Here is a 922746-nt window from a genome sequence, read left to right on the forward strand (position 1 = left end):
TCATCATTCCCAACAGCATCTTCAACTCTAGTAATATAAGAATTATAGGTATGTGTCCAACCTCTACCTAAAGGCTGTATTGGAAAATAACTTTGTGGTAGTTCTACGAGCTGTGTACTATAATAATGTGAGAAATTTAAGTTTAATTTTCTATCAGGAATAACAAAACTATTTTTTGCATAATGACTAAAAACCCCTTGTTCTAAACCTCGTAAAAAACCCAATGTTTCTGGTTGGTAATTATTTGGAGTAAAATAATTATCTTCATCTTGTAAAACAGAATTAGAAACAGGATTATAACTAGTATTTTGGATTCTTGAAATGATAGTTATTAATTCGGTAGATGTTATGCCATAATAACTATTAAAATTACTACCAAAAAGTCCATCTAATAAATCCAAATCTTCAGCTTCATTAATATAGCCATAATATTGATGATTTGAATCTACATCGTTATATGAAACCGAACCTGTGTAATCTGGCTGAATATCCCAAGCTTCCATTAGAGCAACTAAAGCTTCACCACGTCCAACAATACCATTAGTTAATAAGTATCCACCAGATGATAAATGCCCTAAAACAGTTATGCCATCTCCATAGTCTAGATAACTAACAAGACTAATCTTTTTTTGTAAAGTCAAAGATGCATCCACATCTAAAAATGCAGTTGGATAATTTGCCATGGGCTGGTAATTATCAGGGTTGTTGCCATCATATACTACTTCATATATAACACCTGCAAGGGCACCTCGTGTAACACAATTATTAGTGCATTGCGCAATAGAAAATATTGAAAATAAGCATAGGCATATTACTAAAAATATCTTTTTCATTATATAAATCTGATTAATAGCTTACAATAAATATAGTAAAAAAAGCTAAATAACTTTTAACTAACTAAAAGCATTCATTTTAAAAACACCATTTCTTTTTTACAATTAATTAACCAAAATCAAAAACTTAGTAATTATTCTTGAATCCAAAGAGACTATGTAGATAAACGAATTTCTCACTCATCGACCCTCATCTCTCTTATCAATTCATATTTGGATTATACTCTGTTCCTAAATCAACAACAGTTCCAAAAATCGAGTAATTATTCTACTTTGCAATTCTTATTCAAACAAACTCTTTCATAAGTAACCGATTCCTGATGCTTACTTTTTGATATGGTCTTCTTCAAGTGACGTCTATAATAAACATGGTCATTATTTTCCAAAAATTCTACTTCTGAAATCTTATGACTTTGAATCATCTGCTTCAAGTTTTCTTTTTCAATAAAACTATGATCACTCAAATAATCAGACATGGTTAATAATAAGTTCATCTCCCGCTCTATCGTTTCTTTTGCAAGCGAATATCCCTTTTTCATAGTTTCCTGAATTTCTAATTCCACAGCTTTAACATCATGAATGGCAAGGGCATCAGTTGCATCCAAATTATAATAAATTGGCAAAGCCCCAAGTCCTTCTGTTTTATACATTCTACTTAAAAATTTGGTAGCCGATTGAATATCACTACTGCTTCCTGTGGTTATATTTTCTTCTCCAAACACCAATTCTTCAGCAACAAATCCACCTAAATACATGGCAACGCGCTTCACAATCTCCTGCTTTGCAACATATTTCCAAGGAAACTTACTATATACAAATCCGTTGGCATCTGTTTCGGTGGTAACGGAGTATACATGATCAGGGATGACCTTTAGAAGCAAAGCTGAAATAAGCACATGTCCACTTTCATGAACAGCCGTAATAGCTTGCATATCATCTTTACTAGAAACTCGAATATCTTCAAGTGGCGTTTCTATATGTACGGCTTTTTCATGAACCTCGTCATTTTTATAACTATAAAAACAAATGAGCTGCTTGTCTGCAACAACAAAACGTAATCGATTCGCTTGTAGATTATGTATCAAGATCTCGGAAAAGTATACAGGTAAATTGGTTTTTATTAAATAATTAATAGTTGTTAATAAAGGTCTCACGCCTTGGGTGGGAAAAACACCTTCTTTATAAATTAGTTGTCTAACCGAGCCTTCAAATTCAAGTTCTAAATCCAAATCTTCAAGCGTTTGTTTCTTTACTTTCTCCAATTCATGTTGAATAATATTTTGATACGCTTTTTTGTTTAAAGCTGGATAGATTATATGAATGTTCCCCAGACGTGCAATTTGTTCATTTCTAAAGCGAGCCGTAAGTGCACGTTTTATTTGTGAAAGCGTAATTTTTAATGAGGACTCATAAAAAGTATCCGCATCAATATCCGCACTTAAATTAGCACTCATGTCATATGCCTCATCCAAATTACCAATAATAAAAATGAGGGCTTTTGAGAAGTTTTTAACTTGTGGCCTACTTGCTATACGTATAACATCTATCAAAAAGTCAACAGATTCTTCACCATTCAGAGTAAATAAATAAGCTTTAAGCTCACTTTCAAGAGTAAAATTATAATGTGCTCCAGCATATTCCATAATCTTGTCATAATAACAGGTATCTATAAAGTGTTTCTCTGCTTTGTTGCTGGGCACAGAAAACGCATCGTCTTCATTAAATTCAGCGTAATATTGCGTCCAACCCTTAACCACCAATCCGTTTTTAACAGTCACACCATTTTCAATAAAATATTTAAGTTTTTTTACATAATCACTCAACCTACTTAACCCATGATACCAATTAAAATAATCTATTTTACCCGAATCAATAAGCTCCCAGACTTTTCGATTGGCATCACTATCTACTTCTGTCCGCATAGGTCCTTTTAAAGTGCGACAATGCTGAAACTCATCTAACACAATTATTATGGGCTCGTTTTCATCTTTTTCACACACGTCATTAATATTATCTCTAAAAGAATTATTTCCGTTTTTATCGCCTAAATCAAATTTAAAAAGTCGGTCTTGGTAAGACAATAACTCGGCTAAACGTGTTATCAATGATGTCTTACCAACACCTGTCATACCCCAAAGATTAACAACTAATGGTCTGTTTTGATACGCATTTAGCACATACCAGGATCGTGTATTATTTATTAATTCATCAATTGCTTTATCAATACCAAAAAACTCGGATTTTAAAGTGGTTCTGGCAATTTCAAGCTGGGCCTGTTTGCTTAAAAATGATTCTTTCAATGCCAATAATTTCATGCTCATAACTATGGGTTTTTAAGATTAAAACACAAAACAACAAAAGCACATCGCCAAACCATGTCGAACTAAAAAAATAACGCTATATTTATAACATCGTCATGTTTTGACGGTTCCAATTAATAAATTCGCACAATATGTCTAAATACCATATCTCAAGACGCTTACAATTCGTAATTCAATTTATAAATGATGAAAAATACGCTTCCAAAGAACGGATTTTAGAGTTTTTAACTAACAAGGATTTTACGGTATCACCACGAACGTTGGAGCGTGATTTTGAGAAAATAAAATCTGATTTCGGAATCGAATTGACTTATGATAAACAGCATAACGGATATTATATTGATAAAGAGAAAAGTGTGAAAGTAGAATCGTTTTTTAAATTTTTAGAATTGGTTACACTTACCGAAGTGTTCTCGGACGGCTTAAAAGGTAGTCAGAAGATATTAGATTATGTCTCCTTTGACGATTCCAGCAATTTGAAAGGCATAGAGAATTTAGAAACGATATTGTTGGCCATTAAACAAGAGTGCGATTTAGAGTTTACGCATTATAATTTTCATCGGAATAGTTATAAAGTCAAGGTTATAACTCCAATAATACTGAAAGAGTACATTAACAGATGGTACGTGATTGGTGTTCCAGAAGGAGCAAAAGAAATTAGAACCTTTGGTATTGAACGCATTTCAAATATCAAATTAGGTAAAACCTCTAAATTAGATAAAGCGCCATTTTTAAAACAAACCAAACGTTTTGATAATATTGTTGGTTTAAATTATAGTCAAGACAAACCAGAACAAATTGTTTTAAAAATAACCGATAGACATAAAAAGTATTTAGAAAGTTTGCCTTTGCATCATTCTCAAACAATCACAGCATGCAACGAAAATGGGTACTGGCACGCAAATTATTACCTCATTCCAAATTATGAATTTACCATCGAAATATTAAAAATGAGTATTGAATCGGAAGTCTTGGCTCCTGAATCATTCAGAAATGTAATTAAACAGCACTTGAAAGAAATAAGTAATAAATACAAAAACTAATGAGTAAACCAAAGCCAAGACACCTAACCAAGTCCCGTTTTAAGTTGGCACTCGATTGCCCAACCAAATTGTTTTACACAAGAAAAGAAGCTTATGAAAACCAAAGTGAAACGGATTCGTTTTTACAAGGTTTAGCACAAGGCGGATTCCAAGTTGAAGAATTGGCACGCATGTATTACCCTGACGGCTTAGCTATTTTAGGAGACGATTGGAATTATGATCTACTCGCCCATAAAACAGCAACCTTATTAGTACAAGAAAACGTAACCATATTTGAAGCTGCCTTTTTACATAATGGCTTATTTATAAGGGTCGATATTTTAGAAAAGAAAGGTAACAACATCAACCTAATTGAGGTTAAAGCCAAATCTATACGAAGTGCGAATCATCAATCCTTTTTTAATGGAAATGGTTCGTTGGGTGGCGGATGGACTACATTCCTATATGACATAGCCTTTCAAAAATTTGTCATGCAAAAATGCTATCCAAATTGGCATATAACATCATTTTTGAAATTAGTAGATAAAGATGCCACAACTACTGTCAACGGCTTGAATCAATTTTTTAAGGTTGAAACGTCATCAGAAAATCGGACTGGAATTATTAAAAAAGAAGGTATTTCCGTTGCTGATTTAGGCGAATCCATTCTGACCAATATTTCGGTCAATGAAGAAGTTAATTACATTCTAACCAAAAATCCTGTCGACGAGACAAAGTCCTTTTCAGAATTAGTTAATTATTATTTAGAAAACTACATAAACGATACCAAAATAAAAACGGCTATTGGCCTACATTGTAAAGGTTGCGAGTATTACTCAGAGGATATTACCTCCGAAACTAAAAGTGGTTTTCACGAATGTTGGCAAGAACAACTACAACTTACCCACGAAGCTATAAATCAACCGAAAAGCTATGATGTCTGGTTTAATCCAGCAAAAAAAGCATTGGATGATGGTCGCTATTTCATGAATCAACTCACGGAAAACGATTTCAATATCAAACCAGAAGCTGGGAAGCTGAGCCGAAGTGAGCGCCAGTGGCTGCAAATAGAAAAGGAAATAAATCAAGACACAAAACCTTACATTGACTTGGAAAATTTAAGAGATAAATTAGCAAGTTGGAAATACCCGCTTAATTTTATCGACTTTGAAACAACTGCTGTCGCCATTCCATTTTTAAAAAATTTACGTCCTTATGAGCAATTAGCATTTCAGTTTTCACACCATATTGTTTATGAAGATGGACGTGTAGAGCATCACCATGAATATCTAAACACAGAAATTGGTGTATTTCCTAATTTCGATTTTATCAGAGCTTTAAAAGAATCCCTCTCGGTGAATAACGGCAGTATTTTCCGTTATCACAATCATGAAAACACCATCGTGAATGTTATTTATAATCAGCTTCAAAATTCTAATGAAGAAGATAAAAAGGAACTTATGGACTTCATTCAATCTATAAGCCATAGCACAAATAGCAGTTCGGCAAATTGGACTGGAGATAGAGATATGATTGATTTACAACGAACGGTCGTTAATTATTACTATGATCCTATAACAGGAGGTTCCAATTCTATAAAAGCCATTTTACCAGCAGTGTTGCATTCAAGCACTTTTCTTCAGGATAAATATAAAAAGCCTATTGGTAAATTGAACCTTACAAGCAAGAATTTCAATAATTCACATGTGTTCTTACATATGGAAAACGGCAATGTAGTCAGCCCATATAAAAACTTACCACCTATTTTTGAAGGATTTGATTATGATACGTTGGAAGAAGCCGCAGAACACGCTTCTCAAAGTGTCCCTGAAATAGCAGATGGTGGCGCAGCGCTGTTTGCCTATGGCAAGTTGCAATTCCCAGAGATGCCAACGGAAGAACGAGATGCTATTAATCAAGGATTATTACGATACTGCGAATTGGACACTTTGGCTATGGTTATGATTTATGAATATTTTAAAAACAGTACAAACCAATGAACATTTTATACATACACGGATTAAACGGGAGTTTAAGCCCCGAAAAAAGAGAGATATTAGAAGAATACGGAGAAGTCCATTCACCATTCATAGATTATGAAGTGATCCCAGATTCTATAACCAAGTTAAGCGCTTCTTATCATAATAGAAAAATAGATGTCATAATAGGCAGCAGCATGGGTGGATTTGCTGGCTATTATGTGTCTAATGTATGTCAATGTCCTGCCCTACTTTTTAATCCTGCTTTAGCAGAACGATCGGTTTATCAAAATGTACCAAATATCCAATATAAAAAAAGTCCCTTTAAACAAATTGTTATAGGAACACAGGACAACGTGGTGAACCCGAAAAGAACACTTAATTTCTTGGCAAATACTTTAGATAAGCATCCAAACTACCAAGTAAACGTGTATAATGATTTAGCACATAGGATTCCTGTTAATATTTTTGAAAAGGAAGTAAAATTATTTTTTAAGCAATTGTGTGATTAGTTGACTTAATCTATCAATATTTTGTTGGTTTTTTATTTTAAGTCTTGGAACTGTTTATTATAAAATAGCATACTATGATTTCACATAATCAACTTTTAGAGCATTCATAATACCTTTAACAAAAGCCACTACCTCGATATCCATTTCAGGTAACGTTTTATATTCTGAAACCGAAAAATGCCGAATACTTCTTATCCATTCACTATCTGCAATACTTGGGGTCATAATTTGTGAATAACCAATTTGATTAATTTTTGCATTAATAGATGAAGCAGCCTCTTCTCCTCCTTTATTAGTATTCCAAAAATGAATATTTACTGAACCATTACTTTCGAATATAACATCTAATTTAAATTTATTCTCAAACTCCAAAAAATCTTCATATAACATGTGGTTATCTTTGTACCTATATGTTTTAGTAAAAGGCTCATAAACATCACCAATTTCGTTAACAAATGTGTCTGTCCGGTATTTTGGAATAGCATCACTTAAAGCTTTTAATTTATTCACACGGTCTATTTGTTCTCCAGAATTTAAAACCTTGTAAACCTCTGGCATTATTTTTTCTTCCATACTGTCATAAGCTAAATACGTTAATAATTTTTTATATTGATTTAAAAATGAATTTGTATCGTTCCTCTTACACAACCCAACACAAGGAGTTATCCAATCTTCTACTAAATTGGCATCTCTATTGGAAAATGCCTGAATATTACAAATTGGAATAGTTTTAGGAATGCCCGCCACTGGAGCAAATTTCAGATTATTTAAAGTTAGGTATACAATACCTACAACATCCAACCCCCTGCTTATACACCAATTGTAATATCGTAACAATTGATCTACTTGATCAGGCGCATTGTTAATTTTGTTTTCAACTATAATAGCCTTTTTACTATTCCAGTCTATAATACTAACATCTAATTTGGCAAGCTCTTTTTCAACTTTAGCATTTTTAAAATCACCTAAATCCGCATGAAACGAATTAGGAAGTGTATTTAAAAATCTTAAAAAAGCATCTAAAAACACACGACCTTCGCCATGTGGTCCTTCAGGATTAAGTAGATGATGTAATATATCACTATGAAAATTTTCAAGCTGTGTTCCTAATTTAGAAACAGTGAAAACATTAAATTCATATTGCACCTTATCTGCTACAACTAATTCCTGCTCATTCAATAGCTCAATTAGCTGCTTATTATTTAGAAGTTTAATTAATTCTTGTTCCATAATTTTATTTTTATAAAAGTAAATGACATGATCCCCAAACCATGACGTTCATTATTTATTCAACAATACTTCAAGATATTTAAATATAAAAATGACTCATTATTATTATTTTTTCAACATTCCCTTATGTATGGTTCTCTCTTTTGATGAGAAGACATCATTTTGGCCTTCTTCCCAATTACCATCTTTATAAATAACCTTAAAGTATTCCATCATTCCTTTTCTAATATCAACACAATCTCTTTCTAAAGGATAATATTCAAAATCAAAAGGGTTAGTATTCGCACTAAGAAAAGCTAAAATATTCGTCAATGTCACACCCTCTCCTAAATCTTCTACAGGCATTATAATTGAACCCATATTACCAGAATCATAATTTCTAATAAACCTGGTCAACATCCAAACAAACTCACTTTCAGCAAGAACTTCTTTATTTGAACAAGTACAAAAGTTAAAATTATTTTCTGGCTTACACATAAGGGGTGTTTTTACAATTCATTATTCCATAATGGTAATTTTCCATTCTTTAGTAACAGAATCAAAAGCAACTTCTTTTCTATTGGACGAGGAAAATCAGAATTAAATTGACCATGAGTTATATACCACATGACTATGATTTTTTTAAAACCATCTTCTTTCATTTTTTTTGACCATGAATTTCGTCTAGCCTCACCAAATTGTTTGCCTTTTACTATTCTTCCTCCTAATCCGTCCTTACGGTGAATAATTTCACCTTGACTTCCTTCTCTTCCAGAAATCCCAATATAAATAAGGTTGTCCAATCTAGCTGAATCAGCAAATATGAGATAGATCCCGCTACCTTGTCTAGGAGCATTACAACAACTAGAAAGGTTATCGACTACATTGTACTCAAATTCACCCTGTTCTTTATATTTATCTAAATATTTAAACATCTATTTACCAATCCCTCTTACCTCACTATCATAAAACTCTTTAAACATCATGGCTTTAAAAAGCGTATTGGCTTTATCGTCGGTCATTTTATTATAAAAATCTAACTTGGTATTTATAAAGTTTAAAAATTCGCCATCTACTACTTCATCAAACTTATCTTTTATGTTATTTTTAGAATTTTGTTTGTTGAAAAAAGCCATTAACTCTTCATTTTCATAAAGATTTTTCTTCACTCTATTAAAATCTACCTTATCTTCTTCTGTAAGCTCTAAACCAAAAGTATCATTGAGAACTTTAATAATTTTAGTTAAAAAATCTAATTCATCTTCTGGATTTCCACCAGCACCTCCTGGTCTCATACCTTCATCTTCACCATCTCCAGATTCTAATTCTAAATTGGTAGTAAATTTGTGTTGAATTTTATAGCTATCCAACTCAATATCGTTTACGACATCTAAAGGTAAGTTGTTTTGTATGTAAGGTAGTTTCTTTAATAAGGCTGTTAGAAACACATATTTTTTCTCAAGCTCAACATCTGTAAATGTGATGATCTGACTTAAAAAACGATAGATTTTAGTAAAAGATTTCACAGCGTTTTTAAAGGCTAACTTATCTTCCTCTTCCAGCTCATTGTCAAATCTATTTGAAATAGTATTTAATATGGGTTGAAGTTTTTCAAAATCATCCTTTTTAGAGAAAAATATGTCTGCAAAGGATTCTACTTCGGAGTCATAATACACTTTATGTTCTTCTATGACATTTAAAACATCATACAAACTATTAGGATCTGTTTCATTTTCTTCTTCCATATAGTTTTTACCATAGAAGTGCTGAAAATCTGCTCGTACTAGTTCAGGATCGTTAACAAAATCTAAAACCATGGTAGAGTCCTTACCTCTTCTATTTCTGTTTAATCGAGAAAGAGTTTGGACTGTATTAGCGCCTCCCAATTTTTTATCTACAAACATGGTATGTAATAAGGGTTCATCAAAACCAGTCTGAAATTTATTTGCTACAATTAGCATTCTATTTTCTGGCAACTTTAAGGCTTCTGGAATACTTATTTTTCCTCCTAGATTATTCATGCTGGTTTCTGTATAATCTGCGCCAGTATCTTCATCACTTACAGTCCCAGAGAACGCAACTAATGCTTTATAAGGCAATCCCATTTCAAACATAATCTCATCAAACTTGCGTTTAAATCGAACTGCATGTAAACGCGATTTGGTAACCAACATGGCTCTAGCCTGTCCTTGAATTTCATTTTGAGTCTGACTTGCAAAATGTTCAATTATAATACGTGCTTTCTTTTCAATGGCATGATCTTGTAAATCAACAAAGTTTCCTAAAACGCGAACTGTTTTTTTCTTTTCGTATTCTTTATCATCAATTTCAGTGCGCTTTACCAGTTTGTAATAGCGCTTAAATGACATATAATTTTTAAGCACATCTTTAATGAAACCTTCTTTTATGGCTTCCTCCATGGTATACTCATCAAAAGCAGTTGTTTGACCATTAATTTTAGTGCCAAACAACTCCAATGTTTTTGGCTTGGGAGTCGCTGTAAAAGCAAATTGAGATATATTAGGTTGCTGTCCTTTTTTAGATATTTCTTCAGCAATTATCTCATCTACAGTCTTTATATCTTTTTCTTCTTCAGCCGCTTCTTCCAAACTTAAAGCTTTACGCATATGCCTTGAAGCTTCACCAGATTGCGAACTGTGAGCTTCATCTATTAGAATGGCATAAGTTCTGTCTGGAAAGTTGGTTACCACATCTGAAATAATAGGAAACTTTTGAATGGTAGTAATAATAATACGTTTCTTATCTTCAATAGCCTTTTTTAAATCTTGTGCAGTCGTTTTTTCATCAAGATAAGCAACAACTCCTGGCGTATTATCTAACTGACGAATATTGTCTTGTATTTGTTTATTCAACACACGTCTGTCTGTTACTATTATAATCGAATCGTATAAGGCTTTGGTGTCGGTATAATTTTGATAAAAATTCGCCAACCTATAGGCCAACCATGTAATGGTATTCGACTTACCAGATCCTGCCGAATGTTGCACCAAATAGTTTTTCCCAGTCCCATCAATTTTTAAAGCTTCTAAAATACGCTTAACGGCACGTCTTTGATGAAAACGAGGAAACAATAATTTGGTAGATTTTTTATCGACCAGTTTTTTAGTTTTCGGGTCGTATGTTTTTTCTTTGTCGGTTTGAACACTAATAAAGTTTTGCACTAAATCTAATAACGAATCTTTTCGTAATACGTCTTCCCACAGATAAGCTACTGCAAAACCATTTGGATTTGTATTTACCAATCCTGTGTTAAATGGCAAAAAGTAAGTTGATTTTCCTTTAAGTTCGGTTGCCATAAACACTTTTTCAGTACCAACAGCAAAATGCACCAAGCAACGTTTAAACTCTAAAAACGGTTCGCCTTTAGGGTCACGATCTTGCATATATTGTTTAATTGCATTGTGATGACGTTGATTTGTTAGAGTGTTTTTTAACTCTGCTGTAACCACAGGAATCCCATTGATAAACAAAACAATGTCAATCTCATTGGCATTACGGTTGGAATATTTTAATTGACGAATAATGGCTAAACGATTTTTAGCATAAGCTTTCTCATGCTCTGGTGTTTTGTTATGTGCAGGCTTAAAATAGGCTAAATCTAATTTCTGCCCTCTATCCTTTATGCCGTTTCGAAGCACATCAAGGGTTTTGTTTTTGCTAATATTTTTAGAGACATTTTCTACAATTTTAGCATCTACTTGAGCTCCATATTGTTTTTCTAAAGCCTTATATTGTTTAAGTTGGGTGTCTTTTACAAAAGCAATAATTTCACTGGGTATAACACAAAGGTCTCTATCATACAAATTAGGAGAAACAGAATGATACTCCTTAACGTTTTGCGTTAGATAGTTTTCAATATGTTCTTCAAAATGGATTTCTTTTGTACCTGATGCCATGATTTATTCTGTTAATTTATTTGATGTTGCGTTACTCTCAATCTCCTTTGAAAGCTCCTTCTTATTTTTAACCCCTAATTCTTTTAATTTATTGGCTTGAAGAACCAAATTATCATTACCGGTACTTAACTGTTTATAAGCATCTTTATATGAGGATTGTGCAATACCAATATGCTTCCCTACTTTTTCTAAATTTTCAACAAACCCTACAAACTTATCGTATAATTTAGCACCTCTTTCTGCGATAGCAATAGCATTTTGATTTTGATATTCCCGTTTCCATAAATCTACAATTAGCTTCAATGAGATAATTAAATTTGTAGGATTCATTAATAAAATACGTTTATCATAAGCATAATTCCAAAGGTTTGGGTCGCCTTGCATAGCAGCTATATATGCAGGTTCACTAGGTATAAACATCATTACAAAATCTAATGCTTTATCATAATCATCGTAACCTTTTGTGCTTAAAGCAATAATATGGGCTTTAATTGCTGACACATGCGAACCTAGTTCCTTTTGTTGTTCATTAACGTCCGAAGTGGCTAAAAGCCTTGTAAAAGCATTTAAAGGCGTTTTAGAATCTATAATTACGTTTCTGTTATCTGGATATTTAATAACAGCATCGGGCCGCATTTTTTTACCTTCTGAATCGGATCGTAACGCCTTGCCGTTTTCATCTTTTAATTCATGCTCCATAAAGTATTCTTCATCTTTACGTAAACCCGATTTCTCTAAAATACTTTCTAAAATCATTTCGCCCCACTTTCCTTGAGTTTTTGCCTCACCTTTTAAAGCATTGGTAAGGTTGATAGCGTCCTGACTGATTTTATCACTTTTCTCTGCTAATTCTTTAACTTTTTCACCCAATGAAAATCGTTGTTGTGACTCTTTTACATAAACGTCTTCAACCTTTTCTTTAAATTCTTTAATGTTTTTACCTAGAGGCTCTAATAGGTCTTTTAACTTTTCCTTATTTGTTTCAGAAAAGGATTCAGTATTAGACTTTAAAATCTCACTTGCAATATTCTTAAATTCGGTATTGAATTTTTTACCTAAAGCTTCAATTTCGTCTTTTTGTGTTGTTAGCTTATCGTCTAAAGCTTTATTGTTAGCTGTAGCAGTAGCTAATTTTTCATTAGAAGCATTGAATTTAATTTTCAAATCATCTAACTCTGCTTTCAAACTATCTGCATTATGTTTAGCAGCTGTAAAATTTGCTGTTTTTGTAGCCAGTTCTTTTTGCAAGGTATCAAGGTTTTCTGTCTTTGATTGAATGTTTTGTTTTTGTTCAGTAATAAATTCATCCCTTTCCTGAAGAGTTTGCTTTGATTGCTGTAACTCACTATTGGCAGTAGATTTAAATGCAATAAACTCTTTATCTAAATCTGCGTAAGCACTTTGGTTTGAAGTTTTTATTTCTTCAACTAAAGAATTGGTTTTTGATTTTGAAATAAACCAACCAATAATAAACCCTACTATAATACCAATAACGATATAAACAATAATTTCAACCATAATTTTAGATTATAAAATCTTTAATTTTCTAACTTTTCTACTAACTCACTTAGCTCTTTTGCCTTACTTTCAATTTCTAGAAAAAGCTCCATTTTTTCATGGAGTTCTTTTTTTGTCTCTTTTAGTTTTTCAATCTCTAAATCTAATTCTGTTTTTTCATTTAACTGAGCAGCAGCATATAGTTTATTTAATTCCTCTTTTGAAATAGTATTAAACTTATTTAAATAATCTGCAATATTTTGTAGCTGCGTGATAATAATAGACACTAAAACAACATCTTTATAAATAATTTGAAAGGTGTTATCCTCAAGGTCACTATATAGTTTAGACCATATTACAAGAATATTAAAATTAGTCAAAATATATCTTTGAGATGTATAGTTGCATTCATAGAAAACAGATATTGATTCAGGCTTTTCATGCCCTGATTTAAGCTCAAATTTTTCGTTTTTAGCAATATATGCTTTAGCCATGGTATTTTTTTTAATTAATCTTTTTTTGTTGCCAATCTCTTACATCTATTTTACCTGTTACCGCTTCGCTAATGATGGATTGACGATAGGCTTTTAGTTTTTTTATACTTTTTTCGGTTTCAACTAAGACTTTATCCATAATCTTAGTGTTAAGACTAATGTAGTCTGCAATTTCCTTTTGCTCTTCAAATGACGGAAAAGGGAATGTCATATTGTTAAACTCTTTTGCCTGTAAACGCCATCTTCCTAGTTGAGAAACGCCTTGACCATGGGAATAAAATATTTTTTCTTTGTAGCACAACTGACTTATATATAGGAAATATTGTGGGTTACACTTTTCTTCAATCAATTCAAAAACTCTATAATCTGGACTTGTTACTCCTGTCTGTTTTGAGATGTCAATATAACCAGTTAATAAATCCATATGATTCATAACAAAATCACCTTCATTAACTATTTGATATTTTGAATAATCCATTGAGAATTGTCCTTTGTAATTGGAAATATCTTTAACTTTTAAACCTCTCTGTGTAACAGAGAGAATATCATAACCAAGCTCTCCAGCAATTCTTTTTTGAATTTTAAATATAAATTTTAATCGTTTTGCTGCCCAATGCTTAGGAATTTCACCCAACCATTCAATGCCAGAATCTTTCATTTTGGCATTTGGGTTTAAGCCTTTGGTAACAGCTTCATTAATAATGGCTTGGCGTTGTGCTTGTAGTTTTTGTATAAGTAACTCCTTTTTTTCTATTAATGCATCAATAATGGCGGTTTTGTGGTCTAGGTAGTTGGCTATTTGGGTTTGTTCTTTCAGAGTAGGTAAAATAAAGACGCAGGACTTTACATCTTCTTTGTTCAACTTTGGTTGAGCAGAAGATGTTGCTTTGTCTAATAATTGTGAATGCAAATAAAATGAAGTCAAGGATATGTAGGCAAACCTTTTATCCAAAACATCCTTAAATTTCAGTAAAAACATATTTGGACCTAAAGACGCTTTTCCTTCTATACCTTCATAAATCCAAGCTAGACCAGCATAAGCTCCAACATTTGCCAAAAGAATCTCACCTCCAAAAAGTTCTGATTTTTTTAAATAATTATGTGAAGCTTCATTTAAATATATTCCTTTATTTTTAAAATCTGCTCTTAAATCAGTCAACCTCACTAATCTTGAAACCCCTTCCTCTAAATAGTTTACATTTTTAGCTAAATCGCCAAAAGAGCCATTTGCTGTAAAGTCAGTTAGAACATCTATTAAATATCTAAAATTTACAACTTTCCAATCTTTGGGTACTTTATTAACGCCTAAAATATCACTTTCTTTATATGCATCGTATGTCTTCATTAAGCTAACAAATCATTTAAAAGGGTTGTAATATCTTTTTCAAGGTCAACTATTTCTGCTTTAATTTCAGAAGCTGGTTGTAAACCTTTGTACTCGTAAAAGTATTTGGTAAAGTTAATTTCGTAACCAATACGAGTTTTATCGTAATCTATCCACGCTTCTGGCACGTGAGGCAACACTTCGTTAGAGAAATATGTTTCTATATCGTCTGTTAATGGTACGTTTTCTTTATCGCGTTTTTTAGAGTCTGGTTTTGGGTTACCTTTTACCATTTTTATTTTGCCTTTAGCATCATATTCTGGTTGTTCTATGGTGAGTTGATAATAGCCAAAGTCGTCATTATTAAATATTTTGCAATGTTCGCTTTCTTTAAAATTAATGTAAATGTTTAATAAGGCTTCAATATGCGCTTCGGTAAGCTCATTACGTTTATTCCCTAAACTCTTTTTGTTCGAGCGTGCGAAAATATGCTCTTTTTGCTCTTTCCCTTTATTATTTACACCGTTTACTACGGTTGCATTCCCATTAATTAGCTGTACTTTTCCTTTACGGTTTTCGGCTTTTTTATTGGTTAAAAACCAGATATAGGTGTTAATGCCTGTGTTGTAAAACAAATCTTTGGGTAAGGCTACAATACACTCTAACCAATCGTTTTCTATAATCCATTTACGTATGTCGCTTTCGCCACTTCCAGCATCTCCAGTAAATAATGGGGAACCGTTGGTTACAACACCAATTCGGGAACCGTTGGTTTTGTCCATTTTAGAAATCATATGTTGTAAGAACAACAATTGTCCATCGCTGGTACGTGGTGTTCCTGCATAAAAACGACCAGCTGGATTTAATGCTTCGTTTTCTATAAAGTTTTTGTCTTTTTTCCAAGTGACTCCGTAAGGAGGATTGGCCATCATATAATGGAATTGCTTACCTTGAAATTGATCGTCTGTAAACGAGTTACCATGTTTTACATCGCGTGGGTTTTCGCCAGAAATCAACGCTTCAGATTTTGCAATGGCACAAGACTGCTCATTTAATTCTTGACCATAAGTAAGCATGGTTGGCTTGTTTTTGGAATCTTTGCAGATTTCGTCTAAAACATAGTTTTTACCTAAATTAACCATACCTCCCGTTCCGCACGCGGGATCGAAAATAGTACGAATAATACCTGGTTTACAAAGTTCGTCTTTTTCTGGTGTGAAGATGATTGCATTCATTAAGGCAATCACATCACGTGGTGTAAAATGTTCTCCTGCGGTTTCGTTAGATTGCTCGTTAGAGATACGTATTAACTCTTCAAACACATAACCCATAGAGTGGTTATCTATAGTATCTTGATGCAGGTCTATTTTGCAGATGGCATCAATCATTTCATACAACAAACGGTTTTTTACGAGTCTCGCTATAATTTTATCGAACTGAAAGCTTTCTAGAATATCACGTACTTCTGGGTTGAAACCGTTTAAATAATTATTGAAGTTGATTTCTATATATTGTGGCTCGTCTTTTAACGAATGAAGTGTGTGCTTTGAGGTGTTGTAATAGGTTAGTCCATCTGAAGCCTTTTTAAGGATTGGATCCAGTTTGTCTTCACTTACTTTATCTCTAAAATCATTATAGCTTTTACGGACTTTCTCGTTTACGTTTTCAAGCATACAGTCTAGCCTACGTATTACTACAAAAGGAAGTAATACATCTCCAATTTCATTTTTCTTAAACGCATCACGCAAGACATCGTCTGTGATTTGCCATATGAATCCTACGTCTACTTTGTTGTTTATGTTACTCATTTATTGTTTCGTTCTTTGTTATTAATCTTCGTCATCATCTTCAATGTCTTTTAAAATTTCAATTTTTTCAGCTACCAACCAGTCACTATCAGGTCTTGCAACTAATCTTGCATTATTATACGCCCAATTTAAAGGGAGAATAGTATGTCCTATATAATTGCCAGATTTAGTTTTCTCTACTACCAAAGCCACATCAACAATTTCATCATCAATCAAAGACAATGGTAATAATAGAGACATCTTATCCATAGTAGGATAATACATTGGAATCGCAGTCTTAAAATTCCACTCTATTCTTTTAATTGCTAAACTAATAGAATCCTTCAATCTATTTGTTAAATTTCTATATGTTTTTGAATCCTTTTCTATTGCATTCGATAATTCTTGATAGTAATTGTACCTATCTTCAATTGTTAATAAATCAGGGTTTTTTAATTCGAAATTTTTAGGTGAATTTTCGGAGAGAAACCTCAAAGGCAATCGACCAGCATTATCTAATATTATATGTCTCATATCTAATTCTGGTTCTCCTGATCTTGTATCGTATAGCATATCTGAAACATCAGAAAAATAATGCGCTCGTTTTGGCATTTCTTTAAAATTTCTTACTAACTCTTTTCCTGCATAACCTTCGCCAGGAATACAAAACTCAACTAATTTATATGGCTGTGTTCCATTTTCGTTTTTCTCGAAAAGAGCATATATAGACTCATAACGATCATCTACTAATCCAGTATTGAAAACCGCATACTTATTATTATACAAAATCTTTTCCTTTTCTTGGCTCAATTTATAAAAAGTGTAGTGCAAATAACTAGAAAGAATCGGGTATGGGAAATCAGGATTTACATCTTTATAATGCCATCTCTCTTTAAGAGCGAAATTTTTTAATTTCTCAAAAGTGGATTGATAATGCTTTAAATAAGCCCAATTGGTTAATGCATTTTTCGGAGATGCATTAATAATTTTTGTTTTAGCACTTTGACTTGGTCGGTGTCTTAATTTTACAAAATATACAGGAAGCTGATGTGTTTCATCTTTCCTAACCTCTAACAAATCTGAATAAGAAGCAATAAAAGTAGTTAGTTTAGGGAATCCAAGATCCTTATAATTTATACGATTCTTACTTAATTCAAGGCCTAAATTCGCAAGATTTACCCATCCTTTATCATCTTGATTGTTTTTTACTAATTCTGTTAAAGTTTGTGTTACTATACTTTTATCCATGACTATATTTTTTTATTTGATACAAAACTAAATATCAACCATGCAGTACATCTGCATGGCTAATTAAAGTTTGATAAAATAGGAGATTTAACGTCACCTTGGTTAAAAATAACTGAAGTTTCATTTTTTGTGTTTGATTGTATTAATTTAAAAACATTTAAAGCATTATTTAAGTGTTGATGTTTTCTAATTTGACCTACATAATTATTTATGTCTTTAAAAACCCAATTTCTATCTCCGTTTGTTTCGTTTTTAATTTTGCCATTAGAAAACGACACAAAGCCTTTATGACTGTAGATATAATGATAATTCGTAAGAATTAATCTTTCGTGAAATGTTTTAGTATCAGTTTGGGTTACAATAGAAATTTCTATTCCATTCTTTCTTATTATTTTTTTACTCATCTTATTAATAATTTCTTTAGCCTTTTCTTTGTTAAGTCCTCCCGCTTTGTTCTGTAAAACTATTAACAGATGAAAAGGTATCTCTAATGTTTTTGGAATTAAATTCTCCAGAATAGGATAAATATTATCATTGTTTTCGTCTTTGTATTTATTGAGGTCATTCCACATGAAATTATCAATTATTATAGCAGAATTAATTGGTTTTACAGGTTTATATTTGAACAATTCACTCCAACATTTTAAAGATTCGGCCTTATTATCAATTGTATAACCAAAATGATGATTTTGATCTGTCATGAAGGAACCTCCTAATTTAAAAGCTAAAATGCCAAATTTTTCTCTAATATTTTCAACGATATTTTCCTCTAAATCAAGTATTAATACATCATTTAGAAAGTTTTCAAATTCATTATTAGACAACTTCTTATATTTGTCTTTATCACCAATTAGCCCTGCGTTTTCTCTTTTAAAAAGAGCATTTAGAATAGGGTTCTCTTTAATCTTTTCGGTGATTTCCTGCGGATCTAGATCTAATATAACATCACAAAATTTATCAATTATATTATATACTGTTTGATGTTCTTCTTTAAAAACAAAAATCTCTTCTAAGCAATCTTCAGAACAAAATAAATTATGGGCCCGCACTTTTATCGTTTTAAATTAGCTTTATAAATATCTACCGCTAAATCATCCGCAACATTAAAAAACCCAGATCCGAAAGATTTATCAAATTTTCCATTTTTGAGATAATTCATAGCATAAGGATCTCCTTCTTTTAAAAAATAATAAAGACCAAAAGGATTTGACTGTTTATCGGATTTATCAATTTTCACGTGGAGAAATAGGGACTGACGTAGGATATATTCAGAATGTGTTTCGAGTATAAAACGAATACCAAATGCCTTATTTGCTTCAAAAAACAAATCTGCAAGTTTAGCCTGCAAAGCGGGATGAAGATTTGCTTCTGGCTCTTCGATTAAAATTATATTTATTGATTTTAAAAATACATTATTTTTTGAATTCTTAATAACTAATGTTTTTTGAATCTCTAATGCAATTTTCAATAAAATCGTGAAGATTTGTCCAGCACCAAAACCCTTATCAGCCAGATTAATTTTTTTTCCTGATGATATAATCTCTATTTGAGAAGCAATCCCCTCAATTGACTTAATCTTAAAATCTTCACCAATATCAAACTCCTGCATCCATTTCTTTAAAAATTTGCCCGCTTTTGATGTTTTGGAAATTGGCTTAAGGGAGTGTTCATTTATCAATTCATTAATTGCCGAAGTTGAATCATTATTAATGTATAGGTGATTTTGAGCATGCCTTTGAGGCCCCAAATGATCCACAGAGAATCTTAAAATTTGAGTTATAAGATCCCCAAACTCGAAGGCCTTTTTCGTTTCGGTACTATTATCTATTTTTCCAAATTTATTTTGATTTTCCGATAAGTAATTAGGAATAATATCTCTAAGAATAATATCTATACTGAATAGGTCTTGATCAAAATTATCAAGTGAAAATTCTGGCATTAAAACTATTTTATTCTTCTTTTCAGATTCTTCAAACGGTTTTTGTTTTTGTTTTAATATTGATAATTTCTTCTTATCATTATCGATATTTATGTTGGTCTCCAGAATACGTCTTGTTAAGTTTTTATATTCATGAGATCGGAAAACTGCACTATCTAAATTGTTTTTATAAAGTTTATTTAACCTATATTGACTAAAACTAACCCTTCTTTCTTTCAGGAACTCTAAATATAGTTTTAATGCCGCTGAATAGAACCCAGACAATCCATAAGAGGGCGCTTTTTCGTCATAATACTTTCCACCTACTTTTTTTTGTTCTATTAAAACATCATTATAGAGCTCTACAATTTCATCAACAACAAAGTTTTTAAAAATATTGCTTTCGGTTTTATTTGATAATAATTCTATTGCTCGAATATATGGTTTCACTTTGCCACTTCCTTTTTTAGCATTTTCTGCTAACCATGTTTCAAAAGAGTCCTTTAAATTATTATTAGAAAGCTTCACCTGTTTATGTTTAATATTCTTTTCTAGATGATTTTTTCGCGAAATCAATTCCTCTAATTGAACTGAATTGATTTGTATGTTATTTTCAACATTTAAAATCAACCTGTTTAGATCAGTTAATTCATCTTCATTCTCGGTTTTAGAAATATCATTTAAGAAATCAATATCAAGACGTACAACATATTCATTCCCACCAGTATTCTCTATGCATAATTTACTACAATCCTTTTCTCGTACAACCTCCAGAAGCTTCAACCTTCCTTTAATAACATTACCATCTTCAAAACCATATGGCTGAAATCTCAAAGAAACAATGTGTCCCATATTGGAATAGCTAAAATTTAAATTCCAATTTGATCCGCTTTGCATAAATTCATTTACTGCATTTTTATAAGAATGAATTTTATGTTTTTTGGAATTTGGGCCATTAAAGTCCAATTGAAAATGATTAGGCGATTTAACATAATCTTCTAAAAGCAACATGGCTTTAAAAATGGTCGATTTTCCAGAATTATTAGTTCCAGTAAAGAAAGTAATAGGTGCTAAATCTAAATCCCAAGTATCTTGAATCTTTCTGAAATTAGATATTTTTATGTTTTCCATAATGCAAATATATATTTACAACCATGCAGTTAATCTGCATCATTATAAATGTCTTTCATTTTAATAATTTTTTCTCTTATTTCTTCTCTTAATTCTACGGGTGAAATGACCTCAATATCTTCTCCAAATGACAAAATTACTTGATACAATTCTGGATTTGGAATAACTTCAATTAGTAAAACAAGTCCAGAATCATCAGACCTATCAATTTTTTGAGTACCATGTAAAGGTTTTGTCAAAACATAAGGAATCCGTTTTTCAGAAAACTTCAGTTTTATTATTTGCAAACTTGCGTTTTCGGGTTTCGTTACACCAATAATATCATCAAAATAATCTACCCAATTTATAGAAGATTCTACGATTTCTTTTGAGGTTTCCCGTAAAGCTTGTATTCGGTCAAGCGGATAATTTGAAAGCGCCTGGTATTTTTCGTTAAATCCAAATAAAAACCATCTGTTATTATATTGTTTTAAATGATAAGGACTTAACTCTATAACTTCAAGCTCTTTATTATAGGGTTGATATTCAATTTCTATAATCTTTTTTTTAATTATCATATTAAATAATACGCCAACAAGGTCTCTACCTTTTAGATCCTGATTGTCTTGATAACTAATAATCCCATCATCGCCATTAGATACCAAATCGAATGCTAACTCCATTCTTGGAATAAGTTCTTCCAACCAATTAAATTCTTCTCTATGTTTATATCTGGAAAGTATTGCAAGGGTGGTTTCAAGTTGCTCTGAATCATCTTGATTTAAGGGATGCATCGCTAAAGAAAAATTCTTGTCTCTATATCTGAAAATTCTCTTTTTAGCAAGCTTAATTGTTTCATCAAGTTCAATATTATATCCTGCATCCGATTTCATATGTGCAATATCATATTGCAATTGCCTCAACTGAATACCTTCAGTGCCTAATTCATATAAAATAGTATTTACTTCTTCAAGTAAATCTTCATAGGTATAGTCTCTATTAAAATTACTGAAACACTTGTCAAGAATAGTATATCTAATTTGGGCATGTTTGTTTGTTGCCATATAAAAAATGATTTTTAGCTTGGGTGATTCAATAATAAGGAGATTTAAAAATATGAAACTTTAGGAGATAAAAAAAACACATTTGTATTAAAACTTCACCATGCATAAAGAATGCATACAATGCTTATAGTATTGCCTAGAAATTATCAGAGATATGCAAGAAATAAAAGATTTTAAAAAAAGTAAAACCATAGATACCACTACAGAAATTTGGATGGCTATAATGAGTATGGATCCATATTTACTTAATCAACTACTGGATGATGAAATTGATTATGAAGATATTGGAAAACAGAAATTTATAGAAAAGCTAAACGATAGATTTCAAAATCATCGAACTTTAGGAGATTCTGAATTGCTGTTAGACTTAGATCATTGTAGAAGTTGTAATTGCGATCAACCTATTTGCAAATTTATTGGAAATATTTCTGGTAAACATTTCGGCCTATACTTTGATATTCAGAAAGGAAAAATTATGGATATTTACCATTGTAATTGGTATGGTAATATTGATTTTTCTAATCCATTTTAGAAGTTTATATTTATCAACGCAAATAGAGTGCACTAAAAGTGTTTTTATTTGCACAGTTCTTTGAAACAACCGAAATTAAAATATTGATTTGCCTATTCTTCGGGATAGGTGGTCTGCTGTATTCGGCAGATAGTTGTAGTTCACTACAACAAAATGTTTAATGTGTAATTTGTAGAAATCTATGAAAACACAATAAAACTACTCTTTAGAGCTTTAATTTTATATTATTTTATTATAATTATTAAATTTTATAAGCTGTCATTTAAGTATACATAAAGAAAGAATATAAAATTTCGGTTGATTTTCAAAGCTTAATTATTTATGAAAACAAACCATAACCAAAAAAAAGAAATTATCAAACTATTCCATAAAATGGATAGTAAATCTGATTTCTTAAACCTACTAAACTATTCTAAATCTCTAATTTATGGAAATAAAACATTTCCATTTACCGAAAAACAACTCAATTTCTATATCAATATTGAAAGAGTAAAAAACTCTAAAGAAACTCATACTTATAAAACGTTTGAAATAAAAAAGAAATCTGGAAAATTAAGAACCATACATGCCCCTATTAAAGGTCTTAAAGAGTTTCAGAAATGTCTAAATATCATACTTAGTATTATCTATCAACCACACAAATCTGCTTATGGGTTTGTAAATGGGAAATCTATTGTAGATAATGCTCAAAAACATGTTGGTAAAAATTATGTTTATAATATTGATTTAAAAGACTTCTTTCCAAGTGTGGATGCCAAAAGAGTTTGGGGAAGATTGAAAGCCAAACCATTTAACCTTGGAACAACTCAAAATAGAATACAAATAGCTAATATGATCAAAGCAATTTGTTGTACACCTATGAAAGTCGAAAGATTTATAGAAAATGAATGGACTACTATAACAATTCCTGTTTTGCCTCAAGGAGCTGCAACATCCCCTATTCTAACAAATGCTATTTGCGAACGATTGGACATTCAATTGACTGGTTTGTCTAAACGTTTTAGATTAGACTATTCTAGATACGCAGATGATATTACTTTCAGTAGCATGCATAATACTTATAATAATGAAAAAGGTGAGCAAGAACTTATTTACCAAAAAGAAAGCTCATTTGACACCGAATTAAGAAGGATAATTAGCTCTCAAAATTTTCATATCAATGAAAAGAAAGTACGTTTACAGAAAAAAGGCTATAAACAAGAAGTTACTGGCTTATTAGTAAATGAGAAAGTAAACACCCCCAATCATTATATAAAAGAAATAAGACAGTGGATTTATTTTTTGGAATCCAAGGATTTTGAAAAAGCCTATGAATTGTTTTTAAAAAAATATGTAAAAAACAAAGGCGAATTGAATATTGCAAAACCTAACATGTTCATGGTTATAGAGGGTAAGTTACTTTATTTAAAAATGGTTAAAGGGGAAAACAACGCGACATATCTTAAACTCAGATCTCGTTTTGATAAATTAGTTGAAGCTAAAACCCCATCAAAAACTAATTACTTAGCAGTTAATATAGAAAGTGATTTGGTGTTTGAAGAGAAAGTGAGTTCTTATGGGAACACCAAAGACTTCGACACCATTATAGAAACCATCTTTAAGGAAGGATTAGAAAAAGCTATGAACTTATATACATCTAAATAATGAGTGAGAATAAAAAGGAATCTTTAGAAAAATTATTATTGTTTATCTCTGACATTTGTAAAGATGATGAGAATGCCTGGTTTGCCAAAGATTTATCTTTAATGGTCAACAAAGTTAATGCCAGCAATAAAAATATTGATAGTATTTATGAATATTGTATTAAAGAAATTATTAAAGATCAAGCATTAAATTTTTATAAGGATTTTAAACTTATAGAAATAAAACCAAAACTAATAGACGACTTTATTAGAATGGAGCAATTTAAAAGAGAAGATAACTTTGAAGACTTTTGTTTAGCTATGTTTCAACAAATTGAAAATATTGTTATTCATTTATTTTCGAAGTTTGATTTGAACTCCAAGGTTTTTAATGATGCTGCTTTAAGTTTAATTTCTCGATATAATCCTAATGAGAAAAAAATAGTCAGGGATAAAAACGGAATCACAATTGGAAATTTTATTTTTCAAAAATATAAGGAATTAAGACCGATAGACGTAAGAAGGGAAACCTGGTATTATAGCAATAAGTTTAGAGCTGTTCTTTATTACAATTATTTTAATGAAACAATAGAATATAAAACTAAAGTTTTCGATGATATATACGGAATAGGAAATGAGTTATATCAAATGAGGAATTTAAATCATCGTGGATCTAACCTTTCCAGTTATCAAGAGAAAATGTATAATGAAATAGTTCCAAATCATAATAAATATTATTTTAAATTTTTAGGTTTTTTGGAGGATTTTGTATCGGAAATAAATAAAAATTTACACTAAATCTTATCTATGCAGATATAATGCACACAACCTATCTTTATTTGTACTGTTAATAATTAAAACAATACATTATGAAAAATGCTATTACTATTTTAGACCACTTACAATTCGATTGCCCTACTTCAGAACAAAAAACTGCACTCAACACTATGGCAGATTTTGTTAAAGAAACCAATACAGATGATTTTTATATACTTTGTGGAGCCGCTGGCACTGGAAAAACATCTATTACAACAGCATTAATTGGCTATTTAAACACTCATTCTATAGCTTATAATATTGCTGCACCAACTGGAAGGGCTGCAAGAATTTTAGGAAGAAAATCTAAAACTGTAAATAGCACAATACATTCCATGATTTATAATGTGACTGCTGATGCAAATACTGGAGAGGTTGTATTTAGTTTAAGAAATAATGATGTTAAGGATTATAATGTTTTTATAATAGATGAAGCCTCCATGATTGCTTCTAAAGCTCCAAATGATCCAAGTAATATGTTTAAATCGAAAAACTCACTTTTAACCGATCTTATTCGATTTGTAAAATTAGGTAACGAAAAAAATAAAATTATTTTTCTAGGAGACAATAATCAGCTTCCTCCTGTCAATGAAAAGGAATCTCTTGCTCTTTCAAAAGACTATTTAACGTCCAATTTCCGTTTAAAGGGAAATGCTCAATTATTAACCGAAGTGAAACGTCAAGAAGATGGTAGTTATGTTCTAAAAAACGCAACAAAAATAAGAGAATGCATAGAGAACAATCAATTATCTGTGAGCTTAGAGAATATTAAAAAGCAATCGTTGGAAGATGCTACTCGAAGTTATGTTTTAGATTATTTAGCAAATGGTGAAGACGCAATAATTTCCATAGGAGCTACTCACAAAATGAATGCACTCTTCAATAATAAAGTTAGGTCTAAAATTTACGGAAAGAATGCTAATGTAATAGAATCAGATGACTTACTGCTTATCACTCAAACGTGGAAAAGAAATGGCTTCCAACTTTACAGTGGAGATCACGTTAAAGTTAAAGAAATTAACATGAACAACATTGAGTTTGTTGCAGGATTAAGATTCGTTCCTGTAAAATTAATTTCTAAAAACCTCGAAGGAAAAGAAGAAATTGTTGATGCCTATATTCTTCTTGACTCTATTACAAATCCACAAGGTATAACATTGAAGCAGGAGAACAATTTACGACATGAAAGATTTAAAAAAAATAAGGTATATAGAGAAAGTTTAAAACCTTGGGATGATAGGTATGTAGGCGCAATTAGGGTTGCCTACGGACATTCAATAACCTGCAATAAGGCTCAAGGAGGAGAATGGTCAAATGTTCTGGTAAATTCATTTTTCATGCCTTCTTTAAAATTCCAATACACCGCTATCACCAGAGCAAAAGAAAATGTAGTTTTCTATTAATTAGGTTTACTCATCCTAAATAAAAACTTCAAATTCTGTATCTCTTGCTTTAAAGCATCAACATCACCTTTCGTCGCAGGCAATAATTGAGGCGCAAACAGTTTCTTACCAACATAGACTGTAGCGTCCGCCGCAGCTGAACCAAAAGCCGCATTTGATATAGAACTACCATTGATTTCAGGTTTAGCGCTTATATTTTCAATTTTAGTTTCTAATGCTTTAAAAGCATCTAATAACTCATTGGAAACTGGCAATTCATTTTCAGGCACAGCGAGTGCTATTTCTTCTTTTTTATAGTGACCTGTAACATATTTATAGTCATTCCGTTTATAGCTTGCTTTTGTTTTACAGCTTAATGTGCAATAAACATGATTGCTTCTTCTTGATTAAAAGGACTCATAACAATGTTTGCAATTTTTAATCTTTTTCATGGTATTTTGCTTTTTTGGGTTGATTTTTTGCTCGATTTGGGGTGTAATCCGTTAAATAAGGTTTTATTTAACCTTTTATCATTCTCTTAAACTTTGACCTGTGAATGTGACAATGTTAAACATTTCGTATAATCTATCGTAAATACGACGCCCATATCGTTCGCCTAAAGCACTTACATTTTCTTCAACACTGTAAAAGGTATTCACGAAATTTGTGGTGATAAAAGTTTTTTGGTTGTTGTCATATCTATCCGAAAGTATGTCTCCAACAATATTAAATAATCCATAATTACTGGCATCTTTTTCTGAACCAATGTCATCAATAAAAATTCACTTTCTATTTATGTCTTTAAAAAAATAATCTTTATCAATAGGCGTTGCACACTTTTCAAATTCACAAATAAGAGTACTTGTTTTTTCAGAAAACAATCTGGCTTTTGATAAAGTAGAACTTGGGTCGATATAAATTAATTTTTCAGCAATTTCACAAACAGCAAAAAGTTCAGGATAATCGGATTTTAAGAACGAGAAAAGGGAACTCATATAGTAATCATAATTATTAAAAAATAAAGATAGCGTAAAATAGAACAATTATTAAAAACAAGCTTACGGATAGCCATAATTAGTGGTAATTATTTATAGGTATTAAAAACACCCATACCTCATACCTCTGCAAAATCCGCGAAATCTGCGGGAAAACCACGCCCAACTTATCAAATACAACTCCACAACTTAACAACTTTGTGCCTTCGCGTCCCTGTCTGCCTTTAGGCAGATCCGCGAGAAAAACCAAAAACTTCAATAACTTACAAATCTCGTCTTAATTCTTAATTCTAAAAGCGCAGCGGTCTTAGTTCTTAATTGCCAAAACCCCAATCCCAACACCATTTTCCGCATTTAGCAAATACATCAACCCATCCACCTCCTGGTAGTACCGAACGCCAATAACAGCCAACTCCACTCCCAATCCTGTTGGCAAACTAGCAGGCGTTAAACTCAAACTGGTACGCGTATCATCTTTAGCCAACACCAATGGAGCCGCCAAATGCAAGGCATAATCCAAAGTCTCAAAATTAAAATCCAAAACTCCAAACTGCAAGGCAATATGTGTGGCACCACTTATGAACGGTACATGTTGGATATTAAATTGAGAAATGCTTAAGGTATAAGTTGGCCAATCCATGTCATAACTAAAAGGAAGTACCAACTGTGGTTTACAATCTGGCGTATAGGTGAAATCTACCAACAACCGTTTTCCAGCATCAGTTTGAAGCCCTTTATAAACACAACGCTCTCCACGCACACTATCAGCATCCAGTTTCTTTAAATTGGTAAACAAGGTCATCAATCTGCTATGAAAAAACGTAAACCCATGGTTGTTGTAAAACGGTCGCAGAGATTGCCTAAACACCTTATTTACCACAGAACAAGAGCCAAACTCATTCGCATTTTCCCGCACACGTTCCATACTTTTTTTAGTTCTAATAACTGCTCCATTAAAACCACCACCAGCAGCACGCGCCACAGGCTTCCCATTCAAATAATAAAAATTAATTCCACCAATCGTCCCAACCAATGGAATAATACCTTTTTGCTTTGCCATACTCCGAAATTTTAAAATTAATAACCCAGTTCCAATCACTACAATCAGAATCAATCCAAACACTTGTAAATAATTCATAATCAAATGTATATAACTCAAATATGCAAAATTAAAATTTATGGTTATAGCGTGGTTATACCATACTTATAAAAACATTAAAATGAGGTTAAAGCGTGTTATATAAATAGCTTCATAATAAAACAAGAGAGCAACACACATGATAGGTAGAGCCAAAACCTATATCAAAATTATATTAGACTTAAAACAAAAAGCACAAACCTTTAATAATAAGAAACCCCAAACGTCAGTCCGGGGTTGCTATAAATAGGAGTTTTATTGCGAAGTCCTAATGCGGCAACTTATCTTTTAGCAGGCCATAAACGTAGGTTCCTAAAATAGCGGAAACAATAACTACCAAAATAGGCCAATAACCTGCACCTACCAAAACATACATAGGTCCTGGACAAGCACCAGCTAATGCCCAACCCAATCCAAAAAGTGTTCCTCCAATTAGGTAACGCTTATAGCCACTTTCTTTTGCTTCAAACTGAAGCGTTTTACCGTAAAACGATTTAATTTTAAAGCGTTTTATAACAAACGTCATTAACAAACCTAGACTTAATGCCACACCTATAATGCCATACATGTGAAAAGACTGGAATTGAAACATTTCAAAAATACGAAACCATGACGCCGCTTCCGATTTAAACATGGTAATGCCAAAAATGACTCCTATTACTAAATATATACCTGTTCTCATCATTTAAAAAATTAAAGGGAATAATACATGAACCATTATCAAGCCTCCTAAAAAGAAACCAACAACCGCAATTAATGAAGGTAATTGTAAATTACTCAAACCAGAAATAGCATGACCAGAAGTACAACCTCCAGCATAACGCGCTCCAAATCCGACTAAAAAACCACCCATAATTAAAACTAACAATCCTTGTACATCGGTAAAAACATCATTTCCAAACAATTCAGTTGGCATATAGCTTGTTCCAGCACTATCAAACCCCAAAACATTTAAGTCGGCAACGGTTTGACTACTGATAGCCACGGCGTCGTTAGGTGACAAATACTCCGAAGCAATAAAGCCACCAATGACAGCTCCAATAACCACAACTAAATTCCAACGTTGGGATTTCCAATCGAAATCGAAAAAATCTGTACGCTTTCCAGCACCTACCATACTACAAATTGTACGCAGGTTAGAGGACATTCCGAAGCGTTTATCTACCATAATGAGCAGAAACATTACTAATGCAATCATAAAGCCAGAGAAATACCAAGGCCAAGGTTCAAGGAAAAATGCCATGTTTTGTGTTTATTTTTTGCAAATAAACAGATAAATATTCAGGAAATTAAATCCTTTGTAACATTCGTTACAGACTTTGGTAGTTCACAAAGCTAACTTTGTAGTCATTTGCATTTTCTTCAGTAACTTTGCTAAACAATAAACGGCTATGTGGAATTATATTAACGCTTTTAAGGATGCCATTCTAGGAACTTTAAATTGGACTTGGAATTCTATTATTTTCGAAGTGCCTTGGTACACTAATTATTTTTGGGGATTAATTGTTATTTCGCTATTAGTTTGGGGATTAGAAATTTTATTTCCATGGCGAAAAAACCAGGCTATTTTTAGAAAAGATTTCTGGCTAGACGCGTTTTATATGTTTTTCAATTTCTTTATTTTCGCTATTATTATTAGTGGTGTTTATCGTTTTTTAGAAGTCGCTTTTGCAGATTTAGGCATTTCCATGACTAGTTTAGCATTAATAGACATCAGTATTTGGCCAATGTGGGCACAGTTACTTGTTTTCTTTATTGTTCTAGATTTCGTACAGTGGTTTACACATGTTTTATTGCATCGTTTTGAAGTCCTTTGGCGCTTTCACCAAGTACACCACAGCGTTAAAGAAATGGGGTTTGCTGCACATTTGCGCTACCATTGGATGGAGAATATTTTATACAAGCCATTAAAAGTTTTTGGTGTAATGATTTTGGGTGGCTTTGAGCCTGAACAAGCTTACATAGTGCATTTTATTGCTATTTCTATTGGTCATTTTAATCATTCAAATATTAAAATTACCTATGGTCCGTTAAAGTATATTTTGAATAATCCAGTAATGCATTTATACCACCATGCTTATAATTTACCCGAAGGCAAACAATTTGGTATGAATTACGGAATTAGCTTAAGTGTTTGGGATTATATGTTTAAAACAAATTATATTCCTGAAGATAGTGGTAACGTTGAATTAGGTTATGAAGGTGATGACACCATGCCAAACACGTTTATAGGACAGATGAAATATGGTTTCTCTAAAAAGGAAAAACAAGTTTAATTACTTTTTTAGAAACTTAATAAACAATTCGCTATCCTCGCGACTTGCCACCGAGTTATAACTAGTCTCAAATATATCTAATTCAAAATAGGGTTTAAAATAGTTAATATATTCTGCTTTGGAACCTCCAAATGGCGGTCTTTCTGTAAACAAAGGCTTATCAAATAATAAACCGACTAACTTTCCATTCGGGTTTAACAAACTGTGCATTTTTTTAGCGTACGCTTCGCGAAGGTTTGGATTTAATGCACAAAAAAAGGTTTGTTCAATAATTATATCGAAAGTTTCCTTCATATCAAAAACATTGGTGTGCCGTAAGTTTGCACTTGGAAAACTAGGCACACGGTTTTTAAAATTATCTAATGCTGTTTTTGATAAATCGGCTATACATACATTTTTAAACCCATTTAGAAACAAGTATTCAGCTTCATAGGAATTTCCTGCTCCTGGAATGAGAATTTTAAGCGATGAATCTTTTAACTGATCGAAATATGTTTTAATTGGCAAGGACACCTCGCCTAAATCCCAACCTGTATCTTGGTTCTGATAGCGCCAATCCCAAAACGATTCAGATAAATCCATGAATTACAAATGTGATTGAATTAAAGATACTAAATCACGTTTAGAAGCTAATCCAGATTGTCGCCATAATTGTTTTCCGTTTTTATAGAGAATAAGCGTTGGTACGCCACGAACTTTAAATTGGGCTGCCAATTGCTGGTTTTTATCCACGTCTATTTTTAAAATGGTGACATCTTCACCAAGGCTATCTTTTACGTCTTTTAAAATTGGACTCATAGTTTTACATGGCCCACACCATTCGGCAAAAAAATCGACTAAAACAGGTTTGTCTTTATTTATTATTTCTGAAAATTTACTCATAACTACATCTTATTTATCGAACGAAATACTCCAAATTCCACGTACTTCATTTTCAATATACCCTATGGCTTCATCTTTTGGGTATAAAGATTTAATACTTTTATATACTTCTGATTCTACCGCTTTTCCATGACATTGCAAACACATAGTGTTTGTAACAATTGGATAATAAAAATGAACGGTATCGCCTGTTTCTTCAATAATAGCTTTAGGCTCTAAATTGGCTGCAACGTCCTTTTTAAATTTAGTAATATATGTAAGTTCTGAACTATTAGCTTGATTATTTGTATTTCTAGGCTTATCTGATACACGCTTAATGTTAGCATTATGCATTACTGCCATACTATCCGTTAAAGGGTATGCTTTAATATTACAAAATTCTACAGCTGCTAAAGTTCCTTTCTTTTGAATGGTTCCCATAAGGTTTTTACCTAATTCAGCTTTCGTACTCATAGCATATTTTAAACCAAGCTCCTCATAAGACATAGTTGAATCTGCTCCAGAAGCCTGTTCCTTATTCCGGTTTTTATTACCATAACCTTTTTGCATACCACGTCCATTTTTCATGCCATGACCTTTGCCTCCTTGTTCATTAAAATGATCTTCAAACCATTCAGGTTTTTCAATATCATAATCGTAAATATATTCAGCTATTTGTTTTACCGTTTTTTCAGGGTATTGTGCTTTTGGCATAACTCCAAAACGTTTAACAGCACCTACCATTCGGGAGTTAACTTCATTTGGGTTTGCAACATAGTGCTGGATATCTTCAATAAACTCTGCTTTACTAATACCATCCGTTAAATAATGCCTCTTAATTGCTATCATAGGAGGTGCAATACGATCGTCATGGCTAGCCGTTGGGCTATGACACACATAGCAATTGACTTCCATAAGTTTTTTACCAGGATGTTCCTGTTCATTCTCCAAGGCTAAAGCATTTGTATACCCTAATTCCTTTTTATTGTCATTCTTGCAACTTGAAACAAGCGTAAGAACAGAAACTACCAATAATAGTTTACGTATCATGATTCGCCATTTTTCCGGTTGCACAACTTATAAATGACTTGGCTTTAGTTACTACTGAATTAGCCGCATCAAACTCTGGATAGCCTAAAGATTTCAGTTTTTGTTTGGCAGCCACCAAATCTGCTTCAGATGCATAATCAAAGCTCACTTCGTTAGATTCTACTGATACTGACACATGTTCAACACCTGCAACATCTGCTAATTTAGTTGATACCGTATGGGCACATCCACCACATTTTAAATTTTGAATTTCGAGTGTTGTTTTCATTTTATTTCCAGTTTAAATAACCACCTTTTAAATCATAAATTTCCGTGAATCCCATTACAGATAATTTGCTCGCCGCTTTTCTACTTCGCGCACCACTTCTGCAATATATATAAAGTGGTTTTTCTTTATTTAATTTTTCAAATTGACTTTCAAAACTAGCTGCAAAAAAATCTATATTCTTCGCATTTTTAATGTGACCAGAATTATATTCGTTTGGGGTTCGAACATCAACTAACTGAACTTTTCCCTTTTCTATTTGTGTTTTGTATTCATCAACAGGTAACATTTTGAGTGCGGCGTTTTGAGCTGTACCGAACAGCATAGATATAAATGACATAAAGATTATAATTTGTTTCATATGTATTCTTAATTCGTTTATAAAATTACAAGGAATATTTAACCCTATACGTAACATTTGTTACTAAAAAAGAGTGGCTAGGACCACTCTTTTAAATATACGGAATTTTTAATAAATTACTTTAACGTAGTTGGACAAACAAAATCTGTTACTAGAATCCCTGCTTCTTTAATTGCAGCAAAACCACCTGCAATTTCTACTAAATTATGAATACCTCGACTCTTTAAAATAGAAGCGGCAATAACACTGCGGTAACCACCAGCGCAATGTACGTAAAATGTATCGTTTTTTGGAAATTCGCTTAAATGATCATTCAAAAAATCTAATGGTGTTAAATGCGCTTCGTTAATGTGAGCCGATGTAAACTCGCCTTCTTTTCTAACATCAAAAACAGGAATAGTATCTTTCTCTAAAATGTCTTTAAATTCGGTTGCAGGAATGGATTTAATAGTATCTGTTTCTTTTCCTGAATTTTTCCAAGCTTCAAAGCCTCCTTTTAAATAGCCCACTGTATAATCAAAACCAACACGAGATAAACGTGTAATAGTTTCTTCTTCTCTGCCTTGTGGCGCAACTAATAGAATTGGTTGTTTTACATCAGCAATTAAGGCTCCTACCCAAGGGGCAAACCCACCATCAATTCCAATAAAAATAGAACGTGGAATATGACCTTTTACATAATCATCTTGATGACGCACATCCAAAATAACAGCTTCAGTTTCATTGGCTGCCGCTTCAAACGCATCTGGCGATAAAGCTTGCGTACCCCGTTTTAAAACCACATCAATATCTTCATATCCGTCTTTATTCATCTGAACATTTAAAGGGAAATATTGTGGTGGTGGCTGTAAACCATCTGTTACTTCTTGTATAAACTCTTCTTTAGTCATATCCGCGCGCAATGCATAATTCGTCTTCTTTTGGTCGCCAATACTACCTACGGTTTCTTTGCTTAAATTTTTTCCACATGCCGATCCTGCACCATGAGCTGGATAAACAATAACATCGTCAGCTAAAGTCATTATTTTGGTGCGTAAGCTTTCAAATAAAATACCTGCTAACTCTTCCTGCGTCATGCTTGCCGCTTTTTGTGCTAAATCTGGTCGACCTACATCACCTAAAAACAGGGTGTCTCCACTAAAAATAGCATAATCTTTTCCGTTCTTATCTTTTAGCAAATAGGTGGTACTTTCCATGGTATGCCCTGGTGTATGCAAAGCTGTAATGGTAATATCGCCTAATGGAAACACTTGGCCATCGGTGGCAATAACAGAATCAAATCCTGTTGATGCGGTTGGGCCAAAAACAATTTTAGCACCACTTTCTTTAGCTAGTGTTACGTGACCACTTACAAAATCAGCATGAAAATGAGTTTCAAAAATATATTTGATTTTAGCGTTATCCTTTTTAGCACGCTCTAAATACGGTTTCACTTCGCGAAGTGGATCAATGATAGCCACTTCACCTTGGCTTTCTATATAGTAAGCACCTTGCGCTAAACATCCTGTATATATCTGTTCAATTTTCATATTTCTAACTTTTTAATATGTTGCAAATTTACGAATAACTGTTGAAATAGGCAGTAACTAAAGTTACATTACGCCTTTACAAAAAATTCCATGTAGAAGATAAAAATAGCCATGGCAAAGACAAAATAACCAAAGCCTTTTTTAAGTTTTTTACCATCAATAAAGCTACCTAAATAACTTCCTATAAAAATACCAATCAATGAAATAGCTGTAAATGATAATAGAAATTTCCAATCAATTGTCATGGTTAAAGCATCACCTAGAAAAAATCCAGACAAGGCATTCATGGCTATAATAATTAAAGAAGTTGCTACGGCCACTTTTATGTCCACATTAGCCAAAAGTACTAGCGCCGGAATAATCAAAAAACCGCCGCCTGCTCCAATCATACCCGTAATAGCACCTATAAGAAGCCCTTCAATAATAATTAAAGGATAGTTGTAAGACACTTGCGTGTTTTCAGGTTTTAATTTCACATCTCTTAACATGGACAAAGCGGCAGGAATCATTAAAATAGAAAACATTCCGAACATAACCATTCGTCTCGTAAACTCGAAATTGCCTATTGTAAACATAACTTCGGGAAGTGCCGGAATAACAAAATGCCTAACTATTGAAATCCCAATAATTGCTGGAATACCAAAAACAAAAGCTGTTCGCCAATCAACTAAACCTTTTTTATGCTGTTTTAAACCACCAACTAAAGCGCTAACACCTACTACAAATAAAGAATATGCTGTAGCCACTTTTTCATTAACTAAAAATAAATAGGCCAAAGCTGGAACTGCCAAAATGGATCCACCACCACCAATTAGTCCTAATACAACACCAATTAGCAAAGCACTTATATAGCCAAAAATTTCTAATACTTCCATGGAATGGGTTTCAATTTACTAACGCAAATATATCCTTTTATTTAAACCGAGTTTGTAACCCAGGCTACATAGCTTGCTATTCTTTGTTTAGGATTATATAATTTCGGTTTAGCTGAACCTTCCCCATATTTTCTAGTTTTTTAAGTAATCGGGAAACAACCACACGGGAGGTATTCAATTCATAAGCTATGTCCTGATGCGTGCTATATATAGTATAATCTTCTGAAACACGCGCTTTTTCGTTGAGATATTTTAGCAATCGTGCATCCATTTTCAAAAAAGCTATACTATCAATAGTATCTAACATTTCATTTAATCGGCTATGATAACTTTCAAAAACAAAATTTCTCCAACTTTTATATTTAGAGGACCATTCTTCCATTTTCTCGATTGGAATCATAATCAATCTCGCATCTGTTTCTGCAATGGCACGAATTTCACTTTTGGTACGTCCTAAACAACAGGTTAAAGTCATAGCACAAGTATCTCCTTTTTCTAAAAAATAAAGTAATAACTCATCACCATCATTATCTTGCCTTAAAATTTTTATAGCTCCTGTGATTAGTAAAGGCATGGATTTAACATACGATCCTATTTCAATAAGTACGTCATCTTGTTTAACTTCCTTTAAAAAACCAACCTGATTTATTTCATCAAGCAAGTCTTTTTCAAAAAAATGACCATAATTATTAGTTAACTCTTCTAACATAAAATGAAATTTTTCAAGTCGCAATATAGCCTTTTTTAATGTGTTTAATAATCTAGAATAAGCCGTTGTTTTATGTAATCTTTAATATATTTCTTCGACATAAAACCGTACATTTCAATTTTACGTAACTATTTATATACTCAACACATTATGCAGAAAACATATTACGACCCAGCAGACCTTAAAAAATTCGGTAAAATTTCCGAATGGAACGAAGAATTAGGTGCTAAATTTTTTGATTACTATGGAAAAGTTTTTGAGGAAGGCGCACTTTCTGAACGTGAAAAATCACTCATTGCGCTGGCTGTAGCACATACCGTTCAATGTCCGTATTGTATTGACGCATATACTGGAGACGGCTTGCAACGCGGCATAACTAAAGAAGAAATGATGGAAGCTTTGCATGTAGCTGCTGCCATAAGAGGTGGTGCATCTTTAGTGCATGGCGTGCAAATGATGAACAAAGTAAATAAATTAGATATGTGAGCAGAGAACCAATTTTGAATTTCAAAATTGTGTGAAGCGCTCATCCCGATACACATCGGGATCTTTTTTAAATTAATAAGAATACCTTAAACCTTAACATGATTAAATCCTTAAAGCAACAAGAAAACGCCCTGGCAGACAGCAAACGCCAATTGGAAATACTCGCCAATGGTATTTTTAAAACTGGTGAATTACCAACTTTCAAAAATAAAATAGCTGAAAGCAACCAGTTTCCTTTACAAGCTAAAAAACTAGAAATCCTTCAAATTAATGTGGGCTATATGTGCAACCAAGTTTGTACGCATTGCCACGTGGATGCTGGTCCAGACAGAAAGGAAATCATGACCAAGGAAACCATGCTGCAATGTCTAGAAGTTATAAAAAACACGGGAGCACACACTTTGGATTTAACAGGAGGCGCCCCTGAAATGAACCCAAATTTCCGTTGGTTTGTTGAGGAAGCTGCTAAAGCTGGGGTAACTGATTTTATAGTGCGATCCAATTTAACCATTATCCGAGCCAACAAAAAGTATTATGATTTACCAGAGTTTTTTAAAAAGCATAATGTACATGTAGTAAGCTCTATGCCACATTGGACAAAAGGTAAAACGGACAAACAACGTGGGGATGGTGTTTTTGCAAAATCTATAAAAGCGTTACAAGAATTAAATGCGGTTGGTTACGGCATGCCAGACAGCAATTTACGTTTAGATTTAGTCTATAATCCGTCTGGAGCTTTTTTACCAGGCAACCAAGCAGCTATGGAAAAAGATTTTAAAAAGGCGCTTTTAGAAGATTTTGATATTCAGTTTCATAATTTATTTGCCATTACCAATTTACCTATTGCGCGATTTTTAGATTATTTAATTGCCTCCGAAAATTACGAGGATTATATGTATAGTTTAGTGGAAGCTTATAATCCCTCGGCTGTTAAAAATGTAATGTGTACCAATACACTTTCCATTAGTTGGGATGGCTATTTATATGATTGTGATTTTAACCAAATGTTAAATCTACCGGTTAATAGTTCGGTTAAACATATTTCAGAATATAATGAGGATTTACTAGAAGGTAGAAACATTATGATATCTCAACACTGTTACGGATGCACAGCAGGTGCAGGCAGTAGCTGCCAAGGTAGCGTCGTGGATTAGAATTGATAATAGCCCATTATGATAAAAAAAGTCACTTATTTATTATTGTTTTTTTTAACCGTTCAAACCAGTTTGGCTCAAGATTCTTTGTCCCAGTTGTTAAAGCGGTATAACACGAAAAACATTCCTTATATTTCAGTTCAAGAGTTGGCCATGCCAAAAACCAATTACAAAATTTTAGATGCACGTGAACTCAATGAATACCAAGTAAGTCATTTAAATAACGCCATATTTGTTGGATATAAAGATTTTAAAATTGAAACTGTTTTAAACGAAATTCCGAATAAAAAAGACACGATAGTTGTTTATTGCTCTTTAGGAATTCGCTCTGAAGCAATTTCTAAAAAACTTAAAGACGAAGGCTATATTTCTGTTTACAATTTATACGGTGGAATTTTTGAATGGAAAAATAACGATTTCCCAGTTTATAATCAGCAAAACAAAAAAACAGATAGCATCCATGCCTTTTCAAAAATGTGGGGAAAATGGCTAATGAAGGGTAAAAAGGCATACAATTAGTATATAGCATCAATGGGAATTTTATCAAAAAATAACACTAATAGCGACCAAGATCAAGTGGCTAATTTCTATTTTCCAACGTCCAAAAGTGCGCTTATTATTTTTACAAGAAATCCAGAATTAGGAAAATGTAAAACCCGATTAGCCAAAATTATTGGTAATGAAGCGGCTTTGGAAATTTACAAACATCTATTAAAGCATACTGCAGAAACGGCAAAAAATGTATCGGTAGATCGCTATGTTTTTTATTCTGAAGCCATTCAAAAAGAGGACCTTTGGAATCCCGAATTTTTTAAAAAGAAGCTTCAGGAAGGTTTTGATTTAGGAGAGCGAATGGAGAATGCCTTTTCGGAATTGTTTCAACTAGGCTATGAAAAAGTTCTGATAATTGGCAGCGATTTATTAGATTTAAACGCCGAGATTATTTCAGAAGGATTTCAAAAATTAAACGAAAATGATTATGTTTTGGGTCCTGCTAAAGATGGCGGTTATTACCTTTTCGGCATGAAACAATTGCATCCTAAAGTATTCAAAAACAAAGCTTGGGGAACGGAAAGTATTCGTAAAGACACCTTAGATGATTTACAGAATGAAGACATTCACTTATTAGAAATATTAAATGATATTGATACCTTTGAGGATATTGAAGGCATTGAATCATTAAAAAAATACTATTAAACTTATGATAAAATATATAACAGAAACCACCGAATATTTACAAAGTAAAGGGTTTGAAAGCCCTGAAATTGGCATTATTCTCGGAACAGGATTGGGCAAATTATTGGACGATATTGATATTATAGCTGAAGTTAGCTATAATCACATCCCAAATTTCCCAACGGCTACGGTTGAGTTTCATAAAGGCAAACTTATTTACGGAACACTTTCAGGAAAAAAGGTGGTGGTTATGCAAGGCCGTTTTCATATTTACGAAGGCTACTCACTGCAGGATGTTACCTATCCCGTTCGTGTTATGAAACAATTAGGCATAGAAACCTTATTAGTTTCTAATGCCTCTGGCGCCATTAATTTAGACTTTAAAAAAGGCGAACTAATGTTAATAGATGATCATATTAATCTCCAAGGTAGTTCACCATTGGCCTTTAGAGGTGTGGAATTATTAGGCGAACGTTTTACCGATATGAGCGCACCTTATGATGCAGATATTAATGCCAAATTTGAAGCTATTGCTAAAGACCAAGGCATTAAACTTCACAAAGGCGTTTATGCTAGCGTTGTTGGACCGCAATTGGAAACACGTGCAGAATATAGGATGCTTAAAATTATTGGGGCTGATGCTGTTGGAATGAGTACCGTTCCAGAAATTATTGTAGCCAATCATTTGAATTTAAAGGTGGCTGCCGTGTCAGTTTTAACGGATGAGTGCGACCCAAGTAATCTAAAACCTGTTGATATTTCAGAAATTATAGAAATGGCAGGAAAAGCAGAACCACAAATGATTACCCTTTTTAAAGAACTGATTAAAAGTTTATAATAGCAATTAACACCCGAATACTGAAACTATGAGCAATTATCTTAACACCACACACGATGTATACAAAGAAGCAGCATTAACACCAGATGTTGGTTTATGTTGCACCACGAATCCTATTTGGGAATTACCAGGGTTAAGAATCCCGAAAATCATGCAGGAAATGAACTATGGTTGTGGGTCAACTGTTCACGCACGCGATTTAACCAACAACCCTAAAATGCTCTATGTTGGTGTTGGTGGCGGCATGGAATTATTGCAGTTTTCATATTTCAACCGCGAAAAAAATGGTGTTATTGGTATTGATGTGGTAGATGAAATGTTAGAAGCGTCTCGTAAAAATTTTAAAGAAGCAGAAGCTCAAAACCCATGGTTTAAAAGTGAATTTGTAGATCTTAAAAAAGGTGATGCGTTGAATCTTCCAGTTCCTGATAACAGTATTGATGTAGCTGCACAAAATTGCTTATTCAACATTTTTAAAACAGACGATTTAAAAAAAGCCATTGCTGAAATGTATCGCGTACTCAAACCACATGGTAAATTAGTCATGAGCGATCCTACTTGCGAGCAACCCATGAATGACACCTTGCGTAACGATGACAGATTGCGCGCCCTTTGTTTAAGCGGTAGTTTGCCCATTGCAGAATATGTAAAAATGTTGACAGATGCTGGTTTTGGAACCATTGAAATTCGCGCCAGAAAACCGTATCGTATTTTGGACCCGAACCATTATCCTACTGAAGAATTGATTTATATAGAATCTATTGAAGTAGCTGCCATAAAAGATCCCATGCCTGCAGATGGCCCGTGTATTTTTACAGGAAAAGCCGCTATTTATTATGGCGACCAAGATTTTTTTGATGATAACGCAGGACATGTTCTCGTGCAAAACCAACCATTAGCTATTTGTGATAAAACGGCTGGCGACTTGGCCAAATTGAATCGGAATGATATTTACATCAGTGAATCCACGTTTCATTATGATGGTGGTGGTTGTTGTTAAAAAATGTAGAAAAACTACGCTATGAAAAATCCGCTATATCTTATTTTATTGCTGTTTGGCTTCAGTCTTTCGGCATTTGGACAAACCATAAACCATTCCGCTTTTACTGAATTCTTACAAAAACATGTTTCTAATAAAGGTGAAGTTGATTATAAAACTATAAAAGCAAATGATTCAGAATTAAACACCTACCTCAACCAATTTATAACCGTTTCACCTAAAGAAAGTTGGACAAAAAACGAAACATTAGCCTATTGGATTAACGCGTATAATGCATTTACCATAAAACTGATTATTGATAATTATCCAATTGAGAGTATTAAAGACATTAAAAATCCTTGGGATCAAGAGTTCATTCCTATCAACGGCAAATTGCTTTCTTTAAATTATATTGAACATGATGTGCTTCGTAACATGAATGAACCACGCATTCATTTTGCTATTGTTTGCGCTTCGGCTTCTTGTCCGCAATTATTAAATGAAGCCTATATACCAGAAAAATTAGATAAACAATTAACAACAGTTACAAAACAGTTTTTGGCAGATTCATCAAAAAATAGAATTCAAAAAAACAGTCTGGAATTATCAAAAATTTTTAAATGGTTTTCGAAAGATTTTAAGGAAAACGGCAGTCTTATCAATTTTTTAAACATCTATTCAGATGTAAAAATTGCATCCGATGCTAAAATAAAGTATTTAGATTATAGTTGGAAGCTAAATGATTAATTCCATTTCCATAATTATTCCCATGCTTAATGAAGCCGAAAGTATAGCGTCGGTTTTGGAACATCTTCTAGAAAATTCAACTTCTAAAAATATAGCGGAAATCATCGTTGTAGATGGCGGAAGTGTGGATGGCTCACAAAACATCGTTAATAAATTTGTGCCTTCGAACAAAATTCAACTTCTAAACGCACATAAAGGCAGAGCTAAACAAATGAATTTTGGCGCCAACCACGCCACAGGAACTATTCTCTATTTCCTCCATGCGGATTCTTTTCCGCCTAAAAATTTTGACAACCTCATAATCCAAGAAGTAACCAAAAGGAATTTAGCAGGTTGCTTCCGTTTACAGTTTGATAACAATCATTGGTGGTTACAAGTAGCGGGTTGGCTCACCCAATTTTCTTGGCGTGCTAGTCGTGGCGGAGATCAAAGTCAGTTTATTACCAAACAATTATTCACCGAAATTGGTGGTTTTGATGAAAATTTCACCATTTATGAAGACAATATTTTAATAAATGAGCTTTATGCTAGAAAGCAATTTGTGGTCATTCAAGACAAAATAAAAACGTCTGCTCGGCTTTATGATAAGCATGGTGTCTGGACATTACAATATCATTTTTGGACTATATATATTAAAAAATGGTTTGGTGCTTCCGCAGATGAATTATATACATATTACCAAAAGTATATTTCCTAAAAATCTGGTTTAAAAATGGTTAATCTGTTAAAATAAAGATAAATCTTACTTAATAAAGTGATAAAGAAACGTGTTGCTTCAATTGAAAAATATACTTTTCAACTCTAAACCAATTATCATGAAACCAACCAAACTTATCTTGGCACTGTGCTGTCTAACCGTATTTTCAGCAAAAGCCCAACGCACTATTGCTGCCGTTATAATCGACTCTACTAAACAAGAACCCATTCCATTTGCAACAATATTAATAGACGACAAAACAGGTGTTATTAGCAATGATAAAGGCGAATTCAACATTACCATTAACAGAAAAATTTCTGAAAGGGATTCTCTTTATATAAGCTGCTTAGGTTACGAGCAAAAACAATTTGCTATTCAAAAATTTACAGATAGTATTATTTCATTAAATACCAAAAATATTGATTTAAGTGAAGTGTTTATCACCAATAAAAACTATACACTGGATGAAATTTTAGACAAAGTTAAAGAAGGATTAAAAACCAATTACGATTTTGGTTACGCAAAGCGCAAACTGTTCTACAGAGAATCATACTACACGAATATGCTGAAAACGGATGTGAAAATTGAAGAATCTACTATTCCCGAATTCAATCAAGCATTTGTAGATAGTATTATTAAATCCGTTCCAAAAAACACGGATCAGCACACGGAAGTTTTAGCCGAAATATATGGCGAAATTAAACCGTCCACACCACAGAAATTAGATATTTTAAAAGCTTCTCGTCTATACGATAAAGAAAGCGAAATAACCTTTGAAAATTATGAAAAACGCTTCAATGAAATTATCAGAAAACATGTGAAACGCGATTCGTATTTCAAAATTAAATCGGGTTGGTTTGGCACGAAAGAAGAAATAGACTCCTCGTTTTTTGAAGATAAAAAAGAAGACCAACAAACAGCAGAATTTATAGAAAAGAAAAAAGAACTAGAAGCCAAGCGTAAAGCCAACTTTTTAAACTGGCGAAAAGGCTCAATCCAAAGTATTGAAAACGCCAACTTCCTAGATGAAGATTCGGGTTTGAATTTTATTGAAAAATCCCGACGTTATGAATTTGAAATGCAGGATTTTGCGTATCTGAATAACGAATTTGTTTACACCATAACTTTTAAGCCCAAACGGAGCGAGGATTTTGAGGGAACGCTTTACATTAACACACAAGATTTTGCTATTGTGCGTGTAGATTATAAAAATGTAAAGCCTCTGCGTAAATTTGGGTTATTAGGTATTTCATTAAATGAGTATTTAAAGGAAGGCACTATCATTTTCCAAAAAAATGCCAATGAAAAATACACTTTAAAATATGCTGATCAAACCGATGGTCAACAAGTAGGTATTAAAAGGCCTTTAAAAATTATTGAGAAAAACAAAAACGTAAAAGGCAGACGCAAGCAAAATGAATTAGCTGCTGATTTACATTTTATAGTTCGAAATGTTGAGAAAAAAGAATTGATTGTTTTTGAATCGACACCTATTTCAGAAACAGAGTTCAACAATTTCACAGAAGTGCCAGAGGTAACACCAACCTATCTTCCGGCTTATGATCCGGAATTTTGGAAAGGATACAATATTATTGAACCTAACCAAGCCATAAAAGATTTTAAAATTATAGAAAAAACACACTAAATATCAGTGGGTTTTCATTAGTAAACACATGAATCGGGATGCGGCACGATCCTATTCCCGATTTATTGTCTTTTATAGTAGTCTCTAATAACAGCTTCAACGGGTTTATTTTGAGGTGTAAATTGATTATCTGTTTCACCGCCACTTTCTTCATGATTATGAAACCATTTCCAAACAAAACCACCTGCAAACCAAGGTTCTTTCCAGAATACATCAAATAAAGCTTGGGTTGTATTGGTTTGTCCCTCAAAATTTAACGCCGTTATTTTATAATCGCTAACCCAAGGTTCTTTTCCGGTATAATCTGTACTTCGGTAGCCAAATTCGGTAAATAGTATGGGTTTGTCAAAGGTTTCAGAAATTGCCTTCATTTCTATTGTATGCGCTTGCCAACCTGCAATAGCATCATCTACATTGGGTGTTTTTTTATCACTAATTGGAAAATAGGCATCCACGCCAATATAATCCAAATCGCTCCATAATGGTGTGCGTTTGTATTCATCCCAATTAGCAGCGTATGTTAGTTTCCCATCATAAACAGCACGAATATTCATAATTAATTCTTGCCAATATTCAGGTCTGTGCGCTACAAACTGTTCCAATTCGGTACCAATACAAAATATAGCAACCTGTTTTTCTTGAGCTAGTTTAGCAAAATCCAAAATAAAGCGCGAGTAGGTTTGTTCCAATTCTAACCAAGCAGCTTCATTAGGCATTTTAATATGCCCTGTAAATTCACCATGCCAAACCCAAATTTGTGGTTTTATCATGATTTCAATATTTGCTTTCTGTAAAACATCAATATATTGTGAAACGCCAGCTTTAGTTTCACCAAACCATTGTCTATCTGTATTATAAATTATTTCAGGATGTTCCAAGCTTTTAATAAACCCAAACGGCATAATAGCCGTATAGTTGGCATTTACATTTAAAACGGGTAGGATATTTTTATTAGAAATACTATCACGAGATGCCACAAAGCTAACACCATTTATTTTGACATCTTTCTTCGTAGTCATACTACATGAAGAGAGTATAAAAACTAAAAACCACGTTAAATACCTTGTCATAACTACTTAATTATGATTAAATTTAAACAAATTGCACAAAGAACCTTAAGTTTCAGTAAAAACCTTCGACAAACCCAACAAGAAATCAATATATGGAACACGTTGTAATAATTGGAAACGGTATTTCTGGCGTAACAGCAGCTAGACATATTCGGAAATTATCAGATAAAAAAATTACAATAGTATCAGCAGAAACCGACCACTTTTTCTCACGTACAGCCTTGATGTATATTTACATGGGACACATGACATATGAGCACACCAAACCTTATGAAGATTGGTTTTGGGAAAAGAATCGTATTGAACTCAAATCGGGATTTGTCAATCAAATTGACACCTCAAGTAAAACACTTCATTTTGAAAAAGGAGACTTATTAAAGTATGACCAACTGATACTAGCTACCGGGAGCAAGCCTAATAAATTTGGTTGGCCTGGACAGGATTTGAACGGCGTCCAAGGCTTGTATAGCAAACAAGATTTAGACAATTTAGAAGTGTACGCACCAGATAATAAAAGTTGCAAGCGAGCCGTAATTGTTGGTGGTGGATTAATTGGGATTGAATTAGCTGAAATGCTTCATTCACGACATATTCCTGTAACATTTTTAGTACGCGAAACCAGTTTTTGGAACGGCGTTTTACCAGAAGGTGAATCTGAAATGGTTAATCGTGAAATAACTAGAAACGGTATCGATTTAAGATTAGCTTCTAACCTTAAAGAAATAATTTCAGATGAAAACGGAAACGTAAAATCAGTCATTTTAGAAGAAACAGAGGAAGAAATTCCTTGTAATGTTGTGGGGTTAACGGCTGGCGTTTCACCCAATATTAATTTTATAAAAGATTCTGGAATAGCCATTAATCGTGGTGTTTTAGTAAATCGGTTTTTAGAAACCAATATTCCTGATATTTATGCTATAGGCGATTGTGCGGAGCAACATGAAGCTATTGGAAACCGCAGACCCATTGAAGCCGTTTGGTACACAGGACGTATGATGGGTGAAGTTGTTGCCCAGACTATTTGTAATAATCGCTTGGAATATAAACCTGGTCATTGGTTTAATTCGGCTAAATTTTTTGATATTGAATATCAAACGTATGGTTGGGTTCATGGTAAAAAGGAGCAACCAGACCATGAAGTGCATTTTCATTGGAAACATCCCGACGACACCAAATGTATTACCATAGCATTTCATAAAGAATCACGGCAATTTCTAGGAATAAACAATTTTGGAATTCGCATGCGCCATGAGTTTTTCGATCGGGTTTTATCTGAAAATCGGTCTATAGAATATGTTTTAGCACATCTAGCTGATGCTAATTTTGATCCGGAGTTTTATAAACTTCATGAAAAAACAATTATCCAAAAATTTAATAACGACCATAATACAACCATCCAATTAAAGAAGAAGAGTTGGAAACGTATTTTTCAAACCTCCTAAATACATCAAATGAAACAAATACAATATATAGGGCTTGGTTTATTTTTAACTGGACTTGCCATCTTTATTTCCTTAATATTTTTAGGGAAATATGAACTTTCACAAGATGTCTTTGACGAGGTTGTTACGAATAAAGGAATAAAAAGCGAACTATTTATAAATGATATGAATACTAATGTGGTTGGGAACGAGTTTTCTAATCCTTTTTCATTTTCTTCAAAAGTAACAACGGCTTTAGAAAGCGCAAATACCACTCACAAAGAAAACAGTGAATGGGATAAAGTTATATGGACTAAACCACATAGCTTTTCTTATGAGCTTGCCAAATCTTCAGGAAATGGCATAATAAAAGACAATAAAATGCTATTTTGGATCCTCACCTTTGGTTTGGGTATTCTTGGTGCCTTACTCTTTATTATTCCTCAAGTTGTAACACTTGGTCGTCCTGGCATTAAAAATAATGGTATTTACCACCATGCTTCAACTAGTAGAGGTTGGATTGGTTGGTTTGTATTTATTTTTCTAGTCAGTTTTTATGTTCTACTATATTTCTATCCAGACTTCATCGTTAATTGGACGTACATAGTTGACCCCTTTAGCATGGCGTTAAGTGGTAATTTAGCGAGTCAATGGTTTCTTTACGGGTTTCTGTATTCTACGGTTATGACGGTTATGGCTGTCCGCATGTATATTAAATACCGTCATAATAAATATCAAATACTACGAACTACTTCGGTGCTTTTTTTTCAGATTGTATTTGCATTTTTGATTCCAGAAATTTTGGTTCGTTTTGAAAAGCCTTGGTATGATTTTAAAAATGCCTTCCCTCTCGATTACGATTTCTTTTTCAGTTGGAATTTAAATCAACTAATAGAAAGTGGTGGTTTTGGCCTATTTATCCTAGTTTGGGGTATTGTTTTAACCGTTGTTGTTGTTCCCGTTATGGTTTACTTTTTCGGTAAACGCTGGTACTGCTCGTGGGTATGCGGATGCGGTGGTTTAGCAGAGACTTTAGGCGATCCGTATCGTCAATTATCTGATAAATCACTAAAAGCATGGCAAGTAGAACGCTGGCTAGTGCATGGTGTTTTAGTATTTGCACTTGTTATGACGGGGTTTACACTCTATTCCTATTTTTCAGGAGCGGATGCTGTTTTAGGAATAAAAACACAAACCATACAAGATATTTACGGCTTTTTAATTGGCGCTATTTTCGCCGGAGTTATAGGAACAGGGTTCTACCCTATTTTTGGAAATCGTGTTTGGTGTAGATTTGGCTGTCCATTAGCTGCGTACTTAGGATTTGTTCAACGTTTTAAATCCCGATTTAGAATTACAACCAATGGTGGACAATGTATTTCCTGTGGTAATTGCTCCACCTATTGTGAACAAGGTATTGATGTTAGAGCTTATGCCCAAAAAGGTGAAAATATAATACGATCTAGCTGTGTTGGTTGTGGTATTTGCGCTGCCGTTTGCCCAAGGGGCGTTTTAAAATTGGAGAATGGTCCAGAAAACGGACGTATTAATCCAACTGAAATTCTTTTAGGAAATGATGTTGATTTAATGGATTTACTGAATCAGAAATAAATATAAAACTATCGTACTTTTGTCCCCTGAAACAAAACAGCAAATGCCCCATATAAAAGTCATTATTCCTGCTTATAATGAAGCTGATTCCATTCCGCTAGTCATTGGAGATATTCCAGCATTAGTAAACGAAATTATTGTGGTGAGCAATAACTCAACGGATGCTACGATAGAAAATGCTAGAAACGCTGGAGCAACGGTGTTAAGCGAAAGCAGAAAAGGCTACGGTTATGCCTGTTTAAAAGGTATGGCTTATGTTGCTGAACAAAATGAAAAACCCGATATTATTGTATTCCTTGATGGCGACTATAGTGATTACCCGGAAGAACTCACTAAAATAATTCAACCTATACTTGATAACAAAGTCGACTTTGTAATTGGAGCTCGTGTGAAAACGCTACGTGAGAAAGGGTCTATGACCATACCTCAAATTTTTGGAAATTGGCTAGCCACCACCTTAATGCGTTTTATGTTTAAGTCGAAATTCACGGATTTAGGGCCATTTCGCGCTATTAAATACAAGCAATTATTGGCTTTAAACATGCAAGATAAAACCTATGGTTGGACAGTAGAAATGCAACTAAAAGTATTAAAACAAAAAATTTCTTATACAGAAATCCCTGTAAATTACAGAAACAGAATTGGCGTTTCTAAAGTATCTGGAACAGTTAAAGGTGCTGTTTTTGCAGGCTTTAAAATTTTGGGGTGGATTTTTAAATACGGTTTTAAAAAATGATTATTGAAGGCATCATCATAACTATTTACACGTTGGCATTGCTTCTTATATTCATGTATGCTTTGGCGCAACTAAATCTATTGTTCAATTATTTATCAGCAAAAAAGAAGATTGATAATACACCTAAATTCAATTTTAAAAATCCTTCAGAAATCCCTCTAATAACAATTCAATTACCACTTTACAATGAATTGTATGTAGTAGAGCGCTTGTTGGAAAATATTTCGAAAATAGATTATCCGCAAGATAAATTAGAAATTCAAGTGTTAGATGATTCTACGGATAAATCGATTCAAATAATTCATACAAAAATTAGTGAATTACAGCAAACAGGTCTGGATATTAAATACATTCATAGAACGGACAGAACCGGTTTTAAAGCTGGCGCATTAAAAGCTGGATTAGAAACTGCCAAGGGAGAATTTATTGCCATTTTTGATGCCGACTTTTTACCGAAATCCGATTGGCTCTTGCAAACCATTCCGCATTTTAAGGATAATAACATTGGTGTTGTTCAAACCCGTTGGGGACATATAAATCGGGATTATTCTATTCTTACTAAAATTCAAGCTTTTGCTTTAGATACGCATTTCACTTTAGAACAAACGGGACGAAACACGAAAAACCATTTTATAAATTTTAATGGAACGGCCGGTGTTTGGCGTAAAACATGCATTCTTGATGCTGGCAATTGGGAAGGCGATACCCTAACCGAAGATTTGGATTTAAGCTATCGTGCGCAATTAAAAGGCTGGAAACTTAAGTATTTAGAAGATGTTGTAACACCTGCTGAACTCCCTATTATAATTAGTGCAGCACGATCACAACAATTTAGGTGGAATAAAGGTGGGGCCGAAAATTTTCAGAAAATGTTCTTTAAAATAGTAAAGAACAATGGCATATCTGCTAAAACCAAAATGCATGGTATTTTGCATTTATTAAATAGTACCATGTTTTTAAACATTTTAATTGTTGCCATATTAAGCGTTCCTATGCTTTATCTTAAACATGAAAATGATACGCTTAAAATGTACTTTTATGCCACTAGCTTTTTTGTGGTAAGCTCAATAATTTTCTTCATTTGTTATTGGTTTATGTATAAACGCATACATGGTTCTGGATTTAAAAATTTTGTTGGATTTATTGGTATGTTTTTTAGTTTCTTCGCAATTGCTATGGGGTTTTCTTTACATAATACCATAGCTGTAATAGAAGGGCATTTCAGAAAGCGAAGTGATTTTATTCGTACTCCAAAATTCAATATCAATACCGATAAGAGTTCTTGGAAAGATAATATTTATCTTAAAAAGAGAATTTCAACAAACGTTATTTTTGAAGGTCTACTTACACTCTACTTTGCCTTCGGCATGTACAGTGCATTTATTGTGGGAAATCACAAAGGCGATTTTGGATTATTCCCATTTCATCTTATGCTATTTTTAGGTTTCGGTTATGTGTTTTTGAAGTCTTTAAGAAATTAATCACGTTGGCTAGGCAATAGTATTAAACTTACGTTAAACCGCTTCAATTCCTTGTAATTACTAGCTTTTCGGGTTATATTAAAGTATGGAAAATATTTTAGTAGCAGGTGCTCATGGTACCACAGGAAAAAAAATAGTTAATCTTTTAAGTGAATCTCAATATTTTAACCCGATTGCAATGGTTAGGAAAGAAGAGCAGATTCCTTTTTTTAAATCGAAAAATGTTGACACCATTCTAGCCGATTTAGAACAGGACGTTACGCCTGCGTTTAAAACACCAATTGATAAAGTTATATTTGCCGCTGGTTCTGGTGGAAAAAATGTCGTTGCAGTAGATCAAGAAGGTGCTAAAAAGCTTATTGATGCTTCTAAACAGAATAACATTAGAAAATTTGTGATGTTAAGTTCCATGGGTGCGGATAATCCCGAATCTGTTTCAGAATTAAAAGATTATTTAAAAGCGAAACAGAATGCAGACAACCATTTAATTAAAAGTGGTTTGAATTATAGTATTGTTAGACCAGGTGCCTTAACAGATGGAGAATTGAGCAATAAAATAGAATTAGAATCGAAACTGAACAAGCAGGGAGAAATAAGCCGAAATGATGTGGCGCAAACTTTAGTAAGAACATTAAATGACGACGTTGCAAATAAGGCTACATTTGAAATTATTAAAGGCAACACACTCATTGCCGATGCCTTGAATAAAGTTTCAAAAATGTAACATTAATCCTTTTAAAAATTGACATCAAAAAGCAATCACCACAGTGGTTGTTTTTTTATTTATAAAAGATCTGAAGCTGTATATTTAACCCATGCAAATTTCCAACTTTTTACAGGTCTATAAATTTCAATTGCTTCTGGCTCTATCCAGTTTGCTTTTTTATTGGGCTTTTGCCTATGATTTAACGCGAACAGACACTACAAAACTACTCATGCTATATGCAGCATTATTTGCGGTTTTTTATAAACTTATTCAGCTTACTAAACATAATATCCAATACCTAACTTGGATAGCCTTTGGATTTAGAGCCGTTTTTATTTTAGCCATACCGAATTTATCACAGGATTTTTACCGATTTATTTGGGATGGACGCATGATTTTAGAAGGTTTTAATCCGTATTTATATACACCGGAATCGTTTATTTCTATGAGCATATTTCCCGTAGCTCAAGCGCAGGAACTTTATAATGGCATGGGTTTATTGAACGCCAGCCACTTTACCAATTATCCGCCTCTCAATCAACTGTGTTTTGTTATAGCAGGTTTATTAAGTGGTAAAAACATTTTGGGTTCGGTTGTTGTTTTACGACTGATTATTATTGCTGCTGATTTTGGAATTCTCTACTTCGGGAGAAAATTATTAATTCGATTTAAGCTTCCAGAACATGTAATATTCTGGTATATTTTAAATCCATTTATTATTATTGAATTGACAGGAAATCTTCATTTTGAAGGTGTCATGTTATTCTTCTTAATTTGGAGTTTGTATTTGTTAGAAAAAAGTAAATGGCAATGGGCAGCTGTCGTTTTTGCCTGTTCTGTTTCGGTTAAATTAATACCATTGTTATTCCTGCCATTATTTTTTAGATGGTTTAGAAAGGATGTTTTAATGGCTTCTGAAACAACGGAATCATATAAAGTTGACATACTAAAACTACTATCATTTTATGGCATTGTTGGGTTAACAACGGCCTGTTTGTTTTTACCGTTTTATTCAACCGAGTTCCTGACTAATTACACGCATACCATTGCTTTATGGTTTCAGAATTTTGAGTTTAACGCCAGTGTTTATTACATTTTAAGGGCAATTGGATATTGGATTTCCGGTTATAATCAGATAGCTATTATTGGAAAACTAACGGCTCTTTTTATATTTTTATTTATTATTGGCATGGCTATTTATAAAAAACCAAAGAAAACAACACAACTTATAGCAGCGATGCTTATCGCTTTAAGCATGTATTACTTTACGGCTACAACGGTTCATCCTTGGTATGTAGCTACATTAGTTTTGCTTGCCGTATTTACAGATTACAAGTTTCCTATAGTCTGGAGTTTTATGATTATTTTCAGCTATTTAGCCTATTCCAATTCCAGCAATTCTGAAAACATCTGGATCATAGCATTTGAATATGTAGTGGTTTTTAGTGTATTTTTGCACGACATTTTTAAATCAAAACCGCTTGACACTGAATTTTCCAAAACTTTTTAGACGATTTCTTCGCATAATTGCCGTATTGTTTGGCTTGTACATTTTGTCTTTGATTTTTGTTTATTTCAAGCAGGAACGTTTCTTTTTTAATCCGAAGCATTTAGAAAAAAATTACACCTTTACCTTTAAAGAATCTTTTGAAGAACTGAATATTCCTGTTACAGAAACCGTTTCGTTAAACGCACTATTGTTTAAAACTGAACAAACAAAAAAAGGTGTTATTATCTATTTTCACGGCAATGCGGGTGCTATTCATGATTGGGGAAAACGCGCACCTTTATACCTAAATAATGGGTATGATGTTTTATTTTTTGATTATCGTGGTTATGGCAAAAGTGATGGTGAATACTCAGAAGCAAAGGAATTATTTAATGATGGCCAAGCCATTTATAACTATGTGAAAAAAGATTATTCAGAAAATCAAATTGTTCTTTTGGGTTATTCTTTGGGTTCTGGTATTGCCGCTTATGTGGCTTCAAAAAACAATCCAAAACAACTTATATTAAACGCTCCCTATTATTCGTGGAAAACGCTTATTTCCAAAGAAATTGCGCCTCCAATCCCCACCTTTTTAATAAAATATGACATTCCAACATATCAGTTTATTGACGCGGTAAAAGCTCCGATTACCATATTTTATGGCACGCGAGATTTTCTGATTCATCCGGAAACGAACGCTAAAAAATTACAAAAAATCAATCCAGGAAACATTACATTATTTCCAATTACGGATGGTGGTCATAATGGTTTGCACATTACCAAGCAGTATTATGATGAATTAAAACAAGTGCTTTAATTTATTTTTTTAGTATTTGAGATTTATCACTCAATCCTTTCACTGAAATTTCTGGACTACCAAAAATATGAAGAATACTTTTTCCTCTTGCGTAAATACTTAAATGTTTACTTACATACAAATACACTTCAGACGAATTTGAGATATTAAGTTCGGCTTCTGTAACTTTTAAATCTTTACCCTTTAAATCTGCAGATCCTGAAGCCATAAGATTAAGGTTTTCTACATTTCCTTCAAGCTTGGCATAAGCGCTTTTATTAATTGTTAGTTCCATATTATCTATGGAAATGATGCCCTCTAGCCGAGCCTTATCATTGAGTATCGCCTTCGCATTAGTACTTTTAATTTGAAGCTCTCCTCTTGATGAATCATCCATTTGAACAAAAAAATCAGTGGTATTTATATCTAGGTCAAAAGTCGCATTTTCCATACAGTTTAAGGTGAAGTCTAATAACTCAAATTTATTTTGACCTTCTACTTGTGCATTCTGATTTATATGAATACGCTCCAAATCTTGAAACGTGACGTATATTTCCATTTTTTTGCTTGACACTATTTTATGAGTCGTATAAATTTTTAAAACACCATCTATAACATCTAATTTAATGATATCTACTAGGTTTGAGTCTGTTTTAACATGATAACCATTAGAGCTGGTTTGCATGATAAAAACTTCCAGATCATCGGTTACTTCAATTTGCGAAAACGGGTCTAGATTTTTATATATGTCTACAACATTTTTATCCCCTTTTATTTTTTGTTTTTTTTGGGCACTTGTTGTCATGGCTACCATACAGGCAACCATTAATATTAGTATTCTCATTTTATTTTTTAGTATAATTTAGGGTTAAGGAAAACGATTGGGTAATTTATGAAACGCAACGCCATTTGCTGAATAACACACTTTTATTTAAAAAAAGCAATTGGATTAACCAATTGCTTTTTATTTTAAATGCTATTTATAGTTCTGAATTTTAAAGTATTAATTAACGAAATTATAGTGGTTTTAAATTTTCTACTCTATAAATCACTAAATCGTCATCATAAGGGTCAGGCGCTTCAACAAAAACTATTTTAAATTCTTGATCAATATAATTCTCATCATTCTTTAAATCGAATTGTTTTAATACACGTGGATGAACTTCTTCAAAAGCTAGCTCTTCTCCGTTATCAAACCAGAAGATAAAATAACCATTCTCATAAGATTTAAAAACTGCAGTTCTCATTTTATAACAAATTAATCAATATCGTCTTCAACGTCTTCATCTGCTATTTCAATCTCTGGATCTTGAACTGCTTCAGGATCTGCACCATCAAATTCTTCATAATCATCTTCATCATAGTTTTCCATAGTTACAGCTAGTTTGGTACTAACTTTTACTAAATACTTGGTATCACTAGTTGTTACTTCAACAGCTTCTATGATTTCGTTTTTTGCATTTCTGAAGGAAACAATTTGATCTTCATCATAACCATCAGGATATTTTTCAACGAGCAAAGCTAAAATTTCTGGTGTAAGCTTTTTAAAGTCTACAATTACGCGTTTTAAATTATCATTTCTATTTTTCATTACTTGGGCAAATATTTATACTTTTAAAAAAAATAAAGTTACTATTTATTGTGATTAATTCTGACAACATCATAAAAATCTTTTCGTCTGTCTTTCAAATTTTTAACAGCTCCATGCGAATGAAGTTCGCGTAGCAGGCTCAAATCAACGTCAGCTACAAGAATCATTTCGGTATTTGGTGTTGCTTCAGCCTTGATTCCGTTACTTGGAAATGAAAAATCGCAAGGTGTAAACACAGCCGATTGCGCATACTGAATATCCATATTATTCACGTTCGGTAAATTACCGACACTCCCTGAAATTGCAACATAACATTCGTTTTCAATAGCTCTTGCTTGCGAACATAACCGTACGCGAGAGTACCCATTTTGTGTATCCGTTAAAAACGGCACGAATAAAATATCCATACCTTCGTCTGCCAATAAACGTGATAATTCTGGAAATTCCGAATCATAGCATATTAAAATACCAATTTTTCCTGAATCTGTTTCAAAAGTCTGCAATTTATTTCCACGCTGCATTCCCCAGACTTTAGCTTCATCTGGTGTTACATGAATTTTCTCGTATCGTTCTGCACTTCCATCACGACGACATAAATATCCGACATTATATAATTTATCATCTACCAATTCGGGCATACTACCAGAAATAATATTGATATTATACGAAATAGATAATTGTTTCAACTTATTTACAATAACCTCTGTGTACTTTGCCAATTCCCTAATAGCATCTGGCTCATGCATATGGTTAAACTTCGCCATTAGTGGTGCGTTAAAAAACTCTGGGAAAACCGCAAAGTCTGAACGATACGCAGACACACTATCTACAAAGTACTCCACTTGTTGCATCAGTTCGTCTAAACCCGTATAGGTCCGCATTTGCCATTGAATAAGGCCTAAACGCACAATAGTTTTAACGGTACTGGCTTTTTTATTCGGTTTGGTATAGTAAATATTATCCCATTCCATTAAAACAGCATATTCATTGGAGGCTGTATCACCTTCCAAATACCCTTTTAAAATACGAACGGGATGAAAATCATTAGAAATTTGAAAATTTAAAACCGGGTCATGAATTTCCTTACGTTTTACTTTTTCAAAATATTCTTTAGGAGTTAAATCCTTATGGTGCTGGTAATTTGGCATACGACCACCAAAAACAATTCCTTTTAAATTCAAGTTTTCGCACACTTCTTTACGGTAATCATAAAGTCGTCTGCCTAAACGCAATCCACGGTATTTTGGTTTTATAAACACGTCTATTCCGTATAAAACATCACCCTTTTTATCATGATTTTTAAAAGATTCTCCCGCTATAATATCTTCGTAGGTATGCTCATCATCAATAGAATCATAATCCACAATAATGGATAAGGCGCAACCAGCAATGTCTCCATCAATTTTTATTACGACTTGACCTTCCGGAAATTTTCTAGTTAAATCTTCTATGTGATGTTTTTTCCAATACGAATTTAAAACGCCTCCATAAGCCTCCAAGGTTGCCGATTTTAATTCCTCATAATCGTCAACTGTAAGGTACTTTAATTCAATATTTTCAATTTTCTGCGTTTTCATATTTACATCCCAAGCAGGTAAGCAAAAACTAATGGTGCAACAATAGTTGCATCACTTTCAATTATAAATTTCGGTGTATTAATATCTAATTTCCCCCAAGTAATTTTCTCGTTAGGAACAGCTCCTGAATACGATCCGTAACTAGTTGTAGAATCACTAATCTGACAGAAATAACTCCAAAATGGTGTTTCTGGACGTTCCATATCTTGATACAACATTGGTACCACACAGATTGGGAAATCACCCGCAATACCACCTCCAATTTGGAAGAAACCGATACCGTTTTCAGAGTTATCGGTATACCAATCCGCTAAAAAAGTCATGTATTCAATACCAGATTTCATAGTGCTGGCTTTCAATTCACCTTTTAATACGTAGCTTGCAAAAATATTACCCATAGTACTATCTTCCCATCCTGGGCAGATTATAGGCAGGTTTTTTTCGGCTGCTGCATACATCCAAGAATCTTTGATATCAATTTCATAATGCTCTTCTAAAACACCTGAAAGTAATAATTTGTACATATATTCATGCGGTAAATAACGCTCACCTTTGGCTTCTGCATCTTTCCAAATTTTTACAATATGCTTTTGGATTCTTCTAAATGCTTCCTCTTCAGGAATACAGGTATCCGTAACACGGTTTAGACCTTTTTCTAACAAATCCCATTCATCTTGAGGTGTTAAATCTCGGTAATTAGGCACACGTTTGTAATGAGAGTGCGCTACTAAATTCATAATATCTTCCTCCAAGTTTGCACCTGTACAAGAAATAATTTGAACTTTATCTTGACGAATCATTTCGGCAAATATTTTACCTAATTCAGCCGTACTCATAGCTCCAGCTAATGACACCAACATTTTAGCGCCATTATTTAGTTGATCCTCATACCCTTTTGCGGCATCTACTAAAGCAGCTGCGTTAAAATGTAAGTAGTACTTTTCTATAAATTTTGATATTTCTCCTTTAGTTGTCATCGTCTTCATTAAATTTAGAAAATTTAGTTGTATTTTCTTTTGATTCATTAAAATTGTTATCGAAACTGTCGCCAGCAGCATCATCTAGAAACTTGTAAGTCAGCATCTTGTAATAGAGTTTCGCAGCTAAAAAATCGGAAGAACGCTCGTTTTCATTTGGGCATAATTCCACAATATCAAAACCTACCACATTTTTTTCCGCAAAAACTTGACGTAAAAATTCAAGTGTTTCATACCATAGTAAACCGCCTGGCTCTGGTGTTCCTGTGCTTGGCATGATAGACGGATCAAAAGCGTCTAAATCTATTGTAATAAATACATTTTCCGTCATCTGATCGATTGCTGAATCCATCCAAGTATCATCCACAGCCATATCATGAGCAAAATATGTTTTGTCAAAATCCATTACGGTAGTTTCAATAACATCCATACTTCGGATACCAACTTGAATTAAATTTGCTGTTTGACTTGCTTCATAAAGCGCACACGCGTGATTGCATTTACTGCCATGGTATTCTTTACGTAAATCGGCATGTGCATCTAATTGCAGTACGGTAAGGTTATCAAAGCACTCATTAAATGCTCTAATAGTACCAATAGAAATTGAATGCTCACCACCAAAAGCAGTAACAAATTTGTTGCGTTTAATATACTTTTTTGTTGCTTCATGAACCGCATCAACCATTTTTTCTGGTGATGAATTTTCAGTAATAGGCTTCGCTAAATATACACCTTGTTTGTATACCTCTGTTCCTGTTTCAATATCATAAAGCTCCATGTTTTCTGACGCATTTAAAAATGCTTCTGGACCTTTATCCGCACCTTTTTGCCATGTACTTGTACCATCATAAGGTACAGATATTAATACGATTTTTGAGCTATCTAATTTGGAATATTGCTCCTCTATTCCTGCATACGTTTTATTGTCCATTGTAACCTAAAATTTTAAGTAAGTCTTCACTTTTTTGTTGTTCCGCAAATAATTTTGTGGTGATGTTTCCATCAGCATCTTTATTAATTAATACATGTTTTGGTGATGGTATTAAGCAATGCTGCAATCCACCAAATCCACCAATGGTTTCCTGATAAGCTCCTGTATTGAAAAAGCCAATATACAACGGTTTATCCTTATTATATTTTGGTAAATAAATAGCATTCATGTGTTGTTCACTGTTATAGTAATCATCACTATCGCAGGTTAAACCTCCCAATAGCACACGTTCATAACTCTCGTACCAACGGTTAATTGGCAACATAATAAACCGCTTATTAATTGCCCAAGTATCTGGTAAGGTCGTGATAAATGATGAATTAATCATATTCCATTTTTCACGATCATTTTGTTGTTTTTGATAAAGGACTTCATAAATAGCACCGCCACTTTCGCCAACTGTAAAACTTCCAAACTCTGTAAAAATATTTGGAACGGCTACATCTTCATTCTCGCATGCTAAATTTATTTGATTGATAATTTCATCAATCATATACTCGTAGTCAAATTCAAATGCTAATGAATTTTTTATTGGAAATCCACCACCAATATTCAAACTATCTAAGGTTGGACAAATCTTTTTTAAGCTGGTGTAAACCTTTAAACACTTTGCCAACTCATTCCAGTAATAGGCGTTATCGCGAATTCCTGTATTAATAAAAAAGTGTAACATTTTAAGTTTAACTTTCTTATTATCTTGAATTTGGTTTTTATAAAATGGCACGATGTTTTTATATCCAATCCCTAAACGAGACGTATAAAACTCGAATTTTGGTTCTTCTTCAGAAGCAATACGAATACCAATATTGTATTTTCCTTTTATTTCTTCGGAAAGCAAATCTATTTCTTCATAGTTATCAATAATTGGAATACAGTTTTTCTGTCCACTATTGATTAGTCTAGCAATATTAGTTACATATTGCGAACGTTTAAAACCATTACAGATTACATAGGTTTTATCTGTAATTTTACCTTCCACTTTTAAATTTTCAACAATGTCTATGTCGAAAGCAGATGATGTTTCAATATGAATGTCGTTTGTTAACGCTTCATCTAAGACGTGTTTAAAGTGGGAACTTTTTGTACAATAGCAATAATTATACTTGCCTTTATATTTATTATTTTTTATGGCTTTTGCAAACCAACCTTTTGCGCGCTGAATATTATTTGATATTTGCGGTAAATAGGTGAATTTTAAGGGAGTTCCATAATCTTCAACCAGTTGCATTAGGTCTACATCATGGAATTCTAGTGTTTTATCTTCCAGTTTAAATTCTTCTTGTGGAAAATCAAAGGTTTGATTGATTAGATCAATATATTTTGTATTCATTAATTTGATGTTTAAAATTTAAAGGTACGAACTGATATTATTTTCAACGATAATATAACATTAAATTATAAAATAATCAAACTTGAATTTGAGGATGAGTCGTAGGAATAAAGCCAAATAAATGTTGGCTTGAAGCAATATAAGAAACGGAAGTTAGCTCTAAAATTCGGTTACTTAATCTGTAAGCGGCTTTTGAAAATGACTTCCTGAAAGTCAAAAGCCCGAAAATAAAAACAGTTTTCAATTTGTTCAGCTAAATGCTCTGCAAATGAAATATATTTTTTTGAATTTCAGGCTTTTTTTGTTTATTTTTTTTAATGCGCCAACCTACTGTTTTACAACATTTTAAGCGTGTTAATCTCTTGAATTGTAAGATGTTTCCAATGACCTCTAGGAATATCTTTCTTGGTAAGATGCGCAATAGCCACACAATCAATCTTAATGATATCGTAATTTAGGTGTTCAAAAATAGTTCGGATAATTGTGTTTCCTGTATTTTTAATTTTTAAACCAATCAGATTCTTGCTCTGACCTTCAATATAACTAATCTCTTCTACAGGTGTTAACTTGCCATCAATTTTTATACCTTCTTGAATACTTTTTAAATCTTCGAATTTCAGATTCTTATCTAATTCCACCTGGAATAAACGCGGTACACCATGTTTAGAATTCGTGAATTTTTTCACAATCTCCTCATCATTGGTAAACAATAATAAACCCGTGGAATTTCTTCCTAAGCGTCCAATAGGCTTTATACGAGAATCCGTAGCATTTGCCACTAAATCCATAACTGTTCTACCCTTTCCTTCACTGGTTGTGGTAGCAAAGCCTTTCGGTTTGTTTAATAAAACATAAGCTTTCTTTTCTGGATTAATTCGCCTGCCATCATAACGAACATCATCTTCCAATTTCACTTTATAACCCATTTCAATAACAGGTTTTCCATTAACGGTTACCAATCCAATAGCAATATGCTCATCGGCTTCACGACGGGAACAAATTCCTGAATTAGCAATGTATTTATTTAATCGGATTTCTCCTGAATCCTTCTTTTTGTTAGGTGTTGCCTTTGGCTTTATTGGCGCGTTTCCTCGTGCAAAACTTTTACTTTTTTCGTTGTTAGAACCACGTCCCGAAACTTTATCTTTTCCGTCTTGCTGTCCTCTTCCTGCGGATTTTCCTTTTCCGCTACTTCCTTGCTGTCTGCTCATGATTACTAAATTTTAGGCAAAGGTAATACAATAGTTGACATTTTAATGAATTAACCTACAGATTCAATTGGCTAAACATTGAATATATAGTCTCTTAAAATATTCTAGATAGGACCAAATCCACATTAATTAGAAGAATACTAAATACACCAGCAACAATAATAAACTTCAAAATATTATGAAGTATGAGATAGTGTGTTTTTGTTTTAGAAAGCCAAAGCAACAAAAGAAACACCACGAGCAACAAAATACAGGTATAGAAAAACAGGTACATATGGCCAATTTCAAATTTATACAGGACCAAATAGCTAGGAATAAGGGTTAGTAATGTTAATACTGTTAGCATAATTTTAGATGCTTTTTCGCCGTAAACAACGGGAATTGTATGGTAATTTTGAACCAAATCTCCTTTTATGTTTTCTAAATCTTTTGTCAATTCGCGCATAGAGATAATTAAAAACAAAAATGTAGCGTGTACAAAAATGACCGTTTCAAAATTCCGATAATAAATGAAAATGGCAAAAAATGGTGTAATAGTTAAAATGGCAGATGTTAGATTGCCAATAAAAGGTAATTTTTTAAGTTTATGCGAATACAACCAGATTCCAAAAATATAAAGCGAAAAGAAAATGACCGCTCTAAAGGACACATAGCTGGCCATGATGACGGCAATAAAATTTAATAAAAAGTAAAAGGAAAGCTTGGTATTTTGGCTTACTAATCTGTCAAGTTGAGACTTAATAGGTCTGTTTATTAAATCTTTTTCAGAATCGTAAAAACTATTGATAATATACCCACCGGCAATAGTTGCTGACGATGCTAGCACGAGCATAAATAAATATAAGTCGAAAACAACTTCACGAAGCGGTAAATCATGAGCTAAGATATAAACAGCGGTTAAATATTGCGCAATAATTATAATGAGAATATTATACCCACGAATAACCGAAAACAGACTAAAAAATTTTAGTAAAATGTGTTTTTGTCTGCGAGAAAACATGTTTGAAAAATTTAGAAGTTGTAAACGACTTCTAATTTATAATCCGAAAGTGATTTTTTGGCTTGATCAATATCTTCAGTAAAACCTAAAATATAACCGCCTCCACCGGAGCCACAAAGTTTTAAGTAATACTCATTGGTTTCAATGCCTTTTTGCCACAGCTCATGAAATTGCAATGGAATCATTGGTTTAAAATGATTCAATACCACTTTTGATAATTGCTTGGTGTTTTTGAAAAGTGATTTTACATCTCCCTTCAAAAAATCGTCTACGCAAGCATCGGTATGTTTTATGAATTGATTTTTAAGCATATTACGGAAACCTTCCTGCTTCATATTCTCCATAAAAATACGTACCATGGGAGCCGTTTCGCCAACCACACCACTATCTAATAAAAAAACGGCACCTTTACCATCAGCCGTTTGCGACGGAATTCCAGTAGCTTCAATATTATCCTTAGAGTTGATAAGGATAGGAATACTTAAATAACTATTTAACGGATCGAGACCCGAAGACTTACCATGGAAAAACGATTCCATTTCAGAAAAAATAGTTTTTAATTGAATGAGTTTTTCACGTGTTAAATTTTCTAAAACCGTGATTTTATTTTGTGCATACTGATCATAAAGTGCAGCTACTAAAGCACCACTGCTACCAACCCCATACCCTTGCGGAATGGACGAATCAAAATACATGCCTGCTTCCACATCTGCTTTTAAAGTTGCTATATCAAAAGTGACTAATTCTGGATTAATTTGCTCTAAATAATCAGCAAAACGTTTTAAACTTAAATTAGATTTAATAGAGGATTCTGTGGGGTTTTCGGCCACCTTTAAAGCACCATTATAAAAATTATATGGTATAGATAAACCTTTGGAATCTTTAATGATTCCATACTCTCCGAAGAGCAATATTTTTGAGTAAAAAAGGGGTCCTTTCATAAATTAGTATTCAGTTATCAGCATTCAGTATACAGAAACCGTATAACAAAGATACGTAATAAAATTATATTTGAGTAGCTCCAAAACCAATTTGGTCTGAAATAAAATGCTGGTTTTGGCAATATGTAACAAGCTCGTTCTTAATAAATTCTAGAATTGGAACAGCATCGCGTTTAGGGTATAACACATGTACATTAGCACCTGCATCTAATGTAAAACTAATTGGTAAACCCGTTTTTTCACGGAAATCCCAGATGGCATTTATTACTTTTAAGGTATTAGGCTTCATTAAAATAAAGTACGGCATACTTGTCATCATCATTGCATGAAGCGTTAATGCCTCACTCTCAACCAAACCAATGAATGCGTCCAAATCGCCTGATTCCAAAATGATTTTCATTTTTTCTAGATTATCATGTGCTTGCTGAAAGCGATTTTGCGCATACGGATGATCATACATTAAATTGTGGCCAACCGTACTACTTACCTGCTTTTCGCCTTTGTCAACGAGTAAAATAGTGTCTTGATACTCTTTAAATATATCGTGAACTGGATACGGGTATTTTGTTCCAAATAAATTGCTACTTCCTTCCACGACGTTCGTTTCTCCCCAAACAATTACATCGCCTTCAATACTTCGGCAAGCGGAACCTGATCCTAAACGTGCCAAAAACGATGCTTTTTGGTTAAAGTATTTTTCATCATAAGAACTCTCAACTACGTTCAAGGTGACATCTTTTTCAATAATTTGTTTTTCAACACTCATTAAACACAAGGCCAAAGCACTCATACCAGATGCAGACGAAGCAATTCCCGAACTGTGTGGAAAAGTGTTTTTGGTTTCAATAATAAAATGATAATCTTTTAAAAATGGCAAATACTGCTCCACGCGTTCAAAAAAGGTTTGAATTTTTGGCTTAAAATCTTCTTTTTTGTTACCCTCTAAAAATACATCAAATGAAAAAGTATCATTGGTATCTTTCGCTTTAAATGAAAGCGTGGTAATAGTTTTGCAATTACTTAATGTAAAACTGATAGAAGGGTTTTCAGGAATTTGATTTTTACGTTTTCCCCAATATTTAATTAAAGCAATATTACTAGGTGATTCCCAAGCAACTTGACCGTTTGGACGTGTTTCTGAAAAATTTTCCGGAATGAAATGTTGTTCTGTCATCGACTCATTTTATGCTGACAAAGATAATAACTTTAGCATTGTGTTATAGTTTCTAGCGGTTGCAAATGTATTTAATTTTCGTTCGATGAAACTTACATTGAATTTCGCCTGCCCAAAACCGGCTTCACAATAAAAATACATACAGTCGTTTATAATGTGGTATGCTTCACCTTCATAGACTGTTTTGGAAGCTTCGCGCACTAAATCAGCATCTGGTGTTTTATGAAGCATGATAAAATAACTGGCTTTCTTTTTTTCTTCGAAAAAGGGACTCGAATTAAAAATACGTTCTAAATCATGACGTGTTTTAACTAAAACTGAAACCTGAAAACCGAAATGTTTTAAAATAACCGCCGTAATATCCGATTCTATTTCTGCTATATCGTTGGCTGCCGATTCTAAAATAACATTCCCACTTTGAATATAGGTTTTCACGTTTTTAAACCCAGATTTAGTTAATAAATCCCGTAAATCAGCCATCGGGATTTTTTTATGTCCACCAACGTTAATCCCTTTTAAAAGCAAGACAAAAGTTGTCATTTAATAGTCTTGTTTTAGATTTAAAAATCTATAAACTAAAATACCATCTGGTTTTTGCACAAAATGAATGGAATAATTGAATTTCTGTAAAGACACCACACGAACGTGCTTATAACGAATTTGAAAAGCATAGGGAAATTCCAATATTAAATCCATTTGTCTATTTACATCTGACCAAAACTCATTTTCGTAACCATTGAATTCCATAAAACATTTTGCTTTATGAAATTCTAGCCTGGCTTCTTCAGTAAACTCAACAGTTTTAACGTCCATATTCTTTCTTTATCTCTTCCCAAGAATAGGTTTTAAGTGTTCCTTTTTCGTGACGTTCAATCATATCATCCATCATTTTTTTATATTCTTCTGATGGTTCGCTATAACGTAAAGCCGTATCTTCTATCATATATTCCAGATAATTTTTCAAGGAACGCTTTTCAAGTTTTGCCTGCTTTTCAAGAATAGCAATGGCTTTATCGTCTAGTTCAATTAATTTTTTTGTCTTTCCCATGATATATAGATTCTATATACTAAATATATAAAAAATATATCGAATCTATATAGATTTCGCTACAATAAAAGCGCCAGTCCAGGCATTCTGGAAATTAAAACCACCAGTGACCGCATCAATATTAAGAACTTCCCCTGCAAAATAGAGGTTTTTATGAAGGCGACTTTCAAAAGTTTTGAAGTTAATTTCTTTTAAATTAATCCCTCCAGCTGTTACAAATTCATCTTTAAAAGTACTTTTTCCTGTAACCTGAAAAATAGCGCTGGTCAATTGATTACTCAAATCTTCCAATTGTTGCTTGTTTAAATCTGCCCAACGATCAGCTTCCGAAATTCCTGCAGCCAAAACCAATTTTCGCCATAAGCGTTTTGGTAAATCCAATTGTGCGGCTTTATAAACGGTTTTTTTAGCAAACTGTTGTTTGAGTTCTTTTAAATGATTCAAACAATCATCAAAAGATTGCTGGATAAAATTAATCTCAATTTTAAAATTATAATTGCGTTTCGCTAATTCCAAAGCACCAAAGGCAGATAATTTTAAGATAGCTGGCGCACTCATTCCAACATGGGTAATTAGCAAAGGCCCTTCGGAATATAAATCGGTATTCAAAACAGAAACACCAACGTTTAGCGCTACAACGCCAGGAATATCCCGGATTCGTTCATCTTGAATATCAAAGGTAAATAAAGATGGAACGGGCTGCACAACAGTATGTCCTAATCCTTCCACTAACTTCCAAAACTTGACAGAACTACCTGTTGCTATAAGTAGTTTATCAGCTTGATAGGTTTCATCTTTTGTTGAAACGATGAAACCTTCAGAATTATTTTGAACGGCAATTGCCGTAACATTCTGACTATACTGCACGTTAATTTTTAGTTTCTGGACTTCATTTAGGAAACAATCAATAATAGTTTGAGATGAGTTTGAAACGGGAAACATGCGACCATCGTCTTCAATTTTCAATTCCACGCCTCGTTTCTCAAACCAGGCAATCGTATCACCTGTCATGAATTGGTGGAAGGGTCCTAATAATTCTTTTTCACCTCGTGGGTAGTTCTGTGTTAATTCTGCCGGAATAAATTCGGCATGGGTAACATTGCAACGGCCTCCTCCAGAAATTTTCACCTTTTGTAAACCTTCTTTAGCTTTCTCCAAAATGGTGATAGATAGTTCTGGGTTCAATTCCGCCATATTAATGGCTGCAAAAAACCCCGCAGCTCCACCTCCAATAATAAGTACATCTTGTTGTTTCATATTTTATCTGGCACATCTGAAATAATACCATTAACACCATAATCTTTCATACGTAGAATAGTATCGGCATCATTTACCGTCCAGGTGTTAACTTCAAAACCTCTATTTTGAGCCAGCTTCACATTATTTTTTGTTAATAAAGCATAATTAGGATGAATAATTTTAGCCTCTATGGTTTCAGCAAATTCTATTGCTTCGGTAACACTGGCTTTTGTTAAAACGGCTAGTGGTATATTTTTATTGGTTTGAAATACGGCTTCTAATTCAGCATGCTGAAAACTAGACACAATAAAATCAGCATATTTCCAACCATAATTCCGAACATAATTATCAACCATTTCACAGGTTTTAATGGCTGTGTTTTTTCCTTTTAATTCAATATTTAAAATGCATTTTTTATCAATTAAATTTAATACATCTTCTAAAGTCGGAACTTGAAATCCACCGTTGACTGTTAGGTTTTTTAAGGCTTCTAGAGTTTGTTTGCCAACTTCACCAGTTCCATTTGTCATTCTATCTAATGTGAAATCATGAAAAACAACTAATTCACCAGAAACGCACAGATGCACATCTATTTCAATGCCATCCACATTAAAACCCAGTGCTTTTTCAATGGATTCTATAGTGTTTTCCGCTAGATAACCTTTAGCGCCTCGATGACCAAAAACACGGGTTGAAGCATTCTGCATATTCAAAATTTTTAGTGTCAGTTTATGTTTGTAAATTTATGGTAAAATAAACAGGATTTGAAAATTAAAACCACGCTTACACTATTTGCATCCATATTTATAGCTTGCCAAAACGGAAATCCGAAAGTCATTGCTAATTTACCTAGCAGTTTACCAGAGATTTCTGCCATTGAAAAAACGACGAATTCCGATTTGTTTTGGGTAATCCAAGATGCTGGAAATAACAACCATATATATGGATTAGATGAAAAAGGCAGCATTAAAGCGGATATTATTGTTGAAAATGCAAATAATCGAGATTGGGAAGATTTGACTTCCGATAAAAAAGGCAACCTTTATATTGGCGATTTTGGAAACAATAATAAAGACAAAACCACTTTTTCCATTTTAAAAATAACGAATCCACCAGCTAATATAAAAAGTACCAAAGCAGAATTTATTCGGTTTAGTTTGCCAAAGGATGTAAAACCCAAAGATTTTGAAGCTTTTTTTCTACACAACGATTATTTTTATGTGTTTAGTAAAGAATCGAAAAAATTTAGAACCTTAAAAATCCCCAATCGTATTGGGAATCATGAAGCCGAACTGATTTCTGAATTTAATTTGAAAGGCAAAAACAATAAAATTACCTCTGCCGCTATGAGCCAAGATAGCAAACGTATGTATTTACTAAATCATGATAAAGTATGGGAGATTTCAGATTTTGAAAATGACCATTTTTTTGAAGGAAAAGTAATAAACATCCCGTTTGATCATAGCACTAAAAAAGAAGGCATTTTTGAAATTAATAACACACTTTATATTACCGATGAGTTCAAGAAAAATGAGGGTGGAAACCTATATGAATTATCTTTAGATTAAGATTTCTTAATTGGACGCATTAAACCTTCTTGTGCAACAGAGGCTACTAAAACGCCATCAAGTGTAAAGATATTTCCTTTAGCAAAACCTCTAGCGTTTCCTGTGCTTGGTGTTTCTAGCGAAAATAATAACCAATCATTCAAATTAAATTCACGGAAAAACCACATGGAATGATCTAAACTGGCGGTTAATAAGTTTCCCCAATGCGCTTTACTGGCATGTGGCTGTAGTGCCACAGACAAAATATTATAATCTGAAATATACGTCAGAATTTGTTGCTTAATTGCTAATTCCATATCGCCTACATCTCCTTTTAACTTAAACCATACATCGGCAAATGGCGGCAAATCTTTTCTATCTAAAGGGTTCGGGAGATAGGTTGGTTTGAACTCAACAGGACGCGGGATTTCTAAAAACGCTTTGGTTTTAGAGGGCAACATGCTCCCATATTCATTTAAAATATCGGTCCAACTCATCAGTTCTTCCGGTTGCTTCATATCCGGTTTCATTTCTATTTGATGCGAATATCCTTCTTCTGTTTTATGAAATGAAGCGGATAAAATAAAAATAGTTTGATTATTCTGACTAGCCGTTACACGACGTACTGAAAAACTGCCTCCATCACGCATAATACTCACATCATAATGAATAGGGTAATCTAAATGGCCAGCTTCTAAAAAATAGGCATGTAGAGAGTGTAAAACACGATTATTATGAATAGTTCTATAAGCAGCATTCAGTGCTTGAGCCAAAACTTGGCCTCCAAAAACATTGGGGCTTCCTACGGACTCGCTTACGCCTTCAAACTGATTTTCTTCAAGGTGTTTTAATTCAAGGATTTCTAATAAGCTATCTACAGAATTCATAATTGTATTTTTTTACAAGGTATTATTTATAGGCGCTTTTATAAAAATAAAGCCAAACAAATTTTATAAAACTATTAAAAATTTAATCCCAATGCGAAAGCAAACCGTAAGCCATCATCACTGTTAAACAAGGACACATTTCCTGTAAATACTTCAGCGGCCATTATTAATAAACCACCACCATAGGAGTTATGCCATTTTTTTGAAGGATCATCTTTAAGCCAAACACGACCATAATCCACACCAGAATAAACACCTAGGTTAATTGGTAAAATTCCTGTTTTTATTTTGCTAAACATATACCGCAAATCGGTTAATTGGTAGTAAGAGTTTTTTCCTGTAAATCGCTGATTTCTATAACCACGAAGTCCATCACTAGCACCAATTGAAGCCGCTTGATAAAATTCATAATTATCTCCCAATGTTATATGACCTTTTAATTTAGTTGCTAAAACCAGCTTTCCTGTTGGTTCTAATTTATAATTAAAACTAATGTCTGGAATAATATAACCCATGCTAGTAGATTCATCCAAATTAGTACGAAAACCCAATTTTAAATTCGTTTCAAAACCAATAGATGGATACGCCTTATTATTCCTGTTTTCGAAATGGTAGGACGTAAAAGCACCAATAAAGGAATTACTGTTTTCTATTAAACTTGATAAATAATAATCGTTAATGAATCTCCCCTTAGTTTCCTCCACTTCTATGGTTTCATAGGCCAATCCTAATTTAAAAACACCATCCAAATAGCCTTTATAAATTAAGGAAGGTGCAAAACGCAAGGTTCGTAATTTTACACGATTATAATCTTTATTAAAAATAGCATCGTTCTCAGCATTTGGATTTATGGTTTCATTACCATAGCCAAAGAAATTAACACTGTAATTTGGACTTGTAAAAATAACATCAACTCCTAAATTGAAATCATTAATTATGTTTGCAAATTCACCGCTATATGATAAATCAAAACCATTAGTTGCGAAATAATAAGCTGCTGATAATTTATGTTGCGAGGTAAACGGATTTCGATTAAAGCCGTAAACTGTATAGGTGTCTTTAACGCCTAGTTTAACACCATCATCTGGGTTGTAACCAATAATTGGAATAACCTGATTGGCGTTATATTTTAATTTCAGATAGTTATAGGTGTTGATATCATAGTTATTGGTCAAATGCTTCTTGCCTTTGGTTGTTTTGAAGGTGTTCTCTTTCGACTTATAATCATAAAAATGCGTTTTCTTGCCATTTTCAATATTATATATATCATTGTTTTGCCCACCAACTAATCGCAATTTAATAAGCTTATTTCCCTCGCCATGAACGTGTAGTACGTCGTCATCATCTAATGCGTAAATCCATATCTCTTTTGTTTCGTCCTTACTATAAGTACGCTTATGGAATATATCAGCTTTTTCACCTTTCTTTATACGATATGCCGTAACAGCCGTTTTGCCATTTGGTAGACGCTCAACATCAAAATAATCATCTTTATCGGTTCCTTTTATAATTGCAAATTTATTGACATGTGCATAATAGGTGTCTGAAATTTCTTGTAGATTACCACGTCTAGCGCGTAATTTGCTTTTAATATCCTCAATGGTTTCCCCTTGTAATTCTTGAGGTATATTTTTGAAAGCTTCTTCAATAACGGCATCCGTTAATTGGGATGTTATTATATTTACCTGCTCATCCCAAACTGATTTATCGGATTGACTGATTAATGACACATCCAATGGGTATGGTTCCAAATTAAACCATTTTGGACTGCGTAAATTGTCTTCATACCCTTGTAATAACCTTGCAGTAGGAATAATTCTAGATCCAATGCCCAGTAAAAAGCCATCATTCATATTGGAAAAAGCTTGATCGCGATCTCGTGGCACTGGTACATATACTGTTTTGCCATTCTTTTGGGTTGTTGCCCAACGCCATTGGTCATGATGTCTATCCCAATCGCCAATGAGCATATCGAAAATACGCGCACGCACGTATGCAGGTTCATCGATAACAATATCTTCATCTGAACGAATTTCTGCTAGCATATCATCCGTACCTATAAGTTCATTAGAAAATGCAAAACTTTTCTGATAGCCATGATCATCACCTGCATGTTCTTCAATCATATATATTTCATCACCAAATGTATCATTATAAGGCTCAATTGCTTTTTGATGTGGCACATAATACAAAACAGGATTAGTATGCATAACCCCAATAGCATCAGACAAAGTAGCGGTTACAAATGGGGCATAGGGATGAGATCCTGTAAAAACGTGAAGTATTAATTCTTCAGCTACCGTATTATCAAATTGCCCCTCAACATATTGATCCTTAAATGCGAATGCTTGTATATAATTTAACGCGTTTTTACGTAAACCACGCATCACAAATTCGCGTCCTGTTGAATCTGCGAGTCTCAAGGAATTTGACTGTGTTCCACCACCTTTCCTAACCGGTTTTAAGCCACCATAAAGCGTATCTAACAGGACCGTTTTTACTTGAATAGCCGTACTAAAATCCTGCGAGTAGCGTTCTCCCCAAAGAAATTTATAAAAATTACTTTTCTCTGTTTCCTCATCAGTGTAAATAGATGCTTGAATGGTTTGAGGTATGTTTGCTGCATAATTGCGTGGTTCTTGTTTTTGAACTGGATACACATCTTTAGAAAACAAAACGGTTTCTGTTTTAGCTTCTATAAACCGAACTTGACTTGAGCCGTCTTTAAACACATCCAAACGGGCATATCCTGGTTCGCTGGACGAAAACAAACCGCTACCAACATTTCTGGTAGCCGTAGATTTAGAACCGGACCCACTAATTATTTGTGTTAAATTATCCTGGACTAAATACTGTAAATTATGATCATGACCAGCCACAAAAATAACATGGTCATTTTCCTGTGCTAATGTTATAATGCGCTTTCTAAATTCGTTATAACGCTTATTCTGGATATCTTCAGGACTTACACCTGTAGTTTTTCTCAAAATATTTTTTAGGGTTCCTAAAATTGGAAAGGGCTTCATGTGGTCCATAAAACTATATTGTCCGCCATGTGGTCCATTTGTAAAAACAGGGTGATGCATAGCAACAATGGTCGTTTTACCTCGCGCTTTTTTTATGCGGCTTTCAAACTCATCTAAAAAAGCTTCACGAGTTTTTATATCGCATTTATCATTTATGGTAGGATGTTTATCCCAATTAGCCATATACCATTTGGCATCCACATAAATTAATTCAATATTATCGGTTATTGTTTCGTTTTCAATGGGACAACCATTTTCAGGTTGGAATGAGTTTTTTCCTAAAGCATCATCAATATAATCCTCTTGACGTTCCAAACCTTTTAAACCATCTGAATACCAATCGTGATTTCCTGGTAAAAAAACCGTTTTGCCTTTAAAGTTTTTTACGGCATCTATTTGTACATCCAATTGGTGTTTAGCAAATGCATAACCATCAGCTGATTTTTCTGGTAAACCACTTGGGTAAATATTATCACCTAAAAAAAAGGCAGAACTGTTAGCGTTTGCTTTGTTCAATGCAGACTCAAAGGCTTTTAACGCTACTGTTTTGGTACCCATTGGTGAATTTCCGGCATCACCTATTAAATAAAACGTATGTTCAATAGGGTTTTCAGATTCCGCAATGGGAACATAAGGTTCCCGATATTGGGTTTTAAACGTTGCACAACCGTACAAAGTCAATAAAAAAAGACAGCAAAAACCTATTTTGTAAAATGTATTCATAGAACCTCTAATATCTATATTTAAAAAACACGTTAAATTATTTCAGCCTTATTTTTCCCAAAGACTATCCGTAAAGTAATGTTTACAATCTAAAAAATGTTGTTTTGATTTAAATCCAGAAATTGTCGCTAATTTTTCAATTTCCGAAAGACTATATTTTTTGGATAATTCGGTCCAAATCAATTCATTTTGATTGAATTGGATCGTTTTATTAAGCTTTTTAAACAAAACTGTCTGTTCTTTTAAACTAACAATATAACTTTTTACACGACCTGTTTCTGGATTATAATAACAATAAAAATCGAAATCATCAATTTTAAAGTCCGCCTCTAATTCCCGATTCATCCTAATTAATAAGTTTAAATTGAAGCGTTTCGTGATACCCTCTTTATCATCATAAGCATTCTTAATGGTGATTGGATTTTTCTTTAAATCCATACCAATTAAAAGCTTATCACCCGAATTCATAACGTTGTTAAACAGCTTTAATAAATCTATAGCATCGTCCTTTAAGTAATTTCCAATATTACTTCCTAAAAACAGTAATAAATTGGGCGTGTTTCCCTGAAATTTTTCATTTAAAATTTCAAAATAATCACCTACTTGCGGCTGTATTGATAATTCCGGCAAACGTTCATGCAGTTTTTCTGAAAGTATATCAATTGCTTCTTGTGAAATATCAATGGGAACATAGTTAAATTCGATGTGCTCATTAACCAAATATTCTAATAGCTTGAAGGTTTTAAAACCATCACCAGCACCTAGTTCTATAATGTTAAACGGTTTGTTAAACGCTACAGCATCAACAATTTGTTTGGCTTGGAGTGATAAAATTTCAAATTCAGAGTCGGTTAAATAGTAATCAGGCATATTCATTATTTCCTGAAAAATGCGACTACCATTCGTGTCATAAAAATATTTAGAAGACAGGTGTTTTTCTTTGGCCGTTAAACCTGCCACCACATCTTTTGCAAACGTTTCATTCATATTATTTTACAAGTCTAATTCCCGAAAATTGCCACCTCATGTCTGGATGGAAAAAATTCCGATACGTGTTTCTACTATGGTTTTTTACGGTTGCTACGGAAGCACCACGAAGTACCATTTGATTAATCATAAATTTACCATTATACTCACCTAAAGCACCTGGCGCTTTACTAAAGTTTGGATACGGTAAATACGCACTATTGGTCCATTCCCATAATTGCCCGAAATCAATTTTTTGGGATGCTACCTCCCATTCAAATTCTGTTGGTAAGCGCATTTGTTTCCATTCGGCAAAGGCAAATGCTTCATAAAAACTAATATGGGTCACGGGTTTATTTTTATCTACAGGCACAAATCCATTTAAAGTATAATGAAACCAAACATCATCTACTTTATGCCAATATAATGGAGCTGTAATGTTATTTTCTTGAATAAAATCCCACCCTTCGGCATGCCATAAATTAAAATCCTGATATCCGCCGGCTTGTATAAACGCTAAAAACTCGCCATTACTGACCAATTGATTACTAATTTCAAAATCTTGGAGAAACACTTGGTGATTCCCTAGCTCATTATCATAACAGAACCCTTTGCCTTTGTGACCAATATTGTATAGTCCTTCGGAAATTTTAATGAATGCTGAATTTGAAGAAAGCGACTTTAATTCAATTTTATTTTTAATAGTTGGAAACGTGGGCTGATTTCCTAAAATATAGGTAATATCATAATAAAACAACTCTTGATGTTGCTGTTCATGGTTAATACCTAATTCAACAATATCTAATGCTTCTTGTGATGGATTATCATTTAGGAAAGCCAACATTTTCAAATCAACATAATCCCGATATTTATATACATCTTTTACTGAAGGACGCGTCATTAATCCACGGTTAGGACGTAAAACGCGTTTTCCTGCGTTGTTGTAATAACTGTTGAATAGGTATGCGAAATCTTCATCAAAAACCTGATAATTTTCAACAAATTTGCACAAAACAAACTGCTCAAAAAACCATGTTGAATGCGCTAAATGCCATTTTGGTGGTGACACAAAAACATCAGGTTGTACTGAATAGTCTTCAGTTTTTAGCGGTTTACAAATTTCTAAAAATCGACTACGTGTATATTGGAATTGCTCTTTTAAAGTCATCTTAAATAAGTTCAGTTTCTATAATTACTTCACTTTGCAAAGTTTTATGCACAGGACATTTTGAGGCAATTTCTTTTAATCGGTTCTTTTGATCTTCATCCAAATTACCTACAAATTTCAAACGTTTTTGCAAGTGATCTATGCGTTTTGGTTTTTCAATATCTAGCATCAAATCATCGCTATGTTTTTTTGAATAGGTAATATAAGCATAAACCTCTTGCAAATCCCATTTCTTTCGTTCGGCATATAATTTTAACGTCATCACTGTACAAGCCGCCAATCCCGCACTTAAATAATCATATGGTGACGGTCCAAAATCATCTCCTCCTACAGATTCTGGTTCGTCCGCAATAAAACTGTGTCTTTTGGTTTGAATTGACGTTGTAAAATGGTCTTCCTCTAAATTTAAATGGGCAACTAATTGTTCTCCACCTGCATCTAACATGGTGTTTTCTTGAGGCTCAAAATAACGTTGCACCCAATGACCAATCATATTTCCTACATAAACGCTATCCCGCGAATTAGATAGCAAATGATCGGCGCCATCCAAACTAACAAAGCTTTTAGGATGGTGCGCATTATGATATAGTTTTTCGGCATTCTCTATTCCTACTGTTTTATCAAAAGGCGCATGCATGATAAGTATAGCTTTGCGTAATTTTTTTGTGATTTCTGGAAGATTGGTTTTACTAAAATCGTCCACAAACTCTTGGTTAATTTTAAATGGTCGTCCGCCAATATTTACCTCAACATCTCCTTTATCTTTAACCTCGTCCAACCCATGTGAAAACAATCTAGTAACATGACCCACGATTGCTGGTGCGCCAATGGTTGCAACGGCTTTAATGTTGTCCAATTTTGAGGCAGCTGTAATAACGGCGGCACCACCCAATGAATGTCCAACCAATAAACTAGGTGCTTTATAATTTTCTTCTAAAAAGGTATTTACAGCCAACAAATCCGAAACATTAGCTGAAAAATGACTTTCAGCAAATTCGCCTTCACTTCTTCCTAATCCTGTAAAATCAAAACGCACCACGCCAAAACCATGATTGGTTAACGCCCGACTGATGTTTTTAACAGCGCTTAAGGTACTTGAGCAGGTAAAACAATGTGCAAAAACAGCGTAATTATTAGGTTTCTGATTAGCAGGCAACTCTAAATATGCTTGTAGTTTATGGCCTTTTTCATTCTGAATATTGAGTTTCGTGCTTTTCATCTGCTTATAAATGTTTTAATTTTTCCTGATCCGTATAGGTAGAAAATTGTTGCAAAAGCAACTTTAGTTTAGGGTTAATAAACGTTTCACAAAATGGTTTTTCAGGATTTTTTCGATAATAATTTTGAATGGCTTCTCGCGACGCTTTAAAATCTGAAAAAGGTAAAACCTGTGTTACCAATTTTTGGTCGAAATCCTGCTGAAAACTTTCAATGAGCATGGCTACTTCTAAATGTTGAGCCTCTGAAAACGTATATACAGCCGAACGATATTTGTTTCGCATGCTGTGATTTACCGTACTTTTGTGCGTTAACAAATGTATATTAATTAGTGTTTCTAAATTAACGCAATTGGAATTAAAATGGACTATAACGGCTTCTGAAAACGACTCATATTCGCCTATGGAAGCCACATACCCTTGCTCCACTTTTCCCACACCTTTTAAAGATTGAAAAACAGCTTCTGTGCACCAATGACAGCCACCTCCTAAAGCAATTTTAGAAATAGAACTCATGCATTAGTCTTTTACAACTTCCACACCTTTCCAAAAAGCCACGTGATTTTTAATGCCTTTGGCTAATGATGAAACTTCAGGATAAAACCAAGCTGCATCTACATTCTGCTTTCCATCAACTTCCAAGGTATAATAGGAGGCTTCGCCTTTCCAAGGACAGTTAGTATGGGTATTACTAGATTTAAAAAAATCTTTCTTAATGCTGTCGTGCGGGAAATAATGGTTGTTTTCAATTACAACAGTATTATCACTTTCGGCTAATATTTGATTGTTCCAAATGGCTTTCATAATTAATTTATTATCTGTTTATAGTGCTTTTTATATAAAACTATCACTGAATCGCTCAAAATGACAGGTATAACCATCTGGTTTACGAACCAAATAGTCTTGATGTTCCGGTTCTGCCGCCCAAAATTTTGAATACGGCTCTAATGTGGTTGCTACTTTACCTTCCCACTTATTAGAATCGTTTACAATTTTAATAATTTCTTCAGCTTGGACTTTTTCATCTTCATTTTGAAAAAATATAGCCGAACGGTAGCTAGACCCAATATCATTACCTTGTCTATCAACCGTTGTTGGATTGTGTATCCGGAAGAAATAGTCTAAAATATGTTTAAAGGAGGTTTCATTCTCATCGTAGGTAATTTCAATACCTTCCGCATGACCTGGATGATTTTTATAAGTTGGATTATCATTTTCACCTCCAATGTAACCCACTTCTGTGTCTTTAATTCCCTTTTGGGTGCGAAATAAATCTTCCATTCCCCAGAAACAACCACCTGCTATATATGCTTTTTTATAATTGCTCATTGTATTGTATTATTAAATTAATCTATAAGTATTTAAAAAATTAACCACCTTAATTTCTGGCATTTCACAAGGCTTTAGGTGCTCTTTTGTATTCGTAATATAATAATTTAAGCTGACAAAATCGTTACCATTTAAGGCTTCAGCATAAATTTTAAAACTCTTCCCATTGTTAAAATCGGAACGTATTACTCCGTATTTAACATTATTGAAAAACACTTCAGAATAACCAATGGGTAAATTTTGTATGCGCTTTAAAAGCATAAATATCCTTTCTTTTAGATTAAGAGCTACAAGACAACATGGAACATCCCGCTTTATGTCTAGCCCAATCTGGTCGTTTTGCAAACCATTTTTCATTTTGTGGCTGTTCAGCATACGGTTGCTTGAGTAACTCAAACATCTCATTAATTAAACTATAATCACCTTTATCTGCTGCATCAATGGCCAATTGCGACATGTAGTTTCTCAACACATATTTTGGATTTACCGTATTCATCTGTTCCTTTCGTTCCGATTCAGATTTCAATTCTTTATGCAGTCTTGCAGCATAATGTGTGAACCATAAATTCCATTTTTGTCTGATGGCATCTGAAATAACTGTCGGATTATAAAATGAGTTGGCTACTACTTTTAAGCCGTCTAATGGGTTTTCTTTATTAAAATCACCTAAACTTCGAAAGAAAATAGTCATATCGGTTTGGGATAGTTGTAAATTATCTTCCAGTTCTTGAATGAGTTGGGCATCCAAATCAACTTCTACTACTAAACCTAATTTGTTCCGCATCATTTGTAGCGATTGCGTTTCAAAATCAATTTTGTATTGATTAAGTATCGCTTCTAAAGCTTCAGCATCTTCTATTAATGGAAAAAGAGCATTAGCTAATTGGTATAAATTCCACAGCCCAATATTTGGCTGATTGCCATATCTATAGCGTTTATGTTGACTATCTGTTGTGTTTGGCGTCCATCCAAAATTGAAATCCTCCAACCAACCGAAAGGTCCATAATCTATTGTTAAACCCAAAATGGACATGTTATCCGTATTCATAACACCATGTACAAAACCGACACGTTGCCAATGAATAATCATTTGTAAGGTTCGTTGTGAAACTTCAGAAAAAAACTGAATGTAGGTGTCTTTTGATGGTTTCCCTAAATGTGAAAAATGATGATTGATGGTATAATCTACCAAGGTTTTCAATGTTTCTACATCTTGTCTTGCTGCTAAAATTTCATAACTACCAAAACGTAAAAAGCTTGGAGAAACTCTTGAAACAATCGCACCTTTTTCATAAGCTGCATTGCCATCATACATCATATCTCGCAACACGGCATCTCCCGATAAGGCTAAAGTAAGCGCTCTGGTAGTTGGCACACCTAAATGATGCATGGCTTCGCTACACAAATATTCCCGAATAGATGAACGCAAAACAGCCAAACCATCAGCCGTTCTGGAATACGGTGTTTCTCCAGCACCTTTTAATTGTACTACCCAACTTTTGTTATTATGTTGGACTTCAAATAAATTAATAGCGCGACCATCACCCAACTGTCCTGCCCAATTTCCAAACTGATGGCCACCATAACACATAGCATACGGCTTGGTGTTTTCTAATACGGTATTACCTGTAAAAACCTTTAAAAATGAATCTGATTGACTATCGGCTTCCGGTAAACCTAAATTATCTAACATCTCTGGAGATACATGAAGCATTTTCGGATTTGCGGTTTGTTTCGGTTTTACGTACGAAAAACATGCTTTAGTAACCTGCCTTCTCGTGTTTTCTATAATAGGATCTGCGGGTAGTTCTTTATTGAAGCTATCGTTAATATTGACTTTTATTTGTTTAGCCATTTTAATAAGTCCTTGTCTTTTGGGTTTCGCAATCGTTTTTCATCAATTAAAATTGTGGGGAAATTCAAATTTCCATTTGGGTATAAGTTACGTAATTCTTGTGCAAAGTTGTCATTCATTAGCACATCATGAAACGTAAATTTAAGATTTCGGGACTCAAAAAAATTCTGATAATAAATTGTTTTATGGCAGTTTTCACTACCAAATAAAGTGATGGTTTTCACTGTTTTTCCTTTCTCTATTTTATGTATTTGTTTCTAAAACCAACGATTCTGAGTTTACACAATAACGCAAGCCGCTTGGTTCTGGTCCATCCGGAAATACGTGACCTAAATGCGCATCGCAGGTATTGCACATGACCTCAACACGCACCATGCCGAAGGTAGAATCCTTTTCATATTTAATAGCATTTTCCTCTATAGGCTGGGTAAAACTTGGCCACCCAGAACTAGAATCAAATTTAATTGTTGAATCAAACAAAGGTGTGTTACAGCAAACACAATTGTATTTTCCAGCCTCATACACACTACAAAGCGCTCCGGTTCCAGCCATTTCTGTTCCTTTTTTACGGGTAATTCTGAATTGCTCGTCGGTTAAAATCTCACGCCATTCAGCTTCTGTTTTTTCAACACGACGGTCTGGTGTTGGATTTCCATTCACACTAAAACTGATAACCTCTTTCCACGTTAACATAAGCTTGTACTTTCTTTAATTGATAAAATAGTTCATTTTTGTTTAATCCGTGTAAAATAAAAACTCCGACAAAACATCGAAGTAAAACATATAAACAAGAAATTTATTTGTCGCAGTATTATCTTATTCCTTACAAAATACAATTAGCCTTAAATTATAGTAATTTTTTAGTAATTTGTACGTCTAAAGTATCTTGAATTAAACTTATGACAAATATTGTAGAAAAAGCTGAAGCCTATGTTTTTGATTTATTTAAAGATGAATTAGATTCTTCTTTCTTATATCATAATTTAAAACACACAAAGCGGGTTTTGAAAAGTCTTCGAGAAATTATAGCACATACTGATATTTCTGAAAAAGATGCTGAAATGCTCCAATTATCTGCCATTTTTCATGATACAGGCTATACCAAAACCATTGATGATCATGAACAAGAAAGCGTTAAAATTGCCCAAGCATTTTTATCTGAAAATCATGTAGATCCAGAAACAATCGGTGCCATAAGCAACTGCATTTTAGCAACACAATTTGAGTGTGTACCAAAAACTCTTCACGAAAAAATTATGCGTGATGCCGATTCCTCTCATTTTGGGAAAGATTATTTTAATGAAACAAGTGAATTTCTTCGTAAAGAATTAGAAATTCAAGGTATAGTCAATTTTTCGGCTAGCGAATGGCTAGATGAAAACATTAAAATGCTTTCTGAAAAACATGAATTCCTAACGGATTACGCCATTAAAAACTGGCAAGAACAGAAAGACAAAAACCTTTCGGACCTGATTAGTGCAAAAAATAAGTTTAATAAGAAATTAAAAAAAGAAAAACTAAAAGCGAAATACAAAGCGCAATATAAAAACGAAAGTCCCGAGCGTGGTATCCAAACATTTTATCGTGTTGCTTTACGGAACCACATAAAATTAAGCGATATTGCAGATACAAAAGCCAATATTTTACTATCGGTAAATGCCATTATTTTATCCTTAATTATTTCTAACTTATTTTCAAAATTAGACAATCCATCTAATGCTTATTTAATAATTCCCACTATGGTATTCGTGGTGTTTAGCGTCACCTCTATTATCCTATCAGTTATTGCTACTAGGCCAAATGTTACACGTGGCGAATTCACCAAAGAGGATGTTGCCGAGAAACGGGTTAATTTAACCTTTTTTGGAAACTTTCATAAAATGAAATTAGAAGAATTTGAATGGGCTATAGATGAGTTATTAAAGGACAAGAATTACATATACAGCTCTTTAACTAAAGATCTTTACTACCTTGGGAAGGTTCTAGATAGAAAGTATCGTATTTTAAGAATTACTTATTCTATCTTTATGATTGGTATTATAATTTCTGTTTTAGCATTTGCTATTTCATTTAAAATGCAAAATTTTAATTTTCTATAACATCCATTAAGTCATTGTAAGTATAGTAGTTTGTACTATCCGTTTTATTGTTACGATATAAAATGCTAACGCGAATAGCCTTCAAACCTGTTACACCTTGTAAGTCCTGTAATTCTAAAACCTCCAAATCTGTATCGAGCATATTTTTAGATTGAAAAAAGCGAACATACTGTAAGTATTCCTCCTCATCGTCCTGCTGCGAATACACAATACTTAACTTCCCTTTTTCGGTAACCCGTTCTTCGGTACCTTTTATAAAAGCTTTATCCACACGTTTTTTAACAACTTCGTAACGTGCATTATAAGTACCATCTACATCAAACTGTTTTTCGTCCATGCGGAAACGGATAGACAACGGTTGATTAAAAACCAAAATCATTGAAGCCATATCCAATTTTAAAGGATATAAGTCTTGATTGCTATAAAACGCGTTTTCCATATCACACATAACTTGAATTTGCCAAAGTCTTAAATTATAGAGATAAATAAGACTAAAACTATCTTCTCGTGTAATGGATTCACCGATATACATATTGTGTTCTACTCCATCTGTTTTATAGCGTTCAAAAAAATGAGGGTATATTTTTTGCGCCTCCACTTGTCTGTCATCTATAATTGTGGACATGTTTTTATTAATTAAACTAATGGTTTCATCATAGTTTTTTCTGTGCGTGTACAACACTTTTAGGTCCTTATCAATTTGCTCAAAATAATTATCAACTTCTGGCACTAAATTGGCGTTTGTTTTCCTTATAAGATTTAGCATTGATGAAACTTCATTTTTTAAAAACAATGAAATAACATGTTCACTATCCACTTTAAAAGCTTTTTTAACTTGCGTTAGAAAGGCGTTGATTTGAAAAGCCACCTGATCATAAACTGGCATATTTAAATCTGTATTCGCTTTATCTATAATGGCTTTTGCTAATTCTAACTGATCAGTCAAGTCTTTTTGTGTTGCCAAATTTCTGGCTTCAGATGACCCTTTAACATCAATTTGCCCAAATAATGGATAAACGTTTTCAAACGCAATTTCTCTAAAGGGAATGTTTTTATTTTGAAGTATATTTTCTTTAATAAATGCTTGCGCTGCTTGTTTAAAACGCCAATGAACGCTTTTATGAATAGATGTACATTCCTGTTGAATAACGGCTTCTATTAAATTTTCCTGATCCGTTTTACTACGCTCCACCGTTGCAACAATGTATGGCATAACATCTTCCAACTTATTTGCATTAATGCTGTTTAAAGCCTTTGGCTGATTAGAAACTAATTCTAAAATCCCCATCAAGCCGTCTTTATTTGCAATAGGCGCAAAAATGGCACTTTTAAATCCTTGTTCATATAACATTTTTATATGAGGAACTTTTCCTTGCGTTAAATGAAAGGTCTTTTCAACATTAGATACAGCAACATGCTTGTTCTCTTCCAGTAATTTTTTATAAGACGATTTGCACAACATATCTGCACAATTACCCATAGGATTATCATTCAATAGAAAACTGTGCATACCTTCACCGTATACACGCTCAAAGATGCCTTCATCTTTATTGTAAACCGAAAATCCGACCTTGATATCTGTAATTTTTAAGAACGATTGAAATATAGATTGAAGATCTTTAATAAAATTTTTATCCTGTCGTTTGTTTTCTGCTATTAGATTTGATTTGATTTCGGAAATGGCAAAATCATCAGTAACATCAAATATATTAGAGATTACAAATCCTTTTAGCGTATATCCATTTTCAGGAAATAGTTTTTTCCAAAGTGTAATATCATCAAAATTATCCAAAAGTGAATCAATATCCTCTTGTGTAATGTTTGGTGCGTTACTCGATTTTATGACTTCCGTAAAGTCCGCATTATAAAGAATTTTATAAAAACGAATAATGCCATTTTTATCCGGTATTTCATAATGAAATGGCCTCCTAAAATTAAAATCGTAACCGTAATAGGTATTCAAAATAATAGTACATGCCATGATGTATTTATCATCATCCGGCATGTTTTTAATTTCAAGTTTAAAATCCTTACCTGCAGCAGCTATAATACTTTTAAAGCGCTCTGAAAGATTAAAAATAGCATCGTTAAACGGTGCCGTCGCTGCTTTAATTTCGTTTTTTGTGAGTAAGGGATTAAAAGTGTCTTGAAGAATTTCAGCAATTTGTGTTTCTCGTTTTTTAATTAGAGACATATCCGAAAAACCAGCTTTCAATTCCGGGTACATTTCCGCAATTTTAAGAACAGATTTGGCTTTTTCCGCCATCCATACATTTTCACCCTGAGCCAATAGTTCATATTGATCAAAGAGCTTATGAAAACTGATAAGCAATTTTATAGGTGAACTAGTGTTGTTATTGAGTGCCATGCCAAAATATTTATTCAAAAATACAAATATTCTTCTTGGTCGAAAAATAGATCTAACACTAACAGGAGTTTTGTAAAAATTAAAATAAACGATGAAATTAGCATGTTTAACGATTTATCCATCAATTAATCATGGTTTACACTCAAAATCAATACCTTGAAATACTTTTTCGCAATAATTAAATCGAATTTAAAACAATGCTAATCACAAGATTATACAGCCCTTTTTTGTTCACCATGTTTTGCCTAAGCTTTTTACAGTTTAATTATGGGTTTTCACAAACTTGGACTGAAAAAAACGAAAGTGAAAATTATGTAGCGCGGCATGAATTTGGTTTTGTTCAAGCTGGCGATAAATTTGTCATGTTTGGTGGACGAGAATCATCACAAAGACTGGATGTTTATGATTATACCACGAATACATGGGAACAAGGTGGCATAGCTCCAGAATCATTTAACCACTTTCAAGCCATCAGTTTCGAAGGGCTTATTTGGGTAATTGGCGCCTTTAAAACAAATGTTCCAAATCCTGAAGAAAGTGCTGATTATATTTACATGTATAATCCTGCCACAGAACAATGGATTCAAGGTATGGAAATCCCTGAATCACGTAAGCGCGGAGCGGCAGGATTGGCCGTTTACAACAATAAATTTTATGTTGTAGGTGGTAATAATAATGGACATAGCGGTGGTTATGTTTCGTATTTTGATGAATTTAATCCTACCACAGGCGTTTGGACTCCATTAACTAATGCACCACATGAGCGCGATCATTTTCAAGCTGCAGTTTTTGCCAATAAACTCTATGCCATTGGGGGCCGATTAACTGGTGGTCCAGGTGGATTATTTGAACCACAAGTGCCCGAAGTAGATGTGTATGATTTTAGCACAGCGGAATGGACAACATTAAATAGCAGTCACAATTTACCCAATCCCCGAGCAGGTTTAGGTGTTATAATTTACAATAATGAAATATATACCCTTGGTGGCGAAACTACATTTAACAGACCCAATAATGGTCAGGTTTCCATAGTTGAATCCTTTAATCCAACAACAAATACATGGACAACACGAAGTAGTTTAAACTACCCTAGACATGGGTTTCAACCTATTGTTTCCGGTAATACTTTATATGTTGCAGGCGGTTCATCAGGAGGTGTAATTATCCGAAATATGGAATATTTGGGCCCTGATGACGCTTCAGGGACGGCAAATGTTAATAGCACATTTGCAGCAGATGAAACAACCAAAACATTTGAATATGGTCTAGACTATGGCTCGGTAATTATTGATATGGAATTAAGTAATACAGGCGGAACAACAGGCACCTATATTGATACTATTTCCATTACAGGAACAGATTATATATTGGCTAGCACGTATACCAATCAGCTACTTGGTGCTAACGCTAGTATTAATATTCAGGCAGTTCTAACCAATACCACGCAAAACATAAGAAATGGTACGGTCACGGTAACCTATAATAACAATAGCACGTTAACTATTGAACTTGAAGGTACTTTAAACCCAACTTTATCCATGAACACATTAAACGAAACAAATGAAAATCTAGTAGTCCACCCGTCACCTACAAAAAATACGTTTTCAATTAATCATGCAGTTACAGAATTGAAGTTATATGATGTTTCGGGGAAACTTATCAAAGAATTTTCTGGAGTATTTGAAGCCAAACAAAACTTCAGTGTTTCGGAATTGTCAGCTGGAGTGTATATTGTAAAAGCACGTAATAGTTCTCAGGCACAATTCACGGGTAAATTGATTAAAAAGTAACCTTTTTTATGAATGATATTTTCCGCTATTAAATAATTACAGTTTCAACTTAAAAAGAATCAATTTTTATTTTTTGTAATTATTTTAGTCTTGTTTTAATTTATTTAAATACATTTGTCTCGAAATTAAAAACAACAATGAGAAATTTTTCTATTATTCCTTCAATTCGTATTGCAAATGTGATTATCACATCTGCAGAGGGAACGCTATAGAATATATATAACATATTTAGAAAGCCTCCCGATAAATCAGGAGGCTTTTTTTTTTGGTGTAAAATGACAACACAAACAAACATTATTATTATCAGCATTATTATTCGCTTCACAGGGTGAGTCAGGCTGGTAGTATCCAATTTTAAGCCTTTCTCATACACTTGAGAAAGGCTTTTTTATTTTTATTAAATCAACATATGAAAACAGTTACTAACATTATTATTATCAGCATTATTATTATTTACTCTATCGAGTGAGTCAGGCTGGTATTGCACCATTTCAAGCCTTTCTCATTTATTTGGGAAAGGCTTTTTTTATTCAATTAAAGTCAAACTTAAAACAAACCAATATGTATTACAACAACGACACGCTAATCTACTTAAACGGGAAATTTGTTAAAGCCAATGAAGCTTCCACAGATTTGTACAGTCAAACACTTCACTACGGATACGGTGTTTTTGAAGGGGTTCGCGCTTATGCAACCGAAGATGGAACACGTGTTTTTAAATCTCAAGAACATTACGAACGCTTGAAAAAATCGGCAGAGCTTATTCAAATTCCATTTCATTATGATGTTCAAGAATTAGTAGACGCAACTTACATGCTGTTAAAGAAAAATTATTTATCTGATGCCTATGTTCGTCCTTTGGTTTTCTGCGATCCCAACATGTCATTGACAGGCCCAAACAATGTTTCCATCATGATTTGCGCTTGGGAATGGGGCGCTTATTTAGGCGACAAACAATTGCGTTTAACGGTTTCCTCTTTTTGCCGACCTCATCCCCGTTCAATCAAAATTGAAGCAAAAGTGTGCGGACATTATGTGAATTCGATTCTTGCTACAAATGAAGCCAAAGATAAAGGCTATGACGAAGCCTTGCTTTTGGATAGCGATGGTTTCTTGGCAGAAGGTCCGGGCGCTAATTTATTCTTCGAAAAAGATGGCGCTTTATTCACGCCGCAATTGGGAAATATTCTTCCCGGAATTACGCGCGCAACAGTGTTAGAATTAGCCGAAGAACACGGAATCGAAGTTAAACAAGGACTTTTTGAACCTAAAGAATTATTCGCAGCAGATAGCGCTTTTTATTGTGGAACAGCCGCTGAAGTCATTGGAATTGCATCGGTTGATGAAACTGTATTTCCAAAAGCATGGAAAGATTCATTGGGGAAGAAATTACAAGATACTTATTCGAAAAAGGTGAGAGAAAATTCAACAACAGCAACAACATTAAGCACAACGTTATCATGAAAGCTTTAAAAACATACAGTAAAACCATCACGCAAAACGAATCTCAACCTGCCGCACAAGCTATGCTTTACGGAATTGGGTTAACGGAAGAAGACATGCAGAAGGCGCAAGTCGGGATTGTGAGCACGGGTTACGAAGGAAATACCTGCAATATGCATTTAAACGACTTGGCGAAAGAAGTTAAAACAGGTGTTCAAAACGAAGATCTTGTGGGATTAATTTTCAACACAATTGGCGTAAGTGATGGGATTTCCAACGGAACAGATGGCATGCGATTTTCATTGGTTTCCCGTGATGTCATTGCTGATTCAATCGAAACGGTGGTGAGCGCACAATGGTACGACGCCGTTTTAGCCGTGGTAGGTTGCGATAAAAATATGCCTGGCTCTATCATAGCGATGGGCAGATTAAATCGTCCGGCCATCATGATTTACGGTGGAAGCATTCATTCAGGAAAATGGAAAGGAAAACCTTTGAACATCGTTTCGGCTTTTGAAGCCTTGGGAAAGAAATTTAACAACACGATAAGTCCAGAGGATTTCAAAGGCGTCATCAAAAATGCCTGTCCAGGCGCTGGTGCTTGTGGCGGAATGTACACTGCCAACACGATGGCCTCGGCAATTGAAGCTTTGGGAATGAGTATGCCTTACAGTTCTTCGAATCCTGCTTTGAGTACTGAGAAAAATCAAGAATGTTTAGCTGCCGGAAAAGCTATTCGTGTTTTGCTCGAAAATGACATCAAACCCAAAGATATCATGACCAAAAAGGCATTTGAAAACGCAATTACCATGGTCACTGTTTTGGGTGGTTCTACCAATGCTGTCTTGCATTTAATCGCGATGGCACATTCCGTAGATCTCGAATTAATGTTAGAAGATTTCCAAAAAATCAGCGATAAAGTTCCTGTTTTGGCAGATTTAAAACCAAGTGGAAAATACTTAATGGAAGATTTACATACTGTTGGTGGAGTTCCTGCAGTGATGAAATATTTACTCGCCAACAACTTGCTTCATGGAGATTGTTTAACCGTGACAGGAAAAACTGTCGAAGAAAACATGGCCGAAATTCCAGATTTAACCGCAGGACAAAATGTGTTTCTTCAATTGGAATCTCCTTTAAAATCTACTGGACATTTACAAATCCTTTTTGGGAATTTGGCACCCAAAGGGAGTGTTGCTAAAATCAGAGGAAACGAAGGAGAATATTTTGAAGGTTCAGCAAAAGTTTACAACGATGAATACGCAGCAATTGACGGCATAAAAAGCGGTGAAGTAAAATCGGGAGATGTGGTGGTGATTCGCTACTGTGGTCCAAAAGGAGGACCTGGTATGCCGGAAATGTTAAAACCAACTTCGACAATTATGGGTGCCGGACTGGGGAAAAACGTGGCGTTAATTACCGACGGCAGATTCTCTGGTGGAACACACGGATTTGTGGTGGGACATATCACACCCGAAGCTTATGACGGTGGGACACTTGCATTAGTTGAAAATGGCGACAAAATCATCATTGACACAAAAAATAATACCATTCAGTTAAACGTAAACCATCAAGAACTAGCCAAACGAAATTCGGAATGGAACCCACCAAAACTCAAAGCCACAAAAGGTGTCTTATATAAATATGCAAAATGTGTGTCGTGCGCCTCAACAGGTTGCGTAACTGACAAATAATTCTAAAAAAAACAGAAATGAACTCAATAAAAATGACAGGAGCTAAAGCTGTAGTCGAGTCTTTAGTAACCGAACAAGTTGATACAATATTCGGGTATCCCGGAGGAGCCATTATGCCCATATATGATGCCTTGTATGACTATGAAGAATCCGTAAATCATATTTTAGTCCGTCACGAGCAAGGCGCCATTCATGCCGCGCAAGGTTATGCTAGAACATCAGGGAAAACAGGTGTGGTATTCGCAACTTCTGGACCAGGCGCAACCAATTTAATTACTGGCTTAGCAGATGCTATGATTGATTCCACGCCCTTGGTATGTATCACAGGCCAAGTATCATCCCATCTTTTGGGCACGGATGCTTTTCAGGAAACGGATGTGGTGGGAATCTCCATGCCCGTAACCAAGTGGAACTGTCAAGTTACCAAAGCAGACTATATTTCTGCCGCTGTTGCAAAAGCATTTTACATTGCACAATCTGGCCGCCCAGGCCCTGTGCTGATTGATATTACCAAGGATGCGCAATTTGGCCAAACCAATTTCAAATATGAGACATGTACGAATATCCGAAGTTATTATCCTAGGCCAAAGTTGCGCAAATCGGTTGCAGAAGCCGCAGCGAAATTAATTAATGCCGCAAAAAAACCTTACTTACTAATTGGACAGGGGATTATGCTATCTCATGCAGAGCAGGCATTAGTGGAGTTTGTTGAAAAGTCAGGAATTCCGGTAGCATCAACCCTTTTAGGGTTAGGCGCATTTCCCAATAATCACCCACTTTATGCCGGATATTTAGGCATGCACGGTGATTATGCCGCAAACATAAAAACAAATGAGTGCGATGTCCTTATCGCCATCGGTATGCGCTTCGACGATAGAGTTACTGGCGATGTTTCTAGGTATGCCAGACAGGCAAAAGTTATTCATGTAGACATTGATGCTTCGGAATTAAATAAAATTATAAAAGCAGATGTTCCAATTCATGCGGATGCCAAAGAAGCCTTAAAAGTATTAACAGCATTGGTTCATAAAAAAGTCCACAGCTCTTGGTTTCAGGAATTTAAAGATGCTAAACAAGTTGAAATAGATACATTGCAAGAAAGTGCCAGCGAATTACATTCCGAAGAATTGAAAATGGATGAGGTCATCAAAATGCTTTCAGAAATCACCAACGGAGAAGCAGTTGTCGTTACCGATGTGGGTCAACACCAAATGATGACAGCGCGCTATTATAAATACAACAAAACAAAAAGCAACATTACATCTGGAGGTTTGGGAACCATGGGATTTGCATTACCGGCTGCTATTGGAGCAAAATTTGGTGCGCCGGATAAACCGGTAATAGCCATTATTGGAGATGGAGGCTTTCAAATGACGCTACAAGAATTGGGGACCATTTTGCAAAGTGATGTAGATATAAAAATCATCATTTTAAATAACCGATTTCTTGGGATGGTACGTCAATGGCAACAGTTATTTTTTGAGAAACGCTATTCATTTACAAATATGATCAGCCCTGATTTTATAGCCCTTTCTAAAGCGTATAGTATTGAAGCCTCCAAAATTGAAGCTAGAAAAGACCTAAAAGAAAATCTATTAAAAATGCTAAATCACAACGGATCTTACTTGTTAGAAGTCATGGTCGCTAAAGAGGAAAATGTATTTCCAATGATGACAACCGGAGCCTCTGTATCAGAAGTTCGTTTAAACTAAAATAAATGAAAAAAACATATACAGTATCCGTCTTTACAGAAAACAGCATCGGGATGATGAATCGGGTAACAATTATTTTCACGCGTCGCCACCTCAATATCGATAGTATTACAGCTTCCGAATCGGAAGTAAAGGGAGTGTTTCGATATACCATTGTTTTAAGAACAACAAAAGAGCAAGTAGAAAAAGTTATCGGACAGCTTGAAAAACTAATAGATGTTTTTAAAGCATTCGCACATGAAGATTCTGAAGTCGTACATCAAGAAATCGCATTGTATAAAATAAAAACAGGCATTTTAACTAATGGTGATGTGGAAAAAGTAATTCGGGAACATCATGCAAGAATACTTACGGTAGACCCAAAATTTATGGTCATAGAAAAAACAGGACATGTAAAAGAAACGCAATTGCTGTTCGAAAACTTACAACCTTATGGTGTACTTGAATTTGCACGTTCTGGACGTGTAGCAGTAACAAAACCCATGAAAGAATTTAGCACCTATTTAAAAGAGTTAGAAGAATTAAATCACAAATTATAAACAATAAATAAAAAGAATTATGGCAACAATAAATTTTGGAGGCGTACAAGAAAACGTTGTAAAACGTAACGAATTTCCACTTAAAAAAGCACAAGACGTATTAAAAGGTGAAACCGTAGCCGTTATCGGTTATGGTGTTCAAGGTCCAGGGCAAGCACTCAACTTAAAAGATAATGGTATCAACGTGATTGTTGGACAACGAAAAGGAACAACGAGCTGGAAAAAGGCACGAGCTGATGGTTGGGAAGAAGGCAAAACACTTTTCGAATTAGATGAGGCCTGCAAAAAAGCAACTATCGTCATGAATTTACTTTCAGATGCCGGGCAAATACAAGCTTGGGAAGGCATGAAAAAACATTTAACCAAAGGAAAAGCACTCTATTTTTCCCATGGATTTGGCGTGACATTTCATAAAAAAACAGGCATTGTTCCGCCTTCGCATATCGATGTTGTTTTGGTGGCTCCAAAAGGTTCAGGTACATCACTTAGAAGTTTATTTTTAAGTGGGCAAGGATTGAATTCCAGCTATGCCGTGTTCCAAGACGCTACTGGAAACGCCCAAGAACGCGCCTTGGCATTAGGTATTGCCATTGGTTCAGGATATTTGTTTGAAACCACTTTTCAAAAAGAAGTTTATAGCGATCTCACAGGAGAACGCGGTGTTTTAATGGGTGCTATTGCAGGCATTTTTGAAGCACAGTTTAATGTACTTCGCCAACGTGGGCATTCACCAAGTGAGGCCTTTAATGAAACTGTAGAAGAATTTACGCAAAGTTTAATGCCGCTTATTGCCGAAAATGGTATGGATTGGATGTTTGCCAATTGTTCAACAACTGCACAACGCGGCGCATTAGATTGGAAGGGTAAATTTCGCGAAGCTACTGAACCTGTGTTGAATGAATTGTATGACAATGTCGTTTCTGGCAAAGAAGCTGAAATAGTGATTGAAGCCAATAGCAAACCGGATTACCGTATAAAATTAGAAGAAGAATTAACTGCGATGAAAAACAGCGAACTGTGGCAAACAGGATTAGAAGTACGTAAATTAAGACCCACTAAGTAATGGAGTTATTAGATAAAGTATATCAAGCCAAAGAGCGCATAAAAGGTATTGCTATGCATACGCCACTAATGAAAAACGAAAACTTGAGCGAAGAATTTTCTGCCCAAATTTATTTAAAACGCGAGGATTTACAGCCTGTGCGCTCTTACAAATTAAGAGGTGCTTACAATAAAATAATGTCACTTTCAAACCAAGATAAAGCCAAAGTTATTGTTTGCGCTAGTGCCGGAAACCATGCGCAAGGCGTTGCTTATGCTTGTTATAAATTAAACATTCAAGCAACCATATTTATGCCTGTCACAACCCCTCTTCAAAAAACAAAACAGGTTAAACTCTTTGGTAAGAATAAGGTTGAAGTGGTTTTATTAGGTGATACATTTGACGCAGCATTTGAGGAAGCTAACCGTTTTTGTCAAGAAATTGACGCTATTTTTATTCATCCTTTTAATGATGAACAAGTAATGGCAGGCCAAGGAACAACCGCTTTAGAAATTTTGGAAGACCACCACACACCTATTGACTATTTGTTTGTACCAATAGGCGGTGGCGGTTTAGCAGCAGGAGTCAGTTCGGTTTTTAAAAAATTAAGTCCACACACAAAAATTATTGGGGTGGAGCCAGCTGGTGCACCATCCATGTCAATTTCCATCAAAAAAGGTGTAAATACAACATTAAAAAAGATTGACAAATTTGTAGATGGCGCTTCTGTAAAACGTGTAGGAGATAAAACATTTGAAATCTGTAAAGATAATTTGGAAGATATTATCCTTGTCCCAGAAGGGAAGATATGTACAACTATTTTACGTTTGTATAACGAAGAAGCAATTGTGGCCGAGCCAGCAGGCGCATTAACTATTGCTGCTCTCGACTTTTATAAGGAAAAAATAAAAGGAAAACATGTAGTATGCGTTCTTAGTGGCGGCAATAATGACATTTCCCGAACTGAAGAAATAAAAGAGCGATCCTTACTATATGAAGGCTTGAAGCATTATTTTCTTGTCCAGTTTCCACAAAGACCAGGTGCATTAAAAGAATTTGTTAATGATATTTTAGGCCCAAATGATGACATTACCTATTTTCAATTTTCAAAAAAGACGAATCGAGAAAGTGGTCCGGCAGTGGTTGGAATTGAATTAAAAAACCAAGGAGATTTTCAAAAAATAGAAGACCAATTAAAGCACAGAAAATTTAATTATCAATACTTAAATGACAATGCAGATTTGTTTACTGCCTTAATTTCATAACAACCACACAAGCTATTTTGTGGAAGTAAAATGAAAAAGTCCAACCCGAGAATGAATGCCAATTTCATTCCTGTTAATAATGGTTAAAGCTATTTGTAAAGTAGCTTAAAAATTGTAACTTGAATAACTTGACAAAACCTTATAAAAACCAAAAAAATGGAGGATAAAAAACCAAAACTCACAAGGCAGACTGGAGCACCAGTTGGAGATAATCAAAACGTGCAAACCGCAGGGCCAAGAGGCCCCATGTTGATGCAAGATGCATGGTTTCTTGAAAAAATGGCAAACTTTGATCGCGAAGTCATTCCTGAAAGAAGAATGCACGCCAAAGGTTCAGGTGCGTTTGGAACTTTTACAGTCACTCATGACATTTCCAAATATACCAAAGCAAAAATTTTTAGTGAAGTTGGTAAAAAGACGGATATGTTTAGCAGATTTTCTACTGTTGCAGGAGAAAGAGGTGCGGCCGATGCCGAAAGAGATATTAGAGGGTTTGCTTTAAAGTTTTATACCGAAGAAGGTATTTGGGACTTGGTAGGAAACAATACACCAGTATTTTTCTTTCGCGACCCAATGAAATTTCCAGATTTAAATCGTGCTGTAAAACGCGATCCTAAAACCAATTTAAGAAGTGCCAATAATAATTGGGATTTTTGGACATTATTACCAGAGGCTTTACATCAAGTTACTATAGTAATGAGTGATCGTGGTATTCCAACAGGTTACAGACACATGCACGGTTTTGGTAGTCACACATACAGCCTGATCAACAAAGATAATGTTAGGCATTGGGTGAAGTTTCACTTTGTAACGCAACAAGGTATTGAAAATCTATCTAATGAAGAAGCTGCTAAAGTTGTTGGTATGGATAGAGAATCATCGCAAGTTGATTTGTTTGATGCTATAGAAAGAAAGGATTTCCCAAAATGGAAAATGTTTATCCAAGTAATGACAGAAGCCGAAGCCAAAACATACCGTTTCCACCCTTTCGATTTAACCAAAGTATGGTCCAAAAAAGACTTCCCATTGATTCCTGTGGGAGAATTTGAATTAAATAGAAATCCAGAAAATTATTTTCAAGATGTAGAGCAAGCCGCTTTCAACCCGACTAATATTGTTCCAGGTATTGGATTCTCTCCAGACAAAATGCTTCAAGGAAGACTATTCTCTTATGGCGATGCGCAACGTTATAGATTAGGCGTTAATCATTATCAAATTCCAGTAAATAAACCAACGTGTCCTTACCATTCAAACCATAGAGACGGAACCATGCGAGTAGATGGAAACCATGGAGGCACTTTACACTATAACCCTAACAGTTACGGTGAATGGCAAGAACAACCAGAATTTAAAGAACCACCTTTAGAGTTAAATGGTGACGCTTATGCACACAATTTTAGAGACGATGATGAAGATTATTATACACAACCTGGTAATTTATTTCGCATTATTAAAGCGGATGGAAAAGACGGTTTACTCTTTAAAAATACTGCAGCTGAAGTAGGTGGCGCCGAGAAATTTATTCAAATTCGCCATATTAGAAACTGTTTTAAGGCAGATCCGGAATACGGAGAAGGTGTAGCTAAAGCATTAGGTTTATCTATGGATGAGGTGAATAATTTTGATATGACACCTTATAATAAATGGGCTCCCAAACCAGATAACAATCCAATATCTAAATGTCCAAGATAATAGTTTGTAAAAATTTTAATTGAATTCATGTTAGAAGAAAATAAAAAAATGAAACTTGCTGAAGCGCTTTTATTAAGAGCTGATTTAATGAAGAAAATAGAGCAGCTTCAAAATAGAATTAGACCTGTTTTAATCGTTTCCGATGATAAGCTTCCCCAGGAAGATCCTATTAAATTATTGGCGCAATTACGAAAAGCCATAAACGACTTGGAAGCGATAATAATTCGGATTAATAAAACTAATAATGATACGGTTGTGGAAGGTGAAGGCATTTTAATGGAAGCACTAGCCAAACGTGATTCTTTAAAAATGCTTTCTGAAAAGTTAAGAAATATTAGAAATGCGGCACAAATAAATAATAGCGGCGACTCTAATCTTAAAGCAACTATTGATATTAAAAAACTACAAGTTGAAATGGATCAAACAGGACGATCTTTTAGAGAAATTGACAGTAAAATTCAAGAAATTAATTGGCTTACAGAATTAAAAAATTAAAATTTAGCCTTCGGGCGGAATGATCGGAGCGAGTGCCAGCCCTTTTTTGTGGTAGGTTTTCGGGGCAAATTGAAAACTTTACCACCCAGAGCTGCTTGGGTTGTGGCAAACATGTACAAGTTAGGACCCATTACTGCTTACAAATTACAAGCGTATTGATTAAAATTTACTACCAGGTACTGACCGATCATTCTTTTTTATTTGAAGCTATAGATTAACAAATTAAGATGAAATAAATTTAATATTCATAAAAAGCAACGTGTTAAAAAGCCCTAACTTATAGTGCAAACATATTAAATTAGTAAACTCTTATAATAAGATTTTCATGACTAAAAATTTATTCTATTCGGTATTTGGAGCACTTTTTTTAATAAGTACACCATTATATGCCCAGAGTTTTATAGAAGACATTTTAAAAGAACCTATCCGAAAAGCAATTACTGGAAGTGCAGACATACGCATTCAAGAAATGACTAGTAATAATACGGAATTAGATATGGAAATCGCCAAAGGAAAAAGACTACCGTCACTTTCATTTTTGGGTGGCTATGGCTTTTTGTACTCACAATTAAGCCTACAATTTCCCACTCAATATTTACCCATAAGCGGAACACCCTTTTTGGAAGACCCATTAGCCTCTAGTTTTCAAACGCATGTTTTAATGGGAGGTTTATCTACCCGACAAATAATTTTTGCAGGAAATCAAATTAACAGCGGCATTAAAGCATTAGAGAAAAAACAAAAAGCCGAACGGTTTTTAGCCGAAGCTGGAAAGGAAGAAATTGCTAAAGAAGTCATCCAAACCTTTGATCAATTAATGCTATTAAATGCTGTGGATAAACTCATTGAAGATTCTGAAAAACGATTGGATACAGAGCATAAAAAAGTTCTAAAAGCCATTGTTAACGGCTTGGCAATTCCTTATGATCGTGATAAAATAAAATTAGCCGTTTTAGAGCTAGAAGAAAAAAAGCTGGAAGCTATAGGCAATAGAAATGTTTTGCTTGCCAAACTAGCATATCTCACCCGAATACCGGCAAATGAACTAAAAACTATTACTTACAACTTACAGGCTTTCTTAATAGATACAGATGCGTTAGATGTCGATAATCGCGCAGAATTAAAAGCTTTGGAAGCGGGAAAAAAGGCTAAAGAATTTGCTTATAACAAAGAAAAAGGCACTTATTTCCCCACCATATTTGCTTTTGGAAACCTAACATATTTGAATGCTTTTGACACGCGCACAAAACTTAAAGACGTTCCACTTGCAGGTAATGTAACTTTAGACACGGAAAATATAACTCTAGAACCAGCCGCAGCAGTTGGCGTTGGAATGAAATGGGATTTATTTAAAGGCGGAGAAAATAGTAAAAGTGCACAGAAGGCTGAAATTGAAGTTGAAATCATTGACACCAAATTAAAAGATACACGAGAGAAATTTGAATTGCTGTTGTTTAAAAATAAATCTGACTTTAAAACAGCCGAACAAAAAGTTATAGTGGCAAAACAGCGTGTACAAATAGCTGAAAACAACTTACAATTGGCAACCAAGCAATACAATGCCGGTCTTGTGGATTTAACGGAGCGTTTGGCCTCCGAAAATGATTTTTATAAAGTAAACTTGAATTATTACAACCAAATTCTAAATCAGCGACACGCAACATTAGAACTCTTAATAGCGACAGGTGAGTTATTAGGCAAAATTTATAACGGTTATGAAAATTAAAAATGTTTTACTCCTACTTGTTATAGTAGTTTCATTTTCTTGTTCAGATAAGAAAATAGACCCAGCTTTTATGGGGAAAATTGAAAGGGAACAAATTTCTGTAGTTACTAAAATACCAGGAACCGTGGAGTCACTATTGGTATCAAAGGGTGATTTCGTTAAAAAAGGAGACACTCTGGCTATTTTAGATATTCCAGAAGTAGATGCCAAAAAGCAGCAAGCGGAAGGTGTTTTAAAATCTGCAGAAGCGCAATACCAAATGACCATTAAGGGCGCAACTGATGGGCAACTAAAACAATTACAGAACAAAGTTAACGGATTAAAAGAGCAATTTGAATTTGCCAATAAATCCAAAGACAGACTTAATAAAATGTTGCAAGATAGTCTAATACCGCAACAACAGTTTGATGAAGTTTACGCGAAATATCAAGGTGCCAAAAATCAATATGACGCTGCAAAAACAGAATTGGAAGAAGCAAAAAATGGTGCTCGGACCGAACAACAAAGTATGGCTTTGGGTCAGCAGCTACAAGCCTCGGGAGCTATTTTAGAAGTTGGTGCCGCTGAACGCGAAAAGTATGTAATAGCCCCTCAAGATATGTCCATTGAAACCATCAATTTAAAGATTGGCGAGCTTGCTTTACCAGGGTATCCAATTATAAGTGGCTATATTAATCAATCCGTTTATTTTCGTTTTACCATTGCAGAAAGCAAATTAGGCGAAATTAAACGGGGAGAAAACGTTAAAATTGAAGTTCTTTATAAGGATTCCGAAATTATTAATGGCCAGGTAACTCTCGTTAAAGCTTTAAGTTCTTATGCCAATATAGCAACAGCTTATCCCGACTTTGACATGCAACAAACCTTATTTGAGGTAGAAGTAAAACCTACAAATCCAGAAAAGGTTAAAGATTTGATTACAAAAGCTTCGGTTTCTTTAAAGTTTAATAAATAATATGGTTTGAAGAAATTTACACACTTAATTAAACGAGAATTCAGGCTTTTTTTTAGCAACAACGTATTGCGACTGCTATTTATTGGAGCTCCTATTTTGTATGGAATACTAATTGGTGCGGTTTACCAAAAAGGTAAAATAACCGATTTACCAATAATTGTCGTCGATCAGGATCAAAGTCTCATGAGTGTGAAATTTATTGATATGCTTGAGGAAACGGAAAGCATTCAGGTTGTTAGCGTTTTTCCCGACCTTACTAATGTAAAAAATAAGGCAATAGATGAAGACGCTTCAGTAATAGTAAATATTCCCAGAGGATTTACCTCTGGAATTCAACAAAATAAGTTACCCGAAATCACCATTTTTGTCGATGCTTCCAACACCTTGACTTCTAACACTGCATTGATGGCGGTAAATGGTGTAGCAATGACCATAAAAGCAGGGATCCAAATCGAATCTCAAATGAAAAAGGGTGTTCCAGAATATGTGGCAACACAAAATTACGAACCCTTTAAAACAACCATTATTAAGCAAAGCATACGCAGTGGAAATTATTTATACTTTATGTTACCCGGGGTGCTTTTAACAGTTTTCCAGCAAATTTTACTATTGGGTTTAGCACTTACTTTTGCATCAGAATATGAAAATAGAACTTTTGAAGAATTAGTCAGGAAAATGCCAAACCCTCTAGGCATGTTAGCTGTAAAGATTATTCCTTACATGATTATGTCTGTTGGTATACTCCTGCTATACTGGGGTTTTTCTAAATATTATAATATGGTAATAGGTGGCGCTTTTTGGGCCTTTTCTTTGAGCACCTTTGTTTTTATTCTCGCCGTATGTGGCATAGGTGTATTGGTGAGTATTGTTTTACCTAATCAATTAAAAGCTACTGAAGTTTTAATGGTAGTAGCTACGCCAAGTTTTATACTTAGCGGATTTACTTGGCCTTTAAGTCAGATGCCAAATTGGGTCCAATTTATAGCCGAATTAATTCCTTTGACGCATTATTTAAAAACCTTTCGCATACTTTATCTTAACCACGCTAGTGTTTCACATATTTATGCGCCAGTTATAGCCATGAGTATTATTGCCGTAATTTGTTTATCGTTGTCAGCAATCATTTTGCATTATAAAATTAAAAAGGTAAAAAATCACTCGATTGAAGAGATTAATTAACACGAAAATTGTTCCGATATTAGGTTTAAGTAGACAATACCACTAATTGGTATCATAGAGTCCTTGCCATATAATTCATTCTATTTAATTAAGAACACGCTCCTTTTCTAAACAGAAAAATAAAGATTTGACCTTTCAGCTTGCCACCTGTTAAATGTTCTGTAAAGCCACCCATTTATCCTTCCTAATTTGGCATCTTATAGCAATAGAAAACATCCAATTATGAAAAAATATAAAATTGCTGTAATTGTAGGAAGTCTGCGTAAGGAATCCTATAATTTAAAAACAGCCAAAGCACTTATGGAGCTAGCTCCAGAATCCTTAACCACAGAGCTACTAGACATATCCGGTCTTCCTATGTTTAATGAAGATTTAGAAGGAAATCCACCTGAAGCCTGGGTAGCGTTACGCAAAAAAATTCAAAACGCAGATGGCCTTTTATTTTTAACACCTGAATATAACCGTTCGGTTCCTGGTGTTTTAAAAAATGCTATTGATGTAGGCTCCAGACCCTACGGAGAAAATTCTTGGAATGGCAAACCGGCCGCAATTGTAAGTGTTTCTATTGGGGCTATAAGTGGTTTTGGGGCAAACCACCATTTAAGACAATCTCTAACCTTTATTAACGTCCCTACCATGGCGCAACCTGAAGCATATATTGGAGGTGCTGCCGATTTATTTGATGACAATGGAAAACTAATTAATAATTCTACCAAAGATTTCCTTAAAAGCTTTATAGAGTCATTCGAAAAATGGGTTCATACTATCGCTTCCGAGTAATTCGAAATAGCCATTTACTGTTGAAATTTTACTAATAATTAAAACCACATAAAATGAAGAAAATTATCACATTAGTTGCTTTGGTCTTTTTTTCGGTAAGCACCTTCGCACAAACGCAATGGACTGTAGATCCATATCATTCCTCATTAAATTTCAACATTTCGCATTCTGGAATTAGTATCGTGAATGGGAAATTTTTAGATTATACCGGAAGCTTAACTACAAAAGGAGATGCGCTTAATGATGCAATTTTCGATTTTACGGTTAAAATTGAAAGTATTAATACCCATGTAGAAGATAGGGATAACCATTTAAAAAGTGCTGACTTTTTTGAAGTTGAAAAATATCCTGAAATGACTTTTAAAAGCACGAAAATTTCAGCTACCGAAAAAAGTAATCAATATATTTTAAAAGGAGAACTAACTATTAAAGGTGTGACGAAAGACGTCGTTTTTGATGTTCATTATGGCGGTAAAGTGAAAAACAACCAAGGTGAAAAATTAGGAATGAAAGCTGAAACAACGATAAATAGATTTGACTATAATATTGATTATGACCCTACCGCTACAGGCGTTGGGAAGGAGGTTAATATTGTGATTCACCTTCAATTTGCAAAACAGTAGCTGTAATTTGTTTTCAGGTAAACTTCGACGTAATTAACCTAGGTATTTTAAAATTGAAAAATAATAAACCATGAAAAATTCAGCAAAAACAGTAGTAGAAAATATGTTTAAAGCCTTTAGTAGTGGTGATGCCGATAAATTTGTTGCCACAGTATCAGAAGATACGGTATGGGTTTATCATGGCACACAAATTATTCCGGCAGGAACTTTTAAACATAAAGAAGGTGTCAGAACATTTTTCACCAATATTATGGAACGTACTGAAATTATCAACTTTGAACCTCAACAATATATCGTTGAAAATAATATGGTTGTGGTAATAGGAAGGGAACATCAAAAAGTAAAACGGTCTGGAAGGGAGCTGAAACAAAAATGGGTTCAGATTTATACGGTTGAAAACGATTTAATAACTAGAATGGAAGAGTTTGCAACCTCCGAGGAGGTAACGTAACACAAAAGTCTTTCAACATTAGGAGATAGGCTAAAAACCATAACCAGAAAAGCTATCCGTATTGCCTATTCTGACCTATGTAAAATCTAATAGTTAATTTATTTTGAACCATGCACGGACTTTCGATATGCAATTCCCCATTTGGCTAGTTCATTAATTAAAGGCGAAAGTGTTGCACCATGTTCAGTAATAGCATATGCAACCGTTATAGGTTTTGTATCCATAACGGTGCGGCTTATTAAGTGGTTTAGTTCTAAATCTTGAAGTTCTTTGGAAAGCATTTTACTACCAATGCCATTTATTTCACGCTGCAAATCCATAAATCCCATTTTGTTGCCTTCGATAAGTGTGCCTAAAATATGGAATTTCCATTTTCCAGATAAAATGCTCATCGTGTCGCTAATAGCTTGCATCCTAATTTGGCAAATAGGCGTGTTATTTATTATTGATTTTTTATTCATAGTTAAAACGTTAATTTAAATATAAAATAGCCTTGAGGTAGTTTCCTTGAGGAAACCACTTTCTAAAAGGAATTAAGTATCAAATATACACTTATTTTCCTTATATTTGAAGTAATCGGCTAATAAATAGGAATTTAGACTATATTTTAACTGAAGTTAATTATTAAAAATAATAATCATGACGAACGAAACATCAAAAAATAATCCGCTTTTATGCGATATCGAAACTGGAATGTGTGAAACAACAGATGGTAAATTAAACACTTCAACTAAAAGTAATCAGCAATCCACAGAGAAATCTGTAAAATTAATGTATTACACAGATCCAATTTGTTCGTCCTGTTGGGGAATTGAACCACAATTACGTAAACTGAAACTAGAATACGGCAATGCTGTGGAGATTGATTATAGAATGGGAGGTTTACTACCAGACTGGAATTACAATAGTGGTGGAATAAGTGGTCCTTCAGACGTTGCCAGTCATTGGGACGAAGTAAGTGTTCATTATGATATGCCTATAGATGGAGACCTTTGGTTGGAAGACCCAATGGATTCATCTTACCCATCCTCTATTGCGTTTAAGGCAGCCCAACTTCAAGATAAGGAGAAGGCCGTTTTATACATGCGGGAAATGAGAGAATTGATGTTTTTGAAAAAGAAAAATATGGCTAAATGGGAAAACTTGGCTATGGCAGCTGAAAATGTAGGTTTGGACGTGGCTCAATTAAAAACGGATTTTGATGGCCAAGCCAAAACGCTGTTTGAAGCTGATTTAAAATTAGGAAGAAAACTAGGTGTTCGAGGGTTTCCAACCATATTTTTTGTTGATGAAGCTGGCAACCAAGAAACCGTGTATGGCACCAGACCCTATGCTTTTTATGAAATGGCTATTTTAAAATTAAATCCGAATGCTACTAAAAGTGAATACAGTAAAAATTGGGAATCTCTCTTCTCAATTTACCCTTCAATCACGGCAAAAGAGTATTCTGAACTTTCAGGGACACCGCGAACCGAAAGTGAAGCTGTTTTAAATCAACTTTCTAAAACAGGTAATTTAGAGAAATTTTCAACTAAAAATGGATCTATTTGGACCCTCGTTAAATAAATTGATAAACCACTAAATTATGAAAACAAACGAATATTCAAACGGAGAGATAACCATTTTATGGAAACCTGAAAAATGTATACATGCAGGAATATGTAAAAAAACTCTACCCGAGTTTTACAACCCTTAACACAGACCTAAAATAAAACTTTACAACGATTTAATAACAAGTAATAACCCGAAACAACAAATTTTAGATTTCCTGGAAAGTAGCAATCAAGCTGGCTCAAAATTGGCTGATTGGGATATTGAAACCTTGAAGGTTGATGAGAAATAAGTTTTAGTGTGAAGCACCTAAAACAAGCTAGAATCAAGCGATTTATGACGATAAGGTCATAGATTAACAATAAGAACAAATTATTAACATTTAAAATAACGACTATGAAGACGATGAAAGCAGCGCGCTGGCATGCAGCAAAAGATATTAGAGTAGAAGAAACTTCAATTCCAACACCAAAAGATAATCAAGTAAAAATAGCCGTGAAATTCACAGGAATCTGTGGATCGGATTTACATGAATATTTAGATGGGCCTCAATTAATTCCTGTAGATAAACCATATGCACTTAACGGCCATCAGGGAACTACAACCCTTGACACGAATTTTCTGGAGTTGTTGAAGAGGTTGGCAAAAACGTAAAAAACATTAAAAAAGGAGATCGCGTAACAGTCGAACCAATTTTTAGAAACCCTGAAAGTCCGTTTATTACAACTGGTGAATACAACCTTTCCGAACCGCTTGGATTTGTGGGGTTGACGTCCAATGGTGGTTTTGCTAAATACGTAGTGGCAGAAGACTATATGGTTCATAAAATGCCAGACGCCATGACTTTTGAGCAAGGTGCTATTGTTGAGCCAGCAGCCGTTGCTGCGTATGCTATACAACGAAGTGGCATGATAATGGGTGACACGGTATTGATTGCAGGCGCAGGTCCTATTGGTTTATTAACGGTTCAAGTTGCCGTGGCTACAGGTGCATCTCAAATATTTGTTTCAGACCTTTCAGAGAACAAGCTAAAAAAAGCTAAAGAAGTTGGTGCGACTCATACTTTTGACGCAAGAGATCAAGATATTCCTCAAAAAATTAGAAAAATGACTGGGAACGGTGTGGATATTTTTATTGATGCCGCTGGAGCTCAAGCCTCATTTGATACCGGTGTAGATAGTCTTCGCAACGGAGGAACTGCAGTTTTAGTTGCGCTTTTTGGTAAAAAGGTGACGCATGACGCCCTGAATCAAACATTAAGAGAATTAACGATTATTGGAACAGCTGCCTATCGTAATATTTTCCCACAAGTAATTGCTTTAATTAGTAGCGGTAAATTGCCAGTAGAAAAGTTGGTTACGAGCGTCATCTCATAAGACGAGATTGTGGAAAAAGGATTTGAGGCCTTAACTAACGACCCTTCAGAAGTAAAAATTTTGGTTGATATCAGCCGCTAATTAATTAAACTATAAATCTAAAAACAATAATTATGACGAAATTAAATCCAATTGGTTTGGACATGGAAAAGTCCAAAAAAACTAGCAGAGAAATTGAATGAACTCTTGGCTGATTATTCCATATTTTATCAAAATGTTAGAGGGTACCATTGGAATATAAAAGGAGATAAATTTTTCGAGTTACACGATAAATTTCAAGAACTTTATGAAGATTTATTTATAAAAATTGATGAAGTAGCTGAACGAATTCGCACCCTTGGTCACACACCAAACCATAAATTCTCAATCTATCAGAAAGAAGCCAAAATCAAAGAAAGTTCTGAAGTGGCGGACGGAATTCAAGATATGAAAGACACGCTTGAATCATTCAAAATTATTATCACACTGCAACGTGAACTTCTGTTACTATCGGCAGATGCTGAAGATGAAGGAACAAATGCACTTATGAGCGATTACATTAGTGAGCAGGAAAAATTAGTTTGGATGTATTCTGCATATTTAAAATAGTTCTATTAAATATGTGAGAGCATAGGTGGCTTCAGAGTAAGGTGATAATTTTCGTAAAATTTTAACCGATGTACTGGAAAATTATAAGAAAGAGTAGCCAACATAGGGAAGTTTATGTAATTTGAAACCTGAAATTAATTTTAGAACTAAATTCTTCATTTAATGAATAACCTTTATTCAAATCGTTGGTTTATTGCAATTATGGGAACGCTTCTTCAGCTCGTGCTGGGAACCGTTTATGCATGGAGTTTTTTTCAAAAGCCAATTATTTCCGAGTATGGATGGAGCAACGTTCAAACGATGTGGATCTTTAGTTTAGCTATTCTATTTCTAGGTTTGTCCGCTGCAGTTGGAGGGCTAATACTTCCAAAATACGGACCTAAAAAGTTGGCTTCTCTTGGAGCTTTTCTATATGGTTTAGGCTATTTAATGAGTGCTTACGCTATGCATATTAGTAGTTTATCTCTTTTTTACATAGGCTTTGGAGTGATTGGCGGTATTGGTTTGGGATTGGGTTATGTTACGCCCGTGGCAACCGTATCAAAATGGTTCCCGGACAAAAAAGGATTTATCACGGGCATGGTAGTTATGGGTTTTGGTTTGGGTGCACTTGCCATGTCAAAACTAATTGCACCGCTGTTAATTAACATGACCAATGATAATATGGTACACGTGTTTTTCTACATTGCCATAGTAATAATGGTCATTGGAATTCCCGCGGGATTAAGCATGAAAAATCCACCATCGGGATTTGTGCCAAAAAACTATACGCCACCCGTAAAAAGCACAATTAGTCAAAATCACGAAAATAATTTAACAGTTACAAGAAGCTTGTTATCAACAAAATTTTTAGGCATGTGGCTTATTTTCTTTCTTAATATTTCGGCAGGAATAATGTTTATTAGCTTGCAGTCTCCCATGATTCAGGATTTATTTAGAATTCAAGATGCTTCAATAAGTACAGAGTCTCTTGCTGTGGCAGGTGCAACACTAATAGCTATTAGTTCATTATTTAATGGCATTGGGCGCTTCTTTTGGGGCGGAATATCAGATAAAATTGGAAGAATTCAAGTATTCCGATTAATTTTGAGTACCCAAATATTGGTTTTTACATTCATGATATTCACGGTTAATCCATGGGTTTTTGGGGCGTTGGTTTGTTATGTCTTGCTTTGTTATGGTGGCGGTTTTGGTGCTATGCCATCTTACGTATTGGATGTTTTTCATGCGAAGCTTATGCCTGTTATTTATGGTGTTATTTTAACCGCATGGGCACTAGGAGGAATTGTGGGACCTCAAGTTGCTGCATTTATTCGCGATTATTATACACATACACCAGAGCTAATTGGCCCACGAACGTACATGGCTGGTACTGTTTTATTGAGTATTGGTTTATTGGTAAGTCTAACACTTTCTAATAAATCTATAACCGAAGTGAGCGTGTGATTATTGTAGGTAGAGAATACATGGTTGTTTTTTTAATTGGACCTAGATCCCATTAAAAAAAACATTCAAAGTAAAAAAATATTAAAAAGATCAAAATCTAAAGCAAGAAGAGACTGTACATCTAGAGCTTCCGCTTAAAATAAAAAAGGATAAACTTTAAAAAGATTTATATTATGTCAAATATCAAATTGATAATAGAAGAAAGAGCTGCCAACATAGGAAAGTTTATGGTAGGTCGTTTGTTACCATTTAGACAAAAACGAATGGTTGGCCCCTTTATTTACATAGATCACATGGGGCCTGTAAAGCTTAATGAACGTGAAAATTTTGATGTGCTGCCACATCCACATATTGGACTTTCCACCCTTACTTTTTTATTTGAAGGAAGCATTATGCATCGTGATGCTCTAGGCAATGAAGTAGAAATTAAACCTGGTGCTGTAAATTGGATGACTGCAGGAAAGGGCATTGTACATTCCGAACGCACACCAGAGTATTTACGCGATTCTCCATTATTTATGCACGGTTTACAAATTTGGGTGGCACTGCCAAAACATTTGGAGCAAATGGAGCCAGCATTCTCTCATATTGAAGAAGCTGAAATTCCGAGTTGGTCTGAAGGAGATTTGCAGTTTAAACTAGTGGCAGGTGAAGCTTTTGGGAAAAAATCACCAGTTCCCGTTTTTAGCAAACTGTTTATGCTTGAAATAAAAAGTACATCAAAACAGGTTGTAAATATTGGCAACGACCTTTTTGGCGAAGCAGGTATGTATATTCTGGAGGGCGCTATTGAAAGTGAAGGCAACGTTTATCAACCTAAACAATTATTGGTGGCAAAGGACAGTACACTTTGTGAGTTCACGATTCAGGAAAATACCACTATTTATATTTTTGGTGGTGAGCCTTTTCCCGAAGAGCGCTTTATTGATTGGAACTTTGTTTCTTCAGATAAAGAATTGATAAAAAAAGCAAAAGAAAAATGGAAAACCCAATCTTTCGCTAAAATTAAGAGGGACGAAACTGAATTTATTCCGTACCCAACATTTAATAGAAAATAGGGAGGCTTCCAAAAATCGTTTTAGTTTTAGGCGTGAGATTTATCATAAAATATCAAATTAAAAACGGTATCTTATAGAAAACCAACGCTATCCTCGGAATGTAATTAGTTACTGAAAATATAGCTGGTAGTATTAACATAATATCAATGTAAAATGAAAAAAAAATTCTTTAATGCAAAAATTTATCGCAACGATTCTGTAACCTAAATGATTGTAGAAAACGGGAAAATTACGCATCTCGGAACTAATTTACCAAAATGCGATGAAGAAATTGATCTCAACGGCAAGCTTGTTTTACCTCCTTATGTAGACCCACATTTGCATTTGGATTATGTATATACATTATCAGAACTAGGACAGGAAGGCGCGGGTTCCGGTACATTATTTGAAGTTATTGAGTTATGGCCCCAATTCAAAAAAACACTGACGGTAGAAAGTGTAAAAAGATTGGCTATGAAGGGAATTAAAGACGAAGTTCCCCAAGGCGTACAGCATATTAGAACTCATATAGATGTTACCGATCCTAACTTTACGGCATTAAAAGCCATGTTGGAAATGAAAGAAGACCTGAAAGACACGGTTGATATTCAAATTGTAGCGTTCCACAAGAAGGCATGTATATGTACAATGGTGGACTTGAGTTAGTAGAAGAAGCGTTGAAAATGGGCGCTGATGTTGTTGGCGGCATTCCACATTACGAGCCTGTTAGAGAATTTGGAGAAAAATCGGTTCATGATATTGTAAAGCTTACTATAAAATATGATAAGATGATTGATGTGCATTGTGATGAAACCGATGATCCACATTCACGATTTGTTGAGTTATTAAATGGGCTTGTTTATATGGAAGATTATGGTACTAGAACAACGGCGAGCCATACCTGCTCATTTGGTTCGCCAGACGATTCGTATGCATTTAGAATGCTAGATATTTTCCAAAAGACAAAGATGAACTTTATTGCTTGTCCAACGGAGAATGCCTATTTACAAGGCCGTCAAGACACCTACCCTAAACGTCGTGGCTTAACGCGAGTGAAAGAGTTTATTGAATACGGAATTAATGTGGCTTTTGCACAAGATTCAATCAATGATCCGTGGTACCCAATGGGGAATGGAAATATGATGAATATTTTGGACAATGGAATTCACTTGGCTCAAATTATGTCTTCGGAAGATGTAAAAACTAATTTCGATTTAATTACCTATAACGGAGCTCGTTGTTTAAATATTCAAGACAGTTATGGTTTAAAGGTTGGTAAAGCAGCAAACTTTATCGTTTTAAATGAAAGTACAGTTTATGAAGCTATGCGTAAACGAGTAGATGTATTAGCTTCTGTTCGCAATGGCAACTTCTTATTCCGTAGAAAAGAAATGGCTTATGATGTTCCTTTAAGCTTATAATAAGCTTCTAAAATGTTTAGTCCATGGATTCAGATAAAAAAGGACTGTTACCAACACGATAACAGTCCTTTTTATTTCAATCCAATTTATTTTAATATCATTTCTCGATATGTTAGCACACTTGGAAAAGTGATTTTAACTATTCTCCTTTCTTACATGTTATTAGATAAAAGGGATAAATATCATCCACTTCTATTATTTCCAATAATCCTACTTTACCAAATTCCTCTCGAATAGTCTCTTCGTCGTAAAAGAACATTTTTAAACCACCATATATTTCAAATCTGTCTTTAGAAATGTAAGTTCCACAACCATAAATTTGGGCATCTTTTGCAACCGTTGCAAAAACCATAAAACCACCTGCCGTAAGTTGGTTCATGCAGTCTTGGATTAACTTTCTTCTTTCGTTTTTGTTCAAAAAGTGAATTAGAGCATACGCATGTATTCCATCATACAAATTTTCATCAAATGGCATTTCTGTTACAGAGCCGTGATGTATCGTTAAATTATTTCCAAAATGCTTTTGAGCTAAATCAATCGCCGTTTTAGAAATTTCAATTCCTGTTACAGTTATTCCATGCTCGTGAAATATTTGAGCATTTCGTCCATAACCTATTCCAAGTATGAGTACGTTTTTAATCTGCTGTTCAAGAAAGAAACTGTTTGTTAATACCGTAGATTTTGAGGGTTCAAAATCCCACAATTCCTGTTTATCTTTAAATATTTGTTTCCAAAATTCTGTCATTATTTATAAGTTAAATCCCTTATTTCCCTGTCATATTGGTGGGTAACCCAATAAATTTAAAAAGCTCCTACAGGCAATGACTCTTCGTTTTAATGTTTAGGATGCGTATTTAATTTTTTTACTATTGCTGACGAAGCGTTGTCTGCATACATTCCATATGCACTTACCACAATTCCTTTCAGGTTTTTATTAGCTGAAGAAATGGCATAAACTATCATTTCATCTCCTGGATCGCTATCGCCTTCAAACCTATAAAATTGGTCTATTTCAAAATCTTCTGGTGATAATTCCGTTGCAGTAAAATGACATATTAAACATTCCTTTTCTGTCAAAATTGAAAAATCAATGGTATAACCCATCTTTTTTAGATCTGCCATTGCTTCTGTTACGGTATCATAATTTTTTCGTTTCATAATTGTGATTTACTATTTTTAAATATTATCTCTAAATTATTTACAAAAATCAACCTAAAGTCTTTTTAGATAAAAAGGAAATAATTAAACCTGGAACAGACAAAGCAATTGCAAAATAAACCAAGCTCATTGGAGAATATACACCAAGCAACAATCCAGCAACAGAGGATGCAATCATAATGGATAAATTAAAAACAGAAGACTGAACTGATGTAGCAACATCTTTGGCTGTTTCTACTTGCCGGCTTACGGCTGCTTGTAACAAAGTTACTAATGGGCCAAATGAAAGTCCCCACAAAAAGAAAGCTAAATGCCCCATACCCTTAGTGCCACCAAACATTAGAAAAACACCCATAGAAAAGATTAGCAAGGCAAACATGGCTATGGTTAATAGCCTTAAATATTTATCGGTATATTTTATAGCCAACAACACAGAAATCAGAGATCCTATTCCAAAAAACAATAAGGCACTTTCAACACCGCCTGCCAACTGAATTTCATCAACAAGGCTTGTAATGTATACATAAACACCATAGTGTGCGATTACGCCAAATAGTGTAAGCAATAAAACAATTAAAATTGCTGGTATTTTTAACAGTGCAAATGGTGAGGAACCTTTAGTAAGTTTCTCACCTGGTATAGAAGGTAATGCAAAAAAACTAATTAAAGCAATAACAATAATAAACCCTCCAAGCCCAATGAACTCTGTACGCCAGCCATAATCATTACCAATAGTGGTCATGATTGGCATTCCGATACTAATTCCCAAAGTGGTTCCTGCCATAATTACTGCTATTGCTCTCCAGTGATACTTTTCATCTACGAGTCGCATGCCGTAATCGGCAATCATTGGCCACATAACACCTGCACAAATACCTCCAATAACACAAAGAAGTATAATAACGGTATAATTATATACAAGTCCTGAAATAATATTAGAAATAGCGAATCCACCGAGTAATATTAGCAACAAATATTTTCTATTGAATTGCATGGTTAATGAAATAAGAGGGATTGCAAAAATAGCCGAAGCTATCGCATAGTAACCCACCAAATTTCCTGTTTGCACTTCGCTGATATTTAAATCAGCCATCATTAAAGGAAGTACTCCAGAAGGCATTAACTCGGATAGTATTCCGACAAAGGTTACGGAAGACATCTAAATCATAATCAGCCATGGAAAAGCACGTTTGGTTATTTCAGTGACATTTTGTTTATTCATAGCTATTATTTTGGATTAAAATGACGCTTAACAATTATCCTAAAGGTAATCATTATTCAGTTGAATAGCTATAAATCCGTACATAAAAAACATAGTACAAAATAATAAAACACATGTTTAAATTTATCCATATGGTGTAGTTAAGTGCTAATTGTGCTAGTCCTTTTGCGAATAAAAGGAAGACTTTAAAGCTAAAAATGGTTATAGAAATGTATGGTGATAAACTATAGTTTTAAAAAAAAATGTTACATGTAAAAATTGTTCTTCGTTCAGCTGTAATTTAATTATTTCAATTTTTTCTTCAGCATACATAAAACACCTAGTTCCTCTCGAGATAGATTTTTATTTTCCTTAATTAATCGGTTAACTTCATTTTGAAAATAATTAATAGTTTTTCCATGTGTATATTCATCAATTACGCGTGGATCAATATATGAGCTTCTGGCCACGGATGGTGTATTTCCTAAATGCTCACTGACACGCACTACGGCATCACGAATGTTTTTATCCAACATTTGTTGGTCCTCCTCTTCTAAAGCTCCAATTTCATCCAAAGCCATAGCGGCAATTACGGTTCCCGACCAAGTTCTAAAATCTTTAGCCGAAAACGCTTCGCCCATAACTTCTTTTATATAGTCGTTTAAATGTTCGCTTTTTACGTCTTGCTTCGCCCCATTTTCATCAATAAATTTGAAAATTTCATAACCGGGCAAATCATCTATTTCTTGTACTATTTTTGCAAGCTTCTCATCCACGATATTTCGTTCTTGCTTTTTCCCAGATTTACCTACGTAACTAAAAATCAATTCGTCGCCTTCAATATTCAAATGTTTACTACGCATGGTTGTTAAACCATAGGTTTCATTTTCTTGAGTATAGTAATCACTACCCGGCCTAAAGTAAGCTGCTTCTAGCAAACGAACCATGCATGCTAATACCTTTTCTCTGGTTAAGGAGCGTTTTCGGAGGTGCTGACCTGTAACACGGCGCATGTGTTCCAATTGGTCTGCAAATTTGAGAATACGATCAAATTTCTCTTGATTTCGTTTTTCTACAAATTTTTGATTATAGATATATTGCTTTCTATCCTTATCGTCTCGACCTGTAACTAAAATTTTAGCATGCTTTTTCGTGTTTATTTCCACATCAGTCCAAGCCGGTGGGATAACTAAAGATTTAAACCAGTCTTTCAGTTTTTTATCCTTAACGGTGGTATTGGATCCATCTACATATCGAAATCCCTTTCCATGTTTTTTTCTAAAGTACATAAGCCTATTTTGATTAACGAATTTAGAAAAAAATTAAACACTATTTCATTTTATTATTAACTCAAAAAAAATAAAAACGTAATACATCTAATTATTTTATAGATATATGTTTAAAAATCAGGTTTAGGTTATAGTTATACTAATTTGCTATCTATTGGATTGATTATAAATAGTTTGCATATTTAAATAGTTGAAGATTTATTTAAAATATTTACATAAAAAAAGCTTCAGTTTTCACTGAAGCTTCTCGAGTCGCTGTGCGGGCGGGGAGACTCGAACTCCCACACCTTGCGGCACTAGATCCTAAGTCTAGCGTGTCTACCAATTCCACCACGCCCGCATTAATAAGATTGCAAAAATCCACAATCGGGATGCAAATATAAACAATAGTTTGAATAATCAAACGCATCTTATCATAAAAAGTTAAGACTGTTTTGTACTTTTGAAGAAACACAATCAATCTATTTCTATGCATTCAGAAATAGCAAAACATACAATTATGAAAAACATACAAAGTTACGTTGCTGAACATAAACAGCGATTTCTAAATGAACTCATTGAATTATTAAAAATACCGTCGGTTAGTGCCGATTCTGCCTTCAAAAATGATGTACTTCGCACAGCCGATGCTGTCAAGTTTAGTTTAGAAAAAGCAGGCTGTGATCATGTTGAAATATGTGAAACTGCAGGTTATCCAATTGTATATGGGGAAAAAATAATTGATGAAAATTTACCAACCATTTTGGTTTATGGACATTATGATGTGCAACCGGCTGATCCAATTGAATTATGGACGTCTCCTCCTTTTGAACCCGTTATTAAAAAAACAGACATTCATCCGGAAGGCGCCATTTTTGCTCGTGGTGCTTGTGATGATAAAGGCCAAATGTACATGCATGTAAAAGCCATGGAATTCATGACATCAACAAATCAATTACCTTGTAATGTAAAATTCATGATAGAAGGTGAAGAAGAAGTTGGTTCGGTTAACCTTTCAACCTTTGTAAAAAACAATCACGAAAAATTAAAGAATGACGTGATTCTTATTTCAGATACAGGCATGATTGCGAAAGATGTGCCAAGTATTACAACAGGCTTACGCGGATTAAGCTATGTTGAAGTGGAAGTAACCGGTCCGAATCGTGATTTACATTCTGGATTATATGGTGGTGCTGTTGCAAACCCTATCAACGTTTTAACCAAAATGATAGCTGCTTTACACGATGAAAACAACCATATTACCATTCCCGGTTTTTATGATAAAGTTGAAGAGTTATCAAAAGAAGAACGTGCGGAAATGGCCAAAGCGCCTTTTTCACTCGATGCTTATAAAAAATCACTAAACATTGACGCTGTTTATGGCGAGGCTGGATTTACAACAAACGAACGCAATTCCATTCGCCCAACATTAGACGTGAATGGTATTTGGGGTGGATATATTGGTGAAGGCGCTAAAACGGTTATTGCCAGTAAAGCATTTGCAAAAATTTCTATGCGTTTGGTGCCACATCAAGAATGGGAAGAAATTACGGAACTTTTCAAAAAACACTTTGAAAGTATTGCGCCTGAAGGTGTCAAAGTTTTAGTAAAACCACATCATGGCGGACAAGGTTACGTAACACCTATTGATAGTTTAGGCTATCAAGCGGCAAGTAAAGCGTATGAAGAATCGTTTGGAAAAAAACCAATACCTCAACGTTCTGGTGGAAGTATTCCTATTGTGTCCTTGTTTGAGCAAGAGCTTCAAAGCAAAACTATTTTAATGGGCTTTGGTTTGGATAGTGATGCTATCCACTCGCCAAACGAGCATTTTGGTGTATGGAATTATATAAAAGGTATTGAAACCATTCCGTTGTTTTATAAATATTTTACGGAGCTTTCTAAATAAATACCACATAGAAATCTAATCGTCAAATCGCTTGATTTTTCGTGTTAGTAAGAAGAAAAAAGTATCGAGATTTAACACTTTGTTGAATTTTTCGATACTTTTTTTGTTTCAAATTAAACAATTAAATTCTACGAATTGCACTTTCAAAAATTAAAAAAAACACCTCTACACTTGTAGAATACAAATTATTGTTCTATGTTTGTAGAACACAATCTAAACTTGTAGAACATGCAGTTATCAAAATCGGAAGAAGAGTTAATGAATCACCTTTGGAAAATGGAAAAAGGCTTTATGAAAGATTTGCTAGATGCTTATCCTGATCCTAAACCTGCGCCAACCACTGTTGCCACGCTTTTAAAACGCATGACGGATAAAAGGTTTATTGCTTATAATACCATTGGGAAATCTCGAGAATATTTCCCGCTAGTTAAAAAGAAGGCCTATTTCTCCAAGCATGTTAACGGATTGATTAAAGATTTTTTTAATGACAGCGCGTCACAATTTGCATCGTTTTTCACCAAAGAAACCAACTTGTCTAAAACGGAGTTGGAAGATTTAAAAAAACTGATAGATCAGCAAATTAAAAACAAACCGTAGTCGTCAAGATTACAAAAGGTTGACACCGAGAATTTAGTAAGATTCAACACGATCTTTTTAAAAATAAATATAAACAAATTACATAATTATGGACATCTACATTCTAAAATTTAGTGCTTGTTTAGCTGTTTTTATGTTGTTCTATAAATTAGTATTGGAGCGTGAAAGCATTCACCAATTTAAACGCTTCTATTTGTTGGCAGCACTTGTGGCTTCCATTGCTATACCATTTATCACGTTTACGACATTTGTTGAAGCTGAACCCATTTTAAATACAGTCGTATTTTCAAATTCAGAGTCTGATGCTGTAACAACGGAAATCGCATCAACGTTTTCAGATTATCTACCAACTATACTCTGGTCGGTTTTTTTTTTAGGGGCTATCATATTTGCAGGTCGTTTTACCATTAATCTATTTCACCTAATTAGGCGCATCAAGAAAAATCCGAAATACAAAAAAGGAAATTTAGTACATGTTTTAATGACGGATTTAGTGTATCCACACACCTTTTTACAGTATATATTTTTAAATAAATCAAAATATGAATCGAATAAAATCCCGCACGAAGTTCTGCTTCACGAGGAAACGCATGCCAAGCAAAAACACGCTTTAGATATTTTATTTATTGAGCTTATGCAAATAATATTTTGGTTTAATCCGCTTCTTTATTTTATTAAAAAAGACATTAAATTAAACCACGAGTTTTTAGCTGATCAGGCTGTTCTTAAAACGGGAACGGACACCAAAACCTATCAGCATATCTTATTGGCATTTTCAGCTTCCAAGACTATGGAAGACGCACAGACTCATCATCTGGCGAATGCTATTAATTATTCATTAATCAAAAAACGATTTACAGTTATGAAATCACACACATCAAACACCGTAAAATGGGTAAAAGGACTCATCATCCTGCCCGTATTGGCTGTATTAATTTACAGTTTCAGTAGCACCAAAGAAGTTTTTAGACCATCAAAGCCTGGAATTATTAAAACTACCGAAGCCATAGAAAGCAAGAAAGATCAAACTAAATTACTTCTAAAAATATATGATGTTATTTGCGAAGATTGCAGGTTTAGTTTTGATAAAGCTCTCGTAAAAAACCTAAAAATAGAAACCAATACAACCGAAACTATTTCATCCTTTAAGTTTAAAGTTCCGGGAAAACCGACCGTTAATGTTGTAGGAAACGCATTGAGCGAAGAAGCCCTAACTAATTTAAATTCTGCCAAAATTGGCGATTATATTACAATATACGATATAAAAGCTTCTAAAAACAGTATTAAAACGCCTATTCTAATTGAGTTGGTAGACAATCTAATTCCACCTCCTCCTCCACCAGTTCCAGCAAACGCAACACCTGAACAAAAAACGAAATACAAAAATGTTAGCAACGAATATTATAAAAAGTATAAAGTAGAAAACGGAAAAGTGAGTGAACGTTTACAGCTACCACCACCACCACCACCACCACCACCACCACCCGTTCCAGCAAACGCCACACCAGAACAGAAAGCGAAATATGAAACACTTAGCAACGAATATTACAGCAAATACAAAGTGACAAATGGCAAGGTAGAACACAAATTACCACCACCACCTCCACCATCTATTCCTGCAAATGCGACGCCAGAACAAAAAAAAGAATATAAAAAAGCACAGCATGATTACAACCGGAATCATAAAGTGAAGAAAGTGCAAAAAAGTAAAATGCCACCACCTCCACCGCCTGCTCCAAAAACCATGGCTGTTGGCAAAAAAATAGATCAAGACTATTATGATTCACTAAGCACATTTAACCCAGATAAAAATGCAAAAACAGGCTTTATAACTATAAATAATAAAACGCATTTTTACACCACAAATGAAGATGAAACTAAATACTATAATCGTTTAGGTTATGAGGTTGATATTAACGGAAAAACTTTATCAACGACTCAAACCAATGGCGCGGATGTTATAGCTGGGCAGAAAATTAGTAAGGTTTACCAAAATAATCAGGTGGTAAGTGAGTTCAATATGGATTGGGTTTCGGAAACTAACGACCGTCAAGAGATTCCACAACCGCCCGCACCTCCTTCTGTGGCCCAATCCGCACATGAACTTGTAAAAAGTTTAAAGGAAAATGATATTAAATATTATTACAATGACAAACTGGTTTCCTACAATGAAATATTAGAAATCACTAAAAAAGAACCAAATATAAATATTTCAACAAAAATTACCGATGGTAAAGGAACAGCACATTTTAGCACTGTAAAATAAAACACAATATAATTTAATACAATTCACCTCACTGGTTTCTGACCACGTGAGGTTTTTTTATAAATAAACAGAACAAAACTGTAACAAAAACCACCATCTAACGTTCTAATAGTCAATCAACCTGTCTAACTTAAGGACAAGTCAAAACATCAATCAATCATGTTAAAACAATTTTTCATCCTCTGTTCTGGGTCTGACCAAGACATTTTAAACACCTGTTCCAATGGTGAGCAAAACAAATATGCCGGTATTGGCGCCACCGTTTTCTTTACAGCTGTTATGGCATTTATAGCAGCTAGTTATGCGCTTTACACCGTATTTGACAACTATTTTATAGCTATGGGTTTCGGTGTTATTTGGGGTTTACTCATTTTTAATTTAGACCGTTTTATTGTTTCTACTATTAAGAAACGTGATCATAAAATAAACGAACTACTTCAAGCCACACCACGACTCCTTTTGGCCGTCATTATTGCTATTGTTATTTCGAAACCATTAGAACTTAAAATTTTTGAAAAGGAGATCAATCAGGTGCTTTTAACTGAAAAGAACCAAATGACTCTTGAAAATCAGGAAGAGATTTCAAAACAATTCTTACCAAACATCCGCAATTTAGAAACAGATATTTCAGCTCTTAAAAACCAAATTACGGTAAAAGAAACCGAAGTTAATGCCTTGTACGACACGTATATTCAAGAAGCGGAAGGAAGGGCTGGCACCAAACTATTAGGCAAAGGACCCGTTTACCAAGAAAAACGCGATAAACATGATATGGGTTTAGCCGAACTTCAAGATTTGAAAGTAAGCAATCAGGCTAAAATAGAAGTGCTTGAAAAGCAGATAGTAGATTTACGAAACAATCAACAAACGCAAGTACAAAATACACAACCCATTATTGATGGTTTTGATGGATTGATGGCACGCGTAAATGCGCTTCAGAAATTGCCTTGGCTCCCATCATTCTTTATTTTTCTATTGTTTTTGGCTATTGAAACATCACCAATTATTGCCAAATTATTATCGCTTAAAGGGCCTTATGATTACAAATTAGAAGATGCGGAGAGCACCGTAAAAACTTGGGCTACGCAAAAAATGAATGCGCGCAACGAGATTTTGAAAACAGATATGGCTTTAAATAATAAAATTTATAAAGATATTTCAGAAGAAGACGAACTTTACAATTATAAGCGTAAAAAAGCACGGGAACTTATGCAGTTGCAAGCGGATGCATTTTTTCAGCATCAGAAAAAGGCGCTTTAAATTTTTGTTTGTACTTTTAATGAACTAACACCAAACCTTATGAAATCTATTTATCTCATTTTAAGCCTCCTATTTTCAGTTGGCACATTTGCACAATCTGAAACATCTAAAACCTATCTTGAAGATATGCAAGCCATTCGTGAGGTTTTAAGAACACAACAGGACGCTTGGAATAAATTTGATTTAGAAGGGTTTATGCAAGGTTATTGGAAAAGCGATTCGTTAAAATTTTATGGAAGCAATGGTGTTACCAAAGGATGGCATAAAACGTTAAGCAATTATAAAAAAGGCTATCCTAGTAAAGAATATACGGGTGAATTACAATTTACATTTAATTCTATTTCGCCAATTGAAAACCATTCCTATTATGTTATGGGTGAATACCATTTAAAACGCGCGGTTGGTAATGCCCAAGGTGAATTTCTTATTATCTTAAAGAAAATAAACGGTGAATGGAAAATAATAGCAGATATGTCTAGCTAATTAGGCCGCATCATTGGTTTTAAAATGATCGTACAAATCTTTACATCCAAAACCTATAATAGATAATTGCTTCTTTTTTAATAGGGATTCGTTGTGCAATTTTGCCAGTGCCATAACACCAAATTTATCTATGCTATCTAACTCTTCGATACTAATGGTTACGGATTGCAACTTTTCGAATACGTTTTCAAATTCCTCTTGAAACATACCAACAGACTTTTTATCAAGGATACCTTTTACGTTAAAAAAGTTGTTATAGTTTGAAATTACTAAACTCATGACATATGATTTTTAAATATTAAACAATACATAAAGTGCTACTAATCATATGAGGGATACCGTAAATATAACATCTTTAACCAATTACTCGTATAGTTTTCGATATACGGCAGAACTTTCAGACTAATGCTATTAAATTGCAGAAATTACGGACAAACAACTGCTTTTTAAGAGGTTACAATAATTACCATTAGTTTAAACGTTACTTTTTGCATATTCACGATATTTTTGAACCGTTTGGCATTTGACGTTCAGGCTGCAATAAGACCACATCTTTATCTTCTCCTAATCCTCCTAAAATTAAGCATTCACTCATGATGTTGGCTATTTGTTTTGCTGGAAAATTTACAATAGCCACCACCTGCCTTCCTATAAGTTCATCAATTTCATATAGGTTTGTTATTTGAGCTGACGTTTTCAACTTGCCCAACGCACCAAAATCTACTATCAATTTATATGCGGGATTTTTAGCTTCCTTAAAAATTTCTGCGGATAGAATTGTTCCAATCCGCATGTCAACTTTTAAAAAATCTTCCCAATTTAAATTTTTAGTTATCATAAATTCTGACGTTTTAAGAATATATTTAGTTCGTTAAGCTAATTTAAGAATTATCTCTAATTTGTAATTGTTATTTTTATTAGGATAGATTGGTATTATATTATCTACAAAAAATAATTTATTAAACTTACGAATAGTATTTGCTTAATTTTACTTTTCAGATGATTTAAATACACCATGAAAGTACTTCCATTTAAAATTCCAAAACCAGAACAAGATACTCTAATTTATCAAGAGGATTTTGAAACGAGCTTTTATGATAAACTGCATCAACATGAAGAAATACAATTCAGTATTATTTTGGAAGGCGAAGGCACGCTGATTGTTGGTGACACGGTTAATTTCTATTCTAAAAACGACATTCTTATTTTAGATAGTAATATGCCACATGTATTTAAAAGTGATGTAAAAGCTTCCGAACACTCACGAATGTTATCATTGTTTTTTACGAAGGAGTCGTTTGGTTCTGATTTTTTTGACTTGGAAGAATTGCTGGAGTTACAGAAATTTTTTAAGCGTTCCAAACATGGATTTAAAGTAACATCTCATAAAAAGGTTTTAAAAAAATTATTCTTAAAGCTTGAATCATCTAGTAAATTAGAACGTTTTATAGTTTTACTACAATTAATGAAGATAGCGTCACAAGCTAACTACGAGAGTTTATCATCCTTTATATATGATAAAAAATATTCCGATAATGAAGGAAAACGCATGCGTGATGTTTTGGCATTTACTATGAATCAATATACAACCAACATTACGCTTGATGCTGTTGCAGAAGTATCTAACATGACGAAAAACGCCTTTTGCAAATATTTTAAAAAACGCACCAACAAAACCTATTTTCAATTTTTAAATGAATTGCGTATTGAAAACGCGTGTAAGCTTATGCAAACACAAACGGATAGTTCCATTTCTGAAATTGCCTATCAATCTGGTTTTAATAATATTTCGAATTTTAATCGGCAATTTAAAATGATAAAGGGAAAATCACCCAACAACTATCGGAAAAATCCGAATTCATAGGTTTCGAAAAAGAGAGAAAATGCCTTAATTACATATTATGTTTTCTTGACATATTTGGTAATAATCACTATGTGCTGACCATCAACTTTACCCTCAATAAATTCGGCATTTTCATGATCTAAACGAATGTTTCTTACAGCTGTACCTTGTTTAGCAACCATACTAGAACCCTTCACTTTTAAATCTTTTATCAATACAACGGAATCGCCATTATCCAGAATTACACCATTTACATCACGATGAATGATTTTATTGGCTTCATCTTCATGTTCGCCTGTAGCGCGAGCTAATGCTAATGCCTCATCATCCAAATACATCATATCCAATAAATCTTTTGGCCAACCTTCACTTCGTAAACGTTGGAGCATACGCCATGCCATAATTTGAACCGCAACATGCTCACTCCACATACTATCATTTAAACAACGCCAATGATTGGGGTCCATGTCTGTGTTTTCTTCAATTTGATCCAAACAGGTTTTACAAACCAAAACATCATTGGCCACGTTTTCATTTAAAGATGGCGGAATGGTATATTGTTTTAAGTCGTTAGTGGATGTACATAATTCGCAAGTATTATTACTGCGTTCCTGAATCATTTGTAATACGCTCATGGTGGTTTTTATTGAAGTTTAACACAGGTCTTTTTCAGACTGCAAACATACTGCTTTTTACTGAAGTGTTTCGCGGATTTTTTTGGATAAGGATTTTACAATTAAATCATAGGAATCGTCTATCAACTGCTTTACAAGCGGGATTGCTAATTCACCTTTATACAAACTAATGGTATTCCAATGTTTTTTACTCATGTGATAACCAGGTTCTACACTTTCATAGTTTGCGCGTAATTCCAAAGCATATTCGGGATCGCATTTAAGGTTAATTGTGGCTTCATTTTGCTCCCAGTTTTTTAAAGAGGTTAGTAGGAACATTTTATTACCTACTTTAAAGACTAGAACATCTTCATCAAACGGAAAATGCTCCGTAACCCCTTTTTTGGTTATACAATAATCACGAAGTTGTTCAATATTCACAAGCTAATTTTTAAGTTCTTTGGTTTCTTTTGGGTCTTCAATATCGGGTAATTCTATAGCTGAATAATCTATTTTCCAACCAATTGTCATGACTAAATTTTCAATAAGCGAAATAGCTTCAACCGCTTCCCGTTGTGCCAATTTATACAAACCACTTTCAGGAACTTTATCTAAAATATGCTTTTTAGCTTCAGCTTGGAGTCCAGTTAAATCCGATGCTTGAAACCTATTAAACATACCTTCTTTTTTATCGTAGTAGTCCAAATTGGTTTCAATACTCAATATTTCTGGTTTGGGAAAGTGTTTTAAAATAATGGTTTTTGAGGCTGTATTGGCTTCTAGTTTGACTTTGGAAAAATCGAAACCTACATGTGCTTTAGCATTGATAACTACTAAGGCTTTTTTTCTGCCACTAACGAGACTTAAAAAACGTTCTTTAACATTTTCATAATGGTATATTTCGGCAAAATCCCCTTCAACAGAAATGAATTTACAAACCATTTTTATTTTATCTAGAAGAATAACAGATTGGGTATTTGTCTGCTGCTTGACCTGCTGACTTCTAAAATAAAAGACGGCAATAAGTGCTATGATGATACCAACTATTAAACCAAAAAGTATATCCATAATTATGTACGCATTAGTTGTCCGGTTCTAATTTACTCAATTTCGAACAAAATTGGTTTGCTTGGTGTGGCATCATTTTCAAAAGGTGCAATTTGAAGATTTAAAAAATACGTGCCATCTGCAACGGTATTTGGCACAAAAATCAATTCGGTAATCGTTGCATCCATCCGTTTTCTTCCGGCTGTATTCCAAAAGGCATGATGTGCCAGCAGTTCGCCATCATCTTTTTCTTTATCCACACTTGGTAAATCAATCAGCAAATGTTTCACGCCTTTTTCGCGTAAATATATAGCTGCTTCTTCTAATAAAAATGGCGGATTGGTATTAGAGTATTGATGATTTAATTTTTCAATTGTATTTGGAATAGTCCTTAAAATAACGGCATCACGCTTTTTATTTCCCAAAGCAAATTGGATTTGTTTTTTGGAAATAAAAAAATCTGTTTTCCGTTTTTCTGGAGCAACCGTTATCACTTCTGCTAAAAAGAAAAACTGCTTTAAATTCTGATTTACAGAATGTGTTTTTTTTGTTAAGTGCCCAACACATTCCGTGTGTGTGCCGTGCGCATGCGGATTAAAACTAATATTATTGAAATTAATATCGGCACCTTCTGCAACACTAGCTATCCAAGCGCCATCTTGAACCGGTTCAATTTTAGGTGGATCTTGATACCAGGCGTTCACATTATTTGCCGAAGCACGCAAAGGAATAGAGATGTCTAACGGTTTGGATAAGTCTATTTTATACTTTTTAGAATTGGTTTCTATAGTTGCAATCATGTGTGTAATTTTTCAAAATTCAATGTGGTGATAATAAACGTAAAAGTCGGCATAAATGCAACTCTAGAGACTTTAATTTAGTAGAAATAAATCGGACGCAATCCCATCACTTAAAAACAATCCTTTTTTAGTTACACGCAAGGTATTATCTTTAATATACAGCAACTGATTGCGGATATGTTTTTCAGATTCTTTAAGTAGTAATTCTTTAAAACGCAATCCAAAATCCTGTTCTATTTTTTCTAATGAAACGCCCCAAATAGTTCGTAAACCTGTCATGATATACTCGTTGTATTGATCGGTTTTGGATAGTTTTTCAATTTCTATTGGTAAATTTTTTTCTGTTAATGCATTAATGTATTTTGAATTATTTCTAACATTCCAACCACGTTCCTTTCCATTAAACGAATGTGCTGAAGGTCCAATTCCTAGATACGGTTTCCCTTGCCAATAGGCCGAATTGTTTCGGCTAAAATAATTAGGCTTTCCAAAATTAGAAAGTTCATAATGCACAAAGCCATGTTGGGTGAGCGTATCAACCAAAATATGAAATTGCTGTTCTGCCAAGGCATCATCTACATTATCAATAATTCCTTTTTTTATAAAACTAGCCAAAGCTGTTTTTGGTTCAACCGTTAGGGCGTAACTAGAAATATGTGGAATATTAAAAGCTAAAGTAGTTTCAATATTTTCTTGCCATTGTTCGGTTGTAGAACCTGGAATTCCGTAAATTAAATCGACAGAAATATTATCGAAATATTGAGTTGCCTCTTCCATAGCAATTTTAGCTTCTGCGGAATTGTGCGCGCGATTCATCAGTTTTAAATCGCTTTCAAAAAAAGATTGAATGCCTATGGATAATCGGTTTATGCCAATCCTTTTATAATCTTGAAAAACCGTTGTTGATGCATCTTTTGCAGCCATTAAATCATCTGGATTGGCTTCCAACGTGATTTCAGGATTATCAGAAACTTCATAATTTTCATAAACGGCATCAATGAGCACTTTCAATTCATCTTTATTTAAAAGACTTGGTGTACCACCTCCAAAATAAATGGTTTCAACTTGGATATTTTTGAATTCGTCCTTTCGCAACTGAAGTTCAGTTACTAAAGCCTGAAGCAATTCATCTTTCTTTTTAAGCGAGGTAGAAAAATGAAAGTCACAATAATGACACGCTTGTTTGCAAAACGGGATGTGGATGTAAATTCCGGCCATGTTTAGTTTTCAGTATTCAGTGCACAGTTGTTTGTGCTAAATTGAAATGTTTTCATAATATAATTAACCTTGAAATGTCTAAAAAATAATTTTTTACAGAAAGAATTGAATATTGAAACTGCAAACTAAACACGCATCATTTCTTCTTAACCCGATCTCCATTTTGTTTGACAAAACTATCCCAACCAGAATAACTTTTTCCAATTTCTATGCGACCTTCATTATAAAAATGACAAACAGCTGCTGCCAAACCATCCATAGAATCTAAATTTTTAGGTAGCGTTTTTAATCCTAATAAACTCTGAAGCATTTTGGCTACTTGTTCTTTACTAGCACTTCCATTCCCCGTAATAGCCATTTTTATTTTTTTTGGGGCATACTCCGTAATTGGAATCTCTCTACTTAAGCCAGCTGCCATAGCTACACCTTGCGCACGGCCTAGCTTTAACATACTCTGCACATTCTTCCCGAAGAAAGGTGCTTCAATAGCAATTTCGTCGGGATGATGCGTATCAATTAGCTCGATGGTGCGCTCAAAAATAAGTTTTAGTTTTAGGTAATGGTCGCTGTATTTTTTTAAATCTAATTCATTTAACTGCATAAAAGTCATGGTTTTTCCCACCACTTTTATTAGCCCAAAACCCATGATGGTTGTGCCTGGATCAATGCCTAATATAATTTTTTCTTTCCCCATTAATCACAATAATAGCAACCACTTAATGACACGGAAACACCTACTGTTGCTGTAAATAGGTTGCCGTTGAAGGAGCCAAATCCATCAGAAACTGGTGAAAATTCCGAGCTAAATCCGTAAATATATGACGTATCTAGAAACACAGAAAGCGTTCGCGAAACAGTATAATGAAACTCCAAACCAGCCATGACATTTAAAAATGAGGTGTTGTTTTCAGAATAACCACTCAAGGGTTTTACCATAGAAAACCCAGGACCTGCATGCGCTACAACACCTAATTGTGCTGGCAAGAAATTAGCTATTGGCGTTAAATCGTAAACAAACTGAACATTGATTCTAGAATAATTAATTTTAAAATACGGCGAACCTGAATCATAATCCAAACGATTAAATCCGTAATCCAACTTTACACCATATTGCGGTTTAAACATGCGTTGAACGCCTAATTGAATGGTAGGAAAATTAATTGTCTTTCCCTCAAAACCCGAAACAAAACCTCCGGAGTTTGGACTGTTTAGTCCCACAGAAAATTGCGCTTTCCATCGGCTCGCTTCACTTTGTGCAAAACTGCTTGCAGTCATAAAAAATAAAACCGTTGCCAAACCTGCCAACTTAATTTGTTTAAAAACTATGTACATAAAAATTTAAAGTTTTAATTTGTATTATTACCTAGATAACGAACCATAGCAAAATATGTTTGGAAGTATTCCACACAAAACTAAACAATTCTTTTTTGTACTTATTAAATTGAGCATAGTTGTTGGTGCTTTTTATTTTATTTACAACAAATTGACTGCTAATCCCGATTTAAATTTTCAAGATTTTGTCAACTTTTTATCAGAAAACAATCAGTTTACCATTAAAACAATTAGTTTTTTAATCATTTTAAGCTTTTTTAATTGGTTTTTTGAGATTCTGAAATGGCAGGTGCTTGTGTCGTCATTCAAAAAAATAGCATTTTATAAAGCCATGGAAGAAAGTTTAAGCTCCTTAACAGCATCGTTGCTAACTCCCAACCGGATTGGCGAATATGGTGTTAAAGCCCTATATTACAATTCATCGGAACGCAAACAAATTGTAGCATTAAATTTACTCGGCAATAGTTTACAAATGCTGGTAACCGTTTTGCTAGGAAGCATCGGTTTATACGTATTTTTAAATCAATACGAAACGGCCATTGACTATTATAAAATTGCACGTTTTGGAGCAATCATTCTCGTTATTGTGGCAGTTGGCTTTATAGCGCTTTCAAAAAGTAAAGTCTTATTTAAAGGGTTTTCGCTTCAAAAAATTGCGACATACTTCAAACAATTACCTTATAATATTTATAGCTTCGGATTTTTATTAGCCGTCATTCGCTATGCCATTTTTTCTTTTCAATTTTACTACATATTAACATTATTTGGTGTGTCCGCATCCTATTTAAATGCACTAACCGTCATTACCAGTATGTATTTTTTAGGGTCTGTAATCCCTACCATTTTTATTTTTGACGTAATTATAAAAGGAAGCGTAGCCGTTTATTTATTTACAATTGCTGGTGTAAACGCTTTTACTATTTTAAGCACTGTAACGATTATGTGGATTTTAAATGTGGTGATTCCTAGTCTTTTTGGTAGTATATTTGTTTTAAAATTTAAACTTCCTAAACCCTAACTATGGTATTTATTATTGCCATATCAATCACATTGGCATACCTATTTTTAATAGGTGTGTTGGTTTATGGGTTTGTAAAGGTTCCTAAATTTAAATTGGATGATGCACCTCCAAAAACAGCATTTTCCATTATCGTTCCTTTTAGAAATGAAGAAAATAATTTACCGCAACTTTTAAAATCGATTAAAGATTTAGACTATCCTGCAGATTTGTATGAGATTATTTTAATTGATGATAGCTCGGAAGATCATTCTGTTAGAATCATTAAAACCTTTATTGAAAACGGCTTAAAGCATGTAACGATTTTAAAGAATAAAGTGAAAAGCACATCACCTAAAAAAGATGCTATTTCCAAAGCAATAAAAAACGCCAAATATGATTGGGTTATTACCACGGATGCGGATTGCCGGGTTCCAAAACTTTGGTTAAAAAGCTTTGATGGTATTATTCAAAAAAACAATTTGCGCTTAATTGCCGCGCCTGTAAATTACTATGATATTGCGTCGTTTTTAGACCGTTTTCAAACATTGGATTTGTTAAGTTTAATGGGCACGACCATTGGCGGGTTTGGAATTAAAGAACCTTTTCTAGCCAATGGTGCCAATTTAGCCTACCAAAAAGCGCTATTTTCCGAGTTATCCGGTTTTGAAGGCGCTACAGAAATAGCCAGTGGTGATGACGTTTTTTTACTACAAAAAGCAGTTAAATATAATTCGGATGATGTTTTTTATTTAAAATCCATTGATGCCACAGTAGAAACAAAACCGCAAAGAAACTGGAACCAATTAGTGTCCCAACGATTAAGATGGGCTGCCAAATCCACCAGCTATAAAAGCTTTTTTGCTATTCTAACTGGTATTATTGTTTTGCTCATGAATTTGCTCATTATTATTTTAATTCCGATAATTTCTTTTGGCATTTTAAGTTTGAATGATTTTATATACATCGTACTTATCAAGTTCTGTGTCGATTTTCTACTTATCTTTAAAACCAGCCGCTTTTTAAATCAAGAGTCTGTTTTGCCATCCTTTTTGGTATCCAGTCTCTTTTATCCATTTTTCACCATGTATATTATTTCCATATCATTTTATAAAGGTTATACGTGGAAAGGCCGAACCTTCAAGAAATAAAAAAGATAATATCCCAGTTATCATTTAATTTTTTTAGCTTTACAAGTAACCAAATTTGTAATAAAACATGAAAAAGCATTTCCTTTTATTGGGGTTTTTAGCGCTTGGCTTTTTAGGTTTCTCTCAACAATCCTACACCATTAATAATGAAACATTAGAATTGGAGACAGCTGTTGAAGGCAATCTAGATTTACTTTGGACTATTGATGATGGCACTTACCGCTATTTTGTGAAAGAAAAAAATGGCAACATTCAAGAATTAGTAAATACCAAAAATGCCAATACTCGAAAATATCAAGAGGAATACAAATCGGTTTTAAATGCGCTTACAGAAGGTTATGGCGTTCCAACAGACCAGGTGAATTTAACCCTTTATAGCTTGGAAGATTTTTTCAACACCTATAATGCCACAACCGATTTAAGCTATAATTTTGAGCCTCGTGCTAAACTTCAAACACGTTTAGGTCTTTTTGGAGGGATTACCAATCAGCCATTAGTAGAAAATCCAAACAATGCTAGTGTGCCGTTTTTTGGATTGGAATTCGAATTTTTTGAAGCTACCAAGTTACCAAGACATGCACTCTTTTTTCATTTCAGACATGCTTTGGAAGCTGATGACTTTGAATACACCTCTACACAAATTGCCATTGGATATCGCTATCGCGTAATTAATAAAGATCGATTTAATGTGTATGGAAATTTAAAACTGGTAACTTATGATTTTGGAAACGCGACATACACGTCCAGTCTCCCTGGAGTTGGCGATTATGATGAATCGTTTTCCAATATTGATGTGCCTTTTATTCTTGGCCTTGGCGCCGATTTTCGGGTTACGGAAAATGGATATATCACCTTTGCATATCATGATATTTATGCGCTTTTTAGTGATAATAGCGATAACTTCCCTATTGATTTTGCCTTGGGCTTTAAGATGAATTTATAGTGCGTTTAAACCAAACATCCAATCCGGCTTTCTCCAACTATTTTTGGGATGATGATTATACATCTTCTAAAAAAATGACGGTTTCTGGCATCCTTATTAAATCCTTTTTCTGTATTACTATTGTTGCTGGAATCACCGTGTCTATTTGGTATTACTACAGCAACGGAAACAACATAAAATGGTTTACCACAGGCGGCATGATTGCTGCTATTATTATCAGTTTAATAATTTCTTATAGGCAACATTGGGCTAAATTTTTAGTACCACTTTATGCGATTGCCAAAGGCTTTTTCCTAGGAGGTATTACCAGTTATGCACAAGCGCAATTCCCTAATTTACCGTTCCAAGCAATTGGTGTAACTATTATCACGTTTTTCGTTGTGTTAATACTCTATCAAACACGCATTATTGTGGTCACTAAAAAACTGCGAAGTGTTATTATTACCGCTTGTTCTGCCATTTTTGTAACCTATCTTATTTCATGGATATTGAGTTTCTTTGGAATAAAAAGTTTCCTTTGGGGAACATCATGGCTTGCTATTGGGTTTAACGCAGTAGCTGCCGTTTTTGCATCATTAGCGTTGCTATTGGATTTCGATTATATAGAACGCCATAAAAATAAAGCGCCAAAAGAAAAAGAATGGCTAGCAACTTGGGGATTATTGGTGACGTTAATTTGGCTGTATGCAGAAATATTACGACTCATGCGAAAACTCGCAATTCGATTTTAGTGCTGTTTAATTCGGAATTTAAACAGTGACAATCAATCACTTTTATTTTTTTGAATTTGAAAGATAAAATACCGTTTCGCCTGCCTTCCTGCCTAGACACAGAACCAAACCTATCATTGTTTATAAAAATTAAAATTTGAACATTTAAAGACTCTTACCAAATTTCAAACCTAATTAACTTGAATAATCACAGGCAAGGTAAACGCCGTTTTAACTTGCTGACTGCGTCTGATTGCTGGATATATTTTTGGTAATGAATCTACACTTTTATGCAGTAATTCTTTAATATTTGGTATTTCCTGAAGCGTAATTGAATCGGCTTTAATGGTAATAAGTGATAGCATTCCATCTTTCGAAATTTCAAAATTCATGTAAACCGTATCATTAATATCTTGCTTAACAATAAGCGTGTCCTGTTGTAGTTTTTGAGTGATAATTTCGGTTAAGGTATTTTGGAAGCAATTTTTCTTGTCTTCTTGGGTGCCGTTTTCATCACAACTCTCAAACATGGGATATTCGTCCACCTCATTCCAATTAAAAGTTAACAGTTCATTTTCCAAAATAACGTCTGACGATGTTTTTTTAGCATCGAAATAATTACAGGAAGTAACCACCAAACACAATAGAATAAAATATAGCTGTTTCATAGGCTGTTATGAGCCCGAAAAATACAATATTTTTAGATTTTATACCATATCTTATTTGGAATGATATTAATCGGTTTTCATAAATTTTTCTTGTTTCAATTCACTTAATCTACTTTTTGCTTTAAATAAAAATGGATTTTCAGGATATTTTGCCATGAAATCTTCATATAACTTAATTTTGGTATCGACATCTTTATAATAATCATCCTTGGTATAAACCAGATAAAAAGCGGCATATATATTGTTCGGGTTTTCTTTTAATGCACGCTTAAAAGATTGAATGGCTGCCTGATGATTTTTCCGGTGATTTTGAATGGTTCCTAATGTCATGAACTCCTTATCCATTGGCACATCTACCAATTCTATAGCTTTACTGATATAGAATTCCGCCTGTTCATAATTGCTCATCCGTGTAAATAATTGACCTAGAATGAACAGGTTTTCAGAATTTCTAGGCTCTTTAGCAACCGCTAATTTTTGCTGTTGGATGGCCTTTTCAACTTCTGAAAATTGAGAGTAACAATAGCTTAATTTTTCATGAACAAATTGGGAGTCTTCACCTAAACTTAATAGTTTTTCAAACCATATTGAAGCCGTTTTGTAGTCTTTTTTCCAATAGAAATTTTGGGCTTTTAGACTCATGAGTTCTGCGTTATTGGCGTATGATTTTAAACCGATACCTGTATAGTAATCTACGGAATCGAACTCACGTTTTTGCAAGTGTCGTTTTGCTAATTTAAAGATGGCTTTTTGGTGACCATTATCTAAAAGAAAACTTGTTTTAAATTCGTTATGTGCTGATGAATCTCTTAATTGTTCGTAAACCAAACCCAACTCATAATGGTAATTTGGATTGAGGGAATCTGTTGCAATTAGTTGTTTAAAAGTAGCTGCGGCCGTTTGATAATTTTTAGTTTTAGAAAGTAATTTGGCATAATCATATTTTACCAAGGCATCGTTTGGAAAAGCGTTAATACTGCTTTCTAAATGCTGTAAAGCTTTATCGTAATTCCCGATTGCTTGATAGGATTTGGCCAACTTATAAGCTACTTCATCTAACGTGTTATAAGATTTATAAGCTTTAATAGCTTCAGAATAATTACCATGAATGTACAAACTATCTGCAATGTTTAAAACCGAAGTTTGAGCTTCGGTTTTAAAACATACTAGAATACTAATTAGCGCAAAAAATCTAATCATTTATTTTAAACTTTATAGGTAGGTAGTACGGAACCGTTACTTTTTTACCTTGATGCTCACCTGGAATTAAATCTGGCAACATATTTAAAACACGTTTGACTTCCACTTCTAATTCTGGATGAGGCGCTCTGGCTTTAATGTTTACAATTTCACCCAACTCATTAATTTTAAAAAAGGCTCTAATTTGAACAACACCAGTTAAATTTAAGCTTTTGGCTAATTCCGTATTAAAATTTTTGGCAACAAACGTATTCAGCTTTTTACTCATGCATAGCTTGTTTTCTTCATTAGAAACCCCACGTTCACACCCTTCAAAAATAGGAACTTGGTCTATAACAGTAAAAGGAACTTCGGAACTATCTTTATAGGACGTTATTTCTGTCACCTCAATAATATCAGTATTTGGGTTAGCACCATCATTTTGAAAGGATTTAACCATAAGAACACGTAAGGCTTCCTTTTCAGATTCTGATAAATCCCCTTTCGCTTCAATAGAATTTTTCAGCATGTCTATTTGGTCTTGAATGGATAACTCTTGTTCCACTACCTCAACAACTTTTGGTTGGGTGGCTTCTTCAGAACATGATGAATATACCAACATTCCTAAAACCATAGGAATTAATAAAGCGTACTTGATTAATTGTACTTGTTTTGATTTTGTTTTTTGTAACATAATAATTCGTTTTTTGATTAATGATTGTTTGAAAAATGGATTGATGAATGATACCTGATTCGTATCGAAAATTTGCGCTAATAGGTTTTCATAATATTGTTTTTTGTTGTGTTTCACGGCTTGTGAATCCGCAATAAATTCATGTAAATCTGCCATGCGATTTTGGTACATGTACACAAAAGGATTGAACCAAAACACAATGCGTAGCATCTCAAAAAAAAGCAAATCCCAAGTGTGTTTTTGTTTAACGTGAACCAACTCATGCTTTACTATTTGCTGACGATCGGTATCTTTAATGTTTTCACCTAAAAACACATAATTAAAAAACGAAAATGCTAACGTACTCTTCAACATGCGCACAAAACAAATAGCGCCTTCCCGTTGCTTCGGGTTTTGATAAATAAGTTTTACAATTTTAAACAAGCGCATACTGAAAAATGAAACGGCTAGCGCACTTCCAATTACTAAAACCAATGAGAAATACCATAAAAAAGAGTGCGACGTATTACTACCACTAATGACAACTTCTTCTAAAAAAATAGTATTGGTGGTTTGAGATAATATGTGCGGTAAACTAACCACAAAATCGTTTGGAACAGCTTCTTTAAAACCAGCCACTTTTACAAATGGCAACAAAATGGAGAGAACAGCTGTAAGCAATAAATAGGCTCGATTCCAATTAAAAAATGTTTCTTTCTTTAAAAACACATCATAAATGAGCAAGAAAAATAACTGAAACGCAATGACTTGAATGATGTAATGTATCATGATTTTTCGTCTTTATGAATCTCCTTTAAAACAGATTCTAATTCCTGTAAACTGATATCATTTTTTTTCATAAAAAAGGACACCATACTTTTAAAAGAGCCTTGAAAATAATTATCTACTAAAGAGTTTATGCTTTGATTACTATAATCCTGCTTTTTCACTAAAGGGTAATATACATGCCCTTTTCCCTGCTTTTCATAATCTACAAAACCTTTACTTTCCAAAATGCGCACAATGGTTGAAACTGTATTATATGCTGGTTTTGGCATAGGCAATTCGGCAATAATTTGTTTTACTGCGGCTTTTTCTAGTTCCCACAATACGTGCATTATTTCTTCTTCGGCTTTGGTTAATTGCTTTTTTTGGATCATGATTTTTATTGTAAAATATTATTTATTAAACCGCTTATAAATTTTGAATCTAAACATGTACTGAAATTCAAGTTATGGTACAAATTTCACACATTTATAATGGTAAAACTCACTTGAACCGGCAAGCGTATTCAACTCGCATAATTGGTTTAACTAATCTTTTAGTTTTACAAATATAACTAAATATTTAGTTTAAACTAATTTTATAGTTAATAAGTTGTAACATTCTTTACCTATCTTCGTCTAACAAGAAAAATATATGGACATATTATTAGTTGTATTAGGCTTTATTTTTATGCTGGTAGGCATAGCAGGAAGTTTTTTACCCATTTTGCCGGGACCGCCATTAAGTTGGATTGGCTTACTCCTCCTTTATTTAACCAAGGCCATCCCAAATGATTGGTGGTTTTTAGGAGTTACATTAGCCGTAGCATTAATTGTTTTTGCCTTAGATTATATTATTCCTGCCATGGGAACCAAGCGTTTTGGTGGTAGTAAAAAGGGAGTTATTGGTACTACTTTAGGGCTTGTTGTTGCTATTTTTTTTCCTGTTTTTGGGCCATTTGGCATTATTATTTGGCCTTTTCTAGGCGCATTTATAGGCGAAATGATTAATAAAGCAGATTCCAAAATAGCCGTAAAAGCCGCATTTGGTTCCTTTTTAGGATTTTTAGCAGGAACCTTTATCAAATTTATTATAGCTATAGTTTATTTAGGCTTCTTTCTGTGGACGGTATGGGATTATAAAGCTATAATCTTTTCATTTTAAAATGAAGAAACCTCATGGCTTCCAATTTAAAAAATGAAAAACCACGAGGTTAGTGTAAATGCTATTAATTCAACAAATTTATTTTATGAGGGATTAATTTGTCGTTGATATTCAAATGTAACTATAACAAATAACTTCTTGTTGCGGGAAAACCACAACCCCTTTACGGGAAAACCGTAATTGTTAGCTATAGCAAGGGCTGTAATATGAAAAATAAATGAAAAAATGTGCTTTTTTAACACAACCCGGAACTAAACACTAAATAAAACCTGCGTTTTTAGCCACAGATAATAAGTTTTCATCACTACCATCAGTGACATCAAAAATAATTTTCAGGTTTTTTTTACGCTTTTCTATCGCACTTAAGGATATATCAAAATGATCTTTTAAGCTTTTTGTTCGAGTGCCTTGCGAGAGTAAATACAGTATTTTTCTGTCTATATCATCCAATTTAATATCGTTTGTAATTGTTTTTCGGATGGTGGTACTAACTGTAGAACTGTAAAAGGGAGGTTTATAAAGTACTTTCTGAAATGCACTGGCTAGCTCTCGTGAAGTTAAATCGCTTTTTATTAAAAAGCCTTCGGGATCAATATCCTTTATAATATTATGTATTCGGTAAGGTTCATTAAACATGGTAAGCATAATGATTTTGCTGTTCGGCATCATACGTCTAGCATATTTTGCTAAATCCTCACCAGATGTAAACTCGCCATCTTTAGATGGTGGCAAACTTATATCCATAAATAAAATATGATAAGGCATTTCCTTATCTATTGCTTGCTGCATAAAATTGACAGATTCGTCGCAGTTATTAGCAATATCAATTTTTAGCGTTTGATTTTCTTTCTTAGTCGCAAGTAATGTGTTTTGATAGCCTTCAATAATAATTGGGTGATCGTCTGTCATTAAAATACGAATAGTCTCTTCCATTTTAGTTATAAGTTTAGGTTAGATTGGGATTTTAATTGTAATTGTTGTGCCATTATCTTTTTCCGAAACAATATCCAATTCACCATTAAATTCTGAAACGCGTGAATTCATATTTTTTAAACCAATACCTTTCTTCGCTTTTTGCGAATCAAAGCCAGACCCATCATCAGCAATTTGCAACCAAATTACATTTTTTTTCATATTAAAACTAATATCTACACGATTGGCATTGGCATGTTTAAAGATATTTTGAAGCGACTCCTGTAACATTCGATAAATATGAATTTTGGTTTTATTGGAAATATCTTCCCAAGAAATGTCCGTATCACTAAATAGTGAATAGGATAATTTATGTGCTTTGGTCTGTGCCGCTATTAGGGTTTCAATAATATCAGGATAACCAGATTTGGATATAAAATCGGTATTTAATTCATGTGAAACGTCACGGATATCTTGTTCAATTGTTTTTAATTCTTGGATATAGTTTTCCCGCGTTTGAATAGCCTCCTCTGTAGAAATCATATTCAAACTATCTAGGCTTAATCGGGTTCCAAAAAGGCGTCCTAGAATACCATCATGTAAATCTTGAGAGATACGCTTTTTCTCATTGGTTCGTGCTTCATCCACTTTATCCTGTTGTGAAAGCATGAGGTTATAAATTTCCTCATTGGCTTCCTGTTGCTGCTGCACAAGCCTTAACTCCTTGTTTTTAGCGCGTTGGGTAACAATTATATATACTAACACAAATGTAATTAATAAACCCGCAGACAATATCATGAGCCATAAGCGTTCTCGAGAAATTTGTTGATTTTCAAGTTCTACTTGCTCGGTTTCAAATTCTATGCGCGCAAATTTATTACGAATAGCCCGTTCTTTGTTTACTAAACTATCATTTAGATGAATGTATTCATTTAAATAGTTTACAGCTTGTTCCGGGCTTTCAATTTTTGATTTGAGCAATAAGGCATTTAAAGTAACATCGTTTATTAATGATTCTTTTCCTCGAGTATAGGCAATATTTGCATAATTTAAAGCGGTGTCCAAAATGCCTTCATCTAAATAAAATTCAGAAATATTTAAAGCTACCGACATACGACTTAACTCGCTATTCAGACTATCACTAATGCGGTACGCTTCATGCAACATCCTTTTAATCTCTGAAGAATTAGAAGCAGCATTTTTATGTTTTAAGAGTGCATAATCCCCCAAAATAAGCGCATAATTTGCAGGCTCTTGCTGTAAGACATTTTCATTTTCAAACAACTCTTCATAAATAGCCAAACTTTTATCAAACTGATTGAGCTCTTTATATATAAGGGCTATATTACTTTTAGAGTATAATGTATAGAGAAAATTATCTTTAATTTTATCACTAAAGGATAAAGCTTTGTTGTGGTATTCAATGGCTTTATCAAATTGCTTTAGTTCATCAGAGGCAATGGCAACTAGATTATATAAGCCCCATAAATTCCCTAAAACATACTCATTTTTAGGCATAGTTTGATATAAACGAATAGCTTTAAAGGCATTGCTTTCACACCCTACATAATCGCGCTCTTCAAACTGAATATTTGCCATAGAAGTTACAGCGCTAGCTTGATCTTTAACCATATTCAGTGCATCAAAATATTTAGAGGCATTGTAGTAATAGGTATACGAACTATCTGTTTGAAATTTTTCTGAATGGTACCAACCAAACACATTATTAATATAGGCTAAGGCCAATGTATCTTTAACTTTATTGGCAAGCTTGAGGTTTTCATGGTTTATGTGGTATAGCGAATCCAACTCAAACTGACGCAAATATAAAGTGGCTAATTGGCGTTTAGATTTTAAAATGGTTGTATCTCGACCTACTTTCTCTGAAAATACTATGGCTTTTTTTATAAAGCTAACACGCTGATCCAAGTCATAAGCATCATTATTGGATAATACGCGATAGTGGTTAACACTGTCTAAAAGTTTATTTTCAGAAACTTGTTGCGCATATAAAAATGAGCAAAAAAAGATGGCAAAAAAGAAAGGTGTTTTTTTTAAAAACATAATAGCGCTTCAAGTCTACTCAAATTTATAATTTTTTCTGACACCAATAGCCTCGTAACCCATATAAGTCTGTAATGAATATGGAAAACAAAGAAAACCCTCTATTTTAGAGGGTTTTATCAATATAATGTAGTTTTTTTTATCCGTTGCTTGGAAGTTCCTTTCCTTTTTTCACATGCCTTTTCGTTTGAAAAGCGTAGGTGAAATCTTCTTTTTGAGAAACTTGCTCCTCATTGGTTGGATTGGTTGTTTCTTTTTGAATTGTTAGACCTGTAAGTGTCATACAAAAAATAGCTGCTACTAAAGTAATTTTAAGGGTTTTCATGTTAGGGTATTTAGGGTTAAATTATTTACTATTAAATTTTAGTTAGTTTAAAAATCACTGTCGAGGGATGATGGATTAATAACCTTAAATTATGTTGCAACATAAAAATGCTACAAACTATAAAATGTAAACATGAGGGAAAAGACACATCGTGTCTCAAAAATGGAATAATTAACCTTAATAAGCTGAAAAAATCGATTTAGGGACTTATTTAAGGACTGTAAAAGTAATACAATATATTAAAAATAAAGTAAAAATACGATTAAACGTAATATTTTATCGACTAAAACCACATTTAGAGTCTTTTTCTTACAATAAATTGTTAATAAATATGGTAAAACTTCTTCAATTTGTAAGAAAAAACGTTTGCAATTCTTTATTTTATTATAAACTAAATTGTAACTAACTTGTAGCGTCAAATTAGCATATGAAATCACTTTACAATAGGTTTATTAGTTTTATAAACACCATTCAAGGTAAAATTGCCTTTTACCCAACGTTATTTAGCATATTTGGTTTTAGCTTCGCTATGCTGATGCTCTTTTTAGAAAAGGAAGGTATTTCAGCTTATATAATCGAGCACATACCGCAATTAGTTATAAATAATGCGGATACCGCTAAAACACTTTTAAGTTTTTTAACAGGCGGCATTATATCTATAATGGTTTTTAGTTTTTCCATGGTAATGGTTTTATTGAACCAAGCTTCTAGTAATTTCTCACCACGTGTTTTACCCGGCTTAATATCCAATAGAAACCACCAATATGTATTAGGCATTTATTTAGCCACCATTTTATACAACACCTTCACTTTGGTTGGCATTAATCCTTTGGAAAATGACAAATATCAATTACCAGGATTTTCCGTGCTTATTGGTATTATTCTAACGGTAGTGTGTTTAGGTAGTTTTCTATATTTTATACATTCGATATCTCAATCTATTCAGGTTAATAATATTTTAGATGGCATTTACAAAAAAGCTAAATCCCGATTAGAATACCTATTAGAAAAAGAGTCTGAAACAGCACCGTCATTTCCTGACGCATCGGAATGGATCTCTTATTTTAGTTCCGAAACGGGTTATTTTCAAAATATTGCTATTCCAAATTTGGAAGATATTTGCAAAGAAGAATCTATTCAATTAAAAATCTTGCCAATCCAAGGCGTTTTTGTTTTGAAAGGCGTTCCAATTATACAAGTAAGTAAAGATATAGATGACGCATTAGTAAAAGACATATTATCAAATTTCAATTTTGCGAAAGGTGAATTTGTAGAAGATAATTATGCACTGGCTTTTAAGCAAATTACAGAAATTGGCATGAAAGCAATGTCTCCAGGCATTAACGATCCAGGGACAGCCATTAGCACCATTGATTATCTAACAGAATTATTTGCTTTACGTCTTAAAAAAAATGACAAGACCATCATTACATCTGATAACGAATCACTTATAGACGTAACAACCACTAATTTTAAAGAGTTAATATATCAAGTTATGGTGTCTTACCGCACCTATTGCAAGCATGATATGACGTGTATTCAGAAGCTATTTATCATGTTTAAATATTTATTACTACAAGAAGCACATTTGCCAAAATATCACGATGCGCTTTTAGCAGAGGCAAAATTATTATATGAAGATACGCAGGAAAGTATCACTAATACTGAAGATTTGAAACGGATTGAGAAATTGTATACAGGGTTGCCCAAGGTCAAGTAATCCAAATATTATAAATCCACAAACCACCCAAAAACAAAAAGCATCCCAATTTTCTGTAAAGAAAAAAGGAACGCTTTTTCATCAAAATAACTAACCAAAAACCAAATTGGGTAGTTCACTAATTTATTTCAAGCTATTAATCGAAATAAAATGAATTATATATAAAAAATTTATACCATAGTTTTTTTTTAGAATTATCTCAAAAAAGTTTAGTTCACAATTAAATTATAGGATGTAATTAGTAGCTGTTCACTCCCAGAAGATATTTTCTGAACAAATATTTCAATATAATCGTCTTTAACAACATCTACAGTACCAATTACAGTTACCGATTGTCGTGAATTTGTCTGTATCACATCTACAATAGCTTCCGTTCCCGTTACTCTAGAACCATTTTTATATATTGAAAATGCTAATCTAGTTCCTGAAGTTGCTGTCAGAGATGCAGTTCCAAAAATGTTCAAAGGCCTTCTTGTCTCTCCCTTATACGTAATTCGATTGCCACCCGCACCTTCAGCGGTTCTGAAAAGTCTTATAGATTTCGTGTTTACAGGTAATTTAAAAGGGGTTGTGTTAGTAACATTAACTACATTGGAAGGATTTGCTTCATCATAATATAAATTTCCCGTCGCCACATCATCATTTTCACGAGGAATACCAGGTGCACTCACCGTCCAAGCATTAGAGAAATTATATCCAAGATAGGTTTGTGCAGGAGCATACCCTTTAACATATCCTGAAGGTGCGCTTGTTGTACCTGTAAAAACAGTAGCTTGCAAAACACCTGTTCCTACTGCAAGCCCTGTAGTACTGACATCCAAAGCCACAGCTGAACCACTTACCGTGCTGAAACCACTTACTTTTTCTATTAAACCAAAGGTTCCTGTAAATTTTTCAAACGTTCCGGAATTACTTCCAAACCAAGCTTGATTATTTAGCAATAAATTACCGATGTTAGAATAGGTAATTCCATTTGCGTTATTTAAAAATTGAACAATATTACCAAAGAATAGACCTAACCCATCAATACTTCCAACATTTGTCATGCCATCTATTATGCTATTTTGAACTAAAAGTGAAGAAGCAGTTGCTATTCCTGGACCTGTTATTTCAAAAGCTTTAGAACCTTTAATTGTAACATTTCTAATACTACCTCCTGTACTCCCTTTAAATACAGTCCCTCCAGCATATGACAAGACATCCTCACTAGCATCTATACCAGCAACGTAGGCATTTTGTAAATCAATAGAAGCCGCTAATAATATTGTTCCATTTATTTCATAGAAGGTATTACTGGCTAATTTGTAAGAAGAACCACCTCCTGCGGCAAGTTCAGCACTTAAATCTGCTACAGTTTTAATTAACTTGTAATTATTCCGTTTTACGGAAGCATCATTAGCTAATTTTACCCAGGTAGTAGTAGCTGTATTATAGAAATAAAATGCTTTTTCGTCTGTATCAAACACCAATAAGCTTTCAGCTGGTGTTGCAATTGCATCGCGCTCTAATGTCGTCATGCGTGGCGCTAACAATCCTTTAGAAGTAGATTGAACATCTAGCATAGCCGAATCATCGGGCATGAGCGTTCCGATTCCTACCTGGGAAAAACCAGTGGTTGTTAATAAAAAGAGAGCCATTAGGCCAAATGCGTTTAAAAGTAGTTTTTTAGTTTTCATAATTAGTATTTTAAGATTTTAGTAGATTTTTGGGCATTATTTGTTTTGAGTACAACCATGTAAACACCAGTACTTTCATTAAAAGGAATTAGTACTTTATTCTGGTTGGTAAGATTTTTGGTAACAGATAAAATATGCTGTCCAAGTATGTTATAAATTTCGACACCTGTAATTTCTATATTGTTCGGGTTTGACACCACTATTTGATTTTGACCATTGTAAAAAACAAGCGTTTTATCTAATTCAACCTCTGGCGTACTCAAGGTTTCTGCTGGCTGAAATACAATGGAAAATCTATCTGAATAAAAACCAGCAGGCAAATTAATTTCAAAATCGGCTTCCGTTAAATTATAGGTTGTGTCTAACACATTATCTTTTAAATAAATGGTTTCTTCAAAGTTTTCAACATCATCTAACATCAAGTGATGAGATCCCGTTTCAGAAATAACCAATCCTATTGGAAATTCCAGGAATTCTGAAAAACCATCAACACCCTGAATAGCATATCGTTTGGTTTCATCCTCTTCAATAATAAAAAACATATCATCATCTCTAGACATCATTTGAATAGCATCATAACCAGGATTATAATTTAAATCAGCTGACGAATCTGGCATAAACCCTAATAAAAGTTGGCGATGAAAACCTTCAGGATCTTCATAACCAATGCGAATATATTTATCATTAACATTTAGTCTTGCCTCTTCCAACTTAAAAAATCGTTGAGAATTATTAAAAATAATATCACCACTTCCAATAGATTTTATAAAAAATCCTTTACCAACAGGCACGTATTGTGATGGTATACCTACTGTTCCAGATGTACCAATTCCTGAAATTAACGGTGATGGTATAGAAGGTATAGATCCACCTGTTTTATTTCGTATTGAATAACCTCCCAAATAATCAGATAATATATGAGATGTTGAGCCACCATCTACCCAAAAGTAAAGCGCCTCTAAAACACCATCATTATCCGTAATAAATTTTGTGGCATCTAAAGCGGAAGGATATGGGTTTCCTAATAGAATTTCTTGACCTACTGTAATAGGAAAGGTATAATCTCCATTATTGGGTGCACCGTAAAACACATAGTTTTGTTCTGGACCTGAAGCATTTGCTCCTTTCATGGTATAGCCTTCACCTGGATTGAGTATACTTCCACTATTTAATCGAATCCATTCTGAATAAGCACCGCTTTCACGTGCATACTTATACAACCAACGGCTACTTATGCTTAATGCGGTTGTTACGTTTCCAGATCCATCAACACTGGACGGCAAACCTTCTCTGTCAGTAGTAAAACCAATTTGCGTTGGATTAAACGGATTTAAACTTGAATCCGTACCATCAAACTTGCCACCCATAAAAGAAAAAGTACCACCATTATTTACTGGTGAAGACCAATAATCATATTGAAAAGGCGACACAGTTCCTTGTTGATCTAAGATAAGTTTCCCAGAATTAATTGTATTAGCATCTACTCCGGAGTGCTCTTGAACAAGTTGTGCCTCACCTGTTAGTCTTAAGTCGCCACTTTTTAAATTCAAGGCATTGGTTACTTGCAATAAGAAGTCGTCTGCAACGGTAACCCCCTTTAATCCTTCGGGTGTGATGTCAATTTCCAGATTATAAAAATGGGCATTCGCTGCGCTTCCGGATAAATTTAAAAAATTGTTGGATGCGCTTTTAAAATAGGTTGTTCCAGCTGTGGCACTGGTTGCTCCATGATTAATGAAGCTATTATTCAAATACAAATTACCATTGGAAACATGATTTCCAGCAACCGTATTGGTGTATTCCTCTTCAAAATACACATTGCTATTCGTGCTTATTTTAAGCACTCCTGTATTTACTATTTGTGCATTTGCAAAAAAGCAAGCACAAAGTAAAACACAGAACATAATTGTAGGTTTTAAGTTCATTGTTTATAGTTTAGATTTGGGTTAGATAAAATACTAAATTATTTTTTTAAAAGGTTCATTTGGTTCTATATTTTCTGATTTATTTAATACGTTTTTTAGTTTATTGACCGTCAGCGGCTTGGTAATATAACCCGCACAATAAGGTTCATTTCGCGCTTTATTAATGTCCATAGAACACATGGAAGATGACACCATATATACTTTTATTGCTCGTGTATTGATAAAGTTTAAAAGTTTAAACTCATTAAAAAAATTAAACCCATTCATTTCCGGCATATTTATATCTAACAAAATGACATCTGGAATAGCTACAGATTTAATATTGGTATTTAATTCCAACAGCTTAAAAAAACTAATTGCTGAAATAGCATTATTAAAAACCCGCGTTTTTATATTTGGGTTGTATTTTTCAATAATTCTTTGATTAACAAATAGATCTATCTTGTTATCATCGATCAACATTACATTTTCAATCATTGTTTTTGCTCCCTTCTTTTAAATTTGGTAATTGCACCCTAAATGTGGTGCCTTTATTTATTATACTTTTAACCTCTACACTGCCATTAAAATCTTCTACAATACGCTTAACAATGTAAAGCCCTAGGCCTGTTCCTTCAGAATTATCACTATTTGCTTTAAAATAAAGATCAAATACTTTATCAATATCATCTTCACGAATTCCTATACCATTGTCAGAAACTAAAATACTTATATCATCATCACTACTTATAATATTTATATGTGTGGTAGGCGTCAGTTTATTCGTTTTAGATTTGGCAAAACAAATGGTATTGTGGATTAGGTTTTGAAGTATAGAATCTATTAATTCCTGATTGAAATAAAAGTCAGTTTCCTGCTGAATATCCACATGAAAAGTGATATTATCAAAATTCTTTATACCTTTTAAGGCCACAAGTGCAGTATTAATTTTCTTTTCAAAATCTATAATTGTATTGTCTCTGCGTTTTTCTGAAATAATAGACGCAAAAGCCAAATCGTCCAACAAAAAGCGTCCTTTTTCTAACGTTTCGTCCAACATATCAATTAACAATCTGGTTCTGCTGTTAAGCTTTTCCTCCTTTAAGAGGTGAAGTAATCCTTCCGCGGATGTTAATGGCGCTTTTAAGTCGTGCGCAGAACGGTATAAAAACAGCTCCAAATCTTTGGTTGTTTGTTTTAATTTCTCCTCTAATTTTTTGCGTTTAGAAATATCAAGCATGATTGCACAATAAAATTTATCCTTGCCATTTTGCCAATTACTCATAGCAAACTCCACCGGAAACTCGTCACCATTTTTTCGTAAACCCAGCATTTCTATATTATCACCATAGGAATCATTATCCAGTTTATCTTTTGCTTTAAGCAATTCCTTAACACCTGTGTCCACCTGTTTTTTAGAAATTAATACGGTTAATGGTTTACCTATAATTTCAGAGCTAGTATATCCAAATGCCAATTCAGCGCCTTTATTCCATTCTATAATATTTCCTACTCCATTGGCTACAACTAAAATACCCACATTTATGGATTGAAATATGTTGCTGTACTTGGTTTCAATAGCTTTTAGTTGAATGGATGCTTTATTGTTATTTTTATGTTTTTTGGTTTTTATAGTGGCATACATTATTTCATCCTCCAAATTAAAAATAGGTTTTAACTTCGAAATAAAAAAAGTTTGTCTGCCTTTTAATGACAAACCCATGGACTGGTATTTACATACCTTGCCTTGATTAAACACCTTATTTACTTGTTTCTTTACATAATTATGATTGGCAGGGTTTACAAAATCATAAATATTTGAACCAATAATACTGTCGTACGCATTATGCATAACACTTTTAGATGTATTTATAATCTTTCCAAACTTATCTATATATAAAACATCTTGGGTGAAATTTTCAATAAGCTTTTGTTCATTACAATGAACAGGGTTTTTATTTATACCCTTGCAATAGTAATTGCTAACATCACTGCTTATAGTTACGTATTTTATTATCGCACCGCTTTCATTCTTTATAGGTTCAATAGTAGTATCTAGCCAAAAAACCATATTATTTTCTCTTTTATGAGATAAAACGCCTCGCCATATTTCACCAGCCAAAAAGGCTTCAGATTGCATTGGTAATTTTAATAAGTGGTTTATTTGACCAACAGCTGTTTCTTTAGAAACATTCATCACTTTAGAAAAATTGTCATTACAATACACCAACTTCCCACAAGCATCCGAAACAGAAATTATTAGATGGCTATCTAGAGACTCCAACAAAGCCTCTACCTGAATGATGGAATTTAAGTTTGTTATTGCTTTATACATCAAACTTATTTTTAGATTCCATACAAAACGCTAACGCTGATTCCGTTTCACCAAAAATTTGAACATGTGCATCTTGAGCAAATAGCCTTTTATAAGACCCAATAAGCAGTTTACTATGCAATGTGTCCACTACAAAAGCTTGTGTGATAATATGCCTTTTTAAAATGGGACTTTCGGCAAAAAACTTGGCTGCTTTAGGAGAAAAATTACCAATGAAATTACGAATATCAATAAGTAAAGGCATTGCTTTACCATCCGTTAATTTTTGGATTTTCATTAAATAGGCTTCTGATGCTTCAATGGTCAGATAACAATCTGATTGTTTAAACGTACAGAACAAAATTTCGTTTTCAATCCAAAATTTAACTTTCTCGGAATGATTTAGTTTTGACGTACTCATAGGTTTGCATTATTTAGGGCATTATGCAAATTATGTATGCCAATATGCATGCCAAACAAATAATAGCCTTGCAATAAACCGCTAAACAACTGGAAGTGAGATGGTAGAAAAATACGAGACAAAAAGGACTCTATTTGAAGGCCACGGCTAACCGAGATAAATGTTCGATAAACGGGAGTTCCACGGTATATCGTGATTTATTACAATTTTTTAATCCCTAACTTTTTCATTCTATCTCGTAACGTACTTGGCTTCATTTTAAGTAATTCAGCTGCGCCTTCGGCACCTTCAATTTTCCCATTTGTTGCTTTTAATATTTTCTTTATGTGAATTCTTTGAACATCATCGAGAGACAGACTTGTAGAAGAAATTAAGGCCTCCTTTTCGGACGACTTGAAATCGGGTATAATTAGTTTCTCATTATTAGATAAAATTATAGCTCTTTCCACCAAATTTTCCAACTCCCTAATATTTCCAGGCCAGGAATACGATTGCATATTACGTTTGGTTTCTTCAGATATAAATTTGACACTTTTATTATAAAGTTTACTATACTTATTTACAAAATGCTCCAATAGTATTGGAATATCCTCAATGCGTTCACGTAAAGGCGGAATAGTAATTGGAAACACGTTTATCCTGAAGTATAAATCTTCACGAAAATTTTTATCTTTTACCTCCTGCTTTAAATCTCTATTCGTAGCGGTAATAATCCTAATATCTACCTTTTCTGTTTTAGTACTTCCTATTTGTTCTACCTCCGACTCCTGAATAGCTCGTAGTAATTTTGGTTGCATATCCATAGGCAATTCGCCTATTTCATCTAAAAACAAAGTACCACCATCTGCTAATTGAAACTTCCCCAGTTTATCATTAATAGCACCTGTAAACGATCCTTTTTTATGACCAAACAACTCACTCTCAATAAGTTCTTTAGGAATAGCCGCACAATTAACTTTAATCAAGGGCTTGTTTTTTCTATCACTAATATTATGGATTGCTCTTGCCAACAGCTCCTTACCAGTTCCTGATTCCCCTAAAAGCAATACGGTTGCTTTAGTGGTTGCCACACGTTCAACATCCGTTAGCACTTTGCTAAACGAATTACTGCCATATACCATTTCTTCATAATTGAAAACTAAATCAATTTCCTCCCGCAAATAGATGTTTTCCTGCTCTAGTTTTTTTTGTAGGTTTTTTAACTCTAAATTTAATCCCACTAGTTTTTGATTGGACTTAATGAGTTCTATTTCAGCTGTATTTCTTTTATCACATTCAACTGCTAATGAAATAATATTGGCTATTGACGTTGCAAATTCCTCGTCTTCAATAGTCCATTCTTCTTTTGAACCAATTTGCTCAAAACATAAAACACCATAATACGCTTGGTGGCCTTGAATCAGCACATCTAAAGTAGCAGTAATATTTAATGGCTTTAAGTATCTTTCCGCAAACTCTTCTGTTTGTTCACTATGAATAGCATCATCAACCCGCAGCGTCTTATGTTTAAACAAATATTGGAAGTATTTTGGATAGTCATGCGCTTTGAATTCTGCTTGCTTAAAGTAATCGTGTTCCTTTAGGTTATAAGCACTTTGGCAAGCAATGATGTTATTTTCATCTTCAAACTGCCAAATACTAACGCGCTCAATACGCATGGTTTTAGCAGTTAGCCTAGTTATTTCCTTAAAAACATAGCTTAAATCACCACCAACTAATCCTGCTAATTTTAAAATAACGTCCTTTTTTTGTACAGATTTTTGGGACATGGCCTCTAATTCCTTTTGATAACGTAACCGATCTGTAATATCCGTTATAATTTGTAAAAGGAACACTTCATTATGTATATAAATTTTTTTAAAGGTGATGGTTGCATATTTAGGTGTTCCAGAACTCACGTTCAATTTTATTTCATCAATGGTTATGCAATCGTCTTTATTAGCTTGTATCTTTTTTATAAAACTTGAATCAAATATATCATGAATTTTAAGCTTGCTTGGCGTTTTATTTAAAACATCTGCTTTTTTAAATCCTGTATAATTCTCCCAAGCCACATTAACATCTACGAACTGAAATGTTTTCAAGCTAAAAAGTGATTTTGCTATAGGGCTATTATTAAAAAACCAATTAAAGCAGATATCATTTGCCGTAAATTCTCCAAAACTAACAGGCATTGAATTGGGTTCGAAAACACCAAAAAAATATGCTTTTTCAGTTTCTGGATTCTTTAAACGCACAAAATTACACATAACGTTTTTCCGATTACCTTCAGACATAAGGAGATTAACAACCCCATTCCAATGCGCTTCCTTTTTAATACTATCCCAAAAACCCATTCTAACGTCATCGCTAAACAATGAAGGCTGTAGTAAATTTATATTTTTGAATAGAAGTTCGTTTTCTTGGTAGCCCAAAAATTTACATAAGGGTTGACTTACTTGCAGAAATTCACCTTCCCTATTTAAAAAGCATAGCAATGTCTTGTCATGAAATAATTGGGCGAGTTCATTCTGACTTAATCTACTGGAGTTTTTTTTCATGTAGGCATCCATACTATTTTAACAGTACATTTGTGATATTATTAAAATATTTTGCTATTACTTGAGAATACCTTTATGAAATTACAAAATTTAATAGAGTTTATAAAATATAAAGCAAAAGAATTCTTTAAAAATTCTGTAGACACTTGCTATTGAAGATGATATAAATGTTTGTATAAAAATTAAGCATATTAAAATTACAAACCACCCTAAAACAAAAAAGCATCCCAATCTTCTGTAAAGAAAAAAGGAAAGCTTTCCATCGGTATTCCCAACAACACTGGGAACATCCTACATTTACCTCAACATTACTGCCGAGATAAAACAACACAACTAAATTTTTAACTACCTAGGCAGTTTTATTGCAAAAAAAAGCTTCAATTTCTTGAAGCTTTTGCAATATTAGCGGTCTGGACGGGACTCGAACCCGCGACCTTCGCCGTGACAGGGCGACATTCTAACCAACTGAACTACCAGACCGTTGCTTTATTGCATGCTTAACGGTTTTTTACTTGCGTAATAACCTCTCAAGCGGGTGCAAATATAAACAGCTTTTTCAATATGTCAAATGTTTTTTCAATAAATTTTAAAGTTTTTTTATTTATAAAAACTTTTGCCGCGCTATCATATAGGTTGTCAATATGTTATTGAAATCTTTATTAATGTCCGCTTCCACATATGCAATACGATATTGCTGACATTTTAAGCGAATATCCTTAAAATAGTCTTTAATAGCCGTTTCATAGTTCTCTTTAATACGATCCGCGTATAAATTAACATGATCGCCCGTTTCTACATCTATAAAACGCTTGGGCGCATTGTCAAAATCAAATTGCAGTTCCTTTTCCTTATCAAACACATGAAACAGGACTACTTCATGCTTATTGTGTTTTAAATGCCGTAAAGCGTCAAATAATTGCGCATCATCGGTTTCTGTTTGGAACATATCTGTAAAAAAGAAAATCAATGAACGTCTATGAATCTTTTCTGCTATTTGATGCAAATAGGTAAAGGTTTCCGTTTTTCTACTCTCAGGCTTCTTTACCACCATGGCATTGAGTTGGTGCAACAACATTTGATGATGGCGCTCACTTCCTTTTTCAGGTGCGTAAAAATCGTAATTATCACTATAAATGCTCAAGCCAACGGCATCGCGTTGCTTTTTTAAGATATGCATTAAACTAGCCGAAGCCAATGCCGAAAACGCTATTTTATTCAAGGCGTCTATACCGTATTCCTTCAACTCTGGATAATGCATAGAGCTACTATTATCCACAATTAAATGACAGCGTAAATTAGTTTCATCGTCATAGCGCTTGGTAAAAAGCTTGTCCGTTTTAGCAAACAACTTCCAATCAATATGACGCGTACTTTCACCTTGATTATATATTTTATGCTCGGCAAATTCTGCCGAAAATCCATGAAACGGACTTTTATGCATACCGGCAACAAATCCTTCTACCACCTGTTTGGCCAGTAATTCTAGGTTTTTAAAACCGCCTGCTTTATTTAATTCGTTTTGTAAATCCATAAACCCAATTGTCGCTTTAACGACAGCTTCCCAAAAGGAAGATTTAAAAAATCATTTAGAATTTGGGTTATACACCCAAAAATTATCTGGAAACGCCCAAACTACGTTAGCCCTAAACTAAAAAAGGTTTGCCATAACAGCAAACCTTTTCTATTTTATCTTTTAGTCTCGAATCTAGCCTTTATTCTCTAGCTTCTACATACGTCTATAAAAGCGCGTCAATAGCCTCCGTGTAAGCACTTTTTTGTGCAACACCAACCTGACGACCTACTACTTCACCGTTTTGAAAAACCAATACCGTAGGAATGTTACGCACACCGTATTTGGCAGCAAATTCCTGATTGGCGTCAACATCTACCTTACCAACAACGGCTTTACCTTCGTATTCCTTGCCAATTTCGTCAATGATTGGTCCAACCATACGACATGGTCCACACCAAGCTGCCCAAAAATCAACCATTACAGGTTTGTCACTCTTTAATACTGTTTCCTCAAACGTTGCATCTGTAATTTCTAATGCCATAATATTTAAATTTAATATGTTATACTTCAATTTTAACCGCCTGTAAACAGACATCTATGCAATATTAGTCAAAAATTCTGCCAAAGCTTACAACCTGACAATTTGTTTTGTTTATGGCTACATTACTTCCAGTTATACTAACTATTTGGGTGTCCCCCTTTTCCGTTGTCACTACAAAGCGTCAGGCTTTCGTACGTCGCTTCCCGATGAAAAAATCGGGAGAGCTCCAGCAAGTACTCTATCCTTTACACGGAAACCGAACCTTGAAAGTACATGGTTCATGGTTCAAAAAATCTAACATTTAGCTATAAAAACAATTCCTTGGCGAAATAATTTACAAGATTGAGACATCTGTTAAATTTTGAACTCAATCTGTTTTCTTTCTTCTTGATTCTTTTTCTTTACACTATTCTCGTCTCTTTTTCTTTACTCTTTATTCTTTTCGAAATCCTCAATAATTTAAAGCAAGTCTTTTAAAGCTCTTCGACTGCGTGCCGTGTGACACATTAATTCAACTTATAAAACACATCATTACGCTCCAATTCTAATAACAACTCTTGCGAAATTTGCACCTTTTGTTTTCTACTCGGCATGTTTAATTTTATCTGCTCTTCATTGTCGTAAACAATAAAATTTAAGGCATGATCACCAACATGACTGCGTAATAAATTCTGTAATTGACTTATTTTCGACTCTTCTAAATCGGTTATATTTAATTGGATGGAAAGTTTCTTGGCATAGGTGTCCATCACATCGTGCAACAACTGAAAACTATTAAATTGAATCCGTGGCTCTCCACGTACGCCTGTATCTTTTTTAATCCAACCTTCCCGAATAAAAATCTTAACATGTACAAAAGAGTTCTTCAGCAAAAAGTGCCTGAACTTTAAATATTCTTCGCCAAAAATTCGGAATTCAAAACTATTGGTATAATCATCAACGGTAAACATAGCCCAACCTTTTCCTTGCTTACTCACCCGATGTTGCACATCGGTTACCACACAACCAAAAGTCAATTCGCGATTTACATAAGGTTCTATATTTTCTAATAAGGCTAATTCCGCATTACAGAATGTTTTCATTTCAATTTTAAAATCATCCAACGGATGGCCCGAAATATAAATACCAACTACCTCTTTTTCTTGGGCTAATTTTTCCATGGTTCCCCATTCCTCACAAGGTGGCACTTCTGGTTCTGCTATTTGCACATCGCTAGCTTCGCCAAACAGACTTACTTGTGCAGAGTTTTCATTTTCTTGATGTTTGGCGCCATATTTAATCGCTTTTTCTAAAAAGGTAATACCATCACCATCATCATGGAAATATTGCGCACGATGCGTGTCTGTAAACCCATCAAAACCTCCGGCAAGTGCTAAATTTTCAAAAGCCCGTTTATTGGCTGCTCGTAAATCTATACGTTTGGCAAAATCGAAAATTGATTTAAACGGACCATCTTTTTTACGGTTTTCTACAATGGTCATTACGGCTCCATGACCCACACCTTTTATGGCTCCCATACCAAAACGAACGGCATAATCTTGGTTTACGGAAAATTTATAATAGCTCTCATTAATATCAGGCCCTAAAACAGCCAGTTTCATGCGCTTGCATTCTTCCATAAAAAACGATACTTGCTTAATATCATTCATGTTATTGGATAATACAGCTGCCATATATTCAGCTGGATAATGCGCCTTTAAATAAGCGGTTTGATAAGCAATCCATGCGTAACATGTGGAATGCGACTTGTTAAAGGCATAACTTGCAAAGGCTTCCCAATCCTTCCAAATTTTCTCTAATTTTTTAGCATCGTGCCCATTAGCTTCGGCTTGGGCAATAAATTTCGGTTTCATTTTATCCAAAACCGCAATTTGCTTTTTACCCATGGCCTTACGCAAAACATCGGCTTCACCCTTGGTAAAATTTGCTAGTTTTTGTGACAATAACATTACCTGCTCTTGGTAAACTGTAATTCCATAGGTTTCTTTTAAGTACTCCTCCATAGCTGGTAAATCGTACTCAATATCTTCTTTACCATGTTTACGTTTTGTAAAACTTGGTATGTATTCCATAGGACCTGGTCTGTACAAGGCATTCATGGCAATTAAATCCTCAAAAACTGTCGGTTTTAATTCCTTTAAATGTTTTTGCATGCCAGGCGATTCATATTGGAAAACACCTACCGTTTCGCCACGTTGAAATAACTCATACGTTTTTTCATCATCCAAAGGAAACGTATCTGGATCCAAATCAATATCATGTTTGGCTTTAACAATTTTAACGGTATCCTTAATTAAAGTTAGCGTTTTTAAACCCAAGAAATCCATTTTTAATAATCCAGCGTCTTCAACAACCGAGTTATCAAATTGGGTGACATATAAATCGGAATCTTTAGCCGTGGACACGGGAACGAATTTGGTAATATCATCTGGTGTAATAATAACACCACAGGCATGAATTCCGGTATTTCTTACCGAACCTTCTAATATTCGCGCAAGATTAACGGTTTCAGCCTGTAAGTCCGAACCTTCAGAAATATTTAAAAGCTCGTTCACTTTTTCTAAATCTTCGGCACGGAATTTACTGCTTAATTCCTTTTCACTCATGCCAAAAATCTTACTCAACTTGGACATGGTAGGAATTAATTTTGAAATCCTATCGGCATCAAATAGTGGCAAATCCAATACACGTGCAGTATCACGAATAGAGGATTTGGCTGCCATGGTGCCGTAGGTAATAATTTGCGCTACCTGACTGCTACCATACTTATCAATAACATAATCCATAACACGACTTCTACCTTCATCATCAAAATCAATATCGATATCCGGCATACTTACACGATCTGGATTTAAGAAACGCTCAAAAAGTAAGTCGTACTTCAACGGATCAATATTGGTAATCCATAAACAATAGGCAACCACCGAACCTGCTGCCGATCCACGACCTGGCCCAACGGAGACATCCATATTTCTAGCTTCGCGAATAAAATCTTCCACAATTAAGAAATACCCTGGATACCCCGTGTTTTGAATAACGCTTAATTCGAAATCCAAACGCTCCGTTACTTCTTCCGAAAGCGCTTCCCCATAGCGTTTTTTAGCACCTTGATATGTTAAATGACGTAAAAATGCATTTTCTCCACGCTTGCCGTTATCTGTTAAATCGGCAGCATCTTTAAACTCCTCTGGAATATCAAAAGCAGGTAATAATACATCACGTGCTAATTCAAAAGCTTCCACTTTATCAACGACTTCCTGAATATTACTGATGGCCTCGGGAACATCTTTAAAGAGTTCCTTCATAGCTTCGGACGACTTAAAATAATACTCCTGATTAGGCATTCCGTAACGGTAACCACGTCCGCGGCCTATTGGCGTAGCTTGCTTTTCTCCATCTTTTACACAGAGTAGAATATCGTGTGCATTAGCATCTTCTTTTTTGGCGTAATAGGTATTATTGGAAGCGACGAGTTTGATATCATGTTTTCTGGAAAATTCAATCAGAACAGGGTTCACACGATTTTCATCCTCCTGATTATGACGCATAATTTCAATATATAAATCGTCTCCAAATTCTTGTTTCCACCACAAAAGTGCTTCTTCGGCTTGGTTTTCACCGATATTTAAAACTTTACTTGGCACTTCACCATATAAGTTTCCGGTAAGGACAATTAAATCTTCTTTGTATTGTTGAATGAGCTTTTTATCAATTCGGGGTAAATAGTAAAAACCATCAACAAAAGCATGAGATGATAACTTGGCTAAATTATGATAGCCTTTTTTATTTTTGGCAAGTAATACAATTTGATAACCGTTATCTTTTCTAGATTTATCGGTATGATTTTCACACACAAAAAATTCGCAACCTAAAATGGGTTTTATTTCTTGGAAATTTGCGGGTTCACCTAGCGCTTCAGCTTCTTTATTTTTTGCTTGGATGTTTTTGTTGTGATTGCTAACCGCTTTTACAAAATGAAAAGCTCCCATCATGTTTGCATGATCCGTTAGCGCAACCGCTGGCATATTATGCTCCGCTGCAGCCGCTACTAATTTTGGGATACTAATGGTTGATTGTAAAATTGAAAACTGCGAATGATTATGCAAATGCACAAAATCAACAGCTTTTAACTCCGAAATATTTTCTTTTATTTCTTGAGCCGATAAACCATCATCTTGGGTTTTTAAAATCTGCTCTCGAATCTTGGCACTGGCTTGTTTTAAATTGATGTGTTTTAAACCAATCAGTTTAATTTCTTGCGGATTCGCTTTGGAAAATTTTTCAAAATAATCCGGTTGAACATCTAACTGCTCCTTGGTGTATTCTTCACGTCTAATTAATTCTAAAAAACAGCGGGTAGTTGCTTCCACATCGGCTGTGGCATTGTGCGCTTCCGCAAATGGTTTATTAAATAAATATTGATGTAACTCTGTTAATGTTGGTAATTTAAATTTTCCGTAACGTCCTCCTGGCAACTGACACAAACTTGCTGTATGTTCCGTGCAGGTATCTAGAACTGGCAATTCCTGAAGGTTGTTTTCTAGATTCCCCCGAACAAATTCGGCTCCCATAATATTAAGATCGAATTTTACGTTCTGTCCAACTACAAATTTTGTTTTGTTTAAGGCGGCATTAAACTTCTCTAGAACAGCCTGCAAAGGTAATCCTTGTTCTTGCGCTAATTCGGTTGAAATTCCGTGAATTTTTTCAGCATCATAAGGAATATTGAAACCATCTGGTTTTATTAAATAATCCTGATGATCAATACAGTTTCCCATATCGTCATGTAACTGCCAAGCAATTTGAATACATCTTGGCCAATTATCGGTATCGGAAATTGGTGCATCCCAACGTTTTGGTAAACCTGTTGTTTCTGTATCAAAAATTAAGTACATCTATTCTTTGTTGTTAAATTGCCTGCCTGCCGTGTGGAAGGTTTATGGTTTGTAGATAAGCTGAACTAAAACCAGTTCAAAACACCTAAAAAAATTATGACTTTGTTGGAAAAAATGAGACCATAAAATTACGTAGAATTAATGCTTTTTTAAAATGAAGTTATAAACAATTTTGTGTTGAAATTTATAACCTGTAGATATTATAAAAACGAAGTGCACTTACGGTTAATTGGAAATATTTCGCCTATTTGAACTCCAAAACACATCAATATTCATTAAATACTGACTTCAACCTAAACAAAAAGCGCAACCGTTTCCAATTGCGCTTTCCGAATCAATTACAATTTACATTTAATTAATAATTAAGTTGTAGTTGATTACTTATAATTATGATTTCGATTAGGATACTAATTCTTCATGAACTTTTTCCGTGTTTATGGCACTTTGAATCGCATTTTTATGCTTGATTAACAAGGAGTCTATGCTTGGTGGCAAGGTTCGGTCTTTCAGAATCTCTTTATATTCTTCTAAACTTGCTTTTTCACCACGAATAGCCTCTTCTAAAATGGCTTCCGCATCATTGGTTGTAAACGTTGATTTCAAGGACATCCAATTTCTGTGCATGGTACCTTTAAAACTTCCTGAATCTTCTGGAATTTCTCCATATTGAAGGATTTCCGTTCGAAGTTCTTTAGCAAATTGGCTACGCTCGGTAGCTCTACGCTTGAAAAACATTTTTATCTCGGGGTTATCCACGTTGTTCATGGCGTTAATGTACCCCTTTTCGGCATCATAATTTTTTACTAATAATTCGTTTAATTTGTTTGAAATTTCTTCTGTGAACTTCATCATAATATCGCTTTCATTTAAATTTCAATAGGTTTTTTAAAGATGCGTATTGTTTCACATCTATTTTAATATAAGGAATATAAGGGCTGAAGTCAAGTATATAGCCAAAAACCTTTAAAACATTGGCTCTTTTTAACAAAAAACGCGACTAAATAGCCGCGTTTGTTAATTTTTTTATGAGAATCACCTTACATATCATCTAAATAGTCTGGAATAGTATCGCCATCTGTGTCATCATTGGTTACATCGCCATCACCGTTGGCGTCTTCATTTATGGTAAGAATCCCGTCTCCGTCATCATCGTTATCTAAATAATTTGGAATAGTATCACCATCCGTATCATCATCTCTTACATCGCCATTTCCATTAACATCCTCAAGAATGGTGTTTAAAGAATCACCATCGTCATCATTATCTAGGAAATTTGGAATCATATCACCATCGGTATCATCATCTCGCAAATCGCCATTATCATTAACATCTTCATTCATGGTTAACAGGGAGTCGCCATCGTCATCATCATCCAAATAATTAGGAAGCGCATCACCATCTGTATTATCATTTGTTAGATCTCCATCACCATTTTCATCCTCATTTACAGACAGAATACCATCACCATCGTCATCATTACAAATTAAGGTATCTATTTCTGCTTGTATTAAACCGTCCGCATCTATACAGGCATTTTGCTGATTGATTAAGGCTTGCTTATAGGCATTACAATTTGCTGAATAATCATCTGAAGTGGTTGGTGTATTTACATATAATTCTTTAGCAATTGCAGATTGTGCAATCTCATCATCACAAGACATGATACTAGTGCCAGATCCTATTGGAAGCGGCAAATCGAAAAATACCCCTTCACTAAAATTTACCGTTTTTAAGCCAGAACTGGAATAGGCATTAAAATAAAACTCACCTGACACGGTATTATTTGCTGCATCATAACGTGAAATAGTAATTAACCCATCGGGAGGATACACACTAAAATCTGGATCCGGCTCATTATTTGTAGAATAGGCAACATCTTCTAAATCTATGAACTCGGCATGGCTTGAATTACCAACGCCAAGCTGATAATTTCCAATAGCCAAGTCTGCAACATTTAGGGTAATGGATTCAAAATTATCACCACCAGTAATAACGAGTTTTCCGGCATTATTAAAGCTAGCGTTGTAAAACAAGGCCTTCCAACGCTCACCATCTTTTTTACCTTGTAACGCCGGTGTATTAAATTCAATTTCATCACCACAGCTAAAAACCGTTATAAATGCTAGGGCTAAAACAAATAATTTTTTCATGATTTTATGTTTATTGTACTAAAATGAGAACTCAAAAATAGAATAAAAATTATAAGAAATAGAATTTTACATAACTATTTAAATTTCAAAAAAATATAGTATATTTGCACCCTTATTAATAATCGAGGTCGCGAACCTCACTAATTAATTTTTATGTCAGTTAAAATTAGATTACAAAGACACGGTAAAAAAGGAAAACCTTATTACTGGATCGTAGCAGCAGATGCACGAGCAAAAAGAGATGGTAAATACCTAGAGAAATTAGGTTTTTATAATCCAAACACCAACCCAGCAACTATTGAATTAAACATTGATGGTGCCGTTACATGGTTACAGAATGGTGCACAACCAACTGAAACTGCTAAAGGTATTTTATCTTACAAAGGTGCTATGTTGAAAAATCACCTTGCAGGTGGTGTTAGAAAAGGCGCTTTAACAGAAGAGCAAGCTGAAGCTAAATTTACGGCTTGGTTAGAAGAAAAAGCTAGTAAGGTAGAAGCTAAATCGCAAGGTTTAACTGCTGCTCAAGCTGAAGCAAAAGCAAAAGCATTAGAGGCTGAAAAAGCAACTAATGAAGCGCGTATTGCTGCCAACACACCAGTAGTAGAACAGGTTGCTGAAGAAGCAACTGAAGATGCGCCTGTTGCTGAAGCAGATGCTTCAAAAGAAGAAGAATAAAAAACAAAATTTTTTATACTTTTGAACCCAGACTTTATAAGTCTGGGTTTTTTATTACATCCATTTTATTAGAGTTTTGTGAGACTACCTCCCGACAACCATCGGAATCCAAGGGCAACACCATAAATATGAAAAAAGAAGATTGTTTTTATTTAGGAAAAATAGTATCGAAATATAGTTTTAAAGGTGAACTACTTATAAAATTAGATACGGATGAACCTGATTTATATGAAAATCTAGACGCGATGTTTGTGGATTTACGTAATAATTTGGTGCCCTTTTTTATTGAATCTTCCCAACTCCATAAATCTGATTTACTGCGCGTGCGTTTTGAGGATGTGGACTCAGAAGCCGATGCCGACTCCCTCATAAAATGCGATATTTATTTACCATTAGATCTATTACCAAAATTAGAAGGCGATAAATTTTACTACCATGAAATCATTGGATTTCAAGTAAGAGATGTAAATTTTGGAACCGTTGGAATTGTAACATCTGTAAATGACACAACTGCACAAGCACTTTTTGAAATTGATAAAGATGGTACTGAAATTTTAATTCCTATGAATGATGCTTTTATTGTAAAGGTAGATAAAGCTAATAAAGAAATTATATTAGATACGCCAGAAGGTTTAATTGATTTGTATTTAGATTAAATATCCAATCGTTCTAAATTAAAGCTAAAAATACAACCACCATCTTTTGGCGATGTTACTTTTATATTGCCACCTAAACCCTCAACAAGCTTCTTTACAGTAGCCAAACCAATCCCGGTACCTTTATTTTTGTATTTATCCACACCATAAACTGAAAATAAATCGAAAACAGCTATTTCCTCGCCTAATGGAATACCAGGTCCGTTATCTTTAACCTCAAACATATAATCCGTGTCATTTTTTGAAAAAGAAACATCTATCCGTGTCTGCTGCTTATCATTATACTTAACAGCATTGGAAATTAAATTTATTAATATTTGTGATAAAGCAGATTTATTTACAGTAATATCCCCAATATTTTTCGTGTAATTAAATACAATCTCTTCAGTATCTATTTGACAAAGGTTTTTTATATGCTTCATAAACGCCTCAAAATTTAATTGTTCTGAACCACTCCTTCCTAATTCAGAATAACTATAAAACATTAATAAACCATCAATATAATCTCTTAATGAGCTTGAAGAATCCTTTAGCAACTGCAAATACTCAAGAGATTCCGGAGAGGCGTACTTTTCAAAATCGGACTCCACCAAATCGATTAAAGAGGTCATATTTGCCAAGGGCGACTTTAAATCATGACTAACAACATTAGCAAATTTCTTAAGGTTTTCATTCCGTAACAGCAACTCTTCCTTCAGTTTTTCTAATTTTAAATTCACTAACTGCTGTTCAAACAAACGCATGACCTGACTAGCCAAAACCTTTAAGGTCATTATTTGTTTTTCATTTAGTGTTTTAGGCTCTGTATCAAAAACACAAAGGGTTCCTAATCTATAACCTTCTTGATTGACTAAAGGAACACCCGCATAAAAAACGGCATTTTGATTTATAACTAAAGTATTATCTTTAAACCGAATATCCTTGCGCGCATCTTCTATGATTGTAATTGGATGGTCAGAAATAATTGCATGACCACAAAATGAAATATCTCTAGGCGATTCCGTAAGTGGAAAGCCATGAGCAGATTTGAAAAAATTTCGATCGTTATCTAATAGTGTAATTAAAGAAATAGGTGCATCCGTTATAAACGATGCTAAAGCTGTAATTTCATCATAACTTGCTTCAGGTAGCGTATCTAATAAATTATACTGCTCTACAGCACGTTGTCTTTGCTTTTCATTATCTGGGAAAGTTGGGGCTATCATAAGTAAATATATTCAAGGGTAAATTTACAGCATTAAAATCTGCTTATTTTCCCAATTAAGAATATTTTAGCAAATGAAACTATAATTCATTCTTATGTCCAATTTTAAATTTAAAGAGTTCACCATAAACCAAGACCGTTGCGCCATGAAAATCGGTACGGATGCGGTGTTACTGGGCGCTTGGACTTCTATTAAACACCATCCGTTCTCTATTCTAGATATTGGAGCAGGAACAGGTGTGTTAGCATTAATGCTAGCGCAAAGGAGTGCCGCAGAAGTTATAGATGCACTTGAAATTGATGATAACGCTTATGAGCAATGTGTAGATAATTTTGAACACTCTGTATGGGCAGACAGACTCTTTTGTTACCACGCTTCTCTAGAGGAATTTGTTGAAGAAATTGACGATCAATATGACCTCATCATTTCTAATCCGCCTTTCTATTCCGAAGATTTTAAAACAGATAACCATCAGCGTGATACAGCCAGATTTCAAGATGCCATGCCATTTAATCATCTTTTAGCTAGTGTTGCCAAGTTACTTTCAGCAGCAGGTGTGTTTTCTGTTATTATTCCTTTTCAAGAGGAAGCTAGTTTTATTAGTTTGGCGGCAACTTTTCAATTATTTCCAAACCGGTTAACACGGGTTCAAGGAAATCCCGACGCCGAAATTAAACGCAGTTTAATTAGTTTTACACGGACAGAAGTACCGATAGAAAAAACCAATATTATCATTGAAACCGGAAGACATCAGTACACAGATGCTTATGTAACACTTACTAAAGATTTTTATCTGAAAATGTAAATTTTGGATATTTTGCCATGTTTGCCAATTTTTACCGTAGTTTTATGGAGTTAAACACTATAATTCCTTCCAATTTTGAGCACACCTAAAATAGAAATTTCAGCATTAAATCAAATAAAGACACTTTTACTATTTGGTGGCACTTTGACCTTGTTGTATTTTGGACAAAGTCTAATTATGCCCTTATTAGTGGCTGCTATCATTGCTATTTTACTTGATATTCCAGTAAAAAAATTTAAAAGCTGGGGGTTACCAAATTGGTTGGCTATAACGATAGCCATTTTACTAATGCTTGCCGTATTTTCATTACTCTTTTGGCTTATAAGCTCTCAAATAAATAATATGGCTGAAGATTGGCCAACTATGAAGGAAAAAGCCACAGAAAAACTGAATGTTTTCTCACAATGGACCAATGAGCAATTAAATTGGAATTATAAAGATTATATAGATAACAATAAAAAATTGGTTCAAAAAGCTGAAGGCTTGGCTAGTGCATTCCTATCATCCTTAATGAGTTTACTCTCCCAATCTCTTATAATTTTTGTTTATATCATTCTGTTTCTAATGCAAAAGAAGCAATTTATAAGGTTTTTCAAAAAGCTATCTTCTAATGATAAAGCTATGAGTTCCCTTTTAGTGAATTCAGCAAAAATCACAAAAAACTATTTTGTTGGAAAGGGTAAAATTATGTTATTCCTTTTCGGCATCTACTATATTGGGTTTCTAATAGGATCTGTTCCTTACGCTTTATTTTTAGCGCTTTTTGCCGCATTATTTTCCATTGTACCTTATGTTGGAAATGTAATTGGTGGTGGTGTTGCGGTTATTCTTTCCTATTTATATGCAGGATCCACACCAGCACTTATAGTTATTGGTGTGGTTTCAGCAGCGCAATTAATTGAAAATTACGTGCTGACACCTTGGGTTATAGGAGACGAAATTAATTTAAATCCTTTTATAACCATATTTGGAATTATTTTATTCTCAACCCTTTGGGGTGTTGTTGGTGCCGTAATTTCTTTGCCTTTAATTGCTGTATTGAAAGTTGTTTTTGACCACACCAAAGGCATGGAGCCCTATGCCTATTTATTGAAGAAAGAAAAATGATTTTTTCTAGTTTTATATTGCATTGGAATAGGAGATAAATACACCCATTTTTAACGCTGAAAAAAAGATTATTAAATTGTTGACTGAAAACGTTTTCATTATCTTTGCTAGACATTTATAACAAAACAATTAATATGAAGCCAGATTTATTTGAAGCTCCTGATTATTATAACTTGGATGAGCTTTTAACAGAAGAACATAAATTAGTACGTGATGCTGCTAGAGAATGGGTGAAGCGCGATGTATCTCCAATTATTGAAGAAGCTGCACAAAATGCAGAATTTCCTAAATCTATTATTGGAGGACTAGCAGAGATTGGTGCTTTTGGCCCGTATATTCCAGAAGAATATGGTGGCGCAGGATTGGATCAAATATCTTATGGCTTAATCATGCAGGAAATTGAACGTGGTGATTCTGGGGTTAGAAGTACAGCTTCGGTTCAATCGTCTTTAGTTATGTACCCAATTTGGAAATATGGTAATGAGGCACAACGCAACAAATATTTACCAAAATTAGCATCTGGTGAATGGATTGGTTCTTTTGGATTAACGGAACCTGATCATGGATCTAATCCTGGCGGCATGACAACAAACTTTAAGGATATGGGTGACCACTATCTTTTAAATGGTGCAAAAATGTGGATTTCCAACGCACCATTTTGTCAAATAGCTGTGGTTTGGGCTAAAAATGAAGAAGGCCGTATTCACGGATTAATTGTAGAACGCGGTATGGAAGGTTTTACAACACCTGAAACCCATAATAAATGGTCGCTTCGTGCCTCTGCAACTGGTGAACTTATTTTTGATAATGTAAAAATTCCTAAAGAGAACCTTTTACCAAACAAATCTGGATTAGGTGCTCCACTTGGCTGTCTAGACTCTGCACGTTTTGGTATTGCTTGGGGAGCTATTGGAGCAGCTATGGATTGTTATGATACCGCTTTACGTTACAGTAAAGAACGTATTCAATTTGGCAAACCCATTGGACAATTTCAATTGCAACAAAAAAAATTAGCAGAAATGATTACCGAAATCACCAAAGCACAATTATTAGCTTGGAGACTTGGTGTTATGCGTGAAAACGGAACCGCAACATCTGCACAAATATCTATGGCAAAACGTAATAATGTGGAGATGGCCATTAATATTGCACGTGAAGCACGCCAAATGTTAGGAGGCATGGGAATTACGGGTGAATATTCTATTATGCGCCATTCCATGAACCTTGAAAGTGTTATTACTTATGAAGGCACGCATGACATTCATTTACTCATTACAGGAATGGATGTTACAGGATTAAATGCTTTTAAATAATTTAATATTGCGCTGCCTGAATGTTAATCGGGCGTGATTAATATTTAAAATTTCAAGAAAATGCTTCTCATAGTTGGGAAGCATTTTTTATGCATTTTTGTTTACATTTACATTATGATATCCAGCAAAAAACGTTTAGATAGAGCTTTACATGAGGCAAAAATCATCAAGTTTGATAATCGTTCTAAATTTGTACTATTTAGTGATTGTCACAGAGGCGACAATAGTTTTGCCGACGATTTCGCCAACAATCAAAACGCCTATTTCCATGCCTTAAAACACTATTATGCTGAAGGGTTCACATATATTGAACTAGGTGATGGTGATGAACTTTGGGAACACAGAACCTTCAAAACCATTTTTGAAGCGCATAAGCATGTATATTTATTGCTCAAGGAATTCTACAAAAACAACCGATTGCATCTACTATATGGAAATCATGACATGGTTTACAAAGACCCTAATTATGTTAAAAAGCATTTATCCACTTATTTTGAACCCATAACCGGAAAGGCGGAACCTTTATTTCCTGATATTCAAATTAATGAAGCTATTGTTTTAAAGCATGAAGAAACGCAGCAAGAACTTTTTTTAACCCACGGCCATCAAGCTGATTGGTGGAATTATACGTTTTGGAAATGGAGCCGATTTTTGGTTCGTGTTCTATGGAAACCCTTAAATGTGATGGGAATATCAAACCCCACAAGTCCTGCAAAAAACCGTTTGGAATTGATGCGAATTGAACGACTTATAAAAAACTGGATTACACAAAATAACAATCTGATTACCATTGTTGGGCATACCCACAGACCTCGATTTCCAGAACCAAAGGACATTGCTTTTTTTAATGATGGTTCTTGTGTTTTCCCTAGAAGTATTACTGGTATTGAAATTGAAAATGGCGAAATAGCGCTAATAAAATGGCAAATTGCAACAACTGATGATGGCACATTACGAGTTGTACGTGTGCTACTAGAAGGACCACGAAAATTAACAGATTACCAAGCTAAATAGTATAGGTTAACTTATCAATAGGAGCATGAACTGCCGATTGCTTAATGGCTTCAATTTTACGCTCCATTAATGATTTATTTAAAAACAACTCACTAATGCCAATTGTTTCGTCCGTTTTAATTTTTCTAAATTTAAAATAGGGACTGCCATATTTCGATTTTAAACGGGAAAATGCACGATCATTTTTCGAATTATGTTTAACAGTTTGAATTTTCTTAATGCAATTTGCTTTAGAAGAAAAGCCTGCACTTATAAAAACGATATGTTTGGAATCTGATTTTAATAAAAAGTGGTAAAGTCCTTTCTTATCTACAAATATTTTAAATAATGCCATAAATGACTTTTAAAGGATTAGTATTTCGGAAATATAGAATACAAAAAATGTCAATAAGGCACAAACAATGATACAGAAAATTGGTGTTAAATCTATTCTTCTGGCGCTAATTCTACTTTTAACCCTTCCATTTCCGGTGTCATTTGGATTTGACAGCCTAAACGCGAATTATCTTTTACATTAAATGCTTCAGACAACATGGCTTCTTCATCATCTTGCTTTTCCGGTAATGGTGTATCACTTAAAACATAACATTGACAACTAGCACACATAGCCATACCGCCACAAATACCTATAGTTCCTTCTGGAGCTAGCTCATAACTACGAACAACTTCCATGAGATTCATAGCCATATCTGTAGGTGCTTCAATAGAATGAGAAACCCCATCACGGTCTATAATTGTTATATTAATATCTTGTTCCATCTTAAGTATTTTTTTTTGACAATCTAAAGGAAGTAATATTAATCGAAGGCTTTAACTACAGCCTTTGGCGCTTCTTTTCTACTACCATCAAAACCATCTACGCCAGCTACGGTTGTATACTTTAGCACATAGCGTTTTCCTGGATTTATAATTTTATAAGCTGATTGACACATAAGTGTTGCCTCATGGAAACCACATAAAATTAGTTTTAATTTACCTGGATATGTGTTAACATCTCCAATGGCAAAAATTCCGGGAATATTAGTTTGATAATCCAAGCAATTATCTACTTTAATGGCATTTTTTTCAATTTCTAATCCCCAATCGGCAATAGGACCCAATTTAGGAGATAGCCCGAAAAGCGGAATAAAATGGTCGCACTCGATTTCATATTCTGTTTCAATTTGGGTGGGTTGTGACACCACCACAGCTTGAAGTTTATTATGCCCAACCAGACCAATGACTTCAGCAGGTGTAATCAGATTTATTTTTCCTTGATTTTTTAGTTCTTGAACTTTTTCAACAGAATCCAAATGGCCACGGAATTCATTTCTACGGTGAATAAGGGTTACCTCGCTTGCTATATTGCTTAAAAATATACTCCAGTCCAATGCCGAATCGCCACCTCCCGCAATTACCACTTTTTTATCACGATAAATTTCAGGATCTTTAATCATGTATTCCACACCTTTATCTTCAAAATGTGCCAGATTATCAATTAACGGTTTTCGTGGTTCAAAACTACCCAAACCACCAGCAATAGCAACAACAGGTGCTTGATGCTGTGTTCCTTTGTTGGTCGTTACAATAAAACTGCCATCTTCTTGTTTTTCTATGGTTTCGGCTCGTTCACCCAATGTAAATCCTGGTTCAAATTGTTTGCATTGCTCCAAGAGTTTAAGTGTTAAATCGCCTGCCAAAATTTCTGGGTAAGCGGGAATATCATAAATGGGTTTTTTAGGATATAGTTCGGTACATTGCCCACCTGCTTGTGGTAATGCATCAATAAGATGACATTTTAACTTTAATAATCCAGCTTCAAAAACGGTAAATAATCCGGTTGGCCCAGCGCCAATAATAAGTATATCTGTTTTGATCATAGTCTTACCCAATTCCCTGGGAAATTCTTTTTATTCAACTTTAATTTCGGATACAAATTTCTAATAAATATATGCTACATAGTATGATATTTATCAGGTTGCCTAACCGATTGCGTAATTTGTTTGCGCTTTTAAACGAGTGCGCGTAGTAAAAGCCTGACCAACTCCTAAACGGCAGTGATCATTTAAGCTTCAACATTTATAACCTCTTGTATTTGTGGTGCATACTTTTTAATTGTCATTTCTACACCTGACTTTAAGGTCATTTGGTTTACGCTACAACCTACACAAGCACCTTGCAATTGCACCTTAACAAGTTTATCATCTTCAATAGATAACAACGAAATATCGCCTCCATCACTTTGTAAAAACGGACGGATTTCATCCAGTGCCTTTTCAATGTTTAATCGTAGTTCTTCTGTGGTCATAACCTATTTTTTAACGGCTGAACATCCAGCCATGGTGGTAATTTTAATTGCTTCAGTTGGTGGTAAATCATCATTACGCTTTACTACTTCTTCAACAACATTTTGGGTCAACTTTTCAAAAGCTTTTTCAAGTGGTGTTGCTGTTTGCATGGCTGCTGGACGACCTAAATCCCCTGCTTCACGGATACTTTGCACTAATGGAATTTCACCAAGAAAACGCACATTTAAATCCGAAGCTAAATTTTTAGCACCTTCTTGACCAAATATATAATATTTATTATTTGGTAATTCCTCTGGTGTGAAATAAGCCATATTTTCTATAATCCCTAAAACGGGTACATTAATGCTTTCTTGTTGAAACATGGCGACACCTTTTTTAGCATCGGCGAGTGCCACATTTTGTGGTGTACTAACAACTACTGCTCCTGTAATAGGAAGCGATTGCATAATGCTTAAGTGAATATCTCCTGTTCCAGGTGGTAAATCAATTAACATGAAATCGAGTTCGCCCCAATGAGCATCAAAAATCATTTGATTTAATGCTTTTGCTGCCATAGGACCACGCCAAACAACCGCTTGATTTGGTTGAGTAAAAAAGCCAATGGATAAAATTTTAACACCATAATTTTCAACGGGTTTCATTTTAGATTTTCCATCAATTGTGGTTGCTAAAGGTTTTTCATTTTCAACATCGAACATAATTGGCATGGATGGTCCGTAAATATCGGCATCCAAAACCCCAACTTTAAAACCCATTTTAGATAAGGTTACGGCTAAATTTGCCGTAACAGTAGATTTTCCTACGCCTCCTTTTCCGGAAGCTACAGCTATTATATTTTTAATACCAGGAATGGCTTTTCCTTTAATTTCATTTTTAGGTTTTGCAGCTGGCGCATCTACCTTCACATTAATAGTGATTTTAGCTTTTTCATAAACATGCTCATGAATAGCTTTTAGGATTTCAACTTCTGTTTTCTTTTTAGCTTGTAAAGTGGGATTGGCAATTGTAATATCAACAATAACCTCATCACCAAAAGTCATCACATTTTTTACAGCACCACTTGCCACCATATTTTGCCCTTCGCCAGGAACTGTTATGGTTTCGAGTGCCTTTAATATATCTTGTTTTTCTAATTTCATAGCCATACTATTTTGTAATGATAAAACAGCTATTGTTTGTGTTTGTAACAATAGTTGCTTAATAGTTTATTGAGAATAATTCTAAACTACAAATATACAGTGAATTGTTTAGAATTTGAAATGCTTTAATTGAAATGATTGATGCTTGGATTTAGTTTAGTTATCGAGGTCTTTACATATATTTTTTACCTTCATTAAAGCTTATAGCTCCCTCATAGGCTCCCAAAAAAGCCTATCAAAATCCTGAATTTGATTTTCAATCACCTTAACACCTTCATTTTCTAAAAGTTGTTGCATGAGGTTGGTACCATGAAAATGATGCTTACCAGTTAACAAACCTTTTCTATTTACTACGCGATGTGCCGGAACATCCTTGGTGTGCGAACCATTCATAGCATAACCAACCATTCGTGCGCTTCGTGCTGCTCCCAAATATTTGGCAATAGCACCGTAACTAGTTACACGACCATAAGGAATTAGCCTTGCCACCTCATAAACCTTCTCATAAAAATTAAGCGTTTCTGGTTTCATTATAAATCCTTTAAAATATTGAAGAGCGTTACAATTGCCACCAGTCCAGTAATAATACCAATAAGATAATTCATGCTTTTTTGAGAGGCTATTTTCCGATCTTTAATTTTATCAAAAAAGATCATGTAAATATACAAAGCCACAAAAGCCCCAGAAGAGGCACCTAACACATACGAAGCAATTCCAATGTTATGAAATTCTAATACTCCAAATGACGCTAAACTAATAGCTACATAAGCTTGGAACGGAATAGGAAAGACATTTATAGACGACAAAAACATACCATGAAAAAATCGGCTTGTTTTACTCCGAACATCAACATCTTTTTTCTCTTTTTCAGTGCACTTGGCTATAAACAGAAAGTACACACTTATTATGGCGAAAATAATTAAAGCCACGATACGTAAAATTTCAATAACGTCTGGATGATTACTTAAATAGCGTGCAAAAACAGTTGCTATTAGCGCCTGAAATATAATGATTAAACAAGCGCCTAAAGAGAACATAATCCCTCGAGTCAGGTTTTCTTTTAAGCTGATTTTAGCAGCTGTCATGTTCAACAATCCTGGTGGCAATGTTGCCAAGAAAGTCGTCAGAAAACTAATAAAGAAAACAAGCGTTATATTCACTAACCTTTAATTTTAAACCGAATATACGTAATTGGTTTGTTTTGTTCTAAATATTGATTTTCGTAAAAAGTTTGTATACTCGTTACTTCCTCGGGACTTCCTTCTTGTTTATAAACATTATGATTGGCGTATAACACCTCATGACCTGCTCCATGCAGTAAACCTAATGTATAACCATGCATAAATTCGCTATCGGTTTTTAAATTCATGACACCATCTGTTTTTAAAATGGTTTTATAACGTGCTAGAAATTCAGCATTCGTCATTCGGTGCTTGGTACGTTTATATTTTATTTGTGGATCCGGAAAAGTAATCCAAATTTCATCCACCTCGTGCGCGGCAAAAGCATGATCTATTAATTCAATCTGCGTACGCAAAAAACCAACATTAGGCATATTATTTTCAAGTGCTGTTTTAGCACCTCGCCAAAAACGTGCACCTTTTATATCCACACCAATAAAATTCTTATGGGGATATTTTTCTGCCATCGCCGTGGTATATTCACCTTTACCACAACCTAATTCTAAAACGATAGGATGCTCATTTTTAAAAAAATCGCGATTCCAATGTCCTTTTAAGGCAAATTCTTTATTCACGAGCTCCTCACGTGTTGGTTGAACAACATTTTTAAAGGTCTCGTTTTCGTTAAAACGTCTTAATTTATTTTTACTACCCAATTTTATTGTATTGTTTAAAAAAGTTTTGACAAAATTACGTAAATATGTGGAAGTGCATATATGCTTACCTTTGTTTTTCATGGAAGAAAAAAAACACATTTTGGTTGCGCCTATAAATTGGGGACTTGGTCATGCTACTAGATGCATTCCAATTATAAAGGCACTCCTTCAGCAAAATTTTATACCCATATTGGCTAGTGATGGTGCTGCATTGACTTTACTGAAATATGAATTCCCTGAACTTACTTGTTTAGAGTTACCCGCTTACAATATTACCTATGCAAAAAATGGGAAAAACTTTAAATACAAACTGCTTAAAGATTCTCCAAAAATTTTAAAAAATATAAAGGCAGAAAAATTAGCAACCGATAAAATTATTGCCGAATATCAAATTAAAGGCCTTATTTCAGATAATCGTTTTGGTGTGTATTCACGCGACATCCCTTCGGTATTTATCACGCATCAACTGCGAGTTTTAAGCGGAAGCACCACATGGTTTAGTACTAAAATGCATAGTCATATTATAAATAAATTCACCCAATGTTGGGTTCCCGACGTTGCTGAAAGCACTAATTTAAGCGGCAAACTAGGACATACTAAAAAGCCCAATTCTAAAGTAAAATATATAGGTCCATTAAGCCGATTTGTTAAAAAAAAGCTTCCAGTAAAACACGACGTTCTTGTTATTCTTTCTGGCCCCGAGCCGCAACGTCAATATTTAGAAACAAAGCTCTTGCATGAATTTGCCACATTTAATGGCCACGTAGTTTTGGTAAAAGGCATTGTAGAAAGCGAAATACTAAAAAACGTTGTTGGTAATATCACGATTTACAATTATTTAACTAGTAGTTTGTTGGAAGATGCTATCAACCAAAGTCAATTAATTGTTTCAAGATCAGGTTACACAACCATCATGGATTTAGCAAAATTAGAGAAGAAAGCCTTTTTTATTCCCACTCCAGGACAATTTGAGCAAAACTATTTAGCTGAACGGTTGCAAGAAACCAATTTGGCTCCCTATTGCAAACAGGATGAATTTACCATGGACAAACTGAAGTCTGTATCCAATTACAAAGGTTTGAGTGCTTATAATTATAAGATAGATTATACCGACTTATTTAGCCTTTTCCATACTGAATGAAAACTCGCTACCCACTTCCAATTCGCTTTCCATGTAAATGCGCTCGTCATGCGCTTCAATAATATGCTTTACAATGGATAAGCCTAAACCTGATCCACCTTCTTTTCGCGAACCACTTTTATCAACGCGGAAAAAGCGTTCAAAAATTCGTGATAAATTCTCTTCGGTAATTCCTTCGCCATTATCAGTAACGCGAACAATGACTTTATTTTTAATTAAGTTTTCAATGCCAATTTCTGTGGTGCCTTTTTCTCTTCCATATTTAATGGAGTTTACAACAAGGTTAGTAATAACTTGCTCAATCCGTTCCTTATCTGCATAAACTAGAATTGCTTCCGGGTAAACTCTATCAAAAGTCAAAGTGATTTTCTTTTTAGCGGCTTTCATTTCAAGCAATTCGAAAACATTTTTAATGAGTTCAACCACATCAAAAACTTCTTTCTTTAAACTTAAATCACCCACTTCTAATTTGGTAATCATATCCAAATCTTTCACAATATAAATAAGGCGTTCTACACCTTTACTAGCCCGCTGTAAATAGCGTTTTCGAATACGTTTATCATCAATAGCACCATCTAATAAGGTTAAAATATAGCCCTGAACAGTGAATAATGGTGTTTTTAATTCATGAGATACGTTTCCTAAAAATTCTTTTCGGTATTCCTCACGAACTTTAAGCGTTTCAATTTCCAATTTCTTGTCTTTGGCATACTTATCAATTTCCTTGGTAAGCGTTGCCATATCAGTAGTTATGGGTTGTTTGGTTAAAGAAGCTGATTCTAGAAGGGTTAAATCGTCGTATATTTTTTTTACACGTCTATATATAAAGCGCTCTACGCGATATTGAATAATAACAAAGGAAACTGCTCCAAACAGCAAAACAAATGGTATAATTAGCCATGTAAATGCTTGAAGGGCAAACAAAAAAACACTCAAAAGGAGTGTTAACAATATGGTAATAAATAGCGATGTTTTAATCGCGAACTTATACGTTTTTTTTAGTTTTTGCATTAATCCACAAACTTATAACCAACACCTTTAACGGTTTTAAATGAATCGTCTCCAATTTTTTCACGTAATTTTCTAATATGAACATCTATAGTACGACCACCAACAACCACTTCATTTCCCCAGACTTTATCAAGGATATCTTCTCTTTTAAAAACTTTGCCTGGTTTTGATGCCAATAAAGATAATAATTCAAATTCTTTTCTAGGCAAAATTAGTTCCTCATCATTTAGAACAATTTTATACTCTTCCCTATTAATCACCAAATTACCAATTTCAACAATGGCTTCCGTTGGTGTATCTTCTTTGAAACGACGCAATAACGATTTCACTTTACTGATTAAAACTTTAGGTTTTATAGGTTTCGTAATATAATCATCAGCTCCTGCGTCAAATCCCGCAACTTGCGAATAATCTTCACCACGAGCAGTTAAAAAGGTTATAATAGTTTCTTTTAAATCGGGTTCTTTGCGCAGAAGCTCACAGGCTTCAATACCGTCCATTTCAGGCATCATAACATCCATTATAATCAGATGCGGCCTTACTTTTTTTGCAAGTTTTACGGCTTTCAATCCATTTTTTGCTGTAAAAATTTCATAGCCTTCAGAAGATAAATTATACCCAACTATTTCTAAAATATCTGGTTCGTCATCTACTAATAAAATTTTGATATTGCGTTTTTTCATAAAGCTCTAAACATTGACTCTTGCAAAGATAAAATTTATAAGCTGCTAAAAACCTCTAACAACTATAAATAACATTAAGGTAACCTTAAGCTTACAAGTTGATAATAATAACATGAGCTAGTTTTCATTTTTTGGCAAACTATCTGATATATTATTTTGTATCTTTACTAATGTCATGTATTGTTGCTTATGAAAACGATTACCTATTTACTTTTTCTTTTTTTTATGCTTTTCAGCCGTATTGGCTTTGCACAATCATCAGATAAAAATGATATGATTCAGGAAGAAAACATGGAGAACTTATCCGTTTATCCAAATCCTGTTAGTCACGGTAAATTATATGTAGTTACTAAAAACAATTTAACAAAGCACGTTGAAATTTATAATGTTCTTGGTAAAAAAATTCTATCCGAAACACTTTCTGGCAAAGAATTAAACATCTCCAAGATAAAGCCAGGTATCTACATCATTAAGATTACGGAAAACAATATCAGCGCTACTAGAAAGCTGATTGTTAAATAAATATTACCTATATTATCTTATTGTAAAAAAGCAACTTATCTATTAATATTTTTAGATAAAAGGCTAATTCTACGTATATTTGTTTTTTAATTCTTTTAAAACAATTAAACATTCAATTATGAAAAAAATTTACTTTTTATTTTTAACGGTTTTAATGACAATGACTTCTTTTGGTCAAGTCTTTATTACTGAACTTGCAGATCCAAATGATAATGCGGATGCTCGTTATATTGAGTTATACAATGCGGGCGCAACCGCTGTTGATTTAAGCACTTGGCGAATAGACAAATATACAAATGCTAGTGCAACGGTATCTCAAACATTAGCTTTAACTGGTACAATTCCAGCTGGTGGTTTTTACATTATTGCTACAGGACCGGAAGACTCTGTATTTCTAGACACATATGGCTTTGCCCCAAACCAATGGGACCCAGCCTCTAACGATGTTGCAGGAAGTAATGGTGATGATAATTTAGAATTATATGATGGTGCAACATTAGTTGACCAATTTGGTGTGCCTGGTGAAGATGGTACTGGAACATGTCACGAATTTGAAGATGGACGTGCAGAGAGAAAAGCATCTGTAACTTCAGGAAATCCAACTTGGGATGAATCTGAATGGAATGTTTGGGCTGATAGTACAGTTTCTGGATGTACATCTCATGTAGGTACACCTCAAGATACTGTAAATTTCGATCCGGGGAGCTGGATTGGTACTGCAACAGGCCCTTTAATTACTGTAGGTGCTGATGTAGCTGGATTAGACTATTTTGAAGGAAATGGTCCTTCTGCTGAAGATTCTTTTAGTGTTGGTGGTGTTAACTTATCAACGGATATTACCGTAACTGCGCCTTCTAACTTTGAAGTGTCATTAACGTCTGGTAGTGGTTTTACAACGTTTGTAACTGTTCCAACTGATGGTACTGGCGTTGCTGCGAGTACAATTGTTTATGTACGTTTAGCTAGTGGTTTAACCCCTGCTACGTATACAGGTAACGCTACAGCTTCTGCAGTAGGAGCTTCAGACGGTGTTGTAGCTTTATCAGGAACTGTTTCAGCTGCTAATCCTTTAGTAACGGTAACGGCCTTTGTAAATGCACTTAATTATTCAGTAGGTTCTGGTCCTTCTAACGAAGATTCATTTTCAGTTGAAGGTTTGTTTTTAACAAACGATATTGTAGTTACTGCGCCAACAAGCTTTGAAGTTTCGTTAACTTCTGGTAGTGGTTTTGCTTCTTCAGTTTCTATTACACCTGATGGTACAGGAGCAATAACGAGTACAGATGTATTTGTTAGACTTGCTGCTGGTTTACCTGTAAATAGCTATGCTGGTGATGTAACAGTTGCTTCCACTGGAACAACGGATCAAACCGTAGCATTATCTGGTAATGTCTTTGGTGCCGCTACAAATTCACTTGTTTTAACAGCAGTTTTTGATGGTCCTCTAGGTGGAGGAACTCCAAAAGGTGTTGAAATTTATGTTTTACAAAATGTTGCCGATTTAAGTTTATATGGCTTAGGCAGTGCTAATAATGGTGGTGGAACTGATGGACAAGAATTTACATTCCCAGCCGTTTCTGCGTCAGCTGGAGATTTTATCTATGTAGCTTCTGAAGCTGTAGAGTTCGCTAATTTCTTTGGTTTTGCTCCTGATTATACAGCTTCTGGCCCAATGGGTATTAATGGTGATGATGCTGTGGAATTATTTGAAAACGGCGTTGTTATTGATACTTTTGGTGATATTAACGTTGATGGTACAGGCGAAGCTTGGGAATATACTGATGGCTGGGCTTACAGAGTATCAGATACGGGTCCTGATGGTGGTTTTGTAATTGCTAACTGGTCGTTTAGTGGTATTGATGCTTTAGATGGCGAAACAACGAATGCTGCCGCTGTTACACCAGTGCCAGTTGGATCATACTCTAATACCTTATCAACAGATTCATTTACATCAACGACTTTCAATGTCTATCCAAACCCTTCAACAAATGGTTTTGTAAACATTTCAAGCCCGTCTGCTGAAGCTATTTCGGTAAACGTTTATGATGTATTAGGAAAGAACGTATTGAATCATACAATTTCAAATAACAGTCTTAATGTATCGTCATTAAATTCTGGGTTGTATATTTTAAGAATAACTCAAAATGGAAATTCAGTTACTAAAAAATTAGTAATTAAATAATCAACTCTATTTATAATTTTTAAAGCGCTACCAATTGGTAGCGCTTTTTTATTTTACATACTTTTGTTGTCATGATACAACCGTCTGACATTTTTAACATTAATTCCGAACAAGCATTCCAAAAACAGGCGCTTGAAGTTTTTAAATATCAGTTTGAAAACAATATCGTGTATCGTTCTTTTTGCGATTTGTTATATAAAAGCCCGAGTGATATTCATCAATTCGAGGACATTCCATTTCTGCCAATTCAGTTTTTTAAGTCACATAATATTGTAAGCACAACCCATACAGTTCAAAAAATATTTACAAGTTCTGGAACTACGGGACAATCAACTAGCAAACACCTTGTAACCGACTTATCTGTATACGAACAGAGCTTTGAAACCGGTTTTGAAACCTTTTACGGTAACGTTGAAAACTATGTGGTTTTAGCCTTACTTCCTAGTTATTTGGAACGTGATGGCTCGTCATTAATATATATGGCAGATGCGTTAATAAAACAATCAAAACAGGTTGAAAGCGGTTTCTATTTAAATAATTTAGAGGCATTAAAAAATACCTTATTAAAATTAGAATCTCAAAACCGAAAGGTAATACTCATTGGTGTGTCCTTTGCGCTATTGGATTTGGTAGAATTTCATCAATTTCAATTGAAAAACACCATCGTTATGGAAACAGGTGGCATGAAAGGCAGACGCAAAGAATTGATTAGAAATGAACTTCATGATATTTTAAAAGAAGGATTCGGTGTTCTTGAAATTCATAGTGAGTATGGTATGACCGAATTATTAAGTCAGGCTTATTCCAAAGGCCATGGCATTTTTAATTGCCCACCATGGATGCGCGTTTTAACCCGTGATACAGAAGATGCCTTAACCATTCAAAAATCTGGTAAAACCGGCGGCTTAAATATAATAGATTTAGCCAATATAAATTCCTGTGCATTCCTTGCAACACAAGATTTAGGAAAAATACACACAGATGGGTCTTTTGAAATTATTGGACGCTTTGATAATTCGGATATTCGTGGATGTAATTTAATGGCTTTGTAAGGAATTGACAATTATTACGACTAAACCTATACTATGAAAAAGATTAATTTTTTTTAGTTGGTTGATTAGAAATGAAACGTCCCGAATTAACTCGGGACGTTTCTATTTATAACCTTTCTTATTTTATATCTGAACTAACATTAGATTACCTTTAATATATAGGTGTTTTTCTTTCCTTTATTAATAATGATGTATTGATTATTTATTAAATCATCATCTGAAAGCATATAGGTATCAGTAACTTTTTCCTTATTCACAGAAATGGAATTTTCTTTTAGCGCACGCCTAGCTTCACCATTGGAAGCTAAAAAATTAGTGTGCGCTGCTAAAGCACCAATCATATCTAAACCTTTATCAAAATCTGTTCTAGTAATTTCTGCTAAAGGCACACCTTCAAAAACATCTAAAAATGTTTTTTCATCCAGGGTTTTTATATCAGCTTTAAACGATTTGCTAAATAAAATATGAGAGGCCTTTTCCGCATTTTCAAAATCAGCTTTGGAATGTACAAAGGTCGTTACTTCTTCCGCTAAACGCTTTTGAAGCAATCGTAAATGTGGTGATTCTTGATGATCTTTTATTAATTGTTCTATAGTTGCTCTATCTAAAAATGTAAAAATTTTGATATACTTTTCAGCATCTTCATCAGAGGTGTTTAGCCAGAATTGGTAGAATTTATAAACCGATGTTTTATCAGCATCTAACCAAATATTACCACCTTCGCTTTTACCAAATTTTGAACCGTCTGCTTTAGTAATTAAAGGACAAGTCATGGCATAGGCTTTGGCTTCTTCTCCAACATGCATACGCCTTACCAATTCGGTTCCGGTTGTAATATTTCCCCACTGATCACTTCCTCCCATTTGAAGTAATACGTTATGATTTTTATACAAGTAATAAAAATCGTAGCCCTGAATTAATTGATATGTAAACTCTGTAAATGACATGCCAACGTTGCCATCTTCCCCTGAAAAACGTTTTTTTACAGAGTCTTTGGACATCATGTAATTTACGGTAATACGCTTACCTACATCTCTAGCAAAATCAATGAATGAAAAATCTTTCATCCAATCGTAATTATTCACTAGAACTGGAGCGTTTTTCGCTTTGGAATCGAAATCTAAAAAACGTGACAATACGCTTTTAATTCCCGCAACATTTTTACTTAACGCTTCTTCATCCAAAAGGTTACGCTCATCGCTTTTTCCTGAAGGATCACCAATCATTCCTGTAGCACCACCTACTAAAGCCATGGGTTTATGTCCCGCTTTTTCAAGGTGTACCAATAAAATAATAGGCACTAAACTACCAATATGAAGCGAATCTGAAGTTGGGTCGAAACCTATATAAGCGGTTGTCATTTCTTTAGAAAGTTGCTCTTCCGTTCCGGGCATGATATCATGTACCATTCCACGCCATCTTAAATCTTCAACAAATGCATTTGCCATTTTATATATCAATAAAAATTAAATAAGCGCAAAGATAAAAATCAATACATAAACCATTGCGCTTTCTGGATAATTCTTTACTTTGTATGTATGATTTTAGTTACAGGAGGAACTGGTTTAGTCGGTTCGCATTTATTATATCGGTTAATAGCAGATAGCAAGGCTGTAAGAGCCATTTATAGAACCAAAGCAAAACAAGAAATTGTTAAACGTGTTTTTTCCTATTATACACAGGATTATGAATCGCTTTTCAATAAAATTGAATGGATAGAAGCTGATTTATTAGATATTCCACAACTTACAGAGGCCTTCAAGAACATAGAATATGTATACCATTGTGCGGCCATGGTGTCTTTTGCGCCTAATGATTACCACAAGCTTCGAAAAACAAATATTGAAGGAACGACTAATATCGTCAATTTATGCATTAGCCATCATGTAAAAAAATTGTGTTATGTGAGTAGTGTGGCCACTATTGGCGACTCTGAAAACAATAGACATGTGGATGAAGAGACTAATTGGAATCAAGAAAAAGATAACAGTGTTTATGCAATAACTAAATATGGTGCCGAAATTGAAATTTGGCGTGGTACTCAAGAAGGCTTAGATGCGATTATAGTGAATCCTGGTGTAATAATTGGCGCAGGTATTTGGAGTCATGGAAGTGGTGAACTTTTTAATCAGGTTTATGAAGGCCTTCCTTTCTACACCAAAGGTCATATTGCTTGTGTAACCGTCAATGATGTTGTTAACAGTATGGTTATGCTTTTAGAAAGCACTATTAAAAATGAGCGCTATATTTTAGTTGCCGAACATATTCCTTACCAAACATTTTTAGCTACCATAGCCAAAACCCTTAATGTAAAACCACCTCATATTGAAGCAAAATCCTGGATGTTAAGCATAGCTTGGCGATTGGATTGGTTTAAACATAAATTAACTGGAAAGCCTAGAAAACTCGTAAAACCAATGTTAAAATCTACATTAAACAAAACCGTTTATAATAACACTAAAATAAAATCGCAATTAAATTTTCAATTTACCTCAATCAGTGATTATATAGAAAATGTGGCTTCACAATTTTTAAAAGAGCATTAAATTACTCTGTTTTTCTTGGCTTTTTCGTGATGGAATCTTTACTTGACTTTTTCGACTGCAGCTCCTTGCTTAAAAGTTCTTGGGTTTCATTTTCCTCTACGATTTTCTTATATTTTTCTTTCAACTTCTTTAAGCTATCCTCTACGTTTTTCAGGATAGTTTCATATTCTTTTGTATTGTACGAGTAATACTTATTGCTGTTTAGGAATTGTAAACTATCAATTTGATGCGTATTATAAACGTAATCTTCAGGTGAAATACCATTGTGCTCTAATGTTCGCTTGTTAGCCCCTTTAGCTGACGATAATAAGGATAAATCAACTAAAATGGCAACCATATCTTTTTTAGCAATTAAATTTTCCGGCTTTTTAGGCTTTCCAAACTGGGTGCAATTAATTACAAAAGCGGCTAAAAGAATATATATTACAATTTTTTTCATCTATTAAAAGTTAGGCGTTTGGCTGCCTTTTCCGTACTAAATTTGTTGTGCTCAAAAACCAAACTACCGTTTAAAATGGTGTGTGTTACGCGTGATTTGAAGGTAGCCCCTTCAAAAGGAGACCATTTGCATTTATATAAAATGTTTTCTTTTTTTACCGTCCATGGGTTGTTGATATCCACAATAACCATATCTGCAAAATAGCCTTCCTTAATATACCCCCTTTTTTCAACTTGAAAAAGAATAGCCGGATTATGACACATTTTTTCAACAATTTTAGGAACTGTTATTTTTCCCTGATGATGCATTTCCAACATGGCAACCAAAGCGTGTTGCACTAAAGGACCACCTGAAGGTGCTTGCGTATAAACATTGTTTTTTTCATCTAATGTATGCGGTGCATGATCTGTAGCAATAACGTCTATTCGCCCATCCAATAACGCTTTCCAAAGTCCTTCACGGTCTTTATCCGTTTTTACGGCAGGATTCCACTTAATATGCGTTCCTTTCTTATCGTAATCCGCATCACTAAACCATAAATGATGAATGCATACTTCCGAGGTAATTTTTTTATCCTTTAACGGAATTTTATTAGTAAATAAAGCCGTCTCTTTAGCAGTTGATAAGTGAAAAACATGCAGCCGTGCTCCTGTTTTTTTAGCCAACTCAATGGCTTTGGATGATGAAATATAACAGGCTTCTTCACTCCTAATTACAGGGTGACATTTTAACGGAATATCATCACCATACTTATCCGTATGTGTTTTTAAGTTGGCTTTTATTGTTTCTTCATCTTCACAGTGCACTGAAATAACCATATCTGTGCTTGAAAATATTTTTTCTAAAACTGCAGGATTATCCACCAACATATTTCCTGTTGAGGAACCTAAAAACAATTTTAAACCTGCTACCTCCTTCGGGTTTACCTTAAGAATTTCGTCTAAATTATCATTAGTTCCGCCAAACATAAACGAATAATTAGCATGTGAGGTTTGCGCCGCAATAGCAAATTTTTCATTGAGTTTTTCAATAGTTGTAGTCTGCGGATTGGTATTTGGCATTTCAATAAACGACGTTATACCTCCAGCAATAGCAGCTTTAGATTCGCTGCCAATATCTCCTTTGTGTGTAAGTCCCGGCTCTCTAAAGTGGACCTGATCATCAATAACTCCAGGTAAAATATGATTTCCTTCGGCATCAATAACCTTAACATTTGAAGATTTTACGCTAATTAAAGGTGCAACCTCCTTAATAATATCATTCTCAATGTAGATATCACCTTCCAAAATAGTACCTTCATTAACTATTTTGCCGTTCTTAATTAACAACGCTGTTGGTAAACTCATATTTATTTTTTTCTAAAAAAACTGTTTATTTTCATACTTATAACACCTAGAATAGCTTCCGAAATTATGCCTCCACTCATTTTAGATTTCCCTTTGGAACGGTCTGTAAAAATAACGGGGATTTCAATAATTTGAAAATCTTTTAAATAGGCTTTGAACTTCATTTCAATTTGAAAAGCATAGCCCACAAATTTAATGCTGTTTAAATCTATGGTTTCTAAAACCCGACGTTTATAGCAAACGAAACCTGCCGTGGTGTCGTGTATTTTCATTCGAGTAATTAATCGCACATATTTGGATGCAAAATAAGATAGTAAAATTCTACTCATTGGCCAATTTACAACGTTAACACCTTTTACATACCTAGAGCCCACTGCTAAATCAGCATGCTGAATATGACAAGCATTATACAGGCGAATTAAGTCGTTTGGATTATGAGAAAAATCGGCATCCATTTCAAAAATATACGCATAATCACGATCCAAACACCATTTAAATCCAGCAATATAAGCGGTTCCAAGTCCCGTTTTTTCTTGACGTTGCAAGAGGTGTAAACGCTCCGGAAATTCTACTTGTAATTCTTTAACTTTTTCAGCTGTTAAATCGGGTGAACTATCATCAACTACCAAAACATGGAATACCTTTTCTTGCGAAAACACGGCCCTAATGATGGCTTCTATATTCTCAATTTCGTTAAAAGTAGGAATGATGACAATTGTGTCTGACATTACACGCTGTTATTTTTAGCAAATGTAAACTATTTAAAAGATACTTTTTTTTAAATATTCCTTAAAATATTAGACACAAGTAGAATAATTTATAATAATTTTACAACATGCTTCGTAATGTTATTTCAAATGACTTGTATACCATTTTAATTGTTATTGGACTTATTCTAATAGCAGTTTGCAAGGTGCTTTTTGCCAAACGCTTTCAGGATTTTATTCTGGTTTTAGGAAACTCCAAGTACCTTAAAATTTACGCTAAAGATCAAAAGTTTTTTGATGTTTTTGATGGTCTTCTGTTTTTAAACTTTGTGTTAGCTATATCAATTTTTGGATTTATTAGTTATAATCATTTAACAACGGAATTAGAAATATCTAAATTACTCTTGTTAAAATTAACAGCTATTATTGCCATTCTTATAGTTATGAAAACATTGCTAGAACGGCTTATAGGGAGTGTTTTTGAAATTGACTTTTTAATAGATAATTATTTGTTCCAAAAAATAAGTTATAAGAATTTTTTAGGCATTATTCTTATGCCATTAAATGCCATTATTATCTATGGTGTTTCCGTTTCTAATCCTATTATTTATAGTATTTGGGCAATTATTGTACTCGTATTCGTCATTGGCATCATTACAACAGTTAAGACCTATCAAAATCTTATAAAACAGAACATGTTTTATTTTATTTTGTATCTTTGCGCTCTTGAAATCGCTCCTTACATTATTTTATATCAATTAGCTATAAAAAATTAAGGTTTCAAATTAAAGAAAAAGCCTATGAAAGTGAAAACAATTTTAGTATCTCAACCAGAACCTAAAATAGAAAATTCGCCATATTTTGATCTTCAGGAAAAGCAAAAAGTGAAAATTGACTTTAGACCATTTATACATGTAGAAGGGGTTGATGCCAAGGAGATTAGACAACAAAAGGTTGATTTATCTAAATACACAGCAATTATATTAACGAGCAGAAATTCTGTAGATCACTTTTTTAGAGTGGCCGATGAAATGCGTTTTAAAGTTCCAGATAGCATGAAATATTTCTGTCAATCTGAAGCTGTTGCTTATTACCTTCAAAAATATGTGGTTTATAGAAAACGTAAAATTTATGTAGGAAAACGTAATTTTGCCGATTTATCACCATTAATAAAAAAATATAAAGGCGAATCCTTTTTACTACCAACAACTGATAAACTAAAACCTGAAGTTCCAGAAACACTAAATGCTTTAAATGTGGAATGGAAAGAAGCTGTTTTTTACAAAACGGTTATTAGTGATTTATCTGATTTAGCAAATGTCTATTACGATATATTAGTGTTTTTTAGTCCTTCGGGAATTGAATCTTTATTTCATAATTTCCCAGACTTTAAACAAAACGAGACGCGTATAGCAGTTTTTGGAAGCACAACTATCAAAGCTGTTGAAGAACATGGTTTGCGTGTTGATATTGCTGCACCAACACCAGAAACACCTTCTATGACTATGGCTTTAGAAAAGTATATAAAGGACGTTAATAAAAAGAAATAGGTTTAAAAATAATCATAAAAAAAAGCCCAATTGAAATAAATCAATTGGGCTTTTTTTGTTTTAGAATTCTAGTTTAATTAACCACTAGTTTTTTAGTAACAGTTTTTGTACTTGTCGTTACACGCATTAAATACACACCAGATGATAATGATGCTATATTTATACTATTATTTCCAAATGAAATAGTATTAGTCAATACTAATTTTCCAGTAATATCATAAACGCCTAAACGCGTGTTTTCCTCTAAATTAGAAGAAATAGTTACAACACCTTTAGCTGGATTAGGGAAAATTGAAAACACCGATGTGTTTGCTTTTTCCAAACTCAATGTTGCACAAGCTGGCTCCGTTTCAACAAAAGTACTTCCGCCATCAATAATCCAAGCACCCAAATTAGGTTCCGTTGCATCATCAACAAAAATACAAGTTAAGCTTCCATTAAAATCAGATCTAAACACAGTATTTGCATTATTTCCATTTCTCATGTCAACAGATGTTAAGTCGTTATTTCTTAAATTAACATTTGTTACAGCACTATTTGCCGATAAATCAATTGATGTTAAAGTTGCATTTTGTGCATTAAAAAGCAGTAATGCTGGGTTCGTAGACAAATCAATAGTAGTTATAATTGTTCCATAAACATTTATATTTTCTAAAGCTGTTAAGCCAGTAACCGTCAAGCTACTTAAGCCCGTACATCCTTCAAAGTTAACATCCTTAACATTAACATTGGCTGTCAAATTAGCAGTTGTTAATCCTGTATTATAGGATAAGTTAAGCGCATCAATGTTTAAAAACGCTTCTAATCCCGTTAAATCTGTAATGCCTTTATTTGGCAAACCTAAAGAACCTGTTGCTGCTAAAGCATCGGCCGTAAGTATACGACCATCCAGAATTGCTTCAGTATCATAGTTAAAATCAATTAACGCTTGTTCAAACGCGGCATCCGGAACACAAGTATAACCTATAGCTGGAATTCCTGGGCATTGCGCAAAAGTTAATGATTGAAATGCAATAAAAATTGCTAATAAATAAGTAGTTTTTTTCATAAAAAATAGGTTTAAATTTGAGTGTAAAACTACAATTTTAAACCTATTCAAACAAGTAAAACAATAATATTAACGCACCAAATTAATTGGTTCGCAGATTGTTACGATCTTACTTTTGGAGCCCCAGCCATAATTTCAGCATTGGCAAACTCCTCAAATTTCTTGAAATTCTCTTTAAATGAATCCGCTAATTTATTAGCTGTTTTATAATATCCTTCGTCATTATTCCATGATTTTCTAGGACTTAATACTTCTGTTGGTACATTCGGGCAAACTTTTGGTTGCTGAACACCAAATACAGAATGCTCATGGTAGTTGTTTTTATTGGCAGCCTCTAAACTTCCATCCATGGCAGCCGTTATCATGGCGCGTGTATATTTTAATTTCATGCGCGATCCAACACCATAAGGTCCACCAGTCCAGCCTGTATTTACCAACCAAACGTTTACACCAGCTTCTTGCATTTTTGCACTTAACATTTCTGCATATTTTGTTGGATGCAATGGCATAAATGGCGCTCCAAAACACGCAGAAAAACTTGGTAGCGGTTCGTCAATACCTGCTTCTGTTCCCGCAACTTTAGCCGTATATCCAGAAATAAAATGGTAAGCGGCTTGACCTGGTGTTAATTTAGAAATTGGAGGCAAAACACCAAAGGCATCTGCCGTTAAAAAGAAAATATTTTTAGGGTTTTCACCAATAGACGGCACTTGAATATTATCAATATGGTCAATTGGATAACTTACTCGTGTGTTTTGCGTAATCGATATATCCTCAAAATCTACATGACCATCTTTGTCCATGATTACATTTTCAAGTATGGCTCCTGGCTTAATAGCATTAAAAATATCAGGTTCATTTTCAGCTGAAAGATTAATTACTTTAGCATAACAACCACCCTCAAAATTAAAAACGGTGTTTTCTTTTGTCCAACCATGTTCATCATCACCTATTAATCTACGATTAGGATCGGCAGAAAGTGTTGTTTTTCCTGTCCCTGATAATCCGAAGAATATAGCTGTATCGCCATCTTTACCAACATTAGCACTACAGTGCATTGGCAACGTATTTTTAAATACGGGTAAAATAAAGTTTAAAGCAGAGAAAATTCCTTTTTTAATTTCACCTGTATAGCCGGTCCCACCAATTAAAGCAATTTTTCGAGTAAAATCTAAAATTGCAAAATTATGTTGGCGTGTTCCATCTTCAGCTGGAACTGACATAAATCCTGGTGCATTAACAATAGTCCATTCTGGCTTAAAGTTTTCAAGTTCCGACGGTTCTGGTCTTAAAAACATATTTTGGGCAAACATATTGCTCCAAGGGAATTCAGTAATAACACGAATATTTAATCGGTATTTTTCATCTGCACAAGCATAGCTATCTCTTACAAATACTTCTTTTCCTGATAAGTAATCGGTTACTTTATTATATAGTTTTTCGAAAGCATCCGATTCGAAAGGGATATTAATATTTCCCCACCAAACGCGATCTTCGGTAATTGAATCTTTAACAATAAAGCGATCTTTAGGAGAACGTCCTGTAAATTCACCGGTATTAACTGCTAAAGCACCAGAAGACGCTTCAACGCCTTGACCTTTTTCAATTGTAAGTTTGTGTAGTTGTTCTGAAGATAATTGATATTGAACTTTAGCATTTTTAATTCCATATTTTTCTAATGAAATTGTATTGGATGCTTGAGTATGATCTATCATAATAATATGTGTTGTTTATTCTACAAAATTAAACATTATTTTATTCTATGCACTTAATTTTTAGAAATATCAGTCCTATTTTTTAAAAACTTTATTAACAATAAGAGCCACGAAATAATTAGTAATAATCCGCCAATTGGTGTAATAAATCCAATAGTCTTAAAATTAAAAGCGGTTAAACTATTAGTTGCTAAGCCATATATGGAGCCCGAAAACAATAGCACACCAAATAAGACTAAATAAAAAATAATTTGTTTTGTTTTAGCATTGACGGTAGGTGACGTTCCTAAAAAAAGTAAAAACAAGGCATGATACATTTGATAACGCACGCCTGTTTCAAATGTTGCAATTTGTTCTGGAGAAATTAACCCTTGGAGTCCATGCGCTCCAAATGCACCCAAAATCACGGCTATTAGCCCTAAAAACGCGCCTAAACTTAATATCTTGCTGTTCATATTATTTTGTGAATTGAGTTTTTATAACAATTACTATTTCTTACTTTCGTGACAACAAAAATACTCAACATATTTCATTATGCGAAAGATATTACTCATTGGTGCTGGAAAATCCGCATCTTACCTTATAAAGTACTTACTTGAAAAATCTGATAAAGAAAATCTATTAATTATTGTTGGCGATGTGAATTTCACAAACGCCAAAAAATTAATCAACAATCACGAAAATGCCCAAGCAATCATGCTGGACGTTTTTGATAAAGAATCGCGCCAAAACGCTGTTCAAAATTGTGACATTGTTATCTCCATGCTTCCCGCTCGCTTCCATATTGAAGTAGCTCGCGACTGTATTACCTTCAATAAAAATATGGTAACAGCCTCTTACATTAGTGATGAAATGCAAAACCTTGACAAAGCAGCACGCGATAAAGGTTTAATTTTTATGAATGAAATAGGTGTCGACCCAGGTATTGATCATATGAGCGCCATGCATGTTATTGACAGAATTCGTGATGCTGGTGGTAAAATGATTCTTTTTGAATCCTTCACTGGTGGTTTAGTTGCACCCGAAAGCGATAATAATTTATGGAATTACAAATTTACTTGGAACCCTAGAAACGTAGTAGTCGCTGGGCAAGGTGGCGCTGCAAAATTTTTGCAAGAAGGCACATACAAATACATTCCGTATAACCGATTATTTAGAAGAACAGAGTTTTTAGACGTTGAAGGATATGGCCGTTTTGAAGGTTATGCCAATCGCGATTCCCTAAAGTATCAATCTGTTTACGGCTTGAGTAACGTTAAAACGCTATATAGAGGAACCATGCGTCGTGTGGGCTTTAGCCGCGCTTGGAACATGTTTGTTCAATTAGGAATGACTGATGATAGCTATACGATTGATGATAGTGAAAATATGAGCTATCGCGATTTTGTAAATGCATTTTTACCGTATAGCCCAACGGATTCTGTTGAATTAAAATTCCGTCATGCCTTAAAGATTGACCAGGATGATATTGTTTGGGATAAGCTATTAGAACTGGATATTTTAAATGGTAATAAACGTGTTGAATTGAAAAAAGCAACCCCTGCTCAAATTCTTCAAAAAATCCTTATGGATAGTTGGACATTAGAAGAAGATGATAAGGACATGATTGTTATGTACCATAAATTTGGTTATGAATTGGATGGCAAACGGCATCAGATAGATTCAACTATGGTAACAATTGGTGAAGATCAAACGTACACAGCTATGGCTAAAACCGTTGGACTTCCTGTTGCTATTGCAACGCTAGCTATTTTAAACGAAACCATAACCACGCCTGGTGTGCAAATGCCTATTACCAAAGAAGTTTATGGGCCAATTTTACAAGAGTTGGAAACCTATGGTATTGCATTTACAGAAACTGAAGTGCCATATTTAGGATATAATCCGCTAAATTTATAAGGGTTTTTGCGCTTATAATTTACTAGTTCATGAAAATAAACAATAAGGAAATAACTATTGATGGCATAGATAAAACCATCTTACGTGCTTTAATGAGCGATGCTAGAACACCAGTTTTGGAAATTGCACGTGAGGTAGGTATTTCTGGAGCAGCAATACATCAACGGCTTCGGAAACTTGAAAAATCAGGAATTATTTCGGGCTCTAAATTTGTCATAAATCCTAAAGTATTAGGTTATACAACCATGGCTTTTATAGGTATTTACTTGGATAAAGCCATGAGTAATCCGGAAGCTGTTAAGCAGTTGCAAAAAATTCCTGAAGTATTGGAATGTCATTATACCACAGGAAACTGGAGTATTTTCATTAAAATACTCTGTAAGGATAATGAGCATTTAATGCATTTACTGAATAAGGATATTCAATCCATTTCAGGTGTTTCTAGAACAGAAACCTTTATTTCCTTGAATCAGCAAATAGACAGACAAATTAAAATATAAAAAAAGCTCCTGAATATTCAGGAGCTTTTTTTTTAATTGATTTTATATACTAATCTCTTGACATAAAAATACTCAAAACGTACCAAAACAATAACATTAATGAAGCAAATAATCCTAATGCTGCTGGAATATAATCGTCCGTTGTGTATTTGTTTACCATATTAGACGTTTGGTATAAAATAGAGCCGCCTGCTAATAAACACATTGCTACCGAGAACCACAAGCCAAGTGTAAATCCGAATAAGGTTCCTGCTAGAATTAATCCAATAGCGATAAAAAAGCCAATAGTTAAACCGGTTTTAATAAATGAAAAATCTTTTTTCAATACTAACACAACAGCAGATAAACCAGTGAATAAGCCTAATGTTACAATCGCGGCTTGATTTAGCATTTCTGTTCCGGAATCCATATAAAACATGGCAACATAAATTAATGGCACAAAAATGAAAGCTTCAGCCAATATATAAAGTGCAAATGCTAAATACTGTGTGTTTTTATCGGTGGTTTTCATAGTCATGCGCTCGGCATAATTTGTAACAAACATAAAACCACCTAACATGATGAGCCATTTATAGCCATCCAACATGGATAACATGAATTCTACAATCGTTTCACTTTGTAACAATAAATATTCAAATAGGATAAAGACTAAAACACCTCCTGCCACATGAGCATAGGTTTTTTTATAAAAGGCCACCCGATCTATATCTGATACCTGTGCTAATACATGTTGTTCTTGAACTTGGTTTTCCATAATTAAATTTGGTTCTAATTTGAGTTTGAAAAATAACTAAAAAAAGTCAGACGCAAAACATCTGACTTTTAAATTCCTTAAAGCGTTTATTTTTAATCGCGACCACCAAATACTTGAATTGCCCAATACGCCAATGAGGCTAAAGCTCCAATAGCAGCAACCAAATAGGTTCTAGCCGCCCATTTTAAAGCATCTTCAGCGGCAGCATGTTCGTCACGCGTAACCATGTGTTTGTTTTCTAACCAAGCCAATGCACGATTACTTGCATCATACTCTACAGGCAACGTAATAAAACTGAATACGGTTGCTAATCCCATCATAATAACACCTGCAACAGCTACATACCATCCAAGACCAACACCTGCGGCTCCACCTAAAACTAAACCACCAATTATTAACCACTGGGACATACCAGATGACACACTAACTACAGGCACCAATTTGGATCGCATAGTTAACCATTCATAGGCTTGTGCATGCTGAACTGCGTGACCACATTCGTGCGCAGCAACTGCAGCTGCAGCAGCATTTCGTTGATTGTAAACCGACTCACTTAAATTAACTGTTTTATTTTTTGGGTTGTAATGATCGGTTAACTGACCTGGTGTTGATATAACAGCAACATCCGTAATACCATTATCCAATAGCATTTTTTCTGCTATTTCTTTGCCGCTCATGCCATTTTGTAAGTGCACTTGCGAATACTTTTTAAATTTCTTTTTTAACTGACTACTAACAGCCCAGCTTACTAAAGCTATGGCTCCAATTAATATATAATATCCAATCATTTGTTTTCTTTTTTTGAACTGTAAATTTACAAGATATATAGCAAATAGTGCGCCAAATGTTTGTTAAGTAATTTTGTCAGTTTTCGCTATTATTTTACGCTAAAAAAAAGAGTTTCACAATATGTGAAACTCTTTTTTTTATTAATTAAAATTACTATTCTTCGAATATAGAGATTCCTGTCTACGTAGGAATTAACCAACGATGTTTACAATCTTGCCAGGAACAACAATCACCTTTTTAGGTGTGCGTCCTTCTAATTGTGCTTGTGTTTTCTCATGTGCCATCACAGCTTTTTCAATATCTTCTTTACTCATATCCATAGGTAACTCTAGTGTAAATCGCATTTTACCATTAAAAGAAATTGGGTAATTTTTAGAACTTTCTACTAAATGCTTTTCATCAAATTTTGGAAAAGCGACAGTAGAAATAGATTTTTCATGACCTAATTGGCTCCATAATTCTTCTGAAATATGTGGTGCATAAGGCGACATCAACACAATAAGCGGCTCCAAGATATCACGACTCGTACATTTTTGAACTGTCAGTTCGTTAACGGCAATCATAAATGTTGAAACAGAGGTATTGAATGAAAAACTCTCAATATCTTCCTCTACCTTTTTAATCGTTTTGTGCAAGGTTTTCAGGTTGTCTTTGGTAGGTTCTGATTCTGTAACTTTAATTCCGTTATCGTCTACATACAACTTCCATAATTTTTTAAGAAAACTATGAACTCCTGTAATTCCTGCAGTGTTCCATGGTTTGTATTGCTCTAAAGGTCCCAAAAACATTTCATAGAGACGTAAACTGTCGGCGCCATAATCTTCACAAATACTATCTGGATTAACAACGTTGTATTTGGATTTAGACATCTTTTCTACTTCACGACCTACTTTATAAACATCATTGTCAGCTTTAATTATTTCACCGTTTTCGCCAATAAAAACTGCATCTTTATAATCGTCACCAAATTCGCCATCCTGCTTTAATCCTTCAATATCTAATTCATCGGAAGCATTTATATATTCCACTTTTACATGAATTGGCATTGGCACAACTATAAGGTTTTCTAAAGTATCTGCATTCGGTAAACCGGCAATTTTAGCAAGGGTATTTTTGAGTTTTTTCAAGGCTTCTTTATCCAATGCCAAATCACCTTTGCTGATAAACTCTGAATGCGAAATATAAATATTTTGTAATTTCTTCAAAAGTTTTGCTCCTACAGCTTCTTCAGATCTAGGGTCTGCAAACATAAAACTCAATCGGTAAACAAAGGCACTTGTTCCCAAAATCATCCCTTGGTTAATCAGCTTTTTGAATGGCTCTTCTACATTTACAAAACCACGATCTTTCATAAACTTCACCCAAAAACGTGCGTATAATAAATGACCTGTAGCATGTTCGCTTCCGCCAATATACAAATCCACATTCTCCCAATAGTTGAGGGCTTCTTCACTAGCAAAATCCATGTCGTTTTGAGCATCCATGTATCGAAAGAAATACCACGAACTTCCTGCCCAGCCTGGCATGGTGTTCAGTTCTAACGGGAACACCGTTTTATTATCTATCAACGCATTGCTAACAACGGTAAAATTTTTAGAATCCCAAGCCCAAACATCCGCACGACCTAAAGGTGGCTCTCCTGTTTCGGTTGGTAAATACTTTTCTACTTCAGGCAAACGGATTGGTAAATGCTCTATATCAATCATTTGTGGCATGCCATTTACGTAATACACTGGAAATGGCTCACCCCAATAGCGTTGTCTTGAAAACACGGCATCACGCAATCTATAATTGGTTTTGCCTTCACCTTGCTCTATTTTTTCTAATTCAAAAATAGCACGTTTCATGGCTTTTTTATACGGTAAGCCGTTTAAGAAATCAGAGTTAGCAATGACCGCTTTATCTTTGTCGGCAAAGGCTTCTTCAGAAATATCAACGCCTTCAAAAATATTAGGAATTGGAATATTAAAATGTTTTGCAAACGCATAATCACGCTGATCACCGCATGGAACCGACATAACTGCTCCTGTTCCGTAACCTGCTAAAACGTAATCGCCAATCCAAATTGGAATTGGTTCTTTTGTAAAAGGATGTTCTGCAAAAGCACCTGTAAAGACACCAGAAATAGTTTTTACGTCCGCCATTCGGTCGCGTTCGCTACGTTTGGCTGTTTTTTCTATATAGGCTTCAACCTCTAATTTTTGTGCATCGGTTGTTATTTGCGAAACCAATTCGTGTTCTGGCGCTAAGGTCATGAATGATACGCCGAAAATAGTGTCTGGTCTAGTGGTAAAGACTTCTATCACCTTATCGTGATCTTTCACTTGAAAAGAAACAGAGGCGCCAATAGATTTTCCAATCCAATTGCGTTGGCTTTCTTTTAATGAATCTGTCCAATCAACCGTATCTAGTCCTTGTAATAAACGTTCCGCATAGGCCGAAATACGCATAGACCACTGTGTCATTTTTTTACGAATAACCGTATGGCCTCCACGTTCTGAAACGCCATTGACAATTTCATCATTCGCTAAAACGGTTCCTAAAGCGGGACACCAATTCACTTCGGTTTCCGCCAAATAGGTTAATCGGTATTGTAATAATATTTCTTGTTGTTTTTCACGCGAAAAGCCGTTCCACTCTTCAGCAGAAAAAATTAGAACATGATCGTCGCAAACGGCTTCTACAGATTTGTTTCCTTCCGAAGCGAAAACTTCAACTAAATCTGCAATGGGGTACGCTTTACTCGCATGCTTGCAATACCACGAATTGAATAATTGAATAAAAATCCATTGCGTCCATTTATAATAATTGGGATCAGACGTTCTAACCTCGCGACTCCAATCAAATGAAAACCCAATTTGGTCTAACTGACGTCTGTATGTTTTAATATTTTCTTCGGTTGTAACCGCTGGATGCTGACCTGTTTGAATGGCATATTGCTCGGCTGGTAAACCAAAACTATCATAGCCTTGTGGATGCAATACATTAAAGCCTTTATGTCTTTTAAATCGTGCATAAATATCAGAAGCAATATACCCTAATGGATGACCAACATGCAAACCTGCTCCGCTTGGATATGGAAACATATCCAAAACATAGTATTTTGGTTTATCAGATTGATTATCGGCTTTAAACGTTTGGTTTTCTGCCCAATATTTTTGCCATTTGGCTTCTATGTCGTTGAAATTGTATTGCATCTGTCTATTTTATGCTTATAAAGGCGCAAATTTAAACTTATTATAACAATGTTGAAAGTTTAAACGTTGTAATCCTTAAGGAATTGGATTTCTTTTATATTTTTACAGCATTAACGCATCGTATTTATGAGTTCATCTTTTGAGAAGTATCAAAAACGCCGATTAATATCCTCGTATTTTTCTGTAGTATTGAGTATAGGCTTGGTTTTATTCCTATTAGGCTTGTTGGGTATGCTGGTTTTAAATGCCAAAAAAGTATCTGATCATTTTAAGGAACAGGTAGTAGTTACCATTTATTTAAAAGATTCTGCTAAAGAAGTTGAAACTAAACAGCTAGAAAAAAGCTTAGCGATGTCTGATTATGTAAAATCGACAGAATTTGTTTCAAAAGAACAAGCTGCCGAATCCATGAAAGCCGAAAACGGTGAAGACTTCATGGCGTTCCTAGGCTATAATCCACTACAGAACTCCATTGATGTTTATGTAAAAGCCGATTTTGTTACAGCTGAACAATTAGATGGTATTGCCCAAGAAGCACTTACCAAAAGCTTTGTGGACGAAGTTCGTTATGATAATGACTTGGTGAATTTGATGAATGATAATGTAAAAAAAATAAGTTTTTGGATTTTAGTTATCAGTGGTTTATTTACCATTATTGCAGTTTTACTGATTAATAGCTCCATTCGTTTATCGGTTTATTCCAAACGCTTTACTATTAAAACCATGCAAATGGTTGGTGCTACCAAGCAATTTATTAGACGTCCATTTGTGTGGAAAAGCGTACGTTTAGGTGTAATTGGAGCCGTTTTGGCCATGATCGGAATGGCTGTGGTTTTATATTATATTAATCAAACCTTTCCGGAATTAGAACTTTTAAATAACCATATTTTATTAGGACTTTTATTTGCTGGTATTTTTGTGTTAGGTATTATTATTACTTGGATTAGCACGTTTATAGCTACGCAACGTTTCTTGAATTTAAAAACAGATCAGCTGTATTATTAAGGATTAGCTAGGATGTATTAATTTTAGAATCTCTTAACGCAAAAGTTTTAAATAAATCAGTTACTTTGCATGTGCCGACAAATGGGTTCGGCGGATTAAAGCATATTGCATATGTAGCAATACATGATGTTATTATTTTTACAGAATTTACTTCGGAACCTAAAAATTCTGAAGATTAATTAAAAATTATGGGCGAACAAAAACGTAAGGCAGACACACAAACCGAATTTGTATTCGGAAGGAAAAATTATAAATTCATGATAATTGGTCTAGCCGTAATTGGTTTAGGTTTCATTCTAATGTCAGGTGGTGGTAGCGATGACCCTAATGTTTTTAATCCAGAAATATTTAATTTTCGACGCATTCGTTTAGCGCCAACGTTAGTTTTACTTGGTTTTGCTATAGAAGTTTACGCTATTTTACTGAATCCGAATAAAAAATAAGTCCGTTTACTTTCTTCGGCTACTACGTCATTTTTAATATTTTTGCCCAATGGATATAACCGATTCTATTATTTTAGGTGTTATACAAGGTCTCACCGAGTTTCTACCTGTTTCTTCTAGTGGTCATTTAGAACTTGGAAAAGCCATTTTGGGCGACAACTCTATTCCTAAAGAAAGTCTGCTTTTCACAGTGGTTTTACATTTTGCAACCGCATTGAGCACTATGATTGTGTTTAGAAAAGATATTTGGCTCCTACTAAAAGGTGTTTTGAAATTTGAGTGGAATGACGACTTGCAATTTGTGTCTAAAATTGCATTGTCTATGATTCCTGCCGTTATTGTAGGTCTCTTTTTTGAAGAACAATTAGAAAGTCTTTTTGGAGGTAATATTATGCTAGTCGGCTTTATGCTTTTAGTAACAGCTGCCCTACTCTTTTTAGCTGATAAAGCTAAGGACACCCATAAAAAAGTAAGTTTTAAAAACGCCTTAATAATTGGAGTTTCACAGGCTATAGCCATGCTTCCTGGTATTTCACGTTCCGGAGCAACCATTTCAACTTCTGTATTATTGGGAAATGATAAAACACGAGCTGCTCGTTTTTCCTTCTTGATGGTTGTACCGCTTATTTTTGGGAAAATCGCTAAAGACCTTTTAAGCGGCGATTTAACTTACGAAGCATCTAATTTTACTTATTTAAGCGCTGGATTTATAGCCGCTTTTCTTGCAGGACTATTTGCTTGTACTTGGATGATTTCATTAGTAAAGAAAAGTAAACTTTCCTATTTCGCTATGTATTGCGCCATTGTTGGTGTGATTGCAATTATTTATACACTCGTAAATTAACATGAAAACTACTGAAGATTTCCAAGCTGGACAAGTACTATTAATAGACAAACCTTTACATTGGACTTCTTTTCAAGTGGTTAATAAATTACGTTGGGAAATTCGGCATGCTTTCAATATTAAAAAAATTAAAGTGGGTCATGCGGGTACTTTAGATCCATTAGCAACTGGATTACTCATTATTTGTACGGGAAAAATGACCAAGCAAATAAATACATTCCAAGGTCAAGATAAAGAATACACAGGAACAATTGTTTTGGGTAGTACAACACCTTCATACGATTTGGAGACCGAAATAGATGCCACATTCCCAACTGCACATCTAACGGAAACCGCTATTCATGAGGCCACCAAACAATTTATTGGCGATATAGATCAATTTCCGCCCGTTTTTTCCGCTATTAAAAAAGAAGGTAAACGCTTATATGAATTTGCGCGTGCTGGTGAATCCGTGGAAATTAGTTCACGACGCATTCAAATATCTGCCTTTGAGATTACTAAAATTGATGGTTTAAACATTGAGTTCCGTGTTGTTTGTAGCAAAGGCACTTACATTCGTTCTTTAGCACACGATTTTGGCAAAGCCTTAAATTCTGGAGCCCATTTATCTGTATTACGACGCACTAAAATTGGCAATTTTCATGTGGATAACGCACTGTTACCTGAAGCCTTTATAGAAAGCTTAACAACTAAATAGCTTCTTTTTACGTATATTAACTTGATAATTCATCCTAAATAAGACATTTACAGCTATTGTATTTTTCAGATAAACATAAAGCAGGTTTACTCTCTGGCTTAATTTCGGCAACGGTTTTAATGATGCTATTCGGTTTTCATATTACCCAACATGGCGAAAAATTAGCGGAAAGCTATTATGTTATGGAGCCAAAAACGGAAGCGGATTTAGAAGCTGAAGCCTTGGAAAAACTAGCCACAGAACAGACTGAAAAAGCAGAAACCAATAAAGCCTATAACGAAACTGAAAACTACAAGAAATTCGCACAGGCCTACCAACCTATTGCTCCTCCAAAAGATTATGAGTTTACTAGACCTGACTCACCCACGGAAGAAACAACACCTGAAAACACGATCGGAACAGGCTCAGGTTCTGAAATAAATGAAGATGTTATGTCCTCGTATAACGATGTAAATTCAGTGCTTAAACAACAGCAAAGCAGTCAATCAGCACAATCGGTTAACAAAAAAAGTTCTATGCATTATTCATTAGTGAATAGAACGCATAAATATTTACCAACACCTATTTATTTGTGTGATGATGGCGGCAAGGTTGTTGTAAATATTACGGTTGATAATAAAGGAGCTGTTATAAAATCAACCATTAACACAGCCGCTTCAACAGACAATGATTGTTTACACGAACACGCGCTAGAATATGCGAACGAGTCGCGTTTTAATGTGGATAATTCCAAAAAAACGCAACTCGGTTCTATTACTTTTTATTTTGAAGGTAAGAATTAAACGCCTAGCATAGTTAGTAACTCGTCAATGGTACTTTGACCCTTATCTTTATTATACCAAACTTGTAAATCTTCTTTAATTTCCGGTGTAATCATACCGTGCTTTGCTTTATAATCAGCCACTAATTTCGTTGCAGCCGCTGGCCTGGGACCAAACGTATGTACCACTTCTAATGTTTCCGTTTCTACCATAATTAATTTAGGAACAGATTTTCCACCATTAGTTAAAAACTGATTCATCAAGTCCTCATTGGTATCTCGTAAAACTAATTTCAATGAAATGTTGTCTGATTGTTCAGCTAATTTAGCCATAGGGGGAACTACGTGAGCAGCATCACCACACCAGCTTTCGGTAATTACAATCCATGTAACGTTGCCTTTAAAATTAGCCAAGCGTGATAACGAATTGTCCGTTAATTTTATAGTTTTATCCCACCGTTTCATGCGCTTATCATTAAGCTTGGTGTATTCTACCATATCTTCAGATTTGTCGTTGCCTGTAGTAGATTCACGCCCTACCAAATTCGTTACTAAATCGCGATAATCCGGATAAGTATAACTCGTTTTTAAACTCGCTTTAATACTATTTAAAATCTTTGTATCGTTTAATGTTTCCACAATTTTTATCTCATTATATGTTGGCACAAAAATACCTTGCACCCAATTAATCATCAGTAACCATTATTACATAGCACGCAAAAATAGTTGGATTTTTTTTCCTGATATATGATTAATGTCATATCTATGTCTATCTTTAATCTGAAAACTTACAATCTGCTGTATGAAGACAAAACATAAATGTGCTTGGTGTGTTGGCGACGATTTATACGAGGCCTATCACGACAAGGAATGGGGCGTTCCCGTTTATGATGACGACACGTTTTTCGAGTTCCTAGTTCTTGAAACCTTTCAGGCGGGATTGAGTTGGATTACCATTTTACGCAAACGCGAAAATTTTAAAAAAGCATTTGATCATTTCGATTATAAAAAAATAGCCAACTATAAGCAATCAAAAATTGAAAGTTTATTGCAAGATGCGGGAATAGTTCGGAATAAATTGAAAGTAAATGGAACCGTTACCAATGCGAAATTATTCATGGATATTCAAAAGGAATTTGGAAGTTTTAGCAACTATATATGGAGGTTTGTTGATGGAAAACCGATAACCAATAACGTGAAGAACTATAAAGAAGCCCCAGCCACAACTGCTATTTCTGATGCTATTAGTAAGGACTTAAAAAAACGTGGTTTTAAGTTTGTAGGATCTACCGTTATGTATGCGTTTATGCAAGCAACCGGTTTGGTAAATGATCATGAGGTTAGGTGTTTTAGGTATGATGAAGTTTGAAACTAGCAACCAAAAATTACTTCAAATATTCCAAGAACACATCTCTCGAAATATCTTCTGCACCCAATCGTTCTAGATGATTGGTATACACCTGGCAATCTATTAATTGATAATCGGTATTTTGAATAAAAGTGATAAAGGCTACTTTACTGGCATTGCTAACTTTAGCAAACATACTTTCGCCACAGAAAACACCATTTCCTAAATCGACACCATAAAACCCACCAACTAATTCACCTTCTTGCCAAACCTCAACAGATTTTGCGTAGCCAGCCTTATGTAATTCATTATATGCCATTATCATACTATCGGTAATCCAAGTTCCTGCTTGACCATTGCGTTTGGCTTTGGAACATTCGGTAATGACTTGATTAAAATTTTGATTGATAGACACGGTAAAATCGGCATTTCGCAATACCTGTTTCATACTTTTTGACACTTTTAAGTTTTCTGGAAACAACACAAAACGTGGATCTGGCGACCACCATAAAATTGGCTGACTGCCCTCAAACCAAGGAAAAATCCCCAATTGATAAGCAAGTAGTAATCGTGGCACGGATAAATCGCCTCCAATGGCCAGTAAGCCGTCTTCATTTGCTTGTGAAACGGGTGGAAACCATAAATCTTGATTTAGAAATTGCATAAAGAAATAATAATAAACTATCTAGTTGATTGTTGGCGCCTAGTCGCAAACTATTTTGAACTTTTCATTAGGCTTCCACTGCACTCAACCTGACTGCATAAGCGTAATCAAAATTTATATTCAAAATGAACTCATGAATTGTAAAAAACAAAAACCTCAACATTAAAAAACATTGAGGTTTATTATACGTCATTTTACCGGAAATTAGAAAGGTAAATCGTCGTTATCTTCTTCATTTAAATCGTCTGCAGGTGCAAAAGCTTGTGCTGGTGGTACTGGTGGCATTTCTGGGTTTGAAGCATCTGCTTGAGCTGCTTCAATACGCCATCCTTGAATAGAGTTGAAATACTTGGTTTCACCTTGTGGGTTTACCCATTCGCGACCGCGTAAATTAATACTGATTTTAACTTGTTGTCCAGCTTGAAAACTATTTAATAAATCCGTTTTATCTTGAACAAATTCTACCATAATATGTTGTGGGTACTGCTCTTCTGTTGTAACGACTACTTCTCTTTTTCTAAAGCCATTACTCCCAAACGTTTGCGTTTCTCCAATAACTTTAATTCTTCCTTGTACTTCCATTGTAATTTAATTTTCTGTGTTATGATAATAATATTTTCCAGGCACTATCTAAATCGCCGAAGCTTAAATAGTTTTTTGCCAATTTATGTTTTTTTCTATGATTTGCTTCTTTAATATTAGGGTGATGTTCACTTACAGCTTCCAAAAACTCCTGAACGGCTTCTGGTGTTGGTAAACTTTCTACATTTCCTAACATGCCTAATTCATTTCCTGTTAAAATCATGCTGTTTTTTACATGGTCTGGCATTTGATCCACACCAATTCCTAACGTTGATAATGGTTTTGGAATTTCAAAAAAACCGTTTTTGGCACGACTGTAGTAACTACCACCAGCTCTTGCAACTAAATCTAGTTTTTCCTGATTAATTTGATCGTTTTCGTCTAAAATGTCTTCTTCCAAATGAAGTTTTACAACCTCACAAATAATTAAATTTCCAGCGCCTCCTTCGGTACCTAAATGTATCACATCATTCACCTTACATTCTAATTGAACCGGAGATTCAGCAACACGAAATGGTTTTACCAAATCCGATTTTAGCATACTAAAACCTGCCTTTTCAAACTCATTTACTCCTAAAGGATATTCCGTACTGCTTAATGACGTTTGATGCACCATATCAAAACTCACCACATTAATAACCACTTCTTTAGTAGCTAAAATATTTTCCAAGGTATGCTTCGTCGTATTATCACGAACACGTCGTGCTGGTGAAAAAATTAGAATTGGTGGATTAGCACTAAATACATTAAAGAAACTAAAAGGCGCCAAATTTGGGTTTCCATCGGCATCAACGGTACTAGCAAACGCAATAGGCCTTGGAGCCACAGCACTTAACAGATAACCGTGTAACTTGCCTGTTGATAATTCTTTAGGTTCGTATGAAATCATGAAAACTTTATTATTTTGCACAAATGTAATTAATCTAATAACGAACTAAAAACGATTTGGTTATCATCTCACACAATATTATCAACAGATTTCCATTATATTAACATTCCAAAATAAACCTATGCTTTTTTCTAAATACCGAAATATAACACGCTACATCATTGTTGCAGCAAGTTTTGTTATTATATCCTTGATTCTGTGGAATACCTTTGTGTTTTTTCAGCATTTTAAAGAGGAACAACGTCAGAAGATGGACATTTGGGCATTAGCCCAAACAGAATTTCAAAAAAACATGTTGGAAGATGATGTAAATCCGATGGTTTCTCGCGTTTTAATAAGTAAAAATGACAACCAGATAGTTGTTATTAATGCTGAAGGAGCTATTGGACTGACCAATAATGTTGAAGAAAGATATTTGAAAAATGATGCCAGCACTAAAAGGCTTATCGCAAATTTAGAGGCTGAAAACAAACCTATTGAGCTTTCCTACATTGATCCTAAAACGAACCAAAAAATAAATGATGGCTATTTATATTACGGCAACTCACCTTTAATAAATAAACTAAAATATTATCCACTTGCTTTATTACTGATTATTATATTATTTGGTGCAGTTGCCTACTTTTTTTACCGCAGTACAAAAATTGCCACACAAAACAAATTATGGTCTGGTATGGCCAAAGAAACAGCGCATCAAATAGGTACGCCATTATCATCTTTAATTGGCTGGACAGAAATACTTAAAACCGAACAGGTAAATCCGGAATACATTCTAGAAATAGAAAAAGATATTAGTCGCCTGCAAACTATAACGGAACGTTTTAGTAAAATAGGCTCCTTACCAAAACTAGAAAAAGCGGATATTGTTGCAGAAACATTAGAGTCTTATGACTATCTAAAAACGCGTTCTTCTAAACTTATTGAATTTGAAATTTCAGTTCCCGAAAACCCTATTTACGTTAAATTAAACAAACAGCTTTTTAGTTGGACTATTGAAAATTTAGTGAAAAATGCCATCGACGCCATGCGTGGAAAAGGAAAATTAGTTATTACTATTACGCAATTAGAAGATAATGTAAAAATAACCATTACAGATACCGGAAAAGGACTAATTAGAAGTCAATTTAACCGTATATTTGACCCTGGATTTACAACCAAAAAACGCGGTTGGGGATTAGGCTTATCATTAGCCAAGCGCATTATTGAAGAATTCCATAACGGTAAAATTTATGTGCTTGAATCTGAAATTGACAAAGGAACCAGTATGCAAATTCTTTTAAAAACAACGTAACTATGGACAATCGATTTATAACTATTAAGGAAGTTGCAATTAATAATAATTGTCCAGAATGCTATAATACCAATGGTTTACATTTTACGTTTAAGCAGAAATTTGTGGAAACATCCTTTTATAAATCCTTAACCACTGAAACAGCACATGAACTTTTCTGTAAAACCTGTGAAACAACTATCTATCCTGTAAATTGGACCGATGATATTGATCGTGTTTTTGATTATCACAAACGTGCTTTTGTACCTAAAAAAGCGTCCTTTAAATTAAAGAAATCAGCGTGGATTGGTATTGGCGTCTTAATCGGAATTATAGTCGTTGGTATTGGCGCAACCGTATTATTAAGTTAGATTTATAGATACGAGCGAATAGCTTTTGCTACGTTCTCAAAATCCTGTTCTGTTAATTTCTCTTTTGAAATAAAGCGCGCATCTTCCATAGTATTTAGCGGAATTAAATGCACATGAGCATGCGGAATTTCCAAACCAATAACCGTTAAACCAACACGTTTACAAGGCACAGCTTTTTCAATTGCTAATGCAATTTGTCTGGAAAACTCCAATAAACCATGATAGGTAACTTCATCTAAATCAAACAACTTATCCACTTCCTGCTTTGGGATACAGAGTGTGTGTCCTTTTGCATTTGGGTTAATGTCCAAAAAAGCGAAATAATCGTCAGTTTCCGCAATTTTATAACACGGAACGTCGCCATTAATTATTTTTGTGAATAGGGTTGCCATAGTTTGCTATTAGTATACCTGTAAATATAAAAAGATTCCCGCTTTAAGGGAATCTTTTCAAGAATAATTTCGTGTTTACTTTTTTCTATCTACCAATATAGACCTTTGAATTTGTTATCTAGAAATTTCTAAAATATCAAACTTCATAACACCATTTGGCACTTGTACTTCGGCTACTTCGCCAACGGATTTTCCTAAAAGGCCTTTTCCAATTGGTGAGTTAACAGATAACTTTCCGGAAGCTAAATCGGCTTCACCATCAGCAACCAAGGTATAGGTCATTTCCATTCCGTTAGTCTGATTTTTTATTTTGACTTTAGAAAGCACCAATACTTTGGTGTTATCCAATTGCGATTCATCAATAACTCTAGCGCCTGCCAACGCACTTTCTAATTTGGATATTTTCATCTCCAACATACCTTGTGCTTCTTTGGCTGCATCGTACTCGGCATTTTCACTTAAATCACCTTTGTCTCGCGCTTCAGCAATGGCTTGCGATGCTTTTGAACGCTCTACATCTTTTAATTGGCGTAACTCTTCACGTAAACGCTTTAATCCTTCCGGTGTATAATAAGATACTTTACTCATAATTTCATGTTTTATAATAATAAAAGATGCTGAAAACAAATGGACAACGAGCGCCAAATCTGTTCAGCATAAAAAAATCCCGCTTGCACGAGATATATACAAAGCTACACAATTTTTTTGATACCTGTAAGTTTACTTATTGTTATTACTATGATAAGTAGCTTACTTTTAATCGTTTTGAGTAGCAAAATGCAAGTTAGCTAAATATACGAAATTTTTAATACGTTTGGGTTTTTGTTGTAAATTGCCCTGAAAATATAATTGGTTATGAAATATCTGTTTTTGCTTGTTTTTGCGTTTGTGGTTTTTACGTCTTGTAATAAAAATGATGATGATAACGTGCGCCAAAATGAATTTTTACCAAACTACACATTTGACACTGGTAATTTAATAAACACCAATTTACCGCAGTATAGCGATATGGAATTCCCAAACAATTATGTGATATTAAACAATAATTACGGCATTAATGGTGTGGTGGTTTTTTATGCAGGTGGAAATAATTATAATGCTTTTGAATTATCTGACCCAAATCACGCCATTCGCGATTGTTCGAAATTAACCGTTACAGGCGTTATTGCAACATGCAGTTGCGATGATGCAAACGCTTATGATATTTTAACGGGTCAACAACAAGAAGGCACAACAGGACAATACGGTTTAAAACGCTATTTTGTTGAAAAATCTGGGAATATTATTCGGGTTTATAATAATTAGACACCACGTATTTATCAAAATGACTTGCTAAAGCTAAAACTGCCTAAAAACGATAATTTGTTTTTAGGCAGTTTTTTAATTTATGAGATTATTTTACACACATAATCTTCTTAAAACTTCATGGTCATTCCCAATAAAAAATTAGTAGTTGCTTGTGGATAAAAACCAGCACCTTCAATAGTTGACACTTGTGGTGGATTAGACCATGTGTCATCATAGGTATAGTAATATCCGTTAGATGCATACTTAACATTAAATAGGTTGTTAACCAATCCTGAAAACAAAATTGACTTTAAAAATGGTTTAGTGTTTTCATCTCTTCGGAAAGACATTTCGTAATTAACACTAAAATCATTTACAAAATAACTATCTAATTTGGAGGCTGCAGCCTCGGTATTACTCATAAATTGCTCGCCAACATACTTACTTAAAAGTGTTAACTGTAAATTAGTAATCGGTTGAAATGTTAAGGCATTAGAAGCAATCCATTCTGGTGAAAAGGAAATATCCGTTTTACCAAAATTTACCAAACTACCGTCAAACTCTGTAATCGTTTCCTTGTTTTTATTGGAACTCCATGTTACACTTGGCTGTAATCGCCATTTTTCTGCTATTTGAAAGGCTGCTTCCACCTCTAACCCCAATCGGTGACTATCACCGCTATTGGTACGAATTGGGTTTCCAGACTGATCAATATTTCCTGTTAAAACTAATTGCTCGTTATATAACATGTAATAGGCATTTACATTAAACCGGAACTTTTCATTATTATGTCGCCAACCTAATTCAAAATCATTTAATTGTTCTGGTTTTACGTCTGCATTGTTTTCAAAATCATCACGACTTGGTTCACGATTTGCCCGAGCATATGAGAAATACATACTGTTTTCTGCATTCAAATTATAGTTAATTCCCGCTTTAGGATTAAAAAAGGCGTAATTTTCATCGACATTAAAAACATTTCGATCCGAATCAATTCCATTAACCTCATAATCCACTAAACGCATTTGTAAATCGGCAAACAAACTGATTTTATCATTTAGTTTAAAAGTACCTTTTCCGAAGAAATTGATATCTGTTTTTAAACCTTTATTATCATAATAACGATCCGTATTCATGCTATTACTGGCAAATTGCGCCCAAATAATTTCACCAAAATGGCCACCATCATAATAACTGTATGAGCCTCCAAAAAGCACATCTAACTGATTATTTTTATAGTTGGCATTCGCATTTACTACAAAGAAATCATTATCCAACCAACGTCGTCTTACCAAATCCGTTTCCGAAATCGTATCTGTTACAATTATAATCTCATTTAAACCATAATCGGCAAACTCGGCATCTTCTTTATATTGCTCGAAATAACCTCGTCCAGCCGTATAATTCAAAGCCATATTGGTGGACCAATTATTATCAATACGCTGATTCCAATGCAGTTGATAATGGTCCTGTTGATAATTATCTACTTCATTTTCGTAAAACTGGGTATTGCCATTTTCATCGGTATACTCACCAGCTGTATTATAGGTTCGGTCATTGTCCAATTTGTCTTTATCCTCCAGACCATTCCAAGACTGATAGGTTATTTCCTTACCCGAAAATGTTATGGCTTTTATTAAAGTATTTGTCGATTTATAAGATCCTTGAAGGAAATAAGATTTCAAATTAGAAGTCGCACGATCTATATAACCATCCGATTTAATATTTGATAGACGTCCCGCAAATTCTATATGGTCATTCAGCAAGCCTGTGCTAAATTTCAAGGTGTGTTTTCGGGTATTAAAACTACCGAAAGAATTGGCAAATTCCCCATAAGCTTCTTGGGAAACGGCGTCTGTTAGCACATTAACACTGGCACCAAAAGCACCAGATCCATTTGTGGATGTTCCTACACCACGTTGCAATTGTAAACTCTCAACCGATGAGGCGAAATCGTTTAAATTCACCCAAAAGGTTCCTAATGATTCAGCATCATTATACGGGATTCCATTAATAGTTACGTTTGTAGATTGCGCATTAATACCACGCACGCGAATGCCTGTATAACCAACGCCTGCTCCTGCATCCGAAGTGGTAACCACAGACGGTAGAAAGTTTAATAGAATAGGAATATCCTGCCCCAAATTCCGCTTTTCAATAGCTTCCTTAGAAAGATTGGAATGTGTAATTGGCGAGTCCGCTTTTACACGAACCGAGCGCACTAAAACTTCATCAAGTGTTTCTAGTTTTGTGGAATCCTGCGGTTTTTCTTGTGAAAAAACACCAAGAGAAGTCGTTAAAAAAATGGAAAGCACACTTGCTTTTTGAAAATGATGCCAGCGAAAAACTGACGCGTTGTTGAATAAAAATTTCATCCGATAAAAATAAATTTAGCGAATAAAAAGAGGTAATTATTCTGATTAAAAATTAATTTTTTTGTTGCCATGCGCAATCACGCACAACATTACAAAATTGTTGTTATTTTCCTAAACAGCATTACCTGTTCTAGGTTCAATGGGTATGATCTCAGCCGTTATTGGGCACCCCTTTATGAGAACGCTGCAAAGGTAGTTAACAATGTATAATTAGCAAGTAATAATGAGAAATTATTAATTTAAACATCCGGTGGTTTCCTATTTGCCTTTTTATCAGCTTGTTTTTTCTTGTTGGAAAGACGTTTGAGTTTCACTGCTCTTGGAACCTTGGTTGGTCTGCGATTTTTTGGCACAATCAACCCTTGCTTTATTAACTCTAAAAAGCGTTTAATAACCAAGTCCTTATTTTTATGTTGACTGCGGCTATCGTCACTAGATAGTATTAATATTCCTTCCGTTGTTAACCGATTATCTAACTTTTTAAGAAGACGGGCTTTTTGGTTTTCTGAAAATACTTGTGAATTTGGTAAATCCCAACTCAATACCACTTTAGAGGATGTTTTGTTTACATGCTGACCACCAGCACCCGAACTTCTAATCGCTTTAAATGATAATTCCGTTATAAGAAATGCTGCATCAAACATATTATTTTAGCTGATGTGGTGACTTTAATAAATCGTTTACTGTTTTAACTGGATTGAAGGTAATGAGTGGCACTTCAACAAAAATTGTATTCCAATTGGCCATGCTTCCATTCCATAAACCTGGCAACTCCAAAGCTTTTAAATCCTTTCCTAATCGTGTTTTTTTGGTAATAAAAGCGGCTCTATGATCTATAAACTGGGTGAGATCAAATTTATTTCCTTTGTAATCTTTAACACCACAAACCAAATCGACAGGATTAAAATGTGTGGCATTTTTTAAAATACTTTTTTGATGTTTATTCTTTTGATTTATTTGAGCCGACTCTACAATTTGAAGTGAAATAGTTCCACTTTCATCTTTAACCCAAAAGGGCCCACCTCCAGGTTCACCTTCATTTTTAACCATACCACAAACACGAATTGGTCGGTTTAATTTACTCTGAAGATATTCTATTTGAAACTTTTCTGCATATTTTTCAAATTCAGTAGAAATTTTTACCTGCATTTTTTTTGTTAAAAACCGTGCGATTTCAATGATTGTTTCGTGGGACAATTCGCCTTTATCAATTAATTCTAAATACTGAAATGCCTGCTGTTGAATTTCCATCAGAATCCCAGCCAATATCTTTTTATTCTTGGCTACTTCATTTTTATACTTATAAACAACCACATTATCAATGTTTTTAATAAAGATAATATCGGCATTCAAATCGTTTAAATTTTTAATTAACGCACCATGTCCTGATGGACGAAATAACAAATCGCCGTTCTCTAATCTGAAAGGCTCATCTTTAGGTGTAACAGCTATTGTATCGGTTGATTCTTTTTGATACGAGAATGAAATATCGAATTGAGAATTGGTTTTACGTTCTACTTTATCTTCTATTCTTGAAAACTCATTACTAAATTTATCCTTATGACTTTCTGAAATGGTAAAATGCAATTTTGCTTGCTTATTGCAACACGCATACAATGCAGATTCAAATAAATGTTCCTCAAAAGCTGTAGAAATAATTTGGTTTTTATATTCGTGAAACGGCAATAATCCTTTTGGTGAATTGCCATAATTTAAACCGTCCTCGTCTAACATAGCTTTTACAAATAATTGCGAGCGGTAACTAACATCTAAATCGGCGTAGTTTGGATAGGTTTTATTTAACAACTCCAAGACTTCAAAATAGAATGGAAATTTTTCTAAACCAACAAAGAAAATATGTAAACTTTTATCATCGCGCGTATTCAAATACGAATTAATAGTTTGTTCAGCTGGATCATATTCTTCCAAAAACTGAAACAGAAATTTAAACATTCGAGTTGCTGCTCCTGATGCGGGAACAAATTTTACAATATCAAATTGGTCTTTATTTTCATCAAAAAATGCCACAAGGTTTTCAACTTCCGAATTATTTAGGCTTAAAATACCATCTCCAACTGTTGCGGCTGCCACCAAATGTGAAAATGGCAAACCGGAAACGAAGGTTTCAAGCTGTTTGTTGACACCTTCCACAGTTAAACCCTTTGACTCTATTTGTTTTATGTCCTTTTCAGAAAAAGTCATATCTTACTTTTTAATAATTCATTAATATGCTTTACGGCAACTTCAAAACGATTTGTTAGATTTCCACTTAGTAAAATATAGGGCTTTTGGTGAATTTCTAACGCCTTTTGAAACGCTTGAAACATCGTTTCTCTTTCATGCGGTTTATCGCGAATGCCATCGGGTTCCCATGGCAGATCAATATTAGTTAAAAAATAAAGATTATAGTAATTTTCTGTGGCAAATTTATTTAAGCGCTCTGAAGTAAAGTCCTGATAGTAAGCTTCACTATATACTTTTGTTTCTAACAAGTCGGTATCACAAATTAGTAATTTATCTGCTTGCTTAGTCAATTTGTTTTCTAAAGCCATTTGGCCTTCCGCAATGGGCAAAACATCATCTTGGGTTAATACCTCATGTAATTTTGCTTTATTTTCAGCATAAATCCTAGAAAATTCTGGAACCCAAAGTGTATTAAAATGAGTCGCCAATTTTTTAGCAAGAATGGTTTTTCCTGTTGACTCAGGACCAAACAGGACAATTTTTATGCAATGACTCTCGTCTTGTTTAAGTGTTTCTTCCATGCTAAATAACCATAAATTGCTAATACTGTAAAACCTAAATACTGTAAACTTGTAAAGGTAAATCCTTTGTAAAAATATAAGGGGACTGAAATAAGATCACCTACAATCCAGAAAATCCAATTTTCAACTTTTCGTTTTGCCATGAGATACATTCCGGCAAAAAATATGGCAGTTGTAAGAATATCAACATACGACACCCAACTACTCCATTTATTAAAAATTTGATAAATAACAGCAACACAAATTACCGCTGCAACGGCAATTCCAATTGAAGTCTGTTTATCCCTTTTATTCCATGATGTAATTGGTGTTTCATGCGTATCATCTATTTTACGTGTCCAAATATACCAACCATAAATACTCATTATAAAATAGTAGGCGTTAATAATCATATCGCCTAATAGTGCCCATTTAGACAATAAATATACAAAGATACTTGTGCTAATAATACCGGTTGGAAACACAAAAATATGGTTCTGTTTAGAATACCAAACGGATAGAAACCCAAAAACAACCGCAATAATCTCAAGTACAATATCTAGAGTATCATAATCGCTGTACTGACCAAACAGGTAATCAAAAATGAGGCTCATAATCTTGTCTATCTGATTTGACTATTTTCATGTGTAGCAAACCGCGTTCAATTAATTCAAAGGCTTCTTTTATTTCAACGGTTAAAAGTTTCATAACCGCATCATAATCGCCATAAACCTGCGTGCTTAATGGGTTTTCAAGGACTTTTAAATGAGATGCTCGTAATTTTTTTATAAAATGAATGATGGCTGGTTCATAGTCATCATGCAACGGTGTTAAGGTTAATTCTACGGATATTTTCATGTTTATTTGCCGCGAAAGCGGTAATCTTTTTAATGTTTGTACTTATTTTAAATTTAAAACCTTACAACCCGCTTGAGGCAACATTAACAATCTTGAAGTTCTTCAAAAAAAGACTCATCATTTTCAAAAGCCGTTCCTATAACTACTAAATCGGCTCCAGCTTGGTAGGCTTGATTTAATTGTTTTAAATTTCGAATTCCGCCGCCCACAATTAAGGGAATGCTAATATTGGTTTTTATTTTTTCAATTATCTTCTTGGATACCGGTTGCAATGCACCACTCCCAGCTTCCAAATATATAAGTTTCATTCCAAGTAATTCGCCAGCTGTGGCTGTATCTGCTATTAATTGGATGTTATTATTTTGTAATGGTGTTGTATTGGTTACACGTTGTACGGCTGTTTGTTTGCCATTTTCAATTAAGATATAACCGGTTGAAATAATTTCTAAATTTGAATTTTTCAATTTCGAAATGGCTTGAACATGCTTACCAATTAAATAGTCTGGATTTCTACCTGAAATCAGTGATAAAAATAAGAGTGCATCGGCTTGATTTGTTATTTGTCCTACATCACCAGGGAATAATAAAAGTGGTAATTGGGTGTGTTTTTTAATTTCTATTACCAAAGCTTCTGTTAATTGCGCTGCAACCACACTTCCACCAACAAAAATATGTGTGGCTCGAGACGCATTTACCTTTTCTATAAATTTAGCAACGGCATTTAAATCCATTTTATCAGGATCGATTAAAACGGCTAATAATTTTTCACCTTTAAAAGTAGCTTGTAAAATGTGATTATAAATAGTCTTCATTACTTAATTGGTAAGGCAAAAGCACAGGTAAAACCTTCAAATTCTAAAAAATTAGTATCGAAACTATGTTTACTGTTATCATAATCTATCCAAGCGCGTGTTTCGGAATCTAATATTTCAAAAGGAATTACCAGTGTATGCTGTAAAAAACTCAACCCAGGAGTAGCAAACAATTTATAAAGGGATTCTTTAATACACCAAATAACGGTTAGTTTCCGAATATAATCCTCGGCATCTTTTTGCAAATATTGACTTTCATAATCCATAAATTTATGAGCAATAACACCAATTTTGTCACGTTGCTTTTCAATATCAATGCCTACTAAATGATCACTAACCACCACTCCAGAAAATGTAAAGGAATGCGTAATAGAAATATATTTCCCGTCCTTTAAATGCGGCTTACCATTTTCATCGTAATACAAATCGGTATCGGTATAACCAAATTCGGCAAGCAAATGTCTAACACTTAAAAAACCACGTTGGTGCAGCTCACTTTTCATACTTAAAACGCGGCTTAAACTTTCGGGTTTTAAGGTAAGTGGCTGAATTAAATCGTCATAAGATTCTTCTATCTTCCAGATTTTAACAGTAGTTTGTGAGTTGGGAATAAGGGTTTTATAAAGCGGCATTTAATATTCTAAAAGTTATTAGTTATCTTTGCACTGCCTAAAGCAGCTTTAGTAAATGTGACAAGCGAATTTAACTATTTTAAGTCCTTTTGCCAAAGTTGTTAGGCTATAATAACATTAAGAAAAAAATACTATGACTACAAAAACAGTTGCTTACGTACCAAATAAGGTAAAAGATATGTCGCTTGCGGCTTGGGGAAGAAAAGAGATGGATTTAGCTGAAGCAGAAATGCCAGGATTAATGAGTCTACGTGAAGAATACAAAAATGAACAACCACTTAAAGGTGCACGTATTGCAGGTTGTCTGCACATGACGATCCAAACAGCAGTTTTAATAGAAACATTACAAGCTTTAGGCGCTGAAGTTACATGGAGTTCATGTAATATTTTCTCTACCCAAGATCAGGCAGCAGCAGCTATTGCAGCAGCAGGAACGGCTGTTTACGCCTGGAAAGATATGACCGAAGAAGAATTTGATTGGTGTATTGAACAAACCTTATTTTTTGGTGAAGACAGAAAACCACTAAATATGATTTTAGATGATGGTGGCGATTTAACTAATATGGTTTTAGACAGGTACCCAGAATTGGCTGCGGGCATTAATGGCCTTTCAGAAGAAACAACTACAGGTGTACACCGTTTATACGAACGTGTAAAAGCTGGAACATTACCCATGCCAGCTATAAATGTAAATGATTCGGTTACAAAATCGAAATTCGATAATAAATATGGCTGTAAAGAAAGTGCTGTAGATGCTGTACGTCGTGCAACAGATATTATGTTAGCTGGAAAGCGCGTAGTGGTATGTGGTTATGGCGATGTTGGTAAAGGTACCGCTGCCTCTTTTAAAGGTGCTGGAAGTATTGTAACCGTTACAGAAATCGATCCTATTTGTGCGCTTCAAGCTGCCATGGATGGTTTTGAAGTTAAGAAATTAGAAACTGTTGTTGGAAATGCCGATATTGTTATTACCACTACAGGAAATAAAGACATCGTTCGTGGTGAGCATTTTGAAGCCATGAAAGACAAAACAATAGTTTGTAACATCGGACATTTTGATAACGAAATTGATATGGCTTGGTTAAACAAAAACCACGGTCATACCAAAGATGTTATTAAGCCACAAGTTGATAAATATACCGTAAACGGAAAGGACGTTATTATTTTAGCACAAGGACGCTTGGTAAATTTAGGTTGTGCAACTGGTCATCCAAGTTTTGTAATGAGTAACTCATTTACAAACCAGACTCTAGCACAAATTGAATTGTGGACAAATAAAGACGCTTATAAAAACGAGGTATATATGCTACCAAAACATTTAGATGAGAAAGTAGCTAAATTGCACCTTGAAAAAATTGGTGTAGAGCTTACCGAACTTAAAGACGATCAAGCCAAGTATATTGGTGTAGCTGTTGAAGGTCCTTATAAGCCAGAATACTACAGATACTAGAAAAAGACCGCTTGCGACTCTAGAACATAGACCGCTTCGCTTTTAGATATTATATAAAATCCCAAGCAGTCATGTTTGGGATTTTTTTTGGACAATTGCCAATTCGCTAAAAGCTACGTAGCACCACGCCTTCCACTGTATCTTTTTATCGTACCTCAAAAAAGGATGCCGTTACAAATGCATAGCATTCACGATTTCTTATTTATTAAAGTAGAAATGCAAGAGTAATCCTTATCGCAAAAAGCAACTAAACCATAGCTTTTAAATACGTAACTTCGTTTTGTAAAACACTATATCCATGAGCTCAAAAAAACTATATGAATTAATAAACAAGTTAGAAAACTACATAAATCAGCATGACGTTGCTAATCCAAAAATTTCAAAAGCAACTGTTGGCTGGCACATAGACCATAGCTGCAAAGTAATTAATCAAGTTGTTTTAACATTACAATCATCAGATCCGGCTTTATATAAAAATGATTTCAGCTTTTTAGGAAAGCTTTTTTTTACATTAGGGTTTTTCCCGAGAGGAAAGGCAAAGGCACCAAAAAACGTTAAACCACCTGAAACTATTTCACAAAAAGACCTTATAAAACAATTGCAAGAAGCACGAACAAATATTGACATCATTCCTGATTTAGATAAAAACGCCTTTTTTAAGCATCCGCTTTTTGGGGACGTAAACAAAAAAAGAATTTATCGATTTTTAGAATTACATACCAATCATCATGTGAAGATTATACGTGATATTCTAAAATAATCATAAATTAAATACATTGTTAAAAAACAAAAACCCTTTCTGTTTCCAGAAAGGGTTTTATATGTTTTAAAGAAATTGTTTAATTAAGCCTCGAAAGGTTCAATAGAAACATAAGATTTGTTGTCTTTTTTCTTTGTAAATTTAACAAGTCCGTCCACTTTAGCGTGTAACGTGTGGTCTTTTCCACCATACACATTTTCACCTGGGTGATGTGTATTACCTCTTTGTCTTACGATGATATTTCCAGCAACAGCAGCTTGTCCACCAAAAATCTTAACGCCTAAACGTTTTGATTCTGATTCTCTACCATTCTTCGAACTACCAACTCCTTTTTTATGAGCCATTGTCTTAAGGTTTTATTTTATTAATAATAACGAAATTATTTCTCAATTCCGCCGTCTAATCTGTCTTGTAATTCTTTAAGTTCATCCCACTTACCTTCAGCAGCTAAAGCCGCTTGTTTTGGCCAAGTGTCAGTCACAATGTGAGCTAATCTTGAACTTGCATCTGTTAACACAGTGCTTAATGCTTCAGGGGTTGCCTTTGCAATTTTAGCAAAAGTTTCAAATCCTGCATTTACCAAAGCTTCAGCAGCTTTTGGTCCAGCACCTTCAATTTTCTTTAAATCGTCTGCTTTAGCAGTTGATTTTTTAGGAGCTGCTTTTGTAGCCTCTTCCTTTTTAGCTGGTGCAGCTTTTTCAGCTTTCACTGTTTTCTCTGCTTTAGCTGGTTTTGCTTTTTCGGTTTTTTCAGCTTTTTTGCCTCCCGACGCTGCAATGCTCTCAATTACGATTTCCGTTAAAGATTGTCTGTGTCCGTTTTTTACACGGTAACCTTTACGTCTTTTCTTTTTGAAAACAATAACTTTATCACCTTTAAGGTGCTTTAATACTTTTGCTCCTACTAGAGCTCCGGTTATAGCTGGGGCGCCTACAGTTATATTGTCACCATCTGCAATTAAAAGAACGTTATCGAAAGAAACTTCCTTACCTTCTTCTGTTGCTAAACGATTAACAAAAACTCTTTGGTCTTTTTCAACTTTAAATTGATGCCCTGCTATCTCTACAATTGCGTACATAGCGTAACGTTTTTATTAAATTAGTTTATTAATCTGCTAACCTCACGGAAAGCGGATGCAAATATACTGCTAAATAATTAAACTACAAACGTTTTGTTTAAATTACGAAATATTCCAGCTTTTTTTGAAATACTGCATCACCGTAAATGCCGAAATTACGGTTGTGGCCACACCCATTATGCCAACAACAAAGGTCATAACACCAACACTAACTGGCGCGCCAAAGTCTATAAAAGATAAAACTTGCGATACAAAATCGCTATTAATTTCGGTTATGTAAAGTAAAAAGAAAAATGTAAAAACAACAGTAGCAACAAAACCTGTTATTAAACCTGCTACAAAGCCATTAGAGTATGTGAATTTATCGCCTTGCTCCAGTTTATAATAACGAACGGTTTCAAAAATCCCGAAAGCCGTAATAACCGCATTTAAAAAACTAAAAACCGGATTTGTATGTTTATCTATTAGTGCTAGAATTAAAAAGTAAGCAATTAATACAGCACTGGTAATAAGGCCAAACCTTACTGGTAAGATTACGTTTTTCATAAGTCAATGTATTTTTGTTTCTCTTAAATTTCGTGAAAATTTATGGCAAATAATAATTTGTTTATGTTTTTTTAACAATTATGATAAAAGCAATAAGTATTTCTTATTTTTGAAACATTGTAACATATTGAATACATAACAGACATATTACATGTCATTTAACAAAAACAAAAACACATGAAAAAAGGATTATTAACTTTTTCTGCATGTTTGCTAGCCATTATTACTAGTGTTGCACAAGAAGTGAAATTTGAAGAATTTGATTTAGATAATGGATTACACGTTATTCTGCATCAAGACAATACCGCACCTGTAGTTTCTACTTCGGTGATGTATGACGTAGGCGGAAAAGATGGAGACAGAAGCCGTACTGGATTTGCTCACTTTTTTGAGCATTTATTATTTGAAGGCTCTGAAAATATTGGTCGTGGTGAATTCATGAAAATTATTCCAGCTAATGGTGGAACGTTTAATGCCAATACATCACAAGACAGAACCTATTATTATGAAATATTTCCTTCTAACAAATTAGAATTGGGCCTATGGTTAGAATCTGAACGTATGCTACACCCTGTTATTGATCAAGTTGGTGTGGACACACAAAATGAGGTTGTAAAGGAAGAAAGACGTCAAAGTTTTGACAATAGACCTTACGGACAAATTTTAAATACTATTGGCGAAAACTTATTTGTGTTACATCCATACAAAGATTCCAATATTGGCGAGATGGCCCATTTAGATGCAGCTACTCTTGAAGAGTTTATGGCGTTTTTTGATAAATATTACGTTCCTAATAATGCCGTTTTAGTTGTTGCTGGAGATATTGATATTGCCAAAACCAAAGGATTAGTAAAAGATTATTTTGGAGCCGTAAAAAAAGGTCCAGACGTTGTACGTAACTTCCCGACTGAAGCACCAATTACTGAAACTGTTAAAGCTACTACATACGACAAGAACATTCAAACACCAGCAATTATTGCAGCGTATAGAGGCCCAGGAATGGCTACTAAAGACGCACGTGTATTGGATATGATTTCGTCATATTTAAGTGGTGGTAAGAGTTCGGTATTATATAAAAAATTAGTAGATGAGCAAAAACAAGCATTAACTGTTCAAGCCATAAACCTTCCTCAAGTTGACTATAATATTTTTGCGTTATTCGCTTTACCATTAGGTGACCAAGTAACTATTCAAACTTTATTATCGGAAATGGATGAGGAAATTGTAAAAATTCAAAATGAATTAATTTCAGAACGCGATTATCAAAAACTTCAAAATCAGTTTGAAAATCAGTTTGTAAATTCTAACTCTAGTATTTCTGGAATTGCTAATTCATTAGCTACTTATTATTTATTATATGGTGATGTAAACTTAATTAATAATGAAATAGACATTTACCGTTCTATTACTAGAGAAGATATCCAAAACGTTGCTAAAAAGTACTTAAATCCAAACCAACGCGTAGAAATAGATTACTTACCAAAAAAAGACGATCAATAAGATGAATACATATACTATAAAAATGAAACTATCTGCTTTTGTTGTCCTGTTCTTTATCGCTCTAAGCGTTTCAGCTCAAATAGACCGATCTAAACAACCAAAAGCTGGACCAGCTCCAAAAATTACTTTAGAGGAACCTGGCGAATTTGAATTGAAAAACGGCTTAAAAGTTTTAGTTGTTGAAAACCATAAATTACCACGTGTTTCCTATTCATTACGAATAGATAACAGCCCCATTTTTGAAGGTGATATTGCTGGTGTAACTAGCGTATTAGGCTCTATGTTAGGAAATGGAACAACATCCATTCCAAAGGATGCCTTTAATGAAGAAATTGACTTTTTAGGTGCTAGTCTTAATTTAGGTTTTGGAAGCGGTTTTGCTAGTTCATTAACGCAATATTCAGAACGTATTATGGAATTAATGGCAGATGCTGTTATTAATCCATTATTAACCGAAGAAGAGTTTGAAGCGGAAAAAACAAAGCTGATTGAAAACTTAAAAAATAGCGATAAAAACCCGGATGCTATTGCAGGTCGTGTTGGTAGTGCATTATCTTACGGAAAACTACATCCTTATGGCGAGTTTACAACCGAAGAAACAATTAAAAACATTACGTTTGATAATATTAAAGCCTATTACCAACAGTACATGAATCCTGACAACGCCTATTTAGTTGTTATTGGTGATGTTGATTTTAGAACCGTTGAGAAACAAGTAAAGAAATACTTTAAAGATTGGGAAACAGATGCTAGTGTATCCACTACAATTCCAAAAACAGCAGAAAGCTTACCAGTTCCTCAAATCAATTTTATTGATGTTCCTGGTGCAACACAGTCTAATATTTCTGTTACCAACAATGTTTCATTAAAAATGAGTGACCCTGATTATTTCTCGGCCTTAATTGCAAATGAAATACTTGGTGGTGGTGGCGAAGGTTATTTATTTTTAAACCTTCGTGAAAAGCACGGTTACACCTATGGTTCGTACTCCAGATTAGGTGCTAATCGCTATGGCATGTCTCGTTTTAGTACAACTGCCAAAGTTAGAAATACAGTTACAGATAGTGCCGTTGTGGAAACGCTTAAAGAAATTAAACGTATTAATAATGAACCTGTAGATGCAGAGGTATTGCGTAACGTAAAAGCTAAATACACTGGAAACTTTGTAATGGCTCTTGAACGTCCAGAAACTATTGCAAGTTATGCCTTGAATATTAAGTTAAACAACTTACCAAAAGATTTTTACGAAACGTATCTTCAAAAGATAAACGATGTAACTATTGAAGATGTACAAACAGCAGCAAAAAAATATATGCGACCTGAAAATGCGCGTGTTATTGTCGTTGGAAACGGAAGTGAAGTTCTTGAAAACCTTGAAAAAGTAGGCTTACCAATTCGCTATTATGATAAGTATGCGGATTTAACTGAAAAACCAGAATACGAAATCGAAATGCCTGCGGACATGAATGCCAATAAAGTGCTTAACGCCTATATTGACGCTATTGGTGGCAAAGCAAATTTAGATAAGGTTAACTCGGTTTACATTACAGCTGAAGCAGAATTACAACCAGGTGTGGTAATTAATTTAGAAATGAAGAAAACCATAAAGAACCAATCATTACAACAAATAAGCGTTATGGGGCAAACGCAAAAACAAGTTTTAGATGGTACAGCTGGTTATTCGTTTGCGCAAGGTCAACGTAAAGATATGACGGAAGCCGAAGTTAAAGAAGCCCAGGTCGAGTCGTCTCCATTCCCTGAAGTAAACTATCTTAATGGTGGTGTTACTTTAGAGAAAATTGAAAAAATAGAAGGTGAAAATGCCTATAAAATTAAAGTTGACGAAAAAACTTCAGTGTATTACAGTGTTGAAACTGGCTTAAAAATCAAAGAAATTGAGGCTTCAGAAATGGGCCAATCTGCCACTTTCTTTAGTAACTATAAAGATGTATCAGGTGTTAAATTTCCTTTTAAAATTTCACAAACAATGGGTCCAAGAACAATTGACTTCATTGTAGCAGAAATTAAAGTAAATGAAGATGTTTCAGATGCCGATTTCGAATAATTAAACATTAAACATTATATTTTAAAAGCCTGGAGGACACTTCGGGCTTTTATTTTTTTCGCTTATGAGATAAATAAACACCTAGTAAAACAATAAGCGAACCTAAACCTTGCCACAAACTAAAACCTTCACCATCCAAAACGCCCCAAACCAATGCAATAATAGGCATCAAATAAGTGACTGAAGACGCAAAAACTGGTGTAGACATTTGAACCAGTTTATTAAATAGCACTTTTGCCAAAGCCGTCCCAAAAAAGGATAAAATGATGACATAAACCAATGCCATTTTTAAATTTGGATTGGACAAAGTTTCCGTTGTGAAAAAATCTGCAAAAAATAAAGTTATTAAAGCAGGAATAGTAATAACCGCATAATTTCCGGCTGCAATAGCTAAAGGTTTCACATCTTGTAAATAGCGTTTAATAATATTCACATTAGCCGCATACATTACTGTTGAAATTATAACAAAACCAGCATATAAATAGTTTTGTTCCGGATTTAACTCGGCACCTTTTAAAATAAGGATAGCCGTTCCAACAAACCCAATTATCACACCTAAAATTTGACGCTTGGTTGATGCTATTTTAAAAACAGCAAACCCTAATAAAATAGTATTCAATGGCACCAATGAATTTAAAATAGATGCTACAGCACTATCAATTTCAGTTTCTGCAATTGCGAATAGAAAAGCGGGGAAAAAAGATCCTAAAAAACCGGATGCACCAATCCATTTCCATTGGCGTTTATCAATGGTTTTAAGCTTATTAAAACCTACAGCAAGCAAGAAAATTCCTGTAATTATGGTTCTAACAGCACCTAATTGATACGGTGTAAGTCCTAAAAGTGATTTTTTAATGAGAATAAATGATGTACCCCAAATCACGGAAAGCACGACTAAATATAACCACTTACTACTAATTTGCTTCATACAAAAACGGTTCAAGGCACAAAATTCCAATTTTAAATGCAATAAATGGCAATATTTAGTAATTTTGTAATGAACTTAATTACAATTAAAATGAAAACGTTAAAAAATATAGTGACACTTGTTGTACTAGCTTTAGTATTTGCAAGTTGTAAAAATGAAACAGCACCAGAAGTGGTAACGGTTGAAACAGAAACTACCGAAGTAGCTGTGGCCGAATTAGATCCAAATGCGACATACGCAAAAGCAGAATTTACTATAGAAGGGATGACGTGTGCTATGGGTTGTGCAAAAACGATTGAAAAGAAAATGGCTAAAATGGACGGTGTAAAATCGGCTAAAGTTGATTTTGATACACGTTTAGCAATGGTAGAATACGATGAGGCTAAAGTTAATGCTATGTCTTTAGAAGAAGTTGTAAAGAAAGCTGGTGATGTATATTCTGTAAAAGATATGAAAACTGTTGATAGTTTTGATTCTGAAGCTACACCAGATGCTGCTGACAAAAAAGCTTGCGATAAAGATTGTAAAAAAGCATGTTGTGCAGATAAAACAGAAGCCGAAAAAACAGCTTGTGCTGAAGACTGTAAAATGGCATGTTGTGCAGATAAAGCGAAGGCTTAATTACAATTTTATAATATCAAAAAGCCACTCAAATGAGTGGCTTTTTTTATTTCCAGGTTACGGTTTCCATAATATGTTGGATATCCTTTTGCAAATATTTTGCTGCAGGTAAAATAGAATCGAAATTAGGTTTTGCATAAAAATATAAGGATCCTGTTAAAAAATGACTGGTACTGTCCGTTACATAAAACTGGGATTGTGATGCTGCATTACCGCCAACTTCATAAAACATGCCGTAAACCTTTCGCTCTTTATTCTCGTAAAGTTGCTCCGCAATCTCATCTGCCTTTACGGTATGCTCTTGTGTAAATCCTTGCGCATCTTTAAGCAAGGTTAATAACCGTTCTTTATTATTGTTAATTGGTTTATAGGTTAAATAAATGGTGCCCTTTAATGCAGGATACATTAAATCTATTCCATAGCTACCAGAATCATTTCCAATAGTTCTTGCCTTAATTTCCGCGGCAAATTCATTTTTTTCAAAAGTAAACGGAAAACCGGCTTCTAACCTTTTATAGTCAGCTTTAGGATATTCCAATCGTAAATGTGCTGCAGGCTTTGGCAAAGTATCATTACCACATGCGCTTATAGTTATTGCTAGAATTATGATTATTACACTTTTAAACTTCATTTGTTTTAAATTAAATAAGATAAATTTAAGGAATAGTTACCTTTACACGAGTAATCCGTTTTTTATCTAAAGCTTCTATTATAAAAACGTAATTTCCGAAATATATTTTACTGCCCTGTTTGGGAAAACTTTTTGAGAATTCTAAAATAAAGCCAGCCAAGGTTTCCGCTTCCCCTTTTTCGTCTTCAAATAAGCTGTTATCTTCAACTTTTACAATTTTATAAAAATCCTTTAAAGCTGTTTTACCTTCAAAAACATAATTATTATTATCTAGTTTGGAGTAAATTAAGTCTTCATCATCAAACTCATCGCTAATATCACCCACAATTTCCTCAATAATATCTTCTAAAGAAATTAATCCCGAGGTGCCACCATATTCATCAACTACAACAGCCAAGTGCACTTTCTTTTCTTGAAATTCCACCATTAAATCGTCCAACTTTTTATTTTCTGGAACAAAAAATGGCTCCCGTAACAAACTGGTCCAATCAAATTGCTTTCGGTCTAAAAATGGCAATAAATCTTTTACATAGAGAATCCCTTTTATTTTATCAATATTTTCCTCAAAAACAGGGATTCGGGAATAACCATTACTCACAATTTCTGGAATAATTTCTAAATATTTCTGGTTGACATTTAATGCAAAAATATCAATACGTGGTCTCATAACCTGCTTGGTATCTGTATTCCCGAAGGATACAATACCTTTTAAAATTTTGTGTTCTTCCTTGGTGGTATCTGCCTCGCTTGTTAAATCCAAGGCTTGCGATAGTTGATCTACACTTAAATTAGATTTCTGCTTACCTAATTTACTGTGAATTCCTAACGTGATACTGCGCATTGGCAAGCTCAATGGTGAAAAAATTACATCTAAAACTCGTAATGGATAAGCCATAAAAATGGCGAATTTCATTCGGTTTCTACTTGCGTAAATTTTTGGTAAAATTTCACCAAATAGTAAAATTAAAAAAGTGATAACAACCACTTCTACCAAAAACTTTACAATCGGTATTTGAATGCTTTTAAAGATAAATTGCCCCAAATAGGCAAAGAGAATTACGATGCCAATATTAATGAAGTTGTTGGCCACCAAAATAGTTGCCAACAGTTTTTTAGGACGCTCCAATAGCTTAACAATAATATTGACAGCTGTTGTGTTTGTTTGCGATTCGTCTTCAATATCGGTTCTGGTTAATGAAAACAATGCTACTTCTGCTCCTGAAATTAAGGCGGAACAAAGCAATAACACAAATAGGAGTGCTATTCCTAAAAATATGGAATAATCAACGGAGATAATTAACGATAAAAAACTGGGAGGTTCTAGGTCCAATGATAGTTGGTTTTAATGACGTTTAAAATGGCAAATCGTCTTCCGGCATATCTACTTCCGGCTTGGGAGTAATAGGCTCTTGACGTGGTTGTGTACTTTGTGTGTGTTGTTGTTGTGGCTGACTGGATGGCGAACTTCCACTTTCGCCTTTGGTTGTTAAAAACGTAAAATCTGTACATTGTATTTCAGTAGAGTACCGATCATTTCCTGTATCATCTTGCCATTTTCTTGTTTTTATACGACCTTCAATATATACTTTATCGCCTTTGCTTAAATATTTTTCACAAACTTCAGCGGCTTTATTTCTAACTACAATATTGTGCCATTCGGTGTTGGTTACACGTTCATTGGTTTGTTTACTGGTATACGTCTCGTTTGTAGCCAACGGAAAACGGCCAATACAGCCACCACCTTCAAAGTAATGCATCTTTACTTCATCTCCCAAATGCCCAATTAGCATAACTTTATTTAATGTTCCTGACATGATTCTTTATTTATTTGGCAAAATTACGCTTTTGCTATTCATAAACTTAAATTTAGTAAAAAAATATGAGCTCCCTAAATTTCAGATTGAAAATTGAAAGCATCAATAAAGTTTTTAATCAAAATAGGAACGGCATAGTTTTCAATTTCTGAAATGGGAATACCTATTTTTGGCAAATTGGTAGTTTGTATAATCCAAAACTTGGTATGTAAATGCTGATGTGATAATTTATGAATAATATCAACCGGATTATATAAGGTTACTTTCACAACCGAATCATCCGGATTTAATTGCTGTAAAAAATCGGCTTCATCTAAACTATGTTTAGATTCTAATAGCGGAAATTGATAGAGGTTTTGCCAGATGCCTTTTCCTTTTCGCTTTTCTAGTATCGTATACCCCCCATCCGTTACATAAACCAAAAAATTAAAGAACTTGTTTTTAGGTTTGTTGTTTTTAATTTTAACCGGCAGGACGTTTACCTCGTTTTTCCGAAACGCCACACAACCTTCCTTTAAAGGACAAACCGAACAGTCCGGACTGCTAGGTTTGCATTGTATGGCACCAAATTCCATGATGGCTTGATTAAAATTGGCTGGGTTTTTAGCATCAATAAGATCCATTGCCAAGGCTTTAAACACCTTGTTACCTTGCGTACTATTAATAGGTGTATGTATTCCATAAAATCTGGCAAGCACACGATATACATTACCGTCTACAACAGCAGCCACCTCATTAAAACAAAAGGAGGCAATGGCACTGGCTGTATAATCGCCAACTCCTTTTAGTTTTAGTAAATCCTTATAGGTATTAGGGAAATTTCCATGTAACTCATAAGCCACATATTTGGCTGTAGCATGTAAATTTCTAGCTCGTGAATAGTAACCCAATCCTTGCCAAAGTTTTAAAACAGCCTCTTCATGAGCATTTGCAAGATTGAAAACTGTAGGATATTGCGACACAAAGGCTTCGTAATAAGGCAGACCTTGCTTGATTTGGGTTTGTTGCAAAATAATTTCGGATAACCATATATAGTAAGGGTTCTTGGTATTTCGCCACGGCAAATCACGCTTATTTATTGAATACCAATTTGTTAAAGTTTTTGTAAAATGCATTGAAGTAGGTTGCTAACGGCAAAAGTAAAGGTTTATATTCTTAAATTTTAATGAATTAGGTTTGAAATATTGAATTTTAAATTCCTATATTTGCATCCCTTATTAGATTAATAGCAAACAATAAAATAATTAACATGACAAAAGCTGATTTAGTAGCAAAAATTTCTGAAAAATTAGGAATTGAAAAAGGCGATGTACAGGCAACTGTTGAAACATTTATGGAGGAAGTGAAAACTTCATTAGAGAGTGGAGATAACGTTTATTTAAGAGGATTTGGTAGCTTTATTATTAAAACTAGAGCTGAAAAAACTGGAAGAAATATATCTAAAAATACAACTATCAAAATACCTGCTCATAATATTCCTGCATTTAAACCTGCAAAAGTATTTGTAGAAGGTGTTAAAACGAATGTTGACGTCAAGTAAAAACATTAAATTATTAACTTAAAACAAGTAACTTATGCCAAGTGGTAAAAAGAGAAAGAGACACAAGGTAGCAACGCATAAGCGTAAAAAAAGAAGACGCGCTAACCGTCACAAAAAGAAGAAGTAAGCTTAAAAAGTAGTTATTTAACTACTTTTTTGGTTTTTACAACAAAGAGTTCTTTGAAATTGAGTTTCGCTTTATATAAAGGTTTTATATATCGAGTTGCTCTTCGGATTTAAAAAAATCCTGTGAGATACCTTAACTATATTCCGTGTAAAAACGGATTATAGTTTGGGTGTTCTTTCTATTGTTTGTAATGAACAGTAGAAAAAATAGTATTAATCCATCTGTCATACCATTGGTATGGTAGATAAAAATTAACAAAATGGATAAAGAATTAATTATTCGGTCTGGTTCAGACGCTGTTGATTTTGCCTTATTAAAAGATGGAAGACTAGTTGAATTACAGAAAGATGAAGGCGGTAATAACTTTTCCGTTGGCGATGTGTTTATTGCCAAAATACGAAAAGCTGTTCCGGGTTTAAATGCTGCGTTTGTAAATGTAGGCTACGAAAAAGATGCCTTTTTACATTATCATGATTTAGGACCCAAACTCCCTTCCCTTTTAAAATTCACAAAACGTGTAAGCACAGGTAAACTAAAAGACTATTCTTTAAAGAATTTCCCATTTGAAAAAGATATTGATAAAGACGGCAAAATTACGGACGTTTTAAAATCAAATCAATCTACATTAGTACAAATAGTAAAAGAGCCAATTTCCACTAAAGGACCACGGATTAGTTCCGAGTTATCCATAGCTGGCAGATACATTGTTTTGGTGCCTTTTTCTGATCGTATTTCTATTTCACAAAAGATAGAGAACAAAGAAGAAAAAGACCGCTTAAAACGCCTTGTAAAGAGTATTACTCCCCAAGGTTTTGGCGTTATTGTTCGTACAGTAGCAGAAGGCAAAAAAGTAGCAGAGCTAGATAAAGATTTACAAAATTTGCTTGGTCGTTGGACCGCAATGTGTAAAAAACTAGACAAAGCACACCACCCAAGTAAGGTACTTGGCGAATTGAATAAAGCTTCATCAATATTACGTGATATTTTTAACGATACGTTTACCAATATCCATGTAGATGATGAAGAACTTTACATTCAAATTAAAGATTATGTGCAAGAAATTGCACCAAAAAAAGAATCAATTGTGAAATTATATCAATCCAATGTTCCCATTTTTGAGAAATTTGGTGTAGAAAGACAGATTAAAACATCCTTCGGGAAAACTGTTTCTATGTCCAAAGGCGCTTATTTGGTAATAGAACACACTGAAGCTTTACACGTTATTGATGTAAACAGTGGTAATCGTTCCAATAAAGCTAAAAATCAAGAGGATACAGCCTTGGAAGTTAATGTGATATCTGCAACCGAAATTGCTAGACAACTTCGTTTACGTGATATGGGTGGCATTATCGTTATTGACTTTATTGATATGACGAAAGCAGAAAACAGAAAAACGCTTTACAATCATCTTCGTGATGAAATGAAAGATGACAGAGCGAAACACAAAATACTACCACCAAGTAAATTTGGTTTAGTACAAATTACAAGACAACGCGTACGTCCAGAAATGAACATTAAAACGCGAGAGGAAAATCCGGATTCCATTAATGGAGCCGATGTTGAAGCACCAATAGGTATTGTGTCGAAAATTACTCACGATCTTGAACAATTATTAAAAAAAGACTATACAAAGGTGACCTTAAACACACATCCTTTTATAGCAGCCTTTTTAACCAAAGGTATTCCATCAATACGTTCAAAATGGTTTTTTGAACATAAAAAATGGGTCAAAATATTACCAAGAGATGCTTACACATACTTAGAGTACCACTTTTTTGATAAAGATGGTAAACAAATTAAATAATAACAAAGCTCCGAATATTCTTCGGGGCTTTTTTTATGCGCAAACTTTAGTACATTTAAAATAAAAAGCTTTTCGTATGAATTTTAATACCAGATGGTGGTTGCATATTTACTATTTATATTACGGACTATAGGAAGCTAAATTTCAGTTTTACGCTTTAATTAAAGACCGTTTTATAATCTATAGTAAAATGCAAAAAATTGACATTAAACACGAAGAAAATAAAAAGCCTTGCTAAATTAATAGCAAGGCTTTTATTTATAACTAATAATTAGTTTGCCTTATTCTTCAGAAGGATTTCCACTTACTATAATAAACTCTGAACGTCTATTTGTTTGATGTTCTGCTTCTGTACAATTAGATTTACAATCTACTTTAGGCTCATTTTCACCTTTTCCTACTCCAGAAATTCTGGAAGTATCTATACCTTTAGAGATTACATATTGAACGGTAGATTTAGCACGTCTGTCTGATAATCTTTCATTGTATGAAGCTGGACCTCTATTATCTGTGTGAGATTCTGCCAAAATAATCATATTTGGATATTTCTTCATAACAGATACTAATTTATCCAATTCAAATGCCCCTTGTTGTGTAATATTAGATTTATCAAAATCGAATAATATTGGATTCAATACAACACGATCTAGCACAATAATTTTATCAATAGGATTTAAATTAAGGAGCAATAACGCTTCCTTATCCTTACTCCCTGCAAAGCTAATTGTATTACTTTCATAGCCTTCTAATACACCGGCAATTTCCAAAGTTTTATCGCAAGAAACAGTGTATTCTACTTTACCATTAGCATCTGATGTTTGTGTTGAAACCACACGTCCTACAGCATCTCTAATTTTAACAGAAACGCCCGCTAAAGGATTACTAGTATCATTATCTACTACGGTTGTAATTACATTTACATTACATGGTACTAGGCGTTTTATTGCATATATATCATCGCCACCTTTTCCTCCAGAACGATTAGAAGACACAAAGCCTTCTCCTGTTTCCTCGTTTACAGTGAACGCAAAGTCATCTACATTACTATTTACGGGAACACCTACGTTTACAGCTTCACCCGCTTCTGACATATAAAATACGTCTAAACCACCTAGTCCTAAGTGACCATCTGAAGAGAAGTATAATGTACCGTTAGAACTTGAGAATGGGAATTTTTCGTTTCCTTCTGTATTTACTTTGTCTCCTAAATTTACTGGTTCTCCAACTGTACCGTCTTCATTTACTGGTGCTTTGTACAGGTCAAATAATCCAAGACCTCCTGGCATATCTGATTGGAAATATAACGTTTTGCCATCTGCACTTAAAGCAGGACTATTTACATTGTAGCTAGAATTATTTAAAGAAAGCGACTCAACATTTCGCCATTTATCACCATCTCTATTTGCTTTGTATATATGTAGAACACTGAATTTTGTATTAGAGATTGAATCTTTTTCATATTCGCCTTCAAAGAAACTCTCACGCGCAAAATACATGGTATTTCCATCCGGACTAAATGTTACAGTCCCTTCATGGTATTTTGTATTAATATCTCCTTTTACGGGGTCAGCTTCTTGATATGTACCATCTGTAAGAATATTTGAAACGTAAACATCTAAAAATGGTTGGTCATTCCATCCGTAGTTACGTCTAGCATTATTTCTAGCTGTTGTAAAATACAATTGACTATTATAAACTGCGCCTCCAAAATCAGAATTTTCTGTATTAATTTCTAGATTTTGAATGGTATACTCTTTTGCCTTATCTAATATTGAAGGTAAATAATCAGGATTTGACTTAAACGCTTTTGCACGATCATCTCGTGGTTTTAGTTGAGCAAAACGCTCCATTTGTGCATTAGCCTCTTGATATTTTTCATTTGCTTTAAGCATTTGTGAATATTTGTAAACCATTTCAGCATCTTCAGATGTTTCTAAAGCTTTTGCATACCAACGTTCAGACTCAACTGTATTGAAAATATTATAATTAGCTTCTCCTAATTGTGAATAGACATAGGTGTCTCCTTCACCGTTTTCAACCAGTTTATTGTAACCTGCAATAGCTTGAACAAATTCGAATTTAGCAAAATGCTTATCAGCAGATTCCGTAGCTTTATTTTGAGCAGTCGCACTTAAACTACTCATGACTATAAGTGCTATAAATATTTTAATGTTTTTCATTATGTTTAGCTTAAGTGATTAGAAATAACGTGGTGAACGCGATACTTTTTTGGTGAAACTGAAATCGAAGTTAATAAATATCTCATGTGATGATGATGTTGCATAACTTAAATCTGATTGCACACTATCATAAGCATAACCAATTCTTAAATTAGGAGATACCATAAAGTTAATCATTCCAGTAAAAGAATCCTCTAAACGATATCCTGCACCAATTTCCACAATATTAAACATGAAAAGGTTTGCATTTACATCAAAACTGATAGGCGCATCAAACGCCATTTTCATCATACCGTGAGGTTTTAATGCGAAATTATCAGATAAATTAAATACATAACCTGCTCCAGCAAATAAGTGCTGTGTTTCAGATCCAACTTTAACACCGTTTGTAGCATCTAAATGCACGGAGTTAAGCATATTTGGCATAGAAACCGACACATAATATTTGTTTGGTTTGTAGAAATAAACACCGGCACCCACGTTTGGTGTGGCGCCATCCACATCTTCTTGAAGGAAGGGATCATTCATATCTATGACGTCCAAATCCACCAATCCAACTTTGTGAAAGGTTGCACCTGCTTTAACACCAAAGGCTAATTTGTTATCACCTCCTAATGGTAAGGTATATGAGAAATCAGCATAGACGTTATTTTCCCTTACAGGTCCAATTTCATCATTAATAAAGGATAAACCGAGACCTACGCGCTTTCCAACTGGCGCACTAATAGAGAGTGTTCCAGTATTAGGCGAACCTTCTAACCCAACCCATTGGCTTCTATAAAGAGCACCAATAGCAATTCCTTCAAAGGAACCGGCATAAGCTGGGTTTATCACGTTCATATTATACATATACTGCGTGTACTGCGGGTCTTGTTGTGCATGCATAAAGGATGCTGACAATAAGAATACGAAAATTATATATAGTTTTTTCATTATTAAATTTTGGTTGCGTTCGTTTACTTGTTGATATATACCCATGATGATTTCACTTTACCATTTTGATATTTCATGATATAATAATAAGTTCCTACCGGTAATTCATCACCGTTATCGGCAACTCCTCTAAACTGGTCTGTATAAATTCCATTTTTATGGCTAAATACTTTAACACCATGACGGTTGAATATTTCTAAACTACTCACATCATAACCACTTAGATCAAACGTATCGTTTACGCCATCATCATTTGGTGTGATAACCTGCGGAATAACCTGCACCAAACATTCATCTGTAATAAATGTTACTTCAGATGATACGGGACAAGGTCCAGTAGTAGTATACGCAATTGTATACGACGTGTTTGTTTCAGCATTTTGGACTTCTCCCGTTGTTGCATTTATGGTTGCACCATCGTTTGGAATCGGGTTAAAAGTAAATGTACCTCCCGTATCTCCTAAAATACTTATAGTTGCTCCTTCGCATGATATGGCAACCACGCTAAATGAAGCGTCTTCTTCTGCCGGAATGGTTATTGTTTCCGATGCCGTTGTTGGACAAGTACCTACCGTGGTATATTCAACCGTATAACTACTTCCAGATTCTACATTCATAATCTCACCTGAACCTGGGTCTATAGTTGCTCCATCTGTTGGTAAAGGATTAAATGTAAATGTTCCTCCTGTATCACCTGTTAGAACAGCGGTAGCACCATCACAATTTACTGTCATTGTAAATGAAGCATCACCTCCTGGCAGGACTGTTACTGTTTGTGTTTCTGTTTCTGCACAAACTCCAGACGTTGAATATACTACTGTATACGTAGTACCACCGGTACCATTCGAGATTTCTCCTGTGGTTGCATTTATAGTTGCACCATCCGTTGGTACTGGGTCGAAGGTAAATGTTCCTCCTGCATCACCATCTATAGTTGCTACGGCTCCATCACAATTAGCAGTTAAGGTAAAGGATGCATCACCAACCGTTGGCAAGGTTATTGTTTCTGAAGTTGTTGCTTCACAACTAACATCACCTACTGTATACTCTATGGTATAAGAAGATCCAGGAACACCATTTGTAATTTCACCCGTATTCATGTCTAACACCGCACCATCTGTTGGTACTGGATTAAATGTGAATACACCACCTGTATCACCAGTTACATTAGCTGTTGCACCTGTACACGATGTTGTCATTTCAAATGCTGCATCTGCTATTAACGGAATACTTATTGTTTGCGTTGCTGTCTCTGGGCAGTCGCCTACTGTTGTATATTCTACCGTGTAACTTGCACCTGCTACAACATTCGTAATTTCACCAGAAGCGGAATCAATGGTTGCACCATCGGTTGGCACTGGATTGAATGTAAATACACCTCCAGCATCTCCCGTTACAGTTGCTGTTGCACTTACGCAATCTGCTGAAAGCGTAAAAGATGGGTCGCTTGGTAATAATACGGTTACAGTTTCTGTTCTCGTAACAGGACAGGTTCCAGAAATAGTATATTCAACAGTATAAGTATTACCACTAACACCGTTAAAAATTTCACCTGTTGTACTGTCTATTGTTGCGCCATCTGCAGGTTCTGGATTAAAAACAAACGTTCCTCCGCTATCACCATCAATTGTAGTAATAGCACCGTCACATGTTGCGGTTAATGTGAAGGAAGGATCTCCTGCCGCTGGCAATGTTATAATTTCGGTAACAATAGCAGGACAACCAGCATCTCCTACTGTATATTGTACATTATAAGTTGTTCCAGAGGTACCATTAGTAATCTCTCCGGTTGTTGGGTCAATAATAGCGCCATCCGTAGGTTCTGGGTTGAAAGCAAATGTTCCACCTGTATCTCCAAGAATAGTAGCAGTTGCTCCCGTACAGTCTAAATCCATTTCAAATGTTCCATCAGCTGTAGAAAGGTTGGTGTAAGTAACCTCAACTTCATCTACAACAGTAGCTTGACCACCCGTACATAAATCATATGTTACTTCAAAGGTATAAGTTGAATTTTGAGTTGGAGACACTGTTACGGTGTCTTCTGTCCCAATTACATTTCCTGCAGGGTCTACCCATTGTAATGCGTAATTTGGAACTCCTGACGGTGAAAACCTCCAAGATTCTTCTTGCGTCACTGTCCAAACACCCGTATTTCTACCTGGAGGTGTTGTAGCAGCGGTATCATCAACATTTTGCAATCCAATAACAGCTCTACCACCGTTCCAAGACGTACAAGTTGGCTTGCTTAATACATGAATATCAATATTATTTGATGATTCGTGAAGTATGATTTGAGATGTAGATGTGTTTGAATTACATTGGCTACCAAAATGACAAACAGCATTATAGTTTACAACGAACTGTCTATAAGGTGCAGAACCTAAAACTACATAATCTATACTACCACAAACCGAAGGGTCTATATCATGACCTACGCCGAAAATATTTGCTTCTGTAATGGTTGCGTTTGTAGCATTTGGCAAAGTATCTCCAGCACCAAGTGCCCATCCATTAAATCCACCTGCATTCTCTACCTCAAAACTAATAACACCATTAGAACCAATAATTACTTGGTTATAAACACCACCATAGAAACAGAAATCAAATCCAAGTTCTAAAACGTCAGACCATGTATCATCAACGTTTATACTTGTTGGTGTTGCGCCATCCACTGGAGGTGTTGGACAGGTATCAATAGCGTTTATTTCATAATTATTCGTGTCTTGACCATATAAATGGAAGTTTCCTGATAGTGTAACTTCTGGCGTATTACAATCTACACCCGTATCATCACCGGCAAAAACAATAGAGCACGGATTTGGTGGTGGTGGACATATAAACGCTAATGGGTTACTTATAACTGTACAATTAGGATCGTTTGTATTAGCAACTGTAACAACTACATTTGTACTAGCTGCATATGGACCGAAGTTTAAAATTCCTGTTTCTGTAACCACAACTGGAGCACTACCTTGATTATCAGTTAGTGTTAAGCTAGTTGCATCTCCTAAATCTGTAATATCTACTTCTACTTCAAAAACAGGGTTATTAGGATCTGTTATACAATCACCATTCACCACATCAAAACGAACCGTTTGTGGAATACATGTTTGACACCAAACATCAAAATCCCAAGGTTCTCGGCTACCACTCTCGCAGCTAACCGAACCATCAGCTTCCGCAAGAACAATTATTCGATCACCTGTTGAGCCGAATTCTAATCCAGCAAGATCACCGTTAATTCCTGTTCCTTCATATATAATGGTACCGTCACCTTCTGTGATTCTAATTGTATCACAACAGGTTTCAATAGTTCCTGAATTGAATAAAATATTTAATGGAAATCCACTAGAACTTTGGAAACTATAAATTTCTTGAAATTGGTTATTTCCATTTTCATAACAATGAACTGTGTTTAAAACCTGACCTGCTTCACAGTCAATAATTTGATTCGGATCTGGACGTGTAGTAAAACTATATTCTGTACATCCAGATGCACTTCCATTATCATTATACGGTATAATGGTCACATAATATGTTTGATCATAGTCTAAAATACCTGGATCGAATGTTGTAACATTTCCAACATCTTCAAGGTTATAAACATCTGTTCCTCCTGGTGTTGTTCCCATATTAATAAAGTAACCAGTTACAAATATAGTTGCTGGTGTCCAGAAAAGATCTTCATTTTCATTAACGTCAACAGCACCATTTGCAGGAGCTGTTAATACAGCATTACAATTAGGTAGTGCTGTGGTATCCACACAGGAAACATCAAAATTCCATGGTGCGTTGTTAGAGCCTTCACAGCTTCCAAATCCGTCAGAATCAACTTCAACTTCAATAGAACCTCCTGAAGAAACAAATACTAATCCCGTTAAATCACCACCATTATCACCTTGATATAAAATGGTTCCGTCAGAATCTCTTACAATTAATTCATCCCATGTTGCTTCAATCCAACCGGAATTAAATACTAAAGCTAACGGAGCACCATCATTACTGGCAAAGTTGAAAACCATATCATCATTGGCTGAATAGCAATACACGGTATTTACAACTTCATTTGCAGAACAGTCTAAAATTTGATTTGGATCATTTCTAACGGTAAAGCTTTCCTCTGTACAACCTGTTGCGTTTCCATTATCATTGTAAGGAATTATGGTTACATAATAAGTCGTTTCAAACATTAATGTTCCTAGTGGATAAGTTAAAACGTTTCCAACATCCACACCATCTAAAACATCTGTTCCGCCTGGTGTAGTACCCATATTAATAATATAACCCGTAACAAAAACACTTGCTGGACTCCAAGTTAAATCGGCATTCTCATCTACACCAACCGCGCCGTTTAATGGAGCAGTCAGTTCAGCGTTACAATTTGGAACAACTGTAGTATCGACACAAGACACATCAAAATCCCATGGTGTTCTAGATCCACTTGCACAACTAACAGAACCATCAGCTTCGTAGAACATTACTAATCTATCTGTTATAGAAACAATAGATAATCCAGCTAAATCGCCTCCATTATTGCCTTCAAAAATAACAGTTCCATTCCCGTCTTGTATTCTAATATTATCACAGCAGGATTCAATAGTTCCTGAATTAAAGAACATGTTTAAAGGACTTCCGTCTGAGCTTTGGAAACTAAAAATTTCCTGAAACGCATTATTCCCATTTTCGTAACAGAAAACCGTGTTTAATATTTGATTTGCTGCACAATCAATAATCTGATTTGGATCTGGACGTACTGTAAAACTTTCCTCATTACAGTTTACCGCAGGTCCATTATCATTATAAGGCGTAATGGTTACATAATATGTTTGATCATAATCCAAGGTTCCTGGATCGTATGTTAAAACAGGACCTACATCCACATTATCTGCAATATCCGTTCCCCCAGGTGTAGTTCCCATAGTTACGGTATAACCCGTAACAAAAATGGTTGCAGGACTCCAGGTTAAATCCACATTTTCATTAACGCCAACTTCCCCATTTATTGGTGCTGTTAACGTAGCGTTACAATTTGGTATAGATGATGTATCAACACAGGCTACATCAAAATCCCAAGGATTGTTGGTACAGCTAATTCCGGAACCATCTGAAGTTACTCCTATTGTAATCGTATCGCCTGTTGATGTAAATATCAAACCGGCTAAATTCCCTCCGTTTCCATAAGGAGTAGCTGCGTTTAAATTTGTAACACCGTCAGAGTCTAAAACTATTAGTTCATCCCAGTTGTTTTCTGTACTACCAGAATTAAAAACCACCACTAAAGGCGAACCATCACTACTTACAAAACTAAATGTAGTTGTATCGTTATTTGTATAACAGAAAACCGTATTAATTGGAATTCCCGAACCACAATCTACCGGTGCATTTGGATCTGCTCCTGTTGTAAAAGATTGTACTGCACAACCTGTTGCGTCACCATTAGCATTAAAAGGCGTAATCGTTACATAATAAGTTGTTGAGTATTCTAAATCTGGTAAAGCAAAAGAAGTTGAAAGACCAACGCCTTGAGACGTCACGACATCATCTCCGCCTGGCGTAGTTCCAACCGCTAGGGTATAACCAGAAGGAATACCTGTAGCAGGTTGCCAACTTAAATCGGCTGTTATTGGAACTCCTGTTGCACCATTAGTTGGCGAAATTAAATTAGAACACGATGGCGGATCTACAACCACCTGTGATGCTGTAACATTATCTATATAGAAATAATAATTTCCAGAAAAATACGTATTTTCAAATCTTAATTTGATGTCAGAACCTGTAGGCACATTTGCGGCCGGTAGAACAAAACTTATATTTGCACAGGTATTTGCGGCCTGATGGTTAGAATCATCTATGGTTCCCATATTGGTCCATGTAGCTCCATTATTTGTGGAGTATTCCACATTGAGCTCTCCCCAACCAGGGTTAGTAGGATCGACAGCGGCTGACCAATCAACAATTTTATAATCAAAAGCTACTGTTAAATCTGTACCATTTGATTGACCAACTATATTAGGTGATATTAAATCATCTGTTAAGTTTTCTGGACTCAAATTGGCTCTTAAGGAAACAACACTACATGGTTGGAACACAGCTCCAGAGTAACCACTACCGGTCCATCCTGGAGGTAATGTAAGACCTGCATCGAAATTTTCAACTAATCCAATTTGGGAAAACCCACAAAAGGATATGATTCCAAAAAGAATTGAAAGGGTAATTTTTTTCATTGTTTAAATCTAAGTTAGTTAATCAATTGATTATCAACTCACAAATTAAAAACATACTCTTAATAGTTCCAGTTTTGAGGGGAAAAACAGACTATGTCAACTAATTTATAGTGTTGATCATTTCATAATATAATTTCTAAAATTATAAAAAAACTATGGCAAGAAATATTTAACATAAGGTTAATAGATTAAATACGTATTTTATCGGTGAATTGAAAAATACTTTAACGAAAAGCTGCAGTTCATCGATAATTTAACAGCTTTCTAAAAATTTAAGGCGCTGGATTTGGAAATATTTCATGAACAGCTTGAATAGAAGTCAACAAGCTGTGGTTTAATTCCATGTTAATACTATCAATATTCTCTTTTAGTTGATCCATATTGGTAGCGCCAATAATATTACTGGTTATAAAAGGTTGTTGTGTTACAAATGCCAAAGACATTTGCGCTAAACTTATGCGATTATCTTCCGCTATCTTTAAATAGTGCTTGGTTGCTTCCGTTGCTTGGTTGCTACTGTAGCGAGCAAACCTTGGAAAAAGCTTTAAGCGTGCATTATCCGAAGCTTGATTTTTAATATATTTCCCTGATAACACGCCAAATGCCATGGGGGAATAAGCTAACAAACCTATATTCTCACGAATCGCTATTTCTGCCATATCACCTTCAAAAACACGGTTTAACAGTGAATAGGCATTTTGGATGGTAATCATTCTTGGTAAATTATGTTTTTTAGATTCTTCTAAAAAACGCATGGTTCCCCAAGCTTTTTCATTCGAAATTCCAACATGTCTTATTTTTCCAGATTTAATAAGACCTTGAAGTGTGTGTAAGATTTCATTAAAATTATCTTGCCACTGGTCTTCTAAATGGTGCTTGTAATCTCGAATCCCAAATGTATTAGTTTGGCGTTCTGGCCAATGCAATTGGTATAAATCTATATAATCCGTTTGTAAGCGCTTTAAACTCTGATTAACACCATCTACTAAAGCTTCTGGGCTAAATCCATTGGTTCTAATATGTGCTGTATAATCGCCAGGGCCAGCAATTTTAGAAGCTAATACAATCTTATCCCGATTTCCCGTTTTTTGAAACCAATTCCCAATGATACGTTCAGTTTCGGCATAGGTGCTTTGTTCCGCAGGAACTGGATATAGTTCGGCTGTATCAAAAAAATTAATTCCCTGATCCACTGCATAATCCATTTGCTCATGTCCTTCGGCTTGGGTATTTTGATTTCCCCAAGTCATAGTACCTAAACAGAGTTTACTAACTTTTATATCGGTTTGTGGTAAGGTTGTGTATTTCATTATAGAAATTAATAATGCTGTTTAATTAAATCTGTTTTGAATATTAAAGCCATTTATATCTCATTCAATAATTTTGAAATCTCATCCAATTTAGGTGTCAAAATCACTTCAATACGTCTGTTTTTAGCTTTACCTTCTGCTGTTTCGTTACTTGCAATTGGCGCATATTCACCACGACCAGCAGCCGTTAAATTCTCTGGATTTATGGTTGCGTTTTCTCGTAATATATTTACTATAGCAGTTGCTCGTTTGGTTGATAAATCCCAGTTTCCACTTAACTGACCATTTCCACTATACGGCACATTATCGGTATGACCTTCAATTAAAATGGCAATTTCCGGATTATCTGCCAATACAGCACCCAATTGGTTTACAGCTTGTTTCCCTTGTGTTCCAACGGCCCAACTTCCAGATTGAAATAATAATTTGTTTTCCATAGACACATACACTTTACCACCGCGTTGCTCAACGGTTAAACCTTTGCCTTCAAAATCCGTTAAGGCACTAGAAATAGCATCTTTTAAACGTTTCATATTGGCGTCTTTAGCAGCTATCATGCCTTCTAATTCTGCAACACGACTTGAGCGTTCTCCTAATTCTTTTTTCAACTTTTCTAAACGTGCATTTTCAGCAGCTAAAGCTTGTTCTTTAGCTTCCAATCTTGCTAATAATTCACGATTTTTTTTAGAGTTTTCAGCAATCGAAGCAGAACTATTTGTTTCCAGAGCGTCATAAGATGATTTCAAAACATCAAATTTAGATTTTAATCCATCGTAATCTTGTTGCAGTTTATCGCGTTGCGCAACGGTTTCATTATAGTTTTTTTGAAGTGTTTCCAATTCATTCAACGCTTTGTTCTTTGCCGATGTCAAATCGTTATTATCCGCAGATAATTTACTATTCTGCTTTTTAAGTGTATTGTATTTACTTTCTAAATCTTTATATACTTTTGGAGACACACATGCTGTTGATAAGGCAAGCAAAAGAACCGATGCTATTAAATAATGTTTCATATTGTAATTTTTAAATTTGGGATTATTTTTCTAATTCTAATAAAATTGGACAGTGATCACTATGAACGGCATCCGTAAGGATAACGGCTCTTTTTATCTTTTCTTGTAAGGGTTCTGAAACCATAGCATAATCCAAACGCCAACCTTTGTTGTTTGCTCTGGAATTGGCACGATAACTCCACCAACTAAACACCTGTTTTTCAGGATGTAAATATCTGAATGAATCTATAAACCCGCTGTCTATAAAATTCCCCAACCATTCGCGTTCTTCTGGTAAAAATCCCGATACACCTTTCATTTTTGGATTATGAATATCAATTTCTTCATGACAGATATTATAATCGCCACAAATAACAAGGTTTGGAATTTCTTTCCTTAAATTATCAATGTAGTAATGAAACATATCCATATAATCAAACTTATGCTGTAAACGTGCGTCATTAGTTCCAGATGGCAAATACAAACTCATCACGGAAACACCATTAAAATCAGCTCGAATATTCCGACCTTCAAAATCCATGGATTCTATTCCTGTTCCATATTCCACATGGTTTGGTTCGGTTTTACTTAATATAGCTACGCCACTATACCCTTTTTTTTGAGCCGAAAACCAATAGCGATAGGTATAACCAGCTTCTTCAAAAAGCTCCAAGTTTAATTGTTCTTTATTGGCTTTAATTTCTTGTAAACAGATAACATCTGGATCTGCAACAACTAACCAATCAATAAATCCTTTATTTAATGCGGCGCGAATACCGTTTACATTGTATGAAATAATCTTCATGAATCCCACTTTTTTTAGCGCTAAAACTGCGCATTTATCGATGCTTTTAAAGGCATGCCGAATTAATTTCAGCTAAAATAAATAATGCGTTACTTTTACACTATTAATTTAATGCCGATTTAACAAAATCTATCAACAAAATAAATTCCTGATTCCACAGTTTTAGAAGGACATGAAATACTGTTTTACCTGTTTCGTTTTTTTTATCTGCTTTTGTGCTTTTGCGCAGGAGACAGATTCTAATTACAAATCAATAACAGTTGCAGTTAATGATTCCATAATTATTGATAGTGTGAGTATTAATTCCAGTTTCTTTTCACTTAAAAAATTAGATGCGTCGTTTATTGATGAATCTTACTATGAAGTGGATTTTACCAAAGCCATTCTCAAACTCAAAAAACCCATTGATGCAGATTCCATAGTCATCAATTACCTGTCATATCCTGAATTCTTAACAAAAACGTACCGTCAACTAGACGAGACTGTTATTTTGGCAAATACCAACAAGCAGCAACAATTATATAAGTTAAGTCAGCCAAGTGAAAAATCATCCTTCAAACCTTTTGACGGCCTAACAACAACCGGTAGTATTTCTCGTGGTGTGGTAATTGGAAACAACCAAAATTCGGTTTTAAACAGTGAATTAGATTTACAAATTACAGGTAAGTTAAATGATAAAGTGTCACTTCGTGCATCCATTCAAGATGCCAATGTGCCACTTCAAGAATCGGGATATTCGCAACGCCTAGATGAGTTTGATCAGGTTTTTATTGAGTTGTTTAGTGATAATTGGAAAATTCGTGCTGGTGATGTTGATTTAGAAAACACCACGTCCTACTTTGGAAATTTCAGCAAGCGTGTTCAAGGTTTATCGGTAAACGCAAGATTAAATCATCCCGAATCTACCACCAACCTGTTTGCGGCTGGCGCTTTGGTACGTGGCCAATTTACAACCAGTCAATTTAATGCACAAGAAGGCAATCAAGGTCCTTATAAGTTAAAAGGCCCGAATGAAGAATTATACGTTTTAATCGTTTCTGGTAGTGAAACCGTTTATGTAAACGGGATTCCTTTGGAACGTGGCGAAAACAAAGATTATATTATTAATTATAATGCTGGCGAAATTATATTTAATCCAACCTTCCCCATTACTTCGGAAATGCGGATTACGGTGGATTACCAGTTTAGCGAACGTAATTATTCGCGATTAGTCGTTTATGGTGGTGGTAATTATGACAGCGAAAAGCTAAAACTTGGCGTGTCTATTTACAGCGAAAATGATTCTAAAAATAGCCCGCTGCAACAGAATCTTTCAGAAGAACAAGTAGAGATTTTAGCCAATGCTGGTGATGATAAAAGTTTAATGGTAGCGCCATCCAGCTCACCAGAAGCTTATAATGAAAACCGAATTTTATATAAAAAAGAAAGTATAAATGGTGTGGAGGCTTTTGTGTTTTCCAATAACCCAGACGACCAATTATTTAGCGTTCGGTTTACATTAGTTGGCGAAAACCAAGGAAATTATATTATTGATAACGAATTTAATGGCGAACAAATAAACGCCATTTCCACCATCTACAAATACGTGGAACCCATTGCTGGTGAACCACAAGGAAATTTTGAACCTATTATTCAGTTGGTTGCGCCTACCAAATTACAATTAGCCATTGTTAATGGTAGTTTTATTCCAACTGACAAAACCAATGTCGCTTTTGAATTGGCAGGAAGCAAAAACGACCTCAACTTATTTTCAGATCTTGATAATAACGATAATGATGGTTTTGCTGGCAAAATAAAAGTAGACCAAGCCATCATAAAAAAAGATAGTTTATGGAATTTAAATGCCATGGTGGACACAGATTATATTCAAGAAAATTTCCGTTCCATACAACGTATTTACAATGCAGAATTTAATCGGGATTGGAATTTAGATCAAACAACCGGGAATCAAGCGGTCCAAGAACCAGGGAATCAGTTGTTTTTTAAAACAGGGTTGCGCACATTTCACGCTAAAAAAGGATTGGCAAGCTATCAATTTGAACATCTTAATTATGCCGATAATTTCAATGGAAATAGACATATTACCTTTGCCGATTTACGTTTAAACAAATGGCATATACTTTCAAATTCCAGTTATTTAACAGCTAATTCTACAAATTCAACATCCAATTTTTTACGTTCTTTTAACCGTATTACCTATAGCTTAAATAAAGCTTGGGTTGGCACAAGATTAGCCATGGAGGACAATGAACAAAAAACTAAAATCACCAATGATTATACTGCATTAAGTCAACGTTTTAAATCGTATGAAATCTTTTCAGGAATTGGGGATAGCACCAAAATATTTGCCGAAATTGGTTATAAATACCGAGTGAATGATAGCGTTAGGAGCGGAAACTTACAAAAAGTGAATACCTCAAACACCTTTTATATTGACTCCCGAATTATTCAAAATTCAAAAACCAATTTATCTATTTATGCCAATTACAGAACGTTAAAAGATGCTGAAAAAGAATCCAATGATGAAAACTCATTAAACTCCCGAATTATTTTCAGTCAGCGATTTTTTGAGCAACTTGTTTATTGGAATACGGTTTTTGAAACGAATTCTGGAACGCTTCCGCAGCAGGAATTTACATACATTGAAGTGGAATCTGGACAAGGCGTTTACACGTGGATAGATTATAACAACAATGGCATTCAGGAATTAGAGGAGTTTGAAATCTCTCAATTCCCTGACGAAGCCGATTATATTCGGGTGCTTTTGCCAAATCAAGTTTTTATAAAAACGCACCAAAATCGGTTGAGTCAACTACTTACGCTTAATCCACAACAATGGATTAACAGTGAAGGCGGTTTTAAAAAATTCCTCTCCCGATTTCACAATCAAACCTCGTATTTAGTAGATAGAAAAGAAAGACGCTCTGGTAGCGATTTTAATTTAAATCCGTTTGAAGGTAAAGAAGCAGATCAATTAGCGCTGCAACTAAATTTCAGAAATATCTTATTTTTCAATCGTGGCAAACAACGCTACACCACGTCTTACACCTACTTAAGTAACAAATCTCAAAACACCTTGTCTTTTGGTTTTATTGAAAACGATTTACAGAGTCACAAGCTGCAATTTACACACAAATTTGCCACAAGTTGGTTGGCCAATTTAGAATCGAGCTTTAATAACAATGTAAGTATTAGCGAGAATTATGCGAGTAAAAATTTCGATATAAATGAATCCAACATCAACCCGAAAATCTCTTACCTATTAAATGATAACACACGTTTTGATGTGTTTTATCAATATACAAGCAAAGAAAATACCATTGGTAATTTTGAAACATTGAAGCAGCAAAAACATGGTGCAGCTTTCACTTTTGCTAATTATCAAAAAGCAGCTATTAGTGGTGAGTTTAATTATTTTGACAATAATTTTTCTGGTAGTGTAAACACAGCCGTAGCTTACCAAATGATGGAAGGCTTACAACCTGGAAAAAATTATACGTGGAGTATTTTAGCACAAAAAAAACTGACTAGCTTTTTAGATTTGAACCTTACGTATTACGGCAGAAAAAGTGAAACAAGCAAAGTAATTCACACTGGAAACGTACAATTAAAGGCCTATTTTTAAGTCTTGTAACAGTTGTTACACAATAGCTCAAAAAATTTCGTACTTTTGTTTAGTATGCAAAAACTTGTTGCCATATCATTTTCATTTTTAGTTCTTTTTCAGAGCTTTAATATTTCTTTTGAAGATTTCTCGCGTTTTAGCGTCTTGCTAGATCATGCAGAATATCATCAAGAGCAGTATGGCGATTCATTTTTTGAATTTTTGGCAGAACATTATGGTGATGCCACATTCCATCCAGCAAGCTCTCACAAAGAGCATGAAGATTTACCATTCAAAGAACATCATCAAGCTTGTGTTCATAGCGCCATGGTTTTTACTTTAAATATTCAAGATTACCTCATTTCTCACGAGCCTTTTGTGGAAATCCCTATTAATTCGCATTACCAAGAATCCATTTCTTTATTTGAAAAACAAGCCGTTTTTCAACCACCCAAATTAGCATAATTCCGTTTTATCTTTTTTTAATCACTAGCAATCCTGCTTTGGATAGCTAGCAACTTTATTTAAAATGAATTATGTTAGAAAATATCATAAAATTCAGCTTAAAAAATAAGCTGATAATCCTATTGGGAGCTACTGCAATCATTGGTTTTGGTGTGGTTTCGTTAACCCAAATATCAATTGGCGCCGTTCCAGACATTACCAATAACCAAGTGCAGGTTATTACTACATCCCGAAATTTATCAACCCAAGATGTGGAACAATTTATTACCTATCCTGTAGAGCTTGAAATGGCCAATTTACCTGGCGTTCAAGAAATTCGTTCCGTTTCAAAATTCGGACTTTCAGTGGTTACCATTGTATTTGATGACGATTTAGGCACCTATTTACCGCGTCAACTGATTGCTGAAAAAATTAAATCAGCTTCCGAAAAAATCCCAGAAGGTTTTGGTTCACCTGAAATGGGTCCTATAACCACCGGTTTAGGTGAAATTTATCAATATATTTTAGATGTTAAACCTGAATTTAAAGACCAATACACCATTACCGATTTACGAAGCATTCAGGATTGGGTGGTTAAACGTCAATTATCAGGGATTCCTGGCGTTGTAGAAGTCAATACTTGGGGTGGATTTTTAAAGCAATATGAAGTTGCTATTAATCCGCAGAAATTAACCGCCATGCATATTTCCATTTCGTCTATTTATGAAGCTCTAGAAAAGAATAACAGTGTTGCTGGTGGTGGTTATATTGAAAAGACCAATAAAGCCTATTTCATTCGTGGCGAAGGCTTGGTAACGTCCTTAAAAGACATTGAAAACATTGTCGTAAAAAATGATGGCACACCAGTTTACATTAAAGATGTAGCGAAGGTTGGTTTTGGTCATGCTACCAGATTTGGTGCTATTACAGGAAATGGGGAAGGCGAAAAAGTACTTGGCCAAATAATGATGCTGAAAGGCGGAAATTCTAAAAAAATTATTGATGCCGTAAAGGAACGTGTAGCCAGTATTCAAAAAACACTTCCTGAAGGTGTTTATATTAATGGTTTTCTGGAACGTAGTGAGCTCATAGATAAAACAACGTTTACCGTTGCCGAAAACTTAATTCTCGGTTCACTAATTGTCATTTTTGTGGTGGTATTGCTTCTAGGAAATTGGCGTTCTGGATTAGTAGTGGCTTCGGTTATTCCGTTAAGTTTACTCTTTGCCATTTCACTCATGAATATTTTTGGCGTGGATGCCAACTTAATGAGTTTAGGCGCTATTGATTTCGGTATCATCATTGATGGAGCCGTTATTATCGTGGAGTTTATTGCCTTTCAAATTACAGCTCAAAGTGCCAAGTTGAAAACGGTTACCAAAGAAGCTATTGATAGTATTACTTTAAAAAGTGCATCAAAAATGATGAATTCGGCCATATTCGGACAGCTCATTATTCTTATCGTTTTTATTCCAATTCTATCTTTAAGTGGTATTGAAGGCAAAATGTTTAAACCTATGGCTATGACCTTTAGTTTTGCTTTAATAGGCGCCATGATTTTATGTCTAACCTATGTACCTGTCGTTTCTTCGCTCTTTTTAAAACCAACCAATCCATCACCAAAAAACATTTCGGTTAGACTTATGAATAGCCTGACACGTTGGTATGAGCCAATTATAAATTGGGCTTTACATAGCAAGCGCGTCGTTATTGGTTTTGCTGTTGTACTCCTTATAGTAAGTATTGGCGTTTTTAATAAAATGGGTGGCGAATTTGTTCCCACTTTAGATGAAGGTGATTTTGTTATTCAACCGGTTTTAAAAACGGGAACATCTTTGGGTAAAACCATAGAGATAACCACTAAAATTGAAAGCATTCTTCTCGAAAATTTTCCTGAAGTAGACCAAGTTGTAAGTCGTATTGGTGCCGCCGAAGTTCCTACGGATCCCATGTCCATGGAACAAAGTGATGTTATTATTAAATTACATCCGAAAAAGACTTGGGTTTCTGCTTCCAGTAAAGACGAATTAGCGCAAAAATTTAAAGAAGCATTAGCTATTATTCCTAACATGGAAATCGAGTTTACGCAGCCTATTGAAATGCGTTTTAATGAGCTAATCACTGGTGTGCGTGCCGATGTGGCTATTAAAATTTTTGGAGACGATTTATCCATACTTGCCACCAAAGCCGAAGCCATAAAAACAGCCATTAGTGATGTGGAAGGTGCTTCTGATATTATTGTAGAAAAGGTAGAAGGTTTACCACAAATGAGCGTGAATTATAACCGTTTTAAAATAGCGCGTTATGGTCTTAATATTGCCGATTTAAATCAAATTGTTTCCATGGGATTTGCTGGTGATGTCGTCGGACAAGTTTTTGAAGGTGAAAAACGGTTTGATTTGGCCATTCGACTCGATGAAAAGAGCCGGCAGAACTTAAGCGACTTACAGAATTTGTATGTGGATATCCCTTCAGGTGGAAAAATTCCCTTAAGCGAGTTAGCCGATATTTCTTACACAACTGGACCAGCACAAATTTCCAGGGATGATACCAAACGACGCATTGTAATTGGTGTAAATGTTAGAAATAGAGATTTACAATCCGTTGTAAATGATATTCAAGCGCGTATTGCCTCAGATATTCAGTTACCAGTAGGATATAGTATAACGTATGGTGGTCAGTTTGAAAACCTACAAAGTGCAAAAGACCGATTATTGGTGGCCGTTCCTGTAGCGCTTGTCCTTATATTTATACTGCTCTATTTCGCTTTTAATTCTGTAAAAGATGCCTTGATGGTCTATTCCGCCATTCCATTGGCAGCCGTTGGTGGTGTTCTGCTATTATGGTTGCGCGATTTACCGTTTAGTATTTCCGCTGGTGTTGGTTTTATAGCATTATTTGGTATTGCTGTATTAAATGGTATCGTACTTATTGAACATTTTAAAGAATTAAAATCTCAAGGTGTTACAGATATTGAAACTCGTATAAAACGTGGAACAACGGAACGTTTACGTCCTGTTTTGCTTACCGCATCAGCAGCAGCTTTGGGTTTCTTACCTATGGCTATTTCTACCAATGCAGGAGCCGAAGTACAACGTCCTTTAGCCACAGTTGTTATTGGTGGTTTAGTAACAGCTACTATTCTAACACTAGTAGTTCTCCCTGTTTTATACGCTTGGATTGAAGAAAAGAAAACACTAAAAATGAAGAAAAATCATATAACAACGCTAATCATTCTGTTCATTTCGTGGACCGGTTTTGCTCAGCAGAAACCACTGAACATTCAAGAAACTTATGAATTAGCTCTGAAAACCAATGCACAAATTAAAGCATCAGGTCTTCAAGCAGACGAAGTAGATGCGCGTATTTCAAGTGCCTTCGACTTTGATAAAACAGCTATTTATTATAGCTATGACCAAAGTAATTTAGGCGCAAATAATGAGCCGTTGAATGTGTTTGGTGTATCGCAAGACTTTTTATTTCCTACTCGGTATTTTGCCGAAAAACGCTTTAATCAAGCAGTTTATAGCTTGAAAATTTCTGAAAACAACATCCAACGTTTACAACTTAAACGTGATGTGTATGCTAGTTTCTACGCATTAAGTTACGCTAAAAATAAAGCGAAAACCTATGAATATTTAGATAGTTTGTACACCAAATTTGCTGAAAATGCGAAAAGGCGTTTTGAATTAGGTGAAACTAATTATTTGGAAATGCTAACTGCTGAATCCAAAGAAAAACAAATGGAAACGCGATTCCTTCAGGCGCAGCAAGAAGTTTTAGTGCAAATGGAACAACTAAAAAAAGTGGTTCAGATGGATACTTTGCATATCGTTAGTGAACCACTAGAAAAATTGACATTAACAGCACTCTCAGTTTCTGAAGATAATCCTGCATTGCTTTATTTTGAAGAATCTAAAAATTACTTTCAAGCTTTAAAAAATAAAGAAAAGCAGGCTTTATTACCTGATATTTCGGCCGAGTATTTCGTTGGCTCCAACAGTGGTTTAAACTCCAACATTCAAGGGTATCAAATAGGATTAAAGATTCCGTTATTTTTCTCTGGAAATGCTGCACGCATTAAGGCGTCTAAAATTGCTGAAGGCGTGGTAAACATGCAGGAGGTCGATTATAAAATTAAACTTAAAGGAGAATACCAACGTCTTTTAGCGCAATTGGAACAGCATCAAGCTGCTATTTCCTATTATGAAACTCAAGGCAGTAATTTGCAGGAAGAAATTATAAAAACGGCCAACCGAACCTTTAAAGAAGGTGAAATCGATTTCTTTCAGTACATCCAAAGTATTGAAACCGCCAAGGACATGGAGTTGGAATACTTAAACAATTTAAACAGTTACAATCAAACTATAATCACGTTAAATCATTTAACTTTATAATATTAATGAACATGAAACATATATATATACTACTTTTTTCAGCACTATTTATAGCTTGTGGCAATAGCGAAAATGAAACCACAGACATTATAGAATCCGTTTCTCATGAGGACGAAATAAAACTTTCAGAAGCCCAATTTAATAGCGAATCCATGGTATTGGGAACGTTATCTGAACGCACATTTGATGAAACCGTAACTATAAATGGAACTATTGATGTACCACCTCATAATAAATCACGAGTCACCACGTATATGGCTGGCTATATTGTTAAAACACCTTTATTGGTAGGCGATCAGGTTAAAAAAGGGCAACTTTTGGTAACATTAGAAAACACGGAGTACATTGAGCTACAACAGCAGTTTTTAGAAATCGCCGAACAGTTAAACTATTTGAAAAATGAATATACGCGTCAGAAAACACTATTCGATGAAAATATTACTTCGGAAAAAAACTATTTAAAAGCTGAAAGTATGTACAAAAGCAATTTAGCTTTTTACAATGGAATAGAAAAAAAGTTACAGATGTTGAACATCAATCCGAAATCCGTTTTAGCCGGAAATATGTCGTCCACTATCAATATTTACGCTCCAATAAGTGGCCATGTAACCAAAGTAAATGTCAGCAATGGCACCTTTGTTTCGGCAAGCGATGAAATCATGGAAATTGTAGATGTAGATCATATTCATTTAGAACTTTCGGTATTTGAAAAGGATATTATGAAAATAAAGAAAGGTCAGGAAATCACCTTTACTATTCCCGAAGCCTCGGAAAAAACCTATAATGCGGATGTCCACTTGGTTGGAACTACTATAGATGATGCAACTAGACGTGTTCAAGTTCACGGACACATCGATGATGTGGAAGGAAACTTTATAATTGGTATGTTTGTGGAAGCTCAAATTCATATCAATGAAGTAAGCGCTTTGGCCTTGCCACATGAAGCGGTCATCCAGTTAAATGACAATTATTATGTACTGGTTTTAGAAGAAAAAACAACAAATGGTTATGTCTTTGAAAAAACAGAGGTACAAATAGGTAAGCAAACCGAGGATTTTATGGAGATTTTAAATCCTGAAACCCTATTAGAGAAACAAATAATAACGCACGGAACCTCTATGCTTCTCAATGAAAGCGAAGGTGGACACAGTCATTAATTAAAACACTATGGCAGATAAACACAACCATCAGCATACCCAAGCTATTTTTGGCAAAAACACGGAGTTATACTTTTCAATGTTGTCCGGTTTGTTTCTGGCAATTGGATTTAGCTTGGATACATGGGCTAATTTAGAAACCTATTTACATCTAATTTGTTATATAATATCTTACGGTTTTGGTGGCTATTTCATTACGCAAGAAGCTATTCAAAAAATTGGCAAAGGTCTTTTTGAAATTGATTTTCTAATGATTGTCGCAGCTATAGGTGCTGCTTATATTGGAAGTTGGGCAGAAGGTTCGCTTTTATTATTCCTATTTAGTTTAGGACATGCTCTCGAGCATTACGCCATGAACAAAGCCGAAAAATCTATAAAGGCTTTAGGAAATTTATCAGCGAAAACCGCTTTGTTAAAGAATGGAAATTCATTAAAAGAAATTCCCATTGAAGATTTAGAAATAGGCGACACTATTGTTGTGCAACCACATACTAAAATTGCAGCCGATGGTGTTATCATTAAAGGTATCAGCAGCATAAACCAAGCACCAATTACTGGCGAAAGCATGCCAGTTGATAAAAGTCCCTTTCCAAGGGATCAAGAAATACCCAACTTTTCTGATATCGATAAAAGTCACATCGTTTTTTCTGGAACCATAAATGGCGATAGCGCATTAGAAGTTCACGTGCTAAAACTAACAAAGGATTCTACTGTTTCTCGACTCATTAGTTTGGTGAATGATGTAGAAACGCAGAAATCGCCAACACAAAGGCGCACCAAAAAATTCGAAAAAATATATGTGCCAATCGTTATTCTTTTAGTGACTGTTTTATGTTTTGCATTTTTAGTAATTGATGAATCTTTTGAAACCAGTTTATATCGTGCCATTACGGTATTGGTAGCTGCCAGTCCTTGTGCTTTAGCCATTTCAACACCAAGTGCCGTTTTAAGTGGTATTGCACGCGCGGCCCAACGAGGCGTTTTAATAAAAGGTGGTAAAGCATTGGAGGATTTAGGAAGTGTTACAACCATTGCTTTTGATAAAACGGGGACATTAACCGAAGGTAAGCCGAGTTTAAAACAGGTGGTTGCTTTTAATGATTTTGACAAAAAAGAATTGCTACAATTACTTTATGAAGTGGAACGCTTGAGTAATCATCCATTAGCAAAAGCAATTGCAAAAGCTATAAAAGAACAAGAGCAATTAGCAGCTGCTAATTTAGCCTCTAACATTAGTGCTATTCAAGGGAAAGGTATTGAAGCCCTTTATAAAAACCAACCAGTTTACATTGGTAATACCCGTTTAATGACCGATCAGCAATTTACCATTCCTAAAGCCGTTGAAATGCAATTTAATCAACAGTTGGAAGCTGGCGAAACCGTGATGCTTGTTGGTTATCAAAATCAGATCATTGGTTTAGTAAGTGTTATGGATGTTCCAAGAAAAACGGCAGCAAACACCCTACTTCGGCTTAAAAAAATTGGCATTAAAAATATGATTATGCTTACTGGTGATCATGAAAGTGTTGGAAAAGCCATTGCCAAACAAATTGGCTTGACTGAAAGTCGCGGTAATTTATTGCCTGAAGATAAGGTAGATGCCATGCGTTTATTAATAGAACGCGATGGGAAAGTCGCCATGGTTGGCGATGGTGTAAACGACGCACCCGCTATGGCATTAAGTACAGTAAGTATTGCTATGGGAGCAGCCGGAAGCGATGTCGCTCTAGAAACAGCTGATGTGGCTTTAATGTCCGACAAATTAGAAATGTTACCCTTTGCTATTGGATTAAGTCGTGCGTCCAAACGTATTATAAATCAAAATATTTTTATCAGTTTGGGTGTGGTTGCCATTCTGGTGCCAGTAACCATATTAGGACTAACCAATATTGGACTTGCGGTATTATTTCATGAAGGCTCTACGGTTGTGGTTGTTATAAATGCCTTGCGTTTGTTGGCTTATAAGGAGGATTAAATGTGTACTAATCTTTATAATATTTTATTTTACGTGTCCAAATATATAGGGGTTCATCGTTTACTATTTTGGTAATGGCAGTCCAGTTTCCTTTTTTGTCGAATTTGTATTTGTAGTTAATATTATAAACTTCATCTACAATTGATTTTACGATAAAGTTATCTGAATTATAAAAAATTTGAATCGATTTGTTGCGCAAAGAATCCATTGAGCGAAGCTGTCTTTGATAAACTATAAAACCACTTTTATTGTATTCAAATAACGTACGATTGTGTTTTGATGAGTCATTAGGATATGGATAAACGATTTCTTCAACTAACCTGTTTTCATTATCATATTTGAAAGCATATTTTGAATAGACACGATCTTCCGAGGTATTATAATTTAACTGATGTGTTTTATTCCCGTTTTTATCATAATCAAACTTTTTCAATATAGAAATTGATTTAGTAGTATGAATTTCAGTATTATCCTCATTTATCCAATTAGGAGTATAATTTTTAATTATTCTAACAACGTTTCCATTTTGATCCAGCACATTTTCAATAGAATTTGGCTCACCATCTTCATCTATACTTATGGTCTTAATAACTATACCATTAACATTTCTAATATAATACCAATGCACAAATTCATTTGGTTCCCAACTATTGTAATAACTGGATGCAATTAATTTTCCTTTCTTATTATAATGCAACTTTCTAACACTGTATTCATCATCAAAATAGACTTCTTTCTCCTCAATTAGGTTTTTATTATTATCGTATTTAAAATAAAAGCGTCTTTCAGTGACACCAGATATATCAAACCACTCCTCATATATTTTTAAACCATCTGTGTTGAATTCTCTAGAGCAATTAATATGACTCTCATGCATATTTCTTAAAAAATTTGACAAGCTTTTACTTCTATAAATAGATGTGTTTCTGAAAATATTTCCATAATTCTCATTGGATTTTTTTAACATTTTTCTATTTACTAATTGAATATCTTCCCTAACAGATTTAGGATTACCATAAATGGTATCCATATTTTGTTGAGAATAGCTAGAAACAAAAAATAAAATAAAAACAATTGTGTAAAAAAACTTCATAAAAGCAAATATCGGTTTGATGTTGAAATATCTAAAATTCATAAAATTATAAAAAACAATAATGCGTGAACACCGCTTTTGGGTTAGTGAAAACAAAAACTCCCAAGCAAAATGCTTGGGAGTTTTTAAAGTTCGTTATTTAAAATACTTTAAAGACACCTGTTTTTACAGGTGTTGGTTACATTTTCATTAACCACTCTTTAACGTCTACTTCTTTTTTAATAATATCGCGTAAATCGGAAATCTTAACACGACTTTGCTCCATAGTATCCCGATGACGAATAGTTACCGTTTGGTCCTCCAACGTGTCATGGTCTACTGTAATACAAAATGGAGTACCGTTGGCATCTTGACGTCTGTAGCGGCGTCCTACAGCATCTTTTTCGTCATAATCCATATTGAAATCCCATTTCAAATCATCAAAAATTTGACGCGCAATTTCTGGTAAACCATCTTTCTTCACCAATGGTAAAATAGCTGCTTTTACCGGCGCTAAAACTGCTGGTAATTTTAAAACGGTTCGGGTTGTGTTGTTTTCTAGTTCTTCTTCAACTAAAGAATTGGAGAATACCGCTAAAAACATACGGTCTAAACCAATGGATGTTTCTAAAACGTATGGTGTATAACTCGCATTATCTTCATGATCAAAATACTGTAATTTTTTACCTGAAAATTCTTCGTGTTGTTTTAAATCGAAATCCGTACGAGAGTGAATACCTTCCAATTCTTTAAATCCGAAAGGGAATTTAAATTCAATATCCGTTGCAGCATCCGCATAATGCGCTAATTTTTCATGATCGTGAAAACGGTAGTTATCGGCTCCCATACCTAATGACAAATGCCATTTCATACGTGTTTCTTTCCAGTACTCAAACCATTCCATTTGTGTTCCTGGCTTAATGAAAAATTGCATTTCCATTTGTTCAAATTCACGCATTCTAAAAATGAATTGCCTTGCTACAATTTCATTTCTAAACGCTTTTCCAGTTTGGGCAATTCCAAACGGAATTTTCATACGACCCGATTTTTGAACATTTAAAAAGTTGACAAAAATTCCTTGTGCCGTTTCAGGACGTAAATATAAATCCATAGCATGTTCTGCCGATGCACCAAGTTTAGTTCCAAACATCAGATTAAATTGCTTAACGTCTGTCCAGTTTTTAGAACCTGTAAGTGGATCCGCAATTTCCAATTCTTCAATTAGTGCTTTAACATCTACCAAATCTTCAGCTTCTAAAGACTTCCCCATTCGCGTTAAAATGGTCTGAATCTTTTCAAAATAACCAACTACTCTTGGATTGGTACTTATAAATTCTTCTTTATTAAAAGCATCACCAAAGCGTTTTTCAGCTTTTGCAACTTCTTTATCTATTTTTGATTCAATTTTTGCGCAATAATCTTCAATTAAAACATCGGCACGATAGCGTTTTTTAGAATCTTTGTTATCTATTAACGGATCATTAAACGCATCTACGTGTCCAGAGGCTTTCCATGTGGTTGGATGCATAAAAATGGAGGCGTCTATACCTACAATATTATCATGCATTTGTACCATGGCTTTCCACCAGTATTCGCGGATGTTCTTTTTAAGTTCTGCGCCATTTTGTGCGTAATCGTATACTGCACTTAGTCCGTCGTAGATTTCACTACTTTGGAATACGTAACCATACTCTTTTGCGTGAGAGATTACTTTCTTGAATTGATCGTCATTGTTTGCCATAGTGCAAAAATAGAAAACCGCTTCAACTAAATGAGCGGTTTTATGAAAAAAATAATAGGTTAATTAATTTAGTTTAATTTTTGAAGAACCAAGCACTTTATTATCATGAAAAACGGAAATTAAATAATCCCCTTTTTTTAGTGACTTTTCTTGATTAACATTAATTTTAGCACAAACAGCAATGTCATCATTCATATAATTAATAGCCGTTCTTCCGCTGTACGCAAGTATTTCTTGTCCAAATTCCATGACACCTCTACTAGACACAATAGTATTATCTGGGCCAATAATTTGAACATACAATTCTTTATTTCCTTTGGATGAAAATTCGTTTTTTAATACCGTAAAGCAAACTTCCATATTATCAGCTTGACGTGCTTTGGTCGTTTCTACGTTATATTCCAATGGATTGGTAATTATAGCTTTAACTTTTAGGTTATCGAGCGTTAGAGTTGAAATTCTATCAACAAAAGCCGTAAGTTCTAAATTTTGTTCTGTTAATGCTGCTATAGCTACCTGACTAGATTCCAATTTTAAGCTATTGGTTTTAGAAGCTTCATTTAAGGCTTCATTTTTATCTAAAAGGCGTGCAATTTTATTGAATAGTATTTTGCGCTCTTCAATGAGTGTAGCAATATCATCTTTATACTTTGTAATTAAAGGATAATCCGTTTTTACCAAGTTCAAAGAATCTAAAGTTGTTTCCAATTTAGATTTTGAAAGCTGCAACTGTGCTGTTAACTCGTTATTATCAACACGCTGAAAGTCATGAAGTTTCATCATATTAGACAACTCACTCTGAACAAGTTTAATTTCTTGTTCCATGAATTCCTCTTGACTTTTTAATGTTTTGTAACTCGTTAAACCATACGACCCTAATACAACAATGGCTATTACCAACGATCCAATAATTAATTTGTAGTTAAATAATTGAGGGTTAACTATCATCTTAATTAAATTATGGGAGCAAATCTAAAATTAAAGATTGAAAATCAACTTTTTAATCGATAAACAGAAAATAAACTTGTTAAAGTTCTTGTTTAAGTAACAAATTGTTATGCCTTGATAAAACATTGTAATATATTTAGAATTAAATAATTAGTTTGTTTCATTCATTACTCGCTTTATTCTTTCCTAAAGTTTGTTATAGTTGCAATGGTTTGTTGCACGATAATGAACAATATGCTTGTACAGCTTGTAGGCACGATTTTCCAGTTACCAATTTTCATTTTAATCGGGATGATACCGTATTAAAGGTTTTCTATGGCCGCTTACCCATTGAAACTGCTACGGCCCTATTGCGTTTTGAAAAGAAAGGAATTACCCAAAATTTACTTCACAACTTAAAATATAAAGGTTTTGAGGAAATAGGCGTTTTTTTAGGAGGCTGGCTTGGAGGTGAACTTCAAAGCCTTGCTGAATACCAAAATATTGATATAGTCATTCCGGTTCCATTACATAAAAACAAACTTCGGAAACGCGGTTATAATCAAGTCGCTAAATTTGGTCAGGAATTAGCTAAAAGTTTACAAGCAGAGTACGTGGATGATGTTCTCGTAAAAGTTTCCAACACGAGCTCGCAGGTTACTAAAAACAGATTAACGCGTTGGTTATATAATGTAGAGGTTTTTAACGTTATAAATGCTCATAAAATTCAAAACAAACACATCCTTTTGGTAGACGACATTATAACCACAGGTGCCACCATGGAGGCTTGTGGAACTGTGTTATTAAAAAATGCGCAAGTTCGAATTAGCATTGCTACCATGGCAATAGCATAATGGATGTTTCGTTAATGATAAATATGTTGTTTATTTGCAAATAAAGAAAAGTAGGTATGCGTCAAGCGTTTTCTCAAATAATAATAGTTGTTTTAGTCGCTTTAGTAATTGCTAGTTGTGCCAATCGCGGTACTCCAAGTGGTGGCATAAAGGATATAATACCACCAAAAATTACCAAATCAGAACCTGAAAATTACACGACCAATTTCACAGGGAATGAAATAAAGATTTATTTCGACGAGTATGTCAAAATTAAAAATGTCTCCAAACAGCTTATTATTTCGCCTCCAATGGATCCTGCACCAGATATTATTCCGCTTTCTAGTGCTAGCAAGTATATAAAAATTACTATTAAAGATACATTAGCGCCAAATACAACTTACGCGTTTAACTTTGGAAATAGTATTGTAGATAACAATGAAGAAAATCCATATCCATTTTATAAATACGTGTTTTCAACAGGGAATTACATTGATTCACTTTCTGTAAAAGGAATTATTGTAGATGCTACTTTAAGAAAACCTGACGATTATATCTCGGTCATGTTATACGAAGCAGATTCTACTTTTACAGACTCTATCGTTTTCAAGCAAAACCAAAGATACGTTACCAACACACTAGATAGTGCCACGACTTTTTCTCTAGAAAACTTAAAAGCCGGTAAATACAAACTGATAGCACTAAAAGATAATAACCAAGATTATAAATTTCAGCCTCAAACAGACAAAATAGCTTTTCATGAAGAATTTATAAACGTTCCTGTGGATTCCACGACGGCCTTTACTTTAAAATTATTTTCAGAAGATTTAGAACCAAAAATTATAAGACCTCGTTTAGTTTCTGGCGAAAAAATTGTTTTCCCTTATGAAGGCGATTATGAAAACATGCAAATTAAAACGATTGAAACCGTCCCTAATAATTTTGAATCTCGTATTACTAAAGATGCAAAAGCCGATTCTTTATATTACTGGTATAAACCACGACTACAAGCAGATTCACTTCAACTTAATGTTAGCAATTTAAATTACAATCAAAATTTTAATGTAAAAATAAGCGAGCAGAAACGGGACACCATGAATATTCAAGTCGAACCAAAAAGCCTTTTAAATTTTAATGATGAGTTTAAAATCACCAATGTTGTTCCTTTTACCAAATTTGAAAAAAGTAAAGTAACCATTTTGGATAAAGATTCGATTGCGGTTGATTATAACGTCAAGTTAGATTCGTTAACCAATAGCTATATTTTGAATTTTGAGAAAAAAGAAAGTGAAAAATACCAAATTCAATTATTGCCGGAGGCTATAACGGACTTTTTTGATAATAAAAACGATACATTAAACTATCAATTAAACACAAAAACGTATTCAGATTATGGGAATGCTCGTGTAATTTTACAAAACGCTACTTACCCTATTATTGCACAAATTACTGATGATAAAGGCGAAGTTATAGCCGAACAATATAGTGAAAAACCCGAGCCTATTGATTTTAGACATTTAAAACCGGGTATTTTCTATTTACGTGTTATTTATGATACCAATAAGAATAAAAAATACGATACTGGAAACTACCTTAAAAATACACAACCAGAACGCGTTAGCTATTATAAAGACAAACTAGATATTCGTTCCAATTTCGATAATATCTACACGTTTACATTATTTTAAATTGATCCCTATCGTTTAGGAATTTCAATTTATTTCTATAACGATTAATGTGGGTTTTATCTAAAGTTATAACCTCAATATGATCCTTATGAGGTCTGATAGGTGTAATATTATTTCCTAACACGTCATACACTGCTGAATGGCCTGAATATTCATTTTGGGCGTCATCCTCACCAATCCGATTTACTCCAATACAGTAACACATGTTTTCTATAGCACGTGCTTTTAATAGAGCATCCCAAGCAGCAACACGTGGTTTTGGCCAATTTGCCACATAAATTAAAGCATCGTAATCCGTTGTATTTCTAGCCCAAACGGGAAAGCGTAAATCATAACAAATTTGTAAGCAAATATTCCAATCTTTATAATTCACAATAACTTTTTCTTGCCCAGCCGTAAACACCTTGTCCTCGCCAACTAGGGTAAATGAATGACGTTTATCATAGGTTGTAATAGCACCATCAGGAAATGCAAAAACCATCCGATTATAAAATTTGTTGTTTTCTTCAATAACAAGACTTCCGGTAATGGCAGCTCCCGATTCCGCCGCTTGCTTCTGCATCCATCTTACGGATTTTCCATCCATACTTTCAGCAACTGCTTGTGCGTTCATGGTGAATCCTGTTGTAAACATTTCCGGAAGCACAATTACATCCACGGGTTGTTTAATACTTTGGATTTTTGTTTCAAAATGTCCTCTATTTGCTTTCGGATCTTCCCAAACTAAATGTGTTTGGATAATGGCTAGGTTCAATTCGTTACACATGTATTATAGTTTATTTAATGCCTTATCAGCTTTTTTCATTTGATTAGACAACTTATTTAATCTTTTTGTCCATTTTGCTTCCTCGTTAGGCGATAAATCTCCCTTCTTGCGAAGTCTATTATATTTTTTTTGAGCAGTATCTAAATTATTTTTAGCTTTTATATAATTCTTACGCGCTTTGGCTTCTGCCTTTAACTTTTTATCTAATGCTTTGGCTTGTTTTTCAGCCTTTCTAGCTTCTTTCTGGACCTTTTCAGCCCGGATCCTAGCTTCTTTTAAAGCTCTTTGCTGTGAAGCTACTTCGGCTTCAGTCTCTAATTTTTTATTTAATTTTGTTACAATGTGGTCTTTTTCTTCAGCCGAAATTTTATCGGTCACCTCTTTTCCTTGATGATAAAACGTGTTTCCTTTTACTTCATATTTTTTTCCAGAATCTGTAATTATCTCATGTTTTGCCCCACAAGAACTTGCGCCAATCAACACAACCAAACACCATGTTTTTAAATATTTCATAACTTCTAATTTTTACATTAAAGGTTACACAATTTATGTTCAGTTTTACATTTCGAGTTACTTATTTATAAATAGTTTAACATATCATAATTTGTTTAAAATATCAGCTGCTTTTTTAAGAGTTTCGTCGGTTTTTGCAAAACAAAATCGCAGCACCTTATCATCTTTATTTTCCAAATTAAAAACGGATAACGGAATGGATGCTAAACCGTTTTCGACTGTTAATTTTTTGGCAAAGTCCACATCATGTTCATTCGTAATTTCAGCATAACCAAGCACCTGAAAATAAGTTCCTTGAGCAGGTTTAAACCTAAAATTAGAATCCGCAATGAGATTTAAAAAATAGTCGCGTTTTTCCTGATAGAAATCGGCTAATTGCAAATAATAATTGGGTTCTTTTAAATAATCTGCCAATCCTTTTTGCATGGCGCTATTTACAGAAAAAACATTAAACTGATGCACTTTTTGAAATTCTTCCATCAATTGTTTTGGCGCACAGCAATACCCCATTTTCCAACCTGTATTGTGAAATGTTTTCCCAAACGAAGCCACAATAAAACTGCGCTGTTTTAAACCTGAAAACAAACAGACACTTTGGTGTTTTAAACCATCAAAAATCATGTGCTCATACACCTCATCACTCAATACCAAAATATTAGTGCCTTCGGTTAAAGCTTGTAGTTTCAACATATCACCTTTAGTCAAAACCGTTCCACTTGGATTGTGCGGCGTGTTAATGATAATCATTTTTGTTTTGTCGGAAATTTGGTGTTTTACCTCATCCCAATTTATAGAATAACCAGGAGTTACCAATTGAATAGCAACAGGTTTTCCGCCATTAATTGTAATTGCAGGTTCGTAACAATCATAAGCAGGTTTAAAAATAAGCACCTCATCACCTGCATGAATAAAGGCAGAAATAATAGTGTAAATAGCTTGGGTTGCTCCTGCTGTAACCGTTATTTCAGTTTCAGGATTATAACTGGTGTTATAAAGTAATTCGAATTTTTTAGAGATAGCTTCTCGCAATTCTAAATTCCCAGCCATTGGTGCATATTGATTAAAACCGGAATTCATAGCCTGACTGACTAAATCAATCAACTTCTGATCGCTTTTAAAATTTGGAAAGCCTTGTGATAGATTTATTGCACCATGTGTATGAGCTAAAGCACTCATCACGGAAAAAATACTGGTCTCAACCTGCGGAAGTTTGGAAATATGTCTCATACTTGTAAATATAATAAGTTATGTGTTAACTTCTCCATTCATACCCATTATAAATCGGGACACTAAAAATGCCTGAATAAGGGAAGTAATAATGCAGAAGTAAAATAAGTAACCATAACTTTTTTATCTTTGAGGAATTCAAAATTTTTATACTATGAAATTAATTAGATTATTAGTTCTCTTTATTGTTTTTCAAGCATCAGCACAGCAAGGTGGTATGTGGATTCCTTCGCTTTTAGAAGGTATGAATGAAGACGAAATGACTGCTTTAGGCAGCAAATTAACTGCTAAAGACATTTATGATGTTAACAACTCCAGCCTTAAGGATGCTATTGGCCATTTTAATGGTGGTTGTACAAGCGAAGTGATTTCGGATCAAGGATTAATTCTAACCAATCACCATTGTGGATTTGGACAGATTCAATCGCATTCATCTTTAGAAAACGATTATTTAAAAGATGGTTTTTGGGCTATGAATCTGGAGGACGAATTACCAAATGATGGTCTTTATATTGAATTTATAGTACGTATTGAAGACGTGACAACGCAAGCACTAGACGGCGTAACGGATGCCATGACTGAAAGAGAAAAACAATCTACTATTGATAAAAACACCAATACATTACAAACTAAAGTGACTAAAGAGGCTTGGCAAGACACCAAAGTAAAGTCGTTTTACAAAGGAAATCAGTATTTTCTATTTGTAACGGAACGCTTTAATGACGTGCGTTTAGTTGGCGCACCTCCAACCAGCATTGGCAAATTTGGTAGTGATACTGATAACTGGGTGTTCCCAAGACATACAGGTGATTTTGCTTTATTCAGAATTTATGCTGATAAAGATAATCGTCCAGCCGAATACAGTAAAGACAACGTACCTTACAAACCAAAACACCACTTACCAATTTCTTTAGATGGTGTTGAAGAAGGCGATTTCACTATGGTTTTCGGTTTCCCTGGAACAACGGATGAATATTTACCAGCTGTAGCTATTGAACATATTACCCAAGAATTTAATCCGAGTAATATTGCTATACGTGAAGCGTCCTTAAAAGTAATTGATGCTGAAATGAAAGTGAATGATGATGTTCGGATAAAATATGCCTCTAAACAAGCACGTATTGCGAACGCTTGGAAAAAGTGGATTGGTGAAAATTTAGGTATTAAAAAGAGTAATGCCATTGCCGAACGTCGTGATTTTGAAGCAACCTTTACCAAAGCATTAAAAGAAAAAGGGCTAGAAGAAAAATACGGTCATATTCTACCAGATTTTGACAGGTTATATAAAGATTTTGCAGAGGTAAATATTAAACGCAGAAATTTTATTGAAGTGTTTTTGGTGACTAATGAGTTAATGACCATGACGTTTAGAGCTTACCAAGTGGAGCAATCCTTACAACGCGATCCAGAAAGTATGGATAAAAATCGTGCTTATATAACAGGTGTTTTAGAAGGAATTCATAAAAATTACGATGTAAAAGTAGACAAAGGTGTGTTTGAGAATGTGATGCCTTTTTATTCAGATAATGTAAACGCTTCCATTTATGACACGACGGCATTTACGAATTTAGATTCGGCATTAGCACTTTTTGAAGGTTCGGCAGATGATGTGATTAAAAAATTAAATAACGATGCCGCTTACAGCTATGCGAAACCGCTTATTGATGATTTTTTCAATAACCTGAATCCAGAATTCCAACAAAAAAACGATCCCATTACAGCGCTTCAAACGGAATACATGACGGCGCTTATGAAAGCTTTACCTAACGAACGCTACTTTCCAGATGCTAACGGAACATTGCGTGTTACCTATGGTCAAGTTAATGGTTATTCGCCAAGAGATGCCGTGTATTATAGTCCTGTGAGTTATTTAGATGGTGTGATTGAAAAGTATATTCCTGGCGATTATGAGTTTGATGTACCACAAAAACTTATCGATTTATACGAGGCAAAAGATTACGGTCAATATGCTGATAGTAATGGAAAAGTACCCGTTTGCTTTTTAGGAACCAACCACACAACTGGTGGAAATTCTGGAAGTCCAGCTATTGATGCTCATGGAAATTTAGTGGGTTTAAATTTTGATCGCGTTTGGGAAGGTACCATGAGTGATATGAATTACGATCCAGAAATTTGCCGAAATATTATGGTCGATTTACGCTACGTTTTATTCATCGTTGATAAATATGCTGGTGCCAAACATTTAATTGATGAAATGACTTTGGTTCATCCAAAAAGTGGAAAAAGTAAGTCTAAAAACAAGAAAAAACGTAAGAACTAATTTGTTCAAATAAATAAAAAGTAAAGCCTTACAATCCTGAAATAATGGAATTGTGAGGCTTTTTTAGTATCTGAAAAAAATAAAATAGACCTAACAGGTTTCAAAAATCTGTCAGGTCTTTCACATTAAATAATTTCCATTTTCTTCAATAAAAAACTCGCATTCATATTCTGGCAAATGCCTTTTTTAAATTTATAATCGAACAAGAGCTCGTCATTAATAATTTGCGCATCGAAATAGTAGTTTTTTACGGGCTCTAGTTCGGTTTCAATCGTGCATAAACTTAAGTCGTGAGTCGCAATAATCCCCGTGGCATTGGAAGCTACTAATTTCTCAACAAACTTTTTAGAACCAATGGCTTTATCAGTAGAATTGGTTCCTTTTAAAATTTCATCTAGAATAATAAAATACGGTTCCTCTTGAATAGCGTCTACAATAAATTTTAAGCGTGTTAATTCGGAAAAGAAATAACTACTATCATCCGTTAGCGAATCGCTGGTACGCATGCTTGTAATTAACTTAATGGGTTGGTAATTGCTTGACGCAGCACAAACTGGTAAACCCACATTTGCCATAACAATATGTAAGGAAACCGTTCTTAAAAACGTACTCTTCCCTGCCATATTAGCACCAGTTACAATTAAAAACTCCTGGTTGTTTATGGTTAAATCACTAGCAACCCGTTTTTTCGCATCTAATAAAGGATGTCCTAAATGTTTTGCTTCAATGGTGGTTTCTTTAGTAACAATATTTGGAAATACATAATCTGGATGATTAAACCCATAATTCCCTAAACTATTATAGGCATCGAAAAAAGAAACCACTTCAAACCAATGTGCAACCGTTTCATGGTATTGGGCAATCCACTGCTCTACTTTATAACTATTTTTTAAATCGATTAGCAAAAAACCATTCCCTAAAAGTGCGGAGATAAAATTATTCCGATTATCTAAGGCATCTAAATGTTTGGAGAACTTGGCAAAAATTTCGGATGCTTTTTGATGTTTTAATTGAATCTGTTCTTGCTTATCTTTTAATAACCTAGAGGTAAATGTTTCCTGTTCTATCTGATTTAAAAGCGTTGCATACTGTCTAAAAGTGTCTTTTACTTTATCCGTATTACTAGCCAGATTGTTTATTTTCTTTAAGTAAACTCCTGTAATGGTTAGTCCTAAAAGCAACCATAATAACACAAAAATAGGTGCAATAACTTGAAGTACGGCAAGTCCTACAATTGCCAAAGAAGCTACGGTAAATACCAAGGGAAACCATGCCATCATTTTTGGTAGAAATATCTGGTGACTTTTTAACCACTCAATGATTTTTACAGCTGGTGTTTCCACATGAATCAACGATGCAACACCCGAAAAATGCTGACGCCAATCTGGTTTATCGGCTAATTCTTTGATGGCTTCTTGTCGAGATTTGACGTTGTCAATATCATTGGCATTTAAAGCGTTTGCAAGTGTTTTAGCACCTTCCTTAATAGAAGTTCTATTTATAAATTGAAAGAAGGACCCTTTCCCAAACAAATCGATATCTAAACTATAAAAGTGTGTTGGATTTTGAAACTCTAATCCATCTAATCGCTCATGAAAATTACCCGTAGCTATAGCCAATTCATCTTCATTTATAGTCACTAAAGCTTTATGAAGGTTACGTTGGTATTTAATGTCGGTATATTTAGCAAGTGTAAAAATAAAGACTGAAGCCCCTACAACTCCTACTCCTAAAGCAACTTGCCAATTTTGAAACGTAAGATAAACGCCTAATACCGTTCCTAAAAAAATACCCAAACGCAACATGCTAAATGTAAAAAGCTTTTTATTAAACGTTTTTACAGCGGTTTGATAGTTTTCTAATTGTTTATTGTAATACGCGTTTGGTTGGTGTTTCATAGAAAAAATTAAACTTTTAGAATGTCATAGCATCTATAAGATAAAACATACTAATAATGCTTTCTACAGCATTTTTATAAAATTCTGGATGGATGTTTTCATAAACGTCTGTTGGCTGGTGGTAATCTTCATGATCTTCTACACCAAAATACAAAAACGGAATCTTTTTTAAATGAAAAGGCGCGTGATCCGAAGCAAACATCCAGTTTTGTTTTCCATCTGTTCCATCATGTCCAGCAATAACTGTTACACCTTCCGTTATTTTACGATCTGTATAAGCCGTTTCCAAGTGCGAATGGCTTTTAATTCCGGTAACATATAATTCTTGGTTTTCATTGCGCGATACCATATCCATATTGATATTAAGGATAATAGAGGTTATTGGTACAATTGAATTATCTACAAAGTATTTAGACCCTTGAAGCCCCAATTCTTCGGCATCAAAAAAGGCTAAAATTACAGAGTGTTTTGGTGGATTATTTTTAAAAGATTCCGCAAAAGCAAATAAGGCACTAACTCCAGATGCATCATCATCTGCGCCATTATAAATTTGGCCATTTTTAATCCCTTCATGATCATAATGCGCCGTTAATACAATATATTTATCAGGATATTCCGTTCCTTTTATAGATCCAAGAATATTGACGCCATTATAGGATTTATTTCGACTCTCGAATGTAAAAGGCTGTTCAAGATTTGGAACTAAAGGTATAACTTCAAGTAATTCTAATTGCTTAATGATATACGCTTTTGCTTTGGTTGCTCCAGCTGTCCCCGTTCGTCTGCCTTCATAAGCATCAGATGATAATTCCTTAACATGATGGAGTAGATTGTCAGAATTAAAACTATAAGGTTGATTTATTTGCCCTGAAGACCTACAGGAATACAGTAAAACAAAGGCGGTTAACAGAATAAAATTAATGCGAGTCATTAGTATAAATTATAAGTATAAAGAAACAAAAAAATCCCAAGATTAAACTTGGGATTTTTTTGTTTTAATTAAAAATTTTTATCCTTTTAAACTTGCTTTTAAATACTCACGATTCATACGTGCAATATTCTCTAATGAAATTCCTTTAGGACATTCCACTTCACAGGCTCCGGTATTGGTACAGTTACCAAAACCTTCTTCATCCATTTGCTTAACCATGTTTAAAACACGATCTGTTGCTTCAATTTTACCTTGAGGTAATAAAGCAAACTGCGATACTTTAGCTCCCACAAATAACATAGCCGATGAGTTTTTACAGCTCGCTACACAGGCGCCACAACCAATACAAGTGGCTGAATCGAATGCGGTATCGGCATCGTGCTTGTTAACAGGAATAGCATTAGCATCAATGGTGTTTCCGGAGGTATTTACGGAAATAAATCCACCTGCATGTTGAATCCGATCAAAAGCAGACCTGTCAACCACTAGATCCTTAATTACAGGAAATGCTGTTGCTCTAAATGGTTCAATAACAATGGTGTCGCCATCTTTAAACATACGCATATGTAATTGACACGTAGTTACACCACGATCTGGACCATGGGCTTCCCCATTAATATATAATGAACACATTCCGCAAATTCCTTCACGACAATCGTGATCAAATTCTACAGGCTCATCACCTTTATTAATTAGACCTTCATTTAATACGTCTAACATTTCTAGGAAAGACATATCTGGAGAAATATCACTAATTGGATATTCAACCAATTTTCCTTTATCGTTAGCGTTTTTCTGACGCCATATTTTTAACGTTAAATTCATAGCTTTCCTTCTTATTTATAACTTCTTTCTTTCACTTCAATATTTTCGAAAACCAAATCTTCCTTGTGTAACAAAGCGTCTTTTGGTTCACCTTTATACTCCCAAGCTGAAACGTATTGGAATTCCTTTCTACGTTGTGCTTCACCTTCTTCGGTTTGATATTCTTCTCTAAAGTGTCCACCGGCAGATTCTTCACGTAAAAGCGCATCTTTAGCAAACAACTCACCTAGTTCTAGGAAATCGGCAACACGTAATGCTTTTGCAAGTTCTTCATTAAACTCTTCATTGGTTCCTGGTACACGAACATCCTTCCAGAATTCTTTACGCAGCTCCGCAATCTCTACAATAGCAGATTTTAAATCTTCTGCATTACGCGCCATACCACATTTGTTCCACATAATTTTTCCTAAACGTTTGTGGAAATGGTCAACAGAATGCGTTCCGTTATTATTAATTAAGTGTTCAATATTATCACGAACACTTTTTTCAGCTTCATCAAATGCTGCTGAATTTGTAGGAATTGGGCCTGTTCTAATATCATCCGCTAAATAATCACCTATTGTATAAGGTAATACAAAATAACCATCTGCTAAACCTTGCATTAATGCCGAGGCACCAAGTCTATTAGCACCGTGGTCCGAAAAGTTTGCTTCTCCAATAGCATATAATCCTGGTACGGTAGTTTGCAAATTATAATCTACCCAAATACCTCCCATGGTATAGTGAACGGCTGGATAAATCATCATTGGTGATTCGTATGGATTTTGATCAACAATTTTCTCATACATCTGAAACAAGTTACCATACTTGTTTTTCACTACTTCTTGCCCTAATTTTTTAACAAGTGCATCATCATTTTCATCTAATCCTTTTACGTGGGCTTGCTCTTTTCCGTAGCGCATAAATGCAGATGCGAAATCTAAATAAACCGCTTCGCCCGTAGCATTTACACCATAACCAGCATCGCAACGCTCTTTAGCGGCACGCGATGCAACATCACGAGGCACTAAATTACCAAAGGCTGGATAACGGCGTTCTAAATAATAATCACGATCGGCTTCTTCCAATTGTGTTGGTTTTAATTTTCCAGCACGAATAGCTTCAACGTCTTTTTTATGTTTTGGAACCCAAATACGTCCATCGTTTCGTAACGATTCGGACATTAGGGTTAATTTTGATTGATGATCTCCAGAAACAGGAATACAAGTTGGGTGAATTTGTGTGTAACATGGATTAGCAAAGTAAGCACCACGTTTATGAGCTTTCCAGGCGGCCGTTACATTAGAACCCATGGCGTTTGTAGATAAAAAGAATACGTTTCCATATCCACCAGTTCCTAAAACAACTGCGTGTGCTGAATGACGTTCTATTTCACCTGTAACCAAATTACGAGCAATAATACCACGTGCTTTTCCGTCTACAATAACAACGTCTAACATTTCATGGCGACTGTACATTTTTACTTTACCACGACCAATTTGACGATTTAATGCCGAATAAGCGCCTAATAGTAATTGCTGACCTGTTTGACCAGCTGCATAAAATGTTCTGGAAACTAATACACCACCAAATGACCGGTTATCTAATAATCCACCATACTCACGTGCAAAAGGAACACCTTGTGCCACACATTGGTCAATAATATTAGCAGATACTTCAGCTAAACGATATACGTTAGCTTCACGCGAACGGTAATCCCCACCTTTAACCGTATCATAAAATAAACGGTAGGTTGAATCACCATCACCTTGATAATTTTTAGCGGCATTAATTCCGCCTTGTGCTGCTATAGAATGCGCACGTCTGGCAGAATCTTGAAAGCAAAAAGCTTTTACGTTATAACCCAATTCCGCTAACGTTGCCGCTGCTGAACCTCCAGCTAATCCAGTACCTACAACAATAACGTCTATTAAACGCTTGTTTGCTGGGTTAACCAGATTGATTGAGTTTTTATGATTAGTCCATTTATCTTTAAGTGGACCTTTTGGTATTTTAGAATCTAAAGCCATATTAGATATATTTTTTAATGATTTAGGTGATGAAATAGCGCAATAAAAATAAATCCTAATGGAATACCTATTGCATATACTTTTGCAAAACCTTTTAATCCTCGTGTGTATTTGTTATTTGCTCCAATGGATTGGAATGCGGACATAAAACCATGCAATAAATGCAGTGCTAAAAACACAAACGCTAAACAGTAAGCTGCAACACGTAGTGGGTTTTCAAATTTATGAACCAATTCTTCGTAGTATCTAAATCCTTCGCCATCGGCTAATAATCCAGACATATCTCCTTGGATATACTTGGTGTTAATTTCTGGAAACCAAAAATCGATAAAGTGAAGCACAATAAAAGCCAAAATAGCAGCTCCACTCCAAATCATGTTTCTACTCATCCATGATGAATTGGCGTTGCCATTATTTTTAGCATAACTAATTTTTCTAGCACTATTGTTTTTTATTTCTAGCACAAATCCCATTATAAAATGGAACATAACACCGAAAATTAAAATAGGTTGAAAAAGATACTGCACTAACCAGAAGGTTCCCATGAAGTGAGACACATCATTAAACGTATCAGGACTGAATACTGATAAGAGGTTTATAGCAAAATGCTGTAGTAAAAAAATCATTAGGAAGAGTGCCGAAAGTGCCATGGCAAATTTTCTTCCAATCGAAGAATTCAAAATTCCGCTCATTGTTGAAGTTTAATATTTATCAAACAAAGATACGTTTCAAATCAGTTTTAGACAAAATACAGACATTTATATTATCTATTTAGAATGATTTTAAACAGAAAAGCAAACCCGTTCAACTAATACTGTCAAACGGGTTTAATATTTGTTAAAGCTTAATGCTAATCAATCATTGGAATCAAGCCACGTACACCCATATCCACTAACTGCTCTCCAGCTTCCGGTTCATATTTGCCATCGGCTGTAATTTCGGTCCACTCGAAACTATTATTTACAGAAAATGATAAGGTGACAACGACATCTTCGGTTTCATTTCCAGTAATGTTTAGTCCATTTTCAAATTTGCCTGTCACCACACAAGAACCCTGCGGAATTGGTGAGGAATCAAATAACGGATTTGGAACTGTTGTTGCTCCAGGTGGAGCCTGACCTTGAGATGTAAAACCTAAAGCTTCAAAAGCCCAAAAGCCTTGAAGTTTATTAGCATTAACCGGAAAAGTAACACCATTAAATGTTAAGTCTGGAATATATGTATTATACCCAACAAAACTTGCTAATGTTCCCGAATACTCATTTCCATCAGCCGCTAAAAAATTAATAGCGCCTTCTTGATATGCTAAAGATACGCGTACCCAACTATAACTACCTGCTGCAATTTCACTTAACGGAATGGTTACAAACGTTTCATTACTTCCGGCAAATTTAGCCTGACTGAAATCTATAGCTTTTTCACCTCCTAAATTCGTTGATGGCCCGTCGTAAACGATGGCTCCTTCTCCTAATAAGGTATTTGCTGTAGGTGCTAATTCAATATAATTTGAACTCATCCTTGCAAAATTTGGCGATTGTGCCGCATTTCCATTTGGAATAGTTGCTGGCTGACCCAAATTATTCAAGCGAATTTGATTTGGATCAAATTTGAATTTAATAACCAAATTGGCTTCTTCAGGTGCAGGATTTCTTATAGGCTCGTTTATAGATTCATTACTACAGGAAGTAATTCCTAGAAGAACGATGCACATAATTAGATTTAAAATTTTCATAATTTAATATTTGGGGTTAATAACGTAAACTTAATAAAAAAAGTATGTTTACTGTATGCTTACTTAACTTCAAAATCCACAATTTCCCCTGATACTTGAACACTATAAAGACCTTTTGGCAGGTAGTATGTATCGTTTTGCGCTTTCGGAATAGTTAAATCCGATTGTTGCTTCATCAGTGCTTTTCTGCCTTTTTCGGTTATCGACAAATCATAAGAAACATAATTGAAGCCGGCATCCAAATAAGCAGTTATACTATTTAGTAAATCGTTGTTTGCTGAACGAATTTCAATAGTGTGTTTTCCGGCATCCTTCACATAAACTTTAATACTAGTTTCTGGCACATAAGGCTCTAAATATTGACTCCAAGAACTTCCCCATCGTGAGGAATAACGCATAGATTCCATAGGAAATACCGTTACATTTTTAGCTAATAAAGCAGCATTCACTTTTTGAAGCGGCTCAACATTGGCGGTATATAAACTACGGCCATGAGTTCCTAATATTAAATCGTTAGCATCTGGGTGAATAACTAAATCATGTACAGCAACAGCTGGCAAACCATTTGAAAAGGCTTCCCAATAATCACCTTGATTAAAGGACACATAAACGCCATTATCAGTCCCGACATATAAAATGTTTTCGTTTTTTGGATCTTCCTTAATCACATTTACAGGAGCCATAGGCATATTGGAAGCGATAGCTTTCCAAGTTTTTCCATAGTCATTTGACATATATATATAAGTGCTAAAGTCATCCCAGCGATAACCATTGAGTGCTACATAAACGCGTTCCTTTTTATGTTGAGATGCAATTACGCGTGACACCCATAAATCCTTTGGAAAACTATTAGAAATCAATTCCCAAGAACCACCAGCATTTTTAGATACCTGTACTAAACCATCATCACTTCCAGTATATAGTAATCCGAAATTAAATGGCGATTCACTAATACTGGACAAGGTTCCATAGGCAACATTTCCTTTTTTACCGCCATTGGTTAAATCGGGGCTAATGGCTTGCCAAGTGTCACCTTGATTCATGGAACGCATGAGTTTATTGCCGCCCAAATACAAGATATCCTGATTATGTGGCGACAACAAGATTGGCGTTTGCCAATTAAAACGATAGGGGGTTTCGCCTAATTCATGCTTTGGCTGAATGTATTTTCGTTCGTTAGTTTTTCTGTTTATTCTGTAATAATTACCAAATTGATACCCTGTAAAAACGATATTAGAATTTCTACTATCTATTTGAATTTGCATACCGTCGCCACCCATAAGTTCTTCCCATGCATATTGCCCACTTTGATGCCAACCTTTGCTTTCTCTAGCATTATGAGGACCAACCCAAACCCCATTATCCTGCATGCCACCATAAATATGGTAAGGTTTTTCGTTATCGACATTAATAGCATAAAATTGTCCAACGGCATTCACATTTAGTTTTTCCCAGTTTTCACCATCGTCATAACTGATATTTAATCCTCCATCATTCCCATCAATTAAATGACCTGATTTTTTAGGATTAATCCACAACGCTTGATGGTCAGCATGGACATTTTCGCGACTGATAGATGTGAATGTTTTCCCACCATCTTTCGATTTTAAAATGGGAACCCCTAAAACATAAATCCCATTTGCATCTTGGGGATCCACACGAATTTCACCAAAATAGTAACCATAACTAAAGTACAAACCTTCTAAATAATCGTCATGTGTTTTTTTCCAAGATTTTCCCCCATCTGTACTTTTGTAAACCTCAGCACCAATTACTGGCGTATCAAATAACATAGCATTGGCATCCTCTAAATAATGCGCTAAATCTATGGGTTTTACGGTCCCAGTCCGTACGAGTTGCTTCACATTATCTGCGCGATATTTTTCTTGAAAACCATTGGTTTTTAAATAATTATTCAGCTTTTTATCATCTATATCTAGTAGCTGATTTACGGTCATGGTTTTAAAGTCTTCCTTTGTTAAGCCACGTATTTCGCTTTTTCCTTTTGAATCCGATCTGTGAAATTGGCTATCGTGCAAGGCGTAAATTATGTTTTCATTAAAAACAGCTAGCCCTATTCTACCAACACCAATTCCCGTAGGAAAACCGCTAGCTTCAGTTGATATTTTTTGCCATGTATTTCCTGCATCTTCACTTTTATAAATTGCGGAATTAGCACCATTTCCTGAAAAATTCCATGCTTTTCGGTCTCGTGTCCAAGAAGAAGCATATAGGGTATTGAAATTATTTGGCTCCTGTTGCACATCTATTATACCACTAGAGTCATCTACAAACAAGGTCTGTTTCCATGTTTTACCACCATCCAAAGTTTTATAGATTCCGCGTTCGTTATTAGACGAATATAAGTGACCTGTGGCGCCAACAATAACAGTATTTGGATTATCAGGATTTATTAAAATCCGACCAATATGATGCGAATCTGGCAATCCAACATGCTCCCATGTTTTGCCATTATCAATAGATTTTAAAACACCAATTCCTGCATAGCTAGAACGCGACGAATTATTTTCGCCTGTACCAACCCAAATAGTTCTAGTCGGCCAATGCACAGCAATATCACCTACATTTTGTGTATGGGCCGAATCTAAAATTGGCACAAAAGACGCACCGTTATTTACAGTATGCCAAACACCTCCGGAAGCATACGCCACATAAAACTCGATGGGGTTTTCGGGATTCACATCTAAATCCGTTACACGACCACTCATTACCGCAGGTCCAATATTAGTAAATGGGATATTTTTAACGCGCGATTGTTGCATTAAAACGTGTTTCAGTTCTAATGATTTTTCTATTAAAGTAGAAGGTGTTGCAGGTTGTTGGCTAAAGGCAGTTGCAACCATTAAAACAAAGCCATAATTGATTAGCTGAAGGCATTTCATAAAAAAAGGAGTGCTTAATTGAATAAAATTGAAAATTAAACATAAAGCAACTAGCATCAAAATTTGGTGTTAAAATTAACCAAAAGTGATGTGATATTTTTCTTAACTATCTTGAAACATGTAACTTTGAATAAATCAAAATTAAGCACATGAAATGAGCGCTTTAAAAACATTATTACCAATGATAATTTTTTTATTGCGAAAACATGTGACAATTAAAAAACAAACACATGAAATACCATCTTATAGACAATCAACTCTTTATTAAAAACAGAAAAAACTTTATGGCGCAAATGAAGTCCAATAGTTTAGCTGTTTTTAATTCGAATGACGTATACCCTATTGGTGCAGATAGCACCATTCCATTTCAACAAGACCGAAATATATTTTATTTAAGTGGTGTAGACCAAGAAGATAGCATCTTGGTCCTATTTCCAGATTGCCCAAACCCAAAGCATCGAGAAATACTATTTGTTACAGAAACCAACGATCATATTGCGGTTTGGGAAGGTGAGAAACTAACCAAAGAAAAAGCGTTTGAAACGTCTGGTATAAAAACCGTTTATTGGCTACAGGATTTTGATAAAATTTTTAAAGAAGTCATGGCACAATGCGAAACGGTTTACATAAACACCAATGAGCATTATCGTGCTAATACCGAAACGGAAACACGTGAAGACCGTTTTAATAAAAAACTAAAAGAGCAGTATCCAGCTCACAGTGTAGCCAAAAGTAATCCTATCTTACAGCGTTTACGTTCCGTAAAGGATAAGATTGAATTGGACATCATGCAACAAGCCTGTAATATTACAGAAAAAGGTTTCCGCCGTCTTTTAAATTTCGTGAAGCCTGGTGTTATGGAATATGAAATTGAAGCGGAGTTAATGCACGAATTTTTAAGAAATCGTTCTAAAGGGTTTGCCTACACACCTATAGTAGCGTCTGGAAATAATGCCAATGTGTTACATTATATTGAGAATAATCAAGAATGTAAGGCTGGCGACTTAATCCTATTAGATGTAGGTGCAGAATACGCTAATTACTCGAGTGATATGACGAGAACTATTCCTGTTTCAGGAAAGTTTAACGACCGACAAAAAGACGTTTATAACGCGGTAAATCATGTAAAAAAAGAAGCTGAAAAAATGCTAGTTCCCGGAACTATTTGGGCGGATTACCATGTAGAAGTTGGTAAATTAATGACGTCTGAACTTTTAAAATTAGGTTTATTAGACAAATCGGATGTTCAAAATGAAAACCCTGATTGGCCAGCCTACAAGAAGTATTTCATGCATGGAACGTCTCATCATATTGGTTTAGACACGCATGATTATGGTTTACTTCATGAACCTATGACAGCGAATATGGTCTTTACAGTAGAACCTGGGATTTATATTCCTAAAGAAGGTTTTGGTATCCGTTTGGAAGACGATTTAGTGATTCAAGAATCTGGAGCACCGAAAAACTTAATGGGCAATATCCCTATTGAATTGGAAGAGATTGAAGATATTATGAACTCATAAAAATTAAATCTTAAAATTTCATAAAAGCCTCATTAATTTTTATTGGTGAGGCTTTTTGGTTGAAATATATTAACAATCACAAAAGTCAGCAAAGCTGGCAACACCCAACCCAAACTATGATTTGCTAACGGAATACTATTCAAGACACCTTGTAAATTATTTACAGGGATTAAAAACTTTAAAAAATCGGGAATACTGAAAATAAATGTGACCAATACAACGGCTTTAAAAACAGTTTCAGAAGCAAATTTTTGTGGCAACACATTCAACAGAATCAACACAATAGTATTAGGGTAAATAAACATAAGTGCTGGCAACGCGATATCAATAATAAAGGCCACATTATAACTCCCAACAATAACACCTATTAGGGATGATAACATAGCCGTTATAGTATATGCTTTTCTAGAATCCTGGAATAAGCCACTAACATAATCAGATGCGCCCGTTATAATACCAACGGCAGTTGTAAAACATGCCAAAGCGACTAAAACACTCAAAAAAGTGGTTCCTATATTACCCAACGTTAATTGACTTAAACTGGTTAAAACTTCCGTTCGGGTTGCATTTTCCGAAAAACTGGCTTGCAACAAATACCCACAGATTATAAGGCCGGCATAAATAATGAATAGTCCGAAGCCTGCAATGAATCCAGCTTGAGAGATTAGTTTTTTCTTTTCTTCGAAAGTACCTTCTCCATACGTTTTTAAAGACAACACAATAACAGCACCAACCACAACACCAGCAATAGCATCAAAAGCTTGATAGCCTTCAAAAATTCCAGATGTTATTAGCGCAAATGATGAACTAACAGCCGTAGTAACTGTTTCTGATGAGCCGCCATAAATTCCTAAACCAATTATGATTAATAATATGATAACAATTAGAGGCGTTAAATATTTACCAATTAAACTTAAAAGGCGCGAGCGATTCATAACAAACAGAAAAACCAAGGCGAAATAAATACAGCTTGTTAGTAAGGTAGACGAATCAAAAAATGGTACAATTGCCATTTCATGTGTTACAGAAGCTGTTCGTGGTGCAGGTAAAGCAACGGCAATGGCATACATAAACACACAATAAACCGAACTAAAAATAGGTGATACTTTTTTGCCAAAATCGAACATAGTGCCTTGCAATTTAGCATGCGCATATATTCCTAAAATGGGGATTATAACAGCTGTTAAAGCAAAACCAAAAGCTACCAAATACCAATTCCCTCCCGCTTGCACGCCTAAATATGGCGGTAGAATTAAGTTACCTGCTCCAAAAAATAATGAAAAAAGTGCAAAAGCAACAATAAAGGTTTGTTTGGTTTTATTCATATAATTTCTGAAAAACAAAAATGGATTATTAAATAAAGATTTAAACTCTGTTATCTTTGTCCAAGATACTTTAAAAATGATATTAGACTATAAAGGTACTTCTGTTTTTTATTCCGACCAAGGCAAAGGAACACCAATCGTTTTGCTTCACGGATTTTTAGAAAACAGCACGATGTGGGAACGCTTAATTCCGAAACTTATCCAGACCAATCGGGTAATTGCCATTGATTTATTAGGACATGGTAAAACGGGTTGTTTGGGATATATTCATAGCATGGAACTGATGGCTGAAATGATTCATGCGGTTTTAGTTCATTTAAAAATTGATAAAAGTATTTTTATTGGTCATTCCATGGGTGGCTATGTGGCATTAGCTTTCGCTGAAAAATTCCCCACTATGATATTGCGATTATGTTTAGCGAATAGTACGGCAAAGGCAGATAGTCCTGAACGAAAAATAAATAGAACACGTGCTGTAAAAGCGGTTAAGCAAAACCACCGAGCTTTTGTTAGTATGGCTGTTACTAATTTATTCGCTTTAAAAAACCAGTCTTTACTTACTAACGAAATTTCTCATGTCAAAAAAGAAGCACTAAAAACACAGCAACAAGGTATAATAGCTGCTCTGGAAGGCATGAAAATCAGAGCTGACCGAACTGATATTCTCAAAACAGCTATATTTCCTAAATTACTAATTATTGGTCGTAATGATACGGTTATTCCATGTGATGATCTTGTAAAGGAAGCCGAAGAGACAAATACTAATTTTGTCATTTTTCCTGATGGACACATGAGTTATATTGAAAATGAAAGTTTATTCCTACATGAAATTGTGCATTTCATCGAATAATTATTGATTTTAACGGTTAAAGTGTTTTTTTTGATAGCTTTATGGAACCCAAAACCAAAAAGAATGAAACCTACTAATCAAAAAATCGCTTTCATACCGAAATTATATTGCAATATTTTTGGTCATGATTTTCACGTTTCGCGAAAAGTAACTTTACACGTTAAAGAGTACCAATGTAAGCATTGTAAAAAGCAAGCCACCACTAATGGAAATGGTAAGCTTACGGAACTGACTCCAAAATTTATGGAAATAAACAGTATCCTAGAGCAAATGTATTCACGTCGCGCTTTGCGCTTAGCCTCTAACAGCTACACAGACAATACACTACGAGTTACGGGTTAGTTGCAAAACGGTTTATTCGTCATTAAAACTCTTCCAACCTTGAGCTTTTAATTGAATTTTAGTTTCAGCACGCGTAACTAAATGCATGCCAGCGCTAGCTTCTTGCATAAAACCTATAACACTAAAATTAGGATTTGCTTGTATTTTAGGGAAATCTTCTTGCGCAATGGTGAATAATAATTCATAGTCTTCACCACCATTTAAAGCAACAGTTGTGCTATCTATATTAAATTCTTCGCAGGTAGAAATTACTTGAGGATCTAGAGGGATTTTATCCTCATATAAATCGCAACCTACCGCGCTGTGTTTACATAAGTGTAATATTTCAGATGATAATCCATCACTAATATCAATCATAGACGTTGGTTTCACCTCCAATTCTTTTAATAAAGTAATAATATCTTTACGCGCTTCTGGCTTTAATTGCCTTTCAACAATATAGGTATATTGGTCTAAGTCAGGCTGACTGTTTGGATTCACTTTAAACACGGCTTTCTCGCGTTCTAAAATTTGTAATCCCATATAAGCACCACCCAAATCTCCTGAAACCACTAATAAATCATTCGGTTTAGCACCACTTCTGTAAACGGCTTCACCTTTAGCAACTTCTCCTATTGCGGTAACGGAAATTAATAATCCAGACGTCGAGGAAGTCGTATCACCACCAACTACATCCACACCGTATATATTGGCTGCTGTATGAATGCCTTCATATAACTCTTCCAAGGCTTCTAGCGGAAATCTATTAGAAACCGCAATGGAAACTGTGACTTGAGTTGCCAAAGCATTCATAGCATAAATATCCGATAAATTTACCATAATGGCTTTGTAACCTAAATGTTTCAGAGGCATATAACTTAAATCGAAGTGCACGCCTTCCACTAATAAATCGGTAGAAACAACGACTTGGTTTTCACCAAAATCTAAAACAGCCGCATCATCACCTATACTTTTTATAGTTGATTTTTGAGTAATTTTAAAGTTGGATGTCAAATGATCTATTAGAGCAAATTCGCCTAAATTCTCTAATTGGGTGCGTTGTTGATTTTTATCTTCTATCATAATGCAAAAATAAGAAGCTTGGAGTTATTTGTAGCCATGTTCATCTAAAAAAATAAGATCATGACTAAACACTAAATTCATTTTTAACACAAAAAAAAGCTTAATGCCACCTGTTTTACTAAATAATCCGTTAATTTTGTTCAGATTAAACAATGAAATCTTGTAAAGTCCAAGTTAATTTAAAATATGACATATAATTCATGTTTTAATTTAATATCCAGTCTTAATCAAAGCAATAAAATTGCACGAAAATCGTTTATAATTAAAATTCAATGCGGTGTATAATACCCTTTAAGCCGCAACAAAAAAACCTATGAAACACCTTTTTAAATTCCCCCTAACTATCAAACTCTTATTTATTTGCGTTATTGTTTTCTCAACGCTACAAGCATGTGATGATGAACCTGTAGAACCAATTGTTGTTGTAGATACCGATAATGACGGTATTCCCGACAATGAAGATAATTGTCCTGAATTATCAAATCCAAATCAAGAAGACGCCAACAACAATGGAATTGGTGATGCCTGTGAAGATATTATCATCATAGACACAGATAACGATGGTATTCCAGACAGTGAGGATAACTGTCCAACTATAGCCAATCCAAATCAGGAGGATGATGACAATGATGGTATTGGAAACGCCTGTCAAGACACCCCTGCTACTACGCCATTATTTCCTTGTGAAAATGGTATGGCTGGACCTTACCCATGTAATGGCTATGACTTATTGAGTCATATTCCCGTTAACATTATCGGTGAACCTAATGCCGAGGGTAACGATTCTTGGGGCTGGACAGATAGCACAACAGGTAAGGAATATGCACTTGTTGGCACCACACAAGGAACAGCATTTGTGGATGTTTCAGACCCGATAAACCCTATATTTTTAGGCCGTTTAGCTTCCGCTAATCCTGGTGACAGAGGCAATATTTGGCGCGATGTTAAAGTGTATAATGATTACGCTTTTATTGTTAGTGAAGCTAGTGGTTATGGTATGCAAGTTTTTGATTTAGGTAGATTGCGTAATGTGCCAAATCCGCCAGAAACGTTTACAGCTGACACCCATTATACAGGTTTTGGAAGCGCTCATAATATTGTTATTAATGAAGATTCTGGTTATGCCTACATTGTAGGAACTAGCCGAAGTGGAACCTATGCGGGAGGCCCTTTATTCATTAATATTCAGAATCCGTTAAGCCCTGTTGAAGAAGGTGGCTTTTTTGGATATTCTCATGATGCACAAGTTCTAAACTACAATGGTCCAGATGCCGATTATAACGGTCAAGAAATTTTAATTGGAAGCAATGAAACTGAAGTTGTAATAGTAAATGTAACAGACAAAGCAAATCCTCAAATTATTTCTAGTATTGACTATACCAATATAGGCTATACTCATCAAGGTTGGTTTACGGATGATTTACAATATTTCATTTTAGGAGATGAAACTGACGAACAAAGTTTTGGTGGTAATACGCGAACCATTGTCTTTGATTTTACAGATTTAGACAACCCGTTGTTTCACATGGATTATTATGGACCAACAGCTGCAATTGACCATAATGGCTATGTAAAGGGCGATACATTTTATATTGCTAATTACACAGCAGGCGTTCGATTTGTAGATATTTCCGGAATTGGTAATAGCACCATGACCGAAGTTGGCTTCTTTGATTCTTATCCAGCGAATAATAGCACTAGTTTCCATGGTGCCTGGAACGTATACCCTTATTTTGCTAGTGGCAATATTATTATTAGCGATATTGAAGGTGGCTTATTTATAGTAAGAAAGCAAAATTAAATTCACCTTGAAACTAAAAATATTAAGTTTATTAACGACACTATTCATACTGGGTTGCTCATCAGATAATGATACAACCCCAGCTTCTGCTGTGGACTCCACCACAACCGCAACAACATTAGGTGGATCTAAAAATGAAAGTGGTCAATCCATAATCAAAACTATGGATGGCGGCTATGCTATTTTAGGATTTACTCAAAGTTCGGATGGCGATATTGCCGATAAGACTAATGAAAGTTATGATTATTGGGTGCTAAAATTTAATGCGAATCATGACATGCAATGGTCCAAAACTTATGGTGGATCGGGTGATGATCGCGGCGAAGATATAGTTCAGACATCAGATGGCGGTTTTGCCGTTTTAGGTTATAGTGATAGTAATGATGGCGATGTAACCAGCAATGCAGGCGCACAAGATTACTGGTTGGCAAAACTAGATTCTTACGGAAATTTATTATGGCAACAATCCTATGGCTATTTAGGAGCTGACCGTGGCAAATCCATTTTAATAACACAAGATGGCGGGTTTTTTATAACAGGTATTTTAGATGTTACAGCATCAGGTGGTGCTGGAAATACTAAAAACGCTAGTTCCAAACACGCAGGTGGTGATTATTGGGCTTTAAAACTGAACAGTGAAGGCACCATTGAATGGAGCAAATACTATGGCGGAAGCTTTACCGATTCCCCGTTTGATGCCATTCAAACCACTGAAGGTGATTTCATAATTGTTGGATCCTCTGATAGTGATGATGTTGACATTGCTAATAATATAGGTGATTATGATTTTTGGGTGGTGAAAATATCTAATTCAGGAACCATAATCTGGGAAGAAAATTTTGGTGGCACTCAAATAGATGAAGCGCGCAGTATAGTGGATTCTGGAGATGGTAATTTTCTCATTATTGGAGACACACGCAGTAGTGATATTCATATTTCAAATAATTTAGGTGCTGCAGATTTATGGCTTATAAAAATATCACCTTCCGGAAATATTATTTGGGAAAAAACGTTTGGTGGAAGTGATTTTGATGCTGGATTATCCATTGCTAAAGCAACTAATTCAAACTTTATAATATCAGGGAGTTCTAGAAGTGCCGACGGGAATTTGTCCAGCAATAAGGGACAAAATGATGCTTGGTTATTAAAAATTGATGCCAATGGCTCCATTATCAAGCAAAATTCCATTGGTGGTTCTGCTATTGATTTTTGTCTAAGCGCAATAGAGTTAGAAGATAACACCATAATTGGTGTTGGGAAATCTAGTAGTTCAGATGGTGATATTGTAGAAAATAAAGGTTTTACAGACTTATTAATAATAAGAACAAAATGAAAAAAGCAATTTCAATATTAATGTTAACTTTTGTTATTTTTTCCTGTGGTGAAGATAATGACGATCTCCTAACGCCTGTCCAAACCAAGGCTGCAATTACATTTAATTTTACCCATAATTGGGATGCTACAGCTATAAATAGTAGCAATATTCAAACTGAAACCGTGACAAACGCGCATGGTGAAATTATGAATATGACAAGTTTGCGCTATCTTGTTTCACGATTTGAACTAACAAATCAAAACGGCGATATTTATAGTTTCAATGGGTATAAATTTACTGATTTATCCAATGAAACAACCTATAATTTTTCACCTGACAACAACATAATTCCAATTGGAACTTACACCTTAAAATTTATTTGGGGTTTTAATGAAACAGATAATATTGATGGTGCTTATCCCGACTTAAATAGTGCATCTTGGAATTGGCCAGAAATGCTAGGTGGCGGTTATCACTTTATGCAGCTAGATGGCATGTATAATGTAAACACAACCCCAATGCCATATAATTTTCACAATGGCACAGCACGTGTAAGCGCAGATGTTTTTGAGCAAAATTTTGCCAAAATAACGCTACCAACACCAATCACAATTACAAATAATGCTACCATTGAGATAAAAATGAATATTGCTGAATTTTTCAAAAACCCAAATACTTGGGATTTAAATGTTCTTGACACCTCATTAATGCCAAATTACGATGCGCAAAAAATGATGCAAGCCAATGTTAATACCGTGTTTTCTATTGGAAACATCACGCAGTAAAATATTGTAAATGAAAACAGCATTAACATATACACTTTTAACTTTCTGTATTTTTATTACGTCTTGTAGTAAAGATGATTCAGACGAATATGTTAATAAGCCAACGGCCCAACCTTTGGCTATTCCACCATTATTTGCGCAATTTATAATCAACCCTGTAATTCCCATTGATAATCCGCAAACTATAGAGGGTGTTGCTCTTGGTAAAAAATTATTTTTTGACCCCTTACTGTCCGCTAATAACACACAAGCATGTGCAACGTGCCATAGCCCACAAAATGCCTTTTCAGATAATTCTCAATTTAGCACAGGTATTGACGGTATTCTTGGGAACAGAAATTCCATGCCACTCTTTAATTTAGCTTGGAATTATGACGAACAATTCTTTTGGGATGGTCGCGTTTTCAGTTTGGAACACCAAGCGTTAGTTCCTGTAGAAGATCCCGTAGAAATGCATAACACATGGGAAACCGTTGTTACAAGATTACAACAACATCCTGAATATCCAAATCTATTTAATAATGCATTCGGTGAAGGCGTGATTACCAAAGAAAAAGCTACCAAGGCTTTAGCGCAATTTGAGCGCACACTCATTTCGGCCAACTCAAAATTTGACAAATATTTGCTAGGTGAGGCTACGTTAACACCTCAAGAAACCAACGGTTTAAATGTTTTTATGGATGAAACCCGAGGCGATTGCTTTCACTGTCATGGCAATCCCAACAACCCGTTATGGACCGATAATATGTTTCATAATAACGGTTTGGATGCCACAATTACCGATTTGGGACTTGGAGCCGTAACAGGAGATCCCGCTGACAATGGCAAATTCAAATCGCCTTCCTTACGTAATTTAGCATTTACCGCGCCATTTATGCACGATGGTCGTTTTGCAACCTTGGATGATGTTATTAATCATTATAGTGAAGGCTTACAAAATTCACCAACCATTGATCCGTTGATGAAAAAAGTAGCACAAGGTGGTGTGCAGCTTTCTGCTCAAGACAAAGCCGATTTAAAGGCTTTTTTACTGACTTTATCAGACCCTTCCTTTATTAATAATCCAGCATTTCAAAATTAACAGCTGACAGGAACTGCTGTTTAAATCCTATATTTTTTTCAAGATTATCCACTAGAAATTAAAGATAATTTCGCATAATTTTTATCTATGCTTCCATCTGTTAATATCATGTTAGGTTATATGGTAATCCATGACATATATTGTATATTTGCATACTATTTAGAGTAAATCTAATTAAGACTATGATAAAAGTATCTGAAACAGCAAAAAAGAAGGTCGTTGAATTAATGACTGAAGATGGCTATAATGCGGTAACCGACTATGTACGCGTTGGTGTAAAAAGCGGCGGCTGCTCTGGTTTATCTTACGATTTAAAATTTGACAAAGACCAGGTTGATGGCGATAAAGTTTTTGAAGATAATGGTGTAAAAATCATTATTGATAAAAAAAGCTTTTTATACCTCATTGGAACCACCCTAGAATATTCTGGCGGATTGAATGGTACTGGTTTTGTTTTTAATAATCCCAATGCAAATAGAACGTGTGGTTGTGGTGAAAGTTTTTCACTATAATAATCCCATCCTAACCTTCTCAATTGGAAGGACTAAAAAAGAAAATACACATGAGTAAATATACAGAGGACGATTTAAGAGAAGAATTAAAAACCAAGGAATACGAATACGGTTTCTACACAGATATCCAATCCGATACATTTCCTGTTGGTTTGAATGAAGATGTTGTTCGTGCTATTTCAAAACGAAAAGAAGAGCCGGAATGGATGACGGAATGGCGTTTAGAAGCCTTTCGCGTTTGGCAAGACATGATAGAACCTGAATGGGCAAACGTTCATTACCAGAAACCCGATTTTCAAGCCATCTCCTACTATTCCGCTCCTAATAGCAAGCCTAAATATGACAGTTTAGATGAAGTGGATCCAGAATTACTGGAAACCTTTAAAAAACTAGGCATATCTATCGATGAGCAAAAAAAATTAGCCAACGTGGCCATGGATGTTGTTGTGGATTCGGTTTCAGTAGCAACAACCTTCAAGAAAACTTTAGGTGAAAAAGGTATTATTTTTATGAGTATTTCGGAAGCCATTCAAAAGCATCCAGAATTAGTCAAAAAATATTTAGGAACCGTTGTTCCACAAAAAGATAATTTTTATGCCGCTTTAAATTCAGCCGTATTTAGTGATGGTTCTTTCTGTTATATTCCAAAAGGCGTTCGTTGTCCAATGGAATTATCAACCTATTTCAGAATTAACCAAGCAGGAACTGGTCAGTTTGAAAGAACTTTAGTTATTGCAGACGAGGGCAGTTATGTAAGTTACTTAGAAGGTTGTACAGCTCCAAGTCGTGATGAAAACCAACTTCACGCAGCCGTTGTAGAACTTATTGCATTGGATGATGCCGAAATAAAATATTCAACCGTACAAAACTGGTATCCAGGAAATTCGGAAGGCAAAGGCGGTGTTTTTAACTTTGTAACCAAACGTGGAATTTGCGAGAAAAATTCTAAAATATCTTGGACACAGGTAGAAACAGGATCGGCTGTAACCTGGAAGTATCCAAGTTGTATTTTAAAAGGTGATAATTCTGTAGGTGAATTTTACTCAATAGCAGTAACAAATAACCATCAACAAGCAGATACGGGAACCAAGATGATTCATTTAGGAAAGAATACCAAATCCACCATTATTTCCAAAGGTATTTCTGCCGGAAATTCACAAAACTCATATAGAGGATTAGTTCAAATTAGCTCCCGAGCAGAAAATGCACGAAATTTTTCACAATGTGATAGTTTGTTAATGGGTAATGAATGTGGCGCACACACCTTCCCATACATTGAAGCTAAAAATAAAACGGCCATTATAGAACACGAAGCAACCACGAGTAAAATTGGTGAAGACCAAATATTTTATTGCAACCAACGTGGTATAGATACTGAAAAAGCCATTGCACTTATAGTAAATGGGTTTAGTAAAGAGGTATTAAATAAACTCCCAATGGAATTTGCTGTAGAAGCTCAAAAACTATTGGAAATTAGTTTAGAAGGTTCCGTGGGATAAAATCAAATAATCAATCTTTTTAGTGATATTTTATGAAAAAACTAGCCACACTTTTAATAATATCTATTGTTTTTATCAGTTGTAAAAATGATAGTAAAACCGCAGAAACCACTATAGAAACAGAAGCTATTGATATGGATAGCCCCAATCGTACCAAAAAACAAAGCGATGGACTAACCTTATTAAAAGGTGAATTTGTTTACTATTCAGATGCAGCCGTATTACAAACGCATCGTGAAGTTTATGGCGTTATTATGGACGATAAAATGATGGAACTTAATAAAATGGCAGAAGCCTATAAAAAAGAACCAACAGATTACGCCACAGTTTCCATACGTGGAAAAATAGTACCAAAACCAGAAAACGAAGAAGGCTGGCCTTTTCGTGTAGAAATAAAAGAAATTTTAAGCGTTTCAGCTTCAAACCCTGAAACCAATAATGTAGTAAAATTGGAATCCAAATAACATGTTAAAAATAACAAATTTACACGCAAGTGTTAACGATAAAGCCATTTTAAGAGGCATCAATTTAGAAGTAAACCCAGGTGAAGTTCACGCTATTATGGGTCCTAACGGATCTGGTAAAAGTACACTAGCTTCGGTAATTGCAGGGAAAGAAGAATACGAAGTAACAGATGGCACCATTTCTTTAGGAGATGCTGTCATAGATGATTTAGCCGCTGAAGAGCGCGCACATAAAGGTATTTTCTTATCCTTTCAATACCCTGTTGAAATTCCGGGTGTTTCCGTTACCAATTTCATTAAAACAGCCATTAATGAAACACGTAAAGCTAAAGGACTTGAAGATATGCCTGCCAAAGACATGCTGAAATTAATTCGTGAGAAAGCAGAAATGCTAGAAATTGATAGAAAATTTTTATCACGTTCATTAAACGAAGGGTTTTCTGGTGGTGAGAAAAAACGTAACGAAATTTTTCAAATGGCAATGCTAGAACCTAAATTGGCTATTTTAGACGAAACCGATTCAGGATTAGATATTGACGCCTTACGTATTGTAGCTAATGGTGTAAACAAGCTTAAGAGCAAGGATAATGCCGTAATAGTTATTACGCATTACCAACGTTTATTGGATCATATTGTTCCAGATTTTGTTCATGTATTACACGAAGGCCGCATTGTAAAAACAGGTGGAAAAGAGTTAGCCCATGAGCTTGAAGAAAAAGGTTACGACTGGATTAAAGAAGAAGTAAACGCATAAATTAGTTTGTAGTGTTCAGTCGCAGTTTGCTAATGCTTACTCCAACTGATCACGCCAATTAAAACGCTTTACAATTATAAAATAGCAAACAGCTTTCTTTAGTAAGTTCAGGATTATTTGAACACGAAATAGAAATCTGAAAACTGAATTACATGGAATTAAAAGATAAATTAGTATCCTCATTTATGGTATTGGAAGATCGACTTGATATCGATTCACCAGTGCATGATATTAGAAGCGAAGCAATAAAAACATTCGAAACGAACGGATTCCCTGGCAAAAAGGATGAGGCTTGGAAGTACACCTCATTAAAAAGTGTCTTAAAACATGATTATAGCGTATTTCCAAAACAGGAAAATGCATTAGATTATCAGGATGTTAAAAAGTATTTTATCCATGATATTGATACCTATAAAATTGTATTTGTGGACGGAAAATATTCGTCGTATTTATCAGAAACTACCCACGAAGGTATTGATGTTTGTCTCATGTCATCAGCTTTAAACAAGCCTAAATACCGCTTAATCATTGAAAATTATTTCAATAAAATAGCAACTAAAGATAGTGTTACTTCTTTAAATACCGCTTTTTCACAAGAAGGTGCTTATATTCATATTCCAAAAAATAAATTGGTTGCAAAACCTATCCAAATTATCCATTTTGCTACCGGAAACGAATCGGCTTTAATGTTACAGCCTCGAAATTTAATTGTGGTGGATGAAAATTCGCATGTGCAAATTATCGAGCGCCATCAAAGTTTAACAGAAAATCCTGTTTTAACCAATAGCGTAACGGAAATCTACGCCAACAAACGTGCAATTGTTGATTATTATAAAATTCAAAATGACAATGAGCATGCATCATTAATTGATAGCACTTTCATTAATCAGAAGCGCGAAAGTCATGCCTCTGTACACACCTTTTCGTTTGGCGGAAAATTAACGCGTAACAATCTGAATTTTTATCAAAACGGGGAACGTATTGATTCTACATTAAAGGGCATTACAATTATTGGCAATAAGCAACATGTAGATCACAACACATTGGTGCATCATATTGAACCAAATTGCGAAAGTCACCAAGATTATAAAGGTATTTTTGCAGATAGTTCAACCGGCGTTTTTAATGGAAAAGTACTTGTGGACAAAGAAGCACAGAAAACCAATGCGTTTCAGGCCAACAACAACATTCTAGTGAGCGATAAAGCTAGTATCAATACCAAGCCACAATTAGAGATTTTTGCTGACGATGTTAAATGCTCACACGGTTGTACCATTGGTCAATTGGATGAAAGTGCTATGTTTTACATGCGTTCTCGTGGAATTCCCGAAAAGGAAGCTAAAGCATTACTTATGTTTGCTTTTAGTAATAACGTAATGAGCTCGGTAAAAGTCCCTGAAATAAAGGAACGTATTACCAAAATTATTGCCAATAAATTAGGCGTAAATATTGGTTTCGATTTGTAGTTAAATTAAAATCTAAAATTACGAGTAGTGGGAAATACCTATTTTTTTTTGAAGCTATTTCCCGCTATCCGCTAAATCTTTTTGCAAAAAAACGCAAAAAGGATACCGCTACTATCGGGGCTATTTAAAACAAAACTATGTTTAACGTAGAAAAAATTAGACAAGATTTCCCCATTCTTCAAAGGCAAGTAAATGGTAAACCTTTAGTGTACTTAGATAATGCCGCCACATCACAAACACCGCAACAGGTTATTGATGTTATTGTAGACTATTACAGCAATTACAACGCTAATATCCACAGAGGCGTTCACTCCTTAAGTCAAGAAGCTACCGATAAATACGAAGCAGGAAGACACACCATTCAAAAACATTTTAATGCCAAACATGCCCATGAAATTATCATGACTGCTGGAACAACACAAGGTATTAATTTGGTTGCCAATGGTTTTTCATCACTTTTAACAAAAGACGATGAGATTATAGTTTCAGCATTAGAACATCATAGTAATATTGTGCCATGGCAAATGTTATGCGAAAAAACAGGAGCCACTTTAAAGGTAATTCCTATGAATATGGCTGGCGAATTAATTATGGATGATTATGGTACGTTGCTGTCTAAAAACACCAAACTTGTATTTGTAAATCACATTTCAAATGCATTAGGAACCATCAATCCAATAGAAGAAATTATTAGAAAAGCACATCAAGTTGGTGCAGCCGTTTTGGTAGATGGCGCACAAGCTTGCCCACATATAAAAGCCGATATGCAAGCCTTGGATATTGATTTCTATGTAGCTTCAGCTCATAAAATGTGCGGACCAACAGGCGTTGGTTTTTTATATGGAAAAGAAGATTGGCTTAATAAATTACCTCCTTATCAAGGTGGTGGTGAAATGATTGCCGAAGTAACGTTTGAAAAAACAACCTATGCGGATTTGCCGCATAAATTTGAAGCCGGAACACCTAATATTTGTGGTGGTATTGCTTTTGGAGCAGCCATTGATTATATGAACAACATTGGTTTTAATGCTATTGCTAGATATGAACATGAATTGTTAGAATATGCAACAACCGAACTATTAAAAATAGAAGGTCTAAAAATTTATGGGACTGCCAAAAATAAAACCTCGGTTATTTCCTTTAATTTGGAAGGAATTCATCCCTATGATATTGGTACACTATTAGATAAAATGGGTATTGCAGTTCGTACAGGTCACCATTGTGCGCAACCTATTATGAACTTTTATAAAATTCCAGGAACAGTTAGAGCATCCTTTGCTTTTTACAACACAAAAGCTGAAGTAGATGCTTTAATTACAGGTGTTATAAAAGCACAAATGATGTTATCATAAATATCCGAAGCTATGAAATTAGAAAACATACTATTTGGGCTTATTGTTTTAATCACATTTTCTTGCAGCCATACAGATGCCACAACCATGTATATTGCCAATGAGCAAGTAGATTGTGTTGGTGTAAGCCCGCAAAAATGTATGCAGATAAAATTTAACAGTCAAGACGATTGGACATTTTATTATGGACAAATAGAAGGTTTCACTTTCGAAACTGGTTATTATTATAAATTAAGCGTCTCTAAAGAAACCATGGCTAATCCACCTGCAGACGCCTCTAGCATTAAATACACCTTGGTCGAAATTTTAGAGAAATCAACTACAGCAATTGACTAGTTTGGCTTTCTTTTTGTAATAAAGATATAAAAAACAACCATTATGAAATATATCAGCTTACTTGTCACCTGCCTTTTTATAGTTTCCTGTGGGAATAGTAAAAAGGCCTCTGCTATGAATAAACAAACACCTTTATCCGGTAATTATAGTATTATAGCTGTGGGAGAAAATGCCGTAATTGATGACAATCTAAACATTATGTTTAACATAGAAAAAAATAGAGTGGCAGGTTTTTCAGGTTGCAATCAGTTTTCCGGCAGTTATTCATCTACGGGTTCTGGTTTGGAATTTGGACCATTAGCAAGCACGCGAAAAATGTGTCGTCCAGAAGCAAATAAAATTGAACAACACGTTCTAAAAGCATTACATGAAACCATTCGTTTTTCAGAAAATAACGGTGTAATATCTTTTTATAATAAAGAAGGAGCCGTTTTAATAACCATGAATAAATCAGAAACTTCAAACACCGAAAAAATGAGTGATCAAAAAGAATATCAGGTAGAATATATGGCAGTTTCTCGTGGTTATTATTTAATGATTACTTATGAAAATAAAAGTATATCATTTCAAAAAGACCGAACTTCTAAAATGCAAATTAAATCGCTTTCAGAAACCGAAATAACGGCACTTAACAACAAAATTGCCGATTTAAATTTAGAGGCGCTTGAAACGTTGGAGCCACCTTCCAAAGCACATCAGTATGATGGTGCAGCTGGAGCCACTTTAAAAATCACGAAAAATGGCACAAACTACCGTACGCCAACTTTTGATGCTGGCAACCCTCCAAAAGCCATTGAAGCACTAGTTTCAGAATTAATTGCCCATACTGAAAAGCAGTAAATAATTGAATAGCTGCTTTTCTTATTGTATTTTTGCATAAAATTATGACGATGGAAATTGAAGACATACAAAACGAAATTATAGACGAATTCTCTATGTTTGAGGATTGGGAGGAACGCTATCAATACATGATTGATTTAGGGAAAGATTTACCTTTAATTGATGCACAATATAAAACCGACGACAACCTTATATCAGGGTGTCAAAGTAAAGTTTGGGTGCATGCAGATTTGGTAGATAATAAAATTGTTTTCACAGCAGATAGTGATGCTATTATCACCAAAGGTATTATTGCTATTCTCATTCGTGCATTTTCAAATCAAGCACCAAAAGATATAATAAACGCAAATACAGCTTTTATTGATGACATTGGCTTGAAAGACCATTTATCACCAACGCGCGCCAACGGCTTAGTAAGTATGATAAAACAGTTAAAAATGTACGCCATAGCGTATCAAACACAGCTTAATTAATTTAAACTGTAATAGTTGATTTGTTTAAACGACAAATCATAGTAAGCAATCAACTTAACAACAAAAAAGATGAGTGAAACAATAGATACAACTGCATTAGGCGAACAAATAGTTCGCGTTATTAAAACCATATTCGATCCAGAAATCCCTGTCGATATTTACGAATTAGGATTAATTTACGATGTATTCGTTAATGAAGATTGCGATGTTAAAATCCTAATGACCTTAACAACGCCAAATTGTCCGGTAGCTGAAACATTGCCTTTAGAGGTTGAAGAGAAAGTAAAATCCATTGACAGTGTAAAATCTGCCGAAGTTGAAATTACATTTGATCCACCTTGGAGCCAAGAATTAATGAGTGAAGAAGCCAAATTAGAATTAGGCATGCTGTAAACAGCACTTTCGCCTTATACTTTTCTTTTGATTGTTTAAATCATTTTTAGGCACCTAAAACTATATTTTTAAATCTGGAATCTTGAACCTTCAATCTTGATCCCTTAACCTAACGCATGGCAAGATCTAGACTTAAATCATTAAAAGACAAAGAAAAAACTAGTTTAAGAAAGTCCTTTAGTGCATTAATTTATATTCCGCGGTTTTTTAAAGAAATTTGGAAAACGAATAAAAAACGATTCCTTTTATCTGCCATTTGCCGATTAATTGGGGCCTTTTTGCCTGTAATAATTCTTTGGGTTGGTAAGATTATTATTGATGAAATTATCCTTCAATCTGGTAGCGAAGTAACCAATTTCACAAGACTTTGGACCTTTGTTGGTCTCGAGTTTGCTTTAATAGTTCTTTCAGATTTAGTAAGCCGCGCCATTTCACTTACAGATAGTTTACTGGGAGATGCCTATTCCATTAATTCATCTGTAACCATTATAAAAAAGACGAATCAAATAGATATTAGTCTTTTAGAAGATTCCGAATTTTATGATAAGCTGGAACGCGCCAGAACGCAAACTGCAGGACGCGTAGGCCTTATGTCTAATGCCTTGGGCGAAATACAAAGTCTTATATCCATAGCCACACTGGTTGCTGGATTAATATATTTTGAACCTTATTTAATAATTTTACTAGTACTCAGTATTATTCCTTCTTTTATTAATGAAATTTGGTTTAGTCAGCAGCAATACTCATTAGCTAGAGGTTGGACAGCCGAAAGACGCGAATTAGATTATCTCCGTTTTATAGGTGCCAACAATCAAACAGCAAAAGAAATTAAACTTTTTGGTCTGACGGATTTTATTGTAGATCGTTTCAAAAACCTCTCCGAAGAATATTTTCAATTAAATAAAAAACTAGCTGTAAAACGTTCCGCTTTGGGTTTTGTATTTAATGTTCTAGGAACCTTAAGTTATTATGGCGCTTATATTTTTATAATTTACCGCGTTGTTTCTGGTGTTATCACGCTAGGTGAATTGACATTTTTATCGGGATCATTTAACAGATTAACGCGAAATCTTCAAGAATTCTTTTCAAAGTTTACAAGGATAACAGAAAGTGCACTTTATTTAAAAGATTACTTTGAGTTTATTGATTTATCTATTGTTCCAAAACACAAAGAAGATCAACCAATTCCTGAAAAAATTATGTCAGGTTTCGAATTTAGGGATGTGCATTTTTCCTATCCAGATTCTGATAATGACATTTTGAAAGGTGTGAATTTTAAAATTTCCGCTGGCGAAAAAATGGCATTTGTTGGCCAAAATGGTGCTGGAAAAACAACACTTACAAAATTGCTACTGCGCTTTTACGAACCTACTTCTGGAGAAATTTTATTAGATGGTATTAATATTAATCGCTTTAAAAAAGACGCTTATCAAAAATTTTTTGGAGTCATTTTTCAGGATTTCTTCCGGTATGAATTCACTGTAAAGGAAAATATTGCCGTGGGTGATATTGCGGAACTAGATAATCAAGAAAAAATTAAACATGCTGCCGAATTAAGTTTAGCAAGCGAAGTCATTTCAGAATTAAAAAAAGGTTACGACCAGCAACTTGGAAAGCGCTTTGCTAAAGGGCAAGAACTCTCTGGAGGGCAATGGCAAAAAGTAGCTTTAGCTAGAGCATACATGAAAAATGCCGAAGTCATGATTTTAGATGAACCAACTTCCGCATTAGATGCTAAAGCCGAGAGTGATGTTTTTAAGCGTTTTATTGGCTTAACTCAAGGGAAAACAAGCCTTATTATATCCCATAGATTCAGCACGGTCAGACAAGCGGATCGTATTTTGGTTTTGGATGAAGGCAAAATTTTAGAAATTGGCACCCACGAACAATTGATGGCTAATCAAGCGTTGTATGCACAACTCTTCCAGCTACAAGCTGAAGGGTATCAATAAATAATTTAACTTTGTATTATGGAAGAAGAAATAATTAATCGCGTTGCCAATAGCAAACTCGTTACCTTTGATTTAGAAGATTACTACCCAAAAGGGTCTCGTATGACTTTAGATATTAAGGACTGGTTGCAGGAAGGAATTGTGCTCCGTGAAAAGGATTTTAGAGAACAGGTTAAAAATCATGAATGGCAACAATATCAAGATGCCTATGTGGCTATTTATTGTTCTACAGATGCTATTGTGCCAGCTTGGGCTTATATGCTTATCACTATTTCTTTAGCGTCTATTTCCAAAAAAACGGTTTTAGGCGATTTGGACTTATTAGAAACCACTTTGTATGAAGAAATTATTTCAAATTTAGATGTTTCTGAGTTTCAAGACAAAGCTATTATTATTAAAGGCTGCTCTAAAAAACCGGTTCCGGTAAACGCTTATCTCATGATTACCAACAAATTAAAACCGGTTGTAAAATCCATAATGTTTGGCGAAGCTTGCTCAAGTGTGCCATTATTTAAAAGAAAATAGTACTTTTGTAAGAGAAATAATCACTAATTAATCCATAAAACCCTATGAAAAGAATCTTTACTATCGGTTTAGTGCTGCTTGCGACAGCCTCGTTTTCGCAAACAAAGGAAGAGCTAAAAGAGCAAAAAGCTGAAAAACAAGCCGCTGCAGATGCGTTGCAAGCAGAAGCTGATGATTTACAGAAACAAATAGACGCCTTTCCTGGTTGGAAATTTGGTGCTTTTGGTACCATTGGTGCTAGTTTTTCTGAATTTAACAATTGGTATGGCCAAGGAACACCTAATAATGCTTCTGGAAACATAACGATTACACTTAATCCTTATGCCAAATTAGACCGCGAAAAATATTTCTGGTATAACACAGGAAATATTAACTTAAGCTGGGTAAAATTTGATGACAAAGACGATCCAACTGATGATAGTAGCTTTAGAGAAGCTAATGATGTGTTTAACGTAACATCGCTATTTGGTTATAAAATAGCTAAAAATTTAGCAGCTTCTACGCTTGCTGAATACCGTACAACTTTAATCAACAACTTTAATGACCCAGGTTATCTAGACGTTGGTGTTGGTGTAACTTGGACGCCTCTTGAAAATTTAATAGTAGTGGTTCACCCATTAAACTACAACTTTGTATTTGCTGATAATGATGCTATTTTCGAATCGTCTTTAGGTGCAAAAGTAGTGGCTAATTATGGTCGTTCATTTGGAAAACTAGATTTCAACTCGAATCTTTCTGCTTTTATGAGTTATGAAGATTCTAATCTATCTAACTGGACTTGGATTAACGCTATTGGATATAAGCTTTGGAAAGGCATCGGATTAGGTTTTGAGCTTGGTTTAAGAGACAACAAGCAGGAGGCTGTTAACTTTGCTAACAAACAATATGAAGTACGTTTGGCTAACAATGGAGGTGTTATAGACCCTACAGATCCGCAACCAACTTTCGACAATGTAGATAATGATTTACAAGTTTACTATACCTTTGGTTTGAGCTATTCGTTCTAAAACAAACGTATTATTTTAAAATAAAAAAGCTCCGAAGTTACACTTCGGAGCTTTTTTATTTAACGTCATTTTGCTATTCGTCCCCTTTAAATTCTTCGGTTTTTTTCTTACTCTTGAATAGTTTTTTCAACCAACCATCTTCCTTTTCCAATTTACAATCCAAATCGTTTAACACATCATTACTTGGTGTTTCAAAAGTGCTTTTGGTAATCGGGTTCCATTTAGAATCCTTGTTCAATTTTTGATAAAAATGAGCAAACATGGGTAAAGCCGAGTTTGCACCTTGACCTAATGCCGTGGTTTTAAAACCCAAGTTGTAATTATCATTCCCAACCCACGTTATGGTTACTAATTGGGGTGTTATGGCTACAAACCAACCATCTTTGTTATCTTGTGTCGTTCCTGTTTTTCCTGCAATGGCGTTGTTCAGTTTATAGGTATTTCGCAATCGTGAAGCTGTTCCACTATTAACCGTTGCTTTCATCATTTCCAATAAAACTTGTCTGGTATAATCGCTAAACGCTTGTTTTTCTAAAATTTCAGGTTTAAAATCAACAATTACGTTACCGTTTTTATCTTCAATTTTGGTTATCATATACGGCTTCACACCATAACTATTGTTTACAAAGCTGGCATAAGCACCTACTAATTCCTTCAAAGTAATTTCGGCAACACCCAATGCTAATGACGGTTGCGAAGGCAACTCTTTAGTAATACCCATTTTTTGCACTTGCTCTTGAACTTTAGAAATACCAACATCATTTAAAACTTTTACGGCAATGGTATTTACCGAATTGCTCAACGCCATTTCCAAATTGTAATTAATATCCGTTTTTTCGTTGGGATCTTGACCGGCATTGGTTGGTGTCCAGTTTTTGTAGTTGGTATAAGTTACAGCATCTACAGAATAATATGAACAAGGTTTCATGCCATTTTCAATAGCTGCTGTGTACACAAATGGTTTAAAGGTTGAGCCCACTTGACGTTCACTTTGAGACACGTGGTCATACTTAAAGTAGCGGTAATCAATACCACCAATATAAGTTTGAATAGCACCCGTTTTTGGGTCGATTGATAACATGCCAGTATTTAAGAGTTTAAGGTAATGTTGCAAGCTATCCTTTGCCGAAAGCATTGCAGTACTATCACCTTTCCAAGAAAATATATCCATGTTGCGTTTTACAGATAACGAATCGTCTATGGCTTTTTCTGAAATACCTGTCTTTTTTAAGCGCTGATATTCTGGTAAACTTTGTATGGCTTTTTTAAATACGCTTTTATTGGGTGTCCAAGGTGCATTTTTGCCATAAGATGCTTCGTAAGCCACTTGCAGTTTGCTAAGATGCTCCGTCATGGCTTCTTCCGCCATAGTTTGCATGGTAGCGTTCAATGTGGTGTAAACAATTAATCCATCCTTATAAATATTGTACGCGTCGCCATTTGGCTTTTTATATTCTTTAATAACAGCTTGCAATTCTTGTTTAACTAGTGCTCTAAAATAGGGTGCCAGTCCTAAATCATGATTAAAAGAATGATACTTTATAATAAGAGAATCCGTTTTTAGCTTGGCGGCTTTAGGTGCTTCTAAATAATCATATTTTACCATTTGGTCCAAAACCACGTTGCGTCGTGACTGACTTCTTTCAACCGATTTTCTGGGATTAAAATAAGTTGTTGCCTTTAAGGTTCCTACCAAAGTTGCAGCTTCTGGAATAGTTAAATGCACTGCCGATTTATTAAAAAACTTTTGCGAAGCACTTTCTATACCATAGGTGTTATCTGAAAACGGAACCGTATTTAAATAAAGCGTTAAAATTTCTTGTTTGGAATACACATCTTCAATACGTTGGGCTACAATAGATTCCTTAAATTTATTAATGAGCATGCTAAAAAGCGCATAGTCTTTCCGGCCATATAAGTTTTTAGCTAGCTGTAAGGTGATGGTGCTTCCACCTCCTGCCGATTTATCTTGAAGTAGTATATTTTTAATAAACACACGCAGTAAACTTATATTATCAACGCCATCATGTTCGTAAAAGCGTACATCTTCAGTTGCTACCAACGCATCAATCAAATGTTTAGGAAACTCCTCATATTCGAGCGGCTGCCTATCATAGATATAAAATTTGCCAATTAGTTTTTTATCCTGATCTAATACTTGGGTGGCTTCTGCTTGTTTTAAAGCTCCTAATTCGGCATGTGTTGGCACTTTTCCAAACAATCCAAAATAAATACTTGCGTAAAGCAATACAAAGAATAAAATGATAACAGCCAATACAATTAGCGACCATTTTACCCAAGTTTTTTTAAGGAATACGTTTAGTTTTTCCATGAATTATAGAAACGTTAGAATCGAAATTTTATGCAAAATTCGTGTAGAAATTCTATTGTGTTTTATTCTTCTTCCTCGTAATCTGGATATAAAAAGTGATTATAAGGAAAACGTGTTACGTGAATGTCCCGAACCTCGTCATAAACCCGCTTTTTAAATTCTTTCATATTCTGCTTGTTTAAAGCTGAAATAAATAACGCATTATTACCAACCCGATTCATCCAAGTTTTTTGCCATTCTTCCAATGAATAATGTGCTTCGGTACGTTCTACTTCTAAATCTGTGTCGTCATATGGTTCTGCTTGGTAGGCATCTATTTTATTAAAAACCATAATGGTTTCTTTGTCAGCACTATCAATTTCACCTAATACTTTATTAACCGAATCTATATGTTCTTCAAAATTAGGGTGCGAAATATCCACGACGTGCAATAACAAATCGGCTTCGCGAACCTCATCCAAGGTACTTTTAAAACTATCTACCAATTGGGTTGGCAGCTTTCTAATAAATCCTACGGTATCGGTTAATAGGAATGGTAAATTTTGGATGACCACTTTCCGAACCGTTGTATCTAATGTGGCGAATAGCTTGTTTTCGGCAAACACATCACTTTTACTAATGGTATTCATCAGTGTAGATTTTCCAACGTTTGTGTAACCAACAAGTGCTACACGAACCATTTTACCACGATTACCACGTTGCACAGCCATTTGTTTATCTATGGTCTTAATTTTATCTTTAAGGAGGGCTATTTTATCCCGAACAATACGTCTATCTGTTTCAATTTCTGTTTCACCAGGTCCGCGCATGCCAATACCACCTTTTTGGCGTTCCAAGTGTGTCCACATCCCTTTAAGTCGTGGCAATAAATATTCACATTGCGCCAATTCCACTTGCGTTCTAGCATAGCTTGTTTGGGCACGTTGGGCAAAAATATCAAGTATTAAATTAGTTCTATCCAGAACTTTACATTCTAAAATTTTACTAATATTTCGTTCTTGAGCAGCGGATAATTCATCATCAAAAATGGCTGTTCCAATATCGTTTTCTTCAATAAATTTTCGGACTTCCTCCATTTTACCTTTTCCAATAAAGGTTTTTGGGTTTGGCAAATCCATTTTTTGAGTAAAGCGTTTTAAAACCTCTCCACCTGCGGTGTAGGTAAGAAACTCCAACTCATCCAAATATTCTTTAGATTTGTCTGCGTCCTGACTCTTGGTAATGACGCCAATTAATACGGCACGTTCGTGCGTGATATCTATTTTTTCTATCATAAACTGTGTAAAGCACAAAGTTAATCAATTGCAATCACTTTAATTTGTATATTTTTAACGCGAATACTGAAAAAGATGCATGAAATGGAAAAATCGCCGCGTTTACCACACACTTTTACCATAGCTTTTTACAATACCGAAAACCTGTTTGATATTTACAATGACCGCAGTAAACACGATCGGGATTATTTACCAAATTCCGAAAGACGTTGGACCAAAAAACGCTATCAAAACAAGCTTAATAAAATTGGCTTGGCTATATCCAAAATTGGCCTTGCTGAAACTGGAAATTTACCCAGTATTATTGGTTTAGCCGAAGTGGAAAACGGTAAAGTGATTCGGGATTTATTGGATACAACACATTTAAAAAATTCGCCTTATGATTATGTTCATTTTAATTCCAAAGATGAGCGTGGAATGGATGTCGCGTTTATTTATAATACAACGAAATTTACAGTGACCCACTCTGAAATTTATGCCATCCAATTTGAAAGACCTGAAGGTGGTGACGATTTTACTCGAGATATTCTTTTAGTAACTGGAATGCTGCAAGGCGAAACGATTTCGGTATTGGTAAACCACTGGTCGTCCAGACGTGAAGGCACACAACTATCTGAAGTGAAACGTTTACAAGCTTCCGAGAAAGTAAGCGAGATTATTAAAGATATTCAAACGAAACAAGCGGATGCAAAAATTATTATTATGGGCGATTTCAATGATGATCCACATTGTAAAAGCATCACGCAACTCATAGAAAATAACAATTTATTCAACCCAATGAATACCTTACGCTCCTATAATCGTGGGAGCTTGGTACACCACAGAAAGTGGCATTTATTTGATCAGATTATGTTTACGATGCCTTTTTTTGAATCGCGAGCAAACCATTTGGAATTTGAATCCGCCAATATTTTTGATGCCGATTTTTTAAAAGAATACAAAGGCAGATATAAAGGCACGCCTTTTAGAACCTATGCTGGCGAAAAACACAAAGGTGGCTATAGCGATCATTTTCCGGTGTATATGACGTTGAATAAGTAGGAGTACACTGAAGCATGCTTCCACACATCAATATAGCTTTTACGAAACTTAAAAACCTTTTATGGAGAAAAAACCGTCCCGAAAAAGGGACTATTAGAACCTAGAGAATAGACTTAAATTAGCCAGCAATTTGTAAATAGATAATTTGAATTTTTAATAATTTAAACAGCTTGCCATAGTATTACTGACAATAAAATGCAAGCAACAGGAAGCAACCAAAGCAAAAATATGGAGTGGTTTTGAGATTTCTTATTCAGCATTTTAGCATTTAGTACTTGACGCTTTCTTCCGGCATATTGTATCCAGTTTTTAAAAAACACAAAAACAGATGCCATAATAAATAATGCCCAAGCTTTATCTTGAGTCATGGTATTCATATTCATCTGGCTTGAAAATCCAGCAAAAAACATACCTAATAACAACAAAACTGAACATTGTAATATAGAAATATAAATGGTTGCAATTTGATTGGCTTTTTTATGTTTACGCTTTTTGTAATGCTTAAACACGGCAATAAACAGTGAATTGAAAATAGACATAAGTATATAATGGGATAAAAATTAAAAACCTGCTAATCTATTAAAATTAGCAGGTTCTTTATAAAATTACTTAAAAGACTAAATAGTTTTATTAGTTTTTTATTGAGCAGCTAGTATTTTAACTTTTCCTAAATCTCTAGTTGAAGATATAGCTCCATCTTCACTATCATAAACAAAGGCAATAAAACCAGTTCCAGTAGCTGCAGAAAGGTCAATAAAACCAGTCTCATCGTATATATTGTCGTAAAAGTTACCATTAATTGGAAGACCTTCAATTTGATTAGCGCCTACTTCCGTCCAATTAGCTGTAGAAGGATCAGTTCCTGCCACATAATCGTTAGAGTAATATGCTTTTAGAGGTTCTTCTCCAGCATCACTAAATGCATCTGCAATTTCTAATATCATTTGTTCGTCATCTTGAGCGTCAAAATCAAAAGCTGGTGATATTAACCAACTAACCATAGTTACGCCACTACCACTTTGAAAAGCTGTACCTCTCACATATGAAACGCCACCGAAGGATGCAGCATACCATTCTTTAGTTCCCGCTGTATTAATAACATCCCAGCCGTTTAAACCACCATCAAAATTTTCTTCAAAAACAACTGTAAAATCATTTTGATCCAACAACTCGCATCTTGGACCATCAAAATTTACACCTTCTAATCCGTTTAAGGCTAAAATAGTAGAACCACCATCAAAAGTTTTATTCACAACAGCAGTTATAGAACCGTTACCTAGAGGTAATAATTCATTTTTAAAATTGGCAAAACTACTTGTTTCTAATTGAAATGTTGAATAGGTAAAGCCTGTACAAGCTTGTAATCTTCTTTTCGTATCAAAATCGTTCATTGGGTCAAAATAGCGTTCTCCAGCTAAATTATCGGCAAACTCTACACCATCTACTTGAACCAATATACCAACATGCGTGCTATTAATATCAGAAAAACTAACATTTAATGGTTCTATAGTTTCCGTAACTGGTGATCTTAAAATTCCCATTCTTGCACGATTTTCACCAATGCTTGTAATGTTGGTTCCAAAACGTGTTGTTTCTGTTTCACCACCAACAGCTATAATACCAGTTCCAATACGCTCTTCACCAATATATAAACCTTTTAAACTTACATAAACCTCACGTCCAAAATTAAACTGATTGTATAAATCTACTTGGTTTATAACAATTTTAATTGCCGTTGTTGGATTTGTTGGACTATCTTGAAGAAAAAATTCTTTAAAGAAATTTCCAGACTTATCAGAAGACGATACATATCCTTTAATATATATATTTTCAACTTCTTCTATATACGGCATAGCATCCGTAGTATCACCATCATTATTTGGGTCCGATGAATATCTAGATTTCGCATCTGCAATAGAAATTTCTGTTCCAGTTGCTAATAAGTTGTTTAATCGGGCATTTTCTTCATCACCTAAACTTGTAGGAATGGTGTAATCGTCATCTTGAACACAAGATACAATAGCTAAACTAGCAACTACTGTTAATACTAGGGTTAAAAATTTATTTGTTTTCATAATCAATAATACGTTTAATTAATTTTTCTTTTTCTTTTTAGAATCTAAAGTTAACATTTACAAAATAAGTAGCACCACGTCCGTACCAGTATTTTGGTCCAAATTGACGTTTAGGTGTTTGATTGTCAGCTAACAATTCGTTGTAATTGGCATTTCTACCTTGCTCAAAACCACCTGTTTTGTAAATCTCATCTAGTAGGTTATTTACACTAGCAAATACACCAATATAGTAATCGCCAATTTTCCAAGATTTTCCACCCGTTAAGTTTACAGTAAAATACGCATCAATTTCTTCTTGCTTTAATAATTCGGTTGCTACGTCTTCATCATAATTATTAATTGGCAAACCATCGTTAGCTAAATAAAAGTTTTGAGTTCTTAATAATGGACTCACATCAATGTACGCATTTGCTAAATAATTAACCGTTGCTCCAAAAAACCAGTAGTCTGGATCGCGATATTCAAAACCTAATGAATAGGCTTGTTGTGGTCCGCCTGCAATTTTATAATCTTTTAAATTAGATGTAGTGGTTGGTGTCTTATCAAAGGCAAAACTAGTGGACGTTAAATAAAAATTAGGATTATTGTCATAGGTATATTGACCTATTGCAGCAACTCCTTTTAATTTAATAGTTGGCGTTACTTGCGCTTCAATACCTAATTCGGCTCCAATATGTTTTTTATCAACACCTTGAAGTACCTCTTGCACAAATGCAGATGTATCATTGAAAGTATCTGGGTTTTCGTCCGTTCCAATTTCAACGTTTGTAATACCATCCGCATAATAGAATCCAATTTCATTGGCATCTTCAATTTTCGTGTAGTAACCTGTTAATTTAGCCTTCACAATTGGAGATCTGAAAATATAACTAGCATCAAACGATGTGATTTTTTCTTCTGTTATATTATCAACTACACTATTGTTATCTCTTGAATTAGAATATGTATTTCTAATAGTTGGTGCTTTTGTAAGATAGCCACCATTCACATCTATTAAGTGTTTTCCAGTTATTTTATACGTAAGTCCAGCTTTTGCGCCGACACCAGTAAAGTTTAACTTCTCACCTTTTCCTAGCGATAAGTTTCCTAGAAACGCACTGTTTTCCCAAAGGCCTTCACGTTGATATAATGTACTTGTTACACTTCCTGAAAGGTAGAAATCTACTTTACTATATTTAAATTGTGCTTGTGCATATCCTGAAATAACCTCTGCAAAAATATTATAGTTGTAACGGAATTTATCACCTTCACCAATAACGCGGTTAGGGTTTTGGTTGTCATATTGGTAGTTGTCAAACGAATCCACGTTTAAAACACCATTACCGCCTAATAAATCTATTATTTCACCAAAGTTTTCTGACTTTAAGTTTTTGTAATTTACAGCGGCATTTAAAATAATGTTATCATTAATTTCCGTGTTGAAAATAGAATTCACCGTTATTTGCTTATCATCTTGACGGTCTTCATATAATACATAGGCATTTGTATCACCTACTGACGCATTGGTAATATTGGCATCTAAAATACGTTCCCAATCAATCTGGCCACCATTCATAAAATTTTGTTCAGCAATATAAGCGCCTGCATAATCAGGACCATCATTATCCGCTAAAAAGTAACTTGGTAAATCTTGGTAATAAGCAGGGCTTGGATTTGCTCCACCCCCATAATCTAAACGGCTATTTCCTATTTTACCAAATTGATAACCCACATTGGTATTTAAAGTAGTTTTACTACCAATGTCCCAATAGTGATTCAACATTAAAATAGGTTCTTCAATTTCTTTGATTCGTGAATTTTTCTTTTCACCATCTAACCAACCCCAATATTCGTTGTATTTAATATCTTTTAAATCGTAAACCTCTTGTGTATTAGGCGACGATTTTCCACGACGATTTGGCGTGTACATAGATGTAAAGTTCAAGCTGTGCTTGTCATTGATTTGTTTTTCAATGGCTATGAAGAACGAATTGGCATCATACAACGTTGCGTCTTGATAACCTTCATTTCCCCAACGTCTTCCGCCCATTGCAGCGTAAGACCAACCACCTTCTAATAAACCAGATGCATAACTAGCCATAACACGGTTTGTATAACTTCTATTTGAAGATGAATAGGTTACACGGCCGCCTTCACGATATTGTGATGCACGAACATTCATATTAGTTGTACCTAAAATACCACCAAAATTATAAGCTGAAGGTGCTAAACCAGTTGTTAATTCCTGGTTACGAAGCATGTCATTTAATCCACCCCAATCACTCCATTGCGGTCTACCATCATAAATCTTATTCATTTCGATACCGTTAATCAAAACCGAACCGTTTTCAGAATCTAAACCTCTTACTCTATAAAAGGAAGAACTCCATTCAAAAGCTGCTGTTCTTTGAAACACATCTTGAGAAGATTGTAGTAAACCTGAAATATTATCAAGTCCACCAGATTCGTCATCCAATTCATCATCTGTTAGGTTAATAGTAAATAAATCAGCCGATGTATCTCTTTCTAGAGTCATATCAGTAATATTTACCGTTTGCCCTTCATTAATGACAATTGGATATCTTTTAAAGACATACTCGTCTTTAGATATTCTTAAAATCTGATCTCCCAATGGTAAATTTGAAGAAAATTCAAACATACCGTTTTCATCAGTTGTGGTTGTAATGTCTGTACCTTCAATGGTAACAGTTACATTTCGAATTGGATCGAAGGAAATGGCTTCTGTGACACTTCCTTTTACTACTGTTTGTTGAGCAAATGCAGTAATTGTTGCGAAAAATCCGAATAAAAAAACAATTAAACTTTTTTTCATACTAGAATTTATAATTAAAAAGATTGATACTTTGCGTTAAATGTTAATTAAATTAAGCGTGCAAATTTACATTATTTATAATAAATATCTACTTTTGGCGTAAGATTTGTATTAACATAACTTAAACATAACACACAATTTAATGAAAAAACTCAAAGTTTGGATCACTATAGTTCTTGTATGCGTTGCTATAACTGCAAAGGCTCAAGATGGGAAAAAATTTAAAATTCATACGGTAGCCTTTTATAATCTAGAAAATTTATTTGACACCATTAATGATCCTAATAAAAATGATGAGGCTAGCCCCATTATGGAAATGAAGGTTAACACAAGTGACATTTATAAAAAGAAAGTATCTAACATGGCACGTGTACTAGCTGATATTGGTACAGATACTGCAAAAAATTCACCTGTTATTATTGGTGTTTCGGAGGTTGAAAATCAAGATGTTTTAGAGGATGTGGTTAATGATCCACAACTTATTTCTAAAGATTATGGCATTGTGCATTATGACTCACCAGATCGTCGTGGTATTGATGTTGGTTTATTATATCAGAAGAAGTTTTTCACGCCTATTAACACCAGTAACCATGAGTTAATTATTTATGATGATTCTCGCGAACGTGTTTATACAAGAGATCAACTTTTAGTAAGTGGAAAATTAGAAGGTGAAATGATTCATATTATTGTTAATCACTGGCCATCTAGAAGTGGTGGTGAGGCCAGAAGTAGACCAAAACGTGTTGCAGCTGCTGGATTGAGCAAAAAAATAATTGACTCGCTACAAACACTAGATCCGTATGCTAAAATTATACTAATGGGCGATTTAAATGACGATCCAACAAATGAGAGTGTAAAGAAGGTTTTAGGAGCCAAAAGCGACAAGGAGGATGTTGAGCTTAAAGGTATTTACAACCCTTTTGAAAAGCTGTTTAAAATGGGTGTAGGATCTAATGCGTATAGAGACAGCTGGAGTTTATTTGACCAAGTATTAATAACACAACCTTTTTTAGAAAAAGACTACAGTTCTTTACGTTTTTATCAGGCACATGTGTTCAATAAAAACTATTTAGTAAACAAGAGAGGTAAGTATAAAGGTTATCCTTTACGAAGTTTTGCCGATGGTGGTTTTACTGATGGCTTTAGTGATCACTTTCCAGCTTTTATATATTTAATTAAGGAAGTGAAGTAAACAGATACATTTCTCAATAAAAAAAGTGCCTTTAAAATTTATTAAAGGCACTTTTTTTATTGGATTTATAGGATTCTAACCTATCCAGACATTCCATGGAATTTTTGCCAAAATAAGGATTAACGCTATCGTGTAAAAAACAGCTATCATTCTGAATTTTGCTTTAGAGGTTAGTTTCTTTTTATGTTTAGAATACCCTATGGTAATTAATGCTACTGCAATAATCATGGTTAAGGGATGTTCTACAATATTAGAGCGTAAGGTACTATCTTTCATCACGGCACCCATGCCCATCTCGCTAATAATTGATATATAATCAGCTGCAAAATAGAATACAATACCTATAAGTAATTGAATGTGTGATACGATTAAGGTAAATAAAGACATTCTGAAATCTTTAGCCGAATATTCCTTTCCTGCCATGGCTTTTACAAGGGCATTTAAAGTAGCTACAACTAGGATTAAAAGCACGACATAAGCCCATCCTGAATGCAACATTTTTATAGTATTATACATATTTTAAAGTTTAATAGTTAGTATTACAAATGTAATAAATAAAGCGTACAAAAAAACCGCTTCGGTTTGTGAAGCGGTTTTAGAAATTATCTAATAGTAATTAGAAGTTAAAACGGATACTTGTATTCCAAGTTCTTCCGTAACCAAAACGACCATTATTACTTGTGTTTACACCTTTATAATTTTCTTCAGGGTTAGCAGAAGCTTGTGTATTTCCATTAACAGCCTCTAAATAAACTTCATCAAAAACGTTGTTTACGTTCAAGCGGAATTGAATAGATTTCTGATTGTTTTTACCTACTAACATTTTATATGAAAAACCAGCATCAACTGTATCATAAGAAGGTAATGAAAGTGGAGCTAATTCTAATGAACCTGAAGAGAATATATCATTATTCCAATTCCAAGCAGCATCAAAACTTGTTCTAGGTAAGAACTCATAACTACCATTAATACCAGCAGTAACTTGAGCAGCCTCACCAACACTGAAACCATCAATCACGATTTCTTCGTCATCACCAATTTGAGTACCATCTTGATTAAATGTTCTTTGAGTAGCATTGTCTTTAAACTGCCATTCACCTAAAGATAAGAATCCATTTAATCTTAAATTATCAAGTGGACGTGTCATTACTTCAAGTTCAACACCGTAGTGTACTTGTTTTACACCTAGTGTTTGGAAACTTACGAAATCAACACCATCCCTACCATTACTTCTATACTTAACCACATTATCCCAAGTAGTATGGTACGCATTTAAATTAGCAGAAATACGACGACCACCATTAAATTGGTATCCAACTTCGAAACCAGTAATTTCTTCATTTTCCGCTTCTGGTGATAATAACTCATTACTACTTCTATCGTTTTGGTATAGAGTATCATGGAATGGTTGACGTGAGTAATAACCAACATTAGCAAATACTTTATGCATTGAGCTAATTTCATAAGCCGCACCAGCTTTTAGGTTAAAACCTAAATTATTCACTTTTTCAGAATCTTCAGAAACACCTTCAAGTTCGGCATTTAAAAACTCTGTTCTTACGTGAGACTGGTTAGATACTGCACCTTGAAAAAAGGCTGAAAAATTATCTTTAACATATTCTAATTGTCCAAAAACACCTGCATAATTAATTTTTTCTTCGTAATCATAACCAAAACGTTGTGTGTGATCTGTGTTTGGATTAAAGAACACTTCCCATGGGTTAATTCCACCAGCTTCCGTTAATTGATAATCTCCACCATTATAGGCACTATTAGCACTTACTGAATTTATGTTAGGATTTACAAATTCTCTAATATCTCTAAAGTGAAAACCATTATACAAACGGACATCAGCACCAATGTTTAAATTTAAGTTTTCTGTTAACTGATTGTTATAGCTTGTTACTAAACCAGCCCAGTTGTGGTTATTATTTGAACCTCTTACATACAAAAACTCATCTGTATTTCTGTCCGTAATTGCTTGTGCAAAACTACCACGACCCATAGAACCGTAAAGCACCGTTGATAAAGATGATTTATCATTTATTGTCCAATCCCAGTTTAAGTTAGCAACTGGTTTGTGGTAAATATTACGACCTCCTGGATATGCACCACCATGTAATGTATTTGGGCTATCCACACCGTCAAAATTCCATGAATTATAACGTCTACCTCTATCGCTTTCTAAAAATTCGCTAATACGCGCTCCTCCTGCTGCTGCATGCCATTGTGGCGCGCCAGTTAATAAGAAGTTTAAAGAGTGATTTTCGCCAGCTTGGTAACCAACAGATAAAAAGTATGTTTGACCTTGACCTTGGGTATAATCTACATAACCATCACCTTGCCAGTGACCTAATAATCCAGAAAAAGACCAGCCCTTATCACTCACACCCGTTGAGAAATAGGCAGTAGATTTGATGTAGTTATCATTTCCTACCATCTGCTCTACAAAACCACCTTCTTTTTTATCAATAGTTTTAGTAACAATGTTTACCGTACCACCAACAGATGAGATAGCTAATTTTGATGCTCCTAAACCACGTTGTACTTGAATAGCATTGGCAACTTCCGTTACACCTTGCCAGTTAGACCAATACATCTTACCATCTTCCATACCATTAATTGGTTGACCATTTAATAAGAAAGCCGTGTTTGTTTGGTCGAAACCACGTAAAAACATTTGACTCTCACCAAATCCACCATTTTGAACAACCTGAATAGAAGGTGTTGTTTTTAATAATGCAGGTAAATCAAAATTACCCGCCTTTTGTTGAATTTCTGAAGCCTTTATAGTAGAAACAGCAATTGGTGTTGTTCTATCCTCGGCTAAATCAATAACACCAGATCCTACAATAACAACTTCCTCTAACGTATTATCACTAGTTAAAACAATATTACCTAAATCTTGATTTCCTGTTACTGTTACAGTTTTGGTTCCGTAACCTACAAAAGAAATTACCAATGTTGCATTTGTCGTGCTAGTAGTAATTGTAAATTCTCCATCAAAATTAGAAGACACACCGTTGGTAGTACCTTTTTCAATGATGTTGGCACCAGGTAGTGGCGCGTTCATTTCGGCATCCATGATTGTACCTGATACAGTACTTTGAGCCATTGTCATACCAGTAAACAAAATCGCTACTGCTAAAAATAATAATCTTGTAATTTTTTTCATTGTATTAAAAAGATTGGTTTTTAAATTTTCGGCAAAATTAACCCTTTAAAGCATATTAACATGAATTTAAGGTTAAGTTTTTACGCTTGGATGAAGATAACACTTAATGCACGTTAATAATATGATAAAAAATAAAGCTATTAACAGTCTTTTCAACAAAAAAAACTATTTTTTCAGATAATACTTCAATATTTTAGCAGAGGAGGCATCATGATTGGCAAAAGTGTTATTTTTTATGTCCTGTAAAATATTTGTAGCTAATTGCTTGCCGAACTCCACGCCAAACTGATCATAACTATAAATATTCCAAACAATGCCTTGAACAAATATTTTATGTTCGTAAAGCCCAATAAGCTTCCCTAAACTCTCTGGCGTCAGCTTTTTGATGAAGATGGTATTCGTTGGATTATTCCCTTTAAATACTTTAAATGGAACCAAAGATTGTATATTTCCTAAAGATTTGCCTTGCTTTTCATATTCCGCAAGAACATCTGCTGCCGTTTTCCCTTTCATTAATGCTTCGGTTTGAGCTATGAAATTGGAAATCAATTTATCCTGATGATCTTTATTCTCATGAAGGGATTCCGCAAAGCCAATAAAATCGGCTGGAATTAGTTTGGTGCCTTGATGAATTAATTGAAAAAAGGCGTGTTGCGAGTTCGTTCCTGGTTCTCCCCAGATTATCGTTCCTGTCTGGTAATTTAAAGGCTGTCCATTTCTATCAACAGATTTCCCATTACTTTCCATAACAGCTTGCTGCAAATAGGTAGCAAACTGATTTAGATATTGTGTATAGGGAATAACAGCCTCACTTTCGGCATTAAAAAAATTGTTGTACCATATACTTATTAATGCTAAAACAATTGGAATATTTTCGTTAAAGGCTGCTGTTTTAAAATGTGTATCCATTTTATGTGCACCTTGTAACAGCTTATCAAAGTTATCATAACCTATAGATAAACTTATAGATAACCCAACGGCACTCCATAAAGAAAACCGGCCACCAACCCAGTCCCACATGGGAAAAATATTATCAGGGCGAATGCCAAACTCTTGAACACCTTTACCATTTGCAGAAACAGCAACAAAGTGTTTTGCTATGGAATGTTCTGGAGCGTACTTTAAAAACCATTCCCGAATAGTGTTAGCATTAGAAAGCGTTTCTTGTGTTGTAAAGCTTTTAGAAACAATAACGAAAAGCGTGGTTTCTGGGTTCAGCTTTTTAATGATTTCATTAACATGATCGCCATCTACATTACTAACAAAATGCGTCGTTAATTGGTTTTTGTAGAACTGTAACGCTTCAACAACCATAGCAGGCCCCAAATCTGAACCGCCAATACCAATGTTTACCACATCCGTAAAGGGCCTACCCGTAAACCCCGTAACTTCACCATTTATTACTTGATTAGTAAACGATTGTATTTGCTTCTTAGCTTGATATATTTGAGGAATAATATTAACACCATTTACTAAAACGGTTGCATTTTCTGGCGCTCTTAAAGCAGTGTGCAAAACAGCACGATCTTCCGTTTCATTAATGCTTTTACCGGAAAACTGACTTTCAATAGCGTCTTGTAAATGCGTTTCTTTGGCTAGTTTTAGAAGTAAATCTAACGTTTCTTCAGTGATTCTATTTTTTGAAAAATCAACCAAAAAATCATCCCATTCAATTGAAAACGTATCCGCACGACTATCATCATTAGCAAATAAATCTGTCATTTTCAGGTTTTTCGTTTCTGAAAAATGCTCACGAAGATTTTGCCAAGCCTTGGTAGTTGTTGGATTCGTTTTCGATAATGCCATAAGCTTAATCTAGTTGTGTAATTAAATCTTCTGGTGTAGATTCTAAACCATTAGAATTTTGAACATTAATAGCGTCCAACTGTAATTTTAAGGGTTTAATGAAATCTAAATACCTAGCTTTTAGACTATCAGAAATTGGTTCTGCTTCTGGTAATTTTTGCTTGAAAGGATCTACTTGTTTTCCATTTTTCCAAAAACGATAACACACGTGAGGACCAGATGTATTTCCAGTCATTCCCACCCAACCAATTATATCTCCTTGTTTTACGTATTGACCAACCTTTACATTTTGGCTTTTCATATGTAAATACTGCGTTTCGTATGCTGAATTATGTCTTATTTTTACATAATTCCCATTCCCTCTTGTGTAAGCAGATTTGGTAACCGTTCCATTAGCCGTGGAACGAATAGGCGTTCCTATATTGGCAGCAAAATCGGTTCCTTTATGAGGTCTGATTTTATTTCCATAGAGCGCAATACGTCTTTTTAAATTATATCGAGATGAAATACGTTTGTATTCCACCGGAGCTTTTAAAAAGGCTCGACGTAAATTTTTAGCTTCTTCATTAAAGTAATCGCGTAATCCTTTTACTGTATCTGTTTCAAATTCAAACGCATAAAATGGTTCACTTTTATGCTCAAAATATGCGGCTTTAATATGGTCAATTCCGGCATAAATAGTATCATCAATATACTTATCCGTATAAATAATCTTGAAGTGATCACCTTTTTGAAGTCTGGTAAAATCAATGGTCCAAGCGTAAATATCAGACATTTTATAGGCTAAAATTAGACTTTTACCACCATCGGAAAGTGTTTGCGACAAATCACTATTAATAACACCAGCAAATTCCTTTTCAACATAGGTTATCGGCTTTCGACTTGTAAAAGCATGAATGGAATCTTTAAAATTTAGCACCACATACTCTTCACGATTAGGCTGATAAATAAAGGAAAGAGCTTGTTGCAACGAGTCTTTAGAACATAAAACTGTGTATGGTTTTCCTAATTGCAATTTTCTAATATCGAAATCATTTTTAGTCTGTTCTGCAATTTCAAAAATTTTAGGATAACCCACTTTGTAACGTTCCATAATAACACCAAAGCTATCTCCTTTGCGAATGGTATCGCGTTTAACAACGTAGTCGTTTAGGTTAAAGCCAAATTCCTTCAGTTCCTCTGGTGGAATAATAGCTGCAAATTCATCCTCATAAACAGGCTCTGGCTTGTTGTCCTTACAGCTAACTAATGTAAACAATAAGGCAAAAAGAATTATACATTCTCTCCCCATTCTGCTAATTCTTTTTCGCTCCATAATTCTGGAAAAAATATTCGTCTTTGATATTTTGGATGCATATATTTTACCCATTCGCTTCCTCCTGTTGCTTCTGTAGTTTTACCACCAATGTTTAAATAATGATTGGCGGTATTGTAATGTGCCATAACCCATTTAATATTAACGGTATGGTCATAATGACGCATGGCATTTACTAAATCTTTATTTGTTCTAACAGCTTCCGGCAATTCTTTAAACTTGGTCCAAAGATTACTAGTGTTGTAGAATTTCGCAAATCTAATAAATTCCTCTTTGTATCGTTCTTCAAAAACTGTTAATAAATAACTTTTTTTACCGGTTTTGTAGTCTTTTCCTGCAGCTTGCCAGTATAAATGCTCAAAAGCATGCTCAAAAGGTGTGTTTCTGTCTATAGTTTCACGAAAACGATTATCTATTAAATTGATTAATTCTGTAGATGAGATTTCAATTTTTCGGTATTGGGCACTTTGAAAACCACTTGCAGGCGTTAAGGTGGTTCTAAACTTATTGTACTGCTCTACGTCCATTCCTTCGCGCATAATTTCAAAGGAAGAGGTTAGCATATCAAAATACCGACTTACACGCATTAATTTTGTTGAAAAGAAATCGGCTGTCAGTTTTTCGGCAGTTGCAACCTGATCAATTTCCCAAAGAATCATTTTAAACAGTAATTCGTTTATTTGATGATACATGATAAATACCATTTCATCTGGTAAAACGGTACGCTGCGTTTGTAAATCTAAAAGTGCATCTGTTTGAATGTAATCCCAATAATTTATAGGCTTACTATATAACAAGCCTTGTAAGTGTACATCTAAATCTTGACCTATATTATCAAACTTTTCTTTTAGTTGGTTGGTTATGTCGGTATTCATGCTACTAATTTTTTACTATAATATTAAAAGGGTGTTTTAAGCCTTTAAAAGCATCCAAATCCGCTCTTAAAGAACCTACAGCCAAATCGGCTTTAATACGTAAAGGTATTCTATTTTTATCATTTGAAACCCATAATGTAAGGCTTTCTTCCTCTTTAAAAACACGACCTGCCATTACATAGGGTCTAAATTTCAAGGTGTTTACTTTTCCAAAATTGGTATTAATTATTTCGGTTCCTAGATAGCGCAATTTAAAACCATAATTTTCTTCATCAAAAAACATATTAACCTCCACTTCATCGTTTATTTTCAAGTTTTCAATATCCAGATTATTACGCAAATAATAAAATGTAGATACCATATCTTGAATATTTGGTTTTGTATCAAAGGTCTTTTTTTTATTATGTTTTATGTTATTAACAAGAGCCTTATGGTTGTTTTGGTCGAATTCTATTTCAATATTCTTGGTATGACCACCTTCATCAATATCTCTGATAAACTTATAAGGCACATTCAATTTTTTATCAAAATAACTCTCGTACCTATCCTTCACTGCAAAAAACCAACTAACGGCTCCAGTGGTCCAGCCCTTGCCTACTACATGGTAAACGGGTTTGTTTTTATACATAGATTCGTTAACGGTAAGGGTGGCTTCTCCGGCTTTCATCCATCCGCTATAACTCATTTCAAATCGAAACCATTCACCTGTATCAAAGGCACTTTCTATTTGGGAAAATGCGGTGTTTAAGGAAACAATGGCGATTATAGTTAAAAGTATTTTTTTCATAAGCTTAATTCTAATTGTAAATACAACAATAACGTTGTTTTTCCTTATAGATTACAAATAGTATTCCAAAAATATAATACAAAAAAACTCCATCGATAATTGTGATAGAGTTTTTATAATATTCATATACGTATTAGGTATTAAAGCGTTCCTCTTAAAGCCTGCTCACGCTCTATAGACTCAAAAAGTGCTTTAAAGTTTCCAGCTCCAAAACCTTTAGCTCCCATACGTTGAATAATTTCAAAGAATAAAGTTGGTCTATCTTCAACTGGTTTGGTGAAAATTTGTAATAAGTAACCTTCTTCATCTGCATCAATCATAATGCCTAATGATTTTAGCTTTTCAATGTCTTCACGTAATTCGTGGCTAAATTCTTCTAAACGTCCTGGTACAGATTTATAATAGGATTCTGGAGGTGTGGATAAAAACTCAACACCGCGAGAACGCAAATCAGAAACCGTTGAAATAATATCATCCGTTGCTACGGCTATGTGCTGAACACCTGGTCCTTCATAAAAATCTAAATACTCTTCAATTTGCGATTTCTTTTTACCTTTTGCAGGTTCATTAATTGGGAATTTTATACGACCATTTCCATTACTCATAACCTTACTCATTAAAGCCGAATACTCCGTGTGGATTTGCTTATCATCAAAGGACAAGAAATTAACAAATCCCATAACGTCTTCATACCATTTTACCCAAGTATTCATTTCACCCCAACCTACATTGCCAACCATGTGGTCTATAAATTTTAAACCGGTTGCTTTTGGGTTATAGTCGGATTTCCATTCTACAAAACCTGGCAGAAACTTCCCGTTGTAGTTTTTACGTTCTACAAACATATGTACGGTTTCTCCGTAGGTATAAATTCCAGCACGAACTACTTCACCATGTTCGTCTTTTTCGATGGTTGGTTCCAGATAAGATTTAGCACCACGTTTGGTCGTTTCTTCATAAGCACTTCTGGCATCATCTACCCATAAAGCAACAACTTTTACACCATCACCATGTTTTACAATATGATCGTTAATGGGTGATGAACTTGTTAAAGGCGTGGTTAAAACTAAACGGATTTTATCTTGCTTTAATACGTAACTAACCTTATCTCTAGATCCTGTTTCCAATCCACGATATGCATATGATTGAAAACCGAAGGCTGTTTTATAAAAATGAGCTGCTTGCTTGGCGTTCCCAACGTAAAACTCCACATAATCGGTCCCTAATAATGGCAGAAAGTCTTGCGCGTCATCAAATATTTTTTCCAATCCGTATTCTACTGATTTTATCTCTTTTTTACTCATAATTCGGTATTTTTTACTGCGTTAAGCCAGTTAATTGGTAACGCTTGTATTTTATGTTGTTATAACTTTGTTTTACTTCTAATTTATTAATATTCCAACCATGACTTATAATAATCTTCATCAGCAATTTTCATAGCTTCTTCAGTGACTTGCAATGGCTTGAAGGTATCTACCATAACGGCTAATTCTTCGGTTTCAGTTTTTCCTATACTACGCTCTGCTGCTCCTGGGTGCGGACCATGTGGAATTCCTGCTGGGTGCAAGGAAATATGACCTGCATCAATATCATTTCGACTCATAAAATCGCCATCCACATAATACAACACCTCATCACTATCTATATTGCTATGATTGTATGGCGCAGGTACGGCATCTGGATGATAATCATACAGGCGTGGCACAAAACTACATACTACAAAAGCCGCTGTTTCAAATGTTTGATGCACCGGAGGCGGCTGATGAATACGACCAGTTATGGGCTCGAAATCGTGAATTGAAAAGGCATATGGATAATTGAAACCATCATAACCTACAACATCAAAAGGGTGTGAGGCATAAACCATTTCAAAAATATCGTCTTGTTTTTTAACTTTTATTAAAAAATCACCTGATTCATTATAAGTTTCAAGCTCTTGAGGTTGTCTTAAATCCCGTTCGCAAAATGGCGAATGCTCTAATAATTGACCAAACCAATTTCTGTAGCGTTTTGGTGTATAGATGGGATGTTTGGACTCCACAATAAAGAGACGATTGTCTTCCGTATCAAAATCTATTTTGTAAATAATACCACGCGGAATGACGAGATAATCTCCGTATTTAAAATCTAGATTACCAAGCATCGTACGCAGTTTTCCTGTCCCTTTGTGAACAAAAATAAGCTCATCCGAATCTGAATTTTTATAAAAATAATCCTTCGTAGATTGTTTTGGTGCTGCTAAAATTATACGACAATCGCTATTGATTAAAACTGTTTTTCTACTGTCCAAAAAATCATTTTCCGGTTTTACTTGAAAACCTCTAAAACGATAAGACTGAATGCTATTTTTTTTGGCTATTTTTGGCGCAACACTATATTGCTTTTTTATTTCTTTTACTTGTGTTGGGCGCTGTTCATGGTAAGAATTTGTGGACATTCCATCAAAACCAACAGTACCAAAAAGTTGTTCGTAATACAGGCTACCATCCGACTTCCTAAATTGGGTATGGCGTTTGGGCGGAATTTTCCCTAATTTATGATAAAAAGGCATGTTTTAATTATTTTTAAATTGGGCGTTAGTTCTTTTGAAATAACACCACATTATAAACTACATAAAGATACTAAAATAAATGTGATTATACCGATAAAACACGGATTTGAAAACTTTACAAACGTGCAGATTATTCTGGATTTCTTTTAATAAGAAACTGAAGATGGGCTAATAAGTCAATCCAAAAATGTGTCATTGTTTTACAAATATCGAAAAAAAATATGACATAATATTAAAATCCAAAAGGTCTTTAAAACCAGAAACCTAAATTAAAAAACCAGATACTTTTTTTCACTTCTGGGGACCATGTGTATTTAGCTTCTATAGGTCCAATAAATGTTTGCACAGAATAACCAATGGCATAACCTGTATAGTTTGGCGTTGTAAACCATTCACCTGAATCGAAAATATTATCCGCAACATTTGCAAAATTTGCTGCTCCAATAATATGATGGTTTTTAAACAACTCATAGTCTATAGTCAGCGCTGCTTTTACAAAGCTATTTCCGGGGATAGACAAATAATCATACCCATAAAACGAGGTGAAATTATTTTTGAAATTATTCCCATAACCTCCAAGAACAAAATCTAAATATGGCGAGGTATCCTCTCCTATTTTAAAGCCACCTTGTGTGGTTATGTTTCCGGAAAATTTACCGAAACTTTTAGCATACCCCATAGTAGCCTTACCTATAGAAAATTCTGAAAAGCTATTGTTGAAATCTGACGAATATAAATACAAATGAAAGTCTCCATCAAAGAGAAAGCCTTCATTTGGAAAGTATTTATTGTCATAAGTATCTAGCTTCAATTTTCCGTAAACACTTAAATAATCACTATTATCAAACGTTGTTTCCTCTTTGTTACTTAAAGTTAAAATAGTTTCTGTAGTAAGTTTAAACCGTTTGTGTTCTGCTCCTAAAGTTAGTGCAAAATCATTACCCAATAAAGTCTGCGCATAAAACTGATTGGTAAAGTCATCTATTTCAACATCTAATTTATTAACATTTATACCCATCAAATCTTCATCTGACAGTAAGGATGTAGCTGGAACATTCTTTTTAAATTGGTTGTAGCGTGATGTAATTCCAATACTCCAATAAAAACCTTTGTCTATATAATATTCAAAATTATACCGAATATTATCGCCCAATACAAAGTCTAAAGAAGCAACATCATCATTAAGTAATAAGCGTTTTCTGGTTAAATTTAGTAAGACACCTGTTTTATAAAGATCGTCATAATGCAAGCCTACCTTGAAAAATGTTCGTGTTTGGGTTTCTAATACGGATACATCTAAATCATATTCTCCCTCGTTTTCCGTAGGATGCAATTGGTAAACAACAGAAGCAAAATTATTGGTTGCAGCCAAATTATTAACACCCTCTACAAAAGTGGTATACTCAATTTTCTTTTCTGGTTTAATTTTCAATTTACCAATAACGTACGCGCGCGAGTATTTTTCATTCCCAGAAATATTAATGGTATTCACCCGAATACTATCAATAACCTTAATAACAGTAGCTTTCTTGGGTTTGACTACCTGCTGATTAACTATTTTATTTAGATCGGCAATTTTCTTTTTTGTGGCTAGCTCACCATTTTCAATAATTTTACTGCCATCACTAAATGATATAACGGTATAGTCCGTAATATCAGGTTTAATATAAATATCCGTTTTTTTAGATTTCAACTTCATATCGTTAATGGTCCGATAATTATTAATTTGAAGTATAATATCTGGAGCAGAACGTAATTCTTCGCGCGTTGCTAAATCATCCTGAACATCCACACCAATAATAATATCCATGCCTTTAGCTTTTAACTCATCAATGGGATAATTATTTACCACACCACCATCTATTAATATTTGGTCGTCTATAATTACCGGTTGAAATAAAGATGGAAAAGCTCCACTGGCCACAATGGATTGCGCTAAACTTCCTTTATCTAAAACTACGGCTTGTCCTGTCTCTACATTGGTTGCAATACAGAAAAATGGTATTGGCAATTTACTGAAGTCTTCTACATCACTTACATGCAAGGTTAGTTTTGATAGTAAACTTAATGTATTTTGACCTCTAGATAAGGCAGATGGTAATTTTAATTTAAATTTATCAAAAGGTAAAGTAAGGGCGTATTTTTCAGAATTATCACGCTCATAAAATGTTTTAGCGGCTCGCGGCAAATTATCATTAATAATCTTATCAAAATCCACATCCCGGAAAATTGTATCTATTTGCTTTCCTGAATACCCAGCGGCATATAAGGATCCAATAATAGCTCCCATACTAGTTCCTGCCACATAATCTATACGAATCCCTAAACTATCTATCACTTTTAAAACACCAATATGCGCCAAACCTTTGGCTCCACCACCACTTAAAACCAAACCGACTTTAGGGTCTACCGTGGAATCCTGATTTTGCGAAAAACCGGTTATGAAGATGAAAAAACAAAAGACTATTAATGTATACTTCATAAGTTGTGATAATAATTATAAATTTTGCTGGCACGTGCCACACCAACCAAAGCTTCCAATTCTTGTTTTGTTGCTTCTGAAACCCGTTTAACTGATTTGAAATGTTTTAATAAATCGACAATTGTTTTTTCGCCAATACCAGGAATGGTTTCCAACTCGGTATTCAACGCTGTTTTACTACGTTTATTTCGGTGATGTTCAATTCCAAAACGGTGTGCTTCGTTTCGTAATTGCTGAATGATTTTCAGGGTTTCACTTTTTTTATCTAAATATAAGGGAATTGGGTCATCTGGATAGAATAATTCTTCCAAACGCTTCGCAATTCCGATTATCGCAATTTTTCCTCGCAAATTTAAGGCATCTAAACTTTTTAAGGCAGATGATAGCTGTCCTTTTCCTCCATCAATTATAATAAGCTGTGGCAAGGACTTTTCTTCGTCCAATAAACGTTTATAACGTCTGAAAACCACTTCCTCCATAGATGCAAAATCATCTGGACCTTCGACGGTTTTAATATTAAAATGCCGATAGTCTTTTTTATAAGGTTTTCCATTTCTAAAAACCACACAAGCTGCAACAGGATGCGTTCCTTGAATATTGGAGTTATCAAAACATTCAATATGTCTTGGCTCTTCTGTTAAGCGTAAATCGGACTTCATTTGCGCCATAATGCGATTTACATGCCTATCTGGATCCGTTATCTTCGCCTGCTTAAAACGTTCCATGCGGTAATATTTCGCATTCCGAAGTGATAAATCTAATATATGCTTTTTATCGCCTAATTTGGGAATAGTTATTTTTAATTCTTCACCTAAATCAACTTCAAATGGCAAGTAAAGTTCTTTGGAATTAGAATCAAAACGTTGGCGAATTTCGGTAATAGCGAGTTCTAATAACTCCTTATCGGTTTCGTCCAGTTTCTTCTTAATTTCTAATGTATGCGAGCGAATAATGGAACCATAGGAAATCTGCAGAAAATTAATGTAGCCATACCCTTCATCACTCATAATTGAAAAGACATCCACATTGCTAATTTTTGGGTTTACAATGGTGGATTTGGCTTGGTAATTTTCAAGCACATCTATTTTCTCTTTAATTATTTGGGCCTCTTCAAATTGCATGTTGGCCGCCAATTCCTTCATTTGACTTTTAAATTGCACCAGAGAGGTTTTAAAATTTCCTTTCAGAATTTCCTTTATGGACGCAATATTATCTTGATATGAGGCTTCGGTTTGAAGGCCTTCACAGGGCCCTTTACAATTTCCTAAATGGTATTCTAAACAGACTTTATATTTTCCGGCGCTTATTTTTTCAGGTGATAAATCGTAAGTACAGGTTCGTAATAAAAACAATCCACGAATTAAATCCAATAAGGTTGAAACCGTTTTCATACTGGTATATGGCCCAAAATATTCCGAACCATCTTTAATAACCCGTCTGGTAGAAAATACACGTGGAAAACGTTCGTTTTTGATACAAATCCAAGGATACGATTTATCATCTTTCAGCAATACATTATAACGTGGCCGGTACTTTTTTATCAGATTGTTTTCCAACAATAAGGCATCCGTTTCGGTATTAACAACTATATGCTTAATACTCGCAATTTTTTTTACCAAAACGCGTGTTTTACCACTATCATGCGTTTTGGTAAAATATGAACTCACGCGTTTTTTTAAATTCTTTGCTTTACCTACATATAAAATCTTACCTTCGCTATCATAATATTGATAAACACCAGGCTCATTTGGTAAGGTTTTTAATTGTATTTCTAAAGCAGTTTTAGGCATATCTTCAAAGGTACTTATTTCTATATTTTTTAAGTTATATTCGATTAATAAAAACCTAATAATTTTTAAATATAAAATGTATTGAAAAAATGACCATTTCACTAACTTGTGCCACTTTTTTAAAAAATTGAAACATGACAAAACAACTCATAGGAAGGGTTGATAAAATAGACTTTCCATTACTTAATTTATTTGAAATTGATGCTAAAATAGATACAGGTGCATACACATCTGCTATTCATTGTTCTAAAATAGTTGAGGAAAATAACACCTTGCGTTGTAAATTTTACAGCAAGGGCCATCCAAACTTTAGTGGTAAGGAAGTGGTATTTACAGAGTACACCCAAACGGATGTAAAAAGTAGTAATGGGTATAAGGAAAATAGATTCAAAATTAAATCTGAAGTCCTATTCTTTGGAAAAACATATAAGATTAACTTAACTTTAAGCACGCGAGATGATATGCGATTTCCCGTATTAATTGGCAGACAATTTTTAGCTAAAAAATTTCTGGTGGACGTGGACTTGCAAAATCTATCATTTAATAAAAAACAATCATGAACATAGTTATCCTATCTAGGAACCCACATTTATATTCAACACAACGTTTGGTTGAAGAAGCAAAAAAACGCGATCATCGCGTTGAAGTTATCGACCCATTAAAGTGCGATATCATTATAGAAAAAGAAAAACCAACCATATATTATAAAGACCGTTATCTGGATTATGTGGATGCTATTATTCCAAGAATTGGTGCGTCTATTACCTTTTACGGTTGTGCCGTTGTAAGACAATTTGAAATGATGGGCGCATTCTCTATCGTTTCGTCTGGTTCTATTTTACGTTCTCGCGACAAGCTAAAAAGTCTACAACTTTTAAGTAAAGCTGGAATTGGCATGCCAAAAACTGTTTTTACAAACTACTCACGTGATGCCAAAGAAGTGCTTGCTCATGTTGGTGGTGCGCCAGTAATTATAAAGTTATTAGAAGGAACACAAGGTTTGGGTGTGGTTTTAGCTGAAACTAAAAATGCAGCCGAATCTGTGTTAGAAGCATTCAATGGCTTGGAGGCGCGCGTTATTGTTCAAGAATTTATTAAAGAAGCCAAAGGTGCTGATTTACGTGCATTGGTCGTAGATGGCCAAGTCGTTGGCGCCATGAAACGACAAGGTAAAGAAGGCGAGTTTCGTTCTAATTTACACAGAGGTGGTTCAGCCAATATTATCAAATTAAGCGAAGACGAATTGCGTTTAGCTATGGAATCTGCTCGTGCTTTAAAATTACCGGTTTGTGGTGTGGATATGCTACAATCATCTAGAGGCCCTTTATTATTGGAAGTAAACTCGACGCCAGGATTGGAAGGTATTGAAGATGCAACGGGAAAGAACATTGCCAAAGCGATTATTTCGTTTATTGAGCGAAACAAAAAATAAATATGTCGCAAAAAATCATAACCATTTTGGGTGAAAACATTGAGCCAGGCAAAAGCTATGAGCTTAATTTTGATGTGGCTAAACTACACACAGCATCCTCTATTGATGTTCCTATAATTATTGAGCGTGCCAAAAAAGCAGGGCCAACCGTTTTACTTACGGCTGGTATTCATGGAGACGAGTTAAATGGTATTGAAATTGTGCGTCAACTCATTGCAAAAGGCATCAATAAACCAAAATGTGGAACAATTATTTGCATACCTATTATTAATATTTTTGGGTTTATAAATTTAAGTCGAGAGTTTCCTGATGGTCGCGATTTAAATCGGGTTTTTCCTGGTTTAAAAAACGGATCTTTAGCTAGTCGGGTTGCTTATAAACTAGTAAATGAAGTGCTTAATCAAGCCGATTATGTCCTTGATTTTCATACGGGAGGCGCTGGTCGTTTTAATGCACCGCAAGTACGTATTGCTAAAAACAGCAACAGATTAGACGCTTTAGCTAAAACCTTTGGAGCACCCTTTGTTTTGTATTCTAAAAACTTAAAAAAATCATTTAGAGAAACGGCTTATAAAGCTGGAATTGCTACCTTATTATTTGAAGGTGGAAAATCACATCACATAGATGTAAATATTACTAATACAGGCGTAAATGGTGCCAAACGGGTTTTACATAGTTTGGGCATGCTGGGTTCTAAATTTAAAGTAACCGAACCCAAACAAAAACCTGTGTTTATTATGGCTAGTAAATGGCAACGCGCCAATTATTCCGGGATGTTTAAAGCTTCGGTTGCTACGGGGACCAAAGTAAAAAAAGATGATATACTTGGAAATATTACCGATCCTTACGGCAAGTTTAATCATTTTGTACGTGCTAATAGTTCGGGATATATAATTAATGTGAACGAATCGCCATTGGTTTATCAAGGTGATGCCTTATTTCATATTACAGCTCGTTTAAAGCAGCATCATGTTAAACAGGTTGAAAATGACGAAGTCTGAATTACGAAAAATCTACAAACAAAAGCGGCAAGCACTTTCATTAGAAACGATTGACGATTTAAGCCTTCAAATTGCAAACAATCTTTTAGAAATGCCAATTTGGGAGCGTTTATACTACCATATATTTCTGTCTATTACCGAACAAAAAGAAATTAACACGGATTATATTATAAGTATTCTTTCGGGAAAAGATAAACATACAATCATTTCAAAAAGTGATTTTCAAACCACTGAATTATCGCATTATTTATTGACCGATGCTACAATTATTAAAAAAAACGCCTATAACATTCCAGAACCTGTTAATGGAATTCCGATAGCTTCCCATGTTATAGATGTCGTGTTTATTCCGTTATTAGCATTTGATAAACAAGGCCATCGTGTAGGTTACGGAAAAGGTTTTTATGATGGTTTTCTGAAAGATTGCAAACCCGAAACGATTAAAATAGGGCTTTCTTTTTTTGAAGCCGAAAACCAGATTGAAGGCATTTTTGAAAACGATGTGCCACTGGATTTTTGTGTCACACCAACTAAAACCTATCAGTTTTAGCCTTATAACCGTTTATATTCTGTTTTTTCTGTTAGAAATTGAATAGGTTGATTATCACTAATCTTGAATTTAGTTTCCAGTGTTTTTCTGCCTTTTAAGGTTTGAATAAATACAACAAAATGTAAATGGGGTCCTGTAGACCAACCTACATTTCCACTTTCAGCAATAAACTGATTTTTTTCAACAACATCACCTTTCTTAACTTTAGCGCCCTTCTGTTTTATATGTGTATATTCAGCAAAAGTACCATCGTCATGGTAAATAATAACTTTGTTATTAAACTCCTTGCAGTCTTGGGTTGTACAATTTTTACTAAATTTATCTACAACCTCAACAACCAAACCACCACGCGCCGCAAGAATTGGAGTGCCAATTGGCATGGAAAAGTCTAAAGCATTCTCATTAGCATGAGATGATTTACCATTATATCCTTGAGAAAGCATGTAAGCTTCACCTCTATTGAAGGGCAAAACATATGGATACTCTTTTTCATAATCCTTTAAATAATGATCACCATAATTATAGGTGGTACTTCCACTAACACCATATTTTCCTTTTTTAATTTGTGTTAAGGTTGTTAGCTTAATGTTTTTTGTATTTGCAGGTAGCAGGAATATTTTATCATTCCCTTCGGAAGATTTTAAATTTTTTAATTTAAAACTAACTTGAATTGAGACGGGAATGGGTTCATTATTATCAACATAAAATTCATACCCGTTTTCTATATTTTCATAACGGGATGCCACATCTAACTGTGCAAATAAGCCTGCTGGAATAAGACACGTCCAGATGAAGTAACTAACTTTTAATAAATTCATGTTTTAAGTTTTTAAATAGATTTTTTTTTACAGTATCGAATAAACACAATTAAGCAAACGCGCGTTTATTAAACACAATTAGCAACCCAAAACCTGTACTAATTGCCATATCAGCTACATTGAAAACGGGTTCAAAGAATGTGAAATATTCACCACCATAAAAAGGTAACCAATCTGGCAAATAGCCTTTCCATAAAGGAAAATACAACATGTCTACTACTTTACCATGCAAAAGGCTATCATAGCCACCAGAGGCAGGCATAAAGCTGGCTACTTGGCCATAACTATCATCAAATATTACTCCGTAAAATACGGAATCGATTATATTACCCATGGCACCAGCAAAAATAAGTGCCACTGCCCAAATTAGTATTTGTGACTGCTGCTTTTTTGTTGCATCATACAACCAGTAGCCAATTCCAAAAATAGCGACTATCCGGAATAACGTTAAAGAAATTTTTGCTGTTCTGTCTGAAATAAAACTGACAAAATCACTAATCTTGGTTCCCCAAGCCATACCATCATTTTCAATGAAATAGATTTTAAACCAGCTAAAAACAGTAATATCTTCACCTAAAACAAAATGGGTTTTGATATATATTTTACTCACTTGATCTATGAGTAATATGAGAATAATAAAAAGAATGGATTTTTTTAAAGACATCATGTTTTCTAGTTCTGAAAAACTAATTTGAAATTGAAGGACAAAAATAGCACTATTATTGGGTTTTTGTTACGCTAATATTTCCGTTTATGGTATGTAATGATATTTGATTTGGTCCTAAAGGTATTTTATCTTGCTTAATACTGCCTTTCTTCGTGTTTAAATCTAAAAGTCCTGAATAGGTTTCCACTTCTATATTGCCATGTAAGGTATCCACTTGCAAATTACCCACATATTTATGGGCTAAAAAATGACCATTTAATAATTCAGACGTTAGAAATTTAAAATTCCCATTAGCAAAAACCGAAGCAATATCACTAGTAATAATGACGGTTAGATTTTCAGGGATTTCCAATGTTAGCTCAATAGATATTTTTTTATGAGCCGCCAGTTTATCATCAGGCTTTACAAATAAGGGTTGGTACGCACTTCCAATAAAAAGGGTTTGATTTTCTTGTCGCGTTTGTAATACAATTTGTTCATTATTTTCCCCTTCAACCTGTAAACCCATTGAAATAACTTGCACTGGTTTTGCAGATATTTTTATTTTAAACATGGTATTACCTGCAATATCAATGGTTGAAATTTTAGAGGCGTCGACAATCCGTTGCATTCCTTTTTGACCAAAGACGGGCGCAGAAAGCAAAATTAAAAGGAGGAATGTGGATAGAATTTTCATAAAACTAAAAACGCTCCAATAGACATTGAAGCGTTTATTTATGTTTAAACACGTAAATTTTATTGTTGCATATTTTTTGCTTCAATACTTAAGGTAGCATGAGGCACCAATTTTAAACGCTCTTTGGCAATTAATTTATTGGTTACACGACACACACCATAGGTTTTATTCTCAATACGAATTAAAGCATTTTTTAAATCGCGAATAAACTTTTCCTGACGAATAGCTAATTGTGCATTCGCTTCCTTGCTCATGGTTTCACTACCTTCTTCAAACGCTTTAAATGTTGGCGATGTATCATCGGTTCCATTATTTAAATCGTTCATGTAAGCACTTTTTATAAGCTCTAAATCATGTGTTGCTTTTTCTATTTTCTCTTGAATAAGCATTTTGAATTCAGCTAAATCTTTATCTGAATATCTAACATTGATATCTTCTCCCATATTCTTAATGTTTATTAATGGACAATCTGGTTGTAATTGCATCAAACGCAATTTCTATACCATCTTCAATTTTATCTTTTAATTCTAATGTTTCGGTTAAGGTTTCTGCTTTAATATACGCTAAATTTTCAGAAACTGCCTCTAAAATTTCATCATGCTTTTGAATAGAAACACTAATTCTATCCGTTACTTCAAAACCTGAATCTTTTCGTAAATTTTGAATGCGGTTAACTAGCTCACGAGCTATACCTTCATAACGTAATTCTTCAGAAATTGTTACATCTAAAGCAACTGTTAAGGTACCTTCATTTGCTACTAACCAACCTTCAATATCTTGAGAGGTAATTTCCACATCTGCGCGTTCTAAAGTAATGATTTTTCCGTTAATTTCAACATCAATCTCACCCTTTTGCTCAATTATTTTAATATGATTTGCATCAAACTGCTGTATGCTTTTCGCTATCAACTTCATGTCTTTACCAAAACGAGGCCCTAATGTTTTGAAGTTTGGTTTGATTTGCTTCACCAAAATTTCAGATGCATCTTCTAAAATTTCAATTTCCTTAATGTTAACCTCATGTTTGATAAGATTTGCAACCGCTAGAATTTCTTCCTTTTGTTGTTCATTATCCACTGGGATAATGATTTTCTGCAAAGGTTGACGCACTTTAATCTTCTCTTTGGCACGCAAGGACAACACTAAAGATGAAATGGTTTGAGCAGCCTCCATTTTTCGCTCTAAAGATTTATCAACGAAACGTTCATTAAACTTTGGAAAGTTGGATAAATGCACACTTTCAAAGGTCTCTTTATTGGTAACTGCATTTAAATCCATATACAACCTATCCATAAAAAATGGCGCAATTGGAGCTCCCAGTTTAGCAATAGTTACCATACAGGTATAAAGTGTTTGATAAGCCGATATTTTATCCGTTTGGTAGTCGCCTTTCCAGAAACGTCTTCTACTTAAACGCACATACCAGTTACTCACATAATCTTGCGTGAAATCGGAAATGGCACGAGCCGCTCTTGTTGGCTCATATTCTGCGTAAAATGCATCTACTTTTTGAATAAGTGTATGTAATTCCGAAAGGATCCATCGGTCTAATTCTGGACGTTCTTCTAATGGAATTTCCGCTTCTTCGTAAGTGAATTTATCTAAATTAGTATATAAACTGAAAAACGAATAGGTATTGTAAAGTGTTCCGAAAAATTTACGTTTCACCTCTTCTATACCTTCTAAATCAAATTTTAAATTATCCCACGGATTGGCATTCGCAATCATATACCAACGTGTGGCATCTGCTCCGTAAGTAGATAAGGTTTCAAATGGATCTGCAGCATTACCCAAACGTTTGGACATTTTCTGACCATTTTTATCTAAAACGAGTCCGTTAGAAACGACATTTTTATAAGCAACCGAATCGAACACCATGGTGCCAATAGCATGAAGCGTATAAAACCAACCTCTTGTTTGATCCACACCTTCCGCAATAAAATCGGCTGGAAAAGATTCGTTGTTATCAATTTTTTCTTTATTCTCAAATGGGTAATGCCATTGTGCATAAGGCATGGAGCCCGAATCGAACCAAACATCAATTAAATCTGACTCACGATTCATAGGTTTTCCTGAAGGTGAAACTAACACGATTTTATCAACAATGTTTTTATGTAAATCTATTTTCGCATAATTTTCATCCAAATTGTTTCCGACTTCAAAATCTTCAAAAATAGCTTTTGCAAGCACACCGGCATCAACAGCTTTTGCCATTTCAGCTTTTAATTCTTCCACCGAACCAATACAAATTTCTTCTTTTCCATCTTCTGTACGCCAGATTGGTAATGGAATTCCCCAATACCGGGAACGGGATAAATTCCAATCGTTTGCATTTGCTAACCAATTTCCAAAACGACCTGTTCCAGTAGATTTTGGTTTCCAATTAATGGTTTCGTTCAATTCAAACATTCTGTCCTTAACATCGGTAACTTTTATAAACCAAGAATCTAATGGATAGTATAGAATTGGTTTATCTGTTCGCCAGCAATTTGGATAACTGTGTTTATATTTTTCCACCTTAAAGGCTTTATTTTCTTCTTTTAATTTAATGGCTAGTTCCACATCTATAGAACGTTCTGGTGCTTCACCATCAGCATAGTATTCGTTTTTTACATATTTACCAGCATATTCGCCCATTTCTGGACGGAATTTACCTTGCAAATTAACCAATGGCACTAAATTTCCATTTTCATCTTTTACTAACAATGGTGGAATTTCTGGTGTGGCTTGTTTAGCTACCAAGGCATCATCTGCTCCAAAGGTTGGTGCAGTGTGTACAATTCCGGTTCCATCTTCTGTAGTTACAAAATCGCCAGAGATAATACGGAATGCGTTTTCAGGATTATCATTTGGTAAGGCATACGGCAATAATTGCTCATAGGTAATACCTACTAAATCGGTTCCTTTAAATTCTTTAACTACAAAATATGGAATCTTTTTATCGCCAGATTTATAATCTAATAATTCCGGTTTTGTTTCAACACGTTTAAATTTCCCATCAAATTGATTGTTAACTAGAGGTTTTGCCAATACCACATTTATAGGCTCAAACGTATATTGGTTATAAGTTTCAACTAAAACATAATCAATTTTTGGTCCAACCGTTAAGGCCGTGTTACTTGGCAATGTCCAAGGTGTCGTTGTCCAAGCTAGAAAGTAAATATCACCTTCATCCTTTAAGAAATCTGGTAATGAGTTTTCATTTGCTTTAAACTGTGCTACAACTGTTGTATCTGTAACATCTTGATACGTTCCTGGTTGGTTTAACTCATGCGAGCTCAAGCCTGTTCCTGCTTTAGGCGAATAGGGCTGAATGGTATACCCTTTATAAATTAAGTTTTTATTATAAATTTCCTTTAATAACCACCAAACGGATTCCATATATTTTGGGTCGTAAGTTACATACGGATTGTCCATATCCACCCAGTAGCCCATTTTTTCAGTCAGATCGTTCCAAACGTCTGTATACCGCATAACCGCTTTACGGCAGGCTGCATTGTAATCTTCCACTGAAATAGTTTTACCAATATCTTCTTTGGTAATACCTAATTCCTTTTCAACACCCAACTCAATAGGCAAACCATGTGTATCCCATCCAGCTTTACGTTTAACTTGATAGCCTTTCATGGTTTTATAACGTGGAAAAATATCTTTAATAGCACGCGCTAAAACGTGATGTACACCTGGTAACCCGTTTGCTGAAGGTGGCCCTTCAAAAAACACAAATGGTTCCGCTCCTTCACGTGTGGTAACACTTTTTTCAAATACGTTATGTTGCTTCCAATAATCAAGAATATTACTTGCTACTTGTGGCAAGTCAAGTCCTTTGTATTCAGGGAATTTATTACTCATAATTTCATTCATTCGTTTCGACCCGCGAAATTAATGATTTTTAGATAAATACCTGTTGAATTTAAAGCGAAATAGGGAAGAAAATGCTTAAAGTGTTATTATGGGTAAAAACTTTGGCCCTAAAACTAAAAACCAAAGTGCAAAACTCACAATTGAAGCGGGAAGTGCAATTATTAAAATTTGCTTCTGCATGTATTTGTTACAAATGTTGAAAAACAGCATAAAAGCTATAATTAAAATTGCCATATTCTTCAGAAAACTTATTCATTCAGGTAGCGTTTCTATTGCGACATATTTAGCAATTAAAATATAATCTAGCAGCCGTTCTAGCGTATCAAATAATTGGAAAGAAAAAACGGCTAACAAAATCCAATCAATAAGCTTGAAATCCTGTTTGTCACGGATGCGTTTGAATAAAATTACTGAAGCAACAACTGAAAAAATATAAATAAAGTAAAATACAACCGAATGAAAAAACTCAAATCGGTCACCTAAAACTTTTTGAGTCTCCAAGATTTCTTGACAGCCTATTAAAAACCCTAAATAATTGTAAGTATAAATGTCTGATATAGTTCCTGAATGTAAAATAGCATCCGAAACTATATAAATTAAATTATAGAACTGGGTTTTAATAGGAAAAAAGAGCAAAAACAAACACAAAATAAACACATGCGATTTTGAAATTTGAAACGCTTTCATAAAAATATTATTACACAATAAACCCAACCAAATCTTCAATTTTAGAAATCAATTGGATTTTTATGGTCATATTTTTTAAGGAAATCTTATTGTATTTAGACACAAATATGGTTGAAAACCCTAATTTTTCAGCTTCTAAAATGCGCTGTTCCACACGTTGCACTGGTCGGATTTCTCCAGATAATCCAACTTCGGCAGCAAAACAATAATCTCTTGGCAAAGATACATCTTCATTAGAGGATAAAATAGCGGCAACCACCGCTAAATCGATAGCAGGATCATCTACAGTTATACCTCCTGTAATATTTAAAAACACATCCTTAGCACCTAAACGAAAACCTGCCCGTTTTTCTAAAACCGCTAATAACATGTTTAATCGTTTGGCGTTAAAGCCTGTTGCACTCCGTTGTGGTGTTCCATAAACCGCTGTACTGACCAAAGCCTGAACTTCAATCATGAGCGGGCGCATACCCTCTAAAGTTGCTGAAATAGCATTACCTGATAAGTCTTCGTCCTTTTTAGAGATAAGAATTTCCGAAGGGTTTGAAACTTCACGCAACCCAGAACCTTGCATTTCATAAATACCTAGTTCGTTGGTGGAACCAAATCGATTTTTGTTAGCCCGTAAAATGCGAAAAACATGATTCCGATCGCCTTCAAATTGCAAAACCGTATCCACCATGTGTTCCAAAATTTTAGGACCGGCAATATTTCCGTCTTTGGTAATATGACCAATTAAAACAACAGGTGTGGCGGTTTCTTTAGCAAATTTTATCAGTTCTGTTGTACATTCCTTAATTTGCGAGATACTTCCGGACGAGGATTCGATATAATCACTATGCAAGGTTTGAATAGAATCTACCACCACGATATCGGGTTCTAGCTCTTCAATTTGCTTAAAGATATTTTGCGTTTTTGTTTCGGTTAGAATGTAGCAATTATTACTATTTGGATTAATACGTTCGGCACGCATTTTTATTTGTTTCTGGCTTTCTTCACCTGAAATATACAATGTTTTATAAGGCAATTTTAAAGCTATCTGCAGCAACAAGGTGCTTTTTCCAATTCCGGGTTCACCACCTAAAAGGGTTAAAGATCCTGGTACAATGCCACCACCTAGAACGCGGTTAAATTCGGCGTCGCCTGTTTGCATTCGAGCTTCTTGTGATGCATCAATCTCATTAATTAATAAGGGCTTGGAAACGCGTTTTTTATTTGTAGATGTTGGTGTTTTCCAATCACTTTTTTCCGGTTTCTGAAGAACTTCTTCCGCAATGGTATTCCACTCCTTACAAGCCGTACATTGCCCTTGCCATTTGCTGTATTGTGAACCACAATTCTGACAAAAAAATGTTGTTTTTACTTTAGCCATATTTATTTCCTATAAAAATCGGAATCTTTTCTATTGCGTTTAATACCCGAAATCCGCTTTAATAGCATCTGCACGACGTAACATTTCATCTTTCGTTATACCACCAATTTCTTGCAAAACAAATGCTGTTTGATAGGCTTTCATAGCGCGCTTCGGCTCGCCTGTTTCTTCATAAAAACGGGCTATATAATAGTTTCCTAAAAGCGTGTCTGGATATTCTTTACGGGCTATCTTCCCTAATTCTTCGAAATATTCAAATTTTTCAGATTTGTTGATAGCGGCTTCAATGGCATTAAAATCGTTTATTAAAATAGGCTTATCAATATCAAATAAATCCTGAATGGCTTGATATTTCTCTGTTAAATACGTGACTGGCGACCCTTCTAACTTAAGAATGGTATCCTTATATTCCGTTTTGCTGATAGGTTGGAATACAAAGAAAATATCTTCTAAAGCATTTGGTATAGCATGAGCTGGTAATGCGTAATGTGATGCTTTGTCAAACGAATCAAAAGAATATAAGAAGTTTTTATTTTCTACTCCTGAAATAGCGGTATTTAAGGCGTCTGTGCTTTCTTTAAGTTTCGCAATATCATTAGTCGAAGTTGCTAAATAATAAAATATTTTGGTTTCAATCTTCGGTAGTTTCTCGGTTAAATAGGCTTGCATATCTGGTGCTAAATCTGGGCTAATAGCTATGTAAGCTTGAAATAAAGGTTGCCCTTTTAATAGAAAATAATTCATAAAATTTGCTGTACGATCATGACCAATAATCACACGAAAATTAACGGTTCGATAGGTATCATTAATATAAGATAACAATTCCATACCTAGAAACTCATAGAATGCAGCACCTGTTTCAATTGGCAGGGAGTTTTGTTCCGAATACAAAACATCAGCAGAGCGCGTACTGACCTGATTGACACCAACTACAATACTTTCTGGCATATCCTCCCAATAGGAATAATAGTCTACATTTCCTGCTACGGCTTCAAACATATAATCGCCATCCAAGACCACAATTACAGGGTAAGATTTATCGGTATTTGCATCATAACCACGTGGCAATTGCACTTTAATTTCACGCGTTTCTCCTAATTTAGAAGATTGAAGCGGATGATAAATGACTTGCGACTGTATAGTAGAAATACTAAAAAAAAGGACAAATAGGAAGGCTAGTTTTTTCATGTGTATATTTTTATTATTTTTTTAATTGTCACATGCTTTTCGCTATTAATTGGCATCTAAATTGATAAACCGTTTAGCATGCTTGTTTCATAATAAAGCATTAAAATATTTAGGGCAAGTTATGAAAATAAGCCTAAATAATTAATCCTATTAAAAAGAAAATAAAATGACCTAGTCCTTGGAATCTATTTGGTGTGGCACCTTATTTCTATTGAAAATAGGCAAGTATAATAAGGATAAGCCACCAAATAAAATTATGAGTAAGGTTTGGGAGGTCCAAATAATCCACCCAAAAGCAATACTTGGTGCTTCGGGAATAGCAAAAATTGAAAATGCCGCATAAATAGCAATTGGGTACGAGCCAATGCCACCATTGGTAGCTGCAATACTGAAGGTAGCAGAAATAAAACCAATTAAAATAGCGCCAAGCGTTATACCATTTAAAGCTTCAACCGAAAATGAAGTAGTATAAAACATCAGCACATACATAGACCAAATGAAAACGGTATGGAATAAAAATGCCCATTTCTTTTTCATTTTAAAAATACTCAATGCGCCTTCTGCGAGACCTTTTACAAAGTTTTTTATTTTTAATCCGAAACCAGTTTTGCTTTTTCGGATATAAAAAATAAAAACCCCTAAAAGCAAAATAGCCAATAAAAGATAAATAAGTAAGTTTTTAGGATTAAAACGCTCTATAAAAAAGGCTACGATATAATCGAATTGCAAAAACAGGGTGATTCCAATGATGACTAACAGCATAATTAAATCTGCAAAACGTTCGGCTACAATGGAACCAAAACCTTTTTCAAAAGGAACACCTTCATAGGTTGTTAATATAGACGCTCTAGCAACTTCACCTGCGCGAGGAATGGTATAATTGATAAGATAAGCCGAAAAAACAGCCATAAAACTATTAGCAAACCGCACTTTATAACCCATAGGCTCTAGCTGAAATAACCAACGATAGGATCGAGACAGGTGACTTAAAAGTCCGAAAAACATACCCAACGTTATATAAAAGTAGTTGGCATTTTTAAAATAATCTAGCAATTGGGACAGCGGCACTTTGGATAAAGAATACCATATTAAAAAAACTCCCAACAGAATTGGGAGTATAATTTTAAGATATTTTTTTAGTGCAGGGTTCACTACTTATTGCAATAGATTATTGTCTTCATTAGGGAAAACTAAAGATGGTTTAAATACTTTAGCTTCTTCAATATCCATAAAAGCGTAGGTAATTAGAATTAAAATATCACCTGGAGATACTTTTCGCGCTGCAGCACCATTAAGGGTGATTTCACCGCTATTTCGTGGCCCAGGGATACAATAGGTTTCTAAACGTTCGCCATTATTGTTATTCACAATTTGTACTTTTTCACCTTGAATAATATTGGCAGCTTCCATTAAATCTTCGTCAATGGTAATACTACCAATATAATGAAGTTCGGCACCTGTACATTTTACGCGGTGAATTTTAGATTTTACGACTTGAATTTGCATATGGCAAAGATAATTAATTTAATGCGATATTATCAATTAGTCTAATATCGTCCGCATAGACCGCTATAAAGGCTCTATACGTTTTGGTTTTTGATTTTCTTGAAACTGGTTTCAGCGTTTCTTCGTCCGCAATTATAAAATACTCTAACTGTAATAAGTTATGATTACTAAACGCGTTTTCAACCCACTCCGTAACATATTTAGCACTTTTTGTGCCAAACTGTTTTTTGGCAGATTTTAGCGTTTTATAGATAAATGGTGCTGCTATTTTATACTCTGGTTTTAAGCGTTCGTTTCTGGAGCTTAATGCCAAACCATCTGTACCTCTAAGAATTGGACATCCGTGTATAGTAACAGGAATTTGATGTTTTTCAACCAATTTTTTGATAATTGCTAATTGCTGAAAATCCTTTTGTCCAAAATAGGCATGATCTGGTTTAACTATTTCAAATAAGCGCTTAACAATGGTACCAACCCCATCAAAATGGCCTTCGCGAAAACGCCCTTCCATTTCAAATTCCAAACCGTCAAAGCTAAAATGTTCTGCTTTGGTTTCTGTTTCATAAATATCAGAAACTTCAGGCGCATAAATTATAATTTGGTTTGAAACTGTATTTAAAAGTTCGGTGTCGCGCGCTAATGTTCGCGGGTAATTATTTAAGTCGGTTGCATTATCAAACTGCGTAGGATTCACAAAAATACTGACAACTACAAAGTCATTTTCCTGGAGCGCCTTTGAAACCAAAGACAAATGTCCTTGGTGCAATGCTCCCATGGTTGGTACAAAACCAATACTAAACTGCTGGTCTTTTAGACCTTGCAAATGTTTTTCAACTTGCCTCTTTTCTGTAAAAACAATCACTTAATAAAAATTTAACGCGTGCAAACTTAATATTTTACGGGCAATTAGCATAAAATTTTGTAATTTTGCGTGTTTTTTATTTTGAACTTCAAAAGCTATTTAATATTATGAAAGATAAGAGGATATTATATGTATCATCTGAAGTAGTTCCGTATTTACCCGAAACTGAAATTTCATCCATGTCATTTGAAACACCGCGAATGGTGAATCAATTGGGTGGACAAATTAGAATTTTCATGCCACGATACGGTAATATTAATGAACGCAGACATCAATTACACGAAGTTATAAGACTTTCTGGAATCAATTTAGTTATTAATGATTTGGATATGCCACTCATTATTAAAGTTGCTTCCATTCCTAAAGAGCGCATTCAAGTTTACTTTATAGATAATGATGAATACTTTAAGCGTAAAGCCACACTCACTGATGAAGAAGGAAATTTATTTCCGGATAATGATGAGCGTGCTATATTTTTTGCAAAAGGGGTTATTGAAACCGTTAAAAAATTAAATTGGGCACCAGATATTATTCATGTTCATGGTTGGTTAGCATCCCTATTACCCGTTTACTTAAAAGAATATTACAAAGACGAACCTTTATTTAACGATAGTAAAATAGTAACGTCTGTATACAATCAAAGCTTTGATGGTTCGTTAAACAAAGACATGTTTAACAAAATAAAATTTGATAACATCAGTGAAGATGCTATAAAAACCCTTAAAGATCCAACCTATAATAACGTAATGAAGGTTGCAATTGATTATTCAGACGCCTTAATTATTGGATCAGAGGATCTTCCAGAAGATTTAACAAAACATTTAAAAGATTCTAAAAAACCTGTTTTAGATTACAAGCCCAAAGACGAGTTTGGTGAAGCCTATGCTGAATTTTATAATTCAGAGGTGTTAAGCTAAATTATTTGCGCTAAATATTTACTATGAAAAAAACAATAAACCTGTATAAAACAATAGCAGCTGTGGGCTGTTTATTACTAACAGTTGTCGCTTGCGAAAAGGATTTCTCAACGATTGAAAGTGAAATTGAAGGCATTAAAGACTTTACTACAGCCGGAAAAATTTTCCCTTCTATTATGTATGACAAAAAATTAGAACCTGTTCAAACTAATGGCCTACCATCAAATTTATTAGGAATTTATTTCGATAAAATTTATGGCAGGACAACAGCCAATATCGTAACACAAGTTGTACCATCTAATTTTGAATTTAATTTTGGTGAAGATCCGAAAGTGGAATCTGTTTATTTATCTATTCCTTATTACTCTAGAGTTGATGGATCGGATTCAGAAGGAAACAACACATATGTTTTAGATTCTACATTTGGTTCTAATGACACCTATAAATTATCCGTTTATCAAAACAATTATTTTTTACGTGATTTTGATCCAGGAACAGATTTAACAGAGCCTCAAAAATTCTATTCTAACGCCAATGAAAACATTAATTTTGATAATTACACAGGCGAATTATTGTTTGAAGATGACAGCTATATTCCTAGTAATAATCCAACAATAATTACAGAATATAACGAGGAAACAGACACGGAAGAAGAGATTAGTCGTAGTGCACCAAGTTTACGCGTTCAAATGTTTAACCCAGGTGATTTTTGGGATAATTTATTTTTCTTTAATACGGCAAGTCCAGGCTCACAAACGGAATTGAGCAATGCCAATAATTTTAAAAATTATTTTAGAGGTTTATATTTTAAAGTTGAAGACCTTTCTGGAGGGCAAGGAAATATGGCAATGCTTGATTTTTCACAAGGAACAATTGTAGTTAATTACAGCTCCACCATATCGACCGGTTTTGATGATGAGGGAAATCCCATAGAAGGTCGTGATGAACGTAAAATTACTATGAATTTTTCTGGCAATCGTTTAAATACGATTGAAAATTCTGATTCTGTAAAAAACCTTATAAATACGGCTACATCAAACACCGACACTAATAATGGTGACACAAATGTATATTTAAAAGGTGGCGAAGGTAGTTTTGCTGTTATTGATTTGTTTTCTGGTAATATGGAAGATGATGAAGGCGTTAGTGTTCCGGCTTTAGACTATTTTAAAGGTAAGAAAGGAAAATGGCTGATTAATGAGGCTAATTTAGTATTATATGTCAATCAAAATGAAGTTAACAATTCGGGACAAGAGCCTGATCGCGTTATAATTTACGATTTGAAGAATAATACACCTATTGTTGATTATTTTCTGGATCCCACAGTTAGCACCACAAATCCGCTTTACTCCAGAGTCAATTATTCAGAAAAGCTTAAACGAGACGGTAATAACAAAGGCTTAAAATATAAATTTCGTTTGACAGAGCACATCAATAATATTCTATTACGTGATTCTACAAATTTAAAATTGGGTGTTTTTGTAACAACAAATATAAATCTAACTCAAAATGCGAGTGTACTTAATGTACCGGATGAAAAATTATCAAACGGTTCTGTTTTATCGCCAAGAAGTACGGTTTTACATGGTAGTAATCCAAGTGTCCCGGACACTAAAAAAGTGAAATTCGAGATTTTTTATACCGAACCAAATAACAATTAAGATATGTGTGGTATTGTAGGATATATAGGTCATCGTGAAGCCTATCCAATAGTAATTCAAGGACTTAAGCGTTTAGAATATAGAGGTTATGACAGCGCAGGTGTTGCCCTTTTTGATGGTACCGAATTAAAGGTTTGCAAAACAAAAGGTAAAGTAGCTGATTTAGAAAAACTAGCCGCAAGTGAAATGACAACAAACGGTAATATAGCCATTGGTCATACACGTTGGGCAACACATGGTGTGCCTAATGATGTTAATGCGCACCCACATTACTCTAATTCTGGCGAATTAGTCATTATTCACAATGGTATTATTGAAAACTACGATTCACTCCGAAAAGAATTAACATCTAGAGGTTATACGTTTCAATCAGATACAGATACGGAAGTATTAATTAATCTTATTGAAGACGTAAAAAAGAAAGAAAATGTAAAATTAGGTAAAGCTGTTCAAATTGCATTAAACCAAGTAATTGGCGCTTATGCTATTGCTGTTTTCGATAAAAATAAACCAGACGAAATTGTTATTGCAAGACTTGGAAGTCCATTAGCCGTTGGTATTGGCGAAAATGAATTCTTTATAGCTAGTGATGCTTCACCATTTTTAGAATATACAAAAAATGCTGTGTATTTGGAAGATGAAGAAATGGCCATCATTCGTTTAGGCAAAGGTATTAAAGTTAGAAAAATTAAAGATGATTCTTTAGTAGTGCCATATGTTCAAGAATTACAAATGAATTTAGAGCAAATTGAAAAAGGTGGTTATCCACATTTCATGCTAAAAGAAATATTTGAACAACCAAATGCCATTAGAGACACCTATAGAGGACGCTTATTAGTTAATGAAGGCATTATCAGAATGGCTGGAATTGACGATAATCTTGAGCGTTTTTTAAATGCGAATCGTATTATTATTGTAGCCTGTGGTACATCATGGCACGCAGGATTAGTAGCTGAATATATTTTTGAAGATTTAGCACGAATTCCTGTTGAAGTAGAATATGCTTCGGAGTTCAGATATCGAAATCCAGTTATTACCGATCAAGATGTGGTTATTGCCATTTCACAATCTGGTGAAACTGCTGACACACTTGCAGCTATTAAATTAGCCAAATCGCATGGTGCATTTGTATTTGGAGTTTGCAACGTTGTGGGTTCTTCTATTGCAAGAGAAACTCATGCAGGAGCTTATACGCATGCCGGACCAGAGATTGGTGTAGCATCCACAAAAGCGTTTACAACACAAATTACGTTACTTACTTTAATTGCCTTAAAGTTGGCAAAAAATAAAGGTACAATTTCTAAATCGGATTTTCACTACCACCTTCAAGAATTAGAATTAATTCCGGAGAAAGTTTCAAAAGCCTTACAATCTGACGAGCATATTAAAGCCGTTGCTGCCATTTATAAAAATGCCAAAAACTGTTTATATTTAGGAAGAGGTTATAATTTCCCTGTAGCCTTAGAAGGCGCTTTAAAGCTTAAAGAAATTTCATATATTCATGCAGAAGGCTATCCTGCTGCCGAAATGAAACACGGACCAATAGCTTTAATTGATGAACAAATGCCTATTGTAGTTATTGCAACAAAAAAAGGGCATTATGAAAAAGTAGTTAGTAATATTGAAGAAATCAAAGCTAGAAAAGGTAAAATAATTGGTATTGTTACAGAAGGTGACACCAATGTAAAACAATTAGCCGATCATGTTATTGAAGTTCCAGAAACTTTAGAGTGTTTATCTCCACTATTAACAACTATTCCATTACAGTTATTATCTTATCATATAGCTGTCATGCTAGGAAAAAATGTGGATCAACCTAGAAATTTAGCCAAGTCTGTCACCGTTGAATAATCCTCTTTATTAAGGGTATCTCATTCAGGTTTATTTAGTTAGTATCATATTAGAATGACTAATTTTTACTATGCTTGCATAAAATTTTAGAATTTTTTATTAAGTTTTGTTATAATTATCTATATTGCTACTATAATAACTAACTTAAACGAAAAAATGAGATCAATTCTTTCAATTTTATTGTTGTTTTCCTGTGCGATAACCTTTGCACAAACAACAATTTCAGGAACAGTTGTGGATGGAAGTGAACAACCAATTCCGGGCGCAAATGTTATAGTAGTAGGAACCGCAACCGGTACAATTACTGATTTTGACGGTGCTTTTACCCTTACAGTATCCCAAGTTCCTCCATTTACAATTCAAGCAAGTAGTGTTGGATTCGAATCTGCTTCAGTAGAAGTGACTTCAAGTAGCGACTCTGTTAAACTCGTGCTTTCTGAAGGAACTGCTTTGGATGAAGTCGTTATTTCAGCTTCCAGAACACCAGAACGTATTTTTGAATCTCCGGTAACTGTTGAACGTTTCGGGTTGAAAGAAATTAAAAACACGGCTTCTGCCGATTTTTATGGTGGTTTAGAAAACTTGAAAGGTGTTGATGTTAACACAAACAGTTTAACCTTTAAATCTATTAACACAAGAGGTTTTGCTGCCTTTTCAAATACCCGATTTATGCAGTTAGTAGATGGCATGGATAATTCCACACCTGCCTTAAACTTCCCAATTGGAAATTTAGTGGGTATGACTGAAACGGATGTATTAAGCGTTGAATTATTACCTGGTGCAGCTTCTGCTCTTTATGGTGCTAACGCATTTAATGGTATCTTATTTATGCGTAGTAAAAACCCATTTGACCATGCTGGTATTAGCGGTTATGTAAAACAAGGTATTACATCGCAAGACGCGGGTGGTGACAATAGCTATACCGATGTTGGTATCCGAATGGCTTATAAATTTTCAGATAAATTTGCCGCTAAAGTTAATTTTGGCTGGTTAAGCGGAACGGATTGGGTGGCCAATAATTATGTAGGAAAACCAGGCACTGGTGCTACAAGAGCTGCTGTTGATTATGACGGTTACAATATATATGGTGATGAAGTGTCTACAAACATTAGAGCTGCTTCTGGTGGTTTAGGTATCATTCCAAATGTTGTAGTAAGTAGAACGGGATATGAAGAGCGCGAATTAACAGATTACAATGCCGAAAGTATTAAAGCTGACTGGGGTTTATACTACAGACCATGGGCCAGCGATTTTGAAATTGCTTATGTTGGTAAAATTGGTACAGGTTCTACCCTCTATCAAGGAACAAACCGTTATAACATTGATAACTTTACACAACAACAACATAAAATAGAAGTTAGAAATGATAATTTCTTTGTAAGAGGTTATGTGGTAGCTGATAAAGCAGGTGATTCTTACGATATGGTATTTACAGGTATCAACATTAACCGTCAATGGAAAAGTGACGAAGATTGGTTTGGAGACTATATTAACACCTTTGCTGGTGCAACTTTAGGTGGTGCTACAGAAGCTCAAGCTCATGCAGCAGCAAGACTCGTTGCAGATGATGGTCGTTTAGAGCCTGGATCAGATGCCTTTAAAAGAGCGTTTGATAAAGTAATTGCTAATCCAGATTTATCAGTAGGATCTCGTTTCCAGGATGCATCTAAATATTATCATTCAGATGCTAACTATAACTTTAGTCATTTAATCGATTTTGCAGAAATTCAAGTTGGTGGTTCGTTTAGACAATACGACTTAAATTCTTCAGGTACCATTTACACGGATTTTGACGGACCAATTCAGTATTCTGAATTTGGTATCTATACTCAAATCCAAAAAGAATTAGAGTTAAACGAAAGTTTAAAGTTGAAATTAACAGGTTCGTTACGTTATGATAAATCAGAATTATTTGAAGGGTTCTTATCTCCTAGAATCTCAGCTGGTTTTACACTTAACGAAGACCACAACATTAGAGGGTCTTTCCAAACAGGATTTAGAAATCCATCAACACAAGATTTATTTATCGGTTTAGATGCCGGCCGCGCTGTATTAGTAGGTTCAGCTGAATCTAATTTAGATCGCGATGTTAGAACATACCCTATAAGTACAGCTGGTCAACTTGCTAATCAAGGTTCAACTTCAGTAGTTACAGGACGTATGGCTTATGAAAACTCATTTACATTAAACTCGGTACAAAATGGTGCACCTGTTGCTTCAGATGTAGATATCGTTAAGCCAGAGCAAGTAACATCTATTGAAGTAGGATATCGTGGTAAAGTAAAGCGATTAATTATTGATGCTAGTGTTTATTTCAACTCGTATTCAGATTTTATTTCAAATGAAACAGTTGTTGTTCCTTTATACGGAACAGTTGGAGACAATACCTTATCATTATTAGCACTGCAAAATGGTGACTTTGAAGCATACCAGACATATACAAATTCTGATGCGAATATTGAGTCTTATGGAGCTGCCATTGGTTTATCAACCAAAATTTTTGGGAATTATGATTTAGGCGCAAACTATACGTTTACAAAACAAGAGTTTGACCAAGCTCAATATCCAGATTTCAGAACAAGCTTTAACACACCAGAGCACAAAGTGAAAATGTCTATCGGCAACACAAATGTTATTAAAAATTTAGGTTTTAATTTAGCATGGAGATGGAGTGATTCTTATTTCTGGCAAGCAACTTTTGGCGATGGTGAAATTCCATCATACCATACAATAGACGCTCAATTAAGCTATACCCTTCCTAAATTTAAATCTGTAATTAAAGTAGGTGCTACCAATTTATTAGGTGACGAATATTACACAGCCATTGGTACTGGTAATATAGGATCTATGTATTACGCCTCAATAGTAATTAACAACTTATAAAATTATGAAAAAGATAACACGAGAAATCAAATATATTTGTCTACTAGCAGCAACCATTACCTTATCTGCTTGTAGTAGTGATGATGATGCTGCATCGGACTCAACAATTCAGTATCCTGCATTAGTTACTGGCGATGCCGACTTTTCTAAATACGTAGCTGTGGGCGCATCCTTTTCAGCTGGTTTTACCGACAATGCCTTGTTTGCTGCTGCGCAGAACAATTCTTTTCCAAATATGCTCTCGCAAAAATTTGCTTTAGCAGGAGGTGGCTCATTTAGTCAACCTTTAATGGCCGATAATATTGGCGGCTTATTATTTAATGGAATGCCTGTTTTTGATGCCGATGGTAATAGGCAATTTGGACCTAGACTGTTCTTTGACGGATCAGGACCAACACCTTTAAACGCCATGTCAACTACAGAAGCTACAAATGTACTTTCTGGTCCGTTTAACAACTATGGTGTTCCCGGCCTTAAAAGTTTTCATTTAGGCGTAGCAGGATATGGTTTTGCTAACCCTTACTTTGGCAGAATGGCCTCTAATCCAATGGCCACAGTACTTGGTGATGCTGCCGCTCAAGCTCCAACATTTTTTAGCTTATCAGAAATTGGCGGTAATGATGTTTTAAGTTATGCTATATCTGGAGGAACAGGTGTAGACCAAACAGGAAATTTCGACCCATCAACTTATGGTCCTAATGATATTACAGACCCGAATGTGTTTTCAGGTTCTTTTACTGCAGCTGTTAATGCCTTAATTGGAGCCAACAATGCAAAGGGTGTTGTTACTAACGTACCTTATATAACTACGTTAGCGCACTTTACAACGGTACCTTATAACCCATTAGATCCTTCAGAAAACGATGATTTTGCTGCTCAAGTTCCAACATTAAACAATGTATTTGGCGCTTTGAACCCAATTTTTAACGCTGTAGACCCAAGCCGTGCTATAGTTTTTTCTGAAACAGAACCAAGTCCTGTAGTAATTAAAGATGAATCGCTTACAGATATTTCAACTATAATAACCACACAATTACTAGCAAGCCCAACATTCCCTGCATTTATAGCACAATTTGGTTTACCGCCTGCAGCGGCACCACTTGTAGCTGGTTTACTAGGTCAAACATATGGTCAATCAAGACAAGCAACTCCAGCTGATTTATTTGTACTACCAAGTAGTAGTATTATAGGTCAGGTAAATGAAACTTATGCTGGTTTTTTAATTGGACAAGGTTTATCAGCTGCGGTAGCTGGTCAATTTTCTGTAGAAGGTGTTACCTTGCCATTAGCAGACAAATGGGTTCTTATTCCTAGTGAGCAAGCAGCAATTACGGCAGCTACCGATGCATACAACGCTTCTATTCAAACTATAGCATCAGATAATGGTTTGGCTCTTGTGGACTTCAAAGGTATTTTAGAACAGGCTGCTACAACAGGTTATCCTTCAGGGGACTTTATTTACAATACAGCTTTAGTTAGAGGTGGTTTAGTAAGTTTAGATGGTGTGCATCTAACAGCTAGAGGCTATGCCATAATAGCAAACGAAATGATGAAAGCTATTGATGCTACCTATGGTAGTAATTTTGAAGCTTCTGGAAATTTAATTGATCCAGGAACAAAGCCAACAAATTACCCACCAACATTACGCTAAAAACAATCTTTTTTATATAAATAGGAAAGCCCTCAAATAGAGGGCTTTTTTAATGTCAAAAAAAGCCATAATTTTTAATACGGTTTTTAAATTAAAACCCATATATTTGCAGCGCGAAAACAGTAGGTGTTTTCATTGAATTAAATTGCATAATATTAAACACATAAGTAATGTCAAAAGTTACAGGTAAAGTTGCACAAATTGTAGGTCCAGTTATTGATGTTGAATTCGGAGCTGGTTCTGAACTTCCAAAAATTTACGATTCATTAGAAATTAAAAAAGCTGATGGGTCTTTATTAGTATTAGAAGTACAATCTCACATCGGTGAAGATACCGTTCGTACTATCGCGATGGACTCGTCAGATGGTTTAAGTAGAGGAACCGAAGTTGTTGCAACAGGTGCACCAATTCAAATGCCTATTGGTGAAGATGTTTACGGACGTCTTTTTAACGTAATTGGTGATGCTATTGATGGTATTGGTGATTTGCCAAAAGCGGGAGCTGCTGGTTTACCAATTCACAGACAAGCACCAAAATTTGAAGATTTATCAACCTCGACAGAAGTTTTATTCACAGGTATTAAAGTAATCGATTTAATTGAGCCTTATGCAAAAGGTGGTAAAATTGGTTTATTTGGTGGTGCTGGTGTAGGTAAAACCGTATTAATTCAAGAGTTGATTAACAATATTGCAAAAGGACACGGTGGACTTTCTGTATTTGCAGGTGTTGGTGAAAGAACACGTGAAGGAAATGATTTACTTCGTGAAATGTTAGAGTCAGGAATTATCCGTTATGGTGAAGATTTTATGCATTCTATGGAAAATGGTGGATGGGATTTATCTAAAGTTGATAAAACTGCCATGAAAGAATCCAAAGCAACTTTCGTTTTCGGACAAATGAATGAGCCTCCTGGAGCACGTGCACGTGTTGCATTATCTGGTTTAACTATTGCAGAATATTTCCGTGATGGTGCTGGTGAAGGCCAAGGTAAAGATGTACTTTTCTTCGTAGATAACATTTTCCGTTTTACACAAGCGGGTTCTGAAGTATCTGCATTACTTGGACGTATGCCATCTGCCGTAGGTTACCAACCAACTTTAGCAACTGAAATGGGTGCCATGCAAGAACGTATTACATCAACAAAAAGAGGTTCCATTACATCTGTACAAGCGGTTTACGTACCTGCAGATGATTTAACGGATCCTGCGCCTGCTACAACCTTTGCTCATTTAGATGCAACAACTGTATTGTCTCGTAAAATTGCCGAGTTAGGTATTTATCCTGCTGTAGATCCATTAGATTCTACATCTCGTATTCTTACTGCTGATATTTTAGGTGATGAGCATTATAATTGTGCACAACGTGTAAAAGAGTTATTACAGCGCTATAAAGAATTACAAGATATTATTGCTATTCTTGGTATGGAAGAATTATCTGAAGAAGATAAAATGGCTGTTGGTAGAGCAAGACGTGTACAACGTTTCCTATCACAACCTTTCCATGTAGCAGAACAATTTACAGGCCTTAAAGGTGTTTTAGTTGATATTAAGGAAACAATTAAAGGATTTAATATGATTATGGATGGGGAGTTAGATCACCTTCCAGAAGCAGCCTTTAACCTTAAAGGAACAATTGAAGAAGCTATTGAGTCTGGTGAGAAAATGTTAGCGGAAGCTTAAATCTAGTATGCAGTTTGCAGTAGCAGTTTGCAGTAGCAACTGATTGCTGAATCCTGAATACTGAATACTTATAAAATATGTATTTAGAAATTGTATCGCCAGAGGCAACGATATTTAGTTCGGAAGTGGACTCTGTAACAGCACCAGGTGTTGATGGTGAATTCCAAATGTTAAACAATCACGCACCTATTGTATCTATTTTAACTGAAGGTACTATTAGAATTAATACCCATACACAAAGCCATTTGGTTTTTGATGAGTTACACGGTTCTATTATTCCTCATAAAGACGATAAGAAGGTACTGACAGTTGCAATCAATTCTGGAACCCTTGAAATGAAAGATAATAAAGTGATTATTTTAGCAGATTAATTGCTAATTAAAGATTATAAATAATAAAAAGACCTTACTTCCCGTAAGGTCTTTTTATATTACACCTAAAGGTAAATAGTGTTCATTTATAGCTTATTTTAAAACTATTATTTTAGGTACCACTCTCCTATTTTCATCTTTAAATTCAACGTTTTCATAAGTACTTATTAACTTAAATAATCCATTGTAAATTAAAGCACATTCACTTTAATCTTCTTCCATAACTTAACGAGCATAAATCCAAAAATAATTGAGGCGCCTGTTAGCAAAAGGGCATGGAGATAATCCCCATAAATAAAATACCCTGTTGCAAACATGACACTGTAAATCATGGCACACCCCACTAACATAGCTAAAATGCCTGATGGTACACTCCACCCTTCTTTGGTATCCACTACTTCCACATTATCAGCACGTGCTTCATGAACCACTTTATTCCAACCTGGACCGCCTGGTTGAATTTTCTTATAAAATTTCTGCAATACTGTTTTGCTTTCTGCTTGCGTTAAGAATGTTACCGCAACCCATACTATAGTCGTTACTAAAACAATCATGGGGAATTTTGCCCATCCTGGCATGAGTGCATCATCACCAAAACAATAGGTTCCCAAATCTGTAAAATTCAAAATAATAGAGACAAATCCGGATACAAACATAGCCGAAATTTCACTCCATGCGTTTATGCGCCACCAAAACCAGCGCAAAATAAAAATCAAACCAGTTCCTGCTCCAAACATTAAAATAATATCAAACAGTTGTAAGGCATTTGTAAGAACCAATGCTAATAACGCACTACAAACCATTAAAACAATAGTCGCAATTCGTCCTACAGCAACCAATTGCTTTTCCGAAGCATCTGGCTTAACTTGCTGTTTGTAATAATCGTTTACTATATAGGACGCGCCCCAATTTAGGTGTGTTGAAATGGTACTCATATAAGCCGCAACCAACGACGCTAATACCAAACCTAGTAAACCACTTGGCAACTTGGTAAGCATAGCGGAATACGCTAAATCGTGACCTAATTTATCTTCAGCAACTAAAGGAAAGGCTTCATGAATACTGGCAATATCCGGAAATACCACCAAGGATGCTAATGCCACAATAATCCAAGGCCAAGGACGCAACGCATAATGCATGATATTAAAAAAGAAAGTCGCACCAATAGCATGATTTTCATTTTTTGCGGCCAACATACGTTGGGCAATATAACCACCACCTCCAGGTTCCGCTCCTGGATACCAAGAGCTCCACCATTGTACCGCTAACGGAATAATCAATAAAGTAATGAGCGCTTCAGTATTGGTAAAATCTGGTAGGATATTTAATTTATCCGCTACATTTTCATGCTGCAACATGGCTTCCAATCCACCTACTTCAGGCAAACCCACTAAATAATAGGCAGCACCTAACGCACCAGCCATAGCCGTAAAGAATAAAATAAAATCTGTATAAACAACACCTTTAAAACCACCCAAAGCACTAAAAATAACGGTTATGGTTCCAGCATATATAACGGTTTCCCAAGGTTGTAAGCCCAACAGAATAGCACCAATTTTTATGGCTGCTAAGGTTACGGCAGACATGGCTAAAATATTAAAAATAATGCCTAGATAAATGGCGCGAAAGGCTCTTAAAAAACGCGCTGGTTTTCCACCATAGCGCAATTCATAAAACTCGATATCTGTGTTGACTTCCGATTTTCGCCACAACTTCGCATATACAAATACGGTTAATAAACCTGTTAGCAGAAACGCCCACCAAACCCAGTTTCCAGAAACCCCATTGGTTCTCACAATATCGGTTACTAAATTGGGTGTATCCGTAGAAAAGGTTGTTGCTACCATAGAAACTCCTAACAACCACCAAGGCATATTCCGTCCTGACAAAAAATACTCGGAAGCCGATTTTCCAGATTGCTTGGAAACGTAAATTCCTATAAAAAGCGTAATTGCAAAAAATATAATAATTAAAGAGACATCAAGTACAGATAATTCTACCATAAATCGTGACCGTTTTTCTTTGGAATAGTTAGGCTAACTTACACTTTTTTAATCACATTAGTAACAATACCCCAAATAACAAAATCGTTTTCTTCCGTAATTTTTATGGGTTGATACATGGCATTTTCTGGCTGTAACCAAACACCATCTTTTTCAACACGCAGGCGTTTTACCGTAAATTCGCCATCTAAGAAACAAACAGCAATTCGGTTATTTATGGGTTCTAAACTTCTATCAATAACCAGTAAATCATTATCATCTAAACCAGCATCTATCATACTCTGCCCAGAAACACGTGCGTAAAATGTGGTCATTTTATTTTTGACCAACATACTGTCTAATGACAAACGTTCCTCATTAAAATCTTCAACTGGCGCAGGAAATCCTGCTGATATTCCAGTATCAACAAAAACAGCTCCTGTATTCACAGATAAATCAGGTGTAAAGAAAGTCAAGGGATTGGCGGTTTGAAGTCTCATGGTTTTGGTTTTGAATTATTTATGTCATGCAATAATTTGAATTTGATATGTGAAGGAATCATGTACTAGATTTCATCAAAATAATGCCATTCAAGTGTGTGCGGTATAAATCTAATAATAAATTCTGAAATCAGACGATAACTAGGTGAAATCTAAAGAATTTATATTTTAAAGGAAAATTCTTTCCGTATTTTTACATATTATGGAAGACACCTTTAAAACCATTACTGTATTTCAGTACACCACAGAAGCCGAAATTATAAAAGGCAGACTAGAAGCCGAAGGCATCGAGGTATTTTTAACGGACTACACAACAATTGACACCAACCCAATTGTCAGTAACGCTATTGGAGGCGTAAAACTGAAAGTATGTGCCGAACAGGAAGCTGAAGCTATTGCCATTTTAAAATCTATTTCTAGTTACTCCTTGGATAATGATGGTCATGCCATTAGTTGCCCAAATTGCCAAGAAACTAAAATAGAACTATTTTCAACTATTAAAGATTTAAAATCCTTTATGGCATTTTTAGTAGGCTTTGTTTTTGGCACATTGCCATTTCACACACGGTATAACTACCGTTGTGAGAATTGTAAAACAGAATTCCCTATAGAATAAATTGCGCGTTTTAATCACCCTTTTGGCTAACCACAGCATCATAACTTGTTTTTAATTTTTGGACAACTACGCCAATATCGGCTTCATTTAAATGGCCAAATCCAAGTCTAATAGCGCAAATATCTTTATTTTGATAGAGAATGGTTTTGGGTAAAAACAAATCGTTTTCTTTGGCTTTTTTAGTCAATTCAACAAGCGAAATCCGCGGTTCTAATCGCAACCAAATAGCCAAACCGCCTGCAGGTAGTTCCCAAGTGGCACGCGATTTAAAATGTTCTTTTAGTTGTTCGATCAAATAATCACGTCTTTGCTTATAAACAGTAATATTCTTTTTAATTAACCGATGAATTTCGCCTTCCGAAATAAGTTCAGAAAGCATTTGCTTCTGGATTAAATCGCCTTGTTTATCTAGTATTTGTAAATAGTTTTTCGCTTCGTTTATAATCGTCTCTGGAGCAACTACAAATCCGATTTGAAAACTCGGAAAAAACGACTGTCCTAATTTCCCTAAATAGATTACAACACCATGCGCATCCGAACTTGCCATAGGTAACATGGCTGAGCCTTCAAATTGAAAATCATAATCAAAATCGTCTTCAATAATCGCAAATTGATAGGCTTTTGCTAATTGCAATAATTTTAAACGTCTTTCAGCACTCAACGTTACAGTTGTTGGATAATGCCTGTGCGCACAAACATATACACACCTGATGCTGCGCTTGGTAAAATGGGTTTTAATATAATCCACATCAATCCCATGCTCGTCCACTGGAATGGTGATAATATTAGCACCAGCTTGTTGAAAAATCATATTCGATTTATAGTGACTTAAATCGGCTACCAAAACCACATCGGCTTGTTTTATTAAAAGTTGCGACACGATATATAAACTCATTTCCGTACTTCGTGTGCTCATAATATTTTGCGGTTTAATATGAAAACCACGTGTGGCGTTTAAATAATTACTTAAGTGTAAGTTAAAGGTTGTTGCCGATTGCTCATTTGTCTGATTCCATTTAGAAATTAAAGGCGCGCGTTTCATAGATGCACTATACCAGCGAGAAAATTGATGCGTTGGATGCAGCCTTAAATCAGGTTGACCATCATTAATCACATAATTAGTAACCGATATTTCCTGGGTTGACGCTAAATTAAACGACGATTGAAATGGAAATCCGGTTGTATTTGGATAATCACGCAACTTTTCTAAACCTTGAGATGTAGCTTTTATACTTGCCGTTTTTTGTTCCGGCATCAAGACAAAAGTCCCCTTATTTGGCATGATTTCCACCCAACCTTGAGATGCTAATTCTTCATAAACAGCCACAGCTGTATTTCTATTAATGGAAAGTATATCACTTAAAATACGTGTGCCTGGCAAAGCGGTTCCTTCAATTAAATAACTTCGTTGAATGGCATTAATAATTTGCTGCGCAATTTGAATATACACCGCCGTTACTTGCGATTTTTCGAAGTGAATTAATTTTTTTAATAAATCATTAACCGGACTATTCATAAGTTTAAAACTGGACTAGTTTAGTGATCCGGAAAGTTACGACTTTTGCCACCTTATAAAAAACACGAATTACCATTCTTATGAAATTATTTCCGTTAGTTACCTTATTGCTTATTTTTTCGTTTAAAGGAAACGCCCAAGAATCACCACAGCAGGCTCTAGATTCCGTTGTTATCACGTCCAGCCGAATTGATTTACCTTTTAAAGAAAACTCTAGAACCATTTCCATTATAACAAGTGCCGATATAAAAAACAGTGCTACCACTAATGTTGCCGATTTATTACAACAAGTTGCAGGTGTTGATGTCAGGCGTCGTGGAGCCGATGGTACCCAAGCCGATTTATACATTCGTGGTGGTAGCTTTGACCAAACCTTATTGCTTATTGATGGCATGAAACTAGAAGATGCACAAACAGGGCATCACACCTTAAATATGGCATTGCCTTTAGAAGTTATTGAGCGCATTGAAGTTATAAAAGGTCCTGCAGCGCGCGTGTTTGGCCAGAATGCCTTTACAGGTGCTATTAATATTATCACAAAAAAACAAACAGATAATATGGTGTCGCTTGGTGTACAAGTTGGTTCTTTCGGTCAGAAAAATGCGGATATTACAGTTGGAAGCAACTTGGAAAATTCGTCTCATATTATTAGTGTCTCTCGCAATCTATCTGATGGTTACCGTTACAATACGGATTATGATAATCAAAGTTACTTTATTAAAAGTATGTTTAATAAGAATAAACTGCCCATTTCATTTATTGCTAATTATCAAGAACGCAAATTTGGTGCTAATGGTTTTTATGCATCACCAGCTGCAAAAGATCAATATGAAGAAACCCAAACCAGCTTGGTTGGTTTTTCAACAGAAATAAAATCGGAAAAATTTACCTGGAAGCCACGTTTATATTGGCGTAGAAACCAAGATATGTACGTGTTTATTCGAGATAATCCATCGGTTTATAGAAATTTACATCAAACCAATAAAATTGCAGCTGAAGTCAATGCATCCTATAAATCAGCATTAGGAATTACGGGTTTTGGTGTCGATTTATCACAAACCTATATTGCTAGTAATAATTTAGGCAACCATAACCGTTTTGCTACCAACCTATTTTTAGAACATCGGTTTACGTTTTTAAATGATGCACTTTCAATAACACCAGGAATTGCGGTTAGTTATTTTTCTGACTTTAAATTTCATGCTTTTCCAGGTGTGGATATCGGTTATCAAATGTCGGATAATTTTCAATTGTATGGAAACATCGGTTACACCTATCGGGTTCCAACCTACACGGATTTGTATTATTCAAGCCCAACAGAATTGGGTAATGACAATTTAGATCCGGAAGAAGCCATTTCGGAAGAATTTGGCATAAAGTTTCATCATAAAGGATTCCGTATTTCTGGTGCATTTTTTAACAGAGATTCTAAAAAATTAATCGACTATGTAAAGGACGATATTGCAGATCCATGGCAAGCCACTAATATAGCGGAATTGAATACTATGGGTTTTGAAGCACAAACAGATTACACCTTTTTCATGGCCAATTTTACGCAGAACATGAGTTTTGGCTACACCTTTTTAGAAGACGATTTAAAAGATGTATCATCTAACTTTTCACGCTATTCAATAAACTCGTTAAAGCATCAATTTGTGGCAACTTTTAGGAGTCAATTTTTCAAAAACCTATCACAATCCATCGTATATCGTTATGCCGAACGGACTATTGGTGACAGTTACAATGTGTATGATGCCAGTATTAATTACGAATTCAACGCCTTTCAGTTTTCAGTAACCGCTAACAATATTTTTCAAGCAGACTATACAGAAACCAATTTAGTACCTGCTGTAAAAGGGCTTGTTTTGTTCGGATTAAAATACAACTTTAAGTAGGAAGCTATTGCATTGTTCTAAATCTAACAGGTTTTAAAAAGCCTGTTAGGTTTGCATAGGTCTGGGCTTGTTTTGTAACAAAAATCTATTTAAAGCTACTTATATAATAAATTCTTTAAATGCATTGTAGGAATGCCTTAAAGGTTTATATTTAAAACTTATAATCTGTACATGTTATGATGGAGTGGTTTTCAGCTTTAGAATTATTTGCGAAATTTTATTGGGCAATAGCATTAATTGGTTCGCTTTTCTTTTTATTTATCATCATTACAACCTTTATGGGTGCTGATGGCGGCGAAGATATTGATGATATTAACGCAGAAGCTGGTATTGAATTTCAATTTATCACCTTTAAAAACCTCGTCGGTTTCTTCACCATTTTTGGCTGGAGTGGAATTGCCTGTTTAGATGCTGGCCTTTCAAAACCTGTAACCGTTATTATTTCATTCATTAGTGGTTTATTAATGATGACCATTATGGCGGCCATGTTTCACTACATGAAAAAATTAACTTCTAGTGGTACCTTAGATTATAAAAATGCTATTAATGCGGTTGGCGAAGTATATTTAACTATAGGCGCTAATCGGTCCAAAATTGGTAAAGTCAGTGTTAATATCCAAGGATCGCTTCGCGAATTAGATGCTTTAACCGATTGTAAAACCGCCCTTAAGTATGGAACCGTTATTACTGTTTTAGACGTAACTTCTAATGGTATTTTAATAGTTGATACGCATAAAACCACATAAATCTAACTCCTTAACCTTATGACATTTCTTTTTACCCAAGCTTTTAATTTAGGATTTCCTATTGCCATAGTTGCAGCCATTCTATTTGTTTTTGTTTTCATAGTTGTACTTATCAGGCGCTATAAAAGGTGTCCTTCTGACAGGATTTTAGTTGTTTATGGAAAAGTAGGCGGTGGTCAATCGGCCAAATGTATTCATGGTGGTGCTGCATTTATTCTCCCTGTAATTCAAGATTATGAATTCTTGGAATTAACTCCTATTTCCATTGAAGTGAATTTGGTTAACGCCTTATCAAAACAAAATATCCGTGTTAACGTACCATCTCGTTTCACCATTGGTGTGTCAACAGAACCGGGTGTGATGCAAAATGCTGCGGAACGTTTATTGGGTTTAGGGCAAAATGAAATTCAGGATTTAGCTCAAGAAATTATATTTGGTCAGTTACGTTTAGTAGTGGCATCTATGGATATTGAAGAAATAAATAATGATCGCGATAAATTTTTAACTAACATTTCAGAAAGTGTAGAAACCGAATTAAAGAAAGTAGGTTTAAAATTAATCAACGTAAACATTACAGATATTGTTGACGAGTCTGGTTATATTGAAGCTCTTGGTAAAGAAGCTGCTGCACATGCTATTAATGCCGCGCGTAAATCGGTTGCCGAGAAAACAAGAGATGGATCTATTGGAGAAGCCAATGCGGTTCAAGATGAAAGAAGTCAAGTTGCTGCTGCCAATGCACAAGCTGTAGAAGGTGAAAATACCGCAAAAATTGCCGTTGCAAATTCAGATTCTTTACGTCGTCAACGTGAAGCTGAAGCAGAACGTATTGCCAATGCATCGGAAAAAGTTCAAGCAGCAAAAGCATTAGAAGAATCGTATGCAGCCGAGCAATTGGCAGAAACGGCAAGAGCCGAACGTGAGCGTTCTTCTCAGCTAGCGGATGTTATTGTACCTGCAGAAATTGATAAACGAAAAGTTGAAATTGATGCTGAAGCCGAAGCTGAGCGTATTCGAAGACTTGCTAAAGGTGAAGCAGATGCTATTTTATTTAAAGCTCAAGCTGAAGCTCAAGGTTTATATGAAGTACTAACCAAACAAGCAGCTGGTTTAGATGAGATTGTAAAAGCTGCTGGTAACAACTCCAAAGACGCCGTATTATTACTTATTGCTGATAAATTACCAGAATTGGTGAAAATGCAAGCGGAAGCTATTAAAAATATTAAGATTGATAAAGTAACCGTTTGGGAAAATGGTGGTGGAAAAGATGGGAAAACCTCAACTGCCAATTTCCTTTCAGGTATGTACAAATCAGTGCCGCCACTACAGGAAATGTTTAACATGGCCGGAATGGAATTACCAGAATATTTAAAAGGTAAAGATATTCCGGAAGCAGAAGTTACGGACAAAACAAAATCAGACAACAAATAATTCAAATTGTTTCTTAAGGGTTCAAATTTAGACATAAATTGAACGGTAGTTTCACCATTTTGTTTGCTTACAATTCCTTAACTTTGATGTTCTAAAAGTTTTGAGCATTGACATGGAACCTACAGACAATTCCGCGCGTAAAAACAATTACTAAAGCGGATTTTATAAAGCATTATTTTAAGCCGCAAAAACCTGTGGTTATTGAACAATTTATTGAAGATTGGCCAGCCTATACCAAATGGAATCTAGATTATATAAATCAGGTTGCAGGTGATAAAGTGGTACCGCTGTATGATGACAGACCTGTAGATTATAAGGATGGTTTTAACGAACCGCATGCCAAAATGAAAATGAGCGAATACATTGATTTGCTTAAAAAAGAACCGACTAAATACCGCATTTTTCTTTGGAATATTTTAAAAGAGGTTCCGGAACTTCAAAATGATTTTTCCTATCCCGATTTTGGCTTAAAACTTATGAAAGCTATGCCTATGCTGTTTTTTGGCGGCAAGGATTCACACACTTTTATGCATTATGATATTGATTTAGCCAATATATTTCACTTTCATTTTCAAGGCGAAAAGGAAATTATTTTATTCGATCAAAATCAGAATGAGTACCTCTACAAAATTCCTCACGCTTTAATAACACATGAAGCTATTGATTTTTCGAACCCTGATTTTGAAAAATGGCCAGCATTAAAGAATGCTAAAGGCTTTAAAACAAATTTGAAACATGGCGAAATTTTATACATGCCTGAAGGTTATTGGCATTATATGAAATACTTAACACCAGGTTTTTCTATGAGTCTGCGTGCCATTCCTCGAAATCCTAAAAATTTCGGAAAGGCAATCTATAATCTATTTATCATGCGAAATTTTGATAATTTAATGCGCCGAATACGCGGGCAAAAATGGATTAATTGGAAAAACGAACAAGCCGTAATTCGCACTAACAAATAGAGTTATTTCACAATTGGTAAAGAGCCAATAAAGAGTTGTTCTTTAAAAATAATTTGCGCACTACACCTTTTATTTTAAATCAATTACAGCAACACTTCATTAAAATTATTAATATCTTTGCAAACTAATTTTAAAAATAATATCATGAAAAAATTACTGGTTGTTGCAGCTATTTTAACCGTTTCATTTGCAAATGCACAAGCATTTTCAGGTAAAGGTGACCAAAAATTTCAAGTAGGTGCTAATTTTCAATCACATGCTACAGGACTTAATGTAAGTTATGACTATGGATTAGGCGAAAATATTTCAGTTGGTATTAGCTCTAGCTATGCATTAGGTGTTTCTGGCGACTTACAGGATGGTGTAAAAGAACCAATAACAGGTATAACTTTAGTTGACAAAGCTGGTTTTGATGACCGTTTTGATTTAAAAGCGCGTTTTAATGCAAACATTGGAAACGTTTTAAAAATTGATGAGAATTTTGATTTATACCCAGGTTTAAGCTTTAGTATGAAGAATTTTGGTGGCCATGTTGGCGCCCGTTATTTCTTTACTTCTGGTTTTGGTGTGTATACAGAAGCCCAATTTCCTATTGCTAAATATAAAGACAATTTAACGCCTGCTCAAGAATTAAATAATCAGTTTTCTATGAATTTAGGAGCTGTTTTTAATCTTTAATACGCATTAACATTATATTAAAAAGCCTTTCAGTTTTAATTGAAAGGCTTTTTTTATGGAATTAATTCAGCTGCTTTAGCATAAACCAAATGACTTTCCCAACCGCGATACAGCAAATAATCGGCTAGTTTTTTGCGTTTTTTCCATTTGTCTGTTTCCCTTTCAATGGACTTGAGTCTTTTTTCAGCAAGATCGTTAAACGTTTCCAAGTAATCGGACTCTGAAATTTCTTTCATGGCCAAATCGATATTGTATTTACCAATATCCCGTTTTTTTAGCTCCTGTTTTAGGCGCTGCCGTCCCCATTTTTTAATATTAAATTTCCCACGTACATAACTTTGGGCAAAACGGGTTTCGTTTAAAAAATCATGTTTAAGCAGGTGCACAATAATAACATCAATGGCCTCTGGAATCATGCGCATGCTATACAATTTATTGGTAACTTCCTGATGGCAGCGCTCCTGATACGCACAATAACGCTCAATAGTACGCTTGGCTTCTTCAACAGTATAGGTTTTCACGTGATTCATAACAGGCAAGATAATAACAATTTGTTAATAATTAAGAAACCGTAAAACATTGTGTAATAATGGTTTTAACGTATATTTGATTCCTTAAATTATTTAAATAATAGCAAGATTACGTTTATGAAACATAAATACGCCCTCATATTTATTACTTTTTTGTGTGCTGTTTTGTCTGGGTTTGGGCAAGTGACTTTACATTCGGAAACATTTGAAGGGCTAATTAATGTTGGTTATTCATCCACTGGTGTATTTTCTGATGGATCAAAAGACTATTTCACTTTAATAGACAATGGATCTGACCCTTCAGGATTACCATCTTACACAAATTTTGGAGGGGTCAAATTTTGGGCTGGTGAAGACACACAAGATGCCGGTAATCCAAATACGTCAGGGATATCGAATGTCAGTATTTCTTCAATTAATATTTCAGGTTATTCATCAATAAATATTTTAGGTTTATTTGGAGCTGGAAGTTCTTCCGCATTTGATAATGAAGATTATATCAGAATATATGCTCAAGTTGATGGCAGTGGTTACACATTGATTGGAGCTTTTGAAGGAACTGGCGGATTTAACACATCGTTAAATCAAGACACTAACCTTGATGGTACAGGTAATGGCACAGCTTTAACAACTGCATTTCAACAATTCTTATTTCCAATAGGCTCTACGGGTAGTAATTTAGATTTAAGAATCGATATTTTTATGACTTCTGGAGATGAAGCAGTTGCCTTTGATAACATTGAGGTTGAAGGTATTCTTTCCTGCACACCACCTGTAGATCCAAATGGAACAATTACAGGAACAACACCTGCTTGTACCAATACAATATTAACCTATTCTGGAACAACAATACTAGGTACAATTGATTATTGGCAAACTACGGCCACGGGAACCTCAACGGCTAACAATGCCACAGGAACTTTTAATGCAACCGCCACTGGAACATATTATGTAAGAAGATTTTTAACAGCAACTTCTTGTTGGTCTGCAGGAACTGCAAGTTATGCTGTTGTAATAAATTCTGCACCAAGTATATCAACACAACCAGCTAATGCTACAAGAGTCATTCCTAACAACGCCACGTTTTCTGTAGCGGCAACAGGAACGCCTGCACCAACTTACCAATGGCAAGTCTCAACAAATGGCGGCACCACATGGACTAACGTAACAGGAGGCTCCGGCGCAACTACAAATACGTATACAACGGGAGCAACTTCGGCGCCAATGAATGGTAATCAATACCGATGTGTTGTTACTAATAGTTGTGGCGCTGTAACATCTGCTGCTAGAACTTTAACTCTTAGCAATAACTCTCCGACTAATGCGCAAAATTTAACCGGTTGTTTTGAAGACACATCGGCTACTTTAACATGGAATAACCCTTCAACACCGCCAACTGGAGGATATATCATTTTTGCTTTAGAAGGAACTGTACAACCTTCAGCACCATCAAATAACGCAAATACATATACAGCTAATCCTAATTATAATGCTGCACCATTTGAAACACCACCTAGTTTAGGAAAAGTAATATATAAAGGAAATGGAACAACGGCAGCTTTAACAGGTTTAACCGAAGGCACAACATATTCTTTTAGAATTTTTGCTTACAATGGTGAAACTCTAACAGGTTGGTCCAATGGTGCTTCTGGTGGGAGTAATTTGGAAGATATTGCTCAAGGCGATGTGCGTAATTTAGTGGCTACACCTTTAACAAATCAAGTTAATTTGAGTTGGAATAACCCATTACCAACATCTTGTTTTGATCAATTAATCATTGTAGCAAATGCAGGTGCGGTTACATTTACACCTACTGGGACTTATCCTAATATAGATGTAAATTATACAACACCAAGTACCATTTTATATTCAACCACAGCACCGGTGAGTTCAAAAGCAATGAATGGTTTAACCAATGGTACCAATTATTGTTTTAAAATATTTATTCGACGAGGTGCAACTTGGTCAGAAGGTGTTGAAGTTTGTGCGGTACCATCATTGACATATTGTAGTGCTAGTGGTAATACATCCTACGATACAGGAATAACTGGTGTTACTTTCAATACTATTAATAATATAGGAACCTCTGCAAATAATGCTTACACCAACTACACAATGCAGTCTACGATTGTTACATTGGGTAACAATTACAATCTAGGTGTTGTTATAAATATTGATGGTGCAGTTGACGTTTACACGCGAGCATGGATTGATTGGAATCAAAATGGAAGCTTCAATGATTCGGGCGAACAATATGAATTGGGCATGGATACCAATACAAGCTCATCAATAGATTTAAATACGGCAACCGCTAATTCCCCAATTAATATTGAAGTCCCAACCGACGCTGTTTTAGGAGCTACCAGAATGCGTGTGTTTACACAATATAATAATTTACCAACATCTTGCGCAACAGGCAATAGTGGCGAAGTAGAAGATTATACGATTAATGTGGTGCAACCTGTGAACGCAGAAATCAATATTAAAGGAAATAACATTTCTATTGCCAACGGATTTAATGCACCTTATGGATTAAACAATACGTTGTTTGCTAGCACACCTTTAAACACAGATTCTGTTGAAAAAGAATTTACCATAGAAAATATTGGTTTAGCAAATTTACTATTAACAGGTTCGCCTATTATTCAATTAGAAGGTACAAACCCAACAGACTTTATTGTAACGCAGCATGCAACATCACCAGTTGTGAATGGCACAAACACAACTTTTAGAATTAAATTTCACCCAACCGTTGCCGGTACGAGAACAGCAAAAGTGAGAATTGAAAATAATGATTCTGATGAAAATCCTTATCTTTTCACCATAGAAGGTGAAGGTAATTGTACAACTGCTCCAACTGTTGCTACTTTTCCAACATCTGGTCCAGCAAATACATTGGTGACTTTTACTTCAGCAACAAGCAATCTTATAGGAGCCACAATTACATATAATAATATAGCAGTTCCTACTGTTTCTAATACATCAGACACTATAGAAGTATTGATTCCTTCAGATGCTAATGATGGTAATTTTGTTATTCAACTAGCAACAGGTTGTAGTGCTACACAATTTTTCGATGTAATTGATACAGACCTTACTGCATGCGATACTGCAGTTGGTGGTGGTGATGCTACCGATTTAATTATCTACGAAGCGTATGATGAAAATGGCGGATCTGGTGGTGTAATAACCATATATAACAACACAGGAGCTTCTGTAAATTTAAGTGGGTATTCCATTCAAAGAGCTGGAGATTATGGAGGTACTTATTCAACTTATGCAAATTTAAGTGGTACACTTGCAGCAAATGCAGTCGCCATTATTTCTGTATCTAGTTCATCTTGTGGTTACACACCTACAGGAAATGGAAGTTTAGGTTCGGCCGGTTTTAATGCAAATGATGGTTTGAGATTAATGAATGGTACTACGGTTATTGATGATGTACATGCACCAAATTATGTAGGGTATTATTTAAAAAGAAAGAATACAAATTTTTATCCAAATACCACTTATACTGCTACCGAATGGACAGCTCAAAGTTTATCCGACGATGAATGTTTAGCAGGCGTTGGTACTGTACCGCTTGTTAAAGTGCCACCTGTGGTAATAACTCACCCACAATATGTGGCAGATTGTTCAATAACGGGTACATCTTTAACAGTTGCAGGATCCGAAGGCGTTTCGGGTGGATTGGGACTTGCTTATCAATGGTATGTTTTAGGAACTTCTGGTAACTGGACAGCTGTGTCAAATGGCGGAATATATTCCGGTTCTACAACGTCAACATTAGATATTTCGGATCTTGCTGGTTTAGACGATTATCAATATTATTGTCAAATTAGAGAAAACACTGCTACATGTTACGCAGCGAGTAATGCTGTAAAAATAGAATACATAGCTGCTGTTTGGGATGGCACAGCTTGGTCATCAACTCCTACCTCTAGTAAAATTGCGATTATAAATGGAGATTACGATACAAGTACAAATGTTAACGGAGAAACAAGTTTTGAGGCTTGTCAATTATTTGTAGCTGCTGGAAGCCTGCTTACGGTTTCTGAAGGTGATTATGTTGAAGTTATAAACAGCGCTGTCGTTAATGGCGATGGAACAAATCTAGACGGTATATTAGTTGAAGACAAAGGCAGTTTTGTACAAAGAGGCGAAGGTGTAAATGCTGGAACATATACGTTGAATACAAATGCTAGAACCCAAGTCAACAAGAAAACAGCTCCTTTGAATAATTATTATGAATACACCTATTGGAGTTCACCAGTTGCCAATGAAACTATTGAAAACGGATTGAATGATGCACACCCAACCAGACGCTATTGGTATAATGGTAAAAACTATTTAGATGCTATGGCTGAAACCAATAACAACAATGGAACTGTTGCTGGACAAGATGATGTAGATGATAACGGTGATGATTGGCAACCTACAAGCAATACTGATATTATGATTCCAGGTAAAGGCTATGCTGCTATGCACAGTCCATCGGGAATTATTGGTATAGGTATTAATTATGAATACACGTTCAATGGCGCTTTAAATACAGGTGATTTTACGGTTCCTATTTACAGAAATGATTCTGAAATGGCTGATAACAACTGGAATTTTATTGGGAATCCATATCCATCCGCTATTGATGCCGATTTATTTCTTTCAGCAAATGCATTGATTGATCAGAATGTTACAGAGTATCCGCAACCAACTGGAGTAACGAATGGTGCCATATTTTTATGGTCGCAAAATTCAGCACCATCAAATACCAATAACGGAAATGAGGCTTTAAATTTTGCACAATCGGATTATGCTGTAATAAACGGCACCGGACAAACAGCTGGTGGTGATGGGGTTATGCCTAGCCGATTTATTCCTTCTGGACAAGGCTTTTTTATTACATTATCTAATGCCGCAACGGTTTCAACTGTTTCTGGAGACATAAAAACTGCAGATGTTATTTTTCAAAATAGTATGCGTGTTACAGGAAATAATAATCAATTTTTCAGGAACACAAATGAAAATCAAAATGAAAAATTATGGCTTAATTTCACCTCAGACATGGGTGTTTTCAACCAAATTTTAATTGGCTATGTTGAAGGTGCAACCAATGGTAATGATGATATGTATTTTGATGCTCCTAAAAACTTGTCTTCAGACTCCTATGTATATTTCTATTCGCTTATAGAAGAAGAATTGGAAGCAGATAAAGTAGCTATACAAGGAAAGGCGCCTGAAAGCTTAAACATGGATGAAATAATTCCGTTAGGTTTTAGTACAACCGTTAATCAAGCCACGATTTACACAATTAGTATTGCACAATTTGAAGGTGATTTTTTAAGTATAAATACTATTTATTTAAAAGATCAATTATTAAATGTAATCCACAATTTATCGAATACGAATTATAATTTTACATCTACTGTTGGCGAATTCAACGATCGTTTTGAAATTGTATTTAGAGATAGTACTTTATCGGTTGATGATTATGTAATTAGTAACATCAATTTATCTATTATTGAATTGATGGATAATAACGTTAAATTTAGTATTGGGTCTAACCATGCAACCATTAAATCAGTTGAAATAATTGATATGTTGGGCAGAACCTTATACAAGTTTAAAGGGTCAACTAATACGGAGACTTATAATCTATCTAACTTAAGTAGTGCCACATATATTGCTAAAGTAACCTTGTCTAATAATCAAGTGTTAGTTAAGAAAGCGGTGAAGAAATAGAACCTTTTTTTAAAAGTATAAAAGCGGTTGCGTTTAAAATTCAACCGCTTTTTTTATAGTGTATAGTGTAAAGACACCACAAAATTTCTTCCAGGAGATGCAATTCCGGAGGAATAGGTTTTATACCGTTGATCCGTAATATTTTCCAATCCTGCTGTAACGGCAATACCGTCCTTAAATTGATAATGCGTTCGGACATTCAAGGTGTACCACGAAGGTGAAAAAGGATTTCCATTGGAATCTTTGGCATATAAATAATCTTTAGCCTGTTCTGAAGGTGCTAATTGTTGGTATGATAATTCGCCATTAAAGTTCACAAACCCATCAATTTTAAAACGTTGCTTTTGCCATACTACATGCGCATTACCAAAGCGTGGCGCAACATGACGAATAGGAACTTCAATACGGTCGTCTTCTTCCGTACCTCCAATAATATTGTACTGTGATAAGAATTTAACCGATTTTGAAAAATTGATATTTAGTCCCACTTCAAAACCATAAATCCATGCTTTTGATGCATTTTGAATAGCTTGAACCGTACTCATTTCACCATCATATAAAATTTCAGATGCACCGTTTATGGTATAATCTCTTCGAACTAAAGCATTATCTAGAAATGTGTAATACGTTGCTAAATCTAAAATTACCACATCACTAAAGTTTAAGAGTAAGCCCAATTCACCACCATAAGCATATTCCGATTTCAAATTATTATTGGGCAGCACAACACTGCCTGGTTCAGAATCGAAAACCTTACCAATATCATCAACATTTGGCGCTCTAAAAGCGGTTGACGCATTCAATTTCCATTGTATCATGTTGCTAGGCATCCAGCTAATACCAGCTGTTCCCGTAAAGGCACCCGAATTAATTTCAGCTGTATTAAAAGGCAAGTTTAAATAGGCATTGTTTTCTGTGAAATCAGCTTTTGTTAAAACCTGATTATAGCGGATACCGGTTTGAAAAATAAGCTCGGAAGTCGGCTTGTATTTCAAACTCGTATAAGCAGCTAATGATTGCCAAGTAGCACCATCTGGATATCTAGAAACCGTTGGAATGCTAATTCCTGTGCTAATATCCTCTTCGTTACCACTAGAGTTTACCAAATTATACACATATTCGGCGCCATAAAAAAGGGCTGTTTTAGGGCTTAATTGTTTCTCCAAATCCAAGTTTGCCGAAAAAGCATTTACTTGCTCTTCCCTATTGTTTTTTATAACAGATTGAAAATCCCGATCATGACGACTTTCCTTAAAGTGTTGAAATGCAAATGTAGCTTGAGCTTTATCATATAACATAGATTTGCTATTGGACTGCGTAACTTGCAAATTACTCATAAACCATGCTTGCGGACCATAGTACCATTCGGCCGCTCTTAAGTTTCCATTTTTATATCGGATCAGTCTATCATAACGCGGATAATCTGACGTGGTAGAATAATAGGCTCCAAAATCTACAAGCAGGTCATCGTCAGCTTCAAACCGGACTTTTTGAATGGCATGAAATTGATTGAAACCAGTTGGTTTTTGAATTTTAGAATTTTCATTTATAATCACCTCATCTATACCGTTGACGGTTTGTACGTATTCCGGGCGTAAATAGTCTGTTGGGCCATGACTTCCCATTCGTAAATCGTCAAAATCACTATAACTAATACTGGTTAAAAACGCCCATTTTTTTAGTCCAAAATTAATATCTACATGACCTGTTTTTTCATTGTTGGCTGTTGCATATCGCGCTAAAGTATGACCTTTAATATAAATCTCATCTTTATAAGATAACTGTGGTTTTTTGGTATAGAAACCCATTACGCCTCCTATGGCATCACTACCATAAACTACAGAACCTGCTCCTAACGTAATTTCCGTGTTTTGAATACTTAAGGGATCTATAGAAATAACATTTTGAAGGTTTCCACCTCTAAAAATGGCATTATTCATCCGAACACCATCAACGGTAATTAAAAGTCTGTTAGTTGAAAATCCACGAATCATTGGGCTTCCACCTCCTAACTGACTTTTTTGAATATAGACATTTCCGGTTTCCTGCAGTAAATCAGCACTTGTTTGTGGGTTATCAAATTGGATTTCTTTAGCTGAAATATTGACAATCTTTTGAGGAATATCGCGTTTACTTTGCTCGAATTTTGAAGCTGAAATTACAACCTCATCTAGTCCAACACGACCTTTTAATGTGATGACATTATTCTGAATTTGATTTTTGGGCAACTCTAAAAGATGGTAATTATCAGCTTGAAATTCTAGGATATCTTGACTAGAAAACGCATCCAAATGGGCCTCACCATTTAGATTTGTGATTACAGATTCAGTCGTATTTGAAATGATAACACCAGGAATTGGTAAGTTGGTATCTGTTTCTAAAACTGTTATTTGCTGGGCTTGACTAAAAAACACGCAAAGCAAACACAAACTGAAAACAAATTGAACTTTCATAAAATGAGGGTTAATTGGTATTTATCTAAACACTTGGTTAAATATTTGCAGAGATTTTGGTTTTCTAAAATACCCCAAGTGTAACTCGTAATATTGCATAAGCATATTAAGGAAAGCTTGGCGTTGTTCTGCTTGTAATTTAACTGTATTTAAGGCATCAAAATTCATGCCTAACAACTCTTTTAATAAGATATTGTTTTCAGCTGAAACCGCATATATATGGGTTTTACTCGGTTCAAAATATCCCGATTGCAAATTAAAAACACCTGTTTCTACATGATCAGTATCTGGATAAAAACCCAAATATTTAGTGAGCTTTAAAAGAAATAACAAATGAAAATTAGCATAATTGGGTTCAGAGTCCAACCATTGTAAAGCGGTTTCCAAATAATCGAAAAGTAGATTATTCTGTTCTTCCTCTTTTAACACATTGGCTAATACTTCTGATAAAAATAACACGATACTACTCTTTATAACGTTGGTGTGGAGTGTGTTATAAATAAAACTCGATTTCACTTCTTTTATATAATGAAGCGACTGATTGGGCTTATAGATTTCTACAATTTCAATCTGCGACAATAACTGGTAATAGGCAATGGATCCAGAGCGTTTACTTTTAAACGCACCGCGGATTAAATAACTAGACAAACCTCTGTGTTGCGTATAACAGTTGACTATTAAATCATTATCACGATATTTGATTTTTGATAGTACAATGGCTTTTTCTGATGCAGACATTAGCGCACAACCATTACTTTAATAACCTTTGTTTCAAAGGTATCCAAATCGGAAAGCATTACTAGATAAACACCTGTTTTTACAACATTATTTGCTAGGTTATTACCATTCCAATACGCAATTCCACCATCAATTTCTAAATTGTAACCTTTGTATCTTGAGTTGGTTCTGGATTGGGCTTCAGCCACCAAATTCCCTTCAATATCGGTAATTTTAATATTGACGTTTTCAGAAATATCTTTAATTTTTACTTTTTCTTCTGTGATATTAAATGTTGGTCGCACAGGATTTGGATATACATAAGCATTTGCCAAGGTTTGTTGGGTTTCTGAACTACCAGAACCGAAGGATACCAGACCATTTCGAGTCGCAAAATACACATCACCATTTATCTCGTCTATTGAAATATCCGTAATGTCATTACTTGGTAACGGTGAATTATCTTTTGTAAAATGACGAATGGTATTTTGACCATCAGCTGAAAAATAAAAAACCCCCGAACCAATGGCGGCAATCCATTTGTTATTAGCACCATCCACTTCAATATCGGATACAAACTGCTGATATAATAATTCTTTTGGGACACCATCTTCCAAAATGATAATATCTTGAACCTGCGGATTACTTTCCGAAAAGAAACTAGTAGTATTATATATAACACGTAAACCATTACTGGTTCCTATCCATACTTGATTGTTTTTATCCATGGCTACAGATGTCACATAGGGTGTTGGCATGTTTTGACTGTCTTCCACTATGTTTTTAAATTCGCCGTTTCCACTTAAGTTTAACCCAATTATCCCAGCACTATAGGAACCAAAAAATACGTTCCCCGATCGATCAAAAACAATATCTGAAAACCCTAAATTACTAGTGGGTGAATTTATTATATTTGTTAGATCATATGATGTCCAGAAACCATCTTTAAATCTATTTAAAGGGCTTTCAACACGTCCGTTGGTAACCCACAAGGCACCTTCTCGATCGTAATCTGCAGTCAGTGTCAAACATAATTCGGCTGCAAAAGGGACAATGGTACTATTGTTTTCGTCGTATATACCCATAATTTCATTATTTTGAATATCCAATAATCCCGAATAATATGAGCTGATATAAACTTGTTCAGGATTAAAAGGGTTAATGGCTATATCAGATAAATAAAAAGGAATTTGTACAGCTGCTAAAATAGAATCGTAAGGCTTATTAATCCATTGTTCATTTTTATAATTACTTAAACCAGTTCTAGCAATGCCCCCAGCAAAACTAAAAGAAGCTGAAAAGCCTCCAAATGTGCACCAAAGATTACTGTTTTCAATTTCGACAGAAAAAACTGTGTTTAACAATGGTCCATCCGGATGGATTTCATTAAAATTTGTTAAATCGTTTAAATTAGTTTCTAAAATTCCAAAACCAGGTTTTCCTTGATTAAAAATATTTTTGGTCCCAATATAAAGTTGATTGTCATTAAAAATTGTAGCACATGAAAATTCAGTTGGATAGTCTGCAGTGGGATTTACTACAGCTATTTCACTAAATTCATTATCGTAAATGAACGCTTTATTCTTTTCAGTAACTAATAATTTATTATCTACGCTCGTCATATCATTTGGTAATGTATTATACCTAATTAAAACAGAAAACAGATTATCTTCACCAATCCTATATAGATAATGGTCATTTCTTATTGTGTACAAATTATTTTCAACTTCTTGAATAAACCGATAATTTCCTGCTCGAATCCTATTCCACTCCTGAAAATCAATTAAATCTGGACTTGATATTAAAGCCTTTCTAACACCTCCATTATCATAACATGCTGCGTAAATAAAATCATTGTAAACAGCGGTTTGGTTAACCTGTATTTGAGAACCACCGTCTCCTATAAAATAGGTGTCACCAAATTCCAAATTCTCTAAATCGTACACTGAAATACCATAATCCGTGGACACATATACGAGATTATTTACCACATTAAAATGATTAATTCTTTTCCTATCTGGCGGAATATTTTGCTTGTCTTTAATATCTACAATACTTAAAATATCAACATCATCTTCAAAAAATAGTTCCATTAATCCATTCTCAAAACCAACAAGCACTAAACCATAAGCCTCACTGTAATAAATTGTGGTGATTAGCTCCCCAGATAACCCATTAATGGTAGTAATTTGTTCCATTTCTCGCGAAACAGTATCAAAACTAAAGATGGCATTATCTGATGCGACATACATTTTAGTTTCACCTCTTGAAACACTCTGAATATTTAGAAATGAGAAATGCCCTTTCCAATCTGCTGAATAATCTTGGCTAAAAACCATATTAGACACTAGAAAAAGTGCTAAAATAAAAAATAGCTTGTTTTGAATTATCTTCATTAAAGTTCGGTGTTTTTTAAAGCGTATAGTTTAAACCAAAAATACTATATTTTATTGTATTTTTGGTTTTATTAACTAGGCTTATTTAATGTTATTTAGCAGTCCTATATTTTTATTTTTATTTCTTCCGCTTGTATTGTTTGTCTATTTTTTAACACCTAAAAAATTTAAAAACTTTACACTTTTAGCTTTTAGCCTTGTTTTTTATACGTGGGGAGAAAAAGAATTAGTCCTGCTAATCCTACTATCAGCGGCTGTAGATTACATTAGCGGTTTAATTATCAGCAAAGGAAAAAGGAAACTTGGTTTATATATTTCTATTACATTTAATATATCCATTCTACTCTATTTTAAGTATGCCAATTTTATTTCCAGTAACCTAATTAGCCTTTTAGAAGGTTTTAATATGAGTCCAGAGGGTGCTTTAAATTTCTCCAATATTGCGCTGCCAATAGGTATTAGTTTTTACACCTTCCAAACCATGTCTTATACCATTGATGTCTATCGCGGTCAGGTAAAAGCATGTAAAAATTTTATTGATTTCGCAACTTATGTCACTTTATTTCCACAACTCATTGCTGGTCCAATTGTAAGGTATGCTGTAATTGAAAAAGAGTTAAAAAGTAGAACGGTAACCACATCGCTTTTCTATGAAGGCGCAGAACGTTTTATAATTGGTCTTTCTAAAAAAATGATTATCGCCAATAATTGTGCGGTTTTGGCAGACGCCATTTTTAATTTACCACCATCTGAATCTTCTATGCTTATTGCTTGGCTGGGAACTATAGTTTATAGTTTTCAAATTTATTTCGATTTTTCAGGATATTCTGATATGGCAATAGGATTAGGCAAAATGTTTGGTTTTAATTTTCCCGAAAACTTTAATTACCCCTATATTTCGAAATCCATCAGAGAATTTTGGAGACGTTGGCATATAACACTTTCAAATTGGTTTAAAGATTATTTATATATTTCCCTTGGAGGAAGTCGAGAAGGCAAATGGCGCACCTACACCAATTTAATTATTGTATTCTTTGTTACAGGCTTATGGCATGGTGCTAATTGGACTTTTATATTTTGGGGACTTTTCCATGGTTTATTTATCATCATTGAATGGAATTTTAAAGACACGGATTCAAAGCGCCCGGCGTTTTTATCGCATTTATATTTTCTTTTCGTTTTAAATATTTCTTGGGTGTTTTTTAGAAACGACACCATGACTGATGCGTTCCATTATTTGATGACCATGTTCAATTTCTCACTTGAAACCAATACAGCTTTTTTAAGCTTTTATTTAACCAAAGAAATGTTAATTGTACTATTTGCCGCACTTTTACTATCCACACCAATTTATAAAAAGATAGTTTCTGGTGTTTTTAACTCCAACCTAACATCGGGCACTAAAAACATGTTTTTACCATTAAAATTAATTGGTCTTTTTATTCTCTTATTTATATGTTTCACTTACATAGCAACCGATTCTTATAACCCGTTTATATATTTCCGCTTTTAATGAAAAACAAACAAAACATATTACATTGGCTTTTTATTATCATTTTTATAATGATGATAGTAGCACCTAATGTGGTTATGTTTTTCAAATTGGAAACAACGGAAAATAATGAAAATAGAGCTTTTCAAGAAGTACCAAATTTTGATTTAAACCAACCAATCCATTCCCTTACTGAATTTAAAAATTACTACACAGAAAACTTCGGATTAAAAACCACATTGGTAAACAACTATATTGATTTTAAATCTCATACGCTTCAAGAAACTCCTATGCCAAATAAAGTGGTAAAAGGTTTAAATGGCTGGTATTTTTTAGGAAACAGCTATAACAATTCACTTAATAATGCCTTTGGAAACAATACTTTTAATACAGAAGAACTCCAAGAAATTAGTAGAAGAATTTTAGAACTTAAAACCTATTTAAACAACCATAATATTGCATTTTATATCGTTGTGCCACCTAATAAAAACACGGTTTACAGGGAACAATTACCATACCAATTTAAGGTCTATGAATCCAATTTAAGTGTCTTAAAAAATTATTTAAAAGCACAAATAAATTTCGAAATCATAGATTTAACTAGGTCAATGATAGCCGAGAAAAACACCAATCAATTATACTTAAAAACAGATTCCCACTGGAATGAATTTGGTGCATTTATTGGTTATCAAGAAACCATGAAGACTATAAATAAAGATTATGCGATTCCAACTGTTACCCTAGAAGATTATAACATTCAAGTTAAGCCCGTTAAGCAAGGTGATATTATAAAAATGATTAATCTGAATATAGAAGAAACTGCGCCAACACTTACAAAAAAAGCATCATCAATTAATGCTGCTAAAAACAACCATGCTAACCCGAAGCTTTTTATGCATTATGATTCATTCTCTTATAATTGGATGCCCTATTTTAATGAAAGTTTTCACGCTATTAATTATGTGAAAAATTACACTGTAAATAAAAAACAGATTGAAGAAGAAAAACCTGATATCGTAATTTTCGAAATTGTTGAACGAAATATAGATGTTCTGTTTAAGAAAAAAAGCCTCCTAGAAAACTAGGAGACCCTTTATATCCAAGTGTTTCATTAATTTAAACAACACCTTGAGCGAGCATGGCATCGGCTACTTTTACAAAACCAGCAATATTTGCTCCTTTTACATAGTTTATATAGCCATCATCTTGTTTACCATAGGTAACACAAGATTCATGAATAGCATCCATAATATCATGTAATTTATCATCTACCTCTTCGCGAGTCCAATTATAACGCAATGAATTTTGGCTCATCTCTAAACCTGATGTAGCAACACCTCCAGCATTAGATGCTTTTCCTGGCGCAAACATAACTTGAGCTTTTTGAAAGGCTTCAATGGCTTCTGGTGTTGCAGGCATATTTGCGCCTTCAGCTACAACAGTCACTTTATTTTTAATCAACGTATTTGCTTCCGCTTCATTTAACTCATTTTGAGTGGCACACGGCATAGCAACATCACAAGCCACTGACCATGGCCTGTCACCACTATAGAATTTAGCAGATGAATATTTAGTTAAGTAATCACTAATACGTCCTCTTTGAACATTTTTAATGTCCATTATATAAGCTAGTTTTTCCGCATCAATTCCGGCTTTATCATGAATATAACCTGAAGAATCAGACATTGTTACAACCTTACCTCCTAATTCCGTAATTTTCTCGCAAGCATATTGGGCAACGTTTCCAGAACCCGAGACTACTACCGTTTTACCTTTTAACGAATCGCCTTTAGTAGCTAGCATGTTTTGCGCAAAATATACACAGCCATAACCGGTGGCTTCTGGACGAATTAATGATCCTCCAAAAGAGATTCCTTTACCAGTTATAACGCCCGTAAATTCATTACGCAATCGCTTGTACTGACCAAACATAAAACCAACCTCACGACCTCCAACACCTATATCACCGGCTGGAACATCTGTATTTGGACCAATATGCCGAAACAATTCAGACATAAAAGATTGGCAAAAACGCATAACTTCATTATCACTTTTTCCTTTCGGGTCAAAATCTGACCCACCCTTCCCGCCACCCATGGGCAAGGTGGTTAAAGAGTTTTTAAACACTTGTTCGAAACCTAAAAACTTTAAAATACTTAAGTTTACAGATGGATGAAAACGCAACCCTCCTTTATAGGGTCCAATAGCCGAGTTGAATTCCACTCTAAATCCTCTATTTACTTGAGTTTGTCCTTGATCATCAATCCAAGGAACTCGAAATACAATAGTACGCTCCGGCTCCACCATCCGTTCTAACAACATTTTTCCCTTATATTTAGGGTTTTCTTCAATAAAAGGAATTACAGCTTCCGCAACTTCGTGTACAGCTTGTAGAAATTCAGGTTCATGGCCATCTTTCTTTTTTACCAAGTTTAAAAAAGTGTCAATTTTATCTTTCATTTATGTTTTACTTTAAAAAATTTTATAATAATTAGTTATATAGCTACAAATATACATTATCTTTAAAAAACATCGTTTATTTTTTTATTATTCATAATTGTAACATCTTTAAAATAATTTGTTTTTTTAAGAGTTAATTACATACATTTATACTCGTAATTGCGAAATAAATTTGGGTAGTTACGTCTATTTTATATATTTGTTAGTAATTTGCTCTAAACACATGAGAATCAGACTATGCTCAAATTGAAACTATTACCTGTTTTTATACTCCTGTTTGCTGGTTTGCATTCCGGATATTCGCAATTAGGATTTTCACATGAAATAGGTGCCATTGTTGGACCTGTTCAGTTTAGATCGGATTTTGGTGTTCGTAATCATGAAGGCACCAACTACGGAAACTCCGGTTTTGGTATTGGTATTGTTCACTATATAAATTTTGCCTACAGAGCAGATTGTAACTGTTATTCTACAGACACTTATTTTAATGATCACTTTAAATTACGAAGTGAAATATCTTTCAATAAAACAAAATTAGATCACCATGGCCAATGGGCAGAAGGTAGTGGCGAAAATGCAGAAAAACTACGAAGACATACTGGTGAAGCAAATAATTTTGACATTGGTATGCAACTGGAATATTTCCCGTTGAGCATTAGAGAATTTCAATCTTTTAGTTACCGATTAGCGCCATTTATAAGTCTTGGTGCTCACTATACCTCGTATAACCCTAAAGCCTATACTACATATGTTGATCCCGCCACTGGCATAGCAGATAACAATATTCTTAATGCTAATAATTTTTGGGACGCTTGGGAGCCAGGCTCTATCAATCCCTCTTCAGGAAGTGCTTGGTCCATGGTAACGAGTGTTGGTGTGCGTTACAAATTAACCACATTATCAGATTTAATGCTAGATTTACGACTACAAACGTATTTTAGTGACTGGATAGATGGTTTAAATCACCAATTAGAATCCAATAAAAACAACGATTATTTGCTTTGGCTTAACGTTGGATACATTTATTATTTAGATTAAAAAAGAAACCTTCCACCGTCTAAAAAAGCTACCTAAAAGTGTCCAGGTATAGCTAAACGCTATCAAAGTTTTTAAATTTTGAAACCCTAATATTTCAACTGCGCTTAATGTGACATTTAAAGTAAAATTTGACATTTTAGATAGCCACTTTCTTTTCTTCTGATTCGTTAACCGATAGCCTGTTTTAAATCGGCAATTAAATCGTCTATATCTTCAATCCCAACACTCAACCTTATTAAGGAGTCTACAACGCCTGTTTTTTCACGTTCTTCTTTCGGAACACTCGCATGGGTCATACTAGCCGGGTGTCCAGCCAAGGATTCCACACCACCTAAAGATTCCGCTAAAGTGAAAATTTTCAACTTTTCCACAATTTTTATAGCGTCTTCATAATTATTCCCTTTCGTGGTAAATGAAATCATAGCGCCAAAATCTTTCATTTGTGTTTTGGCAATCACATGGTTTGGATGATTTTCAAATCCTGGCCAATACACGTTTTCTATTTTAGCATGTGTGCTTAAATATTCAGCAACCGCACGACCATTTTCACAATGACGTTGCATTCTAATATGCAATGTTTTGATACCTCTTAAAACTAAAAAACTATCCTGCGGACCACAAACAGCACCACTGGCATTTTGAATAAAGTATAATTTATCAGCAAGTTCTTTATCTTTTACAGCCAAAACACCCAATACCACATCACTATGACCACCCAAATATTTGGTTGCAGAATGCATAACAATGTCAGCTCCTAATTCCAATGGCTGCTGTAAATAAGGTGTAGCAAAGGTATTATCTACTGCTAATAACAAATTATGCTTTTTGGAAATTGCAGCACACGCCTTAATATCAATAATATTCATCATTGGGTTGGTTGGTGTTTCTAACCAAAGCAGTTTTGTGTTGGCATTCACATAGTTTTCAATTGTATTGGCATTTTTCATATCAACAAAATGAAAAGTAATACCGAATTTCTTAAATATAGATGTAAACAATCGATATGACCCACCATATAAATCGTTTGAAGAAATAACCTCATCACCCGGCTCCAACAACTTGATTACGGCATCAATTGCTGCCAATCCCGAACCAAAAGCCATTCCGTAATTACCATTCTCAATACTAGCAACGGCGTTTTCTAATGCACTCCGGGTTGGGTTCTTACTGCGTGAATATTCAAATCCTTTATGTCCTCCAGGCGTGCTTTGTGCATACGTTGTTGTTTGATAGATTGGTGGCATCACGGCACCATAAGCTGGGTCCAGTTTTTGCCCACCGTGAATTGTTTTGGTATTGAATTTCATCTTTTATAGTGTTCATTGCAAAGTTTTATTAAATATAAAACTTCATGTATGATTAAATAATATTTTCATAAAGTTAGGGTTTAATTCGGTGTATTCAAATGCAATAATTATCTTTAATAATTAATTAACGCACTATCTTTATGCAACGCTCAATTGTACTCTTATCTCTTATTTTTCTTATTTTTTCGTGTGAAGATGAAGAAACAAAAATCACATTTTCAGAAAAAAACTTTACCACCAATCAAAACAAGATTGTTGAAATAAATATACCTCAAGCAGAAGGCGTTGAAACTGTAAAAAACAACATCAATGCATCTATAGAAGCTATGATTAGTGCAAGTTTAAATTTGGATGAAGATTCGGTTGCAAAAAATATGTCCATTTCAGAAAGCATCGACAAATTTAATTCAGAATACGCAAGTTTTAAATCTGAATTTCCTGAAAGTGCTTTAGAATGGGAAGCACAAATTGATGGTGAAATTATGTATCAATCTGAAGCCGTTATTTCTGTTGTTATTACCAATTATCTCAATACAGGAGGTGCTCATGGCAGCTTGGTTGTTTCGTTTTTAAATTTTGATGCCTTAACAGGTCAATCACTTAAAAACGAACAATTATTTAACGATATGAATGCCTTTAAAACAGTGGCAGAGGATTATTTTAACGATCAAATAGCGGACAAAAAAGAACTCTATTTTGAACCTGATAACTTTGTCCTCCCTCAAAATATAGGCTTTAATGATACCGGCGTTATTCTACTTTACAACAGTTATGAAGTAGCGCCATATTCCACAGGTTTAACCGAATTCACCATTCCTTTTGATGATTTAGTACCATATTTAAATTTTATGTAATAAAAGGCTAGATTCACTTTCACCTTTACACCCAAACAAAGCGACTGGCTATAATCTTGTTTTTTTCTATAAATGGGATTACTTTGTGCCGTATTCTTAAAACAGCCTTTATATTTATGAAAAAAGTTTACTTTCTAAAAACCTGCAATACCTGTACACGTATAATTAATAGCATCAATTGGCCTTCTGGCTTTGAGTTTCAAGATATAAAACAGGACGCTATAACGGTTAAACAGCTTGAAGCCATGCAGAAACTATCTGGTAGTTATGAAGCACTTTTTAGCAAGCGTGCAAAACTGTATAGCGAAATGGATTTAAAAAATGCTAACGTAACCGAAGCTGATTATAAACAATATATTCTAGAACACTATACCTTTTTAAGCCGACCAGTTGTTATTTTTAATGATCAGATTTTTATAGGGAATTCCAAAAAGACAATAGAAAATTTAAAGGCAGCTTTAATTGAATAATACACGGGTTATTGCGCTTATTGCCGTTTTCTTGATTCAGGTTATTTATGGTTTTAACTTCACCTTTACAAAATGATGTCCTAGATGCAGACCATATAAAACCCAATTTTCCCTGCACCATTTAAAGGCATCTGTAGTTAGTTTTTGTATACGCAACCTATTATTGCTTACAATTTCGCCATATTAATAGGCAGTAACACCATGAATGTGGTAAAACTTGTAGCTGCAGGATTTATAATTACTAGTGTTTATTTAGTAACTAAAAAACCAAAATTAAATATTTAAATGCACGGGCTTTTTGCTTCCTACGCGTGTGTCTTCTTTTGTTAAATACTTGAAATTTTTTGTCTTCGGAAACGTCTCGGCTTGCTCTAATAACTCCGCAGGTAAATCGACTAATTTTCGTGTTTTTAAATCCATCCAAGCACCAAGCATTTCACAATGTGCTATATTTTCGCCTTTATGGTTGTAGAAATTATGGTCGAATTTAAAAAACATACCAGCTTCACTCAATCCAGAAACTTCCAAACTTACCGTTAATGGTTTTCCCATAAACACTTCTTTAAAATAATACATGTGTTCATAAAAAACCACTGGACCAATATTAAAATGTGCAAGCTCCTTCATAGAAAACCCTTTTTCAATTAAAAAAGCCATTCGCGTGTGACTCATAAAATTGGTATATGCACTATTTGCTAAATGTCTGTTGGCATCCACATCGCTCCAACGAATTTCGAATTGTTTGGTATACATTTTTATAAAAAAATTAGTTACAAAATTACATAAATCTACTTGCTACGCATAATATTCGCTCACAGTTTTCTAAACCTTCAGTTTTAATTACCTTTGTGCAACTTTATTTAAGAATTATGATACATTCAATGACTGGTTATGGGAAATCTGTTTTACAGTTACCAACCAAAAAAGTAACGATTGAAGTAAAATCGTTAAATAGTAAAAACCTAGATTTGAATGCCAGAATGCCTTCAATTTACAGAGAAAAAGAATTGAGTTTACGCAAGTTAATTGGTAATCAATTAGAACGTGGTAAGATTGATTTCTCTATTTATGTGGAAATGACTGGCGAAGAAACCAGCACACAAATTAACAAACCAGCTGTAAAACAATATATGAAGCAGCTCAAAGAATTGGTGGATGGTGATGATACGGAACTGCTAAAAATGGCTGTACGTTTTCCAGATGCGTTAAATACCGAACGTGAAGAAATTGATGAAAACGAATGGAACCTTATTTTAAATGAAGTAAAAATAGCTTTAAAAAATATTGACACCTATCGTTTGGATGAAGGGAAAGCTCTAGAATTGGATTTTAGAAATCGTGTTCAAAATATCGCTGATATTTTAGAAGACATTATTGCCATGGATCCAGACCGTATTGAAGGTGTTCGTGAGCGTTTACGCAAAGGTGTTGAAGAATTGAAAGAAAAAGTTGACGAAAATAGATTTGAGCAGGAACTAGTTTTCTACATCGAAAAATTTGATATAACGGAAGAAAAAGTGCGCTTAAAAAACCATTTAGATTATTTTATTCAGGCTTTAGATTCTGACGATTCCAACGGTAAAAAATTAGGATTTATTGGTCAGGAAATGGGTCGTGAAATCAATACCATTGGATCCAAAAGTAATTATGCACCTATGCAGAAATTAGTCGTGCAAATGAAAGATGAATTGGAGAAAATAAAAGAACAACTCTTAAACGTACTATAATAGATAATCCTTTTCTATCCGTTTTTAAAATAAAATTACTTTGACACAAGAAACCAACAACCATACAGGTAAACTTATTGTATTCTCTGCTCCTTCAGGATCTGGAAAAACCACTATTGTCCGTCATCTTTTAGGGTTAGACGCTTTAAATTTGGAGTTTTCTATTTCTGCTACCTCTCGTGAAAAACGCGGTGACGAAATAGACGCTAAAGACTATTATTTTCTGTCGGCTCAGGAGTTTAAAAACAAAATTAAAGCGAATGAATTTCTTGAATGGGAAGAGGTATATCGTGATAATTTTTATGGCACTTTAAAAACGGAAGTGGAACGTATTTGGGCGCAAGGCAAACATGTGATTTTTGATATTGACGTCTCTGGCGGTTTACGTATTAAGCGGAAATTCCCAAAGGAAACTCTCGCTGTTTTTGTAAAACCACCCAGCATTGACGAATTAAAAATTCGACTAAAAAAGCGTAAAACAGAAACAGACGATAAAATAAATATGCGGATTGCTAAAGCATCTGCAGAATTAGCAACAGCACCCCTTTTTGATGTTATTATTGAAAATGATAACTTGGAAAAAGCATTGGTAGAAGCCGAAAGTTTGGTTTCTAATTTTTTAAAATCTTAAATAAAACCCATGAAAATAGGCTTATACTTCGGAACCTTTAACCCTATTCATATTGGACATCTTATTATTGCCAATCAGCTTGCTGAACAAAGTGATTTGGATCAAATTTGGTTAGTTGTTACACCACAAAGTCCGTTTAAAAAGAAACAATCCTTATTAGATAATTACCAACGTTTGGAAATGGTTTTTCGCGCCACCGAAGAGTATGACAAACTCCAACCAAGCGATATTGAATTTGCATTGCCACAACCCAATTACACGGTAAATACTTTGGCACATTTACAGGAAAAATATCCTCATCATGAATTTTCCTTAATTATGGGTGAAGACAATTTAAAAAGCTTTCACAAATGGAAAAACTACCAAGTTATTTTGGATAATCATGATATTTACGTCTATCCTAGAATTTCTGAAGGCATCATTGAAACCCAATTTGATGGCCATAAACGCATTCATCATATAAATGCGCCTATTATAGAACTATCTTCTACATTTATCAGGCAATCTATAAAAGACGGAATCAACGTAAAACCCATGTTGCCTCAAACCGTTTGGCAGTATATTGACGAGATGAATTTTTATAAATAAATCCTTTCAACCAACTATAAAACAGGAATTTCAATACTATTTATAGCCTGCTCATAAACCATAATATCAGCCTGAATTACAGTTGTATTTGGCTCCATCGTTTCCTTAAACAGCTTTTGATAATAGCCCACACCTTCTAATAAATTAGCTTTAAAGATTGTCCATTTTTTAATTTGCTTCGCGGATAAATCATCTGTAAACATGGCTATGTCATTCTTTAAATAATCCACATACATTTTCAGCTCTTTTACAAACATATTCGGTCTGTAAGTATCCGATAAAACGGATGTTTTTCCATAAATATGCTTAACCATTTGTGCCAATGAAACCTCTTTATCGAAATAAGCTAAATTGGGTCCCGGACAAATTACCACACCTTGCTGTTGCCCTTTTATAGGCATATCATTTTCCAGATAAGATGCATTGGCAAGACCAACACAAAGACAGGCTTTTTCAGTAATTTTGTTTTTTGTCATTTCAAAAACAGTAGCCGTCAACGTTTCTTTTTTCGCCTCCAATTCCTCCAATTTTACATCCTGATATTTTTTGGATGCCGTACAAATACCTTCTGGCCCAAACTCTTTACTCAAGGCTAAAAACTTTTTAGGACAGGAACTTCCCGCTTTGTTGTTATCAATACGGGTTTGCTTATAAAACTCGTTAGAGGTTCCCTTAATGGTATTAAAAGGCACGCCTAATGGCGAAATACCGCTTAAATACAAATCGGATTCTTTAGCTTCTGCCAATAACTTGCGTGTTTCGATGTCCACAGATGTAGCTTCTGGAACTAATAAAAATGGACTGCCCCAACCTACAGAATCTACCTGATAATTGTCAATTAAAAAATCGTGTTCCGCAGCCGTACCAACACCACCTTGAACGGTTATTTTTATATCTAATGGCTTTTCTGGGATATACAACGCTTTATCTGTTAATGCTTTTACAAAAACGTTATGTGTGTCTTGTATTAGTTCTGATTTTTTGCTTTTAAATTCTTCTAAAATGGGTCCCAACAAATGCCCGTCTGTAGCAAAGGCATGACCACCACAATTTAAACCAGATTCAATTCGGTATTCAGACACCCAAAGACCCCTTTTAGCTAAAAATTTCCCCTGAATTATAGCAGAACGGAAATCGCTTACTTTTAAAATAATTTTCTTTTTAATCTGATTTTTGGCATTGGGATAAAAATCGATGAAATTTTCAAAATAACTATACAATCTTGGGTTCATACCTGCCGAAAGCACCACAGACGAACTTAAATTACTATTAGCAAAACCGCGAAGTGATGCGTGTGCATCATTAAATTCTACTGGTAATTGTTCCGATTTAATAAAGTTTTCTTTATCAATTTTGGTCATGATATTCACATCAATTTCACCAGCCGATAAATGAGAGTCTACATAGTTTTTAATGCTATCTTTAAGCATCAAACCTTCATCTAACAAATTTGAAAGTCCTTGTTTGATGTTGGACTTATTGGGAAGCATATCTATAAAATTCTCTAAAGCCGATTTACTTTCTGAAATTTCTTCTTTAAATTTTACAAACTTATTTTTAACAATGGTATCAACCAAGTTTAAATATGCTGTAATACGTTTAGCACGATAATCGTCCACCTTTTTAGAAATTTCCTGATAAGGCAGACTAAATTTTTCACTATAAAAAGCGTTCATACGTTCTAAAAGCTCATCGTCAATAATTGAAATTACAGACGAAATCCCGTATTGCGCCACACGAATAGGGCTATCTATGGTATAGGCTAAACCCATAACAGGAATATGGAAATTATGTGTGTGGTTGGATGCTCTCATGATGTGTATTTTAAAAAATAATTAAGCCGCAAAAGTGCTAAATGTAAACTTCCTAAAAGATGATAAATATCATACCTTTTAGTCTTTTATTATTTTAGATTAGAAAATTTTAAAAACAATTGTTGATATACGTCAAGCCTTTACCTTTCTGCATTTATCTTTTCAGAAGAAATATGTACACCAATAGGTTTTAATTATTACTTTTAAAAACTGTAACATGTACCTATCTATTTCATGTTCTGCAATCTGCCATAAAACCACCGCATGACTACCTTCCCTGTTTCTGCCTCAACTCTCTCTGAAACCGCTTTAGGCAACTTCATAAAAGACACGTATCAACTAGCGGCAAATTTTAGCTGTAAGTTATACCGAACAGGTTTAAACCATACCTACTTTATTACAGATGGGCAAACCACTTATGTTATTCGGGTTTACTGCTATAACTGGCGAACAAAAACGGAAATTCAGGAAGAATTACGTTTATTAAACCAACTTAAAAACAACAACCTTTCGGTTTCATTTCCTATTGCTGACAAAAATGGGATCGTAATTCAAGACATTCAAGCACCAGAAGGACTGCGCCATGTGGTACTTTTTTCCTTTGCTAAAGGGGTGACAAAATTCGCGTTATGAAACCAGACACCTGTTTTGCTATTGGCGAAATTATGGCCAAAATTCATAATGAAACCGAAGGACAGAATTATGAACTGTACAGCCCAAACTTTGATTTTAAAAATAGTGGGTAAGATTTTCGTTCCGAAAATCCGCTAACAAAAACCCGCACTTTTCATTCACAAAACCGTTGGATTAAATTTAACAGTATCATTAAAAAGTAAACCTAATTGTTTACTTTTTTTATTTATTGTAAACATATAAGATTACTTTTTTATATATTTGTAAATGCATATGTTTACAATTTTATTATTTTGTAAACTTAAAGCTTTACAAAAAATGAGAAATAAGCACAAACTTTTAATTGAGCAGTTAGACCAAAAGCTTCGTCCATTCGCTGAAACCCGAAAGATCATGGTTCCACAACGCGGATGGATAAATACAATTAGAACATCTCTCAATATGACAATGGCACAACTTGGCGCCAAATTAAATATAACACGACAAGGTGTAAAAAGAATTGAAGAAAGTGAGGCTAATGGTTCCATAACGCTCAAATCTTTAAAAGATGTAGCCCATGCACTGGATTTAAAATTAATATATGCACTAGTGCCAATAAATGGGACCATCAACGATTTAGTTGAAATAAAAGCAGAAAATCTGGCCAGAAAGATTGTATTAAGAACCAATCAAAATATGAAATTAGAAGACCAAGGAATTGGCGATGAAAAACTAGCTAAAACAATAGAGGAACTGGCTAGTGAAATAAAACGCGAGATGAAAAAATCATTATGGGATTAGAATTTGATTATAAAGTAGGACAAACACCTTTAGACGAAGTTGAAAAGGAGGGTCTTAAAATGAAGTCAATTACTACGCAAGGGGAACTGGATGAATTTGAGCAATTGAATATTGAAAAAGCTGTCGAATGGACCATTCATACAAAATTGAAACCTGAAAAAATTTTAACGGAAAAATTTGTAAAAGACTTACATAAAAAAATGTATGGCGATGTATGGAAATGGGCAGGTGAATTCAGAATGACTGAAAAAAACATTGGAATCCCTTGGACACAAATTGGAATTGAATTAAAAAATTTACTGGACGACACGAAATACTGGATAGAACACAAAACTTTTCCGCCTGAAGAAATAGCTATAAGATTTAAACATCGCATAGTATCCATTCATTGCTTTCCAAATGGAAATGGAAGGCACTCCCGAATGATGGCTGACATTATTATGGAATCCATATTCGGGAATGACATATTTACTTGGCATCAATCAAATACGGTAAAAGCTAGCGAAACACGAAATAAGTATATAAAATCCTTGAGAGAAGCTGATAATGGTAATTTTACATCGTTAATTGAATTTGCAAAAAACTAAAATTAGCTTAAACTGAAAAAGATGCTGAACTACAACAAAATATTTCTGATTAGAGAATCTTATTCTAATCGTCCATTTAGAGGTGTTATTGAAAATTTTGATTTGGCCGAACCTAAAATTTCAAGAGGAGAAAAACACATAACAGAAACGGTTACGGTAAAACATATAATGGGTGGACAAACCCTTTATGATATAATTTGGACAACCAATGCTTTTCCGCTAATAGTTAGCGAAAGAGTAATTAGGTTATTTAAATCAAATGGAATTACAGGTTGGAAAACATACAATGTTGAAATTCGCTCAAAAAAGAATGAATTGATTGACCAAAATTTTTTCGGACTTATTATAACTGGTCGCTGTGGCCATCGAGATTATTCTAAAAGCTCAATAGTATTAAGCAAAATTGGAGTGTACACCAAACCTCACATTAAAGGTTTTTATTTTAACGATGATTCTTGTGACGATTCTGATTTATTTATGAGTAACCCAGATGACGAAGGACATTCAACTATGCATCGTTTTTGCTCACAAAATGTTGTAAACCTATTTCAAAAAGAAAAAATAAAGAATATTAATTTTGAAAACCTAAATGAGTCAACATTGGCAATTGAATTACACCAAATACCCCTGACTGACAAACAAAAATCTGAAATGGAAAAATTAAAAACCAACGGTAAGTAATGAACAACTCCTATTTAAATCAAGTAAACGTTTATTCCAAAGAATATTCTGCAACCAATTTCACAAAATCCAAAGAACTAATCATGCCTACTATATTTCCTTCGTCCATTACAACCATGTGGTGTACGTCGTGCCTCAGCATCATTTTAGCGGCCGCATTAGCGCTTGAATTCATATGGACTACATGAACTCTAGATGATGTCATGACATCTTCCACAGTCGTGCTTTCTTGAACATCTTTATTCATATCCGTCGTGGTGACAATACCGCGTATAATCATCTCCGTATCTAATATGTCTTTGGAATAGGATATAATGGGAATAGCATTAATTCCTTTATCCTTCATTCGCGCTCTTACCTCAATAACACTGTTTTCTCCTTTAGCTGTAATAACTGGTGCTGACATAAAATCTTTTACTTGTATTTTCATAAACTCTTGGTTTAAATTTTATAATACTAAAAGCAGAAATAACCATCCACTCGCCATAATTGTAAATATAAGATTATGTGAGCCTAATTCATATGATATTAATCATATTAAGTTGAATAGACAATGTAGAAAATAAAGAAGTAGCAACTAAAACACTTTTTAGCTTTTTCTGTTGTATGCTTCCACAGTTGATAAAATGAGATGTGAATTAAACAGGCGACGTTTTAAGCGTTTATCATTCAAATGTTCGACCTATGCTTGACCTACCTAAAAAACAAAAGCCTTTACATTTCTGTAAAGGCTTTGTCTAACTGTGCTCCTCCTCTTAGGCTCGAACTAAGGACCCTCTGATTAACAGTCAGATGCTCTAACCAACTGAGCTAAGGAGGAGTGTTATCGCTTTTGCGAGGGCAAATATATATATATTTTTAATTACAACAAAACAAGATTTGATTTTTTCTGAAAAAAATTTTCATCTTTATTGTCATTCAAAAATCGCTTTGTAAATATCATTTCCATTTGCAAACAACACCAAGGATATAAGTAGTATGAAACCAACTAGTTGCGCATACTCCATAAATTTATCGCCCGGTTTTCTACCCGAAATCATTTCGTAAATTAAAAACATAACATGACCACCATCCAAGGCAGGAATCGGCAATAAATTTAAAACACCTAACATAATAGATAGGAAAGCGGTAATAGCCCAAAAAGCTTTCCAGTTCCATGATGGTGGAAACATATTTCCAATGGCTGCAAATCCACCCACTTGAGCTGCACCTTTTTTCGTGAAAATGTATTTAAACTGTGCCAAATAATCCTTAATAGTCCAATAACCTAATGCGGCCCCTTTAGTAATACTTTCGCCAAAGGAATAATCCTTATGGTTAATTTTTACATAGTCTGGATCGGTTCCTTTGGTTATTATACCAATAGTAGCATCATCACTTGGAGTTACTTTTAAAATTTCATTTTCGCCATTACGTTCTACAACAAGACTTACTTCTGGTGCTTGTGTGTTTTTCAGTACAAAAGACAAATCCGTTAGGTAATTTATTTCTATTCCATTAATATTAACTAATTTATCCGTAACCAAAAGTCCTGCTTTTTCAGCTGGGGAATCTGGCACAATAGAATCTAATACAAATGGTGTTCGTGGTGCCATGGCAGGTAAATCGCCAGCCTCAAACAACTGCGTTCCTATATCTTCTGGCAATGTTAGCGTTTCGGTAACTCCGGATTCACGTTCTACTTGTATTTCTTTAACATCTCTAAATAGTAAGTGGGACGTAATATCTGTAACTTCAGAAAAAGGCTTGCCGTCTACCGATACTATTTTGTCACCTTGTTGGAAACCGTATTGCTCCATAGTTTTAGTAACACCAAAACCATATTTAATATCGTCCTTAGTTGTGTAGTCCGTTCCCCAAACAAACAATATCATCATATAAATAACGAAACCTAATACGAAGTTTACAAATACACCACCAAGCATAATTATTAAGCGTTGCCATGCTGGCTTGGTTCTAAATTCCCATGGTTGTGGTGGTTGAGCCATTTGTTCCTTATCCATGCTTTCATCAATCATTCCAGCAATTTTTACGTAACCACCTAATGGCAACCAGCCGATTCCGTAAACGGTATCGCCAATTTTTTTCTTGAATAATGAAAACTTAATATCGAAAAACAGGTAGAACTTTTCTACACGTGTTCCGAATAATTTTGCAGGAATAAAATGACCTAATTCATGTAAAACAATAAGAATAGACAGACTTAAAAATAATTGTGCTGCCTTTATTAATATAATTGTCATAAGAGATTCTTCTTTTTATAGCGCACAAAAGTAGTGTTTTAACACCATTTAGAAAACTATAAGCGCTTTATTGCTATTTTTTTAACACGGTTTTGTTTATAATACCACTATTCGTTTCAAACTTAACAAATAGTATTCCAGAAGCGTAGCCGGAAAAATCCATGCTAGAACTCCATGAACGCGTTTCCAAAAGCTGCCCTAATGCATTGTAAATTTTCACATTATTAATCTGCAAGCTTTCTGGCTTCTGAATATGAATCCTATTAGAAGTTGGATTTGGATACACCATTAAATTGGCTTCTAAATCAAAGTTTTCCGTGGATAGTGTTACCGAATTGTTTTTGGATATGATATCACTTTCAGGATCAAAAAGCACATCAGCAACCGTAAAATTGACGGTTTTTAAAAAGCCTTGATTATTACTAGTATTATCTAAAATAACATCTAGTGTTTCGCCATTGGTGCCAATCAATCGGACAGGAATTGGCACTTCAAAAAAGCTGACAGACGCATGACTTTGCACTTGAGATACATGTAAATATACCGAAGTTGAAGATGGCTGATTCCAGGATAATGTGTAGGTAGGATACCCTTGATTATAAATCCAATCGTTAAAAAACTCCGTTAAATCTTCACCGGTAGAGGTTTCAACAATATTAATAAATTCATCTGTTTTTGCGTATGCATAAGCATGGTCTGGGTGATTTAAGTAAACATTCATAGCTTGAAAAAATGGGACGTCACCGAGTTTTTTCCGAAGCATATGCACAACCATAGACCCTTTATTATAACTTAACCGACTACTAAAAATACGGTTAACACTGGTGGTATCTGAATCAGACAAATACACAGCACCTCCAGGTTGTGAGGTAATAGAAGCAACGCGCGCTTGTTTAAAAGCTCTGAACTCGTCATTACCATCCAAGTTCTCTACAGCTAATCCAGCTAAATACGTTGCAAACCCTTCATTCAACCAAATATCTTTCCAACTGCCACAGGTAACTTTATTTCCAAACCACTGATGCGCCAATTCATGTGCTATTAGGTTTTGACCAAAACTTCCCATAAAGGAAACCGTTGTATGCTCCATGCCGCCTCCCCAGCCAAATTGAGCATGACCATATTTTTCATCGGCATATGGATAGCTTTCAAAAAGGTTTGAAAACACATTCATAATATCAACTGTAATTGGTGTGCTAGCTTGTGCATAGGCTAAATTTTCTGGATACACATAATTTACAATATCAAATGGCGCTCCATTATTAGCTACTTCGTGAGAATACACCGTATAATTGGTTGCGGCAATAGCAATTAAATAGGCAGGAATAGGATAATTGTGTTTAAATCTTGTGGTTTTATAATTTCCAGAAACCGTCTGGCTTATTTCCAATCCATTGGAAACAGACACATATTCCTCATTATTTGGTGTAAATTGAGGTGTCGTTAAATAAACATCTATGGAGTCTATTTTATCAATTAAGTCCTGTTTGCATGGCCACCACCCTTTAGCGCCATAAGGCTCTGAAAGGGTCCAAATTACCGGTGTTCCACTATGTGTAGTTTGCTCAAATGAACCGAAACCCGAACTTTCCGGATTTCCAAAATAGGTAATCGTCAATGAGTCTAAAACACCTGTATTTTGAATTTGCGGTAAGGTAATAACCACTTCATCCGCAGCATTATGAATAAAAGCCAAACTAGTTCCGCGCTGCGTAATTTGGGAAACCATCATATTATCTGTTAATTCAAATGTAATTTGTGATAAGGCTTCCTTCGCTTCAAAATATGTAGTAACATCTCCCGAAATAAATGCAACAGCTGGATCAACCGTTAAATTTAATCGATGATATTTTACATCGTAATTGCCCGTATTTAGGCTAAAACGTTGATTCATTTTTTTTAAGGCCATTTTGGCTTCAGCCTCTTGAATTTTATTGAAGGATTTTACATAATCCTGCGCCATAAATGGTGTTGCAATTAAAAATAATAGGAGAAATAAATACGGTTTCATGTGCTGGTTTTTAACTAAAATAATAATGAATGTTAAAAATACCACTTAAATCTCTATTCTGTTGTAATTTTGCATCAGAATTGTTCTATTAACAGACTTCAAAAACATTCAGTATGCTGTCATTTTTTAAAGACTACAAGTATTTTGCTATCGTTTTCCTGATTATTTCAATTATAATAATGGCCGTTATTTACAATATTTTAAATGTTGAAAAGCCTTTGCCAATTTACCAACCCGCTATGGTTAATTTTGAATTAGTAGATAGTACCATTCAACACCAAAAAAAATACCATAAAATTGCCGATTTCAGTTTAACCAATCAGAATGGAAAAACCGTAACCCAAGCGGATTATGAAAATAAAATTTATGTAGCCGATTTCTTTTTTACAACCTGCCAGACCATTTGTCCGATTATGACGGATCATATGGTTTACATTCAAAAAGAACTGAAAGATGAACCCGATGTTATGTTACTATCGCACACAGTTACCCCAGAAATTGATTCGGTTGCGCAATTAAAAAAATATGCACTAAAAAAAGGTGTTGATGATTCCCGATGGAATTTAGTAACAGGTGATAAAAAACAAATTTATGACCTAGCACGAAAAAGCTATTTGGCTGTAAAAGATATTGAAGGTTTTGATCCTTATGACATGATTCATACGGAAAACTTCATGCTTATTGATAAAAAACGCCAAATCCGCGGCTTTTATGATGGTACCAAACCAGAAGAAATTAAACGCTTAATTGCTGATATTCACATACTAAAGAAAGATTCTGAATAGTTTTATTAGCACAATTTTTTTACCCTAACTTTTTACATTATTTTTGCTTCTTTAAAATCAATCTAAATAAGCTTGCAGGTGACATTAGCAGAAATTAAACGTGGTGAAATAGGCATTATTGTCGATGTGTCCTCTATACATATTCCCCTAAAACTATTAGAAATGGGTTGCCTACCAGGCAACACCGTTGAGCTCGTTCAAATGGCACCTTTTGCTGATCCGATGTATTTAAACATTAACGGAAGTCATTTGGCAATCCGAAAAGAAACAGCCATTCACATTCAAATAGAAATTTCTAGATGAGCAAGCAAATTAACGTTGCATTAATAGGGAATCCTAATACAGGAAAAACGTCTGTTTTTAACGCCTTAACCGGTTTAAATCAAAAAGTGGGTAATTACCCTGGTATTACGGTTGAAAAAAAAGAAGGGATTTGTAAACTACCGCGTGGTGTTAAAGCCCATATTATAGATTTACCGGGAACCTACAGTTTAAACGCCTCATCTTTAGATGAAAATGTGGTTATTGAATTACTTCTTAATAAAAACGATAAAGATTTTCCTGATGTTGCTGTCGTTGTGTGCGATGTAGAAAACATCAAACGAAATCTATTATTATTTACACAAATTAAAGACCTTGAAATTCCAACAATTCTTGCTATTAACATGGCTGATAGAATGGATTATAAAGGAATAAGTTTAGACATACCCTATTTAGAAAAGCAACTAAATACCAAAATCGCCCTTATTAGTACCAGAAAAAAGCAAGGTATTTTAGAACTTAAAGAACTAATTGCTAACTATAAGGATTTATCAAATGAACCGTGTATGAACGCTTCGGAAATTGATAAAGACTATTTTAATAACCTACAAAAAGCATTTCCAAATCAGTTATTATACAAATTGTGGTTAGTAATAACACAGGATGTTAATTTTGGAAAAATGGATCGGAACACCATTGATGCCGTTGCCGATTTTAAAACAAAAACCAATGCTGATTTAAAGCGTCTTCAGCAAAAAGAAACTATTAAACGCTATCAGTTTATTAATAATACACTGAAAAAAGGACAAACTATTGATTTAAATACGGCTAAAGATTTACGCATTCGTTTGGATCGTATCTTGACGCATAAAGTTTGGGGCTATGTTATTTTTGGTTTGATACTTTTAACCATTTTCCAAGCTATTTATGATTGGTCTAGCATTCCAATGGATTTTATTGATAGCTCTTTTGCTTCATTAAGCGAATGGACAAAAAATGTGATGCCAGAAGGCACGCTAACCAATTTAATTTCTGAAGGTATTATTCCGGGAATTGGCGGTATTGTTATATTTATTCCACAAATTGCCTTTTTATTCCTCTTTATTTCCATCTTGGAAGAAAGTGGTTATATGAGTCGTGTTGTTTTTCTTATGGATCGTGTTATGCGAAGATTTGGATTAAGTGGAAAAAGTGTAGTTCCATTAATTTCGGGTACAGCATGTGCCATTCCAGCAATTATGGCGACGCGGAATATTGAAAGCTGGAAAGAACGATTAATTACCATTTTAGTTACACCTTTCACTACCTGTTCGGCCAGATTACCCGTTTACTTAATCATTATTGCCCTTGTAATTCCAGAAGGCCGTTTTCTAGGATTAAGTTTTCAAGCCTTAACATTAATGTTATTATACTTAATAGGATTTGGCGCAGCGGTTGGTTCCGCTTGGATTTTAAATAAAATTCTTAAAATAAAGAGCAAAACATTTTTTGTGGTAGAAATGCCTAATTACAAACTCCCACTTCTTAAAAATGTAGCCATAACGGTTCTTGAGAAAACAAAATCTTTTGTATTTGGTGCTGGTAAAATAATCTTGGCTATTTCTATTGTATTGTGGTTTTTAGCTTCTTATGGTCCTGGTGAAAATTTCAATAATGCCGAAGCTATTGTTTCAGAACAATATGCCAATCAAAATTTGACAGATATTGAAATAGAACAGCACGTAGATTCATATAAATTAGAACATTCGTATATTGGTATAACCGGTCGCGCTATTGAACCTGCCATTCGCCCGTTGGGTTACGACTGGAAAATAGGTATTGCTCTAATCAGTTCGTTTGCAGCACGTGAAGTTTTTGTAGGAACATTAGCTACCATTTACAACGTAGGAAGCGATGAAGAAGAAACCATTAAAAACCGTATGGCTGGTGAGGTTAACCCTATTTTAGGTGGTCCTTTATTTAACTTTGCGTCCGGAATTTCACTCTTGCTATTTTATGCCTTTGCCATGCAGTGTATGAGTACGTTGGCTATAGTAAAACGTGAAACTAACAGTTGGAAATGGCCAGCTTGGCAATTGATAGTTATGACCGTTTTTGCTTATGTAGTAGCTTTAATTGCCTATCAATTATTAAAATAATTTTTATAGAAAAATGGGTCCAATTATTCAAAATATTATCGCTTTTACCATTCTAGGTCTGGCCATCTTATTTTTAATTCGGAAATTTATTTGGAGTCCTAAAAGGAAAAATTCAAAAAATTGTGGTGGTGACGATGGTTGTGGCTGCCACTAATTAACACCTGAAAACTGGATGTAATAGGCCGTTTTTTCAGTTTGCTTTTCGGCTTCTGGAAACGGCAGCACGTTATATAAATAAAGTTTTAATTCCCCATCTATAAACAACGCTTTGCGCTCTTCTATGGTGTAACTCGTAGGTGGAATTTTAAACGTTTCTGTGCTTATTAATTTTCCATTTTCATTAATTACTAATTCAAAAACCACTTCGCCAGCCCAAACACAGGTTACACCTTTAGGACAGCGAGAATCTGTAATTACCTCACTAAATTTTACGGTATAATCATCAACTATTAAAGTATTTTGATAGAACAACTTTTTTAAAATTAGAGGTGTTTCTGCGTTTACTTTTTCTTGTGAAAAACCCATAAAACCAATTAGTAAGCATAATCCGAAAAGGCATTTTTTACACATAGTTTGTTTTTTTTGAATTTCAATTTCGAAAGTAGTCAAATTTTCAGAGCTTTTTTAAGTATAGATTTTTCGCCACACTTTGAGAAACCGTTAATAATTTACCATTAGCCTTAATGCTGATAGATTTATCAAAAGGCTCAATATACATCACTTCAATAATCGAACCTAAACCAATATTGTTTTTATTTAAATATTGTAGAAATTCAGATGAACTATCATTCACACCCAAACAACTATATTTTTGGTGTTCTTGAGCTTGCGATAATATTATTTTTTCAACAAAGGTAATTTCGCCGTGTTTATCCGGAATGGGATCTCCATGAGGATCATGCGTTGGATGACCTAAAAAAGCATCTAATTCATCAATTAATTTTTGCGATTTAATATGTTCCAATTGTTCCGCTAAATCGTGAACCTCATCCCAAGTAAAATTTAACTTCTCCACCAAAAACACCTCCCAAAGTCGGTGTTTTCTAATAATATTAATCGCAATTTTTTTTCCAGATTCTGTTAAGGTCACACCCTTATACTTTTTATAATTCGCATAATCCTTTTCCGCTAATTTCCGAATCATATCTGTTGCTGATGATGCTTTGGTATTCATAGCTTCAGCTAAAGCATTGGTATTCACATTCTCGCGTCCCTGTTTACCTAAATGATAAATAGCTTTAATGTAATTTTCTTCCGTTAACGTAATCATAGATATCTGTTATCTACCAAATATACAATATTAAACTTTTTAAATATATTTTTAGACTACTCTAAATTATTATTTATATTTGTCCAAATTATATTTATTATGAGGCTAATTATACTGGCAATTTTTACAAGTATTGGAAGCTATGCTCAAACAAGCTTTAGCATTTCTGGCAGCATTGGTTCTGAAGGTGAATCACTTCCTTTTGCCAGTGTTTATCTAGAAAACACCACAACAGGAACAACTACAAATACTGATGGTTTATATACCCTAAACAATATTTCTCCGGGAAATTACACGTTGGTAGCTTCCTTCACAGGACATACAACCGTTAAAAAAAATATACTTATTGAAGATAAAAACATAACCGTCAATTTTACATTGGAAAGCGGCGAATCTTTAGATGAAGTGGTAATCACAGGAACTCTAAAAGCAGTTTCTAGATTGGAGAGTCCTGTACCAGTTGAGATATACACCTCTGCCTTTTTTAAAAAGAACCCAACATCCAATATATTTGAAGCGCTTCAAAATGTTAATGGTGTTAGACCACAGTTAAATTGCAATATTTGTAATACAGGAGACATTCATATCAACGGTCTCGAAGGACCTTATACTTTGGTCTTAATTGATGGAATGCCTATTGTTAGTGGTCTATCAACAGTTTATGGTTTATCTGGAATTCCAAATTCACTCATTGAACAAGTCGAAATTGTAAAAGGTCCAGCATCTTCTTTATATGGAAGTGGAGCCGTTGGCGGTTTAATTAATATTATTACAAAACTACCGGAAAACGCACCTATTTTCTTTGCCGAAAGCAATATTAATACATGGGGAGAATGGAATTTAGACGCTGGGTTTAAAACAAAAGTAGGTAAAAAAGCCACGCTTCTTTTTGGAACCAACTATTTTAAATACGATAATCCCATAGATAATAACCACGATAATTTTACAGACGTTACCCTTCAAGATAGGATTTCTATTTTTCAAAAATGGAATTTTAAACGAAACCATAACCGCAAATTTTCTTTAGCTGGTCGTTATTTTTACGAAGATCGTTGGGGAGGTGAAATAAATTGGAATAAAAGCTACAGAGGCGGAGACGAAGTTTATGCAGAAAGCATTTATACATCACGTTATGAATTGATTGGCGAATATCAGCTCCCTATAGTTGAAAATATCACATTCCAATTTTCGTATTCGGATCATGACCAAAACTCTGTTTATGGAAACACACCCTATTTAGCACAGCAGCGTATAGGCTTTGGGCAATTTATTTGGGATAAACAGATTAAAAATCATGATTTTTTAATAGGCACAGCTATTCGTTACAATTATTATAACGATAATACCACAGCAACAATAAATGCTGATGAAGTAACTATTCCCTCCCTATTTATACAAGATGAAATTGATTTCGACGAGAAACAAAGCCTTCTATTAGGTTTGCGCTACGATTACGATGAACGTCACGGCAACATTTTTACACCACGTTTAGCTTACCGCTTCAAACCCACAGAAAGTGATATTATTAGACTGAATGCCGGAACAGGTTTCCGCGTCGTTAACCTTTTTACTGAAGAACATGCTGCACTAACTGGGGCTCGCGATGTTGTTATTAAAGAAGAATTAAAACCCGAACAATCCTATAACGTGACTTTAAATTATTTAAAAAAATTATATGCCAAAAACGGCATGCTTTTTACCTTTGATACCTCGGCATGGTACACCTATTTTATAAACGCCATTATACCAGATTATGACACCAATCCCAACCAAATTATATATTCAAACCTAGATGGTTATTCCACATCTAAAGGTATTAGTTTAAGTGTTGATGCCACATTTGGAAGTGGCATTTCGGCTTCAATTGGTGCAACATGGCAAGATGTTTCACAAATTAAAAATGGCATACAAAGTCAACAAATTTTAACCGAAAGTTATTCGGGTGTGTGGTCATTTAGTTATAAAAATTATCCAACAAATTTAACGCTAGATTATACAGGAAATTTATACGGTCCCATGCGTTTACCGCTATTAGGTGATTTAGATCCACGAGAAGAATATTCACCCGTTTGGAGCATTCAAAATATCCAACTGACCTATGATGGTATAACCAATTTTGAATTTTATGGAGGCGTAAAAAACATACTTGACTGGACACCGAACCAGGGAAATCCATTTATAATTGCACGTGCCAATGATCCGTTTGATGAAAACGTACAATTTGACCCAAACGGGAATGTTATTCCAACCCCAGATAATCCCTATGCATTAACCTTCGATCCATCCTATGTTTATGGCCCAAATCAAGGGATTCGATTCTTCTTTGGTGTTCGTTACAAATTACGTTAAATCTCTATTTTTTTAGTACCTTCGCAACTATAATTTAGGCTTATGAAAAAATTAGTTTTTGTCATTACAATTTTGGGAATAGTTTATTCTTGTAAAAACGAAAATAACACCAATTCCAAATTACAAGTTGTTACAACCACAACTATGATAACCGATTTAGTTCAAAATATTGGTGGGAATTATATAGATGTTGAGGGTTTAATGGGAAGCGGTGTAGATCCACATTTATATAAAGCCAGTGAAGGCGATGTCAATAAAATTGCGCATGCTGATGTTATTTTTTATGGCGGATTACACTTGGAAGGCAAACTCGTTGAAGTCTTCGAAAAAATGGGAAGTCAAAATATTAATACCATTGCCGTTTCAAATGCGGTAGATAAAAAAACACTAATTGGGTCTGAATATTTCGCCTCTAATTATGATCCCCATATTTGGTTTGATGTAACAAATTGGGAATTAATTACACAATTTGTTGTCGAAAAATTATCAGAAGCCAACCCAGAACATCAAGCAGCTTTCGAAAAAAATGGTGCGGATTATTTAGAAAAGTTAAAAGCTTTAAATGAAGAAATAAAGTCTGTAATCAGTACACTACCGGAAGACAAACGTATTCTAGTTACCGCTCATGATGCATTTAATTATTTTGGCCAAGCTTACGGTTTTGAAGTTGTTGGGCTTCAAGGGTTATCAACGGCTACCGAGGCTGGTGTTCAAGACGTTCAAAATTTAGCTACCTTTATTATTGACAAACAAGTAAAAGCTATTTTTGTAGAAAGTTCCGTGCCAAAACGTACTATTGAAGCACTCCAAGCTGCCGTACAATCTAAAGGTTTTGATGTGCAAATTGGTGGCACATTATATTCAGATGCATTGGGAAATGCTGGCACAAAAGAAGGTACGTATATTGGTATGTTTACCTATAATGTGAATACGATTGTGAATGCGCTCAAGTAATAAAAGTGAATTATAAAAATTCAAGTTCTTTTTTGATTAAAGACATGTAAAGAACTAAAAAAATGGTAAGGTGAAATTCCCTTATCAACTCGTAGAATTGACCATCAAAATTCAGAAATAATGAGTGAAAAAACGGAATTGAGAAGCGCAGCTTCAAGCATGAAGATTTGAAAACGAATGGCACTTTAGTGATTTACTAATTTTGACAATGATTTTTTGGTTCGTTTTGTATCAAGACAAAATGAACAGAAATATATTTATGAAACAACCAAACGAAAATAAAAACATAACGGACCCGTCGGGCGTCATGGCGGTTCAAATAGACGACCTTACCGTTGCCTATAACTACAAACCCGTACTTTGGGATATTGACTTGGAAATCCCAGAAGGCGTGCTTATGGCCATTGTTGGCCCAAATGGCGCCGGAAAATCCACGCTTATCAAAGCCATTTTAGGAATTTTAAAACCTATTGCTGGTAGTGTAAGTATTTACGGCAAACCCTATAATAAACAACGAGATTTAGTAGCGTATGTTCCACAAAAAGGCAGTGTGGATTGGGATTTTCCTACTACAGCTTTAGATGTTGTTATGATAGGAACTTATGGAAGTTTGGGCTGGATTAAACGACCAGGGCAAAAGGAGAAAAAAGCATCTTTAGAAGCCTTGGAACAAGTGGGGATGTTAGCCTTTAAAAACCGTCAAATTAGTCAGCTGTCTGGTGGTCAGCAACAACGTATTTTTTTAGCACGAGCACTCGTTCAAGATGCTTCCATTTATTTTATGGATGAACCCTTTCAAGGTGTGGATGCTACAACTGAAATTGCCATTATTAACATCCTAAAAGCTTTACGAAAAGCGAATAAAACGGTCATTGTTGTCCATCACGATTTACAAACCGTTCCGGAGTATTTTGATTGGGTGACTTTCTTGAATGTGAAAAAAATTGCCACAGGTCCTGTTAAAGATATTTTTAATGATGATAATCTAACAAAGACCTATGGTATTAATTATAAAGTGAGTATTCAGAAATAAAATTCCTGCGAACGCAGGAATCTTTTAGATATATACCAAAATTAAGTATAGAAACATATCCTAAAAACTAAAGACTAATAGACTTAACACAATACATAGAACTCCTCATCAACGATTATACTTTACGTACTATCACGCTTGGCACTGCTATTTTAGGAGCCGTAACTGGTATGCTAGGAAGTTTTGCTGTATTGCGAAAACAAAGCTTACTAGGTGATGCCATTTCGCATGCTGCCTTGCCTGGAATTGCCATTGCATTTTTAATTACAGGAGCCAAAGACAGCAACACCTTATTACTTGGTGCTTTAGTAAGCGGCTTAATCGGAACGTTTTGGATTCGTGGAATTGTTACTAAAACACACTTAAAATCAGATACGGCTTTAGGATTAATTTTGTCCTTGTTTTTTGGATTTGGAATGCTCTTATTAACCTTTATTCAAAAACAACCCAATGCCAATCAAGCGGGTTTGGAAAAATATTTATTTGGCCAGGCAGCAACGCTTGTAGAAAGTGATGTTTGGCTGATGGCGATGGTTACTGGGCTTTGCTTAATTGTTTTGCTCCTATTTTGGAAAGAATTTAAAATTCTTTTATTCGATAAAGATTATGCACAAACCATTGGTTTTAACACAAAAATAATTGACATTCTTATTACCTCGTTCATCGTGGTGGCCATTGTTTTAGGCCTACAAACAGTTGGCGTGGTATTAATGAGCGCCATGCTTTTAGCACCTGCAGCTGCAGCGCGACAGTGGACAAATAGTTTAAGTACCATGGTATTTCTGGCGGCTATTTTTGGTGCATTTTCGGGTGTTTTTGGAACGGCCATTAGCGCTAGTCAAAACAACTTATCTACAGGACCCGTAATTGTTTTAGTGGCATCCGTGTTTGTATTGTTTTCCTTTATTTTTTCACCAAATCGTGGATTACTTTTCAGACAAATTAGATTTATTAAAAATCGTCGTGATTTAGAACAACATAAAACGTTAGCATTCATGTTTCAAATTGCGAAAACACACGATAATATTTCGCATCCGCATACCATTAAAATTCTAAATAATTTTCAAGGATTTACAAGAGGAACACTTCAAAAATTAGTCGATAAAAATTATGTAACGCTTGATGGAACGATGTGGAGTTTAACGCAGGAAGGTTTTGAAACCGCTTCCAATTTGTACAACCAACAAACTACAAAACATGAGTAGCGCACAATTTGAAATTCAGCTTATTGCTAGTTTGGTGGCCTTAGCCTGTGCCATTCCAGGAACCTTCTTGGTACTGCGGAAAATGGCCATGATTAGTGACGCCATTAGTCATTCTATTTTACCAGGTTTAGTGGTTGGATTTTTTATTACCCAAGATTTAAATTCGCCATTACTTATACTTTTAGCAGCATTAACTGGTGTAATTACGGTTGTTTTGGTGGAACAAATTCAGAAAACAGGATTAGTAAAGGAAGACACAGCTATCGGACTCGTTTTTCCGGCCCTGTTTAGTATTGGTGTCATTATGATTGCAAAAAATGCCAATGACATCCACCTAGATGTAGATGCTGTTTTACTAGGTGAATTAGCATTTGCCCCTTTTGATAGACTCATTATTTCAGGAACAGATGTTGGCCCAAAATCCCTTTGGGTAATTGGCTCCATTCTATTAATTACAATTGGACTTTTAATCGCCTTTTTTAAAGAACTCAAATTAAGCACGTTTGATGCTGGTTTGGCAGCATCTTTAGGATTTTCACCTGTCGCTATTCATTATGGATTAATGACGGTTTCATCGGTAACAACTGTTGGCGCCTTTGATGCTGTTGGTGCTATTTTAGTCGTGGCGCTTATGATTGCTCCTGCTGCCAGTGCCTATTTACTAACAACCGATTTAAAGAAAATGCTCGCATTATCCATGTTTTTTGGCGTGTTTAGTGCTATTTCTGGTTATTGGCTAGCGCATTGGTTAGATGCTTCCATTGCGGGATCCATCACTACCATGTTAGGTGTTTTATTTTTAATTGTGTATTTATTTGCACCTAGCAAAGGATTAATTGCCGTAATGTATCGTGAGAAACAGCAAAAAATTGAAGTGTCGCTTCTCACCTTTTTACTGCATTTAAAAAACCACGCTGAAGCTAGTGAACGCCATGTGAATCATCTTTCCGAACATATTAACTGGCAAAAAATTCGAGCAAAAACGGTTTTAGATTTAGCTCAAAAAAACAATATGATTACTATTGATAACAACCTTGTTTCCTTAACCGAAAAAGGGGATATATTTACCTCACAAGCTATCGATTATATCATTACCAACGAAGATGCTCAAATTGAAGATATGAAAGATGATTTCTTTTTGTTTAGGGGTTAATCCATCTTAAAAACAAATTAGGGTTCATATTTTATTTTTTGACCAATAAACCTGTTGCCCTTAATTTAAAACCCACGCTCCTTCTGCAATTGCTCATAAGCGTCTTGCACTTGTCGGAACTTTTCTTCAGCACCTATTTGGTGTTCTTTTCCTAAATGAATCACGCGATCTGGATGATACTTTTTAGCCATTTTTCGGTAACCTGCTTTTATTTCGGTTACCGTTGCAGATTTTTCAATCTCTAAAATTTTATAGGCATTATCACTGCTATTATAAAACATAGCTTTTATGCTTTCATAATCTATGGAGCGAATACCTAAATAGCCTGAAATAGTATAAATTTTATTTACTTCTGCTTCCGTTACATGACCATCGGCTTTGGCTATTCCAAAGAGAAAATGTAATAATTGTAAACGCGACGGATGATCCATCATTTGTCTGATTTGTAAACACACTTGCTGCACAGGAATTTCCTGCTTATTAATTCTTTTAAACAACTGAAAAGCATGATTAGCACGCTCTTTCCCGTACATGTGTGCAAACTGCTGACGTACAAAATCCAATTCGCGTTGGTCCTGCTTCCCATCGGCCTTTATAACCACTGATGCTAACACCAACAAACTAACCTCAAAATCGCCAGAACGGGTTTGTGCTCTTGTTGGTCGGGATCCATAGGTTCCGCCCTTTTGACCTTGGCCGAAAATAGTATCCAAATCTGTTCTATCTGAAAACACATCCATTAATCCACCTAAAGCCAAGCCAATTATAGCACCAATTGGGCCACCAAACGACCAGCCTATAGCGGCTCCTATCCATTTTGAAAAATTCATGTAAACGCTAATTTTTTATTTATATAAAAACCTGAAACTATTAAAATACTTCTAAAAACTGAAGAATGGATTTTCAGGTTTACGAAATCCACTCTTAAAAATTAAAATTTTGCGTAAATATACTATTTGTTAGTAGATTGCTTACGGCATTTGTTACACAATTGGTATCTTTGCAATTCAATATTTATTAATCATATAAAACAGAATATATATGTATCCAGCAGAATTAGTAAAACCAATGCGTGAAGACTTAACCAAAATTGGTTTTGAAGAATTACACACTGCCGAAGCTGTAGATGCAGCTTTAGCTAAAGAAGGTACAACACTTGTGGTTGTAAATTCCGTTTGCGGTTGTGCAGCAGCCAATGCACGTCCAGGAGCGCGCATGAGTTTAGATAACACTAAAAAACCAGACCATATTGTAACGGTTTTTGCAGGTGTTGATAAAGATGCCGTTAACCAAGCGCGTCAGCACATGGTACCATTTCCTCCAAGTTCACCTTGTATGGCTTTGTTTAAAGATGGCGAATTAGTCCACATGCTTGAACGTCATCATATTGAAGGTCGTCCAGCTGAAATGATAGCAGAAAACTTAAAAGATGCCTACAACGCAAATTGCTAAAACAGGTATTTAATTCAAATTTAAACCACGATTTTATCGTGGTTTTTTTTGTGCATGAAACAGTTTAAAGTAATTTAGCAGTACTTATTAGATATCATTAAAATGGAAAAAATTGTCGCCTATATTTTAACGAGTATTTATGCCGTTTTCTTTTTATTAACATTGGTTGTTTTCCACCCAATTCAATGGTTTTGTTTTAATGTGCTAGGTCGTAAAGCCCATAAAATTAGTGTAGATTGGTTGCAATTCTTCATTATGCGCTGTACCAATATTTTAGGAACGCGTTACACTTTTACAAACACCCATGATATTCCAAAAGGTCACCCTGTAATTATTGTGGCTAACCATCAAAGCATGTATGATATTTCGCCTATAATGTGGTATTTGCGCGAGATTAATCCAAAATTTATTAGTAAAAAGGAACTTGGAAGAGGTATTCCAAGTGTGTCCTATAATTTACGTCATGGTGGATCGGTTTTAATCGACAGAAAAAACCCAAGACAAGCACTTCCAGCACTGATGAAATTTGGTGAATATATTGAAGAAACCAAGGGTACAGCTGTTATTTTCCCAGAAGGTACGCGAAGTAAAAATGGCCAACCTAAACCATTTCAAACAAAAGGACTCGAAATTTTAATTAAAAAAATCCCGTCCGCCATTATAGTTCCTATTACCATTAACAATTCCTGGAAGCTATTAAAATATGGGAAATTCCCAATGGGAATTGGAAATCATGTAAAATTAACGGTTCATAACCCTATAAAATTAGCTACCTTTGAGAATAAGTCGAAGCTAATTGAGCAAATTGAAAGCACAATTGCCTCGGCAATAGAACTTTAAAATTCAACATTATGTCTTTAAAAAACGTACGATTGGAAGTCATGCAACACCTTGAGAAGGATGTGGATGCACTTATAGAAAAATATTTAATTCCTGTTGATAGTATTTGGCAACCATCAGATTTTTTACCTAATTCTGAAAGTGATAATTTTCTAGAAAGTGTGAAAGAAATCCGTGAGCTTTCTAAAGAATTGCCTTACGATTTTTGGGTAGTTTTAGTAGGTGATATGATTACTGAAGAAGCCTTACCAACCTACGAATCTTGGTTAATGGATGTAGAAGGTGTGGATCAAGTGGGACGAAATTCTTGGGGAAAATGGGTTCGCCATTGGACCGCTGAAGAAAACCGTCATGGTGATGTACTGAATAAATACTTGTATTTATCGGGACGCGTAAATATGAAAGAAATTGAAATAACCACACAGCACCTTATTGCTGATGGTTTTGATATTGGAACTGATCGTGATCCTTATAAAAACTTTTTATACACCAGCTTTCAGGAATTGGCAACTTATATTTCGCACAACCGCGTAGCCAAATTAGCAAAAGATAGAGGCAACAAGCAACTATCTAAAATGTGTAAAATTATTTCTGGTGATGAAATGCGTCACCATCATGCTTACTGTGAGTTTGTAGAACGCATTTTTGCTGTAGACCCTAATCAGATGATGCTAGCGTTTCAACACATGATGAAATTAAAAATCACGATGCCAGCACATTTTTTAAGAGAATCTGGAAATAAAATAGGAACAGCTTTTGAAGAGTTTTCAAACACAGCACAGCGAATAGGTGTCTATACATCTGCTGATTATGTAGCTATTTTAGACAAATTATTAGTGCGTTGGGAAATTGATAAAATTACCAATCTGTCTGATGAAGCTGAAAAAGCAAGAGATTACCTCATGAAACTACCAGCGCGTTTAACCCGACTTTCGGAACGCATGAAAGTACCTGAAAACTCATTTCAGTTTAAGTGGGTGGAGCCCGCTTCTTTAAAGTAATATTTCACATATTAATTTTTAAATTCCTTTCAGTTTACTGGAAGGAATTCTTATTTTTAACACTTTATGAAAAATCAACAAACATTAACAAATACCATCGCTTTTGTAAAAACCCAGTTACAAGATGCCGAAGGGGGACACGACTGGTTTCATATAGAACGTGTATATAAAAACGCCTTACTTATTTCAAAAAACGAAGCTGTCGATGATTTCGTTGTCGCTTTAGGAGCTTTACTTCATGACATTGCAGATAGTAAATTCCATAATGGCAATGAAACTATTGGTCCACAAACAGCACGTGAATTTTTGTTTAAAGAAAATGTGGATTCCAAAACCATTGAGCATGTCGTTCAAATTATTACGCATATTTCATATAGTTCAAGTTTAGATCCCAATAAATCTTTTTCATCACCCGAATTGGATGTGGTTCAAGATGCGGACAGACTAGATGCATTAGGAGCCATAGGCATTGCCAGAACTTTTAATTATGGTGGCTTTAAAAACCGGGCACTTTATAATCCAGACATTAAACCTGATTTGAATATGGATAAAGCGACCTATAAAAAATCAGATTCACCAACTATCAATCATTTTTATGAAAAATTACTGCTATTAAAAGATAAGATGAATACCAAAACTGGTCAACAAATTGCGGAGCAACGTCATCAGTTTATGGTTGAATTTTTAGAGCAATTTTTTGCCGAATGGGATGGAAAGCGATAAATTTCATTAAAAATTTTCACCATTTACCATAAAAAAACCTGAAAACAAAGTGTGTTCAGGTTTTAATTTACTACAAATTATTGAGTTTTATTTCCCTGGGAAATCGGCTTTACGTTTTTCTAAAAAGGCTGTTGTTCCTTCTTTAAAATCGTCTGTTCCAAAGCAATTTCCAAATTCTTCAATTTCCACATCGTATCCATTTACACCATCTTTAAAATTCGCATTAACGGCTTTAATAGCGCCTTTTATGGCTACGGAAGAATTACGCATAATTTTGCCAGCAATTTTTTCTGCAAGCGGAATAAGGTCGTCTTCTGTTGTTACGTGGTTAACCAATCCGTATTCCAAAGCTTGATTGGCATCAATCATTCCCGCTGTCATAACCATTTCCATGGCACGACCTTTACCTACTAATTGTGGTAAACGTTGTGTACCACCATAACCTGGAATAACACCTAATGACACTTCAGGAAGTCCCATTTTAGCATTCATACTCGCTATTCTAAAATGGCAAGCCATAGCCAATTCTAATCCGCCACCCAATGCAAAGCCATTAACAGCAGCAATAACTGGTGTGCTTAAATTTTCAACAAAATTAAAAAGAAGGTCCTGACCTTTAGCGGCCAATTTCCCGCCATTATATTCATCAAAGTTGGCAAATTCGCTAATATCTGCTCCTGCAACAAAGGCCTTTTCGCCACTTCCCGTAATAATAATAACTTTAGTGGCCGAATCCGAATTGGCAGCTTTAAAAGCATCATGCAATTCCTGAATGGTTTCCTTATTTAAAGCGTTTAATTTACTAGGTCTGTTTATTGTAATGGTTGTTAATCCGTTTTGGGTTTCGGAAAGAATGTTGTTATATGACATGTATGTTGATTTTTAACAAGTGGCTCCAAGTAATCAGAGCACTCCTAATTAATATTAAATTTATTTTTTAGGAATCGTTACTGTAAAGGTCGTTCCTTTATTTAGTTGTGATGTAAAGGTAATATTTCCGTTATAAGTTTCCACAATATTCTTAACCATTCCTAAGCCTAATCCCATTCCACTATTTTTGGTTGTAAATTTGGGCTCAAATATTTTTTCTTTATTTTCTTCTGAAATACCTTTTCCATTATCGGTTACAATAATGTTTACAAACCCATTATCGTCCCGAACCTCAACAACAATTTTTGGTGTTTTTAAACCATCTTCAGGAATGGCTTGAATACCATTTTTAACTAAATTAGTTACCACACGAATGAGTTGTGTTCTATCAAAATTGGCTATAATTTCCTTCTTTTCGGCTATAAAAACAATGTAATCTTCATTAAAAATATCCAAGGCTAACTTAACAATTTTTACCACATTTAAGGTTTCATTTTCTTGAGCAGGCATTTTTGCAAAATTTGAAAATGCCGAAGCAATAGAACTCATAGTATCTATTTGTTGAATTAAGGTTTTGCTATATTCATCTACTTTTTCGTAAATATTAGGGTCTTCAGGATCAAATTTACGTTGAAAACTTTGGACACTCAACCGCATGGGTGTTAGTGGGTTTTTAATTTCATGAGCCACTTGTTTAGCCATTTCGCGCCAAGCTTGTTCACGCTCGCTAGTTGCTAATTTTACCGCACTGGCTTCTAGCTCGTCAATCATACTATTATACGAGTTTACTAGAATAGCAATTTCTTGACTGGTAGAGCCAATATCAATCTTTTTATTACGTGTTTCAAAGCGTGTTTCATTCATTTTATCACTTATAGTTTTAAGTGATTTTGTAATGTATTTTGACAATAAATAGGCTAAACCAATAGCAATAATTAACATTACAAAATAGGCATAGCTTAAGCGTTCTAAAAATTCGCGTAATTCTTTATTTAGAAAATCATCGTTTTCTAAATAATGTAAATTCAATATAGCTAGCGGTTTAAAACGTTTATCTGTGATGATGGAGTAGGATGATAAATAATTATCAGAATTCTCCAAAGTATTCGTTACGTAGCGATGGTCTAACGAATGAGAAATGGTATTTAATATTTTAGCATCCAAACATTGGGTAAGTGAATCCGATTCAAAACTGGCTTTAGATGATTTTAACAAACCACCTTCTAAATCATACAGATTTATTTCCATATTATGGATGGTAGCTATTTGATAGATGGCATCCTTGAAAATAAGCGTCATCATTTCAGGAATTACCTCGTAAGTGGTTTCCTTAATGGTATACTCTATACTGGCCCGAATGTTTTCCTCCTTACGCTCCAGTCTATCTTGATGATATTCTCGAGCTTCCTCATTATATTGATAAATGGTAACACCCGCAATTAGAATAGAAGCCAATAACACCAACAAAATCATGGCAATAAAAATGCGTAATCTTAAAGAGAGTCTGGCTAATTTCATGTATCGCGTTTAAGTTTTTAAGTTAACAAGAATTACGCCAATATTTTAAGCATTGGGATTTTTGCTTCTAATATTTTTATAAATCTTAAATCCTAACATCAATAAAATACCTAAAACGAATATGCCTATTACACCAAACACCCAATTTATAGCGCTTTTCAGGATGACTAAAAACACAACGGCAAATAGAATAAAAGTGGCTCCTTCGTTCCAAAGTCGCATAAAATTTGATGATTTCCGTACATCATCTTTCTGAAGTTGTTTATAAAATTGATGTGTTTTTAATTGGTAAATAATAAGTAGTAAAACAAATAGTAATTTAACATGCATCCAAGGTTGTTCCAACCAAACCGGTTGTAAAACCAGCAACCAAACAGCAAAAACAGTTGCTAAAATAGCAGATGGCCAGGTAATGATATTCCAAAGTCGCTTGGCCATTAATTTTAATTGCGTGCCTAAAATTTCTTTGTCTGGTGATGGTTTATGATATGCTTCAATTTGATACACAAACAATCTAGGAATGTAAAACAAACCTGCAAACCAAGTAACGACAAATATAAGATGAAGGGATTTTATGTAGTTGTAATATTCCACGTGATTAAAATTATGAGTTATTTTCAGTTACGGGTAAGGTAAGACTCTTTTTTATTTCCTTTTGAAGAAAAAATCCGGTAACAATAGTTGATAACACATCAGCAATAGGAAAGGACATCCAAACACCCATTTCGCCATAAAAATGGGGCAAAATTAAAATGAGCGGGATAAAGAAAAATCCTTGCCTTGTTAGTGTTAATAGTAATGCCGGAATAGCCTTTCCTACAGCCTGAAAATAGGCAGCACCAATAAGTTGTAGTGCAATAATAGGTGTGGCTGCAAAAACCCATCGCATAGCGCTTGGAGTTTCCGCAATTACTTCGGTATCTGATGTAAATAAACGCGTAATTGCTTCTGGAAAAATCATTAATAAAAGAAAAACTAAAGTAGCTAAACCCGCAGCATATTTTATAGCCGTATATATGGTTTCTTTAACACGATCATACTTTTCTGCACCATAATTATAACCAGCTATTGGCAAGAATCCTTGGGTAACGCCAAAAACGGGAAAAAGCGCAAACATGAGCATTCGTCCTACAATAGCGTACGCCGTAACGGATGTTTCGCCACCTAAATCGTACAGAATATTATTCATAAATAAATAGGTAATACTAACAACAGCTTGTCTAGCAAGAGTAACGAAACCTAATGAACTGATTTCTGAAACGATGCTTTTATTGAGTCCTAAATGCGAAAAATTCAGTTTTAATTCAGAATGTTTAGATAGAAAAAACCAAACGATAAAAGCAAGACATAGAATATAAGAACCCGTTGTTGCCCATGCGGCTCCTGCCATACCATAATCCAACAGGTTTATAAAAACGTAGTCTAAAATTAAATTTCCCACGGACGGAATTAGCATGGCATACATGGCAAATTTGGGTTTGCCTTCTGCACGAATTACCGTGTTTCCCATCATGCTTAATGCTAAAACAGGAACTCCATACAATACAATTTTATAGTAAATTTTGGCTGGCTCAAAAATAGCACCTTGACCACCAAAAGCAGGAATAATATCATTTACGTAAATTAAACCAAAGGTAACCATGGCAATGGTTAGCAACAACGTTAAGGTAATTTGATTTCCAAAAACTTTTAAAGCTTTTACGGAATTATTGGCACCAAGAGCTCGGGAAATAATGGACGACCCTCCTATTCCAATGCTCATACCTAAAGCGGCAATAAAGAAGGAAACAGGCAACACAACATTAATAGCTGCAATAGCCGTTGAACCAATCCATTGACCTACGAAAATGGTATCGACTAAAATATTTAGCGACATAACCAAAATACCTATAGATGCCGGTACAGCTTGCTTGATAAGCAATTTACCGATGGGACTTGTACCTAATTCTACAGATGCAATTTTAGCCATATTTATTTCCTAGATAATCGGAATTTCACTACAATTTATACGGTTTCAGGTTCAGAAGTTGCCCAGTTATTAATCCATTTAGCTAATAAATCAACCCAAGGCTTATCAGCGTTTAAACAAGGAATTGTGGTAAATTCATTACCGCCCATTTCGTGGAAAATTTCTTCACCTTCCATGGCAATTTCTTCTAAAGTTTCTAGGCAATCACTCACAAAGGCTGGCGTTACAATTGCCATGTTTTTAATGCCTTCTTTTCCTAGTCGTTCAATGGTTCGGTCTGTATATGGTAACAACCACGGATCGAAACCTAAACGGGATTGAAAACTAGACGAATATGTACCAGGTGCAAAACCTAATTTTTCAGCCACTAAACGCGTCACTTCGAAACATTGATGTCTGTAACAAAATTCATGTGCTGGAGATGGTGTTGCACAACAACTTCCATCAATTTTACAATGCGACTTGGTAATATCACTTTTTCGAATATGACGTTCCGGAACACCATGATACGAAAACAACAAATGTTCGTAATTTTTGCCTTCTAAATGTCGGGCAATACTATCGGATAGTACGTTAATATAATCAGAATTATTATAAAAAGCAGGTAAGCTATTGATGGTAATATTTGGAAAATGTGCTTGACGAATTTCCTCTGCCAACACCAAAATAGTTTCCGTTGTTGCCATAGCAAACTGCGGATATAATGGTATTAAAAACACGGCATCAACACCTTTATCTACTAATTCTTGAATTCCCTTTTTAATAGTCATACTGCCATAACGCATGGCCAAAGCTACAGGATAATCCACCTCTTGCTGAATACGTTCCTGCAACTGTTCAGAAAGCACAATTAATGGCGAACCGTTTTCCCACCATATTTTTTTATAAGCAGCTGCTGATGCTTTTGGACGCGTATTTAAGATAATACCTTTTACAATCAAGGTACGTGCCCAAAGTGGCACATCAATTACACGTTCATCCATTAAAAATTCTCCTAAATACTTTTTTACATCTTTCGGTTCTGGACTATCTGGTGAACCTAGATTAACGAGTAAAACGCCTTTTTTCATTCAATATTTTTTTTGGTAACTAAAGCTCTTTTTGTATTCCGAATTTGAATTTACGAAGATACTGACATTATGTATTTTTTTGGCGTTGTGCCATATTTCTTTTTAAAGGCGGCAATAAAATGACTAGATGTACTGTAACCAACTTTTAAACCTACTTCATTGACGTTATTATCACCAGATTCTAATAATTTTCTGGCAACTTCCATTTTATAATCAAATAGAAAACTAAATACAGAATCGCCATAAATTTCTTTAAAGCCTTCCTTTAGTTTCTTTAAACTTAATTGAATTTCATCTGCTAATTCCTGAAGCGTTGGAGGTTCAGACATGCGTGAAATAATAATATCTTTCGCTTTCTTAATTTTCAATACATTGGTTTCATCCGCTAAAAATGGACATTGTTCAATATTAGCATCTTCGCTTCTATTAAAATACAAACTCAATAATTCGTATGCTTTCGCTTTAAAATACAAGCTTTTAACAGATGAGTTTAAATTATAATTAATCAATTGATTAAGCACAATAGCCATTGATGGCGAAATGACACTATCCTTATAATACTTTTTGTCCTTATTATCACCACTTAAAAACGTGATGTAATTGGCTTCTTGCGAAAATAATCCGTGAAATTTTTGAATCGAAAAAATCATGGATACCAACCAAGATTTTGGTTGAACACTCATGTGTATCGGTAAATCACGTTGCGGATTGTATAATAATAAAGCCGTTTCTTCTTTTATATTTAAAGAATAACTCCCATTATTAAACATAAAGACACTAGAACCTTTTACACAGAAATGAAATTGAATAAAGCTACTATCAATCTCGCGTTCAACAATTTCGGCTTGGTCATTATCATTTTGATAGGTTAAAATGATAAATCCATCATCTACATTCGTTTCTTTAAAAGTTCTTTGAGCGACATTTTTTACAGTATCTGCCATAGATATTTTTTCTTTCTATTTAGATTCATTCTAAACTAATAAGTCTAAATTCGTTGGTACGACTGCAAAAGTATGACATTTATCATATTATTTTGAAAAATAACGTTAAAAAACCCGTAACGATACTAATAGTTCTTTGAGCGTTACTTTATTCCACATTACCAATCTACATTTGTTAGGAATTTTGAAAACGACTATGGAGCAATACCAAATTTCTAAAGGAACCTACTTCTACGCCATCGGGATAAGTTATAAAAAAGCGGATGCCGAAATACGCGGTCATTTTAGTTTAGACGATTCTGGAAAACAAGCCCTGTTAGAACAAGCCAAAAACAGTGGTGTTGAAAGCTTGATAGTTACCTCTACGTGTAACCGTACAGAAATTTACGGCTTTGCAGAACATCCATACCAACTTATCAAACTCTTGTGTGATAACACCAAAGGTACCGTTGATGAGTTTCAAAAAGTAGCTTACATATATAAAAACCGTGATGCTATCTCACACATGTTCCGCGTAGGTTCTGGATTAGACAGTCAAATTTTAGGTGATTTTGAAATAATAGGTCAATTGAAAAACGCCACGATTGCTTCAAAAAAATTAGGTCTTGTTAATTCATTTTTAGAACGTTTAATAAATTCCGTTATTCAAGCAAGTAAACGTATTAAAACAGAAACGAATATTTCATCAGGAGCTACATCGGTTTCATTTGCATCTGTTCAATATATTTTAAATGAAGTTACTGATGTTGCTTCAAAAAACATCCTATTATTTGGAACAGGCAAAATAGGGAGAAACACCTGTGAAAATTTGGTGAAACACTCTAAAAATTCGCACATAACCCTTATTAATAGAACAAAAAATAAAGCAGAACGCATTGCAGGTAAATTCAATTTAATTGTAAAAGATTACGCCAATTTACAAGAGGAAATTAGCGCGACTGATGTTTTAATTGTTGCAACAGGCGCACAATTACCAACCGTTGATAAAGATATTATTCAGAACAAAAAACCGTTAATAATTTTAGATTTATCCATTCCGAAAAACGTTAATAGCAACGTTACAGATTTACCAAACGTAACTCTAATTCATATGGATCAATTGGCGGAAATGACAGATGCCACGCTTGAAAACAGACGTTTGGACATTCCGCGTGCAGAAGCTATTATTGAAGACATCAAAGCCGAGTTTAGCAGTTGGTTGGTAACTAGACGTTTTGCACCAACCATTAAAGCTTTAAAGTTAAAATTAACGGATTTTAAAAATGCGGAACTAGATACACAACGAAAAAAAATAGCCGATTTTAACGAATCGCAAGCTGAACTGATCAGCAATAATATTATTCAAAAAATTACCAATCATTTCGCGCATCACTTAAAAGATGATGCCGTTACTACTGATGAAAGCCTAGAACTTATAAAAAAGGTATTTCAACTTGAAGAAACCATAAAACATGTCTAAAACAATACGCATTGGCACACGTGATAGTGAACTAGCACTATGGCAAGCCAAAACAGTCCAAAGCATCATAGAGCAACTTGGACATAAAACTGTAATTGTGCCTGTAAAATCTACAGGCGATTTAGTTTTAAACAAACCCATTTACGAGCTTGGAATTACAGGTGTTTTCACTAAAACACTAGATATTGCCATGTTAAATGATGACATTGATATTGCGGTACATTCCTTTAAAGATGTACCAACCTTATTGCCAGCTGGCATTGTTCAGGCAGCCGTAATTAAAAGAGGAAATGTTAGAGACACGTTGGTATTTAAAGATAACGAAGAATTCTTATCACAGAAAGATGCCGTAATTGCCACTGGTAGTTTACGCAGACGTGCACAATGGCTAAACCGCTATCCAACACATACTGTTGAAGATATTCGTGGAAATGTAAACTTACGTCTACAAAAATTAGAAGATAACGACCACTGGAATGCCGCTATTTTTGCCGCTGCTGGATTGGGACGTATTGATAAAAGACCCGAAAATGCCATTAACCTAAATTGGATGATTCCGGCTCCTGCTCAAGGTGCTATTATGGTTACGGCTTTAGAGGAAGATGAAGAAATTCGCGCCATCTGTGCCGAAATAAATCATGAAGAAACCGAAATTTGTACAACCATAGAACGTAAATTTTTAAACCTATTAGAAGGTGGTTGTTCTGCTCCTATTGGTGCATTAGCTTTTATTAAAGACGAAGAAATAAACTTTACAGGTGTTTTATTAAGTCCTGATGGAAGTAAAAAAATTGAAGTTACTAGAAACGAGAAATTAGGTGAGCACCATAATTTAGCACAATTTTGTGCCGAGTATGTTATTGAACGTGGCGGAAAACGCCTCATGGATGATATAAAAAATTCAGATAGAAAAATAAATATCTATTCAACCAAAAGATTAACGGAAGACCAACGATTATTATTTCATAATGATGTGGTTGCCGATAGTAGTGATTTTGCTAAAATCAACTTAAATCGTATTCACCCAAGTATTTTAAAGAAAGAGATTGAAAACGTAATCATTACTAGTAAAAACGGCGTTGAATCTTTAACCACAAATTATTCTGCTGCCGAATTACAGTTTAAAAATATTTACTGTGTAGGTCGTCGTACCAAGCGTATGATTGAAAAACGCATCGGTCCCGTTAAGTTTGCTGCTAATTACGCACAAGATTTAGCAGAACATTTGGTTGAATTTATGGAGGGTACAGAAGTTACTTATTTCTGTAGTAACTTACATTTAGACACCATACCAACTATTTTGGCCGAGAATAATATAACTGTTAAAGAGGTAGAGGCTTACGAAACAAAATACGATGGAAAAGTTATAGCCGATTCGGTTGAAGGTGTTATGTTTTACAGCCCATCAACGGTTGAAAGTTATATACAAAAAAACAAAGCCAAAGGTGTTGCATTTTGCATTGGTACGACCACAGCAGACGAAGCCAAGAAATATTTTAAAGATGTGCGTATAGCAAAAGTACCAACGGTTGAAAGTGTGGTAGAATTGGTTAATGAATTCTATATTTAAAATTTAAGGACTTCAAATCTGTCAAACGATTTAAAGTTAAGTATTAAAATAAAAACAGCTAGTAGCAAATTGCCAGTAGCATATAGCAAGATATGATTAAGAACGATTTATTTTTAAGAGCATTAAAAGGTGAAACCGTAGAGCGTCCTCCAGTTTGGATGATGCGTCAAGCAGGGCGTTATTTACCAGAATTCATGGAAATAAAAGCCAAATATGATTTCTTTACGCGTTGTCAAACCCCAGAGTTAGCAAGTGAAATTACGGTTCAACCTATCCGCAGGTACGGCATGGATGCAGCCATTTTATTTAGTGATATTTTAGTGATTCCGCAGGCTATGAATATTGAGGTTCAAATGAAACCTAATTTCGGGCCTTACTTACCCAATCCTATTCGCACGCAAAAAGACGTGGACAACGTTATTGTTCCGGATGTAACGGTTGCTTTGGATTATGTATATCAAGCTATTAAAGCTACCAAAGAAAAGTTAAACGATGAAGTGCCATTAATAGGTTTTGCAGGTTCACCATGGACTATTTTATGCTACTGTGTACAAGGGCAAGGCAGTAAAAACTTTGATAAAGCGAAGGAATTTTGTTTTACAAATCCCGTTGCTGCACACCAATTATTACAAAAAATTACAGATACAACTATTGCTTATTTAAAAGAAAAAGTAAAGGCTGGTGTTAATGCCGTTCAAGTATTCGATTCTTGGGGTGGCATGTTATCACCTGTTGATTATCAAGAATTTTCTTGGCAATATATCCAACAAATTATTGATGCTTTAAAAGATGAAACGCCTGTAATTGCTTTTGGTAAAGGCTGCTGGTTTGCCTTAGATACTATGGCAAAATCTGGTGCATCAGCTTTAGGCGTTGACTGGACATGCTCACCAAAAAATGCCCGTTATTTAACTGGTGGGAACATTACTTTACAAGGTAATTTTGATCCAACGCGTTTGTTTTCGCCACCAATGGAAATTAAAAAAATGGTTCATCAAATGATTAATGAGTTTGGAAAAGATAAATATATCGTAAATTTAGGTCACGGTATTTTACCTAATATTCCTTTGGATAATGCCAAAGCGTTTATTGATGCTGTAAAAGAGTATCGTGCCTAAACGTCATTATGAAGTTAAAAACAGAATCCTTTTCATTGGAAGTCTTAAAACCACAAGATGCGCAAAGCTTAAGTCGGTTAATGATTTCCAATGGAAAACGATTTCAACAATATCTGCCTACAACCTTATCTGAAAATTTATCTGAAGCAGATTCTAAAAATTATATACAGAGAAAAACAAAGCAAATAAAAAATAAAACGGAGTTCACTTTTGCCATTAAGGATATTGATTCTGATGATGTTGCGGGTTTAATTATATTAAAAAATATAGACTATCAATTAAAACAAGGCGAATTTTCCTATTGTTTAGGTCAGAAATATTCTGGACGAGGCTGGATGACACGAAGTATAAAAGCTGCAAAAAACTTTGCTTTTAATGAACTAAAACTAAAATCCTTACAGATAATCATCCATAAATCCAATCTGGCCAGCATTCAGATTGCCGAAAGAAATGGCTTTACTTGGATAAAAACCTTGGACAATGAATATGTTTCGGGTAAATCGGTTTTAGATATGGAACTATACGAATTACAGTATGAAAAATAAATTCTACCAATACATTCAAACATTACAGGATACCATTACAGCTAAATTAGAAGCGGTGGATGGTAAAGCTACATTTCAAGAAGATATTTGGAAACGACCAGAAGGTGGTGGTGGACGAACACGTGTTATTGAAAATGGTGCTGTTTTTGAGAAAGGTGGTGTGAATATTTCTGCTGTTCATGGCAAATTACCAGACTCCATGCAAACCTATTTTGGCGTGGAAGATGCTGATTTTTTTGCCTGCGGATTAAGCTTGGTTTTGCATCCAAAAAATCCAATGGTTCCAACCGTTCACGCTAATTGGCGCTATTTTGAAATGTATGATAAAGATGGAAATATTGTAGATCAATGGTTTGGTGGTGGACAAGATTTAACACCCTATTATTTATTTGAAGAGGATGCAATACACTTTCACCAAACCTGTAAAACGGCATGCGATAAACATGATCCGGAGTTTTACCCAAAATATAAAGCCAGATGTGATGAATATTTCTATAATACACATAGAAATGAAGGTCGCGGTTTAGGTGGTTTATTTTTCGATTATTGCAAAGCTACCGAAACCATGAGCATGGAAAACTGGTATAATTTTGTAACCGAAGTTGGCGATAGCTTTTTAGAAGCCTATGCGCCAATTGTAGAAAAACGCAAAGAATTACCATATACCGACGCCCAACGCACCTGGCAAGAAATCCGTCGTGGTCGTTATGTAGAATTTAATTTGGTTCATGATAAAGGCACCCTTTTCGGACTAAAAACAAATGGTCGAATAGAAAGCATTTTAATGAGTTTACCGCCACATGTACAATGGGTTTATGATCATCATCCAGAAGACGGAAGTGATGAAGAAAAACTAATTAAGGTATTACAAAACCCTATAGATTGGGTATAATATGAATTGTTACTGCGGAAATAATAAAACCTATAATGACTGTTGTGAAGTATTTCATTTAAATCAAGGAAAAACAGAAACAGCAGAGCAACTTATGCGTTCTAGGTATAGTGCATTTGTAATTGCCAATGGTGATTATTTGATGCAAACCCATCACAGTTCTTCAAGACCAACTTCCGAAAAAGAAGCTATTATACAATGGGCGCAATCTGTAGACTGGATAAAACTAGAAATTATAAATACTACCAAAGGTTTAAAAAACGATAATGAAGGAACAGTAACATTTAATGCATATTTTTATGAAAACGGAAACGTTGAAATTATTCATGAAAATTCGGCTTTTATAAAAGAAAATAAAACATGGTATTATTTAGGTTATGCCAAAAATTAATAAAAAATGTATCCACTAAAAAGAAATAGAAGATTAAGAACAAACGAAGCTATTCGCTCGTTAGTTCGTGAAACTATAATAACGCCAAACGATTTTTTAGTACCACTTTTTATAGTTGAAGGTAAAGGCGTAAAAGAAGAAATTGCTTCCATGCCAAATTATTTTCGCTACAGCTTAGACCTTTTGGAAAACGAAATAAAAGAACTTTGGAATCTAGGTTTAAGATCGGTTTTACTGTTTGTAAAAGTGCCTGATAATTTAAAAGATAATAAAGGAACGGAAGCTTTAAATCCAAACGGTTTAATGCAACGTGCCATTAAAACGGTTAAGAATATTTGTCCAGATATGCTGGTTATGACTGATGTGGCTATGGATCCATATTCCTCTTATGGTCATGATGGTATTGTAAAAAACGGCCTAATTTTAAACGACGAGACTGTTGATATATTAACAGATATGAGTCTGTCTCATGCTGAAGCTGGCGCCAATTTTGTAGCACCAAGTGATATGATGGATGGTCGTATTTTAAGCATTCGTGAAGCTTTTGAAAATAACGGTTTTTACAATACAGGAATTATGAGTTATTCAGCTAAATACGCATCGGCTTTTTATGGCCCGTTTCGTGATGCTTTGGATTCTGCACCTGTAGATATGGCAAATGTCCCAAAAGACAAACAAAGCTACCAAATGGATCCAGCAAATCGTTTTGAAGCCATCCGAGAAACCGAAATGGATATTGACGAAGGCGCTGATATGGTTATGGTAAAACCAGGTTTATGCTATTTGGATATTGTTCGTGAAATTAAAAATACGGTTGATGTTCCTGTTGCTGTTTATCAAGTTTCTGGCGAATATGCCATGCTTAAAGCAGCTGCCGAAAAAGGCTGGTTAAATCATGATGCCGTTATGATGGAACAAGTAACAGCCATTAAACGTGCTGGAGCAGATGTAATTGCTTCCTACTTTGCCAAGGATGTGGTAAAATTATTAAACAAATAACAAAGCAAAAAACCTTACAGTTCAGAAATTCATAGCTGTAAGGTTTTTTTATATTATTTAGGAATGGATACCACAAATTGCGCACCTGTACCTTTTCCTGCACTATAAGGCTCAAGCGTTCCACCGTGTTTCTCTACTATCTTTTTAGTTAAATAAAGTCCCAATCCTGTTGTTGGTTCGCCACTAGTTCCTAAATGACCGGGCACAAATTTTTTGAATAAAGTGCTTTTTGTGCGATCGTTAAAACCAATTCCATAATCTTTTATTATAATTTTCACCTCATTGTTGGTTTCTTCACCTGAAATACGAATTTCACCGTTTTTTTGCGAAAACTTAATAGCATTATTTACTAAATTTTCAAAAACCTGTGTTATCCCATTGGCATGTCCACGTATGGATAATTGAGCGGGTAAGTTGATACCAATAACCAACTGTTTGGCTTCAATAGATTTTTTATAGGTGTGAATAATGGCATTAATAATTTCGGAGGCCGATAGCATTTCAAAGTTTTTAGATGATATTTCAAGATGTTTTGCCTTCAAAATTTTAAGCATATCTTCTAAAAATTTCACTTGTTTAGTAGCAACCTCGTTTAACAACGTAATATACTCTTGCCGTTTTTGAGGATCATCACCATCTTCTTTTAAAAAATCAATAATACCTAACGTTTGTAAAACAGGTGTCCGTAAATCGTGCGAAATGAGTTCAATTATGTCTTGTTTTTCTTGATCTACCTCATCCAAACGCTCAATAGTAAATTGAATGTTTCTTAACATTTCCCCTACCTCATCTGTATAATTGGTAGGTAAATCTGGCACTGTTTTGTCCTGAACAAAAGCATTAAGTGCATTTTTACCTTTTATAATGGGGTCTAATAATGCATCTAAAACTTTTAAAGTTAACGCCGTTGCTCCCAACGTTAATCCTAACGTAATGAGTATAAACGTAGTTGTAGAAATTGTTGTAGCAAAAAGCGCATACATAATGATACCTAATAATGGTATGTGGATTCCTAAAAAAGCAACAAAGAGAAATTTATACGAATATTTTTTAAGAAAAGATACTTGCGAAAGTTTGTGATAAGTTTTCATGTATTTAGGGCTTTAGAGAGTATTCAATTGTTAAGACAAGATGAAACTTTTTTTCTACATTAATTACCTTAATGCCTTATATTAATAACCCAATGCCATTATATAGCCTTAAAAAAAAAGCCCACAAACTTTTGAAACTATATTTAAAATCTGAAATTCCCTTATGATTTTGTAAATTAGCAAGAAACTAAAAATACGTTAATGACCACACTCATTCTTTGGGCTACAGTATCTATTTTCTTTTCATTTTTATGCTCCATTTTGGAAGCTGTATTATTAAGTATCACACCTACGTTTATTACTGTTAAAAAACAAGAAGGCAAGGATTATGCGCTCAAGTTGGAAGCGTTAAAAAAAGATGTTGATCAACCACTTATTGCCATTTTAACCTTAAACACCATTGCGCACACTTTAGGCGCCATGATGGTTGGTATTGAAGCTGAAAAATTACCATTTAAAATTGAAGTTTTTGGTATAAATACCGTTGGTATCGTCTCGGCAATAATGACCTTGCTTATTTTAGTCGTTTCTGAAATTATACCTAAAACTATTGGAGCATCCTATTGGAAATCATTGGCTGGGTTTACAGCAACAACTCTTAACATTTTAATGTTTCCTTTAAAGTATTCAGGAATTTTATGGCTTCTACGCCTTACAACCAAACTGATTGGTGGCAGTCCACATGGTAGCGTATTAAGCCGCGAAGATTTCCATGCTATAACCAATTTAGCAGAAGAAGAAGGTGTTTTTCATGAATCTGAAAGTAAGGTTATAAAAAACATGCTCACATTTAAAGAGGTTTTAGCCAAAGACGTCATGACACCTAGAACGGTGATGTCTTTAGAAAATGAAAATCAAACCATCGAAGATTTTTTTAAGAAAAATGCCAATACCAAATTTTCGCGAATTCCTGTTTATACAAAGAAGTCAGATAATATAACAGGACTCGTTTTAAAAGATGAAGTTTTTAAGGAAATGGCTTTTGGAAATGGTGACAAGCTACTTTCAGCTATTAAAAGACCAATTATTATTATAAATCGCAACCTTCCTATTCCCCGCTTATTCGAACAGTTGGTAGAAAGTAAAAACCACTTGGCTTTAGTGGTAGATGAATATGGCTCTGTAAGTGGTTTAGTTACAATGGAGGATGTTATTGAAACCCTTCTAGGTTTAGAAATTATGGACGAAAGTGATGACGTTCCAGATTTACAAGTTTTAGCTAGACGTGGATGGGAAGCGCGCGCTAAACGACTCGGTTTAATTGATAACGAAAAGCCAACCGATTAATGGAACAAGAGCGTTGCATTATAAAATCACCACTTGGGTTCACCCAAATTACAGGAGATACAGATGGTATTTCGGCTATAACCGTTTTAAATTCCGAAGAAAAACTAACGGATATTATTCCGGAACCTCTTCAAGATTGCGTCTATCAGCTTAATGAATATTTTGAAGGAAAACGTAAGCAATTCGATTTAATATTAAATGCAGAAGGCACCATTTTTCAAAAAAGCGTTTGGGATGCTTTGCGTAAAATCCCCTATGGTAAAACGGTGTCGTATTTGGAACTTTCTAAAAAACTAGGAGACATAAAAGCCATTCGTGCTGTAGCAAATGCCAATGGTAAAAACCCACTTTGGATTGTAGTTCCATGCCATCGGGTAATTGGTTCAGATGGGAGTTTAACAGGTTATGCTGGTGGTCTGCACCGAAAAAAATGGCTGTTAGAGCACGAAAGCCCTTATAAACAACAAGCCTTGTTTTAACCTAACATGTGGCGTAATTATAATTGGTATTAATCACATCAACCACAACAAGCCTCAATAAAAATTCCTATATTTATTTTCTAAATCTTACGGTATGAAATTCCTAAAATCGATCTTGAAATGGATCCTAATTGTTTTTGTTCTACTCATTGCAACCTTGTATATAACCGATACCGATTACCTTATAAAAGCCGTTAGAACTATTTATTTAAAGGGTTATTCCACAGCATATTTAGAAGATTATAAAGAATTTGATAATCAAGTTGTGGAAAATGGCACACCACAACCATGGCCAAATCATCAAGGTTATAATAGCGTAAAAGAAACTGAAGCCTTAAATAAAATTAATAATGAAAACGGCACCATTGCTTACGTAATCATTAAAAATGATAGTATTTGGTTCGAAAATTATTACGATGGTTTTGATGAAAATTCCAAATCCAACTCATTTTCCATGGCCAAAAGTTATGTATCCGCTATGTTAGGAAAAGCACTCATGCAAGGCCATATTAAGAGTTTGAATCAACCTGTTAGTGATTTCCTTCCTGAATTCACAGAAGGTTTAGCCGCCAAATTAACGGTTGGCGATTTATCATCTATGGCATCAGGAACCGATTGGGACGAAGCCTATTATTCGCCTTTATCTATCACTACACGTGCCTATTTTGATGATGATTTAGATAAGGTGATTAACGGTTTAAAAGTCGTGAAAGAACCAGGACAATCTTACACCTATTCAAGTGGTGACACCCAAATGCTAGCTATGGTTATTGAACGCGCAACTGGCAAAAAACTATATGATTATTTAACCGAATCGTTTTGGAAACCATTAGGTTCAGAAAACGCAACACTTTGGCAAGTAGACAGCGATGATCATGACATGGTAAAAGCATATTGTTGTATTGCTAGTAATGCGAAAGATTTTGCACGTTTAGGCAAACTCTATAAAGATCATGGAAAATGGCAAGGCAAGCAACTTTTAGATTCGGCCTTTGTTGCTAAATCTATTAAACCACGTTTTCCTGCTAGTCCAGAATACGGCTATGGTTGGTGGTTAAAAAATATTGATGATAAGGAATTTTTTATGATGCGTGGCCACTTGGGTCAGTACGTTATTGTGGAACCAAATGACAACGTAATTATTGTAAGATTAGGGCATTCTAAAGGACCAGGAGACGCACTGGCAACGTTTACGCCCGATATTTTTACGTATATTGAAGAGGCTTACAACATGCTTAATAAAAAATAAACCATGATTTCTAAACTAAATCTCGAAAACATTCTATTCCTGGATATTGAAACCGTTCCAGAAACGAGGCATTTTTCAGATTTAGATGAAACCAAACAAATGCTTTGGGACGCCAAATCCAAATACCAACGTAAAGACGAATTTACTGCTGAAGAATTTTATGATCGTGCTGGAATTTGGGCTGAATTTGGAAAAATAGTCTGTATTTCAGTGGGATATTTTAAAATGGAAGGCGATGTTCGCACTTTTCGGGTAACGTCCTTTTATGGTGAGGAAATCAAGATTCTAAAAGACTTCAAAAATTTATTAATTTCGCATTTCAGTGAAAATAAACACTTGCTTTGTGCACATAATGGTAAGGAATTTGATTTTCCATACATAGCACGACGCATGATTATTCATAATATAGAATTGCCTTATAAACTTAATTTATTTGGGAAGAAACCCTGGGAAGTTCCACATTTGGATACGCTAGAATTGTGGAAATTTGGTGATTATAAAACCTACACCTCTTTAAAATTATTGACTAATGTGTTGGGGATTCCTTCGCCCAAAGATGATATAGATGGCAGTGAAGTCTACCGAGTTTTTTACGAAGAAAACGACATCGATCGGATTATAATATACTGCGAGAAAGATACCATTGCCGTAGCGCAAATTTTCTTACGCTTACGAGGTGATGAACTCCTTCATGATAACGAGATTATCCATATTTAAGTCTGCAAAAAGGATGGAGCGCATGTTTGAAATCCTTTTTTTATTTTAGAAAAAAGATTGAGTAGCGAGAGCCTGGTTTTTTCTTTCAAAAAATTTGCCCAAAAAACTTAAAAGTATCCATTGTCTTTTTTAACCACAGCAATAAAAAAGTCCAGAGCTTTCACTCTGGACGTTTTCATTAAAAATAATTTATAATTATTGCTTGATAAAGCGTTTTACTTTCGTTTTCTCACCAATATTTAATTGAATTATGTACATGCCATCATTCAATTCTGAAACATTAATGGTTTCGGTAAATACGCCTTTCATTACTATTTGACCAAGCATATTAGATATTTGATAACTTTGTGCTTCTAATCCATTTAAAGCGATATTCAATGCTTGCTTTGTTGGATTTGGATATAGAGTAAACAAATCATCCGTGGACGATGTTACGGTTCCAAGACCTCGAGATGCACCGCCAACACAGAAGTTTGTTGTTTGCGAACTTGTAAAAGAACCACCACTTGCTAATGTTGTAGTTCCAGCTTTTAAGGTATACGAACCATTTCCATAAGAGCAGCAAATACCATCACCATAAACATCTCTAACAACTAATGCATAACAACCTGCCGGTAAATTGACATCAATGTTTAATGTTGAACCATCTGGTTGCGAACCATACGTACCGCCAGAAGCTACAGTAGTGCCACCATCAAGGATTGCCCATGAGGTTTCTTCCGGGTAATTATCAAAGGTAATGGATAGACTAACGGTTGTATCACCACCAGAATTTCCTCCATTAACTATATTTACGGTATAATCTTCCACTTCGCCATAACTAAATCTTTCACAAGATGTTGGAATAGCATTGTATTTCATAGCCACACGCATTCTGGTTTCACCTAATGTAGCCGATGTAGGAATTGTAAAACTTCCGCTTACAGGACTTGTTTTAGAAGCTGATCTAGACCATACCTGCTCACCTGAATCGGTAAAATCGCCATCTTGGTTATAATCTATCCATACAGCGTATCCTTCATTATAACTAGTTCCTGTCCAGGTAGGCGTTACGGTAACTGTATAATTATTTGCTTTAGTTAAATTAGTGGAAGTTGCGGTAAAGTCTGAATAGGATTGTGCGCCAGAAGCCTTATTAATGGTTCCTAATTGCACACGTGAAATGTACTCGTCATTGACACTGTTTCCTTGAGCGCTACAGTATTGAGAACCTGTTTGACAAGGCTGACACGATGAACCTCCGCAATCTACACCCGTTTCCGTTCCATTTTGCACACCGTCATTACATGTTGGTGTTGTTGTACTACCGCCACATTTTTCTGATAGTGCTAAAGATCTTCTAGCACCTCCAGCATTCAGCACCGCGCGCATTCTGTTTTTTTGTCCCGTTGTAAATAAGTCCATACAAGAATCGTTTGTATAATCCATATAGTTTTGAACCATATCTGCAGATCCACAAGAAACGCGTCCTGTTGGACAACCTCCATTTGAGGTTTGATGCGTAGGAGTATCACTAACAAAATCGTTTCCACAATTAGCATCTCCCCAAATATGTCGAAGATTTAGATAGTGTCCTACTTCGTGTGTGGTTGTACGTCCGCCATCAAAGGGAGCGGATACATTTCCAACGCGACCAAAATAGTTATAAGCCATTACAACGCCGTCTGTAGCAGCATTTCCGCCAGGAAATTGGGCATAGCCTAAAATGGTGTTTCCACCACTAGTCATTTTTGGTACAATCCACATATTAAGGTATTCAGAGGTATTCCAAGGGTTAACACCACCTTGCGATGATTTTTTCATATCATCAGTTGTACCCCAATCTTGACGTGTTGTAGACTTTCTAGTAATTCCTGATGTTGCATTTCCATTAGGATCAATAGACGCTAAGCAGAATTCAATTTGGGTATCAGCCGCTTGAGACCATGTGTTATCTGCATCTGGATTTGTACGTCTAAAATCTTCATTTAAAACATCCAATTGCGATTGGATTTGTGCAACACTTATATTTTCTGTACTGTTTCTGTATAGTACATGTACAACAACAGGAAGTGTTATTATAGAACCATCGATTCTATTATTTTCCATCTGTTGGATTTGGGTTTGCGTAAACGCTTCAATTTGCGCCATGCGTAGTTCGAGACCTGGGTCTTGTTGTTTTCGGTATTCCAAGTTTTCCATAGTTGAGCAATTGCGTTCTTGGGCAAAAATCGCGATGCTAAACAGAAAACACATAAAGAATAATGTAGTAGGTTTTTTCATGTGAAATGTTTAAAATTTTAAGTTAATAATTGAATTATTATACACGAATGTATTTTAAAAATGATAATTTCAAAATATAATAGCCTTATTTTCGTTGAATAACCATTAGAAAAAATTCTTTACGGTTTTACCACAACAGGTTTGAAGAAAAAACTTACATTTATTCATGTCTACTCAGTTTGAAATTTTTACAATTAGCAACTTAAAAAGTTTGATTTACACAATTTAAATTAAAAAGATTCTCATAAAAAAACGCCCAGATTTTTCAACCTGGACGTTTTTACTTCAATTTAATTTATACCTATTGCTTAATAAAACGTTTCGTTACTATACCGCTTTCCGTTTTAAAACGAATTTGATACAATGCTGTTTCTAAATTACTAACATCAATAGTTCCATTGTTCAACGCGCCTTTTCTAACCATTTGACCAATGCTATTAAATACTTCATAGGTTACATCTTGAAAGGTTGTTTTAATATTTAAAACGTTTCCTTTTACAGGATTTGGATACAAGGTAATATCTTGTTCTAATTGAGGCGTATTCATATCAACCACCTCACGTGAAGCCGACTCTATACAGAATACGGTTGATTCAGAAGCCGCAAAACTACCACCAGACGCTAAAGTTCCCGTAGACCCCGTTAAAGTATACGAACCATTTCCGTACGAACAGCAAATACCATCGCCATACGCATCGGTAATTGTAAACGTATATTCGCCAGCCGCCAAACCACTAAAGGTTCTGTTAACGGTTGAGCCATCTGGATTTGATGTGGAATAGGTTGCAGATGCAACTGTCGTTCCCGAGGCATTTTTAAGCGTCCAACCCGTTTCTTGAGGATAATTATCAAAGGTTATACTTAAGGTAACGTTACCTACGTTACAGTTTCCACCTGTTCCACCTCCTCCAGTGGTTAAACTTATATTATCAATGGCTAAATCAGCTTGCCATGTTGTTCCAACGTTTCTATTAAAACGCAATTGAACGGTTCCACCAACATAAGCTGATAAATCCACACTTACCGATTGCCAAGAATTTCCTTTATTCCCCGACTCATTCCAAATAGAAGTCCAAGATGTGCCATTATTCGTACTCGCTTCTAACGCAATAGTCCCAAAGTTATTTGAACCATACATGTGGTATTGGAAATTGAATGTTGCAGCATTCTCGGCTGACAAATCAAAACAAGGTGAGTTTAAAATGGCCCGTTTGTTGGGATAATTAGGACTCGATGCCTCCACAAAAATATAATAACTGCCTTGAGCCGCACTTGATGGTCCTGTGTTGCTTGAAGGCGTTCCGTTTGCATCAACGGTCCAGTTCGCATCATCAGCAGTGGATTGTGTCCAATCGCCTAATGTGTTTTCAAACCCTTCAGTATACGGAAATGCCGAAACACTTCCGGAACAACCTGTATTTGTAATTGGTAAGGTGGTAACGTTTACCGAATTACTATAGTCTGAAATATTTCCCGCAGCATCTTTAGCTCTTACTCTAAATGTATAAGCCGTGTTCGCTGTTAAGCCCGTTACTTGTCTCGTAGTTCCAGAAACACTAGCAATAATAGCGGAACCTTGATATACATCATACCCTGTGACTCCTACATTATCAGTGGACGATGACCAGCTCAAACTCGTACTTGTTTGCGTTGTATTAGTTGCAGATACATTAGCTGGCACACTTGGTGCTTGCGTATCTGGCGGATTTAATGTTGTAACATTTACCGTATTACTAGCAACAGACACATTTCCTGCGGCATCTTTAGCGCGGACATTAAATGGATATGATGTGCTGGCACTTAAACCAACTACAGCATACGATGTTCCAGAAACGGTTGCAATAATACTAGCACCTTGATAAACATCATAGGCCGTAACGGCAATATTATCAGTAGCGGCATTCCAACTTAAATCAGTTGTTGTTTGCGTTGTGTTGGATGCTGATAAATTGGTTGGCGCACTTGGCGCAACGGTATCAGGACCTTGAGATTGAATTACAATGGTATAATCTTCAACTTCGCCATAATTAAATGTTTCACATGGTGTAGGAATTCCATTGTATTTCATGGATACACGCATACGTGTAGAATTTTCAACAGCACCTACAGGAATGGTGAAATTACCACTTACAGGTGTTGTTTTTGAAGCTGCACGCGTCCAAACTTGCTCGCCTGCATCATTAAAATCGCCATCACGATTGTAATCAATCCAAACAGAATACCCTTCATTATAAGTAGTGCCTGTCCATGTTGGTGTTACTGTTATCGTGTATTGTGTACCTTTAGTTAAGGTTGTAGAAATACCTGTGAAATCGGAATAAAATTGCGCTCCAGAGGCATTATTTATGGTGTTCAATTGCACACGACTAATGAATTCGTCATTCACATTCGTACTTGCTGACGAACAGTAATTTAGTTGCACATCCGTGGTTGTGAAGTTGATTGAACTGCTATAAGCTGAACTACTTCCACCACTACATTTACTGCGAACTTGCGCTTCATACTGTGTTAAACTACTTAATCCTGAAATAGATGTTGAAATTCCAGTTACATTATTTGTTGTCCAAGTTGTTGTTCCTGTTTGACGGTAACGTAAATCGTAAGTCGCTCCTGAAACAGCACTCCATGATAGGTTTGCCGAATTAGAATTAACACCAGAAGCATTTAAACCAGTTGGTACTGTAGCATTACAAACTACTTGACCAGCAATGGTGAAATTACTGTTAGAAATATCGAAGAAAATATGATTACTTCCCTTAACCATGATACGGTTTTGATTCCCTTGATTATTTGGAACAACCACATTTTGAGCGCCATCATTTGGAACATTTGTTGCTAAAACAATCGGATAGGTATCGCCACCATCGGTAGATAAAAAGATATCCACATTAGTAGCATTCACGCCATTACCTGTAGTTCCGGCAACATTCCACGTTACGTTTTGCGTACTTCCTGCAGACCACGTTACATTAGAGTTTGGTGCGTTTACTACAAATGGACCAGCTGTTCCATTTACCGTTACAACCATATCATCACTATTATTGGCTGCACCTCCAGCTTTATTATCTCTAACCGTCATACGGAAATTTAATGTTCGTGCTACATTGGGAACCGCTTCCCATTGCCAAGATGTACTCCCTGACTTAATGGTAGATAACCTTGGAAAATATCTTTTTGTATCCGTTGAAGGATTATAAGAACGAAACGCTACACCAGTTGTTGCTGTCGTGCTAGGGTACGTTGTGGCTGCGTTGTTTTCATCAAATTGTTCCCAGCAATACGTTAATACATCACTAGAATTAGCATCAGAACCTGAACCATTTAAAACAAAAGGCGTTCCTTTTGGAATGGTATAATTAGAGCCTGCATCGGCTGTTGGAATGGCATTTCCCGTATTGGTATTGGTCTGACAACTTCTTGATTTAATATAATTAGTAACTTGCTGAATAGAGAAGGCATGAAAATAAGGATCACTATTGGATTGCACATCTGTAGCTCCCGTAATTCCGGCATAACCCATAATTGTTGTACCACTTCCTGGCTCAAAATGCGCATTGGTACTTTCATTTCTAAAAGAAAATGTATGGTTGGCACCAAATTGATGACCCATTTCATGGGCTACATAATCAATATCAAATGGCTCACCTTCTGGATCTGTTCGCGAGGTAAAAGCACTTCCTTTTTGTCCATTCACGCAAATACATCCTATACAACCCGCGTTTCCATTATTGGAGTCGCGTGCAAATAGGTGACCAATATCATAATTAGATTCCCCAATCACACTTGTGAGTGTTGATTGTAATTGACTATTAAAATTTGACGACGAATAAGGGTCACTACCAGCATTGGTATAAATAACATTTGTATTATTAGGAATAACAACCATGGTTACATTAAAATCGTTTTCAAAAACACCATTAACACGCGTCATTGTTGCGTTTATTGCAGCTAGTGCTAATGCTTTAGTTCCACCATGGTACGCCGTATATTCGCCTGTTGTAGACACCGCCAATCTATATGTCCGCAATAAACCATCATCTGCATTTCGTAAAGAACTACCATCACCCGTAATATTCGTGTTCATAGCATCTGTTACGGTACATTCAAAGTCATCTTGCTCAATTCTGCGGTCTTGCCGATTAAACGCCACGTATTGACTTAAATCATTAGTATAAGCTTCAATAAAACTTGCGGGTTTATCTGGCGACAAACGCATACTCTGAAAACCTTTAGGCGACATACTAAAGCGAATAACATCCGCTGGATTGTCAATTCCTTGTCCAGCGTACGAACGAATATCAGGAAAACGCGCTTGTAAATCTGGATGTAAAACCGAAGCTTCCACTATCCGAAAGCGCTCCATGACGCCTTGATCATTTGGAAAAGACAAGATAACTTGCGATTGACGCCCAACTTCTTCACGTTTAGAAACGTTTTGAAGCGATTGCTTTAGCGCGTTAAAATTCAATGAGAAAATCTCTGAATCTGATAAAAGAAGTTTACTGTTTTTAACAGCCTTTTTGCTGACAGCGACTTGTTTTTTCCAAAGTTTATCACTTTGAGAAAAACCTACGCTCATGCTGAATAGAACTAATAAAAAGAATAGTTTTTTAATCATAATTAATTGCTATTTATGTGATTATTTAATGAAATTTTCACGAATTTAATATAAAAATGACCATATTACTTATGTAATTGTTATTTTTTTATTGAAATAAATACAGAATTATTAACATTACGGTTTTACCACAGTAGTTTTGAAGAAAAGACTTACTTTTACATGTATGCAAACAAATAAAATTTTAGAGGTTACCAACTTAAAAATTTCATTTTCTAATAATAAAATTGAAAATGAAATTATTCATGGCATCACATATAGTTTATTTCCAAATGAAATTTTAGGCATTGTAGGTGAGTCCGGGTCAGGCAAATCAGTTTCATCATTAGCCATTATGGGACTACTCCCTAAACAGATTTCTAAAATCACTGAAGGCTCCATTCACTTTGATAATGTTGACTTAACGCAAATTTCATCTAAAGATTTTCAGGACATTCGCGGAAACGATATCGCTATGATTTTCCAAGAACCAATGAGTTCCTTAAATCCTTCAATGCGATGTGGCGAACAGGTTCGGGAGATTCTTTTACAACATACCAATTTATCCAAGTTTGCAGCAAAAACAGAAACAATTAATCTTTTTGAAAAAGTAAAACTACCCAATCCGGAACGTGTTTTTAAGGCTTATCCTCATGAAATTTCAGGCGGCCAAAAACAACGGGTTATGATTGCCATGGCTATTGCTTGTAAACCCAAAATTTTAATTGCCGATGAACCTACAACCGCTCTAGATGTAACCGTTCAAAAGGAAATTATTTTATTGCTGAAAGAACTTCAGCAAACTGAAAGCATGAGCATTTTATTCATTTCACATGATTTATCGCTTATTTCAGAAATTTCCAATCGGGTTTTGGTTATGTATCAAGGTCATATTGTGGAACAAGGATTGGTTACTGATATTTTTAATAAGCCACAACACACGTACACCAAAGCATTAATTAATGCCAGACCAGCCTTAGATGTGCGCTACAAACGTTTAGCAACCATTAAAGATTACATGAATAACACCATTGATAAAACGGTTGTTAACACTGAAGATCGCGCCAGAAATCATGAGAAAATTTATGCAAAACAACCACTTTTAACGGTTAAGAATTTAGAAAAAATCTACTTTTCAAAATCGGGTTGGTTTAAAAAAGATGAAGCTTTTAAAGCTGTCAATCAGGTTAATTTTAACTTATATGAAGGCGAAACATTGGGATTAGTTGGCGAATCTGGTTGTGGGAAATCCACATTGGCAAATGTTATTTTACAATTGGACAAAGCGTCTGCAGGGGAGATTATTTATAAAGGAAACGATATAACCTCCTTACCAAAAAACGCTATTCGAGAATTACGAAAAGATATTCAAATTATTTTTCAAGATCCGTATGCATCGTTAAATCCGAGGATTCCCGTTGGAAAAGCCATTATGGAGCCTATGAAAGTTCATGGCATTGGAACGTCAGATGTAGACAGAAAAACACGTGTTTTAGAATTATTGGAGAAGGTTGGTTTAGATGCCTCATTCTTTTCGCGCTATCCACATGAGTTTTCTGGTGGCCAAAGGCAGCGCATAGGAATTGCGAGAACTATTGCTTTGGAACCTAAATTAATTATTTGCGATGAATCGGTTTCGGCATTAGATATTTCCGTTCAAGCACAGGTACTTAATTTACTAAATGATTTAAAAGAAAATTTTGGGTTTACCTATATATTTATTTCACACGATTTAGCTGTGGTAAAATATATGTCCGATAATTTAATTGTAATGAATAAAGGAGAAATTGAAGAAATGAATGATGCAGATATCATTTACGCAAATCCGCAAAAGGCGTACACCAAAAAACTTATTCATGCCATTCCGAAAGGATTATAGCATGAATAATTTCTTTGTTAAATACATAAAGCTTTTAATGAATCGCTTGGTGTTTTGAATACTCAAATTCAAGCTGTTTTCATAACGTGTAGGTTGTTCAGGTAGATTTGAGGCAAAATTCATAAGTAGGTTAGGTTTATGTTAGATTTGAGGTTTTTTGCTAATTTAAATTATAATAGATTTGGGGCAAATTATAATTCAAATTTCAAAAGATTCAGTTCAATTCATTAGTTAGGTTTGGGATTGCTAATATGACATATATTTTCAAAGTATCAGTTAAAATACATTATTTTTCGATGAAATACATATTATTTTAACATTTAAGATAATTTTTGAATATTTTTCCTACAAAAAATGTTATTGAAATTTATTTGATTACATTTAAACTTTAAAATTATACGATGAAAAAGTATCTACTTTATGCTTTAGGATTGTTTTGCTTGAGTTGTACTATTCAATATGAAGGTGATACGCGTCTTGTAGCCAATGGGCAATTGCTAGACCGCAATGCCAATCCAATTCCAAATCTTGATATTGAAATTTGGGCTTACACAGATTACAACGGTTCCTATGGAAATTCTAGCGATTTAATTTCCTTAACAAAAACCAATAATTTAGGCGAATTTGAAATGGTGTTTCCAAAAGCCAAAGGAAATATATCTTACGAAATAAAAGCTTTGGACAACACGTATACGTATCAAAACAAAACGGTTTCAAATATTAAAGCTTTCAATTTTGTAGACTATACGTTTTCATCAACCAACCTATTTACTTTGATTGAAATAGATGACATTATGCAGCTAACCATTATTCTGAATAATGTAAACACAGAAAATCAAATTATAGATATTTCCATAGATGGCATTTTGGCTAAAAATCATGTTTATGCGAATCCTATAGAGGAACCTGAACCTTATTATTACGGCAGTTATTATGAAACCGTTGCTAAAAACCAAACGCTTATTATCCATTACGATGTAAGAAATAATAACACACAAACCGTTTCTTCGTTTCAAGAAATACTTGATGTTAGCGATGACGATATTTATGAATACACCCTAAATTATTAAGTAATGAAACATTTTTTAATAGTGATTCTCTTGTGCCCAGTTTTTGTTTTTGCACAAGAAAATCGCCGTACGGAATTTGAATCTGAGTTTGAACCTCGACCAGAATTCTACATTTACATGATAAATCATAATAATTTTGGCGACAACTATCTATCCGAAGCTAATGATCCAAACTTTCTAGGAGTTGGACTTCAAATAAATGCTTTTAAAGCTTATAATTTTAAAATAGGTATTGGTGGTGAGTATATGGAGTATACGGTAACCAACAAAACATTAGGTGGCAACATTAACAAGTCCTTTTATTATGCTGCGTATCTTAAACTGCAATATGAAATAGATTTTAAGGACAGTTGGGCTGTTGAACCTTTAATAGGTATTGGTAGAACTAGAATCCACCAAAAAAGTGGTTCGAAAGATTTCGATGATTTTTACGGAACCGCATTTTACCTAGGTAGTAACTTACTCTATAAATTTACAGATCATGTGGCTGTGTATCTAGGCGCAAATTATAATTATACACAGTTTGATGTTAAAACAGCTACTGCTTATAAGGATTTCTTTCAAAAAGCCAATCAAATTCAAGTCCAGCTAGGCTTAATTTTTTCGATTGGCAATAATTAGAAAAACTGTTTTGAATATTTTTTTAAAATGGAATTCCCCTAAAGCTCCATTTAGTTTTGCATTTCTATTTTATGCGAGGGTTAAACTGAATTCGCTCAAATGCTCATTTCAGGGATTGTGCCTTCTATAATTAAAGTGCCTTCCGTTGCTTTTTGAATCTCTTCAATAGAAACACCTGGCGCACGTTCTAAAAGCTTGAAGCCTTTATCTGTAACTTCTATAACCGCAAGATTCGTCACAATTTTTTTAACGCAACCAACACCAGTTAATGGCAATGAGCAACGTTTTAGTAGTTTAGATTCGCCTGCTTTGTTTGTGTGCATCATAGCCACGATTATGTTTTCAGCACTTGCCACTAAATCCATAGCACCACCCATACCTTTTACCATTTTGTTTGGAATTTTCCAGTTGGCAATGTCGCCATTTTCCGCCACTTCCATGGAACCTAAAATGGTTAAATCTACATGTTGCCCACGAATCATAGAAAAACTCATAGCCGAATCGAAGAAACTAGCTCCCGGTAAGGTGGTAATGGTTTGTTTTCCGGCATTTATAATATCGGCATCTTCTTCGCCTTCAAAAGGAAATGGTCCCATGCCAAGCACGCCATTTTCACTTTGAAATTCTACTTCTATATCGTCTCGCACGTAATTGGCAACCAAGGTTGGAATACCAATTCCTAAATTCACGTAGTAACCGTCTTGAACTTCCTGTGCTATGCGTTTTGCTATTCCGTTTTTATCTAACATGTTTACTTAATTTGAAAATTAGTTGATTTGAAGATTTGAAAATTAGCTTTGTTTACTATTTGATATTATTTTCGACATAATTTTAATTATGGATTTCAAATCGTCATTAATTAGTTTGTTTGGCGTTGGATAATGCTGTGATTGTTCACATAACTTTAACCAATACTGTAATTCATCTGCTTCTTTAGCCGCAATTTTAAATTTATGAATAAAATCTTTTTTGCTCTCTGCATTCTGTGCTTCTGCTACGTTAGCACCAATGGATGTTCCACTTCTAAATATTTGAGAAGCCATTTCATATTTATGATTTTTTCTAATTTCTTCAGAAAAATCTATAATATTCAATGATAATTTGAAAGTAAGCGTCACAATAATATTTTCTTTATCGTTTCTCATCTTCAAATTTTCAAATCAACACATCGTTTAATCCCTTTTTCTAACTGTACGTTGTTCAATACGTTTTTCGTAGTTTTTACCTTCAAAAATACGTTGCACAAAAATTCCAGGTATATGGATTTGGTTGGGATCTAGCTCGCCTACTGGCACTAATTCCTCTACCTCAATAACCGTTATTTTGGCTGCACCACACATATTGGGATTAAAGTTTCTGGCTGTTCCCTTAAAAATTAAATTTCCGGCCGCATCACCTTTCCAAGCTTTTATAAAGGCAAAATCGGCTTTAAAGGCATGTTCTAATACATACATTTTACCATCAAATTCGCGGGTTTCTTTGCCTTCAGCTACTTCCGTACCATAACCAGCAGGTGTGTAAATAGCTGGAAAACCAGCTTGTGCTGCACGACAACGTTCAGCAAGCGTTCCTTGCGGAATTAATTCCACATCTAATTCACCACTTAACATTTGACGTTCAAATTCATCATTTTCACCAACGTAAGATGAAATCATTTTGTTTATTTGGCGTTTGTGCAGCAATAATCCCAATCCGAAATCGTCCACACCAGCATTATTAGAAATACAGGTTAAACCTTTTACTTCCAATTCTACCAATTTGGCGATGCAGTTTTCTGGAATGCCGCTTAATCCAAAACCACCAAACATAAAGGTCATATTATCGGTTACACCTTGCAAGGCTTCATTAATATTGGCAACTTGTTTATTAATCATAATCTGTTTTTTTGCTTCCGAAAAATACAAAATAAAAAAGCCATTCGGAAGGGAATGGCTTTTGAAATTTAATGGATTATTTATTATTAAAAATCCAATTCATCCGGAATTTCTTCCGACGGAACGGTTTCATCACCTGCTTCCACATAATCATCACAATCTACTTGAATGGTTAAATCTTTTGGTGCTTCAAAATCGCTTGTAGAAATTCCCAAATCTTCATCGTCAATACAACTCCGCATGTACATGCCCCAAATTGGTAATGCCATAGCAGCGCCTTGACCATAAGTAATGGTTTTAAAGTGTGTAGCCCGATCTTCTGCACCAACCCAAACGCCTGTTACCAAATTTGGTACCATACCCATAAACCAACCATCACTTTGGTTTTGCGTAGTTCCTGTTTTTCCTGCTATCGGGTTTTTAAATTCATAAGGGTACCCTGTAATAATTTCGGGGTAAACACCAGTTTTAGGCATCCAAGTTCGTCTTAAACGCGCTCCAGAACCTACTCTAGTTACACCTTCCATTAATTTAACGGTTACATATGCGGTTTCTGCGCTAATAACATCGCGTGATTCTGGTGTAAATTGGTATAAAACGGTTCCGTTTTTATCTTCTATATGCGTTACCATAACCGGTTTGGTATAAACACCTTGATTAGCAAACGTTGAGTACGCTGCCACCATTTCATAAACGCTTAAATCTGCGGTTCCTAATCCTATGGAAGGAACTGCTGGAATATTTGATTCTACACCTAATTTTTCAACTAAATCTATAACAGGCTGCGGACCCACTTTATCCATTAAACGTGCCGTAATGGTATTTACTGAATTTGCTAAAGCGGCTTGAAGCGTTACTTCTCCGCCATAATTACCATCGGAATTTTTTGGTGTCCAAGGTTCTGGATTTCCAAATTTCAGAGCTTCAATAGTGATTTGCGATTGTGGCATTTTATAACAAGGTGATAAATGCAATTGATCTATAGCTGTAGCGTAAACAAACGGTTTGAACGTAGAACCTACTTGACGTTTACTTTGTTTAACATGATCATATTGAAAATGTCTATAATTCATACCACCAACCCATGCTTTTACATGACCGGTTAAAGGATCCATAGACATCATACCTGGATGCAAGAATTTCTTATAATAACGCATAGAATCCATGGGTTTCATAATGGTATCTATTTCGCCTTTCCATGAAAAAATAGACATGGCTGTTGGTTTATCAAAAGACGCTATAATTTCTTTATCGCTTTTTCCATCTTTTTTCATAACACGCCAACGCTCTGATTGGCGCATACCACGATTCATTAAGGATTCAATTTCATTTTTATCTAAATCTAAAAACGGTGCCGTTGGGTTGCGTTCTGGTGTGTTTTGATTATCAAATTCGGCCTGTAATCTTGGCATGTGTCTTTGAACAGCTTCTTCAGCATAGTTTTGCATGCGCGAATCAATTGTGGTGTATACTTTTAAACCATCGCCATATAAATTATATTTCTCACCGTCTGGTTTAGGATTGTTTCTAATCCAATCTTTCATAAAGCCATCTAAATATGCTCGGAAATAGGTAGCAATGCCATCCCTGTGTGATTGTGGCGAATAGCGTAAACCTAATTCTAACGCTTTTAATGAATCGCTAGTTTTTGTGTTAATATAATCATACTTTTCCATTTGATTTAAAACCACATTTCGGCGGTTTCTAGTTCCTATAGGATTTCTATGGTCACGTGGATTGTATAAGGATGAGTTTTTAAACATCCCGACCAACATAGCAGATTCTTTTATATCTAATTCATTCGGTTCCTTATCAAAATAAATGCTAGCTGCCGAACGAATTCCGTCAGCATTATTCCCAAAATCATAAATATTAAAATACATGGCAATAATTTCTTCTTTAGTATATTGACGTTCCAGCTTGATGGCTATTATCCATTCCTTAACTTTTTGGAGTACGCGTTCTGCAATATTTGAAGAGCCTTCGCCATGGAATAACTGTTTAGCCAATTGTTGAGAAATAGTACTGGCACCACCTCCGCTACCTAATTTTACCACAGCACGCAGTGTTCCACGTGCATCAACACCGGAATGCTCATAAAAACGCGCATCTTCGGTTGCTACTAGAGCATCTACTAAATGTTTTGGGAGTTCATCAAAACTCACCGGCGTCCGATTGTCATTGAAGTAAAATTTACCCAATGTTTTTCCATCTGAAGAAATAATTTCAGTGGCTAAATTTGTTTTGGGATTCTCCAAAACAGTATGATCTGGCAATGCACCAAAAACGCCCCATGACGCCAATAAAAACATTAATACAACAGCAGAAATGCCACCTAAAAATAACGTCCAAAACCAACGCACATATTTTTGAAACCCGTTGGACGTATTTGCTTGTTTTTTTGCTTGTTTCTTTTTTGCCATTGTATAAATACTAATTGATACTGGAATTTAATTTTTTGGTTCTATTGGGTGCTCAATTCTAAAGCCTACTTCTGTAATCCCTTCTAAATTTATAACGCCATTAACCTTGCCATTTTCACGCATGGCTTGTTGAATTTTTATTTGATAGTCGCCTGATTCACTAAAAACAACCCCTTCTTTATACCATAATTTGCTTTCTTTTACATCTGTAAAACCAGTACCTAAAAGTTCGCCATTAGGTTTTGCCATTCTATATTGCAAGGTATCCTTGATTACCTTTCCGTTTGGAAAATCCATTTCAACAATTAAATAGAGATTATTAAATGGGTAATCGTTATTATTACGCAAATTAACAAACAAGTTATACGGGTTAATAGAGTCTGGTGCTTGAAATTTAAATTGCACCACAGAGTCTTTATGCCATGTATTTGGAACCGATTTGTAGGTGTCGTAAACCCGGTTAGAATCGCATGAAGTTACTCCCAAAAACGCCATAACAGCTATTAACATCAAAAATTTATTTGGCATCATTGGAATCGTTCTTTTTACCTTGTGGCTTACGTCTTTTATTTGGCTTATTCGGTTTATTAGCACCTGCTTTAATATTCGTATTAGTGTCTTTATTTACCGTTTCTTTTCTAGGTTTAGGTCTATTTCTAGGCTTAGGCTTATTAGCTTTTGGTCTGTTTCCATCTTTGGCTTGTGCATCCTTATTGGTTGCTTTAGCTCTGTTTGGCGGTCTGTTTCCCTTTCGGTTATTACTTTTACGTTTTTTATTGTGTTTTGGACTATCAAAACGTGTTAAACTATCTTGTCCTACAACGTTTTCATATTCACTTTTAGTATCTTTTATTAATTCAACCGCATACTCTTCTAAACTTGCCGGCTTTTTCTTCTCTTTATTAAGCGCAATAATTTCATTGGCTTGAGCCGTTGTAATTAAATGCCAATTCATCCATTCACCTTCGTATGCATACCACATGTGACCTTTAAAAATATCTGTTTTTTGGCAAACAGCTGTCCCTTTTTCTGTATAGAGTTTTATTTCGGTTTTTGGAAAATCTTTAAGCGCATCCAAATAGGTATCCAATTCATAATTTAAACAGCATTTTAATTTACCACACTGCCCAGCAAGTTTTAACGGATTTAATGATAATTGCTGATACCGTGCAGCTGATGTACTTACCGAACGAAAATCTGTTAACCAGGTAGAACAACATAATTCCCGACCACAAGAACCTATACCTCCTAAACGCGAGGCTTCTTGACGGAAACCAACTTGTTTCATTTCAATACGGGTTTTGAACTCTTTGGCAAATAGTTTAATTAGCTCTCTAAAGTCCACACGCTCTTCTGCTGTATAGTAAAAAGTAGCCTTGCTACCATCACCTTGATATTCTATATCTGAAATTTTCATGTGTAATTTCAAATCGATAGCAAACTGACGTGCTTTCACTTTCATAGGCTCTTCTAAATCACGAGCATCAGACCAAATATCTATATCTTTTTGTGAAGCTTTTCGGTATATTTTGAAAAATTCCGGATCTGTTTCCGAAACTTTTTTACGTTTCATTTGTACACGTACTAATTCACCTGTTAACGTAACCATACCAATATCGTGACCATACTCCGCCTGGGTTGCCACAATATCCCCTATACTTAAAGTTAAATTTTCTGTATTTTTATAATAGTGTTTTCGTCCGTTTTTAAAACGAACCTCAACCCAATTAAATGGTTCTTGACCATTAGGTAGTGTCATATTTGCTAGCCAATCAAATACCGTTAATTTATTACAACTATCTGTGCCACAGGTACCATTGTTTTTACAACCTTTTGGTTGTCCATCTTTGCCTGTTGAGCAAGTGTTACAACTCATAATTTATATATATATAGATTCTGAAAACCTAAATGCCTTCAGAAGACGATTAATAATCCTTTTAAAGATGTAAAGATAAGATTATTTATTAAGTTAAATAATATATGATATATGCGGGTTTTAAAAATAATAAACTATCTTTATGTATTGATTGCTAGTTGTTTAAAATTTATTTTTTTAAATTAAAGCACATTATTAAGCTTTTGTTTTTTTTAATACTCCCCATTTCTTTTTTTTTAGATCGTACTATAAACCACTTAAAACTTTAATTATGAAATCTAATTTTACGTACGCCATTTTTATTAGTTTTTTAATATTCTCGTTTAACAAGACCTATTCTCAAGATTTTATGTCTGGAAAAGGAGATACTGAATTCATTTTTAATGAAGCTAAAATACCTTGTTTAACAGTCGCACAAAGAGAACAGATTAAAAGCCAATTACAGTATAATGTGAATGTATTAAAACAACAAAATAAATTAGCTTACAATGAAGCCCATAAAGTTGGTGGTCATGTATTGTTTGCATGGCCGCTGCAACAGGCACCTGCCTTTAATTACAATGATACGTGGGCCATTTCTGGATATGTAGATCACAATACAGCTTTCCCCAATCAATTATTAGACTATAATTGTGGAAGCATTACCTATGATACTGCTTCTGGTTATAATCATCAAGGTTTAGATATTTATTTGTGGCCATTTTCTTGGAAACAAATGGATGATTCTCAAACAGAAATTATTGCAGCTGCGGCTGGTCAAATTATAAATAAAGGCGATGGTCAGTTTGATAGAAGTTGTAATTTTAATAATAATACTTGGAACGCCGTTTATGTACAGCACAATGATGGAAGTATTGCTTGGTATGGCCATATGAAAAACGGCTCTGTGACTTCAAAAAATATTGGAGATATGGTTTCTGTTGGTGAGGTTCTTGGAACCGTAGGTAGTTCCGGTAACTCCACGGGTCCACATTTACATTTTGAAGTTTATACAGACAATAGCTACACACAACTTATAGACCCCTATTATGGCAATTGTAATAGTATGAATGTGGATTCTTGGTGGTTAAACCAAAAACCATATAGTAATCCAAACATTAATGCTGCCTTAACGCATACTGATAATCCTATTGTATTTCCAACTTGTCCAACCGCAGAAACAACTTATGAAAGCAACACGTTTGAACTAGGCGATACCATTTACTTAACGGCCTTTTTAAGAGATCAGGTAGCAGGAACCAATTTAAGCGTCCAGATTTTAAGACCTGATAACTCCTCCTTTTATAGTTCTTCCTTTAATACAACTACAACTAGTTCTTCTTGGTATTATTATTGGTATTTCAATTCTTTTGATGCCATTGGTGATTGGAAATGGCAAGTTACATACGAAGGGCAAACGGTAACACATTTGTTTACGATTCAAACGCTTGATATTGATGAAAATGAATTACAAACCGTTGCTGTTTATCCAAATCCAACGACAAGTAATATTTATATTTCTTCAGGAAATCAGATTATAACAAAAGTAAAAATAGTTGATATTCATGGTAAAATAATCAAAACTATAACTAATAACGTTGATGGTGTTACAACTGTAAATTTAGAGGATATTTCTAACGGGCTTTATTTTTTAAGCCTTGAAAGTACTACAAATCAGAAGAAAACTATCAAAGTTATAAAAGCGTAATTATGAATTAAATTCAATTTCATAATTCAACCGATTAGAAGCCGACTTTAATTCTGTTTTCGATTTAAAAATATTGCGAAACAAGAGCTTATTCCATCCAATTTTTTTGGAATAGCTATTAAAGCTTTCTTCCTGCCAATTAAAGCCTTCACGCCAAAATTTTTGTGGAGAAACATAGCAAAATGTATAATCGAAAATAAAGCTAGAATCGTTTATTTTATTGTGATTTGGTATGGTGTCAGACGCTAAAAGTGTTATATTATTAGCTTTACAACGCGCTTTAATTTGGTTAATAATTTTTGGGTAATCTGCTCTTAAAGTCTCTAAATCAAAATCGTTGTATTCGGTATTTCCAATTTTCTGAATCGGTCGAATTTGAAGTATATCAAAACTTTCGCCATTAAAATGCTCAAAGAAATCGGCTAATTCATAAAAATTATCCTTGTTGAAGGTGTAATTGATACGTACTTTAAACTCATAGTGTTTTTTCAATTTTTCGAAAGCCTTGAATGCTGCATGAAATTTTTCGTAGCTGGCCTTTTTCATAAAGTTTTCATAGCTTTCCTTATGAACACCATGAAGGGAAATGGTAAATTCATTTAAACCAGCCTTTATTAGTGCTTCAATTTTTTCTTCGTCTAATAAATTGGCATTCGTAGTAATAGAAATATATGGAACGTTGTAAGCTTTTCCTAGCGCTACCACCTTCACCAAGTCCTTATATAAAGTTGGTTCTGTTCCACAACCAATTTGAAGTTTTAAAGCACGTTTAAAAATAGTTTGGGCAACTTGCTCCAATTCAGCTTCTTTAAACTGACCTTTTAGCGTTTTTACGTAATCCGCATCCGTAAAATAGCACATTTTACAACGCAGATTGCAAGCCATAACGGGATCTAAATTTACAGCCAAGTAGCGTTGATTAAACGTATGCAACAAATAGAGGCCAAGAAATTTAATTCTGTGGCTTTTAATTTTTCTATTGAGTTGTAACAGTTTATAAATATTCATTACGGGATGTTAATCAATTATTTTTAACGCTTATAATCTTGACAGGACACGCTTTTGATGCATTTTCACACGCTTCCAAGATGCTAAAATCGTTTGATTTTAAAGTGAAAAAACCTTTCTTTTCTATAGCGTGCAACAATACTGTTTTCCCGTCTTTTTTGGACATCTGGAATTGGTTTGGTGCCATTTCCACACAGTAATTGCAGCCAATACATTTATGCCGTTGTAAGGTAATAATTACCATTAGGCTTCTACTTTATTTTCAACAATTTTATACAATTTATCTGAAGGTCTTATTCTAAAATCCATAGGAACAGTCACTAAATCACCTTTAGAACCTTTATCAGTCCTTGAATTGTTCACCATCAGTTCTGTTACTACCATTTCTTTAGCTCCAGTAGTTGGACCCGTAACTAAAATAGTATCTCCAACGGTTACATCAAAGGCTTCAATTTTAAATTCGCCTATTTTAGCTTTCGGGTAAAAATGTGTGCCTTTACCTATATACACCTTTTTTTGTGTAGCTTGAGACCCAGAACTATTGCTCCATTCGCCAAGTTTCTGACCTAAATAATAGCCACTCCAAAACCCACGATTGTAAACTTTTTCTAATTCCTGCATCCAGGAAATAACCTTTTCTTTGTTATATGTGTCATTTGCAACACTATCTATAGCATCACGATAACATTTAATAACTTTTGCTACATACTCTGGTGCACGTCCTCGACCTTCAATTTTCAAAACTTTAATTCCGGCGTCAACAATTTCATCAAGAAAATCTATAGTACACAAGTCCTTTGGAGACATAATGTACTCATTATCCAATTCCATTTCGAAACCTGTTTCTTGGTCTATAACGGTATATTTTTTTCGGCAATTTTGTTTGCAAGCTCCCCTGTTTGCTGAAGAATTATGCGAATGCAAACTCATATAGCATTTTCCAGAAACAGCCATACAAAGCGCGCCATGACCAAAAATTTCAATCTCTATTAATCTACCAGAAGGCCCTTTTATTTGCTCTTTTTCTATGTGTTCGGTTATTTTTTTTACTTGTCGCAAACTCAATTCACGACTCAACACCATGGTGTCTGCAAACATGGCATAAAATTTAACCGTTTCAATATTCGTGATGTTTAATTGGGTAGAAATATGCACTTCCATACCAAGCTCTCTAGCCGAAGAAATAACGGCCTGATCCATAGCAATAACTGCTGTAATATTAGCTTCCTTAGCTTGCTTTAATAAGGTTTTTACAATGGATAAATCGTGATCATAAATAATGGTATTTAACGTTAAGTAGGTTCTCACATTTTTGGCCTCACAACGTTTAGCTATTTCGGGTAAATCGGCAATGGTAAAATTAACCGTTGCACGAGCTCTCATATTTAACTGTTCTACACCAAAATAAACGGAATTGGCCCCATTATCTAAAGCAGCTTGAAGTGATTCAAAATTCCCTGCAGGTGCCATTAATTCTATATGCTGCATAATCATGAAATTTTAGGAATTAGAATTCTTGAAATTTTCAAAAATGTTACGCAGGTCTTTTTTATACGGCAAGTGATCGGCTCGTCCCTTTTTAAAGATATCGTTGCTATTACCCTGTCCTTTACGCAAGGCTTTTTGCTCTTCGAAAGATAATTGAATAATTTCCTGACAGGTTGTAGAACAGCAGTTTTCCATTTTTTCCTTACAAGACTCACACTGAATAAAAAGTAAATGACACGCCTCATTGGCACAATTGGTGTGCAAATCAGCAGGCTCACCACATTGGTGACATTGTGCAATAACATCGTCTGAAATTCTTTCAGAACGACGCTCATCAAATACAAAATTCTTGCCTATAAATTTATTCTCTAATCCTTTTGCTTCCACTTGGCGCACATAATTAATGATACCACCTTCCAATTGATACACATTTTTAAACCCCTTATGTTTGTAATACGCACTCGCTTTTTCACAACGAATCCCACCTGTGCAATACATAACCAATTTTTTATCTTCTTTATGGTCTCGTAAATCCGCTTCAATAATATCTAAAGACTCCCGAAAGGTATCCACATCTGGTTTTACGGCATTTATAAAATGACCTATTTCACTTTCATAATGATTTCGCATATCTACCAAAACCACGTTTGGATCGTCAATAAGTTGATTGAATTCTTCGGCTTCAACGTGAATGCCTTTATTGGTTACATCAAACGTATCATCGTTTAAACCATCGGCTACAATTTTATCACGCACTTTCACTTTTAGTTTTAAGAATGAAAAATTATCGTGTTCAATAGCAATATTTAATCGCACATTTTCCAGAAATGATATGGTGTCCAAATGATTTTTAAACAGCGTGAAATTATCTGCTGGCACGGAAAGTTGAGCGTTTATGCCTTCATGAGCCACATATATACGTCCTAAAACGTCTAGGTTATTCCAGTTTAGAAATAAGTGATCTCTAAATGCGTTTGGATTGTCAATTTTCGCGTATTTATAGAAAGAAATAGTCAAGCGTTCTTTTCCCGCTTGCTCAATAAGTTCAGTTCTTTCTTTGGCGCTTAAGGTATTGTACAGTTGCATGCTATACTAATGTTTAAGGTTAAAGAATATTTTAGCTGCAAATGTACTATTTTTTGTGCAAATCTGATTTTTCATCAAACAAAAAGCACTTTATAATGATTTATAAAGTGCTTTAAGTAGACTAACTCGTTATTACTATTTTTTTTAATTCAAAAAAATAACAATCCGAGCTAACCTCCATCGGCTTTGCAGCTTCCGTTTATAACTACGGTTACTGAAACGCCTAATTCTCCTATTAATAATATTTTTCTAATAAATCTCATAGCAAAAGTTTCCCAGCTTTATTAAGTAGATGCAAAAACAACAAAAAGGTTGCGTCATAAAATTGTAAAGTGAAAAAAGAGTGGTATTTTAGCAACACTTTTACAAGATAAAATATACAGAAATGAGCAACGAAAAAGACGCAAAATTAAAAGCGCTACAACTTACTTTAGACAAACTAGATAAGGCTTACGGCAAAGGAACGGTAATGAAAATGAGTGATCAAGCTGTTGTTGATGTCGACGCTATTCCTTCGGGGTCTTTAGGATTAGATATTGCACTAGGTGTTAATGGCTATCCAAGAGGTCGTGTTATAGAAATATATGGTCCAGAATCTTCTGGTAAAACAACGTTAACCTTACATGCTATTGCTGAAGCTCAAAAAGCTGGTGGAATTGCTGCTTTTATTGATGCAGAACATGCTTTTGATAGAACTTACGCTGAAAAATTAGGAGTAGATATTGATAACTTAATTATTTCGCAACCTGATAATGGTGAACAAGCATTAGAGATTGCCGATAATTTAATTCGTTCTGGTGCTATTGACATTGTCGTTGTTGACTCGGTAGCTGCTTTAACACCAAAAAGTGAAATTGAAGGTGAAATGGGCGATTCTAAAATGGGATTACATGCTAGATTAATGTCTCAAGCCTTACGTAAACTAACAGCCTCTATTAGCAAAACCAATTGTACGGTAATTTTCATTAACCAATTACGTGAAAAAATTGGGGTTATGTTTGGAAACCCAGAAACAACAACAGGTGGTAATGCATTAAAATTTTATGCTTCGGTACGTTTAGATATTAGACGTTCAACACAAATAAAAGACACAGACGGAAATGTGCAAGGAAATAAAACCAGAGTTAAAGTGGTTAAAAATAAAGTTGCACCACCTTTTAGATTAGCTGAATTTGATATTATGTATGGGGAAGGTATTTCCAAAGTAGGTGAAATATTGGATATTGCTGTAGAATTTGATGTTATTAAAAAAGCAGGATCGTGGTTTAGTTATGGCGACACCAAATTAGGACAAGGTCGTGATGCGGTTAAAGCGCTTATTAAGGACAATCCAGAACTCATGGATGAGTTAGAAGTGAAAATAAAAGAGCTTATAAAATCAGCTTAAATTTTAAAAAAATCCCAATCTATTTGGGATTTTTTTATATCCCAACGCAACCTTTTGTGTTTTAGTGCATCTATATAATGAAACACACTATTTAAGGTTTGCCTCGAATTATGAAAAAATTGTTTGTTTGCCTGTTTGCCCTTGCATCATTAGCCTGTAGTGTTAATGATGAAGATATCCAGGCAAGCACTGTAATCATGTTACCAGTAGAAAGTGCTATTGTTCCAGATGAATTTGTTGGTGGTCAAGAATATGAAATCTTCATAACCTACAAACGGCCAACAGAATGTCATGTTTTTAAAGACATTTATTCTCAAACACAATCAGATGGATTGATGATAGCCATAATGTCTACCGTATTTAATGAAAATAATGATTGTCCACCAAGTAACGAAACGGTAGAAAAATCATTTAAATTCAAACCGAGTAGAGATGAAAATACGTATGTATTTAAATTTTGGCATGGTAGCAATGGATCAGGAGAAGATGAATTTATCATTTTTGAAGTTCCAGTAGTCGATTAATTAATGTTTAACTAAATGTGTTTCATGTGAGTTTAAACCAACTCATACAAAAATGTAGTAATCATGATACTCAAGCACAAAGCGAATTATATCAGCTCTTTTCGAGCAAATTGTTTTCGGTTTGTTTAAAGTATTCAAGAAATTACGCCGAAGCGGAAGATAATCTGCAGGACGCGTTTTTGACTATTTTTAAAAAAATTAGTCAGTTTAATAATAAAGGTTCTTTTGAAGGTTGGTTGAAACGCATTGCTATTAATACGGCGTTACAACGCTATAGAGGTCAAGGCGTTTTTGAAATAATACATGAAGATTTCATTGCAGATGAAGATATAGAAATTGATGATGAAGACATTTCTCTTGATTTTTTGCTAAAAATTATTCAAGAATTACCAGACCGATATAGATTGGTTTTTAACATGTATGTGTTGGATGGTTATTCGCATAAAGAAATAGCTGATTTATTGCGCATTACAGATGGCACATCAAAATCGAATTTGGCTAGAGCACGAAAAATATTAAAAGATAAAATTGAAGCATATAAAGCGGGTTTTAACGCGCAATCATTATAATGAGTAGTAAAAAACACATAGATAGAATTTTTCAAGAATCTTTTAAGGATTTTGAGGCGAAGCCCAATCCTGAATTGTGGTCTAAAATTCAAAACGAGTTACCATTAAAAACGGAAAAGCCTAAAACAGCTTTCCCTATCTGGATGCGTATAACTAGTGCTGCAGCTGTGTTAGTTTTACTGGTAACTATTGGTTCTGTAATTTTTACTGCCACAAATAACCCGGTTTCTACAGATGAAAATATTGTAGATACTCAAACACGATCAAGTGATGGTATTTTAAATTCTAATAAAACGCCTAATATTTCTGAAGAAAATTCAACAAACAAAAACAATATAGTTGTTGATGATCCGAAAGAAACTTCAAATAAGGCCTCAAAATTTAACAATGAAAGCATTGCGAATACAGACATAGATAGTAATGGTAATCCAATAGCTAGTGAAAATTCTGGAGAGGATTCTATTACAAATTCTGACAAATTAAATAATGCAATTGCAGCCTCAAGCAGAAATACAGCCGTTGCCAACTCTGAAAATAGAAATAATAAAAAAGCTAGTCATACCAATAGTAATTACGCTACGAATCCTAATACAATTAATAATAATAGTTTTAAAACTCAAAATACCAAGATTATTAATAAGGGAATTGTTACTCAAGATACCGCATCAAATCATAACACAAAAGGATTGGTAAACCAATCTAATACCACAAGTAACAATGTTAAACCAAATAATACGATTGAAGCTACAAATAATGTTGTGGTTCAAGAATCTCAAGCTTCAAAAAACGCAATTAATACTTCAGTAAACAGAACAGGTATTGCAGCAAATTCAGTTTCAAAAAATAGTTCTAAAACTGATGCTATTTCTGCGAACAAAACCATAAATAACAGTATTAAAACACCACAAAATAATAACAATAATACGGTAGCTTCAACTATCAACAGCGCGAACCAAAGTAATAAAACGGCATCTGATGTTCAGCGTGCCGTTTCTACTTCGGAAACCGATAATGTGTTGAAAGAAACAAGCGCGCAAAATGCTATTGCTTGGAATGCTAAGACAAGCAACACACCTCAAAATGAAAAAGAAAAAGAGGAAAACTTAATGGTTGGTGATTCGCTAGTTAGTGAATCACCTTCAATTGAGGAAGCTATTGCTCAAGCCGAAGAAACTAGTGAAAAGGAAGAAGATGGAAAACTAGTAAATAGGTGGCAAGTTCAAGCAAACATTGCACCTGTTTACTACAATTCGTTAGGTAAAGGCTCGCATATTGATGACGAATTTGTATCCAATTCTAAAAGTGGTGAAACCAATACCAGTTATGGTGTAAATGTAAGTTATGCCATTAGTAAAAAATTAGCAATTCGCTCCGGAATTAGCTCCTTAAATTTAAGTTACGACACGGATAATGTTATACTATATGAATCTCCAACAACCAATACGCCAAATAATACAAATCCGCTGCGCAACATTAATTTGGCACCTGAAAGCCAAACGTTGAGTGCCTTTAGTGGTGATAATTTAGGGTTTCAGCAAATTAATAATGAATTGTACAATGCTGCTATTAGTCAACGTTTAAGCTATTATGAAGTTCCTGTAGAATTGGAATATAAATTAGTTAATAACCGCTTTGGTGTTAATATTATTGGTGGGATGAGTACCTTCTTTTTAAATGATAACGAAGTGTATTCAGAATTTGAAGAGTATAAAACCTATATAGGTGAATCAAGTAACGTAAACAGTGTGAGTTTTAGTACCAATCTAGGAATTGGGTTGAATTATAAATTTACGGATAAACTTCTATTTAATTTTGAACCAACCTTTAAATACCAATTAAATGGTTTTGAAAATACATCTGGTGATTTCAGACCTTACATTATAGGTGTTTATACAGGTTTTAGTTACAAGTTTTAATTTTAGTTGGTTAGATTGATGCTGTTTTTAAGAAATTGAAATAGCATGATAAGTAAAAAAGCTATTCTGTGCCAAGAGTAGCTTTTTTTGTTTTAATAGGATTGTAAAGCGTTAAGAATAAGTGAGCGCGTTTCTTTATTAAGGTCTTTAGTATCGGCAACATGTAAGCCATCAGTTGGTATAAAAGGAAATCCAATGGCGCGCATTTTACCCGGACTTCCGCTAAAAAAAGTAAAGGGAAACCGTTTCTTATTATCTAAAAACACTAAAGGAACTATAGGAATTTGATGATTAATAGCTAACCTGAAAGCACCATCTTTAAAGTCGTCTAAAATTACATCCTCAGCTGGCACACCACCCTCTGGAAAGATACAAATACTCAATCCTTGTTTTAAACGACGCTGCGCTCTTAAAAATACGGCTTTTCTGCTTTTTTCAGAACTTCTATCTACCAGAATACAGGTACGCTTATAAAAGAAACCGAATAACGGAATTTTAGCCAGTTCTTTCTTACCAACAAATACAAACGGATTTTTGGACACTACTAACATGAGCATAATATCAGCCATAGAGGTGTGATTGGCAATAAACATATAACTAGCTTTTCGTTTTGGCTTTTCGGCTAAAGAAATGTGTGTGTTAAATCCCATGCCTATTAAAATAAATCGTGCCCAAAGTCGCGCTAATCTGTAAAAATAAGGATACCAAGATTCTTTAAGTATGGAAACTAATAATAAAGGTAACAAGATGATAATAGGTACTGCCACAAGTACATAAAACCAAATGCGATAAAATACCCAGAAAATATATTTAAAAACCGTCATGGAGACCAAAACTACTTAAATAAATTGAGCTTTTGTACTAAAAAAATTACCTTTGACATATTAAAACAAATTTGAACTTAAAACAAGATTCCCATTTCCATGGGAAATGAGCATGGCAAGAATACTAACAGGCATACAAAGCACAGGAACACCGCATTTAGGTAATATTTTAGGCGCTATTTTACCAGCAATAAACATGGCAAATAAACCAGAAAACGATTCGTTTTTGTTTATAGCTAATTTACATACTCTAACCCAGATTAAAGATGCTGAACTATTAAGACACAATACCTACTCTACGGCTGCAACCTGGTTGGCTTTTGGTTTAGATATTGAAAAAACCGTGTTTTATAGACAGAGTGATGTACCTCAAGTGACTGAATTGTCATGGTATTTAAGCTGTTTCTTTCCGTTTCAGCGTTTAACGTTAGCGCATAGTTTTAAGGACAAAGCCGACAGACTAGAAGATGTAAATGCAGGGTTATTTAACTACCCTATGCTAATGGCTGCGGATATTTTAGCTTATGATGCTGAAATTATTCCTGTAGGAAAAGATCAAATGCAACACATAGAAATCACACGTGATGTGGCTTCGCGTTTTCATGCGCAAATGGGAGAAACATTTGTGTTACCAACCGGAAAAGTTGCAGACAACACCATGTTAATTCCTGGAACAGATGGTGAAAAGATGAGTAAAAGTCGCGGGAATTTTATCAATATTTTTCTAGATGATAAAAAACTCCGTAAGCAAATCATGTCCATCCAAACAGATAGTACCGCTCTCGAGGACCCTAAAGATTGGGCAACTTGTAACTGTTTTGCACTATATAATTTATTAGCTTCTGATGATGAGATTACTGCTATGAAATCCAATTACGAAGCGGGCAATTATGGTTATGGTCACGCCAAGCAATCCTTATTTGAACTGATTGTTGAAAAATTTGCAGAACCACGTGAACGTTATAACCATTATATGAATAACCTCCACGAAATTGATGACGCTTTAAAAGTTGGTGCTGAAAAAGCGAGTCAAGTAGCAAACGCCGTTATTGCACGTGTTAGAGGGAAGGTTGGGTATTAAAAATGATTTGGCACCTAGAAAGGTTTGGCCTTAACAATATGGGATTCCTGCCTTCGCAGGAATTTGTTAGATAATCTCAAATAACTTTCCCGGTAAAGGCCTTACCACTCCTTTTAATTCCATGTTAAGCAATAGGCTGGCTACTCTATATGTGGGCATTTGACAATCGATAGCAATACTATCTAATTCTTCTTTAGATTTCGTTTGTAGGTAATTATAAATTTTCTGCTCGTCTGGTTCCAACTCAACAAACAACTGTTTTTGAATGGTTGGTTTTTGCTTGGTTTCCAATTCCCAATTCAACATATACGGAATATCCAACGGATTTGATAACAAATGTGCTTTCTGAAATTTTATGAGATTATTACAACCGACACTTTGGCTATCCGTTGTGCGTCCTGGAACAGCAAAAACATCGCGATTATAAGAATTGGCAATATCAGCTGTTACCAAACTACCTCCTTTTTCGGCCGATTCTATAACTATAGTTGCCTGACTCACACCAGCAATTACCCGATTTCGTTTTAAAAAATTATTTCTATCAAACGGATCCGAACTCCAAAAATCAGTAAAAAACCCGCCATTTTTCTCGACATCTACCATATACTTTTTATGTGTTTTTGGATAAATCTGATTTAAGCCATGAGCCAAACATCCTATGGTTTGCAAACCGTGTTTTATAGCTGCTTTTTGTGCCGTAATATCCGTTCCGTAGGCGAAACCGGAAACTATAACGGGATTAAAAGGTACGAGTTCTTCAATTAACTTATTGCAAAAGGCAATCCCAGAAGTCGTAATTTTTCTGGCACCAACAATACTAATAATACGTTGGTTTTCTAAACTCACATTTCCCACTTGGAATAACAAAATAGGACTATCTATACATTGTTTTAATAATTGCGGATAGTTTTCATCCATAAAATACAAACATTGAATATTGCTTTCAGTAATAAACTGCATTTCCGCTTCGGCAGCTTTAAAATGACTTGTATTAAATAAATCCCGAATTACATGGGTGCCAATCCCATCAATTTGAAGGAGATGGTGTTTTTTCTCTTTAAAAATAGCTTCCACTGAACCACAATGATTAATGAGCTTTTTAGCCGTAATATCACCTATAAACGGGACATGTTGCAGTGCCAAAATATGTAATAAGCGATTATCGGTCATGGTAGTCATTTGATTTTCAACTTACAAGTAAAGAAATTTTCAGATGTTAATAAATTGTTAGCAAGATTTTTTGTTCATATTCAAAAATTCCTAACTTTGTTTCTATGCAATTAGAACCTTACATAAGCGATTTACTTTACCGTTACGAATGTGTGACTGTCCCTGAATTTGGCTCGTTTTTAACACGAAGAACGTCTGCAACAATTCATGAAACAACACATGCTTTTTATCCACCAAAAAAGGTGTTATCTTTTAATGAGCAAATTCAAGAAAATGATGGCTTATTAGCACGTTATATTGCTGATGTTGAGAAAATCCCGTACGAAGAAGCTTCTAAAAAAATTAAAAAACGCGTAAAATACTTAAAATCCTATTTAGTTGAAGGTGAAACTATTGCTTTTGAAAACATTGGTAGTTTATCATTAAACAACGAAGGAAAAATGTTATTTGAACCATCCTATAGTTTTAACTATTTAACAGATGCGTTTGGTTTATCTCAATTTACTTCTCCTGAAGTTACGCGTGAAACTTATAAAGAAACGGTAGAAGCTATTGAAAAAGTAGTACCTATTGCTGTAACAACACAAAGGCGACAATCTCGTGGCTATTTAAAATATGCTGCTGTTGGTTTAATTGCTTTAACTATTGGTGGTTTTGCAGCTTCTAATTATTATGTGAATCAGATTGAAACACATAATCAATTAGCACAAGAGGAAGCCAACACCCAATTGGAAAATAAAATTCAAGAAGCGACATTTGTCATTAATAATCCATTGCCGGCTGTTACACTTAACGTGAAAAAGCAGTATGGTAATTATCATATTATTGCTGGTGCTTTCCGTGTGGAAGAAAACAGCGATAAAAAGGTGGATCAACTGAAAGACTTGGGTTATGCAGCTCGTAAAATAGGCACCAATAAATACGGTTTACACGAAGTGGTTTATGCAAGTTATGAAGACCGTTTAGAAGCGCTTCAAGCCTTACGTGACGTTAAAAAAACGCATAATAAAGATGCTTGGTTGTTGGTAAAAGCCATTGAGGAGTAGTTTTTTTTCGGTCTCGTTCTCGATACATTCATTTTGAGCTATGCTCAAATGAACACTCGAACTGACGAGCAATCATTAAACCAAATACCCATAATTAAAAAGAAACGTCACTTCGAGTGATTTCGAGGAACGATAAATTGTATCGAGAAGCCAAGTACTTAAATGTGAAACTATCATACGTCTACATATTACATTGTGCTGACGACTCCTATTACACAGGTGTTACTTCCAATATAGAAAAACGCTTTTTAGAACATCAAACAGGCAAACATCTTGATAGCTATACTTTTAAAAGACGACCGTTGACGCTCGTTTTTTATGCAGAATTCACAGATATTCGATTAGCCATTCAAAGTGAAAAGCAAATTAAAAAATGGTCACGCGTAAAGAAAGAAGCCTTAATAAACGGTGAATTTGAAAAACTACCGAATTTAGCTAGAAAGAAATTTAATTGAGTTGTCGTTCTCGATACTTTCATTTTTGAGCCGTGCTCAAATGAACACGCGAACTGACGTAGCCTTCTAACTAAAACAATCATAATTAAACTATCCGTCACTTCGAGTGATTTCGAGGAACGAGAAATTGTATCGAGAAGAACGTTACTTCAAGTGTCACGACTTTTTTGTTGTGATGTATCGAGAAGATACAAAATTGGTAGTACCTTTGCAGCGCATTTAAAAAATGACCGCATGACACCGAAAACACCAGAACAATCCAAAACCATTATGACCGACTTGGTACTACCAAGCGAAACCAATCCACTTAATAATTTATTTGGAGGCGAACTATTAGCCCGTATGGATCGAGCAGCTAGTATTGCTGCCAGACGTCATAGTCGCCGAATTGTGGTTACCGCTTCTGTAAACCATGTGGCTTTTAACCGTTCGGTTCCTTTAGGAAGTGTTGTAACCGTAGAAGCTAAAGTATCACGCGCATTTAAAACCTCTATGGAGGTGTTCTTGGACGTTTGGATTGAAGACCGTGAATCTGGCATACGCGATAAAGCAAACGAAGCAATTTACACCTTTGTAGCTGTTGATGAAACCGGACGACCAATTCAAGTACCAGAAATTGAACCTGAAACCAAATTAGAAAAAGAACGCTACGCAGCAGCCTTAAGACGTAAACAATTGAGTTTGGTTTTAGCTGGAAAAATGAAACCGAATGATGCTACGGAATTGAAGGCGTTGTTTGAGTAGTAAGTTCTTGAGTTATTCGTGATACGTGTAGGTTACCTCAACTGATAAATTACCGTCCGCATATTCTTTTGATGTTAGGGGATAACCTGCTTCATTATACGTATATTCAATATTGACTTCACTAGTTGAAAATCCATTTGAACGAGTACTTCTTGTAATGTTATTAAAGTTATGCCCTACAATTTTGTTCATTTCCTGATTTTCAAATGGCGTTTTTAGAGGATTATTGTAGGAATCATATTCAAAAGTATAATCTATAATTTCTGTTCCAAAATCACGTTCGTCATGTCTACTTTCAATATTACCATTTGTATCAAATGAGAAAATAGATATAGAAGATTCTTCATTATCTGCATTGAAAAAGCGTCTATCTATTAATTGATTTTCATCATTATAATTATAAAGTGTACGTAAAATATTACCGCCAGCTGTATGTCTCATGGAAGAAGAAATTAATCCATTAGTAAAGTTAAATTCCGTATATTCAGATCTATTATCAACGGCAATTGTAACCTTCCAAATTTGTCCTTCAGAATTATAAGCATATGTATTAGTAGCCTGTAGATATTGTGAACCACTCCACCCTTCTTCAAGTGAGCGTTCAACTTTCCCAGCAGTATTGAAGTAATACGTAGTGCTAGAATGAAAATCTTCATTTGGACGAGAAATTTCTATTTTTATTAAAGCGCCACTTGGTGCATTGTCTTGAGATGAATTATCTGCAACCGAATCATCACTACTACAGCCTGTGAATAGAATAAAAATGGCAATTATTAGAAATTTTTTCATGTTATAAATTTGGAACAATATAATAAATATAGATTTAAAAGGGTTTTTAAAAATAATTTAAGTACGCTAAACTCTATTATCTAATTTGAGATCCCTTTTTTCCAAGGGATTATTTTACATCCTATAAATCCATTCCGCAGGATTTACTGTTTTTGTTTCTTTAAAAACACTAAAACTCAAAATGGTTTCGCCGTTGGCTGGATTAGTAAATACTTCGCCAACGGGTTGCTTGGTGCTTACCTTATCGCCCTTTTTTACATATATTTTTGCCATATTAGAATAGGCTGTAATATAATTACCATGTTGGATTAATAAGGTTGGGTTTCCGTTTTTGGAGGAGATAACACGCAACACTTCGCCATTAAAAACAGCCCGTACTTGGGCATTTTTTTCGGTAGCAATACGGACGCCTGTACTTTGTATCATAACACTTGGCACCAATGGAGACGGTTGTTTTCCATAACGGACTTTAACAACCCCTTTTTCAACAGGCCATAATAATTTACCTTTATTAGAAACAAAATCTTTGGCTAAAGCTGCTGCTTCTGGTGTTAAGGCAAAACCACTAGATGCGGTTGTTGTTTTCCCCGCTTTTTTGTTGGATGCTGCAATAGCTTCGCGAATAATTTTTTCTATCTCACGATCAATTTGATCGGCTTCACGTTGCTTTTTCTTTATTTGAGCGGTATAATTCGTTAAATTTTTAGTTATAGAAGCCATTAACTCCCTATGCTGAACAAGCTCCTTTTCTAGTTCACGCTGTGCAACGCGGTTTTCTTCAATCAGCTTTTGTTTGTCCGCTTTTTGCCTTAATAAATCGGTGTTGGTTTCTTGAAGTTCTGCTGTTTTGGCTTTTATAGATTCGCCTTGCTCCTTCTGGTAATTGGCATACTGATTTAAATATTGAACACGTTTATAGGCTTGCTTGAAATTAGTGGACGATAATAAAAACATCACGCGACTTTGCTCACTTTTGCTTTTGTACGATGTTTCAATCATTTTGGCATAACTGGCTTTTAGTGTTTCCAATTCATCCCGTAATTCGGTAATTTTATTTTGATTGTCGTTTATTTCTCGCGTTAATAAATTGGCTTGCTGATTGGTAACCTGAATGAGATTTTTACGCACATTTACGCGGTAATTCACATCTTCAATCAACGATATTTGCGATTTCTGTTTGGTTTTATCCTTAAACAGTAACTCGTTAATTTGTTTAATTTCGGTACGTAAAGCTTGCCTGCGCTCTTCTAATTCCTGTTGCTTTTTACTTTGCGAAAAGCCTAAAACAGACATCAAAAGAAATCCTAATACTAGAGAATATGTTTGCGTTGGTTTTATCATGATTACTTTAAGTCAATTTTATCAAATCCTGAAGGAATTTTAAACGGAAATCGTACTTCTTCATTCAAACTAACCGATTTTATTTCCAATTCAATGATGGTTTCATCGTCACCTTCCAAAGCTATTATTTTTAATTGTTCTGGTAAACTTTGTTTATCAATAATTTGATAATTCAAATAATCGACTTGCAAAAATCGGGATTCACTTGGTTGTTGCAACTGTTGGGAATTCATCTTAAAATGAGATGCATTAACAATATAAAATAACTCGAAAAGCGCTATTTGTTCGTTGGGTTGAAACAAATACGCGTCTTCATAAATAGACATGTTATAGTTGTTTTTATCTAAATTGAAAATGGCATTACCTAAGAGTAAATTCTGGACTTTATGGTAATCCAATTCCGTACCTAACAAATCACTTAAATAACTAAAATCGCCATCAAAATACGTATTATCCAGTTTGTTATAAAACTGCACTTTTTCTGGCGTTATCATCACTCGAATTAAGTTTAAAGCCGAATTTATCCAAATGGTTTTATCCGCTTCCATACGCAAATTTACCGTATGTGTTTGTGACTTGGTGCCTTCCGTATAAACCACACGAACTTTGGCTTGCATGGTTTTAAAATCAGGTGTACTTTTTTGATGTGCTTTTAAAACATCTTTTTTGGAAAGTGTTAAATTGGCTTCACCAGACGTTAGTGTGGCGGTTGACTTACAACTCATAACCACCAAAAATAAGAGCGTTACGAGCCATGAAATATGACGTGTTTTATTCATTAATTGGAGGACTCTAGTTGTTGGGCTTTATCTATAAACGTTTTTGCCTTGTTTGTATTGTTTAATTGGGTGTGTGCTATGCTTAATTGTTTGTAGAAATCGGCTTGCATTTTGGTGTCATCAATAATATAATCTAGACCCATTTCTAACGTTTCTATGGCTTCTTTTGGTTTTTTAAGTTCGTTTAAGGCCACACCATTAACCAAATAGAAAATAGGTTGCGATGGATATTTATTTAATGCCGAAGCACTCATTGTTTGCGCTTTTTCGTAGTCTTTTAAATCTATGTGAAGCAATAAAATATTTCTGGTAATCCCAAAGTTATCAGAATCTTTTTCCAATGCTTTTTGGTAATACGATAAGGCTTTGTCTTTATCCCCTTTTTTAAGATAATATTGCGCAACTTCCAATGAGGATGTTCCTTTTTTATCTTCGGTAACAAGAGCTGTAGCTTCAATTAAATCGGCTTCATATTCTGGATTTTCAGAAACAAAATTTACAAAATCTGATAACACCATCATTTTTGCTTCCGGTTTTATTTGTGGACTTTGAATAACTATTTTCATAGACGCAATTGCTTCTTCTGCATTGTTTTCTTCGACATAAAACTTGTACAGTGCCAAATGTGCTAATTGCGAATTGGGTTTAACTTCTAATAGTTTTTTAGCGGTTTCGAAGGCTTTATCTTTTTCGTTATTTTCACTATAGCGATAAATTAACGCTAGATAATTGGTTTCGTCATCTGGATTACCTTCCACACGATCTTCCAAATTCTCTATTTGTTCTTCTTTTTTACCGGTAATTTCATAAATCTGATTTCTTATGACATCTCGTGTCATGGAAATGCCAAGTTCGGCATCCATTTCATCCAAGACTTTTAACGCATTTTTATAGTTTTTGGTTTTAACGTAAAGGGTTGCTAAATCTTCTTTATAATCTGGATGATATTGCACCAGTTGCTTCACGACTTTTATGGCTTTGTCATAATCGTCTTGTTGGGCGTACACTTCATAAAGTTCATCCAAATACCACTCGTTATCGGGTTCCATTTTAACGGCATCTTTAAGCGCATCTTCTGCAGCGCCAAAATTTTTAAGCTTGTTATAATTTTTTCCTAACTCGTAATAGTAAACGGATTTAGAATCGTCTAATTCAATACACTTAAGTAGCGCTTTTGCCGCCCGATCATAGTTTTCAATCCCTTTTTGTTTTAAGGCCTCAAAGAAATACTCTTGCTGTAAATCTTCTACATCACCTAAATCATCTTGATTGATTTTATTATAATCTATTTGCGCATAGTTTGTCTGCGGTATGCATAACATTCCGAAGAAAAAGAAAACTATTTTTAACTTTTGTTTCATTTGTGAGATTCTTCACGATGTTCAGAATGACAATTCAAAATTTACTCCAAAACCGAATAATCACCGATACTTATTTTGCTGAATTCGCCATTAAAAGTTACATGATTTCCAATCATAGCTTCGTCTAAATTAGCATTTTTTATAGAGGTATGATTCTGAATTAAGCTATTTTTAACGGTTGATGCTTCAATAGTACAATTATTTCCAATAGATACATTTGGGCCAATAGTAGAATCCTTAAGCACAACATTTTCACCAATAAAACAAGGTTGAATGATTTTAGAGTTTTGAATTTTTAAATCAGATGCTATTAATTCCTCGCCATCTTTTTCTAAAAATCCTAGCATGCGTGCGTTTGTTTCAACGGTAACAGCTTTATTTCCGCAGTCCATCCACTCCTCCACTTGACCTGTTTTAAAGACTTTTCCATCTGCCATCATACGTTTAATACCATCGTTAATTTGATATTCGCCACCATTAACAATATTATTATCTAACACGAATTGCAAGGCTTCTTTTAAAACGCTGACTTCTTTAAAGTAGTATATGCCAATAACGGCTAAATCGCTCACAAAGAACTTTGGTTTTTCAACCAGTTCAACGATTTCTTTATTATCATTCAGTTTTACAACGCCAAAGGCTTCAGGTTTATCTACTTTTTTAACCCAAATAACCGAATCTGCTTCTTGATCTAGTTTAAAATCGGCACGAATTAAGGTATCAGCATAAGCAATAACGGTTGGTCCCGATAAGGAGTCTTTAGCACACATAATGGCATGACCTGTCCCTAACGGTTCATCTTGACGGTAAATAGATGCTTTGGCGCCTAAAGAGGCTGCTAAAGCTTTTAAACTACTTACAACATCATCACCAAACCATGCAGCATCGCCTAATACAAAGGCAATTTCTTCAACGGGTTGATTTAAAACTTTTACAATATCTTTTACCAATCTGTGAACAATAGGTTCACCAGCAACGGGTATTAATGGTTTTGGTACTGTTAAACTATGTGGCCGCAAACGAGAACCTCGTCCTGCCATGGGTACTATTATTTTCATAATTAAGCCACGCCTTGTACGTGGTATCTTTTTATGGTTACACTTAATTTCTATAAGAATTATAGTTCAAATTCCAGTTGTCATTTAAATCTGGCCAACTTGGATTCATTTCTTTAATTAATTTTATTTTCCACTCTCTTTTCCATTTTTTGAATCGTTTTTCTCGTATTCCTACTTCACTTCCATTTTCAAACTCTTCAAAATAAAACAGTTTATCACAATTAAATCTTGCAGTAAACAATTTTAGATAATTTTTAATTTAAGCTCTTTTACGCTTTCTTCAATATTATCAACTATACCAATATACAAAACACCATTTGGTTTGGTTGTGATGATGGAGACTGTCCAATTTTTTATAATTATCGAATAAGAGATTCCTGCTTTCGCAAGAATTTGTTATTTCACTCCTGTACTCCCAAAACCACCTGACCCTCTATCGGTTTCAGATAGTTCATCAACGGTCATCCATTCGGCACGTTCGTGTTTGGCAATAACTAATTGCGCAATACGTTCGCCATTTTCTATGGTAAAATCTTCATTTGATAGGTTAACCAAAATAACACCAATTTCGCCTCTATAGTCGGCATCAATTGTTCCAGGCGCATTTAAAACCGTAATTCCTTTTTTTGCAGCTAACCCACTTCGTGGTCTTACCTGCGCTTCAATACCAACTGGTAATTCTATAAAAAGGCCAGTGCCAACAATGCTTCGTTCTAAAGGCTTTAAAACTCTAGATTCTGATAAATTGGCTCGTAAATCCATTCCTGCTGATGCTATGGTTTCATAATGTGGTAAGGCGTGATTGGATTTGTTAATGATTTTAATTGTCATATTATGATTTTAATAATTGTTTGATATCTTTTCGTTCTGAGATATAAACGATTCCCAAAAATACTAAAACTAAAATGGTACTGACGTAGTAATTCTCGTTAAATCTGAAATACGAAACTGCAGAAATAACTGTTGCCAAAACCAAATAACTACTGATTCTCATGATATCATAAGGAACTGGATAGTGCTTTTTCCCTATTTGATAGGAAATTATCATCATGCTTCCATAGGCTGCTAATGTTGCCCAAGCCGATGCCATAAACCCAATACGCGGAATCATTATATAATTAAAAGCAATCGTTATTACAGCACCAATTAGTGAAAAATACATACCAAAACGTGTTTTATCAGTAAGCTTATACCAAATAGCTAAATTAAAATAAATACCTAAACATAAGTTTGCTAAAAGCACGATGGGAACAATATCTATGGCTATCCAATAGGATGGATCACTAACTATAAGTTCTTTAAAGATATTGAGAAAAGCCACTGTAAACACAAACATTAAGCTACCACAAATAACAAAGTACTTCATGATTCTAGCATAGGTTTCCTTGGCGTTTAATTCTTTGGCGTGATTAAAGAAAAAGGGTTCTGCTCCTAACCGGAATGCTTGAATAAAAATAGTCATGAATACGGCAATTTTATAACAACCACTGTAAGCACCATTTATAGATTTACCAAGAAGTTCAGGCAGCAGCCATTTATCAAAATTCTCATTTATGACATATGCTAAACCGGCTACCATAATAGGCCAACCATAATTGAGCATTTGCTTGAAAATAGTTTTACTGAATTGTAGTTTTGTTTTAAAGAAATATGGTGCTAATAATAATAGTGTTGTAATACTTGCTAATAAGTTTGCAATAAAAATGTATTGAACTAAATCATCCTTATTATATCCTGGAAAATGGATATTAAATTTAGGAATTGCCCAAAGGAAAAAATAATTTAAAACTACATAAACGGCTATATTGGATAGTTTAATAGCTGTAAACTTAATGGGTCTTCCTGTGGCTCTTAAATAGGCAAATGGTGCTACCACAAGTGCATCTAATACCAAAACACCAAGTAATAAATTAAAATATGTTTGATTTAAATTTACCAAGTCTGCCAATGGTTCACTATAAACAATTACAGCAATTAAAAATATAACGGTTGTTACTGTTAAACTAATAAGTGTCGTAGAAAACACCTTATTTTTTTCGTTACTTAAATTGAAAAACCTGAAAAAAGCCGTTTCCATTCCGTATGTTAATAATACATTGAAAAAAGCGGCATAAACATAAAAGGTTGTATTGTCAGAATAGCTAGAAGTAACTAGTTTACTGGTATGAAGTGGTACTAAAATAAAATTCATGAGTCTGGGCAGGACTGTTGCCAAACCATAAATAATTGTATCCTTAAAGAAGGTTTTTATAGTACCCAAGTTTCCATATTTGAAGTGCTAAATATAGGGTTTTAATATAGGACTTGCAACGCATTCAGGATTCATCACTTCACGTGTTTTTTAAACGTATTATAGTTCTTTTTTTATCATGTTAGGATATTCAAAATACTTAACCTCTCCATTTTCAATATACGTAATGACACATGTGTTCTCACCAAAATTAAACTGGTTATTGGGTAGCTGTATTGGGATATTGCCATATTCATCATTTTGGTTTTCACTCATAATCAAATCTGCTTCATCGGTTGATGATGTTTGAATACTAGCAAAATACCCTTTTTTACCGACTTGAATTTTAGCAATAAAACCCTTAAAGTAAATACGGCTTAAAGTTACTTGGTTCTTGTTTTCCGAAATTGTTATATAGATATGATAGCCTGAATCATTGCCATTAATATCTGAAATCCAAGGCTGAAACTGAACCGTTTCAACTACAAATGAAGCTTTATTTTGAAACACCAATTCCGTATTTGGAACTTTAGATTTTGAAACGGAGCAACCTATAGTAACAATGCCACATAAAAAAACAAATACAATAGGGTAGCGCATGATTATTAATTTGATGTTATATTTTAATAATCAAATATATAAAATAAAAAATGGCACCATAAAAAAGACCTTTCCAGCTTTGAGTTGGAAAGGTCTAATATAAAATTTAAAAAAATTAAGCGCTAAAAAGAATCTTAATTATTCAAGGCCTCTGCTTTTCTTGAAATTTGACTCTGCTATCGCTTCGTCTAATTATTCAAGGCCTCTGCTTTTCTTGAAATTTGACTCTGCTATCGCTTCGTCTAATTATTCAAGGCCTCTGCTCCACCAACAATTTCTAAAATTTCATTAGTAATAGCAGCTTGACGGGCTTTGTTATATGTTAATTTTAATTGATCACGTAATTCGGTAGCGTTATCTGTTGCTTTATGCATAGCGGTCATACGCGCACCATGTTCTGAAGCAAAAGAATCTCTAATACCCTTATACAATTGTGTTTTTAAAGATTTTGGAATCAACTCTTCAACGATTTCAACTTTTGAAGGTTCAAAAATATACTCTAAGGTTACGTTGTCATCTTTTTCAATAGGTACAATTGGTAAAAATTGTTCCACCATGATTTCTTGAGTCGCTGCGTTTTTAAACTTGTTATAAACAATTTCAATTTTATCAAACTCTCCTTCAGTAAACATATCCATCAAACGTGTGGCCACATCGGCAACGTTATCAAACGTTAAATCGTCATATAATTCACTGTAATTACCAATAACAATCTGTTTTTTAGAAAACGCATCATTTGCCTTTTTCCCAATTGCTAAAACTGAAACGTTTTTACCAGCGTATACATTGGAAATCAAGTGTTGTGTTTGCTTTATAATATTAGAATTAAAAGCACCACACAAACCTCTGTTTGACGTAACTGATACAATAAGAACATTATTTACTTCACGTTGCTCTGAAAATTTACTTCCAGAATCCGCATCTAAAGTTGCACTTAAATCTTGTAAAAGTTCCGTTAACTTATCTGCATAAGGACGCATTGCCGTAATAGCATCTTGTGCCTTCTTTAATTTTGCAGCCGATACCATTTTCATGGCACTGGTAATCTGCATCGTGGAAGATACTGATGATATTCTGTTACGTATTTCTTTTAAGTTTGCCATTTTTTCCGCTCCTAACCTCTCAAATGGAGAGGGATTGATTAGTTAAACTATATGATAATTTTCTAATCCTTCTCTTTAGTAAAGAGAAGGATTAAAATTTTTTACTTTCTATATTTCGCTGATAAATCTTTAGCTACTAATGTTAAGGTATCTGTAACTTCATCAGTTAATTTTCCAGCTTTTAAGGTTGCTAACACATCACTATGTTTTGCTCCCAAAAACTCTAAATAATCACGTTCAAATTCTTTTACTTTTTCAACAGGAACGTCTTTTAATAAGTTTTTAGATCCCGCATAAATAATAGCTACTTGATCTTCTACTTTAAACGGATCGTTTTGTGCTTGCTTTAAAATTTCAACGTTACGCTTACCTTTATTAATTACATTTAAAGTAACAGCATCTAAATCAGATCCAAATTTAGCAAACGCTTCTAATTCACGATATTGTGCTTGATCTAATTTTAAGGTACCAGATACTTTTTTCATGGATTTAATCTGTGCGTTACCACCAACACGCGATACAGAAATACCTACGTTAATTGCTGGACGAACACCAGAGTTAAATAAATCTCCATCTAAGAAGATTTGACCATCTGTAATAGAAATTACGTTTGTTGGAATATATGCTGAAACGTCTCCTGCTTGTGTTTCAATAATTGGCAATGCTGTTAAAGAACCACCACCTTTTACCATAGGTTTTAACGTGTCTGGCAAATCGTTCATTTCTTTAGCAATATCATCATTATTAATGATTTTTGCCGAACGCTCTAATAATCTTGAGTGTAAGTAGAAAACGTCACCTGGATACGCCTCACGTCCTGGAGGACGACGTAATAATAACGATACCTCACGGTATGCTACAGCTTGTTTTGATAAATCGTCAAACACAATTAAAGCGGGTCTACCAGTATCTCTAAAATACTCTCCAATAGAGGCTCCCGTAAATGGTGCATATACTTGCATGGCTGCAGGATCTGATGCATTTGCAGCAACTATAGTGGTATAAGCTAAAGCACCTTTTTCTTCTAAGGTTTTAGCAATAAGTGCTACTGTTGAAGCTTTTTGACCTACAGCAACATATATACAATATACAGGTTCACCTGCATCGTAAAATTCTTTTTGATTTAAGATAGCATCAATACAAACGGCTGTCTTACCTGTTTGTCTGTCACCAATAACCAACTCACGTTGACCTCTACCAACTGGAATCATAGCATCAATTGCTTTAATTCCTGTTTGTAATGGTTCTGTTACTGGCTCTCTATAGATAACACCTGGTGCTTTACGCTCTAAAGGCATTTCATAAGTTTCACCTGTAATAGGTCCTTTTCCGTCAATAGGGTTTCCTAAAGTATCTACAACACGACCAACAATACCTTCACCTACCTTAATAGATGCGATACGTTCTGTACGTTTAACTGTAGAACCCTCTCTAACTCCTACTGAAGTTCCTAATAATACGATACCTACGTTATCTTCTTCAAGATTTAGTACAATACCTTCTAATCCACCTTCGAATTCTACTAATTCTCCGTATTGTGCATTTGAAAGTCCGTAAGCACGTACAATACCATCACCTACCGTTAATACAGTTCCTACTTCGTCTAATGATGCACCTGCATCAAAATTAGAAAGTTGTTGTTTTAAGATTGCTGATATTTCAGCTGGTTTTACTTCTGCCATCTTTATTTAGATATTAGACGTTAGATTGTTAAGGTGTTGCCACCTATTCCAACGCTGCTTAATTTAATTTCCTATTTTAATATTTATTCCCGAGCCACTATTAATTGACTCTTCCTTAATTATCACTGTATTTGTTGATGCATTTAATCTATCCGAATATGGTGTTCCATATTTTTCTACTAAACGCTTTACTCTTTCTGAATTTAAAGAACCATCCTCATTCACCACATTTCCTTTGTAAATATCTGAAATGATATTTTTTTGTGTTCTTTTCCCGATTTCGTATTTCTTATCCTCTCCTAAGAATATAACTTCAACATAAACTAATTTTCCATTTGGATTAGAAGCAGTAACTGGTTCTGCCCCGTTTATATAAATCGTTTTTAAAAAAATTATCTCTTCTTCATTTTTATTATACAAAGAACAAACCGCATCAAAAGTTCCACAATCAACATAGGTTAACCAAGCAACTTTATCAATTAAAACTTCTCCGTTTTTTAACTTGACCTTTTGAGCATTCGCACTGAAGCCCATAAAGATACATGATAAAAATAGAATTGTTTTAATAGCTTTCATCAGTTTTAGTTAATGGTAAATTCTCTTTTTAATTTATTCAATTTGCTTGCCACACTTGCATTGTATTGCACATCGCCAACACGTAAAATAAAACCACCTAAAATGCTTTCATCTACTATATTTTTAACCGTTACAGCTTTGTTAGATAATTCTTTAATTTTAGCTAAGACTTTTAATTCAATATCTTCAGTAATTGGCACTGCCGTTGTTACAGTTGCAGACTCTTTATTGTTTTGAATATCGAATAAATCTGTATACTTATTAGCTACAGCTTCAATTAAATCTAAACGCTTGTTAGCATCTAATACTTTAAAAAGCTCCTGCGTAATTGTATTTACTTGTGGAAATACCTGAGATAAGATTGCTTTCTTATCATCAGATTTAACAACGGCATTTCTAATAACCTCATCCAGATTTTGATTATCCTTAATAGTTTTAGAAATTAAAACCATATCCGCATTAATAGCATCAGCCACCTGTTTTTCAGTTGCTAAACTTAATACTGCTTTTGCGTAACGTATTGCTGCTCTTGTTCCTGCCATTTTAATGCCCACAACGTGGGTTACTTTTAATTATACTTATCTAACCAAACACACAAATTTTGCGTGGTGTACCAATTAGTTTAATGTTGCTTCACCTAACATAGACTCAACCAATTTCATTTGCTTGTCTTTGTTAGATAATTCTTCACGAACCACTTTTTCCGCGATTTCAATGGATAAAGTTGCCACTTGCATTTTTAATTCCGCAATGGCTGCTTTCTTTTCATTTTCAATAGCTTCCTGTGCACTTACAACTAGCTTGTTTGCTTCTGTTTGAGCTTCAGTTTTCGCGTCTTCAATCATTTTTGATTTCATTTCACGCGCTTCTTTAAGCATCATTTCACGCTCTAAACGTGCTTCTTGCAATAATTTTTCATTATTAGCTTGAAGATTTTGCATTTCAAGTTTTGCATTTTCCGCAGATTCTAAAGCTGTTTGGATGCCGTCCTCTCTCGTTTGAAGAGCGTCTAGAATTGGCTTCCAAGCAAATTTTCTCATTAATAAAATTAGTATTAATAAGATTAGGGCTTGCATAAAAAATAAGCCTACTGAAAAATCATTTAATAAAGATTCCATACTATATAGATTACTTAAATTCGCTTTTGTTTAATTTAAAACAGTTTCTGCAACCAACCGTTGCAGAAACTTGTTTTTTACTTTTTAGGAAATTATGATGGATTTCCTAAGATTAACGCACCAAAGGCTAAACCTTCTAATAAGGCTCCGATAATGATCATTGCAGTTTGAATTTTCCCTGCTGCTTCTGGTTGACGAGCAATACTTTCCATTGCTTTTCCTCCAATTTGACCTAAACCGATACCTCCACCGATTACGATTAATCCTGCTCCAATTAAATTGTACATACTAATTTGGTTTTTATAATTATTAATTAAACAAATTCTTTTTAATGAGCGTCGTGTTCCTCCACAGCCATACCAATAAATAAGGCTGACAGCATGGTGAAAATAAACGCCTGTAAAAACGCTACTAAAACTTCAATTACCATAATAAATAAGGTTAACGCTAAAGACATTCCTGTAGAAACTGCAGGTCCGAATGACGCTTTTAAAGTTATCATTAACGCAACTAAGCTCATTACAATAAAGTGGCCTGCAGTAATATTTGCAAACAAACGTACTAATAATGAAAACGGCTTAATTATAAGAAAACCAACAAGCTCTATTACGGCTAAAATTGGTCTTAAAATATAAGGTACTCCTGGCATCCATAAAGTATGTGCCCAAAAATCTTTACTACCACTGAACAAATAAATAATCATGGTGAAAATAGCTAAAGAAGCGGTAACAGCTATTTGTCCTGTTACATTAAAACCTAAAGGCGTTAAACCTAACATATTTAATATCCAAATAAAGAAAAATACGGTTAATAAAAAGCCCATAAATTTGCGGTACTTTTTCTCACCAATATTTGGACGTGCTATTTCATCACGAACATAAATTACTAAAGGCTCTAAAGCCCGGGATACACCTTTTGGAATACCATTGCCTTTTTTATAACCTCTAGCTAAACCACCAAACAGTAACAACATGATTATTCCTGTTATAATCATTCCAAAAACACTTTTAGTAATTGAAAAATCGATTACTTTACTAGCGTTTGTTGGATGGTGCTTGTCATCAAAATTCAGTGCTGTTGCACCATTTTCTAATTCGTAAATTTTGGAGTGGTATTTTACAAGTTGCGTATCACCTTTATTAACAATAACGGTTCCGTTATCATCATGATGAAAGGCAGAAGACATAAAGGTTTTCAATCCATTGCTAGTCCAAACAATAACAGGTAACGGGAAACCGTAGTGAACTCCCGTTTCATTATTGGTAAATAAATGAAAATCATGAGAGTCCTTAAGGTGATGGGCAATATAATCACTGATTTCGTCCGGTGAATCAATTAAATTGTTTGCTGTGTCGTCATTTTGGGCGGATACCGAAAACGACGTTAATGCTAAAACGAATACTACTAATAACTTGATAGATTTTTTTGCTACCATCATATTTTTTCTAACTAATGAAATTTATTCTTCGTAAATTTTGTGCAAATGTACGGAATAATTTAAAAAACCAAACCCTTTTTTAGTTTAGTTTTTTAAGGTTACATTAAAACAGAAAAAGTAGTTTTATTCTTAATAACTATTTGCTATTTAACAACTTTGCAATTGCCGCTGCTTCTATCATTAAAAAAAGAAATAAGGGAATTACCAAAGCTATGCGATCGTTTTGAGTTAAAGCATCATTTTTAAAAACAGAAGATTGAAATATGAGTACAAATGCACCTATCTTAAAAAACATGAGCATGAGATAGGAATAGCCGGCTTGGTTGGGTAAATTTTCAGCAACTATTTCTACCATTATATAAATAATAACAACGGAAATTACATGAAATATATACACATTGAATAAGGAGAAACTTAATTCCGAATGTAATAAACTGCTGTGAATACCATAGCTTAATCCAAATACAGCAAGGACCAAAATAATTACAAATACAATACGCTTAATCATCAGAATCTTTATTGGTTATTTTTAGGACTTGATAAATAACCGAAAACATAGCAATAGCAACGGATATCAAGGTTATAATTTTATAATATAATTTATTATGATTGTCAAATTTAACATCTAACCATCCACCTAGTAAACTTCCTAAATAAATAATTAAACCCATTTGTATAGCAATGGTCGTAAACCGAATATACTTATTCAGCGGTTTATTAGGCTTTTTGTTTGGTGGTTTTTTCGCGCTCACTATTTTGAATGTCTTTTGTTGCTCCTTTCATGGCGCAGTTAACGTTAAATGTAGCTCCTGGCTCAACGGCTAACTTACCTAAAGTTACATCACCTTCAATATGCGCAGTGCCTTTTAGGTTTAGTGTACCTGAAAGTGATAATGTACCCGAAAATTTTCCTTCAAAATAAGCATCCGTACCGGTTATATTACCCTTTACAAAACCTGTTTTTCCAACAACAATTTTTCCAGGCGTTTTAATACTGCCTTCCACGGTTCCATCAATCCGGAAATCGCCTTCACTTTCTAAATCACCAACCATAGTAGTGCCTTGGGCTATTAAATTTTGGCTGGAAGTGATTTCGAGATTTGTTTTACTTTTTTTGTTCTCTGAAAACATGACTATTTATTTTTTGGGGTTTAATTGACTGCTAAATATGCATCCATATTTTTATGGATTTGTAGGGTTGCATAGTTCGTTGACGAAATAGCAAAATGTTGGTGTCGTATTTTGTCTTTTTTCTTTTCTTCTAATGATGCTGCATACCCTAAAGCGCCTTCCTTGCTTGTTAAACCATGAATGATAACAAAGGTGGTTTCAGGGTTATAGACATCAACCGAAACGGATAAATCAAAAACATTAACTTGATCTGTTTCTTTTTTAAGTTTGGTTACAAATTCAGAAATTGCCTTTTCGTTTGCCGCATTGAAATAATACACAACTTTGTAATTGGTTTCATCTGGATTTTCAACAAAATCAGTACTGCTTATTTTTGGTAACAAATTATCAACAATGTCTTGTGCTTGAGCACCTTCTTCCGTATTGGCATAATTGTAAGCTACAAAAGTCATAGCTTTACTATAGGCTTCATATCCATATAAACGACCTGTAGCCCGTGCCTTTAAGAGCTCGAATTTAGGCACTAAAGCTTCCCCTTCAAATATGGAAATATAGCGATCTGCTTCATTAATAACCTCTTGATATTGGTGGTTTTCTAAAGCTGTATACAGATTTTCATAAACACTTTCTGGGCTGCTATCATCTTTTGCCAAAGCCGAATCTGGATTTTTTAAAATGGTAGCATATCGCGACTCTGGATAATTAGCAATAATATCGTTTTTAGCAATTTCAGCTTCACCATTCTGACCTTCCAACATATAAATTTTATACAAATTATATTTAGCAGGAACTACTAATTTTTCATCTGGATTAAAGCTTAAAAGCGTTTGGAATTTATCTTTAGACAAACCGTTTTCCTTAAATTTCTCTTTATAAATAAGTCCTAATTGGTAGTATGCACGGTTGCGCTCTTTAGTAATACTATCAATTGCTTTTTTATCCGTTGGTATTTGCGTTAAATAAAATTCTGGATTGAATAATTCATTTTCAACTTCATTTTCAATTAAATCATTAAAAACTTCATTGGTTTTGGATTTGTTGATACTAGACCAACGCCAATTATCTTTTAATTCACGATCTCCCCAATTTTTTCTAAATTCATTTTTACCATAGGAGACGGTTGTTGGGTTATAGAAATAAAATTCAACTGGACCGCCTGCTGCTGGTCCACCCGCTTTTTTTACCATTGAACTTCCTGCGGCAAAGCTATTATTAGTATTTACCTGGATTAAGCCTTGATTACGTTCCCGCTCTTCCTCAAGTGCTTTTTCGGCTTCCGCCTTCAATTTTAATTCTTGGGTGTAGGTTTCAAAATAAGCCGTTCTTTCGTCTGCGGACATGGCAACTAAACCAAGGATGCTATCGTTGGCAATAGCAACATCTTCATAATAAATAACGTCTTCTAAATTATCGCGTTTACGTTTGATGATTCGGTATGGCTTGCTATTCATTTTCATGTTTAGCATGGTGCTATCATAATAAGCACCGGCAATTTTATATTCGGTATAATCGAAAAAGATATCACCTAGATTTTCATAGTCTTTAGAAACCAATATTTTATCTGTTGGATTGGTGCGTAATGACTTGTTATAAAACTCAACTGCCAAGGAATCAGAACCATTTTTTAAATGATATTCACCAATCTGATAATAAATTTTACTTAAAAAAGGCCGGTTTTCACGATCATCCTCTAGCTCATATAGTAGTTCAATTAAAGCTTGTTTATCGCCTTCTGTAAAATCGAAATTACGTGCTTTCCCAACATAAGCCGCAATGCGGTAAGGTCTTGGCGTTTTTCTATTCAGTTCTATAACCCGATCAAAAGCAATATTTGCGCTATCGGTTTTATTAAGTCTATTGTATAATTGGGCTTGAATGAATCTGTAGCGGCCGCGTTCATCATTGTTTTTGGTGTGTTGTGCAGCAATATCTATTTGCCAAACAGCACTATCTAAAGATTTTGTATTAATGTAGGCTTGGGCCAACATGGCAGTGGCGTCTGCTAAATCCTGACCTTCCAATTCCACTTGGTACATTAAACGCTTTAAATTGGTAATAGCCAATTCTTCATTTTCTAAACGAATGTTTGTTTTTTCACGCCATATTCTGGCTTGATTAATTTTATCACTCGCCGGATATTTATAAAGAATGTAGTTAAAAGCTTCTAATGCTGGTATAAAACGTTGATCAAAATAACGCGCTTTCCCCAACAGTAAATAGGCTTCATCAATTTGCGGATTTTTTTCTTTTCCGCCAATATTCATTCCATGTTTCTGAACGGCTTTAATTGCTTTTTCTTCAGCACGCTCAAAATCTTGATTTTTACTTTGACCAGGGAGCATAATTTCTTCCGAAATCTGCATGCGTTCTATAGGTAGAATTTCCCAAAAATTATCATCATAGGAATCGTTTACGCCTTTTTGGCCACTTTCTAATGCTAAATATCCGTTGTAAAGGATGTTGTATTTTGTAGACATGGCATGCATGTTCCTACTCACAAAAGAATCTTTCTTGCGTGAACAACTAGTAAGTACTAACGTAATACTAAATAGAAATAGGATGATTCTGAAAGTGGTCTTCAACGTTGATTGTGTTTAATTATACATAACTAAAAACAGCTATATATATTATGTATTGCCGTAAAAATAAGCATCTTTTTGAATAATTATAAAAAAAGAGCAGACTTTTAAATAGTTTCTGTTCCAGCAAAGTGCGCTTCTAATTCTTTTAAAGTAGCTGCACTGGTTTTTAAATCCTTTACAACTTCGCCTTTTTCTAGTACCACTATGCGTTCGCATACATCAGTAACGTGCAATAGATCGTGACTAGAAATTAATACGGTAACGCCTTTGGTTTCGGCTAAATCTTTAATAATTCCCTTTAAACGAATTTGCGTTGTTGGATCTAAATTAGCAAACGGTTCATCTAAAATAATAACTTCTGGATTTCCAATTAAAGCAGCAACAATGCCGGCTTTTTTCTGATTTCCTTTACTCAAATCGCGTAAATATTTTTTCTGATTTAATATTTCGCCGTGGAAAAAATCTTCAAATTGCGATACTAATGCATCCACATCCGATTTATTCTGACCGCGTAACTCGCCAATAAAATAGAAATATTCTTCCGCTGTTAAATAACCTATTAAAAATGTTTCATCAATAAAGGCGGATGTAAAGGGTTTCCAATCTTCGCTTTCATTAACTAATACATTATTGTTTTTAATATAGCCTGTTGTGGGTTGAATTAAATCCAGTAGCAAACTAAAATAGGTGGTTTTTCCAGCACCATTATTCCCTACTAAACCAAAACTTTGACCTTTTGGAATTTCCAAGGAATCTATGTGTAGAACCTGAATATCATTATATTTTTTTGAAAGATTTGATGTAATTATCATGGGTAATTTTAATTAAATGTTTGATTATTTTTTTTCACTAAACGCAGCAATAGTTTTATATTTTCCATCTTGGTAAACGTTTTCAATTTTTCGTAAAAAGAAGTTTTTGAAAACAATTCCTACCACGCCACTCAAGGCTAAAACTAATATGCCAGTTTCAAAATTTACTAATTTATAAGGGATATAAAATAAGCCCATTGGCAGTAAAAATTTAGGTAAAGCAATCAACATTTGCGTTGGATTAAATCCGTTGGTATTACTAAACGCTTTTGCTTTTGTGTTGAGCTCTACAGGCATTCTATTTAAAGCGCCGCCAAAAAGCGTTAGAAAAGAATTTAATCCAATATTAAACAATGCACCAGCGGCTATCATCCCGAAAATATCCCAGCCAAAATAAATATATGGTGTACTTAGAACAAAGGAAATAGCTACGGCTACCACCATTAAATACCATTTGGATTCTAGGTATTGACGATACGGAATATTCTGACTCATCAGCATTTTGTAATACTCGCTATCCCAAGACGGTACGAGTTGACCGAAAGTCATTAGAAAACCACCTGTAACAAACATCGAGGCAAATGCTAAAATAGCCGGCATTTCTCTATACATGTCTTGTGTGTAAAAAATAAGGCCATAAAACAAAAACATGAAAGACATCATCATAGTTTGTTTTGGTCGGGCATTTCGCCAAATTAATTTAATATCATTCTTTAAAAATGGTGCAATGCTACCAAATCTATCAAACCACGATAAATCTGTTGCTTCCACCACTTTAACTTTTTTAGAAACAGCATCGTCCAAATAAAATCCTTTTTTAACATATTTAAAGTTCAATTTATATAAAACGACTAATAATGCTAAAGGAATAATAGCTAAATACGGTTGATTATACAGAGTATTAAATGCAATACCTATTGGTTCTGATGCCGCATAAATACCATAAAACTCCAAAGCAACTAATCCTAATAATAAAGGTGCAGCAATGTAAAATACGGTATTACTTTTATTGACTAAAAAGTTTAAAAAATTTATGGACAATGTTACGAATATAATAGATAAAAACCAGCATAACACATTTATTACCGGATAGCCTTTTACTAATAAAACAATGCTAAACGGTAAAAACAAAAACAGCGATAAGAAGTTAAAAAATGAGAGCGTGGTTTTACCTAATAAATAGTGAATTACTGTATCTCTTTTAATAGGAATAGTCATTAAGGGCTTGACATTCAGAACGGGCAATTGCTGCAAAAAATAGCGTATGAGTAGTTCAAATAAAAACCAATAAATTAAAAAATTATTAATTGTTACAATCGGATCTATTTCTGGAATGGCTTTTTTAGCAATAAAAAACATGCCAACTCCCATAAATAAAGCAATTCCGCCAAAGTATAATGCTCCTAAAATGAGGAATATTTTTATAACAAGTCCTTTTTGAAAATAGGATGCCCTTTTAAACTGTTTCCATTCGAGGCTTAAAAATTGTTTAATCATTTTTATTAGTTTGTTGAAACGTGATTTTTAATTGGTGTGCTTTTGTGCAATCTGTCCGACTTCCATTCCCCAACTCTGACCTAACATCATCCCTTTTTGAGTAAGTACACTTTGTTTAGATGCTAGTTTTTTACCTAAATCGGTTTTATAGAAAGCTACTAATTCTTCAATTTCATCTTTGGTAAATTCTTCCATGTATATGTCGGCTAATTGGCTATACAACTTATCAAGTGTGCCATTTGCTTCCTTTGTAAAGGCTGCTTTGTTTGCTTCTGGCACCATAGCTCCTATTTGAGCAATGGCATCATGAAAAGCACCAGTGGCTCCTGTTAGTCCAATAAATTCTATGGTTTGTTGTTTAAATTCGGATGGCTCTTGAGCCGAAATAGAAAGGGTCAAAAATAGGGCAAGAACTGAAAATAGTGTTTTCATAAAAATTGGTATTGATTAATTATAAGTAGTAAAAAAATACAATTTGTTACATAGCATATTCAGGATAGGTTTCTTGAAGATGAAAAGTAGCATTTTTTGGTAAAATAATAGCGGTTATGTATGTATAAATTATAATAACTGTGAAAGCACTTGCACATATTAAAGGCATATAACCTCTAAAACTGTCAGTAAGATTAATTAATTGAAACATTTGAGGGCCTAAAATCAACGTTCCTATGGTTGCATTGTTGTAAATCATATCTTCTAAAAGCCATAATTTCTCCTTGGCTTTCCGCTTCCTTTTTATTTCCCTATTAATGGCAATGGTTTTAATAAATAAAAACAAACAAAGGACTAGGTAGGAAGCGATAAAAATATAACTACCAATTTCAGTAGAGAAAACCGTGTAAAGCAACACAAAAATTGCGGTTGTTATTATAATTTGTGGCAATCTGAACCAGTCTTTGGCGTAATTCCAGAGCAGTTTCATATATATTTTAGACATGGCTTTTTGGCGTTGTTCCACCACATCCATAAACCCAAAAATTCCAAATTTTTTAAAGGATTTATCGCGTGCGACTTCAAACGACAATGTTGGATTTACCTCCCAAATTGCTTCAATATCATTAGCCATATGATCTACAAGTTCGGTTTGCAAATCGTAATATTCAACATAATGCTGTCTAGTAAACGCATATAAATTTTCAATATGAGAATCAGTTAATGCCATAAATTAATAACTCAATTTCGGATTAATTAATGTTTGAAGCGTGGCAATATACTGTTCCAATTCACTTAATTTATTAACGGTTTCGGTGGTTCCTTTTTCAGTAAGTTTATAATATTTACGCAACCTGTTATCTACTTTTGCTACCTCAACATCCAGTAAGCCTTCGGCTTCCAACTTATGAAGTGATGGATACAAGGCACCTTCGGTAATTTGCAATTCGCCTTTGGTGAGTGCTTTCACTTTCTGCGTAATTTCATAACCATACATTTTATCATGCTCACTTAAAAGCTTTAAAATGATGGTGGTTAAACTGCCCTTGTATAATTTGGAATTCGCCATACCATTCAAATATATACATAATTTTCTTATGCATATAAATTTTTAAATAAATTTCAGCAATTATAAGTTAAAAATCAAAGGCTTCACTATTTTTGTAAAAAATCAAAATATGTCACACTTTCATACACTTTCCGTTAAAGAACTTCATAGAGAAACAGACAAATCGGTTACCATTAGTTTTCAGGTTCCTGACCACTTGAAGTCGGTTTACCAATTTCAAGCTGGTCAATATATTACATTGAAAACAAACTTGAATGGTCAGGAAGTCCGTCGTGATTACTCCTTGTGTTCCTCACCAAAAAGTGGCGAATTAAAAGTGGCCGTGAAAGAAGTTAAAGACGGAACCTTTTCCGCTTATGCTAATAATGATTTAAAAGTTGGCGACCAATTAGAAGTAGCACCACCAAAAGGTCGTTTTGTTTTTGAGCCAAACGATAAGAAAACAAAAAATATAGCCTTGTTTGCAGCAGGTAGCGGAATTACACCCGTTTTGAGCATTATAAAATGTGCGCTGGAAGAAGAAGTTCACAGTCAAGTTATTTTGGTTTATGGCAATAAAACCACCCAAAACACCATGTTTTTAAACGAATTGTTGGAATTACAACATACGCATAAAGACCGTTTTACCATACAGTTTGTGTTTAGCCAAGCCGATGAAGCCGACGCTATTTTTGGTCGTATTGAAAAAAGTACCGTGAATTATGTCATGAAAAACAAACATAAAAATATTGAGGTGGATGCCTTTTATTTATGTGGACCTGAAGCCATGATTCATGCTGTAAAAGATGTTCTAGCCGAACATGACATTCCAAAAGAACGCATTCATTTTGAATTATTTAAAGCAGCAAAACCTACGGAAGATAGTGCTTTAGGTGTTATACCAGAAGGAAAAACGCAAATTACGGTTGTGGTTGATGATGAAGAAACGACTTTTGAAATGAGCCAAAAACAAACCGTTTTAGAAGCCGCTTTAGATGAAGATTTAGATGCACCATATTCCTGCCAAGGTGGCATTTGTAGTAGTTGTTTAGCGCGAATAACTGAAGGTGAAGCAACCATGCGCCAGAATAATATTTTAACGGATAGTGAAGTTGCTGAAGGCTTAATTTTAACCTGTCAAGCACATCCAACCACGCCGACTTTGAAGGTGGATTATGATGATATTTAGAAAAGACCACTCTTACCTTTGGACAGCTCTCTCAAAAGGGAGAGAATAAATAGGTTTATAAATAAATTGAATATCGAATTTCTCTGTGAAACTCCGAGATTTTTTGTGTAACTCTGTGAAATAATTTAGTTTTTATTTAAAAACAATTACAATCTACCCTAAAACAGCCTTAATCTTCTCAACAACCCTTTCAACCGGAACACTTCCAGCAGCATCCTTATAATCGTCAGGATATTTGTTGCCATAAATTGAAGTTGGAATTTTTGGGTATAGTTTTCTATCCGCTACCAAGGCATAATCAGCTGGTTGATTAAAAGGTGCAAACCCAGCAAACGGATGCGTAACTCCCCAAATGGTCACCACGTTTACGCCAAGCATAGCTGCTAAATGCGCATTTCCAGAATCCATAGAAAGCATGACGTCTAAATTGGAAATAACATCCAACTCTTCATTAAATGATAATTTTCCCGCCATGTTAATAATACCATCTGCTTCAGACTCCAAATAATTCATCACTTGAACTTCTTTTTTTCCGCCTCCAAATAATAAAACCTGATAGTCTTTAGACAATTCTTTAATAACCTGCTCCATAAGTTCCAATGGATATTTTTTACCTTCATGAGCCGCAAAAGGTGCAATACCAATGCGTTTCTTATTGGTACTACCTATTATTCTTGAAACATTAGGGTTTAAAGCTTCTGGAATTGGGTAATTTGGTTTACTTAAATCTAGAGGGAAACCTAATGTTTCAAACACATCTGCATAACGTTGATGTGTGGTTTTTAATGGTTCAAAAATTTTGCCTTGGGTAAGTGCCTTTTTGGCTTTTCGGCCTTTATCAACAGTGGCTACTTTCGGCACACCAAGCAAGGGTTTTAACACTTTAGTTCGTAGCACCTTGTGTAAATCGGCAATGGCATCGCAGTTTTCTTTTTTTAATTCACGAGACAATTTATACAAACCCACGAGGCCTTTATGTTTGTTTTTTACATCTGCAGGAAACACGGTTACGTTTTTTAAATCGCGGAACAATGGCGCAAAAAATGCACGTGTTAAAACGGTAATTTTAACACTGGGATACTGTTGGGTAAACGCACGTAGCACAGGAACCGTCATAGCAACATCGCCCATGGCGGAAAGTCGGATAACGAGTATGTGTTTGGGTTTGGACATTTATAAAACCATTAACCTTTCGACAGCGCTCAAGGTGACAAACTAAATTTAGATGTTTATTTTTGAGAACGCAACACCGGATTCAGTTCATCATCATTGTACATCTTCATTTGCTTATACACCTTCATGTATTTATCACCTTTTTCAATGTCTGTTAATAAGGTATCAATTGCTGTCGATAAATCTACACGTTGTTCCAATAATACATTCAGTTTGGTTTGGCAAGCAGCCAAATGCGCATCAGTAGCATCCGTACGTGTTGCTTCTTCGTGCATATGGTACACTTTAAGCGCTAAAATGGACAATCTATCAACACCCCAAGCTGGACTTTCTGTGTTAATTGTTGCATCAGCTTTTGGTGTTACATTTTTATACTTTTCAAGGAAATAGCTGTCAATATACTCTACCATATCCGTTCTATCCTGATTAGAAGCATCAATTTGACGTTTCAATTTCAAAGCAGCAACGGGATCAATTTGCGGATCGCGAATAATATCTTCATAATGCCATTGCACAGTATCTATCCAGCTTTTTCTATATAATAAATGTTCTAAAGTCTGCGAATCTTTATCATACGGATTACTAAAAGGTTGATCTACCGTATTAACAACATGATAGGTTTCAATAACGTCTTGGAATATTTTATTGGCTTTTTCTGAAAACATAATATAAAAATTTTGAAACACAAATATAAACCTATTTATTAACTTTACAGTTCAAAACAAATCCAAAACACGATGCATATCCATAATATTTCGCTTGAAAATTCTATTTTAAATTCCTTTATTTCAGAAATGCGTGATATTGACATTCAAAAAGATCCCATGCGGTTTAGACGTAATATTGAACGTACTGGTGAAATTCTAGGCTATGAATTAAGTAAATCTTTAAATTATAAATCTGTCAACATTCAAACACCTTTAGGTACTGCCGCCGAATTTATATCTACTGATAACATTGTATTATGTTCCATTTTACGAGCAGGTGTTCCGCTGCATAACGGTTTATTAAATTACTTTGATAAAGCTGAAAATGCTTTTATTTCGGCTTACAGACATCATAAAAGTAAACCTGAAAGTTTTGAAATTATTGTCGAGTATTTGGCATGCCCTAGTTTAGAAGGTAAAACACTTATTTTGGCAGACCCCATGTTAGCAACGGGTCAATCCATGGTAGCAACCTTTGAAGCTTTAAAGCCCTTTGGGAAACCTAAAGCCGTGCATTTGGTGAGTGTTATTGGTGCTCAAGAGGGTTTAGATTATGTGTCCAAACATTTTGACGCAGACGCACATTTATGGATTGCCACCGTAGATGAAAAACTAACGGATAAAGGCTATATTATGCCAGGATTGGGTGATGCTGGCGATTTAGCCTTTGGCGAAAAACTACAGCACTAAACTGGCAAGGAGCCCCACTATTAAAAGCCATATTAAGACCTCGCGAAACCATTTTTCAGGAACTAATTCAATATAATTAGTAACAATAAGTGCCAAAGGAGCTATTAAGAAAATAAACTCTGCTCCCGATTTTTCTGGTGAAATAATAATAATTACTAGCGCTATAAAAGCCGTAAAAAGTATGAGCAAATATGACGGTCTATAGCTTTTAGATTGGTTTTTAATTGTCCTTAAATAATAAAATAAAGACCAAATAAAATAAGAGAAGTATATGGTTGCCGCAATAATAATTTGACGATTATTCAACATACTGAAATCGAAATTTTTCCCTCTTTCAAACCGATCTACATACGCCCAAAAATCGATATTAAATACTATTAACATGGCATAGGTAAGTACAGCTACTAAAAGCACACCAATAAATGGAATGATCCAATTCTTAACATCTGTAATCCCATATAGAAAAAGCGCCGCAAACAGCACGATAAAAAATAACGAGCTCCAAAAAAAGAGCAGGGTTGCTAATGAGATCCAGATGGTAGCATCCAGAATTTTTTTCTTATTATCTTTTTTAGAGCGCAAACTCACAATGCGCCGCAGTGCTAACATTATAAACAGATTGGCAATTACTAACTTGGTATTTAAAAATGTCTGGAACATTAATACCATAAACAGTCCATAAAATAAGAGATTGTAACTATTCTTTTTGGATAGTCTATTCTTACTAGTAAAAAAATCGAATATAAAAAGCGATAGTACACAAACACCAAATAGAGCGAGTTGCTTCAGGACAAACACCGTATTAAATTCAGGGTGCATCCTTAATTTGGCCAGTAAAAAACCGATAAACAATACCATACTCATAATAACAAAATGAATAGGTTTCGCTTTTCTAAAGAATTTTGAAATCATACAGCTAGGAGAAAATCACTTCTACGGATTTATTGATTGTGGTAAATTACTAATATTCTCTTCAAATTATTGAAATTTAATTTGAAAAAGGTGTAATTTTGTATCATTACATAATGATTACTATATTACACGTGCTTTAAAAGCCTTAAAATTTATATTATGACCGATTTTTTTTACGCCATTGAAGACTTATTTGTAAATGTTTTATTTGCACCATTTGATGCCTTAAGAGCATTAGAACTTGAAAGCTGGTTTGCTGCAAATGCCATAAACTGGATTTTAATGATTGTTGGTATGGTAGCTTTTGTTTACTGGATGCTACAACTTAAAAAATTCAACGATAACGGTGAGGAAAACAAAAGCATTACATCTCACAGTTATTTATAAATCGAATCCAATATCTTTTCTATAATACATCTTATCAAAATGTAGTTTGTCTATATTTTGATAAGATTTTTTTAGTGCCTCACTGTAGGTATTTCCATAGCTTGTTATTGCTATAACACGACCTCCAGAGGTGACTACTTTATCATCCTTTAAGCTTGCACCGGCATGAAAAGGTAATACATCTACCAATTTATCTAATCCCAAAATTTCCTTGCCTTTTTCATAAGCTTCTGGATATCCACCAGAGACTAACATGACTGTGGTAGCAGCACGTTCATCAATTTCAATGTTAATAGTATCTAGTGTTTGGTTTGCAATGGCTTGAAAAATTTCAGCCAAATCATTCTTTAAACGTGGTAAAACGACTTCCGTTTCAGGATCTCCCATACGAACGTTATATTCAATAACTATCGGCTCATTTCCTACCTTTATTAATCCAATGAAAACAAACCCTTTATACGGCAAATTGTCTTTTTGAAGTCCACTAATGGTCGGTTTAACGACTTGCTCTTCTATTTTATTTAAAAATTCGGGTGTTGCAAATGGTACTGGTGAAACGGCTCCCATTCCACCTGTATTTAAACCTGTATCCCCTTCACCAATACGTTTGTAATCTTTAGCCGTTGGTAGAATTTTATAGTTTTTTCCGTCGGTTAAAACAAAGCAACTTAACTCGATTCCATCTAAAAATTCTTCAATTACCACTTTAGTGCTGGCTTCACCAAATTTGGCATCAACCAACATACTTTTCAATTCAGCTTTAGCTTCGTTTAAATCATTTAAAATCAACACGCCTTTTCCAGCTGCCAAACCATCTGCTTTTAAAACGTAAGGTGGATTTAAAGTTTCTAAAAACTGATAACCCGCTTCCACAGTACGTGCATTAAAACTCTGATAAGCTGCCGTTGGAATGTTATGGCGCATCATAAACTCTTTAGCAAACTCCTTACTGCCTTCTAATTCAGCCGCGGCTTTTTCGGGACCAATTACAGAAACACGCTTTAAATCAGCATCATTTAAAAAGAAATCATGAATACCTTGAACTAACGGATCTTCAGGACCAACAACCACCATGTTAATCTTTTTCTCTAGAACCAATGTTTTTATAGCTTGAAAATCGGTAACACCAATAGCTTCGTTTTCAGCTATAGCAGCCGTTCCCGAATTTCCAGGTGCTACATAAAGTGCTTTACATAATGGACTTTGCTTTAATTTCCATGCAAATGTATGTTCTCGACCACCTGATCCTAATATTAAAATATTCATGTTGTTGTTGTTTGCTGCAAAAATAATTGCTTTTACGCTTAAAAAACAATTATTTTACAAAAACATCTTAAGCCAATTTCTTTTGAATTTATTCGACCTTTCATTACAATTTAACGGTTTTCCCATTAAGAAAGCGGAACGGATTTTGAAAGGGATTCAAGCGCAACCAGACCAGGCCTTTGAAGCGTATGTTGAAAACAAAAAAAATGAAATTGTTACATACCATATTCAAAACAATTCATTTTATAGCAACTTGGTAAACGATGTCAAGGTAACAGATTGGAATTCCATTCCGGTTATAACAAAACGCGATTTGCAGATACCACTGCAAGACCGACTTTCCGCTGGTTATAACCTTAAAAATGTGTATATCAATAAAACATCCGGTTCTTCTGGCGATCCGTTTATTTTTGCTAAAGATTATGAGTGCCATGCCTTAACTTGGGCAGTTATTAAAAATAGATTTGGTTGGTATGGATTAGATTTTAATAGCTCCAAACAAGCCCGGTTTTATGGTATTCCTTTAGACAAAAAAGGCTATTATAAAGAACGTTTTAAGGATTTTTTGAGCAGTCGGTTTCGCTTTTCCGTTTTCGATTTAAGCGATTCAGCGTTTGAAGGTTATATTAGAAATTTTAAGTCCACACCGTTTGCTTATTTAAATGGTTATACCAGTTCTATCGGTCAATTTGCCAAATATTTAGAGCGAAAAAATCTTGTTTTAAAAGCAATATGTCCCACATTAAAAGCCTGTGTAGTAACATCAGAAATGCTTTTTGATTCGGATAAATTACGTATGGAAAAACAATTTGGCGTTCCAGTAATTAACGAATATGGTGCATCTGAATTGGATTTAATTGCATTTCAAAACCTAGAAAACGACTGGCAAATTAATAGTGAGACGCTATATGTTGAAATTTTAGATGAAGCTAATAACGTACTTCCATTAGGTGATGAAGGCCGCGTTGTAATTACGTCCTTATACAACCAAGCACATCCGTTTATACGTTATGATATTGGCGATATTGGTATACTTTCAGAGAAAAGTTCGGTAAAAAAACCTATTCTTAAAAAGCTGATTGGAAGAACGAATGATATGGCTGTTTTGCCAAGTGGCAAAAAAGCGGCTGGTTTAACTTTCTATTACATCACAAAAAGTATTATAGAAGATGACGGTTTGGTAAAGGAATTCATCATTCAGCAAACACACCTAAATACGTTTAAAATTATGTATGTTGGTGTCAAGGTCTTATCTGAAGAAAAAATGCAACAAATCCGTGATGAAATGACCCGTTATTTAGAACCTAATCTAACCGTTATTTTTGAACGTCAAGAGGTGCTAGAACGCTCAAAAAGTGGTAAATTGAAACAGTTTTCATCACTAATAGAATAAGAGTCCAATGAATATTACCATAGTAGCAGGTGCCAGACCAAATTTCATGAAGATAGCACCAATAATAAATGTGTTGAAGCGAAAAAAACTGGCAGGTTACGACCTTAATTTTCGTTTAGTCCATACGGGGCAGCACTATGATAACAGTTTAAGTGGCGCTTTTTTTGAGGAATTAGGCATACCGTATCCTGATGTAAATTTAGAAGTAAAAAGCGGTACCCAAGCGGAACAGACAGGTGCTATTATGATAGGGTTTGAAAAAGAACTTCAGAAAAACCCTTCGGATTTAGTTTTAGTGGTAGGTGATGTAACCTCAACTATGGCTTGTACGTTAGTTGCAAAAAAATCGGGGATTAAAGTGGCACATGTAGAAGCTGGTATCCGTTCTGGGGATATGAAAATGCCAGAAGAAATAAATCGAATTGTCACAGATAGTTTAACCGATTATTTTTTTACAACATCTAAATTAGCAAGCAACAACCTTATAAAACTTGGTGTAGATAGCAATCAGGTTTTCTTTGTTGGAAATGTTATGATAGATACGCTTAAAACACATGAATCTCGTTTTAAACAACCAGAAATTTGGAAATCATTGGGTTTAAAACAGAAGCACTACTTTGTAATGACGCTTCATAGACCAAGCAATGTGGATGAAGCCCAAAATATAGAGGCAATTTTAAAACAAATTTCTTCGTTAAGTAAGGATTATCCAATTGTTTTTCCTGTTCATCCCAGAACTAAAAAATTATTACAGAGTTTAAATTTGAGTTATAAAAATTTGTATTATACCGAACCTCTAGGGTATTTGGAGTTTAATTTTTTAGTAAAACATGCCTTTGGTGTTATAACAGATTCCGGTGGTATTAGTGAGGAAACGACTATTATGAATGTGCCATGCGTAACACTTCGTGAAAATACAGAAAGGCCTGAAACATGTGAAATTGGGACAAATATACTAGTAGGAAAAGATCCAATTAAAATTGAAAATGCTTTTAAAACTTTATTTTCAGGTACATGGAAGCAAGCCCAAGTTCCAGCACTTTGGGACGGGCATGCTGCTGATAGGATTATTTCTCAATTAATAAAAACTTATCATTTATAGTGAAAAAAATTCTCATTATAACTAGTTATTTTCCACCTGAAACTGGCGCAGCTTCTAACCGGATTTTTCATTTAGCAACAGGATTAGAAAATCAAAATTTTAAGGTATCTGTAATTACACCACTGCCTAATTATCCGAAAGGTAGGGTTTTTGATGATTATCGTGGGAAATTCAAACAAACATCCACAGAAAAAAATGTTACCATACACAGATTGTGGTTGTATGCGAGTAATTCTAAAAACAAATTATTACGCTTGTTCACCATGATATCGTACAGTATAAGTCTGATTTGGTTTTTTATTTGGAACAAAATTCCGGAAACTGTTATCGTACAATCACCTCCATTGTTGGTTGCTTTTACCTGTATGCTATGTTTGCAGCGAAAAAAAAGAAAGCTCGTTTTAAATGTCAGTGATTTGTGGCCAATTGCAGGTTTAGAGTTGGGTGCTTTTAAAAAGAATTTCAGTTATAAAATGCTGGAAAAAATTGAACGTTTTAACTACAAAAAAGCAGATTTAGTTTTGGGCCAAAGCCAGGAGATTTTAGTCCATGTAAAATCTCTATTTCCAGAAAAAGCAACCTTTCTATACAGAAATTACCCTGATTTTGAACTTCCAGAATTAAAAGAACCATCTATTTCAGGTGACAAAATCACAATAGTTTATGCCGGATTATTGGGTATAGCTCAAGGAATCTATAAGCTATGTGAATCGTTGGATTATAGCAATATTGAATTTCATATTTATGGCGGAGGTGCAGAAAAAGAAAAAATAGTTCAGTTTATATCTGAAAATCCAGATTTACCAATAGTTTATCATGGCGAAGTTACGCGAAGCGAATTACACAATGCCTTATTATGTTATGATATAACCATTATTCCATTACTTAATAGAATTTATGGTTCTGTTCCTTCCAAAATATTTGAATACGCCAAATTAGGGCTTCCTATGCTTTATTTTGGAGGTGGCGAAGGTGAAGATATTATTCAACAACATCAATTGGGATGGATAGCTGAAGCTGGAAATTATAGCCATTTAAACAAAACCATTCAAAGTTTAGGAAAAAATAAATTAAGCTTAAAAAATCGGACAAAGATTCAACAAGCAGCCCTAGAAAATTTTGATTTTAACAAGCAGTTATTAAAATTAAAAGCGGTGCTTTAATAGGCTTTTTCTTCGCCTCGAACAGCGTTTATAAACGTTTTAATAATAATTTTTAGGTCTAAAAGTAAGGACCAGTTTTCAATATAAAAAATATCATATTTTACGCGACCAATAATATCTTTATCAGTTTCAACTTCACCGCGGAAACCACTAATTTGTGCTAAGCCGGTTATACCTGGTTTCACAAAATGACGTACCATAAACTTATCAATACGTTTTGCATACATATTGGTATGACTTACCATGTGGGGTCTAGGGCCCACAACAGACATATCGCCAAAGAGTACATTGAAAAACTGTGGTAACTCGTCAATACTAGTTTTTCGTATAAACTTTCCAGTTCTAGTTACACGTTGGTCGTCTCTAGTTGCTTGATAAAGATTGGCATCCTTATTGGGTGTCATGGATCGGAATTTATAACAATCAAATTCCTTGTAATTAAAGCCATTTCTGGATTGCTTAAAGAACACTGGGCCTTTAGATTCTAGTTTAATTAAAATGGCAATAATAGGTGTTAACCACGATAAAATAAACACAATAACACAGGCCGAGAACACGATATCAAAAAGTCGTTTGATAAATTGATTAGCAGATTCTTCTAAGGGAATATTTCTTAAGGATAGAATGGGAATATAATCGTAGTATTCATATTTCAATTTCTTGGAATAAATATCTTTATTATCAGGTAAAAACTTCAGAATTATTAGATTATTATCAGCAAAATCAATCACTTTCATCATTTGTGAATTAGAAAGTTCAGATATTGAACAATACACCTCTTCAATTGCTTCCTTTTTAATAAAGTGAAGACAGGCATCCAAATCAAATGTGTCCTTATTTTTTAAATTAAACGTTCTTTTATGCTTATAACCATATTCGGGGTTAGAATTAAAAAAGTTCTCTAAAGCCGTGGTTTGTTTATTTTTTCCTAAAATGGCCGTTCTTCTATAATTTCCGCCAAAGGAAGATCGGTATTTTTGAAGCAAATAATAAAAAGCAAACTTAAATGCGGTTATTAAAATAAAGGCAAAACCTACGTATTTAAAAATAGTTTTAGGACGAATATTTAGGTCGTGGTAGAATCCAGAATAGGCTAATACAAATAATCCAAAAAGCACCATTTGTCTGAAAATTAAGGACAAAATGGTGATTTCTCGTGTATAACGATACACCTCATAAAACTTTGAATTAATGGAAATAAACAGCCATGCTATGGTTGTTACACTTGTAAAAATTAAAGGGTGTTGGAAATTGAAAAAATATAAAATAGCCAACCCATTAATAATGCCTAAATCTATCAAATAAGAAATAGGCCTAATATAAATAGAGTATCTACCGTGTTGTATTTGGCTCATTAATTTTTAATATGCTTAGAGAAATCCTTGTGTTCGCTTTTGTTTAACTCCTCGGCAGACAGTTGCTTAAAATAGCTAAACGTTTTTTCCATGCCTTCTGCTCTTTCTACTTTAGGCGTCCAGTTTAATAAATTTTTAGCTAGTGTAATATCTGGTTGTCTTTGCAACGGATCATCCGTAGGAAGTTCTTTGTAAATAATTTTCTGATTGGTTCCTGTTAATTTGATAATTTCTTCGGCAAAGTCCTTTATGGTAATTTCATGAGGGTTACCAATATTTACAGGATATGAATACTCGCTAAAAAGCAAATTGTAAATACCTTCAACTTGATCATCAACATAACAAAAAGAACGCGTTTGAGAACCATCACCAAAAACCGTTAAATCCTCTCCACGTAAAGCCTGACCCATAAATGCCGGAATAACACGACCATCATTTAGGCGCATTCGTGGTCCATAGGTATTAAAGATACGCACAATACGTGTTTCAATACCGTGAAATCTGTGATATGCCATGGTTATAGATTCTTGAAAACGTTTGGCTTCATCATAAACACCACGTGGACCTATGGTATTTACATTACCATAATAGTCTTCGGTTTGTGGATGCATCAATGGATCTCCATAAACTTCAGACGTAGACGCAATTAGTATTCTAGCCTTTTTAGCTTTAGCAAGACCTAGTAAATTATGTGTGCCTAAAGAGCCTACTTTTAATGTTTGAATGGGTATTTTTAAATAATCAATAGGACTTGCAGGTGATGCAAAATGTAAAATGTAATCGAGTTCACCTTCAATTTTAATAAATTCCGTCACATCATGTTCAATAAATTCAAAATTCGGATTATCCATCAAGTGTTTGATGTTTTTAGAATCGCCTGTGATATAGTTATCCATACCAATGACGTGGAAACCTTCTTTAATAAACCGATCACTTAAATGAGAACCTAGAAAACCAGCTGCTCCTGTTATTAATACCTTTTTCATTAATCTATTGTCTTTCTTCCTATTGAGCTGTAATAAAAGCCTTCGTTTTTAATATCCTGAACATCATATAAGTTTCTACCATCAAAAATAACCGGCGTATTCATTTCTGCTTTCAGTTTGTTAAAATCTGGTGTTCTAAAGATACTCCATTCTGTACAGATAATCAAGGCATCGGCATCTTGAATTGCTGAATACATATCTGGAGCATAGCTGATTTGATTACCAAATTTGCGCTCCACATTTTCCATAGCTTCTGGGTCGAATGCCGTTATTGAAGCGCCACTTTCAAGCAGGTCCTCAATTATATACAAAGCTGGTGCTTCCCGAATATCATCAGTTTCAGGTTTGAAAGCCAAGCCCCAAATGGCAATTTTTTTATCTTTCAAATCACCTTTAAAAAAGGCATCAATACGTGGTAATAGGATTCGTTTTTGTAAGTCGTTTACCTTTATAACAGCATTTAAAATATCGAAAGTATAATTATGGTCTTTCCCTGATTTATGAAGTGCTTTCACGTCCTTTGGAAAGCAAGAGCCTCCATAGCCTATTCCTGGGAATAAGAAGCGTTTACCAATTCTAGAATCGGTTCCCATACCAATGCGCACTTTATCAACATCTGCACCCACTTTTTCACAGAAGTTAGCAATTTCATTCATAAAGGTTATTTTGGTGGCCAAAAATGAATTTGCGGCATATTTGGTAAGTTCCGCCGATTTTTCATCCATAATAATTATCGGGTTTCCAGAGCGTACAAAAGGCTTATAGAGTTTTTCCATAAGTTTGGTAGCTTTATCTGAACTAGAACCTATAACAATACGTTCTGGCTTTAAAAAGTCTTCTACGGCAAAACCTTCACGTAAAAATTCAGGATTAGAAACCACATCAAAATCTACCGTGGTTTCATTTGAAATGGCTTTCGTAACACGCTCGGCTGTTCCAACAGGAACGGTGCTTTTATCGACAATAACTTTGTAGCTTTTTAATAATTTTCCAATGTTTTTGGCGGCACCTAACACATACGACAAATCGGCCGAACCATCTTCATCTTCAGGTGTTGGTAGTGCTAGGAAAATAATATCACCATGGTTTAGACCTTCCTCCAATGAAGTTGAGAATTTTAAACGGTCTGCTTTTATGTTTCTTTCGAAAAGTGTATCTAGTAGTGGTTCGTATATTGGCACGACACCAGCTTGCATTTTTTTAACTTTACTTTCATCAATGTCAATACATAAGACATTATTACCTGTTTCGGCCAGACATGTTCCGGTAACTAAACCTACGTAGCCTGTTCCTATTACTGATATGTTCATTTAAAATTTATTAAGTATTTTCAAATTTACAAAACTAGATTGTATTGTTTTTATAAAACTCTAAATATGCATTATTTACAAAAGTTTCCATTTCCTTTTCAAAGCGTTCTTTAGAAAATTTTAGTGCGTGTGTTCTAATTTCTTTAGGATCAAATTGGAGTTCTTCAAATTTTGACACGGCATCAATAATGGCTATTTCATTTTGTTTATTAAAGAAAACACCCGTTTTATTTTTAATTATGGTTTCAGTTGCCCCACCTCTTCCATAAGCTATTACTGGTGTACCACACGCTTGCGCCTCAACTGGTATTATACCAAAATCCTCTTCGGCAGCAAAAACAAAAGCTTTCGCTTTTCTCATATAATCTGTTAGCTTCTCTTTATTTACAAATCCAACAAGTTCTATATTTGATTTGGCAATTTTTTTTATGGCACTATATTCTGGACCATCACCAGAAACAATTAATTTTTTATTTGGCATGTTATTAAAGGCACGTACAATAAGTTCAATTTTTTTATAAGGTACCATTCGGGAAGCCGTAAAATAATAATCATCCTTATCTGTTTCTAATGGAAAAGCATGTACATTTACTGGAGGATAGATAACAACCGAATCTCTATTATAAATCTTTTTTATACGTCTAGCAATATATTTTGAATTGGCAACAAACAAATCTACCCTATTTACGGTTGCCAAATCCCATAAACGCATTTTATGTAATACATATTTAGCATACATGGATTTTAACCCTTTATTAAGTTTTGCTTCACGCAGGTACTGATGATATAAATCCCACGCATAACGCATTGGCGAATGACAATAGCAAATATGCAATTGATTTTGATGTGTTAGAACTCCTTTAGCTACGGAAGCTGAAGAACTTAATACCAAATCGTATTCGCTTAAATCAAATTGCTCTATGGCGTTTGGAAAGAATTGTAAAAATTTCCTGTGATTGGATTTTGCTGTTGGCAATTTTTGGATAAAACTTGTAGAAACAGATTTACCGTTTAGAATGAAGGCTCTATCGGCATCGTTTAAATAATCCACTAATGCAAAATGGTCAAAATCTTCCCATATCGTATTAAGCGAATGAACCACTTTTTCGGCTCCTCCACTTACATAATACCAATCATGAACTAATGCTTTCCTCATGTAGTTTTTTTTCGAAGATTTTCAGTAAAAAAAGTAAAAACAAGAAACCGAATAAAACATATATTCCAGCACCTCTTGTATAACTAAGAATCATCAAAAATACATTAATAATTAAAAAGTACATTAAAATAGGTGAGTAAATGACGGATTGAAAAGATTTTTGATATATATATTTCTGAAATACGCCAAATAAAAACAAGAGTACTAAGGAAAACCAACGGAAATCAATATAGTAGGAACCAAATTGCGTTAAATACACATACTTTCGAGGCGACAAATTAGCAATTGGGATTGACGACAAACTAATTTTATTAAAAAATTTAGGAATGATAGAGTAATTATACATCCCATAACCTATGGACAAACTATCTATATCAATAATATGGTTAAACTCAAAAGCGCCATGTGTAATATATTGTCCTGTGTGCAAACCAGACATAACATAAAGCTTTGTTAGTTGGGAATGATTTGTGGTTTCAAAATAATTAATGGCTGCATCGGTTGGTTTTAAAATTTCATTATAACGGCTTTCAAGCAAGGATTTGTAAAAAGTATCATCAAAATTTTCAGAATAATTTTCACGTTTTAGTAAAATTAACATGGAAATACTCATTAAAATCACAACAGCAATTACGGTAATACTAATTCTTTTAAAATTAATTTTAGGTTTTTGATAAGCGATTAAAGTAAAAACGATAATAAGAAAAATCTCAAAAAATGGTTTCCTAGTTCCTTTTAAAATAGCTTCAAGAAGAGGGAAAAACAGTACCACATATGATGCTATGATATAAAATTTAGGACGTTTAAGGTTTGCTCTTATACAAATAACGAAAGGGAAGAAATAAAGGCTTTTAAGAACCGACGCTACAATCAATAACACCTGATTTTGTTTAAAATTGTCATCGTTTAAAAACCGATTAAATTTTAAATCGTTTGCAAAAGATAAATTTCTATTTACGAATAAATCATACCATCTTAATGCAAAGCTTACGACAATAATAATTAATAATAATTTTACAACCTTTTGGGTATTATAGGTTATTCTTTGGTTGGTTATTGTTTTAAAATTGAACATCACAAACCCCGCTATTATGGCAATATAACAAGATACAATAAACAAAATAGTTTTTGTTTTAATAGGCTGTACAGCCTCCAGTGGTAATAACATATAAGCTAAAACCCAAATTAATAAGCCTACCGTTAAGCTCCCAAAAAATAACCAATATGTTTTTATTAAATTCATCTTTAAATAGTATAAAAATAATAAACGCTAGTTATGAAATATATTATAATTAAGGTTATCGCAGACTTTTTAAAATATATTCCTTTACTATACAAACTGCTGTACTGTAATAAACAGGCAACAAAAATAATGGACATGTGTAAAAAGGTTAATAAAGCGAGTGTTAAATAGTTTTGAACAGCGTAGAAAAGTAAAATTGAGATAAAAACCAATATTAAAAATTTAACGTTGTTTTTAGATGCTAGATTCTCGCGATCTATGATATTAGAATTTAAGGCACTAGCAATCCACATGACCATTTGCGCAGACAGTAAGAAATAAACGGTTTTATACGCCTGGTAAGTATCGTTAAAATAGTCTGAAAAGTGCGTAATTATAAAAGGAGCAATAAATTGAATGACGACGGATAAACAGAAAATAAATATAAAAAATAAGTAAAAATATTTATCCAATACTTCAGGATTAAACGTGTATATTTTTTTAAAAAAAGCAATATTAATTACTTGATGAATCATGACTACTACTGCAGATAACCTAAAATAAAAGGCATAGATACCAACGGTTTCAAAATCAAAAAATAACTCAACTAAAATGCGGCCGGATGTGGTTATTAAAAAAATTAAAAATGTTGAAATTAATAGATGAATACTAAACTTTAAAATGGTTTTGTAGCCAAGTAAAGTAGCTTCTTCTTTTACCTTATAATAATTAATAATGCCATATACAACATACACCAAACTATAAGTAAGCACAAAAACATTTATTAGCTGGAGATTAACATCTAATAAATTTAGTTTATCCAGTACATAGGCAACTAGTAAAACTAGGTAGATTCCGGAGTCGATTATTACCGAGGGCGTGGACTTTTCATGAGATTTTAATTGGGTAGAATAAAAAACTTGATTCGCAATTATATAAGACATGTTAAAAGCCAAGTAAAAAACAACATCCAAATTGAAGAAAAAATAGAGTACTTGATTGAGTGCAAAAGGAATTAAAAGAAAAACAGCATGCAGTTTGAAGGCTGGCTTAAGTTCCACCTTTTCTTCTCTCAAAACAAAATACGGGTAGGCACCCGGAACCCCTAAATTTATTATGGTGTTTACAATCATCCCTAATCCTGCTAAAGCATATTCTAACACCCCAAAGTCTGATTTAGTTAGAACATCCGCCAACAGTAATGGAATAAAATAAACAGTTGCTTTTGCAACCATAAAAACCACGCCAAAAATGGCATACTGTTTTAAAAATTTAAACATATAGTTGTTTACGTTTCGCCTTTATTAAATTTTAAAGTTAACAGTTAGGTTTCAATTAAAAACAAAAAGAGTTTAAAATATATTTTAAACCCTTTCATAATAATTATATTATTTGACAATCATCATTCTTTAATTTCTATAATAACGCCATTCGGATCCTCCTCTAAAATAGTAATATCAGGGTTATTATTTATGACTTTAAATTTACCTATTGTAACGGGTTTTTCTTTATTTCCGCTATCAAAATGAGCCGTGTATTTTCCTTTAGATTCTAATTCGTTAATGGTTATATTTTCTATAAAACTATCATAACATTTATTAATCCATAAGGCTTTAAAATCTTTCTCCTCTCCATTTTCGGCATCTTGCATACCTGACATCCCTTCTGAGCTTCCAACACCAAATTTATCTATAATAACCTCATCTATTAAATGATCTCTACCCGTCATATAAATACCATGTCTGTCTGATGATTTAATATGTATTTTTTTTATTTGAACATTAATTGGGTTGTTTCCTGCTCCATCAATTACGAGTGCAGCATGAGCATTTTTATATTTTTCGCTACCTGAACCCAAATCTTGAACTTCAAGGTAATTAATTTTAATATCGTTGCAACCTAAATAAATATGGCATCCTGCATTTCTTAAACCCCATAAGTTTTTAGAAATATCCGATTTCAATATAACTGAATCCATAGCAATATTACTAGCATTCGTTATTCCTAAACCTGCATACCCTACTAAAGTTCCTTTTAAATTTATATTCTCTGGTTTTGGCAATGTATCATGAGTCTGGAGGATATGAATTAAACTAAATTCAGAATTATTAAATTTTAAATTCAAATTTTGTCTATTATTTAGAACTAAATTGGTATTATAATAGCCCTCATGGAAAATCATTTCAATATTTCCAAGTTCTGCCACGTCTAATACTGTTTCCATCATCCCCTTTTTACTTTTGGGATGCGTTTGAGCTGCATTCTCAAAATTAAGACCGTAACGTCTAACATCTCCTTTTGGGTACGTTTCATTTACAACAAAATCTAACTCATTGAATGAGATGGTTTTGATTTGTTCTTCTTTATTTTTCTTGCACGACACAACTATAAAAACAGAAACAAGTGAAACGGTAATTAAATTAAATATTAACTTTCTCATATATCTTTATTCCTTTATCTGATTTTCATATACATAAAACAAAGGTATCATAAAACTAAATATTATAACACCATGTTGCCTGTCTAAATAAGATTCAAAAAAACAGCCTATGGTAAAAAACAATAGGATTATAAAGTAGTACTGGTTTTTTAGATTAACCGATTTAAATAAACAATAAAGTAAAATAATAAATATACTAAAACCAAGTATGCCTGTTTTTAAAGCTTCAGAAATATATTGATTGTGATTATTAAACTTTTCTTTTATTCCTAATTTAAAATAAACTTCTTGGTAACTATTATTAAGGACATCTTGATAATCTCCTGTTCCTGTGCCAAACGGAAAATGATTTATAATTTCTTCAAGGGATAAGTAATTAATTAACAACCTATGCTCCAAGGTATTTTTTGTATAAGTTACCTTATTTTTAGTCTTGATAATCTCAATATTAAAATCTGTAGATTTTAGCATAATATTAAACTTATGTTTTATTCCTGTCGTATTATAAACCAATAAAGCTAATAACATAGGTGTTACGAAAAAAATAAATAGTTTAAATAAGAGCTTTTCATTTTTAAAGTGGTCAATCAGTTTTATACTAAAAACTAATACCAACATTAATATTGATGTTTTATTAGAAAATAAAAAAACAAAGAACAATAAACAAATTATATAAAAAATGTTTAGTATCACATTTTTCCTAGCAATCAACTCATCTAATGAAAAAATTATTGGTATTACAAATATAAATACCATATAAAATTGACTAATTCCCAATTTTTCTGTCAACACAAACAAGGCAAAGACATGTAATGAAAGTTGATCTATAAATACATGAATGCTTAAGAATATGGTGAATACTACAATTACGTAAAGTCTTATAAATCTCAATACTTTGTAAAACAAATTTTTATCTAAATATTCCACATATATTATTGCTGGCAAAAACAAGGTAGGTAATATTGTATTAACACGTTTTAAACCATAATCAAAATTTTCAGAATAACTTAAACCAATACATTGAAAAACAAAATAAAGAACGAATAACAAAATTATTTTGTTAGATTTTATCTGACTCCATTTTAATTTTAAGTTACTTCTAGTGTCACTTAAAAAGAAAAGCACAAACAAAAATGTAGAAATTGATAAAAGCGCATAAGATAAAACATAAGCCATAAAAGTTATGGCAATAAGCATTATATAAATATACTCTCTATGCTTAAAAAATAAGTTTTTTAAATTACCTGTCATTCTATAGTTTTTAAACGCTTAACTAGAACGTTTGTTAGAATGTCATCCAAAATTAAGGCGTCTTTATATTCTACATCCAGCACTAAATTTTCTATAATTGTAGGCATTCCAGAATTACCTTCATCCAATTTTAATGGGTACCCATTTTTTGAGTATTTGGTTAAAATTTGAACATTTTCAAAGATACAGTTGTTACATCTATTAATCCAAAGTCCTGAAAGTATTTTCTCATTACCTTTACCGGCATCTTGCATACCAGTCATGAAATTAGTTGTGCCTTGTGCGTATTTGTCAATTTTTATTTTTTTAAAAATGTTGTTAGTGCCAGTTATGTATGCTCCATGGCGATCAGATGATTTGATATAGACCTCGTTTATTGTAATATTAGTTGGATTTTCGCGCGATCCATCTATAGCCAAGGCGGCATGATTATTTTTAAAAACTATATTTCCAGATGCTAAATCTTCAATTTCTAAATAGTTTATTAATAAACTGTCAGTTCCTTTATAAATATGACAGCCTCTACTTTTAGATTCCTTTAATGTTTTTTGAGGATTTAATTTAATAATTACAGAATCCGCAGTTACATTTTTAGAATGATAAATACCAAATCCTTCGTATAAAATTAGCGTTCCTTCGAGGGTAATATTTCGGGATTGGGATCCACCCTCATTGGTAATATGAACTAAATCAAATGCAGCCTCGTTAAAATGTAAATCGATATTTTTTCTGGAATTAAAAACTAAATTAACTCCATAATACCCTTTAGGGAAATTTATTTTTATTGGACTATTTTCGGCTAAATCCAATACTGAACTTATTAATGATTTTCCAGTATTAGGATGCTTTTTATCATTTAATGAATCTGGAAATATACCATACCTCCTAGCATCTCCCAAGGCATAATTAGAGTTTAGCACATAATTAATATCATTTATCTGAACGGGTTTGGAGTCAATAGCCTTAGGCTCAAAGTTATCACACTGTAAAAAAAGCAAAGATATTAATAACATACAGCAAATTTTAAATTTCCGCATTGCTTGTGTTTTTTTTATAGAACGAATAAATTACTAACCAATATATTAAGTTTGCTGAAGCTCCTAAATGAAATGTCTGCACAAACATAGAACCAACAAGAACAAGAATATAGACACTATTTATAGGACTCTTTTTAATAGAGTTTACTGCTATTAAGAATACTGGTATAGCATAATACATAAACCCTAATATTCCATTATTAAGCAACAATGTAAGCCAACCATTTTCTGCATTGTTCTTATATTCATTAACGAAAGCACCATTGTTACCAAATATTAAATTCAAAAAGTCGTAATTTAACAACATATCAAAACCACGTATCCAAAAATTAATTCTTTCTGAATTACCTTCATTAGAAACATCAAATGCTTCTTTAAGCCTATCAATTGAAGTTTTATCTAATAAGAAATATAAAGCTAAAAAGACGCCGAAAAAACCTGAAATTAATAACAATATTGATTTAGGCCTTAATAAAATTGAAGCTAAATTATATTTTTTAAAATAATATGTAGCCAAAATAATTCCGCAAAATACAATTCCTAATCTGCCATTTGCTATAATTGATATAAGAAATATAATATAAAGCATCTTTACATTTTTCCTAAATATCAAAGCAGTACCTATAGCAGATTGAGAAAGCGCTAAAGGACCTTCAAAATATACTTTAGATCTAAATATACCAGAATAACCACCATAGAATTTTTCATCCAAAGGTCTATATCCAAAAAAGGTGTCTCTTGAAACAACAAATAAATACTCTTGATTAATAAATTCATAGAAAGCTAAAATTAAGGTTAGAATAATAAACACTTTCATTACCCTTAAAAAGTAATCGTAGTTATTAATAATAACTATAGCAGTTATTGGACTTAAATAAATATTTATATCAAAACTATTGAGCCAAAAAGGGCTGGATATTATAAATATCAGAATAGAAGCAATTAAATAAATAAACAGTTGGCTATCTATTTTAAGTTTTGGGTTAAAAATTAAACCAACAATAAAAAAAGCATATCCAGTCAATAACAATAGTGGTCTAAAGCTATTGATATTAAATGCTATTTCAGCCAACAGGTAAAAATAGAAACTTAATATAATGGATAGAACACTTAGGTTACCAAAAAAAGCGGCAACCTTATGCTTATTAATTCGTAAGCTTATAGCCTTATCCATTTTTTGAATAAACTTCTTCTATTAAATTATGACCTTTTACTTTTTTCAGTTTCGACCTAATAGTAATAATATTGTTATCAACATGCCTCATTTTCTGACTTACGTACATACCTTTTTCCATAAGATTTTTGGATATAATACTTCCAGCCCCAATATTTATAGCATTATTTACAACAACACCTGGGTTAAAAATACAGCGAGATCCCACGTACACATTATTTTGTATTTTTATTTCACCATCTATTCTAATCCTAGCGGGACCCGTATCATCATGATAGTATCCGTGTGTCCATAATTGCGAGCCAATTCCAGCGAGAATGGAGTGCTGACCGATAGAAATAGATTTTGTTAAATCTAGAAAATGATTTGAAACTATAATTGCGTTTTCACCTAAATGTAGTACAGCCTTTCCATAAGAAATTGGCGCTTTAGAGCGTCTAATTTTATTTTGTTTAGAAATACCTGCATGTTTTTCTAAAAACACAGTCAGAGGTCCATTCAATATATTAAAGTTCCCAATAAAACTAGACTCTTCAAGAATGAGACTTTCTACCTTTATAAAATTAAAATGCTTAATTTTTGAATGTTTTTTTAACTCAATATTTTTAACTGCTAATATACCAAAACCAATGTAAGATTTATAAGATATAGCATGACCAAGTGTTCTCAATAAAAAAATCTTAATAATATTTATAGGAATAAGCCCAAACAATAGCGTCAATAATTTTTTCATGTGTAAAATATTTTTCAGTTAAAAAATTTATAAAGCCAACGTTAAAGGTACATACTAAATAAAGATACTAACTTATTTTTGCTTATTTGATTTTGAAATAGTTTGCTGTAAATTTATGTCAAACGCTTCATTTATATTATTTCTAAAATCATCCAAGTTATAACTGAAAGTTTGTTTATCATAATTTAATTTTATTTTATTGTAATTAAAACTAAACTTATCTTTTAAAATTCTTTCCACACAATACTTTGGTTGCTTTATCTCTAAATTTCTATCACGAAATTGCATGGTTGCATATATTATTCCCGGAGTTGCAAAAGGCATAACATACTTTAAGTCTTGATACCTACAGCTATTATGAACTATTTGTTGTGTAGACCCTTGTAGAAACGTGAAATTTTTGGCATACATTTCCAGACTATTAAATGTGTTTAAAGTGCTTTTTGAAAATAAAAATTCTTCATATAAATAGTCGTAATATTCGTCCGTTTTATCCATATCTAAAACACGACAGTATTTATATTCATCCATTAACGCCAGTAATAACTCATCTTCTGTTTCCCCAAGTTTAAATCGTTTTTTAGTCTTTAAGTTTAAGAGTTTAACAGCAAATTTTGAGATTAATGCGTTAGGTTTAAACATCATATAACGCCGTAAATAGCTAATAAAGCTGTTTTCCGAAGGTCCAAACGTGAAAATACTATCCGAAGTTGAGCCATTGAGAACGAGCACCTCCTTTCCATATCTTTTTTTAATCTCCACAATCCCTTTAAAATGAACGGGTGTAAAGTGTTTATCTAGCAATTGTATTTCATTGATGTCATTAAGCTCATCTTGAGAAAACGAATCAAATTTAACCGAAATGATTTCAGTTTTCATTTTTAAAGCCTTAGATACCTGATTTACCTTTTGAAAATCCAAAAAAGCTTGATTAAACGTGGGCTCTAACTTTAAAAAAACAGGCGTAAAATCGATTTCATGTTTCTTTAAAAATAGAGCTAAAAGACATGAATCTTTACCTCCTGAAAACATTAAAATAACCTTCTTATTTAGTTGTTTAATTCGGCTAAAGGTATCATCTAAATCTTGATAAACTTTTTCTGTATGTTTTTGATTGTTTTGAGTTAAAATTGCATTTTTAAAATACAAGTTTTCAGAAAAATCATTCAGTTTAATTTTGGTTTCAGTAGCAGGTTTAAACTTATTAATTCCTTTAAATAATGTTTTACCTCCCGTTGTACAATCATGAGTTTTCCAATACGCCAACTCCATTTCATTAATTTCTATGGAGGATATTTTGGCTAATAAAAATCTATAGTCATCAGAAATTAACAAATGATTTTTAATCCATAGATAATACATTCTATAAGCGCCAATAATATCAGTAACAACTATAACTTCATCTGGTTTAATTTGTATCTTAAACCAAGAGCCTTTAATATCATTATAATTATCAGTACTTAAATTACCTAAAGGATGACCAAAAAAAATGCCATTTTCATCTTCCGAAAAAGCAGAATCAAAAATAGTTATATCAATCTTTTGATTATTAAATTCAATTGTTTTTTTAAACATTATTTTTTTCTATAACTTTTTTAAAGGCTGAAGAAACAATTTCTATATTACTACTCGACATACAGTTTTCATCGCTAAAGGGATCGGAAATGATGCCTTGATAACTGGTGGAATTGAGAACATTTATAAAGTCAATTTTTTCTTGATTTGAAATTTTGTTAAACGACTTATTCTTTACCGAATTTATCAAAGGCTCTAATTCGGTATCCACATTATTTATAAATATACAGTTATTGGCCGTATTATTTACCGTTTTAGTTAAGGTTACAATAGGTTTGTTACTCAATACACATTCTATAGCTACAGTTCCAGTAACTGTAATAACAAGGTCTATAAAAGGTAAAACATCATCCATTTTAACGTGATGTTGTAAGCCTATAATATTAGCAGAATCCTTAACATAATTTACAAGCGCTCTAGATAATTCATATTTAGATTTTGGATTAGGCTTCACCACTAAAACGGTATCATCAGACAAGGATTTACTAATGGCTTTTATAAGTTGCAATTGATTTCTATGTTTCCGTCCCCAAACATCTATATTGGCTTCTGGTTGCATTTGTAATGGGTAGAGAACAACCGTTTTGTTAGGCGTGTTTATCGTATTTTGTGCAAACGCATCCCAAAGCTTAATATTTTTATCCTTCTCTTTCTCTAGTTTAAATTTAATTAATGGACTCGGTGTATTGTATTTTTCACCTTTAATATAAGATTGAATTTTTTTAATTTTATCTTTAATAATTTCACCTTTCGAAATACGCCTAGGTTTCATATAATCTGGCGCAGTTTTTCGGTTAATTATTTGGTCTATGACGTTTTCTGCCTCCTCATTTGAAAGGAATTCATTACTCCCAAAATAAGGCTCTAACGTGTTATATTTATAAAATGAAAAACGCCCAATTGGATATCTACAGGTACATGGGTTTAAATAAAGTATATCTTGCTTTATACAATTGTTTATTGTTAATAGTTCATGAAAAGCTGTGGATTCTCCAAAAACTAAATCGGGTTTAAGCGCATTTAAATACTGTTCAATTTTAGCATTGTAATAGTAGAAATAAGCCGTATTCTTTTTGTTAAAATGATTAAACTGCCTATCACTTTTTATAACATCTTCAACCGCTTCATCTTTAACATTAATAGGTTTATTACCGCTCGGATAGTCTATTATATGCGTTTCAAAATTTCCTGATGGTAAAAATTCTTTGTTTTGAACAAGCCAGTGGACTTCATGTCCACTTTTGCTTAATTGATTAGCAACGGACGCCATTAAAAACGTTTTGTACCTATTTTCTATAAATAACAATTTCATATTATAAGCTTTCAATCATTTTAAGAGTCAAGGGCTCACCTCTTTTTACAGCACTCACAAACTTTTTACCTAAAATTTCATTATAATATTTGGGGTGCAATCCAAATCCAGGTCTTACAGATTTTATGTTGTCTGTAGAGATTATATCACCAGGTTTTATATTCTGCGTAACAAATAAAGAACGAGAAAACTCTCTGCTTTTCTTCTTTTTATCTGTCATTTTATAATCTACATTACCCATTAGTTTTTCGGTTAAACGAACTGCATCGACCATTTGTTTAAATTCAATTTCATCTAAGGAAAAATGTGCATCCGCCCCACCAATACTTTTATCTAAAATAAAATGTTTTTCGATCACTCTAGCGCCCAATGCCACAGCTACCATTGGCGCTTCAATTCCCATGGTATGATCGGACAAGCCCACTTTAACGCCAAATCGTTTAGAAATATCTGGTATAGTAAGCAGGTTAGCATCTTCTGGATCTGCAGGATAAGCTGAAGTGCATTTTAAAATAGTAATATCGATATTTCCTTGTTCTTTACAGGCTGCTATTGCTAATTCAATATCCTCTATAGTTGCAATTCCAGTGGATATGATAATTGGTTTTTGTTTGGATGCTATGTAACTAATTAGGGGTATATCTGTAATTTCAAAAGAAGCCACTTTGTAAATAGGCGTATTTAATTTCTCTAAAAAATCAACCGCGGTTTTATCAAAAGGCGATGAAAAACAAATTAATCCTTCTTCTTTGGCTAAATCGTATAAAGGTTTATGCCATTCCCAAGGCAAAGAGGCTTCTTTGTACAAATCGTATAAATATTGTCCATCCCATGCGGTACCTTGCTTAATTTTAAATAAATCTGTTTCAACATCGAGCGTAATCGTATCCGCAGTATAAGTTTGTAATTTGATTGCATCAGCCCCCGTACGCTTTGCAGCGCGAATCGTTTCCTTTGCAATCTCTATACTGCCACCATGATTTGCTGATAATTCCGCTATTATAAAAACTTTATTCATGCTTGTATTCATATTTTAACGCTTCGGTCTTATTTATTATTTCTTTTCCTTGAAATACGAAACTCGCTCTTTCAAATGATTTTTTTGAGGCGATGTTATCTTCCTTTATAAAGGCTATTATCTTGTCCTTAGAGATTTCAACAAAACTCTTACAAGACCGTTTTAACAATGGGGCGGATAATTTCTTACCTCTAAATTTCTCATCTATTGTGATTCCGATTATAAAAGCATTATATTCTTTATTAAAATCAAAACGCACTAAGCCTGCTAGTGTAGCATCTACTTCACAAATAAAATAATGCGAATTAATGTTATTTATCTTCGATTGAAACCATTTTGAATGTTCCTCATAGATAATAGGTTTAGAATTAAAGGAATTTCTTCGTGTTTCCCCATCATTTGCCCATAAGAAAGTAATTTCTTCATCTTTACTTTCCATTTTTCTAAGCTTTATGGATCTCTGAATTTTAGAATGTATAACAACATCGATAAATCTCTTATTAAAAAAACAATGACCTTCTAATACCGCTTCTTTTCTAAATTTCCTTTCTTCTAAAACAACATATAAATGTGGTCTAAGATCAAAAGCAAAAGTATATAATTTATGAAAATTTAACTCTTTGAATGCCACTTCTTCAATTAGGTCCAAATAAATTCCCCAATGCTTTTTAAACTCATTTTGTTCTAATTCTGTTTTCATTATAAATGAAATCTCAGCATTTTGATCTATCCAATTGATATGAACTAGACCACCATAACCAATACACTCATTATTCTTTAGATAAGAAAATAAAATTTGATCTGGTCTCTCTTGGCCAAATAAGTTCGCAACAACATTTTGAAAATAGTTTTCTTGATCATCTTCTGTCAATAAAGAGTTCTGTCGCAAATGATACATTTGTTCATTGCGCCACTGCATAATATCAAAACGATCTTCATAACGGATAGGAATAATTGAATAATCTCCAATACCAAAAGATTGCTTTGTTAATGATTTATATGAGTTTTTAAAATTTATCATTTATATATCCGTAATTAATCATAACCCTGTAATATTAGCAATAACGACCCTTTCAAAGAGTCTATCTTCAAAATATCTCCTGTTAAGCTTATGAACAAACTCATCAAGATATAGTTGCAAGTATTTCCCTTTGATTTTATGATAATTGCCGAGGAGGTTTCTTTTAGCATTACTTATAAATATATGAACCCATTTTAAAGTTTCTTCGGTAGATTCCTTGCTTGATTTTTCAGTAACATGCATTTCTATGTAATCGGCGATATCTACATAAGAAGTGCTTTTATCTGTAAATACGATAGTTTTTTCATCTACACATTCCTTTATTGTTTCGTTGACCTCACTAGATTGATGAGTCTGTAAAACTTTAGCTTTAAAATAGCGTACCTGATTAGATTTTTTGCCCGTTTTACCATCAGCTCTAAAGATTATTTTTTTCATTATTGATTAATAATTTGTATTTCATTTCTGCCAAAGCCCAATCAGTTTGAGTATCTATATCTTGTGCTTCTAATGCTGAAATTACTATAGCTCCAGAGTTGGATGTAAATAATTTTTTTTCTTTTAGGAAAGAAGAAATCATTAACCAATAAAACTGACCTGCATCATGATATCGAGGTTCTAAATCTTGCGATCTGGTGTTCAAGTGCGCTTCCCAAACCATCTCAATTTTGTTATTCTTTTTCTTTAAAGAACGTTGAATAGGAAAAGAAAATTCTATTACAGGAAAAACACTTTCAAACTTTTCATCTACCAATTTTTGATATGCATCCCGAATCTTTTTAGCTGAAATAAATGGTGCTGTTGGCAATAAACAACAAACTGTATCAAATATTTTATCTATGTCAGAATATCCGTTTAAAACCTCTTGCACGACATCTGACAATACCGCAAAATCGTTGGCATTAGTGCTGCTTCTTAAAAATGGGACTTTGGCGCCGTATTTTCTAGCTATTTCTGCTATTTCTTTATCATCAGTAGAAACCATAACCTCATCAAATAAATCACTTTTTAAGGCTGCTTCTATTGAATAGGCTATAATAGGTTTACCTAAAAAAGGTTTAACATTCTTTCTTGGAATGCGCTTACTCCCACCTCTTGCTGGAATTATTGCTAAATTAGCCATGTTAGCCATGTATATAAGATAGTACTTTTTCAATTACAAATTCTTGTTCTTTATCCGTTAAACTTGGATACATAGGCAAGCTAATACATTTGGAATAGTAATTTTCAGAGTTATTTAAATTTGCATTATCATAGCCAATTTCCTTATAATAGGGCAAGGTATGAACTGGAATGTAATGTATTTGAGCAAAAATATGATGTGACTTTAAAAAGTCGTAAAGCCCTTTTCTATCGTCTACCTCAATTACAAATAAATGATGGGCATTTTGAGTTTTACTGGGTAGACTCTGAAATTTAATTTTATTTTTAAAGGCTTGTTTGTATCTATCTGCTATCTCATTTCTACGTGCAACACCAGCTTTGTTTTTAGACAATTGGGTGATTCCCAAAGCAGATTGAATATCGGTTAATCTATAATTATATCCCAATTCTTGCATTTCATAAAACCAGCCACCATGATTTTCTGCCATGTTTTCTTTGGTAATGCCGTGCGTTCTTAAAGATGCTAATTTTTTGTATAGCTTTTCAGAATTAGTGGTTACCATTCCTCCTTCTCCACAAGCAATATGTTTTACGGGGTGAAATGAGAAAATACCAATATCAGCATAATTCCCGTTCCCACACATTTGTTTGTTTCCGTTGGAATCGGTAAAATAGCCTCCAGGTGCATGACACGCATCCTCCACTATCCACAAATCATGTTCTTGGGCTAATGCTCTGAAAGCTTCCAAATTTACAGGTAAACCTGCAAAATCTACTGGAATAATACCTTTAAAAAAACCTTTTGGTTTGCTTTCAATTAATTTTTTAGTACTCTTTAAACAAAGTAAATAGGTATCCGGATCAATATCTGCAAACCAAACTTCGCCATCGGCATACCGTACGCAATTTGCGGAAGCTGCAAACGTAATTGGTGTCGTTATAACCCGTTCGCCTGCTTTTAACCCTAAAGCCAATACGGCCAAATGTAAACCGGAGGTGGCGTTATTTACAGCTACGGCATATTTGGAGCCTACGTAAGCAGCAAATTTATCTTCAAACTCCTTAACCTTCGGACCTTGTGTTAAGTAATCGGCAGTTAAGGTTTCTACAACCGCATCAATATCATCTTGAGTAATTGATTGTCTTCCGTAAGGTATGGCGTCTTTCATGACTATTAAAAGTTTGGATCTACATGTTGCTTAATTAAGTTTCGCAAGGTTTGAACGGTTTCCCAATCGTCATTATCTCCAGAATTATAGCTAAAGCCATAAGGCACTTTTTTAGCATTAAAATTGCTGATATAATCTTCTAAACTCCATTTATGAGTTGGAGGTAAAATAGTAAAATATTTACCTAAATCATAAGTATAAAACGAATCGGAAGCAGTTATCATTTCCTCATGAACTTTTTCACCTGGTCGGATTCCCACCACGGGTTTATCACAATCAGGACCAATAGCATTTGCCACATCTAAAATTTTATAAGATGGAATTTTAGGAACAAATAACTCACCTCCCCAAGCATGTTCTAATGCGTGCATAACCATATCTACACCGCCTTGTAATGAAATATTAAAGCGTGTCATATTCGGGTCTGTAATTGGAAGGACGTTTTCTTCTTTCTTTTTATTTATGAAAAATGGAATGACGGATCCGTTAGACCCCATAACATTTCCGTAACGTACTACAGAGAAACGAATAGGATTTTCACCTTTTATATTATTAGCCGCAATGAATAATTTATCTGATGTAAGCTTGGTAGCACCATATAAGTTAATTGGTGCACAAGCTTTATCGGTTGACAATGCAACAACGCGTTCCACTTTGGTTTTAAAGCAGGCATCCACCACGTTTTCTGCACCTCCAATATTGGTTTTAATACATTCGTCTGGATTATATTCCGCTATATGAACATGTTTCATAGCAGCTGCATGAATAACGTAATCAACACCTTGAAACGCCCGTACCAATCGTTCTTTATCTCTAACATCGCCAATAAAATAACGGATTTGTGGATAGGTATCAGACGGATATTCTTGAGCCATTTGAAATTGCTTTTGCTCATCTCGTGAAAAAATGATTAAACGTCTTAAATCTGGGTATTTAGAAAGGATATGCGTTGTTAAGGCTTTCCCTAAAGAACCTGTACCTCCTGTTATTAATATTGATTTTCCTTTTAATTCTAGCATGTTCTAATTTTAAATCTTATGTTATTCTTAAAGATGTTGATTTTTAAGTAATTATAAACCCGTAAAATCTCATTTATTATATTTATCAGTTGGCAAATATAAATAAATCAAAGAGACTTTATAATTTTTATGTTATAAATAAAACAATGCAAATAGCCTAAAAAATCATTCCCGCAGCTACAGTGTCGTTAGTTAAATCATCAACTAAAATAATACTTCCTGTGGCTCTATTATCACGATAAGAATCCACCAATAATGGTTTAGTTGTTCTAATTTTAACTTTACAGATATCGTTCATGTTTAATTCTTTATTTTCAATATCGCGATTTAGTGTTTCAATGTCTATTTTATAAATGATTTCTTTTATCATAGCTTTTTGTACATTATTAGCATGATGTATACTGTATTTTGCACGAGGTTTTGCCGATTTATTATTTAACCAACATAGCATAACCTCAATATCTTGTACAGCTTCGGGTTTATTGTTTAAACGCACAATCATATCACCACGACTTATGTCTATATCGTCCTCTAATGTCATTGAAACAGACATAGGAGCAAACGCTTCAGATAGTTCTTCTTTAAATGAATTAATAGATTTTATCTTTGATGAAAAGCCTGAAGGCATAATGGTTACTTCATCACCGATTCGAAAAACACCACTGGCAATACGACCAGCATATCCGCGATAATCAATGAAATCGCCATATTGAGGCCTAATTATGGTCTGAACTGGGAAACGGGCATCTACTTTGTTAATATCACTACTAATATGTAAGGTTTCCAAGGTGTGCAGCAAAGGCGATCCTTGGTACCAAGGCATATTTTCAGATCTGTTTACAACATTGTCACCTAATAAAGCTGAAATAGGAATAAAACGAACATCTTTCACCAACATTTTAGATGAAAAACTTTCAAATTGATTAATTATAGTACTATAAACTTCTTCGGAGAAATTAACTAAATCCATTTTATTTATGCATACGATAATGTGCGATATTTGAAGTAACGATGCTATAAAAGAATGGCGTTTTGTTTGCTCAACAACACCATGTCTAGCATCCACTAAAATTATTGCTGCATTGGCCGTTGAAGCACCTGTAACCATATTACGGGTGTATTGATGATGTCCTGGTGTATCTGCTATAATGAATTTACGTTTGGGAGTTGTAAAATATCTATAGGCAACATCTATGGTAATACCTTGATCTCGTTCATCTCTTAAACCGTCCGTTAACAATGCTAAATCAATCCCTTCACCCCCTTTTCTCTTACTCGTTTTTTCAATGGCTTCGAGTTGATCCTCAAATATTGATTTAGAATCGTATAATAAACGGCCTATTAAGGTACTTTTCCCATCATCAACACTTCCTGCTGTTGTAAAACGTAATAATTGATTATTATCTAACATGGTAATTATTTGAGTTTTGTAAAAAATTTATATCTTCAAGAGATTTTTACATTAAAAATATCCTTGACGCTTTCTGTCTTCCATAGCCGTTTCAGATCGTTTATCATCGCTTCTATTGCCACGTTCTGTATGGCGAATACTGGCAACTTCTATAACAATCTTTTCTAATGTATCAGCATCAGATTCATCACCGCCTGTAATTGTTATATCTCCTAATGTTCTAAAGCGAATTTTTTTAGTGACCACTTGCTCATAATCTTCCAAAATTAAAAACTCTGAATTTGGTATCCATGTTCCACCTCTATTAACCACTTCACGTTCATGTGCAAAATAGAGAGACGGAATGGGAATATTTTCGAGTTTAATATAATTCCAAACGTCCATTTCGGTCCAATTGCTGATAGGAAACACTCTAAAATGTTCACCTTGAAAATGTTGGCCATTAAAAATATTCCATAATTCTGGACGTTGATTTTTTGGGTCCCACTGACCAAATTCATCTCTATGCGAAAAAATACGCTCTTTGGCGCGTGCCTTTTCTTCATCGCGACGACCACCGCCAATGGCACAATCTATATTATGCGCTTCTATTGCATCTAAAAGTGTGGTGGTCTGTAAAGCATTTCGCGTGGCATTTTTACCTCTTTCTTCCGATACGCGTCCACCGTCAATAGAGTCTTGTACAGAACCTATAATTAATTTTACACCTAAATCCTTAACAATATCATCTCGAAACTTAATCGTTTCTGGAAAATTATGCCCTGTGTCTACATGCATTAAAGAAAAAGGTATTTTAGCCGGATAAAAAGCTTTTTGAGCGAGATAAGTGACTAAAATTGAATCTTTTCCTCCGGAAAATAAAATTACAGGATTCTCAAATTGCGCATAAACTTCACGGAGTATATATATTGCTTCGCTCTCTAATTCCTTTAAATAATTTAAATAATATTTACTCATAATCCATTATAATTTAGGCATTATATAATCTATTATTCGCACTACGGCCTCATCTACAGTTTCAAATTCGGTGAGAATTTCAATATCTGGATAATCTGGTGCTTCGTAAGGTGCTGATATACCAGTCATATTTTTAATTTCACCAGCCCGCGCTTTTTTATATAGACCTTTTACGTCACGATTCTCGCACTCCTCAATACTTGTATTAATATATACCTCAACAAAGTTAACATCTTTCACTATATTTTTAATCTTCAGTCGATCTTTTTTATACGGAGAAACAAAGGCTGCTAATGTAACTAATCCCGCATCTAGCATAAGGTTTGCAATTTCACCAATTCTTCGCATATTTTCATTTCTATCGGCGGGAGAAAAGGTTAAATCGCTATTAATACCTTTCCGAATGTTGTCGCCATCTAAACAATATGTTTTTATACCTTCTTGAAATAATTTGGTTTCTACAGCATTCGCTATGGTAGATTTACCAGAACCTGATAAACCCGTAAACCATATTAATAAAGGTTTATGACCATTTGATTTTTGACGGTCTTTTCTTGAGACTTGATACGCTTGTAAAAAAATATTATCGTCCATAATTAGTCATTTTGACGAGTGGATAACCCGTAATTTAATCTATACCAAATACGCTCATGTAAATAGTATAAAATCATTTTTGTCACAACTTCAGCGAAACCAATTTGTAAAGCCGCTAAAGGATTACCAGAAATGATCCAGGCTAAAGTCATAGTATCTAAAGTACCTACTATACGCCAAGTTATAGTTTTAAACAAATGTCGTTTTCTACTTTCTAAAGTTACACCACCCTTTGTAACAGACATTTTATACCAAACACGCTCATGCAAATAGTACAAAATACTTTTTGTAGTTACTTCAGCAAAACTTAATTTAAATCCAATTAATGGGCTTCCTGTAATTAACCAAGATAAAACAAACGTATCCATAGTACCTATAGCACGCCAAGTTATGGTTTTAGCTATATGTCTTTTGTAAGATGAATCTGCCATTATTTACTAACTAAAAAAGAACTATTCAATAAATTCTCTTTATTGTATACTAATTTCTGTTCCATGTCTACTGATATTACGTTAATACCTACTGCCTCACAAATAGCCTGACCAGCAGCTGTATCCCATTCCATTGTTGGTGCAAAACGCGGATAAATATCAGCTTCACCTTCCGCAATTATGCAAAATTTTAAAGAACTCCCTTTAGAAACAATTTCGATATCCTTTCCTGCAAATTTTAATTTTTCAATAAAATCTAGCGTATCTGGATTCATATGCGAACGACTTCCCACTATTTTAACCAATTTATTATCAGTGATTTTAGGGTGAATTGCTTTTGCTAATTGCTGAACACGTTCGAGTGATACATCATGCGATGTCAAACTAGCTTTAAAGGATTTACTATTTTCTATATCTGAATAATAAAGTGTTTGAGTTACTGGCACATAAATAACCCCTAACACTGGTTTTCCTTGGGTAACTAATGCAATATTTACAGTGAATTCGCCATTGCGCTTTACAAACTCTTTAGTGCCATCAAGAGGATCCACTATCCAACAAGTTTCCCAATGCTTTCTAATAGAAAAATCTGTTTGTTTATTTTCTTCTGAAATTATGGGGATTTTTGAAGGAACTAAATATGAATTAATAATGTTGTTTGCTTTCTTATCGGCTTCGGTTAATGGCGAATTATCATCTTTAAAGTCTACCGCAAAAGCAGTATCATAAACTTCCATTATTTCCTTTCCTGCGGCTAAAGATGCTTTTATAGCAATTTGTAAATTTTTATTCATAATATTTAGCAATTACCTGATGTAACCCGTTTTTCCAATCGGCTGTTGTTATCTTAAATGCAGTTTCAATTTTTGAGGATTCCAATACACTATTTTTTGGTCTTCTAGCGGGCGTTGGATAGTTTTTAGTCTGTATTGAATTTAACTTGATAGAAATTTGGCCAAATTTAAAAACAGCTTGAGCAAATTCAAACCAACTTATAGCGCCTTTGTTGCTAAAATGATATAAGCCGAATTTCTTATTGCCACTTATTATAATTTCCAAAACAACTTCTACCAAATCTTGGGCATAGGTTGGACTGCCAATTTGATCATTTACAACATGTAACTCCTCTTTTTCAGCGCCTAAACGCAACATGGTTTTTACAAAGTTATTTCCAAATTCAGAATACAACCATGAGGTTCTAATGATAAAGTAATTCTCTAAAATAGATTGAATATTTCTTTCGCCTTGTAGTTTGGATGCTCCATAAACATTTATAGGGTTTGGAATGTCTGTTTCCGAATATGGTTCCTTTTTTGAACCATCAAACACAAAGTCTGTAGAAATATGAATTAAAATAACACCATATTTTTTGCAAACTTCCGCTAAATTTCTAGCTCCAATAGCATTAATTAAAAAGGCTTCTTCTTTTTCTTCTTCAGCTCTATCAACTGCCGTATAAGCTGCACAATTTATGCAATAGTTAAAGTTATTAGATTGAAAGTATCTGTCTACTTGCTCTTGGTTTGAAATATCTAAAGTAGCTTTAGTTGTAAAGGTAAAATTAAGAGCCTTATAATTATTGCCCTGATGTAAGGCGAATACAGTCTTACCTAGCTGACCGTTAGAACCCGTAATTAAAACCTCTGTTTTCATTTAAAAAAGGCTTCAAATGTTGGCAGTAGTTTGTCTTTATCTGATAAAAGCAACTCCTTTTCTGGCAATTGCCAATCAATATTCAAGCTGGGATCGTTATAAATAATTCCAGCTTCAGACTCTTTATTGTAATAATTATCGCATTTATAAGCAAAAATGGCTGTGTCACTCAGCACCACAAACCCATGAGCAAAACCTCGTGGTAGAAAAAATTGTTTTTTGTTATCTTCAGATAATTCTAAAGCTTGAAACTCACCAAATGTTGAGGAGTCTGGCCTAACATCTACGGCAATATCTAAAACACGACCTTTTATAACACGAACGAGTTTGGCTTGGGCAAATTTGCCTGTTTGAAAATGAAGGCCACGTAAAACGCCTTTGGTAGAAAAAGTCTCATTGTCTTGAATAAAATTGACATGTTGACCTGTTGCCTCAAAAAAATTATTCTGATTAAAGCTCTCAAAAAAATAACCCCTTGAATCCTGAAAAACTTGGGGTTCAAGAATGAAGCAATCCTTTAATTTTGTTTCTGTAATTCCCATTATTTATTCAACATACCTAAAAGATTGATGCCATAACCACTTTTTAATAATGGTTCTGCTAATGCTCTAAATTGATTTTCTGTAATATAACCCATTTCAAAAGCAGCGGCTTCTATGGAGCCAATTTTTAATCCTTGACGTTGTTCTATAACCTCAACAAATTGTGCCGCTTGCATAAGCGAATCAAACGTGCCAGTGTCTAACCAAGCTGTTCCTCTATCCAAAATACTAACACTTAGTTTACCTTGTTTTAAATAGGCTTTATTAACGTCTGTTATTTCTAATTCACCACGATGACTTGGTTTGATGTTTTTTGCGACTTCAATAACGGAATTATCATAAAAATAAATACCTGGAACAGCATAATTAGATTTTGGCTTTTCAGGTTTTTCTTCAATAGACATAACTTGTCCTTCATCATTAAAATCTACAACACCATAGCGTTCTGGATCATTGACGCGGTATGCATATATAATGCCACCATCGGGATTATTATTACTCTGAAGCAATTTAGCCAAACCAGAACCATAGAAAATATTATCACCCAGAATTAAAGCGACTTTATCTTTTTGAATAAAATCTTCAGCTATTAAAAACGCTTCAGCTAAACCATTAGGATGTTCTTGAACGGCATATTCAAAGGTGCAACCAAACTTCTTGCCATCGCCTAATAACTCTTGAAATAAGGGTAAATCTTTAGGTGTTGAAATAATAAGGATTTCGTGTATTCCAGCATACATTAAGGTTGATAACGGATAATAAATCATGGGCTTGTCATAGACAGGCATGAGCTGTTTACTAACCGATAACGTTAATGGATGTAACCGTGTGCCTGATCCTCCTGCTAGAATAATCCCTTTCATCTATTTTTTATATTTATCTAAATACCAATTAATTGTTTTCTTAATGCCTGACTCAAAATTTTCATCAGCCTTCCAGCCTAAATTAGATTCAATTTTGGATGCATCAATGGCATAACGGAAATCATGACCAGGCCTGTCAGAAACAAAGGTAATTTGTTCCTTATAGCTTGTGTGTTTCGGTTTTAATTCGTCTAACGCGTCACAAATAGTATGAGCTATTTCTAAATTGTTTCGTTCATTTTTACCACCAATATTATAGGTTTCTCCAGCTTTTCCGGTTTGATAGGCTAGATAAATTCCTTGGCAGTGATCCAAAACATACAACCAATCGCGAATATTTTTACCATCGCCATAAATTGGAATATTCTCTCCAGCAATGGCTTTTCTTATAATAGTTGGAATCAACTTTTCATCATGCTGTTTTGGTCCGTAATTATTAGAGCAGTTTGTGGTAACGACATTCATTCCATAGGTATGAAAGTAACTACGAACGATAAAGTCTGATGACGCTTTTGAAGCGCTGTATGGACTATTTGGCGCATAAGGCGTGGTTTCTGTAAACAAGCCTGTTTTGCCTAATGTTCCGTAAACTTCATCGGTTGAAATGTGTAAAAACCTATTATTCTCACAACCTGATTTAAATTGATTAGGTCCATGCATCCAATGCTTTTTAGCTACATCTAGTAGATTAAAGGTACCAAAAACGTTTGTCTCTATAAAGGCATCCGGGTTTTTGATGGAATTATCTACGTGAGATTCCGCAGCAAAATGGATAACCCCATTAAATTGGTGATTTTCAAATAACTTTTCAATTAATTCTCTATCACAAATATCACCTTCAACAAAATGGTATCTACTATTTTTTGCTATTTCGGTTAAATTAGAAAGCTCACCTGCATAAGTGAGCTTGTCTAAATTTACAATGGAAATATCTTGAAAATTCTCAAGCAAATGAACAATAAAATTTGAGCCTATAAACCCAGCGCCACCGGTTATTAATAAGGTATTATGCTTCATAACTCTTGACATATAACACGGTTCTTCTTGTTATGTAAAATACACAAAGAATTAAAAATGCAATTAATGGAAATATTAAAGCGTATTTATCCGTCCAATGGCTGACATTTTTACCTACTTTCTGAAAGCTTGAAATAACATCGAAAACCACATCTTCGTCTACTTTCTTCTCATCTAAATCCCGTAATTGGTTTCTTAAACTTATTTCTTTCTCTAATAAGTCGTATTCACGTGTATTGGACTTGTCTTTACTTAATGAAAATCCTTCTCCTCCAATACTAAATTCTGATGCTTGGGATTGTGATTCATTTTCTAAAACGTTAATATATATCTTTTGTAAGGAATCTACTTGCGCTAGTTGAGAGATAATATTGTCTTTTTGAATACCAATTAAGGAGTCTCTTTTTTTCATTCTTTTTATAGAATACTCATTGGTAAACGATGCATTTAAACCATTTTCTAATTTTGTGAAAATATCATTCTTGCGAGAACTAACTGTGATTTGAAATATTTCGCCACTGTAAATGCTTCTATTTGCTATATAATCATCAAAACTAATTTCATTTGCACGAACACTATCTATAGATTTCACAAAGCGATCGTACTGTATAATTTTGTCATTTTCAGTTTCTGGACCAGGCTCAATTTCAAAACTTACCAGTTCATGCGCATCTTCTTTAGAGATTTCGAATAAGTCGGCTATCGTTTCATAATTGTTATTACTTAACAATGCATTATAATAACCTATGTTTGTAACAAGCTGGAATTTGGACTCAAAATATGGTCTAACTAGCATAGATGAACTATAAACTTTAGGTTTCATCCTTTCAAGTGTATACCCCAAAATACCAGCTAAAATCATTATAACCACTATGATTTTAATATTTACTATTACAACCTTTAAACTAAAAATTATAACTGAAAAAATAGCTTTGAAGATATTGGATATGAAGCTAATCAACTTATTAAAGACGTTTCCTATCACATTAAACAACTGCCCTAAATCAACCTCTTCTGAATCGTTTGATTTATTAGAATTTTGAGGATTCTCGTTCATATCTATCTACTGATTATTAAATATTTGTTGTAATATTTTTCTTGTTATTAAATAGGTTGGTTTTACTCCTGACGTCCCCAATCCACCTGATGCTAATGTACCTCCTGTTTCTAAAGGATTATCACTTGCATAATAGGCATAACGCACTTTAACATCTGGATTAATTGTTTTTCTTACTTTGGATGCCGATTGAATTGCTTTTTGGTAATGAGCACCTTCCATTTCAAGTCCTATAACATGCCACGTGGAATTATAGAAAAACCTTAAAATATCTTTGTTTTGTAATGATGTTCCTAATACCGTTATCATAGAGCCTTCAAAAACAGACAAACCATGGCCATCCAAATCTGCCTTGGATAACTCATTTACAAATGGATAATTATCAGCTGTCCCTTCAAAAATATGTGCAGACGGTATCATAATATCGCCTTTTCCACCTTCCAAAATTCCTGCTTTACCCATAATGGATACGGATGCCACATTTAAATGAATACTTTTATTATCAATTTGGGCAGGTTTTAATAACTCGTCAATGGTTTCGTAGGCTTGCTCTCCAAAAGCATAATCCATAACAAATATAATAGGTTTTTCGGATTTCTTATCGGTTTTAGTAATTTCTAAATCAGTTTTCGATAAATCTATCTTTTCTGTATCAAAAATCTGTACATCTATATTGGTTCCAGACGTGTCTGGTATATAAATCATGCCCCCTTGTAAGGCTTGCTTGGTTACCTTTTCACGTAGAGATTCATTTTCTTTTTTGCTGATTTCTTCGTAAACCTGAAAAATGGTTTTTTTACCTAGTAAACTTTTTAGCGCTGTTGGTGCATAAATTGTATTCATAACACTATGCATATTGGCACTAATGATATGAATTGGTCTTTCTAAAAGGTTATTTTTATGTAAAATATTTTTAATATTATCTGCCCATATTTCACCATGAATATGATGACCTAAACGCTCGCGTAAAACAGGGCTAAAAGTAATGGTGCGTTTATTATTATTAATAACTTCCTCAATAGCAAGTTTTCCTAACCAATAAACAATATGTAATAAACGCTCTGGTTGTTCTGGTGTTTGAAATTGCTCATAAACAAAGCGCAACTCATCAAACGTTCTTCCCAAAATATTTGCCGTATGTGTTATAGCAATCTCACGTTCGTTTTGGGTAAGTTTTTTTTTGGCTAACACAGCTTTTTCTAACTTAATCCAATCGCGCGTAGTACCACCAGATTCATCAATTAAAACGCGCTTGCTTATTTTATGAGATTCCACAAACATAAAGGTTAAGTGGGTTAGAATATCATAAATCTCTGAACGACCTCTTGTAATTTCAATATTCATTTGTTCATCGTCAATGCGATAACAATTTCTGCGTCGTTTTGGAGGAATTATAGCTTTAAAATGGGAGTTACCGTAACCTTCATCACTAGTCAGGTTAATAAACATGCACTCTTCAATACCTTGAGGTAATCTATCAATAACATATAAAAGTCCTTCTAATTCTGCTTTTTCATCACCAATGGATCCATAAATTTCAGGACGTAAAAGTAATAAAGCCTCACGAAGCGTTTCACCTGAAACACCCATAGGCTTATAAAAACCACGATTAAATAAATGTCTCATGGTAATGTACATTCTTTCTATTGCATTTGAGCTTTCTTGAGCTCTCGTTCTAGCATGATGCTTTTTTTTGTTCATAAAAACTGTTTAATTATCAAATATACTATTATTTAATCAAATTCAAATTGTAGATTTTATCTGCAATTTTCCTATCGTTTGATAAACGTGGTAATTTATTCTGACCTCCTAATTTTCCTATAGATTTCATATAGTCCTGAAAACCATTTTTGGTAATCATAGTTATTTTTAACGGCTGTAAAACCCGACCTTTAATTAAATCGAAATAATAACTGTTTTGATTCTGTAAAGCCGCATCAATTTTAGCAGCTAATTGCGAAACATCTGCTACGTCATTTTCAAATTCTATAAACCACTCATGATAGGGCAATCCCGATTCTGGTGTAATTTGGGGAGCAACTGTAAATTCAGAAATTTGAAAATTGGTTCCTTCAATGGCTTCTTTTAAAGCTTGTTCTACTTCTTTTCCTATAACATGTTCGCCAAAAGCTGAAATAAAATGCTTAATCCTACCAGAAACAATTACACGATACGGTTTTGTGGATGTAAACATAACGGTATCTCCAACATTGTATGCCCAAAGCCCTGCGTTTGTTGAAATGATCATCACGTAATTAACACCAATTTTTACATCTTTGAGGGTTAATCTAGTTGGATGTGCATCAAAAAATGCATCAGCTGGAATAAATTCGTAAAATATACCCGCATTTAAAAGCAATAACATGCCTTTTTGATCTTGCTTATCTTGATAGGCAAAAAATCCTTCGCTGGCTGGATATAATTCAATACTATCAACTTTCCGGCCGATTAAATTTTCAAATTTAGCACGATAGGGTTCATAGTTTACACCTCCAAAAATAAAAAGGTTGAAGTTTTTAAAAACATCACCCACTTTCTGACCTGTTTTCTGTTGAATTTTCTCAAAATACATTTGAACCCAAGATGGAATTCCAGAAATAACGGTCATGTTTTCTGGAAGCGTTTCTTTAACAATAGCTTCCACTTTGGTTTCCCAATCTTCAATACAATTGGTTTCCCAAGACGGCATGCGATTTTTCTGAAGATATTCTGGGACAAAATGAGCCACAATTCCGGATAAGCGTCCCAATTGAATCCCATTTTGCTCATGTAAAACAGGACTTCCTTGTAGAAATATCATTTTTCCTGCTACGAATTGTGAATTTCCCGTTTCATGAATGTAGGATAAAATAGCATTTCGCGCAGCCGTAACATGGGTTGGCATACTTTCCTTAGTCAACGGAATATATTTAGCACCCGATGTGGTACCTGATGTTTTGGCGAAATAAAGCGGTTTTCCTGTCCATAATACATTGGGTTCCCCGGCAACAACACGCTCTACGTAGGGTTTTAGTTCTTCGTAATCGCGAATTGGTACACGTTTTACAAAATCCGCATGATGGTTAATGCTAATAAAATCATGATCCGCTCCAAAGGCCGTGGAACTGGCTTGACTTATGAGTTCCTGAAACACCTGTTCTTGGGTTTCAATAGGGTTATCAATCCACTTTTTCTCCTTTCTAATAATATAACTTGCGAATGGTTTCGCCAATAAAGCTTTTAGTGAAAACATTATTTAAAATCTATAAAATTAGTCGGATTAATAGGGTATCCATCACTCCATAATTCAAAATGCAAATGTGGTCCAGTAGTAATTGAACCTGTATTACCAGTTGTGGCAATCACTTCGCCAGCTGTTACAACATCACCTTGTACTTTGGTAAGCAGGGTATTATGTTTATACACGGAAATTAAACTTTGGCTATGTTCTAAAATGATAACGTAACCAGCTTCGGTTGTCCAATCAGCAAAAATTACCGTTCCGTCAGCGGTTGCTTTTACTGGTGTTCCTTTTTCTGCTACAATATCCACAGCAAAATGTTTTTCTTCCACATTATATTCTTGAGAAATAGTTCCAGAAACAGGTGGAAATAGTATAAAACTGGAATTGAGTTTTGCCGATTCAAATAAATTGTATTTATCTTCTTTTTTTACTTTTTCTCGTAAAATAGAATCCTCTTTTGTTGGCGATAAATCTATAGTTTTAGCTTCTTGTCGTGTAGCTTCAATAATTGAATCTTTGTTAAAATCTACCTTATCAACTTCGCCATACAAAACCTTTTTTATAGATGAAAAATACTGCTCATTTACTGCAATAACTTGTTGGAGTGAATCGGTTTTATAATTTAACTCTGTTGCACGTTTTTTAAGTGCCACAGATGAATAACCAGGAATATATTCGCGGAGTGGCGTAAACGCAATTAAAATGGTAGTGGCTACAATTAAAAAAATAGCCGATAATGACATGAGCACAAACACATTAAGTCGCGTTAGTTTTAAGGAAATACGCTCTTCAAAAGTGTCCTCGTTTAAAATAACCAATCGATACTTATTAAGTAGTTTCTTGGTAAATTTTCTAGATTTCTTCTTTTTATTAGCCATAGGTTCCACAAAATTACTTAAAAATATGGCACAATCGTATTTAGTTCATGCTAAAGTTGGTGTTAAAACGTTTATATTAAACTTTAATTATTAACTTTGTACTTTAAAATAACATACGATGATTTCATTAAGTATATTTTTAGCCCCAGGACCATGGCAAATAGTTTTAATTGTCGTGATTGTTTTACTACTTTTTGGTGGTAAAAAAATCCCTGAATTAATGCGTGGCTTAGGTAGCGGAATTAAAGAATTTAAGGACGCAAGTAAAGAAGAAGAAACTGATAAAAAAGAGTAATCTTTTTTAGTACATACGAAAAAACCCAACCTGTTATCGAGTTGGGTTTTTTTGTGTCTAATTATGTTTCTATTTTAATGAAATTTTATGGACTTAATAATGGCTTCCAACTCAAACATATAGTCCCGCTTACTAACCGATGGTGCAAAAGCAAAACCTTCTACCACCAGAAGTCGATTATTAGCCTCATCATCAATTATATAGTTAACAAATGGCCCAGACATAAAGGCATTTTTAACATCCCAAATACCTCTAGTTTCATAAGCTAATTTATCATTAATTGTAGTTTTGGCTAAAAACGGTGTGTATTTATTTTCAGTGATCATAAACGAGCCATCCAAAGGTCCTGGAATATGCTTTTCCCCTATGGAATCTCGAATTTTTATTATTTGACCAACCACGCTATCATTGTCTGTAATGCTGCCATAAGGAAGCTCATAAAGCAAAATATTAGTGGTTCCGGTGGTAATATCTTTTCGAATCCAATAAAATTTTCCGTCTTCCGTTGCAATTCTGTATGCAGATGGAAAGTTAATGGATATGCCTAATTTTTCTTTAATGGTATTATTTTTATGAAGCGATAATTTAATGCGTCGTTGCTGTTCTTTAATTTCTTCATTTTTTAAAGCCATTACAATTTGATCCGCATTATCCGTTAACTGTTGCGAAATTTCCTCATCCGTTTTACCTGTTACAACCACCACACGTTGGGGTCTAGCAAATAAATTTTTTGCAATTTTAACCTTGGCAGAATCACTTTTTTCAATTTTTAAAACAATCCGACTTTGCTGTGCAAAACCTGTGAAAACAACTGGTGGTAATTGGCTCAATATAAATAGGGGTTCGTCTTGTGGTAAGCCGTGAACAGGAGCCGCCAAAATATTCCGAAGTGTCTCTCCTACCTGACCTTCCCACAATTCATTGTCTACAACAACCGACAGATTATTGATTTTCCCAGACGATTGGGATAAAAGACGTTTATTTGAAGATTTGTTGTCGTTACATGACGTCATTACTATTAATGACATAAAAACAAGTAATAATTTTTGCATGATAGTACCTAGTTTATACTGATTAGCCTTTGGAAAGTTTTAATGACATTCCTGGTTTTAAATTGTTACCACTAATATCGTTCCAATCTCGAATATTTTGAACAGAAACGCCTGGAAATTTTTGTGAAATACTCCAAAGCGAGTCACCACTCTTTACAATATAGGTTTTTGGCGTTGATTTTGAACTACTTGAGTTGTTAGAACTGCTTGCCTGTGGAACAGGATTTCTTGGGTATATAGTTAAACGCTGTCCAATACGTAAATTATTACTCCGCAAACCGTTCCATTGTTTTATTTGACTTACGCGAACACCATATTTCCTAGCTATTAAGCCTAAATAATCTCCAGATTTAACGCGATATCGTTCTTTACTTTGACTATCAAAAAATTGTGGTAATGGTTTTTCCCGTTCATCCAATTCAGCCTTCGCAGATTTGTAAATAGTATCCTCGTTAGTTACAAATGTTCCAACAGCTGTTAGTGGCAATCGTAATGAATAGTTTTCCTCTGGAATAAAGGGAATAATATCTAATTTGTAGGATGGGTTTAAAAATTGTAATTCTTCTATATTAACACCTGTCGCTTCTGAAACCTGATCTAAAGTAATCATTTGCTTTACATGAATTGTATCAGTTTCAAAATGATGAAATGCTGGTTTTTCGGCAACTAATCCGTGTTCTTCAGCATATTCAAAAATATACATGGTTGCCAAAAATGCAGGAAGATATCCCGCTGTTTCACGTGGTAAATTATGACGAATATTCCAGTAATTTTCATAACCACCTGATCGTCTAATAGCTTTTAATACATTTCCTGGTCCCGAATTATACGCTGCTAATGCCAAATCCCAATCTCCGAACATAGAATACAAGGCAGCCAAATATTTAGCTGCGGCTTTGGTAGATTTTATTGGGTCGCTACGTTCATCTACATAACTACTCACATTTAAACCATATTCTTTTCCTGTGGCAAACATAAACTGCCATAAACCTGTTGCACCTACACGTGATCGTGCTCGTGGTTTTAAAGCGGATTCTACAATGGCTAAATACTTAACCTCCAAAGGCACATCTTGTGCGTCCAATTCTTGCTCAAACATAGGGAAATAGAAGTGACTCAACCCCATGAGTCGCTCAAAATAACCACGTCTATTTTTTAAAAATCCTTTTATAACACTTTCTAAAGATGGATTGTACGCAATATTAAAAGGTGTTCTAGCATTTAAGCGATCTAAACGTGCCTTTAAAGTATCGGTTGGTAAATCTGGATAATAAACTTCCTTATAATCTAATTCTGAAATGGCTGTATAAAGGGTATCGTATAAAGCGTTGCTATATAATTCTTCCCGCCATTTTTCATCTAATTCTGCTGTAAATTCTAAATCTTTAAGCGCTTTTATATCAACAGAGTCGGTTTCTATTTCAATTTGCTTTTTGTAAAATTGTTGTCCATCAATTATGGTGTCCACTTCATAAGATTCACCAGCAATTAATTGCTCTTCGGGAATATGCGTTTTTACAATTTTCTTGGGAATAGAATCTTGCGCATAGGTTATTCCCACAGCAATAAATATTGCAGAAAGACTTAAACGTATGTTATTTTTAGTAAAACAATTCACGTATTTAGGTTTTAAAATTTGGGGTAATAGTTTTTATATTAATCTAAAATGGCAGCAATTCCAGGAAGGGTTTTACCTTCAAGACTCTCTAACATAGCGCCTCCTCCTGTACTCACATAACTAACTTGATCTTCAAATCCAAACTGCTTAACAGCTGCAACCGAATCACCTCCACCTACTAACGAGAAAGCACCTTCTTTTGTTGCATCGGCAATAGCATAACCTAAAGCCATTGTTCCTTTTGCAAAGTTTGGCATTTCAAAAACACCAAGGGGACCATTCCATAAAATAGTTTTCGAATTTTTTACAACCGTAGCAAATTTTTCCTCGGTTACGGGACCTATATCTAATCCCATCCAGCCATCGGGAATATTATTGACTGCACATGTGTTCGTATGCGCATTATTATCAAAAGCATCTGCAATAATGGCATCCACTGGTAAATGAACTTCAACATTTTTATTTTTAGCCTTTTCTAAAATCGAATTAGCCAGGTCCAATTTATCATCTTCTACTAATGAATCTCCTATCTTACCGCCTTGTGCTTTAATAAAGGTAAAGGTCATACCACCACCAATAATTAGATGGTCAATCTTATCTAAAATATTATCAATAATGGTAATTTTACTCGATACTTTAGCACCACCTAAAATAGCACAGACCGGTTTTTCGCCCGTATTCATTACCTTATCAATACTTTTTATTTCTTGAGCTAATAAATAACCAAAACACTTGTTATCAGGGAAAAATTTAGCCACAATAGCGGTTGATGCATGCGCTCTATGCGCAGTACCAAAGGCATCATTAACATAAATATCACCTAATTTAGCCAATTGCTTTGCAAAATCCTCATTACCAGCAGTTTCTTCTTCATGAAAGCGTAAATTTTCTAACAAAATAATTTGTCCAGGCTTTAAATTTTTCACTGCAGTCTCTGCCTCTTCCCCAACGCAATTAGGAACAAAAAGTACTTCAACACCTAAAATATCTTCAACTTTATCTGCAATATGCTTTAATGAGAATTTATCCTCAACACCTTTTGGCCTTCCTAAGTGCGACATTAAAACACAACTTCCGCCATCTTCCAAAATCTTAATAATTGTTGGTTTTGCTGCAAGAATTCGTGTGGTATCACCAACATGAAGATTATCATCTAAAGGCACATTAAAGTCTACACGAATTAAGGCTTTTTTGGTTTCAAAATTAAAATCGTCTAATGTTCTCATAATGCAATTGTGGTATAAATTAGTCCTGTTAAAATATGATTTAATATCATGGATTCACAAATATATATTTTTCAGGCAATAATGACTTAACTTTTAGGCTTACTTTAATAGTATTCTATCAAATTAAAAGCGGCTTTCTTTTAAAGTATGCTTCACAAAAAATGAAAAAAAATATGTAGGTTTGCCGTATGCTATTTAGTGATATTTTAGGTCAGGAATATATAAAAAGTCATTTAACACAAAGTGCTGATAACGGCCGAATTCCGCATGCGCAATTGTTTGTAGGACCCGAAGGTTCAGGTACTTTACCAATGGCTATTGCCTATGCGCAATACATACTTTGTCATAATACACAAGGTGAAAACACCACTGGAAATGAATCTTGCAATATAAAATTTAAGAATTTTGGCCATCCAGATTTACACTTTGCCTTTCCCGTAGCAGCGAATCAAAAAGTTAAAAAACATCCTGTTTCTAGTCATTTTTTAGAAGAATGGCGCGAATTGTTAAACCAACAACCCTATGGCAACCTATTTGATTGGTATAAAAAATTAGGCGTTGAAAATAAACAAGGACGAATAGGTGTTGATGAAGCGCAAGAAATTGTAAAGGACTTAACCTTAAAGTCTTATGAAGGTGGTTTTAAGATAACCATTATTTGGATGGCCGAAAAAATGAACACCGAAGCGGCCAATAAATTGTTGAAATTAATTGAAGAGCCACCCAAAAAAACCATTTTTATTTTAATTGCTGAAGATGAAGAGCAACTTATTAGTACCATCAGGTCCCGTTGCCAAGTTTTACATTTCCCACCATTACCAGAAGATGTTATTACCGAAGGCTTAATAAATAGCTATCAAATTGAAGCGTCTATTGCTGCAAAAATAGCACATCAAGCGCACGGAAATTACAATAAAGCGTGTGATTTGGTATATCATGACAGCGAAGATACCCAATTTGAAACTTGGTTTATTTTCTGGATCCGAAGTGCATTTAAAGCAAAAGGTAACAAAGCGGCCATTCACGATTTAATATCGTGGAGCGAAGATATTGCCAAAACGGGTCGTGAAACACAAAAGCAGTTTTTACAATTTTGTTTGAATTTTTTCCGTCAAGCCATGTTGCTAAATTATGGCGCGGCAGATTTGGTTTTTTTAGAGCCCAAAACAGACGGTTTTAAATTGGAAAATTTTGCCCCTTTTGTTCATGGTAATAATATTCTAGATATCTCAAATGAAATTCAAGATGCTATTTATCATATTGAGCGCAATGGAAATGCTAAAATTATTTTAACCGATTTATCTATAAAACTAACCCGTTTATTGCATAAAAAAACCAGTTAAATTAATAACTGGCTTTTTAATAGTGTAAGTTTCTAAACCTTATTCTGGTTTTTTATAATCTGCGTTTAAGGCGTCTAAAATTTCTTTAGTCAAATCGTTTTTTTCATCACCATACATAACACTTCCAGCTTCATTGCTGCCTAAAATATATGTATAACCGTTTTTCTTACCGTAATCTTTTACGTAATCACGTACTTTTTTAATTAGGGTGTCAATTGTTTGTTGGCTTTCCTCTTGAATTTTACTCTCCTCCAATTGGATACGCTGTTGCAACATTTGTTGTTTCTGCCCTAAAGCTTGATATTCCGCTTGCGCCTGATCCTGCTTCATGCTTTGAGCTTTTAATTGAAACGCTTGAGCTTCCTGTTGAAACGCTTGACCAATACTATCGGTTCTTTTTTCAAAGGCTTCAATTTTAGTTTTGAATTCAGCTTCAATGTCAATTTTTTCTTGGTAGTCATTTACCAAGTCCTTATTATTTACAAAACCAATTTTTTGAGTTTCCGTGTTACAAGACACTGCTGTTAAAAATAATAAGAATACTACGAATATGTTTTTCATGATGTGATTTTTAATTTTTTTAAATCGGCACAAATGTAATAAAGTAAATAGTTTGTTTTTAGAAAAGGTGCAATTTTTACGTTATAAACATAAATTATAGCATATTGTTAACCCATAATCAAAATCGATTAAAAACGACTTATTTAAACTATGTTTTAAAATGAGTTGAGATTATTTGAAGCACTTGTTATATTTAACGCTCTAAAACACGCTTATTTCGTCTTAAATTAAGTTTTAAGCCTTTTTTACCACATAAATAAGTGAAGAATAGGCACCAGACCGTTTAGCTGCACGATTGGAACGCCATCCTATTCTAAATGCTTTTAGAAAATTCATGTTTCCTGTTTTATATTTTTCTGAAAGCAGACTCACATAATACGCATCAAAAATCATGGGTTTTGTTTCTACAATTTTTAAACCCTGTTTTTCTATTAATTGCTTCATACCTTTTTCCGAAAAATGCCAAAGATGTCTTGGCACATCATAGGCTGCCCAAAAATTCTGGTAATATTCAGCATCGTAACTCTTATAATTAGGAACAGCAATAATTAAGGTTCCGGAATTTCTTAATAGGCTTTTATATGTAATAATCTGTTTTTCTAAATCTGGTAAATGTTCTAATACATGCCATAGGGTAATAACCTCAAAACTTTCATTTTTCAATTTAAAAAGTTCATGGGCATCATGAACGGCATTATTTGTTTTAGTGTTTGCAATGTTGCGTGCTTCTGCATTAGGTTCAATTCCAGAAATTGTCCAATTGTTTTGCTGTGCTGTTTGCAAAAAATCACCGGTTCCACAACCAATATCTAATAGTGTTTTTTCTGAAGTACTATAAGAATTAATTAATTTCAATTTACGTTTTAGCGCAATGGAACGAATAATGTGATAGGCTTTTTCAAAGAGGTTTCGTTTGGAATCTGTATGCGAAATATAATCATCACTATTATAATAAGCTGGTAAATTTTCTAATTTAGGTTGTGGCGTTGTCACCAAAATTTCAAATTCTGGATGCATTTCTAATTGAAATATTTCATTGGAAACAGAATAATCTTTAACCTGAAAATCTACTTTTTTCGTACTCACCTCTTTTTCTTTTATTATGCTTAATATTTACTTTTGTCAAGAAAACTATTTAAACGTTCCACGTGGAACATCAAAAAATTAACGTCCTAAATAAACTAATAATACGGAAATATCACTTGGCGAAACACCACTAATTCGAGATGCTTGAGAAATAGTAACTGGTTGTATTTTATTCAATTTACTGCGTGCCTCCATACTCATAGATTGCATGTTTGAATAATCAAAATTCTTTGGAATTTTAATGTTTTCTAACCGCGTTAACTTATCCGCATTATTCTTTTCCTTGTTAATATATCCAGCATACTTAACTTGAATTTCAGCTTGCTCTATTTCTTCTGTATCTAAATTCTGTTCTACTATATACGCATCAACACTTGCCACTTTACGCATGTCATTTATGGTGATATTAGGCCTAGCAAATATTTTAAACATCTTATCGGATTGAGACATTGGAGCAGAATCATTCGCTTCTAAAATTGGATTTATCTCTTCGGGCTTAACACTCGTTGCTTTGAAAAAATCAACAAACGCTTCCGCCTTACTATGCTTTTCCTCCATACGTTTTAAACGCTTTTCAGAAGCTAAACCTAAATCGAAAGACATAGGAGTTAATCGGATATCCGCATTATCTTGACGCAACAAGGTTCTATATTCTGCGCGAGACGTAAACATTCTATAAGGCTCTTCCGTTCCTTTAGTAATTAAATCGTCCACCAAAACACCTATATAAGCTTCACTTCTAGTCAAAATAAAAGGATCACGTTCTTGCACTTTTAAGCTGGCATTAATTCCTGCCATTAACCCTTGTGAAGCCGCTTCCTCATAACCCGTAGTTCCATTAATTTGACCCGCAAAATATAAACCTTCAACTAACTTGGTTTCTAACGTATGTTGTAATTGTGTTGGCGGAAAATAATCGTATTCAATAGCATATCCTGGACGGAAAAATTTCACATTTTCAAAACCAGCTACAGAACGCAATGCTCTAAATTGAACATCCTCTGGCAAAGATGTTGAAAAGCCATTTACATAATATTCTACGGTATCCCAACCTTCCGGCTCCACAAATAATTGATGTCTATCCTTACCGGCAAATCTATTAATTTTATCTTCAATAGAGGGGCAATATCGTGGTCCTAAACTTTGAATCCGACCGTTAAACATTGGCGATCTATCAAAGCCTTCACGCAGTAAATCATGCACTTCATTACTGGTATATGTTAAATGACACGAGCGTTGTTTAGTTAAGGGTTTTGTAATATCTAAATAGGAGAATTTTTCTGGAACCGCATCACCTGGTTGCTCCACCATTTTAGAAAAATCTAACGAACGTCCATCTACTCGAGGAGGTGTTCCCGTTTTCATTCTACCAGATTCAAAACCTAATTGAACAAGCTGTTCAGTAATTCCAGTTGCAGCTCTTTCACCTGCTCGTCCACCACCAAAATTTTTATCGCCAATATGAATTAAACCATTTAAAAAAGTGCCATTTGTTAGGACAACACTTTTAGTTTTTATCTCAATTCCTAAAGAGGTTTTTACACCCACAACTTTATGGTTTTCTACTATTAATCCGGAAACCATTTCTTGATAGAAATCCAAATTTTTTGTTTGCTCCAACATATTCCGCCAGTCTTCAGCAAAACGCATCCGATCACTTTGAACCCTGGGACTCCACATGGCAGGCCCTTTGGATTTGTTAAGCATTTTAAACTGAATAGCTGATGTATCACTAACAATACCACTATAACCACCAAGCGCATCAATTTCACGAACAATTTGCCCTTTAGCAATTCCACCCATAGCAGGGTTACACGACATTTGCGCAATATTTTGCAAATTCATGGTTATTAGAAGCGTTTTACTTCCCATATTGGCAGCAGCAGCAGCGGCCTCGCTACCTGCGTGCCCACCTCCTACTACAATTACATCGTAAACTTCGTTAAACATGTCTACTTGATTTATAAGATTGAATTGTTCCACGTGGAACAATAGATTTATATATTTACTTTAACCTGAAGCTCCAAAGGAATTCCAAAATAAAAAGTCTGCAAATATACGATATATTATGAGATATCTTTTAGTAGTTTCAGATAGTGGTTCTCCATACTTCTCATAGCTTCAGACTCGGCTTCCGATTTATCTTTATAACCACAATAATGTAATACACCATGAACCATAACTCGATGCAACTCATCACTAAAAGTAGCCTTGAAATCTTGCGCATTATCAGCTACACGTTCGGTGGAAATATAAATATCACCCTGTATGACATTTCCTACAGTATAATCAAAACTAATCACATCGGTTAAGGTGTCGTGATTAAGATATTCTACATTCAAATTATGTAAATAATCATCATTACAAAAAATATAGTTGATTTCACCCAATTCAAATTTTTCAGAAACTATAACACCTTCAATCCAAGTTTGCAGTATTTGGATATTATCTATTTCAAAATTGTTTTCGTAATTAAAACTAATCATTGGCTTTTTTAAAATACTCTTGAACTTTCTTTTTATAAACTGGTTGCAAAGGTAAACTTTGACGATTTAAAATCTCAATGGTATTGAAATATTGTTTAGCTGTAGGAATTTGATTATTCGTGTTGTTTTGAAATTCCTCACGATTGGTATTCGCTTTCCGCTTTGTATCTTCACCTTGCTCCATGGTTGCATTTTCCATTTTCAGTAATTGATGCTGCAAATTCATCATTTTTTGAAGTGTTTGATTAGTGAAACCTTTATTCAACAAATCCATTTCAACGTCTTCCATCTGCTTTAAAATAGCGTTACCGAGTCCATTTTTCCCCTCTTTAGCTAGTTTATCCTGTAAGGCTTGACGGATTTCTTGCTGCTGCTGATATATTCTAAACAATTCGCCTTTACTAATTTCGCTCCCTTCACCTTCACCCATTTGGTTTCCTTCTTGGCTCCCATTTTGTCCTTCGCTTCCCGGCTTTCCGTCTTGACCATTTTTACCATCTTCACCCGGTTTATCACCTTCCTTTTTACCTTTTTCTCCCTTCTCGCCTTCACCCTCATCTTTAGGTTTTCCTTCTTGGCCTTTCATGCCATCTTGCATTTCCTTATTCAGCTCCTCTTGACTTTTTATAATATCCGGCAACCCTTGTTCTGGTTTACCTCCACTACCAGCACCAGATGATTGCATTTGCATCTGCATCTGATTCATAATATCACTCAAAAAATTAGCTAAATTATTGGCAGCCGTAATGGTGTATTGTTGATTAGCTATACCTTGAAATAATCTATTTTCCGAAAACTGCTCTAGCGATTTATCAATATTAAAAAACACGTCTGAAATTTCCTTATTTACCGATTCTGATAATTTAGGTTGCCGCAAGGATAAAGCAAAAAGACTGTCGTCAACATGTGAAAAATGTTCTTTTAAATCATTTTGTTTCCGTAAATAGGTAGCATATTTATTATGGTTAATTTCAATACCTTTAAACTGTTCCATTAAATTTTCTTGATCAAATGAAAATAAGATAAGATTATCTAAAATCTGACGTAACATATCCACATCTTCCTGCATCTGCTCGCCTCCTCCAGATTGCATGGCCATTTTCATTTTCTCACCCATTTGTTTCATTTTCTGGGCAGCTTGCTTTTGTTTCTTTTGGGCATTTTGCTGATTTTTTTCAGCGTCTTTATCTTGATTTTGTTCTTCGTTTTCTTCTTTTTCACCTAATTCATCCGAAGCTTCTTGTTGATCTTTTTTAATAGCTTCTTCCTGCTTCTCATCACTTGGAACATCCATAGGTTGTTTCAAATCCTGATTATCTTTTTGCAATTCTTCTAAAGCCTTCTGAAAATCTTCAAACTTTTCGTTCAAATTATCTTGCGACTCTTTGGAGTTTTTCTCTTTTGTCTCTTCAGCTAATTTCTCCTGTTCCTCTGCTAATTTTTCGAGATCTTGCTGTAGCTTTTCTAATTTTTTAGCCACATAATAACGCTTCGTCAATTCCAATAATTGCTCTAAACTCCGCTTCTGATTTTTATTTTGTTTGGCTAGTTCCTCAAGTTTTTCACTTAATTCTTCCTTATTGACTTTCTCTTGCAATTTCTCCAACTCTTCCAAAAGTTTCTCATCCTTTTTTAGCTGCTCTTCGTTTTCTTTTAAGCGTTCTTTTAAATCCTCTTTAAAGATATCTTCTTCCTGATTTTCTTTTTGAAATTCCTCTAAATTTTCTTCTAATTTTTTATTGAAATTTTTCATCATGTCTTCCTGTTGCTTCTGACGCTTCAAAAAGTTTTCAAATTTCTTTTTATCATTAAAATTCAATTCGGATTTTTCTTTTTGTGTTTTAGAAAATTCTTCAAGCTCTTTTTCGCGCTCACTCATTTTCTCCAAAGATTTATTTAAATCCTTAATGGTTTCATTTTGTTGTTGCAATTGTTTGTCCTCGGTTTCCGCTTGTGTTAATTTTCTATAACTATAGGTCTTACTTTTAGTGCTTTTAAAATTGTTAATTACATCATTATCAAATACTTGAAAATACAAATCATAACTCACACCTTCAGTAAGCTCCAAATTATTAGGAAAAGCGGTTATAAATTCCCCAATATTCCCATTGGAAATTGGAATAGCTTTTGTTTTACGCTGCTTTTCATCAGCTGACTGATAGTAAACCAATTGCAACTTGCGTAAGCCATAATCATCCGTTGCTTGCCCATAGAAATACATGCTTTGTTGATTTATGCTGTCAATTTTCATTTTCACACGAAGTTCAGGATAATCATCTTTTATAACGTCAATAGAAAAAGCCAAACGTTCATAATCTTTTAAAGAATTATTACTAGTAGATATGGTATAATCCAACGCACTATACACTGTTTTAGTTAAGTTAAAATCACCTTTATTTTTCGTAGCAAACTGTACGGTATCTTCTGCATATAGTTGCACTATTTCAGTAGATTTTGTTTGTAAGTTCCAGGATACTTTGGTGCCTTGAGGAATAACGGCGTTTCCGGTTCCTGTTAACACCTCGTCCGCTTTATTAATGTAAGATGGATAATCTAAAACCATCTCGAATCCCAAAATTGATGGGACTTCAGAAACTTTTAGTACATAGGGCTTTGAGGTTACCGAATTGGCATTAAGTTGGAATTCTACATCATTTTTTAAGCGACTAAACACAAACTCAAAATCGCCAGCACCTTTTTGCTGCAGAAAATAGGTTTCATTATTATAGGTAATTTTAGCGTTTTCAGGAATAACATTTCCTACGGTTTTCACGTGTAACGTAAAGTCTTTGTTTTCTGTTGTCGTTAAATTTTCATTCACTACAAAAAACTGAAAAGGTGCAGGTGGTTCATAAGCGGTGTTATGGTTAACAACGCGATTATAACTCTCGCTAAACCAACTTATTTGTCCTGATAAAACCGATAATAAAATAATAACAACAGGAATAGCAGCATATTTAGCATAGCGTAAATTCTGCTTGAAATTAATAGCCAATTTAAACGGAATAGGTTGTAATTCTTCAGATTTTTGATTGATACTTGCCAGTAATAATTCAGATTCAACACCTTGCTCTTTCAACTGTAAAACATTCAGCAATTTATCATTAACTTCAGGAAAATGTGTACCAATAATTTTGGAAGCTTGCACGTAATCTATTCCTTTTTTTAGTTTGAATAGTTGCGCTAAAGGCATGGCTATAAATTTGATAAATAAGCCTATTTCAACGGCAACAAAAACCCAAAATAAAATAGTTCTAGACGTGGTATTTAGCCAAAATACATATTCAACAAATAGTGTAAATAGAAAATATAGAAATCCAATAGCAAAAAATAATATGCTACCCTTTATAAGCTCGTTTGTGTAATAACGCCTTACAAAAGCTTCTAATTTCTGAAGAATGATTTTAAAATGAGACACGTTTTTTATTGATTTTCTTTTCAACCTACTAAACTACAATTTTTTTTGGTCGATAATAATCTATAATTGATAACATTATGTTAACAAAAGCGTCTTGAAAACAGGGTTTTACACCAATTTGTACCAAATTAGATAAAAACATCCGGTTTTTATAAGTCGCGTTTTAGAAATTATCCGCTTCCCTATCGCTTTATGCTATTTTCTTTGCGGTTTGTTAATTGCTATTCTATCTTTGCGTTATTAAAACAAAAAACATGTCAAAACCCGTACGCGTGCGCTTTGCACCAAGTCCAACAGGACCTTTACATATAGGTGGTGTTCGCACAGCCCTTTTCAACTATTTATTTGCTAAAAAATACAACGGAACCTTTATACTTCGTATTGAAGATACGGATCAAAATCGTTTTGTTGAAGGTGCTGAAAATTATATTGAAGAATCTTTAAAATGGTGTGGTATTACGGTTGACGAAGGTGTAAATACTAACGAGAAATTTGGACCATATAGACAAAGTGAGCGTAAAGACATTTATAAAAAATATGCAGATCAGTTAATTGCCAATGGCAAAGCCTATTATGCATTTGACACAGCAGACGATTTAGATGCACATAGAAAAAATCACGAAGCCGAAGGAAAAACCTTTATTTACAATTGGCATAATCGTGAAAAAGGCCGTTTGGTGAACTCGCTCGTGCTTTCTGCTGAAGAAACACAAGCAAAATTAGATGCTGGTGATGATTATGTGATTCGTTTTTTATCACCTCAAGATGAAACGCTGCATTTAACAGATATAATCCGTGGCAATATGACCATAGATACCAATATTTTAGACGATAAAGTATTGTTTAAAAGTGATGGTTTACCAACCTATCATTTAGCCAATATTGTAGACGACCATTTAATGGAAATCACGCATGTTATTCGTGGCGAAGAATGGTTACCATCTTTAGCATTGCATTATCAATTATATGATGCTTTTGGTTGGGAAAAGCCTGAATTTGCGCATTTACCATTGATTTTAAAACCAACTGGAAAAGGAAAGTTAAGCAAGCGTGATGGCGATAAACTAGGGTTTCCAGTATTTCCATTAGCTTATAAAGATCATCAAACGGGTGATATATCTCGTGGTTACCGAGAAGATGGTTATTTTCCAGAAGCAGTTGTGAATTTCCTAGCCTTTTTAGGTTGGAATCCAGGAACAGAACAGGAAATTTTTAGCATGGACGAGCTGATTGCTGCCTTCAATTTAAACCGTGTGAATAAAGCAGGAGCCCGTTTTGATCCAGACAAAACCAAATGGTTTAACCACCATTATATGCAAGAGCAATATAATGACGATTTAGCTATTACGTTCAAGCAAATTCAACCAGAATTAGCCGAAATTGATGTGAATTATGTAGAACTGGTTGTAGCCCTTATTAAAGAACGCGCGACCTTTGTTACCGATTTTTGGGCATTAAGTCACTTTTTCTTTCAAACACCAACCGATTTAGACGAAAAAGCGGTTAAAAAAGCTTGGAAGGACGATTCTCCTGAACTGATGACGCAAGTCGTTTCAGTTATTGAATCTGTGGAGGATTTCACCGTTGAAAACCTTCAAACTGAATTAAAAGGTTGGATTACCAAAAACGACATAGGTTTTGGTAAAGTTATGATGCCATTACGTTTAGCATTAGTAGGTGCCTTACAAGGACCAGACGTATTTGATATTATGTATTTAATTGGTAAAGATGAAACCAAACGACGTATTGAGAATTTGGTGAATACGTTGTCTTAATAATTATAAAATGTCACTTCAAAATGATAAGGATTTCTACATTAGATTTCCTTTCATTCTGAAATAACTTTTTTTTATTAAACTTCTTCTAAAACGAAATCATAGCCGTAAACGCCAACATAGATTGGTTTCCTTTAAATTTATTTGAATTTCCTGTTTGGTCTAAATTGTTATCATTTAATTTATCCAAGGTGTTTAGAAATCCGTAAATATATTGGGCTTTGAGTCTGAAATGGCTAAATCCAGCGGATACTCCAATAGCGCCATCCACATTAAAACGGCTGATTTTTTTGATGTCTTTTGCCAAAAGGTTATTGTAATTCGCTATCAAATAATTTTCTTGATTTTGATCATCAAGTTCCAATTCACCATTAAATTGCAACATAGGACCCACATCAATAGTTAAAAAGCTTCCGATTAATTTCACATGCATTAATAAAGCTATTTGAGCGGTAAAAACTTTATAATCAATAAATTCTTCATTGGAGAGTAAAACCGGCCTTGCAGCTATTCCTAAATGGTTTTCAGCGAGTTGAATGGTATAACTCACATTGTACCATTTGTTAGGTAAATCTACTGTTGCAGAAGCACCAGCCATCCAGCCGTTGCCCTTTTTCGTGGTAAAATTGTCAGTTAAAATATCATATTGGGTAATACCACCGGAAATTCCGATACCATTAACAATTTTGTAGTTTTTAGGCTGCGCAAAACCTATTGTAACAAAACTAATACAAATGGCGACTAATAGAATACCTGATTTTGAGTATAACATGGTTTATGTGTCTGTTTGTAACAAACCTATGAAAAAAATAGGATAAATATTTCTTTTTCTTGATAACCACGTCATTCCGAATAGATTTATTTTCAAATAACAGCTTACCACCAAAATATACATTAAATTAGTAAAACCATTTTAACCTTTAAAAATTACAATATGTTAATATTTGTTCCCTTTATTTTATTTGGACTTTTTGTTTTATTCTCCTCCTTTTTTATGGTGAAGCAACAATCGGCTGCCATAATTGAGCGTTTTGGAAAATTTCACAGTATTCGCCAATCTGGTTTACACATGAAAATTCCTTTGGTAGATAAGGTTGCAGGCCGATTAAGTTTAAAAATTCAACAATTAGATGTTATTATTGAAACCAAAACTTTGGATGATGTCTTTGTAAAACTGAAAGTGTCTGTACAGTATAAAGTAGTAACCGAAAAAGTATATGATGCTTTTTACAAGTTAGATTATCCGCATGAACAAATTACAAGTTATGTGTTTGATGTAGTACGTGCCGAAGTTCCAAAAATGAAATTAGATGATGTTTTTGTTAAAAAAGATGATATTGCTTTAGCTGTAAAAGCAGAATTAAATGATGCTATGATGGATTATGGTTTTGATATTATTAGAACTTTAGTAACGGATATTGATCCAGATCCACAAGTAAAAATAGCTATGAACCGTATTAATGCAGCCGATAGAGAAAAAACAGCTGCCCAATATGAAGGTGATGCTCAACGTATTTTAATTGTTGAAAAAGCCAAAGCAGAAGCTGAAAGTAAACGATTACAAGGTCAAGGTATTGCAGATCAACGTCGTGAAATAGCACGTGGTTTGGAGGAATCTGTTGATGTGTTAAATCGTGTAGGTATTAATAGTCAAGAAGCATCAGCATTGATAGTTGTAACCCAACATTATGATACCTTGCAAGCCATAGGTAGTGAAACGAACAGTAATTTAATTTTACTTCCAAATTCACCACAAGCAGGTAGCCAAATGCTAAATGATATGGTAGCGAGTTTTACGGCTAGTAACCAAATTGGCGAAGCCATGAAAAACAATAAAAAAAATAAGGAATAAGGTCTTCAAAAATTGATTAAATTCCTTAATTAAGAGGAACATATTGCCATTATAACTTCAGATTGAAAACTTCAGAATTACAAAATTCGATCGGCCTTATGTTCCTCTTTATATTTCTTGATAATATCCTTCAAACTTTCCAAATAGTTTTCTAAATCCTTAACATCAATATCTGGGTTTTGTTGATCTGGAATGGTCATAGGCATTTCATCTAAATGCTCATAAACTTCTGGGTAGTTGGTTTCAATATTGCGCGTTACAGTCGCAATTTCCGTCAGTAAATCTTTTGCTTTTTTCATAATTCTTATATTTGATTAGAGTGGATATAAGGTATTATAATATACATAAATAACAAAAGAAATTCTGTTAGCTATTTGTTAATTTGACTTAAAGGGATGACGTTCTTCCCATATTTTAGACGGATTCATCAGCCTGAAAATATATTTAAGTATCCCATTCATAAACCAATTAGTATGTTTTAAATACATAACCATATCTTTCGGTTTTGCACCAATAGAACTTTTTATTTCCATAGCAGTTCTGGCATAAACAATCGTTTTAAATTGATTATTAATACCAAATTGCGCCATATCATACAACATATTTAAATATAACTGATGCTTATATTGATACTCGGAATCATAGCCTAAAAAGTAGGTTTCCAAGTATTTATTATTTAGAATGAGCGTGTAAAATCCAACCAATTCATTTTTATTAAAATATCCAAACACTTTAAAGTTTGCACCTAATTGTTTTTTGAAGGTATAAAAATGATTTTCTGGTAAAATGAAGCTATTTATTTTAGCGTTGCTAGCAACGTTTTTATACAATTTGTAGAGTGTTTCCGATTGGTTAAAAACCGCCGTTACATCCAATTCCTTGGTGATAATAGATTCAGATTTTTTTCTAGCTGATTTATAACGGTCTCGATATTTTTTGTTTAATTCAGAAATATAATCCTCAAAATGCATCCAATGTTCAGGAAGGTTCAAAACCATATTTGGTTGTACAACTATGTGATGGAAACCTGATGTATATAGTGCGTTTTTAGTTTGCAGAATGGTATCTGTTAGGAAATAATCTTTTAATAAAACAGCTCTAATATTTTTATTAAAAACAGTCTTAATTTTACGTTTTAGCACATCAACAGCTTTTAATAGTGTAGACATAAATTCCTCATTTGTTATGGCATTGGACTTAAAATAGATGCCATGCTGTCCTGTATGTGTTAAATTCCCGACCACCAATATATTTCCTTTTAAAACCTTTGAAACCTGATTTTTAAAACGCTCTTGAAAACACGAATCATCATGATTTCGGAACATGTCATTAAGGTATAATTTAACGCGTTGCATTACGGCAATTCCTACTAATTCCTGTTCTAGATAAAATCCGAAATAATAAAGCGTAATATTTTTTGGAGCAGCTTCTTCCAAAGCTTTTAAATATGTTGTTTGCAGAAAAATATCATGTACAACCAATGCATCCCAAACTCGTGGCAAATCAATTGCAGATGTAAATAGTTTTGTTTCTATCAAAGTATCATGAAAAAAGACTGATTTGGTCAATCAGTCTTTAAAGTTATATAATCATTACAAATTAATTCCAGGCACAAACAATACCTCCCATTATGGTTAAACTGATTATCCAATACCCACTATTAATGAAAATGTATTTCCAACTTTTACGTTCAAATAAGGCCGTTATAGCCAAAATGGGAAATACGAATAACACGCCAGCCATACAACCGTGTAACGCACCATGTTTAAAAGTTCTAAATGCTAAACCATAATCGTTCATAAAAGCTGTGTATGATGGTAAAGCTTCCGAAACGTTGCCGCCAATCATGCCTAAAGCTCCTGTTTGATGAATGGTTAAAAATTGTAAAATAAAAGCAATTAAAATTGAAAATAGAAGGGTGAGAACAAAAATAACAAACATGTTTCCACCTTTTAAAGTTTCCGAAGTTAAACCAGATTCACGCATCCAAGCGTTTCCAAATGTTTTAGGGTTGTACCAAAAAAAACCCACAATTAACGGAACCAAAGCCGCCACCAAAATGGCCAAAAAATTAATATCCATGGTTAGGTATTTAAAAATTAGTGTTTTAAAGATAAATGAAAATTATGATTTATATTTTTCACTTGATAAAAATTAAAAAAAAACCTTGAAACAATTCATGTTTCAAGGTTTTAAATATTACGTTGTTGTCGTGGTTATAACGCTTTTGCTTCAGCCACCAACAAGTCATTTTTGTCATCTAAAGCTTTAGCTATAAAATCATTAATTTCTGAATTTCGTTCTAATCCATTATTCAGTAATACACCTAAGGTTATCATGGTAATAATTCGCGTTCCTACCTTTTTTGCAGACGTGCCAAACAAGGGTTCAACATCACTATAGCTTACATTTTGCGCCAATTCCTGAATTTCAGATTTTGCTTTTATGCGTTCGTCATCTTTCATTCTATCATACTTTTTCCCGTATGATTTTATCTGCTCAATAGCTGGTCTATTAGATTGTTGGTTTTGTTTTTTTGCTGGCTGATTTTCATTATTTTTAGGAGCTTGTTTTGCCCAAGTATCTCGTAATCCAACCGTTTTATTGAATACTAATTTTTCAGAGGTACTATCATCATCCACATTAAAATAACCCAAACGTTGAAATTGGAACCGCTCTCCTACTTTCGCTTCTAACAAACTTGGTTCTACAAAAGCATCAATTATTTTTAAAGATTCTGGATTTATAAATTCCATAAAATCTTTATCGGCATGGCTATCTGGAGCTTCATCTAAAAACAATCTATCATACTCGCGAACTTCTGCTTTAATAGCATGCTTTATAGACACCCAATGCAAAGTTCCTTTTACTTTTTTCTCGGTATCTTCAGAATAGGTAGCATGAATTTCTGTAACGTTTCCATCAGCATCTTTCACTACACCTTCTGCTTTGATGATGTAGGCATTTTTCAAGCGGACTTCACCGCCTAATTTCAATCGGAAAAATTTACTACTTGCTTCTTCTTTAAAATCGTCTTTTTCAATATATAACTCACGCGAAAAAGGTACTTTTCTAAAACCTGCCGAATCATCTTCCTGATTATTTTCAGCTTCCAACCACTCCTCTTGTCCTTCAGGATAATTGGTAATGACTAATTTAACTGGATCTAAAACAGCCATCACACGCGGTGCCGTTTTATTTAAATCCTCACGAATACAGAATTCTAAAAGCGATACATCAATAACGTTATCACGTTTGGCTACACCTACTTTATCAATAAACTGTCTGATGGAATCTGGTGTGTAACCACGACGACGCAACCCTGAAATGGTTGGCATTCGTGGATCGTCCCAACCGCTTACAACACCTTGCTCAACCAATTTTAGCAACTTACGTTTACTCATAATGGTATAACTTAAGTTCAAACGGGCAAATTCACGTTGTTTAGGAAGCATTGGTAAGGCTTCTGGCTGGTATTTATACACTTGCTCCTTGAACCAGTCGTAAAGCTCTCTATGTGGCTTAAATTCAAGGGAGCATAAAGAATGTGAAATTTGTTCCATATAATCACTTTCACCATGGGTCCAGTCGTACATAGGATAAATACACCAATCATTTCCTGTCCTGTGATGTGATTTTTTTAAAATACGGTACATCAACGGATCACGCATTAACATATTAGGATGTTGCATATCAATTTTGGCACGCAATACATGAGAACCTTCTGGAAATTCTCCAGCTTTCATGCGCTGAAATAAATCCAAATTTTCTTCAATACTCCGGTTTCGGTATGGACCATCAACACCAGGTTGCGTTGGCGTACCTTTCTGTTCAGCCATAGCTTCGCTGGATTGCGAATCTACATAAGCTTTTCCTTCTTTGATTAACGCTACTGCCCAATCATATAACTGCTGAAAGTAATCAGATGAATACAATTCATTAGCCCATTGATAGCCTAACCAAGCAATATCACGTTTTATAGCATCTACATATTCCTGCTCTTCTTTAGCGGGATTGGTATCATCAAAACGCAAGTTTACAGGTGCTTGGTACTTTTCACCCAAGCCAAAACTAATACCAATAGCTTTGGTGTGACCAATATGTAAATAACCATTCGGTTCTGGTGGAAAACGAAAGCGAAGTGCTTCTTTTTCCAATCCATTCCTTAAATCTTCTTCTATAATATGCTCAATAAAATTGAGTGATTTTGTTTCTTCAGACATACGCTGTTCTCTATTCGAAATATGAAGCACAAAATTAGGTAATTTTAGACTAATTGTAACATTTGAATGATTTTTCATACCTATAATTAAAACTTATACCATGCAACACAGAAATTACGAATGTCCAAAATGCCATAATCGGACTTACGATATGGATCAAATGCAGGCAACGGGCGGTTTGTTTACAAAACTTTTTAACATCCAGAATAAAAAATTTACCTCTGTAACATGTGAAAAATGTACGTATACCGAATTTTATAAATCTAAAACTAGTAGCATTAGCAATATCTTTGACTTCTTTACAAATTAAATGACTTTACACTATTAATTTCTTTCAGAATTTCTCTTGCAGTCACGTTCTGAATAGTATTTTTGCAATATGGGAACAATTAAAGTTGAAAATATTCGGGTATTTGCCAATCATGGTTGCTTAAAAGAAGAAACCAAAATTGGTAGCGATTACCGTGTGGATTTAGAAATAAAAGCCAATTTACAAACATCAGCCAAAACAGATTTACTTCAAGATACGGTTGATTATGTGTTTCTAAATAAGGTAATACGGGAAGAAATGGCACAACCTTCTTACTTATTAGAAACGGTAGCCAAACGTATTTTAAATCGTATTTTTAAAGAAGATATTATGGTTAGCAAAGCCACGGTTTGGGTCAGTAAAATTAATCCACCTATTGGAGGCGATGTGGAAATGGTAACAATAAAAATGAGTGACAAGCGAAAAAAGCAAAAGTAAGTAGCGAAACACTTATATTTTTTTTACATTTGCCATCCTATTATAAAATATGGGATATCTTTACACGAAAGTATATTAGGTGTCGTGGCCGAGTGGCTAGGCAGTGGTCTGCAACACCATCTACAGCGGTTCGAATCCGCTCGACACCTCAAAGAAACCTTCAACTTACGTTGGAGGTTTTTTAATTCTAATTTTTAAGAAAAATTGATTAAAGAAAATCCATCTACAGCGGTTCTCCGGAAATTTCGGGACGCTCGACAATTATCAAGGTTTTGGGTATTCAGACCTAACAGGTTTCAAAAACCTGTTAGGTCTTTGAGTAAACAAGCTTATTAAATAGCGATGTATTACTTGGTTGTCACTTCACAGATGCAGCGAAAACCTGTGTAGGTATTTGGTAATATAATTTGAGTTTCAGATTTCCAATTCTCACCAAAAAATAAATCATCTTGAGTTATTTTAGAAATATTTTAGGTCACGAACTTCTTTTTTGGATGTTTTTTACTTTTCCATTCTAATTAACCTGAACTGCTATTCCGACTTAAAAATTTCAATATTATCAAGCTTATGCTTTAAACGTTCTTTTTCTTTCGGAAAAAACCCCTGTAGAAGCAGTAAAATACCAAAACCCATAATGACTAGCGATACAATCTTCTTTGTTTTAAAAATGCGTCTGGGTGTGAGTTTGTTTTTAAGCGTTTTTGCCGCCAGTATTTTAAGTAAATCCACAATAAAATAAACAACCAAAATAGTTCCTAAAAACACAAATAAACCTTGTTCGGTTTCTGTTAGCGAGTTCCCTATTACAATAAAACCTAACCAACCCAATAATACACCAATATTGATAAAATTGAGTAAAAACCCTTTAATAAAGAGCTTTCCGAAGTTCTTTTTTAATTCAACTGTATGAAATTCGCGCACAATATCCCGAAAGGATTTGGCGGTTTTTGTAAAGGATATAAAACCGTAGACAGCCAACAAAACACCTCCAAAAATGAGGAAGTTTGGATCGTCTTTAATTTTATCAAGAAGTTTAGTGGTACTGTAATATGCTACCACTATAAATAAAATATCAGCTAGAATAACACCAAAATCAAATATTAAAGCACTTTTAATACCTTTAGTAGCACTGGTTTCTAGAAGAACAAAAAACACAGGGCCAATGGTAAAAGATAATAGTATTCCGAAAGGAATAGCTGCTAAAATATCGTCAGTCATAAATTTTAAAAAGCAATTTCTACAAATTTATGAAAATCCTAGGTATTAATCCTTACGAATTATTTTTCCGCCAAAAACAGTATTTTCTTCAACCAATTTTGGATTTCCATATATATACACGCTACCTCCAGCACGTACTTTGGCCTCTACTTTTTCAGACGCTTTAACATGAACTTCACCAGCCGCTCGGATAACCACTTTTGCTGTTTCACTTTCTAATTCCTTTCCAAGAAAAGAACCACCTGTTGATAAATCAATATCCTGATTTTTAGTAGTTCCAGTCACGCGAATAACGCCTCCTGTAACAGCTTTAGCTTCTAAAAACGTAATATCTTGAACCATAACTTTTATACTGCCACCTTCTTGTGCATTTAAATCTATTTCAAACTGATTAAAAATATCATTCGAGCCAACAAAAGCTCCTTCATTGACATCAATAATATCAATTTGTTTGTAGTGTAATTCAATAGTAGTTTCATCTCCATCAAATAGTTTTTCAAGAGACATTCTTACTTTTAATTTACCGTTTTTATTAACAATAACAACATCTTCCGTGTTTTTTCCTGTGATGATAATTTTATTTTCATCCGATTTTATTAAGGCGACTTCTATTCTATCGTAAACTTTAAGTTCATTAAAATCGCCTAGCATTTTTTCAGTTTGTGCTGGACTTATTTGGGTTGTTGATACGATTAAAACGAGTGCAAAAAGAAATTTTTTCATGGTCATTGAGGATTATTTTATATTAAAAATACACGTTGCAAAAACTATTCCTGATGTTTTCCTATTAGGTAAAAATCTAAATGTTTTTTAACTAAATCTGTATTTTTAACTTTAACAACGACCTCATCACCCAATTGGTACATGGTTTTAGAATTTTTTCCAATTAATGCATAATGATCTTCATCAAATTGGTAATGATCGTCTTTCATATCACGAACACTCACCATGCCTTCACATTTATTTTCAATAATTTCTATATAAATTCCCCAATCGGTTACACCTGAAATAACACCTACAAAATTTTCATCTTTATGGTCTTCCATAAAGCGAATTTGCATGTATTTAATAGAGTCACGTTCCGCTTTTGTGGCTAAATTTTCCATATTGCTGGAATGGTTACATTTATCTTCATAAATATCCGCGTTAGCAGATGGTTGACCATCTAAATACAGTTGTAATAATCGGTGTGCCATAACATCTGGATACCGACGAATTGGTGATGTAAAGTGACTGTAATAATCAAAAGCTAAACCGTAATGACCAATGTTGTGCGTGGTATATTCGGCTTTACTCATAGTTCGTATGGTTAAGGTATCAACTAAGTTCTGCTCTTTTTTACCGTTAACACTACTTAATAAATTATTTAAAGATGATGCTGTAGTTTTTTTATCCTTGAAATTCAATTTATAACCAAAACGACTCACTACATTTTGCAGTGCAGCCAGTTTACTGTCATCTGGTTCATCATGAACACGATAAATGAAGGTTTTTTTCTGTTTACCAACAAATTCCGAAACTTTTCGGTTTGCTAATAACATAAATTCTTCAATCATTTTGTTGGCATCTTTTGATGTTTTAAAGAATACACCAACTGGATTTGCATCTTGATCCAAATTGAATTTTACTTCCACTTTATCAAACGAAATAGCGCCTGAACGCATGCGTTTTGAACGCATTTTTTTAGCAAAAGCATCCATTTTTAAAACGGCTTGAGCTATTTCTGGCGTTGTTTGATATTCCTTTCCTGAGATGGCTACATCTGCAGGTATGGTTGTATCTATTTTTTTAGGATTATTAGACACATCGTCTGCGCTCATGGCGTCATTATGCTCAATGATAGCTTGAGCTTCTTCGTAAGCAAAACGTGCATCTGAATAGGTAACGGTTCTACCAAACCATTCGTGTACCACTTCGGCTTTATCATTCATTTTAAAAACAGCCGAAAAGGTATATTTTTCTTCATTAGGACGTAATGAGCAGGCATTATTTGATAGTACTTCTGGTAACATAGGTACCACGCGATCTACTAAATAAACCGATGTTGCACGCTCATAGGCTTCATCATCTAAAATGGTTCCAGGTTGCAAGTAATGCGACACATCTGCAATGTGAATTCCTATTTCATAAAGTCCATTGTCTAACACTTTAAATGATAGAGCATCATCAAAATCCTTGGCATCTTTTGGGTCAATGGTAAAGGTTAAATCCTCACGCATATCCCGACGTTTAGCAATTTCTTCTTTAGTTATGGAGGTATCAATTTTATTAGCAAAATCCTCTACTTCTTTCGGAAATTCTAATGGCAAACCATATTCAGCTAAAATGGCATGAATTTCGGTATTGTGTTCACCTGGTCTTCCTAAAACTTCTATGACTTTTCCGTTAGGAGAGTCGGCTTTTTCTGGCCATTCTTCTAATGAAACTAATACTTTATCGCCATCTTTAGCTTTCATGGTTTTGTTGATTGGTACAAAAATATCTGTGTACATTTTGTTACTATCAACTACCACAAAGGCGTAGTTTTTATTCAGTTGAATAACACCAACATATTCCGTTTTAGCCCGTTTTATAATTTGGGTAATTTCGCCTTCACGCTTACCACCTTTTAATCGTTTATACGCGTAGAATTCCACCTCATCGCCATGAAGCGCTTTATTCATATTGTTTGAAGCAATGTATACATCATCTTCAAAATCGTCTGAAATAATATAACCAGCACCTCTGGATGCCATATCCACACGACCAGTATGGTACTCTGTAGAAATTATGGCTTTAAATTTTCCACGTTCTACTTCTTCAATCTCTTGTTTTGCTTTAAGTTGTTGAAGTTTTTTTATAATCTGATTGCGGCTACTAGCATCGTTAACACCAATTTTAGCAGCAATTTGTTTATAGTTAAAGGATTGGTTTCTGTCTTTTTTTAATATACTTAAGATTGTATTAGTCAAATTGGAAATCTTGTTATTAGAAGGTTTCCTGTGTTTCTTTTTTGTCATTTAAATTGTAATAATTTTATTCCCTTGAATCCTAATAGTTATCAGGAAGGAATCTTATAGTTTTATAAAAATAATACATTTAAGGAAGAGATTAACGCTTTCACTTTAATTATTAGTAGTGAATAGGTTACTAAAGGTATTAATTTACAGCAAAGCTACGGTTTTAATATTAAATGATAGTTAGGGTAATTTTATCTTAACTATTTAATAACAAAAAAGGTTGACTTTATAAACAGTCAACCCTTAAATTTTTCAAATGTATACTATATTATTCTACAATAAATTTTTTAGTTGTTTTACCTTTTGTAGTTTCTATTTTAGCAAAATAAATATCTTTAGAATAACTAGATACATCAATTTTATTGGTATTTTCTTCTGAAATTATTTGTCCTAAATAATTATAAATTATTACTGTTTTGATTTCAGAAGCATTATCTAAATCAATTTTTAAAAAGTCTGAAGTTGGATTTGGATATAATTTAATGGTTTCAGATAATTGAAAATCTGTTAGACTTAATTCATTAAACGATCCAAAATCTTGCCAAACAGCTGCTGCCTGATAATCCGGAATGGTGCCCTGTGGGACTGTCAACGAAACATTATTTATGGTTACATTAGCAAAAACATCCACATCAATTGTTAGTGGTATGTTCCAGTTTACAGTAACATTTGTAAGATTATCACAGGATTGAAAAGCTTGTGAATCTATAGTTGTAACACTTTCTGGAATATTAATATCATTAAGATTTGTATTAAAAAATGATTGTTCACCAATACTAGTTAAGGTATTTGGAAAATTAATATTGGTTAAATTAGTGGAACCAAAAAATGCTCTATTCCAAATTACATCTAAATTAGAGGGTAAATTAATAGTTATTAAACTAGTACAGCCATAAAATCCAAAAGGAGAAATACTGGTAATACTATCAGGAATTGTAACATTTATTAGACTTGAACAACCATAAAATAAACCAGAATTAATATTAGTCATTCCATTGGATAGGGAAACATCTGTTAAACTGGTACATCCTTTAAAAGCCTCAAAACCAACAAAATTCAAACTGTCAGGTAAACTAACATTTGTTAAACTCGTACAATCTTCAAAAGTTCTTTGTCTTAAACTGGTTAAACCAGCAGGAAACGTAACATTTATTAAACTACTACAACCAGAAAAGCCTTGATCTTCTATTCTATTAAGATTATTAGGTAAATTTATGGTTGTTAACCCCGAAGAATTTCTAAATGCCGCAGTATTGATTACGGTAATGCTGTTAGGTAACGAAACACTAATTAAATTAGGACACGCATTAAATGCAAATTGAGCTATTTCTGTTACAGTATAATTTATACTATTATCGGTCACGGTTTCAGGAATAACTAGATTACCTGTAGGACAAATATTATCATAGCTTTGAACAGACACGTAATTATTTGTGGCATCAATTACGGTATATTCTAAAACACCATCATTAAAGGTTTGAGATTGGCCTAATACTGAATTTAATAAGCATAAAAAGAAAAATAGTTTTAGTTTCATAATACATATATTTTTAGTTAAGTAATTTATTTTATTAAACTTACTCTCAATTTTTAAACAATGTGAGTTTCATGAAATCTTAATATATAAATTACTTTATTCTATATTTTGTGTAAAATGAATAAGAAAGGTAAACAAAAAATTAATTCTTAAAAAAACAGTTATCCACATATATATAGATAATCATCTTTTTCTTTTAAAATTTTAAAAAAATAATAATGGTTATTATAGTGTGTTCATAGCAGGTATAACTTTATGCAATTTTATTTTGATTACACGTAGTTTACAATTTATTGATACGTAGTTAACAGTTTATATAACCTTAAAGCATTCATTTTTAGATGAATTTTAAAAGCTATTAACAACTGTTAATAACCAATGTTAATAGGAATTAACTAACAAGTATTTTGAATTCCTGTGTTTATAAAGATCTGTTGCTTGTCTTAAAACTTGTCCAAAAAAAATAGCTAACTTTTTTGGTTTATTGGGTTGGGTTTTCACTTGAAAAAATTAATTGACTTTTAAAAATTTACCTATTAGAATTTAATGAACAGTTATGAACAAGTTATGAGGTGTAAAATAGGTACTTATTAATACTTGTTCGCTATAACTTAAAAATAATATTAAAAGTCTTGCAATCAATTACTTATATTTTATATATTTATAACATAGAAATTTTCCCTCACACTAATTTCTGATTTCAGTTAAAATAGCACATTTCGTTTATTAATTTATTAATCTATTTTATCATGAAAAAATTTTACACTTCACTTTTAACCACATTCCTTTTTTTAATTTTCACATCATTAGTATTTGGGCAATACACCAGTATTCCAAACACTGAATTTGAACAATTATTAATAACCGAATCTATTGATAGCGAAGGCATATTAGATGGTCAAGTTTTAACTAGTGATGTGGCAACTGTAACGAGTTTGGATATTTCCTATACCAGTATTTCTGATATTACAGGAATTCAAGATTTTACGTCTTTAATTTCTTTTGAAGCACTACAAACCACTAATTTGATAGATGTGGATTTAACGGGATTAGCACTTTTGGAAGATATTGATATGTCTTATTGCCTTAATATTGACACATTTGATGTTTCAGGATGTGTTAATTTGAAAAACTTAAATATTTCCCATACTAACTTTGATATATTAGATTTGAATTCTAATAATTTATTAGAAACCATTGATATGTCCTATAGTGGTGTATTAAATTTAGATTTAAATGGTAAAAGTAATCTTACGTGGCTTTATGCAAATCTAGCTGATATTCAAACTTTAGACATTACTGGTTGTTCCGCCTTATCCTTAATTAATATAAACGAAACATCCATCAATGTTTTGAATTTAAGTGGGAATATCGCAATTACTGCTTTGGGTTTTTATAGAACTCATTTGACCACACTTATTTTAAATGGCTGTACTAATTTAACCTCATTAGATTTTAATTGGAATTATGATTTAGCGAGTTTGGATTTGACAAATTGTAGTAATTTAACTGATATTAGTTTTGTAAATGGCTCTTTTATAGATATTGCTTTAAATACAGATGATTTAATAAATTTAGAAACCATTGAGTTTAATAACGGAGGGGTAAGGAGTTTGGATTTACAAAATAGCCCTAATTTAACAACCTTAACGTTTTACTATTCAGGTATTAGTAATTTGGACTTACGCAATGGAAATAACACCAATTTAGACATAAGTATTGAAGGAACTAGTATTGAGTGTATTAGTGTTGATGACGTTGATTACGCCACTAACAATTGGCCCGATGTGGTAGATGATGTTGTTTACAGCACGGACTGCTCTACATTAACTTTAAATGAAATTCAAACTGAATCTTTGAAATTATACCCTAATCCGAGTTCAGAATTTTTACAAATATCAGGTTTACAGCAAAATGTAAATTATAGTATTTTAGATTTTCAAGGCAAACAAATGCAATCTGGAACGCTTATACCTCAAGAAAATATTCCAATTAACGCATTACAATCAGGACTTTATTTTTTGAGAATAGATTCTGGTACCAACTTTAAATTCATTAAAAAATAACGGATATACTCAAACTATCTAAACTTAAAGATATCGGTTTATTTTTTTACCTTTAACGAGATTCTAAACGTTATAAAAAAATGAAAATATCTATAGGAAACGATCACGCAGGAACCGATTATAAACTAGCTGTTGTTAAGCATTTAGAAGCACAAGGCCATCAGGTTACTAACTACGGAACCAATTCTAATAAAAGTGTAGATTATCCAGATTATGTCCATCCCGTTGCTAAAGATGTTGAAAATAAAAAAGCTGATTTTGGAATTATTATCTGTGGCTCTGGAAATGGCGCTAACATGACAGCTAACAAACATCAAGGTGTAAGGTCAGCATTATGTTGGACCAAAGAAATTACAGCATTAGCCAGGCAACATAACGATGCCAATATTTTAAGTATTCCAGCACGTTATACTGCAGTTCAGCAAGCCATACAAATGGTAGATACGTTTTTAGAAACGGCTTTTGAAGGCGGCAGACACCAAAATCGCGTAGATAAAATTCCAACATCTTGCTAGTACCAATTTAAAATTGGCATAAAATGGGTCACGCGCATGCACACAATCACCAACATCCTGATTTAAGAGGTAGAAATTTATTGATTTCTATTTTTCTAAACATCCTTATTACCATTGCCCAAATTATTGGTGGTTTGGTATCTGGAAGTTTATCATTGTTAAGTGATGCGCTGCATAATTTTAGCGATGTTATTTCATTAATTATTAGTTACGTCGCCTCCAAACTTTCCAAGCAAAAAGCCTCGGCAAGTAGAACATTTGGTTTTAAACGTGCCGAAATTTTAGCCGCTTTTATAAATGCATCTACACTGGTAATTGTAGCTGTCATTTTAATAATTGAAGCTGTAAAACGCTTTTTTGATCCACAGGAAATAGAATCATCATTGGTAATTTGGTTATCTATTGTTGCTATTTTAGGCAATGGTTTTAGTGTTCTTTTACTTAAAAAAGATTCCAAATCAAATCTGAATATGCGTTCTGCTTATTTGCATTTATTAACCGATATGTTGGCAAGTGTGGCCGTTTTAATTGGTGGTTTATTGATGAAATATTATCAACTTTTTTGGGTAGATAGTGTCTTAACCTTTTTAATTGCCGTGTATTTAATTTGGGTTGGTTGGGATTTATTAAAAACATCCACCAAAATGATTATGCTTTTTACACCAGATCATATCAACATTCAAGAGGTGGTAAAAACAGTCAATCAGATACCAAAAGTGAAAAAATTACACCATGTTCATATTTGGAATTTAAGTGATGATGAATTGCATTTGGAAGCACATTTAGATTTATATGAAGATATATCCATAACCGAATTTGATAGCTTGTTAATAACCATAGAACAAGTTTTGCATGACGAGTTTAATATTAATCATGTTACCATTCAACCGGAATATGATAAAGCCGACCCTAAAGAAATAATTGTCCAAGATTAAATCGTTTTTTGTAATAGTTAGTTTTGTTAAAGTTATTTAAATGGAAATTACAAGTAATCCATTAATTATCACCAGAAAATCCTTTTAACGATGTTAGAAATTAAGACCAAAACATTTCAAGAATTAACACGTGATGAATTGTATCAATTACTGCAATTACGCAGTGAAGTATTTGTTGTAGAACAATATTGCGTGTATCAAGATATTGATGGAAAAGATGATAAAGCCTTACATGTTTTAGGTTTTAAAAATGATAAAATAGTTGCGTATACGCGCATATTTAAACCTGGTTTTTATTTTGATAACGCTAGTATTGGTCGTGTGGTGGTTAAAAATTCCGAACGCAAAAACCAATATGGTTATGTTATTATGAAAGCATCTATAAGTGCCATTAAAAACATCTATAACGAAACCACTATTAAAATTTCCGCACAAACGTATTTAAAAACATTCTATACTAATTTAGGATTTCAAGAAGTTGGCAAGGGGTATTTAGAAGATGGCATTCCGCATATTGGAATGGTTAAAAATTAATTTTTCCCGCCAACATAAGTCAATAATATTTCCACACGTCGGTCAAATTTTGCTTCACCACCTAAAGGAAATCTACCACGCATACCTACGTATTTCATGCGCTTTTTATCCACACCTTTTCGTGCTAAATAATCGTAAATATATTTAGCTCTGGTAACCGATAAATTCTGCTTATTGGTTGCTCTATCAACAGCATCACGACGATTTTGTGTACAACACACATGACCTTGAATGGTAAAATAAATATCGTCGCGTTCTAAAAGTGTTTCAGCAATTTTTTCTAATGTTTTTTTAGATTCCGGAAGTAGATAACTATAGCCTGTTTTAAATAAAATATTTTCTAATAAAAATTTATCTCCAGCTTTTACATCGCCTTTTAAGGCTTCAGAAAAATCCTTTTTTTTAGGTTTTACTAATTCGGCTTCTGTTCTTGGCGGGGAATAGGGTTTTACACGAATTTCAACTTTGCGGTTTAAGCCACGAATTTTGGCGACATTTTCTTCATCTAAAACTTTTAGTAATACTTCGCCTTTGCCATCTACATTGGTAATTTTAGATTCATCAAACTCATTATTCGAAAAAATGGTTTTAATGGAATTGGCTCGATATTGCGAGAGTTTTAAATTATAAGAATCACTCCCCGTATCATCGGTAAAACCGTAAATGGAAATTTTTTCAATATCTAGAGATTCTATTTCGGAAAGGAATAATAGCAACCTACTTTCTTCCGTTGGTAATACCACATATTCATCCGTTTCAAAAAACACAATATGCCTGCGCTCTTCTTGCGAAAAAAGCCAGTTGAAACCAATAAAAAATAGGATGACTATTCTTGTTTTCATTACTAAAAGGGCATATAAATTTCAATATATTTAAATTATTTTAAATAACCATTATAAGTACTTGGATTCGATAATATATTGGCTGCTTTTTTAATTTCTAAATTATGAACTTTATAATAATCATACAAACCTTCACGATACACGTATCGCTTAACAATTTCATCTGTTAAAAGGGTTAATAAATCTGCTTTATTCTCATCAATAGCAAGTGCTTTGGAGTTATTTAAATTACTAATTAACGTGTTATAATCTTTTTGAATGTTATCATCTAGTTGTTCCTTTTCAGCACTTTTTAAGACCTCTTCCAAGGCTTTTTCGGTTTCGGTAACATAGGTGAAGTTATTCGTGTTTAAATAGCTTTTAAAAGCATTAAAATCCGCGTTGGATAATTCAAAATCAGTAACATTCAAATTTGGATGCTTGTAATAATAATCCGTTGCATAATCGAATATTAAAAAGTCGTTTTGAATAGCATTTGTAATGGCGGAATTTTCAATAACATTTAAGGTTTCATCCGGTAAAACACCACCACCATCAAAAACCTTACGGCCATTTTTAGTTTTAAACTCGTTGTAATTATCTTTTTCGATACGTACAGCATTGTTATTATCATCACGATGCCAATAATCTAATGCTTGAATACAGCGCCCAGAAGGCGTGTAATAACGCGAAATGGTAATTTTAAGTTGTGTACCATAAGACAAAGGCTTTGGTCGTTGTACAAGGCCTTTTCCAAAACTTCTAGAACCCACAATTACAGCACGATCTAAATCTTGTAAGGAACCTGAAACAATTTCACTAGCTGATGCGCTTCCCCCATTAATAAGAACCACTAATGGAATTTCCGTATCAATTGGCTCTTTTTGGGTGTAATATTCACGATTATATTTTTTGACTTTAGATTTAGTTGTCACAACCAATTGCCCTTTAGGGATAAATAGATTTACCACATTTACAGCTTCCAATAATAAACCGCCAGGATTGCCACGTAAATCTAAAATAACACGTTCGGCACCTTGTGCTTTTAAATCACGCAAGGCATAACCTGTTTGTTGGGAGGCTTTATTATTAAATTTATTTAAAACAATATAGCCTGTTTTATCATCCACCATAGAAAAATGAGGAACCGCATCAATTTCAATTTCCGACCGGGTAATTTTTGTAGTAAACTCCTTGCCTTGACGTAAGTAGGTAACATTTACTTGAGAACCGTTGGTGCCTTTTAGCAAATCGCCAGCGTCATCTTTATAATTGGCAATGACGGTGTTTTCTATTTTTATAATTTCATCACCAGCTTTTAAACCGGCTTTATCTGCCGGATAATCTTTATATGGTTCAATAATAACTAGTTTGTCTTTCATGGTGCGCACATTGGCACCAATTCCGGTATAATCACCAGTTCGTCTTATTTTTTCAGCTTCTACATCTTGTTCATTGTAAAATTGGGTATAAGGATCTAAATCTTTCAGCATGCTTTTAATGGCAGTATCCATTAATTCAGCAGGATTGGTTTCATCCACATAATTCATATTAATTTCTTTATATAAGGTGGTGAAGATTTCAATTTGCTTTGCTATTTCAAAAAAATCGTTTTGAAAAGCCGAACCTGTTATGAAAACAGTGAGCGCGAAAAAGGGGATAAGGATGCGCTTTTTAAGTAATTTTTTCATTGCTAGTTTCTTTAAACGTGGTGTTTGTAAACTTTTTAAATAGTTTATTCATGGACTGCTCCACCTGAATATACGTTGGTTTACTGCTACCAATGTACAAAATCATAAACGCATAAGATGTTGTAATGTTGTTAAAATATGTGGTTTTGTTTAATCTATATGCTTCACGCATAAGGCGTTTAATGCGGATCCTATCCACTGCTTTTTTAAAGTATTTTTTGGATACGGAAACGCCTGTTTTTATTGGAGTATCTGCATCATCGGGCAAAGTTTCCATATAAACCATACGAAATGGATACGCAGAAACCGATTGCCCTTCAGTAAAGAGTTTATCTATCAGTTTTTTACTTTTTAATTTTTCGTGTTTGTTGTAGGTTCTATCCATGCCGTTTCAAAGGTACAAAGTAAGCATAAAAAAAAGCTGCTTTTTTTTAAAAGCAGCTTTTTGAATACTTTAAAAAAAATTATTTCTCCAGTTTATTATTCTCACGATTAACATCTGCAACCCATTGTTTTGGGTCTATTTCAACAGACTTTACGGCTTCTGAAACTTCAAACGTATAGTTTGGATTTGCCCAAGCCCAATCTGCAATAATAGTAGCTTCTGTTGGTTTTTCACCACGCATCATTTGTAGCGGAATATAAAAATCTTCGGTTGTACCATCGGTATAGGTAACCGTTAAATCTATAGGCATTGGCATAATATCAATCCGCTCTAAAGAAATGGTTTTACCCTCAATACTTTTCACCGCATAGTCAATGGTATTGGTGGTTTGTGCAAAATCAATTAAATACCAATCTAATTCCAAATCCGTTACTTTTTCAGCTGTACGAATAATATCTAGTGGTGTTGGGTGCTTAAATTTAAAATCATTAAAATATTTTTTAATGGTTTTACTTAAATTGTCTTCACCAATAATGTAACCCAATTGTGATAAAAACACAGAACCTTTACTGTATGCTGAAATACCATAAGCCTGATTATAAGCATAACGATCTGCATGCGTTGTTAATGGTTGCTCTTTATCAGATTTTGCTAAAAACAAATAGCTTCTATAAGATCCTGAAGTAGGATGGTCATTGCCTTCATTCATCACTTCATTCATGGCGTAATCACTGTAATAACTTGTAAAACCTTCATCCATCCATTCATGTTTAGTTTCGTTAGTTGCTAATAAAAATTGAAACCAAGTATGTGCTAATTCGTGTGCCGTAACACCAACTAAACTTCCAAACGAACGATTTCCAGTTATTAAAGTACCCATAGCATACTCCATACCGCCATCACCACCTTGAATAACCGAGTATTGCTTGTATGGATAGTCTCCAATATGCTCACTGAAATACTGCATTAATGCGACCGTTTTTGGTTGTAATTTTTTCCAAAAATCTAATTTTTCGGCATCCAGTGTGTTTTTGTAGTAAAAATGCAATAATGGTCCATCAGGAACTTGCATGGTATCGTGAATATAATCAGGATCTGCAGCCCACATAAAATCGTGAACTTGCGGAGCTATAATATGAATGGTTTTTTTATTTCCTTTTATTTTCACGTCTTCTTGCTGATAGCCTGTACTACCAACCACGTAATTTTTATCAATGGTTAATTTAACATCAAAATCGCCCCAAACGCTGTGAAACTCACGTCCAATGTAGGGATCGGCATGCCAGCCTTCAAAATCATATTCAGCTAATTTTGGATACCATTGCACCATAGATAAGGCTACACCTTCTGCGCTATTTCGACCAGAACGACGAATTTGAACAGGTACTTGGCCATCAAAATCCATATCAAATGTTACAGATTCTCCTGGTTGAATAGGTTTTGCTAAATCTACTTCTAGAACCGTACCAACGGTTTCATGTTTTAATTTTGTTCCATTTTGCTTTAATGAATTGACTTTTATATACCCAATTTCGTTAGGTTGTAGTTTACTTATTCTATCGCCAACACGTCTGTCTGGATCTGAAATAGTTCTAGAACGTATATCCATTTCACTACCTGGTTGAAAAGCATTGAAATATAAATGATAATATACGCGGTTTAAAACATCGGGTGAATTATTGGTGTATACTAATTTCTGTTTTCCTTGGTATTGAAAGGATTCCACATCCATATCAATTTCCATTTTATAGTCAACATGTTGTTGCCAATAATACGGGTCGTTGGATTTTTCTACTGAATTTTGCGCTTCTACTTGACTGGTTGTACCACAAGCTAATAGAAGACCTAAACAGCATACGGAAAGCATGATTTTTTTCATAATACGTAAAATTTAAGTAAAAAAAATCCCATCGGTTTAGGATGAGATTTTTTTTGTTATAAAATAATTATTTCATCTGGCTAGCCATGATTAGTGCGTTGTAAGCATTGACCATTTTACCTGATTTTGTTAAATCGCCAAATGGTCTAACATCAGTAGCTTCACCACCAACAATAACCTTTGTTTTAACAGCAATTCCAGAATTTAAAATCACTTGCTTAACTTGTTCTGCAGATAATTTTGGATAGTAAGAACGAATTAAAGCAGCAACTCCAGCAACTGCAGGAGCTGCCATTGATGTTCCACCTTTAGTATCGTATTCATTTTCTGGTGTTGCAGAATATACTTTAGCTCCTGGCGCAAAAACATCTACATTTATTTTTCCGTAGTTAGAAAAACCAGCAACCATACCAGAACCATATTTAGGCTCTAAAGCACCCACTGTAATAAAGGTTTTTGATACTTCTGGACCTGTTCCAATGGCATCATTTGGAAATACATCTTTAGTATCTATATCTATACCTTCGTTTCCTGCAGCATTAATAAAAAGCACGTCATTATCACTTGCATATTTAATAGCATCACGAACCCAGTCACTGTGAGGTGAGTAATATTTTCCAAAACTTCCGTTTATAATTTTAGCCCCATTGTCAACAGCATAGCGAATTGCTAATGCAATATCTTTGTCATATTCGTCGCCATTTGGTACAGCGCGTAAACTCATAAGTTCAACGTTGTTTGCCACACCGTTTGCACCTAAACCGTTATTACGTTCTGCAAGAATTATAGCTGCAACGTGCGTACCATGACTTTCACCTTTTTCAGAAGGCATAACGTTGCCATTTCCGTAACCTACATCTGATAAATTGTCTGGATCATCACCAGTTGTTCTACCTTTTAAGTCTTTATTTAAGTTTACATTTACTTGATCCGTAAAATAATCAACACCACCTTTAATAGCTTTTAATGCAGCTTCTGAATTTTCTAAACCATTAGCATACATGTTTTGTAACATGGCAGCAGCTTGTTTTACATCTGCTTTATCAGTATCAATAGCAGCAACTTCTTCTTTGGTATAATCTTCTTTTCCTAAATGCTTAGAAATCGTTTCGTCAGATGTTTTAACCATTTGATAAATTTGGTCATAACGTTCCTTGTTAGCTATGGCTTCTTGGTATTTCTCTTCATATTCTGCTAAAGCAGCATCATATTGTGGATTTGATTTATCGCCTTTTACAATAATTCTTACAAATTCCAATTGTTCATCATAAGCATCGCCTAAAAAGTTCCAACCATGAATATCATCAATGTATCCATTGTTATCATCATCAATTCCGTTTCCAGGAATTTCATTTTTGTTGGTCCAAAGTACACCAGCTAAATCTTCGTGCTCAATATCAATTCCAGAGTCGATAACAGCTACAATTACCGTTTCGCCTTTTTTATTTTTAATGATTTCAGCATAGGCTTTATCTACACTCATACCAGGAATGGTATCTGTTACAAGGTCTAAATGTCCCCAATTTTGCTTTTCAGCTTCTGTAAGATCACTGACTTTTAACGGTACTGTATCAATGTTTTCAATAGGTGTCGATAAAACTTCGGCACCACCACCACAACTGGTCATTACTACAGCAGTACAGGCTGTAAATACAAACGATTTAATAAATTTCATGTTTAAAATATAAGTTTAGTTAAAAATTTCATTACAGGTAAAAACGTCTTGTAATCGCACGCCTTTTTCTGTGTTTTTTACTGTAATAATTTCATTATGTGCGTCGTGCTCCAAAAATAGGTAATAATTATTATCTGCTGCCATTTTCAGAAATTTTTCTTTTTCATCTAATGTCAGTAATGGTCTTGTATCATAACCCATTACAAAGGGTAGTGGAAGGTGTCCTGCGGTTGGTAGCAAATCTGCCATAAAACAAATGGTTTTTCCTTTGTATTGAATCATTGGAATCATTTGTTTATCGGTATGGCCATCGGCATAAAAAATATCGAAACCTAATTCGGAATTCCGCTGAATATCACCATGTGGAACTGGTGTAAATTTTAATTGTCCACTGTTTTTAATAGGTTCAATATTTTCTTTTAAAAATGATGCTTTTTCACGATTGTTGGGTTTTGTTGCCCAATTCCAATGGTCATTATTACTCCAAAAATGTGCATTTTTAAAAGCCGGTTCGTAGTCAGTTTTGTCTTTATTCCATTGAATACTTCCACCACAATGGTCAAAATGTAAATGCGTCATGAAGACATCGGTTATATCATCCCGATGAAACCCGTATTGTTTTAATGATTTATCAATGGAGTCATTTCCCCATAAATAGTAATAGCCAAAAAATTTATCACTTTGTTTGTCACCCATTCCTGTATCAATAAGCGTGAGTTTATTGCCGTCTTCAATTAATAAACAACGTGCAGCAATATCAATCATGTTATTGGCATCTGCAGGATTGGTTTTTTGCCAAAGCGATTTTGGTACCACGCCAAACATAGCACCACCATCAAGTTTAAAATTACCGGAATTTATAGGATATAATTTCATAAGCATGCAAATTACGAATTCATGCCATATTACTGAAAATTATGCACTGATATTAGAAGTTTTTTAACATTTAAAAATATAAAGAAGATTTGGGTTTTATTTGTTGCTGTGAAAAATTACTCTAATTTTATAAAAAGGAAATTATGAAAACACCATCACCATTAAAGATTAAAAATATGAAATTACTCCGTTTTGGTCGTGATTTTAAACCAGATAGTGAGGTGATTTTAAGAGATTATTTAGCCATAGAACGCACGCGTCTTGCAAATGAACGCACCTTATTATCTTATATCCGATCGTCTTTATATTTACTATTAGGTGGTATTGCCTTTTTACAATTGAAAGATTTTCCAGATTTTCAATATTTAGCTTTACTTTCACTGGTATTTAGTGCGCTATTTTTAATTATTGGTGTCTATCGTTTTGTATTATTAAAAAAGAGCCTGAAACGCTTATATTACATGTCTGAATCTCAGAATGATGATTAATTTTATGTAAAAATACTTAATACGTTGCCTTATGAGTATGGATCTCATGATTACGTTTGCCATAATAATTATTGGTGTCTTTCTTTTTGTAAAGGATTATTTTTCTATTGATACCACCTCTATTTTAATTATGGCATTATTTATTGTGGCTGGTGTTTTAAATCCTGAAGAAGGCTTTTCAGGTTTTAATCATCCAGCAACGATAACTTTGGGATGTATTTTTGTTGTAAGTGGCGGTGTTTTTCATTCCGGTATTTTGGATGGGTTGAGTTATAAAATTATTAAACTAGCCAAAATTCATTACGTTGTAGCATTGGTTGTTTTTTGCGTTATAACGGCTTTATTTTCTGCGTTTATAAATGATACGGCTGTCGTAGCATTAATGTTACCCATAGCATTAACCGTATGTCGGGAAACTGGAATTAGTCCAGGAAGACTACTCATGCCTATTTCCTTTGCAGCACTTTTTGGTGGTACGTGTACGCTTATTGGTACCTCAACAAATATATTAGTAAGTAGCTATGCCAAACAATATGGGTTGGAGCCATTTGGTATGTTCGAGTTTAGTCAAGCTGCCCTATGTTTATTGGTTGTTGGTTTTCTGTATATTTTTTTAATTAGTCCTTTATTACTTCCTAAAAATAAAAAACCCGATGCGTTAACGCTTGAAGCCAAGGAGTATATTACAGAATTAATGGTAGCGGAAGATTGTAGCGATATTAATAAACTAATTTCCGAATCCGCTCTTACAAATGATTATAAAATATCCGTTCTTTCTATATTAAGGGATGGCTATTTGTTATACGATTTAAACCCGGAAACCACCATCAAACAAGGCGATATTTTGAAGGTGATGCTTCCGCCTCAAACAATTAACAGGTTGTTAGATATTAAGGGATACCAAGTTGAAGGCAGCCAGCGAATTAAAACGGCAGAAGATTCGTCTGAAGCTTATAATATTTATGAGGTTATTATCCCGGTTGGATCACCATTAGCGGAAGGGACTTTAAAATCCATGCGATTTAATAGAACGTACAACATGGCGGTTTTAGCTATCAGGCAACGTGGTGATGTATTATTAGATAAACTAACGTCCATTCATTTAAAAGAAGGCGATATGTTATTGGTTCTGGGAAGCAAGGCGGAACTTCAAAATTTAGAAAATCAAAAATTGGTGGTTACACTTTCTGAATATGAAAAGAAAAAAACCAATTATAAAAAAGCCATTCCGGCGGTTTTAATAGGAGTAGGTGTGGTTTTAGCGGCATCGTTAAATATTACTACTATATTAATAAGTGCTATGATAGGTGCTTTATTAATGGTTTTAACGGGTATTTTAAAACCTAAAGAAGCTTATCAAGCCGTAGAGTGGAAGGTTATTTTTATGATGGCTGGTGTCTTATCCATGGGAACAGCTTTAGAAAAAACAGGAGGTGCCACATTAATTGCTGATTTTATAGAGAAAACATTGGGTCAATACGATGCACATATTACCCTTAATCTTTTGTTTTTAGTTTCATTTATTTCCACCAATTTAATTTCAAGCAAAGCTACAGCGGCATTAATGACACCTGTAGTAATTAGTTTGGCAGCCCTCATGGAGGTTAGTGAACGGCCCTTTTTGGTTGCTGTTATGTTTGCCTGTTCTTTAACATTTATGACACCCATGAGTTATCCCACAAACACCATGGTTTATGCACCTGGAAATTATAAATTCAATGATTTTTTAAAAGTAGGAACACCCTTAAACATTATAATTTGGATAGCAGCATCGTTTATAATTCCCTATTTCTTCCCATTTTAAAGTGTCCTTTTTGTCAGTTTTATAAAATTCTATTCCTAAAAAATTTATTCACGTTGAATAAAAAACCTTATTTTACCATCAAATTTAAAATAGAAGCGCTGTGATGGTGTGGCTTTTTTAAATAAACAATTAAATTGTTTTAAGTTTAATATTATAATTTTTAATTGTTTTTATGTTAGGTTTTATGCTAAATACGACCTTTAAACCTTGAATTAGAAAAACAAAATACTATATGTTAGAATTAGGCGGAATTATCATTTTAGGAATTTTAGCACAATGGGTAGCTTGGAAATTAAAAATCCCAGCTATTTTACCTTTAATTTTAATTGGTTTATTAGTTGGGCCAATTGCTGCCGAATTTTTATCCGAAGATGGTACCAAATGGATTGAACCACGATGGAATGGTGAAGAAGGTCTATTTCCGGGCGAAAGTTTATTTTACTTTGTATCCCTTGCTATTAGTATTATTCTTTTTGAAGGTGGTTTAACCCTGCGGATGGGTGAAATTAAAAACGTAGCGCCGGCCATTACAAAATTAATTACCATTGGTTCCATTGTTACATTTTTTGGTGCAGCTGTGGCGGCTCATTATATATTCTATTTAAGTTGGGAGATTTCATTCCTATTTTCAGCGTTAATTATAGTTACAGGACCAACCGTTATTACTCCAATCTTAAGAAATATTCCACTTAAAAAAGATGTTTCCGCGGTTCTAAAATGGGAAGGTATTTTAATTGATCCTATTGGTGCTCTGGTTGCCGTTTTGGTTTTCGAATTTATTAGTGTGGATGCAGGTGGTGAGTACACCAAAACAGCATTTATTGAGTTTGGTAAAATTGTATTATTTGGATTTACTTTTGGATTTACTTTTGCACATGCGCTTAATATTATAATGAATAAAAAGTGGATACCACATTATTTAATGAATGTTTTCGCGCTAGCTGCTGTTTTAGGCGTTTTTATATTAGCTGATATTTTTGCACATGAATCTGGACTATTAGCCGTAGTTGTTATGGGAATGGTTTTAGGTAACTCTAATTCACCATACTTAAAAGAGCTTTTATACTTTAAGGAATCTTTAAGTATCTTGTTAATTTCTATATTATTTATTCTATTGGCTGCTAATATTAATTACCAGGAATTGCTGTTAATTTTCAACTGGAATACGGTTCTTCTTTTTGCTATTGTTGTCTTTGTTTTAAGGCCAATTGGCGTGTTTATTAGTTCGCATGGATCAAATTTAAAACTCAACGAAAAACTTTTTATTAGTTGGGTAGGACCACGCGGTATTGTTGCCGCAGGTATTGCGTCTTTATTTGGACTAAAATTAGCAAGCGATGGTGTTCCAGGCGCTGAATACATAACACCTTTGGTGTTTATGATTGTTTTAGGGACCGTTTTATTAAACGCAACAACCGCAAGAATGTTTGCTCAAATGGTTGGTGTATTTTTAAATAAATCAGAAGGTGTTTTAATAGTTGGTGCTTCTAAAGTGTCTAGATTGCTTGGGCATTATTTGGAGTCTCGTGGCCGTCATGTTGTGCTTATTGATAGTAATCAAAACAATATTGCAAAGGCTAAAGAATTAGGGCTTGAAGCAATAAACACCAATATTTATTCTGATAAATTAATGGATAATATTGAACTAAATGCCATGGGATATTTAATGGCGTTAACAGGCAGTTCCGATATTAATAAATATGCTATTAATAAATTTAGTAAGCTATATGGAGAAAATGGCTCTTTTAGGCTTTTAACTTCTACAGAAACTCTAGAAACAGATGTTGTACCTGGTGAAGGTTTATTTTCTCATACCACAGATTATAGCACGTTAGTTTCAGTTACTAATAAATATCCATCTATTTTGGAAATTCCTTTAGAGGGAAGAGAACATTATGAGGAATTGTTAAAAATAACCAATGCGGACGAAGAGATTATTCCGTTGTTTTTAAAAGATTTAAATAATCAACTGATAATAATAGGTTCTGAAAACTTGAAATTAGAAGATATTAAACCGAAATGGGAACTTGTTTACCTTGGGAAACCTATTGATGTTGAGAAATTGAACGGTAAAGCAAAGGTTAATCAAGAAGAAGGTTAAAAGTTTTGAATCTTACAGAATGCTTGCTAAAAGGTGAAGGTAGGACTCCACAAATCTGTATAATTTTCAAAAAAAAAGACGCACCTTATGGTGTGTCTTTTTTAGTTTCAATATAGTTTTCCTTACTAAAATATGGTTAATCGTTCAGTTTTAAAACAGCCATAAACGCTTGTTGTGGAATTTCTACATTACCAACTTGTCTCATACGTTTTTTACCTTTCTTTTGCTTTTCTAATAACTTACGTTTTCTAGAAATATCGCCGCCATAACATTTTGCCGTTACATCTTTACGAAGAGCTTTTACGGTTTCACGCGCAATAATTTTGGCACCAATAGCGGCTTGTATAGGAATATCAAATTGCTGACGAGGAATTAATTCTTTCAACTTTTCACACATTTTCTTTCCAATATGGTGTGCATTATCCGCATGGATTAAGGCAGAGAGCGCATCAACTGGTTGGGCATTTAATAACACATCTAGTCGTACTAATTTGGAGACTTTCATACCAATTGGCGAATAATCAAAAGAGGCATATCCTTTAGAAACTGTTTTTAAACGATCGTAGAAATCGAAAACAATTTCGGCTAAAGGCATTTCAAACGTTAATTCAACACGCTCTGGCGTTAAATATGTTTGGTTAATAATCATTCCACGTTTCTCAATACACAAACTCATAACGTTACCTACAAAATCTGCTTTGGTAATAATGGTTGCTTTTATAAAAGGCTCCTCAACACGGTTTACAGTTGTTGGTTCTGGTAAATCACTAGGATTATTAACCACAAAAGGCACATTGGGCTCTTTATTAGTAAATGCGTTGTACGAAACGTTAGGAACCGTTGTAATAACCGTCATGTCAAACTCACGCTCTAAACGTTCTTGGATAATTTCCATGTGTAACATGCCTAAAAATCCACAACGGAAACCAAAACCTAAGGCTGCTGAACTTTCTGGTTGAAATACCAAAGAGGCATCATTAAGCTGCAGTTTTTCCATGGAGTTTCTTAACTCTTCATAATCCTCCGTATCAACAGGATAAATACCTGCAAAAACCATTGGTTTTACATCTTCAAACCCTTCAACAATATTGGTTGTAGGATTGGCAAAATCTGTAATAGTATCACCAACTTTTACTTCTTTGGCGGTTTTTATTCCGGTGATTAAATAACCAACATCTCCAGCTTTTACACTTTGTTTTGGAACTTGATTTAATTTTAAAGTACCCACTTCATCCGCAAAATATTCTTTTCCTGTTGCAACAAATTTAATTTTTTGACCCTTTTTAATTTCACCATTAAATACTCTAAAATAGGTTTCAATTCCTCTAAATGTGTTGTATACGGAATCGAAAATCAAAGCTTGTAGTGGTGCATTAACATCGCCTTTTGGCGCTGGAACACGTTTTATAATAGCTTCTAAAATATTTTCAATACCAAAACCTGTTTTTCCGCTGGCATGAATCACGTCACTCGGATCGCAACCAAGAAGGTCAACAATATCGTCAGTTACTTCTTCCGGATTGGCACTTGGTAAATCTACTTTATTTAAAATAGGAATAATCTCTAAATCATTCTCTAAAGCTAAATATAAATTAGAAATGGTTTGTGCTTGAATACTTTGTGCAGCATCAACAATTAACAAGGCACCTTCACAGGCCGCAATAGAACGTGAAACTTCATATGAGAAATCTACGTGTCCTGGTGTATCAATAAGATTCAAGACGTATTTTTCTCCTTCATATTCATAATCCATTTGTATGGCGTGCGACTTGATGGTAATACCACGTTCGCGTTCTAAATCCATACTATCTAAAAGTTGTGCTTGTTGTTCGCGTGCTGTTACGGAACCAGTAGCATCCAATAAACGATCTGCTAAGGTGCTTTTTCCGTGATCAATATGTGCAATAATGCAAAAATTTCTAATGTTCTTCATAACCTGTTGTCTAGCATGGTAACTAATTGGCAAATATAATTGTTTTATTATGCATTAAATATATATAACAAACAATCTTAATATATTATTTACGGGAAAACCGTAATTTTTAGTAAAAAACAATCTTTATATTGCGAATCCAAATTTTTTTTTTGATGAATACGAAGTCCATTTTAGTTCTTATTGGTTTTAGTCTATTTGTTTCAGTGTCTGCTTTTTCACAAAATTTTTCGGTTTCTGGTAAATTAATCGATCTTCAAAAGCAGCCAATAGCTTATGCTAATATTTTATTGCTTTCTAGTCAGGATTCTACCGCAGTAAAAGGCACGACGTCTTTAGATGATGGTTCATTTATTATTAAAAATGTGTCAGCCGAAGCCTATACACTTAAAATAAGTTTTGTAGGTTTTAAGGACGTTTTGCTGCCAATTCAAGTCATAAATACGGATTTAGTTATTCAAAATATTACCTTGGAAGAAGCTGCTGAAGCTCTTAATGAAGTTTCTATTTTGGCCAAAAAACCAACGCTTAAAAAAGAAGTAGATCGTTTGGTTTTTAGTGTTGCCAATACCGCTTTAAGTGAAGGTAATATGAAAGACGTTTTAAAAAGCACGCCAAGTGTTTTAATATTAGATAATAGCTTAACCGTCAGAAATGCGAAACCTACTGTTTATATTAACGATCGAAAAATACACTTAACAGATGCGGAATTGTTGCAGTTATTAGAAGGTACACCAGCAAATTCTATTAAATCCATTGAAGTTATTACCAATCCATCAGCAAAATATGATGCCGAATCGGGTGTGGTTTTAAATATTGTTATGACTAAAAGTTTAGCAACGGGTTATAATGGAACTGCTTTTGCAAACTATACTCAAGGTACGTATGCGAGATACAATGCTGGAATTTCTAATTTTTATAAAACCGATAAAATAAACGTCTTTGCAAGCTATAGTTATACGGATTCTAAAATTGCACGTGCAAGTGATGAGCGCGTTAATTTTAGAGATAATACAGGTGTTTACCAGCGCTGGTATTCCGATGTGGACCGAACAACATGGTCTCAAACACACACTGTAAATACGAATTTCGATTATTTTATAAACGAAAAAAATACCATAAGCTTTTCTGCTAATTTACTGTATTTACCAGAATTTGAATACATCACGAAAGGACATACAGATGTGTTGGATCCCGCTTATAATCGTCTTTATAATTTTGACACTGAAAATGATTCCGATGATGATAAGTATAACTTCGGATTCGATTTAGATTATGATTTGGAGTTTGATAATGGTAGTAGTTTATCCTTAAATACACATTTTACAGCCTATGATTACCATCGTGATCAACGTGTTCAAAGTCTCTATAAAGATGTAAATAACAATTTTGATTATCGGAATTTATTTAACACCACATCCGATCAGAATACCTTGATAAATACCGTTCAAGCGGATTATAGTTTACCAATAAATGAAACAACATCACTTGATGTTGGTGCCAAAGCATCTTTTGTAAATACGGATAGCCAATTAAACCAATTAAACCTTCAAGGCTCTAGTTTTGTTTCTGATGTTACCAATACTAATGCGTTTGAATACAATGAAAGCGTACTAGCAGCCTATGCTAGTTTTGATAAAAGCTGGGACAAGTTGAGTCTAAGTTTTGGTTTACGTGTGGAACAAACAGATACCGAAGGAAAATCTATTGTGACTAATAACACGATGTCTCAAGATTATTTTGAATGGTTTCCAACCGCCAATATTAGCTACCAAGCTTCTGAAAAAATAAGTGTGTACTCCAATTACAACCGTAGTATTTCAAGGCCAGATTTTCAATCTTTAAATCCGTTTAAGTTTTTTCTAAACGACAATACCATAGTCACTGGAAATCCTAATTTACAACCAGCCATTACCGATCATTTTGTAATAGGCGCTTCTTTAAACGACAGTTTTTTTGTAGAAGCCTATTATAAAGATATTGATGCAAATTCCATGGAATTACCACTTCAAGATAACGTAAATAACTTATTGATTTATACACCTACCAACTTGGCAGGAACCAGAGAATATGGTTTTGATTTTGTAGGTATTTTTGATATTACAGATCGTTGGAACGTGTATGCTGTAACCTCATTTTATAATATGCGGGAAGAAATAACTATTAATAACGAAGCGCTAGAAATGGACAGATGGTCCAACTATTCCGTATTGAGTAATTCCTTAACATTTTTAGAAGACAACAGTCTGTCAGCTAATTTTTCGTTGGTTTATGTTAGTAAAAACCAACAAGGATTCCAGACTATAGAATCTCTGCTGTTTTCAGATTTAGTCATTAAAAAAACCATTTTAAATAATAGAGGTTCTTTGGCTTTAACGTTTTCTGATTTATTTAATACGCAAAACTACACCATTACAAGTCGCTATTTAAATCAAGATAATTCACGAAACTTAAATCAAGACAATAGGTATGTAAAATTAGGGTTTACTTACAAATTTGGTAATACGGGATTAAGTACCAACCAACGGACTAAAGAACGCGAAGAACGTGATAGGTTGGAGAAGGGTGAGTAGGCTAGGCAATCTTTCTAGTCTTGCCATTCTGCAATAAACAAATTCGTATCATCCTAGGTGTATTTCAGAATCGCAATCCTGTTAGTCTTGCCATTCTGCAATAAACAAATTCGTATCATTCTAGGTGTATTTCAGAATCGCAATCCTGTTAGTCTTGCCATTCTGCAATAAACAAGTTGGTATCTCTTCCGCCTCCATTATTTCTATTAGACGAGAAAATCAGTTTCTTCCCATCGTTAGAAAAAACCGGAAAGGCATCAAAGGTTTCACTATGTGTTACACGCTCTAAATTCTTTCCATCAATATCAATCAAGTATAAATTAAATGGAAAACCACGTTCGGATTCAAAGTTAGAAGAAAACAAAATTTTCTCACCACTTGGGTGAAAAAATGGACTCCAATTAGCATTTCCTAAATCGGTTAGTTGGCGTAAATCGCTACCATCAGCATTACAGATATATAATTCCATTTCGGTTGGTTGCACCAAACCTTCAGCTAATAAATCTTTGTATTCTTTGATTTCTTCATCCGTTTTTGGTCTAGAGGAACGGAAAATAAGTTTAGTGCCATCTGGAGAGAAAAAGGCACCGCCATCATAACCCAATTCAAACGTAATTTGCTTCACATCACTTCCATCAATATTCATGGTGTATAATTCTAAATCACCACTTCTGTCAGATGTAAACACAATTTTATCACCTTTTGGCGAAACCGTAGGTTCGGCATCATAGCCTTTTTCATTGGTTAATTGTGCGGTTATATTACCTTCTAAATCGGCTACAAAAATATCATAAGTATCATAAATTGGCCAAATATACTTGCCGTTTTTACGTAATGGTGTATCTGGACAATCATCGGCACCTAAATGTGTGGATGCGTAAATAATATGCTTGTTATCTGGTAAAAAATACGCACATGTTGTACGCCCTTTTCCCGTGCTTACCATGGGTGGTATGTTATCCTTAAAAGTTTCATCCACGTTCATTAAAAACATCTGATCGCATTTTACATCCCAAGCTGTATTATTGGATTGAAATACCAATTGCTTATCATCAAAACTCCAATAGGCTTCGGCATTATCGCCACCAAAAGTTATTTGTTTTAAACTTTTAAAATGGGTTTCTTCAGGATATATTAAGGTGTCAGCCCATTTCGTTGCACCAGATTCGGCATCAGGATTTTCACCCTTATCGGATTTGCAAGAAACAGTTAATACAATGGTTAATAAGCAGAAATAGAAAAATGGTTTCATCATGTGTTCTTATAAAAAAGTGGCAATTATTACGTAATTTCGCCAAAAATAACATTATTAATATGAAGAAAATAGCGTTACTCGTTCTTTTTATATCGTTACTAGGTTGTAAAAAGCACTATACTCCTGAAAATAAAATCAAAGAAGACGTCACTTTTTTAGCCGATGATAAATTAGAAGGTCGCGAAACGGGCACCAAAGGTGAACAGGAAGCGGCTGCATATATTGTGAAGCGTTTTGAAGAAATGGGTATTACTGGAAAAGGAACCAATAATTATTATCAGACCTTTACCTTCAAGCCAAAGAATGATCCACACGGTGAAGTTTCTTACACGGAAAACAGCCAAGACAGTACCATTACCGGAACCAACGTTTTAGGCTATATTGATAATCAAGCCGAAAACACCATCATTATTGGTGCGCACTATGATCATTTAGGTTATGGCGCTCAAGGTTCACTACATAAAGGTGAAAGAGCCATTCATAATGGTGCTGATGATAATGCCAGTGGTGTGGCTGTTATGTTGGATTTGGCAGGGAAATTAAAAGGTGTTAATACAGCAAATAACTATTTGTTTATGGCGTTTTCAGGTGAAGAAATGGGCTTATTAGGTTCTAATTATTTCGCCAAAAATCCGACAATAGATAGTAAAGCGGTGAGCTATATGATTAATATGGATATGGTTGGTCGTTTAAAGCCAGATAGCACATTAGCGGTTTATGGGACAGGAACGTCACCTATTTTCAAGCAAGTTTTAAGTTCACATAATGATAAGTTTAAATTAATTGAAAATGAATCTGGTGTTGGCCCAAGCGATCATACCTCGTTTTATTTAATTGATATTCCCGTTTTACATTTTTTCACAGGTCAGCACGAAGATTATCACAAACCTGGCGATGATTCTGAAAAGTTGAATTACGAAGGCATGGAGACCATTTCCAATTATATCTTTGATGTAATTACCGATTTAAACGACAACGGCAAATTAGCTTTTAGAAAAACCAAAAATGAAAGCGAAGAAACGCCACGATTTAAAGTCGGTTTAGGTGTTGTTCCAGATTATTTATATGATGGTGAAGGCATGCGTATTGATGGTGTAAGCGAAGATAAACCAGCGCAAAAAGCCGGTTTACAAAAAGGTGATGTGGTCATTAAACTAGGCGATAGTACGGTAACAAACATGATGAGTTATATGCGTGCTTTATCAGTTTTTGATACTGGCGATAGTACGAAAGTAACCGTAAAAAGAGATGGAAAACCATTAGAAGTCAATTTAAACTTTTAAGCTACTAGATGCAATTCAACAAACAGGAATTTATAGCAAAAATACACCTACTTATATCCGTGTCTATTGTTGTTCCTGTTTCTATTTTTTATGGTTTTCAGCCCGAATCACAGTTTGATATTCATTTAAATACGGTTGACGAGCATAATTTTTTTAAAGCCATTATGGGACTTTATTTAGGGTTTTCGGCCTTGTGGATTTTAGGCGTTTTTAAATCGGAGTATTTAAAAATAGCACTTGTTTCCAATTGTATTTTTATGTTGGGTTTAGGCTTTGGTCGTTTAATGAGTTATTTTTTAGATGGTATGCCAACATTTGGCTATCAATTTGGTACCATTGCCGAATTATTCCTCGGATGTTATGGCTTATGGGTTTTGAGAAATCATAACTGCAACAATTATATTGATAATTATAAAAAGGCGTAATTTTGCCTAAAATTATAAGCACTTGGTAAAAATAGGTAACATAGAACTTCCAGACTTCCCACTGCTTTTAGCACCAATGGAAGACGTCAGCGATCCACCATTTCGCGCTTTATGCAAAGAGCAAGGTGCTGATGTGGTGTATACGGAATTTATTTCTAGTGAAGGCTTAATTCGTGATGCTGCAAAAAGTATCATGAAATTAGATATTTACGAAAAGGAACGTCCTGTTGGGATTCAAATATTTGGAGCCAATTTGGAAAGTATGTTGCAGACCATTGATATTGTTGAAAAATCGAATCCCGATATCATTGATATTAATTTTGGGTGTCCCGTAAAAAAAGTAGTGAGTAAAGGAGCAGGCGCTGGTATTTTAAAAGATGTTTGCCTCATGGAACAACTCACTGCCGAAATGGTGAAACGCACCAATTTACCTGTTACTGTAAAAACCCGTTTGGGTTGGGATCATGATTCCATTCGTATTTTAGAAGTTGCTGAACGCTTGCAAGATGTGGGTTGTGCTGCCATATCTATTCATGGCCGAACACGTGCACAAATGTATAAAGGTCATGCCGATTGGGCGCCAATTGCTGCCGTGAAAAATAATCCGCGTATGCACATTCCTGTTTTTGGAAATGGCGATGTAGATACACCGGAACGTGCCATGGAAATGCGTGATGTTTATGGTTTAGATGGTTGTATGATAGGTCGTGCTACCATTGGAAACCCTTGGTTTTTTAAGCAAGTGAAGCACTTTTTTAATACAGGCGAACATTTGGCACCAATTTCATTGGAAGAACGTGTAGATGCCGCCAGACGTCATTTACAAATGGCTATTGACTGGAAAGGCGAAAAATTAGGCGTTTTTGAAACCAGACGTCACTATACCAACTATTTTAAAGGGATTCCGAATTTTAAAGAATACCGTATGAAAATGGTAACTAGTGATGATGCTGTGGATGTTTTCGCTGCTTTTGATGCCGTTTTAGATACGTTTTCAGGCTACGAATTTGCTCAATAACATAGTATTCTAAAGGTTCTGTTTAATAGTATTCTCATTTAGGATTCAAATGGTTAAAAATATATGATTTGTTTTAAGCTTCCTAAACATGGCCTATCGAAGATTTATCGTAAAATTTAAAAATGAAATCGAAGATTCACGAATACCAAAATATAAAATATTAATGGATGAGTAAATGCCGGGAAATTTTAGGCTGTTTGAGCTAGCCTAATTTTTAAATTAATCAAGATTTTTCAAGCGAGTTCCTAAAATTTAGGCATCGAATGAAAAATTTAGATAAAGGTTCGTAAGCCTAGATTTTTTTGGTTCGTTTTTTCATCAATGGAAAAAATGAATATGTTAATTATTTAGTCTAGGGTTGATTTGTAAAAGCTATACGAATCATGCCTTAATTCTTTTTAATAAAATCAATAACTAATCAAATTTTTAGTAATCCGAACGGAAGCGACTTTAGAAGCCAGAATACCCAAAACCGAAATAGTAATAAACACAATCAGAAAATTTTCCCATTTCAATCCCATAGGATAGGGTAGTGATGGTGTAATTTTAACCAAACCAAAACTGATTTGTGCTTGGACAATTAAATAGCCAACCAATAAACCAATTAAACCGCCTAGAACCGTCATTAAGGAACCTTGTAGAAAGAAAATTCGTCGAATATCTTTTACTGTTGCTCCCATATGATACAGCGTGTGAAGGGTTTTCTTTTTATCTAAAATCATCATGATAATCGTACCAACCACATTAAATAAGGCAATTATAAGGATTAATGTAAAGATGAGGTAAACGGCCAAATATTCCGTGTTTAACATTTTATACAGTGCATCATTCAATTGCTCGCTATTTTTCAAAATAACTTTATCGCCTAAAATGGTTGAAATGGCTTCACGAGCATCGGTTTCACTGACGCCTTCGTGTGTTTTAAATTCTAAAGCTGTGACTTGGTTTTCATCAAAATTCAATAAATAGCGAGCCATATCAATTGGCGCATATATGTATTTATCGTTGGTGGCTTCGTTAATATCAAAAATTCCAACATTAATAGCTTTTACGCTAGTAAAGGCTTGTTTGACGTCGGTTACTTGACCTTTTCCCGGTTTTGGAATGTATAGTTCAACTGATTTCCCATAATCCATAACACCAATATTAAGTCTATTGGCAATTCCCCAACCGGTCACTATTTGGTTTGATTTTTCAGAAAACCAGCTCCCAAGTGGTACAACCGAATCGATTGCATTAACCGATTCAAAATGTTCATCAACACCTTTTATATAAGCATTTGGGTAGTTCCGGTCTTCAAATGTGATAAAAACACGTTCTTCAACAATTTGAGAAAGGGAAACAATATCCGGATGGTTTTGAAGTGTACTTAATTCTTCTGAAGAAATTTTAAACGATTTTCCAACAGCCGCTTCCGCTTTTAAATCGGGATCTATTAAGGATGTAAATTGGAGTGTAAAATCTTTAAGTCCGGCAAAACCAGAAAGGACAATAAATAAAGATAACGCACCTAAAATAACACTTACTGCGGCAATTCCTGTTATAAAATTAATGGCATTGTTGCTGCTTTTAGAGAGCAAATACCGTTTCGCTATGTAGAGTGAAAAATTCATATATTACAGGATCTACAGGCGTTTTTCAATACAAGCTGACTATTATTTAAAACTGATTTAAATTCGATTATGATTTTTTACGATTATCTAAAAGATCGGGATCCTTAATTGGATTTTCTGTTCTTTTTAATGATTTTTCAATCCCATCAATATACTCTAATGAATCGTCTACAAAAAATTCTAATTGCGGCATGCGTCGTAATTGATGTCTAGTGCGTTGAGCTAATTCATGCTTAATAAGTGGCGCGTTAGAACGGATACCAACTAATAATTCTTTAGCTTTAGCATTCGGGAAAATACTTAGATAAACTTTAGCAACTGATAAATCTACAGTTACTTTAACCTTTGAAACGGATATTAAAACGCCTTGCATACCACCGTCGCTAGCAGCTTTTTGAAGGATTTCAACCAGATCACGTTGTAAAACCGATCCTATTTTTTTTTGTCTTTGACTTTCTTCCATGATGCAAAAATACGCATATTTAAAGATTATTGTATTTTTGAAGATACTAAATTAGTTTTAATTAAAAGTGATTTCCGCTTTCAGGGAGAATTAATATGAATAAAATAGAACATATAGGAATTGCCGTTAAAAGTTTAGAAGCATCAAATGACTTATTTGCTAAACTTTTTAATGCGCCTCATTATAAAATAGAAGAAGTAGCTAGCGAAGGTGTTAACACCTCATTTTTTCAAGTAGGTACTAATAAAATTGAACTTTTGGAGGCCACAAATCCAGATAGTCCAATAGCCAAATTTATAGAAAAACGCGGCGAAGGTATTCATCATATTGCGTTTGATGTGGATGATATTGAAGCTGAAATTAAGCGACTGGAAGCAGAAGGTTTTACGGTATTAAACAGAACACCAAAAAAAGGAGCCGATAATAAATTGGTTGCTTTTTTACATCCAAAATCTACAAATGGCGTTTTGATTGAGTTATGCCAAGATATAAAGGAATAAAAATACTTTGAGAGTATTAAAATATGTAGTAATATTGCACTCTCTTTGGAAAAAGAGAAACCAGAAGTTAGCCTTGCGCTAATGGGTCCTATAACTCAGCTGGTTAGAGTATCTGACTCATAATCAGAAAGTCCCTGGTTCGAGCCCAGGTGGGACCACCAGTAAAATCAAGCCTTACAGAAATGTGAGGCTTTTTTCTTGAAAGAATATCATATTTTTGAAACATAATTATATTTAGTTTTCGTGAATTTTAAATAGTATTCTTATGAATAAAAGTCCATCAAAAAACATTAAGTATTTTATCTTGTTTTTATTAGTGTTCTTTGGAATCGTTTATTTTATCATAGTAAATAGGGTAAATCAAAGTGATAAAATCTCTGATAAATTTGAAAAACTTCTAAAATCTTCAGGCTATTCTTTTAAAGGAGTTGTGGTTAATTTAGAAAAAATAGAAAGAGAAGGAGGTTATATATGTATGAAAAATATTGACAATAAAATTAAATCTAACTCATTGTTTTTTATGGATAGACTTGTCTCAAGTATTGATCAAACAAACTCCATTAAACATATAGGAGTTATCTCATTTACTAAAAAAGGTAGTAATGAGATATTGAATGTTCAAAAAGGAGATATTATCCATTATAACGTTAAAAACGATAATAATTATAAAATTTACAGGAACAATGAATTGATTTATAGTTATAAGGCCACGATTGGGAAATCTGTTTTCGATGTAAATCTTCAAGATTATATCTGTGAATAAATGTTAGTTGAGTTTAGAAAAAACGAATCTAAATTGATTATATTTATACTCATTAATATGTTTAAGCCTTTCAAGAAATTGAGAGGCTTTTTTTGTTTTAAGATTCTTATATTTTCCAAATTTGAAATCTTCATTTTTATCAAATCTTTCTTCCACTTTTAATTAAGCAGTATAAAATGTCAACCAAATTTTCGTAAATTAAACCTGACTAAATTTAAGCACTTTATGAAAAACCTTATTTCTATACTACTTATTAGTTGCTTTGGATTCACGTGTGCTGCGCAAAAAATATTTTCCGTTCAATATGCCAATCAAGCAGATGTAAAAGTGTTTGTAGTTGACTACGAAAGTCAAGCAGATCTAAAAGTTTATAAAGTAGAATATGCCAATCAAGCAGGGAAAAATGATGGTAAATGGTTTTTTACGGAATATGGAAATCAGGCAAAAAAGAAAATATACTATGTAGATTATCAAAACCAAGCTGATCTCAAAATCTACTTTGTAGAATATGAAAATCAAGCTGGTTGGCGCAATAAAGCCAAACAGCATTTACTGTATTAATGGGTTGTTTTTATTTAGGATTATGTATTTTCGTTTAATTATTAATTCTCATTTGTAAGTAATGAAAAGAACAAATACAATAGGGCTTGTATTGTCTGGAGGTGGTTACAGAGGTATTGCGCATATTGGCGTATTGAAAGCCATGAAGGAATTAGGTATTAAACCCGATTACATTTCTGGAACAAGTGCTGGTGCCATTGTTGGATCCTTATATGCTGCTGGCCATTCTTGCGATAAAATTTTTGATTTTTTCTCCAATACAGAATTGTTTACATATCATAATTACACTTTAAAAAAGCCCGGATTAATTGATGGCTCTAAAATTGAAAACATTTTAAAAACCTATTTTAAAGAAGATAGTTTTGAAGCTTTAAAAACACCCATGTATATTGCTACAACTGATTTAGTTCACGCTAAAACACGCTACTTTAATTCTGGCCCAATTATAAAACCCATTATAGCATCATCTTCTGTTCCTGGTGTTTTTTCACCAGTGGTTTTTAATGATTTTCTTTTATGCGATGGTGGTGTTACCAATAACTTTCCCGTGGAACCTCTATTAATTACATGTGATAAAATTATTGGTGTATTTTTAAATTCGCTTCTAGAAACTTCAAAAGAAAAGCTAACTTCTACCAAGTCTGTTTTAGAAAGAGCGTACAAAATTACACGTGTTAATGCTTCTGAAAATAAATTTAAATCCTGTGATGTTTTCATTGCACCTAAAGAACTAGGTAAGCATGAAATTTTCTCGAAAACACATGCCAAAGAAATTTTTGAAATGGGCTACCAAGAAGCAAAATTGCAGTTAACTGCATTTTATAAGAATTCTAAATAGTCTAGTTTTCTCTGATTTAAAAGATGTTTAATTAGCCTTCCTTCGATTTTGCCATTATAGCTTTCAAGCGTTCTTTGCGCAAGGCTTTTTCGGCTTTTTTCTTATCAATTTTTCTATTGAGAAGTTTGGTGTGCTTGGCCTTATTTTTCGTGTTTTTCTGACCCTTCGGTTTTGGCATAATAGTGATTTTATAGATCGTGTGAAATTAAATAAATAGCCTACTAAATTTCACCAATGATAGATAAAATAGTGCTAAAAAGTATAATTTTAGTTAAATTTCCTTTAAACCGGATGTTTTACAGCTATTAATAATTGTTTTAAAGTACATTCACAAGTATTAAAATAATAAATTTGTAATTCAGATAAATTGCTTGAAGGAAACGGAAAATAAAGACATACAACAGCCTACACCTAAAAAAAAGAAAGGGTTTAGATTCTTGAAAATAATCGGACGGATTATTTTAGGGATTCTTTTGCTGTTATTTTTGCTCATTCTGTTTATTCGGAGTCCTTGGGGACAAGATATTATTGTTACCAAAGCCGTTTCTTTTCTGTCTAGTAAAACTAAAACCAAAGTAGCCGTTGAAAAACTGTTTATCACCTTTGATGGCGATATACAATTAGACGGACTGTATCTGGAAGACACTAAAGGCGACACATTAATTTATTCAAAATCCTTGGAGGCTAATGTTCCATTATGGGCTTTAATTCAAGGCAATGGCATTGGTGTGGACGGTTTGGAATGGGAAGGTGTTCGCGCTAACATCACGCGAAAAGACACCATTCAAGGGTTTAATTTTCAGTTTATAATTGATGCTTTTGCAAGTGAAGAACCTACACCCGTTGAAGCAGACACGACCTCGGCACCATTAAATATTATTTTAGGAAATTTGAATTTCAAAAATTTTGATGTGGTTTATTACGATGCCGTTACAGGAATTGACAGTCGTTTTAAAATAGGAAAACTGTTGGCAGATATGGATAAAACCGATTTGGAAACCATGACGTTTAATGCTTCGGAATTAGAGCTCGCCGATAGCAATATTAAATTTTACCAATTACCTGTTCCTCCAACGCCAGATACCGAACCAACCACATTACCGTTAATTACCGTTGATGAAATAACGCTGACTAATGTGTTTGCGGATTACCAAAGCAAAGCCGATAACCTGGCTTTAACCGCATCCATTAAGGAGTTTTATGCTGAAGTGCCAAATATAGATTTAACTAATAAGCTTTTTGAAGTTGATGAATTTCGACTAAAAAACTCAACCATCACGCTTAAAACAGAAACGGAAAATAATGTTGTTAAGGAAAAAGTAGAAGAAGTTTCTAAAGAAATTGAAAACGAAATAATGGCATTTGAGTGGCCAGAATTACAACTCAAAATTGGAGAAATAGATTTAGAAAATAATAATTTCAGCTACTTCGTGAACAATGAAAAAGGCAAAAAAGGTGTTTTTAATTCCAATGCTATTGTATTAACGGAAATCAATTTTCAAGCAAACACAATTCTGCTAAAAGATAAAATGGCAGAATTAGATTTAGAAGAAGCATCTTTTAAAGAAATTTCAGGAATCGATTTAAAAAACGTGCAATTCAATCTCAATGCTTCCGATAAGAAACTGAATGTATCAGATTTAAAGATAGCTTTAAATAAAAATGACATACAAGGAAATTTACAGTTGGACTATCCATCTTTAGCCAATTTAATAAAAGTTCCAGAGCTGTCTAAAGTCGCATTAAATTTGCCGGCATTTAAAATAGCACTTCAAGATGTATTTTTAATTCAACCAGACTTAAAATCCAATGAATATCTAAAAACCTTGAGCAAAAACCAAATTACTGGAACTATAAAAGCCAATGGTTATTTGTCAGACATTAACTTATCAAAAATGATAATTAATTGGAGTAATACAAAAATTTCAGCCAATGGAAGTATTCAAAACGTAACCAATCCTGATGCGCTAGCGTTTAATATTCCAGCTTTTTCCGCGGTTACAAAACGGTCTGATATTATAAAATTCGTAGAAGAAGATAGTTTAGGAATTAGTCTTCCAAAGGATGTGAAATTTGCAGGAAACGCCACCGGAAACCTCAATGATATTACTGCCGAGGCAAAATTAACTACCACACAAGGGATTGCTACCATTGAAGGTATGTATAAAAATGCTGAAACTTTGGAGTTCCATGCAGATTTGGCCGTGGAGGATTATAAGCTGAATGAATTACTTAAAAACGACCAATTGGGTGCTTTAAATTTAAAAATTGTAGCCCAAGGAAAAGGTGATAATATTAATAATCTTGATGCTAGTTTAGAAGCTACCGTTTCCAGTTTTAAATACAATAATTATGATGTAAACGATTTAAAATTAGTTGGCGATATTAAAAATGGTACTGGAAATATTACCTCTAATTATAAAGACAAAAACTTAAATGCCAATGTGTATGCTACCGTTGTTTTAGATTCCATAGCACCAGAGGTTACAGCTGAATTAGATATTATTGGAGCGGATTTACAAGCCTTGGGTCTAATGGAACGAAACGTGAAAACAGGTATGAAAATTTATGCCGATTTTAAAGGGAATAGCAGCAATTTTGATTTAGCAACCATTGTAGATAGAGGTGTTTTTGTATATGATGAAAAGAGTTATTTGTTAGGCGATTTGAATATGCTAGCCCACGTAAGAAAGGATACAACTTCAGTTTCTGTAAAGAATAAAATGGTCGATTTACTATTGGAATCCAATACCGATCCAGAAACCTGGACTAAATCTTTAAGGCATCATGTATTAAGTTATTTTTATCGTGATGAAGTTGTTTCGGATAGTATTGACAATCCCGTGAATTTAAAACTTCGTGGAAAAATTAGCCAATCGCCTATTTTGAACGAGGTGTTTGTTGTAAACATTCAAGATTTGGATACCATTCATATTGCTGTGGATTTTAAAGAAGCTGAACGGAAACTTAAAGCCAATATAACCGCACCACATATTAACTATAGTGATTATGAATTGGATAGTTTGGCGTTTTCTATGGATACAGATTTGGAGAAATTCAATTTCAATTTGGGTTTTAATGAAATAGTTGCAGGGCCTTTAAATATTCAAAAAACGATGATTTCTGGAAATCAAATTAATAATGAATTATCTCTAGAATTCACTGCCTACCATGATGAGGAAATTTTAACTCAAATTTTTAGTGGGATTACTGGCACAAGTGAGGAATTACGATTCCATGTGGAACCAGCTAATTTAACTATAAATAAACAATCTTGGAATATACCAGAAGCTAATGAAATGCTTATTTATCCAAATAAACTGGAATTTAATGCCTTTAAATTCAGCAAAGGAAATCAGGCGTTTGAAATTACAGACAAACTTCCAAATATAGATAAAGATCATGTTGCCGTCGATTTTAAGAATTTTAAATTAAGTGAATTTTTAAGCTATTTTAATCCAGATGATAAGATTGCTTCTGGCGACTTAAATGGTGATTTTATTTTAGAAGAACCTTTTGGAAACACTGGAATTGTTGCGGATTTAGATATCTCAAAATTACAATTTATGGATGTTAATTTAGGGACTTTTACCGTAGATGCACAATCCTTGAATAATGATAGTTATGATTTTAATGCCAAAATGAAAGGAGGCGAAATTGATTTAGATTTAAAAGGCGATTATATAGCGAGTCAATCGGGTGCGGAACTAAATCTTAATTTAGATATTAACCAGTTTAATATGGCGGCTTTAAATGGTTTCTCTCAAGGTGAAATAACCGAAACCGATGGGTATTTTACTGGTAATTTTAAATTAAGTGGTACAACTAGAGAACCAAAATACACTGGGCAATTAGAATTTAACGATGCAGATTTTAAAGTGGCCATGTTCAATTCGGCTTTCACACTACAAAATGAAACCTTGAATATTGATAATTCTGGATTGTCCATGACTAATTTTACCATTCAGGATGAAAACCAAAACACTTTTGAAATGTCTGGAAAAATTGGCACCGAAAATTTCATTAATCCAACTTTCGACTTACAAGTCACGGCCAATGATTTTCAAGTTCTTAATGCTACAAAAGAAGACAATGATTTTCTATATGGAAATGCCAGTTTTGCTGGGAGTGCTAAAATAACTGGCGATTTACAAGTGCCCAAAATAGACATGGACATGACCATAAGTTCAGATACGGATGTTACTTATATTTTACCGTCAGCTACGGTAAATGTGGAAGAGCGTGATGGTGTTGTTGTGTTTGTAAATCGGGAAAATCCAGATGCTATTTTAACTAGAACAACAGAAAAAACAGCAACTATAAAAGGTTTGGATATTGCAGCACTTTTAAAAATAGGAAAAGAAGCAACCGTAACGATTATTTTGGATGAGCAAACAGGCGATAATTTTAAAGTATCTGGTGAAGGTGATTTTAATATGACCATGAACCCAAATGGGAATGTTAGACTTTCAGGTGTTTACGAAGTTTTATCTGGTCATTATGAATTAAATTTATATAAAATAGTAAACCGAAAATTTAATTTGGTTCCAGGTAGTCGTGTTACATGGTCTGGGGATCCTTTTGATGCAAAACTAGATGTTAAAGCAGTTTATCAAGTAGAAGCATCGGCTTCACCATTAATGGCTCCTGTTTATTCAGGAAGTGACCCGGCCGTTAAAGGGAAATTCAGACAAGTGTTGCCTTATTATGTGTTTTTAAATATTTCAGGACAGCTTATGGAACCTGAAATTGCCTTCAATTTGGATATGCCAGAGGAAGAACAAGGTGCAATTGGTGGACAGGTATATGGTAGAATTCAGCAATTAAATAATCAGGAGGATGAATTAAATCGTCAAGTTTTTTCACTTTTAGTGTTGAATCGTTTTTACCCAGATCCCGGTAGCGATGGTAGTTCTGGAGGCGTGGCTTCCATAGCACGAGATAATTTAAACGATGCCGTAGCAGATCAGCTTAATATGTTTTCCGATAAATTATTAGGAAATTCTGGTTTCGAACTCGATTTTGGACTAAATAGTTTTACGGATTACCAAGGCACATCACCGCAACAACGTACGCAATTAGATATTGCAGCACAGCAAAAATTATTTGATGATCGTTTAATTGTACGTGTTGGTAGCGAAGTAGATATTGAAGGAAGCAGTTCTACTGGCGAAGAAACGCCAATAATTGGTAATGTAAGTATCGAGTATTTGCTAACTGAAAGTGGTCGTTATCGTTTAAAAGGTTTTAGTAGAAATGAATTTGAAAACGTAATTGATGGGCAAACCGTAGTGAGTGGAATAGCCTTAATTTTCACACAGGAATTTAATAAGTATAATGAACTTTGGGATGCCTTGTTTAAATCTGAAACAGAAAAAGAAAAGGCTGAAAAAGCGAAAAAAGAAGCTGAAAAGCAAGCTGCTAAAGAAAAAAGGAAGAAAAAAGAAGAAGCTACTAATAATAGCATTGAAGAAAAAAAGAACTAAAAGCGCGATAAATAAAATAGTATAAATTGAAACCGTACCAAACATTTAAACACATTTGTATGCTTATTTGGATAGGGAGTTTTTACTCTTGTAGCATAACTAAGCAGATTCCAGAAGATGAACGTTTGTACACAGGCGCTACGCTTACCATTGAGTCTGATAGTACTATTGTAAACGAATCAGGTTTGAAATCTGAATTAGAATCGGTTTTACGTCCGGAACCAAATTCCACCTTTTTGGGTATGCATCTTGGCTTGTATTACTATTATAAAAATCAGAAAGAAAAACCTGGATTTATTAATCGTTGGCTCTACAAACAGTTTGGTGAAGAACCCGTTTATCAATCGGATGTGGAAGCTTATGAAATTGAAACCTTGTTATTAAACCGATTAGAAAACAGAGGTTTTTTCTACAGTCGTGCAGCTTCAGCTTTTGAAGAAACTGAAAATAAAGCCTCATTAAATTATACGGTTACTGTTCCAAAACCATACAGAATGGCTAGCTATAAAATGGATTCCATGCCAGATAGTATGGATGACATTATGAAAACATTAGTTTCTGAATCACCTTTAGAATCTGGTATGCGTTTTGATTTAAATAAAATGAAACTAGAGCGGCAACGGTTAGATAAGGAACTCAAGGCAAAAGGCTATTATAATTTTAATGATAATTTTTTAATTTTTGAAGCAGACACAAATCAATATTCTAATAAAAACTTCGACTTATTCTTAAAATTAAAAAACGAAGTGCCTAAAAAAAGTTTGATTCCTTATAAAATTTCAAAAGTTAATGTGTATCCAAATTATGAAGGCGTAGATTCTATCCAAACACCCTCAACTACAAGGTATAATGATAAAAATTTTATTCAAAAAGAAACGTTTTTTAAACCCAAATATTTAGATCCATTTATAACTTTAGAAGAAGGTAATTATTATAATCCCAAAGATTCTCGAAACACTGCCAGACGACTTTCCACCATTGGTGCCTATAAATACGTAAATATTCAATATAAGGAAGTGGATACCTTGGCTGATGATAATTTAGGAGAGTTAGAAGCTACTATTTATTTGTCACCATTAAATAAACGTGCGCTTCGTGCAGAGCTTCAGGTTGTAACTAAATCTAATAGTTTTGCTGGTCCTGCCTTAACACTAACTTTAAGTAATAGAAATTTATTTGGAGGTGGTGAAACCTATAATATTACACCTAAAATAGGGTACGAAAAACAATTAGGAGGTGGTCAAAATTCTGGTAATAGTAGTTTAGAGTTAGGGTTGCACAACGAGCTTATTTTTCCCCGAGTCCTTTTCCCTATTAAGATAAATGAGGATTTTTTCGAATATTCCATTCCTAAAACAAAAACCTCTTTAAGTATTGATTATTTAGATAGAAGCGATTTATATACCTTACTATCAGGAACAGCTTTATTTGGTTATTCATGGGATGCCAATAGGTATGTAACTCATGAAATTAATCCAATATCATTAAGTTATACAGAACTTTTAAATACCACGCCAGAATTTGAAGATATACTAGAAAATGATCCTTTTTTAAGACGCAGTTTTGAGCAGCAGTTTATAGCTGGATTAACTTATGCATTTACTTATAACGAAATGATAAATGCCCAATTAAAACATCAATTTTATTTTAATTTCACCTTTGATATTGCTGGAAATACTATTAGTTTATTTGGTAAAGATCAAGGAACGGAAAGCCCAAAAACATTTCTAGGCTTTGAATATGCACAATATGCTAAAGCAGATGTTGATTTTCATTATCATTTTAACTTTGGTAAAGAACAAGTTATTGCAGCAAGGCTTTTTGGTGGTTATGGTTTGGCTTATGGAAACTCTGATGTTATTCCTTTTGTAAAACAGTATTATTCTGGTGGTCCATATAGTGTTCGTGCCTTTAATATTAGATCTTTAGGTCCAGGAACCTATAACCCAAATTCAGATACAACTGACGGCGATATTGTTTTCGATAAAACAGGAAATATAAGACTCGAAGCCAATGTAGAATACCGCTTTCCTATTGTATCATTTTTAAAAGGAGCCGTTTTTGCCGATGCTGGAAACATCTGGAACTCTAAAGAAAACCCTATTTATAATGGGAAAGATAAATTTGGAAGTGGATTTATTAGTGAGCTTGGAATGGGAGCAGGAATAGGCCTTCGTGTGGATATACAAAGTTTTGTAATTCGTTTTGATTTGGCTGCACCTTTTCATGATCCAGCATTACCGAAAGGAGAACGTTTTAATTTTGATGTTGGTTCTCCTATATTAAATTTTGCTATTGGATATCCATTTTAGAGATATTATAAATTTTACTATTGGGATATCGTACCATCAAGCGATTATTGGTTTGTGTTAACTTACTAGGAATTTGGGCAAATCAAACAATTTAAGTCTCATTTTTCATTAAAGCGCTAATTCTTTTCAAATAAAATAGTATATTCATTCGTTTATAAAGACGTTCATGTTTTAATAACTAACGTGATAACAATTATTTAAAGGTTGTTGTCGATAAATTATTGAATTTATTTTTAAAAAAACATATATTTGATTTTTGTAGGGTAATTTAGAGATTGACTCTACAAGAATACACTTTATCGAAGTTTTTTGCACTTAATAGATGTTTTTTTAATCAATAAATTTTGTTAAGCCAGTTTTTTTTATACATTTACCGCTGAATGAAGTCACAAAACACAAAAATAGTTGCCTCAATCTTATTTTTATTAATAAGTTTTGTTTGTTTTTCACAAACGGTGCCACCACCGCCGCAACCACCGCCGCCACCGGGTTTACCTATTGATGGCGGTATTGTTATGGGGTTAATTTCAGGTTTATTCTATGGCGTATACAGACTTTTTAAAGCTAAATAGTTTCGTTATTTGTTCAATTCAAAAAGCTTCGAAACATACTTTCCAATAACGTCAAATTCTAAATTTACTACCGTTCCAACTTTAAAAGTGTTAAAGTTTGTAAATTCATAGGTGTAAGGAATAATAGCCACACTAAAACTATTTTTTGCCGAATTTACTACGGTTAAACTCACCCCATTAATTGTAATTGAGCCTTTTTCAATTGTAATATTATTTAGTGTTTCATCATATTCAAACGTAAAAATCCAACTTCCAGCCGCTTCTTCAACTGCTGTACAAATTGCTGTTTGATCTACATGTCCTTGAACCATATGGCCATCTAAACGCGCTCCTAATTTCATTGCACGCTCTAAATTAACCGAATCCCCAACTTGTAAGTCTGAAATGTTTGTTTTTTTTATGGTTTCATTAATAGCTGTTACTGTATAGTTTTTGCCATCAATTTTAACAACTGTTAAACAGATACCGTTGTGCGCCACACTCTGATCTATTTTTAATTCAGAAGTTATATTAGAGCTAACCGTAATATGCAGATTTTGGTCTTCTTTTTCTATTTGTTGGATGGTGCCAATATCTTCTATGATGCCAGTGAACATAAGTATGGATTATTTAGTTAAATTTGCAAAACAAAATTACAAACAAAAGTTAGTTAATTAATGAGGAAAGCAGAAAATGTTATCGTAGGGATTTCTATTGGAGATTTAAATGGTATTGGAGGAGAGATTGTTTTAAAGACTTTGGCAGATGTAAGAATGCTTGAATTTTTTACACCTGTAATTTTTGCTTCTGCGAAAACCATTACATTTTTAAAAAACCATTTCGATATAGATATTAACTTTAATGGGATTACTAATTTAGATCAAGTTATAACAGGTAAAATTAATGTGTTTAATGCCTGGAATGATCGTACCGATATTAATTTTGGTAAAGAAGATCCAATAATTGGTGAGTTTGCTATAAAATCACTTTTTACAGCAACCAAAGCTTTAAAAGAAAACGCTATTGATGTTTTGGTTACAGCACCTATAAATAAACATACCATTCAGTCAGAACAATTTAATTTTCCAGGTCATACTAATTATCTAGCTCAAGAATTAGGTGGTGAGAGTTTAATGTTTATGATTTCTAATGATTTGCGCATTGGTTTATTAACGGATCATGTTCCAATAAAAGATATAGCAAGTCATATTACACCAGAACTTATAGAAAGCAAAGTAAATACGGTATATAAGAGTTTACAAAACGATTTTAATATCAGACGACCAAAAATTGCAGTCTTGGGCATCAACCCACATACAGGGGATAATGGTGTTATTGGTAAAGAGGATGATGAGGTTATGCGTCCAACACTAAAAGCGCTTAATGAAAATGGAAAATTAGTTTATGGACCCTATGCAGCTGATAGCTTTTTTGGTTCTAGTAATTACAAAAATTTTGATGCTATTATTGCATCCTATCACGATCAAGGCTTAATTCCATTTAAAACGCTATCATTCGGTAATGGTGTAAATTACACAGCTGGTTTATCCAAAATTAGAACCTCACCAGACCATGGAACGGCATTTGAAATTGCAGGAAAAGGGGAAGCGAATGAAAATTCATTTAAAGAAGCCGTCTTTTTAGCCCTTAAATTATATCATAATAGAATGGAGAATGCTGAATTAGCTAAAAATCCATTAGTTACACCGCAAAAAAAGATATAAACAAAAAAATGTTTATGTGTGTTATAAGCTAAATAATTTTTATATATTTGCAGGCTCAAAATAGATGTGATAATGAGGGAATTGAAAACGTTTACAATACCATTTGTAGGGTTAAAATTAGGGAAACATCAATTTGAGTACAAAATAGATAAGACGTTCTTTGATTTTTTTGAATATCAAGATTTTAATGATGCTGATATTGTTGTGGACTTGGAGTTAAACAAGAAAACAACCTTGTTAGAATTACATTTTGAAATATCAGGAACTGTAAATGTGAATTGCGATTTAACAAATGAGCCTTATAATCAGGAAATTAGTAATAGTTTTGATTTGGTGGTTAAATTTGGTGAAGACTACAATGATGAAGAAATTGATCTATTAGTTTTACCACACGGAGAATATGAAGTAAATGTACAACAATATATATATGAGATAATTATATTGACAGTGCCTTCAAAATTAATTCATCCAGGCGTAGAAGATGGCACCTTACAGTCTGATATACTTGAAAAATTAGAAGAATTAAGCCCTAAAGAAAAACAAGAAAAAGAAGATAACGAGGACATTGATCCGCGTTGGAATACATTAAAGAAACTATTAACGGATAAATAATAATAACAATGGCACATCCTAAAAGAAAAATCTCTAAAACGAGAAGAGATAAAAGAAGAACCCATTATAAAGCAGTAGCTCCACAAATTGCAACTTGCCCAACTACTGGTGAAGCGCACTTATATCACAGAGCTCATTGGTTTGAAGGAAAACTATATTACAGAGGTCAAGTATTAATTGACAACTCGGTAGCAGAAGAAAACGCAGCATAACTACTATGCGTGCATACAAGAAAACGCTCGTTACTGAGCGTTTTTTTTATGATAAATTTTTATAGAAGCCAAAAACGACTTAATTTGCACTAAATTAAACCGAATATCGGTGCGTTTTGACGAAATTTCATCAAAAACGTCTCGTTTTAATGGTTTTAGCGAAATAATTTATACGTATGAGTAAAATCTCAGCAGCCATTACAGCTGTAGGTGCCTATGTGCCAGACTATGTGTTGACTAACCAAATTCTTGAAACGTTGGTCGATACTAATGATGAATGGATCACCTCCAGAACAGGCATTAAAGAGCGTAGAATATTAAAGGAAGAAGGCAAAGGCACTTCGTTTCTTGCTATTAACGCAGCAAAAGACCTAATCAAAAAAACAGGTCTCAATCCCAAAGAAATAGATTTAGTAATTGTTGCAACCGCAACACCAGATATGAAAGCAGCTTCAACAGCAGCTTTTACAGCTACCGAAATAGGCGCTACTAATGCGTTTTCATTCGATCTGGAAGCCGCATGTTCTAGTTTTTTATTCGGAATGTCCACCGCTTCTAGTTATATTGAATCGGGTCGCTACAAAAAAATACTATTAATAGGAGCGGATAAAAATTCATCATTTATAGATTATAAAGATCGCGCCACATGTATTATTTTTGGTGATGGTGCAGGTGCCGTTTTATTTGAACCCAATACTGAAAATTTGGGTTTACAAGATGAATACTTAAGAAGTGATGGTGCTGGACGCGAGTTTTTACAAGCAACTTACGGTGGCTCATCGTATCCATCAACACCAGAAGCTGTTGCAGAAGGCAAACATTTTGTATTTCAAGATGGCAAAACCGTATTTAAAAACGCCGTTTTTAATATGGCAGACGTGGTTGTTAAAATACTTGAGCGCAATAATTTAAGCAAAGATGATGTTTCATGGTTGGCTGCACATCAGGCCAACAAACGTATTATTGATGCCACAGCAAATAGAATAGATCTTGACGAAAACAAAGTCATGATGAATATTCAAAAATATGGTAATACCACTTCGGCTACCTTACCTTTATTATTGAACGATTACGAATCTCAATTAAAAAAAGGCGATAAAATTATTTTTGCAGCCTTTGGAGGTGGATTTACCTGGGGCTCTATTTATTTAAAATGGGCTTATAACTCTTAACTAACTAAAAAATTAAAATCAAAACTAAAATCTAAATAATTATGGATTTAAAAGATATTCAAAACTTAATTAAGTTTGTAGCAAAATCAGGTGCTAGTGAAGTAAAATTAGAAACTGATGACGTTAAAATTACCATTAAAACAGGTAGTGATGAAAAAGCTGAAACAACAACTTATGTTCAGCAAATTCCAGTAGGTGCACCTGTTGGACACGCCCCTGCAGCTCCAGCACCAGCACCAGTGGCCGCTGCTGCTGCTCCAGAAGCAACAACGGAAGATTCTAAATATATCACTATCAAGTCGCCAATTATTGGAACACTTTATAGAAAGCCATCTCCAGACAAACCAGTTTTTGTTGAAGTAGGCCAAACTATAAAAGAAGGTGATGTACTTTGTATTATTGAAGCTATGAAATTATTCAATGAAATTGAATCTGAAGTTTCAGGTAAAATAGTAAAAGTATTAGTTGATGATTCTTCTCCAGTGGAATTTGATCAACCACTATTTTTAGTCGATCCATCATAATCTAAAGTTTAAAGTTTAAAATTTAAAGTTCCAGTTTTTTAGCTTGAACAATAAACGTACAAAACCATAAACTTATAAACTCAATAGAATTATGTTTAAAAAAATATTAGTTGCCAATAGAGGGGAAATAGCCTTACGTGTTATTAGAACCTGTAAAGAAATGGGTATTAAAACGGTAGCTGTGTATTCAACGGCAGATGCTGAAAGTCTGCACGTAAAGTTTGCAGATGAAGCGGTTTGTATAGGACCTCCTCCAAGTAGTGAATCCTATTTAAAAATGTCGAATATTATTGCTGCAGCCGAAATTACCAATGCAGATGCTATTCATCCAGGATATGGCTTTTTATCTGAAAATGCCAAATTTTCAAAAATTTGTGAAGAACATGACATCAAATTTATTGGAGCCTCTGCAGACATGATTAATCGCATGGGTGACAAAGCCAATGCGAAAGCAACCATGATTGAAGCAGGTGTACCTTGTGTTCCTGGTAGTGAAGGAATTATTAATGATTACAAACACTGCGAAAAATTAGCCAAAGAAGTTGGATATCCTGTCATGCTTAAAGCATCTGCAGGTGGTGGCGGAAAAGGTATGCGTGCTGTTTGGAAAAAAGAAAACCTAAAAGACGCTTGGGAATCCGCTAGACAGGAATCTAAAGCCGCGTTTGGGAACGACGATATGTACATGGAAAAACTCATTGAAGAGCCAAGACATATTGAAATCCAAATTGTGGGCGATTCTACAGGAAAAGCATGTCATTTATCAGAACGTGACTGTTCAATTCAACGTCGTCATCAAAAATTAACAGAAGAAGTTCCTTCGCCATTTATGACGAAAGCCCTTCGTAATAAAATGGGCGATGCTGCCGTAAAAGCTGCCGAATATATTAAGTATGAAGGTGCAGGAACGGTTGAATTTTTAGTGGATAAACACCGTAATTTCTATTTTATGGAAATGAATACACGTATCCAAGTAGAACACCCAATAACAGAGCAAGTAATTGATTTCGATTTAATTCGTGAACAAATTTTAGTGGCATATGGTGTGCCAATTTCTGGTAAAAATTATACACCAAAATTACATTCAATAGAATGCCGAATTAATGCCGAAGACCCATTTAATGATTTCAGACCTTCACCCGGTAGAATAACCACACTTCATGCACCAGGTGGACATGGTGTCCGTTTAGATACGCATGTTTATGCTGGTTATGTTATTCCGCCGTATTATGACTCTATGATTGCGAAATTAATTACCACAGCGCAAACACGTGAAGAGGCTATTAATAAAATGAAACGAGCTCTTGATGAATTTGTTATTGAAGGTATTAAAACAACCATTCCTTTCCATAGACAACTCATGGAGGATCCAGATTATTTAGCCGGAAACTACACCACTAAATTTATGGAAGATTTTGTGATAGAAAAGCCAAGTGATAATTAATAAAAAAAGCTCCGAAAATATTTTCGGAGCTTTTTTTTATTAAAAATTATTTTATTATAGTACGCGTAACATCCGTATTAGAATAGATTTCCAATTCTATATTGCTTGTAATTTATACCTTATTTAAACATTTTTAAAGTTTAGTATTAGGTTATTTAATGTCTAAATGTAAAAATTACCACTATACTCAAATATGTTTGGATTGAGTTCTAAATTCAAACGTATTGTGTAAAACTAATACTGTAGTTATCTATTCCTGTTTTACTAAATTATGTCTGGTGTTAAACGCATAGCGCCCTCTGTTTTATAACCGCTCCGTGCAATTAATATTTCAGGATTTATGCGCTTAAACTTGCATTAAAAGGGGGTGAATTATTTATACGTCTTTATTTTTCTCAAAACAACTATTTCCTTTCTACTTAAAAGATGTGTATATAACTTGAATTCAATGCGGAAAATAGTTACTTTAGTGGCAAAATAATTTATTTATACAAGAAAACATGAAAAAAAATTTACACAAAGTTTTACCATTCGTAATTCTTATGTTTTGTTTGTCAGCTTTTAGCCAAGATCAACACTTTAAAAAAGTGACTACAGGACAAGAAAACACTATGATGATTAATACCACGTATTCAATGGATATTAATCATTTAATGAGCGATTTGAGTAAAGCACAGCAGCGAGGAGACTCGCGAGAACAACTTAATAATCTTGTAATTGAAGTACCTAACCTTGATGGGGATTTAGAAAAGTACTTAATTCAAGAAGCATCTGTTATGTCGCCAGGCCTACAAGCCCAATATCCAGAAATCAGATCGTATGTTGGATATGGAATTGACACGCCTAGTTCATATTTACGTTTTAGTGTTTCTCCTTACAAAGGAATGTCAGGTATTGTTTTATCTGGTGTAGAAGGAAAGGGTCTAGTTATAGAGCCTGTAAAAAATAATGTATCTCAAATTATTGTTCGTGAGAAACAAAATTCAAATTCAGAAATTCAAAGTTTTGAATGTTCAACACCTGAAGCCTTAAATCAAGAAATCGGAGAAATTGTAAATACCAACCGTACAGGTGCTAATGGTACCTTACATACTTTTGATTTAGCAATGTCTGTAACAGCAGAATATTCTATTTTTCACGGTGGAACCTTGCCACAAGTTAATGCCGCTATTGTGAATACCATGACCGTTGTCAATGCCATTTTTGAAAATGAGTTTAATGTGAACATGGTATTAATACCAAATAATGATGCTGTTGTATATTTAACTACGGCAACTTCGCCATATAGTAGTACTACTGATTCTGGGTATAATGGTGTTTTACAATCAACTTTAAATTCAGTTATAGGTAATGCTAATTATGATATTGGTCATTTAATGGGAGGTATTGGAAATAATGGTAATGCTGGTTGTATTGGTTGTGTATGTGTTGCTAATCAAAAAGGAAGTGGTTATACAACAAGTACAAATCCAATAGGTGTAAATTTTGATGTAGATTATGTTGCGCACGAAATGGGACACCAATTTGGCGCAAACCATACGTTCACATTCAGATCTGAAGGTGGAATAGCTCAAATGGAACCAGGTAGTGGTAGTACAATAATGAGTTACGCAGGTATTACAGGTACTTCTGATGTACAACCTTTTGTAGATCCTTATTTTCATGCTATATCTATTCAGCAAGTCAATACACATGTGAGTTCTAGAACATGTGATGTTGAAACAGATACAGGAAATAATATCCCAACGGCAAATGCTGGCGCTAATATTACGTTACCTAAAGGAACTCCTTTTAGATTAACAGGTATAGGATCGGATGCGGATGCCAATGATGTAATTACTTATTGTTGGGAGCAATTTGACGAGAATAATGGTGTAACTGAATTTCCAGATCCAACATCAACCAATAGTAATGAACCGCAATTCAGATCGTATTTACCAACTACAAACCCAACAAGAACATTTCCTAAAATGGAGGATTTAGTAAGCTTTGGTGTTAATGGTTCGTTATACGAACAGATTCCTACTGTAGGAAGAAATGCAGATTTCAGATTAACCGTTAGAGATAATAGACCAGGAGGTGCAGCTAATGCTTTCGATGATATGCGTGTTACGTGGAGCAATACGGCAGGACCTTTTGTAGTAACATCTCAAGGAACAGATCAAATTGTATGGACTCCAGGTGAAACTGAAACCATAACTTGGAATGTGGCTGGTACAACAGCAAACGGCATCAATGCTGCTAACGTAAATATTTTATTATCAACATCATTAACACCAGACACTGATTTTACAACAGTTTTAGCGACAAATGTTCCTAATAATGGTTCTTACCAAGTTGTAGTTCCTACTGTGACTTCTGCCTATTCTAGAATTCTAGTAGAAGCGGCAGATGGGTCATTTTTTAATATAAATGATAATTATTTCGCGATAGGGGACTATATTTATGTGCCGGGTGATAGCTGTGAAGAGTATTTCTTTAACGCAGGCATATTATTAGATGAAAATTCAACTCAATTTAGCGGCTTTAATTTAAATATTGGCGATTCTAAAACTATTTCAGATCTTAAAATAAGCATAGATGCTACGACGCCAAATAGTGGTCAAATTCGTGCAGCTATCAGACCACCATCTCAAGCATCAGGTTTTAATCAAGTGTATTGGGGATCATGTGCGGGTTCTACAGATCTTATTTTAACGTTTGATGATGCTGGAAACCCTATTAACTGTGCAGATACAGCTAATAACGATGTGGTATTACCAGCGCAACCTTTAAGTTTTGCTGACGGTCTTAATTCTTTAGGTAATTGGGTTTTCTTTATTGGGGATGTTGAGGTAGATGGCGTGAGAGTAACATGGAATTCTGCAACACTGACAATTTGTGAGTCTGGTATTTTTGTTCCAGAATTAAGTGTGGATGAATTTGGATTAGATGCTTCATTTGCGGTATTCCCAAATCCAAATAACGGTGATTTCTCAATTAAATTTAAGCCTTCCACAAACGAATCCATTAGTGTAGAAGTGTTTGATATAAGAGGTCGAAATGTCTATAATAAAACGTATAACAGTACAGGTGATTTTAACGAGTCTATCTCGTTAAGTAATGCCCAAGCTGGTATGTACTTATTAAATGTGACTCAAGGAAGCCAGAAAATTACTAAAAAGTTAATTGTTAACTAACAAGTAATATCATAATTTTAATTTCATTCATAAGAACTCCGAAAGCAATTTCGGAGTTTTTTTTGCTTTCTTTTCATGTATTGAAACAAAAGTAAAGATTTACAGTAGGCTAATGAATTTTGTAATATTAGCGAGTCCATTACTTAATAATAATTAGGAATACCTTGACCAACTTTAAAATTAGCATCGCACTTTTTGAAATCTATATTTTTATGTATAACACCATTTTTAATGGCACTATAGCATGTAAAAAATCAGTAAATTAGCCCTATGAATCTATCGTATTGGGAACATAAAACCTGGTTAAGTCACGTAAATTATACTATTGTTGGTAGTGGTATTGTTGGTTTAAATTGTGCATTACAACTAAAACTACAGTTTCCAAAAGCCAAAATTTTAATTCTTGAGCGAGGCATATTACCGCAAGGTGCTAGCACTAAAAATGCAGGTTTTTCTTGCTTTGGAAGTTTAAGCGAAATTCTAGACGATTTAAAAACCCATTCAGAAGATGAGGTTATTAAACTCGTTCAAAAACGGATTGACGGATTACATTTATTACGTCAAAATCTTTCAGATCAAGCTATAAATTATCAGCAATTGGGAGGCTATGAATTGTTCAACAAGGATAATCAAGCATTATACGATACCTGTTTAGCGGAAAGAGCATCGATTAATAAATTGCTGTTTCCAGTTTTAAAAGCATCCATATTTTCACTTAAAACCAATGTTTTCGGATTTAAAAAAATTCGCGAGAAACTCATTTTTAATCCATTTGAAGGACAAATTGATACAGGCGAAATGATGGAGGCTTTATTGTTAAAAGTGCAATCAGCAGGTATCAAAATACTCAATAACGTAACCGTTGAAGCGTACACAGAATTAAACGGCCAGGTTGATGTAAAAACCAGCCACTTTCAATTTATAACCGATAAATTATTAATAGCAACCAATGGCTTTGCATCCCAATTAATAAATGAAGATGTAAAACCGGCTAGAGCCCAAGTACTCATAACAAAAGCAATACCTAATTTACCTTTTACCGGAACTTTTCATTTAGATAAAGGTTATTATTACTTCCGAAATATTAATAATAGAATCCTGTTAGGTGGTGGTAGAAATTTAGATTTTAAAGGTGAAGAAACGACAGTAATGAACGAAACCGCTCTTATTCAAAATCATTTGGAACAGGTAATGAAAACAACAATTTCACCCAATATTCCTTTTGAAATTGATTATTGCTGGAGTGGCATAATGGGTGTTGGAAACCAGAAAAAACCAATTGTTAAGCAACTATCCAATCATGTATATTGTGGTGTGCGGTTAGGCGGAATGGGTGTCGCTATTGGTAGTATAATAGGAAAAGAACTTGCCCAATTATTAAAGTAATATGATAAAAAAACTATTCAAATTTATTTTTAAATGTATTCTATGGCTTATAGTGTTATCTGTAGCTATGGTTGTATTATTTAAATGGGTTCCCGTGCCTATTACCCCATTAATGGTTATCCGTGGTGTTGAAGAATACCAAAAAGGTAATAAAATGACTTGGGAACATGATTGGGTTTCAATTGATGATATATCAAAAAATTTACAACTAGCCGTAATTTGTAGTGAAGATCAGAATTTTTTAAAGCACAATGGGTTTGATATAAAAGCTATTGAAAAAGCTATTGAAAATAATAAAAAAGGTAAGCGCATAAAAGGTGCTAGTACCATAAGCCAACAAACGGCTAAAAATGTTTTTTTATGGCCAAATAGGAGTTGGTTACGAAAAGGTTTGGAAACCTATTTTACCTTTTTAATAGAGTTAACTTGGAGCAAGGAACGCATAATGGAAGTGTATTTAAATAGTATAGAAATGGGTAAAGGTATTTATGGTGCTGAAGCCGCAGCGCGCTATTGGCATAATAAATCAGCCGCAAAACTATCGGCCATGGAAGCGGCTTCAATAGCTGCTATTTTACCAAATCCGTTAAAATATAGAGCCCAACCAGCTAGTAATTATATTGCCGGAAGAAAGTCTTGGATAGTAAGGCAAATGGGATATTTTGGAAGATTAGATTACAACTAAACCAATGAAAAAAAATAATGCCATAAAAAGTGAATTATACAATTTGTGCTTACTGTCTTTAAACCATCGGTTGGAGGCCGTTCAGACAAAAATTGCTGAAATTCAAGAATCTTTAACCAGTGAAACCAAAAGTAGTGCAGGCGATAAGCATGAAACAGGGCGTGCCATGTTACAACTAGAGCGTGAAAAAGCAGGTGTGCAGCTTTCTGAAATACAAAAGCAACAGAACACGCTTACTAAAATGAAGGTTTTAAATACCTCCAAAACCATCTGTTTAGGAAGTGTGGTGTATACGTCCAAGTCCAATTATTTTGTTGCTATTAGTGCCGGCGCGTTTTCAATTGCTGGTGAATTGTTTTATGCCATTTCACCGCAAACGCCTATTGGAAAATTATTATTAGGGAAAACCGTACTGAACGAGATTGCATTTAATAATCAGACGAATAAAATTGAAGCTATTATTTAAAAATTTCTAAATAAACCATATCACCTTTTTGCAATTCTAAAGGATGTTCAAATAAAATAGTGGATTCTTCAAATTTCGCCTCTATCAAAAAATAAGAACCCTTAAAATACGCTTTTTTAACGATTACTTTTATATCCGATTTTTCAACCACTTTCAGTTGGTGTGCATAAATAAACTGACCTTTAATACGATTAAATTCGCCGAAAAAAGCAGCAATTAAAGCACTTTCAGGTTTGTTATAAAGATCTTGTGGCTTTCCTTGAGCAGCAATAGTTTGGTTGTTTAATACAATAATCTGATCCGCAAAGCCTAAAACATCTTCTTGGTCGTGAGTGGCCACCAAACAGGCAATATTTTTCTTTTTCAGATAGTTAAAAACACGACGCCTTAATGCCTGCTTTTGGTAATTATCAATATGACTAAAGGGTTCATCTAATAATAAAATTTCTGGTTCTTGAGCTAAGGCGCGAGCTAGAGCTACACGCTGTTTTTGACCACCACTTAAAAGGGTGACTTTGGTTTTTGAAAATTCGGTGAGTGCAACTACGTCAAGAAGTTCAGCTGTGCGTTCTTTCTTTTCTTTCGGAAAAAAATTAGATAAGTGCTTTCCTATATTTTCTTCCACGGTTATAAACGGCATCAAATCAAATTCTTGAGCTACATATTTCAAGAAATCATAACCAACCACTAAATTGTGTTTAGGCCCGAGAATCTCTGTGTCTTTCCAAAAAATATGACCGGAATCTAAATCATACTCACCATAAAGGAGTTTTAATAGGGTGCTTTTTCCCGAACCGCTTTCGCCAATTATAGCTGTATTTTCACCTGGTTGTATACGCAAGTTTAAAGCCTGTAAAACAGGTGTTTTTTTATAGGCAAAATTGAGGTTTTTTACGTTTAGCATCTAGCAAAAATACGGCAAAAAAAATTCGCTTCTAAAAGAATAGAAGCGAATTTACTATGTTGATGAATCTATGTTATTGCTTAATAAATTTTCTGTTTATAACGCGACCTTCAGATTCTAATCGTAAAATGTAAAAACCGGTTTGTAATTTTGAAACATCTAAAGTGTTTGTTTGTAATTTAGAGTTTAATACTTTTTTACCATTTATGTCAAAAACGGTTGCAATTTTACCATCTAAAGAAACAGGTGCCGAAATATTAAGGGTGTTTTCTACTGGGTTCGGGTAAATTGTTAATGCTGCTAGCTCATAATCTTGAACTGTTAACGCCTCGCCTTCTGTAACACAAAGTCTTTGGTTAATTGTTGGGTTTGGAATATTATCTACAACACCTGATGGCCAGTATATGATTAAATTATCAATGGTTGATTCTGTTCCTAGTCCAAAATGTGTATTTAATGTGCTCATAAATCTAAAACCTTCACCGCTTCTAACATCGCGAATTTGAATGCCTGAAGGTGTGTGAATTTCTACACGTGCTCCAATTCCGTTTATATTACTATAACCTTCTGTTCCAACCGTACAGATACTAATCCAATTATTAGTATTCCCACTGTTCATATAAATATTTCCATTACTGAAAGAATCTATAAATCCATCATTATTTAAATCGCCAAAGGAACCATTACTTCCTGATATTAAATTTTCATGAAGTGAAAATGTTAAGTCGCCATTTCCAAATAGGATATTTCCATTGGATGCTATATCTAAATTGCCATCATTATCAAAGTCATAGGTTACATTCTCTATACCTGTTTCAGTTAACAGTTGAACACCTGAAGCGGTTGTAACATTTGTAAACATTACTGTTGTATTTCCTTGATTATCGGTTACCAAATCATTTCGCATCATTTTGTGTGGTCCAGAACTGGCACCAACAAAAACATCCATATCACCATCGTTATCAAAATCACCCCAGGCAGATGACCATGTTTGCATAGGATCGGCTAAATTTAAAGCTGCTGAAATTTCAGAAAATGTACCATCGCCATTATTTTTATGTAATTGATCCATACGTCTAGCTTCTTCACCACCGCACTTGGCTATAAATAAATCTTGGTTTCTATCATTATCATAATCAATCCAAACGGAACCATAATTTCCTCCGGACTCATAAAGACCCAATCCGCTTGGTACACCTTGAACATTTTCACCTTGATAATAGGTTAAGTTACCTTGCCCATCGTTTATAAAGTAAACGTTTGGTGCTACATCATGACATACAAAAGCATCTAAATGGCCATCGTTATTAATGTCCACAAAATTGGAGCGTTGCGAAAACACATAAGGGTCATGAGAATCTTCGGTAAAAGTACCATCACCATTAGACCTCATGAATGTTACACCATTTCCACCTCCATATAAAAGATCAGTAAAGCCATCCGCATTATAATCAGCTGCAGCTAAACTCCAACCAGGCGTGTTGTCTGCATATGATGTGGTAATATCCATGCTTTGAAATCCGCCAGATGGTAATTGTTCCTGAATATTAATATTGGTATTGGAAACCGAAACAATATCATCTAAATGATCACCATTCATATCGACAACGGCTCTATTGGTTCCTGTTGTAGAAAGACTACTAACTGTAAAAGTTACTGCAGGAGGTGTTGGAGGATCGCTTTCTGCAATTTCAAAATCAAAACCATTTGCGTCCCAACGGTTATCAAATGCAATATAATAAGTTTGGCCTGCTAAAACATTTAAAGTGGCAATGGACAAATATACACTGCCGCTGTCATCATCACCACCTTCGCAAATTAGTGCGCCACATGTTCCACTAAAAATATGTACACGTGTATCACGACCAGCATTTTGTGTTAAATCGGTTGAAACGGTTAGATACGTATCCGATTCTGGTACATATTTAAACCACTCGCCTAGACTAGCTGAATTTGAGCTAGTATTACAATTAGGGCTAGGAACTTCGCTACCGTCTATTAAAGATACACTATAAATGCCTGGTTGCGTAATGGGCGTTGCAGCATCTGCTTCAGTACATGTATTGGAACTTGTTTGGGCATGTGTAGCGGCAAGTGTTAAAAGTGCGAGTAAAAGTAATTTTGTTTTCATGACTTAAGTAATTGATTTATAGCTTGATATTTCACTAATATAAGTGTTTTTTTATTCTTAATTTTAAGGTCTTAGGTTTATTCACATCTATCGGTTAAAGAATTCACCCATTCGGTAATTAAAGCAACACCTTCTGTATGTTGTAATGTGCGTCCTAATAAAGGCATACGATATTGTTCTTCTACAGAAGTCATTCTAAAAACAGCTACCGAAGCATCGGCATTGGCGGGATTCATAATTAATGGATATTCGTCTCCAATATTGGTGTCGGGTTCTACGCAAATACCCATATTGCTTGCCAATTCATTTTCATTAAATGCAAAACGCATAGGTCTGTATTCGCAATAGCTTTCTTCTGAATGACAATGGGCACAATTAATATCTAAATAAGAGCGTGCACGCATGGTTAGGGATTCTGACGTATCATCCCAAGCTACCATAGTGTCAATATTTCCAGGATAATCAGCGCTTAAATAACCGAGGTCCACCCATTTCTGTAATTGATTGCTTGTGCCATCTGGATACACATAATTTTTATTCAAATTCTGCGGTTTTGGACCTATTGGAACAGGTGTTCCAAACTTATTATGGCACGTAAAACATTCGGCTCTTGATGGAACACGGTAATTGACGTTTTTAACTGTACCTGCTTCGTTCCAATCTAAATTTACAAAGCTACCAGTGGTTGTGAAGCTTGCCTCGGTTTGTTCTTCATTCCAAACATATTCGGCAAATTCCCATCCGCTATCTGTAAAATACATGATGCGTGTTTCAATAATTCTGGTATTACCTGCTGGCAACACGTTATCGTAATAAAAATTCTTTATTAGAAAAGCACCAACGGGAAAATTAAAGGGTGTGTAATCGGTATCATAATTGGCTTTACTGCCATTTGGCATCCATACAAATCGTTTTTTGTGTGCATAATCACTAAATAATGCTGAATTTAAATCGTAGGGAATAACACCTGAAACAGGCTCTAAATTTTTTAAATCGCCTTCATAAAAATTATAATCTGATAAGTTGGGATATGGCAAGTCATCTGGATTATAAACAACTGGTGAAGTTGGTAAAATAGTAACCGTTACGGTTCCTGTTGCGCAATTATTATTTGAAGAACAAATTGTATATACAAAACTATCAGTGCCTACGTAATTGCCAGTTGGTGTATAACGTATCTTATCATCACTTGGATTGTTCGGGGTATTATTATCAAGAATGGAAATCGTGGCATAGGTTGTAGTTGTAACCGTTAATACACCTGTTTCCGGAATATTTCTATCATTGGCAAGCACATCAATTTCAACAAAGCTATTTTGAAATACTTGTGCAGTATCCGCTTGTGTTTGAATTTGCAAGGCTATATAATCATCATCTTCTGATTTACAAGCAAGCAATGTGAGACCAAAAAGTAATAAAATGAGGTAGTTTTTTTCCATAATCGACTTAAAAGACGACTACGAATTTAAGAAAAAAAATGCCAATATCTTGATTAAAGCGTGGTATTTATATGTTTAGAATGAGTAAACGTTAAACTAAATCATTTTTTAGTAAATATTCTGCAATTTGAACAGTGTTTGTTGCGGCACCTTTTCTTAAATTATCGGCTACAATCCACATGTTTATAGTGTTTGGCTGCGATTCGTCTCTACGGATTCTGCCAACAAATACGTCATCTTTTCCGTTAGCATAAATAGGCATTGGGTACGTGTTTACGTCTGTATTGTCTTGTAAAATAACGCCTTCCGTTTCGTTTAGAAGTTTACGAACGTCACTTAACACGAAATCCGTTTCAAATTCAATATTTACCGCCTCACTATGACCTCCAGCTGTTGGGATTCTTACGGCTGTTGCCGTTACTGCTATAGATTTATTATCTAGAATTTTTTGCGTTTCACGAACCAACTTCATTTCTTCCTTGGTATATCCATTAGCTTCAAACACGTCACAATGTGGTAAGGCATTTTGGTGAATTGGATAGGGATATGCCATTTCGCCATTAATACCAGCCATTTCATTTTCTAATTGTTTTACAGCTTTTAATCCAGTTCCTGTGATTGATTGATAGGTAGAAACAACAATACGTTTGATGTTATACTTTTTATGAAGTGGCGCTAAAACAAGCACCATTTGAATGGTAGAGCAATTAGGATTGGCAATAATTTTATCAGCTTTAGTTAATGTAGATGCATTAATTTCTGGTACAATTAATTTGGTGTTGACGTCCATACGCCAAGCAGACGAGTTGTCAATTACCGTGGTTCCAGCAGCTGCAAATTTTGGAGCCCATTGTAATGATGTTTCACCACCGGCCGAAAATAAAGCTATTTCGGGTTTTAGTGAAAGTGCTGTTTCAAGATTAACAACGGTATATGTTTTATCCTTGAAATCAACTTTTTTACCAACAGATTTCTCTGAAGCTACAGGTATTAATTCGGTAACCGGAAATTGACGCTCTTCTAAAACTTTCAACATCACTTCCCCTACCATGCCTGTGGCACCAACTACAGCTACTTTCATCTTTATTATTTTAATTACAAAACTAAATAATTATTAAGGTAATTGTTTAAAATATAACATAAAAAAACCACTTCTATTACGAAGTGGTTTAGGGTTAGAATATGCAATGTAGCGGTTACTACGTCTTATTTTTTTAAAAGATCACGTATTTCCATTAATAATTCGTTATCCGATGGTCCTTTAGGAGCTTCTGGAGCTGCCTCAACAGGTTTTTTAGTTTTATTATACGCTTTCACAATCATAAATAATACAAAACCAACTATAATTAAATTGATAATAGTATTAATCCATTCGCCATACATAATAGCATTTTCTGGTGTTGCTATTGTTCCATCTGCTGCCAAAACAGCATCGTCTAGAATGATTTTCATATCAGAAAAATCAATTCCACCCGAGAAATGACCAATTATTGGCATCATGATATAGGTTACAAACCCTTTAACAACTAAACTAACTGCGCCAGCCAGTATAACGGCAACAGCAAGGTCTATGACGTTCCCTGTCATGATAAATTTTTTGAATTCTTTAAGCATAATAAATTATTTTAGTTAGTGATTTATGTTTTAAATTTAAATAAAAGTTTGAATGTAAACGAATTGACAAGAAATTATTTTAAAAAAATTCGTTTTACACGTTGTGAAACAGCGGTTATAATCTCATAAGAAATACTTTTTGCTGTATTAGCGAATGCGTTTGCTGTTGGTGTTTTTCCGAAGATAATAACTTCATCTCCTTCCTGACAGTCAATATCCGTAATGTCCACCATAATCATATCCATACACACATTTCCCAAAATATAAGCTTGTTTGTTATTGATGGTAACGAACCCCTTACCGTTTCCGTATTGCCTACCAATACCATCTGCATGGCCAATAGGAATGGTAGCTGTTTTTGTTTTATTTGTGGCAATAAATGCACGATTATAACCAACACTATCTCCTTTTTCTATGCTATGTATTTGCGAAACAATTGACTTTAAGGATGCAATAGGTGTGAAATTTTTATCTTCTAATTCTGAATTACCAAAACCATATAATCCAATTCCTGAACGTACCATATCATAATGAGCTTCAGGATAATTTAAAATTCCAGACGTATTGCAAATATGTAACATGGGTTTGTAGCCAATAGCATGTATGAAAGAATCTGAAATCTGTGTAAATAATTCAATTTGTTTTTTAGTGAAGGCTTTTTCATTAAAATCTTCGCTAGCTGCTAAATGTGAAAAAATAGATTTTACCTGAATACTATGTGTCTTGGTTAATGTGGATACTATTTTAGGAACATCGGTTTCCTCAAAACCTAACCGATTTAAACCGGTATTAAATTTAATATGAACGGGAAAGTTGCTTTGTTTTTCGGCTTCTGCAACTTTTATAAATTCATTTAAAACAAAAGGGCTGTATAAACTAGGCTCTAAACAACGTTCTATAAGCGTTTTGAAATTTGCCGATTGTGGGTGAAGCACTAAAATCGGTGTTCGAATTCCAGCATCACGCAACGCGACACCTTCATTTGTGTAGGCTACCGCCAAATAATCAATATGTAAAGTTTCTAGGTGTTTAGCAATTTCTGACGCATCACTGCCATAGGCATACGCTTTAACAACGGCTAATATTTTGGTTTGTGAATTTGTTCTAGACTTTAAGTACTGAAAATTTTTCGTTAAGGCATTTAAATCAATTTCAAGAACAGTTTCATGCACTTTTTCCATTGGAGTCTTTGGTATTGTTTTCAATTTCTTCTGCACCTTCAACTTTCATGCTACGTATTTTATCACGTTGCATAGATTTGTAATAAGCAGCACGACTTAAAGGTTCGTACTCATCCACTTCACCTAATAAAACGAGGTCATCACTTTTCGCTTTTCGATAGCTATATTGTGCTAAATTTCCTGTTTTGGTGCAGATGGCATGCACCTTGGTTACATACTCGGCCGTTGCCATTAAATTTGGCATAGGACCAAATGGGTTACCTTTAAAATCCATATCCAAACCAGCAACAATAACGCGAATACCTTTGTTGGCTAAATCATTACAAACCCGAACAATTTCATCATCAAAAAATTGGGCCTCGTCAATACCAACCACATCACAGTCGTCTGCCAACATAGGGATATTAGCGGCCGCAGGAACTGCTGTGGAGCGGATTTTGTTGGCATCATGAGAAACCACCATTTCTTCATCATAGCGTATATCTACCGTAGGTTTAAAAATTTCAACCTTCTGTTTGGCAAATTGTGCACGCTTGAGTCTACGAATTAATTCTTCCGTTTTACCGGAAAACATAGAACCGCAAATAACTTCGATCCAGCCAAATTGTTCTTTATGATTTACTGTATTTTCGAGAAACATTTTGTAATTTTAACACTAAAATAAACGGATTGTTCGTTTTGTATAAAGGTGGCGTAAATTTATTAAAAATCAAAAGCATAAATAGGTTTTAAAGTTAAAAAGTTATGAAGAAGAAGTTAGAAGCTGAATTAATGAGTATTGCACATAGAATCTTAAAATTAAAAGGTAAAGATGATTTAAATAAAATGCATCTAGAAGTGGCTGCTTTATATGAAAAATTAACGGTATTAAAATTTGCCAAAGAAAATTTTGAGGATGATATTCCTACTATTGGTAACGATTCGTCATTTTTTGATATGTTAGATGTAGCTTTTAATAATAAAGTGAGCGACAATATTGAATTTGAAGATAAGACCTACATAAATCTTGATGAGTCTGAACACGAAGAAATTATGGAACCTGCCATTGAAAAAATAAAAGATATGGTAGCCCAAATGCCTCATGAAGCGCAAATGGTGGATTCACTTTTTGAAAAGGCAACCCCAAAAACCCAAGTTCATAAAATTGATTTGGATGATATAACAGCTGGTTTTGATAACCAACCTATCTTTGATCCCGTTAAAAAAACGGATGCTAATTTAAAGAAATCCCTTAACGATAAACTTAAAAAAGGCTTGGTAATTGGGCTTAATGATAAAATAGCTTTTATTAAACATTTATTTAATGGTGAAGGTGATGATTACAATCGTGTGATTTCGCAAATAAATACCTTGAATTCAGTGGAGGAGGTTCAGAATTTAGTTTTAAACATTGTAAAACCTGATTATAATAATTGGGAAGGTAAAGAGGTTTATGAAACGCGTTTTATGGAACTTGTTGAAAGCAAATTCGATTAACTAGAATATTTCTCAACCTATCTTTTATTACGCATGATTTTGAATGTTGAAACACATCAGAAGATTGAAATCTAAATAGAAATCAGTTCGCTTTATGAAACTTTACATTGTTCCAACACCTATTGGTAATCTGCAAGACATGACTTTTAGAGCCATAAATGTTTTAAAATCAGTGGATTTAATTCTTGCTGAAGACACCCGAACTTCTGGAAAACTATTAAAGCATTTTGATGTAGATACACCATCACAATCGCACCACATGCATAACGAGCATAAAACAGTTGATGGTTTAATTAATAAATTAAAAAGTGGTGTTACCATGGCTTTAATTAGCGATGCTGGGACACCTGCTATTTCCGACCCTGGATTTTTATTAACCAGAGCTTGTATTGAAAATAATATTGAAGTGGATTGCTTACCAGGCGCAACTGCTTTTGTGCCAGCTTTAGTAAATAGCGGCATGCCAAATGATAAGTTTGTTTTTGAAGGCTTTTTACCCGTAAAAAAAGGACGTCAAACACGTTTATTGCTTCTTGCGGAAGAAACTAGAACCATCATTTTTTACGAAAGTCCGCATAAACTAATTAAAACACTCACTCATTTTTGTGAATATTTTGGAGAAGACAGACCTGTTTCTGTTTCCCGAGAACTCTCTAAACTCTATGAAGAAACCATTCGTGGCACTGCCAAGGACGTTTTAGAACATTACACCAACAAACCTCCAAAAGGTGAAATTGTGGTAGTTGTAGGTGGTAAAAAGTAAATTTTGTTTAAAAAACAATTATGGAAATCTTTTTTGTAGTACGAAGCTCCAGTTGCAAACTTTAAATTTTCCCTAACAGTATCTGTCTAAAATTTCAGTATCTTAATCACTACAAATTAAGATTATGAAAAATAAGCATTACAACGTATTCGTTATAGGAAGTGGTATTGCCGGACAAACCGCGGCAAAAATATGCCGAGAAAATAATTTAAGCGTCGCTATTTCCGATAATAGAGAATTTGGTGGAACTTGTGCCAATAGGGGTTGCGATTCCAAAAAAATATTGTTGCAATTTTCGCAATTAGTATATAAAAGTAACAATTTAAAAGGACGAGGCGTTAAAAAAAATCCGAAGTTAAATTGGAAGCAAGTTCAAAAATTCAGACGTTCTTTTTCAAACCCCATTCCTCCAAAAACAGAACAAAACTTAAAAGATTTAGGTATGTCATTGTACCACCAATCGCCAAAATTTATCAGTAAAAATGAAGTTGAGGTCGAAGGCAAAGTCGTATCTGCCGATTATTTTATAATTGCCACCGGAAATATTCCAAGACCGTTAGATATTGAGGGAAACGAATTTTTAAAAGTGAGTGAAGACGTATTGGATTTAAAGAAAATTCCAAAATCTATTACCTTCATTGGATCGGGATATATTGCCATGGAATTTGCTTGTATGCTCGCCACGCTAGGAAGTCAGGTTACCATTTTAGAACAAGGGAATACAGCTCTAGCTAATTTTGATCCATTTTTAGTAAAAAAATTAATTACTAAACTTGAAAGTTTAGGTGTGAAATTTATTTTTAATGCGGATGTAACAGGTGTTAAAAAATTAAAAAAGAATTTAAAAGTTACTTTTTCTATTGATGGCGAAGTTACCACGCACAAATCGCGATTAGTTATTAATTCGGGAGGCAGAGTTCCTGCCATTGCGGCTTTAGATCTTGAAAAAGCCGTTATTGAAGCCGATCATAATGGTATTGTGGTCAATGATTACTTGCAAAGTAAATCGCATCCAAAAGTATATGCTTGTGGTGATGTTTCCAATAAATCGTTAGCATTAACGCCACTATCAGGACTTCAAGGTTATATAGCTGGACATAATATAATTAAAGAAAAATCTAAAACATTTGATGTTCCATGCATACCGTCCACTGTGTTTACAACACCCAATTTATCATCGGTGGGATATGGTGAAGAAGACGCCAAAGCGCGTTATAAAAATGTAAAAGTGTATCAAGGTGAAGTTAGTAATTGGTTTAATGCTAAAAAAGAAAATGAAGACACCTATGCCTACACCATTCTAGTTAATGAACGTACTGACGAAATTGTAGGTGCTCATATTTTAAGCTCAGAAGCCAATGAAAGCATCAACGTTTTTGCAACGGCTATTTATAATAAAATGACGGTAAAAGAATTCAAGCGTATGGTTTTCACCTATCCATCTTATGTTATAGATATGAAAACGATGATGGAAAATGAATAGATATTGAAAGCAAAAAGAGAATCAATATATTACCAAATTGCTTTAAATATTGAAATGAAAAACATGCAAGAATTACTTCATAGCATTAGTCAATGTACCATCTGTAAAGATCATTTGCCGTTAGGTCCAAGATCTGTAGTAATTGCTCATAAAAATTCTAAAATTATCATTATAGGTCAAGCACCAGGGACTAAAGTTCATGCTTCCGGAATTCCATGGGATGATGCTAGCGGAAAGCAATTACGGAATTGGCTAGATGTTAGCAAAGAACAATTTTATAACCCCGAAAATTTTGCCATTATGCCTATGGGATTCTGTTATCCAGGAAAAGGGAAATCGGGGGATTTACCGCCAAGGCCAGAATGTGCACCACAGTGGCATCAACAATTATTAAAGCAAATGCCGCATGTGGAATTAATTCTACTCATTGGTATGTATGCACAGCGCTATTATTTAAAAAGTAGTGCTAAAAAAACACTTACAGAAACCGTTGATAATTTTCAAGCCTATTTGCCCATGTATTTACCCTTGCCACACCCATCGCCTAGAAATCGGTTTTGGTTAACTAAAAACCCTTGGTTTCAAACCGAAGTTTTACCTATATTAAAAACAAAAGTCCATAGCCTAATCAAATAAAAAATCTATCTTTATTTTTTCGGTTAAAACCCAATTATCATGATTAAAAAAATACTATTTCTCGGCCTTTTCAGTGTAACTTTTTCAAGCTTAACCCAAGCACAAGCCATAAAAAAACAAAGCACAAAAGAAAGTTTAGAGCAAACCGTTATAATTAGTTTTTCAGGCGATTTAGCATACGAAACCACAGCATTTGTTGAAAAATACTGGCGTGTGGTTGGAAATAAAGGATTTAATGAAAGTATTCATTTCATCGCTCAAAATTTAGAAAGTGCTGGTTTCATTTTAGAAGAAAAAGCAAAACCAAACAACCGACTTACCTACCGAATTGAAAAGCGTCCATTAAAAAATCCTACGTGGGAAATGGTGGATGCCCTCGTAACCTTTAACAGCAAAGAAGCACCGCTTTTAGCACATAAAACCAACCGAAATATGGTGGCTTTAAATTCCTACAGCACGCCAAAGGAAGGAGTTACTGCTGAAGTGGTTTATGTGGAAGATGTTCAGAAACTAAAAAAAATGGATGTGAAAGGAAAAATTGTTTTCGCTGAAACCAGTCCATCACGCATTTATAATGATGCCATTGTTAAAGGTGGCGCTATTGGCTTAATGACCTATGATAACCCATCCTATTTACAACCAGAAAAAAATACAACCTCTATTCAATTTCGTTCCATTCCTTTAAATTCTAAATTAAAGCCTTGGGCAATTGCCTTGTCTTATCAAGCTAAAGAGCGTTTAAAAGAATCACTTTCTAATGGGCCAATTACTTTAAATGTTCAAATAGAAACTAAAATATACGAATCGGAAGAACTAACAATTGTTGCTGATATTAAAGGAAATAAACTACCCAATGAGCGCTTGGTTTTTAGCGCGCATGTTCAGGAACCGGGTGCCAACGATAATGCTACAGGCGTTGGTGTTGCATTGGAAATGGCAACGCTTTCAGCGAAATTATTAAAAAATAATACATGGAATCCTACCAGAACATTAACCTTTCTTTGGGGAGACGAAATTGTATCCACAGGTCGTTATGTCCAAGAGGATAAAATGCGTGCTCAAGATATAAAATGGGGAATTAGCTTGGACATGGTAGGCGAAAATACAGACATCACAGGTGGTTCTTTTTTAATAGAAAAAATGCCAGATCCTAGTGCTATTTGGACTCGTGGTAATGATAAACATTCAGAATGGGGCGGAAGTAAAATGAGTTTAGACCAAATGAAACCCCATTATTTAAATGATTTTGTAATTGGTGAATTTGAAGCTCAAGGCAAACGTGCCAATTGGGAAGTTAATACTAATCCGTTTGAAGGAGGAAGCGATCACATGCCTTTTTTACGAAGTAATATTCCAAGTGTCTTGTTTTGGCATTTTACCGATCAGTTTTATCATACGGATAACGACCGATTGGATAAAGTATCTAAAGAAACGCTTAAAAATGTAGGGACAGCGTCATTGCTATCTGCGTATACTTTGTTGAATTCTGATGCAACAACTGCTAAAACAATAATTACCCATATTGAAACCGCAGCTATTTCCAGATTGCATGAAGAATTAAAACAAGGAAAAATAGCCATTAAGAAAGGTGATAAGCTTGCGGAACAAATTGAAATTATTAAAGCTTGGGAAGATTGGTATGTAAAAGCCATAGCCACAACAAGTGATATGTCGCCAGAAGCAACGTCTTTAAAAGAAGCTATTGAGAAAGCACAAGCTTCGGTTCGGGCAACTTCAGAAGCTGCGCTTTTGGAGATGAGTAATTAGTTTTAAAGCAATATTTTGATTAATGATAAGATAAAAATTGATTTTTCTTTGATATTGTTAACTATGCTATTGGCATTATTGTCCACTTTGTACTTGGATCCCTTTTTATACTTTGCTTGAGCTTTAATTTTCTTTTTTGATTGTTTTTTCAAAGTTTTAATCGTTTTTATTTCATGATTTTGATCCATTTTTTTGCCCATTAAGACTGCTAATACTAGTATTACAACAATTAGGGTAATAAATACTAATAATGTTATATGTTCTTCCATTAGAATTATAATTTTCAACTAAAATAATTCACTGTTTTAGTTCTTGCTGTGACACGGTAAACAAATAAAAGTGAAGATTTTAGTCTGTTAGAAAACAAACATCTGAAAATGCCAAATCTTAAAATAGGACACAAAAAATGAAGCTTATAAAAATCTATATTTTACAGCTGTTTCAAGAAGAAATGTATTTTAAAAACATAAAAACCTCACTATTTCTAGTAAGGTTTTGTCAAATCTCTAAAAGCAAAGCGGTCTAAAATCTAGGTTCTAATCACACGTGTTTCCCAACCTCAAAACCATGTTTTCCTAAAAATTGATTTCCACTTTCTATGGCGTCATGTTCTAAAGTTGTTCCCATGCTGTCATTCCATCTATTTAAATAGCCAAACAAAGAAATAACGCCCAACATTTCTACAATTTCGCCTTCATTCCAATGTTGGTGTAAGCGATTTTGAATGGTGTCATCCACGGCATTCGGCACTTGACTCGCTGCTAAACTAAAATCGAGGGCAGCACGTTCGGCTTCCGAAAAAGCTGGATGTGTTCTATAGTCCCAAATATTATCTAACTGTTCCTGTTCTGCACCATAGCGTTCCGCAGCACGAATGGCATGAGCTTGACAATATCTGCAACCTGTTGCGTTGCTTGAAACCCAGGCAATCATGCGTTTTAAAGCAGATGTTACACGACCTTCATTGGCCATAACCGCTTTGTTGAGGTTTATAAACGCCTTGGAAATTGCCGGTCTGCGTTGCATGGTTAATACAGAGTTTGGGCAAAAACCTAGTGTTTCATTAAAAAATTCGGCTAACTCTTTAGTTTCTAAATCGTGGTCTGCGGATAATGGTGTTACAAGTGGCATAGTCTATTTTTTTATTGGTATTTTTGAATAAACAAGCAATATTGAACTGAAAACAGTTTTAATTTATGCCTTTTTCAGAATTAAGTTATAATCCAACAAGTAACAAAAAAATCAACATACATGGCAAATACAAATAAAGTAATCACACATTGGAAAGGGAATCTACAATTTGAATCGGATAACCCAAATGGGAAAACGGTTTTAATGGACACCAGTCCAGAACATGGTGGTCATAGTTCAGGCTTATCACCAAAAGCCATGATGCTTTCGGCTTTAGCAGGTTGTTCAGGATTGGATGTGGTGTCTGTTTTAGATAAAATGAAAGTACAAGTTTCCGATTTCCGAATGGATACCTATGGCGAACTAACCGATGAGCATCCTAAATATTACCATAGCGTTTCTGTAGAATATCATTTTTATGGTGACAATCTAGATGAAAATAAAATTAAAAAGGCAGTCGATTTATCTGTTGAAAAATACTGTGGGGTTATGGAAATGTTTCGAAAATTCGCTACTGTAAAAACAAGTATTCACTATCATAATAAATAATTTTCACTTTGTCATTTAGAGCAAAATGAAGAATCTTTTTTGATAATGTTTTTTTTAAGATGATAATCTAATCGGCAAAACTATAAAAAACAAAGCCATGCGCTGGACCATTAAACCAAAACCGGAATCTAAAAATGTGGATGCTTTGCAAAAAGCACTCAACGTGGAACCCATTGTTGCTAGCTTACTATTGCAACGTGGTATTGAAACCTATGATGCTGCCAAAACATTTTTCAGGCCAAGTTTAAAAGATCTACACGATCCATTCTTAATGAAAGACATGGATATTGCGGTTTCACGAATTGAAAAAGCACTAGAAACTGGCGAAAACATTATGGTTTATGGCGATTATGATGTGGATGGCACGACATCTGTAGCCTTAATGAGTTCTTATTTAAAAACCCGAACTGAAAATGTAGCAACCTATATTCCTGATAGATATGATGAAGGATATGGTGTGTCTTTTAAAGGTATTGATTTTGCAGAAGATAATGGATTCTCGCTCATTATTGCTTTAGATTGTGGCGTAAAAGCTATTGATAAAGTGGCTTATGCCAACGAAAAAGGCATTGATTTTATTATTTGTGATCACCACAGACCAGGAGCAGAATTACCAAAAGCTATTGCTATTTTAGACCCTAAACGAGACGATTGCTCGTATCCATATAAGGAATTATGTGGGTGTGGTGTTGGGTTTAAACTCATTCAAGCTTTAGCTGCTAAACAGGGGCAAACAACTGCCGATTTAACCGAATATCTCGATTTAGTAGCAACGGCTATTGGCGCTGATATTGTGCCTATTACAGGTGAAAATCGCGCACTGGCTTCACTAGGTTTGGATGTTATTAATAGCAATCCCAGACCAGGCATTCAAGCTATTATTGCTGAAGTAAAAAAGGAGCATTTAACCATTACCGATGTGGTTTTTATTGTTGCGCCGCGAATTAATGCCGCTGGACGTATGAAACACGGTAATTATGCGGTGACTTTATTAACGGAAATCAATCCTGAATTAGCAAAAAGTTATGCGGAGGAAATTGAATTTTTCAATACAGATAGAAAAGAAACCGATAAACAAATCACCCTTGAAGCGCTACAGCAAATAGAAACCAATAATGAGCAGGACGGTTTTACAACCGTTGTATATCACGAAGCCTGGCACAAAGGTGTTATTGGTATTGTAGCGTCTCGATTAATAGAAACCTACTACAGGCCAACTTTGGTGTTTACCAAAAGTGGTGATAGGTTAGCAGCATCAGCACGTTCCGTAAGTGGTTTTGATGTGTACAATGCCTTGGAAGCCTGTGCAGATCATATTGAACAATTTGGAGGTCATAAATACGCAGCTGGATTAACCTTGAAATCCGAAAATTACGAAGCTTTTAAACAAGCTTTTGAAGATGTGGTTTCAGAAACTATTGATAAATCCTTATTAATACCAGAAATTAAGATTGATGCTCAAATTGAATTGCGTGATGTAACGCCGAAATTCTATCGCATTTTAAAACAGTTTGCGCCATTTGGACCAGGCAATATGTCGCCAGTTTTTATGACAGATAACCTGCATGATACCGGGTATGGCAAATGTGTTGGTGAAGATAAAAGTCACCTTCGGATTACAGCTACCAATCCAGAACGCACCAATACATTAGTCTGCATAGGTTTTGGGTTAGGTGATAAGCTGGATATAATTACAGATAAAAAACCTTTTTCTGCCGTATATTCTATTGATGAAAATCATTGGAATAATCAAGTGTCCTTGCAATTGAAATTACGGGATATTAAGTAAAAGTGCATAAACTATTGTATCATGAAAAGTTCATTAACACTTGTTATTGGTTTCATTTTCCAGTTTGCGATATCTCAAAATTTAGTACACAACCCAAGTTTTGAAGACTATAAGCGTTGCCCATCATTGCTTGGAAATTTTAATCATTTGGTTACACATTGGTCTACGCCAAATTGGGGTTCAACAGATTATTTTCATGCTTGTAGTAAAACGGTTGGGTTTATAAATTTTTTTGGAAGTCAAAAGGCTAGAACGGGTAAAGCTTATAGTGGAGTGTATGTTTTAGCACCAGAAAATTACCGGGAGTATATTCAAGGTGAATTGTTAGAAACTTTGACTGCTCAAGAAAAATATAACATGACTTTTTATGTGAGTCTTGCGGAAAACTCCAGTCATGCCATTAAAGATTTAGGGATATTATTTTTAGATAAACCCTTGAAAATGCAATCGGAAGCGGTTATTAATATCAATAAGGTTTTAAGTAACGAAAAGAATAGTCATTTTATAAGTATAAGAAGTCAACAATTTTATACTGAAAAAGATGCGTGGGAAAAAGTAACTTTTGAATACACAGCGAAAGGATTCGAACGGTTTTTTATTATTGGAAATTTTGATAAAAATGCCAAAATAACGAAACATGAAGTTCAAAAATCTAAAAATCCAGATGCAGCGTATTATTATCTAGACGATATCCGTTTGGAAGCTTTTAAACCTGCCGACCCTGTTGATATTAAAGTGAAAACCATAGAGGCTGACCAAACGTTAGAAACCGATAAGGTTTACGCTTTAAGAAAAGTGTTTTTCAATTTTAATCAGCATAAACTTTTAGGGTCATCTGTACAAGAACTCGATCAATTATACAATTATTTAGACAACCATAAGCGTTTACAGATTGAAATTTATGGTCATACGGATAATGTAGGAACACAGGAACGTAATGATGAATTATCCTTACTTCGCGCTAAAGAAGTATCCTTGTATTTAATTTCGAAAGGTTTACGCCCTGAACGTATTAAAGCTCGTGGTTTTGGCAATCGCTTTCCCCAAACTACTAATGCTACCCAGGCTGGGCGCGCCTTAAATAGACGTGTAGAATTTAAGCTTATAAAACCATAATTATTATTTAGATTTATTCTAAATAAACTTATATTTGCATCGTTTAAAACCTGCAAGCATGGAAAATGACATTCATAAAATATATCATAATAGCATTGGAATTGCTTTTCAATGGAAATTCCCCGAACAAAAAAAGAAGCCAAAAAAAGTACAATTAGTATTCCGAGATATGGGATTCTACTTATCTTTAGTTGAAATTAAAGAATTTTATAATTGTATTTACGCAACCAAACAATTGGAAACCGATGTTTGTTGTCGTGAAGACTGTGATAAACGCGGTATTATGATAAAATCTCCTAGTGATAAAGTAAGTTTAGCAGTAAACGAAACCGAATTATTACAATTAGAAGACTTATTAAAAGGCACCTTGTTTCAATTGGAGTTAAACGACTATTTAAATCATTTGTGTAAAAACTAATAGTGTAAAAATTTCGGCTTACTATAAAATTAGTTGCCTATTGTACTAATATAACCTGAACCTACTTGTGGTTGGAATATTATAACAAGCAGTAAAGATTTTCGCGATTTATTTTGTGTTAATAGACCAATTTATATCCTATTATAAAATGTTCTATTCAACTTTAAAATAATATTCTTTGTCAGATTCATTTAAATATCTCCAAGAAACATCTCCACAACTATTGAATCCAATTTGATTCGGGAAATTTTCTATTGGATAGTTTTCTATTATAAATTCATTTCTATTGGAGTTTTGAAGCATTCCATTACGCCAACTAATTACATAGTCACCATTAAATTTGGGTTTTAAACCTATTCTATAACTATAAAATTCCCGATTATTCTCAAGTTCAGGAAAGGCTATTATAGTTCCATTTTCGCAGTAATTTGAAAATGTAAGCTGTCCATTAGTCCTAACTAACTCAAACGAATCAATTGCATCTTGGCAGTTTGAAACATTCGTGGGTTCAATAAATTTATAAATTGAAAAATGGTCTGATTGTGGAATTTCCATAAATATCGAATCGTTAATAGACGCATTAAATAGATTACTAGAAATTTTTCCACTTATCCAAATTGTATCATTAATGGAGTAACTATAATCAGTGGATACATTTGCTTTATAAACATTATAAACCAATTTGTCCGCTTCAAGGTCGTCCTCGCAGGTAGTTGCTACTAGAAAAGGTGCAATTATTATAACCTTCAATAAATTTTTAAACATATTTCCTTTTTTATAGTTAGATGCACAATACGTTTAAAGGTTGCGTTGCTTGTTTTATACTTTGATTTCATTTGAAACTGAATTTTAAAAATATATATCCGTTTTTTGTCAGAATGAGTGCCGTCCAAAACTTTTATGACTTGTAAATTTAGTTTCAACAGCTCGCAACTTAAAATTCCCAATTTATTGGACCATTAAAACTAATTTCGTCTTAAAAGGTTTTATTAGAAAGGCTTCGTGTTGTACTTTTGTGCTTTCTTTTTTTCTCATGGATTGGAATCGGTTTTATAAACGTGTTTTACTTCATTTGAAATGATAATATTTTAATAGAATAAAAATCAATAATTATCTGCAACGTTTTAAATAAACTTGTAGTTTTAAAATAAAAAGGTCCCTGCTTTTGTAGGAAACAAGTATGTCTAAAAAAGATCCATACGCAGCCTTGCGTATCAAAGAATTCAATATTTTTTTAGTACTTCGTTTTGCATTAGTATTTGCATGGTCTATGCAATTTATTATTATTGAATGGCAAGTGTATAGTATTACAAAAGATCCGTTATCGCTTGGTATTATTGGCTTGATGGAAATTATTCCAGCTTTAGCCATGGCTTTATTTGCTGGACATATTGTGGATCAACGTGAAAAACGCAATTTATTGGCTGTTTGCATGGCATTATTTTCGTTAATAAGTTTGGGCTTATTTCTTTTAACTTGGCCAAAAATTGTAGCAGATTGGTCTTCCAATACCATTTTATATTCTATTTATGCGCTCGTTTTTTTTGGTGGATTTTTACGTTCCTTTTTCGGGCCAACTATTTTTTCATTGGTTGCTTTAATTGTAGCCAAGAAAATATATCCAAATGCCGCTACTTGGAGTAGTTCTACATGGCAAATGGCATCGGTTTTAGGACCTGCAACAGCTGGGGTTTTAATAAGTGTTATTGGTGTGCATTGGTCGCTTTGTTTTGTTTTCGGACTTGTTGTTTTTGCATTAATGACACTTACGCAAATAAAAAAGAAACCGATTTTAAACCCAAAAATAGGCGAACCTGTGATGCAAAGTTTAAAAGAAGGTTTGAATTTTGTATTTAAAACTAAAGCTATTTTAGGTGCTTTAACCTTGGATATGGTTGCCGTTTTATTTGGTGGCGCCATTGCCTTATTGCCCATTTTTGCACAAGATATTCTTCATGTCGGGTCCGAAGGATTTGGTGTACTACGAGCGGCTCCCGCCGTTGGTGCTTTTTTAACCATGTTAATTACAGCCTATATTCCCATTAGTAAAAATGCGGGAATGAAGTTATTAGCGGCTGTGTTTGGTTTTGGTATGTGTATAATTGTTTTTGGACTGTCCTCTATATTCTGGATTTCGGTAGTTGCGCTATTTTTTAGTGGTGTAACCGATGGTGTTTCTATGGTAATTAGACAAACCATATTGCAAATTAAAACACCCGACAATATGCGTGGTCGCGTGGCATCCGTAAACTCCATGTTTGTGGGCTCATCCAACGAGCTTGGTGCTTTTGAAAGTGGCGTTACCGCAAAATTAATGGGAACTGTAACAGCCGTTGTTTTTGGCGGAACCATGACCTTAATTACAGCAGTTACCACTGGAATTGTTTCGCCTTCGTTTAGAAAGCTAGATTTAACAGCCGATTTGGAGGAGCATGAGAATGCGGAATAATTAATTTTTAGAATTTCTTTAACTCTAAATTTTCACCATCAAAAACACCATAGGTATAATACTGAATCCAATCGCCTAGATTCACATATTTTGAATTTTCGTTGAGGTCTATTTCTAACGGTAAATGTCTGTGGCCAAAAATAAAATAGTCGCTGTGTTTGGTTTCTAATTTACGTTTGCAATATTGTACCAACCATTCATTGTCTTCGCCTAAAAATTTGGCGTCATCATCACCGGAAATTAGTTTGTTTTTTACACTTAAATATTGGGCAATTCTAACCCCAATATCAGGATGCAACCAGCGAAATAGCCATTTGCCAAAACGACTAGTAAATATTTTTTTCATCCGTTTATAACCGGTATCACCAGGGCCTAATCCATCACCATGACCAATTAAAAACGTTTTATTTTTAAACGTATATTCTTGGGGCTTATGGTAGACAGAAATTCCCAATTCTTCTTCAAAATAGCCATCCATCCATAAATCGTGATTGCCAACAAAAAAATAAATAGGAATACCAGCGTCCGTTATCTCGGCAAGCTTACCCAACGTTCTTGTAAAACCTTTTGGTACCACGGTTTTATATTCAAACCAAAAATCGAATAAATCACCCATCAAGAAAATAGCAGCAGCATCGTGCTTAATTTCCTCTAACCACGCTACAAATTTTTGTTCGCGAGGTCGTGAGGCTTCTGCTGTTGGTGCACCCAAATGATTATCGGATGCGAAGTATATTTTTTTTCCTTTTGGGATGTTCATGAGGTAAATATAATTAATTCCTATTTTTATTCGGATTCGTTATCACTAGCATACCACTCGGCAAAACTGGTATCGGTTTCCTGAAGTTTTAAGGAATGTAATGCAATATGGCTCGGTAAAAAGGATTTTATTTTATTGGCAAAATCAATCACCATCATTTCACTAGTTGGCTGATAATCCACCAAAAGTACATTATGACCACGGTCTTGAAGTTCCTTCGCTAATTCTACATGTGGTGTGTTTTTGTTAAAAACAGTGGCATGATCAAACACATCAACAATTTCTGTTTTCACAATTTTTTTTAAATCTCCAAAATCAATCACCATTCCAAACTTAACATTACCCGAATCTGAAATTGGTTTTCCAATAACGGTTACCGATAATTTATAGCTATGGCCATGTACATTTTTACATTTCCCATCATAGCCATAAAGGGCATGTCCTGTCTCGAATGAGAACTGTTTTGTAATTCGAATATTTCCCATACTATTAATTTTCCATGCAAAGATAATCGTTTTGTAAAAGGAAACGGTTTTTAGAGTACATTTGCCCACTTTTTATTTTGCATATACTTATGAATCAATTATTTGAAGAAATTGCTTTTGTTGAAAATTTACAATATGAGCGCATTATTGATGATATTTTAACAAAGAAGTACAGTTTGGTTGAAAATTTTTTCACCAATCTCGAGGTTTTGGAATTAAGAAAATCATTATTAGAAAAACATGAAGCTGATGTTTTTAAAAAAGCGGCTATTGGCAATAGGGTAAATGAAGTCATTGAAAAATCCATTCGTGGTGATGTGATTTTATGGATAGATGAAAACCGGGCAGATCCGTTAGAAGTCGCTTTCTTCAACAAAATAAATAACCTAATAGATTACTTAAATAAAACGTGTTTCTTGGGAATTTTACATAAGGAGTTTCACTATGCATTATATCGAGAAGGCACATTTTACAAACGGCATTTGGATACGTTTCAGAATGACGACAGACGAAAATTATCCTTTGTATGTTATTTAAATGAAGATGGTTGGCTACCTGAAAACGGTGGCGAATTGGTGTTGTATGTAAATGAAAATGGTGAAGAAACCGAAAAAGTAATTTATCCATTTCCTGGACGTGTGGTTATTTTTGAAAGTCAATTATTAGAACACGAAGTCAAGCCCGTTAAAACCGAACGATTGAGTATTACTGGTTGGCTTAAAACGCGCTAACTATCTGCGTTTATTGCGGTTATAAACATAAATAATTATCAATACAATTGCCAATACTAAAAAAAGCATATTTCCGCCCATACTAATCTATATTTGAGTTGTTTTTATTATATCTATAAAGCGCATAAGCAATTATTATAAGTACTAAAAATGGTAGAAATGAGCCTATAAATACGCCTATTTCATAATCGCTATTAGGTGCGTTTTTTACTTTCTCTTCAATATTTATTTCTTGCAAAATTGAAATAAGTGCCATCATTTTACTAAATAATTAGAAGTCAAAGTTACTGTTTTTCCGAAAGCGGTAAAAATTCTTGTCTAAATTTTATAATTAGTGGCAATCCTCTAGCAATAATCCAAAATGTAAAAGCTATAAAAATGCCATAAAGCTTGTAATCCAAGCTGTCCAATAAAAATAATAGCGGAACAAAAACGAGAAAGGTTGCCATCAATAATACATTGCGAAGAACTTTCATTTTACCAAGCCCTTTAAACATACCATCAAAAATAAAGGCAATAGCGCATAGTGGTTGCATGGCTAAAACAATCCAGAACACATTATAAAATTCGGTTAAAACGGACTCTTCTTTTGTAAAAACAAAACCAATAAACTGATAGAAAATAGCACCAAAGGCAGCCATAACCATCCCTAAAATAACACCATATTTTATTAGTTTATTACTTAAGGTAATTAATTTACCATATTCCTTTCCTCCTAATAATTTTCCTGATAAAATGTTTCCTGCACTGGCATAACCATCAATTATAAAAGCACCTAAAAACCATAAATTTATAGCAATGGTGTATGCGGCAATGTATTCTTTACCATAACTTGTAGAAAATGAACTCGCAAAGTAAAGGGTTACGTTCAAAGCAAGCGTTCTAACAAACAAATTGAGAATCATTATTGCAAACCGATTAATTTCTTTGTTAAACGGAAAACTAAAACGCAATGGAATAGCTGTTTTGGTCAATAAATAATAAGCCGAAATAATAGCCATTAATATTTGAGCAATAACACTTGCATAAGCTGCACCTTTAATATTTAGGGCAGGAACATAACCTTCTATACCATAAACCAAAACGATGTCTAGAACAATATTAACACTGGCGCCAACAATGGCAATAATCATTGGGTAAAAGGTGTTTTGAAGCCCTCTAAAGGTGCCAAAAATGGCAATGGTAAATAAGGTAAATGGAAAACCAAAAACGCGAATTTGGTAATACTCTACACTATAATTCAGAATTAAATCAGAGGCATTGTAGAGTTTAAAAATGCTTTCGGCAAACGGATAGGTTCCTAGAATGATAAAAATACTTAGTGATGTAATTATAAAAATAGCTTGAGCTGGCAGGTTTTTCACCTTATCTAAATTATTTGCACCAACATATTGCGAAACAATAGATGAAATAGCACTACGTGTTTGCCCTAAAACCCAAATTAGCATGGAAATAAAGGTGCCAACAATACCTACGGCTGCTAATGATTCTGTGGCGTTTTCAGAAATATTTCCTACAATAGCCGTATCAGTAATAGACAAAATAGGTTCTGCCACTCCAGCAATTAATGCAGGAATGGCTAATTTATTAATATGTTTTAAACTAATGTTGGTGCTCACAATACAAATTCATAACAGTAAAAGGGATGTTCACTTTGTTTTGGAAAATAAATAGACCCTAATTTTTTATAACCGCGAAGTTCGTAAAACTTTTGGTTTCTAGCGTTCTTTGAAAAGGTATCTAATCTGATAGAGGTAAATTCATTTTTGTTTGCCATATTTTCAGCAAAATTCATCAGTTTTCTAGCCCATCCTTTACCTTGGTAATCCGGGTGTATAGCTACCCTATGAACATATAAGTTATTGGAGTTTGGTGTTAGCCAGTCTATAGTTTCGTATTCGGCATCCATTTTAGTAGAAAGCACTAAACAGCCTATAATTTTTTTAGCTTCCTCTAGAACGTATAATTCGTTTCTAGCCACATCATTTTCAAAGGCACTTCGGTTAGGGTATTTAGAATTCCATTGTTGTATGTTTTTAGAAATCATATCAATAGCACAGGCTTTGGTAATTTCTAAAATTGTATCAATATCTTCATTGGTTCCTTTCCGAATCATAATAAAAGCGTATTTTTGCGTAAATTTTCACCTAAATTAGTTATAATTTTTTCAATATGAAGAATATTTTAGTGCCAGTAGGATCGTCTAAAAATGCGGTTAGTCATTTGCAGTATGCTGTGGATTTTGCCAAAGCATTTGGTGCAAAAATTTATGTGGTTCAAATTTATAATATCTATTCCAAAGCTGGAACCATGATAAAAGTGGATCATATTTTAGAGCGTGAAAGTTATGAATTTTTAAAGTCGCACGTGGCGCAAGTGGACACTAAAGGTGTTGAGATTGTTGTAAAATCATTTAAAGGAAAATTGGTGGATACGCTTGAGTTAGTTTGTCACTCTTTAGATATTGATTTAATTATGATAGAACCACGGACCAACTCTTTACGAGAAGAAGTATATCTTGGAAAAACGTCTGGAAAAATTATTAAACAAACCAATATTCCCGCATTAATTGTCCCTGAAGGCGTCAGTTTTAAACCTATTGTTTATATTTTAGTGGCTTTAAAGTCTGCTATAATTAAAAAGGAATCTGCCTTAAAGCCGTTAATTGCTATTAAAGATCAGTTCCGATCGATTGTAAATTTATTACTCGTACAAACACCATTCTATAATGAAGGTGATTTTGAAATAAATCCAGATTTAGCCAAATTAATAACCAATATTACTAAAACGGAAAATGCCACAACATTTCAAGGCGTATTAGAACATTATAAGGATAATGATCCGGATATGTTATGCGTGGTAAGGCGTAAGCGTGGATTTTTCTCTAAACTATGGGAGAAAAATACTATTTTGAAAAAAGATTTTCAGAGCAACACACTTCCAGTTTTAGTGTTAAGTGGTGTGAAATAAATATTTCTTCAGCAGAAGGATAAAACCTAAATAAAAATAGTTTATTTTCGTTGTTCAATAAACGAATTTCTAGTCTAAAGTTTATTTTGGGGGATTAGCTCAGCTGGCTAGAGCGCTACGCTGGCAGCGTAGAGGTCATCGGTTCGACTCCGATATTCTCCACTTAAAAAGCAATGTGAAAGCATTGCTTTTTTTATGCCTAAATTTCATAATAGTTTTTTGCAATTTCAGAAACAATTTGTAATTCAAAGATTTTTTTGAGGGTTTTGTCGAATATTGGAAGCTTTTTAAAACCTCATAAATGAGTACTGCGTAGATATGGTCCCAACCTAACTTACTATGAAATTTGTTTTATTAATTGCCCTTTTTTGTAGCTATTCTATAAACGCTCAAAGCCAAGAATTTAATCCAGAAACTAATGATGTTCCACTATATCAACTGGCAAGTTATACCAATGTTGGCGATGCGGCCTACAGTATTGAAGATATTCAATTAAACAACGATTTAATTTATAAACCGTTGCAATCAGAAAACCACAGTGTGGGTTTTACGTCTGATAATTTTTGGATTCAGTTTAAACTAACCAACTCGCAAGCAACGGAACATGTTTATTATTTAGAAACAGCTAGACCTATTACAGATGTTGCCAATTTATATCAAATAGCAGCAGCTGGCACTGAACGTTTTAAAAGTGGCGACCAAATAGCATTTAGTGAGCGCCAAGTTAACCACAGAGCAACTGTTTTTAAAATTAAACTGCCACCTAATTCAACCCAACATTTTTATGTGCATTTAAAAAGTGATGGTGAAACCATAAACATACCTTTAAATTTATATAATGAGTCTGAATTTTTACAAAACACCTACCACCAACAATTATTTCTTGGTTTGTTTTACGGTGTTTTATTGCTTGCAGGTATAATTTATTTGTTTTTCTACATCAGTTTAAAAGAACGTTCATTTTTATATTACGGCCTTTATGTGTTTTCAATAGCTCTGCTTCAAGCGGCATTAGACGGATTATTATTTGAATTTGTTTGGCCCAAAAGTGGTTATTTAAATAGTAGGATGGTATTAATTACCGCATTATTATCCAATTTATTCTTGTTGAAGTATTGCGAACATTTTTTAAATATTAAAAGCCATTTTAAAAACATAGTTAAGTACTATCAAGTTATTTATGTCGTGATAATTAGCCTATTTGCATGTATTTTTATTAATGAATTTACTTTAAAAATAACGTATCCTATTAGTAATGTTAATGGCTTAATTAGTTTGCTATTAATCTTGTTTACAGTATTTGTTATGCGTTATAGAAAGATTGCTTTAGATGCTTTTTTCTCAATAGGTATTTTGTTTTTAGTGATTGGTTTACTAGGTTTTGTCATGAACAACTTGAGCATGTTGCCAAATAATTTTTACACTGAAAATAGTGCCAAATTTGGATCGGGTCTTGAGGTGATATTCTTATCCTTATCCATGACGAACCTAATTAGAAAGTTACGTGAAGAAAAAGAAGTTTCTCAAGCTTTAGCTTTAAAAAAATCAGAAGAAATTAGTGAGGTAAAAACCTATTTCATGTCTAATATGAGTCATGAATTACGAACGCCTCTCAATGCTATTTTAGGCGCCACACAAGAACAATTGGAACAGCAAAACGGAGCAGTAGATAGTTCCTGTTTAGAAATTATTAAAAATGCCTCCTATAGCTTACTCAGTAATATAAATGATATTTTAGATTTTGAAAAAATTGAGAAAAACGAATTAATTTTAAAGCATGATGTATTCAAACCGTTAGAGTTACTACAGCAGATTAGCGAAAATTGGAAACTGCAAGCCGAAAATAAAAGTTTACACTATACGTTTCAAATTAAAGGCACAGTACCAAAAAGTGTTCTTGGCGATAGCGATCGGTTTATACAAATTATTAATAATGTTCTTGGAAACGCGGTAAAGTTCACGAAGGCTGGCACCGTTTCTTTTGAAATGCAATGCGTTGCTATTTCCAATACAACAAGTCGGTTTTCTTTTCATTTTTCCGATACTGGTGTAGGCATACCATTAAATTTACGGGAAGATGTTTTTGATAGTTTTAGTCAAATGCGATATGATAACAAACGCCAATTTGGTGGATTGGGATTAGGGTTAACTATTGTAAATCATTTAGTAAAACGTTTTGAAGGCAACATAACTATTGATAGTGAAGAAGGCGTAGGAACAGATGTTTATATTAATATTCCATTAGAAATTAATCGGGAAAAACAGCAAAAACCACTAAATCCCCTAAATAACGATTCAAATGCTGAAAAGCATATTTTAATTGTAGAGGATAATGTAATGAATCAAATGATTATGAAAAAGCTGCTACAAATGAACTCGAAATTTACATTTGAAGTAGCCGAAAATGGCTTAAAAGCTATAAATATGCTAAAAGAAACCTGCTTTGATGTTGTTTTAATGGATTTGCAAATGCCAATTATGGATGGATATGAAGCCACTGAAATAATTAGAAGTGGACAGTTGGGTTTAAAGAACCAAAATATTCCAATTATTGCAGTTACTGCTGATGCAATGCAGGAAACACAACAGAAAGTTATTGATATGGGTATGACCGACTACATGACCAAGCCAGTAAATAAAGCGCTCCTATTTGATAAAATTGGTAATTGTACTGCTTTTTTTGCTAAACCAGCTTAAAAGTTAAGTTGCTGTTTTAAATCTGGAATGTCAACAACATCATTTAAATGGCAATTATCAATTTCAAATAAATCAGCAAAGGTTGTAAATGTTGTATTATTGGTTCGGGTACGAATGGTTCCTTTAGGGAAAAATCGTCTTTTTTCTATGAAACTAACTTTATCAATCCATCCACAAACGGTCAACTCCCGTTTGGTTTTATGATAACTACAAAAAATATAAATTTCTGTTTTAAAATAGTCTTGAAGTTTTAAAAAATTGTTGGTGTAATTTTTCCTAACATCTGTTGTTCTCCCCATTGTTTTTACATCAATAGTTTTGTTGTTCACAATTAAATCAACACCATTATCACACCCACCAGAACCATCTACTAGATCTAAATTAAAAAAAGACATCACCACAGACTGACCAATAATACCCGTTAGTTGTTGTTTTTTGGTACCATTAGCCGTGAAACGCTTTCCGAAATTGTACGTTTTAACAATAGTTTCGCAATGGGCAATCAGGGTGTTTTCAACTTTTACAGTAAACATATCGGTGGTATTTCATCGATTACTTACTGTAAGATACTAAAAATGTGTTGAGTAGCTTTTTGAGAAAATGAAAAATATAGGTTAGAGAATATTAAAATTAGGATTTTTTTGGCGTCTTTATAAAAGAAATACTTGATGAAACAACAGTTTCAAGTGCTGCAGGCAAAGCCAAATTATTCCAAGGGTGTTGACCATTAAAAACGTGATTAGAATTTTCTATTCCAATTAACTGACTATTTATATTCCATTTATGCAATGCTTCTGCCTCCTTAAAGCTTACGGAGGAATCGTCAATACCGTGTATTATTAGCTGCGGAATTTTAATTTTTTTAGTTGCTGCTTCAATATTGAGTTGTTTTTCATGAGTTTTAAAATCTTCATAAAATTGATAATTATGAGGCATTTGCTGTTGGGTTCTACTGTTTAAAACATACTTAACGCCTTCTTCTCTCCATGCTTTTAAATTGCCTATTGTTGCCGTTCTATCGGAAAAATTAGAAACACTGGCCCAAGTAATGAGTTTTTTTATTCTAGTGTCATTGGACGCTTTTAATATTGAAATTCCACCACCACGTGAATGGCCAATGAGCGTCACATTATTGGGATTAATTTCTTTTAATAATTCATTTTTTTCAGACATTAAAAAATTTAGAAGGTCGCCCAAATCATTCAATTCTTTACTGTAATTATTTTCTGCAAAGGCTTCTAAATCCGGAAAATCAATTGGGTTTTCAGCGGTACCGCCATTATGTGAAAAATTGAATTTAACAAAAAACAAATTAGCTTTTGAAAACTGTTCGGCTACCAAATTCCATGGTCCCCAATCTTTAAAACCTTTATAGCCATGACAGAACACAACCAATGGTTTTTGTTCGCCATTTTTATTAAAAAAAGCGTCCCAAACAATTGGTTTCTGATGCTTTCTATGTAAAATTAAATTTTTGTGTATCACGAAATCTTTTTTTCAATAAAATCTACTTTTTGGTTGCAAATTTCTAAAATAAGCTGTTTTAATTGAACTTCATAATCTGCTAATATCTCATTCGAAATAAGCGCTTCCTTATCGCGACTTCCCGATTGTTTTTTTTGAAATTTTAAAAACCCGGCGCTTAAATTCTTAAATGAAATAATTCCCGCTTCTACAGGTTCTGTAAAAGGCTTTTCAGCATGCATTAGGTACGCATAGGTTAAAACCTGGAATGATTTACTGTACTTGTCGTAATCCGTTGTCAAATCGTCCCAATTGGTTATTTGTACTTTAGCAGGATCTACCCGACCCGATTTATAATCTATAATACGTATAATACCATTTCGTTTGTCAACACGATCGACTTTGCCCGTAATTCTAACCGGAAAATCCAGTTCAGGAATTTGTATTTCTGCAGTATTATTAAGTTCAATAGCTATAATTTCAAGAATGTTGCCGTCTTTTAAGTCGACTACTTCTAAATCTAAAAAATTAGAGATGTAGCGCTTGGCAATTTCAAAGACAATTAAATTTTTGCCTTTGGTAATATCACCTTCTTTATATAAATCTTTAAAATGTTTGGTAACGGTTGCATTTATTTTGGGTTTCATTTCTGCAACCTGTTCCCAGGTTATTTGTTGACCTTCAAAAGGTTTGTAAAAATCTTCTAGTGTATTATGGATAACCGTTCCTAATGTGTTGGCAGCAACCGTTTCTTCTACATCATCATGTTCTTTTATTTTCAATACCTTCTGAAAATAGAAATCGATAGGATTCCGAATATAACTAGTTAAAGCAGATGGTGAAAACCCTCTGGCTGCATAGGTTTTAATCTGATTTAGAACATCGTCATTTTTAGCTATTACAATTTCGTTCAAATTCGCATCCATAGCAATATCGGGAACAGCAATAGTATGCTTAATTTTATGAATGTTTTCTAGATCCAATTGGGTTATAAAACGACTTTTCTCACCACCTTTTAACGCATCAATTTCAGTGTTATAAATTATGAATACACGTTTAGCACGTTGTAATAATCGGTAAAAGTGATAGGTATAAACAGCATCTTTTTCTTTGTAGGTTGGGAGTTTGTTTTCCAGTTTTACATCAAAAGGAATAAAGGAATTATTACTTTTTCCCGATGGTAAAATGCCCTCATTAACGGATGATATGATTATGGTTTCAAAATCTAAAACACGGGATTCTAGCATCCCCATAATTTGTAAGCCTTCTAATGGTTCGCCTTTAAAATCTAATGTTTCGGAACCTAATAGCTCTTTGTATACGCTAAATAGACTGGTAATATCTTTTAGATGTTTATACTGATTATCCAGAAGCGTAAGCTCATTAAAAAGCGTATTGAATTTGAACAGATGCTCTAATGCTAATATATTTTCTTTTTTGTGCTGTTCTAAATGTGTTTTTATTTTTAAAATTAACGCTTGGCAACTCGTTAAAGCGATGGATGGGTTGTTATTCCAATTTCCAAATAAAAGCAGGAATAAGCCTTCGTGTTGAGGTGCTAAAGCCGTTAATCGCGTTAAAGATATGTAGATTAAATTATTCGACTCTATTATTTGAACCACCTTTTGCAAGTCGTTTGAAGTACCAGATTGGAGTAGTGGACTTATAAATTGATGTGATAATAATTTAATAACGTCTTTAAAATAAAAATCATTTGTTTCCTTTTTGTGGATAAAGAATAACTGTTCAAAAAGGGTTGCTAATGGAATGGATTTTAAGGGCAATCCCATGGTGATATTCAGTGCATTTATAGATTCTGGTATAGAATTCAATACAGGAAGAAGCAGGGATTCTTCGCCTAATACAACTGCTGTATTATTCAGCGTATTATTTTCTTTATGGAGCTTTTTAAGGATGTTACCAATACATTTGGCTTGCCCTACATTTTTAGGCACACCAATAACCGAAATGTCTTTTGGTTTGGTGTAGTTGTCCGCTATCCAATTCATAGAATTGGTTTCAAAATAAGTCCAGTTTTTTTTATGTTGTCTGATAAATAGACTGGCATCATGATTTTTGTTTTCAAAAAAAGCGTCATCAATATCCCAATAAATATCAGCATGACTATTTTCTAATAGTTCTTGGATGATGGTTTCTTCGGCTTTATTTAGCGCATTGAAACCTAAAAAGACGTGATGTTTTTCAGGGTTTACTTCAATATAATTCTGAATGCTTTCAACAGCTTCCCTATAAATTAATCCTTGATAGCCCTTCTTTTTAGCAACGAGATTTTCGGTAAGTTGGTTGTAGTATATTTTAAGTCTTTTCCAAAATACGAGATAATTTTTTATAAAATCGGTTTGGTTGGTATCTACGGACCAGTGGTTTATTTCTTTTATAGCACTTAAATAGTCGAATATCTTTTCTTGAGGAATAAGATATCTGTCAATTTCATTAAAATCTTGAAGTAGTATTTGTGCCCATTTAGAAAAGGTATCAAAACTATCGGGATTTTTCGTGTTGTGAACTTGAAGGTAAGTTTCGTAAAACTCAAAAAGTAATTCGGTATTGGATATCGCTTTAAGTTGTGAAAGTTCTTCTACAAACTCTTCAATACTTAGTATAGTTGGAGAAAATATAGGTTGTAATAATGACGTGGATAATTCATGTTTTAAAAACACACCAGCACGTTTGCTAGGCAGAATAAGTGTAATATTGGAAATATCAACTTGCTTTTTGTCTAAATCGGCAAGGACGTCATGTATAAAAGTTGTCATATTATAAAAATAAAAAACGCTCCGAATATTCGGAGCGTTTTTCTATTTATTTATGTGAAATAAATTATTTCACTAAATTGATTTCTACACGTCTGTTGTTAGCTCTACCTGCTCTAGTTTTATTAGAGTCAATTGGTTTAGCCTCTCCAAAACCTTTAGAAGATAATCTAAACTGATCAATACCATTATTAGTTAAGTAATCTTTTACAGATAACGCTCTAGCTTCAGATAAGTTCATGTTTAATTTCTCGCTACCAACACTATCCGTATGACCTTCTACTGTAAATTTAGCATTAGGATACTCATTTAAGATAGCAATAATATCTGCAAGTACTTTTTCAGATTGTGTTTTGATAGTAGATTTACCTGTATCAAATAAGATTGTTTTAGCGTAAGCATTTAAAGCTTTTTGTACAGCTTCAGTTACTTCTGGACAACCATTGTTTGCAACAGTACCTACTTTGTCTGGACATAAATCATCTTTATCAGCAACACCGTCACCATCTCTATCTGGCCAAGGACAACCTTTGTTAGCTGCAGGACCTGCTACATTTGGACATTCGTCTAAATGATCAGCAACACCGTCACCATCAGCATCAGGACAACCGTTTAAAGATTTTAAACCAGCAACTGTTGGACAATCATCGTCTTTATCAGCGATACCGTCACCATCAGTGTCAGGACATCCATTAAATTCAGCTGGACCAGCTTCATTTGGACAAGAATCTTTACTATCTTCAATACCGTCACCATCCGTATCAGGACAACCGTTGAAAGCTGCTAAACCAAATACTTCTGGACAAGCGTCATCTTTATCATATATTCCATCACCGTCAGTATCTTTACCTCCAAATTTGAAAGTAACACCAGCAGTATGTTGCATGTGAGAATCTAAATAATCTTCGAAAGCATGCTTGTAAGCAGATTGAACTGTAATACCAACATTTTCGTTAACCCAGAAATTAATTCCTAAAGTTCCGTTTAATGTTCCAGCACCAATTTCGTCAACCCATGTGTAACCACCACCTACTCCTAAGTAAGGGTCTAACCATGATGAGTCTAATAATTGACCAAAACTGTATTTTACAATACCGTCCAGTCCGAAATAAGTTACTTCATCATATCTAGCTCTGTCATCTCCAAATTTATCAATTTTGTTTAAAGAAGCTGTTGCGCCTAATGTGAATCCATTACTTAAGTAACGACCTACCGTTAATGAAGATAATGAAGGTAAAATGTTCCAGTGGTCTGTAGCATTAAAATACTCATCAAAATAATCACCAAGAGGTGCATCTTCACCTGTAGGATAGAAATCGACTGCGTTTACTCCAAGGCTTATTGCCCAAGGGTTGTTTTCATCTTGTGCGTACGTGTTACTCATACCTAACATAAGTAACATAGCGAACAATAATCTGCTAAGATTTTTCATATTCAAAAATTTAATTTTTAAGTGTTAATTGTAAACAAAAGTAAGTTGTTAAATATTATTAACAAAGACAAATATAGAAAAATATTGTATAATTCCCCTAAAATCTGCTTGTTTGTCCATATTTTAAATAATTTCTAATTGTTTGCCGACTTTTATAAAAGCAGAAATGGCTTGATCCAAATGCTCTTTTTCATGTGCGGCCGATAGTTGCACTCGAATACGTGCTTTATCCTTTGGTACTACTGGAAAAAAGAAGCCAATAACATAAATACCTTCTTTAAGTAACATATTTGCCATATTTTGCGATAATTTTGCGTCATATAACATAATAGGAACAATAGCCGAGTCGCCGTCCACAATATCAAAACCTGCTTTTTTAATACCTGCTTTAAAGTATTCTGTGTTCCACGCTAGTTTATCACGTAAGGTAGTATCTTTAGATAGCATATCAAACACCTTTATAGACGCACCAACAATAGCTGGTGCTAAAGAATTTGAAAATAAATAAGGTCTAGAACGTTGACGTAATATTTCAATAATTTCTTTTTTAGCTGTAGTATAACCTCCCATAGCTCCACCCATGGCTTTTCCTAAAGTTCCAGTAATGATATCAACACGATCCATAACACCTTTTTCTTCAAGGGTTCCACGTCCTGTTTTTCCTATAAAACCTGTAGCATGACATTCATCAATCATTACCATAGCATCATATTTATCCGCTAAATCGCAAATTTCATCTAGAGGTGCTAACAAACCGTCCATAGAAAAAACACCATCTGTAACTATAATTTTATGGCGCGCACCGTTTTTATTAGCGGCAATTAATTGTTTTTCCAAATCTTCCATATCATTATTTTGGTATCGATATCGGGCGGCCTTACATAAACGAACACCATCAATTATAGACGCGTGATTTAAAGAATCAGAAATGATAGCGTCTTCTTTGTCAAACAAAGGTTCAAAAACACCACCATTAGCATCAAAAGCGGCGGCGTATAATATGGTGTCTTCCGTTCCGTAAAAATCGGCTATTTTTTGTTCTAATTCTTTGTGGATATCTTGTGTTCCACAAATAAAACGCACTGAAGATAAACCAAATCCATGTGTATCCATAACATCTTTTGCTGCTTGAATAACATCTGGGTGTGAGGACAACCCTAAATAATTATTCGCACAAAAGTTTAAAACCGTCTCGCCTGTGCTTAATGTAATTTGCGCTCCTTGTGCAGAGGTAATGACACGCTCGGTTTTATAAAGTCCGTTGTCTTTTATTTCTTCTAACTCGTTCTCTAGGTGTTGTTGAATTTTTCCGTACATAATCTTTAATGTTTTTACAAAGTTAAAATTCTTTTATAGCAATGCCATCATTTATATAGATAAGTATTTTTTTAGTGACTTGAAAGTTCATAACCTTTAAAATAGATTCATAGCTTTCTAATTGCTGAATATGAGTTGGTAGTTCCTTTCCTGCTTTATAATCTATTATTACAGCATCTTTATTATTTTGAATGACCAATCGGTCTGGTCTTAAAATGCGGCCATCATTAGAAATAATATCACGCTCATTATAAACTGTTATGTTTTCATCCTTATAATAAGGTGCCAGTTTTGGATGATTAATAATTTGTAATACCGTTTCCTTTAAGACAGGTTCTTGCGTTTGATTAATAGTGCCATTTTCTAAAAAAGATTGCAAAACATAATCTACATCAGCTTCCGTTTTGATTTCAGCCATAATATCATGGATCAAGTTTCCTTTTTCAATGGCTTTTTCTTGAATGGTATCCCATAAACTTGCCGAACGCGTTATAATCTTAATATTGTGTGCTTCTTTTGGTGTTGAAATAAAACTATTCCGAATAATTGTTGACACCTCTTTAGCCTTCGTTTTAGATTCCTTTATTTGATTACCAAATTGATACAGGATTTGATTGTTTTCCCATGTACCTATTTGTTGCAAATAGTTAATTAAAAAGCCAGCATAACTTTTTTGGTTGACATCTCCTTTGGCATTGATATCCAATTTTGAAATTACGTATAATTGCTCAACAGGTCTGGTAAGGGCTACATATAAAATATTAATATTATCGAGTTCTAATTCGGATTGATGCCTATTAAAAATCTGCTTTCCAGCATCACCATAATTTTCAAAAGCTTTACTGTAATTTAATAGGGTGTGACTAAAACCATTAAAGGTTTCTGGATTAATAGGAAACCACTCTTGAGGTGTAATTTCTCGATATATATCTAAATCCGCAAAAGGGAATATTACCACAGGAAATTCGAGGCCTTTAGATTTATGAACCGTCATGATCTGAATAGCCTGATAACCTTCAGGCGTTACAATACTTAATTTCTCGTTTTTAGAGTCGAAATAATGCAAAAAGCTGCCAATATCGGCTAGTTGTTTTTCAGAAAATTCTAAAACCACATCCATATAATATTGAATAAATGCATCCGAATGTTTTACCAATTTAAATTGGCGAATGATGGTTTCTACCAAATCATAAAATGACAGCTGAATCAATTCATTATAATCAATAAAAAAGTCTAGCGACTCCAATTGCTTGAACAAGGCCGATACATGAAAAGGCATATGGGCTTTTAAAAAGCTATGTTTATCTTCAATGGCACATAAATGGGCAATATGTAGCAGAATTTCAGCTTTGGTTTCTTGATTTTCAGGCTGTAAAAGTAAGCGTAACACGTTGTTGACAAACTGCACATTTTGCGAGCTATTTAATAATAAAGTTTCAGACGACATGATGTTCAAGCCTTGTTCACTTAAATAATTAGCTATGGCAATGCCCTCTTTTTTCTTTCGGACCAAGACGCAAATATCGGCTTCCTGATACCCGTTTTCCAAACAGGATTTAATAGTGTTATATACTTCTTCGGAATAAGCTAAAGCTTTATCATCTACATCATTTAAATCCAAAAACTCTAATTGCACATAACCAGTCTCCTCTTTTCTTGTAAGCTGATTAGCCATTTGATATAAACCACTATGATCTGGATGACTAAATATAGTGTTAGATAAATAGTTAAAGAAACCATTGTTGAAATTGATAATTTCTTGAAAGCTTCTAAAATTTGATTCTAACGGAATTATTTTAGGTTCTAAATGGAAAGGATTTTCTGTTTGGTTATATAAGTTGATAAACTGTTCGGCTTTTCCACCACGCCATCTGTAAATAGCTTGTTTAGCATCGCCTACCAACATCATGCTTCCTGGTTGTGATGCTATGGCATTATCCAATAAGGGCGTTAAATTTTGCCATTGTAATTCAGATGTGTCTTGAAACTCATCAATAAAATAATGCTTGAACTTTTCGCCAATTCGTTCATAAATAAAAGGGGTTGGTTGGTTTTTTATTTCCTGACTAATTAAGCCATTAAACTCGGAAATAAGCATCACATTTTGTTCCTCTTTAATAAGTTGAAGTTCGGTATTTATAGCGCTTAAAACGGATAGTGGTGTTAGGTTTCTATAAATAGCTTTTAACAGTTTGAAATTTAATACGGCCGTTTTGGTGGTAATAAAAAACTCGGCTAATTGCGGTTGGACGCTTTCAATAGTTGCCGCAGTGTCTGCATCAGTTTTGGATTTTGGGTAAATTGCGCTGCCTTCTACTAATTCGGTAGGCCATTTTACGGTATCTACATTTTGATTAAAATCGCCATCTGATACCTTTTTGAAATAATTAGGAATAGACCCGCGTGAGAAATTTTCAAATACCAATCCATTATCGGCTATGAAATCTAGCGCTTGCGCTGCGCTATTCATACTTAATTGTTCTGTTTTTTTAATTTCCTCACGTAGTGTGTTTTTTAAAGCTTTAAAATCGTCTAACGTTTTGTCTTGAAGATTTTCAATAAACGGTCTGTCGTTCTCATTAACTAGCAATTTTGAAATGGCATAAAAATCTCTGGACACGTCCCAACTTTTATCATCATCGGCCTTTTCAATAGCAAAATCGACCAAGGTTTTGGTTAAGCGCTTATCAGTTCCGGCTTTGGAAATTAATCGGTCTACTGCTTCATTTAATAGGGTTTCAACATCTAAAGCGACTTCAAAATTTAAAGGTAATTTTAAATCGTGGGCAAAAGTTCTGATAATCTTGTGTGTAAAACCATCTATCGTGGATATATCAAAAGCCGCGTAATTATGCATAATAGCATCAAGAATCTTATAGCTTTTGGCGGTTAAATCATCTGCAGACAAATTTAAATCGCGACAAAGTTCATCAAACATGGGATTTGATTGTGTGGATATATCTTCTGAAGAAAATTTTTTTAAAGCATCTATTATTCGTGTTTTCATTTCGCCAGCTGCTTTATTGGTAAAGGTAATAGCGAGAATGTTTTTAAAAGCCAGCGTACTAGAAGCTTGTATTAAAATAGTTAAATAGGCTTTAACTAAAGTATAAGTTTTACCACTTCCAGCTGAAGCATTATAAATAAGATACGGATGGTTGGCCGGCATAAGAAATTTGAAATTTTATACAATATAAAAACTATCGATGAGTTGATAGGTATTTATTATTTTTAATTGATAGCGATATTCCGTAAATTTGAGAGAATTAAATTATTAACACTAAAAACAGATATATTATGGCTTTCGAATTACCGAAATTAAAATATGCTTATGATGCGTTAGAGCCGCACATAGATGCACGCACAATGGAAATACATCACTCTAAGCACCATGCTGGTTATACTTCAAAATTAAATGATGCTATAAAAGGTACGGATTTAGAGGGAAAAACAATAGATAATATCCTTATTAATTTGGATATGGATAACAAAGCGGTTAGAAATAATGGCGGTGGATTTTATAACCACTCCTTATTTTGGGACGTAATGAATCCAGAAGGAAAAGGCCGTTTGTCTGGCGACCTAAAAGATGCTATTGAAGCAGCTTACGGAAACATGGAAGAATTTAAAACAAAATTTAGTAATGCAGCAGCAACACAGTTTGGTTCTGGATGGGCTTGGCTATGTGTTCATAAAGGTGGTAAAGTTGAAATTTGCTCGACACCAAATCAAGATAACCCGCTAATGCCAGGTGTTGGTTGTGGTGGAACGCCAATTTTAGGATTGGATGTTTGGGAACATGCATATTACTTAAATTACCAAAACAGACGTCCTGATTATATTGATGCATTTTTTAATGTAATCAATTGGAATGAAGTTGAAAGACGTTATGCTGAGGCAAAATAAGGCGTAAAACGTTTAATTATATGGAAAGCAAATCTGAAAGGGTTTGCTTTTTTTTTGAACATGAAAGTATTGAAAATGAAAAAAGGCGAACAGATGTTCACCTTTTTTGCCCCAAATCTACCATAAACTTAACCTACTTATGTTATGGTGAAACAAATAAACGGCACTTATTTTCCACTAAAAAAAAAACTAGACAAACGACTTATAAACTGGGACAAACGAATATTTAAGCCTTAAAATCTATTTTTTTTAATTATAAAGCTGAAGTTTGTAAGCCTTTGAAAATGAATGGTAAAACCAATTAATATGTTATAATTGAGAAGTAAGAGCAACTTGCTCGCTGATTAAGGGTAGAATTCAATAATAATGAAAATGGTTTCAATTTTAGGTGTTTATTAAAAATAAAAAAAGGCGAACAGAAGTTCACCTTTTTTTGCCCCAAATCTACCATGAACTTAACCTACTTATGTTATGGTGATTCTAAAGTATATTATTTTTAAGCTTAAAAACTATTAATCCGATGAAATGCTAATAAACTCGATAAAAAGCAATATTATACAGGTAATTAGCACATATTCAATGTGTTAATACGCACGATCTTTGTTTCCTTCAAAGAAGTTAATAAAGGCACGATTTACAACACGATTACCTCCTGCTGTTGGATAATTGCCCGTAAAGTACCAATCGCCTAAATTTTTAGGACACGCTTTATGTAAATTTTCTATGGGCTGGAATATGGCAACAACTTCCGCGTTAATGTTTTCATTAGATATTAATTGGGCTATTTTATCCGAAATGTCATCAGCTGAAAATTGCGAATACAAATCTTTTACAAAATTCCGAACATCTTTATCTTCCAATTCAACTTGGGCCTTACATTTGTCGTAAACCTCTTGTATTAAATGGTATTTGTTGTTTTCTTCCAATAATTCTAACATGGCTCTGAAGGCAATTAAATCTTCCAAACGTGCCATATCTATACCATAACAATCGGGATATCTAATTTGTGGTGCAGATGAAACGACTATAATCTTTTTAGGATGTAAGCGATCCATCATTTTTATAATACTTTTCTTTAATGTGGTACCACGAACAATACTATCGTCAATAATTACCAAATTATCGGTTGGTTTAATGACTCCATAGGTTACATCATAAACGTGAGCTACTAAATCGTCGCGACTACTATCTTCCGTAATAAAGGTTCTTAACTTAACATCCTTTATGGCTATTTTTTCAATACGTGGTCGTTCAGATAAAATATTGGTGACAACTTCTGCGCTCAATTTTCCATTACCGTCTAAAATAGCTTGCGTCTTTTTCTTGTTTAAATGTTCCTCAACCGTTTCTATCATACCAAAGAAAGACGTTTCCGCGGTATTAGGAATATAAGAAAACACAGTATTCTTGGTGTCGTTATCAATGGCTTCTAAAACTTTAGGCATTAAAAATTTACCCAAGTTTTTTCGTTCTTGATAAATTTCAGCATCACTACCACGCGAAAAATAAATACGTTCAAAAGAACAGGCTTTACGCTCTAAAGGTTCCAGTATTTTTTTAATAGCAACTTCACCGGATTTTTTGGTAATTATGGCATGTCCAGGTTCTAACTCCTTAACATCATCAAAATCTACATTAAATACAGTCTGGATAACAGGACGTTCAGAAGCTACTACAACTACTTCATCATCCTTATAGTAATAAACCGGTCTTATTCCTGCTGGATCGCGAAGAACAAAGGAATCTCCATGTCCTAATAATCCAGCCATAGCATAACCACCATCCCAATCTTTAGCGGATTTTTTTAGGATTTTAGCAACATTTAAACGCTCTGCAATTAAAGGTGAGCATTCATGCTTGTTATATCCTTCTTTTTTTAATTTTCTGTATATTTTGGAAACAGCATCATCTAAGAAGTGACCTATTTTTTCCATAATAGTAACGGTATCTGCCATCTCTTTAGGATGCTGACCTATACGCACCAAACCATCAAAAAGCTCATTAACATTGGTCATGTTAAAGTTTCCAGCCACAATCAGGTTTCTATGCATCCAGTTGTTTTGGCGTAAAAATGGATGGACACTCTCAACACTATTTTTACCAAATGTTCCGTAACGCACATGTCCTAAAAGTACTTCACCTATATATGGAATGTGTTTTTTTTGAAGTTCCACATTATCAACATATTCCGGGTTTTCGGTAAGCTCCTTATTAATGCGTTCATTTATTTGTGCAAAAATGTCCTGAATAGGTTGTTGTGCAATGGAGCGGACACGACTAATGTAGCGTTCGCCAGGTTGCGTATCTAATTTAATACTAGCAAAACCAGCACCATCTTGTCCTCGGTTGTGCTGTTTTTCCATTAACAAATACATTTTATTAACACCATAAAAGGCGCTACCGTATTTTTCTTTATAGAATTCCAGTGGTTTAAGTAAGCGAATTTGTGCAATACCACATTCATGTTTTAAAGCGTCACTCATTGTTGTGTTGTGTTGTAGTGTGTACTATTATGTAAATTAAAAACGCGCTCAATTTATGAGCGCGTTTGTATTATGTTAATTCAATATCGAATTGTGTTAAACTCTTAAACTGTTGCAAGCGTTGGTGAACTTCGTTACTTTTTAAATTCACCATGCGTTCTGTGCCAAATTTCTCGACACAAAAGGAGGCTAATGTAGACCCATAGATCACGGCATTCTTAATGTTGTCAAACGAAACATCATCAGATTTTGCTAAATAACCTGCAAAACCACCAGCAAATGTATCTCCAGCACCTGTAGGATCAAAAACTTCTTCTAATGGTAAAGCTGGGGCGTAGAATACTTTATCATTATGAAACAATAATGCACCATGTTCACCTTTCTTAATCACCACATATTTTGGTCCCATATCATGAATTTTTCTAGCCGCAACAACTAACGAATATTCGCCAGTAAGTTGTCTTGCTTCTTCATCATTAATGGTAATTACATCTACCTTTTTAATTACGTTTAGCAAATCGTCTAATGCACAATCCATCCAGAAATTCATGGTGTCTAAAATCACCAATTCTGGCTTGTTTTCCATTTGTTCTAAAACGCTTAATTGCACTAAAGGATGTAGGTTTCCAAGCATCACAATTTTGGCATCGCGATAATTGGTTGGAACTACTGGTTGGAAATCTGCTAATACATTCAGCTCTGTTGCCAAGGTGTCACGCGTGTTCATATCATTATGATATTTACCACTCCAGAAAAATGTTTTGCCTTCCTTTACAATTTCAACACCTGAAATATCAACGTTTCTTTCTGATAATAAATTTAGATATTCCTGTGGAAAATCGCCACCAACAACTGAAACAGCTGCTGCATCCACATTAAATTGCGAAGCGGCAAGTCCAATATATGTAGCTGCGCCTCCTAAAATTTTATCAGTTTTTCCAAAAGGTGTTTCAATAGCATCAAAAGCTACGGTTCCTACAATTACTAATTTACTCATAAAAAGGTTTCAAATTTTGATGCAAATATAGGGTTTTTGATAACTAAAAAACGAATTTATTTAAGTTCAAAGTGTTTTAAAAAAGAAGAGATTGTGCGCATTTACTTACGACCAAAATCTGCAGGAATTTCTCCCCAAGCTTTCGTTTCCCATTTTACAATAGTGGTTGTATAAGTATTTTCTTTCAGCCATTTTACGCCACGATCTACCAATTCAAACATTTTTTCGTTTTTAGAATTACGTGGTAATTTGGTATTACAGGTTTTTTTACGCACCCAGCTCATAGCTATTTTAGAATCCGTGTACAAAATGCGGTCGCTATTATGTTGCTTTAAAAATGCTAATCCGTGAACAAGTGCTAAAAATTCGCCAATATTATTAGTCCCTTCCGGAAAAGGACCTTGAATAAATAATTGTTTTTTAGATTTAGTGTCTACACCTCTATATTCCATAATACCTGGATTTCCAGACGATGCAGCATCAACAGATATAGAATTATAATTTGGAAGGCCTATTTTTTTGAGTTGGGTTTCAGATAATTCACTTTTAAATCCTTTCTTCTTGCCAATAAAATCTTTGTAATTACTGTTTAAAGCTTTTTTGGCCGCATCAAAGGTGTCAAAAGATTTATAAACTGCACCTTGGTAATCCTTAACCTGCGCTTTGCAGTCGTTCCAAGTTTCAAAAACACCAGTTTTATGACCTTTCCAAACGGTATAATATTTTTTCTTCTTCTTTTTGGACACGAATTATGCGGTTTAGTTTAAAATAGTATTGGTGTTTTGCTTGGTCATTCAGAGCAATAGCGATGAATCTCTTTTATTCCATATTCTATAGAGATTCTTAAGTCGTACCTCCTTCTGAATGCCATTTATTTGCTTAATAGTTCCTCAATTACTTTCGGAAAATGTTCCATTTCCAATGCATGAATTTTTTCGGCTACACCTTCGGCAGTATCTGTAGGTAAAACAGGACAGGTTGCTTGAAATATGAGTGCGCCTTCATCATAATGTTCGTTTACATAATGAATACTAATACCTGTTTCAATTTCTTTATTAGCAACAATAGCATGATGAACATGCATACCATACATACCTTTACCACCATAATTAGGCAAAAGTGCAGGGTGAATATTAATAACTTTATTTGGGAACGCTGCCAAGATATGCTCGGGAAATTTCCACAGAAAACCCGCTAATACAATTAAATCGGGTTGAAAGGTTTGTAGGATATTCAAAACATCATCGGACTTTGAAAACGCTTGTCTATTGAATGAAAACGCGCTAATATTTAGATTTTTAGCACGCTCCAGTACTTTGGCATGAGGATTGTTGGTCATAACATGCGTAACTTTAACATGCGCGTTGTTTAGAAAAAACTTAATTAAATTTTCAGCATTAGATCCAGATCCGGACGCAAAAATTACAATACGTTTCATATAGCAGCTTGTCAAGTCATGATTAGTTCCGCAAAAAAAAGAATAAATTATAACAATTAGAAGGTAAAAAGGATTTACTTAAAGGAAATTTAGTAAATTACAACCACATTTTTGCAGTAAAGGTGTGGAATAAGAATAAAATTTTTATTTTTGCCAACTAATTAAAACTTAAAATTAAAAGATTATGTCAGACATTGCATCAAGAGTAAAAGCGATTATCGTAGACAAATTAGGTGTTGATGAAAACGAAGTTGTAACTGAAGCTAGCTTCACGAACGATTTAGGAGCAGATTCATTAGACACTGTAGAATTAATCATGGAATTCGAAAAGGAATTCGATATTCAAATCCCAGACGATCAAGCAGAAAACATTGCAACGGTTGGTCAAGCTATCTCTTATATAGAAACAGCAAAATAATTCATTAGAATTTATGGAATTAAAGCGAGTTGTAGTTACTGGTTTAGGAGCACTAACACCTATAGGGAATACCAAAGATGAATTTTGGGAAGCACTAGTAAGTGGAAAGAGTGGTGCTGCACCTATAACGTATTTTGATACTGAAAAGTTCAAGACAAAATTCGCTTGCGAATTAAAAAACTTTAATGCCACCGATTTTCTTGACAGAAAAGAAGCGCGAAAAATGGACCGGTTTACGCAGTATGCTATGGTAGCTTCAGATGAAGCTATTGCAGATTCTAAACTGGACCTAGACGCGGTAAACAAATTAAGAGTCGGTGTTATTTGGGGAGCAGGAATAGGTGGTTTGGAAACCTTCCAGGACGAAGTTTTAAACTTTGCTGCTGGTGATGGCACACCAAGATTTAACCCATTCTTCATTCCGAAAATGATTGCAGATATTGCACCAGGAAACATTTCCATTAAACATGGATTTATGGGCCCTAATTATACAACAGTATCTGCTTGTGCATCTTCGGCCAATGCTATGATTGATGCGCTAAACTATATTCGTTTAGGACATTGTGATGTTATAGTAACCGGTGGAAGTGAAGCTGCAGTAACTATTGCAGGTATGGGTGGTTTTAACGCCATGCATGCCTTGTCAACTAGAAATGAAAGCCCAGAAACAGCCTCAAGACCTTTTGATGCTACCAGAGATGGTTTTGTATTAGGTGAAGGTGCTGGTGCTATTGTACTAGAAGATTACGAACATGCCAAAGCGCGTGGAGCTAAAATTTATGCGGAAGTATTAGGAGGCGGTATGTCTTCAGATGCCTACCACATGACAGCGCCACATCCAGAAGGAATTGGTGTGATTGCAGTAATGAGAAATTGTTTAGAAAACGCAGGCTTAAAACCAGAAGAAGTTGATCATATCAACACGCATGGAACGTCAACACCTCTAGGAGATGTTGCCGAACTGAAAGCAATTTCTGAAGTGTTTGGAGCGCATGCTAAAAATATTAATATCAATTCAACAAAGTCTATGACAGGTCACCTGTTAGGAGCTGCTGGTGCTATTGAGTCTATTGCGTCTATATTAGCAATGGAACACGGTATGGTACCACCAACTATAAATCATGAGGTTGCTGATGAAAATATTGATTCTGAATTAAATTTAACGTTAAACAAAGCACAAAAACGCGATGTTAAAGTTGCCATGAGTAATACGTTTGGTTTTGGTGGCCATAATGCATGCGTATTATTTAAAAAAATTGATTAAACAACGAATGAAAAACATTCGAAACATATTAAATTCCCGTTCAAAATCTGGCGGGAATTTTTTTGTATGTATCCATAATATTCTTGGCTTCAAACCCAAAAATATAGCCTATTACAAAAAAGCATTCACCCATCGCTCCATGAACATTAAGGATGCGGAAGGTCACCCTATTAATTATGAGCGTCTAGAATTTTTAGGCGATGCTATGCTAGGGTCTGTAATTGCATCACATTTATATTCTGAAGTGCCAAGTGGCGATGAAGGCTATTTAACAAAAATGCGTTCTAAAATTGTAAGTCGCGAGCATCTTAATGAGCTTGGAAAAGACTTAAATTTAATTGATTTAGTTGAAAGTAAAATACCTAAAGGTCATTTTGGTGATAATATTTATGGCAATTTATTTGAAGCGTTAGTTGGCGCTATATTTTTAGATCGTGGGTATAAGTATTGCGAAAAGTTTATCTACAAAAAAGTTATTATCCCATATGTAGATATTTCTCAATTGGAAGGTAAAGTAATTAGCTACAAAAGCTTACTGATTGAATGGTGCCAAAAGGAGAAAAAAGTTTTCGATTATAATGTTTATGAAGATACTGGTAATGATGACATTCGCCATTTTGCCGTAAAATTATCTGTTGATAATAAAGTGGTAGCAAAAGCACGAGCTACCTCCAAGAAAAAGGCAGAAGAAAAAGCCTCTAAACGCGCCTTTTTTGTTTTTCAAAATCAGATGTCCAAAGATAACTAGCGTATAAAGTTACGATAACGTTTGTGTAACACATTCCTGTTAAGTTTAATATAAACAACATCCAATTATAGCTATTATACACTATCTTTACAAATAGTTTTGATGATTATGCTAATGCAAAAACTAGACTTAAACGATTTTTTAGATACCATAGATTATGCACTAATTGGTATTCATAGCCCTTTAGAAAGTTACCGGTTAGCCTATTTTCTAAATAAAGAATTACAACTTCTTTTATCAAGACAAAAAGCCGATTTAGACTTCGGAAACAACACACAGTACGAAATTTTTGAATGGGTAGATGCGCATAAATTTGCCACATGGCATTTAGTATCAAATAGCTGCCAAGTAGAAGTAATAACGACGGAAAATGATAATTCTCTTTTTGGTTCTCAAGACCAGCGAACCACAGAAACCTATCATTTAATACCCGAATACAAAACGGTGAATTATTTTTTGAAAATTTCTGATGACGCTATTACAGAAGATCAAGTTCAGGAGCTAACTAAAAAAATTCAATCCATTCCGAATGTTGTTGCCGCTTATAGTGTCAACCCTTCGGAACTAAAATCTAAAAACAACTTAATATTTTATTAATGTTAAAAAGAAAAAAAACAAAAATAGTAGCCACATTAGGACCAGCAACAAGCACGAAAGCCGTTTTAAAGGCTATGCTTGACGAAGGTGTAAATGTGTTTAGAATTAACTTTTCACATGCCGATTATAAAGATGTAGAAGAGCGCATTGGAATGATTCGTGAATTAAACGATGAATTTGGATACAATGCCGCCATTTTAGGTGATTTGCAAGGTCCAAAATTGCGTGTCGGAACCATGAAAGGTGAAGTGATTGTAAATGAAGGAGACGAAATTATTTTTGCAACAGGAAAACGTTTTGAAGGAACCAAAGAACGGGTTTATATGACCTATGATAAGTTTCCTCAAGATGCCAAACCAGGCGAACGGATTCTGTTAGATGACGGGAAACTTATTTTTGAAGTCGTATCAACCGATAAAAAATCGGAAGTCAAAGCGCGCGTTATTCAAGGTGGACCATTACGCTCTAAAAAAGGCGTTAATTTACCAAACACGAATATATCGCAACCGGCTTTAACAGAAAAGGATATTGAAGATGCTATTTTTGCCATTAAAATGGAAGTAGATTGGATGGCTTTATCCTTTGTACGTCATGCAGAAGATTTAATGCAATTAGAAGAATTAATCAGTAAGCACAGTGACCATAAAATTCCAATTATTGCTAAAATTGAAAAGCCAGAAGCGGTAGAAAATATCGATAAAATTGTTGCCTATTGCGATGGTTTAATGGTAGCTCGTGGCGATTTAGGTGTGGAAATTCCAGCGGAAGAAGTGCCTCTTATTCAAAAACAATTGGTATTACGCGCAAAACAAGCTCGTATTCCCGTAATTATTGCAACACAAATGATGGAAACTATGATTTCCAGTTTAACACCAACACGAGCGGAAGTTAATGACGTGGCCAATTCAGTTATGGATGGTGCCGATGCCGTTATGCTTTCAGGTGAAACTTCTGTAGGGCAATATCCGGTTCAGGTAATTAGACAAATGTCTAATATTATCAAAAGTGTGGAAGATTCCAACTTGATAAAAGTACCACAAATGCCACCTCATATTCGAACCAAACGTTTTATAACAAAATCTATTTGCTATCATGCCGCCAATATGGCAAACGAAATTGATGCAAAAGCTATTTCTACATTAACAAATAGTGGTTATACGGCTTTCCAAATTTCGGCATGGCGACCAAAAGCACATATTTTAGTATTCTCGTCTAACCGCAGGATTTTAACCCAACTGAATTTACTTTGGGGTGTAAAAGCATTTTTCTATGATAAATTTGTGAGTACAGATGAAACCATTGAAGATGTTAATACCATAGCTTGTCAAAAAGGCTATTTGGAAGAAGGTGATATGTTGGTGAGTTTAGCAGCTATGCCAATTCAGGATAAAGGCATGGTAAATACGCTTCGAGTGACTGAAATAACAAGTTGTAATTTTTAAGAATCGACCACCATTCTAATATAGAAGGACCTCATTAATCATAAAACTAATGAGGTTTTTTTGAATTCTATTTTATTAAACGCTCCCCCAAGATGCTATTCTAAAAAGCAAACTGCAATTGCACACTAACCGCTTTTTTTTCTTCGGGTTTTTTGGTTTTTTTATCGGTGTTGAGGTTGGATAATGAGATTCCTAAAAGTCGCACCGAATTTTGCATACTTTTTTGATACAATAAATCTTTGGCTGTTTCTAAAATTACGCTGGCATCACTCACAAAATACGGCAATGTTTTACTGCGTGTTTGCATGGTAAAATCGCTATATTTTATTTTTAAAGTGATGGTTTTTCCCGCCACATCACTTTTTATTAATCGTTTGGACACTTCGTCTGCAATATGTTCTAACTTTTCCAACATGAAAATTTCCGAGGATAAATTTTCACTAAAGGTCCGCTCGGCAGCTAATGACTTTCGAATTCTATTTGGTTTAACTTCGCTGGTATGTATCCCGCGAACCACTTGGTAATAAAAACGACCAGATTTACCAAAATGTGTGTCTAGGTATTCACTGGTTTTCGACTTCAAGTCGGTGCCTGTAAAAATACCGAGCTGATACATTTTCTCGGCCGTTACTTTCCCAACACCATAAAATTTCCGAATATCTAAACCTTCTAAAAAGGGTAAAACATCTTCAGGATTTACCGTTTTCTGGCCATTAGGTTTGTTGTAATCACTGGCAATTTTTGCAATAAATTTATTGATGGAAATTCCGGCGGAAGCTGTTAAGCCGACTTCATTAAAAATACGCGTTCGGATTTCTTGGGCTATTAAACTCGCACTGGGATTGCCTTTTTTATTTTCGGTAACGTCTAGATAGGCTTCATCTAAAGACAAAGGTTCTACCAAATCGGTATAATCGTAAAAAATGTTCCGAATCTGTTTAGAAATTTCACGATACCGATCAAAACGGGTTTTAGTAAATATTAAGTCAGGGCACAAACGTCTGGCTTGCATACCGCTCATGGCACTACGAACGCCAAACTTCCGAGCTTCATAACTAGCAGCACTAACTACACCACGATTACCAGAACCACCAACAGCCACTGGCTTCCCTTTTAATTCAGGATTATCCATTTGCTCTACAGACGCATAAAAGGCGTCCATATCCACATGAATAATTTTTCTAATGGGAAATGTGTCTGGCATGATGTAAATTTATAATATCTTTAGCATATAAACAGGTCAATATGGGGAAAACAGCTATCATTTTAGGAGCAACAGGATTAACTGGCGGTTTGCTATTGCAGCAACTTCTGGACGATAACAGATATGATAAAATTAAGTTGTTTTCACGATCATCTTGTGGTATTGGTAATCCCAAAATTGAAGAGCATTTGGTGGATTTATTCGAATTAAAATCCCACCAAGAACAGTTTACAGGCAACGTGGTCTTTTGTTGTATAGGAACCACCAAAGCAAAAACGCCTGACCAGGAAACCTATTTAAAAATTGATTATGGTATTCCTGTTTCCGCCGCTGAAATGGCTAAAGAAAATGGGATTAAAACCTATATTGTGATTTCTGCCTTAGGTGCTGATAAAAACAGTAAGGTGTTTTACAATCGTACGAAAGGTAGAATGGAAGAGGCCGTTTTGGCACAACAAATATCAAATACCTACGTGCTCCAACCATCTCTAATTGGTGGGAGTCGTGATGAAAACCGTTTAGGTGAAAAACTAGCTAAAATTGCTATGACTGTGGTTAATCCATTTTTAATAGGTTCATTGGCTAAATACAAATCCATCCAACCAGAAACCATTGCAAAATGCATGGTGTTTTTAGATAATAACAATTATCCAGATAGTCGGATTTTGTCGGATGATATTAAACACATTGCAAATCAATAACGCATTTTCGCTTCAGCGAAATCTTTAAATATGATTGAAATAGAACGCAAATTTTTAGTCACTTCAGAACAATTTAAAACTGAAGCTATTCGAAAAACACGGATTAAACAAGGGTTTTTAAATACGGATAAGGCACGAACGGTTCGTGTGCGCCTCAAAGGAGAAATTGGTTTTATTACGGTTAAAGGTGTATCTTCCGATGATGGATTATCGCGTTTTGAATGGGAAAAAGAGATTTCAAAACCCGATGCTGAAGCCTTATTAAAATTATGTGAAATAGGCATTATTGATAAAATACGTTATGATATAGAAGTTGGTAAACATGTCTTTGAAGTCGATGAGTTTTTTGGAGAAAATGCAGGTTTGATTGTTGCTGAAGTAGAACTTAAACACCCAACCGAATCATTTGAAAAACCCAATTGGCTTGGCAACGAAGTAACAGGAGAAACTAGATATTACAATTCGCAATTGAGTAAGAACCCTTTTAAAAATTGGAATTCATGAGGGATTTTGTAAGTTTCAATAGAAATATAGCTGCTTTATTAGCAGGTAAAATTGAAAATCTACAGCCTTAATGAAACAATTAAAAATAGGTATTCAAATTATTTTTATTGTTGCTGTAATAATTCATTTTACGGTTAAAGATTACTTCTATGTGTCTGCCATCATCTTTTATGCATTTCCGCTTCCAATTATCATGCTGTTATCTTCTTTTTCAATTATCGTTAATAAGAAATGGCGCAAAATCTCCATGTTATTTCTACTGGTTTTAAGTGTCATTTGGTATTTTAAAAGCTATGTTTCAAATCATGAAAATGCCGCTACTGAAGGTTTAGAAGTCGTTGTTTGGAATGCGGGGCATGATCAAAGTTTTGAAGAGGCTTTTATTGAAAACAAACAAATTCCAGATGTCTTGGTTTTAATAGAATGCAATTTAAAATCGATTCAAGAAACCCGAAATAAATATCCAAATTATTATTTTCACTTATCGGAAGAGGAGATTGGCATTTTCTCGAAAACACCTTTAAAAATCATTAGTGAAGTAACTTCTGAAACCAATTCTACCGTTTTAAAATTTGCCACAAATAACATCATTTTTTATGCAGTTGATTTAACGGCTGAAATATTTAATTCCAGAAAAGAGGAGCTTCAATTTGTATACGCGAATATAGAATATCATAATAATTCGGTTGTTTTAGGCGATTTTAATACACCTCTAGAATCCATTTATTTCGAAGACTTTAGAAACAATTACAATCATGCGTTTTCTGTTAAAGGAAAAGGCTTTAAAGAAACTTGGTTTTGGAATTTACCACTTTTATCACTGGATCATATTTGGGTGTCTCATAATTTGAAAATAAACAAAACCGATAAAATATCTACCTGGAAATCGGATCACAGTATGTTGCGAACGTATGTAAGTCGACCAACTATTCGGAAATAGTCATCCAGCGTTTGGCTTCATTACCAAAGGTATCTACAACCGTTAGCAAATGTTTTCCTTTTTTAGGAAGAATCCCAAATTCATGAATATTTTGCGTACTCCCTAAAAACTGCTCATTTAAATACCAAAATACGGTGGTTTCAGGTTTGGAATGTGCTATTTTTAAAATGAGCTCATTGGTTTTTCCGCTAAAATCCTTCGGAAGAAAAATGGTGTTGTTATCATTGGGGTAAATGAATTGCATTGAAACGGCATTTTCCCCTAAACAATCTGCTCTAAAAGGTGGTAAGGGTTTGTAAAAGGGATTTTTGGTTTTATAATAATAAGCCATTAATGGTGGTAATACAAACCACGATTTATGCGAAATATCGGCAATCGACTCACAGGAGGAATTCACTTGAAACTGCTCTAAATTATCTAAATGAACCAATACATGATACGGACAAGGCTTGGTTTTTAATCCAGAAACTTGAATAAATTTTTGTTCTACCGCATCACAATTTGGCGATGCACGATGACCACTTTGTTGGCAAATACTTACTTCCTGCATTTCATCAAACGGTTTTGAAAACCAATCGCTATTCGGTAATAGGTTAAACACATCAAATAAAATGGGTGCAGCAGTTTGTACACCTACCAAACCAGGTCTACCTTCACCATCCGCATTACCAATCCAAACACCAACCACATAATTTTTAGTTGTTCCAATAGCCCAAGCATCACGGAAACCAAAACTAGTACCTGTTTTCCAAGCTATTTGTTTGGAACCATCATAAAACTCCCAATTATCATCGCCTTCTGGTCTGTTTACCTCCTTTAAACTTTCGTAGGTTAAATAGATGGAAGCGGCATCAAAAAGCGTTTTATCAGCAGTTTTTTTTCCGAAATCAACTGTTTCGGAGTTGATAAATGTCGGTTCAGAAAATTCGTTACTAAAATATTCACTAGATGTTTCCGAAAAATGATTTAGGGTTGAAGACAGCGCAGCATAACTTTTACATAAATCCCACAAATTACTTTCAGCACCTCCTAAAATAAGCGATAATCCATAATAATTGGCAGATTCTGAAAGATCTTTAAGTTCTAGTTTTTTTAAGTATTGATAGAATCTATCTAACCCAAATTCCTGCAACATTCTAACCGATGGCACATTTAAAGAGCGTGATAAGGCTTGACTAGCCGGAACAGCTCCATCATAGGTTTTGTTGTAATTTTCTGGATTATAGCTTCCATACTGTGTTGGTATGTCCGCAACTAATGTGTTTGGTAATAAATCGCCAGCATCCAACATAGCAGCATATAAAAAAGGTTTTAAAATACTACCCGTGCTTCGGGGTTTATCAATAATGTCCACATCTTTTTGGTGTAATTTTTCTGTTGGTGTATTTCCAACATAAGCTAAAACTTTTCTGGTTTTAACATCTAAAACTAAAACAGCCCCATTGTGAATCCCGTTTTGCTTTAGTTGATTATAATGTGTTTTTACCAGTTGATTTACGCGCTCTTGTAAATGATTATCAATCGTTGTTTGTACCCGTTTTCCCGAATGTGTTGTCGCTACTTTTTGTAATAAATGTGGAGCCGTTTGTGGCAATGCATACGGTTTTTGCGGTAAACCTTCGGCAATAGATAATTGATAGGTTAAAGAATCAATAATAGCGTTGTCTCGTAATTTTTTGAGCAAACGATTGCGCTTATTACGTAATTGTTCTTGATTCTTTCCAGGATAAATTAAACTTGGCGCATTGGGTAAAACAGCCAAGGTTGCATGTTCTGACCACGATAATTGATTGGCATCGCGATTAAAATACCGCCAAGATGCGGCATCCAGTCCAACCACGTTTCCACCAAATGGTGCATTGCTGGCATAATAGGCTAAAATTTGATCTTTGCTTTCGCGAAATTCCAAACGGGTTGCTAATATAATTTCAATAACTTTTTCAAAGTAGGTTCTATTTTGCCCTTTTCGGGATAAACGGATTACTTGTTGTGTGAGCGTACTTCCACCACGTTTAATGCCATCAGATTTTAAATTATCTCTAAAGGCTTTAAAAATAGAAATTGGATTAAAACCAGGATGTTTGTAGAAATAGGCATCTTCAAAAGCAATAATACAGGTTTTAAATTTTTCTGGAATAGAATCGTTTTGTGGAAATCGCCATTGACCATCACGTGCAATTTGTGCACCTAAAAGGCGATTGTTTTGGCTGGTAATTACAGTCGCTGTTGGATCTGTAAATAATTGATTGGGTAAACAGAAATAATAGGCAATGAGTAATAGGAATACTATTGCCGATTTTATTTTATTTGCTTTTATGTAAGATATAACCTTCTTCATTTAGACTCCTACTTTCGTAGGAATTCGTATTCCCGTTCCACTTTACAAATCCGAACATGATACCAATTGTACCAGTGTTCACGACCTTTCTGTTGCGCAATTATATGTTCACTTTCCTGTTTCCAATTTTTAATGGCATCTAAATTTTCCCAATAACTAACGGTTATGCCCAAACCGTCTCTGGCAGATTCTAGGCCAATAAATCCTGGTTGTTGTTTGGCAAGTGTCTCCATTTTTTCTGCCATTTCAGAATAACCTTCAATACGGTCTGTTTGTGTTGAGGTGAAAATAACAGCGTAATAGGGTTTAAAGTCTTTACTCATAATTGTAGTTTCTTTTTATCCCAAGTTAACACTTGAACACCTTTAGAATAGTGAACTTTATCAGGCTTATTATTTACTAATTGATTAAATTTTGGATACGCTATTTCTAATTTTTTGATAGTAATAGCTTGCATTGGCCATTCTTGATGATGTACATCGTATTCAATTATTTTATTTTTATGTTCTTGATGAACAGCATAACGTTCGGCTAACCAGATATCAGTTTCATCTTTAATAATAGGGTCACTTCCTATTCTGTATTCCATATAAAATGAATCGTTATTTTTTTTGTTGTTAGATTCATAGCTATAGCCTGTTCGTTTCATTTTAGAAAACTGATAAGGGAATTTGGATATGGTTTTTAAAAGCTTGCACGAGGACCGTTTGCTCCCTTCCATATTTAAAAAATAAACACTTGGTTTTTCGTTACAAATGGTATAAACCCTAATATTTATCTCGTGAAAATCGGAAATGTGAGGTAGTTTTGGCAGACTTCTAATGCCTATATGATTCATGTTGAAAGCGACTAAACTAATCCATGTTTCGCCATTTATAGTATCTAATTGAATGCCTTTAGGTAGAAAGGGTTTTATGGATTTCAAAGATACTTTCCAATGTAAAAAAATAGCATCGTTCCATTCTTGATATAATTTCCAAGAACGGGAAGGAACTTCAAAAGTTCGATGTTTAGTATGCTTTAATATGGTTTTAGCTTGCATTATTTTTCAACAGTAATCCATTGTCCTTTATTTCGCACTAAATAATCATTATCATACATGGCTTCAGCTTGAATGCCAGGTAAATAATAGGTTCCTAAAAAGGAGGCATTCAGCATAATATGAAAAGTTTTACTGCCTTGCTTTCCTTTTTGTGGCAAATCGAAATAGTAATTTACCTCATTATCACGAATATCGGTATAACGTGCTTGACTCGTAGTTGCCGCACCAAAATCGGTAAAACGGGTATTAATGATTTCCCAACCAGATGGGAATAATTGGGTGAGCGCCACATCGTTTATATTTTCATTTTTAAGATTGCTAACTGTAATGCTTGCCACAAAATCCTGACCTTGTTTTAAATTGGAAATATTAATTTTAGAGCCAGTTAAATCTTTATAGTTGACGGAAACATTCAATCCACGTTGTTCTGTGAGCTCTTGACCAAGTGGAAGTTTCCCAGAATTAAGCACACGTACATACACCAAATTGGCTTTTTTATTTGTGAATGTTAATTCATTTGAGCCATCATTTATCGGTAAATCACGTTGCGCAATAGCCGATTTCGATCGGATAGTTTCAGATTTCCCGTTGATAGTGTACGTAAGATTTAAATCTTTGCCACCATTGGCTTCCACCATTTTTGCCATAGCCAACAAGCTATAAGCTGTTGTTTGGGTACTCATCCAGCGGTTGCTCGATAAATCATTCGCTACATATTCTGCTAACTCACGTTGTTGTGGGTTTTTAGTCAGCACCATAGTTTCCAAAGCCATGGCACGATTTCTATCTACCGATCCGTAGGTGTAGTAATTATATTTTGGTGGTTGGAAATTAATATTAGCTGTTTTTGAAATAGCTTGACTTGCCTCATTTTGTCCAGCCAACGCATAAGCTGCTGCCAAACGCCATTTAGCTTCGTTGGATATTTCAGAAAACTCACGTAACCGGTTCATTGCCGCTAAATCTGCTTGTCCAGCTAAAGCCAATGTGTAAAGTCGGTAGGCTTGTGCTAAATCTGAATTATAGGTTCTGTAACTTGGTCGCCAATCACGAGCCGCTTGTTTTTGATAGGATATCCAATTGTTCTTAAATGTTAATGGTAACACATAGCCTTTCTTTTCTGCTTCTAGCATAAAGTGTCCAGCATAACTGGTGGACCAATCGTTAGCGGTGTTTTCGCCCATCCAATAACTCATACCGCCATTAGGCATTTGAAATTGCGCCAAACGCTTGATGCCACTTTCAATGTTTTTCTGAATGTCTTGTTTTTTGTTTAGTGTTAAATCGAAAATATTATTTAAATATAATTGTGGAAAAACACCTGATGTGGTTTGTTCTAAACAGCCATGTGGATATCTTATTAAGAATTGTAAACGTCTTGTGAAATCCATGGGCGGTAAGGTTGAAAATTCTACTGTAGCCGAATTGGTTCCTATTTCACCAAAGGTTGTAAAGGTTAGTGTTTCTGAAGCATTTGTAGCAACCGATTTGTCAAGAGGTTTGGATGAAATCGGATTCGGGTTCATCACATCAATCTCAACTTTATAGGTCGATTTTTCGCCATTATCTTTGGCAATAACTTCAATAGTATTAAAGCCTTTTGCTTGACTGACATCCAATTCAAAATAGCGCATTTTTTCGTCTGGCTTATCGAAGGTGATATTTTGTGTTTTTTCACCAACTACAGAAATCCCATTGCTTAATTTCAAGCTGATTTCTACATTTTTCACTTTGTTTTCCATAGCAAAAACGGTCACAGGAAGGGTTACTTTTTCACCTGGACTTAATTTTCTTGGTAAAGAAGCTAAAACCATAAGCGCTTTTTTAACCTGAACCGATTTATCTACACTACCATAGGCTTCGTTGTTTGCATTTCCAGCGACAACCATAGTCCGAACAGCTCCAATATAATTTGGCAATTTTAAGGTATGCGATTTGTTTTCGCCTTCCTTCAATCTAAAAGGACCTAAATACGTTACAACCGGTTTAAAGCGATTGGCTTTTTTGTTTTTACCTGCTGCAGCATTTCCATCACCACCAATTGCGAAAACCTGATCGATACTTCCAGAATAGGCGCCAATTATAGCATCAAAAATATCCCAGGTTTTAACGCCTAAAGCTTCACGTGCATAAAATTCGTCCCACGCATTTGGTGTTTTAAATCGCGTTAAATCAAGCAAGCCTTCCTCTACCATGGCAATGGTGTAGGTCATGGCTTTGTTATTTTTTTCGGAAACCGTTACCTTAAATTCCTGCTCTGGTTGTAACACGTCCGGCATTTTAAGTTGAGGCTCCAATTTGGTGTTTGGATCTTCAACCATTAATGGAATAACACCAAATAAACGAATTGGTAAATCGTTTGCCGTTATAGCATGCGGCTGCAAAAGTGAAATATTAATAAATACGTTTGGTGCCATTTCGGGCGTAATTGGAATGGTTACTTTGGTTTCGCCTGGAAGCGTTTTTGCCCATTTGGTTTCTAAGACTTCCGTACCGTTTTCTACACTTACCAACGCACGACCTTCACTACCAGAATTAAATGTAATGGTAGCCATTTCGCCAACATTATAGGTTTCTTTATCTGCGGAAAATACTAACATTTTTGCGGCTTCTTTATCGCTAGTCGGTGCTTTTTGCCACCAGTTTTTATAAAAGTAAGCTGTACGTCCAGTAGCATGACCACTTACGGGATCGATAACTCGAATAAGGTAACGTCCACCTTCTTCGTCTGGAATTTTTATATTGAAACTTCCTTTGCCTTGGGCATTGGTGTTTACTTTACTATCTAAATACGGTCTGTGATAATTACTGGATACGTAACTGGACAGATTATCTTCAGAGGCATTCCACCACCAACGCCATTCAATTTTATATATTTTTACTTCTAGATTATTGCGTTGCATGGGCTTTCCATCTTTATCTACAACCACCACATCAAAGGTTTGATTTTCATCTGTAAAAAAGGAACCATAAGCTTTTGGTTCTGGCGATTGTAAACCGACAAAGGATTCATAAGGTGCAAACGGCATGGTGAATGCATCCATGGAAAAATCGCCGCCATTTTCAAAAGCACGCACTAAAAACTGGACGTTTAACATGCCAGGCGCATTTTTGCCAACTTCTAATTGGTTATTAATTTTCGCGATTCCTTCAGCATTCACATTCCCTTCAAAAACGGTTAATTCTTCGGTTTCAAATTCGCGTGTTGGATCGGAAAATATGTAGTTTTTGTAATTTTTGAATCCGGAGTTGGAACTGCTAATTTTCGCTTTAATTTCAGCTTTCAGATTTTTTCCAACTGCGCCATGCAGCCATTTTACATCTAGCGTTCCTGCTAGTGGCTGATTGTTGCTTAAAATCTCGTTTTCAAAATCGACTTTAATTTTAAGACGATTTGGTTTAACAGTTTCAATCTTTAATGTTTTATAAAATGTAGCACCACCAACGGAAACTTTGGCGCTATAATTTCCGGTTTTATCCTCTGTGTTTGTAGGAACTGTAAATCTGTAAAAATTATTAAGGTTGTCGGTTGTGATATTTTTGTATGTCAGTTTTCCATTTGGATCTGTGATTTCTAATTTCACAGGATGTGCTTTTGGTAATTTATTTGCTTTATCATTCAACATAAAGGTTAAATGAAGTGTGTCTCCAGGACGCCAAACTCCACGCTCTCCATACAAATAGCCTTTAAGTCCACGTTGCATTTTATGACCAGAAACATCAAATTTACTTAAGGAAAGTGAGTTGCCATCCGCGAGTTTTAAATACGAGGTATTGTCGCCTTTTTTTACAAAGGCAAAAGCTGCATGCTTGTCCGCATCAATGGTTAATAAGCCTTCTGAATCCGTGAAAAGTGTTACCATTTCCTGTTGCTGAAAATTATAAAGCGTTACGGATGCATTGGCTTCAGGATTGGTTGTTAAAATATTAGTTACAGCAAAATAATAGGAATTATTCTCGCCACGTTTGGAAATCACACCCAAATTGGAGGCGAGTAAATTTTGAGATACAATGCGGTTTTCATTATAATAAGCTACATGACATGGATTTTCGCGCTCACGCCAGTTATAAGGGTAGTTTTTGTAGTTGTAAATTAAATTATCCCAATAGGCTTCTTCACGTAGATCGTCATCTTCGGTGTAGGATTCTTCGTTGTAATCATGGCCATAATAATCATCTTCATAGTAGTAATCGTCATAATCATCTTGACTAACTGATGCTGTTTCGTTAGCACTACAATCGTATAACGAATAATCTTTATTGAAGCTCAATTCTACCCGGTAAATGGCTCCAGGATCGGCCGTAAAGAATTTGGATAAATCAATGCTATAAGCACGCCATTTTCCAGTGTTTTCAGCTTCCGATTGCAGTTCTATAGTTTGTTTCGCAATCCTGCGACCTACTTGCCGGATATTATAAGAGTTATTACTATCTAAATTATTTTCCTGTAAAAACTGTAATATATTATCTTGATATATCTTAATAATACGGACATCGACCGCTTTTAGGTTTACCGCTTCAAAATTAAATTTAAGCTGCTTGGAATTTGGTAGAATACTTCCATTACTAATTAAACGAACCTGTGGTTTTAAGTTTTCAAAAGTAATTTTTTCTGAAAACGGTTTCTTCAATTTAAAACCATCTGTATTGGATATCCCTTGAAAAATATCTACTTGAATATCACCAACTAATTTGCTTTCTGGGTAGACTTTTAAAATATTTCCTTCAACAATAAATTTAGGGTTTTTGCTTTTTTCAATGGTTACTAAACCATCAAAATTTTGCTGTTTTTTAAGCGGATCCGACAAGTTAATGGATACGTATTGTTCGGGTAACTGAATCACTTCCACATCCACAATGGTGAAATTATTGATGCCAGGAATTGTCAAAGTATTTTCACCTGTATTGTCAGCATTAATGGCTTCACCTTGCCATTTAACTAAAATTTCAGAATCCTCTATTTTTCTATGAATACTGTCAATTTTGAATTCAAAAACGCGTGATGTTTGGTTGTATTCATTAAAAACTACCTGTAAGTTTTTGCCATTTTGTGAAGCTTCTACTAATTGTTTAGCTTGCTTTAAGGAGATGACATCGGAAGCACGCAAAACTGCTTCAACATACTGCCATTCCTTGCTGTAAGATTGCAAATTAGTGGTATTAATCGTAAAATTTGGCGTGATGGTTTTAAACTGAAAGGTGTAATTGCCAAAGTAATTGCCAAAGTAATTGGGAATGTCTGGATAGATTTTTTTGAGTTTAACGGTAACGGTATATTCTGTAGAAGGATCTAGGGGTTCATCTGGTGTAAATAAAAGAGATTGCTGATTAACCACCATCAATTTACCGGTAACATGTGGTGAAACCTTTACAATATCATCCAGTATTTCCTGTCCCATTTCCCATTTTTCAACCGGTTTGGTTAGGTTAATTTGAATTGGGTCTGCAATAGAGTTTAAACCCGATGTGGTATAGCTTATGTATTCGCGAAATTTAAAAAGATTATCTGTTTCGGTATCTTCCTTTTTACAAGACGCCAAAACAGATAGGATGACAATGAGGGTTACGATTTTTTTAAATAACATATACGATTAATTTTTATTGAATAAATATGACTGATGTTCTTTCTAACGTTTTTAGACTAGGAAATTTTGAGTGTTAGGGTAGTTTAGGCTGCAATTAATTTTCATTGTCTTTGTAAATACCGATGGTTAATTCTCCTTGGTCATTCATAGAAGCGCGATACATGCCAGCTGTGTTAAATTCCATTACCAAATTTCCATATTTGTCTACCGCAATAATCCCGCCATCTCCACCAAGTTCTGGAACTTTTTTCTGGATAACCTCGCGTGCAGCCTCTTGAAGCGTAAGACCTTTATAATCCATTAAAGCTGAAATATCATGAGCTACCATAGCACGAATAAAAAATTCGCCCCAACCTGTACTAGAAACGGCACAAGTATTATTATTGGCATAGGTTCCTGCCCCAATAATTGGTGCATCTCCTATACGTCCCCAACGTTTGTTAGTCATACCACCTGTTGAGGTTCCCGCTGCTAAATTGCCATTTTTATCTAAAGCCACACAACCCACAGTTCCAAATTTTGAATCTTTAATGGTGGCATCATAAAAAGCAGACTTATTATCTATTTCTTTTTTGCTAACTCTGTTTGCAGGTGCTTTTTCTTCGCGTTCTTTCAAACGTTTTAAACCATTAAATCTGTTCTCCGTAAAAAAGTAAGTAGAGTCTACAATTGTTAACCCTTGTTCTTGGGCAAATGTTTCGGCACCTAAACCAGATAGCATTACGTGTGGTGATTTTTCCATAACAGCACGTGCTAAATTTATGGGGTTTTTCACTGTTTTAGTTCCAGCTGAGGCTCCAGCATTTAAGGTTTTTCCATCCATAATAGATGCGTCCAATTCATTGGTTTCGGCATGGGTGAACACAGCGCCTTTTCCTGCGTTGAATAGCGGCGAATCTTCTAAAATATTAATCGTTTTTTCAACAGCATCCAAACTACTTCCTCCGTTACTTAATATTTTGTGGCCTACGCGAATGGCTTCTTCTAGTTTAGCTTCGTAAGCAGCTTCATCTTCGGCCGTCATATTTTTTTTCAAAATTGTTCCAGCACCGCCATGAATAACTATAGCAAATTTGTTTACCTGTAGTTTGGTGCTATCAATAACTTCTGGATTATTCAGATTGGAAATGGCTTCAAGCTCCTCTTTACTTTTACAGTTGAAAAATAAAATTAAAAGAATTAAAACATATAAGGGGTTTTTCATAGGTAATGACTTTTAAATGAGAACTGAAAGTTAACAATTTTTAAAACGTTTCACTTTAGTAAGGCGACATTTATTAGTATATTTGCGAATAGTAAGAATAATAATTAAAAAAAATAGATTTATGCAAGAAGTTGCAACAGATTTCGGAATTGAAAAAGCCCTAAAAGCATTAGGTGTTAAAGATATAAATGAAGGAACATCAACAGGTTCCAATAATTTTTCAAGTGGTGATGTTATTGAGAGTATTTCGCCAGTTAATGGAAAATTAATTGCCAAAGTTAAGACAACCACTAAAGCAGATTATGAAAAAGTGATGGATGCTGCAACAGCTGCTTTCCCAATTTGGAGAGCTATGCCAGCACCTCAACGTGGTGAAATAGTGCGTCAGTTTGGAAATAAATTACGTGAGTTAAAAGAGCCTTTAGGACGATTAGTATCTTTTGAAATGGGGAAATCACTTCAAGAAGGTTACGGAGAAGTTCAAGAAATGATTGATATCTGCGATTTTGCCGTAGGATTATCTAGACAATTAAACGGACAGACAATGCCATCAGAACGCCCGGGTCATGTTATGCGCGAGCAATGGCATTCATTAGGTGTGGTTGGTATTATTTCAGCATTTAACTTCCCGGTGGCAGTTTGGGCTTGGAATACAGCTTTAGCTTGGGTTTGTGGTGATGTTTGTGTTTGGAAAGCTTCCGAAAAAACACCATTATGTTCTATAGCATGTCAAAATATTATTGCCGGTGTTTTAAAAGATAATAATTTACCAGAAGGTATTTCTTGTATTATAAATGGTGATTATAAGGTTGGTGAAATGATGACTACTGACACACGTATTCCATTAATTTCAGCTACAGGGTCTACACGAATGGGTAGAATTGTTGGTGTTACCGTTGCAGAACGTTTTGGAAAATCCTTATTAGAATTAGGTGGAAATAATGCCATTATTATTACACCAACGGCAGATTTAAAAGTAGTAGTTCCAGGTGCGGTATTTGGCGCCGTAGGAACAGCTGGACAGCGTTGTACGTCTACACGTCGTTTAATTATTCATGAATCGGTTTATGATAAAGTAAGAGATGCTATTGTTGGTGCTTACAAACAATTAACTATTGGAAATCCGTTGGATGAAAAAAATCATATTGGACCATTAATTGATAAAGATGCTGTAAACGCATACTTGTCAGCTATTGAAAGAGCCAAAGCAGAAGGCGGAACCGTTTTGGTTGAAGGTGGTGTTGTTGAAGGTGAAGGTTACGAAAGTGGCTGTTACGTAAAACCAGCTATTATTGAAGCTGAAAACCATTATGAAATTGTACAGCACGAAACATTTGCTCCTGTTCTTTATTTAATGAAATATTCAGGAGACGTAGAAAATGCTATTGACAAACAAAATGGTGTGGCACAAGGATTATCTTCAGCTATTATGACCAATGAAATGAAAGAAGCCGAGAAATTCTTATCATTCGCAGGTTCAGATTGTGGTATTGCCAATGTAAACATTGGAACATCAGGTGCTGAAATTGGTGGTGCTTTTGGAGGAGAAAAGGAAACAGGTGGTGGACGTGAGTCTGGATCTGATGCTTGGAAGGTTTACATGCGACGTCAGACAAATACGGTAAATTATTCTGATGAGTTACCATTAGCTCAAGGAATTAAGTTCGATTTATAAGCGACTGACAACATAGAAATTAAAAAACCGTTTTATTTCAGTTTAGAAATATAGCGGTTTTTTTATGTCGTTTAAATTCATAAGAAAATGATTATAATCGAGGAAGGTTCTATATCTGTATTGAGGGTGCCTAAAAAAACAATAAGCCAAACCAAAAGTAAAATAACTTTTAATGAGGCTTTTGTATGTTAGTTGATTAATAGCAAGACAAATGTAGATAAAATAGGATATGTACATTTCAAGAAATACATAACTGGTGGAAAATAATTTATTTTTGGTATGTATTTATGTGTAATTAACATTAATCATATTGTACTTTTCTTAAAATGCGCATTGTTTGTTTATAGAGTATGTATATTTCAGGATAATTTTTCAATAGTAATTTCGCGTCAATAAGTTTATTAATGGCTTCTTCAAAGCCATTTAAGTAGCAAATTAAATATGTGGCTGGTACATTTTTTAAATCAATGAGCTCACGTTCCGATAATATGTGATTACTGGTTACTTTTTCTAGAAGTGCATTATTAGCGTTATAAATATGGTGCAATACTTTTTTATCGTATTGTGGAGGTTCAAAAACAAGTGTACTATTAATATTGTATTTTCCATGCTCGGAAAAGTGAATACTTGTTTCTTCCAACGGATAATACCGAAAGGCTTTTTGCAATCCTAAATTAATGTACTCTATAATTTTAAAGGAATCTTCGGTAAAGGATATGGAAACTTCATCCAGAGCTGAATAAAATAATCGCACTTGCTCATTAATAAGCTCAATATCTACACGCGAATAGAAGGTTTCATTTTTTACTGTTTTTTTCTGTCCGGCCCAACAGACAACAAAATACTCTTTAAAAACTTTGTATTGTGGTTCATAATCTTTTCGAGATTTCATAAAATCGAAAACACCGTCCAAAGTATGAGATATATTGTTTTGAGAATGTGCTTCAATGGCTTGAACAATTTCGGAGTTGTTATCGGTAATGTCAATATCAAACACTTTGGGCATGCTTATGCTACCATCTCTAAAAAACACGGCGCCGCCATAATACTTCCAAATGTTTTTACGGAGGGAGGTTATCTTACCAGTGCCTCTAATAGTTACAAGTCCTACAACTTTATCTTCTGGCAAATGCGGAAATGAAATATTCTCATATTGAACTATTGGCGGATTGGTTAAGTAGGCATTGATGAGGTTTTGTATTTTACTGTCATCAAAAAAATCGACACCTATAATCTGGCTATCTTCATCTTCAACTCCAATTACAATATAGGAGTTGTTTTTAGGGTTGCTATTGGAAAGTGCGCAAACATGCTTTAAAAATTTAGCTTTACCTTCTTTGAGGCTAATATCTATTTGACGCTTTTTATCATAGAAACTGTTCTCATCATTATGAGCTAGTAAGTTTTTTATGAGGAGGCGTTTGTTAATCATACTTAGTTCCCACGAAAGTGGGAATCTTTGTTAATTTGTTTTCAATAAAAAATAATAATAGAAAATAAATAATCAAGAATTATAAATCTTTCTTTACAATTGTGCTACTAGCTTGAGCGGATGGAAACACCAATAAATCGGCAATGTTTACATGAGTTGGTCTGCTAATGGTAAAATAAATAATCTCTGCAACATCTTCAGGTTGCAGCGCTTTGTATCCTGTATAAACGGAATTTGCTTGTTCTCCACCTTTAAAACGAACTTGAGAAAATTCAGTTTCTACCAAGCCTGGATTAATGGCACTAACCTTAATGCCATGGGGATTTAAATCTATTCGCATACCTTCTGTAATAGCCAAAACCGCATGCTTCGTGGCACAATAAATATTTCCTTTTGGGTAAACTTCCTTTCCAGCTGATGAACCGATATTAATAATGTGTCCAGATGTTCGTTCAATCATTTGAGGCATGATTAGCTTGCTTACATAGAGCAACCCTTTTACATTAATATCCATCATAGCATCCCAATCATCGGTATTTCCGTCTTGAATAGTATCCAAACCATGGGCATTTCCTGCGTTGTTAATTAAAATGTCAATCTGTTTGAATTCAGCGGGCAAGCTTTCAAAAGCGGTTCGTGCAGCTTCAAGGTCACGCACATCAAAATTTAAGGCATAAACTTCCGTTTGTTTTTGGAGCGCACTTTTTATGGTGTCCAAACGATCTTGGCGTCTGCCACATAAAATAAGGTGAATGCCGTGTTTTGCAAATTCGTGAGCAGTGGCACGACCAATTCCGCTTGTTGCGCCTGTTATTAGAGCTGTTTTGTGTGTCATTTATATATTATATTTTTTCTGATAGTTTATTAGGAGTAATAAACACCTGTGAAATTACAAAAAAATTAAAACGATACTTCTAAATAGATATTGGTTTTTAATTGTATTATCCCTGTTAATTAAATTGTGATTTCATGAAATTTAAACAGTTTTATATTTGAATTTGAAAAGAAATCGTTAAATTTTTAATAATTCACTTATAAAAAACACATTAATTTTTAACCAATTATTAACAGCATGAAAGCAAAAATTTTAACAATTTAGCACTCTTAAAGAAACCCACTGTTTTCGGGTGTTTTAAATTAAAAAAAGAATGGAAGAAACGCGTACAATTGACATTGCGTCTATTAACGAGAAAATTGAAAAAGAAAGTGCTTTTATAGAATTACTAATGTTTGAAATGAACAAAGTAATAGTTGGGCAAAAACACATGCTCGAACGTTTACTGATTGGTTTGTTAGGACAGGGTCATATTTTATTAGAAGGTGTACCTGGTTTAGCAAAAACATTAGCTATTAACACACTGTCTCAAGCTGTTCATGGCTCCTTTAGTAGAATCCAGTTTACACCAGATTTGTTACCTGCAGATGTTGTTGGTACACTAATTTACAACATGAAGGAAAATGATTTCAAGATAAAAAAAGGACCCATCTTTGCCAATTTTGTGTTAGCCGATGAAATTAACCGTGCACCTGCAAAAGTGCAATCGGCTTTATTAGAAGCCATGCAGGAAAAGCAAGTTACTATTGGTGATGAAACCTTTGTTTTAGACAAACCATTTTTAGTAATGGCAACTATGAACCCTGTTGAGCAAGAAGGAACCTATCCGCTACCAGAAGCACAAGTGGACCGTTTTATGTTGAAAGCAGTCATCGATTATCCAAAAATTGAAGACGAACAACTCATTATGAGATCAAACCTTAAAGGTGCTTTTGATAAAGTAAATCCTGTTGTTACAGTAGATCAAATTATACAAGCTCAAAAAGCAGTTCGTGAGGTTTATATGGATGAAAAGATTGAAAAATATATTCTCGATATTATTTTCGCAACGCGTTACCCAGAAAAATATAAGTTGGCAGAATTAAAAGCACTTATTTCTTTTGGAGCTTCTCCACGTGGTAGTATTAACTTGGCAACAGCTGCAAAATGCTATGCGTTTATCAAGCGTCGTGGTTATGTAATCCCGGAAGATGTTCGTGCCGTAATTTATGATGTATTGCGCCACAGAATTGGAATTACTTACGAAGCGGAAGCAGAAAACGTAACCTCGGAAGATATTATTAGCAAAATTGTAAATGAGATTGAAGTACCGTAAAATGAGTTTTTAGTATTCAGTTGCAGTAAACAGTTAAAAGGTTTGCTGGAATTATGAATACAAGAAAAGCTTAAAACTGCGACTGAACACTGTTTACTGAAGCGATGGATACAAAAGAATTACTAAAAAAAGTACGAAAAATAGAGATTAAGACACGCAGGTTGTCTGATCATATTTTTGGAGGTGAATACCATTCCACTTTCAAGGGTCGTGGTATGACTTTTAGTGAAGTCCGTCAGTATCAATATGGTGATGATGTTCGGAATATAGACTGGAATGTTACTGCCAGAACCAACGAGCCACATATTAAAGTTTTTGAAGAAGAACGTGAACTAACCATGATGTTAATGGTGGATGTTTCAGGCTCTGAATTTTTTGGAACAGATTCTCAATTTAAGAATGAAATAGTGACTGAAATTGCTGCAACACTGGCATTTTCGGCTACTCAAAATAATGATAAAATAGGTTTGATTTTATTTTCAGATGCTATTGAACTTTACATTCCACCTAAAAAAGGTCGCTCTCATGTTTTACGAATTATCCGTGAGCTCATCGAGTTTAAACCACAAAGTCAGAAAACTGATATTGCGGAAGCCTTGAAGTTTTTATCGAATGTTATGAAACGGAAAGCCATTGTTTTTATGTTGTCAGATTTTATGGCAGACGATTATCGACATAATTTAAAAATTGCTGCTGGACGTCATGATATTTCTGGAATTCGTGTGTATGACAGGCATGAAGAAAACATACCAAATTTAGGAATGGTCCAAATGCAAGACCAAGAAACAGGCAAAAGTATGTTGGTAAATACGGCATCAAAACGTGTGCGTTTAGCTTACAGCAAACATTATAATGACCGTGTTACTTATTTTAAAGAAAGTTTTTCCAAATCAGGAGCAGGTGTTATTGATTGCCGTGTGGATGAAAGTTATGTTAAAAAATTATTAGGCTATTTCAAGCAAAGAAGCTAATTGATATTACAATTTATGAATCCATATTTATACTATAAGAAACATACATCTTCCGTTTTTGGTTTACCACTTGCGGTTCTGTTTTCTTGTATGTTTTTTCTTTTTTCGGCAGTTTCTGTAGCACAAGTAAAATCGGCTACCGATGTTTCTGAAATTAAAATTGGTGAGCAAATTACTTTTCAAATAGAAGTAGAAACAGATAGTACGGATTTAGTTGTTTTTCCGGAAGGCGCTACATTTTTACCTTTAGAAGTTATTGAAACCTACGACATTGATACTACTAAAAATGCAGACAAATTCAATCTGATTAAAAAGTACGGATTAACCCAATTCGATTCAGGATCGTATACCATTCCGAGGCAAAAAATTATAATAAACGATAAAACGCTTTTTACGGATTCGCTTAAAGTTATGGTGAATCCAGTCATTGTAGATACGCTCAAACAGGGCTTGTACACTATTAAGCCTATTATTTCAGTAGAAAAAAGCAGCAGCAACTGGTGGAAAACCCTACTAATTATTTTATTAGCTGTCGCTTTGGTTGCAGCTTTATTATATTGGTTTCTTTGGCGTAAAAAAACATTAACCGAAGAAGAGAAAATAGCGTTGTTACCTCCTTATGATCGCGCTAAATTAGCTTTAAAACAATTAGATGAGCATCGGTATTTGGAAGAAGATGCCTATAAAGAATACTATTCTGAACTAACCCTAGCCATCCGTCGTTATTTAGATGAGAAGGTTTATGATCACGCATTAGAAAGCACTACGGACGAACTTATTTCACGATTACGCTTATTAAAAGATGGCAATCAAATTGACTTAAGTTTGGAAACTATTAAAAACCTTGAAAGTATTTTTAAACGTGCCGATTTAGTAAAATTCGCCAAATCTGCACCAGATAAAGAATTAGCTAAATTTGATAGAAAAACAATTGATGAAGAAATTGATCACGTAAAAGAAGTTTTACCAGAACCTACTGAAGAAGAAAAACTTTTAAACGAACAATATAAGGAAGCCCAAGCACGCAAAATGAAACGCCGAAAAGTAATTATTTCAACTTTGGTGGTTGTTGGTTTATTAATAGCCACCTTCATAGGTTTTGGCTTAAAATATGGTTTCAATTACGTAAAAGACACCTTACTTGGAAATAACAGTTTGGAATTATTGGAAGGTAATTGGGTACGCAGTGATTATGGTTTTCCTCCTATTATTATTTCAACGCCTGAAGTTTTAAAACGCATACAATTAGATTCTACCCAAAGTGAAAACACGCAAGTAGACTATACCACATTTAATTATGGCAGTTTAGGGAGCAACTTAAATATCACATTAAATACAGCTGTTTTAAAGAATCAGAAACCTGAAGACTCTATTAATTTAGTAGCTGTTGCAGAAAAAGCCATTCAAGATTTGGAACGTAAAGGCGTTACTAACATTATTGTAAAAAACGAAAAGTTTGTAACACCTAATAATGCGGAAGGATTAAAAACCTTTGGTTATGCAAACTTTCCAATTGGAACTTCAGATTCTTTTGTGGAAGGGGAATATATATTGCTGCATTTTACAACACAGAATATCATTCAACAAATTATTATTATATGGCAAAAGGATGATGAATATGCCGCTGAAATGGTGGCGCGTATAGAAAATTCCGTTGAACTAAAACCAACAGCAGAATGATGATGTTTGAAGGAGTCGATTTTTTAGATAAACAGTTTTTTTGGCTATTGTTGCTTATTCCAATTGCCATAGTTTGGTATGTCATAAAACATAATAAACAAACGGCTGAATTAAAAATATCCAGCATAAAAGGCTTTCAGGCAACACCATCTATTTTGCCAAAATTCAGACATCTATTATTTGTACTGCGTATGTTGGCATTGGTAGCTTTAATTACAGCATTAGCCCGACCACGTTCGGTAGATGTCAGTACAAAAACGAAAACCACACGCGGTATTGATATTGTTATGGCTATTGATGTATCTGCGAGTATGTTGGCAAAAGATTTAAAACCAAATCGGTTAGAAGCTCTAAAAGAAGTGGCTGCCGAATTTATTCAGGGCAGGCCAAATGACCGAATCGGCTTGGTAGAATATGCAGGCGAAAGTTATACCAAAACACCAATTACTAGTGATAAAGCTATAGTTTTACGCTCCTTGAAAAGCATAGAATACAATACCATTATAGAAGGCGGAACAGCCATTGGTATGGGTTTAGCAACAGCCGTAAACCGTTTAAAAGATAGTAAAGCCATCAGTAAAGTCATCATTTTATTAACCGATGGTGTCAATAATTCTGGATTTATAGATCCTAAAATTGCGAGCGAATTAGCCGTTGAATTTGGTATAAAAACCTATACTATTGGTATAGGAACAAATGGCATGGCTTTATCTCCAGTTCGGATGTTGTCCAATGGACAATTTCAGTATGGTCGTGTGCAAGTAGAAATTGATGAGGTCTTACTTCAGCAAATAGCCGATGATACAGGAGGAAAGTACTTCCGTGCCACCGATAATGAGAAGTTAAGTGCCATTTATGACGAGATTAATAAGTTAGAAAAAACTGAAGTAGAAGAGTTTAAATTTTATAATTATCAAGAACTGTTTAGACCATTAGTGTTTTTAGCGGGTATTTTACTCTTGTTAGAAGTATTATTGCGGATTACTATTTTTAGGAGTTTTGTTTAAATTAAACGTAGTAAGAATAAATTTTAAAGGATTCCCATTTCAAGGGAAATAAATATGTATCAATTAGAAGAAAAAATATGGTTTTGGGTATTAGCCGTTATCCCAGTAATTATGGGCCTATACGTGGTACTTCAATTTTGGAAAAAGCGCGCTCAAAATAAGTTTGCAGATAAACGTTTGTTAAAACGCTTAAGTCCAAACCAATCTGGATTTAAAACCGTTTTAAAAGTACTTGTTTTAAGTCTGGCATTTGCTTGTTTAGCCATAGCATTGGTAAACCCTAAAATTGGAACCAAATTAGAAACCGTTAAGCGTGAGGGCGTAGATATTGTTTTTGCCGTAGATGTTTCCAAAAGTATGTTAGCCGAAGATATTGCACCCAACCGTTTAGAAAAATCTAAACAGCTTGTTACCCAAATCATCAATAACTTGGCTGGAGATCGTGTGGGTATTATTGCTTATGCGGGCAAGGCCTTTCCGCAATTACCAATTACCACGGATTATGCCTCTGCAAAAATGTTTTTACAAGGTATGAATACAGATATGTTATCATCTCAAGGAACCGCTATTAATGAAGCCATTGAACTTTCTAAAACCTATTATGATGACGAGCAACAAACCAATCGTGTTTTAATAATTATTTCAGATGGTGAAGATCATTCTGAATTATCACAAAATGTGGCAGCAGAGGCTAATGAAGAAGGTATTAGGATTTTTACTGTTGGGGTTGGCGATGTAAAAGGCGGACCCATTCCTATTAAAAGAAATGGCGTTGTTCTTAATTATAAAAAAGACAATAATGGTGAAACGGTTATTACAAAATTAGATGAAAATAATTTGAAGAAGATTGCTGAAGAAGCCAATGGAACCTATATAAACGGACGTAATACAAACAACGTTGTAGAGCAGATTACCGATATATTGAACGGTATGGATAAACAAGAATATGAAGCCAAGCAATTTGCAGATTTTAAAGATCAATTTCAGTGGTTTTTAGGCTTTGCTATATTCTTCTTATTTATCGATATTTTCTTATTAGAACGCAAAACGGCTTGGTTAAAACGTCTCAATTTATTCAATGAAAACTTTTAAAATTTTCAGAAATAATTTATAGAATTTTTAACGCATTAACAGTCAGTAGTTTTATACTTTTAAAGGCACCAATGAAAAACCTATTTTTTTACATATTCGCCCTAATTTCGGTGGCTTCTTTTTCGCAAGAAGAAGATAAAGCTGCCCAATTAAAAGCCGCTAAAAATGCGAACAATCTCGTCTTTGAAGGAAATGACCTTTTAGGAAATGACGATTTTGTTTCTGCTGAAATGGCTTACCGTCAGGCTATCTCTGAATCTTCAACGGAAACTGTAGGTGTTTATAATTTAGGAACCTCGCAAATTTTAGAAGGTAATTTAGAAGAAGCCTTATACCAATTGCAAAAATCAGCTAAAGCAGCCACGTCTAAATCTGAAAAACATCAAGCCTTTCATAACATTGGAAATATATTAATGACCAATAAAAAATGTAAAGAAGCTGTTGAAGCCTACAAAAATGCCTTGCGAAACAATCCAACAGATGATGAATCGCGATACAATTTAGCATTAGCACAAGAGTGTGCCAAGCAACAGGAAGACCAAAACCAGGACGAGGACAAAGACCAAGATAAGCAGGACGAAAATAAAGACGAGAACAAGGACGACCAAAAGGACAAAGATAAGGATAAGGAAGGCGACCAGGACGACCAGAAAGATAAAGGCGATCAAGATAAAAAGGAAGGCGACGACAAAGAGGATGAAGATGGCAAGCCTAAAGATGATGAAAAAGACAAAGGCAAAGAAAATCAAGATCCTGAGAAAGATAAGGAACAGCAACAACCACCGCAGCCTCAACCGGGACAAATGTCGCCACAGCAAATGAAAAACCTGCTAGAAGCTATGAACAATCAAGAGTCTAAAGTGCAGGAAAAAATGAATGCCGAGAAACAGAAAGGCGTTAAAGTTCAAACTGAAAAAGATTGGTAATTCGGTTACAAAATAATTAGAAGCGGATAGAACGATATCATGAAACTTATAAAACACATTACAGTTATTTTACTAGTGCTATCAAGTACGTTGGCTAGTGCTCAAATAACCTTTGAATCTAAAGTCAGCAAAAAACGACTTGGAATTAATGAGCGATTACGCGTTGATTTCGAAATGAATAAAGATGGTGATAATTTTAATCCACCAGACTTTACTAATTTCACGGTTGTTGGTGGTCCAAACCAAGCCGTAAGTTATGCGTATGCTAATGGAAAACGAACCTATTCTAAAACCTACAGTTATTTTTTAGCACCAAAACGTCAAGGAACGTTTACAATTAATCAGGCTGTGATAGAAATTGACGGTGAAACTTATAAAACTACGCCCATTTCTGTTGTCGTTACAGGTGCTGTTGAAACACCTAAAGATGGCAATAATGCCGATTATATTGCTTCCGAAAACATTCATCTGGTTGCCGAAATTTCAGATGATAAACCGTTTCTAAATGAAGCGATAACCGTTGTGTATAAATTATACGTTTCACCAGATACAGGTGTTAGTAATTGGCGCGAAATTGACAATCCTAAATACAGTGATTTTTGGAGTCAGAACATAGATATCCGACAACTAAAAGTGCAAAATGGGACCTATAAAGGGGAAGATTATCGCTATGTGGTATTGCGCAAAACGGTATTATATCCACAAAAAACAGGTGAATTAGAAATTGAACCATTAAGTTTAGATATTACGGTTGAGGTTCCAACAAACCGACGCGATATTTTTGGTGGTCGTCTCATGCAACAAGCGCACAAAACAGTGTCAGCAGGTAAACGAACTATTAACGTGAAACCACTTCCAGAACAAGGAAAACCAACAGATTTTACAGGTGCTGTGGGCGATTTTAACTTTAAAGTCACCACATCTAAATCGTCATTAAATGCGACGGAATCTTTACAAGCTACAGTAGAAGTATCAGGTTCTGGGAATTTGAAATTATTTCAATTGCCTAAATTAAATTTGCCAAGCTCATTGGAAGTTTATGAGCCTGAGCATGCGGAAGATGTACGAACCAATTTAAACGGCATGCAAGGACGTATTTCAGATAGTTATACGGTTGTACCGCAATTTAAAGGAAAATATCCAATTCCGAATATCTCTTTTTCTTATTTCGATTTAAAAACAGAATCCTATAAAACCATTAATTCCAACGAGATAGTTATTGATGTGTTGCAAGGTCCAACAAGCCAAACAGGTAATCAAGATATTACTGCAGTTGGCGGTGATAAGCAGCGTGTGGTATTAAATAGTAATCAGTTTGCATTTATAAAAACGAGCACGAATTTTACAAGTACCAAACCTGATCACTTTTTTAAATCTGCCGGGTTTTGGGCAGCGCTTTTAATGCCCTTTTTAGCAATACCTATGGTTATTGTGTTCAAGAAAAATAAGGATAAACGAGATGCTGATGTATTTGGAAATAAAATTCGTAAAGCAGATAAGCTAGCCAAGAAATACTTAAGCGAGGCCAAAAAAGCGCTCGGTCAAAAAGAAGCATTTTATGTGGCATTAGAAAAAGCCTTACACAACTATTTAAAGGCAACCGTTCATATTGAAACAAGCGATTTAAGTAAGGATAAGATTCAAGAGTTGTTGCATAAAGGCAGTGTAAGCCAAGAAACTATTACTGGTTTTGTGGCCATTTTAAAAAACTGCGAATTGGCGCGTTACACACCAATTACACAGGTGGAAATGGAACAAGATTATGAGCGTGCAGCGCAAACAATTTCAAAAATTGATAAAGAATTAAAATAGATATGTTACAGATAATGCAACTTCATAAAACATATTTTCTCACGCTATTAATAGCTTTAATTAGTTTGTGTTCCCTTGGTCAAAACATGCAATTGTTTGAGCAAGCCAACACCTTATATAACGATGCTAAATACGAAGAAGCTATAAGCAAATACCAACAAATTTTGGATACAGATATGCATTCAGCAGAGCTGTATTTTAATCTAGCCAATGCACATTATAAACTCAACCATATTGCGCCAAGTATTTTTTATTATGAAAAAGCCTTGCAATTAGCACCTAATGATGCTGAAATTAATCAAAATATAGCGTTTGCAAAAAACATGACCTTAGATGCTATTGATGTGGTTCCAGAAGTTGGCGTTTCCAAAGTTATTAATCAGGTTTCAAACGCTGTAAGTTTTGATGCTTGGGCCATTTTGGCCATCTGCTTTGTGTTTTTAGCTGTATTTTCTTTTATTAATTATTATTTGGCAAAAGGAACCAAAACAAAGCGTTTTTCGTTTACAGTAGGATTTATTGGACTGTTTTTAATGTTAGGATCAGTCGTATCAGCTTTCAATAAGTACGATTTAGATAAAAACAACAATCCAGCCATTGTATTTGCTCAAGAAAGTCAAATAAAAAGTGAACCTAACTTAAGAAGCACGGAAGCTTTTGTACTCCATGAAGGAACTAAAGTACAGGTTTTAGATACCGTAGAAAATTGGAAGAAAATTAAATTGACGGATGGCAAAACTGGATGGATTCCGGCTACAGATATTAAATTATTAAAGAAATTTTAAATCTAATTTAACGTTAATAAAATATTGAAAATAATATATTTGCCATCCAATATCATTACATGAGTAAAAAAACTATTGCAATTTTATTTTCTATTTTATTTGTGGCGTTCATTTCAGCGCCATCAATAATTGTTGCAGTAGATGAAAATGTAGATTTATCTATATTCTATAGCATTACGGAAGAAGAAAATGAAAGTTTTAAATTCCCGCTCTCTAATAGTGATTTTAATGAACTAGAGAATTTATACGCTACAAATGCTCAAGATTATTTGGGGTATTATTTCAAGAATTATTCAAAACCCCATTTAAATCTCATTTCACCTCCACCCGATTACAACATCATATAATTTCGTGATTGGCTAATTAATTAGCCTCGTTTTTTATTAACTCTTCTAGTCTGAAACGGATTAGAAGCGCAATTATTTATATGTATGTTTAAAAATATTAAAAGCGACTTACCAGCGAGTATTGTCGTGTTTTTTGTTGCCTTACCTTTATGTTTAGGTATAGCTCTTGCCAGCGGAGCGCCCTTGTTTTCGGGATTAATAGCTGGTATTATTGGAGGAATTGTTGTTGGTGGTTTAAGCGGCTCTAAAATAGGTGTAAGTGGGCCTGCAGCGGGTTTAGCGGCCATTGTTTTAACTGCTATTGGAACTCTTGGCGGTTATGAAAACTTTTTAGTAGCCGTTGTTTTAGGTGGTGCTATTCAGTTAGTATTTGGAGTTTTAAAAGCGGGTATTATTGGGTACTATTTCCCATCTTCCGTAATTAAAGGTATGCTAACTGGGATTGGAATTATCATTATTTTAAAGCAAATACCTAACTTTTTTGGTTATGATGAAGCATCAGCTTGGGATTTAGAGTTTTTTGAAATTGATGGTGGAAATACCTTTTCTGAACTTTTTGCGGTGTTAAGTAACATTCACCCTGGAGCGGCTTTAATAGGAATAGTTAGTTTGTTATTACTTGTATTTTGGGAGAAAATATTAAGCAAAAAATCAAAGCTTTTTGAACTGATACAAGGACCATTTGTTGTGGTGGTTTTAGGAATTATTTTTTATACACTTTTTCAAGATCATGACTTTCTTTCCATTGGAAATAAACACATGGTTAGTGTTCCAATTCCGGAAAATGCTACCGATTTTTTAAATCAATTTAGCTTCCCAAATTTTTCAGTAATTACCAATGTGGATGTGTGGGTAACGGCCTTTACTATTGCCTTGGTGGCAAGTTTAGAAACGTTGTTATGTGTGGAAGCTTCGGATAAAATTGATCCAAATAAAAACGTGACACCAACCAATAGAGAACTATTGGCACAAGGGACAGGAAATATGATTTCGGGGTTAATTGGTGGTTTGCCAATAACACAGGTAATCGTTAGAAGTTCGGCTAATATTCAGTCGGGTGGAAAAAGCAAATTATCAACTATTTTACATGGCTTTTTATTGTTAATTTCAGTGGTATTAATTCCTAAATTACTCAATATGATTCCCCTATCTGTTTTAGCCGCCATTCTTTTGCTTGTTGGTTATAAGCTGGCTAAACCAACCTTATTTAAAGATATGTATAATTTAGGTTGGAAACAATGGGTACCCTTTATTGTTACGGTTGTGGGTATTGTGTTTACGGATTTGTTGTTTGGCATTGGATTAGGATTAATGGTTGGTGTTGTAGTTATTCTCTTAAAAAGTTACCAAAATTCGCACTTTCTTCATATTGAAGATAAGAGCAATGGAAAACATAAAATCAAAATGACACTTGCTGAAGAAGTAACCTTCTTTAATAAAGGAGCTATTCTTAAAGAATTGGAGAGTTTGCCAAGAGACACGTATTTAGAACTAGACCTTATTAATACAAGGTATTTAGATCATGATATCATTGAGATTTTAGAAGATTTTCTGTATAAAGCGGAAGAACGAAATATTAGTATAAAGCTTTTATCTAAACGTGGTATTGTTGAAAATCCATCTAGTTTTATTTCATTTTTCAATGAAAATCAGAAATCAAAAATAAGCTTAAGTTAATTCAAATAAACCTTAAAAAATTAAAACCGTTTAAACATTGGCCCGTTACGATATTTAAAAAAATGTGACGAGAACGTATTGAAAGCATTGCAAAATAAATGCGTCGTCCTTATAATTTTTAATACTTTTAGCGTGTGAAAACAATGTCTTAAACAAAATTGTATACTATTAAATATTAAAATTTATGAATTTAAAAACAGTTTTCGAAAACAATAAGTCCTGGATTCAGGGCAAACTAGATGTTAGCTCAGATTATTTTAAAGATTTAAGTGATGGGCAAAATCCAGAACTTTTATATATAGGATGTTCTGACAGTCGTGTTACGGCTGAAGAATTAATGGGTGCAGCTCCTGGAGAAGTTTTTGTACACAGAAATATTGCTAATATGGTAATTAGTATAGACCTTAATGTCATGTCTGTAGTAAACTATGCCATTGACCATCTTAAAGTTAAGCATGTTATTGTTTGTGGTCATTATGCTTGCGGTGGTGTAAAAGCCGCAATGCAGTCTGCAGATTTAGGGATTTTAAATCCATGGTTGCGTAATATTCGCGATGTATATAGAATTCACAGAGTGGAACTAAATGCTATTGAATGTGAAGACAAGCGTTATGATAGATTGGTTGAACTTAATGTGCAGGAACAGTGTGTCAACTTAATTAAAACAGCTGCTGTGCAAAAAGCGGTTCGTGATAGAGGGTTAGAAGTTCATGGTTGGGTTTTTGATATCCACACCGGAAAATTAATTGATTTAAAAATTGACCTTGAAAAATATCTTGATGATATTCAAGAGATTTATCATTTGGATTAAATAAAAAAAAGCTGCTTCAATTGAAGCGGCTTTCTTTTTTGGATAATCATGCTGAAAGATGATGGTATATTATTGTAATAGGCTATAAACAAATTCAGGATGGCCACGTTCTCCATCAGCATTTGTTAATGCTAAAAATTTCAATTTGTATAAATTACCTTCTGTATCATTAATTATGTAAAAAACATTTTCTTTTAAGGAAGGTAGAGTTCCTGGTCCTCCACCATTTCTCCAGCTACTTCCAATAGAACGTTGATCGTTACTAAAGTTTGTGTCTACAACATTGGCTAGTGTAAAGTTATCATAACTTAATTCGGTTTCCACATCGGTATCAATCATATAAGCCGTGGCATCTGCTTTACTATTATTTACTACAAAATCCGTGTAACCGTAAGCACCATATCCTGTAATTTCATTGGTAAACACGGTAAAGTTTAAATCCCATTCCGTTTTTGCAGGCTCCACGCTAACTTCAGATTCTGTATCAAAACTAAAAAATGTAAAATTATAATTTGTGTCTTTAGAAATAGTTACGGTATTATGTGTTGTAGCATCTAAATCAGCATATTGTAAAATGTAATCATTTCCGCTTTTAGTAATACGAATTTTTTTCCAACCTCGGGGATTGCCTGAAACTTCTACGCTACCATTGGCTGGCGTTTCGGTGCTTACTTCATAACCTAAATTAACCAAATATACATGGTTTGAAATAGCATCATCAGAAATAGCCTTAATTACAGTCCCGTCAATATTACCAAAAGGTGCATCTATAAAACCAGCACTAACATCTTCAAAAGTACCTACGGCCACTTGCGGTTGTAAGGTTTGAACTTCGATGGATGATGCATTCACGGCATCAATATCTGAAGCAGAAAGTTCGGCAGCTGCCATATAAATAGAACCATTAATGGCCACTCTAAAATCGGAACCTGAATAAAAACCTAAATCCCAAGTATCTCGTTGTACAGATGTTGTTGTGTTTGTGCTTAAATCAATATAAATTTGATTAGGCTCGTTTGGGCCTCCAATTTGAGGTGCAATTGAAGCACCCTCAATAACAACGTTAATAGGTCCTGATGGTGTGTTATCGTCGTCACTACTACAACTAAAAGTAGTAAATAAAGCGACTGTAAATAGTGCAGATAAAAATTTGTTAATCATAATATATATAGTGTTTAAAGGTTTAATTTATATAATAGTTTTAAATAAAATGAACGTCCGTAACCCAAGGTTAAATTGGAAGTGTTTCCACCATGAGAACCGCCATCTGAAGCAGAATTACGAATATCAACAGATGTAATATCTAGTAAGTTTCTTGCGCCAAGTGTTACTTGAAATGTGTTTTTGAAAAATTCTTTTTTAATGGATGCATCCAGCCAACTATAGCCATCAACAGTTTGTTGTGTAAAAATGTTATTTCCTTCATTATCTACGTCACCATTGGCGGCAAAATCTTTTTGTTCGCCATTATACTTATATAGCATGGTAAAGTAAGTGTCCCATTTTTTGGCATAATAGGTAGCACTTGAATTAATTTGGTAGGAAAACAAAAAATCATCGTTGGCATTAACTTCATCATCTAAAACCCGCGAAATTCCTTGCAATGTCGCTCCTAAATTAAAAGTCCAATTATCCGCTTTTATACTGTTATTAAGGGTTGCACCCATTAACTTATAGCTATTAATGTTTATATATTGGTATTGCAATGGCGTTGTATTTACAATAACCAAATCAATCTTATCTTGTAATGATATGTAGTTTATTTTGAATTCATTAACCAAAGATAAATCGTTAAACCAGCTACGCTTTTTCACATTAAAAAAGGCGGTATAACCGTTTTCGGGTTTTAGGTTTTCATTCCCACGGACATCATGATTAGAATCTACAAAGTAATAATACAGTTCTTCAAAGCTTGGTGTTCTATAGGAGCTTCCTAATTCGGCACGTAGTTCAAAACCGTGTTCAAACAGGTAACGCGCACTTAAAGACCCTAGTAATTTAGATTTGAAAAGGGAGTTATGGTCGTACCGCATACCAGGTCTAACGGAAAATTTTTTGCTAAAACGGTATTCTCCAGAAGCATAACCTGCCAAACTAGTTACCGATTGTAGTTTATCCATTTGGGTTTCATTTCCCGAGGCCTGGGTATCAAAACCTTCAATATAACGTAATTCGTAGCCTAATTGAAAGTTGAATTTATCTGTTTTAATTAAGTTATTTACGGCACCATTGGAGAAAAGAACTTTCGTAGATTGGTAGGTTTCATCTATTTCATTATCTTTTGTTTCCGTAAGAATATAATACGTAAAATCATTTAAATTTCGTTCTTGCTGTTGGTACGAAAAGGATGCTTTATAATTAATACCCGATTGTAATTGGCCAGATACATTTAAATTATTTACAAACCGATTCGTTTTGTAAACCCGATCGTTGGTTGTGGGGTTAATGGTTTGTGAAGCAACATCAGGATTGGTTCTAACGGAACGATTGTAAAAGTTTAATTCTTCATTAAAATAATCAAATCGGTAGTTCAAGTTAAAGGCTTCAGACTGATAGTTAATTAAAGCATTGCTGTTTATTTGTGTTTTTGGTAGCCATTCATACCCGCGTAAATTATCCGTTCCGTAGTAATCTTTCCCTTGCCTTTCTCCAAAATAACCAGCAAATTGATTACGGTTAAAACCCACTCTAGCAAACCATTTATCATTAATATTGTGAGATACATTTACCAGTTGTATATGGCGGCCTTCATCAAACCAAGCGTACTCATTACCTACGGTCTCTTCTTGAATTCCTGTTTGTATTTCCCATTTCCCATCAATGGCTTTTTTGGTAATAATATTAATAACTCCAGAAACAGCATTGGCGCCATATTCTACACCCATAGCACCTTCTACAATTTCTATGCGCTCAATATCATCTAAATTTATTTGGGTTAAATCAATATTATTTCCAACGCCATTATCACTAACTAAAGGAATATTATCAATTAGAATGGTGAAATACTGCTGATCTAATCCAAAAAACGAAATATTAGATTTCCCGGTTTGGGCGCTGGGAAGGATGGTTAAATTTAAATTGAAGTTTAATAAATCGGCTATGTTATTAGCTGCCTGACTTTCAATTTGCTGCCTCGTGATTACGGTTACATTATGAACCGATTTTTTTATGGACTGCGGATTATATTGGCCAGTAATAACCACCTCACTTAATTGTTCTGTTTTAGTAGAATCTGTTTCTATTTCTTGTGAATAAATAAATGGACTCAAAAAAAGCAGAAAAAAAAGTGAAAAGTTATTTTTATTTAGACTCATTCTTTATAGATTTGCTGCAAATATAAAATCTTATTTTAATTCAATCTAAATAAGAATAAAAAATTTTGAATTAAGTCCAAATAAAAAAATAAAACTCTAAAAATGAAACAAGTAGCTTTAACCACACTTTTATTAGTAGCATTATCTACACAAATTCATGCACAATCCAAACTACAACAGGATCAAAAAGCCATCAAAAACATGTGTGGTTGTTATGAAGTGAACTTTAATTTTGCGGAAACTTTTGAATATTCTGGTGATTTAACTTACATGCCATCGGCAACAAAACATGATAAAGGAATAGAGTGGGTAGAGCTGGTTCAAGATGATGCCGATAAAATTGTCATGCAGCATTTATTAATTGTTGGATCTAAAGAGCGTCCATATATTGTAAAGCATTGGCGACAAGATTGGGAGTTTGAAAACACCAATTTATATGTTTATGACCATGATAACAAGTGGAACTTTGTAACACTTCCAAAAGAAGACGTGGCTGGTCAATGGACTCAGCGCGTTTTTCAAGTTGATGATAGTCCGCGTTATGAAGGATCTGCCACTTGGGTTCATGTCGATGGAAAAAGTTATTGGGAAAATACCACAACAGCACCTTTAGCAAGACGAGAATATACAACACGTAGTGATTATAATGTAATGAATAGAACCAACAGACATGAAATTGTTGCCAACGGTTGGATTCATGATCAGGATAACGATAAGGTTATTCGTGAAACAGGAAAGGAAGACGTGATTTTGGCTCAAGAAAAAGGACATAATACCTACGTGAAAATTGACGATAGCGAATGTAAAGCGGCCCAAGACTATTGGGCAAAGAACAAAGAGAAATGGGTAATTGTTAGGGCTAAATGGGATGCTGTTTTTGCACGAAACACAGATTTAATGTTGGAAGAAAAAGTAGATAACAAAACCATGTTTAAATATTTATTGGATGATGAGAACTATAAAACTTCGGAAACTATCAACCCAATTATTGATGCATTTGTAAAATAAGAATACTATGAAAATTAAATCTATAATATCCGCCTTAATCCTAGTTTTAAGCCTTCAAAGCTATGCTCAAGATAATGTGTTTTTAAATCGCGATTTTTGGAGCAACAAACCATCTGTGGAAGATGTAGATGTCCAAATTAAAGCAGGACATGATATAACGCAAGCTAATAGCAATAATTTTGACGCCGTTGTATATGCTATTTTGCAAGATGCACCCAACGAAACCATTCAATACATTCAATCCTATAATGGAAATGACGTCAATAAATTAACCCATGACGGACGAACCTATATTTTTTGGGCCGCTTACAAAGGTAATACCGAAATCATGCAATACCTTTTAAAGAAAGGTGCCAAAACGGATATAACGGATGATAAAGGAAATACTATTTTAAATTTTGCAGCTGGTTCAGGACAAACCAATACCAAAGTATATGATATGTGTTTGGCACATGGTGCCAATTTAAAATCGGACCTTACACCGTCAGGAGCCAATGCACTACTACTAGCAGCACCTTTTGATACGGATTTTAAACTCATCAATTATTTTACATCTAAAGGCCTCGATATTCAAAGTGTGGACTCCAATGGGAATGGCGTTTTTAATTATGTTGCGAAAACTGGTAACAAGGAATTATTAAATCAATTAGTAGAAAAAGGTGTTAAAGGAAATAACCAAGCCTTTATTTTTGCTGCCCAAGGAACCCGGAGCCACACCAATGATTTAGACTTTTACACCTATTTAGAAGAAGTAGGATTAAACCCCAATACGTCTTCAAAAGAAGGCGAAACACCTTTGCATATTTTAGCGGCTCGTAGTAAAGATCTAGACTTGATACGCTATTTTATAAAAAAAGGAGTTGATGTAAATCAAGCGGATGCTGATGGTAATACAGCCTTCTTAAACGCAGCTTACCGAAATAATTTAGAAGTCATTACCATTCTTAACAAACAGGTAAAAGATATTAATGCGGTGAACAAGAAAGGTGAATCTGCATTAGCCTTGGCTCTTAAAAACAATACCTTTCAGGTGGTTGATTTCCTAATAGAAAACAAAGCAGAAGTTTCGGTTATTGATGCCAATGGAAACAATATTATAGCGTATGTTATGGAATTCTTTACTGTTAATAATCAAAAGGAGTTTGAACAAAAAATAGCCTTAATTAAAGCTAATGGAATAGATATTACCAAACCTCAAAAAAATGGAAATACCTTATTTCATTTAGCCGTTTTACAAAATAACTTGGACTTAGTAAAATGGGTAAACACCTATCCTGTTAATGTAAATACAAAAAATAGTGAAGGTAATACAGCTCTGCATTTGGCTGCTATGCGTGCTAAAAATTCAGACATATTAAAATATTTAGTTTCAATAGGCGCTAAAACGGATGCGGTAACAGAATTTGATGAAACCGCTTTCGATTTGGCATCTGAAAATGAGATTCTAAAATCCAGTAAAAGCAATTTAGATTTTTTGAAGTAGTTAATTGAAAACCTGTTAGTCTTTCATCAACCTAGCAGGTTTTAGTAAAATTAGAAACCATGAAAATAAAACATATAATACTTGTTAGTTTTTTAACCTTTGAATTATTATCCTTTACAACCATTGCAGATTCTACCAAATACAAATGTATGATTCAAATGACGAATTATACAGGTGAAGCTGCGTATGTAGTTATTTCCTTGATAAATCCAGATGGCGAATACGAAAAAACCCTATACGTACAAGGAGATGACAGCGAATGGTATCATGATATAACGGACTGGTGGAAATTCTACGGAAAAAAACGTAGCAATATAGATGCCATTACTGGAGCAACTATTGCTGGAGGCGCCAGAACTATTAGTGTTATAGATATTGAAGATTCTAAAATTGATGCTGGTTATAGCATCCGTTTTGAAACAGCCGTTGAGGATCAGGAATATTACACCAAAGATGTGGAATTTCCATTGACTTCTGAAACAGTAAAAAGCAAGAAAGAAGGCAGCGGATTTATTCGTTATGTTCGGATGATGCCAAATTAATTTTTTTGAACTTATAATTAATACGTTTGGTTTATGACCATTTCAATTTGGAGATACAGTCACCTTGCCTTGGCCGTGTCTTCTTTTGTTTTTATTCTTTTAGCCTCCATAACAGGAATTATTTTGGCGTTTCAGCCTATTTCTGAACAAATTCAACCTTTTAAATCGGCTGATTTTGAAACCATAACGGTAGCCGAAACTATTTCCACATTAAAGCAAACCTATCCGGAAATTATAGATGTTCAAATCGATGCTAATGATTTTGTTTTAGCTTCTGTAATTACCCATGAAGGCGACAGTAAAACTGGTTATATCAATCCGAAAAACGCTGAATTTCTTGGCGATAAAATAGATGTTTCACCATTTTTTCAATGGGTTACTAACTTCCATAGATCCTTATTTTTAAAAAGCACAGGACGCTTTTTTGTTGGTTTTTGTTCGTTCCTTTTATTTTTAATTGCGGTTTCGGGTTCTATTCTAATTGTAAAAAGACAACGTAGTTTTAAAAAGTTCTTTTCAAAAATTATCAATGAGAACTTTAATCAATATTGGCATATTGTTTTAGGACGTTTGTCTTTAATTCCCATAATTATTATCACCATTACAGGTGTGTATTTGTCTTTAGAGAAATTTGATTTACTACCAACTTCCAATACCACACACAATATTGATTTTGATGCTATTTCAGCTACACCAGAATTACCGGTTGAAGATTTCGATGTGTTTAAAAACACACAGCTCTCTGAAGTTCGCGCCATAGAATTTCCGTTTTCTGATGATGTGGAAGATTATTACACCCTAGCATTAACTAATCAAGAAGTAGTAATTAATCAATTTACAGGTGAAATTTTAAGTGAAATTAAGTATCCGCTTGTTACTTTTTATTCCGAGTTAAGCCTGAATTTACATACGGGAAAAGGCAGTATTTTATGGTCTGTTATTTTAGCGCTTGCTACAGCAAACATCCTGTTTTTCATTTATTCAGGATTTGCTATGACAGTAAAACGCCGAAAATCTAAACTAAAAAATAAGTATAAAAAGGATGCATGCGAGTTTGTTATTCTAGTAGGATCAGAAAACGGAAGTACCTTACCGTTTGCGAATGTTTTACATGAGCAACTTTTAGAAGCTGGTAAAAAATCTTACATTACAGAATTGAATAATTATACAACTTTTAATAAGGCAGAACATCTAATTATTCTAACCGCAACCTATGGTCAAGGAGATCCACCAACCAATGCTACTAAATTTTTAGAGCTTTTAAAAACAACCCAACAGCCACGTACCTTACAATATTCCGTCGTTGGTTTTGGTTCCTATGCCTATGCTGATTTTTGCAAATTTGCCTTGGATGTAGATAAAGCTATGCAAACCGAATTCAAGCAATTTTTACCTGTTTTTACTATTAATGATAAATCGGTTGATGCTTTTAAACAATGGACAAATTCGTGGACGGAAAAAATACATGTTCCTGTTCAAATTGTTGAAGAAAATTTAGTTGCTAAACCAAAATTAACCAATTCACTGATGGTTGTTCACAAAACAGACGTAGCGGATAATCCAGATCAAACATTTATACTGACACTGAAAGCCAAACAAGCCAAACGGTTTGTTTCTGGCGATTTGCTGGCCGTTTATCCAGCTAATGATTATCGGGAACGTCTATATTCTATTGGGAAAGTAGATGGACATATTCAACTAAGTGTCAAATTTTACGACAATGGATTAGGTTCTAATTTTCTAAACGGTTTTAGTTTGGGCAGCACCTTTAAAGCACGCATTATTAATAATGCGGCTTTTCATTTTCCTAAAAAAGCACCACATGTCGTGATGATTGCTAATGGAACTGGTATTGCTCCATTTTTAGGAATGTTAAATGCAAACACCAAACTAAAAACAGTGCATTTGTATTTCGGATTACGGACAAACGAATCTTACAAATTATACAAATCGCAAATAGAAGGCTATTTAAAAACTCAAAAATTAGCCCGTTTGGAATTGGCATTATCGCGAGAAACCAATAATTATGTTCAAAATTTACTTTTAAGGGACTCTGAATTTATGGCAGCTACGCTAAAAAACAAAGGTGTTTTAATGTTATGTGGCTCATTGGCCATGCAAAACGATGTACTTAAAACCTTGGAGCTTATTTGTGAAAAACACCAATTAGAAGGGCTGCATATCTATCAACAAAACGGACAAATTCAATCGGATTGCTATTAGATTTCAGGGAAATATGAAGCAGTATCGGTTTCTTCCACTTCTTGATTTTCAGCTGATTTTATTACAAATGGAAAAATCATGGGAGCAATGGATTTTATAGGCTTGTAAAGTATAGCGTTTTCCGTATTTTCGTCATCTACAAAAGTAATCGTGGTATTCATAGCATCAAAAATATTGAGTAACACACTTAAAATTAATGCCATTTTTACCACACCAAAAAGCGCACCTAATAACTTATTTAAAATTCCTAAAGCAGCAAAATCCGCTAGTTTAGTCAAGGCTTTTCCTGCCAAAGCAATAACTAAAACAATCACAATAAAGGTGATGGCAAATGCAGCTACATTAATGGTTTTTTCATCCCAATCCACATAATCCATAAGTAATTCTGCTGCGTAAAAACTAAAGTGAATGGCACCATAAATTCCAGCAATTAAAGCGACTAGTGAGGCAATTTCAACAAAGAAACCTTTTAGAAACCCACGCACAAGTCCTAAACCTAAAAATGCCACTAAAATGATATCAATTACGGTCATATTACATTAGAATTTCGTCAAATATAAGTTAACTTTGCCAAAATAAAACTGAATATGAAATTGAAGTTCGACTTCAAATTCATTTTCAACTTCAATTTAAAACATGTCTAGAGACGAACAATTAAAAGAACGATGGGAACAAGTAGTGCAAAAATTGTCTGCACAATTTGCTGATGGTGATAAACTGGATTTAGATGCTATAATTTATTTAATTGGTGTGCAAGAGCTAGGTCAGTTGGATAGAAAATTTAAAAAAGATCATAAATTAGATTTGATGCATATTGCTATTTGTCGCCTTTTGGAACCTTATGGTTATTATGAATTTGATTATTATGATGATGACAAATGGCCACATTATAAGGTGAAAGAACAATTGCCAGCCTTAAAAGCAGGTGAACAAAGTGTACTGATGAAAGAAGCTATTGTAAGTTATTTTATTGAAGTGGAGTATATAAAATAAGAATTATTAAATTTGCACTCATTTTCAATGAAATCATGATAGATAAGATAAAAGAATTAATTGCCGAAGCAGAAGCATTTCAAGCAAAATCTAAAGAGGAAGTCGAAGCATTTCGAATTAAATTTTTAGGAAAAAAAGGCGTGCTTAATGATTATTTTAAGGAGTTTAAAAACGTAGCTAACGATCAGAAAAAGGAGTTTGGTCAGGTTATTAATGCGCTTAAAAAAACAGCAGAAGATAAAGTAGCAGCACTTAAGGAGGATCTGGAAAACAATGAGGAGTCGGCCGGTTCGTTTGATGACTTATCTCGTCCAGGCGATCCAATTGAAATTGGTGCAAGACACCCTATTTCATTAGTAAAAAACCAGATTATTGATATTTTTTCACGTATTGGTTTTAATGTTAGTGAAGGTCCAGAAATTGAAGATGATTGGCATAACTTTACCGCGTTAAATTTGCCAGAATACCATCCAGCACGAGATATGCAGGATACCTTTTTTATACAAACAGATCCAGATATTTTATTGCGTACACATACCAGTTCGGTACAAGTGCGTTATATGGAAAACAATAAACCACCTATTCGGACAATTTCTCCAGGTCGTGTGTATAGAAATGAAGCAATTTCATCGCGATCGCATTGTTTTTTCCACCAAGTTGAAGGTTTATATATTGATAAAGACGTGAGTTTTTCCGATTTAAAACAAACCCTTCAATATTTTACAACTGAAATGTTTGGAAAAAGTAAAATTCGTTTACGTCCATCCTACTTTCCGTTTACAGAACCGAGTGCTGAAGTAGATGTGTATTGGGGATTGGAAACCGAAACCGATTACCGTATTACTAAAGGAACCGGCTGGTTGGAAATTATGGGTTGCGGTATGGTAGATCCTAATGTATTGGAAAACTGTGGTATAGACTCTAAAGAGTATTCCGGTTTTGCATTTGGTATGGGAATCGATCGTATTGCTATGCTATTACACCAGATTGGTGATATCCGTTTATTAAGTGAAAACGATGTACGTTTTTTAGAGCAATTTAAATCTGCTTTATAAATAACTTTTCAAAATATACTGTTCTAAGGCCGATGATTTCATCGGCTTTTTTATTTAACAATTTTTTAACTTCGGTTAGTTCGGTTATTTCCGAACTAACCGTAATTTTGCATTCTTATTATATTAAAATGGAGAAAGAATTAATCGTTAAGAAAAACCAGTTAGTTGAAAAACTAGGCGTTCACTTTGAACATAGTGAGCAATTAGCACCTGTTGCTGCGCGTATTTTAGCTTTTATAATACTTACAGGAAAGGTAGGCGCCACTTTTGAGGATTTGGTATCCAATCTTTGTGCTAGTAAAAGTACCATTTCAACCCATTTAAACCATTTGCAGGACACTCATAAAATTTCCTATTTCACAAAAATGGGTGATCGGAAAAAGTATTTCACTGTTAATGCAGATACTTTAATGCAAAGTATTGATGAAATGATAGGCAAATGGGAATTAGAAAAAGAACTCCATGAGGAAATGACGGCTTATAAATTAGAAATAAACAGTTTAGAAAGCACGCCGCGCGAACTTAAATTCGATTTAACCTACCACGAAAATTACATTAATTATTTAAATCTAGCTATGGCATCTATGTTGGGACTAAAATCCAAAGTAGCTGCAATGAAATCTTAAACATAACCGAAAAATGAAAAAAAACACTTTTAAAATCCTGATGCCTTGTGCAATTGTTTTTGCACTAATTAGTTGTGGAAACAAAGAAGAAACGCAACAACAAGCTCAAGGTCCAGCACCATTTCAAGTTACCGAAATTCCGCAGCAAACCGTAGTTGGTTATAATACGTATCCAACGAGTATTGAAGGTGTGAATAACAGTGAAGTACGTGCAAAAATTTCAGGTTATATTACAGATGTGTTAGTAGACGAAGGTCAGCAAGTAAAGAAAGGTCAAACCTTGTTTAAGTTAGAAACTCAAGCCTTGAGCCAAGATGCAGCAGCAGCAAAAGCCAACGTAAACGCCGCTCAAGTTGAGGTGGATAAGCTAAAACCTTTAGTAGAAAAAAATATTATTAGCAATGTACAGTTGGAAACGGCGAAAGCCAAATTACAGCAAGCAAAAAGTTCTTATAATAGTATAGGTGCTAATATTGATTATGCCAATATAAAAAGTCCTGTTGATGGTTATGTAGGAGCCATTAGATTACGAAAAGGAACTTTAGTTAGCCCTACTAGTCAAGAGCCTTTAACAACGGTTTCAGATATTAGTGAAGTATATGCGTATTTTTCTTTGAATGAAAGAGAATATCTAAATTTTATTCAAAAAGCAGAAGGCGCAGATGTTGCTGCTAAAATTAATAATCTACCAAAAGTAACATTAATTTTAGCCAACGGAAGTACTTACGAAAAGGAAGGTGTTATAGAAACCATTAACTCTCAAGTGAATTCAAAAACAGGTTCTATTTCGTTTCGTGCGGTTTTTGATAATGATTCTCGTTTATTAACTAATGGTAATAGTGGAAAAATAAGACTTCCAAGAACTTATAAAGATGTGGTTGTAGTTCCTAAAGAATCTACTTATGAGCAACAAGGAAGTTATTATGTTTATAAGCTAGGTGAAGATGATATGGCTGTTTCCACGCAAATTACTGTTTTGGCAGATGTAGAAAATATTTATGTCGTTTCTGAAGGCCTTCAAAAAGGTGATAAAATTGTGGCAAAAGGCGTTTCAAAATTAAGAGGTGATACCAAAATTAAACCTATGGAAGTTCCTTTTGATAGCATTGCAAAACCTATTGACAAAGTATTCAGATAATCAATCAAGATAAAAAATCATGTTAAAAACTTTTATAGAAAGACCTGTACTTTCAACGGTTATCTCCATTATCATTGTGATTTTGGGTGTCCTTGGTCTTACCGCATTACCAATTACCCAATATCCTGATATTGCACCACCAACTATTTCGGTAAACGCCAGTTATCCTGGAGCGAATGCTGAAACTATTTTGGAAAGTGTTGTTATTCCTATAGAGGAACAAATTAACGGCGTTGAAGGGATGACGTACATTACATCCAACGCTTCCAATACAGGAACGGCTTCCATTACCGTTTATTTTGATCAGGATGTAGATCCAGATATTGCAGCGGTAAACGTACAAAACCGTGTTGCTCGTGCCACCTCACAACTGCCACAAGCCGTAATTCAAACAGGTGTAACCACGTCAAAACAACAAACGAGTGCTTTGATGTTTATGTCGTTTTACAGTGAAAATTCAGATTACGATGATACTTTTATACAGAATTATTTAAAAATTAATGTCATCCCTGAATTACAAAGGGTAAATGGTGTTGGTGATGTTAACGTTTTTGGTTCTAAAGATTACGCCATGCGTATTTGGTTACAACCTGAAAAAATGGCAGCTTATGGTTTAATTCCAACAGATGTTACAGCGGCATTGCGTGAGCAAAGTTTAGAAGCTGCTGCCGGATCTTTCGGTGAAAATGATGGTGAAGCCTTTAGTTATGTTATTAAATATGGTGGCCGTTTTAAAACGGAAGCGCAGTATAGTGACATTATTATTAAAGCGCTTGGTAACGGACAATTTCTAAAATTATCTGATGTTGCCGATATTGAATTAGGAGCACAATCCTATTCCGGTAGTTCCATTACCAAAGGAAAACCCGCAGTAAACATGGGTATTTTCCAAACTAAAGGTTCTAATGCGCGCGACATTATTATTGAGATTGAAGCAAAATTGGAAGATATAAAAGCCGATTTACCTAAAGGTGTTGAAATATTTGTGCCTTATAATACCAATAACTTCTTGAATGCATCCATTGAAAAAGTAGTTATCACGTTGGCGGAAGCATTCCTATTAGTTTTTATCGTAGTATTTATTTTCTTACAAGATTTTAGATCTACTTTAATTCCGGCAATTGCCGTTCCCGTATCTATTATTGGTACCTTTTTCTTTTTGAATCTCTTTGGATATTCCATTAATCTTCTAACCCTATTTGCCTTGGTTTTAGCCATTGGTATTGTAGTGGATGATGCTATTGTGGTAGTAGAAGCGGTGCATGCGAAGATTGATGAAGGTGAACACGACCCTAAAAAAGCGACCAAAGATGCCATGCATGATATTTCTGGCGCCATTATTTCTATTACTTTGGTTATGTCCGCCGTATTTATTCCTGTAACATTTATTCAAGGTCCAACAGGGGTTTTCTATGAACAATTTGGTGTAACGCTTATTGTGGCTATTATAATTTCTGCCGTAAACGCCTTAACCTTAAGTCCAGCATTATGTGCGTTATTTTTAAAAGGTCATGATGAAAAACAGTCCAAAAAGAAGAAAAATCTTATGGGCCGCTTCTTTGATGGTTTCAACAGAGGCTTTGATGCTACCATTACAAAATATGGAAAATCGGTTCACTTTCTATACCGAAACAAATGGATTACAGTTGTTGTATTAGTAATATCAGTTGGTGCCATTTGGTGGTCGTCTTCTGTATTAAAAACAGGATTTGTACCGGATGAAGATAGAGGTATTATGTTTGTAAACGTGGAACTTCCTGCGGGATCATCTATTGATAGAACGCACCAAGTAAACGTAGATTTATATAAAAAACTTGAACAAATTCCAGGTGTTAAAGGTGGATCTCTTATTGAAGGTCGAAGCTTTTTAGGTGGTGCTGGTAGTAACTTTGGACTTGGGTTTATCCGTTTAGATGACTGGGAAGACCGTGAAGCCGATTCACTTTCTGTTGCGAGTATTACAGGAAAAATGTTTGCCGCAGCCGCACAAATACCAGAAGCTAATATTATCTTCTTTTTGCCGCCAAGTATTCCAGGTTTTGGTAACTCGGCTGGTGTGGAAGTGAATTTATTAGACCGCTCAGGCGGTAGTTTTACCGATTTAGATCAAGTTACCCAAGAATACGCGGCTAAACTTTCTCAACGTCCGGAAATTCAATATGCACAGTCGTCCTTTAATACGAAGTATCCACAGTATGAAATAGAACTAAATGCGGAATTAGCTAAAGAGTTGGGCGTTCCAATTAGCGATATTTTCTCAACCCTTCAAGGTTATATTGGAAGTATCTTTGCTGCCGATTTCTCGCGATTTGGTAAACAATACCGTGTGTATGTACAAGCTTTACCTGAAGATCGTGCTCAAGAAAGTGATTTAGGCAAACTCTATGTTCGCACAGGTGCTGGTGAAATGACACCGATTACTACGTTTGTTAATTTGAAAAAAGTATATGGTCCGCAGTCTGTAACACGTTTCAACTTATTTAATTCCGTAACCTTAAACGCGGCCATAAGTCCTGGTTTTAGTTCTGGTGATGCTATTAAAGCTATTGAAGAAGTGTCTCAAACCTTACCAAGTAATTATACCATTGCATATTCAGGGTTAACCCGTGAGGAAGTTAGCGCAGGAAACCAAACGACGACTATTTTTATCTTGTCTCTTGTTTTTGTTTATTTCTTATTAGCAGCACAATATGAGAGTTACTTAATACCATTCTCGGTTTTATTATCCCTGCCATTAGGTGTATTTGGTGCGTATTTTGTCACGCAGCTTACAGGTTTACAAAATAACGTGTATTTCCAAATTGCACTTATTATGTTATTGGGTCTGTTAGCTAAAAACGCCATATTAATTGTGGAGTTTGCCTTGCAGCGGCGTCGAAATGGCGAGTCGCTCTTGGATGCAGCCATAAATGGAGCAGAAGCGCGTTTACGTCCTATTTTAATGACGTCATTTGCCTTTATACTTGGTTTAACGCCATTAGTTATTGCAAGTGGTGTAGGTGCAGCAGGTAACCGTTCAATTGGTACAGGAGCTGTTGGCGGTTTATTGATAGGAACCATTTTAGGTGTTTTTGTCATTCCAATTTTGTTCATCTTTTTCCAATGGTTACAAGAAAAAATATCTGGAGCACCAGTAGTTGTAAATAAAGAAATTAAAGAATAATAAAAATGAAAGCAAGTATAAATAAAAAATGGATTTCACGTGTTATGGTGTTTGCGTTGCTCGCCATAACCATGCAAAGCTGTTTGGTTTCAAAAGATTATGAACGTCCAGATTTAGAAGATCAAACGGAAAATTTATTCCGTACGGATGAGTTGGAAACGGATTCTATGTCTATGGCAGATGTGTCTTGGAAACAAGTTTTCACAGATCCGTATCTGACCCAATATATAGAAGAAGGTTTACAGAATAATATTGATATTCGTATAGCTATTCAACAAATTATTGCTGGTGAAGCTTACATGAAACAAGGAAACGCGGGTTACTTGCCAACCTTAAGTGCTGGCGCATCGGTGGCACATCAGAAATTGTCTGATAATAGTCAGTTTGGGGCATTTACAAATGGTTCTATTGATCAGTATGAAGCCGTAGCTAACTTATCTTGGGAAGCCGATATTTGGGGGAAAATCCGGAGTAATAAACGGGCCTTTCATGCTGGGTATTTAAAAAGTATTGCAGCACATCAAGCTGTAAAAACCAAACTTATTGAAAGTATTGCTACCACCTATTATACATTAGTGGCTTTGGATGCTCAATTGGAAATTACCAAAGAAACCATTGAAACTCGTAGAAAAACGGTTACGGCAATTGAGTCTTTAAAAGAAGCTGGACAAGTAACCCAAGTGGCCGTAGACCAAAACGTGGCCCAATACAACAATGCGCGCGTACTTCAAATTGAGATTGAGCGTCAAATTTTTAGAACGGAAAATGCGTTAAGTATTTTGTTGGCAAAACAACCGCAAACGTACCAACGAAGCACCTTAAGCGAACAGGAAATTACAACCGAAATGAAACTTGGTGTGCCTTACATTTTATTGCGCAACAGGCCAGATGTAATTGCCGCTGAAAATGATTTCATTCAAGCTTTTGAAATGACTAATGTTGCCAAAGCTAACTTTTATCCGTCCTTAACCTTAAGTGCATCGGGTGGATTTCAAAGTTTGGAGTTTCAGAATTGGTTTGATACCAGTTCACTTTTCGCAAATTTAGTAGGTGGGTTAGCACAGCCTATTTTTAATCAGCGTAAAGTTAGAACGCAATTCGAAGTATCTCAAGCGCAACAAGAGCAAGCCTTATTAAACTTTAAGCAAACTCTGTTGGTGGCAGGACAAGAAGTATCCGATGCCTTGTATAGCTATAAGGCAGAAGAAGATAAGTTCGAATTCCGTGAAAATGAAGTGGAAGCCTTGCGTCGTGCAGAATCTAATTCAGAAACCTTATTAGATAATGGGTATGCTAACTATTTAGATTTATTAACGGCTAGACAAAGTGTGTTGGTAGCAGAATTGAATACCATTGATAATAAGTTAGAACAATTGCTATCTGTTGTTAGATTTTACAAAGCACTAGGTGGTGGTTGGAAATAACGGAAGGACCACCATGTTATGATAAATAAGCAAGACATACTTTTGTGCTCCATTACCAACTTCACCAAGTTTGGTAGCAAACGGTTTACATTAGATGATCTGGCTTTGGAATTAGGCATTTCAAAAAAAACAATTTACCAGTATTTTAATGGTAAAGAAGCCTTGGTAGCTGAAAGTTTAAGCTACTTATTAGATAACTACGTGGAAGAGATTGAGGCTATTCAAGAGCGTGAAGATTTAGATGCCATTGAAAAAATAATTACCATTTATAAACGTGGGTTTGAATATTTAAAACACTTCAAGCCCGCGTTTTTATTTGGTATTAAAAAATACTATCCCAAAGCCGATGGGGTTTTTACAGCATTTTCAGATCGGTTAGTCAATACCATTATATACACCCTATTAGTAAAGGCCCAACAACAGCAAATAATTAAACCACGGGTAGATGTAGCTTTGGTTGCCAAATTATACATGTTGCGCGTAGATAATGTGGCCTTTAAGGACGATAATTTATTTAAAACCTACAGTTTATCTACCGTTTTAAACCACCTGATTATTTATAATCTGCGTGGCATTACAGTTTCTGGTTATTCTAACGCTTTTTTTGAATAGTTTTTTATTTTTGCATACACAAAGGTTTAGTAATACAAACATCATTAATTTAATCGTTCCACAAGGGAATACTTAGCTTATGAAAAAAGATATTATAATTCCAAAAGTAGATGGTGTTTATGTGGCGATTGTAAATGAATATAACGACATCTATAAAACTCAAGATTGGAACGCGTATATTATAAACGATAAGGCGGTGGATTTGGAAATGGTAATTATTGTTACCAGTGGCTATTCTCAAGATAAAGCGACGTCAATATTCAGAAAAAAGCTGGATAAACTTCCAGCCAAAAGCTATGCGAAAATTGAACTCATGCAGGAAGACTTATTTGCATTGAACAATCAGTTTCAAGTCACGTTTTTTGAAGGTAATACCATGTTTGATAAAACCTATCTCTTCCGAAAAAACACCATTAATTTAAAAGCCTTGCAAACCATTCCATTAATGGAAGCTAAAGGTGTTTTGGTAAAATAGTAATTCGGATAAGAATTTTTTTATTAATAATAGCCGTTTAAAAACAGCCCTGTATTTATGTTGTGGGTTATTCTTAAGAAGGTATAAACTGAAGTACTGTGAATAAATATTTACTTCCGGTAAAAAAAACGTATTGATTCACTACCTTTTTGTATTAGCTTTGACCATAGAAAATTCAGTTTTGTGACCAAGGAGAATAACTAAAACCTTGAAATAACCATCAAAAAACCAAGTAAAACTCATGCATTTACCATTATTACAGGACATTTTAATTCTTTTAGTTTTTTCGGTAGCTATTGTTTTTGGTCTACAAAAACTCAAACTTCCTTCTATAATTGGTTTTCTGTTAACAGGAGTCGTTATTGGACCCTATGGATTAAGTCTTATTGAGGCCGTTGAACAAGTAGAAACGCTTTCTGAAATTGGCGTTATTTTATTACTGTTTGTTATAGGAATGGAACTTTCCATCAAGCAATTAGTCTCCATCAAAAAAACGGTTTTTATAGGCGGATTTTTCCAAGTAGGAATTACCGTAGCCGTATCAGCCCTTATTTATTACCTATTAGGATTTTCTTGGAATGAAGCTGTATTTGTCGGTTTTCTGTTCTCTCTATCCAGTACAGCCATTGTTTTAAAAACCTTGCAAGATAGGCATGAAATATCAGCACCTCATGCCAGAAATGCCTTGGCCATTTTAATTTTTCAGGATATTATTGTCGTGCCTATGATGCTTGTTACACCAATGATAGCAGGAGAATCCTCCAACATAGGTGTAAGTATTTTATCGCTCTTGTTAAAATCGGGTATTGTAGTGGTTATTACCTATGTCAGCGCGCGCTATATTGTTCCTAGGTTAATGCATGCTGTGGCAAAAACCAATAGTAAGGAACTGTTTTTGTTAGTGACCATTACCATTTGCTTTGCGGTGGCATTCCTAACATCGGAAGCCGGATTATCATTAGCACTAGGAGCCTTTTTAGCAGGTCTTATTGTTTCAGAGTCTGAATATAGCCATCAAGCTACCAGTATTATTTTACCGTTTCGTGAGCTTTTTACAAGTTTCTTTTTCGTGTCCGTGGGGATGCTATTGGATTTAAACTTTTTCTTAAATAATATACCTATTATTCTCCTGTTATTAGTGACGGTTTTGATTCTTAAATCAGCCATTACAGCAGGCGCCGTTGCCATTCTGAAATACCCTGCTAAAACGGTAATATTAACAGGTTTATCGCTTTTTCAAGTGGGTGAATTTGCTTTTATACTTTCCAAAGTAGGCATTGAATACGGGTTGTTAACAACGGAAACGAACCAATATTTTCTATCCGTTTCTATCCTATCCATGATTTTAACGCCGTTTGTTATTATTTTTTCGGGCACAATTGCGGACAAGCTTATAGGTGTCAGCAAAAAATTAGGATTGAATGGCACGACTGATCCAGAAATTGATTACGAAGAATTGGACAATCAGGATTTAGAAAACCATTTGGTTATTATTGGTTATGGTGTTAATGGTAGCAACTTGGCAAAAGCCGCAGCAGCTAACAATATTCCGTATGTGGTTATTGAAATAGATGCCGAAAAAGTAAAGCGTGAAAAACAAAAGGGTGTTCCTATTATTTTTGCAGATGCCACGGAAGATCATATTCTGGAAACGGTCAGACTTTCTTATGCTAGAGTAGCCGTAATAGCCATTTCAAATCATGTGGCTACCCAAAACATTATTAAAAGTATTCGGTCCCATTCGGATTCATTGTATCTGGTGGTTAGAACGCGATATGTTAAGCAAACGTCTGAATTATTCGCATTAGGTGCCGATGAGGTTATTCCGGAAGAGTTTGAAACATCCGTGCAAATATTTACCCACGTACTTCAAAATTTCCTGGTACCAGAAGATGATATTGAGCATCTGGTTGAAAATATTAGAGCTGATAACTACCAACTATTCAAAGGCGAATTAAAACGTCCAAAAACCTATAGGCCGAACAAGGAATTAGCCGATTTTAATATTACCTGTTTACGGATGAGTTCTGATAGTAATAAATTTATCGGGAAACCATTAAGTGAATTGAATTTAAGAGCCAAATATGGTATTAATGTTTTGGGTATCAAACGCAAAAATAATATGCTAGAAAGCATTCAACCAGATGAAATTATGATCCAAGGCGATGTGTTGTACATTCAAGGAAATCAGAGTAAAATTGAGCAGTTTCATAAAATGATTAAATAAACGGGCTCCTGCGAAGCATTGATTTATAATGTTCTCGTTAATTTGCATGTGACTAACCGTATAACATTTTTGGTAATATTTAAATACATCACCAATTTTAAAAACTAATATGACAAAATTAAAAAATAAAAAAGCCATTATTACGGGTGGCGGAAGAGGACTTGGAAAAGCAACGGCTCTGGCATTTGCCAATGAAGGAATTGATATTGCCATAACAGGTAGAAATGAAGCTGTTTTAAAAGAAACCGTTTTAGAACTAGAGGCATTGGGCGTAAAGGCTATTTATTCCGTATTTGATATCAGTGATTATGAATCTGTTAAAAATGGGATTAAAACTATTATCAATGAATTAGGTTCGGTGGATATTTTAGTAAATAATGCTGGTATTGCAGCCTTTGGAACGTTGAATGACATGGAAGTTGACCAATGGACGCAAATAATTCAAACCAACGTCATGGGAATGTATTACGTAACGAAAGAAGTTTTACCGTATTTAATAAATCAAAATGAAGGTGATATTATTAATGTTTCATCTACAGCTGGATTGAGTGGAAATGCTTGCACTTCTGCCTATTCAGCATCCAAATTTGCCGTTATTGGAATGTCTGAATCCTTGATGAAAGAAGTGCGTAAAAACAACATTCGCGTTTGTACCGTTACGCCAAGCACGATCGTGTCCGATATGTCTATTGGATTAGGAATTGCTAACAAAGATTCTGAAGAACGTGTTTTACAGCCTGAAGATTTTGCAGAATTACTTGTTGCTGGTTTAAAACTACCCAGAAGAGCCATGCTTAAAAGTGCTGCTTTATGGTCCACAAATCCATAAGTAATATACAAATCTGGCAGATATAATCAGCCGCCAGAACTGAACGCATAAAACATAATGTTAAGCACAAATAGAAAATAATTAGAAACAACAGCCTTTTTTAAAAGCACTGGTACGCATTTAGGTTTTAGTGGTATCTTTGCAGTATTCAATGGTATATTCCGCAGAAGAGTTTTTTCTATGTTATTAGATGTCCAAATTACCAAAAGCGCATAAATTTCTGGATCTTTCAGATTATGGAAGACCACTAGCACGCGTTATTGCAAACGCTTTACAACACACCGCATTTACGCCTGTTCATGTTACTATTGGTTTTATTATATCAGGGCTTATAGGGGTTTACTGTATTACCCAAGGATATTATTGGTTGGCGGCCTTCTTTTTAATTTTCAAGTCTATTCTAGATGCTGCGGATGGCGAATTGGCACGTGTAAAACAAAAACCTTCCTATACAGGTCGTTATTTAGATTCGGTTGCCGATATTGTTTTAAACGCCTTAATCTTTGTGGCCATTTGGTCGGTTAGTACCACCAATATTTGGATCTGCCTATTGGCGTTTTTAGGCTTGCAATTACAAGGCACCTTGTACAATTACTACTATGTTATTTTAAGAAATAAATTTGACGGTGATACCACGAGTCGCGTTTTTGAATATGAAACGCCTATTGCATTACACGGCGAAAAGCAGAAACATGTGGATATTCTTTTTGGCTTGTACAAACTGTTTTATGGTGTTTTTGATAAGACTATTTACGCATTAGATCGTCAAGCAGACCAAGGTAAAACCATGCCTAATTATTTAATGACGAGTATTTCTACCTTTGGATTAGGGTTTCAATTACTCGTTATATCCATCATGTTGGTATTAGGCTTAAAAGCGTTTATTCTGCCTTTCTTTTTAGGATATACTGTTATGGTTTTTGTGTTTATAGGTATTCGGAAGTTTTTCTATTAAGTGCTTTCTTGTCAAGTTCATAGGGTAAAAATTCAGTATTCAGATTTATAAATCAGAAATGGATTTATCCTTACAAGCTACCTACATCTTTTCAAACCCAGAGTGCTACCTAATGGAAAGCAAGCTTCCATAGTAATTCGCCTTGCCGGCGTTTGAGGGGGTTTCTTTTAATCTAGTTTTTCCGTTAATTTTTTGAACACCGCTTTAGGTTCCTTTCCTTCATATAAAACGGCATAAACCGCATCTATAATAGGTGTTTTTGTTTTCCTTTTATTTTTCTCGTTGAGTAAATGCGCACTTTTTGTGGCGTAATAGCCTTCAGCCACCATATTCATTTCCATTTGCGCCGATTTTACTGTGTAACCTTTTCCAATCATATTCCCAAACATCCGATTTCTAGAAAATACCGAATACCCCGTAACTAATAAATCACCCAAATAAGCCGAGTTATTAATGTTCCGTTTCATCTTGTGCATCTTTTTAATAAAACGCTTCATTTCCCTAATGGCATTACTCATTAACACACTCTGGAAATTATCACCATAACCCAAACCATGAGCAATTCCGGCTGCAATGGCATAAATATTTTTCAGCATGACGGCATATTCCGTACCAATAATATCGTCACTAATTTTTGTTTTTATATAATCGCTAGCTAATGCATTGGCAATTTCTGTTGCTTTTTCTGGATCAGCACAGGAAATGGTAAGGTATGATAAACGCTCTAAAGCAACTTCTTCGGCATGACACGGTCCTGCAATAACCGCTATGTTTTCAAATGGTAATTTGTAAATATCATGAAAATGTTCACCAACCAATAAACCGGATTCTGGAATGATACCTTTTACTGCAGAAACAATGGTTTTCTGGGAAACATTAGCTGTTAGTTTTTCTAATTCACTATACATAAAAGCAGAGGGAATGGCAAAGATTAAAACATCGGCATATTCAGCCATTTCATTAATATCATTGCTTAATTTTAATTGGTCCACTTTAAACTCAACCGAACTCAAATAACTTGGGTTATGTTGTTCTTTTAGTAAATGCTCCTTGGTGTAAACACTGCGCATATACCATCCTACTTCATCTAAATTTTCACAAAGCATTTTTACAATAGCTGTTGCCCAACTTCCTGAACCGAAAACAGCGTATTTTAAAGGTTTACTCATAATTTGTATAGTCTTTAGTATTTCAAAAATACATAAAATATTATGCTTTATCGATATGTAAAGTCCATGCTTTTTTCATTTTGGCACGTGTTTTGAAATCCTAGTAATAATAACTTTAAAATGATGGACTTATGAGGACTATAAAACTACTTTTCGCATTTGCAATTTCAGCAACGCTTTTTACGTCATGCTATACCGATCCAATTATTGTGGATAATTACAATCCAGGACCAGCGCCTTCCATATCTTTAAATCAGTTATTGAATCGTTATGAGCTATGGTATGTGGATATTAATGAAACTATTGGTTATAACGAAACGCCATTTTTACAAATAGCATTTACCATATCCTTTAGAAACGGCAATTTATTTGCTAATAATAACTTGGTAGGATTTGGCGATCAAGGAAACGGATTTGGTATTCAAACAGGAACCTATGATGCCTATAATAATATTTTGGATGTCTACCACGTTATTGATGGATACCAAACCTTTGATGTGTACCAAATAGATAGTAATACTATTGAATTGTACAACCCGAATAACGATACATCCTACTTTTTAGATGGTTACCAACGTAGCAATTTTGATTATGACTATGTGTTTTATGATAATATTCATTATTTCTTACAGGAATATGAAGCTTGGGAAAAAACATATACCAGTCCTACAGGAGCACCAAACGAATTTGATTATGAAAACTATTTGCAGTTTTTAGCCGGTGGAAATGACTCGGAGTTTAGAAGCTCGCAAGATGTTAATGTGTACAATCCGAATAATATTTTTTGGGATTACACCGGACTTTATAATGTTGGAAACATATCTGGAAATAGATATTTAAAAACCCTGACATTAGATTATGATTATTTTGCGGATGAATTTTTTGAACTTCGCGTTTTAAATGATGCGAAAATAGAATTGTATCAGCCAACATCCGGAACGGTTTATGAATTTACAGGTCGTGGGTATATTCAGTTTTTGAAAAATGCTGAAGGCAAACAAACGGAACAGCTTAAAAAGCGAAAGTTTAAAGCTGAAAAGCAAGATAATCCACGTGAACCCATTCGTGAGAAAATATAAAATATTTAATTAGTCTAAAATTTTGAGGAACTGCCTGATGAGAAATCAAAAAGGCGGTTCTTTTTTGTGTTAAAAAACTCAAAATAAGCAAGTGTATCAAGCATTATTTTTGTAAATTATGACTTCAAGAAATCAACTATTAACATTAAAAAACAAGTAAACAATTATGGGATTATTTTCATTTATTAAAAATGCAGGCGCGAAAGTATTTGGTATCGGAAAAACAGATGCTGAAGAAGCAGCCGAAGCAAAAGCAGATGCAGCGGCAGCCAAACTAAAACGTGAATCGGCAGCAGCAAGCCGAATGGAAGAAACGGTTTCCGATTTAAAACTGGAAGCTAAAAACTTAAAAGTAAAAATTGATGGTGATACAGCAACCATTAGCGGAATGGCTTATGATCAAGCTACACGCGAAAAAATTATATTAGTGGTAGGAAACTCTAACGGTATAGCTGTTGTGGACGACCAAATGACGGTTGAACACAAGGAGCCAGAAGCACAATTTCACACCGTAGTTAGTGGTGATACATTAGGGAAAATAGCGAAGGAATTCTACGGAAATGCTATGAAATACCCATTGATTTTTGACGCTAACAAACCAATGTTAACTGATCCTGACAAAATTTATCCAGGACAAGTATTGCGTATTCCAGCTTTAGATTAAGTCAAGGAATTTATAAAAATAAAAAAGCCAACTTTATGAGTTGGCTTTTTTATTTTGTGAAATTAACAGTATTTAATTTGGTCTTAATTTAATTAAATCACTTTCTGATAAAAACTGTCTGACTAAAGAATAAAGATTTTGATTTGTGTTACTGGTGTCTTTTATTTTCATATCTATTTTATAATCCATGTAAGGTTCAGTAGGCACAAAATCTATTATACTGTCTTTAGAACTTAAACTCCATTCAGTAGATTTTAGTAAAAATATAATATCACAATCTTGAGCTTCCAAGGCATTTCCATTCGTGGTATTAAAATTTACAATAGAATTTGATGTTTTAGAAGCTCTTTGCCATGTAACTTTAATCATATCATTTTCATACTGATTTATTGTTTCATCTGGAAAAAATAAACCGATGGATAAAAGTGTCATTAATACAAAATTCCATGCGGCATGAAATATAATTGATTTCAATAAATTGAAGTTAATACAAATCCAAATAGAGAAGAAACCAAAAGCAAACCTGTAAAGAAAACCTTGAAGAGATGATATGGTAAAAAGTTGATCTAGGTCTAAATGAAAAAGAGAAAACAATAATGCATTTCCAACATACAAACTAATTACTAGTGTGTTTGGTCTTTTATAAAAACTTACTATTAATAATGCTATATATATCATCATTAATGTTTTGAGTAGTAAACTTTCAGAAATTAGTAGAAAAACAAATAAACCAATAATAGAAATTATTCTGATACTTTTAGATTTATTAAACCCTCCTCTAAAACTTAATTCTTCTGTAATAGGTGCAACAAATATGGTAATACACAAAAACAAAAAGTATGGAACTTTAAAGTATTCACTTCCTGCAAACGAATCTTGATTGGATGGGTAAACTAACAAATATAAAGTGCATATTATCGCTAGTGTAATACTAAAAAGTCCAAAAGTCAATAACCAATTAGCTTTGTGTTTTAGCTTTAACATTTTTGATTTGAACATGTTTTTTTTATTTAGGAAATTCAATAGTTGCAATAAAATTTTCAAAAACAATTTTAGATTCATGATCCATTAAACTCGAATTAATTCCTAATGTTTTGTCTTGAGTTTTCAAGGTGTACTCATCTGTGAATTTTTTAATATGAGTCAGATCTTTAAATAATAGCTTTTTTCCGAATAACGAATTTTCCTTGATAAAAATATCAGTTATAGTCAAATATTGTTTTTTAAATTCCCAAAGTGACATTCCAATATATATAATACCAATTAATAAAGTAAGAATATTTGACCATCGTGTATTGTCTGATTCCCATATATTAAAAACGCCTAACCCTGTCCATACTAACCCTAGAATTAGGTTAGCATAGAGTCTTTTTTTCTTGTATTTAATAGTTAGTAGACTCATTGTTTGGGGTTTAAAATCTATAATTTTAGTTCGTAGTATTCGGTTCCTACCACTTCAAAGTTGTTTAAATATGATTCTAATGCAACCAAGGAATTTTTATCAATCAGATGTGATTTTATGGTTAATTCTTTCTGTTTGGATTTTAGCATATAACCACCAACTAATTTTTCAATTTGAGTGATATCTTTTAGTAGTAACTTTTTAACGAAAAGGTTGTTTTTTCTAATATACGTGTCGGTAATGTTTAAATATTGATAAGAAATATCCCAAATAAACTGTGCTAAATATAATGAGCCAGCAGCAATAAAACCTAAATTATACCATCTAAACTCCGTATTCTCCCATATAATAAAAGCACCTAAAGTCAACCAAAAAACACCCAGGACCAAATGGATATAAAGCCTTTTTTTGGTATAATTTATGGTTAAATTTTTCATGAAGTCATACAACAATTAGTCCTTTTTACGATTATCAATAACCATAACCGGTTTTCTGCTCATGGCTGGAAACTGTAATTTTTGAATGATTTTCTTATCGTGAAATTCAATTTTAGGCGCTACACGTAATTTAGCTCTAAAGTGATCTTTAATATTCAAGAGAAGTTTCTCCGTTGGTGTATCTGTTGCTATTTTAATGCAGATTTCATCCGTACCAATGTTGTTGTGCGAAATTTCAATAACATAGCTCTGAATGGCATTAAAATCATTTAAAATATTATCCATTGCTGGTGGATATAAGGTGGTGCCTTTATACTTAATCATTTGCTTTTTACGTCCAACCACAGGGCCTAATCGCATGGTTGTTCTGCCACAAGTACAGGCATCATGATGTGCTTGAACCATATCGCCCGTTTTAAAACGTAACAAGGGCATACCTTCAACGCCTAATGTAGAAATGGTTAACTCGCCCACTTGTCCAGCAGACACCGGGTTTTCAGCATCATCTAATATTTCAGCAATAATTAATTCCGGATGATGATGTCCACCTTGTTGCGCTTCACATTCGTTAAAAGCCGTATTCATTTCGGTGGAAGCATAGGTGGAATACAGTTGAATATCCCATTCATCTGTTATTTTTTTTGATAATGCATTATGTGAAAAATCTAAATTTCGCAAAGGTTCACCAATACAAATGGCACCTTTTACGCCCGATTTGTTGATGTCAATATCATGTTGCTTGGCATATTCAATCAATTTTAATAAAAATGACGGTACGGCAATTAAATAGGTTGGGTTGAATTTTATAATAGAATCCCATTGCAATTCTGGGATTCCTGCACCAACGCGAATCATGCCAGCTCCTAATTTTCGGGATCCTAAAAAGTAGGCCAATCCAGCCATAAAGCGTCTGTCCATAGTGGTCATGAGTTGCATAACATCATTTTCCGTCACACCAGAACAGGCAAAAGATAAGGCCTCATTATAGGCTAAACGCTCTAAATCTTTTTCGGTTAAAGCAAAGGTTACAGGATCGCCTAAAGTTCCAGATGTGGTAACATAATCAATAATTTGATTTTTAGGAACACATAAAAATTCATCATTATATGCTTGCAATTGGTCTTTGGAAGTAGTTGGTATTTTTGTTAAATCTTCCAAGGTTTTTATAGAGGAAATAGCAAGGTTATGCTTTTTAAAAACCTGCTGATAATAGCTTGATTTTTCTTGTAAATACACTAATAATTCAGCCAGCTTTTCTTCTTGAAAAATTTTAATTTCTGATTTAGTAGCTTGTTCTATTTTAGGAATCATATTATTTTTCGGAGGTTTGTGTCTGCAACTTGAGGTAATTTAGTAATTCTAAACATAGTATTTTACTTAACCTCATTTATTTGATTTGTTATGTATTTTAATTTGGATATTTTACGGCTTCTCCTTCTGAAATAAAAACTAAAGCATCAAAGTGCTTAAACCAATTGGTTTTGCTTTTTTTTAGATTAAACATCCCTTCGTATTCTTTTTCTGCATATTCTGGATTATCACTGATTATTTGTTTTGAATCCATAAAATAATTTTTTTCAAGTGAAGATAAAAAGTGAAGTAAATTGTTCTCATCATTATTAGTTTTTTCTATCCATTTCTTTTTTCTATTTTGTATGAATATAGATGAAAAGGCTATGTGGTATGAAATACCTGGGTTTAAATTCACAAATTGACCACCCATTGTTTGACCCTTCATAAAATCATATTCGTATTTTGCCATGTGTGCATTTGCTAACCAAACAATGAATTTTTTTTCAGGCATTGTTTTGACTAAAAAGTCTAGGTTTTTAGCCATTTGACTATCTCTAATTGGTATACCTTTTTTACTTGGTTTATGAGTTGTGTTTATTAATATATTGCTTTTAAAGCTTTCTAAAATTTGAAACCATAATGCATTTTTCATGACATTTTTGTTTACTAATAATTCGCTTATTTCGTTGATTAAATATTTAATTTCTGTTTTTGTAAGAACTTTATTTGCTTCTTTTCTGTTCTTAATATAGGTTTCTATTAAGCTGGTAAAATCTTCTTCGTATTTGATAGCATTATCATTTAGAAAAGCTGTAAGTTTATTTGTGAAATTATAATATGAATAAGGCCCCGAAAATTGGTTATCAAAACCCCAAAGGGTCACATTATTTTCAGTTAGAAAATTGAATAGTTCTTGGCATTGAATAGAATAAGACCAAAAGCCAAAAATATTATCCTTATTATGGTCGAAATAGAGTCCAAAAAAATCACTTTCAAAGGCTATATCTTTATAGTTTTTTTCTAATACTAAATACTTTACAAATTCAGTTTTGGCCAAAAAATCTGAACCAGAATTATGATGAGACTCACCTAAAAAAACAACTTTTTTATTAGTCAAATTAGTATCTAAAATCTCTTTAACTTCTTTGGTTAGTAGACTCTCTATCGAATCTAATTCATAAATATTCTTTTCGAATTGTGCTAAAAGAGAATTGAAACTCAAAATTATGAAAAACAATGCTGTGGTTTTTCTCATATTTGTAGCCATATTTAAATCCAAAAGTAAGGATTCTATTTTATTTCAGTTTGTTTTTAATCTTTTTAATGTACCAATCTATTTGTTCTTGATCTGGAACAGTGGTAATTTCTTTGGTCTGCGCCTTCTCAAAAGCTTGTAAAGCTGCTGTGTAATAGTGCTTTTTATAGTAATAGGTTCCCACTAAATAATAGGCCTCCCAATAATTTGGGTTCACAGCAATTAGTTCGTCCAGAACGTTTTGTTCTACATGATTGTCTGTTAAAATAGCTTTGGAAATTTCCCGACTTAAAACCCGATATGTTTCATAGTCTAAATACGCCTGCGTGAATTGAAATGGATCGGCTTCAATAGATAATTCACTATTATGAAATGATTTGGCTGCAGTTTCTGATGGTTCGTTTTTGAAAATCGTATGCAAATTATAGGCTACAAATTCGCCTAGTTGATACGGATTAGCGGATACCCATACCAAGCCTTGTTCAGGTTTAAAAACCACACCATGATGGGCTAATAATTGGTTTAAGGCTTTTTCGTTTCCATAGCCTATGGCTTTATTTTTTAATCCTTCTGTGTTTCTTAAAATAGAAACCGCTTTTTCAACCGTTAGTTTGGGCGTTTCTGAAAGTAACTCTTCCATACGTTCAAAACGATATTGCGAGTGACTTTCAGCAATTTGTTTCAAGTTATTTTCATCAGTTGCATAGGCGTCACTTTGAAAATGATTGGAACAAATTAATTGATTGGAATTTTCAACGTTATAAACGCCAAAATTATTTGGCGACACCTCAATGGTAACCGCATGATTATCCTTGGCACTTCCTATAAATATAGATTCCGAAACAAATACTTGGCGTTTCTTAGCAATAGCAATGGCTTCATCTATCGTGCTGGCATATTGTAAAATTTCGCGTGTTAAAATGGAAATTGGTGTTTTGGCAATTAACGGTATATCTGATTTTCCAGCATTAATTGTCACGGTTAATCCTTGGTCGTTCATGCCTGAGACCACACCCATCATGCCAGCCCAAGTAACGGACATAAAATTATAACCGTTTGTAGGTTTTATGAAGGAAATGATTTTATTTTTTGCGAAATCGTCTCCAGCATAAAAGTCGAAATTTCTACCAATAATCAAGCTGCCATCTTCGGTTTTATCTCCCCAAGCGGCAAAAGATGAACACCCAACAAGTGCCAAATCCTGTAAGGCGTGTCCAATATCGTGGGCACTATGAAAATAGAGTAATCGCAGATAATCATCAGCCACATAATCATAACTATCTCCTGCGTATTTTGAAACCCCTAATATTTCACTTTTATACTCTTCAGGAACGTGCAAATACATTTTTCGGTTGTACCAAGCTAACACTTTACGTAATAGATATTGTTTGGTTTTGGATGGGACGAGCTCTTCTACTTTTCCTAAAAAGGCCGTTTCTTGTTTCGCCATTAACTCTTGACTTAAACTGCCTGTTTGCAAACCAATTTGATACGGATCGCCAGAAACATATAATTCCCATTGCCCATATTTATTTTTAGTTAGCAGACCATTTTCTGTGGTAAATGTAGAATCGGAAATCTGGTTGCGTTCGGGAATGGTTTGGTTGTAATTGGAAACATCTGGAATATCATGTAGCGACTTTTTTACACCACAAGAAGTGATAAGCAAAATAAATACGAGTATGTTACAATAGGTTTTCAGCATTAATTTTCTGTTTGATTTGCCGCAATAATTTTATCTAACAAATAGTCCTGACCTAATAATTCGGAACAGGTAACAACACCACTAATGGTAACGCCTAAAATTCCATGCATATTTAAACTTTGACCTGTAAATAACAAATTGTCTATTTTTGTTTTTGGTGAAATAAAAGACTGCATGGATTTATTTACATCCTTGGTATAGCCATACATAGAACCACGATTTGTTGCAATATAATCACGATAAGAAAGTGGTGATGAGGTATAATATTCCGCAATACAATTGCGAATATTTGGAAATTTTTTCTCTAATTCGTCTATAATAATCTCCGCTTTTTCTTTTTTAAATGCTTCGTAAGTTTGGCCACGTTCATTTTTATGGGCAACCGTATTAAAGGTGTCAGCCCAAGGTTCCACTTCTTCATAACGCATATAGGTCATAATGGTTATATTATCGCCATATATGTTGTTGTCTTTTTTGATTCCCATAGATAACATATAGCTTTCTGGCCACGTTTCTTGGGTGTAATGTTGGGCATTCCAAACGGCATCTTGTGTTTTAAAATGATAATAATTCTTGTTGATATATTTAAAACAATCTGGTTTTAAAACAATATACAAACTGAAGGCTGAAATGGTACTTTCAATACCTTCAATTCGGTTAGTATATGATTTTCTAAAGTGTTCTTTCCCTACTAAATTCAGAGTGATTTTCGGCTCAATATTAGAAATAAACGTGTTGCCTTCTATCTTGTTTCCGTTGGTACAAACAGCTGCTTTAATTAAACCATCTGCACAGATTAAATTTTCAACCTCATGATGTTTATAAACTTCACCACCATACTTTTTTAGTTGTCTAATAAGCAATTTAGTAATTTGACTACCACCATTTATACAACGGTACGCACTTTGAATATAAGAATTTACGGAAAGTGAATGTACATAAAAGGGCGTTTTATAACCATCGCCCGCATACAAGAAATTGGAGCCGGCCAAAACAGCTTGTAAGCGTTTATTATTGGTTATGGATTCCAAATAGGATTTAATTTGTAGTTTAAAAACTCCATCAGCATAAGGTCTTCCTGGTTTTAATCTGTAAAGAGGAAAGGCATTACAGGTTTCCTGAATTTGTTCGCAGTAGGTATTTATAGCTTCTGATTCGTCTGGGAAGTAGGTTTTTAATTGGGCTTTGAAATTGTTAAAACCTTGTGCATATGGATAGGCGTTTTCATCATCATCAAAACTAATAATATCAAACCCATCTTCATCCATTTTTTTGAGAGATAAGCCATCCATAATTCCCAAATAATTGAAATACTGGTAGAGGTTTTCACCTTTTCCCAAACTCCCAATATAATGGACACCTGTATCAAAAATAGATTTGTTTCTGGAGAAGGTTTGTAAGTTTCCACCAAATTGCTGATTTTTTTCCAAAACACACACACTATAACCTTCTTTTGCCATTATAATAGCAGACACCAGACCGCCTAATCCGCTGCCAATAATAACAATGTCATAATGTGATTTTGGTTTCAAATTAGTGCTTAATTAAAAGAATTAAATTTTGTGTTTGATGGCTAATATGATAATTAAGTTTTTCAAATATAGCTAAATAGCGTTTTGTACTTTCAAAAAGAAGAACAACACGTGCTGTGTTTTGAGCACTTAATGATTCTAATTGCGTATTTGTTAACACATCTGAATTAATAATGAGTGTATTGCTAGGCGTTTTTAGGGCTTTTAAAATTGATTCAGCACTATTAATTTTATAATGGTTATTAGGAATAAAACTGTTTTGTACCAATTTGCGGGATGCAGAATTTTCTAGAAAGCTCGTAATTTTTCTATTTGGGCTATCTACAGCCAATAGAAAATCTAATTGACCATGGGCATTTGAAATATGTGTGATGCTTTCGTCATCCTCCAAGGTGTCTAATAGATATTTATAGGTATCTTGATGAGTATTTAAGTCCGTTTTTATAGTTAGATATTGTTCGTGACCTTTATAGCGAAATTCCTCCAAGACCATATTATGAAAGTAGGTTGCATTTTCATGAGCATTTCTAAAGGCTTTAAATTCCGATTTAAAATAGGCACTAATTTGTTTGGTGCGTTCCCGATCTTTAATTCCGAAATTGGTGTCATCAAAAGCAATACGCTTTAATATTTTTACAGATAAACGACCACGTTTAATAACGAAATTCCCTTTTGGTAATATTTCAGAATTCCCATGAATAATAATAGGAACAACGTCCAATTTAAATTGATGGGCCAAATAAAATGCGCCTTTATGAAAACGTTTCATTTTGTGTGTATACGACCGTGTTCCTTCAGGAAAAGCCATAAGCGAATAGCCTTGATCCACTTTTTTCTGTAAATGCGTAACGCCATTTTCAATACCACTAGAAACAGGATAAAATCCAGCTAATTTAACCGCTCTACCAAAAAACGGTGAGTTGTAAACCCAATCATTTACTAAAAATATAATTTTTGGATTCAGCATGCCAATAGCCAAAATATCAAGGAATGACGTATGATTGGCAATTATTACAGCTTGTTTTTTAAAGGTTTCGTTGGTTGGGTTTATAACTTGGGTTTTAAAAAAGGGATAGGAATCTAAAACCGATTTCATAAACTTGGACATTACGCGGTGAAACCAGCCCATTTTTTTCTTCATACTAACCGGAATCACGCGTAAAATAGTCATTCCGAAGATGGATAAAAACAAACCACCAAGACCATAATAGGTGAATGAAATACTAGAGAAAATAAATAAAACTACAGGAGCCGGTTTGCTTGTTTTACTTCCAATAAAAAATTTAAAAAACAAGGGTTGCAGAACAAAGGCGATACATAAAGCGGAAATAATACCAATTATAGACACCATTGAAATGCTAAAAAGTGCAGGGTGCTTGGCGAAAATAAGTACACCAACACCTAAAATAGTGGTGATTACAGATAATATAATAGACGTTTTGTGGGTTGGTAAAACGCGTTCGCCTGTTTTTAACTCATGTAATAGTCCGTTGGTAATAAAAATGCTATAATCAATTCCCAAACCAAAAATAAAGGTCGATATTATAATGTTAAATATATTAAATTCAATACCTGTTACACCCATTATACCAATGGTTAACAGCCAGGTTAATGCAATTGGCAATGCCGTCACTAAGGTGAGAGACACGCTTCTGTAAAAAAGTAATAACAAAACTAAAACAACTAAAAGCGAATAGCCAACCAACCGATTAAAATCATTTTTTAGTCCACCTAAAAAGGTTTCATTCATTTGCTTTCTATCAATTACCAAGGTTTGTGGTTGGTCTTTAAAGGTTTTTATTAAACTTTCGGTTTGATTGTCTTCTAATTTCACTAATGATGTGACTGTTGAAAAACCATCAGCTTCGCCAATATAATCTTCAATAGAAACCGTTTTTAAGGTTTTAAAACCGTCCAAATTTAAAGTGTTGAAGTCAGCTTCCATTAGGTTGTAGAATTGCTGGAATGTGCTTGGTTTAAACCCAAGCGTTTCGCCACTAGAAATTAGTTCTTGTTTGGTAAACGCTATCGTTTCTGGCTGCCAGAAATTTCGCCAAGCTTCTACGTGTTTCTGTTGCTGGTCTTGGCTTTGTACCAAAGCGCCAATGGAACTAAAATTAATAATTTGATTTTCCTTTTTAAGCGTTTGTAGTTTAGAAAATACGGCATCATTGGCTGTAATAGCTTCTTCCGTATTAGAGCCGTAAGCTGCTAAATAAACCGATTTGGATTGAATATTGGTTAAGACATCTAAACGTTGTTGTGCTTGCAATAATTCTTCGGGTTCATAGTTTAATTGCGAAATATCGTTGTTAAAACCTACTTTGCTGTAGGTGAAAATACTCAACACAAATAGTGCAACTAATCCGCTAATGAGCCATTTGTTTTTATGAAATGGATATTTGGCAGCTGTATCTAAAATTGTTTTCCCTTGAAGTGATTTTTTGTTAATTCGATACACTTGAGGAATAAAAATTAATGAAAATACCGAAGCACCTAAAACACTAATGGCGGCAAATATTCCTAAATCTTGAAGAGCTTGCGATTTTAAAAACAACAAACATAAAAACGCCATAGCAGTCGTTAAACTACTCATTAAAACAGGCTTAGTAATCTCTTGATACAATTCCTTAATATTATTGTTACTCCTAATATGGGTTAATATATGAAGGGCATAATCCAAAGTAATTCCTAATAAAACCGAGCCAATACCTAATGAAATAGCAGATATATTCGTGCGGATTACAAACAACATGGCAACTGCCAGCAAGGCACCAAAAGCGGTAGGTGTAAATAAAATAAGTGGAATGGATATTTTTTTGTAAAACACAATCAGTATTAAAAGCAAAACACTCATGGCAATACTTACTGTAATAGTAATGTCACGTTTTATTTGCTGTGCATTGGCAACAGCAATTAAAGCACCTCCAAAATACGCACTGTTAACGGTGTTTTCGAAATCGCTATTTAAACTATCGCGTAGCTTGTAAAGTTGTTCGGCAAAAAGAGCGTTTTCAGATGTTTCACTGGATTTATGTTTGGGTGAAATAAACAATAATAAATGCTGCTTGTCTTTACTTAATAGAAAGCCATTTTCTAAAATAAATGCATCGCCAAAACTTAACTGCTGAAGTTTTTTTAACGCAATAAAGGATAATCCTAAAGGATCGCGTAGAATGGTTTCTTTTGCAACAAAACCTGAAGGGGAAATTAATGTTTTGTAATGTGCTTGGGTTATGGCTTGCAGACTGTCTGCATCCAATTTACCTTGAATAGTTTGGTAATCTTCAGTCTCTAAAAAAAGTGGTAAATTTTCGTAAACAAAATCCAATGTGGTTAAAACGGTTTCATCGGGAATTTGTCCTTGAATTTTCGTGTAATACGGTTGTGAATGTTTTTCTAGACTATCAATAAATTGAGCAGCGTATCGAGTTAAATCTTGAACGGAAGCACCAGATTCACGCGTGATATTGACAATAATTTTATCCGCAAAATTGACAGTTTTTAAAACTTTTTGAGCATCTTCATTTTCGCTGCTTGTGGGAATAAGTTTGGTAATATCTTCTTCAAAAGTAATGTGGCTAGCCAAAACTATGAGTCCAGAAACCACGACAAGTAATCCCAGAAAACTGATTAATTTTCTAGAAGCAACCCAAAGATATATTTGATAAAAAAAGTTAGTCATGTTGTAAAACGCGTTTCTTCTTTTTAAATACGCCGAAGAAAAAATAGGCAGCAAAACCAAACAAAATGGCTCCAAGTGTTGCTAGAGCAAAACTTCCTACAATATACGTTTTAAGATGCTGTAAAACCTCAAAATTATCTAACAAATCCGTAAGAGAATAGGAAATGGGTTCTTGTAAAATAAATTGCCCTAATTCTAGGCTGGCAATAATAATAAATGGTATAAAAGGAGGTAGGCTAACATTGGAAAAAGCAAAAGCAATGGTTTTATTTAATTTTAAAAACACAGCGAGTGTTAATACAATCAGTGTGTGAAATCCCCAAAGTGGCGAAAATCCTATAAAAACCCCTAATGCAACCGAAAGTGCTTTCTTTTTTGGTGAATCCTTACTGCCTAGAAAGTCTTCAACAAAAAATCGTTTAAAGCCTTTTTTTTTAATATTTCGGAATAGTTGTCGTGGTTTGTAATAGATAAGTGTTAAAAAAACCAACCATGTATTTAGAATGCTAATCCGCGTAAAATCTTGAAATGGGCGAAAGTGAGAGACACGTTCGGTTTCATCATAAAGTACTTGAATTGGCATGTTTTTAACCTCGGTATCTTTCCAAGCCGATTTGACAATCACTTCAATTTCAAACTCAAATTTATTGGTGTAAAACTTCAGGTTTTTAATAACGTTTAACGGATATAAACGAAATCCTGATTGGGTGTCTTTTAATTTAATACCCGTTTCAAACCAGAACCAAAAGTTGGAAAACTTATTTCCAAAACTACTTTTTCCAGGCACACCTTCCTGTTTCATGTTTCGGGAACCAATAATCAACACGTTCTTGGTGTTGTGTTGGTCTAATTCTGTGATGAAATTTGGAATATCACTCGGGAAATGTTGCCCATCAGAATCAATAGTTATTGCAAACTCATAGCCTAAAGCAATTGCTGCTTTAAATCCGGTTCGTAATGCAATTCCTTTACCCTTGTTTTTGGGGAAATGAATTTGTTGAATATTTGGATAATCTTTTAATATGTCTGTCGTGGCATCGGTTGACCCGTCATTGACAATAATAATATTGTTGGAGTAGGTTAAAACTCCGTCCACCACACGCTTTAAAGTATGCTGATTGTTATACGTTGGAATTAAAATACAAACGTTTAAATCGGTAATTTTTTGTGTGATACTTTGGTTTTGCACGTACTAAAAGCCTTTTGGAGTTAGTGACTGAAAAATACTGATTTTTAATGGACTATGATAATCTAATCAGCAGTAACTAAAATTTTTGTCCCGGTTTTTTGCTTTGTTCTTTCAGTAGTTCCGTGTAATGTTTAAATGCATTTAAAATAGATTCGGCATGATCATGACCATCAACACTCATTACTAATTTTATTTTATCCCACTTGTTTTTCTTCTCATACTTTAAAAATGGAACAAAAATGTTTAAATATGCTTGATCTTTTTTTCTTTTATCAATGTTTTTATAAGCATAAACATTTTCAAAATCATAAAGCATGGAGTTTATAGCTTTGGTACCCTTTTTATTCATAACGGATAATCTTAAATAGTCTCCTTCAAAAGTTGCTTTGTATCCCTTTTTTAAATGACTGTTGTGTTCATAACCGTATTTTTCAATTAAAAAAGCTTTCGTTTCCATTAATGAAATATCGCCAGAATTGGCAGGAGCAACGGAATGGAAGGTTTCCACTTTACCATTTTCAAAGGTAATTTTCGAAACATCAGACTTTTTTATATGATAGGATGGTCCTGAAAGATTATCTGATTTTTTATAGGAGATGGTTTCAATGTGAATTTCTTCAACTTTGGAGGAAATCTCTTCGTTATTGGTTGTTAAAATAATGTCTTGAGCGGACATTGGAATGGTAAAAAGGAAAAGTAGTAGGTAGGTAATTTTTTTCATATTTGGTAACGTTATTTAGATGTTATACTTTGTTTTTCTTCATCTGTAAACACGGCAGATTGTAAAATAAAATCTTTAATATGGTTCTTTAAATTTTTCGAGGAAATGTACTGATATTGTTTTAATATAAACTGCTTATCTTCTACTATAGCATCTTTATATTTTAAAATTTTGGGTGTGTTCTCTTGAATTCCTAATCTTACAAATCGCGGTTCAATATTGTTGGGTTCAGTTTCAATGGCATATTCTATATAGCCTACACCTTCTATAAAACCATCTTTTTTGTCTTTTAGGGTTTTTGCACTTCTAGCTTTTAAAGCTATGGCCGCACCTTTATATGCTACTAAAGCCATAGCGTCTGTTTTAGAAACTGATTGCATGGCCGTATAAAACGCATCTACAAGTTCTTGACTTTGAGCCGCTTCTTTATAAGATTGACGTACCTGATTTAACTCTAACCTTTGTACGTTAAAAACGAGTAGGACAAAACTTATAAGTATGAATTTCATAGGTGCCTATATTACGTTGTATGACGTAATCAATTTTAATGCCACAGTATCGTTAAACTTGGTAATATTTTTAACGCGAAATCCTGTTTTGGTATCTTCAAAATCCAGAGTAAGTTCTAAATCTGGTGTTTTAAATGGATTAATAATCGCCATGAATTTCACATTACTAGCGGATTCCATAAAGAGTTTTTTTGAAAGAACTTCTTCTGACAGCTCTTTAATAATCTGCATCATACAGACACCAGGCGTTACAGGATTCCCAGGAAAATGGCCTTTAAAAACATCATGTTCTTTATTGATAGTAATGTTAGCAATAGCCTTGCCTTCCGTGGATTCTAGTGAGTTAACTTTATAAAAATCTTTTAGTAACATGGGTTTTATTAAAATTTAAATTTATAATAAACACTTAATTGAAATACGGAATTTAGCTTATTATTGCCGTTATAATAGTAGTCATTTTCATTTCCAAAAGTATAATCGTTGTCATAGTAATTATTGTTATAAAAATCATCGCGTACATCAACAAACCCTTGTTTGTAGCGAGCCTCTAAACCTAAGCCCATTGGGAATTCGTAACCAATACCTGCAAAAAAAGCAATATCTATTGGAATAATGTCGCCATAGGTGTTATCGGACACATTAATTTCTAAACTAGGTCCGACTAAAAAATGCAAGCCAACATCTGGAATAAAAAAGAATTTATTTGAGATGGCAGCACCAATATAGTGAATGCTCACATCATTTCCAGAATATCTATAAATTTCACCATCATAAGGATTGCTGATTGTAAAGTTGTCACGGCCAAAGCCTTGGTTGGAATAGGATGCTTCTATCTGCAATTCATAAATCTTTGGAAAATGAATGTTTAAAAACATTGCACCTTGAAAGCCTACTTTTCTTGTGGAATTATCAATGTTAGTAACAGTTGCTGCATTTAGTCCTGCTTTAAAACCAGGACGGACTTGTACTTGAGCAAAAACTGCTGAAGTAAAAATTAAGCAAATGATTAATGATAGTTTTTTCATTTGGAAATTGATTTGAGGTTAATTTCTAGTTTAATATTATGATGTTTAATAGTAATTTGGTTTGCAATATTATTACTTATATCTGTAAACAAAAAGTGAACTTTCTCTTTTTGATAACCCGTTCGAATTATTTGATTTAGGTGTTCGGAAACATAATAGAAGTGTTTTTTACCCAAAATAGCCGTTTGATAAATGTGAATCGTATCCTTTATGAAACTTTTAGAAACCAAATTTTGCTCTTGAACCAAAGCTTTAAAGTCGGTTTTTAAAAGATTTATTAGTAGTTTTTTATTGAGCTCATCCAAAATATAATTAACCTTGAACTCCGTTTCGGTTATGGAGAAGTCGAATAATTTTGCACCCATTTCTGTTGTAAAAACGATTCGATGATTGCCATCTTCAATCTTTTTAATAATTAATAAACCACCAAAACTATTGTCGTAAACCTGAATACTGGCCTTGTAAACATAGTCTTGATTGGCATCAGAGAAATACGGATTGGTTATAAATTGCTTCTTTACTTCCTGTACTGTTAATTGGTTCTTCTTACTATAAGACCCGCAGCTCAATATTAGAAAGCAACAACTAATGATTAAATAACGCATCAGAAACCGGGTTGTTTAATACTTTATTACTGAAAACAATTCTGGTGTAATCGCCAGACGGTTCCACCATTTTCACAATTTCAACATCACCTTGTGCATTAAAGGTTAATTGAAATACTTCAATAAATGAAGCCGATTTTTTGTCCTTCGGCTTAAAATAAACGAGGCTGTTGTTTCCAGATTTATAGTATTCTATATGGAATTCTTCTGCATCAAACATATCGCCTTTTATACTGTTAATAATGAGACTATTCAGTTGTTTAAAAAGTTTGCTTGAACTCATGTCAATATCACTTTTTTTGCCTTCATCATTAATATATAGCTTGTTATCTTTAAAGATAACAGAATAAACAAAGGGGTCGGTATAAGACCATTTTACCAAATTTGGCGCTTTAAAATGCAGGTTACCTTTGGTAATAATATCATTAGATAAAAAATCCATGTGTTTGTACTGCGTAAAGGCACTTGTAATGGTTTTTGTGGTTTTGGCTTGCTGTTTAACCACGCTTTTTAAGGCATCTGCCTCTGCTGAATTCATGGGTTTTTGTGCATGTAAATTCAGAATAAAGAAGAAGCACAGTATAGAGATATTACGCATAAGCTTGGGTGTTGAATAAGGCATCAATCGTAACGGATTGAAAATTATTATCACGTAAAAATAACAATAACTGTTCCAAAACCCTAACAGATTTATCACTCGTGTCGTGTAAAAGAATTACATCGCCAGGTTTAAGGTTTTTAATGGTACGTTTTAGTATCTGTTCTTCAGATAGATTAGTGGTATCTAATGAGCGTTTATTCCAACCAATCGTGGTTAAATGCAAGTTTTGAACTGCACGACCAATACGTGGGTTGGTTACCCCAAATGCCGGACGGTATAATTTGGGACTTAAACCGCTATATTGCTTAATAATACGATTTGTTTTTTCCAATTCCGCTTGAACCTTCTTCGTTTTAAAAAAGCCAAAATTATTGGCATGAGAATAGGTGTGATTCCCAATGGTATGACCTTCCGCTATAATTTGTTTAAAAAGATCCGGATGATTTTCAATATGTTTTCCAATACAGAAAAATGTGGCTTTAGCTTGATATGAATTTAGAAGGGCTAAAACTTGAGGCGTAAACACTAGGTTTGGTCCATCGTCAAAGGTGATGGCTATGTGGTTTTTAGTAGCGTTTTTATTCGCATTTAAAATTTTAATATGGTAGTTCCAACCAACCAATCCCGAACCCAAAGCTGTAAGTATAAACCAAATAAAAAAAAGTGAAACAAACCACCAAATACTTATAGGATTTATCAGAGAAACAACTAATAAACCTATAAAAATAACACTGGTTGTTAATGTTACTAATTTAAAATTTAGCATTGACGAAGTAAGGTGAAACTATGATTTTCTCCACGATACTGGTTGTATAAAAGTATGGTTTTATAATGAGAAGGCGTAATAGTATTCATCTGAAAAGCTTCAGGAACGGTTTGTGTTTTTAAAATATGAGCTCCTAAAAGAAGCCCAAACGAAGAAGCTGTGTTAAATTCCCCAATCCAAGGTTTGTAAGCTAGTTGCTGTGTGTTTTGAAAATCACCTCGTGTTAATGTTTCGTAGTAAGAATCAAAATCAACATCACCATTATTCCCCAAAATAAGGGTGTCTATTTCTGATGGATTTAAGTTGTTTGCTTTTAAAAATTCGCGCGCCTTTTCGGCTACGGAGTGCAATGGCAAGGTATTAAAGGTTTGTAAGTCTTCAACGATGGCTAAAGAAGAATCTTGCTTTTCATTGGAAACTACAAAAAAGTTAGCGCCTTCACTATAAATAGCACCTTTAGTTTTGGTGTCTACTATTTGTGAACTTTCAACAGGTACTTCTTTTATGTGTTTTATGAGTTTGTTAAGTGAAATGGTATAATCGCCTATTTCGTCAACACCACCAATTAAAATATGTTGGGCTTCATTTAATTCCAACTGTAATTTGGCATCTAATAGCGCAGACTCAAAGGAGTTGCTCTCATGCACATAGGTAAAATTATAGCCCTTACATTGAATTTCCAAAGCAATTTGTCCACCAACGGTATTATGTGTAGATTGAATAAAAGGTGTTGGTGTTAAGTACTGTTCGTTATCATCAATTATGGCACTTAAAAACTTTTCCGAATCGCGTAAACAGCCCATTCCTGTTCCCGTAATAATGGCGTCAACATTATCCAAATGTGCTCTTTTTAAAGCTAATTTGGAGGCTATAATACTCATTTTAATTCCTTTTGCCATGCGTCTGGCTGCAGCAGGCGGAATAAAATCTTTATAATTCGGATTTATAGCAGGAAAAGTTGTGGCATTATATGAAATGATGTCTTTTAGAAAATCAGCTTCATCTGTCGTATTTTGCGCCGAAACGGAACCAAAACTATTTATGTACACGTTTTTCATTAGGCGTCTTTTGAAAATATTACAGTTGAACAATTTCCTCCAAATCCAAACGAGTTGGACATAACCGATTTAAGTGGTTTTTCTTTTAGCGCTAATTCAGGGGTTATTGAGAATTCCTGCATTTGCGTTTTAAAGTTCAAATTTGGAAAAATAATATTATGCTGAAGTGCCAAAATAGAATACACTGCTTCAATAGCACCAGCAGCAGCTAATGTATGTCCTGTATAAGCTTTTGTGGAACTGAATTCGGGTGTTTTATCACCGAAAACACGAATAATAGCACGACCTTCAGATAAATCGTTATTTCCCGTTGCTGTTCCATGTGCATTGATATAATCAATATCCTCTGGTTTAAAATTGGCAACTTCTAACGCTTTCTCCATAGCTATGGTAGCACCATCACCATTTTCAGAAGATGCTGTTTGATGATACGCGTCATTAGCATTTCCATATCCTTTTACATACCCCAAAACCGGTTTGTTTTCGGCGGCTACAACGGCATCTGATTCTAACACTAAATAAGCAGCAGCTTCACCTAAATTTAAACCTTTACGGTTGTCATCAAAAGGTGTGTTGTAGGTATCCGATAAAATCATGAGTGTTTTAAAACCGTTGATTGTAAATTTAGACATACAGTCTGAACCACCCACAACCACACGATCCAGTTTGCCTGCTTTGATTAAGCGGGCGCCGAGCATAATAGCATTGGCAGCCGATGAACACGCTGTACTGATTGTGGTTACCAAGCTTTCTTCAATACCCAGTTGCTGGGCAATTTTTTGAGTAGAGTCGCCTGCATTATGACCCGCAATATATTTTTGTTTGCTTTTATCTTCAAAATACTGATAATAGTATTTTTCAGTCATATCCATCCCGCCAACACTGGTAGCTGATATTAAACCAGTTTTATATGCGGTAATATCTGTTATACCAGCATGCGTAACAGCTTCTTTGGCAGCAACAGCTCCTAAAAATGCGGTTCTGGAATAATTATTATCAGGTGGTAAATTTAAAAGGGATTCCAACTCTTGATTGGTGTACGCAATTTCACCAACCATAATATCATTTTTATGAATGGTATCAATTTTAGAAATACGCGAAATGCCCTTATTTTCATTGATAAGTGCGTTATAATTTTCAGCTACATTGTTTCCAATGGCAGAAATTATTCCCATTCCTGTAATTGCAATACCTTGACTCATAGAAATATTAGTTTATAACTAAAAAATTATTTTGAACGGTTTTCCGTAATGTATGTAGCCATGGTATTTACCGATTCAAAAATGTGACGACCTTCCTTTGGATCTGTTAATTTAATACCATAGTTTTTATCTAACATGACAATTAATTCTAATGCATCTATAGAATCCAAACCGAGTCCATCTCCAAAAAGCATATCGTCATCTCCAATATCAGCAACTGTCATATCTTCAAGATTTAACTGTTCAATAATGTTTTCTTTCAATTCTTGTTTTAGTGCCTCCATATTATGTGTTGTATAAGGTTATTATCTCTTTTTTATTATGTGCTGTTTTCCCATTTTTGGCTACCAAATATAAGAAAGCTTCGTAGTGGTTTTTATCAAAATTCACCCAACCGCAAAGCACTTGATCGGCTTTATTCATATCCAATAAACTATTGGAGTAACTAGCTAAATGTTCAGCATTTAAGCTGTCAAAGATAAAAAAACTATTTTCAGAAAACAGCTTATATTTAATACTTATCTCTCCAATACAAATGTTTGGTAATGTGTAAACAAATACGGCAGGACTTGGAAAATAATCACTGGTGTTTTGAATGGCTTCCTGATGCATACGGTCGGTATCCAAACTGGCTGCCTTATTGGAAAAAACGACCGCTATATTGTGTTCCTTTTCAGGGTTTAAATTTTCGTTTTTAAGAAGGGTATCAGATGCTAAAAAAGCCAACTTACTTAAATTATCCATCTTAAAAAACTTGGGGTATTTTGTGTCTAAAGCTTTGTAAGCATTTTTTATAAAATCGGGAAACAATTCTGAATTATCATGAAATACCTCATGCCCATTAAGTGAAACCTTTTGGTTCTTAATATGGCAATAGGATGTTATGTGATAATTAGTTGTCATAAATTATTTTTTCTTACAAGCAAAAATAGTGTGATATTCTCCAACAGCGCGATCTTCAATTAATTTTAAGCCCGCTTGGTCTATCAACTTCATTAATACGGTGGATGGATACATTTTACTGTTTCCATTTGCCATTACGGTAAAGTAGAGTGATGTAGCTTCTAAAATAAATTTAGCATTATCAAAACGCTGTCTGTCTGTAAACGTTTCCATAATAAGCACTTCACCATCGTCATTCACCGCTGCGACGCAGGCTTTTAATATCACGAGAATTTCATCTTCTGAAAAGCAATCTAAAAACTGACTCATCCAAATGGCATCAGCGCCAACTGGTAATTGCGGGTTTCCCGATAACCAATCTATTTCATGATGTGTTACGCGATCTTTAAACCCGGCTAGTTCTACGTTTTTTAGTGCAATTTGTAATTGACCAGGTAAATCAATCATTTTAATAGAAACAGAATCTGAATACTTACTTCCACTAATGGCAAATTTCCCCGTGTTAGCACCAACATCATAAATCGTTTTTGGGTTGTTTCTAAAAACAAATTCTAATGCTTCCTGAAATACTTCGTCAGAATAATGATGATCAAATTCAAACCAAGCCTTTTGAATATCAGGTCTTAAAACTGAAAGTCCCTGATAAATTGTTTCCCAATCGCCTAATTCTTTTAATCCTGCTGGTTTTCCAGTTTCTATGGCTTCGGTTAGGTGAAATAACCCTTTATAACATACATCTTGAGTGAAATTGATATTGACATCAACGGTTCTGTCAAAAGCTAAAAAGTATCCTGTTGTGGTTAATTCAAACTGATTATTTTCATCCTTATTAACAATATTATAGCTTTCTGCAATTTCAAGTAGAACGCCAATGCCATAGTTGCTTATTTTTAGCTCTTTTGCAATATTATCTAAAGAAATACCACCTTTTTTACGATATTGAAATATAAGGTCAAAGATTCCAAGTTTTCTTAAAGCTACAACGGCTTGAAATACAAATGGTGCAAATGCAATTTTTTCAGCTTCTTGAACAGCATCAATGGCTCTGATAGGCTTTTTGGTCATAGTTTATTTGGTTATTTTTTTAAAAACAACAGCCGTATTACATCCACCAAAACCAGAAGCAGTTTTGAGAAATGTGTGTAATTTGCTGACTGTTTGAGTGCTTTTTATAATATTTAAGGGTTGTGATACGCCTAAAGAATCAAATCCTTTTGAGGCGTATAAAATATTGTTTTTAAGGCTGTGCATTCCAACAATAGTTTCCAAAAGACCTGAAGCGCCAAGGGTATGACCAAAATAGCCTTTTAAACTATTTACGGGAACCTGTTGTAAATTGGATCTGTTGAATGCTATTGCTTCCATTTCGTCATTAAACGGTGTGGCCGTGCCGTGAGCCGAAATAAAATCGATTTCAGATGGCTTTAATCCGGATTGTAATAAGGCCGATTCTATACTGCGATACAACCCTTCACCAGTTCGTGATGGTCCAGAAATATGATTGGCATCGTTACATGAACTTTCACCTAAAATTTCAACTGCTTCTTCTACTAAATTGGTATCATTTTTTGTTACTAAAACAGCTGCTGAAACTTCGCCAATGTTAATTCCTTTTCTATTGGCATCATAAGGTTTACAAGGTTCACTACTTAAGGCTTGAAAGGAATTGAAACCTGATAAAATAAATTGACTTACCATATCACCACTCACAATAAAAACGTGATCGTAGGTATTTTGTAAGATATAGCGTTTGGCAATTGCAACGGCTAAAATACCTGATACGCAAGCATTGGACACAACAATGGCATCATTTTTAAAGTGAAAAAAATCGCGAATAGTGTTCCCTAATGTATGTAAATATGCACGTTCTGGAGGAAACGGATTGTTTGAATCTAAAGCATCAATATTACCTTTTGTGGTAGAAATGATAAGGCCTACACGATCCGTTAACTCTATTTTAGAATCAGCAATAACCGCATGTAAGGCTGTAAGCATCATTTTTTCTAATCTGGTAAAGTCTGATTTTGGGCCTAGTTTTTGAAATTCAGTTTCCAAAACTTCAGAATCTATTAATGCGGAATAAAAAGGATTTGGTAAAATTGCAGCATCATGAATACGCTGTAAACCCGATGTTTCGTTGTGAATATTTTCCACAACGGTTTTGCTAGTAAACCCTAAAGCAGAAATAATAGTATTATATGAAACATACACTTTAGCCATCCAATAATCCAACTTGTTGTTTCCATGCTGTAAAAAACGGCGGAATGTTTAATGATAAGTCGCCTTCACCAATTTTATCTACAAAAACCTGTGTGGTTTCACCTGTACAAACTAATTGATTGTGCTGATTGTATATTTCATAACGGAACACCATTTTAGCGGCAGGACTGTCTATGTAAATTGTTTTAACCGTTGCTATATCGCCATAACGTAATGGTAATTTATGATCTGTACTAGATTTTACAATTGGTGTTGCAAAGCCATATTCTTTTTGGTCTAAATAGGATATGCCATGGGCACGCCCAAAAGCTTCACGGCCATCCTCAAAATATTGAATATAATTGCCATGCCATACTATCCCTAACGGATCGGTTTCAACAAAACGTACGCGAACCTCACTGGTATGAACAATTTCTTTTTGTTTAGACGGCATTCTTTTTTTCATTGTAAATAATTGCAATTATAGTTGTTGCTAAAAAAAACAAGAGCAACAGGCTTATTTCTGGTAAAATATCAAGAAAGGATCCATTTCGTAAAAATACGTCGTAAAAAGCATTTAAGCCCCAATTCATTGGTGAAATATGCGATAAAGTTTGCATAATTTTTGGCATAACAAAAACGGGTACCCAAACGCCTCCAAGAGCAGCCAATATTACCACGAAGGTTGCACCAAAAGGCGCTGATTGTTCTTGTGTTTTGGCAATAGTTCCTAATAGTAACCCTAATCCAATAGCTGCCAATCCTGCAAATGTGGCTACTACAAACAATAACGGGATTCTACCGGAAATATCCAATGTTGGTAAACCAATTGCTGGGAATAGGAAAATGCCAACTAAGAGCATCAAAATAAATTGAATAAGGCAAACTATTAAATATACTAGTGTTTTACCGCCTAAAACTGTCGCGTATGAAACTGGATTAGTCCGTAAACGTACAAACGTACCTTGACTCTTTTCCTTAACAATATTAATGGATAGTGGTACTATGATGAAAAATATGGCAAATAATGTCCAAGCAGGTACATTGTGCTGCACGGAGTTTGGTATCATTTCCTTATCATTATCCGTGGGCAATACTTCTTTAAACGTAATAAAGGTATCGGTTTCAAATATAACGTCGTTTGGATCGTCCGAAATTTGTTCTTGAAAGGCTTTATAAATGGATTGGGTTTCAATTTTTGAAATCATTTTGTCAATGCCATTTTTAACCGAACTTTTAAAAGTCAGTTGTGTAGCTGGATCAAAGTATAAGGTAACTTGTTTGCTTTCAATTTCAGGAACTTCCATGGTTTCGGAAGTTTCTTCTAAACCAAACTTAGCAATAATTCCATCGACATTTTGGCTTACCTTTTCGGATAGGCTTACGGACAAATCTTTAGGGATAACAATGGCTAATTGGTACTTTCCTTTGAAAACCAAATCGCGTGCTGTGTTTTCATCCGTTTCTGTAATGACCTGAAATGATCCAGATTCATTCAGACCTTTTAGTATAATTTCAGAAACATTCCCTTGGTCATTATCTACGACTAGAATGGGGATTTGTATGTCGGTAACCGATTTAAACGTACTGTCCTGGATAAGTGTTATGGTTATGATTAGTATCAAAGGCATAACGAAAAGTATGGCTATACCGCCAAAATCTCTGGTAAGTAATAAAAATTCCTTGTATGTGGAAGCCCAAAGTTTATGCATGATCTCGTAAGGCTTTTCCAGTTATATTTATAAAAACATCTTCTAGGTTATTGGCACCTAAATGTTGTGTAATGAGTTCTTGAGGTTTTCCTTTTACTACCAATTTACCGTGATCAATAATGGCTACACGTGTACAAAACGTTTCGGCTTCATTCAAGTGATGCGATGTGTAAATAATTGTCGTTCCGTTTTTATTAAGGTCCTGTAAAAAAGCGATAATTACGTTTTTTGATTGCACATCAACACCAACGGTTGGTTCATCTAAAAATAAGACTTTTGGATTGTGAAGCACACTACCAATTAAATTGATCCGTCGTTTCATGCCACCCGAAAAGGTGTCTATTTTTTTATGAGCAAATGCTAGTAAACCCAAATGCTCTAAAGCCGAATTAATTTTGGTATCTAGACTTTTTCCTTTTAAGCCGTACATACTTCCAAAGTATTTTAGATTTTCAAAAGCGGTTAAAGATGGATACAATGCATACTCTTGGGGCACTATGCCGATAATTTGCTTGAGCTGATTTTTATTTTTCTGATAGGTAAGTCCTGCAATTGAAAAACTACCAGATGTTGGTTTAATGAGCGAACACAAAATAGAGATTAAAGTGGTTTTTCCGGCACCATTTGGTCCTAACAAACCAAAAATTTCTTTTTCAGCAATGGTCAAGTCGAAATTAGACACCGAATAATTATCGGCGCCTTTATACTTTTTGGAAATTTGCTGAATATCTATCACTTATTTAATGGCTTTTTTTAATTTTTTAAAGAATGCTTCTTCTTTATCTGCAATGGTTTCCAGTTGAGAAGCGACATTGTTGTAAGCATCCTCTTTAGCACTTCTGTTTTTGTAAATACGGGAAGCATCTAAAGCAAAATCCCGCCATAAATCACCAATAACGGTCATTTCTTTTGATAAATCGGCTAATTTAGGATTGTTTAAAATACCACTTGCTTCTTGTAAAAACGCGGCAAAAATATAACGAAATCCGCCACCACCTGTTCCAATTTCTTCTTGCATACGGACCACTTGCCCTAAATAATGGTTGGCAACTTTAACACCTTTCTTTTTAGGCCATTTACGGATTAATTTGGCTACATGGCGAATGCCTTTTACTCCTAAAACTGGCATAGGCGCCAACATATCACGACAGGTATGTTTAATTCCTTTTATAATGGCTTTTTCAATGTCTAATTTTTCAGGAAAGGCAATTGGATAGTACATATGTCCTTTTGGCGCAAAAGGACCTTTAGCGAAACGCACTTTTTCAAGTTCCTTTTCTGTTAGGGTTGTTACGGTTTCCATAACCGGGTCACTAATCAGATATCTGTCCTGTTCTTTTCCGTAAACAATTAGGTTGTGAGCATTAAAATGAAAGCAGTATTCATCAGGAAAATAAACCAAATTATACACGCCAACTTGTAAACCAACAGGGTTTTTATTTTCTAAATTTTGATCTAATCGCGCTTTAGCATCTTGCGGATTCTTAAACTTTTCACGTTTAATTTCAATACCCACACGTTTAGCAAAACGCTTAAATATAAAACCAGGCATGGCTCTGTATGTTAAAGCTGGTGCATGATTCACTTTTAAGAACGGAATATAGCAATAGAGTAAACCTGAACCGATACCAAAGGCTAAAGGTTCACTAATTTGGAAGCCATGATGCTTCATTAAATTGGAAATCACACCGTTTTCACAATGAGCTGTTTGATGATGTGTAAAATTAATTTCCATGTTTGGTAATATCTTTTAATTGTTCCATAGAAACATCAAATGTATCGGCATACTTTTGAAGTGTTTTTTCAGAAAGTTTATTGAAAACGGTTGGTTTAAAATGACGTTTTATTCGCCAAGACCATATACCAACATAACTAGCTAAAATAGAAAGATCCATTTTATGAAACTCCATATAATATTCAATAGGACTCGTTTCTTTTTTTAACACACGATTTTTAGCATTTGCAATGCGTGCATTAATTTCTTCGATAGCTTGATTTAATGCAATAGTTTTTGGATCCCAACCGGAACTATTAACGGTTGTATAGTTGCCATCCTCATCAACGGCATAGCATAATTCTTTAAGCTTGGCGGATTCTAAATTACTAGAGTCTTGTGGAACCTCATCTTTTTTCATGCCGAAGTTATTTAAGTTCTTGAATAACTAAATTTAGTTCACAAGATAGTAATTCTATATGTTCTAATGTAATAATACAGTTTATGGTACAAATGCTATATTCATCGGTGTCAAAGCGAGATTTTAAGGTGGCACTTGTAACAATTTTACTACCTACTTTAGGGCAAGATTTTATGCTTACTTTTTTGATAGCGCTAATAAAACCTATGAGTTTAGTGCCTTTGCCTTCAATGTCGTCTTCATTAAAAAAGCTTTTCCCAACAATAGAAGAACAGGTTTGTGCGGCATTTTCTACTAGGCCAGCTTCATTAAAAACTCCGTTTTCATTAAAAATGCAATCTGGTTTTATCGTGAACGAAGTTGATACGTGCTCATCATCAATAGAAAGTACATGATCCACCATTAAAAAGGGTGGTCTATGTGGTAGAAATTTAGCGATATCTAGATGGCTAAGGCTCATTAGCTTGCAATAATGGTTTTCATTTCACTTTGGGCAATTATCTCGTGTGCTTCATTTAACACTTCGATTTCAACCATAGTGACGCCCATAAATTCATGAAGGATGGTAACTTTAGTTGTAATATTTTCATCTATTTTAGGAAGCTGTTGAATTTTAATAGATTTTATAGAGCCGATATAGCCAATTGGTGCCGCTTCACCTTTTAAAAAATAATCGTATCCAGTATGTAATGCAACAGATTGCGCCATGTTTTCAACCAAGCCAGGTGCCGATAAATATCCGTTTTCAGCAAAAATATTGTTTTCTAAAATTTTAAAATTAGACACTAAATTTTCGGGAGAAAAAGCAACTAAAGTATCCACCATTACAAACGGTGTCTTTTGCGGAATTAAATGCGTAATATTAGTAACTGGTAAAACGTGCGTGGCCATTATTTAGCATACGGTTAAAAGTGCATAAGCATAAGAGAAACGAGAACTTTCAGGAACAGAAAGCAATATTTTTTCGCCTTTTTTAAGCTTTCCTGATTGTGCTAATTCTTCTAACATTAGGAATATAGATGCGGAACCTACATTGCCAACTTTACTTAAATTCATAAACCAATTTTCCCAAGGGATTTCAACATCATTATCTACCATTTCTTGGTAGAGTTTATCCTTAAAATAATGAGATGAAATATGAGGTAAATAGTAATCTATTTCACTAGGTTTTAAATCGTGTTTGTTTATGGCGCGTTTTAGGCTGTCAACACCTTTTTTAAGGATGTTAGCACTTAATAATTTAACGTCCTGTTTAATGGCAAACAAGGATTTTTCACTCCAATCGCTTGTGCTGTATTCACTCCAAGGCTTTAAAAAACCGTTCTCTAGTTTATCACCTCCAGCATACATACAAGCTTCTAATTCATGTGCGTAAGAATAACCTTCCATCCATTCAATACGTAAAGGGGTGTCGCCATTTGGTTGGTTTTCTAATAAAAAGGCACCTGCACCATCAGAAAGCATCCAACGTAAAAAATCTTTATTAAAAGCTAGAATTGGATTGTCCTCTAAGGCTTGCAAATGTTTAATTTCATTCTCAAAAATATGTCCTTTCATCCATGAGGAAATACGTTCTGAACCAGATGCAATTGCATTTTTTGACTGGCCAGATTTTACGGATAGATAACCAAATTTTAAAGCATTCATTCCAGAGCAACAAGCGCCTGAAGGTGAATTAATTTCAACATTATCACACTTTAAAAATCCATGAACCATGGCAGCGTGAGACGGTAATATTTGGTCTGGGCTTGATGTGCCACAGGATAATAGCTCGATATCTGAAAATTTAAAATTTTCATCAAAAAGTTTAATAATGGCTTCTTTGGCCAGTTGCGCATTGTTATGTGTTACATTGCCGTTATCATCTAATGCATAATAACGTGTTTTAATTTGATTGTTGCGTAAAACAATCCGACGTCCTTTGGACGCTTTTCCGTTGATAATTCCTAATTTATCTTCCATCTCATCATTACTAATGGGACGATTTGGTAAAAATTTTGATATTTTAGTAATGTATACTTCCTTCATTTTAAACTTCCTTCTCTTTTAATGCAACAGATGCGTAATATACTTTATCTTTTTTTATTTGGCTATAAAAAGGTAAATAAGTCAACAAAAATAAGATAAAAACTAGTGGTGAAATTAACCAAATGGCAATTAATAAGTAATAATTAAACATTTTAACAAAAAACCGTCTTTTAGATGTGTTTTTGTCACTTTTTGTGGTGATAAGGTGTGCCCATTTTGAGAATATAGCATTGGCACGTTTATCAACAGTTATTAGAAAGGGTTTAATTTTTACCGCTCCAATATGTAATAAGTTGTTTTGAAGCTTTTTATAATCATTTTGGGCAAGATGTTTTGCGATGATGTTACCAAATTTTGATACTTCATCAATATCTTTTTGAGACACGCCAGGTTTGGGAAAGATACCTAAAAAGCGTTTCTTGACGCCCGTAAACATCCATTGAACAATGGTAATAACACTTATATGATTAATATGCCTATCTACTAAAACAATGTTTCCAACTAAATTGGCATGAAGCTCGTGAAGCTTATGCTTTATTTTTTCTTGAGCCATAATCCACATATTTCTACAGCCAATAATGGTAATTACAGGTGTGTTATTAAAAAGTTTTTTAGCTTCTGGAGTAGCCAAAAACGACGTGGTTGGTAAAGATGGTGTTAAATACCAGACTGAATATCCAAATAAAATTAAATCATAATTTTTATTTAAAATAGCATCTGGAATGGGTTTTATAGATCTTGGTTCTTGGCGAAAGGTTTCCGGGAATACGCCAAAAAACTGTTCTTTATTCCAAGGAAATGGAAAGGCTTCTTCCATTTCAATATTTAAATAGGTGAAAGCCGTTTCGTTGTTTTGCATGGGCTCAACAATATTGTTCAAAATCTCGGTTAGTTGGCCTGATTGCGAATAATAGATGACTAAAACCTGTTTCATGTTATGCGTTTTTTGAATCCCAGAAATCAAAATAATTAAACCACTGTAACGGATACTTTTGTAACATCCATGAAACACTTTCCGTAAATTCTTTTAAAAGTCCTTGTGCATCACGGTGTTTAGCTTGAGAGCGTCTTGCATATAAGTGATAATGCTTATTTGTTTCTTTCATAACATAAACAAATAACACCGGTACATTTAACCGGGAAGCTAGCATAAAAGGGCCTGCTGGAAATTTAGCAGGTTCACCTAATAAGGTTTCTGTTAAATGCTTGGTTCCTTCTGTGTAGCGATCGCCAGTGATACATACTATTTCATTTCTTGCTAATGCGGCATTGACTTCAAAAATATGTGATAAATCGTTTTTTATAATAATCAGATTGATGCTTGATTTTTCACGAACACTATCTAAATAATTTTTTATGGCTGTATGCTCTACATCGGTTGTTAATAAACTAATGGAGGCATTGTCTTCTAGTTGATTAAAAAAGTATTCAGATATTTCAAAATTACCAACATGAGCACTAATTAAAATGCCACCTTTTTTTTCTTTAAGGGTTTCAGTTATGGTTTCTGCGCCATCAAACTCATAGGTAAACTTATCACTCAAATTAGATGAAATAGCAATTTTGTCCAGAATCGTTTGTCCAAAGACATAGTAACTTTTAAAGATGCTTCTATAGCTTTTAAAGGACGAATATTTTAAACGATTTTTAAAATAGTAATAAATAGCTTTGGTGCTATCTTTAGAAAAAAAACAAAAATAGGCAGCTACAAAATAAAGCACAAGATAGGCAGTTCCCATGCCTAAATGCTTCATAATAAACACGTATATTTTATATCCAAGAACGGTTCCTCTTGATTTTCCCTGCCATTCTGTAGCCATAAAAATGTAATATGGTTTAGCTTAACTTTCGTTCGATAAGATTATAAAAATCTTGAAGTGTTGTAACGTTTACAAAGTCTTCACCAATTAATTTTACACCAAAATTAGATTCGACAGCAACTACTAAATCTACAAAATCTAGGCTGTCAAGTTCTAGGGTGTTCTTAAGGTTTGCTTCTGGAGAAATATCATCGCTTTCTACTTCAAACTCATCAATAAGAAAGTCGTTTATTTTTTCAATAATAACTTCTTTAGTCATTTCCACAAAATTATTTTTTTATAATTAAAGCTGAATTTGTTCCGCCAAATCCAAATGAATTAGACAAAAATACATCAAATTTTTTGTTTAACGTTTTGTTAACTAAATTTAATTTACTTGCAGCTTCATCCGGTTCTTCCAAATTTATATTGGGTGCAATAAAATCATTTTGCATCATTAAAATAGAATATAAAACTTCACTTGCACCAGCCATCCAGCATTCATGTCCTGTCATGGATTTAGTTGAACTAACATAGGGTCCGTTTTCACCAAAAACTTCAAGGATAGCTAACGCTTCATTAGCATCGCCAACAGGTGTTGAGGTTGCATGAGCATTAACATATTCAATGTCTGATGCTTTAATTTCTGCTTGTTTAATGGCCATTTTCATAGCACGTGCAGGACCATCTACGTTTGGTGTTGAAATATGATCGCCATTGGAGGAAAACCCATAGCCAATAATTTCGCCATATATAGTAGCTCCGCGTTTTACAGCAGATTCATAGGTTTCTAAAATAAGTGTTGCTGCCCCACCACTTGGAACTAATCCATCCCGATTTTTATCAAAGGGGCAGGATGCTTTTTTGGGATCACTATTTACAGAAAAAACACCTAATCCATCAAAACTTCCCATGGCAATGGCATTTATTTCTTGAGCGCCTCCGCAAATAACATAGTCTTGAAGTCCACTTTTTATTAGCTGATATGCCATTCCAATGGAATGAGATCCGCTAGCACAAGCGGCACTGATGGTAAAATTTATACCTCGTAATTTAAAAATGGTGGATAAATTCATGGTTACAGACGAGTTCATGCTTTGAAAAATAGCACCAGAACCAACTAAAGTCGTGTCTTTTTTTTCGCGTATTTTATCAACGGCCTCTACAGTGGATTTTGCTGTGCTATCGTTTCCATATAAAATTCCAACCTCGTTTTTGTCTAAAAAATCTTGTGTTATTTTCGCATTTTCAAGCGCTTCCAGAGTTGCTATGTAGGCATATTCGCCTTCTTCGCCTAAACTAATTCGCTGTCTGCGCGATAATAAATTTTTTAAATTTGGTTGTTTTACCATTCCAGTTAATGGAGAACGGTAGCCAAATTCTAGACGTTCATTGTCAGCTATAATTCCAGATTCACCCTTATACAATGATTTTTTTACAGCTTCTAAATTTTCGCCTATGCAGGAATAAATACCCATTCCAGAAATTACAACTCTTCTCATTTTATAAAACGTTTAAGAGTAAATCCCTCCATTAATATTAATAACTTCACCGGTTATATACGATGCGCGTTTTGATGCTAAAAAGGATACGGCGTAAGCTACTTCTTCCGGTTCGCCAAAACGATTTACAGGAATCATGCCCTTTAATTCTTTTTCATCTAAATTGGCTGTCATATCCGATTTTATAAAACCAGGTGCTACTGCATTTACAGTAATATTTCGTTTAGCAACTTCTTGAGCCAATGCTTTGGTAGCAGCTACTAAGGCGCCTTTTGCTGCCGAATAATTGGTTTGCCCAGCTGTACCTTTAACGCCGGAAACTGATGCGACATTGATTATCCGACCATAGCGATTACGCAACAGTTTTTGAATTAAATGGTTGGTTACATTATAAAATCCGTTTAAGGACGTATTTATCACATCTTGCCAATCTTCGGGAGGCATCCACATAAATAAACCATCTTTTGTAATTCCGGCATTGTTAACAATAACTTCAATTATGGCGTCTTTATTTTGTTCTTGCCATGCATCTAAAGCAGACTTTACTTGATTGGCATCTGTAACATTAAATTGGATTATTTCAGCTGTTTTACCTAGAGACTCAATGTCTGCTTTGGTTTCCAATGCAGCTGTTTTGTTGCTGTTATAATTTATTAAAATATGGTAATCCGAATCTTCTGCAAGTTGTTTGCAAATTGCTTTTCCAATTCCTCGAGAACCGCCAGTAATTAAAGCACATTTCATGTATTTGTATTTTTCAGGCTATTGTTAGTTTGTGTTTTCAAACTAGTAAAATAATTCTAAATTTTCGAACCATAAGTTATTTAACGGCTCGCCTTTTGTTGTTAGGTATGTCCAAGATTTTTTCTTTTTAACACGAGCAAGACCATCAATAAAGCCTTTTGGGTTGTTTTTTGAAAAAATTGAAAACCCACCAGCTGTAATTTCATAGTCTTCAGGAATTACTAAATCCCCTTTTTTATTGATAAAACCCCATTCTTTACCTGTTGTTACAGGCGCTAAACCACTTGCGCTAAAAATTTCAGCATCTTTATATTGAAACGGAATGATAATCTCGCCAGAGGTGTTAATATACCCCCATTTTTTACCTTCGTTAACGGGGGCTAGTCCATTTGAGAACGCACGCGCTTTATCAAATTTTGGCTCTATAATCCATTCTCCTTTTGTGTTAATGAAACCTATTTTGCCATCCTTTTTTGCATAGGTGTTTTCTTTATTATTTGAAAAATCCCAAATTTTTTCAGCTCCAGACACTTCTTTAAACTCACCATTGATAATCAGTCCGTAGCGTTCGCCAATATTAGCTACAATTTGACCGTTGTATGCGTTGCTAATACCATCATATTCTGTTTTAACCACATATTTTCCAGTAGCATCAATTAGCCCCCATTTATCATTTTCTAATACTTTGGCGGAACCATTTTCAAAATTAAAAGCTTTGGTGAATTTTGGTTCTACGACTATTTCTCCTTTGGTATTTATAAATCCAACACCAGATTCTTTTCTGAAAATAGCATACCCATTTTCGAAATCATAAACCTTATCAGTAGAAACGTCTTGTAAAACTTGTTCGCCTTTTTTGTTGATGTACATCCAGTTTTTATCTTTTAAAACAACGGCTATTCCAGAGTTGAACGCTTTAGTTTTGTCAAATTGTGGTTGGATAACCCATTCCCCTTTTCGATTAATAAAACCCCAAGTTTTTTTATCTAAAGAGGCTTCGGCTAAATCATCAGAAAAGTTTTTTGCTACTTTAAATTGGGGCTTAATTTGCCAAGTTCCAGTTTTTGTAATATAACCAAAGTCGCCTTTTTCATTAGCTAATGCTAATTGTTGAGCATGACTAAAAATACCTAAAAAAAGTAGGCCGATAACGAGTGCTGTTGTTTTCATGTCTTTGTTTTTAATGATTTTTAAATGTCACATGTTATTTGCTGTTAGTCTTTTTTTGAGACAATGCGGCTTTTAACATGCTCGTTTTATAATAAAATTGCTTTATGTTTTATTATTAGTGATAAAATCTTTGACAAGGTTAACATACGGATACATAATAACGTCTTCTTTAAAAACAGGGACTAGCTCACGAATGGCTTCATACATCTTTCTGGTTTTTGAGGAAATACTATCTTGAACCTCAAGAAACTCTATGGCTTGAACAATGGTTATCAGCTCAATAGCAATTACTTCGTAGGCGTTTTCAATAACTTTTTTAGTAATTAAAGCTGAATTGGTTCCCATACTAACAATGTCCTGATTGTCATTATTATTTGGAATACTATGAACATACATGGGGTTTGATAGCATTTGGTTTTCGGCAGTCGTAGATGTAGCCGTAAACTGAACCCCTTGCATTCCAAAATTTAAACCAAGCTTACCTAAATTTACAAAAGGCGGAAGCATATCATTTAGTCTTGCATTTAAAAGGTAATTTAATTGACGTTCAGATAACATGCTCATTTTAGCTACCACAATTTTAAGCTTATCCATTTCTAAGGATACATAATCGCCATGAAAATTTCCGCCGTGATATACATGTTTCTTTTCAACATCTACAATGGGATTATCGTTTGCTGAATTTACTTCTTCTATTAAAATATTTTCAACTGAATTAAGTGTGTCTAAAACTGGACCTAGAATTTGTGGTACACAACGTAGCGAATAATATTCTTGCACTTTTTCCTTAAACACAGAAATATCGGCATTTTTACTGTATAAATGATGCTCTCTTTTTCGTGTTAGTTTGCTGTCCTGTAAATGCTCTCGCATACTTTCAGCAATTTGCCGTTGTCCAACATGTCGTTTAGATTGGTTTAACTCAAATGATAAATGATCGTCATAAGCTTTTACTATTTCATTAATGGCAGCCGAACTACTAGTCATCCACCCTAATAATTGACGCGAATAAAGCGTGTTTACAATACCAATACCTGTCATAACAGAGGTTCCGTTCATTAAGGCTAAGCCTTCACGCAACTCGACAGAAATAGGTTTTAAATTTTCACTTTTAAAAACATCTTTTGTGTCTTTGCGTTCGCCTTTATAAAACACTTCACCTTCTCCAATTAAAACCAGTGCTAAATGTGCTAATTGTACTAAATCTCCACTAGCACCAACACCACCATGTTCATAAATTAATGGTGTAATATTACGGTTTATTAATTCTGCCATGAGTTTTATAACCGAAACATGAACTCCAGAATGTCCTAATGATAAGGTGTTTAAACGGGCAAGCATAGCTGCTTTTACGTACATAGGAGCAATAGGCTGTCCAGTTCCTGACGCATGACTGCGAATTAAATTATATTGTAATTGAATACGCTCTGAATCTTCAATTTTATATTGTGCCATAGGTCCAAAACCTGTATTGACACCATATATGACTTTGTTTTCGGAAAACTCTTTTAAAAAATTGAAGCTATTTTCTACTGTTTCCAGAACTGCTTTGTCTATTTGAATAGGTTCATTTTTAAAAATTACTTTATAAAAATCCTCTATTCCTAATTTTCCTTTAAATTCAAGCATCTATGATATAATGTTTTTTTTCGATAAATTTGTATAAATAATTACTACTAAAGTAGTTATTTTGGATTGCAAATTTATAATAATTAATGAATTAATACTACTATGGGAACAAGTGATATGAAAGTAGATGTTTTAGTTATTGGTGCAGGACCTTCCGGTTGTGTGGCTTCAGCTTATTTACATCAGCAAGGATTGAATGTGAAAGTAGTAGAAAAAACAACATTTCCAAGGTTTGTTATAGGGGAAAGTTTACTGCCAAGATGTATGGAGCATTTTGAAGAAGTAGGCTTGCTAGAAGCTTTAAAAGCAGCGAATTTTGAAATAAAACGCGGTGCTCGATTTTTACGAGATGACATTGTTTGTAATTTTGATTTTAGTGATAAACACTCTGAAGGATGGGATTGGACTTGGCAAGTGCCACGAGCGGAATTTGATACTATTTTAGCTAAAGAAGTTGAAAAAATGGGTGTTACTATTTCATTTGAACATGAAGTTGTAGCAGTTGACATTGCGGATAACGGCACATCTACCACAACTATTCATGATGCCGATGGAAATCCATATCAAGTAGAGGCTAAATTTATTGTAGATTCTAGTGGATACGGTCGGGTTTTACCACGATTGTTAGATTTAGATAAACCATCCAGCATTCCAGAGCATTCTTCAATTTTCGGTCATGTTAAGGATGTAAATAGACCAGAAGGCGAAGAAGGGACTTTAATTACTTTTGATGTTCTAGATAAAGACACCTGGTTTTGGGTGATTCCGTTTTCCAATGGGGATACAAGTTTAGGCTTTGTTGGAAAAAATGAATTTATAGATTCATTTGAAGGTGACACCTCCGAGCGTTTAAAAACCATGTTCAAACAATCTGATTACTATTATGAGCGTTTTAAAGATGCACCATTATTATTTGAGCCAAAAAGTATTAGAAACTACTCCAAAGCGGTTACAAAATTTTATGGTAATGGATTTGTGTTAACTGGAAATAGTGCGGAATTTTTAGACCCTGTGTTTTCATCTGGTGTTACGTTTGCTACAGAATCAGCTTTAAAATCTGCCAAATTAATTAGTAAGCAATTAAAAGGTGAACCAGTTGATTGGGAAGAAGACTATGCTAATTATATTAAATCTGGTGTGGATGTTTTTGCCACTTATGTGAAAGAATGGTATACGGGAAATTTACAAACCCTATTTTTCCACAGACCTGAAAATCCTGAAGTAAAACGACAAATTTGTGCTGTTTTAGCAGGCTATGTTTGGGATAAAACAAATCCGTTTGTTACTAAACATAACCGAATAGTAAAAACATTAGCGCATTTAATTAATATGGAAAATGAAAAAAGCGCTTCTGTTTAGAAACGCTTTTTAAGGTGTTTTAGTGGTTAGGATAAATCCTAACCTTTTAATTATTTTGTGTTTTTGTACATGTGTTTTGTTAATGCTCTAGCAAATATAATATAGGCATCTGCAATACGTTGTCCCGAATTAAAATCGAAACCACCATTTCCTTGGCCTTGGATTTTCGTATAATCTGCAGAGAAAATAATATTTTCTGGACTGTCATTTTTATAAACACTTAAAGTAACTTCAATTTTAGAGTTGTGTCTAACTACGCCAACGTTGTAACCAGGATAAATCATGGTTGTGTGTATTTTCATGGTGTATTCAGCACTTTCTAAATCTTTGTCAACTTTTACTAAATTATCTTTGTAACGATCATTAAAAGTTTCAATAAACCGTGGCTCATAAAATTCTTCGCGATCTGAAAGCCAAGACTCTTTAAACTTTTCTCCTGAACCTGGCTCTTTTTCTTCTCTTTTGGCCATTTTGTCTTTTAGAAATTCTTCTTCCGAATCGAATTTTGGAATTTCTAAATTGGAATAATCAAAGACCACATTGTATTCTGTGATGCCTTTTAAATCGGACCAATCGCCTTTAGTGACTTTCGCTTTTTGTGAAAAAACTAAAGAGGATGAAACAAGAAATGCAATTAATAGTAATTTATTCATAATGATTAATTTATGTGTTAGTTATGCGGCTAAAATAGCAAAACTTCAACATAAAAAGTATACGATGAAATACGTATTTTTAGTAATGGGAATAAATAGGAGGTTACAATCTTGATTTAGGACTTAACTTTTTCTGATAAATTAGCAAGCATGTCTTTGGTAATATCATCTAAAGAAAACTGGTGTTCCCAGTTCCAATCCTTACGTGCATGGCTATCATCAATAGTGTTTGGCCATGAATCAGCAATTTCTTGACGAAAATCTGGATTATATTCTATGGTAAAACCACTCAATTCTTTTTTAATAGAATGCACCATGTCTTTAGGTGTGAAACTAATAGCAGCCAAGTTATATGATGAACGAATATGAATATAGCTAGCAGGTGCTTCCATAATTTGGATGGTTGCCTTAATAGCATCCTCCATATACATCATAGGAAGTTCTGTATTTTCGGAGAGGAAGCAATTGAAATGATTGTCCGCAAGGGCTTTGTGATAAATATCTACGGCATAATCTGTTGTTCCGCCTCCAGGTAGTGTTTTCCAGCTAATAATTCCCGGATAGCGAATACTTCTAACATCAACGCCATATTTATTAAAGTAATATTCGCACCAACGTTCTCCCACCTGTTTGGTAATGCCATATACCGTTGAAGGCTCCATAATGGTATACTGTGGTGTTTCTTTTTTAGGTGTAGTAGGTCCAAAAACAGCAATACTGGAGGGCCAGAATATTTTTTTTATTTGTCCGTTTTTAGCTAAATCTAACACGTTAAATAGTGTGCTCATGTTTAAATCCCATGCTTTCATCGGGAATTTTTCGCCAGTAGCACTTAACATGGCAGCCATAAGGTACACCGTGTTTATTTCATATTTTTCAATACAAACTTTGAGGCTCGTTGAATCTTGAGCGTCTAAAATTTCAAAAATACCAGAGTTAACAATATCTAAATTTCCATAGCTTATATCGCTAGCAATTACGTTATCATGCCCATGAATTTCTCGTAATTTGTAGGTTAGCTCTGAGCCTATTTGCCCACAAGCTCCAATAATTAAAATTTTAGATTTCATTAAGTAGTTTTTTAAAAAATCACTCAAAAATAACAAGAATTTACTGATGAAATGATTAATTTAACTTAAAATAATGTCTAGAAAATAAAGTATTATTATAATTGATAGCTAAAACCCACGAATACAATATATTTGTAATTCGAGTTAAAAAAAAATATGAGGAACATTGGTTTAATACTTGTTTTGTGCTTTTTTTCTTGTCAGAATACAGATTCTGAAACAAGTCAGCTGTCTAATGAAAAAGCTATCAGTGAGTTAGTAACAAAAGCGGATGTAGAAGCTTTAAAATACACGGATTATATTGCTGATCCTAAAGTGGAAAAAGCCATTAGCGCTTGGACGAAATATGATGAGTTAAGTAACGTTATCTTAGATGTGAAATCTGGAAATTTGTCATTTTTTAAAGCCAACCAACAAATTGTAGCAACTTTAAATAATGAGCTAAAGTCTACGATTCCAGATGCTATAGCGTCACCACTAATTCTCTCACGTGTGATAGCTGTGGAAACTAAAATGTTCAAATTGGAAGGTGTTATTAATTTATCGGCGCCAACTAAAGAAGCTATTTTAGAAACCGTAAAAGAATTATTAGTTGCTTTTTCAAATTTAAATCTTCAAATGAATAAGCAGATAGAAAAAGAATCGCAACGCATTCAGAAACCCTATTAGCTCTAGTCTTATTTTATTAATATTTTGTTAATATATGTTTGTTTACAAACAACAAAATCAAATAGTAGTAAATTGGTACATTAAAATAAACACAAAACTTATGAATTCAAACTTAAAAAAAGCATCATTATTGAGTGCAGCCGCCTTTATGGGTTTAATGGCTTGTAAGAATGAGGCTAAAGAAGAAACCGCGCTTGTGGAAACGGAATCCAATCCGGGGATTAATTTGGAATATATGGATCCCAATGTTAAACCAAATGACGACTTTTTTAACTATGTAAATGGTACTTGGTTAAAGACAACCGAAATTCCAGACGACCAATCTACGTGGGGAAGTTTTAATGAACTGCGAAAAAAAACAGACGCTGATGCCTTAAGTATTTTGGAAGCTGCCATGTCTGATGATAAGGATATAGATAAGATACAGGTGCTTCCGGGTTCCGATCAGGAGAAGGCCGTATTTTTATATCAAACTATAATGGATACCGTTGGTAGAAATAAGCAAGGTTTAGAGCCAATAAAGCCTTATTTAGCCAAAATTGATGCCATTGAAAATATTGATGATTTACAGGATTATATGATCGAGATGGAACCACTTGGAGGTGGTGGATTATATGGTTTTGGTGTAAGTTCAGATCCAAAAGACAGCAATAGAAACGTTGCTTATTTAGGCGGAGGAAGTACGGGTTTGCCAGACCGTGATTATTATGTAAAAGATGATGCAGATTCTAAAGAAAAACGTGAAAAATATGTGGCACATATTACCAGAATGTTACAATATTTAGGGGAAACCGAAGCGGAGGCAAATGCAGAAGCTAAGCAAATATTAGCGTTTGAAACACGTTTAGCAGAAGCTAAAATGGATAAAGTGGATAGACGTGACGCTAGAAAGCGTTACAATCCAAGATCTATTGAACAAGTACAAAAAATGGTACCAGCCGTTAATTGGAAAAACTTTTTAAGCGGAATTGGTGTTAAGGAATTAGATACCGTTATTATTGGAGACTTAAATTATTTTACCCGCTTGCAGGAAGTTTTAGCTGAAAATAATGTAGACGATTGGAAAGCATACCTGCGATGGGATGCCTTTAATGGGGCTGCTGGACAATTAAGTACGGAACTAGAAACTGCGAGTTGGGAGTTTTATGGTCGTGAATTAAATGGTGCCAAAAAGCAACGTCCACGTGATGAGCGTGCTTTAGGATCCTTAAATGGAACAGTAGGTGAAGCTTTAGGAAAACTATATGTTGATAAAATGTTTCCGCCAGAGGCTAAAGCCAAAGCAGAGAAAATGATTGCTAATGTAATTTTAGCTTTTGAAAATCGTATTAATAATTTGGAATGGATGAGTCCAGAAACCAAGAAAAAAGCAATTGAAAAACTACAAGCAACATCCATTAAAATTGCATATCCAGATAAGTGGAAAGACTATTCAGCATTAGAAATTAAAGGTGTTGATGAAGGTGGGTCATATTTACAGAACTCCTTAAATGCACGTGCTTGGAATTTTAAAAAGGATATTGATAAATTAGGGAAGCCAGTTGATAAAAGTGAATGGTATATGGCGCCACAGGTTGTAAATGCCTATTTTAATCCGGCTTATAACGAAATTGTGTTTCCAGCAGCTATTTTACAACCACCTTTCTATAATTATAAAGCGGATGACGCTGTAAATTACGGTGGAATAGGTGCAGTTATTGGACATGAGATATCGCATAGTTTTGACGATTCTGGATCGCGTTACGATAAAGATGGAAACTTAAATAACTGGTGGACAGATGAAGATTTAAAGCAGTTTGAATCTTTAGGAAACCAATTAGCCGATCAGTACAGCGCGATTGAAGTATTACCAGATGTTACTATTAATGGAAAATTCACTTTGGGTGAAAATATTGGTGATTTAGGTGGTGTTCTAGCAGCTTATGATGCCTTACAATTAAGTTTTAAGGAAAACGGCAGACCAGCAGATATTGATGGCTTTACAGCAGAGCAACGTTTCTTTATGAGTTGGGCAACTGTATGGAGAACTAAAATGCGGGACGATGCGTTAAAAACACGCATTAAAACAGATCCACATTCGCCAGGAATGAATCGTGCGGTGCAACCTTTATTAAATATAGATGCGTTTTATGAAGCATTTAATATTAAAGCAGGTGATAGCATGTATATTGCTCCAGACCAACGTGTAAGAATCTGGTAATTATTCTTAATATTTAGTATTTAAAATATAAAAGCAGCTAAATTTTTAGCTGCTTTTTCTTTGTCAAAAAAATACTTTTTTTTTAAAACTAAAGGGTCCTAATGAATTTTGACCGCGTGCATTGTTCGCTACAGATCATTCAAGATGTAATTTGATTAAGAGCAACTGGACATCATTATTTTGTTGGTAATTAGTTGTTTTAAGATATAAAAAAGCATCCATTTTTATTATAAAATGGATGCTTTAAAAACTACTAGTTGTTTAAAAAAAGAAATCTATTCTTTTGGTTTAGCTTCCTTTTTCTGATTTAATAAAGCATTTTTACTTAAAATAGCTAAATTGAAATTGGGTGCTGTTTTGATGGCTTCATCTAAAATAGAAATTGCAGCATCTATATTAGTTACCTTGTTTTCATTAAATTTTAATAAGGCTTTCAAATATAAAAATGCAGACTTCATTGAAACCTGATAAGGCTGTTGACTCTCATAAAATGTTTTACCCATATTTTCTTTTGAATTGGTTAAACCATATTCAATATAGCTGTTAGATTTTTCCAAGTTATTTGTTTGTAAATAAAGTTCAGCCAGCTCATAAGCTATAGAAGGGTCTGGCGTGCGCTTAAACAATTCTTCAAAATGAATAAGTGCGCGATTTGGTTCATTTAGGGCTTTTAAGGAAACCGCTTTTACCTCAATTGCAATATCAGAATCTGTAGGACTGTTATCAATGCCTATGGTATTTAAAGCTTGTATATGGTTGCCCTCGCTCATATATACCATAGCTAACGTGTCCTTATGTGCTTGTGCTTCTGAAGGTGATAACAAAATTAAATGCGTTAACCCGTTTATAATACCTTGGGAGTCTCCCTGAATTTTCATTTGCTTGTAATATTCACGGTAGTGATTCAGCAATTCTTGACTGGTTTGTGCTTGCGCTTGAAATCCTAAAACACATAACGCAACAATAAGTAATTTCTTCATAAAAAATAGTCGTTTAACAGGTTTCAAAGCTAAAAAAAATACTTAATGAATATCTTAAAACAATACTAATTATTTAATTGTCACTGTACTTTTAATAATAACCGCATCGTTTAGCACAAATGGTTTCGGTATCATGGCTTTTGTTCTGTTTGGAATTGTAAAATGATTATTACTTAGTAAATCATAAGTAGCTTCGTAAAACTGTAAAGTTGTTTTTTGATTCTTCGGAACCACCAATTGCATACTTAACGGTTCATTTTCGGATACATAATAACTAAATAATCTGTTATTGTAGCGGTCATCAAAAGCATGAGCAGATGCGTCATCTTTTATAGCGGGAATACCGTTAATAATGGCATCCTTGAGAATATTTGTACTATCAGCAAAAACTTCCACGCGTTCAGCAAGCCTATTGGATTTAAATAGCAGTGTGATATTTCGGTTTGCACCAATAATAGTATCTGAAATAATTATTATTTCTGGATTTTCAAGTGCTTTAACAGGCGCTGTTTTAGTAAAAGTAAAACCCGATTTATATTTACTGCCCATGGTGTTTTGATTTAATAGTGAAGCATCATCGGGTGAGTCCGTTAAAAAAGGTTGTGTGTAACTATCTAAAGCATCATCATAAGTGGCCCAAACAGCTGTATTGGTATTACTATCTAAAACATAATTTAAACTATTAGGTCTAGGTCTATCTTCTGAAAAATCAGATTTAAAATGGGCCATGGCTAAACATATTATGCTTGCTCCTAAAAACACATAAGACCATAGTTTTTTATGGTTGAAAAAGCCAAAAACAGAAACCAACATACCAAAAATTAAAACTACCAAAATACAGGAAACAAACAGGATTTTTAGTCCGAGTCCCACAGGAAACATTTTTATAAATGGCACCATAATGGTCAAGACTGGAAAACCTAAAAGTGCCATTAAAATCAGGTTTGGTTTTTTCTGTCTTATCAGTATAAACAAGGTTATTAATCCGAAGAAAACAGGAAGAATAAAAAAGCTTGCGCCTGGCAATACAAAAGCCACAAGCGTACAGATTAACAGCCAGAAAAATAAAGGTGCTACAAATAAACTAGCCGTATTTTCTGGTTTATGAAATATATGATAGACCCAAAAACAAATAGCTAAAGCCAAAAATGTAAACGCAAAAATATACACATGGCCATTATAAGTAAAGCCATGAAGCATCTCGGCATATTGTGGGTATATTAGTTTTATTACAAACCATAAACCAAAACCTATTCCGCCGGCTGAAAGGAGGGCCAAAAAGAAAGCTGCAAAACCACGACCAATTTCAGAACCTATAAATGCTTCGCGTTTAAAACCATAAATTAAGAGCGCTATAAATCCTAAAAACCCTAAAATGAGCATTGGAAAAATCCATGAAAACGGGTAAATAACCGTCTTAAAAAGGGGTGCATTAAAATAGATATAATCTTCCTTACTTTTTACTGAAGATAAATTGGCGTCTGAAAAATAATGGAGTAACGGCATTAAATAACTGCCTTGATGTTCCAAAGTATTTCTATCTAAACGTTCGTAAGTATCTAGAGCAGTATGGTAATCAAAATGATCGTCTATAAACGCAAAATTGAAACCATCAATATTTCCATCTTCCCGAAAACGGGTTAAGTCTGTATCATTTGGTAACATTTTATAAATACTGTAGGCCAAAGAATTGGCTACCGGATATTCTGGGTTAGCAGCTACAAAATGCTTCATTAATTCTGCATTTCCTTGGTTGGTTTCAATAAGCATATAACTTGGTCCACCAGTACCACGAGCTTCAAAATTTAGAACCAAACCAACATCTTTTGCCCATGGATGTTTATTTACAAAAATATCAGCACCATTCAACCCTAATTCTTCCGCATCAGAAATAACAATAATAATATCGTTTTTAGGTTGTTTGTTCTCACTTAAAAATGCCCGAAGACTTTCTAAAATTGTAACAACGCCAGATCCGGCATCACTAGCACCAAAAGAGGAATGTGGTTGACTGTCATAATGGGTGAGTAATAACAAGGCTTTGCCGTTTTCTTCACCTTTGTATCGTGCAATAATATTTTTTGGTTTCGATAAATTACCCCATTTCGTGATTGAAAACGCTTCCTGCACTTCTGTTTCTAACCCTAAAGCTTCTAATTGTTGGATGATGTAATTTCTAACGCGTGTATGCTCCGCATTTCCCAAGTAATGTGGAGCTTTACTAATTTCTTTTAAGTGTACCAAAGCACGTTCTGTAGAAAACTCGTTTTCGGGAGTATCTAATGTTGAAATATTTTGAGGTAATAACACTGAAAAACTCCAGTATACGGCAAAAGCAATAAGAATTAAAGCGAGTAATTTTTTTAACATGAGGATGTACAATTAGTTTGAGAACATAAAAGTACGCAAATTATGAGCAATCTTAAACTTTAGGAAAATAGTATTAAATTTCCTATATTCAAGGTTCTAAATATCTAAAAATATGGGCATTAAAAGTTTTCAAGGTGCGCGAAAGCAGCAACATAACGCAACAGACAATCAGCAATTAAAAGTTAGCGATTACATGACACGCGATTTAATTACGTTTAACCCCGAACAAACGGTTGATGAAGTAATCCATTTGTTAATTTCAAATAAAATTTCAGGTGGTCCTGTGGTAAATTCACAAAATGAGTTAGTTGGTATTATTTCGGAAGGAGATTGTTTAAAACAAATTTGCGAAAGTCATTATTACAATATGCCAATTGAACAAGATACCGTTGATAAACGAATGATAAAAAAGGTGGAAACTATCGATGGAAATATGGATGTTTTTGAAGCGGCCAAAAAGTTTCTAGACTCTAAAATTAGGCGTTTTCCTATTGTTGAAGAAGGTAAATTAGTGGGGCAAATTAGTCAGAAAGATATTTTAAAAGCAGCCATGAAGCTCAAAGGCCATAATTGGAAATAGTTACACATTGTCCTTATTATAAAAACCACCACGATTCTCTTTTCGTTCCAAAGATTGCCCGATAATTAAATGTGCCACATTTACCATATTGCGTAATTCGCACAAAGCTGTGCTAATTTGTGATGTTTTATAAAGTGCGTCTACATCGGTGTAAATTGCATCCAATAAACTAATGGCTTCCAGTAGCCGTTGATTACTCCTTACAATTCCTACATAGTCACGCATTACTGTCTGTAATTTTTTTAAATTGTCTGCTATTAAAACGCCATCCTTTAAATTGTTGGTGCCATGATCTTGCCAATCTGGAATCTCTAGTTTTTTTCCCGAAACGGGAAAATCAACATGATATTTATAAATATTGTGGGCATATACTAACGCTTCTAAAAGTGAGTTTGATGCTAGTCTGTTAGCGCCATGAAGTCCGGTTCGGCTGCATTCGCCACAAGCAAATAAATTAGTAATAGACGTTTTTCCATTTCGGTCTACTTCTATACCACCGCAAACATAATGGGAAGCAGGAACTACTGGAATCCAATCTTTACGGATATCAATCTTGTTTTCTAAACAGGTATTATAAATATTAGGAAAATGATTCTTAAAACCATCTAAATCCAAATGTGTACAATCTAGATACACGCAAGAATCACCTGTTTTATGTAATTCCGTATCTATGCTTTGTGAAACAATATCTCGGGAAGCTAGTTCAGCACGATCATCATAATTTAGCATAAACCGAACACCATTTTTAGTGCGTAAATAGCCGCCAAAACCTCTCACGGCTTCTGAAATTAAAAAAGCAGAACCTTCCTGTTTTGTGTATAATGCCGTTGGGTGAAACTGCACAAACTCCATATCTTTTATGCGTGCTTTTGCTCGGTATGCCATGGCAATACCATCACCTGTGGCAATACTTGGGTTGGTTGTGTGACCATAAACGCGACCAATGCCACCTGCAGCCAAAACCGTACTATCTGCTTGAATGGTTATAATTTCCTTGTTATTCTCATTCAATACATAGGCACCAAAACAGGTTGTACATGATGCGTTTTGATTTAGCTGATGTTCGGTTATTAGATCAATGGCAAAATGATGTGGTAAAATTTGAATATTGGTAAGTTGATGCGCACGTACCAATAACGCACGTTCAATTTCATAACCTGTAATATCTTTATAGTGAACCACACGAAATTCACTATGACCACCTTCCTTGCCTAAATCTAGGTTTCCAGTTGAGTCTAAATCAAATTGGGCGCCCCAAACCATCAATTCTTTTAAGCGTTTAGGTCCTTCTGTAATAACCATATCTACAATGTCCTTATTGCATAAACCATCGCCAGAAATTAAGGTGTCTTCAATGTGTTTTTGAAACGAATCCGTTTTGTCATCCAATACCACGGCAACACCGCCTTGTGCGTATTTGGTGTTGGATTCGTCTTCGGTTCCTTTGGTAACAATTGTGATGTTTTTCTTCGGAAACGTCTCGGCATATTTTACAGCTAAAGTTAAGCCAGCAACACCCGAACCAATAATTAATAATTCGGTTTTCATGGTTTTATTTTGAAAGTTCCAGCATACGCTCAATAGGAATTAATGCCTGTTTTCTTATGGTTTCTGGAACGTCAATTTGTGGTGATTCATTCAATAAGCAATCATATAATTTTTGCAGTGTATTTACTTTCATAAACGCGCATTCGCTACAAGCGCAGGTATTATCCTCTACGGCAGGAGCTGGAATTAATAAGGCATCTGGCACTTCTTGTTGCATTTTATGCAGAATACCAGCTTCGGTAGCCACGATAAATTTTCCTTGTGGATGGGCCTTCACATAATTAATCATTCCGGCTGTAGAACCAATATAATTGGCAGCATCTAAAATATGAGCTTCAGATTCTGGATGGGCAATAATTTTGGACCCTGGATTTTCTTGATATAGCTTTAAAAGTTTATCAATTGAAAAAGCTTCGTGCACAATACAGGCGCCATCCCAAAGCACTAAATCTCGACCAGACACTTTACTAATATAATGGCCTAAATTTTTATCTGGTGCAAAAATAATAGGTGTTTCCTTTGGAACAGATTCTACTATTTTTAGCGCATTGGATGAGGTGCAAACAATATCACTCATGGCTTTTATTTCAGCCGAACAATTAATGTAGGTTATAACTTTATGATTGGGATGTTGTTCCTTAAAAACTTTAAAAGCATCTGGCGGACAAGAATCTGCCAAGGAGCAACCTGCATTTAAATCCGGTAGAACAACCGTTTTATTAGGGTTTAAAATTTTTGCTGTTTCTGCCATAAAATGCACACCAGCAAAAACAATAATATCGGCATCTGTTTCTGCAGCTTTTTGTGATAACCCTAAACTATCACCAACATAATCAGCTACATCCTGAATGTCTGGTATTTGATAATAATGTGCTAAAATAACCGCATTTTTCTCCTTTTTTAAACGTAGGATATTTTCTTTTAAGTTCAAGGTGTTTACGTATTTACAGGTTATACAAGACGCAAATTTATGGGTAATGAGATTTATAAATCATGACATAAATCATAAATCTGGAGCCATTTGCAAAAATTAGGACTAAAATATCTTTTTTATATCTTTGAAAAAAAAACTGTGTTATCAAATGCCTGTCAATACGCTATTAGATCCATTCTGTATTTAGGAATGTGTTCTGATATAGACCATAAAATTGGTGTTAAAACTATTTCGGAGGAACTGGAAGTGCCACAACCATTTTTAGCCAAACTGCTTCAGCAATTAAATAAGAATCAATTAGTAACCTCAGTTAAAGGTCCTCATGGTGGTTTTTATTTAAGTGAAACCAATAAACAGCGAACCGTTTGGGATATTGTACAAGTTATTGATGGGCATGATAAATTTAATCAATGTTTTTTAGGGCTTTCTAAATGTGGCGATGATAATCCATGTCCAGTGCATTTTACAGTTTCTGCCTTCAAACAAAAAATACTTAAAGATTTTGAAGAAAAAACATTGGCCGAATTTGTTGATGATATTAAACTAAAAGGACGTTATATTTCCTTAAAAGCGTTTGATATTTTAGAAGAACCATCTTAAATAATGATAACCAAGCCTGTAAAAAGAGTTAAGCAGCCAATTAGTAAAGCTTTCCATAATACATGAGCTTCGCGAAGTTCCATAAAATAAAAGGCAACTATTAAAAACTTAATAGCAGCTAAAATCATAATGATTTCAGTAGCATTTCCCAGTTCCAGGTTGGATATAACAGCAGATATAACGGTTAAAATAAGTAATACCGCTAGTACGTAAAAAAACGATTTCTGTTTCATATTAAAATACTAAATAGATTAATGGAAATAATAAAAGCCAGATTAGGTCACACATATGCCAAAACGTAGCACTAGCTTCTACATCTTCTAGAATAAGTGTTTCAGGTTTTTTTATCATAGTGCGTAATACTGAAGCTAAAATTACCAATCCAACGAGTACGTGAATGACATGAAATAAGGTAAGCATCCAATAAAATGAGAAAAAGGTGTTGTAATCCATGGTTAAACCTACATCAATTTTCCCCATATATTCTACTGTTTTCAATCCTAAAAACAGCAAGCCACCAAGCATGGTTAGTTTTAAATATAATTTTGATTTTTGGATGTTTTGAGCTTTCAGCGCACTAACTGTAAGCGCCATAAAAAACCCACTAACCAATAAAAACAAGGTGTTTATTGTGCCAAAACTGGTGTTTAATAATAATCTGGATTGATGGAACACGTCTGGTTCGTCTTTACTAAATAAAACCATAGCAATTAGTACACCACCAAAGGTAATGAGCTCGAGGTAAATAATGATCCACATTAAAATTCCTCCTGGCGGATAATATACGGACGGTTTGGTTGTATGTTGATTCATGTTGTAATTTTTAATCCCAATCTAATAGTCTTTTTTGTCCTTCTAACTTCTGAATTTCAGTGATATCTTGCGACATCTCAATTACAACTTTGTAGATGAGGTTTTTATCGCGAATAGCAAAGTATCGGATATGGATAATTTGTCCTTTAAAATTGAACCAAAATTCGGCAGTATCCTTATTGCCAGCTTTAAACTCTTCTAGGATTCTTAAAACCATATCGACACTTTTTGGTGGATGACAAAACCGGACCTCTCTTCCAATAATTCCCTTACTTCTAGCAAATACGCGATCCTCACCTCTGTTGTAAAATATTACCTTGTCATTTTCGTCCACATAAGTAATGTCTATGGGTAAAAACTTCAACAATAAATTAACTTGTTCAGGAGTCATATAACCTTCATCATAGTGTGATGTGTTTTCTAATGAAAAGCTTTGGGTGCGTTCAGTAACATCTTCACTAGGATGAATATATTTAGGTTCTATAGCAGGAAATGGCGCGGGCTTTTCTTTAAGCATCCAACCAATTTCCTCATCACCTTCATAAAATTCGTCCCAATCTGCTTTGCTTAATAAGCGTTTAGCATTGGGGAATAAATTTTGATCTTCAATAAGCATTAACCGTTTAATTCCTTCCAATAGATAAGGTAGGTTTTCAGTAATCTTCTTGATATCTTTTGTTTCGTTATGGCTGTTTAATAAGCGAATTTGATCTCTTAAAACATCATGAAATGACCACATGCCTTGACTTGGTCCATTCCAATGGTGTTTTTCTAAATAAGGAAAGAGCTGATTTTCTTTGCGTTTAAACCGTTTTTCAATGGTTGATAGTTGATTAAAAATATTAAAGTACTTTTGAAAATCTTCGGAGACGTTTACATCATATAATTCTAAAATTAAATCTTGAATTAAAGCACTTTCTTGATAGTATACTTGCAAGGGATGACCTTGCTCTAACTGTTCTATTTCTGGTAAAAATGAATTCATTCTAACTTTGGTGTTTTATTTTTTCGTAGAGTTTTACTAACGATTCTAATAACTCGACAGGTGTTGTTAATATTTGATAATGGTTTTGTCCAAACATTTGCGGCAAATAATATTTGGCTTCCGCTTCAATTGCCAAGGCGTATGAATTAATGTTACGCTGATTTAATTCGCGTAAGGCTTGTTTTACGTCCTGAATGCCATATTTGCCTTCGTATTTATCGTAGTCATTTGGTTTACCATCGGAAATTAAAATAACCCATTTGTTTTTGGTGTCTCGAGCGTCTAGCAAAGCGCCAGAATGTCGTAAAGCTGTACCAATTCTGGTGTATCCACTAGGTTCCACCGCGCCAATTTTATGTTTGGCCGTGTCCCAATTATCGTCAAAACCTTTTAAGGTGAGGTAGGTTGCGTAATTCCTTGTTTTGGAAAAGAAACAATCTATGGAGAAATCCACATTAAATTCGTTTAAAATTTCTCCGAAAATAATGGAAACTTGTTTTTCAACATCAATTACTTTATTGCCTCCAGCATATCCGTCACTAGATAAGCTGACATCTAATAAGATTGAAATAGATAAATCTTTGTCTTTTTTTCGTTTTGATAGGTAAATTTTTTCCGAAGGTGTTCGTCCCGAATTTATATCCACATATAAATCTGTTATAGCATCTAAGTCAAAATCGTCACCTTGTGTTTGACTGCGTTGTTGCTGATATTTATTATTAACAGACGTCAACATTTTACGCAAACCTGTTAAGGTCGACGCATTTTTTTGAAGTGTTTTTTTATAATATGCCGCATCTGTTTCTAGTTGTTTTTTAGGGTATACTTTACAGAAATTCGGTTTATAGGCACGCTTGGAATAGTCCCATTCGTCATAAGCAATATGTGGCGCTTCTGTGTCTAATTCGGTACTTTCAGAAATGGTGGTGTTTTCTATAAATTCTGCTTGATAAATGGAATGAACGGGATCGTCCACACGAACGGTATGTTTCATGTTGAGGTCTTCCAAAGCGTTTGCATGATCGTCCAAATCATCATCCCCATCAAAATCTCTCCAGCCTCCTTCCCATTCTTCGGCTGTTTCGGCTTTTTCAAAATTATGCAGTAGCACATAATCTTCCTGTTGCTTTTTATCTATTTCTAACGTGGAAATTTCTTCGACAGCATTCGCCTTTAAAATGGTATTTATTTCGTGGTCTATGGCTATTTTTACCTGTTCTGAAATATTTTTCAACACCGATTTCTTTAAGGTTTCTGGATCATTTTTCATCCATTTTCCGTAAATAAAACTTAAATCTTCAGGGGTTTTTTCGGTTGATTTGTTGAAGTATAAGGTAATTAATTCCTGATGAATTTTCTTGTTTATTGGAAATTGTTGAAACATCTCATTTAAAACTAAACTAGAAGTTTCCTGGGCTTTTTCTCGAGCGTCTTCCAAAGTAAATTCATCTTCAGACATAAAATTTAAATGCTGATTTTTTTGAATGGATAGATATACAATTCGAAAAATATAGAATTTGGTGTTTTGTTCAAAAGTGGCAAATTCAGAAAATTGTGTCGGTAAAAAGAAGCTATTGTTTTTATAACCACCTTCACGTTCCGCTTCAAAAATCTCAATGGCTTGACCGGTAATTGCTCTAGAAAAAATAGTGAGCCGTTGCTTTATATCTTTTAGTTTAACCGCATGTTCCAATGTTTCTTGAGCATTTTTTTTACGACGCTTTAAAAACTTGGCAACTTTGGAAAAGAGATATTCATCAGGTTCAAACATGATTCGTTTTTTAAATCATTAAATCGCATAAATCAGCTAAAGCTTCCGTAATTTCAAGATCGTCTGTTAAGGGTTCAACCACAGCCACACGAACTGCTAAACGTTTTCCTAAACCGGTGTGAATTAATTTGGCGGCATCCACCAATAAACGTGTTGAAACGGTTTCAGTTAAACCAAGTTCTGTTAGGTTTCTAATTTTAGTAGCAATAGATACTAATTTTTTAGCTGTTGCCGCATCAATTTGGGTTTCATTGCTTAAGATTTCCGCTTCGTCTTTTTCATTTGGATAATTAAAAGCCAAGGCAATAAAACGTTGCCTGGTAGACGGTTTTAATTCCTTAAAGCCTTTTTGATAACCAGGATTAAAGGACGCAACCAACATAAAATCGGGATGTGCTTTTATGGTTTCGCCTAGTTTATCAATATAAAGTTCTTTTCTATGATCGGTAAGCGAGTGAATGGCTACAATAACATCGGGTCTGGCTTCGGCAATTTCATCTAAATAAATAATAGCGCCTGTTTTTACTGCTTGAGTAAGGGGACCATCAATCCAAACGGTTTCGGAACCTTGAATTATATAGCGACCAATTAAATCGGTGGAGGACGTCTCCTCATGACAGGAAATAGTAATTAGTTTCTTGTTTAATTGATGCGTCATGAAATCTATAAAACGTGTTTTTCCTGTTCCTGTAGGCCCTTTTAATAATACCTGAATTTTGTTTTTATAAGCGTGATCAAATACTTCTACTTCTTTTGCTATAGGTTTGTAAAAGGGAATGGTAGTTGCTGTTTGTTGATTTTCTGTTTTCAATTTAGAAGGCTTTATATCGGATGACTCTAATGTGTTGTTCATGGTTTGTAAAATTTAAAAAAGGCCTTTAGTATAAGACTTTTGAAGTTGTGGGTTGTCAGGTATGAGCAAATAAAGCTTCAATAACTCGGGGTAACTAAAAGGCCCTTTTTTGCAATTCAGTGTTATAAATCTGATTCTAAATCTAATGCTTCATCTGTAGGTAATCCATGCTTATAGAAGTCCCAGATGTAAAAAATAATACCCGTAAAAAAGAGTGTTGCACATAAAATTAGTACAACAAAGTGAATGCTTACTTCGGCTTGTACTTCCATAAAGTCCATTTTAAATTTGCGTTCCAAATATACTTGAGCTACACCTGCAACACCAAAGGCAACCGTCATACCTACCATACCTACATTAGACATCCAGAAAGCGGCACGTCCAATAGGGCTGTCGTAAAACTTTCTACCGGTCATATTTGGTAAGGCATAACTAATAATGGCTAGAACAATCATGGCATAAGCTCCCCAAAAAGCTAGGTGTGCATGCATGGCAGTTACTAAAGTTCCATGTGTGTATAAATTGGTTTGTGGTAGCGTATGGGCAAATCCTAATAAACCAGCGCCTACAAAAGAGACAATAGCCGAGCCTAAAGTCCAGAAGAGTGCTATTTTATTAGGGTGTTTCTTTTCGCCTTTTCTGTACATATTTACAGCAAATAAGGCCATGGCCAAGAATGCTAAAGGTTCCAGTGCAGAGAAAATGCCACCTACAATTAACCAGATTTTATTTACTCCAATATAATAGTAGTGATGTCCTGTTCCTAAAATTCCTGATAGGAAGGTTAAACCAACAATAACATATAACCATTTTTCAATAACCTCTCTATCAACACCCGTAAGTTTTATTAATAAAAAGGATAGAATACCGCCCATGATTAACTCCCAAACACCTTCAACCCATAAATGAACAACCCACCATCTGAAAAAAGAATCGGTTACTTGACTATCAAAAGGCAACATGCCTGGAATATAGAGTAAAGCAGCAAAAACCAAGCCCATGGTGAGAACGAGCGCTGTTGTGGTTTTGCGTTTTCCTTTAAAAAGGGTGGCTAAAATGATTCCTAAAAACAGTAATACGTTTGCTACAACTAAATAATCTAATTGTCTGGGTATTTCTAAAAATTTACGACCTTCCCACCAGTTAAAATGGTAGCCAACTACTGCAGCAACACCAACAACGGCAAGTGAAATTAATTGAACATAAGCCCATTTAACACTAACTAAGTCGCGTTGTGCTTCTTCAGGGATAATATAATAGGCAGCGCCCATAAAACCAGAAAGCAACCAAACGACTAAAAGGTTGGTATGTACAGCTCTTGCTGTGTTAAAGGGGATGAATTCGTGAAGACCATCAAATCCAATACGAGCAAAACCCATAATGAACCCGTAGGTGATTTGTAAAACGAGGAGTAGCATGGAAAAGGCAAAAAACCAGTAGGCTACTTTTTGAGATTTATATTTCATTGGTTTAGTTTTATTATGTTAGAAGCCAGAAGCAATACCTAGTAAACATGTTATATAGTATCAACGTGTTTAAAAGTGTAATTCTGGGTTAGTTGTTTTTTTTCTTTCTTTCAATTCTGTCTTTAGCTAGAGGGGATATAACGGTATCAAAACCATTCAAATCTATACCGCCAATCCAATCAAAAAAGGCTATTAAATCTTCAGCCTCCTCGGCGGTGAACCCATAGGCAACCATTTGTCTTCCGTTGGGATTCCACGGAACTGGCGACATTAAAACGGCTTTAACATAACCTTCGCCTCTGCGGTCTAGTACTTTTGTTAATTCGGGAGCGTAGTAGGCACCTTCACCTAAAATAGTATGGCAACCCATACAATTGTTTTCTTCCCATAAAACTTTGCCGTGAATTACTTGTTCGGTAATGCCTTCATGGTTGGTTTGATCTTGCCCTTTGCTTAAGGAGAAAATGGTTAATCCTATAAATATTAAGAATGTTACCACAGTTCCTCCCAAGAAAAACGCGCGTGCTTGTTTTTTTGATAGCATATGATTAGTCGTTAATTAGTTAAAAAGACCTTTTAGTCTTCTATGCAAAATAAAAGAGTGGATTAACCTAAAACATGACATTAATCATATAATGGGATAAAAGTTAAAATTTTCTTAAATTATTGATAATGGGCTTGTTAAGGTTGTAAAGTTAGCCTTCCCGTTTCACCAAAGCATAATAATCGCCCTCTAAAGGCAAGTAGCCTTGATCATAAACAAAATAATAAACCGTACCAGCTTTGGTTGTGTAGATACTGGTGAAATAATTAAAATCGAAACCTTTTTCAATGAGTTTCGCTCTGGATGATTTGGTTTTTTGCTCTGGATTCAGCTCTTCCAGAATGCGGTAGTTTTTACGTAAACGGTTATTGGTATTTCTAATTAGGTTTTTGGAGTCTTTATTCACGCGATTATTAAACGAATTTCTACAGGCATCACTACAGAATTTTTTATCAATTCGGCCAACAATTTTATCACCACATTCTGGACATTGTTTTTGCATACTGCTGATTTTTGAAATTACTTTTTGACTAAACTTTCAACTTATTTCATTTCTTAAGTAGAATAAATAGCCAAGTTATTGCCTAAATATATAAATTATTCTCTAAGAAGCCATTACAAAGCTTTTCCAATAACCACCGTATTTGTTTGATTCACTTTTTTGTAAACATCCACTTGGTAGATATGCGATTTTAAATAACTAATAATATGCTCTAGTTTTTGAGAAAGCTCTTTGTCTAATGAGGCATTAAATAAAATGGAACCACTTGCCGATTTGCGTTTTAGAGTGGTCTCCCAAAATGATAGATCTAGAAATTGTTCGGGAACCGTGAGGTCTATAAATAAATCGATGATGATGAGATCGAACGTATCTGGTGTGTTTTCAATATAATGCAGTGCATCATCACATATAATATTTAATTTTTTAGAAGTTTCAATCTGAAATTCTTGCTTCGCAATGGCTATTATTTGTGGATCAATATCTACAGCTGTAATTTGATTTTGGTAATTAAAATCGGTTCTCAGTGTTTCAATAACACTGCCGCCACCAAGTCCTAAAACAAGAATGGAATTCACATTTTTAAGGTCTAGTTTCTCCAAACCAAACTTTAAAATGCGCTGTAATGAACCATACGAATAGTTAGCGTTTTTAGAATTTAAATGTTTTTTTCCGTTGTACCAAGTAATTTCTAACGTGCCGTTAATTTCCGATTTTACTTTTTTGGTAATAGGATATAAATAGCTTAAAAGTTTTGCCATGGGTGTAAAGGTAGCACTTTATTGTGATGGCTTATAGCATTAATCATTCCCATAAATGAGATTTAAAAACTCCATTTTTTCTAAATCGCCAAAATATTCTTTAACAGACAAGTTTTTTAATGCCTTTGTGATTTCAACTTTATCATAAGGCACACCAATAAGCAAGCTTTCAATGTCTGAAACGGGTTTTCTACCAAAGAAATCGCCAAAGACTTTACATTCCGAAATATGGCCTTTTTCAACAAAAATGCGCAAATCAATTTCTCCTACAGAAAACCGCTTGTTGCGTTGGATATTAAACTTGGGCGATCGTCCAAAATTCCAATCCCATAAATCATATTTATCGGCTTTCAGTTTATAAACCGCTTGCCATTCCGCTTCCGTTAATTTGTAGGTTTCAAAAGGTTCACTGGCTTCATATAATCCAACCAGTAGCTGATTTTTAAAAGCTTCCATAGATATGGGGGTTTTTAAAAATTCGCTAATATTAGCCACGCGACTTCTTACCGATTTATGACCTTTAGATTCTATTTTGCTCATTTTTACTTGAAGCGCTTTTGTTACTTCGCTCATATCTGTATCAAATAAAAGGGTACCATGACTAATCATCCGTTTTCCTGTAGAAAACTGCGCAGTTCCAGAAATTTTCTTCTCGTTTACCAAAATATCATTTCGGCCTTTGAGTTCAGCCGAAACGCCCATATTATTTAAAACCCGAATAACGGGTGCTGTAAATTTTTTAAAGTTGCTTATACGTTTTCCATCATGATTGGTAATAAAACTAAAGTTTAAATTTCCTAAATCATGATAAACCGCGCCACCACCAGAAACACGACGCACCACATGGATGTTGTTATCATCTATATATTCCTGGTTAATTTCCTCCAAGGTATTTTGGTTTCTTCCAATAATAATGGATGGCTCGTTAATGTAAAACAGCAAATAATCTGTGGAAGTATCAAAATGCCTTAAGGCATATTCTTCTAAAGCTAGGTTTAGTTTTGGATTGGTGTGGCCTTCATTGTCTATGAAAATCATAAGGGGTGTCTTGTTTGGTAGATAACAAAGATAGCGAAATTTATGAGCGCATAGTTGTTCTAGGAAAACCAAAATTAGCATTAATTGCAGTATGTAATAAGCCGTTAAAACAGGCTTTTGCTAGTACAAAATCAGGATTAATATATGAGAATACTCATAGAAGTACTTTGGTGAAACGTTAATGCGTTTTTACTTTTTTTTTACCACAGTACTTTGTTGTAACACGTTTTTTATTCCGCTAAATATTTTATTCAGTTCTATTTCTCTCTTTTCAATTCCGTCCATTTTGTCAATTTTCTGTCCGAATATTTTATTCCAAAAACCTCTCTTTATAAAGTCATAAGAATAGCTAAAGTTCGAGTCAGGTTCCGCAATGAATAGTTTGGATTTCAGGATTTTGTTGTTTTTCACGAATTGAACTTCTTTTCCTATCAGTCCTTTTTCAAGAATTGAGATAATTCCGTTTCGATTCCGCTCGTTAAATTCCAAAGCTGGGTCTCCATAATCTGGCGGTTCGCTAAAATGATATTGATAAAAATATTCTCCGTAAACATATTTATTATAACCTGGAACTGTAGGATTGAAAATATGAAGATAAATCAGTTTATTTTCTTCTGTAAAATATCCAACTCGTATTTCAGTCAGAGAGTTTTTGTCAGTCGATTTGAATGTTTCGATTTCCGTTGCATTTGTTATATCAGAAGTTGGATTTTTAAATTGTGCGCTGTCAATTAAAATTCGGTTAATAAACTCTTTCCAATCTTTAAATTCCTGCATTTCCTTGATTTGGTCAAATGTGTTACAACGGTTTGCGTATATGGTTTGTGGCGGGAAAAATGCGCAAATATTTCAGTTAAGATTTTACGTTTCTAAAATTACAAAAACTTTGGGTTTTGCACTAATTCCGCCATAAACTATATGCGCTGTTGGGCATAGTACTTATATTTTTGTAAAGCTTATTGTTTTTAATTCAGTTGGTCTTTTCATCTGGAATATATTTGTGTTACTATAGTTTTTCTCGATTGTTTTTATAATTCTATCTTTATAATCTGGTTCAATATTATATCCTAAAATTACATTTGCAAGTGCTTCCTTTTTAAATTTAATCTTGCCTTTTTTTTGCTTAACTAGTCTAATTTCATATTCATTATTCCAAAGTTTTGATTTTCTAAAAAAAACATCCATAATTCCACTGCGATTTGTACTTGGATTAAAAATTGTTTGTTTTAAGTCGGTTTCATAGGTTACAGGTCTCCAGTTTTTAAAGAAATTAATGTCTTTATCCATATTAAATTGAAGACAAATACCTTTATTATTATTTGAATAATTAGCCCATAATGGTAAATTCAATGGGTTTATTGAAAAGCAAGCAATTCCAAATTGATTTAAAAAAGGTTCCAAACTTTCATTAATCAAATCTTTAACATTATCAGCTGAAAATTTTCTAGTGAAATAGGATTTTGTAATCGAATCGTTAATATTCTCAAGGATAAGATTATATGAATTTTTCAATTCCTCTACATCATTCGTTAGATTTATTAAATTGGGAATTGAATCGTATGGGTCATTTAGTTCCTTTCTATCAGAGAAATAGATATAGCTATTTTCTAGCTCATCAATTGTAAATTCGCCATTTGACCTATACCTGAATAAGTATGGCGGACCCGATTTTTCAATTTCAAACGTCATTTTTTTGTATTATGCCCAACGTGTTATATAAGTATAAATATACACTTAAATTCAAAATTAACCGTTTCCAAACGACTACAAACATTTACAAACGAATTTAAATAGGTAACTACCGACTAATACTTGCAAGGGGTTGCATCTTTGCCGTGTTGATTTGACCTAATGATTTTCAACATAATTAAAACCTTATCTTATGAATACGTTAAGAAACAAAGTACAGTTAATTGGAAGACTTGGACAGGATCCAGAAATCATCAGTTTTGAAGATGGTAATAAAATGGCTAAATTTTCATTAGCTACAGACGATAGCTATAAAGACCAAAATGGCGAAAAAGTAGAACGTACCTACTGGCATAATGTGATAGTAAAAAATGGCTTGGTAAAAGTGGTTGAGGCGTATGTTACCAAAGGACAAGAAATTGCTATAGAAGGCAAATTAACCAACAGATCTTGGGATGATAAAGACGGCAAGAAGCATTACATTACCGAAGTGTTATGCAACGAATTGCTAATGTTTGGCAAGTAATAATTGCCATAAAAAAAGAAAAGCCGCGAATGACCTTCGCGGCTTTTTTTATGCAACTTTTTGAAGCAAATCAAAACACGGACATTTGCCACATCGTTTTTTTTCGCTTTTTAAATATTTTTCACAGCATTTGCTTTTTACTTTCTTTTCCGCAGAAATGATACCTGCTTCGCGTAACGCTTTTAAAGCCTTTTTCTGTTTTTTCTTGTCTTTCTTTTTGCCCACAATGGATTCATTTGTAGATGATAAGACAAAATTAATTATTTTTATTGATTCTAAATAAAATTATCTGTTAAAATTAAACAGTTCCCGTTGAGGCTGCTGAACTAATGGTTAATTGTTCAATATCACGATCAAATAAATACAATCCGCCTTTATCGTTTCCTATTAAATTTATTTTATCTAAAATGGTGCGTGCCATAGCTTCTTCTTCAATTTGCTCAGCTACATACCACTGTAAGAAATTGTGAGTGGCGTAATCTTTTTCCTGTAAACTAATATGTACTAACTCATTTATGCTTTCTGAAACATACACTTCGTGTTCATAGAGTTTTTCAAACATTTCTTGGAAGGATTTAAAGGTCACATTTGGTGCTTTTAATTCCGAAACATGGGCATGTCCACCACGTTCATTGACAAATTTTATAAGTTTTAACATGTGGTCGCGCTCTTCTTGAGATTGGCTGTACATAAAGTTTGCCACACCTTCAAGGCCTTTTACTTCCGCCCAACAGGCCATGGCTAAATATATTTGAGACGATTCTGCTTCTACACGAATTTGTTCGTTTAATGCGTTTTCAATGTTTTTTGATACCATAATTTATGCTTTTAAGTAAAGTTACATAATTTCTTGAGGAGTTAAAGTTATAATACTCCTAAATAAGTAGCTATTCTGACCCCGTTTAGTTGGTAACAAATTTTAACCCAACAATGGAAACGATTAAAGTGGTTATAAAAAATAAACGCCAAAAATCTGCAGGTTCTTTAAAAATAAAGATGCCAACTAAAACGGTTCCTACAGCGCCAATGCCTGTCCAAACGGCATAAGCGGTTCCAATAGGTAAACTTTGTGTGGCTTTTACCAAAAGTACCATGCTAATGGTTAAACACACCAGAAAACCTATAAACCAATAGGTGGCCAAGCTTCCAGAGGTTTCCTTAAATTTTCCTAAACAGGCCGCGAATGCCACTTCAAATAAACCAGCAATAATTAATAAAATCCAATTCATACGTTTTTCTAAAATAGTTATAAACTGGCTCTAAAATACTTATTTTCTATGACGTTATACGGACTGTTTTATGAAACGTTTTGGCAGTAAATTTTTATGAAGTTGTTTTTCGTAAAATGTCAATCGGATGCCAAAAAGTAAAACGAATCCACCTAATACCATTTGCAAGGTGATAGTTTCATCTAAAAACAACCAAGCTAAAATAGACGCCAAAATTCCTTGTCCTAATAAACTGACAGAAACCCGTGTAGCACGCATTTTTTTAGTGGCAAAACTAATGAGCAACCAGGCAGCTAGCTGACAGATAACGGCTTGCAAAACCAATACAAACCAACCCATATTGGAGAATCCGGAAAACGGTTCGTTTAATCCGTAGCTTAAAAACCCTAAAAATATGGATGATGCGCCAAGGCTAATGGTCATAAATGTAAGTACGTTTAATTGTTTTAATACTTCTTTACTAATTAGCATGTAGAACGCATAAAATATACCAGACAGAATACCAAAACTAAAAGCTAAATCGAAATCCAAGTTTCTAAACGTTGAAAAACCGACTAATAACATCATGCCAAAAACAGCCACTAATGTGCCAATCCAAAAATTGCCTCGTGGTTTATCTTTCAGAAAAAACAAGGCTAAAACACCAACCCAAACTGGGGATAAGTTTGTTAACAACGAAGCTTGTGTTGCTGTAGATTCCTGAATAGCAATATTCCAAACGGCCACATCGCTCCCAAAAACAATACCGCAGAGTACAGCTAAAAGTCCCATTTTTACATTGGGAAGTTTAAACTGCTTTTTCCATAAAACAAATGGCACTAATAGCACAAACGAAAATGCCATGCGGTAAAATGCCGAAATAACACCTGGCGTTAAATTTAATTTAACCAAAATAGGGAAAACAGAAATACAAATAATACCAATAACAAGAGCAATTCTAGCCTTTTTCATAATATCAAACCTTACAATTTAACAAGCCGCAAAAGTAGCGCCTCACGTGTGATTATTATGATATTAAATAGGCTATTTCTGATACTATATTATCCCTTATTTGAGTATGAATGAAAAACAGGCGAATTTTGTATTAAAAATAAATGTGTTGTGCCAAACGAAAGGTGTTGGCATGTGCTTCAATAATAGTTTTTATATCTGGCGAATAACCACCACCCATACTACACATAACAGGAATGTTTAGGTCATGGCAGGTCTGCAATACAAACCGATCACGCTCTTTACAACCTGTTATGGTGAGTGCTAATTTTCCTAATTTATCGGAAGCCATTACATCCACACCACATAAATAGTAGATGAAATCTGGTTTTTCTGAAGCTATTAGTTTGGGTAGCGTTTCTTTTAGAATTGTTAGATAGGTGTCATCTGTCGTATTCGTTTCTAAAGCAATATCCAAATCACTGGTTTCCTTTTTAAAGGGGTAATTGCTTTTTCCGTGCATAGAAAATGTGAAAACGGAGGAATCATTCTGAAAAATCTCGGCAGTTCCATTGCCTTGATGCACATCTAGATCTACGATTAGAATTTTGGTTGCTAATTTATTTTCTTGGAGATACCGTGCGCCAATGGCTTGGTCATTCAACATGCAAAATCCTTCGCCTTTATTGGAATAGGCATGATGCGTTCCGCCAGCAATATTCATGGCAATGCCATGTTTTAGAGCAAATTCGCTCGCTTTTATGGTGCCATCGGCAATCATAACTTCGCGCTTTACTAATGCATCACTTAATGGAAATCCAATTTTCCGGATGGCTTTTGCATCTAATGTCAGGTTCAATAAATCATGATAATATGCTTCGGTATGCACACGTAAAATATGGGAATCATCGGGAATTTCAGGTTCGAAGAAATTGGCATTTGTACACGTTCCTTCGTAAAGTAATTGCTTGGGAAGCAACTCATACTTCAACATGGGAAACCGATGCCTTTCTGGTAATGGATGTTTGTAAATAGGGTGGAAGGCAATTTGAAGCATGCAATTTTTTGATTAATTTGAAAGCAGCAATGTAATAGTTTTATGCGGCTTTTTGTAGGAATACATGCCTAAAAAAGCTTTTTATAAACATGTTGTTATTTTGTGTATATTTATTACTTCCTGTTATAACATATTGATTGATAGCGTATTTATTCATTATAAACAATACATTATGTTAGGAGAAACATTAAAAATTGCCTTTGGTGAATTGGGGCAGAAAGAAATTAAAGGCGAAAATGCCCACAACGATCGCATTTTAGAATATCAAGAAACAACGGGTTTAAAGTTCGGAAATGACGAAGTAGCTTGGTGCAGTATTTTTGCAAATTGGGTGGCGCTTCAAGCCAATTTACCAAGATCTAATAGTGCTATGGCTAGAAGCTGGCTTAAAATTGGTAATAAAACCGATTGGCCACAACCTGGTGATATTGTCGTGTTTTGGCGAACAGATATTAATGGTATATTCGGTCATGTGGGTTTCTTTTTGGGTTATACCAAAAGTGGAAAATCTATTTACTGCTTGGGTGGAAATCAAAATGATGAAGTGAATATTCAAACCTTTCCCTTGGATCGTATTTTGGAATTCAGAAGTCTGACGGATGCGGTTGATGAATCACTAACTATTCCAACAGGTTATTTGCGAAAAGGTGATAGTAATGAAAACGTAAAACTGCTTCAGAAAATCCTAATAAAATTAGATTATTTAAACGGTCATGCCGATGGTGTTTTCGGACCAAAAACAGAACAAGCCCTCATTAAATTCCAAACCGATTCCCATATTTTTGTCGATGGTATTTATGGTAGTGAATCCCGAAATGCTTTGCAAGATCAATTAAACAGCTAATTATTTATGTAGTTTTAATTGAATGCGTTTTCGGGGTACATCCACTTCCAATACTTTAACAATAACTTGTTGATGCAAGCTAACATGTGCATTCACATCGCTTACAAAACTATCCGATAAATTAGAAACATGGATTAATCCACTTTCCTTGATACCCACATCTACAAAAGCCCCAAAATTGGTTATGTTGTTAACAATGCCGGGAAGCAGTTGCCCTTCCTGTAAGTCTGTAATGGATTTGATGTTTTGGTTGAATGTAAATACTTTGGCTTGCTCACGAATATCCAAACCGGGTTTTTCTAATTCTTTAATAATATCTTGAAGTGTGGGTAAACCAACAGAATCTGAACAATAATCTGATAAATTCAGTTTTTGAAGCACTTTAGAGTTTCCAATTAAATTGGAAATAGGTTTGCCTAGATCTTTAGCCATTTTTTCTACTATGGTATAACTTTCAGGATGCACTGCGGAATCGTCTAACGGGTTTTTAGATTCCTTTATTCTTAAAAAAGCAGCACCTTGTTCAAAAGCTTTATCACCTAAACGGGGCACTTTTTTAATAGCCTTTCGCGATTTAAAAACACCATGTTCTGTTCTGTAATTAACAATATTTTCGGCTAATTTCGGGCCAATTCCAGAGACATAACTTAATAACGATGTACTAGCCGTATTAATATTTACACCAACCGCATTTACACAACTTTCCACAACCGTATCTAATTCACTTTGGAGTTTTGTTTGGTCTACATCATGCTGATACTGACCCACGCCAATAGATTTGGCATCAATTTTCACAAGTTCGGCAAGTGGATCTTGCAAACGTCTTCCAATAGATACAGAACCACGAACGGTAACATCATAATTTGGAAATTCCTCACGCGCAATTTTTGAAGCGGAATAAATACTCGCTCCAGCTTCACTCACTACAAATACTTGAATGTCGTTTTTAAAATGGACTTTTCGAATCAGCGCTTCGGTTTCCCGAGATGCTGTTCCATTACCAATGGCAATGGCTTCAATTTGATAAGCTTCCGCAAGGGAACTTATTTTTTTCATGGCACCAATGGCATCACTTTTTGGCGGATGCGGATAAATGGTTTCGTTGTGTTTTAAATTGCCTTGTGCGTCTAGACACACAATTTTGCAACCCGTTCTGAAACCAGGATCAATGGCTAAAACACGTTTTTCACCTAGTGGCGAACCGAGTAATAATTGTTTTAAGTTTTTGGCAAATACAGTAATAGCGGAAGCATCGGCTTTTTCTTTGGCATTTTGAAGGACTTCATTACTTAGGGACGGAAATAATAAGCGTTTGTAAGCATCTTGGATGGCTAATTGAATTTGAGATGCGCATGCGTTTCTGGATTTAATTATGCGATCTTCAATTTTAAATAAGGCTTTTTCGTCATCAATGGAGATTTTTGCTTTTATAAATCCTTCCTTTTCGGCACGAAGAATGGCGAGTAATCTATGTGATGGAATGCGGCTTAACGATTCTTCCCATTCAAAATAATCACGAAATTTCTGCGCTGCTTCATCATCTTTTTTAGATTTTACCACCTTGGTAGAAATCATAGCAAAACGTTCTAATTGCTGTCGGATATTATTTCTAACATCGGTTCGTTCGTTAATCCATTCCGAGATAATATGTCTGGCACCTTCCAAAGCGTCTTCAGCAGAAGAAATATCGCCTTTTATATATTTATGAGCAATGGATTCAATATCAGAAGCATTTTGACTCATGATTATTTTAGCCAAAGGTTCCAAGCCGTTTTTTCTGGCCGTTTCTGCTTTGGTTTTTCTGCTTTTTTTATATGGTAAATAGATGTCTTCTAAAGTGGTAATATCTTGAGTGGCTTCTATTTTTTGTCTCAATTCAGCGCTTAAAACATCTTGATCTTCTAATGCTTTTAAAATAGTGATTTTTCGTTTTTCTAGCGTTTCAAACTGCTCCTTGTATTTAACGATGTCACCAATTTGAACTTCATCTAAATTTCCGGTGCGTTCTTTTCGGTAGCGCGAAATAAACGGAATGGTACAGGCCTCATGTAATAATTCAACCGTATTTTTTACTGATGTTTCTGGTAATTGAGTATGGGAAATAATATAGGATACTAATTGCATGTAAGTCGTTTAAATAAAGTGTAAATATAAGGACGTTCGCCACCAAACGGATTTATAAAGGTGTGATTGAAGCTGGAAATAAGTTCAAAATCCGAACCTAATTCGTCTTGAAGCATGTTAGTGTTATAGCGTTTCAAATCCAGTCCGCAGCATTTTTCAGCGCCATTAGTTGCAAAAACGGCAATGAGGACAAACCCATTTTTAGCAACTATTTGCTTAATGAGATTGAAATATGCTTGTTGGTCCTTTTCGGCAAGAAAGAAATGTAACACAGCACGATCTATCCATAAATCTATGGGTTCTAATTGGTTTAATTTTTTTGGTTTTGTTAAATCATCAACCACACAATTCAAATTATAATTGTGTGAGTTTTTAATGCGTGTTTGCAGTTTTTCAAGTGCTTGATTACTCAAATCATTTACAATAAGGTTTGTATAGTCGGCATCCAAAAGCGCATCGATTAAGGTGGTTGTTCCTGCGCCAACATTAAGAATTCTGGCATCTTTGGGAAGTTGCGTTTTTAAAACCAGTTTCATGGTTTGTTCAGGGTTTTCTTCAAACCAACCCAATTGATTATCGGTTTTATTATAAGCGGTATTCCAATGCAATTTTAATTCCGATGACATAATATATCGTATTTGAAACGTTACCGATTCGTGATACGTAACGCCGTTTTTTCAGTGCTGTAAATTACTAAAAAAACCTCGCAGTACATAGTCTGCGAGGTTTTTCATTTATAATAATGTAATGGACTATTCTACAGCTTCAAATACTGCTAAAGGTGCCATTTTTGCCTTGTTTAATGTCATGGTATTTCCGCTTAAGGAAAAATTATCTACGGTATTTAAAACCTCTAAAAATTTCTGCTCAATCTTCATATCTTCTTCGGAACACGATTTCATGGTAGTAGCCATTTTAGACAGTTTCAACTGTAATTTATTGGCTACTTCAAAAGATCCATTAAAATTATTGCAACCGGCATGTCCAAAAACTTTATTTTCATCGGTTGCAAATGAAATAAATGCTTCAGAATCGGTAATATCTTGACCCATTAATTTCACTAATTTCCATTTGGTATCAGTAAATGCTATTTCACCAGTGTTATTCCTATTCTGTTTTTGCAGTACGTAAAATTCTGCCAATTCGCCTGTTACAACTTCGCCAGATTTATCTAATTGGATGAGTTTGTTTTCACCCACTTTAAATTTGGTTTCATTATCGTCAGACAGCAAAATATTTTGGCCATTATCTTCCCATTTGTAGTATCCACGGGTTTCAAAGACACCATCTTTTTTGCCTAAATAATCCATAACTGCCTCGTAAGACATGTCTTCATTTAATCGAATCGTTGTTTTAATACCTTCGCAATCGGCACAAGGTAATGTTCCAACATACGTGCCTTTCCAGTCCAATGAATTTTGACTGGTATGCATATCTGGTTTCGTTTCAGCTTTAGTTATTTCAACTTCTGTTGATTCTGTGTTTTCTTGTTTGTCTGATTTGCAGCTCATAGAAAATAGGAGTGCTAAAACAGCAAAGGCTACAATGTGTTTTTTCATAATAGGTGTTTTTAATTTCCTGATTGTTGTTGTGCTTGATTCACCATTTCCTCGTTAGGAACAATAGCAATGTTTACACGTCTGTTTTTAGCGCGACCTTCAGGTGTTGAATTATCAACTATAGGTTGCTCTTCTCCAAACCAATGTGTGGTTAAACGAGAGCTGCTAATGCCTTTAACGTCTCTTAAATAATCTGTTACAGCCATAGCTCTATTTTTAGATAGGGTCATATTATACGCATCATTACCGTTACTATCTGTATGACCAACAATTAAAAGGTTAGTGTCTGGATATTCTTTAAATACGCCAGCTAATTTATCTAAATTTTCTCGCGATTGTGCGTTAATATTGTATTTTTCTGTGGCAAAATGAACACCACTATTTTCATCAAATGTCACAACGATACCTTGATCTACACGTTCCACGGTTGCGCCAGGAACTTCTTCTTCAATACGTTGTGCTTGTTTATCCATTTGGTTTCCAATAATGACACCTGCGCCACCACCAACAACACCACCAATTACAGCGCCTAATTCAGAACTACCACCTTTAACATTGTTTCCAATGATGGCTCCTAAAATTGCACCTCCAGCGACACCAATGGCAGCACCTTTCTGTCTGTTATTCGAATTTTCTACAGCCTTACAGTTGGTAAAACTAATTACCAAAACACCTGCAAGCGCTATTAACGTTATTTTATTAATTACTTTTCTCATTATTTTATTGTTTTGTAAAATTCATAAATATAGTGAATGGGCTTCCGTCTAAAGTTACGGTCTGGCGCCATTGCATGGTTGTTGCTGTAATTCCAGCTAATTTTAAGCGATAGCCTTGGTTGGTATCTGAATTACCTTTAGCATCTACTGGTTTTAATAAAAAATCATATAAACCTGAAGTCGGATCAATTTCTTGAATGCTAAATTTAAATTTCCGTGGACCTGTCGCACAATTTCCACTGTTAATTACATAGGTTCCCGAATTATTGTTTGGAACAAAATTCCAAGTACTGCCTTCAAAACAATCCGTTGAGGTGTCGTTAAACAAATCGACCGCAAAAGATCCTGTTTTACTATAATTAAAGGAGTTTAAGGTCCAGCTGCCTTTCAAATCTTTCTCCGAGTCGCGCACAACTTTGGTTGTACCGCAGGATAATAAACTTAAGGTTAATACTAATACTATAATATGTCTCATAAATGTTAAATTTTAGTAACTCAAAAATACGCTTTAAAACGGATGCATCTTAATTCAAACGAATAAAAACAGCGTGTTATTGATATAATAAATTATAAAAAGTGACTGCTATAGAATTGATTGTTACTTTAATATAGAGGTTGAAACGCGAACGTTATTTTGAAAAGTCTAACCAAGTTTAAAACGCATTCAAGCTATACGTTGCTTTCTTCAAGTCGAAATAACCAAAGTAAAGTTGGTTGTTGTGAAAAAACACATTTTCAGCCGTTATGTACTTAAACTTACTACTGAATTTTTTGATTTTTTCGAATACATTTTCTGAAATCTTGCCTTTAACATGCTTAAACTCTGAATTTAATTTAGATGTAAAATAGGTAGATTTTGACGATGTATAGGCGTTGTAACTATAAAACGTAGGGTTCATAACCATTACGTGGGTTGGACCTACGGTTGATACGCCTCCCGTCATCATCATGCCACCACCACTGTTATTAACTTCCTTGTAACCGCCAAGGGTTATATAAAAATGATTATCCTGTTTCAAGACTGTAATACCCAAATCGCCAGATGTAATTTTTCGTAAATATTTGGAACTTTCCTCCAGTTCACGTCGGTTTACAAAAGGAACTGCCGTAGCACCTTCTTGAATAATTGGCGTATTTTTAAATGAAATAGAAGCATCTCTTTTTACAAAATAGTCTGTTATAAGCACGCCAGATAAATCATTAATTAAGAAACGCATTTCATCTTTAGAACTGGCTATTTGATAAAAATAGTCTGGACTGATGTAGGAATTAAAACGCTTTAAATCATCTAACTTGCCCTTTGGATATTCATAGGTTTTAACTTGATAGGATAAATCGTCCAAATTTAAGGTGTAGATTAAAGTTCCATATTCTTCCATTTCGAAGGTCAAATAAGTCAAATTATCATATTGATAAAGCTTATTGGCATGCGAGGTTTGTTCAATAGAATTAGGAACACGTGGATCTATTTTCTGAATATTAGAATTGCTGGTTCCGAATAATGAAAAGGCACTATGATTTTTACGCTCATTTAAACTAATATCCTCATGATTTATTTTCATGGTGTTAACCAATTTGAAATCTAAATTATCAGTCATTTCACGAATTAGGATGTCTTGATCTTTTGTGCTTGATAAAACGTATAGTTTGTTTTTATAAGGAAGGGCTTCAATAAAAAGTTCATCTTCAAAATTAAAATCCAATTCGGTAGCTGTACTATTTTTAGTTTCAAAATTTAAGGTTAAAACGCCAAATTGCTTGCGTTTACTATTTGAAAATAAAATATGTTGCTTGTTGTTACTTAATTTAAAACCCAGTGGTTCGTCATATTTACTTTTAATTAATTCAGTTTGAAATTGAGATTGTAATTCAAAATCGGAATTAAACAAATAAGCATGCACGTCTTTACGTTCCACCAACAGTATAGTTAAATCATGGGTTAAGGAATTGGAAAGAATAACAGCATCTTTATTCGTTTTTCTGGAAACGTCCTCATTTTTGAAAGTCATAACAGCTTTCTGACTGAATAGGCTGATTTGAAACAAAAAAAGAATAAGTAGTAGGTAATTATTTTTCATAGGTTATGGTTAAGAAATCTGTAAGCCATTTGTTACCGAAGCATCATCAGGATTTACAAATACCAATGCGCCTTCCGGGTTTTCCGTCATTAAAATCATGCCTTGACTTTCCACCCCTCGTAACTTTCTAGGAGCTAAATTGACTAAAACCGTAACTTTTCTACCAATAATATCTTCTGGTTTAAAACTTTCGGCAATTCCGGAAACAATGGTTCTAACATCAATACCTGTGTCTACTTTTAACACTAAAAGCTTATTGGCTTTTGGCATTTTTTCGGCCTCTAAAATTGTTCCTACCCGTAAATCGAGTTTCGAGAAATCCTCAAAACTAATGGTTTCTTTTTCAGGCTCTACGGCTTTATTGGAAGCTTCATTGGCTTTTTTACTGGCTTCTAATTTTTCTAATTGCAGTTGAATGGTTTCATCTTCTATTTTCGAAAATAATAATTCGGCTGGACCAATTTGATGTCCTGCTGGAATTAGAGTTGGTTTGGTTGCAATATCGTTCCATGAGTTCTTAACTTCACCTGAACTATCACTATCATTTTCAGCTACGCGAAGAATCTTTTTCAATTTTGCAGATGTAAACGGTAAAAATGGTTCGCCTAAAGTGGCTAAAGCGGAAGCAATTTGTAAAGCGACAAACATAATTGTTTTGGTTCGCGCTTCATCTGTTTTAACCAGTTTCCAAGGTTCTTCATCTGCTAAATATTTATTACCTAATCGCGCTAAATTCATGAATTCTTGACTTGCTTCACGAAATCTATAGCGTTCTATAGAACTAGATATCACGGCTGGATAGGCTTTTATTGCTGCAAGCGTTTCTTCATCTACTGTTGAAAATTCAGATGCTTCCGGAACAAAACCATCATAATACTTGTTGGTTAAAACGACCACACGATTAATAAAGTTCCCGAAAATAGCAACGAGTTCATTGTTATTTCTAGCCTGAAAATCTGCCCAGGTAAAATCGTTATCCTTACTTTCTGGTGCGTTGGCTGTTAAGGCGTAACGCAACACATCTTGCTGATTTGGAAAATCCACTAAATAATCTGGTAACCAAACGGCCCAGTTTTTTGAGGTTGATAATTTCTGACCTTCTAAATTTAAAAATTCGTTAGCTGGCACATTATCTGGTAAAATATACGAACCTTCAGCTTTTAGCATGCTTGGGAAAATAATACAGTGAAACACAATATTGTCTTTACCAATAAAGTGTACCAATTTGGTGTCATCACTTTTCCAGTACGGTTCCCAATCTTTCCCTACACGTTCTGCCCATTCTTTAGTAGCAGAAATGTAACCGATAGGAGCATCAAACCAAACGTAAAGCACTTTGCCTTCACCACCTTTAACAGGAACAGGAATTCCCCAATCCAAATCTCTGGTTACAGCTCTTGGACGTAAACCATCATCAATCCACGATTTAACTTGTCCGTAAACATTAGGTTTCCAATCTTTTTTGTGACCTTCTAAAATCCATTCTTTTAAGAAAGCTTCATGTTTATCTAGAGGTAAAAACCAGTGTTTGGTTTCTTTCATTGTTGGAACATTTCCAGTAATAGCAGATTTCGGATTAATTAAATCTGTAGCATTTAAACTACTTCCACATTTTTCACATTGATCGCCATAAGCTTCTTCATTACCACATTTTGGACAGGTTCCTGTTACAAAACGATCGGCTAAAAACTGGTTGGCTTCTTCGTCGTATAACTGCTCGGTAATTTCTTCTATAAATTCTCCTTTATCATACAAGGTTTTAAAAAATTCTTGAGCCGTGTCATGATGAATTTTTGCAGACGTTCTGGAATAATTATCAAAGGTAATTCCGAAATCTTCAAAGGATTTTTTAATAATCGCATGGTATTTATCAACGATATCTTGAGGTGAAACACCTTCTTTTTTAGCTTTAATAGTAATAGGAACACCGTGTTCATCACTGCCGCAAATAAAGGCAACATCGTTATTTGTTAAACGTAAATAACGTGCGTAAATATCAGCAGGTACATACACACCAGCCAAATGGCCAATATGGATAGGACCGTTTGTGTACGGTAAAGCGGCTGTAATAGTATATCGTTTTGGTTGATTCATGATATTAATAAACTTATGTCAAAAACAGTAAGCCTATGCATGCCTTACTGTTTTTAATTATTATTTTGAAGTCACAAAAGTACGCATTTTAAGGTCTATTTAAACGTGTGAAATTATAAATTTTAGATGGCTTTTTTAAGATAACTTGTTTCTGATTTATGGTTGTTAAAATTTATAACATGTGAAAAAAAATGTACATTTACACTATGTCAAAAATCTCATTATTAATTGTGCTGTGTTGTTCGGTTTTGTTCTTTGGAACAGATACCGCAAAACAGGTAGAATCATCAACTCAAAAACTGCAAAAATTGATACAACCACCATATTTAAAAGCAGGTGATACGGTTGCTATTGTAGCTCCCTCGGGAATTCTAAAAAACCGTCAAGCCGAAGTCCAACGCGCTGTAAAATTATTAGAAAGTTGGGGATTGCATGCTTTGGTTGGTAAGCATGTTTTTAGTCAAGACAATCATTTTGCAGGTACAGATTTGGAACGTTGTGAAGATTTTCAAAAAGCGATGGATAATCCTACGGTTAGTGCTATTTGGGCTGCAAGAGGTGGTTATGGAACCGTAAGGATTTTAGATAAATTAGATTATACACAACTTAAAAAAAATCCAAAATGGTTAATAGGTTATAGTGATATTACAGCCTTACATAACGATTTTCATAATGAAGGTTTTGAAACCATTCATGCCATGATGTGCACTAGTTTAACAGCTGATGAAACCGGTTTAGACCAGACGATTGCTACTTTTAAAAAAGCACTGTTTGGCGAGCCCATTGCTTATACTTTAAAGGGTTCTAATTATAATAAAGTGGGCGTCGTAAACGCACCTATTGTTGGTGGTAATTTAACCATGCTTCATACCATGTTAGGCTCTAAAAGTAGTATAGATACATCGGGTAAAATTTTGTTTATTGAAGAAATTGGCGAATACAAATACCATGTAGATCGTATGTTACAAAGTTTAAAGCGCGCTGGTTATTTTAATAATTGCGCGGGCGTTTTAGTTGGTGATATGACTAAAATGCGAAAAAACACAACGGTTTGGGGAAGTTCTATTGAACAATTAATTTTAGATGCTTTATCAGACTATGATTTTCCAATTTCCTTTAATATGCCTGCTGGTCATGAAGATGATAATCGCGCCATGATTTTAGGGCAAGACGTGGAATTGGTGGTTGGTAAAGATCAATCTACAGTACAATTTTCAAAATAAGCGTTTCTGAACTTTGAAAAACAACATGGCTCCTAAATAATATAAACCAACATCTATTATATCCGCTGTGTATCGTGTGCTGATTTGTGGCATAAACCATTCAAAATATAAAGCAAAATAGGTTGTTAATCCCAAAACAGCCAACAACGGAACGTAGAGATTATCGGTTTGTTTCAGGTGCCTAATTACGGCCAAGCACAAACTTAAAACGATAGGCATGCATAAAAAATCATTCACGTAAAAATTAATCCAATCTGGAAGTGACACCTGAAACCTTTGAGCTAAATAAATTAACGTTGCAATTAGGGCACTGATAAAAAAAAATGGGTGTTTTAAAATTTTCATGCTACAATGGAAGATATCAACCAGGCAATGAACATGCCAATAGCCATAAATGCCACGTAGATGGAGTGTGTAACTTTAGCAAATATACGAACCACTAAAAAGCGGTGGTCTTTATTTTTTTCGTAGAAGGAAGGCGATTCTTCCTTTTGGATGCGCTCACGTTCTTTACGGTCTTTTTCATCTTGCGCAAACGCTAATTCTCGTCGCTTCTGGTAGGATAATAACGTGCCGCAGTTTGTACAATAATCTTGATTTGTATTGTAAACTCCACAATTCGGACATTTTATTTGACTTGCCATACCGCGTTTTTAAAGTAAACACAAAGGTACGACTTAATCTAGCAATATTAAATTTCTAAATGCTTATGTTTTAACTAGCATTACAGCTCAATAATCTGACAGCCTTGTAAAATTTGCACAGTCATATTTCCCGATTTATAACGTATTGTATAACCTATTTTTTCTAGTGAGCTGCGTGGTTCAATGGTGAATTTTATTAAACCAGAAACCTCAAAATCTGAATTTGTATTAAGTTTTAAAGGTTGGGTATAGGTGGTGTTTTCCCGTACCCAATTTACCGGGCCGTTTACAAAGGGATGCGGATCTATTTCTTCAACAGAACGCGGTATTTCTATAATATTATTTGTCATTTCTAGGTTCGCGTTTTTCTGTAAACCAGAACTAAACCGGCCTTTGTAGGCAACCTTTGAATGTGGAGACACAAAATAAGAATCATTTTTTAATATGATTTCGGTTACTAACTGATAGCCGTTATTTCCGATTTTTTCAATTGATAATTCTAAATCATAAGGATCGGAAATGAACAGGGGATTACCGTTAAACTCCATATAATTTGAAGTTTCAGTTTTAGTTTTTAGTGCTAGATTTTGAATGGTTTCCGTTTCTGTAATTTTTGTTTGACCACAAGATGTGCCTAAAAAAATAAGACTGTAAATAATTGATTTATACATAATTGATTCGTTTTGATTGTTTAGTAAAACTACCTGAAACACGTGTAAAAAGTGTCAAAAAATTGTAAAAGAAGTGTGAACAGTTGTAAAAAGTCCTCAAAATGTTAGTAATTTACACCTGTTATGGCAAAAAGATTTATTTTTAAAATTAGTGGCTTACTAATTGTCTTATTATCAATTGTATTACTACTCACTACCAAAGATGATTCGACCTTATTTTCTGAACGCGTTAAAGTGTCATTACGTGAAGTTGGCAACCAATTATTGCTTATAAACCAAGATTCTACATCCTTGGTTTTACCTGTAAAAGCGCTTAAAAATAATACTTTCCAATTAACTTTTGAAAAGCCCTTATCTTTCGAGCCTAGTCAGTTAGTGTCCATAATTGACGCCTCATTTCATAAGTCAGCACTTCCAAATAATTATATAGTTGAAACTATTGCTTGCGAAGCTCAAGAAGTGGCTTATAGTTTTCAAATTTTAAATAATGTAGAAAATAGCATTGTACCTTGTAGTGGCAGATATTTACCAGAAAGTTGCTACGCCATCGAGGTGGTATTTACGGATTTAAAACCGCATGCATCCTTAAAAAAAGCTGGGTTTTATAGCTTGTTATTAAGTGGTTTTGGCTTATTGTTTTTTGGTTTTTATAAACGAAAAGAAGTTGTTTTAAGCACTAAAGAAGTTGGGAATTATTCAGAAATTGGCAGTTTTCACTTTTATCCGGAACAGAACAAACTGGTCAAACATGCTGAAGAAATCAGTCTTTCTAAAAAGGAATGTGAGCTATTAGAAATATTTGCAGCCAACCCAAATCAAATCATAAAACGTGATGAACTCACTAAAAAAGTGTGGGAAGATCATGGTGTTTTTGTTGGCAGAAGTTTGGATACGTATATCTCGAAGTTACGTAAGAAACTCCAAGATGACACCTCCATTAAAATCACCAACATACATGGCGTAGGTTATAAGCTTGAACTTACATAGATTTAATTTCTGCTAATTTACTATCTTGTAACTAATAGTGGTTTATATGGGAAGTAGTCATGGCACATCATAACGAATTAGGTGAATTAGGAGAACAACTAGCGGCAGAATATTTGCAAGCTAAAGGCTATGTTATTCTCGCGCGAAACTACCGATTTCAAAAAGCCGAAATAGATATTATTGCCAAACATAATAATCAGATGATTTGCGTAGAAGTGAAAGCCCGTAACTCTGATTTTTTTGGCGATCCACAAGAATTTGTTACACCTGGAAAAGTTAAATTACTCGTAAAAGCTATGGATGCTTATGTAACCGAAAATGATATTGATTTAGATAGTCGGTTTGATATTATAGCTGTTCTGAAAAATAAAACCACGGAAACCATTACGCATTATGAAAATGCGTTTTATCATTTTTAAGTCGCCATCAAAAATGATTATTTTCTGATTTCTGAAATTATTTATTAAAATAAGTTTCCAAATCTTCAACATGTTCTGGCTTTGCTAAAATAACCTTATCGCTATCTAAAACGAAATAGGATGGCGTAGCAGAAATGCCGTAGGCCTTAATTAATGGGCTATCCCATTTTTTTAAATCGTAAGTATGAATAAAACTTGGAAAATGCTCAATAGTTTGATTCCAGTTTCTAACGCCATCTTCCAAAGCATACGCTAAAACGGTAATTTCGGGATGTTGCGCCATAAGAGTTTTTACTTTTGGTAATTCTTCTAAACAATGCCCACAGCCACTACTCCAGAAAATTAGAAGCGTACTTTTTGTTGGATTAAAACGGTGTAAATTGGTTTTTATAGCCTTGCTATTTTCTAAATATGTAAAATTGAAATCCATAGCCTTTTTACCTATAGCAGATTTATTATAATCTTCCAAAGTTTCCAGTAAATAGGTTCTGTTAAAGGTTTTAGCAAGGGGTAATAAATAGGTGTCGCTAATGTAATTTGCCACGTCGGGTTGCTGTTTATCTATCATGATTTTCCACAGATTTTCCAAAACCATAATTTTGGCTTCGTCGGTATCGTTTGTTGCTTTTACCACATCGTCCACAGCCATTTTGTAATAGTTAGCATCTTCCGGCATAGCAAACACATAGGCCGTAACACGTTCATTTAAAAAATCAGAACTTTGCAACAAAGGATTACTGAAATCCATATAATCAAAATAATGCTTTTTTAAGTTTAATGAATAGGTGCTTACATCTTCATAAGCGCTAGGAATATAGGTTTTATTCGATTTTACAAAAGGCGAAATCATCATATTAGTCGATGCTTTTTCGTAAAAATATTGTGTGCTCTTTAGGTTTTTGAAAATGGCTGTTATTTCAGATGAATCTGTTTTTTGCGACATATAATATCTGCCAATCGCACTGTTTATTTTTAAAATACTATCCGTATAAGTGTGCCATAATTTATTTTCTTCGGAAGCTGTAAAATGCAATCCTGTTTCTATATCGAATAGCAAAGAAATAGATTCTTTACCGTTGTAAAAAAAATCAAAATTATTGTCTTCAACAGGAGTTGCATACACTATTTTATAAATTCCGATTTTAGAACCTGCCTGCAATTCTATAGACCAATACCCGTCAGTATCGGTTTTTGCCTGTTCTACATAGTTTGTTCCAGTAGGTGTTACATGATAAAGTAAAGCAAAATTGAAGGATTCGGCTGGCGAAAATCGACCTTGAATATGATGTTGCGCAAACGTTGTAAAAGATACAAACAGACACAGAAGGAAAAGATGGTTTTTCATGATTTGAGTTTCATTTAAATTAACAAAGCTTATGCCACAATAGGTTTTAAAACCTGTAAAGCTTTGTCAACACTTTTAATGTTTTCAAAGGTTAATAATAGTCGCAAGCCATTTCTAGTTTGCTTTTCTTTCATTTTACAAGCTTGCGGATGTGATTGTACAAATTGTAATACACGTGTAAAATTGGGACTTTGATAAAAACCACTTTTCTGATCGGTAATAAAATACCCAATCAGTTTATTTTGTTTCATCACTACTTTTTCAAGGCCTATTTTGGTTGCTACCCATTTTATCCGAACACTATTCATTAAATCCTCTACTTGGGTTGGTAGTTCCCCAAAACGATCACGTATGTCGCTTTCTAGTTTTAGAAGTTCATCTTCTGTTTTAACCTCATTCAATTTGGTGTACAGCGTTAAACGTTCGGCAATATTATTCACATAATCATCTGGAAATAGTAATTCAAAATCACTGTCTATCGTGATGTCTTTAACGTATTCTTTTTCTTTACCATCATCTTCATATAAATCTGCAAATTCGGTTTCTTTCAGTTCGTCAATGGCTTCATTTAGAATTTTTTGATAGGTATCAAAACCAATATCATTTATAAAACCACTTTGCTCACCACCTAATAAATCGCCAGCACCACGAATTTCTAAATCTTTCATGGCAATATTAAAACCGCTGCCTAATTCGCTAAATTGCTCCAAAGCTGTAATCCGCTTTCTAGCATCTTCGGTCATAGCCGAATATTCTGGTGTAATGAAATAACATAAAGCTTTTTTATTGCTTCGCCCTACGCGTCCCCGCATTTGGTGCAAATCACTTAAGCCAAAATTATTCGCGTTATTAATAAAAATAGTGTTGGCATTCGGAACATCTAAACCACTTTCTACAATGGTGGTACTAACTAATACATCAAATTCACCATTAATAAAAGCTAACATCAATTGCTCTAGTTTTTTCCCTTCCATTTGGCCGTGACCAATGCCAATTTTAGCGTCAGGAACTAGTCGTTGAATCATACCTGCTACTTCCTTGATGTTTTCAATGCGGTTGTGGATGAAAAATATCTGTCCACCGCGCTGAATTTCATAGGTTACGGCATCGCGAATGCTCTCCTCGGTAAATCGAATGACATGACTTTCTATTGGGTATCTATTAGGTGGAGGCGTTGTAATAACTGATAAGTCGCGAGCAGCCATCAAGCTAAATTGCAAGGTTCTTGGAATTGGTGTTGCCGTTAAGGTCAGGACATCTACATTGTCTTTTAAGGTTTTTAATTTTTCTTTTACGGCAACGCCAAATTTCTGCTCTTCATCTACAATTAGCAAACCTAAATCTTTAAACTTGACATTTTTATTCACCAATTGGTGTGTGCCAATAATAATATCTACAGCTCCAGATTCTAGATTAGCTAATGTTTCACGTTTTTCTTTAGCCGTTCTAAAACGATTTAGATAATCTACCGTAACTGGGAAATCCTTTAAACGCTCTCTAAATGTACGGGAATGTTGATAAGCCAAAATAGTTGTGGGCACTAAAACGGCAACCTGCTTTCCATTGTCAACGGCTTTAAAAGCAGCACGAATAGCGACTTCCGTTTTACCAAAACCCACATCACCACAAACCAGTCTGTCCATAGGGCGTTCACTTTCCATATCTGCTTTTACATCGGCCGTTGCGGTACTTTGGTCTGGTGTATCTTCATAAATAAAAGAGGCTTCTAGCTCATGTTGCATATGGCTGTCTGGCTGATATTGATAGCCCTTTTCTAATTTTCGTTTGGCATAAACTTGAATTAAATTAAACGCAATTTCCTTAACGCGCGACTTCGTTTTTGCTTTAAGCGTTTTCCAGGCTTTACTTCCTAATTTATAAACTTTTGGCGGCTTACCATCTTTACCATTAAATTTGGTGATTTTATGTAACGAGTGAATGCTTAAATACAGCACATCGCGTTCGCCATAAATTAGTTTAATGGCTTCTTGCTTATTGCCTTCAACATCTATTTTTTGAAGACCTCCAAAGCGACCAATTCCATGATCAATATGCGTTACATAATCGCCAATATCTAAATTAGTTAGTTCTTTTAAAGTTATAGCCTGCTTTTTAGCATAGCCATTCTTTAAATGGAATTTATGATAGCGCTCAAATATTTGGTGATCCGTATAACAGGTAATTTTATTATCATGATCTACAAATCCTTGGTATAAGGACAGGACGATGGTTTTATAATGAACGGTTTGTTCCGCATCATCAAAAATATCATGAAACCGTTTGGCTTGCTGTTCACTAACACAGGCAATGTAATTGGTGTAGCCTTTGTTATGATGCAAGTTTAAATCGTCTATCAATAAGTTGAATTGCTTATTGAAAGCCGGTTGTGGTGTGGTGTTGAATGTAATTATATTGTCTTGTGAAGCAAAAACGGCTTTGCTACCAAATTCTACTAAATTGAAATCCAGTATTTGCTTTTTTAATTCGGTTGCATTACAAAACAAGGTTTCGGGCTCAGCATGTTTGAGTTCTGACGTTAGATTTTTAAAAGCCTCTTCGGCTTTGCTATAAAAATCGTCAATTCTATCGAAAACCAGATCGGCATTTTTTGTAAAAACAACGGTTTTCTGGGCAATGTATTTTAAGAAACTTTGTCTGCTTTCGTCAAGAAATTTATTTGCAACGTTTGGAATGATGCTTATTTTTTTAATCTGATCTGTGGACAATTGTGTTTCCACATCAAAGGTTCGGATACTATCAACATCATCACCAAAAAATTCAATTCGGTAGGGTTCGTCATGGGAAAATGAAAACACATCTACAATACCACCACGCACTGAAAATTCCCCAGGTTCGGTAACAAAATCAACACGTTTAAATTTGTATTCGAAAAGGACTTCGTTAACAAAATCAATGGATAAATTGTCATTAACCGAAATTTTCAACGTGTTTTTGTCCAACTCTCTACGCGTTACTACTTTTTCAAAAAGCGCATCTGGATAAGTGATTATAATGGCTGGTTTTTTCCGGGAGTTGATGCGGTTTAAAACTTCAGAACGTAATAAAACATTGGCATTATCCGTTTCTTCAATTTGATACGGTCTTCTGTAGCTACCTGGATAAAAAAGTACATCTTTATCATTCAACATGGCTTCCAAATCGTTGAGGTGAAAAGCCGCTTCTTCTTTATCGTTAAAAACGAGTAAGAACGGTTTGTCCGCTTGTTTAAAAGCTTCACTAATAACGAGAGAAAATGCCGAGCCAACAAGGCCTTTTACATGTGTGCGATTTTCAGTTTGGGCAATAGCAGTTTGCAGATTTTGCGTTTGCAAAGCCTGTGCGTATGTTTGCGAGAGGATGGATTTACTCAAAAGCAATTTTATTTTGTGCAAATATACTAATTACAGACTTTAAACTTTCTTTTTTCTGTGGATGTTAACCTGTTTTTTGTTTGATAATTTGGTGTTTTATTAAAGTTTTAATAGTCATAATTGCCCGTTTAAAAAAGCGAAATTAATATTTTAAAGAGTGCTAACTTTATTTATATTTGCAGTCCCTAAATGTTGGGATTAAAAATAGAAAGATATGTCATTTTCAGATTTATTCGATAGCGGATTTAAAAAACGTAACGAAGATCATTTTGCATCCATTGTAAGAGTTGCCATGGATGATGGTATTATTACCGATGAAGAGAAAGCTTTTTTGGACCGTTTGGCAAGAAACTTAGATATAAGTGAAAGCGATTACGAAACGATTTTGAAAGATTATCAATCGCATCCTATTAATCCACCAACATCCTATGATAGACGTTTAGAGCGTTTGTTTGATTTGGCACGTATGGTTTATGTAGATCACATTAAAGGGGATCATGAAGAAATTGTTATGCGTAAAATAGCCATTGGTCTTGGGTTTTCATCTGAAAACGTTAAATACGTTGTAGACAAAGCCTTAACCCTTGTGGATAATGGTGTAGATTTAGATACGTTTATCGAAGAAATGAAAAATATGAATCGTTAAGATTTGAATTGAAATAGAATAAAAAAGCCACTTTTTAAGTGGCTTTTTTTATTTTTTGTTTATCCTGTAAATTGTTAATTTCACCAATCTATTTAGCTTTAAATGAGCATGTTTTATTCAGCTAAACGCATAAATTCCTCTGCTTTTTCTACCATATTTTTGCTGCCACAAATAAAAGGAACACGTTGGTGAAGTTCCGTTGGTTCAATATCTAATATACGGTTAAAGCCATCGCTGGCTTTACCTTTGGCTTGTTCTGCCAATAGTGCCATAGGATTACATTCATACAATAAACGTAATTTTCCGTTTGAGGTTTTAGAACTTTTTGGATATAAATAAATACCGCCTTTTATCATATTTCTATGAAAGTCAGAAACTAACGAGCCAATGTATCGGGACGTGTAAGGTCTGTCTCCTTCTTCCATTTGGCAATATTTAATGTAGTTTTTAATGCCTTGTGGAAAGTGAATGTAATTCCCTTCGTTTACGGAATAAATTTTACCGTCTTCAGAAAATGTCATATTAGGATGCGATAAGTAAAAAGTACCAATAGCAGGATTTAATGTAAACCCATTTACACCAGCACCTGTCGTGTAAACCAACATGGTGGATGTGCCGTAAACGACGTATCCAGCCGCGACTTGCTGGCTGCCTTTTTGTAAAAAATCTTCTAATTGAACGGGTGTTCCAACCGGTGTTACACGTCTGTAAACAGAAAAAATAGTTCCAACCGAAACATTCACGTCAATATTGGACGAGCCGTCCAACGGATCAATTAAAACAACATACTTATTGTTGTTGTTTTCATCTTGGCTGTTAATGGATATAAAATCGTCCTCTTCTTCACTAGCAATTCCACAAACAATATTTCTATTAGTTAGTGTTTGAATGAATTTTTCATTGGCATAAACGTCTAGCTTTTGTTGGTCTTCACCTTGAATATTGGTTTCTCCAACAGCGCCAATTATATCAACCAAACCGGCTTTATTCACTTCGTGATTTACCACTTTAGCGGCTAAACGAATGGAATTTATAAGTCTTGATAACTCGCCAGATGTGTATTTGAAAGACGATTGATTCTCAATAATAAATTCACCGAGTGTTTGATTTTTTCTAGACATAAAAGTGTATGTATGGTTTATGCAAATATCGTATTTTTTAGGAAACTACAACCTTTTCAATAGGTTTTAATGTGGCTAAATACCCAAGTTTAAACTATATTTACGCCAAAATTAGGCTTATGGATATTGTAGTAAGAGACGCTAAAAAAGCAGATATGGAATCGGTTTTAAAATTGATAAACGAATTAGCCGTTTATGAAAAAGAACCCAATGCCGTTGAAATTACAGTTACCGATTTAGAACTTGGAGGTTTTGGTGAAAACCCCGTTTTTCATTGTTTTGTAGCCGAAAGCCAAAATAATATTATAGGCATTGCGTTAGTTTATATGCGTTTCTCAACTTGGAAAGGTTCCGTTTTACATTTAGAAGATTTAGTGGTTAGTCAAGAAATGCGTGGCCATGGAATTGGTACTATTTTATTGGATGAGGTTGTTAAATATGGTTATAAATTAGGTGTAAAGCGAATTTGTTGGGAAGTCCTAGATTGGAATGAACCTGCTATAGCATTTTATGAACAAAAAGGAGCTAACGTTATGCGCGATTGGGATGTGGTTCAACTTAATGAAGCTGCAATAAAGAAATATATTTCAAACATTTAACATGCAAGTATTTAAATTTGGTGGCGCATCGGTAAAAGATGCACAAGGGGTAAGAAATTTAGTTACCGTTTTGCGTGAAGCTGGGCATGATAACACCTTGATTGTCGTTTCTGCTATGGGTAAAATAACGAATGCCATGGAAGGTGTAATTGGCAATTATTTTGACAATAAAGCGGAATTACAGAGCTCACTGCAAGAGGTTAGGAAATTTCATAATGCTATTTTACTCGATTTATTTGAAAATGAAAACCATGCTATTTTTAAAAAAATCTCTAAACTTTTTGATGAATTAGCTGCATTTTTCGATCGGAATAAATCGCCAGATTATAATTTTGTTTACGATCAGGCTATCGGTTATGGTGAGTTAGCTTCGACTGCCATTATTAGTGCTTACCTAAATGATGTAGGACTTGAAAACAATTGGTTGGATGTTCGTGAGTTTTTAAAAACGGATAGCTATTACAGACGCGCCAATGTGAACTGGTTGGACACACAAACCCAAATCACCACGCATTTTAATAAAAATAAACTGAACATTACCCAAGGCTTTTTAGGTAGTGATGCTAATAATTTTACCACCACCTTGGGTCGTGAAGGAAGTGATTATACAGCAGCTATTTTTGCGTATTGTTTAAATGCCCAAAGTGTGACCATATGGAAGGATGTTCCCGGTGTTTTAAATGCGGATCCACGGTATTTTGAAAACGCCCAATTACTAAATTCTATATCCTATCGTGAGGCTATTGAGTTGGCTTTTTATGGGGCATCAGTAATTCACCCAAAAACTCTTCAGCCATTACAGCGCAAGGAAATCCCGTTGTTTGTAAAGTCGTTTTTGCATCCTAAAAATGCGGGAACCTGTGTGGGAAGAGGTAAAGGAATTGAACCTGAAATTCCATGTTTTATTTTAAAACGCAATCAGATTTTAATTTCATTGTCATCATTAGATTTCTCCTACATAGTTGAAGAAAACATTAGTGATATTTTTAATTTATTGCATTTGTATAAAATGAAGGTGGACGTTATTCAAAACTCCGCTATTAGTTTTTCGGTATGTGTGGATGATATTTATCAGAATCTTGAAAAATTACTACAACATTTAAAAGCAAAATTTAAGGTAACTTGCCATGAAAATGTATCTTTATACACTATCAGGCATTATAATTTAGATGTAGTGGCGCAGTTGGAAGAAGGTAAAACTGTTTTAATGAAGCAATTAGCACAGGAAACCATGCAAATGATAACCAAATAATTTTTTAATTACATTTGTTTAAATGAGTAAACAATCAGATAAAGGATTAGTAAACGCAAAGGAAGTTTCAAAAGCTATACAACTTGATAAGTATGGCGTAATTGGTACGTTAGCAGGTTGGGGTTTAATGAAATTACTAAAAATTTCAACGCTAAATGAAATCTACAATCGCAATAAACATTTGTCTGATTTAGAATTTTTGGATGCTATTCTGGATGAGTTTCAAATAAAATTTGAAATACCTGAAGAAGATTTAAAACGACTTCCAAAAGAAGGTTCTTTTATTACCGTTTCCAATCACCCTTTAGGTGGCATTGATGGTATTCTACTTTTAAAGTTAATGTTAGAACAGCGTAAAGACTTTAAAATAATTGCTAATTTTTTGTTGAATAGAATTGAGCCTTTAAAACCATACATTATGCCTGTAAATCCTTTCGAGGATAAAAAAGATGCACAATCTAGCATTGCAGGATTTAAAAATGCCATTCTTCATTTACGGGATGGTCATGCCTTAGGCGTATTTCCAGCCGGCGAAGTTTCCACCTACCGTGATGGCAAATTAGTGGTAGATAAACCTTGGGAACCCGCAGCAATTAAGCTTATTCAAAAAGCCAATGTACCGGTTGTTCCTATTTATTTTCATGCCAAAAACAGCTCGCTATTTTATAAATTATCTAAAATTAGCGATACGTTTAGAACCGCTAAATTGCCTTCGGAATTATTAACACAAAAACGTCGCACCATTCGAGTTAGAATTGGTAGGCCTATTTCCGTTGCTGATCAAAATGAACATTCCACTTTAGAGGGTTTTTCAGAATTTTTAAGACGAAAAACCTATATGTTATCCAATTCTTTTGATGAAAAGGATAATTTATTAAGCAATTTTCCAAATAAACTGAAATTACCAAAACCACCAAAACGTATTGTTGGTCAGGTTGATAAAAAGTTAATGACCGAAGAAGTAGACGCGCTTCGTGAAGACGATTTCCGGTTACTTCAAAGTAAAAACTACGAGGTGTTTCTTGCGCCAGCCAATAAAGTTCCAAATATTTTACAAGAAATTGGTCGTTTGCGCGAAATAACCTTTCGTGAAGTTGGGGAAGGAACCAATGAGGCTATTGATTTAGATGCCTTTGATACCTATTACCACCATATGTTTCTTTGGGATTCTGAAGCCAATATTCTTGTGGGTGCTTATAGAATGGGTTTAGGCTCCCAGATTTTTAAAAAGTTTGGAATTAATGGTTTTTATTTGCAAGATTTGTTCCGTTTTGAGCCAGAATTACATAAAATGATGAGCCAATCCATTGAAATGGGTCGTGCGTTTATTATAAAAAGTTATCAGCAAAAACCGATGCCTTTATTTTTACTATGGAAAGGTATTGTACATACTACGTTGCGTTACCCCGAGCATAAATATTTAATTGGCGGTGTAAGTATTAGCAATCAGTTTACTAATTTTTCTAAATCGTTGATGATTGAGTTTATGAAATCTCATTATTACGATCCCTATGTGGCGCAATATGTACACCCTAAAAAAGAGTTTAAAGTTAAGCTGAAAGATGCTGATAAGGATTTTGTCTTTGATGAAGCGGAAGCCGATTTAAATAAATTTGATAAAATTATTGATGAAGTAGAACCAGGTGCTTTACGTTTACCAGTATTATTGAAAAAATATATAAAACAAAACGCCAGATTAGTGGCATTTAATGTGGATCCCTTATTTAATAATTCCGTTGATGGACTAATGTATATTAAAATTGCCGATTTACCCGAAAGCACAGTAAAGCCAGTAATGGAAGAGTTTCAGGCTGAATTGGAACGTAAATTGTCTGAACAAACGGACGATTAATATTGCTTTAATAATCTAAAACCTTGGCTAGTTTATTTATAATGCGCTGTCTATGGGTTCCCAGAGTTCTATTTTGTTTCCGTCATTGTCTAAAATCCAACCAAATTTACCGTATTCATATTCTTCCATGTCACCTACAATGGTTACACCTTCTTCCTTTAAGGTCTTTAAAAGTTCAACTAAATTTTCAACACGATAGTTAAACATGAAGTCTTTTTTAGAAGGCTCATAATATGTTGTGTCTTCGGGAAATGGACTCCATTGTGTGGTGCAATCATTACCCTCATGATCTTTCCATTTAAAGGTGCTGCCATAATTGTCTGTATTAAAACCTAAATGGGTTTTATACCACTCTTTGGACGCTTTAGGGTCTTTTACTTTAAAGAAAATACCACCAATTCCTGTAACGCGTTTTTTCATAATTATGCTTTTTTAATGTTTGTTTCATAAATAGAAATCCACTCTTTTACGGTGAGTTTTTTACAAAGTTCCGCAATAAGCTCTAAGGGAATCTCATCTATCTTTTTAAATCGGATACAGCTTTTGCCCATATCCAGTTTTCGTTTACCATGTTTTGGATATTCGGAAACAAACCAATCGTGAATTTCTGGAACCGCATAGATACCGCTATGATATAAATTAATTGAGTTTTTCTGTGACGCAAAACTCATAAATGGTAAGGGTTCTTTTGGATTGCAATGGTAACCGCCCGGGTAAATGCTATGTGGTACAAAATAACCAATCATACCATATTGAATACCTTCTTGAAAATCTTTGGGTAAATTATCCTTTATAGTTTTACGAAGTTTTTTTAGTGTTTCTTGGCGTTCTTTAGGCGTTTGATTAATATAATCTTCAGCCGATGTTGCTTTGTATTGCATTCTATTTGCTTTTACGTTGTAGTATTAAACTTGAAATTACGGATATTATAAATCCAATAACAAAAACCGTCAATGCCATAAGAAAAAAGTTGAAAAAAGGATTCCCGAAAATTTCGCGTTGCGATTCTAGTTCAATTAATTTTGCTTGAAAATCAGCATCAGATAATGTTTCTCGGAAGGTTTCAATAGAATGATTATAATATTCTGTTGTGAAATCTGGATTAATAAATGAGGTGTAAACCACATTAATGAGTCCGAATGTTAACGCGGTGAAAACGGAAATAAGCAGACCAATTTTTAACCCTTTCGAAAACTTAAGAGTTTTATTATTTATAGTGTCTCGATAACTTTTTATTCCAAAATAAATAACGGATAATGCTAAAATAATGCTAACGTATCCAAAAACTTCACTAATTGTGTAGTTCATGTAATCTTCAATAAGAAAAGAAAAGCTAAAGAGTATTATTAACAAGGTACTGCTGTAGATACCAAATTTTTTTACCGTGGATTTCATTTTTAATAGTTTATCAATTAGGTGTGTTGGTCTACTAGAATCGTATTCCCATCAGGATCACTAATAACAAAGCTACCTGGACCAGACGTGTTGGTTTTTACTTCAGATATAAATGATACATCTTTTTTCTTGAGTTGGCTTTGAATGTCACGAACATCTGTAAATGTTTTTAGCGTGTTAGCGTTTTCATCCCAACCAGGATTAAAAGTTAGAATATTATTTTCAAACATTCCTTGAAATAAGCCTATTAAGGTTTTATTGTTTTTCATAATCAGGTAATTTTTTTCCATGTCACCACCGAAAACTTTAAATCCGAGAGTTTCATAAAATATTTTTGATTTTGATAAATTCTTAACACTTAAGCTAACTGAAAAAGCTCCTAATTCCATAATATGATAGTTTAAAATTAATAATCAAAAATAGAAGATTTGTTATTTTTAGCGCTCATACTAAAGTATCAAAACCCACTTACTTTACTATAAATGTAGGGAAATTAAATAATTTGGAGTTGTTTGGCTATTTTTAGTGCTTCCGTTCGTCTTTTAGCCTGTAGTTTTGCCAATAAGTATGATACATGTGTTTTTACAGTACTTTCAGAAACAAATAATTTTTCGCCAATTTCTTTATTAGATAAGCCTTCTGATATTTGTTTTAGAACAGCATATTCACGCGTTGTAATTTCTAATTCTTTTAATTTGTGCGTGTTTATTTTTTTGGTCAGTATAGGTTGATGCGTAGCATTTTTCTTACTGATATAAACGCCAACAAAGAAACATACAATAGCGCTAAACGCAATGGCGATTTCAATTTTTAAGTCTCCAGAAATTACGGCATACTGGCTCAATTGAAATAATGAAAGTAAAGCAATAATAAGTGCAGAGAAAATAAAAACGGTTTTTTTCATAAGGATGAATTAACAAAATTTTACTTTAATTTTATCCACGATGGTTTGTGCTAATTTTTTCTTGCTTTCCACCGTCCAACCAGCCACATGCGGTGTTAAAAGCACATTTTCGGCTTTAATTAAATACTGAAAAGCCTCTGGCATTTTGGATGAAAATAACTGTTCAAATGATGCTTTTTCGTATTCTAAAACATCTAATCCAGCACCTAAAATTTTACCAGATTTTAAAGCGGTTACCAAATCATCGGTTGCAACACTCTTGCCTCGAGCCGTATTAATCAGCCAAAATGGTTTATGGAATGCGTTTATAAATTCCGTGTTCACCATATATAGTGTTAGGGGAGTTTGTGGCGTGTGTAAACTTAACACATCGGCTTGGGTTTGAAGTGTTTTTAAATCCACTTGCTTGGCATTTTCATCGCCCACATGGGATTGAATGTCGTAACATAAAACGGTGACATCAAAGCCTCGTAATTTTTTAGCAAAGGCTTTTCCCATATTTCCATAACCAATTAAGCCTACGGTTTTTCCATCTAACTCAATACCTCGGTTTTCTTCCCGTAACCATTGGCCCTTTCTAATTTCATGGTCTGCTTTGTTGAGTTTGTTAAATAAAGAAAGCAGCATGCCTAAAGTATGTTCGCCAACAGCATTCCTGTTACCTTCTGGTGCTGAAATAAGTTGAATACCTTTTTGTAGCGCGTATTCACCATCAATATTTTCCACACCAGCACCTACACGACCAATAAATTTTAGTTTGGTGGCCGCATCTAGAAACCGCTTGTCTATACTAAAACGACTGCGTATAATGACACCATCATAGGCATGAATTTTGGTCTCAATCTCGGATTTAGAAGCCGTGTAATCTTCATCGTTTTGAAAGCCTAAAGCATTTAATTGCTCAAGCATTAATGGGTGATTGGTATCTAGGTGGAGTATTTTCATGTGTATAAAAACAACAGATTAGTTTACTTCAAATATATAAAACCTAAACATGAACTCCCGATTTTCAATTCAAGATATTGTTCGTGCTCATACTTAAGAGTCCATGTTTCATTTGGCAAATAAGGACTCAATATTTCTTTTTAGTTGAAACGGCATCCTTTCGTTTAAAACAAGAAAAAATTAAGCTGTATAGTGCGATTGTATAGGAACACCACAAATTATTTAAATATTTTAAAAACCTAAAATGAGTTTGGCAATGAGAAAGTACGTTAATATACCAAATAAATCATTACTGGTAGTAATAAATGGTCCTGTTGCTACGGCTGGGTCAATGCCTCGTTTATTAAGAAAAATAGGAATAAAGGTGCCAATTATTGCTGCCATTATTATCACGGCTATTAGTGCAATACTAATAGTTATAGAAACAATGTATGGTGTGCTAAACACGAAATGTGTAATGACTAAACCTATACAAGCAATCGCGATTCCGTTAACTAAACCGAGTAAGGCTTCTTTCAATAAGCGTTTAATAATATTGCCATCAATGGTATCATTTGCTAATCCTTGAACAACAATAGCTGACGATTGTACACCAACATTTCCAGCGGTTGCTTGGATTAATGGTACAAAACTTAACAGTACCACGAAGGCTCCCATATGGTCGTTAAATTGCTCGATAATTCCAGCGGCTCCAAGACCACCAAACATTCCAATTAATAACCATGGTAAACGTGCTTTTGTGAGTTTCCATATACTATCATCGGCTTCTACATCTTGTGAGATACCTGCCGCTAATTGGTAATCTTTATCGGCTTCTTCACGAATAACATCTACAATATCGTCAATGGTAATTCTCCCCAATAAGGTGTAATTTTTATCGACTACAGGAATGGCTTCTAAATCGTATTTTTGCATAACTTTAGCCACTTCTTCAACATCTTCGTCTACAAAAACATAATCCACACTAGTAATATAGATATCTGCAATTTTTTGGTCGCTTTTAGCAACAATTAAATCCTTTAAAGATAAGCGCCCTTTTAATTTATTCTGTCTGTCTACTACGTAAATGGAATGTACACGTCTCACATCTTTTGCCTGACCACGAATGCGGCGTAAACAACCTGCAACGGTCCAAGTTTCATAAACTTTAACGAGTTCTTTAGCCATGAGTCCACCAGCTGTGTCTTCATCATAGGCTAAAAGTTCGGTAATTTCATCACGATGCTCTGTATCCTCAATATGAGAAATAACCTCGGCTTGACGTTCTTCAGAAAGTTCCGCAATAATATCGGCTGCATCATCGGTGTCTAATTCTTCAATTTCTTCGGCAATTTCTTTAGCCGATAGGTTTTTAAGAATTTTTTCACGCGTATCCTCATCTAACTCAATTAGAATATCGGCTGTCGTATCAGAATCTAATAATTTAATAACATAAACGGCTTCTTCCAGATTAAGTTCATCAAGAATCTCGGCTATATCGGCATGGTGAAAATCCATCAATAGAGTTTTAAGATCCTTATCATTTTTAAATTCGATAAGATTCTCAACCTGTTCAATAAGTTCGTCTGTAAGCTGAAATTGGATATTCTCTTGTTCTTCGGACATGCGTTTTTGTTAAGTTACTTTGTTAAGACAACAAAGATTTAGTCATTTTCATCAGTTTCTATCAGTTGTGTAAGTTCCAGAAAAGCGGTTACAGATAACTGTTCTGGTCGCTTGTCAAAGATAACATTTGCTTTTAAATTATCAGACAGATTGAAGGTTTTTAAGCTATTTCGCAGTGTTTTTCTCCGTTGTTGAAAGGCTTGTTTTACAACTTTAAAAAATAATTTCTCATCGCATGGAAGCGAAAAATTTTCTTTTCGTTTTAGTATAAGCACACCAGATTCCACTTTTGGTGGTGGATTAAAAACCGTTGGCGGAACGGTAAATAAATAGTCTGCATCGTAAAATGCTTGCGTTAAAACCGATAAAATACCATACACTTTGCTGCCTTCCTTGGAGCAAATACGTTGGGCAACTTCTTTTTGAAACATCCCTGAAAACTCCGGAATCTGGTTCCGCATTTCTAAAGTTTTAAAAACGATTTGTGTAGAAATGTTATATGGGAAATTTCCAATTATAGCGAAGGGCTCATCATGGAAAACTTCTTTTAAATCATATTTTAAAAAATCTTTCTCTATAACCCGATCGGCTAGATTGAGATAGTTGTTTTTAAGGTACGCAACAGATTCGGTATCTATTTCTATAACATGGGTTGTGATATCTTTTTTTAGAAGATACTTGGTTAAAACGCCCATACCAGGACCAATTTCAAGGACGTGCTTGTAGCCTTTAAAAGACAAGGAATCGGCAATTTTTTCTGCAATGGTTTCATCCGTTAAGAAATGCTGGCCTAAATGTTTTTTTGCTTTTACAGACATGTTTGGTTTTTTGTTTTTTTTAAATGAGTTGCTCTCTATTTGGCACTCATGGTAAATTCTTCTATAACTTCTAATTCGGTGCAAAATAAAAGCATTTTATCTCCAAATTTTTTGAGTCCTTCTAATCGCAATCCGTCATCATCGTTATTGTAATAGCTATCTAGTGTTTGCCTAGAGTGCGCGCAAAACTGAACAGAATAAGTAACACCACCCATTTCCTCTTCAACTAAAACACGTGTTAGTTTGGCGTCTTTAAATTTTCCTGTAGCTAATACTTTTGGAATGTGGTCTGTTTTCATCCAATTTAACCATTCTTGATGGCGATTTTTTTCTATGTTAATAGTCACATTATAAATAATCATGCGTGTAAAATTTGCTGTTTAAATACCTAGTTGTGCAAATTACAGGAGTTCGCGCTCATCATCAAAAGGTTTTGGCCTTTTTTCCTGAATTAAGGTACTATTTTCTAATTTAAATCGTCTCCTCGTAAAACACGGTATCGTTTGCGTGCATCCACAAAGTAAATACTGTCTTGATAATTAAAAATAATTTGCTCGTAGTTTTCTTTGGCTTTTTGTGGGTCTTGAAGTTGATTTTCATACAATTCGGCTAAAGCAAAGTAAGCATCATCGGCTAAAATATCATCTTTAAAATTAGCAATGATGATTTGATAATTAACGACTGCTTTTTCAAATTGATTTTTAGACTCATACAGTTTGCCCTGCTTGTAAAGTGCTTGATCCTCTATGGATTGCCCTTTGTAATTTTTTAAAACGGTATTTAAAAGCGCAATGGCTTCATTGGGTTTGTTTTGAAAGGCCATTAAATCGGCTTTGGCGTAAAGTTTTAAAGCGGCTTGCGTGGAATCTTCAAATTTATTATCTGTAATTAGTAACATTAAATCCAATGCATCATTAGCAATAAGTTGAGATGTTGATGATTTTAAAATTTTAAGTTGAGATTCTGCCCATTTAAAATCGCCTTTATAGTAACTGGTTTGGGCAACTTTAAAGCGTGCTTCTTGAGCCAAAGTACTATTTTTTAAATTACGTTGAATTTGGGTAAAATAAATTAAAGCTTCGTTGAATTTTTCTTGCAATACTAGAATATCACCCAACTCTAATTTTACCGTTCCTTCATCTAAATCGGATAAAGGGAGTTTTAAACTTTCTTTTAAGAACACCGTTGCGGCTTGTGGATCATGCTTGTAAAATGCCAAAAAGTGTGCGTAAGCAACCTGTAAATTTATGGTTTGGTTAAATTTTCCGAAAGTTTCAAAAAGCTCTAAATAGGTGTTTTCAATAGTTTCTAAATCGGTTTCAGTTTTTAACGCAATTTGCAGTAAATTATAGTGCGCCCCAATTTTAACATCTAGATTTTGAGCTGTTTCTGCCAAGTAGGTGAAAATGGTTTTAGATACATCAAAATCATGGTCGTTCATTGCTACAAAGGCCAATTCTTCAATGCGCTCTAAACTTTCTGGTTGCCTGTTAAAGATGGCTTTTTCTTGAGCAAACGCTTTATTATAATCTTTTTGTTGAATAAAAAGCCAACTCAACAATTCATTCCAAAGCAAGTTAGGCTCTTGTTGTATTTTTTTGAGCAATAAGCGTTTTAAAATGAGATTGTTTTCGTTCTCTGAATCATCTGTTATAAAATCACTCATGGCGCGTTTAATGGTATTTAAATAGGAACTATTAACATCCACAAAATTTAAATAACTACTAAACATTTTTTCTACATTGCCTTGCTCCCCATATATACGTGATAGTTGAATGTTAAAATTCATGGCTGGTTTTAGGGCCATGGCTTTCTCATAAGTGGTAATAGCTTGATCTAAAAGGGAGCGATTTTCGAAAAACTTACCAATTGAATACGCGAAATTTGGATTTTCGTCTAAAAAGGAAATGGCTTTCTTATAATTGGCATTGGCAGATTCTAAATCGTTTTTTAATTGGTAGTTGTAACCCAATTCTACATAAAGCGCGGGGTATTTTACCCGTTCAATTTGCTGGATTAAAAGAGCTTCAGCCTGATCCAATTGTTCTAGCTGCTGATGCGTTTTAATAAGCTCTAAAAAATAGGCATTATTATTAGCCGAATTTCTATGTAATTCTTGATATGCCAAGAGCGATTTTTCAAACTCACCGTTTTTAGAATACTCTTTAGCGAGCAAGTCTTCTTGCGAAAACATACTGACCGAAAATAGAAAAAAGCATAAAAGAAAAAGACGCATAATATTACTTTGTGTAAATATAGCAAAAGTGCGCTGGAGATGATGTGAATGTTTTTATAAAAAAAATGCCTGAAGAGTTTTCAGGCATTTACCAACCAAAATAAATGTGCTATTAACCATTGTAAATTACAAAATGATTCAGTTACCTGATTGGGTAATTTAACTAATATTATTCCGAAACAACGGAAGCCGTTGCATTGGCATGATCTTTTTTGGATAAATCGAAATCTGAAACAAGGACTTTGCCGGCTATGACTGCTAAAACAATTAGAAGAAAAAGTCGTGTAAGATTTTTCATGATAAGTAGGTTTAAAACTTTAGGGTACACGAACTTCAACAATATTTGTTAATTAACAAAATAAAACAGCAAAAAATCGTTAAACAGCAGGTAATTTTTGCTTTTTAACGATTTTTTATAAATACTACTGAATATCAAGTAGGATAAAACCTACAATTTTAATCAATTATAGAAAAACCTGTATAAGGTATTAATGCGTCTGGAATAACAATACCTTCAGGTGTTTGATAGTTTTCTAAAATACCTGCCAATACACGCGGCAATGCCAATGAGCTACCATTAAGTGTGTGTGCTAATTCATTTTTGCCGTCGCTGTTTCTGAAACGTAATTTTAAACGATTAGCCTGAAAGGTTTCAAAATTAGAAACCGATGAAATTTCTAACCATCTATCTTGTGCTGTTGAAAACACTTCAAAATCATAAGTCATAGCCGAGGTAAAGCCCAAATCGCCTCCACAAAGGCGTAAAATACGGTAAGGTAATTTAAGTTCTTGTAAAATGCCTTTAACGTGTTCCACCATAGTATCTAAAGCCGCATATGAGTTTTCAGGGCGCTCAATACGTAAAATTTCTACTTTATCAAATTGGTGTAATCTGTTTAAACCACGAACATGCGCACCATAACTCCCAGCTTCACGACGGAAACAAGGTGTGTAACCTGTAATACCAATTGGTAATTCGCTCTCGTTTAAAATAACATCGCGAAAAATATTGGTTCCCGGTACTTCGGCAGTTGGTATCAAATATAAATTATCTTCTGTTACATGGTACATTTGTCCTTCTTTATCAGGTAATTGACCTGTTCCAAATCCAGAGGCTTCATTAACCAAAAGTGGTAATTGATATTCGGTATAACCAGCTTCGGTATTTTTATCTAAAAAATAAGCAATTAATGCTCGTTGTAATCTGGCGCCTTTTCCTTTATATACTGGGAAACCAGCTCCAGTAATTTTGTTGCCTAATTCAAAATCTATTATATCATATTTTTTCGCTAATTCCCAATGAGGTAAGGCATTTTCGTGAAGTGTTGGAATGGTTCCTTCTTTGAAAACCTCCTCATTATCATCTTCAGAATTTCCAGTTGGAACGAGTTCATTGGGAACATTTGGAATTTGATATAATAATTGATTTAAAGCTTCAACAGTTTCATTTAATGTATCTGTTAATTCTTTGGATTGACTTTTTAAATCGGTAGTACGGGCTTTAAGCGCATTTGCTTTTTCAGCCTGACCAGATTTGTATAGGGTACCAATTTCTTTAGAAAGCGTATTGGATTCTGATAGTGTATTATCCAGTAAGGTTTGTTCTTGGCGTCTTTTTTCGTCCAGCGCAATGACTTCATTAATCATTTTGGTAGCATCAATTTGGCGTTTTGCCAAACGTTCAATAACCAAATCTTTATGCTCTCTAATAAAAGGTACTTGTAACATGTGATAAAATTTTAAGCGGCAAATTTACGTAATTACCGTGTGAAATAATCTTGTTTTGGTGGTAAAATCCATTCGCTATGCTTGAATGCGGACCACTTGGTTGCGGCTATATCTATTTTTGGATTAATAAACGGAATATAACTGCGTCCATTCACGCTTATTCTACAGTCCACAAAAACAGAAACATCTTGTCCTTTTTTTGCAAAATCTTCTTTTAATATTTGCGCAAACTGCCATATAACATCTGCTTTAGCACTGGCTAAACGCTTTTGTTTAGGTGTTAAATAATAGTCTAAATTAATAGTGGTTCTCACTTGTGTTTTTTTATCCACAACATGATAAAGGGTATGGCCACTTTTTGAGCGCAGCATCATGCGCCAAGACATTCTATGGCCTTCCTCCGTCCATAAAACCGATTGAGGAAAAACATGTTGACGTAAAGGCAATAAAATTTGAACTAAAAAGTAGATGCCGAAAACAGTAAGCATCGGTTTTTTATAGGGTGGAATAATTACTTCAGAACCTTCATAAAAAGGTTTTCGTTTTAAAAATATGCGATGTATTGTTTTAGGCTCAAAAAAGAATAAGGCGAAAGCAAGGGATAAGTATGGGAAAATTCCAACTTGAAAAACAAAGGAGTTGAACAGATGGAAAAATATAGAAGCAAAAAACGCGAGTTTTCGTGTTGGTTTATAAAGTAGTAAAGGAATAATTAAACCGTCGAATAGAATGCCACCATAAGCTAGAAAATAGTGCATCCATTCATTTTGTAGGAATTCACCAATTAAAAAATAATGCTCCTTACTTTTCATTAAAATAGCCATAACAGAAGCGTCTAGCCAATCTGGATATAATTTGGCAACGGAACCGTAGGTATAAACAATAAACATCTGTAAAACAAAAATATACCTGCACCAATTTGGCATCGCTATTTCCTTAATTTTCGGATTTAATTTGGCATCTATTGAAACATTTTTATGTGCTGGCAAAATAATCATGATAGCACTTAAAAGAACCAATAAATAGTAATGGTTGTTATACGATGATTTTTGCATTAAATACGTGCCGGTCCATAACAGTGTAAACATAAAAGCACTCACACGATATTTGTATCCTAGCATAATAAATAGGCCAAAAAGACCCATAATGGTGTAGTAAATATACATGCCATTACCCGGTAACGGCTGCAGCCATTCAAAACCAATAAAAGAAAATGTAAACTGGGGATCAATTAATGTTCGCTTAATCCAACCAGTGAAAATGGCACCAATAGATTCCAACAAACAAAGAAGACCGAAAATAATCCGAAAAACTATTAAGGCCGAATTATCTACTTGTTTAAAAAGAAAATTAGTGAGTCGCATGATTTTTTATATACTGTAAAGCGGTTTGTTTATCCTTTTCTAATTGTGCCTGTAATTCGGTCACGGAATTAAATTTCTGCTCGTCTCGGATGCGTTCAAGCATATCTATTTTTAATTTAGAACCATATAACGATGCTTCTAAATTAAAGAAATTTATTTCAATGGACTGATTATTATCTGGATTTACCGTGGGATTTGTGCCTATATTCATCATCCCAAAATAGATGTGATTGTTTATTTTAGATTTAATCACATAAACGCCATCTGCTGGTATTAGTTTATAGTGTTCTTCAATATGCAGATTAGCCGTTGGAAAACCTATTTCTTTACCTAATCCTTTACCGTGAATTACGGTTCCGGTCAACATGTAGTTATAACCTAAATAACTATTGGCTGTTTTTATGTCTCCATTTAATAGTGCTGTTCTAATTTTTGTGGAACTAACAGAAACATCATTGATATCTTGTGCTGAAATTTCTTCAACTTCAAATTGATAGTCAATACCAAATTGGCGTAAATCATCAATATTGGCTGTTCTATTCCTTCCAAAATGGTGGTCGTAACCAATAATAACTTTTTTAGCTCGCAGTTGTTTTACTAAAATGTCTGAAACAAAATCTTCCGCCTTTAGTCGGGAAAATGCTTTAGTAAACTTTTTAATAACCAAATAATCCAACCCGTGAGCTTCCATGATGGCTGCTTTTTCATCTATAGTGTTGAGTAATTTGATGGTGGTATCTTTCTGCAGCACCATTCTTGGGTGTGGAAAAAAGGTCATTATAGCTGATTTTAGAGCATTATTTTTAGCAGATGTAACTAGTTTTTCTATTATTTTTTGATGTCCAATATGAACACCATCAAATGTACCAATGGTAACAACAGTTTCATTCTCAAAGTCGCTATGATGCGTTTGTATTATTTTCAATGGAAAAAAGTATTTGTACAAAAATAGAAAAGCGGATTGATATAAATACCAATCCGCTTTTAAGTTTTAAAAGAAACGTTTTTTTATTTCTTAATAAATGGTATTGTAAGTGATGAATTGTCTTTACGTATTTTAATAAAGTACATGCCATTACTTATATCAGATGTATTGATTTGTAAATCTGAAGCGCCTAAAATAGTAGCCGTTTTAACAACTTGACCAAGCATGTTGTATACAGCATAACTATCAGGCAAGTTAGCATCTGTAGTTTTAATATTTAAAACAGATGTTGTTGGGTTTGGATAAACGGACAACGTGGAAGCCATTTCAAATGCATCAACAGATAATAACGCTAATTGTGTACCAAAAACATAAATTCCTTCAAGACCTGCTGTAAAGGAAGCTGCTAATTTGGAATCAGATCCAAAAGCAGAAATAGTAATAGCTGCCACTTCATTAGTGAGTTCATTTTTCACAAAAAGTTCACTTCTAGAATTTCCTGTTAGTGCTTCCCAACCCGCAAGTTCGGCTTCACTGAAGTAGAAGTTGATAGTTGAAGTATCAGATGTGCTAACGTTAGTTGTAGTAATATTGAATGTTTTCGCGGTAACAAAAGAATCTGGATCGGTATTAGCGCCATACATAACTGCTGCTGCTCCTGCAGTTGCAACATCTCTAGAAACTGAAACGTCTACGCATGCATAGTTAAAGCCACCTGTATTGTCCACGTCAATCATAACGTTTCCAGTGTTTGTATCTGTAAAATAGGCCATTCCAACCTCATTAATTCCAGCTGTAGTTGCTGTATTAACTAGTGTTTGAGCGCCCGTAGTTGTGTCTGCAGTAACAGAAACATCATCCAACATAAATACAAACTCATCGGCGGAAACTACATGAAACGTGATGTAAATATCTTGACCATCATAAGCTGATAAATCATACGTGTATTCTGTCCATTCTAATGGTGGAATAACGTATGGTGCAGGTGTAATAATGGTGAAACTAGCAGGGTTAGTGTCCGTAGTAGAAATACCTACTTGGAAACGTTCGCCTCCCGCGTAATTATCGGTTAAACTTTGTGCCCAAAATTTGAGTTCACTATTCGTTCCATCTAACGAAATTTGAGGCGTAAAAATGTAATCATCATTTTCAGGTGTACCACTAGAGCTTCCTGTTGAGTTAAAGCAGTAATAGCCTTTTGTTCCGGAATGAGGATTCCATCCGTCACCAAATACAGGTGTGCCTTGGCTAGGGTTAAAAACAATAAATGTTCCTGTATACCCTTCGTTTGGGAAATCGTTATTATCTGCTGCATAGGTTGTATCGCCATCATTGTCTAACATAGTCCAAGCGCCAACAGGTGTAATTTGCCAATCTGTGTACGATTCAAAACCGTCACTAAATAAAACGGTATTACCTGAACTAGTTGGAGCTGTATCGTCATTAGTAATAGTTATAACGTATGTATTTGTGGTGGCCACTAAATCGCCAGTGGTTGATACATTAACATTTAAAGTAATGGTTTCATCAGTTTCAACCATACCATCTTCATATACGCGTAATGTAATAGTATTGCTTCCCGTTGTATCACCTTGAGGAAATGATACGGAGTTATTAATAAGTTCAAAATCTATATTTTCGGTTGCCGTACCAGAGTGTGATAAAGTTGCTGTTGCCGAAGCATTTCCAGCTTCGCTTGCTGTTAATGTAATTTCAATGTCTTGAAAACCACAGCCATCACCTTCTAAAATTCCAGAAGGTAGGGTAGTACTTATAAGAATAGTAGGTTCTGCACTACCTGTTGTAGAATTTGGTAAATTTGAAATACCATCCGCATTTTCAAGAACAGTTAAAATTCTACTTACTTGATCTGCTGTAAAAATATTCATACACGCGTCATCCGTATAGTCCATATAATTTTCAACCATGTCTCTATTACCATCACAAGTAGTTTGGTTGTTTGTTGGACAACCAAAATTGGAAGTTGAACTTTCTGGAGTATCCGCACAAAAATCGTTTCCACAATTTTCGTCTCCCCATATATGTCTTAGTCCAATCCAGTGACCAATTTCGTGTGTTAACGTACGACCAGCATTATAAGGTGCTGCAGTTCCTGGGTTAGTTAAAGAGCCAATACTACCTGGAATGACAACAACGCCATCGGTAAGTGCTGAACCGCCATTTGGGTCTAAACCAGGCAGTGTTGAGTTAGATGGAAATTGTGCGTATCCTAAAACGCCACCTCCTAAATTGGCACTCCATATATTAGCGTATAAAGAACGATCCCAAATAGTTGCTGGCTTAATAGTAGCGTTCATGGTATTAGTAGCAATTGTACCAGTATAACCATAAACTCTATTTATACCAGGTTCTGGTAAAACATTTCCATTAGGATCAACAGCTGCTGGAATAAAGTTTATTTCCGCAGATTCTGCAACAGGATCTGTACTTCCTGAAAGGTTGTTAAAGTCTAAATTTAATTGATCTATTTGTGCTTGGATTCTAGCGGCTGAAATATCGTTAGCATCGCCTTGAGAACCGGTTATTATGTGAAAAATAATAGGGATATTAACCACGGCACGTCTGTAAGTTCCATTAGCTTTTTCTAGAGCAATACGTTCTTGACGTTCTTGAATTAAAGGCGCTAACCAGTTTTCAAATTCTTGATCCGATTGTATGTTTGTATTGCTTTGTCTGCGTAAAGCTTCCATTTCTACCGTGGCGCACCTTACAAAACCAGTTTCGTTAAAATGTCTTTGGTTTTCTTCAGTTAATTGAAGCGGTTCGTTAGAGATTGAAGTTGTCAAGGCAGATTTTTGCTGCGCCTGTAAACTAAAAACACTTACAAACAGTAGTAATAAAAAAACTAGTTTAAAGTTGTTTTGTTTCATGATTATAATTTAGAGATTAAATAATTGGAGTAAAAATAGCAAAAAAAACACTAAAGTCAGTGCAATATTTTGGGTTTGTTGGCTAATCAAGTTTTAGTATAAAATAAGTGTTGTATTTCTAATTCCTCAAAATAAATGATGAAAATTATTGTTTTCGCAATTATTTAACTAAATTTATTCACAAAATTAACTTAAGTAAGTGTGTTATGAGAAAAACTACAAATTATTATTTTAAGAAGCTTAAACTTTTACTATTAGTCTTCGTTTTAGCATTTGGTCCGGCCGTGATGGCGCAACAAAAAAACAGCTATTGGAGTAAAACAAAGGAAGGCAGTTTTAATAAAGCGGATAAAGTTCATCGAGCGTCACAACCTTCAAAATTTGAAGTATTTAATTTAGATTTGCAAGCATTTAAAAATGCAATTGAAAATGCGCCTTTAAGAAGTGAAAACTCCAGACGTTCTAATGTTGTTGTTGAATTTCCTGTTGCCGATGGCACTTTTGAGAAATTTATGGTGTCTGAATCCCCTATTATGGCGCCAGGATTAGCCGAAAGATATCCAATGATTAAAACTTATAAGGCCGTTGGTATTGATGATCCTACAGCCACCATGCGTTTTAGTGTGACCCAATTTGGACTACACGCCATGATGTTATCTGGAAAAAGAAGCTCGGTATATATTGATCCATACACGGAAAACAGAAATTCCTATATGGTTTATAGTAGAAATACTTTAGGTGAAGATTTACAGGGTTTTGAATGCCTTGTAGACGAAAATATAGATTTAGGCTCTTTAACCAATGAACGTTCTACAAGTCGTGCCGATACAGACGATAGAAAATTAAGGACCTACAGATTGGCACAATCCTGTAATGGTGAGTATGGACAGATTTTTGCAGGTTCGGGAACTGTTGCACAGCAAAAGGCTAATGTTCAAGCTCAAATGGTATTAACGATAAATCGTGTTAATGAAATTTACGAACGCGATTTAGCTATTACGCTTGTGTTTGTTGCTAATAATGATGCTGTTATTTATTTAAATCCAGCCACAGATCCATGGAACGGCGAATTTAACACAACTACAGCACAAACTTTGGACAATGTCATTGGTGTTAATAATTATGATATAGGTCATAATTTTAATACGTCAGGTGGCGGGAGTGCTGGATGTTTAGGGTGTGTATGCGCTAGTCAGTCCCAAACCAATTTTCATAAAGGAAGGGGTTATACTGGAAGACCAGATCCAACAGGCGATCCTTTTGATATTGATTATGTAGCACACGAAATGGGTCATCAATTTGATGGGTGGCATTCTATGAATACCTGCAGTCGTTCTGGAAATGGCTCTACTGAAGTAGAACCAGCTTCCGGTAGCTCAATTATGGGTTACGCGGGTATTTGTGCAACTAATGTGCAAAACAATAGTGATGCGCACTTTAATTATGTAAATATTCGGGATATTTCAGCAAATATTCAAACTGGAGTTAGTAGTACTTGTGATGTTGAAACAGATTTAGTTAACCAGCCTCCAGTAGCAAATGCAGGAGCGGATTATAATATCCCTAAAAGCACACCTTATGTTTTGAAAGGTACGGCAACAGATCCAGATGGCGAAGCGTCTCTTACTTATAATTGGAGTCAAAATGATCCAGAGCGTGCACCAGGAAATGGTGCGCCGCAGTCAGCATGGACCGTTGGGCCACTATATCGTTCTATTCTACCAAGCGATTCACCAAATCGGTATATGCCAAAATTAAGTGATGTTGTTGCTGGTAATTTAACGCCAACATGGGAAGTAACACCTTCTGTTGCTAGAAACATGGAGTTTTCTTTTATAGTAAGAGATAATGGTAGTGGTTTTGCAGCAGGCATTGGTCAAACAGACGCAGATTTAATGACTGTGACTGTAGAAAATGTTGATCCTTTTACAGTTGCTGGACCTAATGGTGGAGATGTATGGACAGAAGGAGCCACGCAAACTGTAACGTGGAATGTTGGGCAAACTGATAATGCAACCATAAATTGTCAAACTGTAAATATATTATTGTCAACTGATGGCGGTTTCACATACCCGTACACTTTAGCAGCTGCAACACCTAATGATGGTACTGAAAATATAAACGTTCCAAGTGGAACATTATCTACAACCGCAAGAGTAATGGTTGAGGCGGCTGATAATATTTTTTATGACATTTCTAATTCAAACTTTAATATTAATACCAATGACCCAGATTTCTATTTTGTAAACACAAATGGCGATCAAGCCATTTGTGGTGGAACATCTGTTTCATATGAATTTGATTACTTTGCTATTAATGGATTTACAGACACAACAGGTTTTACCGTTTCTGGAAATCCTGCAGGAAGTAATGTAGTAATAACACCTAACAGTTTGGATGTGTCTGGCTCTTTTATAGTGGATGTTAATAATTTAGGTGGAGCACCAGCTGGCGACTATACAATTACGGTGTCTGGTACTTCAGGGAGTACAGTAAAGAATGTTGATGTTATTTTAACATTGGTAGATGGAGTTTGTGCTTCTATTGCTAATACTTCATATCAAACTAGTACAACCTTGGTTCAATTTAATACTATAGATAATGCTTCAGGAAAACCGTCTGGTTATAGTAATTATACAGCTATTTCCACGGATGTTAATCGGGAGAGTATGTATGATTTAGTAGTAAATATGAATACAGACGGAAACTTTACTTGTATTTCTACAGTGTGGATAGATTGGAATCAAGATTGTGTTTTTGATGGCTCTGAAATGTATGATATGGGGTCTGCTATTGGCACTGCAAATGGACCAGCAGCTAATTCGCCTTTAGCGGTAACAGTTCCGGCTGATGCTGTTTTAGGAACGACTACTATGCGCGTTGTAACTAAATATAGTTCTGCTGCAACACCATGTCAAAACGGTCATGATGGAGAAGTTGAAGATTATTCGGTAAATGTTTTAACGTCTTTATCTGTTGATGAGTTTGCTGTTTCCGAGTTTAGTGTTTATCCAAATCCAAATAACGGAACGTTTAATGTGAAAATGTCCAACGTTACAGATGCTATTACCATTACTGTTTTTGATATTCGCGGACGTCGTGTTTATACCAATGATTATAAAAATATTTCGGAATTTAACGAAGTTATTAATATTGGAAATGTAGAATCAGGTATGTACTTACTACAAGTTTCTGAAGGTTCTAAAAGGACAACCAAGAAAATAATTGTTGAGTAATTTTGCGATTAAATTTATAAAAAAGGGAAGCTCATTTGGCTTCCCTTTTTTTATTTTCCATTAAAACTATTCATCGTATTGCTAATGCCTGCTGTTCCAAAAGATTTAATAAGTTCAGCGGCTTTTTCCAAACGTTCAGGTAGGCGTTTGTTTTCGTCTTCATTCCATTCACCCAACACATAATCAACTTGACGACCTTGGCTAAATTCATCACTAATTCCAAACCGGAAACGGTTGTATTTCGTGGTATTTAATTTGTCTTGAATATCTTTAAGTCCGTTATGGCCACCATCACTTCCTTTGGTTTTTAGGCGAATACTTCCAAAAGGCAAATTCAAATCGTCTGTAATGATAAGCAGGTTTTCTAAAGGAATTTTTTCTTTCGTTAACCAATATAAAACAGATTTGCCACTCAAATTCATATAAGTACTCGGTTTTAATAATATAAACGTGCGTCCTTTAAATTTATAGGTGGTTAAATCTCCTAATTTATCGGTAGTAAAAGTGAGGTCTTCTTTATGCGCTAGAAAGTCTAGTACTTTAAAGCCTATATTATGTCTGGTATTATGGTATTTATCACCAATATTACCTAAACCTACAATTAGAAATTTTTTCATGCTATCTGTTTCGGCTGTTTTAAAAGCTTGGCGTTTATTTAAAAATGTAAATAGGTTCCACATGCTTCAAATTTATAGAAAAAATAAAAAAGCATCCTGAAAAATCAGAATGCTTTTAAATATATTGATACTAAGATTAGATTTATTCTTGACCTTCTGCTTCTGGAGCATCAGTTCCTTCAGTTGCTTCTGCACCTTCTTCAAGTTCTTCTTCGTCATCATCCGTAGCAATAACCATAGCAGCTCTTGCACGTTTAATTTGACAAACAACTGTGTTATCAGTATGTAAAATTTTGTATGCTTCGTTTTCTAAAGCAGTAACATATAATTTAGCACCGATTTTTAAATCTGTGATGTCTATTTCAATAAAATCAGGTAAGTTACTTGGTAATGCTTTCACACGTAATTTACGCGCGTTTTTACGTAAAACACCACCAGCTTTAACTCCTTTAGAATTCCCCACAAAGTGTACAGGAATTTCCATTGAAATCTGCTTGTCTTCAAATAATTGATAGAAATCGATATGTAAAATTCTATCTGTTACAGGATGAAACTGAATATCTTGCAAAACTGCGTTAAATTCATCACCATTATCTAAAGAAATCACAACTGTATGCGCATTAGGCGTATAAACCAGTTTTGAAAATGCAAGTTCTTCAGCATTAAAATGTACTGGTTTGTCACCTCCGTATAATACGCAAGGCACCTGTCCAGCATTACGTAAGGCTTTTGTTGCTTTTTTGCCTACGCTTTCTCTTTTAGATCCGTTAATTGTAATTGACTTCATTGTTTATATATAATTGTTATTAATATTCTAATTTTGGTAGTACTTTAAGGGTACTACATAATAAATTTTGAGCTAATAGATTTGTTGTAATGTACGTTTAGCATCACTTCAGCAAATAGATTAGCACAGCTTAACACCCGTATTTTGTCGCTTTGTTGTTTTAAAGGAATTGAATCGGTTACAATTAGTTCTTCCAACTTCGAATTCTCAATACGCTCATATGCGCTGCCTGATAAGATAGGGTGCGTACAAATTGCACGAACACTTAAAGCGCCACGCTCCATCATTAAATCGGCTGCTTTTGTTAAAGTTCCTGCGGTATCCACCATATCATCTACTAATACAACGTTTTTTCCTGTAACATCACCAATTAATTCCATGTGTGATATAACATTAGCTTTAGCACGTTGCTTATAACAAATAACCACATCGCTTTCTAATGCTTTGGAATATGCATAGGCTCTTTTGGAGCCGCCCATATCTGGAGACGCAATGGTTAAATTATCTAAATTTAAACTTTTTAAATACGGTAGAAAAATAGTAGATGCGAATAAATGATCTACTGGTTTTTCAAAAAATCCTTGAATTTGATCCGCATGCAAATCCATGGTAATAATACGTGTTGCTCCGGCAGCTTCTAGCATTTTTGCCACTAGTTTTGCCGCAATTGGCACACGAGGTTTATCTTTTCTGTCTTGTCTGGCCCAACCAAAGTATGGTAATACAGCGGTAATGTGTCTGGCTGAAGCGCGTTTTGCTGCATCAATCATTAACAACATTTCCATCAGGTTTTCCGGTCCTGGATTGGTAGAGCCAATAATAAAAATACGCGTTCCGCGTATAGATTCTTCGTAAGACGGCTGAAACTCACCATCACTATAGGTGGATGTAATAACGTTACCCATCCGAATACCATAGGCATCAGCGATTTTTTCCGCGAGCGCTCTACTTTGAGTACAGGTAAAAATTTTTGCTTCTGTTTGTACGTTTGGCATGTTTAATTGGTTGTATTATAACTAATTATATTCAGTTCGTCTTAACGAGGTGCAAATTTAGGAATTTATTTCAACTCCAAAAGCATAAAAGGGTGTATTTTTAATGCTTGGAAGCATTTTATTTTATAATTTTGCCACCTACTATAATTTTAAGCATGCTCAAGTGGTGGAATTGGTAGACACGTCGGATTCAAAATCCGATTCTTCGGAGTGCGGGTTCGATTCCCGCCTTGAGTACTAGAAAAGCCGTAACAATCTAATTTATAGATTTTTACGGCTTTTTAATTATGTGGTGTTTTTTGGAAAAGATATATAGACTTTAACATGAATAAGGGTTTCGTAAAAACATGAGTGATAAGTCCATTATCCAAAAGTAAAATGAAAAAAACGAAACAAATCACGATTATACAATACGGTACTGTTAGGTATTGTAAACAGTGCTTTTATAAAAAAGGGGTTGTAAATGATAGCTAAAGAATCAGTTTCGTGTTTCAATATGTTTGTTTTCATCTTTCTGTTCTAGCACTTTATACACCTGAAAACCCAATTGTAATCCAACGATAATAATTTTTGCTTTTCTACCTGGTATTAAAATAGAGGCTGCATTTAATAATAAAGATTTCATAAGGTACAGTTTTTAATCGTTAATAATTTTTCATCTTTTCTTTAACCTTACGCAATTGGCGCTCTAAATCTTGAACAGATTCCAATAGAGAGTCTTTAAAATTATCATGACTCGCTTCGGCAAAGAGTCTAGGACCTGGTAAACTTAATCTAATATTGCAGATTTTTCCGGTTTCGTCAGACGTGGTGTTTTCTGTTTTAAAAAATACATCGGCACGAATTACCATATCAAATTTCTGACCTAATTGTTCTAATTTTTCTCGCGCTTCATTTTCTAAAGCCTCACTGCTTGCCACATCGTGGTATTCAAATATTATTTGCATGTATATTGTTTTTAGTATTAATGGATAAATTATGATTAATGATATCTGGTTTAATTATTAAAATTCACCATCCAGTTAATTCCAAATTCATCTGAACATCTACCAAAATAACCCCATTCACGCTCTCTGAAGTTATGGTGTATTTTGCCTCCATTGGATAGCGCGTTGAAAAGATTTTCGGCTTCGGCTTTGGAGTCGCAATCTACACTCATGTGTATTTGGTTGCCGTGATTAATTGGTGTGTCCGGAGCGGCATCATAAGCCATTATACGAATTCCGCTTCCTTTTAATTCAGCGTGTTGTAATTTTTGCCTGTAAGATGATGGTACATCAATTTTACGATCCTCATACGTTTGGCGGTTTTTAATTTCTGCATTAAATAATTTACCATAAAAGGTTAATGCTTCTTGACAATTGCCGTTAAAGGCTAAATATGCTTGTACATTCATAATTTTCTGTTTTTTCAATAAATTTAAGATGTATACACACTTTTTTTTAGTGCTATTAAATTTATAATTGACGCAATAACAATAAGGTTGATAGTAGGTTATGTTGGTTGAAATTAGATTAAATACCAACTTAAAAAATAACAAAACTTTACCATCAACTTGTTCGTGTTGTTATGAACTAAACCTATATTTGTAGTATTATGGAAATAACGAAAGATAGTAAACAGCTTATTGAGGATATTGGGATACGTATGGAAGAACGCCTTCATATCTCACCTTTAGCGTCTAGAATATATGCCTTATTAACATTATCAGCTTCTGATGGTTTAACTTTTGAAGAAATTCGAGAAACTATTGAAGCTAGTAAAAGTTCTACTTCTGTAAATGTAAATGTGTTAACGCAGTTAGGATATATTACGTTTTATACCAAGCCTGGTGATAGAAAAAGATACTTTAAAGTTGCTAAATACTACCAATTAGAATCTTTAGAACTCTATAATCAATCGCTTACCCGAGAAATTGAATTGGTAGAGAAAATTAATGAATACAATAAGGCGCAACATCCTGAAAAATTTGCTTTAGAAGAGTCTGTTGGAATAATTACTCAAGATTATTTAAGAAAAACCCAATCTCTAGTTCAAGAAACCATACAGTCGCTTTCACAGTTTCGTAAGAACGAAAAGGAATTATAACCTATAATTGGTTTATTTACAGTAATTAAACTTTAACAATACTTTAGCCTTATTTAGTTCGTAATGTTACGAACTAAATGTTTATTTAATAAAATAGAACCTATAATTATGAAAACCAAAATTACCACATTAGCCATTTTCTTATTAACCCTTGTAGGATGTAATCAAGACAAAAAATCCAATGCACCTGTTCCATCGGAAATTAAAGTAGAAAATAATCAGATAGAACTACAAGAATCAGAAAATGAGTTGACTACTATTGAAAACACGAAATGGGTTATAACTAAATTAGAAGGTCGGGATATGACCGATAGGGAAAAAAATGGACAAATTATTTATTTCATTTTGGATTTTGAAAATAAGAGTATTAGCGGTTTTTCTGGATGTAATAATTTTATAGGTGCTTACAAGTTGGACGACGGAAATCGTATTATTTTTTCGCAAATGGGTTCTACGCGAATGGCGTGTCCAGATGCTAAAATTAATGAAGCGCAAATTTTGAACATTTTTGAAACAGCAGATAATTTTACAATAGCCAACAATATTTTATCATTAAACAAAGGAAAACGAGCACCTTTAGCAGAATTTAAAAAGGTAAAAATGGATGATAATCTAGTTACTGAAAAATATTGGAAACTAAAAACGTTAGGAGGACAAGCGGTTACAATGGCCGATAATCAAGAACGCGAAATATTTTTCACCTTAAAAAATAATAACAACCAAGTAACAGGTTTTGCAGGTTGTAATACAATGAGTGGTGAATTTGTGTTAGAAGAAGGTAATAGAATTCGCTTTGTTAATATGGCAACAACACTAAAAGCATGTCCCGATGTTGATGTTAATGAATCTGAATTTTTAAAAATATTTGAATTAACGGACAACTATACAATTAAAGATGACATTCTATCCTTAAATGTTGGTAGACGAGCACCTTTAGCGGTTTTTGAAGCTGTATATATGGATTAACGTTTACCAAGTTAACCATTTAGTGCCTTAATAGCGTTTCTTAAAATGTCTCTAAAGGTTTTTTCAATAAGCTATTTATTAATTAACTAAAACTTGAAGTTATGAACACAACATTAAAAAGATTAAAAGACATTCGTTCAGAAAATTGTATAACAATTATCATGAATTCGCATCGTACAAGACCCGATGCTTTAAAGGATGAAATTGCGCTTAAAAACCATGTTAAAGAAGTTGAAACACGCTTACTTACTGATTTGTCCAAACGCGATGCTGCTGTGTTAATTGAAAAACTGCACGCGCTAGTAAAGCAAATTGATCATGCTATGAATCTAGATAGTTTGTTGCTTTTTGTAAATAAGGATGTAGCAGAATATACAAGGTTACCTATTAGAGTTACCGATCGTGTTATTATAGATAATACGTTTGCAACCCGAGATTTAGTTAGAGCCATGCATAACGAGTCTCATTATTATGTGCTTGTTTTAAGTCAGGAAAATGTCCGATTAATTGAGGCTTTAAATGATCAGGTTGTTAAAGAGTTTAAGTCGGCATTCCCAATGGTAAATACACAATTTGATAATAAAAACACAATGGAACCTGTTGTTTCATCCCGACAAAGAAATTTAATAGCAGAATTTTTCAATCAAGTTGATAAAGAGGTAAATGCTATTAGAGCAAAAAACCCATTGCCAGTTTTAATCTGTACAGTTGAAGAAAATTACCCAGAATACTTAAAAATAGCTGATAATAAACAGAGCATTTTTGAAACCTTTTTAAATAAAAATAGAATCAATGAGAAGGATCATGCTATTGTAACCGAGGCATGGAAAATAGTGGAAGCACATAACAGTAAAATGAACGCCAAAAGAAAATCTGAATTACTAAAGGCTGTAACTGAAAACAAATTTTTAAGTGACACCAATGAAATTTGGCGTGCCATTAATGATGGAAAAATCCAAACACTTTTTATTGAGCAAGGCTTATTTCAACCTGCAGTTATAGAAAACGATGACATTCAATATGTTTCTGAAGATCAACGCGTAGACAAAGATGTGATTGACGATATTTATGATGAAATGATTGAATTAAACATGAATTTCGGAGGCGATGTGGTCTTTCTTCCTAAAGGTGAATTGAAAAAATTTAATGGCTTTGGTGCCGTAACACGTTATTAAATTTAGATTGTAATTAATCATTTTAAAAATAAGTTATATGAAAACTCAAAATAATAGTATTGTAATAACAGGAGGTGCTGGTGGTATTGGTCAAGCTTGTGCGCGAACATTTAAAAATCAGCCCATAATACTTACGGATTATTCGCAAGAAAAGGTGGATGAGTCTGTTCAAACACTTAAAAACGAAGGCTTTAATGTTTCAGGTATTGCCTGCGACATTACCAATACAAGTGATATTGAAAAGCTTGTAAACTATGTTTCAGAAAAGGGATCTTTTAAAGCGCTAATTCATACAGCAGGCGTCAGCGGAACGGTTAAGGACTTAAAGAAGGTGTACACAATAGATTTGGTTGCTACAGAACTTTTAATAGATGCGTTTCATAAAATTGCTGGTCAAGGTTCGGTGGCTGTTCTGTTATCATCCATGATGGCTCATGCCGTTCCTCCAAATGAAGCTTATGATGAGGCTTTGAAAAATCCACAAGCCGAGAATTCTTTTGAAACCGTAAGTCAATTTGTAAACGGTGATTCAGATATTATGTACAATTTTGCCAAACTGGGTGTGCATTTGTTAAGTCATAAAAATGCAGATAAGTGGGGTGAAAAAGCGGCGCGAATTGTAACGGTTTCCCCAGGCGTTATTGAAACACCTATGCCATGAAAGCAGCTGAAGAACACCCAGAACGCATGGCAAAGATTAAACAAGCTACACCCTTAAAGCGTAATGGTCAGCCTGAAGATGTTGCTGATGTGGTGAACTTTTTAGTTAGTGATGCGGCACGATTTATCACGGGAAATGATATTTTGGTAGATGGTGGTGTTATTCAAAACATTAAAAACATGTATTAAATAGAAAAACGTGTCAAGCCAAAAAATACCATGCATAAAATTATCTTAAAATGATATGTAAAGTATCTTTTGGCTTAAGGTTTGCTTGTTAAATATGTAAACAATAAAACGCCCTATGAACAAAACACATGTTTTACTAACTGGAGCTTCAGGAACTGTTGGTTTTGAAGCACTAAAACAACTCCTTGAAAAAGGTATTTATCAGGTAACGGTTTTTGACAAAAAATCCAAAGCAACGATTGAAAAGTTTGCACCTTTTAAAGATCAAATTACTATTATATATGGTGATATTTCAAATCCTTTAAATTTAGAGTCTATCCTTAATATAGATGCTGTTATTCATTTGGCAGCTATTATTCCACCTTTGGCAGATGAGATGCCTGAATTAGCACACAAAGTAAACACAGTAGGCACGCAAAATTTAATTGCTCAATTGGAAAAGGAGTCGCCAAATGCTTTCTTTATGTATAGTTCTAGTATTTCTGTATATGGAGATCGTATTGAGAATCCGTTTATACATGTGGGCGATCCGCTCATTCCAAGTGAAGGTGACGCGTATGCAGAAACAAAAATTGCTGCAGAAAAAGCCTTGCTAAACAGTCAATTAAATTGGACTATTTTTAGACTGGCAGCTATTATGGGAAATCATAAAATGTCTAAACTCATGTTTCATCAACCTTTAAATACAGCTTTGGAAATTGCAACACCTCGAGATACAGCACGTGCTTTTGTAAATGGTATTGAAAGGGAAAACACGTTGTCCAAACAGATTTTTAATTTAGGTGGTGGTGAAACCTGCCGCATTAGCTACGAACATTTTTTAGAACGTTCCTTTGCTATCTTTGGATTAGGAGAGCTTGATTTCCCAAAACATGCCTTTGCCGATAAAAATTTTCATTGTGGTTATTATGCAGATGGTGATGCTCTTGAAAAAATTGTTAACTTTAGAGAAGATACATTAGAAGATTATTTTAGTATGGAAGCTGAAAAAGTATCGTCCTTAAAAAAAGCAGCAGCCTGTATTTTTAAAAAACCTATAAAATGGTATTTATTAAAACAATCTGAACCTTATGATGCTTACAAAGCTCAAGATAAAAAACAGATGCAACATTATTTTAATTAAAACCCAAACCTATGAACATGTTATTAGCGTATATCTCAATTATATTTGGGTTTTTGTCCTCGGATGCACCACAACTAACAATCAATATTCAAAATATTGAAAAAATTCAAGGCTATATTATTATTGGTATTTACAACGCAGAAGAAGGGTTTCTGGAAAAAGATTCAGAAATTAAACACTATAAATTAACTGTAAAAGAAAATGTAGAACGCCTTATTATCAATGATTTGCCAAAGGGTGATTATGCTATTTCTATGTATCATGATGAAAACTCGGATGGCATTTGTAATCTAAATTTTATAGGGATTCCAAAAGAGCCGTATGGTTTTTCAAATAATTTTAAACCCAAATTTTCGGCACCCAAATTTGTGGATTGTAAGTTTTCATTAATCGGGGATCAAGTTTTGAATATCAAGCTAGTGGATTAATAATTGAATATATAATCGTCATAGAATTAACTAACTAACTAACTAAAACTATTATTATGGAAGCAACATTTTTAAAATCTATTAAAGAGGCCATTAAACATTGGTACATTCCGGTGCTTGTTGGACTGTTTTTTGTTATCGTAAGCATTATTGTGTTTATGTCGCCAGCAGGTTCATTATTAACCTTGTCCATTTTATTTGCCTTGTCATTTTTATTTGGCGGGTTATCAGAAATTATATTTTCAGTAGTCAATAGGCATCAATTAGAAAATTGGGGTTGGTCTTTAGCGTTTGGAATTATTACTTTTATTGTAGGTACGTCATTACTTATTCACCCTGCATTATCTATAACAGTTCTGGCGTTTTATATTGGATTTATTATTCTATTCCGTTCCGTGGCAGCTATCAGTTTTGCGCTCGATATTAAACAATATGGAAGTAAAAATTGGGGTATTTTATTAGGACTTGGAATTTTAGGAATTATCTTTTCATTCATTTTAATTTGGAATCCCATATTTGCCGGAATGAGTGTTGTTATTCTTGTGGCATTGAGTTTCTTATTTAGTGGATTATTCAGTATTTATCTGGGTTTACAATTACGCCAAATTCATAAATCGTCTAAATCTATTTCAGCAGAACTAAAAGAACGTTATGATGACCTTATGGAGGAAATTCGAGACGAATGGGATGATTAATTTACTCTAAATTTTAAAACAATATTTTTATACGGCACGTTTGGTTTATGAAATATCTTACCAAACGTGTTTGTATTTTATTTAAATCAACAGGCTTCTATATTTTAGCGTTCTAATAACAATCAAGCAGCATTCAATTTAGACTAAAAACAGATTTCCATTTTATGGTTGGAAGTGGATATTTAATTAAATTACAAACAAAAAATACGTTATGATTACGATACAAAGAGCACAATTACAAGACTTGGAATCTATTATTGCCATTGAACAGCATGTTTTTGATACGGATAGTTATCCAGCTTTTGTAATTCGCCAATTATTTGATATTTCTGGTCACTATTTTCTAGTCGCCAAAGAAGACAACAGCGTTTTGGGTTATGTTCTAGGTGGATTAAATACAGAGAATATGCAAGGTTGGGTCTTGTCTTTAGGTGTTCATCAAGATGGGCGCGGTAAAGGGTTGGGAAAACAACTAACGGAGCAATTAGTTGAGGTTTTAAAAACGGCAAATGCGAAAGAAATTGCCTTAACGGTCTATCCAGATAATGAAGCAGCCATAAAAATTTACAAGCATTTAGGCTTTGAAGGTGATGTAGTTTTAGATAACTATTTTTTAGATAATGAAGACCGAATTATTATGACCTTAAAAACCAATCAATGATGAAAAAAATAGGACTTACCATAGTTGCATTATGTGCTTTTTTCAGTTGTAACAAACATGAAAAAACAACGGATAAAATGGATGCCGAAATTGAAACGTCGCAACTATTTTTCAATGGTGATATTTTAACAATGGATTCTGAACAACCGGAATATGTCGAGGCTGTCGTTGAGAAAAATGGTGAAATTGTTTTCGTTGGTAGGAGAACCGAAGCCGAATCACACTTTCCCGGATCAACAAAAATTGATCTTAACGGCAAAACTTTATTGCCTGGTTTTATAGATCCGCACAGTCATTTCGGGATGGTTTCTAACACTATGGGACAAGTTGATTTGAATCCAGAACCAGTTGGAGACATCACTAATATTGATGATATTTTAAAAAAATTAAAACAGCATAAAGAAGATAAAAACATTCCCGATGGCCAATGGATTTATGGTTGGGGTTACGACGATGGTCAGTTAGCAGAAAAACGGCATCCTACTAAAAACGACATCGATAAAGTCTTACCAAATAATCCAGTGTATTTACAGCATACAAGCGGCCACATGGGCGTTGCAAATTCGTTAGGACTAGAAAAATTAGAAGTGTCGGCAAAGACTAAAAGCCCGGAAGGTGGCACCATTGCACGATTTCCAAATTCTAATGAACCAACGGGCCTAGTTCAAGAAACAGCCATGTATCCTTTTGTAAGGTTGTTGCTTGAAAATCTAGCCTCTAAGCAAGAAGAGTTTTTTAATACCACTCAAGACTATTATGCCTCAAACGGTATTACTACGGCGCATGATGGTATGACGGACAGAAATACCATTCGTTTCTTTCAGAGTCAAGCAGATGCTGGGAAATTTAAAATCGATTTAATTTCTTTAGCGGGTTATGCGGAATTAGCATCTAATTTAAAAGACTCAACACTGGAGTTTAAAACCTACAAAAACAGATTTAAGGTACAAGGCACAAAAATAGTTGCCGATGGTTCGCCACAAGGAAAAACGGCATTTTTCACCAAGCCTTTTTTAACTGAAGTGCCAGGATGCGCTCACGATTGCAGAGGTTTGCCAAGTTTAACACAAGCCGTCATAAACGATTTATTTGTAATGGCTTATGAGAGGGATAACCAATTATTTGTGCATTGTAATGGCGATGCCACTGTTGATATGATTATTGAAGCACATGAAAATGCGTGCAAAACATTAAATCAGCCTTTAGATTACGACCGAAGAACCATTATTATTCACGCACAATTTGCAAGACCAGATCAATTAGAAACCTTTGTGAAATATAAAATGGAGCCCTCATTTTTTACCAATCATGCATATTTTTGGGGAGATATTCACGTCGAGAATTTAGGAAAAGAAAGAGCGGAATTTTTAAGCCCTATGGTAAGTGCAGCGCGTTTAGGTTTAAAACCTACCAATCATTCGGATGCTACTGTAACACCAATCGATCCTATTTTTACAATTTGGACAGCGGTAAATCGCGTGTCAAGATCCGGCGTGGTCATTGGCAAAAATGAAAGAACAACACCGTATCAAGCCCTAAAAGCAATTACGGCCAATGCAGCTTATGAGCTTTTTGATGAGAATTTAAAAGGCACTTTAACTGAAGGAAAATTAGCAGATTTTGTCATTTTGGACAAGAACCCGTTAAAAGTAGAGCCAATAGAAATTAAAGATATTCATGTGTTAGAAACCATTAAGGAAGGTAAAACGATATATACCTATAGTTTTAAAAACTGATTTTTTATTAAACGTTCATTCATAAATAAATAGTTAAGGGTTGTGCCGTTACGCCTTAACGAACTTTTCTGCTATGTAGAGTTTTCCTTTTTTAAGTTTATCTAAATAAACATTCATATCGGCATATATTTCGGGTGCTAGAATGTATAATCCAGCAATATTTGGAAACGACATGGCTAAAATCATCATATCAGCAAAACTCAATACGGCACCAAGGCTTACAGAAGCTCCTAAAACCACAAAGCCTAAATACATAAATTTATAGAGTAATTCTCCTTTTTTGCTTCGCCCAAAGAGGTAAGTCCATGAACGCATGCCGTAATAAGACCAAGACACCATGGTTGAGAATGCGAATAAAAATACAGCAATAGCTAAAACCATAGGAAACCAAGATACCACGCTTCCAAAAGCAGCAGACGTCAATTCTACACCTCCCATTCCTCCACCATCTTTATGAATACCCGTAAATATTAGAACCAAAGCAGTCATGGTACAAACCAACATCGTATCAATTAAAGGTTCAACTAAAGAAGCAAAACCATCCGCAATCGGATTATTGGTTTTGGATGCACTGTGGGCTATTGCCGCAGATCCAACACCTGCTTCATTGGAAAATGCAGCACGTTGTAATCCAACAATTAGTACGCCTATAAAACCACCTTTTAGGGCATCGGCAGAAAAAGCACCATCATAAATTGCCATAAAAGCTCCGCCTATATTATCGATGTTGTTGCCTATTACCACCAAGCAACCAATAATATATAACATGGCCATAAATGGTACAACTTTTCCTGTGAATTTAGCAATACTCTTTATTCCGCCAATAATTACAATACCAACAAGCACAGCAAAACCAATACCAAATAAAAAACCTTGACCTTGAAGAATGGGTACCTGCTCGGACATTATTTTAAATGCTTGATTAGATTGGAGCATATTTCCACCACCAAAAGAAGCACCAACACCCAAAAACGCAAAAAGTCCTGCTAGAAATTTGCCTAGTTTTTTTAACTTACGCTTTTCAAGACCATAGCGTAAATAGTTCATCGGGCCTCCAAAAATTCTACCTTCCGAATCAATAAAACGGTATTTTACACCCATACTACATTCTGCAAATTTTAAAGACATTCCAAAAAAACCAGCCATAAACATCCAAAATGTAGCGCCAGCTCCACCCAAAGAAATAGCAACTGCTACGCCAGCAATATTGCCTAGTCCCACGGTTGCAGATACGGCAGTTGCCATAGCTTGAAAATGTGTAATACTTCCCGGCGCATTAGGATCGTCATATTTACCGCTAGCCAATCCTAAAGAATGGCGAAAACCTCGAATATTGATGAATTTTAAGCGTATGGTGAAAAAAACACTTCCCATCATAAGCCAAATTACAATAAACGGAATGGTGTTTTCAACTACATCACCATTGGGGTGTAACAAAGGTTGTGGATTTTTAAATTGAATTGTTCCTATTAAAGGCTCATCAGTAGAAGTTGGTTTGCTACTTATGGAAATGTGTGCGTTTTTATTGACGAGATGTTTAAGGTTTCCGTCAAAATTGGCACGTACAACTGTTTCGTTGCCATTAATTTCAAGGATTGCAATTTCCTGATTCTGTTGCACCGTAACTCCATCAGGAACTAACCATTCTTTTAAAAAATAGTCTTGATTGGTGTTTTTTATATGTGGGAGTCCAATATCGTCTTTTGAAATATAAACCACGGGGTCGTATATTCCGAAGGAAGCGAAGGGATCCCAAAATAATATGGCACCAAGAAAATCTACTGCAGGTTGTACATTACTATTAAAAATTTCAGTAATAGATTCAGCAGGTATTTTGAAAGGTTTTGAAGTCGACATACCGTTAGCATCTATAACCATTACCGAGTGCGTCATGCCTTCAATTAAACCAATTGCGCTATTGGAATTTAAAGATGTATTTTGATTACTCCACTTGTATTGGTAAGGCGGTTTGCCACCTTTAACTATTAGTTGAGCCGCTCCGTTGTTTATTTCTGAAGATGGATTGTTTAATTCAACACTAATTATTATTTCATTAAGGTCATTTTGAGCATTTAGACTCGAAATAAGAAAAAATGAAGTAAAAAGAAGGAGTAGTGATTTAAACATTGATTTTTATAGTTTTATCTGGAAAAATACAATTTAGGGATAACACGAAGCTCTCCCAAACTATTTCCTTAATTTTTTTGTGACTATTGATATATAGTTAAATAATTTATCATCATAAATTACTTGTAAATCTTATTGTATTAATGCGCCTAAATTGGTGTATTTAGCTGTTAAAATATGCTTAATATTAACGAGTTAAATTAATTTTAGCAGCTGTAATCGTTATCTTTGGAATTATCATAAATTAGAATATTATGAAAAATTTAAAAGATAAAGTAATTATTGTAACAGGAGGTGCAGCAGGAATTGGTGGCGCTATGACAACCGAATTAACAGAAAGAGGCGCGTGCGTAGTTGCTGTAGATTTAAATGAAGACGCCGGCATGCAAAAAGTAGCCTCAAATCCGGAACAAATTGCGTTTTTAAAAGGTGATATTTCGAAGGAAACGGTTGCAATGGAAGCCGTTGCATTAGTGCTTTCTAAATTTGGTAAACTAACAAGTTTGGTAAATAATGCACATGCATCTCGCCAAAAACCAATATTGGATTTAACAGAAGATGATTGGAATTTATCGATGAACACAGGTTTAAAAGGAACCTTAAACTTCATGAAGGCGGCTTATCCCGAGCTCAAAAAAAACCGGAGGGTCTATTGTTAATTTTGGTTCTGGAGCAGGCTTATTAGGCCAGAAAAATCAAGGAAGTTATGCGGCAGCTAAAGAAGCTATTCGTGGATTATCTCGTGTAGCAGCTAATGAATGGGCGGAAGATGGTATTCGTGTAAATATTGTTTGTCCGTTAGCATTTACGGATGGTGTAAAACATTGGAAAGAAAATTTTCCAGAGCAATATGAAGAAATTATCAGTAAAAATCCCATGGGCCGTTTTGGAGATCCACAAAAAGATGTGGCACCCATTGTCGCCTTTTTATTAAGTGAAGATAGTCAGTATATGACAGGGCAAACACTAATGGCAGATGGGGGAGATATCAAATTAAGATAATAGAAACAAAACAATGATGAATACATCAGACTTATTCAACTTAAAAGGGAAAACAGCTATTGTAACTGGTGGTGCAAATGGCATAGGAAAAGCTACTGCTAAATTACTGGCAAAACATGGTGCTAATATTTCGATTGGCGATTTTAATTTAGAAGATGCGAAGAATACAGCAAAAGAAATTGAAGCATTAGGTGTAAGGGCTATTGCTGTAGAATGTAACGTGTTAAAAGATGCAGATTTGGTAAATTTGGTAGACACAACCGTAAAAGAATTAGGTGGAATCCACATTTTAATTAATAACGCTGGAGGAGGTGGCGGTGGACGCGAAAATCCTTTTAAAATTTCGGTAGATGAAATTAAACGCGATTATGAATTGAACGTGTTTAGTGGCTGGCGATTATGTCAATTGGCTGTGCCATATATGAAAAAAGAAGGTTATGGTTCTATTGTTTTTACAACATCTATGTCTAGTATCAACAAAAGTCCTAATATGAGTGGCTATGGCGGTTCAAAAGCAGCTGTAAATCATACCGTTGCCAATTTAGCACACGATTTTGGTCCAGAAGTACGCATTAATGCTGTTGGTCCTGGAGCTACAAGAACAGCAGCTTTAGAAAGTGTTTTAACACCTGAAATTGAAAAAACCATGTTAAAGCACACACCAATTAAGCGTTTAGGAACTGCCGAGGACATTGCGGGAGCTATGTTATATTTCGCCTCACCTATATCAGAATGGGTGAGTGGACAAACCATTTTTGTAAATGGAGGCGGCGAACAAACATTAGAGTAGAATTAAAATAATACCAATTAAAACATGCAATAAAATGTTTAATTTGGTATGCTAGAGGTTTTAAAAAAGCAGTTGTTTTTAATGGCTGCTTTAATTTTTTAATATGGGAAAATTTTTCAATAATCGTTGGGTTTTATTATTAGTCATCACATTAACTTGGGGAAGTTCATTTATGCTTATAAAGAAATCACTTGTGGCATTTACACCTTATGAGATTGGAGCTATTAGAATTGTTGGTTCTGGTATATTATTAGCAATTATTGGGATCCCTGCAATTAAAAAGATGACTAAAAAAACATTGCTTTGGGTGGCTATAGTTGGTTTTTTTGGTAATTTCTTACCTATGTTTCTGTTTCCAATAGCGCAAACCCAAGTAAGCAGCTCATTGGCGGGAATATTGGACTCTTTAGTGCCAGTTTTTGTTCTAATATTTGGATTTTTACTGTTCGGAATAAAAAGTAAAATGTCACAAGTCATTGGCGCCGTTATTGGTTTTTTAGGAGCCGCAAGTTTAATATATTTTTCAGATGCAAATACAGAAGGTTCGCAATTTGGATATACAATGCTCATTGTTTTAGCAGGCGCATCTTATGGCATAAACGCCGTTGTAATTACAGAGCGGACTTCAGAAGTAAAAGCAGTAGAGTTAACAGCTGCTGTGTATACTATCTGGGCTATTCCGGCTATGGTTATATTGTATTTTACAGGGTTTATCCAAAATTTTGAAATGAAACCAGAATATGTAGAACCACTAGGTTATTTAGGGTTTCTAACCATATTTGGAACAGCAATTGCCATGTTACTGTATTATAAATTAATTCAAAACACATCTGCAGTTTTCGCAAGTACAGCAAGTTATTTGTTACCTGTTGTTGCCGTAATTTGGGGAATTATTGATGGCGAAAAATTCACAATTTGGTACGTCTTTGGCGGTATTTTGATTTTAATTGGTATTTATCTCATACGTGAGAAGAAAGTAAATCCTAAACTAGTGCCAAGAACGTAGGTTTATTGTTCTTCATTTTATGAAATGGAACCTACGGATTCAGACTATGTGTTATTCAATAATTAACTTTAAGGGATATTAAGGAAACGCATTAATTTACCTGATTAAATGGTGTAAATATTAGATATCCTCACTTAAAATCCTTATATTATTTGCCTCGGAAAAATAACACCAATAACAGTCCTAAATTAGAAATTACGTTTCTAATTATTGCGTGCTTATTGCTTCCCCCGCTGCAAAAACGCAGCATTTTAATAAATTTTAAATAATAACGATTTGCGCTCAATCTAATTTTTTAGATGGATGCGCAATTATAAATTAATACTATATTATGAATAAAAAACGCGTAGGAATTATTGGTGCTGGTCCCAGTGGATTAGCACAGTTAAGGGCTTTTGAAGCTGCAAAAAAACAAGGTTTAGAAGTTCCAGAAGTTGTGTGCTTCGAAAAGCAAAGTAACTGGGGTGGTATGTGGAATTACTCCTGGCGAACAGGTGTTGGTAAGTATGGTGAACCTGCTCATGGGAGTATGTATAAATATTTATGGTCCAATGGTCCGAAAGAATGCTTGGAGTTTTCAGATTATTCTTTCGATGAGCATTTTAAGAAACCTATTTCTTCATATCCACCAAGACCGGTGTTATTCGATTATATTCAAGGCAGAATAAAAAAGAATAATGTTCGCGATTATATTCGGTTTAATACTACGGTACGATGGGTAAGTTATGATGAAGACAGTAAAAAATTCAAAGTTGTTTTAGATAATTTAAAAATTGATAAAACCTATTCAGAAGAGTTTGATTATCTGGTTGTAGCATCTGGTCATTTTTCAACACCAAATATGCCTTATTTTGAAGGCATAGAACAATTTCCTGGTCAAGTATTACACGCCCACGATTTTAGAGGTGCCGATCCATATAAAGATCAAGATTTATTAATAATTGGGAGTAGTTATTCTGCCGAAGACATTGGTGTACAATGCCATAAACACGGTGCAAAATCAGTAACTTTAAGTTATAGAAGTAATCCTATTGGTGTAAATTGGCCCGAAGGAATTGAAGAAGTGCCTTTGTTAAAATATTTTGAAGGCAACACGGCTTATTTTAAAGATGGAACGTCCAAAAGTTTTGATGCCGTAATTATGTGTACAGGCTATCAGCATAAATTCCCATTTCTTCCGGATGAATTACGCTTGAAGACAAAAAATAATCTTTACCCAGATCATTTGTATAAAGGTGTTTTCTTTAATGATGTGCCTAACATGATTTATTTAGGAATGCAAGATCAATACTACACCTTCAATATGTTTGATACTCAAGCTTGGGTAGCACGAGATTTTATGATGGATCGTTATAAATTACCATCAAAAGCTGAACGTCGTTTGGATATAAATAAATGGTTAATAGAAAACGAAAAATTAAAATCGAGTTTTGATCATGTTGATTTTCAAACCGCATATATTAAAGACTTATTAAACCTATCGGATTATCCGGATTTTAATGTAGAAAAAGTAGCGGAAATGTTTAAAGAATGGCTACAGGATAAAGATGAAAATATTTTGACCTACAGAGATAAAACTTTCCAAAGCGTTGTTACTGGTACGATGGCAGAAACCCATCATACCGAATGGATGGATGAATTAGATGATAGTAAAGAACGGTATTTGTTTCAAGAGCAAAGTGAAGAAGCCCTGGAGGAAACGTTTGAAAAAGAACATATTTAGGCTTTAAAAATCCATAGTCGCATATATTTTTAAGAATTAGACCTTGCAACTTTATACTAGTGCAAGGTCTTTTTTCTTTATCCAAATGGGCATAAGGCCTATTTTTTTGTTAATTTAACAGCATCATAAACACCTGTTATATGAATTGGATTTTACTTGGAGAAATTGCTTATATCATTATAGTTATTTTAGTTATTTCTAGAGTATTGTACGATACACGTAGTAGTACCAAAGCTTTATCCTATATATTATTTATTGTATTTGTACCATTCTTGGGTATGATTTTTTACTTTTCTGTGGGAACAAACTACAGAAAACGAAAACTCTATTCAAAAAAAATAGTGGAAGATGAACCGCTGCGAGAACGCATTAGAAATAGGATGAACACCTATTCTGAAGCTATAAGTAATTCTGGATTAATTGCAAGAAAAAGTGAAACGTTGATTGAGTTTATTCGTCGTGCAGGAAGTAGCCCATTAACCGCAAATAACGAAGTAAAACTCTTAATAAATGGCGATGAAAAATTTCCGGAATTATTAAAAGAACTGGATAAAGCAACAGCGCACATTCATATAGAATACTATATTTATGAAGATGATATTACAGGCAATCAAATTGCCGATATGCTTATAAAAAAAGCGAGTCAAGGCGTTGAAGTTCGTTTTATGTATGATGATTTTGGAAGTCATGGTTTAGGGCGGTCATTCATAAAAAAACTACAAGATGGTGGCGTGCAAACGGCACCATTCTATAAAATAAAATGGTATGCATTTGCAAACCGAATCAATTACAGAAATCATAGAAAAATTGTTGTTATTGATGGAGTTGTTGGTTTTGTAGGTGGTATTAATATGAGCGATAAGTACCGAAATGATTTAAATACTAAAAATCATTTATTTTGGAGAGATACGCATGTCGTAATCAAAGGTCAAGCCACGGCCTATTTACAGTATTTATTTATGGGTGATTGGAACTTTTGTAGCACAACGCCATTTGAGTATTCTGAGTCCTATTTTATAGATAGCACCCAACAAGAAGTCATCTCTAACGAAGTGGTTCAGATTGCCGCTTCCGGCCCAGATAGTTTACAGCCTGTTATTTTTTATTCCCTTTTAGAAGCCATTAGTTCTGCCAAAAAATGCATTTATATTACAAGTCCGTATTTTATTCCAGACCAAAGTTTAATGGATGCGTTACTTATTGCCGTTCAAGGCGGATTAGATGTTAAAATCATCATCCCAGGTGTTTCAGATTCTAGAATGGTAAATGCCGCCGCAAGTGCTTATTATACAGAGTTGTTGCAAGTTGGTGCAAAAATTTACAAGTATAATAAAGGGTTTGTGCATGCAAAAACAATGGTTGTAGATGATGATTTGGCCATCGTAGGATCGGCCAATATGGATTATAGAAGTTTTGATCTTAATTTTGAAGTCAATGCCATGATTTATAGCAAAAATATAGCTACACAACTTACAGAAGCTTTTGAAAATGATTTAAAAGATTCTGAATTAATGGATGCACAAGCTTGGTTAGATAGACCAAAATATATTCATTTGTGGGAGAAAATGGTGCGTTTGTTATCACCATTTTTATAATTTTAAAAGCAGGTTTGGGGATACGAGTTTTATAGACCGCTTCGTAACCGTCCGTATTATTTTCAAATGGTTCAATATATTACTGGTAAAACCGTATTTTTAGTTCTTATTAATTCTCAAACAGAAATCTTATGAATGAATCAATTCAGCTTATGAAAGAATCTTTGAAAGCCTATTGGGAATCTTTCATTATGGGTGTTCCTAAAATTATTCTGGCCATAATAATGATAATTGTTGGGTTTCTGCTGGCTAATATTATTTCACGTTTTTTTAAAAAAACCTATCTATTAAAAACACAAGACCCGTTAATGGTTAATTTCTTATCAAAAACGGTCAAATTGGCGGTTTTAACATTGGTTATTATGATGGCGTTAAAAGTAGCTGGATTACAAGGTGTAGCAACAGGATTGTTAACAGCTGCCGGAGCATCAGCCGTTATCATAGGATTTGCTTTCAAGGATGTTGGGGAGAATTTTATATCCGGAATTATTTTGTCCTTCAACCGTCCTTTTGATGTGGATGATACCATTATGGTCGATAATATTTTTGGTAAAATTAAATCGTTAGAATTCAGATATACCAAGGTAAAAACTTTTGATGGTCGCGATGTGTATATTCCCAATAGCGATATTATAAAAAAAGCCGTTTATAACTATACCGAAGATGGGTTTTTTAGACTAGATTTTATGGTAGGTATAGATTATGAAGACGATATTGATACGGCTAAAAAAGTTATTTTAGATACAGTTAGAAATTCTGAAGGTGTTTTTGAGGATGGAGAACACGAGTGTTTTGTGGTAGTCGATTCGTTAGGTGTGAGTACCGTGAATTTAAAAATTCTCTTTTGGGCTCAAACAAAGGAATATAGAAAACGCGCCTTGGAAGTAAAAAGTACCGTTGTAAGAAATGTGAAACAAGTAATTATGGAAAATGGTTTAAATATGCCTGCTGATATTACTGAAATTAAATTATATGGTTCGCAAACTAGTATTCCAGTAACGGTTGATTATAAAAATAAGGATAAAGAATAAACGCCGTTAAAACAGGTAAATGTTGGTTTTAAAATTTGCGTAATATTAGGTGTTGTTTTTTATCAATTCATTTTAAATTGTATCTTTGAAAACACCCTAAAAACTACATAACTAATGCTTGAAAATTTCTGGTTTAATGTTGAATATGGCATCAATCACGTTTTAGATATTAATGCCTATGACCATGTACTATTTCTTATTGTACTTACAGTTCCTTATCTGTTTAAAGACTGGAAACGTGTTCTAGTTTTAGTAACCATTTTTACTTTAGGTCACACCTTATCTTTGGTGCTTGCTGCCTATGGTGTTGTGAGTGTTAATGGAGCGTTAGTGGAGTTTTTAATTCCTATTACCATTTTAATTGTTGCTCTTTTTAATGTGTTTACTGCAGGAAAAGGCGCCCAAAAAGAGAAAATTGGTGTGCTATTTTTTTCGACCCTCTTTTTCGGACTCGTTCACGGATTAGGTTTTGCTCGAGAATTTCAAATGATGGTTGGAAAATCGGATAACAAACTTCTTACCTTATTAGAATTTGCTCTTGGTATAGAATTGGCCCAAATAATCATTGTATTTGTGGTGCTATTTTTGGGTTATATTATGCAAACTGTTTTCCGTTTTTCAAAGCGCGACTGGGTTATGGTTATTTCAGCAGTCGTCGTTGGATTGGTAATTCCTATGATTTTAAATAGCGATTTAATAGCCTAAAAACGCCTGATGCCTAAAGTTTTCATAAATCTTTAATAGTGAGGTTGTAATTAAAATACGAAGCCACTATCTTCGTTATAAGTAAGTATGTTTATGAAAGAGAAAAAACAACTTAAATATGATAAAGCGTATTTAAGAATGGCTTCAGAATGGGGAAAATTATCCTATTGTAAACGCAAACAAGTTGGTGCCATCATTGTAAAAAATAGAATGATTATTTCCGATGGTTACAATGGTACACCAACCGGATTTGAAAATTTTTGCGAGGACGACGAAGGGTATACCAAATGGTATGTGCTCCATGCCGAAGCCAACGCCATTTTAAAAGTTGCTGCATCTACACAGTCCTGTATGGGTGCAACCCTTTATATTACCCTTTCTCCATGCAAAGAATGTAGTAAATTAATCCATCAAGCAGGTATAACACGTGTGGTTTATAAGGATGCTTATAAAGATGATTCGGGTTTACAGTTTTTACAAAAAGCAGGAATAGAATTAAAATTAATTACAGATTTAACAGCTGAATGACATTTAAAAAGAAATATTTACCACTGATACTAGGCGTAGGAATTGCGACTGGAATTTTTATAGGTGGAAAATTAAATTTTTCTGATAAACCAGATCGTTTATTTAGCTCCAATAGTAAAAAGGAAAAGCTAAATCGGCTAATTGATTATATTGATTATGAATATGTAGATGATGTTAATACAGACAGCATTGTAGATATTACTGTTAACGGTATTCTAGAAAATCTAGATCCACACTCGGTTTATATTCCAAAAGCCGATATGCAACGGGTTACCGAAAACATGAAAGGTGATTTTGTGGGTATTGGTATTAGTTTTTACACCTATAATGACACCATTACTGTAATCCGAACTATTGAAGGAAGCCCAAGTGATAAAGTGGGTATTCAAGGTGGCGATCGGATTATTACCGCCGATGGCGATTCCATTTTTGGTAAAGATTTAAGCAATTCAGATATAATTAAGAAGCTTAAAGGACCAATTGATACCAAAGTTAAATTAGAAGTCTACCGAAAAGGCGAACCAAAATTACTGACCTTTACAGTAAAGCGCGATCATATTCCTATTCGGAGTGTGGATGCGGCTTACATGCTTACCGAAACATTGGGCTATATAAAAATTAACCGTTTTGCAGAGTCTACTTATAAAGAGTTTAAGGAAGAACTAGAAAATTTAAAAAAATTAGATGTTCAGGATTTGGTCTTGGATTTACGTGGTAATCCAGGTGGATTTTTAACCATTGCCGAACAAATAGTGGATGAGTTTCTAGAAGATGATAAGCTTATTTTATTCACAAAAAATAAACGTGGAAGTATTCAAGAAAGTTATGCTACCAAAAAAGGCGATTTTGAAAACAGTAAAGTATATGTGCTTATTGATGAAAATTCTGCATCGGCAAGTGAAATAGTAGCTGGCGCACTTCAAGATAACGATAAAGGAACCATTGTTGGCCGAAGATCGTACGGAAAAGGCCTAGTGCAGCGAGAAATGAATTTAGGAGATGGTAGTGCGGTACGTTTAACCGTGTCGCGCTATTATACACCAACAGGACGCTCCATTCAACGTTCTTATAATAATGGTAATAAAGATTATTACGATGATTATTTTGAACGTTTAAGCAGTGGTGAATTCCTAGATCCTGAAAAAATAGAAGTAGCCGATTCCTTGAAGTTTACCACACCAAAAGGTAAAGTGGTTTATGGCGGTGGTGGCATTATTCCAGACGTTTTTGTGCCACTAGATTTAAGCATGCAAAACGAAACCTTAACCTTTTTACAACGTCGTGGTTTTGTGAGTAATTTTGTGTTTGAAGAATTGGAGAAAAATCGCCATGCTTATGATGATTTTTCGCGTAAGGATTTTATTGATAATTTCATCGTATCGGACGATTTTGTATTAGCTTTTCAAGATTATCTCAACTCTAAAACAAGTGCCAATATAACTTTTGTAGCTTATAATGATGAGGTAAAACAGTACATTAAAGCAACATTGGCGGCACAACTTTATACCAAAGGTGCTTTTGAAGAAGTGCTCAATAAAAGCGATGTGATGATTGAAGAAGTTCTAAAATTGGATGCCAAGTTATAGCCGTTTAACTTTTAGTTAAAGTTATCAATTTTGGTTGTGATTATTCATAGTCTCACTAACCACTAACCACTAACCACTAACCACTAACCACTAACCACTAACCACTAACCACTAAACCTTATCATGAACTTTAACGTGTTCTCCGTTATTCCATAGTGTTAAAATATCCGTTGCCACATGAGCACCACTTCCTGAAGCTATGGCGAATTGACTGCGCCAACCAGCAAGCGTTCCAGCCACATATAACCCGTCTTCTATTAGATGGTTATCGTTTTGTAACCAAATACGTTCTTTCTCCGTTTTTGCTCGTGGGTGTGGTTTAATATATGGTTCCAAACCCGAAATAGTGAGTAAATTCGTGTATCCAACAGCCACAACTACTAGTTTAGATATGTAGGTTGCCTTGTTAGTAATAACGGAAAAACCATCAGTAGTTTTGGCTATAGTTTGTACTTTTTCATGTTCAATACAATCCACATGTGGATATAAGGTGTGTAACTGTTCTTTTCCGGAAACTAAAATATCTGCGCCTGTAGTGCCAGGTGTTACACCTAAAACATTATTAAATAAGGCGTTTTGTAAATGCGATGTTTTCTGATGAAGAATAATACCAATATGTTTATCTGCCGCAAACACTTGTTTTTTTGCTGAACCTAGAACTAATGCGCAGGACATACCAGCTGCACCACCACCAATAATTAAAACATCAAACATTAGTTATTGTTTTTAGCTTTTTGATCAATTTTTTTTGAAATAGATAAAATCTGTAAAAGTACAATTGCGCAAAGCGAAGCAAAAATAGTAATCAACGCCACCATGCTTTCACCTTCAAAAGGTGCGCTAAAATTAATTTTAGTCACATTAAATCCAATTAAAACAATGGCTAAAATGGATAGGACAAGCGTGAGTATTTTCATAATAAAAATAGTTTTCATTTACGTTTCTGAATTTTTTTCGAAAGAACATTCCAAAAAGAATCTAACAAAGATGACGTAATTAATAGTTTTTACAAAATTAGACCATTATTCCTAAAGTTCCATCATTATAGTAACCGAAAGTTTCTCTATTTTTGCAGCATGTTTCAATTAGGAAAAACCATAGTTTCGGAGGATATTATCCAAAAAGATTTTGTCTGTAACCTGTCGGCGTGCAAAGGTGCTTGTTGTATAGATGGTGATGCAGGTGCACCACTTGAAAAGGCGGAAGCCCAAATCCTGGAGGATATTTACCCAAAAGTAAAACCCTTTTTACGTCAAATTGGGATAGATGCTATTGAAGCTCAAGGTACTTTTATTACCACAGCAACTGGTGAATTAGAAACACCACTTATTGATGGTGCGGATTGCGCTTATGTAACTTTTGATAAAAAGGGAACGGCTTTGTGCGGGATTGAAGAGGCCTATAATCAAGGTGCTATTGATTGGAAGAAGCCCGTTTCTTGCCATTTATATCCTATTAGAATTAAAGAGTATTCCGAGTTTTCTGCGGTAAATTATGATAAATGGGAAATTTGCGATGATGCTTGCATTCTAGGTAAAGAATTACAAGTGCCTGTTTATAAGTTTGTTAAGCAGGCGTTAATAAGAAAATTTGGTGAAGACTGGTATACCGATTTAGAAAAGGTAGCCGAAAAGTTGTCATAACTTACTCAAATATATTATATTATCCATCTATTCTCTAATATAGACTCGCCTATATTAGAGACTAATTGCGTTTAATATTTTTAACCCAAATGAGACCTTTACCTTATGAAAAAAGTAATTTTTTTCTTAATTAGTTCGTTAACCTTTCACGCGTTATTTAGCCAAACTACTTGGCAAGACTACACCAAAAATGCAGATTCATTACAGCTTAATTTTCAGTTTAAAGATGTTATTGAACCTAGACAAAAAGCCATTGATATAGCAAAAACACAGCAAAAAGATACGGTTCCATTTCTAAATTTATTGTTAGAGATGAGTAAAAATGAACTTGCCACTTCTAACGCAGAACTGAAATCTGAAGCCTATAAAAGTCTGCAATCACAAATTTTAGAATTAGAAGAGTCTGGTGCTGAACCAGAAAGACTTTACCAAGCGTATAGACGCATGTATATTTTTGCTCATAATTACATGAGGAACATGCGGGACACGGATAAATACGTGGCTAAATCTATAGATTATCATTACAAATGTCAAGAAATAGACTCTGTCGTTTTAATGAAAACCTTGCATACTTCTGGTGTCGTGTCTCGTGTGGTTGGTAGGCTTAACGCATCTGTTGCGGTATTAAAGAAGGCTGAAGATCTGTATCAACATATTGATCCTGAAGTGAGAAACACCAATAATATGGCTAGTATTTATTTAGACTTGGCCATGGTTTACAACTATGAATTTTTAAACATTCCATCCAAACGCTTAAAATATCTTAAAAAGTCTGAAGCCACATTTAAAAGTGTGGACAAACCAAATATGGACTACTTTATAGGTGTTTATACCAATCTATCCGATTACGAAGAGCTTGAAGGAAATTATAAGAAAGCAGAAAACTATTTAAAAAAAGCTATTCAACTATATAAAGATAATGCAGCTTTAGCACAGGAATCTAGAAGAGGAAAAATAGGTTTTAAAAGAGACTTGCAGTTTAAGGCATCTTTACTAAAAATTTATCGCGAAACAGGACAGGAAGATAATATGTTGTCGCTTTTTCAGGAAATGAAAACCATTAATGCAGAAAACACACTGGACGATATTGAAACAGATTTTATAGCAACTGCTTATTTAATCGTAGCAAGATATTACCGTTTTAAAAATAATGAAAAAGCCTTGACCTATCTCAATGAAGGTTTAGAATTTCATAAAAAAATAAATTTTAAGAAGCTTGAAGATCAATTTACAATAGAAAAAATTAAGATTTTAATTGATGAGGAGCGATATGTAGAAGCAGAAAAACTTTTAAAGGAAATTGAAGGTGAAGAAAAATTACGTCCAACCATTGAAAATGACATATTAGTTCTTCATGCCTCATTAAATTTTAAAAAGAAGAATAACGAAGCTTATACTTATATCAATAAATTAATTTATGGGTTTTCTGAAGAAAATAAAGCTTTAGATATTAAAACAATGGCTTATCAGGATTTTACACCAAGTCTCGTTTTGAATGATATCCAGTATCTTTTAGAACTTATAGAAAATCTTGAAAAATCATCATTTAAAGATGATACCGTAAGACATACGTTATATCTCATAGCTTTAAAACAATTTGAATCTAATTTTCATCATGAGTTTCTAAATGAAAAACTAAAAAAGACCTACGATAAAATAAGTTTTTACTTTCTTGAAAAAGCATCCAACAACCAATTAGCAGAAAGCGACATTGATTTATTTTTAAATTTTACCGAAACTATTGAAGCTAAATATTTGCTGAATACATTTATTGCCAACAGGGCGGAATCTAATCTGAATGAAACGGATGAACTCATTCATGATGAGCAGCGTTTACGGTCTAATATTACCTATCTGAAAAAGAAAAATATTGAAAAAAAATCGGATAGCTTGCGTGAACTTATTTTTGAAGAAAATTTAAAGTTGGATGCTATAAAAGATCAAATAAAAGAGCAAGATTTTTATATTTCTCAAATTATAAATTCAGAGGATTCGCAAAAGCAAAAACAGATTTTTAAAGATCGTTATATAATAAAGTATAAAATAGTAAACAATCAAGTATTCAGAATTATTTATAATAACAATGATATTAAATTTACTAACCTGGGTAGTTATTTGGACATAAAACCAGAAGTCATTAAAATGCTATCTAACATAAAAGATATTAATGTTCCTGTAATGGAAATTAAAAAATACGGAGCAAATCTGCAGGGTGTTTTACTTACCGACGTTAATTTGGCTAGTATTAACAACATCTATATTATTCCAGATGGTATTTTGCATTATTTGCCTTTTGAGCTTTTAGTTTCCAACAATGACTATTTGCTAAACCAAACTAAAATTAGTTATGTTTCGGCTTTAAGCTTTATCGATTCGCCTGTAGAAATTAATAAAGAGAATGACAAAATTGCATTATTTGCACCATCATACAATCTGTTTGCGCCTACAGATACGCAGTTGGCTGTAAGAGGTGAGCCTTATTATTTGGATGGTGCTATTAAAGAAGTGAATTCCATTTCAGAATTATTTGAAAACAGTGATGTTTACACCAATAATAATGCCTCTAAAGAAGCTTTCAAATCACTTTCTAACGGCTATTCTATTCTACATCTGTCTATGCATTCCTTTTTAAATGATGCGGACTCCGAGTTGAGTAGTTTAGTTTTTTCAGATACGGAGGCCGATTACGAATTGTATATTTCTGAACTATATGGCTTAAACCTAAATGCCAATATGGTGGTTTTAAGTGCGTGCAATACAGGTGTTGGAGAATTTAAAACAGGAAAAGGCATTGTATCTATGAACACCGCCTTTACGGCAGCAGGAGTACCTTCGGTTTTGTCCAGTTTATGGAGCGCACCGGATGATGCTACTAAAGAAATTATGGTTTCATTTTATAAGCATTTAAAAGATGGAAATGATAAAGCTGAAGCTTTACAAAAGGCGAAACAAGATTTTTTAAGCGCAAATGAAAACATGTCTTTGGATCATCCTTATTATTGGGCAGGATTTGTAATGTCTGGAGATATTTCGCCTATCGTAGACAAGAAAAATAATACAATCTGGTATCTAATAGGAGGTGGCGCTCTAATTTTATTAGTTGTACTCTTCTATAGAAAACAGAAAAAGCAAGCGGCTTAATATTCAATTAATTTGTTTTAAAAGTTTTTCGGCCTCCTGCTTCTTAAACGTACCATTGCTAATTAAGGCTTTTAAGGTGGTTGCTGCTTTTAAATTAGATTCTGTTTTAATATATGCAAGTGCTAAATACCAAAGCTGTTGCGCTTTAAAATTTTCAGAAATATTTTTGGTGTCGGATAATATGGTAATAGCTTCCTTATTCTTATCCAAATATAAAAGGGCATTTGCTTTATAAAAATATAATACTGTATCTGGATTATCTTTTAAAATTGTATTGAAATGCTTTAACGCCAACTCATAATTTTTAGCTTCATAAGCAATAAAAGCTTGGGACATTAAATCATGAGTATCTTGACCTCTTACAATAGGGTGTACCACATTTTTATAAGGTTCAAAATGGGAAGCATAGAGCGCCTGATTACTCACATTGTTTTGTTGGTAAATCCAGAAACTAGGAATTGCTAATAAAATAATAATTACAGCTGCAATTGCCCATTTTAAATATGGATAGCCCGTGTTTTTTAAAGCGCTTTTAGCAGTGTTGTCTAATGCTTGAAACCTTTCTTTCAGTTGTGTTTGCTCTTCTTTGGCAATAACCGTTTTAAGGTTTTTTTCAAATGCAACCGCTTTTGCAAAATCAGGATCTGTTTCCATTAAATGGTTAAACGCTTTCTGAGTTTCTTCAGTAAGTGTTTTAGAAAAATAGTGTTCTATTAAGTTCTCTTTATTCATGCTATTAATTAAAGATCATTGCTTTTAAAGCTTTTAAACAACGTGATTTTTGACTTTTGGTAACATCTTTGTTGTTATAATTTAATTCGGCCGTAATATCGTCTATGGTAAAACCTCTGTAATAAAATAAAGTCAATATTTCTTTACACTTCCCTTCTAAATTAATAAAGGCTGCTTGTAACTGCTTTTGTTCGTCGGTTAGCTCGCCTATTAATTCTGTAGAGAGATCATATTCATTCTTTAAGCTATCAAATAATGCAGGCTCACTTACTAAATGTACTTTTTGTTGCTGTTTTAAGGCTTTAAAAATCTTATATTTTCCAATACTGAAAAGGTAGGTTTTAACTTCGCTTTTTAAATTATCCAACTTTCCATTAATAGCATTTTCCCGCAACGCTATAATGGCATCTTGATACATGTCGGTTATCAAGTCTTCGTCCGAGGTATATTTTTTAGCAAATCCAATAAAGGCAGATTTATGCTCCAAATAAACGGCTTCTAAAGTTTCTATATGGCCTTTTTTTAAAGCTTTGACAATGTCTTCATCTATCATATTAATGTCATTGGGATTTCAAAAGTAAACAAGATATTCTAATAAAAAATTAAAATGGTGTTTACCTTTTTAAAAATATAGCTTCAAAGCGTGTATAATCCGGTTTTAATATGCTACTAATTAATCCTATTTTGGGATAGCATTCAAAATTAGGTAATAAAAACCGTGTAACAAAAAATAGCCTTTAAACTATAATTATATGAAAAAATCAGTAGTGTTATTTTATTTGTGCTTGGAGCGTTTGCACTAAATGAAAATCAGAGTACGGCCATAGCAAAGGTTCTAAAATGTTTAGCCACATGGGAAGATATAGCAGAAAAGATTAAAAAAGAATAGAGGAAGTTTATCTTTTAAAAGTTGATCAGACTTCTATTACTTTTAAAGACTAAAAACTAATTAAAAGTTTTTTTAACAAGCCTAAATTATATAGTTAAGCTAAAATGGTATAATCAGATTATAAAAATAAAAAACTAAAACCTACTTTATAGGAATATTTAAAACCACTTGTGTACCACAGGCCTCATTATCATCATTATATAAATCTATTATATCAATACTGTAATCTTCTTTAAAAGTTTTTGAAAAATTTTCAAGACGCGCTTTTGTAATATTTAAACCAACAGAATGTCGTTTTATTTTCTTTTCATTTTTAATTTTCTCTGAAGCAACGCGTCCAATTCCATTATCTGTTATGGTAATTGATACATGGTTATCATGGGTTTTTTTAGCAACCAATTCTATCTTTTTATTTTGAGTTTTACTTGATAATCCATGCCAAATGGCGTTCTCCAAAAATGGCTGTAAAATAAGTGAAGGTACTTTTATAGAGGATGTATTTAGGCTTTCATCAATTTTTTCTTGGTAGTCAATTTCATTGGAAAACCGGATATTTTCTATATTCATGTAGAGTGACATGTTTTCAATTTCATCTTGAAGCGATATTTCCTTTTCGGTGGATGCAATGAGTATTTTTCGGATTAGTTTTGAAAATTTATTGAGGTAATAAACAGCATTTTCCTTTTCGTTATTTATAATGTAAAGTTTGATAGAGTTCAAGGAATTGAAAATAAAATGCGGATTCATTTGATTGCGCAACATATCTTGTTCCAACGTTAAAATTTTCTTCTCGTTTTTAAGTTGACGTTGACGGTATAAAACATATAAGGTAATAAAAACCAAACCGGCACCTAACAAACTTAACAATAAGGTTCGTTTGTTTTTTTCTAGTCGGAGTTTCACTATTTCATTCTCACTGGCTAATTCTTTAATCTGATTGGTTTTTTTCTCCGTATCATATTTTATAATTAAATCATTAACATACTGAATGTTGCGTTCGTTTGTTAGGCTTTCATCTAAAATTACGTGTTTCCTGAATGTATCTAAAGCGGCATCATGTTGCCCAGACAATTCATAAATTTCGGATAAATATTTATAAGCTTCAATTTCTGAAGATTTCAAATTAAATTCTTTGGCAATTTCTAGTCCTTTATTTAATTGGGTTTTGGCAAATTCTAAGTTGTTGAGTTTTAATTCCGATAAGCCATAATTAACATAAGAAATAGCAATGTAAAACTGATCGTTTTCTTTAATCGCTCGTTGTAAGGCGTCTTTAATTATGGTGTTCGCTTCTGTAAACTTATCTTGATAAATGTAAACTTTACCAATGCTATTAAAACAGATAACAATGCCTATTTCAGATTCAATTTGATAATTATAATCTAAAGATTTGTTGTAGTATTCCAACGCCTCTTCATAATGACCCGTTTTTTCTTTGGCATACCCTATATTATGATTGTTAATAGCTAGACCGAGCTTGTTGTCTAATGCTTCTTCAATTGCTAATGATTTATAGAATTGAATAAGTGCTAAATCATATTGTTTTAAAGCCAAATAAATATTTCCCATACTGTTTTGAGAAACGGCAATACTTCGTTTTAAACCTAAAGTAATTTCTGGTGCATTTTCGGCTAAATTGAGTGCTTGTTTATGGTAATCCAAAGCAGAACGAATAGCGTCCATACGTCTGTAAACAACACCAAGCATGTTCAGGCTAATTACCTCCATTTCCAAATTCCCACTTTGTCTGGCTGTGGCAAATGCTTTTTTATATAAACCAATAGATTGTTCGTAATCAGAAATGTTTCTAAAACAATTACCTAGTGAATTTAAGGCAAACCATTCGCCTTCCAAATAATCCTTCTGGTGACTTTTATGAACTAAATACGAAAGTTTAATGGTGTCAAATTTCACATTATGAAAAACAGAATCCAGAATAGCGGGTTTGTCTGGTCTTTCAATCAAAATGCTATCCACCTTTTTGTAAAAGGATTTTAAATCTAGTTCTTGCGCTACACTACTAATTGTAGTTGCAAAGCAAAGCATAATAAAAATGGTGTTTTTAAAAAGCCTATAGTGGTTTTTGGTGTTCATTGTAGCTTAAACTTTGTCTAAAAAATCGGATTTGCGCTGTCTGGCCACTGGAATTTTCTCGTTGGTTTGCATAACAACATAACCATCATTTTTAATAAATTCCTTAATTTTATTAAGGTTTATAATGTAAGAATTATGGATTCGGAAAAAATAATTTTCGGGTAAAAGTGCATTCACCTCTTTTAGTTTTTTGGTAACTAAAATCTTTTGGTTGTCTGCCATAACAAAGGTGCTGTAATTACCGTCTGATTCTATGAAAATAATGTTATCTGTATCTAAAAATATTAATTTCCCATCGGTATTTAAGGTTATTTTTTTCTGATTAAAATTCTTGTTGAAATTAATAAGGATTTCTTCAATTTTAGCCACTGGAAACGCTGTAGAATTATGCTTTTTTATACGCGCCAAGGTTTCTTTTAAATCATCAGAGTCAATAGGTTTTAAAAGATAATCTATGGCTTCGTGTTTTAATGCTTTTAAGGCATATTCATTATAAGCGGTAGTAATCACTACAGAAAAATCTCTTTCAGTTAATTTGTCTAAAAACTGAAATCCATCCATGGTTGGCATATTGATGTCTAAAAAAACGCAATCAGGCTTGTTGGTGGTTAAATAACTAATAGCTTCTTCAGGTTTGTTAAAAGTGGCTATTATTTCAACTTCATCACTAAAGTTTGTGAGTTCCCAAGACAAACTTTCTATTGCTTTTTGCTCATCATCTACAATTACTGCTCGTATCATGGTTTCAAATATAATAATATTCTAACATTTTGAACTTGAAATGGTTATAAATGATGAGTAAATTAATCTTAAAAAGTAGGAAATTCGTAAAATATAAGGGCGAAAATTGGTTTTTTGCCAATTACACATAATTCAATACCAACTATACAAAAGTGTTCTTGGTGTGGTGAGAAATTTCAGATATTAGCTTTGCTATTAAATTATTATACGATTAAGCATTTATTAAAGGGTATATGCTATTAATCAACAAAAGGCTAGATTTTTCTAGCTTTTTGACTTTAATCTCATTAGTTATTTAGTTAATTAGTTATTAAAAGAGCGAATTTCTCGCTCTTTTTTTATGGAAATTATTGAGCTGTTTTCTAGTGCTTATTACATAGGTTTCGCCTATTGTTAGAGTGATTTTAACAGGTTAAATCTTACATTTTTATCGCATATCTTGTTTATTTAAATTATTGAAAATCAGTAATTTAATGGATTTTTGGCAAAAAAGTATGTCATACTGCGTCAATGCTGGTTTGTTAAAAACTTGTTGACAATGTTTCTGAATTTACCTTTCAATTACAGATACTATTTTCAATATTTGTTAGTCACATTACCATTCAAATTATTAATTCTAAAAAAACACTAACAATGTCTCAACAAATTGAACCTATTCTACAAGAAAATAAAGATCGCTTTGTTATTTTTCCTATTCAACATAACGATATTTGGGAATGGTACAAAAAATCTGAAGCCAGTTTCTGGACGGCTGAAGAAATTGATTTACATCAAGATTTAACCGATTGGAAAGGTAAATTAAATGATGATGAGCGTTATTTTATTAAACACATTCTTGCTTTTTTTGCTGCTAGTGATGGCATTGTAAATGAAAATTTAGCTGAAAATTTCATTAACGAAGTGCAATATAGTGAAGCTAAGTTTTTTTATGGATTTCAAATAATGATGGAAAATATTCATAGCGAAACCTATTCACTATTAATAGATACCTATGTAAAAGATGAAGTTGAAAAGGATCAGCTTTTTAATGCTTTAGATAATTTTCCAGCTATTAAGAAAAAGGCAGATTGGGCTTTAAAATGGATAGAATCGCCTAGTTTTGGTGAACGTTTAATTGCTTTTGCGGCCGTTGAAGGTATTTTCTTTTCTGGTGCCTTTTGTTCTATATTCTGGTTAAAAAAACGTGGTTTAATGCCTGGCTTAACATTTTCTAACGAGCTAATTTCTCGCGATGAAGGTGTGCATTGTGATTTTGCTGTGCATTTACACAACCACCACTTAATAAATAAAGTACCAAAAGCACGTATTCGTGAAATCCTTATAGATGCTTTAGATATTGAACGTGAATTTATTACCGAGTCATTGCCAGCTAGTTTAATTGGTATGAATGCCAAATTAATGTCGCAGTATCTAGAATTTGTAACTGATAGACTTTTAAGTGAGTTGGATTGTGAAAAAGAATACAATACAGCCAACCCTTTTGATTTCATGGATATGATATCCTTACAAGGAAAAACCAATTTCTTTGAAAAGCGTGTGTCGGAATATCAAAAAGCAGGTGTTCTTAATAAAGAGGAAGATAAAGATAAGTTCAGTTTTGACGCTGATTTTTAAATAACAACCATTAATAATAGTTAATAGCAACAATGGTGTGGATGTTCATCTACCTGTGTTCTTGCTAGACTTTTATATAAATTCAAAGTTCTAATTTCTTATACAATTAGACTACCCTTTTAGCTAATTAATCCATTTTCCTGTAAGGTGTAACAGGAAACAAAAAACGTGTAAAATTATGTATGTATTAAAAAGAGATGGCCGGAAAGAACTCATGATGTTCGATAAAATTACAGCAAGAGTTAGAAAACTGTGTTACGGTTTAAACGAATTAGTAGATCCTGTAAAGGTAGCTATGCGAGTTATAGAAGGACTTTATGATGGTGTCACAACCAGCGAGCTAGATAATTTAGCCGCTGAAATTGCAGCAACCATGACAACGGCTCATCCTGATTATGCACGTTTGGCTGCACGAATTTCGGTGTCTAACCTACACAAAAACACTAAAAAAACGTTTAGTGAGGTGATGCATGATTTGTATAACTACGTAAATCCTAGAACAGGAAAAGATGCGCCACTATTATCAGATGAGGTCTACCAAGTAATTATGGATAATAAAGATAAATTAGACTCTACAATTATCTATAATCGCGATTTTGGTTATGATTATTTTGGGTTTAAAACACTTGAGCGTTCGTATTTATTAAAGCTAAATGGTAAAATTGCTGAAAGACCACAACACATGTTGATGCGTGTTTCTATAGGTATACATTTAAATGATTTAGATGCCGCTTTGGAAACCTATGAGCTGATGTCTAAAAAATATTTTACACACGCTACTCCAACACTTTTTAATTCCGGTACACCAAAACCACAAATGTCATCCTGTTTTTTATTAACCATGAAAGATGATAGTATTGATGGTATTTATGATACGTTAAAGCAAACGGCTAAAATATCGCAATCTGCTGGTGGAATTGGATTAGCTATTCATAATGTACGTGCTACAGGAAGTTATATTTCTGGAACCAATGGAACATCCAATGGTATTGTTCCTATGTTAAAAGTTTTTAACGATACAGCACGTTATGTAGATCAAGGTGGTGGAAAACGTAAAGGAAGTTTTGCCATGTATCTTGAAACTTGGCATGCTGATATTTTCGATTTTTTAGATTTGAAGAAAAATCACGGTAAAGAAGAAATGCGTGCACGCGATTTGTTTTATGCGATGTGGATTTCTGATTTGTTCATGGAGCGTGTTCAAGAAGATGGAAAATGGACTTTAATGTGCCCTAATGAATGTCCAGGAATGGATGAAGTGCACAGTGAAGAATTTGAAGCCTTATATTTAAAATACGAAGCGGAAGGCAAAGGTAGAAAAACCATTAAGGCTCGTGAGCTTTGGGAAAAAATCCTCGAATCGCAAATTGAAACGGGAACGCCGTATATGTTGTATAAAGATGCCGCTAACCGCAAGTCCAATCAGAAAAATTTAGGCACCATTCGGTCGTCTAATTTATGTACGGAAATTATGGAGTACACCTCCCCAGATGAGGTGGCTGTTTGTAATTTAGCATCTATTGCGTTGCCAATGTTTATTAAAAATGGCGAGTTTGATCATAAAGAACTTTATAAAATTACCAAACGCGTTACCAAAAACTTAAACCGTGTTATTGATAGAAATTACTACCCTGTAAAAGAGGCTGAAAATTCTAATTTCCGTCACAGACCCGTTGGTTTAGGTGTTCAAGGATTGGCTGATACGTTTATAAAATTACGCATGCCTTTTACAAGTGATGCTGCTAAAAAATTAAATCAAGAAATTTTTGAAACTCTATACTTTGCAGCAGTAACAGCTAGTATGGAAGAGGCAACAGCTGATGGTCCTTACCAAACATATGAAGGATCGCCAATAAGTCAAGGGGAATTTCAACACAACCTTTGGGGAATTAATGATAACGAATTAAGTGGTCGATGGGATTGGGCTAAACTGCGTGGAGAGGTTAAAAAACATGGTGTTAGAAACTCCTTGTTAGTTGCACCAATGCCAACAGCAAGTACCTCTCAAATTTTGGGTAATAATGAATGTTTCGAGCCTTATACGTCTAATATTTATACGCGTCGTGTGCTATCGGGTGAATTTATTATTGTCAACAAACACTTACTGGAAGATTTAGTAGAACTTGGTCTATGGAACGAAGGTTTAAAACAAGATATCATGCGTGCTAATGGATCAATTCAAGGTATTGAGTCTATTCCTCAAGATATTAAGGAGCTTTATAAAACGGTTTGGGAATTAAGTATGAAAGACATTATTGATATGTCACGCCATAGAGGTTATTTTATTGACCAATCTCAATCCTTAAACCTGTTTATGGAAGGTGCAACCATGGCAAAATTAACATCTATGCATTTCTATGCTTGGAAGAGTGGTTTAAAAACAGGTATGTACTACTTAAGAACGAAAAGTGCGGTAGATGCTATTAAGTTTACCTTGGATAATAAGAAAAAGGAACAACCAGTTGCTGAAGCCATTATAGAGTCCACACCAATGGTTGATACAGTTATGGCTCAACAAAAACAGCAGGCCGTAAAAACAGCTGCTAAATTTGCTGAAAAGCAAACACCGGAAGAGGTGGAGCCCATGTCTGCAGATGAAATGAAAGCGCTTATTGCCCAAGCAAAAGAAGCAGAAGGTGATGATTGCTTGATGTGTGGATCTTAATGATTTAAAAGATGTAATTACCATATTGAAAAGCACCTTGAAAGAGGTGCTTTTTTTATTTGAGGATTTATTGAAATTGCTTTTGCCAAACCGAAATTTTATCAGTTTCTCAATATCTAAATGTTACTGAAACGGTTTGTATATGAAAACTAATATGGTAAATTAAGTTGATTAAATAGTTGCCTGCATTTTTAATAACCAGAACTCATAAAAACTAAAAAGCATCTCCATTGGAGATGCTTTTTTATAAAATTACTATAGGTTTAAATTAACTTTCAGAATCCGGAACCGTTGCAGGTTCTACAGAGCTATCATGTGCATTATGATATTCTTCTAACAGATTCATAGTAGCATTTAGTAAATCTTTCGTTTCTAAAAGTACACTAAAATACAAAGTGGTATTTTTCGGGCTAGATTCTTCGGTTCTAGTACGCTCTACTTGTTTCTGGATTTTATGCGTTACCATATCCATAATCTCCTTTTTTCTACTTAATATAACGCCAATTTCTTCAAAAGAACGGGTGTCAAAGGCGGCTTTGGTATTAACGAATAGACGCTCAAAACGCTCATCAACTTCCTTCAGCTCTTTAATTTGGCTAAATTTCAGTTTCTTATGGTTGTTGTTAACGTGTTTGTGACTGATTTTAGAGATGTACTCTAAAGACTGCGTAATATCCTGTAAATAACCTAACACATTAATATAGAAGTTACTAGCGGCTACGCTGGATTCATCCAAATTCTTAATGAAATAGAAGATATTATCACGCAATTCATCAATTTCATTTCCAAGTTTAACAACTTGTTTTTTGTTCTTCTTTAGTAAGGATAAATCTTGTTTTGCTAAACCATTAATTGCATTGGTATAAATACGGTTACCACGTTTTATAACGTTGGCAATATTGTTGGTGCTTTCATGAATTACACCTTGAATAGAGCTACTCTCAGCACGCGTTAAACTATCTTCAGCTTTTATTTCTTTAGATTTCTTATTATGAGAAATATAGTTTCTTACTAATAAAACCGTAGCGAAAAGTAATAAAACAGGAACCATAACATTCACGTTCCAATTCAATAAGTAAGCAATTAAGGCTGCAGCAATAAATGCAATAAACGCCGTGAAGAACCAACCTCCAATAACATTTAAAACACCAGCTACTCGGTATACGGCACTTTCTGCTCCCCAAGCACGATCCGCTAATGATGTACCCATAGCAACCATAAACGTTACATAAGTGGTAGAAAGCGGTAATTTCATAGAGGTTGCAATAGAAATCAATACAGCAGCAACCATAAGGTTAACGGCAGCACGAACTAAATCGAAAGCTGGTAACTCATAGGTTTTATCCTTTTTTAAATTTAAAACAGGTATTTCAAATTGCTTATCAATTTTTTTTTGCCATGATTTTGGTAAAATATAAGATGACATTTGCGATGCTAAAACGGCAAAACGCACAAACCCTCGCGATAAAAAGTTAGGTTGAAAACGTTCTTTTGTTTCACCTTGACTTGATAAATCTAATGAGGTTTTTACAACACCTTTCGCCTTACTAGAAAACCATAATGTGGCAAGCATAATTAAACCTGCACCAACTAATAAATAAGTAGGTGTTGCTACCTTATCGGCTAGGAAGCCCATACTAAATGTTTCTGCAGGAAGACCTGAAGCGACCCAAGTACTGTAAGAAAGCCAGCCAGCAATTGGAACACCAATAAAGTTAACTAAATCGTTTCCAGCAAAAGCCAATGCTAAAGCAAAGGTTCCGACTAAAATAATGAGTTTATAAATATTTGCTTTGAAAACAGTGATAAATAGATATGATATTAATGACCAAAGTACTAAACTAGCAAGTAAAATATAGGTAAGTTGGTGTTCAATAAATTCGTTTATCGTATCGCCATTTAGAATTGCGAAAGCATCATCTGCAAATGAAGTACCTTTTAAACCTTTGATAAAAATAAAATAGGTAATAGATGATAAAGCTATACCTCCAAAAAAGGCACCTACCCAATTAGCTTTTTTCTCAAAGTTATAAGACAACAATAGCCTTGCAACCCACTGAACAGCTGCACCAATAGAAAATGCGACGACGACGGATAGGAGTATTCCAAAGATAATTTCTGCCGCCTTTGAGGTGTTGATGTAGTCTACTAAATCAGTGAAACTTCCTCCATCATGACCAATTTTAATTAAAGACATTGCAACGGAAGCTCCTAATAATTCAAATACTATGGATACCGTTGTAGATGTTGGCATCCCAACTGAATTAAAAAAGTCTAACAATAGGATGTCTGTAATCATGACAGCCATAAAGATGATCATGATTTCATCAAACATAAATTCGTGTGGGTTGAAAATACCCTTTCGGGCAACTTCCATCATACCACTAGAAAAAACGGCTCCAACGGCTACACCAACACTAGCAACAATCATGATTGTTTTAAATGAAATGGCTTTTGAGCCTATGGCTGAATTCAAGAAATTCACCGCATCATTACTCACACCTACCACCAAATCAGCAACTGCTAATACGGCCAAGGCAATAATCATTAATAAGTATATATTATCCATACGTTACTTTAAAATAGTTTGCAAATATCTATAGTGTTTGGAATTGTAATGTTACCTAAATGTTAACTTTTAGGCGTTTCATATTTTTTGATGTGAAATATTTTTGAAAACAGAAAACTGTAAAACAAGGTTAAAGCTTAATAAGTTAAGGTGCATAACCCGAAAAGACCGACCGAAACTAAAAGTTTCAGGCAGTCTTTCCATACTCTAAACTAATTCTGTTTTTTTATTCAGCAGTCCATAGTGCACCCCAAGCAGCATAATCTGTTCCTGTTCCGTTTGTGGCTCCTGATATAAAATCAGTTTCTTCAAATTGAACTTGTGTGTCGTTTTTCATGGTAAGGGTAACGTCAGTAAATGTGACACTTGTAACCTGTAAATTACCATTTATTACGCCATTTCCTGTTGGATTATCCCCTAAATCACCATCTAAATCAAAGCCCTCTCCATAACCTTGAATAAGTATATTGTTAAAAATCCCTTGTGTTCCAGCTCTTAAACGAATGGCTTCGCTATCTGGATCATTGGCAGTTCCTAAACCGATAATTGTTAAATTGGTAACCGTTGGTTTTGAGTAATAACCGCCTTCATTACTAAAGTCTGTGTTATACCCATCGGCTTCAATGCCTTTGTCATGTTCAGAACCATGTTTAATATAGGCATTTGTAATGGTTCCCGTATAACCTTCAGTCCAATCAATAGAATCGTCTTGGGCGTTAATCACGGATACATAGCTTACGTTAACCGTTCCGCCAAAAAACTCAACACCATCATCTTTTCCTTCATAGGCTTGAATGTACTCAACAACGGTTTCGTTTCCAACACCATAAAATGAAAACGCGTTATTTTCAGATTGACCGTCTGCCGCACCACCGGAATATTCTACACGCATATGACGTAACGTTCCAGAGGAATCATTACTCATATTTCCACCGTAAGGTAAACTAGCAATTTCAGATGTTGATGTTCCAGAACCTGTTACGGAGTTAATAGGCGCTTTACCTAAAATAATTAATCCACCCCAATCTCCAGCAGCTGGCGATGGCGCATTAGATGTCATGACAATTGGATTATTTGCCGTTCCAGTTGCAATAATTTTTGCGCCTTGGGAAATAGCAATATATACATCAGCACCTGTAGCTTCAGCATAAATTGTTGCACCTTCGTTAATGATGAGGTTCGTTCCCGAAGCCATGATTACAGGACCGCTAATACGGTAGCATTTGTTAGCTTCTAATTCTAAATCTGACGTGTACTCGGCAGCTGGAATAGTGGTACATAAATCGTTCGTATTGTCATTACCATTGCCATTGTTATTTACCACACTGCTACTGTCATTAATAACAATATCTGCGGTGTCATCTGATGAGCAAGAGAAAAGCATGGTTACAATTGCTAATCCTAAAATTACATTGTTTTTCATTGTGTTTTTGTTTAATTAATTTCTATTGTTAAAGTGATTGTTAAAATGTGTATTTAAGTTGTAAGCTTATATCCATGCCGCGTTTGTAATCTGATACGCCTTTGCCATTTGCTGAATTAACCACAACATCTCCTAAAGTGGTTTCTCTAATATATGTAACGGTTGGATTTAATAAATTCATGACACTTAAGTTGACTTCAAACGTGTTGCTAAATGTGTTTTTCCAAATAAAATCTAGCGTTGGAACACCCTGTTCAATTACATTTCCTAATTGTCCAGAACCTAAAGCATCAATTCTGTCCGAGAAGTATGAGAATACTAAATTGGCAACGGGTTTGTAGTTTTTAAATGTTGGAGAATAACTAATATCTGCATTCAGTAAGAAAGGTGAGGCACCTTGAAGTTGGTCTTTTGTTCTATTAAAACTCACATCGTAAAAATCGCCATCAATACGCTCATACAAATCTTGAGTGGTGTACATATACGTGGCATTTAGTCCAATAGATAAATCGGTGTCATCATTTTCATTGGTTATCAAATTTTTTCTGACTTCCAATTCAATGCCGTAAACATTAGCTTTATCACCAGTTCTAAAATAACGTTGTGTTCCTGTAGCATCCGCACCAACAACTAAATTAATAGGGTCTTTAATAATTTTTGTAAAAGCGCCAAGCGATAAAATTTCACTTTTGCTGAAAAACCATTCGTATTTTAAATCCAAATTATAAATTTTAGAATAGCCTGCTTCTAGCAAATCTGGATTTCCACCAACACGAACTGAAATATCTTCGTAAACAAATGGAGCTACTTCTTTAAACTCTGGCAGGGATGCTGTTTGGCTGGCCGAAAACCGTAAGTTTTGGTCTTCATTCAGGCTATGCTTAATATTTAAGCTTGGCAGGAATAAGTTGTTTTTGGAAGTAATTTCATCAGTGCCTCGTAATCCTAAATTTATCACATCAAAAGCAATAGTTTGTTCAATAGATTCTAAACGGACACCTGGAACAAACAACCAATTATCGCCTGCTTTAATTTCGGCATTTACATAACCTGCATAAATATCTAATCGGCCTTGGTAGGTGTTTTCTGGAAGTCCAGGTCTGTTGGTGTTGGTGTATCCAGGAATGGGTTTAATTACTTTTATTTCATAAAGTCCACCGCTGTTTTCATTAACTTGAAGATTATTTAATGAAAATATGCTGTTGAAATTATTGACATCCGTAACGGGATAATTACCTTGAACAATATCATAACCATAACGAATGTTATTAAAATTACGCGTTTTGCTTTTACCATTATAACCAATATTTAATGTGAGTTTTTCGGTAGCTTGATAAGCGAAATTTAAGTTTCCGTTATATTCATCATCGGTAATACTTTGAAAGTAACGTTGATTATCATAATCCACATTGCTATAAAAAATTGGGTTTGTATTGGGATTGTTATCAAAAGCTAAATGGTAGTTTTCTAAACTGATTCGTTTACGGTCTGGCTGATCGGCATTTACATAATTATAGCCAAACCCCCAATCCACTTCAATTTTTCCCGATTTATGATTACCTAATAATTGGTTAACAAACATTTTAGTTTGGTCAAACTGTACATTCATTTGGTAGAAACCTTCATCTGTATTTTGAATGGCATCTCTGTTTTTTCCATTTCCATTGGTGCCAAAATACCCAACGACATCGGATGCGTTATTAATAAAAACCGAGCTGTATTTAACGGAATTGGCATCGTCTATTTTGTAGTTTACGTTTGCCATAGCTGTTGTTGTTGTGCCATATTCATATTCTTCAGCACTATCCACAAAGGCTTTTTTCTCGGTAAGCGTAAAATCTCTTGTAGTTCCTTGGCGGTATTCAAAATTGTTTTCAAAAGAACCGGTAGCAAAAATGCTTAAGCGCGAACCATTTTTAAAATGAAACGATGTTCCAGTAGAAGCACCATAGCTTACGTTTATAGGTGTTCCAGCAGAAACAGGATCGATACCATGGGATAATACCACAGCAAACGGGTTGTGATCATAGCGACCATAATATCCGAAATATCCAGTTCCTTCGCTTTTCACAAAATCTTTATCAATAGCATTGGTATTAAAACCACTTCCCATATAAACATCTAAAAACCCATTTCCATTGTAGTCCTTAGAGTTGATGTTGACATTTCCCGCCGAAAAATCACCATAAAAACCAACCGCATAGGCTTTACTGATAGAAACGTTTTCAATAATATCGGAAGAGAACAAGTCTAAATCCATGTTTTTCTTATTCACATCATTGGATGGAAGCGATAAACCATTCATGGTGGTATTTAAGTAACGATCGCCCAATCCACGAACATATACGTTGCTGGAACCTTCCTGTTTAGAAACCCCTGATATTTTGGCAACAGCTCCTGCCGCATTGCTCACGCCTTTACGTGATAACTCCTCGGCGCCAATACTTTGTTTAATTTCAACGGCTTTTTTCTGTTCTAATAATAAAGCTACTTCACTTTCTCGTTTGGTTGTAGTTGTTATAACAACTTCATCTAATGATGCTGCGTTTGCAGCCATAGGTAAATTTATTTCAGTAACCTTTCCGGCAATTATAGTTGCTTCTACCTCTTGAGTTTTGTAACCAACAAAACTATAAACAATGGTGTATGTGCCAGCTTCTAAATTGTCTATTAGATATAAACCATCCATATCGGTTGTAGTACCTTTTGTAGTTCCTTTAATTAAAACATTGGCAAAAGGAAGCGGCTCATTGTTATATTCTTTGTCAGCAATTTTGCCAGCTAAAGAACCCGTATTTTGAGAATAGGTTATTAGCGTTGTAAATAATAGTAGATTAAGAAGTAAATATTTCATGTGGTTTTTTACAAAATTTCTTACGGCAAAGAAACTGTAGAGATGTAAAGTCACGGTTAACTAGGTATTAAACCTGTATCATAAAAACATTACCTAAAAGTTATGAGATTTTCTAAATAATCTGATTTCGAAACGGTTTCTTAACATTGAAAAAATACTATCTTGCAAGTCAATAGATTTGTACAATGAACTGGGAACAATTATTATCATTAAAGCGTTTTGGCGATACGAATAAACGCTTGCGAAAAGAGCAAGATGAAACACGTTTAGGTTTTGAAGTTGATTATGATCGTATCATATTTTCTTCAGAATTTAGAAGTTTACAAGATAAAACGCAGGTTATTCCCTTATCCCAAACAGATTTTGTTCACACACGATTAACCCATAGTTTGGAAGTCAGTGTGGTTGGAAGAACACTTGGACGACTAGCAGGCAAACAGTTAATTGAAAAATATCCACATTTACAAAATATTCATGGCTATCAACCAAACGATTTTGGTGCTATTGTAGCCGCTGCCGCTTTGGCTCATGATATTGGAAATCCACCTTTTGGACATTCAGGAGAGAAAGCCATAGGTGAATTTTTTAAAACAGGTGCAGGCAAAACATTCCAGTCGGAATTGACTGATAAAGAATATCAAGATTTATGTGATTTTGAGGGCAATGCCAATGGGTTTAAAATTCTAACGGAAAGCCGTATTGGTCGCGAAGGTGGTTTACGTTTAAGCTATTCTACGCTTGGTGCTTTTACAAAATACCCTAAAGAATCCTTGCCTAAAAAGCCAACTAAACATATTGCCGATAAGAAATATGGCTTTTTTCAAGCAGATAAAACCGCTTTTGAAGATGTGGCAAGTGAGTTGGGTTTAATTACGAGGAGAACGGATGATAATATAAGCTATGCTAGGCATCCATTAACCTTTTTGGTAGAAGCAGCTGATGATATTTGCTACACCATAATCGATTTTGAAGATGGTATTAATTTAGGTCTTATTCAAGAGGAGTTTGCTTTGGAATATTTAATTAAATTGGTTCGAGATAATATACAAACCAATAAATACTACCAATTATCAACCACCCAAGACCGCATTAGTTATTTACGAGCATTGGCAATAAATACATTGATAAATGAAGCCGTTTCTGTATTTATTGAAAATGAGGAAGCTATTTTAAATGATACCTTCCAAACTGCCTTATTGGATAAAAGTAAGTATGAAGCACAAATTACCGATATTATTAATATTAGTATTAAAAACGTCTATCAATCCAAGGAAGTTGTAGAAAAGGAAATAATGGGATACCGTGTTATAAATACGTTATTGGAAACTTATGTGTCTGCTGTTAACAATGCTCATAATGGCAAAGCTTCCAATTACGATACATTAATTATAAACACCTTATCCGAGAGTATCAATATTCAAGAAGATTTAATTTATAAACGACTTTTAAATGTTTGTAATTATGTAGCGTCTTTATCAGATAGTCGCGCAATTCTAATTTATAAGAAAATAAAGGGAATGGCTTTTTAGTAAGATAATACTCTCAAAATCAGCTATTAGTCGAAATTATTTGCATATTAACGATGTGTTTTTTATATTTAGCTTATAAAATTAATTGAACTTAACTAAAATGAGAAAAAATATATTAGGTGCTATCGTTATATTTTTTGTAACCTTTGCTAGTTTATTAGCCTTAAGTGAGTTATCAAATAACAATGATTCTGACATTGATTCAACCCAATTCTACGCAGAAGATTACTAGTTTACATCACCATAATTTTTTAATACAAAGGCTCTAATTTTTTTAGGGCTAATGCCTGCTATATCTTCTAGCTCTTCTACAGAACCTTGTTCAATAAACTGATCTGGAATACCCAATACTTTCAGCGTATTGTTATAATTAAATTGCGATTTAAATTCGGCAATCGCACTTCCAAATCCACCTATAATGGTTCCGTTTTCTACGGTAATAATAGTTTCGTATTTGTTGAAAATAGTATGTAATAAATCTATATCAAGTGGTTTAACAAACGCCATATCGTAATGGGAAATGGATATATCATAAATCGCTTCGCATACGTTGTTGGCGACGCTACCAATACTTAAAATCGCTATTTTTTCACCTTGTTTTAATTGTTCGCCTTTGCTCATTATTACGTTTTCAAAAGGTACTTGCCAATTTACATTGTTTCCTCGACCTCTTGGATATCTTATAGCTAAAGGATTTGAAAGTTTTCCGAGCTGTGCCGTAAAAAGTAAATTTCTTAAGGTAATTTCATTTCTTGGCGCTGCAATAATCATATTCGGAATACAACGTAAATAGGCTATATCAAAAACACCATGATGTGTGGCGCCATCTTCGCCAACCAAACCAGCACGATCTAGACAGAAAATAACTGGTAAATTCTGCAAGGCTACATCATGAATTATTTGGTCGTAAGCACGTTGTAAAAAAGTAGAGTAGATGTTGCAAAACGGAATCATACCTTGGGTGGCCATACCAGCTGCAAGTGTTACGGCGTGTTGTTCGGCAATACCAACATCAAATGCGCGATTGGGAAAAGCATCCATCATATATTTTAAGGAACTTCCAGTTGGCATAGCAGGTGTAATACCAACAACTTTATTGTTTATTTCTGCTAATTCTACCAGGGTTAAACCAAAAACATCTTGGTATTTTGGAGCTTGTAAGGTGTTCGTTTTAGCAGGAATATCTCCCGTAACAGCGTCAAATTTTCCAGGCGCATGATAAACCACTTGATTTTCTTCAGCCTGTTTTAAGCCTTTGCCTTTAGTTGTAATTATATGAAGGAATTTAGGGCCTTCAATGGTTTTTAAACGCTCTAATTCTATTATCACTTTAAAAATATCATGACCATCAATAGGTCCTGAATAATTAAAATTTAAGGCTTCAAAAATATTATCTTGTTTTTGAGTGCCCTTTTTTACGTTGGTTAAATATTGTTTTAATGCACCAACACTTGGGTCTATTCCTATGGCATTATCATTTAAAATAACGAGTAAGTTGGCATTGGTAACGCCTGCATGGTTTAAACCTTCAAAAGCCATTCCACTGGCAATGGAGGCATCACCAATAATGGCAATATGATGCTTTTTAAAATCACCTTGAATTTGTGTTGCAATAGCCATGCCTAATGCTGCCGAAATAGAGGTAGATGAATGTCCTGTGCCAAACATATCATAGATACTTTCAGAACGTTTGGGAAAGCCACTAATGCCATGTAGTTGGCGGTTGGTGTCAAAATTGGCTTTTCTTTCCGTTAGTATTTTATGAACATAAGCTTGGTGTCCAACATCCCAAATTAATACATCATCTGGTGTATTAAATACATAATGCAAGGCAATAGTTAATTCCACAACACCTAGACTAGCACCTAAATGGCCTTCTTTGGTAGCCACAATATCAATAATAAATTGACGTAATTCTTTAGCTAAAACAGGTAGTTTATTTTGATTTAATGCGCGTAAATCTGCTGGATTATTAATTGTATCAAGAATAATTGAATTCATTTATGAGGAATATGTTGTAAAATTATTAAAATAGCCCATATATTTTTATTTTTTCTGATTATTTAGAATAATTACTCATAGTAACTTCCTTATATTTGATGAATTAAATTAAAATCTCTAATTTTTAATTCTGAAAAATGAAAAATAACTACGCAAAAAAGTTGCTTTTTTTAGCCGTTTTGGTGTTCGCCAATGTGGTTTATGCGCAAAGTAACTTAATGGAATCGAATTACGCCTCTGTAATTCAAAATTATCTGAATCAAAATAAAGAAAAATACGGCTTAACAGTAAGTGATATTTCAGATTTATCAGTAGATAATGAATTCCTTTCAAAAAACAGCAAAATTACGCATGTTTATATTAATCAAAGGTACCAAGGTATTCCGATTTTAAATGCTCTGTCAAGTGTTGCTATTAAAGGGAATGCTGTCTTTTATTATGCTAATAGATTTACAGGTAATGTTAATCAAAGAGTTAATACAACATCTCCACAATTAACGGCAAAACAAGCAATTCATAATGTTGCGGCACAATTAAATTTGGGCGCTGTACAGGGTTTAGATTTAATTGAAAAGAATAATAATATCTACCTGTATTCAAATGGTTCTGTTTCTCAAACTACCATTCCAGTTAAATTAGTGTATTTTCAAAACGAAGCAGGAAACTTAACCCTTTCATGGGATTTAAGTATTCATACTTTGGATGGTGCTAATTGGTACAGTGTTCGTGTTGATGCAATTACAGGTGAAATTATTAATCAAAACGATTGGATTTTAGCTTGTGATTTTGGTGATTCCCAACATGAGAATCACGGTCATGCTTCAAACCCTGTAGTTCAAAAAGAATCTAAATTTACATTATTTAAGGACGCTTCTTTTATGGCTGATGGTTCTCAATATAATGTGTATGCACTTCCAGTAGAAAGTCCAAACCATGGTAATAGAACTTTGTTATCTGAACCAGCTAACCTTAATGCTTCTCCTTTTGGATGGCATGATACGGATGGCATTTCTGGTGCGGAGTTTACCAATGCACGTGGAAATAATGTTTGGGCCATGGAGGATAGAAATGGAAATGATGGTTTTGGATATTCTCCAAATGGAACAGCTACACTAAATTTTGACTTTCCGTTAGATTTTAATCAGGAGCCTGAAGGGTACCAAGATGCATCCATAACCAACTTATTTTATATAAATAATGTGATGCATGATATATGGTATCAGTATGGTTTTGATGAAGCAAGCGGAAACTTCCAAGCTAATAACTATGGAAATGGTGGTGCAGGTAATGATTATGTTCGTGCTGATGGGCAAGATGGTAATGGTGTTGGAAATTCTATTAACAATGCCTTTTTTGGAACACCACCAGATGGTTCTAATCCAAGTATGCGTATGTTTTTATGGTCACCTGTTGCAGGTTTACAAGATTTAGTTACTGTAAATAATAGTGCTGTAGCTGGAACATATACAGCCGTTAATCCAGCAACCGCAGCACCAAACAACATACCAGGAATTGGCGTGACACCTGTTACAGCTGATTTACAATTAGTTAATGATGGCTCTGCAAACCCAGCAGAAGGCTGTAATCCTATTGCAAGTGTAGCCGGCAAAATTGCCGTAATCAGAAGAGGTACATGTCCTTTTGTAGATAAAATTCAAAATGCTCAAGATGCAGGTGCTGTTGCGGTTATAGTTATTAATCATAACAACCCAACTAATGATCCAGCTTACGTTCCGTATGTAAACATGGCAGGAGAAGCAAATCCAGTATTCTCAATTCCATCTGTATTTATGAATTTTGATGATGGTGAAATTCTACTAGCAGCAATGCAAACAGAAACCGTTAATGTTACTTTGCAAGGACCAAGTCCTTTTATGCTTGATGGCAGCTTGGATAACATGATTGTAGCACATGAATATGGTCATGGTATTTCAAATCGTTTAACAGGTGGGCCTAGCCAAGCAGGTTGTTTAACAAACGAAACTCAGATGGGTGAAGGTTGGTCTGATTGGTTTGCTATGATGATTACCTTACAAGGAACTGAAGACTATGCTGCTGGACGTGGTATGGTAACTTATGCTTCTGGGCAAGGCGTAAATGGAATAGGTATTAGAAATGCTAAATATGCAACTGATTTTTCTGTAAATGGTTTCACGTATGGAGACACCAATAATACGGCTCAAGTGTCGCAACCACATGGTATTGGCTTTATTTGGGGTACGATGTTATATGATTTAACGGAGGCTTATGTTTCTAAATATGGTTTTGATGACGATATTTACAATGGAACAGGCGGAAATAATAAAGTAATGCAATTAGTAATAGATGCACTTAAATTACAACCTTGTAACCCTGATTTTATTGAAGGACGTGATGCGATTTTAGCTGCCGATATGGCAACTACAGGAGGTGAAGACCAATGTATGATTTGGGAAATATTCTCTAATAGAGGTCTAGGTGTTAATGCATCTGGTGGTAGTAAATTTAGTAGAACAGATCAAGTTGAGAATTTCGATATGCCTCTAGAAACAGATCCTACGTTACAAAACTGTACTAGCTTAAGTGTGGACGAATTTAAACAAAGCGATTACAAAGTGTATCCAAACCCAACAAATAATAACTTGTTTATTAAAACGAATAAGAGTTTTGGTCAAGTAACTATGACGATTACAGATATTAACGGAAGACAGGTTTACAGTCAGAAAGTTGATTTATTTGGAACAGTTGAAGTTAACATGAATACACTACAATCTGGTATTTATATATTAAACATGAAAGGCCAGAATATTGATGCTAACCATAAAATTATTAAAAACTAATAATTTTTAAATGATATTTTAAAAAGGCAACTAGTAATTTAGTTGCCTTTTTTATTTTTGTAAAATGGAGATACGTTTTGATGATGCTTATTTTATGAGGAAAGCCTTAATGGAAGCTGAAATAGCTTTTGATAAAGGCGAAATTCCAGTTGGTGCTGTTATTGTAATTGATAATAGAGTTATAGCTCGAGGTCATAATTTAACCGAAATGCTAAATGATGTTACTGCTCATGCCGAAATGCAAGCCATTACAGCCGCTGCAAATTTTTTAGGTGGTAAATATTTACACAACTGCACATTATATGTTACTTTAGAGCCTTGCCAAATGTGTGCTGGTGCATTGTATTGGAGTCAAATAAGTAATATTGTTTATGGCGCTCGTGATGAAGAACGTGGTTGCATAAACTTACAAACCAAACTACATCCTAAAACACTTATAAAAGGAGGTGTTTTGGCAGATGAAGCTGCTTTATTATTAAAGCGTTTTTTTATTGAAAGAAGAAATTTAAATTAAAACTTATTTCGCTTTTGGCTTTCGCGCATTTTATCTAGATTTTCTTGTGTAAGCATGTAGTCACTCATTTTCTTATCTTTCCATCGATACCAAGAAAAGAGCGGAAAAACGATAAAAAACAAGCCTAATACGCCGCCTCCAACTAATTTAGGAGCGTATTCTAAATCCAGTGTTAAACCACAAATAATAGCCGTTAATGTGGTGATTAGTAAAACTATAATAATGTATTTCATAACTAATTAGTAATATTAATAAGTTTAGTTCGGTATGCGGTTAATAATTTTGATTTAGATACAAATCCATAATATTTTCCGTCTTTAATAACAGGTAAGTTCCAAGCATTCGTGTCTTGAAACTTTTGCATAACCATTCTCATACTATCAGTCTTATAATCAATATAGCCTGGAGGTAGATGCATAAAAGTTTCAACCGAAGTAGTATTGTACAATGCTTGATCAAACATAATATTCCTAATATCATCTAACAAAATAATACCAACAAGGTTGTTGTCTTCGTTTATAACAGGAAACATATTTCTATTCGATTTGGCAACACCTTCATGAAGCATCTCTCCTAGAGACATGTCCGGACGAAGCGCTATAAAGTTTTTTTCAATAACACTATCAATATCCATAGATGTCAGCACATTTTGATCTTTATCATGGGTAAGCAAATCACCTCTTTCAGCTAATTCTCGGGTATAAATAGTATGTTCCATATAGTTTTTCGTAATCATATATGAAATGGCTACGGTAATCATTAAGGGAAGAAATAAAACATATCCACCGGTAATTTCAGCAATTAAGAAAATGGCAGTTAAAGGGGCGTGAATAACACCTGCTATAAGTCCGGCCATTCCAACCAATGTGAAGTTTGATTCAGATACCTGATGCCCGAAACCTATATTGTTGATTATTTTAGCCACGACATTCCCCAGAGCACTTCCCATAACCATAGTTGGAACAATTACACCTCCAACACCACCCGCGGCAAATGTCGTGGTCATAGCAATAGCTTTAAAAATAGTAAAGCCAATTAATAAGACAATTACAACCCAAATGTTATCAAGATACTTGTCAAAAAAAGTAGAACCCAATGCATGGAGGTAATTTCCATCATAAAGGTCTCTAGTAAAGCTTAAACCTTCACCGTAAAGCGGCGGAATAAAGTAAAGCATAACACCAATTGCAAAACCACCTACAAGTAGTTTCGTGAATTTGGATTTAAATCGATCAAAAAATGCATAAACAGCGAAATAAATTTTAGTAAAGTAAATGGAGCCAATGGCCGTACCCAAACCTAAAATGATATAAAAAGCGGTATCTCTAATGGTAAATTTATCAGTAACTGTAAAATCGAAAAGCACCTCATCTCCTAAAAAGAAATACGAGGTTAAAACCGAAGAAATAGAAGCAATAAGCAAAGGTAATAATGAAGCAAAAGTTAAATCCAAACTGAATACTTCAACAGCAAAAACAATAGCTGCAATAGGTGATTTAAACATTGAAGCTATCGCGCCAGCAGTAGCACAGGCTATTAATAATGTTCGTGTCTTTTTATCAATATGCATCAATCTACTTAAATTAGAACTGATGGCCGAACCAGACGTAATAGCTGGACCCAATAAACCAACAGAACCACCAAACCCAACGGTTAAAGGCGCCATGATTATTGGATGATAGATTAACTTATAGGATAACAGTCCTTTTTGTCTTAAAAGCGAATATAAAAGCGATGGCACAGCACGTTTAATAAAAGGAGGGACAGATGGCGTCATGGCTTTTTTAAACACATATTTTTTTAATAAATAAACCAGAAATAAACCTATAAATGGTAAAATAAAATAGAGTTGATTTTCAGAAAAAACAATTCCCTTGTCTAAAAACAGTTGAATAGAATAGGTGATGTTTTTTAAGGTTAAAGCAGCGATACCTGTAGATAAACCAACAAAAATACTTAACAATAAAACAAAGTTTTTTTGAGAGATATATTTAAATCTCCAAATCATAGCGTGTTTTATGGCCGATTTAATATTCATTTATTGTAGTAATTCCGCTTTTGTGACTAGTAAATCCTCTAAATATTTTTGTCGTAAGGTTTCCACATACGGTCTTTTGTTATAATAGCCTTGTTTGAATTGTTCAATAGCCGTATTGATTAACGTTTCTGATAAAGCTATATTTCCTTTTTGTTGGGCTATTAAAGCTAAATAATAATTTGCGTCGGCACTAATGTCTCGACCGTGCTCTAGGCGTTTTTCAAAATTATATGTCGCTTTATTATAATCTCCAGATTCGTAATAGGCAATGCCACGATATAAAAATGCGGTAAGCTCTACCCAGTCTTCGCCTGACTCTTCTATTTCTTGATTAATGTATGTGTCAAAATAAAAAATAGAATTATCATAATCCTTTAGGCCTAAATAGGCAATGCCTCGCCAATAGTCTACACTATGACCTTGCGGCTGATCCACAAAATTTGGTGTTAAGGTATCAGAGGCATCAAAATCGGCAATGGCTTTTTTATAATCTCTATAAAACCACAAATATAAATACCCTCGCCAAGGAATACGGGTCACAGAATCTAATGGAATAGCTTTATCATATTGTTCTTTCCATTTATGAGGTATGCCACGTTTTAAATACCCAACGGAAAGTTCATAAACTGCTTGTTCATACGTAGAATCTATTTCAATAGCGCGTGCAATACCGTTAATGCTACCAGCTGAACCTTGTCCAAAATTGGTAACACCAAAACTGTAGGCTTCTTCGGCTTTCTCACGCTTTGATTTACATGAAAACAGACAAAGAACTACAAAGATACTAAGGGATAATTTCCGTAATCTCGCCATTTTCTATTCGATAGGATATATACATATAGGAATCTCTAAAATCATCATGTACATAATTTGGATTCCATATTTTAAGTTCTGTTGTAAGTTGAAATAATTGGTCTACCAACCGTTTGTTAAAGGTTTTAGGATGTAGGTCTAAATCATTTTCATGGATAACATAACGTCCAGCTTCCCCTTTACAATTTATAACAAATCGGATGTTTAAATATCCTGAATCTGTGTAATTCTCGTTTTTATAATTTGAAAGAATAAAGGTGCGTAAACCATTTTTACCTTTGCTATAAGTTGCGCGTTCTGGATTATAATATTGTAAAATATAGTTTTCATTGCAAACTTCAAAACCGTTGCTTAACAAAGCTGTTTCAGGTTCAATATACTCAACGGCATGTGTATATTTTTGTTCAGGTACAAACTTATAATTAAACACATAATAGGCATAACCATATAAAGCAAATAAGGCAATGGTAAGCCCTAAAACAACATACATAATAATTTTAAAAACGCGTTTCCACTTCATTAGTTAAAACTACTAAAAAAATTGTCCCGATAGGCTATCGGGACAAATTATAAATTTTAAGATTTTAAGTTCAGCTTTAAACTCAATTCTTCTAGTTGTTTATTGTCTAGTGGCGCAGGCGCATCAATCATGACATCACGTCCTGAATTGTTTTTCGGGAATGCAATGAAATCACGAATGGTTTCTTGACCACCCAAAATAGCAACCAATCTATCCAATCCAAATGCCAAACCACCATGTGGAGGTGCACCATATTGAAAGGCATCCATTAAAAAGCCGAATTGGGCTTTAGCTTCTTCTTTTGTAAAACCTAAATAATCGAACATTAAGGCTTGGATTTTTTTATCGTGAATACGTATAGAGCCACCTCCAATTTCGTTTCCGTTTAATACCAAATCGTAAGCATTGGCTTTTACTTCGCCAGGATTGGTTTCTAATAATTCTAACTGTCCAGGTTTTGGTGATGTAAACGGATGGTGCATGGCATGGTAACGCTCCGTTTCGTCATCCCATTCCAAAAGTGGAAAATCCATAACCCAAAGTGGTGCAAATTCATTTGGTTTACGCAAATCTAAACGCTCTGCTAATTCCATACGTAGTGCGCTTAATTGTGCACGCACTTTATTTGTAGGTCCAGAAAGTACACAGACTAAATCCCCAGCTTTGGCTCCTGTTTTTTCTGCCCATTTAGCTAAATCGTCTTGGTCAAAAAATTTATCTACTGATGATTTATAGGTGCCATCATCATTGCAACGACTATATATCATGCCTAAAGCGCCAATTTGCGGGCGTTTAACCCAATCAATCAGTTTGTCAATTTCTTTTCTCGTATAACTATTTCCACCAGGAACAGCAATACCAATTACTAATTCGGCATCATTAAAAACACCAAAGTCTTTATGTTGAGCAACATCATTTAACTCGCCAAATTCCATTCCGAAACGAATATCTGGTTTGTCATTTCCATATAAACGCATGGCATCATCATAAAGCATGCGTGGGAATTCTGAAATTTCAACACCATTCACTTCTTTTAAAAGGTGTCTGGTTAAACCTTCAAAAGCATTTAAAATATCTTCTTGTTCTACGAAAGCCATTTCGCAGTCAATTTGTGTAAATTCGGGTTGTCTGTCAGCTCGTAAATCTTCATCTCGGAAACATTTTACAATCTGAAAGTATTTATCCATACCTCCAACCATCAACAATTGCTTAAAGGTTTGTGGGCTTTGCGGAAGTGCATAAAATTGCCCTTCATTCATCCTAGAAGGCACCACAAAGTCACGAGCACCTTCTGGCGTTGATTTGATTAAGTACGGTGTTTCCACTTCTATAAAACCTTCTTTTGATAAGTAGTTCCTAACCTCTTGTGTCACTTTATGACGAAAAATCAGGTTGTTTTTAACGGGATTACGACGAATATCTATATAGCGATATTTCATGCGAATATCTTCGCCACCATCCGTTTTATCTTCAATTGTAAAAGGAGGTAACAAGGATTCATTTAAGATATCCATTTTAGACACCAATATTTCAATATCACCTGTTGGGATATTGGCATTTTTAGAAGCGCGCTCAATAACGGTTCCTGTAACTTGAATAACAAATTCACGCCCTAATTTCTGTGCTTTTTCCATCATGGCTTTAGGCGTGCGTTCTTCATCAAAAACGAGTTGGGTAATACCATAGCGGTCGCGTAAATCGACCCAAACAATAAAACCTTTATCGCGTGATTTTTGAACCCAACCAGAAAGGGTTACTTCGGTATTGATATGTGATGCTCGTAATTCACCACAGGTATGACTTCTATACATAAATTTGTTGTTTTTATACCTAGCAGGTATATGCGGATGCAAATTTAAGCAAGTTAACCGATTATCAAATAAAAAAAGCCTCAACATTTGTTGAGGCTTCCCGCTATTAGCCAATCTTTTATTTGAGGGTACAAGAATTGGCCTTAAATATTTTCTGTTTTTGTTGTTTTCTTCCGATACCACATTTTTAATTGCATGGATAAAAAGAATAAAATTGGAACCACAATCAAGGTTAAAAATGTTGCAACTAGCAAGCCGTAAATTACCGTCCATGCTAATGGACCCCAAAATACCACATTATCTCCACCCATGTAAATATTTGGGTCTAATTCACTAAATAACGTGAAAAAATTGATATTTAACCCAATTGCTAATGGAATTAATCCTAAAATAGTTGTAATAGCCGTTAGTAAAACTGGACGTAAACGTGCTTTACCCGCTCTTACAATACTTTCGAATAAATCTTCTTTACTCAAATACTCATGGTCCTCTAAATCTAATTCGTGTTTCTTTCTGTCAATTAATAATTGCGCATAATCGAGCAATACCACACCGTTATTTACAACGATTCCAGCTAAAGAAATAATACCAACCATGGTCATCATAATAACGAAAGCACTTCCCGTCATTACAATACCACCAAATACACCAATCAGGCTTAAAAATATGGCGAGCATAATAATGGTTGGTTTAGAAATGGAGTTGAATTGAAATATTAAAATAAAGAAAATCAATCCTAAACCTGTACCAAATGCACCCATTAAAAATGCCATTTGTTTATTTTGCTCTTCAATTTGACCGGTATAATCTATGTGAATGTCTGCTGGAAGATTTTTGTAACCCTTCATTTCATTCTGAATTTGCTTAACAATGGCGCCCGCATCGGTATAGCCTGGGGACAAGGCTGAATAAACGGTAACCACACGTTTAGTAGCCTTATGTTTTATAGCGCTAAAACTAGAGTTGTTTTCATGTTTAGTAACCGCAGATACAGGAATACTTTTTAATTGCCCGGTGTTATCTCTAAACGTGATGTTTTGGTTAAATAAAGCACTGGTATTGTAGCGGTTTTCTTCATTAAAACGCACGTAAATATCAAAATCATCGCCATCCTCTTTATAAATACCTCCTTTGGTTCCGAAAATAGAATTACGTAATTGTTGGCCAACTTGAGCGGCACTAATACCTAATTCTCCTGCTTTTTCTCTGTCAATAATAACACGCATAGATGGCTTATCTTTATTCACATCAATTTTCAATTCGTCAATACCCGAAATATTTTTAGTATTAATGAATTCGCGCATGCTTTCAGCGGTATTAATCAGCTCGTCATAGTCATCGCCTTCAATTTCAATATTAATTGGAGATCCAGCTGGTGGTCCATTGGCATCTTTTTCAACAGAAATAAGAACACCAGGATAAATACCAACTAATGCTTCTTGAACTTTTTGGCGCAGCAACTCACTATCTTCACCTTGGCGATATTTATACTCGCGCATGGATGCTGTAATTTTTGCTTTGTGTGGCATTTCAGCCGATGACCCACTATCTGTTTGTGGATTTCCTGCACCTTCACCAACTTGTGAAACCGCACTTTCTACCATGTAGTTATAATCGCCATCACGGTATTGTTCATCATTAACTACGGCGTAAACGCGCTTTTCAATTTCTTTGGTTATGGCGTTTGTTTTTTCAATAGCTGTTCCTTGTGGATATTCTATATAAACAATAATCTGATTTGGCTTATTGTCTGGAAAAAATTCTACTTTGGTTCGTTGTGTAGATAAGGATATCCCGAAAGCCACAAAAGAAAAAACTAATAGCACAAAAGTTCCAATGGTTAAACCGTATAAACGCCATCCAGATAAAGCCCAACGCAATTGCCCTTCATACCAACGTTCTAAACGTACCAAGGTTTTAGTTTGAAAGTTATTGGCCCACTTACGAAGGAATAATCTATAAGCCCACTGCATTATAGCGGTGAAAATCATTAGTGTTCCTAAACCGCGATATTCGCCACCAAAAATAAGTATCAAAATACCGAAACCTGCTATTATAGACGTGTTACGGATAATTTTTTTAAGTTCCATATCCTTATCTTCGGTACTCATAAACTGCGAGACTAAAACCGAATTAAAGAAAATAGCAACAAATAAGGATGAACCTAGAACTACGGAAAGTGTTATGGGCAATATCATCATAAACTGTCCCATAATGCCTGGCCATAAACCTAAAGGTATAAATGCGGCAACCGTTGTGGCTGTTGAAATAATAATAGGAAAAGCAATTTCTCCAATACCTTTTTTAGCCGCTTCAATACGGCTCATGCCTTCCTCGTCCATTAAACGATACACGTTTTCTACTACCACAATTCCATTATCTACCAACATCCCAAGACCCATAATTAATCCGAAAAGAACCATGGTATTTAAACTTTGGCCTAAAAGGTTCAATATCATAAGAGATATAAACATAGACATAGGTATGGCAAACCCAACAAATATGGCGTTCTTAAATCCTAAAAAGAACATTAATACCAGAACGACTAGAATCACACCAAAAATAATGTTGTTTACCAAGTCGTCTACTTGACCAATAGTTACCGGCGATTGATCATTAGCGATGCTCACCTTTAAATCCTGTGGAAACTTATTGTCAATGGCATTTTGAACAATAACTCTAATTTGTTCAGCAGCATCAACCATGTTTTTTCCAGCACGTTTTTTAACGTCTAGCATAACAACAGGTTCACCAAACTCACGCGCATATGTTGTTTTATCTTCTTCGTGAAATGTTACTGTTGCTACATCTTTTAAATACGTGGCTTTACCTTTTTCTGCTTTTACTACAAAGTTTTCTAACTCATTTGGTGTTTCTATTTCACCAAGGATACGAATGGTTCTACGCTGACCACTGGCTATTAAGTTTCCAGCAGACATGGTTACGTTTCCGTTATTAATAGCGCCTATAATATCGTTAAAAGTAACATCGGCAGCCATCATTTTATAAATATCTACGGCAACTTCAACTTCTTTATCTTGAGCACCACGAATATCCACTTTCTTGATTTCTAATAAATCTTCTATCTCATCTTGAAGTACTTCGCCATACTCTTTAAGTTTTTCAATAGGATAATCGCCCGAAATATTAATGTTTAAAATGGGCATTTCTTCAGAAAGGCTTAATTCAAACACATCAGGTTTTACCTTGGCACCATTGGACATGGGCCAATCTTCACCTGCCGTTTTGGTGTCTATTTCATCCTTTACCTTTTGTTTGGCTTGCTCAACGGTAAGATTTTCATCAAATTCCACAATAATCATGGAGAAATCTTCTTGTGATGTTGAGGTTATTTCCACCACATTACTAACGGTTTTTAGTTCGTCCTCAAGTGGGTCTGTAATAAGTTTTTCAATATCTTCTGCTGTATTTCCAGGGTATATTGAGCTAACATATATTTTAGTTTCGTTTACTTCAGGAAAATTTTCACGAGGCATTTCAAAAAATGCAGCAACACCTAAATAAAACATCACTAGAATTAGGACATACATGGTGGTCTTGTTGTTGATTGCCCATGATGATAAACCAAATTCTTTATCGACTTGTTTTTTCTTTTTAGTCATTAGTTTCTTTTTAGTTGTTAGTGCTTTCAGTTTGCATATCTACAACTCTAACGGTTTGACCATCTTTAACACTTCTGGCGCCTTCTTGAACAATTTCAGCACCATCTTCTATGCCTTCTAAAACCTCAATAACGTCTCCTTGTGTTTTTCCTGTTTTTATAATAACGCGTTTAACGTCTCCTTCACCATTATTGTTTTTGTTAGAAAGAATATAAATATACTGTTCGCCATCTGCATTTTCAGAAATAATACTTTGTGGAATTAGTATGGCTTTTTCACTTGTGTAATCGTTAATTTTAAGACGCGCTGTTAAGTTTGGTTTAATATTATTGTCCGTATTTGGCACACTCACTTCTACTTTAAAGGTTCGGTTCGCAGGATTAATATAATCGCCAGCTTGACGCACTTTAGTCTCAATGGTTTCTCCTAAAATTGGAAATTCAACCGTAACATCTTTGCCTTTTGTTACACTACCAATATAGCTTTCAGGAATATCCGTTTCTATATACATATTATCTAGATTTACAATACGCATTAGTTGACTTTGTCCTGCCATAACCACACTTCCTTGTTCGGTAATGATATCGTCTATGGTACCAGAAAAAGGTGCAGTAACCGTGGTTTTTGAAATTTGTTGTTTTAGTTGATTCACTGCTTCTGCTTGCGATTCTGAAGAAGATTTAGCCTGTAAATATTGGATTTCACTGCCAATATTCTGATCCCACAAACGCTTTTGACGTTCAAAGGTTGTTTTGGCCAAATTTGCTTGAATTTCTAATTGTGCTAGTTGCTGGCTTAAACCACCATCATCAATTTTAGCAAGAATTTGTCCTTTTTTTACCTGCTGACCTTCCTTTACATAAACCTTGGTTAAAATACCATTGTATTCTGGCGTTACAACTAATAAATCTTTAGTGGTAACATTACCTTGTATTTCTAATTGGTGCTTGAAAACCTCCTCTTTTGCCTTAAAAGTAGTTATTAAAGGTACTTTTTTAATAGTATCTAGTTTTGCTATTTTTTCATTTAATAAGGCCATCTGATCATTAAGCTCTTGTTGCTTGGTATCAATTTGCGAACGTCTTTCTTTTAATTCAGATAAATTGTTTGAGGCTAAAACAGCATCAAGCGATTTTTCATTTTTACTGCCACAAGACGATATGATAAGGGCAAGAATAATTAGGATTTTTATATTTTTCATGATTTTATTGTGATGGATTGGCTTAATAATTTAGTGTGTTTAGTACGGTTTCTAGTTCAGATTTTTTGGTAATAACATTAAACATAGACTGCAAATATTCTTGTTGAGCCGTATACAGTTGTGTTTGTGCTTGCCTTAAATCAAAACTGGAAGCTATACCTTCAAAAAATTTAGTTTGGTTCTTTTCTTCAATGCGTTCTGCTAAATTTAAATTCTGTTGCTTGTTTTGATATTCTTCAATGGCAAACTGGTAGTCACTTTTTGCAGCTGATATTTGAAATTTTAACTGCTGTTCGGTTTCTGTTAGTTCCTCTTGAGCTATTTCTAAATTTATTTGAGCGCGCTGGGTTGCGGCACTCCGCATACCAGAACTAAATATGGGAATGGACATATTTACACCAAAAAGAGAAGACCCATACCATTCTTGATTATTGTTAGCAAAATTAAATTTTTCACCATAACCACTATATCCACCGTTTATAAATGCGCTTAAGGTTGGTAGAAAGCTGCTTTTCTCAAGTTTTAAAAGTAATTCTTGAGATTCCTCTTGGTTTTTTGCAATTTGGTAATCAATACTGTTTTCAATATTTTCATCTGCCTCCAAGAGCTCTAATGATATGTTTTGGAGCGTGAGAGTTTCTAAGCTATCTATTAGAGAAATGGGCGTGTTTAAATCAATTCCCAACGTAATATTAAATAATTGATAGGCTATATCTTTAGAACGCTTGACATTATTTAAATAATTTTTTAAACCCGTTAAAGTAATTTGCAATTGCTCCACGCTTTCTTCTTCCGCTAAACCATTTTGATATATTTTGGTAGTTTCAAAAAGATTTTTTTCAAGCACCTCAATGTTTTTATTGACAATGTTCAAGTTTTCTTCGGCTAAAAGCACGTTTCCATACGCGTTGATTACGGCATTTCTTACTTCTAAATCGGTTTTGATTTTAGCATTCTCTGAAATTTCTAGAAACACTTTTGCAGACTGTAACCCAACCAAATACGAGCCGTCAAAAAGTAGCTGACTTAAAGTAGCCGTAGCGTTTATGCTTTGCTTTGGACTAAATTCAACAGGTACAAATGTGCCTGGCGTACCACCTGCAAGTTCTGCTGGAAGTAAGGAAACTTGTTGTTTTATCCAATTTTGGTAATCTACAGCGCCATTTATTTGTGGCAAACCTGTAGCTGTGGTTTCCCATTTTTGTTTTTCGGCAGCTTCAATATCTCTAACAGCATTTTTAATGGATCGGTTATTTATTAAGGCATAATCTATCGCTTCTTGTAAGGTTAATGTACTTGGCGTTTCTTGAGCTATTAACCAAGTGGAAAATAATAGGCTGACTATTAATAGTGATTTATGTTTCATTGTTTGTTTTAGTCTATTTTTATTTTTGAGCTGTCACTTAATATGGTGTCTAATTTGTCAATTCCTTTTTTGGTGCTAATCCCGCGAATATGATATTCTAAATAATTATCCATTAACTGTTTCATGGGGAAATCATTGGTTGGAAATATATCAACATCCTTTAAGCTCATCATGGTATTAAAGTAGAGTCGGGATACAAATTCAACATCAATGGATTCACGATATAGTCCTTCTGATACACCACGAATTAAATTATTTTTTACACAATCTTGCATGATGTGAAATTGATCGTTTTTTAGAGATTCGAAAATTTTAGGATAATATTTTTTTAGTTGGTATTGTGGTGATGATTTTTCATCTTTTAAATGGGTCATGGTGAATTTCTTGATTTCAAAAATTTCATCAATAGGATTTTGATTTAAAGCACAAATACAATCAATACCTTGCGAAATAAATTCAAACATATATAAGGTTGTTGCCTGAACTAATTTCGTTTTCGTTGCATAGTGTAGGTATATGGTTTTTTTCGATACACCAATTTCATTGGCAATATCGTCCATAGTCACGCTTTTAAACCCGTAGTTTAAAAACAAATCAGCCGAACTTTTAAGAATTTTATCTTTCATAATAAGGTGCAAATATATCAAAGGAAACTTTAAAAACCAAAAAAGTTTCCATAGTATTAACCTTTTCTTAATATTGGAGAAAGGTGTTGTAATAATTAAATGAATTGCCTTATTTTTGCTTTATGCAAAACACACCTTATTATCAGCAAGCATTTGTGGATTACTTGGATGCGTATATTCAAGAAAAAGAACCAAAATCGTTATACGATCCAATTAATTATATATTACAATTAGGTGGAAAACGCTTGCGTCCTGTTTTAACTTTAATGACTGCAGAGATTTTTGATTGTCACTATACCAAAGCGTTAAATGCGGCTTTAAGTATTGAAGTTTTTCATAATTTTTCATTGGTTCATGATGATATTATGGATGATGCACCTCTGCGAAGGGGTCAAGAAACCGTTCATGAGAAATGGGATTTAAACACGGGGATTTTATCCGGTGATGCCATGCTAATTATGGCGTATCAGTTGTTTGAAAACTATGATCCCGAAACGTTTCAAGCACTTGCTAAATTATTTAGCAAAACAGCTTTACAGGTTTGTGAAGGTCAGCAGTATGATGTAGATTTTGAAACTCGTGACGATGTGTCTATTCCTGAATATTTAAAAATGATTGAATACAAAACAGCCGTTTTGGTTGGTGCTGCTATGGAAATGGGAGCAATTGTTGCGCAGGTTCGGGAGCAAGATAAACGCTATATGTATGAGTTTGGTTTAAATTTAGGAATTGCCTTTCAACTACAAGATGATTATTTAGATGCATTTGGCAATCCCGAAACATTTGGAAAACAAGTTGGTGGTGATATTATTGAAAACAAAAAAACTTATTTATATTTAAAAGCCTTGGAGTTTTCTAGTGATGATGATAAGCAGCAGCTTTTACATTTATTCAGTTTAAAACCTACCGACCAGACCAATAAAATAGAAACCATTAAAGATATTTTTAACACCTCTGGCTCTAGTTTAGCAACCAAGCAGGTTATAGAGGAATATACCAATAAAGCTTTTGGTATTTTAGAGCAGCTACAAATTTCTGAAGAAAAAAAGATGTTATTAAAAACGTTTGGTCAGCAGTTAATGAACAGGAATGTATAATGCAATTACCTACAACTTTTACCGATTTAATTGATGAAGCCAATCACTCCGAACTCTATCAGAAGTTAATTCAGCAATTGAATAAGGATTTAGCTTTGGCAAATGTGGATTTGGAATTGGATCTGGAAATACTCCCAACTAGTTTAAAATTCATGTTGCATGAAATGGTTTATAAATTAATCCAAGAAAAGTTCATGGATTATTTAAATCTGCTCTACATTATTGATGTTTCTGAAACCAAAGTTCGCGAGTTGGACGGTTCAGATACCATTATTATGGCAGAACAGGTGGCTTTTTTAGTGTTACAGCGCGAGTGGCAAAAGGTTTGGTTTAAGAATAGGTATTCATAAATTTATTTTTAAAAATAAATTCTAAAGAACGGCATCCAAGAACTTCCATAAATACTCTTATCTCTATCATACAGCACATCATAACGAATTCCAATAGCTGTAGACACGCGCCCACTACTTATGGTGTAACCAGCGCCTAAAAACAATGCTGGATACCAATAGTTCTCGTCTGCAATTAGAAGTCTATTTTCCCAATTCCGACTCACATTTAATTCTTCAAATTCAGCGGATAGCTGCAACTGTGGAATAGGATTAAAAAGCCCTATGATGCTTCCGCCTAAAATAGTGGATTGATAAAAATCTTTTCTGCTGGCATAGGTGCCATTCAATGAAACACCCATTGCAAATTGCGGATTAAACTGATAAATAGCACTTGGAGCCAAGGTTCCACTAAAATAATCGCCAGAAAAACCCAATCCAATTCCACCACCAAAACGCACGTGACTCCAAAAATCATTGGTATTATTTTGTGCTGACACACTCGTTATAAAAAGACAAAAGAATCCAATGATTATCCTATTTTTTTTGGAGAATAATAAATCTTGTTTCATTTTCAAAATTTTAGTTAATTACATGTTATAAAAGTAAGAAAAGCATATCTATTTTTACTAAAAGTTGTACTTTTGTGTAAATTTAGTCTGAACGATTCAGTTTTAATTCATTTATGGATAAATATTCTTTTTTAAACGCAGCACATTCAGCATACTTTGCTGATTTATACGACCAATATTTACAAAACCCAGATTCTGTCGAGCCAAGTTGGAGAGCCTTTTTTCAAGGTTACGACTTTGGTAGTGAAAGCTTTGGCATAACAGACAAGGTGGAAACAGAGCAAGTTATGGGAACGGATGTTTCCTGCGAACATGTTTCTATTAGTGTCACCAAAGAATTTCAGGTATTACAATTAATTGATGGGTATCGTAATCGTGGACATTTGTTTACAAAAACAAACCCTGTTCGTGACAGACGTACGTATTCGCCTACTTTGGCTATTGAAAATTTCGGACTATCAGAATCCGATTTGGATACCACCTTTAATGCGGGAGACACCATAGGTTCTGGCGTAAAAACATTGCGCGCCATTATTAAGCATTTAGATAATATATATTGTCACTCAATAGGAGTAGAATATATGTATATCAGAAAACCTGAAGAAATTAAATGGTTTCAGGAAAAATTGAGTATTAATGACAATCTGCCAAATTTTGATGCAGATCAGAAGAAACATATTCTTAAAAAATTAAACGAAGCCGTTTCCTTTGAAACCTTTTTACATACCAAATATGTAGGACAAAAACGATTCTCTTTAGAAGGAGGTGAGTCTTTAATCCCAGCATTAGACGCCTTAATTGAAAGTGCTTCGGATTATGATGTGAAAGAATTTGTAATGGGAATGGCACACCGTGGCCGTTTAAGTACATTGACAAATATTTTCGGAAAATCGGCTAAAGATATCTTTAGTGAATTTGACGGTAAAGATTATGAGCAGGAGGTTTTTGATGGTGATGTGAAATATCATTTAGGTTGGACCAGTGATAGAGAAACCAATAACGGCAATAAAATTAATTTAAATATTGCCCCAAACCCGTCGCATTTAGAAACCGTAGGCGCCGTAGTTGAAGGTATAGTTAGAGCTAAACAAGATGATAAATATGCCGATAATCCATCGCAAGTATTACCAATAGTTGTTCATGGTGATGCTGCTATTGCAGGTCAAGGCTTGGTGTACGAAATTGTTCAAATGTCGCAATTAGATGGTTATAAAACGAGTGGAACCATTCACATAGTTGTTAATAACCAGATCGGTTTTACTACCAATTATTTGGATGCACGATCTAGTACATATTGTACAGATATTGCCAAAGTAACACTATCTCCTGTATTACATGTTAATGCAGACGATGTGGAAGCTGTTGTTCACGCCATGTTATTCGCATTGCATTTCAGAATGAAATTTAAACGCGATGTATTTATCGATTTATTAGGCTATAGAAAATATGGTCATAATGAAGGGGATGAGCCACGTTTTACACAACCAAAATTGTATAAAGCTATTGCAAAACATCATAACCCAAGAGATATTTATGCTGAAAAGCTTATTTCTGAAGGAATTATTGATGAGGATTATGTTAAAAAACTGGAAGAAGACTATAAAAATAAACTAGAAGAAAATTTAGAAGATTCTAGAAAAGAAGATAAAACGGAAATCACACCATTCATGCAAAACGAATGGGAAGATTACACAACTGCGGACGAAAATAAAATGATGGAACCGGTTGATACAACTTGTAGCAAAGCCGATCTAGAAAAAGTAACGAAAGTTATTTCAAATCTTCCAAAGGATAAAAAATTCATTCGTAAAATTGAACGCTTAATACAGTCTAGACAAACCATGTTTGATGAAAACAAACTGGATTGGGCTATGGCAGAACATTTAGCTTATGGAACCTTATTATTAGATGGTAACGATGTTAGAATTTCTGGTCAAGATGTGGAGCGTGGAACGTTTTCTCACAGACATGCCGTTGTAAAAGTAGAGGATAGTGAGGAAGAAATTATCCTTCACAATCAATTAAGTGATGATCAAGGGAAATTCTATATTTATAACTCATTGCTATCAGAATATGGTGTTGTAGGCTTTGATTATGGTTATGCCATGGCAAGCCCTAGAACTTTAACTATTTGGGAAGCCCAGTTTGGCGATTTTAGTAATGGTGCACAAATTATGTTGGATCAATACATCTCGGCAGCCGAAGATAAATGGAAACTTCAAAACGGATTAGTTATGCTTTTACCGCATGGTTATGAAGGGCAAGGAGCAGAGCACTCTTCCGGACGTATGGAGCGTTATTTGCAACTGTGTGCCAAGGATAATATGTTTGTGGCCGACTGTACAACGCCAGCCAATATGTTTCATATATTGCGCAGACAAGTAAAAGCTGAATACCGTAAACCTTTAATTATATTTACACCAAAAAGTTTGTTGCGTAATCCTAAAGTGGTTTCAACCGTTGACGAATTTGCAAATGGAAGTTTCCAAGAAGTAATAGACGATCAGGAAATTAAAACTACTGATGTAAAATCATTAGTATTTGTTACTGGTAAGTTCTATTATGATTTACAAGAGGAACGCGAAAACTTAAATCGTAAAGATGTAGCTTTGGTAAGAATAGAACAATTATTCCCGTTGCCAACAGAAGCTATTAGAGCGATAATGAAGAAATATAAAAATGCCGAAGAAATTGTTTGGGCTCAAGAAGAACCAAGAAACATGGGCGCATATAGCCACATGTTAATGCATTTAGACGAAGCCAAAACATTTAGAGCGGTATCGCGTAGACCTTATGGAGCACCAGCAGCTGGTAGTTCTGTACGTTCTAAAAAACGTCATAAAGAAGTTATAGACTTCGTGTTTGACAAAACGAAAAACAACCAACATTAAAATATTAAAAACTAAAACAGTATCACGATGATTTTAGAAATGAAAGTTCCTTCGCCAGGAGAATCTATTACAGAAGTAGAAATTGCAACATGGTTAGTTGCGGATGGTGATTACGTAGAAAAAGACCAAGCTATTGCAGAAGTAGATAGTGACAAAGCAACTTTAGAATTGCCTGCCGAAGCTAGTGGAACCATAACACTTAAAGCAGAAGAAGGTGACGCTGTAGAAGTTGGAGCGGTTGTGTGTTTAATTGATACGTCAGCTGAAAAGCCAGGAGGCGGATCAGAAAAGGATGCGCCAGAATCCTATAAAGGTGGTGGCGATGAAGGTGGCGCTACAAAAAAAGAAACCGAAGAATTAGTTAAAGATTTGGATTCAGATAAGAAGAAATCTAATCATGATAAAGCATCAAATCCTGCTAATAAATCATACGCATCTGGTGTTGCTAGTCCTGCAGCTAAAAAGATTCTAGCTGAAAAAGATATGGATGCTTCAGAAATTTCAGGAACTGGAAAAGACGGTCGCGTTACTAAAGATGATGCTGTAAAAGCAGTGCCTTCTATGGGAACACCAACAGGTGGAAACCGATCAAGCACTAGAAGTAGAATGTCTATGTTAAGACGTAAAGTAGCAGAACGTTTAGTGGAAGCTAAAAATACAACGGCTATGCTTACTACGTTTAACGAGGTAGATATGTCGCCAATTTTTGCATTGCGAAATGAATACAAAGAAGCTTTTAAAAACAAGCATGGTGTAGGATTAGGCTTTATGTCTTTCTTTACTTTAGCTGTTGTTAGAGCTTTGAAAATGTATCCAGATGTAAACTCTATGATCGATGGAAACGAAATGATTACTTATGATTTCGTTGATATTTCAATAGCTGTTTCTGGTCCAAAAGGATTAATGGTTCCTGTAATTAGAAATACTGAAAATTTAACCTTTAGAGGTGTTGAAAATGAGGTGAAACGCTTGGCTCTTCGCGCACGAGATGGGAAAATTACGGTAGATGAAATGACAGGTGGAACGTTTACCATTTCTAATGGTGGTGTTTTTGGAAGTATGCTTTCAACACCAATTATCAACCCACCTCAAAGTGGAATTTTAGGAATGCACAACATTGTTGAAAGACCTGTAGCTATTGCTGGTAAGGTTGAAATACGTCCAATAATGTTTGTAGCCTTATCTTACGATCATAGAATTATTGATGGTAAGGAATCAGTAGGCTTCCTAGTAGCAGTAAAAGAAGCATTAGAAAATCCAACAGAATTATTAATGGATAATAATGTTATGAAAGCTTTAGAGCTTTAATAAAATACAATTCTATATAATACGAAAGCGCTACTTCTAAAAGAAGTAGCGCTTTTTTCTTGAATACATAATAACTAACTTACTAAAAAAAGCAAACAAGAATATTTAGCGATATAACAATAACGACTAGGACGATAATCCCGAAAATGAAAAATTTACTCATGTTTGAATTTTGCATGATTTCAAGGTTGTTTGGTAGATTGGAATGTTCCATTTTATTTGTTTTTAAAGAAGAAATAATCTAAAAATAGAAAACTCCACATCTTTGATTAATAGCATGATAAAGGTAAGACTAAAGAATCATTTAAGAAATACGTAGAACTACGTATTTTTTGATTTTTTACATTAGAATCCAAAAAAAAGGGCTTTTAATCAGATGATTAAAAGCCCTCTATTAAATCCCCTCAAATAACTAACTAATAGCATGGTAAAGGTATGTTACATAAACCATATAAAAAATACGTAGTTCTACGTATTTTTGCTGCTTTTCATTTATAGCGCAAAAAAAAGACCTTAAAGGTAAAACCTTTAAAGCCTTTTGATATTCAACCTGTTACTGTAAAACAAGGTCTCCGATTAATAGCACTGTAAATATACGCCATCCTTCTGTGTTGTGAAATACGTAGTTCTACGTATTTTTATTAGGACTCTAAAAACTGTTCGTTTTCTTTAGCAAATAGAGAAAGACTATTGTGCTTGGATTCCAGGTTTAGTTTTTTAATAATATTACTCTTGTGTTTTTCTATAGTTCTACCAGATACAGATAGGGCATTGCCAATTTCATTAGCCGTTTTGTTTTGAGCTATTAACGATAACACCTTAATCTCTGTTTTTGTTAATTCGCTTAAGGAATGCGGTCGTTGGGTGTTAGTTTGTGAATTCAAATATTGAGCAATTTCTGCACTAAAATAGGGTTTGTTATTGGTTACGCTTTCAATACAAAGCTCAATTTCTTCAATGGCAAATTCTTTTAAAATATATCCAAAAATGTTTAATTCTTGAGCTTTATCATACAACTCTTCACCTTTATCAAAGGTTATTAAAATAATTTTAGTCTTAATCCCATTTTTTAAACACTCTTCCGCTACCTCCAGCCCCGTTAAAAAAGGCATCCTGATATCTAGAATAGCAATGTTTGGTTTGTGTTTAACAATTAAATTATAGGCTTCTTTACCATCCTTCCCACTACCCAAAATATTATAACCCTTGGACTTCAAAAAATCATGAAGCCCACGTAACATGAGTGGGTGATCGTCCGCTATAATAATTGAAGATTGCATGTGGTGGTTAGTTAATAGGTCTTTAGGATAAAGATAAGTAAATTTAAGATGTTGAAGTTTTATCTTACAGTTTTAAATATAAATATTTCTTTTCATAATCAATTATGCCTTTTCCTTTCTTTAAAATATCAGCACCTATAATACCATCCACTGGTTGCGCATTATGATTGATTAATGCCGTGTTTACATGGGTTAGATTAAACAAAATTAGCGGAACCTTATCTTGTTTCCATTGGCCAATTTTAATTTGATTTTTTTTCGAAATCTGCGTCAACATATCAATGGCACCAGCTCCTGCAGCCTTGACTTCAGAATCAATAACCTTTAGCTTAAAGGTTTCAATAGCTTCAAAACCCACACAAGAACTAGAAGCGCCAGTATCTAATATAAAATTACCTTTTATACCGTTGATAGTCGATTTGATTTCAAAGTGATTGGTTTTGGTTAACTTTAATTTTATTTTGGTGTAGCCTTTTTCTAAAAGAAAGTCTTTAAGACTGGTTTCTGGTTTTTCGCTCATTCGTTTTTCCTTTTCTGATTACCAAAAATACAATAATTAAAAACGCTAAAATGCCAAGGATGTAATAAACTGTTTGGTCTTGTGCTGTTGGTGCTACAACGTTACCGTAATATACAAAGGCACTCCAATAATAAGGCGATTTTTTAATGTTACTAATTGAATCATCATGTAAATACATTAATTTGGATTGCCTATTAGCGGTAAAGACAGCGTTTGTTTCTTGAAGTGATTTGTAAAAAAATGACATTAATGTAGCTGTGGAAGCATCGTTAATTTGCCATAATGAATACAACACATTTTTAGCTCCTGCATATTGAAAACCTCTGGCAATACTCATGGCGCCTTCACCCTTTTGAAGTTTGCCAATTCCTGTTTCACAAGCGCTTAAAACCACTAAATCTGGACGTATATTTAAACTGTACAATTCATTTAGTAGCATAGGCTCATCAGAAAAAGCTAAACTTGCTGGATTGCTAAAATCGCCACCAGTAGCATGTGTCGATAAATGTAAGATACTATATTTTGAAGCATCATCCATAAAACGCTGTTTAGTAGCTTGTGTATGCATATAAAGCGAAGCATGCGTTTCCTTTTTTATGGCTTCCGCTTCCTGGATGGAATACGTGAGCGGTTGATTTGTGTTTTCAAAAACCGGAAAAATGCCCAGTAAACTCGTGTTTTTAGAAGTTTTTTTTGGTTGTAGATAAAATGCCAAACTAGAATTATAAACAACCGCTTGTTGCGTTACAATAAATGGCATATCCTTAAAACTATTCGTTTCCATTTGCTCTGTTAGTAAAGCTTCAAAAGGGATAAAATTGAGGATGCCATCTGGAATAATGATGAGGTTTTTAGAAGGTGATATTTCACTTAAATTAAGCTGCTTGTATAAGGTGTGTGCTTGGTTGGTAAATGCCTTAATATTATTGTTAATAAAAGAAGGGTCATCAAATAAATGAATAAAGCTTGTTATGCTACTCGTATAGGTTTCTGTTATAGGCGTTTTAATAAAAGCGGTATTTTCTTCGGAAAAGATAAAGTGATATACCGCACGTTGGCCATAAAAATATAGGATAAGGTTGGCATCATCCTGTTGTAATTGTTTATGAATCTCCGAACTGGAAACCCGATTTTCAATTTGTGGATACCGATCTGCAATTGTTTTTTGAAGTCTTTTTAGTTGGACACTAATATCTAAAAGCTGGGTGTTTAGGCTATCATTTTTAATAGCTTGGTAACCCAATTGTTTTTTAATCATGATAGTAGTTAATTCTTCTTGTTCCCGTAAAAGAGCTTGTTCTTTAAGAAGTAATGAATCGGTTGGATGTTCTTCTAAAAGTGTTTTCTTCTGAAACATATCTTTTAAAACCGAAGCTTTTTGCATTTCTGAATATTGCAAGGCGCGCTCAAAAACGGTTGGATCAGATGATTTTTGATAAATTTTATAAAGTAACTCCAAACAATTCTCACTGCGTTTGCGGTTGGCAGATTGATTCGCAATTTTAGATTCTTGAGATGTTACATTTGAAGTAAGTAAACGCGAAACGTAAAAACTTAAATCATAATACTGAAGCGCTTTTTTTGAATCCGATTGAAGTCTAGCTAACAAATCGAAAATATCTATAAAGGTGTTTTCTGGGTATAAAGTTGTTTTGGCAGGAATAGCCTTACGTTCCAAATTTGGGAGTAAGGTATGTAAGGCTACTTGTAATTGTTGATTTGCTTGTTCAAAATCGCTTAATAAATAGTGTAATTGCCCTTTTTCTAAACGGTTTTTAGCTATTTCCCTCAAAGTAAGCGAATCCCGTTTTTGATATATTGTGGAAAGATTTAAATGTTTTAAAGCCGACTCATAATCACCTTTTTTTAAAGCTAATTCATAGGCCAAACGATTGGTATTGTACAGCCCATCGTGCTTTGAAAATATCACATCATTATCCAAATTATAATTGGAAGTGCCAGTTATAGCTATGGAACTGGAAGCTTTTAAAGTATTCAGTTTATTTTTTTGCGTTTCTGATATGTTAGGAATACTAGCTGTTTTTTTAATCAAATTTAAAACGGATTCATGCATGCCTCGCGTTTGGTATAACACCGAAAGATTAATAATGCCCGAAATATAATGTGTGTTATTTTTGCTTTTTTCTGCCAAAGCAACATATTGCTTAATGGTATTTTCTGCATTGGTGTAATTGTTTGTTTTGGTATATAAATTACCCAATGGTTTTAAGCAGTACTCTGTAATATCATAATCAGAAATGGTGTAAAGTTGATTTTTATTATAGCGTGTTCTTGCTGCTTCGTAATTTAATATAGCATCTGGTAGTTGGTTGTTTTCGTTTAAATAATAGGCTTTATTGCAAAGTAGAAATACATAGGCCAATTCCTCATTTTTTGAAGATATCTGATTTTTGAAAGTGGTTTCTTTCGTACTTAAAACTTGAAAAGTTTGTTCGTTTTTATTAGCAATAAATGTTTCAGTTGCCGAATAAATGGCATCCTCTAAACTTTGGGCTTGTACCTGAACTTGAAACCATAAAAACACAGCAAAAATCCAAAATTTTGGAATTGCAAACGGCTGCTTGTTTTTGAAATTTTGCAAATACTGAAACATTAATTCTAATAGATTCTTGAATGATTTTTAAAACTTCCAGATGGCGTATAATTGTAAATAGTTGAAATCGTCTTTGAAATTAATAACATATCGTGCGCCAATACTAGGGCCAATTCGGGCAAATCCCGCAGTAACATCTAACAACAAGCCTGCTTTAAAATTGGTAAAGGAATTGGATTCCTTGTTGGAAGTTGAGAAACTATTAATAACAAAATCATCTGTTCTACCTTCAAATTGTTCTACTAAAATGGCTTCAGTTTCTTTTTCGCTGATAGATAACATTCCCTGTAAACCAGCACCAATTCCAATATAATTATTAATGTTGTAACGCATTAATACAGGGATCTCCCAGTCTATGTTTTGATAACTTGCGTTGGTAGTAGTACGTTCTAAAAACTCAAATCCTTGAGCCTCTCTAACAAATTGTTCGGAAATATGGGTTTCGGCATCGTAGCTATGAAAACTGTTTAATAACTCCACTTGCCAATACCAGCGATACGATTTATATGGTGAAATGGTAGCACCCACAAAATAACTTTCAGAGTTTTTTAAATCAGAAAACGAATTATATCCAGCTTTGGCGCCAATGGAAATGCCAGGAACAAATCTGGTGGTAGAATAATTAGTTATAATCGGATCGTTTTTATCAAAGATAATAGCTGTTTTACTCTTGGTTTTTTGTTTGTGAAAATCTTTAGCAAACTTGATATTGTATTTTACAAATCCTTTGGTAGAATCATATTCCTTCACGTTTTTTTGTTCACTTCCTGGTAGATATATATTCTTAAAAGTAAAGATTGCTTGCGTATCTGTAAACGTTGTATCTAAACAACTGTAGCGTACTTCTATGTTTTTAGGGCAAATTTTACATTTTGGATACATATCGGTAACTTCAATGGTAGATTTATCTAACATATCTGGAATATCTGTTTCCAAGCGGATGGTTCTGGCTGGACCTTCGCCATTATTCTGAAATTTTATTTTATACTTTAAGGTTTTAAAACGGACTAAACGGTAATTCATAAAGGTGCCATTACTCGCCATTTTGTTAGGGTCATGAGATGTTACAATTTCCATTTCCATGTCTTTCACTTTATGATTGTCATAATTAGAGTCTGGGACATACACACCGCGAATAGAAATTATGGCGCTCGTATCCTTCAACATTTCAGGCGGTGTTCTTAAGGTGAAAAAAACATTGCGTTCCTCATTAGGTTCCATATCATTAAACGCCAATTGCTGTGAATTTCTATAATAAGATTTGCTTTCTTCCAACGTTAGAGGTAAGTTGGTTTTAATAGTAGAATCTTGTGGTTTGGCTTTGAGGTGAAACAATCCATTTTCTGCTGAAGCCATTAAGGTTTGATCGGCATCATCCACTGTATTTGTAAAAGCAAATTCAGGAGTAATGAGTTGCTTTTCATTATGATAGGTTCGGGTTTCTAATAATTCAAAATTATCGGTTTTATACGCTTTTTCATTATAAAATAAATAGAGTTTCCCATTAGTCTTATAATTTAGGTAGTTTTTATAACGCATAATTACCACCATATTTTCATTTGGCATAGGTTCTCTATTGCGCTCTAAAAGTAAATCCTCACTCATGGAGGCTTCATCTTGAAAATCGTTATTGGTTTGGGAAACTGTTATTTTTTTAGGTCGTGTGCTTGGTGGTTTTCCGGTGTCATAATGATTGGTTGCCCAAAGTTTTACCTCATAATCGCCAGGTTTTTTAAAGTTGTGTTTTGGGTTTTCTTCTTTGCTGTAAGTCCCATCATCAAACTCCCAATAATAAGAATAGAACGCTTTTGGAGCTCCTGCAATTTGTTCTAAAATTGGTGTTTCTGGTGTAAATTGTACGGCGTTATTCTCTACACGATGCTTAATAGTTGCTACACGCAGAATACTATCTGGAGCTTGGATCTCTTGTGCAGAAAGCCAATGAAAACAACAGCTAAAAACGAAAAGTGTTAAACAGGTTCTCATAGTAAAATGGGTTAGGTACTTGCTAAAATACAAAAAGCGATGGTCATTACAACCATCGCCTTTCTCTAGGTTAAATTAAGGCAAATCATTAATCATAGATATCAAATCGGCTTCACTAGCTATGGCAGTTTCCATCATAGAAAACGTAATAACTTGATTGGCTTCAATAGTATATGGTTTTATGGCATATCTCCAAGCGCCTTCGACTTCTGTTACAAATATAACGTGACACTCTAATCCAATTGGAATTTCACCGTAATGTTCACTAAACAATCCGTTTGCGTAGGTATCTAAAGCTGCTAGTCCTGGCCCTTCACCATCATAAGATAAATAAATGGCGCTATTTGAAAAGTTATAACCTATAGGTGCTTGCGCATAAATAGTTGTTTTTGGTCTAGGGTCGCTATAAAAACGATCAATATTTGTCCAGCCAAAATTGTTTAAAAAAGCATAGTATAAACCACCTTCGGCAAAAACACCTTGCTGACCGTCCAATGCTTCCTCTTCCCAAGTAAGGTCCCCGTTTTCATCAATAACACCATTCCATAAAATCATGTCTGGGTCGTCAGATCCTGTCAAACTAGTTGGAACTTGTAATTGCATGGCACAAGTTGTTTCTAAAGCCACACCATTTTGTGTTGCTTCAAAGAAAAATTCGCCACCTGTAATTAATAGGGCTTTGTTACCATTATCCCGCAATCCCATAGTTGGTTTGTTGGTTGTTAACATATTACCTTTTTCAAATATTTCAACATATTCTAAATCTACCATTCCGGTAACAGGATTGCCATTTTTAGTTAAACATCCTGCATTGATTGAAATGGCTACACCATTTTCTGATGTTAAAGAAATTAGACCATCATCTGAATTAAATTGGAAGTTTTGGGTTATGTTGCTCAAAGCTTCACTTCTAATATTTGCAAAATCTTGTCCTGATGGAATTTCTAAAACAGAACTTGGTGTTATTTCGCTATCATCATTAGATGTACAGCTTGATAAGGTTAATAATGCAATGGCTGCAATGCCAAAAAATGTTTTTACTTGTTTGCTCACGTTATTTAAAGTGTATAAATATTCGTGATTTTGATTTGTTGTTTTCATAATACATTGAGTTTTAAAATTGTTATTCATACTTATATAAACAGTGTCTGTTATTTGTTACCCTATTTTTAAAATTATTTTTAAAAGTGTATGTTTTACAGTGGTTTTCAGTTGAAACTTTAATTATAATTTTTTTTAATGCTACCTTAAAAACCTTAAAAACTGCTTATCGTTAATATTTTTGTGGAAATGAGCCGTCAATTAAAAGAGCCTTTCAAATGAATGAAAGGCTCTTTTTTAGCTGAGTTGAAGTTCTCAGCTCCCTCAATTAATAGCATCTTTATATGTTTTTGGTTTTACTCTATAACACCACTTATTATAACTTTTGACGTAATAATGTCACCCGAAGCCACAAGCTTTATCATGTTGTATGCATCTGCTTCTGTAGAGGAGAAGCCTCGAGCGTATCCTTTACTACTGGTAACTTCCCAGAAATAAAGGCGGTTATTGTTGTTGTTAGCTTGGTTTTGAAACATGTAATAGCTTTCTATTTTTTTGTTTAAAACAACTTCCCCAGAACTTACTAAACCAATCATTTTGTTGGCGTGTTCTAAATTTGGCGATGTTCCTGAATAGCTATTTTTAGTAGTTGTAACACTCCAATCGTAAACTTGAACTATTTTTTTTAATGTTGCCGTAGCAATGGCAGTTTCTAAATTTAGTAAGGGTTTTTTGTCAGTGGCATTCACTTGCAATATGGAAAAAGCCACCAGTGCGATAATTAAAATTGAATTTTTCATGACCTATAGTTTTAATGGATTAATAAATTTTTTAATTTCTGCTTGCAAGCTTTTTAACGCTTACAACCTTATATCAAAATCATTTTCATTTTGTTACCCGTACATTTGAAAGTTTTTTTACTTTAGTAGAAAATACAAGGGTTTATGAGCCAAAAAATAATTCATGAAGATCAAAAATATATTGATGGTTTGGTACAAAACAATCCATTCATTATTCAATCTATATATGATACGTTTGCGCCTAAAGTGATAAACTATATTAAAATGAATAGTGGTAATGAGTCGCATGCACAAGATGTTATTCAAGAAACCATAATTACTATCTATAATCAAGCTATTGAAAAGGATTTAAAACTAACCTGTCCATTTGATGCCTATTTTTTTCTGCTTTGTAAACGCAAATGGCTCAATCAATTAAAAAAAATTGGCAATAAAGAGGTAACAATTAATGAAGAGGTGTTATCTAAAGATGATGATGCACAAGAACTGGCTTTTGAAACGACATTATTTGAACAACAACATGAATTATTTACTGAAATGTTTCAAAAATTAGGAAAAGCCTGTAAAGATTTATTAAAAGCTACCTTTAAAATTAAATCCATGGAGGAAGTAGCGGAAAGTTTAGGTGTAAGCTACGCTTATGCCAGAAAAAAGAAATCTTTATGTGTTGGTAAGCTTAGCAAAATGGTTCAAGAAGCGCCTCGTTTTAACAACCTAAAATCGTAACCATGAAAGACCAAGATTATATTTTATTTGAAGACTATCTCTCTGGAAACCTGGATGACGAAAGCAAACAAGCTTTTGAACAGCAATTAGAAACAGACCCTATTTATAATGACGCCTTTGAAATCTATAAAAAAACATCCCAATTTGTAGAAAATCATTATAAAAATGCCGAACAAACGGATGCCTTTAAGAAGACGTTAGAAACCGTTTCAAATAATTATTTTAAAGATAAGCCAAGTTCAAAGTCTAAAGTAAGACGTATAAACCCATGGTTTTATTCGGTATCGGCTGCAGCTATTTTAATTATCGGGTTTTTTATTGGTCAGCAATTTTCAAGTCCTATTTATGATGATTTCGCCAACTATGGCACAATTAGCTTAACCGTTAGAGGCAATCAAGATGAGGTGTTAACCAAGGCAGAGTCCTCTTTTAATAATCATAATTATAAAGATGCTGAAACCTATTTTTCAGAACTATTACAATCAGATCCTGATAATATAGAATACCAACTGTATAAAGCTGTTTCATTGGTAGAGTTGAATCAATATAAGCAAGCAGATGCCCTTTTCAACGGAATTATGAAAACACCTTCCGTTTATAAGCACAAAGCAACATGGTATTTGGCTTTAAGTAAACTGAAACAAAAGGATGAAGAATCCTGTATCCAGATATTAAAATCAATTCCTGAAGATGCTGAAGATTATGAGCAAGCACAAAAGTTATTACATAAATTAGATTAGTAGTAGATGCTTTCCGACGCGTTTCAGAAGAAATTAAAATTATAAAGTAGAAAGTAATCACATTGGTGGTTACTTTTTTACTTTTGCAACATGATAGTTACCGATACACATACGCATTTATATAGTGATGCTTTTGATGACGATAGAAACCAAATGATACAACGCGCTCTAGATTCTGGCGTTTCACGATTTTTTATTCCTGCAATAGATTCGTCTTATACCAAAGCCATGTTACAATTGGAAACGGATTATCCAGATTACGTGTATTTAATGACAGGCTTGCACCCAACATCTGTTAAAGAAAACTATCAGGACGAATTAGCTCATATTGAAGATTTATTGTCCAAGCGCTCTTTTTTTGCTATTGGCGAAATTGGCATTGACTTGTATTGGGATGCGTCTACGTTAGACATCCAGAAGATAGCTTTTAAACATCAAATTCAACTAGCCAAAAAATATAAATTACCAATCGTTATTCATTGTCGTGATGCATTTGATGAAATTTTTGAAGTTCTTGAAGCCGAAAAATCGGATGATTTATTTGGGATTTTTCATTGTTTTACCGGAACGTTAGACCAAGCTAAACAAGCCATTTCTTATAATATGAAGTTGGGAATAGGTGGTGTAGTAACGTTTAAAAATGGAAAAATAGATCAATTCCTGAATCAAATCCCATTAAAACACATTGTTTTGGAAACAGATTCGCCTTATCTTGCTCCAAAACCTTTCCGTGGGAAACGCAATGAAAGTGGATACATTATAAAGGTATTAGAAAAACTGTCGGAATTGTATAATGTGCCAAAAGCGGAAATTGCTGAGATAACAACCCAAAATTCAAAAGCCATTTTTAATATATAATTATGGAAAACACGAGTCCAAAAATTCTTTTAATATATACAGGAGGTACCATTGGGATGATTAAAAACCCCAATACGGGCGCTTTAAAAACGTTCGATTTTAATAATCTCCTTAAACGGATTCCCGAATTAAAGCTACTTACTTGCGATATTGAAACCATATCCTTTGATGACCCTATAGATTCATCTAATATGAGTCCAGAATACTGGGTGCAAATGGCAGAAATTATTGAAACCAATTATGAGGCTTTTGATGGATTTGTATTACTTCATGGTAGTGATACTATGAGTTACACGGCTTCAGCTTTAAGTTTCATGTTGGAGAATTTAGCAAAACCTGTAATTTTAACCGGATCGCAATTGCCTATTGGCGATTTACGGACAGATGCTAAAGAGAATTTAATTACATCTATACAAATGGCGTCCTTACAAGTAAGAAACCGTCCAGTTATACGAGAAGTTGGTTTATATTTTGAATACAAACTTTATAGAGGAAATAGAACAACAAAAATTAATGCCGAGCATTTTGAAGCGTTTGAAAGTTTAAACTATCCGCATTTAGCAGAATCTGGTGTGCATATTACTATTAACCACGATGCGCTTTTTGTGCCGAATGCTAGAAAAAAACTGCTGGTACATAAAAATTTTAATACCAATATTGCACTTATTAAACTATTTCCCGGTATTTCTAATGCCATTTTAGAAGGTATTTTGAACAATCCTCATATTAAAGGTGTTGTTTTAGAAACCTATGGCGCAGGAAATGCGTCTACAGAAGATTGGTTTGTACAATTGATAAAAGATACCATTAAAAAAGGTGTTCAAGTTATTAATGTTACCCAATGCTCAGGAGGGAGTGTTAATATGGGTCAATATGAAACCAGTTCACAGTTAAAAACAATTGGTGTTATTTCGGGAAAAGATATCACAACCGAAGCGGCAATTACCAAGTTAATGTATCTTTTAGGTGAGAAAATATCCAATAAAACCTTTAAAACGGTTTTCGAAACGGCATTAAGAGGAGAAATGGCATAAAATTAACTTACAAAATTTTCGCCTTTTAAAGATTTTTCGTTATTTGGCTGCCTGTAAAAGAAAACTTAAAACAGAGAGGTGGCCGAGCGGTCGAAGGCGCACGCCTGGAAAGCGTGTATACCTCAAAAGGGTATCGAGGGTTCGAATCCCTTCCTCTCTGCAAAAGTATTTTTGGTAACAATTTGAAATGCATATAATTATTGAAAAATTACAAACAATAATGTTGTGAATTGTCAGGTAAAAATCATAAATTACTTTGGTTTTTGTAGTGTTTTTAATGGGCTAGAACAAAATAGCTCGAATAACTCTGCTCTAATTTTAATTTTTTAATTACAATTTTTTTATATCTTTAACACTTTAACTAATAAAATTAAGAACAAGAACAAATGAAAAGATTATTTTCTATCCTCGCCATCATGTGTTTTGTGGCATTCGGAACAGCTAACGCAACTACAAATGCAATTTCAAGTGCAAACACAGTTGTTACTTCAATTCAAGACGATGCAACAGAAGATGTTGCAGCAGAAGAGTCATTAGGATTTCATCAGGAACTAAAAAAACGTTTCATAGAAGGTGGTCCAGGATTTATGGGAATTGTATTATTATGTTTAATTCTAGGTTTAGCAATAGCTATTGAGAGAATTATCTTTTTAAACCTTTCTTCAACAAATACAAAAAAATTAACTCAAGACGTAGAAGATGCATTACAATCAGGTGGTGTTGAAGCAGCAAAAGAAGTTTGTAGAAATACAAAAGGACCTGTTGCCTCTATTTTCTATCAAGGTTTAGATAGAACAGACGAAGGTTTAGAAGCTGCCGAAAAAGCGGTTATTGCTTATGGTGGTGTTCAAATGGGACAGTTAGAGAAAAATGTATCTTGGATTTCATTATTTATCGCATTGGCTCCTATGTTAGGATTCATGGGTACGGTAATTGGTATGATTCAAGCATTTGATAAAATTCAAGCTGCTGGTGATATGCAACCATCTTTAGTTGCTGGTGGTATTAAAGTAGCACTTTTAACAACCGTATTCGGTTTAATTGTTGCTATTATTCTTCAAGTTTTCTACAATTACATCATTGCCAAAATTGACAGTATTGTTAATGATATGGAAGATGCATCCATTACTTTAATGGATTTATTGATTAGACACAAGAAGTAATAATTAACAGCAATAATTTTTTAAATTATGAATTTACACAAAATTTTAAAAATCTTAGCAGGAATCCTTGGCCTTTTAGGTGTGGTGTTCTTGGTAAGAATAATATCTGAAGGTGATGAAGCGATAAAAGCTGGCGCATTAAGTGGCGACACTGGTATTGTAGATCCTCTGGCATATATAGCATATGTTATTATGTTTATAACCGTTCTGCTTGTAGTAGTTTTCGTTTTAAAGAACCTATTTACAAATACAGCTACGCTTAAAAACACCCTAATTAGTGTGGGTATTTTTGCAGCTGTTTTAATAGTGGCTTATGTGGTTTCAGGTGGTGATACAACGCCTTATTTTTATAATGGCGTAGAAGCAACTTCGGGAGAATCGCAATTGGTAGGCGCTGGATTAATAGCGTTTTATATACTAATAGCTTCAGCTGCGGTAATTATGTTATTATCGGGCGTTAAAAAACTAACGAATAAATAATTATGGCAAAAAGAGCAGCACCGGAAGTTAATGCAGGCTCCATGGCCGACATTGCTTTCTTACTATTAATTTTCTTCTTGGTAACAACAACCATCGAGATAGACTCTGGTCTTAACCGAAAGTTGCCGCCAATTGAAGAAACGGAACCACCTATTATTAAAGAAAGAAATATTTTTCAATTAACCGTGAATGGAAACAATGAATTGTTTTTGAAAGCAGCGGGAAGTGAAGGAGATTTAATCAAGCTTAAAGATTTACGAAAAGCTGCTGTTGCCTTTTTAGACAATGGTGGTGGAACAGGAGAAGATGCTTGTAAAGCTTGTAAAGGAAAGCGTAATCCGCAATCTTCAGATAATTTCCAGAAAGCAATTATTTCTTTACAAAATGATAGAAGTACAAGTTACGAAACCTATATAGCGGTTCAAAACGAGATTATAGCAGCCTATAATGTGTTGCGTAATCGTGAGTTTGAACAACGTTATGGTAATTTAGGTATTAACTTTGTAGAAGCCGATATTGAATTTAACGATGCTAGAACATCGTCTGAAAGAAAAGCACAATTAAAAGATAAAATTGAAGAAATTAAACTTTTAATACCGCAGAAATTTTCAGAAGCAGAACCTAAAAAATCTAATTAGATAAACCATATTATTTATGTCTAAATTTAAAAAGAAAAAAGATGGTGGCGTACCAGCTATATCTACAGCATCATTACCTGATATTGTATTTATGTTGTTATTCTTCTTTATGGTTGCTACGGTTATGCGTCAGAATACATTAAAAATTCAAAATACGTTACCCGCAGCCGATCAAGTTGAAAAGTTAGCGAAACGAAACTTATTAATGTATATCTATGCAGGAAAACCAAGTAGTGCCTATAAGCAGTTTGGATCAGAAGCACGTATTCAGTTAAATGATAAGTTTGCTGATGTTTCAGAGATTCCAGCGTTTATAGCAGCCGAACGTGACAGTAAACGTGAGGAAGAAATTCCTTTCTTAACAACTGTTTTAAGCGTAGATAAGGAAACCAACATGGGTCTTGTATCTGATGTAAAACAAAAATTGCGTGAAGTAAACGCTCTTAAAATAAATTATAAGACTAGAAAAGGCGATGCCCTACAAAGTCTAAATCAATAAAGTACTCTTAATTTTATAAATAAAGGCGTTTTGAGAAATCTAAACGCCTTTTTTTGTAAATTATACCCGACACTTTTTTTAATGCATTCATGAAAAACCGCCTTTTTTTTTTAATTCTTTTTACGTCACTGCACATGATGTTTTCGCAGGTGGAAGAACAAGTACAGGACTCTTTAGTTCAAGAAGTAGATTGCAAATATCGGGAAGATCAGTTCTATTTAGGTATTACCTATAACCTGGTAGGCAATAGGCCAGAAGGTGTATCTCAAAGTGGTTTTTCAAGTGGTTTTCATTTGGGGTTTATTCGGGATATACCTATTAACAAACGTCGTAATGTGGCATTTGGAGTAGGTTTAGGGTTGTCTTCTAACTCCTTTAATCATAATTTTTTAATTACCAAAGATGCTTCTGGTAATTTGGATTATCTGGTGTTGGATAAAAGTGATATTAATTATAGTAAAAATAAGTTCACTACGTATATGGTAGAAATGCCATTACAACTGCGTTGGCGAACCTCTACAGCTGAAGAATATAAATTTTGGCGCATATACACAGGTATTAATGTAGGTTATGTATTATACAATTCCTCTAAATTTCGTGGTGATTTGGGAACTATTAAAAATAGTAAAATTGATTCCTTTAACGATTTTCAATACGGTCTTACTATGAGTGCAGGATATAATACCTGGAATATATTTGTGTATTATGGTTTGAACCCTATTTTCAATAATGCACGAGTAAATAATGAGTCGGTTGATATGAACGCCGTTAAAGTGGGACTCATATTTTATATTCTATAACCAATAATTCACTAGTATTATTTGAGGAACAAGGCCAATGAATATGCCTGTAATTAATTCAGGATAGGTATGTGCCTTTACATGTAATCTAGAAGTGGCTATAGCGCCCATGAGGATGGCCATTAATGCCAACGTGCCATTAATATTTATACTGAAATGAATACTTAAGGCCAAGTAAAACATAAACACCCCAGATACAGCCATCATATGAATACTAGCTTTAAATTTTAGGACAGCTAAAATGAGGCAACTTAAAGTGGAAAGTAATATACCTACAAAAAAGTAGTACAATTCTATTATTTCATGACTCGGTAAAACGCGAATAACAATTAAGAGTGTTATGATAGCGTTTAAAATAAGCGGCAAAATGCGCTCTTTTGTAGATTGTAAATAAATAGAATCCGTTTTACCTAAAGACTTTAATAAGAAATATAACAAAATAGGCAGTAAGATGGTAAGTATAAATAAGGAAACCACTTTTGCTTGAATGATTTCCATAGGTAAATACCTTGGTGATTTTGAAAAATAGAAAATTACACCAAGCAATGGCATCACTATAGGGTGGAAAATAAACGAAACACTTCTTAATATAAAGTTCATTAGATTTTCTTTCGTAACCTAGCCACAGGAATGTCTAATTGTTCACGGTATTTAGCAACGGTTCGTCTGGCAATAGGATAGCCTTTTTCTTTGAGAATTTTGGCTAACGCATCATCCGTCATCGGTTTGCGTTTGTTTTCTTCCTCAATAACCGTTTCCAATATTTTTTTAATTTCACGGGTTGAAACCTCTTCACCTTGATCGTTGGTCATGGACTCCGAAAAGAATTCCTTAATCAATTTTGTTCCATACGGTGTATCCACATATTTACTGTTTGCTACACGCGAAACGGTTGATACATCCATTTCAATTTCGTCAGCTATATCTTTTAAGATCATTGGGCGTAATTTGCGCTCATCACCTGTTAAGAAGTACTCTTTTTGGTAATGCATAATAGAACTCATGGTAACAAATAACGTTTGTTGACGTTGCCTAATAGCTTCTATAAACCATTTGGCTGCATCCAATTTTTGTTTGATAAACTGAACGGCATCTTTTTGTGATTTAGATTTCTCCTTACTTTCCTTATAGCCTTTCATCATGTTGCTATACTCGCGCGAAACGTGTAATTCAGGCGCATTTCGGCCATTAAGTGTTAACTCGAGTTCGCCGTCCACAATACGAATCGCAAAATCGGGTACCACATGTTCCACTATGCGGTTATTTCCTGCATAAGATCCACCAGGTTTTGGGTTTAAATGCTCAATCACATGAATGGCATCCTTTAGTTGTATCTCTGTAATATCAAACTTTTGAATTAGTTTTTTGTAGTGTTTCTTGGTGAATTGTTCAAAGGCAGTGTCAATAATTTCAATGGCCAATTCTACATCTGGATTTTTTTGTTTTCTATGCAATTGAATGCTTAAACATTCTTGCAAATTACGCGCACCAACACCTGCAGGATCCAATTGATGGACCACTTTTAATACGGCTTCAATTTTATCTTCTGTGGTGTACACATTTTGTGTAAAGGCTAAATCGTCTGTAATATCTATTAATTCCCGTCGGATATAACCACTTTCATCAACACTTCCTACTAAAAACTCCGCTATTTCACGCTCTTCGTCATTTAAACGAAACGTGTTTAACTGGTTTTTTAAATGTTGCGTAAAGGAGGTTCCTGCGGCATACGGCATGGTCTTTTCCTCATCATCAGCACTGTAATTATTAGCTTGGGTACGGTAATCGGGAACTTCGTCATCACTTAAGTACTCATCAACATTAATGTCTTCGGTGTTGATGGTTTCAGTATCATCATAATCGTCTTGACTGTTGTCAAAATCATCATCGTACTCATTTTCTAAAGACTCTTTACCACTTTCAAGTGCTGGGTTTTCTTCTAACTCTTGTTTTAAGCGTTGCTCAAATGCCTGCGTAGGTAACTGAATCAATTTCATTAATTGAATCTGCTGCGGCGAAAGCTTCTGTGATAATTTAAATTGTAAAAATTGCTTGAGCATGCGTGTGTTTTGGGTTTCTATAAAAATAAAAAAAACAATCTACATTTATGGATTAACGCAGATTGTTTTATAAAATTATTTTGAGTTCAATTTTATAACGAAGTCTTTAAAAATAAGATTAGCTACGCTGAATCTGAAGATTTCTTCGCTTTGTTCTGAATGACATACCTAAATTTAAAACTCCGCATTTTGAGGTGTTCTTGGAAATGGAATCACGTCGCGAATGTTACCCATTCCTGTTGCAAACATGACCAAACGCTCAAAGCCTAAACCAAAACCGGAATGTACGGCAGTTCCGTATTTACGCAAATCTAAATACCACCATAATTCCTCTTCGTCAATATCTAGGGCTTTCATTTTTTCTTTTAAAACGTCCAAACGTTCCTCACGTTGCGAGCCACCAACCATTTCTCCAATACCAGGAAATAAGATGTCCATGGCACGAACCGTTTTTCCATCTTCATTTAAACGCATATAGAATGCTTTAATGTTTGCCGGATAATCAAATAAGATAACAGGACATTTAAAGTGTTTCTCAACTAAAAAGCGTTCGTGCTCACTTTGTAAATCAGCACCCCATTCTTCAATAATATAGTTGAATTTCTTTTTCTTGTTAGGCTTGCTATTTCTTAAAATATCAATAGCTTCCGTATAACTTACACGTTTAAAATTATTATCAACCACAAATTTAATTTTCTCAATAAGCGACATTTCGGAGCGCTCTGCTTGTGGTTTTGTTTTTTCTTCGTCTAAAAGACGTTGGTCCAAAAACTCTAAATCTTCTTTATTATGCTCTAAAATGTAGCTTAAAACGGATTTCATAAAATCTTCAGCTAAATCCATATTGCCATCTAAATCCATAAAAGCGACTTCTGGTTCAATCATCCAGAATTCGGCCAAATGGCGTGACGTGTTGGAATTTTCAGCTCTAAAGGTAGGACCAAATGTATACACTTTACCTAGAGACATGGCGTAGGTTTCAGCTTCTAACTGACCAGAAACCGTTAAGTTAGTTTCTTTTCCAAAGAAATCTTTGGAGTAATCCACTTTACCATCGTCTGTTAATGGTGGATTTTTAGGATCTAAACCGGTTACTCGAAACATTTCGCCAGCACCTTCGGCATCACTCCCTGTAATAATTGGTGTGTGCATATAGTAAAAGCCATTTTCATTAAAATACTTATGAATGGCAAATGATAAGGATGAACGCAAACGCATAACGGCCCCAAAAGTGTTTGTACGGGTGCGTAAATGGGCATTTTCTCTTAAAAACTCGAAGGAGTGTTTTTTAGGTTGAATTGGGTAACTTTCCGGATCCGAATCGCCTAAAATTTCAATTTTTTTCACTTGAATTTCTAAACTTTGACCTTGCCCTTGACTTTCCGTTAATTCACCGGTAATGGAAACAGCAGCACCTGTTGTAATACGCTTTAATAGCGTTTCTTCTGTTTCTTCAAAATTAACAACACATTGGATATTATGTAAGGTGGAGCCATCATTTAAGGCTATAAATCGTTTGGATCGGAAACTTCTTACCCATCCTTTAATAGTAACTTCTTGAAGGGTGTTTCCTTTTTTTAATAATTCAGCAACGGTTTGCATTTTCATTTTTATAAAAAATTAGAGGGTACAAAGATACTAGTTTTACAAGTCAAAAATCAAATGCAATTTTTGAAATTGTTTCGCTATTTATTTTAAGCCAGAAGCATTTTTTTCGATGGCATCTTCTTCATCATCATAATCATCATCTGGAATAATATTGATACTTGGTTCTTTTAAATCTTCTTTATTGGCAATACTTCGTTCCAAGGATAATAAAAGGGACGGTAATAATAATAGGTTGGATAGCATAGCAAACAAGAGTGTTGCAGATACTAATGCGCCTAGTGCAACAGTTCCACCAAAACTAGAAATGGTAAATACAGAGAACCCGAAAAACAATACAATGGAGGTGTAAAACATACTTACACCAGCTTCACGTAAAGCGGCATAAACAGATTTCTTGATTTTCCAGTTATTGGCTTGAAGTTCTTGTCTGTATTTTGCCAAAAAGTGAATGGTATCATCCACCGAAATACCAAACGCAATACTAAATACTAAAATAGTTGATGGTTTTATTGGGACACCTAAATAACCCATTAATCCTGCCGTAATGACCAAAGGCAATAGGTTTGGGATTAATGATACAATAATCATTTTAAAGGATCGGAACATATATGCCATTAAAAGAGAAATCAATAAAATGGCTAATGATAATGAAATAGCTAAGTTTTTAACCAAGAACTTGGTTCCTTTCAAGAAAACAAGTGCTTTACCGGTTATGGTGACTTCATATTTTTCTTCAGGGAATGTTTTATCTATTTCGGTTTGAAGATTTTCCTCAATTCGTTCCATTTTATCCGTGCCAATATCCTTCATGAAGGTTGTGATACGGGCGTATTGACCTGTACTGTCTACAAAACTTTTTAATAGATTAACATTGGAAGACGAATTTTTTATATACGATGAAATAAATAAATTTTCCTGACTCGTCGGTAATTGATAATATTTTGGATTTCCATTTGTATAGGCTTGTTTCGCATATTTTGCTAACCCTACAATAGAAATTGGTTTTGATAATTCGGGTGTTTCTAGGATGAGCTGTTCTAATTCATCCATACGTTTTAGCGTGGCCAATTTAGTTGCGCCTTTTTTACGTTTGGTATCCACTAAAATTTCCAAAGGCATAATACCACTAAACTCTTCTTCAAAAAAGCGGATGTCCTCGAAGAATTCAGCTTCCTTGGACATATCTTCAATCAGACTACCAGAAATTTTTATCTGATAAATACCAATCATACTTACAACGAGTAAAACAATGGCTGTAATGTAAATGGTAATACGGCGTTCTTTTACCATACGCTCCATCCAATTTACAAAACCACCAATCCAACGCTTGTTTAAATGTTCTAGATGTCTATCTTTTGGATAGGGTAGAAAGGTGTAAATAATAGGGATTATAAGAAGGCATAAAATAAAAATAGCAATAATACTCAAGGAAGCTACAATACCAAACTCTTTTAATAGGGTGCTTTCTGTTAAAATAAAGGTAGCAAATCCAGATGCCGTTGTTAAGTTAGTTAATAACGTGGCATTTCCAACTTTGGTAATAACACGTTGAAGGGACCGAACTTTGTTTCCATGCAGTTTAACTTCAAGTTGATATTTGTTAATTAAGAAAATGCAGTTTGGAATTCCGATAACGATAATTAAAGGCGGAATTAAAGCTGTTAAAACCGTAATCTCGTAATTCAGAAGCCCAATGATACCAAAGGTCCACATAACACCTAAACAAACAACGAGCATGGATATGAGCGTTGCTCTAAAGGACCTGAAAAACAAAAAGAAGATTAGCGACGTTACTAAAAGCGCACCAGCAATAAAAATACCTATTTCGTCTACAATGTTTTGGGCATTTAAGGTCCGTACATATGGCATACCAGAAACCCGAACGTCCATATTGGTTTTTTCCTCAAACGCTTTAATTATTGGAATTAGCTCATCAAAAACAAAATCCTTACGTGCTGCTGTATTTACAATAGCTTTATTCATGTAAATAGCCGTTCGGATTGTTTTGGTTTCTTTATTAAACAAGAAATTATCGTAGAATGGGTACTGGTTGAAGAGCTCGTTTTGAAGGGTGTCAATTTGTGATAACGAATGAATGGAGTCTTTAATAAACGGTTCTAATCCAAAGCGTTCATTAACATCATCTTTAACAAGCTTTTGTAAATCTTTTAAAGAAATGACAGCATCAACCGCATCAAAGGATTTAAAACGATCGGATAAAGCGTTCCAAGCGTTCATGTTTTCAACGGTAAATAAAGTTGAATCTTTAATACCAAGAACAATCAGGTTGCCTTCTTCACCAAAAATATCAAGAAAGTTTTGATATACAACATTTACCTCATGATCATCGGGTAGCAGGTTGGCCTCGGTGTAAGTAAAACGCATGTTTTTCCACTGCAGGCTAAAAAAGATAGTTACTGCAAGGATACTAATAAGAATACCGATTTTGTTCCGCAAAATAAGTCGCGCAACAACATCCCAGAAATTTTTTGAAAATAATTTAAACATACGCTATTAAAAACAGGCGCAAAGGTAAGGAAAAGCGATGTATTACAGATGATATTGCTTTATAATGTCACGTTAAAAGTGAACTTTACCGCAATATTGTCTTCAAATTCAGGTAAATGGTAGCCACCATAGCGATAGGTGCCACTTAAACCAAAACCAAAAAGGAGTTTGTTAATTTCAAAACCAGACTCCGTATACCCTTTATCTAGTGTGCCGAAGGTAATACCTTGGTGCTTATCAATATTATTCATATTTCCAATGGCAAATCGAGATATTAAAACCAATTGTGGCTTAAAGCGACTAGCAATTTGGAAGGGTTTAAAGTAATGGCGAAATTGAACGGTTGTAAACTTATCTGAAAAGAATTCGTTAAAAAACATGGTTTCAAAACTATCAATGCCAGCAACTGAAAATCGCTGTAAAATAGTTTCTTTATTAATGTTATTTGGGTAGGCGTGATATAAATGCGATAATGGCGCATTACCGTTGGCATATCCTGCGGTTAGTACAAATCGCGTAAAGGATTCCGGTTGGTGTTTTATTTCATAAAGGGTGCGAAAATCAATTTTCGAAAAATTTAATTCACTTTTAAAAACACCGCTAACCGCTTGAGTAAATTGAAGTGAAAATTTAGGGAAACCTACTGTTGTTTCTCTTAACCGGTTCTTTACTAATGTGTACTCGCTAAACGGATTGAATTGAAAGGAAATAATAGCGGTACTTAAATTGAATTCCGAATAAGTATTGCCACCATCCAAATATTGATAATTATAAGTTGGGTTGATGTTGCTGACCGCAAACTGTAATTCCGAAAGGATTTTTGGTGTTAAAGCATGCTCAATGGAAACGGATTGTTTTATGAATTTATAGAATAAATCTATATTCAACAATCGGGGTTCAAAAAAGCTAAAGAAGCGCTTATCGGTTAAGAATTTGGAGCTACCTGTTTCTTGCAAATCGTCGGTATAATTAACATTTAACCAAGTTTGACCATTGGCATTTAATCGCGCACTACCACCAATACCGTATTTAAAGCGATTATCACGAAATCCATAAGCAACATAGCTACGCACGCGGTATTTTTCAGAAAACCCATCGTTTGTTACACCTCCAAAGCCCGTTCGGAATCCTTCGTATTGATTATATTTTATAAGATAACGCAGATCTATATCAAAGTACTTGGTTGGAAAAAAGCCATTACCCAGTTGCCTTAATAAATCTCTTTTTTTTATGGAATCTCGCTGAACAACAACCGTGTCTTTAGATGCAATAGGTGTTTGAGACTGCACACGCAAAACACATAGAATACAAAAAACAGTTAGAAAATATTTCCACATGAATAGTTGGCACGTTAATTCTATTAAAAAAGCGACGTTTTGTGTCGCTTTTTAAATTTAAACAGTCATTATTTCTTTCTCCTTGACCTCAAAAATACTGTCTATTTTCATAACGTATTTATCGGTCATCTTTTGAATATCCGTTTCAGCATTTTTCTGAAGATCTTCAGAGGTGTCCTCAAGATTTTTAATATCTGTATTGGCATCTTTTCTAGCACTTCTAATACTTACTTTAGCATCTTCTGTTTCAGCTTTTGCCTGTTTGGCTAGATTAATTCTGCGTTCTTCCGTTAATGGTGGCACGTTTATAATAATCGTATCGCCATTATTCATTGGGTTAAAACCCAAGTTAGCATGCATAATACCACGTTCAATTTCTTGAAGCATATTTTTTTCCCATGGCTGAACGGTAATGGTTCTACCATCTGGTGTGTTTACATTGGCTACTTGGCTTAAAGGTGTTTGAGATCCGTAATAATCTACCATAACACTACCAAGCATGGCTGGACTGGCTTTACCAGCTCTAATATTTACTAATTGTTTTTCTAAATGCTTAATTGCCGCATCCATAGACTCTTTTGCCGAGTCTAATATAAATTGAATGTCTTCCATCTTTAAAGAATTTTATAAGTTTTAAACGTGTTTCAAAAAACAAGCCAAACCGTAAATGTAATATTATAAATTGACTTTTGTGCCAATATTTTCGCCAGAAACCACTTTTAATAAATTGCCTTTTTTATTCATATCAAAAACAATAATTGGCAATTCGTTTTCCTGACTTAGGGTAAAAGCAGTTGTATCCATAACCTTTAATCCTTTTCGTAACACATCATCAAAGGTGATATGATCGAATTTAATGGCTTGCGAATCTTTTTCAGGATCTGCTGTATAAATACCATCTACACGTGTGCCTTTTAAAATAACATCGGCTTCAATTTCAATAGCTCTTAAAACGGCTGCTGAATCGGTAGTAAAATACGGATTTCCAGTTCCACCTCCAAAAATAACAACACGACCTTTTTCTAAATGACGCATAGCTTTTCTTCGGATAAAAGGTTCAGCAACTTGCTCAATATGAATAGCGGTTTGCAAACGTGTTGGTACATCTGCATTTTCTAGAGCACTCTGTAGTGCTAAACCATTTATAACTGTTGCTAACATACCCATGTGGTCACCTTGAACACGATCCATACCGTTGCTAGCACCTGCAACACCTCTAAAAATATTTCCGCCACCAATAACAATGGCAACTTGAATTCCTAAATCTGTAATTTCTTTTATGTCAGTCGCGTATTCTGCTAAACGAACGGGATCAATTCCGTATTGGCGATTACCCATTAATGCTTCGCCTGATAATTTTAAAAGAATTCTTTTGTATTTCATGTGCTGTTTTAGATATATGCGCTTCTCACGATTATGGGAATTGCGGTTTTGCAAAGCTACATAATTTTTTTATTTTTTGAATTGCGAAATTTTAGAGGAATTATAAAAAACCTCCCAAGATTTTTGGAAGGTTAATTGGTGTCTGAAGATGTATTGAAGCACAATTTTATTGTCTTACCAAAACGTAGTCTCCATAAGGCACTCTTGGTTCTGTTGGCGCACCTTCTGGTATTGCTCTTGTTCCTATACTAACTAGCTTTGCTTCAATTTTTTCTATACCATTTTCTTTAATATACCTAATTGCTAAATAGCTGCTCAAATGTTTTCTGTTTGGATCTGGATCATCGAAAAACATTAAAACTCGCCTTTCTGTTGGAGTACATGCTGAACAACTTGGCCTATTGTTTTTATATATTATTTCATTTCCTGCTATACTATGGTAATATGGGTCTGCAATATTTAAATCTAGTAAAGTATTTACAATTTCTCTCCCATTCACTGTATAACTATATTCGCCTATTAGTAAATCTTCATACCATTCATCGTTATAAACTTGTACTTTTTTTTGAAAAATAACAGTTAGAGAGGTGTTACCGTTAGTATATACCCAAGTACCAACAAATTTATTTAGTTCGTTGTTTAAATCTTTGTAATAAGCGCCATTTACAAATTCGTTTCTATCATCTAAAGAAATTATAGGTGTTTGTGCTTTACAAGCTAATGTCGAAATACTTAAGGTTATTATAAATATTATATTTTTCATACCTATAATACCAAGGCTAATAACTAGCCTTGGCGTAATTTGTTTTTATTGTTTATATAAGATTAATTCTCTTCTTAATGGTAGCCTATCATCTGTGGGTTGCCCTTCTGGATACAAACCCATATCTGACATTTTAATACGAACTATTATATGCTCTGGTGTTCCAGATTGTTGTGCGGGAACATGCCTGATTATCATATTATAATCAAAATAGTCGCGCGCTGGGTCTTGAATAGATACTTCCACACGACGCTCATCTGGCAAGCAGTCATTACAAACGGGTACATGCGTGGCTTCCATTATATAATTACCGTATATTAAATGCTCCGAAACATCCGTGTAAGCAAATATATTACTTAAAGTATTAACTACTTGAACATTGTTGGCATTAACATATTGGTATTCGCCGTAAAGCACATCCTCCAAATATGATACATTCGAATATGACACCAAATCTTGTTCTTTTTTCATTAATTGTATTTTAAGTATTTCATTATTATTTTCAAATAACCAAACACCTTCTAATTTGCCTAAATCATTATTGGTGTCTTGATAGTAAATTCCGTTAGTAATATTACCATACTTTTCAATAAGCGGTACTTGTGCTTTACAAGTACTCATTGAAAAAAGAAATAAGAGTATTATATAAATTGGTGTTTTCATGTTTTGAAAATGTAGACTTGGGTTTCAGTGTAAGATAGTAGTAATTTTTTGAAATTAAATAAACCTCTCCGAATTTGGAGAGGTTTTGTGGGTTTGATATTGTTTATATTTGTTGAATTATGATTTATTGTTTTGTTAATAAAATACCGTTTTCAGGCAGTACTTGATTGGCCCAACCTGTTTGACATTGGCTATACTTTTCATGATTTGATCCTAATGATAAAAACAATTGGGTATTATTATTTTTTAACGTCACATATACTTCGCCATTTTGCCCACAAAAATAGTCTTCACCACTATAATAGAATTCATAAGATAAACCACTGCCTGAAAATTGTCTAAAAACTACACCTTGGCATGGGGCATTTTCATCTGGTAATGATCTTGTATCTTCAATGACATTAAAGTTGCTAGCATCTAGAATTAAATATTTCATTACCAAAACATCAATATCTATATTGTACTGTTCATCAAATACAATCGTTTTTTCAGTAATTATAAATGTATATTCTTTATTGTTGGTATTACCGGTCCATGTACCTACATAGTCATCTAAAACATGATTTACATCTTTTATATAGGTGGTTACACCTTCTTCAACATTCTCGAAATTATTAACTACTTGCTCCACGGGGATTATTTGTGCTTTGCAAGAGATGGTTGTAAGAATAAATACTATTACTAAATAAATTGGTGATTTCATTTATTTCTGTTAAAACTAATGTTGGTAAGGTATAAAAACAGCAGAAATTAAGAGTTTCTGCTGTTTCTACTTACTTTATTTATTGCTTTGTATAAATTTCAAGTTTTCCACTTTCAGTTGTGATGGATAATGTTTTAACACCATTATCATCTGTATGAATATTATTTATTACATCACAAACAAAATCATTGGAACTAATATCTCTTTTCAAATATACATCAAAGCCATTATTTATATTTGAACCACAAGACATGGTAAGAGCGTAATTATAGGTGCCATCCTGAAGTACATTCCCTATATATTCTTTTTGTACGCCATTGCTAGTAAATTCAATTTTGTAATCTAAATCATCATTAGAAATCCAAGTACCAATGATTTCATTTCCCCAATTAGGTTGTGAAATAGGTGGTAATACTTGTGCCTTGCAACTATATGAAATTACCATTAATAATAGTAATTTTAATATTTTTGAAACTCTTTTATTATTTTTCATCATTTTTATTTTTAAAGTTTACAAACAATTTATTGAATCTTTCGCTTTTTGAAAACGCTCCTTTCTGTCAGTTAATCCTTTCTTACTTTTGCCATTTATTTTTACAGTTACATTATCTACAGTTGTACTACTATCAATATTTATCTCATTAATGACTCTAGTTTTGTAATACCATAATCCACTTAATACAGCTAGTGTGTCGTTGCTTGCAATTATTTCAGGCTCTGTTACAGGGTCAATATCTGGATTATAATTATTATTATACCATGTTTTAAAAGCTGTATAATTATCTTTCCATGTTAGTTGGAAAATACCTCTCCCTCTATATTTATAACCATCCCCACTAGCTACATCCCTATTACCATATTTACAACACATTGCAACATTAGCCACTCCAGAAGAATTTTGTAAATAATCCGGAGCAAAATATATATTTTCATTTAAAGAAGCTTGTAGAGAGTCCATAGTAAACCAAGAATATGTCCCAGCTAATTTACTCGCTGTAGTCCAATAAGTGCTTTCTGTTACATTCAATGTATTAAATCCTCCCGTTTCATGTCCAGCTTGACTTAAAAAGTGCCATAAATCTTCATCACTATTGATACCAAAATCTTTTCCTTTATCATTAATTATTGAGGCTAACAATTCTGCATTTGTATCAGATATATTAGGAAATATTTTTTTTAATTCATCCTTGGATGTATTACAATCATCCTCTTCACCCTCATCATTGCTATCAATCGGAGGCTCTAATTCAGGACAAAACTTACAAGTAACAGGCGTTGTTGATCCACTTTGAGTACCGCCTCCATGATTAGGATTACTATTTGGATTTGTTGGGTTATAATCTGGAGGATTTCCGCCGTTGCTTGGACCGCCACCTCCATCACCACAAGGAACTAAAGTAGGTAAAAGAACGTAACCGCCATTTGTAGCCATATCGGTTGTGCCCCAATAATCACATTCATTTCCTTGAGCAAAAGTGTGTTTTGTACTCTGACACCTAGTTCCCTCTTGATAAGTCCATAAATCTTCGTAACACGCACCATTATAATAGTATTTACCGAATATATCACCAACTAATTCATCTGCATTTAGTTCAATATACGTTATCTTATTTTCAACGTTTATTTGCTGTCTGAAATTATGGGCTGTAATGTCTTCAGCGGTAAATTCGTATTGAACTAAATAGGCTGTATAGGTGCTGTCTACTTCCTCAATTAACCAAAGGTTTTCTAAAAAACCATTATCTTCCTCCCTGTAAACTGGAAATATATAAGAGTATTTTATACCATCAAAGATTTCTTTACAATAGTCTGTATTTATAGTGAATCCATTTTCTTCACTATAAACTTCGCGACCATTAATAGATGTTGCTTTAGATTGCACTTTTAATTTTTTCCAATTTGGTAAGTAAACTTTTCTTTTCAAGAATTTTATCCTTACGTAACGTAGTAATTTTAAAATCCGATTCTGTTTTTGAACTTTCATTTGATTGATTCGTAAAATCATCTTTCTGGCAACTGGCCACAATTAATGAAATTCCGAAGAGCAGAATTCCCAATTTTAAATAGTTTGTGATTTGGGTTTGTTTCATAGGTTAAACTGGTTTAAAGTTAGTAAAAAATGATAAAATTCTGTTTGAAATAACCGATTAAGATTTAGGGTATCTAACCAAATTATTTCTTAACAATTCAAACCTACCAAAAAAAAAAACGAATAGAACAAGCTTTTTTGGTGAATTATGTGCCGTTTATCGAAAATCCAAAAAACCGTTACGGTTTTCTCTATGGTGGTCATTTTAATAAAAAATGGTATAAAAAAAAGCCTCTCAAATAATTGAGAGGCTTTAGTATATGCTTGATAATTTTAAATTATCCTACAGAAACACGTTTGAAATCTGTAATGGCAACATCGCCAAAAGACTCTACATATTGTGCAACTGTTTGCTTATCATCTTTAATAAAACGCTGATCTAATAAACATTGTTCTTGATCTAACGTCGTATTATCTGAAATAAAACGCTCCATTTTACCTGGAAGAATTTTATCCCAAATTTGTTCTGGTTTACCTTCCGCTTTTAATTCTGCTTTCGCATCTTCTTCTGCTTGGGCTAAAACTTCTGGCGTTAATTGAGCCATAGAAATATATTGAGGTACATTTTTAAGTGTTTTACCTAAACGACCTAATTCAATATTATCTTTTTCAATAACTGCAATACGCGCTTCAGTTTCGGAAGCTACAAAAGCAGGATCGAAATTTTTGTAAGATAATGAGGTTGCTCCCATAGAAGCAACTTGCATAGAAACATCTTTTACTAAAGTTTCAGCATTATCAACTTCTTTTGATAAACCAACTAAAGCTGCAATTTTATTAATGTGAACATATTGTCCAACATAAGGTGCTTCTAATTTTTCGAAACCAGTGATTTCTAATTTTTCACCAACAACACCTGTTTGTTCAACTAATTTTTCAGCAACAGTCATACCTTTAAAATCGGCTGCTAAAAAGTCTTCTTTAGTATTAAAGTTGATAGCAACATCTGCTAACTCATTAGCTAACGCTAAAAAGCTTTCATTTTTTCCAACGAAATCAGTTTCGCAACCTAAAACAAGCGCAACACCAACAGTGTTTGCATCGTTAATTTTAGCTACTGCAGCACCTTCAGAAGAATCTCTGTCGGCCCTTTTTTCTGCTACTTTCTGACCTTTTTTACGTAATACGTCAATTGCTTTATCAAAATCGCCTTCAGCTTCTACTAAAGCTTTTTTGCAGTCCATCATACCTGCACCTGTGGCTTGTCTTAATTTATTTACTTCTGCGGCTGTTACTTTTACCATAGCTTGAAAATGTATTTTAAATTTAAAAAAGTCGTTTAACGTGTTTTCAAAATTGAAACGGTATCAAACGACTTTTCTAGTATTGTTTTACTTAAGTTTTTATTCTTCTTCGTCTTTTACAACTTCTTTTTTAGCTGCTTTTTTTGCTTTTGGTGCATCTTTGTCAGCTTTAGGAGCGTCTTTTTCTGCTTTGCGTTCTGCTAAACCATTTGCAATAGCTGCTGTAACGTGTGTTAACACTTTGTCTATAGATTTTGAAGCATCATCATTTGCAGGGATTACATAATCAACTTGACGTGGGTCAGAGTTGGTATCAACCATAGCAAAAATAGGAATGTTTAATTTTTGAGCTTCTTTAATAGCAATGTGCTCACGCTTAATATCAACAACAAATAATGCTGCTTGTAAACGTGTCATATCTGTAATAGAACCTAAATTCTTTTCTAATTTAGCACGTTGACGATCTACTTGTAAACGTTCTTTTTTAGATAATGAATTGAAAGTACCATCTTTCTTCATTCTATCAATAGTTGCCATTTTTTTAACGGCTTTTCTAATAGTAACAAAGTTTGTAAGCATTCCACCTGGCCATCTTTCAGTGATGTAAGGCATGTTGATATCTGCTGCTTTTTCAGCAACAATATCTTTAGCTTGTTTTTTAGTAGCTACAAATAAAATCTTACGACCAGATGCTGCGATTTTGCTTAACGCGTCGCCTGCTTCTTCTATTTTAGCTGCTGTTTTATAAAGATTGATAATATGGATGCCATTACGCTCCATATATACGTAAGGCGCCATGTTTGGATCCCACTTACGTGTTAGGTGACCGAAGTGTACACCTGCTTCAAGTAATTCTTTTACTTCTACTGCCATTTTGTAATAGTTTACGTTCTGTTGAATTAGCAATGATTTAGTGGTCTTTTTATAATAAAAATTGCCTGAACCATTTAGATGCTAAACTAAATCCTGTTTTTACACTAGGACAACAATAACTGTTTAATTTTTTTGTTTGAAATGTACTTTACTATGAAGTATTAAACCCCAGATAAAGTAACATTCGATAATATTAACGTTTCGAGAATTGGAATTTCTTACGCGCTTTCTTCTGTCCGAATTTCTTACGCTCCACCATTCTTGGATCTCTAGTTAACAAGCCTTCTGGCTTTAATGTCAATCTGTTTTCAGGATCTAACTCGCACATAATACGAGAAATACCTAAACGGATTGCTTCAGCTTGACCTGTAATACCACCTCCATATACATTTACTGTAATATCAAAGTTGCCATCATTGTTAGTCATAACTAAAGGTTGGTTTACTTTGTACTGTAATGTTGCAGTAGGAAAATAAACCGTCATGTCTTTTTTATTAATTGTAATCTTGCCAGTTCCTTCAGCAAGATATACACGAGCAACAGCCGTCTTTCTACGGCCAATTTTGTGAATTACTTCCATTTACTTGAATTCGTTTAAATTAATTGTTTTTGGCTTTTGCGCAGCATGCGTATGCTCTGCACCAACAACAACGTTAAGGTTACGGAATAATTCGGCACCTAATTTGTTTTTAGGTAACATTCCTTTTACTGATTTCTCTACTAATCTTGCTGGATCTTTTCCAAACAATTCAGTAGCAGTTAAACTTCTTTGTCCACCTGGATAACCTGTGTGACGGATATATGTTTTATCTGTCCACTTGTTACCTGACAAGTTGATTTTTTCCGAATTGATAACAATCACGTTATCACCGCAATCAACGTGTGGTGTGAAGTTAGGCTTATGTTTTCCTCTTAAAAGTTTTGCAACTTTAGAAGCTAAACGGCCTAATGTTTGACCTTCAGCGTCAACTAAAACCCACTCTTTATTAACAGTAGCTTTGTTGGCTGAAATCGTTTTGTAGCTTAATGTGTCCACACTTATTAATTTTTCTAATTAAACATTCCTCTCTTTAAAAGAGTTTGCAAATTTACGATTATATATTTGATTACCAAATAGAGTAGGGAGTTATTTTTGATAACTTTGTTTATATCTTTTTTGGGTTTCGTTTATGTGGTAAATATGTGTGTTTACATATTTTAATATAGGACACTATATATTAGGAGAAGAAAATGATGGATTTTGATTGAAAGTTGGTTCGTGTTTTCCTCCTTTTAATTAAAATCCATCTTTTGTATTACAATGTTTTAAAAGCTATTTTGCTTTTTTCAGTCGCTTTTCAGCTTTTTTCTCTTTAGCTGTTTTAGCTGGTTCTTTTTTTACGTTCTTTTTTGCGTCTTGACTTTTTGCCATGATAGTATGTTTTAACTGTTAGTGATTTGTTTTATCATTAATAAATTCAATTCTATAAGCGGGCATTATTGGATTACTAAAGTACGCATTTTTTATATACGTAATTTTATTAGGCTGTTTTAATTCCTATCGTAAAAGGACTTGGTATGTAGTCTGTCCAAAAATGCAATTTTAATGCAGTAGATATATTAGTATTTCAAAGGACTTAGGTTAAACATTTTATTCTGAACTCTTGCATCATTCATATTGTTTAAAAATATGTTTTTGTTATATTTTTATGGAAATTTAAAATTGAAGTTTATGGCCGTTATAATGTATGTGGATTTTCCCCACAAAGGAATTTGGGGAGATCAATTAGCAAGTGAAATGTCGGAGCTCATTGAAAGTATCACGAAGGAACCTGGGTTTATTTGGAAATTTTGGACGGAAAATAAAGAAACCGAAGAAGCTGGAGGTGTCTATATGTTTGAAACTAGAGAAAGTGCTGAAAATTATTTAGACATGCACACTAAAAGATTGGAGCGTTTTGGGTATTCAGGAATAAGAAGTCGTGTTTTTGAATTAAATGAAAAACTATCCAAAATGGGTAAAGCGCCTTTTTAATAAAGCTATTATTTTAAAAGTGCGCATGCGGATTAACTGGTGTTGAATTGAATACCCAGAAGTTGTCAATGCGCAGTTAAATAGTGTATTAAGGGTTTTCTATTAGGAATTGGTAATGTGAATCAGGAATTTTTAATTTTTATAAATCTATATTTCACATCGTCATAAAATAAACTGATAAATAAAATGAAAGCTGCAAGAAAGAGTGTGTTTAATTCCATGTTTAATCGCGAATACACATAGCCGCCCATTAATCCGCCCAAAAAGAATGATGAAATGATATAAAAACGTAGTTTAATATTTTCTTTGAGTTTGAATCTTTTTTGATGGTGTTTCTTAAAGAGTAAAAGTGATAAGTCAATACCTAAATCTGTAAATAAACCAGTAAGGTGTGTTGTTCTTACTACGGCATTTGAAATTTTCGTTACAAAAGAGTTTTGAAGTCCCATGGCAAAAAGTAGTAAGCATACAATCACGTTGGGCGTTTCTATTGTAATAAAATTACTAACAAGCCCAATGGATAATAAAATGACACATTCAATAATTGTCGGTATCACATAAACTTTAAGTTTTTTGTTTCCTTTAAACTTCTCAATTAAAAAGCTAGAGGCAAAGGAGCCAAATAGAAATGAGAAAATATATAAAAAATAAATTGTGCCTTGCCAAACTTTAAATTCGGCTACATCATTAATAAATAGCGCAAAATGACCTGTTACATGTGTGGTTAATTGTTTGAAAGATAAAAACCCCGTTACATTTACAATACCTGCTACAACAGACAGAATGGTTGCAATATGTAAATTATGTTTGGCAGTTCTGCTTTTACCTTGATGTGTAAACATGCACTTTTTTATTAATTGGTTTTTTTATTACCATATTATTACACCATTTATTAATGCGCCTCCAACCAATTATCGCCAGTATCTAAATCCACATCCAAAGGAACTATTAGCGTAAACGCACTTTCCATTTCGGTCTTTACCAACGTTTTAATGGCTTCTAATTCGGGTTTGTACACATCAAAAACCAATTCATCATGTACTTGTAAGAGCATTTTGGTTTTATAATTATTGCTATTTAATTTGTTGTAAATATTAATCATGGCAATTTTAATAATATCCGCCGCAGATCCTTGAATTGGTGCATTTACCGCATTTCGTTCTGCTGCGCCACGAACAACGGCGTTTCTAGAATTAATATCTTTTAAATATCGGCGTCTTCCTAAAACGGTTTGTACATAACCATGGTCTCGCGCAAAATCCACTTGCGATCCCATATAGCGTTTCAGTTTTGGGTAGGTTTCATAATAGGTGTCAATAAGTTCCTTGGCTTCGGTTCTATTTAAATCGGTTTGATTACTCAACCCAAAAGCGGATACACCATATATAATACCAAAATTTACGGTTTTCGCATTGCTTCGTTGTTCGCGGCTGACTTCTTCTATAGGCACATTGAAAACTTTTGAAGCCGTAGACGCATGGATGTCTTCGCCGTTCTTAAAGGCTTCAATCATGGTTTCTTCTTCGCTTAAGGCAGCAATAATGCGCAATTCTATTTGGCTATAATCTGCAGCTAATAAGGTGTAATCATCGTTTCTTGGAACGAAGGCTTTTCGTACTTGCCGTCCGCGTTCGGTGCGGATGGGAATATTCTGTAAATTCGGATTATTACTGCTTAAGCGTCCAGTGGCGGCAACGGTTTGCATGTAATCCGTATGCACGCGTCCTGTTGAAGGTTCTACCTGAAGCGGCAACGCATCGACATAGGTGCTTTTTAATTTTGAAAGGCCTCGGAAATCTAAAATGTTTTGAATAATAGCATGGTCTTTAGCAAGGTAGCTTAATATGTCTTCACCTGTGGCATACTGCCCTGTTTTGGTTTTTTTAGGTTTTGCAACCAATTTCATTTTATCAAATAAAATATCGCCTAATTGTTTAGGTGACGCAATATTGAATTCTTCGCCAGCTTCTTTATAGATTTTTTGTTCCAAATCGGCTATGTCTGAATTCAGTTGATCGGACAAGGAATTTAAAAAATCTGTATCTAAATTTATACCTTCCAATTCCATAGCTGCTAAAACGCGTAATAAGGGAATTTCAATATCATCGAATAATTTTTGAGTATTGGCTTCACCGAGTTCGTTAGTGAAAAGTTCTTTTAACTGCAAGGTAATATCAGCATCTTCAACCGCATATTCCGTTTGAATTTCTAAAGGCACATCGCGCATGCTTTTCTGATTCTTGCCCTTCTTTCCAATGAGTGTTTCTATGGAAATAGGCGAATAATTCAAATAGGTTTCAGCAAGCACATCCATATTATGGCGCATATCAGGATTTATCAGATAATGAGCCAACATGGTATCAAACAATTTACCTTTTACGGTAATGTTGTATTTAGCAAGTACCTTAATATCATACTTTAAATTCTGACCGACTTTTTCAATAGCTTCATTCTCGAAAAATGGACGCAGAGCTTCAAGTAATTCTTGTGCCTCTTCCTTGTTTTCTGAAAACGGTAAATAAAAACCTTTACCAACTTCCCATGAAAATGCAATTCCAACCAATTCAGCTGTTAGCGGATTGAGTCCAGTTGTTTCGGTATCAAAACAAACCGATGTCTGATTCATTAAGTTTTTGATAAACAGTTTTGTAGCCATGCCAGGCGCAATACTTTGATAGAAATGCGATGTGGTATCGGCTGTTTTTCTAGTGAAATCGTTTGTAATTTCGGCTTCTGAAGCACTTGATGGATTACCACCAAACAATGAAAATTGTCCAGCACCTGCCGAAGCTGTTTCTTTAGGCGTCGCTTTAGTGTCGGTTGTTTTTGCAGTTGTATCTGAGGCTGTTTCCTCCGGTTGAACCGCAAATGTTTTTAAGAAATTATCAATTAATCGTCTAAATTCTAATTCTTGAAAAATCTCGGTAACTTTGGCAATATCAGGTTGGTCTAATTCAAAATCTTTCGCATTAAATTCTACAGGAACATCCAGCATAATGGTTGCTAACTTTTTAGATAACAAACCTAATTCTTTTGATGCTTCTACCTTTTCCTTCATTTTGCCTTTAAGCTCGTGGGTATTCGCAAAAAGACCTTCCATACTGCCATATGCTTTGATGAATTTTTTAGCCGTTTTTTCGCCAACGCCTGGTAATCCCGGGATATTATCAGATGCATCACCCATCATCCCTAGAAAATCGATTACTTGTTCAGGACGTTCCACGTCAAACTTTTTCTGAACTTCAGGTATTCCCCAAACCTCATAGCCACCACCAAACGATTTTGGGCGGTACATAAATATATTTTCAGAAACTAATTGGGCGAAATCCTTATCCGGCGTCACCATAAAAGTTTGATAACCTTCTTTTTCAGCTTGTTTGGAAAGTGTTCCAATAACATCATCAGCTTCAAAACCTTCCTTTACCATAATAGGAATATGCATGGCTTTCAAAATTTCCAATATATACGGAACCGCCACTTTAATGCCTTCTGGGGTTTCATCCCGATTGGCTTTGTATTCCTCGTACATTTCCACACGATCTGCGCTACCGCCTTTATCAAAACAAACCGCTAAATGGTCTGGTCGCTCACGTTTTATAACATCTAAAAGGGAGTTCATAAAACCCATAATAGCAGAGGTATCTGTACCTTTGGAATTGATTCGTGGGTTTTTTATAAATGCATAATAGCCGCGGAAAATAAGGGCGTAAGCATCAACTAGAAAAAGACGTTTTTGATCTGACATGAGTACGATTTAAATTGAAATTAAAACAGCGTCTTGAGCGCAGTCGAAAGGTTTCTGTTAGCATAAATAAGCCGACAAAACATTCCGAATTCGCTCTAAAAGACAAGCGCATCAAATCTACAAAAACTTATGCTTTTTTGGGTGGCATTTCATTTTCTATTTGTAATTTCCCACAGTTAAAAAACACAGAGATGAAAACATTTTCAATAGCCATTCATGGTGGTGCAGGAACCTTGGTAAAAGGCATGATGACGCCCGAGTTAGAATCGAAATACAAACAGGCCTTAAAAGCGGCTTTAGATGCTGGATATACCATTTTAGAAACCGGTGGAACAGCGGTGAATGCTGTGGAAGAAGCGGTTATGGTTTTGGAAAATTCGCCATTATTCAATGCGGGAAAAGGCAGCGTTTTTACAGCTGAAGAAACCCACGAAATGGATGCCTGTATTATGGATGGGAACACCTTAAATGCTGGAGCGGTAAGTTTAATTTCAGGAATAAAAAACCCCATTACCCTTGCCAAAGATGTCATGGAAAAAAGTGAACATGTGTTTTTAGCTGGCGAAGGCGCTATGCGTTTTGCCAAAGAGTTGGATTATAAATTAGAAGATGCGACCTATTTTCATGATGATTTTAGACATAGACAATGGTTAGAAATAAAAGATACAGATAGTTTTCAGTTGGATCACGCCAAAAAGAAAGATTCCAAATTTGGAACTGTTGGAGCAGTAGCTTGCGATCAAGATGGGAACATTGCAGCGGCAACATCTACAGGAGGCATGACCAATAAAAAATGGGGTCGCGTTGGCGATAGCCCTATGGTTGGTGCTGGAAATTATGCTAATAATAAAACCTGTGCTATTTCATGTACAGGAAGTGGTGAGTTTTTTATTCGCGGTGTTGTAGCTTATGATGTGGCTTGTTTAATAGAACATAAAAATATGAGTTTGCAGGATGCAGCGCATGAAGTCATCAACAAACGTATTCTAGAAATTGGTGGTGATGGCGGATTAATTGCTGTAGATAACAAGGGAAATATTGCGATGCCATTTAATACAGAAGGCATGTATCGTGGGCAAAAAACCTCGTTAGGTGTTCATGAGATTTCTATTTATAAATAAAATTCCTGCGCAGGCAGGAATCTTGTATTTACTAAAACAGTATTTAAATCAAAACACCCGTATTACATCAAGCAAACTGGTCGCGCTGTATTTAAGAAACATACATTGTTATTCCTTTTTGGGCGTTACCTAAAGGTCGCGCTTTCCGCTATATCTTTTTTTCGTATCTCAAAAAAGGATGCCGCTTCAATCGCTAACGCGGTGAGTTAGAATAAACCTAATAATTTATATGCATTGAAAATCGAGATTCCTCCTTGCGCAGGAATTTATTTAAATAAAATCAGCTTCTATAGGTAATACCGTTACTTTATGATGGGTAATATCATATTGGTCACCATTGGCTAAAATGTGAAGGGTTAAATTTGCCATGGTCATTGGTGTGCCTTCTTCCAATACACGTTGATTGTTGAGGGTGAGTGTTTTGCCATCAAAAACAATAACCATTCCGGAACCAATAACGGTACAGTTCTCACCATTTTTTATAATCATACCGGTATCTTCCGCTAAACCAAAGCCTGTTTTTTCAGGAAATTTAGCAATAGCCTCCGTGATACGGCCAAAACGTCCGCGTTGAATAAAATGCGTGTCAATTACTAATTCGGGAATTAAACCTAATCCTTTGCGCATTTTTACGGCGCCTTTTACAAATGATTTTGCAGCACTTCCTCCAGCAATCATTTCTTCAGACATGGCCATGGCGCCTGCACTCGTTCCCGCTATAACAAAGCCTTCGTCATTTTTATAACGTTCCATTAAAATAGTATGGATGGTTGAGCCACCAATGTATTTCGCTATTTTTGATTGATCACCGCCCGAAAACATGATACAGTCGGCAGTCTTAATATGATCAATAAAATCGGCTCTTTCAGAATCTGCTTGAGATCTAATATCTAGCACTGTAACATTTCGGCAGCCTAAAGTTGCAAAAGCTGTTAAATAGTTTTCACCCACTTCCACAGGAATACTAGATGCGGTTGGGATCACAATTATTTTAGCTTGCTTCCCTCCAGCTTCATACACCACGTGAGCTAAAATTCCTTCCTCTACGTAATCTAATCTATGGATTTCATCATCTTCAAACCCCTTATCTTCATTTCCACCAATCGGAATTAGTGTTCCTTTTATTTGTTGCATGCCTATTAATTTGTCGTTATAATATGATTATACAAAATCAGATTACAAAACTAAACTTATTTAGTTAAAAAATTATATATTTATCACTATTCATTTTCCCAACCTAAATAACACTTTACATGAAAATAAGAGAAATCAATGCCATGAGAGGGCCAAATTATTGGTCTATACGTCGTCATAAATTAATAGTTATGGTTTTGGACCTTCAAGAAATGGAGGAAAGGCCATCTAATAAAATTGATGGATTTTATGAGCGACTAACAGCAATGTTTCCTACTATGTATGAGCATCGGTGTTCGGTTGGTGAAGCGGGCGGCTTTTTTCAACGTGTAAAGGATGGTACATGGATGGGTCATATTATAGAACATATTGCCCTTGAAATTCAAACACTTGCAGGTATGGATGTAGGTTTTGGTAGAACGCGCGGTTATGGTGAAGATGGTGTTTATAGTGTCGTTTTTGCCTATATGGAGGAATCTGTGGGACGCTATGCAGCAAAAGTTTCAGTAGATATTTGCGAAGCTTTAATTGCTGGCGAAGACTATGATATGACAGATGATATTCAACATATGCGTGAATTGCGTGAAAGTGATAGATTAGGTCCAAGTACTGGATCCATTGTGGAAGAAGCCGAAGCACGTGGTATTCCATGGATTCGCATGAATAAATATTCATTATGTCAATTGGGTTATGGCGCCAATCAAAAACGGATTCAGGCAACAGTAACATCTGAAACGAGTAGTATTGGTGTGGAATTGGCATGTGATAAGGAAGATACCAAATTCCTTTTAGAACAAGCCGAAGTAGAAGTGCCGCGTGGTGATATTATTCGTCGTGAACGCAGTTTGGAAGACGCTTGCAATTATGTTGGTTATCCTTTGGTTATTAAGCCTATTGATGGTAACCATGGTCGCGGAATAACAGTAGATATAAGAAATTATGATGATGCACTAGTGGCTTTTCATCATGCAAAAGAAAGCTCCAAAAGTGGGGCGATTATCGTAGAAAAATTTATAATTGGAGAGGATTATCGATTATTAGTCATTAATAATAAATTAGTGGCAGCCGCTAAACGAACGCCTGCACATGTAATTGGAGATGGAAAATCAACCGTTCAAGAATTGGTAGATATTGTTAATTCGGATCCAAGACGAGGTTATGGTCATGAAAATGTATTGACGCAAATCACTATAAACGATTTAACCAAAAACATAATCAAAGATGCTGGTTACACAGTAGATTCCGTGCTCCCTAAAGATGAAATGCTCATTTTAAAAGATACGGCTAATTTAAGTACTGGCGGAACTGCGGAAGATGTCACCGATATTGTGCATCCTGCAAATGTGAGTATGGCTGAACGTATTTCAAAAATAATAGATTTAGATATTTGTGGTATTGACGTCATGACAACAGATATTACTCAACCACTTTCAGAAACTGGAGGTGCTGTTTTAGAAGTTAATGCTGGTCCAGGATTTAGAATGCATTTGGCGCCAACCAAAGGTTTGCCACGAAATGTTGCCGGTCATGTTATTGATAAATTATTCCCTAATCCAGGTGATACTGGACGAATTCCAATTGTTGCCATTACAGGAACAAATGGTAAAACGACCACCACACGATTAATGGCACATATTGCAAAAATGAAAGGTTATCGTGTTGGTTATACTACTAGTGATGGTGTGTATATTCAAAACCGATTACTCATGACAGGCGATTGTACAGGTCCTGCAAGTGCCGAATTTGTATTGAAAGATCCAACCGTAAACTTTGCTGTTTTAGAATGCGCTAGAGGTGGTTTATTGCGTGCTGGACTTGGTTTTAAAAAATGTAATGTGGGTATTGTTACCAATGTGGCCGCTGATCATTTAGGCCTAAAAGGTATTCATACAATTGAGCAATTAGCGAAAGCCAAAGGCGTTATTCCAGAAACCGTTTTGCCAGATGGTTATGCTATTTTGAATGCCGATGATGATTTGGTATATGATATGCGTAGAACCGTAAATTGTCATGTGGCACTATTTTCTATGGATGAAAATAATCCACGAATTAAAGCTATGCAACGCTTAAATGGTATTACGGCCATATATGAAGATGGTTATGTAACTATTTGTCGTGGCGAATGGAAAATGCGCATCATGAAAGCGGAGAATATTCCATTAACCTATGGCGGAAAAGCACCATTTATGATTCAGAATGTGTTAGCTGCTATTTTGGCTGCACACGTTCAAGGAATTAGTATTGAAGATATGAAAGCTGGTTTAGAAACCTTTATACCTTCAGCAACACAAACACCAGGACGTCTGAATTTATTCGAATTTAAAAACTTTACTATTTTGTTAGATTATGCTCATAATCCAGCAGGTATGTTGGCTTTAAAGAAATTTACAGATACTATGGAATGTTCTGTAAAAGTGGGCATTATTGCCGGCGTAGGTGATAGGCGTGATGAAGATACAAACCAAATTGGCAGTATTGCGGCAGAGATGTTTGATGAAATTATCATCCGTCAGGATAAAAGATTACGTGGAAGAACGGAAGAAGAGCTTATTAATTTATTAAATGAAGGTATTCAATCCAAAGATCCTAATAAGAAGACAACCATAATTCCTTCAGAAAAAGAAGCGATAACCTTTGCCGTTAATAATGCGGTTAAAGATTCCTTAATTATATTATGTAGCGATGTCATTCCAGATGCTTTGGAACTCGTTCAGAAATTTAAAGAACAAGATACCAAAGGCGAACCCTTTAATGCCGATTAATAATTATATGAGTCAAGAAAATCCTTTTTTGGAATTATTTCAAAAGCAAAAAGTACATCAATTTAAGATTGGCAATACATCTCATAAAGAACGTATTGCCAAATTGAAGCGTTTACAAAATGCGTTAGAAAAAACGTATAAACAAGACATTCGCGAAGCACTGTATCAAGATTTTAAAAAGCCGCATTTGGAAACCGATTTAACCGAAATTTATCCGGTTGTAGATGAAATAAAATTTGCCATTTCCAATTTGAAATCTTGGTTAAAACATGAAAAAGTAGCCACACCTGTATCATTGTTGGGGAGTAGCTCCTATATTGTTAATGAGCCAAAAGGTGTGTGTTTAATTATTTCCCCTTGGAATTACCCCATTAATTTAACGTTTGCCCCTTTGGTTTCGGCCATTGCTGGAGGCAATACAGTTATTTTAAAACCATCTGAAATGACGCCAAATACGTCAAAATTAATGGCGAAAATAGTGTCCAATGTATTTGAAGAAAATGAAATTGCCTTGGTTGAAGGTGAAGTAGAATCAGCTTCTGCTTTATTAGAACTGCCTTTTAATCATATATTCTTCACCGGTTCGCCAGCGGTGGGAAAAATTGTAATGAAAGCGGCGTCTAAAAACTTAACGTCTGTAACTTTAGAATTAGGTGGGAAATCGCCAGCTATCATTGATGATTCTTCTAATTTAGAAAAAGCCGTTCAAAAAATCGTTTACGGTAAATGTACCAATGCAGGGCAAACTTGTATTGCACCAGATTATGTGTTAATCCAAGAGTCACTTAAACCAGATTTTATAAAATTATTCAAAAAAGAAATTCAAGCTTTTTATTCCGAGAATCCTGAAAGTTCAGATTCTTACAGTCGGATTGTAAACAGTAAACATTTTGAACGTTTAACCAACAGCTTGGAAGATGCAAAACAAAAAGGAAGTGTTATTGAATCGGGCGGCAGAACAAATGCATCAGACTGTTATATGGAGCCAACACTAGTAAGTGGGCTGCCAGAAGATGCCACGTTGATGCAGGAAGAAATTTTCGGACCTATTTTACCACTAAAAACCTATAAAACCATCGAGGAAGCGGTTGATTATGTCAATTCAAACGAAAAACCTTTGGCACTTTATGTATTCAGTAAAAAAAATAAAGTAGTGGATTATGTTATTCAAAACACACGAGCCGGAAGCACCTGTGTCAATCATAATTTGTTGCAGTTTTTAAATCATAATTTACCCTTTGGAGGTTCCAATAATAGTGGGATTGGAAAAAGCCATGGTATTTTCGGGTTTCGCGAATTTACCAATCAACGATCCGTTTTAAAACAACATACTATTGGTGCTGTGGATTTGCTGATGCCACCTTATACTAACTGGAAACAGAAGTTGGTAGACTTAACGATTAAGTGGTTTTGATTTTGCTGTCATTGCGAGGACGCAGGACGCGGCAATCTCCAGCAAGAATTGGAAATTGATAAACATTTAATTCTCAAGTCTCTTCAAGTGTTCCGAGCGTTAGTTCGGAATGTATCGAGAAATCATAAGACTTTTTAAAAGCTATTCACTTTATGTTTTTTATTTAAATATTATGCGATTAATAATAAATATAGCTTTCCTATTAATTCTTAATTTTTCCTTTTCTCAAACTATTAAAGGAAACGTCCTAGATTCGCTTACCCAAAAACCACTGGAATTTGCGAATGTAACTTTAATGACAAGAAATAAAGGCGTTTACACGAATGAAAAAGGTGCTTTTCTTTTTGAAATTAAAAAACATTTGTATGACACCTTAAAAATTTCTTCTATTGGTTACGCGTCTAAATTTATTACTCTTAACAAGTATAAAAATCAAGAAGTTGTTAATTTGAATGTACTTTTAAATGAAAAAATAACAGAATTAGAAGAAGTTATTATCAACTCCAAAAAGTTAGAATATAAGAATCGTTATCGATTAGGAGAGAAAAAAAATGGTATAACAGCAGTAAGTTCCTTAATTGGTTACGAAACAGGTGTTTTTATAGAAAACCCTTTTAATAAAGAAGGAAAATTAAAAACAATACGTATCAAGCTCATGAAAAGAGATGAAGTTGATTTTATAGCATCTTTAAATATTAAATTTTACAGGTATGATGTAATTAACAAAAAGCCAGGTACCGAATTATACAGTAAAAATGTAGTTGTAAAACCAAAAAATAGAAATTATACACTTAAAATTAATGTGGAAGATTTTAATATATTTTTACCAGAAGAAGGTATGTGTATAGGTGTTGAATTTATTGATCCAAATAATCAATCAAAGAAATACGATAGAATAGGACCTATGTACAGATTTAAATTCTCAAATGAAGAAGAACTAACTTGGTCTAAATATAGAGGTAAATATTGGAAGCCTGGTTTTGTTGAATTTAAAAGAGGAAATTATAATAATAATCAGAATTTAAAAGGGAATGTTATGATAGGATTGGATGTTTTAATGCCCAAAGATTAACTATGTATGAAAAAATTTTATTCGTCGCTTTAGTTTTGCTGGCAATTATCATTACAATAATTACCATTAAAAATGTAAAATCAACCGAAACATTAGAAGAAACATCAGAAGATGAATTTGAGGAACAAATATATGCTCAAATTCAAATAGAAGAACAAGATTTTGATTTTGGATTAATTTCGGTTAAAGATACGGTTTCTTATACCTATCAAATAAAAAATATTTCAGATGAACCTTTAATTGTGACAAATGTAATTTCTAATTGTAATTGCATTGATTATGAATATAATAAGCAACCGCTACAAAAAAATCAAGTGTTATATATTTCAACAAAATTTATTGCTACAAAAGATAAAATCGATGCTGTTAATAATTTAATGTTAGTTGAATGTAATATTGAAATGGGAGCTGCTGTTCTATCTATGTCTGGTTACATTTCAGAGCAGTAATTTTTACGTCACTTCGAGTGTTCCGAGCTTTTCGCTCGGAATGTATCGAGAAGTTACTATTCCTTCATAAAATAATCCGACTGAATCTGTTCATTTACACCAGCTTGAAATTTGGTCATACTAAACCATTGATGAATGGAATAACTGCCTGTTTCGCCTTGCTTGTTAACAGCAATATAGCCGACTTGAAAATTCTTATAATCGCTCTTTGGTTTTTTCACTATGCGTTTAATGGCTTCTTCACAAGCGTCTTGGGGCGATTTGCCTTGGCGCATCAATTCAACCACTAGAAAGCTACCCACAGTTTTTACCACTTCTTCGCCTAAACCTGTAGCTACACAACCACCAATTTCATTATCGATAAACAAACCAGAGCCAATAATTGGGCTATCACCAACGCGTCCAGCCATTTTATAAGCTAAACCACTGGTGGTACAAGCGCCAGAAATATCGCCATTTTTATCTATAGCTAGCATACCAATAGTATCATGGTTTTCTATGTTTATAATGGGTTTGTATTTGGATTCTTTTTTCCATTCCTCCCAAGCCTTTTTAGCAGAATCAGTTAATAGATTTTCTTTTTTAAAACCCAATTCATAAGCAAATTGTTCGGCACCTTTTCCAGCTAACATAACATGAGGCGTGTCCTCCATAACTTTTCTAGCAATGGAAACCGCGTGGGTAATGTTTTGAAGGTAAACTACAGAGCCACAATCTCCATCTTTATTCATAATGCAGGCGTCAAGAGTTACATTTCCTTCACGATCTGGTAAACCACCTTTACCAACGGATTGATTTTTAACATCAGCTTCTTCCACCATGCAGCCTTGTTCTACTGCATCTAAAGCAGTTCCACCATTTTGTAAAATTTCCATGGCTTTGGCAGTCGCATTTTCAACATGCCATGTGGCAATAACTAAAGGTAAAGTGGTTGAACTTTTTGAAATGTTTTTAAAAGGAGTTTCGGCATAGCTCACTAAAGAGTTTCCAACTGCGAGTCCTACACCTGTAAGTGATGCGTTTTTTATAAAGTTTCTACGTTTCATACGAGTTGTTTTTTATAATAATTGTTTCTCTTCACTACAAAAGAAAAACAGTGTTGGTTAATTAATGTCTTGCAATCTGTTTCTAGAATTTTTAAAGCCATACCATAAAATATAGGCATAACAAATCACAATAAATAGCAAGGCTGATTTGAAGCCCACATTATCTGTAAGTAAACCGAAAAATGGCGGAATAATAGCACCTCCAACAATAGCCATACAGAGTAAGCCCGATGCTTTAGGTTTCAATTCGCCAATACCATTGATTGCCAAAGCGAAAATAGTTGGGAACATAATCGAATTAAACAATCCAACTGCTAAAATGCTCCACATGCTCAACAAACCAGTGGAACTAATTGAAATGAGTATTAATAAAATAGCAATGGTTGCAAATATGCCAAGGACGTTTCCTGGCTTCATAATTTTGGTTAAATAGGCGCCAATAAATCGGCCAATCATAGCGCCAGACCAATAAAAAGTAACAAATACACCAACAATGGCTTTGCTGTCTTTTTCAGTAATTCCAGCATTCAGAATACCTTCAGCTATGGATTTCATAAAGCTATTTTCTTTTATAACAGCTACCATATTCATATCCATAAAGTAGTTAACTAAATAACTTCCTATGGCAACTTCTGCACCAACATAAAAGAAGATGCCTAAAACACCCAACATTAAATTCTTGTTTTTTAAGGCACCAGAATAGGTTCCCGTATTCTCATCGCTAATCATTTTTGGAAGTTTAGCAAATAGAAAAATACCAGCTATAAGTAAAATAAATAGCGCCAAGCCTAAAAATGGTGTTTGCACTGCGGAGGCTTCTGAAACTAAATAAGTTTCTTTGGCTGCGCCCGTTAAGGATTCAATTTCAACTTCTGTTTTAATAGTATCGCTTAAAATAAACCAGGCGCCAACAATAGGTGCAATGGCAGTTCCAAGAGAATTAAATGCTTGCGATAAATTTAATCTACTTGATGCACCATCTTCTGAACCCAAAACAGCCACAAAAGGATTTGCTGCTACTTGTAAAACCGTAATGCCTGCAGCAAGAATAAAATAGGCCAGCATGAATATACCAAACATACGATATGATGCGGCAGGATAAAATAATAAGCAAGCTAAAGCCATGGTTAGTAATCCTAGAATAATGCCCTTTTTATAGCCTATTTTAGAAAGAATATAACTGGCTGGAATGGATAATATAAAATAGGCGCCAAAGAATGCAAATTGCACCAATCCTGCTTGGAAGTACGTTAATGTAAATAATTCTCGTAGCCGTGGAATCAAAGAATCTACCAAAACGGTAATAAACCCCCATAGGAAAAATAGTATGGTTAATAATATAAATGCGGAACGATAGGATTTTTGATGGTTCATAGGTTTCATATTCCTGCAAAAGCAGGAATCTATATTTTAGTTAAATACATTTATTAGATTCCTGCTTTCGCAGGAATTTGTTATTTAATACGAATCTCGTCAACAAACAACCAACTTCTACCATCATCAGCATAACCTAAATGCCACTTTGGAAGTTCGCCTAATTTTTTGGCGATGATTTTTATAAATCTGTAGTTTTTACCAGATTGTTTAAATGTTACACTTTGCATATCCACCTCATCTGTCGGTGTTATTTCTCCAAAGGTATACGTACCAATTTCTTCATAATTTTGTCCATCTTTTGATGCTAAACAAATCACTTCCGTTGGATAAAAGATCCAAGAACGTTGGTCTTTTAGAAAATTGGTAGTCACAGAATTTACAGGTTTTTCACGTCCCAAATCAACAATAGCAATTACATCTTTATCTTGGTAGCCTTGCCAAGTTCCCGTTCTGAAATCTCTAGCACCTACTATACCATCAATAAGCGCGTTGGGTCCACCACCATTATATTGGTTGGCATATTCAGACTCTAATGTTAATGAAATGTTTGGATCTATTTCATAAAATTGCGTCGTTATTTCAGCACTCTTAAGTTTGTTTTTTTCAGAATAAACCGTTAGTACGGCAGGTTCTGAAATCGTGAAAGGTGTTTCATAGGTTTTAAATTTCCCGCCATTCAATTGATAGAAAATGGCTGCTTCCGAATCTGCATTTTCTAAAACCACTTCCGTTTGTTTTTTAAATGCGACATCTCCTTTAGCAATAAATGGTGACGCTACAATAAGATGTTCGTCAATGCTTGTTTTTGGTTCCTGACCTTCTTCTGTTCCCCAAGACGTTGGCTTACTCGTCATATTAAAAACCAAGGTACCACCTTTTATAATGTCTTCATGTGAAATGAATGTTTGGTTGAGCGCCACATCATTTAAGGTAACACTTTCAATATACATATTGGTGTCGCTTAAATTTTCAGCAAGAATGGTGAAGTTTTTACCACTTTCTAAATTGATGGTGGCTCTCTCAAAAAGAGGTGTTCCTATAATATAATTGTTGCTTCCTGGAGTTACGGGATAAAATCCCATGGACGAAAATATATACCAAGCACTCATTTGGCCGCAGTCTTCATTTCCTGAAATACCATCTGGTGTGTTGGTGTATAATTCGGTTAGAATCTGATGGATTTTCTCTTGTGTTTTATGTGGTTTATTTACGAAGTTGTATAAATAAGCCATATGATGACTCGGTTCGTTACCATGTGCATATTGGCCAATTAATCCGGTAATATCCACTTGATGGCGGCCGGACGTTTCGGATTCTGCTACAAACAATTCATCTAAACGTGCTTCTAATTGGTCTTTACCGCCAAGCAATTTCATAAACCCTGATACATCTTGTGGAACGTAAAAACTGTATTGCCATGAATTAGCTTCGGTGTAATTAAAATTCACTTCATACGGATCAAAAGGCGCAAACCAGGTGTTTCTAAAACGACCACGCATAAATTGTGATTCAGGGTCGAATACATTTTTATAATATTGTGCACGTTTTAAATAGGTTTTATAATCGTCATCTTTTCCTAGCGATTTTGCCATTTGCGCAATGGTCCAATCATCATAAGCATATTCTAATGTTTTTGAAACGGATTCGCTTTCTTCTTCTACAGGAATAAACCCGAACTCCTTATAACTTTTTAAACCTAATTTATCACGTGTGGCAGAATGTTTCATGGCTGTAAAAGCCTTTTCAATATCGTAATTTTTAATCCCTTTTAAATAGGCGTCAGCAATTACTGGAACCGCGTGATAACCAATCATACAACCTGTGTAATTTCCGCTTAAATCCCAAATCGGCATGATGCCACCTTCATCATATTTGGCTAGGAAGGTGTTTATAAAATCGTTTGTTCTGTCCTGTTCAATAATGGTGTAAAGTGGATGTGTGGCGCGATAGGTATCCCAAAGTGAAAATACGGTGTAATAATCAAAATCCGTTGTTTGATGGATTTTTAAATCCATTCCACGATAGCGTCCATCCACATCCTGATATAAGTTTGGAGCTATCATGGTATGATATAGGGCTGTATAAAAATTGGTTTTATAATCTACATTTTCACTTTCTATTACAATTTTATTCAGCTGTGCTTCCCAGGTTTTTTGAGCTTCGGTTTTGACTTGGTTGAATGTTTTTGTGCCAATTTCTTCTTGTAGATTTTGTTTGGCTCCAACTTCATCAACTGCCGAAATACCAATTTTTACCTCGAGGACTTGGCCGTCATTAGGGTCAAATTCAAAAGCGGCTTTTACGTGTTTACCTTCGGCTGTATCATTTAAAAAAACCATGTTTTTAAACGGCCTCGAAAACTGAACATTGTAAAATAACATCTGATTGGTTGCCCATGCTTTGGAATGTCTTATACCACCAACTTCTGTGTTGGAATAAACGGTAGCATTGGAGTTTAGAACTTCATCCCGATGCTCTAAATCTAAAATAACGATCTGTTTGCTATTTTTAGGAAATGTGTATTTATGAATACCACTACGTTTGGAAACGGTAAGCTCTACATCAATATTCGTAGAATCTAAATGCACCTTATAAAACCCAGGTTCTGCTATTTCATTATCATGAGAAAAATGTGCGCGATAGCCTTTTTTGCCATCGGCTCCATTGTTAAATTCGACCTTGTTCGTTGGCATTAATAAAATATCGCCATAGTCTGAAACACCAGTTCCACTTAAATGCGTGTGTGAAAACCCGTAAATGTATTCATCTGAATAATGATAACCTGAACAGCCATCCCAACCGTCCAGTCTGGTATCTGGTGACAGTTGCATCATTCCAAATGGCATGGTGGCTCCAGGATAGGTATGGCCATGGCCACCCGTTCCAATAAATGGATTAACGAAACTGGTTAAAGGTTTGTTGCCTTTAGGACTAATTAATTTTTTTTCTTCATTCTTACATGAAGTCACTAATAGTATGAGTAAAAAAACTGAAAAAAAGTTACGAGTTAATTGGAAGTGTTTCATTTGCGGTTGAAATCAATTTAGGTAATAACTTATTTCAAGATTATTATCTAAATACAGTAAATAAGTAATAAATTAGTGAATTATTAAACCTCTAATATACTAAAATGCAGTTCAAGTCATCCCTAGTTTGTTTAGTTTTTGTGAGTGTCATTTTTAGTTGTTCTAATAAAACACTAGAACCCACATTACAACAAATAATTCCTATCCCTTTAAATCAAACCATGGAGCCAGGTTATTTCATTCTCTCTAATGACACAGGCTTAAATTTTGAGGAAGAATTTTCCGTAGCGGGAAATTTTTTAAAAGATTATATTGAATCTGGAAGTGCATTCAAGTTAAATCAAGGAAATGATATTGTATTTGAAAAAGATGAAACCATAACAAATGAAGAAGGGTACACTTTAAACGTTTCGTCAAACCGCATCCTGATTAAAGCGAAAACTGGAAAAGGTGCCTTTTATGCCGTTCAGAGTTTACGCCAATTATTCCCTGTTGGTTTAGAAAACAACTCATTTTCAGATGCTGAAATAATTGTCCAAAACATCAGCATACAAGATGAGCCTAAATTTGTGTATCGTGGGATGCATTTAGATGTTGGTCGACATATGTTTTCTGTCAATTTTATCAAGAAATACATTGATGCCTTGGCCTTGTTAAAAATGAATACTTTTCATTGGCATCTTACCGAGGATCAAGGTTGGCGTATTGAAATAAAAAAATATCCAAAATTACAAGAAATTGCAGCCTATCGTGATGAAACACTCATAGGTCATTACAACACACAACCACAAAAATTTGATGGCAAACGCTATGGTGGGTTTTATACTCAAGAAGAAATTAAAGATATTGTGGCCTATGCTACAGCACGATTTGTAACGGTCATTCCCGAAATTGAATTACCAGGTCATTCTCAAGCTGCTATTGCTGCGTATCCGGAATTGGGATGTACAGGTGAACAAGTAAAAGTAGCAACAAAAGGTGGCGTTTTTGAGAACATTTATTGTCCGAAAGAAGAAACCTTTACCTTTCTAGAAGATGTTTTTGATGAGGTTTTGGAATTATTCCCGAGCACATATATCCATATTGGAGGCGATGAAGCGCCAAAAACACGCTGGAAAAACTGCGATCACTGTCAGGCTTTAATTAAAAAAGAAGGTTTAAAAGATGAACACGAGTTGCAGAGTTACTTTATTTCTAGAATTGAAAAATACTTGAATAGTAAAGGCCGCCAAATTATTGGTTGGGATGAAATTTTGGAAGGTGGTTTAGCGCCGAATGCTACGGTTATGTCTTGGCGTGGTTTTGAAGGTGCTATTGAAGCTGCTAAACAAGGTCACGATGTTATTTTAACTCCAGGCTCTCATGCTTATTTTGACCATTACCAATCGGAAAATAAGGATGAACCCGTTGCTATTGGTGGTTTCCTGCCATTAGAAAAAGTGTATAGTTTAAATCCTATTCCAGATGAATTAACAGAAGAACAAGCCAAATATGTACTTGGAGCACAAGGGAATGTTTGGACGGAATATATCCCAACTCCCGAAAAAGTGGAGTATATGGTTTTTCCACGAATATTAGCGCTTACGGAAGTGGTTTGGTCTGGGCCTGAAAATAGAGATTACAAGGAGTTTGTTTCTAGGGTTGAGAATTTTCATAAACGCATGGACGCTCTAGATATTAATTATGCTAATCACTTATATGAAATTGAAGGTAACATGGTAACTGATGGTAATGAAGCGGTGTATGAATTAAAAACGGCAACCGCGGGAAAAGAAATTCATTATACTTTGGATGGTTCTGAACCGACCATCAATTCTGAAATTTATAAAACAGGAATTCCTATTACTAAAAGTGAAAACATAAAGGCGATAATTTTTGCCAATGAAAAACCCTTAGGAACCACATACAATCAAACTATTAATTGGCATAAAGCACTTGGGCATATAATTACTTTGGATGTACATCCGCATCATGCTTATACCGGAAGTGGTTCAGGTGGTTTAGTTAATGGTATTTCTGGAAGCAATGAACGTTATGGCGATAAAGAATGGTTAGGGTTTTGGGGCGAAAATGTTGAAATCACAATTGATTTAGGTGCTGAAACCGATATTAGTTCTATTTCCACACGTTTTCATAACGGCAATGGACAATGGATTTATGCACCTGAAAAAATAGAAATTGAGCTGGATAATAATCAAATTTTTGAAGTTGATGTGCCAACATCAGAAAGCCTCTTGGCACCAGTCTCGTTTGAACAACAAGCTACAACCCAATTCTTAAAATTGAGAATTTCTAATTATGGAATTATTCCAGAAGGCAAACAAGGCGCAGGAAATCCAGCTTGGACATTTATTGATGAAATAATCGTAAATTAATATGCTACTAGAAATTTGTGCCAATTCTTACCAATCTGCTATAAATGCCGAAAAAGCAGGGGCACAGCGTATTGAACTTTGTAGCGAATTAGCGGTTGGTGGTATAACACCTAGTTACGGACTTATTAAACAGGTAGTTGAGGTGCTTTCTATTCCTGTTTTTGTCTTAATCCGACCACGTTCTGGAAATTTTACCTATTCAGAGGCCGAGTTTAACATTATAAAAAAGGATATTGAAATCTGTAAAAAATTAGGTGTTCACGGTATTGTTTCTGGTGTCTTAAATGAAAATAATACTATTGATTTACAACGAACTCAAGCGTTAATTGAATTGTCAAAACCACTGTCATTCACCTTTCATCGTGCTTTTGACTGTGTGCCAAATCCCATGGAAGCTTTGGAACAATTAATCGCTATAGGTGTTCAACGAATTCTAACATCTGGATTAGAACCTTCTGCAGAAAAAGGTTTGGATATGTTGCTGAAATTGAATGAAAAATCCGAAAAAAGAATCATTATTTTAGCAGGATCTGGAATCAATGCGGAAAACGCGTCTAAATTTAAAGATGCTGGATTACATGAAATTCATGCTTCGGCTTCCACAGTTCTTTCAACCAAAAATAATCATGCCTACTTCGGAAATACGCAACAAACGGTTTCTTCCGTAGAAACTATAGAAAACATATTAAATAAAATCCATTCATGAAATTAAGATATCTTCCTTTATTTTTTTTACTAATTGTAGCGTGTCAAAAGCCTTTAAAACCAATAGGAGATAAGGAAATTACTGTTTTTAAAGACACCCATCTTTATTTTGATATGGCTTTTAAAAACGATAGTATTCAACCAACAGATTCTATTATTCGTTTGGATGCTGGTCGCGTTTTATTAAAGAAAGTCACCTTGCCTGATTATCAGAAGCAGGCATCTGTGTCCGTTAAAATGACCCTGACTTCCAATGGTGATCCTTGGGATAAATCGGGTTCGTTGTTTGTGATTCCTACGACTTCCGATTTGAATTTATTAGATTTTGAAAGCGAGACATTAACAAAAGAACAATTTCTAAATGAAGCTCCCGGAATTGTTTCAAAAAAAATAGATGATAAACTATACGAACCAAATATTGAATTGTTGCGTTTTATGACGCCTTTTGGTGTAGGTTTTTATAATGATAACGAACGTGTAGCAGCTTTAAAACCCGTTTATATTCCAATTTGGGAAAATAATGTCCAGTGGGAACAGGATATTACCCAACTATTACCCGTTTTAGAAAACGAGGTTTATATTGGTGTTTTTATTGATACTTGGACCAAGGAAGGATATAAGCTTTCGGTAAGTCTAGATTTTGATGAAATCGATATTCCAAATCACATAAAAAAAGAACATGACGTCATTTCTGTAGTCAATACCAGTAAATATGCTGGTGCGCAACAATTTTATGATGCGTTTCATAAAGGGGATTTGCACGTAGATTTACCAGTTAATGAAACACTTAAAAACGCCAAATTATATTATATTACCACTGGCCATGGTGGTCATGCGGAAGGTGATGAGTTTACAAAAAAAGAAAATATAATTAGCTTTAATGGTAAAGTTGTGAAGCAATTTGTACCATGGCGAGATGATTGTGCTAGCTTTAGGCGATTTAATCCAACGTCAGGTGTTTGGACAGAAAAAACAACTTGGAAAGGTGAAGACATAGAAGAACGGATTGCATCATCAGATTACTCACGATCCAATTGGTGCCCTGGAAGTGACGTAAAACCGGAAATTATAGAACTAGGTACTATTAAAGCAGGACAACATACGTTTACATTTTCTATTCCGGAAGCACAAGCTATTGAAAATGATAACATAAACTACTGGATGGTTTCGGCTTATCTAGTTTACGATAAGTAATGAAACACGTTCTCTATATTGGTTTATGTTTAATTGTTTTGGGATGCCAAAAGCAATTGGATGTGCCAGAAATTCGATTATTACATGATAATTGGCAATTTAAATCTAGCGATAAAACCGATTGGTTAACGGCACAAATTCCAGGAAATGTATTTTCTGATTTGTTAGATAATGCAGAAATTCCAGATCCATTTATTGGTACTAATGAAGATTCTGTACAATGGGTTTCTAAAACCGATTGGGAATACCAAACAACGTTTCAAGTAGACTCCAAAACCTTACAGAAAAGACATGTTGAATTGAACTTTGGAGGTTTAGACACCTACGCTTCCGTGTATTTAAACGATTCTTTAATTCTAAAAACGGCCAATGCGTTCCGTGAATTTTCTATAGATGTGAAACCACTTCTAAAAACGGAAAATACCTTGCGCATTCTTTTTGAGAATACAACAAAACACGAAGAAGCCGCAAAAGCCCAACTAAACTATACACTACCTGAAGGGAATCGTATTTTTACCAGAAAAGGCCAATTCCAATATGGTTGGGATTGGGGACCAAAACTGAATACGTCTGGAATTTGGAGGCCTATAAAATTGGTGACTTGGAACACATTAAAAATTCAAGATGCTTATATTAAACAGACTGTTTTAAATGACTCGCTTGCAAAACTCAACGCTAGATTCAATTTAAATACATCTATAGGAAATTTGGACTATGATCTTTTTATAAATGATTCATTAATCCAATCTGGTTATATGTCTGATAAAGATATACCGCAATTTAATTTTACTATTAAAAACCCGAAACTTTGGTGGCCGCATAATTTAGGTAATCCGTATTTGTATGATATTAAAGTGGTAATTAAAAAGGATAATACTGTTTTAGATTCTGTTTCCGTTAAAAAAGGCCTGCGCACTATTAAGTTAATTACGGAAAAAGATAGCTTGGGCGAATCTTTTTATTTTGAGGTAAACGGCAAACCGGTATATGCTAAAGGTGCCAATTACATTCCGCAAAATAGTATGCAAAACAAAGTAACGGATGCACATTATAATAACTTGTTAAATGACGCAGTAGAAGCAAACATGAACATGCTACGTGTCTGGGGAGGCGGAATTTATGAGAATTCTATTTTTTATGATTTATGCGATTCAAAAGGCATCCTTATCTGGCAAGATTTTATGTTTGCATGTGCTATGTATCCTGGCGATGCTGAATTTTTAGAAAACGTAAAACAAGAGGCCATTGATAACGTGAAGCGTCTACGAAACCATGCTTCCATAGCACTATGGTGTGGTAATAATGAAAATTCTGAAGGTTGGCATCGTTGGGGTTGGCAGGATGGCAGATCTGAAACCGAAAAAACAGAG

Annotated in this window: 830 protein-coding genes, 8 tRNA genes and 4 pseudogenes (2 of these 842 running past the window's edge); 352 read left to right on the forward strand and 490 right to left on the reverse strand. The window is 34.3% G+C overall.

Annotation, left to right across the window (positions count from 1 at the left end):
* Both ACFPH8_RS00250 and ACFPH8_RS00255 read right to left on the reverse strand, forming a co-directional pair.
* Window positions 1-833, reverse strand: partial view of an RHS repeat-associated core domain-containing protein gene (locus ACFPH8_RS00250; RefSeq protein WP_376857918.1) — the beginning only. Its footprint begins 3196 nt before the window's first position; only the first 833 of its 4029 coding nucleotides appear in the window; it begins with the start codon at window positions 831-833; its stop codon lies beyond the left edge, outside the window.
* A gap of 263 nt (window positions 834-1096) precedes the next feature.
* On the reverse strand, window positions 1097-3154 hold the full coding sequence (locus tag ACFPH8_RS00255) for an AAA family ATPase (protein ID WP_376857919.1): 2058 nt from the start codon (window positions 3152-3154) through the stop codon (window positions 1097-1099).
* Window positions 3155-3285: 131 nt separating this feature from the next.
* Between ACFPH8_RS00255 and ACFPH8_RS00260 the strand changes: the two genes are divergently transcribed.
* Genes ACFPH8_RS00260 through ACFPH8_RS00270 form a run of 3 tightly spaced genes read left to right on the forward strand, consistent with a single transcriptional unit; the run spans window position 3286 to window position 6667 of the window.
* Window positions 3286-4197, forward strand: a complete 912-nt coding sequence (locus ACFPH8_RS00260) for a helix-turn-helix transcriptional regulator (RefSeq protein WP_376857921.1) — start codon at window positions 3286-3288, stop codon at window positions 4195-4197.
* Window positions 4197-6176, forward strand: coding sequence for a DUF2779 domain-containing protein (locus ACFPH8_RS00265; protein ID WP_376857922.1), 1980 nt, complete (start codon window positions 4197-4199; stop codon window positions 6174-6176). The genes ACFPH8_RS00260 and ACFPH8_RS00265 overlap by 1 nt, the downstream gene beginning before the upstream one ends.
* On the forward strand, window positions 6173-6667 hold the full coding sequence (locus tag ACFPH8_RS00270) for a YqiA/YcfP family alpha/beta fold hydrolase (protein ID WP_376857924.1): 495 nt from the start codon (window positions 6173-6175) through the stop codon (window positions 6665-6667). The genes ACFPH8_RS00265 and ACFPH8_RS00270 overlap by 4 nt, the downstream gene beginning before the upstream one ends.
* A 72-nt stretch (window positions 6668-6739) precedes the next feature.
* On the opposite strand, the gene ACFPH8_RS00275 is transcribed toward ACFPH8_RS00270, so the two are convergent.
* From ACFPH8_RS00275 to ACFPH8_RS00330, 12 genes are all read right to left on the reverse strand, one after another.
* The gene (locus ACFPH8_RS00275) at window positions 6740-7897 is read right to left on the reverse strand and encodes a PD-(D/E)XK nuclease family protein (protein WP_376857926.1); all 1158 of its coding nucleotides are present in this window, start codon (window positions 7895-7897) and stop codon (window positions 6740-6742) included.
* A gap of 105 nt (window positions 7898-8002) precedes the next feature.
* Window positions 8003-8374: a hypothetical protein gene (locus tag ACFPH8_RS00280; RefSeq protein WP_376857928.1), complete on the reverse strand. Its 372-nt coding sequence runs from the start codon at window positions 8372-8374 to the stop codon at window positions 8003-8005.
* Between the two features lie 11 nt (window positions 8375-8385).
* Window positions 8386-8811, reverse strand: a complete 426-nt coding sequence (locus ACFPH8_RS00285) for a hypothetical protein (protein WP_376857929.1) — start codon at window positions 8809-8811, stop codon at window positions 8386-8388.
* Window positions 8812-11793, reverse strand: coding sequence for a type I restriction endonuclease subunit R (locus ACFPH8_RS00290; protein WP_376857930.1), 2982 nt, complete (start codon window positions 11791-11793; stop codon window positions 8812-8814).
* Between the two features lie 3 nt (window positions 11794-11796).
* Entirely contained in the window at window positions 11797-13311 is a 1515-nt protein-coding gene (locus ACFPH8_RS00295; protein WP_376857932.1) for a DNA recombination protein RmuC, read from the reverse strand.
* A gap of 20 nt (window positions 13312-13331) precedes the next feature.
* Complete coding sequence (locus ACFPH8_RS00300) at window positions 13332-13784, reverse strand: hypothetical protein (RefSeq protein WP_376857934.1); 453 nt, start codon at window positions 13782-13784, stop codon at window positions 13332-13334.
* A gap of 10 nt (window positions 13785-13794) precedes the next feature.
* Entirely contained in the window at window positions 13795-15129 is a 1335-nt protein-coding gene (locus tag ACFPH8_RS00305; protein ID WP_376857936.1) for a restriction endonuclease subunit S, read from the reverse strand.
* Complete coding sequence (locus tag ACFPH8_RS00310) at window positions 15129-16916, reverse strand: type I restriction-modification system subunit M (protein ID WP_376857937.1); 1788 nt, start codon at window positions 16914-16916, stop codon at window positions 15129-15131. The genes ACFPH8_RS00305 and ACFPH8_RS00310 overlap by 1 nt, the downstream gene beginning before the upstream one ends.
* 21 nt (window positions 16917-16937) lie before the next feature.
* Window positions 16938-18143 carry a DUF3825 domain-containing protein gene (locus tag ACFPH8_RS00315; protein ID WP_376857938.1) on the reverse strand — a complete coding sequence of 402 codons (1206 nt, stop codon included), beginning with the start codon at window positions 18141-18143 and terminating at the stop codon, window positions 16938-16940.
* Window positions 18144-18202: 59 nt separating this feature from the next.
* Complete coding sequence (locus tag ACFPH8_RS00320; protein WP_376857939.1) at window positions 18203-19192, reverse strand: hypothetical protein; 990 nt, start codon at window positions 19190-19192, stop codon at window positions 18203-18205.
* Window positions 19193-19194: 2 nt separating this feature from the next.
* Window positions 19195-21192 (reverse strand): AAA family ATPase, encoded by a 1998-nt coding sequence (locus ACFPH8_RS00325; RefSeq protein ID WP_376857941.1) that lies wholly within the window; start codon window positions 21190-21192, stop codon window positions 19195-19197.
* Between the two features lie 29 nt (window positions 21193-21221).
* Window positions 21222-22235, reverse strand: a complete 1014-nt coding sequence (locus tag ACFPH8_RS00330) for a helix-turn-helix transcriptional regulator (protein ID WP_376857943.1) — start codon at window positions 22233-22235, stop codon at window positions 21222-21224.
* Window positions 22236-22389: 154 nt separating this feature from the next.
* Between ACFPH8_RS00330 and ACFPH8_RS00335 the strand changes: the two genes are divergently transcribed.
* The 4 genes from ACFPH8_RS00335 (at window position 22390) to ACFPH8_RS00350 (ending at window position 26608) form a co-directional block, all read left to right on the forward strand.
* Window positions 22390-22767, forward strand: a complete 378-nt coding sequence (locus ACFPH8_RS00335) for a hypothetical protein (protein ID WP_376857945.1) — start codon at window positions 22390-22392, stop codon at window positions 22765-22767.
* 321 nt (window positions 22768-23088) lie between these two features.
* On the forward strand, window positions 23089-24411 hold the full coding sequence (locus tag ACFPH8_RS00340) for a reverse transcriptase domain-containing protein (protein ID WP_376857947.1): 1323 nt from the start codon (window positions 23089-23091) through the stop codon (window positions 24409-24411).
* Window positions 24411-25187, forward strand: a complete 777-nt coding sequence (locus ACFPH8_RS00345; protein ID WP_376857948.1) for a hypothetical protein — start codon at window positions 24411-24413, stop codon at window positions 25185-25187. Before ACFPH8_RS00340 ends, ACFPH8_RS00345 begins: the two co-directional genes overlap by 1 nt.
* Before the next feature lie 71 nt (window positions 25188-25258).
* Complete coding sequence (locus ACFPH8_RS00350) at window positions 25259-26608, forward strand: ATP-dependent DNA helicase (RefSeq protein WP_376857949.1); 1350 nt, start codon at window positions 25259-25261, stop codon at window positions 26606-26608.
* Here ACFPH8_RS00350 and ACFPH8_RS00355 read toward each other — a convergent pair.
* From ACFPH8_RS00355 to ACFPH8_RS00375, 5 genes are all read right to left on the reverse strand, one after another.
* A complete protein-coding gene (locus tag ACFPH8_RS00355; protein WP_376857951.1) occupies window positions 26605-26877 on the reverse strand; it encodes a hypothetical protein in 273 nt (90 codons plus the stop codon). The genes ACFPH8_RS00350 and ACFPH8_RS00355 overlap by 4 nt on opposite strands.
* Before the next feature lie 492 nt (window positions 26878-27369).
* Window positions 27370-27582 (reverse strand): hypothetical protein, encoded by a 213-nt coding sequence (locus ACFPH8_RS00360; protein WP_376857953.1) that lies wholly within the window; start codon window positions 27580-27582, stop codon window positions 27370-27372.
* Between the two features lie 307 nt (window positions 27583-27889).
* The gene (locus ACFPH8_RS00365; protein ID WP_376857954.1) at window positions 27890-28642 is read right to left on the reverse strand and encodes a hypothetical protein; all 753 of its coding nucleotides are present in this window, start codon (window positions 28640-28642) and stop codon (window positions 27890-27892) included.
* A gap of 346 nt (window positions 28643-28988) precedes the next feature.
* The gene (locus ACFPH8_RS00370) at window positions 28989-29402 is read right to left on the reverse strand and encodes a YeeE/YedE family protein (protein ID WP_376859081.1); all 414 of its coding nucleotides are present in this window, start codon (window positions 29400-29402) and stop codon (window positions 28989-28991) included.
* Window positions 29403-29405: 3 nt separating this feature from the next.
* The gene (locus ACFPH8_RS00375) at window positions 29406-29963 is read right to left on the reverse strand and encodes a YeeE/YedE family protein (RefSeq protein ID WP_376857956.1); all 558 of its coding nucleotides are present in this window, start codon (window positions 29961-29963) and stop codon (window positions 29406-29408) included.
* Window positions 29964-30111: 148 nt separating this feature from the next.
* Between ACFPH8_RS00375 and ACFPH8_RS00380 the strand changes: the two genes are divergently transcribed.
* Window positions 30112-30996 (forward strand): sterol desaturase family protein, encoded by an 885-nt coding sequence (locus ACFPH8_RS00380; protein ID WP_248395896.1) that lies wholly within the window; start codon window positions 30112-30114, stop codon window positions 30994-30996.
* Here the strand turns inward: ACFPH8_RS00380 and ACFPH8_RS00385 are convergent, their stop codons facing one another.
* From ACFPH8_RS00385 to ACFPH8_RS00420, 8 genes are all read right to left on the reverse strand, one after another.
* A complete protein-coding gene (locus ACFPH8_RS00385; protein WP_376857958.1) occupies window positions 30997-31578 on the reverse strand; it encodes a methyltransferase domain-containing protein in 582 nt (193 codons plus the stop codon). It abuts the gene before it with no gap.
* A 3-nt stretch (window positions 31579-31581) separates the two neighbouring features.
* Window positions 31582-31878: a thioredoxin gene (gene trxA, locus ACFPH8_RS00390; RefSeq protein ID WP_248395903.1), complete on the reverse strand. Its 297-nt coding sequence runs from the start codon at window positions 31876-31878 to the stop codon at window positions 31582-31584.
* Window positions 31879-31887: 9 nt separating this feature from the next.
* Entirely contained in the window at window positions 31888-32907 is a 1020-nt protein-coding gene (locus ACFPH8_RS00395; protein WP_376857960.1) for a c-type heme family protein, read from the reverse strand.
* Window positions 32897-33175: a heavy-metal-associated domain-containing protein gene (locus tag ACFPH8_RS00400; protein ID WP_376857962.1), complete on the reverse strand. Its 279-nt coding sequence runs from the start codon at window positions 33173-33175 to the stop codon at window positions 32897-32899. The genes ACFPH8_RS00395 and ACFPH8_RS00400 overlap by 11 nt, the downstream gene beginning before the upstream one ends.
* Before the next feature lies 1 nt (window position 33176).
* Complete coding sequence (locus ACFPH8_RS00405) at window positions 33177-33533, reverse strand: rhodanese-like domain-containing protein (RefSeq protein WP_376857964.1); 357 nt, start codon at window positions 33531-33533, stop codon at window positions 33177-33179.
* Between the two features lie 116 nt (window positions 33534-33649).
* Window positions 33650-35062: an MBL fold metallo-hydrolase gene (locus ACFPH8_RS00410; RefSeq protein WP_376857966.1), complete on the reverse strand. Its 1413-nt coding sequence runs from the start codon at window positions 35060-35062 to the stop codon at window positions 33650-33652.
* A gap of 68 nt (window positions 35063-35130) precedes the next feature.
* Window positions 35131-35937 (reverse strand): sulfite exporter TauE/SafE family protein, encoded by an 807-nt coding sequence (locus tag ACFPH8_RS00415; protein ID WP_376857968.1) that lies wholly within the window; start codon window positions 35935-35937, stop codon window positions 35131-35133.
* Between the two features lie 76 nt (window positions 35938-36013).
* Window positions 36014-36646, reverse strand: a complete 633-nt coding sequence (locus ACFPH8_RS00420; RefSeq protein WP_248395910.1) for a Crp/Fnr family transcriptional regulator — start codon at window positions 36644-36646, stop codon at window positions 36014-36016.
* A 150-nt stretch (window positions 36647-36796) separates the two neighbouring features.
* Here ACFPH8_RS00420 and ACFPH8_RS00425 point away from each other — a divergent pair, with 150 nt between their 5' ends.
* The 9 genes from ACFPH8_RS00425 (at window position 36797) to ACFPH8_RS00465 (ending at window position 44368) form a co-directional block, all read left to right on the forward strand.
* The gene (locus ACFPH8_RS00425) at window positions 36797-37132 is read left to right on the forward strand and encodes an arsenosugar biosynthesis-associated peroxidase-like protein (RefSeq protein WP_248395912.1); all 336 of its coding nucleotides are present in this window, start codon (window positions 36797-36799) and stop codon (window positions 37130-37132) included.
* A gap of 98 nt (window positions 37133-37230) precedes the next feature.
* On the forward strand, window positions 37231-38286 hold the full coding sequence (gene arsS, locus ACFPH8_RS00430; protein WP_376857971.1) for an arsenosugar biosynthesis radical SAM (seleno)protein ArsS: 1056 nt from the start codon (window positions 37231-37233) through the stop codon (window positions 38284-38286).
* 18 nt (window positions 38287-38304) lie between these two features.
* Entirely contained in the window at window positions 38305-38805 is a 501-nt protein-coding gene (locus ACFPH8_RS00435) for a rhodanese-like domain-containing protein (protein ID WP_376857973.1), read from the forward strand.
* 12 nt (window positions 38806-38817) lie between these two features.
* The gene (locus tag ACFPH8_RS00440) at window positions 38818-39483 is read left to right on the forward strand and encodes a TIGR04282 family arsenosugar biosynthesis glycosyltransferase (protein WP_376857975.1); all 666 of its coding nucleotides are present in this window, start codon (window positions 38818-38820) and stop codon (window positions 39481-39483) included.
* A 4-nt stretch (window positions 39484-39487) separates the two neighbouring features.
* Complete coding sequence (locus tag ACFPH8_RS00445) at window positions 39488-40300, forward strand: purine-nucleoside phosphorylase (RefSeq protein ID WP_376857976.1); 813 nt, start codon at window positions 39488-39490, stop codon at window positions 40298-40300.
* A 28-nt stretch (window positions 40301-40328) separates the two neighbouring features.
* A complete protein-coding gene (arsM, locus tag ACFPH8_RS00450; protein WP_376857977.1) occupies window positions 40329-41300 on the forward strand; it encodes an arsenosugar biosynthesis arsenite methyltransferase ArsM in 972 nt (323 codons plus the stop codon).
* A 21-nt stretch (window positions 41301-41321) separates the two neighbouring features.
* Window positions 41322-42026, forward strand: a complete 705-nt coding sequence (locus ACFPH8_RS00455; RefSeq protein WP_376857979.1) for a DUF547 domain-containing protein — start codon at window positions 41322-41324, stop codon at window positions 42024-42026.
* Window positions 42019-42723 (forward strand): TIGR04283 family arsenosugar biosynthesis glycosyltransferase, encoded by a 705-nt coding sequence (locus ACFPH8_RS00460; protein WP_376857981.1) that lies wholly within the window; start codon window positions 42019-42021, stop codon window positions 42721-42723. The genes ACFPH8_RS00455 and ACFPH8_RS00460 overlap by 8 nt, the downstream gene beginning before the upstream one ends.
* A 118-nt stretch (window positions 42724-42841) precedes the next feature.
* Window positions 42842-44368: a carboxypeptidase-like regulatory domain-containing protein gene (locus tag ACFPH8_RS00465; RefSeq protein ID WP_376857983.1), complete on the forward strand. Its 1527-nt coding sequence runs from the start codon at window positions 42842-42844 to the stop codon at window positions 44366-44368.
* A gap of 62 nt (window positions 44369-44430) precedes the next feature.
* Here the strand turns inward: ACFPH8_RS00465 and ACFPH8_RS00470 are convergent, their stop codons facing one another.
* The gene (locus ACFPH8_RS00470; RefSeq protein WP_376857985.1) at window positions 44431-45387 is read right to left on the reverse strand and encodes a glycoside hydrolase family 113; all 957 of its coding nucleotides are present in this window, start codon (window positions 45385-45387) and stop codon (window positions 44431-44433) included.
* A 143-nt stretch (window positions 45388-45530) separates the two neighbouring features.
* Between ACFPH8_RS00470 and ACFPH8_RS00475 the strand changes: the two genes are divergently transcribed.
* The 7 genes from ACFPH8_RS00475 (at window position 45531) to ACFPH8_RS00505 (ending at window position 53699) form a co-directional block, all read left to right on the forward strand.
* Window positions 45531-46880 carry an NAD(P)/FAD-dependent oxidoreductase gene (locus ACFPH8_RS00475; protein WP_376857986.1) on the forward strand — a complete coding sequence of 450 codons (1350 nt, stop codon included), beginning with the start codon at window positions 45531-45533 and terminating at the stop codon, window positions 46878-46880.
* Window positions 46881-46889: 9 nt separating this feature from the next.
* Window positions 46890-48470 carry a 4Fe-4S binding protein gene (locus tag ACFPH8_RS00480; RefSeq protein ID WP_376857988.1) on the forward strand — a complete coding sequence of 527 codons (1581 nt, stop codon included), beginning with the start codon at window positions 46890-46892 and terminating at the stop codon, window positions 48468-48470.
* Window positions 48471-48513: 43 nt separating this feature from the next.
* A complete protein-coding gene (locus ACFPH8_RS00485) occupies window positions 48514-49206 on the forward strand; it encodes a glycosyltransferase family 2 protein (protein ID WP_376857989.1) in 693 nt (230 codons plus the stop codon).
* Complete coding sequence (locus tag ACFPH8_RS00490; protein WP_376857991.1) at window positions 49203-50687, forward strand: cellulose synthase family protein; 1485 nt, start codon at window positions 49203-49205, stop codon at window positions 50685-50687. The genes ACFPH8_RS00485 and ACFPH8_RS00490 overlap by 4 nt, the downstream gene beginning before the upstream one ends.
* A gap of 85 nt (window positions 50688-50772) precedes the next feature.
* On the forward strand, window positions 50773-51411 hold the full coding sequence (locus ACFPH8_RS00495) for an SDR family oxidoreductase (protein WP_376857992.1): 639 nt from the start codon (window positions 50773-50775) through the stop codon (window positions 51409-51411).
* Window positions 51412-51502: 91 nt separating this feature from the next.
* Window positions 51503-52903, forward strand: a complete 1401-nt coding sequence (locus tag ACFPH8_RS00500; RefSeq protein ID WP_376857994.1) for an MptA/MptB family glycosyltransferase — start codon at window positions 51503-51505, stop codon at window positions 52901-52903.
* Between the two features lie 49 nt (window positions 52904-52952).
* Window positions 52953-53699, forward strand: a complete 747-nt coding sequence (locus tag ACFPH8_RS00505; protein ID WP_376857996.1) for an alpha/beta hydrolase — start codon at window positions 52953-52955, stop codon at window positions 53697-53699.
* 1 nt (window position 53700) lies between these two features.
* Here ACFPH8_RS00505 and ACFPH8_RS00510 read toward each other — a convergent pair whose 3' ends face one another.
* The 16 genes from ACFPH8_RS00510 to ACFPH8_RS00585 all read right to left on the reverse strand — a co-directional run bounded on the left by ACFPH8_RS00510 (window position 53701) and on the right by ACFPH8_RS00585 (window position 67464).
* Window positions 53701-54522 (reverse strand): head GIN domain-containing protein, encoded by an 822-nt coding sequence (locus tag ACFPH8_RS00510; RefSeq protein WP_376857997.1) that lies wholly within the window; start codon window positions 54520-54522, stop codon window positions 53701-53703.
* Window positions 54523-54694: 172 nt separating this feature from the next.
* Window positions 54695-54925: a hypothetical protein gene (locus tag ACFPH8_RS00515; protein WP_066250421.1), complete on the reverse strand. Its 231-nt coding sequence runs from the start codon at window positions 54923-54925 to the stop codon at window positions 54695-54697.
* A gap of 11 nt (window positions 54926-54936) precedes the next feature.
* Complete coding sequence (locus ACFPH8_RS00520) at window positions 54937-55269, reverse strand: hypothetical protein (RefSeq protein ID WP_376857999.1); 333 nt, start codon at window positions 55267-55269, stop codon at window positions 54937-54939.
* A gap of 41 nt (window positions 55270-55310) precedes the next feature.
* Window positions 55311-56846, reverse strand: coding sequence for a bifunctional GNAT family N-acetyltransferase/carbon-nitrogen hydrolase family protein (locus ACFPH8_RS00525; protein WP_376858001.1), 1536 nt, complete (start codon window positions 56844-56846; stop codon window positions 55311-55313).
* A 2-nt stretch (window positions 56847-56848) separates the two neighbouring features.
* Window positions 56849-57823, reverse strand: coding sequence for a deoxyhypusine synthase family protein (locus tag ACFPH8_RS00530; RefSeq protein WP_376858003.1), 975 nt, complete (start codon window positions 57821-57823; stop codon window positions 56849-56851).
* On the reverse strand, window positions 57813-58754 hold the full coding sequence (speB, locus tag ACFPH8_RS00535; protein WP_376858005.1) for an agmatinase: 942 nt from the start codon (window positions 58752-58754) through the stop codon (window positions 57813-57815). The genes ACFPH8_RS00530 and speB overlap by 11 nt, the downstream gene beginning before the upstream one ends.
* A complete protein-coding gene (locus tag ACFPH8_RS00540) occupies window positions 58744-60144 on the reverse strand; it encodes an arginine decarboxylase (RefSeq protein WP_248395959.1) in 1401 nt (466 codons plus the stop codon). The genes speB and ACFPH8_RS00540 overlap by 11 nt, the downstream gene beginning before the upstream one ends.
* Before the next feature lie 335 nt (window positions 60145-60479).
* The gene (locus tag ACFPH8_RS00545; RefSeq protein ID WP_376858007.1) at window positions 60480-61355 is read right to left on the reverse strand and encodes a pseudouridine synthase; all 876 of its coding nucleotides are present in this window, start codon (window positions 61353-61355) and stop codon (window positions 60480-60482) included.
* 94 nt (window positions 61356-61449) lie between these two features.
* Window positions 61450-62355, reverse strand: coding sequence for a geranylgeranylglycerol-phosphate geranylgeranyltransferase (locus ACFPH8_RS00550; RefSeq protein WP_376858008.1), 906 nt, complete (start codon window positions 62353-62355; stop codon window positions 61450-61452).
* 11 nt (window positions 62356-62366) lie between these two features.
* A complete protein-coding gene (locus tag ACFPH8_RS00555) occupies window positions 62367-63296 on the reverse strand; it encodes a mevalonate kinase family protein (RefSeq protein ID WP_248395967.1) in 930 nt (309 codons plus the stop codon).
* Window positions 63297-63360: 64 nt separating this feature from the next.
* Window positions 63361-64470, reverse strand: coding sequence for a diphosphomevalonate decarboxylase (locus tag ACFPH8_RS00560; RefSeq protein ID WP_376858010.1), 1110 nt, complete (start codon window positions 64468-64470; stop codon window positions 63361-63363).
* A gap of 9 nt (window positions 64471-64479) precedes the next feature.
* On the reverse strand, window positions 64480-65010 hold the full coding sequence (locus ACFPH8_RS00565) for a DUF1697 domain-containing protein (RefSeq protein ID WP_376858012.1): 531 nt from the start codon (window positions 65008-65010) through the stop codon (window positions 64480-64482).
* On the reverse strand, window positions 65011-65283 hold the full coding sequence (locus ACFPH8_RS00570; protein WP_376858013.1) for a hypothetical protein: 273 nt from the start codon (window positions 65281-65283) through the stop codon (window positions 65011-65013).
* The gene (locus ACFPH8_RS00575) at window positions 65273-65518 is read right to left on the reverse strand and encodes a hypothetical protein (RefSeq protein ID WP_066250464.1); all 246 of its coding nucleotides are present in this window, start codon (window positions 65516-65518) and stop codon (window positions 65273-65275) included. Before ACFPH8_RS00575 ends, ACFPH8_RS00570 begins: the two co-directional genes overlap by 11 nt.
* A 45-nt stretch (window positions 65519-65563) precedes the next feature.
* Window positions 65564-66775, reverse strand: a complete 1212-nt coding sequence (locus ACFPH8_RS00580; RefSeq protein WP_376858015.1) for a BaiN/RdsA family NAD(P)/FAD-dependent oxidoreductase — start codon at window positions 66773-66775, stop codon at window positions 65564-65566.
* Complete coding sequence (locus ACFPH8_RS00585; RefSeq protein ID WP_376858017.1) at window positions 66772-67464, reverse strand: glycerophosphodiester phosphodiesterase; 693 nt, start codon at window positions 67462-67464, stop codon at window positions 66772-66774. The genes ACFPH8_RS00580 and ACFPH8_RS00585 overlap by 4 nt, the downstream gene beginning before the upstream one ends.
* A gap of 57 nt (window positions 67465-67521) precedes the next feature.
* On the opposite strand from ACFPH8_RS00585, the gene ACFPH8_RS00590 reads away from it, so the two are divergent.
* Window positions 67522-68325 (forward strand): hypothetical protein, encoded by an 804-nt coding sequence (locus ACFPH8_RS00590; protein ID WP_376858019.1) that lies wholly within the window; start codon window positions 67522-67524, stop codon window positions 68323-68325.
* Here ACFPH8_RS00590 and ACFPH8_RS00595 read toward each other — a convergent pair.
* The 11 genes from ACFPH8_RS00595 to msrB all read right to left on the reverse strand — a co-directional run bounded on the left by ACFPH8_RS00595 (window position 68322) and on the right by msrB (window position 80168).
* Complete coding sequence (locus tag ACFPH8_RS00595; RefSeq protein WP_376858020.1) at window positions 68322-69191, reverse strand: acyl-CoA thioesterase; 870 nt, start codon at window positions 69189-69191, stop codon at window positions 68322-68324. The genes ACFPH8_RS00590 and ACFPH8_RS00595 overlap by 4 nt on opposite strands.
* Before the next feature lie 74 nt (window positions 69192-69265).
* Window positions 69266-72940, reverse strand: a complete 3675-nt coding sequence (locus ACFPH8_RS00600; RefSeq protein WP_376858021.1) for a metallophosphoesterase — start codon at window positions 72938-72940, stop codon at window positions 69266-69268.
* 48 nt (window positions 72941-72988) lie between these two features.
* Entirely contained in the window at window positions 72989-73927 is a 939-nt protein-coding gene (locus tag ACFPH8_RS00605; RefSeq protein WP_376858023.1) for an L-histidine N(alpha)-methyltransferase, read from the reverse strand.
* Window position 73928: 1 nt separating this feature from the next.
* Window positions 73929-75074 carry an ergothioneine biosynthesis protein EgtB gene (egtB, locus tag ACFPH8_RS00610; protein WP_376858025.1) on the reverse strand — a complete coding sequence of 382 codons (1146 nt, stop codon included), beginning with the start codon at window positions 75072-75074 and terminating at the stop codon, window positions 73929-73931.
* 1 nt (window position 75075) lies between these two features.
* Window positions 75076-76293 (reverse strand): bifunctional alpha/beta hydrolase/OsmC family protein, encoded by a 1218-nt coding sequence (locus ACFPH8_RS00615; RefSeq protein WP_376858026.1) that lies wholly within the window; start codon window positions 76291-76293, stop codon window positions 75076-75078.
* A gap of 4 nt (window positions 76294-76297) precedes the next feature.
* A complete protein-coding gene (locus tag ACFPH8_RS00620; RefSeq protein WP_376858028.1) occupies window positions 76298-76807 on the reverse strand; it encodes a peptide-methionine (S)-S-oxide reductase in 510 nt (169 codons plus the stop codon).
* A gap of 3 nt (window positions 76808-76810) precedes the next feature.
* The gene (locus tag ACFPH8_RS00625) at window positions 76811-77095 is read right to left on the reverse strand and encodes a DUF427 domain-containing protein (RefSeq protein WP_248396006.1); all 285 of its coding nucleotides are present in this window, start codon (window positions 77093-77095) and stop codon (window positions 76811-76813) included.
* A gap of 30 nt (window positions 77096-77125) precedes the next feature.
* Window positions 77126-77620 (reverse strand): peptide-methionine (S)-S-oxide reductase MsrA, encoded by a 495-nt coding sequence (msrA, locus tag ACFPH8_RS00630; RefSeq protein WP_248396009.1) that lies wholly within the window; start codon window positions 77618-77620, stop codon window positions 77126-77128.
* A gap of 280 nt (window positions 77621-77900) precedes the next feature.
* The gene (locus ACFPH8_RS00635) at window positions 77901-79475 is read right to left on the reverse strand and encodes a protein adenylyltransferase SelO (RefSeq protein ID WP_376858030.1); all 1575 of its coding nucleotides are present in this window, start codon (window positions 79473-79475) and stop codon (window positions 77901-77903) included.
* Complete coding sequence (locus ACFPH8_RS00640; RefSeq protein ID WP_376858031.1) at window positions 79460-79699, reverse strand: glutaredoxin family protein; 240 nt, start codon at window positions 79697-79699, stop codon at window positions 79460-79462. Before ACFPH8_RS00640 ends, ACFPH8_RS00635 begins: the two co-directional genes overlap by 16 nt.
* A gap of 19 nt (window positions 79700-79718) precedes the next feature.
* Window positions 79719-80168, reverse strand: coding sequence for a peptide-methionine (R)-S-oxide reductase MsrB (gene msrB / locus ACFPH8_RS00645; RefSeq protein ID WP_248396018.1), 450 nt, complete (start codon window positions 80166-80168; stop codon window positions 79719-79721).
* A 206-nt stretch (window positions 80169-80374) separates the two neighbouring features.
* Between msrB and ACFPH8_RS00650 the strand changes: the two genes are divergently transcribed.
* Window positions 80375-81574 (forward strand): Pycsar system effector family protein, encoded by a 1200-nt coding sequence (locus tag ACFPH8_RS00650; protein WP_376858033.1) that lies wholly within the window; start codon window positions 80375-80377, stop codon window positions 81572-81574.
* On the opposite strand, the gene ACFPH8_RS00655 is transcribed toward ACFPH8_RS00650, so the two are convergent.
* Window positions 81561-83942 carry a GAF domain-containing protein gene (locus ACFPH8_RS00655; RefSeq protein WP_376858034.1) on the reverse strand — a complete coding sequence of 794 codons (2382 nt, stop codon included), beginning with the start codon at window positions 83940-83942 and terminating at the stop codon, window positions 81561-81563. The genes ACFPH8_RS00650 and ACFPH8_RS00655 overlap by 14 nt on opposite strands.
* Window positions 83943-84178: 236 nt before the next feature.
* Between ACFPH8_RS00655 and ACFPH8_RS00660 the strand changes: the two genes are divergently transcribed.
* From ACFPH8_RS00660 to ACFPH8_RS00730, 15 genes are all read left to right on the forward strand, one after another.
* Window positions 84179-85732, forward strand: coding sequence for a Kelch repeat-containing protein (locus ACFPH8_RS00660; RefSeq protein ID WP_376858035.1), 1554 nt, complete (start codon window positions 84179-84181; stop codon window positions 85730-85732).
* 561 nt (window positions 85733-86293) lie between these two features.
* Complete coding sequence (locus ACFPH8_RS00665) at window positions 86294-87196, forward strand: branched-chain amino acid transaminase (protein WP_376858037.1); 903 nt, start codon at window positions 86294-86296, stop codon at window positions 87194-87196.
* A complete protein-coding gene (gene ilvD / locus ACFPH8_RS00670) occupies window positions 87193-88869 on the forward strand; it encodes a dihydroxy-acid dehydratase (RefSeq protein ID WP_376859083.1) in 1677 nt (558 codons plus the stop codon). Before ACFPH8_RS00665 ends, ilvD begins: the two co-directional genes overlap by 4 nt.
* Window positions 88870-88886: 17 nt before the next feature.
* On the forward strand, window positions 88887-90581 hold the full coding sequence (ilvB, locus tag ACFPH8_RS00675) for a biosynthetic-type acetolactate synthase large subunit (protein ID WP_376858038.1): 1695 nt from the start codon (window positions 88887-88889) through the stop codon (window positions 90579-90581).
* Window positions 90582-90586: 5 nt separating this feature from the next.
* Window positions 90587-91120, forward strand: coding sequence for an acetolactate synthase small subunit (ilvN, locus tag ACFPH8_RS00680; protein WP_376858039.1), 534 nt, complete (start codon window positions 90587-90589; stop codon window positions 91118-91120).
* A 19-nt stretch (window positions 91121-91139) separates the two neighbouring features.
* Window positions 91140-92183: a ketol-acid reductoisomerase gene (ilvC, locus tag ACFPH8_RS00685; RefSeq protein WP_376858040.1), complete on the forward strand. Its 1044-nt coding sequence runs from the start codon at window positions 91140-91142 to the stop codon at window positions 92181-92183.
* Entirely contained in the window at window positions 92183-93427 is a 1245-nt protein-coding gene (gene ilvA, locus ACFPH8_RS00690) for a threonine ammonia-lyase IlvA (protein ID WP_376858041.1), read from the forward strand. Before ilvC ends, ilvA begins: the two co-directional genes overlap by 1 nt.
* A gap of 156 nt (window positions 93428-93583) precedes the next feature.
* Window positions 93584-95119 carry a catalase gene (locus ACFPH8_RS00695; protein ID WP_376858043.1) on the forward strand — a complete coding sequence of 512 codons (1536 nt, stop codon included), beginning with the start codon at window positions 93584-93586 and terminating at the stop codon, window positions 95117-95119.
* Window positions 95120-95167: 48 nt separating this feature from the next.
* Window positions 95168-95614, forward strand: a complete 447-nt coding sequence (locus ACFPH8_RS00700) for a DIP1984 family protein (protein WP_248396042.1) — start codon at window positions 95168-95170, stop codon at window positions 95612-95614.
* 325 nt (window positions 95615-95939) lie between these two features.
* A complete protein-coding gene (locus ACFPH8_RS00705; protein WP_376858044.1) occupies window positions 95940-97340 on the forward strand; it encodes a TolC family protein in 1401 nt (466 codons plus the stop codon).
* Window positions 97330-98295 carry an HlyD family secretion protein gene (locus ACFPH8_RS00710; RefSeq protein WP_376858045.1) on the forward strand — a complete coding sequence of 322 codons (966 nt, stop codon included), beginning with the start codon at window positions 97330-97332 and terminating at the stop codon, window positions 98293-98295. Before ACFPH8_RS00705 ends, ACFPH8_RS00710 begins: the two co-directional genes overlap by 11 nt.
* 66 nt (window positions 98296-98361) lie before the next feature.
* On the forward strand, window positions 98362-99474 hold the full coding sequence (locus tag ACFPH8_RS00715) for an ABC transporter permease (protein WP_376859085.1): 1113 nt from the start codon (window positions 98362-98364) through the stop codon (window positions 99472-99474).
* 222 nt (window positions 99475-99696) lie between these two features.
* Complete coding sequence (locus tag ACFPH8_RS00720) at window positions 99697-100254, forward strand: NADPH-dependent FMN reductase (RefSeq protein ID WP_465251602.1); 558 nt, start codon at window positions 99697-99699, stop codon at window positions 100252-100254.
* 53 nt (window positions 100255-100307) lie between these two features.
* On the forward strand, window positions 100308-100877 hold the full coding sequence (locus ACFPH8_RS00725; protein WP_376858046.1) for a YceI family protein: 570 nt from the start codon (window positions 100308-100310) through the stop codon (window positions 100875-100877).
* Between the two features lie 70 nt (window positions 100878-100947).
* Entirely contained in the window at window positions 100948-101328 is a 381-nt protein-coding gene (locus tag ACFPH8_RS00730; RefSeq protein ID WP_248396053.1) for a nuclear transport factor 2 family protein, read from the forward strand.
* A gap of 98 nt (window positions 101329-101426) precedes the next feature.
* Here ACFPH8_RS00730 and ACFPH8_RS00735 read toward each other — a convergent pair whose 3' ends face one another.
* A complete protein-coding gene (locus ACFPH8_RS00735; RefSeq protein WP_376858048.1) occupies window positions 101427-101789 on the reverse strand; it encodes a winged helix-turn-helix transcriptional regulator in 363 nt (120 codons plus the stop codon).
* 178 nt (window positions 101790-101967) lie between these two features.
* On the opposite strand from ACFPH8_RS00735, the gene ACFPH8_RS00740 reads away from it, so the two are divergent.
* The 10 genes and pseudogenes from ACFPH8_RS00740 (at window position 101968) to ACFPH8_RS00785 (ending at window position 108747) form a co-directional block, all read left to right on the forward strand.
* The gene (locus tag ACFPH8_RS00740; RefSeq protein ID WP_376858049.1) at window positions 101968-102894 is read left to right on the forward strand and encodes a DsbA family protein; all 927 of its coding nucleotides are present in this window, start codon (window positions 101968-101970) and stop codon (window positions 102892-102894) included.
* Between the two features lie 19 nt (window positions 102895-102913).
* Complete coding sequence (locus ACFPH8_RS00745; protein ID WP_376858050.1) at window positions 102914-103024, forward strand: (4Fe-4S)-binding protein; 111 nt, start codon at window positions 102914-102916, stop codon at window positions 103022-103024.
* A gap of 12 nt (window positions 103025-103036) precedes the next feature.
* The gene (locus ACFPH8_RS00750) at window positions 103037-103171 is read left to right on the forward strand and encodes a DUF5996 family protein (protein ID WP_465251606.1); all 135 of its coding nucleotides are present in this window, start codon (window positions 103037-103039) and stop codon (window positions 103169-103171) included.
* Between the two features lie 104 nt (window positions 103172-103275).
* On the forward strand, window positions 103276-103533 hold the full coding sequence (locus ACFPH8_RS00755) for a hypothetical protein (protein ID WP_376858052.1): 258 nt from the start codon (window positions 103276-103278) through the stop codon (window positions 103531-103533).
* A 5-nt stretch (window positions 103534-103538) separates the two neighbouring features.
* On the forward strand, window positions 103539-104255 hold the full coding sequence (locus tag ACFPH8_RS00760) for a zinc-binding dehydrogenase (protein WP_376859091.1): 717 nt from the start codon (window positions 103539-103541) through the stop codon (window positions 104253-104255).
* 113 nt (window positions 104256-104368) lie between these two features.
* Window positions 104369-104843, forward strand: a pseudogene (locus ACFPH8_RS00765) (Dps family protein).
* Window positions 104844-105005: 162 nt separating this feature from the next.
* Entirely contained in the window at window positions 105006-106289 is a 1284-nt protein-coding gene (locus ACFPH8_RS00770) for an L-lactate MFS transporter (RefSeq protein ID WP_376858053.1), read from the forward strand.
* Window positions 106290-106462: 173 nt separating this feature from the next.
* Window positions 106463-107347, forward strand: coding sequence for a pirin family protein (locus tag ACFPH8_RS00775; RefSeq protein ID WP_376858054.1), 885 nt, complete (start codon window positions 106463-106465; stop codon window positions 107345-107347).
* Window positions 107348-107554: 207 nt separating this feature from the next.
* On the forward strand, window positions 107555-107992 hold the full coding sequence (locus tag ACFPH8_RS00780) for an amidohydrolase family protein (RefSeq protein ID WP_376858055.1): 438 nt from the start codon (window positions 107555-107557) through the stop codon (window positions 107990-107992).
* Window positions 107962-108747, forward strand: a complete 786-nt coding sequence (locus ACFPH8_RS00785; RefSeq protein WP_376858057.1) for an amidohydrolase family protein — start codon at window positions 107962-107964, stop codon at window positions 108745-108747. The genes ACFPH8_RS00780 and ACFPH8_RS00785 overlap by 31 nt, the downstream gene beginning before the upstream one ends.
* 139 nt (window positions 108748-108886) lie before the next feature.
* Here the strand turns inward: ACFPH8_RS00785 and ACFPH8_RS00790 are convergent, their stop codons facing one another.
* The 5 genes from ACFPH8_RS00790 to ACFPH8_RS00810 form a co-directional block, all read right to left on the reverse strand.
* Window positions 108887-109492, reverse strand: a complete 606-nt coding sequence (locus ACFPH8_RS00790; protein WP_376858059.1) for a class I SAM-dependent methyltransferase — start codon at window positions 109490-109492, stop codon at window positions 108887-108889.
* Between the two features lie 89 nt (window positions 109493-109581).
* The gene (locus ACFPH8_RS00795; protein WP_376858061.1) at window positions 109582-109905 is read right to left on the reverse strand and encodes a phosphoribosylpyrophosphate synthetase; all 324 of its coding nucleotides are present in this window, start codon (window positions 109903-109905) and stop codon (window positions 109582-109584) included.
* 49 nt (window positions 109906-109954) lie between these two features.
* Entirely contained in the window at window positions 109955-111064 is a 1110-nt protein-coding gene (locus ACFPH8_RS00800) for an MFS transporter (RefSeq protein WP_376858063.1), read from the reverse strand.
* A 347-nt stretch (window positions 111065-111411) separates the two neighbouring features.
* Window positions 111412-112395: a DNA topoisomerase IB gene (locus ACFPH8_RS00805; protein ID WP_376858065.1), complete on the reverse strand. Its 984-nt coding sequence runs from the start codon at window positions 112393-112395 to the stop codon at window positions 111412-111414.
* 258 nt (window positions 112396-112653) lie between these two features.
* Window positions 112654-112735 (reverse strand) — tRNA-Leu (locus tag ACFPH8_RS00810).
* Window positions 112736-112894: 159 nt separating this feature from the next.
* Between ACFPH8_RS00810 and ACFPH8_RS00815 the strand changes: the two genes are divergently transcribed.
* The 5 genes from ACFPH8_RS00815 (at window position 112895) to ACFPH8_RS00835 (ending at window position 118889) form a co-directional block, all read left to right on the forward strand.
* Entirely contained in the window at window positions 112895-114283 is a 1389-nt protein-coding gene (locus ACFPH8_RS00815) for a dipeptidase (RefSeq protein WP_376858067.1), read from the forward strand.
* A 228-nt stretch (window positions 114284-114511) separates the two neighbouring features.
* Window positions 114512-114880, forward strand: coding sequence for a BlaI/MecI/CopY family transcriptional regulator (locus tag ACFPH8_RS00820; protein ID WP_376858069.1), 369 nt, complete (start codon window positions 114512-114514; stop codon window positions 114878-114880).
* Between the two features lie 88 nt (window positions 114881-114968).
* A complete protein-coding gene (locus tag ACFPH8_RS00825) occupies window positions 114969-117146 on the forward strand; it encodes a M56 family metallopeptidase (RefSeq protein ID WP_376858070.1) in 2178 nt (725 codons plus the stop codon).
* A gap of 159 nt (window positions 117147-117305) precedes the next feature.
* Window positions 117306-118406 (forward strand): DUF4407 domain-containing protein, encoded by a 1101-nt coding sequence (locus ACFPH8_RS00830; RefSeq protein WP_376858072.1) that lies wholly within the window; start codon window positions 117306-117308, stop codon window positions 118404-118406.
* 39 nt (window positions 118407-118445) lie between these two features.
* Entirely contained in the window at window positions 118446-118889 is a 444-nt protein-coding gene (locus ACFPH8_RS00835) for a YybH family protein (RefSeq protein WP_376858074.1), read from the forward strand.
* On the opposite strand, the gene ACFPH8_RS00840 is transcribed toward ACFPH8_RS00835, so the two are convergent.
* Window positions 118890-119168: an STAS domain-containing protein gene (locus tag ACFPH8_RS00840; RefSeq protein WP_376858076.1), complete on the reverse strand. Its 279-nt coding sequence runs from the start codon at window positions 119166-119168 to the stop codon at window positions 118890-118892.
* 217 nt (window positions 119169-119385) lie between these two features.
* Window positions 119386-119727 (reverse strand): tRNA-binding protein, encoded by a 342-nt coding sequence (locus ACFPH8_RS00845; RefSeq protein WP_248396109.1) that lies wholly within the window; start codon window positions 119725-119727, stop codon window positions 119386-119388.
* A 177-nt stretch (window positions 119728-119904) separates the two neighbouring features.
* Here ACFPH8_RS00845 and ACFPH8_RS00850 point away from each other — a divergent pair, with 177 nt between their 5' ends.
* Window positions 119905-120753 (forward strand): AraC family transcriptional regulator, encoded by an 849-nt coding sequence (locus ACFPH8_RS00850; protein WP_376858078.1) that lies wholly within the window; start codon window positions 119905-119907, stop codon window positions 120751-120753.
* 35 nt (window positions 120754-120788) lie between these two features.
* On the opposite strand, the gene ACFPH8_RS00855 is transcribed toward ACFPH8_RS00850, so the two are convergent.
* The 7 genes from ACFPH8_RS00855 to ACFPH8_RS00885 form a co-directional block, all read right to left on the reverse strand.
* Window positions 120789-121367 (reverse strand): PhnA domain-containing protein, encoded by a 579-nt coding sequence (locus ACFPH8_RS00855; RefSeq protein WP_248396114.1) that lies wholly within the window; start codon window positions 121365-121367, stop codon window positions 120789-120791.
* 57 nt (window positions 121368-121424) lie between these two features.
* On the reverse strand, window positions 121425-121787 hold the full coding sequence (locus tag ACFPH8_RS00860; RefSeq protein WP_376858080.1) for an MmcQ/YjbR family DNA-binding protein: 363 nt from the start codon (window positions 121785-121787) through the stop codon (window positions 121425-121427).
* A gap of 3 nt (window positions 121788-121790) precedes the next feature.
* Complete coding sequence (locus tag ACFPH8_RS00865) at window positions 121791-122414, reverse strand: DUF4230 domain-containing protein (RefSeq protein WP_376858082.1); 624 nt, start codon at window positions 122412-122414, stop codon at window positions 121791-121793.
* Between the two features lie 32 nt (window positions 122415-122446).
* Window positions 122447-123193, reverse strand: coding sequence for a cyclase family protein (locus ACFPH8_RS00870; protein ID WP_376858084.1), 747 nt, complete (start codon window positions 123191-123193; stop codon window positions 122447-122449).
* Between the two features lie 72 nt (window positions 123194-123265).
* Window positions 123266-124411: a radical SAM family heme chaperone HemW gene (gene hemW, locus ACFPH8_RS00875; RefSeq protein WP_376858085.1), complete on the reverse strand. Its 1146-nt coding sequence runs from the start codon at window positions 124409-124411 to the stop codon at window positions 123266-123268.
* Window positions 124412-124547: 136 nt separating this feature from the next.
* Window positions 124548-125105 (reverse strand): crossover junction endodeoxyribonuclease RuvC, encoded by a 558-nt coding sequence (ruvC, locus tag ACFPH8_RS00880; RefSeq protein WP_248396129.1) that lies wholly within the window; start codon window positions 125103-125105, stop codon window positions 124548-124550.
* Window positions 125105-125743, reverse strand: a complete 639-nt coding sequence (locus ACFPH8_RS00885; protein WP_376858086.1) for an outer membrane beta-barrel protein — start codon at window positions 125741-125743, stop codon at window positions 125105-125107. The genes ruvC and ACFPH8_RS00885 overlap by 1 nt, the downstream gene beginning before the upstream one ends.
* A gap of 55 nt (window positions 125744-125798) precedes the next feature.
* On the opposite strand from ACFPH8_RS00885, the gene ACFPH8_RS00890 reads away from it, so the two are divergent.
* The 4 genes from ACFPH8_RS00890 (at window position 125799) to ACFPH8_RS00905 (ending at window position 129565) form a co-directional block, all read left to right on the forward strand.
* Complete coding sequence (locus ACFPH8_RS00890; protein WP_376858087.1) at window positions 125799-126761, forward strand: lysylphosphatidylglycerol synthase domain-containing protein; 963 nt, start codon at window positions 125799-125801, stop codon at window positions 126759-126761.
* Between the two features lie 2 nt (window positions 126762-126763).
* Window positions 126764-127891, forward strand: coding sequence for a glycosyltransferase (locus ACFPH8_RS00895; RefSeq protein WP_376858088.1), 1128 nt, complete (start codon window positions 126764-126766; stop codon window positions 127889-127891).
* A 67-nt stretch (window positions 127892-127958) separates the two neighbouring features.
* Entirely contained in the window at window positions 127959-128834 is an 876-nt protein-coding gene (locus tag ACFPH8_RS00900) for a hypothetical protein (RefSeq protein WP_376858089.1), read from the forward strand.
* On the forward strand, window positions 128834-129565 hold the full coding sequence (locus tag ACFPH8_RS00905; protein ID WP_376858090.1) for a Bax inhibitor-1/YccA family protein: 732 nt from the start codon (window positions 128834-128836) through the stop codon (window positions 129563-129565). The genes ACFPH8_RS00900 and ACFPH8_RS00905 overlap by 1 nt, the downstream gene beginning before the upstream one ends.
* Before the next feature lie 170 nt (window positions 129566-129735).
* Here ACFPH8_RS00905 and ACFPH8_RS00910 read toward each other — a convergent pair whose 3' ends face one another.
* From ACFPH8_RS00910 to ACFPH8_RS00925, 4 genes are all read right to left on the reverse strand, one after another.
* Window positions 129736-130212 (reverse strand): hypothetical protein, encoded by a 477-nt coding sequence (locus ACFPH8_RS00910; RefSeq protein ID WP_376858091.1) that lies wholly within the window; start codon window positions 130210-130212, stop codon window positions 129736-129738.
* 66 nt (window positions 130213-130278) lie between these two features.
* The gene (locus ACFPH8_RS00915; RefSeq protein WP_376858092.1) at window positions 130279-131412 is read right to left on the reverse strand and encodes a tetratricopeptide repeat protein; all 1134 of its coding nucleotides are present in this window, start codon (window positions 131410-131412) and stop codon (window positions 130279-130281) included.
* The gene (locus tag ACFPH8_RS00920) at window positions 131405-132853 is read right to left on the reverse strand and encodes a M56 family metallopeptidase (protein ID WP_376858093.1); all 1449 of its coding nucleotides are present in this window, start codon (window positions 132851-132853) and stop codon (window positions 131405-131407) included. The genes ACFPH8_RS00915 and ACFPH8_RS00920 overlap by 8 nt, the downstream gene beginning before the upstream one ends.
* Window positions 132850-133224, reverse strand: coding sequence for a BlaI/MecI/CopY family transcriptional regulator (locus ACFPH8_RS00925; RefSeq protein WP_376858094.1), 375 nt, complete (start codon window positions 133222-133224; stop codon window positions 132850-132852). Before ACFPH8_RS00925 ends, ACFPH8_RS00920 begins: the two co-directional genes overlap by 4 nt.
* Before the next feature lie 259 nt (window positions 133225-133483).
* Between ACFPH8_RS00925 and ACFPH8_RS00930 the strand changes: the two genes are divergently transcribed.
* On the forward strand, window positions 133484-133993 hold the full coding sequence (locus ACFPH8_RS00930; RefSeq protein ID WP_376858095.1) for a DUF456 domain-containing protein: 510 nt from the start codon (window positions 133484-133486) through the stop codon (window positions 133991-133993).
* A gap of 258 nt (window positions 133994-134251) precedes the next feature.
* Here ACFPH8_RS00930 and ACFPH8_RS00935 read toward each other — a convergent pair whose 3' ends face one another.
* The 3 genes from ACFPH8_RS00935 to ACFPH8_RS00945 form a co-directional block, all read right to left on the reverse strand.
* Window positions 134252-134926, reverse strand: a complete 675-nt coding sequence (locus tag ACFPH8_RS00935; protein ID WP_376858096.1) for a response regulator transcription factor — start codon at window positions 134924-134926, stop codon at window positions 134252-134254.
* A gap of 18 nt (window positions 134927-134944) precedes the next feature.
* A complete protein-coding gene (locus ACFPH8_RS00940; RefSeq protein ID WP_376858097.1) occupies window positions 134945-136969 on the reverse strand; it encodes a tetratricopeptide repeat-containing sensor histidine kinase in 2025 nt (674 codons plus the stop codon).
* A gap of 139 nt (window positions 136970-137108) precedes the next feature.
* Window positions 137109-137294 (reverse strand): hypothetical protein, encoded by a 186-nt coding sequence (locus tag ACFPH8_RS00945; protein WP_248396166.1) that lies wholly within the window; start codon window positions 137292-137294, stop codon window positions 137109-137111.
* Window positions 137295-137721: 427 nt separating this feature from the next.
* Here ACFPH8_RS00945 and ACFPH8_RS00950 point away from each other — a divergent pair, with 427 nt between their 5' ends.
* A complete protein-coding gene (locus ACFPH8_RS00950; protein ID WP_376858098.1) occupies window positions 137722-139014 on the forward strand; it encodes a DUF2254 domain-containing protein in 1293 nt (430 codons plus the stop codon).
* Window positions 139015-139223: 209 nt separating this feature from the next.
* On the opposite strand, the gene ACFPH8_RS00955 is transcribed toward ACFPH8_RS00950, so the two are convergent.
* The 12 genes from ACFPH8_RS00955 to ACFPH8_RS01010 all read right to left on the reverse strand — a co-directional run bounded on the left by ACFPH8_RS00955 (window position 139224) and on the right by ACFPH8_RS01010 (window position 156968).
* Window positions 139224-140690, reverse strand: coding sequence for a hypothetical protein (locus ACFPH8_RS00955; protein ID WP_066250670.1), 1467 nt, complete (start codon window positions 140688-140690; stop codon window positions 139224-139226).
* 2 nt (window positions 140691-140692) lie between these two features.
* Window positions 140693-142615, reverse strand: a complete 1923-nt coding sequence (locus ACFPH8_RS00960; protein WP_376858099.1) for a T9SS sorting signal type C domain-containing protein — start codon at window positions 142613-142615, stop codon at window positions 140693-140695.
* Window positions 142616-142648: 33 nt separating this feature from the next.
* The gene (locus ACFPH8_RS00965) at window positions 142649-143092 is read right to left on the reverse strand and encodes a response regulator (protein WP_376858100.1); all 444 of its coding nucleotides are present in this window, start codon (window positions 143090-143092) and stop codon (window positions 142649-142651) included.
* On the reverse strand, window positions 143085-144929 hold the full coding sequence (locus ACFPH8_RS00970; protein WP_376858101.1) for a PAS domain-containing protein: 1845 nt from the start codon (window positions 144927-144929) through the stop codon (window positions 143085-143087). The genes ACFPH8_RS00965 and ACFPH8_RS00970 overlap by 8 nt, the downstream gene beginning before the upstream one ends.
* Window positions 144922-145329, reverse strand: a complete 408-nt coding sequence (locus tag ACFPH8_RS00975) for a DUF7793 family protein (protein ID WP_376858102.1) — start codon at window positions 145327-145329, stop codon at window positions 144922-144924. Before ACFPH8_RS00975 ends, ACFPH8_RS00970 begins: the two co-directional genes overlap by 8 nt.
* A gap of 200 nt (window positions 145330-145529) precedes the next feature.
* Window positions 145530-147869, reverse strand: coding sequence for a sigma 54-interacting transcriptional regulator (locus ACFPH8_RS00980; RefSeq protein WP_376858103.1), 2340 nt, complete (start codon window positions 147867-147869; stop codon window positions 145530-145532).
* A gap of 406 nt (window positions 147870-148275) precedes the next feature.
* A tRNA-Asp gene (locus ACFPH8_RS00985) sits at window positions 148276-148349 on the reverse strand.
* 121 nt (window positions 148350-148470) lie between these two features.
* Window positions 148471-149400, reverse strand: coding sequence for a DUF58 domain-containing protein (locus ACFPH8_RS00990; protein ID WP_376858104.1), 930 nt, complete (start codon window positions 149398-149400; stop codon window positions 148471-148473).
* Window positions 149401-149605: 205 nt separating this feature from the next.
* The gene (gene trxA, locus ACFPH8_RS00995; protein ID WP_066250841.1) at window positions 149606-149923 is read right to left on the reverse strand and encodes a thioredoxin; all 318 of its coding nucleotides are present in this window, start codon (window positions 149921-149923) and stop codon (window positions 149606-149608) included.
* A 506-nt stretch (window positions 149924-150429) separates the two neighbouring features.
* The gene (gene dnaE / locus ACFPH8_RS01000) at window positions 150430-154818 is read right to left on the reverse strand and encodes a DNA polymerase III subunit alpha (protein ID WP_376858105.1); all 4389 of its coding nucleotides are present in this window, start codon (window positions 154816-154818) and stop codon (window positions 150430-150432) included.
* A gap of 399 nt (window positions 154819-155217) precedes the next feature.
* Entirely contained in the window at window positions 155218-155667 is a 450-nt protein-coding gene (locus tag ACFPH8_RS01005) for a ferritin-like domain-containing protein (protein ID WP_248400654.1), read from the reverse strand.
* A gap of 188 nt (window positions 155668-155855) precedes the next feature.
* Entirely contained in the window at window positions 155856-156968 is a 1113-nt protein-coding gene (locus ACFPH8_RS01010) for a DUF6252 domain-containing protein (RefSeq protein WP_376858106.1), read from the reverse strand.
* A gap of 153 nt (window positions 156969-157121) precedes the next feature.
* Between ACFPH8_RS01010 and ACFPH8_RS01015 the strand changes: the two genes are divergently transcribed.
* Entirely contained in the window at window positions 157122-157646 is a 525-nt protein-coding gene (locus ACFPH8_RS01015; RefSeq protein WP_376858107.1) for a 30S ribosomal protein S16, read from the forward strand.
* A gap of 128 nt (window positions 157647-157774) precedes the next feature.
* Window positions 157775-158302 (forward strand): ribosome maturation factor RimM, encoded by a 528-nt coding sequence (gene rimM, locus ACFPH8_RS01020; protein WP_376858108.1) that lies wholly within the window; start codon window positions 157775-157777, stop codon window positions 158300-158302.
* On the opposite strand, the gene ACFPH8_RS01025 is transcribed toward rimM, so the two are convergent.
* On the reverse strand, window positions 158299-159507 hold the full coding sequence (locus ACFPH8_RS01025; protein ID WP_376858109.1) for a GAF domain-containing sensor histidine kinase: 1209 nt from the start codon (window positions 159505-159507) through the stop codon (window positions 158299-158301). The two genes, rimM and ACFPH8_RS01025, sit on opposite strands and share 4 nt — an antisense overlap.
* Before the next feature lie 94 nt (window positions 159508-159601).
* Here ACFPH8_RS01025 and ACFPH8_RS01030 point away from each other — a divergent pair, with 94 nt between their 5' ends.
* The 4 genes from ACFPH8_RS01030 to ACFPH8_RS01045 all read left to right on the forward strand — a co-directional run bounded on the left by ACFPH8_RS01030 (window position 159602) and on the right by ACFPH8_RS01045 (window position 163746).
* Entirely contained in the window at window positions 159602-160312 is a 711-nt protein-coding gene (locus ACFPH8_RS01030) for a tRNA1(Val) (adenine(37)-N6)-methyltransferase (RefSeq protein WP_376858110.1), read from the forward strand.
* A 75-nt stretch (window positions 160313-160387) separates the two neighbouring features.
* Entirely contained in the window at window positions 160388-161419 is a 1032-nt protein-coding gene (locus ACFPH8_RS01035) for an AI-2E family transporter (protein ID WP_376858111.1), read from the forward strand.
* A 134-nt stretch (window positions 161420-161553) separates the two neighbouring features.
* The gene (locus ACFPH8_RS01040) at window positions 161554-162732 is read left to right on the forward strand and encodes an acyl-CoA dehydrogenase family protein (protein ID WP_376858112.1); all 1179 of its coding nucleotides are present in this window, start codon (window positions 161554-161556) and stop codon (window positions 162730-162732) included.
* A gap of 114 nt (window positions 162733-162846) precedes the next feature.
* Window positions 162847-163746: a metallophosphoesterase gene (locus ACFPH8_RS01045; RefSeq protein WP_248396215.1), complete on the forward strand. Its 900-nt coding sequence runs from the start codon at window positions 162847-162849 to the stop codon at window positions 163744-163746.
* Here the strand turns inward: ACFPH8_RS01045 and ACFPH8_RS01050 are convergent.
* From ACFPH8_RS01050 to trmB, 8 genes are all read right to left on the reverse strand, one after another.
* On the reverse strand, window positions 163739-164080 hold the full coding sequence (locus ACFPH8_RS01050; protein WP_376858113.1) for a YegP family protein: 342 nt from the start codon (window positions 164078-164080) through the stop codon (window positions 163739-163741). The two genes, ACFPH8_RS01045 and ACFPH8_RS01050, sit on opposite strands and share 8 nt — an antisense overlap.
* A gap of 92 nt (window positions 164081-164172) precedes the next feature.
* Entirely contained in the window at window positions 164173-164505 is a 333-nt protein-coding gene (locus ACFPH8_RS01055; protein ID WP_248396225.1) for a 2Fe-2S iron-sulfur cluster-binding protein, read from the reverse strand.
* A 38-nt stretch (window positions 164506-164543) separates the two neighbouring features.
* On the reverse strand, window positions 164544-165605 hold the full coding sequence (locus tag ACFPH8_RS01060; RefSeq protein ID WP_248396229.1) for an NAD(P)/FAD-dependent oxidoreductase: 1062 nt from the start codon (window positions 165603-165605) through the stop codon (window positions 164544-164546).
* 185 nt (window positions 165606-165790) lie between these two features.
* Window positions 165791-166033: a NifU family protein gene (locus tag ACFPH8_RS01065; RefSeq protein ID WP_248396232.1), complete on the reverse strand. Its 243-nt coding sequence runs from the start codon at window positions 166031-166033 to the stop codon at window positions 165791-165793.
* 3 nt (window positions 166034-166036) lie between these two features.
* On the reverse strand, window positions 166037-167173 hold the full coding sequence (locus tag ACFPH8_RS01070; RefSeq protein WP_376858114.1) for an Mrp/NBP35 family ATP-binding protein: 1137 nt from the start codon (window positions 167171-167173) through the stop codon (window positions 166037-166039).
* A gap of 201 nt (window positions 167174-167374) precedes the next feature.
* Window positions 167375-167704, reverse strand: coding sequence for an MGMT family protein (locus ACFPH8_RS01075; RefSeq protein WP_376858115.1), 330 nt, complete (start codon window positions 167702-167704; stop codon window positions 167375-167377).
* Window positions 167704-168333, reverse strand: coding sequence for a LysE family transporter (locus ACFPH8_RS01080; RefSeq protein ID WP_376858116.1), 630 nt, complete (start codon window positions 168331-168333; stop codon window positions 167704-167706). The genes ACFPH8_RS01075 and ACFPH8_RS01080 overlap by 1 nt, the downstream gene beginning before the upstream one ends.
* Window positions 168333-169010, reverse strand: a complete 678-nt coding sequence (gene trmB, locus ACFPH8_RS01085) for a tRNA (guanosine(46)-N7)-methyltransferase TrmB (protein WP_376858117.1) — start codon at window positions 169008-169010, stop codon at window positions 168333-168335. The genes ACFPH8_RS01080 and trmB overlap by 1 nt, the downstream gene beginning before the upstream one ends.
* Window positions 169011-169089: 79 nt before the next feature.
* Here trmB and ACFPH8_RS01090 point away from each other — a divergent pair, with 79 nt between their 5' ends.
* On the forward strand, window positions 169090-170151 hold the full coding sequence (locus ACFPH8_RS01090; protein ID WP_376858118.1) for a glycosyltransferase: 1062 nt from the start codon (window positions 169090-169092) through the stop codon (window positions 170149-170151).
* Here the strand turns inward: ACFPH8_RS01090 and ACFPH8_RS01095 are convergent.
* Window positions 170125-171162, reverse strand: a complete 1038-nt coding sequence (locus ACFPH8_RS01095; RefSeq protein WP_376858119.1) for a sensor histidine kinase — start codon at window positions 171160-171162, stop codon at window positions 170125-170127. The genes ACFPH8_RS01090 and ACFPH8_RS01095 overlap by 27 nt on opposite strands.
* Window positions 171162-171845: a response regulator transcription factor gene (locus ACFPH8_RS01100; protein WP_248396251.1), complete on the reverse strand. Its 684-nt coding sequence runs from the start codon at window positions 171843-171845 to the stop codon at window positions 171162-171164. Before ACFPH8_RS01100 ends, ACFPH8_RS01095 begins: the two co-directional genes overlap by 1 nt.
* Window positions 171846-172034: 189 nt before the next feature.
* Here ACFPH8_RS01100 and ACFPH8_RS01105 point away from each other — a divergent pair, with 189 nt between their 5' ends.
* From ACFPH8_RS01105 to ACFPH8_RS01115, 3 genes are all read left to right on the forward strand, one after another.
* Complete coding sequence (locus ACFPH8_RS01105; RefSeq protein ID WP_376858120.1) at window positions 172035-172367, forward strand: T9SS type A sorting domain-containing protein; 333 nt, start codon at window positions 172035-172037, stop codon at window positions 172365-172367.
* Between the two features lie 118 nt (window positions 172368-172485).
* Window positions 172486-174549 carry a lamin tail domain-containing protein gene (locus tag ACFPH8_RS01110; RefSeq protein ID WP_376858121.1) on the forward strand — a complete coding sequence of 688 codons (2064 nt, stop codon included), beginning with the start codon at window positions 172486-172488 and terminating at the stop codon, window positions 174547-174549.
* Window positions 174550-174620: 71 nt separating this feature from the next.
* Entirely contained in the window at window positions 174621-175601 is a 981-nt protein-coding gene (locus tag ACFPH8_RS01115) for a LuxE/PaaK family acyltransferase (protein WP_376858122.1), read from the forward strand.
* A 140-nt stretch (window positions 175602-175741) separates the two neighbouring features.
* Here ACFPH8_RS01115 and tyrS read toward each other — a convergent pair whose 3' ends face one another.
* Entirely contained in the window at window positions 175742-177049 is a 1308-nt protein-coding gene (tyrS, locus tag ACFPH8_RS01120; RefSeq protein ID WP_376858123.1) for a tyrosine--tRNA ligase, read from the reverse strand.
* 90 nt (window positions 177050-177139) lie between these two features.
* Between tyrS and ACFPH8_RS01125 the strand changes: the two genes are divergently transcribed.
* A complete protein-coding gene (locus ACFPH8_RS01125; RefSeq protein WP_248396263.1) occupies window positions 177140-178147 on the forward strand; it encodes an NAD-dependent epimerase/dehydratase family protein in 1008 nt (335 codons plus the stop codon).
* Between the two features lies 1 nt (window position 178148).
* Here ACFPH8_RS01125 and ACFPH8_RS01130 read toward each other — a convergent pair whose 3' ends face one another.
* The 3 genes from ACFPH8_RS01130 to ACFPH8_RS01140 are packed head-to-tail and all read right to left on the reverse strand — an operon-like array spanning window position 178149 to window position 180660.
* Complete coding sequence (locus ACFPH8_RS01130; protein ID WP_376858124.1) at window positions 178149-178586, reverse strand: DUF4296 domain-containing protein; 438 nt, start codon at window positions 178584-178586, stop codon at window positions 178149-178151.
* A complete protein-coding gene (locus tag ACFPH8_RS01135; RefSeq protein ID WP_376858125.1) occupies window positions 178583-179932 on the reverse strand; it encodes a dihydroorotase in 1350 nt (449 codons plus the stop codon). The genes ACFPH8_RS01130 and ACFPH8_RS01135 overlap by 4 nt, the downstream gene beginning before the upstream one ends.
* Window positions 179933-179934: 2 nt before the next feature.
* On the reverse strand, window positions 179935-180660 hold the full coding sequence (locus ACFPH8_RS01140) for a polyprenol monophosphomannose synthase (protein ID WP_376858126.1): 726 nt from the start codon (window positions 180658-180660) through the stop codon (window positions 179935-179937).
* Between the two features lie 107 nt (window positions 180661-180767).
* Here ACFPH8_RS01140 and ACFPH8_RS01145 point away from each other — a divergent pair, with 107 nt between their 5' ends.
* Both ACFPH8_RS01145 and ACFPH8_RS01150 read left to right on the forward strand, forming a co-directional pair.
* On the forward strand, window positions 180768-181415 hold the full coding sequence (locus ACFPH8_RS01145) for a DUF4271 domain-containing protein (RefSeq protein WP_248396272.1): 648 nt from the start codon (window positions 180768-180770) through the stop codon (window positions 181413-181415).
* 24 nt (window positions 181416-181439) lie between these two features.
* Window positions 181440-182189 carry a uroporphyrinogen-III synthase gene (locus ACFPH8_RS01150; RefSeq protein ID WP_248396274.1) on the forward strand — a complete coding sequence of 250 codons (750 nt, stop codon included), beginning with the start codon at window positions 181440-181442 and terminating at the stop codon, window positions 182187-182189.
* Window positions 182190-182262: 73 nt separating this feature from the next.
* On the opposite strand, the gene ACFPH8_RS01155 is transcribed toward ACFPH8_RS01150, so the two are convergent.
* The 3 genes from ACFPH8_RS01155 to ACFPH8_RS01165 form a co-directional block, all read right to left on the reverse strand.
* Window positions 182263-183237 (reverse strand): T9SS type A sorting domain-containing protein, encoded by a 975-nt coding sequence (locus tag ACFPH8_RS01155; RefSeq protein WP_376858127.1) that lies wholly within the window; start codon window positions 183235-183237, stop codon window positions 182263-182265.
* A 101-nt stretch (window positions 183238-183338) separates the two neighbouring features.
* Entirely contained in the window at window positions 183339-184952 is a 1614-nt protein-coding gene (gene pckA / locus ACFPH8_RS01160) for a phosphoenolpyruvate carboxykinase (ATP) (protein WP_376858128.1), read from the reverse strand.
* 53 nt (window positions 184953-185005) lie between these two features.
* Window positions 185006-185407, reverse strand: a complete 402-nt coding sequence (locus ACFPH8_RS01165; protein ID WP_376858129.1) for a DUF423 domain-containing protein — start codon at window positions 185405-185407, stop codon at window positions 185006-185008.
* A 79-nt stretch (window positions 185408-185486) separates the two neighbouring features.
* On the opposite strand from ACFPH8_RS01165, the gene ACFPH8_RS01170 reads away from it, so the two are divergent.
* Both ACFPH8_RS01170 and ACFPH8_RS01175 read left to right on the forward strand, forming a co-directional pair.
* A complete protein-coding gene (locus tag ACFPH8_RS01170; protein ID WP_376858130.1) occupies window positions 185487-186851 on the forward strand; it encodes a saccharopine dehydrogenase family protein in 1365 nt (454 codons plus the stop codon).
* A gap of 29 nt (window positions 186852-186880) precedes the next feature.
* Complete coding sequence (locus tag ACFPH8_RS01175) at window positions 186881-187351, forward strand: Lrp/AsnC family transcriptional regulator (RefSeq protein ID WP_066250811.1); 471 nt, start codon at window positions 186881-186883, stop codon at window positions 187349-187351.
* 49 nt (window positions 187352-187400) lie between these two features.
* Here ACFPH8_RS01175 and ACFPH8_RS01180 read toward each other — a convergent pair whose 3' ends face one another.
* From ACFPH8_RS01180 to ACFPH8_RS01190, 3 genes are all read right to left on the reverse strand, one after another.
* Window positions 187401-188105 (reverse strand): Bax inhibitor-1/YccA family protein, encoded by a 705-nt coding sequence (locus ACFPH8_RS01180; protein WP_376858131.1) that lies wholly within the window; start codon window positions 188103-188105, stop codon window positions 187401-187403.
* A gap of 92 nt (window positions 188106-188197) precedes the next feature.
* Complete coding sequence (locus ACFPH8_RS01185; RefSeq protein WP_376858132.1) at window positions 188198-188893, reverse strand: zinc metallopeptidase; 696 nt, start codon at window positions 188891-188893, stop codon at window positions 188198-188200.
* Window positions 188894-189085: 192 nt separating this feature from the next.
* The gene (locus ACFPH8_RS01190; RefSeq protein ID WP_376858133.1) at window positions 189086-192091 is read right to left on the reverse strand and encodes a leucine--tRNA ligase; all 3006 of its coding nucleotides are present in this window, start codon (window positions 192089-192091) and stop codon (window positions 189086-189088) included.
* A gap of 126 nt (window positions 192092-192217) precedes the next feature.
* Here ACFPH8_RS01190 and ACFPH8_RS01195 point away from each other — a divergent pair, with 126 nt between their 5' ends.
* The 5 genes from ACFPH8_RS01195 to ACFPH8_RS01215 all read left to right on the forward strand — a co-directional run bounded on the left by ACFPH8_RS01195 (window position 192218) and on the right by ACFPH8_RS01215 (window position 195862).
* Window positions 192218-193096: a cell division protein FtsX gene (locus tag ACFPH8_RS01195; RefSeq protein ID WP_248396292.1), complete on the forward strand. Its 879-nt coding sequence runs from the start codon at window positions 192218-192220 to the stop codon at window positions 193094-193096.
* Window positions 193097-193284: 188 nt separating this feature from the next.
* Entirely contained in the window at window positions 193285-193539 is a 255-nt protein-coding gene (locus ACFPH8_RS01200; RefSeq protein WP_248396294.1) for a DUF3098 domain-containing protein, read from the forward strand.
* Between the two features lie 49 nt (window positions 193540-193588).
* Window positions 193589-194383, forward strand: a complete 795-nt coding sequence (locus ACFPH8_RS01205; protein ID WP_376858134.1) for an undecaprenyl-diphosphate phosphatase — start codon at window positions 193589-193591, stop codon at window positions 194381-194383.
* A 1-nt stretch (window position 194384) separates the two neighbouring features.
* A complete protein-coding gene (gene truB, locus ACFPH8_RS01210; RefSeq protein ID WP_376858135.1) occupies window positions 194385-195080 on the forward strand; it encodes a tRNA pseudouridine(55) synthase TruB in 696 nt (231 codons plus the stop codon).
* A 56-nt stretch (window positions 195081-195136) separates the two neighbouring features.
* Window positions 195137-195862, forward strand: a complete 726-nt coding sequence (locus ACFPH8_RS01215; protein WP_376858136.1) for a hypothetical protein — start codon at window positions 195137-195139, stop codon at window positions 195860-195862.
* On the opposite strand, the gene ACFPH8_RS01220 is transcribed toward ACFPH8_RS01215, so the two are convergent.
* A complete protein-coding gene (locus tag ACFPH8_RS01220) occupies window positions 195859-196533 on the reverse strand; it encodes a thioredoxin family protein (RefSeq protein ID WP_376858137.1) in 675 nt (224 codons plus the stop codon). The genes ACFPH8_RS01215 and ACFPH8_RS01220 overlap by 4 nt on opposite strands.
* A 109-nt stretch (window positions 196534-196642) precedes the next feature.
* Between ACFPH8_RS01220 and ACFPH8_RS01225 the strand changes: the two genes are divergently transcribed.
* Window positions 196643-197209 (forward strand): DNA-3-methyladenine glycosylase I, encoded by a 567-nt coding sequence (locus tag ACFPH8_RS01225; RefSeq protein WP_376858138.1) that lies wholly within the window; start codon window positions 196643-196645, stop codon window positions 197207-197209.
* A gap of 16 nt (window positions 197210-197225) precedes the next feature.
* Here the strand turns inward: ACFPH8_RS01225 and aat are convergent, their stop codons facing one another.
* The 3 genes from aat to ACFPH8_RS01240 all read right to left on the reverse strand — a co-directional run bounded on the left by aat (window position 197226) and on the right by ACFPH8_RS01240 (window position 199323).
* Window positions 197226-197852, reverse strand: a complete 627-nt coding sequence (gene aat, locus ACFPH8_RS01230; RefSeq protein ID WP_376858139.1) for a leucyl/phenylalanyl-tRNA--protein transferase — start codon at window positions 197850-197852, stop codon at window positions 197226-197228.
* A gap of 204 nt (window positions 197853-198056) precedes the next feature.
* A complete protein-coding gene (locus ACFPH8_RS01235) occupies window positions 198057-198434 on the reverse strand; it encodes a DUF3127 domain-containing protein (RefSeq protein WP_248396310.1) in 378 nt (125 codons plus the stop codon).
* A 19-nt stretch (window positions 198435-198453) separates the two neighbouring features.
* Window positions 198454-199323, reverse strand: coding sequence for a flavin reductase family protein (locus tag ACFPH8_RS01240; RefSeq protein ID WP_376858140.1), 870 nt, complete (start codon window positions 199321-199323; stop codon window positions 198454-198456).
* Window positions 199324-199444: 121 nt separating this feature from the next.
* Between ACFPH8_RS01240 and ACFPH8_RS01245 the strand changes: the two genes are divergently transcribed.
* Together ACFPH8_RS01245 and ACFPH8_RS01250 are read left to right on the forward strand one after the other, a co-directional pair.
* Window positions 199445-200614: a sensor histidine kinase gene (locus ACFPH8_RS01245; protein WP_376858141.1), complete on the forward strand. Its 1170-nt coding sequence runs from the start codon at window positions 199445-199447 to the stop codon at window positions 200612-200614.
* Window positions 200615-200616: 2 nt separating this feature from the next.
* Entirely contained in the window at window positions 200617-200964 is a 348-nt protein-coding gene (locus ACFPH8_RS01250; RefSeq protein ID WP_345581718.1) for a hypothetical protein, read from the forward strand.
* 2 nt (window positions 200965-200966) lie between these two features.
* Here the strand turns inward: ACFPH8_RS01250 and ACFPH8_RS01255 are convergent, their stop codons facing one another.
* Both ACFPH8_RS01255 and greA read right to left on the reverse strand, forming a co-directional pair.
* Complete coding sequence (locus tag ACFPH8_RS01255; RefSeq protein WP_376858142.1) at window positions 200967-201356, reverse strand: HIT family protein; 390 nt, start codon at window positions 201354-201356, stop codon at window positions 200967-200969.
* A gap of 114 nt (window positions 201357-201470) precedes the next feature.
* Window positions 201471-201944 carry a transcription elongation factor GreA gene (greA, locus tag ACFPH8_RS01260; RefSeq protein WP_248396320.1) on the reverse strand — a complete coding sequence of 158 codons (474 nt, stop codon included), beginning with the start codon at window positions 201942-201944 and terminating at the stop codon, window positions 201471-201473.
* Between the two features lie 267 nt (window positions 201945-202211).
* On the opposite strand from greA, the gene ACFPH8_RS01265 reads away from it, so the two are divergent.
* Window positions 202212-202661: a hypothetical protein gene (locus tag ACFPH8_RS01265; RefSeq protein WP_248396322.1), complete on the forward strand. Its 450-nt coding sequence runs from the start codon at window positions 202212-202214 to the stop codon at window positions 202659-202661.
* 110 nt (window positions 202662-202771) lie between these two features.
* Here ACFPH8_RS01265 and ACFPH8_RS01270 read toward each other — a convergent pair whose 3' ends face one another.
* The 8 genes from ACFPH8_RS01270 to ACFPH8_RS01305 all read right to left on the reverse strand — a co-directional run bounded on the left by ACFPH8_RS01270 (window position 202772) and on the right by ACFPH8_RS01305 (window position 210064).
* Window positions 202772-205018 (reverse strand): TonB-dependent receptor, encoded by a 2247-nt coding sequence (locus ACFPH8_RS01270; protein ID WP_376858143.1) that lies wholly within the window; start codon window positions 205016-205018, stop codon window positions 202772-202774.
* 239 nt (window positions 205019-205257) lie between these two features.
* Window positions 205258-205662, reverse strand: a complete 405-nt coding sequence (gene arfB, locus ACFPH8_RS01275) for an alternative ribosome rescue aminoacyl-tRNA hydrolase ArfB (protein WP_376858144.1) — start codon at window positions 205660-205662, stop codon at window positions 205258-205260.
* Between the two features lies 1 nt (window position 205663).
* Window positions 205664-207220: a DUF4301 family protein gene (locus tag ACFPH8_RS01280; RefSeq protein ID WP_376858145.1), complete on the reverse strand. Its 1557-nt coding sequence runs from the start codon at window positions 207218-207220 to the stop codon at window positions 205664-205666.
* Window positions 207217-207783, reverse strand: coding sequence for an AAA family ATPase (locus ACFPH8_RS01285; RefSeq protein ID WP_376858146.1), 567 nt, complete (start codon window positions 207781-207783; stop codon window positions 207217-207219). Before ACFPH8_RS01285 ends, ACFPH8_RS01280 begins: the two co-directional genes overlap by 4 nt.
* A complete protein-coding gene (gene pnuC / locus ACFPH8_RS01290; RefSeq protein ID WP_376858147.1) occupies window positions 207744-208376 on the reverse strand; it encodes a nicotinamide riboside transporter PnuC in 633 nt (210 codons plus the stop codon). Before pnuC ends, ACFPH8_RS01285 begins: the two co-directional genes overlap by 40 nt.
* On the reverse strand, window positions 208360-208620 hold the full coding sequence (locus ACFPH8_RS01295; protein WP_248396334.1) for a thiamine-binding protein: 261 nt from the start codon (window positions 208618-208620) through the stop codon (window positions 208360-208362). Before ACFPH8_RS01295 ends, pnuC begins: the two co-directional genes overlap by 17 nt.
* Window positions 208621-208703: 83 nt before the next feature.
* On the reverse strand, window positions 208704-209432 hold the full coding sequence (locus tag ACFPH8_RS01300; RefSeq protein WP_376858148.1) for a phosphoglycerol geranylgeranyltransferase: 729 nt from the start codon (window positions 209430-209432) through the stop codon (window positions 208704-208706).
* Window positions 209432-210064, reverse strand: a complete 633-nt coding sequence (locus ACFPH8_RS01305) for a 4'-phosphopantetheinyl transferase family protein (RefSeq protein ID WP_376858149.1) — start codon at window positions 210062-210064, stop codon at window positions 209432-209434. Before ACFPH8_RS01305 ends, ACFPH8_RS01300 begins: the two co-directional genes overlap by 1 nt.
* 133 nt (window positions 210065-210197) lie before the next feature.
* On the opposite strand from ACFPH8_RS01305, the gene ahcY reads away from it, so the two are divergent.
* Together ahcY and ACFPH8_RS01315 are read left to right on the forward strand one after the other, a co-directional pair.
* Window positions 210198-211514, forward strand: a complete 1317-nt coding sequence (gene ahcY / locus ACFPH8_RS01310) for an adenosylhomocysteinase (protein WP_248396340.1) — start codon at window positions 210198-210200, stop codon at window positions 211512-211514.
* Window positions 211515-211812: 298 nt separating this feature from the next.
* On the forward strand, window positions 211813-212274 hold the full coding sequence (locus tag ACFPH8_RS01315; RefSeq protein ID WP_376858150.1) for a DUF1569 domain-containing protein: 462 nt from the start codon (window positions 211813-211815) through the stop codon (window positions 212272-212274).
* 83 nt (window positions 212275-212357) lie between these two features.
* Here ACFPH8_RS01315 and rpmA read toward each other — a convergent pair whose 3' ends face one another.
* The 3 genes from rpmA to ACFPH8_RS01330 all read right to left on the reverse strand — a co-directional run bounded on the left by rpmA (window position 212358) and on the right by ACFPH8_RS01330 (window position 213898).
* Window positions 212358-212618 (reverse strand): 50S ribosomal protein L27, encoded by a 261-nt coding sequence (rpmA, locus tag ACFPH8_RS01320; RefSeq protein WP_248396345.1) that lies wholly within the window; start codon window positions 212616-212618, stop codon window positions 212358-212360.
* A 35-nt stretch (window positions 212619-212653) separates the two neighbouring features.
* The gene (gene rplU / locus ACFPH8_RS01325) at window positions 212654-213352 is read right to left on the reverse strand and encodes a 50S ribosomal protein L21 (RefSeq protein WP_248396347.1); all 699 of its coding nucleotides are present in this window, start codon (window positions 213350-213352) and stop codon (window positions 212654-212656) included.
* A 102-nt stretch (window positions 213353-213454) separates the two neighbouring features.
* Complete coding sequence (locus ACFPH8_RS01330) at window positions 213455-213898, reverse strand: DUF4199 domain-containing protein (RefSeq protein ID WP_248396349.1); 444 nt, start codon at window positions 213896-213898, stop codon at window positions 213455-213457.
* 177 nt (window positions 213899-214075) lie between these two features.
* On the opposite strand from ACFPH8_RS01330, the gene ACFPH8_RS01335 reads away from it, so the two are divergent.
* Window positions 214076-215398, forward strand: coding sequence for a M16 family metallopeptidase (locus tag ACFPH8_RS01335; protein WP_376858151.1), 1323 nt, complete (start codon window positions 214076-214078; stop codon window positions 215396-215398).
* Between the two features lie 22 nt (window positions 215399-215420).
* The gene (locus ACFPH8_RS01340) at window positions 215421-217463 is read left to right on the forward strand and encodes a M16 family metallopeptidase (protein WP_376858152.1); all 2043 of its coding nucleotides are present in this window, start codon (window positions 215421-215423) and stop codon (window positions 217461-217463) included.
* A 49-nt stretch (window positions 217464-217512) separates the two neighbouring features.
* On the opposite strand, the gene ACFPH8_RS01345 is transcribed toward ACFPH8_RS01340, so the two are convergent.
* Complete coding sequence (locus tag ACFPH8_RS01345) at window positions 217513-218391, reverse strand: DMT family transporter (RefSeq protein ID WP_248396355.1); 879 nt, start codon at window positions 218389-218391, stop codon at window positions 217513-217515.
* A 90-nt stretch (window positions 218392-218481) separates the two neighbouring features.
* Here ACFPH8_RS01345 and ACFPH8_RS01350 point away from each other — a divergent pair, with 90 nt between their 5' ends.
* Window positions 218482-219012, forward strand: a complete 531-nt coding sequence (locus tag ACFPH8_RS01350) for a heavy-metal-associated domain-containing protein (protein WP_248396357.1) — start codon at window positions 218482-218484, stop codon at window positions 219010-219012.
* Window positions 219013-219058: 46 nt separating this feature from the next.
* Here the strand turns inward: ACFPH8_RS01350 and gldD are convergent, their stop codons facing one another.
* From gldD to mutY, 4 genes are all read right to left on the reverse strand, one after another.
* A complete protein-coding gene (gldD, locus tag ACFPH8_RS01355) occupies window positions 219059-219643 on the reverse strand; it encodes a gliding motility lipoprotein GldD (protein ID WP_376858153.1) in 585 nt (194 codons plus the stop codon).
* A gap of 25 nt (window positions 219644-219668) precedes the next feature.
* The gene (locus tag ACFPH8_RS01360) at window positions 219669-220973 is read right to left on the reverse strand and encodes a gliding motility-associated protein GldE (RefSeq protein WP_248396362.1); all 1305 of its coding nucleotides are present in this window, start codon (window positions 220971-220973) and stop codon (window positions 219669-219671) included.
* A 22-nt stretch (window positions 220974-220995) separates the two neighbouring features.
* Complete coding sequence (locus ACFPH8_RS01365; RefSeq protein ID WP_376858154.1) at window positions 220996-221457, reverse strand: single-stranded DNA-binding protein; 462 nt, start codon at window positions 221455-221457, stop codon at window positions 220996-220998.
* A gap of 74 nt (window positions 221458-221531) precedes the next feature.
* Window positions 221532-222572 (reverse strand): A/G-specific adenine glycosylase, encoded by a 1041-nt coding sequence (mutY, locus tag ACFPH8_RS01370; RefSeq protein WP_376858155.1) that lies wholly within the window; start codon window positions 222570-222572, stop codon window positions 221532-221534.
* A gap of 134 nt (window positions 222573-222706) precedes the next feature.
* Between mutY and ACFPH8_RS01375 the strand changes: the two genes are divergently transcribed.
* Together ACFPH8_RS01375 and ACFPH8_RS01380 are read left to right on the forward strand one after the other, a co-directional pair.
* A complete protein-coding gene (locus ACFPH8_RS01375) occupies window positions 222707-222997 on the forward strand; it encodes an HU family DNA-binding protein (RefSeq protein ID WP_019386001.1) in 291 nt (96 codons plus the stop codon).
* A gap of 386 nt (window positions 222998-223383) precedes the next feature.
* On the forward strand, window positions 223384-224928 hold the full coding sequence (locus ACFPH8_RS01380; protein WP_376858156.1) for an Rne/Rng family ribonuclease: 1545 nt from the start codon (window positions 223384-223386) through the stop codon (window positions 224926-224928).
* Between the two features lie 281 nt (window positions 224929-225209).
* On the opposite strand, the gene ACFPH8_RS01385 is transcribed toward ACFPH8_RS01380, so the two are convergent.
* The 6 genes from ACFPH8_RS01385 to ACFPH8_RS01410 form a co-directional block, all read right to left on the reverse strand.
* Complete coding sequence (locus tag ACFPH8_RS01385) at window positions 225210-227108, reverse strand: OmpA family protein (protein ID WP_376858157.1); 1899 nt, start codon at window positions 227106-227108, stop codon at window positions 225210-225212.
* An 18-nt stretch (window positions 227109-227126) separates the two neighbouring features.
* Window positions 227127-228041: a PorP/SprF family type IX secretion system membrane protein gene (locus ACFPH8_RS01390; protein ID WP_248396372.1), complete on the reverse strand. Its 915-nt coding sequence runs from the start codon at window positions 228039-228041 to the stop codon at window positions 227127-227129.
* A gap of 23 nt (window positions 228042-228064) precedes the next feature.
* Window positions 228065-234265, reverse strand: coding sequence for a T9SS type B sorting domain-containing protein (locus ACFPH8_RS01395; protein ID WP_376858158.1), 6201 nt, complete (start codon window positions 234263-234265; stop codon window positions 228065-228067).
* 272 nt (window positions 234266-234537) lie between these two features.
* A complete protein-coding gene (locus ACFPH8_RS01400; RefSeq protein WP_376858159.1) occupies window positions 234538-235575 on the reverse strand; it encodes an aldo/keto reductase in 1038 nt (345 codons plus the stop codon).
* A gap of 53 nt (window positions 235576-235628) precedes the next feature.
* Entirely contained in the window at window positions 235629-236588 is a 960-nt protein-coding gene (locus tag ACFPH8_RS01405) for an OmpA/MotB family protein (protein WP_376858160.1), read from the reverse strand.
* A gap of 22 nt (window positions 236589-236610) precedes the next feature.
* Complete coding sequence (locus tag ACFPH8_RS01410) at window positions 236611-237372, reverse strand: exodeoxyribonuclease III (RefSeq protein WP_376858161.1); 762 nt, start codon at window positions 237370-237372, stop codon at window positions 236611-236613.
* Window positions 237373-237544: 172 nt separating this feature from the next.
* Here ACFPH8_RS01410 and ACFPH8_RS01415 point away from each other — a divergent pair, with 172 nt between their 5' ends.
* The 5 genes from ACFPH8_RS01415 to ACFPH8_RS01435 all read left to right on the forward strand — a co-directional run bounded on the left by ACFPH8_RS01415 (window position 237545) and on the right by ACFPH8_RS01435 (window position 248949).
* Window positions 237545-240997 carry a hypothetical protein gene (locus tag ACFPH8_RS01415; RefSeq protein WP_376858162.1) on the forward strand — a complete coding sequence of 1151 codons (3453 nt, stop codon included), beginning with the start codon at window positions 237545-237547 and terminating at the stop codon, window positions 240995-240997.
* Window positions 240998-241051: 54 nt separating this feature from the next.
* Window positions 241052-241441 carry a hypothetical protein gene (locus tag ACFPH8_RS01420; RefSeq protein ID WP_376858163.1) on the forward strand — a complete coding sequence of 130 codons (390 nt, stop codon included), beginning with the start codon at window positions 241052-241054 and terminating at the stop codon, window positions 241439-241441.
* Between the two features lie 71 nt (window positions 241442-241512).
* Window positions 241513-245817, forward strand: a complete 4305-nt coding sequence (locus ACFPH8_RS01425) for a CusA/CzcA family heavy metal efflux RND transporter (RefSeq protein ID WP_376858164.1) — start codon at window positions 241513-241515, stop codon at window positions 245815-245817.
* 11 nt (window positions 245818-245828) lie between these two features.
* Window positions 245829-246974, forward strand: coding sequence for an efflux RND transporter periplasmic adaptor subunit (locus ACFPH8_RS01430; protein ID WP_376858165.1), 1146 nt, complete (start codon window positions 245829-245831; stop codon window positions 246972-246974).
* 10 nt (window positions 246975-246984) lie between these two features.
* Complete coding sequence (locus ACFPH8_RS01435; RefSeq protein ID WP_376858166.1) at window positions 246985-248949, forward strand: heavy metal translocating P-type ATPase; 1965 nt, start codon at window positions 246985-246987, stop codon at window positions 248947-248949.
* A gap of 7 nt (window positions 248950-248956) precedes the next feature.
* Here ACFPH8_RS01435 and ACFPH8_RS01440 read toward each other — a convergent pair whose 3' ends face one another.
* From ACFPH8_RS01440 to ACFPH8_RS01450, 3 genes are all read right to left on the reverse strand, one after another.
* Window positions 248957-249979: a hypothetical protein gene (locus tag ACFPH8_RS01440; protein ID WP_376858167.1), complete on the reverse strand. Its 1023-nt coding sequence runs from the start codon at window positions 249977-249979 to the stop codon at window positions 248957-248959.
* A gap of 241 nt (window positions 249980-250220) precedes the next feature.
* The gene (locus ACFPH8_RS01445) at window positions 250221-251762 is read right to left on the reverse strand and encodes a glycine--tRNA ligase (RefSeq protein ID WP_376858168.1); all 1542 of its coding nucleotides are present in this window, start codon (window positions 251760-251762) and stop codon (window positions 250221-250223) included.
* Window positions 251763-251825: 63 nt separating this feature from the next.
* Window positions 251826-252710 (reverse strand): hypothetical protein, encoded by an 885-nt coding sequence (locus ACFPH8_RS01450; protein WP_376858169.1) that lies wholly within the window; start codon window positions 252708-252710, stop codon window positions 251826-251828.
* A 155-nt stretch (window positions 252711-252865) separates the two neighbouring features.
* Here ACFPH8_RS01450 and ACFPH8_RS01455 point away from each other — a divergent pair, with 155 nt between their 5' ends.
* The gene (locus tag ACFPH8_RS01455) at window positions 252866-253543 is read left to right on the forward strand and encodes a ComF family protein (RefSeq protein WP_376858170.1); all 678 of its coding nucleotides are present in this window, start codon (window positions 252866-252868) and stop codon (window positions 253541-253543) included.
* A 56-nt stretch (window positions 253544-253599) separates the two neighbouring features.
* The gene (locus ACFPH8_RS01460) at window positions 253600-255210 is read left to right on the forward strand and encodes an Ig-like domain-containing domain (RefSeq protein ID WP_376858171.1); all 1611 of its coding nucleotides are present in this window, start codon (window positions 253600-253602) and stop codon (window positions 255208-255210) included.
* On the opposite strand, the gene ACFPH8_RS01465 is transcribed toward ACFPH8_RS01460, so the two are convergent.
* The 3 genes from ACFPH8_RS01465 to ACFPH8_RS01475 all read right to left on the reverse strand — a co-directional run bounded on the left by ACFPH8_RS01465 (window position 255197) and on the right by ACFPH8_RS01475 (window position 257716).
* Entirely contained in the window at window positions 255197-255976 is a 780-nt protein-coding gene (locus tag ACFPH8_RS01465; RefSeq protein ID WP_376858172.1) for an amidohydrolase, read from the reverse strand. The genes ACFPH8_RS01460 and ACFPH8_RS01465 overlap by 14 nt on opposite strands.
* Before the next feature lie 3 nt (window positions 255977-255979).
* The gene (locus tag ACFPH8_RS01470) at window positions 255980-256489 is read right to left on the reverse strand and encodes a hypothetical protein (protein ID WP_376858173.1); all 510 of its coding nucleotides are present in this window, start codon (window positions 256487-256489) and stop codon (window positions 255980-255982) included.
* Window positions 256490-256573: 84 nt separating this feature from the next.
* Complete coding sequence (locus ACFPH8_RS01475; RefSeq protein WP_376858174.1) at window positions 256574-257716, reverse strand: methionine aminotransferase; 1143 nt, start codon at window positions 257714-257716, stop codon at window positions 256574-256576.
* A gap of 154 nt (window positions 257717-257870) precedes the next feature.
* Between ACFPH8_RS01475 and ACFPH8_RS01480 the strand changes: the two genes are divergently transcribed.
* Complete coding sequence (locus ACFPH8_RS01480) at window positions 257871-259997, forward strand: S46 family peptidase (RefSeq protein ID WP_376858175.1); 2127 nt, start codon at window positions 257871-257873, stop codon at window positions 259995-259997.
* 125 nt (window positions 259998-260122) lie between these two features.
* Here the strand turns inward: ACFPH8_RS01480 and ACFPH8_RS01485 are convergent, their stop codons facing one another.
* The 7 genes from ACFPH8_RS01485 to ACFPH8_RS01515 form a co-directional block, all read right to left on the reverse strand.
* Complete coding sequence (locus ACFPH8_RS01485; RefSeq protein ID WP_376858176.1) at window positions 260123-261895, reverse strand: MutS-related protein; 1773 nt, start codon at window positions 261893-261895, stop codon at window positions 260123-260125.
* A gap of 16 nt (window positions 261896-261911) precedes the next feature.
* The gene (locus ACFPH8_RS01490) at window positions 261912-262826 is read right to left on the reverse strand and encodes a M20/M25/M40 family metallo-hydrolase (protein ID WP_376858177.1); all 915 of its coding nucleotides are present in this window, start codon (window positions 262824-262826) and stop codon (window positions 261912-261914) included.
* A gap of 78 nt (window positions 262827-262904) precedes the next feature.
* Complete coding sequence (locus ACFPH8_RS01495; protein WP_248396413.1) at window positions 262905-263651, reverse strand: succinate dehydrogenase/fumarate reductase iron-sulfur subunit; 747 nt, start codon at window positions 263649-263651, stop codon at window positions 262905-262907.
* 11 nt (window positions 263652-263662) lie between these two features.
* On the reverse strand, window positions 263663-265660 hold the full coding sequence (locus ACFPH8_RS01500) for a fumarate reductase/succinate dehydrogenase flavoprotein subunit (RefSeq protein ID WP_376858178.1): 1998 nt from the start codon (window positions 265658-265660) through the stop codon (window positions 263663-263665).
* 14 nt (window positions 265661-265674) lie between these two features.
* Window positions 265675-266352, reverse strand: coding sequence for a succinate dehydrogenase cytochrome b subunit (locus ACFPH8_RS01505; RefSeq protein ID WP_376858179.1), 678 nt, complete (start codon window positions 266350-266352; stop codon window positions 265675-265677).
* Window positions 266353-266510: 158 nt separating this feature from the next.
* A complete protein-coding gene (locus tag ACFPH8_RS01510) occupies window positions 266511-267392 on the reverse strand; it encodes a hypothetical protein (protein WP_376858180.1) in 882 nt (293 codons plus the stop codon).
* A 59-nt stretch (window positions 267393-267451) separates the two neighbouring features.
* Window positions 267452-270295, reverse strand: coding sequence for a VPS10 domain-containing protein (locus ACFPH8_RS01515; protein WP_376858181.1), 2844 nt, complete (start codon window positions 270293-270295; stop codon window positions 267452-267454).
* 230 nt (window positions 270296-270525) lie between these two features.
* Here ACFPH8_RS01515 and ACFPH8_RS01520 point away from each other — a divergent pair, with 230 nt between their 5' ends.
* Window positions 270526-271818, forward strand: a complete 1293-nt coding sequence (locus tag ACFPH8_RS01520; RefSeq protein ID WP_376858182.1) for an aminopeptidase P N-terminal domain-containing protein — start codon at window positions 270526-270528, stop codon at window positions 271816-271818.
* Window positions 271819-271850: 32 nt separating this feature from the next.
* Here ACFPH8_RS01520 and brnQ read toward each other — a convergent pair whose 3' ends face one another.
* On the reverse strand, window positions 271851-273143 hold the full coding sequence (gene brnQ, locus ACFPH8_RS01525; protein ID WP_376858183.1) for a branched-chain amino acid transport system II carrier protein: 1293 nt from the start codon (window positions 273141-273143) through the stop codon (window positions 271851-271853).
* A 76-nt stretch (window positions 273144-273219) separates the two neighbouring features.
* Between brnQ and ACFPH8_RS01530 the strand changes: the two genes are divergently transcribed.
* Window positions 273220-273993, forward strand: a complete 774-nt coding sequence (locus ACFPH8_RS01530) for an alpha/beta fold hydrolase (protein ID WP_376858184.1) — start codon at window positions 273220-273222, stop codon at window positions 273991-273993.
* Between the two features lie 63 nt (window positions 273994-274056).
* Window positions 274057-274335 (forward strand): hypothetical protein, encoded by a 279-nt coding sequence (locus tag ACFPH8_RS01535; RefSeq protein WP_248396438.1) that lies wholly within the window; start codon window positions 274057-274059, stop codon window positions 274333-274335.
* 12 nt (window positions 274336-274347) lie between these two features.
* On the opposite strand, the gene thiL is transcribed toward ACFPH8_RS01535, so the two are convergent.
* On the reverse strand, window positions 274348-275397 hold the full coding sequence (gene thiL, locus ACFPH8_RS01540) for a thiamine-phosphate kinase (protein WP_376858185.1): 1050 nt from the start codon (window positions 275395-275397) through the stop codon (window positions 274348-274350).
* 313 nt (window positions 275398-275710) lie between these two features.
* Between thiL and ACFPH8_RS01545 the strand changes: the two genes are divergently transcribed.
* The 17 genes from ACFPH8_RS01545 to ACFPH8_RS01625 all read left to right on the forward strand — a co-directional run bounded on the left by ACFPH8_RS01545 (window position 275711) and on the right by ACFPH8_RS01625 (window position 291952).
* Window positions 275711-277198, forward strand: a complete 1488-nt coding sequence (locus ACFPH8_RS01545; RefSeq protein ID WP_376858186.1) for a choice-of-anchor B family protein — start codon at window positions 275711-275713, stop codon at window positions 277196-277198.
* Window positions 277199-277205: 7 nt separating this feature from the next.
* On the forward strand, window positions 277206-278531 hold the full coding sequence (locus ACFPH8_RS01550) for a hypothetical protein (RefSeq protein WP_376858187.1): 1326 nt from the start codon (window positions 277206-277208) through the stop codon (window positions 278529-278531).
* Window positions 278528-279298 (forward strand): MbnP family protein, encoded by a 771-nt coding sequence (locus tag ACFPH8_RS01555; RefSeq protein ID WP_376858188.1) that lies wholly within the window; start codon window positions 278528-278530, stop codon window positions 279296-279298. The genes ACFPH8_RS01550 and ACFPH8_RS01555 overlap by 4 nt, the downstream gene beginning before the upstream one ends.
* 10 nt (window positions 279299-279308) lie before the next feature.
* The gene (locus ACFPH8_RS01560; RefSeq protein ID WP_376858189.1) at window positions 279309-280379 is read left to right on the forward strand and encodes a cytochrome-c peroxidase; all 1071 of its coding nucleotides are present in this window, start codon (window positions 279309-279311) and stop codon (window positions 280377-280379) included.
* 182 nt (window positions 280380-280561) lie between these two features.
* Entirely contained in the window at window positions 280562-280891 is a 330-nt protein-coding gene (locus ACFPH8_RS01565; protein ID WP_248396452.1) for a HesB/IscA family protein, read from the forward strand.
* A gap of 50 nt (window positions 280892-280941) precedes the next feature.
* Window positions 280942-282390, forward strand: coding sequence for a Fe-S cluster assembly protein SufB (sufB, locus tag ACFPH8_RS01570; protein WP_376858190.1), 1449 nt, complete (start codon window positions 280942-280944; stop codon window positions 282388-282390).
* A 32-nt stretch (window positions 282391-282422) separates the two neighbouring features.
* Complete coding sequence (locus ACFPH8_RS01575) at window positions 282423-282854, forward strand: hypothetical protein (RefSeq protein WP_248396456.1); 432 nt, start codon at window positions 282423-282425, stop codon at window positions 282852-282854.
* Between the two features lies 1 nt (window position 282855).
* Window positions 282856-283608 (forward strand): Fe-S cluster assembly ATPase SufC, encoded by a 753-nt coding sequence (gene sufC / locus ACFPH8_RS01580; protein WP_248396458.1) that lies wholly within the window; start codon window positions 282856-282858, stop codon window positions 283606-283608.
* 152 nt (window positions 283609-283760) lie between these two features.
* Entirely contained in the window at window positions 283761-285074 is a 1314-nt protein-coding gene (sufD, locus tag ACFPH8_RS01585; protein ID WP_376858191.1) for a Fe-S cluster assembly protein SufD, read from the forward strand.
* Between the two features lie 137 nt (window positions 285075-285211).
* Window positions 285212-286426: an aminotransferase class V-fold PLP-dependent enzyme gene (locus ACFPH8_RS01590; RefSeq protein WP_376858192.1), complete on the forward strand. Its 1215-nt coding sequence runs from the start codon at window positions 285212-285214 to the stop codon at window positions 286424-286426.
* A 12-nt stretch (window positions 286427-286438) separates the two neighbouring features.
* The gene (locus ACFPH8_RS01595; RefSeq protein WP_376858193.1) at window positions 286439-286762 is read left to right on the forward strand and encodes a DUF4377 domain-containing protein; all 324 of its coding nucleotides are present in this window, start codon (window positions 286439-286441) and stop codon (window positions 286760-286762) included.
* A gap of 114 nt (window positions 286763-286876) precedes the next feature.
* The gene (locus ACFPH8_RS01600; RefSeq protein WP_376858194.1) at window positions 286877-287602 is read left to right on the forward strand and encodes an META domain-containing protein; all 726 of its coding nucleotides are present in this window, start codon (window positions 286877-286879) and stop codon (window positions 287600-287602) included.
* A gap of 50 nt (window positions 287603-287652) precedes the next feature.
* Window positions 287653-288075, forward strand: coding sequence for a SufE family protein (locus tag ACFPH8_RS01605; RefSeq protein ID WP_376859093.1), 423 nt, complete (start codon window positions 287653-287655; stop codon window positions 288073-288075).
* Window positions 288076-288144: 69 nt separating this feature from the next.
* Complete coding sequence (locus ACFPH8_RS01610) at window positions 288145-288468, forward strand: DUF59 domain-containing protein (RefSeq protein WP_248396468.1); 324 nt, start codon at window positions 288145-288147, stop codon at window positions 288466-288468.
* 116 nt (window positions 288469-288584) lie between these two features.
* A complete protein-coding gene (locus ACFPH8_RS01615) occupies window positions 288585-290420 on the forward strand; it encodes an ABC transporter ATP-binding protein (RefSeq protein ID WP_376858195.1) in 1836 nt (611 codons plus the stop codon).
* 18 nt (window positions 290421-290438) lie between these two features.
* Window positions 290439-290945 carry a DUF2480 family protein gene (locus ACFPH8_RS01620; protein WP_376858196.1) on the forward strand — a complete coding sequence of 169 codons (507 nt, stop codon included), beginning with the start codon at window positions 290439-290441 and terminating at the stop codon, window positions 290943-290945.
* 44 nt (window positions 290946-290989) lie between these two features.
* Window positions 290990-291952, forward strand: coding sequence for a DUF3078 domain-containing protein (locus ACFPH8_RS01625; protein WP_376858197.1), 963 nt, complete (start codon window positions 290990-290992; stop codon window positions 291950-291952).
* Window positions 291953-292025: 73 nt separating this feature from the next.
* Here ACFPH8_RS01625 and ACFPH8_RS01630 read toward each other — a convergent pair whose 3' ends face one another.
* Window positions 292026-294284: a transglycosylase domain-containing protein gene (locus ACFPH8_RS01630; RefSeq protein WP_376858198.1), complete on the reverse strand. Its 2259-nt coding sequence runs from the start codon at window positions 294282-294284 to the stop codon at window positions 292026-292028.
* A 62-nt stretch (window positions 294285-294346) separates the two neighbouring features.
* Window positions 294347-295558: a GTPase HflX gene (gene hflX, locus ACFPH8_RS01635; protein WP_376858199.1), complete on the reverse strand. Its 1212-nt coding sequence runs from the start codon at window positions 295556-295558 to the stop codon at window positions 294347-294349.
* 84 nt (window positions 295559-295642) lie between these two features.
* Here hflX and ACFPH8_RS01640 point away from each other — a divergent pair, with 84 nt between their 5' ends.
* On the forward strand, window positions 295643-296599 hold the full coding sequence (locus tag ACFPH8_RS01640) for an endonuclease/exonuclease/phosphatase family protein (protein WP_376858200.1): 957 nt from the start codon (window positions 295643-295645) through the stop codon (window positions 296597-296599).
* 161 nt (window positions 296600-296760) lie between these two features.
* Here ACFPH8_RS01640 and ACFPH8_RS01645 read toward each other — a convergent pair whose 3' ends face one another.
* From ACFPH8_RS01645 to ACFPH8_RS01655, 3 genes are all read right to left on the reverse strand, one after another.
* The gene (locus ACFPH8_RS01645; RefSeq protein WP_248396480.1) at window positions 296761-297138 is read right to left on the reverse strand and encodes a hypothetical protein; all 378 of its coding nucleotides are present in this window, start codon (window positions 297136-297138) and stop codon (window positions 296761-296763) included.
* 99 nt (window positions 297139-297237) lie between these two features.
* A complete protein-coding gene (locus ACFPH8_RS01650; protein WP_376858201.1) occupies window positions 297238-298674 on the reverse strand; it encodes a DUF5689 domain-containing protein in 1437 nt (478 codons plus the stop codon).
* A gap of 37 nt (window positions 298675-298711) precedes the next feature.
* Complete coding sequence (locus tag ACFPH8_RS01655) at window positions 298712-301486, reverse strand: carboxypeptidase regulatory-like domain-containing protein (RefSeq protein ID WP_376858202.1); 2775 nt, start codon at window positions 301484-301486, stop codon at window positions 298712-298714.
* Window positions 301487-301628: 142 nt separating this feature from the next.
* Between ACFPH8_RS01655 and ACFPH8_RS01660 the strand changes: the two genes are divergently transcribed.
* Window positions 301629-302678, forward strand: coding sequence for an endonuclease/exonuclease/phosphatase family protein (locus ACFPH8_RS01660; protein ID WP_248396486.1), 1050 nt, complete (start codon window positions 301629-301631; stop codon window positions 302676-302678).
* A gap of 75 nt (window positions 302679-302753) precedes the next feature.
* Here the strand turns inward: ACFPH8_RS01660 and ACFPH8_RS01665 are convergent, their stop codons facing one another.
* The 10 genes from ACFPH8_RS01665 to uvrC form a co-directional block, all read right to left on the reverse strand.
* Window positions 302754-303194: a hypothetical protein gene (locus ACFPH8_RS01665; protein ID WP_376858203.1), complete on the reverse strand. Its 441-nt coding sequence runs from the start codon at window positions 303192-303194 to the stop codon at window positions 302754-302756.
* 100 nt (window positions 303195-303294) lie between these two features.
* Window positions 303295-305853, reverse strand: a complete 2559-nt coding sequence (locus tag ACFPH8_RS01670) for a TonB-dependent receptor (protein ID WP_376858204.1) — start codon at window positions 305851-305853, stop codon at window positions 303295-303297.
* A gap of 165 nt (window positions 305854-306018) precedes the next feature.
* Window positions 306019-307659: a glucose-6-phosphate isomerase gene (gene pgi / locus ACFPH8_RS01675; protein WP_376858205.1), complete on the reverse strand. Its 1641-nt coding sequence runs from the start codon at window positions 307657-307659 to the stop codon at window positions 306019-306021.
* Between the two features lie 4 nt (window positions 307660-307663).
* Window positions 307664-308974, reverse strand: coding sequence for a M23 family metallopeptidase (locus ACFPH8_RS01680; RefSeq protein WP_248396494.1), 1311 nt, complete (start codon window positions 308972-308974; stop codon window positions 307664-307666).
* Window positions 308932-309849, reverse strand: a complete 918-nt coding sequence (locus ACFPH8_RS01685) for a tryptophan 2,3-dioxygenase family protein (protein ID WP_066249443.1) — start codon at window positions 309847-309849, stop codon at window positions 308932-308934. The genes ACFPH8_RS01680 and ACFPH8_RS01685 overlap by 43 nt, the downstream gene beginning before the upstream one ends.
* A 4-nt stretch (window positions 309850-309853) precedes the next feature.
* Complete coding sequence (locus ACFPH8_RS01690) at window positions 309854-310636, reverse strand: DUF3108 domain-containing protein (protein ID WP_376858206.1); 783 nt, start codon at window positions 310634-310636, stop codon at window positions 309854-309856.
* A 140-nt stretch (window positions 310637-310776) separates the two neighbouring features.
* Window positions 310777-311940 carry a 4-hydroxyphenylpyruvate dioxygenase gene (gene hppD / locus ACFPH8_RS01695; protein ID WP_376858207.1) on the reverse strand — a complete coding sequence of 388 codons (1164 nt, stop codon included), beginning with the start codon at window positions 311938-311940 and terminating at the stop codon, window positions 310777-310779.
* An 86-nt stretch (window positions 311941-312026) separates the two neighbouring features.
* The gene (locus ACFPH8_RS01700; protein WP_376858208.1) at window positions 312027-313187 is read right to left on the reverse strand and encodes a homogentisate 1,2-dioxygenase; all 1161 of its coding nucleotides are present in this window, start codon (window positions 313185-313187) and stop codon (window positions 312027-312029) included.
* A gap of 250 nt (window positions 313188-313437) precedes the next feature.
* Window positions 313438-315669 (reverse strand): patatin-like phospholipase family protein, encoded by a 2232-nt coding sequence (locus tag ACFPH8_RS01705; RefSeq protein ID WP_376858209.1) that lies wholly within the window; start codon window positions 315667-315669, stop codon window positions 313438-313440.
* Window positions 315666-317459, reverse strand: a complete 1794-nt coding sequence (gene uvrC, locus ACFPH8_RS01710) for an excinuclease ABC subunit UvrC (RefSeq protein WP_376858210.1) — start codon at window positions 317457-317459, stop codon at window positions 315666-315668. The genes ACFPH8_RS01705 and uvrC overlap by 4 nt, the downstream gene beginning before the upstream one ends.
* A gap of 134 nt (window positions 317460-317593) precedes the next feature.
* On the opposite strand from uvrC, the gene ACFPH8_RS01715 reads away from it, so the two are divergent.
* Genes ACFPH8_RS01715 through ACFPH8_RS01730 form a run of 4 tightly spaced genes read left to right on the forward strand, consistent with a single transcriptional unit; the run spans window position 317594 to window position 320442 of the window.
* Complete coding sequence (locus ACFPH8_RS01715; RefSeq protein WP_376858211.1) at window positions 317594-318019, forward strand: ATP-dependent zinc protease family protein; 426 nt, start codon at window positions 317594-317596, stop codon at window positions 318017-318019.
* On the forward strand, window positions 318016-318891 hold the full coding sequence (rimK, locus tag ACFPH8_RS01720; protein ID WP_066249427.1) for a 30S ribosomal protein S6--L-glutamate ligase: 876 nt from the start codon (window positions 318016-318018) through the stop codon (window positions 318889-318891). Before ACFPH8_RS01715 ends, rimK begins: the two co-directional genes overlap by 4 nt.
* A gap of 2 nt (window positions 318892-318893) precedes the next feature.
* Complete coding sequence (locus ACFPH8_RS01725) at window positions 318894-319892, forward strand: succinylglutamate desuccinylase/aspartoacylase family protein (protein ID WP_376858212.1); 999 nt, start codon at window positions 318894-318896, stop codon at window positions 319890-319892.
* Window positions 319879-320442: a 5-formyltetrahydrofolate cyclo-ligase gene (locus ACFPH8_RS01730; RefSeq protein ID WP_376858213.1), complete on the forward strand. Its 564-nt coding sequence runs from the start codon at window positions 319879-319881 to the stop codon at window positions 320440-320442. Before ACFPH8_RS01725 ends, ACFPH8_RS01730 begins: the two co-directional genes overlap by 14 nt.
* A gap of 2 nt (window positions 320443-320444) precedes the next feature.
* On the opposite strand, the gene ACFPH8_RS01735 is transcribed toward ACFPH8_RS01730, so the two are convergent.
* From ACFPH8_RS01735 to panC, 11 genes are all read right to left on the reverse strand, one after another.
* Complete coding sequence (locus tag ACFPH8_RS01735) at window positions 320445-321260, reverse strand: M23 family metallopeptidase (RefSeq protein WP_376858214.1); 816 nt, start codon at window positions 321258-321260, stop codon at window positions 320445-320447.
* 49 nt (window positions 321261-321309) lie between these two features.
* Window positions 321310-321924: a lipoprotein signal peptidase gene (locus tag ACFPH8_RS01740; protein WP_248400665.1), complete on the reverse strand. Its 615-nt coding sequence runs from the start codon at window positions 321922-321924 to the stop codon at window positions 321310-321312.
* A 55-nt stretch (window positions 321925-321979) separates the two neighbouring features.
* Window positions 321980-322537, reverse strand: a complete 558-nt coding sequence (locus ACFPH8_RS01745) for a DUF4097 family beta strand repeat-containing protein (RefSeq protein WP_376858215.1) — start codon at window positions 322535-322537, stop codon at window positions 321980-321982.
* Window positions 322538-322662: 125 nt separating this feature from the next.
* Window positions 322663-323046, reverse strand: coding sequence for a TraR/DksA family transcriptional regulator (locus tag ACFPH8_RS01750; RefSeq protein ID WP_376858216.1), 384 nt, complete (start codon window positions 323044-323046; stop codon window positions 322663-322665).
* A gap of 4 nt (window positions 323047-323050) precedes the next feature.
* A complete protein-coding gene (gene ileS, locus ACFPH8_RS01755) occupies window positions 323051-326455 on the reverse strand; it encodes an isoleucine--tRNA ligase (RefSeq protein WP_376858217.1) in 3405 nt (1134 codons plus the stop codon).
* 264 nt (window positions 326456-326719) lie between these two features.
* Window positions 326720-327154 (reverse strand): hypothetical protein, encoded by a 435-nt coding sequence (locus tag ACFPH8_RS01760; RefSeq protein ID WP_376858218.1) that lies wholly within the window; start codon window positions 327152-327154, stop codon window positions 326720-326722.
* Window positions 327155-327164: 10 nt separating this feature from the next.
* Window positions 327165-328526, reverse strand: coding sequence for a DNA repair protein RadA (radA, locus tag ACFPH8_RS01765; RefSeq protein WP_248396521.1), 1362 nt, complete (start codon window positions 328524-328526; stop codon window positions 327165-327167).
* A 39-nt stretch (window positions 328527-328565) separates the two neighbouring features.
* A complete protein-coding gene (locus tag ACFPH8_RS01770; protein ID WP_376858219.1) occupies window positions 328566-329714 on the reverse strand; it encodes an alpha/beta hydrolase in 1149 nt (382 codons plus the stop codon).
* Between the two features lie 171 nt (window positions 329715-329885).
* Complete coding sequence (locus ACFPH8_RS01775) at window positions 329886-330866, reverse strand: lysylphosphatidylglycerol synthase transmembrane domain-containing protein (RefSeq protein WP_376858220.1); 981 nt, start codon at window positions 330864-330866, stop codon at window positions 329886-329888.
* Window positions 330867-330869: 3 nt separating this feature from the next.
* The gene (panD, locus tag ACFPH8_RS01780; protein WP_248396527.1) at window positions 330870-331220 is read right to left on the reverse strand and encodes an aspartate 1-decarboxylase; all 351 of its coding nucleotides are present in this window, start codon (window positions 331218-331220) and stop codon (window positions 330870-330872) included.
* A 13-nt stretch (window positions 331221-331233) separates the two neighbouring features.
* Complete coding sequence (panC, locus tag ACFPH8_RS01785; protein WP_376858221.1) at window positions 331234-332082, reverse strand: pantoate--beta-alanine ligase; 849 nt, start codon at window positions 332080-332082, stop codon at window positions 331234-331236.
* Between the two features lie 107 nt (window positions 332083-332189).
* Between panC and ACFPH8_RS01790 the strand changes: the two genes are divergently transcribed.
* The 7 genes from ACFPH8_RS01790 (at window position 332190) to ACFPH8_RS01820 (ending at window position 343095) form a co-directional block, all read left to right on the forward strand.
* A complete protein-coding gene (locus ACFPH8_RS01790) occupies window positions 332190-332999 on the forward strand; it encodes a glycogen/starch synthase (protein ID WP_248396531.1) in 810 nt (269 codons plus the stop codon).
* A gap of 23 nt (window positions 333000-333022) precedes the next feature.
* A complete protein-coding gene (locus ACFPH8_RS01795) occupies window positions 333023-334660 on the forward strand; it encodes a DUF4270 domain-containing protein (RefSeq protein ID WP_376858222.1) in 1638 nt (545 codons plus the stop codon).
* A gap of 3 nt (window positions 334661-334663) precedes the next feature.
* A complete protein-coding gene (gene glmS, locus ACFPH8_RS01800; protein WP_376858223.1) occupies window positions 334664-336511 on the forward strand; it encodes a glutamine--fructose-6-phosphate transaminase (isomerizing) in 1848 nt (615 codons plus the stop codon).
* Between the two features lie 156 nt (window positions 336512-336667).
* Window positions 336668-339394, forward strand: coding sequence for a TonB-dependent receptor (locus tag ACFPH8_RS01805; protein WP_376858224.1), 2727 nt, complete (start codon window positions 336668-336670; stop codon window positions 339392-339394).
* A gap of 4 nt (window positions 339395-339398) precedes the next feature.
* Entirely contained in the window at window positions 339399-341045 is a 1647-nt protein-coding gene (locus tag ACFPH8_RS01810; protein WP_376858225.1) for a G-D-S-L family lipolytic protein, read from the forward strand.
* A 170-nt stretch (window positions 341046-341215) separates the two neighbouring features.
* On the forward strand, window positions 341216-342724 hold the full coding sequence (gene atpD, locus ACFPH8_RS01815; RefSeq protein ID WP_376858226.1) for a F0F1 ATP synthase subunit beta: 1509 nt from the start codon (window positions 341216-341218) through the stop codon (window positions 342722-342724).
* Between the two features lie 77 nt (window positions 342725-342801).
* Window positions 342802-343095 (forward strand): F0F1 ATP synthase subunit delta/epsilon, encoded by a 294-nt coding sequence (locus ACFPH8_RS01820; RefSeq protein ID WP_248396543.1) that lies wholly within the window; start codon window positions 342802-342804, stop codon window positions 343093-343095.
* Window positions 343096-343286: 191 nt separating this feature from the next.
* Here the strand turns inward: ACFPH8_RS01820 and ACFPH8_RS01825 are convergent, their stop codons facing one another.
* Both ACFPH8_RS01825 and ACFPH8_RS01830 read right to left on the reverse strand, forming a co-directional pair.
* Window positions 343287-345098, reverse strand: coding sequence for a sodium:solute symporter family protein (locus ACFPH8_RS01825; protein WP_376858227.1), 1812 nt, complete (start codon window positions 345096-345098; stop codon window positions 343287-343289).
* 38 nt (window positions 345099-345136) lie between these two features.
* Window positions 345137-345577 (reverse strand): LexA family protein, encoded by a 441-nt coding sequence (locus tag ACFPH8_RS01830; RefSeq protein WP_376858228.1) that lies wholly within the window; start codon window positions 345575-345577, stop codon window positions 345137-345139.
* A 202-nt stretch (window positions 345578-345779) separates the two neighbouring features.
* On the opposite strand from ACFPH8_RS01830, the gene ACFPH8_RS01835 reads away from it, so the two are divergent.
* Window positions 345780-346193, forward strand: a complete 414-nt coding sequence (locus ACFPH8_RS01835; protein ID WP_376858229.1) for a putative signal transducing protein — start codon at window positions 345780-345782, stop codon at window positions 346191-346193.
* Between the two features lie 10 nt (window positions 346194-346203).
* On the opposite strand, the gene ACFPH8_RS01840 is transcribed toward ACFPH8_RS01835, so the two are convergent.
* Window positions 346204-347709, reverse strand: a complete 1506-nt coding sequence (locus tag ACFPH8_RS01840) for an aminotransferase-like domain-containing protein (RefSeq protein WP_376858230.1) — start codon at window positions 347707-347709, stop codon at window positions 346204-346206.
* 80 nt (window positions 347710-347789) lie between these two features.
* Between ACFPH8_RS01840 and ACFPH8_RS01845 the strand changes: the two genes are divergently transcribed.
* The 5 genes from ACFPH8_RS01845 (at window position 347790) to ACFPH8_RS01865 (ending at window position 353421) form a co-directional block, all read left to right on the forward strand.
* Complete coding sequence (locus ACFPH8_RS01845) at window positions 347790-349604, forward strand: TonB-dependent receptor plug domain-containing protein (RefSeq protein ID WP_376858231.1); 1815 nt, start codon at window positions 347790-347792, stop codon at window positions 349602-349604.
* 176 nt (window positions 349605-349780) lie between these two features.
* The gene (locus ACFPH8_RS01850; protein WP_248396553.1) at window positions 349781-350350 is read left to right on the forward strand and encodes a hypothetical protein; all 570 of its coding nucleotides are present in this window, start codon (window positions 349781-349783) and stop codon (window positions 350348-350350) included.
* 18 nt (window positions 350351-350368) lie between these two features.
* Window positions 350369-351781, forward strand: a complete 1413-nt coding sequence (locus ACFPH8_RS01855) for a flotillin family protein (RefSeq protein ID WP_248396555.1) — start codon at window positions 350369-350371, stop codon at window positions 351779-351781.
* Between the two features lie 107 nt (window positions 351782-351888).
* Window positions 351889-352743, forward strand: a complete 855-nt coding sequence (locus tag ACFPH8_RS01860) for a cupin-like domain-containing protein (protein WP_248396557.1) — start codon at window positions 351889-351891, stop codon at window positions 352741-352743.
* A gap of 144 nt (window positions 352744-352887) precedes the next feature.
* Window positions 352888-353421, forward strand: coding sequence for a DUF6646 family protein (locus tag ACFPH8_RS01865; protein ID WP_376858232.1), 534 nt, complete (start codon window positions 352888-352890; stop codon window positions 353419-353421).
* A gap of 53 nt (window positions 353422-353474) precedes the next feature.
* Here the strand turns inward: ACFPH8_RS01865 and ACFPH8_RS01870 are convergent, their stop codons facing one another.
* Complete coding sequence (locus ACFPH8_RS01870) at window positions 353475-353951, reverse strand: regulatory protein RecX (RefSeq protein ID WP_376858233.1); 477 nt, start codon at window positions 353949-353951, stop codon at window positions 353475-353477.
* A gap of 117 nt (window positions 353952-354068) precedes the next feature.
* Here ACFPH8_RS01870 and ACFPH8_RS01875 point away from each other — a divergent pair, with 117 nt between their 5' ends.
* Entirely contained in the window at window positions 354069-359690 is a 5622-nt protein-coding gene (locus ACFPH8_RS01875; RefSeq protein ID WP_376858234.1) for a GEVED domain-containing protein, read from the forward strand.
* Window positions 359691-359743: 53 nt separating this feature from the next.
* Here ACFPH8_RS01875 and ACFPH8_RS01880 read toward each other — a convergent pair whose 3' ends face one another.
* Genes ACFPH8_RS01880 through porZ form a run of 3 tightly spaced genes read right to left on the reverse strand, consistent with a single transcriptional unit; the run spans window position 359744 to window position 365256 of the window.
* A complete protein-coding gene (locus ACFPH8_RS01880; protein ID WP_376858235.1) occupies window positions 359744-362143 on the reverse strand; it encodes a TonB-dependent receptor plug domain-containing protein in 2400 nt (799 codons plus the stop codon).
* A 21-nt stretch (window positions 362144-362164) separates the two neighbouring features.
* Window positions 362165-362881: a DNA repair protein RecO gene (recO, locus tag ACFPH8_RS01885; protein ID WP_376858236.1), complete on the reverse strand. Its 717-nt coding sequence runs from the start codon at window positions 362879-362881 to the stop codon at window positions 362165-362167.
* The gene (gene porZ, locus ACFPH8_RS01890; protein ID WP_376858237.1) at window positions 362881-365256 is read right to left on the reverse strand and encodes a type IX secretion system anionic LPS delivery protein PorZ; all 2376 of its coding nucleotides are present in this window, start codon (window positions 365254-365256) and stop codon (window positions 362881-362883) included. The genes recO and porZ overlap by 1 nt, the downstream gene beginning before the upstream one ends.
* Window positions 365257-365344: 88 nt before the next feature.
* On the opposite strand from porZ, the gene ACFPH8_RS01895 reads away from it, so the two are divergent.
* The gene (locus ACFPH8_RS01895; protein WP_376858238.1) at window positions 365345-366769 is read left to right on the forward strand and encodes an MBOAT family O-acyltransferase; all 1425 of its coding nucleotides are present in this window, start codon (window positions 365345-365347) and stop codon (window positions 366767-366769) included.
* The gene (locus ACFPH8_RS01900; RefSeq protein ID WP_376858239.1) at window positions 366769-367833 is read left to right on the forward strand and encodes an alginate O-acetyltransferase AlgX-related protein; all 1065 of its coding nucleotides are present in this window, start codon (window positions 366769-366771) and stop codon (window positions 367831-367833) included. Before ACFPH8_RS01895 ends, ACFPH8_RS01900 begins: the two co-directional genes overlap by 1 nt.
* Before the next feature lie 31 nt (window positions 367834-367864).
* Here the strand turns inward: ACFPH8_RS01900 and gdhA are convergent, their stop codons facing one another.
* Complete coding sequence (gene gdhA, locus ACFPH8_RS01905) at window positions 367865-369208, reverse strand: NADP-specific glutamate dehydrogenase (protein ID WP_376858240.1); 1344 nt, start codon at window positions 369206-369208, stop codon at window positions 367865-367867.
* A 237-nt stretch (window positions 369209-369445) separates the two neighbouring features.
* Here gdhA and ACFPH8_RS01910 point away from each other — a divergent pair, with 237 nt between their 5' ends.
* The gene (locus tag ACFPH8_RS01910; protein ID WP_376858241.1) at window positions 369446-370246 is read left to right on the forward strand and encodes a THC0290_0291 family protein; all 801 of its coding nucleotides are present in this window, start codon (window positions 369446-369448) and stop codon (window positions 370244-370246) included.
* 167 nt (window positions 370247-370413) lie between these two features.
* Here the strand turns inward: ACFPH8_RS01910 and ACFPH8_RS01915 are convergent, their stop codons facing one another.
* Window positions 370414-371553, reverse strand: coding sequence for a cystathionine gamma-synthase (locus tag ACFPH8_RS01915; RefSeq protein ID WP_248396581.1), 1140 nt, complete (start codon window positions 371551-371553; stop codon window positions 370414-370416).
* 140 nt (window positions 371554-371693) lie between these two features.
* On the opposite strand from ACFPH8_RS01915, the gene ACFPH8_RS01920 reads away from it, so the two are divergent.
* Complete coding sequence (locus tag ACFPH8_RS01920; protein WP_376858242.1) at window positions 371694-372407, forward strand: DUF3298 and DUF4163 domain-containing protein; 714 nt, start codon at window positions 371694-371696, stop codon at window positions 372405-372407.
* A 116-nt stretch (window positions 372408-372523) separates the two neighbouring features.
* On the forward strand, window positions 372524-372877 hold the full coding sequence (locus ACFPH8_RS01925; protein WP_376858243.1) for an arsenate reductase family protein: 354 nt from the start codon (window positions 372524-372526) through the stop codon (window positions 372875-372877).
* Window positions 372878-373150: 273 nt separating this feature from the next.
* Here the strand turns inward: ACFPH8_RS01925 and ACFPH8_RS01930 are convergent, their stop codons facing one another.
* Window positions 373151-373630 carry an acyl-CoA thioesterase gene (locus ACFPH8_RS01930; RefSeq protein ID WP_376858244.1) on the reverse strand — a complete coding sequence of 160 codons (480 nt, stop codon included), beginning with the start codon at window positions 373628-373630 and terminating at the stop codon, window positions 373151-373153.
* A 116-nt stretch (window positions 373631-373746) separates the two neighbouring features.
* Between ACFPH8_RS01930 and ACFPH8_RS01935 the strand changes: the two genes are divergently transcribed.
* The 3 genes from ACFPH8_RS01935 to nadD are packed head-to-tail and all read left to right on the forward strand — an operon-like array spanning window position 373747 to window position 375823.
* Window positions 373747-374604: a YicC/YloC family endoribonuclease gene (locus tag ACFPH8_RS01935; RefSeq protein WP_376858245.1), complete on the forward strand. Its 858-nt coding sequence runs from the start codon at window positions 373747-373749 to the stop codon at window positions 374602-374604.
* A 40-nt stretch (window positions 374605-374644) separates the two neighbouring features.
* Window positions 374645-375235, forward strand: a complete 591-nt coding sequence (gmk, locus tag ACFPH8_RS01940) for a guanylate kinase (RefSeq protein WP_376858246.1) — start codon at window positions 374645-374647, stop codon at window positions 375233-375235.
* 9 nt (window positions 375236-375244) lie between these two features.
* Window positions 375245-375823 (forward strand): nicotinate (nicotinamide) nucleotide adenylyltransferase, encoded by a 579-nt coding sequence (nadD, locus tag ACFPH8_RS01945; RefSeq protein ID WP_376858247.1) that lies wholly within the window; start codon window positions 375245-375247, stop codon window positions 375821-375823.
* Window positions 375824-375837: 14 nt separating this feature from the next.
* Here the strand turns inward: nadD and ACFPH8_RS01950 are convergent, their stop codons facing one another.
* Entirely contained in the window at window positions 375838-377637 is a 1800-nt protein-coding gene (locus tag ACFPH8_RS01950) for a hypothetical protein (protein WP_376858248.1), read from the reverse strand.
* 264 nt (window positions 377638-377901) lie between these two features.
* Between ACFPH8_RS01950 and ACFPH8_RS01955 the strand changes: the two genes are divergently transcribed.
* The 4 genes from ACFPH8_RS01955 to ACFPH8_RS01970 all read left to right on the forward strand — a co-directional run bounded on the left by ACFPH8_RS01955 (window position 377902) and on the right by ACFPH8_RS01970 (window position 380318).
* Window positions 377902-378270 (forward strand): aminoglycoside phosphotransferase/kinase family protein, encoded by a 369-nt coding sequence (locus tag ACFPH8_RS01955; RefSeq protein ID WP_376858249.1) that lies wholly within the window; start codon window positions 377902-377904, stop codon window positions 378268-378270.
* A gap of 318 nt (window positions 378271-378588) precedes the next feature.
* Window positions 378589-379050 carry a mobile mystery protein A gene (locus tag ACFPH8_RS01960; protein ID WP_376858250.1) on the forward strand — a complete coding sequence of 154 codons (462 nt, stop codon included), beginning with the start codon at window positions 378589-378591 and terminating at the stop codon, window positions 379048-379050.
* Complete coding sequence (locus tag ACFPH8_RS01965) at window positions 379041-379637, forward strand: mobile mystery protein B (RefSeq protein WP_376858251.1); 597 nt, start codon at window positions 379041-379043, stop codon at window positions 379635-379637. The genes ACFPH8_RS01960 and ACFPH8_RS01965 overlap by 10 nt, the downstream gene beginning before the upstream one ends.
* A gap of 21 nt (window positions 379638-379658) precedes the next feature.
* Entirely contained in the window at window positions 379659-380318 is a 660-nt protein-coding gene (locus ACFPH8_RS01970; protein WP_376858252.1) for a hypothetical protein, read from the forward strand.
* A 31-nt stretch (window positions 380319-380349) separates the two neighbouring features.
* On the opposite strand, the gene ACFPH8_RS01975 is transcribed toward ACFPH8_RS01970, so the two are convergent.
* From ACFPH8_RS01975 to ACFPH8_RS01990, 4 genes are all read right to left on the reverse strand, one after another.
* Complete coding sequence (locus ACFPH8_RS01975; RefSeq protein WP_376858253.1) at window positions 380350-380748, reverse strand: CBS domain-containing protein; 399 nt, start codon at window positions 380746-380748, stop codon at window positions 380350-380352.
* Window positions 380749-381064: 316 nt separating this feature from the next.
* Window positions 381065-381138 (reverse strand) — tRNA-Asn (locus ACFPH8_RS01980).
* A gap of 94 nt (window positions 381139-381232) precedes the next feature.
* Window positions 381233-382561 carry an RIP metalloprotease RseP gene (rseP, locus tag ACFPH8_RS01985; RefSeq protein ID WP_376858254.1) on the reverse strand — a complete coding sequence of 443 codons (1329 nt, stop codon included), beginning with the start codon at window positions 382559-382561 and terminating at the stop codon, window positions 381233-381235.
* A gap of 73 nt (window positions 382562-382634) precedes the next feature.
* Window positions 382635-384572 carry a M1 family metallopeptidase gene (locus ACFPH8_RS01990; RefSeq protein WP_376858255.1) on the reverse strand — a complete coding sequence of 646 codons (1938 nt, stop codon included), beginning with the start codon at window positions 384570-384572 and terminating at the stop codon, window positions 382635-382637.
* Window positions 384573-384685: 113 nt separating this feature from the next.
* On the opposite strand from ACFPH8_RS01990, the gene ACFPH8_RS01995 reads away from it, so the two are divergent.
* From ACFPH8_RS01995 to ACFPH8_RS02010, 4 genes are all read left to right on the forward strand, one after another.
* Window positions 384686-385357 carry an SCO family protein gene (locus ACFPH8_RS01995; protein WP_248396620.1) on the forward strand — a complete coding sequence of 224 codons (672 nt, stop codon included), beginning with the start codon at window positions 384686-384688 and terminating at the stop codon, window positions 385355-385357.
* A gap of 72 nt (window positions 385358-385429) precedes the next feature.
* On the forward strand, window positions 385430-385660 hold the full coding sequence (locus tag ACFPH8_RS02000; protein ID WP_248396623.1) for a FeoA family protein: 231 nt from the start codon (window positions 385430-385432) through the stop codon (window positions 385658-385660).
* Window positions 385657-387756 carry a ferrous iron transport protein B gene (gene feoB / locus ACFPH8_RS02005; RefSeq protein ID WP_376858256.1) on the forward strand — a complete coding sequence of 700 codons (2100 nt, stop codon included), beginning with the start codon at window positions 385657-385659 and terminating at the stop codon, window positions 387754-387756. Before ACFPH8_RS02000 ends, feoB begins: the two co-directional genes overlap by 4 nt.
* Window positions 387757-387769: 13 nt before the next feature.
* The gene (locus tag ACFPH8_RS02010; protein WP_376858257.1) at window positions 387770-387910 is read left to right on the forward strand and encodes a FeoB-associated Cys-rich membrane protein; all 141 of its coding nucleotides are present in this window, start codon (window positions 387770-387772) and stop codon (window positions 387908-387910) included.
* Here the strand turns inward: ACFPH8_RS02010 and ACFPH8_RS02015 are convergent.
* Both ACFPH8_RS02015 and ACFPH8_RS02020 read right to left on the reverse strand, forming a co-directional pair.
* Entirely contained in the window at window positions 387907-388326 is a 420-nt protein-coding gene (locus ACFPH8_RS02015; RefSeq protein ID WP_376858258.1) for a hypothetical protein, read from the reverse strand. The genes ACFPH8_RS02010 and ACFPH8_RS02015 overlap by 4 nt on opposite strands.
* Window positions 388327-388369: 43 nt before the next feature.
* Entirely contained in the window at window positions 388370-389026 is a 657-nt protein-coding gene (locus ACFPH8_RS02020; RefSeq protein ID WP_376858259.1) for a metal-dependent transcriptional regulator, read from the reverse strand.
* Between the two features lie 99 nt (window positions 389027-389125).
* Here ACFPH8_RS02020 and ACFPH8_RS02025 point away from each other — a divergent pair, with 99 nt between their 5' ends.
* The 5 genes from ACFPH8_RS02025 (at window position 389126) to ACFPH8_RS02045 (ending at window position 395720) form a co-directional block, all read left to right on the forward strand.
* Window positions 389126-391375: a TonB-dependent receptor gene (locus ACFPH8_RS02025; RefSeq protein WP_376858260.1), complete on the forward strand. Its 2250-nt coding sequence runs from the start codon at window positions 389126-389128 to the stop codon at window positions 391373-391375.
* 42 nt (window positions 391376-391417) lie between these two features.
* On the forward strand, window positions 391418-392329 hold the full coding sequence (locus ACFPH8_RS02030) for a metal ABC transporter solute-binding protein, Zn/Mn family (protein ID WP_376858261.1): 912 nt from the start codon (window positions 391418-391420) through the stop codon (window positions 392327-392329).
* Between the two features lie 259 nt (window positions 392330-392588).
* Window positions 392589-393362: a metal ABC transporter ATP-binding protein gene (locus ACFPH8_RS02035; protein ID WP_376858262.1), complete on the forward strand. Its 774-nt coding sequence runs from the start codon at window positions 392589-392591 to the stop codon at window positions 393360-393362.
* Between the two features lie 77 nt (window positions 393363-393439).
* Window positions 393440-394567 carry a metal ABC transporter permease gene (locus ACFPH8_RS02040; RefSeq protein ID WP_376859095.1) on the forward strand — a complete coding sequence of 376 codons (1128 nt, stop codon included), beginning with the start codon at window positions 393440-393442 and terminating at the stop codon, window positions 394565-394567.
* Window positions 394560-395720: a metal ABC transporter permease gene (locus ACFPH8_RS02045; protein WP_376858263.1), complete on the forward strand. Its 1161-nt coding sequence runs from the start codon at window positions 394560-394562 to the stop codon at window positions 395718-395720. Before ACFPH8_RS02040 ends, ACFPH8_RS02045 begins: the two co-directional genes overlap by 8 nt.
* A 65-nt stretch (window positions 395721-395785) precedes the next feature.
* Here the strand turns inward: ACFPH8_RS02045 and ACFPH8_RS02050 are convergent, their stop codons facing one another.
* Entirely contained in the window at window positions 395786-396550 is a 765-nt protein-coding gene (locus tag ACFPH8_RS02050) for a TerB family tellurite resistance protein (protein ID WP_248396638.1), read from the reverse strand.
* A 211-nt stretch (window positions 396551-396761) separates the two neighbouring features.
* On the opposite strand from ACFPH8_RS02050, the gene ACFPH8_RS02055 reads away from it, so the two are divergent.
* The 4 genes from ACFPH8_RS02055 to ACFPH8_RS02070 all read left to right on the forward strand — a co-directional run bounded on the left by ACFPH8_RS02055 (window position 396762) and on the right by ACFPH8_RS02070 (window position 399736).
* Entirely contained in the window at window positions 396762-397172 is a 411-nt protein-coding gene (locus ACFPH8_RS02055) for a BrxA/BrxB family bacilliredoxin (protein WP_248396640.1), read from the forward strand.
* Window positions 397173-397274: 102 nt separating this feature from the next.
* Entirely contained in the window at window positions 397275-398012 is a 738-nt protein-coding gene (locus ACFPH8_RS02060; RefSeq protein WP_376858264.1) for a lysophospholipid acyltransferase family protein, read from the forward strand.
* Between the two features lie 11 nt (window positions 398013-398023).
* Window positions 398024-399013, forward strand: coding sequence for an acyl-ACP desaturase (locus ACFPH8_RS02065; protein WP_248396644.1), 990 nt, complete (start codon window positions 398024-398026; stop codon window positions 399011-399013).
* A gap of 66 nt (window positions 399014-399079) precedes the next feature.
* The gene (locus ACFPH8_RS02070) at window positions 399080-399736 is read left to right on the forward strand and encodes an HD domain-containing protein (RefSeq protein WP_376858265.1); all 657 of its coding nucleotides are present in this window, start codon (window positions 399080-399082) and stop codon (window positions 399734-399736) included.
* A gap of 87 nt (window positions 399737-399823) precedes the next feature.
* Here ACFPH8_RS02070 and ACFPH8_RS02075 read toward each other — a convergent pair whose 3' ends face one another.
* The 6 genes from ACFPH8_RS02075 to ACFPH8_RS02100 are packed head-to-tail and all read right to left on the reverse strand — an operon-like array spanning window position 399824 to window position 406107.
* A complete protein-coding gene (locus ACFPH8_RS02075; RefSeq protein ID WP_376858266.1) occupies window positions 399824-400606 on the reverse strand; it encodes an enoyl-CoA hydratase/isomerase family protein in 783 nt (260 codons plus the stop codon).
* 60 nt (window positions 400607-400666) lie between these two features.
* Window positions 400667-402124 (reverse strand): sensor histidine kinase, encoded by a 1458-nt coding sequence (locus ACFPH8_RS02080; protein ID WP_376858267.1) that lies wholly within the window; start codon window positions 402122-402124, stop codon window positions 400667-400669.
* Between the two features lie 45 nt (window positions 402125-402169).
* Window positions 402170-402718: a CopD family protein gene (locus tag ACFPH8_RS02085; RefSeq protein WP_376858268.1), complete on the reverse strand. Its 549-nt coding sequence runs from the start codon at window positions 402716-402718 to the stop codon at window positions 402170-402172.
* A gap of 10 nt (window positions 402719-402728) precedes the next feature.
* Window positions 402729-404093, reverse strand: coding sequence for an MATE family efflux transporter (locus tag ACFPH8_RS02090; RefSeq protein ID WP_248396654.1), 1365 nt, complete (start codon window positions 404091-404093; stop codon window positions 402729-402731).
* Between the two features lie 35 nt (window positions 404094-404128).
* On the reverse strand, window positions 404129-405163 hold the full coding sequence (gene hemH / locus ACFPH8_RS02095; RefSeq protein WP_376858269.1) for a ferrochelatase: 1035 nt from the start codon (window positions 405161-405163) through the stop codon (window positions 404129-404131).
* Window positions 405164-405213: 50 nt separating this feature from the next.
* Entirely contained in the window at window positions 405214-406107 is an 894-nt protein-coding gene (locus ACFPH8_RS02100) for a helix-turn-helix transcriptional regulator (RefSeq protein WP_248396658.1), read from the reverse strand.
* A gap of 196 nt (window positions 406108-406303) precedes the next feature.
* On the opposite strand from ACFPH8_RS02100, the gene hemA reads away from it, so the two are divergent.
* From hemA to hemB, 7 genes are all read left to right on the forward strand, one after another.
* Window positions 406304-407566: a glutamyl-tRNA reductase gene (gene hemA, locus ACFPH8_RS02105; RefSeq protein ID WP_376858270.1), complete on the forward strand. Its 1263-nt coding sequence runs from the start codon at window positions 406304-406306 to the stop codon at window positions 407564-407566.
* Entirely contained in the window at window positions 407559-409136 is a 1578-nt protein-coding gene (gene hemC, locus ACFPH8_RS02110) for a hydroxymethylbilane synthase (RefSeq protein WP_376858271.1), read from the forward strand. Before hemA ends, hemC begins: the two co-directional genes overlap by 8 nt.
* A 92-nt stretch (window positions 409137-409228) precedes the next feature.
* Complete coding sequence (gene hemE, locus ACFPH8_RS02115; protein WP_376858272.1) at window positions 409229-410254, forward strand: uroporphyrinogen decarboxylase; 1026 nt, start codon at window positions 409229-409231, stop codon at window positions 410252-410254.
* An 8-nt stretch (window positions 410255-410262) separates the two neighbouring features.
* Window positions 410263-410799, forward strand: a complete 537-nt coding sequence (locus ACFPH8_RS02120; protein ID WP_376858273.1) for a GNAT family N-acetyltransferase — start codon at window positions 410263-410265, stop codon at window positions 410797-410799.
* A complete protein-coding gene (gene hemF / locus ACFPH8_RS02125) occupies window positions 410789-411691 on the forward strand; it encodes an oxygen-dependent coproporphyrinogen oxidase (RefSeq protein WP_376858274.1) in 903 nt (300 codons plus the stop codon). Before ACFPH8_RS02120 ends, hemF begins: the two co-directional genes overlap by 11 nt.
* Window position 411692: 1 nt before the next feature.
* Entirely contained in the window at window positions 411693-412082 is a 390-nt protein-coding gene (locus tag ACFPH8_RS02130) for a YchJ family protein (protein WP_376858275.1), read from the forward strand.
* Window positions 412083-412088: 6 nt separating this feature from the next.
* Window positions 412089-413081 carry a porphobilinogen synthase gene (hemB, locus tag ACFPH8_RS02135; protein ID WP_376858276.1) on the forward strand — a complete coding sequence of 331 codons (993 nt, stop codon included), beginning with the start codon at window positions 412089-412091 and terminating at the stop codon, window positions 413079-413081.
* Window positions 413082-413134: 53 nt separating this feature from the next.
* Here the strand turns inward: hemB and ACFPH8_RS02140 are convergent, their stop codons facing one another.
* Window positions 413135-414172, reverse strand: a complete 1038-nt coding sequence (locus tag ACFPH8_RS02140) for a sensor histidine kinase (RefSeq protein ID WP_376858277.1) — start codon at window positions 414170-414172, stop codon at window positions 413135-413137.
* Window positions 414173-414373: 201 nt separating this feature from the next.
* On the opposite strand from ACFPH8_RS02140, the gene ACFPH8_RS02145 reads away from it, so the two are divergent.
* From ACFPH8_RS02145 to ACFPH8_RS02160, 4 genes are all read left to right on the forward strand, one after another.
* The gene (locus tag ACFPH8_RS02145) at window positions 414374-415459 is read left to right on the forward strand and encodes a CNNM domain-containing protein (protein WP_376858278.1); all 1086 of its coding nucleotides are present in this window, start codon (window positions 414374-414376) and stop codon (window positions 415457-415459) included.
* Window positions 415459-415938 carry a methylated-DNA--[protein]-cysteine S-methyltransferase gene (locus tag ACFPH8_RS02150; protein WP_376858279.1) on the forward strand — a complete coding sequence of 160 codons (480 nt, stop codon included), beginning with the start codon at window positions 415459-415461 and terminating at the stop codon, window positions 415936-415938. Before ACFPH8_RS02145 ends, ACFPH8_RS02150 begins: the two co-directional genes overlap by 1 nt.
* Window positions 415939-416032: 94 nt before the next feature.
* The gene (locus tag ACFPH8_RS02155) at window positions 416033-417187 is read left to right on the forward strand and encodes a serine hydrolase domain-containing protein (protein WP_376858280.1); all 1155 of its coding nucleotides are present in this window, start codon (window positions 416033-416035) and stop codon (window positions 417185-417187) included.
* 3 nt (window positions 417188-417190) lie between these two features.
* Entirely contained in the window at window positions 417191-417904 is a 714-nt protein-coding gene (locus ACFPH8_RS02160; protein WP_248396685.1) for a 3'-5' exonuclease, read from the forward strand.
* Between the two features lie 195 nt (window positions 417905-418099).
* On the opposite strand, the gene ACFPH8_RS02165 is transcribed toward ACFPH8_RS02160, so the two are convergent.
* Window positions 418100-420166, reverse strand: coding sequence for a GEVED domain-containing protein (locus ACFPH8_RS02165; RefSeq protein WP_376858281.1), 2067 nt, complete (start codon window positions 420164-420166; stop codon window positions 418100-418102).
* A gap of 301 nt (window positions 420167-420467) precedes the next feature.
* Window positions 420468-424784 (reverse strand): reprolysin-like metallopeptidase, encoded by a 4317-nt coding sequence (locus ACFPH8_RS02170; RefSeq protein ID WP_376858282.1) that lies wholly within the window; start codon window positions 424782-424784, stop codon window positions 420468-420470.
* A 166-nt stretch (window positions 424785-424950) separates the two neighbouring features.
* Between ACFPH8_RS02170 and ACFPH8_RS02175 the strand changes: the two genes are divergently transcribed.
* The 3 genes from ACFPH8_RS02175 (at window position 424951) to ACFPH8_RS02185 (ending at window position 428333) form a co-directional block, all read left to right on the forward strand.
* Window positions 424951-426642, forward strand: coding sequence for an ABC transporter ATP-binding protein (locus ACFPH8_RS02175; RefSeq protein ID WP_376858283.1), 1692 nt, complete (start codon window positions 424951-424953; stop codon window positions 426640-426642).
* 401 nt (window positions 426643-427043) lie between these two features.
* On the forward strand, window positions 427044-427712 hold the full coding sequence (locus tag ACFPH8_RS02180; RefSeq protein ID WP_376858284.1) for a hypothetical protein: 669 nt from the start codon (window positions 427044-427046) through the stop codon (window positions 427710-427712).
* Window positions 427713-427715: 3 nt separating this feature from the next.
* Window positions 427716-428333 carry an outer membrane beta-barrel protein gene (locus tag ACFPH8_RS02185; protein WP_248396696.1) on the forward strand — a complete coding sequence of 206 codons (618 nt, stop codon included), beginning with the start codon at window positions 427716-427718 and terminating at the stop codon, window positions 428331-428333.
* A gap of 95 nt (window positions 428334-428428) precedes the next feature.
* On the opposite strand, the gene ACFPH8_RS02190 is transcribed toward ACFPH8_RS02185, so the two are convergent.
* From ACFPH8_RS02190 to ACFPH8_RS02215, 6 genes are all read right to left on the reverse strand, one after another.
* Window positions 428429-429082 carry a CoA transferase subunit B gene (locus ACFPH8_RS02190; protein WP_248396697.1) on the reverse strand — a complete coding sequence of 218 codons (654 nt, stop codon included), beginning with the start codon at window positions 429080-429082 and terminating at the stop codon, window positions 428429-428431.
* 42 nt (window positions 429083-429124) lie between these two features.
* Window positions 429125-429478, reverse strand: coding sequence for a four helix bundle protein (locus tag ACFPH8_RS02195; RefSeq protein ID WP_376858285.1), 354 nt, complete (start codon window positions 429476-429478; stop codon window positions 429125-429127).
* 27 nt (window positions 429479-429505) lie between these two features.
* On the reverse strand, window positions 429506-430207 hold the full coding sequence (locus tag ACFPH8_RS02200) for a CoA transferase subunit A (protein WP_376858286.1): 702 nt from the start codon (window positions 430205-430207) through the stop codon (window positions 429506-429508).
* Window positions 430208-430293: 86 nt separating this feature from the next.
* Window positions 430294-432630 (reverse strand): penicillin-binding protein 1A, encoded by a 2337-nt coding sequence (locus ACFPH8_RS02205; protein WP_376858287.1) that lies wholly within the window; start codon window positions 432628-432630, stop codon window positions 430294-430296.
* 27 nt (window positions 432631-432657) lie between these two features.
* Window positions 432658-433158, reverse strand: a complete 501-nt coding sequence (locus ACFPH8_RS02210; protein ID WP_465251607.1) for a gliding motility lipoprotein GldH — start codon at window positions 433156-433158, stop codon at window positions 432658-432660.
* Window positions 433148-434506, reverse strand: a complete 1359-nt coding sequence (locus ACFPH8_RS02215) for a PSP1 domain-containing protein (protein WP_376858289.1) — start codon at window positions 434504-434506, stop codon at window positions 433148-433150. Before ACFPH8_RS02215 ends, ACFPH8_RS02210 begins: the two co-directional genes overlap by 11 nt.
* A gap of 271 nt (window positions 434507-434777) precedes the next feature.
* Here ACFPH8_RS02215 and ACFPH8_RS02220 point away from each other — a divergent pair, with 271 nt between their 5' ends.
* Entirely contained in the window at window positions 434778-436193 is a 1416-nt protein-coding gene (locus ACFPH8_RS02220) for a peptidoglycan DD-metalloendopeptidase family protein (RefSeq protein ID WP_376858290.1), read from the forward strand.
* Here the strand turns inward: ACFPH8_RS02220 and ACFPH8_RS02225 are convergent, their stop codons facing one another.
* From ACFPH8_RS02225 to trhO, 4 genes are all read right to left on the reverse strand, one after another.
* On the reverse strand, window positions 436194-437102 hold the full coding sequence (locus tag ACFPH8_RS02225) for a radical SAM protein (RefSeq protein ID WP_376858291.1): 909 nt from the start codon (window positions 437100-437102) through the stop codon (window positions 436194-436196).
* Window positions 437103-437214: 112 nt separating this feature from the next.
* On the reverse strand, window positions 437215-437445 hold the full coding sequence (locus ACFPH8_RS02230) for a ferredoxin (RefSeq protein ID WP_248396723.1): 231 nt from the start codon (window positions 437443-437445) through the stop codon (window positions 437215-437217).
* On the reverse strand, window positions 437445-438689 hold the full coding sequence (locus ACFPH8_RS02235; protein WP_376858292.1) for a peptidase U32 family protein: 1245 nt from the start codon (window positions 438687-438689) through the stop codon (window positions 437445-437447). The genes ACFPH8_RS02230 and ACFPH8_RS02235 overlap by 1 nt, the downstream gene beginning before the upstream one ends.
* A 12-nt stretch (window positions 438690-438701) precedes the next feature.
* On the reverse strand, window positions 438702-439775 hold the full coding sequence (gene trhO / locus ACFPH8_RS02240; protein WP_248396727.1) for an oxygen-dependent tRNA uridine(34) hydroxylase TrhO: 1074 nt from the start codon (window positions 439773-439775) through the stop codon (window positions 438702-438704).
* Between the two features lie 385 nt (window positions 439776-440160).
* Here trhO and recA point away from each other — a divergent pair, with 385 nt between their 5' ends.
* From recA to ACFPH8_RS02260, 4 genes are all read left to right on the forward strand, one after another.
* On the forward strand, window positions 440161-441162 hold the full coding sequence (gene recA / locus ACFPH8_RS02245; RefSeq protein WP_248396729.1) for a recombinase RecA: 1002 nt from the start codon (window positions 440161-440163) through the stop codon (window positions 441160-441162).
* 110 nt (window positions 441163-441272) lie between these two features.
* Complete coding sequence (locus ACFPH8_RS02250; protein WP_376858293.1) at window positions 441273-441686, forward strand: hypothetical protein; 414 nt, start codon at window positions 441273-441275, stop codon at window positions 441684-441686.
* 26 nt (window positions 441687-441712) lie between these two features.
* Entirely contained in the window at window positions 441713-442255 is a 543-nt protein-coding gene (locus ACFPH8_RS02255; protein ID WP_376858294.1) for an RNA polymerase sigma factor, read from the forward strand.
* Window positions 442255-444171 carry a hypothetical protein gene (locus tag ACFPH8_RS02260; RefSeq protein ID WP_376858295.1) on the forward strand — a complete coding sequence of 639 codons (1917 nt, stop codon included), beginning with the start codon at window positions 442255-442257 and terminating at the stop codon, window positions 444169-444171. Before ACFPH8_RS02255 ends, ACFPH8_RS02260 begins: the two co-directional genes overlap by 1 nt.
* A 92-nt stretch (window positions 444172-444263) precedes the next feature.
* On the opposite strand, the gene ACFPH8_RS02265 is transcribed toward ACFPH8_RS02260, so the two are convergent.
* Window positions 444264-444995: a lysophospholipid acyltransferase family protein gene (locus ACFPH8_RS02265; RefSeq protein WP_376858296.1), complete on the reverse strand. Its 732-nt coding sequence runs from the start codon at window positions 444993-444995 to the stop codon at window positions 444264-444266.
* Window positions 444996-445107: 112 nt separating this feature from the next.
* Between ACFPH8_RS02265 and trpS the strand changes: the two genes are divergently transcribed.
* Entirely contained in the window at window positions 445108-446076 is a 969-nt protein-coding gene (gene trpS / locus ACFPH8_RS02270) for a tryptophan--tRNA ligase (protein WP_376858297.1), read from the forward strand.
* Window positions 446077-446142: 66 nt separating this feature from the next.
* On the opposite strand, the gene dprA is transcribed toward trpS, so the two are convergent.
* The gene (gene dprA / locus ACFPH8_RS02275) at window positions 446143-447246 is read right to left on the reverse strand and encodes a DNA-processing protein DprA (RefSeq protein ID WP_376859097.1); all 1104 of its coding nucleotides are present in this window, start codon (window positions 447244-447246) and stop codon (window positions 446143-446145) included.
* A 104-nt stretch (window positions 447247-447350) separates the two neighbouring features.
* Between dprA and ACFPH8_RS02280 the strand changes: the two genes are divergently transcribed.
* From ACFPH8_RS02280 to ACFPH8_RS02290, 3 genes are all read left to right on the forward strand, one after another.
* Window positions 447351-448292, forward strand: coding sequence for an HU domain-containing protein (locus tag ACFPH8_RS02280; protein ID WP_376858298.1), 942 nt, complete (start codon window positions 447351-447353; stop codon window positions 448290-448292).
* Between the two features lie 164 nt (window positions 448293-448456).
* Entirely contained in the window at window positions 448457-448747 is a 291-nt protein-coding gene (locus ACFPH8_RS02285; RefSeq protein ID WP_248396748.1) for a GIY-YIG nuclease family protein, read from the forward strand.
* Between the two features lie 234 nt (window positions 448748-448981).
* Window positions 448982-449491, forward strand: coding sequence for an acyl-CoA thioesterase (locus ACFPH8_RS02290; RefSeq protein ID WP_339632975.1), 510 nt, complete (start codon window positions 448982-448984; stop codon window positions 449489-449491).
* A 12-nt stretch (window positions 449492-449503) separates the two neighbouring features.
* Here the strand turns inward: ACFPH8_RS02290 and ACFPH8_RS02295 are convergent, their stop codons facing one another.
* The 25 genes from ACFPH8_RS02295 to ACFPH8_RS02415 all read right to left on the reverse strand — a co-directional run bounded on the left by ACFPH8_RS02295 (window position 449504) and on the right by ACFPH8_RS02415 (window position 471089).
* Window positions 449504-450280 (reverse strand): hypothetical protein, encoded by a 777-nt coding sequence (locus ACFPH8_RS02295; RefSeq protein WP_376858299.1) that lies wholly within the window; start codon window positions 450278-450280, stop codon window positions 449504-449506.
* 114 nt (window positions 450281-450394) lie between these two features.
* Complete coding sequence (locus ACFPH8_RS02300; protein ID WP_376858300.1) at window positions 450395-451621, reverse strand: murein hydrolase activator EnvC family protein; 1227 nt, start codon at window positions 451619-451621, stop codon at window positions 450395-450397.
* Between the two features lie 2 nt (window positions 451622-451623).
* On the reverse strand, window positions 451624-452400 hold the full coding sequence (gene lolB1 / locus ACFPH8_RS02305) for a lipoprotein insertase outer membrane protein LolB1 (RefSeq protein ID WP_376858301.1): 777 nt from the start codon (window positions 452398-452400) through the stop codon (window positions 451624-451626).
* Window positions 452400-453761: a tetratricopeptide repeat protein gene (locus ACFPH8_RS02310; protein ID WP_376858302.1), complete on the reverse strand. Its 1362-nt coding sequence runs from the start codon at window positions 453759-453761 to the stop codon at window positions 452400-452402. Before ACFPH8_RS02310 ends, lolB1 begins: the two co-directional genes overlap by 1 nt.
* A gap of 41 nt (window positions 453762-453802) precedes the next feature.
* A complete protein-coding gene (locus tag ACFPH8_RS02315) occupies window positions 453803-454819 on the reverse strand; it encodes a sugar phosphate nucleotidyltransferase (protein ID WP_376858303.1) in 1017 nt (338 codons plus the stop codon).
* A gap of 43 nt (window positions 454820-454862) precedes the next feature.
* Window positions 454863-455060, reverse strand: coding sequence for a GIY-YIG nuclease family protein (locus ACFPH8_RS02320; RefSeq protein ID WP_376858304.1), 198 nt, complete (start codon window positions 455058-455060; stop codon window positions 454863-454865).
* A gap of 155 nt (window positions 455061-455215) precedes the next feature.
* Window positions 455216-455650 carry a dUTP diphosphatase gene (gene dut, locus ACFPH8_RS02325; RefSeq protein ID WP_339632963.1) on the reverse strand — a complete coding sequence of 145 codons (435 nt, stop codon included), beginning with the start codon at window positions 455648-455650 and terminating at the stop codon, window positions 455216-455218.
* A 1-nt stretch (window position 455651) separates the two neighbouring features.
* On the reverse strand, window positions 455652-457079 hold the full coding sequence (locus ACFPH8_RS02330) for an oligosaccharide flippase family protein (protein WP_376858305.1): 1428 nt from the start codon (window positions 457077-457079) through the stop codon (window positions 455652-455654).
* A 90-nt stretch (window positions 457080-457169) separates the two neighbouring features.
* Window positions 457170-457649: a hypothetical protein gene (locus ACFPH8_RS02335; protein ID WP_376858306.1), complete on the reverse strand. Its 480-nt coding sequence runs from the start codon at window positions 457647-457649 to the stop codon at window positions 457170-457172.
* A 242-nt stretch (window positions 457650-457891) separates the two neighbouring features.
* Complete coding sequence (gene atpG / locus ACFPH8_RS02340; protein WP_248396779.1) at window positions 457892-458752, reverse strand: ATP synthase F1 subunit gamma; 861 nt, start codon at window positions 458750-458752, stop codon at window positions 457892-457894.
* Between the two features lie 101 nt (window positions 458753-458853).
* A complete protein-coding gene (atpA, locus tag ACFPH8_RS02345) occupies window positions 458854-460434 on the reverse strand; it encodes a F0F1 ATP synthase subunit alpha (RefSeq protein ID WP_248396782.1) in 1581 nt (526 codons plus the stop codon).
* 63 nt (window positions 460435-460497) lie between these two features.
* Complete coding sequence (locus tag ACFPH8_RS02350; RefSeq protein WP_376858307.1) at window positions 460498-461010, reverse strand: hypothetical protein; 513 nt, start codon at window positions 461008-461010, stop codon at window positions 460498-460500.
* A 5-nt stretch (window positions 461011-461015) separates the two neighbouring features.
* Window positions 461016-461552 carry an ATP synthase F1 subunit delta gene (gene atpH / locus ACFPH8_RS02355; protein WP_248396786.1) on the reverse strand — a complete coding sequence of 179 codons (537 nt, stop codon included), beginning with the start codon at window positions 461550-461552 and terminating at the stop codon, window positions 461016-461018.
* A 75-nt stretch (window positions 461553-461627) separates the two neighbouring features.
* Window positions 461628-462128 carry a F0F1 ATP synthase subunit B gene (locus ACFPH8_RS02360; RefSeq protein ID WP_248396789.1) on the reverse strand — a complete coding sequence of 167 codons (501 nt, stop codon included), beginning with the start codon at window positions 462126-462128 and terminating at the stop codon, window positions 461628-461630.
* Window positions 462129-462220: 92 nt separating this feature from the next.
* A complete protein-coding gene (atpE, locus tag ACFPH8_RS02365) occupies window positions 462221-462415 on the reverse strand; it encodes an ATP synthase F0 subunit C (protein WP_248396791.1) in 195 nt (64 codons plus the stop codon).
* Window positions 462416-462456: 41 nt separating this feature from the next.
* Window positions 462457-463566, reverse strand: a complete 1110-nt coding sequence (atpB, locus tag ACFPH8_RS02370) for a F0F1 ATP synthase subunit A (RefSeq protein ID WP_248396793.1) — start codon at window positions 463564-463566, stop codon at window positions 462457-462459.
* Between the two features lie 136 nt (window positions 463567-463702).
* Window positions 463703-464074 carry a DUF6168 family protein gene (locus ACFPH8_RS02375; protein WP_248396796.1) on the reverse strand — a complete coding sequence of 124 codons (372 nt, stop codon included), beginning with the start codon at window positions 464072-464074 and terminating at the stop codon, window positions 463703-463705.
* Entirely contained in the window at window positions 464067-464318 is a 252-nt protein-coding gene (locus ACFPH8_RS02380; protein WP_376858308.1) for an AtpZ/AtpI family protein, read from the reverse strand. The genes ACFPH8_RS02375 and ACFPH8_RS02380 overlap by 8 nt, the downstream gene beginning before the upstream one ends.
* Window positions 464284-464697: a bactofilin family protein gene (locus ACFPH8_RS02385; RefSeq protein ID WP_376858309.1), complete on the reverse strand. Its 414-nt coding sequence runs from the start codon at window positions 464695-464697 to the stop codon at window positions 464284-464286. The genes ACFPH8_RS02380 and ACFPH8_RS02385 overlap by 35 nt, the downstream gene beginning before the upstream one ends.
* Before the next feature lie 20 nt (window positions 464698-464717).
* The gene (gene porW, locus ACFPH8_RS02390; protein WP_465251603.1) at window positions 464718-467279 is read right to left on the reverse strand and encodes a type IX secretion system periplasmic lipoprotein PorW/SprE; all 2562 of its coding nucleotides are present in this window, start codon (window positions 467277-467279) and stop codon (window positions 464718-464720) included.
* A gap of 104 nt (window positions 467280-467383) precedes the next feature.
* Entirely contained in the window at window positions 467384-468091 is a 708-nt protein-coding gene (locus tag ACFPH8_RS02395; RefSeq protein ID WP_248396805.1) for an ABC transporter ATP-binding protein, read from the reverse strand.
* Window positions 468092-468115: 24 nt separating this feature from the next.
* Complete coding sequence (locus tag ACFPH8_RS02400) at window positions 468116-469588, reverse strand: DUF5687 family protein (protein WP_376858311.1); 1473 nt, start codon at window positions 469586-469588, stop codon at window positions 468116-468118.
* A gap of 27 nt (window positions 469589-469615) precedes the next feature.
* A complete protein-coding gene (locus ACFPH8_RS02405; protein ID WP_248396809.1) occupies window positions 469616-470020 on the reverse strand; it encodes a DUF2059 domain-containing protein in 405 nt (134 codons plus the stop codon).
* Between the two features lie 46 nt (window positions 470021-470066).
* Window positions 470067-470750 (reverse strand): hypothetical protein, encoded by a 684-nt coding sequence (locus ACFPH8_RS02410; RefSeq protein ID WP_376858312.1) that lies wholly within the window; start codon window positions 470748-470750, stop codon window positions 470067-470069.
* A 3-nt stretch (window positions 470751-470753) separates the two neighbouring features.
* Window positions 470754-471089 carry a PadR family transcriptional regulator gene (locus ACFPH8_RS02415; RefSeq protein ID WP_376858313.1) on the reverse strand — a complete coding sequence of 112 codons (336 nt, stop codon included), beginning with the start codon at window positions 471087-471089 and terminating at the stop codon, window positions 470754-470756.
* 109 nt (window positions 471090-471198) lie between these two features.
* On the opposite strand from ACFPH8_RS02415, the gene ACFPH8_RS02420 reads away from it, so the two are divergent.
* Window positions 471199-472257, forward strand: a complete 1059-nt coding sequence (locus ACFPH8_RS02420; RefSeq protein ID WP_376858314.1) for a 2Fe-2S iron-sulfur cluster-binding protein — start codon at window positions 471199-471201, stop codon at window positions 472255-472257.
* Between the two features lie 153 nt (window positions 472258-472410).
* On the opposite strand, the gene ACFPH8_RS02425 is transcribed toward ACFPH8_RS02420, so the two are convergent.
* Window positions 472411-473430 (reverse strand): glycosyltransferase family 9 protein, encoded by a 1020-nt coding sequence (locus ACFPH8_RS02425; RefSeq protein ID WP_376858315.1) that lies wholly within the window; start codon window positions 473428-473430, stop codon window positions 472411-472413.
* A gap of 56 nt (window positions 473431-473486) precedes the next feature.
* Window positions 473487-474095 carry a DUF4254 domain-containing protein gene (locus ACFPH8_RS02430; RefSeq protein WP_376858316.1) on the reverse strand — a complete coding sequence of 203 codons (609 nt, stop codon included), beginning with the start codon at window positions 474093-474095 and terminating at the stop codon, window positions 473487-473489.
* Window positions 474096-474167: 72 nt separating this feature from the next.
* On the opposite strand from ACFPH8_RS02430, the gene upp reads away from it, so the two are divergent.
* Window positions 474168-474827 carry a uracil phosphoribosyltransferase gene (upp, locus tag ACFPH8_RS02435; protein WP_248396816.1) on the forward strand — a complete coding sequence of 220 codons (660 nt, stop codon included), beginning with the start codon at window positions 474168-474170 and terminating at the stop codon, window positions 474825-474827.
* Here upp and ACFPH8_RS02440 read toward each other — a convergent pair.
* Complete coding sequence (locus tag ACFPH8_RS02440) at window positions 474816-475739, reverse strand: DUF6427 family protein (protein WP_376858317.1); 924 nt, start codon at window positions 475737-475739, stop codon at window positions 474816-474818. The genes upp and ACFPH8_RS02440 overlap by 12 nt on opposite strands.
* A gap of 159 nt (window positions 475740-475898) precedes the next feature.
* Between ACFPH8_RS02440 and ACFPH8_RS02445 the strand changes: the two genes are divergently transcribed.
* On the forward strand, window positions 475899-476126 hold the full coding sequence (locus ACFPH8_RS02445; RefSeq protein ID WP_376858318.1) for a DUF6341 family protein: 228 nt from the start codon (window positions 475899-475901) through the stop codon (window positions 476124-476126).
* Here the strand turns inward: ACFPH8_RS02445 and purD are convergent.
* Window positions 476121-477392 (reverse strand): phosphoribosylamine--glycine ligase, encoded by a 1272-nt coding sequence (gene purD, locus ACFPH8_RS02450; protein WP_376858319.1) that lies wholly within the window; start codon window positions 477390-477392, stop codon window positions 476121-476123. The genes ACFPH8_RS02445 and purD overlap by 6 nt on opposite strands.
* 82 nt (window positions 477393-477474) lie before the next feature.
* Between purD and ACFPH8_RS02455 the strand changes: the two genes are divergently transcribed.
* The 3 genes from ACFPH8_RS02455 to ACFPH8_RS02465 are packed head-to-tail and all read left to right on the forward strand — an operon-like array spanning window position 477475 to window position 481050.
* Window positions 477475-478785, forward strand: a complete 1311-nt coding sequence (locus ACFPH8_RS02455) for a phenylacetate--CoA ligase family protein (protein WP_376858320.1) — start codon at window positions 477475-477477, stop codon at window positions 478783-478785.
* Between the two features lie 7 nt (window positions 478786-478792).
* Window positions 478793-479887, forward strand: coding sequence for a non-hydrolyzing UDP-N-acetylglucosamine 2-epimerase (gene wecB, locus ACFPH8_RS02460; protein ID WP_376858321.1), 1095 nt, complete (start codon window positions 478793-478795; stop codon window positions 479885-479887).
* A complete protein-coding gene (locus tag ACFPH8_RS02465) occupies window positions 479887-481050 on the forward strand; it encodes a glycosyltransferase family 4 protein (RefSeq protein ID WP_376858322.1) in 1164 nt (387 codons plus the stop codon). The genes wecB and ACFPH8_RS02465 overlap by 1 nt, the downstream gene beginning before the upstream one ends.
* Here ACFPH8_RS02465 and ACFPH8_RS02470 read toward each other — a convergent pair.
* From ACFPH8_RS02470 to ACFPH8_RS02625, 32 genes and pseudogenes are all read right to left on the reverse strand, one after another.
* Window positions 481047-482405 (reverse strand): undecaprenyl-phosphate glucose phosphotransferase, encoded by a 1359-nt coding sequence (locus tag ACFPH8_RS02470; RefSeq protein WP_376858323.1) that lies wholly within the window; start codon window positions 482403-482405, stop codon window positions 481047-481049. The two genes, ACFPH8_RS02465 and ACFPH8_RS02470, sit on opposite strands and share 4 nt — an antisense overlap.
* Window positions 482405-483391, reverse strand: a complete 987-nt coding sequence (locus ACFPH8_RS02475) for a UDP-glucuronic acid decarboxylase family protein (RefSeq protein WP_376858324.1) — start codon at window positions 483389-483391, stop codon at window positions 482405-482407. The genes ACFPH8_RS02470 and ACFPH8_RS02475 overlap by 1 nt, the downstream gene beginning before the upstream one ends.
* Window positions 483391-484701 (reverse strand): UDP-glucose dehydrogenase family protein, encoded by a 1311-nt coding sequence (locus ACFPH8_RS02480; RefSeq protein WP_376858325.1) that lies wholly within the window; start codon window positions 484699-484701, stop codon window positions 483391-483393. The genes ACFPH8_RS02475 and ACFPH8_RS02480 overlap by 1 nt, the downstream gene beginning before the upstream one ends.
* A 34-nt stretch (window positions 484702-484735) precedes the next feature.
* Window positions 484736-485857, reverse strand: coding sequence for a glycosyltransferase family 4 protein (locus ACFPH8_RS02485; RefSeq protein ID WP_248396832.1), 1122 nt, complete (start codon window positions 485855-485857; stop codon window positions 484736-484738).
* Window positions 485835-487100, reverse strand: a complete 1266-nt coding sequence (locus tag ACFPH8_RS02490; protein WP_376858326.1) for an oligosaccharide repeat unit polymerase — start codon at window positions 487098-487100, stop codon at window positions 485835-485837. Before ACFPH8_RS02490 ends, ACFPH8_RS02485 begins: the two co-directional genes overlap by 23 nt.
* 2 nt (window positions 487101-487102) lie before the next feature.
* On the reverse strand, window positions 487103-488359 hold the full coding sequence (locus ACFPH8_RS02495; protein ID WP_376858327.1) for a polysaccharide biosynthesis protein: 1257 nt from the start codon (window positions 488357-488359) through the stop codon (window positions 487103-487105).
* A gap of 122 nt (window positions 488360-488481) precedes the next feature.
* Window positions 488482-489519, reverse strand: coding sequence for a hypothetical protein (locus ACFPH8_RS02500; RefSeq protein WP_376858328.1), 1038 nt, complete (start codon window positions 489517-489519; stop codon window positions 488482-488484).
* 6 nt (window positions 489520-489525) lie between these two features.
* Window positions 489526-490770, reverse strand: a complete 1245-nt coding sequence (locus tag ACFPH8_RS02505) for an O-antigen ligase family protein (protein ID WP_376858329.1) — start codon at window positions 490768-490770, stop codon at window positions 489526-489528.
* On the reverse strand, window positions 490767-491783 hold the full coding sequence (locus ACFPH8_RS02510) for a hypothetical protein (RefSeq protein WP_376858330.1): 1017 nt from the start codon (window positions 491781-491783) through the stop codon (window positions 490767-490769). The genes ACFPH8_RS02505 and ACFPH8_RS02510 overlap by 4 nt, the downstream gene beginning before the upstream one ends.
* Window positions 491784-491793: 10 nt before the next feature.
* Window positions 491794-492981: a hypothetical protein gene (locus ACFPH8_RS02515; protein ID WP_376858331.1), complete on the reverse strand. Its 1188-nt coding sequence runs from the start codon at window positions 492979-492981 to the stop codon at window positions 491794-491796.
* Complete coding sequence (locus ACFPH8_RS02520) at window positions 492974-493714, reverse strand: acyltransferase (protein ID WP_376858332.1); 741 nt, start codon at window positions 493712-493714, stop codon at window positions 492974-492976. Before ACFPH8_RS02520 ends, ACFPH8_RS02515 begins: the two co-directional genes overlap by 8 nt.
* A 72-nt stretch (window positions 493715-493786) precedes the next feature.
* A complete protein-coding gene (locus tag ACFPH8_RS02525; RefSeq protein ID WP_376858333.1) occupies window positions 493787-495289 on the reverse strand; it encodes a hypothetical protein in 1503 nt (500 codons plus the stop codon).
* Complete coding sequence (locus ACFPH8_RS02530; protein WP_376858334.1) at window positions 495282-496601, reverse strand: capsular polysaccharide export protein, LipB/KpsS family; 1320 nt, start codon at window positions 496599-496601, stop codon at window positions 495282-495284. Before ACFPH8_RS02530 ends, ACFPH8_RS02525 begins: the two co-directional genes overlap by 8 nt.
* A 1-nt stretch (window position 496602) precedes the next feature.
* Window positions 496603-497631, reverse strand: coding sequence for a pseudaminic acid synthase (pseI, locus tag ACFPH8_RS02535; protein ID WP_376858335.1), 1029 nt, complete (start codon window positions 497629-497631; stop codon window positions 496603-496605).
* Complete coding sequence (locus ACFPH8_RS02540) at window positions 497612-498640, reverse strand: GNAT family N-acetyltransferase (RefSeq protein WP_376858336.1); 1029 nt, start codon at window positions 498638-498640, stop codon at window positions 497612-497614. The genes pseI and ACFPH8_RS02540 overlap by 20 nt, the downstream gene beginning before the upstream one ends.
* A gap of 18 nt (window positions 498641-498658) precedes the next feature.
* Window positions 498659-499054 (reverse strand): annotated as a pseudogene (locus ACFPH8_RS02545) (IS1595 family transposase); the annotation flags it as partial.
* A gap of 4 nt (window positions 499055-499058) precedes the next feature.
* A complete protein-coding gene (gene pseF, locus ACFPH8_RS02550) occupies window positions 499059-499763 on the reverse strand; it encodes a pseudaminic acid cytidylyltransferase (RefSeq protein ID WP_376858337.1) in 705 nt (234 codons plus the stop codon).
* A 1-nt stretch (window position 499764) separates the two neighbouring features.
* Entirely contained in the window at window positions 499765-500913 is a 1149-nt protein-coding gene (gene pseC, locus ACFPH8_RS02555) for a UDP-4-amino-4,6-dideoxy-N-acetyl-beta-L-altrosamine transaminase (RefSeq protein WP_376858338.1), read from the reverse strand.
* Between the two features lie 5 nt (window positions 500914-500918).
* Complete coding sequence (pseB, locus tag ACFPH8_RS02560) at window positions 500919-501932, reverse strand: UDP-N-acetylglucosamine 4,6-dehydratase (inverting) (protein WP_376858339.1); 1014 nt, start codon at window positions 501930-501932, stop codon at window positions 500919-500921.
* A 157-nt stretch (window positions 501933-502089) separates the two neighbouring features.
* The gene (locus tag ACFPH8_RS02565; protein WP_376858340.1) at window positions 502090-503343 is read right to left on the reverse strand and encodes a sulfate adenylyltransferase subunit 1; all 1254 of its coding nucleotides are present in this window, start codon (window positions 503341-503343) and stop codon (window positions 502090-502092) included.
* 51 nt (window positions 503344-503394) lie between these two features.
* Window positions 503395-504300 (reverse strand): sulfate adenylyltransferase subunit CysD, encoded by a 906-nt coding sequence (gene cysD, locus ACFPH8_RS02570; protein WP_248396857.1) that lies wholly within the window; start codon window positions 504298-504300, stop codon window positions 503395-503397.
* A 6-nt stretch (window positions 504301-504306) separates the two neighbouring features.
* Window positions 504307-504894, reverse strand: a complete 588-nt coding sequence (gene cysC, locus ACFPH8_RS02575; RefSeq protein ID WP_248396858.1) for an adenylyl-sulfate kinase — start codon at window positions 504892-504894, stop codon at window positions 504307-504309.
* 2 nt (window positions 504895-504896) lie between these two features.
* On the reverse strand, window positions 504897-505325 hold the full coding sequence (locus ACFPH8_RS02580; RefSeq protein WP_376858341.1) for a DUF2061 domain-containing protein: 429 nt from the start codon (window positions 505323-505325) through the stop codon (window positions 504897-504899).
* Window positions 505325-506119: a 3'(2'),5'-bisphosphate nucleotidase CysQ gene (cysQ, locus tag ACFPH8_RS02585; protein WP_376858342.1), complete on the reverse strand. Its 795-nt coding sequence runs from the start codon at window positions 506117-506119 to the stop codon at window positions 505325-505327. The genes ACFPH8_RS02580 and cysQ overlap by 1 nt, the downstream gene beginning before the upstream one ends.
* On the reverse strand, window positions 506112-506978 hold the full coding sequence (gene rfbD, locus ACFPH8_RS02590; protein WP_376858343.1) for a dTDP-4-dehydrorhamnose reductase: 867 nt from the start codon (window positions 506976-506978) through the stop codon (window positions 506112-506114). The genes cysQ and rfbD overlap by 8 nt, the downstream gene beginning before the upstream one ends.
* Window positions 506975-507520, reverse strand: a complete 546-nt coding sequence (gene rfbC, locus ACFPH8_RS02595; protein WP_376858344.1) for a dTDP-4-dehydrorhamnose 3,5-epimerase — start codon at window positions 507518-507520, stop codon at window positions 506975-506977. The genes rfbD and rfbC overlap by 4 nt, the downstream gene beginning before the upstream one ends.
* The gene (gene rfbA / locus ACFPH8_RS02600) at window positions 507520-508383 is read right to left on the reverse strand and encodes a glucose-1-phosphate thymidylyltransferase RfbA (RefSeq protein ID WP_248396863.1); all 864 of its coding nucleotides are present in this window, start codon (window positions 508381-508383) and stop codon (window positions 507520-507522) included. Before rfbA ends, rfbC begins: the two co-directional genes overlap by 1 nt.
* Entirely contained in the window at window positions 508384-509400 is a 1017-nt protein-coding gene (gene rfbB, locus ACFPH8_RS02605) for a dTDP-glucose 4,6-dehydratase (RefSeq protein WP_248396864.1), read from the reverse strand.
* Window positions 509390-510457, reverse strand: a complete 1068-nt coding sequence (locus ACFPH8_RS02610; RefSeq protein ID WP_248396865.1) for a hypothetical protein — start codon at window positions 510455-510457, stop codon at window positions 509390-509392. Before ACFPH8_RS02610 ends, rfbB begins: the two co-directional genes overlap by 11 nt.
* 6 nt (window positions 510458-510463) lie before the next feature.
* Window positions 510464-512158 carry a DUF6909 family protein gene (locus ACFPH8_RS02615; protein ID WP_248396866.1) on the reverse strand — a complete coding sequence of 565 codons (1695 nt, stop codon included), beginning with the start codon at window positions 512156-512158 and terminating at the stop codon, window positions 510464-510466.
* 28 nt (window positions 512159-512186) lie between these two features.
* Complete coding sequence (locus tag ACFPH8_RS02620) at window positions 512187-513689, reverse strand: GH3 auxin-responsive promoter family protein (RefSeq protein ID WP_376858345.1); 1503 nt, start codon at window positions 513687-513689, stop codon at window positions 512187-512189.
* Window positions 513689-514558, reverse strand: coding sequence for a M23 family metallopeptidase (locus ACFPH8_RS02625; protein WP_376858346.1), 870 nt, complete (start codon window positions 514556-514558; stop codon window positions 513689-513691). The genes ACFPH8_RS02620 and ACFPH8_RS02625 overlap by 1 nt, the downstream gene beginning before the upstream one ends.
* Window positions 514559-514676: 118 nt before the next feature.
* Here ACFPH8_RS02625 and ACFPH8_RS02630 point away from each other — a divergent pair, with 118 nt between their 5' ends.
* Window positions 514677-514853, forward strand: coding sequence for a twin-arginine translocase TatA/TatE family subunit (locus ACFPH8_RS02630; RefSeq protein ID WP_066254180.1), 177 nt, complete (start codon window positions 514677-514679; stop codon window positions 514851-514853).
* Between the two features lie 74 nt (window positions 514854-514927).
* Here the strand turns inward: ACFPH8_RS02630 and ACFPH8_RS02635 are convergent, their stop codons facing one another.
* The 3 genes from ACFPH8_RS02635 to ACFPH8_RS02645 are packed head-to-tail and all read right to left on the reverse strand — an operon-like array spanning window position 514928 to window position 518749.
* Window positions 514928-515905 carry a DUF4837 family protein gene (locus ACFPH8_RS02635; RefSeq protein WP_376858347.1) on the reverse strand — a complete coding sequence of 326 codons (978 nt, stop codon included), beginning with the start codon at window positions 515903-515905 and terminating at the stop codon, window positions 514928-514930.
* A gap of 22 nt (window positions 515906-515927) precedes the next feature.
* Entirely contained in the window at window positions 515928-517523 is a 1596-nt protein-coding gene (locus ACFPH8_RS02640; protein WP_248396870.1) for a LysM peptidoglycan-binding domain-containing protein, read from the reverse strand.
* A 38-nt stretch (window positions 517524-517561) separates the two neighbouring features.
* A complete protein-coding gene (locus ACFPH8_RS02645; protein WP_376858348.1) occupies window positions 517562-518749 on the reverse strand; it encodes a phosphoglycerate kinase in 1188 nt (395 codons plus the stop codon).
* 188 nt (window positions 518750-518937) lie between these two features.
* On the opposite strand from ACFPH8_RS02645, the gene ACFPH8_RS02650 reads away from it, so the two are divergent.
* Entirely contained in the window at window positions 518938-520092 is a 1155-nt protein-coding gene (locus ACFPH8_RS02650; protein WP_376858349.1) for a DNA polymerase III subunit, read from the forward strand.
* A 39-nt stretch (window positions 520093-520131) separates the two neighbouring features.
* Here ACFPH8_RS02650 and ACFPH8_RS02655 read toward each other — a convergent pair whose 3' ends face one another.
* The 5 genes from ACFPH8_RS02655 to ACFPH8_RS02675 all read right to left on the reverse strand — a co-directional run bounded on the left by ACFPH8_RS02655 (window position 520132) and on the right by ACFPH8_RS02675 (window position 527643).
* Window positions 520132-520653 carry an OmpH/Skp family outer membrane protein gene (locus ACFPH8_RS02655; RefSeq protein ID WP_376858350.1) on the reverse strand — a complete coding sequence of 174 codons (522 nt, stop codon included), beginning with the start codon at window positions 520651-520653 and terminating at the stop codon, window positions 520132-520134.
* A 234-nt stretch (window positions 520654-520887) separates the two neighbouring features.
* On the reverse strand, window positions 520888-521739 hold the full coding sequence (locus ACFPH8_RS02660; protein ID WP_376858351.1) for a class I SAM-dependent methyltransferase: 852 nt from the start codon (window positions 521737-521739) through the stop codon (window positions 520888-520890).
* Between the two features lie 78 nt (window positions 521740-521817).
* Window positions 521818-523689 (reverse strand): tRNA uridine-5-carboxymethylaminomethyl(34) synthesis enzyme MnmG, encoded by a 1872-nt coding sequence (gene mnmG / locus ACFPH8_RS02665; RefSeq protein ID WP_376859098.1) that lies wholly within the window; start codon window positions 523687-523689, stop codon window positions 521818-521820.
* Between the two features lie 116 nt (window positions 523690-523805).
* Window positions 523806-524225, reverse strand: a complete 420-nt coding sequence (gene ybeY / locus ACFPH8_RS02670; protein ID WP_376858352.1) for an rRNA maturation RNase YbeY — start codon at window positions 524223-524225, stop codon at window positions 523806-523808.
* Window positions 524218-527643, reverse strand: a complete 3426-nt coding sequence (locus ACFPH8_RS02675) for a DUF4175 family protein (RefSeq protein WP_376858353.1) — start codon at window positions 527641-527643, stop codon at window positions 524218-524220. The genes ybeY and ACFPH8_RS02675 overlap by 8 nt, the downstream gene beginning before the upstream one ends.
* Before the next feature lie 254 nt (window positions 527644-527897).
* On the opposite strand from ACFPH8_RS02675, the gene gltX reads away from it, so the two are divergent.
* Window positions 527898-529418 (forward strand): glutamate--tRNA ligase, encoded by a 1521-nt coding sequence (gene gltX, locus ACFPH8_RS02680; RefSeq protein WP_376858354.1) that lies wholly within the window; start codon window positions 527898-527900, stop codon window positions 529416-529418.
* An 88-nt stretch (window positions 529419-529506) separates the two neighbouring features.
* Here the strand turns inward: gltX and ACFPH8_RS02685 are convergent, their stop codons facing one another.
* The gene (locus ACFPH8_RS02685; protein ID WP_376858355.1) at window positions 529507-530190 is read right to left on the reverse strand and encodes a hypothetical protein; all 684 of its coding nucleotides are present in this window, start codon (window positions 530188-530190) and stop codon (window positions 529507-529509) included.
* A gap of 162 nt (window positions 530191-530352) precedes the next feature.
* Between ACFPH8_RS02685 and ACFPH8_RS02690 the strand changes: the two genes are divergently transcribed.
* Window positions 530353-531270, forward strand: a complete 918-nt coding sequence (locus ACFPH8_RS02690) for an SPFH domain-containing protein (RefSeq protein ID WP_248396890.1) — start codon at window positions 530353-530355, stop codon at window positions 531268-531270.
* Window positions 531271-531347: 77 nt separating this feature from the next.
* Here ACFPH8_RS02690 and ACFPH8_RS02695 read toward each other — a convergent pair whose 3' ends face one another.
* The 4 genes from ACFPH8_RS02695 to ACFPH8_RS02710 all read right to left on the reverse strand — a co-directional run bounded on the left by ACFPH8_RS02695 (window position 531348) and on the right by ACFPH8_RS02710 (window position 535493).
* Window positions 531348-531569, reverse strand: a complete 222-nt coding sequence (locus ACFPH8_RS02695) for a hypothetical protein (protein WP_376858356.1) — start codon at window positions 531567-531569, stop codon at window positions 531348-531350.
* 78 nt (window positions 531570-531647) lie between these two features.
* The gene (locus tag ACFPH8_RS02700; protein ID WP_376858357.1) at window positions 531648-532808 is read right to left on the reverse strand and encodes a GNAT family N-acetyltransferase; all 1161 of its coding nucleotides are present in this window, start codon (window positions 532806-532808) and stop codon (window positions 531648-531650) included.
* Between the two features lie 61 nt (window positions 532809-532869).
* Window positions 532870-533352, reverse strand: a complete 483-nt coding sequence (locus tag ACFPH8_RS02705) for a DUF1761 domain-containing protein (protein WP_376858358.1) — start codon at window positions 533350-533352, stop codon at window positions 532870-532872.
* Between the two features lie 134 nt (window positions 533353-533486).
* Window positions 533487-535493, reverse strand: coding sequence for a glutamine--tRNA ligase/YqeY domain fusion protein (locus ACFPH8_RS02710; RefSeq protein WP_376859100.1), 2007 nt, complete (start codon window positions 535491-535493; stop codon window positions 533487-533489).
* 100 nt (window positions 535494-535593) lie between these two features.
* Between ACFPH8_RS02710 and ACFPH8_RS02715 the strand changes: the two genes are divergently transcribed.
* From ACFPH8_RS02715 to ACFPH8_RS02725, 3 genes are all read left to right on the forward strand, one after another.
* Window positions 535594-535803, forward strand: a complete 210-nt coding sequence (locus tag ACFPH8_RS02715) for a zinc ribbon domain-containing protein (RefSeq protein WP_248396897.1) — start codon at window positions 535594-535596, stop codon at window positions 535801-535803.
* 69 nt (window positions 535804-535872) lie between these two features.
* Window positions 535873-536241, forward strand: coding sequence for a dihydroneopterin aldolase (gene folB / locus ACFPH8_RS02720; protein ID WP_248396899.1), 369 nt, complete (start codon window positions 535873-535875; stop codon window positions 536239-536241).
* Between the two features lie 78 nt (window positions 536242-536319).
* Window positions 536320-536390, forward strand: a tRNA-Cys gene (locus ACFPH8_RS02725).
* A 382-nt stretch (window positions 536391-536772) separates the two neighbouring features.
* Here the strand turns inward: ACFPH8_RS02725 and ACFPH8_RS02730 are convergent.
* The 4 genes from ACFPH8_RS02730 to ACFPH8_RS02745 all read right to left on the reverse strand — a co-directional run bounded on the left by ACFPH8_RS02730 (window position 536773) and on the right by ACFPH8_RS02745 (window position 541995).
* The gene (locus tag ACFPH8_RS02730) at window positions 536773-537459 is read right to left on the reverse strand and encodes a LysE family translocator (protein ID WP_248396903.1); all 687 of its coding nucleotides are present in this window, start codon (window positions 537457-537459) and stop codon (window positions 536773-536775) included.
* Between the two features lie 45 nt (window positions 537460-537504).
* Window positions 537505-538182, reverse strand: coding sequence for a head GIN domain-containing protein (locus ACFPH8_RS02735; RefSeq protein ID WP_376858359.1), 678 nt, complete (start codon window positions 538180-538182; stop codon window positions 537505-537507).
* A 44-nt stretch (window positions 538183-538226) separates the two neighbouring features.
* Window positions 538227-540458, reverse strand: a complete 2232-nt coding sequence (locus ACFPH8_RS02740) for a ribonuclease R family protein (protein ID WP_376858360.1) — start codon at window positions 540456-540458, stop codon at window positions 538227-538229.
* A 268-nt stretch (window positions 540459-540726) separates the two neighbouring features.
* The gene (locus ACFPH8_RS02745; protein ID WP_376858361.1) at window positions 540727-541995 is read right to left on the reverse strand and encodes a leucine-rich repeat protein; all 1269 of its coding nucleotides are present in this window, start codon (window positions 541993-541995) and stop codon (window positions 540727-540729) included.
* A 749-nt stretch (window positions 541996-542744) separates the two neighbouring features.
* Here ACFPH8_RS02745 and ACFPH8_RS02750 point away from each other — a divergent pair.
* The 4 genes from ACFPH8_RS02750 to ACFPH8_RS02765 all read left to right on the forward strand — a co-directional run bounded on the left by ACFPH8_RS02750 (window position 542745) and on the right by ACFPH8_RS02765 (window position 546045).
* Window positions 542745-544061 (forward strand): T9SS type A sorting domain-containing protein, encoded by a 1317-nt coding sequence (locus tag ACFPH8_RS02750; RefSeq protein ID WP_376858362.1) that lies wholly within the window; start codon window positions 542745-542747, stop codon window positions 544059-544061.
* Between the two features lie 80 nt (window positions 544062-544141).
* Window positions 544142-544576 carry a ribose 5-phosphate isomerase B gene (gene rpiB, locus ACFPH8_RS02755; RefSeq protein ID WP_376858363.1) on the forward strand — a complete coding sequence of 145 codons (435 nt, stop codon included), beginning with the start codon at window positions 544142-544144 and terminating at the stop codon, window positions 544574-544576.
* A 23-nt stretch (window positions 544577-544599) separates the two neighbouring features.
* Window positions 544600-545511: a cation diffusion facilitator family transporter gene (locus tag ACFPH8_RS02760; protein WP_376858364.1), complete on the forward strand. Its 912-nt coding sequence runs from the start codon at window positions 544600-544602 to the stop codon at window positions 545509-545511.
* A 90-nt stretch (window positions 545512-545601) separates the two neighbouring features.
* Window positions 545602-546045 (forward strand): GNAT family N-acetyltransferase, encoded by a 444-nt coding sequence (locus tag ACFPH8_RS02765; RefSeq protein ID WP_376858365.1) that lies wholly within the window; start codon window positions 545602-545604, stop codon window positions 546043-546045.
* Here ACFPH8_RS02765 and ACFPH8_RS02770 read toward each other — a convergent pair.
* From ACFPH8_RS02770 to ACFPH8_RS02795, 6 genes are all read right to left on the reverse strand, one after another.
* The gene (locus ACFPH8_RS02770; protein WP_376858366.1) at window positions 546042-546887 is read right to left on the reverse strand and encodes an OmpA family protein; all 846 of its coding nucleotides are present in this window, start codon (window positions 546885-546887) and stop codon (window positions 546042-546044) included. The genes ACFPH8_RS02765 and ACFPH8_RS02770 overlap by 4 nt on opposite strands.
* Before the next feature lie 35 nt (window positions 546888-546922).
* Window positions 546923-548557, reverse strand: coding sequence for a S41 family peptidase (locus tag ACFPH8_RS02775; protein WP_376858367.1), 1635 nt, complete (start codon window positions 548555-548557; stop codon window positions 546923-546925).
* Window positions 548541-548942 carry a ribonuclease P protein component gene (rnpA, locus tag ACFPH8_RS02780; protein ID WP_376858368.1) on the reverse strand — a complete coding sequence of 134 codons (402 nt, stop codon included), beginning with the start codon at window positions 548940-548942 and terminating at the stop codon, window positions 548541-548543. The genes ACFPH8_RS02775 and rnpA overlap by 17 nt, the downstream gene beginning before the upstream one ends.
* A gap of 79 nt (window positions 548943-549021) precedes the next feature.
* Window positions 549022-550821, reverse strand: coding sequence for a M1 family metallopeptidase (locus ACFPH8_RS02785; RefSeq protein ID WP_376858369.1), 1800 nt, complete (start codon window positions 550819-550821; stop codon window positions 549022-549024).
* Between the two features lie 67 nt (window positions 550822-550888).
* Window positions 550889-552496 (reverse strand): S8 family peptidase, encoded by a 1608-nt coding sequence (locus ACFPH8_RS02790; protein ID WP_376858370.1) that lies wholly within the window; start codon window positions 552494-552496, stop codon window positions 550889-550891.
* A gap of 15 nt (window positions 552497-552511) precedes the next feature.
* Entirely contained in the window at window positions 552512-553372 is an 861-nt protein-coding gene (locus tag ACFPH8_RS02795) for an MBL fold metallo-hydrolase (RefSeq protein WP_376858371.1), read from the reverse strand.
* A 143-nt stretch (window positions 553373-553515) separates the two neighbouring features.
* Between ACFPH8_RS02795 and ACFPH8_RS02800 the strand changes: the two genes are divergently transcribed.
* The 3 genes from ACFPH8_RS02800 (at window position 553516) to ACFPH8_RS02810 (ending at window position 557765) form a co-directional block, all read left to right on the forward strand.
* Window positions 553516-553860, forward strand: a complete 345-nt coding sequence (locus ACFPH8_RS02800; RefSeq protein WP_371922393.1) for a DUF202 domain-containing protein — start codon at window positions 553516-553518, stop codon at window positions 553858-553860.
* 31 nt (window positions 553861-553891) lie between these two features.
* Window positions 553892-555664: an SLC13 family permease gene (locus ACFPH8_RS02805; RefSeq protein WP_376858372.1), complete on the forward strand. Its 1773-nt coding sequence runs from the start codon at window positions 553892-553894 to the stop codon at window positions 555662-555664.
* 232 nt (window positions 555665-555896) lie between these two features.
* Window positions 555897-557765, forward strand: coding sequence for a cation:proton antiporter (locus tag ACFPH8_RS02810; protein ID WP_376858373.1), 1869 nt, complete (start codon window positions 555897-555899; stop codon window positions 557763-557765).
* A 136-nt stretch (window positions 557766-557901) separates the two neighbouring features.
* Here ACFPH8_RS02810 and lepA read toward each other — a convergent pair whose 3' ends face one another.
* Entirely contained in the window at window positions 557902-559698 is a 1797-nt protein-coding gene (lepA, locus tag ACFPH8_RS02815) for a translation elongation factor 4 (protein WP_376858374.1), read from the reverse strand.
* A 155-nt stretch (window positions 559699-559853) separates the two neighbouring features.
* On the opposite strand from lepA, the gene ACFPH8_RS02820 reads away from it, so the two are divergent.
* A complete protein-coding gene (locus tag ACFPH8_RS02820) occupies window positions 559854-562271 on the forward strand; it encodes a TonB-dependent receptor domain-containing protein (protein WP_376858375.1) in 2418 nt (805 codons plus the stop codon).
* A gap of 148 nt (window positions 562272-562419) precedes the next feature.
* Here the strand turns inward: ACFPH8_RS02820 and ACFPH8_RS02825 are convergent, their stop codons facing one another.
* A complete protein-coding gene (locus ACFPH8_RS02825) occupies window positions 562420-563523 on the reverse strand; it encodes a TolB family protein (RefSeq protein WP_376859101.1) in 1104 nt (367 codons plus the stop codon).
* A 62-nt stretch (window positions 563524-563585) separates the two neighbouring features.
* Between ACFPH8_RS02825 and ACFPH8_RS02830 the strand changes: the two genes are divergently transcribed.
* From ACFPH8_RS02830 to dusB, 3 genes are read left to right on the forward strand one after another with little or no spacing between them, the layout of a single operon-like run.
* Window positions 563586-564809, forward strand: a complete 1224-nt coding sequence (locus ACFPH8_RS02830) for a M28 family peptidase (RefSeq protein ID WP_376858376.1) — start codon at window positions 563586-563588, stop codon at window positions 564807-564809.
* Between the two features lie 8 nt (window positions 564810-564817).
* Window positions 564818-565234: a DUF4345 domain-containing protein gene (locus ACFPH8_RS02835; RefSeq protein WP_376858377.1), complete on the forward strand. Its 417-nt coding sequence runs from the start codon at window positions 564818-564820 to the stop codon at window positions 565232-565234.
* 22 nt (window positions 565235-565256) lie between these two features.
* Entirely contained in the window at window positions 565257-566252 is a 996-nt protein-coding gene (gene dusB, locus ACFPH8_RS02840; RefSeq protein WP_376858378.1) for a tRNA dihydrouridine synthase DusB, read from the forward strand.
* Between the two features lie 407 nt (window positions 566253-566659).
* Here dusB and ACFPH8_RS02845 read toward each other — a convergent pair whose 3' ends face one another.
* Both ACFPH8_RS02845 and rbfA read right to left on the reverse strand, forming a co-directional pair.
* Window positions 566660-567865, reverse strand: a complete 1206-nt coding sequence (locus ACFPH8_RS02845) for an ABC transporter permease (protein ID WP_376858379.1) — start codon at window positions 567863-567865, stop codon at window positions 566660-566662.
* A gap of 67 nt (window positions 567866-567932) precedes the next feature.
* Entirely contained in the window at window positions 567933-568328 is a 396-nt protein-coding gene (rbfA, locus tag ACFPH8_RS02850) for a 30S ribosome-binding factor RbfA (protein ID WP_376858380.1), read from the reverse strand.
* A gap of 95 nt (window positions 568329-568423) precedes the next feature.
* Here rbfA and mce point away from each other — a divergent pair, with 95 nt between their 5' ends.
* The 5 genes from mce (at window position 568424) to ACFPH8_RS02875 (ending at window position 570990) form a co-directional block, all read left to right on the forward strand.
* Entirely contained in the window at window positions 568424-568828 is a 405-nt protein-coding gene (mce, locus tag ACFPH8_RS02855; RefSeq protein WP_376858381.1) for a methylmalonyl-CoA epimerase, read from the forward strand.
* An 84-nt stretch (window positions 568829-568912) separates the two neighbouring features.
* Window positions 568913-568989, forward strand: a tRNA-Ile gene (locus ACFPH8_RS02860).
* A 104-nt stretch (window positions 568990-569093) separates the two neighbouring features.
* Window positions 569094-569591 (forward strand): hypothetical protein, encoded by a 498-nt coding sequence (locus tag ACFPH8_RS02865; protein ID WP_376858382.1) that lies wholly within the window; start codon window positions 569094-569096, stop codon window positions 569589-569591.
* A 225-nt stretch (window positions 569592-569816) separates the two neighbouring features.
* A complete protein-coding gene (locus tag ACFPH8_RS02870; RefSeq protein WP_376858383.1) occupies window positions 569817-570152 on the forward strand; it encodes a 7(1) septoil knot domain-containing protein in 336 nt (111 codons plus the stop codon).
* A gap of 61 nt (window positions 570153-570213) precedes the next feature.
* Complete coding sequence (locus ACFPH8_RS02875; protein ID WP_376858384.1) at window positions 570214-570990, forward strand: patatin-like phospholipase family protein; 777 nt, start codon at window positions 570214-570216, stop codon at window positions 570988-570990.
* Between the two features lie 31 nt (window positions 570991-571021).
* On the opposite strand, the gene ACFPH8_RS02880 is transcribed toward ACFPH8_RS02875, so the two are convergent.
* Window positions 571022-571168 carry a hypothetical protein gene (locus tag ACFPH8_RS02880; RefSeq protein WP_248396992.1) on the reverse strand — a complete coding sequence of 49 codons (147 nt, stop codon included), beginning with the start codon at window positions 571166-571168 and terminating at the stop codon, window positions 571022-571024.
* 259 nt (window positions 571169-571427) lie between these two features.
* Here ACFPH8_RS02880 and ACFPH8_RS02885 point away from each other — a divergent pair, with 259 nt between their 5' ends.
* From ACFPH8_RS02885 to ACFPH8_RS02895, 3 genes are all read left to right on the forward strand, one after another.
* Window positions 571428-576476: a translocation/assembly module TamB domain-containing protein gene (locus ACFPH8_RS02885; RefSeq protein WP_376858385.1), complete on the forward strand. Its 5049-nt coding sequence runs from the start codon at window positions 571428-571430 to the stop codon at window positions 576474-576476.
* A 59-nt stretch (window positions 576477-576535) separates the two neighbouring features.
* Window positions 576536-578788 carry a translocation and assembly module lipoprotein TamL gene (tamL, locus tag ACFPH8_RS02890; RefSeq protein WP_376858386.1) on the forward strand — a complete coding sequence of 751 codons (2253 nt, stop codon included), beginning with the start codon at window positions 576536-576538 and terminating at the stop codon, window positions 578786-578788.
* Window positions 578789-579168: 380 nt separating this feature from the next.
* Window positions 579169-579360 (forward strand): PID-CTERM protein-sorting domain-containing protein, encoded by a 192-nt coding sequence (locus ACFPH8_RS02895; RefSeq protein WP_376858387.1) that lies wholly within the window; start codon window positions 579169-579171, stop codon window positions 579358-579360.
* Between the two features lie 5 nt (window positions 579361-579365).
* Here ACFPH8_RS02895 and ACFPH8_RS02900 read toward each other — a convergent pair whose 3' ends face one another.
* Window positions 579366-579956: a riboflavin synthase gene (locus tag ACFPH8_RS02900; RefSeq protein WP_376858388.1), complete on the reverse strand. Its 591-nt coding sequence runs from the start codon at window positions 579954-579956 to the stop codon at window positions 579366-579368.
* A gap of 60 nt (window positions 579957-580016) precedes the next feature.
* Between ACFPH8_RS02900 and pdxA the strand changes: the two genes are divergently transcribed.
* From pdxA to ACFPH8_RS02950, 10 genes are all read left to right on the forward strand, one after another.
* Complete coding sequence (pdxA, locus tag ACFPH8_RS02905; protein WP_376858389.1) at window positions 580017-581063, forward strand: 4-hydroxythreonine-4-phosphate dehydrogenase PdxA; 1047 nt, start codon at window positions 580017-580019, stop codon at window positions 581061-581063.
* Between the two features lie 72 nt (window positions 581064-581135).
* Window positions 581136-581675 (forward strand): YceD family protein, encoded by a 540-nt coding sequence (locus ACFPH8_RS02910; protein WP_376858390.1) that lies wholly within the window; start codon window positions 581136-581138, stop codon window positions 581673-581675.
* An 8-nt stretch (window positions 581676-581683) separates the two neighbouring features.
* Window positions 581684-581887 carry a 50S ribosomal protein L32 gene (gene rpmF, locus ACFPH8_RS02915; protein ID WP_248397006.1) on the forward strand — a complete coding sequence of 68 codons (204 nt, stop codon included), beginning with the start codon at window positions 581684-581686 and terminating at the stop codon, window positions 581885-581887.
* Between the two features lie 176 nt (window positions 581888-582063).
* Window positions 582064-583059, forward strand: coding sequence for a beta-ketoacyl-ACP synthase III (locus ACFPH8_RS02920; RefSeq protein WP_248397008.1), 996 nt, complete (start codon window positions 582064-582066; stop codon window positions 583057-583059).
* A 41-nt stretch (window positions 583060-583100) separates the two neighbouring features.
* Entirely contained in the window at window positions 583101-583583 is a 483-nt protein-coding gene (gene accB, locus ACFPH8_RS02925; protein WP_248397010.1) for an acetyl-CoA carboxylase biotin carboxyl carrier protein, read from the forward strand.
* Window positions 583584-583674: 91 nt separating this feature from the next.
* A complete protein-coding gene (gene accC / locus ACFPH8_RS02930; RefSeq protein ID WP_376858391.1) occupies window positions 583675-585027 on the forward strand; it encodes an acetyl-CoA carboxylase biotin carboxylase subunit in 1353 nt (450 codons plus the stop codon).
* Between the two features lie 500 nt (window positions 585028-585527).
* Entirely contained in the window at window positions 585528-588206 is a 2679-nt protein-coding gene (locus ACFPH8_RS02935; RefSeq protein WP_376858392.1) for a zinc-dependent metalloprotease, read from the forward strand.
* Window positions 588207-588476: 270 nt separating this feature from the next.
* Window positions 588477-589592, forward strand: a complete 1116-nt coding sequence (locus ACFPH8_RS02940) for an NAD(P)/FAD-dependent oxidoreductase (protein ID WP_376858393.1) — start codon at window positions 588477-588479, stop codon at window positions 589590-589592.
* 1 nt (window position 589593) lies between these two features.
* On the forward strand, window positions 589594-590277 hold the full coding sequence (gene mtgA / locus ACFPH8_RS02945; protein WP_376858394.1) for a monofunctional biosynthetic peptidoglycan transglycosylase: 684 nt from the start codon (window positions 589594-589596) through the stop codon (window positions 590275-590277).
* A 4-nt stretch (window positions 590278-590281) separates the two neighbouring features.
* Window positions 590282-590743, forward strand: a complete 462-nt coding sequence (locus ACFPH8_RS02950) for a 3-oxoacyl-ACP synthase (protein WP_376858395.1) — start codon at window positions 590282-590284, stop codon at window positions 590741-590743.
* On the opposite strand, the gene ACFPH8_RS02955 is transcribed toward ACFPH8_RS02950, so the two are convergent.
* The 7 genes from ACFPH8_RS02955 to ACFPH8_RS02985 all read right to left on the reverse strand — a co-directional run bounded on the left by ACFPH8_RS02955 (window position 590736) and on the right by ACFPH8_RS02985 (window position 598652).
* Window positions 590736-591647 (reverse strand): ABC transporter ATP-binding protein, encoded by a 912-nt coding sequence (locus ACFPH8_RS02955; protein ID WP_376858396.1) that lies wholly within the window; start codon window positions 591645-591647, stop codon window positions 590736-590738. The genes ACFPH8_RS02950 and ACFPH8_RS02955 overlap by 8 nt on opposite strands.
* Before the next feature lie 73 nt (window positions 591648-591720).
* The gene (locus ACFPH8_RS02960; RefSeq protein WP_376858397.1) at window positions 591721-593778 is read right to left on the reverse strand and encodes an FG-GAP-like repeat-containing protein; all 2058 of its coding nucleotides are present in this window, start codon (window positions 593776-593778) and stop codon (window positions 591721-591723) included.
* Between the two features lie 77 nt (window positions 593779-593855).
* On the reverse strand, window positions 593856-595217 hold the full coding sequence (locus ACFPH8_RS02965) for an Ig-like domain-containing protein (RefSeq protein ID WP_376858398.1): 1362 nt from the start codon (window positions 595215-595217) through the stop codon (window positions 593856-593858).
* A gap of 91 nt (window positions 595218-595308) precedes the next feature.
* Window positions 595309-596298: an aspartate-semialdehyde dehydrogenase gene (locus ACFPH8_RS02970; RefSeq protein WP_376858399.1), complete on the reverse strand. Its 990-nt coding sequence runs from the start codon at window positions 596296-596298 to the stop codon at window positions 595309-595311.
* A 125-nt stretch (window positions 596299-596423) separates the two neighbouring features.
* On the reverse strand, window positions 596424-596831 hold the full coding sequence (gene mscL, locus ACFPH8_RS02975) for a large conductance mechanosensitive channel protein MscL (protein WP_248397031.1): 408 nt from the start codon (window positions 596829-596831) through the stop codon (window positions 596424-596426).
* A gap of 74 nt (window positions 596832-596905) precedes the next feature.
* Window positions 596906-598012, reverse strand: a complete 1107-nt coding sequence (gene alr / locus ACFPH8_RS02980; RefSeq protein ID WP_376858400.1) for an alanine racemase — start codon at window positions 598010-598012, stop codon at window positions 596906-596908.
* Window positions 597996-598652 carry a thymidine kinase gene (locus ACFPH8_RS02985; protein WP_376858401.1) on the reverse strand — a complete coding sequence of 219 codons (657 nt, stop codon included), beginning with the start codon at window positions 598650-598652 and terminating at the stop codon, window positions 597996-597998. Before ACFPH8_RS02985 ends, alr begins: the two co-directional genes overlap by 17 nt.
* A 104-nt stretch (window positions 598653-598756) precedes the next feature.
* On the opposite strand from ACFPH8_RS02985, the gene ACFPH8_RS02990 reads away from it, so the two are divergent.
* The 5 genes from ACFPH8_RS02990 (at window position 598757) to ACFPH8_RS03010 (ending at window position 604137) form a co-directional block, all read left to right on the forward strand.
* A complete protein-coding gene (locus tag ACFPH8_RS02990) occupies window positions 598757-599488 on the forward strand; it encodes a hypothetical protein (RefSeq protein ID WP_248397035.1) in 732 nt (243 codons plus the stop codon).
* Window positions 599489-599582: 94 nt separating this feature from the next.
* Window positions 599583-600251, forward strand: a complete 669-nt coding sequence (gene rsmI, locus ACFPH8_RS02995) for a 16S rRNA (cytidine(1402)-2'-O)-methyltransferase (protein ID WP_376858402.1) — start codon at window positions 599583-599585, stop codon at window positions 600249-600251.
* Window positions 600252-600375: 124 nt separating this feature from the next.
* Window positions 600376-601734 (forward strand): dihydrolipoyl dehydrogenase family protein, encoded by a 1359-nt coding sequence (locus tag ACFPH8_RS03000; protein ID WP_376858403.1) that lies wholly within the window; start codon window positions 600376-600378, stop codon window positions 601732-601734.
* Between the two features lie 63 nt (window positions 601735-601797).
* Complete coding sequence (locus tag ACFPH8_RS03005; protein WP_376859103.1) at window positions 601798-602370, forward strand: uracil-DNA glycosylase family protein; 573 nt, start codon at window positions 601798-601800, stop codon at window positions 602368-602370.
* A 39-nt stretch (window positions 602371-602409) separates the two neighbouring features.
* Window positions 602410-604137 carry a M28 family peptidase gene (locus tag ACFPH8_RS03010; RefSeq protein WP_376858404.1) on the forward strand — a complete coding sequence of 576 codons (1728 nt, stop codon included), beginning with the start codon at window positions 602410-602412 and terminating at the stop codon, window positions 604135-604137.
* 2 nt (window positions 604138-604139) lie between these two features.
* On the opposite strand, the gene ACFPH8_RS03015 is transcribed toward ACFPH8_RS03010, so the two are convergent.
* Complete coding sequence (locus ACFPH8_RS03015) at window positions 604140-604406, reverse strand: hypothetical protein (protein WP_376858405.1); 267 nt, start codon at window positions 604404-604406, stop codon at window positions 604140-604142.
* 271 nt (window positions 604407-604677) lie between these two features.
* Window positions 604678-605268, reverse strand: a complete 591-nt coding sequence (locus ACFPH8_RS03020; protein WP_376858406.1) for a carboxymuconolactone decarboxylase family protein — start codon at window positions 605266-605268, stop codon at window positions 604678-604680.
* Window positions 605269-605388: 120 nt separating this feature from the next.
* Between ACFPH8_RS03020 and ACFPH8_RS03025 the strand changes: the two genes are divergently transcribed.
* The 4 genes from ACFPH8_RS03025 (at window position 605389) to ACFPH8_RS03040 (ending at window position 609140) form a co-directional block, all read left to right on the forward strand.
* Window positions 605389-605817, forward strand: coding sequence for an OsmC family protein (locus ACFPH8_RS03025; protein ID WP_376858407.1), 429 nt, complete (start codon window positions 605389-605391; stop codon window positions 605815-605817).
* Window positions 605818-605914: 97 nt separating this feature from the next.
* Window positions 605915-607606, forward strand: coding sequence for a single-stranded-DNA-specific exonuclease RecJ (gene recJ / locus ACFPH8_RS03030; RefSeq protein ID WP_376858408.1), 1692 nt, complete (start codon window positions 605915-605917; stop codon window positions 607604-607606).
* Between the two features lie 21 nt (window positions 607607-607627).
* On the forward strand, window positions 607628-608722 hold the full coding sequence (locus ACFPH8_RS03035) for an OmpA family protein (protein ID WP_376858409.1): 1095 nt from the start codon (window positions 607628-607630) through the stop codon (window positions 608720-608722).
* A 58-nt stretch (window positions 608723-608780) separates the two neighbouring features.
* The gene (locus ACFPH8_RS03040; protein ID WP_248397054.1) at window positions 608781-609140 is read left to right on the forward strand and encodes a DUF6686 family protein; all 360 of its coding nucleotides are present in this window, start codon (window positions 608781-608783) and stop codon (window positions 609138-609140) included.
* 153 nt (window positions 609141-609293) lie between these two features.
* Here ACFPH8_RS03040 and ACFPH8_RS03045 read toward each other — a convergent pair whose 3' ends face one another.
* Window positions 609294-609905, reverse strand: a complete 612-nt coding sequence (locus ACFPH8_RS03045; protein ID WP_376858410.1) for a hypothetical protein — start codon at window positions 609903-609905, stop codon at window positions 609294-609296.
* A 415-nt stretch (window positions 609906-610320) separates the two neighbouring features.
* Between ACFPH8_RS03045 and ACFPH8_RS03050 the strand changes: the two genes are divergently transcribed.
* A complete protein-coding gene (locus ACFPH8_RS03050; protein ID WP_376858411.1) occupies window positions 610321-611589 on the forward strand; it encodes an MFS transporter in 1269 nt (422 codons plus the stop codon).
* A 7-nt stretch (window positions 611590-611596) separates the two neighbouring features.
* On the opposite strand, the gene ACFPH8_RS03055 is transcribed toward ACFPH8_RS03050, so the two are convergent.
* Both ACFPH8_RS03055 and ACFPH8_RS03060 read right to left on the reverse strand, forming a co-directional pair.
* Window positions 611597-612349, reverse strand: coding sequence for a UDP-2,3-diacylglucosamine diphosphatase (locus ACFPH8_RS03055; RefSeq protein WP_376858412.1), 753 nt, complete (start codon window positions 612347-612349; stop codon window positions 611597-611599).
* Window positions 612350-612375: 26 nt separating this feature from the next.
* A complete protein-coding gene (locus ACFPH8_RS03060; RefSeq protein ID WP_248397062.1) occupies window positions 612376-612834 on the reverse strand; it encodes a 6-pyruvoyl trahydropterin synthase family protein in 459 nt (152 codons plus the stop codon).
* A gap of 89 nt (window positions 612835-612923) precedes the next feature.
* Between ACFPH8_RS03060 and ACFPH8_RS03065 the strand changes: the two genes are divergently transcribed.
* Window positions 612924-613565 (forward strand): 2OG-Fe(II) oxygenase, encoded by a 642-nt coding sequence (locus ACFPH8_RS03065; protein ID WP_376858413.1) that lies wholly within the window; start codon window positions 612924-612926, stop codon window positions 613563-613565.
* Window positions 613566-613647: 82 nt separating this feature from the next.
* Here the strand turns inward: ACFPH8_RS03065 and ACFPH8_RS03070 are convergent, their stop codons facing one another.
* Genes ACFPH8_RS03070 through ACFPH8_RS03080 form a run of 3 tightly spaced genes read right to left on the reverse strand, consistent with a single transcriptional unit; the run spans window position 613648 to window position 615681 of the window.
* A complete protein-coding gene (locus ACFPH8_RS03070) occupies window positions 613648-613824 on the reverse strand; it encodes a hypothetical protein (protein WP_376858414.1) in 177 nt (58 codons plus the stop codon).
* A 25-nt stretch (window positions 613825-613849) separates the two neighbouring features.
* Complete coding sequence (locus tag ACFPH8_RS03075; RefSeq protein WP_376858415.1) at window positions 613850-615184, reverse strand: MATE family efflux transporter; 1335 nt, start codon at window positions 615182-615184, stop codon at window positions 613850-613852.
* Entirely contained in the window at window positions 615181-615681 is a 501-nt protein-coding gene (locus ACFPH8_RS03080) for a GNAT family N-acetyltransferase (RefSeq protein WP_248397068.1), read from the reverse strand. The genes ACFPH8_RS03075 and ACFPH8_RS03080 overlap by 4 nt, the downstream gene beginning before the upstream one ends.
* A gap of 56 nt (window positions 615682-615737) precedes the next feature.
* Here ACFPH8_RS03080 and ACFPH8_RS03085 point away from each other — a divergent pair, with 56 nt between their 5' ends.
* From ACFPH8_RS03085 to ACFPH8_RS03095, 3 genes are all read left to right on the forward strand, one after another.
* On the forward strand, window positions 615738-616535 hold the full coding sequence (locus tag ACFPH8_RS03085; protein ID WP_376858416.1) for a universal stress protein: 798 nt from the start codon (window positions 615738-615740) through the stop codon (window positions 616533-616535).
* Between the two features lie 88 nt (window positions 616536-616623).
* A tRNA-Ala gene (locus ACFPH8_RS03090) sits at window positions 616624-616697 on the forward strand.
* A gap of 177 nt (window positions 616698-616874) precedes the next feature.
* On the forward strand, window positions 616875-619232 hold the full coding sequence (locus tag ACFPH8_RS03095; protein ID WP_376858417.1) for a hybrid sensor histidine kinase/response regulator: 2358 nt from the start codon (window positions 616875-616877) through the stop codon (window positions 619230-619232).
* Here ACFPH8_RS03095 and ACFPH8_RS03100 read toward each other — a convergent pair.
* The 6 genes from ACFPH8_RS03100 to ACFPH8_RS03125 form a co-directional block, all read right to left on the reverse strand.
* Window positions 619229-619765, reverse strand: a complete 537-nt coding sequence (locus ACFPH8_RS03100; protein ID WP_376858418.1) for a hypothetical protein — start codon at window positions 619763-619765, stop codon at window positions 619229-619231. The genes ACFPH8_RS03095 and ACFPH8_RS03100 overlap by 4 nt on opposite strands.
* Before the next feature lie 97 nt (window positions 619766-619862).
* Window positions 619863-620717 (reverse strand): alpha/beta hydrolase family protein, encoded by an 855-nt coding sequence (locus ACFPH8_RS03105; RefSeq protein ID WP_376858419.1) that lies wholly within the window; start codon window positions 620715-620717, stop codon window positions 619863-619865.
* A complete protein-coding gene (locus tag ACFPH8_RS03110) occupies window positions 620714-623473 on the reverse strand; it encodes a PD-(D/E)XK nuclease family protein (protein WP_376858420.1) in 2760 nt (919 codons plus the stop codon). Before ACFPH8_RS03110 ends, ACFPH8_RS03105 begins: the two co-directional genes overlap by 4 nt.
* A 64-nt stretch (window positions 623474-623537) precedes the next feature.
* Window positions 623538-624902: an OmpA family protein gene (locus ACFPH8_RS03115; protein ID WP_066247163.1), complete on the reverse strand. Its 1365-nt coding sequence runs from the start codon at window positions 624900-624902 to the stop codon at window positions 623538-623540.
* Window positions 624903-625025: 123 nt separating this feature from the next.
* Window positions 625026-626219: a glycine C-acetyltransferase gene (gene kbl, locus ACFPH8_RS03120; protein WP_376858421.1), complete on the reverse strand. Its 1194-nt coding sequence runs from the start codon at window positions 626217-626219 to the stop codon at window positions 625026-625028.
* 22 nt (window positions 626220-626241) lie between these two features.
* Window positions 626242-629388, reverse strand: a complete 3147-nt coding sequence (locus ACFPH8_RS03125; protein WP_376858422.1) for a UvrD-helicase domain-containing protein — start codon at window positions 629386-629388, stop codon at window positions 626242-626244.
* 128 nt (window positions 629389-629516) lie between these two features.
* Between ACFPH8_RS03125 and ACFPH8_RS03130 the strand changes: the two genes are divergently transcribed.
* On the forward strand, window positions 629517-630125 hold the full coding sequence (locus ACFPH8_RS03130) for a superoxide dismutase (RefSeq protein WP_248397088.1): 609 nt from the start codon (window positions 629517-629519) through the stop codon (window positions 630123-630125).
* 584 nt (window positions 630126-630709) lie between these two features.
* On the opposite strand, the gene ACFPH8_RS03135 is transcribed toward ACFPH8_RS03130, so the two are convergent.
* The 4 genes from ACFPH8_RS03135 to purN all read right to left on the reverse strand — a co-directional run bounded on the left by ACFPH8_RS03135 (window position 630710) and on the right by purN (window position 635043).
* Window positions 630710-632608: an amidophosphoribosyltransferase gene (locus tag ACFPH8_RS03135; protein ID WP_376858423.1), complete on the reverse strand. Its 1899-nt coding sequence runs from the start codon at window positions 632606-632608 to the stop codon at window positions 630710-630712.
* Window positions 632609-632678: 70 nt separating this feature from the next.
* Window positions 632679-633605 carry a PfkB family carbohydrate kinase gene (locus ACFPH8_RS03140; protein ID WP_376858424.1) on the reverse strand — a complete coding sequence of 309 codons (927 nt, stop codon included), beginning with the start codon at window positions 633603-633605 and terminating at the stop codon, window positions 632679-632681.
* Window positions 633606-633706: 101 nt separating this feature from the next.
* On the reverse strand, window positions 633707-634351 hold the full coding sequence (locus ACFPH8_RS03145) for a ribonuclease H1 domain-containing protein (protein WP_376858425.1): 645 nt from the start codon (window positions 634349-634351) through the stop codon (window positions 633707-633709).
* A gap of 125 nt (window positions 634352-634476) precedes the next feature.
* On the reverse strand, window positions 634477-635043 hold the full coding sequence (gene purN, locus ACFPH8_RS03150; protein ID WP_376858426.1) for a phosphoribosylglycinamide formyltransferase: 567 nt from the start codon (window positions 635041-635043) through the stop codon (window positions 634477-634479).
* Between the two features lie 184 nt (window positions 635044-635227).
* Here purN and ACFPH8_RS03155 point away from each other — a divergent pair, with 184 nt between their 5' ends.
* The 5 genes from ACFPH8_RS03155 (at window position 635228) to pyk (ending at window position 639512) form a co-directional block, all read left to right on the forward strand.
* Window positions 635228-635461, forward strand: a complete 234-nt coding sequence (locus ACFPH8_RS03155) for an acyl carrier protein (protein ID WP_008637711.1) — start codon at window positions 635228-635230, stop codon at window positions 635459-635461.
* Between the two features lie 13 nt (window positions 635462-635474).
* Complete coding sequence (gene fabF, locus ACFPH8_RS03160; protein ID WP_248397100.1) at window positions 635475-636725, forward strand: beta-ketoacyl-ACP synthase II; 1251 nt, start codon at window positions 635475-635477, stop codon at window positions 636723-636725.
* 7 nt (window positions 636726-636732) lie between these two features.
* The gene (gene rnc, locus ACFPH8_RS03165) at window positions 636733-637473 is read left to right on the forward strand and encodes a ribonuclease III (RefSeq protein WP_376858427.1); all 741 of its coding nucleotides are present in this window, start codon (window positions 636733-636735) and stop codon (window positions 637471-637473) included.
* 114 nt (window positions 637474-637587) lie between these two features.
* Window positions 637588-638070 (forward strand): IPExxxVDY family protein, encoded by a 483-nt coding sequence (locus tag ACFPH8_RS03170; protein WP_248397104.1) that lies wholly within the window; start codon window positions 637588-637590, stop codon window positions 638068-638070.
* Window positions 638070-639512: a pyruvate kinase gene (gene pyk / locus ACFPH8_RS03175; RefSeq protein WP_248397105.1), complete on the forward strand. Its 1443-nt coding sequence runs from the start codon at window positions 638070-638072 to the stop codon at window positions 639510-639512. The genes ACFPH8_RS03170 and pyk overlap by 1 nt, the downstream gene beginning before the upstream one ends.
* A gap of 100 nt (window positions 639513-639612) precedes the next feature.
* Here pyk and dinB read toward each other — a convergent pair whose 3' ends face one another.
* Window positions 639613-640716, reverse strand: coding sequence for a DNA polymerase IV (gene dinB / locus ACFPH8_RS03180; RefSeq protein ID WP_376858428.1), 1104 nt, complete (start codon window positions 640714-640716; stop codon window positions 639613-639615).
* Window positions 640717-640757: 41 nt separating this feature from the next.
* Between dinB and ACFPH8_RS03185 the strand changes: the two genes are divergently transcribed.
* From ACFPH8_RS03185 to ACFPH8_RS03195, 3 genes are all read left to right on the forward strand, one after another.
* A complete protein-coding gene (locus ACFPH8_RS03185; protein WP_376858429.1) occupies window positions 640758-641417 on the forward strand; it encodes an NAD(P)H-binding protein in 660 nt (219 codons plus the stop codon).
* A gap of 30 nt (window positions 641418-641447) precedes the next feature.
* Window positions 641448-641921: a CYTH domain-containing protein gene (locus tag ACFPH8_RS03190; protein WP_376858430.1), complete on the forward strand. Its 474-nt coding sequence runs from the start codon at window positions 641448-641450 to the stop codon at window positions 641919-641921.
* A gap of 70 nt (window positions 641922-641991) precedes the next feature.
* Window positions 641992-642861 carry an endonuclease/exonuclease/phosphatase family protein gene (locus ACFPH8_RS03195; RefSeq protein ID WP_376858431.1) on the forward strand — a complete coding sequence of 290 codons (870 nt, stop codon included), beginning with the start codon at window positions 641992-641994 and terminating at the stop codon, window positions 642859-642861.
* On the opposite strand, the gene pbpC is transcribed toward ACFPH8_RS03195, so the two are convergent.
* From pbpC to ACFPH8_RS03220, 5 genes are all read right to left on the reverse strand, one after another.
* A complete protein-coding gene (pbpC, locus tag ACFPH8_RS03200; RefSeq protein ID WP_376858432.1) occupies window positions 642848-645199 on the reverse strand; it encodes a penicillin-binding protein 1C in 2352 nt (783 codons plus the stop codon). The genes ACFPH8_RS03195 and pbpC overlap by 14 nt on opposite strands.
* 8 nt (window positions 645200-645207) lie before the next feature.
* Window positions 645208-645522: an antibiotic biosynthesis monooxygenase family protein gene (locus tag ACFPH8_RS03205; protein WP_376858433.1), complete on the reverse strand. Its 315-nt coding sequence runs from the start codon at window positions 645520-645522 to the stop codon at window positions 645208-645210.
* Complete coding sequence (locus ACFPH8_RS03210) at window positions 645519-646241, reverse strand: YqjF family protein (RefSeq protein ID WP_376858434.1); 723 nt, start codon at window positions 646239-646241, stop codon at window positions 645519-645521. The genes ACFPH8_RS03205 and ACFPH8_RS03210 overlap by 4 nt, the downstream gene beginning before the upstream one ends.
* Complete coding sequence (locus ACFPH8_RS03215; RefSeq protein WP_376858435.1) at window positions 646241-651826, reverse strand: MG2 domain-containing protein; 5586 nt, start codon at window positions 651824-651826, stop codon at window positions 646241-646243. The genes ACFPH8_RS03210 and ACFPH8_RS03215 overlap by 1 nt, the downstream gene beginning before the upstream one ends.
* Window positions 651827-651920: 94 nt before the next feature.
* Entirely contained in the window at window positions 651921-653030 is a 1110-nt protein-coding gene (locus ACFPH8_RS03220; RefSeq protein ID WP_376858436.1) for an isoaspartyl peptidase/L-asparaginase family protein, read from the reverse strand.
* A 121-nt stretch (window positions 653031-653151) separates the two neighbouring features.
* Here ACFPH8_RS03220 and amaB point away from each other — a divergent pair, with 121 nt between their 5' ends.
* Entirely contained in the window at window positions 653152-654705 is a 1554-nt protein-coding gene (gene amaB / locus ACFPH8_RS03225; protein ID WP_376858437.1) for an L-piperidine-6-carboxylate dehydrogenase, read from the forward strand.
* A gap of 301 nt (window positions 654706-655006) precedes the next feature.
* On the opposite strand, the gene ACFPH8_RS03230 is transcribed toward amaB, so the two are convergent.
* Window positions 655007-656137 carry an ATP-binding protein gene (locus tag ACFPH8_RS03230; protein ID WP_376858438.1) on the reverse strand — a complete coding sequence of 377 codons (1131 nt, stop codon included), beginning with the start codon at window positions 656135-656137 and terminating at the stop codon, window positions 655007-655009.
* Between the two features lie 79 nt (window positions 656138-656216).
* Entirely contained in the window at window positions 656217-656972 is a 756-nt protein-coding gene (locus ACFPH8_RS03235) for an SDR family NAD(P)-dependent oxidoreductase (protein ID WP_376858439.1), read from the reverse strand.
* Between the two features lie 313 nt (window positions 656973-657285).
* Between ACFPH8_RS03235 and ACFPH8_RS03240 the strand changes: the two genes are divergently transcribed.
* From ACFPH8_RS03240 to ACFPH8_RS03290, 11 genes are all read left to right on the forward strand, one after another.
* Window positions 657286-658287 (forward strand): AAA family ATPase, encoded by a 1002-nt coding sequence (locus tag ACFPH8_RS03240; RefSeq protein WP_376858440.1) that lies wholly within the window; start codon window positions 657286-657288, stop codon window positions 658285-658287.
* A gap of 104 nt (window positions 658288-658391) precedes the next feature.
* Window positions 658392-659258 (forward strand): DUF58 domain-containing protein, encoded by an 867-nt coding sequence (locus ACFPH8_RS03245; RefSeq protein WP_376858441.1) that lies wholly within the window; start codon window positions 658392-658394, stop codon window positions 659256-659258.
* 15 nt (window positions 659259-659273) lie between these two features.
* The gene (locus tag ACFPH8_RS03250; protein WP_376858442.1) at window positions 659274-660938 is read left to right on the forward strand and encodes a hypothetical protein; all 1665 of its coding nucleotides are present in this window, start codon (window positions 659274-659276) and stop codon (window positions 660936-660938) included.
* Between the two features lie 2 nt (window positions 660939-660940).
* A complete protein-coding gene (locus ACFPH8_RS03255) occupies window positions 660941-661945 on the forward strand; it encodes a vWA domain-containing protein (RefSeq protein ID WP_376859105.1) in 1005 nt (334 codons plus the stop codon).
* 54 nt (window positions 661946-661999) lie between these two features.
* On the forward strand, window positions 662000-663037 hold the full coding sequence (locus ACFPH8_RS03260; protein ID WP_376858443.1) for a vWA domain-containing protein: 1038 nt from the start codon (window positions 662000-662002) through the stop codon (window positions 663035-663037).
* 71 nt (window positions 663038-663108) lie between these two features.
* Window positions 663109-663963, forward strand: coding sequence for a tetratricopeptide repeat protein (locus ACFPH8_RS03265; protein WP_376858444.1), 855 nt, complete (start codon window positions 663109-663111; stop codon window positions 663961-663963).
* 39 nt (window positions 663964-664002) lie between these two features.
* Window positions 664003-665775 (forward strand): BatD family protein, encoded by a 1773-nt coding sequence (locus ACFPH8_RS03270; RefSeq protein WP_376858445.1) that lies wholly within the window; start codon window positions 664003-664005, stop codon window positions 665773-665775.
* Between the two features lie 86 nt (window positions 665776-665861).
* The gene (locus ACFPH8_RS03275; protein WP_376858446.1) at window positions 665862-666560 is read left to right on the forward strand and encodes an SH3 domain-containing protein; all 699 of its coding nucleotides are present in this window, start codon (window positions 665862-665864) and stop codon (window positions 666558-666560) included.
* A gap of 59 nt (window positions 666561-666619) precedes the next feature.
* The gene (locus tag ACFPH8_RS03280) at window positions 666620-666907 is read left to right on the forward strand and encodes a hypothetical protein (RefSeq protein ID WP_376858447.1); all 288 of its coding nucleotides are present in this window, start codon (window positions 666620-666622) and stop codon (window positions 666905-666907) included.
* An 84-nt stretch (window positions 666908-666991) separates the two neighbouring features.
* Window positions 666992-668584 carry a SulP family inorganic anion transporter gene (locus ACFPH8_RS03285; protein WP_376858448.1) on the forward strand — a complete coding sequence of 531 codons (1593 nt, stop codon included), beginning with the start codon at window positions 666992-666994 and terminating at the stop codon, window positions 668582-668584.
* Between the two features lie 184 nt (window positions 668585-668768).
* On the forward strand, window positions 668769-669395 hold the full coding sequence (locus tag ACFPH8_RS03290) for a carbonic anhydrase (protein ID WP_248397142.1): 627 nt from the start codon (window positions 668769-668771) through the stop codon (window positions 669393-669395).
* A gap of 69 nt (window positions 669396-669464) precedes the next feature.
* Here ACFPH8_RS03290 and ACFPH8_RS03295 read toward each other — a convergent pair whose 3' ends face one another.
* Together ACFPH8_RS03295 and ACFPH8_RS03300 are read right to left on the reverse strand one after the other, a co-directional pair.
* Complete coding sequence (locus ACFPH8_RS03295; protein ID WP_376858449.1) at window positions 669465-670556, reverse strand: HmuY family protein; 1092 nt, start codon at window positions 670554-670556, stop codon at window positions 669465-669467.
* 14 nt (window positions 670557-670570) lie between these two features.
* Window positions 670571-672709, reverse strand: coding sequence for a TonB-dependent receptor plug domain-containing protein (locus tag ACFPH8_RS03300; RefSeq protein ID WP_376858450.1), 2139 nt, complete (start codon window positions 672707-672709; stop codon window positions 670571-670573).
* Between the two features lie 102 nt (window positions 672710-672811).
* Between ACFPH8_RS03300 and ACFPH8_RS03305 the strand changes: the two genes are divergently transcribed.
* From ACFPH8_RS03305 to ACFPH8_RS03320, 4 genes are read left to right on the forward strand one after another with little or no spacing between them, the layout of a single operon-like run.
* Complete coding sequence (locus tag ACFPH8_RS03305) at window positions 672812-673717, forward strand: DUF6607 family protein (RefSeq protein WP_376858451.1); 906 nt, start codon at window positions 672812-672814, stop codon at window positions 673715-673717.
* Between the two features lie 7 nt (window positions 673718-673724).
* Entirely contained in the window at window positions 673725-675200 is a 1476-nt protein-coding gene (locus ACFPH8_RS03310) for an ankyrin repeat domain-containing protein (protein ID WP_376858452.1), read from the forward strand.
* Between the two features lie 59 nt (window positions 675201-675259).
* Window positions 675260-675742 (forward strand): DUF2271 domain-containing protein, encoded by a 483-nt coding sequence (locus tag ACFPH8_RS03315; RefSeq protein ID WP_376858453.1) that lies wholly within the window; start codon window positions 675260-675262, stop codon window positions 675740-675742.
* Window positions 675743-675775: 33 nt separating this feature from the next.
* Entirely contained in the window at window positions 675776-677965 is a 2190-nt protein-coding gene (locus tag ACFPH8_RS03320; RefSeq protein WP_376858454.1) for a PepSY domain-containing protein, read from the forward strand.
* On the opposite strand, the gene ACFPH8_RS03325 is transcribed toward ACFPH8_RS03320, so the two are convergent.
* On the reverse strand, window positions 677962-678498 hold the full coding sequence (locus ACFPH8_RS03325; protein WP_376858455.1) for a CvpA family protein: 537 nt from the start codon (window positions 678496-678498) through the stop codon (window positions 677962-677964). The two genes, ACFPH8_RS03320 and ACFPH8_RS03325, sit on opposite strands and share 4 nt — an antisense overlap.
* A gap of 103 nt (window positions 678499-678601) precedes the next feature.
* Between ACFPH8_RS03325 and ACFPH8_RS03330 the strand changes: the two genes are divergently transcribed.
* From ACFPH8_RS03330 to ACFPH8_RS03380, 11 genes are all read left to right on the forward strand, one after another.
* Window positions 678602-678958, forward strand: coding sequence for a hypothetical protein (locus tag ACFPH8_RS03330; RefSeq protein WP_066247341.1), 357 nt, complete (start codon window positions 678602-678604; stop codon window positions 678956-678958).
* A 35-nt stretch (window positions 678959-678993) separates the two neighbouring features.
* Window positions 678994-680013 carry a phenylalanine--tRNA ligase subunit alpha gene (gene pheS, locus ACFPH8_RS03335; protein WP_248397158.1) on the forward strand — a complete coding sequence of 340 codons (1020 nt, stop codon included), beginning with the start codon at window positions 678994-678996 and terminating at the stop codon, window positions 680011-680013.
* Window positions 680014-680141: 128 nt separating this feature from the next.
* Entirely contained in the window at window positions 680142-680639 is a 498-nt protein-coding gene (locus ACFPH8_RS03340; protein ID WP_376858456.1) for a GbsR/MarR family transcriptional regulator, read from the forward strand.
* 13 nt (window positions 680640-680652) lie between these two features.
* Complete coding sequence (locus tag ACFPH8_RS03345; protein ID WP_376858457.1) at window positions 680653-681777, forward strand: efflux RND transporter periplasmic adaptor subunit; 1125 nt, start codon at window positions 680653-680655, stop codon at window positions 681775-681777.
* 19 nt (window positions 681778-681796) lie between these two features.
* Window positions 681797-684940, forward strand: a complete 3144-nt coding sequence (locus tag ACFPH8_RS03350; protein ID WP_376858458.1) for an efflux RND transporter permease subunit — start codon at window positions 681797-681799, stop codon at window positions 684938-684940.
* Window positions 684941-684945: 5 nt separating this feature from the next.
* Complete coding sequence (locus ACFPH8_RS03355) at window positions 684946-686364, forward strand: efflux transporter outer membrane subunit (RefSeq protein ID WP_376858459.1); 1419 nt, start codon at window positions 684946-684948, stop codon at window positions 686362-686364.
* A gap of 18 nt (window positions 686365-686382) precedes the next feature.
* On the forward strand, window positions 686383-686976 hold the full coding sequence (locus ACFPH8_RS03360; RefSeq protein WP_066247363.1) for a TetR/AcrR family transcriptional regulator: 594 nt from the start codon (window positions 686383-686385) through the stop codon (window positions 686974-686976).
* 79 nt (window positions 686977-687055) lie between these two features.
* Entirely contained in the window at window positions 687056-687451 is a 396-nt protein-coding gene (locus tag ACFPH8_RS03365) for a hypothetical protein (protein ID WP_066247367.1), read from the forward strand.
* 241 nt (window positions 687452-687692) lie between these two features.
* Complete coding sequence (locus ACFPH8_RS03370) at window positions 687693-689678, forward strand: monovalent cation:proton antiporter family protein (protein WP_066247370.1); 1986 nt, start codon at window positions 687693-687695, stop codon at window positions 689676-689678.
* 109 nt (window positions 689679-689787) lie between these two features.
* Window positions 689788-690507, forward strand: a complete 720-nt coding sequence (locus ACFPH8_RS03375; protein WP_376858460.1) for a 3-ketoacyl-ACP reductase — start codon at window positions 689788-689790, stop codon at window positions 690505-690507.
* Window positions 690508-690697: 190 nt separating this feature from the next.
* Complete coding sequence (locus ACFPH8_RS03380) at window positions 690698-691462, forward strand: CDP-alcohol phosphatidyltransferase family protein (RefSeq protein ID WP_376858461.1); 765 nt, start codon at window positions 690698-690700, stop codon at window positions 691460-691462.
* Between the two features lie 167 nt (window positions 691463-691629).
* Here ACFPH8_RS03380 and ACFPH8_RS03385 read toward each other — a convergent pair whose 3' ends face one another.
* A complete protein-coding gene (locus ACFPH8_RS03385) occupies window positions 691630-692631 on the reverse strand; it encodes an NAD(P)H-dependent glycerol-3-phosphate dehydrogenase (RefSeq protein ID WP_248397174.1) in 1002 nt (333 codons plus the stop codon).
* Between the two features lie 131 nt (window positions 692632-692762).
* On the opposite strand from ACFPH8_RS03385, the gene ACFPH8_RS03390 reads away from it, so the two are divergent.
* Both ACFPH8_RS03390 and lysM read left to right on the forward strand, forming a co-directional pair.
* A complete protein-coding gene (locus ACFPH8_RS03390; RefSeq protein WP_376858462.1) occupies window positions 692763-693710 on the forward strand; it encodes a nicotinic acid mononucleotide adenyltransferase in 948 nt (315 codons plus the stop codon).
* 166 nt (window positions 693711-693876) lie between these two features.
* Complete coding sequence (lysM, locus tag ACFPH8_RS03395) at window positions 693877-694374, forward strand: peptidoglycan-binding protein LysM (protein WP_376858463.1); 498 nt, start codon at window positions 693877-693879, stop codon at window positions 694372-694374.
* 72 nt (window positions 694375-694446) lie between these two features.
* Here lysM and ACFPH8_RS03400 read toward each other — a convergent pair whose 3' ends face one another.
* From ACFPH8_RS03400 to flxA, 37 genes are all read right to left on the reverse strand, one after another.
* Complete coding sequence (locus ACFPH8_RS03400; protein WP_376858464.1) at window positions 694447-695373, reverse strand: CPBP family glutamic-type intramembrane protease; 927 nt, start codon at window positions 695371-695373, stop codon at window positions 694447-694449.
* Window positions 695374-695380: 7 nt separating this feature from the next.
* Entirely contained in the window at window positions 695381-695776 is a 396-nt protein-coding gene (locus tag ACFPH8_RS03405; protein WP_376858466.1) for a hypothetical protein, read from the reverse strand.
* Between the two features lie 17 nt (window positions 695777-695793).
* Entirely contained in the window at window positions 695794-696213 is a 420-nt protein-coding gene (locus tag ACFPH8_RS03410; protein WP_376858468.1) for a hypothetical protein, read from the reverse strand.
* Between the two features lie 15 nt (window positions 696214-696228).
* Complete coding sequence (flxY, locus tag ACFPH8_RS03415; protein WP_248397183.1) at window positions 696229-697524, reverse strand: flexirubin biosynthesis putative acyl-CoA ligase FlxY; 1296 nt, start codon at window positions 697522-697524, stop codon at window positions 696229-696231.
* A gap of 97 nt (window positions 697525-697621) precedes the next feature.
* Complete coding sequence (locus tag ACFPH8_RS03420) at window positions 697622-698785, reverse strand: erythromycin esterase family protein (RefSeq protein WP_376858470.1); 1164 nt, start codon at window positions 698783-698785, stop codon at window positions 697622-697624.
* A 16-nt stretch (window positions 698786-698801) separates the two neighbouring features.
* Window positions 698802-700466 (reverse strand): C45 family autoproteolytic acyltransferase/hydolase, encoded by a 1665-nt coding sequence (locus ACFPH8_RS03425; RefSeq protein WP_376858472.1) that lies wholly within the window; start codon window positions 700464-700466, stop codon window positions 698802-698804.
* On the reverse strand, window positions 700466-701998 hold the full coding sequence (locus ACFPH8_RS03430; RefSeq protein ID WP_376858474.1) for a phytoene desaturase family protein: 1533 nt from the start codon (window positions 701996-701998) through the stop codon (window positions 700466-700468). The genes ACFPH8_RS03425 and ACFPH8_RS03430 overlap by 1 nt, the downstream gene beginning before the upstream one ends.
* A gap of 1 nt (window position 701999) precedes the next feature.
* Window positions 702000-705683 (reverse strand): 1-acyl-sn-glycerol-3-phosphate acyltransferase, encoded by a 3684-nt coding sequence (locus ACFPH8_RS03435; protein ID WP_376858476.1) that lies wholly within the window; start codon window positions 705681-705683, stop codon window positions 702000-702002.
* Window positions 705676-706872 carry a DUF2062 domain-containing protein gene (locus ACFPH8_RS03440; protein ID WP_376858478.1) on the reverse strand — a complete coding sequence of 399 codons (1197 nt, stop codon included), beginning with the start codon at window positions 706870-706872 and terminating at the stop codon, window positions 705676-705678. Before ACFPH8_RS03440 ends, ACFPH8_RS03435 begins: the two co-directional genes overlap by 8 nt.
* A 76-nt stretch (window positions 706873-706948) precedes the next feature.
* The gene (locus ACFPH8_RS03445) at window positions 706949-707593 is read right to left on the reverse strand and encodes a hypothetical protein (RefSeq protein ID WP_376858480.1); all 645 of its coding nucleotides are present in this window, start codon (window positions 707591-707593) and stop codon (window positions 706949-706951) included.
* Between the two features lie 11 nt (window positions 707594-707604).
* Window positions 707605-708102, reverse strand: a complete 498-nt coding sequence (locus ACFPH8_RS03450; RefSeq protein WP_376858482.1) for a hypothetical protein — start codon at window positions 708100-708102, stop codon at window positions 707605-707607.
* 6 nt (window positions 708103-708108) lie between these two features.
* Window positions 708109-708474 (reverse strand): ApeI family dehydratase, encoded by a 366-nt coding sequence (locus ACFPH8_RS03455; protein ID WP_376858484.1) that lies wholly within the window; start codon window positions 708472-708474, stop codon window positions 708109-708111.
* Between the two features lie 8 nt (window positions 708475-708482).
* Window positions 708483-709127 carry an outer membrane beta-barrel protein gene (locus ACFPH8_RS03460; RefSeq protein ID WP_376858486.1) on the reverse strand — a complete coding sequence of 215 codons (645 nt, stop codon included), beginning with the start codon at window positions 709125-709127 and terminating at the stop codon, window positions 708483-708485.
* Window positions 709124-709732 (reverse strand): flexirubin biosynthesis protein LolB2, encoded by a 609-nt coding sequence (gene lolB2 / locus ACFPH8_RS03465; protein ID WP_465251604.1) that lies wholly within the window; start codon window positions 709730-709732, stop codon window positions 709124-709126. Before lolB2 ends, ACFPH8_RS03460 begins: the two co-directional genes overlap by 4 nt.
* The gene (lolA2, locus tag ACFPH8_RS03470) at window positions 709713-710330 is read right to left on the reverse strand and encodes a flexirubin biosynthesis/transport protein LolA2 (protein WP_465251605.1); all 618 of its coding nucleotides are present in this window, start codon (window positions 710328-710330) and stop codon (window positions 709713-709715) included. Before lolA2 ends, lolB2 begins: the two co-directional genes overlap by 20 nt.
* Window positions 710323-711099 (reverse strand): polysaccharide deacetylase family protein, encoded by a 777-nt coding sequence (locus ACFPH8_RS03475; RefSeq protein ID WP_376858492.1) that lies wholly within the window; start codon window positions 711097-711099, stop codon window positions 710323-710325. The genes lolA2 and ACFPH8_RS03475 overlap by 8 nt, the downstream gene beginning before the upstream one ends.
* Window positions 711093-712157: a beta-ketoacyl synthase chain length factor gene (locus ACFPH8_RS03480; protein ID WP_376858494.1), complete on the reverse strand. Its 1065-nt coding sequence runs from the start codon at window positions 712155-712157 to the stop codon at window positions 711093-711095. Before ACFPH8_RS03480 ends, ACFPH8_RS03475 begins: the two co-directional genes overlap by 7 nt.
* Entirely contained in the window at window positions 712157-713359 is a 1203-nt protein-coding gene (locus ACFPH8_RS03485) for a beta-ketoacyl-[acyl-carrier-protein] synthase family protein (RefSeq protein ID WP_376858496.1), read from the reverse strand. The genes ACFPH8_RS03480 and ACFPH8_RS03485 overlap by 1 nt, the downstream gene beginning before the upstream one ends.
* Before the next feature lie 26 nt (window positions 713360-713385).
* Window positions 713386-713643, reverse strand: a complete 258-nt coding sequence (locus ACFPH8_RS03490) for a phosphopantetheine-binding protein (protein WP_248397209.1) — start codon at window positions 713641-713643, stop codon at window positions 713386-713388.
* Between the two features lies 1 nt (window position 713644).
* A complete protein-coding gene (locus ACFPH8_RS03495; RefSeq protein WP_376858498.1) occupies window positions 713645-714262 on the reverse strand; it encodes a 3-oxoacyl-ACP synthase in 618 nt (205 codons plus the stop codon).
* Between the two features lie 3 nt (window positions 714263-714265).
* Window positions 714266-715327 carry a methyltransferase gene (locus ACFPH8_RS03500; protein ID WP_376858500.1) on the reverse strand — a complete coding sequence of 354 codons (1062 nt, stop codon included), beginning with the start codon at window positions 715325-715327 and terminating at the stop codon, window positions 714266-714268.
* 3 nt (window positions 715328-715330) lie between these two features.
* The gene (locus ACFPH8_RS03505; protein ID WP_248397215.1) at window positions 715331-716482 is read right to left on the reverse strand and encodes a beta-ketoacyl-[acyl-carrier-protein] synthase family protein; all 1152 of its coding nucleotides are present in this window, start codon (window positions 716480-716482) and stop codon (window positions 715331-715333) included.
* Window positions 716475-716927, reverse strand: a complete 453-nt coding sequence (locus tag ACFPH8_RS03510) for an acyl-CoA thioesterase (RefSeq protein ID WP_066247477.1) — start codon at window positions 716925-716927, stop codon at window positions 716475-716477. Before ACFPH8_RS03510 ends, ACFPH8_RS03505 begins: the two co-directional genes overlap by 8 nt.
* The gene (locus tag ACFPH8_RS03515; RefSeq protein WP_376858502.1) at window positions 716905-718173 is read right to left on the reverse strand and encodes an ABC transporter permease; all 1269 of its coding nucleotides are present in this window, start codon (window positions 718171-718173) and stop codon (window positions 716905-716907) included. Before ACFPH8_RS03515 ends, ACFPH8_RS03510 begins: the two co-directional genes overlap by 23 nt.
* Entirely contained in the window at window positions 718166-718909 is a 744-nt protein-coding gene (locus ACFPH8_RS03520) for an ABC transporter ATP-binding protein (RefSeq protein WP_376858504.1), read from the reverse strand. Before ACFPH8_RS03520 ends, ACFPH8_RS03515 begins: the two co-directional genes overlap by 8 nt.
* A complete protein-coding gene (darH, locus tag ACFPH8_RS03525) occupies window positions 718910-719908 on the reverse strand; it encodes a BtrH-related acyltransferase DarH (protein WP_376858506.1) in 999 nt (332 codons plus the stop codon).
* Entirely contained in the window at window positions 719898-720308 is a 411-nt protein-coding gene (gene DarG, locus ACFPH8_RS03530) for a flexirubin biosynthesis protein DarG (RefSeq protein ID WP_376858508.1), read from the reverse strand. The genes darH and DarG overlap by 11 nt, the downstream gene beginning before the upstream one ends.
* Before the next feature lie 7 nt (window positions 720309-720315).
* Window positions 720316-720768: a hotdog family protein gene (locus ACFPH8_RS03535; RefSeq protein WP_376858510.1), complete on the reverse strand. Its 453-nt coding sequence runs from the start codon at window positions 720766-720768 to the stop codon at window positions 720316-720318.
* Complete coding sequence (locus tag ACFPH8_RS03540; RefSeq protein ID WP_248397229.1) at window positions 720768-721199, reverse strand: hotdog family protein; 432 nt, start codon at window positions 721197-721199, stop codon at window positions 720768-720770. The genes ACFPH8_RS03535 and ACFPH8_RS03540 overlap by 1 nt, the downstream gene beginning before the upstream one ends.
* Before the next feature lie 3 nt (window positions 721200-721202).
* Window positions 721203-722336, reverse strand: coding sequence for a dialkylresorcinol biosynthesis protein DarB (gene darB / locus ACFPH8_RS03545; RefSeq protein ID WP_248397231.1), 1134 nt, complete (start codon window positions 722334-722336; stop codon window positions 721203-721205).
* Window position 722337: 1 nt separating this feature from the next.
* The gene (locus tag ACFPH8_RS03550) at window positions 722338-723270 is read right to left on the reverse strand and encodes a dialkylrecorsinol condensing enzyme DarA (protein WP_376858513.1); all 933 of its coding nucleotides are present in this window, start codon (window positions 723268-723270) and stop codon (window positions 722338-722340) included.
* A gap of 1 nt (window position 723271) precedes the next feature.
* Window positions 723272-724156, reverse strand: coding sequence for an LpxL/LpxP family acyltransferase (locus ACFPH8_RS03555; protein ID WP_248397234.1), 885 nt, complete (start codon window positions 724154-724156; stop codon window positions 723272-723274).
* Between the two features lie 16 nt (window positions 724157-724172).
* Window positions 724173-724415: an acyl carrier protein gene (locus ACFPH8_RS03560; RefSeq protein ID WP_066247504.1), complete on the reverse strand. Its 243-nt coding sequence runs from the start codon at window positions 724413-724415 to the stop codon at window positions 724173-724175.
* 10 nt (window positions 724416-724425) lie between these two features.
* Window positions 724426-725637, reverse strand: coding sequence for a beta-ketoacyl-[acyl-carrier-protein] synthase family protein (locus ACFPH8_RS03565; protein WP_248397236.1), 1212 nt, complete (start codon window positions 725635-725637; stop codon window positions 724426-724428).
* A 12-nt stretch (window positions 725638-725649) separates the two neighbouring features.
* Window positions 725650-726381, reverse strand: coding sequence for a flexirubin biosynthesis SDR family reductase FlxB (flxB, locus tag ACFPH8_RS03570; RefSeq protein ID WP_376858516.1), 732 nt, complete (start codon window positions 726379-726381; stop codon window positions 725650-725652).
* 42 nt (window positions 726382-726423) lie between these two features.
* Window positions 726424-727551, reverse strand: coding sequence for a WG repeat-containing protein (locus tag ACFPH8_RS03575; RefSeq protein WP_376858518.1), 1128 nt, complete (start codon window positions 727549-727551; stop codon window positions 726424-726426).
* A 102-nt stretch (window positions 727552-727653) separates the two neighbouring features.
* Window positions 727654-729180: a flexirubin biosynthesis tyrosine ammonia-lyase FlxA gene (flxA, locus tag ACFPH8_RS03580; protein ID WP_376858520.1), complete on the reverse strand. Its 1527-nt coding sequence runs from the start codon at window positions 729178-729180 to the stop codon at window positions 727654-727656.
* A 102-nt stretch (window positions 729181-729282) separates the two neighbouring features.
* Here flxA and ACFPH8_RS03585 point away from each other — a divergent pair, with 102 nt between their 5' ends.
* Entirely contained in the window at window positions 729283-730539 is a 1257-nt protein-coding gene (locus ACFPH8_RS03585) for an NAD(P)/FAD-dependent oxidoreductase (RefSeq protein ID WP_376858522.1), read from the forward strand.
* A 50-nt stretch (window positions 730540-730589) separates the two neighbouring features.
* Here ACFPH8_RS03585 and ACFPH8_RS03590 read toward each other — a convergent pair whose 3' ends face one another.
* Both ACFPH8_RS03590 and ACFPH8_RS03595 read right to left on the reverse strand, forming a co-directional pair.
* Window positions 730590-731192, reverse strand: coding sequence for a hypothetical protein (locus ACFPH8_RS03590; protein ID WP_376858524.1), 603 nt, complete (start codon window positions 731190-731192; stop codon window positions 730590-730592).
* Between the two features lie 116 nt (window positions 731193-731308).
* Window positions 731309-732262, reverse strand: a complete 954-nt coding sequence (locus ACFPH8_RS03595; RefSeq protein ID WP_376858526.1) for an NAD-dependent epimerase/dehydratase family protein — start codon at window positions 732260-732262, stop codon at window positions 731309-731311.
* 156 nt (window positions 732263-732418) lie between these two features.
* Between ACFPH8_RS03595 and ACFPH8_RS03600 the strand changes: the two genes are divergently transcribed.
* Together ACFPH8_RS03600 and ACFPH8_RS03605 are read left to right on the forward strand one after the other, a co-directional pair.
* A complete protein-coding gene (locus ACFPH8_RS03600; protein WP_248397251.1) occupies window positions 732419-732931 on the forward strand; it encodes a hypothetical protein in 513 nt (170 codons plus the stop codon).
* A 100-nt stretch (window positions 732932-733031) separates the two neighbouring features.
* Window positions 733032-735131 carry a M13 family metallopeptidase gene (locus ACFPH8_RS03605; protein WP_376858528.1) on the forward strand — a complete coding sequence of 700 codons (2100 nt, stop codon included), beginning with the start codon at window positions 733032-733034 and terminating at the stop codon, window positions 735129-735131.
* A gap of 275 nt (window positions 735132-735406) precedes the next feature.
* On the opposite strand, the gene ACFPH8_RS03610 is transcribed toward ACFPH8_RS03605, so the two are convergent.
* On the reverse strand, window positions 735407-736111 hold the full coding sequence (locus ACFPH8_RS03610) for a tetratricopeptide repeat protein (RefSeq protein WP_376858530.1): 705 nt from the start codon (window positions 736109-736111) through the stop codon (window positions 735407-735409).
* Window positions 736112-736180: 69 nt separating this feature from the next.
* Entirely contained in the window at window positions 736181-738481 is a 2301-nt protein-coding gene (locus tag ACFPH8_RS03615; RefSeq protein WP_376858532.1) for a M28 family peptidase, read from the reverse strand.
* A gap of 112 nt (window positions 738482-738593) precedes the next feature.
* Between ACFPH8_RS03615 and ACFPH8_RS03620 the strand changes: the two genes are divergently transcribed.
* Window positions 738594-739061, forward strand: coding sequence for a CBS domain-containing protein (locus tag ACFPH8_RS03620; RefSeq protein ID WP_248397261.1), 468 nt, complete (start codon window positions 738594-738596; stop codon window positions 739059-739061).
* On the opposite strand, the gene nadB is transcribed toward ACFPH8_RS03620, so the two are convergent.
* Window positions 739062-740609 (reverse strand): L-aspartate oxidase, encoded by a 1548-nt coding sequence (nadB, locus tag ACFPH8_RS03625; RefSeq protein ID WP_376858534.1) that lies wholly within the window; start codon window positions 740607-740609, stop codon window positions 739062-739064.
* Between the two features lie 4 nt (window positions 740610-740613).
* Complete coding sequence (nadA, locus tag ACFPH8_RS03630) at window positions 740614-741540, reverse strand: quinolinate synthase NadA (RefSeq protein ID WP_376858536.1); 927 nt, start codon at window positions 741538-741540, stop codon at window positions 740614-740616.
* Between the two features lie 141 nt (window positions 741541-741681).
* Between nadA and ACFPH8_RS03635 the strand changes: the two genes are divergently transcribed.
* Window positions 741682-742143 (forward strand): RrF2 family transcriptional regulator, encoded by a 462-nt coding sequence (locus tag ACFPH8_RS03635; RefSeq protein WP_376858538.1) that lies wholly within the window; start codon window positions 741682-741684, stop codon window positions 742141-742143.
* Here the strand turns inward: ACFPH8_RS03635 and ACFPH8_RS03640 are convergent.
* The 10 genes from ACFPH8_RS03640 to ACFPH8_RS03685 form a co-directional block, all read right to left on the reverse strand.
* Window positions 742140-742376, reverse strand: a complete 237-nt coding sequence (locus ACFPH8_RS03640) for a cytochrome C oxidase subunit IV family protein (RefSeq protein WP_376858540.1) — start codon at window positions 742374-742376, stop codon at window positions 742140-742142. The genes ACFPH8_RS03635 and ACFPH8_RS03640 overlap by 4 nt on opposite strands.
* Window position 742377: 1 nt before the next feature.
* Window positions 742378-742956 carry a cytochrome c oxidase subunit 3 gene (locus tag ACFPH8_RS03645; protein WP_248397272.1) on the reverse strand — a complete coding sequence of 193 codons (579 nt, stop codon included), beginning with the start codon at window positions 742954-742956 and terminating at the stop codon, window positions 742378-742380.
* A gap of 10 nt (window positions 742957-742966) precedes the next feature.
* Window positions 742967-743920 carry a DUF438 domain-containing protein gene (locus tag ACFPH8_RS03650; RefSeq protein WP_376859107.1) on the reverse strand — a complete coding sequence of 318 codons (954 nt, stop codon included), beginning with the start codon at window positions 743918-743920 and terminating at the stop codon, window positions 742967-742969.
* Window positions 743921-743942: 22 nt separating this feature from the next.
* Entirely contained in the window at window positions 743943-745712 is a 1770-nt protein-coding gene (locus ACFPH8_RS03655) for a nitric oxide reductase activation protein NorD (protein ID WP_376858543.1), read from the reverse strand.
* A gap of 10 nt (window positions 745713-745722) precedes the next feature.
* Complete coding sequence (locus tag ACFPH8_RS03660) at window positions 745723-746565, reverse strand: CbbQ/NirQ/NorQ/GpvN family protein (protein WP_376858545.1); 843 nt, start codon at window positions 746563-746565, stop codon at window positions 745723-745725.
* Between the two features lie 122 nt (window positions 746566-746687).
* Window positions 746688-748031 (reverse strand): cbb3-type cytochrome c oxidase subunit I, encoded by a 1344-nt coding sequence (locus ACFPH8_RS03665; protein WP_376858547.1) that lies wholly within the window; start codon window positions 748029-748031, stop codon window positions 746688-746690.
* A gap of 88 nt (window positions 748032-748119) precedes the next feature.
* Window positions 748120-748575, reverse strand: a complete 456-nt coding sequence (locus tag ACFPH8_RS03670; RefSeq protein WP_376858549.1) for a c-type cytochrome — start codon at window positions 748573-748575, stop codon at window positions 748120-748122.
* Window positions 748576-748726: 151 nt separating this feature from the next.
* Window positions 748727-749077, reverse strand: a complete 351-nt coding sequence (locus ACFPH8_RS03675; protein ID WP_066247556.1) for a hypothetical protein — start codon at window positions 749075-749077, stop codon at window positions 748727-748729.
* Window positions 749078-749190: 113 nt separating this feature from the next.
* Window positions 749191-749835, reverse strand: a complete 645-nt coding sequence (locus tag ACFPH8_RS03680; RefSeq protein WP_376858551.1) for a spermidine synthase — start codon at window positions 749833-749835, stop codon at window positions 749191-749193.
* A gap of 39 nt (window positions 749836-749874) precedes the next feature.
* Complete coding sequence (locus tag ACFPH8_RS03685; protein WP_376858553.1) at window positions 749875-750873, reverse strand: lipoate--protein ligase; 999 nt, start codon at window positions 750871-750873, stop codon at window positions 749875-749877.
* A 32-nt stretch (window positions 750874-750905) separates the two neighbouring features.
* Between ACFPH8_RS03685 and ACFPH8_RS15020 the strand changes: the two are divergent.
* Window positions 750906-751055: pseudogene (locus tag ACFPH8_RS15020) on the forward strand (IS110 family transposase); the annotation flags it as partial.
* Window positions 751056-751062: 7 nt separating this feature from the next.
* Here the strand turns inward: ACFPH8_RS15020 and ACFPH8_RS03690 are convergent.
* Window positions 751063-751650: a hypothetical protein gene (locus tag ACFPH8_RS03690; RefSeq protein WP_376858555.1), complete on the reverse strand. Its 588-nt coding sequence runs from the start codon at window positions 751648-751650 to the stop codon at window positions 751063-751065.
* Window positions 751651-751812: 162 nt separating this feature from the next.
* The gene (locus tag ACFPH8_RS03695; RefSeq protein ID WP_376858557.1) at window positions 751813-752562 is read right to left on the reverse strand and encodes a DUF2971 domain-containing protein; all 750 of its coding nucleotides are present in this window, start codon (window positions 752560-752562) and stop codon (window positions 751813-751815) included.
* Between the two features lie 193 nt (window positions 752563-752755).
* On the opposite strand from ACFPH8_RS03695, the gene ACFPH8_RS03700 reads away from it, so the two are divergent.
* Window positions 752756-753088 carry a single-stranded DNA-binding protein gene (locus ACFPH8_RS03700; protein WP_376858559.1) on the forward strand — a complete coding sequence of 111 codons (333 nt, stop codon included), beginning with the start codon at window positions 752756-752758 and terminating at the stop codon, window positions 753086-753088.
* 48 nt (window positions 753089-753136) lie between these two features.
* On the opposite strand, the gene ACFPH8_RS03705 is transcribed toward ACFPH8_RS03700, so the two are convergent.
* The 5 genes from ACFPH8_RS03705 to ACFPH8_RS03725 all read right to left on the reverse strand — a co-directional run bounded on the left by ACFPH8_RS03705 (window position 753137) and on the right by ACFPH8_RS03725 (window position 756304).
* Window positions 753137-753313, reverse strand: a complete 177-nt coding sequence (locus ACFPH8_RS03705; protein WP_170244070.1) for a hypothetical protein — start codon at window positions 753311-753313, stop codon at window positions 753137-753139.
* Window positions 753314-753386: 73 nt separating this feature from the next.
* A complete protein-coding gene (locus tag ACFPH8_RS03710; protein WP_248397298.1) occupies window positions 753387-753905 on the reverse strand; it encodes a ferritin in 519 nt (172 codons plus the stop codon).
* Between the two features lie 85 nt (window positions 753906-753990).
* Window positions 753991-754317 carry a DMT family transporter gene (locus tag ACFPH8_RS03715; protein ID WP_248397300.1) on the reverse strand — a complete coding sequence of 109 codons (327 nt, stop codon included), beginning with the start codon at window positions 754315-754317 and terminating at the stop codon, window positions 753991-753993.
* 54 nt (window positions 754318-754371) lie between these two features.
* Window positions 754372-755268: a DMT family transporter gene (locus tag ACFPH8_RS03720; RefSeq protein ID WP_376858562.1), complete on the reverse strand. Its 897-nt coding sequence runs from the start codon at window positions 755266-755268 to the stop codon at window positions 754372-754374.
* Between the two features lie 133 nt (window positions 755269-755401).
* Window positions 755402-756304: a histone deacetylase family protein gene (locus ACFPH8_RS03725; protein ID WP_376858564.1), complete on the reverse strand. Its 903-nt coding sequence runs from the start codon at window positions 756302-756304 to the stop codon at window positions 755402-755404.
* A gap of 172 nt (window positions 756305-756476) precedes the next feature.
* On the opposite strand from ACFPH8_RS03725, the gene ACFPH8_RS03730 reads away from it, so the two are divergent.
* Window positions 756477-757148: a C40 family peptidase gene (locus tag ACFPH8_RS03730; RefSeq protein ID WP_376858566.1), complete on the forward strand. Its 672-nt coding sequence runs from the start codon at window positions 756477-756479 to the stop codon at window positions 757146-757148.
* On the opposite strand, the gene ACFPH8_RS03735 is transcribed toward ACFPH8_RS03730, so the two are convergent.
* The 7 genes from ACFPH8_RS03735 to metG form a co-directional block, all read right to left on the reverse strand.
* Complete coding sequence (locus tag ACFPH8_RS03735) at window positions 757149-759272, reverse strand: Tex family protein (RefSeq protein WP_376858568.1); 2124 nt, start codon at window positions 759270-759272, stop codon at window positions 757149-757151.
* Window positions 759263-759898 carry a class I SAM-dependent methyltransferase gene (locus ACFPH8_RS03740; RefSeq protein ID WP_376858570.1) on the reverse strand — a complete coding sequence of 212 codons (636 nt, stop codon included), beginning with the start codon at window positions 759896-759898 and terminating at the stop codon, window positions 759263-759265. The genes ACFPH8_RS03735 and ACFPH8_RS03740 overlap by 10 nt, the downstream gene beginning before the upstream one ends.
* A 126-nt stretch (window positions 759899-760024) precedes the next feature.
* Complete coding sequence (locus tag ACFPH8_RS03745) at window positions 760025-760831, reverse strand: copper resistance protein NlpE N-terminal domain-containing protein (protein ID WP_376858572.1); 807 nt, start codon at window positions 760829-760831, stop codon at window positions 760025-760027.
* Between the two features lie 11 nt (window positions 760832-760842).
* Entirely contained in the window at window positions 760843-761547 is a 705-nt protein-coding gene (locus tag ACFPH8_RS03750) for a YiaD family glycine zipper/OmpA-like lipoprotein (protein WP_248397315.1), read from the reverse strand.
* 4 nt (window positions 761548-761551) lie between these two features.
* Window positions 761552-762022, reverse strand: a complete 471-nt coding sequence (locus tag ACFPH8_RS03755; protein WP_248397317.1) for a lipocalin family protein — start codon at window positions 762020-762022, stop codon at window positions 761552-761554.
* Window positions 762023-762200: 178 nt separating this feature from the next.
* Complete coding sequence (locus ACFPH8_RS03760; RefSeq protein WP_376858575.1) at window positions 762201-763625, reverse strand: hypothetical protein; 1425 nt, start codon at window positions 763623-763625, stop codon at window positions 762201-762203.
* A 9-nt stretch (window positions 763626-763634) separates the two neighbouring features.
* On the reverse strand, window positions 763635-765719 hold the full coding sequence (gene metG, locus ACFPH8_RS03765; RefSeq protein WP_376858577.1) for a methionine--tRNA ligase: 2085 nt from the start codon (window positions 765717-765719) through the stop codon (window positions 763635-763637).
* A 206-nt stretch (window positions 765720-765925) separates the two neighbouring features.
* Between metG and ACFPH8_RS03770 the strand changes: the two genes are divergently transcribed.
* Window positions 765926-766942: a S66 peptidase family protein gene (locus ACFPH8_RS03770; protein ID WP_376858579.1), complete on the forward strand. Its 1017-nt coding sequence runs from the start codon at window positions 765926-765928 to the stop codon at window positions 766940-766942.
* On the opposite strand, the gene ACFPH8_RS03775 is transcribed toward ACFPH8_RS03770, so the two are convergent.
* The 3 genes from ACFPH8_RS03775 to ACFPH8_RS03785 all read right to left on the reverse strand — a co-directional run bounded on the left by ACFPH8_RS03775 (window position 766934) and on the right by ACFPH8_RS03785 (window position 768257).
* A complete protein-coding gene (locus ACFPH8_RS03775) occupies window positions 766934-767287 on the reverse strand; it encodes a hypothetical protein (protein ID WP_376858581.1) in 354 nt (117 codons plus the stop codon). The two genes, ACFPH8_RS03770 and ACFPH8_RS03775, sit on opposite strands and share 9 nt — an antisense overlap.
* Entirely contained in the window at window positions 767284-767586 is a 303-nt protein-coding gene (locus ACFPH8_RS03780; protein WP_376858583.1) for a TFIIB-type zinc ribbon-containing protein, read from the reverse strand. The genes ACFPH8_RS03775 and ACFPH8_RS03780 overlap by 4 nt, the downstream gene beginning before the upstream one ends.
* Window positions 767587-767666: 80 nt before the next feature.
* A complete protein-coding gene (locus ACFPH8_RS03785; RefSeq protein WP_376858585.1) occupies window positions 767667-768257 on the reverse strand; it encodes a hypothetical protein in 591 nt (196 codons plus the stop codon).
* A gap of 123 nt (window positions 768258-768380) precedes the next feature.
* Here ACFPH8_RS03785 and ACFPH8_RS03790 point away from each other — a divergent pair, with 123 nt between their 5' ends.
* Window positions 768381-769244, forward strand: coding sequence for a winged helix-turn-helix domain-containing protein (locus ACFPH8_RS03790; RefSeq protein ID WP_376858587.1), 864 nt, complete (start codon window positions 768381-768383; stop codon window positions 769242-769244).
* 59 nt (window positions 769245-769303) lie between these two features.
* Complete coding sequence (locus ACFPH8_RS03795; RefSeq protein ID WP_376858589.1) at window positions 769304-769663, forward strand: YraN family protein; 360 nt, start codon at window positions 769304-769306, stop codon at window positions 769661-769663.
* A gap of 37 nt (window positions 769664-769700) precedes the next feature.
* On the opposite strand, the gene ACFPH8_RS03800 is transcribed toward ACFPH8_RS03795, so the two are convergent.
* Together ACFPH8_RS03800 and mfd are read right to left on the reverse strand one after the other, a co-directional pair.
* Window positions 769701-771008: a TlpA family protein disulfide reductase gene (locus ACFPH8_RS03800; RefSeq protein WP_376858591.1), complete on the reverse strand. Its 1308-nt coding sequence runs from the start codon at window positions 771006-771008 to the stop codon at window positions 769701-769703.
* A 29-nt stretch (window positions 771009-771037) separates the two neighbouring features.
* Window positions 771038-774379, reverse strand: a complete 3342-nt coding sequence (mfd, locus tag ACFPH8_RS03805; RefSeq protein ID WP_376858593.1) for a transcription-repair coupling factor — start codon at window positions 774377-774379, stop codon at window positions 771038-771040.
* A 214-nt stretch (window positions 774380-774593) separates the two neighbouring features.
* Between mfd and ACFPH8_RS03810 the strand changes: the two genes are divergently transcribed.
* Entirely contained in the window at window positions 774594-775025 is a 432-nt protein-coding gene (locus tag ACFPH8_RS03810) for a tellurite resistance TerB family protein (protein WP_248397339.1), read from the forward strand.
* A gap of 113 nt (window positions 775026-775138) precedes the next feature.
* Here ACFPH8_RS03810 and fbp read toward each other — a convergent pair whose 3' ends face one another.
* Window positions 775139-776146: a class 1 fructose-bisphosphatase gene (gene fbp, locus ACFPH8_RS03815; RefSeq protein ID WP_248397341.1), complete on the reverse strand. Its 1008-nt coding sequence runs from the start codon at window positions 776144-776146 to the stop codon at window positions 775139-775141.
* Window positions 776147-776265: 119 nt separating this feature from the next.
* On the opposite strand from fbp, the gene ACFPH8_RS03820 reads away from it, so the two are divergent.
* The 3 genes from ACFPH8_RS03820 to ACFPH8_RS03830 are packed head-to-tail and all read left to right on the forward strand — an operon-like array spanning window position 776266 to window position 779849.
* Complete coding sequence (locus tag ACFPH8_RS03820; protein ID WP_376858596.1) at window positions 776266-776745, forward strand: GNAT family N-acetyltransferase; 480 nt, start codon at window positions 776266-776268, stop codon at window positions 776743-776745.
* A gap of 1 nt (window position 776746) precedes the next feature.
* On the forward strand, window positions 776747-777997 hold the full coding sequence (locus ACFPH8_RS03825) for an aspartate kinase (RefSeq protein ID WP_376858598.1): 1251 nt from the start codon (window positions 776747-776749) through the stop codon (window positions 777995-777997).
* 22 nt (window positions 777998-778019) lie between these two features.
* Entirely contained in the window at window positions 778020-779849 is a 1830-nt protein-coding gene (locus tag ACFPH8_RS03830; protein ID WP_376858600.1) for a GNAT family N-acyltransferase, read from the forward strand.
* A gap of 36 nt (window positions 779850-779885) precedes the next feature.
* On the opposite strand, the gene ACFPH8_RS03835 is transcribed toward ACFPH8_RS03830, so the two are convergent.
* The 15 genes from ACFPH8_RS03835 to ACFPH8_RS03905 form a co-directional block, all read right to left on the reverse strand.
* A complete protein-coding gene (locus ACFPH8_RS03835; protein WP_376858602.1) occupies window positions 779886-780269 on the reverse strand; it encodes a VOC family protein in 384 nt (127 codons plus the stop codon).
* A gap of 2 nt (window positions 780270-780271) precedes the next feature.
* Window positions 780272-780730, reverse strand: a complete 459-nt coding sequence (locus ACFPH8_RS03840) for a DUF1801 domain-containing protein (RefSeq protein ID WP_376858604.1) — start codon at window positions 780728-780730, stop codon at window positions 780272-780274.
* A 1-nt stretch (window position 780731) separates the two neighbouring features.
* Complete coding sequence (locus ACFPH8_RS03845; RefSeq protein WP_376858606.1) at window positions 780732-781244, reverse strand: DUF4199 domain-containing protein; 513 nt, start codon at window positions 781242-781244, stop codon at window positions 780732-780734.
* A gap of 17 nt (window positions 781245-781261) precedes the next feature.
* Complete coding sequence (locus ACFPH8_RS03850) at window positions 781262-781633, reverse strand: VOC family protein (protein ID WP_376858608.1); 372 nt, start codon at window positions 781631-781633, stop codon at window positions 781262-781264.
* A 104-nt stretch (window positions 781634-781737) separates the two neighbouring features.
* Window positions 781738-782148, reverse strand: coding sequence for a response regulator transcription factor (locus ACFPH8_RS03855; RefSeq protein WP_376858610.1), 411 nt, complete (start codon window positions 782146-782148; stop codon window positions 781738-781740).
* Window positions 782149-782157: 9 nt separating this feature from the next.
* On the reverse strand, window positions 782158-783093 hold the full coding sequence (locus ACFPH8_RS03860) for a 2-hydroxyacid dehydrogenase (protein WP_376858612.1): 936 nt from the start codon (window positions 783091-783093) through the stop codon (window positions 782158-782160).
* A 231-nt stretch (window positions 783094-783324) separates the two neighbouring features.
* Complete coding sequence (gene mgtE / locus ACFPH8_RS03865; RefSeq protein ID WP_248397356.1) at window positions 783325-784698, reverse strand: magnesium transporter; 1374 nt, start codon at window positions 784696-784698, stop codon at window positions 783325-783327.
* Window positions 784699-784736: 38 nt separating this feature from the next.
* Window positions 784737-785516: a 16S rRNA (adenine(1518)-N(6)/adenine(1519)-N(6))-dimethyltransferase RsmA gene (rsmA, locus tag ACFPH8_RS03870; protein WP_248397358.1), complete on the reverse strand. Its 780-nt coding sequence runs from the start codon at window positions 785514-785516 to the stop codon at window positions 784737-784739.
* 35 nt (window positions 785517-785551) lie between these two features.
* Complete coding sequence (locus ACFPH8_RS03875) at window positions 785552-785878, reverse strand: DUF4286 family protein (protein ID WP_248397360.1); 327 nt, start codon at window positions 785876-785878, stop codon at window positions 785552-785554.
* Window positions 785879-785982: 104 nt separating this feature from the next.
* On the reverse strand, window positions 785983-787710 hold the full coding sequence (locus tag ACFPH8_RS03880; RefSeq protein WP_376858615.1) for a tetratricopeptide repeat protein: 1728 nt from the start codon (window positions 787708-787710) through the stop codon (window positions 785983-785985).
* 211 nt (window positions 787711-787921) lie between these two features.
* Window positions 787922-788050, reverse strand: a complete 129-nt coding sequence (locus ACFPH8_RS03885) for a hypothetical protein (RefSeq protein WP_256476084.1) — start codon at window positions 788048-788050, stop codon at window positions 787922-787924.
* Between the two features lie 158 nt (window positions 788051-788208).
* On the reverse strand, window positions 788209-789480 hold the full coding sequence (gene serS, locus ACFPH8_RS03890) for a serine--tRNA ligase (protein ID WP_376858617.1): 1272 nt from the start codon (window positions 789478-789480) through the stop codon (window positions 788209-788211).
* 32 nt (window positions 789481-789512) lie between these two features.
* The gene (locus ACFPH8_RS03895) at window positions 789513-790844 is read right to left on the reverse strand and encodes an HTTM domain-containing protein (RefSeq protein ID WP_376858619.1); all 1332 of its coding nucleotides are present in this window, start codon (window positions 790842-790844) and stop codon (window positions 789513-789515) included.
* Window positions 790831-791769, reverse strand: coding sequence for a bifunctional riboflavin kinase/FAD synthetase (locus ACFPH8_RS03900; RefSeq protein WP_376858621.1), 939 nt, complete (start codon window positions 791767-791769; stop codon window positions 790831-790833). The genes ACFPH8_RS03895 and ACFPH8_RS03900 overlap by 14 nt, the downstream gene beginning before the upstream one ends.
* Window positions 791770-791852: 83 nt before the next feature.
* Window positions 791853-794660: a choice-of-anchor J domain-containing protein gene (locus ACFPH8_RS03905; protein ID WP_376858623.1), complete on the reverse strand. Its 2808-nt coding sequence runs from the start codon at window positions 794658-794660 to the stop codon at window positions 791853-791855.
* 206 nt (window positions 794661-794866) lie between these two features.
* Here ACFPH8_RS03905 and ACFPH8_RS03910 point away from each other — a divergent pair, with 206 nt between their 5' ends.
* Complete coding sequence (locus ACFPH8_RS03910; protein WP_376858625.1) at window positions 794867-797896, forward strand: reprolysin-like metallopeptidase; 3030 nt, start codon at window positions 794867-794869, stop codon at window positions 797894-797896.
* A gap of 50 nt (window positions 797897-797946) precedes the next feature.
* Here the strand turns inward: ACFPH8_RS03910 and pth are convergent, their stop codons facing one another.
* From pth to ACFPH8_RS03925, 3 genes are all read right to left on the reverse strand, one after another.
* A complete protein-coding gene (pth, locus tag ACFPH8_RS03915) occupies window positions 797947-798513 on the reverse strand; it encodes an aminoacyl-tRNA hydrolase (protein ID WP_248400691.1) in 567 nt (188 codons plus the stop codon).
* A gap of 142 nt (window positions 798514-798655) precedes the next feature.
* On the reverse strand, window positions 798656-799300 hold the full coding sequence (locus tag ACFPH8_RS03920; RefSeq protein WP_376858627.1) for a 50S ribosomal protein L25/general stress protein Ctc: 645 nt from the start codon (window positions 799298-799300) through the stop codon (window positions 798656-798658).
* A 53-nt stretch (window positions 799301-799353) separates the two neighbouring features.
* Window positions 799354-800295, reverse strand: coding sequence for a ribose-phosphate pyrophosphokinase (locus ACFPH8_RS03925; RefSeq protein WP_248397376.1), 942 nt, complete (start codon window positions 800293-800295; stop codon window positions 799354-799356).
* Window positions 800296-800452: 157 nt separating this feature from the next.
* Between ACFPH8_RS03925 and ACFPH8_RS03930 the strand changes: the two genes are divergently transcribed.
* Window positions 800453-800532, forward strand: a tRNA-Leu gene (locus tag ACFPH8_RS03930).
* A 241-nt stretch (window positions 800533-800773) separates the two neighbouring features.
* Here the strand turns inward: ACFPH8_RS03930 and ACFPH8_RS03935 are convergent.
* The 3 genes from ACFPH8_RS03935 to ACFPH8_RS03945 are packed head-to-tail and all read right to left on the reverse strand — an operon-like array spanning window position 800774 to window position 801691.
* Window positions 800774-800920 (reverse strand): hypothetical protein, encoded by a 147-nt coding sequence (locus ACFPH8_RS03935; protein WP_376858630.1) that lies wholly within the window; start codon window positions 800918-800920, stop codon window positions 800774-800776.
* A 19-nt stretch (window positions 800921-800939) separates the two neighbouring features.
* Window positions 800940-801242 carry a ribosome hibernation-promoting factor, HPF/YfiA family gene (hpf, locus tag ACFPH8_RS03940; RefSeq protein WP_376858632.1) on the reverse strand — a complete coding sequence of 101 codons (303 nt, stop codon included), beginning with the start codon at window positions 801240-801242 and terminating at the stop codon, window positions 800940-800942.
* A 50-nt stretch (window positions 801243-801292) separates the two neighbouring features.
* Window positions 801293-801691, reverse strand: coding sequence for a VOC family protein (locus ACFPH8_RS03945; protein ID WP_248397407.1), 399 nt, complete (start codon window positions 801689-801691; stop codon window positions 801293-801295).
* 200 nt (window positions 801692-801891) lie between these two features.
* On the opposite strand from ACFPH8_RS03945, the gene ACFPH8_RS03950 reads away from it, so the two are divergent.
* The 10 genes from ACFPH8_RS03950 to ACFPH8_RS03995 all read left to right on the forward strand — a co-directional run bounded on the left by ACFPH8_RS03950 (window position 801892) and on the right by ACFPH8_RS03995 (window position 810016).
* On the forward strand, window positions 801892-802383 hold the full coding sequence (locus tag ACFPH8_RS03950; RefSeq protein WP_376858634.1) for a GbsR/MarR family transcriptional regulator: 492 nt from the start codon (window positions 801892-801894) through the stop codon (window positions 802381-802383).
* A gap of 108 nt (window positions 802384-802491) precedes the next feature.
* Window positions 802492-803349: an META domain-containing protein gene (locus ACFPH8_RS03955; RefSeq protein WP_376858636.1), complete on the forward strand. Its 858-nt coding sequence runs from the start codon at window positions 802492-802494 to the stop codon at window positions 803347-803349.
* Between the two features lie 101 nt (window positions 803350-803450).
* Window positions 803451-804524, forward strand: a complete 1074-nt coding sequence (locus ACFPH8_RS03960; protein WP_376858638.1) for an AOC03_06830 family ribosome hibernation factor — start codon at window positions 803451-803453, stop codon at window positions 804522-804524.
* A 37-nt stretch (window positions 804525-804561) separates the two neighbouring features.
* Window positions 804562-805185 carry an SDR family NAD(P)-dependent oxidoreductase gene (locus ACFPH8_RS03965; RefSeq protein WP_376858640.1) on the forward strand — a complete coding sequence of 208 codons (624 nt, stop codon included), beginning with the start codon at window positions 804562-804564 and terminating at the stop codon, window positions 805183-805185.
* The gene (locus ACFPH8_RS03970) at window positions 805182-805373 is read left to right on the forward strand and encodes an SDR family oxidoreductase (protein ID WP_376858642.1); all 192 of its coding nucleotides are present in this window, start codon (window positions 805182-805184) and stop codon (window positions 805371-805373) included. The genes ACFPH8_RS03965 and ACFPH8_RS03970 overlap by 4 nt, the downstream gene beginning before the upstream one ends.
* 115 nt (window positions 805374-805488) lie before the next feature.
* Window positions 805489-806496, forward strand: coding sequence for an NAD-dependent epimerase/dehydratase family protein (locus ACFPH8_RS03975; protein ID WP_376858644.1), 1008 nt, complete (start codon window positions 805489-805491; stop codon window positions 806494-806496).
* A gap of 11 nt (window positions 806497-806507) precedes the next feature.
* The gene (locus ACFPH8_RS03980) at window positions 806508-806924 is read left to right on the forward strand and encodes a DUF2141 domain-containing protein (RefSeq protein ID WP_376858646.1); all 417 of its coding nucleotides are present in this window, start codon (window positions 806508-806510) and stop codon (window positions 806922-806924) included.
* A 56-nt stretch (window positions 806925-806980) separates the two neighbouring features.
* Window positions 806981-807619: an HdeD family acid-resistance protein gene (locus tag ACFPH8_RS03985; RefSeq protein WP_376858648.1), complete on the forward strand. Its 639-nt coding sequence runs from the start codon at window positions 806981-806983 to the stop codon at window positions 807617-807619.
* A gap of 211 nt (window positions 807620-807830) precedes the next feature.
* Window positions 807831-808280 carry a GNAT family N-acetyltransferase gene (locus ACFPH8_RS03990; RefSeq protein WP_376858650.1) on the forward strand — a complete coding sequence of 150 codons (450 nt, stop codon included), beginning with the start codon at window positions 807831-807833 and terminating at the stop codon, window positions 808278-808280.
* Window positions 808277-810016: an amidohydrolase gene (locus tag ACFPH8_RS03995; RefSeq protein ID WP_376858652.1), complete on the forward strand. Its 1740-nt coding sequence runs from the start codon at window positions 808277-808279 to the stop codon at window positions 810014-810016. The genes ACFPH8_RS03990 and ACFPH8_RS03995 overlap by 4 nt, the downstream gene beginning before the upstream one ends.
* Window positions 810017-810064: 48 nt before the next feature.
* Here ACFPH8_RS03995 and ACFPH8_RS04000 read toward each other — a convergent pair whose 3' ends face one another.
* Window positions 810065-812143, reverse strand: a complete 2079-nt coding sequence (locus ACFPH8_RS04000) for an amino acid carrier protein (protein WP_376858654.1) — start codon at window positions 812141-812143, stop codon at window positions 810065-810067.
* Between the two features lie 317 nt (window positions 812144-812460).
* Here ACFPH8_RS04000 and ACFPH8_RS04005 point away from each other — a divergent pair.
* From ACFPH8_RS04005 to ACFPH8_RS04045, 9 genes and pseudogenes are all read left to right on the forward strand, one after another.
* Window positions 812461-813145 (forward strand): annotated as a pseudogene (locus ACFPH8_RS04005) (SDR family NAD(P)-dependent oxidoreductase).
* 13 nt (window positions 813146-813158) lie between these two features.
* Complete coding sequence (locus tag ACFPH8_RS04010; RefSeq protein ID WP_376858656.1) at window positions 813159-813935, forward strand: glucose 1-dehydrogenase; 777 nt, start codon at window positions 813159-813161, stop codon at window positions 813933-813935.
* Window positions 813936-814038: 103 nt separating this feature from the next.
* Window positions 814039-814941, forward strand: coding sequence for a DMT family transporter (locus ACFPH8_RS04015; RefSeq protein ID WP_376858658.1), 903 nt, complete (start codon window positions 814039-814041; stop codon window positions 814939-814941).
* A 331-nt stretch (window positions 814942-815272) separates the two neighbouring features.
* Window positions 815273-816664: a flavin-containing monooxygenase gene (locus tag ACFPH8_RS04020; RefSeq protein ID WP_376858660.1), complete on the forward strand. Its 1392-nt coding sequence runs from the start codon at window positions 815273-815275 to the stop codon at window positions 816662-816664.
* A gap of 140 nt (window positions 816665-816804) precedes the next feature.
* The gene (gene cls / locus ACFPH8_RS04025) at window positions 816805-818259 is read left to right on the forward strand and encodes a cardiolipin synthase (protein ID WP_376858662.1); all 1455 of its coding nucleotides are present in this window, start codon (window positions 816805-816807) and stop codon (window positions 818257-818259) included.
* Between the two features lie 131 nt (window positions 818260-818390).
* Window positions 818391-819290: a mechanosensitive ion channel family protein gene (locus tag ACFPH8_RS04030; RefSeq protein WP_248397435.1), complete on the forward strand. Its 900-nt coding sequence runs from the start codon at window positions 818391-818393 to the stop codon at window positions 819288-819290.
* Window positions 819291-819404: 114 nt separating this feature from the next.
* Window positions 819405-819995: a HupE/UreJ family protein gene (locus ACFPH8_RS04035; RefSeq protein WP_376858664.1), complete on the forward strand. Its 591-nt coding sequence runs from the start codon at window positions 819405-819407 to the stop codon at window positions 819993-819995.
* 93 nt (window positions 819996-820088) lie between these two features.
* A complete protein-coding gene (locus ACFPH8_RS04040) occupies window positions 820089-820523 on the forward strand; it encodes a deoxycytidylate deaminase (protein ID WP_376858666.1) in 435 nt (144 codons plus the stop codon).
* A complete protein-coding gene (locus ACFPH8_RS04045; RefSeq protein WP_376858668.1) occupies window positions 820520-822109 on the forward strand; it encodes a S41 family peptidase in 1590 nt (529 codons plus the stop codon). The genes ACFPH8_RS04040 and ACFPH8_RS04045 overlap by 4 nt, the downstream gene beginning before the upstream one ends.
* Window positions 822110-822220: 111 nt before the next feature.
* Here the strand turns inward: ACFPH8_RS04045 and ACFPH8_RS04050 are convergent, their stop codons facing one another.
* Window positions 822221-822823 carry an FAD-dependent oxidoreductase gene (locus ACFPH8_RS04050; RefSeq protein WP_248397443.1) on the reverse strand — a complete coding sequence of 201 codons (603 nt, stop codon included), beginning with the start codon at window positions 822821-822823 and terminating at the stop codon, window positions 822221-822223.
* Entirely contained in the window at window positions 822823-823026 is a 204-nt protein-coding gene (locus tag ACFPH8_RS04055; protein WP_248397445.1) for a hypothetical protein, read from the reverse strand. Before ACFPH8_RS04055 ends, ACFPH8_RS04050 begins: the two co-directional genes overlap by 1 nt.
* A 159-nt stretch (window positions 823027-823185) precedes the next feature.
* Between ACFPH8_RS04055 and ACFPH8_RS04060 the strand changes: the two genes are divergently transcribed.
* Window positions 823186-823752, forward strand: a complete 567-nt coding sequence (locus ACFPH8_RS04060) for a DUF3109 family protein (protein WP_376858671.1) — start codon at window positions 823186-823188, stop codon at window positions 823750-823752.
* Between the two features lie 105 nt (window positions 823753-823857).
* A complete protein-coding gene (locus ACFPH8_RS04065) occupies window positions 823858-826893 on the forward strand; it encodes a CHAT domain-containing protein (protein ID WP_376858673.1) in 3036 nt (1011 codons plus the stop codon).
* Window positions 826894-826896: 3 nt separating this feature from the next.
* On the opposite strand, the gene ACFPH8_RS04070 is transcribed toward ACFPH8_RS04065, so the two are convergent.
* From ACFPH8_RS04070 to ACFPH8_RS04085, 4 genes are all read right to left on the reverse strand, one after another.
* Window positions 826897-827625, reverse strand: coding sequence for a tetratricopeptide repeat protein (locus ACFPH8_RS04070; protein ID WP_376858675.1), 729 nt, complete (start codon window positions 827623-827625; stop codon window positions 826897-826899).
* A 4-nt stretch (window positions 827626-827629) separates the two neighbouring features.
* Complete coding sequence (locus tag ACFPH8_RS04075) at window positions 827630-828178, reverse strand: sigma-70 family RNA polymerase sigma factor (RefSeq protein ID WP_376858677.1); 549 nt, start codon at window positions 828176-828178, stop codon at window positions 827630-827632.
* Between the two features lie 477 nt (window positions 828179-828655).
* Window positions 828656-830608 carry a tetratricopeptide repeat-containing sensor histidine kinase gene (locus tag ACFPH8_RS04080; RefSeq protein WP_376858679.1) on the reverse strand — a complete coding sequence of 651 codons (1953 nt, stop codon included), beginning with the start codon at window positions 830606-830608 and terminating at the stop codon, window positions 828656-828658.
* Window positions 830609-830614: 6 nt separating this feature from the next.
* The gene (locus ACFPH8_RS04085) at window positions 830615-831349 is read right to left on the reverse strand and encodes a LytR/AlgR family response regulator transcription factor (protein ID WP_248397456.1); all 735 of its coding nucleotides are present in this window, start codon (window positions 831347-831349) and stop codon (window positions 830615-830617) included.
* A 633-nt stretch (window positions 831350-831982) separates the two neighbouring features.
* On the opposite strand from ACFPH8_RS04085, the gene ACFPH8_RS04090 reads away from it, so the two are divergent.
* Together ACFPH8_RS04090 and ACFPH8_RS04095 are read left to right on the forward strand one after the other, a co-directional pair.
* A complete protein-coding gene (locus ACFPH8_RS04090) occupies window positions 831983-832963 on the forward strand; it encodes a ribonucleotide-diphosphate reductase subunit beta (protein WP_248397458.1) in 981 nt (326 codons plus the stop codon).
* Between the two features lie 178 nt (window positions 832964-833141).
* Complete coding sequence (locus ACFPH8_RS04095; protein WP_376858682.1) at window positions 833142-835628, forward strand: ribonucleoside-diphosphate reductase subunit alpha; 2487 nt, start codon at window positions 833142-833144, stop codon at window positions 835626-835628.
* A gap of 268 nt (window positions 835629-835896) precedes the next feature.
* Here ACFPH8_RS04095 and ACFPH8_RS04100 read toward each other — a convergent pair whose 3' ends face one another.
* The 3 genes from ACFPH8_RS04100 to ACFPH8_RS04110 all read right to left on the reverse strand — a co-directional run bounded on the left by ACFPH8_RS04100 (window position 835897) and on the right by ACFPH8_RS04110 (window position 842474).
* Window positions 835897-838197, reverse strand: a complete 2301-nt coding sequence (locus tag ACFPH8_RS04100) for an inorganic phosphate transporter (RefSeq protein WP_376858684.1) — start codon at window positions 838195-838197, stop codon at window positions 835897-835899.
* A gap of 226 nt (window positions 838198-838423) precedes the next feature.
* Complete coding sequence (locus ACFPH8_RS04105; RefSeq protein WP_376858686.1) at window positions 838424-839620, reverse strand: multidrug transporter; 1197 nt, start codon at window positions 839618-839620, stop codon at window positions 838424-838426.
* Between the two features lie 40 nt (window positions 839621-839660).
* Entirely contained in the window at window positions 839661-842474 is a 2814-nt protein-coding gene (locus ACFPH8_RS04110) for a TonB-dependent receptor (RefSeq protein WP_376858688.1), read from the reverse strand.
* A 185-nt stretch (window positions 842475-842659) separates the two neighbouring features.
* Between ACFPH8_RS04110 and ACFPH8_RS04115 the strand changes: the two genes are divergently transcribed.
* Entirely contained in the window at window positions 842660-844003 is a 1344-nt protein-coding gene (locus ACFPH8_RS04115; RefSeq protein ID WP_376858690.1) for a deoxyguanosinetriphosphate triphosphohydrolase, read from the forward strand.
* Between the two features lie 100 nt (window positions 844004-844103).
* Window positions 844104-844235: a hypothetical protein gene (locus ACFPH8_RS04120; RefSeq protein ID WP_256476089.1), complete on the forward strand. Its 132-nt coding sequence runs from the start codon at window positions 844104-844106 to the stop codon at window positions 844233-844235.
* Here ACFPH8_RS04120 and ACFPH8_RS04125 read toward each other — a convergent pair.
* A complete protein-coding gene (locus tag ACFPH8_RS04125; protein ID WP_376858692.1) occupies window positions 844232-846004 on the reverse strand; it encodes a 1-deoxy-D-xylulose-5-phosphate synthase in 1773 nt (590 codons plus the stop codon). The two genes, ACFPH8_RS04120 and ACFPH8_RS04125, sit on opposite strands and share 4 nt — an antisense overlap.
* A 137-nt stretch (window positions 846005-846141) precedes the next feature.
* Here ACFPH8_RS04125 and ACFPH8_RS04130 point away from each other — a divergent pair, with 137 nt between their 5' ends.
* A complete protein-coding gene (locus ACFPH8_RS04130; protein ID WP_376858694.1) occupies window positions 846142-848823 on the forward strand; it encodes a T9SS-dependent M36 family metallopeptidase in 2682 nt (893 codons plus the stop codon).
* Between the two features lie 64 nt (window positions 848824-848887).
* Complete coding sequence (locus tag ACFPH8_RS04135; RefSeq protein WP_376858696.1) at window positions 848888-849337, forward strand: nucleoside deaminase; 450 nt, start codon at window positions 848888-848890, stop codon at window positions 849335-849337.
* Here the strand turns inward: ACFPH8_RS04135 and ACFPH8_RS04140 are convergent.
* From ACFPH8_RS04140 to ACFPH8_RS04180, 9 genes are all read right to left on the reverse strand, one after another.
* A complete protein-coding gene (locus ACFPH8_RS04140; protein WP_376858698.1) occupies window positions 849334-849570 on the reverse strand; it encodes a hypothetical protein in 237 nt (78 codons plus the stop codon). The genes ACFPH8_RS04135 and ACFPH8_RS04140 overlap by 4 nt on opposite strands.
* Before the next feature lie 2 nt (window positions 849571-849572).
* Window positions 849573-851345, reverse strand: a complete 1773-nt coding sequence (locus ACFPH8_RS04145) for a chloride channel protein (protein WP_376858700.1) — start codon at window positions 851343-851345, stop codon at window positions 849573-849575.
* Window positions 851346-851375: 30 nt separating this feature from the next.
* Complete coding sequence (locus ACFPH8_RS04150; protein WP_376858702.1) at window positions 851376-852188, reverse strand: tetratricopeptide repeat protein; 813 nt, start codon at window positions 852186-852188, stop codon at window positions 851376-851378.
* A complete protein-coding gene (locus tag ACFPH8_RS04155; protein ID WP_248397482.1) occupies window positions 852160-852708 on the reverse strand; it encodes a hypothetical protein in 549 nt (182 codons plus the stop codon). The genes ACFPH8_RS04150 and ACFPH8_RS04155 overlap by 29 nt, the downstream gene beginning before the upstream one ends.
* A gap of 56 nt (window positions 852709-852764) precedes the next feature.
* Window positions 852765-854519 (reverse strand): aspartate--tRNA ligase, encoded by a 1755-nt coding sequence (gene aspS / locus ACFPH8_RS04160; RefSeq protein WP_376858705.1) that lies wholly within the window; start codon window positions 854517-854519, stop codon window positions 852765-852767.
* Window positions 854520-854662: 143 nt separating this feature from the next.
* Entirely contained in the window at window positions 854663-858142 is a 3480-nt protein-coding gene (locus ACFPH8_RS04165) for an efflux RND transporter permease subunit (RefSeq protein ID WP_376858707.1), read from the reverse strand.
* A 10-nt stretch (window positions 858143-858152) separates the two neighbouring features.
* A complete protein-coding gene (locus tag ACFPH8_RS04170) occupies window positions 858153-859343 on the reverse strand; it encodes an efflux RND transporter periplasmic adaptor subunit (RefSeq protein ID WP_376858709.1) in 1191 nt (396 codons plus the stop codon).
* 22 nt (window positions 859344-859365) lie between these two features.
* Entirely contained in the window at window positions 859366-860709 is a 1344-nt protein-coding gene (locus tag ACFPH8_RS04175; protein WP_248397489.1) for a TolC family protein, read from the reverse strand.
* 8 nt (window positions 860710-860717) lie between these two features.
* On the reverse strand, window positions 860718-861335 hold the full coding sequence (locus tag ACFPH8_RS04180) for a TetR/AcrR family transcriptional regulator (RefSeq protein WP_376858711.1): 618 nt from the start codon (window positions 861333-861335) through the stop codon (window positions 860718-860720).
* 122 nt (window positions 861336-861457) lie between these two features.
* Between ACFPH8_RS04180 and ACFPH8_RS04185 the strand changes: the two genes are divergently transcribed.
* Both ACFPH8_RS04185 and ACFPH8_RS04190 read left to right on the forward strand, forming a co-directional pair.
* On the forward strand, window positions 861458-862432 hold the full coding sequence (locus ACFPH8_RS04185; protein WP_376858713.1) for a polyprenyl synthetase family protein: 975 nt from the start codon (window positions 861458-861460) through the stop codon (window positions 862430-862432).
* Window positions 862432-862782: a hypothetical protein gene (locus tag ACFPH8_RS04190; RefSeq protein WP_248397495.1), complete on the forward strand. Its 351-nt coding sequence runs from the start codon at window positions 862432-862434 to the stop codon at window positions 862780-862782. Before ACFPH8_RS04185 ends, ACFPH8_RS04190 begins: the two co-directional genes overlap by 1 nt.
* Before the next feature lie 8 nt (window positions 862783-862790).
* Here the strand turns inward: ACFPH8_RS04190 and ACFPH8_RS04195 are convergent, their stop codons facing one another.
* Window positions 862791-863333: an alpha-ketoglutarate decarboxylase gene (locus tag ACFPH8_RS04195; protein WP_376858715.1), complete on the reverse strand. Its 543-nt coding sequence runs from the start codon at window positions 863331-863333 to the stop codon at window positions 862791-862793.
* Window positions 863334-863446: 113 nt separating this feature from the next.
* Here ACFPH8_RS04195 and ACFPH8_RS04200 point away from each other — a divergent pair, with 113 nt between their 5' ends.
* On the forward strand, window positions 863447-866224 hold the full coding sequence (locus ACFPH8_RS04200; RefSeq protein ID WP_376858717.1) for a 2-oxoglutarate dehydrogenase E1 component: 2778 nt from the start codon (window positions 863447-863449) through the stop codon (window positions 866222-866224).
* Between the two features lie 27 nt (window positions 866225-866251).
* On the forward strand, window positions 866252-867532 hold the full coding sequence (gene odhB / locus ACFPH8_RS04205; protein WP_376858719.1) for a 2-oxoglutarate dehydrogenase complex dihydrolipoyllysine-residue succinyltransferase: 1281 nt from the start codon (window positions 866252-866254) through the stop codon (window positions 867530-867532).
* A gap of 641 nt (window positions 867533-868173) precedes the next feature.
* Here odhB and ACFPH8_RS04210 read toward each other — a convergent pair.
* The 6 genes from ACFPH8_RS04210 to ACFPH8_RS04235 all read right to left on the reverse strand — a co-directional run bounded on the left by ACFPH8_RS04210 (window position 868174) and on the right by ACFPH8_RS04235 (window position 875773).
* Window positions 868174-868812: a response regulator gene (locus ACFPH8_RS04210; protein ID WP_376858721.1), complete on the reverse strand. Its 639-nt coding sequence runs from the start codon at window positions 868810-868812 to the stop codon at window positions 868174-868176.
* 64 nt (window positions 868813-868876) lie between these two features.
* Window positions 868877-869332, reverse strand: a complete 456-nt coding sequence (locus ACFPH8_RS04215) for a retropepsin-like aspartic protease (RefSeq protein ID WP_248397504.1) — start codon at window positions 869330-869332, stop codon at window positions 868877-868879.
* Window positions 869304-871946 carry a CHAT domain-containing protein gene (locus tag ACFPH8_RS04220; RefSeq protein WP_376858723.1) on the reverse strand — a complete coding sequence of 881 codons (2643 nt, stop codon included), beginning with the start codon at window positions 871944-871946 and terminating at the stop codon, window positions 869304-869306. Before ACFPH8_RS04220 ends, ACFPH8_RS04215 begins: the two co-directional genes overlap by 29 nt.
* Window positions 871947-871973: 27 nt before the next feature.
* Window positions 871974-873932, reverse strand: coding sequence for a PKD domain-containing protein (locus tag ACFPH8_RS04225; protein ID WP_376858725.1), 1959 nt, complete (start codon window positions 873930-873932; stop codon window positions 871974-871976).
* A 75-nt stretch (window positions 873933-874007) separates the two neighbouring features.
* Window positions 874008-875033: a hypothetical protein gene (locus ACFPH8_RS04230; RefSeq protein WP_376858727.1), complete on the reverse strand. Its 1026-nt coding sequence runs from the start codon at window positions 875031-875033 to the stop codon at window positions 874008-874010.
* A 296-nt stretch (window positions 875034-875329) separates the two neighbouring features.
* Complete coding sequence (locus ACFPH8_RS04235; protein ID WP_376858729.1) at window positions 875330-875773, reverse strand: hypothetical protein; 444 nt, start codon at window positions 875771-875773, stop codon at window positions 875330-875332.
* A gap of 144 nt (window positions 875774-875917) precedes the next feature.
* On the opposite strand from ACFPH8_RS04235, the gene ACFPH8_RS04240 reads away from it, so the two are divergent.
* The 10 genes from ACFPH8_RS04240 to ACFPH8_RS04285 all read left to right on the forward strand — a co-directional run bounded on the left by ACFPH8_RS04240 (window position 875918) and on the right by ACFPH8_RS04285 (window position 882711).
* The gene (locus ACFPH8_RS04240; RefSeq protein WP_376858731.1) at window positions 875918-876499 is read left to right on the forward strand and encodes an RNA polymerase sigma factor; all 582 of its coding nucleotides are present in this window, start codon (window positions 875918-875920) and stop codon (window positions 876497-876499) included.
* 2 nt (window positions 876500-876501) lie between these two features.
* Window positions 876502-877239 carry a tetratricopeptide repeat protein gene (locus ACFPH8_RS04245; protein WP_376858733.1) on the forward strand — a complete coding sequence of 246 codons (738 nt, stop codon included), beginning with the start codon at window positions 876502-876504 and terminating at the stop codon, window positions 877237-877239.
* A gap of 90 nt (window positions 877240-877329) precedes the next feature.
* Window positions 877330-878097 (forward strand): TatD family hydrolase, encoded by a 768-nt coding sequence (locus ACFPH8_RS04250; protein WP_376858735.1) that lies wholly within the window; start codon window positions 877330-877332, stop codon window positions 878095-878097.
* A gap of 2 nt (window positions 878098-878099) precedes the next feature.
* Entirely contained in the window at window positions 878100-879131 is a 1032-nt protein-coding gene (locus tag ACFPH8_RS04255) for an asparaginase (protein ID WP_376858737.1), read from the forward strand.
* A gap of 72 nt (window positions 879132-879203) precedes the next feature.
* A tRNA-Ser gene (locus ACFPH8_RS04260) sits at window positions 879204-879291 on the forward strand.
* A 226-nt stretch (window positions 879292-879517) separates the two neighbouring features.
* Entirely contained in the window at window positions 879518-880294 is a 777-nt protein-coding gene (locus ACFPH8_RS04265) for a MotA/TolQ/ExbB proton channel family protein (RefSeq protein ID WP_248397522.1), read from the forward strand.
* A gap of 27 nt (window positions 880295-880321) precedes the next feature.
* Window positions 880322-880774 carry a hypothetical protein gene (locus tag ACFPH8_RS04270; protein WP_248397524.1) on the forward strand — a complete coding sequence of 151 codons (453 nt, stop codon included), beginning with the start codon at window positions 880322-880324 and terminating at the stop codon, window positions 880772-880774.
* A 2-nt stretch (window positions 880775-880776) separates the two neighbouring features.
* On the forward strand, window positions 880777-881412 hold the full coding sequence (locus ACFPH8_RS04275) for an ExbD/TolR family protein (RefSeq protein WP_248397527.1): 636 nt from the start codon (window positions 880777-880779) through the stop codon (window positions 881410-881412).
* 16 nt (window positions 881413-881428) lie between these two features.
* Window positions 881429-881911 carry an ExbD/TolR family protein gene (locus tag ACFPH8_RS04280; RefSeq protein ID WP_376858740.1) on the forward strand — a complete coding sequence of 161 codons (483 nt, stop codon included), beginning with the start codon at window positions 881429-881431 and terminating at the stop codon, window positions 881909-881911.
* Window positions 881912-882000: 89 nt separating this feature from the next.
* A complete protein-coding gene (locus ACFPH8_RS04285) occupies window positions 882001-882711 on the forward strand; it encodes a porin family protein (RefSeq protein WP_376858742.1) in 711 nt (236 codons plus the stop codon).
* Here ACFPH8_RS04285 and ACFPH8_RS04290 read toward each other — a convergent pair.
* The 17 genes from ACFPH8_RS04290 to rplM form a co-directional block, all read right to left on the reverse strand.
* Window positions 882706-883311, reverse strand: a complete 606-nt coding sequence (locus ACFPH8_RS04290; RefSeq protein WP_376858744.1) for a hypothetical protein — start codon at window positions 883309-883311, stop codon at window positions 882706-882708. The two genes, ACFPH8_RS04285 and ACFPH8_RS04290, sit on opposite strands and share 6 nt — an antisense overlap.
* A complete protein-coding gene (rpoN, locus tag ACFPH8_RS04295; RefSeq protein ID WP_376858746.1) occupies window positions 883311-884771 on the reverse strand; it encodes an RNA polymerase factor sigma-54 in 1461 nt (486 codons plus the stop codon). The genes ACFPH8_RS04290 and rpoN overlap by 1 nt, the downstream gene beginning before the upstream one ends.
* Before the next feature lie 174 nt (window positions 884772-884945).
* Window positions 884946-886379, reverse strand: a complete 1434-nt coding sequence (gene asnS / locus ACFPH8_RS04300) for an asparagine--tRNA ligase (protein WP_376858748.1) — start codon at window positions 886377-886379, stop codon at window positions 884946-884948.
* Window positions 886380-886460: 81 nt separating this feature from the next.
* Window positions 886461-888887: an efflux RND transporter permease subunit gene (locus ACFPH8_RS04305; RefSeq protein ID WP_376858750.1), complete on the reverse strand. Its 2427-nt coding sequence runs from the start codon at window positions 888885-888887 to the stop codon at window positions 886461-886463.
* 59 nt (window positions 888888-888946) lie between these two features.
* A complete protein-coding gene (locus tag ACFPH8_RS04310; protein ID WP_376858752.1) occupies window positions 888947-890176 on the reverse strand; it encodes a hypothetical protein in 1230 nt (409 codons plus the stop codon).
* A gap of 105 nt (window positions 890177-890281) precedes the next feature.
* The gene (gene frr / locus ACFPH8_RS04315; protein WP_248397543.1) at window positions 890282-890836 is read right to left on the reverse strand and encodes a ribosome recycling factor; all 555 of its coding nucleotides are present in this window, start codon (window positions 890834-890836) and stop codon (window positions 890282-890284) included.
* A gap of 63 nt (window positions 890837-890899) precedes the next feature.
* Window positions 890900-891607, reverse strand: a complete 708-nt coding sequence (pyrH, locus tag ACFPH8_RS04320) for a UMP kinase (RefSeq protein WP_376858754.1) — start codon at window positions 891605-891607, stop codon at window positions 890900-890902.
* 166 nt (window positions 891608-891773) lie between these two features.
* The gene (locus ACFPH8_RS04325; RefSeq protein ID WP_376858756.1) at window positions 891774-892370 is read right to left on the reverse strand and encodes a DUF6705 family protein; all 597 of its coding nucleotides are present in this window, start codon (window positions 892368-892370) and stop codon (window positions 891774-891776) included.
* A 45-nt stretch (window positions 892371-892415) separates the two neighbouring features.
* Window positions 892416-893033 (reverse strand): DUF6705 family protein, encoded by a 618-nt coding sequence (locus ACFPH8_RS04330; RefSeq protein WP_376858758.1) that lies wholly within the window; start codon window positions 893031-893033, stop codon window positions 892416-892418.
* 124 nt (window positions 893034-893157) lie between these two features.
* Window positions 893158-893736, reverse strand: a complete 579-nt coding sequence (locus tag ACFPH8_RS04335; protein WP_376858760.1) for a DUF6705 family protein — start codon at window positions 893734-893736, stop codon at window positions 893158-893160.
* A 79-nt stretch (window positions 893737-893815) separates the two neighbouring features.
* Window positions 893816-894229, reverse strand: a complete 414-nt coding sequence (locus tag ACFPH8_RS04340; RefSeq protein WP_376858762.1) for a hypothetical protein — start codon at window positions 894227-894229, stop codon at window positions 893816-893818.
* Window positions 894230-894247: 18 nt separating this feature from the next.
* Window positions 894248-895618 carry a glycoside hydrolase family 19 protein gene (locus ACFPH8_RS04345; protein WP_376858764.1) on the reverse strand — a complete coding sequence of 457 codons (1371 nt, stop codon included), beginning with the start codon at window positions 895616-895618 and terminating at the stop codon, window positions 894248-894250.
* Window positions 895608-895826, reverse strand: a complete 219-nt coding sequence (locus tag ACFPH8_RS04350) for a hypothetical protein (RefSeq protein WP_376858766.1) — start codon at window positions 895824-895826, stop codon at window positions 895608-895610. The genes ACFPH8_RS04345 and ACFPH8_RS04350 overlap by 11 nt, the downstream gene beginning before the upstream one ends.
* A 277-nt stretch (window positions 895827-896103) precedes the next feature.
* A complete protein-coding gene (gene tsf / locus ACFPH8_RS04355; RefSeq protein ID WP_376858768.1) occupies window positions 896104-897069 on the reverse strand; it encodes a translation elongation factor Ts in 966 nt (321 codons plus the stop codon).
* Window positions 897070-897168: 99 nt separating this feature from the next.
* Window positions 897169-897942, reverse strand: coding sequence for a 30S ribosomal protein S2 (rpsB, locus tag ACFPH8_RS04360; protein ID WP_376858770.1), 774 nt, complete (start codon window positions 897940-897942; stop codon window positions 897169-897171).
* A gap of 193 nt (window positions 897943-898135) precedes the next feature.
* A complete protein-coding gene (gene rpsI / locus ACFPH8_RS04365) occupies window positions 898136-898522 on the reverse strand; it encodes a 30S ribosomal protein S9 (RefSeq protein ID WP_248397551.1) in 387 nt (128 codons plus the stop codon).
* A complete protein-coding gene (gene rplM / locus ACFPH8_RS04370; protein ID WP_248397553.1) occupies window positions 898523-898978 on the reverse strand; it encodes a 50S ribosomal protein L13 in 456 nt (151 codons plus the stop codon).
* A gap of 675 nt (window positions 898979-899653) precedes the next feature.
* Between rplM and ACFPH8_RS04375 the strand changes: the two genes are divergently transcribed.
* A complete protein-coding gene (locus ACFPH8_RS04375; RefSeq protein WP_376858772.1) occupies window positions 899654-899956 on the forward strand; it encodes a monooxygenase in 303 nt (100 codons plus the stop codon).
* 122 nt (window positions 899957-900078) lie between these two features.
* Here the strand turns inward: ACFPH8_RS04375 and ACFPH8_RS04380 are convergent, their stop codons facing one another.
* Together ACFPH8_RS04380 and polA are read right to left on the reverse strand one after the other, a co-directional pair.
* Window positions 900079-900798: a YoaK family protein gene (locus ACFPH8_RS04380; protein WP_376858774.1), complete on the reverse strand. Its 720-nt coding sequence runs from the start codon at window positions 900796-900798 to the stop codon at window positions 900079-900081.
* A 50-nt stretch (window positions 900799-900848) separates the two neighbouring features.
* Window positions 900849-903701, reverse strand: coding sequence for a DNA polymerase I (gene polA / locus ACFPH8_RS04385; RefSeq protein WP_376858776.1), 2853 nt, complete (start codon window positions 903699-903701; stop codon window positions 900849-900851).
* A gap of 191 nt (window positions 903702-903892) precedes the next feature.
* On the opposite strand from polA, the gene ACFPH8_RS04390 reads away from it, so the two are divergent.
* Window positions 903893-904822: an isoaspartyl peptidase/L-asparaginase family protein gene (locus tag ACFPH8_RS04390; protein ID WP_376858778.1), complete on the forward strand. Its 930-nt coding sequence runs from the start codon at window positions 903893-903895 to the stop codon at window positions 904820-904822.
* A 270-nt stretch (window positions 904823-905092) separates the two neighbouring features.
* On the opposite strand, the gene ACFPH8_RS04395 is transcribed toward ACFPH8_RS04390, so the two are convergent.
* Window positions 905093-905956: a cyanophycinase gene (locus ACFPH8_RS04395; protein WP_376858780.1), complete on the reverse strand. Its 864-nt coding sequence runs from the start codon at window positions 905954-905956 to the stop codon at window positions 905093-905095.
* Window positions 905957-906075: 119 nt separating this feature from the next.
* Here ACFPH8_RS04395 and cphA point away from each other — a divergent pair, with 119 nt between their 5' ends.
* From cphA to ACFPH8_RS04415, 4 genes are all read left to right on the forward strand, one after another.
* Entirely contained in the window at window positions 906076-908718 is a 2643-nt protein-coding gene (gene cphA / locus ACFPH8_RS04400) for a cyanophycin synthetase (RefSeq protein ID WP_376858782.1), read from the forward strand.
* A gap of 7 nt (window positions 908719-908725) precedes the next feature.
* Window positions 908726-910132 carry an aldehyde dehydrogenase family protein gene (locus tag ACFPH8_RS04405; protein WP_376858784.1) on the forward strand — a complete coding sequence of 469 codons (1407 nt, stop codon included), beginning with the start codon at window positions 908726-908728 and terminating at the stop codon, window positions 910130-910132.
* 172 nt (window positions 910133-910304) lie between these two features.
* Complete coding sequence (locus ACFPH8_RS04410; RefSeq protein ID WP_376858786.1) at window positions 910305-911204, forward strand: carboxypeptidase-like regulatory domain-containing protein; 900 nt, start codon at window positions 910305-910307, stop codon at window positions 911202-911204.
* A gap of 2 nt (window positions 911205-911206) precedes the next feature.
* A complete protein-coding gene (locus tag ACFPH8_RS04415) occupies window positions 911207-911653 on the forward strand; it encodes a DUF1573 domain-containing protein (protein WP_376858788.1) in 447 nt (148 codons plus the stop codon).
* A 56-nt stretch (window positions 911654-911709) separates the two neighbouring features.
* On the opposite strand, the gene ACFPH8_RS04420 is transcribed toward ACFPH8_RS04415, so the two are convergent.
* The 3 genes from ACFPH8_RS04420 to ACFPH8_RS04430 form a co-directional block, all read right to left on the reverse strand.
* Entirely contained in the window at window positions 911710-912699 is a 990-nt protein-coding gene (locus ACFPH8_RS04420; protein ID WP_376858790.1) for an isoaspartyl peptidase/L-asparaginase family protein, read from the reverse strand.
* Between the two features lie 57 nt (window positions 912700-912756).
* The gene (locus tag ACFPH8_RS04425) at window positions 912757-914073 is read right to left on the reverse strand and encodes a sugar MFS transporter (RefSeq protein ID WP_376858792.1); all 1317 of its coding nucleotides are present in this window, start codon (window positions 914071-914073) and stop codon (window positions 912757-912759) included.
* An 80-nt stretch (window positions 914074-914153) separates the two neighbouring features.
* On the reverse strand, window positions 914154-917102 hold the full coding sequence (locus tag ACFPH8_RS04430; RefSeq protein WP_376858794.1) for a GH92 family glycosyl hydrolase: 2949 nt from the start codon (window positions 917100-917102) through the stop codon (window positions 914154-914156).
* Between the two features lie 104 nt (window positions 917103-917206).
* On the opposite strand from ACFPH8_RS04430, the gene ACFPH8_RS04435 reads away from it, so the two are divergent.
* The 4 genes in view from ACFPH8_RS04435 to ACFPH8_RS04450 are tightly spaced (at most 1 nt apart) and all read left to right on the forward strand, a layout consistent with a single transcriptional unit that may run on beyond the window.
* Window positions 917207-919477 carry a beta-N-acetylhexosaminidase gene (locus tag ACFPH8_RS04435; RefSeq protein ID WP_376858796.1) on the forward strand — a complete coding sequence of 757 codons (2271 nt, stop codon included), beginning with the start codon at window positions 917207-917209 and terminating at the stop codon, window positions 919475-919477.
* A gap of 1 nt (window position 919478) precedes the next feature.
* Window positions 919479-920183 carry a copper homeostasis protein CutC gene (locus ACFPH8_RS04440; protein WP_376858798.1) on the forward strand — a complete coding sequence of 235 codons (705 nt, stop codon included), beginning with the start codon at window positions 919479-919481 and terminating at the stop codon, window positions 920181-920183.
* Window positions 920180-921376 (forward strand): PNGase F N-terminal domain-containing protein, encoded by a 1197-nt coding sequence (locus tag ACFPH8_RS04445; RefSeq protein ID WP_376858800.1) that lies wholly within the window; start codon window positions 920180-920182, stop codon window positions 921374-921376. The genes ACFPH8_RS04440 and ACFPH8_RS04445 overlap by 4 nt, the downstream gene beginning before the upstream one ends.
* Window positions 921376-922746: the 5' portion of a beta-mannosidase gene (locus ACFPH8_RS04450; protein ID WP_376858802.1), read on the forward strand. The gene runs 1095 nt beyond the window's last position; only the first 1371 of its 2466 coding nucleotides appear in the window; its start codon is at window positions 921376-921378; its stop codon lies beyond the right edge, outside the window. The genes ACFPH8_RS04445 and ACFPH8_RS04450 overlap by 1 nt, the downstream gene beginning before the upstream one ends.

The organism is Bizionia hallyeonensis (assembly GCF_042657385.1).
GTDB lineage: Bacteria > Bacteroidota > Bacteroidia > Flavobacteriales > Flavobacteriaceae > Algorimicrobium > Algorimicrobium hallyeonense.

Excerpts from the sequence above, each read along its gene's own strand:
- ACFPH8_RS00255 (WP_376857919.1), bottom strand. The coding sequence starts at position 3,154 with ATGAGCATGAAATTATTGGCATTGAAAGAATCATTTTTAAGCAAACAG.
- ACFPH8_RS00260 (WP_376857921.1), top strand. The coding sequence starts at position 3,286 with ATGTCTAAATACCATATCTCAAGACGCTTACAATTCGTAATTCAATTT.
- ACFPH8_RS00265 (WP_376857922.1), top strand. The coding sequence starts at position 4,197 with ATGAGTAAACCAAAGCCAAGACACCTAACCAAGTCCCGTTTTAAGTTG.
- ACFPH8_RS00270 (WP_376857924.1), top strand. The coding sequence starts at position 6,173 with ATGAACATTTTATACATACACGGATTAAACGGGAGTTTAAGCCCCGAA.
- ACFPH8_RS00275 (WP_376857926.1), bottom strand. The coding sequence starts at position 7,897 with ATGGAACAAGAATTAATTAAACTTCTAAATAATAAGCAGCTAATTGAG.
- ACFPH8_RS00280 (WP_376857928.1), bottom strand. The coding sequence starts at position 8,374 with ATGTGTAAGCCAGAAAATAATTTTAACTTTTGTACTTGTTCAAATAAA.
- ACFPH8_RS00285 (WP_376857929.1), bottom strand. The coding sequence starts at position 8,811 with ATGTTTAAATATTTAGATAAATATAAAGAACAGGGTGAATTTGAGTAC.
- ACFPH8_RS00290 (WP_376857930.1), bottom strand. The coding sequence starts at position 11,793 with ATGGCATCAGGTACAAAAGAAATCCATTTTGAAGAACATATTGAAAAC.
- ACFPH8_RS00295 (WP_376857932.1), bottom strand. The coding sequence starts at position 13,311 with ATGGTTGAAATTATTGTTTATATCGTTATTGGTATTATAGTAGGGTTT.
- ACFPH8_RS00300 (WP_376857934.1), bottom strand. The coding sequence starts at position 13,784 with ATGGCTAAAGCATATATTGCTAAAAACGAAAAATTTGAGCTTAAATCA.
- ACFPH8_RS00305 (WP_376857936.1), bottom strand. The coding sequence starts at position 15,129 with ATGAAGACATACGATGCATATAAAGAAAGTGATATTTTAGGCGTTAAT.
- ACFPH8_RS00310 (WP_376857937.1), bottom strand. The coding sequence starts at position 16,916 with ATGAGTAACATAAACAACAAAGTAGACGTAGGATTCATATGGCAAATC.
- ACFPH8_RS00315 (WP_376857938.1), bottom strand. The coding sequence starts at position 18,143 with ATGGATAAAAGTATAGTAACACAAACTTTAACAGAATTAGTAAAAAAC.
- ACFPH8_RS00325 (WP_376857941.1), bottom strand. The coding sequence starts at position 21,192 with ATGGAAAACATAAAAATATCTAATTTCAGAAAGATTCAAGATACTTGG.
- ACFPH8_RS00330 (WP_376857943.1), bottom strand. The coding sequence starts at position 22,235 with ATGGCAACAAACAAACATGCCCAAATTAGATATACTATTCTTGACAAG.
- ACFPH8_RS00335 (WP_376857945.1), top strand. The coding sequence starts at position 22,390 with ATGCAAGAAATAAAAGATTTTAAAAAAAGTAAAACCATAGATACCACT.
- ACFPH8_RS00340 (WP_376857947.1), top strand. The coding sequence starts at position 23,089 with ATGAAAACAAACCATAACCAAAAAAAAGAAATTATCAAACTATTCCAT.
- ACFPH8_RS00345 (WP_376857948.1), top strand. The coding sequence starts at position 24,411 with ATGAGTGAGAATAAAAAGGAATCTTTAGAAAAATTATTATTGTTTATC.
- ACFPH8_RS00350 (WP_376857949.1), top strand. The coding sequence starts at position 25,259 with ATGAAAAATGCTATTACTATTTTAGACCACTTACAATTCGATTGCCCT.
- ACFPH8_RS00360 (WP_376857953.1), bottom strand. The coding sequence starts at position 27,582 with ATGAGTTCCCTTTTCTCGTTCTTAAAATCCGATTATCCTGAACTTTTT.
- ACFPH8_RS00365 (WP_376857954.1), bottom strand. The coding sequence starts at position 28,642 with ATGGCAAAGCAAAAAGGTATTATTCCATTGGTTGGGACGATTGGTGGA.
- ACFPH8_RS00370 (WP_376859081.1), bottom strand. The coding sequence starts at position 29,402 with ATGAGAACAGGTATATATTTAGTAATAGGAGTCATTTTTGGCATTACC.
- ACFPH8_RS00375 (WP_376857956.1), bottom strand. The coding sequence starts at position 29,963 with ATGGCATTTTTCCTTGAACCTTGGCCTTGGTATTTCTCTGGCTTTATG.
- ACFPH8_RS00380 (WP_248395896.1), top strand. The coding sequence starts at position 30,112 with ATGTGGAATTATATTAACGCTTTTAAGGATGCCATTCTAGGAACTTTA.
- ACFPH8_RS00385 (WP_376857958.1), bottom strand. The coding sequence starts at position 31,578 with ATGGATTTATCTGAATCGTTTTGGGATTGGCGCTATCAGAACCAAGAT.
- trxA (WP_248395903.1), bottom strand. The coding sequence starts at position 31,878 with ATGAGTAAATTTTCAGAAATAATAAATAAAGACAAACCTGTTTTAGTC.
- ACFPH8_RS00395 (WP_376857960.1), bottom strand. The coding sequence starts at position 32,907 with ATGATACGTAAACTATTATTGGTAGTTTCTGTTCTTACGCTTGTTTCA.
- ACFPH8_RS00400 (WP_376857962.1), bottom strand. The coding sequence starts at position 33,175 with ATGAAAACAACACTCGAAATTCAAAATTTAAAATGTGGTGGATGTGCC.
- ACFPH8_RS00405 (WP_376857964.1), bottom strand. The coding sequence starts at position 33,533 with ATGAAACAAATTATAATCTTTATGTCATTTATATCTATGCTGTTCGGT.
- ACFPH8_RS00410 (WP_376857966.1), bottom strand. The coding sequence starts at position 35,062 with ATGAAAATTGAACAGATATATACAGGATGTTTAGCGCAAGGTGCTTAC.
- ACFPH8_RS00415 (WP_376857968.1), bottom strand. The coding sequence starts at position 35,937 with ATGGAAGTATTAGAAATTTTTGGCTATATAAGTGCTTTGCTAATTGGT.
- ACFPH8_RS00420 (WP_248395910.1), bottom strand. The coding sequence starts at position 36,646 with ATGTTAGAAGAGTTAACTAATAATTATGGTCATTTTTTTGAAAAAGAC.
- ACFPH8_RS00425 (WP_248395912.1), top strand. The coding sequence starts at position 36,797 with ATGCAGAAAACATATTACGACCCAGCAGACCTTAAAAAATTCGGTAAA.
- arsS (WP_376857971.1), top strand. The coding sequence starts at position 37,231 with ATGATTAAATCCTTAAAGCAACAAGAAAACGCCCTGGCAGACAGCAAA.
- ACFPH8_RS00435 (WP_376857973.1), top strand. The coding sequence starts at position 38,305 with ATGATAAAAAAAGTCACTTATTTATTATTGTTTTTTTTAACCGTTCAA.
- ACFPH8_RS00440 (WP_376857975.1), top strand. The coding sequence starts at position 38,818 with ATGGGAATTTTATCAAAAAATAACACTAATAGCGACCAAGATCAAGTG.
- ACFPH8_RS00445 (WP_376857976.1), top strand. The coding sequence starts at position 39,488 with ATGATAAAATATATAACAGAAACCACCGAATATTTACAAAGTAAAGGG.
- arsM (WP_376857977.1), top strand. The coding sequence starts at position 40,329 with ATGAGCAATTATCTTAACACCACACACGATGTATACAAAGAAGCAGCA.
- ACFPH8_RS00455 (WP_376857979.1), top strand. The coding sequence starts at position 41,322 with ATGAAAAATCCGCTATATCTTATTTTATTGCTGTTTGGCTTCAGTCTT.
- ACFPH8_RS00460 (WP_376857981.1), top strand. The coding sequence starts at position 42,019 with ATGATTAATTCCATTTCCATAATTATTCCCATGCTTAATGAAGCCGAA.
- ACFPH8_RS00465 (WP_376857983.1), top strand. The coding sequence starts at position 42,842 with ATGAAACCAACCAAACTTATCTTGGCACTGTGCTGTCTAACCGTATTT.
- ACFPH8_RS00470 (WP_376857985.1), bottom strand. The coding sequence starts at position 45,387 with ATGACTACGAAGAAAGATGTCAAAATAAATGGTGTTAGCTTTGTGGCA.
- ACFPH8_RS00475 (WP_376857986.1), top strand. The coding sequence starts at position 45,531 with ATGGAACACGTTGTAATAATTGGAAACGGTATTTCTGGCGTAACAGCA.
- ACFPH8_RS00480 (WP_376857988.1), top strand. The coding sequence starts at position 46,890 with ATGAAACAAATACAATATATAGGGCTTGGTTTATTTTTAACTGGACTT.
- ACFPH8_RS00485 (WP_376857989.1), top strand. The coding sequence starts at position 48,514 with ATGCCCCATATAAAAGTCATTATTCCTGCTTATAATGAAGCTGATTCC.
- ACFPH8_RS00490 (WP_376857991.1), top strand. The coding sequence starts at position 49,203 with ATGATTATTGAAGGCATCATCATAACTATTTACACGTTGGCATTGCTT.
- ACFPH8_RS00495 (WP_376857992.1), top strand. The coding sequence starts at position 50,773 with ATGGAAAATATTTTAGTAGCAGGTGCTCATGGTACCACAGGAAAAAAA.
- ACFPH8_RS00500 (WP_376857994.1), top strand. The coding sequence starts at position 51,503 with ATGCAAATTTCCAACTTTTTACAGGTCTATAAATTTCAATTGCTTCTG.
- ACFPH8_RS00510 (WP_376857997.1), bottom strand. The coding sequence starts at position 54,522 with ATGAGAATACTAATATTAATGGTTGCCTGTATGGTAGCCATGACAACA.
- ACFPH8_RS00515 (WP_066250421.1), bottom strand. The coding sequence starts at position 54,925 with ATGAGAACTGCAGTTTTTAAATCTTATGAGAATGGTTATTTTATCTTC.
- ACFPH8_RS00520 (WP_376857999.1), bottom strand. The coding sequence starts at position 55,269 with ATGAAAAATAGAAATGATAATTTAAAACGCGTAATTGTAGACTTTAAA.
- ACFPH8_RS00525 (WP_376858001.1), bottom strand. The coding sequence starts at position 56,846 with ATGAAAACGCAGAAAATTGAAAATATTGAATTAAAGTACCTTACAGTT.
- ACFPH8_RS00530 (WP_376858003.1), bottom strand. The coding sequence starts at position 57,823 with ATGACAACTAAAGGAGAAATATCAAAATTTATAGAAAAGTACTACTTA.
- speB (WP_376858005.1), bottom strand. The coding sequence starts at position 58,754 with ATGGACAATAAAACGTATGCAGGAATAGAGGAGCAATATTCCAAATTA.
- ACFPH8_RS00540 (WP_248395959.1), bottom strand. The coding sequence starts at position 60,144 with ATGAATACAAAATATATTGATCTAATCAATCAAACCTTTGATTTTCCA.
- ACFPH8_RS00545 (WP_376858007.1), bottom strand. The coding sequence starts at position 61,355 with ATGAGCAGACAGCAAGGAAGTAGCGGAAAAGGAAAATCCGCAGGAAGA.
- ACFPH8_RS00550 (WP_376858008.1), bottom strand. The coding sequence starts at position 62,355 with ATGTTTTCTCGCAGACAAAAACACATTTTACTAAAATTTTTTAGTCTG.
- ACFPH8_RS00555 (WP_248395967.1), bottom strand. The coding sequence starts at position 63,296 with ATGAAAGGACCCCTTTTTTACTCAAAAATATTGCTCTTCGGAGAGTAT.
- ACFPH8_RS00560 (WP_376858010.1), bottom strand. The coding sequence starts at position 64,470 with ATGACAGAACAACATTTCATTCCGGAAAATTTTTCAGAAACACGTCCA.
- ACFPH8_RS00565 (WP_376858012.1), bottom strand. The coding sequence starts at position 65,010 with ATGACAACTTTTGTCTTGCTTTTAAAAGGGATTAACGTTGGTGGACAT.
- ACFPH8_RS00570 (WP_376858013.1), bottom strand. The coding sequence starts at position 65,283 with ATGGACGTTAAAACTGTTGAGTTTACTGAAGAAGCCAGGCTAGAATTT.
- ACFPH8_RS00575 (WP_066250464.1), bottom strand. The coding sequence starts at position 65,518 with ATGGGAAAGACAAAAAAATTAATTGAACTAGACGATAAAGCCATTGCT.
- ACFPH8_RS00580 (WP_376858015.1), bottom strand. The coding sequence starts at position 66,775 with ATGAAACAACAAGATGTACTTATTATTGGAGGTGGAGCTGCGGGGTTT.
- ACFPH8_RS00585 (WP_376858017.1), bottom strand. The coding sequence starts at position 67,464 with ATGCAGAATGCTTCAACCCGTGTTTTTGGTCATCGAGGCGCTAAAGGT.
- ACFPH8_RS00595 (WP_376858020.1), bottom strand. The coding sequence starts at position 69,191 with ATGAATTCTGTAGATAGCTTATTAGAAATCCTTGAATTAAAACACCTT.
- ACFPH8_RS00600 (WP_376858021.1), bottom strand. The coding sequence starts at position 72,940 with ATGAATACATTTTACAAAATAGGTTTTTGCTGTCTTTTTTTATTGACT.
- ACFPH8_RS00605 (WP_376858023.1), bottom strand. The coding sequence starts at position 73,927 with ATGAATGAAACGTTTGCAAAAGATGTGGTGGCAGGTTTAACGGCCAAA.
- egtB (WP_376858025.1), bottom strand. The coding sequence starts at position 75,074 with ATGACTTTAAAAGAGCAATTCCAATATACACGTAGTCGATTTTTAGAA.
- ACFPH8_RS00615 (WP_376858026.1), bottom strand. The coding sequence starts at position 76,293 with ATGAAAAGCACGAAACTCAATATTCAGAATGAAAAAGGCCATAAACTA.
- ACFPH8_RS00620 (WP_376858028.1), bottom strand. The coding sequence starts at position 76,807 with ATGAGTTCTATTTCTAAAATTGCTTTAGGAGGTGGCTGTCATTGGTGC.
- ACFPH8_RS00625 (WP_248396006.1), bottom strand. The coding sequence starts at position 77,095 with ATGAAAGCCATTTGGAACAATCAAATATTAGCCGAAAGTGATAATACT.
- msrA (WP_248396009.1), bottom strand. The coding sequence starts at position 77,620 with ATGAGCAATTATAAAAAAGCATATATAGCAGGTGGTTGTTTCTGGGGA.
- ACFPH8_RS00635 (WP_376858030.1), bottom strand. The coding sequence starts at position 79,475 with ATGGCTAAACAAATAAAAGTCAATATTAACGATAGCTTCAATAAAGAA.
- msrB (WP_248396018.1), bottom strand. The coding sequence starts at position 80,168 with ATGTTAACGTGGAAAGAGGTTATCAGTTTTAGTGTGAATGGAAATCCA.
- ACFPH8_RS00650 (WP_376858033.1), top strand. The coding sequence starts at position 80,375 with ATGACAAATATTGTAGAAAAAGCTGAAGCCTATGTTTTTGATTTATTT.
- ACFPH8_RS00655 (WP_376858034.1), bottom strand. The coding sequence starts at position 83,942 with ATGGCACTCAATAACAACACTAGTTCACCTATAAAATTGCTTATCAGT.
- ACFPH8_RS00660 (WP_376858035.1), top strand. The coding sequence starts at position 84,179 with ATGTTTTGCCTAAGCTTTTTACAGTTTAATTATGGGTTTTCACAAACT.
- ACFPH8_RS00665 (WP_376858037.1), top strand. The coding sequence starts at position 86,294 with ATGTATTACAACAACGACACGCTAATCTACTTAAACGGGAAATTTGTT.
- ilvD (WP_376859083.1), top strand. The coding sequence starts at position 87,193 with ATGAAAGCTTTAAAAACATACAGTAAAACCATCACGCAAAACGAATCT.
- ilvB (WP_376858038.1), top strand. The coding sequence starts at position 88,887 with ATGAACTCAATAAAAATGACAGGAGCTAAAGCTGTAGTCGAGTCTTTA.
- ilvN (WP_376858039.1), top strand. The coding sequence starts at position 90,587 with ATGAAAAAAACATATACAGTATCCGTCTTTACAGAAAACAGCATCGGG.
- ilvC (WP_376858040.1), top strand. The coding sequence starts at position 91,140 with ATGGCAACAATAAATTTTGGAGGCGTACAAGAAAACGTTGTAAAACGT.
- ilvA (WP_376858041.1), top strand. The coding sequence starts at position 92,183 with ATGGAGTTATTAGATAAAGTATATCAAGCCAAAGAGCGCATAAAAGGT.
- ACFPH8_RS00695 (WP_376858043.1), top strand. The coding sequence starts at position 93,584 with ATGGAGGATAAAAAACCAAAACTCACAAGGCAGACTGGAGCACCAGTT.
- ACFPH8_RS00700 (WP_248396042.1), top strand. The coding sequence starts at position 95,168 with ATGAAACTTGCTGAAGCGCTTTTATTAAGAGCTGATTTAATGAAGAAA.
- ACFPH8_RS00705 (WP_376858044.1), top strand. The coding sequence starts at position 95,940 with ATGACTAAAAATTTATTCTATTCGGTATTTGGAGCACTTTTTTTAATA.
- ACFPH8_RS00710 (WP_376858045.1), top strand. The coding sequence starts at position 97,330 with ATGAAAATTAAAAATGTTTTACTCCTACTTGTTATAGTAGTTTCATTT.
- ACFPH8_RS00720 (WP_465251602.1), top strand. The coding sequence starts at position 99,697 with ATGAAAAAATATAAAATTGCTGTAATTGTAGGAAGTCTGCGTAAGGAA.
- ACFPH8_RS00725 (WP_376858046.1), top strand. The coding sequence starts at position 100,308 with ATGAAGAAAATTATCACATTAGTTGCTTTGGTCTTTTTTTCGGTAAGC.
- ACFPH8_RS00730 (WP_248396053.1), top strand. The coding sequence starts at position 100,948 with ATGAAAAATTCAGCAAAAACAGTAGTAGAAAATATGTTTAAAGCCTTT.
- ACFPH8_RS00735 (WP_376858048.1), bottom strand. The coding sequence starts at position 101,789 with ATGAATAAAAAATCAATAATAAATAACACGCCTATTTGCCAAATTAGG.
- ACFPH8_RS00740 (WP_376858049.1), top strand. The coding sequence starts at position 101,968 with ATGACGAACGAAACATCAAAAAATAATCCGCTTTTATGCGATATCGAA.
- ACFPH8_RS00745 (WP_376858050.1), top strand. The coding sequence starts at position 102,914 with ATGAAAACAAACGAATATTCAAACGGAGAGATAACCATTTTATGGAAA.
- ACFPH8_RS00755 (WP_376858052.1), top strand. The coding sequence starts at position 103,276 with ATGAAGACGATGAAAGCAGCGCGCTGGCATGCAGCAAAAGATATTAGA.
- ACFPH8_RS00770 (WP_376858053.1), top strand. The coding sequence starts at position 105,006 with ATGAATAACCTTTATTCAAATCGTTGGTTTATTGCAATTATGGGAACG.
- ACFPH8_RS00775 (WP_376858054.1), top strand. The coding sequence starts at position 106,463 with ATGTCAAATATCAAATTGATAATAGAAGAAAGAGCTGCCAACATAGGA.
- ACFPH8_RS00780 (WP_376858055.1), top strand. The coding sequence starts at position 107,555 with ATGATTGTAGAAAACGGGAAAATTACGCATCTCGGAACTAATTTACCA.
- ACFPH8_RS00785 (WP_376858057.1), top strand. The coding sequence starts at position 107,962 with ATGTATATGTACAATGGTGGACTTGAGTTAGTAGAAGAAGCGTTGAAA.
- ACFPH8_RS00790 (WP_376858059.1), bottom strand. The coding sequence starts at position 109,492 with ATGACAGAATTTTGGAAACAAATATTTAAAGATAAACAGGAATTGTGG.
- ACFPH8_RS00795 (WP_376858061.1), bottom strand. The coding sequence starts at position 109,905 with ATGAAACGAAAAAATTATGATACCGTAACAGAAGCAATGGCAGATCTA.
- ACFPH8_RS00800 (WP_376858063.1), bottom strand. The coding sequence starts at position 111,064 with ATGTCTTCCGTAACCTTTGTCGGAATACTATCCGAGTTAATGCCTTCT.
- ACFPH8_RS00805 (WP_376858065.1), bottom strand. The coding sequence starts at position 112,395 with ATGTACTTTAGAAAAAAACATGGAAAGGGATTTCGATATGTAGATGGA.
- ACFPH8_RS00815 (WP_376858067.1), top strand. The coding sequence starts at position 112,895 with ATGAAAAACATACAAAGTTACGTTGCTGAACATAAACAGCGATTTCTA.
- ACFPH8_RS00820 (WP_376858069.1), top strand. The coding sequence starts at position 114,512 with ATGCAGTTATCAAAATCGGAAGAAGAGTTAATGAATCACCTTTGGAAA.
- ACFPH8_RS00825 (WP_376858070.1), top strand. The coding sequence starts at position 114,969 with ATGGACATCTACATTCTAAAATTTAGTGCTTGTTTAGCTGTTTTTATG.
- ACFPH8_RS00830 (WP_376858072.1), top strand. The coding sequence starts at position 117,306 with ATGTTAAAACAATTTTTCATCCTCTGTTCTGGGTCTGACCAAGACATT.
- ACFPH8_RS00835 (WP_376858074.1), top strand. The coding sequence starts at position 118,446 with ATGAAATCTATTTATCTCATTTTAAGCCTCCTATTTTCAGTTGGCACA.
- ACFPH8_RS00840 (WP_376858076.1), bottom strand. The coding sequence starts at position 119,168 with ATGAGTTTAGTAATTTCAAACTATAACAACTTTTTTAACGTAAAAGGT.
- ACFPH8_RS00845 (WP_248396109.1), bottom strand. The coding sequence starts at position 119,727 with ATGATAACTAAAAATTTAAATTGGGAAGATTTTTTAAAAGTTGACATG.
- ACFPH8_RS00850 (WP_376858078.1), top strand. The coding sequence starts at position 119,905 with ATGAAAGTACTTCCATTTAAAATTCCAAAACCAGAACAAGATACTCTA.
- ACFPH8_RS00855 (WP_248396114.1), bottom strand. The coding sequence starts at position 121,367 with ATGAGCGTATTACAAATGATTCAGGAACGCAGTAATAATACTTGCGAA.
- ACFPH8_RS00865 (WP_376858082.1), bottom strand. The coding sequence starts at position 122,414 with ATGGATATACTTTTTGGTTTAATAGTTGGTATCATCATAGCACTTATT.
- ACFPH8_RS00870 (WP_376858084.1), bottom strand. The coding sequence starts at position 123,193 with ATGATTGCAACTATAGAAACCAATTCTAAAAAGTATAAAATAGACTTA.
- hemW (WP_376858085.1), bottom strand. The coding sequence starts at position 124,411 with ATGGCCGGAATTTACATCCACATCCCGTTTTGCAAACAAGCGTGTCAT.
- ruvC (WP_248396129.1), bottom strand. The coding sequence starts at position 125,105 with ATGGGGAAAGAAAAAATTATATTAGGCATTGATCCAGGCACAACCATC.
- ACFPH8_RS00885 (WP_376858086.1), bottom strand. The coding sequence starts at position 125,743 with ATGTACATAGTTTTTAAACAAATTAAGTTGGCAGGTTTGGCAACGGTT.
- ACFPH8_RS00890 (WP_376858087.1), top strand. The coding sequence starts at position 125,799 with ATGTTTGGAAGTATTCCACACAAAACTAAACAATTCTTTTTTGTACTT.
- ACFPH8_RS00895 (WP_376858088.1), top strand. The coding sequence starts at position 126,764 with ATGGTATTTATTATTGCCATATCAATCACATTGGCATACCTATTTTTA.
- ACFPH8_RS00900 (WP_376858089.1), top strand. The coding sequence starts at position 127,959 with ATGAAAAAGCATTTCCTTTTATTGGGGTTTTTAGCGCTTGGCTTTTTA.
- ACFPH8_RS00910 (WP_376858091.1), bottom strand. The coding sequence starts at position 130,212 with ATGAAACAGCTATATTTTATTCTATTGTGTTTGGTGGTTACTTCCTGT.
- ACFPH8_RS00915 (WP_376858092.1), bottom strand. The coding sequence starts at position 131,412 with ATGATTAGATTTTTTGCGCTAATTAGTATTCTAGTATGTTTTAAAACC.
- ACFPH8_RS00920 (WP_376858093.1), bottom strand. The coding sequence starts at position 132,853 with ATGATACATTACATCATTCAAGTCATTGCGTTTCAGTTATTTTTCTTG.
- ACFPH8_RS00925 (WP_376858094.1), bottom strand. The coding sequence starts at position 133,224 with ATGATCCAAAAAAAGCAATTAACCAAAGCCGAAGAAGAAATAATGCAC.
- ACFPH8_RS00930 (WP_376858095.1), top strand. The coding sequence starts at position 133,484 with ATGGACATATTATTAGTTGTATTAGGCTTTATTTTTATGCTGGTAGGC.
- ACFPH8_RS00935 (WP_376858096.1), bottom strand. The coding sequence starts at position 134,926 with ATGGAAGAGACTATTCGTATTTTAATGACAGACGATCACCCAATTATT.
- ACFPH8_RS00940 (WP_376858097.1), bottom strand. The coding sequence starts at position 136,969 with ATGTTTTTAAAAAAAACACCTTTCTTTTTTGCCATCTTTTTTTGCTCA.
- ACFPH8_RS00945 (WP_248396166.1), bottom strand. The coding sequence starts at position 137,294 with ATGAAAACCCTTAAAATTACTTTAGTAGCAGCTATTTTTTGTATGACA.
- ACFPH8_RS00950 (WP_376858098.1), top strand. The coding sequence starts at position 137,722 with ATGAAATCACTTTACAATAGGTTTATTAGTTTTATAAACACCATTCAA.
- ACFPH8_RS00955 (WP_066250670.1), bottom strand. The coding sequence starts at position 140,690 with ATGAAAACTAAAAAACTACTTTTAAACGCATTTGGCCTAATGGCTCTC.
- ACFPH8_RS00960 (WP_376858099.1), bottom strand. The coding sequence starts at position 142,615 with ATGAACTTAAAACCTACAATTATGTTCTGTGTTTTACTTTGTGCTTGC.
- ACFPH8_RS00965 (WP_376858100.1), bottom strand. The coding sequence starts at position 143,092 with ATGATTGAAAATGTAATGTTGATCGATGATAACAAGATAGATCTATTT.
- ACFPH8_RS00970 (WP_376858101.1), bottom strand. The coding sequence starts at position 144,929 with ATGTATAAAGCAATAACAAACTTAAATTCCATCATTCAGGTAGAGGCT.
- ACFPH8_RS00975 (WP_376858102.1), bottom strand. The coding sequence starts at position 145,329 with ATGAGTACGTCAAAACTAAATCATTCCGAGAAAGTTAAATTTTGGATT.
- ACFPH8_RS00980 (WP_376858103.1), bottom strand. The coding sequence starts at position 147,869 with ATGAAAAAAAACTCCAGTAGATTAAGTCAGAATGAACTCGCCCAATTA.
- ACFPH8_RS00990 (WP_376858104.1), bottom strand. The coding sequence starts at position 149,400 with ATGGATTTACAAAACGAATTAAATAAAGCAGGCGGTTTTAAAAACCTA.
- trxA (WP_066250841.1), bottom strand. The coding sequence starts at position 149,923 with ATGGCATTAGAAATTACAGATGCAACGTTTGAGGAAACAGTATTAAAG.
- dnaE (WP_376858105.1), bottom strand. The coding sequence starts at position 154,818 with ATGTACTTAATTTTTGATACAGAAACAACAGGTTTACCAAAACGTTGG.
- ACFPH8_RS01005 (WP_248400654.1), bottom strand. The coding sequence starts at position 155,667 with ATGAAGTTCACAGAAGAAATTTCAAACAAATTAAACGAATTATTAGTA.
- ACFPH8_RS01010 (WP_376858106.1), bottom strand. The coding sequence starts at position 156,968 with ATGAAAAAATTATTTGTTTTAGCCCTAGCATTTATAACGGTTTTTAGC.
- ACFPH8_RS01015 (WP_376858107.1), top strand. The coding sequence starts at position 157,122 with ATGTCAGTTAAAATTAGATTACAAAGACACGGTAAAAAAGGAAAACCT.
- rimM (WP_376858108.1), top strand. The coding sequence starts at position 157,775 with ATGAAAAAAGAAGATTGTTTTTATTTAGGAAAAATAGTATCGAAATAT.
- ACFPH8_RS01025 (WP_376858109.1), bottom strand. The coding sequence starts at position 159,507 with ATGATAGCCCCAACTTTCCCAGATAATGAAAAGCAAAGACAACGTGCT.
- ACFPH8_RS01030 (WP_376858110.1), top strand. The coding sequence starts at position 159,602 with ATGTCCAATTTTAAATTTAAAGAGTTCACCATAAACCAAGACCGTTGC.
- ACFPH8_RS01040 (WP_376858112.1), top strand. The coding sequence starts at position 161,554 with ATGAAGCCAGATTTATTTGAAGCTCCTGATTATTATAACTTGGATGAG.
- ACFPH8_RS01045 (WP_248396215.1), top strand. The coding sequence starts at position 162,847 with ATGATATCCAGCAAAAAACGTTTAGATAGAGCTTTACATGAGGCAAAA.
- ACFPH8_RS01050 (WP_376858113.1), bottom strand. The coding sequence starts at position 164,080 with ATGGCATTATTTAAAATATTTGTAGATAAGAAAGGACTTTACCACTTT.
- ACFPH8_RS01055 (WP_248396225.1), bottom strand. The coding sequence starts at position 164,505 with ATGGAACAAGATATTAATATAACAATTATAGACCGTGATGGGGTTTCT.
- ACFPH8_RS01060 (WP_248396229.1), bottom strand. The coding sequence starts at position 165,605 with ATGATCAAAACAGATATACTTATTATTGGCGCTGGGCCAACCGGATTA.
- ACFPH8_RS01065 (WP_248396232.1), bottom strand. The coding sequence starts at position 166,033 with ATGACCACAGAAGAACTACGATTAAACATTGAAAAGGCACTGGATGAA.
- ACFPH8_RS01070 (WP_376858114.1), bottom strand. The coding sequence starts at position 167,173 with ATGAAATTAGAAAAACAAGATATATTAAAGGCACTCGAAACCATAACA.
- ACFPH8_RS01075 (WP_376858115.1), bottom strand. The coding sequence starts at position 167,704 with ATGAAACCAGAAACGCTTAATTTTTATGAGAAGGTTTATGAGGTGGCA.
- ACFPH8_RS01090 (WP_376858118.1), top strand. The coding sequence starts at position 169,090 with ATGGAAGAAAAAAAACACATTTTGGTTGCGCCTATAAATTGGGGACTT.
- ACFPH8_RS01095 (WP_376858119.1), bottom strand. The coding sequence starts at position 171,162 with ATGCAAAAACTAAAAAAAACGTATAAGTTCGCGATTAAAACATCGCTA.
- ACFPH8_RS01100 (WP_248396251.1), bottom strand. The coding sequence starts at position 171,845 with ATGAAAAAACGCAATATCAAAATTTTATTAGTAGATGACGAACCAGAT.
- ACFPH8_RS01105 (WP_376858120.1), top strand. The coding sequence starts at position 172,035 with ATGAAAACGATTACCTATTTACTTTTTCTTTTTTTTATGCTTTTCAGC.
- ACFPH8_RS01110 (WP_376858121.1), top strand. The coding sequence starts at position 172,486 with ATGAAAAAAATTTACTTTTTATTTTTAACGGTTTTAATGACAATGACT.
- ACFPH8_RS01115 (WP_376858122.1), top strand. The coding sequence starts at position 174,621 with ATGATACAACCGTCTGACATTTTTAACATTAATTCCGAACAAGCATTC.
- tyrS (WP_376858123.1), bottom strand. The coding sequence starts at position 177,049 with ATGGCAAATGCATTTGTTGAAGATTTAAGATGGCGTGGAATGGTACAT.
- ACFPH8_RS01125 (WP_248396263.1), top strand. The coding sequence starts at position 177,140 with ATGATTTTAGTTACAGGAGGAACTGGTTTAGTCGGTTCGCATTTATTA.
- ACFPH8_RS01130 (WP_376858124.1), bottom strand. The coding sequence starts at position 178,586 with ATGAAAAAAATTGTAATATATATTCTTTTAGCCGCTTTTGTAATTAAT.
- ACFPH8_RS01135 (WP_376858125.1), bottom strand. The coding sequence starts at position 179,932 with ATGAGTTTACCAACAGCGTTGTTAATTAAGAACGGCAAAATAGTTAAT.
- ACFPH8_RS01140 (WP_376858126.1), bottom strand. The coding sequence starts at position 180,660 with ATGTCAGACACAATTGTCATCATTCCTACTTTTAACGAAATTGAGAAT.
- ACFPH8_RS01145 (WP_248396272.1), top strand. The coding sequence starts at position 180,768 with ATGCTTCGTAATGTTATTTCAAATGACTTGTATACCATTTTAATTGTT.
- ACFPH8_RS01150 (WP_248396274.1), top strand. The coding sequence starts at position 181,440 with ATGAAAGTGAAAACAATTTTAGTATCTCAACCAGAACCTAAAATAGAA.
- ACFPH8_RS01155 (WP_376858127.1), bottom strand. The coding sequence starts at position 183,237 with ATGAAAAAAACTACTTATTTATTAGCAATTTTTATTGCATTTCAATCA.
- pckA (WP_376858128.1), bottom strand. The coding sequence starts at position 184,952 with ATGATAGATCATACTCAAGCATCCAATACAATTTCATTAGAAAAATAT.
- ACFPH8_RS01165 (WP_376858129.1), bottom strand. The coding sequence starts at position 185,407 with ATGAACAGCAAGATATTAAGTTTAGGCGCGTTTTTAGGGCTAATAGCC.
- ACFPH8_RS01170 (WP_376858130.1), top strand. The coding sequence starts at position 185,487 with ATGCGAAAGATATTACTCATTGGTGCTGGAAAATCCGCATCTTACCTT.
- ACFPH8_RS01175 (WP_066250811.1), top strand. The coding sequence starts at position 186,881 with ATGAAAATAAACAATAAGGAAATAACTATTGATGGCATAGATAAAACC.
- ACFPH8_RS01180 (WP_376858131.1), bottom strand. The coding sequence starts at position 188,105 with ATGGAAAACCAAGTTCAAGAACAACATGTATTAGCACAGGTATCAGAT.
- ACFPH8_RS01185 (WP_376858132.1), bottom strand. The coding sequence starts at position 188,893 with ATGATTGGATATTATATATTAATTGGAGCCATAGCTTTAGTAAGCTGG.
- ACFPH8_RS01190 (WP_376858133.1), bottom strand. The coding sequence starts at position 192,091 with ATGCAATACAATTTCAACGACATAGAAGCCAAATGGCAAAAATATTGG.
- ACFPH8_RS01195 (WP_248396292.1), top strand. The coding sequence starts at position 192,218 with ATGAGTTCATCTTTTGAGAAGTATCAAAAACGCCGATTAATATCCTCG.
- ACFPH8_RS01200 (WP_248396294.1), top strand. The coding sequence starts at position 193,285 with ATGGGCGAACAAAAACGTAAGGCAGACACACAAACCGAATTTGTATTC.
- ACFPH8_RS01205 (WP_376858134.1), top strand. The coding sequence starts at position 193,589 with ATGGATATAACCGATTCTATTATTTTAGGTGTTATACAAGGTCTCACC.
- truB (WP_376858135.1), top strand. The coding sequence starts at position 194,385 with ATGAAAACTACTGAAGATTTCCAAGCTGGACAAGTACTATTAATAGAC.
- ACFPH8_RS01220 (WP_376858137.1), bottom strand. The coding sequence starts at position 196,533 with ATGATTAATTGGGTGCAAGGTATTTTTGTGCCAACATATAATGAGATA.
- ACFPH8_RS01225 (WP_376858138.1), top strand. The coding sequence starts at position 196,643 with ATGAAGACAAAACATAAATGTGCTTGGTGTGTTGGCGACGATTTATAC.
- aat (WP_376858139.1), bottom strand. The coding sequence starts at position 197,852 with ATGCAATTTCTAAATCAAGATTTATGGTTTCCACCCGTTTCACAAGCA.
- ACFPH8_RS01235 (WP_248396310.1), bottom strand. The coding sequence starts at position 198,434 with ATGGAAGTACAAGGAAGAATTAAAGTTATTGGAGAAACGCAAACGTTT.
- ACFPH8_RS01240 (WP_376858140.1), bottom strand. The coding sequence starts at position 199,323 with ATGATTTCATACGAACCTAAAGAATTATCAACAGGCAAGTTACACGGT.
- ACFPH8_RS01245 (WP_376858141.1), top strand. The coding sequence starts at position 199,445 with ATGCTTTTTTCTAAATACCGAAATATAACACGCTACATCATTGTTGCA.
- ACFPH8_RS01250 (WP_345581718.1), top strand. The coding sequence starts at position 200,617 with ATGGACAATCGATTTATAACTATTAAGGAAGTTGCAATTAATAATAAT.
- ACFPH8_RS01255 (WP_376858142.1), bottom strand. The coding sequence starts at position 201,356 with ATGGCAACCCTATTCACAAAAATAATTAATGGCGACGTTCCGTGTTAT.
- greA (WP_248396320.1), bottom strand. The coding sequence starts at position 201,944 with ATGAGTAAAGTATCTTATTATACACCGGAAGGATTAAAGCGTTTACGT.
- ACFPH8_RS01265 (WP_248396322.1), top strand. The coding sequence starts at position 202,212 with ATGAAATATCTGTTTTTGCTTGTTTTTGCGTTTGTGGTTTTTACGTCT.
- ACFPH8_RS01270 (WP_376858143.1), bottom strand. The coding sequence starts at position 205,018 with ATGAAATTTTTATTCAACAACGCGTCAGTTTTTCGCTGGCATCATTTT.
- arfB (WP_376858144.1), bottom strand. The coding sequence starts at position 205,662 with ATGTTTGATGCAGCATTTCTTATAACGGAATTATCATTTAAAGCGATT.
- ACFPH8_RS01280 (WP_376858145.1), bottom strand. The coding sequence starts at position 207,220 with ATGACTTTTTCTGAAAAGGACATAAAACAAATAGAGTCAAAGGGTTTA.
- ACFPH8_RS01285 (WP_376858146.1), bottom strand. The coding sequence starts at position 207,783 with ATGGAAGAAACACTTAAACAAGACGAGAGTCATTGCATAAAAATTGTC.
- pnuC (WP_376858147.1), bottom strand. The coding sequence starts at position 208,376 with ATGAGCCTCATTTTTGATTACCTGTTTGGTCAGTACAGCGATTATGAT.
- ACFPH8_RS01295 (WP_248396334.1), bottom strand. The coding sequence starts at position 208,620 with ATGAAAATATCCGTAGAATTAACCTTAACACCGTTGCATGATGACTAT.
- ACFPH8_RS01300 (WP_376858148.1), bottom strand. The coding sequence starts at position 209,432 with ATGAAGACTATTTATAATCACATTTTACAAGCTACTTTTAAAGGTGAA.
- ACFPH8_RS01305 (WP_376858149.1), bottom strand. The coding sequence starts at position 210,064 with ATGCCGCTTTATAAAACCCTTATTCCCAACTCACAAACTACTGTTAAA.
- ahcY (WP_248396340.1), top strand. The coding sequence starts at position 210,198 with ATGACTACAAAAACAGTTGCTTACGTACCAAATAAGGTAAAAGATATG.
- ACFPH8_RS01315 (WP_376858150.1), top strand. The coding sequence starts at position 211,813 with ATGAGCTCAAAAAAACTATATGAATTAATAAACAAGTTAGAAAACTAC.
- rpmA (WP_248396345.1), bottom strand. The coding sequence starts at position 212,618 with ATGGCTCATAAAAAAGGAGTTGGTAGTTCGAAGAATGGTAGAGAATCA.
- rplU (WP_248396347.1), bottom strand. The coding sequence starts at position 213,352 with ATGTACGCAATTGTAGAGATAGCAGGGCATCAATTTAAAGTTGAAAAA.
- ACFPH8_RS01330 (WP_248396349.1), bottom strand. The coding sequence starts at position 213,898 with ATGAAAAACGTAATCTTACCAGTAAGGTTTGGCCTTATTACCAGTGCT.
- ACFPH8_RS01335 (WP_376858151.1), top strand. The coding sequence starts at position 214,076 with ATGAAAAAAGGATTATTAACTTTTTCTGCATGTTTGCTAGCCATTATT.
- ACFPH8_RS01340 (WP_376858152.1), top strand. The coding sequence starts at position 215,421 with ATGAAACTATCTGCTTTTGTTGTCCTGTTCTTTATCGCTCTAAGCGTT.
- ACFPH8_RS01345 (WP_248396355.1), bottom strand. The coding sequence starts at position 218,391 with ATGAAGCAAATTAGTAGTAAGTGGTTATATTTAGTCGTGCTTTCCGTG.
- ACFPH8_RS01350 (WP_248396357.1), top strand. The coding sequence starts at position 218,482 with ATGAAAACGTTAAAAAATATAGTGACACTTGTTGTACTAGCTTTAGTA.
- gldD (WP_376858153.1), bottom strand. The coding sequence starts at position 219,643 with ATGAAGTTTAAAAGTGTAATAATCATAATTCTAGCAATAACTATAAGC.
- ACFPH8_RS01365 (WP_376858154.1), bottom strand. The coding sequence starts at position 221,457 with ATGTCAGGAACATTAAATAAAGTTATGCTAATTGGGCATTTGGGAGAT.
- mutY (WP_376858155.1), bottom strand. The coding sequence starts at position 222,572 with ATGCATTTTACAAAAACTTTAACAAATTGGTATTCAATAAATAAGCGT.
- ACFPH8_RS01375 (WP_019386001.1), top strand. The coding sequence starts at position 222,707 with ATGACAAAAGCTGATTTAGTAGCAAAAATTTCTGAAAAATTAGGAATT.
- ACFPH8_RS01380 (WP_376858156.1), top strand. The coding sequence starts at position 223,384 with ATGGATAAAGAATTAATTATTCGGTCTGGTTCAGACGCTGTTGATTTT.
- ACFPH8_RS01385 (WP_376858157.1), bottom strand. The coding sequence starts at position 227,108 with ATGAAAAACATTAAAATATTTATAGCACTTATAGTCATGAGTAGTTTA.
- ACFPH8_RS01390 (WP_248396372.1), bottom strand. The coding sequence starts at position 228,041 with ATGAAAAAACTATATATAATTTTCGTATTCTTATTGTCAGCATCCTTT.
- ACFPH8_RS01395 (WP_376858158.1), bottom strand. The coding sequence starts at position 234,265 with ATGAAAAAAATTACCCTTTCAATTCTTTTTGGAATCATATCCTTTTGT.
- ACFPH8_RS01400 (WP_376858159.1), bottom strand. The coding sequence starts at position 235,575 with ATGAAATACACAACCTTACCACAAACCGATATAAAAGTTAGTAAACTC.
- ACFPH8_RS01405 (WP_376858160.1), bottom strand. The coding sequence starts at position 236,588 with ATGAAACATTATTTAATAGCATCGGTTCTTTTGCTTGCCTTATCAACA.
- ACFPH8_RS01410 (WP_376858161.1), bottom strand. The coding sequence starts at position 237,372 with ATGAAGATTATTTCATACAATGTAAACGGTATTCGCGCCGCATTAAAT.
- ACFPH8_RS01415 (WP_376858162.1), top strand. The coding sequence starts at position 237,545 with ATGAAATACTGTTTTACCTGTTTCGTTTTTTTTATCTGCTTTTGTGCT.
- ACFPH8_RS01420 (WP_376858163.1), top strand. The coding sequence starts at position 241,052 with ATGCAAAAACTTGTTGCCATATCATTTTCATTTTTAGTTCTTTTTCAG.
- ACFPH8_RS01425 (WP_376858164.1), top strand. The coding sequence starts at position 241,513 with ATGTTAGAAAATATCATAAAATTCAGCTTAAAAAATAAGCTGATAATC.
- ACFPH8_RS01430 (WP_376858165.1), top strand. The coding sequence starts at position 245,829 with ATGAAACATATATATATACTACTTTTTTCAGCACTATTTATAGCTTGT.
- ACFPH8_RS01435 (WP_376858166.1), top strand. The coding sequence starts at position 246,985 with ATGGCAGATAAACACAACCATCAGCATACCCAAGCTATTTTTGGCAAA.
- ACFPH8_RS01440 (WP_376858167.1), bottom strand. The coding sequence starts at position 249,979 with ATGGATACCATTTATGGTAATCCTAAATCTGTTAGGGAAGATATTCAA.
- ACFPH8_RS01445 (WP_376858168.1), bottom strand. The coding sequence starts at position 251,762 with ATGGCAAACAATGACGATCAATTCAAGAAAGTAATCTCTCACGCAAAA.
- ACFPH8_RS01450 (WP_376858169.1), bottom strand. The coding sequence starts at position 252,710 with ATGATAGTTAACCCTCAATTATTTAACTACAAATTAATTATTGGATCG.
- ACFPH8_RS01460 (WP_376858171.1), top strand. The coding sequence starts at position 253,600 with ATGCGTCAAGCGTTTTCTCAAATAATAATAGTTGTTTTAGTCGCTTTA.
- ACFPH8_RS01465 (WP_376858172.1), bottom strand. The coding sequence starts at position 255,976 with ATGTGTAACGAATTGAACCTAGCCATTATCCAAACACATTTAGTTTGG.
- ACFPH8_RS01470 (WP_376858173.1), bottom strand. The coding sequence starts at position 256,489 with ATGAAATATTTAAAAACATGGTGTTTGGTTGTGTTGATTGGCGCAAGT.
- ACFPH8_RS01475 (WP_376858174.1), bottom strand. The coding sequence starts at position 257,716 with ATGAGACATATTTCCAAACTTCCGCAGGTTGAGACCAGTATTTTTTCC.
- ACFPH8_RS01480 (WP_376858175.1), top strand. The coding sequence starts at position 257,871 with ATGAAATTAATTAGATTATTAGTTCTCTTTATTGTTTTTCAAGCATCA.
- ACFPH8_RS01485 (WP_376858176.1), bottom strand. The coding sequence starts at position 261,895 with ATGAAACACCAACCAAACGCGTATTACAATAAACAATTAGAAAACTAT.
- ACFPH8_RS01490 (WP_376858177.1), bottom strand. The coding sequence starts at position 262,826 with ATGACTCGCATTAATTTTATTCTGTTAACCGCCTTTGTTTTACTGTAT.
- ACFPH8_RS01495 (WP_248396413.1), bottom strand. The coding sequence starts at position 263,651 with ATGAATTTAACGTTAAAAATATGGCGTCAGAAAAACGCTAACGATAAA.
- ACFPH8_RS01500 (WP_376858178.1), bottom strand. The coding sequence starts at position 265,660 with ATGGCTTTAGATTCTAAAATACCAAAAGGTCCACTTAAAGATAAATGG.
- ACFPH8_RS01505 (WP_376858179.1), bottom strand. The coding sequence starts at position 266,352 with ATGAGCGGAATTTTGAATTCTTCGATTGGAAGAAAATTTGCCATGGCA.
- ACFPH8_RS01510 (WP_376858180.1), bottom strand. The coding sequence starts at position 267,392 with ATGAAAATTTTAAATCTAATTATGTGCATCGTTCTTCTAGGAATTACT.
- ACFPH8_RS01515 (WP_376858181.1), bottom strand. The coding sequence starts at position 270,295 with ATGAAATGCCTTCAGCTAATCAATTATGGCTTTGTTTTAATGGTTGCA.
- ACFPH8_RS01520 (WP_376858182.1), top strand. The coding sequence starts at position 270,526 with ATGAAATACCATCTTATAGACAATCAACTCTTTATTAAAAACAGAAAA.
- brnQ (WP_376858183.1), bottom strand. The coding sequence starts at position 273,143 with ATGAATAAAACCAAACAAACCTTTATTGTTGCTTTTGCACTTTTTTCA.
- ACFPH8_RS01530 (WP_376858184.1), top strand. The coding sequence starts at position 273,220 with ATGATATTAGACTATAAAGGTACTTCTGTTTTTTATTCCGACCAAGGC.
- ACFPH8_RS01535 (WP_248396438.1), top strand. The coding sequence starts at position 274,057 with ATGAAACCTACTAATCAAAAAATCGCTTTCATACCGAAATTATATTGC.
- thiL (WP_376858185.1), bottom strand. The coding sequence starts at position 275,397 with ATGATAGAAGATAAAAATCAACAACGCACCCAATTAGAGAATTTAGGC.
- ACFPH8_RS01545 (WP_376858186.1), top strand. The coding sequence starts at position 275,711 with ATGAAACACCTTTTTAAATTCCCCCTAACTATCAAACTCTTATTTATT.
- ACFPH8_RS01555 (WP_376858188.1), top strand. The coding sequence starts at position 278,528 with ATGAAAAAAGCAATTTCAATATTAATGTTAACTTTTGTTATTTTTTCC.
- ACFPH8_RS01560 (WP_376858189.1), top strand. The coding sequence starts at position 279,309 with ATGAAAACAGCATTAACATATACACTTTTAACTTTCTGTATTTTTATT.
- ACFPH8_RS01565 (WP_248396452.1), top strand. The coding sequence starts at position 280,562 with ATGATAAAAGTATCTGAAACAGCAAAAAAGAAGGTCGTTGAATTAATG.
- sufB (WP_376858190.1), top strand. The coding sequence starts at position 280,942 with ATGAGTAAATATACAGAGGACGATTTAAGAGAAGAATTAAAAACCAAG.
- ACFPH8_RS01575 (WP_248396456.1), top strand. The coding sequence starts at position 282,423 with ATGAAAAAACTAGCCACACTTTTAATAATATCTATTGTTTTTATCAGT.
- sufC (WP_248396458.1), top strand. The coding sequence starts at position 282,856 with ATGTTAAAAATAACAAATTTACACGCAAGTGTTAACGATAAAGCCATT.
- sufD (WP_376858191.1), top strand. The coding sequence starts at position 283,761 with ATGGAATTAAAAGATAAATTAGTATCCTCATTTATGGTATTGGAAGAT.
- ACFPH8_RS01590 (WP_376858192.1), top strand. The coding sequence starts at position 285,212 with ATGTTTAACGTAGAAAAAATTAGACAAGATTTCCCCATTCTTCAAAGG.
- ACFPH8_RS01595 (WP_376858193.1), top strand. The coding sequence starts at position 286,439 with ATGAAATTAGAAAACATACTATTTGGGCTTATTGTTTTAATCACATTT.
- ACFPH8_RS01600 (WP_376858194.1), top strand. The coding sequence starts at position 286,877 with ATGAATAAACAAACACCTTTATCCGGTAATTATAGTATTATAGCTGTG.
- ACFPH8_RS01605 (WP_376859093.1), top strand. The coding sequence starts at position 287,653 with ATGGAAATTGAAGACATACAAAACGAAATTATAGACGAATTCTCTATG.
- ACFPH8_RS01610 (WP_248396468.1), top strand. The coding sequence starts at position 288,145 with ATGAGTGAAACAATAGATACAACTGCATTAGGCGAACAAATAGTTCGC.
- ACFPH8_RS01615 (WP_376858195.1), top strand. The coding sequence starts at position 288,585 with ATGGCAAGATCTAGACTTAAATCATTAAAAGACAAAGAAAAAACTAGT.
- ACFPH8_RS01620 (WP_376858196.1), top strand. The coding sequence starts at position 290,439 with ATGGAAGAAGAAATAATTAATCGCGTTGCCAATAGCAAACTCGTTACC.
- ACFPH8_RS01625 (WP_376858197.1), top strand. The coding sequence starts at position 290,990 with ATGAAAAGAATCTTTACTATCGGTTTAGTGCTGCTTGCGACAGCCTCG.
- ACFPH8_RS01630 (WP_376858198.1), bottom strand. The coding sequence starts at position 294,284 with ATGGAAAAACTAAACGTATTCCTTAAAAAAACTTGGGTAAAATGGTCG.
- hflX (WP_376858199.1), bottom strand. The coding sequence starts at position 295,558 with ATGATAGAAAAAATAGATATCACGCACGAACGTGCCGTATTAATTGGC.
- ACFPH8_RS01640 (WP_376858200.1), top strand. The coding sequence starts at position 295,643 with ATGGAAAAATCGCCGCGTTTACCACACACTTTTACCATAGCTTTTTAC.
- ACFPH8_RS01645 (WP_248396480.1), bottom strand. The coding sequence starts at position 297,138 with ATGTCTATTTTCAATTCACTGTTTATTGCCGTGTTTAAGCATTACAAA.
- ACFPH8_RS01650 (WP_376858201.1), bottom strand. The coding sequence starts at position 298,674 with ATGAAAACAAATAAATTTTTAACCCTAGTATTAACAGTAGTTGCTAGT.
- ACFPH8_RS01655 (WP_376858202.1), bottom strand. The coding sequence starts at position 301,486 with ATGAAAAAAAGTTTAATTGTTTTTTTATTCGGATTTTTCGCAACAATT.
- ACFPH8_RS01660 (WP_248396486.1), top strand. The coding sequence starts at position 301,629 with ATGAAAAAACTCAAAGTTTGGATCACTATAGTTCTTGTATGCGTTGCT.
- ACFPH8_RS01665 (WP_376858203.1), bottom strand. The coding sequence starts at position 303,194 with ATGTATAATACTATAAAAATGTTGCATTCAGGATGGGCTTATGTCGTG.
- ACFPH8_RS01670 (WP_376858204.1), bottom strand. The coding sequence starts at position 305,853 with ATGAAAAAAATTACAAGATTATTATTTTTAGCAGTAGCGATTTTGTTT.
- pgi (WP_376858205.1), bottom strand. The coding sequence starts at position 307,659 with ATGGCATTATCGAAAACGAATCCAACAACTACCAAGGCTTGGCAAAAT.
- ACFPH8_RS01680 (WP_248396494.1), bottom strand. The coding sequence starts at position 308,974 with ATGGAGCGAAAAAGAATTAGCAGAATGGGGAGAGAATGTATAATTCTT.
- ACFPH8_RS01685 (WP_066249443.1), bottom strand. The coding sequence starts at position 309,849 with ATGAATACCGACATAACCAACCAACTAAAAGAAAAGTTTGATAATATA.
- ACFPH8_RS01690 (WP_376858206.1), bottom strand. The coding sequence starts at position 310,636 with ATGAAAAAAATACTTTTAACTATAATCGCCATTGTTTCCTTAAACACC.
- hppD (WP_376858207.1), bottom strand. The coding sequence starts at position 311,940 with ATGAGTAAAAAAGAGATAAAATCAGTAGAATACGGATTGGAAAAAATA.
- ACFPH8_RS01700 (WP_376858208.1), bottom strand. The coding sequence starts at position 313,187 with ATGCCTTTTTATCATAAATTAGGGAAAATTCCGCCCAAACGCCATACC.
- ACFPH8_RS01705 (WP_376858209.1), bottom strand. The coding sequence starts at position 315,669 with ATGAAGTATACATTAATAGTCTTTTGTTTTTTCATCTTCATAACCGGT.
- uvrC (WP_376858210.1), bottom strand. The coding sequence starts at position 317,459 with ATGCCTAAAACTGCTTTAGAAATACAATTAAAAACCTTACCAAATGAG.
- ACFPH8_RS01715 (WP_376858211.1), top strand. The coding sequence starts at position 317,594 with ATGACAAAACAACTCATAGGAAGGGTTGATAAAATAGACTTTCCATTA.
- rimK (WP_066249427.1), top strand. The coding sequence starts at position 318,016 with ATGAACATAGTTATCCTATCTAGGAACCCACATTTATATTCAACACAA.
- ACFPH8_RS01725 (WP_376858212.1), top strand. The coding sequence starts at position 318,894 with ATGTCGCAAAAAATCATAACCATTTTGGGTGAAAACATTGAGCCAGGC.
- ACFPH8_RS01730 (WP_376858213.1), top strand. The coding sequence starts at position 319,879 with ATGACGAAGTCTGAATTACGAAAAATCTACAAACAAAAGCGGCAAGCA.
- ACFPH8_RS01735 (WP_376858214.1), bottom strand. The coding sequence starts at position 321,260 with ATGAATTTATTAAAAGTTAGTTACTTCATCTGGACGTGTCTTATTCCA.
- ACFPH8_RS01740 (WP_248400665.1), bottom strand. The coding sequence starts at position 321,924 with ATGTCTTTAAAAAAATCCATTCTTTTTATTATTCTCATATTACTCATA.
- ACFPH8_RS01745 (WP_376858215.1), bottom strand. The coding sequence starts at position 322,537 with ATGCAACGGATTGTCGACGCCTCTAAAATTTCAACCATTGATATTGCA.
- ACFPH8_RS01750 (WP_376858216.1), bottom strand. The coding sequence starts at position 323,046 with ATGGGAGAAGATATCAATGTTAGATATTCAGATAAAGATTTAGCTGAA.
- ileS (WP_376858217.1), bottom strand. The coding sequence starts at position 326,455 with ATGAGTAATAAATTCCCTGAATACAAAGGACTTGACTTGCCACAAGTA.
- ACFPH8_RS01760 (WP_376858218.1), bottom strand. The coding sequence starts at position 327,154 with ATGAAAGCGTTTCAAATTTCAAAATCGCATGTGTTTATTTTGTGTTTG.
- radA (WP_248396521.1), bottom strand. The coding sequence starts at position 328,526 with ATGGCTAAAGTAAAAACAACATTTTTTTGTCAGAATTGTGGTTCACAA.
- ACFPH8_RS01770 (WP_376858219.1), bottom strand. The coding sequence starts at position 329,714 with ATGAAAAAACTAGCCTTCCTATTTGTCCTTTTTTTTAGTATTTCTACT.
- panD (WP_248396527.1), bottom strand. The coding sequence starts at position 331,220 with ATGCAAATTCAAGTCGTAAAATCTAAAATTCACCGCGTAAAATGTACA.
- ACFPH8_RS01790 (WP_248396531.1), top strand. The coding sequence starts at position 332,190 with ATGAAAGATAAGAGGATATTATATGTATCATCTGAAGTAGTTCCGTAT.
- ACFPH8_RS01795 (WP_376858222.1), top strand. The coding sequence starts at position 333,023 with ATGAAAAAAACAATAAACCTGTATAAAACAATAGCAGCTGTGGGCTGT.
- glmS (WP_376858223.1), top strand. The coding sequence starts at position 334,664 with ATGTGTGGTATTGTAGGATATATAGGTCATCGTGAAGCCTATCCAATA.
- ACFPH8_RS01805 (WP_376858224.1), top strand. The coding sequence starts at position 336,668 with ATGAGATCAATTCTTTCAATTTTATTGTTGTTTTCCTGTGCGATAACC.
- ACFPH8_RS01810 (WP_376858225.1), top strand. The coding sequence starts at position 339,399 with ATGAAAAAGATAACACGAGAAATCAAATATATTTGTCTACTAGCAGCA.
- atpD (WP_376858226.1), top strand. The coding sequence starts at position 341,216 with ATGTCAAAAGTTACAGGTAAAGTTGCACAAATTGTAGGTCCAGTTATT.
- ACFPH8_RS01820 (WP_248396543.1), top strand. The coding sequence starts at position 342,802 with ATGTATTTAGAAATTGTATCGCCAGAGGCAACGATATTTAGTTCGGAA.
- ACFPH8_RS01825 (WP_376858227.1), bottom strand. The coding sequence starts at position 345,098 with ATGGTAGAATTATCTGTACTTGATGTCTCTTTAATTATTATATTTTTT.
- ACFPH8_RS01830 (WP_376858228.1), bottom strand. The coding sequence starts at position 345,577 with ATGAGACTTCAAACCGCCAATCCCTTGACTTTCTTTACACCTGATTTA.
- ACFPH8_RS01835 (WP_376858229.1), top strand. The coding sequence starts at position 345,780 with ATGGAAGACACCTTTAAAACCATTACTGTATTTCAGTACACCACAGAA.
- ACFPH8_RS01840 (WP_376858230.1), bottom strand. The coding sequence starts at position 347,709 with ATGAATAGTCCGGTTAATGATTTATTAAAAAAATTAATTCACTTCGAA.
- ACFPH8_RS01845 (WP_376858231.1), top strand. The coding sequence starts at position 347,790 with ATGAAATTATTTCCGTTAGTTACCTTATTGCTTATTTTTTCGTTTAAA.
- ACFPH8_RS01850 (WP_248396553.1), top strand. The coding sequence starts at position 349,781 with ATGATGGAGTGGTTTTCAGCTTTAGAATTATTTGCGAAATTTTATTGG.
- ACFPH8_RS01855 (WP_248396555.1), top strand. The coding sequence starts at position 350,369 with ATGACATTTCTTTTTACCCAAGCTTTTAATTTAGGATTTCCTATTGCC.
- ACFPH8_RS01865 (WP_376858232.1), top strand. The coding sequence starts at position 352,888 with ATGAAAAAATTACTGGTTGTTGCAGCTATTTTAACCGTTTCATTTGCA.
- ACFPH8_RS01870 (WP_376858233.1), bottom strand. The coding sequence starts at position 353,951 with ATGAATCACGTGAAAACCTATACTGTTGAAGAAGCCAAGCGTACTATT.
- ACFPH8_RS01875 (WP_376858234.1), top strand. The coding sequence starts at position 354,069 with ATGAAACATAAATACGCCCTCATATTTATTACTTTTTTGTGTGCTGTT.
- ACFPH8_RS01880 (WP_376858235.1), bottom strand. The coding sequence starts at position 362,143 with ATGAAAGTTCAATTTGTTTTCAGTTTGTGTTTGCTTTGCGTGTTTTTT.
- recO (WP_376858236.1), bottom strand. The coding sequence starts at position 362,881 with ATGTCTGCATCAGAAAAAGCCATTGTACTATCAAAAATCAAATATCGT.
- porZ (WP_376858237.1), bottom strand. The coding sequence starts at position 365,256 with ATGAAGATAATTCAAAACAAGCTATTTTTTATTTTAGCACTTTTTCTA.
- ACFPH8_RS01895 (WP_376858238.1), top strand. The coding sequence starts at position 365,345 with ATGTTATTTAGCAGTCCTATATTTTTATTTTTATTTCTTCCGCTTGTA.
- ACFPH8_RS01900 (WP_376858239.1), top strand. The coding sequence starts at position 366,769 with ATGAAAAACAAACAAAACATATTACATTGGCTTTTTATTATCATTTTT.
- gdhA (WP_376858240.1), bottom strand. The coding sequence starts at position 369,208 with ATGAAAGATAAAATTGACACTTTTTTAAACTTGGTAAAAAAGAAAGAT.
- ACFPH8_RS01910 (WP_376858241.1), top strand. The coding sequence starts at position 369,446 with ATGCTCAAATTGAAACTATTACCTGTTTTTATACTCCTGTTTGCTGGT.
- ACFPH8_RS01915 (WP_248396581.1), bottom strand. The coding sequence starts at position 371,553 with ATGAAATTCAATACCAAAACAATTCACGGTGGGCAAAAACTGGACCCA.
- ACFPH8_RS01920 (WP_376858242.1), top strand. The coding sequence starts at position 371,694 with ATGCAACGCTCAATTGTACTCTTATCTCTTATTTTTCTTATTTTTTCG.
- ACFPH8_RS01925 (WP_376858243.1), top strand. The coding sequence starts at position 372,524 with ATGAAAAAAGTTTACTTTCTAAAAACCTGCAATACCTGTACACGTATA.
- ACFPH8_RS01930 (WP_376858244.1), bottom strand. The coding sequence starts at position 373,630 with ATGTATACCAAACAATTCGAAATTCGTTGGAGCGATGTGGATGCCAAC.
- ACFPH8_RS01935 (WP_376858245.1), top strand. The coding sequence starts at position 373,747 with ATGATACATTCAATGACTGGTTATGGGAAATCTGTTTTACAGTTACCA.
- nadD (WP_376858247.1), top strand. The coding sequence starts at position 375,245 with ATGAAAATAGGCTTATACTTCGGAACCTTTAACCCTATTCATATTGGA.
- ACFPH8_RS01950 (WP_376858248.1), bottom strand. The coding sequence starts at position 377,637 with ATGAGAGCATCCAACCACACACATAATTTCCATATTCCTGTTATGGGT.
- ACFPH8_RS01955 (WP_376858249.1), top strand. The coding sequence starts at position 377,902 with ATGACTACCTTCCCTGTTTCTGCCTCAACTCTCTCTGAAACCGCTTTA.
- ACFPH8_RS01960 (WP_376858250.1), top strand. The coding sequence starts at position 378,589 with ATGAGAAATAAGCACAAACTTTTAATTGAGCAGTTAGACCAAAAGCTT.
- ACFPH8_RS01965 (WP_376858251.1), top strand. The coding sequence starts at position 379,041 with ATGGGATTAGAATTTGATTATAAAGTAGGACAAACACCTTTAGACGAA.
- ACFPH8_RS01970 (WP_376858252.1), top strand. The coding sequence starts at position 379,659 with ATGCTGAACTACAACAAAATATTTCTGATTAGAGAATCTTATTCTAAT.
- ACFPH8_RS01975 (WP_376858253.1), bottom strand. The coding sequence starts at position 380,748 with ATGAAAATACAAGTAAAAGATTTTATGTCAGCACCAGTTATTACAGCT.
- rseP (WP_376858254.1), bottom strand. The coding sequence starts at position 382,561 with ATGACAATTATATTAATAAAGGCAGCACAATTATTTTTAAGTCTGTCT.
- ACFPH8_RS01990 (WP_376858255.1), bottom strand. The coding sequence starts at position 384,572 with ATGAAACCGTATTTATTTCTCCTATTATTTTTAATTGCAACACCATTT.
- ACFPH8_RS01995 (WP_248396620.1), top strand. The coding sequence starts at position 384,686 with ATGCTGTCATTTTTTAAAGACTACAAGTATTTTGCTATCGTTTTCCTG.
- feoB (WP_376858256.1), top strand. The coding sequence starts at position 385,657 with ATGAGCAAGCAAATTAACGTTGCATTAATAGGGAATCCTAATACAGGA.
- ACFPH8_RS02010 (WP_376858257.1), top strand. The coding sequence starts at position 387,770 with ATGGGTCCAATTATTCAAAATATTATCGCTTTTACCATTCTAGGTCTG.
- ACFPH8_RS02015 (WP_376858258.1), bottom strand. The coding sequence starts at position 388,326 with ATGTGTAAAAAATGCCTTTTCGGATTATGCTTACTAATTGGTTTTATG.
- ACFPH8_RS02020 (WP_376858259.1), bottom strand. The coding sequence starts at position 389,026 with ATGATTACGTTAACGGAAGAAAATTACATTAAAGCTATTTATCATTTA.
- ACFPH8_RS02025 (WP_376858260.1), top strand. The coding sequence starts at position 389,126 with ATGAGGCTAATTATACTGGCAATTTTTACAAGTATTGGAAGCTATGCT.
- ACFPH8_RS02030 (WP_376858261.1), top strand. The coding sequence starts at position 391,418 with ATGAAAAAATTAGTTTTTGTCATTACAATTTTGGGAATAGTTTATTCT.
- ACFPH8_RS02035 (WP_376858262.1), top strand. The coding sequence starts at position 392,589 with ATGAAACAACCAAACGAAAATAAAAACATAACGGACCCGTCGGGCGTC.
- ACFPH8_RS02045 (WP_376858263.1), top strand. The coding sequence starts at position 394,560 with ATGAGTAGCGCACAATTTGAAATTCAGCTTATTGCTAGTTTGGTGGCC.
- ACFPH8_RS02050 (WP_248396638.1), bottom strand. The coding sequence starts at position 396,550 with ATGAATTTTTCAAAATGGATAGGAGCCGCTATAGGCTGGTCGTTTGGT.
- ACFPH8_RS02055 (WP_248396640.1), top strand. The coding sequence starts at position 396,762 with ATGTATCCAGCAGAATTAGTAAAACCAATGCGTGAAGACTTAACCAAA.
- ACFPH8_RS02060 (WP_376858264.1), top strand. The coding sequence starts at position 397,275 with ATGGAAAAAATTGTCGCCTATATTTTAACGAGTATTTATGCCGTTTTC.
- ACFPH8_RS02065 (WP_248396644.1), top strand. The coding sequence starts at position 398,024 with ATGTCTTTAAAAAACGTACGATTGGAAGTCATGCAACACCTTGAGAAG.
- ACFPH8_RS02070 (WP_376858265.1), top strand. The coding sequence starts at position 399,080 with ATGAAAAATCAACAAACATTAACAAATACCATCGCTTTTGTAAAAACC.
- ACFPH8_RS02075 (WP_376858266.1), bottom strand. The coding sequence starts at position 400,606 with ATGTCATATAACAACATTCTTTCCGAAACCCAAAACGGATTAACAACC.
- ACFPH8_RS02080 (WP_376858267.1), bottom strand. The coding sequence starts at position 402,124 with ATGAAATTAGCCAGACTCTCTTTAAGATTACGCATTTTTATTGCCATG.
- ACFPH8_RS02090 (WP_248396654.1), bottom strand. The coding sequence starts at position 404,093 with ATGGCTAAAATTGCATCTGTAGAATTAGGTACAAGTCCCATCGGTAAA.
- hemH (WP_376858269.1), bottom strand. The coding sequence starts at position 405,163 with ATGAAAAAAGGCGTTTTACTCGTTAATCTAGGTTCACCAGATAGTCCA.
- ACFPH8_RS02100 (WP_248396658.1), bottom strand. The coding sequence starts at position 406,107 with ATGGCAGATACTGTAAAAAATGTCGCTCAAAGAACTTTTAAAGAAACG.
- hemA (WP_376858270.1), top strand. The coding sequence starts at position 406,304 with ATGGAGCAATACCAAATTTCTAAAGGAACCTACTTCTACGCCATCGGG.
- hemC (WP_376858271.1), top strand. The coding sequence starts at position 407,559 with ATGTCTAAAACAATACGCATTGGCACACGTGATAGTGAACTAGCACTA.
- hemE (WP_376858272.1), top strand. The coding sequence starts at position 409,229 with ATGATTAAGAACGATTTATTTTTAAGAGCATTAAAAGGTGAAACCGTA.
- ACFPH8_RS02120 (WP_376858273.1), top strand. The coding sequence starts at position 410,263 with ATGAAGTTAAAAACAGAATCCTTTTCATTGGAAGTCTTAAAACCACAA.
- hemF (WP_376858274.1), top strand. The coding sequence starts at position 410,789 with ATGAAAAATAAATTCTACCAATACATTCAAACATTACAGGATACCATT.
- ACFPH8_RS02130 (WP_376858275.1), top strand. The coding sequence starts at position 411,693 with ATGAATTGTTACTGCGGAAATAATAAAACCTATAATGACTGTTGTGAA.
- hemB (WP_376858276.1), top strand. The coding sequence starts at position 412,089 with ATGTATCCACTAAAAAGAAATAGAAGATTAAGAACAAACGAAGCTATT.
- ACFPH8_RS02140 (WP_376858277.1), bottom strand. The coding sequence starts at position 414,172 with ATGAAAACTTATCACAAACTTTCGCAAGTATCTTTTCTTAAAAAATAT.
- ACFPH8_RS02145 (WP_376858278.1), top strand. The coding sequence starts at position 414,374 with ATGACCACACTCATTCTTTGGGCTACAGTATCTATTTTCTTTTCATTT.
- ACFPH8_RS02150 (WP_376858279.1), top strand. The coding sequence starts at position 415,459 with ATGGAACAAGAGCGTTGCATTATAAAATCACCACTTGGGTTCACCCAA.
- ACFPH8_RS02155 (WP_376858280.1), top strand. The coding sequence starts at position 416,033 with ATGAAATTCCTAAAATCGATCTTGAAATGGATCCTAATTGTTTTTGTT.
- ACFPH8_RS02160 (WP_248396685.1), top strand. The coding sequence starts at position 417,191 with ATGATTTCTAAACTAAATCTCGAAAACATTCTATTCCTGGATATTGAA.
- ACFPH8_RS02165 (WP_376858281.1), bottom strand. The coding sequence starts at position 420,166 with ATGAAAAAACCTACTACATTATTCTTTATGTGTTTTCTGTTTAGCATC.
- ACFPH8_RS02170 (WP_376858282.1), bottom strand. The coding sequence starts at position 424,784 with ATGATTAAAAAACTATTCTTTTTATTAGTTCTATTCAGCATGAGCGTA.
- ACFPH8_RS02175 (WP_376858283.1), top strand. The coding sequence starts at position 424,951 with ATGCAAACAAATAAAATTTTAGAGGTTACCAACTTAAAAATTTCATTT.
- ACFPH8_RS02180 (WP_376858284.1), top strand. The coding sequence starts at position 427,044 with ATGAAAAAGTATCTACTTTATGCTTTAGGATTGTTTTGCTTGAGTTGT.
- ACFPH8_RS02185 (WP_248396696.1), top strand. The coding sequence starts at position 427,716 with ATGAAACATTTTTTAATAGTGATTCTCTTGTGCCCAGTTTTTGTTTTT.
- ACFPH8_RS02190 (WP_248396697.1), bottom strand. The coding sequence starts at position 429,082 with ATGTTAGATAAAAACGGAATAGCAAAACGCATAGCACAGGAAGTTCAA.
- ACFPH8_RS02195 (WP_376858285.1), bottom strand. The coding sequence starts at position 429,478 with ATGAGAAACGATAAAGAAAATATTATTGTGACGCTTACTTTCAAATTA.
- ACFPH8_RS02200 (WP_376858286.1), bottom strand. The coding sequence starts at position 430,207 with ATGATTAATAAACAAGTTGCCAATATTAATGAAGCCTTGCAAGGTGTA.
- ACFPH8_RS02205 (WP_376858287.1), bottom strand. The coding sequence starts at position 432,630 with ATGGCAAAAAAGAAACAAGCAAAAAAACAAGCAAATACGTCCAACGGG.
- ACFPH8_RS02210 (WP_465251607.1), bottom strand. The coding sequence starts at position 433,158 with ATGCCAAATAAATTTTTGATGTTAATAGCTGTTATGGCGTTTTTGGGA.
- ACFPH8_RS02215 (WP_376858289.1), bottom strand. The coding sequence starts at position 434,506 with ATGAGTTGTAACACTTGCTCAACAGGCAAAGATGGACAACCAAAAGGT.
- ACFPH8_RS02220 (WP_376858290.1), top strand. The coding sequence starts at position 434,778 with ATGAAATCTAATTTTACGTACGCCATTTTTATTAGTTTTTTAATATTC.
- ACFPH8_RS02230 (WP_248396723.1), bottom strand. The coding sequence starts at position 437,445 with ATGGTAATTATTACCTTACAACGGCATAAATGTATTGGCTGCAATTAC.
- ACFPH8_RS02235 (WP_376858292.1), bottom strand. The coding sequence starts at position 438,689 with ATGCAGCATATAGAATTAATGGCACCTGCAGGGAATTTTGAATCACTT.
- trhO (WP_248396727.1), bottom strand. The coding sequence starts at position 439,775 with ATGCAACTGTACAATACCTTAAGCGCCAAAGAAAGAACTGAACTTATT.
- recA (WP_248396729.1), top strand. The coding sequence starts at position 440,161 with ATGAGCAACGAAAAAGACGCAAAATTAAAAGCGCTACAACTTACTTTA.
- ACFPH8_RS02250 (WP_376858293.1), top strand. The coding sequence starts at position 441,273 with ATGAAAAAATTGTTTGTTTGCCTGTTTGCCCTTGCATCATTAGCCTGT.
- ACFPH8_RS02260 (WP_376858295.1), top strand. The coding sequence starts at position 442,255 with ATGAGTAGTAAAAAACACATAGATAGAATTTTTCAAGAATCTTTTAAG.
- ACFPH8_RS02265 (WP_376858296.1), bottom strand. The coding sequence starts at position 444,995 with ATGACGGTTTTTAAATATATTTTCTGGGTATTTTATCGCATTTGGTTT.
- trpS (WP_376858297.1), top strand. The coding sequence starts at position 445,108 with ATGGCAAGAATACTAACAGGCATACAAAGCACAGGAACACCGCATTTA.
- dprA (WP_376859097.1), bottom strand. The coding sequence starts at position 447,246 with ATGACCGATAATCGCTTATTACATATTTTGGCACTGCAACATGTCCCG.
- ACFPH8_RS02280 (WP_376858298.1), top strand. The coding sequence starts at position 447,351 with ATGCAATTAGAACCTTACATAAGCGATTTACTTTACCGTTACGAATGT.
- ACFPH8_RS02290 (WP_339632975.1), top strand. The coding sequence starts at position 448,982 with ATGACACCGAAAACACCAGAACAATCCAAAACCATTATGACCGACTTG.
- ACFPH8_RS02295 (WP_376858299.1), bottom strand. The coding sequence starts at position 450,280 with ATGAAAAAATTTCTAATAATTGCCATTTTTATTCTATTCACAGGCTGT.
- ACFPH8_RS02300 (WP_376858300.1), bottom strand. The coding sequence starts at position 451,621 with ATGATAAAACCAACGCAAACATATTCTCTAGTATTAGGATTTCTTTTG.
- lolB1 (WP_376858301.1), bottom strand. The coding sequence starts at position 452,400 with ATGAATAAAACACGTCATATTTCATGGCTCGTAACGCTCTTATTTTTG.
- ACFPH8_RS02310 (WP_376858302.1), bottom strand. The coding sequence starts at position 453,761 with ATGAAACAAAAGTTAAAAATAGTTTTCTTTTTCTTCGGAATGTTATGC.
- ACFPH8_RS02315 (WP_376858303.1), bottom strand. The coding sequence starts at position 454,819 with ATGAAAATAATAGTACCCATGGCAGGACGAGGTTCTCGTTTGCGGCCA.
- dut (WP_339632963.1), bottom strand. The coding sequence starts at position 455,650 with ATGACAATTAAAATCATTAACAAATCCAATCACGCCTTACCACATTAT.
- ACFPH8_RS02335 (WP_376858306.1), bottom strand. The coding sequence starts at position 457,649 with ATGCGCTACCCTATTGTATTTGTTTTTTTATGTGGCATTGTTACTATA.
- atpG (WP_248396779.1), bottom strand. The coding sequence starts at position 458,752 with ATGGCAAACTTAAAAGAAATACGTAACAGAATATCATCAGTATCTTCC.
- atpA (WP_248396782.1), bottom strand. The coding sequence starts at position 460,434 with ATGGCAGAAGTAAAACCAGCTGAAATATCAGCAATCTTAAAACAACAA.
- ACFPH8_RS02350 (WP_376858307.1), bottom strand. The coding sequence starts at position 461,010 with ATGAAAGCTATTAAAACAATTCTATTTTTATCATGTATCTTTATGGGC.
- atpH (WP_248396786.1), bottom strand. The coding sequence starts at position 461,552 with ATGGCAGGAACAAGAGCAGCAATACGTTACGCAAAAGCAGTATTAAGT.
- ACFPH8_RS02360 (WP_248396789.1), bottom strand. The coding sequence starts at position 462,128 with ATGGAATCTTTATTAAATGATTTTTCAGTAGGCTTATTTTTTATGCAA.
- atpE (WP_248396791.1), bottom strand. The coding sequence starts at position 462,415 with ATGTACAATTTAATTGGAGCAGGATTAATCGTAATCGGTGGAGGTATC.
- atpB (WP_248396793.1), bottom strand. The coding sequence starts at position 463,566 with ATGATGGTAGCAAAAAAATCTATCAAGTTATTAGTAGTATTCGTTTTA.
- ACFPH8_RS02375 (WP_248396796.1), bottom strand. The coding sequence starts at position 464,074 with ATGATTAAGCGTATTGTATTTGTAATTATTTTGGTCCTTGCTGTATTT.
- ACFPH8_RS02385 (WP_376858309.1), bottom strand. The coding sequence starts at position 464,697 with ATGTTTTCAGAGAACAAAAAAAGTAAAACAAATCTCGAAATCACTTCC.
- ACFPH8_RS02395 (WP_248396805.1), bottom strand. The coding sequence starts at position 468,091 with ATGATAATTACATCAAATCTTTCAAAAAAATATAATGATATTCAGGTT.
- ACFPH8_RS02400 (WP_376858311.1), bottom strand. The coding sequence starts at position 469,588 with ATGATTAAACAATTTTTAAGCCTCGAATGGAAACAGTTTAAAAGGGCA.
- ACFPH8_RS02405 (WP_248396809.1), bottom strand. The coding sequence starts at position 470,020 with ATGAAAACACTATTTTCAGTTCTTGCCCTATTTTTGACCCTTTCTATT.
- ACFPH8_RS02410 (WP_376858312.1), bottom strand. The coding sequence starts at position 470,750 with ATGGCATTAACTGATTCTCATATTGAAAATTTATATGCGTTTACTAGA.
- ACFPH8_RS02415 (WP_376858313.1), bottom strand. The coding sequence starts at position 471,089 with ATGGCGAATTCCAAATTATACAAGGGCAGTTTAACCACCATCATTTTA.
- ACFPH8_RS02420 (WP_376858314.1), top strand. The coding sequence starts at position 471,199 with ATGTCACACTTTCATACACTTTCCGTTAAAGAACTTCATAGAGAAACA.
- ACFPH8_RS02425 (WP_376858315.1), bottom strand. The coding sequence starts at position 473,430 with ATGTCCAAACCCAAACACATACTCGTTATCCGACTTTCCGCCATGGGC.
- ACFPH8_RS02430 (WP_376858316.1), bottom strand. The coding sequence starts at position 474,095 with ATGTTTTCAGAAAAAGCCAATAAAATATTCCAAGACGTTATTGAAACC.
- upp (WP_248396816.1), top strand. The coding sequence starts at position 474,168 with ATGCATATCCATAATATTTCGCTTGAAAATTCTATTTTAAATTCCTTT.
- ACFPH8_RS02440 (WP_376858317.1), bottom strand. The coding sequence starts at position 475,739 with ATGATTTCAAAATTCTTTAGAAAAGCGAAACCTATTCATTTTGTTATT.
- ACFPH8_RS02445 (WP_376858318.1), top strand. The coding sequence starts at position 475,899 with ATGACCGATTTTTTTTACGCCATTGAAGACTTATTTGTAAATGTTTTA.
- purD (WP_376858319.1), bottom strand. The coding sequence starts at position 477,392 with ATGAATATTTTAATATTAGGATCAGGTGGTCGAGAACATACATTTGCA.
- wecB (WP_376858321.1), top strand. The coding sequence starts at position 478,793 with ATGAATATTACCATAGTAGCAGGTGCCAGACCAAATTTCATGAAGATA.
- ACFPH8_RS02470 (WP_376858323.1), bottom strand. The coding sequence starts at position 482,405 with ATGAGCCAAATACAACACGGTAGATACTCTATTTATATTAGGCCTATT.
- ACFPH8_RS02475 (WP_376858324.1), bottom strand. The coding sequence starts at position 483,391 with ATGAAAAAGGTATTAATAACAGGAGCAGCTGGTTTTCTAGGTTCTCAT.
- ACFPH8_RS02480 (WP_376858325.1), bottom strand. The coding sequence starts at position 484,701 with ATGAACATATCAGTAATAGGAACAGGCTACGTAGGTTTAGTTACCGGA.
- ACFPH8_RS02485 (WP_248396832.1), bottom strand. The coding sequence starts at position 485,857 with ATGAGGAAAGCATTAGTTCATGATTGGTATTATGTAAGTGGAGGAGCC.
- ACFPH8_RS02490 (WP_376858326.1), bottom strand. The coding sequence starts at position 487,100 with ATGAATTTAATAAAAACATATTGGTTATTTTTTGGGAGCTTAACGGTA.
- ACFPH8_RS02495 (WP_376858327.1), bottom strand. The coding sequence starts at position 488,359 with ATGTTTAAATTTTTAAAACAGTATGCCATTTTTGGCGTGGTTTTTATG.
- ACFPH8_RS02500 (WP_376858328.1), bottom strand. The coding sequence starts at position 489,519 with ATGAGAAAGTTAATATTTAATTTAATTACCGTTTCACTTGTTTCTGTT.
- ACFPH8_RS02505 (WP_376858329.1), bottom strand. The coding sequence starts at position 490,770 with ATGACAGGTAATTTAAAAAACTTATTTTTTAAGCATAGAGAGTATATT.
- ACFPH8_RS02510 (WP_376858330.1), bottom strand. The coding sequence starts at position 491,783 with ATGTTATTAATATCTTTGCTTTTTTTACAGTGTGATAACTTTGAGCCT.
- ACFPH8_RS02515 (WP_376858331.1), bottom strand. The coding sequence starts at position 492,981 with ATGGATAAGGCTATAAGCTTACGAATTAATAAGCATAAGGTTGCCGCT.
- ACFPH8_RS02520 (WP_376858332.1), bottom strand. The coding sequence starts at position 493,714 with ATGAAAAAATTATTGACGCTATTGTTTGGGCTTATTCCTATAAATATT.
- ACFPH8_RS02525 (WP_376858333.1), bottom strand. The coding sequence starts at position 495,289 with ATGTTTAAAAAAACAATTGAATTTAATAATCAAAAGATTGATATAACT.
- ACFPH8_RS02530 (WP_376858334.1), bottom strand. The coding sequence starts at position 496,601 with ATGAAATTGTTATTTATAGAAAATAGGTACAAAACGTTTTTAATGGCG.
- pseI (WP_376858335.1), bottom strand. The coding sequence starts at position 497,631 with ATGAATACAAGCATGAATAAAGTTTTTATAATAGCGGAATTATCAGCA.
- ACFPH8_RS02540 (WP_376858336.1), bottom strand. The coding sequence starts at position 498,640 with ATGATAAATTTTAAAAACTCATATAAATCATTAACAAAGCAATCTTTT.
- pseF (WP_376858337.1), bottom strand. The coding sequence starts at position 499,763 with ATGGCTAATTTAGCAATAATTCCAGCAAGAGGTGGGAGTAAGCGCATT.
- pseC (WP_376858338.1), bottom strand. The coding sequence starts at position 500,913 with ATGAAAGACGCCATACCTTACGGAAGACAATCAATTACTCAAGATGAT.
- pseB (WP_376858339.1), bottom strand. The coding sequence starts at position 501,932 with ATGCTAGAATTAAAAGGAAAATCAATATTAATAACAGGAGGTACAGGT.
- ACFPH8_RS02565 (WP_376858340.1), bottom strand. The coding sequence starts at position 503,343 with ATGTTAGATAATAATCAATTATTACGTTTTACAACAGCAGGAAGTGTT.
- cysD (WP_248396857.1), bottom strand. The coding sequence starts at position 504,300 with ATGAGTAAATATTATTTAAATTATTTAAAGGAATTAGAGAGCGAAGCA.
- cysC (WP_248396858.1), bottom strand. The coding sequence starts at position 504,894 with ATGGACGATAATATTTTTTTACAAGCGTATCAAGTCTCAAGAAAAGAC.
- ACFPH8_RS02580 (WP_376858341.1), bottom strand. The coding sequence starts at position 505,325 with ATGGCAGATTCATCTTACAAAAGACATATAGCTAAAACCATAACTTGG.
- cysQ (WP_376858342.1), bottom strand. The coding sequence starts at position 506,119 with ATGAATAAAAATTTACAAATTGCTATAAAAGCATCTTTAGCCGCAGGA.
- rfbD (WP_376858343.1), bottom strand. The coding sequence starts at position 506,978 with ATGAAAACAGAGGTTTTAATTACGGGTTCTAACGGTCAGCTAGGTAAG.
- rfbC (WP_376858344.1), bottom strand. The coding sequence starts at position 507,520 with ATGGGAATTACAGAAACAAAATTAAAGGATTGCTTCATTCTTGAACCC.
- rfbA (WP_248396863.1), bottom strand. The coding sequence starts at position 508,383 with ATGAAAGGGATTATTCTAGCAGGAGGATCAGGCACACGGTTACATCCA.
- rfbB (WP_248396864.1), bottom strand. The coding sequence starts at position 509,400 with ATGAAGCATAATACCTTATTAATAACCGGTGGCGCTGGGTTTATAGGC.
- ACFPH8_RS02610 (WP_248396865.1), bottom strand. The coding sequence starts at position 510,457 with ATGAACGAGAATCCTCAAAATTCTAATAAATCAAACGATTCAGAAGAG.
- ACFPH8_RS02615 (WP_248396866.1), bottom strand. The coding sequence starts at position 512,158 with ATGAACAAAAAAAAGCATCATGCTAGAACGAGAGCTCAAGAAAGCTCA.
- ACFPH8_RS02620 (WP_376858345.1), bottom strand. The coding sequence starts at position 513,689 with ATGTTTTCACTAAAAGCTTTATTGGCGAAACCATTCGCAAGTTATATT.
- ACFPH8_RS02625 (WP_376858346.1), bottom strand. The coding sequence starts at position 514,558 with ATGGCTAATAAAAAGAAGAAATCTAGAAAATTTACCAAGAAACTACTT.
- ACFPH8_RS02630 (WP_066254180.1), top strand. The coding sequence starts at position 514,677 with ATGATTTCATTAAGTATATTTTTAGCCCCAGGACCATGGCAAATAGTT.
- ACFPH8_RS02635 (WP_376858347.1), bottom strand. The coding sequence starts at position 515,905 with ATGCAAAAATTATTACTTGTTTTTATGTCATTAATAGTAATGACGTCA.
- ACFPH8_RS02645 (WP_376858348.1), bottom strand. The coding sequence starts at position 518,749 with ATGAGAACATTAGACGATTTTAATTTTGAAACCAAAAAAGCCTTAATT.
- ACFPH8_RS02650 (WP_376858349.1), top strand. The coding sequence starts at position 518,938 with ATGCTATTTAGTGATATTTTAGGTCAGGAATATATAAAAAGTCATTTA.
- ACFPH8_RS02655 (WP_376858350.1), bottom strand. The coding sequence starts at position 520,653 with ATGAAAAACATATTCGTAGTATTCTTATTATTTTTAACAGCAGTGTCT.
- mnmG (WP_376859098.1), bottom strand. The coding sequence starts at position 523,689 with ATGTTTAACGAAGTTTACGATGTAATTGTAGTAGGAGGTGGGCACGCA.
- ybeY (WP_376858352.1), bottom strand. The coding sequence starts at position 524,225 with ATGATTAGTTTTAATTACGAAAACAATTTTGAAATAGATAATATCCAA.
- gltX (WP_376858354.1), top strand. The coding sequence starts at position 527,898 with ATGTCAAAACCCGTACGCGTGCGCTTTGCACCAAGTCCAACAGGACCT.
- ACFPH8_RS02685 (WP_376858355.1), bottom strand. The coding sequence starts at position 530,190 with ATGTTATACTCAAAATCAGGTATTCTATTAGTCGCCATTTGTATTAGT.
- ACFPH8_RS02690 (WP_248396890.1), top strand. The coding sequence starts at position 530,353 with ATGTTAATATTTGTTCCCTTTATTTTATTTGGACTTTTTGTTTTATTC.
- ACFPH8_RS02695 (WP_376858356.1), bottom strand. The coding sequence starts at position 531,569 with ATGAAAAAAGCAAAAGATTTACTGACGGAAATTGCGACTGTAACGCGC.
- ACFPH8_RS02705 (WP_376858358.1), bottom strand. The coding sequence starts at position 533,352 with ATGGATATTAATTTTTTGGCCATTTTGGTGGCGGCTTTGGTTCCGTTA.
- ACFPH8_RS02710 (WP_376859100.1), bottom strand. The coding sequence starts at position 535,493 with ATGTCTGAAGAAACAAAATCACTCAATTTTATTGAGCATATTATAGAA.
- ACFPH8_RS02715 (WP_248396897.1), top strand. The coding sequence starts at position 535,594 with ATGCAACACAGAAATTACGAATGTCCAAAATGCCATAATCGGACTTAC.
- folB (WP_248396899.1), top strand. The coding sequence starts at position 535,873 with ATGGGAACAATTAAAGTTGAAAATATTCGGGTATTTGCCAATCATGGT.
- ACFPH8_RS02730 (WP_248396903.1), bottom strand. The coding sequence starts at position 537,459 with ATGACTGACGATATTTTAGCAGCTATTCCTTTCGGAATACTATTATCT.
- ACFPH8_RS02735 (WP_376858359.1), bottom strand. The coding sequence starts at position 538,182 with ATGAAAAAATTTCTTTTTGCACTCGTTTTAATCGTATCAACAACCCAA.
- ACFPH8_RS02740 (WP_376858360.1), bottom strand. The coding sequence starts at position 540,458 with ATGACAAAAAAGAAACACAGGAAACCTTCTAATAACAAGATTTCCAAT.
- ACFPH8_RS02745 (WP_376858361.1), bottom strand. The coding sequence starts at position 541,995 with ATGAAACTAAAACTATTTTTCTTTTTATGCTTATTAAATTCAGTATTA.
- ACFPH8_RS02750 (WP_376858362.1), top strand. The coding sequence starts at position 542,745 with ATGAAAAAATTTTACACTTCACTTTTAACCACATTCCTTTTTTTAATT.
- rpiB (WP_376858363.1), top strand. The coding sequence starts at position 544,142 with ATGAAAATATCTATAGGAAACGATCACGCAGGAACCGATTATAAACTA.
- ACFPH8_RS02760 (WP_376858364.1), top strand. The coding sequence starts at position 544,600 with ATGGGTCACGCGCATGCACACAATCACCAACATCCTGATTTAAGAGGT.
- ACFPH8_RS02765 (WP_376858365.1), top strand. The coding sequence starts at position 545,602 with ATGTTAGAAATTAAGACCAAAACATTTCAAGAATTAACACGTGATGAA.
- ACFPH8_RS02770 (WP_376858366.1), bottom strand. The coding sequence starts at position 546,887 with ATGAAAACAAGAATAGTCATCCTATTTTTTATTGGTTTCAACTGGCTT.
- ACFPH8_RS02775 (WP_376858367.1), bottom strand. The coding sequence starts at position 548,557 with ATGAAAAAATTACTTAAAAAGCGCATCCTTATCCCCTTTTTCGCGCTC.
- rnpA (WP_376858368.1), bottom strand. The coding sequence starts at position 548,942 with ATGGATAGAACCTACAACAAACACGAAAAATTAAAAAGTAAAAAACTG.
- ACFPH8_RS02785 (WP_376858369.1), bottom strand. The coding sequence starts at position 550,821 with ATGAAAAAAATCATGCTTTCCGTATGCTGTTTAGGTCTTCTATTAGCT.
- ACFPH8_RS02790 (WP_376858370.1), bottom strand. The coding sequence starts at position 552,496 with ATGAAATTTATTAAATCGTTTGTATTTACAGCCTGTACTGCTGTAGTA.
- ACFPH8_RS02795 (WP_376858371.1), bottom strand. The coding sequence starts at position 553,372 with ATGAAATTATATCCTATAAATTCCGGTAATTTTAAACTTGATGGTGGT.
- ACFPH8_RS02800 (WP_371922393.1), top strand. The coding sequence starts at position 553,516 with ATGAAAACACCATCACCATTAAAGATTAAAAATATGAAATTACTCCGT.
- ACFPH8_RS02805 (WP_376858372.1), top strand. The coding sequence starts at position 553,892 with ATGAGTATGGATCTCATGATTACGTTTGCCATAATAATTATTGGTGTC.
- ACFPH8_RS02810 (WP_376858373.1), top strand. The coding sequence starts at position 555,897 with ATGTTAGAATTAGGCGGAATTATCATTTTAGGAATTTTAGCACAATGG.
- lepA (WP_376858374.1), bottom strand. The coding sequence starts at position 559,698 with ATGAAGAACATTAGAAATTTTTGCATTATTGCACATATTGATCACGGA.
- ACFPH8_RS02820 (WP_376858375.1), top strand. The coding sequence starts at position 559,854 with ATGAATACGAAGTCCATTTTAGTTCTTATTGGTTTTAGTCTATTTGTT.
- ACFPH8_RS02825 (WP_376859101.1), bottom strand. The coding sequence starts at position 563,523 with ATGAAACCATTTTTCTATTTCTGCTTATTAACCATTGTATTAACTGTT.
- ACFPH8_RS02830 (WP_376858376.1), top strand. The coding sequence starts at position 563,586 with ATGAAGAAAATAGCGTTACTCGTTCTTTTTATATCGTTACTAGGTTGT.
- ACFPH8_RS02835 (WP_376858377.1), top strand. The coding sequence starts at position 564,818 with ATGCAATTCAACAAACAGGAATTTATAGCAAAAATACACCTACTTATA.
- ACFPH8_RS02845 (WP_376858379.1), bottom strand. The coding sequence starts at position 567,865 with ATGAATTTTTCACTCTACATAGCGAAACGGTATTTGCTCTCTAAAAGC.
- rbfA (WP_376858380.1), bottom strand. The coding sequence starts at position 568,328 with ATGGAAGAAAGTCAAAGACAAAAAAAAATAGGATCGGTTTTACAACGT.
- mce (WP_376858381.1), top strand. The coding sequence starts at position 568,424 with ATGAATAAAATAGAACATATAGGAATTGCCGTTAAAAGTTTAGAAGCA.
- ACFPH8_RS02865 (WP_376858382.1), top strand. The coding sequence starts at position 569,094 with ATGAATAAAAGTCCATCAAAAAACATTAAGTATTTTATCTTGTTTTTA.
- ACFPH8_RS02870 (WP_376858383.1), top strand. The coding sequence starts at position 569,817 with ATGAAAAACCTTATTTCTATACTACTTATTAGTTGCTTTGGATTCACG.
- ACFPH8_RS02875 (WP_376858384.1), top strand. The coding sequence starts at position 570,214 with ATGAAAAGAACAAATACAATAGGGCTTGTATTGTCTGGAGGTGGTTAC.
- ACFPH8_RS02880 (WP_248396992.1), bottom strand. The coding sequence starts at position 571,168 with ATGCCAAAACCGAAGGGTCAGAAAAACACGAAAAATAAGGCCAAGCAC.
- tamL (WP_376858386.1), top strand. The coding sequence starts at position 576,536 with ATGCTTATTTGGATAGGGAGTTTTTACTCTTGTAGCATAACTAAGCAG.
- ACFPH8_RS02895 (WP_376858387.1), top strand. The coding sequence starts at position 579,169 with ATGAAGTCACAAAACACAAAAATAGTTGCCTCAATCTTATTTTTATTA.
- ACFPH8_RS02900 (WP_376858388.1), bottom strand. The coding sequence starts at position 579,956 with ATGTTCACTGGCATCATAGAAGATATTGGCACCATCCAACAAATAGAA.
- pdxA (WP_376858389.1), top strand. The coding sequence starts at position 580,017 with ATGAGGAAAGCAGAAAATGTTATCGTAGGGATTTCTATTGGAGATTTA.
- ACFPH8_RS02910 (WP_376858390.1), top strand. The coding sequence starts at position 581,136 with ATGAGGGAATTGAAAACGTTTACAATACCATTTGTAGGGTTAAAATTA.
- rpmF (WP_248397006.1), top strand. The coding sequence starts at position 581,684 with ATGGCACATCCTAAAAGAAAAATCTCTAAAACGAGAAGAGATAAAAGA.
- ACFPH8_RS02920 (WP_248397008.1), top strand. The coding sequence starts at position 582,064 with ATGAGTAAAATCTCAGCAGCCATTACAGCTGTAGGTGCCTATGTGCCA.
- accB (WP_248397010.1), top strand. The coding sequence starts at position 583,101 with ATGGATTTAAAAGATATTCAAAACTTAATTAAGTTTGTAGCAAAATCA.
- accC (WP_376858391.1), top strand. The coding sequence starts at position 583,675 with ATGTTTAAAAAAATATTAGTTGCCAATAGAGGGGAAATAGCCTTACGT.
- ACFPH8_RS02935 (WP_376858392.1), top strand. The coding sequence starts at position 585,528 with ATGAAAAAAAATTTACACAAAGTTTTACCATTCGTAATTCTTATGTTT.
- ACFPH8_RS02940 (WP_376858393.1), top strand. The coding sequence starts at position 588,477 with ATGAATCTATCGTATTGGGAACATAAAACCTGGTTAAGTCACGTAAAT.
- mtgA (WP_376858394.1), top strand. The coding sequence starts at position 589,594 with ATGATAAAAAAACTATTCAAATTTATTTTTAAATGTATTCTATGGCTT.
- ACFPH8_RS02950 (WP_376858395.1), top strand. The coding sequence starts at position 590,282 with ATGAAAAAAAATAATGCCATAAAAAGTGAATTATACAATTTGTGCTTA.
- ACFPH8_RS02955 (WP_376858396.1), bottom strand. The coding sequence starts at position 591,647 with ATGCTAAACGTAAAAAACCTCAATTTTGCCTATAAAAAAACACCTGTT.
- ACFPH8_RS02960 (WP_376858397.1), bottom strand. The coding sequence starts at position 593,778 with ATGAAAACAAAATTACTTTTACTCGCACTTTTAACACTTGCCGCTACA.
- ACFPH8_RS02965 (WP_376858398.1), bottom strand. The coding sequence starts at position 595,217 with ATGGAAAAAAACTACCTCATTTTATTACTTTTTGGTCTCACATTGCTT.
- ACFPH8_RS02970 (WP_376858399.1), bottom strand. The coding sequence starts at position 596,298 with ATGAAAGTAGCTGTAGTTGGTGCCACAGGCATGGTAGGGGAAGTGATG.
- mscL (WP_248397031.1), bottom strand. The coding sequence starts at position 596,831 with ATGCTTAAAGAATTCAAAAAATTTATCATGACAGGGAACGTCATAGAC.
- alr (WP_376858400.1), bottom strand. The coding sequence starts at position 598,012 with ATGGAAAAAGTGCATGAAACTGTTCTTGAAATTGATTTAAATGCCTTA.
- ACFPH8_RS02985 (WP_376858401.1), bottom strand. The coding sequence starts at position 598,652 with ATGTTTCTCGAAAATACAGTAAATCATAAAGAACAATTTGGCTGGATC.
- ACFPH8_RS02990 (WP_248397035.1), top strand. The coding sequence starts at position 598,757 with ATGAAGAAGAAGTTAGAAGCTGAATTAATGAGTATTGCACATAGAATC.
- rsmI (WP_376858402.1), top strand. The coding sequence starts at position 599,583 with ATGAAACTTTACATTGTTCCAACACCTATTGGTAATCTGCAAGACATG.
- ACFPH8_RS03000 (WP_376858403.1), top strand. The coding sequence starts at position 600,376 with ATGAAAAATAAGCATTACAACGTATTCGTTATAGGAAGTGGTATTGCC.
- ACFPH8_RS03005 (WP_376859103.1), top strand. The coding sequence starts at position 601,798 with ATGCAAGAATTACTTCATAGCATTAGTCAATGTACCATCTGTAAAGAT.
- ACFPH8_RS03010 (WP_376858404.1), top strand. The coding sequence starts at position 602,410 with ATGATTAAAAAAATACTATTTCTCGGCCTTTTCAGTGTAACTTTTTCA.
- ACFPH8_RS03015 (WP_376858405.1), bottom strand. The coding sequence starts at position 604,406 with ATGGAAGAACATATAACATTATTAGTATTTATTACCCTAATTGTTGTA.
- ACFPH8_RS03020 (WP_376858406.1), bottom strand. The coding sequence starts at position 605,268 with ATGCCACTTGTAACACCATTATCCGCAGACCACGATTTAGAAACTAAA.
- ACFPH8_RS03025 (WP_376858407.1), top strand. The coding sequence starts at position 605,389 with ATGGCAAATACAAATAAAGTAATCACACATTGGAAAGGGAATCTACAA.
- recJ (WP_376858408.1), top strand. The coding sequence starts at position 605,915 with ATGCGCTGGACCATTAAACCAAAACCGGAATCTAAAAATGTGGATGCT.
- ACFPH8_RS03035 (WP_376858409.1), top strand. The coding sequence starts at position 607,628 with ATGAAAAGTTCATTAACACTTGTTATTGGTTTCATTTTCCAGTTTGCG.
- ACFPH8_RS03040 (WP_248397054.1), top strand. The coding sequence starts at position 608,781 with ATGGAAAATGACATTCATAAAATATATCATAATAGCATTGGAATTGCT.
- ACFPH8_RS03045 (WP_376858410.1), bottom strand. The coding sequence starts at position 609,905 with ATGTTTAAAAATTTATTGAAGGTTATAATAATTGCACCTTTTCTAGTA.
- ACFPH8_RS03050 (WP_376858411.1), top strand. The coding sequence starts at position 610,321 with ATGTCTAAAAAAGATCCATACGCAGCCTTGCGTATCAAAGAATTCAAT.
- ACFPH8_RS03055 (WP_376858412.1), bottom strand. The coding sequence starts at position 612,349 with ATGAACATCCCAAAAGGAAAAAAAATATACTTCGCATCCGATAATCAT.
- ACFPH8_RS03060 (WP_248397062.1), bottom strand. The coding sequence starts at position 612,834 with ATGGGAAATATTCGAATTACAAAACAGTTCTCATTCGAGACAGGACAT.
- ACFPH8_RS03065 (WP_376858413.1), top strand. The coding sequence starts at position 612,924 with ATGAATCAATTATTTGAAGAAATTGCTTTTGTTGAAAATTTACAATAT.
- ACFPH8_RS03070 (WP_376858414.1), bottom strand. The coding sequence starts at position 613,824 with ATGATGGCACTTATTTCAATTTTGCAAGAAATAAATATTGAAGAGAAA.
- ACFPH8_RS03080 (WP_248397068.1), bottom strand. The coding sequence starts at position 615,681 with ATGATTCGGAAAGGAACCAATGAAGATATTGATACAATTTTAGAAATT.
- ACFPH8_RS03085 (WP_376858416.1), top strand. The coding sequence starts at position 615,738 with ATGAAGAATATTTTAGTGCCAGTAGGATCGTCTAAAAATGCGGTTAGT.
- ACFPH8_RS03095 (WP_376858417.1), top strand. The coding sequence starts at position 616,875 with ATGAAATTTGTTTTATTAATTGCCCTTTTTTGTAGCTATTCTATAAAC.
- ACFPH8_RS03100 (WP_376858418.1), bottom strand. The coding sequence starts at position 619,765 with ATGTTTACTGTAAAAGTTGAAAACACCCTGATTGCCCATTGCGAAACT.
- ACFPH8_RS03110 (WP_376858420.1), bottom strand. The coding sequence starts at position 623,473 with ATGACAACTTTTATACATGACGTCCTTGCCGATTTAGACAAAAAGCAA.
- ACFPH8_RS03115 (WP_066247163.1), bottom strand. The coding sequence starts at position 624,902 with ATGAAAAATCTTAGCAGATTATTGTTCGCTATGTTACTTATGTTAGGT.
- kbl (WP_376858421.1), bottom strand. The coding sequence starts at position 626,219 with ATGTACGGAAAAATTCAACAACACCTAGAGAACGAGTTAGAAGAAATA.
- ACFPH8_RS03125 (WP_376858422.1), bottom strand. The coding sequence starts at position 629,388 with ATGCCGGCCAACCATCCGTATCTTATTTATAATGCTTCAGCTGGAAGT.
- ACFPH8_RS03130 (WP_248397088.1), top strand. The coding sequence starts at position 629,517 with ATGGCTTTCGAATTACCGAAATTAAAATATGCTTATGATGCGTTAGAG.
- ACFPH8_RS03135 (WP_376858423.1), bottom strand. The coding sequence starts at position 632,608 with ATGAGTGACGCTTTAAAACATGAATGTGGTATTGCACAAATTCGCTTA.
- ACFPH8_RS03140 (WP_376858424.1), bottom strand. The coding sequence starts at position 633,605 with ATGAGTAAATTAGTAATTGTAGGAACCGTAGCTTTTGATGCTATTGAA.
- purN (WP_376858426.1), bottom strand. The coding sequence starts at position 635,043 with ATGAAACGTATTGTAATTTTTGCGTCCGGATCTGGATCTAATGCTGAA.
- ACFPH8_RS03155 (WP_008637711.1), top strand. The coding sequence starts at position 635,228 with ATGTCAGACATTGCATCAAGAGTAAAAGCGATTATCGTAGACAAATTA.
- fabF (WP_248397100.1), top strand. The coding sequence starts at position 635,475 with ATGGAATTAAAGCGAGTTGTAGTTACTGGTTTAGGAGCACTAACACCT.
- rnc (WP_376858427.1), top strand. The coding sequence starts at position 636,733 with ATGAAAAACATTCGAAACATATTAAATTCCCGTTCAAAATCTGGCGGG.
- ACFPH8_RS03170 (WP_248397104.1), top strand. The coding sequence starts at position 637,588 with ATGCAAAAACTAGACTTAAACGATTTTTTAGATACCATAGATTATGCA.
- pyk (WP_248397105.1), top strand. The coding sequence starts at position 638,070 with ATGTTAAAAAGAAAAAAAACAAAAATAGTAGCCACATTAGGACCAGCA.
- dinB (WP_376858428.1), bottom strand. The coding sequence starts at position 640,716 with ATGCCAGACACATTTCCCATTAGAAAAATTATTCATGTGGATATGGAC.
- ACFPH8_RS03185 (WP_376858429.1), top strand. The coding sequence starts at position 640,758 with ATGGGGAAAACAGCTATCATTTTAGGAGCAACAGGATTAACTGGCGGT.
- ACFPH8_RS03190 (WP_376858430.1), top strand. The coding sequence starts at position 641,448 with ATGATTGAAATAGAACGCAAATTTTTAGTCACTTCAGAACAATTTAAA.
- ACFPH8_RS03195 (WP_376858431.1), top strand. The coding sequence starts at position 641,992 with ATGAAACAATTAAAAATAGGTATTCAAATTATTTTTATTGTTGCTGTA.
- pbpC (WP_376858432.1), bottom strand. The coding sequence starts at position 645,199 with ATGAAGAAGGTTATATCTTACATAAAAGCAAATAAAATAAAATCGGCA.
- ACFPH8_RS03205 (WP_376858433.1), bottom strand. The coding sequence starts at position 645,522 with ATGAGTAAAGACTTTAAACCCTATTACGCTGTTATTTTCACCTCAACA.
- ACFPH8_RS03210 (WP_376858434.1), bottom strand. The coding sequence starts at position 646,241 with ATGCAAGCTAAAACCATATTAAAGCATACTAAACATCGAACTTTTGAA.
- ACFPH8_RS03215 (WP_376858435.1), bottom strand. The coding sequence starts at position 651,826 with ATGTTATTTAAAAAAATCGTAACCCTCATTGTCATCCTATCTGTTTTG.
- ACFPH8_RS03220 (WP_376858436.1), bottom strand. The coding sequence starts at position 653,030 with ATGAAAAACCCCTTATATGTTTTAATTCTTTTAATTTTATTTTTCAAC.
- amaB (WP_376858437.1), top strand. The coding sequence starts at position 653,152 with ATGCAAGAAGTTGCAACAGATTTCGGAATTGAAAAAGCCCTAAAAGCA.
- ACFPH8_RS03230 (WP_376858438.1), bottom strand. The coding sequence starts at position 656,137 with ATGATTAACAAACGCCTCCTCATAAAAAACTTACTAGCTCATAATGAT.
- ACFPH8_RS03235 (WP_376858439.1), bottom strand. The coding sequence starts at position 656,972 with ATGACACACAAAACAGCTCTAATAACAGGCGCAACAAGCGGAATTGGT.
- ACFPH8_RS03240 (WP_376858440.1), top strand. The coding sequence starts at position 657,286 with ATGGAAGAAACGCGTACAATTGACATTGCGTCTATTAACGAGAAAATT.
- ACFPH8_RS03245 (WP_376858441.1), top strand. The coding sequence starts at position 658,392 with ATGGATACAAAAGAATTACTAAAAAAAGTACGAAAAATAGAGATTAAG.
- ACFPH8_RS03250 (WP_376858442.1), top strand. The coding sequence starts at position 659,274 with ATGAATCCATATTTATACTATAAGAAACATACATCTTCCGTTTTTGGT.
- ACFPH8_RS03255 (WP_376859105.1), top strand. The coding sequence starts at position 660,941 with ATGTTTGAAGGAGTCGATTTTTTAGATAAACAGTTTTTTTGGCTATTG.
- ACFPH8_RS03260 (WP_376858443.1), top strand. The coding sequence starts at position 662,000 with ATGTATCAATTAGAAGAAAAAATATGGTTTTGGGTATTAGCCGTTATC.
- ACFPH8_RS03265 (WP_376858444.1), top strand. The coding sequence starts at position 663,109 with ATGAAAAACCTATTTTTTTACATATTCGCCCTAATTTCGGTGGCTTCT.
- ACFPH8_RS03270 (WP_376858445.1), top strand. The coding sequence starts at position 664,003 with ATGAAACTTATAAAACACATTACAGTTATTTTACTAGTGCTATCAAGT.
- ACFPH8_RS03275 (WP_376858446.1), top strand. The coding sequence starts at position 665,862 with ATGCAATTGTTTGAGCAAGCCAACACCTTATATAACGATGCTAAATAC.
- ACFPH8_RS03280 (WP_376858447.1), top strand. The coding sequence starts at position 666,620 with ATGAGTAAAAAAACTATTGCAATTTTATTTTCTATTTTATTTGTGGCG.
- ACFPH8_RS03285 (WP_376858448.1), top strand. The coding sequence starts at position 666,992 with ATGTTTAAAAATATTAAAAGCGACTTACCAGCGAGTATTGTCGTGTTT.
- ACFPH8_RS03290 (WP_248397142.1), top strand. The coding sequence starts at position 668,769 with ATGAATTTAAAAACAGTTTTCGAAAACAATAAGTCCTGGATTCAGGGC.
- ACFPH8_RS03295 (WP_376858449.1), bottom strand. The coding sequence starts at position 670,556 with ATGATTAACAAATTTTTATCTGCACTATTTACAGTCGCTTTATTTACT.
- ACFPH8_RS03300 (WP_376858450.1), bottom strand. The coding sequence starts at position 672,709 with ATGAGTCTAAATAAAAATAACTTTTCACTTTTTTTTCTGCTTTTTTTG.
- ACFPH8_RS03305 (WP_376858451.1), top strand. The coding sequence starts at position 672,812 with ATGAAACAAGTAGCTTTAACCACACTTTTATTAGTAGCATTATCTACA.
- ACFPH8_RS03310 (WP_376858452.1), top strand. The coding sequence starts at position 673,725 with ATGAAAATTAAATCTATAATATCCGCCTTAATCCTAGTTTTAAGCCTT.
- ACFPH8_RS03315 (WP_376858453.1), top strand. The coding sequence starts at position 675,260 with ATGAAAATAAAACATATAATACTTGTTAGTTTTTTAACCTTTGAATTA.
- ACFPH8_RS03320 (WP_376858454.1), top strand. The coding sequence starts at position 675,776 with ATGACCATTTCAATTTGGAGATACAGTCACCTTGCCTTGGCCGTGTCT.
- ACFPH8_RS03325 (WP_376858455.1), bottom strand. The coding sequence starts at position 678,498 with ATGACCGTAATTGATATCATTTTAGTGGCATTTTTAGGTTTAGGACTT.
- ACFPH8_RS03330 (WP_066247341.1), top strand. The coding sequence starts at position 678,602 with ATGTCTAGAGACGAACAATTAAAAGAACGATGGGAACAAGTAGTGCAA.
- pheS (WP_248397158.1), top strand. The coding sequence starts at position 678,994 with ATGATAGATAAGATAAAAGAATTAATTGCCGAAGCAGAAGCATTTCAA.
- ACFPH8_RS03340 (WP_376858456.1), top strand. The coding sequence starts at position 680,142 with ATGGAGAAAGAATTAATCGTTAAGAAAAACCAGTTAGTTGAAAAACTA.
- ACFPH8_RS03345 (WP_376858457.1), top strand. The coding sequence starts at position 680,653 with ATGAAAAAAAACACTTTTAAAATCCTGATGCCTTGTGCAATTGTTTTT.
- ACFPH8_RS03350 (WP_376858458.1), top strand. The coding sequence starts at position 681,797 with ATGTTAAAAACTTTTATAGAAAGACCTGTACTTTCAACGGTTATCTCC.
- ACFPH8_RS03355 (WP_376858459.1), top strand. The coding sequence starts at position 684,946 with ATGAAAGCAAGTATAAATAAAAAATGGATTTCACGTGTTATGGTGTTT.
- ACFPH8_RS03360 (WP_066247363.1), top strand. The coding sequence starts at position 686,383 with ATGATAAATAAGCAAGACATACTTTTGTGCTCCATTACCAACTTCACC.
- ACFPH8_RS03365 (WP_066247367.1), top strand. The coding sequence starts at position 687,056 with ATGAAAAAAGATATTATAATTCCAAAAGTAGATGGTGTTTATGTGGCG.
- ACFPH8_RS03370 (WP_066247370.1), top strand. The coding sequence starts at position 687,693 with ATGCATTTACCATTATTACAGGACATTTTAATTCTTTTAGTTTTTTCG.
- ACFPH8_RS03375 (WP_376858460.1), top strand. The coding sequence starts at position 689,788 with ATGACAAAATTAAAAAATAAAAAAGCCATTATTACGGGTGGCGGAAGA.
- ACFPH8_RS03380 (WP_376858461.1), top strand. The coding sequence starts at position 690,698 with ATGTCCAAATTACCAAAAGCGCATAAATTTCTGGATCTTTCAGATTAT.
- ACFPH8_RS03385 (WP_248397174.1), bottom strand. The coding sequence starts at position 692,631 with ATGAGTAAACCTTTAAAATACGCTGTTTTCGGTTCAGGAAGTTGGGCA.
- ACFPH8_RS03390 (WP_376858462.1), top strand. The coding sequence starts at position 692,763 with ATGAGGACTATAAAACTACTTTTCGCATTTGCAATTTCAGCAACGCTT.
- lysM (WP_376858463.1), top strand. The coding sequence starts at position 693,877 with ATGGGATTATTTTCATTTATTAAAAATGCAGGCGCGAAAGTATTTGGT.
- ACFPH8_RS03400 (WP_376858464.1), bottom strand. The coding sequence starts at position 695,373 with ATGTTCAAATCAAAAATGTTAAAGCTAAAACACAAAGCTAATTGGTTA.
- ACFPH8_RS03405 (WP_376858466.1), bottom strand. The coding sequence starts at position 695,776 with ATGAGTCTACTAACTATTAAATACAAGAAAAAAAGACTCTATGCTAAC.
- ACFPH8_RS03410 (WP_376858468.1), bottom strand. The coding sequence starts at position 696,213 with ATGAAAAATTTAACCATAAATTATACCAAAAAAAGGCTTTATATCCAT.
- flxY (WP_248397183.1), bottom strand. The coding sequence starts at position 697,524 with ATGATTCCTAAAATAGAACAAGCTACTAAATCAGAAATTAAAATTTTT.
- ACFPH8_RS03425 (WP_376858472.1), bottom strand. The coding sequence starts at position 700,466 with ATGCTGAAAACCTATTGTAACATACTCGTATTTATTTTGCTTATCACT.
- ACFPH8_RS03435 (WP_376858476.1), bottom strand. The coding sequence starts at position 705,683 with ATGACTAACTTTTTTTATCAAATATATCTTTGGGTTGCTTCTAGAAAA.
- ACFPH8_RS03445 (WP_376858480.1), bottom strand. The coding sequence starts at position 707,593 with ATGAAAAAAATTACCTACCTACTACTTTTCCTTTTTACCATTCCAATG.
- ACFPH8_RS03450 (WP_376858482.1), bottom strand. The coding sequence starts at position 708,102 with ATGAAATTCATACTTATAAGTTTTGTCCTACTCGTTTTTAACGTACAA.
- ACFPH8_RS03455 (WP_376858484.1), bottom strand. The coding sequence starts at position 708,474 with ATGTTACTAAAAGATTTTTATAAAGTTAACTCACTAGAATCCACGGAA.
- ACFPH8_RS03460 (WP_376858486.1), bottom strand. The coding sequence starts at position 709,127 with ATGAAAAAACTATCATTAATCATTTGCTTAATTTTTACTTCAGCAGTT.
- lolB2 (WP_465251604.1), bottom strand. The coding sequence starts at position 709,732 with ATGCGTTATTTAATCATTAGTTGTTGCTTTCTAATATTGAGCTGCGGG.
- lolA2 (WP_465251605.1), bottom strand. The coding sequence starts at position 710,330 with ATGCGTAATATCTCTATACTGTGCTTCTTCTTTATTCTGAATTTACAT.
- ACFPH8_RS03475 (WP_376858492.1), bottom strand. The coding sequence starts at position 711,099 with ATGCTAAATTTTAAATTAGTAACATTAACAACCAGTGTTATTTTTATA.
- ACFPH8_RS03480 (WP_376858494.1), bottom strand. The coding sequence starts at position 712,157 with ATGAAAAACGTGTACATAAATAGTTTTGGTTCCGTTTCGGCGCAAAAT.
- ACFPH8_RS03485 (WP_376858496.1), bottom strand. The coding sequence starts at position 713,359 with ATGAGTCAAGGTATTGCAATTACAGGAATGGGAATAATTTCTGCCATT.
- ACFPH8_RS03490 (WP_248397209.1), bottom strand. The coding sequence starts at position 713,643 with ATGGAGGCACTAAAACAAGAATTGAAAGAAAACATTATTGAACAGTTA.
- ACFPH8_RS03495 (WP_376858498.1), bottom strand. The coding sequence starts at position 714,262 with ATGACAACTAATTATCACATAACATCCTATTGCCATATTAAGAACCAA.
- ACFPH8_RS03500 (WP_376858500.1), bottom strand. The coding sequence starts at position 715,327 with ATGACCAAAAAGCCTATCAGAGCCATTGATGCTGTTCAAGAAGCTGAA.
- ACFPH8_RS03505 (WP_248397215.1), bottom strand. The coding sequence starts at position 716,482 with ATGGCTAAAGTGTATGTTTCATATAATACTATTATTTCTGCTTTAGGG.
- ACFPH8_RS03510 (WP_066247477.1), bottom strand. The coding sequence starts at position 716,927 with ATGAAAAAAAGAATGCCGTCTAAACAAAAAGAAATTGTTCATACCAGT.
- ACFPH8_RS03515 (WP_376858502.1), bottom strand. The coding sequence starts at position 718,173 with ATGCATAAACTTTGGGCTTCCACATACAAGGAATTTTTATTACTTACC.
- darH (WP_376858506.1), bottom strand. The coding sequence starts at position 719,908 with ATGGAAATTAATTTTACACATCATCAAACAGCTCATTGTGAAAACGGT.
- DarG (WP_376858508.1), bottom strand. The coding sequence starts at position 720,308 with ATGAAAAAAGATGAGGTTCCACAAGACTCTAGTAATTTAGAATCCGCC.
- ACFPH8_RS03535 (WP_376858510.1), bottom strand. The coding sequence starts at position 720,768 with ATGAGCCTTAGCCATCTAGATATCGCTAAATTTCTACCACATAGACCA.
- ACFPH8_RS03540 (WP_248397229.1), bottom strand. The coding sequence starts at position 721,199 with ATGGCCACGCACGTTTTACCAGTTACTAATATTACGCATTTAATTCCG.
- darB (WP_248397231.1), bottom strand. The coding sequence starts at position 722,336 with ATGAAGGAAGTATACATTACTAAAATATCAAAATTTTTACCAAATCGT.
- ACFPH8_RS03550 (WP_376858513.1), bottom strand. The coding sequence starts at position 723,270 with ATGAAACAGGTTTTAGTCATCTATTATTCGCAATCAGGCCAACTAACC.
- ACFPH8_RS03555 (WP_248397234.1), bottom strand. The coding sequence starts at position 724,156 with ATGGCTACAGAATGGCAGGGAAAATCAAGAGGAACCGTTCTTGGATAT.
- ACFPH8_RS03560 (WP_066247504.1), bottom strand. The coding sequence starts at position 724,415 with ATGACTAAAGAAGTTATTATTGAAAAAATAAACGACTTTCTTATTGAT.
- ACFPH8_RS03565 (WP_248397236.1), bottom strand. The coding sequence starts at position 725,637 with ATGAGAAGAGTTGTAATTTCTGGAATGGGTATTTATTCCTGCATAGGC.
- flxB (WP_376858516.1), bottom strand. The coding sequence starts at position 726,381 with ATGAAATGTGCTTTAATTACTGGCGGTTCTCGAGGAATTGGAAAAGCA.
- ACFPH8_RS03575 (WP_376858518.1), bottom strand. The coding sequence starts at position 727,551 with ATGAAAACAACAGCACTCGTTATCGGCCTACTTTTTTTAGGTATTTTT.
- flxA (WP_376858520.1), bottom strand. The coding sequence starts at position 729,180 with ATGCTTGAATTTAAAGGAAAATTAGGAATAGAGGATTTTTATAAAGTA.
- ACFPH8_RS03585 (WP_376858522.1), top strand. The coding sequence starts at position 729,283 with ATGGGAACAAGTGATATGAAAGTAGATGTTTTAGTTATTGGTGCAGGA.
- ACFPH8_RS03590 (WP_376858524.1), bottom strand. The coding sequence starts at position 731,192 with ATGAATAAATTACTATTAATTGCATTTCTTGTTTCATCCTCTTTAGTT.
- ACFPH8_RS03595 (WP_376858526.1), bottom strand. The coding sequence starts at position 732,262 with ATGAAATCTAAAATTTTAATTATTGGAGCTTGTGGGCAAATAGGCTCA.
- ACFPH8_RS03600 (WP_248397251.1), top strand. The coding sequence starts at position 732,419 with ATGAGGAACATTGGTTTAATACTTGTTTTGTGCTTTTTTTCTTGTCAG.
- ACFPH8_RS03605 (WP_376858528.1), top strand. The coding sequence starts at position 733,032 with ATGAATTCAAACTTAAAAAAAGCATCATTATTGAGTGCAGCCGCCTTT.
- ACFPH8_RS03610 (WP_376858530.1), bottom strand. The coding sequence starts at position 736,111 with ATGAAGAAATTACTTATTGTTGCGTTATGTGTTTTAGGATTTCAAGCG.
- ACFPH8_RS03615 (WP_376858532.1), bottom strand. The coding sequence starts at position 738,481 with ATGTTAAAAAAATTACTCGCTTTAATTCTTATTGCTTTTGCCGTATAC.
- ACFPH8_RS03620 (WP_248397261.1), top strand. The coding sequence starts at position 738,594 with ATGGGCATTAAAAGTTTTCAAGGTGCGCGAAAGCAGCAACATAACGCA.
- nadB (WP_376858534.1), bottom strand. The coding sequence starts at position 740,609 with ATGAAAACCGAATTATTAATTATTGGTTCGGGTGTTGCTGGCTTAACT.
- ACFPH8_RS03640 (WP_376858540.1), bottom strand. The coding sequence starts at position 742,376 with ATGAAACAGAAATCGTTTTTTTACGTACTAGCGGTATTACTTATTTTA.
- ACFPH8_RS03645 (WP_248397272.1), bottom strand. The coding sequence starts at position 742,956 with ATGAATCAACATACAACCAAACCGTCCGTATATTATCCGCCAGGAGGA.
- ACFPH8_RS03655 (WP_376858543.1), bottom strand. The coding sequence starts at position 745,712 with ATGTTTGAACCTGATGAATATCTCTTTTCCAAAGTTGCCAAGTTTTTA.
- ACFPH8_RS03660 (WP_376858545.1), bottom strand. The coding sequence starts at position 746,565 with ATGAACAACACATTAGAGTCATCCGATATAAAGCCTTCTAAATTGAAA.
- ACFPH8_RS03665 (WP_376858547.1), bottom strand. The coding sequence starts at position 748,031 with ATGAAATATAAATCTCAAAAAGTAGCCTACTGGTTTTTTGCCTTTTCC.
- ACFPH8_RS03670 (WP_376858549.1), bottom strand. The coding sequence starts at position 748,575 with ATGCTATCAAAAAAACAAGCACGCGCGTTTTTCTTGGGAGGAACTGTG.
- ACFPH8_RS03675 (WP_066247556.1), bottom strand. The coding sequence starts at position 749,077 with ATGCAAAAACAATGTCCAGAATGTGGTGATAAAATTGTTGGCCGAATT.
- ACFPH8_RS03680 (WP_376858551.1), bottom strand. The coding sequence starts at position 749,835 with ATGGCAAAACTTTTAAGCTATTTATATCCTATTACCAAAAAAGTAAAA.
- ACFPH8_RS03685 (WP_376858553.1), bottom strand. The coding sequence starts at position 750,873 with ATGATTTTCATAGACAATGAAGGCCACACCAATCCAAAACTAAACCTA.
- ACFPH8_RS03690 (WP_376858555.1), bottom strand. The coding sequence starts at position 751,650 with ATGCAGGAATTTAAAGATTGGAAAGAGTTTATTAACCGAATTTTAATT.
- ACFPH8_RS03695 (WP_376858557.1), bottom strand. The coding sequence starts at position 752,562 with ATGACGTTTGAAATTGAAAAATCGGGTCCGCCATACTTATTCAGGTAT.
- ACFPH8_RS03700 (WP_376858559.1), top strand. The coding sequence starts at position 752,756 with ATGAATACGTTAAGAAACAAAGTACAGTTAATTGGAAGACTTGGACAG.
- ACFPH8_RS03710 (WP_248397298.1), bottom strand. The coding sequence starts at position 753,905 with ATGGTATCAAAAAACATTGAAAACGCATTAAACGAACAAATTCGTGTA.
- ACFPH8_RS03715 (WP_248397300.1), bottom strand. The coding sequence starts at position 754,317 with ATGAATTGGATTTTATTAATTATTGCTGGTTTATTTGAAGTGGCATTC.
- ACFPH8_RS03720 (WP_376858562.1), bottom strand. The coding sequence starts at position 755,268 with ATGAAAAAGGCTAGAATTGCTCTTGTTATTGGTATTATTTGTATTTCT.
- ACFPH8_RS03725 (WP_376858564.1), bottom strand. The coding sequence starts at position 756,304 with ATGCTTCAAATTGCCTTCCACCCTATTTACAAACATCCATTACCAGAA.
- ACFPH8_RS03730 (WP_376858566.1), top strand. The coding sequence starts at position 756,477 with ATGTTAGGAGAAACATTAAAAATTGCCTTTGGTGAATTGGGGCAGAAA.
- ACFPH8_RS03735 (WP_376858568.1), bottom strand. The coding sequence starts at position 759,272 with ATGCAATTAGTATCCTATATTATTTCCCATACTCAATTACCAGAAACA.
- ACFPH8_RS03740 (WP_376858570.1), bottom strand. The coding sequence starts at position 759,898 with ATGTCATCGGAATTAAAATTGCATTGGAATACCGCTTATAATAAAACC.
- ACFPH8_RS03745 (WP_376858572.1), bottom strand. The coding sequence starts at position 760,831 with ATGAAAAAACACATTGTAGCCTTTGCTGTTTTAGCACTCCTATTTTCT.
- ACFPH8_RS03750 (WP_248397315.1), bottom strand. The coding sequence starts at position 761,547 with ATGAGAAAAGTAATTAATAAAATAACGTTAATAGCGCTTGCAGGTGTT.
- ACFPH8_RS03755 (WP_248397317.1), bottom strand. The coding sequence starts at position 762,022 with ATGAGACATATTATAGTATTAGTATTAACCTTAAGTTTATTATCCTGC.
- ACFPH8_RS03760 (WP_376858575.1), bottom strand. The coding sequence starts at position 763,625 with ATGAAAAATAATTACCTACTACTTATTCTTTTTTTGTTTCAAATCAGC.
- metG (WP_376858577.1), bottom strand. The coding sequence starts at position 765,719 with ATGAATCAACCAAAACGATATACTATTACAGCCGCTTTACCGTACACA.
- ACFPH8_RS03770 (WP_376858579.1), top strand. The coding sequence starts at position 765,926 with ATGTCAAAAATCTCATTATTAATTGTGCTGTGTTGTTCGGTTTTGTTC.
- ACFPH8_RS03775 (WP_376858581.1), bottom strand. The coding sequence starts at position 767,287 with ATGAAAATTTTAAAACACCCATTTTTTTTTATCAGTGCCCTAATTGCA.
- ACFPH8_RS03780 (WP_376858583.1), bottom strand. The coding sequence starts at position 767,586 with ATGGCAAGTCAAATAAAATGTCCGAATTGTGGAGTTTACAATACAAAT.
- ACFPH8_RS03785 (WP_376858585.1), bottom strand. The coding sequence starts at position 768,257 with ATGTATAAATCAATTATTTACAGTCTTATTTTTTTAGGCACATCTTGT.
- ACFPH8_RS03790 (WP_376858587.1), top strand. The coding sequence starts at position 768,381 with ATGGCAAAAAGATTTATTTTTAAAATTAGTGGCTTACTAATTGTCTTA.
- ACFPH8_RS03795 (WP_376858589.1), top strand. The coding sequence starts at position 769,304 with ATGGCACATCATAACGAATTAGGTGAATTAGGAGAACAACTAGCGGCA.
- ACFPH8_RS03800 (WP_376858591.1), bottom strand. The coding sequence starts at position 771,008 with ATGAAAAACCATCTTTTCCTTCTGTGTCTGTTTGTATCTTTTACAACG.
- ACFPH8_RS03810 (WP_248397339.1), top strand. The coding sequence starts at position 774,594 with ATGTCATTTTCAGATTTATTCGATAGCGGATTTAAAAAACGTAACGAA.
- fbp (WP_248397341.1), bottom strand. The coding sequence starts at position 776,146 with ATGTCTAGAAAAAATCAAACACTCGGTGAATTTATTATTGAGAATCAA.
- ACFPH8_RS03820 (WP_376858596.1), top strand. The coding sequence starts at position 776,266 with ATGGATATTGTAGTAAGAGACGCTAAAAAAGCAGATATGGAATCGGTT.
- ACFPH8_RS03825 (WP_376858598.1), top strand. The coding sequence starts at position 776,747 with ATGCAAGTATTTAAATTTGGTGGCGCATCGGTAAAAGATGCACAAGGG.
- ACFPH8_RS03830 (WP_376858600.1), top strand. The coding sequence starts at position 778,020 with ATGAGTAAACAATCAGATAAAGGATTAGTAAACGCAAAGGAAGTTTCA.
- ACFPH8_RS03835 (WP_376858602.1), bottom strand. The coding sequence starts at position 780,269 with ATGAAAAAACGCGTTACAGGAATTGGTGGTATTTTCTTTAAAGTAAAA.
- ACFPH8_RS03840 (WP_376858604.1), bottom strand. The coding sequence starts at position 780,730 with ATGCAATACAAAGCAACATCGGCTGAAGATTATATTAATCAAACGCCT.
- ACFPH8_RS03845 (WP_376858606.1), bottom strand. The coding sequence starts at position 781,244 with ATGAAATCCACGGTAAAAAAATTTGGTATCTACAGCAGTACCTTGTTA.
- ACFPH8_RS03850 (WP_376858608.1), bottom strand. The coding sequence starts at position 781,633 with ATGGAATTAGGAGCTTTTTCAGTTAGCTTAAGTGTTAAGAATTTATCA.
- ACFPH8_RS03855 (WP_376858610.1), bottom strand. The coding sequence starts at position 782,148 with ATGAAAAAAACCGTTTTTATTTTCTCTGCACTTATTATTGCTTTACTT.
- ACFPH8_RS03860 (WP_376858612.1), bottom strand. The coding sequence starts at position 783,093 with ATGAAAATACTCCACCTAGATACCAATCACCCATTAATGCTTGAGCAA.
- mgtE (WP_248397356.1), bottom strand. The coding sequence starts at position 784,698 with ATGTCCGAAGAACAAGAGAATATCCAATTTCAGCTTACAGACGAACTT.
- rsmA (WP_248397358.1), bottom strand. The coding sequence starts at position 785,516 with ATGTCTGTAAAAGCAAAAAAACATTTAGGCCAGCATTTCTTAACGGAT.
- ACFPH8_RS03875 (WP_248397360.1), bottom strand. The coding sequence starts at position 785,878 with ATGATTATTTATAATGTGACTATTAACATAGAAAAAAATCGCCATCAA.
- ACFPH8_RS03880 (WP_376858615.1), bottom strand. The coding sequence starts at position 787,710 with ATGTTTTCGCAAGAAGACTTGCTCGCTAAAGAGTATTCTAAAAACGGT.
- ACFPH8_RS03885 (WP_256476084.1), bottom strand. The coding sequence starts at position 788,050 with ATGAAAAATCTTACACGACTTTTTCTTCTAATTGTTTTAGCAGTCATA.
- serS (WP_376858617.1), bottom strand. The coding sequence starts at position 789,480 with ATGTTACAAGTACCTTTTATTAGAGAGCATAAAGATTTGGTTATTGAA.
- ACFPH8_RS03895 (WP_376858619.1), bottom strand. The coding sequence starts at position 790,844 with ATGCGACTCACTAATTTTCTTTTTAAACAAGTAGATAATTCGGCCTTA.
- ACFPH8_RS03905 (WP_376858623.1), bottom strand. The coding sequence starts at position 794,660 with ATGAAACAAAACAACTTTAAACTAGTTTTTTTATTACTACTGTTTGTA.
- ACFPH8_RS03910 (WP_376858625.1), top strand. The coding sequence starts at position 794,867 with ATGAGAAAAACTACAAATTATTATTTTAAGAAGCTTAAACTTTTACTA.
- pth (WP_248400691.1), bottom strand. The coding sequence starts at position 798,513 with ATGAAAAAATTTCTAATTGTAGGTTTAGGTAATATTGGTGATAAATAC.
- ACFPH8_RS03920 (WP_376858627.1), bottom strand. The coding sequence starts at position 799,300 with ATGAAGTCAATTACAATTAACGGATCTAAAAGAGAAAGCGTAGGCAAA.
- ACFPH8_RS03925 (WP_248397376.1), bottom strand. The coding sequence starts at position 800,295 with ATGCCAAACGTACAAACAGAAGCAAAAATTTTTACCTGTACTCAAAGT.
- ACFPH8_RS03935 (WP_376858630.1), bottom strand. The coding sequence starts at position 800,920 with ATGAAATCTTTATTATTAAATGCAGCCTCTATTTTAATACCAGGTAGA.
- hpf (WP_376858632.1), bottom strand. The coding sequence starts at position 801,242 with ATGCAAATAATATTTGAATACCACGATGTGGCAAGCAGTGAGGCTTTA.
- ACFPH8_RS03945 (WP_248397407.1), bottom strand. The coding sequence starts at position 801,691 with ATGAATGTACAAGCATATTTAGCCTTTAACGGCAATTGTCAAGAAGCA.
- ACFPH8_RS03950 (WP_376858634.1), top strand. The coding sequence starts at position 801,892 with ATGGAAATAACGAAAGATAGTAAACAGCTTATTGAGGATATTGGGATA.
- ACFPH8_RS03955 (WP_376858636.1), top strand. The coding sequence starts at position 802,492 with ATGAAAACCAAAATTACCACATTAGCCATTTTCTTATTAACCCTTGTA.
- ACFPH8_RS03960 (WP_376858638.1), top strand. The coding sequence starts at position 803,451 with ATGAACACAACATTAAAAAGATTAAAAGACATTCGTTCAGAAAATTGT.
- ACFPH8_RS03965 (WP_376858640.1), top strand. The coding sequence starts at position 804,562 with ATGAAAACTCAAAATAATAGTATTGTAATAACAGGAGGTGCTGGTGGT.
- ACFPH8_RS03970 (WP_376858642.1), top strand. The coding sequence starts at position 805,182 with ATGAAAGCAGCTGAAGAACACCCAGAACGCATGGCAAAGATTAAACAA.
- ACFPH8_RS03975 (WP_376858644.1), top strand. The coding sequence starts at position 805,489 with ATGAACAAAACACATGTTTTACTAACTGGAGCTTCAGGAACTGTTGGT.
- ACFPH8_RS03980 (WP_376858646.1), top strand. The coding sequence starts at position 806,508 with ATGAACATGTTATTAGCGTATATCTCAATTATATTTGGGTTTTTGTCC.
- ACFPH8_RS03985 (WP_376858648.1), top strand. The coding sequence starts at position 806,981 with ATGGAAGCAACATTTTTAAAATCTATTAAAGAGGCCATTAAACATTGG.
- ACFPH8_RS03990 (WP_376858650.1), top strand. The coding sequence starts at position 807,831 with ATGATTACGATACAAAGAGCACAATTACAAGACTTGGAATCTATTATT.
- ACFPH8_RS03995 (WP_376858652.1), top strand. The coding sequence starts at position 808,277 with ATGATGAAAAAAATAGGACTTACCATAGTTGCATTATGTGCTTTTTTC.
- ACFPH8_RS04000 (WP_376858654.1), bottom strand. The coding sequence starts at position 812,143 with ATGTTTAAATCACTACTCCTTCTTTTTACTTCATTTTTTCTTATTTCG.
- ACFPH8_RS04010 (WP_376858656.1), top strand. The coding sequence starts at position 813,159 with ATGATGAATACATCAGACTTATTCAACTTAAAAGGGAAAACAGCTATT.
- ACFPH8_RS04015 (WP_376858658.1), top strand. The coding sequence starts at position 814,039 with ATGGGAAAATTTTTCAATAATCGTTGGGTTTTATTATTAGTCATCACA.
- ACFPH8_RS04020 (WP_376858660.1), top strand. The coding sequence starts at position 815,273 with ATGAATAAAAAACGCGTAGGAATTATTGGTGCTGGTCCCAGTGGATTA.
- cls (WP_376858662.1), top strand. The coding sequence starts at position 816,805 with ATGAATTGGATTTTACTTGGAGAAATTGCTTATATCATTATAGTTATT.
- ACFPH8_RS04030 (WP_248397435.1), top strand. The coding sequence starts at position 818,391 with ATGAATGAATCAATTCAGCTTATGAAAGAATCTTTGAAAGCCTATTGG.
- ACFPH8_RS04035 (WP_376858664.1), top strand. The coding sequence starts at position 819,405 with ATGCTTGAAAATTTCTGGTTTAATGTTGAATATGGCATCAATCACGTT.
- ACFPH8_RS04040 (WP_376858666.1), top strand. The coding sequence starts at position 820,089 with ATGAAAGAGAAAAAACAACTTAAATATGATAAAGCGTATTTAAGAATG.
- ACFPH8_RS04045 (WP_376858668.1), top strand. The coding sequence starts at position 820,520 with ATGACATTTAAAAAGAAATATTTACCACTGATACTAGGCGTAGGAATT.
- ACFPH8_RS04050 (WP_248397443.1), bottom strand. The coding sequence starts at position 822,823 with ATGTTTGATGTTTTAATTATTGGTGGTGGTGCAGCTGGTATGTCCTGC.
- ACFPH8_RS04055 (WP_248397445.1), bottom strand. The coding sequence starts at position 823,026 with ATGAAAATACTCACGCTTGTCCTATCCATTTTAGCCATTGTTTTAATT.
- ACFPH8_RS04060 (WP_376858671.1), top strand. The coding sequence starts at position 823,186 with ATGTTTCAATTAGGAAAAACCATAGTTTCGGAGGATATTATCCAAAAA.
- ACFPH8_RS04065 (WP_376858673.1), top strand. The coding sequence starts at position 823,858 with ATGAAAAAAGTAATTTTTTTCTTAATTAGTTCGTTAACCTTTCACGCG.
- ACFPH8_RS04070 (WP_376858675.1), bottom strand. The coding sequence starts at position 827,625 with ATGAATAAAGAGAACTTAATAGAACACTATTTTTCTAAAACACTTACT.
- ACFPH8_RS04075 (WP_376858677.1), bottom strand. The coding sequence starts at position 828,178 with ATGATAGATGAAGACATTGTCAAAGCTTTAAAAAAAGGCCATATAGAA.
- ACFPH8_RS04080 (WP_376858679.1), bottom strand. The coding sequence starts at position 830,608 with ATGAACACCAAAAACCACTATAGGCTTTTTAAAAACACCATTTTTATT.
- ACFPH8_RS04085 (WP_248397456.1), bottom strand. The coding sequence starts at position 831,349 with ATGATACGAGCAGTAATTGTAGATGATGAGCAAAAAGCAATAGAAAGT.
- ACFPH8_RS04090 (WP_248397458.1), top strand. The coding sequence starts at position 831,983 with ATGTCTCAACAAATTGAACCTATTCTACAAGAAAATAAAGATCGCTTT.
- ACFPH8_RS04095 (WP_376858682.1), top strand. The coding sequence starts at position 833,142 with ATGTATGTATTAAAAAGAGATGGCCGGAAAGAACTCATGATGTTCGAT.
- ACFPH8_RS04100 (WP_376858684.1), bottom strand. The coding sequence starts at position 838,197 with ATGGATAATATATACTTATTAATGATTATTGCCTTGGCCGTATTAGCA.
- ACFPH8_RS04105 (WP_376858686.1), bottom strand. The coding sequence starts at position 839,620 with ATGAAAAACAATGTAATTTTAGGATTAGCAATTGTAACCATGCTTTTC.
- ACFPH8_RS04110 (WP_376858688.1), bottom strand. The coding sequence starts at position 842,474 with ATGAAATATTTACTTCTTAATCTACTATTATTTACAACGCTAATAACC.
- ACFPH8_RS04115 (WP_376858690.1), top strand. The coding sequence starts at position 842,660 with ATGAACTGGGAACAATTATTATCATTAAAGCGTTTTGGCGATACGAAT.
- ACFPH8_RS04120 (WP_256476089.1), top strand. The coding sequence starts at position 844,104 with ATGAGAAAAAATATATTAGGTGCTATCGTTATATTTTTTGTAACCTTT.
- ACFPH8_RS04125 (WP_376858692.1), bottom strand. The coding sequence starts at position 846,004 with ATGAATTCAATTATTCTTGATACAATTAATAATCCAGCAGATTTACGC.
- ACFPH8_RS04130 (WP_376858694.1), top strand. The coding sequence starts at position 846,142 with ATGAAAAATAACTACGCAAAAAAGTTGCTTTTTTTAGCCGTTTTGGTG.
- ACFPH8_RS04135 (WP_376858696.1), top strand. The coding sequence starts at position 848,888 with ATGGAGATACGTTTTGATGATGCTTATTTTATGAGGAAAGCCTTAATG.
- ACFPH8_RS04140 (WP_376858698.1), bottom strand. The coding sequence starts at position 849,570 with ATGAAATACATTATTATAGTTTTACTAATCACCACATTAACGGCTATT.
- ACFPH8_RS04145 (WP_376858700.1), bottom strand. The coding sequence starts at position 851,345 with ATGATTTGGAGATTTAAATATATCTCTCAAAAAAACTTTGTTTTATTG.
- ACFPH8_RS04150 (WP_376858702.1), bottom strand. The coding sequence starts at position 852,188 with ATGGCGAGATTACGGAAATTATCCCTTAGTATCTTTGTAGTTCTTTGT.
- ACFPH8_RS04155 (WP_248397482.1), bottom strand. The coding sequence starts at position 852,708 with ATGAAGTGGAAACGCGTTTTTAAAATTATTATGTATGTTGTTTTAGGG.
- aspS (WP_376858705.1), bottom strand. The coding sequence starts at position 854,519 with ATGTATAGAAGTCATACCTGTGGTGAATTACGAGCATCACATATCAAT.
- ACFPH8_RS04165 (WP_376858707.1), bottom strand. The coding sequence starts at position 858,142 with ATGACTAAAAAGAAAAAACAAGTCGATAAAGAATTTGGTTTATCATCA.
- ACFPH8_RS04170 (WP_376858709.1), bottom strand. The coding sequence starts at position 859,343 with ATGAAAAATATAAAAATCCTAATTATTCTTGCCCTTATCATATCGTCT.
- ACFPH8_RS04175 (WP_248397489.1), bottom strand. The coding sequence starts at position 860,709 with ATGAAACATAAATCACTATTAATAGTCAGCCTATTATTTTCCACTTGG.
- ACFPH8_RS04180 (WP_376858711.1), bottom strand. The coding sequence starts at position 861,335 with ATGAAAGATAAAATTCTTAAAAGTTCGGCTGATTTGTTTTTAAACTAC.
- ACFPH8_RS04185 (WP_376858713.1), top strand. The coding sequence starts at position 861,458 with ATGCAAAACACACCTTATTATCAGCAAGCATTTGTGGATTACTTGGAT.
- ACFPH8_RS04190 (WP_248397495.1), top strand. The coding sequence starts at position 862,432 with ATGCAATTACCTACAACTTTTACCGATTTAATTGATGAAGCCAATCAC.
- ACFPH8_RS04195 (WP_376858715.1), bottom strand. The coding sequence starts at position 863,333 with ATGAAACAAGATTTATTATTCTCCAAAAAAAATAGGATAATCATTGGA.
- ACFPH8_RS04200 (WP_376858717.1), top strand. The coding sequence starts at position 863,447 with ATGGATAAATATTCTTTTTTAAACGCAGCACATTCAGCATACTTTGCT.
- odhB (WP_376858719.1), top strand. The coding sequence starts at position 866,252 with ATGATTTTAGAAATGAAAGTTCCTTCGCCAGGAGAATCTATTACAGAA.
- ACFPH8_RS04210 (WP_376858721.1), bottom strand. The coding sequence starts at position 868,812 with ATGCAATCTTCAATTATTATAGCGGACGATCACCCACTCATGTTACGT.
- ACFPH8_RS04215 (WP_248397504.1), bottom strand. The coding sequence starts at position 869,332 with ATGAGCGAAAAACCAGAAACCAGTCTTAAAGACTTTCTTTTAGAAAAA.
- ACFPH8_RS04220 (WP_376858723.1), bottom strand. The coding sequence starts at position 871,946 with ATGTTTCAGTATTTGCAAAATTTCAAAAACAAGCAGCCGTTTGCAATT.
- ACFPH8_RS04225 (WP_376858725.1), bottom strand. The coding sequence starts at position 873,932 with ATGAGAACCTGTTTAACACTTTTCGTTTTTAGCTGTTGTTTTCATTGG.
- ACFPH8_RS04230 (WP_376858727.1), bottom strand. The coding sequence starts at position 875,033 with ATGAAAACAACAAATCAAAATCACGAATATTTATACACTTTAAATAAC.
- ACFPH8_RS04235 (WP_376858729.1), bottom strand. The coding sequence starts at position 875,773 with ATGAAAAATTCAATTTTAATTATCGCACTGGTGGCTTTTTCCATATTG.
- ACFPH8_RS04240 (WP_376858731.1), top strand. The coding sequence starts at position 875,918 with ATGAGCCAAAAAATAATTCATGAAGATCAAAAATATATTGATGGTTTG.
- ACFPH8_RS04245 (WP_376858733.1), top strand. The coding sequence starts at position 876,502 with ATGAAAGACCAAGATTATATTTTATTTGAAGACTATCTCTCTGGAAAC.
- ACFPH8_RS04250 (WP_376858735.1), top strand. The coding sequence starts at position 877,330 with ATGATAGTTACCGATACACATACGCATTTATATAGTGATGCTTTTGAT.
- ACFPH8_RS04255 (WP_376858737.1), top strand. The coding sequence starts at position 878,100 with ATGGAAAACACGAGTCCAAAAATTCTTTTAATATATACAGGAGGTACC.
- ACFPH8_RS04265 (WP_248397522.1), top strand. The coding sequence starts at position 879,518 with ATGAAAAGATTATTTTCTATCCTCGCCATCATGTGTTTTGTGGCATTC.
- ACFPH8_RS04270 (WP_248397524.1), top strand. The coding sequence starts at position 880,322 with ATGAATTTACACAAAATTTTAAAAATCTTAGCAGGAATCCTTGGCCTT.
- ACFPH8_RS04275 (WP_248397527.1), top strand. The coding sequence starts at position 880,777 with ATGGCAAAAAGAGCAGCACCGGAAGTTAATGCAGGCTCCATGGCCGAC.
- ACFPH8_RS04280 (WP_376858740.1), top strand. The coding sequence starts at position 881,429 with ATGTCTAAATTTAAAAAGAAAAAAGATGGTGGCGTACCAGCTATATCT.
- ACFPH8_RS04285 (WP_376858742.1), top strand. The coding sequence starts at position 882,001 with ATGAAAAACCGCCTTTTTTTTTTAATTCTTTTTACGTCACTGCACATG.
- ACFPH8_RS04290 (WP_376858744.1), bottom strand. The coding sequence starts at position 883,311 with ATGAACTTTATATTAAGAAGTGTTTCGTTTATTTTCCACCCTATAGTG.
- rpoN (WP_376858746.1), bottom strand. The coding sequence starts at position 884,771 with ATGCTCAAGCAATTTTTACAATTTAAATTATCACAGAAGCTTTCGCCG.
- asnS (WP_376858748.1), bottom strand. The coding sequence starts at position 886,379 with ATGAAAATGCAAACCGTTGCTGAATTATTAAAAAAAGGAAACACCCTT.
- ACFPH8_RS04305 (WP_376858750.1), bottom strand. The coding sequence starts at position 888,887 with ATGTTTAAATTATTTTCAAAAAATTTCTGGGATGTTGTTGCGCGACTT.
- frr (WP_248397543.1), bottom strand. The coding sequence starts at position 890,836 with ATGGAAGACATTCAATTTATATTAGACTCGGCAAAAGAGTCTATGGAT.
- pyrH (WP_376858754.1), bottom strand. The coding sequence starts at position 891,607 with ATGAAATACAAAAGAATTCTTTTAAAATTATCAGGCGAAGCATTAATG.
- ACFPH8_RS04325 (WP_376858756.1), bottom strand. The coding sequence starts at position 892,370 with ATGAAAAATATAATATTTATAATAACCTTAAGTATTTCGACATTAGCT.
- ACFPH8_RS04330 (WP_376858758.1), bottom strand. The coding sequence starts at position 893,033 with ATGAAAACACCAATTTATATAATACTCTTATTTCTTTTTTCAATGAGT.
- ACFPH8_RS04335 (WP_376858760.1), bottom strand. The coding sequence starts at position 893,736 with ATGAAATCACCAATTTATTTAGTAATAGTATTTATTCTTACAACCATC.
- ACFPH8_RS04340 (WP_376858762.1), bottom strand. The coding sequence starts at position 894,229 with ATGAAAAATAATAAAAGAGTTTCAAAAATATTAAAATTACTATTATTA.
- ACFPH8_RS04350 (WP_376858766.1), bottom strand. The coding sequence starts at position 895,826 with ATGAAACAAACCCAAATCACAAACTATTTAAAATTGGGAATTCTGCTC.
- tsf (WP_376858768.1), bottom strand. The coding sequence starts at position 897,069 with ATGGTAAAAGTAACAGCCGCAGAAGTAAATAAATTAAGACAAGCCACA.
- rpsB (WP_376858770.1), bottom strand. The coding sequence starts at position 897,942 with ATGGCAGTAGAAGTAAAAGAATTACTTGAAGCAGGTGTACACTTCGGT.
- rpsI (WP_248397551.1), bottom strand. The coding sequence starts at position 898,522 with ATGGAAGTAATTCACAAAATTGGCCGTAGAAAGACGGCTGTTGCTCGT.
- ACFPH8_RS04375 (WP_376858772.1), top strand. The coding sequence starts at position 899,654 with ATGGCCGTTATAATGTATGTGGATTTTCCCCACAAAGGAATTTGGGGA.
- ACFPH8_RS04380 (WP_376858774.1), bottom strand. The coding sequence starts at position 900,798 with ATGTTTACACATCAAGGTAAAAGCAGAACTGCCAAACATAATTTACAT.
- polA (WP_376858776.1), bottom strand. The coding sequence starts at position 903,701 with ATGTCAGATCAAAAACGTCTTTTTCTAGTTGATGCTTACGCCCTTATT.
- ACFPH8_RS04390 (WP_376858778.1), top strand. The coding sequence starts at position 903,893 with ATGAAAACATTTTCAATAGCCATTCATGGTGGTGCAGGAACCTTGGTA.
- ACFPH8_RS04395 (WP_376858780.1), bottom strand. The coding sequence starts at position 905,956 with ATGCAACAAATAAAAGGAACACTAATTCCGATTGGTGGAAATGAAGAT.
- cphA (WP_376858782.1), top strand. The coding sequence starts at position 906,076 with ATGAAAATAAGAGAAATCAATGCCATGAGAGGGCCAAATTATTGGTCT.
- ACFPH8_RS04405 (WP_376858784.1), top strand. The coding sequence starts at position 908,726 with ATGAGTCAAGAAAATCCTTTTTTGGAATTATTTCAAAAGCAAAAAGTA.
- ACFPH8_RS04410 (WP_376858786.1), top strand. The coding sequence starts at position 910,305 with ATGCGATTAATAATAAATATAGCTTTCCTATTAATTCTTAATTTTTCC.
- ACFPH8_RS04415 (WP_376858788.1), top strand. The coding sequence starts at position 911,207 with ATGTATGAAAAAATTTTATTCGTCGCTTTAGTTTTGCTGGCAATTATC.
- ACFPH8_RS04420 (WP_376858790.1), bottom strand. The coding sequence starts at position 912,699 with ATGAAACGTAGAAACTTTATAAAAAACGCATCACTTACAGGTGTAGGA.
- ACFPH8_RS04425 (WP_376858792.1), bottom strand. The coding sequence starts at position 914,073 with ATGAACCATCAAAAATCCTATCGTTCCGCATTTATATTATTAACCATA.
- ACFPH8_RS04430 (WP_376858794.1), bottom strand. The coding sequence starts at position 917,102 with ATGAAACACTTCCAATTAACTCGTAACTTTTTTTCAGTTTTTTTACTC.
- ACFPH8_RS04435 (WP_376858796.1), top strand. The coding sequence starts at position 917,207 with ATGCAGTTCAAGTCATCCCTAGTTTGTTTAGTTTTTGTGAGTGTCATT.
- ACFPH8_RS04440 (WP_376858798.1), top strand. The coding sequence starts at position 919,479 with ATGCTACTAGAAATTTGTGCCAATTCTTACCAATCTGCTATAAATGCC.
- ACFPH8_RS04445 (WP_376858800.1), top strand. The coding sequence starts at position 920,180 with ATGAAATTAAGATATCTTCCTTTATTTTTTTTACTAATTGTAGCGTGT.